Origin of the sequence: Bacillus sp. NMCC46 (assembly GCF_002998465.1) — a bacterium.
GTDB lineage: Bacteria > Bacillota > Bacilli > Bacillales > Bacillaceae > Bacillus.
Genome location: NZ_PVQZ01000001.1, coordinates 1 through 922,746, shown reverse-complemented (window position 1 = coordinate 922,746; position 922,746 = coordinate 1). Strand labels below are relative to the sequence as shown.

Annotated in this window: 919 protein-coding genes, 1 tRNA gene, 1 other RNA gene, 13 pseudogenes, 11 riboswitches and 3 other annotated features (1 of these 948 only partly in view); of the genes and pseudogenes, 636 read left to right on the top strand and 298 right to left on the bottom strand. The window is 41.5% G+C overall.

The genetic code is table 11. From position 1 onward, the window contains the following. The 4 genes from hemY to C6Y01_RS04690 all read left to right on the top strand — a co-directional run. On the top strand, window positions 1-441 hold the final stretch of the coding sequence (hemY, locus tag C6Y01_RS04705; protein WP_095284976.1) for a protoporphyrinogen oxidase. It extends 972 nt beyond the left edge of the window; the window shows 441 of its 1,413 coding nt (coding positions 973-1,413); its start codon lies beyond the left edge, outside the window; it ends in the stop codon at window positions 439-441. Between the two features lie 174 nt (window positions 442-615). Beyond that, window positions 616-1,194 carry a TetR/AcrR family transcriptional regulator gene (locus C6Y01_RS04700; protein WP_034620016.1) on the top strand — a complete coding sequence of 193 codons (579 nt, stop codon included), beginning with the start codon at window positions 616-618 and terminating at the stop codon, window positions 1,192-1,194. A 65-nt stretch (window positions 1,195-1,259) separates the two neighbouring features. Then, window positions 1,260-3,569, top strand: coding sequence for a YhgE/Pip domain-containing protein (locus C6Y01_RS04695; protein ID WP_106037881.1), 2,310 nt, complete (start codon window positions 1,260-1,262; stop codon window positions 3,567-3,569). Window positions 3,570-3,712: 143 nt separating this feature from the next. Beyond that, window positions 3,713-4,762 carry a M42 family metallopeptidase gene (locus C6Y01_RS04690; protein ID WP_034663552.1) on the top strand — a complete coding sequence of 350 codons (1,050 nt, stop codon included), beginning with the start codon at window positions 3,713-3,715 and terminating at the stop codon, window positions 4,760-4,762. 33 nt (window positions 4,763-4,795) lie between these two features. On the opposite strand, the gene gltT is transcribed toward C6Y01_RS04690, so the two are convergent. Then, a complete protein-coding gene (gene gltT, locus C6Y01_RS04685; protein ID WP_034663550.1) occupies window positions 4,796-6,085 on the bottom strand; it encodes a glutamate/proton symporter GltT in 1,290 nt (429 codons plus the stop codon). Between the two features lie 339 nt (window positions 6,086-6,424). After that, window positions 6,425-6,562, bottom strand: coding sequence for a protein YhfH (yhfH, locus tag C6Y01_RS04680; protein ID WP_008359029.1), 138 nt, complete (start codon window positions 6,560-6,562; stop codon window positions 6,425-6,427). A gap of 156 nt (window positions 6,563-6,718) precedes the next feature. Between yhfH and C6Y01_RS04675 the strand changes: the two genes are divergently transcribed. From C6Y01_RS04675 to C6Y01_RS04665, 3 genes are all read left to right on the top strand, one after another. Then, window positions 6,719-7,462 (top strand): MBL fold metallo-hydrolase, encoded by a 744-nt coding sequence (locus C6Y01_RS04675; protein ID WP_189318686.1) that lies wholly within the window; start codon window positions 6,719-6,721, stop codon window positions 7,460-7,462. Window positions 7,463-7,464: 2 nt separating this feature from the next. After that, entirely contained in the window at window positions 7,465-8,454 is a 990-nt protein-coding gene (gene lplA, locus C6Y01_RS04670) for a lipoate--protein ligase (protein WP_095284979.1), read from the top strand. Window positions 8,455-8,625: 171 nt separating this feature from the next. Beyond that, window positions 8,626-10,179 (top strand): fatty acid--CoA ligase family protein, encoded by a 1,554-nt coding sequence (locus C6Y01_RS04665; protein WP_095284980.1) that lies wholly within the window; start codon window positions 8,626-8,628, stop codon window positions 10,177-10,179. A gap of 118 nt (window positions 10,180-10,297) precedes the next feature. Here the strand turns inward: C6Y01_RS04665 and C6Y01_RS04660 are convergent, their stop codons facing one another. Beyond that, window positions 10,298-10,705: a YhfM domain-containing protein gene (locus C6Y01_RS04660; RefSeq protein WP_095284981.1), complete on the bottom strand. Its 408-nt coding sequence runs from the start codon at window positions 10,703-10,705 to the stop codon at window positions 10,298-10,300. A gap of 177 nt (window positions 10,706-10,882) precedes the next feature. On the opposite strand from C6Y01_RS04660, the gene C6Y01_RS04655 reads away from it, so the two are divergent. Beyond that, entirely contained in the window at window positions 10,883-12,166 is a 1,284-nt protein-coding gene (locus C6Y01_RS04655) for a M48 family metallopeptidase (protein ID WP_034663538.1), read from the top strand. 45 nt (window positions 12,167-12,211) lie between these two features. Here the strand turns inward: C6Y01_RS04655 and C6Y01_RS04650 are convergent, their stop codons facing one another. The 5 genes and pseudogenes from C6Y01_RS04650 to C6Y01_RS04635 form a co-directional block, all read right to left on the bottom strand. Next, complete coding sequence (locus C6Y01_RS04650; protein WP_034663897.1) at window positions 12,212-13,357, bottom strand: serine alkaline protease SapB; 1,146 nt, start codon at window positions 13,355-13,357, stop codon at window positions 12,212-12,214. 385 nt (window positions 13,358-13,742) lie between these two features. Further along, window positions 13,743-14,327 carry a histidine phosphatase family protein gene (locus C6Y01_RS04645; protein ID WP_106037879.1) on the bottom strand — a complete coding sequence of 195 codons (585 nt, stop codon included), beginning with the start codon at window positions 14,325-14,327 and terminating at the stop codon, window positions 13,743-13,745. 61 nt (window positions 14,328-14,388) lie between these two features. Beyond that, complete coding sequence (locus C6Y01_RS19360) at window positions 14,389-14,904, bottom strand: methyl-accepting chemotaxis protein (protein ID WP_407707228.1); 516 nt, start codon at window positions 14,902-14,904, stop codon at window positions 14,389-14,391. Window positions 14,905-15,144: 240 nt separating this feature from the next. Next, a pseudogene (locus C6Y01_RS19355) lies at window positions 15,145-15,684 on the bottom strand (protoglobin family protein); the annotation flags it as partial. Window positions 15,685-15,775: 91 nt separating this feature from the next. Next, on the bottom strand, window positions 15,776-17,308 hold the full coding sequence (locus C6Y01_RS04635; protein WP_095284984.1) for an FAD-dependent oxidoreductase: 1,533 nt from the start codon (window positions 17,306-17,308) through the stop codon (window positions 15,776-15,778). Window positions 17,309-17,453: 145 nt separating this feature from the next. Here C6Y01_RS04635 and C6Y01_RS04630 point away from each other — a divergent pair, with 145 nt between their 5' ends. After that, window positions 17,454-18,314 (top strand): SDR family oxidoreductase, encoded by an 861-nt coding sequence (locus C6Y01_RS04630; protein ID WP_095284985.1) that lies wholly within the window; start codon window positions 17,454-17,456, stop codon window positions 18,312-18,314. A gap of 56 nt (window positions 18,315-18,370) precedes the next feature. Here the strand turns inward: C6Y01_RS04630 and C6Y01_RS04625 are convergent, their stop codons facing one another. Beyond that, window positions 18,371-18,607: an IDEAL domain-containing protein gene (locus C6Y01_RS04625; RefSeq protein ID WP_008348804.1), complete on the bottom strand. Its 237-nt coding sequence runs from the start codon at window positions 18,605-18,607 to the stop codon at window positions 18,371-18,373. A gap of 289 nt (window positions 18,608-18,896) precedes the next feature. Between C6Y01_RS04625 and C6Y01_RS04620 the strand changes: the two genes are divergently transcribed. The 3 genes from C6Y01_RS04620 to C6Y01_RS04610 all read left to right on the top strand — a co-directional run bounded on the left by C6Y01_RS04620 (window position 18,897) and on the right by C6Y01_RS04610 (window position 21,587). Next, complete coding sequence (locus tag C6Y01_RS04620; RefSeq protein ID WP_095284986.1) at window positions 18,897-19,475, top strand: competence protein ComK; 579 nt, start codon at window positions 18,897-18,899, stop codon at window positions 19,473-19,475. A gap of 168 nt (window positions 19,476-19,643) precedes the next feature. Next, complete coding sequence (locus C6Y01_RS04615) at window positions 19,644-20,750, top strand: D-TA family PLP-dependent enzyme (protein ID WP_106037878.1); 1,107 nt, start codon at window positions 19,644-19,646, stop codon at window positions 20,748-20,750. Window positions 20,751-21,104: 354 nt separating this feature from the next. Then, window positions 21,105-21,587 carry a hypothetical protein gene (locus C6Y01_RS04610; protein ID WP_060595940.1) on the top strand — a complete coding sequence of 161 codons (483 nt, stop codon included), beginning with the start codon at window positions 21,105-21,107 and terminating at the stop codon, window positions 21,585-21,587. A 32-nt stretch (window positions 21,588-21,619) separates the two neighbouring features. On the opposite strand, the gene pdxR is transcribed toward C6Y01_RS04610, so the two are convergent. Then, window positions 21,620-23,059, bottom strand: a complete 1,440-nt coding sequence (gene pdxR / locus C6Y01_RS04605; protein WP_034663517.1) for a MocR-like pyridoxine biosynthesis transcription factor PdxR — start codon at window positions 23,057-23,059, stop codon at window positions 21,620-21,622. Window positions 23,060-23,239: 180 nt separating this feature from the next. Here pdxR and C6Y01_RS04600 point away from each other — a divergent pair, with 180 nt between their 5' ends. The 7 genes from C6Y01_RS04600 (at window position 23,240) to C6Y01_RS04570 (ending at window position 29,588) form a co-directional block, all read left to right on the top strand. Continuing rightward, complete coding sequence (locus tag C6Y01_RS04600; protein ID WP_317615136.1) at window positions 23,240-24,376, top strand: MFS transporter; 1,137 nt, start codon at window positions 23,240-23,242, stop codon at window positions 24,374-24,376. A 64-nt stretch (window positions 24,377-24,440) separates the two neighbouring features. Further along, the gene (locus tag C6Y01_RS04595; RefSeq protein WP_060595943.1) at window positions 24,441-24,716 is read left to right on the top strand and encodes a barstar family protein; all 276 of its coding nucleotides are present in this window, start codon (window positions 24,441-24,443) and stop codon (window positions 24,714-24,716) included. 165 nt (window positions 24,717-24,881) lie between these two features. Continuing rightward, window positions 24,882-25,832 (top strand): ABC transporter permease, encoded by a 951-nt coding sequence (locus tag C6Y01_RS04590; protein ID WP_066031073.1) that lies wholly within the window; start codon window positions 24,882-24,884, stop codon window positions 25,830-25,832. Further along, window positions 25,825-26,775 (top strand): iron chelate uptake ABC transporter family permease subunit, encoded by a 951-nt coding sequence (locus C6Y01_RS04585; protein WP_034663507.1) that lies wholly within the window; start codon window positions 25,825-25,827, stop codon window positions 26,773-26,775. Before C6Y01_RS04590 ends, C6Y01_RS04585 begins: the two co-directional genes overlap by 8 nt. Continuing rightward, window positions 26,766-27,524: an iron ABC transporter ATP-binding protein gene (locus C6Y01_RS04580; protein ID WP_106037877.1), complete on the top strand. Its 759-nt coding sequence runs from the start codon at window positions 26,766-26,768 to the stop codon at window positions 27,522-27,524. Before C6Y01_RS04585 ends, C6Y01_RS04580 begins: the two co-directional genes overlap by 10 nt. A 22-nt stretch (window positions 27,525-27,546) precedes the next feature. Further along, complete coding sequence (locus C6Y01_RS04575) at window positions 27,547-28,491, top strand: siderophore ABC transporter substrate-binding protein (protein ID WP_034663500.1); 945 nt, start codon at window positions 27,547-27,549, stop codon at window positions 28,489-28,491. 140 nt (window positions 28,492-28,631) lie between these two features. Beyond that, window positions 28,632-29,588 (top strand): LCP family protein, encoded by a 957-nt coding sequence (locus C6Y01_RS04570; protein ID WP_034663498.1) that lies wholly within the window; start codon window positions 28,632-28,634, stop codon window positions 29,586-29,588. A gap of 68 nt (window positions 29,589-29,656) precedes the next feature. Here the strand turns inward: C6Y01_RS04570 and C6Y01_RS04565 are convergent, their stop codons facing one another. After that, on the bottom strand, window positions 29,657-30,019 hold the full coding sequence (locus C6Y01_RS04565) for a YhjD family protein (RefSeq protein WP_034663496.1): 363 nt from the start codon (window positions 30,017-30,019) through the stop codon (window positions 29,657-29,659). A 158-nt stretch (window positions 30,020-30,177) separates the two neighbouring features. Between C6Y01_RS04565 and C6Y01_RS04560 the strand changes: the two genes are divergently transcribed. Together C6Y01_RS04560 and lepB (C6Y01_RS04555) are read left to right on the top strand one after the other, a co-directional pair. Next, window positions 30,178-30,795: a TVP38/TMEM64 family protein gene (locus C6Y01_RS04560; protein ID WP_034663493.1), complete on the top strand. Its 618-nt coding sequence runs from the start codon at window positions 30,178-30,180 to the stop codon at window positions 30,793-30,795. Then, window positions 30,795-31,307: a signal peptidase I gene (lepB, locus tag C6Y01_RS04555; RefSeq protein WP_034663490.1), complete on the top strand. Its 513-nt coding sequence runs from the start codon at window positions 30,795-30,797 to the stop codon at window positions 31,305-31,307. Before C6Y01_RS04560 ends, lepB (C6Y01_RS04555) begins: the two co-directional genes overlap by 1 nt. A 34-nt stretch (window positions 31,308-31,341) precedes the next feature. Here the strand turns inward: lepB (C6Y01_RS04555) and C6Y01_RS04550 are convergent, their stop codons facing one another. Beyond that, window positions 31,342-32,487: an AbrB family transcriptional regulator gene (locus tag C6Y01_RS04550; protein ID WP_106037876.1), complete on the bottom strand. Its 1,146-nt coding sequence runs from the start codon at window positions 32,485-32,487 to the stop codon at window positions 31,342-31,344. Between the two features lie 266 nt (window positions 32,488-32,753). Here C6Y01_RS04550 and C6Y01_RS04545 point away from each other — a divergent pair, with 266 nt between their 5' ends. Genes C6Y01_RS04545 through C6Y01_RS04535 form a run of 3 tightly spaced genes read left to right on the top strand, consistent with a single transcriptional unit; the run spans window position 32,754 to window position 34,475 of the window. Continuing rightward, window positions 32,754-33,176 carry a BlaI/MecI/CopY family transcriptional regulator gene (locus C6Y01_RS04545; protein WP_024425495.1) on the top strand — a complete coding sequence of 141 codons (423 nt, stop codon included), beginning with the start codon at window positions 32,754-32,756 and terminating at the stop codon, window positions 33,174-33,176. After that, window positions 33,169-34,008, top strand: a complete 840-nt coding sequence (locus C6Y01_RS04540) for a M56 family metallopeptidase (RefSeq protein WP_034663481.1) — start codon at window positions 33,169-33,171, stop codon at window positions 34,006-34,008. The genes C6Y01_RS04545 and C6Y01_RS04540 overlap by 8 nt, the downstream gene beginning before the upstream one ends. Window positions 34,009-34,064: 56 nt before the next feature. Then, window positions 34,065-34,475, top strand: coding sequence for a DoxX family protein (locus C6Y01_RS04535; RefSeq protein ID WP_034663477.1), 411 nt, complete (start codon window positions 34,065-34,067; stop codon window positions 34,473-34,475). Between the two features lie 196 nt (window positions 34,476-34,671). On the opposite strand, the gene C6Y01_RS04530 is transcribed toward C6Y01_RS04535, so the two are convergent. After that, the gene (locus C6Y01_RS04530; protein ID WP_034663474.1) at window positions 34,672-35,118 is read right to left on the bottom strand and encodes a ferritin-like domain-containing protein; all 447 of its coding nucleotides are present in this window, start codon (window positions 35,116-35,118) and stop codon (window positions 34,672-34,674) included. A gap of 167 nt (window positions 35,119-35,285) precedes the next feature. Here C6Y01_RS04530 and addB point away from each other — a divergent pair, with 167 nt between their 5' ends. The 5 genes and pseudogenes from addB to C6Y01_RS04505 all read left to right on the top strand — a co-directional run bounded on the left by addB (window position 35,286) and on the right by C6Y01_RS04505 (window position 47,389). Then, entirely contained in the window at window positions 35,286-38,795 is a 3,510-nt protein-coding gene (addB, locus tag C6Y01_RS04525; RefSeq protein WP_106037875.1) for a helicase-exonuclease AddAB subunit AddB, read from the top strand. Continuing rightward, window positions 38,773-42,477 (top strand): helicase-exonuclease AddAB subunit AddA, encoded by a 3,705-nt coding sequence (gene addA / locus C6Y01_RS04520; protein WP_106037874.1) that lies wholly within the window; start codon window positions 38,773-38,775, stop codon window positions 42,475-42,477. The genes addB and addA overlap by 23 nt, the downstream gene beginning before the upstream one ends. A 26-nt stretch (window positions 42,478-42,503) precedes the next feature. Next, a complete protein-coding gene (gene sbcD / locus C6Y01_RS04515; RefSeq protein WP_034663467.1) occupies window positions 42,504-43,679 on the top strand; it encodes an exonuclease subunit SbcD in 1,176 nt (391 codons plus the stop codon). Continuing rightward, window positions 43,676-47,071 carry an AAA family ATPase gene (locus tag C6Y01_RS04510; protein ID WP_034663465.1) on the top strand — a complete coding sequence of 1,132 codons (3,396 nt, stop codon included), beginning with the start codon at window positions 43,676-43,678 and terminating at the stop codon, window positions 47,069-47,071. Before sbcD ends, C6Y01_RS04510 begins: the two co-directional genes overlap by 4 nt. 19 nt (window positions 47,072-47,090) lie before the next feature. After that, window positions 47,091-47,389 (top strand): annotated as a pseudogene (locus tag C6Y01_RS04505) (HNH endonuclease). A gap of 46 nt (window positions 47,390-47,435) precedes the next feature. On the opposite strand, the gene C6Y01_RS04500 reads toward C6Y01_RS04505, so the two are convergent. From C6Y01_RS04500 to C6Y01_RS04465, 8 genes are all read right to left on the bottom strand, one after another. Further along, on the bottom strand, window positions 47,436-47,654 hold the full coding sequence (locus C6Y01_RS04500) for a spore germination protein (protein ID WP_003211468.1): 219 nt from the start codon (window positions 47,652-47,654) through the stop codon (window positions 47,436-47,438). 22 nt (window positions 47,655-47,676) lie between these two features. After that, the gene (locus tag C6Y01_RS04495; protein WP_034663462.1) at window positions 47,677-48,108 is read right to left on the bottom strand and encodes a spore germination protein GerPE; all 432 of its coding nucleotides are present in this window, start codon (window positions 48,106-48,108) and stop codon (window positions 47,677-47,679) included. Continuing rightward, window positions 48,108-48,284: a germination protein GerPD gene (locus tag C6Y01_RS04490; RefSeq protein ID WP_003210893.1), complete on the bottom strand. Its 177-nt coding sequence runs from the start codon at window positions 48,282-48,284 to the stop codon at window positions 48,108-48,110. The genes C6Y01_RS04495 and C6Y01_RS04490 overlap by 1 nt, the downstream gene beginning before the upstream one ends. Continuing rightward, the gene (locus C6Y01_RS04485; protein WP_095284995.1) at window positions 48,281-48,895 is read right to left on the bottom strand and encodes a spore germination protein GerPC; all 615 of its coding nucleotides are present in this window, start codon (window positions 48,893-48,895) and stop codon (window positions 48,281-48,283) included. The genes C6Y01_RS04490 and C6Y01_RS04485 overlap by 4 nt, the downstream gene beginning before the upstream one ends. A 31-nt stretch (window positions 48,896-48,926) precedes the next feature. Further along, entirely contained in the window at window positions 48,927-49,160 is a 234-nt protein-coding gene (locus tag C6Y01_RS04480; RefSeq protein WP_034663458.1) for a spore germination protein GerPB, read from the bottom strand. 14 nt (window positions 49,161-49,174) lie between these two features. Next, window positions 49,175-49,396: a spore germination protein gene (locus C6Y01_RS04475; RefSeq protein WP_003211745.1), complete on the bottom strand. Its 222-nt coding sequence runs from the start codon at window positions 49,394-49,396 to the stop codon at window positions 49,175-49,177. A 127-nt stretch (window positions 49,397-49,523) separates the two neighbouring features. Further along, window positions 49,524-49,685, bottom strand: coding sequence for an aspartyl-phosphate phosphatase Spo0E family protein (locus C6Y01_RS04470; protein WP_012009503.1), 162 nt, complete (start codon window positions 49,683-49,685; stop codon window positions 49,524-49,526). A gap of 122 nt (window positions 49,686-49,807) precedes the next feature. Beyond that, window positions 49,808-50,902, bottom strand: a complete 1,095-nt coding sequence (locus tag C6Y01_RS04465) for a CotH kinase family protein (protein WP_106037873.1) — start codon at window positions 50,900-50,902, stop codon at window positions 49,808-49,810. Between the two features lie 205 nt (window positions 50,903-51,107). Here C6Y01_RS04465 and C6Y01_RS19475 point away from each other — a divergent pair. The 5 genes and pseudogenes from C6Y01_RS19475 to C6Y01_RS04450 form a co-directional block, all read left to right on the top strand. After that, window positions 51,108-51,158, top strand: a pseudogene (locus C6Y01_RS19475) (hypothetical protein); the annotation flags it as partial. A 28-nt stretch (window positions 51,159-51,186) separates the two neighbouring features. Then, the gene (locus tag C6Y01_RS19470; protein ID WP_189288324.1) at window positions 51,187-51,348 is read left to right on the top strand and encodes a hypothetical protein; all 162 of its coding nucleotides are present in this window, start codon (window positions 51,187-51,189) and stop codon (window positions 51,346-51,348) included. 66 nt (window positions 51,349-51,414) lie between these two features. Beyond that, on the top strand, window positions 51,415-51,753 hold the full coding sequence (locus tag C6Y01_RS19465) for a hypothetical protein (RefSeq protein ID WP_189293896.1): 339 nt from the start codon (window positions 51,415-51,417) through the stop codon (window positions 51,751-51,753). Window positions 51,754-51,794: 41 nt separating this feature from the next. Continuing rightward, complete coding sequence (locus C6Y01_RS04455) at window positions 51,795-52,700, top strand: fumarylacetoacetate hydrolase family protein (protein ID WP_095284997.1); 906 nt, start codon at window positions 51,795-51,797, stop codon at window positions 52,698-52,700. A gap of 92 nt (window positions 52,701-52,792) precedes the next feature. Then, window positions 52,793-53,161, top strand: coding sequence for a YisL family protein (locus tag C6Y01_RS04450; protein WP_034663442.1), 369 nt, complete (start codon window positions 52,793-52,795; stop codon window positions 53,159-53,161). A 38-nt stretch (window positions 53,162-53,199) separates the two neighbouring features. Here C6Y01_RS04450 and C6Y01_RS04445 read toward each other — a convergent pair whose 3' ends face one another. After that, window positions 53,200-53,727: a DUF2777 family protein gene (locus C6Y01_RS04445; RefSeq protein ID WP_095284998.1), complete on the bottom strand. Its 528-nt coding sequence runs from the start codon at window positions 53,725-53,727 to the stop codon at window positions 53,200-53,202. A 156-nt stretch (window positions 53,728-53,883) separates the two neighbouring features. Between C6Y01_RS04445 and asnB the strand changes: the two genes are divergently transcribed. The 4 genes from asnB (at window position 53,884) to C6Y01_RS04425 (ending at window position 59,694) form a co-directional block, all read left to right on the top strand. Next, the gene (asnB, locus tag C6Y01_RS04440) at window positions 53,884-55,725 is read left to right on the top strand and encodes an asparagine synthase (glutamine-hydrolyzing) (RefSeq protein WP_106037872.1); all 1,842 of its coding nucleotides are present in this window, start codon (window positions 53,884-53,886) and stop codon (window positions 55,723-55,725) included. Between the two features lie 147 nt (window positions 55,726-55,872). After that, the gene (locus tag C6Y01_RS04435; protein ID WP_106037871.1) at window positions 55,873-57,390 is read left to right on the top strand and encodes a phytoene desaturase family protein; all 1,518 of its coding nucleotides are present in this window, start codon (window positions 55,873-55,875) and stop codon (window positions 57,388-57,390) included. Further along, complete coding sequence (locus tag C6Y01_RS04430; protein WP_034663425.1) at window positions 57,387-58,862, top strand: phytoene desaturase family protein; 1,476 nt, start codon at window positions 57,387-57,389, stop codon at window positions 58,860-58,862. The genes C6Y01_RS04435 and C6Y01_RS04430 overlap by 4 nt, the downstream gene beginning before the upstream one ends. Beyond that, the gene (locus tag C6Y01_RS04425; protein WP_034663422.1) at window positions 58,855-59,694 is read left to right on the top strand and encodes a phytoene/squalene synthase family protein; all 840 of its coding nucleotides are present in this window, start codon (window positions 58,855-58,857) and stop codon (window positions 59,692-59,694) included. Before C6Y01_RS04430 ends, C6Y01_RS04425 begins: the two co-directional genes overlap by 8 nt. A 25-nt stretch (window positions 59,695-59,719) precedes the next feature. Here the strand turns inward: C6Y01_RS04425 and C6Y01_RS04420 are convergent, their stop codons facing one another. Next, complete coding sequence (locus C6Y01_RS04420) at window positions 59,720-61,096, bottom strand: MATE family efflux transporter (RefSeq protein ID WP_034663418.1); 1,377 nt, start codon at window positions 61,094-61,096, stop codon at window positions 59,720-59,722. A 113-nt stretch (window positions 61,097-61,209) separates the two neighbouring features. On the opposite strand from C6Y01_RS04420, the gene C6Y01_RS04415 reads away from it, so the two are divergent. The 3 genes and pseudogenes from C6Y01_RS04415 to C6Y01_RS04405 all read left to right on the top strand — a co-directional run bounded on the left by C6Y01_RS04415 (window position 61,210) and on the right by C6Y01_RS04405 (window position 63,021). Then, the gene (locus tag C6Y01_RS04415; RefSeq protein ID WP_034663414.1) at window positions 61,210-62,076 is read left to right on the top strand and encodes an AraC family transcriptional regulator; all 867 of its coding nucleotides are present in this window, start codon (window positions 61,210-61,212) and stop codon (window positions 62,074-62,076) included. A gap of 14 nt (window positions 62,077-62,090) precedes the next feature. Continuing rightward, window positions 62,091-62,648 (top strand): annotated as a pseudogene (locus C6Y01_RS04410) (GNAT family N-acetyltransferase). 112 nt (window positions 62,649-62,760) lie between these two features. Continuing rightward, window positions 62,761-63,021: a hypothetical protein gene (locus tag C6Y01_RS04405; protein ID WP_080869523.1), complete on the top strand. Its 261-nt coding sequence runs from the start codon at window positions 62,761-62,763 to the stop codon at window positions 63,019-63,021. Here C6Y01_RS04405 and C6Y01_RS04400 read toward each other — a convergent pair. Then, complete coding sequence (locus tag C6Y01_RS04400; RefSeq protein ID WP_034663405.1) at window positions 63,016-63,552, bottom strand: serine O-acetyltransferase; 537 nt, start codon at window positions 63,550-63,552, stop codon at window positions 63,016-63,018. The genes C6Y01_RS04405 and C6Y01_RS04400 overlap by 6 nt on opposite strands. A 386-nt stretch (window positions 63,553-63,938) precedes the next feature. Here C6Y01_RS04400 and C6Y01_RS04395 point away from each other — a divergent pair, with 386 nt between their 5' ends. From C6Y01_RS04395 to C6Y01_RS04370, 6 genes are read left to right on the top strand one after another with little or no spacing between them, the layout of a single operon-like run. Beyond that, on the top strand, window positions 63,939-65,285 hold the full coding sequence (locus tag C6Y01_RS04395) for an aspartate aminotransferase family protein (protein ID WP_034663402.1): 1,347 nt from the start codon (window positions 63,939-63,941) through the stop codon (window positions 65,283-65,285). Further along, window positions 65,272-66,768, top strand: a complete 1,497-nt coding sequence (locus C6Y01_RS04390) for a pyridoxal phosphate-dependent decarboxylase family protein (RefSeq protein WP_106037870.1) — start codon at window positions 65,272-65,274, stop codon at window positions 66,766-66,768. Before C6Y01_RS04395 ends, C6Y01_RS04390 begins: the two co-directional genes overlap by 14 nt. Next, window positions 66,765-68,546 (top strand): IucA/IucC family protein, encoded by a 1,782-nt coding sequence (locus C6Y01_RS04385; protein WP_095285001.1) that lies wholly within the window; start codon window positions 66,765-66,767, stop codon window positions 68,544-68,546. The genes C6Y01_RS04390 and C6Y01_RS04385 overlap by 4 nt, the downstream gene beginning before the upstream one ends. Then, window positions 68,543-69,097 (top strand): GNAT family N-acetyltransferase, encoded by a 555-nt coding sequence (locus C6Y01_RS04380; RefSeq protein ID WP_034663394.1) that lies wholly within the window; start codon window positions 68,543-68,545, stop codon window positions 69,095-69,097. The genes C6Y01_RS04385 and C6Y01_RS04380 overlap by 4 nt, the downstream gene beginning before the upstream one ends. After that, window positions 69,072-70,421 carry a lysine N(6)-hydroxylase/L-ornithine N(5)-oxygenase family protein gene (locus C6Y01_RS04375; protein ID WP_106037869.1) on the top strand — a complete coding sequence of 450 codons (1,350 nt, stop codon included), beginning with the start codon at window positions 69,072-69,074 and terminating at the stop codon, window positions 70,419-70,421. The genes C6Y01_RS04380 and C6Y01_RS04375 overlap by 26 nt, the downstream gene beginning before the upstream one ends. A gap of 13 nt (window positions 70,422-70,434) precedes the next feature. Beyond that, window positions 70,435-72,249 carry an IucA/IucC family protein gene (locus C6Y01_RS04370; protein ID WP_106031488.1) on the top strand — a complete coding sequence of 605 codons (1,815 nt, stop codon included), beginning with the start codon at window positions 70,435-70,437 and terminating at the stop codon, window positions 72,247-72,249. Between the two features lie 43 nt (window positions 72,250-72,292). Here the strand turns inward: C6Y01_RS04370 and C6Y01_RS04365 are convergent, their stop codons facing one another. The 4 genes from C6Y01_RS04365 to C6Y01_RS04350 form a co-directional block, all read right to left on the bottom strand. Next, entirely contained in the window at window positions 72,293-73,147 is an 855-nt protein-coding gene (locus C6Y01_RS04365; RefSeq protein WP_106037868.1) for a GNAT family N-acetyltransferase, read from the bottom strand. A gap of 114 nt (window positions 73,148-73,261) precedes the next feature. After that, window positions 73,262-76,690 (bottom strand): methionine synthase, encoded by a 3,429-nt coding sequence (gene metH / locus C6Y01_RS04360; protein WP_106036685.1) that lies wholly within the window; start codon window positions 76,688-76,690, stop codon window positions 73,262-73,264. Further along, window positions 76,674-78,515 (bottom strand): bifunctional homocysteine S-methyltransferase/methylenetetrahydrofolate reductase, encoded by a 1,842-nt coding sequence (locus C6Y01_RS04355; RefSeq protein WP_034663380.1) that lies wholly within the window; start codon window positions 78,513-78,515, stop codon window positions 76,674-76,676. Before C6Y01_RS04355 ends, metH begins: the two co-directional genes overlap by 17 nt. A gap of 78 nt (window positions 78,516-78,593) precedes the next feature. Continuing rightward, a riboswitch (SAM riboswitch) is annotated at window positions 78,594-78,712 on the bottom strand. 81 nt (window positions 78,713-78,793) lie between these two features. Next, a complete protein-coding gene (locus C6Y01_RS04350; protein WP_034663377.1) occupies window positions 78,794-79,285 on the bottom strand; it encodes a YajQ family cyclic di-GMP-binding protein in 492 nt (163 codons plus the stop codon). Window positions 79,286-79,522: 237 nt separating this feature from the next. Between C6Y01_RS04350 and C6Y01_RS04345 the strand changes: the two genes are divergently transcribed. The 3 genes from C6Y01_RS04345 to C6Y01_RS04335 all read left to right on the top strand — a co-directional run bounded on the left by C6Y01_RS04345 (window position 79,523) and on the right by C6Y01_RS04335 (window position 83,228). After that, on the top strand, window positions 79,523-80,371 hold the full coding sequence (locus C6Y01_RS04345; RefSeq protein ID WP_034663374.1) for a CvfB family protein: 849 nt from the start codon (window positions 79,523-79,525) through the stop codon (window positions 80,369-80,371). A 233-nt stretch (window positions 80,372-80,604) separates the two neighbouring features. After that, window positions 80,605-81,582 (top strand): BMP family lipoprotein, encoded by a 978-nt coding sequence (locus C6Y01_RS04340; protein WP_034663371.1) that lies wholly within the window; start codon window positions 80,605-80,607, stop codon window positions 81,580-81,582. After that, window positions 81,579-83,228, top strand: coding sequence for a methyl-accepting chemotaxis protein (locus tag C6Y01_RS04335; RefSeq protein ID WP_095285006.1), 1,650 nt, complete (start codon window positions 81,579-81,581; stop codon window positions 83,226-83,228). Before C6Y01_RS04340 ends, C6Y01_RS04335 begins: the two co-directional genes overlap by 4 nt. A 48-nt stretch (window positions 83,229-83,276) precedes the next feature. On the opposite strand, the gene C6Y01_RS04330 is transcribed toward C6Y01_RS04335, so the two are convergent. After that, window positions 83,277-84,134, bottom strand: a complete 858-nt coding sequence (locus C6Y01_RS04330; RefSeq protein WP_106031492.1) for a DegV family protein — start codon at window positions 84,132-84,134, stop codon at window positions 83,277-83,279. A gap of 140 nt (window positions 84,135-84,274) precedes the next feature. Between C6Y01_RS04330 and C6Y01_RS04325 the strand changes: the two genes are divergently transcribed. Beyond that, window positions 84,275-85,117 carry a YitT family protein gene (locus tag C6Y01_RS04325; RefSeq protein WP_034663360.1) on the top strand — a complete coding sequence of 281 codons (843 nt, stop codon included), beginning with the start codon at window positions 84,275-84,277 and terminating at the stop codon, window positions 85,115-85,117. Window positions 85,118-85,131: 14 nt separating this feature from the next. Continuing rightward, window positions 85,132-85,587 carry a BsuPI-related putative proteinase inhibitor gene (locus tag C6Y01_RS04320; RefSeq protein WP_066031047.1) on the top strand — a complete coding sequence of 152 codons (456 nt, stop codon included), beginning with the start codon at window positions 85,132-85,134 and terminating at the stop codon, window positions 85,585-85,587. A 60-nt stretch (window positions 85,588-85,647) separates the two neighbouring features. On the opposite strand, the gene C6Y01_RS04315 is transcribed toward C6Y01_RS04320, so the two are convergent. From C6Y01_RS04315 to C6Y01_RS04305, 3 genes are all read right to left on the bottom strand, one after another. After that, the gene (locus C6Y01_RS04315; protein ID WP_024425070.1) at window positions 85,648-85,839 is read right to left on the bottom strand and encodes a DUF3813 domain-containing protein; all 192 of its coding nucleotides are present in this window, start codon (window positions 85,837-85,839) and stop codon (window positions 85,648-85,650) included. Continuing rightward, complete coding sequence (locus tag C6Y01_RS04310; RefSeq protein ID WP_034663354.1) at window positions 85,836-85,988, bottom strand: hypothetical protein; 153 nt, start codon at window positions 85,986-85,988, stop codon at window positions 85,836-85,838. The genes C6Y01_RS04315 and C6Y01_RS04310 overlap by 4 nt, the downstream gene beginning before the upstream one ends. An 88-nt stretch (window positions 85,989-86,076) precedes the next feature. Beyond that, window positions 86,077-86,889, bottom strand: a complete 813-nt coding sequence (locus C6Y01_RS04305) for a Cof-type HAD-IIB family hydrolase (RefSeq protein WP_012009535.1) — start codon at window positions 86,887-86,889, stop codon at window positions 86,077-86,079. A gap of 136 nt (window positions 86,890-87,025) precedes the next feature. Between C6Y01_RS04305 and C6Y01_RS04300 the strand changes: the two genes are divergently transcribed. The 13 genes from C6Y01_RS04300 to C6Y01_RS04240 all read left to right on the top strand — a co-directional run bounded on the left by C6Y01_RS04300 (window position 87,026) and on the right by C6Y01_RS04240 (window position 101,498). Beyond that, a complete protein-coding gene (locus C6Y01_RS04300; RefSeq protein ID WP_060595985.1) occupies window positions 87,026-87,811 on the top strand; it encodes an alpha/beta fold hydrolase in 786 nt (261 codons plus the stop codon). A gap of 45 nt (window positions 87,812-87,856) precedes the next feature. Further along, a complete protein-coding gene (locus C6Y01_RS04295) occupies window positions 87,857-88,165 on the top strand; it encodes a metal-sulfur cluster assembly factor (protein ID WP_024425066.1) in 309 nt (102 codons plus the stop codon). Between the two features lie 120 nt (window positions 88,166-88,285). Beyond that, window positions 88,286-89,731 (top strand): FAD-binding oxidoreductase, encoded by a 1,446-nt coding sequence (locus tag C6Y01_RS04290; RefSeq protein WP_106037867.1) that lies wholly within the window; start codon window positions 88,286-88,288, stop codon window positions 89,729-89,731. Further along, the gene (locus C6Y01_RS04285; protein ID WP_034663338.1) at window positions 89,728-90,276 is read left to right on the top strand and encodes an MFS transporter; all 549 of its coding nucleotides are present in this window, start codon (window positions 89,728-89,730) and stop codon (window positions 90,274-90,276) included. The genes C6Y01_RS04290 and C6Y01_RS04285 overlap by 4 nt, the downstream gene beginning before the upstream one ends. A gap of 137 nt (window positions 90,277-90,413) precedes the next feature. Then, window positions 90,414-91,451, top strand: coding sequence for an N-acetyl-gamma-glutamyl-phosphate reductase (gene argC / locus C6Y01_RS04280; RefSeq protein ID WP_189318683.1), 1,038 nt, complete (start codon window positions 90,414-90,416; stop codon window positions 91,449-91,451). Window positions 91,452-91,471: 20 nt separating this feature from the next. Next, window positions 91,472-92,692: a bifunctional ornithine acetyltransferase/N-acetylglutamate synthase gene (gene argJ / locus C6Y01_RS04275; protein ID WP_106037865.1), complete on the top strand. Its 1,221-nt coding sequence runs from the start codon at window positions 91,472-91,474 to the stop codon at window positions 92,690-92,692. A gap of 14 nt (window positions 92,693-92,706) precedes the next feature. Then, window positions 92,707-93,483 (top strand): acetylglutamate kinase, encoded by a 777-nt coding sequence (gene argB / locus C6Y01_RS04270; protein ID WP_034663330.1) that lies wholly within the window; start codon window positions 92,707-92,709, stop codon window positions 93,481-93,483. Further along, on the top strand, window positions 93,480-94,631 hold the full coding sequence (gene argD / locus C6Y01_RS04265) for an acetylornithine transaminase (protein ID WP_034663326.1): 1,152 nt from the start codon (window positions 93,480-93,482) through the stop codon (window positions 94,629-94,631). The genes argB and argD overlap by 4 nt, the downstream gene beginning before the upstream one ends. Before the next feature lie 69 nt (window positions 94,632-94,700). Next, window positions 94,701-95,762: a carbamoyl phosphate synthase small subunit gene (locus C6Y01_RS04260; protein WP_106037864.1), complete on the top strand. Its 1,062-nt coding sequence runs from the start codon at window positions 94,701-94,703 to the stop codon at window positions 95,760-95,762. Further along, complete coding sequence (gene carB / locus C6Y01_RS04255) at window positions 95,755-98,835, top strand: carbamoyl-phosphate synthase (glutamine-hydrolyzing) large subunit (protein WP_106037863.1); 3,081 nt, start codon at window positions 95,755-95,757, stop codon at window positions 98,833-98,835. Before C6Y01_RS04260 ends, carB (C6Y01_RS04255) begins: the two co-directional genes overlap by 8 nt. Further along, complete coding sequence (gene argF, locus C6Y01_RS04250; RefSeq protein WP_106037862.1) at window positions 98,832-99,782, top strand: ornithine carbamoyltransferase; 951 nt, start codon at window positions 98,832-98,834, stop codon at window positions 99,780-99,782. The genes carB (C6Y01_RS04255) and argF overlap by 4 nt, the downstream gene beginning before the upstream one ends. 102 nt (window positions 99,783-99,884) lie before the next feature. Next, entirely contained in the window at window positions 99,885-100,064 is a 180-nt protein-coding gene (locus tag C6Y01_RS04245) for a YjzC family protein (protein ID WP_034663316.1), read from the top strand. A gap of 168 nt (window positions 100,065-100,232) precedes the next feature. Further along, entirely contained in the window at window positions 100,233-101,498 is a 1,266-nt protein-coding gene (locus C6Y01_RS04240) for an MFS transporter (protein WP_034663308.1), read from the top strand. 118 nt (window positions 101,499-101,616) lie between these two features. On the opposite strand, the gene C6Y01_RS04235 is transcribed toward C6Y01_RS04240, so the two are convergent. Continuing rightward, window positions 101,617-101,811 carry a YjzD family protein gene (locus C6Y01_RS04235; protein ID WP_003211779.1) on the bottom strand — a complete coding sequence of 65 codons (195 nt, stop codon included), beginning with the start codon at window positions 101,809-101,811 and terminating at the stop codon, window positions 101,617-101,619. A 211-nt stretch (window positions 101,812-102,022) separates the two neighbouring features. Here C6Y01_RS04235 and C6Y01_RS04230 point away from each other — a divergent pair, with 211 nt between their 5' ends. From C6Y01_RS04230 to C6Y01_RS04215, 4 genes are all read left to right on the top strand, one after another. After that, the gene (locus C6Y01_RS04230) at window positions 102,023-102,763 is read left to right on the top strand and encodes a hypothetical protein (RefSeq protein ID WP_034663305.1); all 741 of its coding nucleotides are present in this window, start codon (window positions 102,023-102,025) and stop codon (window positions 102,761-102,763) included. A gap of 75 nt (window positions 102,764-102,838) precedes the next feature. After that, a complete protein-coding gene (locus C6Y01_RS04225; protein ID WP_034663302.1) occupies window positions 102,839-103,414 on the top strand; it encodes a hypothetical protein in 576 nt (191 codons plus the stop codon). A 90-nt stretch (window positions 103,415-103,504) separates the two neighbouring features. Beyond that, on the top strand, window positions 103,505-104,467 hold the full coding sequence (locus tag C6Y01_RS04220; RefSeq protein ID WP_106037861.1) for a BMP family ABC transporter substrate-binding protein: 963 nt from the start codon (window positions 103,505-103,507) through the stop codon (window positions 104,465-104,467). 10 nt (window positions 104,468-104,477) lie between these two features. Further along, on the top strand, window positions 104,478-104,675 hold the full coding sequence (locus C6Y01_RS04215) for a ComZ family protein (RefSeq protein WP_003211983.1): 198 nt from the start codon (window positions 104,478-104,480) through the stop codon (window positions 104,673-104,675). Between the two features lie 9 nt (window positions 104,676-104,684). On the opposite strand, the gene C6Y01_RS04210 is transcribed toward C6Y01_RS04215, so the two are convergent. Next, window positions 104,685-104,918 carry a hypothetical protein gene (locus C6Y01_RS04210; RefSeq protein ID WP_034663296.1) on the bottom strand — a complete coding sequence of 78 codons (234 nt, stop codon included), beginning with the start codon at window positions 104,916-104,918 and terminating at the stop codon, window positions 104,685-104,687. A 169-nt stretch (window positions 104,919-105,087) separates the two neighbouring features. Here C6Y01_RS04210 and C6Y01_RS04205 point away from each other — a divergent pair, with 169 nt between their 5' ends. From C6Y01_RS04205 to C6Y01_RS04165, 9 genes are all read left to right on the top strand, one after another. After that, a complete protein-coding gene (locus C6Y01_RS04205; protein ID WP_012009552.1) occupies window positions 105,088-106,026 on the top strand; it encodes a beta-ketoacyl-ACP synthase III in 939 nt (312 codons plus the stop codon). A gap of 21 nt (window positions 106,027-106,047) precedes the next feature. Beyond that, window positions 106,048-107,289: a beta-ketoacyl-ACP synthase II gene (fabF, locus tag C6Y01_RS04200; RefSeq protein ID WP_034663293.1), complete on the top strand. Its 1,242-nt coding sequence runs from the start codon at window positions 106,048-106,050 to the stop codon at window positions 107,287-107,289. 77 nt (window positions 107,290-107,366) lie between these two features. Beyond that, a complete protein-coding gene (locus tag C6Y01_RS04195) occupies window positions 107,367-108,161 on the top strand; it encodes a DUF2268 domain-containing putative Zn-dependent protease (RefSeq protein WP_034663290.1) in 795 nt (264 codons plus the stop codon). A gap of 168 nt (window positions 108,162-108,329) precedes the next feature. Then, a complete protein-coding gene (locus tag C6Y01_RS04190) occupies window positions 108,330-109,310 on the top strand; it encodes an ABC transporter ATP-binding protein (protein WP_045210037.1) in 981 nt (326 codons plus the stop codon). Further along, complete coding sequence (locus tag C6Y01_RS04185; protein ID WP_034663288.1) at window positions 109,307-110,329, top strand: ABC transporter ATP-binding protein; 1,023 nt, start codon at window positions 109,307-109,309, stop codon at window positions 110,327-110,329. The genes C6Y01_RS04190 and C6Y01_RS04185 overlap by 4 nt, the downstream gene beginning before the upstream one ends. Before the next feature lie 83 nt (window positions 110,330-110,412). Beyond that, window positions 110,413-112,047, top strand: a complete 1,635-nt coding sequence (locus C6Y01_RS04180) for a peptide-binding protein (protein ID WP_106031501.1) — start codon at window positions 110,413-110,415, stop codon at window positions 112,045-112,047. 228 nt (window positions 112,048-112,275) lie between these two features. Next, window positions 112,276-113,226, top strand: coding sequence for an ABC transporter permease (locus tag C6Y01_RS04175; RefSeq protein WP_060595999.1), 951 nt, complete (start codon window positions 112,276-112,278; stop codon window positions 113,224-113,226). 33 nt (window positions 113,227-113,259) lie between these two features. Then, window positions 113,260-114,159: an oligopeptide ABC transporter permease gene (opp4C, locus tag C6Y01_RS04170; protein WP_081311422.1), complete on the top strand. Its 900-nt coding sequence runs from the start codon at window positions 113,260-113,262 to the stop codon at window positions 114,157-114,159. A gap of 179 nt (window positions 114,160-114,338) precedes the next feature. Then, the gene (locus C6Y01_RS04165) at window positions 114,339-115,091 is read left to right on the top strand and encodes a YjbA family protein (RefSeq protein WP_034663278.1); all 753 of its coding nucleotides are present in this window, start codon (window positions 114,339-114,341) and stop codon (window positions 115,089-115,091) included. Window positions 115,092-115,126: 35 nt separating this feature from the next. Here C6Y01_RS04165 and trpS read toward each other — a convergent pair whose 3' ends face one another. Beyond that, on the bottom strand, window positions 115,127-116,122 hold the full coding sequence (gene trpS, locus C6Y01_RS04160; protein WP_106037860.1) for a tryptophan--tRNA ligase: 996 nt from the start codon (window positions 116,120-116,122) through the stop codon (window positions 115,127-115,129). Window positions 116,123-116,175: 53 nt separating this feature from the next. Beyond that, window positions 116,176-116,394 (bottom strand) — a binding site (T-box leader). A 481-nt stretch (window positions 116,395-116,875) separates the two neighbouring features. Between trpS and C6Y01_RS04155 the strand changes: the two genes are divergently transcribed. From C6Y01_RS04155 to spxA, 7 genes are all read left to right on the top strand, one after another. Then, window positions 116,876-118,513 (top strand): peptide ABC transporter substrate-binding protein, encoded by a 1,638-nt coding sequence (locus tag C6Y01_RS04155; RefSeq protein WP_034666712.1) that lies wholly within the window; start codon window positions 116,876-116,878, stop codon window positions 118,511-118,513. A 116-nt stretch (window positions 118,514-118,629) separates the two neighbouring features. After that, window positions 118,630-119,574: an ABC transporter permease gene (locus tag C6Y01_RS04150; RefSeq protein ID WP_034663268.1), complete on the top strand. Its 945-nt coding sequence runs from the start codon at window positions 118,630-118,632 to the stop codon at window positions 119,572-119,574. Between the two features lie 3 nt (window positions 119,575-119,577). Beyond that, window positions 119,578-120,495 carry an ABC transporter permease gene (locus C6Y01_RS04145; RefSeq protein ID WP_034663265.1) on the top strand — a complete coding sequence of 306 codons (918 nt, stop codon included), beginning with the start codon at window positions 119,578-119,580 and terminating at the stop codon, window positions 120,493-120,495. A gap of 12 nt (window positions 120,496-120,507) precedes the next feature. Continuing rightward, window positions 120,508-121,587 (top strand): ABC transporter ATP-binding protein, encoded by a 1,080-nt coding sequence (locus C6Y01_RS04140; RefSeq protein ID WP_034663262.1) that lies wholly within the window; start codon window positions 120,508-120,510, stop codon window positions 121,585-121,587. Window position 121,588: 1 nt separating this feature from the next. Further along, window positions 121,589-122,509, top strand: coding sequence for an ABC transporter ATP-binding protein (locus C6Y01_RS04135; protein ID WP_034663259.1), 921 nt, complete (start codon window positions 121,589-121,591; stop codon window positions 122,507-122,509). 434 nt (window positions 122,510-122,943) lie between these two features. Then, complete coding sequence (locus C6Y01_RS04125; RefSeq protein WP_034663254.1) at window positions 122,944-123,522, top strand: GNAT family N-acetyltransferase; 579 nt, start codon at window positions 122,944-122,946, stop codon at window positions 123,520-123,522. 193 nt (window positions 123,523-123,715) lie between these two features. Next, entirely contained in the window at window positions 123,716-124,111 is a 396-nt protein-coding gene (gene spxA / locus C6Y01_RS04120) for a transcriptional regulator SpxA (RefSeq protein ID WP_003211421.1), read from the top strand. A gap of 39 nt (window positions 124,112-124,150) precedes the next feature. Here spxA and C6Y01_RS04115 read toward each other — a convergent pair whose 3' ends face one another. Continuing rightward, on the bottom strand, window positions 124,151-124,816 hold the full coding sequence (locus tag C6Y01_RS04115) for a TerC family protein (RefSeq protein WP_106037858.1): 666 nt from the start codon (window positions 124,814-124,816) through the stop codon (window positions 124,151-124,153). A gap of 175 nt (window positions 124,817-124,991) precedes the next feature. Here C6Y01_RS04115 and C6Y01_RS19345 point away from each other — a divergent pair. The 5 genes and pseudogenes from C6Y01_RS19345 to pepF form a co-directional block, all read left to right on the top strand. Then, window positions 124,992-125,112: pseudogene (locus tag C6Y01_RS19345) on the top strand (hypothetical protein); the annotation flags it as partial. Further along, window positions 125,079-125,744: an adaptor protein MecA gene (mecA, locus tag C6Y01_RS04110; protein WP_012009573.1), complete on the top strand. Its 666-nt coding sequence runs from the start codon at window positions 125,079-125,081 to the stop codon at window positions 125,742-125,744. The pseudogene C6Y01_RS19345 and the gene mecA, both read left to right, overlap by 34 nt. Before the next feature lie 85 nt (window positions 125,745-125,829). Beyond that, window positions 125,830-127,350, top strand: coding sequence for a cardiolipin synthase (cls, locus tag C6Y01_RS04105; RefSeq protein ID WP_106037857.1), 1,521 nt, complete (start codon window positions 125,830-125,832; stop codon window positions 127,348-127,350). A gap of 161 nt (window positions 127,351-127,511) precedes the next feature. Next, window positions 127,512-128,672 (top strand): competence protein CoiA, encoded by a 1,161-nt coding sequence (locus C6Y01_RS04100; protein ID WP_106037856.1) that lies wholly within the window; start codon window positions 127,512-127,514, stop codon window positions 128,670-128,672. Window positions 128,673-128,886: 214 nt separating this feature from the next. Next, complete coding sequence (gene pepF / locus C6Y01_RS04095; protein ID WP_302621039.1) at window positions 128,887-130,713, top strand: oligoendopeptidase F; 1,827 nt, start codon at window positions 128,887-128,889, stop codon at window positions 130,711-130,713. A 103-nt stretch (window positions 130,714-130,816) separates the two neighbouring features. Here the strand turns inward: pepF and C6Y01_RS19020 are convergent, their stop codons facing one another. From C6Y01_RS19020 to C6Y01_RS04075, 5 genes are all read right to left on the bottom strand, one after another. Beyond that, window positions 130,817-130,990: a hypothetical protein gene (locus tag C6Y01_RS19020; protein ID WP_034663238.1), complete on the bottom strand. Its 174-nt coding sequence runs from the start codon at window positions 130,988-130,990 to the stop codon at window positions 130,817-130,819. Window positions 130,991-131,286: 296 nt separating this feature from the next. Continuing rightward, the gene (locus tag C6Y01_RS04090; protein ID WP_034663234.1) at window positions 131,287-132,198 is read right to left on the bottom strand and encodes a ClpXP adapter SpxH family protein; all 912 of its coding nucleotides are present in this window, start codon (window positions 132,196-132,198) and stop codon (window positions 131,287-131,289) included. Beyond that, on the bottom strand, window positions 132,195-132,593 hold the full coding sequence (locus C6Y01_RS04085; protein ID WP_008355333.1) for a globin domain-containing protein: 399 nt from the start codon (window positions 132,591-132,593) through the stop codon (window positions 132,195-132,197). Before C6Y01_RS04085 ends, C6Y01_RS04090 begins: the two co-directional genes overlap by 4 nt. Before the next feature lie 276 nt (window positions 132,594-132,869). Then, window positions 132,870-133,637: a lytic transglycosylase domain-containing protein gene (locus tag C6Y01_RS04080; protein WP_034663232.1), complete on the bottom strand. Its 768-nt coding sequence runs from the start codon at window positions 133,635-133,637 to the stop codon at window positions 132,870-132,872. 21 nt (window positions 133,638-133,658) lie between these two features. After that, on the bottom strand, window positions 133,659-134,237 hold the full coding sequence (locus C6Y01_RS04075; RefSeq protein ID WP_034663230.1) for a CYTH domain-containing protein: 579 nt from the start codon (window positions 134,235-134,237) through the stop codon (window positions 133,659-133,661). Window positions 134,238-134,473: 236 nt separating this feature from the next. Here C6Y01_RS04075 and C6Y01_RS04070 point away from each other — a divergent pair. From C6Y01_RS04070 to C6Y01_RS04055, 4 genes and pseudogenes are all read left to right on the top strand, one after another. Beyond that, window positions 134,474-134,838, top strand: a pseudogene (locus tag C6Y01_RS04070) (UPF0738 family protein). A 33-nt stretch (window positions 134,839-134,871) separates the two neighbouring features. Further along, complete coding sequence (gene yjbM / locus C6Y01_RS04065; protein WP_034663227.1) at window positions 134,872-135,501, top strand: GTP diphosphokinase; 630 nt, start codon at window positions 134,872-134,874, stop codon at window positions 135,499-135,501. Window positions 135,502-135,566: 65 nt separating this feature from the next. Continuing rightward, window positions 135,567-136,367 carry an NAD kinase gene (locus tag C6Y01_RS04060; RefSeq protein WP_034663225.1) on the top strand — a complete coding sequence of 267 codons (801 nt, stop codon included), beginning with the start codon at window positions 135,567-135,569 and terminating at the stop codon, window positions 136,365-136,367. Window positions 136,368-136,411: 44 nt separating this feature from the next. Then, entirely contained in the window at window positions 136,412-137,278 is an 867-nt protein-coding gene (locus C6Y01_RS04055) for an RluA family pseudouridine synthase (protein WP_034663222.1), read from the top strand. A 42-nt stretch (window positions 137,279-137,320) separates the two neighbouring features. Here C6Y01_RS04055 and prpE read toward each other — a convergent pair whose 3' ends face one another. After that, window positions 137,321-138,064 carry a bis(5'-nucleosyl)-tetraphosphatase PrpE gene (prpE, locus tag C6Y01_RS04050; RefSeq protein WP_034663218.1) on the bottom strand — a complete coding sequence of 248 codons (744 nt, stop codon included), beginning with the start codon at window positions 138,062-138,064 and terminating at the stop codon, window positions 137,321-137,323. Window positions 138,065-138,226: 162 nt separating this feature from the next. Here prpE and C6Y01_RS04045 point away from each other — a divergent pair, with 162 nt between their 5' ends. The 10 genes from C6Y01_RS04045 (at window position 138,227) to C6Y01_RS04000 (ending at window position 147,246) form a co-directional block, all read left to right on the top strand. After that, on the top strand, window positions 138,227-140,068 hold the full coding sequence (locus C6Y01_RS04045; protein WP_106037855.1) for a monovalent cation:proton antiporter family protein: 1,842 nt from the start codon (window positions 138,227-138,229) through the stop codon (window positions 140,066-140,068). Between the two features lie 59 nt (window positions 140,069-140,127). Continuing rightward, window positions 140,128-140,237: riboswitch (TPP riboswitch) on the top strand. Between the two features lie 78 nt (window positions 140,238-140,315). After that, complete coding sequence (gene tenA / locus C6Y01_RS04040; protein ID WP_034663213.1) at window positions 140,316-141,026, top strand: thiaminase II; 711 nt, start codon at window positions 140,316-140,318, stop codon at window positions 141,024-141,026. Then, complete coding sequence (gene tenI, locus C6Y01_RS04035; protein ID WP_034663211.1) at window positions 141,001-141,618, top strand: thiazole tautomerase TenI; 618 nt, start codon at window positions 141,001-141,003, stop codon at window positions 141,616-141,618. The genes tenA and tenI overlap by 26 nt, the downstream gene beginning before the upstream one ends. Next, the gene (thiO, locus tag C6Y01_RS04030; RefSeq protein ID WP_106037854.1) at window positions 141,602-142,714 is read left to right on the top strand and encodes a glycine oxidase ThiO; all 1,113 of its coding nucleotides are present in this window, start codon (window positions 141,602-141,604) and stop codon (window positions 142,712-142,714) included. Before tenI ends, thiO begins: the two co-directional genes overlap by 17 nt. After that, the gene (gene thiS / locus C6Y01_RS04025) at window positions 142,711-142,914 is read left to right on the top strand and encodes a sulfur carrier protein ThiS (protein ID WP_034663206.1); all 204 of its coding nucleotides are present in this window, start codon (window positions 142,711-142,713) and stop codon (window positions 142,912-142,914) included. Before thiO ends, thiS begins: the two co-directional genes overlap by 4 nt. A 4-nt stretch (window positions 142,915-142,918) precedes the next feature. Then, entirely contained in the window at window positions 142,919-143,686 is a 768-nt protein-coding gene (locus C6Y01_RS04020; protein WP_034663204.1) for a thiazole synthase, read from the top strand. After that, window positions 143,683-144,696 (top strand): thiazole biosynthesis adenylyltransferase ThiF, encoded by a 1,014-nt coding sequence (locus C6Y01_RS04015; RefSeq protein WP_106037853.1) that lies wholly within the window; start codon window positions 143,683-143,685, stop codon window positions 144,694-144,696. Before C6Y01_RS04020 ends, C6Y01_RS04015 begins: the two co-directional genes overlap by 4 nt. Before the next feature lie 16 nt (window positions 144,697-144,712). Next, a complete protein-coding gene (gene thiD / locus C6Y01_RS04010; protein ID WP_034663200.1) occupies window positions 144,713-145,519 on the top strand; it encodes a bifunctional hydroxymethylpyrimidine kinase/phosphomethylpyrimidine kinase in 807 nt (268 codons plus the stop codon). A gap of 150 nt (window positions 145,520-145,669) precedes the next feature. Beyond that, window positions 145,670-146,446, top strand: a complete 777-nt coding sequence (gene fabI, locus C6Y01_RS04005; protein WP_034663198.1) for an enoyl-ACP reductase FabI — start codon at window positions 145,670-145,672, stop codon at window positions 146,444-146,446. Window positions 146,447-146,559: 113 nt separating this feature from the next. After that, window positions 146,560-147,246, top strand: coding sequence for a CotO family spore coat protein (locus C6Y01_RS04000; RefSeq protein ID WP_034663195.1), 687 nt, complete (start codon window positions 146,560-146,562; stop codon window positions 147,244-147,246). Between the two features lie 35 nt (window positions 147,247-147,281). Here the strand turns inward: C6Y01_RS04000 and C6Y01_RS03995 are convergent, their stop codons facing one another. The 5 genes from C6Y01_RS03995 to C6Y01_RS03975 all read right to left on the bottom strand — a co-directional run bounded on the left by C6Y01_RS03995 (window position 147,282) and on the right by C6Y01_RS03975 (window position 149,921). Further along, the gene (locus C6Y01_RS03995; RefSeq protein WP_034663193.1) at window positions 147,282-147,725 is read right to left on the bottom strand and encodes a CotY/CotZ family spore coat protein; all 444 of its coding nucleotides are present in this window, start codon (window positions 147,723-147,725) and stop codon (window positions 147,282-147,284) included. A gap of 206 nt (window positions 147,726-147,931) precedes the next feature. Beyond that, complete coding sequence (locus C6Y01_RS03990) at window positions 147,932-148,423, bottom strand: CotY/CotZ family spore coat protein (RefSeq protein ID WP_034663191.1); 492 nt, start codon at window positions 148,421-148,423, stop codon at window positions 147,932-147,934. A gap of 146 nt (window positions 148,424-148,569) precedes the next feature. Further along, window positions 148,570-149,067: a spore coat protein gene (locus tag C6Y01_RS03985; RefSeq protein WP_034663188.1), complete on the bottom strand. Its 498-nt coding sequence runs from the start codon at window positions 149,065-149,067 to the stop codon at window positions 148,570-148,572. Window positions 149,068-149,155: 88 nt separating this feature from the next. Further along, entirely contained in the window at window positions 149,156-149,491 is a 336-nt protein-coding gene (locus tag C6Y01_RS03980; protein ID WP_034663892.1) for a hypothetical protein, read from the bottom strand. 43 nt (window positions 149,492-149,534) lie between these two features. After that, the gene (locus tag C6Y01_RS03975) at window positions 149,535-149,921 is read right to left on the bottom strand and encodes a spore coat protein (RefSeq protein WP_034663185.1); all 387 of its coding nucleotides are present in this window, start codon (window positions 149,919-149,921) and stop codon (window positions 149,535-149,537) included. A 177-nt stretch (window positions 149,922-150,098) separates the two neighbouring features. Between C6Y01_RS03975 and C6Y01_RS03970 the strand changes: the two genes are divergently transcribed. The 5 genes from C6Y01_RS03970 (at window position 150,099) to spoVIF (ending at window position 151,575) form a co-directional block, all read left to right on the top strand. Further along, window positions 150,099-150,449, top strand: a complete 351-nt coding sequence (locus C6Y01_RS03970) for a DUF1360 domain-containing protein (RefSeq protein WP_034663889.1) — start codon at window positions 150,099-150,101, stop codon at window positions 150,447-150,449. A 71-nt stretch (window positions 150,450-150,520) separates the two neighbouring features. Continuing rightward, the gene (locus tag C6Y01_RS19250; protein ID WP_258182060.1) at window positions 150,521-150,649 is read left to right on the top strand and encodes a hypothetical protein; all 129 of its coding nucleotides are present in this window, start codon (window positions 150,521-150,523) and stop codon (window positions 150,647-150,649) included. An 86-nt stretch (window positions 150,650-150,735) separates the two neighbouring features. Continuing rightward, entirely contained in the window at window positions 150,736-150,957 is a 222-nt protein-coding gene (locus tag C6Y01_RS03965; protein ID WP_106037852.1) for a hypothetical protein, read from the top strand. 84 nt (window positions 150,958-151,041) lie between these two features. Continuing rightward, window positions 151,042-151,179 carry a YjcZ family sporulation protein gene (locus C6Y01_RS03960; RefSeq protein WP_003212017.1) on the top strand — a complete coding sequence of 46 codons (138 nt, stop codon included), beginning with the start codon at window positions 151,042-151,044 and terminating at the stop codon, window positions 151,177-151,179. Window positions 151,180-151,317: 138 nt separating this feature from the next. Beyond that, the gene (gene spoVIF, locus C6Y01_RS03955) at window positions 151,318-151,575 is read left to right on the top strand and encodes a sporulation-specific transcription regulator SpoVIF (protein ID WP_003212292.1); all 258 of its coding nucleotides are present in this window, start codon (window positions 151,318-151,320) and stop codon (window positions 151,573-151,575) included. 16 nt (window positions 151,576-151,591) lie between these two features. On the opposite strand, the gene C6Y01_RS03950 is transcribed toward spoVIF, so the two are convergent. Continuing rightward, window positions 151,592-153,904, bottom strand: coding sequence for a UvrD-helicase domain-containing protein (locus tag C6Y01_RS03950; protein WP_106037851.1), 2,313 nt, complete (start codon window positions 153,902-153,904; stop codon window positions 151,592-151,594). Window positions 153,905-154,030: 126 nt separating this feature from the next. Here C6Y01_RS03950 and C6Y01_RS03945 point away from each other — a divergent pair, with 126 nt between their 5' ends. Further along, window positions 154,031-154,288 carry a hypothetical protein gene (locus tag C6Y01_RS03945; RefSeq protein ID WP_034663177.1) on the top strand — a complete coding sequence of 86 codons (258 nt, stop codon included), beginning with the start codon at window positions 154,031-154,033 and terminating at the stop codon, window positions 154,286-154,288. A 79-nt stretch (window positions 154,289-154,367) separates the two neighbouring features. Here the strand turns inward: C6Y01_RS03945 and C6Y01_RS03940 are convergent, their stop codons facing one another. From C6Y01_RS03940 to C6Y01_RS03930, 3 genes are read right to left on the bottom strand one after another with little or no spacing between them, the layout of a single operon-like run. Beyond that, window positions 154,368-154,802 carry a GNAT family N-acetyltransferase gene (locus C6Y01_RS03940; protein ID WP_058014269.1) on the bottom strand — a complete coding sequence of 145 codons (435 nt, stop codon included), beginning with the start codon at window positions 154,800-154,802 and terminating at the stop codon, window positions 154,368-154,370. Window positions 154,803-154,808: 6 nt separating this feature from the next. Beyond that, on the bottom strand, window positions 154,809-155,324 hold the full coding sequence (locus tag C6Y01_RS03935; protein ID WP_034663172.1) for a YjcG family protein: 516 nt from the start codon (window positions 155,322-155,324) through the stop codon (window positions 154,809-154,811). 52 nt (window positions 155,325-155,376) lie between these two features. Continuing rightward, window positions 155,377-156,117, bottom strand: coding sequence for an alpha/beta hydrolase (locus tag C6Y01_RS03930; RefSeq protein ID WP_106037850.1), 741 nt, complete (start codon window positions 156,115-156,117; stop codon window positions 155,377-155,379). Between the two features lie 221 nt (window positions 156,118-156,338). Next, window positions 156,339-156,460, top strand: a riboswitch (SAM riboswitch). 79 nt (window positions 156,461-156,539) lie between these two features. Between C6Y01_RS03930 and C6Y01_RS03925 the strand changes: the two genes are divergently transcribed. The 5 genes and pseudogenes from C6Y01_RS03925 (at window position 156,540) to C6Y01_RS18880 (ending at window position 159,713) form a co-directional block, all read left to right on the top strand. Next, complete coding sequence (locus C6Y01_RS03925; RefSeq protein ID WP_106037849.1) at window positions 156,540-157,658, top strand: methionine biosynthesis PLP-dependent protein; 1,119 nt, start codon at window positions 156,540-156,542, stop codon at window positions 157,656-157,658. Next, a complete protein-coding gene (gene metC / locus C6Y01_RS03920) occupies window positions 157,655-158,833 on the top strand; it encodes a cystathionine beta-lyase (RefSeq protein WP_106037848.1) in 1,179 nt (392 codons plus the stop codon). Before C6Y01_RS03925 ends, metC begins: the two co-directional genes overlap by 4 nt. Before the next feature lie 129 nt (window positions 158,834-158,962). Further along, window positions 158,963-159,035, top strand: a tRNA-Val gene (locus tag C6Y01_RS03915). Window positions 159,036-159,182: 147 nt separating this feature from the next. After that, window positions 159,183-159,430: pseudogene (locus tag C6Y01_RS03910) on the top strand (peptidoglycan-binding domain-containing protein); the annotation flags it as partial. 106 nt (window positions 159,431-159,536) lie between these two features. Beyond that, the gene (locus tag C6Y01_RS18880) at window positions 159,537-159,713 is read left to right on the top strand and encodes a hypothetical protein (RefSeq protein ID WP_187704447.1); all 177 of its coding nucleotides are present in this window, start codon (window positions 159,537-159,539) and stop codon (window positions 159,711-159,713) included. Window positions 159,714-159,851: 138 nt separating this feature from the next. On the opposite strand, the gene C6Y01_RS03905 is transcribed toward C6Y01_RS18880, so the two are convergent. Further along, the gene (locus C6Y01_RS03905) at window positions 159,852-160,127 is read right to left on the bottom strand and encodes a hypothetical protein (protein WP_106037847.1); all 276 of its coding nucleotides are present in this window, start codon (window positions 160,125-160,127) and stop codon (window positions 159,852-159,854) included. Between the two features lie 288 nt (window positions 160,128-160,415). Here C6Y01_RS03905 and C6Y01_RS03900 point away from each other — a divergent pair, with 288 nt between their 5' ends. The 6 genes from C6Y01_RS03900 (at window position 160,416) to C6Y01_RS03870 (ending at window position 166,149) form a co-directional block, all read left to right on the top strand. Further along, window positions 160,416-161,246 (top strand): sialate O-acetylesterase, encoded by an 831-nt coding sequence (locus C6Y01_RS03900; protein WP_106037846.1) that lies wholly within the window; start codon window positions 160,416-160,418, stop codon window positions 161,244-161,246. A 154-nt stretch (window positions 161,247-161,400) separates the two neighbouring features. Then, a complete protein-coding gene (catA, locus tag C6Y01_RS03895; RefSeq protein ID WP_106037845.1) occupies window positions 161,401-162,063 on the top strand; it encodes a type A chloramphenicol O-acetyltransferase in 663 nt (220 codons plus the stop codon). 518 nt (window positions 162,064-162,581) lie between these two features. Continuing rightward, window positions 162,582-163,073 (top strand): hypothetical protein, encoded by a 492-nt coding sequence (locus C6Y01_RS03890; protein WP_044142121.1) that lies wholly within the window; start codon window positions 162,582-162,584, stop codon window positions 163,071-163,073. A gap of 56 nt (window positions 163,074-163,129) precedes the next feature. Next, window positions 163,130-164,011 carry a hypothetical protein gene (locus C6Y01_RS03885; RefSeq protein WP_223249863.1) on the top strand — a complete coding sequence of 294 codons (882 nt, stop codon included), beginning with the start codon at window positions 163,130-163,132 and terminating at the stop codon, window positions 164,009-164,011. 394 nt (window positions 164,012-164,405) lie between these two features. Beyond that, window positions 164,406-165,524, top strand: a complete 1,119-nt coding sequence (locus C6Y01_RS03880) for a response regulator aspartate phosphatase (RefSeq protein ID WP_106037843.1) — start codon at window positions 164,406-164,408, stop codon at window positions 165,522-165,524. A 361-nt stretch (window positions 165,525-165,885) separates the two neighbouring features. Beyond that, window positions 165,886-166,149, top strand: coding sequence for a hypothetical protein (locus C6Y01_RS03870; RefSeq protein WP_223249862.1), 264 nt, complete (start codon window positions 165,886-165,888; stop codon window positions 166,147-166,149). 42 nt (window positions 166,150-166,191) lie between these two features. On the opposite strand, the gene C6Y01_RS03865 is transcribed toward C6Y01_RS03870, so the two are convergent. Next, window positions 166,192-166,440, bottom strand: coding sequence for a DUF2651 family protein (locus tag C6Y01_RS03865; RefSeq protein WP_106037842.1), 249 nt, complete (start codon window positions 166,438-166,440; stop codon window positions 166,192-166,194). A gap of 542 nt (window positions 166,441-166,982) precedes the next feature. Here C6Y01_RS03865 and C6Y01_RS03860 point away from each other — a divergent pair. Continuing rightward, window positions 166,983-167,879, top strand: a complete 897-nt coding sequence (locus C6Y01_RS03860) for a macrolide 2'-phosphotransferase (RefSeq protein WP_106037841.1) — start codon at window positions 166,983-166,985, stop codon at window positions 167,877-167,879. A 43-nt stretch (window positions 167,880-167,922) separates the two neighbouring features. On the opposite strand, the gene C6Y01_RS03855 is transcribed toward C6Y01_RS03860, so the two are convergent. The 4 genes and pseudogenes from C6Y01_RS03855 to C6Y01_RS03840 all read right to left on the bottom strand — a co-directional run bounded on the left by C6Y01_RS03855 (window position 167,923) and on the right by C6Y01_RS03840 (window position 171,086). Then, entirely contained in the window at window positions 167,923-168,798 is an 876-nt protein-coding gene (locus tag C6Y01_RS03855) for a LysR family transcriptional regulator (RefSeq protein ID WP_034663143.1), read from the bottom strand. A 23-nt stretch (window positions 168,799-168,821) separates the two neighbouring features. Beyond that, window positions 168,822-169,520: a cysteate racemase gene (cuyB, locus tag C6Y01_RS03850; RefSeq protein ID WP_034663141.1), complete on the bottom strand. Its 699-nt coding sequence runs from the start codon at window positions 169,518-169,520 to the stop codon at window positions 168,822-168,824. A gap of 160 nt (window positions 169,521-169,680) precedes the next feature. Then, window positions 169,681-170,179 (bottom strand): annotated as a pseudogene (locus C6Y01_RS03845) (GNAT family N-acetyltransferase). A 16-nt stretch (window positions 170,180-170,195) separates the two neighbouring features. Next, the gene (locus C6Y01_RS03840; RefSeq protein ID WP_106037840.1) at window positions 170,196-171,086 is read right to left on the bottom strand and encodes a LysR family transcriptional regulator; all 891 of its coding nucleotides are present in this window, start codon (window positions 171,084-171,086) and stop codon (window positions 170,196-170,198) included. A gap of 127 nt (window positions 171,087-171,213) precedes the next feature. Between C6Y01_RS03840 and C6Y01_RS03835 the strand changes: the two genes are divergently transcribed. The 9 genes from C6Y01_RS03835 to hag (C6Y01_RS03785) all read left to right on the top strand — a co-directional run bounded on the left by C6Y01_RS03835 (window position 171,214) and on the right by hag (C6Y01_RS03785) (window position 181,903). Then, window positions 171,214-172,371, top strand: coding sequence for an MFS transporter (locus C6Y01_RS03835; RefSeq protein ID WP_095285031.1), 1,158 nt, complete (start codon window positions 171,214-171,216; stop codon window positions 172,369-172,371). A 427-nt stretch (window positions 172,372-172,798) separates the two neighbouring features. Next, a complete protein-coding gene (locus C6Y01_RS03830; protein WP_106037916.1) occupies window positions 172,799-173,320 on the top strand; it encodes a ClbS/DfsB family four-helix bundle protein in 522 nt (173 codons plus the stop codon). Between the two features lie 247 nt (window positions 173,321-173,567). After that, window positions 173,568-174,701, top strand: coding sequence for a Rap family tetratricopeptide repeat protein (locus C6Y01_RS03825; RefSeq protein WP_034663131.1), 1,134 nt, complete (start codon window positions 173,568-173,570; stop codon window positions 174,699-174,701). 686 nt (window positions 174,702-175,387) lie between these two features. Next, window positions 175,388-175,846 carry an AraC family transcriptional regulator gene (locus C6Y01_RS03810; RefSeq protein WP_106037839.1) on the top strand — a complete coding sequence of 153 codons (459 nt, stop codon included), beginning with the start codon at window positions 175,388-175,390 and terminating at the stop codon, window positions 175,844-175,846. A gap of 133 nt (window positions 175,847-175,979) precedes the next feature. Beyond that, window positions 175,980-176,612, top strand: a complete 633-nt coding sequence (locus C6Y01_RS03805; protein ID WP_106037838.1) for a hypothetical protein — start codon at window positions 175,980-175,982, stop codon at window positions 176,610-176,612. Window positions 176,613-176,779: 167 nt separating this feature from the next. Beyond that, window positions 176,780-177,961 (top strand): alanine racemase, encoded by a 1,182-nt coding sequence (gene alr, locus C6Y01_RS03800; RefSeq protein ID WP_106037837.1) that lies wholly within the window; start codon window positions 176,780-176,782, stop codon window positions 177,959-177,961. Between the two features lie 98 nt (window positions 177,962-178,059). After that, window positions 178,060-179,649, top strand: a complete 1,590-nt coding sequence (locus C6Y01_RS03795) for a Kelch repeat-containing protein (protein WP_106037836.1) — start codon at window positions 178,060-178,062, stop codon at window positions 179,647-179,649. Window positions 179,650-179,880: 231 nt separating this feature from the next. Continuing rightward, window positions 179,881-180,792, top strand: coding sequence for a flagellin Hag (gene hag / locus C6Y01_RS03790; protein ID WP_066031010.1), 912 nt, complete (start codon window positions 179,881-179,883; stop codon window positions 180,790-180,792). 289 nt (window positions 180,793-181,081) lie between these two features. Beyond that, the gene (gene hag, locus C6Y01_RS03785) at window positions 181,082-181,903 is read left to right on the top strand and encodes a flagellin Hag (protein ID WP_044141245.1); all 822 of its coding nucleotides are present in this window, start codon (window positions 181,082-181,084) and stop codon (window positions 181,901-181,903) included. Here the strand turns inward: hag (C6Y01_RS03785) and C6Y01_RS03780 are convergent. Beyond that, window positions 181,895-182,497, bottom strand: a complete 603-nt coding sequence (locus C6Y01_RS03780; protein WP_223249861.1) for a hypothetical protein — start codon at window positions 182,495-182,497, stop codon at window positions 181,895-181,897. The genes hag (C6Y01_RS03785) and C6Y01_RS03780 overlap by 9 nt on opposite strands. Window positions 182,498-182,546: 49 nt before the next feature. Here C6Y01_RS03780 and C6Y01_RS03775 point away from each other — a divergent pair, with 49 nt between their 5' ends. Beyond that, complete coding sequence (locus C6Y01_RS03775) at window positions 182,547-182,780, top strand: hypothetical protein (RefSeq protein ID WP_223249860.1); 234 nt, start codon at window positions 182,547-182,549, stop codon at window positions 182,778-182,780. Between the two features lie 36 nt (window positions 182,781-182,816). Here C6Y01_RS03775 and C6Y01_RS03770 read toward each other — a convergent pair whose 3' ends face one another. After that, complete coding sequence (locus tag C6Y01_RS03770) at window positions 182,817-183,188, bottom strand: DUF5412 domain-containing protein (RefSeq protein ID WP_034663103.1); 372 nt, start codon at window positions 183,186-183,188, stop codon at window positions 182,817-182,819. Between the two features lie 247 nt (window positions 183,189-183,435). Here C6Y01_RS03770 and C6Y01_RS03765 point away from each other — a divergent pair, with 247 nt between their 5' ends. Beyond that, window positions 183,436-184,059, top strand: coding sequence for a poly-gamma-glutamate hydrolase family protein (locus C6Y01_RS03765; RefSeq protein WP_034663100.1), 624 nt, complete (start codon window positions 183,436-183,438; stop codon window positions 184,057-184,059). A gap of 26 nt (window positions 184,060-184,085) precedes the next feature. Here the strand turns inward: C6Y01_RS03765 and C6Y01_RS03760 are convergent, their stop codons facing one another. Continuing rightward, window positions 184,086-184,634 carry an ImmA/IrrE family metallo-endopeptidase gene (locus tag C6Y01_RS03760; protein ID WP_034663097.1) on the bottom strand — a complete coding sequence of 183 codons (549 nt, stop codon included), beginning with the start codon at window positions 184,632-184,634 and terminating at the stop codon, window positions 184,086-184,088. Between the two features lie 310 nt (window positions 184,635-184,944). Here C6Y01_RS03760 and C6Y01_RS03755 point away from each other — a divergent pair, with 310 nt between their 5' ends. Continuing rightward, window positions 184,945-185,844: an N-acetylmuramoyl-L-alanine amidase gene (locus tag C6Y01_RS03755; protein WP_106037835.1), complete on the top strand. Its 900-nt coding sequence runs from the start codon at window positions 184,945-184,947 to the stop codon at window positions 185,842-185,844. Window positions 185,845-186,064: 220 nt separating this feature from the next. On the opposite strand, the gene C6Y01_RS03750 is transcribed toward C6Y01_RS03755, so the two are convergent. The 5 genes from C6Y01_RS03750 to C6Y01_RS03730 form a co-directional block, all read right to left on the bottom strand. Beyond that, a complete protein-coding gene (locus C6Y01_RS03750; RefSeq protein WP_034663884.1) occupies window positions 186,065-186,235 on the bottom strand; it encodes a type II toxin-antitoxin system SpoIISB family antitoxin in 171 nt (56 codons plus the stop codon). Next, complete coding sequence (locus tag C6Y01_RS03745) at window positions 186,210-186,980, bottom strand: type II toxin-antitoxin system SpoIISA family toxin (protein ID WP_034663092.1); 771 nt, start codon at window positions 186,978-186,980, stop codon at window positions 186,210-186,212. The genes C6Y01_RS03750 and C6Y01_RS03745 overlap by 26 nt, the downstream gene beginning before the upstream one ends. 146 nt (window positions 186,981-187,126) lie before the next feature. Further along, on the bottom strand, window positions 187,127-188,125 hold the full coding sequence (locus tag C6Y01_RS03740; RefSeq protein ID WP_034663089.1) for an inorganic phosphate transporter: 999 nt from the start codon (window positions 188,123-188,125) through the stop codon (window positions 187,127-187,129). A 15-nt stretch (window positions 188,126-188,140) separates the two neighbouring features. Continuing rightward, window positions 188,141-188,758 carry a DUF47 domain-containing protein gene (locus C6Y01_RS03735; protein ID WP_003212390.1) on the bottom strand — a complete coding sequence of 206 codons (618 nt, stop codon included), beginning with the start codon at window positions 188,756-188,758 and terminating at the stop codon, window positions 188,141-188,143. 206 nt (window positions 188,759-188,964) lie between these two features. Then, the gene (locus tag C6Y01_RS03730) at window positions 188,965-189,423 is read right to left on the bottom strand and encodes an ASCH domain-containing protein (RefSeq protein WP_060596067.1); all 459 of its coding nucleotides are present in this window, start codon (window positions 189,421-189,423) and stop codon (window positions 188,965-188,967) included. Between the two features lie 227 nt (window positions 189,424-189,650). Here C6Y01_RS03730 and ggt point away from each other — a divergent pair, with 227 nt between their 5' ends. From ggt to C6Y01_RS03660, 14 genes are all read left to right on the top strand, one after another. Then, window positions 189,651-191,402: a gamma-glutamyltransferase gene (gene ggt / locus C6Y01_RS03725; RefSeq protein WP_106037834.1), complete on the top strand. Its 1,752-nt coding sequence runs from the start codon at window positions 189,651-189,653 to the stop codon at window positions 191,400-191,402. A gap of 496 nt (window positions 191,403-191,898) precedes the next feature. After that, a complete protein-coding gene (locus C6Y01_RS03720) occupies window positions 191,899-192,366 on the top strand; it encodes a PTS sugar transporter subunit IIA (RefSeq protein ID WP_095285042.1) in 468 nt (155 codons plus the stop codon). Window positions 192,367-192,419: 53 nt separating this feature from the next. Continuing rightward, complete coding sequence (locus tag C6Y01_RS03715) at window positions 192,420-193,793, top strand: PTS galactitol transporter subunit IIC (RefSeq protein ID WP_095285043.1); 1,374 nt, start codon at window positions 192,420-192,422, stop codon at window positions 193,791-193,793. A 19-nt stretch (window positions 193,794-193,812) separates the two neighbouring features. Next, on the top strand, window positions 193,813-194,091 hold the full coding sequence (locus C6Y01_RS03710; protein ID WP_003212259.1) for a PTS sugar transporter subunit IIB: 279 nt from the start codon (window positions 193,813-193,815) through the stop codon (window positions 194,089-194,091). 61 nt (window positions 194,092-194,152) lie between these two features. Further along, on the top strand, window positions 194,153-194,599 hold the full coding sequence (locus C6Y01_RS03705; RefSeq protein WP_106037833.1) for a hypothetical protein: 447 nt from the start codon (window positions 194,153-194,155) through the stop codon (window positions 194,597-194,599). Next, window positions 194,596-195,627 (top strand): alcohol dehydrogenase catalytic domain-containing protein, encoded by a 1,032-nt coding sequence (locus C6Y01_RS03700; protein ID WP_095285044.1) that lies wholly within the window; start codon window positions 194,596-194,598, stop codon window positions 195,625-195,627. Before C6Y01_RS03705 ends, C6Y01_RS03700 begins: the two co-directional genes overlap by 4 nt. Before the next feature lie 182 nt (window positions 195,628-195,809). Continuing rightward, window positions 195,810-196,793: a pyruvate dehydrogenase (acetyl-transferring) E1 component subunit alpha gene (gene pdhA / locus C6Y01_RS03695; protein ID WP_034663073.1), complete on the top strand. Its 984-nt coding sequence runs from the start codon at window positions 195,810-195,812 to the stop codon at window positions 196,791-196,793. A gap of 31 nt (window positions 196,794-196,824) precedes the next feature. Continuing rightward, window positions 196,825-197,805: an alpha-ketoacid dehydrogenase subunit beta gene (locus tag C6Y01_RS03690; RefSeq protein ID WP_034620051.1), complete on the top strand. Its 981-nt coding sequence runs from the start codon at window positions 196,825-196,827 to the stop codon at window positions 197,803-197,805. A gap of 17 nt (window positions 197,806-197,822) precedes the next feature. Further along, window positions 197,823-199,145 (top strand): dihydrolipoamide acetyltransferase family protein, encoded by a 1,323-nt coding sequence (locus C6Y01_RS03685; protein ID WP_106037832.1) that lies wholly within the window; start codon window positions 197,823-197,825, stop codon window positions 199,143-199,145. 12 nt (window positions 199,146-199,157) lie between these two features. Further along, a complete protein-coding gene (gene lpdA / locus C6Y01_RS03680; RefSeq protein ID WP_034663068.1) occupies window positions 199,158-200,540 on the top strand; it encodes a dihydrolipoyl dehydrogenase in 1,383 nt (460 codons plus the stop codon). 25 nt (window positions 200,541-200,565) lie between these two features. Beyond that, entirely contained in the window at window positions 200,566-201,267 is a 702-nt protein-coding gene (locus tag C6Y01_RS03675; RefSeq protein WP_223249859.1) for an SDR family NAD(P)-dependent oxidoreductase, read from the top strand. Continuing rightward, window positions 201,245-202,030: an SDR family NAD(P)-dependent oxidoreductase gene (locus tag C6Y01_RS03670; protein WP_034663062.1), complete on the top strand. Its 786-nt coding sequence runs from the start codon at window positions 201,245-201,247 to the stop codon at window positions 202,028-202,030. Before C6Y01_RS03675 ends, C6Y01_RS03670 begins: the two co-directional genes overlap by 23 nt. A 93-nt stretch (window positions 202,031-202,123) precedes the next feature. Next, complete coding sequence (locus C6Y01_RS03665) at window positions 202,124-203,080, top strand: sugar-binding transcriptional regulator (RefSeq protein WP_034663059.1); 957 nt, start codon at window positions 202,124-202,126, stop codon at window positions 203,078-203,080. A gap of 63 nt (window positions 203,081-203,143) precedes the next feature. Further along, entirely contained in the window at window positions 203,144-203,473 is a 330-nt protein-coding gene (locus tag C6Y01_RS03660; protein WP_008358910.1) for a hypothetical protein, read from the top strand. Between the two features lie 11 nt (window positions 203,474-203,484). On the opposite strand, the gene C6Y01_RS03655 is transcribed toward C6Y01_RS03660, so the two are convergent. Further along, on the bottom strand, window positions 203,485-204,810 hold the full coding sequence (locus C6Y01_RS03655) for an APC family permease (protein ID WP_106037830.1): 1,326 nt from the start codon (window positions 204,808-204,810) through the stop codon (window positions 203,485-203,487). 329 nt (window positions 204,811-205,139) lie between these two features. Between C6Y01_RS03655 and C6Y01_RS03650 the strand changes: the two genes are divergently transcribed. After that, window positions 205,140-206,096, top strand: a complete 957-nt coding sequence (locus C6Y01_RS03650) for a ring-cleaving dioxygenase (protein ID WP_066031000.1) — start codon at window positions 205,140-205,142, stop codon at window positions 206,094-206,096. A gap of 229 nt (window positions 206,097-206,325) precedes the next feature. Here the strand turns inward: C6Y01_RS03650 and C6Y01_RS03640 are convergent, their stop codons facing one another. Further along, complete coding sequence (locus C6Y01_RS03640) at window positions 206,326-207,642, bottom strand: S1C family serine protease (protein WP_095285051.1); 1,317 nt, start codon at window positions 207,640-207,642, stop codon at window positions 206,326-206,328. A gap of 167 nt (window positions 207,643-207,809) precedes the next feature. Here C6Y01_RS03640 and proG point away from each other — a divergent pair, with 167 nt between their 5' ends. From proG to C6Y01_RS03590, 10 genes are all read left to right on the top strand, one after another. Then, window positions 207,810-208,634 carry a pyrroline-5-carboxylate reductase ProG gene (proG, locus tag C6Y01_RS03635; protein WP_106037828.1) on the top strand — a complete coding sequence of 275 codons (825 nt, stop codon included), beginning with the start codon at window positions 207,810-207,812 and terminating at the stop codon, window positions 208,632-208,634. 189 nt (window positions 208,635-208,823) lie between these two features. Next, window positions 208,824-209,648, top strand: coding sequence for a M55 family metallopeptidase (locus C6Y01_RS03630; RefSeq protein ID WP_034663049.1), 825 nt, complete (start codon window positions 208,824-208,826; stop codon window positions 209,646-209,648). Between the two features lie 18 nt (window positions 209,649-209,666). Beyond that, window positions 209,667-210,602 carry an ABC transporter permease gene (locus C6Y01_RS03625; RefSeq protein WP_034663045.1) on the top strand — a complete coding sequence of 312 codons (936 nt, stop codon included), beginning with the start codon at window positions 209,667-209,669 and terminating at the stop codon, window positions 210,600-210,602. Continuing rightward, window positions 210,599-211,561 carry an ABC transporter permease gene (locus tag C6Y01_RS03620; protein WP_106037827.1) on the top strand — a complete coding sequence of 321 codons (963 nt, stop codon included), beginning with the start codon at window positions 210,599-210,601 and terminating at the stop codon, window positions 211,559-211,561. Before C6Y01_RS03625 ends, C6Y01_RS03620 begins: the two co-directional genes overlap by 4 nt. A gap of 7 nt (window positions 211,562-211,568) precedes the next feature. Continuing rightward, on the top strand, window positions 211,569-212,579 hold the full coding sequence (locus C6Y01_RS03615; protein ID WP_106037826.1) for an ABC transporter ATP-binding protein: 1,011 nt from the start codon (window positions 211,569-211,571) through the stop codon (window positions 212,577-212,579). After that, window positions 212,579-214,201, top strand: a complete 1,623-nt coding sequence (locus C6Y01_RS03610; RefSeq protein ID WP_106037825.1) for a peptide ABC transporter substrate-binding protein — start codon at window positions 212,579-212,581, stop codon at window positions 214,199-214,201. The genes C6Y01_RS03615 and C6Y01_RS03610 overlap by 1 nt, the downstream gene beginning before the upstream one ends. Window positions 214,202-214,312: 111 nt before the next feature. Next, window positions 214,313-215,254 carry a S66 peptidase family protein gene (locus C6Y01_RS03605; protein ID WP_034663036.1) on the top strand — a complete coding sequence of 314 codons (942 nt, stop codon included), beginning with the start codon at window positions 214,313-214,315 and terminating at the stop codon, window positions 215,252-215,254. Next, a complete protein-coding gene (locus tag C6Y01_RS03600) occupies window positions 215,251-216,330 on the top strand; it encodes a dipeptide epimerase (protein ID WP_106037824.1) in 1,080 nt (359 codons plus the stop codon). The genes C6Y01_RS03605 and C6Y01_RS03600 overlap by 4 nt, the downstream gene beginning before the upstream one ends. Further along, window positions 216,330-217,247: a C40 family peptidase gene (locus tag C6Y01_RS03595; protein WP_095285055.1), complete on the top strand. Its 918-nt coding sequence runs from the start codon at window positions 216,330-216,332 to the stop codon at window positions 217,245-217,247. The genes C6Y01_RS03600 and C6Y01_RS03595 overlap by 1 nt, the downstream gene beginning before the upstream one ends. After that, window positions 217,237-218,205 (top strand): ABC transporter ATP-binding protein, encoded by a 969-nt coding sequence (locus C6Y01_RS03590; protein ID WP_106037823.1) that lies wholly within the window; start codon window positions 217,237-217,239, stop codon window positions 218,203-218,205. The genes C6Y01_RS03595 and C6Y01_RS03590 overlap by 11 nt, the downstream gene beginning before the upstream one ends. A 39-nt stretch (window positions 218,206-218,244) precedes the next feature. Here the strand turns inward: C6Y01_RS03590 and C6Y01_RS03585 are convergent, their stop codons facing one another. Then, entirely contained in the window at window positions 218,245-219,126 is an 882-nt protein-coding gene (locus C6Y01_RS03585; RefSeq protein ID WP_095285056.1) for a dimethylarginine dimethylaminohydrolase family protein, read from the bottom strand. Between the two features lie 179 nt (window positions 219,127-219,305). Between C6Y01_RS03585 and C6Y01_RS03580 the strand changes: the two genes are divergently transcribed. The 5 genes from C6Y01_RS03580 (at window position 219,306) to C6Y01_RS03560 (ending at window position 222,198) form a co-directional block, all read left to right on the top strand. Further along, window positions 219,306-219,827, top strand: coding sequence for an acyl-CoA thioesterase (locus tag C6Y01_RS03580; RefSeq protein WP_060596084.1), 522 nt, complete (start codon window positions 219,306-219,308; stop codon window positions 219,825-219,827). A 114-nt stretch (window positions 219,828-219,941) separates the two neighbouring features. Further along, window positions 219,942-220,268, top strand: coding sequence for a PadR family transcriptional regulator (locus C6Y01_RS03575; protein WP_034663027.1), 327 nt, complete (start codon window positions 219,942-219,944; stop codon window positions 220,266-220,268). Between the two features lie 4 nt (window positions 220,269-220,272). Continuing rightward, window positions 220,273-221,025: an HAAS domain-containing protein gene (locus tag C6Y01_RS03570; protein WP_106037822.1), complete on the top strand. Its 753-nt coding sequence runs from the start codon at window positions 220,273-220,275 to the stop codon at window positions 221,023-221,025. 120 nt (window positions 221,026-221,145) lie between these two features. Beyond that, on the top strand, window positions 221,146-221,634 hold the full coding sequence (locus C6Y01_RS03565; RefSeq protein ID WP_034663025.1) for a small multi-drug export protein: 489 nt from the start codon (window positions 221,146-221,148) through the stop codon (window positions 221,632-221,634). An 18-nt stretch (window positions 221,635-221,652) separates the two neighbouring features. After that, the gene (locus tag C6Y01_RS03560; RefSeq protein WP_095285058.1) at window positions 221,653-222,198 is read left to right on the top strand and encodes a GNAT family N-acetyltransferase; all 546 of its coding nucleotides are present in this window, start codon (window positions 221,653-221,655) and stop codon (window positions 222,196-222,198) included. Window positions 222,199-222,216: 18 nt separating this feature from the next. Here the strand turns inward: C6Y01_RS03560 and C6Y01_RS03555 are convergent, their stop codons facing one another. Beyond that, window positions 222,217-223,260: a bifunctional transcriptional activator/DNA repair enzyme AdaA gene (locus tag C6Y01_RS03555; RefSeq protein WP_106037821.1), complete on the bottom strand. Its 1,044-nt coding sequence runs from the start codon at window positions 223,258-223,260 to the stop codon at window positions 222,217-222,219. A gap of 279 nt (window positions 223,261-223,539) precedes the next feature. After that, window positions 223,540-223,647, top strand: a riboswitch (guanidine-I (ykkC/yxkD leader). A 66-nt stretch (window positions 223,648-223,713) separates the two neighbouring features. Here C6Y01_RS03555 and C6Y01_RS03550 point away from each other — a divergent pair. Together C6Y01_RS03550 and C6Y01_RS03545 are read left to right on the top strand one after the other, a co-directional pair. Beyond that, entirely contained in the window at window positions 223,714-224,043 is a 330-nt protein-coding gene (locus C6Y01_RS03550; protein ID WP_034663015.1) for a DMT family transporter, read from the top strand. Beyond that, entirely contained in the window at window positions 224,040-224,354 is a 315-nt protein-coding gene (locus C6Y01_RS03545; RefSeq protein WP_034663013.1) for a DMT family transporter, read from the top strand. The genes C6Y01_RS03550 and C6Y01_RS03545 overlap by 4 nt, the downstream gene beginning before the upstream one ends. A 32-nt stretch (window positions 224,355-224,386) precedes the next feature. Here the strand turns inward: C6Y01_RS03545 and C6Y01_RS03540 are convergent, their stop codons facing one another. Further along, on the bottom strand, window positions 224,387-224,572 hold the full coding sequence (locus C6Y01_RS03540; RefSeq protein ID WP_034663011.1) for a hypothetical protein: 186 nt from the start codon (window positions 224,570-224,572) through the stop codon (window positions 224,387-224,389). 162 nt (window positions 224,573-224,734) lie between these two features. On the opposite strand from C6Y01_RS03540, the gene purU reads away from it, so the two are divergent. From purU to C6Y01_RS03510, 6 genes are all read left to right on the top strand, one after another. After that, a complete protein-coding gene (gene purU / locus C6Y01_RS03535; RefSeq protein ID WP_034663009.1) occupies window positions 224,735-225,637 on the top strand; it encodes a formyltetrahydrofolate deformylase in 903 nt (300 codons plus the stop codon). 43 nt (window positions 225,638-225,680) lie between these two features. Next, window positions 225,681-225,899 (top strand) — a binding site (T-box leader). Window positions 225,900-225,954: 55 nt separating this feature from the next. Further along, a complete protein-coding gene (proB, locus tag C6Y01_RS03530) occupies window positions 225,955-227,052 on the top strand; it encodes a glutamate 5-kinase (protein WP_034663006.1) in 1,098 nt (365 codons plus the stop codon). A gap of 12 nt (window positions 227,053-227,064) precedes the next feature. Beyond that, entirely contained in the window at window positions 227,065-228,312 is a 1,248-nt protein-coding gene (locus C6Y01_RS03525; protein WP_034663003.1) for a glutamate-5-semialdehyde dehydrogenase, read from the top strand. 129 nt (window positions 228,313-228,441) lie between these two features. Continuing rightward, on the top strand, window positions 228,442-229,578 hold the full coding sequence (locus tag C6Y01_RS03520) for a Rap family tetratricopeptide repeat protein (protein WP_106037820.1): 1,137 nt from the start codon (window positions 228,442-228,444) through the stop codon (window positions 229,576-229,578). Beyond that, on the top strand, window positions 229,568-229,702 hold the full coding sequence (locus tag C6Y01_RS03515; protein ID WP_034662996.1) for a hypothetical protein: 135 nt from the start codon (window positions 229,568-229,570) through the stop codon (window positions 229,700-229,702). Before C6Y01_RS03520 ends, C6Y01_RS03515 begins: the two co-directional genes overlap by 11 nt. 197 nt (window positions 229,703-229,899) lie before the next feature. After that, on the top strand, window positions 229,900-230,328 hold the full coding sequence (locus C6Y01_RS03510) for an organic hydroperoxide resistance protein (RefSeq protein WP_034662992.1): 429 nt from the start codon (window positions 229,900-229,902) through the stop codon (window positions 230,326-230,328). Between the two features lie 32 nt (window positions 230,329-230,360). On the opposite strand, the gene C6Y01_RS03505 is transcribed toward C6Y01_RS03510, so the two are convergent. Further along, a complete protein-coding gene (locus C6Y01_RS03505) occupies window positions 230,361-230,807 on the bottom strand; it encodes a MarR family winged helix-turn-helix transcriptional regulator (RefSeq protein WP_034662988.1) in 447 nt (148 codons plus the stop codon). A gap of 162 nt (window positions 230,808-230,969) precedes the next feature. Between C6Y01_RS03505 and ohrB the strand changes: the two genes are divergently transcribed. Further along, entirely contained in the window at window positions 230,970-231,386 is a 417-nt protein-coding gene (gene ohrB, locus C6Y01_RS03500; RefSeq protein ID WP_034662985.1) for an organic hydroperoxide resistance protein OhrB, read from the top strand. Between the two features lie 59 nt (window positions 231,387-231,445). Here ohrB and guaD read toward each other — a convergent pair whose 3' ends face one another. From guaD to C6Y01_RS03485, 3 genes are all read right to left on the bottom strand, one after another. Continuing rightward, window positions 231,446-231,916: a guanine deaminase gene (gene guaD / locus C6Y01_RS03495; RefSeq protein WP_034662982.1), complete on the bottom strand. Its 471-nt coding sequence runs from the start codon at window positions 231,914-231,916 to the stop codon at window positions 231,446-231,448. A 138-nt stretch (window positions 231,917-232,054) separates the two neighbouring features. Continuing rightward, a complete protein-coding gene (metE, locus tag C6Y01_RS03490; RefSeq protein ID WP_106037819.1) occupies window positions 232,055-234,343 on the bottom strand; it encodes a 5-methyltetrahydropteroyltriglutamate--homocysteine S-methyltransferase in 2,289 nt (762 codons plus the stop codon). Between the two features lie 153 nt (window positions 234,344-234,496). Further along, a riboswitch (cobalamin riboswitch) is annotated at window positions 234,497-234,688 on the bottom strand. A 112-nt stretch (window positions 234,689-234,800) separates the two neighbouring features. Next, entirely contained in the window at window positions 234,801-235,760 is a 960-nt protein-coding gene (locus tag C6Y01_RS03485; RefSeq protein WP_003210884.1) for a S8 family peptidase, read from the bottom strand. A gap of 434 nt (window positions 235,761-236,194) precedes the next feature. On the opposite strand from C6Y01_RS03485, the gene C6Y01_RS03480 reads away from it, so the two are divergent. The 4 genes from C6Y01_RS03480 to C6Y01_RS03465 all read left to right on the top strand — a co-directional run bounded on the left by C6Y01_RS03480 (window position 236,195) and on the right by C6Y01_RS03465 (window position 239,603). Further along, window positions 236,195-236,881, top strand: a complete 687-nt coding sequence (locus C6Y01_RS03480) for a response regulator transcription factor (RefSeq protein ID WP_034662974.1) — start codon at window positions 236,195-236,197, stop codon at window positions 236,879-236,881. A gap of 3 nt (window positions 236,882-236,884) precedes the next feature. Beyond that, window positions 236,885-238,234 (top strand): HAMP domain-containing sensor histidine kinase, encoded by a 1,350-nt coding sequence (locus C6Y01_RS03475; RefSeq protein ID WP_034662971.1) that lies wholly within the window; start codon window positions 236,885-236,887, stop codon window positions 238,232-238,234. Between the two features lie 67 nt (window positions 238,235-238,301). Continuing rightward, a complete protein-coding gene (locus tag C6Y01_RS03470) occupies window positions 238,302-238,991 on the top strand; it encodes a PepSY domain-containing protein (protein WP_034662968.1) in 690 nt (229 codons plus the stop codon). Between the two features lie 93 nt (window positions 238,992-239,084). Next, window positions 239,085-239,603 (top strand): PepSY domain-containing protein, encoded by a 519-nt coding sequence (locus C6Y01_RS03465; protein ID WP_034662966.1) that lies wholly within the window; start codon window positions 239,085-239,087, stop codon window positions 239,601-239,603. Window positions 239,604-239,769: 166 nt separating this feature from the next. On the opposite strand, the gene C6Y01_RS03460 is transcribed toward C6Y01_RS03465, so the two are convergent. Further along, a complete protein-coding gene (locus tag C6Y01_RS03460; protein WP_223249858.1) occupies window positions 239,770-241,062 on the bottom strand; it encodes an aminotransferase class V-fold PLP-dependent enzyme in 1,293 nt (430 codons plus the stop codon). A gap of 261 nt (window positions 241,063-241,323) precedes the next feature. Here C6Y01_RS03460 and C6Y01_RS18875 point away from each other — a divergent pair, with 261 nt between their 5' ends. The 3 genes from C6Y01_RS18875 to C6Y01_RS03445 all read left to right on the top strand — a co-directional run bounded on the left by C6Y01_RS18875 (window position 241,324) and on the right by C6Y01_RS03445 (window position 243,827). Further along, on the top strand, window positions 241,324-241,464 hold the full coding sequence (locus C6Y01_RS18875) for a hypothetical protein (protein ID WP_003212346.1): 141 nt from the start codon (window positions 241,324-241,326) through the stop codon (window positions 241,462-241,464). A gap of 132 nt (window positions 241,465-241,596) precedes the next feature. After that, window positions 241,597-241,760: riboswitch (M-box (ykoK) riboswitch) on the top strand. A 208-nt stretch (window positions 241,761-241,968) separates the two neighbouring features. Continuing rightward, on the top strand, window positions 241,969-243,327 hold the full coding sequence (gene mgtE, locus C6Y01_RS03450; RefSeq protein WP_034662959.1) for a magnesium transporter: 1,359 nt from the start codon (window positions 241,969-241,971) through the stop codon (window positions 243,325-243,327). 101 nt (window positions 243,328-243,428) lie between these two features. Beyond that, entirely contained in the window at window positions 243,429-243,827 is a 399-nt protein-coding gene (locus C6Y01_RS03445) for a hypothetical protein (RefSeq protein ID WP_034662956.1), read from the top strand. A 110-nt stretch (window positions 243,828-243,937) separates the two neighbouring features. Here C6Y01_RS03445 and C6Y01_RS03440 read toward each other — a convergent pair whose 3' ends face one another. Beyond that, a complete protein-coding gene (locus C6Y01_RS03440) occupies window positions 243,938-244,801 on the bottom strand; it encodes a LysR family transcriptional regulator (RefSeq protein WP_034662953.1) in 864 nt (287 codons plus the stop codon). A gap of 187 nt (window positions 244,802-244,988) precedes the next feature. Here C6Y01_RS03440 and C6Y01_RS03435 point away from each other — a divergent pair, with 187 nt between their 5' ends. Then, window positions 244,989-245,360 carry a cupin domain-containing protein gene (locus C6Y01_RS03435; RefSeq protein WP_080869519.1) on the top strand — a complete coding sequence of 124 codons (372 nt, stop codon included), beginning with the start codon at window positions 244,989-244,991 and terminating at the stop codon, window positions 245,358-245,360. Window positions 245,361-245,478: 118 nt separating this feature from the next. Here C6Y01_RS03435 and C6Y01_RS03430 read toward each other — a convergent pair whose 3' ends face one another. After that, a complete protein-coding gene (locus C6Y01_RS03430) occupies window positions 245,479-245,808 on the bottom strand; it encodes a MerR family transcriptional regulator (protein ID WP_012009715.1) in 330 nt (109 codons plus the stop codon). 191 nt (window positions 245,809-245,999) lie between these two features. On the opposite strand from C6Y01_RS03430, the gene C6Y01_RS18870 reads away from it, so the two are divergent. The 3 genes from C6Y01_RS18870 to C6Y01_RS03420 all read left to right on the top strand — a co-directional run bounded on the left by C6Y01_RS18870 (window position 246,000) and on the right by C6Y01_RS03420 (window position 247,182). Further along, window positions 246,000-246,155, top strand: a complete 156-nt coding sequence (locus C6Y01_RS18870; RefSeq protein WP_162839372.1) for a hypothetical protein — start codon at window positions 246,000-246,002, stop codon at window positions 246,153-246,155. A 38-nt stretch (window positions 246,156-246,193) separates the two neighbouring features. Further along, entirely contained in the window at window positions 246,194-246,358 is a 165-nt protein-coding gene (locus C6Y01_RS03425) for a hypothetical protein (protein ID WP_034662950.1), read from the top strand. 359 nt (window positions 246,359-246,717) lie between these two features. Beyond that, window positions 246,718-247,182, top strand: coding sequence for a MarR family winged helix-turn-helix transcriptional regulator (locus C6Y01_RS03420; RefSeq protein WP_088004396.1), 465 nt, complete (start codon window positions 246,718-246,720; stop codon window positions 247,180-247,182). Between the two features lie 230 nt (window positions 247,183-247,412). On the opposite strand, the gene C6Y01_RS03410 is transcribed toward C6Y01_RS03420, so the two are convergent. Beyond that, a complete protein-coding gene (locus C6Y01_RS03410; protein WP_106037817.1) occupies window positions 247,413-249,836 on the bottom strand; it encodes a bifunctional diguanylate cyclase/phosphodiesterase in 2,424 nt (807 codons plus the stop codon). A gap of 246 nt (window positions 249,837-250,082) precedes the next feature. On the opposite strand from C6Y01_RS03410, the gene C6Y01_RS03405 reads away from it, so the two are divergent. The 4 genes from C6Y01_RS03405 (at window position 250,083) to C6Y01_RS03390 (ending at window position 253,919) form a co-directional block, all read left to right on the top strand. Beyond that, window positions 250,083-250,697 carry a DedA family protein gene (locus C6Y01_RS03405; protein WP_034662945.1) on the top strand — a complete coding sequence of 205 codons (615 nt, stop codon included), beginning with the start codon at window positions 250,083-250,085 and terminating at the stop codon, window positions 250,695-250,697. Between the two features lie 78 nt (window positions 250,698-250,775). Then, window positions 250,776-250,947: riboswitch (yybP-ykoY riboswitch) on the top strand. A 31-nt stretch (window positions 250,948-250,978) separates the two neighbouring features. Beyond that, window positions 250,979-251,770 (top strand): TerC family protein, encoded by a 792-nt coding sequence (locus C6Y01_RS03400; protein WP_106037816.1) that lies wholly within the window; start codon window positions 250,979-250,981, stop codon window positions 251,768-251,770. Window positions 251,771-251,985: 215 nt separating this feature from the next. Next, window positions 251,986-252,741 (top strand): RNA polymerase sigma factor SigI, encoded by a 756-nt coding sequence (gene sigI, locus C6Y01_RS03395; protein ID WP_034662939.1) that lies wholly within the window; start codon window positions 251,986-251,988, stop codon window positions 252,739-252,741. Beyond that, a complete protein-coding gene (locus C6Y01_RS03390) occupies window positions 252,738-253,919 on the top strand; it encodes an anti-sigma factor domain-containing protein (protein WP_106037815.1) in 1,182 nt (393 codons plus the stop codon). The genes sigI and C6Y01_RS03390 overlap by 4 nt, the downstream gene beginning before the upstream one ends. A gap of 39 nt (window positions 253,920-253,958) precedes the next feature. Here C6Y01_RS03390 and C6Y01_RS03385 read toward each other — a convergent pair whose 3' ends face one another. Both C6Y01_RS03385 and C6Y01_RS03380 read right to left on the bottom strand, forming a co-directional pair. Beyond that, a complete protein-coding gene (locus C6Y01_RS03385; RefSeq protein WP_003211343.1) occupies window positions 253,959-254,153 on the bottom strand; it encodes an alpha/beta-type small acid-soluble spore protein in 195 nt (64 codons plus the stop codon). A 105-nt stretch (window positions 254,154-254,258) separates the two neighbouring features. Next, window positions 254,259-254,987, bottom strand: coding sequence for a DUF1836 domain-containing protein (locus tag C6Y01_RS03380; protein WP_106037814.1), 729 nt, complete (start codon window positions 254,985-254,987; stop codon window positions 254,259-254,261). A 280-nt stretch (window positions 254,988-255,267) separates the two neighbouring features. On the opposite strand from C6Y01_RS03380, the gene htpX reads away from it, so the two are divergent. The 5 genes from htpX to C6Y01_RS03360 all read left to right on the top strand — a co-directional run bounded on the left by htpX (window position 255,268) and on the right by C6Y01_RS03360 (window position 258,622). Further along, window positions 255,268-256,167 (top strand): protease HtpX, encoded by a 900-nt coding sequence (htpX, locus tag C6Y01_RS03375; protein WP_034662931.1) that lies wholly within the window; start codon window positions 255,268-255,270, stop codon window positions 256,165-256,167. A gap of 143 nt (window positions 256,168-256,310) precedes the next feature. Continuing rightward, window positions 256,311-257,660, top strand: coding sequence for a TrkH family potassium uptake protein (locus tag C6Y01_RS03370; protein ID WP_080869518.1), 1,350 nt, complete (start codon window positions 256,311-256,313; stop codon window positions 257,658-257,660). 97 nt (window positions 257,661-257,757) lie between these two features. Further along, the gene (locus C6Y01_RS03365) at window positions 257,758-258,276 is read left to right on the top strand and encodes a DUF421 domain-containing protein (protein WP_034662926.1); all 519 of its coding nucleotides are present in this window, start codon (window positions 257,758-257,760) and stop codon (window positions 258,274-258,276) included. 6 nt (window positions 258,277-258,282) lie between these two features. After that, on the top strand, window positions 258,283-258,447 hold the full coding sequence (locus C6Y01_RS18865; RefSeq protein ID WP_088004399.1) for a hypothetical protein: 165 nt from the start codon (window positions 258,283-258,285) through the stop codon (window positions 258,445-258,447). Then, a complete protein-coding gene (locus C6Y01_RS03360; protein WP_034662925.1) occupies window positions 258,440-258,622 on the top strand; it encodes a hypothetical protein in 183 nt (60 codons plus the stop codon). Before C6Y01_RS18865 ends, C6Y01_RS03360 begins: the two co-directional genes overlap by 8 nt. Window positions 258,623-258,649: 27 nt before the next feature. Here C6Y01_RS03360 and C6Y01_RS03355 read toward each other — a convergent pair whose 3' ends face one another. Continuing rightward, entirely contained in the window at window positions 258,650-259,669 is a 1,020-nt protein-coding gene (locus tag C6Y01_RS03355; protein ID WP_034662922.1) for an acyltransferase family protein, read from the bottom strand. Window positions 259,670-259,961: 292 nt separating this feature from the next. On the opposite strand from C6Y01_RS03355, the gene C6Y01_RS03350 reads away from it, so the two are divergent. The 3 genes from C6Y01_RS03350 (at window position 259,962) to C6Y01_RS19245 (ending at window position 262,876) form a co-directional block, all read left to right on the top strand. After that, a complete protein-coding gene (locus C6Y01_RS03350; RefSeq protein WP_034662920.1) occupies window positions 259,962-262,157 on the top strand; it encodes a PAS domain-containing sensor histidine kinase in 2,196 nt (731 codons plus the stop codon). Window position 262,158: 1 nt separating this feature from the next. Beyond that, window positions 262,159-262,650 carry a methylated-DNA--[protein]-cysteine S-methyltransferase gene (locus C6Y01_RS03345; RefSeq protein ID WP_066030983.1) on the top strand — a complete coding sequence of 164 codons (492 nt, stop codon included), beginning with the start codon at window positions 262,159-262,161 and terminating at the stop codon, window positions 262,648-262,650. A gap of 91 nt (window positions 262,651-262,741) precedes the next feature. Next, the gene (locus tag C6Y01_RS19245) at window positions 262,742-262,876 is read left to right on the top strand and encodes a hypothetical protein (protein ID WP_262417168.1); all 135 of its coding nucleotides are present in this window, start codon (window positions 262,742-262,744) and stop codon (window positions 262,874-262,876) included. A gap of 25 nt (window positions 262,877-262,901) precedes the next feature. On the opposite strand, the gene mtnA is transcribed toward C6Y01_RS19245, so the two are convergent. Continuing rightward, window positions 262,902-263,963, bottom strand: a complete 1,062-nt coding sequence (mtnA, locus tag C6Y01_RS03340) for an S-methyl-5-thioribose-1-phosphate isomerase (RefSeq protein ID WP_034662913.1) — start codon at window positions 263,961-263,963, stop codon at window positions 262,902-262,904. Between the two features lie 6 nt (window positions 263,964-263,969). Then, window positions 263,970-265,163, bottom strand: a complete 1,194-nt coding sequence (gene mtnK / locus C6Y01_RS03335) for an S-methyl-5-thioribose kinase (protein WP_034662911.1) — start codon at window positions 265,161-265,163, stop codon at window positions 263,970-263,972. Between the two features lie 79 nt (window positions 265,164-265,242). Beyond that, window positions 265,243-265,401: riboswitch (SAM riboswitch) on the bottom strand. Between the two features lie 163 nt (window positions 265,402-265,564). On the opposite strand from mtnK, the gene C6Y01_RS03330 reads away from it, so the two are divergent. The 6 genes from C6Y01_RS03330 (at window position 265,565) to C6Y01_RS03305 (ending at window position 270,612) form a co-directional block, all read left to right on the top strand. Then, window positions 265,565-266,755 (top strand): pyridoxal phosphate-dependent aminotransferase, encoded by a 1,191-nt coding sequence (locus C6Y01_RS03330; RefSeq protein WP_034662908.1) that lies wholly within the window; start codon window positions 265,565-265,567, stop codon window positions 266,753-266,755. Window positions 266,756-266,799: 44 nt separating this feature from the next. Further along, window positions 266,800-266,901: riboswitch (SAM riboswitch) on the top strand. Between the two features lie 101 nt (window positions 266,902-267,002). After that, on the top strand, window positions 267,003-268,223 hold the full coding sequence (mtnW, locus tag C6Y01_RS03325; RefSeq protein ID WP_106037813.1) for a 2,3-diketo-5-methylthiopentyl-1-phosphate enolase: 1,221 nt from the start codon (window positions 267,003-267,005) through the stop codon (window positions 268,221-268,223). After that, window positions 268,224-268,919 (top strand): 2-hydroxy-3-keto-5-methylthiopentenyl-1-phosphate phosphatase, encoded by a 696-nt coding sequence (locus tag C6Y01_RS03320; protein ID WP_034662901.1) that lies wholly within the window; start codon window positions 268,224-268,226, stop codon window positions 268,917-268,919. Continuing rightward, on the top strand, window positions 268,883-269,521 hold the full coding sequence (locus tag C6Y01_RS03315) for a methylthioribulose 1-phosphate dehydratase (RefSeq protein WP_095285068.1): 639 nt from the start codon (window positions 268,883-268,885) through the stop codon (window positions 269,519-269,521). The genes C6Y01_RS03320 and C6Y01_RS03315 overlap by 37 nt, the downstream gene beginning before the upstream one ends. 16 nt (window positions 269,522-269,537) lie before the next feature. Further along, window positions 269,538-270,068 carry a 1,2-dihydroxy-3-keto-5-methylthiopentene dioxygenase gene (locus C6Y01_RS03310; RefSeq protein ID WP_106037812.1) on the top strand — a complete coding sequence of 177 codons (531 nt, stop codon included), beginning with the start codon at window positions 269,538-269,540 and terminating at the stop codon, window positions 270,066-270,068. Between the two features lie 301 nt (window positions 270,069-270,369). Further along, a complete protein-coding gene (locus tag C6Y01_RS03305; RefSeq protein WP_034662891.1) occupies window positions 270,370-270,612 on the top strand; it encodes an aspartyl-phosphate phosphatase Spo0E family protein in 243 nt (80 codons plus the stop codon). 46 nt (window positions 270,613-270,658) lie between these two features. Here the strand turns inward: C6Y01_RS03305 and kinD are convergent, their stop codons facing one another. Continuing rightward, complete coding sequence (kinD, locus tag C6Y01_RS03300; RefSeq protein WP_034662888.1) at window positions 270,659-272,164, bottom strand: sporulation kinase KinD; 1,506 nt, start codon at window positions 272,162-272,164, stop codon at window positions 270,659-270,661. A 205-nt stretch (window positions 272,165-272,369) separates the two neighbouring features. Between kinD and mhqR the strand changes: the two genes are divergently transcribed. After that, window positions 272,370-272,825: a MarR family transcriptional regulator MhqR gene (gene mhqR, locus C6Y01_RS03295; protein WP_034662884.1), complete on the top strand. Its 456-nt coding sequence runs from the start codon at window positions 272,370-272,372 to the stop codon at window positions 272,823-272,825. A gap of 29 nt (window positions 272,826-272,854) precedes the next feature. Here mhqR and motB read toward each other — a convergent pair whose 3' ends face one another. The 3 genes from motB to C6Y01_RS03280 all read right to left on the bottom strand — a co-directional run bounded on the left by motB (window position 272,855) and on the right by C6Y01_RS03280 (window position 276,884). Beyond that, window positions 272,855-273,619, bottom strand: coding sequence for a flagellar motor protein MotB (motB, locus tag C6Y01_RS03290; protein ID WP_060596120.1), 765 nt, complete (start codon window positions 273,617-273,619; stop codon window positions 272,855-272,857). Continuing rightward, window positions 273,612-274,406: a flagellar motor stator protein MotA gene (motA, locus tag C6Y01_RS03285; protein WP_034662877.1), complete on the bottom strand. Its 795-nt coding sequence runs from the start codon at window positions 274,404-274,406 to the stop codon at window positions 273,612-273,614. The genes motB and motA overlap by 8 nt, the downstream gene beginning before the upstream one ends. Window positions 274,407-274,781: 375 nt before the next feature. Beyond that, entirely contained in the window at window positions 274,782-276,884 is a 2,103-nt protein-coding gene (locus C6Y01_RS03280; RefSeq protein WP_095285069.1) for an ATP-dependent Clp protease ATP-binding subunit, read from the bottom strand. Window positions 276,885-277,127: 243 nt separating this feature from the next. Here C6Y01_RS03280 and C6Y01_RS03275 point away from each other — a divergent pair, with 243 nt between their 5' ends. The 6 genes from C6Y01_RS03275 to C6Y01_RS03245 all read left to right on the top strand — a co-directional run bounded on the left by C6Y01_RS03275 (window position 277,128) and on the right by C6Y01_RS03245 (window position 281,271). Beyond that, window positions 277,128-278,171: a YkvI family membrane protein gene (locus C6Y01_RS03275; protein ID WP_095285070.1), complete on the top strand. Its 1,044-nt coding sequence runs from the start codon at window positions 277,128-277,130 to the stop codon at window positions 278,169-278,171. Window positions 278,172-278,242: 71 nt separating this feature from the next. Beyond that, window positions 278,243-278,287: riboswitch (PreQ1 riboswitch) on the top strand. Window positions 278,288-278,446: 159 nt separating this feature from the next. Next, on the top strand, window positions 278,447-279,103 hold the full coding sequence (gene queC, locus C6Y01_RS03270; RefSeq protein ID WP_024424683.1) for a 7-cyano-7-deazaguanine synthase QueC: 657 nt from the start codon (window positions 278,447-278,449) through the stop codon (window positions 279,101-279,103). Next, entirely contained in the window at window positions 279,104-279,544 is a 441-nt protein-coding gene (queD, locus tag C6Y01_RS03265) for a 6-carboxytetrahydropterin synthase QueD (protein ID WP_095285072.1), read from the top strand. Beyond that, window positions 279,537-280,268 carry a 7-carboxy-7-deazaguanine synthase QueE gene (gene queE, locus C6Y01_RS03260; RefSeq protein ID WP_095285074.1) on the top strand — a complete coding sequence of 244 codons (732 nt, stop codon included), beginning with the start codon at window positions 279,537-279,539 and terminating at the stop codon, window positions 280,266-280,268. Before queD ends, queE begins: the two co-directional genes overlap by 8 nt. 15 nt (window positions 280,269-280,283) lie before the next feature. Next, the gene (queF, locus tag C6Y01_RS03255; RefSeq protein WP_003211403.1) at window positions 280,284-280,781 is read left to right on the top strand and encodes a preQ(1) synthase; all 498 of its coding nucleotides are present in this window, start codon (window positions 280,284-280,286) and stop codon (window positions 280,779-280,781) included. Between the two features lie 271 nt (window positions 280,782-281,052). Continuing rightward, a complete protein-coding gene (locus tag C6Y01_RS03245) occupies window positions 281,053-281,271 on the top strand; it encodes a hypothetical protein (protein ID WP_034662856.1) in 219 nt (72 codons plus the stop codon). A gap of 123 nt (window positions 281,272-281,394) precedes the next feature. On the opposite strand, the gene C6Y01_RS03240 is transcribed toward C6Y01_RS03245, so the two are convergent. Further along, the gene (locus C6Y01_RS03240; protein WP_003211747.1) at window positions 281,395-281,583 is read right to left on the bottom strand and encodes a YkvS family protein; all 189 of its coding nucleotides are present in this window, start codon (window positions 281,581-281,583) and stop codon (window positions 281,395-281,397) included. A 168-nt stretch (window positions 281,584-281,751) separates the two neighbouring features. Here C6Y01_RS03240 and C6Y01_RS03235 point away from each other — a divergent pair, with 168 nt between their 5' ends. The 6 genes from C6Y01_RS03235 to C6Y01_RS03210 all read left to right on the top strand — a co-directional run bounded on the left by C6Y01_RS03235 (window position 281,752) and on the right by C6Y01_RS03210 (window position 288,492). Continuing rightward, entirely contained in the window at window positions 281,752-281,946 is a 195-nt protein-coding gene (locus C6Y01_RS03235) for a hypothetical protein (RefSeq protein WP_034662854.1), read from the top strand. Window positions 281,947-282,253: 307 nt separating this feature from the next. Further along, the gene (locus C6Y01_RS03230) at window positions 282,254-282,907 is read left to right on the top strand and encodes a cell wall hydrolase (RefSeq protein ID WP_095285075.1); all 654 of its coding nucleotides are present in this window, start codon (window positions 282,254-282,256) and stop codon (window positions 282,905-282,907) included. Between the two features lie 313 nt (window positions 282,908-283,220). Further along, window positions 283,221-284,537: a polysaccharide biosynthesis protein gene (locus C6Y01_RS03225; RefSeq protein ID WP_106037811.1), complete on the top strand. Its 1,317-nt coding sequence runs from the start codon at window positions 283,221-283,223 to the stop codon at window positions 284,535-284,537. Between the two features lie 54 nt (window positions 284,538-284,591). After that, the gene (stoA, locus tag C6Y01_RS03220; RefSeq protein ID WP_044139797.1) at window positions 284,592-285,080 is read left to right on the top strand and encodes an endospore biogenesis thiol-disulfide oxidoreductase StoA; all 489 of its coding nucleotides are present in this window, start codon (window positions 284,592-284,594) and stop codon (window positions 285,078-285,080) included. Between the two features lie 293 nt (window positions 285,081-285,373). Next, window positions 285,374-287,293 (top strand): heavy metal translocating P-type ATPase, encoded by a 1,920-nt coding sequence (locus C6Y01_RS03215; protein WP_106037810.1) that lies wholly within the window; start codon window positions 285,374-285,376, stop codon window positions 287,291-287,293. Window positions 287,294-287,397: 104 nt separating this feature from the next. Further along, window positions 287,398-288,492 (top strand): M24 family metallopeptidase, encoded by a 1,095-nt coding sequence (locus C6Y01_RS03210; RefSeq protein WP_034662840.1) that lies wholly within the window; start codon window positions 287,398-287,400, stop codon window positions 288,490-288,492. Window positions 288,493-288,545: 53 nt separating this feature from the next. Here the strand turns inward: C6Y01_RS03210 and C6Y01_RS18860 are convergent, their stop codons facing one another. Further along, entirely contained in the window at window positions 288,546-288,689 is a 144-nt protein-coding gene (locus C6Y01_RS18860; RefSeq protein WP_162839370.1) for a hypothetical protein, read from the bottom strand. 93 nt (window positions 288,690-288,782) lie between these two features. On the opposite strand from C6Y01_RS18860, the gene C6Y01_RS03205 reads away from it, so the two are divergent. The 10 genes from C6Y01_RS03205 to C6Y01_RS03160 all read left to right on the top strand — a co-directional run bounded on the left by C6Y01_RS03205 (window position 288,783) and on the right by C6Y01_RS03160 (window position 300,337). Continuing rightward, on the top strand, window positions 288,783-289,772 hold the full coding sequence (locus C6Y01_RS03205) for a LacI family DNA-binding transcriptional regulator (RefSeq protein ID WP_106037809.1): 990 nt from the start codon (window positions 288,783-288,785) through the stop codon (window positions 289,770-289,772). Window positions 289,773-289,827: 55 nt separating this feature from the next. Continuing rightward, on the top strand, window positions 289,828-290,682 hold the full coding sequence (gene glcT / locus C6Y01_RS03200; protein ID WP_034662832.1) for a glucose PTS transporter transcription antiterminator GlcT: 855 nt from the start codon (window positions 289,828-289,830) through the stop codon (window positions 290,680-290,682). Between the two features lie 202 nt (window positions 290,683-290,884). Continuing rightward, window positions 290,885-292,984 carry a glucose-specific PTS transporter subunit IIBC gene (gene ptsG / locus C6Y01_RS03195; protein ID WP_034662827.1) on the top strand — a complete coding sequence of 700 codons (2,100 nt, stop codon included), beginning with the start codon at window positions 290,885-290,887 and terminating at the stop codon, window positions 292,982-292,984. 93 nt (window positions 292,985-293,077) lie between these two features. Next, complete coding sequence (locus C6Y01_RS03190; RefSeq protein ID WP_003211078.1) at window positions 293,078-293,344, top strand: phosphocarrier protein HPr; 267 nt, start codon at window positions 293,078-293,080, stop codon at window positions 293,342-293,344. Next, window positions 293,344-295,062, top strand: a complete 1,719-nt coding sequence (gene ptsP, locus C6Y01_RS03185) for a phosphoenolpyruvate--protein phosphotransferase (protein WP_034662824.1) — start codon at window positions 293,344-293,346, stop codon at window positions 295,060-295,062. Before C6Y01_RS03190 ends, ptsP begins: the two co-directional genes overlap by 1 nt. A 112-nt stretch (window positions 295,063-295,174) precedes the next feature. After that, a complete protein-coding gene (locus tag C6Y01_RS03180; protein WP_003211490.1) occupies window positions 295,175-295,402 on the top strand; it encodes a transcriptional regulator SplA domain-containing protein in 228 nt (75 codons plus the stop codon). An 82-nt stretch (window positions 295,403-295,484) separates the two neighbouring features. Continuing rightward, window positions 295,485-296,513, top strand: a complete 1,029-nt coding sequence (gene splB / locus C6Y01_RS03175; protein ID WP_034662821.1) for a spore photoproduct lyase — start codon at window positions 295,485-295,487, stop codon at window positions 296,511-296,513. A 115-nt stretch (window positions 296,514-296,628) separates the two neighbouring features. Further along, on the top strand, window positions 296,629-298,590 hold the full coding sequence (locus tag C6Y01_RS03170; RefSeq protein ID WP_034662818.1) for a methyl-accepting chemotaxis protein: 1,962 nt from the start codon (window positions 296,629-296,631) through the stop codon (window positions 298,588-298,590). Between the two features lie 75 nt (window positions 298,591-298,665). After that, on the top strand, window positions 298,666-299,451 hold the full coding sequence (locus C6Y01_RS03165) for an SDR family oxidoreductase (RefSeq protein WP_034662815.1): 786 nt from the start codon (window positions 298,666-298,668) through the stop codon (window positions 299,449-299,451). Window positions 299,452-299,464: 13 nt separating this feature from the next. Then, complete coding sequence (locus C6Y01_RS03160) at window positions 299,465-300,337, top strand: NAD(P)-dependent oxidoreductase (protein ID WP_034662811.1); 873 nt, start codon at window positions 299,465-299,467, stop codon at window positions 300,335-300,337. Between the two features lie 238 nt (window positions 300,338-300,575). Here C6Y01_RS03160 and C6Y01_RS03155 read toward each other — a convergent pair whose 3' ends face one another. Next, window positions 300,576-301,376 carry a CAP domain-containing protein gene (locus tag C6Y01_RS03155; RefSeq protein ID WP_106037808.1) on the bottom strand — a complete coding sequence of 267 codons (801 nt, stop codon included), beginning with the start codon at window positions 301,374-301,376 and terminating at the stop codon, window positions 300,576-300,578. A gap of 336 nt (window positions 301,377-301,712) precedes the next feature. Here C6Y01_RS03155 and C6Y01_RS03150 point away from each other — a divergent pair, with 336 nt between their 5' ends. Continuing rightward, window positions 301,713-303,839: a peptidoglycan D,D-transpeptidase FtsI family protein gene (locus tag C6Y01_RS03150; RefSeq protein ID WP_095285084.1), complete on the top strand. Its 2,127-nt coding sequence runs from the start codon at window positions 301,713-301,715 to the stop codon at window positions 303,837-303,839. A 155-nt stretch (window positions 303,840-303,994) separates the two neighbouring features. After that, on the top strand, window positions 303,995-305,824 hold the full coding sequence (locus C6Y01_RS03145) for a PAS domain-containing sensor histidine kinase (RefSeq protein ID WP_034662800.1): 1,830 nt from the start codon (window positions 303,995-303,997) through the stop codon (window positions 305,822-305,824). Window positions 305,825-305,849: 25 nt separating this feature from the next. On the opposite strand, the gene C6Y01_RS03140 is transcribed toward C6Y01_RS03145, so the two are convergent. Next, window positions 305,850-307,019, bottom strand: a complete 1,170-nt coding sequence (locus tag C6Y01_RS03140) for an aminotransferase A (protein WP_106037807.1) — start codon at window positions 307,017-307,019, stop codon at window positions 305,850-305,852. 292 nt (window positions 307,020-307,311) lie between these two features. Between C6Y01_RS03140 and C6Y01_RS03135 the strand changes: the two genes are divergently transcribed. Beyond that, the gene (locus C6Y01_RS03135; protein WP_034662794.1) at window positions 307,312-308,196 is read left to right on the top strand and encodes a cation diffusion facilitator family transporter; all 885 of its coding nucleotides are present in this window, start codon (window positions 307,312-307,314) and stop codon (window positions 308,194-308,196) included. A 61-nt stretch (window positions 308,197-308,257) separates the two neighbouring features. On the opposite strand, the gene C6Y01_RS18855 is transcribed toward C6Y01_RS03135, so the two are convergent. Next, window positions 308,258-308,410 (bottom strand): hypothetical protein, encoded by a 153-nt coding sequence (locus C6Y01_RS18855; RefSeq protein WP_162839369.1) that lies wholly within the window; start codon window positions 308,408-308,410, stop codon window positions 308,258-308,260. Between the two features lie 301 nt (window positions 308,411-308,711). Between C6Y01_RS18855 and C6Y01_RS03130 the strand changes: the two genes are divergently transcribed. The 3 genes from C6Y01_RS03130 to C6Y01_RS03120 all read left to right on the top strand — a co-directional run bounded on the left by C6Y01_RS03130 (window position 308,712) and on the right by C6Y01_RS03120 (window position 311,669). After that, the gene (locus C6Y01_RS03130) at window positions 308,712-309,251 is read left to right on the top strand and encodes an RDD family protein (RefSeq protein ID WP_034662790.1); all 540 of its coding nucleotides are present in this window, start codon (window positions 308,712-308,714) and stop codon (window positions 309,249-309,251) included. A gap of 125 nt (window positions 309,252-309,376) precedes the next feature. After that, entirely contained in the window at window positions 309,377-310,687 is a 1,311-nt protein-coding gene (locus tag C6Y01_RS03125) for an MFS transporter (protein WP_189318682.1), read from the top strand. A 73-nt stretch (window positions 310,688-310,760) separates the two neighbouring features. Beyond that, window positions 310,761-311,669, top strand: coding sequence for a chemotaxis protein (locus tag C6Y01_RS03120; protein ID WP_034662787.1), 909 nt, complete (start codon window positions 310,761-310,763; stop codon window positions 311,667-311,669). Window positions 311,670-311,702: 33 nt separating this feature from the next. Here C6Y01_RS03120 and C6Y01_RS03115 read toward each other — a convergent pair whose 3' ends face one another. The 5 genes from C6Y01_RS03115 to C6Y01_RS03090 all read right to left on the bottom strand — a co-directional run bounded on the left by C6Y01_RS03115 (window position 311,703) and on the right by C6Y01_RS03090 (window position 316,279). Beyond that, window positions 311,703-312,164 (bottom strand): YkyB family protein, encoded by a 462-nt coding sequence (locus C6Y01_RS03115; protein WP_012009774.1) that lies wholly within the window; start codon window positions 312,162-312,164, stop codon window positions 311,703-311,705. Window positions 312,165-312,880: 716 nt separating this feature from the next. Then, window positions 312,881-313,096: a hypothetical protein gene (locus C6Y01_RS03105; RefSeq protein WP_003211341.1), complete on the bottom strand. Its 216-nt coding sequence runs from the start codon at window positions 313,094-313,096 to the stop codon at window positions 312,881-312,883. Window positions 313,097-313,416: 320 nt separating this feature from the next. Then, window positions 313,417-314,694: an MFS transporter gene (locus C6Y01_RS03100; RefSeq protein ID WP_034662784.1), complete on the bottom strand. Its 1,278-nt coding sequence runs from the start codon at window positions 314,692-314,694 to the stop codon at window positions 313,417-313,419. Between the two features lie 73 nt (window positions 314,695-314,767). Continuing rightward, window positions 314,768-315,265, bottom strand: coding sequence for a L,D-transpeptidase family protein (locus C6Y01_RS03095; RefSeq protein WP_034662779.1), 498 nt, complete (start codon window positions 315,263-315,265; stop codon window positions 314,768-314,770). Window positions 315,266-315,421: 156 nt separating this feature from the next. Further along, window positions 315,422-316,279, bottom strand: coding sequence for a metallophosphoesterase (locus C6Y01_RS03090; RefSeq protein ID WP_106037805.1), 858 nt, complete (start codon window positions 316,277-316,279; stop codon window positions 315,422-315,424). A 137-nt stretch (window positions 316,280-316,416) separates the two neighbouring features. Here C6Y01_RS03090 and fadH point away from each other — a divergent pair, with 137 nt between their 5' ends. From fadH to C6Y01_RS03015, 15 genes are all read left to right on the top strand, one after another. Then, window positions 316,417-317,181, top strand: a complete 765-nt coding sequence (gene fadH / locus C6Y01_RS03085; RefSeq protein WP_034662771.1) for a 2,4-dienoyl-CoA reductase — start codon at window positions 316,417-316,419, stop codon at window positions 317,179-317,181. Window positions 317,182-317,245: 64 nt separating this feature from the next. Next, window positions 317,246-318,466, top strand: coding sequence for an EAL domain-containing protein (locus C6Y01_RS03080; RefSeq protein ID WP_095285090.1), 1,221 nt, complete (start codon window positions 317,246-317,248; stop codon window positions 318,464-318,466). A 259-nt stretch (window positions 318,467-318,725) separates the two neighbouring features. Then, a complete protein-coding gene (locus tag C6Y01_RS03075; protein WP_003210823.1) occupies window positions 318,726-319,622 on the top strand; it encodes a manganese catalase family protein in 897 nt (298 codons plus the stop codon). 184 nt (window positions 319,623-319,806) lie between these two features. Continuing rightward, window positions 319,807-320,049, top strand: coding sequence for a YkuJ family protein (locus tag C6Y01_RS03070; RefSeq protein WP_003212254.1), 243 nt, complete (start codon window positions 319,807-319,809; stop codon window positions 320,047-320,049). 145 nt (window positions 320,050-320,194) lie between these two features. Continuing rightward, window positions 320,195-320,710, top strand: a complete 516-nt coding sequence (locus C6Y01_RS03065) for a ribonuclease H-like YkuK family protein (RefSeq protein WP_034662766.1) — start codon at window positions 320,195-320,197, stop codon at window positions 320,708-320,710. A gap of 149 nt (window positions 320,711-320,859) precedes the next feature. Further along, window positions 320,860-321,051 (top strand): antirepressor AbbA, encoded by a 192-nt coding sequence (gene abbA, locus C6Y01_RS03060; RefSeq protein WP_003210802.1) that lies wholly within the window; start codon window positions 320,860-320,862, stop codon window positions 321,049-321,051. A 146-nt stretch (window positions 321,052-321,197) separates the two neighbouring features. Continuing rightward, complete coding sequence (cbpB, locus tag C6Y01_RS03055; RefSeq protein ID WP_034663872.1) at window positions 321,198-321,641, top strand: cyclic-di-AMP-binding protein CbpB; 444 nt, start codon at window positions 321,198-321,200, stop codon at window positions 321,639-321,641. 96 nt (window positions 321,642-321,737) lie between these two features. Then, on the top strand, window positions 321,738-322,619 hold the full coding sequence (gene ccpC, locus C6Y01_RS03050; protein ID WP_003211236.1) for a transcriptional regulator CcpC: 882 nt from the start codon (window positions 321,738-321,740) through the stop codon (window positions 322,617-322,619). A gap of 118 nt (window positions 322,620-322,737) precedes the next feature. Further along, window positions 322,738-323,160 carry a DUF4275 family protein gene (locus tag C6Y01_RS03045; protein ID WP_106037804.1) on the top strand — a complete coding sequence of 141 codons (423 nt, stop codon included), beginning with the start codon at window positions 322,738-322,740 and terminating at the stop codon, window positions 323,158-323,160. A 186-nt stretch (window positions 323,161-323,346) separates the two neighbouring features. Next, a complete protein-coding gene (locus C6Y01_RS03040) occupies window positions 323,347-323,823 on the top strand; it encodes a flavodoxin (protein ID WP_095285088.1) in 477 nt (158 codons plus the stop codon). After that, window positions 323,813-324,706, top strand: a complete 894-nt coding sequence (locus C6Y01_RS03035; protein ID WP_034662759.1) for a WD40/YVTN/BNR-like repeat-containing protein — start codon at window positions 323,813-323,815, stop codon at window positions 324,704-324,706. Before C6Y01_RS03040 ends, C6Y01_RS03035 begins: the two co-directional genes overlap by 11 nt. A 16-nt stretch (window positions 324,707-324,722) precedes the next feature. Beyond that, entirely contained in the window at window positions 324,723-325,181 is a 459-nt protein-coding gene (locus tag C6Y01_RS03030; protein ID WP_095285089.1) for a flavodoxin, read from the top strand. 109 nt (window positions 325,182-325,290) lie between these two features. Beyond that, window positions 325,291-326,001: a 2,3,4,5-tetrahydropyridine-2,6-dicarboxylate N-acetyltransferase gene (dapD, locus tag C6Y01_RS03025; RefSeq protein WP_106037803.1), complete on the top strand. Its 711-nt coding sequence runs from the start codon at window positions 325,291-325,293 to the stop codon at window positions 325,999-326,001. A gap of 84 nt (window positions 326,002-326,085) precedes the next feature. Then, window positions 326,086-327,216 (top strand): N-acetyldiaminopimelate deacetylase, encoded by a 1,131-nt coding sequence (locus C6Y01_RS03020; RefSeq protein WP_106037802.1) that lies wholly within the window; start codon window positions 326,086-326,088, stop codon window positions 327,214-327,216. A gap of 50 nt (window positions 327,217-327,266) precedes the next feature. Then, on the top strand, window positions 327,267-327,509 hold the full coding sequence (locus C6Y01_RS03015; protein WP_003211408.1) for a YkuS family protein: 243 nt from the start codon (window positions 327,267-327,269) through the stop codon (window positions 327,507-327,509). A 26-nt stretch (window positions 327,510-327,535) separates the two neighbouring features. On the opposite strand, the gene C6Y01_RS03010 is transcribed toward C6Y01_RS03015, so the two are convergent. Then, window positions 327,536-328,345 carry a mechanosensitive ion channel family protein gene (locus C6Y01_RS03010; RefSeq protein WP_034662747.1) on the bottom strand — a complete coding sequence of 270 codons (810 nt, stop codon included), beginning with the start codon at window positions 328,343-328,345 and terminating at the stop codon, window positions 327,536-327,538. 272 nt (window positions 328,346-328,617) lie between these two features. Between C6Y01_RS03010 and ahpA the strand changes: the two genes are divergently transcribed. From ahpA to C6Y01_RS02995, 3 genes are all read left to right on the top strand, one after another. Next, window positions 328,618-329,160 carry a biofilm-specific peroxidase AhpA gene (ahpA, locus tag C6Y01_RS03005; protein ID WP_034662744.1) on the top strand — a complete coding sequence of 181 codons (543 nt, stop codon included), beginning with the start codon at window positions 328,618-328,620 and terminating at the stop codon, window positions 329,158-329,160. A gap of 82 nt (window positions 329,161-329,242) precedes the next feature. Then, a complete protein-coding gene (locus C6Y01_RS03000) occupies window positions 329,243-329,701 on the top strand; it encodes a TlpA family protein disulfide reductase (protein ID WP_106037801.1) in 459 nt (152 codons plus the stop codon). Window positions 329,702-330,182: 481 nt separating this feature from the next. Then, the gene (locus C6Y01_RS02995) at window positions 330,183-330,764 is read left to right on the top strand and encodes a Rok-like winged helix domain-containing protein (protein ID WP_034662739.1); all 582 of its coding nucleotides are present in this window, start codon (window positions 330,183-330,185) and stop codon (window positions 330,762-330,764) included. Between the two features lie 48 nt (window positions 330,765-330,812). On the opposite strand, the gene C6Y01_RS02990 is transcribed toward C6Y01_RS02995, so the two are convergent. Continuing rightward, window positions 330,813-331,730 carry a coiled-coil domain-containing protein gene (locus C6Y01_RS02990; protein WP_106037800.1) on the bottom strand — a complete coding sequence of 306 codons (918 nt, stop codon included), beginning with the start codon at window positions 331,728-331,730 and terminating at the stop codon, window positions 330,813-330,815. Between the two features lie 84 nt (window positions 331,731-331,814). Between C6Y01_RS02990 and C6Y01_RS02985 the strand changes: the two genes are divergently transcribed. From C6Y01_RS02985 to moaD, 6 genes are read left to right on the top strand one after another with little or no spacing between them, the layout of a single operon-like run. Next, window positions 331,815-332,396: a molybdenum cofactor guanylyltransferase gene (locus C6Y01_RS02985; RefSeq protein ID WP_034662733.1), complete on the top strand. Its 582-nt coding sequence runs from the start codon at window positions 331,815-331,817 to the stop codon at window positions 332,394-332,396. A gap of 29 nt (window positions 332,397-332,425) precedes the next feature. Continuing rightward, entirely contained in the window at window positions 332,426-333,442 is a 1,017-nt protein-coding gene (locus tag C6Y01_RS02980; RefSeq protein WP_034662731.1) for a thiazole biosynthesis adenylyltransferase ThiF, read from the top strand. A 9-nt stretch (window positions 333,443-333,451) separates the two neighbouring features. After that, window positions 333,452-334,729: a molybdopterin molybdotransferase MoeA gene (locus tag C6Y01_RS02975; protein ID WP_223249857.1), complete on the top strand. Its 1,278-nt coding sequence runs from the start codon at window positions 333,452-333,454 to the stop codon at window positions 334,727-334,729. Further along, a complete protein-coding gene (gene mobB, locus C6Y01_RS02970) occupies window positions 334,711-335,235 on the top strand; it encodes a molybdopterin-guanine dinucleotide biosynthesis protein B (RefSeq protein WP_034662725.1) in 525 nt (174 codons plus the stop codon). Before C6Y01_RS02975 ends, mobB begins: the two co-directional genes overlap by 19 nt. Continuing rightward, window positions 335,232-335,723 (top strand): molybdenum cofactor biosynthesis protein MoaE, encoded by a 492-nt coding sequence (locus C6Y01_RS02965; protein WP_034662723.1) that lies wholly within the window; start codon window positions 335,232-335,234, stop codon window positions 335,721-335,723. The genes mobB and C6Y01_RS02965 overlap by 4 nt, the downstream gene beginning before the upstream one ends. Continuing rightward, complete coding sequence (moaD, locus tag C6Y01_RS02960; protein WP_060596152.1) at window positions 335,716-335,949, top strand: molybdopterin converting factor subunit 1; 234 nt, start codon at window positions 335,716-335,718, stop codon at window positions 335,947-335,949. The genes C6Y01_RS02965 and moaD overlap by 8 nt, the downstream gene beginning before the upstream one ends. A 46-nt stretch (window positions 335,950-335,995) precedes the next feature. On the opposite strand, the gene C6Y01_RS02955 is transcribed toward moaD, so the two are convergent. Continuing rightward, a complete protein-coding gene (locus C6Y01_RS02955) occupies window positions 335,996-336,373 on the bottom strand; it encodes a Rok-like winged helix domain-containing protein (RefSeq protein ID WP_034662717.1) in 378 nt (125 codons plus the stop codon). A gap of 624 nt (window positions 336,374-336,997) precedes the next feature. Here C6Y01_RS02955 and C6Y01_RS02950 point away from each other — a divergent pair. The 8 genes from C6Y01_RS02950 to lepB (C6Y01_RS02915) all read left to right on the top strand — a co-directional run bounded on the left by C6Y01_RS02950 (window position 336,998) and on the right by lepB (C6Y01_RS02915) (window position 345,188). After that, window positions 336,998-337,516, top strand: a complete 519-nt coding sequence (locus C6Y01_RS02950; protein WP_223249856.1) for a YIP1 family protein — start codon at window positions 336,998-337,000, stop codon at window positions 337,514-337,516. A 9-nt stretch (window positions 337,517-337,525) separates the two neighbouring features. Next, the gene (locus C6Y01_RS02945; protein WP_034662712.1) at window positions 337,526-338,632 is read left to right on the top strand and encodes an efflux RND transporter periplasmic adaptor subunit; all 1,107 of its coding nucleotides are present in this window, start codon (window positions 337,526-337,528) and stop codon (window positions 338,630-338,632) included. Continuing rightward, complete coding sequence (locus tag C6Y01_RS02940) at window positions 338,629-339,330, top strand: ABC transporter ATP-binding protein (RefSeq protein ID WP_060596154.1); 702 nt, start codon at window positions 338,629-338,631, stop codon at window positions 339,328-339,330. The genes C6Y01_RS02945 and C6Y01_RS02940 overlap by 4 nt, the downstream gene beginning before the upstream one ends. After that, a complete protein-coding gene (locus tag C6Y01_RS02935) occupies window positions 339,317-340,510 on the top strand; it encodes an ABC transporter permease (protein WP_034662707.1) in 1,194 nt (397 codons plus the stop codon). The genes C6Y01_RS02940 and C6Y01_RS02935 overlap by 14 nt, the downstream gene beginning before the upstream one ends. Before the next feature lie 321 nt (window positions 340,511-340,831). Next, the gene (locus C6Y01_RS02930) at window positions 340,832-341,587 is read left to right on the top strand and encodes a DeoR/GlpR family DNA-binding transcription regulator (RefSeq protein ID WP_106037799.1); all 756 of its coding nucleotides are present in this window, start codon (window positions 340,832-340,834) and stop codon (window positions 341,585-341,587) included. Next, window positions 341,584-342,495, top strand: a complete 912-nt coding sequence (gene pfkB / locus C6Y01_RS02925) for a 1-phosphofructokinase (RefSeq protein ID WP_034662701.1) — start codon at window positions 341,584-341,586, stop codon at window positions 342,493-342,495. The genes C6Y01_RS02930 and pfkB (C6Y01_RS02925) overlap by 4 nt, the downstream gene beginning before the upstream one ends. Before the next feature lie 13 nt (window positions 342,496-342,508). Further along, window positions 342,509-344,404, top strand: a complete 1,896-nt coding sequence (locus C6Y01_RS02920) for a PTS fructose transporter subunit IIABC (protein ID WP_106037798.1) — start codon at window positions 342,509-342,511, stop codon at window positions 344,402-344,404. A 211-nt stretch (window positions 344,405-344,615) separates the two neighbouring features. Continuing rightward, window positions 344,616-345,188 carry a signal peptidase I gene (lepB, locus tag C6Y01_RS02915; protein WP_034663870.1) on the top strand — a complete coding sequence of 191 codons (573 nt, stop codon included), beginning with the start codon at window positions 344,616-344,618 and terminating at the stop codon, window positions 345,186-345,188. Window positions 345,189-345,253: 65 nt separating this feature from the next. Here the strand turns inward: lepB (C6Y01_RS02915) and C6Y01_RS02910 are convergent, their stop codons facing one another. Further along, entirely contained in the window at window positions 345,254-345,529 is a 276-nt protein-coding gene (locus C6Y01_RS02910) for a hypothetical protein (protein ID WP_060596158.1), read from the bottom strand. Between the two features lie 143 nt (window positions 345,530-345,672). On the opposite strand from C6Y01_RS02910, the gene C6Y01_RS02905 reads away from it, so the two are divergent. Continuing rightward, complete coding sequence (locus C6Y01_RS02905; protein WP_034662692.1) at window positions 345,673-347,292, top strand: ABC-F family ATP-binding cassette domain-containing protein; 1,620 nt, start codon at window positions 345,673-345,675, stop codon at window positions 347,290-347,292. A 231-nt stretch (window positions 347,293-347,523) separates the two neighbouring features. Here the strand turns inward: C6Y01_RS02905 and C6Y01_RS02895 are convergent, their stop codons facing one another. The 3 genes from C6Y01_RS02895 to mreBH form a co-directional block, all read right to left on the bottom strand. Then, complete coding sequence (locus tag C6Y01_RS02895) at window positions 347,524-348,756, bottom strand: aminopeptidase (protein ID WP_034662690.1); 1,233 nt, start codon at window positions 348,754-348,756, stop codon at window positions 347,524-347,526. Between the two features lie 107 nt (window positions 348,757-348,863). Then, the gene (locus tag C6Y01_RS18850; protein WP_003210922.1) at window positions 348,864-348,995 is read right to left on the bottom strand and encodes a protein YkpC; all 132 of its coding nucleotides are present in this window, start codon (window positions 348,993-348,995) and stop codon (window positions 348,864-348,866) included. A gap of 74 nt (window positions 348,996-349,069) precedes the next feature. Continuing rightward, window positions 349,070-350,077 carry a rod-share determining protein MreBH gene (mreBH, locus tag C6Y01_RS02890; protein ID WP_060596160.1) on the bottom strand — a complete coding sequence of 336 codons (1,008 nt, stop codon included), beginning with the start codon at window positions 350,075-350,077 and terminating at the stop codon, window positions 349,070-349,072. Window positions 350,078-350,353: 276 nt separating this feature from the next. On the opposite strand from mreBH, the gene abhA reads away from it, so the two are divergent. The 5 genes from abhA to ade all read left to right on the top strand — a co-directional run bounded on the left by abhA (window position 350,354) and on the right by ade (window position 355,627). Continuing rightward, a complete protein-coding gene (gene abhA, locus C6Y01_RS02885; protein WP_034662686.1) occupies window positions 350,354-350,632 on the top strand; it encodes a transcriptional regulator AbhA in 279 nt (92 codons plus the stop codon). A 144-nt stretch (window positions 350,633-350,776) separates the two neighbouring features. Continuing rightward, complete coding sequence (locus tag C6Y01_RS02880; RefSeq protein ID WP_034662683.1) at window positions 350,777-352,087, top strand: ATP-binding protein; 1,311 nt, start codon at window positions 350,777-350,779, stop codon at window positions 352,085-352,087. 4 nt (window positions 352,088-352,091) lie between these two features. After that, a complete protein-coding gene (locus C6Y01_RS02875; protein ID WP_034663868.1) occupies window positions 352,092-352,928 on the top strand; it encodes a gamma-glutamylcyclotransferase family protein in 837 nt (278 codons plus the stop codon). Window positions 352,929-352,965: 37 nt separating this feature from the next. After that, complete coding sequence (locus C6Y01_RS02870) at window positions 352,966-353,634, top strand: potassium channel family protein (protein ID WP_034662681.1); 669 nt, start codon at window positions 352,966-352,968, stop codon at window positions 353,632-353,634. 262 nt (window positions 353,635-353,896) lie between these two features. Further along, window positions 353,897-355,627 carry an adenine deaminase gene (ade, locus tag C6Y01_RS02865; protein ID WP_034662678.1) on the top strand — a complete coding sequence of 577 codons (1,731 nt, stop codon included), beginning with the start codon at window positions 353,897-353,899 and terminating at the stop codon, window positions 355,625-355,627. Between the two features lie 101 nt (window positions 355,628-355,728). On the opposite strand, the gene rnjA is transcribed toward ade, so the two are convergent. Further along, window positions 355,729-357,396, bottom strand: a complete 1,668-nt coding sequence (gene rnjA, locus C6Y01_RS02860) for a ribonuclease J1 (protein WP_012009818.1) — start codon at window positions 357,394-357,396, stop codon at window positions 355,729-355,731. 5 nt (window positions 357,397-357,401) lie between these two features. Next, a complete protein-coding gene (locus C6Y01_RS02855; protein WP_003211882.1) occupies window positions 357,402-357,611 on the bottom strand; it encodes a DNA-dependent RNA polymerase subunit epsilon in 210 nt (69 codons plus the stop codon). Window positions 357,612-358,006: 395 nt separating this feature from the next. Between C6Y01_RS02855 and C6Y01_RS02850 the strand changes: the two genes are divergently transcribed. After that, window positions 358,007-358,786, top strand: a complete 780-nt coding sequence (locus tag C6Y01_RS02850; protein ID WP_034662673.1) for a Cof-type HAD-IIB family hydrolase — start codon at window positions 358,007-358,009, stop codon at window positions 358,784-358,786. 39 nt (window positions 358,787-358,825) lie between these two features. Here the strand turns inward: C6Y01_RS02850 and def (C6Y01_RS02845) are convergent, their stop codons facing one another. Both def (C6Y01_RS02845) and C6Y01_RS02840 read right to left on the bottom strand, forming a co-directional pair. Continuing rightward, entirely contained in the window at window positions 358,826-359,383 is a 558-nt protein-coding gene (def, locus tag C6Y01_RS02845; protein WP_034662672.1) for a peptide deformylase, read from the bottom strand. A 112-nt stretch (window positions 359,384-359,495) separates the two neighbouring features. Then, entirely contained in the window at window positions 359,496-359,684 is a 189-nt protein-coding gene (locus tag C6Y01_RS02840; protein ID WP_034663866.1) for a YjcZ family sporulation protein, read from the bottom strand. Window positions 359,685-359,916: 232 nt separating this feature from the next. Here C6Y01_RS02840 and C6Y01_RS02835 point away from each other — a divergent pair, with 232 nt between their 5' ends. The 5 genes from C6Y01_RS02835 to lpdA (C6Y01_RS02815) all read left to right on the top strand — a co-directional run bounded on the left by C6Y01_RS02835 (window position 359,917) and on the right by lpdA (C6Y01_RS02815) (window position 365,957). Further along, window positions 359,917-360,585, top strand: coding sequence for a YkyA family protein (locus C6Y01_RS02835; protein ID WP_066030955.1), 669 nt, complete (start codon window positions 359,917-359,919; stop codon window positions 360,583-360,585). Window positions 360,586-360,995: 410 nt separating this feature from the next. Beyond that, complete coding sequence (gene pdhA / locus C6Y01_RS02830; protein WP_034662669.1) at window positions 360,996-362,111, top strand: pyruvate dehydrogenase (acetyl-transferring) E1 component subunit alpha; 1,116 nt, start codon at window positions 360,996-360,998, stop codon at window positions 362,109-362,111. 3 nt (window positions 362,112-362,114) lie between these two features. Next, window positions 362,115-363,092 carry a pyruvate dehydrogenase complex E1 component subunit beta gene (gene pdhB, locus C6Y01_RS02825; RefSeq protein ID WP_012009824.1) on the top strand — a complete coding sequence of 326 codons (978 nt, stop codon included), beginning with the start codon at window positions 362,115-362,117 and terminating at the stop codon, window positions 363,090-363,092. A 107-nt stretch (window positions 363,093-363,199) separates the two neighbouring features. Further along, window positions 363,200-364,540 (top strand): dihydrolipoamide acetyltransferase family protein, encoded by a 1,341-nt coding sequence (locus tag C6Y01_RS02820; RefSeq protein WP_034662667.1) that lies wholly within the window; start codon window positions 363,200-363,202, stop codon window positions 364,538-364,540. A gap of 4 nt (window positions 364,541-364,544) precedes the next feature. Then, window positions 364,545-365,957 (top strand): dihydrolipoyl dehydrogenase, encoded by a 1,413-nt coding sequence (gene lpdA, locus C6Y01_RS02815; protein ID WP_003211097.1) that lies wholly within the window; start codon window positions 364,545-364,547, stop codon window positions 365,955-365,957. Between the two features lie 118 nt (window positions 365,958-366,075). Here the strand turns inward: lpdA (C6Y01_RS02815) and C6Y01_RS02810 are convergent, their stop codons facing one another. Further along, window positions 366,076-366,456: a hypothetical protein gene (locus C6Y01_RS02810; protein ID WP_223249880.1), complete on the bottom strand. Its 381-nt coding sequence runs from the start codon at window positions 366,454-366,456 to the stop codon at window positions 366,076-366,078. A gap of 316 nt (window positions 366,457-366,772) precedes the next feature. On the opposite strand from C6Y01_RS02810, the gene C6Y01_RS02800 reads away from it, so the two are divergent. After that, complete coding sequence (locus C6Y01_RS02800; protein ID WP_003212464.1) at window positions 366,773-366,892, top strand: GapA-binding peptide SR1P; 120 nt, start codon at window positions 366,773-366,775, stop codon at window positions 366,890-366,892. A gap of 43 nt (window positions 366,893-366,935) precedes the next feature. Here the strand turns inward: C6Y01_RS02800 and C6Y01_RS02795 are convergent, their stop codons facing one another. After that, entirely contained in the window at window positions 366,936-368,408 is a 1,473-nt protein-coding gene (locus C6Y01_RS02795) for an aminotransferase class I/II-fold pyridoxal phosphate-dependent enzyme (RefSeq protein WP_106036756.1), read from the bottom strand. 190 nt (window positions 368,409-368,598) lie between these two features. On the opposite strand from C6Y01_RS02795, the gene C6Y01_RS02790 reads away from it, so the two are divergent. Beyond that, window positions 368,599-368,868 (top strand): UPF0223 family protein, encoded by a 270-nt coding sequence (locus C6Y01_RS02790; protein WP_034662658.1) that lies wholly within the window; start codon window positions 368,599-368,601, stop codon window positions 368,866-368,868. 31 nt (window positions 368,869-368,899) lie between these two features. Here the strand turns inward: C6Y01_RS02790 and C6Y01_RS02785 are convergent, their stop codons facing one another. Further along, the gene (locus tag C6Y01_RS02785; protein WP_095285103.1) at window positions 368,900-369,535 is read right to left on the bottom strand and encodes a DUF1054 domain-containing protein; all 636 of its coding nucleotides are present in this window, start codon (window positions 369,533-369,535) and stop codon (window positions 368,900-368,902) included. A gap of 288 nt (window positions 369,536-369,823) precedes the next feature. Here C6Y01_RS02785 and C6Y01_RS02780 point away from each other — a divergent pair, with 288 nt between their 5' ends. Then, on the top strand, window positions 369,824-370,012 hold the full coding sequence (locus C6Y01_RS02780; protein ID WP_003211901.1) for a hypothetical protein: 189 nt from the start codon (window positions 369,824-369,826) through the stop codon (window positions 370,010-370,012). Window positions 370,013-370,145: 133 nt separating this feature from the next. Then, window positions 370,146-370,952: an inositol monophosphatase family protein gene (locus C6Y01_RS02775; protein WP_034662652.1), complete on the top strand. Its 807-nt coding sequence runs from the start codon at window positions 370,146-370,148 to the stop codon at window positions 370,950-370,952. A 156-nt stretch (window positions 370,953-371,108) separates the two neighbouring features. Here C6Y01_RS02775 and C6Y01_RS02770 read toward each other — a convergent pair whose 3' ends face one another. Both C6Y01_RS02770 and C6Y01_RS02765 read right to left on the bottom strand, forming a co-directional pair. Beyond that, complete coding sequence (locus tag C6Y01_RS02770) at window positions 371,109-371,744, bottom strand: hypothetical protein (protein ID WP_066030952.1); 636 nt, start codon at window positions 371,742-371,744, stop codon at window positions 371,109-371,111. Between the two features lie 275 nt (window positions 371,745-372,019). After that, entirely contained in the window at window positions 372,020-372,199 is a 180-nt protein-coding gene (locus C6Y01_RS02765; protein WP_034662648.1) for a DUF5325 family protein, read from the bottom strand. A gap of 113 nt (window positions 372,200-372,312) precedes the next feature. On the opposite strand from C6Y01_RS02765, the gene typA reads away from it, so the two are divergent. Further along, window positions 372,313-374,151 carry a translational GTPase TypA gene (gene typA / locus C6Y01_RS02760; RefSeq protein WP_034662645.1) on the top strand — a complete coding sequence of 613 codons (1,839 nt, stop codon included), beginning with the start codon at window positions 372,313-372,315 and terminating at the stop codon, window positions 374,149-374,151. A gap of 96 nt (window positions 374,152-374,247) precedes the next feature. Then, on the top strand, window positions 374,248-374,529 hold the full coding sequence (locus C6Y01_RS02755; protein WP_045210084.1) for a YlaH-like family protein: 282 nt from the start codon (window positions 374,248-374,250) through the stop codon (window positions 374,527-374,529). 29 nt (window positions 374,530-374,558) lie between these two features. On the opposite strand, the gene C6Y01_RS02750 is transcribed toward C6Y01_RS02755, so the two are convergent. Both C6Y01_RS02750 and C6Y01_RS02745 read right to left on the bottom strand, forming a co-directional pair. After that, the gene (locus C6Y01_RS02750; protein ID WP_106037796.1) at window positions 374,559-374,789 is read right to left on the bottom strand and encodes a YlaI family protein; all 231 of its coding nucleotides are present in this window, start codon (window positions 374,787-374,789) and stop codon (window positions 374,559-374,561) included. A 101-nt stretch (window positions 374,790-374,890) separates the two neighbouring features. Next, window positions 374,891-375,508, bottom strand: a complete 618-nt coding sequence (locus tag C6Y01_RS02745) for a YhcN/YlaJ family sporulation lipoprotein (protein WP_034662638.1) — start codon at window positions 375,506-375,508, stop codon at window positions 374,891-374,893. A gap of 140 nt (window positions 375,509-375,648) precedes the next feature. On the opposite strand from C6Y01_RS02745, the gene C6Y01_RS02740 reads away from it, so the two are divergent. Beyond that, window positions 375,649-376,971 (top strand): PhoH family protein, encoded by a 1,323-nt coding sequence (locus C6Y01_RS02740; protein ID WP_034662635.1) that lies wholly within the window; start codon window positions 375,649-375,651, stop codon window positions 376,969-376,971. Between the two features lie 15 nt (window positions 376,972-376,986). Here C6Y01_RS02740 and C6Y01_RS02735 read toward each other — a convergent pair whose 3' ends face one another. After that, entirely contained in the window at window positions 376,987-377,469 is a 483-nt protein-coding gene (locus tag C6Y01_RS02735) for a hypothetical protein (RefSeq protein ID WP_034662633.1), read from the bottom strand. A 120-nt stretch (window positions 377,470-377,589) separates the two neighbouring features. Between C6Y01_RS02735 and glsA the strand changes: the two genes are divergently transcribed. From glsA to C6Y01_RS02710, 5 genes are all read left to right on the top strand, one after another. Further along, window positions 377,590-378,519: a glutaminase A gene (glsA, locus tag C6Y01_RS02730; RefSeq protein WP_034662630.1), complete on the top strand. Its 930-nt coding sequence runs from the start codon at window positions 377,590-377,592 to the stop codon at window positions 378,517-378,519. Window positions 378,520-378,641: 122 nt separating this feature from the next. Next, complete coding sequence (locus C6Y01_RS02725) at window positions 378,642-378,923, top strand: Fpa/YlaN family protein (RefSeq protein ID WP_003212509.1); 282 nt, start codon at window positions 378,642-378,644, stop codon at window positions 378,921-378,923. Between the two features lie 210 nt (window positions 378,924-379,133). After that, window positions 379,134-380,345, top strand: a complete 1,212-nt coding sequence (gene ftsW / locus C6Y01_RS02720; RefSeq protein ID WP_034662626.1) for a putative lipid II flippase FtsW — start codon at window positions 379,134-379,136, stop codon at window positions 380,343-380,345. Window positions 380,346-380,425: 80 nt separating this feature from the next. Then, window positions 380,426-383,872: a pyruvate carboxylase gene (pyc, locus tag C6Y01_RS02715; protein ID WP_106037795.1), complete on the top strand. Its 3,447-nt coding sequence runs from the start codon at window positions 380,426-380,428 to the stop codon at window positions 383,870-383,872. Window positions 383,873-383,971: 99 nt separating this feature from the next. Next, window positions 383,972-385,405 carry a cryptochrome/photolyase family protein gene (locus tag C6Y01_RS02710; RefSeq protein ID WP_106037794.1) on the top strand — a complete coding sequence of 478 codons (1,434 nt, stop codon included), beginning with the start codon at window positions 383,972-383,974 and terminating at the stop codon, window positions 385,403-385,405. A gap of 40 nt (window positions 385,406-385,445) precedes the next feature. Here C6Y01_RS02710 and C6Y01_RS02705 read toward each other — a convergent pair whose 3' ends face one another. Then, window positions 385,446-386,369: a COX15/CtaA family protein gene (locus tag C6Y01_RS02705; protein WP_095285109.1), complete on the bottom strand. Its 924-nt coding sequence runs from the start codon at window positions 386,367-386,369 to the stop codon at window positions 385,446-385,448. Between the two features lie 394 nt (window positions 386,370-386,763). Here C6Y01_RS02705 and cyoE point away from each other — a divergent pair, with 394 nt between their 5' ends. The 6 genes from cyoE (at window position 386,764) to ctaG (ending at window position 392,930) form a co-directional block, all read left to right on the top strand. Continuing rightward, entirely contained in the window at window positions 386,764-387,681 is a 918-nt protein-coding gene (gene cyoE / locus C6Y01_RS02700) for a heme o synthase (protein ID WP_003211774.1), read from the top strand. Window positions 387,682-387,960: 279 nt separating this feature from the next. Further along, entirely contained in the window at window positions 387,961-389,028 is a 1,068-nt protein-coding gene (coxB, locus tag C6Y01_RS02695; RefSeq protein ID WP_034662616.1) for a cytochrome c oxidase subunit II, read from the top strand. A 169-nt stretch (window positions 389,029-389,197) separates the two neighbouring features. Beyond that, window positions 389,198-391,069, top strand: coding sequence for a cytochrome c oxidase subunit I (gene ctaD / locus C6Y01_RS02690; protein ID WP_106037793.1), 1,872 nt, complete (start codon window positions 389,198-389,200; stop codon window positions 391,067-391,069). Next, a complete protein-coding gene (gene ctaE, locus C6Y01_RS02685) occupies window positions 391,069-391,689 on the top strand; it encodes a cytochrome c oxidase subunit III (protein ID WP_034662610.1) in 621 nt (206 codons plus the stop codon). Before ctaD ends, ctaE begins: the two co-directional genes overlap by 1 nt. A gap of 2 nt (window positions 391,690-391,691) precedes the next feature. Beyond that, window positions 391,692-392,021 (top strand): cytochrome c oxidase subunit IVB, encoded by a 330-nt coding sequence (ctaF, locus tag C6Y01_RS02680; RefSeq protein WP_003211520.1) that lies wholly within the window; start codon window positions 391,692-391,694, stop codon window positions 392,019-392,021. 30 nt (window positions 392,022-392,051) lie between these two features. After that, complete coding sequence (gene ctaG / locus C6Y01_RS02675) at window positions 392,052-392,930, top strand: cytochrome c oxidase assembly factor CtaG (protein WP_060596178.1); 879 nt, start codon at window positions 392,052-392,054, stop codon at window positions 392,928-392,930. A gap of 234 nt (window positions 392,931-393,164) precedes the next feature. On the opposite strand, the gene C6Y01_RS02670 is transcribed toward ctaG, so the two are convergent. Continuing rightward, window positions 393,165-393,530 carry a YugN family protein gene (locus C6Y01_RS02670; protein WP_060596179.1) on the bottom strand — a complete coding sequence of 122 codons (366 nt, stop codon included), beginning with the start codon at window positions 393,528-393,530 and terminating at the stop codon, window positions 393,165-393,167. Between the two features lie 161 nt (window positions 393,531-393,691). Here C6Y01_RS02670 and C6Y01_RS02665 point away from each other — a divergent pair, with 161 nt between their 5' ends. From C6Y01_RS02665 to coaD, 9 genes are all read left to right on the top strand, one after another. After that, the gene (locus C6Y01_RS02665; protein WP_034663862.1) at window positions 393,692-394,114 is read left to right on the top strand and encodes a CBS domain-containing protein; all 423 of its coding nucleotides are present in this window, start codon (window positions 393,692-393,694) and stop codon (window positions 394,112-394,114) included. A 122-nt stretch (window positions 394,115-394,236) separates the two neighbouring features. Continuing rightward, complete coding sequence (locus tag C6Y01_RS02660; RefSeq protein ID WP_034662603.1) at window positions 394,237-395,280, top strand: CAP domain-containing protein; 1,044 nt, start codon at window positions 394,237-394,239, stop codon at window positions 395,278-395,280. A 108-nt stretch (window positions 395,281-395,388) separates the two neighbouring features. Next, on the top strand, window positions 395,389-395,802 hold the full coding sequence (locus C6Y01_RS02655; RefSeq protein WP_034662600.1) for a YlbD family protein: 414 nt from the start codon (window positions 395,389-395,391) through the stop codon (window positions 395,800-395,802). 19 nt (window positions 395,803-395,821) lie between these two features. Continuing rightward, the gene (locus C6Y01_RS02650) at window positions 395,822-396,070 is read left to right on the top strand and encodes a YlbE-like family protein (RefSeq protein ID WP_034318044.1); all 249 of its coding nucleotides are present in this window, start codon (window positions 395,822-395,824) and stop codon (window positions 396,068-396,070) included. A gap of 72 nt (window positions 396,071-396,142) precedes the next feature. After that, a complete protein-coding gene (locus C6Y01_RS02645) occupies window positions 396,143-396,550 on the top strand; it encodes a hypothetical protein (RefSeq protein WP_060596181.1) in 408 nt (135 codons plus the stop codon). 57 nt (window positions 396,551-396,607) lie between these two features. After that, the gene (gene ricF / locus C6Y01_RS02640; protein ID WP_007499807.1) at window positions 396,608-397,057 is read left to right on the top strand and encodes a regulatory iron-sulfur-containing complex subunit RicF; all 450 of its coding nucleotides are present in this window, start codon (window positions 396,608-396,610) and stop codon (window positions 397,055-397,057) included. 66 nt (window positions 397,058-397,123) lie between these two features. Next, window positions 397,124-397,396, top strand: a complete 273-nt coding sequence (locus C6Y01_RS02635) for a YlbG family protein (RefSeq protein WP_003212137.1) — start codon at window positions 397,124-397,126, stop codon at window positions 397,394-397,396. Window positions 397,397-397,676: 280 nt separating this feature from the next. After that, a complete protein-coding gene (gene rsmD, locus C6Y01_RS02630) occupies window positions 397,677-398,264 on the top strand; it encodes a 16S rRNA (guanine(966)-N(2))-methyltransferase RsmD (protein WP_262417225.1) in 588 nt (195 codons plus the stop codon). 3 nt (window positions 398,265-398,267) lie between these two features. Continuing rightward, a complete protein-coding gene (gene coaD, locus C6Y01_RS02625; protein WP_034662590.1) occupies window positions 398,268-398,750 on the top strand; it encodes a pantetheine-phosphate adenylyltransferase in 483 nt (160 codons plus the stop codon). 13 nt (window positions 398,751-398,763) lie between these two features. Here coaD and ylbJ read toward each other — a convergent pair whose 3' ends face one another. Continuing rightward, the gene (gene ylbJ, locus C6Y01_RS02620; protein WP_034662586.1) at window positions 398,764-399,972 is read right to left on the bottom strand and encodes a sporulation integral membrane protein YlbJ; all 1,209 of its coding nucleotides are present in this window, start codon (window positions 399,970-399,972) and stop codon (window positions 398,764-398,766) included. Between the two features lie 158 nt (window positions 399,973-400,130). On the opposite strand from ylbJ, the gene C6Y01_RS02615 reads away from it, so the two are divergent. Further along, entirely contained in the window at window positions 400,131-400,910 is a 780-nt protein-coding gene (locus tag C6Y01_RS02615) for a patatin-like phospholipase family protein (protein WP_106037792.1), read from the top strand. A 4-nt stretch (window positions 400,911-400,914) separates the two neighbouring features. Beyond that, window positions 400,915-401,943 carry a SepM family pheromone-processing serine protease gene (locus C6Y01_RS02610; RefSeq protein WP_034662581.1) on the top strand — a complete coding sequence of 343 codons (1,029 nt, stop codon included), beginning with the start codon at window positions 400,915-400,917 and terminating at the stop codon, window positions 401,941-401,943. A 38-nt stretch (window positions 401,944-401,981) separates the two neighbouring features. Here the strand turns inward: C6Y01_RS02610 and C6Y01_RS02605 are convergent, their stop codons facing one another. Continuing rightward, the gene (locus tag C6Y01_RS02605; RefSeq protein ID WP_189318681.1) at window positions 401,982-403,226 is read right to left on the bottom strand and encodes a nucleotidyltransferase; all 1,245 of its coding nucleotides are present in this window, start codon (window positions 403,224-403,226) and stop codon (window positions 401,982-401,984) included. A gap of 206 nt (window positions 403,227-403,432) precedes the next feature. On the opposite strand from C6Y01_RS02605, the gene C6Y01_RS02600 reads away from it, so the two are divergent. From C6Y01_RS02600 to gerR, 3 genes are all read left to right on the top strand, one after another. Further along, the gene (locus tag C6Y01_RS02600; protein ID WP_034662575.1) at window positions 403,433-403,951 is read left to right on the top strand and encodes a YceD family protein; all 519 of its coding nucleotides are present in this window, start codon (window positions 403,433-403,435) and stop codon (window positions 403,949-403,951) included. A 21-nt stretch (window positions 403,952-403,972) separates the two neighbouring features. After that, entirely contained in the window at window positions 403,973-404,146 is a 174-nt protein-coding gene (rpmF, locus tag C6Y01_RS02595) for a 50S ribosomal protein L32 (protein WP_008354700.1), read from the top strand. Window positions 404,147-404,284: 138 nt separating this feature from the next. Continuing rightward, window positions 404,285-404,824 (top strand): sporulation-specific transcriptional regulator GerR, encoded by a 540-nt coding sequence (gene gerR, locus C6Y01_RS02590; protein ID WP_034662572.1) that lies wholly within the window; start codon window positions 404,285-404,287, stop codon window positions 404,822-404,824. 46 nt (window positions 404,825-404,870) lie between these two features. On the opposite strand, the gene C6Y01_RS02585 is transcribed toward gerR, so the two are convergent. Continuing rightward, the gene (locus tag C6Y01_RS02585) at window positions 404,871-405,350 is read right to left on the bottom strand and encodes an N-acetyltransferase (protein ID WP_003211702.1); all 480 of its coding nucleotides are present in this window, start codon (window positions 405,348-405,350) and stop codon (window positions 404,871-404,873) included. Window positions 405,351-405,560: 210 nt separating this feature from the next. Between C6Y01_RS02585 and C6Y01_RS02580 the strand changes: the two genes are divergently transcribed. The 59 genes from C6Y01_RS02580 (at window position 405,561) to C6Y01_RS02280 (ending at window position 467,524) form a co-directional block, all read left to right on the top strand. Further along, the gene (locus C6Y01_RS02580; protein WP_034662569.1) at window positions 405,561-406,460 is read left to right on the top strand and encodes a 2-dehydropantoate 2-reductase; all 900 of its coding nucleotides are present in this window, start codon (window positions 405,561-405,563) and stop codon (window positions 406,458-406,460) included. Between the two features lie 65 nt (window positions 406,461-406,525). Continuing rightward, window positions 406,526-408,145: a bacillithiol biosynthesis cysteine-adding enzyme BshC gene (bshC, locus tag C6Y01_RS02575; protein WP_106037790.1), complete on the top strand. Its 1,620-nt coding sequence runs from the start codon at window positions 406,526-406,528 to the stop codon at window positions 408,143-408,145. A 128-nt stretch (window positions 408,146-408,273) separates the two neighbouring features. Beyond that, entirely contained in the window at window positions 408,274-408,705 is a 432-nt protein-coding gene (gene mraZ / locus C6Y01_RS02570; RefSeq protein WP_003211163.1) for a division/cell wall cluster transcriptional repressor MraZ, read from the top strand. Window positions 408,706-408,771: 66 nt separating this feature from the next. Continuing rightward, window positions 408,772-409,704, top strand: coding sequence for a 16S rRNA (cytosine(1402)-N(4))-methyltransferase RsmH (gene rsmH / locus C6Y01_RS02565; protein ID WP_034662564.1), 933 nt, complete (start codon window positions 408,772-408,774; stop codon window positions 409,702-409,704). A gap of 37 nt (window positions 409,705-409,741) precedes the next feature. After that, entirely contained in the window at window positions 409,742-410,089 is a 348-nt protein-coding gene (ftsL, locus tag C6Y01_RS02560) for a cell division protein FtsL (protein ID WP_012009864.1), read from the top strand. Window positions 410,090-410,096: 7 nt separating this feature from the next. Then, a complete protein-coding gene (locus tag C6Y01_RS02555) occupies window positions 410,097-412,247 on the top strand; it encodes a penicillin-binding protein (RefSeq protein WP_223249879.1) in 2,151 nt (716 codons plus the stop codon). A 125-nt stretch (window positions 412,248-412,372) separates the two neighbouring features. After that, entirely contained in the window at window positions 412,373-414,292 is a 1,920-nt protein-coding gene (locus C6Y01_RS02545) for a stage V sporulation protein D (RefSeq protein WP_106036772.1), read from the top strand. 212 nt (window positions 414,293-414,504) lie between these two features. Then, entirely contained in the window at window positions 414,505-415,980 is a 1,476-nt protein-coding gene (locus C6Y01_RS02540; RefSeq protein WP_034663857.1) for a UDP-N-acetylmuramoyl-L-alanyl-D-glutamate--2,6-diaminopimelate ligase, read from the top strand. Between the two features lie 135 nt (window positions 415,981-416,115). Next, a complete protein-coding gene (gene mraY / locus C6Y01_RS02535) occupies window positions 416,116-417,090 on the top strand; it encodes a phospho-N-acetylmuramoyl-pentapeptide-transferase (protein ID WP_106037788.1) in 975 nt (324 codons plus the stop codon). A gap of 9 nt (window positions 417,091-417,099) precedes the next feature. Continuing rightward, window positions 417,100-418,446, top strand: coding sequence for a UDP-N-acetylmuramoyl-L-alanine--D-glutamate ligase (murD, locus tag C6Y01_RS02530; protein ID WP_411266051.1), 1,347 nt, complete (start codon window positions 417,100-417,102; stop codon window positions 418,444-418,446). Between the two features lie 59 nt (window positions 418,447-418,505). Next, on the top strand, window positions 418,506-419,606 hold the full coding sequence (gene spoVE, locus C6Y01_RS02525) for a stage V sporulation protein E (protein ID WP_003212197.1): 1,101 nt from the start codon (window positions 418,506-418,508) through the stop codon (window positions 419,604-419,606). A gap of 197 nt (window positions 419,607-419,803) precedes the next feature. Then, a complete protein-coding gene (gene murG / locus C6Y01_RS02520; RefSeq protein ID WP_106037786.1) occupies window positions 419,804-420,898 on the top strand; it encodes an undecaprenyldiphospho-muramoylpentapeptide beta-N-acetylglucosaminyltransferase in 1,095 nt (364 codons plus the stop codon). A 31-nt stretch (window positions 420,899-420,929) separates the two neighbouring features. After that, complete coding sequence (murB, locus tag C6Y01_RS02515) at window positions 420,930-421,841, top strand: UDP-N-acetylmuramate dehydrogenase (protein WP_034662552.1); 912 nt, start codon at window positions 420,930-420,932, stop codon at window positions 421,839-421,841. Between the two features lie 127 nt (window positions 421,842-421,968). After that, window positions 421,969-422,748, top strand: coding sequence for a cell division protein FtsQ/DivIB (locus C6Y01_RS02510; protein WP_060596191.1), 780 nt, complete (start codon window positions 421,969-421,971; stop codon window positions 422,746-422,748). Continuing rightward, window positions 422,745-423,434, top strand: a complete 690-nt coding sequence (locus tag C6Y01_RS02505) for a DUF881 domain-containing protein (RefSeq protein WP_060596192.1) — start codon at window positions 422,745-422,747, stop codon at window positions 423,432-423,434. Before C6Y01_RS02510 ends, C6Y01_RS02505 begins: the two co-directional genes overlap by 4 nt. 20 nt (window positions 423,435-423,454) lie before the next feature. After that, complete coding sequence (locus tag C6Y01_RS02500) at window positions 423,455-424,180, top strand: DUF881 domain-containing protein (protein ID WP_066030945.1); 726 nt, start codon at window positions 423,455-423,457, stop codon at window positions 424,178-424,180. Further along, on the top strand, window positions 424,180-424,548 hold the full coding sequence (locus C6Y01_RS02495; protein WP_003210988.1) for a small basic family protein: 369 nt from the start codon (window positions 424,180-424,182) through the stop codon (window positions 424,546-424,548). Before C6Y01_RS02500 ends, C6Y01_RS02495 begins: the two co-directional genes overlap by 1 nt. Window positions 424,549-424,707: 159 nt before the next feature. Further along, window positions 424,708-426,030: a cell division protein FtsA gene (gene ftsA / locus C6Y01_RS02490; protein WP_034662541.1), complete on the top strand. Its 1,323-nt coding sequence runs from the start codon at window positions 424,708-424,710 to the stop codon at window positions 426,028-426,030. Window positions 426,031-426,063: 33 nt separating this feature from the next. Further along, the gene (ftsZ, locus tag C6Y01_RS02485) at window positions 426,064-427,209 is read left to right on the top strand and encodes a cell division protein FtsZ (RefSeq protein WP_024424252.1); all 1,146 of its coding nucleotides are present in this window, start codon (window positions 426,064-426,066) and stop codon (window positions 427,207-427,209) included. A 292-nt stretch (window positions 427,210-427,501) separates the two neighbouring features. Then, window positions 427,502-431,044: a S8 family peptidase gene (locus C6Y01_RS02480; RefSeq protein ID WP_106037785.1), complete on the top strand. Its 3,543-nt coding sequence runs from the start codon at window positions 427,502-427,504 to the stop codon at window positions 431,042-431,044. Between the two features lie 250 nt (window positions 431,045-431,294). Beyond that, on the top strand, window positions 431,295-432,224 hold the full coding sequence (gene spoIIGA / locus C6Y01_RS02475) for a sigma-E processing peptidase SpoIIGA (RefSeq protein ID WP_034662538.1): 930 nt from the start codon (window positions 431,295-431,297) through the stop codon (window positions 432,222-432,224). 59 nt (window positions 432,225-432,283) lie between these two features. Further along, complete coding sequence (gene sigE, locus C6Y01_RS02470) at window positions 432,284-433,003, top strand: RNA polymerase sporulation sigma factor SigE (protein WP_007499746.1); 720 nt, start codon at window positions 432,284-432,286, stop codon at window positions 433,001-433,003. A 142-nt stretch (window positions 433,004-433,145) separates the two neighbouring features. Then, complete coding sequence (sigG, locus tag C6Y01_RS02465; protein ID WP_003211879.1) at window positions 433,146-433,925, top strand: RNA polymerase sporulation sigma factor SigG; 780 nt, start codon at window positions 433,146-433,148, stop codon at window positions 433,923-433,925. A gap of 151 nt (window positions 433,926-434,076) precedes the next feature. Beyond that, window positions 434,077-435,015, top strand: a complete 939-nt coding sequence (locus C6Y01_RS02460) for a sugar-binding transcriptional regulator (protein ID WP_034662535.1) — start codon at window positions 434,077-434,079, stop codon at window positions 435,013-435,015. Window positions 435,016-435,460: 445 nt separating this feature from the next. Next, on the top strand, window positions 435,461-436,705 hold the full coding sequence (locus C6Y01_RS02455; RefSeq protein ID WP_034662533.1) for an NAD(P)H-dependent oxidoreductase: 1,245 nt from the start codon (window positions 435,461-435,463) through the stop codon (window positions 436,703-436,705). A 12-nt stretch (window positions 436,706-436,717) separates the two neighbouring features. Further along, a complete protein-coding gene (locus C6Y01_RS02450; protein WP_034662530.1) occupies window positions 436,718-437,149 on the top strand; it encodes a transcriptional regulator GutM in 432 nt (143 codons plus the stop codon). Window positions 437,150-437,167: 18 nt separating this feature from the next. Next, window positions 437,168-437,698, top strand: coding sequence for a PTS glucitol/sorbitol transporter subunit IIC (srlA, locus tag C6Y01_RS02445; protein WP_003210918.1), 531 nt, complete (start codon window positions 437,168-437,170; stop codon window positions 437,696-437,698). Between the two features lie 13 nt (window positions 437,699-437,711). Then, window positions 437,712-438,722, top strand: coding sequence for a PTS glucitol/sorbitol transporter subunit IIB (gene srlE, locus C6Y01_RS02440; protein WP_034662527.1), 1,011 nt, complete (start codon window positions 437,712-437,714; stop codon window positions 438,720-438,722). A 26-nt stretch (window positions 438,723-438,748) separates the two neighbouring features. Then, window positions 438,749-439,105 (top strand): PTS glucitol/sorbitol transporter subunit IIA, encoded by a 357-nt coding sequence (locus C6Y01_RS02435; RefSeq protein WP_106037784.1) that lies wholly within the window; start codon window positions 438,749-438,751, stop codon window positions 439,103-439,105. 127 nt (window positions 439,106-439,232) lie between these two features. Beyond that, window positions 439,233-440,012 carry an ABC transporter ATP-binding protein gene (locus C6Y01_RS02430; RefSeq protein ID WP_106036777.1) on the top strand — a complete coding sequence of 260 codons (780 nt, stop codon included), beginning with the start codon at window positions 439,233-439,235 and terminating at the stop codon, window positions 440,010-440,012. A 79-nt stretch (window positions 440,013-440,091) separates the two neighbouring features. After that, window positions 440,092-440,328, top strand: a complete 237-nt coding sequence (locus C6Y01_RS02425; protein ID WP_008344958.1) for a YlmC/YmxH family sporulation protein — start codon at window positions 440,092-440,094, stop codon at window positions 440,326-440,328. Between the two features lie 237 nt (window positions 440,329-440,565). After that, complete coding sequence (gene pgeF / locus C6Y01_RS02420) at window positions 440,566-441,405, top strand: peptidoglycan editing factor PgeF (protein WP_095285188.1); 840 nt, start codon at window positions 440,566-440,568, stop codon at window positions 441,403-441,405. Between the two features lie 6 nt (window positions 441,406-441,411). Next, on the top strand, window positions 441,412-442,101 hold the full coding sequence (locus C6Y01_RS02415) for a YggS family pyridoxal phosphate-dependent enzyme (protein WP_223249877.1): 690 nt from the start codon (window positions 441,412-441,414) through the stop codon (window positions 442,099-442,101). A 1-nt stretch (window position 442,102) separates the two neighbouring features. Then, window positions 442,103-442,561, top strand: a complete 459-nt coding sequence (locus tag C6Y01_RS02410) for a cell division protein SepF (RefSeq protein WP_034662521.1) — start codon at window positions 442,103-442,105, stop codon at window positions 442,559-442,561. 6 nt (window positions 442,562-442,567) lie between these two features. Beyond that, a complete protein-coding gene (locus C6Y01_RS02405) occupies window positions 442,568-442,849 on the top strand; it encodes a YggT family protein (RefSeq protein WP_095285147.1) in 282 nt (93 codons plus the stop codon). A gap of 53 nt (window positions 442,850-442,902) precedes the next feature. Next, entirely contained in the window at window positions 442,903-443,679 is a 777-nt protein-coding gene (locus tag C6Y01_RS02400; RefSeq protein WP_034662515.1) for a YlmH family RNA-binding protein, read from the top strand. A 26-nt stretch (window positions 443,680-443,705) separates the two neighbouring features. Beyond that, window positions 443,706-444,200 carry a DivIVA domain-containing protein gene (locus tag C6Y01_RS02395; RefSeq protein ID WP_003211323.1) on the top strand — a complete coding sequence of 165 codons (495 nt, stop codon included), beginning with the start codon at window positions 443,706-443,708 and terminating at the stop codon, window positions 444,198-444,200. A gap of 59 nt (window positions 444,201-444,259) precedes the next feature. Then, window positions 444,260-444,497 (top strand) — a binding site (T-box leader). Between the two features lie 59 nt (window positions 444,498-444,556). Next, window positions 444,557-447,322: an isoleucine--tRNA ligase gene (gene ileS / locus C6Y01_RS02390; RefSeq protein ID WP_106037783.1), complete on the top strand. Its 2,766-nt coding sequence runs from the start codon at window positions 444,557-444,559 to the stop codon at window positions 447,320-447,322. A 160-nt stretch (window positions 447,323-447,482) separates the two neighbouring features. Continuing rightward, window positions 447,483-447,857, top strand: coding sequence for a TraR/DksA family transcriptional regulator (locus C6Y01_RS02385; RefSeq protein WP_034662509.1), 375 nt, complete (start codon window positions 447,483-447,485; stop codon window positions 447,855-447,857). A gap of 94 nt (window positions 447,858-447,951) precedes the next feature. Next, window positions 447,952-448,419 carry a signal peptidase II gene (lspA, locus tag C6Y01_RS02380; protein ID WP_012009890.1) on the top strand — a complete coding sequence of 156 codons (468 nt, stop codon included), beginning with the start codon at window positions 447,952-447,954 and terminating at the stop codon, window positions 448,417-448,419. After that, on the top strand, window positions 448,416-449,330 hold the full coding sequence (locus C6Y01_RS02375) for an RluA family pseudouridine synthase (protein ID WP_034662506.1): 915 nt from the start codon (window positions 448,416-448,418) through the stop codon (window positions 449,328-449,330). Before lspA ends, C6Y01_RS02375 begins: the two co-directional genes overlap by 4 nt. Window positions 449,331-449,500: 170 nt before the next feature. Further along, window positions 449,501-450,043 (top strand): bifunctional pyr operon transcriptional regulator/uracil phosphoribosyltransferase PyrR, encoded by a 543-nt coding sequence (gene pyrR / locus C6Y01_RS02370; RefSeq protein ID WP_024424234.1) that lies wholly within the window; start codon window positions 449,501-449,503, stop codon window positions 450,041-450,043. 155 nt (window positions 450,044-450,198) lie between these two features. Continuing rightward, complete coding sequence (locus C6Y01_RS02365) at window positions 450,199-451,527, top strand: solute carrier family 23 protein (RefSeq protein ID WP_106037782.1); 1,329 nt, start codon at window positions 450,199-450,201, stop codon at window positions 451,525-451,527. Window positions 451,528-451,657: 130 nt separating this feature from the next. After that, a complete protein-coding gene (locus C6Y01_RS02360; protein ID WP_034662498.1) occupies window positions 451,658-452,581 on the top strand; it encodes an aspartate carbamoyltransferase catalytic subunit in 924 nt (307 codons plus the stop codon). Then, entirely contained in the window at window positions 452,565-453,851 is a 1,287-nt protein-coding gene (locus tag C6Y01_RS02355) for a dihydroorotase (RefSeq protein WP_003211286.1), read from the top strand. The genes C6Y01_RS02360 and C6Y01_RS02355 overlap by 17 nt, the downstream gene beginning before the upstream one ends. Beyond that, window positions 453,848-454,942 (top strand): carbamoyl phosphate synthase small subunit, encoded by a 1,095-nt coding sequence (locus C6Y01_RS02350; RefSeq protein WP_106037781.1) that lies wholly within the window; start codon window positions 453,848-453,850, stop codon window positions 454,940-454,942. The genes C6Y01_RS02355 and C6Y01_RS02350 overlap by 4 nt, the downstream gene beginning before the upstream one ends. Continuing rightward, window positions 454,927-458,142 (top strand): carbamoyl-phosphate synthase (glutamine-hydrolyzing) large subunit, encoded by a 3,216-nt coding sequence (carB, locus tag C6Y01_RS02345; RefSeq protein ID WP_106037780.1) that lies wholly within the window; start codon window positions 454,927-454,929, stop codon window positions 458,140-458,142. Before C6Y01_RS02350 ends, carB (C6Y01_RS02345) begins: the two co-directional genes overlap by 16 nt. Next, window positions 458,139-458,915 carry a dihydroorotate dehydrogenase electron transfer subunit gene (locus C6Y01_RS02340; RefSeq protein WP_106037779.1) on the top strand — a complete coding sequence of 259 codons (777 nt, stop codon included), beginning with the start codon at window positions 458,139-458,141 and terminating at the stop codon, window positions 458,913-458,915. The genes carB (C6Y01_RS02345) and C6Y01_RS02340 overlap by 4 nt, the downstream gene beginning before the upstream one ends. Then, complete coding sequence (locus C6Y01_RS02335) at window positions 458,909-459,841, top strand: dihydroorotate dehydrogenase (protein ID WP_106037778.1); 933 nt, start codon at window positions 458,909-458,911, stop codon at window positions 459,839-459,841. The genes C6Y01_RS02340 and C6Y01_RS02335 overlap by 7 nt, the downstream gene beginning before the upstream one ends. Continuing rightward, window positions 459,813-460,517 carry an orotidine-5'-phosphate decarboxylase gene (gene pyrF, locus C6Y01_RS02330; RefSeq protein WP_106037777.1) on the top strand — a complete coding sequence of 235 codons (705 nt, stop codon included), beginning with the start codon at window positions 459,813-459,815 and terminating at the stop codon, window positions 460,515-460,517. Before C6Y01_RS02335 ends, pyrF begins: the two co-directional genes overlap by 29 nt. Window positions 460,518-460,524: 7 nt before the next feature. Continuing rightward, window positions 460,525-461,163, top strand: a complete 639-nt coding sequence (gene pyrE / locus C6Y01_RS02325; protein ID WP_034662482.1) for an orotate phosphoribosyltransferase — start codon at window positions 460,525-460,527, stop codon at window positions 461,161-461,163. 295 nt (window positions 461,164-461,458) lie between these two features. Then, window positions 461,459-461,561: riboswitch (SAM riboswitch) on the top strand. A 151-nt stretch (window positions 461,562-461,712) separates the two neighbouring features. Beyond that, entirely contained in the window at window positions 461,713-461,778 is a 66-nt protein-coding gene (locus C6Y01_RS19340) for a DUF2292 domain-containing protein (protein WP_080869532.1), read from the top strand. 36 nt (window positions 461,779-461,814) lie between these two features. Then, on the top strand, window positions 461,815-462,516 hold the full coding sequence (locus tag C6Y01_RS02310) for a phosphoadenylyl-sulfate reductase (RefSeq protein WP_003211029.1): 702 nt from the start codon (window positions 461,815-461,817) through the stop codon (window positions 462,514-462,516). Between the two features lie 13 nt (window positions 462,517-462,529). Continuing rightward, entirely contained in the window at window positions 462,530-463,594 is a 1,065-nt protein-coding gene (gene cysP, locus C6Y01_RS02305; protein ID WP_065097246.1) for a sulfate permease, read from the top strand. Between the two features lie 57 nt (window positions 463,595-463,651). Continuing rightward, entirely contained in the window at window positions 463,652-464,788 is a 1,137-nt protein-coding gene (sat, locus tag C6Y01_RS02300) for a sulfate adenylyltransferase (protein WP_034662474.1), read from the top strand. Between the two features lie 14 nt (window positions 464,789-464,802). Continuing rightward, window positions 464,803-465,396 (top strand): adenylyl-sulfate kinase, encoded by a 594-nt coding sequence (gene cysC / locus C6Y01_RS02295; RefSeq protein WP_034662471.1) that lies wholly within the window; start codon window positions 464,803-464,805, stop codon window positions 465,394-465,396. 29 nt (window positions 465,397-465,425) lie between these two features. Then, entirely contained in the window at window positions 465,426-466,181 is a 756-nt protein-coding gene (gene cobA / locus C6Y01_RS02290; protein ID WP_034662468.1) for a uroporphyrinogen-III C-methyltransferase, read from the top strand. A gap of 73 nt (window positions 466,182-466,254) precedes the next feature. After that, window positions 466,255-467,040: a sirohydrochlorin chelatase gene (locus C6Y01_RS02285; RefSeq protein WP_106037775.1), complete on the top strand. Its 786-nt coding sequence runs from the start codon at window positions 466,255-466,257 to the stop codon at window positions 467,038-467,040. After that, window positions 467,021-467,524 carry a precorrin-2 dehydrogenase/sirohydrochlorin ferrochelatase family protein gene (locus C6Y01_RS02280; protein WP_106037774.1) on the top strand — a complete coding sequence of 168 codons (504 nt, stop codon included), beginning with the start codon at window positions 467,021-467,023 and terminating at the stop codon, window positions 467,522-467,524. Before C6Y01_RS02285 ends, C6Y01_RS02280 begins: the two co-directional genes overlap by 20 nt. Before the next feature lie 30 nt (window positions 467,525-467,554). Here the strand turns inward: C6Y01_RS02280 and C6Y01_RS02275 are convergent, their stop codons facing one another. Then, complete coding sequence (locus C6Y01_RS02275; RefSeq protein WP_034662460.1) at window positions 467,555-469,264, bottom strand: Rqc2 family fibronectin-binding protein; 1,710 nt, start codon at window positions 469,262-469,264, stop codon at window positions 467,555-467,557. Window positions 469,265-469,428: 164 nt separating this feature from the next. On the opposite strand from C6Y01_RS02275, the gene C6Y01_RS02270 reads away from it, so the two are divergent. The 17 genes from C6Y01_RS02270 (at window position 469,429) to spoVM (ending at window position 486,996) form a co-directional block, all read left to right on the top strand. After that, window positions 469,429-472,104, top strand: coding sequence for a calcium-translocating P-type ATPase, SERCA-type (locus C6Y01_RS02270; protein ID WP_034662458.1), 2,676 nt, complete (start codon window positions 469,429-469,431; stop codon window positions 472,102-472,104). An 83-nt stretch (window positions 472,105-472,187) separates the two neighbouring features. Then, on the top strand, window positions 472,188-473,063 hold the full coding sequence (locus C6Y01_RS02265; protein WP_106037773.1) for a YicC/YloC family endoribonuclease: 876 nt from the start codon (window positions 472,188-472,190) through the stop codon (window positions 473,061-473,063). A gap of 76 nt (window positions 473,064-473,139) precedes the next feature. Further along, window positions 473,140-473,409, top strand: coding sequence for an extracellular matrix/biofilm regulator RemA (gene remA, locus C6Y01_RS02260; protein ID WP_008344898.1), 270 nt, complete (start codon window positions 473,140-473,142; stop codon window positions 473,407-473,409). A gap of 9 nt (window positions 473,410-473,418) precedes the next feature. Further along, complete coding sequence (gmk, locus tag C6Y01_RS02255; RefSeq protein ID WP_003212381.1) at window positions 473,419-474,033, top strand: guanylate kinase; 615 nt, start codon at window positions 473,419-473,421, stop codon at window positions 474,031-474,033. A gap of 3 nt (window positions 474,034-474,036) precedes the next feature. Further along, entirely contained in the window at window positions 474,037-474,240 is a 204-nt protein-coding gene (rpoZ, locus tag C6Y01_RS02250) for a DNA-directed RNA polymerase subunit omega (RefSeq protein WP_003211647.1), read from the top strand. Between the two features lie 117 nt (window positions 474,241-474,357). Continuing rightward, entirely contained in the window at window positions 474,358-475,575 is a 1,218-nt protein-coding gene (gene coaBC / locus C6Y01_RS02245; protein ID WP_034662453.1) for a bifunctional phosphopantothenoylcysteine decarboxylase/phosphopantothenate--cysteine ligase CoaBC, read from the top strand. Then, entirely contained in the window at window positions 475,572-477,980 is a 2,409-nt protein-coding gene (gene priA / locus C6Y01_RS02240) for a primosomal protein N' (protein WP_034662451.1), read from the top strand. Before coaBC ends, priA begins: the two co-directional genes overlap by 4 nt. 15 nt (window positions 477,981-477,995) lie before the next feature. Continuing rightward, complete coding sequence (def, locus tag C6Y01_RS02235) at window positions 477,996-478,478, top strand: peptide deformylase (protein ID WP_034662448.1); 483 nt, start codon at window positions 477,996-477,998, stop codon at window positions 478,476-478,478. Between the two features lie 5 nt (window positions 478,479-478,483). Beyond that, window positions 478,484-479,437 carry a methionyl-tRNA formyltransferase gene (gene fmt / locus C6Y01_RS02230; RefSeq protein WP_106037772.1) on the top strand — a complete coding sequence of 318 codons (954 nt, stop codon included), beginning with the start codon at window positions 478,484-478,486 and terminating at the stop codon, window positions 479,435-479,437. Further along, entirely contained in the window at window positions 479,424-480,767 is a 1,344-nt protein-coding gene (gene rsmB / locus C6Y01_RS02225; RefSeq protein WP_106037771.1) for a 16S rRNA (cytosine(967)-C(5))-methyltransferase RsmB, read from the top strand. Before fmt ends, rsmB begins: the two co-directional genes overlap by 14 nt. Window positions 480,768-480,770: 3 nt before the next feature. Further along, entirely contained in the window at window positions 480,771-481,853 is a 1,083-nt protein-coding gene (rlmN, locus tag C6Y01_RS02220; protein ID WP_034662441.1) for a dual-specificity RNA methyltransferase RlmN, read from the top strand. 3 nt (window positions 481,854-481,856) lie between these two features. After that, window positions 481,857-482,627 (top strand): Stp1/IreP family PP2C-type Ser/Thr phosphatase, encoded by a 771-nt coding sequence (locus tag C6Y01_RS02215; protein WP_106037770.1) that lies wholly within the window; start codon window positions 481,857-481,859, stop codon window positions 482,625-482,627. Further along, window positions 482,621-484,576: a Stk1 family PASTA domain-containing Ser/Thr kinase gene (gene pknB, locus C6Y01_RS02210; protein ID WP_106037769.1), complete on the top strand. Its 1,956-nt coding sequence runs from the start codon at window positions 482,621-482,623 to the stop codon at window positions 484,574-484,576. Before C6Y01_RS02215 ends, pknB begins: the two co-directional genes overlap by 7 nt. A gap of 12 nt (window positions 484,577-484,588) precedes the next feature. Continuing rightward, window positions 484,589-485,485: a ribosome small subunit-dependent GTPase A gene (gene rsgA / locus C6Y01_RS02205; protein WP_034662434.1), complete on the top strand. Its 897-nt coding sequence runs from the start codon at window positions 484,589-484,591 to the stop codon at window positions 485,483-485,485. Between the two features lie 3 nt (window positions 485,486-485,488). Further along, window positions 485,489-486,139 (top strand): ribulose-phosphate 3-epimerase, encoded by a 651-nt coding sequence (gene rpe / locus C6Y01_RS02200; RefSeq protein WP_034662431.1) that lies wholly within the window; start codon window positions 485,489-485,491, stop codon window positions 486,137-486,139. A 60-nt stretch (window positions 486,140-486,199) separates the two neighbouring features. Beyond that, window positions 486,200-486,844, top strand: coding sequence for a thiamine diphosphokinase (locus C6Y01_RS02195; protein ID WP_106037768.1), 645 nt, complete (start codon window positions 486,200-486,202; stop codon window positions 486,842-486,844). 71 nt (window positions 486,845-486,915) lie between these two features. Further along, window positions 486,916-486,996, top strand: coding sequence for a stage V sporulation protein SpoVM (spoVM, locus tag C6Y01_RS02190; RefSeq protein WP_008354550.1), 81 nt, complete (start codon window positions 486,916-486,918; stop codon window positions 486,994-486,996). Between the two features lie 69 nt (window positions 486,997-487,065). Here the strand turns inward: spoVM and rpmB are convergent, their stop codons facing one another. Beyond that, complete coding sequence (gene rpmB, locus C6Y01_RS02185; protein ID WP_003212514.1) at window positions 487,066-487,254, bottom strand: 50S ribosomal protein L28; 189 nt, start codon at window positions 487,252-487,254, stop codon at window positions 487,066-487,068. Between the two features lie 271 nt (window positions 487,255-487,525). Between rpmB and C6Y01_RS02180 the strand changes: the two genes are divergently transcribed. The 129 genes from C6Y01_RS02180 to mutL all read left to right on the top strand — a co-directional run bounded on the left by C6Y01_RS02180 (window position 487,526) and on the right by mutL (window position 627,913). After that, entirely contained in the window at window positions 487,526-487,888 is a 363-nt protein-coding gene (locus C6Y01_RS02180; protein ID WP_003211680.1) for an Asp23/Gls24 family envelope stress response protein, read from the top strand. Between the two features lie 15 nt (window positions 487,889-487,903). Beyond that, window positions 487,904-489,577, top strand: a complete 1,674-nt coding sequence (locus tag C6Y01_RS02175) for a DAK2 domain-containing protein (protein ID WP_034662426.1) — start codon at window positions 487,904-487,906, stop codon at window positions 489,575-489,577. A gap of 148 nt (window positions 489,578-489,725) precedes the next feature. Continuing rightward, window positions 489,726-490,388, top strand: a complete 663-nt coding sequence (gene sdaAB, locus C6Y01_RS02170) for an L-serine ammonia-lyase, iron-sulfur-dependent subunit beta (RefSeq protein ID WP_034662425.1) — start codon at window positions 489,726-489,728, stop codon at window positions 490,386-490,388. Window positions 490,389-490,408: 20 nt separating this feature from the next. Beyond that, entirely contained in the window at window positions 490,409-491,311 is a 903-nt protein-coding gene (gene sdaAA / locus C6Y01_RS02165) for an L-serine ammonia-lyase, iron-sulfur-dependent, subunit alpha (RefSeq protein WP_034663849.1), read from the top strand. Further along, on the top strand, window positions 491,289-493,337 hold the full coding sequence (gene recG, locus C6Y01_RS02160; RefSeq protein WP_106037767.1) for an ATP-dependent DNA helicase RecG: 2,049 nt from the start codon (window positions 491,289-491,291) through the stop codon (window positions 493,335-493,337). The genes sdaAA and recG overlap by 23 nt, the downstream gene beginning before the upstream one ends. A gap of 112 nt (window positions 493,338-493,449) precedes the next feature. After that, window positions 493,450-494,016, top strand: coding sequence for a transcription factor FapR (fapR, locus tag C6Y01_RS02155; RefSeq protein ID WP_024424199.1), 567 nt, complete (start codon window positions 493,450-493,452; stop codon window positions 494,014-494,016). A gap of 15 nt (window positions 494,017-494,031) precedes the next feature. After that, the gene (plsX, locus tag C6Y01_RS02150; protein ID WP_034662420.1) at window positions 494,032-495,030 is read left to right on the top strand and encodes a phosphate acyltransferase PlsX; all 999 of its coding nucleotides are present in this window, start codon (window positions 494,032-494,034) and stop codon (window positions 495,028-495,030) included. A gap of 15 nt (window positions 495,031-495,045) precedes the next feature. Then, the gene (fabD, locus tag C6Y01_RS02145; protein WP_034662418.1) at window positions 495,046-495,990 is read left to right on the top strand and encodes an ACP S-malonyltransferase; all 945 of its coding nucleotides are present in this window, start codon (window positions 495,046-495,048) and stop codon (window positions 495,988-495,990) included. Further along, window positions 495,990-496,733 (top strand): 3-oxoacyl-[acyl-carrier-protein] reductase, encoded by a 744-nt coding sequence (gene fabG, locus C6Y01_RS02140; protein ID WP_060596235.1) that lies wholly within the window; start codon window positions 495,990-495,992, stop codon window positions 496,731-496,733. Before fabD ends, fabG begins: the two co-directional genes overlap by 1 nt. Before the next feature lie 81 nt (window positions 496,734-496,814). After that, complete coding sequence (gene acpP, locus C6Y01_RS02135) at window positions 496,815-497,048, top strand: acyl carrier protein (protein ID WP_003212028.1); 234 nt, start codon at window positions 496,815-496,817, stop codon at window positions 497,046-497,048. A 184-nt stretch (window positions 497,049-497,232) separates the two neighbouring features. Next, window positions 497,233-497,976, top strand: coding sequence for a ribonuclease III (rnc, locus tag C6Y01_RS02130; RefSeq protein WP_034662415.1), 744 nt, complete (start codon window positions 497,233-497,235; stop codon window positions 497,974-497,976). A 105-nt stretch (window positions 497,977-498,081) separates the two neighbouring features. After that, window positions 498,082-501,642: a chromosome segregation protein SMC gene (gene smc, locus C6Y01_RS02125; RefSeq protein WP_034662414.1), complete on the top strand. Its 3,561-nt coding sequence runs from the start codon at window positions 498,082-498,084 to the stop codon at window positions 501,640-501,642. Window positions 501,643-501,664: 22 nt separating this feature from the next. Next, complete coding sequence (ftsY, locus tag C6Y01_RS02120) at window positions 501,665-502,651, top strand: signal recognition particle-docking protein FtsY (RefSeq protein ID WP_034662411.1); 987 nt, start codon at window positions 501,665-501,667, stop codon at window positions 502,649-502,651. A 142-nt stretch (window positions 502,652-502,793) separates the two neighbouring features. Next, window positions 502,794-503,126, top strand: coding sequence for a putative DNA-binding protein (locus C6Y01_RS02115; protein ID WP_012009935.1), 333 nt, complete (start codon window positions 502,794-502,796; stop codon window positions 503,124-503,126). A 13-nt stretch (window positions 503,127-503,139) separates the two neighbouring features. Beyond that, a complete protein-coding gene (gene ffh, locus C6Y01_RS02110; protein ID WP_034662408.1) occupies window positions 503,140-504,480 on the top strand; it encodes a signal recognition particle protein in 1,341 nt (446 codons plus the stop codon). Window positions 504,481-504,585: 105 nt separating this feature from the next. Continuing rightward, the gene (rpsP, locus tag C6Y01_RS02105) at window positions 504,586-504,858 is read left to right on the top strand and encodes a 30S ribosomal protein S16 (protein WP_003212139.1); all 273 of its coding nucleotides are present in this window, start codon (window positions 504,586-504,588) and stop codon (window positions 504,856-504,858) included. Further along, complete coding sequence (locus tag C6Y01_RS02100; RefSeq protein WP_012009937.1) at window positions 504,858-505,103, top strand: KH domain-containing protein; 246 nt, start codon at window positions 504,858-504,860, stop codon at window positions 505,101-505,103. Before rpsP ends, C6Y01_RS02100 begins: the two co-directional genes overlap by 1 nt. A gap of 103 nt (window positions 505,104-505,206) precedes the next feature. Then, window positions 505,207-505,593, top strand: a complete 387-nt coding sequence (locus C6Y01_RS02095) for a YlqD family protein (RefSeq protein ID WP_024424191.1) — start codon at window positions 505,207-505,209, stop codon at window positions 505,591-505,593. 8 nt (window positions 505,594-505,601) lie between these two features. After that, complete coding sequence (gene rimM / locus C6Y01_RS02090; protein ID WP_034662405.1) at window positions 505,602-506,126, top strand: ribosome maturation factor RimM; 525 nt, start codon at window positions 505,602-505,604, stop codon at window positions 506,124-506,126. Beyond that, window positions 506,123-506,857, top strand: coding sequence for a tRNA (guanosine(37)-N1)-methyltransferase TrmD (trmD, locus tag C6Y01_RS02085; protein ID WP_034662403.1), 735 nt, complete (start codon window positions 506,123-506,125; stop codon window positions 506,855-506,857). The genes rimM and trmD overlap by 4 nt, the downstream gene beginning before the upstream one ends. A gap of 137 nt (window positions 506,858-506,994) precedes the next feature. Beyond that, complete coding sequence (gene rplS, locus C6Y01_RS02080; RefSeq protein ID WP_008354510.1) at window positions 506,995-507,342, top strand: 50S ribosomal protein L19; 348 nt, start codon at window positions 506,995-506,997, stop codon at window positions 507,340-507,342. 88 nt (window positions 507,343-507,430) lie between these two features. Further along, window positions 507,431-508,279, top strand: coding sequence for a ribosome biogenesis GTPase YlqF (gene ylqF, locus C6Y01_RS02075; RefSeq protein WP_034662400.1), 849 nt, complete (start codon window positions 507,431-507,433; stop codon window positions 508,277-508,279). Between the two features lie 76 nt (window positions 508,280-508,355). Further along, on the top strand, window positions 508,356-509,120 hold the full coding sequence (locus C6Y01_RS02070; protein WP_095285164.1) for a ribonuclease HII: 765 nt from the start codon (window positions 508,356-508,358) through the stop codon (window positions 509,118-509,120). A gap of 26 nt (window positions 509,121-509,146) precedes the next feature. After that, window positions 509,147-510,883 carry a glycosyltransferase gene (locus tag C6Y01_RS02065; protein ID WP_095285165.1) on the top strand — a complete coding sequence of 579 codons (1,737 nt, stop codon included), beginning with the start codon at window positions 509,147-509,149 and terminating at the stop codon, window positions 510,881-510,883. Continuing rightward, window positions 510,880-511,155, top strand: a complete 276-nt coding sequence (locus C6Y01_RS02060) for a FlhB-like flagellar biosynthesis protein (protein WP_003211418.1) — start codon at window positions 510,880-510,882, stop codon at window positions 511,153-511,155. Before C6Y01_RS02065 ends, C6Y01_RS02060 begins: the two co-directional genes overlap by 4 nt. A 176-nt stretch (window positions 511,156-511,331) precedes the next feature. After that, window positions 511,332-512,492 (top strand): ADP-forming succinate--CoA ligase subunit beta, encoded by a 1,161-nt coding sequence (sucC, locus tag C6Y01_RS02055; protein ID WP_012009945.1) that lies wholly within the window; start codon window positions 511,332-511,334, stop codon window positions 512,490-512,492. A 22-nt stretch (window positions 512,493-512,514) separates the two neighbouring features. Beyond that, entirely contained in the window at window positions 512,515-513,417 is a 903-nt protein-coding gene (gene sucD, locus C6Y01_RS02050; protein ID WP_003212080.1) for a succinate--CoA ligase subunit alpha, read from the top strand. A gap of 63 nt (window positions 513,418-513,480) precedes the next feature. After that, entirely contained in the window at window positions 513,481-514,383 is a 903-nt protein-coding gene (gene dprA / locus C6Y01_RS02045; RefSeq protein ID WP_034662389.1) for a DNA-processing protein DprA, read from the top strand. 193 nt (window positions 514,384-514,576) lie between these two features. Further along, window positions 514,577-516,652: a type I DNA topoisomerase gene (gene topA, locus C6Y01_RS02040; RefSeq protein WP_034662386.1), complete on the top strand. Its 2,076-nt coding sequence runs from the start codon at window positions 514,577-514,579 to the stop codon at window positions 516,650-516,652. Between the two features lie 70 nt (window positions 516,653-516,722). Further along, entirely contained in the window at window positions 516,723-518,027 is a 1,305-nt protein-coding gene (gene trmFO / locus C6Y01_RS02035) for an FADH(2)-oxidizing methylenetetrahydrofolate--tRNA-(uracil(54)-C(5))-methyltransferase TrmFO (protein WP_034662383.1), read from the top strand. A 62-nt stretch (window positions 518,028-518,089) separates the two neighbouring features. Continuing rightward, complete coding sequence (gene xerC, locus C6Y01_RS02030; RefSeq protein WP_106037766.1) at window positions 518,090-519,007, top strand: tyrosine recombinase XerC; 918 nt, start codon at window positions 518,090-518,092, stop codon at window positions 519,005-519,007. 14 nt (window positions 519,008-519,021) lie between these two features. Continuing rightward, window positions 519,022-519,567 carry an ATP-dependent protease subunit HslV gene (hslV, locus tag C6Y01_RS02025; RefSeq protein WP_003211247.1) on the top strand — a complete coding sequence of 182 codons (546 nt, stop codon included), beginning with the start codon at window positions 519,022-519,024 and terminating at the stop codon, window positions 519,565-519,567. Between the two features lie 16 nt (window positions 519,568-519,583). Further along, window positions 519,584-520,984, top strand: a complete 1,401-nt coding sequence (hslU, locus tag C6Y01_RS02020; RefSeq protein ID WP_060596254.1) for an ATP-dependent protease ATPase subunit HslU — start codon at window positions 519,584-519,586, stop codon at window positions 520,982-520,984. Between the two features lie 34 nt (window positions 520,985-521,018). Continuing rightward, window positions 521,019-521,798: a GTP-sensing pleiotropic transcriptional regulator CodY gene (gene codY, locus C6Y01_RS02015; RefSeq protein WP_034662375.1), complete on the top strand. Its 780-nt coding sequence runs from the start codon at window positions 521,019-521,021 to the stop codon at window positions 521,796-521,798. A 287-nt stretch (window positions 521,799-522,085) separates the two neighbouring features. Continuing rightward, window positions 522,086-522,475, top strand: a complete 390-nt coding sequence (gene flgB / locus C6Y01_RS02010; RefSeq protein ID WP_012009952.1) for a flagellar basal body rod protein FlgB — start codon at window positions 522,086-522,088, stop codon at window positions 522,473-522,475. After that, window positions 522,475-522,927 (top strand): flagellar basal body rod protein FlgC, encoded by a 453-nt coding sequence (gene flgC, locus C6Y01_RS02005; protein ID WP_012009953.1) that lies wholly within the window; start codon window positions 522,475-522,477, stop codon window positions 522,925-522,927. The genes flgB and flgC overlap by 1 nt, the downstream gene beginning before the upstream one ends. Window positions 522,928-522,938: 11 nt before the next feature. Beyond that, window positions 522,939-523,256: a flagellar hook-basal body complex protein FliE gene (gene fliE, locus C6Y01_RS02000; protein ID WP_007499609.1), complete on the top strand. Its 318-nt coding sequence runs from the start codon at window positions 522,939-522,941 to the stop codon at window positions 523,254-523,256. Window positions 523,257-523,305: 49 nt separating this feature from the next. Then, window positions 523,306-524,898: a flagellar basal-body MS-ring/collar protein FliF gene (gene fliF / locus C6Y01_RS01995; protein ID WP_034662370.1), complete on the top strand. Its 1,593-nt coding sequence runs from the start codon at window positions 523,306-523,308 to the stop codon at window positions 524,896-524,898. Between the two features lie 11 nt (window positions 524,899-524,909). Continuing rightward, window positions 524,910-525,926, top strand: a complete 1,017-nt coding sequence (gene fliG / locus C6Y01_RS01990) for a flagellar motor switch protein FliG (RefSeq protein ID WP_008344808.1) — start codon at window positions 524,910-524,912, stop codon at window positions 525,924-525,926. After that, window positions 525,919-526,683: a flagellar assembly protein FliH gene (gene fliH, locus C6Y01_RS01985; RefSeq protein ID WP_034662367.1), complete on the top strand. Its 765-nt coding sequence runs from the start codon at window positions 525,919-525,921 to the stop codon at window positions 526,681-526,683. Before fliG ends, fliH begins: the two co-directional genes overlap by 8 nt. Beyond that, on the top strand, window positions 526,680-527,996 hold the full coding sequence (gene fliI, locus C6Y01_RS01980; protein ID WP_034662365.1) for a flagellar protein export ATPase FliI: 1,317 nt from the start codon (window positions 526,680-526,682) through the stop codon (window positions 527,994-527,996). Before fliH ends, fliI begins: the two co-directional genes overlap by 4 nt. A gap of 8 nt (window positions 527,997-528,004) precedes the next feature. Further along, window positions 528,005-528,448 carry a flagellar export protein FliJ gene (fliJ, locus tag C6Y01_RS01975; RefSeq protein WP_034620036.1) on the top strand — a complete coding sequence of 148 codons (444 nt, stop codon included), beginning with the start codon at window positions 528,005-528,007 and terminating at the stop codon, window positions 528,446-528,448. A gap of 12 nt (window positions 528,449-528,460) precedes the next feature. Further along, the gene (locus C6Y01_RS01970; protein ID WP_034662362.1) at window positions 528,461-529,162 is read left to right on the top strand and encodes a MotE family protein; all 702 of its coding nucleotides are present in this window, start codon (window positions 528,461-528,463) and stop codon (window positions 529,160-529,162) included. Further along, window positions 529,163-530,485 carry a flagellar hook-length control protein FliK gene (locus tag C6Y01_RS01965; protein ID WP_034662360.1) on the top strand — a complete coding sequence of 441 codons (1,323 nt, stop codon included), beginning with the start codon at window positions 529,163-529,165 and terminating at the stop codon, window positions 530,483-530,485. After that, window positions 530,485-530,931, top strand: a complete 447-nt coding sequence (gene flgD / locus C6Y01_RS01960) for a flagellar hook assembly protein FlgD (protein WP_034662358.1) — start codon at window positions 530,485-530,487, stop codon at window positions 530,929-530,931. Before C6Y01_RS01965 ends, flgD begins: the two co-directional genes overlap by 1 nt. A 17-nt stretch (window positions 530,932-530,948) precedes the next feature. After that, window positions 530,949-531,740 carry a flagellar basal body rod protein FlgG gene (gene flgG, locus C6Y01_RS01955; protein WP_034662356.1) on the top strand — a complete coding sequence of 264 codons (792 nt, stop codon included), beginning with the start codon at window positions 530,949-530,951 and terminating at the stop codon, window positions 531,738-531,740. Between the two features lie 37 nt (window positions 531,741-531,777). After that, entirely contained in the window at window positions 531,778-531,993 is a 216-nt protein-coding gene (swrD, locus tag C6Y01_RS01950) for a swarming motility protein SwrD (protein ID WP_034662354.1), read from the top strand. Further along, complete coding sequence (gene fliL / locus C6Y01_RS01945; protein WP_034662353.1) at window positions 531,990-532,418, top strand: flagellar basal body-associated protein FliL; 429 nt, start codon at window positions 531,990-531,992, stop codon at window positions 532,416-532,418. Before swrD ends, fliL begins: the two co-directional genes overlap by 4 nt. Before the next feature lie 32 nt (window positions 532,419-532,450). Further along, on the top strand, window positions 532,451-533,449 hold the full coding sequence (gene fliM, locus C6Y01_RS01940) for a flagellar motor switch protein FliM (protein WP_003212239.1): 999 nt from the start codon (window positions 532,451-532,453) through the stop codon (window positions 533,447-533,449). Then, window positions 533,439-534,563 carry a flagellar motor switch phosphatase FliY gene (gene fliY / locus C6Y01_RS01935; protein ID WP_034662352.1) on the top strand — a complete coding sequence of 375 codons (1,125 nt, stop codon included), beginning with the start codon at window positions 533,439-533,441 and terminating at the stop codon, window positions 534,561-534,563. Before fliM ends, fliY begins: the two co-directional genes overlap by 11 nt. Window positions 534,564-534,590: 27 nt before the next feature. Then, a complete protein-coding gene (cheY, locus tag C6Y01_RS01930) occupies window positions 534,591-534,953 on the top strand; it encodes a chemotaxis protein CheY (protein WP_007499584.1) in 363 nt (120 codons plus the stop codon). 18 nt (window positions 534,954-534,971) lie between these two features. Beyond that, entirely contained in the window at window positions 534,972-535,631 is a 660-nt protein-coding gene (gene fliZ, locus C6Y01_RS01925) for a flagella biosynthesis regulatory protein FliZ (RefSeq protein WP_034662351.1), read from the top strand. Further along, entirely contained in the window at window positions 535,624-536,289 is a 666-nt protein-coding gene (gene fliP, locus C6Y01_RS01920; RefSeq protein WP_007499580.1) for a flagellar type III secretion system pore protein FliP, read from the top strand. The genes fliZ and fliP overlap by 8 nt, the downstream gene beginning before the upstream one ends. A gap of 16 nt (window positions 536,290-536,305) precedes the next feature. Beyond that, window positions 536,306-536,575, top strand: coding sequence for a flagellar biosynthesis protein FliQ (gene fliQ, locus C6Y01_RS01915; protein ID WP_003211206.1), 270 nt, complete (start codon window positions 536,306-536,308; stop codon window positions 536,573-536,575). A 6-nt stretch (window positions 536,576-536,581) separates the two neighbouring features. Next, window positions 536,582-537,361 carry a flagellar biosynthetic protein FliR gene (gene fliR / locus C6Y01_RS01910; protein ID WP_034662349.1) on the top strand — a complete coding sequence of 260 codons (780 nt, stop codon included), beginning with the start codon at window positions 536,582-536,584 and terminating at the stop codon, window positions 537,359-537,361. Beyond that, window positions 537,358-538,446, top strand: a complete 1,089-nt coding sequence (gene flhB, locus C6Y01_RS01905) for a flagellar biosynthesis protein FlhB (protein WP_095285171.1) — start codon at window positions 537,358-537,360, stop codon at window positions 538,444-538,446. Before fliR ends, flhB begins: the two co-directional genes overlap by 4 nt. Window positions 538,447-538,475: 29 nt before the next feature. Continuing rightward, the gene (flhA, locus tag C6Y01_RS01900; protein ID WP_034662346.1) at window positions 538,476-540,509 is read left to right on the top strand and encodes a flagellar biosynthesis protein FlhA; all 2,034 of its coding nucleotides are present in this window, start codon (window positions 538,476-538,478) and stop codon (window positions 540,507-540,509) included. Continuing rightward, the gene (gene flhF / locus C6Y01_RS01895) at window positions 540,509-541,624 is read left to right on the top strand and encodes a flagellar biosynthesis GTPase FlhF (RefSeq protein WP_106037765.1); all 1,116 of its coding nucleotides are present in this window, start codon (window positions 540,509-540,511) and stop codon (window positions 541,622-541,624) included. The genes flhA and flhF overlap by 1 nt, the downstream gene beginning before the upstream one ends. Beyond that, entirely contained in the window at window positions 541,621-542,526 is a 906-nt protein-coding gene (locus tag C6Y01_RS01890; protein WP_095285173.1) for a MinD/ParA family protein, read from the top strand. The genes flhF and C6Y01_RS01890 overlap by 4 nt, the downstream gene beginning before the upstream one ends. Continuing rightward, window positions 542,523-543,596 (top strand): protein-glutamate methylesterase/protein-glutamine glutaminase, encoded by a 1,074-nt coding sequence (locus tag C6Y01_RS01885; RefSeq protein WP_106037764.1) that lies wholly within the window; start codon window positions 542,523-542,525, stop codon window positions 543,594-543,596. The genes C6Y01_RS01890 and C6Y01_RS01885 overlap by 4 nt, the downstream gene beginning before the upstream one ends. Window positions 543,597-543,601: 5 nt before the next feature. Then, the gene (locus C6Y01_RS01880; protein ID WP_034662334.1) at window positions 543,602-545,632 is read left to right on the top strand and encodes a chemotaxis protein CheA; all 2,031 of its coding nucleotides are present in this window, start codon (window positions 543,602-543,604) and stop codon (window positions 545,630-545,632) included. Window positions 545,633-545,656: 24 nt separating this feature from the next. Continuing rightward, window positions 545,657-546,118, top strand: a complete 462-nt coding sequence (locus C6Y01_RS01875; RefSeq protein WP_034662331.1) for a chemotaxis protein CheW — start codon at window positions 545,657-545,659, stop codon at window positions 546,116-546,118. Window positions 546,119-546,130: 12 nt separating this feature from the next. Beyond that, on the top strand, window positions 546,131-546,757 hold the full coding sequence (locus tag C6Y01_RS01870) for a chemotaxis protein CheC (protein WP_034662328.1): 627 nt from the start codon (window positions 546,131-546,133) through the stop codon (window positions 546,755-546,757). Continuing rightward, the gene (locus C6Y01_RS01865; RefSeq protein WP_034662325.1) at window positions 546,757-547,257 is read left to right on the top strand and encodes a chemotaxis protein CheD; all 501 of its coding nucleotides are present in this window, start codon (window positions 546,757-546,759) and stop codon (window positions 547,255-547,257) included. Before C6Y01_RS01870 ends, C6Y01_RS01865 begins: the two co-directional genes overlap by 1 nt. 24 nt (window positions 547,258-547,281) lie before the next feature. Beyond that, on the top strand, window positions 547,282-548,049 hold the full coding sequence (locus C6Y01_RS01860) for a FliA/WhiG family RNA polymerase sigma factor (protein ID WP_012009976.1): 768 nt from the start codon (window positions 547,282-547,284) through the stop codon (window positions 548,047-548,049). 21 nt (window positions 548,050-548,070) lie between these two features. Beyond that, on the top strand, window positions 548,071-548,610 hold the full coding sequence (locus C6Y01_RS01855) for a Swarming motility protein SwrB (RefSeq protein WP_095285175.1): 540 nt from the start codon (window positions 548,071-548,073) through the stop codon (window positions 548,608-548,610). A gap of 155 nt (window positions 548,611-548,765) precedes the next feature. Beyond that, complete coding sequence (gene rpsB, locus C6Y01_RS01850) at window positions 548,766-549,500, top strand: 30S ribosomal protein S2 (protein WP_003212093.1); 735 nt, start codon at window positions 548,766-548,768, stop codon at window positions 549,498-549,500. Between the two features lie 91 nt (window positions 549,501-549,591). Continuing rightward, entirely contained in the window at window positions 549,592-550,473 is an 882-nt protein-coding gene (tsf, locus tag C6Y01_RS01845; RefSeq protein WP_106037763.1) for a translation elongation factor Ts, read from the top strand. Window positions 550,474-550,607: 134 nt separating this feature from the next. Beyond that, on the top strand, window positions 550,608-551,330 hold the full coding sequence (gene pyrH / locus C6Y01_RS01840) for a UMP kinase (protein WP_008344767.1): 723 nt from the start codon (window positions 550,608-550,610) through the stop codon (window positions 551,328-551,330). A 1-nt stretch (window position 551,331) separates the two neighbouring features. Further along, the gene (frr, locus tag C6Y01_RS01835; RefSeq protein WP_003212469.1) at window positions 551,332-551,889 is read left to right on the top strand and encodes a ribosome recycling factor; all 558 of its coding nucleotides are present in this window, start codon (window positions 551,332-551,334) and stop codon (window positions 551,887-551,889) included. A 129-nt stretch (window positions 551,890-552,018) separates the two neighbouring features. Beyond that, window positions 552,019-552,801 (top strand): undecaprenyl pyrophosphate synthase, encoded by a 783-nt coding sequence (gene uppS, locus C6Y01_RS01830; protein WP_034662319.1) that lies wholly within the window; start codon window positions 552,019-552,021, stop codon window positions 552,799-552,801. Window positions 552,802-552,813: 12 nt separating this feature from the next. After that, on the top strand, window positions 552,814-553,608 hold the full coding sequence (locus C6Y01_RS01825; protein ID WP_034662316.1) for a phosphatidate cytidylyltransferase: 795 nt from the start codon (window positions 552,814-552,816) through the stop codon (window positions 553,606-553,608). A gap of 39 nt (window positions 553,609-553,647) precedes the next feature. Continuing rightward, window positions 553,648-554,799: a 1-deoxy-D-xylulose-5-phosphate reductoisomerase gene (gene dxr, locus C6Y01_RS01820; protein ID WP_095285176.1), complete on the top strand. Its 1,152-nt coding sequence runs from the start codon at window positions 553,648-553,650 to the stop codon at window positions 554,797-554,799. A 6-nt stretch (window positions 554,800-554,805) separates the two neighbouring features. Continuing rightward, entirely contained in the window at window positions 554,806-556,071 is a 1,266-nt protein-coding gene (rseP, locus tag C6Y01_RS01815; RefSeq protein WP_095285177.1) for an RIP metalloprotease RseP, read from the top strand. An 80-nt stretch (window positions 556,072-556,151) separates the two neighbouring features. Beyond that, window positions 556,152-557,849: a proline--tRNA ligase gene (locus C6Y01_RS01810; RefSeq protein WP_106037762.1), complete on the top strand. Its 1,698-nt coding sequence runs from the start codon at window positions 556,152-556,154 to the stop codon at window positions 557,847-557,849. Window positions 557,850-557,983: 134 nt separating this feature from the next. Continuing rightward, window positions 557,984-562,237: a PolC-type DNA polymerase III gene (locus tag C6Y01_RS01805; protein ID WP_262982083.1), complete on the top strand. Its 4,254-nt coding sequence runs from the start codon at window positions 557,984-557,986 to the stop codon at window positions 562,235-562,237. A gap of 421 nt (window positions 562,238-562,658) precedes the next feature. Continuing rightward, the gene (locus C6Y01_RS01800; protein ID WP_034662300.1) at window positions 562,659-564,509 is read left to right on the top strand and encodes a glycoside hydrolase family 9 protein; all 1,851 of its coding nucleotides are present in this window, start codon (window positions 562,659-562,661) and stop codon (window positions 564,507-564,509) included. A gap of 30 nt (window positions 564,510-564,539) precedes the next feature. After that, window positions 564,540-566,645, top strand: a complete 2,106-nt coding sequence (locus C6Y01_RS01795) for a glycoside hydrolase family 48 protein (RefSeq protein WP_034662298.1) — start codon at window positions 564,540-564,542, stop codon at window positions 566,643-566,645. Window positions 566,646-566,729: 84 nt separating this feature from the next. Continuing rightward, entirely contained in the window at window positions 566,730-567,959 is a 1,230-nt protein-coding gene (locus C6Y01_RS01790; protein ID WP_034662295.1) for an endo-1,4-beta-xylanase, read from the top strand. Between the two features lie 18 nt (window positions 567,960-567,977). Then, a complete protein-coding gene (locus C6Y01_RS01785) occupies window positions 567,978-569,108 on the top strand; it encodes a glycoside hydrolase 5 family protein (RefSeq protein ID WP_034662293.1) in 1,131 nt (376 codons plus the stop codon). A gap of 241 nt (window positions 569,109-569,349) precedes the next feature. Next, a complete protein-coding gene (rimP, locus tag C6Y01_RS01780) occupies window positions 569,350-569,823 on the top strand; it encodes a ribosome maturation factor RimP (protein ID WP_003211398.1) in 474 nt (157 codons plus the stop codon). Window positions 569,824-569,855: 32 nt separating this feature from the next. After that, the gene (gene nusA, locus C6Y01_RS01775) at window positions 569,856-570,971 is read left to right on the top strand and encodes a transcription termination factor NusA (protein WP_007499530.1); all 1,116 of its coding nucleotides are present in this window, start codon (window positions 569,856-569,858) and stop codon (window positions 570,969-570,971) included. 15 nt (window positions 570,972-570,986) lie between these two features. Beyond that, window positions 570,987-571,277 (top strand): RNase P modulator RnpM, encoded by a 291-nt coding sequence (gene rnpM / locus C6Y01_RS01770; RefSeq protein ID WP_034662290.1) that lies wholly within the window; start codon window positions 570,987-570,989, stop codon window positions 571,275-571,277. Next, window positions 571,264-571,566 carry a YlxQ family RNA-binding protein gene (locus C6Y01_RS01765; protein ID WP_034662287.1) on the top strand — a complete coding sequence of 101 codons (303 nt, stop codon included), beginning with the start codon at window positions 571,264-571,266 and terminating at the stop codon, window positions 571,564-571,566. The genes rnpM and C6Y01_RS01765 overlap by 14 nt, the downstream gene beginning before the upstream one ends. 19 nt (window positions 571,567-571,585) lie before the next feature. Beyond that, complete coding sequence (gene infB / locus C6Y01_RS01760; RefSeq protein ID WP_066030896.1) at window positions 571,586-573,706, top strand: translation initiation factor IF-2; 2,121 nt, start codon at window positions 571,586-571,588, stop codon at window positions 573,704-573,706. Beyond that, window positions 573,703-573,981, top strand: a complete 279-nt coding sequence (locus tag C6Y01_RS01755; protein WP_012009994.1) for a DUF503 domain-containing protein — start codon at window positions 573,703-573,705, stop codon at window positions 573,979-573,981. Before infB ends, C6Y01_RS01755 begins: the two co-directional genes overlap by 4 nt. A gap of 17 nt (window positions 573,982-573,998) precedes the next feature. Continuing rightward, window positions 573,999-574,349, top strand: coding sequence for a 30S ribosome-binding factor RbfA (gene rbfA, locus C6Y01_RS01750; protein WP_007499525.1), 351 nt, complete (start codon window positions 573,999-574,001; stop codon window positions 574,347-574,349). A gap of 68 nt (window positions 574,350-574,417) precedes the next feature. Beyond that, on the top strand, window positions 574,418-575,347 hold the full coding sequence (gene truB, locus C6Y01_RS01745) for a tRNA pseudouridine(55) synthase TruB (RefSeq protein WP_066030895.1): 930 nt from the start codon (window positions 574,418-574,420) through the stop codon (window positions 575,345-575,347). A gap of 18 nt (window positions 575,348-575,365) precedes the next feature. After that, window positions 575,366-576,331, top strand: a complete 966-nt coding sequence (gene ribF / locus C6Y01_RS01740; protein ID WP_034662277.1) for a bifunctional riboflavin kinase/FAD synthetase — start codon at window positions 575,366-575,368, stop codon at window positions 576,329-576,331. Window positions 576,332-576,471: 140 nt separating this feature from the next. Continuing rightward, entirely contained in the window at window positions 576,472-576,741 is a 270-nt protein-coding gene (gene rpsO / locus C6Y01_RS01735; protein ID WP_008354438.1) for a 30S ribosomal protein S15, read from the top strand. Between the two features lie 181 nt (window positions 576,742-576,922). Next, window positions 576,923-579,040 (top strand): polyribonucleotide nucleotidyltransferase, encoded by a 2,118-nt coding sequence (gene pnp / locus C6Y01_RS01730; RefSeq protein WP_106037760.1) that lies wholly within the window; start codon window positions 576,923-576,925, stop codon window positions 579,038-579,040. A gap of 114 nt (window positions 579,041-579,154) precedes the next feature. Then, window positions 579,155-580,108: a polysaccharide deacetylase family protein gene (locus C6Y01_RS01725; protein WP_034662270.1), complete on the top strand. Its 954-nt coding sequence runs from the start codon at window positions 579,155-579,157 to the stop codon at window positions 580,106-580,108. A 33-nt stretch (window positions 580,109-580,141) separates the two neighbouring features. Further along, a complete protein-coding gene (locus C6Y01_RS01720) occupies window positions 580,142-581,371 on the top strand; it encodes a M16 family metallopeptidase (RefSeq protein WP_034662267.1) in 1,230 nt (409 codons plus the stop codon). A 73-nt stretch (window positions 581,372-581,444) separates the two neighbouring features. Further along, window positions 581,445-582,368, top strand: a complete 924-nt coding sequence (locus tag C6Y01_RS01715; RefSeq protein ID WP_106037759.1) for an aminoglycoside phosphotransferase family protein — start codon at window positions 581,445-581,447, stop codon at window positions 582,366-582,368. Between the two features lie 70 nt (window positions 582,369-582,438). Continuing rightward, on the top strand, window positions 582,439-582,711 hold the full coding sequence (locus C6Y01_RS01710) for a YlmC/YmxH family sporulation protein (RefSeq protein ID WP_012010001.1): 273 nt from the start codon (window positions 582,439-582,441) through the stop codon (window positions 582,709-582,711). Between the two features lie 123 nt (window positions 582,712-582,834). After that, window positions 582,835-583,737, top strand: a complete 903-nt coding sequence (dpaA, locus tag C6Y01_RS01705) for a dipicolinic acid synthetase subunit A (protein WP_034662261.1) — start codon at window positions 582,835-582,837, stop codon at window positions 583,735-583,737. Further along, entirely contained in the window at window positions 583,734-584,327 is a 594-nt protein-coding gene (dpaB, locus tag C6Y01_RS01700; RefSeq protein WP_034662258.1) for a dipicolinate synthase subunit B, read from the top strand. Before dpaA ends, dpaB begins: the two co-directional genes overlap by 4 nt. A gap of 139 nt (window positions 584,328-584,466) precedes the next feature. Further along, window positions 584,467-585,486, top strand: coding sequence for an aspartate-semialdehyde dehydrogenase (gene asd / locus C6Y01_RS01695; protein WP_106037758.1), 1,020 nt, complete (start codon window positions 584,467-584,469; stop codon window positions 585,484-585,486). A gap of 92 nt (window positions 585,487-585,578) precedes the next feature. Continuing rightward, a complete protein-coding gene (gene dapG, locus C6Y01_RS01690) occupies window positions 585,579-586,793 on the top strand; it encodes an aspartate kinase (RefSeq protein WP_106037757.1) in 1,215 nt (404 codons plus the stop codon). A 30-nt stretch (window positions 586,794-586,823) separates the two neighbouring features. Further along, window positions 586,824-587,690, top strand: a complete 867-nt coding sequence (dapA, locus tag C6Y01_RS01685) for a 4-hydroxy-tetrahydrodipicolinate synthase (protein WP_106037756.1) — start codon at window positions 586,824-586,826, stop codon at window positions 587,688-587,690. 171 nt (window positions 587,691-587,861) lie between these two features. Beyond that, window positions 587,862-589,529, top strand: a complete 1,668-nt coding sequence (gene rnjB / locus C6Y01_RS01680) for a ribonuclease J2 (protein ID WP_066030894.1) — start codon at window positions 587,862-587,864, stop codon at window positions 589,527-589,529. A 119-nt stretch (window positions 589,530-589,648) separates the two neighbouring features. Then, a complete protein-coding gene (locus tag C6Y01_RS01675; RefSeq protein ID WP_034662249.1) occupies window positions 589,649-590,377 on the top strand; it encodes a ClpP family protease in 729 nt (242 codons plus the stop codon). Then, on the top strand, window positions 590,374-590,610 hold the full coding sequence (locus C6Y01_RS01670) for a YlzJ-like family protein (protein ID WP_060596305.1): 237 nt from the start codon (window positions 590,374-590,376) through the stop codon (window positions 590,608-590,610). The genes C6Y01_RS01675 and C6Y01_RS01670 overlap by 4 nt, the downstream gene beginning before the upstream one ends. 111 nt (window positions 590,611-590,721) lie before the next feature. After that, window positions 590,722-593,094, top strand: a complete 2,373-nt coding sequence (locus tag C6Y01_RS01665; RefSeq protein ID WP_106037755.1) for an FtsK/SpoIIIE family DNA translocase — start codon at window positions 590,722-590,724, stop codon at window positions 593,092-593,094. 165 nt (window positions 593,095-593,259) lie between these two features. Next, entirely contained in the window at window positions 593,260-593,985 is a 726-nt protein-coding gene (locus C6Y01_RS01660; protein WP_034662237.1) for a GntR family transcriptional regulator, read from the top strand. Window positions 593,986-594,087: 102 nt separating this feature from the next. Continuing rightward, the gene (gene bcbE / locus C6Y01_RS01655; RefSeq protein WP_223249876.1) at window positions 594,088-595,317 is read left to right on the top strand and encodes a bacillibactin exporter BcbE; all 1,230 of its coding nucleotides are present in this window, start codon (window positions 594,088-594,090) and stop codon (window positions 595,315-595,317) included. 317 nt (window positions 595,318-595,634) lie between these two features. Further along, entirely contained in the window at window positions 595,635-598,751 is a 3,117-nt protein-coding gene (locus C6Y01_RS01650; RefSeq protein ID WP_095285184.1) for an MMPL family transporter, read from the top strand. A 144-nt stretch (window positions 598,752-598,895) separates the two neighbouring features. Continuing rightward, on the top strand, window positions 598,896-600,176 hold the full coding sequence (yfmF, locus tag C6Y01_RS01645) for an EF-P 5-aminopentanol modification-associated protein YfmF (protein WP_106037754.1): 1,281 nt from the start codon (window positions 598,896-598,898) through the stop codon (window positions 600,174-600,176). Continuing rightward, window positions 600,173-601,465: an EF-P 5-aminopentanol modification-associated protein YfmH gene (gene yfmH / locus C6Y01_RS01640; protein WP_095285186.1), complete on the top strand. Its 1,293-nt coding sequence runs from the start codon at window positions 600,173-600,175 to the stop codon at window positions 601,463-601,465. The genes yfmF and yfmH overlap by 4 nt, the downstream gene beginning before the upstream one ends. Window positions 601,466-601,617: 152 nt before the next feature. Continuing rightward, window positions 601,618-602,094, top strand: coding sequence for a MarR family winged helix-turn-helix transcriptional regulator (locus tag C6Y01_RS01635; protein WP_012010014.1), 477 nt, complete (start codon window positions 601,618-601,620; stop codon window positions 602,092-602,094). After that, the gene (locus C6Y01_RS01630; RefSeq protein ID WP_106037753.1) at window positions 602,072-605,191 is read left to right on the top strand and encodes an MMPL family transporter; all 3,120 of its coding nucleotides are present in this window, start codon (window positions 602,072-602,074) and stop codon (window positions 605,189-605,191) included. The genes C6Y01_RS01635 and C6Y01_RS01630 overlap by 23 nt, the downstream gene beginning before the upstream one ends. A 31-nt stretch (window positions 605,192-605,222) precedes the next feature. Further along, a complete protein-coding gene (ymfI, locus tag C6Y01_RS01625; RefSeq protein WP_034662220.1) occupies window positions 605,223-605,951 on the top strand; it encodes an elongation factor P 5-aminopentanone reductase in 729 nt (242 codons plus the stop codon). A gap of 73 nt (window positions 605,952-606,024) precedes the next feature. Continuing rightward, complete coding sequence (locus C6Y01_RS01620; protein ID WP_003211590.1) at window positions 606,025-606,282, top strand: DUF3243 domain-containing protein; 258 nt, start codon at window positions 606,025-606,027, stop codon at window positions 606,280-606,282. Window positions 606,283-606,413: 131 nt separating this feature from the next. Continuing rightward, a complete protein-coding gene (locus tag C6Y01_RS01615; RefSeq protein ID WP_003211480.1) occupies window positions 606,414-607,205 on the top strand; it encodes a DUF3388 domain-containing protein in 792 nt (263 codons plus the stop codon). A gap of 23 nt (window positions 607,206-607,228) precedes the next feature. Further along, window positions 607,229-608,140 carry a helix-turn-helix domain-containing protein gene (locus C6Y01_RS01610; protein ID WP_034662218.1) on the top strand — a complete coding sequence of 304 codons (912 nt, stop codon included), beginning with the start codon at window positions 607,229-607,231 and terminating at the stop codon, window positions 608,138-608,140. Window positions 608,141-608,215: 75 nt separating this feature from the next. After that, on the top strand, window positions 608,216-608,797 hold the full coding sequence (pgsA, locus tag C6Y01_RS01605) for a CDP-diacylglycerol--glycerol-3-phosphate 3-phosphatidyltransferase (protein WP_034662216.1): 582 nt from the start codon (window positions 608,216-608,218) through the stop codon (window positions 608,795-608,797). A 16-nt stretch (window positions 608,798-608,813) separates the two neighbouring features. Then, window positions 608,814-610,064 carry a competence/damage-inducible protein A gene (locus C6Y01_RS01600; protein WP_034662214.1) on the top strand — a complete coding sequence of 417 codons (1,251 nt, stop codon included), beginning with the start codon at window positions 608,814-608,816 and terminating at the stop codon, window positions 610,062-610,064. Window positions 610,065-610,240: 176 nt separating this feature from the next. Further along, entirely contained in the window at window positions 610,241-611,281 is a 1,041-nt protein-coding gene (gene recA / locus C6Y01_RS01595; protein WP_034662211.1) for a recombinase RecA, read from the top strand. A 500-nt stretch (window positions 611,282-611,781) separates the two neighbouring features. Beyond that, window positions 611,782-613,344 carry a ribonuclease Y gene (rny, locus tag C6Y01_RS01590; RefSeq protein WP_003211958.1) on the top strand — a complete coding sequence of 521 codons (1,563 nt, stop codon included), beginning with the start codon at window positions 611,782-611,784 and terminating at the stop codon, window positions 613,342-613,344. Window positions 613,345-613,432: 88 nt separating this feature from the next. Beyond that, a complete protein-coding gene (locus C6Y01_RS01585) occupies window positions 613,433-614,227 on the top strand; it encodes a TIGR00282 family metallophosphoesterase (RefSeq protein ID WP_034662209.1) in 795 nt (264 codons plus the stop codon). Between the two features lie 201 nt (window positions 614,228-614,428). Then, window positions 614,429-614,689, top strand: a complete 261-nt coding sequence (gene spoVS, locus C6Y01_RS01575) for a stage V sporulation protein SpoVS (RefSeq protein WP_003211281.1) — start codon at window positions 614,429-614,431, stop codon at window positions 614,687-614,689. Window positions 614,690-614,891: 202 nt separating this feature from the next. Then, window positions 614,892-617,936 (top strand): efflux RND transporter permease subunit, encoded by a 3,045-nt coding sequence (locus C6Y01_RS01570; RefSeq protein WP_106037752.1) that lies wholly within the window; start codon window positions 614,892-614,894, stop codon window positions 617,934-617,936. Window positions 617,937-618,110: 174 nt separating this feature from the next. Continuing rightward, on the top strand, window positions 618,111-619,175 hold the full coding sequence (tdh, locus tag C6Y01_RS01565) for an L-threonine 3-dehydrogenase (protein ID WP_095285190.1): 1,065 nt from the start codon (window positions 618,111-618,113) through the stop codon (window positions 619,173-619,175). Further along, window positions 619,172-620,353, top strand: coding sequence for a glycine C-acetyltransferase (locus tag C6Y01_RS01560; protein WP_106037751.1), 1,182 nt, complete (start codon window positions 619,172-619,174; stop codon window positions 620,351-620,353). Before tdh ends, C6Y01_RS01560 begins: the two co-directional genes overlap by 4 nt. 158 nt (window positions 620,354-620,511) lie before the next feature. Then, window positions 620,512-622,038, top strand: coding sequence for a tRNA (N6-isopentenyl adenosine(37)-C2)-methylthiotransferase MiaB (gene miaB, locus C6Y01_RS01555; RefSeq protein ID WP_060596336.1), 1,527 nt, complete (start codon window positions 620,512-620,514; stop codon window positions 622,036-622,038). Between the two features lies 1 nt (window position 622,039). Further along, on the top strand, window positions 622,040-622,474 hold the full coding sequence (gene ricA, locus C6Y01_RS01550) for a regulatory iron-sulfur-containing complex subunit RicA (RefSeq protein WP_003211238.1): 435 nt from the start codon (window positions 622,040-622,042) through the stop codon (window positions 622,472-622,474). Between the two features lie 269 nt (window positions 622,475-622,743). Further along, window positions 622,744-623,289: an outer spore coat protein CotE gene (gene cotE, locus C6Y01_RS01545; protein ID WP_003212450.1), complete on the top strand. Its 546-nt coding sequence runs from the start codon at window positions 622,744-622,746 to the stop codon at window positions 623,287-623,289. Between the two features lie 125 nt (window positions 623,290-623,414). Beyond that, window positions 623,415-625,991: a DNA mismatch repair protein MutS gene (mutS, locus tag C6Y01_RS01540; RefSeq protein ID WP_106037750.1), complete on the top strand. Its 2,577-nt coding sequence runs from the start codon at window positions 623,415-623,417 to the stop codon at window positions 625,989-625,991. A gap of 20 nt (window positions 625,992-626,011) precedes the next feature. Further along, window positions 626,012-627,913, top strand: a complete 1,902-nt coding sequence (gene mutL / locus C6Y01_RS01535; protein WP_034662188.1) for a DNA mismatch repair endonuclease MutL — start codon at window positions 626,012-626,014, stop codon at window positions 627,911-627,913. 89 nt (window positions 627,914-628,002) lie between these two features. On the opposite strand, the gene bslA is transcribed toward mutL, so the two are convergent. Both bslA and C6Y01_RS01525 read right to left on the bottom strand, forming a co-directional pair. After that, window positions 628,003-628,539, bottom strand: a complete 537-nt coding sequence (bslA, locus tag C6Y01_RS01530) for a biofilm surface layer hydrophobin BslA (protein WP_034662185.1) — start codon at window positions 628,537-628,539, stop codon at window positions 628,003-628,005. Between the two features lie 125 nt (window positions 628,540-628,664). After that, entirely contained in the window at window positions 628,665-629,063 is a 399-nt protein-coding gene (locus C6Y01_RS01525) for a hypothetical protein (RefSeq protein WP_034662180.1), read from the bottom strand. A 574-nt stretch (window positions 629,064-629,637) separates the two neighbouring features. Between C6Y01_RS01525 and C6Y01_RS01515 the strand changes: the two genes are divergently transcribed. The 3 genes from C6Y01_RS01515 to C6Y01_RS01505 all read left to right on the top strand — a co-directional run bounded on the left by C6Y01_RS01515 (window position 629,638) and on the right by C6Y01_RS01505 (window position 632,488). Beyond that, the gene (locus C6Y01_RS01515; RefSeq protein WP_034662177.1) at window positions 629,638-630,111 is read left to right on the top strand and encodes a CarD family transcriptional regulator; all 474 of its coding nucleotides are present in this window, start codon (window positions 629,638-629,640) and stop codon (window positions 630,109-630,111) included. 313 nt (window positions 630,112-630,424) lie between these two features. Then, window positions 630,425-631,174 (top strand): poly-gamma-glutamate hydrolase family protein, encoded by a 750-nt coding sequence (locus tag C6Y01_RS01510; protein ID WP_034662173.1) that lies wholly within the window; start codon window positions 630,425-630,427, stop codon window positions 631,172-631,174. Window positions 631,175-631,339: 165 nt separating this feature from the next. Next, the gene (locus C6Y01_RS01505; protein ID WP_106037749.1) at window positions 631,340-632,488 is read left to right on the top strand and encodes a Rap family tetratricopeptide repeat protein; all 1,149 of its coding nucleotides are present in this window, start codon (window positions 631,340-631,342) and stop codon (window positions 632,486-632,488) included. A 90-nt stretch (window positions 632,489-632,578) separates the two neighbouring features. Here the strand turns inward: C6Y01_RS01505 and aprX are convergent, their stop codons facing one another. After that, on the bottom strand, window positions 632,579-633,904 hold the full coding sequence (gene aprX / locus C6Y01_RS01500; protein WP_034662171.1) for a serine protease AprX: 1,326 nt from the start codon (window positions 633,902-633,904) through the stop codon (window positions 632,579-632,581). Window positions 633,905-634,488: 584 nt separating this feature from the next. Here aprX and C6Y01_RS01495 point away from each other — a divergent pair. Further along, a complete protein-coding gene (locus tag C6Y01_RS01495) occupies window positions 634,489-635,223 on the top strand; it encodes a poly-gamma-glutamate hydrolase family protein (RefSeq protein ID WP_034662166.1) in 735 nt (244 codons plus the stop codon). Between the two features lie 77 nt (window positions 635,224-635,300). Further along, window positions 635,301-635,750, top strand: a complete 450-nt coding sequence (locus C6Y01_RS01490) for an OsmC family protein (protein WP_034662163.1) — start codon at window positions 635,301-635,303, stop codon at window positions 635,748-635,750. 47 nt (window positions 635,751-635,797) lie between these two features. Here C6Y01_RS01490 and erbB read toward each other — a convergent pair whose 3' ends face one another. The 4 genes from erbB to C6Y01_RS01470 all read right to left on the bottom strand — a co-directional run bounded on the left by erbB (window position 635,798) and on the right by C6Y01_RS01470 (window position 637,397). Further along, window positions 635,798-636,166 (bottom strand): SMR family multidrug efflux transporter EbrB, encoded by a 369-nt coding sequence (gene erbB, locus C6Y01_RS01485; protein WP_034662159.1) that lies wholly within the window; start codon window positions 636,164-636,166, stop codon window positions 635,798-635,800. Window positions 636,167-636,181: 15 nt separating this feature from the next. Next, window positions 636,182-636,499, bottom strand: coding sequence for an SMR family multidrug efflux transporter EbrA (gene erbA, locus C6Y01_RS01480; protein WP_106037748.1), 318 nt, complete (start codon window positions 636,497-636,499; stop codon window positions 636,182-636,184). After that, window positions 636,499-637,044, bottom strand: a complete 546-nt coding sequence (locus C6Y01_RS01475; protein ID WP_095285193.1) for a TetR/AcrR family transcriptional regulator — start codon at window positions 637,042-637,044, stop codon at window positions 636,499-636,501. The genes erbA and C6Y01_RS01475 overlap by 1 nt, the downstream gene beginning before the upstream one ends. A 101-nt stretch (window positions 637,045-637,145) precedes the next feature. After that, window positions 637,146-637,397, bottom strand: a complete 252-nt coding sequence (locus C6Y01_RS01470; RefSeq protein WP_012010040.1) for a hypothetical protein — start codon at window positions 637,395-637,397, stop codon at window positions 637,146-637,148. 104 nt (window positions 637,398-637,501) lie between these two features. On the opposite strand from C6Y01_RS01470, the gene C6Y01_RS01465 reads away from it, so the two are divergent. The 9 genes from C6Y01_RS01465 to C6Y01_RS01425 all read left to right on the top strand — a co-directional run bounded on the left by C6Y01_RS01465 (window position 637,502) and on the right by C6Y01_RS01425 (window position 644,381). After that, window positions 637,502-637,903: a YmaF family protein gene (locus C6Y01_RS01465; RefSeq protein ID WP_095285194.1), complete on the top strand. Its 402-nt coding sequence runs from the start codon at window positions 637,502-637,504 to the stop codon at window positions 637,901-637,903. A 69-nt stretch (window positions 637,904-637,972) separates the two neighbouring features. Continuing rightward, entirely contained in the window at window positions 637,973-638,929 is a 957-nt protein-coding gene (miaA, locus tag C6Y01_RS01460) for a tRNA (adenosine(37)-N6)-dimethylallyltransferase MiaA (RefSeq protein ID WP_034662145.1), read from the top strand. 25 nt (window positions 638,930-638,954) lie between these two features. Continuing rightward, a complete protein-coding gene (gene hfq / locus C6Y01_RS01455) occupies window positions 638,955-639,176 on the top strand; it encodes an RNA chaperone Hfq (RefSeq protein ID WP_003211269.1) in 222 nt (73 codons plus the stop codon). 160 nt (window positions 639,177-639,336) lie between these two features. After that, a complete protein-coding gene (locus C6Y01_RS01450; protein ID WP_034662143.1) occupies window positions 639,337-639,669 on the top strand; it encodes a YmzC family protein in 333 nt (110 codons plus the stop codon). A 79-nt stretch (window positions 639,670-639,748) separates the two neighbouring features. Beyond that, window positions 639,749-639,961, top strand: a complete 213-nt coding sequence (locus C6Y01_RS01445) for a hypothetical protein (RefSeq protein ID WP_003212415.1) — start codon at window positions 639,749-639,751, stop codon at window positions 639,959-639,961. A 265-nt stretch (window positions 639,962-640,226) separates the two neighbouring features. Further along, window positions 640,227-640,619 (top strand): class Ib ribonucleoside-diphosphate reductase assembly flavoprotein NrdI, encoded by a 393-nt coding sequence (nrdI, locus tag C6Y01_RS01440; protein ID WP_008360380.1) that lies wholly within the window; start codon window positions 640,227-640,229, stop codon window positions 640,617-640,619. Further along, complete coding sequence (gene nrdE, locus C6Y01_RS01435) at window positions 640,579-642,681, top strand: class 1b ribonucleoside-diphosphate reductase subunit alpha (RefSeq protein WP_034662140.1); 2,103 nt, start codon at window positions 640,579-640,581, stop codon at window positions 642,679-642,681. Before nrdI ends, nrdE begins: the two co-directional genes overlap by 41 nt. Before the next feature lie 17 nt (window positions 642,682-642,698). Next, window positions 642,699-643,679 carry a class 1b ribonucleoside-diphosphate reductase subunit beta gene (gene nrdF, locus C6Y01_RS01430; RefSeq protein ID WP_034662137.1) on the top strand — a complete coding sequence of 327 codons (981 nt, stop codon included), beginning with the start codon at window positions 642,699-642,701 and terminating at the stop codon, window positions 643,677-643,679. Window positions 643,680-643,763: 84 nt separating this feature from the next. Continuing rightward, window positions 643,764-644,381 (top strand): hypothetical protein, encoded by a 618-nt coding sequence (locus C6Y01_RS01425; protein WP_106037747.1) that lies wholly within the window; start codon window positions 643,764-643,766, stop codon window positions 644,379-644,381. Between the two features lie 66 nt (window positions 644,382-644,447). Here the strand turns inward: C6Y01_RS01425 and C6Y01_RS01420 are convergent, their stop codons facing one another. Then, a complete protein-coding gene (locus C6Y01_RS01420) occupies window positions 644,448-645,206 on the bottom strand; it encodes an N-acetylmuramoyl-L-alanine amidase (protein WP_034662131.1) in 759 nt (252 codons plus the stop codon). 320 nt (window positions 645,207-645,526) lie between these two features. Here C6Y01_RS01420 and spoVK point away from each other — a divergent pair, with 320 nt between their 5' ends. The 9 genes from spoVK (at window position 645,527) to C6Y01_RS01375 (ending at window position 655,288) form a co-directional block, all read left to right on the top strand. After that, entirely contained in the window at window positions 645,527-646,486 is a 960-nt protein-coding gene (spoVK, locus tag C6Y01_RS01415; protein WP_034662129.1) for a stage V sporulation protein K, read from the top strand. Between the two features lie 121 nt (window positions 646,487-646,607). After that, on the top strand, window positions 646,608-647,870 hold the full coding sequence (hflX, locus tag C6Y01_RS01410) for a GTPase HflX (RefSeq protein ID WP_050944939.1): 1,263 nt from the start codon (window positions 646,608-646,610) through the stop codon (window positions 647,868-647,870). Window positions 647,871-647,888: 18 nt separating this feature from the next. Beyond that, complete coding sequence (locus tag C6Y01_RS01405) at window positions 647,889-649,169, top strand: methionine gamma-lyase family protein (RefSeq protein ID WP_095285197.1); 1,281 nt, start codon at window positions 647,889-647,891, stop codon at window positions 649,167-649,169. 91 nt (window positions 649,170-649,260) lie between these two features. Continuing rightward, window positions 649,261-649,671 (top strand): MerR family transcriptional regulator, encoded by a 411-nt coding sequence (locus tag C6Y01_RS01400; protein ID WP_034662120.1) that lies wholly within the window; start codon window positions 649,261-649,263, stop codon window positions 649,669-649,671. 59 nt (window positions 649,672-649,730) lie between these two features. After that, entirely contained in the window at window positions 649,731-651,065 is a 1,335-nt protein-coding gene (gene glnA, locus C6Y01_RS01395) for a type I glutamate--ammonia ligase (protein ID WP_060596374.1), read from the top strand. 453 nt (window positions 651,066-651,518) lie between these two features. Continuing rightward, complete coding sequence (locus C6Y01_RS01385; protein WP_034660747.1) at window positions 651,519-652,610, top strand: Rap family tetratricopeptide repeat protein; 1,092 nt, start codon at window positions 651,519-651,521, stop codon at window positions 652,608-652,610. Window positions 652,611-652,612: 2 nt separating this feature from the next. Further along, window positions 652,613-652,747 (top strand): hypothetical protein, encoded by a 135-nt coding sequence (locus C6Y01_RS19240; protein ID WP_262417204.1) that lies wholly within the window; start codon window positions 652,613-652,615, stop codon window positions 652,745-652,747. Between the two features lie 133 nt (window positions 652,748-652,880). After that, the gene (locus tag C6Y01_RS01380; RefSeq protein WP_106037746.1) at window positions 652,881-654,806 is read left to right on the top strand and encodes a T7SS effector LXG polymorphic toxin; all 1,926 of its coding nucleotides are present in this window, start codon (window positions 652,881-652,883) and stop codon (window positions 654,804-654,806) included. A gap of 5 nt (window positions 654,807-654,811) precedes the next feature. After that, window positions 654,812-655,288: an immunity protein YezG family protein gene (locus C6Y01_RS01375; protein ID WP_106030926.1), complete on the top strand. Its 477-nt coding sequence runs from the start codon at window positions 654,812-654,814 to the stop codon at window positions 655,286-655,288. A 75-nt stretch (window positions 655,289-655,363) separates the two neighbouring features. Here C6Y01_RS01375 and C6Y01_RS01370 read toward each other — a convergent pair whose 3' ends face one another. After that, window positions 655,364-655,747, bottom strand: a complete 384-nt coding sequence (locus C6Y01_RS01370; protein ID WP_262982081.1) for a macro domain-containing protein — start codon at window positions 655,745-655,747, stop codon at window positions 655,364-655,366. 279 nt (window positions 655,748-656,026) lie between these two features. On the opposite strand from C6Y01_RS01370, the gene C6Y01_RS01365 reads away from it, so the two are divergent. Both C6Y01_RS01365 and C6Y01_RS01360 read left to right on the top strand, forming a co-directional pair. Continuing rightward, window positions 656,027-656,569, top strand: coding sequence for a GNAT family N-acetyltransferase (locus C6Y01_RS01365; RefSeq protein WP_034660750.1), 543 nt, complete (start codon window positions 656,027-656,029; stop codon window positions 656,567-656,569). Window positions 656,570-656,710: 141 nt separating this feature from the next. Then, a complete protein-coding gene (locus C6Y01_RS01360; RefSeq protein WP_106037745.1) occupies window positions 656,711-657,292 on the top strand; it encodes an undecaprenyl-diphosphatase in 582 nt (193 codons plus the stop codon). A gap of 52 nt (window positions 657,293-657,344) precedes the next feature. On the opposite strand, the gene C6Y01_RS01355 is transcribed toward C6Y01_RS01360, so the two are convergent. Together C6Y01_RS01355 and C6Y01_RS01345 are read right to left on the bottom strand one after the other, a co-directional pair. Then, complete coding sequence (locus C6Y01_RS01355; RefSeq protein ID WP_034660752.1) at window positions 657,345-657,716, bottom strand: iron chaperone; 372 nt, start codon at window positions 657,714-657,716, stop codon at window positions 657,345-657,347. A gap of 496 nt (window positions 657,717-658,212) precedes the next feature. Further along, entirely contained in the window at window positions 658,213-658,458 is a 246-nt protein-coding gene (locus C6Y01_RS01345) for a hypothetical protein (protein ID WP_034660753.1), read from the bottom strand. Window positions 658,459-658,898: 440 nt separating this feature from the next. Here C6Y01_RS01345 and C6Y01_RS01340 point away from each other — a divergent pair, with 440 nt between their 5' ends. The 5 genes from C6Y01_RS01340 to C6Y01_RS01320 all read left to right on the top strand — a co-directional run bounded on the left by C6Y01_RS01340 (window position 658,899) and on the right by C6Y01_RS01320 (window position 662,977). Next, the gene (locus C6Y01_RS01340; protein WP_034660754.1) at window positions 658,899-659,552 is read left to right on the top strand and encodes a CotZ-related putative spore coat protein; all 654 of its coding nucleotides are present in this window, start codon (window positions 658,899-658,901) and stop codon (window positions 659,550-659,552) included. Window positions 659,553-659,626: 74 nt separating this feature from the next. Beyond that, complete coding sequence (locus tag C6Y01_RS01335) at window positions 659,627-659,971, top strand: DUF3992 domain-containing protein (protein ID WP_034660755.1); 345 nt, start codon at window positions 659,627-659,629, stop codon at window positions 659,969-659,971. A gap of 44 nt (window positions 659,972-660,015) precedes the next feature. Further along, the gene (locus C6Y01_RS01330; RefSeq protein WP_106037744.1) at window positions 660,016-660,909 is read left to right on the top strand and encodes a BclA C-terminal domain-containing protein; all 894 of its coding nucleotides are present in this window, start codon (window positions 660,016-660,018) and stop codon (window positions 660,907-660,909) included. Window positions 660,910-661,166: 257 nt separating this feature from the next. Further along, window positions 661,167-662,279: a response regulator aspartate phosphatase gene (locus C6Y01_RS01325; RefSeq protein ID WP_060596408.1), complete on the top strand. Its 1,113-nt coding sequence runs from the start codon at window positions 661,167-661,169 to the stop codon at window positions 662,277-662,279. Between the two features lie 461 nt (window positions 662,280-662,740). After that, window positions 662,741-662,977: a hypothetical protein gene (locus tag C6Y01_RS01320; protein ID WP_095285201.1), complete on the top strand. Its 237-nt coding sequence runs from the start codon at window positions 662,741-662,743 to the stop codon at window positions 662,975-662,977. A 27-nt stretch (window positions 662,978-663,004) separates the two neighbouring features. Here C6Y01_RS01320 and C6Y01_RS01315 read toward each other — a convergent pair whose 3' ends face one another. Together C6Y01_RS01315 and C6Y01_RS01310 are read right to left on the bottom strand one after the other, a co-directional pair. Then, a complete protein-coding gene (locus C6Y01_RS01315; protein WP_095285202.1) occupies window positions 663,005-663,700 on the bottom strand; it encodes a YoaK family protein in 696 nt (231 codons plus the stop codon). A gap of 34 nt (window positions 663,701-663,734) precedes the next feature. Next, window positions 663,735-665,600 (bottom strand): DNA ligase D, encoded by a 1,866-nt coding sequence (locus C6Y01_RS01310; RefSeq protein WP_106037915.1) that lies wholly within the window; start codon window positions 665,598-665,600, stop codon window positions 663,735-663,737. Window positions 665,601-665,714: 114 nt separating this feature from the next. Here C6Y01_RS01310 and ku point away from each other — a divergent pair, with 114 nt between their 5' ends. Then, a complete protein-coding gene (gene ku, locus C6Y01_RS01305) occupies window positions 665,715-666,563 on the top strand; it encodes a non-homologous end joining protein Ku (protein ID WP_106037743.1) in 849 nt (282 codons plus the stop codon). 178 nt (window positions 666,564-666,741) lie between these two features. Here the strand turns inward: ku and C6Y01_RS01295 are convergent, their stop codons facing one another. Continuing rightward, complete coding sequence (locus C6Y01_RS01295; protein ID WP_106037742.1) at window positions 666,742-667,185, bottom strand: DUF2188 domain-containing protein; 444 nt, start codon at window positions 667,183-667,185, stop codon at window positions 666,742-666,744. Between the two features lie 160 nt (window positions 667,186-667,345). Between C6Y01_RS01295 and C6Y01_RS01290 the strand changes: the two genes are divergently transcribed. The 12 genes from C6Y01_RS01290 (at window position 667,346) to C6Y01_RS01230 (ending at window position 679,753) form a co-directional block, all read left to right on the top strand. Beyond that, on the top strand, window positions 667,346-667,819 hold the full coding sequence (locus C6Y01_RS01290; RefSeq protein WP_106037251.1) for a VOC family protein: 474 nt from the start codon (window positions 667,346-667,348) through the stop codon (window positions 667,817-667,819). A gap of 48 nt (window positions 667,820-667,867) precedes the next feature. After that, a complete protein-coding gene (locus C6Y01_RS01285) occupies window positions 667,868-668,281 on the top strand; it encodes an Rrf2 family transcriptional regulator (RefSeq protein ID WP_095285206.1) in 414 nt (137 codons plus the stop codon). 131 nt (window positions 668,282-668,412) lie between these two features. Then, window positions 668,413-669,264, top strand: coding sequence for an SDR family oxidoreductase (locus tag C6Y01_RS01280; protein WP_095285207.1), 852 nt, complete (start codon window positions 668,413-668,415; stop codon window positions 669,262-669,264). 370 nt (window positions 669,265-669,634) lie between these two features. Next, window positions 669,635-670,033 (top strand): uberolysin/carnocyclin family circular bacteriocin, encoded by a 399-nt coding sequence (locus tag C6Y01_RS01275; protein WP_106037741.1) that lies wholly within the window; start codon window positions 669,635-669,637, stop codon window positions 670,031-670,033. A 71-nt stretch (window positions 670,034-670,104) separates the two neighbouring features. Beyond that, the gene (locus tag C6Y01_RS01270) at window positions 670,105-670,761 is read left to right on the top strand and encodes a YIP1 family protein (protein WP_189318680.1); all 657 of its coding nucleotides are present in this window, start codon (window positions 670,105-670,107) and stop codon (window positions 670,759-670,761) included. 39 nt (window positions 670,762-670,800) lie between these two features. Then, on the top strand, window positions 670,801-672,399 hold the full coding sequence (locus C6Y01_RS01265; protein WP_106037739.1) for a M48 family metallopeptidase: 1,599 nt from the start codon (window positions 670,801-670,803) through the stop codon (window positions 672,397-672,399). Between the two features lie 92 nt (window positions 672,400-672,491). Continuing rightward, window positions 672,492-673,013, top strand: a complete 522-nt coding sequence (locus C6Y01_RS01260) for a stage II sporulation protein M (protein ID WP_189318679.1) — start codon at window positions 672,492-672,494, stop codon at window positions 673,011-673,013. 1,737 nt (window positions 673,014-674,750) lie between these two features. After that, entirely contained in the window at window positions 674,751-675,491 is a 741-nt protein-coding gene (locus C6Y01_RS01250; RefSeq protein ID WP_106037736.1) for an ABC transporter ATP-binding protein, read from the top strand. Between the two features lie 328 nt (window positions 675,492-675,819). Then, window positions 675,820-676,536, top strand: coding sequence for a (Fe-S)-binding protein (locus C6Y01_RS01245; protein ID WP_106037914.1), 717 nt, complete (start codon window positions 675,820-675,822; stop codon window positions 676,534-676,536). 21 nt (window positions 676,537-676,557) lie between these two features. Next, on the top strand, window positions 676,558-677,979 hold the full coding sequence (locus C6Y01_RS01240; protein WP_034660758.1) for a LutB/LldF family L-lactate oxidation iron-sulfur protein: 1,422 nt from the start codon (window positions 676,558-676,560) through the stop codon (window positions 677,977-677,979). Then, window positions 677,979-678,701, top strand: coding sequence for a LutC/YkgG family protein (locus C6Y01_RS01235; protein WP_106037735.1), 723 nt, complete (start codon window positions 677,979-677,981; stop codon window positions 678,699-678,701). Before C6Y01_RS01240 ends, C6Y01_RS01235 begins: the two co-directional genes overlap by 1 nt. Window positions 678,702-678,844: 143 nt before the next feature. Beyond that, a complete protein-coding gene (locus C6Y01_RS01230) occupies window positions 678,845-679,753 on the top strand; it encodes a DMT family transporter (RefSeq protein WP_106030936.1) in 909 nt (302 codons plus the stop codon). 12 nt (window positions 679,754-679,765) lie between these two features. Here C6Y01_RS01230 and C6Y01_RS01225 read toward each other — a convergent pair whose 3' ends face one another. Continuing rightward, window positions 679,766-679,957, bottom strand: coding sequence for a hypothetical protein (locus C6Y01_RS01225; RefSeq protein ID WP_060596417.1), 192 nt, complete (start codon window positions 679,955-679,957; stop codon window positions 679,766-679,768). Between the two features lie 110 nt (window positions 679,958-680,067). Here C6Y01_RS01225 and C6Y01_RS01220 point away from each other — a divergent pair, with 110 nt between their 5' ends. The 6 genes from C6Y01_RS01220 to C6Y01_RS01190 all read left to right on the top strand — a co-directional run bounded on the left by C6Y01_RS01220 (window position 680,068) and on the right by C6Y01_RS01190 (window position 689,196). Beyond that, entirely contained in the window at window positions 680,068-682,284 is a 2,217-nt protein-coding gene (locus C6Y01_RS01220; RefSeq protein WP_106037734.1) for an RNA ligase, read from the top strand. 456 nt (window positions 682,285-682,740) lie between these two features. Continuing rightward, the gene (locus C6Y01_RS01210; RefSeq protein ID WP_249114887.1) at window positions 682,741-683,286 is read left to right on the top strand and encodes a TetR/AcrR family transcriptional regulator; all 546 of its coding nucleotides are present in this window, start codon (window positions 682,741-682,743) and stop codon (window positions 683,284-683,286) included. 21 nt (window positions 683,287-683,307) lie between these two features. Next, a complete protein-coding gene (locus C6Y01_RS01205; protein ID WP_106037733.1) occupies window positions 683,308-686,451 on the top strand; it encodes a bifunctional cytochrome P450/NADPH--P450 reductase in 3,144 nt (1,047 codons plus the stop codon). A gap of 192 nt (window positions 686,452-686,643) precedes the next feature. Beyond that, window positions 686,644-687,552, top strand: a complete 909-nt coding sequence (locus tag C6Y01_RS01200; protein ID WP_095285213.1) for a trypsin-like serine peptidase — start codon at window positions 686,644-686,646, stop codon at window positions 687,550-687,552. Window positions 687,553-687,819: 267 nt separating this feature from the next. After that, the gene (locus C6Y01_RS01195; RefSeq protein ID WP_045210079.1) at window positions 687,820-688,200 is read left to right on the top strand and encodes a NucA/NucB deoxyribonuclease domain-containing protein; all 381 of its coding nucleotides are present in this window, start codon (window positions 687,820-687,822) and stop codon (window positions 688,198-688,200) included. 147 nt (window positions 688,201-688,347) lie between these two features. Beyond that, a complete protein-coding gene (locus tag C6Y01_RS01190) occupies window positions 688,348-689,196 on the top strand; it encodes an STAS domain-containing protein (protein ID WP_095285214.1) in 849 nt (282 codons plus the stop codon). Between the two features lie 33 nt (window positions 689,197-689,229). Here the strand turns inward: C6Y01_RS01190 and C6Y01_RS01185 are convergent, their stop codons facing one another. Then, window positions 689,230-689,772 carry an IseA DL-endopeptidase inhibitor family protein gene (locus C6Y01_RS01185; RefSeq protein ID WP_034660768.1) on the bottom strand — a complete coding sequence of 181 codons (543 nt, stop codon included), beginning with the start codon at window positions 689,770-689,772 and terminating at the stop codon, window positions 689,230-689,232. A 296-nt stretch (window positions 689,773-690,068) separates the two neighbouring features. Between C6Y01_RS01185 and C6Y01_RS01180 the strand changes: the two genes are divergently transcribed. Further along, window positions 690,069-690,506, top strand: coding sequence for a hypothetical protein (locus tag C6Y01_RS01180; RefSeq protein ID WP_034660769.1), 438 nt, complete (start codon window positions 690,069-690,071; stop codon window positions 690,504-690,506). A gap of 47 nt (window positions 690,507-690,553) precedes the next feature. Here the strand turns inward: C6Y01_RS01180 and lexA are convergent, their stop codons facing one another. Further along, window positions 690,554-691,174 carry a transcriptional repressor LexA gene (gene lexA, locus C6Y01_RS01175; protein WP_003212311.1) on the bottom strand — a complete coding sequence of 207 codons (621 nt, stop codon included), beginning with the start codon at window positions 691,172-691,174 and terminating at the stop codon, window positions 690,554-690,556. Between the two features lie 159 nt (window positions 691,175-691,333). On the opposite strand from lexA, the gene yneA reads away from it, so the two are divergent. The 6 genes from yneA to C6Y01_RS01145 all read left to right on the top strand — a co-directional run bounded on the left by yneA (window position 691,334) and on the right by C6Y01_RS01145 (window position 695,748). Continuing rightward, on the top strand, window positions 691,334-691,645 hold the full coding sequence (yneA, locus tag C6Y01_RS01170; RefSeq protein ID WP_034660770.1) for a cell division suppressor protein YneA: 312 nt from the start codon (window positions 691,334-691,336) through the stop codon (window positions 691,643-691,645). A gap of 17 nt (window positions 691,646-691,662) precedes the next feature. Beyond that, complete coding sequence (locus tag C6Y01_RS01165; protein ID WP_003211322.1) at window positions 691,663-692,310, top strand: YneB family resolvase-like protein; 648 nt, start codon at window positions 691,663-691,665, stop codon at window positions 692,308-692,310. A 69-nt stretch (window positions 692,311-692,379) separates the two neighbouring features. Continuing rightward, window positions 692,380-692,610 carry a DUF896 domain-containing protein gene (locus tag C6Y01_RS01160; protein WP_034660771.1) on the top strand — a complete coding sequence of 77 codons (231 nt, stop codon included), beginning with the start codon at window positions 692,380-692,382 and terminating at the stop codon, window positions 692,608-692,610. 187 nt (window positions 692,611-692,797) lie between these two features. Beyond that, window positions 692,798-694,801 carry a transketolase gene (tkt, locus tag C6Y01_RS01155; RefSeq protein WP_106037732.1) on the top strand — a complete coding sequence of 668 codons (2,004 nt, stop codon included), beginning with the start codon at window positions 692,798-692,800 and terminating at the stop codon, window positions 694,799-694,801. A 197-nt stretch (window positions 694,802-694,998) separates the two neighbouring features. Next, on the top strand, window positions 694,999-695,445 hold the full coding sequence (gene sirA, locus C6Y01_RS01150; RefSeq protein WP_012010100.1) for a sporulation inhibitor of replication protein SirA: 447 nt from the start codon (window positions 694,999-695,001) through the stop codon (window positions 695,443-695,445). A gap of 84 nt (window positions 695,446-695,529) precedes the next feature. Continuing rightward, entirely contained in the window at window positions 695,530-695,748 is a 219-nt protein-coding gene (locus C6Y01_RS01145; RefSeq protein ID WP_003212379.1) for a YneF family protein, read from the top strand. Between the two features lie 261 nt (window positions 695,749-696,009). Here C6Y01_RS01145 and C6Y01_RS01140 read toward each other — a convergent pair whose 3' ends face one another. Further along, complete coding sequence (locus tag C6Y01_RS01140; RefSeq protein WP_369810454.1) at window positions 696,010-696,183, bottom strand: aspartyl-phosphate phosphatase Spo0E family protein; 174 nt, start codon at window positions 696,181-696,183, stop codon at window positions 696,010-696,012. Between the two features lie 208 nt (window positions 696,184-696,391). Here C6Y01_RS01140 and C6Y01_RS01135 point away from each other — a divergent pair, with 208 nt between their 5' ends. Then, window positions 696,392-697,099: a cytochrome c biogenesis CcdA family protein gene (locus C6Y01_RS01135; RefSeq protein WP_034660773.1), complete on the top strand. Its 708-nt coding sequence runs from the start codon at window positions 696,392-696,394 to the stop codon at window positions 697,097-697,099. 94 nt (window positions 697,100-697,193) lie between these two features. Beyond that, window positions 697,194-697,676, top strand: coding sequence for a CcdC family protein (locus tag C6Y01_RS01130; RefSeq protein WP_034660774.1), 483 nt, complete (start codon window positions 697,194-697,196; stop codon window positions 697,674-697,676). A 21-nt stretch (window positions 697,677-697,697) separates the two neighbouring features. On the opposite strand, the gene C6Y01_RS01125 is transcribed toward C6Y01_RS01130, so the two are convergent. The 4 genes from C6Y01_RS01125 to sspO all read right to left on the bottom strand — a co-directional run bounded on the left by C6Y01_RS01125 (window position 697,698) and on the right by sspO (window position 699,199). Further along, entirely contained in the window at window positions 697,698-698,126 is a 429-nt protein-coding gene (locus tag C6Y01_RS01125) for a DUF2621 domain-containing protein (protein WP_095285215.1), read from the bottom strand. Window positions 698,127-698,385: 259 nt separating this feature from the next. Then, complete coding sequence (locus C6Y01_RS01120; RefSeq protein WP_034660776.1) at window positions 698,386-698,787, bottom strand: Hsp20/alpha crystallin family protein; 402 nt, start codon at window positions 698,785-698,787, stop codon at window positions 698,386-698,388. A 102-nt stretch (window positions 698,788-698,889) separates the two neighbouring features. Further along, window positions 698,890-699,036: a small acid-soluble spore protein P gene (locus tag C6Y01_RS01115; RefSeq protein WP_003211331.1), complete on the bottom strand. Its 147-nt coding sequence runs from the start codon at window positions 699,034-699,036 to the stop codon at window positions 698,890-698,892. Between the two features lie 16 nt (window positions 699,037-699,052). Beyond that, window positions 699,053-699,199, bottom strand: a complete 147-nt coding sequence (gene sspO / locus C6Y01_RS01110) for a small acid-soluble spore protein SspO (RefSeq protein ID WP_034660777.1) — start codon at window positions 699,197-699,199, stop codon at window positions 699,053-699,055. Window positions 699,200-699,419: 220 nt separating this feature from the next. Between sspO and acnA the strand changes: the two genes are divergently transcribed. The 7 genes from acnA (at window position 699,420) to C6Y01_RS01075 (ending at window position 704,214) form a co-directional block, all read left to right on the top strand. After that, a complete protein-coding gene (gene acnA, locus C6Y01_RS01105) occupies window positions 699,420-702,149 on the top strand; it encodes an aconitate hydratase AcnA (RefSeq protein ID WP_034660778.1) in 2,730 nt (909 codons plus the stop codon). Window positions 702,150-702,221: 72 nt separating this feature from the next. Next, window positions 702,222-702,725 (top strand): TlpA family protein disulfide reductase, encoded by a 504-nt coding sequence (locus C6Y01_RS01100; RefSeq protein WP_106030942.1) that lies wholly within the window; start codon window positions 702,222-702,224, stop codon window positions 702,723-702,725. Window positions 702,726-702,796: 71 nt separating this feature from the next. After that, entirely contained in the window at window positions 702,797-702,922 is a 126-nt protein-coding gene (locus C6Y01_RS01095; RefSeq protein ID WP_003211002.1) for an FbpB family small basic protein, read from the top strand. A gap of 51 nt (window positions 702,923-702,973) precedes the next feature. Next, window positions 702,974-703,117: an acid-soluble spore protein N gene (locus tag C6Y01_RS01090; RefSeq protein ID WP_008357830.1), complete on the top strand. Its 144-nt coding sequence runs from the start codon at window positions 702,974-702,976 to the stop codon at window positions 703,115-703,117. A 13-nt stretch (window positions 703,118-703,130) separates the two neighbouring features. Then, entirely contained in the window at window positions 703,131-703,373 is a 243-nt protein-coding gene (gene tlp / locus C6Y01_RS01085) for a small acid-soluble spore protein Tlp (RefSeq protein WP_095285217.1), read from the top strand. A gap of 103 nt (window positions 703,374-703,476) precedes the next feature. After that, on the top strand, window positions 703,477-703,899 hold the full coding sequence (locus tag C6Y01_RS01080; protein WP_034660781.1) for an acyl-CoA thioesterase: 423 nt from the start codon (window positions 703,477-703,479) through the stop codon (window positions 703,897-703,899). Between the two features lie 3 nt (window positions 703,900-703,902). Next, a complete protein-coding gene (locus tag C6Y01_RS01075) occupies window positions 703,903-704,214 on the top strand; it encodes a hypothetical protein (RefSeq protein WP_034660782.1) in 312 nt (103 codons plus the stop codon). Between the two features lie 39 nt (window positions 704,215-704,253). On the opposite strand, the gene C6Y01_RS01070 is transcribed toward C6Y01_RS01075, so the two are convergent. Further along, complete coding sequence (locus C6Y01_RS01070; protein ID WP_034660783.1) at window positions 704,254-704,541, bottom strand: HesB/YadR/YfhF family protein; 288 nt, start codon at window positions 704,539-704,541, stop codon at window positions 704,254-704,256. 99 nt (window positions 704,542-704,640) lie between these two features. Then, window positions 704,641-705,222 (bottom strand): glycerol-3-phosphate 1-O-acyltransferase PlsY, encoded by a 582-nt coding sequence (gene plsY, locus C6Y01_RS01065; protein ID WP_034660784.1) that lies wholly within the window; start codon window positions 705,220-705,222, stop codon window positions 704,641-704,643. Between the two features lie 155 nt (window positions 705,223-705,377). Between plsY and C6Y01_RS01060 the strand changes: the two genes are divergently transcribed. The 3 genes from C6Y01_RS01060 (at window position 705,378) to parC (ending at window position 710,615) form a co-directional block, all read left to right on the top strand. Continuing rightward, window positions 705,378-705,791, top strand: a complete 414-nt coding sequence (locus C6Y01_RS01060; RefSeq protein WP_034660785.1) for a CoA-binding protein — start codon at window positions 705,378-705,380, stop codon at window positions 705,789-705,791. A 415-nt stretch (window positions 705,792-706,206) separates the two neighbouring features. After that, complete coding sequence (gene parE / locus C6Y01_RS01050; RefSeq protein ID WP_106037731.1) at window positions 706,207-708,174, top strand: DNA topoisomerase IV subunit B; 1,968 nt, start codon at window positions 706,207-706,209, stop codon at window positions 708,172-708,174. Between the two features lie 2 nt (window positions 708,175-708,176). Beyond that, the gene (gene parC, locus C6Y01_RS01045) at window positions 708,177-710,615 is read left to right on the top strand and encodes a DNA topoisomerase IV subunit A (protein ID WP_034660788.1); all 2,439 of its coding nucleotides are present in this window, start codon (window positions 708,177-708,179) and stop codon (window positions 710,613-710,615) included. A gap of 53 nt (window positions 710,616-710,668) precedes the next feature. On the opposite strand, the gene C6Y01_RS19235 is transcribed toward parC, so the two are convergent. The 3 genes from C6Y01_RS19235 to C6Y01_RS01035 form a co-directional block, all read right to left on the bottom strand. After that, window positions 710,669-710,794 (bottom strand): hypothetical protein, encoded by a 126-nt coding sequence (locus C6Y01_RS19235; protein WP_008343787.1) that lies wholly within the window; start codon window positions 710,792-710,794, stop codon window positions 710,669-710,671. A 43-nt stretch (window positions 710,795-710,837) separates the two neighbouring features. Further along, entirely contained in the window at window positions 710,838-711,173 is a 336-nt protein-coding gene (locus tag C6Y01_RS01040) for a hypothetical protein (protein ID WP_106037730.1), read from the bottom strand. Between the two features lie 194 nt (window positions 711,174-711,367). Then, window positions 711,368-712,540, bottom strand: a complete 1,173-nt coding sequence (locus tag C6Y01_RS01035) for an MFS transporter (RefSeq protein ID WP_106037729.1) — start codon at window positions 712,538-712,540, stop codon at window positions 711,368-711,370. Window positions 712,541-712,717: 177 nt separating this feature from the next. On the opposite strand from C6Y01_RS01035, the gene C6Y01_RS01030 reads away from it, so the two are divergent. Together C6Y01_RS01030 and C6Y01_RS01025 are read left to right on the top strand one after the other, a co-directional pair. Further along, window positions 712,718-713,794, top strand: a complete 1,077-nt coding sequence (locus C6Y01_RS01030; protein ID WP_034660791.1) for an isocitrate/isopropylmalate dehydrogenase family protein — start codon at window positions 712,718-712,720, stop codon at window positions 713,792-713,794. A gap of 16 nt (window positions 713,795-713,810) precedes the next feature. Continuing rightward, window positions 713,811-714,125, top strand: coding sequence for a maltose acetyltransferase domain-containing protein (locus C6Y01_RS01025; RefSeq protein ID WP_106037728.1), 315 nt, complete (start codon window positions 713,811-713,813; stop codon window positions 714,123-714,125). Window positions 714,126-714,437: 312 nt separating this feature from the next. Here C6Y01_RS01025 and C6Y01_RS01020 read toward each other — a convergent pair whose 3' ends face one another. The 10 genes from C6Y01_RS01020 to C6Y01_RS00970 all read right to left on the bottom strand — a co-directional run bounded on the left by C6Y01_RS01020 (window position 714,438) and on the right by C6Y01_RS00970 (window position 722,571). Continuing rightward, entirely contained in the window at window positions 714,438-715,019 is a 582-nt protein-coding gene (locus C6Y01_RS01020; RefSeq protein ID WP_106037727.1) for a GNAT family N-acetyltransferase, read from the bottom strand. A 110-nt stretch (window positions 715,020-715,129) separates the two neighbouring features. Beyond that, the gene (locus C6Y01_RS01015; protein ID WP_106037726.1) at window positions 715,130-715,438 is read right to left on the bottom strand and encodes a ParB N-terminal domain-containing protein; all 309 of its coding nucleotides are present in this window, start codon (window positions 715,436-715,438) and stop codon (window positions 715,130-715,132) included. A 215-nt stretch (window positions 715,439-715,653) separates the two neighbouring features. Then, window positions 715,654-716,073 carry an arsenate reductase (thioredoxin) gene (gene arsC / locus C6Y01_RS01005; protein WP_034660792.1) on the bottom strand — a complete coding sequence of 140 codons (420 nt, stop codon included), beginning with the start codon at window positions 716,071-716,073 and terminating at the stop codon, window positions 715,654-715,656. A gap of 14 nt (window positions 716,074-716,087) precedes the next feature. Beyond that, the gene (locus C6Y01_RS01000; RefSeq protein WP_411266049.1) at window positions 716,088-717,392 is read right to left on the bottom strand and encodes an arsenic transporter; all 1,305 of its coding nucleotides are present in this window, start codon (window positions 717,390-717,392) and stop codon (window positions 716,088-716,090) included. Between the two features lie 6 nt (window positions 717,393-717,398). Beyond that, on the bottom strand, window positions 717,399-717,746 hold the full coding sequence (locus C6Y01_RS00995) for an ArsR/SmtB family transcription factor (protein WP_034660794.1): 348 nt from the start codon (window positions 717,744-717,746) through the stop codon (window positions 717,399-717,401). Between the two features lie 557 nt (window positions 717,747-718,303). Continuing rightward, window positions 718,304-719,407: a threonine synthase gene (locus C6Y01_RS00990; RefSeq protein WP_106037725.1), complete on the bottom strand. Its 1,104-nt coding sequence runs from the start codon at window positions 719,405-719,407 to the stop codon at window positions 718,304-718,306. 72 nt (window positions 719,408-719,479) lie between these two features. Further along, on the bottom strand, window positions 719,480-719,854 hold the full coding sequence (locus C6Y01_RS00985; RefSeq protein WP_041109273.1) for a RidA family protein: 375 nt from the start codon (window positions 719,852-719,854) through the stop codon (window positions 719,480-719,482). A gap of 11 nt (window positions 719,855-719,865) precedes the next feature. Beyond that, on the bottom strand, window positions 719,866-720,516 hold the full coding sequence (locus C6Y01_RS00980) for a helix-turn-helix transcriptional regulator (RefSeq protein WP_095285221.1): 651 nt from the start codon (window positions 720,514-720,516) through the stop codon (window positions 719,866-719,868). 162 nt (window positions 720,517-720,678) lie between these two features. Beyond that, window positions 720,679-721,359: a TetR/AcrR family transcriptional regulator gene (locus C6Y01_RS00975; protein WP_189318678.1), complete on the bottom strand. Its 681-nt coding sequence runs from the start codon at window positions 721,357-721,359 to the stop codon at window positions 720,679-720,681. A gap of 42 nt (window positions 721,360-721,401) precedes the next feature. Beyond that, on the bottom strand, window positions 721,402-722,571 hold the full coding sequence (locus C6Y01_RS00970) for an FAD-dependent oxidoreductase (RefSeq protein ID WP_106037724.1): 1,170 nt from the start codon (window positions 722,569-722,571) through the stop codon (window positions 721,402-721,404). A gap of 267 nt (window positions 722,572-722,838) precedes the next feature. On the opposite strand from C6Y01_RS00970, the gene C6Y01_RS00965 reads away from it, so the two are divergent. Further along, a complete protein-coding gene (locus C6Y01_RS00965; RefSeq protein WP_106037723.1) occupies window positions 722,839-723,039 on the top strand; it encodes a hypothetical protein in 201 nt (66 codons plus the stop codon). Window positions 723,040-723,284: 245 nt separating this feature from the next. Here the strand turns inward: C6Y01_RS00965 and C6Y01_RS00960 are convergent. The 16 genes and pseudogenes from C6Y01_RS00960 to C6Y01_RS19335 all read right to left on the bottom strand — a co-directional run. Then, a pseudogene (locus C6Y01_RS00960) lies at window positions 723,285-723,377 on the bottom strand (arsenate reductase); the annotation flags it as partial. Window positions 723,378-723,774: 397 nt separating this feature from the next. Then, window positions 723,775-724,920, bottom strand: coding sequence for an alpha/beta hydrolase (locus C6Y01_RS00955; RefSeq protein WP_106037722.1), 1,146 nt, complete (start codon window positions 724,918-724,920; stop codon window positions 723,775-723,777). 1,219 nt (window positions 724,921-726,139) lie between these two features. Next, window positions 726,140-727,006 (bottom strand): sugar phosphate isomerase/epimerase family protein, encoded by an 867-nt coding sequence (locus C6Y01_RS00945; RefSeq protein WP_034660804.1) that lies wholly within the window; start codon window positions 727,004-727,006, stop codon window positions 726,140-726,142. A 31-nt stretch (window positions 727,007-727,037) separates the two neighbouring features. Further along, window positions 727,038-728,072 (bottom strand): bifunctional inositol 2-dehydrogenase/D-chiro-inositol 1-dehydrogenase, encoded by a 1,035-nt coding sequence (gene iolG, locus C6Y01_RS00940; RefSeq protein ID WP_034660805.1) that lies wholly within the window; start codon window positions 728,070-728,072, stop codon window positions 727,038-727,040. A 55-nt stretch (window positions 728,073-728,127) separates the two neighbouring features. Continuing rightward, window positions 728,128-729,303 carry an MFS transporter gene (locus C6Y01_RS00935; protein WP_106037721.1) on the bottom strand — a complete coding sequence of 392 codons (1,176 nt, stop codon included), beginning with the start codon at window positions 729,301-729,303 and terminating at the stop codon, window positions 728,128-728,130. Between the two features lie 49 nt (window positions 729,304-729,352). Then, complete coding sequence (locus C6Y01_RS00930; protein ID WP_034660807.1) at window positions 729,353-730,813, bottom strand: CoA-acylating methylmalonate-semialdehyde dehydrogenase; 1,461 nt, start codon at window positions 730,811-730,813, stop codon at window positions 729,353-729,355. Window positions 730,814-730,829: 16 nt separating this feature from the next. Further along, window positions 730,830-731,834, bottom strand: a complete 1,005-nt coding sequence (iolC, locus tag C6Y01_RS00925; RefSeq protein WP_034660808.1) for a 5-dehydro-2-deoxygluconokinase — start codon at window positions 731,832-731,834, stop codon at window positions 730,830-730,832. Window positions 731,835-731,836: 2 nt separating this feature from the next. Then, a complete protein-coding gene (gene iolB, locus C6Y01_RS00920; RefSeq protein WP_106037720.1) occupies window positions 731,837-732,664 on the bottom strand; it encodes a 5-deoxy-glucuronate isomerase in 828 nt (275 codons plus the stop codon). Window positions 732,665-732,695: 31 nt separating this feature from the next. Next, window positions 732,696-734,621: a 3D-(3,5/4)-trihydroxycyclohexane-1,2-dione acylhydrolase (decyclizing) gene (gene iolD / locus C6Y01_RS00915; RefSeq protein ID WP_034660810.1), complete on the bottom strand. Its 1,926-nt coding sequence runs from the start codon at window positions 734,619-734,621 to the stop codon at window positions 732,696-732,698. A 104-nt stretch (window positions 734,622-734,725) separates the two neighbouring features. Then, window positions 734,726-735,490 carry a DeoR/GlpR family DNA-binding transcription regulator gene (locus C6Y01_RS00910; protein ID WP_034660811.1) on the bottom strand — a complete coding sequence of 255 codons (765 nt, stop codon included), beginning with the start codon at window positions 735,488-735,490 and terminating at the stop codon, window positions 734,726-734,728. A gap of 59 nt (window positions 735,491-735,549) precedes the next feature. Next, a complete protein-coding gene (gene fba / locus C6Y01_RS00905; protein ID WP_106037912.1) occupies window positions 735,550-736,407 on the bottom strand; it encodes a class II fructose-1,6-bisphosphate aldolase in 858 nt (285 codons plus the stop codon). Window positions 736,408-736,444: 37 nt separating this feature from the next. Then, complete coding sequence (locus C6Y01_RS00900) at window positions 736,445-737,278, bottom strand: sugar phosphate isomerase/epimerase family protein (protein WP_034660813.1); 834 nt, start codon at window positions 737,276-737,278, stop codon at window positions 736,445-736,447. 16 nt (window positions 737,279-737,294) lie between these two features. Next, complete coding sequence (locus C6Y01_RS00895; protein WP_034660814.1) at window positions 737,295-738,716, bottom strand: sugar porter family MFS transporter; 1,422 nt, start codon at window positions 738,714-738,716, stop codon at window positions 737,295-737,297. Between the two features lie 22 nt (window positions 738,717-738,738). Next, window positions 738,739-739,635, bottom strand: coding sequence for a myo-inosose-2 dehydratase (gene iolE / locus C6Y01_RS00890; protein WP_034660815.1), 897 nt, complete (start codon window positions 739,633-739,635; stop codon window positions 738,739-738,741). A gap of 681 nt (window positions 739,636-740,316) precedes the next feature. Beyond that, window positions 740,317-740,646, bottom strand: a pseudogene (locus tag C6Y01_RS18845) (alpha/beta hydrolase); the annotation flags it as partial. Further along, a complete protein-coding gene (locus tag C6Y01_RS19335) occupies window positions 740,636-740,815 on the bottom strand; it encodes a MerR family DNA-binding transcriptional regulator (protein ID WP_411266050.1) in 180 nt (59 codons plus the stop codon). The gene C6Y01_RS19335 and the pseudogene C6Y01_RS18845, both read right to left, overlap by 11 nt. A 292-nt stretch (window positions 740,816-741,107) precedes the next feature. Here C6Y01_RS19335 and C6Y01_RS00875 point away from each other — a divergent pair, with 292 nt between their 5' ends. Further along, window positions 741,108-741,416 (top strand): magnetosome magnetite crystal formation protein family, encoded by a 309-nt coding sequence (locus C6Y01_RS00875; RefSeq protein ID WP_034660817.1) that lies wholly within the window; start codon window positions 741,108-741,110, stop codon window positions 741,414-741,416. Between the two features lie 54 nt (window positions 741,417-741,470). On the opposite strand, the gene C6Y01_RS00870 is transcribed toward C6Y01_RS00875, so the two are convergent. The 16 genes from C6Y01_RS00870 to C6Y01_RS00795 all read right to left on the bottom strand — a co-directional run bounded on the left by C6Y01_RS00870 (window position 741,471) and on the right by C6Y01_RS00795 (window position 761,075). After that, a complete protein-coding gene (locus C6Y01_RS00870; RefSeq protein WP_106037719.1) occupies window positions 741,471-742,874 on the bottom strand; it encodes a sensor histidine kinase in 1,404 nt (467 codons plus the stop codon). Window positions 742,875-742,876: 2 nt separating this feature from the next. Further along, complete coding sequence (locus tag C6Y01_RS00865; RefSeq protein ID WP_034660819.1) at window positions 742,877-743,584, bottom strand: response regulator transcription factor; 708 nt, start codon at window positions 743,582-743,584, stop codon at window positions 742,877-742,879. 131 nt (window positions 743,585-743,715) lie between these two features. Next, window positions 743,716-744,984, bottom strand: coding sequence for a glucuronoarabinoxylan endo-1,4-beta-xylanase XynC (xynC, locus tag C6Y01_RS00860; RefSeq protein WP_095285226.1), 1,269 nt, complete (start codon window positions 744,982-744,984; stop codon window positions 743,716-743,718). Between the two features lie 53 nt (window positions 744,985-745,037). Next, window positions 745,038-746,573, bottom strand: coding sequence for a glycoside hydrolase family 43 protein (locus C6Y01_RS00855; RefSeq protein ID WP_106037718.1), 1,536 nt, complete (start codon window positions 746,571-746,573; stop codon window positions 745,038-745,040). Window positions 746,574-746,797: 224 nt separating this feature from the next. Continuing rightward, window positions 746,798-748,258, bottom strand: coding sequence for a CoA-acylating methylmalonate-semialdehyde dehydrogenase (locus tag C6Y01_RS00850; protein WP_106037717.1), 1,461 nt, complete (start codon window positions 748,256-748,258; stop codon window positions 746,798-746,800). 347 nt (window positions 748,259-748,605) lie between these two features. After that, a complete protein-coding gene (gene melA, locus C6Y01_RS00845) occupies window positions 748,606-749,937 on the bottom strand; it encodes an alpha-glucosidase/alpha-galactosidase (RefSeq protein WP_106037716.1) in 1,332 nt (443 codons plus the stop codon). A 31-nt stretch (window positions 749,938-749,968) separates the two neighbouring features. Further along, window positions 749,969-750,799, bottom strand: coding sequence for a carbohydrate ABC transporter permease (locus C6Y01_RS00840; RefSeq protein ID WP_034660824.1), 831 nt, complete (start codon window positions 750,797-750,799; stop codon window positions 749,969-749,971). Further along, window positions 750,799-751,731, bottom strand: coding sequence for a carbohydrate ABC transporter permease (locus C6Y01_RS00835; RefSeq protein WP_095285230.1), 933 nt, complete (start codon window positions 751,729-751,731; stop codon window positions 750,799-750,801). Before C6Y01_RS00835 ends, C6Y01_RS00840 begins: the two co-directional genes overlap by 1 nt. 30 nt (window positions 751,732-751,761) lie before the next feature. Then, window positions 751,762-753,018: an ABC transporter substrate-binding protein gene (locus C6Y01_RS00830; RefSeq protein WP_106037715.1), complete on the bottom strand. Its 1,257-nt coding sequence runs from the start codon at window positions 753,016-753,018 to the stop codon at window positions 751,762-751,764. 216 nt (window positions 753,019-753,234) lie between these two features. Continuing rightward, window positions 753,235-754,275: a LacI family DNA-binding transcriptional regulator gene (locus C6Y01_RS00825; protein ID WP_106037714.1), complete on the bottom strand. Its 1,041-nt coding sequence runs from the start codon at window positions 754,273-754,275 to the stop codon at window positions 753,235-753,237. 182 nt (window positions 754,276-754,457) lie between these two features. Continuing rightward, the gene (gene alsE / locus C6Y01_RS00820; protein ID WP_106037713.1) at window positions 754,458-755,150 is read right to left on the bottom strand and encodes a D-allulose 6-phosphate 3-epimerase; all 693 of its coding nucleotides are present in this window, start codon (window positions 755,148-755,150) and stop codon (window positions 754,458-754,460) included. Between the two features lie 17 nt (window positions 755,151-755,167). Beyond that, a complete protein-coding gene (gene ulaA / locus C6Y01_RS00815) occupies window positions 755,168-756,430 on the bottom strand; it encodes a PTS ascorbate transporter subunit IIC (RefSeq protein ID WP_034660830.1) in 1,263 nt (420 codons plus the stop codon). 25 nt (window positions 756,431-756,455) lie between these two features. Then, window positions 756,456-756,722, bottom strand: coding sequence for a PTS sugar transporter subunit IIB (locus tag C6Y01_RS00810; RefSeq protein ID WP_034660831.1), 267 nt, complete (start codon window positions 756,720-756,722; stop codon window positions 756,456-756,458). Between the two features lie 15 nt (window positions 756,723-756,737). Then, complete coding sequence (locus C6Y01_RS00805; RefSeq protein ID WP_223249875.1) at window positions 756,738-758,810, bottom strand: BglG family transcription antiterminator; 2,073 nt, start codon at window positions 758,808-758,810, stop codon at window positions 756,738-756,740. A gap of 429 nt (window positions 758,811-759,239) precedes the next feature. Beyond that, entirely contained in the window at window positions 759,240-760,301 is a 1,062-nt protein-coding gene (locus tag C6Y01_RS00800; RefSeq protein WP_223249853.1) for a dimethylarginine dimethylaminohydrolase family protein, read from the bottom strand. Window positions 760,302-760,604: 303 nt separating this feature from the next. Continuing rightward, a complete protein-coding gene (locus C6Y01_RS00795; RefSeq protein WP_034660833.1) occupies window positions 760,605-761,075 on the bottom strand; it encodes a MarR family winged helix-turn-helix transcriptional regulator in 471 nt (156 codons plus the stop codon). Window positions 761,076-761,194: 119 nt separating this feature from the next. On the opposite strand from C6Y01_RS00795, the pseudogene C6Y01_RS00790 reads away from it, so the two are divergent. Next, a pseudogene (locus C6Y01_RS00790) lies at window positions 761,195-762,713 on the top strand (MDR family MFS transporter); the annotation flags it as partial. A gap of 43 nt (window positions 762,714-762,756) precedes the next feature. Here the strand turns inward: C6Y01_RS00790 and C6Y01_RS00785 are convergent. The 5 genes from C6Y01_RS00785 to C6Y01_RS00765 all read right to left on the bottom strand — a co-directional run bounded on the left by C6Y01_RS00785 (window position 762,757) and on the right by C6Y01_RS00765 (window position 767,353). Then, window positions 762,757-763,626 carry a class II fructose-bisphosphate aldolase gene (locus C6Y01_RS00785; RefSeq protein ID WP_095285235.1) on the bottom strand — a complete coding sequence of 290 codons (870 nt, stop codon included), beginning with the start codon at window positions 763,624-763,626 and terminating at the stop codon, window positions 762,757-762,759. A 2-nt stretch (window positions 763,627-763,628) separates the two neighbouring features. Next, window positions 763,629-764,087, bottom strand: a complete 459-nt coding sequence (locus tag C6Y01_RS00780) for a PTS sugar transporter subunit IIA (protein ID WP_106037711.1) — start codon at window positions 764,085-764,087, stop codon at window positions 763,629-763,631. 15 nt (window positions 764,088-764,102) lie between these two features. Continuing rightward, window positions 764,103-765,518, bottom strand: a complete 1,416-nt coding sequence (locus C6Y01_RS00775; protein WP_034660837.1) for a PTS fructose transporter subunit IIC — start codon at window positions 765,516-765,518, stop codon at window positions 764,103-764,105. A 13-nt stretch (window positions 765,519-765,531) separates the two neighbouring features. Further along, window positions 765,532-766,446, bottom strand: a complete 915-nt coding sequence (gene pfkB / locus C6Y01_RS00770; protein ID WP_034660838.1) for a 1-phosphofructokinase — start codon at window positions 766,444-766,446, stop codon at window positions 765,532-765,534. A gap of 130 nt (window positions 766,447-766,576) precedes the next feature. After that, a complete protein-coding gene (locus C6Y01_RS00765; protein ID WP_034660839.1) occupies window positions 766,577-767,353 on the bottom strand; it encodes a MurR/RpiR family transcriptional regulator in 777 nt (258 codons plus the stop codon). A gap of 161 nt (window positions 767,354-767,514) precedes the next feature. Here C6Y01_RS00765 and C6Y01_RS00760 point away from each other — a divergent pair, with 161 nt between their 5' ends. After that, window positions 767,515-768,921 carry a phospholipase D-like domain-containing protein gene (locus tag C6Y01_RS00760; RefSeq protein WP_034660840.1) on the top strand — a complete coding sequence of 469 codons (1,407 nt, stop codon included), beginning with the start codon at window positions 767,515-767,517 and terminating at the stop codon, window positions 768,919-768,921. Window positions 768,922-768,931: 10 nt separating this feature from the next. Here the strand turns inward: C6Y01_RS00760 and C6Y01_RS00755 are convergent, their stop codons facing one another. The 3 genes from C6Y01_RS00755 to C6Y01_RS00745 are packed head-to-tail and all read right to left on the bottom strand — an operon-like array spanning window position 768,932 to window position 770,558. Next, a complete protein-coding gene (locus C6Y01_RS00755; protein ID WP_034660841.1) occupies window positions 768,932-769,417 on the bottom strand; it encodes a DMT family transporter in 486 nt (161 codons plus the stop codon). 12 nt (window positions 769,418-769,429) lie between these two features. Continuing rightward, window positions 769,430-770,119 carry a Crp/Fnr family transcriptional regulator gene (locus C6Y01_RS00750; protein WP_106037710.1) on the bottom strand — a complete coding sequence of 230 codons (690 nt, stop codon included), beginning with the start codon at window positions 770,117-770,119 and terminating at the stop codon, window positions 769,430-769,432. A 13-nt stretch (window positions 770,120-770,132) separates the two neighbouring features. Further along, window positions 770,133-770,558, bottom strand: coding sequence for a DMT family transporter (locus C6Y01_RS00745; protein ID WP_034661956.1), 426 nt, complete (start codon window positions 770,556-770,558; stop codon window positions 770,133-770,135). 211 nt (window positions 770,559-770,769) lie between these two features. Here C6Y01_RS00745 and C6Y01_RS00740 point away from each other — a divergent pair, with 211 nt between their 5' ends. Further along, window positions 770,770-772,197, top strand: a complete 1,428-nt coding sequence (locus tag C6Y01_RS00740; protein WP_034660843.1) for an aldehyde dehydrogenase family protein — start codon at window positions 770,770-770,772, stop codon at window positions 772,195-772,197. A 74-nt stretch (window positions 772,198-772,271) separates the two neighbouring features. On the opposite strand, the gene C6Y01_RS00735 is transcribed toward C6Y01_RS00740, so the two are convergent. Continuing rightward, window positions 772,272-772,670 (bottom strand): DUF3221 domain-containing protein, encoded by a 399-nt coding sequence (locus C6Y01_RS00735; protein WP_223249874.1) that lies wholly within the window; start codon window positions 772,668-772,670, stop codon window positions 772,272-772,274. A 274-nt stretch (window positions 772,671-772,944) separates the two neighbouring features. Here C6Y01_RS00735 and C6Y01_RS00730 point away from each other — a divergent pair, with 274 nt between their 5' ends. Together C6Y01_RS00730 and cysI are read left to right on the top strand one after the other, a co-directional pair. Beyond that, window positions 772,945-774,765 carry an assimilatory sulfite reductase (NADPH) flavoprotein subunit gene (locus C6Y01_RS00730; RefSeq protein WP_106037708.1) on the top strand — a complete coding sequence of 607 codons (1,821 nt, stop codon included), beginning with the start codon at window positions 772,945-772,947 and terminating at the stop codon, window positions 774,763-774,765. 37 nt (window positions 774,766-774,802) lie between these two features. Beyond that, on the top strand, window positions 774,803-776,521 hold the full coding sequence (cysI, locus tag C6Y01_RS00725) for an assimilatory sulfite reductase (NADPH) hemoprotein subunit (RefSeq protein ID WP_106037707.1): 1,719 nt from the start codon (window positions 774,803-774,805) through the stop codon (window positions 776,519-776,521). A gap of 30 nt (window positions 776,522-776,551) precedes the next feature. Here the strand turns inward: cysI and C6Y01_RS00720 are convergent, their stop codons facing one another. From C6Y01_RS00720 to C6Y01_RS00675, 10 genes are all read right to left on the bottom strand, one after another. Then, window positions 776,552-778,486, bottom strand: coding sequence for an AMP-binding protein (locus C6Y01_RS00720; protein WP_095285242.1), 1,935 nt, complete (start codon window positions 778,484-778,486; stop codon window positions 776,552-776,554). A gap of 13 nt (window positions 778,487-778,499) precedes the next feature. Next, entirely contained in the window at window positions 778,500-780,023 is a 1,524-nt protein-coding gene (locus C6Y01_RS00715) for an acyl-CoA carboxylase subunit beta (RefSeq protein WP_106037706.1), read from the bottom strand. Window positions 780,024-780,041: 18 nt separating this feature from the next. Continuing rightward, window positions 780,042-780,824 (bottom strand): enoyl-CoA hydratase, encoded by a 783-nt coding sequence (locus C6Y01_RS00710; protein ID WP_106037705.1) that lies wholly within the window; start codon window positions 780,822-780,824, stop codon window positions 780,042-780,044. Window positions 780,825-780,838: 14 nt separating this feature from the next. Then, window positions 780,839-781,747 (bottom strand): hydroxymethylglutaryl-CoA lyase, encoded by a 909-nt coding sequence (locus C6Y01_RS00705; protein ID WP_034660849.1) that lies wholly within the window; start codon window positions 781,745-781,747, stop codon window positions 780,839-780,841. Window positions 781,748-781,758: 11 nt separating this feature from the next. Beyond that, entirely contained in the window at window positions 781,759-781,974 is a 216-nt protein-coding gene (locus C6Y01_RS00700; RefSeq protein WP_034660850.1) for an acetyl-CoA carboxylase biotin carboxyl carrier protein subunit, read from the bottom strand. Then, a complete protein-coding gene (locus C6Y01_RS00695; RefSeq protein WP_106037704.1) occupies window positions 781,971-783,320 on the bottom strand; it encodes an acetyl-CoA carboxylase biotin carboxylase subunit in 1,350 nt (449 codons plus the stop codon). Before C6Y01_RS00695 ends, C6Y01_RS00700 begins: the two co-directional genes overlap by 4 nt. An 8-nt stretch (window positions 783,321-783,328) precedes the next feature. Continuing rightward, window positions 783,329-784,966, bottom strand: a complete 1,638-nt coding sequence (locus C6Y01_RS00690; protein WP_106037703.1) for an AMP-binding protein — start codon at window positions 784,964-784,966, stop codon at window positions 783,329-783,331. A 42-nt stretch (window positions 784,967-785,008) separates the two neighbouring features. After that, window positions 785,009-786,151: an acyl-CoA dehydrogenase family protein gene (locus tag C6Y01_RS00685; RefSeq protein WP_106037702.1), complete on the bottom strand. Its 1,143-nt coding sequence runs from the start codon at window positions 786,149-786,151 to the stop codon at window positions 785,009-785,011. A gap of 142 nt (window positions 786,152-786,293) precedes the next feature. Next, the gene (locus tag C6Y01_RS00680) at window positions 786,294-787,832 is read right to left on the bottom strand and encodes a glycoside hydrolase family 10-like protein (RefSeq protein ID WP_106037701.1); all 1,539 of its coding nucleotides are present in this window, start codon (window positions 787,830-787,832) and stop codon (window positions 786,294-786,296) included. A gap of 24 nt (window positions 787,833-787,856) precedes the next feature. Further along, entirely contained in the window at window positions 787,857-788,663 is an 807-nt protein-coding gene (locus C6Y01_RS00675; protein WP_095285249.1) for a tyrosine-protein phosphatase, read from the bottom strand. Between the two features lie 122 nt (window positions 788,664-788,785). Here C6Y01_RS00675 and C6Y01_RS00670 point away from each other — a divergent pair, with 122 nt between their 5' ends. Beyond that, window positions 788,786-789,556, top strand: coding sequence for a DeoR/GlpR family DNA-binding transcription regulator (locus C6Y01_RS00670; protein WP_095285250.1), 771 nt, complete (start codon window positions 788,786-788,788; stop codon window positions 789,554-789,556). Window positions 789,557-789,580: 24 nt separating this feature from the next. On the opposite strand, the gene C6Y01_RS00665 is transcribed toward C6Y01_RS00670, so the two are convergent. Further along, window positions 789,581-790,159 (bottom strand): branched-chain amino acid aminotransferase, encoded by a 579-nt coding sequence (locus C6Y01_RS00665; RefSeq protein ID WP_106037700.1) that lies wholly within the window; start codon window positions 790,157-790,159, stop codon window positions 789,581-789,583. Between the two features lie 125 nt (window positions 790,160-790,284). On the opposite strand from C6Y01_RS00665, the gene C6Y01_RS00660 reads away from it, so the two are divergent. The 6 genes from C6Y01_RS00660 (at window position 790,285) to C6Y01_RS00635 (ending at window position 798,016) form a co-directional block, all read left to right on the top strand. Continuing rightward, window positions 790,285-791,418 (top strand): CdaR family transcriptional regulator, encoded by a 1,134-nt coding sequence (locus C6Y01_RS00660; protein ID WP_034660858.1) that lies wholly within the window; start codon window positions 790,285-790,287, stop codon window positions 791,416-791,418. 77 nt (window positions 791,419-791,495) lie between these two features. Then, on the top strand, window positions 791,496-792,905 hold the full coding sequence (glcD, locus tag C6Y01_RS00655) for a glycolate oxidase subunit GlcD (RefSeq protein ID WP_034660859.1): 1,410 nt from the start codon (window positions 791,496-791,498) through the stop codon (window positions 792,903-792,905). Then, window positions 792,902-794,245 (top strand): (Fe-S)-binding protein, encoded by a 1,344-nt coding sequence (locus tag C6Y01_RS00650; RefSeq protein WP_034660860.1) that lies wholly within the window; start codon window positions 792,902-792,904, stop codon window positions 794,243-794,245. Before glcD ends, C6Y01_RS00650 begins: the two co-directional genes overlap by 4 nt. Window positions 794,246-794,318: 73 nt before the next feature. Further along, on the top strand, window positions 794,319-795,806 hold the full coding sequence (locus tag C6Y01_RS00645) for a spore germination protein (RefSeq protein WP_106037911.1): 1,488 nt from the start codon (window positions 794,319-794,321) through the stop codon (window positions 795,804-795,806). A gap of 12 nt (window positions 795,807-795,818) precedes the next feature. After that, on the top strand, window positions 795,819-796,919 hold the full coding sequence (locus C6Y01_RS00640) for a GerAB/ArcD/ProY family transporter (RefSeq protein WP_106037699.1): 1,101 nt from the start codon (window positions 795,819-795,821) through the stop codon (window positions 796,917-796,919). After that, window positions 796,916-798,016: a Ger(x)C family spore germination protein gene (locus C6Y01_RS00635; RefSeq protein WP_045209976.1), complete on the top strand. Its 1,101-nt coding sequence runs from the start codon at window positions 796,916-796,918 to the stop codon at window positions 798,014-798,016. Before C6Y01_RS00640 ends, C6Y01_RS00635 begins: the two co-directional genes overlap by 4 nt. Before the next feature lie 250 nt (window positions 798,017-798,266). Here the strand turns inward: C6Y01_RS00635 and C6Y01_RS00625 are convergent, their stop codons facing one another. Both C6Y01_RS00625 and C6Y01_RS00620 read right to left on the bottom strand, forming a co-directional pair. Continuing rightward, window positions 798,267-798,683 carry a hypothetical protein gene (locus C6Y01_RS00625; protein ID WP_106037697.1) on the bottom strand — a complete coding sequence of 139 codons (417 nt, stop codon included), beginning with the start codon at window positions 798,681-798,683 and terminating at the stop codon, window positions 798,267-798,269. Window positions 798,684-798,687: 4 nt separating this feature from the next. Continuing rightward, window positions 798,688-798,918: an excisionase family DNA-binding protein gene (locus tag C6Y01_RS00620; RefSeq protein ID WP_034660863.1), complete on the bottom strand. Its 231-nt coding sequence runs from the start codon at window positions 798,916-798,918 to the stop codon at window positions 798,688-798,690. Window positions 798,919-799,275: 357 nt separating this feature from the next. On the opposite strand from C6Y01_RS00620, the gene uptA reads away from it, so the two are divergent. Then, entirely contained in the window at window positions 799,276-799,878 is a 603-nt protein-coding gene (uptA, locus tag C6Y01_RS00610; protein ID WP_095285257.1) for an undecaprenyl phosphate transporter UptA, read from the top strand. A gap of 40 nt (window positions 799,879-799,918) precedes the next feature. Here uptA and C6Y01_RS00605 read toward each other — a convergent pair whose 3' ends face one another. Next, on the bottom strand, window positions 799,919-800,740 hold the full coding sequence (locus tag C6Y01_RS00605) for a uroporphyrinogen-III synthase (RefSeq protein WP_034660866.1): 822 nt from the start codon (window positions 800,738-800,740) through the stop codon (window positions 799,919-799,921). Between the two features lie 143 nt (window positions 800,741-800,883). On the opposite strand from C6Y01_RS00605, the gene C6Y01_RS00600 reads away from it, so the two are divergent. After that, window positions 800,884-801,504, top strand: a complete 621-nt coding sequence (locus tag C6Y01_RS00600; RefSeq protein ID WP_060596503.1) for an acetate uptake transporter — start codon at window positions 800,884-800,886, stop codon at window positions 801,502-801,504. Between the two features lie 38 nt (window positions 801,505-801,542). Here C6Y01_RS00600 and C6Y01_RS00595 read toward each other — a convergent pair whose 3' ends face one another. Beyond that, complete coding sequence (locus C6Y01_RS00595; RefSeq protein ID WP_106037696.1) at window positions 801,543-802,562, bottom strand: LLM class flavin-dependent oxidoreductase; 1,020 nt, start codon at window positions 802,560-802,562, stop codon at window positions 801,543-801,545. Between the two features lie 705 nt (window positions 802,563-803,267). Between C6Y01_RS00595 and C6Y01_RS19005 the strand changes: the two genes are divergently transcribed. After that, window positions 803,268-803,408, top strand: coding sequence for a hypothetical protein (locus tag C6Y01_RS19005; RefSeq protein ID WP_223249851.1), 141 nt, complete (start codon window positions 803,268-803,270; stop codon window positions 803,406-803,408). Between the two features lie 101 nt (window positions 803,409-803,509). Here C6Y01_RS19005 and C6Y01_RS00585 read toward each other — a convergent pair. The 5 genes and pseudogenes from C6Y01_RS00585 to C6Y01_RS00565 form a co-directional block, all read right to left on the bottom strand. Continuing rightward, a pseudogene (locus C6Y01_RS00585) lies at window positions 803,510-804,215 on the bottom strand (MFS transporter); the annotation flags it as partial. 45 nt (window positions 804,216-804,260) lie between these two features. Further along, on the bottom strand, window positions 804,261-805,001 hold the full coding sequence (gene nfsA, locus C6Y01_RS00580; protein ID WP_106037695.1) for an oxygen-insensitive NADPH nitroreductase: 741 nt from the start codon (window positions 804,999-805,001) through the stop codon (window positions 804,261-804,263). A 16-nt stretch (window positions 805,002-805,017) separates the two neighbouring features. After that, on the bottom strand, window positions 805,018-806,358 hold the full coding sequence (locus tag C6Y01_RS00575) for an NtaA/DmoA family FMN-dependent monooxygenase (RefSeq protein WP_106037694.1): 1,341 nt from the start codon (window positions 806,356-806,358) through the stop codon (window positions 805,018-805,020). Window positions 806,359-806,619: 261 nt separating this feature from the next. After that, a complete protein-coding gene (locus C6Y01_RS00570) occupies window positions 806,620-807,045 on the bottom strand; it encodes a MarR family winged helix-turn-helix transcriptional regulator (protein ID WP_034660872.1) in 426 nt (141 codons plus the stop codon). 415 nt (window positions 807,046-807,460) lie between these two features. Next, window positions 807,461-807,820 carry a winged helix-turn-helix transcriptional regulator gene (locus C6Y01_RS00565; RefSeq protein ID WP_170938387.1) on the bottom strand — a complete coding sequence of 120 codons (360 nt, stop codon included), beginning with the start codon at window positions 807,818-807,820 and terminating at the stop codon, window positions 807,461-807,463. A 221-nt stretch (window positions 807,821-808,041) separates the two neighbouring features. Between C6Y01_RS00565 and C6Y01_RS00560 the strand changes: the two genes are divergently transcribed. From C6Y01_RS00560 to C6Y01_RS19000, 3 genes and pseudogenes are all read left to right on the top strand, one after another. Further along, window positions 808,042-808,788 (top strand): NADPH-dependent F420 reductase, encoded by a 747-nt coding sequence (locus C6Y01_RS00560; RefSeq protein WP_034660874.1) that lies wholly within the window; start codon window positions 808,042-808,044, stop codon window positions 808,786-808,788. Between the two features lie 454 nt (window positions 808,789-809,242). Then, window positions 809,243-809,689: pseudogene (locus C6Y01_RS00555) on the top strand (Tn3 family transposase); the annotation flags it as partial. A 198-nt stretch (window positions 809,690-809,887) separates the two neighbouring features. After that, complete coding sequence (locus C6Y01_RS19000; protein ID WP_223249871.1) at window positions 809,888-810,193, top strand: BclA C-terminal domain-containing protein; 306 nt, start codon at window positions 809,888-809,890, stop codon at window positions 810,191-810,193. Between the two features lie 20 nt (window positions 810,194-810,213). Here the strand turns inward: C6Y01_RS19000 and C6Y01_RS00545 are convergent, their stop codons facing one another. The 9 genes from C6Y01_RS00545 to nirB (C6Y01_RS00505) form a co-directional block, all read right to left on the bottom strand. Continuing rightward, a complete protein-coding gene (locus tag C6Y01_RS00545; protein ID WP_034660875.1) occupies window positions 810,214-810,774 on the bottom strand; it encodes a CatB-related O-acetyltransferase in 561 nt (186 codons plus the stop codon). A 64-nt stretch (window positions 810,775-810,838) separates the two neighbouring features. Next, entirely contained in the window at window positions 810,839-812,206 is a 1,368-nt protein-coding gene (locus C6Y01_RS00540; protein ID WP_034660876.1) for an MATE family efflux transporter, read from the bottom strand. 19 nt (window positions 812,207-812,225) lie between these two features. Next, window positions 812,226-813,710 (bottom strand): D-alanyl-D-alanine carboxypeptidase/D-alanyl-D-alanine endopeptidase, encoded by a 1,485-nt coding sequence (gene dacB, locus C6Y01_RS00535; RefSeq protein WP_106037693.1) that lies wholly within the window; start codon window positions 813,708-813,710, stop codon window positions 812,226-812,228. A 127-nt stretch (window positions 813,711-813,837) separates the two neighbouring features. Beyond that, window positions 813,838-814,818, bottom strand: a complete 981-nt coding sequence (locus tag C6Y01_RS00530) for a pectinesterase family protein (protein WP_106037692.1) — start codon at window positions 814,816-814,818, stop codon at window positions 813,838-813,840. An 82-nt stretch (window positions 814,819-814,900) separates the two neighbouring features. Then, window positions 814,901-815,644, bottom strand: a complete 744-nt coding sequence (locus C6Y01_RS00525) for a DUF421 domain-containing protein (protein WP_187704574.1) — start codon at window positions 815,642-815,644, stop codon at window positions 814,901-814,903. 27 nt (window positions 815,645-815,671) lie between these two features. Continuing rightward, entirely contained in the window at window positions 815,672-815,995 is a 324-nt protein-coding gene (gene nirD / locus C6Y01_RS00520) for a nitrite reductase small subunit NirD (protein ID WP_034660879.1), read from the bottom strand. Between the two features lie 23 nt (window positions 815,996-816,018). Further along, window positions 816,019-818,433: a nitrite reductase large subunit NirB gene (nirB, locus tag C6Y01_RS00515; RefSeq protein ID WP_223249870.1), complete on the bottom strand. Its 2,415-nt coding sequence runs from the start codon at window positions 818,431-818,433 to the stop codon at window positions 816,019-816,021. An 87-nt stretch (window positions 818,434-818,520) separates the two neighbouring features. Then, window positions 818,521-820,659: an assimilatory nitrate reductase catalytic subunit NasC gene (nasC, locus tag C6Y01_RS00510; RefSeq protein WP_095285262.1), complete on the bottom strand. Its 2,139-nt coding sequence runs from the start codon at window positions 820,657-820,659 to the stop codon at window positions 818,521-818,523. After that, window positions 820,656-822,914 carry a nitrite reductase large subunit NirB gene (gene nirB, locus C6Y01_RS00505; RefSeq protein ID WP_106037690.1) on the bottom strand — a complete coding sequence of 753 codons (2,259 nt, stop codon included), beginning with the start codon at window positions 822,912-822,914 and terminating at the stop codon, window positions 820,656-820,658. The genes nasC and nirB (C6Y01_RS00505) overlap by 4 nt, the downstream gene beginning before the upstream one ends. Window positions 822,915-823,083: 169 nt before the next feature. Here nirB (C6Y01_RS00505) and C6Y01_RS00500 point away from each other — a divergent pair, with 169 nt between their 5' ends. Continuing rightward, complete coding sequence (locus tag C6Y01_RS00500; protein WP_034660883.1) at window positions 823,084-824,286, top strand: nitrate/nitrite transporter; 1,203 nt, start codon at window positions 823,084-823,086, stop codon at window positions 824,284-824,286. Window positions 824,287-824,348: 62 nt separating this feature from the next. Here C6Y01_RS00500 and gltD read toward each other — a convergent pair whose 3' ends face one another. Then, entirely contained in the window at window positions 824,349-825,833 is a 1,485-nt protein-coding gene (gene gltD / locus C6Y01_RS00495) for a glutamate synthase small subunit (RefSeq protein ID WP_034660884.1), read from the bottom strand. A gap of 16 nt (window positions 825,834-825,849) precedes the next feature. Then, window positions 825,850-830,421 carry a glutamate synthase large subunit gene (gene gltB / locus C6Y01_RS00490; protein ID WP_106037689.1) on the bottom strand — a complete coding sequence of 1,524 codons (4,572 nt, stop codon included), beginning with the start codon at window positions 830,419-830,421 and terminating at the stop codon, window positions 825,850-825,852. A gap of 153 nt (window positions 830,422-830,574) precedes the next feature. On the opposite strand from gltB, the gene gltC reads away from it, so the two are divergent. The 3 genes from gltC to C6Y01_RS00475 all read left to right on the top strand — a co-directional run bounded on the left by gltC (window position 830,575) and on the right by C6Y01_RS00475 (window position 835,131). Next, entirely contained in the window at window positions 830,575-831,477 is a 903-nt protein-coding gene (gene gltC, locus C6Y01_RS00485; protein ID WP_034660886.1) for a glutamate biosynthesis transcriptional regulator GltC, read from the top strand. 94 nt (window positions 831,478-831,571) lie between these two features. Continuing rightward, window positions 831,572-833,305 carry an ABC transporter ATP-binding protein gene (locus tag C6Y01_RS00480; protein WP_034660887.1) on the top strand — a complete coding sequence of 578 codons (1,734 nt, stop codon included), beginning with the start codon at window positions 831,572-831,574 and terminating at the stop codon, window positions 833,303-833,305. Next, window positions 833,302-835,131 (top strand): ABC transporter ATP-binding protein, encoded by a 1,830-nt coding sequence (locus C6Y01_RS00475; protein ID WP_034660888.1) that lies wholly within the window; start codon window positions 833,302-833,304, stop codon window positions 835,129-835,131. The genes C6Y01_RS00480 and C6Y01_RS00475 overlap by 4 nt, the downstream gene beginning before the upstream one ends. A 49-nt stretch (window positions 835,132-835,180) precedes the next feature. Here the strand turns inward: C6Y01_RS00475 and C6Y01_RS00470 are convergent, their stop codons facing one another. After that, complete coding sequence (locus tag C6Y01_RS00470) at window positions 835,181-836,002, bottom strand: MerR family transcriptional regulator (protein WP_095285268.1); 822 nt, start codon at window positions 836,000-836,002, stop codon at window positions 835,181-835,183. Window positions 836,003-836,092: 90 nt separating this feature from the next. Between C6Y01_RS00470 and C6Y01_RS00465 the strand changes: the two genes are divergently transcribed. Further along, complete coding sequence (locus tag C6Y01_RS00465) at window positions 836,093-836,662, top strand: GNAT family N-acetyltransferase (RefSeq protein WP_106037688.1); 570 nt, start codon at window positions 836,093-836,095, stop codon at window positions 836,660-836,662. A 63-nt stretch (window positions 836,663-836,725) separates the two neighbouring features. Here C6Y01_RS00465 and C6Y01_RS00460 read toward each other — a convergent pair whose 3' ends face one another. The 3 genes from C6Y01_RS00460 to proC are packed head-to-tail and all read right to left on the bottom strand — an operon-like array spanning window position 836,726 to window position 839,956. Continuing rightward, complete coding sequence (locus C6Y01_RS00460) at window positions 836,726-837,994, bottom strand: glutamate-5-semialdehyde dehydrogenase (RefSeq protein WP_095285270.1); 1,269 nt, start codon at window positions 837,992-837,994, stop codon at window positions 836,726-836,728. Window positions 837,995-838,012: 18 nt separating this feature from the next. Continuing rightward, window positions 838,013-839,131, bottom strand: coding sequence for a glutamate 5-kinase (gene proB, locus C6Y01_RS00455; protein WP_095285271.1), 1,119 nt, complete (start codon window positions 839,129-839,131; stop codon window positions 838,013-838,015). Between the two features lie 27 nt (window positions 839,132-839,158). Next, on the bottom strand, window positions 839,159-839,956 hold the full coding sequence (proC, locus tag C6Y01_RS00450) for a pyrroline-5-carboxylate reductase (protein ID WP_370876239.1): 798 nt from the start codon (window positions 839,954-839,956) through the stop codon (window positions 839,159-839,161). Window positions 839,957-840,426: 470 nt separating this feature from the next. Here proC and C6Y01_RS00445 point away from each other — a divergent pair, with 470 nt between their 5' ends. Then, window positions 840,427-841,623 (top strand): cytochrome P450, encoded by a 1,197-nt coding sequence (locus C6Y01_RS00445; protein WP_034660894.1) that lies wholly within the window; start codon window positions 840,427-840,429, stop codon window positions 841,621-841,623. A gap of 128 nt (window positions 841,624-841,751) precedes the next feature. Then, window positions 841,752-843,794, top strand: a complete 2,043-nt coding sequence (locus C6Y01_RS00440; protein WP_106037910.1) for a molybdopterin oxidoreductase family protein — start codon at window positions 841,752-841,754, stop codon at window positions 843,792-843,794. A gap of 244 nt (window positions 843,795-844,038) precedes the next feature. Here the strand turns inward: C6Y01_RS00440 and C6Y01_RS00435 are convergent, their stop codons facing one another. The 3 genes from C6Y01_RS00435 to xylA all read right to left on the bottom strand — a co-directional run bounded on the left by C6Y01_RS00435 (window position 844,039) and on the right by xylA (window position 847,683). Continuing rightward, complete coding sequence (locus tag C6Y01_RS00435; RefSeq protein WP_034660895.1) at window positions 844,039-844,722, bottom strand: glycoside hydrolase family 11 protein; 684 nt, start codon at window positions 844,720-844,722, stop codon at window positions 844,039-844,041. 88 nt (window positions 844,723-844,810) lie between these two features. Further along, complete coding sequence (gene xylB, locus C6Y01_RS00430) at window positions 844,811-846,310, bottom strand: xylulokinase (RefSeq protein ID WP_034660896.1); 1,500 nt, start codon at window positions 846,308-846,310, stop codon at window positions 844,811-844,813. Window positions 846,311-846,345: 35 nt separating this feature from the next. Further along, window positions 846,346-847,683 (bottom strand): xylose isomerase, encoded by a 1,338-nt coding sequence (gene xylA, locus C6Y01_RS00425; RefSeq protein WP_034660897.1) that lies wholly within the window; start codon window positions 847,681-847,683, stop codon window positions 846,346-846,348. A gap of 213 nt (window positions 847,684-847,896) precedes the next feature. On the opposite strand from xylA, the gene xylR reads away from it, so the two are divergent. Beyond that, window positions 847,897-849,057 (top strand): transcriptional repressor XylR, encoded by a 1,161-nt coding sequence (gene xylR, locus C6Y01_RS00420; RefSeq protein ID WP_034660898.1) that lies wholly within the window; start codon window positions 847,897-847,899, stop codon window positions 849,055-849,057. Between the two features lie 44 nt (window positions 849,058-849,101). On the opposite strand, the gene C6Y01_RS00415 is transcribed toward xylR, so the two are convergent. The 3 genes from C6Y01_RS00415 to csaA all read right to left on the bottom strand — a co-directional run bounded on the left by C6Y01_RS00415 (window position 849,102) and on the right by csaA (window position 852,969). Next, a complete protein-coding gene (locus tag C6Y01_RS00415) occupies window positions 849,102-850,709 on the bottom strand; it encodes a glycoside hydrolase family 43 protein (RefSeq protein WP_106037686.1) in 1,608 nt (535 codons plus the stop codon). 22 nt (window positions 850,710-850,731) lie between these two features. Continuing rightward, window positions 850,732-852,123: an MFS transporter gene (locus C6Y01_RS00410; RefSeq protein ID WP_106037685.1), complete on the bottom strand. Its 1,392-nt coding sequence runs from the start codon at window positions 852,121-852,123 to the stop codon at window positions 850,732-850,734. A 513-nt stretch (window positions 852,124-852,636) separates the two neighbouring features. Continuing rightward, entirely contained in the window at window positions 852,637-852,969 is a 333-nt protein-coding gene (gene csaA, locus C6Y01_RS00405) for a chaperone CsaA (protein WP_106037684.1), read from the bottom strand. 231 nt (window positions 852,970-853,200) lie between these two features. Between csaA and C6Y01_RS00400 the strand changes: the two genes are divergently transcribed. Beyond that, window positions 853,201-853,680, top strand: coding sequence for a site-2 protease family protein (locus C6Y01_RS00400; RefSeq protein ID WP_034660901.1), 480 nt, complete (start codon window positions 853,201-853,203; stop codon window positions 853,678-853,680). Here C6Y01_RS00400 and C6Y01_RS00395 read toward each other — a convergent pair. The 7 genes from C6Y01_RS00395 to C6Y01_RS00365 form a co-directional block, all read right to left on the bottom strand. Continuing rightward, window positions 853,670-855,301, bottom strand: coding sequence for a YndJ family protein (locus C6Y01_RS00395; protein WP_106037683.1), 1,632 nt, complete (start codon window positions 855,299-855,301; stop codon window positions 853,670-853,672). The genes C6Y01_RS00400 and C6Y01_RS00395 overlap by 11 nt on opposite strands. Next, entirely contained in the window at window positions 855,294-855,899 is a 606-nt protein-coding gene (locus C6Y01_RS00390; RefSeq protein WP_034660903.1) for a DUF4166 domain-containing protein, read from the bottom strand. The genes C6Y01_RS00395 and C6Y01_RS00390 overlap by 8 nt, the downstream gene beginning before the upstream one ends. Then, complete coding sequence (locus C6Y01_RS00385) at window positions 855,862-856,743, bottom strand: hypothetical protein (RefSeq protein ID WP_106037682.1); 882 nt, start codon at window positions 856,741-856,743, stop codon at window positions 855,862-855,864. The genes C6Y01_RS00390 and C6Y01_RS00385 overlap by 38 nt, the downstream gene beginning before the upstream one ends. 147 nt (window positions 856,744-856,890) lie before the next feature. Continuing rightward, window positions 856,891-857,463, bottom strand: coding sequence for a TetR/AcrR family transcriptional regulator (locus C6Y01_RS00380; RefSeq protein WP_106037681.1), 573 nt, complete (start codon window positions 857,461-857,463; stop codon window positions 856,891-856,893). Window positions 857,464-857,466: 3 nt separating this feature from the next. Beyond that, window positions 857,467-858,186, bottom strand: coding sequence for an MBL fold metallo-hydrolase (locus C6Y01_RS00375; protein WP_106037680.1), 720 nt, complete (start codon window positions 858,184-858,186; stop codon window positions 857,467-857,469). A 37-nt stretch (window positions 858,187-858,223) separates the two neighbouring features. Continuing rightward, window positions 858,224-858,697 (bottom strand): GyrI-like domain-containing protein, encoded by a 474-nt coding sequence (locus C6Y01_RS00370; protein ID WP_095285282.1) that lies wholly within the window; start codon window positions 858,695-858,697, stop codon window positions 858,224-858,226. Window positions 858,698-858,751: 54 nt separating this feature from the next. Beyond that, window positions 858,752-859,684 (bottom strand): helix-turn-helix transcriptional regulator, encoded by a 933-nt coding sequence (locus tag C6Y01_RS00365; RefSeq protein WP_106037679.1) that lies wholly within the window; start codon window positions 859,682-859,684, stop codon window positions 858,752-858,754. Between the two features lie 118 nt (window positions 859,685-859,802). Here C6Y01_RS00365 and C6Y01_RS00360 point away from each other — a divergent pair, with 118 nt between their 5' ends. Further along, a complete protein-coding gene (locus C6Y01_RS00360; protein ID WP_034660909.1) occupies window positions 859,803-860,327 on the top strand; it encodes a CcdC protein domain-containing protein in 525 nt (174 codons plus the stop codon). Between the two features lie 32 nt (window positions 860,328-860,359). Here C6Y01_RS00360 and czrA read toward each other — a convergent pair whose 3' ends face one another. Then, window positions 860,360-860,689: a Zn(II)-responsive metalloregulatory transcriptional repressor CzrA gene (gene czrA / locus C6Y01_RS00355; RefSeq protein ID WP_007500691.1), complete on the bottom strand. Its 330-nt coding sequence runs from the start codon at window positions 860,687-860,689 to the stop codon at window positions 860,360-860,362. 186 nt (window positions 860,690-860,875) lie between these two features. On the opposite strand from czrA, the gene C6Y01_RS00350 reads away from it, so the two are divergent. Both C6Y01_RS00350 and C6Y01_RS00345 read left to right on the top strand, forming a co-directional pair. Continuing rightward, on the top strand, window positions 860,876-862,201 hold the full coding sequence (locus tag C6Y01_RS00350; protein ID WP_034660910.1) for an APC family permease: 1,326 nt from the start codon (window positions 860,876-860,878) through the stop codon (window positions 862,199-862,201). 97 nt (window positions 862,202-862,298) lie between these two features. Then, on the top strand, window positions 862,299-862,961 hold the full coding sequence (locus C6Y01_RS00345) for a lysozyme family protein (protein WP_034660911.1): 663 nt from the start codon (window positions 862,299-862,301) through the stop codon (window positions 862,959-862,961). A 33-nt stretch (window positions 862,962-862,994) separates the two neighbouring features. Here the strand turns inward: C6Y01_RS00345 and prpB are convergent, their stop codons facing one another. The 4 genes from prpB to C6Y01_RS00325 form a co-directional block, all read right to left on the bottom strand. After that, window positions 862,995-863,912, bottom strand: coding sequence for a methylisocitrate lyase (prpB, locus tag C6Y01_RS00340; protein ID WP_106037678.1), 918 nt, complete (start codon window positions 863,910-863,912; stop codon window positions 862,995-862,997). Window positions 863,913-863,924: 12 nt separating this feature from the next. Continuing rightward, on the bottom strand, window positions 863,925-865,361 hold the full coding sequence (locus C6Y01_RS00335; RefSeq protein WP_106037677.1) for a bifunctional 2-methylcitrate dehydratase/aconitate hydratase: 1,437 nt from the start codon (window positions 865,359-865,361) through the stop codon (window positions 863,925-863,927). Between the two features lie 2 nt (window positions 865,362-865,363). After that, window positions 865,364-866,506, bottom strand: coding sequence for a citrate synthase (mmgD, locus tag C6Y01_RS00330; protein WP_095285285.1), 1,143 nt, complete (start codon window positions 866,504-866,506; stop codon window positions 865,364-865,366). A gap of 168 nt (window positions 866,507-866,674) precedes the next feature. Then, entirely contained in the window at window positions 866,675-867,214 is a 540-nt protein-coding gene (locus C6Y01_RS00325; RefSeq protein ID WP_003215636.1) for a DUF420 domain-containing protein, read from the bottom strand. A 198-nt stretch (window positions 867,215-867,412) separates the two neighbouring features. On the opposite strand from C6Y01_RS00325, the gene C6Y01_RS00320 reads away from it, so the two are divergent. Further along, on the top strand, window positions 867,413-867,925 hold the full coding sequence (locus tag C6Y01_RS00320; RefSeq protein ID WP_034661967.1) for a GNAT family protein: 513 nt from the start codon (window positions 867,413-867,415) through the stop codon (window positions 867,923-867,925). 152 nt (window positions 867,926-868,077) lie between these two features. Here the strand turns inward: C6Y01_RS00320 and C6Y01_RS00315 are convergent, their stop codons facing one another. The 8 genes from C6Y01_RS00315 to C6Y01_RS00280 form a co-directional block, all read right to left on the bottom strand. Further along, the gene (locus tag C6Y01_RS00315) at window positions 868,078-868,869 is read right to left on the bottom strand and encodes a LysM peptidoglycan-binding and 3D domain-containing protein (RefSeq protein ID WP_034660916.1); all 792 of its coding nucleotides are present in this window, start codon (window positions 868,867-868,869) and stop codon (window positions 868,078-868,080) included. Window positions 868,870-869,125: 256 nt separating this feature from the next. Then, window positions 869,126-870,907, bottom strand: coding sequence for a DNA helicase RecQ (gene recQ, locus C6Y01_RS00310; RefSeq protein ID WP_106037676.1), 1,782 nt, complete (start codon window positions 870,905-870,907; stop codon window positions 869,126-869,128). A gap of 133 nt (window positions 870,908-871,040) precedes the next feature. Beyond that, window positions 871,041-871,226: non-coding RNA, 6S RNA (ssrS, locus tag C6Y01_RS00305), on the bottom strand. A gap of 132 nt (window positions 871,227-871,358) precedes the next feature. Further along, complete coding sequence (locus C6Y01_RS00300) at window positions 871,359-871,859, bottom strand: TraR/DksA family transcriptional regulator (RefSeq protein ID WP_034660918.1); 501 nt, start codon at window positions 871,857-871,859, stop codon at window positions 871,359-871,361. A gap of 91 nt (window positions 871,860-871,950) precedes the next feature. Continuing rightward, window positions 871,951-872,598 (bottom strand): SDR family oxidoreductase, encoded by a 648-nt coding sequence (locus C6Y01_RS00295; protein ID WP_034660919.1) that lies wholly within the window; start codon window positions 872,596-872,598, stop codon window positions 871,951-871,953. 172 nt (window positions 872,599-872,770) lie between these two features. After that, the gene (locus C6Y01_RS00290) at window positions 872,771-873,109 is read right to left on the bottom strand and encodes a PH domain-containing protein (protein ID WP_106037675.1); all 339 of its coding nucleotides are present in this window, start codon (window positions 873,107-873,109) and stop codon (window positions 872,771-872,773) included. A 448-nt stretch (window positions 873,110-873,557) separates the two neighbouring features. Then, entirely contained in the window at window positions 873,558-873,695 is a 138-nt protein-coding gene (locus C6Y01_RS00285) for a DUF4025 domain-containing protein (protein WP_223249850.1), read from the bottom strand. A 49-nt stretch (window positions 873,696-873,744) separates the two neighbouring features. Further along, entirely contained in the window at window positions 873,745-873,957 is a 213-nt protein-coding gene (locus C6Y01_RS00280) for a DUF6501 family protein (RefSeq protein WP_012010250.1), read from the bottom strand. A 213-nt stretch (window positions 873,958-874,170) separates the two neighbouring features. Here C6Y01_RS00280 and C6Y01_RS00275 point away from each other — a divergent pair, with 213 nt between their 5' ends. The 4 genes from C6Y01_RS00275 to C6Y01_RS00260 all read left to right on the top strand — a co-directional run bounded on the left by C6Y01_RS00275 (window position 874,171) and on the right by C6Y01_RS00260 (window position 879,564). Then, complete coding sequence (locus C6Y01_RS00275; protein ID WP_095285289.1) at window positions 874,171-875,655, top strand: aldehyde dehydrogenase family protein; 1,485 nt, start codon at window positions 874,171-874,173, stop codon at window positions 875,653-875,655. 102 nt (window positions 875,656-875,757) lie between these two features. Continuing rightward, window positions 875,758-877,632 carry a terpene cyclase/mutase family protein gene (locus C6Y01_RS00270; protein ID WP_106037674.1) on the top strand — a complete coding sequence of 625 codons (1,875 nt, stop codon included), beginning with the start codon at window positions 875,758-875,760 and terminating at the stop codon, window positions 877,630-877,632. Beyond that, window positions 877,625-878,446 carry a superoxide dismutase gene (locus C6Y01_RS00265; protein ID WP_034660922.1) on the top strand — a complete coding sequence of 274 codons (822 nt, stop codon included), beginning with the start codon at window positions 877,625-877,627 and terminating at the stop codon, window positions 878,444-878,446. Before C6Y01_RS00270 ends, C6Y01_RS00265 begins: the two co-directional genes overlap by 8 nt. A 158-nt stretch (window positions 878,447-878,604) precedes the next feature. Continuing rightward, a complete protein-coding gene (locus C6Y01_RS00260) occupies window positions 878,605-879,564 on the top strand; it encodes a bile acid:sodium symporter family protein (RefSeq protein WP_034660923.1) in 960 nt (319 codons plus the stop codon). Window positions 879,565-879,590: 26 nt separating this feature from the next. On the opposite strand, the gene odhB is transcribed toward C6Y01_RS00260, so the two are convergent. From odhB to cdaS, 7 genes are all read right to left on the bottom strand, one after another. After that, window positions 879,591-880,847: a 2-oxoglutarate dehydrogenase complex dihydrolipoyllysine-residue succinyltransferase gene (gene odhB / locus C6Y01_RS00255; RefSeq protein ID WP_034660924.1), complete on the bottom strand. Its 1,257-nt coding sequence runs from the start codon at window positions 880,845-880,847 to the stop codon at window positions 879,591-879,593. Window positions 880,848-880,861: 14 nt separating this feature from the next. Beyond that, window positions 880,862-883,696: a 2-oxoglutarate dehydrogenase E1 component gene (gene sucA / locus C6Y01_RS00250; protein WP_034660925.1), complete on the bottom strand. Its 2,835-nt coding sequence runs from the start codon at window positions 883,694-883,696 to the stop codon at window positions 880,862-880,864. 224 nt (window positions 883,697-883,920) lie between these two features. Further along, on the bottom strand, window positions 883,921-885,837 hold the full coding sequence (locus C6Y01_RS00245; RefSeq protein WP_034660927.1) for a vWA domain-containing protein: 1,917 nt from the start codon (window positions 885,835-885,837) through the stop codon (window positions 883,921-883,923). An 11-nt stretch (window positions 885,838-885,848) separates the two neighbouring features. Continuing rightward, on the bottom strand, window positions 885,849-886,727 hold the full coding sequence (locus C6Y01_RS00240; RefSeq protein WP_003215912.1) for an ATP-binding protein: 879 nt from the start codon (window positions 886,725-886,727) through the stop codon (window positions 885,849-885,851). An 89-nt stretch (window positions 886,728-886,816) separates the two neighbouring features. Continuing rightward, on the bottom strand, window positions 886,817-887,395 hold the full coding sequence (locus C6Y01_RS00235; protein ID WP_034660928.1) for a superoxide dismutase family protein: 579 nt from the start codon (window positions 887,393-887,395) through the stop codon (window positions 886,817-886,819). A 76-nt stretch (window positions 887,396-887,471) separates the two neighbouring features. Continuing rightward, window positions 887,472-888,779, bottom strand: a complete 1,308-nt coding sequence (locus C6Y01_RS00230) for a C40 family peptidase (protein ID WP_034660929.1) — start codon at window positions 888,777-888,779, stop codon at window positions 887,472-887,474. Between the two features lie 404 nt (window positions 888,780-889,183). Continuing rightward, on the bottom strand, window positions 889,184-889,810 hold the full coding sequence (gene cdaS / locus C6Y01_RS00225) for a sporulation-specific diadenylate cyclase CdaS (protein WP_106037673.1): 627 nt from the start codon (window positions 889,808-889,810) through the stop codon (window positions 889,184-889,186). 78 nt (window positions 889,811-889,888) lie between these two features. On the opposite strand from cdaS, the gene C6Y01_RS19225 reads away from it, so the two are divergent. Then, on the top strand, window positions 889,889-890,014 hold the full coding sequence (locus C6Y01_RS19225; protein WP_262416988.1) for a hypothetical protein: 126 nt from the start codon (window positions 889,889-889,891) through the stop codon (window positions 890,012-890,014). A 58-nt stretch (window positions 890,015-890,072) separates the two neighbouring features. Beyond that, window positions 890,073-891,434 carry an MATE family efflux transporter gene (locus C6Y01_RS00220; RefSeq protein ID WP_106037672.1) on the top strand — a complete coding sequence of 454 codons (1,362 nt, stop codon included), beginning with the start codon at window positions 890,073-890,075 and terminating at the stop codon, window positions 891,432-891,434. 47 nt (window positions 891,435-891,481) lie between these two features. On the opposite strand, the gene bshB2 is transcribed toward C6Y01_RS00220, so the two are convergent. From bshB2 to rarD, 4 genes are all read right to left on the bottom strand, one after another. Beyond that, window positions 891,482-892,147, bottom strand: a complete 666-nt coding sequence (bshB2, locus tag C6Y01_RS00215) for a bacillithiol biosynthesis deacetylase BshB2 (protein ID WP_034660932.1) — start codon at window positions 892,145-892,147, stop codon at window positions 891,482-891,484. An 18-nt stretch (window positions 892,148-892,165) separates the two neighbouring features. After that, window positions 892,166-892,516: a YojF family protein gene (locus C6Y01_RS00210; RefSeq protein ID WP_034660934.1), complete on the bottom strand. Its 351-nt coding sequence runs from the start codon at window positions 892,514-892,516 to the stop codon at window positions 892,166-892,168. After that, window positions 892,513-892,794 carry a hypothetical protein gene (locus C6Y01_RS00205; protein ID WP_034660935.1) on the bottom strand — a complete coding sequence of 94 codons (282 nt, stop codon included), beginning with the start codon at window positions 892,792-892,794 and terminating at the stop codon, window positions 892,513-892,515. Before C6Y01_RS00205 ends, C6Y01_RS00210 begins: the two co-directional genes overlap by 4 nt. A 78-nt stretch (window positions 892,795-892,872) precedes the next feature. Then, a complete protein-coding gene (gene rarD / locus C6Y01_RS00200) occupies window positions 892,873-893,778 on the bottom strand; it encodes an EamA family transporter RarD (RefSeq protein ID WP_106037671.1) in 906 nt (301 codons plus the stop codon). Between the two features lie 95 nt (window positions 893,779-893,873). On the opposite strand from rarD, the gene C6Y01_RS00195 reads away from it, so the two are divergent. Continuing rightward, complete coding sequence (locus tag C6Y01_RS00195; RefSeq protein ID WP_034660938.1) at window positions 893,874-894,347, top strand: Hsp20/alpha crystallin family protein; 474 nt, start codon at window positions 893,874-893,876, stop codon at window positions 894,345-894,347. A 40-nt stretch (window positions 894,348-894,387) separates the two neighbouring features. On the opposite strand, the gene C6Y01_RS00190 is transcribed toward C6Y01_RS00195, so the two are convergent. After that, window positions 894,388-894,603, bottom strand: coding sequence for a hypothetical protein (locus C6Y01_RS00190; protein WP_034660939.1), 216 nt, complete (start codon window positions 894,601-894,603; stop codon window positions 894,388-894,390). A 75-nt stretch (window positions 894,604-894,678) separates the two neighbouring features. Next, window positions 894,679-895,011: a winged helix-turn-helix transcriptional regulator gene (locus C6Y01_RS00185; protein ID WP_034660940.1), complete on the bottom strand. Its 333-nt coding sequence runs from the start codon at window positions 895,009-895,011 to the stop codon at window positions 894,679-894,681. A gap of 139 nt (window positions 895,012-895,150) precedes the next feature. Between C6Y01_RS00185 and C6Y01_RS00180 the strand changes: the two genes are divergently transcribed. The 3 genes from C6Y01_RS00180 (at window position 895,151) to C6Y01_RS00170 (ending at window position 897,701) form a co-directional block, all read left to right on the top strand. Beyond that, window positions 895,151-895,768, top strand: a complete 618-nt coding sequence (locus tag C6Y01_RS00180; RefSeq protein WP_034660941.1) for a nitroreductase family protein — start codon at window positions 895,151-895,153, stop codon at window positions 895,766-895,768. A 236-nt stretch (window positions 895,769-896,004) separates the two neighbouring features. Then, entirely contained in the window at window positions 896,005-896,208 is a 204-nt protein-coding gene (locus C6Y01_RS00175; RefSeq protein ID WP_034660942.1) for a DUF3311 domain-containing protein, read from the top strand. Beyond that, the gene (locus tag C6Y01_RS00170; protein WP_106037670.1) at window positions 896,208-897,701 is read left to right on the top strand and encodes a sodium:solute symporter family protein; all 1,494 of its coding nucleotides are present in this window, start codon (window positions 896,208-896,210) and stop codon (window positions 897,699-897,701) included. Before C6Y01_RS00175 ends, C6Y01_RS00170 begins: the two co-directional genes overlap by 1 nt. A 41-nt stretch (window positions 897,702-897,742) precedes the next feature. Here the strand turns inward: C6Y01_RS00170 and C6Y01_RS00165 are convergent, their stop codons facing one another. After that, on the bottom strand, window positions 897,743-899,128 hold the full coding sequence (locus tag C6Y01_RS00165) for a S41 family peptidase (RefSeq protein WP_034660946.1): 1,386 nt from the start codon (window positions 899,126-899,128) through the stop codon (window positions 897,743-897,745). Between the two features lie 151 nt (window positions 899,129-899,279). Between C6Y01_RS00165 and C6Y01_RS00160 the strand changes: the two genes are divergently transcribed. Together C6Y01_RS00160 and C6Y01_RS00155 are read left to right on the top strand one after the other, a co-directional pair. Next, window positions 899,280-899,978 (top strand): class I SAM-dependent methyltransferase, encoded by a 699-nt coding sequence (locus C6Y01_RS00160; protein WP_060596696.1) that lies wholly within the window; start codon window positions 899,280-899,282, stop codon window positions 899,976-899,978. Window positions 899,979-900,070: 92 nt separating this feature from the next. Continuing rightward, window positions 900,071-900,322: a hypothetical protein gene (locus tag C6Y01_RS00155; RefSeq protein WP_003216113.1), complete on the top strand. Its 252-nt coding sequence runs from the start codon at window positions 900,071-900,073 to the stop codon at window positions 900,320-900,322. Window positions 900,323-900,372: 50 nt separating this feature from the next. Here the strand turns inward: C6Y01_RS00155 and C6Y01_RS00150 are convergent, their stop codons facing one another. From C6Y01_RS00150 to C6Y01_RS00130, 5 genes are all read right to left on the bottom strand, one after another. Beyond that, entirely contained in the window at window positions 900,373-901,203 is an 831-nt protein-coding gene (locus tag C6Y01_RS00150; protein WP_060596558.1) for a M15 family metallopeptidase, read from the bottom strand. A gap of 68 nt (window positions 901,204-901,271) precedes the next feature. After that, window positions 901,272-901,967, bottom strand: coding sequence for a purine-nucleoside phosphorylase (gene deoD, locus C6Y01_RS00145; protein ID WP_012010274.1), 696 nt, complete (start codon window positions 901,965-901,967; stop codon window positions 901,272-901,274). A gap of 112 nt (window positions 901,968-902,079) precedes the next feature. Further along, on the bottom strand, window positions 902,080-902,397 hold the full coding sequence (locus C6Y01_RS00140) for a YodL domain-containing protein (RefSeq protein ID WP_095285295.1): 318 nt from the start codon (window positions 902,395-902,397) through the stop codon (window positions 902,080-902,082). 54 nt (window positions 902,398-902,451) lie between these two features. After that, window positions 902,452-903,060, bottom strand: a complete 609-nt coding sequence (locus tag C6Y01_RS00135; RefSeq protein WP_095285296.1) for a phosphatase PAP2 family protein — start codon at window positions 903,058-903,060, stop codon at window positions 902,452-902,454. A 50-nt stretch (window positions 903,061-903,110) separates the two neighbouring features. Beyond that, entirely contained in the window at window positions 903,111-903,281 is a 171-nt protein-coding gene (locus tag C6Y01_RS00130; RefSeq protein ID WP_066030762.1) for a YozD family protein, read from the bottom strand. Window positions 903,282-903,400: 119 nt separating this feature from the next. Here C6Y01_RS00130 and C6Y01_RS19220 point away from each other — a divergent pair, with 119 nt between their 5' ends. Next, window positions 903,401-903,535, top strand: coding sequence for a hypothetical protein (locus C6Y01_RS19220; RefSeq protein ID WP_258182067.1), 135 nt, complete (start codon window positions 903,401-903,403; stop codon window positions 903,533-903,535). Here the strand turns inward: C6Y01_RS19220 and C6Y01_RS00125 are convergent. The 7 genes from C6Y01_RS00125 to cgeC all read right to left on the bottom strand — a co-directional run bounded on the left by C6Y01_RS00125 (window position 903,532) and on the right by cgeC (window position 909,631). Continuing rightward, window positions 903,532-904,212, bottom strand: coding sequence for a hypothetical protein (locus C6Y01_RS00125; RefSeq protein ID WP_012010279.1), 681 nt, complete (start codon window positions 904,210-904,212; stop codon window positions 903,532-903,534). The genes C6Y01_RS19220 and C6Y01_RS00125 overlap by 4 nt on opposite strands. A gap of 144 nt (window positions 904,213-904,356) precedes the next feature. Then, entirely contained in the window at window positions 904,357-904,581 is a 225-nt protein-coding gene (locus C6Y01_RS00120) for a YozE family protein (RefSeq protein ID WP_034660951.1), read from the bottom strand. Between the two features lie 79 nt (window positions 904,582-904,660). Beyond that, window positions 904,661-904,948, bottom strand: coding sequence for a YokU family protein (locus tag C6Y01_RS00115; RefSeq protein ID WP_034660952.1), 288 nt, complete (start codon window positions 904,946-904,948; stop codon window positions 904,661-904,663). Then, the gene (gene kamA, locus C6Y01_RS00110) at window positions 904,945-906,345 is read right to left on the bottom strand and encodes a lysine 2,3-aminomutase (RefSeq protein WP_034660953.1); all 1,401 of its coding nucleotides are present in this window, start codon (window positions 906,343-906,345) and stop codon (window positions 904,945-904,947) included. The genes C6Y01_RS00115 and kamA overlap by 4 nt, the downstream gene beginning before the upstream one ends. 117 nt (window positions 906,346-906,462) lie before the next feature. Further along, the gene (locus C6Y01_RS00105) at window positions 906,463-907,839 is read right to left on the bottom strand and encodes a sigma-54 interaction domain-containing protein (RefSeq protein WP_034660954.1); all 1,377 of its coding nucleotides are present in this window, start codon (window positions 907,837-907,839) and stop codon (window positions 906,463-906,465) included. Between the two features lie 158 nt (window positions 907,840-907,997). Beyond that, a complete protein-coding gene (locus tag C6Y01_RS00100) occupies window positions 907,998-909,293 on the bottom strand; it encodes a glycosyltransferase family 2 protein (RefSeq protein WP_034660956.1) in 1,296 nt (431 codons plus the stop codon). 17 nt (window positions 909,294-909,310) lie between these two features. Beyond that, on the bottom strand, window positions 909,311-909,631 hold the full coding sequence (gene cgeC, locus C6Y01_RS00095) for a spore maturation protein CgeC (RefSeq protein WP_034660957.1): 321 nt from the start codon (window positions 909,629-909,631) through the stop codon (window positions 909,311-909,313). A gap of 207 nt (window positions 909,632-909,838) precedes the next feature. Between cgeC and C6Y01_RS00090 the strand changes: the two genes are divergently transcribed. Next, on the top strand, window positions 909,839-910,240 hold the full coding sequence (locus tag C6Y01_RS00090; protein ID WP_034660958.1) for a hypothetical protein: 402 nt from the start codon (window positions 909,839-909,841) through the stop codon (window positions 910,238-910,240). A gap of 15 nt (window positions 910,241-910,255) precedes the next feature. Then, window positions 910,256-911,218, top strand: coding sequence for a CgeB family protein (locus C6Y01_RS00085; protein ID WP_095285298.1), 963 nt, complete (start codon window positions 910,256-910,258; stop codon window positions 911,216-911,218). Window positions 911,219-911,246: 28 nt separating this feature from the next. On the opposite strand, the gene C6Y01_RS00080 is transcribed toward C6Y01_RS00085, so the two are convergent. Further along, window positions 911,247-911,969: an acylneuraminate cytidylyltransferase family protein gene (locus tag C6Y01_RS00080; protein ID WP_106037669.1), complete on the bottom strand. Its 723-nt coding sequence runs from the start codon at window positions 911,967-911,969 to the stop codon at window positions 911,247-911,249. A 243-nt stretch (window positions 911,970-912,212) separates the two neighbouring features. Between C6Y01_RS00080 and C6Y01_RS00075 the strand changes: the two genes are divergently transcribed. Next, window positions 912,213-913,241 carry an SDR family NAD(P)-dependent oxidoreductase gene (locus C6Y01_RS00075; protein WP_034660963.1) on the top strand — a complete coding sequence of 343 codons (1,029 nt, stop codon included), beginning with the start codon at window positions 912,213-912,215 and terminating at the stop codon, window positions 913,239-913,241. A 51-nt stretch (window positions 913,242-913,292) separates the two neighbouring features. Here the strand turns inward: C6Y01_RS00075 and msrB are convergent, their stop codons facing one another. Next, window positions 913,293-913,724, bottom strand: coding sequence for a peptide-methionine (R)-S-oxide reductase MsrB (gene msrB, locus C6Y01_RS00070; protein WP_095285300.1), 432 nt, complete (start codon window positions 913,722-913,724; stop codon window positions 913,293-913,295). Next, window positions 913,721-914,257 carry a peptide-methionine (S)-S-oxide reductase MsrA gene (msrA, locus tag C6Y01_RS00065; RefSeq protein WP_034660967.1) on the bottom strand — a complete coding sequence of 179 codons (537 nt, stop codon included), beginning with the start codon at window positions 914,255-914,257 and terminating at the stop codon, window positions 913,721-913,723. Before msrA ends, msrB begins: the two co-directional genes overlap by 4 nt. Window positions 914,258-914,394: 137 nt before the next feature. On the opposite strand from msrA, the gene C6Y01_RS00060 reads away from it, so the two are divergent. The 3 genes from C6Y01_RS00060 (at window position 914,395) to C6Y01_RS00050 (ending at window position 915,927) form a co-directional block, all read left to right on the top strand. Continuing rightward, a complete protein-coding gene (locus tag C6Y01_RS00060) occupies window positions 914,395-914,826 on the top strand; it encodes a MarR family transcriptional regulator (RefSeq protein ID WP_034660968.1) in 432 nt (143 codons plus the stop codon). 54 nt (window positions 914,827-914,880) lie between these two features. Continuing rightward, entirely contained in the window at window positions 914,881-915,141 is a 261-nt protein-coding gene (locus tag C6Y01_RS00055; protein ID WP_034660970.1) for a hypothetical protein, read from the top strand. 69 nt (window positions 915,142-915,210) lie between these two features. After that, window positions 915,211-915,927 carry a DUF4397 domain-containing protein gene (locus tag C6Y01_RS00050; RefSeq protein ID WP_223249848.1) on the top strand — a complete coding sequence of 239 codons (717 nt, stop codon included), beginning with the start codon at window positions 915,211-915,213 and terminating at the stop codon, window positions 915,925-915,927. A gap of 31 nt (window positions 915,928-915,958) precedes the next feature. On the opposite strand, the gene ypmT is transcribed toward C6Y01_RS00050, so the two are convergent. From ypmT to ilvA, 7 genes are all read right to left on the bottom strand, one after another. Next, entirely contained in the window at window positions 915,959-916,156 is a 198-nt protein-coding gene (gene ypmT, locus C6Y01_RS00045; protein ID WP_034660972.1) for a protein YpmT, read from the bottom strand. A gap of 22 nt (window positions 916,157-916,178) precedes the next feature. Continuing rightward, complete coding sequence (locus C6Y01_RS00040) at window positions 916,179-916,745, bottom strand: YpmS family protein (RefSeq protein ID WP_034660973.1); 567 nt, start codon at window positions 916,743-916,745, stop codon at window positions 916,179-916,181. Between the two features lie 9 nt (window positions 916,746-916,754). After that, window positions 916,755-917,516 (bottom strand): SGNH/GDSL hydrolase family protein, encoded by a 762-nt coding sequence (locus C6Y01_RS00035; protein ID WP_034660974.1) that lies wholly within the window; start codon window positions 917,514-917,516, stop codon window positions 916,755-916,757. A 69-nt stretch (window positions 917,517-917,585) separates the two neighbouring features. Further along, entirely contained in the window at window positions 917,586-918,176 is a 591-nt protein-coding gene (locus C6Y01_RS00030; protein ID WP_034661968.1) for an SCO family protein, read from the bottom strand. 23 nt (window positions 918,177-918,199) lie between these two features. Next, window positions 918,200-919,042: a DegV family protein gene (locus C6Y01_RS00025; RefSeq protein ID WP_034660975.1), complete on the bottom strand. Its 843-nt coding sequence runs from the start codon at window positions 919,040-919,042 to the stop codon at window positions 918,200-918,202. A gap of 187 nt (window positions 919,043-919,229) precedes the next feature. Next, window positions 919,230-919,481 carry a YpmP family protein gene (locus C6Y01_RS00020; protein WP_034660976.1) on the bottom strand — a complete coding sequence of 84 codons (252 nt, stop codon included), beginning with the start codon at window positions 919,479-919,481 and terminating at the stop codon, window positions 919,230-919,232. A gap of 36 nt (window positions 919,482-919,517) precedes the next feature. After that, window positions 919,518-920,786, bottom strand: a complete 1,269-nt coding sequence (ilvA, locus tag C6Y01_RS00015; RefSeq protein ID WP_034661970.1) for a threonine ammonia-lyase IlvA — start codon at window positions 920,784-920,786, stop codon at window positions 919,518-919,520. Between the two features lie 181 nt (window positions 920,787-920,967). Here ilvA and C6Y01_RS00010 point away from each other — a divergent pair, with 181 nt between their 5' ends. After that, on the top strand, window positions 920,968-921,936 hold the full coding sequence (locus C6Y01_RS00010) for a sigma 54-interacting transcriptional regulator (protein ID WP_106037667.1): 969 nt from the start codon (window positions 920,968-920,970) through the stop codon (window positions 921,934-921,936). Between the two features lie 14 nt (window positions 921,937-921,950). After that, window positions 921,951-922,589, top strand: coding sequence for a PAQR family membrane homeostasis protein TrhA (gene trhA, locus C6Y01_RS00005; RefSeq protein WP_034660979.1), 639 nt, complete (start codon window positions 921,951-921,953; stop codon window positions 922,587-922,589). The last annotated feature ends 157 nt before the right edge of the window (window positions 922,590-922,746 follow it).

Sequence of the window (922,746 nt, the reverse complement as noted above, 5' to 3'; positions counted from 1 at the left end):
AATGAATATGACGGCACTGGTTTTGTCATCTCAAGAAACAGTGATTTCTCTATTACGGCCTGTACATGGACAAACAAAAAATGGCCGCATACAGCTCCGAAAGGAAAAACGCTATTGCGTGCGTACGTCGGAAAAGCTGGCGACGAATCGATTGTCGAGCAGTCAGACAGTCAAATCGTCAGCATCGTGCTTGAAGATTTAAAGAGAATCATGGATATTAAAGCAGATCCAGAATTGACGACAGTGACTCGCTGGAAGACCAGTATGCCGCAATATCACGTCGGTCATCAAAAAGCTATTTCGAACATGCGAGAAACGTTTAAGCAATCATATCCTGGTGTTTATATCACAGGTGCTGCTTTTGAAGGTGTTGGAATCCCTGATTGTATTGATCAAGGAAAAGCCGCCATCTCAGAAGCTGTATCGTATCTATTTTCATAAAAAACAACTCCCTTTTCTGTCATGGAAAGGGAGTTTTTCATGTTCGAATCATTCGAAAAGAGTTGGGAATCATAAATGTGAACAAAGTTGTTGCATCCGGGGAAAAGGATATGGTATATTACTTTCTGTACTTAATGACCAAAACGTTCAAATAGTCATTTCGGGAGTGAGATCATGAGTGTTGATAGGAGACAAATGATTTTAGATGGTGCGACGAAGGCATTTACTCAATTCGGGTATAAAGCGACCACAATGGACCTCGTGGCGAAGCTTGCCAACGTCGGGAAAGGTACCATTTATACATTTTTCAAAAACAAAGAAGAGTTGTTCGATGAAATTTTCACATCCCTTTTACTAGAGATGAGGAAAATTGCGGATGAGGCGATTGATGAGAAGAATAGTTTCTCTGAAAACCTTCACTTAGCACTCTTTGCAATTTTAGAATTTCGAAAAAACCACCAGCTCACAATTAAGATTTTTCAGGAAAATGCGGAGCTTGGCACGTCAGCGGTCAAGGAAATGATCGAAAAGATGGAGCAGATGATCATTCGCTATATCAAAATGAAAGTACAAGAAGCGATGGATAAAGGCGACATTAAGCCTTGTGATCCTGAATTGACTGCATTTGTGATGGTGAAACTATATATTGCACTGATTTTTGATTGGGAAAAGCGATACGAGCCTTTAACAAAAGAAGAGGTAGCCGAATCGCTGGAGCTTTATGTCTTAAAAGGACTATCTGCAACAACATAATTTTTTTTTGAGTTCATATGACCAAATTTTATATTTAGTCATTCATCTATGGGAGGAAAACAGCAATGAATTTAATTCGGAATCAATGGAAAGACATTGTAACGAGCAAAAAACTACTGATCCCGATTTTAGCTGTCTTATTTATTCCGCTGATTTACAGTGGTGTATTTTTAAAAGCATATTGGGATCCATATGGTACAGTTGATCAACTGCCTGTAGCGGTTGTCAACTTGGATGAAGGCAGTCATTATGACGGGAAAACCCTTCATGTCGGCGATGATTTAGTGAAGGAATTAAAGAAAAACGATAATTTCAAATGGAATTTTGTCGATAGTGAAGAAAAGGCCGTAAAGGGATTAAATAACGAGGATTATTATCTCGTTGTGGAAATACCAAAAGACTTCTCGAAAAATGCAAGTACAGTGTTAGATAAACATCCGAAAAAATCGAATCTGAAATATTATACGAATCCAGGCGCAAACTATGCGGCGTCACAAATTGCGAATAATGCCATTATCAAATTAAAAGATTCGGTTTCAAAGGAAGTCACAAAAAATTACGCCGAGGTCATCTTTGATAACTTCAAAACGATTGCAAAAGGATTAGATCAAGCAAGCGATGGCGCGAAGAAAATTGATGACGGAACAAAAAGCGCAAAAGATGGCAGTACAAAGTTAAAAGACAACTTAGCCAAATTGGCTGAAGGTACGTTAACCTATAGCGAAGGTGTTCATCAGTTCGCAGGGAAAATGGGTGAACTGAACACAGGCATACACTCTCTAGACAGTGGGCTCGGTCAGCTCTTAACAGGCTATCAAACCATTGATCAGAAATTTGGAGATCTTGGTACAGGAATTGATACATTAACCGAAGGATTAAACACAAGCCGTGAAGGACATCAGCAGCTCGCTTCTAAAATGCCGCAATTCACAGCGGGCATTGAGCAGCTAAACAATAAAGCACAATCCTTTTCAGAAAAAATTGCAGCAGTAGAAAAAGTCTTATCGTCACCAGAATTAGCGAATCTTGAAAAGATGGCGCCTAAACTCGATCAGGTGAAAAAAGACGCAAAAACGTTCAGTACAAAACTTGCTTCATTAAAAGAAGCACTATCAAATCGAGATGCTAAAGTAAAAAGCATTATCCAAAACAGCTCTATGACAGATGAAGAGAAAAAGGCGGCAATGGATCAGCTGAACAGTCTGCCTAAAATCGAACTGCCTGATCTGTCTGGACTCGAACAAAGCTTAGCGGCCTTGCAGGAACTGCCTGATGCAAGTGAGGTTCAATCAGCAGTTGCATCTGCAAAAGCGCAGCTGCAGCAAGTCAAACAGCTGCCAAAGAAAACAGAACAGCTGTACACGTCTACCGTCGCGATACAAAACGCGATCGACCAAATGACATCAGGTACGAATAAATTGTATCAAGGTGCACTGAAGCTTCAAACAGGTCAAGACCAATTACAAGATGGTCTGCAAACAGCAAATGGAAAGCTTGATACGGCGAAAAGCGGAGCGGATAAGCTTGCAAGTGGATCAAGTCAGCTTAGCGCAGCGTTAAATAAGCTAGAAAGTGGTTCAACAAATATCCAAAGCAATACATCTAAGCTTGCCGAAGGCTCAAAATCGCTTGATAAAGGATTGGGAGATTTAAAGAGCGGTACAGGTAAACTGTCCAATAAATTGAAAAGCGCTGCTGATGAAACAGGTGAAATTGATGCAAATCAAGACAATTACAATATGATTGCAAGCCCTGTTAAAACAGAAAACGATACAGCGAAAAAGATTGATAATTATGGAACAGGGCTCACGCCTTATATTTTATCCATGGGACTCTTTGTTGGGGCTCTAATGCTCACCGTTGTATTCCCAATGAAAGACCCTGCTGGACGCCCTAGAAATGCGTTTGAATGGTTTGTCAGCAAATATAGCGTGCTTTTGCTTGTCGGTATCCTGCAAGCAGTCATTGCAAGTACTATGCTCATCTTTGGGCTTGGTCTTGAGGTGGAAAGTCTCTGGCGCTTCTATCTCTTTGCGATCGTCGTCAGTCTGACATTCTTAGCGATTATTCAGCTGCTAGCCACAACAATGGGGAACCCAGGACGCTTCATTGCCGTCATTATCTTAGTTCTTCAGCTCGCAGCAAGTGCTGGTACATTCCCGCTTGAGCTTGTGCCGAAATTCTTCCAAGTCATTCATAGTCTGCTTCCAATGACATATACAATCAATGGATTTAGAACGATCATTGCAAGCGGTGATGACAGCTATTTATGGCACCAAGCAGCGATTCTTGGAACAGTTGCGATCATCATGATGGCGGCAACAACCGTATACTTTGCTTGGAACGTAAGAAAAATGAAACAAGACGAAGCTTAATCAATGAATCCTTTCTCTTGATAGAGGAAGGATTTTTGATTTGAAATTAGACATCTTGAACCCGAAGCGATATATTTTAAGAAGAGATGCTATAAAAGGCATACATGGAAGGAATTGCTTTCAGACAAAGGAGGAAATGCCGAATGACAACTGAAGTAAACGAAACCGTTCAGCTGATTCAAAAGCTCGTATCGATCCCAAGTCCGTCAGGGAATACAGAAAAGGTGATTGGCTTTGTTGAACGCTTTTTACAGGATGTAAATATTGAGACAAAACGAAATCGAAAGGGCGGCTTAATTGCCACTATTAAAGGAACCGATGATAAGGAACACCGCATGCTGACAGCACATGTCGATACGCTTGGTGCGATGGTAAAGGAGATTAAATCAAATGGACGGCTTCGTCTTGCACTCATTGGAGGCTTTCAGTATAACTCAATCGAAGGTGAATACTGTGAAATTGAAACCGCTTCAGGCCATACATACACAGGAACCATTCTCATGCATCAAACGTCAGTTCATGTCTATGCGGATGCGGGAAAAGCAAAACGAAACCAAGAGAATATGGAGATCCGACTCGATGAAAAGGTGCAAAATGCAGACGATGTCAAAGCACTTGGCATTCAAGTAGGGGACTTTATCTCATTTGATCCTAGAGTGGAAGTGACGTCTTCAGGTTTTATTAAATCAAGACACCTTGATGACAAGGCAAGTGTGGCGCTCTTGCTGCGACTCATCCACCGCATTCAAAAGGAAAACATCACATTGCCGCATACGACGCACTTCTTAATTTCCAATAATGAAGAGATTGGCTACGGTGGAAATTCCAATATTCCAGAAGAAACGGTGGAATACCTCGCTGTCGATATGGGAGCTATCGGCGATGGTCAATCAACAGATGAATACAGTGTGTCTATTTGTGTGAAGGACTCAAGCGGTCCTTATCATTATGGATTACGCAAGCATTTAGCCGCATTAGCAGAGGAGAACAATATTGATTACCGTCTAGATATTTACCCTTATTACGGCTCTGATGCATCAGCAGCCATTAGAGCAGGGTATGATATCATTCATGGACTGATTGGTCCTGGCATAGATTCCTCGCATGCATTTGAACGAACACATGAAGATTCTCTCGTCCATACAGCGAATCTCCTTTATCACTATGTTCAATCAGAATTAATCACGGCATAAAAAAAGAACCCCGATAGATGGGGTTCTTTTTCGTTAGCTTGAAAGCTGTGTCGGTTCAGGTACTTCTTGTCCAGTCATCACGCGATGTCCTTTTTCAGGGTCATATTGTCCTTCCCATTTAGACATCACAACAGCTGCAAGTGCATTTCCTGTTAAGTTAACAACTGTTCGCGCCATATCCATGATACGATCCACACCTGCAATAAATGCAAGACCTTCAGCAGGTACACCGATCGTTCCTAATGTTGCGAGTAATACAACAAAGGAAGTGCCAGGAACGGCAGCCATTCCTTTAGATGTCACCATCAGTACAAGAACAAGTGTGAGCTGCTGGACGATCGTGAGGTCAATGCCATATACCTGTGCAAGGAAAAGCGCAGCAATAGCTTGATACAGTACGGAGCCGTCTAGGTTAAACGTATAACCGATTGGGATAACGAAAGAAACAATTCCCTTCGGACATCCAATGCGCTCCATTTTATCCATGACTCTTGGTAAAACTGTTTCAGAGCTGGATGTACTAAAGGCAAGAAGCATTTCGTCTTTCATGTAAGCAAGAAATCTGAAAATATTGACGCCAATCATCTTTCCAATAATTCCGAATACAACGATAAGGAAGAGAGCGAGCGCAAAATAAACAAGACCTACAAGCTTACCTAATGAAATAAGAGATTCAAGACCAAATTTTGATACAGTCACACCAATGAGTGCGAAGACACCAAATGGTGCAGCTTTCATCACAACATTGACGACATGGAACATGGCGTGTGATACACCTTCGAAGAAGGCGAGCACTGGTTTGCCGCGTTCACCAATGGCTGAAACGCCAAGAGCAAATAACACAGTGAAGAAAATAATTGCAAGCAAATCACCTTCCGCCAATGATTGGAAGAAGTTCGTTGGAACGATATGAAGGAACGTATCAGCAACTGATTTGCTGCTTTGCTCTTTTTCCGTTTCAACATACTGGCTAATATCTTGTTTTTCCGTATTTCCAAAGTCAACGCCTGCACCAGGTTGAACAAAGTTTGCAAGCGCAAGACCAAGAATAATCGCAAATGTTGTGATAATTTCAAAATAAAGAATAGTCCTAAAACCAAGTTTCCCTACTTTTTTACCATCACCGGCACCTGCAACACCTAAAATTAAGCTAGATACGACAATTGGTATAACAATCATCTTAATGAGTCTTAAGAAGAAGTCTCCAATTGGTTTTAAATAAGTCTCAACGCCTGGGTTACCGAAAAAGATTGCCCCAACAACGACACCGAGAATAAGACCGATTAGGATTTGTGTAGCTAATCCAAATTTTAATTTTTTCATAGATTTCCTCCCTAACATATTCATTAAAGGAATATTCCCATCATATTAAGTTTTAATATATGAATTAAAGTATAACTAAAATTAAAGAGGCTCGTCCACGATTAAATTATATTAAGAAAATACAAAATTGTTTGAAAAAATGAACATTTAGAACCTCCTTTATTGATTCAAGTCAATAAAAAGTGTCTTCAGAACTAAAACTCATCATATAAAAATACTAAAAAACCCTTTTATGACAAGGGTTTTACCTTTTTACCTATTTTTCAGAAAAAATAAAAAGCACTTTTGACTCCAACTGACGATGGAGGAAAAAAGTGCTTTTTATTTCAATTTTTTACCTTATTTAAGATAACTTACTTGTGAGCATTCCTCACATTCATTACCGTAACACTCGTGTTGTTCCATTAAATCATTTCCACATTTTGTGCATTTCTTTGAGGGCAAATTTCTAAAAAACTCAGTGATTTTTCCTAGCATTTGTCATCCTCCAATACGTTTTGTTGCTATTATTGTATTATAACAGATTGATAATTGTCAATCTGTTTTGTAACAATAGGCAAGAAGAATGCTTTTTTCATGAAAAATGGGTATATTGTAAGAAGGGGATTTTTAGAAAAGGAGGGGAAAATGACGATGAAATTAACTGTCATTGGATGCTACGGAGGGTTTCCGGCCGCTGGTGAAGCGACGTCAGGGTACCTTTTTGAATCAGATGGCTTTCGTCTGCTTGTAGACTGCGGGAGCGGTGTTCTTTCCAAACTGCAGCAATACATTGATATAGAAGAACTAGATGCTGTTTTCCTTTCTCATTATCACCACGATCATATTGCGGATATCGGACCTCTCCAATATGCGAAGCTAGTGGGATATCATTTAGGAAAAAGCAGCGGTCCGCTTCCGATCTATGGACATACGGGTGATCAAAAAGCATTTGGGCGACTTGCGGATGATGTACATACTAAGGCAGAGGCTTATCAGCCAGAAGAGGGTATTCAAATTGGTCCATTTCAAATTGATTTTTTGAGAACGGTTCATCCGGCAGAATGCTATGCTATGAGAATTCAGGCAGGGGATGCTGTGGTGGTGTATACAGCAGACTCAAGTTATCAGGACGCATTTATCCCATTTAGCAAGGATGCAGATCTACTGATTGCTGAAAGCAATTTTTATGCTGGACAGGACGGATCGAGTGCAGGACATATGAACAGTACAGAGGCGGGCAAGCTTGCAAAGGAAGCAAATGTTGGGGAACTCATCATCACCCATCTGCCCCATTTTGGCCGTCATAAAGACCTAGTCAATGAAGCACAGGCGTTATATACTGGCAATATACAGCTTGCCCATTCAGGGCTTAGATGGAACAAGGAAGGAAGATAGAGATGCTGTTTATCGATAACGAACAACATTATGATCCAATGATTAATTTGGCAATAGAAGAGTATTGCTTAAAATATTTAGATCCTGATGAAACGTATTTGCTGTTTTACATCAATCAGCCGTCGATTATTATTGGAAAGAACCAAAATACAATAGAAGAAATCAATACGAAGTATGTAGAAGACAACGGCATCAAAGTTGTCCGCCGCCTGTCTGGTGGTGGCGCAGTTTATCATGACAAAGGAAACTTAAACTTCAGCTTTATCACAAAAGACGATGGGGACAGCTTCCATAACTTCAAAAAGTTCACCGAGCCAGTCATCAAAGCGCTTGAAAAGCTTGGTGTCAAAGCGGAATTAAGCGGGAGAAATGACATCATGGCAGATGGGCGAAAAATTTCTGGAAATGCCCAGTTCGCTACAAGAGGACGTATTTTCAGCCATGGCACGCTGCTATTTGATTCAGAAATCGAACATGTCGTTTCGGCTTTAAATGTGAAAAAAGAAAAGATTGAATCAAAAGGCATTAAATCCATTAGAAGCAGGGTTGCCAATATTAGTGAATTGATGGATCAAAAGATGACAACAGAAGAATTTAGAAAAATTCTTCTAAGTTACATTTTCGATACGAATGGGGATGTCCCTCAATATCAGTTGACTGAGAAGGATTGGGAAAAGATTCACGAGATTTCTCGGGATCGATATCAAAAATGGGAATGGAACTACGGCCGTTCACCGAAATTTAATTTACAGCATTCTAAAAGATTCCCAGCCGGCTCCATTGATCTTCGATTAGAAGTGAAAAAAGGCATCATCCAAGACTGCAAAATCTTTGGTGATTTCTTTGGTGTAGGGGATATTGCTGATATTGAAAAAAGACTCATTGGGGAGCAATATGATCGCAAAACGATCAGCGGCGTATTAGAAGATATGGATATGCGCCACTACTTCGGCAACGTATCAAAAGAGGATTTTCTTGATTTGATTTATTAAAAGGGACAAGCACGGCTAGAGATAGCGGTGCTTTTTTGATTGAAAGAAATGAAAGCGATTCACATTTGATCTTGTGGATTTTTTCGATTGTCTATTATAATAGAAAGGAGGAATGTTTGGCCATAAAATGAATGGCTATTCATTCATTGATGACATGTAAGGGGTGGGAGAATGGATTTGATCAAAAATCTAGAGCAGACGGCGATGACGAAAGGAGAAAATATCGCATTGATCTTTGAAGGAAATAAGTGGACCTATCGAGAGCTGATGACAAGTATCGAGCGATTTGCAGATGGAATAGTCAACGAAGGGTTTCAAGCTGGGGATCATATCGCGCTTATTTTAGGAAATTCACCGCATTTTGTCATTTCTTTTTTTGGTGCCTTAAAGGCAGGACTTGTCGTAGTACCAGTCAATCCAACATACACACCTAGTGAAATTGGCTATATGCTGATTACAGGTGATGTAAAAGGGATTGTTGCCCCTGAACAGCTACTGCCAGTGTACGAGCAGGTGTACGAACAGCTTCCGTCTATTGAACGAGTGATTATTTGTGCAGAAAATGAATCTGCATGCAGATCAAGTTTTAAGGAAGTATCTGATCGTCTTGTCTTCTTTGGAAAGCTTGTGTCTGGTCATGCGAAAGAGAACGTGCATCCTTCTATTCATCAGGACGATACGGCAGTTATTCTATTTACATCTGGCACGACAGGAAAACCAAAGGGTGCGATGCTGACTCATTTCAACCTTTATTCAAATGCCAGAGACGTCGCTGAGTACCTATCCATTGATGAAAAGGACAAGGTCATTGCCGCTTTGCCGATGTTCCACGTATTTTGTTTAACGGTTTGTATGAATGCACCATTGATTCATGGCGCGACCATTTATGTCATGCCGCATTTCAGCCCATCGGAGCTTTTGCGTATGATGGAAAAAGAGAAGCCAACGTTATTTGTTGGTGTTCCGACTATGTATAACTATTTGTACCGCCAGGAAGGGCACGAGGAAGCGATGTCCTCAGTGAGGATTTGTATATCTGGCGGTGCCTCAATGCCTGTTGCCTTACTTCACGGTTTTGAGAAAAAATTTGGTGTCACGGTGCTGGAGGGCTACGGATTATCAGAGGCTTCCCCAGTAACTGCATTCAATCCTCTTGATGGAAAAAGAAAACCCGGTTCAGTTGGGACCGACATTATGAATGTGAAGAATAAGATCGTGAATGAACTGGGAGAAGAAGTCGGTCCAAATGAAGTCGGAGAGCTGACAGCAAAAGGACCAAACATTATGAAAGGCTACTATCAAATGCCAGAAGATACTGAAGCTGCACTAAGAGGCGGCTGGCTGTATACCGGTGATTTAGCGAGAAGAGATGAAGAAGGATACATTTATATTGTCGACCGGAAAAAGGATATGATTCTCGTTGGCGGGTATAATGTTTATCCAAGAGAAGTAGAAGAAGTGCTTTATCAACATGAAGCTGTAGCAGAAGCCGTCGTCATCGGTGTGCCAGATCCGAACACCGGAGAAGCTGTCGTCTGTTACATTTCCCCTAAGAAACATGCTCACATCGATCAAGAAGACATCATCACACATTGTTCACGCTTTTTAGCGAAATATAAGCAGCCCCAAACGATCCATTTCATAGATGATATTCCAAAGAACACAACAGGTAAAATTTTAAGAAGAGCACTAAAGGAAAAGTATCAAGCAGAGGAAAGTAAATAAAAAAAGGGAGTCTCTTATGAGGAGGCTCCCTCAGCATGTAGACAAACCCTCGCATTCAGGTCTGAAAAGGTTTTCTATCGCGCTGAAAAGAAGACAAAGGGCTAAAATAAAGATCATTTTAGCCCTTTTGAATCGCTTCTTTTAACTGTTTCTGAAAAGAATTAGACTGTTTTTGATTCAGTTCATAATACGTGCCATCTACTAAAAAAACGACCTGTGAACGGCTCGTCCAGAGCTGAAAGGTGGTGCCGTTTGTTCGGCCGTACATCACCTTGGCGATATAATCTGGTTCCTTTAAATTTTTCTTAAGATGATTGCTTGTTTGTTTGCCTTTGTTTAATTCTTCTATTAAATCTTCTGCTGTGTCCTTATCATCTATTTCATAAGATATGGACTCGTTTACAGGTGAAAGCAGCAATTTTTCTGCTCGATTCTCATCAAAGATTTCGCTCGTCCGGCTGAACACATAAAAGAAGGTAATGAGTAAAAGTCCAAAGATCACAACTCCTGCAAGGATTTTCTTCATTTTAATCCTCCAACTCTCTGTTTTATATGTAGCATCTCCGATTTTCGAGTAGCATAATCATTTTTTTCGCGAAAGCTTTTTCAGATGGGGCATGCTATGATGGAGCCACATGAGACAGGTTCTAAACAAAAAAATGGTTGATTAGAATAGAGAGAGGGATGGAAAGGAGGCTGACCAGTGCGAGTACGTAAATGGGTAGCTCTTGCAACGGTAGCTTACATATTGTACGGTCTTTTTATTTATTCTTATTTGTTTCTATTTGGGGATTCATCGGTTCCTGAAAGTGTAAAAGGAACAAGTGCAGATCCGCATACCTTTATGACAAGCCATGAACTTGTCATCAGCGAGAATTTCTCGAACATACGTAATCTGCTGTATTTCATGACAATTCCATTAGATTGGTATGTTTTTTTTCTTCTGCTCATTTCAGGGTTTTCACGAAAAATAGCAGACTGGAGCCTGGCAGCAGCTCGTTTCACATTTTTAAGCAAACTTGTATATGTGTTTGTGTTGTCGCTTTTGACAATGCTGATTTCATTGCCCATTAAGTGGATTGGCTATCAGCTGTCTTTGCACTACGGAGTATCTGCTCAAAGTACGGCAAGCTGGTTTAAAGATCAAATACTGGATTTCTGGATTCAATATCCACTTCTTGCCCTATGTGCTATTGTATTCTTTTGGCTCATTCAAAAAAGAAGAAAGCGTTGGTGGCTGTATGCTTGGTGTTTGACAGTCCCCTTCACGCTATTTCTCTTCTTTATACAGCCGGTCGTCATTGATCCGTTATATAACAATTTTTATCCACTAAAGGATCAAGCTCTTGAGAACAAGATCTTAACGCTTGCAGACAAAGCACATATCCCGGCAGATCATGTATATGAGGTCAATATGTCTGAGAAAACGAATACAATGAATGCTTATGTCACAGGGATTGGTGAAAATAAGCGTATTGTGTTATGGGATACGACACTGCAAAAGCTGAAAGATCGCGAAATTTTATTTATTATGGCACATGAAATGGGACATTACGTCATGAAGCATGTCTATATAGGATTAGCAGGATATCTAGTGCTGTCACTTGCCGGATTTTTTGCGATCGACCGTCTCTATTTTTATTTTTATCAAAAGGGAGCAGTTCCATTTCGGCTGAGGGTGTCAAACGACATCGCTGCTCTTCCGCTTCTTCTCATTATCGTATCGATGCTGTCATTTGCAGCTTCACCTTTTACAAATGCAGTTTCAAGACATCAAGAACGAGCAGCTGACGAATATGCGGTAAACCTGACAAAAGACGGAGAGGCAGGGGTGACGTCTTTTCAAAAGCTTGCAAAATCAGGGCTGTCTCAGGTGAATCCACCGCTTTTAGTGAAGGTCTTCCGCTATGGACACCCAACCATGATGGAGAGAATCATGGAGATGGAAAATGCAGCGGAAAAAGAGGAAACGTCGAGGAAGCAATAAACAAATAAAATCCGGCTGGATCAGCCGGATTTTTTTCGCGCTTGTTTAGTTAGAAGCCGCTTGAGCGTTGATTAACCCTTTGCCGTAATAGAAGGAGTTACCAAGCGGTGTTGCCGTGTTTTCTAAGCGCTGGCGAACCTGTGAATTTGATAGGTTCGGATTTTTAGAAAGAATAAGCGCTGCTGCTCCTGCTACATGAGGAGACGCCATAGAAGTTCCAGTATAAGATGTGTATCCACTGCTTGGTACTGTACTTAAAATAGAAGTACCAGGTGCAGAAACATCTAATTCAGGACCTGCGCTGGAAGACGAGTTTCTGACATTGCTGCTGTTTACATTGGCAACGGCAATTGTAGAATCATATTTTGCTGGATAGCCAACTGTACTTGTAGAGCCAGTGGAACCTGAATTACCTGCGGCCGCCACAACAACGACTCCGCGGTTATTTGCTGTATCAACGGCATTTTTAAGCGCTGTTGAACCGTTTGGTCCACCTAAGCTCATATTGATGACATCCATGTTATTGGCTACAGCCCATTCAATACCGCTAATGATCCAGCTGTATTGTCCGTCGCCATTGCGGTCTAATACTTTAACAGCATATAGGGAAGCACTTGGAGCGACCCCAAGAACACCAATTGTGTTATCAAGGGCAGCAATGGTTCCGGCTACGTGAGTTCCATGTGATTGAAAGTCTTGGGTGGCATTTGGCTCTGAAGGGACGAAGCTGGCACCGCCTGCAACATTTAAGTCAGGATGTGCAGCGTGGATTCCAGTATCAAGGACAGCTACTTTGACATTAGCACCTTTATAACCTTGAGCGTGTACAGCTGGAGCTTTGATTTGAGGGATTCCATAAGGGACGGTTTGTGCATATGCTTCTGCTTTGTGGTCTTCTTCTACGTAAGCAATGCTAGGGTCATGTTCAAGTTTTTTTGCGGCTTGTTCGGACATCTTTACTTGTGCGGCATTAATAAGACGATATTGCTTTTCTAGTTTTCCGCCATTTTGAGTGACGGCTTGTTTCTTAGAGCTGTTTGTGGTGGCAGAGGCTTTAAAGCCAACAATATAGCTCTTTTCACTAGCTGACTTTGAGACCGTCTCGGCATTTGCCATGGAGCCTCCAAACCCTGCTGAAAACAGAAGAGGGACAGCCAATAAAACACTTGTCATCACATTTTTCTTTTTCACGCACAATCCACATCCCTTTTTTCTTATTTCAGAATAATCATTCGTAGTCTATAAGAATGATTCGTTTGATTATTCTGTATATTCAGTTTAAGGGAAGTAGGCAAATAAGAGTAGACCCGAATTTTTGTGAAAGTCCTAGCGGAAATTGGGGAATTAAGTCACTTGGAAACGTTGGGAAAATATGTTTGTTCTGCTGTTTCAGCGGTTATCTATTAAAAAGGAAGTGTGCTTTTTTTCTTATGATCCATTTTCGGACAAATATTCGATACCCGAAAAGCCTTAAAATAGGTAGAAACGTCTAGCATCTATTTCGAATTTCGATATAAAAAAATATTATTTTTTTGTTTTTGTCATTTAAAAAGAACCTGTTACAATAACAGGTTCTTTAAGAAGGGGAGGATTGAGTTAAATGGCTGACCACGTTGTAATCAAGGACCTTCCATTCACCATCTTTCCATTCCACATAATTTAAGCAAGCATTGACAAGTCTCGAGTTCTCTAGACCCAGATGTTCATCCGCTAAGGTGGTAAGTAAAGCATGGATAGCAGCGCCGTGTGCCACGATCAGGACTTGTTGATTTGGATAGGCTGCTCTGACTTTCTCAATGCCTTCTACCATTCGATCTTGAATCGCCTCAAGCGGCTCCATGTTTGGATACTGTTTATCTGGAAACAGCTTTTGGCGCTCCTCAAACGACATGCCTTCAGCGTCACCATAATCACGTTCAATGAAATCATCCATGATGACAAGAGGCGCATCTACATGTTTTAAAATCAAGTGAGCCGTTTCTTTTGCCCTTGTGAGTGGACTGGAAATGACAACATCCCAATGGGCATTCTTTAAGTAAAGTCCCGTTTGTTCAGCCTGCCATTTACCAGTGTCGTTTAAAGGGATATCTGTTCGCCCTTGAATTCGTTTCGCTGCATTCCAATCTGTTTCCCCGTGTCTGACTAGGCAAATTGTTGTCAAGCAAATCCCGCCTTTTCTATCTTTTCTTCTATTATACTAAAGCAGAAGAAAAAAGACTGGATCAGCGATTTGTGAGACTTGTTAAGGATTCGACTGAGCTGGCAACTTGGGACACCGTTTGTTTGACTTCCTTCAATTCGTTAAGGAAGGTTTGAAGGTCGATTTCAATTTTTCCATTTTGGTTTTTACTTAAGTTCATGCTGCTGACGATATCATCGAAGAGCGAATTGATTTGAGTCATTTTTTCTTTACTGTCTGTCACGAGTAAATTCACGTCCCCAATGTGCTGAGACACAATGGAGATTTGTGAATTGGTATTGTTGACGAGTTCAGACACGGTTGAAACCGTTTTCTTTGTGTCCTCTGACAATTTACGAACCTCGTTTGCGACGACAGCAAAGCCTTTACCATGTTCACCAGCTCGTGCAGATTCGATTGAGGCATTTAAAGATAACAAATTCGTCTGCTCTGCAATGCCTGTGACAATCCCAAAGATTTGTTCAATCTGTTTGGCGATTTCTTCTAAACGCTTAATTTCTGTTTCAATCTTTGTCATGCTGCCATCAATTTGGTTCATTTGTGTTTGTTGAATTTCTAATTCTTTTTTACCGCCGATCGATTTTTCCTCGACCTGTGCTGAAATTTGCGTTCCAGCTTGCGACATGTCCGCCATCTCATCAGATTTTGATACAAGCTTGTCCACTGCATTTGTTGTGTTTGAGAAGAGAGAAGCAAGCGAATTTGATGTTTCTGTGATTTTTGTATGAAGCTCCTGCTGCTGCTGTTCTGCTTCATCACGAATTTTAGAATATTCATTTTGGAATGTATCCAGGACAAGCTGCTGCTCTAAATTTAAGATTTTCGTCGTCGCTTTGACTGCTGTCTGATATTCTTTGAAATCTTGGATATGCTGAGCAAATAAATCCATAATCGATAGCAGAAGATCCTGGAATGCTGCCATATACCATTTAGGCTGGAGGCCAATCCGTAAATGAACTTGCGCAATTTTAATTCGTTTTGCCACATAGGCTTCATCAACCACACCTGCAAACATTTCACTAATATGAATGCGGAGTGTTTTTTTCAAACGTTCGACAGAACTATTATCTTGAATGATATGCATCAAGGAAGATTCGACTTCTAAATTTTTATAAAATTTATCAACGATATGTGCAATATCCTCCTGAACAATTGGATTGAGCTGTTTTAGAATAAAGAGGTCATGCTGCGTCAGGTCTATCATTTTGATTTGTTTCGCGATATCCGTATTGTTTAAAAAGTTGATTCGTTTTATTCCATCATCCTGCTGTGTGAAAAAAGCAGTGTTTTTTCTTTTCGTCTCTTTTTTAAATAACAATGTTTTGGTCCCCCCATAATCATCACAAATTATCAGACTTTATATTATTTATCGGATAATATTGGATTTTTTAAAGGGAATCAGTAAAATTTTACTGTTCTTTATAAGACCTTTTTAGTGGTTTCTTTGCTGGGCCTTCTACTACCTCTCCAGTAATGGAAAAACGTGAGCCGTGACACGGGCAATCCCAAGTGCGGTCGCTATTATTCCAAGCGACTTCACAGCCTAGGTGAGTACACGTTGTATCCACAAGAAAGATATTCCCGTCCTCTGATTTAAAGGCGCCGCATTTTTTATGTTCGTAAGATACAATGCCGCCTTCGCCTGGCTTTAAATCATCAATTGTTTGATCGGTTCGTTTTAATTTACCACTGATCAGCTTGGCAGCGACATTGCTGTTTTCTTTAATAAAATCTTTGACGAAAGAGTCAGAAACAGGTCTTGATGGCGTAAAAATCGATTCGTATGGATTCGATTTTCCCTCAATTAAATCACTGATAAGAGTGGCTGCGACATGGCTTGTCGTCATGCCCCATTTTCTAAAACCGGTCGCAACGAAGATATTTTGGTGGTGTTTGGTCAGGCGGCCAATGTAAGGGATTTGATCCATTGTGACCATATCGTGTGTCGACCAGCGATACAGCACCTCTTCAATTCCAAGGGTGGCGTCTCCAAACCTTTCTAATCCTTCATAGTGAGCAGATTCATCCCCGCCTTGTCCAGTTTTATGGCCTTCTCCTCCGATGAGAACCACTTCCTCACCATGCCATTCTGCGGTTCTTAAAGAATGAGCAGGCTGGTCGATTCCTAAATACATCCCGTCTGGGAGCGGCTTCGTTGTTTTGGCTGCTACCACATAAGATTGCTCTGGGTGAATTCGCGTGAAATAAAGTCCTTTCCCATCATAAAAAGGAAAGTGCGAACAGGAAATGATATAGCGTCCTGTCAGGTGATGGCCGTCTTTTGTGACGACAGCAGGGCGGTTTCCTTCTTTCACGTCAACAGCGGTAGTCTGTTCAAAAATACGTACACCTCGCTCTAGGAGCTGGTCGATTAGTGCATTTAGATAATGAAGGGGATGAAACTGTGCCTGCTGCGTCATTGCTAGGGCAGCTTTGATGTCAGCATCAAAAGGAAGCGCTGTTTTCCATTCTCGGTCAATTCCAAGCTGTTTGTAGGCATCTAATTCCTTCTTTAACTTTTTTACACCGCTTTCTTCCTTTGTATAAAGGTAAGCATCTTTTATCTCTAGCTGACAATCGATGTCGTACTCTTTGACACGAGTTTGAATCAGCTCTTTTGCTTTCTCGTTTGCTTCTACATACAATCGAGCTTTGGGCATGCCAATTTGCTGAATCAGCTCATGGTAGTACATATCGTGCTGTGAGGTAATCTTAGCTGTCGTATGTCCGGTCGTACCTTGCAGCAGTTGATCGGCATCAATGAGGATGACATCCAGCCCGCGCTCTGTCATTTCAAACGCAGTAGCGATACCGGTAATACCGCCGCCAACAATGATGACATCTGCTGTGAGATCCTCATGTACAGCAGGAAAAGAATGCTTCTGACTTTCTGCTATCCATAACGATTTTGCCTGTTCCGATCCTTTATGTTCTTGTTTCATGTTGTCGCCTCCAGTTAGTGACTTGTTGTGTATAATTTTTCCACAATAATGAAAATCATACATTTGAAAGGAAACAAGTTCGACATACATAAAAAAATAACCAACACATAAAAATAAACAAGATAAAAGGAAGGAGTGGACAGACGTGTCAACAAAGCAGCCGAAGAAAACATTGCCGCCTCAGCATCAAAATGAACGTCCAGGTCTGGAATATAAAATGAACCCTAGACCTGTTTTTGATCGAGAGGTGCCGGATAAAAAGTTAGCAGGGAAAACAGCCATTGTGACAGGTGGAGACAGCGGGATCGGAAGAGCAGTCTCGGTCTTATTTGCGAAGGAAGGAGCCAATGTCGCCATTGTTTACTTGAGTGAACACCGCGATGCAGAGGAAACGAAGGACTATATTGAAAAGGCGGGAGGCCGCGCCATTTTAATTGCAGGTGATTTAGGAGATGAGGCGTTTTCAAACGAGGTCGTCAAAAAAACGAAGGATGCTTTCGGTTCCATCGATATTTTGGTGAACAACGCCGGGGAACAGCATCCGCAAAAAAGCATTGAACAGATTACCTCGCATCAGCTTCTTCGAACATTTCAAACGAATATTTTTGCCATGTTTTATTTAACAAAAGCGGTTCTTCCTCATTTAAAGAAAGGAAGCAGTATCATTAATACCACATCTGTTACAGCCTATAAAGGGCATGAAACCTTGATCGACTATTCATCTACAAAAGGGGCAGTCGTGACATTTACGAGATCATTATCTTTATCGCTCATTAAACAGGGGATTAGAGTGAATGGGGTAGCCCCAGGGCCTATTTGGACACCGCTCATTCCATCGACCTTTACGGAAAATGAAGTCTCAGAATTTGGCGGAGATGTTCCAATGGAACGTCCTGGTGAGCCAGTAGAGCTTGCGCCGAGCTATTTATTTTTAGCGAGCGAAGACTCCTCTTATATGAATGGACAAATCCTGCATGTAAATGGCGGAACCATTTTAAATGGATAAACAAAAAACTTGCGGTAAAGAGACGAGTTGCTGTCTCTTTGCCGCAAGTAAAATCATCATGATTGATGTAAGCAGTGTTCTGCATATTGAGCTGACAGGTCGTTGAATCGCTTTTCATCACGCTGATCCAGTGCCTTATCAATCTCTTCTCTAAGGAAGGTTAAGCGCTGTTTATAAAGCGCCTCATCTAAAACCATTTGAATATAGATGTCTAAAATAGTGACGCCGTTTTCTTCGGTTTTTTGGGTGTTGCGGGACTTCATGAGCTCAGCATACGTTTTTTTCTCTTTCATAAAGAATCCCCCCGATGCCTTTTTTATAGTATATGGATTGGCGGAGAAAAAATCAACAAGAATTTATAATTTTTAGACAATTTATTTTTGAGCGAAATCGACATCTCTTGTCCGATCGACAGGATGTGATATATCATTAAAAAAGGCTTTTCGATAGATCGAATGGACTAAAAAATACGATAAAAAGATGATTTTTAATAAATTTTGAAAAAATCCTGTCGTTTCTTATATGTTGGTGATAGATTAATAGTATCTAAAATAACCAAAAATTAACACAGGAGGAAATGAAGTGTCAGGAATTAGTGAAACACCTTTAGATTCATACGTCATTAATCAAACAACAATGGCGGTCCTTCCGGTTGAAGAAGGAAAAAGAGTATATTCAAAAGTCATAGAAAGAGAGACAAGCTTTTACGTTGAATTAAAGCCCCTGCAAATTATTGAACGGAGCTGCAGATTCTTCGGCTCAAGCTATGCGGGCAGAAAAGCGGGAACATATGAAGTAATAGGAATTTCTCACAAGCCTCCAATTGTGATTGACTCATCCAATCATCTGTATTTCTTCCCAACCTATTCATCCAACCGTCCTCAGTGCGGCTGGATCTCCCACAAATACATTCATACCTTCCAGGAATCATCCCTCGGAGACACGGTGGTCATCTTTACAAATGAGCAAACCGTCAAACTCGATGTCTCATATAAATCATTTGAGAGTCAGGTGCACAGAACAGCGTATCTCCGAACGAAATTTCAAGATCGCCTTGATGGAGGTCTTCCTAAAAAACAAGAATTTATGCTGTATCCAAAGGAACAACAGCTCAACCTTGTATACGATTTTATATTAAGGGAGCTTCGGAACAGATATTAACTAAAACCAGCGGCAGGACAGCCGCTGGACTCCTTATGAAGCGAGGGTTTAGCATATCGTCTTTCTTTCTCGAAGAAAAAAACATTGATAATTATATAAAAAATTATATAATTTAACTATAACGTATAAAATTTTATATAACGAGCAGCAGTGAAAGGGGATATGATGATGACTTATGATGAACTAGATACACCGGCGCTATTAATTGATAAACGGGTAATGATGGAGAATCTAGCTGCTATGCAGCAATATGCGGATCGTCAGCAAGTCAAACTGCGTCCTCATACGAAAACACATAAAACACCTAGTCTTGCGAAGGTGCAGGAGGAGATGGGCGCATCTGGCTTAACTGTAGCGAAAGTAGGAGAAGCGGAAGTAATGGCGGCGCATGGGCTGACAGATATCTTTATCGCCAATCAAATTGTAGGCGAGACAAAGCTCAAGCGAATTCGAAAGCTGGCAGAGTCGATACAAATTTCATTTGGAATAGATTGTGTAGAGCATGTGCATCAAATTGAACATGTCTTTCGTGGAGCAGAGAAAAAAGCGGAGGTTCTAATTGAGATAGAAGTTGGAGAAGAAAGATCTGGTGTCATTGAAGAGAGTGATTTCCGTCAAATCTTGCAGGCGATTCAAACATGTGACTTCGTTCATTTAAAGGGGATTTTTTCTCATGATGGACATACATATAAGGCGGAAAGTAAAGCGCATTGTCAGACATTATACGAAGACGCTGTGAATCGCACGCTTCAGTTTACACAGATTGCGAAAGAAGCAGGCATGCTGCTAGAGGTGGTGAGCATTGGATCAACACCGCCGTTCTTATTTCAATTTGATATTCCAAAGGGAGTCACCGAAATCAGACCAGGCACTTACATCTTCATGGATGCCTCTCAATCCAATGTGATCGGCACTTTTTCACATTGTGCGGCAGCTGTGCTGACGACGGTGATCAGTAAGCCAACAAAGGCTCGTGTCATTACAGATGTTGGAGCCAAAGGGCTCACGGCTCAAACCCGTACAAAAGGGCTGACGAAAACAAAAGGACTAGGCAAAGTAAAAGACTATGATGATGTATTTGTTTCAAGTGTATTTGATGAGCATGCCATCATCTATCACGAAGGCTTCCGTCAGACTGTCCAGATCGGTGAGAAGGTGCAAATCATTCCAAATCATATTTGTCCCGCTGTCAATCTCCATGAAAAAGCATATCTCATTCAGGATGGTGAAGTAGTCGAAGAGCTTGAGATTGCTTGTAAAGGTAAACTTCAATAAATCAACAGGATGTATAATTTAAGACTTGGAAAATACAAGGCGACTTCGTTTGGCATCATCATGATGACACGAACGAAGTATTTCTTTTCATTAGAAAATATCCACCATGAACTTATTGAAACCAAATCCATATATCCAGTCGTCTATTAAGTGTATCGGTAGACTGTCAACCAAATGACAGGAAAATGTGGATCCTTAGACGTATTTTCATCCATTTACTCATAAATCGCAGAAGTGACACGAGCCGTCTGTTACAATAAAAGAAATCATTTCTTGCAAAGTGTTCGTATGTGGTAAAGGATACTCCTATTTTGACCGATATGAACGAATGGGAATAAGAAATGGAGGCTCTGTATGAAAAAACAATCGCAATTGATGCTGCTATTCACATTGACAGTGACATTACTAGCAGCCTGTCAGCAAGCAGGTCAATCGCCTTCAAAACAAGACACAAAAGAAGCTGCGTATGAACAATGGGTTCAGCGTTATATGGATGAGTTAAATGAAGCTTATGAAAACATGACCGACCAATTTATTTCAGATGGACATGGAAAGATCCAAGTAAATAAAAAATTGAAAAAAGCGACGAAAGCCTTTGATCGTGTGATTCAAAAGGGGCTTGCTCATCAAGAAGTTCCAGCCGCTTATCAAAAGGCGGATCAACAATTAAAGACAGGTCTTCATTCATTTGAAAAAGGAATCGGTCAGGTGGAGCAGCTATTAAAGCACCCAGGTCAAGAAAAGCTGTTTATTTCCGCTACCCATCATCTGCAAGATGGATTGCAGCAGACAGCTGCATTTATTGAAGAAGTAGGCCGCATTCAGCAATCAACGTAAAAAAGCTTGGAAGGCGGACTTCCAGGCTTTTTTTACATATAAAGTATTTGCTTTAAGCGGCGGACACCCTCTTGAATCATGTTTTCGTCCGTACAGGCGAAGCCTAGCAGTAATCCCTTTCGATTGCTCTCAAAACAATAAGGACTTAATGGATAAATGCCAACGCCCGCTGCTTTGGCTGCTTCAATACTGCCTTTTTCGTCAAAGTCTGGCGCTCCTTCTAAAAAGACATGAAGACCCGTATCGGTTCCATAGATATGAAAGTGCTTGTCAAAGTGTTGTGTCAAAAGGGCATCCATCATGGCAGCCTGTCTTTTTTTATACAGCTGTCTCATTCGCCTGACATATCGCGTGAATTCTCCTTCTCTGAAAAAAGAAGCGAGCGTGATCTGTTCCATAATGGGCAGCTGTCTTTGAATGAGTGATTGCAGGGAAGCGATTTCTTTTATGACCGCTTTGGAGCCGATAATGGCAGCAAGGCGGATGCCGGGTGTCAGCACCTTGGAGAAGCTTAAGATGTAAATCACATGGTCGGGTGCTTCTGAAAATAATGAAGGAAGCGGTCCGCCATGATAACGATAATCTCCATCAAAATCATCCTCTAGTATATAAGACTGATGGCTGACAGCAAATTTCAGCAGCTGCTGCCTTCTGTTGACACTCATACATACACCGGTTGGACGCTGATGGGAGGGCGTCACCGCAATCAGCTTTGTTTGCCGTGGCACTGTATTCACCATGATTCCTTCTTCATCGACGGGTGCGGGATAAATGTTCATTTCACGATACATAAATGAAAGCCTTGCCCCAGGAAAGCCTGGATCTTCAACAGCTACTGTATCGCCTTTTTTAAGCAATACCTGTGAAATCAAATCAATGGCTTGCTGCGTGCCACCTGTTAACACCATTTGATTTTCTTCTACATCGATTCCGCGTTCTACAGATAAGTATTGGCGTATTTCTGAACGTACTTCCCATAATCCGTGCGGGGAGGAATAGCCCCAATCTTTCATATCTAATCGCTGTAATGCTTTCGTGAGCGACCGTTTCCATATATTTTGAAAATGTTCATCGATGGCTGGCTCCTGATGTCGAAAATCAATATCGAGTTTCTCATGAAATTGATTGGCCGACAGCCAGTGGTCCATTTGTTTCTCCGCCTCTTGAAAGTGTGGTCTTACAGGAAGAGGGAAAGGCGGCTCACTTTGATGGGGAGTGGAGGCTGCATAGTGGTCACTCGAAATGACCTTTGTACCGCCTCTTCTAGATGTGCTGACATATCCTCTTGCCAGCAGTTCATCATAGGCAAGCTGTATAGTTGATCTTGATACATTGAGCTCCTGTGCTAATACCCGTGTTGGTGTTAACTGATCGTCAGGATTCAGTTTTTGTGAATGAATTTGTTGAATGATTCCAGTCACGATTTGCTGCCAGAGCGGGGTTGTACTTGAGCGGTCTAAATAAATATACATCGGACACCTTCTCTCATTGTCACATATAACTTGATGATGACACGGAATTATGGAGTGGTCAATAGCATCATTTTTGGATATAGGAAGTAACCCAAAAGGTGTGTACACTGTTCTCATATGCTTATGACATAGAGGAGAGAGTCAAATGATCCCTGCTTCTAAAGAAGAAACAGCACACCTATCCATCATTCCATTTATATTCGTTTTATTTGGTCTTTTTATGATTACGACCGCAGTGAATCTGCAAGTGCCCCTTTATACGTTGTATGCCGAGAACAAGCAGGGTACGGAAAGGCGGCTACAGCACTTGTATTTGCTGCATATGTCTTCGGACTGATTCCAGTCTTGCTTTTTCTTGGCGGCATATCTGATCGGGCTGGACGCAAACCGGTTTTATTGGTCGCGCTAAGCTTTTCGTTATGTGCTACCCTATTGATGATCGTGCACCCTACCATACAAATGCTCTTTGCAGCCCGGCTGCTGCAAGGGGTGGGGCTTGGTCTGAGTGTTGGCACATGCACCGCTTATTTGATTGCTTTATATCCAGAAAAATCAAGCTGGATTCCAACTTTTATTGCGTTATGCAGTTCGGTTGGCTTTGGGGGCGGTGCTCTTTTTACGGCACTGCTTTCTTTTCAGCGTATGTCGCTTGCGCCTCTTAGCTATTGGATTGTGCTGGGCCTTTTAATCCTAACCATCGTGGGTGTCTTCTTTTTCGTTCCGCCTGTACAAGGAGATTCAGGTAAACCGATGATGAACATGCCAACATTTCCAAAAGGAACAATGCCGGCGAATGCAGCGATTGCCATCGCGTGGTCGGTGTGCGGCCTCGTCATTTCGGTTTTGCCAGCACAGCTTAAATTGAATGGATATGAATTATGGGTAGGGCCGGCACTCTTTTTGATTAATATGGCAGGTGTCCTGATGCAGCCTTTTGTTCGCAAGATGAATAGCACAGTAGCGCTCTTTGCCGGGTTTATCTGTCTTCCATGCGGATACGGCCTTTTGCTATTTGGAGCAAATAGCGGGTCCATCCTTCTTGTGCTTGCCGGAACGATGCTTGCGGGTACTGCCTGCTATGGATTTACTTATTTAGGTGGTCTTCAGCTTATTGTCGAACGGGGGAAAAAGGAGTCAGCTAGAGCCGTTGCAGGGTTTTACTTGTTTGCCTATTTAGGTCTGGGTATTCCGAGTGTTTTTATCGGTCTTTTTGCTGATCTGTACGGGACCCAGATGGTGTTAACCGTCTTTTTCTTGGTCGTTTTGGCTGCTTGTCTCATCCTTTTGATCTCAAGTGTCAGACAGAAACAAAAGTGAGGAGTCCCGCTTTCTCTTTTTCCTTCTGTTCGTTTAAAATAAAGGCATGAGAGGGGAAGATGACATGAAAAAAGTGCAGCTGGACGGCGCATCGTGCAGGTCGCAAGAAGAGCTTCATGACCAACTAAAAACAGTTTTACACCTTCCTGACTATTACGGGAAAAATCTTGATGCCCTATGGGACTGTTTGACAGGAGAAGTAAATCTTCCAATAGAGCTGACATGGGTAAATTTTGAAACGAGCAAAGACGCTCTTGGCGAGTATGCAGAAAGCGTAAGGCAGTTATTTCAAGAAGCAGAAGAGGAATTGAAAGGACAATTTCAAGTGAGCATTCAATAATGGTGAAAAAGCAGCCGCTGCCGCAGGCTGTTTTTTCATGAGTTTCCGTCTTTCTCAATCTGCTATTGAATATTTTACTAGATGTGATAATATATGAACTGTCGCTTAATTGATAATGATAATCATTTTTAGCGGAAAGAGCTTGATAGAAAGAGAGAAACCAGTATGAAGTTGTATCAATTAAGTTTATTATTTGTATGTTTGGCATGTGTATCACTGTTTGTCGGTGTACAGGATCTGTCCATTTTACAGATGTTTCATTTAACAGATGAACAATTACATACGTTAGTTTCAAGTCGCATCCCGCGTCTCATGAGTATTGTGCTTGCTGGCATGAGCCTTAGTTTATGCGGCTTTATTATGCAAAGCATGACGAGGAATAAATTTGTTTCACCAACCACTGCAGGAACGATGGATTGGGCGAAGCTTGGTATTTTAGCAGCAATGCTTGTTTTTACACATGCGAGCCCGCTCATGAAAATGGGAATCGCGTTTCTATTTACTTTAGCTGGGAATCTTCTTTTCTTAAAAATCCTGCGGCATATTAAGGTGAACGATACGATCTATGTACCGTTAGTCGGCTTAATGTTTGGCGGGATTGTCAGTTCAATATCTACGTTTATAGCCTATAAATATGATCTGATCCAAAACGTATCTGCATGGCTTCAAGGGGATTTTTCTCTTATTGTTCAGGGGCGTTATGAACTGCTCTATGTGAGTGTTCCACTATTGATCATCGCGTATTTATATGCTGACCGCTTTACAGTGGCGGGTATGGGTGAGAGCTTTGCCATCAACTTAGGTTTAACGTATAAACGTGTGATGGCGGTTGGTTTGGTGATCGTTTCGATGATTACATCTGTCACCATATTAACTGTCGGAATGTTGCCATTCCTAGGCTTAATCATTCCGAATATTGTATCGATCTACCGCGGCGATCACTTGAAAAAGAGCCTTCCGCATACAGCCTTACTAGGAGCCATTTTTGTTCTGATTTGTGATGTGCTCGGAAGGGTGATCATTTATCCATATGAAATTTCAGTTGGGCTCATGGTAGGCATCGTCGGAAGTGCGATCTTCCTGTACATGTTATTAAGGAGGAAACGCTATGCATAAGAAACGTACATTATGCCTGATTGCAGCCATTGCAGCCGTGCTGATCGTGATTTTCATTACCTTTCAAATGGGGTACTGGCCGTACACAGTGCCAAGTCGTTTAAAGAAAGTGCTGGCGATGACATTGACGGGAGGCGCGATTGCCTTTTCATCTGTTGTCTTCCAAACCTTGACCAACAATCGAATCTTAACGCCGAGCATACTGGGTTTAGACGCACTGTACTTGTTTTTGCAAACAGCGATTATTTATCTGTTTGGCTCGGCCAATTTTATGATCGTCAATAAAAACCTGAATTTTTTCCTTTGCGTTGGGCTGATGATTCTATTTTCTGTGCTGTTATATACGGTGATGTTCAAACGCAAAAATAAACACATTTTCTTGCTTCTGCTTGTTGGTATTGTCTTTGGGACATTGTTCAAAAGCCTTTCTTCTTTTATGGAAATGCTGATTGATCCAAATGAATACCAGGTCGTACAAGATAAATCCTTTGCAAGCTTTAATCACATGAACACAGATATCTTACTCATTGCTTCTGTTTTATTTGCGGCGCTGTGCCTTTACATTTGGACATTCCGCTCCAAATTAGATGTCATGTCACTTGGGAAGGAGCATGCGGTGAATCTGGGAATTGACTATGACAGCATCACAAAAAAGATGCTGATCGTGATAGCCGTTCTTGTGTCCATCGCAACAGCACTTGTCGGACCGATTACGTTCCTTGGCTTACTCGTCGTGAACGTGGCAAGAGAGCTATTTCGTACATACCGGCATACGTACTTGCTGCTAGGCTCTTTTTTCATCAGTGTGATTGCCCTTGTAGGCGGGGAGTTTCTTGTCGAAAAGGTATTTACTTTTCAAACGCCGCTGAGTGTCCTGATTGATTTAGTAGGCGGATTGTATTTTATTTACTTACTTTTAAAGGAGAGTCGTTCATGGTCGTGATGAAGGGAGTCAGTAAGACATATAATGGAAAAACAGTGCTTCACAAAACAACTGTCAGTGTGAAAAAAGGACAGCTGACCTCTCTCATTGGTCCAAATGGTGCGGGTAAGAGCACGCTTTTGTCCATCATGAGCCGCTTGATTCAGCCAGACACAGGTGCAGCTTATTTACAGGACAAACCATATAGCGCGTATCCTCCGCAGGAGCTAGCGAAAAAGATGAGCATTTTAAAGCAGGCCAATCACATGAGTGTGCGCCTGACCGTACGGGAGCTTGTCAGCTTTGGCCGTTTTCCTTACTCACAGGGCCATCTGACAAAAGAAGATGAGAAGATGATCGATGTGTCCCTCCAATACATGAGGCTTGCCGATATCCAGCATCAATATGTAGATGAACTGAGCGGCGGACAAAGGCAAAGAGCCTTTATTGCGATGGTGCTGGCTCAGGATACGGATTATATTTTCTTAGATGAGCCTTTAAACAACTTGGATATGAATCATTCTGTTGAGATGATGAAGCTATTTCAGCAGCTCGTCAAAGATCTTGGGAAAACAATTGTTGTGGTTCTCCATGATATTAACTTTGCATCTGTGTATTCCGATCATATCGTCGCTTTAAAAGATGGACAGGTGATCAAAGAAGGTGGAGTAGAAGAAGTGATTCAAACAGATGCACTTGAACAAATTTATGACATGCGCATACCGATTGAAGTCATTCACGGTGAGCGTATTTGCTTATATTTTTCTTAAAAAAATGAAGAGGTGATCAAGTATGAAAAAATGGATTTGGATGATGACTGTATTAACAGCGATTGTTGTACTCGCTGCCTGCGGGAACCAAGGAAAAACAGAAGGAACAAAAGAGGAAACCGTCACGGTAAAAGACATGCTGAATAAAGATGGCGTGAAGATCAAGAAAAACCCGAAAAAAGTCGTCGTGTTTGATATGGGAAGTCTTGATACGCTGGACAAACTAGGTGTGGATGTGACAGCTTTACCAAAACAAGTCGTGCCTAAATATTTATCCAAATATGAAGGTGACAAATATGAGAATGTCGGCGGTTTAAAAGAGCCGAACTTCGAAAAAATTGCAGAGATTAAGCCCGATTTGATTATTATTCAGTCTCGTCAATCAGATGCATTCGATGAATTTTCTGAAATTGCTCCTACGATTTTGATGGATGTAGACACTGCCAACTATATGGAATCATTTAAAAAGAATGCCACGACGTTAGGGGAAATTTTTGATAAGGAAGATGAAGTCAAAAAAGAATTAGCAGCCATTGATCAAAAAGTAGATGCATTAAAGAAACAGGCAAAAGAGTTGAAACAGAATGGTTTAATGATCATGGCCAACGACAGTAAAATGACAGCCTTTGGTGCTAAGTCAAGATACGGACTCATCCATGATGTGTTTGGTATCACGCCGGCAGATCAAAAGCTTGAGCCATCTGACAAACACGGACAAAGCATTTCATATGAGTACATGGTCAAAACGAATCCGGATTACTTATTTGTCATTGATCGAGGCGCAGCGATCGGAGAAGAAACTTCTGCGAAACAGCTTGTTGAAAATGATTATGTGAAATCAGTCAAAGCGGTCAAAAACAACCATGTGGTGTATTTGAACTCTGACATGTGGTATTTATCTGGCGGCGGCCTTGAATCATTGACTGCCATGATTGATGAAGTAAAACAAGGAATTGACCAAAAATAATGGAAGAAAAGCTGCTCATACTGAGCGGCTTTTTTTATTGTGGATTCATAAAAATATGTTGCGTGCAGGAAACTTTCATCAAAATATGTTATAGTGGAACCTACATTGATAGACTAAGATAGAGTGAGGGTTCGGAAAGGATGAAGGAAAAAACAAGATCAAAAAGAAGGCTGAGACCTTGGGTGAAAGCCGTGCTGTTTATCATGGCTTTTGTCATGGTGATGGCAGTGTCCGTGACAGGATATGCTTACTATAAAATTTCAAAAGCGTCGGATAAGGCACAAGTGTCATTAGAAAGAGGAGACACCTCGCAAAAGCGTGTGAAAGCTTTTGATCCAGGAAAAGACAGCTTCTCGGTGCTGCTGCTTGGAATTGACAGCCGTCCAGGTGAAACGGTAGACGAAGCAAGAAGTGATGCGGTCTTACTGGCGGCGGTGAACCGAACAGAGAAAACCATCAAGCTCCTCAGTATTCCTCGTGATTCTTATGTTGATATACCGGGAAGAGGATATGATAAAATCGCCCACGCCCATGCGTTTGGGAGTGCAGATTTGTCAGTCAAAACGGTCGAAAACCTGCTGAACATTCCTGTAGATTATGTGATTTCAGGGAACTTTAAGGCGTTTCAAGACATTGTGGATGAGTTAAACGGAATTGACGTCACGATTGAAGATGAAGGTATCGCAAAACAAATGGAAAAGGATTCAAAGGGAAAAGTTCATGTGCAGACAGGCGCCCATACATTAAATGGTGAAGAAGCATTAGCCTTTGTGAGAACGAGAAAGGCAGACAGTGACCTCATGCGCGGAAAGCGCCAAATGGAAGCACTTCAAGCCATCTTTGAAAAATCTAAATCCATTTCTTCGATCCCGTCATATGATAACATCATTGATACACTTAGTGATAACGTCTCAACCAATCTGACTATGAAGCAGTTTATCGGTCTTTTCCCGTTATTGAGCTCATTGAAATCAGTGGATACCATTCAGCTAAAGGGCCATGATTATCAGCCTGGGAATGTGTATTACTTTGAGTTAGATGGCGCTGGATTAGACGAAGTGAGAACAGAGCTGAGAGAACAGCTTGAATTATCATAAACAAGAAGGAGCCTGCCGCTGTGGCAGGCTTTTTGCTTTGAATGGGTAAGCGCGACAATGAAGCAAATTCAGTTCGCTTGATGAAGAAAATACTGAGTCAGCAGTTCCTCTACCCGGTGGCGTATACGTGGATTAAAGTATTTATGCTTTTCTTCATAGCCATTCATGATAAATAGGTACGTTGTAAATCCTTCATCGTGTTCAATTTGCTGTACCTTCATTTTTTCTTTACGTAAATGCTGCTTCAGTTCATAAAGTGCTTTCTGTGCTTCCTTTAAGGCAGAGGTTACAAGCTGAATGTATGGTTCATTTAGTTTAAATGTTTGATGTTGTTTTAAGTGAGTCAAATCACGATTGAGGATGGAGATGACCATTGGAAGAAAGATGGCCTGTTCCATCATCTGAAGCTGTATTCTTGATAGTCTCGTCATGTCCAAGCCTGCTTTCTTTATATATATAGAACACTTGTTCTTATTTATTATATCGAATGAGTCAACCAATCTCAAGGGGGCAGGGGGGATTCATTTGTATATTTTTATGTTTTCCATGTAAAATGAAAAGTAGACAAACCTTGAAGGAGTCAAAGAAGTTGACATCATTTCTTTCCCTATTTACTCATGAAAATATCACATCATTTTTTGAAAGCTACAAGGCCTTTGGACCAATTGTGGCCATATTGCTACCCTTAATAGAAGCATTTCTTCCGTTTTTACCACTCGTTGCGTTTGCTGTAGCGAATGCAAATGCATTTGGCCTTTGGGAAGGCTTTTTATTGACCTGGATTGGCGCAAGTGCAGGGTCTATTCTTGTCTTTTTGCTGATCAGAAAATTTGGACAGATGAGAATGCTCAACTTTATCAGTAGGCATCCTTCCATTAAAAAATTGATGCTTTGGGTGGAGAAGCGGGGGTTTGGTCCGTTATTTATTTTACTTTGCTTTCCTTTCACGCCCTCTGCTGCCGTCAATGTTGTAGCGGGTTTATCAAGAATTAGCTTTTGGCAATTCTCATTAGCTGCTTTATCTGGCAAGTGTGTCATGCTCTTTATCATTAGTTTTATTGGCTATGATCTTTCTGCTTTAGTTAAGAATCCGTTAAGAAGTGTTTTTGCGGTTCTAGTTATCGCGTTATTATGGTATGTTGGAAAGAGAGTAGAAAATAGGTTGAACATTCGAATGAGCAAGCGTGAGGACAAAGGAGGCTCTTAATGAAAAAGAAGCCATTGCTATGGTTGATGATTATTACAGGCATCGTCTTATTGTTCCAAGTAAAGAATTTCATGTTTGTCACGTACAAAGTAGAAGGGGTTAGTATGGACCCAACTTTTACAGATGGAACAGAATTATTAATCAATAAGTTCTCGCCAAAACTCACGAAAATTAGCCGGTTTGATTATGTGTTATTTCACGGACCTAAAAATCAAATCTTGATCAAACGGGTCATTGGACTCCCAGGAGAAACGATCAAGTATGAAGATGATCAGTTATTTGTCGATGGTGAAAAAAAGAAGGAACCTTATTTAAAAGAGCAGAAAAAACATAAAATGGGGAACGTCCTGACAGGAGATTTTCAGCTGAAAGCCATCACAGGAGACGATAAAATCAAAAACAATCATTACTTTGTGGTTGGAGATAACCGAATACATAGCTTTGACAGCCGGCATTTTGGCACCATTTCAAAGGATCAAGTCGTCGGTGTCAAAAGGAATACCAGCGAATAAAAAAGGCGCTCTGCATATGCAAAGCGTCTCTTTTTTATTTTGCGGCTTTATAATCAGGCTGCCTTTTTGCCCAGACATGATGTAAGAACCGGAAAAACGGTGGCAGCATTGCAATGACGAGAATAATTCTGACGACTTGTACAGCCAGAACAAAGGTAGAATCCTCGTGAAGTGTGACCGCTGTTGTTGCCATCTCTGCAATACCGCCAGGCGAAAAGGCAAGAATGGCTGTAATGACAGAAATGCCTGTGATCTCAGCAATGGCAATAGAGCTGAGGACAGTCGCAGCAATTAGCCCGGCTGAGCTGACAACAGCCACAATGAGAGTGTTTTTTAGTCCAACAAACATCTGTTTATTCATTTTTGATCCGATGGTTGCACCTAGAAATATTTGAGACGCAATGTTCGCTTGTGCCGGCCAATAAGGAATCAAATCATAACCTATGAGTGCGCCCGTACCAACTTGAAGAGCTGCGACGCCTAGCATGCTGCCGATCAGCCAAGGGGCAGGGAAATGAAGACGAACTGCCAGGCGTGACATGAGCCAGGCACCTAAAATAAGCGCAGCGGTCCAAGAGATGTTTGACAGGGTGAAAACGCCCGAAGAAAAGGCGCTCCCTTGCGTAGCTACAGCCGCATCCGCTTCGTTTTTTGTATTTAAATAAAACACTGTAAAAGGGATAGTGAGTACAACCATTAATACACGTATCGTTTGCACGAGACTCACAACAGCTGTATTTGCTCCCACCTCTTGGGCAATCCCAGGCATAGCGGATAAACCGCCGGGGGCAGTTCCGACAAAGCTTGTCAGCATATCTGTTTTGCTCAGCTTCCATAAGGCAAAGCCTGAGAGCATCGCCAGTAGAATAGAAAAGACGAGCATGAAACTCACAGGGAGCCAATTTTCAGCGAAAATGTGAAGGACCTTCATATTCATTTTCTGTCCGAGTTCGATTCCGAGAATGAATTGACCAAGGAGCAGCCATCTGCTGTGAATACGTAAGGTGCTGGTTCCTTTACGCTGAAACAGGGTGGGGCGGCGCATGGCAATAAAAGCTGCTGTGATTAATGTACCAACCATCCAGCCAATAGACATTCCTGTTAAAGACAAAAGAAATCCACCTAAACCGCTTATCGCAATCAGAATGAGATCGGTTCGAAGGCTGTTTCCTTGTTTCATCACATGTAAACCTTCTTCCTATATGTTTGTTCAGTAAGTGAAATGTTGTTATCTTCACTATAATACAAAAGTCTCTATAAATAAAATACGATTTTTTTTACCATTTTCATAAGATTATCTTATCAATAAATGGTTAGCAAATTCTTATAAAGAAAGAAATAATTTTTACCAAAAGCAAAGTCAATATACAACGATTTTCCCCTATTTATCTTATCAGTTGACTATCATTTTCAATTACACTACAATGCTTAGTGTGGGGTGATAACATGAAAATTCCTTCTTTTAAATATAATGAAAAGGGATTGAATCGTTTTTTTGGTCCTTTAGAGGGAAGAATTATGGAGATCCTTTATCAAGGTGAGGATATGCCGATTAAAGAGGTGCAGCAGAAGCTGTCAGATGAAAAGCCGATTAATTTCAACACGGTGATGACTGTGCTGAACCGCTTAACCGAAAAAGGAATTGTGGAGAAGAAAACAAAAGGGCGCTCATCTATTTATAATCCCATTTTAACAAAAGAAGAATTTCTAAATGAGCAAACAAAATGGATTACGCAAGGATTGATGGACGATTTTGGTCCATTGGCAGTGAATCATATGGTGGATGCGATTGAAAGTGCTGATCCTGAATTACTCAAAGTTCTAGAAGCAAGGCTAGCATCTAAAAAAGAGGAGCAGCAAAATGAATAAAATGAAGTCGAGTCTGCTGTTTTTAGGCGGTATATTGATTGGTTTAGCCATTTTTTATCAGATGGGGTATTACGTGCTTTCAAGCTTTTTTGGCTGGAACCAAGCATATAACCTGATCCATGTATGCCAGTCCGTGCTCGAATTTTATGGATTCACTCCTTTAAAGTATTTTCTAGATGCCTTAGTCCTCTACACATTGGGATTTGCAATTTTCTATATGGCAAAGCAAATTAGAAAGTACATTCAATTCAAACGACATATGATGTTGGCAGTCGAACAACAGTCAACCGAATCTCTGTCAGAGAAATATCAAAACGATATCATTGTGTTTCGCTGTCAAGAACCGCTTGCCTTTGCAATGGGGATGCTTCACCCAAAGGTTTATTTATCAACAGCTCTCATGGACATGCTGGATAAAGAGGAGATTGACGCTGTTGTTCATCATGAATTGCATCACAAATACAGCTATGATCCCTTAAAAGCTTTCATGTTCTCAATGCTCACAAAAGTCATTTGGTACATTCCAGTGTTAAAGCATATGAGACAAAGCTACTCTGTTTTTCGCGAAGTGATTGCAGATGACTATGCCATTCAGCAGACAGGTACAGAGCTTGGAGTAGGGCAGGCCCTTTTGAAACTGATTAAAAAGAAAACCCAGTTTCAAAAACAAACAAAGTTTGCGGTGTCCTTTGGAGATCGGGCATTGAATTTAAGAATACAAAAAATCTTAAATCCAACTTACAATATTCCTTTTAATGTACCAATTATTCCAATTGTCACATCAGCCATTCTGATGGTGGTCTTAATGATTATGCTCAACTTAAATTACTAATTTTTTTACTTATTAACATTACATTATGTAGTGTAAAAACAGGAGGAATTCACTATATGAAAACGAATCAAGAAATAGGAACACTTTTTGTACGCGTTATTTTAGGTATTATTTTCTTTTTACATGGACTTCAGGCATATCAAGGAGGACTGGGAGGAACAGCAGCATTCTTTGGGCAAATCGGTTTACCCGAATTTATGGCCTATATTGTCAAGACAATTGAGCTAGTCGGGGGTATCGCTTTGATTTTAGGTCTAGGAACACGTATTTTCGCAGCATTATTTGTACCAATTATGGCTGTAGCGATTATTACTGTTGGTTTTTCTAAAGGATTTGTTGGCGGTTATGAATTTGAACTTTCGCTGCTCGTCATGGCGCTTTATTTAACACTTAGCGGCAGTAAGCTGCTGTCAATTGATGGGGTTCTCAAGCATCAGCAGCAAAGCAATGAAGCAAAATTTCATTAAAAGATCATGAAAAAACTCCTTCTGCATTTGTGGCAGAGGAGTTTTTTTAATGGTCAAATTCTCATTTTCTCGTTTGAAAATGAGGAAGGGATGTGAGATTTTGCTACATTTAGCGCTAACTTTGACATATTGAAGGAACGAAAAATCGATTTCATTTTTTGACGGAACTTACGATCTCCTATTAAAATAGGACTATCTAAGACACATGGTGCGTTAAAAGGTATAAAAACCATACAGCATGCTGCTGTTCATCTTGAGCGATACGTTTCATTAGCTCTTTTGTTCCTTGGTCACGGACATAGTCTGATACGCTTAAGTAAAAATCGACCGTTTTTTGTTCATCTTTAAAGGCAAACATAAGTCCTTCTCTGAATTGTTCTGGACAAGGTTCTGTTACGCTTGGTTTGTGGTTTCTACCTGTTAAAGAATAATATAGCTTTGAAAATAGTTGATAGTGTCTGACTTCATCCTGACGTATTTCTTGAATGACCTTTTTCGCCTCAGGGTTTTTTGCTTTTTGGGCAAGTTTTTCGTAGCATTGGATCGCAGAATATTCACCATTGATCGCCTTCTCAAGGTCTGAAATGATCCTTGTGTTTTGGCGCATGTCATATGGCGAGTAGTCATAGTAATCGTAATACATGATATTGCCAGCCTCCTTTTTGTTCATGATGGTTTATGATATGAAAAGAGTGAGGAAAGGTGCCTATGTTATTTCAATCAGATAGGAGAACGGGAACGTGATAGGAAAATAGCTATTTCCCTTTATTTTCGCTAGAATATGAGTACATAAGAAAGGTGTTGTGGAACGTGGAGATTCAGTTTTTAGCAGGCAGATCGGGGAGTGGAAAAACGACTGCAATCTTAGAGGAAATCAAAGAACAGCTTCGGCTTGATCCGTTGGGTCCGCCAATCATTTTTTTAGTCCCGGATCAAATGACTTTTTTAATGGAATATGAGCTTGCAAAAACGTCTGAAGCTGGCGGAATGATCAGGGCCAAAGTATTTAGTTTCACACGTCTTGCTTGGTCTATTTTACAGCAGACTGGCGGAGCGAACCGGCAATTTGTGACAAGCACAGGAATTCAAATGCTTTTAAGAAAAGTGATTGAAGAGCAGAAAGAAAAGTTTAAAGTATTCAAAAAAGCGAGTGATAAGCCGGGATTTGTGGAGCAAATTGAAAAGACGATGGCTGAATTCAAAAGGTATTGTATGTTGCCGGAGGATATTGAAAAAATTTCAATGTCGAGCATGTATTCAGAGTATACAGAAGAAAGACGGGCAGCCGAAAAATTGCATGATCTGCATGTTCTTTATCAGCAGATGGAGCAGCATTTACAAGATGAATATGTGCACTCAGAAGACTATTTGACACTTCTCACGCAGCAAATTCCTTCATCTGAAGAAATAAAAGGAGCACACATTTATATAGATGGTTTTTATCAATTTACACCGCAGCAGCTTCTTGTCATTGAACAGCTCCTGCTGCATGCAGCAAAAATAACTGCTGCTTTCACAGTGGATCGCTCCTATCATGATAGGCAGCCAAATGAACTTGATTTATTTCGTATGACAGGGAAAACGTATTTCCAGCTCTATCAGCTTGCTAGAGAGTGCGGAGCTGACATTTCTGAAAACGTTTTGGAAAGAAATAAACGGCACATTTATACACCAGATCTTGCTTATTTAGAACACCAATATGAGCAGAGACCAGTGCAGCCATATCAGGAAAACACCCCTCATCTCACAGTGTCTAAAAGTGCAAATAAACGAGCTGAAATTGAGGGAGTAGCCAGAGATATACTTGATTTAGTGAGAGAAAAAGGACTTAGATTGAGAGATATCTCGATTGTTGCACGACATGTAGACGACTATAAAGATACATTAAAAGAGGTTTTTCGAGATTACGATATTCCTTTTTTTATTGATGGAAATGAATCGATGCAGTATCATCCGCTCATTGAATTGATTCGTTCGAGCTTGGATGTCATAAAGGGAAACTGGCGGTATGAAGCGGTATTTCGCTGCGTGAAAACAGAGTTCTTATTTCCGCTTGAACTCGCTAAGAACAAAGCGAGAGAGCAGGCAGATCAGCTCGAAAACTATTGTATTGCTTATGGTGTAAAAGGAGAACGCTGGACAAACGGTTCCCGGTTTCATTACAGGCGCTTCCAATCATTAGATGAGGATTTTGGACAAACAGATCAAGAAATTGAAATGGAACAAATGCTAAATGACGTCAAAGAATGGATCGTGCCCCCGCTTTACCAGTTGCAGATTAGGCTCAAAAAAGCGCAAAAGGTAAGAGACATGGTAGAGGCTGTCTATGTCTTTTTAGAAGAGATACAAGTACCAGATAAGCTTGAAAAAGCGAGGCTTGAGGCTGAAGAAGCAGGTAGATTAGCTGAAGCAATGCAGCACGGACAAGTATGGGATGCGGTTATTCAATTAATGGATGAATTTGTTGAAATGCTAGGTGAAGAAGAGCTCTCATTTCCTTTATTCCAACAAATGATGGATACAGGATTAGCTTCTCTAAAATTCGCTTTGATTCCGCCTTCACTCGACCAAGTATTTATTGGAAGTATGGATTTATCGAGAATGTATCAAGTGAAATGTACGTTTATCGTTGGTGTAAATGATGGCGTTATTCCCGCACGCCCCTCTGATGAGAGTGTATTGTCTGAGGATGACCGTGAATGGTTAAAACGAGCAGGAGCAGAGCTGGCAGAGACAGGAAAGGAACGGCTGCTAGATGAGCAATTTTTAATTTACCAAGCGTTATCGAGTCCATCACGTCATTTGTATCTATCCTATTCGGCTGCTGATGCAGAAGGACGTTCTCTTTTGCCTTCGACACTCATCAAGTATTGTCAAGAGCTTATGCCAAATCATCAGCAGGCTCTTTATGTGTTAGATCCAGAACAACTGGATGACGAGGAGCAATTAAAATTTGTAGCGAATGAGCATGTTTCGTTATCGTATACCGTCTCACAGCTGCAGCAATGGCTCAATCAATATCCCATTAGTGGTGTATGGTGGAGTGTCTATAACTACTTAATGACATCTCCTAATCGGGATGTATCAAAAAACATCATGTCAAGTTTGTTTTTTACAAATCGAGCGAAGCCATTAAAGCCTAATGTCACAAAAGAGCTTTATGGTGATCATATTCAGGGCAGTGTTTCAAGAATGGAGAAATTCAATGCGTGTGCATTTTCTCACTTTGCTTCCCATGGGTTAAAACTAAAGGATCGACAATTTTACAAATTGGAAGCACCTGATATCGGCCAGTTGTTTCACTCGGCTTTAAAACATATTTCAGATACGCTTGTTGAACAAAAAAAGGATTGGAAAAACCTAACGAAGGAAGATTGTGTCACTTATTCAAAACATGCGATTGAACAGCTTGCTCCGCGTCTTCAAAAGGAAATTCTATTAAGCTCTAATCGGCATGCTTATATTAAAGAAAAGCTCCAGAAAATCTTGATTCGAGTCTCTTCTATATTAAGTGAACATGCCAAAGTGAGTGGATTTTCTCCAGTAGGGCTAGAGTTAGGTTTTGGGGGGCAAGGGCCATTGCCGCCGTTTACTTTTCAATTAAAGAATGGCTGCACGATGGAGCTTGTCGGAAGAATTGACCGGGTAGATAAAGCAGAAGGTTCAAAAGGGCTGCTCTTGAGAATAGTCGACTACAAATCCAGTGAGAAAGGTCTTGACTTAGCAGAAGTATACTATGGGCTGGCCTTGCAAATGCTCACTTACTTAGACCTGACCATTACGTATTCGAAAGAGTGGCTCGGGGTTGAAGCGACGCCTGCTGGCATTTTATATTTCCATATCCATGATCCGCTCATTCAAGCACCTATTCCGCTTGCAGAGGATGACATTGAGCAGGAAATATTCAAGAAATTTAAAATGAAGGGTTTATTGCTTGAAGATATAGAAGCAGTAAAGCTCATGGATCAAACGCTTGATTCAGGTAGATCACAAGTCATTCAAGCCGGCTTGAAAAAGGATGGGTCTTTCCGTTCTGATTCTGCAGTTTTAAGTGAAGATCATTTCCATATACTCACACAACACGTTCGGCGCACATTTGAAGAAGCAGGCGAAAGAATTACAAATGGAGAGGTCGCAATTAATCCATATAAATTGAAGGATCAAACACCTTGCCGCTTTTGTTCATTCAAGTCTATTTGCCAATTCGATGAATCAATAGAGGATAATGATTTTAGGGTGCTCACCTCTGAGAAAGATGATGTTGTGATAGACCGGATCAAAAAAGAAGGGGATCAGTATGCAAATACCAAAACCGAATAACAGTACGTGGACGGATGACCAATGGGAAGCCATCGTTTCAGAAGGACAAGATATCTTGGTTGCGGCGGCGGCAGGGTCAGGAAAAACAGCTGTTTTGGTTGAACGGCTGATTCGAAAAATGACCCGGCCTGAACATCCAGTTGATGTGGACCGTCTGCTCGTTGTGACTTTCACAAATGCATCTGCGGCAGAGATGAAGCATCGGATTACAGAAGCACTTGAAAAAGAATTAGCCAAAAACCCTGGGTCCCTTCATATGAGAAGGCAGCTGTCCCTCATGAATCGTGCTAATATTTCTACCTTGCACTCCTTTTGCTTGCAGGTTTTGCGCACCTTTTACTATGAAATTGATCTTGACCCAGGCTTTCGTTTGGCAGATCAAACAGAAGGAGAATTATTAGGAGATGAAGTGTTAGATGAACTGTTCGAGGATGAATATAAGGCTGGAAAGCCATCATTCTTTGAACTGGTTGATCGTTACACTTCTGACCGCCATGACTTAGATTTGCAATGGCTTGTGAAGAGAATTTATGAGTTTTCTAGGTCTCATCCTTTACCTGAGCAATGGATGAGGGCATTCCTTTCACTTTATGATGTAGATGCACAAACAAAAGTAGAAGAATTACCGTTTTATCCATATATCAAAGAAGATCTTTCTCTCGTTCTCCGGAGCTGCCAGGAGCTGCTTGAACGAGCTCTTTCGCTATCAAAAGAGCCGGGCGGCCCAGCACCGAGAGCAGAGAATTTTATAGATGATTTAGAGCAAGTCAATGAATTAATCCATCATCAAGATGATTTTGAGGAGCTTTACGAACTTTTGCCGAACGTCAATTTTAAAAGGCTCAAAACGTGCAAAGGGGATGAATATGACCCTGTTTTGTTAGAAAAGGCCACAGATGCACGTAATCAAGCAAAAAAACAACTAGAAAAGCTAAAAGATGAATACTTTATGCGCAGTCCTTCCCAGCATTTAAAAAGCTTAGCTGAAATGAAGCCAGTTGTGGAGACGCTTGTAGAGCTTGTGATCAAATTTGGTGAGCGTTTCGAAAGAGCGAAGCAGGAAAAGTCAATCGTCGACTTTTCGGATTTAGAGCACTATTGCTTACGCATTTTAGCGGAGCAGGATGCAGAAGGACATTTGATCGAAACAGAAGCTGCTAAGTACTATCAACAGCAGTTTGAAGAAGTGCTCGTTGATGAATACCAGGATACAAACCTCGTACAAGAAACGATTTTAAAGCTTGTGTCTAAAGGGGAACATTCTGCAGAGGGCAATCTGTTTATGGTTGGTGATGTAAAGCAGTCCATTTATCGTTTTAGACTGGCTGAGCCCATGCTCTTTTTAAACAAATATAAACACTTTCAACCAGACGGCAAAGAAACAGGGAAGAGAATTGATTTAAATAAAAACTTCCGAAGCCGTTCAGATGTTTTAGATAGTACGAACTTTTTGTTCAAGCAGCTGATGGGGCAAACAGTTGGAGAAATTGAATATGATGAACAAGCTGAATTAAAGCTTGGAGCGAGTTATCCAGAAAGCAAAGATACAACGACAGAAATGCTCCTTGTCCACTTAGATCAGCAGGAAGCGGAAAGCGACGAAGAGCGAGAAGAACTTGAGACCGTCCAATTTGAAGCGAGAATCATTGCTAAAAAAATAAGAGAATTGGTGGAGCAGCCATTTCAAGTGTACGATGCAAAACAGCAAATGACCCGTAACTTGCAGTATCGTGACATTGTCATTTTGCTTCGGTCTATGCCGTGGGCTCCGCAAATGATGGAAGAATTAAAGAAGCAGGGAATCCCTGTATATGCGAATCTTTCCTCTGGTTATTTTGAAGCAACAGAGGTGTCTGTCATTCTTTCTTTGTTAAAAGTCATCGATAATCCGTATCAGGATATTCCGCTTGCAGCTGTTTTAAGATCACCTATTGTTCATTTAGATGAAAATGAAATGGCACTTATTCGAACGAGTGATAAAAAAGGCACTTATTATGATGCTGTAAAGGCATTCATGAGTGTGACGCATTCAGATCACCCTACATGCAAAAAATTAGAGCGATTTTTCCAATTGCTGCATAAGTGGCGTGATTTCTCCATCAATCATTCGGTGGCAGAATTAATTTGGGAAGTCTACCGAGATACGCAGTATCTTGATTATGTTGGCGGGATGCCTGGAGGTAAGCAGCGGCAGGCGAATCTTCGTGCCCTTTATGATCGAGCCAAGCAATATGAAAAAGCTGCCTTTAGAGGGCTATTTCGATTCCTTCGTTTTATTGAAAGAATGCAGGAGCGTGGAGATGATCTTGGTGCGGCAAAAACGTTCAGTGAAACAGAGGACGTTGTGCGCATGATGACGATCCACAGCAGTAAAGGATTAGAATTTCCAGTCGTCTTTACTGCAGGACTCGGCAGGAACTTTAATATGATGGACTTAAACCAGTCCTACTTACTTGATAAAGAGCTAGGCTTTGGAAGCAAGTATATCCATCCTGAGCTGAGAATTAGTTATGCGACATTACCGCTTGTGGCGATGAAAAAAAAGATGAGAAAAGAGTTATTATCTGAAGAGCTGAGGGTCCTATATGTGGCGCTCACAAGGGCTAAGGAAAAATTATTTCTGGTCGGCTCTGTCAAAAATCAGGTGAAAGCATTAAGCAAATGGCAAAATGCCGCGACTGGAGAAGAGTGGCTGCTCCCTGATTTTGAACGTTATCAATCGAAAACATACTTAGATTTTATTGGTCCTGCTCTCATCCGTCATCAAGCGATGTCATCTATTTTAGAAGAAACAGGCGATGTCGTTCTTTCGCATCCGTCCACATTCACCATCTCATTTACTCAAGCTTCTGATCTTCTAAAGGAAGATATGTCACTTGAAAAGAAGCAGCAAGACGAGGTAGTACAAGCATTGATGGATGGTCTGCCTGTTGAAGGATATGGTGATGCTGATGAGAAGGTGGCAGAGAGACTTTCATGGAAATATCCATATCTAGCGGCCTCGCAAGTCGGCACAAAGCAGTCTGTTTCCGAGATAAAAAGGATGAAAGAAATACAGGATGAGTACAGTGTTCCTTCTTCTATTCGAAAAGCTCGTGCAACATTGTATGACCGGCCGGCTTTCATGAAGAAAAAAACACTCACTGCCGCAGAACAAGGCACCGCAATGCATACAGTCATGCAGCATATCACGCTTCCTTCTGAGGAGCCCTATGATGAATCACGTATAAGGCACCTGCTCGAATCCTTACAGCAGCGAGACTTGCTAACAGATGAGCAAGTCCGGTCAATTGATCAAGAAGGAATTGCTGCTTTCTTCTCTACTTCAATTGGTCAAAAACTGCTGAAAGCGGACTGGGTAAAACGAGAAGTATCATTTAGTATGGTGTTACCTGTTAAAGAGGTATACAGTCATATTGATACTGAGGGAGAGCCTGTTCTGATTCAAGGAATGATTGACTGTTTATTTGAAACAGATGGAAAGCTATATTTACTAGATTATAAAACGGATAGAGTGCAAGGCAGATATACAGGTGGACTTGACGCTGCTGAATCTATCTTGAAAAAGCGCTATGAAACCCAAATAGCGTTATATGCAAAAGCAGTAGAGCGTTTGACAAACAGAACATTAGAGGAGAAAATTCTCTATTTCTTCGATGGGAATTTAGAAATCTCTTTATAAATGTATCGGAATGAGAGGTGAAACACATGAGGATTCTGCATACAGCGGATTGGCATTTAGGGAAAACCCTTGAAGGTCGAAGCCGGCTTGATGAGCAAGCACAGTTTTTAGATGAACTGTATCAAATCGTGAAAGACGAACACATTGATGTCATTGTGATGGCCGGTGATGCCTTTGATACAGTGAATCCGCCTGCTAGAGCAGAGCAGCTTTTTTATGAAAGTCTATCTGCCTTATCTGATAAAGGAAAACGGCAGGTAGTGGTCATCTCAGGCAATCACGATAATCCGGATCGCTTATCAGCCGCATCTCCTTTAACAAATGATCAGGGTATTCATTTAATTGGATATCCGACAAATGACATCATCCGTGTCGATGTTCCTTCTTCGAGTGAACGTTTATCCATTGCAGCACTCGCTTATCCGTCTGAGGCGAGACTAAATGAGGTGCTGGCTGAAACATTTGAAGAGAAAGTGCTTCGTGATCATTACAATTTAAAAATTCAACAAGCGTTTCAACATTTAAGTACTCAATTCCAGCTGGATACAGTTAATATTGCAACAAGCCACATTTATGTGGCAGGAGGAAGTCAAACAGATTCAGAAAGACCGATTGAAGTAGGCGGCGCATATACCGTTGCGGCTGAAAGCCTGCCAGAAGCAGCTTGCTATGTTGCACTTGGTCATTTGCACCGCCCGCAAACGATCAAACGTGCCAAAACGATTGCCCGGTATTCTGGATCACCTCTTGCTTATAGCTTTTCTGAATCAGGCTATGCCAAATCAGTCACAATTGTAGAGGCAAAACCTAATGAAAAGGCAAGCTGGAAAGAAGTGTTTTTATCAAGCGGAAAACCACTTGTGAAATGGAAGGCGACTGAGGGACTGAGTCAAGTGCACGAGTGGCTGGATGAAAAACGTGATCTTCAGGCGTGGATTGATTTAGAGGTTCATTTAACAGACCAGCTCTCTATTGAAGAGATTCATCAGCTCCGTAAGCAGCATAGTGGGTTTGTTCACATTCGACCAAAGTTCAAAGAACTACAGCAAATAGAAGAGCAAAAGCAAGTGGAAAAGCTCTCGATCGAAGAGCGGTTCGTGAAATTTTATGAGCGCCAGACAGGTGGCGGTTTACCCGATGAAAAAACAGTCAAACTGTTTTTAGAGCTAGCCAATGAAATGCAAGAGGAGGAAGCGACTTGAAGCCGATTACGCTGACCATTAAAGGACTTCATAGCTTCAGAGAAGAACAAACAATTGACTTTAGCTCATTATGTGATGCAGGTGTGTTTGGCATATTTGGACCGACAGGAAGTGGAAAGTCGTCCATATTAGACGCCATGACCCTGGCACTCTATGGCAAAGTGGAACGTGCGTTAAATAATACACATGGTATTTTGAACCAAGCGGAAGAAAAGCTGTCGGTTTCCTTTACATTTGCTTTGCAAAAGGAACATCATATTTCTTATAAAGTTGAACGTGCTTTCAAACGAGCGGATGAAATGAAAGTCAGAACGACATTATGCCGCCTGATTGAAATCGGTGATACGCAGACCGTTCTCGCAGATAAAGCGAGTGAGGTCAATCGTAAAGTAGAAGAATTACTCGGATTAACCATTGATGATTTTACACGAGCGGTTGTCTTACCTCAAGGGAAATTTGCAGAATTTCTCTCCCTAAAAGGGGCAGACAGACGTCAAATGCTTCAGCGGTTGTTTAACTTGGAAAAGTATGGGGACCAGCTCGTCAAGCGTTTGCGTGCAAAAGCTCAGAATCAATATGGGCAAAAAAATGAACTGCTGGCTGAACTGAATGGTTTAGGGGAAGCTGGCCCAGAGGCGCTGGCAAAAGCAAAGGAAGCAGCAGAGCAGGCAAAAGCCATTTTTCATGAGAAAAAACAAGCGCGGGACGAAGCGTTCACTGCTTTTACAAAGGCGCAAGCGATCTGGCAGTATCAAAAGGAACAAGAAGCTTATGAGACTGAACAAAACAAACTGAATCTACTGGCACCATCAATGGAAGAGAAAAAGGCCAAGCTCAATATCGCAGAGCAGGCAGAGGCGCTAAAGCCCTATGCGGATGCATTAACAAAGGCTGAAAAACAGCTTTCTCAAGCATCAAAGGAGAAGCAGGAAGCAGAAAAGCAGCTGCTGCATCAACGAACGATCTATGATCAAATGACGCAGGAGTATGAGCAAGCCCGGCAAAAGAAAATAGAGACTGAGCCAGAACTTCTCCAAAAGAAAGAGCAGCTGATTCATCTAAAGGAAATTGAACGAAAAAAAGAGACAGCTCTTCAGGAAAAGACAGGAATAGAACAGCAAAAAAATGAAAAAACGCAGCAATTCATACAAAAGAAAAAAGAAGCGGACAATCTTCAATCTCTATTAGAGCGTGCACTGACGAAACAAACACAGCTGAAGCATGAGCTGGAGCAGTTACAAGTCTCAGTAAAAGAACGGAAAAGTGTACAGGATGCTTTACGTTTAAGTGAAAATGTTGAAAGAATAAACCGCAGCATTCAAAAAGAAAAGCAAAAGATGGAGGAGGTCAAAAAGCGAGCCACACAGACTTCAGAAGCATATGAAAAGCTTCAAAAACAGCAAAACGACCATCATGAAAAAATAGACCAATCGTTTCAAGCAATTGAACACCTCTATTTTTATGTATGTGAATTCGAACGAGCTCTAACAGAATGGAGTAAAAAAGAACAACATCAGAAGCTCGAAAAATTAAAACAGCGTGATGTTGTAAGGGCGGCTGAATTAAGAAAAGAATTAGCGGCAGAGCTAGTAGATGGTGAACCATGTCCGGTTTGTGGATCAATTCATCATGATCCAAAGGCTTTGGAATACAATGACCATGAAGAAACCGTGGCACAAGTCGATGAAGTCATTCAACGGATGGACAAAGAGCTCAAGCAGGCAGAGGAGTATGCGAGAGACATGTATGCCGCAAAGCAGCTCCTCGAAACGAATGCCAATCAATTAGTGAAACAATTTGCTTTCTTATCTCAGAAAGCCCCGGGAGCGGAAGTAGCTGCAGCAGTAGAAACCGTACAAAATCCGCAGTCTTTGCAGGATCTGATGCAAGAATGGAAAGGCATAAAGCAGGATATTCAAGAAGTTGAACGTAAACGAGCTCGTTTAATGGATGAAACGCATAATCAAGCAGCAGAGATGAGCAAGATGAAAGAGCAAATGACTTTTGAACAGCAGCGCATCGAAGAATTAGAGGTGCTGATCAAAGAGCTTCAATCTGAGCTTTCAGTGCAAACGACTCAATTTGAACAGGCCTTCCCTCATTTTACATTGAATCAAGTACAAGAGCTGCAAAAGCAAATCGATGAAAAGGACCAACAAGCGGAAGGCTATAAAGAACGTATTGAGAAAAGCATTTCGTTTTTGGAAGAAAAACAGCTAGCAAAAGAGCAGCTGCAGACAGCGATATACAATGTCGAGAAAGAACTTGATAAACTAGCGCATCAGCTAGAAAGTCAGCATCAGCTTATCCATCAATATGAAACAGATTTAGGCCGATATCCATTAAAAGCTGCCTCTATTTCTGATGAACTTATTGAGGTTGAACATTCTCTTGCTCTTCTTAATGAAAAAGAACAGCAATCGTACAAGCAATTGCAGCACGCGCAGCAGTTGTTTAGTGAGGCGCAAAGCCATTTTTCAAGCAGTGAGCGTCAGCTTCAAGAGGCGAACCGGCGAAAACAAGAAGCAGAAGCAGCATGGGAAAAAGAAACAGAATTCTCTCCTTTTCATATGCCGCAGGAAATTGAGTCTGCTTCAATGGAACAGGCAGTACGTCAATCGGTCAAACAGGAAATTGAGGAATTTGAGGATAAAAGAAAGGAATGTGCCGCAAACTTAAAGCGAATTTCTGAATTACTGAAAGAAGAGTCACTGGATGAAAAGCAGTGGACTGACATTCAGCACAGAAAAGATGCAGCTGAAAAAGCATTGGAAGAAGCGACAGCAATGAGTGGGTCCGCACATGAACACCTGCGTGTGGTTGAAGAAAATCATCAGCGCTTTGCAAGTATTCACGAACGCTTGGAAGCACTGCAGCAAGAAATTGATCGCCTCGATAAACTGCAAACCGTTTTTAAAGGGAATACGTTTGTTGAATTTTTAGCAGAAGAACAGCTGGAAAGTGTCAGTCGTGATGCATCCGCCCGCTTGGGTATGTTGACGAGACAAAGATATGCGATTGAGGTCGACTCAGAAGGCGGCTTTGTTATGCGTGATGATGCAAATGGTGGTGTCAGGCGTCCTGTGTCCAGCTTGTCCGGCGGGGAAACCTTCCTGACATCGCTGGCGCTTGCCCTTGCTCTTTCTGCACAAATTCAGCTGAGAGGTGAATTCCCGCTGCAATTCTTTTTCCTTGATGAAGGATTCGGTACGCTCGATCAAGACTTGCTTGATACGGTCATTACCGCATTAGAGAAACTGCAGTCTCACAATTTAGCAGTTGGTGTGATTAGCCACGTGGAAGAATTGAAAATGAGACTGCCGAAAAAACTGATTGTCCATCCAGCAGATCCAAGCGGGAAAGGGACAACGGTCTCAATGGAATTAATGTAAATGTTGAGGTGATGACAGGGTGGCAAAGCAAACCATTGGATTATGTGAGCTGTGCGGAAGACAAAATGTCCTGCTCACAGAACACCACTTAACACCAAGAGAAGAAGGTGGGGCTTTTTTACCGACTGCCTTCCTGTGTATCCCCTGCCATAAACAAGTGCATGCACTCTTTACAAACCAGGAGCTTGCCGCACGCTTGAACACACTTGATGCACTAAGGCAGGATGAAAAGCTTGCTTCGTACATCAAATGGATTCGAAACAGCCGGCAAGCAAGCTGGTTAAAACAAAAAAATCGAGACAACGCAGAAAAAAATAAGCATAAAAAGCGCTCCTCTAAATGAAATGACTGTAGAGGAGCTGCTTTATGCATTGCCTACCATATTCTGATCATTTAAGTCAGGATCCACATAGTTGGTGGCGCTAATGCCATTATTTAATATCAAGAAATCTCCGGTATTTCCCGCTCCAGAGCCTAAAGCAGATTTTGACGAACTTTTAGGCGACAGGTAGAATGAGTCACCGACGTTTACGACGCCTCCAGAAATAGAGTTAATGTAAATGGGTCCGACAATTGCTGGCATAATCGACATCCTTTATTCGAAGTCATATCACCATCATATGCGCAGGTAGGTCCATTTGTGAGTTTGGCGGACTTTCGTCGTTGCTAAATAACTCTCGAATATGCTTCACTCTTGCAACGCCATTCACTCCACACGTAGAGCCAATTTGATAAATAGAAGAGGACGAAACCCCTTCGACAATGACGGAAGACACTTTAATCACAGGCTTTTCATGGTAAAAAGCTGTTCTGACGAATCGTTCCGGCAGCATCAATGGAATAGGCTCATAATACACTTCAAATTCTTTCGCATCTAAGTTTTCTGCTTCATTGCCATAAAACAAACTAATGGTTCTTTGAACAGCTAACACCTTGACCTTCGGGCATAGCTCCTGTGTATCACCGATTTGAACAACACTTGAAATCCCGACAGAATTCACCTTCGTGAACTTCACTTGAGATGTGCGCTTTATCATTATCGAGGTGCCAGAGGAACAAACGGGCCAATGATAAGAGATTCTGGCGGTGTATCAAAAATGGAAGATAATTGTACATGATCTGTGTCCCCGATGATAAATAGGGAAGAGGACGAAACCCCAACTACTTTAATGCTTCCGGTCTCGATGTTGCGGTTGACGACTGTGAAATTCATCCGTTTTCCTCTCCTTTCGTTTCATTTGGAATATGGGCTAAGAAGTGCTCAATCGCCCGTTTGACATCATGCTTTACATATTCAGCAATTTGCTCTGAACGCTGCAGCGGGGTCATATCTTCCCGGTGCGGGAGCTGTCCTGCATAGTATTTGATTCTGCTGTCAATTTGCTTGCGAATGTCCTCAATGATGTGGTGTTTGTTGCTCTCATCAAGAGACCCTTCATATCGCTGCTCTAGCTCTTCAAGAAGTTCTGGCGCTTCTTCGTTTAAGAATGCGTCGACAAGCTGGCGTGTTTGATTGAAAAATTGATCAGCCATTTCTTGCTGCATCATTCCAATGCCCGGGGTTGTTGTTTGGCCCACTTCAAAGTTTTGAACACTGTTTGGATCAGATGGATTGAGGCCGATGTTCAGTGTGCCTTCAAGCCGCTCGATTTTCAGTTGATCAAATTGATAATCAATCCGTTCAATCGTCGTTGTCGGTTTATCTTTGATCATTTGCATTTCCTGCTGAAGTTCGTTAAGCCTTTTTTCAAGCATCATAATTTTTTGTGTTTGCTTTTGAATGATGCCATGCACCTGTGAAGCGTTGCTTTGATAATCATACATTGACATACACCTCCGGGGATTGCAGATGAACTTAAGTTGTTGGTGACTGGAGCGGTACAAAAGGTGTTGTGCTTGCGCCTTGGGATTCTTCAATTCCTTGTGTGCCTGCTGCGGCAGGTGCTGCTTCTACGTAGCTGCCCGTGTTATACAGATTAGAAAGAGCTTTAATTGAACCAGCGCTCCCAATTTGCAGCACAGAGGAGTTACTTACAGACTCTACACGCAAATAATTAATTTGTATCGCTTGATTAATATAGAAGTTCAACTGATTTTCACTCCTTACAAGTTACCAACAAGCGGTTGATCAATGACATCACTGTCGTACGTATTTGTCACACTTTTATAGTTGCTAATGCGCAATTGATCACCAGTGTTAAAACTGCCTGCGCCAGCAAACGTTTTAACCTGACTATTTGGAGAAATGGTGATGCAGTCTCCAACATGAACGACTCCGCTCGTTCCGACGGCATTTACTTTAAAGGCTCCAACAATAGCCGGCATAGCGGTGCACATCCTTTATAAAAATAAGGCACTTTGTTTTTGGGCGTTTCACCATAGCTTATGATGGGTCTTTTAATGTGTGATTGTCTTTTTGAAAGCTTTTGATGAGAGGAATTAGGTGTATGGTTTACCCTTTTTTAGAGCATTCATTCGAGGTGTATTTGATGCCTTTATTTAAGAGTGTATCAAGCTCTTGACTGCACCTGATGGTTTCTTCGGCATTCATCCCGAATTTTTTTGCTGTCTCAATTAAATGTAATCTTTTTTGTTCAATTTCATAATTGATCATAACGGACGCCAACTCTCACATTTTTTATATAATAGAAGGATATGGTTAGTATACCCTATTTTTCTATAAAAAAAGCTGTTTCGTCAATATGAGTAATAAAGTGACAAAATTCGAAAGCGTCCTTACTTGCCATCTATCTCTTTTCTTATTTCAGCCTGTAAATAACGTCGTCTTTTGTTGATATACTGCCGGATGACCTCTCGTTCTGATTGTAGGATGTCTTTTCGATCTCTCGTATAAGGATCATCTCCAATTCGGTTCTCGATAGAGGCATGCCATTTCTCGATGATTGGACAAAGCCGGTCTTCTAAAAAATGTGTATCGAGTACATGCTGAAAAAGCGTGTAATAGGATCTCTTAAAAGAAGGGATATCTAGTAACCTAGCAGTTAAAGTATTAAAGCCGTTTACTGGAATATAATCAAATGCCATTTCTTCTCCATGAATGTCACGGCCCCATGTCGCATCATAATCCCAAGGAAGTACTTGAAATTTTCCTTGTTCATTCACATAAAGAGCGTAGTTATGGACAAAGCCGTCAAAGTTTTGTGTGCACACGACACCAATGAGCCAGCGGAAATACTGTGTTACATCTAGGTATTGCTCAATTTTTTCTGCAAATATGTCATCTTTCGCTGTGTTGAGAAAGTAAATAAATTCACTCAGCTGCTGATCGTGTTGAGAAGTCCCCATTTTTTTCTCGTACCCGAGGAGGAGGTGTTTTTTTGGCTTTTTATCAAACGAACTCAAAAGGGAGAAGTTGGCATCGTCATCGACTGCATAATAAATGCCGCCTCCTGAAAGCTGCCTTTTCTGAAAAAAGTGCTCATCAACAGATTCTATTTTTAAATAAATGCCTTCTTTTCTTCCGTTTATAGTGAGAAACACATGAGACGCAGCCGGGCTTAGCACCCCTATCTGCTCGAAGAAATAAAAGGACAGTCTGTTTCGGATAAACGAGGGGTCATTGTATTCTGCATTTAAATGAAAGATAGATTCGCCTTGTCTTTGCTTTGGCTTTCGATATTCAATTTGATAGGACTTTTTTTTCAGCTTTCTAATGTGAGACCCGCGGTATGAAGCATAAATGTGTGATTTGGTCTGGCCGGTTTTCAAAATGGCCTCAACAGGTTCATCGTTCCATATGTCTTTTCTTAATTCAATCAAGTCCTTTGGATGAATCCAAATATCTATTTGCTTTAAAGGTTCTGTGGTCATGCGTTCATCAGCCTCCTATGCTCTTCTTTACGATATGAAAGTGAAGGAATGTCCTGTACCCGCTTGTTAGGTATTCATGGAGTTTTAAAAGAAAGGGGCATCCGCCAAGAACACTTGTCTACCAAGTCTCGTAACATAAAGCAGAGAAGATAAACAGCTTGATCTGTTTGTTTTGTCAAAGTATAGACTGGGAGGGGAATCGTTCGTGAGCACATTTGATCATTCACATATTGAACATGCAGTGGATTCACTTCGAAGTGAAGGACGTGATCATCACTTAGATCGTGAACCAGAATCGAGACGCTCGCACAAGTCAGCTCGTTCTCGCCATTCAAATCGCCGTCATTGGTTCTTTGGTGGAGGCGGATGCCGTAAATCACATCGCAGTAAAAAAAGCTGTAAGAGCTATCGTTCGAAAAAAAGTCGCTGTTCAAAGAAAAGCGTGAAAAGTGAGAAACCATGCAAGAGCAAAAAGTCGTGTAAAAGCAAGAAATCTTGCAGAAGCAAAAAGAGTGAGCCGAAAAAATCATGCCGCAGCAAACACAGATCCCATCATAAGAAAAGCTGCCGCAAGTCACATCGCAGCCATCGTTCTAAAAGATCTCATCACCACAGAAGCTGCCATCGATCTAAACGTTCTCATCACCATAGACGCAGCCGCTCTTGCAAAAGATGTGGAAAGAAAAAGCATCATTCCCACAGCAGAGGAAATGTTGATCGCAAATGGGACCAAGGGAACATGTGGGAGTATCGCCGCTACCGCTAAACATCAGATCATCTTTTTTGAAACCCTTTTTAAAAGAGAGTATGATAAAAAAGGGTTTTTTTTATTTCATAGAGAAATAAAATGAGACATCATCACTTAGCGAAATGAAGATTGTGAGGGGAAGACATGAAGTTTTTTACAGGTGAGATACATAGCAGAATGTTTATTGGGGTAGTCATTGATGATGAATGGGTCATGGACGTCAAAAAGGCAGAAGCCAAATTATTTGAGCTTGAGACACTGCCAAACTCTTTAGCTGAATGTATTCATATGGGGGACAAGTTTGTTGAGCATGTCAAACAGCTCCTTGACTGGGCTGAGAAAAAAGAAGAAGACCGCGGTTCTTATGTATATCCGCTTTCGGAAGTGAAACTCCATGCGCCGATTCCAAAGCCAGCTAAAAACATCATGTGTGTTGGAAAGAATTATCAAGATCATGTCATGGAGATGGGAAGTGCAGCGGATCTTCCTAAAGATGTGATGATCTTTACAAAGGCACCTACTTCAGTCGTTGGACATGAAGCGGATATTCTCCTTCATGAAGATGTGACCAGTGAGCTGGACTATGAAGGGGAGCTTGCGATCGTGATGGGCAAATCAGGGAAGAATATTGCACCTGAAGAGGTCCGCGATTATCTATTCGGTTACACCATTTTAAATGACGTAACGGCAAGAGATTTGCAGAAAAAACACAAACAATTTTTCATAGGTAAAAGCTTAGATACAACCTGCCCGATAGGACCTTATATTGTGCATAAGTCAGTGGTCGAGGATCATGGTGCGCTCCATGTGGAAACAAAGGTAAACGGAGAGGTTCGCCAGTCTGCCAGTACAGAATTAATGATTTTCTCCATCGAGAATATTGTTTCTACTCTTTCAAAAGGGATGACACTAGAAGCTGGTGACATCATTGCAACGGGAACACCTTCTGGGGTTGGCAAAGGCTTTGAACCGCCTAAGTTCTTAGCTTCAGGGGATCGAATTGACATCACGATTGAGCCGATTGGAACGCTATCGAATCGCGTCAAATAAAGAGTGCGATGACACAGGATTGTCGCTTTGTGTTCGACTTATTTCGTGGTACGATGAGAAGGTAATTGTTCTGATAAAGGGGGAAATAACAGATGGGAACGCATTTACATATTACAGCATGGGTGCTAGGGATTATTTTATTCTTCGTTGCCTTTGCTCTAGCAGGTAAAAACGACAAAGGTGCTAAAATTGTGCACATGATTGTCAGACTATTGTACTTGATCATTATCGCAACAGGCGTAGAGCTGTATGTTCGCACAGGAATGAAAATTCCAGGTTTCGGTGGCGAGTATATCGGTAAAATGATTCTCGGTATCCTTGTGATCGGCTTCATGGAAATGGTTCTTGTACGCAAGAAAAAAGGAAAATCGGTGACTGGTGTATTGATTGGTTTTATCGTGTTCGCGATTGTGACCATTCTTCTCGGTTTACGTCTGCCGATCGGTTTCCATATCTTTTAACATAAAAAGGGCATTGCTTATACGAAGCAGTGTCCTTTTTATATGCCATCAAATTGCGAAACCGACCGGTAACCGTCAGAAGTGGTCCATTCAAAACGAATTTGACCTGCGACGGAGTCATGGTGACATTGAAGGGCAAGTGATTGTGAATCTGTCGAAAACTGAAAGAAAGAAACTCGTTGAAAAGAATGAAAGGAGGAGAAAACACAATCGTAGACGGAAAAACCAAGCTGCTCTACCTGTGCAATGATTTCATAAAAAACGTTTTCAGGAACGAACATCAGTAGGTCAAGCCATCCTTTCGCAAGTGATGCCGTATATTGAATCACTTCACCGCCTTGTACTTCTACTAGCTGCCCACTTTCATGAAGTATCATGGACCCGAGCAGTTCCCCTTTGGTCCACCTGCCATTTTCCTTCAAACAGATCATCGTGCTTTGAAGACTTTCTGGCAGCATGATGTCTCCTTCTTCATCTTCAATCAGACAATACCCGTTTTCAATCAGTAAATACCCGCTGCACCATCTTCGACTGCAGCGTTCAAGCTGCTTCATTCGTTTTTCCATTTGCAAAAGCTCCTTTCCTCTTTCTTTTCTTACCAAATCATGCTTGTCCTATACGCCCGAGAAAAAAAGGACAAATCAACTATCAAGGAGACGATGCATAAACTAAGAAAGGCTGAATGAGAACACTTGAGGAAAAACGGATGGGAGCTGATGATGATGTGTGGAATAACAGGCTGGGCAGACTTTAAAAAGCAGCTCATCCAACAGGATCATGTAATCAATCAAATGACAGATACATTATCTAAAAGAGGGCCAGACGATACAAATACGTGGAAAAGTGAGCACGTTCTATTTGGGCATAAAAGGTTAGCGGTTGTAGATGTAGAAGGCGGAAAACAGCCGATGACATATACACATCAAAACCATGCTTATACCGTTGTATACAATGGAGAGCTCTATAACACAGAAGATATAAGAAAAGAATTGTTAAAAAGGGGCCATCGCTTTCTTGGACATTCTGATACAGAGGTTCTTCTTCACGCCTACACAGAATGGAAGGAAGAGTGTGTGACCCATTTTAATGGTATTTTTGCATTTGTGATCTGGGATAGTGAGCGTGAATTATTATTTGCAGGGAGAGACCGGCTCGGCGTCAAGCCATTTTTCTATACAGAACGTCATCATTCCTTTTTATTTGGTTCGGAAATCAAAGCGCTACTTGCTCACCCTGATATTAAAGCAAAAGTCGATCATGAAGGATTATCGGAGATCTTTGGTTTAGGACCGTCTAGAACACCAGGGCAAGGAGTGTTTAAAGGGGTAAAAGAGCTGAGACCTGCTCATGCTTTGACTTTTTCAAAAGACGGACTGCGTGTGTGGAGATACTGGAATGTCAAAAGCAAGGCGCATACGGACTCACTTGATGACACCGCCCAGCACGTCAAGCATCTCTTTACAGATGCCGTCACAAGACAGCTCGTTTCTGATGTGCCTGTTTGTACATTTTTATCGGGTGGCGTCGATTCGAGTGCCATTACCGCCATTGCCGCTAAGCACTTTGAGAAAATAGGGAAAGCACCGCTTCATACGTATTCGGTTGACTACGAAGGAAATGATCAATTCTTTGAAGCAAGTCAATTCCAGCCGAATGCTGACGGTCCATGGATTGACCGCATGACCAAGGCGTTTCAAACGAATCATCACAGCTGCGTCATTGGACAAAAGGAGCTGGCTGCTTATTTGAAGGAAGCGGTTGAGGTCCGAGACTTACCGGGTATGGCAGATATTGATTCTTCTTTGCTTTGGTTCTGCCGAGAAATTAAAAAGGACTTTGTTGTCGGTTTGTCAGGTGAATGTGCGGATGAAATTTTTGGAGGTTATCCTTGGTTCCATGCGGCAAATGAAACGAATGGTTTTCCTTGGATGAGATCGACGGAAGCCAGAACGCAGCTCTTACAAGATTCGTGGCAAAAGAAGCTGTCACTAAGAGAATATGCACAAAGCAAATATGAAGAAACCGTGGCTGAAACGCCTCTTTTAGATGGAGAAACTGGAGTGGATAAAGCCCGAAGAGAACTTTTTTACTTAAATATGGTCTGGTTTATGACAACGCTGCTAGATCGAAAAGACCGAATGAGTATGGGGGCGAGTCTTGAGGTACGTGTGCCATTTGCAGACCATCGCCTTGTCGAATATGTGTGGAATATTCCTTGGGAAATGAAAATGCATGGAAATCGTGAAAAAGGGGTTTTACGAAAAGCGTTAGAGGGAATTTTACCGAATGAAGTGCTTTATCGCAAGAAGAGTCCTTATCCGAAAACACATCATCCAGCCTATACCCAGGCTGTGAAAGAGATGTTAACAGATTGCCTTGCGCAAAAAGATTCTGTCCTTCACGAATTTCTAGATGCACATCAATTAAACCAGCTGATTGAAACGGAAGGAGCCTCCTTTCAAGTGCCTTGGTATGGCCAGCTCATGAAGGGCCCGCAGTTAATCGCTCATCTGGCGCAGATTCATCATTGGTTTGAAACGTATCGAATTGATATAGAAGCGTAATAAAGGGTCGGCTTTCTTACATTTGTTGAAGGGAAGCCGGCTTTTTTAATACATAACATGAGACGAATAGAGCACATCAAAAGTTGATCTAATCTTTCTAATTTATATAATTAACTTAAAGTGAATTAATTTGGAGGAAAAAGGATAATGAAAATCATTGTGATCGGAGCAGGACCAGGGGGACTTGCGGCAGCTATGATGCTTCAAAGCAAAGGACATGATGTTCAGGTATACGAAAAACAGCCCTTTGTTGGCGGACGTAACTCTAAGTTTCAACTCGGTGATTTCACGTTTGATACGGGTCCTACCTTTCTCAGCATGATTCATATTGCAGAGGAGCTGTTCACCTTTGCTGGTAAAAATCTTTATGACTATATTGATGTGATCGAATTAAAAGAAATGTATAGATTGATTTTTCAAGACGATCAGCTAGATATGATTCGAGATCGTGATGAAATGTATAGACGGTTAGAAGCCTTTGCACCTGGTGAGGGCGAAGGGTATTTACGATTTATGAACGATACAAAGCGCAAAATGGATCAGCTTACACCTATTTTACAAAGTAAAATGGATCGTTTTCATCACTATTTGCGTCCAAAGGTGCTCAAAGCACTTCCGCAGCTTTCATTGAATAAGAGTTTATATGATGTGCTGTCAGATTATTTCTCAAATGAATCAGTGAAATATGCGTTTACATTTCAATCAAAGTATTTAGGCATGTCACCGTGGGAGTGCCCTGGTGCTTTCTCCATTCTATCGTTTATGGAACATGACACAGGTGTTTTCCATCCGAAGGGCGGGGTCAATCAGCTGTCAGAAACGATGGCAAAAGCAGCGGCTGAAGCTGGAGCGACGATTCATCTGTCAGCTGGCGTCGAAAAATTGCTGACGGAAGGCAGGAAAGTAAAAGGCATTCGCTTAGAATCTGGGGAAGAATTACAGGCAGATGAGGTTGTCGTAAATGGAGACTTTGCACATGTGATGACAAAGCTTGTAGAACCAGGACTTTTAAAGAAATATAGCGAGAAAAAATTAAAAAAGAAAAAATTCTCATGCTCCACCTTTATGCTTTATTTAGGATTAGATATCATGTATGAGGAGCCGCATCATACCATCGTATTTTCCGATGATTATGCTCAATTTGTCAAAGGCATAACGAAAACGTATGAGCTGCCAGATGATCCTTCTATTTATATTCAAAATGCAAGTGTCACAGATGACTCGCTTGCGCCAAAAGGAAAGTCAGCTCTTTATGTGCTGGCACCTGTTGCCAACAATCAAAGCGGTATTGACTGGGAAGCGCATCAAGATGAATTTAGAGAACTTGTGCTGGACACACTTGAGCGAAAAACCGGTTTTAAGAATGTGAGACAGCATATAGAAGTCGAACGGATGATCACACCGAAGCAATGGGAGGAAGACCTTTACGTATACGAAGGAGCTACATTTAACCTTGGCCACCAGCTGACGCAGATGATGGTCCTAAGGCCGCACAATGAATTTGATGAATTGGACCATTGCTGGCTCGTAGGAGGAGGGACGCACCCAGGAAGCGGGCTGCCGACCATTTTAGAATCAGCACGTATCACGACAAATGCGATTCTTTCAAAAGAGAAACATACGCACAAAACATTGCCGCACCAAGAAAAGGGGAGCGCCTCATGAAAAAACATATATTGATTGCAGGTGGCGGGATTGGCGGGATAATCTCAGCACTTTATTTAAAAAAGGCTGGACATGATGTCACGCTTGTCGAAAAAAATGAGCGACTTGGCGGAAGACTTGCTTTTGTACGTGAGAAAGGATATAAAGTAGATGAAGGTCCGACCATTGTCCTACTTCCTGATATGTTAAAAGGTATTTTACATGAGGTTGGAATGGACGAAGCGTCTCTTGATCTTTTGCAGCTTGATCCGCTGTATACGATTCAATATCAAGATGGAACCTCCTACACGAAGTACTCTGATGCATTTCGTCAGCTAGAGGAAATCAGACGTGTATTTCCAAAAGAAGATCAAGGATTTCTAAGGTTTATGGAAGAAATGACAGACCGTTTTCAAGAAGGGCAGCAAGCCTTTCTAGAGAAATCATTTCATGAAAAACGTACATTTTTTACAAAAGCAAACATGAAGATTTTAATGAAATTAAAGGCGTATCGAACGGTTCAAAGTGCTCTGAAAAAGTATTTCTCAGACGAACGCCTGCGAGATGCATACGCACTGCAAACCCTCTATGTCGGAGGGAACCCGTATGAAGCATCTGCTATTTATTCGCTCGTTTCATATAGTGAGCACGCACATGGAATCTACTATTTAAAAGGCGGCTATGCGAGCTTAGTAGATATACTGGAGAGGCAGCTCATAAAAATGGGTGTGCATATAAGAAAAAATGAAGAAGTCACAGAGCTAGAGTTTGAGGGAAAGCGCGTGGTTACAGCAAAAGTCAGTGACGACCGTATAGCAGCTGATGCATTTGTGATCAACGGAGATTATCCAGCTGCGTTAAAACAGCTTGGTTTAGACGAACAAGATCGGCGTAAATACGTGCCGTCTTCTGGCTGTGTGATGGTGTATCTAGGGTTAAACAAGATGTACCATGATGCGCCTGTTCACCAATTTTTTATGGGCGAACACTTTGATCAGCATATGAAAGAGGTTTTTCAAACGAAGACAATCCCTCAAGATCCGTCGTTTTATACATTTAATCCATCGATCATTGATCCATCTCTTGCCCCGGCAGGCTGTAGTGTTTTATATATGCTGATTCCCGTTCCCTCAGGAGATCATATCAACTGGGAAGAGGAAACAGATTTTGTAGAGAAAATGGTCGATCGTCTTGAGAAAAGAGGCTTTCCAAGATTGCGAGAGTCGATTGTCTGGGAAAAAATCAGAACACCAAATGATTCCTTGCGAGAAGGATTGTTTGAAGGCGGCAGCTTTGGACTTGCGCCTAACTTGTTTCAATCAGGTGTGTTCCGCCCGCAAGTGAAGGTTGCTGAGACGGGCAATCTTTATGCGGTAGGTGCTTCCATCCATCCTGGCGGCGGGGTGCCGATCGTCATGCAAAGTGCAAAGCTGATGGCTTCTGTGCTGTTAAAAGATTTGAATGACAGGAAGGAAGTGAAACTAAGTGGTTGATGTACAAACAGCATTGAAATTGTGTGAGGAGACCATTCAAACCCATTCCAAAACGTTTTACCGTGCCTTTTCCATGCTGCCTAAAAAGAAAAGACAGGCCGTCTGGGCTGTGTATTCCTTTTGCCGGAGAGCAGATGATATTGTAGATGAGTCCCCCTCACCAAAAGAGGAGCTTGCCTCCTTTCGAGAGACGTTTGATCGATTTTTACATGGTGAGGTAGATCGGAATGATCCAATGTGGGTAGCGCTAGAACATACATTTCAAGAGTTTCGTATGGATGAAGCCCCGTTCCGTGACTTGCTCCAAGGTCAGGAGATGGATTTAGAGCAGCACCGGTATGAAACGTTAGATGAACTGCTCATCTATTCCTACCATGTGGCTAGTACCGTTGGACTCATGCTGCTTCCCATTATTGCACCGCGTAAAAAAGAGCAGCTGAAAGAAGCAGCGATTTCATTAGGGATTGGCATGCAGCTGACCAATATCCTTCGTGACATCGGCGAGGATAAGGCTGAAAGAGACCGCATTTATTTGCCAAAGCAAGTCATGGATCAATTCGGATATACAGAGCAAGAATTGCAAGAAGGCATTGTCAATCAAGCATTTCAGCACGTATGGGAGTACATTGCCTTTGAGGCAGAGGCATACTACGAGGAGTTTTTTGACCATCTTCATGAATTCCCGCTTTATTCACGTATATCGGTGAAAGCAGCTGCTCACTTTTATAAAGCCATTTTAGATAAAACAAGAGAAAATGAATACCGCGTGTTTACACAGCGATTATTTATTTCAAATCAGGAAAAAGCACTTATTTTAGAAGATATTACGTAAAAAAGGACTGCACCCGCAGTCCTTTTTATGTGGAAGAAAAGCGATACTCTGTCCATACCCTTGAACGCCACCGCCTATACATAAAGATGCCTCTTACCCATTCATCCACGATAAAAGAAATCCAAACCCCAATGAGACCCATCTCAAGCTGAATGCCTAACAAGTAGGCGATCGGAAGCCCGATGCCCCACATTGAAATCATCGCCATATACACTGGAAACTTCGCGTCACCAGCAGCCCGCAAGGAATTAATAATGACCATATTAAAAGAACGGCCAGGTTCCAAAATAATTGTCAATAGGAGGAGTGTGGCGGCAATTTGGATAATCTCGCTGTTGCTAGTAAAGAAAGCAAGCAAATGCGTCGATGATAAAGATAAAGCAGTGGAAGAAAGAAGGGAGATGCCAATGGCCCAGTATAAGCTTTTCATGCATCTGTGATAGGCAGCATCGAATTCTTTCGCCCCAATATGGCGCCCGATTAAAATTTGTGTCCCTTGGCTAATGGCTGCACCAAACAGCATAATGAACATCATTAAATTTTGAGTATAGACCTTTGCTGCTAATGCCTGCGTCCCCATAAACGTAATAAACAGTGTAATGATCATTTGAGAGCCGTTATAAGAAAGCTGCTCTCCAGCAGAAGGAATCCCGATTTTCAGAAGCTTTTTTAAATGTGTCCGCTGGATGTGAAACATCTTCTTCAGTGAAAAGCGTAATCCAATTCGGCGGCGTACAATGAGGATCATTGCCATTAATCCGATCAACCGAGCAAGTGAGGTAGAAAAAGCGACCCCCATCACACCTAATACGGGGAAGCCAAACGGACCGAAAATGACCAGATAGTTACCGGCAACGTTTAGCAAGTTCATTCCGATGGTGACATACATCGTATCTCTTGTATATCCGTAGCTTTTTAAAATAGCACTATACGTCATAATGAGCGCTTGAATAAAAGAAAGCAGTCCGACAATTTGTAAAAATACCGCCGCATCCGGCATGAGCTCACTTGATAGGCCCATCAGATGTAAAATGGGAACAGCTAATACAAACATGAGAAGACTAATGACAAAGCTAATCAAGAAGTTGGTTCCTAGTGAGACATAGGCGACTTGAGTCGCTTCCTGTCTGCGGCTTGCTCCTAAAAGCTGCGCAATCACAATCGTCGTTCCAGTTGTAATGAAACTGAACATGACAATCAATAAATTCAGGAGCTGGTTGCTTACACCAACTGCGGCAACACTATTATCGGAATATTGGCTGAGCATGAGGGTATCCGCGCTTCCCATGAGCATATATAAAGAGATTTCAATAAAAATAGGCCAAGTTAATGTAAATAATGAAGGATGGGTTTTCTTCCCCCTAGCTTGAATCTTTTGAATTGGCAGTGATTGAGGTTTCATCAATCAACCTCCTTTCGTATAAATCCGATTTATAGTGTACCTTGCATCGACTATAATAAGAAGAGATGAAACCGAAACTTATTGGAGAAATCCGACTTCATAAGGGGATGAATATGAATCGATTTATTACATTTACTGTACCGCCGTTCCCGGTTTATATTGCTTCAGGCAAAGGTGTATTTCATCAAGGAGAAAGACATATCTCTAGAACCTTCACTGTGTTTGATCTTCTTTATGTCACAAAGGGGGAACTATGGATCACAGAAGACAGAGAGGCTCATCACGTAAAAGAAGGAGAATATATCATTCTCTCACCTGGCTTGTCTCATGGGGGACACCTGCCATGCGAAGAAGAAACTCACTATGAGTGGCTGCATTTTTCAATTGATCCATTTGAGTTGACGAATCGGCTGAGAGAACACTGGTTTGATATGAAACAAAATCAAGCCACCTTTGAAAATCCGGCAACATATGAATTTAGCCTGCCTCGTATAGGAAAAGTGAAAGGAAGAAATGTGTTCGAAAAACATCTTTCAGCAATGCGGGCACTAAATGATGACGCGTCTGAACTGCCGCTGAAAAAACAGCTTCAGTTTGAGGAAATGCTCATTCATTTACAAAAAGAAGCATTTCATATTCCAAGTGCAAAGGAGAATGTCGCCTCAGAAGTGGTTCATTATCTTGAGCGTCACTTTATGAAGAAACTGCAAATGGAGGAGCTTGCAGAGAAGCTGCATTATCATCCTGATTACATGACAAGGTGCATGCAGACTGTATATGGACTGACGCCAAACCAATACATCAATCGTCTCAAGGTCGAAAAAGCCAAAAGCATGCTTGCCTCAACGAATGATAAAATCGCAGCTATTGCTGATCACGTAGGCATTGACGACCCTACTTATTTTTCTAAACTGTTTCGGCAAAACGAAGGCATGACGCCTATCGAGTACCGTCATCTAGCAAAAAGAACGACAAAGTAAAGGAACGTGAACAGATGAAAAGGGAAAAGGAAGAGCATGTGAGCATATAAGCATTAAACGAAGCCGATTTAGAGATGGTATGGCATTTAAAATTCAAAGCACCAGATCAGTCCTATCGAAAGTGGAATGCCCCATATTTTTATGAACACGAAATCCCGCTTGCTGCATTTAAAAAACGATACTTACAGGATACATCCATTCCGCCAAAGCTATATGGCATTGAAATAGACGGCGAAATCAAAGGCACCGTGTCATATTATTGGGAGAATGAACGTACACGGTGGCTTGAATGCGGCATTCTCATTTATGACTCGCGCTTTTGGAGCGGTGGCGTTGGGACAAAGGCGTTAAGTCTATGGACTGATGAGTTATTTGCCTATATTGATATCCCTCGAATTGGTCTTACCACATGGTCGGGAAATGCACGGATGATGCGGTGCGCAGAGAAATGCGGATTTGTCCTTGAGGGGAGACTGAGAAAGGTTCGTTACTATCAAGGAGAATATTATGATTCGATGCGCTATGGGATGCTGAGAGAGGAATGGAAAAGCCTCCCGCGACAAGCTACTTAACAATGATGAATCATTTTAGGACAAAAGGATCGAATGTTTGAATAAACTGAAGAAGAAGGGGGGCTAAAAAGCATAATAGAGAACATGTAATTACATAAGGAGGAGTTTGAACGTGAGAATTACGGGGTTATTCGTTTCACTTGCTGTTGCCATTTATTTATGGTTTGATGCGCCAAAGCATGATAAAGACAAATGGCTGTGGGCCATTTTAGGTGTCCTATTTAGTACCATCGTTCTCGGTATTTATTTGATCAAGACAGAGAGGAAGGGACTTGGCTGGACAATTCTCATTTTAACGACCTTGTTTTATCTCATGCTGCTCATCTCTGTTTTGATCGGTATCATTCTTTTTTATCAGGTGAGTCCTTCATGAAGAAGGGCTTTTTTCTTTTACCTTTTGCGCAGGCACACCTGCAATAACAATCTTCTCCTCGTGAAAAGAACGGTTTACAACAGCATTTGCTCCGATTGAAATATGATTTGCAATATAGATGTCCCCAAACAGCTTAGCACCAGGGCCAATCCATACATGATCCCCAATGGTTGGCACATCCTTTTCATGATGGTTCTGACCAATATTCACCCCTTGATGAATATCACAAAATGCCCCAATTTTTGCATGCTTGTTCACAATTAAGAGACCCGTATGATTGATTCTAAGGCCAGGGCCGAAGACACCAATCGGAATATCAAAGCCAAGCTGCATGCCTTTCTTTTTATGTAAATAGCGATAAAACCATTTGCGAAGTGTAGCGCCGCTATTAGAATAGTATTCATATTTTCGTAAAATCCTTTGATATTTCCATATATCATCCCCAAACCACTTAGGTCTTTTGCGCTTAATGGCTAATGCTTTCTTATCCTGTGCCAAGTAGTGGTGAAGATCGTGCTTCGTTAAAATCATCAGATCCCTCTCCATTCTCTTTTGTTTCAGAGAAATTATACCATTATAACCATTTATATCAATATAGAAAGGCGTTTATTTCTTTCTTTTTCTACATCACTTTCATCCAGTTTCCTGTATAAAATAAGAGCTTCGTCATGAGTAGAACAAAAGAACCAGGAAGAATGATTTGTAATTTTTTTCTACATCATTCCGTCTCATCCATTTGATCTCCTTATGGCAGTAGAGGTTTGTAAAAATTACACGAAAATACTCGCTAAAAAGAGAATATAGCATTCATATGCTTTTCGAATCATCTTTTTGAATACAATTGACTTTCATATCTCACATCCTCTAGGCTAGTAAATGAAAATGATAATCTTTATCAATTGGAGGAGTGTTTTATTATGTCCATCAAAACCGTTTCTAAAAATCAGCAATTTTTAGAGCAGCAAAGTCAAAGAGAATCTAATGCAAGGTCTTACCCGAGACGGTTCCCATTAGCCATGCAAAAAGCCGAGGGTATGATCGTGACAGATGCGGATGGCAGAGAGTTTTATGACTGCCTGGCAGGCGCAGGAACACTTGCACTTGGTCACAATCATCCAGTTGTTATAGAAGCTATTGAACGTATGCTTCATGAAAAAAGACCGTTGCATACGCTGGACATAACCTCAGAAATTAAAGAAGAATTTGTGAATGAAATTTTTTCTCACTTGCCAGAAGAGTTTGCAAAAAGAGCCAAAATTCAATTTTGTGGGCCAACTGGTGGTGACGCCATAGAAGCAGCTATTAAATTAGTCAAGACAGCGACAGGTAATCGTTCCATTCTTTCATTCCACGGTGCGTATCACGGTGCGACACATGGCACGATGTCATTAAGCGGGAATTTATCTCCAAAGGAAAGAGTGCAAGGGTTAATACCTGATGTTCATTTTATGCCTTACCCATATGAATATCGCTGCCCATTTGGAATTGGAGGGAAGGATTCGCACCGCATTTCAAGTTCGTATATTGAGCGCGTATTAAATGATCCTGAAAGTGGTATTCTTCCGCCAGCAGGTATGATCTTTGAAGCAGTGCAGGGCGAGGGAGGCTCCATTCCAGCATCTATTGAATGGATGAAGGAAATGAGAAGAATCACAAAAGAAAAAGGGATTCCGCTCATTATTGATGAGGTTCAATCAGGCATCGGCCGAACAGGTAAGATGTTTGCCTTTGAACATGCAGGAATTGTACCTGACGTCATTGTGCTGTCAAAAGCCATTGGTGGAAGTCTGCCGCTTTCAGTTGTGATTTATGATAAAGATTTAGATCAATGGAATCCAGGTGCACACATCGGGACATTTAGAGGGAATCAAATGGCGATGGCTGCAGGAACCGCTACGCTTAAATTTATAAAAGAAACCAACCTGCTTGATCATGTAGAACAATTAGGAAATCGTATGCAGGCTCACTTAAAAGACATCCAAAAACAAGTACCTGCTCTCGGTGATGTTCGAGGAAGAGGTTTAATGATTGGCGTTGAAGTAGTCAATCCAAATGAGAAACAGGATGTGGACGGAAGCTATCCAGCGAATCCAGAGCTGGCCAGTCTTATTCAAAAGAATTGCTTCGATAAAGGCTTAATTGTGGAGACAGGAGGCCGTTTCGGAAGTGTGATTCGTTTCCTGCCGCCACTCATTATGACAGAAGAACAGCTTGAAAAAGTCATCGCTATTTTTAAAGAGGCCGTGTACGATGCAATCAACTAAAGCTTCTGTAGATTCATTATTTATGAATCAAAGCCAGCTTGGAAGAGAGTCCTTCCAAGCGGCTCTTCATACATCTATCGACAGCTTACTGGAGCAGTGGCAAAAAGACACAGGACCATACAGCGGAATATTGCCTGGGAAATTAGCGGCTAGTGTCGAATCGTTATTCCGATTTCAACCGTCTGGAGAATCAATTGAATCTGTCTTTCAAGATATAAAAGAACATCTTTTGCCGCATTTGATTGATGTATCGCATCCTAAATGCTTGGCACATCTGCATTGTCCTCCGCTCATTCCTGCACTTGCCGCAGAGGTGATGGTGAGTTCCTTTAACCAATCAATGGATTCCTTTGATCAAAGCGGTATTGCTTCTTTGGTTGAGGAGGAAATCCTCAAGTGGCTATGTGCAAAGTTTTCTTATGGCGGCTTAGCAGATGGGACATTTACAAGCGGTGGAACCCAATCTAACTATATGGGGCTGCTTCTGGCGAGAGATGCCTTTTGTGAAAATACATGGCAGTGGAATGTTCAGCAGAAAGGCTTACCAAGTGAAGCTCACCGCATGAGAATTCTTTGCTCTAAAAATGCTCATTTCACGGTGAAAAAATCTGCATCCCAGCTCGGTTTAGGGGAGCAGGCTGTTGTACTGGTCGAGACGGATGAGCATCACCGAATGGACCTCAATGATTTGAAGAAGAAGATGGTTGAATTAAAGGATCAGAACTTGCTTCCTTTTGCGGTAGTAGCGACTTGCGGGACAACTGATTTTGGAAGTATTGACCCGGTTCGAGATGTGTATGACATTGTCAAACCAGACGGTCTGTGGATTCACGCAGATGCTGCCTACGGCGGAGTACTTGTATTAAGCAAAACCTACCGAAGTAAATTAGCCGGTATGGAGCTTGCTGATTCAATCACGATCGACTTTCATAAGCAATTTTATCAGCCGATTTCCTGCGGGGCATTTTTGCTGAAGGATAAAAGACATTTTGGTTTGATCGATTATCATGCAGATTATCTTAATCCAAAGGAAGATGAATTAGATGGTATTCTACATCTCGTCAATAAATCTATCCAAACGACGCGCCGGTTTGATGCTCTGAAGTTACTTCTCTCTCTTCGTCTAATTGGAGAAGAAGGATTTGGTGACATCATTGACCATACCATTCATTTTGCGAAGGATGTGGCCGCGCTTATTGAGAGAAATGATCACCTTGAAGTAATCAATCCTGAGCCAGAAATCAATGCGATTGTGTTCCGATTTAAGGATGAGCACCGAACAGATGACATCAATAAAATCATTCATCGGACATTGTTCAAAACGGGAACTGCTGTCATTGCGAAAACAGTGGTTGATGGCCGAACATGCTTAAAATTCACTTTGTTAAATCCGAGAACGACAATCACACATATTGAGGAAATCCTTTCTGACATCGTTGATATCGGGATCGCTCATATTCAATCCGGGAGGGTACTACGTTGAGTCAATATAAACAAATGGCTGAAAATGCAACTATGCAAAGCTTTTTAAACTGTTTTTTACGTGAAACAGGAATCGATCGATCTGCAAAAAAAGAGACGAGAGCAGATGGCTCGCTTGTATTCATCGCAAAACTAGCAAAGCAAGATCTAGAGCTTGTGATTCCGATCCGATATGTTTCATCTGTTGGCCGCCATCTCTTTGATTTTCCGATTCGCTTCCGTCCGCAAGGCAGTGAACAAGAGGGCGCAATCGCCGATTACACGACACTGGTTGCTCTATGTTCAAAGGAGCTTCTCATTGAATATGGCCGCACAGATGCAGAGGATGAATTCATGCTTCGCATCATTTTAAGCTGCCGAAATATTGAACGATTCTTAAAGGAGCGAGAAAGTGATCGAGCAGCTCTTTCTGAAGCCGATTTTGAGTATATCGAGGCTGAGCAGTCACTTCTTCTTGGACATTTAACGCACCCCACTCCAAAAAGCAGACAAGGGATGACGGAGGAGGAAGAAGCGGTCTATTCTCCTGAGCTGAAAGGGGCTTTCCAGCTTCATTACTTTAAAGCGCACCATTCGATTGTGCTTCAGGATTCGTCTATTGCACAGTCTGCGGCAAGCCTCATGTTAGAAGAGCTCTTGCGCCAGGTACCAGAAGAAACAGAGAGACTGAATACGTTAACAGAAAACGGAGAATATGTGCTCATTCCGATTCACCCGCTGCAAGTCAAAGTGGTCATGGAGAAAGCGTTCGTCCAGCGTTATATAGAGGAAGGGAAACTGACTTATTTAGGACCGCTGGGGTCTGAATACACAGCGACCTCATCCTTTAGAACTGTCTATCAAAAAGATTCTGCTTACATGCTCAAATTCTCTGTTCCTGTGAAAATTACAAACTCCTTACGTGTCAATAAACAAAAGGAACTGGATCGCGGAGTTGAGATGTCTCGCATTTTAAAAACAGAATTAGGCATTTCTTTATACGATAAATTCTCTGGATTCCGGGTCATTGAAGATCCTGCCTATTTATCCATTCAAGGAGAAGAGGCGGAATCTGGCTTTGAAGTAGTCATTCGTCAAAATCCATTTTTGCATCGTGAAAAAGGGGCAAGCTTAATTGCTGGATTATGTCAGGATCATGCGTATGGTGGAAAATCGCGATTAGCAGGGATCATTCATAACCTTGCAGACGCAGAAGGCCGATCAACAGATGCTGTGAGCCAAGATTGGTTTAAGCAATATTTAACCATTTCGTTAGAACCGATGCTCTGGCTGTTTGAAACATATGGTCTTGCACTGGAAGCCCATCAGCAAAATGCTGTTGTGCAAATGAAGGCTGGTTACCCGGACACCTTCTATTATCGTGACAACCAAGGCTACTATTATAGTGAATCGAAAAAGGATAAACTCGCAAACCTTGTCCAAAACTTGAGCGTGAGAAGTGAAACCATTTGTGCAGATGATGTAGCCGTTGAGAGACTGCGTTATTATTTCTTCTTTAATCATTTATTTGGTCTCATTAACGGCTTTGGCACAGAAGGACTGGCAAAGGAAGAAGACTTGCTGGCACTCGTGAGAGACACATTGCTCGCTCATGAGGAAACATACGGGGCATCTGAACTGACAAACAGCCTTCTCCGCTCAAAGGAACTGCCTTCAAAAGCGAATTTGCTGACACGGTTTGAAGATATGGATGAGCTGACTGGATCTCTGGAAACACAGTCTCGTTACACAGCTGTCTTGAATCCGCTCTTTTTACATAAGGAGGCGCTGATTGGATGAGGCATCGTATTAGGTTTATTCGCGCTGAATATGAAAGGGATGTCCGGCTTGTCCACAAGTGGATGCAAGAAGAGTATGTTCACCCATTTTGGCATTTGAATATTCCGTTTCCTGCTTTTGAAAAGCATTTTTATCAGGCGATTCATGATCCGCATCAAACCCTTTATTTAGGAACAATTGATGGGACGCCAATGAGTTATTTTGAGGCATACAACGTCAAAGGTGACATTATTGAATCCTACTATCAGCCTTCTCCGCATGATCAAGGAATCCATCTATTAATAGGGGAGCCGGATTATGTGGGAAAAGGATTTGCGGCCCCGCTGCTTCAGGCAATGACAGCCTTTCAATTTGAGCAGAACAAACGAACAGAAAAAATCGTCGCTGAGCCGGATATTCGCAATGAAAAAATGATCCATGTATTTGAAAAATGCGGATTTGAACGTGTAAAACCAGTCAATTTACCCGATAAAACAGGTCTTTTGATGTTTTGTGATCGAGAACGATTCGAAAGGAAGTATAACCATGACGCGGTTCAACAAGCAAAATAATGTAGTGGATGTAATTGGAATCGGCATTGGTCCGTTTAACCTGGGACTTGCCGCATTATCTGAAGAGGTAAATAATATCGACGCTTTGTTTTTTGAAAGAAGTGAAGCCTTTCATTGGCACCCAGGTATGCTCATTGAAGGGACGACACTGCAAGTCCCCTTTTTAGCGGACCTTGTCAGCATGGCAGATGTGAAAAGCAAATATAGCTTTCTTAACTATTTGCAGGAGCAAAACCGTTTGTATTCATTTTACTTTCTAGAGGATTTTCATATCCCGCGCAAGGAATATAGTCATTATTGCCGCTGGGTCGCAGATCAGTTAGACTCTTGCCGATTTGGCATGAACGTCGAATCTGTCTCATTGATTGAGAAAGCAGGAGAAAAGCGATATGAAGTGCATGTCCGTCATGTGAATGATCAAACCGTAGAGGTATTTGAAAGTAAGCATCTCGTCTTAGGAATTGGTACACAGCCGGCGATACCAGCATCGCTCCAGCCAGCTTTAGGAGAGAAAGTTTTTCACTCTGCTGACTATTTAAAACGAAAGAAAGAAGGCTGTTTTAAAGGGAAATCTGTGACAGTTATCGGCTCTGGCCAAAGTGCGGCAGAAGTGTTTTATGATATTTTATCAGATGATGAGGCAAAGGATATTCACTGGTTCACACGCTCTAAAGGATTTTTCCCAATGGAATATTCAAACCTTGGTCTTGAATATTTCTCTCCAGATTATATTGATTTCTTTTATGAGCTTCCGCAAACAAAAAAGGATGCTTTGTTAAAGCAGCAAGACTTGCTGTATAAAGGCATCAGCTCTGCAATGATCCGTGATATTTACCATTTGCTTTATGAACGTTCTGCCTGCGGAGAGCAGTTGAACACAGTGCTTCAAGCGATGACAGAGGTCAACTTGATTGAGGAAACAGCGGACGGCTTGTCCCTTTCATGCATGCAATGGGTCAAAGAGGACACCTTTACCCATGAGACCGATATTGTTGTGCTGGCGACTGGCTATCAATCGGTACTGCCGCCGTTTATCAACCCAATTTCTCATCACATTCAATGGGACGATCAAGGACGGTTCCAGGTCGAACGTGAATATCGCTTGAAAACTAATACAATGGGTGAAAATGATATTTTTGTGCAAAATGCTGAGCTTCATACACATGGGGTCGGCGCTCCGGATTTAGGGCTTGGCGCTTACCGAAACAGTGTGATTATCAATGAACTTGCTCGTCAAACCGTGTATCCACTTTATCAAAAGCACGTCTTCCAGACATTTGGTACACACAAGAACGTCAACACATTTGAAGAAATCAAAGGTTAAGGAGGATGAAGCGATGAGTGTACAAGATGAATTGAAAAAAGCGGTGAATCCTGCTGCTTGGAAAAAGGCAAACCAGCGAATGGTGGCAAAAATGCTGTCTGAATACATGTATGAGGACATGCTTCATCCCGTGCAGCTAGATCGTAAGGATGGCATCGCTCAGTATGAATTAATCATTCACGAACATAAGAAATATCGCTATCTCGCAAAACCTCGTTTGTTTGATAGTTTTGATACAATCGCTGAATCAATCGAGTGCTGTCAAGACGGAAAATGGTCAAAGGATGTCAGTGCGATTGTGTTTTTACTAGACATTCAGCCGCTCATTCCAATGTCTTCTGATACAACAGGCCATCTTATCAAAGAGCTTCATCATACCCTGTTAGCAGATGTACATTTGCTGTCGAAAAAAGCACTTCGTGCGGATGAACTGACAGATACAGATTACGCGTGGATTGAAGGAGAAATGACAGGCCATCCTTGGATTGTGTATAACAAAGGACGCATTGGGTTCAGTTACGATGACTACCTAGCCTATGCACCTGAAAGGCAAGAAAGTGTGCAGCTGTCTTGGATTGCTGTTCACCGGGACCTTGCGACATTCCATGCGGTCGATCATGAAAATTATGAGCAGGTGATCGCCAAAGAATTAGATGAAGTCACGATCCGTCAATTTCACCGCGTGTTAAAGGATGAAGGATTGAATGCAGCTGATTATTATTTGATGCCTGTTCATAAGTGGCAGTGGACGCATATGATTATTCAGCATTTCCCGGAAGATTTGGCCTTGCGCCGGATTGTGTATGTAGGAGAGGGACTGGATCAATATATCCCGCAGCAGTCCATCAGAACCTTTACAAACATCTCAAATAAAGGCAAGCATCATATTAAACTGCCAATGAGTATTTTAAATACACTCGTGTACCGGGGACTTCCGTCAGAACGGACAGTCATTGCCCCTCGTATTACAGCGCATATTAAAGGGATTGCGGATCAAGACTCATTTTTATCGGATGTCTGCCGCGTGATTTTACCTGGTGAGAATGCAAGTATCAATGTCGATCATCCTTACTACAGCAAACTGCCTGGTGCGCCGTATCAATATCTTGAGATGCTCGGTGTGATTTTTAGAGAAAGCATTTACACGTATTTAGATGAAGGAGAGAGCCCTGTTACACTTGCAGCACTCACTTATGAGGATCATGAAGGTGAGCCATATGTGAAACAGCTGATTGAAAAATCTGGTCTCTCAGCAAAGGAATGGATGGCGAAATTTTTCCATGTTGTGATGCCGCCGCTGCTGCACTTCATGTATCAATATGGCACCGTCTTTTCACCACACGGGCAAAATACGATTCTTGTGTTAAAAGATCATCAGCCGCATCGTTTGGCGATCAAAGATTTCGTTGATGATGTGAATATTAGTGATCAGCCGCTGCCTGAATTGGCTTCACTAGGAGAAGATTTAAAAGAAGTGCTGCGGAGTGAGCCGCCGGAAGGGTTAGTGCAGTTTATCTTTACAGGACTGTTTATTTGTAACCTGCGTTACGTTTCAAACGTGTTAGACAATCATCAGCTGTTAGATGAAACGACACTTTGGCGCTTGCTTGCAGAAGAAATTCAGCATTATCAAAAGCAATTCCCGCAGCTGAAGGACCGTTTTGAACTATTTGATCTATTCCAGCCGAAGCTGACAAAGCTGTGCTTAAATCGTAATCGAATGATTGATTATGGGTACGGAGATGGAGATGACCGCCCGCATGCGTCAGAGCATGGGAAGGTCAAAAATGCACTCGCTCATGTTCTTTCGTCCGCCTGTGAGAAGTAATAGAAAAGCTGTAGACATCAACTGTCTACAGCTTTTTATTTTTTTACGAAAATGCTTGAGAGGCAAGGAAATAAAGAAGTGCGGGATCATTCTGCTTTTCTTTTCCGCGAATCATCATAAAATGCGCTTTGTTTGTTTTCGTAAAACCTGCTTCAACAAGTGATTCATGGAGGCGCTCAGCTGTTTCCTTCTGCATATCTAAACGAATCGCACCAGAATAAGACGAGATGAGCGAACGGATCATAGAGAGAGCTGTAAGTTCATCATTTGCTGTAAGCGGTCCAATCATTAAATTGGCAGGCGTTTCAACGCCAAATGCAAAGCCAGTTGTTTCGTGATGTTCATTCTTTGCAATGATACGCCGTGCTGCCCGGTTCATCCGGTTTTTTAAAAAGCTTGATCGATTTGTACCTGCGCCTTTTTCATCAAGTGCTTCAATGGACGGAAGGTGCGTTTCATCGGCAGGAGACAGGTGAATGTCATCTGACACACGAAGCGCCTCTGGGTTCGGTTTTTGCGCTTTGTAAGTATGAATGTAACCAGCCGTGTGAAACCCGATTTTTTCGTAAACAGGCCGCCCTTGGACAGTAGCGGTTAAAACGACAGGAATGCTTTGGCTTTGATCTAGCAGGGTGTCAATCATTTTCCGTGCAAGACCTAATCCGCGATGTGTCTCAGATACAATGACTGCCCCAATTGACGCCGCTTGATCATATTGGAAAAGTCCTGCACATGAGATGACTTGTCCGTCCGTTGTTGAAAAACCTGTGAAATATCCATTTGTTAAAAGAGATGTGAGTTCTTCCGCATTGTAATCAGGCCAGTGTACCTCTTGAGACAATGCGATGAGATCTGGTATGTCATCAATTGTTAATGCTCGTTGAACAACGTTTGTCATGACACGCAACTCCTTCTTAGCTGAATTCATTTATATGTATCGTACCATAAGAAGCATAGTGTAAAAATTGGTGTTTTCAATCAAAAAAGAACCTCCAATTCCGGAGGTCCTGCATTAATGAACATTAAAATATCGAGCTTCAGGATGAGAAACGACGATCGCTGAAACAGATGCTTCAGGTTCCATCATGAACCCTTCTGTCAGATGGATGCCAATTTTTTCAGGCTGAAGCAGCTTGAACAGCTTTTCTTGGTCTTCAAGATTTGGACAAGCGGGATAACCAAAGGAATAGCGCTGCCCTTGATATTTTGCCTGAAATCGTTTTTCCATTGTGAAATCGACTGGGTCAGGGAAGCCCCATTTGTCACGAATCACTTGGTGGGTTCTTTCGGCTAATCCTTCTGCAAGCTCAAGCGCCAGAGCTTGGACCGCATGCATTTTTAAATAATCTCCTTCTTGCTTAAATTGCTGCGCAACTTCACGTATACGCGCACCAGCTGTGACGGCAAATAAGGCAATATAATCCTTCTCGTTTTCGCCGCTTTTCCGCACATAATCAGAAATAGAGCGGTACGGAAGCTTCTCCTGTCTTGGGAATTGGAACGTTTCAAGGATGCGGTCAGGCGCTGCGGGATCATAAATACGCAGATCATTTCCGTTTGAACTGGCAGGGAAAAATTGATAAACAAATGCAGGCGCAAACCAGTTTTTCTCTCTGCCTTCGTTTAGAAGGTCTGTGACAAGCTGCTTTAATTCCAATGCTTTTTGATGCTGGTTAGCTAACAATGTTTTGACCTTTCCTTTTAATCCAAGGTGGTGACCAATGAGCATTTGTTCATTCACATAAGGCATAATGTGATGCAAATCGATGTCCCGCACATAATGACGTGCCGTATTCTCTGGTGTGAAAATAGGTGCCTGCGGGAGCGCCGCACGTTTTTCTAGTAATTCAATGACAGCTTGTGGCTGCTTTGCTTCTTTCTCTTTAAAAGGAGCCGCTGGCTCTTCTCCGGACATTGTTTGAAACTGAAGAGGATTCGCTTTTAATTCATTGGCTAAAGATAAGCCGTCCATCGCATCTTTTGCATAAAGAACCGGTCCGTCATAATGAGGCGAAATCTTCATTTTCGTAAATTTCCGAGAAAGTGCAGCGCCGCCGACCAAAATGGGAACGGAAATATTCGCTTTTTGTAAATCCTGAGCGGTGAGTACCATTTGCTGAGCTGATTTCACAAGCAATCCTGATAATCCAATCATATCTGGTTTTTCCTTTTGCACAGCTTCGATCAATGTTTGAGGTGTCACCTTGATGCCGAGATCGACCACTTGAAAGCCATTATTGCTCAAAATGATGTCGACAAGGTTTTTCCCGATATCATGGACATCTCCTTTTACAGTTGCAAGTAGAATCTTACCTTTCCCGCTTGCATGCTGCTTTTCCATATATTGCTCGAGATACGATACAGATGCCTTCATGACCTCTGCCGATTGAAGCACTTCCGCCACAATCAGCTCGTTTTGATTAAAAAGACGTCCAACCTCAGCCATTCCCTGCATTAACGGACCATTGATGATATGAAGTGGTGATTCAAATTGCTCTAGAGCAAGGGATAAATCATCGATAAGTCCTTCTTTTGTTCCTTCGACGACGTAGAGTGCCAGCCTTTCATCAAGTGATAAAGAGACCTTTGGTTTTTTCTCCGTTTTCTTTTTGCCTCGGTAAAATTGGGTGAATTCAGCAAGGGTTTGATCATTTGTTTCATAGAGCAGCGTTTCAGCCAGCTTGATTTCTTCCTTTGGAATAGAAGCGAAACGTTCAAGCTTTTCCGTATTCACGATGGCGTAGTCAAGTCCTGCTTGGACGCAGTGATACAAGTAGACGGCATTCAAGATTTCTCTGCCAAGAGGCGGGAGTCCGAAAGACACGTTGCTGATGCCTAAAATCGTCAGGCACTCAGGCAGATTTTCCTTGATCATTTTGATGCCTTTGATCGTTTCTTCGGCAGCGCCAATATACTGCTCATCTCCAGTGCCTACTGGAAAGACAAGTGGATCAAAAATGATGTCACTTGCGGGAATTCCATATTTCTTCGTTAATAGATCATGAGAGCGTACGGCAATCTCGAGCTTTCGTTCTGCTGTTACGGCCATCCCTGTTTCATCGATCGTGCCGACAACAAGTGCGCCGCCGTACAGCTTTACAAGTGGAAGAATTTCTTCAAAGCGTTCTTCGCCATCCTCGAGGTTAATGGAATTGATAATGGCTTTCCCTTGGGAATACGTGAGCGCCTTTTCAATCACGTGTTTATCTGTTGAATCAATGACAAAAGGGGCTTTGACTTTTTTCATGGCCTCTTGTAAAAAGCCTTCCATGTCAGCTGCCTCGTCACGGTCTGGATCAGCGAGACACACATCAATCACGTGAGCGCCGTTTTTTACCTGTGCGCGAGCAATTTCTGACGCTTCTTCAAATTTTTGTTCCGCAATGAGTCGTTTGAACTTGCGTGAACCAATAACATTGGTCCGTTCTCCTACAAAAAGAGGACGCATTGATTCCTCATACATAAGGGGCTCAATTCCTGATACGGTATGCTGAGACGATTCATGCGCGATGTGACGCGGCTGAATCGTGCGTACTTCATCTGACAAAGCTTGAATATGTGCAGGTGTTGTTCCGCAGCAGCCGCCAACAATATTTAACCAGCCCTCCTTCGCAAAAGCGGCGATTTTTTTAGCAAGAGAAACAGGGGATTCGTGATATTGACCTTCTTCATCTGGAAGACCAGCATTTGGATAGCAGCTAACCGCTGACTTGGCGATGGAGGAGAGCGTGCGGATATGGTCTGTCATAAATTCAGGACCAGTTGCACAGTTAAGGCCGACACTAATTGGTTTCATATGCTCAAGAGAGATATAAAAGGCTTCAATGTCTTGACCAGCTAGGGTAGTGCCCATTGGTTCAATTGTACCTGATACCATGAGTGGTAATTGAATGCCTGCCTGCTGAAAGGCTTCCTGAATGCCTTTGAATCCAGCTTTTACATTCAGCATGTCTTGGCTTGTTTCTAAAAGAAGGGCATCACATTTGCCATCAATCAGGGCGCGGGCCTGCTCTTTGTAGTTGGCGACGAGTTCATCGAAGGTTGTGCCGCCTGTCACAGATAATGTTTTTGTTGTGGGTCCCATTGCGCCTACAACAAATCGAGGCTGCTCCGGCGTGGAGTAACGGTCAGCTTCGTCCTTTGCCAGCTGGGCAGCCCGTACATTGAGTTCATAGGCAAGGTGGCCAAGCCCGTATTCATCAAGGACGAGCTTTGTAGCCCCGAATGTATTTGTTTCAATGAGATCGGCACTTGCTTCAAGGTATTCCCTATGAATCGCGCGGATGATGTGAGGGGCTGTTACATTCAAATACTCGTTACAGCCCTCATACTCTTCTCCGCCAAAGTCTTCTGCTGTGAGATTGGCATTTTGAATCATGGTCCCCATTGCACCATCAAGGACGAGGATGCGTTTCTTTAGCTGTTCAGTGATAGTTGACATGGATGTTTGACTCCTTTTCTTTCTGATGAATGTAGGTGGTCAGTTCTGCTGTTAAATCTGATCGAAGGAAAGGGGTAATTAAATAAATGCCATTAAACAATTCACAGGCTGTATCTAATAAAGAGCGGGCAATCGCTAAGCCTTCTGCTCGCTGCTTTTCCTTATCCTCGCCAGCCTTGGCCATAATGTCACGAATGGAATCAGATAATTTGATGCCTGGAATTTCATGATGAATAAACTCTGCATTTCGGCTGCTTGTTAACGGCATAATGCCAATATAAATCGGTTTATCCAAATGACGGCTCTCCTCATGAATTTTCACAAGCTGTTCCTCAGAATAAACAGGCTGTGAAACAAAATAATCAGCGCCGTATTCGATTTTTTTCTCAAGACGTTTGACCGCTTTATCAATGTGACGAACATTCGGGTTAAACGCGCCAGCTACTGAAAAATTGGTCTTTTTACCAAGCGGCTTCCCTGAGAAAGAAAGACCTTCGTTAAACTGCTTGATCAGCCGGATCAAATCAAAGGAGGTTAAATCGTAAACCGACGTTGCACCTGGGAAATCTCCAATCTTAGATGGATCGCCTGTAATGGCTAAAATATCAGTTAAACCAAGCGTGTCGAGACCCATCAAATGGGATTGAAGCCCAATCAAATTACGATCACGGCACGTAATATGGACAAGTGAACGCATATCAAGCTGCTGTTTCAATAATGCGCCGCAAGCCACATTGCTAATGCGCGGGGTCGCAAGAGAATTATCAGCTAATGTCAAGGCATCAATGCCTGCATTCTTTAATTCATTTGCAGCGACGAGAAATTTTTCGAAGTTCAGCTTCTTCGGCGGATCAAGTTCTACAATAATCGTCCGTTTTTCCGCAGCGAGCTCATCAAGACCTGGTTCAGTCCGCTGATCTTGAATCGAAATGATTTCTTCTTTTAATACTTTCACTTCTTTTTCAGTGATCGGCGCTAAATCCTTGACCGCTTCAGCCATTGCGTGAATATGCTGAGGTGTTGTTCCGCAGCAGCCGCCGATAATACGTGCGCCTTGATTTCTAAACTCAAGTGCACTTTTTCGAAAATAATCGTTATCTGTATCATAGACGAGTCTGCCTTCTTCAAGAGAGGGAAGACTGCTGTTAGGATAGACTGACAAATGGGAATTTTCTAAAATCGGTACGCCTTCGAGTGCCTGAATCATATGATAAGGGCCCAGTCTGCAGTTGATGCCGACGACATCTGCGCCAAGAGAGGACAATTCAGATAAACCATCCTTGAGCGGGGTTCCATCCTGCAAAACACCTTGTTCATGCATGGAGACGTTCATGACAATCGGGAGAGGCGTTTCTTTGCGTGCAATTTGGAGAACGGCCTTCGCTTCTTCCATGTCATAGTACGTTTCTAGCAATAATCCGTCAGGCTGTTCATTTAATAGAATGTACAGCTGCTCTCTAAAGCTTCGTTTAATTTCTTCAATAGAGTAGGCATTTTTGTTAAATGTTCGAATGCCGCCGATCGTTCCGAGTACATAAGCGGAGCCTGCGGCTGCTTTTGCGATTTGTACGGCCTTTGTATTGATGCGCTTTGTTTCTTCCTCTAAGCCGTAGCGGGATAGTTTAATATAATTCGCACCGTACGTATTTGTTTGGATGATGTCAGCACCAGCCTGCACATATGCCTCATGCACGCGCTTTACTTCCTCTTCTTTCGATAAATTTAATTCTTCAAAGCAGCGGTCAATGCCGTAAGAGTATAAAAGTGTTCCCATTGCACCGTCAGCAATCAGTACGCGGTTTTGTAAGTCTTGTAATAGGCCCATTGGTTTCCTCCTTATTTCTATGTAACAAAAAAAGCCTTCTGATAAGAAGAAGACTTTTTGGCTGTATCGTAATTCTTCTCCTTATCTTCCAAGCAGTTGCTTGCTGGATTTAGCACCTTGGTTATAGAAAATATATTTCTACTACACCGGTTGCTGAGGCTTCACAGGGCCAGTCCCTCTGCCTCTCTTGATAAGAAAGTGATATGAACATGTCAATGAATTGAACTTCCATCAACTGTATCGAAAAAATCGAAAATAATCAATGGAAAATTTGAAATTTATCGAAAATTTATAAATTGAACATCAATTGGCAAATCTGCCTTGCGCATAAGAGAAATAACCTCTTGTAAATCATCTTTATTTTTCCCTGTTACACGCACTTGGTCATCTTGAAACTGTGACTTCACTTTGATGCCGGATTGCTTAATGAGTGCATTGATCTTTTTGGCGTTGTCTTGATCAATCCCGCTGATCAGCTTCGCGCGCTGGCGTACTGTTCCGCCAAGGGCATGCTCGGTTTTTCCGTAGTCGATGTTTTTAGTTGGAACATCTCGTTTGATCAGCTTTGTCACAAGCACATCTTTTAGCTGCTCCAGCTTGAAGTCATCATCAGAGATGAGAACGAGCTCTTCTTTTTCAAGAGAAATATCACTTTTACTTCCTTTAAAATCATAACGGTTTTTAATTTCTTTCAGCGCTGCTTGAACAGCGTTTTGCACCTCTGGCAGTTCAACCTTCGATACAATGTCAAATGAGCTTTCTTTTGCCATAACACATGACCTCCATGTATAGATATTGCGTCTATTTTATCATGCAAATAGGAGAAGAAGAAACTTTATCGAAGAGACGAGACAAAGAGTTCAGCCGGCAGCAGTATAAATCGTATCCGGTTTGTCCACTTTAGCTAACAGAACTAGAGATGTTCATGCGGGGAGAAGTATAGTAGAATAAAGTGAATCAAAAGATGAACGAACGCTCTTTTATGGGCAGATAGGAAGGAAGAGAACATGAGACCAGGTGAGCAACTGACCTTGCAAATAGAGAACGAGATGGAATACGGCTACTTTTTGACAGATGGTGAAGATTCGGTCCTCTTGCACCGCAGTGAGATGACAGAGGATATTGGTGACCGAGATGAAGTAGAGGTCTACTTATATGTAGATCATGAAGAAAGACTGGCTGCCACGATGAAAATACCTACAATCAATGCGCATACATATGGCTGGGTAGAAGTCGTAGACGTGGTAGAAGACATGGGCGCATTTGTCGATGTCGGGCTGTCAAAGGATGCACTTGTTGCAACAGAACACCTCCCGCCTTTTGAGGAAGCATGGCCAAAAAAAGGAGACAAACTCTACTGTATGCTGAAAGTCACAAGCTACGGCAGAATGTTCGCAAAGCCAGCCACTGAAGATGTGATCAGTGAATTGTTTACTGAGGCACCTGAAACCTTAATGAACAAAGAAATCACTGGAACCATTTATCGCTTAATTGCGACAGGCTCCTTTATGCTGACAGATACAGGCGTGCGAGGGTTTATCCACCGCACGGAACGAAAGGAAGAACCAAGATTAGGATCGACCGTGACAGGACGCGTCATTGCCGTGAAAGAGGATGGAACCGTGAACGTTTCTCTGCTCCCTAGAAAACAGGAAGCGTTATCTGTCGATGCAGAAGAAATCTTAACCTATATGAGAACGAGAAATGGTGCTATGCCTTATGGGGACAAAAGTGATCCAGAAGACATCCGTGAACGATTCCAAATGAGCAAGGCAGCCTTTAAACGAGCATTAGGCCATTTGATGAAAAATGACTTAGTTTACCAAAAAGAGGGCTGGACATACGAGAAAAAATGAGCAGCGTGAAATCCAAACCCTGACTTCAAGGGTTTTCATATCACACTGAAATGAAGACAAAGGGATAAAATCATCATGATTTTATCCCTTTTTTTATATTTGTTATAAATAATGGGTTTTTTCAGTGAAAAAAGTCATGAAAAAAGCTGAAAAACCTTCACTTAATCATTGAAACAACGCCTCTCAAATCCGATAAGAAAGGAGTAAGGATGATAAAAGGAGTGTGTGTGTGGATGAAAGTGAAAATTTCATTGCTTCTGGTGGCAGCCCTGCTTATGGTGCTCGCCGCATGCAGCAATCAGCAAGGTAAACCACCGGCATCAAATGCGAAGCATATTGGCGTTATGCTCACAGATGATGGTCTTGGTGATCAATCATTTAATGATTCATCATTTAAAGGATTAGAAAAAGCACGTGATGACCTTGGGATTGAATTTGATTATAGAGAAATTGCAGAAACCGATACATATGAAAAAGGACTGACCGAGCTTGTAAAAGATGGCAATGACCTCGTCATCGGAGTAGGCTTCAGTATGCAAGAAGATTTAGAAAAAGTCGCAAAGAAATATCCGAAGAAGCAGTTCCTTCTCATCGATGCCGTATCTGAGCTGAAAAATGTGACCTCCGTGACGTTTAAAGAAGAGCAAGGCAGCTATTTAGCGGGCGCACTTGCTGCCATGACAACGAAAAGTGATGTCATTGGATTTGTTGGCGGTGTCGATGCGGATTTGATCCATCGTTTTGAAAAAGGGTTCCAAAAAGGCGCCAAATCAGTAAATCCGAACATCAAGATCTTATCCACCTATGCTAATACGTTTAGTGATGCGGGCAAAGGCAGTAAAATAGCCAAAGGCATGATCAAAAAGAAAGCAGACGTTTTATATGCCGCAGCTGGCTATACAGGTGTCGGTTTATTAAAAGAAGCGCAAGCGCAGGGCAAATATGCCATTGGTGTAGATAGTGATCAGTACTACACCGCTGAAAAAGCGGTAATTTCGTCCATGGTAAAAAAAGTCGATGAAGTGGTCTATCAATTCAGCGAACAGCTCGTCAAGAACAATCAAATCAAAAATGGGCATGTTATCTACGACTTAAGCAATGACGGAATCGATATGGCAAGAATTCGGGTGATGAAGAATGCTGAGACATTGACCAAAAAAGTAAATGAACTGAAGCAGAAACTTCTAAAAGAAGAGGGGGACGCATCATGAGCTTGCGCATCAAAATTTTACTCAACTCACTCGTCTCACTTCTTTTAGCAGTTGGCGTAATCGCCTTTATCATTGTCAGTATGACAAAGATCCAATCATCAAATGAAACAGAAGTTCAAACCTTATTAAACGTTCAAAAAACAAAAGCAAGCTTTGAAAGCGTCGAACAAGCCATGACCAATTATTCAATGACACTTTCTGATGAACAGCTAGAGGTTGTTCAAACCGATATTTCTACAGCAAAAAAACAGCTGCAAACGTTAAACAAACATGCAGGAAATATCAACAAAGATGCATTAACAAGGTTAAATGCAAAATATGACACGTGGACCAAGGAAGCAAATAATGCCATTGGTGAAAAAAACGCATCGGATGCAAGACGGGTCGCTGCAAGAATTGATGGTGTTTTAAACGACGTCCATACAATGAATAAAAGAGCAGAAGAAGCGTATAAACAAAATCAAGAGAATACATCTGATAATGTGCAATGGATCATCACCAGTGCACTCGTTGCAGCCCTCACGCTGATTGTCATTGCTGTCTTTTTAAATATTGGGTTAACAAGATCCATCGTGACCCCTATCAAATCACTATCCTACCGAGCGAAGCAGATCGCAGAAGGCAACCTTGCTGTCGAGCGGATGCACATTCAGCGCAAGGATGAAATCGGCGGCTTGAATGAATCCTTTAATCAAATGACAGATCAGCTGATTAGTCTGATTAAAGAAATCAGCAATGTCTCAAGTCAAGTAGAGACATTCTCGATCCAGTTAGATGATGAAAACAAAAAGCTGATGGAATCTGCAAATCAAGTATCTGTCTCGACAGACGAAATGGCAAATGGGTCACAAGCCATTTCAGAGGATCTCCAGCATGGCGTCAGTTTGATTGAAAAGATGGATCAGCATGGACGTAAAAATTCCGAACGTTCACAAACAGTCATCCAAAGTACTGAGGATGCCATAGAAGCAGTGGAAAGTGGAAAGCACACGTTAACAGAAACAAAAACGGCGATTGAAAAAAATACACATGCCACAAGGCAAATCGAGCAGTCAGCAGGAGAATTCACGCAATACGCCAGCGGCATCTCGGCCATGGCCAAAACTGTTTCTGACATTGCGGATCAGACAAACTTACTTTCGCTAAATGCGGCGATTGAAGCGGCAAGAGCAGGTGAAGCTGGAAAAGGCTTTGCTGTTGTTGCAGATGAAATTCGTAAGCTTGCCGATGAATCATCTAACGCTACAAGACAAATCTTTGATATGGTCAGTCATATTGAAAGAGGCATTCAATCCATTAGTCAAACTGTCAAAGAAGGAGTCAAGCTTTCACTTCAACAGCAGGATGCGATGGACAAAACCTCACACTCCTTTGAAGATATAGAAACAAAAGCGCAGCACATTAAACAAGAAATGGCTGTCTTAAATGACCAAATTGTTCAATCAACAGAGCTTGGCGGACAAGTGCTGAACTCGATTGAAAATATTAGTGCGGTTGTAGAAGAAACAGCAGCTGGCAGCGAAGAAATTTCTGCCTCTGCCAATGAACAGCTGCAATCATTCCATCAAATGAACAAACAGGTAGAAGAACTGATGAGTATGACGGCAAGGTTAAATGAAACCGTCCATCGGTTTAAACTTTCATAAGTCATAAGAAAAGCACCCTTCCCGTGATGTGTCAGGGAAGGGTGCTTTTTATGATGGTTTGCCTGTAAAGAAGATTGCAAGCGTGCCTGGGCCTGAATGGGACCCAACAGCCGCGCCGACAATCTGAATATCAATTTCTTTTGGATGAAATTCGGCTTCAATCAATTGTCTCATGTCTTCTGCAAGTGCAGGATCATCACCATGACTAATGCCCACAGTTTGATTTGGCCAATCCGTTCCACGTTCTTTCATCAGTTCAATAATGCGTTTCAACAGCTTTTTACGTCCGCGGATTTTCTCAAGTGGTATGAGCTTTCCATCCTCGACGTGTAAAATGGGCTTAATGCTTAATAAACCGCCAACAAATGCGGACGCTTTACTGATTCTTCCGCCTCTTGCTAAATACGATAAATCGTCTACAGTAAAAATATGTTGTAAAGATTCGCAAAAATGCTTTACAGACGTTTCAATTTCTTGTATTGTATTTCCGTCAATGGCAAGTGATTGAGCGTGTTTGACTGCAAGCCCATAGCCAAGTGAAGCACATTTAGAATCAATGATTCGCAAATCAAAATCAGGGTATTCTTCCTTCACTTCGTTTGCCATCATCACAGCTGTTTGGTATGTACCGGAAAGCTCTGATGAAAAGGCAACATAGATTGCAGATGTATGGGTTTGTGCGAGAGAAACAAAGGCTTCTTTGATTCGGTTTGGGGAAGCTTGTGACGTCTTTGGGCTGGCACCTTGTCTCATCGCATCAAATACTTGTTTTGGTTCAATGGTGATCAAATCTTCAAATTCCTGCTCGCCAAGTAACACACGCAGCGGAATGAGCGTCATGTTATGTTCATCATAATAAGAAAGAGGCAGATCAGCAGCACTGTCTGCTATGATATGAACAGTCATCAAAATCCCTTCTTTCTAAAAATATCAGCCATATTTTACATCTTTTTAGCCTAACTATATCACAGAAATCATCTTTTCGTGTTCAAATTCTAAATTTTAGGGAAAACCATAGAGAGAATGGTAAGTGGAGGAATGACAATATGTTCATTGGAGAAGCAAAAAAACTCATTGTCGTCGTCATTGGTGCACTGCTCAATGCGATTGGACTGAACTTATTCTTAATCCCAGCTGATGTATACGCGAGCGGGTTTACAGGGGTGGCCCAGCTGTTATCCAGCTTAATGGATCAATATGCGCCATTTTATATATCAACAGGGATCCTATTATTTATTTTAAATATTCCAGTCGGCATTTTAGGCTGGATGAAAGTTGGCCGTTCCTTTACGTTATACAGCATCATCAGTGTTGCACTGACGACCATTTTCCTCGGCATCTTACCGGAAACGAGTGTTTCACAGGATATATTACTAAATGCTGTGTTTGGCGGCGTCATATCTGCACTCGGGATTGGGATCACCCTCAAATACGGGGCATCAACAGGCGGGCTCGACATCCTTGCCATGATCTTAGCGAAGTGGAAGGATAAACCAGTCGGCACATATTTCTTCATTTTAAATGGAATCATCATCTTTACAGCAGGATTATTACAAGGTTGGGAGAAAGCATTATATACCCTTGTCACATTATATGTGACCACAAGGGTCATTGATGCCATCCATACAAGACATGAGAAGCTGACCGCGATGATTGTGACGAAGAAAGCTGATGAAATCAAAGAAGCCATTTATGGAAAAATGGTTAGGGGCATTACGACTGTACCTGCAAAAGGAGCTTTTACCAACGAGCAAAAAGAAATGATGGTGATCGTCATTACAAGGTATGAGCTGTATGAACTTGAACAAATTATTAAAGAAGTCGATCCAAAAGCCTTTACAAATATTGTGCAAACAACCAATATTCTTGGATTTTTCAGACGAGATTAAAAGGTGGGTAGTAAATGAAAAAAGGGTTGGTGCTTCTTCTCGTTTTATTGATTTTAGCCGCTTGTGGACAACAAAAAAAGGATGAACCAGACAAGGAGGTATCCGGTCAAATGGGAGAAAAAACAGTTGTACTCACAGTAGACCCCGTCCAGAAAGGTTCTTCGGTTCAATTTAACATGTCGCTGAAAAATGAATCAGATCGAGATATTGAATTTACTTTTAACACAAGCCAGAAATTCGAGCTCAGTGTGTATGACGAAAACGGAAATGAACAATACCGCTATTCGAAAGACCGTATGTTCACACAGGCCATCCAATCATTTGTGCTGAAGAAAGGCGAAGCCTATGATTTTCAAGATACGTGGTCAAACGGTGTCAAGCCGGGAACGTATGAAGCGGTCGTCACATTTAAAGGAAAAGCAGAAGGGCTGAAGCAAATCACGGAAAAGAAAACGTTCCAAGTAAAATAAGTGCTTCCTGCTTCATGAGAATCAGAAAAAGCTGTCCAATGGTGGACAGCTTTTTTTATGTTAGAGATCATCGAGCAAGTCTTGGAAGGTATGCAGCTGGTTTCTTTCTGCATCTGTCGAATTGGCAAATGCAGAAGATACGGCATTTTTGGCTCGTTTGACCGCCTGTTGACGCTCTAACCCAGATGAAAATGAAGAAGTAAGGGCTTCTTCAGTAAATGATTTGGCTTGATCAAAAAGTTCGTTTCTCACAATGAACCTCCAGAAGCATCAGTCTTCATATTTCCCCTGTCCGCCGCCGCTTCTTCAAGTGTCGAACGATAAGGAAAACGTGCGTCATGCAGACTGACTGAATCTTTACCTTGTTGTATAAAGCGTTTCGATTTGCTTCTTTTACCCATTCGGAATCCGCCCCTTTACACAAGCTGACAGGACAACCTGTCTAACGGTAGTATGCCCGCTTCCTTCGGTTATGTATGAATGGAAAAATTAAAGCGAGAAGTAATTCGTTAGAAACTTTGCAATCCCATCTTGTTCGTTCGTATCAGTGACTTCATTTGAAACACGTTTCACCGCATCGATTCCATTGCCCATTGCCACGCCGCATCCAGCAAATTCAAGCATTTCTAAATCATTGTCTTCATCTCCGAATGCCACAATCCGCTCCTGTGGAACGCCGTAATAATCACTGATCTTTTGCAGTCCAACGGCCTTGTTCATGCCTGTTTTAATGATTTCAATCACGTGCCACGGTGCAGCCCATCGCCGGTGATCAATCACTTCTGCATGAACATCTGATAAATAGCTTCGAATGGCTCCAACGTCCTCTTCTTTTGCATGGATTAACACGCTCGTCACATTTTCTCCAAGGTTGTCCCGAAGGTCTCCCACGGTGACTTTATTTGCATTCATATTAAATATATCAATGAGCTTCTCATCATGGTAATGGAAATACAAATCGTCTAACACTTCAGCTAGCACATTGTGCACTTTGTACTCCTCACTAATGTCTACAAGCTGTTTAACGACTTGGAGATCAAGTGACGTATGAAATCTGCCCCATTTTTCATCAAGAGGATGATGGACAAACGCGCCATTAAAATTCACAATGGGTGAATCAAGCTGTAATTGCTGATAATAAGGAGAGCTGGAACGAAATGGCCGGCCGGTTGAAATACAGACATGATGCCCGCTGTCTTTCACTTTTTGAATGACGTCAAGCGTGTGTGTAGAGATGGTTTTATCATCTTTTAATAACGTGCCATCCAGGTCAAGTGCGATTAGGTAAGGTTTAGTCTCCATAAAATCTCCTTTGATCTGTAAGTGATAGGAGGCAGTTCGTGCGGCGCCTCTACCTATAGTGTATCTTTATCACATCTTTGTTGTCTACATGTTAAAATAAACAAAGACGGGAATGATAAAGGAGGATTCATAGGCTGTGATCACCATTGATGAGCAAACTGAACACGATATTCCATTTTTACATATCGTAAAAGCTGAAAATAAAGACAAACCGCTTCCGCTTGTATTTTTCATACACGGATTTACAAGTGCACGTGAGCACAATTTACACTTCGCCTTTCATTTGGCGGAAAAAGGCATGAGAGTGATTTTGCCTGACTGTGCTTATCATGGTGTAAGATCAGAAAACCTCAGCTTAGAGGAACTGGCATCAAAGTTCTGGGAAATTGTCCTGAACGAAATACGTGAAATCGATATACTCAAAACATACTTTCAAGAAAAACAATTGATTGAAGCCGATCTGATAGGTGTTGCGGGTACTTCCATGGGCGGCATCACCACCTTTGGTGCACTGGCCAAGCATGATTGGATTAAAGCGGCAGTCAGCTTGATGGGCAGTCCGAAATATACGACATTTCTACAAGCACAAATCATGGACATGCGGCACAAAGGGTTGATGAAAGAGATTACAGACGAAGAGGTTCATCAGCAGTTAGACGCCCTGCGCCCTTATGATTTAACGCTGCAAACAGATCGATTAAACAAAAGACCGCTGTTATTCTGGCATGCAGAAAACGATCCTGTTGTCCCTTACCGGCATGCAAAGGCTCTTTATGACGAGTTAGCCGCAACCCAATATAAAGAAGACCCGCACCTGATTCGTTTTATCACAGACGGACAAGCTGGCCATAAGGTCTCAAGACAAGCAATGTTTGAAACGATTGACTGGTTTGTGACACATCTGAAAAGCACAAACGTTTAGTCAAAGGAAAAAGTACGTTATACTAATGGAAAAGGAGTGGATATCATGGATGAAGCATTGAAAGAAAATATTTTAGGCGCCCTAGAACAGGTGATTGACCCTGAGCTAAATGTCGACATCGTCAACCTTGGACTTGTCTATGATGTCGATCTTGATGAGAATGGAAAAGCGGATATCACGATGACCTTAACATCAATGGGTTGTCCTCTTGCACCAATTATCGTGGATGAAGTCAAAAAAGCATTAAGTGATCTTCCAGAAGTGAAAGAAACAGAAGTTCACATCGTATGGAATCCGCCTTGGACACGAGACAAAATGTCAAGATACGCAAAAATTGCGCTCGGTATTCAATAAGCACATGAAAAATGCCTGGTATGAGTTGAACTCATGCCAGGTTTTTTTTATGAAAAAATAAGGTGGAGGAAGAGAACGTATTGATATAATGGGTGTAATATAACAGATCGGAGCCTCATAATGAAACGAAAATGGTTATGGATTGTTCTTTTAGTGGGATACGCTGCTGCATTTTTTGCATCAATCACCATTCGTGAGGAGCAAGCACACAAAAGCCAAGATCTTGAAGCCTTTACAGATGTCAGTCATCTTATGCCTGTCAAAATAAAAAAAGTCGTTCAAGGAAAAGAAATAGACACTTTAAAAGAAGTATTAAAAGAAGCGAAAGCAAAAAACCTGCCGATATCCATTGCAGGGAAACAGCATAGCATGGGTGGCCACACGTATTATGAAAATGGCATCGTGCTTGATATGACCAAATTCCGTCAGATTTTAGCATTTGATGAAAAAAAGAAAACGATTCGGGTCCAAAGCGGCGTTACATGGGATGATATACAAACATATGTGAACCCATATGGTCTTGCCGTGAAGGTCATGCAATCACAGAATATCTTCACGATTGGCGGTTCTCTCAGTGCAAACGCACATGGACGTGACATTCGCTACGGATCACTCATTAACACGGTTCGTTCCTTTAGGCTGCTAAAGGCAGATGGGGAGATCGTTACAGTGAAGCCAGGCGATGATTTGTTTACAGCCGTGATTGGCGGATATGGTTTGTTCGGCGTGATTTTAGATGTTGAGCTTTCGCTAACGAGAGATGAATTATACAAAATGGAGACAACCTCTCTTGATTATCGTGAATACACCGATTATTTTCAAAAGCATGTCAAACACAATAAAGAAGTACGCATGCATCTCGCAAGAATCTCAACAGCGAAAACAAACTTTTTGAAGGAGATGTATGTAACGAACTATTCCCTCTCAACTCATCAAGAGCTCGAACCATACCGAGAGCTAAAGGAAGATCAGCTCGTCATGCCATTGAAATTTATGCTCGGCCTTTCAAGAAGATTTGATATGGGAAAAGATCTGCTCTGGAATTTGCAAAAAAAGTATTTCCAAAGTCAAAATGATCAGCTGATCACAAGAAACAATGTGATGCGTTCAGATTCTGCTTTTTTAGAATATGAAAATGAGTCAGACACAGATGTGCTTCAGGAATATTTCGTCCCAGTTGACCGCTTTCGTGCGTATATCGATGAAATGAGAGACTTTTTACAACAGGAAGAATTGAATTTAATGAACATCACGATACGCTACGTACAAAAAAATGAAAAAGCGGATCTCTCATATGCGAAAGAAGATATGTTTGCCCTTGTTCTTTTAGTGAATTATGGTTTTGAGAAAGAAGAGAAGGCAGAAGCAGAGCGGATCATCCGGCAAATGACAGATATCACGCTGCGGCACCATGGAAGCTATTACTTACCGTACATGCCTTATCAAACGAAGGCACAAATGAAGCGGGCGTATCCTAAAACCGATATATTCTTCCAAAAGAAAAAGAAAGCAGATCCAGATGGCAGGTTTATCAATTACTTTTATGAAAGGTACAATACACAATGAATGCAAAAGCAATGAAATGGTTCGTCTACTCACAAAGCCTGCTGTTTTTCGCCAGCAGTTTGATTTTCCCTTTTTACATTCTTTTTATTAAAAATGTTGGTTCAAGCTATTCACAGTTTGGTCTTGCCTATGGCTTGTTTGGTTTAAGCGGAGCGTTTATTCATTTACTCTTAGGGAAACTACCCGAAACTACTGACAGGCGTCTCTTTTTAATCATTCATTCGTTCGGTATGGCGTTTCTTTTACTGCTATTTCCGCATATAACAGAAGTGGAGCAAGTGTATATGATTCAGCTTGCACTTGGTGCGTTAGGCGGCTTTCAAAAACACGGGGAGAAACTGCTCGTCACGGAACTGACAACAGGTAATAAAAGAATGAAGGAGGTTGGCCACTATCATTTTTGGACAGCTCTTTTTTCATCCATCGCGATTATGCTTGGCGGCCTGTTTGCTGATTTCTTTACCGTTCATTTCATTTTTTATGCAAGCTCCATATTATATTTATGCAGTGCGCTCATGGTCATCTATATCAAAAACGAAAGATAAATCCGCATGTCTCATGAAGATATGCGGATTTTTTGTTGAAAAAAAATGAAAACAAATATTAAATATACAATTGAATTAATTTTTATACATGTTATAATGTTAAATAATTTCACAAAGATCAAGAGGGTGTATTGACGTTGAAAATAGGTATTATAGGTGCTACAGGGTACGGTGGTGCGGAATTGGTTCGTATCTTCAAGCATCATCCACATGTGGAGGAATGTATATTGTATTCATCAAGTGGTGATGGGCAATTATACAGTCAATCTTATCCGCATCTGACAACTATTACTGATCAAACATTAAAAGCCATTGATCCAGCTTCCATTGTGCGAGAAACAGATGCTGTGTTTTTAGCGACACCAGCAGGCGTATCAAGTGAACTTTCGCCGAAGCTCATGAATCAAGGAGTGCCCATTATTGATTTATCAGGTGATTTGCGCATTCAAGATGGCGCAACCTATGAAGCTTGGTATAAACGAAGAGCAGCTGATCAAGCATCTGTTCAACAAGCTGTGTACGGATTATCTGAATTAAATCGTGAAACAATTGAGCGGGCTGAAGTTATTGCAAACCCAGGGTGCTTTCCTACCGCAGTTCTTCTCGGTTTAGCACCGCTGATGAAACAGAATCTAATCGATGAATCTATGATCATAATAGATGCAAAAACAGGCGTGTCCGGTGCAGGACGATCTGCCTCACTTGGAACACATTTTTCAGAGCTAAACGACAATTTCAAAATTTATAAGGTAAATGAACATCAACATACACCTGAAATAGAGCAAATATTAAGAGAATGGAATCCGCAAACGGCGAACATCACATTTTCAACGCATCTTGTCCCGATGACAAGGGGGATTATGGCGACGATGTATACACAGCTGAAATCAGATATCACAAAAGAGGAATTGATGAAGCATATGAAAGGCTTTTATGAAGATTCCTATTTTGTCAGAGTGAGAGATCACGGGGTGTATCCGCAAACAAGGGAAGTATACGGCAGTAATTTCTGTGACATTGGCTTTCATTTAGATGAACGTACAGGCAGACTCACGATTGTGTCTGTGATCGACAATCTCATGAAAGGCGCAGCCGGCCAAGCGGTTCAAAACTTCAACATCATCAAAGGCTTAGATGAAGAGGCGGGCCTCACAATGACACCTCTCTATCCATAAGAACAGGGGAGACAACAAACATGATCGAATTGAATGAAAAAAGCATTGTAAAAATAGACGGTGACGTATCATCACCAAAAGGCTTTGAAGCAAAGGGGATTCATATTGGATTACGCTATTCAAAAAAAGACCTTGGACTGATTGTCAGTGAGGTGCCGGCAGCGAGTGCAGCGGTATATACACAAAGTCACTTTCAAGCTGCACCTCTACAAGTCACTCAGAAAAGCTTAAAAAAGACAGGGCAATTAAAAGGTGTCATTGTCAATAGTGCCATCGCCAATGCATGTACCGGTGAGCAAGGTTTGAAGGACGCATACGAAATGCAGGCAGCCTGCGCAGATATGTTAGGGATAGAACCTGATTACATTGCTGTTTCTTCTACTGGTGTCATTGGAGAGTGTCTCGATATGGATAAAGTCAAAAAAGGCATCTCGCAGCTGAAAGAAGCAAAAGCAGGAAATGGTCATTTTGAAGAGGCAATCTTAACGACAGATACAGTCATTAAAAATACAACATACACCCTGACGATAAACGGCAAAGAGATTCTAATTGCAGGTGCAGCAAAGGGCTCTGGCATGATTCATCCGAACATGGCAACGATGCTTGGCTTCGTGACAACGGATGCAAATGTTGAACAGGAAGCCCTGCAAAACGCACTTCGTGACATTACCGATGTGACCTTTAATCAAATTACCGTCGATGGGGAAACATCGACAAACGATATGGTACTCGTAATGGCAAATGGCATGGCAGAAAATGAAGCACTCAATGAAATGCATCCAGAATGGCCATTGTTCAAAGAAGGATTAAAGCTAGCTTGTGAGGATCTTGCCAAAGAGATTGCAAGAGACGGAGAAGGTGCAACGAAATTAATTGAAGCGCAAGTTGCTGGCGCTAAAAATAATTTAGAAGCCGGCATCATAGCGAAGAAAATCGTCGGTTCAAGTCTTGTGAAAACAGCCGTCTACGGCACCGACGCCAACTGGGGGCGAATCGTCGGAGCCATTGGTCATAGTGCAGCTTCCGTCACACCACAAGAGGTAGAAGTTTATTTAGGCGGACAATGTCTGTTTAAACATAATGAACCGCAGCCATTCTCAGAAGAGGAAGCAAAAGCGTATCTAGAGCAGGATGAGATCACGATTTTGATTCAAATGAATGAGGGAAATGGTAAAGCAGCAGCATGGGGCTGTGACCTTACCTATGATTATGTGAAAATTAACGCGAGCTATCGCACATAATGAAGGAGATAGACATGGATAAAACGATCGTATTTAAGTGTGGAGGCAGTGTCATTCGAGAACTTTCAGATACCTTTTATGAAAATGTCCGCTCACTTCAAGCTGCTGGATTTAAGCTGGCTATCGTCCATGGTGGAGGTCCTGAAATCACTAGCATGCTGCAAAAATTAGAAGTGAAAACAGAATTTGTTGACGGGCAGCGTAAAACAACGAAGCCTGTATTAGAAGTAGCTGAAATGGTCCTCTCGGGAACGGTGAATAAATACTTTGTGTCAGAGCTCGCAAAGCATGATATTTCATCTGTCGGCGTATCTGGAAAAGATGGGCAGATGCTTGTCGCCGATTTCCTCGATCAAGACGTGTACGGATACGTTGGCGAAATCAAAGAAGTCCATCCAGAGATGGCAGAAGCATTAATGGAAAAACAATTTATTCCTGTTATTGCACCGCTGTCTATGACAGAAGAATGCCAAACGTTAAACGTAAATGCTGATTTAGCAGCATCAGCTGTCGCAGGAGCGATGAAAGCTGATAAGCTCATGTTTGTTACAGATGTGGAAGGCATTTTAAAAAATGGTGAATTATTAGATGTCGTCACCGAACAAGAAGCTCTTTCACTCATTGATGAAGGCATTATTTCCGGGGGAATGATTCCAAAAGTGCAATCCGCTTTAAGTGCTTTATCAGGAGATGTGGATGAAGTCATGATCGTGAATGGCAAAGGCAGTATCTTTACAGGGGAAACCTTTAAAGGAACAAGAATTGTGAAACAAAAGGAGGCGGTCCTGTGAGTCATCTCTTTCAAACGTATGGACGGTGGAATGTTGAAATTAAAGAGGCAGCAGGTTCTTGGGCAGTCGATACAAATGGAAAAAAATACTTAGACTTTATACAAGGCATTGCGGTTACAAATCTAGGCCACAATCACCCAAAGGTCAATCAAGCCATCAAGAAGCAGCTTGATCACGTCTGGCATGTATCGAATCTATTTGAAAATGGACTGCAGGAAAAAGCAGCAGAAAAGCTTGCGGCAAACAGTTCAGGAGACCTCGTGTTTTTCTGCAATAGCGGAGCTGAGGCAAATGAAGGCGCGATCAAATTAGCACGTAAAGCAACAGGGAAAACAAATATCGTGACATTTTTGCACTCTTTTCATGGGCGCACGTATGCTGGTATGGCTGCTACAGGTCAAGATAAAATCAAAACTGGCTTTGGCCCTATGCTGGAAGGCTTTCATTATGTACCGTTTAATGACCCAGACGCTATTGCGGCGTGTGAAGTCGATGATGTGGCAGCGGTAATGCTCGAGGTTGTGCAAGGAGAAGGTGGAGTAAATCCAGCAACAGCAGAATTTCTAGAAGCCGTTCAAGCGTTTTGCAAAAAGCATGAAGCACTGCTGATCGTAGACGAAATTCAAACGGGTATTGGACGTACAGGAACAGCGTTTGCATACGAACAAACGGGACTTGATCCTGATATTATCTCTTCTGCTAAAGGCTTAGGAAACGGCTTCCCAGTCGGTGCGGTCATCGGGAAAAAGGCTTTAGGAGATGCATTCTCACCAGGTTCACACGGAACAACCTTTGGTGGCAACATGCTTGCCATGGCCGCAGTGAATGCAACACTAGATGTCATTTTCAAAGAAGAGTTTCTTTCAGAAGTCAAAGAAAAAGGTGCTTATCTGTTAGAAAAGCTGCAAGATCTGAAACAACTGAATATCGTAAAAGAAGTACGCGGAAAAGGATTGATGGCAGGGATTGAATGTCATCAGCCAGTCGGTGATTATATCACAGCTCTTAGAGAACAAGGGTTGCTGGTACTTCCAGCTGGTCCAAATGTGATTCGGTTATTACCTCCGCTGAATGTAGAAAAAGCAGAAATAGATCATGCAATAGAAGCGATTACTCAGGTTTTAGCAAATGAAGCAGTGACGGTTTAAATTTTTTTACACCAAAACGCATAAAAATGCATTTATATTACTAATTATTCAATTTGGGGTGACACAAGCATGAAAGGTTATTTAAATTTAGAAGATGGAGCCTCTTTTGAAGGAAATCTGACAGGAGAAGCTGGCATGACAGGTGAAGTGGTTTTCTTTACAGGGATGACAGGTTACCAAGAGGTGCTCACAGATCCTTCCTATAAGGGACAAATCATTGTTTTCACATATCCACTCATCGGAAATTACGGCATTAATCATGAAGACTTTGAGAGCAAAAAACCACAAGTGAAAGCTGTTGTTGTGTATGAAGCAGCTGATCATTTCTCTCATCATCTTGCAGCGGTTAGCTTAAAAGATTATTTACAGAAGTGGAACATTCCGCTTCTGACGCATACAGATACACGTGCAGTCGTGCAAAACATCCGGGCAAATGGGACGATGAACGCTGTGATCAGTGTAGACGAAAACGAAACACCCCCGGCCATGAAACAAGACAATGTGGTCGCACAAGTGACAGAGGACGAGATCTACACACAAGGCAGCGGCGAGGAACATGTAGCGCTCATTGATTTTGGCTTTAAAAAATCAATTGCAGATTCGCTTGAAGCGCGCGGCTGTAAAGTAACCGTCATTCCGTACAAACAGCTGGAAAAGGTGTTTGAGATCAAGCCAGATGCGATTCTGCTGTCAAATGGACCTGGTGATCCCAAAACAATGAAGCCATATTTAAAAACCATTCATGACATCATGATGACCTTCCCGACACTTGGAATCTGCTTAGGTCATCAATTAATCGCTCTCGCACTTGGCGGGGATACGTATAAGCTTCCATTTGGCCACCGCGGGGCGAATCACCCTGTACAAGATACAGAATCCAAACGTGTTTTCATGACAAGTCAGAACCACAGCTATGTGGTGAATGAAAAAAGCATGAATGACAAAGAAGTGGACGTGAAATTCCTTCATGTCAATGATGGATCTGTAGAAGGTTTCATTCATAAAGAGAAGCTAATTATGTCAGTTCAATTTCATCCAGAAGCACACCCAGGTCCTGCTGAAAGTGAATGGGTATTCGATGATTTTATTGAGAAAGTGAAACAAGCAAGGAGAGAAGTTGCACATGCCTAAAGATCAAAGCATACAAACCATTCTAGTCATCGGGTCTGGTCCAATCATCATTGGTCAGGCAGCAGAATTTGATTACTCAGGAACACAAGGATGTATGGCCTTAAAAGAAGAGGGCTACAAAGTCATTTTAGTGAATAACAACCCAGCAACCATTATGACAGACGAATCATTTGCTGATGAAATCTATTTTGAACCGCTTTCAGTTGATTCAGTGACAAGAATCATCGAAAAGGAAAAACCAGATGGTCTTTTAGCCAACCTTGGCGGACAGACCGCTTTAAACCTTGCTGTCGAGCTAGAAAAAGCCGGTGTGCTGAAGAAGCATGGGGTAACCCTGCTCGGAACGTCAGTTGAAACAATTGAAAACGGTGAAGATCGAGAGAAATTCCGTGCTCTCATGAAGCAGTTGAACGAACCTGTGCCAGATAGTGAAATTGTGGATAATGCGAAAGATGCCCTTCAATTTGCAAAAGAAGTAGGCTTCCCAGTCATCCTAAGACCAGCATACACACTTGGCGGAAAGGGCGGCGGAATTGCCTTAACAGAAGAAGCGTTTAAACCGCTCATTGAAGGAGCCCTTTTAGCGAGCCCGATTCATCAGTGTTTAGTTGAAAAAAGCATCGCTGGCTTTAAAGAAGTCGAATATGAGGTCATGAGAGACCGTCAAAATACGTGTATTACGGTTTGTAATATGGAAAATATCGATCCAGTTGGTGTGCATACAGGAGACTCGATTGTCGTTGCACCTTCCCAAACATTAACAGACCAGGATTATCAAATGCTTCGTTCAGCGAGCCTGAAAATCATTTCAGCACTGGATGTAGTCGGCGGATGCAACATCCAATTCGCCCTTGATCCACTCAGTAAAGAATACTTTGTCATTGAGGTGAATCCACGGGTCAGCCGTTCATCTGCTCTTGCCTCAAAAGCAACAGGCTATCCAATTGCTAAAATGGCGGCAAAGCTTGCGGTAGGCTATACACTAGACGAACTCAAAAACCCGCTCACAGGCACAACTTATGCTAGTTTCGAGCCGGCACTCGATTATGTCGTCGTGAAATTCCCACGCTGGCCGTTTGATAAATTTAAACAGGCAGATCGTCAATTAGGAACAAAAATGAAGGCGACTGGCGAAGTCATGGCGATTGACCGTAATTTAGAGTCAGCCATTCAAAAAGCCGTCGCCTCCCTTGAAATCAAAACAAAGGGCTTCCACCTGCCAGAATTGAAAGACCAATCGACTGAACAACTATTTGAACTGATCAAAACACCAGACGATCGACGTTTCTTCGCTGTCATGGAGCTTCTTTCAAGACAAGAAACGGTCGAAACGATTCATCAAGCGACGAAAATTGATCTATTCTTCTTACATGTGTTCAAGAATATGATCATTCTCGAACAGGAATTGAAGAACCATGAGGGAACGCTCTCAAAAGACACCTTGAAAAAGGTAAAGGAAAAGGGCTTCCTTGATGAAACGATTGCTCTTCTTACAGGCCACAGTGAAGAGGCCATTAGACAGCTTCGTCAAGAATATGACATTACGGCTTCATTTAAAATTGTCGACACATGTGCGGCAGAATTTGATGCAAAAACGAACTACTTCTATTCCACATACTTTGGCAAAAGTGATGGAGAGCATCAGGAGAAAACAAAGCAGCGTGCACTCATCATTGGCTCTGGTCCGATTCGAATTGGGCAGGGAGTCGAGTTTGACTATAGTGCAGTTCATGGCGTTCTTACCCTGCAAAAGCTTGGCTTTGAAACCATCATGATGAACAACAATCCAGAGACGGTCAGTACGGATTATGAGATCGCAGATCGTTTATATTTTGAACCCATTACATTAGAGCACATCTTAAACGTTGTCGAAGCAGAAAAAATTGATTTCGTCATCGTCCAATTTGGCGGACAGACTGCCATCAATGTAGCAGAAGGCTTAGAAAAAGCCGGCGTCACGTTGTTAGGTACATCCTTTGACACGCTAGATGCGCTCGAAGATCGTGATTTGTTCTATCAGCTTCTTGATGAACTGAATCTTCCTCATGCAGAAGGAAATACGGCTGACTCAAAAGAAGAAGCACTCGCACATGCCAGAATCATTGGTTACCCTGTGTTAATTCGCCCATCGTATGTCATTGGCGGAATGGGGATGATCGTTGTCCAGTCAGAAGCACATTTGACATCATTGCTTAATCAGCCAGATCATTTGCCGTACCCGATCTTAATTGATGAGTATGTCACTGGAAAAGAAGTTGAAGTGGATCTGATTTCTGACGGAAAAACGACCTTCATTCCAACGATCGTGGAGCATATAGAGAAAGCAGGCGTCCACTCAGGTGACAGCTTTGCCATTTTACCAAGTGTCTCCATCAGCGAAGACATCAAACAGCAGGTGCATACTGCGTCCGAACAAATAGCGAAGAAATTAGCGTTTAAGGGCATTATGAATATCCAATTTGTGATCAAAGGGGATCAGGCGCTTGTACTAGAGGTAAATCCGCGGGCAAGCCGGACGGTTCCAGTCGTCAGCAAAGTAATGGGCATTGACATGATTCCGCTTGCGACTCAATTATTAGCGGGTGCGACGCTTGAAGAACTGAACCCTGCAACGAAAAACAAAGGGGGAACAGCGATCAAATTCCCAGTCTTCTCATCACATGCCATTCAAGATATTGACTTAAAGCTGACACCTGAAATGAAAGCGACAGGAGAAGGAATGTGTGTAGGCAAGAACGCCGAAAGCGCCTTGAAAAAAGTGTTTGCGTCAATCTGGCATCAGAAAGGCAGCCTCTTTATAAAAGGCAGTGAACAATTGGTAGATAAAGCGAAACATGCAGGCTTTGACGTCTGGACAGACAGCTTTGAAACTTGGCTGCAAAACGAAGATAAGTCGCTTCATATCCATTTAGGGGAAGATGAAGAGGCAAAAGAGCAGCGTGTAAAAGCACTCACACATGGCGTCCAAGTTCTAACCGAATATGAAACAGCTCAAGCATTCCTGCAAGGGAAAAATGGAGATGTATCACCAGTATCGCTCAAAGAATTATATAAAAAGGAAGTGACGGCATGAGTCAAGTCGACGTGCAACCGGCATTATACGGAAAAGACTTTTTATCGTTAAAAGATTTCTCAATCAATGACATTACTTATTTAATTGAAAAAGCGGAAGAAATGAAACAAAATCCCTATCAGGATTTATTCAAAGGGAAAACGTTAGCGATGATCTTTGAAAAATCGTCAACTAGAACCCGTGTATCGTTTGAAGCGGGAATGACGCAGCTAGGAGGACATGCGCTCTTCCTCAGCTCAAATGATTTGCAAATTGGCAGAGGAGAAACGATCAGTGATACTGCACAAGTGCTGTCTGGCTATGTGGATGGCATTATGATTCGGACCTTTGAACATGAGAAGGTCGAGGAGCTAGCACAATACGCGTCTATTCCTGTCATCAATGGACTGACTGACTACTCCCATCCATGTCAGGCACTTGCTGATTTATTGACAATCAAAGAAGTAAAAGGAACATTAAAAGGAATCAAAGTAGCCTATATTGGTGACGGAAATAACGTGGCTCACTCCTTGATGGTTGGCTGTGCGCAGCTAGGCTGTGACATTGCTGTTGCATCACCAGAAGGCTATGAACCGCTCCAAGAAGTAACAGACACGGCACGTGAGTTTGCAAAACAATCAGGCGCAGAAGTCATCGTTACGACAGACCCTGTCGCTGCTGTCCAAGATGCAGATGTCATTTATTCCGATGTGTTTACAAGCATGGGGCAGGAAGCAGAAACAGAGAAACGCCTTGCTGAATTTAAAGAATATCAAGTCAATGACGAACTAATGAGTTATGCAGCAAAGGATTATATTTTCCTTCATTGTCTCCCGGCACACCGCGGAGAAGAAGTGACAGCGGACATTATTGACGGACCGCACTCAAAAGTTTTTCAGCAGGCAGAAAACCGTTTGCATGTACAAAAAGCGTTAATCAAAGAGCTCATGTATCAACAAACCAATTAAATGAAAAGTGTCCCTGACTCGTAGGAGCAGGGACTTTTTGCATAAAGGATTGGAGAGGCAAGTGACGGGACATAATAACATCATCGAGAAAGGAGGATGGGAATGGGTCAGAAGCATCAATTTAAATCAGGGAATAAAGCACCGAATAATGGTGTGTATATCGAGATCGGTGAAACCGGCAGTATGGTGAAAGATCCTTTAAAGATTAAGCTTCAAGCAGGCGACGTCTTTCCGGATAACTCGAACCATAATCGTGTTTGGACCTATCAAAGAAAGCCATAAGCAATTGACTAAGAGTCAGAAGGAATAAGTCTTTAGAGGCATGTGTCATGCCTCTTTTTTCTTTATAATAAAAATCAATTAAGTTCCAATTTTCAAAAAATAGTATGAAAAATAGAGAATTCAAGGTAAAATATGTAATTGGAATATATTGTTGAAAGGATTTGTGTGATGGAAAAGACGAATCTCAGTGAAAGTGTTTGGAATAAACGCTTCACCTCATTATTCATATCAAGACTGATTAAAAACACAGGAGAAAGTTTTGCTTTTACATCCGTCCTTTGGCTATTGATTTTGAGAGGGGATGGAGCACTCGGTACAGGACTTCTCCTAGCAGTAACCGTTCTTCCTTCATCTTTGTTAGCCCCAATACTAGGACCTCTTATGAAAAAGCACCATTTGTCTAAATGGATGTTCGCTTCAGACGTCGTTCGAGCAACAATTGTACTCATTATTCCGCTTCTGCATTTTTCGCATCTATTGCCTTTATGGTTATTGATCTCATTAATGGTTATTCAATCGGCAACAGGTGCAGCATATAATCCAGCCTCTGTGGCCATTTTACCGCAGATTGTTCCGAAGCATCTGATTCAAAAAGCAAATGCCATCCTGCAATCTTCTTTTGAGATTGTCGCACTTGCAGCAGTCATGGTGGCTGGTCTCTTGGTCAAATTAATCGGACCTGCAGATACCCTGCTCATCACCACTGCCTTATTCATCATATCCGGCCTGTTTATTATCGGCGTCAAACTAAAGAAAACCGATGAAGAAAAAGCAGCAGGCATTAAACAAGCAAAGAATACATATTTGTATAACTTAAAAAGAGGTTTTCTCGTCGTCAAAAATCATCACATTTTATTTGCACTGACGCTGTATTGTATTTTAATGAATGTCGCCGCAGCACCGTGGCAGGCACTATCTGCTGTATACGTAGCAGAAGCACTGCAAAGCGATTCCATGGTGTATTCCATTTTAAGAGGTGTTGCCGCAGTCGGCGCGTTTATGATGGGCTTTGCTCTAGCGAAAGTGAAAATTAAGAGATTTGGTTTGTTCTTTATTGTCGCTGGTATGATTGAAGGAGCTGCGTTCTTTATCACAGGGATGAGTACATGGCTGCCGGTCGTTCTACTTGCATCCTTTATATTCGGTGCCGCCGTTAGTGCGATCAATGTACCGGAAATGGTCATTATTCAAACGTCTGTCGACCAAGACGATCAGCCGCAAGTATACGCCGTGATCAATGCTTCATCAAATGTTTTTCTCCCGCTTGCAGCTGTCGTATCAGGTGTTCTGGCAGAAAGGTTTGGAGCAGGACCTGTCATTGCTGGCGGTGGGGTCCTTGAAATTTTATCTGGTATCGCGATCTTCCTGTTTACAGGGCTTGCGAAAAGCCATTTGACAGCAGACAAACAGAAGTCCGAAACCGTCGAGGTGTAATCGATAAAAAAACCCCCTGTGGCTGCAGGGGGTTTTAGCGTACCGCTTTTCAATCAAAAAGAAAAAGAGCTAAAATCAACATCATTTTAGCTCTTCCTCAGCAATCAAGTCTTACGTATTAAGAGTGTTTTGTTGAACTTTCCGTTTCTTTCATTGGACTTACTTCAGCAAAGATGAATAAAATAACCGTAAACACCACTGCAAGAATAGAAGTCAAAGTAAAGTCATAAGCAGCGCCATTCATCGAGGCAACGATGTAGCCAGCCATATGTGTCAGCAGAAAAGTCCAAATGAGGGTGATAATATAATGCATAATCCCACCGTCCTTTATGTAACAATCTATTGATTATCATACCATAGATACGAGTGGGGGGAAAAGACTGTTTTAGCCTTTATGTGACCATTTTGAGACCTTCTGCTATAAAAATAAAAAGAATTCTTCTCTCTTTAGGGGATTTCCTTATTCCTACAAGAGTTGTTGTTCATATCATAGAAAGCAGAATCACTGAAAGGAGGCTGGCCATATGGGTGTAAGCGAACGGTTTTTCCAGCTTGGTTCCCAGTGGAACGTCATTCACCTTCCTCAAAAACCAAATGGCTTTGGCATTCTTATCCTCGGTGACCGAAATCACTTTGTGCAGGAAAATACATCATTCTGGCTTCAGCACTATGGAAGAAACCAGCTTTTAACTGCCTTAAAGGATGAAGGATATACATTGTTTAATAGTCATCTTCATGGGAATCACTGGGGATGCGAAGATGCTGTTTTTAGTGCAAAGCAGCTCGTTCATCACACATTAAAACAAGAAATATTAAACCGGGAAATTCATGTGCTGGCAGAGGGGATGGGCGCACTCGTTGCCATGAGCCTTGCTGAAGAGATGCCAGAAGTGCTAAGGTCCATTGCGCTCGTGAATCCATGTCTGCATCTCTATGCACAACGAGAAAGAGAAAAGGAACACAAATTCTTTTATAAACAGATGATCAAAGAATTAGCGAAGAGCTACGGCTGCTCTGAAAAGGAAGCGGAAACGTACCCGCTCCCTGCTTGCCCTGTTCATTCTGCTCATGTACCGATTCACATATGGCAAAGACTAAACGGCGCACCGTATGCATATGAACTGCATGCAAAGCCTTTTATAGATCAGCATATGAAGAATCCAGAGCATTGTCAGATCGATCTCACCTTGCATATGTTTGATCATCCGAGAAGAATCTTTCAATCCATTCACAAGTTTTATAAATCGCATGAAAGAGAATTGTGATGAATAGGATGATAACAGCCCTTCATGGAAAGGGCTCTTCTTTTTATTCGATAAGCTAAAAAAGGGGACATGAACATGGAAACAGGACTGATCATAGGGGCAGATGAATTTTTTGGTCTAGCGCTGTGTGAATATATGATGAAAGAGGGCATTCAAGTGGATATCACATGTCCTCATGATCATACAGAAGAGCAAAAGATGTTATTAGAAGAGCGAATGATGTGGCTCGGCAGAAATGATCTCTTCCGTGTCATTGACCTTCAGGATGGAAAAGACACGTATGACCTCATCTTTATTCAATCAGAGGAATCAGATAAACGACACAAAGACATGAAAGCGAAACATGGCATGTACCGGGTTCTTTACGAAAAACCCGAAGACGAATCGTCCAATCAGAATGTGCCGGCTGTTATTCTCCCTCGCATGTTCGGACCATGGGCACTTAATAAAGAAAGAACTAAGCGTGATGAAGCATTTTTTGTAGAAGATGTGGTAAGGGATTTGTTCAAGTGGGCATCGGGCACTGAACAAAGACAGGAAATGATATATGAATTGAAGGTAGAAAGACAAACGGATGACAAACAAGCAGAAGAAATGATGGTAGAATGGAAAAGACAAAACTCAACATTTTTCGACAAAAAGCAAGAATGATCTTCCATCTTATCTTTTTTCATTATAAAATAAACCTATATTTAACATACAGGTTCATGCCTGCATGTGGCAAAGGGAGTTGAACATGGCATGAAGTATCAGCGGCTTGTCATGATCTTTTCGTTCCTTCTCCTATTATCTGCCTGCTCACAGGCACCTTTAAAAGGACAGATTGAGAAGGTGGGTTTACTCGTCCCCGATACAATTAATGATCAAGTTTGGGGAACGAAAGGTTATAAAGGCTTATTAAATATTCAATCAACACTTGGTGTAGATGTTTATTATAAGGAAGGAATGGTCGACAAAGAGAAAATCGTTGATGCCATTGAAGAATTTCACAAAAAAGGAGTCAATTTGATTATTGGCCATGGCAATGAATACAGCGAAATTTTCAACTTAATTAGTGAAGATTATCCGAAAACACAATTTATCACGGTAAATGGAAACAAGCCTCAGGCGGATAATGTCGCGAATGTGACGTTTAAAGGTGAAGCGATGGGCTTTTTCGGAGGCATGACAGCAGCACATATGTCAAAATCAAAAAAGATTGGTATTCTTGCTACATATGATTGGCAAAGCGAAGTAGATGGCTTTATCAAAGGTGCAAAATATCAAGATGAACATGTACAAGTGCTTGCCGAGTTTGTCGAAAACTGGGATGATGCTGACAAAGCCGTGGAGCTCTATCAAAAATTGAAAAAGCAGGGCGTAGATGTTGTATATCCAGCAGGCGATGGTTATAATATCCCTGTCATTGAACAAATCAAAGCCGATAATTTATCAGCGATCGGATATGTCACTGATCAATCCAACCTCGGCAGTCATACCGTCTTAACAAGCACAGTCCAGCATGTGGATAAAGCGTACACTATTATTGCGAAGAAATTTAATGAAGGCAAGCTAAACGAACAAGGTGACTACTCCTTTGATTTTAAAGAAGGAGTGATCGAAATGGGGAAATTTAGTTCCACCATTGACCGTGCTTTTGTGAAAGATATTGAAAGTGATATTGCGACTTACAAAAAAACTGGCAAACTGCCAAATGAAAAGTGAGGATACGACGATGCAGCACGAAAAATCGATGGAGTTTTTACAAATTGCCATGAAGTATTTTCCGCAGGCAAAAGAAGAATTAGATAAAGCGGGTATTCAGCTTGAGCCCGAAGCTCTTCAGCCGCTTTTATCATTGTTTACATCTGTCATGCAAGAGGCATATGAGCTGGGGAAAGCAGATGCAGAATCAGAAAAAGCCACAGAATAGTGGCTTTTTTTATGATAATTTTTTCTTGAAGGCACTAATCATAGGGCCAACATCTTTAAACACAGGCTTCAGTTCATCGATGGAGTTCATAATGTTCCCAATTTGATTCATGACATGCATGTAATCAATTGAGTCTTCACTTGGAGATGTCTCCTCACGTTCCTCCTTTGCTTCTGTCTTGCTTTTCTCCTTTTCAAGCGGCTGGCCAAACATCATAGCCGAAAAAATATCTTTTTGCGCCATATCACATGCTCCTTTCTACTATCGGTATATCAATAATCTATGAAAAAAGTGAGAGGAAAGGTTAGACGTTTGTATTGCCAAGGAGAAAAAAATAAGGTAAAATTAGTACCAGATACTAATATAAGATCACAATATTACATGCTCGTATGAGTAAAAGGAGTCTTATTCAATGAATGCTGGAATTATTGGCCTTGGCCGCTATATACCTGAAAAAGTGTTAACAAATCTTGATTTAGAAAAAATGGTTGAAACTTCTGACGAATGGATTCGTACTAGAACAGGTATAGAAGAAAGAAGAATTGCTTCTGATGATGTCAATACATCTCATATGGCGCTTGCTGCTGCAAAAAAAGCATTAGCTGACGCAGATGTGGCTGCAGAAGATATCGATATGATTCTTGTGGCGACAGTCACGCCAGATCAAGCATTTCCGACAGTCGCTTGTATGATTCAAGAGCAGCTCGGTGCACATAAAGCATGTGCAATGGATATTAGCGCTGCGTGTGCTGGCTTTATGTATGGGCTTGTTACTGGAAAACAATTTATTGAATCAGGTACGTTCAAGCACGTGCTCGTCGTTGGCGTTGAAAAGCTTTCTCGCATTACCGACTGGGATGACCGCAATACAGCTGTTCTGTTTGGAGATGGAGCAGGCGCTGCTGTGTTAGGAGAAGTCAGCGAAGGTAAAGGAATTCTCTCATTTGAGCTTGGAGCCGATGGAAGAGGCGGGAAGCACTTGTACTTAGATGAAAAAGATCATACAATCATGAATGGACGAGAAGTATTTAAATTTGCTGTAAGACAAATGGGCGAGTCAAGCGTAAACGTCATCGAAAAAGCTGGACTATCAAAAGAAGACGTTGACTTCTTGATTCCGCATCAAGCAAATATTCGCATTATGGAAGCAGCCCGCGAACGCCTAGAGCTGCCAGTTGAAAAAATGTCGAAGACAGTCCATAAATATGGAAACACATCAGCAGCATCTATTCCAATTTCACTATGTGAAGAAATCGAAGCCGGAAAAATTCATGACGGCGATGTGATTGTAATGGTTGGTTTTGGTGGCGGATTAACGTGGGGCGCAATCGCTATGCGATGGGGCCGATAAAAGAGTGAGGTGCACAAATTAATGGATAAAAAACGAGTAGTTGTTACAGGATTAGGTGCTTTGACACCTCTTGGCAACGATGTAGAGTCAACATGGAAAAATGCTGTAGCAGGTGTATCAGGAGTTGGACCAATCACACGTGTCGATTCAAGTGAATATACCGCAAAAGTAGCAGCAGAACTAAAAGATTTTAACATTGAAGATTACATGGAGAAAAAAGAAGCGCGAAAAATGGCACGCTTCACGCAATATGCAGTCGTTGCTGCTCAAAAGGCGCTAGAAGATTCACGTCTTGAAATCACAGATGAAATCGCACCGCGTGTTGGTGTATGGGTTGGGTCTGGTATTGGCGGACTTGAAACATTTGAAGAGCAGTTTGAAGTGTATTCAAATAAAGGGGCAAGACGCGTAAGCCCATTCTTCGTTCCAATGATGATTCCAGATATGGCAACAGGCCAAATTTCAATTGCACTTGGCGCAAAAGGGGTTAACTCTTGTACAGTGACAGCATGTGCAACAGGGACAAACTCAATTGGTGATGCATTTAAAGTCATTCAGCGCGGAGATGCAGATGCGATGATCACAGGCGGAACAGAAGCGCCGTTAACAAAAATGTCGTTTGCAGGTTTCTGTGCGAACAAAGCCCTTTCGACAAATCCTGATCCAGAGACAGCAAGCCGTCCATTTGACAAAAACCGTGACGGATTTGTTATGGGTGAGGGTGCAGGGATTATTGTTCTTGAAGAACTCGAGCATGCGTTAAAACGCGGGGCGACGATTTATGCAGAAATTGTTGGATATGGTTCAACTGGAGATGCGTATCATATTACAGCACCGGCTCCAAACGGAGAAGGCGGCGTCCGCGCAATGAAAGAAGCGATTCGAGATGCTGGTTTGTCTGTGGAAGAAATTGATTATATCAATGCCCACGGAACAAGCACACCTTACAATGATAAATTTGAAACAATGGCCATTAAAGAAGTGTTCGGAGAGCATGCGAATCAGCTTGCAATCAGTTCGACAAAATCAATGACAGGTCACTTACTTGGCGCAGCAGGCGGAGTAGAAGCTATTTTCTCTGTTCTTGCGATTAAAGACAGCGTCATTCCTCCAACCATTAACCTTGAAACACCGGATGAAGAATGTGATCTTGATTATGTGGCAAATGAAGCACGTTCAAAAGAAGTACAAGTGGCTCTAAGTAACTCACTTGGCTTTGGCGGACATAATGCGACAATTATCTTTAAAAAATACGAAGCGTAATATTTCCTAAGAAGGCGGCGATCTATAAACAGATCGCCGCTTTTTTGCATATGATGAAAATGGAGGTGTTTTGCGGTATGGGTCTAGTCAATACACAATATCTCATTCATCAATCATCATCATTTCAGGAGCTGGCATCGCGCTTTATTCCTTATTTTAAAGGGGCAGAGGAAAAAGAATGGTCCTCTATTCTCTCCCACCTGCAGCATCACGGAATGATTCGGTCTTTTAGATCATGCAAAGACATGATCGACAAGCTCAAAGAAAAAGGATACTTCCAGCTCGTCATGAAAGAATACCAAACGCTGCAAAAGCAGTGGAAAGGCCCTGACATTCCTGTCTTTATTTTGCCAGTTAATGAGAGCAGCAAAGAAATTAGAGAACAATTTTATTATCAATCCGGCATGGCATTTGACGACAAGGTCTTTCTCTTTTTGTCGCCAAATACTCCGAAAGAACGTATCGGTACATTGCTGACTCATGAATATCACCATGTATGCAGGTTGCATTTTCTCACGAAAGAAGAAAAAGATTTTACATTCCTTGATACAATCATGATGGAGGGGCTCGCTGAATATGCTGTGTATCATAGATACGGAGAAAGCTATACAGCCAAATGGACCACTCTCTATGACGAAACGCAGCTTCAGCACTTGTATAAGAAATGGGTATCCAGTCATCTTGATCAAAAAGTGCAGGACGACGAAAGACTGATACAGAACCTCCTTTATGGAAAAGGGAACTACCCCAAAATGCTTGGTTACGCCACCGGGTTTTATATCGTGAAAAAGTATTTCAGTGAGCACCGAATCAGCGAGGAGTCTATGATTGCAGAGCCGTCCGAAACTTTTTTAAAGGCGGTAGACTCATAAAGTGAATGATTAACATAAAAAGAGACATATTACAAATTTACTAAATTCTTCTTGATTTCGTCATAAAAATGTAATAATATACAAATATAAATTTTGATAATTCTTTTTATTCAAAAAAGACAGAATTTTTTATTCGTTTCTATTGTCTATGGAGAAAGGGGCGAATGAATGACCAAGCTGCTTGAAGTGCAAAACTTAAAAACATATTTTTTTCGAAAAAAAGAACCGATACCTGCTGTTGATGGCGTTGATTTCAGCATCAACAGAGGAGAAACTGTCGCATTAGTCGGTGAGTCTGGATCTGGTAAAAGCATTACGTCCTTATCCATTATGGGGTTGATAAACGGCACTGGTGGAAAAATTATGGACGGTTCCATCAAGCTTGATGGAAAGGACCTAGTTACATATGGAGAAAAGGAATTATGCAGCATTCGTGGTAATGACGTATCTATGATCTTTCAGGAACCCATGACCTCACTTAATCCCGTCCTAACCATCGGGGAACAAATAACAGAAATCCTCATCTATCACAAAAAACTTTCAAAAAAAGAAGCGACGAAAAAAGCGATTGATCTGCTGAAGATTGTTGGTTTTTCCAGACCGGAACAAATCATCAAAGATTACCCGCACCGTTTATCAGGCGGCATGCGGCAAAGAGTGATGATTGCCATTGCGCTAAGCTGCGATCCGAAGCTTCTCATTGCAGATGAACCGACAACTGCCCTAGATGTAACGATTCAAGCCCAGGTGCTCACATTGATGAAAGATTTATGCACGACATTTGGTACATCTATTCTTCTCATTACTCATGATCTAGGTGTCGTGTCTGAAGTGGCAGATCGAGTCATTGTCATGTACTGCGGACAGGTTGTTGAAAATGGGACCGTCGAAGAATTATTTGATCAGCCGCTTCATCCTTACACAGAAGGGCTGCTTGAATCGATTCCTGTCATTGACGGAGACATACAGCCGTTAACGGCGATCAAAGGGAATGTCCCTGCGCCAGATCAGCTTCCGGCTGGCTGCCGCTTTGCTCCTAGATGCCCGCAAGTGAAGGAGCGCTGCCTAGGAGAGCTGCCTAAGCTGAGGACATTTGAGAATGGCAGAAGCGTCAGATGCTTCTTATATGAGGAGGCAGACCATACATGACCCTTGCTCAAAATCAACCACAGCCAACAGATCTAACAGAGAAAGAAACCATCCTTGAACTGAAACAGATCCGAAAACATTTTCCGATTAAAGCGGGCGTCTTTCAGAAGAAAGTCGGTGCAGTTAAAGCTGTTGACGGCATAGACTTGAAGATTTATAAAGGTGAAACGTTAGGCATTGTTGGGGAGTCAGGGTGCGGTAAATCTACACTAGGCCGGACAATGATTCGCTTATATCAGCCAACTGACGGTCAAATCTTTTTTAAAGGGCAAGATATCTCCCGCGTATCAGAATCAAAGCTAAGACAATCAACACGAAAAAACATCCAAATGGTTTTTCAAGATCCCTTTGCATCACTCAACCCTAGAAAAACACTTCGAAGCATCATCAAAGAACCCTACAAAACACATCACTTATATTCCTTAAAAGAAAGAAATGAAAAAGTAGAACAGCTTTTATCAAAGGTGGGCCTTCATCCAAGCTTTGCAAATCGCTACCCTCACGAATTTTCTGGCGGGCAGAGGCAGCGAATCGGCATCGCTCGTGCGCTTGCCATGAATCCCGAAATGATCATCGCAGATGAGCCGGTATCAGCACTTGATGTATCCATTCAGGCGCAGGTGATTAATCTGATGGAGGAGCTTCAGGAGGAATTTGACCTGACATATCTATTTATCTCTCACGATTTAAGTGTGGTCAGGCACATTAGTGATAGAGTCGGCGTGATGTATCTGGGCAAAATGATGGAGCTTGCCGATAAGCACAGCCTGTATGATGAACCGCTCCATCCATATACACAGGCACTGCTTTCTTCTGTTCCTGTTACCCGTAAAAAGGGTCAGATCAAAAGAGAACGTATCATGCTTCAAGGCGATTTGCCAAGTCCTGCGAATCCGCCAAAAGGCTGCGTATTTCACACAAGATGCCCGCATGCAAAGGGAATCTGTAAAGAAAAAATACCAGCATTTCAGGAATTAAAAACAAACCACTTCGTTGCCTGCCACCTCTACGACGCTTAATCAGCTTGGAAGATCTCATCTTTGAGAGGGGGGATGAAGCGGCATCTGTCGTCATTTCTAAAAAAGGATAGGGGGAATTGTATATGGAAGGTAGAAATAGAAAACCCATTTTGGTCAGTTTACTGCTGATCTTTACACTCATGCTTGCGGCTTGCTCTAGTGGAAATAAAACATCTGGAGACAGTGAAAAGAAATCAACTGGAAAACCTGTACAAGGCGGAGACCTTGTCATCGGTTCAATTGCAGAGCCTACGTTATTTAACTCGCTGTATTCAACAGACGTGGCAAGCTCTGATATTGAGGAAAGAATCTACAGCTTCTTACTTCAAACTGACGGAAAGCTGAACCCTCAGCTATCGCTGGCAGAGGATATTAAAGAATCTGATGACGGCAAGCAGTTTGATGTGACCATTAAAAAAGGCGTAAAGTTTCATGATGGTGAAGAACTGACGGCTGATGATGTTGTGTTTACATACAGCATTCCGATCAATAAGGACTACAATGGAGAGCGCGGATCAGGCTTTGAAGTATTAGATTCCGTTAAAAAGACAGGGGATTACTCAATCGAATTCAAGCTCAATAAAAAAGATCCCTATTTCTATAATGTCACACTAGGAAGCTATGGCATTTTGCCTAAGCATATTTTAGGTGATGTGCCTGTAAAGGATCTCGGTGAAAATGAATTTAACCGAAAAAATCCAATTGGTTCAGGTCCATTTAAATTTGCCGAGTGGAAAGAAGGAGACTACGTTAAACTAGAAGCCTTTGACGATTATTGGGATGGACGTCCATACCTTGATACCGTCACGATTAAAACCATTCCTGATCAGAATGCAGCGATTGCCCAGCTGTCAGCAGGCGATATTGATTTCTTTGCTGTACCGGGAGCAGAGCTGCAAACAGCTGAAAAAGTCAGCAACATTAAAATTGAATCTGATCTAGGGCTCAATTATTCATACATTGGCTGGAACCAAAAAAATGATCTCTTTAAAAGTAAAAAGATCCGCCAAGCGCTGACACATGCCATTGATCGCCAAACGATTGTCGATCAAGTGTTAGATGGAGACGGCAAAGTAGCCAACATTCCAGAAAGTCCGCTGTCATGGAACTATCCGAAGAATGATCGTGTTCCAGTATTTGAGTTTGATCAAGAAAAAGCGAAAAAGATGCTGAAAGAAGAGGGCTGGGAGGATACAGATGGAGATGGCTATCTTGATAAGAACGGCAAAAAATTCTCCTTTGTCTTAAAGACCAACCAAGGAAACAAAGTCCGTGAAGACATCGCTGTCGTTGTCCAGCAGCAGCTCAAAGAAATTGGTGTTGAAGCGAAGCCGCAAATTGTGGAATTCAGTGCACTCATTGAGCAGACGACACCGCCTAAATGGGATTACGATGCGCTGCTGCTCGGCTGGAGCCTTGCCACATTCCCTGATCAATTCAGCATCTTCCACTCAAGCCAGTCAGAAAAAGGCTTGAATAACATCTGGTATAAAAATGAAGAGGTCGATAAGCTGTTAGTGGATGCTAAGAACTTAAGCGATCGAAAAGAATATTCAAAGGCATATGAAAAAATTTATGAACTGATCGCAGAAGATCAGCCATATACGTTCCTTTATTATGCCAACTCACATCGCGCGATGCCATCTAATCTCCAAGGCTACTCTTACCACCCGAAAGATGAGTATTACAAAATCGAGAAATGGTGGATTGAACAGTAGGCTGCTATTGAAGAAGGGGAGGGTTCTCCCCTTTCAGTGTGAAGACAAACCTTTCTATTCGGTGTCAGTCCGGCGCGCTGGTGCTCACGGTGATTTCATTCACCAAGCACCAGTTAGATTTAAAGGGTTCTCATATCACGCTGCAAAGAAGACAGAGGGCTAAAATAAAGACTATTTTAGCCCTTTTTCATCACAGTATGGCGATCCGATGAAAAAGGAGTTGTGCATATGGTTACATATATCATTAGAAGGACACTGCTTTCCATTCCCATCTTATTTGGGATTACCATTTTGTCCTTCGCCATTATGAAAGCAGCACCAGGCGATCCGATGTCACTCATGATGGACCCGACCATTAGTGCTGCAGACCGGGAAGCCTTTATTGATAAGTACGGCTTGAACGATCCTGAATATGTGCAATATATGAAATGGCTTGGCAATATGCTTCAAGGTGACTTTGGCACCTCCATTGTTAAAAAGGGAACGCCCGTGGCTGATTTGATTTTTGCCCGGCTGCCAAATACCCTCATCCTCATGATCTTTTCTACATTAGTCGCACTGATTATCGCCATCCCATTTGGTGTTCTTTCAGCAAAACGTCCATATACAAAGCTTGACTATGGCATTACGGTTACATCTTTTATCGGACTGGCTATTCCGAACTTTTGGTTTGGACTCATTCTGATTATGGTTTTATCTGTGAATCTAGGATGGTTCCCGACAGGCGGTGTTTCTACCTTAAATGCCGATTTTAATGTGTTTGACCGGCTCCATCACATCATTTTACCAGCCTTTGTTTTAGCAACTGCTGATATGGCAGGGCTCACCCGGTACACAAGGTCGAGTATGCTTGATGTCATGAGGCAGGATTATATTCGCACCGCAAGAGCGAAAGGCTTTCGAGAAAACAAAGTCATTTTCAAGCACGGGTTAAGAAACGGTCTTATGCCTGTCATTACGATTTTCGGATTGATGGTTCCATCCTTTATTGGCGGCGCAGTCGTGGTGGAACAAATTTTCACTTGGCCAGGGCTTGGAAAGCTGTTCATCGATTCTGCCTTTTCGAGAGATTATCCGGTCATTATGGCGATGACTGTTATTTCCGCAGTGCTCGTGGTGGTTGGAAATTTAATAGCGGATATTCTATATGCGATCGTTGATCCGCGTATTGAATATTAGAAGGGAGCTGAAGCACAATTGGCACAGCCTAATATGGGAACACCTCCTGTTGATCTCAAATTAAAAGAGGGTCTTCCGCCAAAGCCAGAGACGATGCTGCGTTTATTTTGTGAGAAATTTTTCAAAAATAAACTGGCGGTTGCCGGCTCCGTGATCTTATTGGTCATTATCTTTTCAGCCATTTTCGCTCCAGTGATTGCCCCTTATGCACCAGAGCAGCAAGATTTATTGAAGCGGCTCCAGCCGCCAAGTGCTGAGCATTTGATGGGAACTGACAAGTTTGGCCGAGATATTTTCTCAAGGGTGCTTTATGGAGCGAGGGTCTCTCTGCTAGTTGGCTTCGTCTCAGTGGTCGGGGCGATCACCATTGGCACCGTCGTTGGAGCGGTAGCAGGGTATTTCAAAGGATTTGTTGATTCTATCTTAATGAGATTTGTTGATGTGGTATTGTCGATTCCTGACATTTTTCTATTGATCACGCTTGTCACCATTTTCAAACCGGGCATTGATAAATTGATATTAATCTTTGCTTTGACCGGCTGGACCACAACCGCGAGACTGATCCGCAGTGAATTCTTATCACTACGAACAAGAGAATTCGTACTTGCGGCAAGAACCATTGGAACGAAAAACCATGTCATCATCTTTTCGCATATTTTACCGAACTGTATCGGTCCTATTATCGTGTCAGCTACACTTAAAGTAGGTTCCGTCATTTTAGCCGAATCAACGCTGAGCTATCTAGGGTTTGGTATACAGCCGCCAACAGCAAGCTGGGGCAACATGCTGCAAGATGCACAAAACTTCTCGATTATGGTGCAAGCGTGGTGGTATCCGCTCTTCCCAGGTTTACTGATATTGCTGACCGTTTTATGCTTTAATTTCTTAGGAGATGGGCTGAGAGATGCGCTTGATCCTAAAAAGCTAAAGTAATGCCTCATTTTTTATGACAAGATGAAAGGGACTCTGCGACACGCACTTTGTTTTCTTTATAAAAATAAAAAAATGCACGCCATCATTCGCTCCGCTTGAAGTTTTGATAAAGTTGGAATAATTTCTCTATCCCTTGCCCATACTGTGGACAACAGTTTTTAAAAAGTGAGGGATTGGTTATGTTATTTCTTCATGACGTATGGGTGAATTGGTTTGAAGGGGAAGAAAATGGCTACAATGTGTGTCATTTTCATGAGTGGCGCAAGGAGGACAGCGTTGAGCTGTTAGATCAAGTGCCTTTACTCAAGGTGCAGAGTCCTTTGTTTGATTACATAGAGAATGATCTTTCAGAGCTGCCGAAGACGCTGCTAGAATCTGTATTTGAGAAATCATATATTCGAAAAAATCATGAACGGCGTAAATTAGAGTATTGCTTTGTGGTCACGGACGGCATTCGAATCATTGCTGTGGATACGATTGGGTATTCCATTCCTGTGAGGAAAAGCCGCTTAATCCCAAGGCAGGAGCAATTGGTGTATGAGATGGTGAAAGATGTAAAGGCTGAGGAATATGAATTCTCTCAGGGCAGCCTTGAGTCGGCGAAGGAGTATCATATTTTGTCTTTGCCGCCGCAGCACATCAGTGGATTAACGAGAAAAGAAAGACAGCTGAAGCAGCTAATGTTTATGGCGCTCGATCAATTAAAAGGTCTTCAAAACAGGGCGGAGATTGCGTATTGGTATACGGAATGGAACCCGCACATGTACAACCAAATCAAACGAATGTCATTCGAAGAGATTTGGAACATGCTTTACAATGAAACCATTGATGGATGGTCAGAGAATCATTTAGCTTTCTGTGAAAAAATGATTAAAGGACAGCCGTTTTTTGAAAAGCTTTGGGAAATGGAAAACGAATCAAAGGTGAATTAGAAAAAGCTTGCAGCGTGATGTGCTGCAAGCTTTTTTTATTTGCGTTTTCTGCCAAGACCCATCGCATTCTCCATTTTTTTCAGCATTTTGTTTGCTGCGCGGTTTGCTTTTTCAGCACCTTCGTCAAGAATGCGGTCAAGCTCGTCTGACTCAATGAGTTCATAGTACCGATCTTGTATTGGTTTTAAAGCATCAACGACTACGTTCGCAAGATCTCCTTTAAACTCACCATACCCTTTGCCTTCGTACTTTTGTTCCAGCTCTGAAATCGATACGTTACTTAATACAGAATAAATCGTCAGCAAGTTGGCAATACCAGGCTTGTTCTCTTTGTCGTATTTGACGATGCCTTCTGAATCCGTCACAGCACTTTTGATTTTCTTTTCTAGCTGCTTTGGTTCATCTAATAAGGTAATGAAGGATTTTTGGTTCGGATCGGATTTGCTCATCTTTTTCGTTGGATCTGTTAAAGACATAATCCGAGCGCCTTCTTTTGGAATTTTCACTTCAGGTACAGTGAAGATGTCATTGTATTTTCGATTAAAACGTTCAGCAAGCGTTCTAGTCAATTCAAGATGCTGCTTTTGATCTTCTCCAACAGGGACTAAATCAGTACCGTATAATAAAATATCGCCAGCCATTAATGGGGGATACGTTAATAGGCCTGAAACAACCGCTTCCTTACCAGCGGATTTGTCCTTAAATTGGGTCATTCTTTCTAATTCCCCAATATAAGCAACACATTGCAGCATCCATCCTGCCTGGGCGTGAGCAGGTACCTCTGATTGGATAAACAATGTTGCCTTCTCTGGATCAAGTCCAACTGCTAAATAAAGAGCTGCTAAGCTTCTAATATTTTGGCGAAGAGCTAGCCGGTCCTGACTCACCGTAATCGCATGTTGATCGACTACACAAAAATAGCCATGATAATCATGCTGCAAATCGACAAATTGCTTCATTGCTCCAATATAGTTCCCTAAAGTCACAGAACCGCTCGGCTGAATGCCTGAAAAAATTGTCTTCTTTGTCATACTAAAACCTCTTTTCTTCAATATAAAAAGGCCCACCCGTCACTTTTCAACAGAAAAGGGACGAATGAACCGTGGTACCACCCTTGTTATTTCACATAGAAATCACTCAAGACGTTGATATCGGAGACTGCTCCGTCTAAGCCTACTAACTTTCAAAAGTGTTCGGTTAGCTGCTCCAAAGCCCATTCCATACATGCCATTATCTGCTCGCACCAGCCGCAGACTCTCTGTAAATGGTGAATATATGTACTCTTCTTTTTCATCGCAACAGTATGTCTATCTATTATAAAGGATGACCATAAAAAAGTCACGAAGCCCTCATGTGACCTTCTCATCATGCCGTTTGACACTTAAAATTTTAGATAAAAAACCAACTATCTGTCAGAATTTTTTAAAAAATGAGGATTAATTATATGTATAAAACATTATTCCTGCTGAATTTGTTAAATTATTTTAATCAATTTACGCTTTAATTTGTTGAAGTGATTGAGACTTTAGTTTATAAAAATCCCTCTTTATCCCCATTTACGTTTTTTAAAAATATATGAAATTGATATTGCAATAAATTATTCTATTCATTATAATTAATTTGTTCACACGTTTGTGCTAGGCTCTATACATAGTGAAAATTCAGAAAAAACAAAAGAAATAGAAAGTAAGCTATTTAGGGACTTTTTTACGCTATTTCTTAAATCTGAATCTCATCTTCTATCGAGACCTTTGAACTAAAACATATTATAAGGGGGAATACAGTTGAAAAAGCGTTGGTCTGTTGTTACTTTAATGCTTATTTTCACACTTGTATTAAGCGCTTGTGGTTTCAGCGGAAACAAATCAGGCGACAGCACGAGCAGTTCTGGAGAGGCTAAAACAACATTAAATGTGAATATCTCCACTGAGCCTTTTTCTCTACATCCGGGATTGGCAAATGATTCAACTTCAGGAAGTGTCATCCGTCAGACTTTTGAGGGATTAACAAGAATTAACGCTGAAGGAAAGCCAGAAAATGCAATGGCTTCTGATATCAAAACAAGTGCTGATGGTAAAACATACACATTCACACTTCGTGATGCAAAATGGTCTAATGGTGACCCTGTCACAGCTAAAGATTTCGAATATGCTTGGAAATGGGCATTAGATCCTAAAAATGAATCTCAATATGCTTACCAGCTTTACTATATTAAAGGTGCTGAAGCAGCAAACAAAGGGAAAGCGAAAGTTGCTGATGTTGGCATTAAAGCTAAAGACGACAAAACGCTTGTAGTTGAGCTAGAGAACCCAACACCGTTCTTTACTGAACTAACTGCATTCTATACGTATATGCCAGTCAACAAAAAAGTGGCTGAAAAGAATAAAAACTGGTTCACAAATGCTGGTGAAAACTACGTATCTAACGGACCATTCGTTCTTTCTAAATGGAAACATGGCGGTTCTATCACGCTTGAAAAGAACAATGAATACTGGGATAAAGATACTGTGAAATTGAAAAAGATTAACATGTCTATGATCAAAGATACAAACACTGAGCTTAGCATGTTCAAAAAAGGCGAGCTTGACTGGGCTGGTTCACCAACTGGAAGCCTTCCAACTGAGTCTTTAAAAACATTGAAAAAAGAAGGCGGTCTTAAAATCCAAACGATCGCTGGTATCTATAACTACAAATTCAACACAGAAGTAAAACCTTTAAACAATGCAAACATCCGTAAGGCCCTTGCATACTCAATCAACCGTCAAGCGATCGTTGACAAAATTACGCAAGGTGAGCAAGTGCCAGCTATGGCAATCGTTCCTCCAACAATGGAAGGATTCACTGATAACAAAACGGGCTACTTCAAAGATCACGATGTAGCAACTGCTAAAGAATTTCTTGAAAAAGGTGTGAAAGAATTAGGTTATAAGTCAGTTTCTGATCTTCCAGCATTGAAACTTTCTTACAACACAGATGAAGGCCACCAAAAGATTGCACAAGCAATTCAAGAAATGTGGAAGAAAGACTTAGGCGTGAAAGTTGAACTTGATAACTCTGAGTGGAACGTATACATCGACAAGATCCACAGCGGAGATTACCAAATCGGACGTATGGGCTGGTTAGGTGACTTCAACGATCCAGTGAACTTCCTTGAGCTTTACAAAGATAAAGACGGTGGAAACAACGACACTGGTTGGGAAAGCAAAGAATACAAACAATTGTTGAATGATTCTGCTAAAGAAACAGATAAAACGAAACGTGAAGAAATGCTGAAAAAAGCAGAAGAAATCATCATCAACGATATGCCTATAGCACCAATTTACTTCTACACTCAGCTTTGGGTACAAGATCCAAAACTAAAAGGTGTGGTTGTATCTGGACTAGGTGATGTTCAATACAAATGGGCACATTTCGAAAAGTAAGAATTATAGTGTAAGAGATCTACGGCAAGGATCTTAAGGTATATGGAGGATGTCTCTCCATATACCTTTCTTGCTGATTAGAGAAAATGTTGTAAAATCATGGAGGTGCAATTCCGTTGCTTAAATATATCGGTAAGCGATTAATATATATTTTAATCACACTGTTTGTTATTGTAACTGCAACTTTCTTTCTCATGCAGGCAGCACCGGGTGGTCCATTCTCTGGTGAGAAGAAACTTCCTGCTGAAATTGAAGCAAACCTAAACGAGCACTACGGGTTGGACAAGCCCTTATTTGTTCAATATGTAAACTACTTAGGTTCAGTTGCAAAATTAGATTTTGGTCCCTCATTTAAATATAAAGGACAAACTGTAAATGACTTAATCAGTTCTGGATTCCCCGTTTCCTTTACCCTCGGAATTGAGGCAATTCTCCTCGCATTAGCATTTGGTGTATTGTTTGGGGTCCTTGCAGCGCTCTATCATAACAAGTGGCAGGACTATACGATTGCCATTTTAACGATCTTTGGAATTTCAGTTCCAAGTTTCATTTTAGCTGCGCTGCTACAATATGTATTTGCATCTGAGGCAAGCGTTATAGCGATTTTCCCAGTTGCAGGATGGGAGTCTTGGGCCAGCACCGTACTACCTTCTATTGCACTTTCCTTCATGCCTATGGCATTTATCGCTAGACTTGCACGGTCAAGTATGCTTGAAGTTCTAAACAGTGATTACATTAGAACGGCTAGAGCGAAAGGATTAACGAAATCAGCTGTGACGATTAAACACGCAATTCGAAACGCATTGTTACCTGTCATTACATATATGGGACCAATGGCTGCTTCAGTGTTAACAGGTAGTTTTGTCGTGGAGAAGATTTTCGGTATTCCTGGATTAGGCTCTCACTTTGTCACAAGTATTACAAACCGTGATTACACCGTCATCATGGGTGTCACAGTCTTCTACAGTATTATTCTATTAATCAGTATTCTAGTCGTTGACGTCCTCTACGGTATTATCGATCCTAGAATTAAACTGACGAAGGCGAAGAAAGGGGTCTAACACATGGAAGAGATGAGAAAAGATTTATTTGTTCCTGCGACAGCTGACGCAGCAGAATCTGAAAAAATTTCTAAACCTAGTCTATCTTTATGGAAGGATGCTATGCTTCGCTTCCGTGCAAATAAACTTGCAATGGTTGGTCTTTCAATCATTTTTATTATTGTGATGCTGGCCATCTTTGTTCCGATTTTTTCTAAATATGATTACTCGACGACCGATTTACTGAATGCAGACCAGCCACCTTCAAAAGAGCACTGGTTCGGTACAGATGATTTAGGACGTGACATGTTTGTCCGTACATGGGTCGGGGCAAGAATTTCGATCTTCATCGGTCTTGCTGCAGCGGTCCTTGACGTGATCATCGGTATTATCTGGGGAAGTATTGCTGCGTTCAAAGGCGGCCGTACAGATGAAGTCATGATGCGTATCGCAGACGTTTTATGGGCAATTCCAACACTATTAATGGTTATCTTAATGATGGTTGTTCTGCCAAAAGGATTATTAACAATTATCCTCGCCATGACAGTCGTAGGCTGGATAAACATGGCACGTATCGTTCGGGGACAGGTTCTACAATTAAAGAGTCAAGAGTACGTTCTTGCTGCACAAACATTAGGTGCGAAAACATCTAGACTTTTATTTAAACACTTAATTCCAAACTCAATGGGACCAATTCTTGTCACAATGACACTCACCATTCCTTCAGCTATTTTCACGGAGGCATTCTTAAGCTATCTAGGACTTGGTGTACCGGCTCCATTAGCGAGCTGGGGAACAATGGCGTCTGACGGAATTCCGGCCATGACGTACTATCCTTGGAGATTATGGTTCCCAGCCGCATTTATCTGTATAACAATGTTTGGTTTTAACGTGGTTGGAGACGGACTAAGAGACGCTTTAGATCCGAAGTTGCGTAAATAAGGAGTGATTAGGATGGAACGTGAACGTATTCTAGAGGTGAAAGACCTTGCAATCTCATTTAAAACATATGGTGGAGAGGTTCAAGCCATTCGTGGTGTGAACTTCCACTTAAATAAAGGCGAGACACTTGCTATTGTAGGTGAATCTGGCTCTGGTAAAAGTGTGACATCACAGGCCATCATGAGATTAATACCGATGCCGCCGGGTTATTTCAAGCGCGGACAGATCCTGTTTGATGGGCAAGATATCGTCAAGAAAACAGAAAAACAAATGCAAACCATTCGAGGAAAAGACATCTCAATGATCTTCCAGGATCCGATGACTTCTTTGAATCCAACGATGAAAGTCGGGAAGCAAATTACAGAAGTACTGTTCAAGCACGAACAAATTTCAAAAGAAGCGGCTGAAAAAAGAGCCATTGAATTACTGGAGCTTGTTGGAATTGCAATGCCTGAAAAAAGAATCAAGCAATACCCGCACGAATTTAGTGGCGGGATGAGACAAAGGGTTGTCATCGCGATGGCGCTCGCAGCAGATCCAAAGCTATTGATTGCCGATGAGCCGACGACAGCACTAGATGTAACGATTCAGGCGCAAATTTTAGAATTAATGAAAGAAATTCAGCAAAAGGTGGAAACATCTATTATCTTTATTACGCATGATCTAGGTGTTGTCGCCAACGTCGCTGATCGTGTAGCCGTTATGTATGCAGGACAGATTGTGGAGACAGGGACTGTTGATGAAATTTTCTACAATCCAAAACATCCATATACGTGGGGGCTTTTAGCATCAATGCCGAGCCTTGACACAGATGGCGGAGATGAAGGAAAGCTGACTGCAATCCCAGGAACACCGCCAGATCTGACAAACCCGCCGAAAGGAGATGCATTTGCACTCCGAAGCGATTATGCAATGAAAATTGACTTTGAACAAGAACCGCCAATGTTCAAAGTATCAGATACGCATTATGTGAAATCATGGCTACTTCATCCAAATGCACCTAAAGTTGAACCGCCTGCTTCTGTAAAGGCGAGAATGCGTGAACTAGAAGGTAGCTACGAAAAACCTGTATTAGTAAAAGAGGGTGAATAGCATGGCAGAAAAACTGTTAGAAATCAAAAATTTGAAGCAGCATTTCCATACAGCAAGAGGGACTGTGAAAGCAGTTGACGGAGTTTCATTTGATATTTATAAAGGTGAAACACTTGGCCTTGTAGGGGAGTCTGGTTGTGGTAAATCCACTACGGGCCGCTCCATCATTAGACTTTATGATGCGACAGATGGTGAGGTTCTTTATAAAGGGGAAAGTGTACACGGGAAGAAATCAAGACAAAAAATGCTTGAGTTCAACCGTCAAATGCAGATGATCTTCCAAGATCCATATGCCTCACTCAACCCTAGAATGACAGTGCTTGATATCATTGCAGAAGGCATCGACATTCATGGCCTTGCAAAAACAAAGCAAGCACGTAAAGAGCGTGTATACCAATTGCTTGAAACCGTTGGATTGAACAAAGAGCATGCAAACAGATACCCGCATGAATTCTCAGGTGGTCAAAGGCAGCGTATCGGAATTGCCCGTGCATTAGCAGTTGAACCAGATTTCATCATTGCCGATGAACCAATCTCTGCATTAGATGTGTCGATCCAAGCACAGGTTGTCAACTTAATGAAAGAACTTCAAGAAGAAAAAGGCTTAACGTACTTATTCATTGCCCATGACCTGTCTATGGTAAAATACATCAGCGATCGTATTGGTGTGATGTATTTCGGAAAATTGGTAGAGCTGGCACCAGCGAATGAATTATACGAAAATCCGCTTCATCCATATACAAAATCATTACTATCTGCGATTCCGCTCCCAGATCCAGATTATGAGCGTAACCGCAAACGAATCAAGTATGATCCATCTGTTCACAAAGGAACGAACACCGAGTTCCGTGAAGTGAAGCCAGGTCACTTTGTGAGCTGCACAGAGGAAGAATTCAAAGAGCTTCAAGCTAAACAATCATAAGAAAAAAGAAGCGCTGCTATGTCAGTGCTTCTTTTTTTATTTTACAAAAAATAAGATGATGGTAATTTCTAGATAACAACAAGCGGTTTCTAGGAGGAAATCAGATGTCGATATGGAAGACATTTCGCTGCTCATTGGCATCGTGTCTTTTTCCGTGGAATATATGCTAAACCGAAAGATAAGCAATCAGAAGCAAGAATCACGGCGCATGAAGTATCTTTATTTCATTATGTTTCAAACTGGGATGACACTCATCCTCTTTGTTTGTTTTCAATTACTCATGGACCGTACGATATAAAACTTTTTTCTGTTGTTTGAAAAAAAGTGAAACTAGTGAAGTCTTTACTGCGTCTTACTAGTACAGGCGTTTAAATAGCAGAAAATCGGGAATATCTAAGGAAGTGGTTCTTAACGATATCATAAGGAGCGGATCCATGAATTGGTATGAAAAGCTCAGTGAATACTTCCCGATAGAAGAAATGAAGTCAAAAGAGCATATGGAAGCTTTATTAAAGGAAAGAAGTGATATTTATCATAAGGAGGAAGGACCTCATCATGTGATGATGTACGCCGAATTTGATTCTTTCATCTTTATTGATTATTTATTTGTTTCCAGAGATGCAAGAGGTGAAGGCCTCGGATCAAAGCTCATTCATAAGCTGAAGGAAAAAAAGAAACCGATCTTGCTTGAGGTCGAGCCTGTAGATGAAGATGATGCAGATACTGCAAAACGCCTAAAGTTTTACCAAAGAGAGCACTTCAAGCACGCAGAATCAATCGGTTATAAACGCAGGTCACTTGCAACAAATGAAGTGAACCGCATGGAAATCCTTTATTGGTCGCCTCTTACAGATAATGAGGAAGAAATGATGGAGGCTATGAGGAAGACCTATGAACGAATCCATACGTATAAAGATGAAGAATGGTATGGGCAGTCGTATGAGGATGTTGATGATGTATTGAAGGTCATTGAAAATAGAAAACAAAAAAATATTTTCGATCATCTCGACTAAATGAGAATGTTCAGACATCAAACGGCACCACAAAATGAATGAAATTGTCTAGTTTTTGTCACAAAAATTGCAAGAAAATCTGTTCACACTTACTTTTTTATAGTATAATCACTATAAAGATTACTTATTTAGAACAATTTTAATTTAAGAATACAGATCAATATTCATTCTACAAATTGAGGAGTGAAGATTTATGGTAACATTATACACATCACCAAGCTGTACATCATGTAGAAAAGCAAGAGCGTGGTTAGAAGAGCACAATATCCCGTATCAAGAGAGAAACATCTTTTCTGAGCCTCTTTCAATCGATGAAATCAAAGAAATTCTTCGAATGACTGAAGACGGTACAGATGAAATTATCTCAACACGTTCAAAAGTATTTCAAAAGCTAAATGTGAATGTTGAGACAATGCCGCTTCAACAATTGTATAAACTGATCAATGAGCATCCAGGTCTTTTAAGACGTCCAATCATCTTGGATGAAAAAAGACTACAAGTTGGCTACAATGAAGATGAAATTAGACGTTTCCTTCCAAGAACGGTTCGTACATTCCAACTAAGAGAAGCTCAGCGACTTGCTAACTAATAGAAAATTGAAAAGCTGCCGATCATTTGGCAGCTTTTTTTATTTGTTTTCAGCTGTTTGTTCGTAAAATAGGCTGGCTAAAATGACCATTACGACCGTTAAAAACGGAAGCATAAATTCGAGAGTCGCATGCTGAGCCATAAATTCATTCAATTTCACATCACGAACAATCATTTCACCGCCAGTAAAAGCCAAAAGAGCACTTCCTCCGTATAAAAGAAACGGGAATTTGGTTAAAGCGGCATGAATCAGTTTACTTCCCCAAATAATAATCGGTACTGAAATCATAAGGCCGAAAGCGGTCAGCAGCATGCTGCCTTTTGCCGCACCTGCAACTGCAATCACATTATCAAGTGACATAAAGAGATCTGCAATCACAATGGTCTGAACCGCACGCCAAAGGGAGCCGCTGCTTTTAATGCGAATCGATTCTTTCTTTTGTTCAATTAACAAATTGTATCCTATATAAAGGAGAAAAAGCCCGCCGATAAATTGCAAATAAGGGATGGTCAATAAATAAACTGCGGCACCCGTCATCATAATTCTCATCAGCACTGCCAAAAGTGTGCCGATCCATATGGCTTTATTGCGTTTGTCATTTGACAAGCTGCGGCTAGCCATCGCAATGATCAACGCGTTATCCCCGCCTAAAATCAGATCTATGCCAATAATCATTAGTAAGGATACGATCCACTCTGTTTCCATCCATTTCACCTCATGTCTAATAGAGCTCGTACAACCAATATATGAAGACAATTCAAATATATGTTTCTGCAAGTTTTCTCTGCAAAAAATGCGTTTTTATTTCTTTTATTCATGTTTTATCATAAAATAGACAGTACGAAGTAATACCTCAATTCTTTAAACGGTTAACATGTAGACGGAACGGGTAAAGTGTAGTAAAGTACTATTAATTGGGAGCTTGTATGTCCCTTCAACATCTTATATAGAAGGGAAGGTTGGCAAAATGGAAATTGAAAGAATTAATGAACATACAGTGAAATTTTATATTTCCTACGGTGATATTGAAGATCGCGGATTTGACCGTGAAGAGATTTGGTATAATCGTGAACGCAGTGAAGAGCTGTTTTGGGAAGTAATGGACGAAGTGCACGAAGAAGAAGAATTTGCAGTAGAGGGACCGCTTTGGATTCAAGTGCAGGCACTTGACAAAGGTCTTGAAATTGTCGTGACGAAAGCCCAACTTTCTAAAGATGGACAAAAGCTCGAATTGCCGATTCCAGAAGATAAAAAAGATCAAACAGATGAAGAAAGTCTAGACGCACTGCTTGATGATTTTCAAAAAGAAGAGCAGGATCAAGAAGACCATAATGAGAAAGACAAAAAACTTCAACTTCAATTTGTGTTGAAAATGGATGACTTTGAAGATTTGATTGCACTTTCTCAATTAAATATGCAGGATTTTACCACAAGTTTATATTCGTTTGAAAACCGTTATTATCTATATGTTGACTTCCACGAGGATTTGTCAGATGAGCAAGTGGAGAATAAGCTCAGCATTTTGCTTGAATATGCTCATGAATCAGTGGTCAGCATTTACAGACTGAAAGAATACGGTCAGCTGATTATCGAAGGAAACGCCCTTGAAACGATTCAACAGCACTTCTCGTAACCAACAAAAGTCGATTTCTATAGAGGAATCGGCTTTTTTATCTGAATGAATAGGTAAATAAAGAGATCGGCAAGGAGAAAATGAAATGAGAAATTTAGTCAAAGTTCTATTTTTTCTTATCATTACGATAGGTGCTTATTTAGTCATTCAAATAATTGCCGGTGATTTAGCGGTAAGTGTATTAAGCTCTGTCAGTGTTCTATTCACTTTATCGATTATCTTCATCGGGTTTGTCATATTCTTGGAGAACCGGAATCCATCTCAAACGATTACGTGGCTTGTCCTGCTTGGCAGCTTTCCGTTATTCGGCTTTTTGTTCTACATTTTCTTTGGACGCAATATCAAAAAGCGCCGGCTGTTTGAAAAGAAAGCCATCCTGGACGAACAGTTAATCCAGGAAGATGAACATATTCATAGAGAAGCGATTGAGAAAATGACGCATATGGGTGATCATCAGCAGCTCTTATTTAAGCTGGCCCACAGACTTGGACATACCCCTATTACGTATCGCACGTCCTCTAAAGTCCTGACCAATGGAGAAGAAACATTCTCTCATATTTTTGAAGAAATCAAAAAAGCGACACATCACATTCATCTAGAATATTATATTCTCCGCCACGATGACCTTGGGCAAGAATTAAAGGATATTCTAATTGATAAAGCGAAAAATGGCGTGATTGTCCGCTTTTTATATGACGATGTAGGAAGCTTAAAGCTCTCTCGTCAATATATTGCTGACCTCGAAAAGGCTGGCGTTCAGATCGTTCCGTTTTTACCAGTCAGGCTCCCCCTGTTAAATAATAAAATCAATTTCCGAAATCACCGAAAAATTGTCGTGATTGATGGAGAAGCCGGATTTGTCGGCGGGCTGAACATTGGAGACGAATATATGGGCAGAAGCAGACAATATGGATTTTGGCGTGACACGCATTTGATGATTAAGGGGGAAGCTGTTCGTGACCTGCAGCAGATTTTCATGCAGGATTGGTACTATATGACGAATGAGAGATGCGCAGGTGTGGACTACTTCAAAGATTTCAGCCACCTTGAGAGCACAACAGAAGGCGTACAAATGATTGCTGGCGGTCCCGATAAACAGTGGGAGGTCATTAAAAATCTCTTTTTCTCCATGATTATCTCTGCCAAAAAGTCTATTTGGATCGCTTCACCGTATTTTGTGCCGGATGATGATATTTTGTCTGCATTGAAAATTGCTGCATTAAGCGGAGTAGACGTACGGATTATTGCTCCGAAGAATCCAGATAAACGGATCGTCTTCCATGCGTCCCGTTCATACTTCCCAGAGCTTTTAGAAGCAGGAGCAAAGGTGTATGAGTATGATCAAGGCTTTATGCATAGTAAATTTATCATTGTGGACAGCGAGCTGGCTTCGATAGGAACGGCCAACATGGATATGAGAAGCTTTCATTTGAATTTTGAAGTGAATGCCTTCCTATATAAAACGAAAAGCACAGAGAAGCTCGTGAACGACTTCTTAGGTGATTTAGAGCAGTCGCATGAAATTGTCCCAGAAGAATTTGCAAAGAGACCGTTAAGGGTAAGACTGTTTGAATCCACAGCAAGATTATTATCACCATTACTATAAAGATTGTATTTTCCCCCTTTTTATCAGGGGGTTTTTTCATTTTCCTCAGGAAAACATCAGTAAAATCATGTTTTGATACGATAAAAGTTCATTTTGCCTATTCGCTTCATAATAGACGAACAAGCTATAATACGGTCATCAAAGAGTAAGGGGCGAGCTGAATGAATACAGCGATCATGGATAATGGAAAGCTTATTCGAATTACACATCATTTATCGAAAAACCGGCTGGAGCATGTAAGAACGACATGCAAATTTTATTGTCCTGATTGCAGGGAGGAGGTGCAATTAAAGCTTGGTGAACAACGTGTCTATCATTTTGCACATAAACAGCTGACAGCATGTCCACTAGCCTCAGGCGAAACGGCTTATCATCAGGCGGGGAAAGAAGCCATCATGAATTGGCTTCAGCAGCTGGGACATAAACCGGTGCTTGAAAAGTATGTGTCAAAAGTTCATCAGCGTCCTGACGTGGCCGTCTCTATTGGAGGAACAAGCTATGCAATTGAATATCAATGTTCAAATATTTCCCGGCAAGAGCTGCGTAAAAGAACGGCAGGACTCCGTGAAGCGGCGCTCATCCCTATATGGGTAATAGGGGCAAATCGTTTAAAGCGAATATCTGCCCAGCTCTTTTCCTTCTCCTCCATTCATTGGGGAATGTTAAGGGAATCACAGAAAGGGAGTCTGATTTTTTACTGTCCGCTCCAGAATAGATTCATCCATCTTGCTCAACTTCTCGTATTTCAACCAACGAAAATATGTGCCGCCATGACTGTCAGACCGCCAACAGCATACCGCGAACTTTCGGCGCTCCTATCTCAGCCCTCAAGCAAGCGTCCAGTCTACAAGCAATGGCTTAGATGTATACAGCAATTTAGGCAGCGGCCTCCCCGCATTTTATCAAATGAAAGCAAACGGTTGAGAGACATTTTCTATGAGCATCATCAAATGACTTTCCCTTTTCTGCCAACTGAATTATTTATCCCGCTGAAAGAAACGTATATTTTTACAAGTCCTGTTTATGTCTGGCAGGGGTGTCTGTATGATTGGATGATGAGGAAAAAAGGAAGCAGTCCAGTAACGGTTCAACTGCTGATGAAAGAAATCAAGCGGTGTGTCCAGATGAAAGAAGTAAAGCTCCGATACAGTGATGTTTCTATAGAAGAAATACAAGAGGTCATCACTGCATATGTTAAGGCGCTTGTCAGACAAGGGTTTTTACACATGACGAAAGAGGGTAATTATGAAGTAGCGTCGAATCAAATGCCGATACGAACAGTAGATGAAGCGTTCAAACGAGATGCTTTCTTATTTCATTAGCATGTTTCATGCCCACTTTGATCATGATAAGAAAAAGGTGGTGCTGCGATTGAATAGAAAGAAACGCTTTTTTCTCATTTTTTTAGTCTGTTTGGTATTTATTTCTGCATATGATTTGACAAATATAGTTCAAAACAAAGAAGATAAATACAACACCAATTTCTTTCACTTTCCGAAAGGTTGGTTCAACACAACTTATGCAAGGGGGATTCATATGACTTCACAAAGCAAAAATAACCATTTACCAGACAGAAGCGAAGTAAAAGAAGAAAACAAATGGCGTCTTGAAGATATTTTCGAAAGCGTTGATGCATGGAACAAGGAATTCGAAGCTGTCAAAAAAGAAATTCCTAAGCTAGCCCAATTTAAAGGCAAGCTGGCCCATTCTGCTGATGTGCTGTATGAAGCCCTAACCTTTCAGGATCAGCTTTCTGAAAAGCTTGGTAAGCTTTATACATATGCGCACATGAAATACGATGAGGATACAACTAACTCATCATTTCAAGCGCTGAATGATAAAGCATCGAATTTATTTACACAGCTCTCTAGTACTTCTGCTTATATTGTTCCAGAGATTTTATCGATTCAAGAAGATAAGTTGCAGCAGTTTATTCTGGAAAAAGAAGAATTAAAACTGTATTCCCATGCTCTCGAAGAAATTAATAAAGAGCGTCCACATATTTTAAGTGAGGAGCAAGAAGCTTTATTAGCTGAGGCCTCTGAACCACTCTCAACTTCATCTACTACTTTTAGTATGTTTAACAATGCTGATATTTCGTTCCCTTCTGTAAAGGATGAAAATGGGGAAGAAAAGAAGATTACCCACGGCAACTTTATCACATTTTTAAACAGTGATGACCGTGAAGTGAGAAAGAATGCCTTTAAAGCTGTGTATAAAACGTATGATCAGTATAAAAACACGCTTGCTTCGACACTGAGCGGTTCGATTAAAAAGGATAATTTTTATGCAAAAGTACGAAATTATAACTCAGCAAGAGAAGCGGCACTATCTCGGAACAGTATTCCAGAAGAAGTATATGACAATCTGATTGATACAGTTCATCAATATTTACCGTTATTACACCGTTATATTGAATTGCGTAAAAAGGTATTAAAGCTTGATGAAGTGCACAATTATGACTTATATACACCACTTGTAAAAGATGCTGGTATGAAGCTAACCTACGATGAAGCAAAGGATTATATGCTAAAAGGGTTAGCGCCATTAGGAGAAGAATATGTGTCCGTGTTAAAAGAGGGACTGAGCAATCGCTGGGTAGACGTTTATGAGAATAAAGGGAAACGCAGCGGTGCGTATTCATCTGGAAGCTATGGCACAAATCCATATATCCTCATGAACTGGCAAAATAATATTGATAATTTATTTACTCTGGCTCATGAATTTGGGCACTCTGTCCACAGCTACTATACAAGAAAGCACCAGCCATATCCGTATGGAAACTATAGCATCTTTGTAGCTGAAGTGGCTTCTACGACAAATGAAGCGTTACTAGGCGAATACCTGCTGAATCACCTAGATGATAAAAAGCAGCGTTTGTATGTGTTAAATCACTTGTTAGAAGGATTTAGAGGAACGGTATTCAGACAGACGATGTTTGCTGAGTTTGAGCATCTTATTCATGTGAAAGCGCAAGAAGGAGAGGCTTTAACGCCGGAATTTATGACGAACCTTTATTACGACCTGAATAAGAAGTATTTTGGAGACGGCATGGTTGTGGATAAAGAAATCGGATTAGAATGGACGAGAATTCCTCACTTCTATTACAACTATTATGTATATCAATATGCAACAGGCTATAGTGCTGCTCAGGCATTAAGCAAGCAAATATTAGAAGAAGGAAATCCTGCGGTGGAGCGCTACACAGACTTCCTTAAAGCAGGAAGCTCTGATTATCCAATCAATGTGTTGAAAAAAGCAGGTGTTGATATGGCTTCCAAAGAACCAATCAAAGCAGCATGTCAATTGTTCGAAGAAAAGCTGAAAGAAATGGAAGAGCTCATCTCTAAAACGGGTGAGTGATGAAAAGACTTCTGTCAGACGCGTGAGTGCAAACTCATCTTTTGACAGGAGTTTTTTTCTCATAAAAAAAGACCTCTTCGCATGTAGAGGCCGTTCCTTATCATCACCCTTTAAATCCCTTAAAGGTCTTCCGGTGGTTCATTCGATAAAGTGTAAAAAGGATAGAAGCAAATAAGAGTGGGGATGTTAGATAAAGAGGAAGCATTTTCATTAAGCCTAATATATTTAAAAAGAAACATAAGCCAATGGAAACAAGTCCAATGGTTGTGCTGCGCATGCAGATCCCTCCATTTTTTCGTTACTTTCACTATATGAAAGTGACAACCCTCTTATGTTTTGTGACAAAAATATGAACATATAGTATATCTGTTGTCATAAGTCGACAAAATTTGATATACTACAGATGTGAAATTAATCACATACAAACATTACCCCTTTGTTTGACCGTGAAAAATTTCTCCCATCCCCTTTGTTGTCGTTAAGACATAGTGAAACCGCGCTTATCCCGGCGCGGTTTCTTCGTGCTTAAAAATAGAATGTATGTTCCTTTTTAGGGTAAAGAAAAAACATGGGTCAGCACCCATGTTCATTCTCACAGCGGTAGAGATCAAGATCTGAATGATGATCATCTACTTTATAGCGCCAAAACATTTCTTGATGTACTTGTACACGTTCTACCTTTTTAGCGAAAGCCAGCTTTTTCATTTCTCGTTCAACTTCTTCAAGTGTCAGGTCATAAACGACAGCAATCTCTTTTGCAGATGCAAATTGAAAGTAAGCAATAAACCATTCAATTGGAGGCCGTTCTGAAGGTGTTGGTTTTTCACCAATCATTTCAAAAAGGATTTCCTCGTATACATCATAAGAGTACGCACCTGAAATTTTTAATCCTTCATCCCCGTTTACTGTATTAAAAAAGGCAAAGGTCGGAAGCTCAGATACGTCCATTTCAGCTGCAATTTTCATATCACATTGTAGTGCTTTAACAGCACTTTGAGAATGAATATCGCGCTGGAATTCCTCGATGTCCAGTCCAGCACTTTTTGCATTTTCTAGCAGCACATGTTCACTTGTCACATCTTGCTGATGGCAAAAAAGTGATTCTTGAATGAGACGCAGAAACTTCATTCCGCATTTTCTGCCTTGAAGCTCAGCCGCTTTTAATGCAAGCGAGGCGAGGTAGGGAGAAGTCACAATTTGTTCGGACAGCATTTGTTCTTTTTTGGTCTGAGTTTTGGTAGCAAATTTCCCCCATGCTTCGGTCAGTAAATGCTTTTTTCGTTTTCGATTCAATGCATTAATACTAGAACTTGTCACCGTTCGTAAAGTGAAAAAACGGCCGTACTTCATTTTCAATTTTTTAATGGATGGCTCTAATAACCAGCAGTCTGGACTTAGAGGGTCAATGAATACATAGATTTCAATCGGCTTTTGAGGATGTCCGTGACAGTGTGAGAAATATTGATCGTGCGTATTGCAGCTCAAGATCGTCCATCCTTTTCAGGTGTTTGATTGACCATATGACGAGCCGTTAGAGAAAGCCGCTCAAATAAAAAGTCACGAATATCGCCGGTTAATCCTACTTGATCCATCGCATCCTCCATGCATTCAAGCCATGCGTCAGCCCGCTCCTCAGTAATCGGAAAAGGGAGATGTCTCGCCCGCAGCATAGGGTGGCCATGCTCCTCTGTATAAAGCGGGGGTCCGCCTAAATATTGAGTTAAAAACTGTTTTTGTTTTCTTGCTGTTTCTTTTAAGTCATCCGGGAAAATAGGATGAAGCAAAGGATGACACTTTACATTTTCATAAAAAGTATCAACAAGTTGCGATAGAAGTTCCTCTCCAACCGCTTCGTAAGGTGCGTTAAACGATTGTACCATGTTGACTACTCCTTTTACTCGTAGTTAATAGGATGAAGCGCCCTATTGTGAATTCATTTATTTCAAAAGTGATATTCAGTTTGTTCTATTTTATTGTTTCTATTCTTGTATACTTATTTTAACAACCTCAACTCAATTCCACAAACAAACCGCTTTGGTCTATTGGAAATAAGGGGAGAGGCGGGTTCCGTGATCAATTGACCATATCATAACACATTCAGTCAAAAAAGGGTGAAAAGCGACATACAAAAAACCGAAGAGGTTATTCTCTTCGGTTTAAGCGAAATATTGCGCTGTGATTTTCTTTACATAATTTTGTGTTTCTTTAAATGGTGGTATGCCACCGTATTTATCAACATTTCCTGAGCCTGCATTATATGCAGCCAAGGCGAGTGAGACATTTCCATTATATTTCTGAAGCATTTGTTTTATATACTTCGTGCCGCCTTCGATGTTTTGGGCCGCATCAAAGGCATTATTCACACCAAGTGACTTAGCAGTAGATGGCATGAGCTGCATGAGGCCAAGCGCGCCTGCATGACTGACCGCATTCGTACGATAGCCGGATTCTTGCTTGATGACCGCATGAATCAGCTTCTCTGGAACGCCATGCTTTTGAGCCATTTGTGACACGATTTGATTAATTTCTTTTGATGAAGAGCCGTTTGAAACAGCCTTTTGAAGCGGCGGCGTGTAGCTGTTGTTTAAGACATTCCCAATGCCGTTCGCTGTATTCAATTGAGCGTCATTCGCATATGAAGATGGAGATTGAAGCTGCTCACTGCCAGCGATAGCAGACAAGTATGGGTTTGTACGCGCGTATTGCGTGTTCGGAGCCGTTGATGGGTCCGTTCCCATAAACGCAGAAATAGAAAGCGGCAGGCGTGATAATTCTGATCCGCCTAAAAAATCTTGCAGCAGCGACTGAAATGAAGCTTGTGCATTCGATTCTTGGCCGGCCGGTATTTGTGTTTGTCCAGGGTCTGATTGTAACGTTTTAAGCGCTTGAAGCTGCATAAAGGATTGAAGTTGATTGACGTTCATCATGTTCCTCCTTCAAGGAATTCATCTATTCTGTGTTTTCATTTTCTCTTCATAAAAACGTACGACTTTGTTTTTCGTGTTTCGTACAGGGATTTGGAATTTTTGGAGCAATGCGGAGAATGCGGCTTGTCCGATTTCCAGGTCGCTCACTTCAAATTCAAGTTCATAGTCCTCTACTGTTAAATATCGGCTGTGATCCAAAACAATTAAGCCTTCTTTGATCATTTTTTCAGCTCTTGATGTTTCAAGTGAACCAAAATACACAATTTGATCCTTTTGAATGTTCAGATGGTCTAATCTGTCAGCTACTTCACCTTCTGGCAGCTGAAAATCATCAAGGCTTGAAGGAGGAGCGATCGTTTGGTGGGTTTCGAGCAAGCCTATTTCGTGTGGTTCCTTTAACGTGAGAACCCACTGACCGTCTTTTTCTCTCATTCTTAGTGCAGCGAATTGAGATTTTATATCAAATTGAGGTGTATCAAAGTAATAGTTGGTTTGTGTGTGAAAATCCGAATCCTTCAATTGAAAATGTTGTTTCAGCTGTTCAAATTCTTCTTTCATTAACAATTGCTTTAGCTCTATTTCAATTTCCTGTGCCATTTTGACATCAACCTTTCATTTAGAGGAAATATGATTATTGTACATGAAGTGTGTTCATCATGTAAAAGGCTGTTTTTATCTCTTATTTCTCTTTCCACATGTGCCAAAATAAATGGAGAATCATGTGAAAGGATCATTTATAAGAAGAAAATAGGATTTTCTCAAAAAGTTCGGTTTATCAATATTGAACTTGATATGATAAAATAAAGCTGTACTTTGTTGTAAAGGAGATCATGATGCAAAACCGAATTGAAATCACAGAAGCAACTTTAAAAGAAGACAGGCTAATTTTGACGACCATGTCAGAAGAGCAAATCCAAAAAGCAAAAGCATCAGGACAAATGCTTGTTGATTCTGATCACTTTGCGTTCGTTTACATACTTGAAAACGAGGAGTCCTTTTCGTATCTTATCTTAGGGGAACATACATGGGCTCCATTAAAAGAAGCAATGAATCTTGACATCCCTGTCTATTTGGCAGCGGGAGAACATTCGTTAGAACTCATTCAGCTTCATCAAGAATTACATTATTTAATCGACAATATTAAAGACAAACCAATTACGGAGATATGGAAGAGAAAGTGAAGAGCACATTCCTCTGAAATAATTAGGTATATGGAATTGGGGGAAGTTTCATGGACAAAAAACAATGGGATCAATTCCTCGCACCGTATAAACAAGCAGTCGAAGAATTAAAAGTGAAACTAAAAGGCATTCGAAAGCTGTATGAATTCGAGGATGACCATTCACCAGTAGAATTTGTCACAGGCCGAGTGAAACCTGTTGCCAGCATATTAGAAAAGGCAAAGCGTAAAAACATCCCGATGCATGAAATCGAAACGATGCAGGATATTGCTGGGCTTCGCATTATGTGCCAGTTTGTAGAAGACATACAAGTCGTGAAAAAAATGCTCCAGTCACGAAAAGACTTTGTGGTTGTTGATAAACGCGACTATATTGCAGAACATAAAGAAAGCGGATACCGTTCGTACCACCTTGTTGTGTTATATCCGCTGCAAACGATCAGCGGAGAGAAGCAGCTCCTCGTCGAAATCCAAATTCGTACACTTGCGATGAACTTTTGGGCGACCATTGAGCATTCTCTGAATTATAAATATAGCGGGAATATCCCGGAGAAAGTCAAGCTGCGCCTTCAAAGAGCTTCTGAGGCAGCATCTCTTCTTGATGATGAGATGTCTGAAATTAGAGGGGAAATTCAAGAAGCACAAGTGGCATTTTCCCGGAAAAAGAAAAACGACAGCTGAGCCTGAGCTTGATCAAATATGATGCTGCCCTCTCATAGCAGCAAGGTGGAAAAGGAGAAGAATTCATGAAATTTGCAGTTTCTTCGAAAGGGAATTCTGTATCTGACACACTCAAAAATAAAATTCAGACCTACTTATTGGATTTTGGGATGGAACTCAATGAAGAGGAACCGGATCTTGTCATTACGGTTGGTGGAGACGGCACCCTTCTTTATGCGTTTCACCGCTATAGCAACCGTCTGAATGAAACAGCTTTTGTCGGTGTTCATACAGGTCATCTTGGTTTTTATGCTGACTGGGTGCCAAGTGAAATTGAAAAACTCGTCTTAGCTATTGCGAAAACGCCTTATCACATTGTGGAATATCCGATCTTAGAAGTCATTGTCAGATACAACGACGGCGGCAGAGAAGAGAAATATTTAGCGATGAATGAATGTACGATTAAAAGTATGGAAGGGACGCTTGTGGCAGATGTTGAAATTAGGGGTCAGCTGTTTGAAACATTCAGAGGTGACGGTCTTTGTCTGTCTACACCGTCTGGCAGTACAGCCTATAATAAAGCACTTGGAGGCGCCATTATTCATCCTTCCATTAGAGCCATTCAGCTGGCAGAAATGGCTTCAATCAACAACAGAGTGTTTCGAACGGTCGGTTCACCGCTTATTTTGCCAGACCACCATACTTGTGTCATTAAACCGATGAATGATGTCGATTTTCAAGTAACCATTGATCATTTGACGCTGCTTCATAAGGACGTCAAATCCATTCAATGCCGGGTAGCCGATGAGAATGTCCGTTTTGCCCGATTTAGACCATTTCCGTTTTGGAAAAGGGTGCAAGATTCCTTTATCGGAAAAGGAGAATAAGAAAGAGGTCGTTCTCGCTGGAATACTTTACGCTAAACAAAACCATGACAGCCAAAGAAGAAGGGCTGCTTTTAAAGAATTATTTAATAGATCTTGGCATTTCAAAAAGAATGCTGGCGGATATTAAATTTGATGGCGGTGATCTCCTCATTAATGGAGAGCATGTGACTGTGAGATACAAGCTGCATAACGGAGACAGGCTCACCATTTTATTCCCAGAGGAAAAAGTGAGTGAAGGGCTGAAGCCTGCTCCGATTCCGCTTGATATTTTATTTGAGGATGAGCATGTCCTTGTGCTGAATAAAAAGCCATATATCCCGTCCATTCCTTCTCGGGAGCACCCAGAGCACAGTATTGCGAATGGATTGCTGCACCATTATACAGAGCATTCTGTTCGGCTGACGGTTCATTTGGTGAACCGCCTTGATCGTGATACATCGGGCGTCATGCTCGTGGCCAAGCATCGCTTTGCCCACAGCCTTTTATCAAAGGCGCAAAAAAGTGGAGCGGTCAAACGAACATACAGAGCGTTTACACATGGCATGATCTCGGAAAAGTATGGAACCATTCGTGCAAAAATTGCCCGAAAAGGAGATAGTATCATCGAGCGAATGGTCGATGATACTGGACAGGAAGCAGTGACGCATTTTACAGTGCGAGCGGTGGACGCTGAGTTGAACATGTCAGATGTGGCTCTATCACTTGAAACTGGGAGAACACATCAAATTCGTGTTCATATGAAGTATCTTGGTCACCCCCTCATCGGAGATACGCTATATGGCGGAACGAGTGAGCGGATGAACCGACAGGCACTGCATAGTGAGACTCTTGTCTTTCCTCATCCGATGACTGGGGAGGAAATGACATTCTCGGCTCCGCTTCCTGAAGACATGAAATCATTGCTGCTTTAAATAGAGAAACCCGGCTACCTGCAAGCGCAGGACCGGGTTTTTTTATGATGTGAAATGCTGAAACCTTGAATCGTCATAAGGCATAGAGGAAGGAACAGAGACCGTTTCAAGCTCAGGATATGTGAGGGCAGACAGCCGGTGGCCAAATACGCAGCCTGTATCAATATTGACGGTTCTGCCAACGAATCGGGGTTCTTTCACTGGTGTATGTCCGTATACAATCCACGGTTTTCCGCGATATTCCTTTGCCCAATCCTTCCGCACAGGTCGTCCATCTGGCCATGTTTCTCCTGTGACCGCGCCAAATAATAGATAGGATCGCATCTGTTTGTTCGGCTTTCTTCCAATGTCCTTTTCCTTCATCGCTGCGTGAGCAATAATCAGTTCATCAGGAATGAGTACATCGTAAAGCGGAGCCTTCTCAAATAGCTGCTTAAATTCATGTGACAATTTGGTTTGTTCATGAAGGGGCAGCTTTTTTATTTCGTTCACTGTGGTTTCGATGCCATGAAGTAATTTCACGGGATTTCCTTTCAAATAGCGATAAAGCTTAAAGCAATGGTTGCCAGGTACGTAGCGGATCGCGCCATGTGCGTAGGCATGAATGACAAATCGCATCACATCTACTGACTGAGGGCCTCGATCTGTTAAATCACCGACAAGGGCTAGCGTTCTCTTATCAGGATGGACGGGTAATCCATGTTTGAGTTCGTATCCTAGTTTGTGTATGAGGGTAAGCAGCTCTTCGTAGCAGCCGTGGATATCTCCAATGATATCAAATTTCATAAGATTTCCTCCTGATCTTTCTCATCCATTCATCGGGGTTAAAGAAGTTTGAATTTTAGAACATATAACGAATGGCTTTCTTTTCATTTAGGCAATTGTTAGAATCAATGCTTTAACGTAAAACTTAAAAGATTAAACATCAATGTTAGGAGGCTTTAGCCAATGGAGCATACATCTGTTTCATCACTCGTTGTCGTTATTATTGTCGCCTTTTTCACCCCACTTTTATTGCACCGATTTAAGCTGACCATTCCGGTCGTTGTTGCTGAAATCATCATGGGGCTCATCATTGGAAAAAGCGGTCTTCAACTGGTAGTTGAACATGATGCATGGTTAGACACGTTATCCATGCTCGGTTTTATTTTTCTGATGTTTTTAAGTGGACTTGAAATAGATTTTTCTTCTTTTGAGTCAAAGAAGAAAGTACGAGAATTGCCAAATGGTCTAAAAGAACCAAATACGTTTAAGGCAGCCACGATTATTTTTGTTGGCGTATTTAGTATTTCTTTTATCCTGTCCTATGCGTTTGTACTTGCAGGGTTTATCCAAAATGCCTTTTTAATGACGCTCATTATATCGACCATCTCATTAGGGGTCGTGGTTCCCACCTTAAAAGAGGAAAAGTTAATGCAGACGAATATCGGTCAAATCATCTTGCTTGTCGCCGTCATTGCTGATTTGGTGACGATGATTTTACTTGCTGTGTTTTCCTCCATTTATGGCGATGGTACAGGGAATATGTGGCTTCTGCTCTTATTATTTGCTGCGGGCATTCTGCTTTATTTATTTGGCCGCGTATTTAAGACAAAGTCGATTTTTCAGTCCATGTCAAAAGGGACCGTGCAAATTGGGACAAGGGCGATCTTTACTCTCATTATAGTCTTAGTTGCCTTATCTGAATCACTCGGTGCTGAAAATATTCTTGGGGCGTTTTTAGCGGGCGTACTTGTGTCCCTTCTTTCGCCGAATAAAGAGCTTGTCCAGCAGCTGGATTCATTTGGCTACGGATTTTTGATCCCCATCTTCTTTGTGATGGTCGGAGTGGATTTAAATATATGGGCACTGTTCAAGGACCCAACCATTATGATCATGATCCCGCTGCTGTTTATTGCATTACTGGTTAGTAAGCTCATCCCGATTCTTTATTTGAAAAAATGGTATGACATGAAAAAAGTGATCGGTTCTGGCTTTTTATTAACATCGACGTTATCACTCGTCATTGCAGCTGCGACGATCGGGGAGCGGCTCGGAGTCATTGACCATAAAATGTCTGGAGCGCTGATTCTAGTCGCGGTACTGACGAGTATTTTAACGCCTGTTTGGTTTAAAGCGCTGTTTAAAAAAGAACAAGCTGCGAGCCATAAAAAACGTGTGACCTTTATTGGTGCAAATCAGCTGACCTTACCTGTCACACTTGATTTACATCAGGATGAATATGATATTCGGATTTTGCATGTCTTTCAAGAAAATAAAGAAGCGCTGCTTGCTGACTCCATCTTTGAAGTCGAATCGATTGAAAAGTACGACGATGAGACGCTGCGAAAGGTAGGCGTTGGCCAGGAGGATGTCCTCGTCGTCGCAACAGGCAGTGAGACGAAAAATAAGGAAATTGCTTTATTTGCAAAGGAAGAAGGAGCGAAACAAGTCATTGCTAGTGTCAACAAAGCTGAGACAGAGCTGACATTGAAGGAAGCAGGCATTGATACGTTTTCTAATTTCCTATCATCTAAAACGGTGCTAAGAGCCTTGATTGAAGCACCTGATGCGATTCGATTATTAACAAATGAGGATACTTCCTTGTATCAAATTCAAATGAACAATCATCGTTATCACAATGTCATGCTGAGGGAATTTCCGTTTACCGGTGATTTGGTCTTTGTCCGTATTTTCAGAGGGGTAGACAGCTTAGTACCACATGGAGATACCACGCTTAGAAGCGGCGACCGTGTGCTTGTGTCAGGCTCTCGTGAGTATGTGGCAGGACTAAGAGCCCAATTAGAGTAAGAATGAACCCTTGACCAATGAACAATTCCTGATTAAGATAGAAGTACAACATCATATATTTGATCCACTAGGGGAGTCCTTTAAAAGGGCTGAGATAAAAGTGTCGACTTTTAGACCCTCATTACCTGAACAGGTTCATACCTGCGTAGGGAAGTGGTGCGGTTTTTGACTATGCTTTTTACAAATTCCAAGCCACTTTCCACGAGGAAAGTGGCTTTTTTATATGGAAAAACAGGAGGAGAGAAACATGACGTTTTCAACTGAATGTAAAGAAGCAGCAGCAACATGGTGGAATGGAAGCTTCACACACCCATTTGTCAAAGGGATTGGAGATGGCACGCTTTCACTCGATCGTTTCACGTATTATGTGATGCAGGATTCATATTATTTAACTCATTTTGCAAAGGTGCAAGCATATGGCGCAGCGATTAGTGAGGACTTACATACGACGGGCAGAATGGCGTATCATGCGCAGGGTACGTATGAAGCAGAGCTGTCGCTGCATAGAAAGTTCACAGAGCTTTTGCAGATTTCAGATGAAGCCATCGAGAACTTTAAGCCTTCTCCGACTGCTTATGCGTATACCTCTCATATGTACCGATCTGTGAAAAGCGGACGATTTGAAGAGATTTTAGCCGCATTATTGCCGTGCTACTGGCTATATTATGAGGTGGGTGAAAAGCTGAAACAAACCACACCTGACCATCCGATTTATCAGGAATGGATTTTGACATATGGAGGGGATTGGTTTAAGGAGCTCGTCTTTGAACAGGTCAACCGCTTTGATGAACTAGCTGAGAAAGCACCAGAACATGTACGGGCTAATATGAAAGAAAATTTTGTGATTTCAAGCTATTACGAGTACCATTTCTGGGAAATGGCGTATCAAAAAGAAACATGGCAAACAGCATGCTTAGATGGGGTTGGTGCAAATGGAACTCCACGCAGTGACAAATGATTCGCTTCCTGTGGATGAACTGATCAAACAAATAAAAGCCATCGCACCTGAAGTGGATTTTATTCATATCCGGGAACGGTCTAAAACAGCAAGTGAGCTTGTTGATCTCGTGAAAAGACTCTTTTTAGAAGGTGTACCGAAAGAGAAGCTCATCATCAACGACAGAGTAGACGTTGCACTGCTCACCAATATTCACCGGGTACATCTCCCAGGCCATAGCTTTTCGCCAAAAGAGCTGCGGCAAAAATTCCCTCACCTTCATGCGGGTGTCTCTGTTCATTCGATAGAAGAAGCGAAAGCAGCGGAGAAAAATGGAGCAGAGTATGTCATGTTTGGGCACGTATATGACACTACTTGTAAACCAGGACTTCAGGCAAGAGGCGTACAGCTTGTGAAAGAACTGACATCTGCACTGTCTATTCCAGTGGTGGCGATCGGTGGATTGACACCTGACCGCATTCCAGAATTGAAACACGCGAATGTGAAAGGGATTGCTGTCATGTCTGGGATTTTTACTCATCATCAGCCGCGCATGATGGCACAAGCATTTTCTAAACAGGTAAAGGAGCATCCTTATGAAGAAGCATTATGACGTTGCAATCATTGGTGGTGGAATCATAGGAATGTCCATTGCCTATCACCTTGCAAAAGCAGGAAAGCATGTCGTCTTACTTGAGGCGAATGAGGTAGGGAAGCAAACGACAAGTGCGGCTGCTGGGATGCTCGGTGCACATGCTGAAGGAGAGGGTCATGAGGATATTTTTTTTCAAGCAGGCAGAGCAAGCCAGGCATTGTACGAGAAGTTAAAAGTCGATCTACAGCATGAATCTGGCATTGATATTCGGACATCAGCGGGCGGTATCATGAAGGTAGCCTTTACAGAAGAAGAGAAACAAGCACTTTGCCGGATGCAGTATTTGTCTACATTTGATTGGCTTGACGCAAGCAGCGTAAAAAAATGCATGCCTCAAATGGCAGATAACATCTTAGGGGCAGGTTTGATTAAAGAGGATGTTCATGTCGAACCTTATGCGGTATGCCGGGCATTTTGGCAGGCGGCGGTAAGGTTCGGGGCAGATGTGAAAGAATGTACACCCGTGATCGAAGTGAAGCGGGAGAAAGAAGCGTTAGCAATTAGAACAACGAAGGGAACATTCACATGTGATGATCTGACTGTAGCGAGTGGTGTATGGTCTGGCCGTTTTTTTGAAGAGCTTGGATTATCTCATTCTCTTTATCCAGTAAAAGGGGAGTGTGTGTCTGTATGGAATAATGGTCCAGCACTCGCGCACACCATTTACCATGATCATTGTTATATCGTTCAACGAGATAGCGGCAAACTGGTCGTTGGCGCAACGATGAAGCCAAACGAATGGCAGGCTGTTCCAACGCTTGGCGGCATCGAAGCTGTGATTCAAAAGGCGTCTCAGCTTATGCCTTCGATCAAGGAGATGCCGATTGATCAGTGCTGGGCTGGTCTTCGTCCGGCTACAACTGACCGGCATCCCTACATTGGAAGACATCCAGAAGATCAGCGTATTCTTTTTGCTGCAGGGCATTACAGAAATGGCATTTTACTTGCCCCGATTACTGGAGAGATCATTCGCGACCTGATATTAGGTGAACCGGTCAAAAAGGAATGGCTTCACGCGTTTCGTATTGGCCGAAAGGAGGCACTGTTTGTATGAAAATTCAATTGAATGGCAGAATCGTTGATTTCGATCAAGAGAATGGAACGATCTATGATCTGCTATCAGCCTATCAGCTTGAAAATCGAGTAGTGATCGTGGAAAAGAACCAAGAAATTATTGACAAAGAAGCGTTTCAACAAGTGAAAATTCAATCTAATGACACGATTGAAATCGTTCACTTTGTAGGAGGAGGATGACAACATGCTGCACATTGGCGGAAAAACATTCACATCAAGATTATTACTTGGTACAGGGAAGTATCCATCATTTGAAGTTCAAAAAGAAGCCGTGAACGTATCAGAAGCAGAAATTTTAACCTTTGCTGTGAGAAGAATGAACATTTTTGAAGCATCTCAGCCTAATTTTTTGGAGCAGCTTGATTTATCAAAATATACGCTGCTTCCGAATACAGCTGGTGCAAGTACTGCGGAAGAGGCAGTTCGTATTGCTCGTTTAGCGAAGGCTTCTGGACTGTGTGACATGATCAAGGTAGAAGTCATTGGCTGCTCAAGGTCTCTTCTGCCAGATCCAGTCGAAACGTTAAAAGCAGCGGAAATGCTACTCGAAGAAGGGTTTATCGTGCTGCCCTATACATCTGATGATGTGGTGCTGGCGAGAAAATTAGAAGAGCTCGGTGTCCATGCTATCATGCCAGGGGCTTCTCCGATTGGTTCAGGTCAAGGCTTACTAAACCCTCTGAATCTCTCATTTATTATCGAGCAGGCGAAGGTACCGGTGATTATTGATGCTGGTGTAGGCTCTCCAAAGGATGCAGCTTATGCGATGGAGCTAGGGGCTGACGCTGTATTACTGAACACAGCTGTGTCTGGTGCAAAGGACCCTGTGAAAATGGCAAAAGCCATGAAACTGGCGATTGAATCAGGAAGACTAGGCTTCGAGGCAGGACGGATTCCTTTGAAAAACTATGGGACAGCAAGCAGTCCGCAGGAAGGAATGCCGGCATTTTGAGCACACGTTATTCGCGCCAAGAGCTATTTCAGCCAATCGGCACAGAGGGGCAAAAGCGGTTAAAAGACTCAAAGGCTGTCATTATTGGCGCAGGGGCACTTGGAACAGCCAGTGCTGAAATGCTCGTTCGTGCTGGCGTTGGATCTGTCACCATTTTGGATCGAGATTATATTGAATGGAGCAACCTTCAGCGACAGCAGCTTTACACGGAGCAAGATGTGCATGATCGGCTGCCAAAGGCTGTGGCGGCTGAAAAAAGACTCAAGCAGGTGAACAGTGACGTGCATGTCAAAGGAATTGTCATCGATGTGACCGCTCAACATATTGATGAACTTGTCAGCGGGGCTTCGATTATCGTGGATGCAGCGGATAATTTTGAGGTGAGGATGATTGCAAATGATGCTGCTGTCAAACATCAAATTCCGTTCCTTTACGGAGCCTGTGTAGCCAGCTATGGTATTCAATTCACTGTGATTCCTGGTGAGACGCCATGTTTACACTGCCTGCTTGAACATTTACCCGCACAAGGCATGACCTGTGATACAGCCGGTATCATTAGTCCAGTGGTGCAGCAGGTGGCGGCATATCAAGTGGCAGATGCCCTTAAATATTTAACAGGCCATCAAGTGACGCCAATTTTAAGATCCTTTGATTTATGGACCAATGAACGATCTGACATCCGATCAGCCATTTCCTTAAAGAAGAAGCAATGTCCAAGCTGTGGGCTGAAGACATATCCTTTTCTCTCCTATGACAAGAGAGCGAAGGCAGATGTACTATGCGGCCGCAATACGGTACAAATCCGCAGTGCTGCTGAAATCCCGCCGCCATTACACGAAGTGGCTATTCGCTTAAAGAAAGCAGGAATGGATGTGCTTGAAAATCCGTATTTACTTTCTTGTCAAAAGGATGAATATAAGCTTGTTTTATTTAAAGATGGCAGAGCACTTGTACATGGTACAAATGATATGGCCAAAGCAAGAACCATTTATCATCAATGGATTGGCTAATGAGAGGTGTGATGAAATGACGATCAAAAAAGCATTCACCATCGCGGGTTCTGATTCTGGCGGCGGAGCTGGCATTCAGGCAGATTTGAAAACCTTTCAGGAGCTCGGTGTATATGGAATGTCTGCGATTACAGCGATTACAGCGCAAAACACACTTGGCGTTCACGGGATATATCCACTTTCAATCGAGGCGTTAGAGCGCCAAATAGATGCAGTGGCAGAAGATTTACGGCCAGATGCCGTCAAAACAGGAATGCTGTGGAGTGCCGAAATGATCAATACGGTTGCTGAAAAAACGGTTCAATATGAGATGAAGCTGATTGTCGATCCAGTCATGATCGCAAAGGGAGGGGCTTCTTTATTAAATGAAGATGCGGTCTCTGCGTTGAAAACACACTTGCTGCCTGTCAGCTATGCCGTAACGCCGAATCTTCCTGAGGCAGAAGTGCTGACAGGCATGCGCATTCAGACAAAAGAGGATCGCTATCTAGCAGCGGAACGTCTATATGAGCTTGGTACGAAACATGTCGTGATCAAAGGGGGACACGGCCCCTCTGGCGGTATGATAACAGATCTGTTGTATGATGGAAAAGGCTTTATAGAAGTCACAAACGAACATATTGATACCCCACATACACATGGCACAGGCTGCACGTTTGCAGCGGCATTAACAGCTGAAATTGCGAAAGGATACTCCATGAGAGAGGCTTTTGAAACAGCAGAAACCTTTGTCCATGAAGCCATCAAATTCCCTTTGAATATTGGCGCTGGACATGGACCTACCAATCATTTTGCTTATCAGCAAAACAGGCTCAAACGATAAGAGAATCGAACCGTCTTCACTTGCGAGGACGGTTTTTTGATGAAAAAGAAACTTTCTTTCAGCGGAAATTGTCATTCTCTCATGATCTGTGATAATATTATGATCAGGTACTAATACTATGTCTTGAAAAAATAGGAGGCTTTATTACATATGAACTTTTCTTTAGAAGGCCGTAATATCGTGGTGATGGGTGTTGCCAATAAACGAAGCATCGCTTGGGGAATTGCCCGCTCACTTCACGAAGCTGGAGCTCGTTTGATTTTTACTTATGTTGGAGATCGTCTTGCTGAATCTGTAAAAGAACTTGCAAGCACACTTGAGCGCAATGATTCAATCATTCTTCCATGTGACGTGACAAGTGACGAAGAGATTGAAAAATGTTTCGCTACAATTAAAGAAAAAGTACAAGTCATTCATGGCGTTGCGCATGCGATTGCATTTGCAAACAAGGAAGAGCTTGTCGGTGAATACTTAAACACGAACCGTGAAGGTTTCCTTTTGGCGCACAACATTAGTGCATACTCATTAACAGCTGTAGCAAAAGCAGCACGTCCATTGATGACAGAAGGTGGAAGCATCGTCACGCTTACATACCTAGGCGGAGAGCGTGTGGTATCTAACTACAACGTAATGGGTGTAGCGAAAGCAGCACTTGAAGCAAGTGTGAAATACTTAGCAGCTGATTTAGGCGCAGAAGGTATCCGTGTGAACAGTATTTCTGCTGGCCCAATTCGTACGCTGTCTGCAAAAGGCATCAGCGGCTTTAATACAATCCTGAAGGATATTGAAGAACGTGCACCGCTTCGCCGTACAACGACTCCTGAAGAAGTTGGCGATACAGCTCTATTCTTATTCAGTGATCTATCACGCGGCATGACAGGTGAGAATCTGCATGTTGATTCTGGCTTCCATATCATTGCCCGCTAAACGAATTATTGACTTGCAGCATACCAATGATGGTATGCTGATTTTTTATTTTTCTTCTGATTTGAGACATCCGCTCATATATATAAGGAATGAATCATTCGGGAGGGATTAGTATGTCAAATAAAGGTGATGAGAACCAGAAGCCGCTTATGTATATTGTTCAGCCGAGCTATGATGAATCAATGCCGGCCATGCAAAATATCGTGAGAAAACGAAAGAAATCAGAAAAACCGCAAGAAAGTCATCAGAGTGCAAAAGACGTGATCGAAGAAAGCACGCACGAGGAACCCGTGGCTCAAGAAATAGAGAAGAAAAAAGAAGTCGGGCCGCCTGAACTTCAGCAAGAACAAGACATGATGCAAGAAGCAGAACTTGCACAAGAACAAGACTTCACACAAGAAGCAGAGCTTACACAAGAACAAGACATCACGCAAGAAGCAGAGCTTACACAAGAACAAGACATCACACAAGAACCAGAACTTATACAAGAACGAAAACCCCAGCGAGAAGAGGAAAAGCCGCCAGAAGGTGTATTTCATGAAACAAAAGAAGAACGTAGAAGAAAACGAGTGAAAAAGCCTTTAAGTCAGATGAGTATTGACGAAAAAGTCGATTTTCTCACAAGCCTGCCTCATAATATGCCAAGAGCCCTTTGCCTGATTGAAGCTGATGGTAAAACATATAGAGGGATTATCATGGATCGAAAAGAAGATCTAGTGGTCATTCGAACAGCGGGCGGGGGAAATCCAGTTGAATTAGCAATAGATGAAATTTCCTCGATTCATCCGCTTGGCTTTTAACGAATAAAAAAAGTCCCATAGAGGGACTTTTTTTGTTAGCAGTTACGGTTGATGAGTCGTGGATTTAAGCACTCGATTGCGCAGAAGCAGTCAAGATCTACTTCAATGCAATACTTCGATTTTTCTAATCGGAACACATCACATAAGGAATCTTTATCTGTAAAATCTAAAATATGACGGTCTTTGTCAAATGCAATAAGCAAGCTGAGTGTTGCGCAGTGATCACAGATGTGTTCGACTCTGAAAAATGCAGTGCTGAAGCAAGGACCTGCATCTACTTCTCCGACGTTTCCGAATGCGACGAATGGTTTTGATTTGGATGTAAAGAGAACAAACGGGACAGTGTCACCTAATGAATGGGATGTAGAAAGGAGATTGCTGTAACAGCTGGTCGGGCAATCTTCTTCGACGGCACTTTGTAAGTCGTTAATATTTTCAACAGCCTCTGCTACACAGCTCCATGAATGTTTGCGGCTCATATTCAACCCTCCTATACTAGGAAATTTGTTTGAGTGTTTGAGCACTGTCATCATCTACAAGCTTTTTTGTTTTGCCAGTTGATACTTCTACTTTCAATCAATGCGGAAGCGGCAGCTCTTATGCTGACTGCTCCGCATGATTGGCTGTCATTCGTAAGGAAGGGGATGCTTTGACTAATGACAAGTTAGGTCAACGGACGATTGGTTTAGCCGTGGTGATGATGCTTTTTATCTTTCGATGGCATGACTCTGTCGACAAGCTCTGGGTTTAAACATTGGATCGCGCAGAAGCAGTTTAGATCAACCTCAATACAAAAGTCCGTTTTTTCTAGACCAAAGAAGTCAGGGTCACAAGGGTGACACACGCTTAGCGTATGTCCGTGTACATCAACAGGTCTTAATACAGATAACGTAGCACAGCAGTCGTGTAATTTTTCAACCCGGAAGAAAATGGATTCGAAGCATTGGCAATCGTCAACAAATCCTCCAATGTTTCCGAAAGTAGAAAACAATCCGCCCTTTTTATCAAAAATTAAAAACGGAATTGTATCTTTTCCAGAAACTGTCGGGCTTAATAAATTACTGTAGCAGCTCGTAGGACACTTATCTTCTACAGCTTCCTGCTCTGCTAAAATCTTATCAACCGCATCGCATACACAGTTTTCATCATGTCGGCCATGGTGTTTTCCGCAGCTCATGGATTTCAGCTCCTTTAACAAGGTATTTGACTTTAGTCCTTAACAACATATGTATGCGCCCTCTAGTTGGTGTGGGTAAATGACTATTTATATTTGTTGTATTTTTATAAAAGGAAAAGCAGAGCTTTTCGCTCTGCTTTTGGACATTAGAGGATACCAATTGCAACGATTGTCGCAACAAGTGTTTGAGTAAGTGTTTGAATCGCGATCGAGATATCCGCATCGATTGTCGATACTGTAACGTTTCTAGAGTTTTCGATGACAAGTTTCTGGCGGTTTGTTTGTTTGTGAGTAGCGGCTTGTAAAAGATCTTGTGTGACGCGGTCAGCCAGATCACCGTCTGCGATTGAGATATTTGTAATGGTGATGATCGCTGTTTGAACAGCTACTTGGATAGATGCTGCAACCTGTGCATCAACAGAAGAGACGTTAATGTCACAAGAGTCTCTGACGATAATGACTTCCTCAGATGTCTGCTTTGTAAAACTCAATTGATCAAAGTCTTGCAAGACATCTTCATCATCATAATAGTGGCCATCACAAACTGCTTTTCTTTCATAGTTGTAATCGCCGTGGTGTCCGTGGTGTCCGTGGTGTGTACAGTTACGATCTAGAGCGACCCAAGAATATGGTTTAGAATCCATTTCTATTCCTCCTTCCGTTTACTTTATTAAATGCTGGAATGCGTGGTTTTGTCTCGGGCATTTACCCTAGGAGGCAACCCATTTTTATTTAATCGTTATTACGCTGCGCATCACGGCGCTGCTGAATACGATCTCGAAGTGAATTTCGTTTTGGACGTACTTTTGGTTCAGGCTGTACTTCTTCCGCATGTTTTGCTGCCTCAGCCTGCCTTTTTTTCTCCTGCTGCTGTTCTACGAAATCATTTGCTTTCTTTTGTAAGTCCTCGACTAATTTCAAAATCATTCTTCTTTGATCATCTGAGATATTTGCTTTCTGATCATCTGTGATATTGTTTTTGTTTAACACATCACTTACAAGAAGACTCGTTAATGGATCAACATCAGTATTGATTTGAAACTCCTTTTTTTCGTTCTCTTCAGCCACGATGATTTCACCTCTTTCATACGTCATGTTAGAAAAGAAAGGGTCAAAGAATGCCGGCTTCAACTAAGAGTACATTCAATGTTTGAGTGAGAATTTGGACGGAGTTCATAATGGATGCATCTGATAATGTAATCGTAATGTTATAGCAGTTGATGATTTGAATCACAGTTTTCTTTTGGACTGTCACTTGTTGTGTGGATAAAAGCTGATCTGTGATGTCTGCAGCCAATTCATCGTCTGGTACAAGAAGTTGAATTAAAAGAGTAATGATTGTCGTTACGGTCGCTTGAAGGGAGAGTGCAGCTGTTACATCTGTTTTATGAATTGTGACATTTTCGGAATCTTTGATCTCAATGAAATCATCATAATTGCTGATTAATTCGTTTAACAGTTGTGTGTATAATAAATCAGCACTTTCTTCAATAGACAATACTTTCACTCCTTTCTTATCTATACATTATTTAATGCAGCAGAGGCTCAAGGTGGAATCGGAAAGCGTGAAAAAGTACAACCCAATTTTATTTCCGCTCGATTCATCATGGCGGTCTTTCTTTTTGCATATATAAAGAAAGGACGCAAAAAAGAAGAAAGAAGGAGGTGGAGGCTCCTGAGCGGTGCTTTGTCATTTGTCGTGTTTGCCCTCGCATCCTTTAGACTGACGAGGCTGATTGTGTTTGATACCATTACTGCTCCTTTCCGCCGTTTATTTCATGAAGAACAGGAAGAGGTCAATGAACAAGGTGAAGTGGAGACATATATCATCATTAAAGGTAAAGGGCTGCGGTCTTGGGTAGGAGAGCTGTTAAGCTGTTATTGGTGTACTGGCATGTGGTGCACTGCTGCTTTACTTCTGATATACATACTATTTCCTGTCTTTAGCATGTGGCTTAATTTACTATTAGCAATTGCCGCAGCAGCAGGCATTATTGAAGCGATCGTCTCAAAGCTGGTGAAATAAACAGGCATACTGATCAGACACGCTTTCAAAAAATGCATATACTATCATGGAATAGGAAAGGAAGGGTTGCGATGAAACCAACTGAAACACCGTCACATATGCTTCAAGGTTATCCAGCGCAGTCAAATCAACAATCTGTTTATACGAAGAAAATCAAAAAAGCAGATTGCGGCTGTGGAAAGAAAAAGAAACCTCAATAGAACAAAAAACAAAAGCCGGATTTATCCGGTTTTTTTGTTGCCCTTTTTTTGAGTGATGCATATGTAAGAGAGAAGGGGTGACCAGAATGGATGCATTCGAACAATTAATCGGCTCCTTGTTCACTAAACCTCATGATGGAAAAGAACAAGCGCACGAAAAGAGTGAAATGGATCTAGCGGATAAAGCGAATGATCTTGAGCAGCACTTAAAGGTATTTGGCGAGAAGATGGATGCTTTTGCGAAAGAAACAGAAGCATTCATGATGCGTCATGGAGAGGCAGATTACGTCTTTAAACAGCAGAAATAAAAATTCCGCACTTTTTTATGTGATCGTCCAAACCATTTGTAGTATTTTTCATATTTTGTAAGGGAGAAGAGGAGGTGCTTATATATGAGTTGTTACGGTTACGGTGGCGGTTCTTGCGGCGGCTACGGCGGAGGTTATGGCGGCGGATATGGATCAACATTTGTTCTTGTCGTCGTGCTTTTCATCCTTCTAATCATCGTTGGTGCTTCTTTCTTTAACTAAACAGTAAGAAGGTGAGGGAAGCAATGGGGGAGCCTTTTGCTTTCCTTTCTCTTTGGGCAAACAAGGCTTTAGGATAGGCACATATCTCGCCTATTTTCATATAGTAAGGTGATTACTCCACAAAGAGGAGGCAAATGAATGGATAATAAATTCTTTAAAAGCGTTGAAAATAAAACGGGTGTGAATATGAATGATGTTTTTAAGCTTGCAGGTTCTTTGCAAAATGCCAACTTTAAAGATGAAGCAACGGTTCGAGGCGTCATTAAAAAAGTAGCGCAGCTTGCGAATAAGCGTGTACCTAAAGAAATGGAAGACAAAATCGTTCAATCGATTACAAGTGGAAAAGAAAAGCTTGATTTCAATACAATCGCTAAAATGATGAACAACAAAAAATAAACAACAGGCTCTCCGCTTAAAGGGGGGCCTGTTGTTTTTCTGTGAATAATTCTCGGTTTTTCTTTAGTAGGGGATACAAAAAGCGCGAGCGATGAGCGGTTTTTCCTCGTCTAAATGATGGAACAGATAGATAAAGAGATTGTTCAGCTCTTGTCATGGCCACGTATAATAAACGGCGTTCTTCTTCTAGGGCTTCTTCATCACCGTTTCTTAGTTCATCGAGTGAGAAATCATGAGGCAGTGCTCCGTCGACCACGCAAGTGATGTACACCGTTTGGAATTCAAGTCCCTTTGCGCGGTGAATCGTCATGAGCTGAACACCTGGTTCATCTGTTTTTTCCTTTTCGGCAGATTTCATATGTTCGGCATGTGCGAGAAAGGCTTCAATCGTTTCAAAGCGTTTGGCGGCGGTTTTTACATCTCGTACATCATCCGCCCCTTTTTCAAGCACATTCGTATCGTTCACTCGTTTTTTTAAGTAATCACCAAGTCCCATCTTTTGTTCAATAAACGCCACAGCGTCAGACGGCTTTAACGTTCGTAACGTGCGGAACAGAGGAACAATGGATTGCAGCTTTTTCCGTTGAAACGGCTGAATATCTGTTAGTTTTCCGAGTGCGTCTACCATTGAACAATCTTCCGTGATGGTCAGTGCCTTCATCGTGTTCAAGGTCTGCTGCTTTAAAAAGAAAACCGGAAGCAGCTGTTTCATAGCAGCCACATCATCGGCATCCTGACTTAAAGAGAGAAAGGCGAGAAGAACCCGAACAATTCGTCTGCTGTAGAAGGCTTTGACACCAGCCTCCGTCTCATACGGAATCGCGGATTGATGCAGACGCTCATAAATCGCGCGGCCTCCTGTATTGGTGCGAAAGAGCACGCAGATATCATTCGGCTTTGTGCCGTTTTTAATTTTCTCCTGAATATCTGCCACGATCATGGTCGCTTCCTCTTCCTCGTCATATGGATAAAAGAGCGTAGGCGGGATTGTCTCCGCACGGACGGCTTTTAACGTTTTTTCATAACGATGCTGATTTTTCTTAATAATGGCATCCGCACTTGCGACAATCGTATGATGCGACCGGTAATTCGCATGTAAATGGACGATTTGAGCCGAAGGATAGTCACGTTTGAATTCAAGAATGAAAGCAGGATTGCTGCCCCTAAAGGCATAAATGGCTTGATCATCATCACCTACACAAAATAGCTGCTCAGATTCTCCAGCTAAAAGCTGAATCAATTGATATTGAACTGGATTAATATCCTGAAATTCATCCACTAAAATATACTTGAACCGTTCTTGATATCGTTTCAGCAGTTCAGGCTGTTCTGTCAGCATGTGCAAGCAGGCAATCGCCATGTCATCAAAGTCAAATTGCTGATTGTCTCGTTTTTGTTGTTCATAAGATTGATAAATCGTCCACATATGCTTTTCCTTTTCATCTTTCAAATCAGGAAGCTCGCCTGGTAAAAAAGCATTTTTCCAAAAGCCGATCGATTGCAGTACTTGATCGGTAGGGTAGTCTTTCTCATCAAGTCCTTCATTCATGATGGCTTTTCGAATGTACTGTTCCTTCTGCCAGTCAAACTTGATCAGGTGCTGGCCGTTCCATTTGCTTGCGTCATCGTGAAGCAGCATTTTATAAAAAAGACTGTGGAAGGTGCCTGTCACCACTTGGCTTGCTTGTGATGGGTGCAGCTGGTATTGCTTGCGCAGTCTTTCTTTCATTTCACTGCTGGCTTTTGTGGTGAAAGTCACGAGTAGGATATGGTGAGCAGGAATATGATGATGTGACATGAGATATGCCGCTCTTGCTGTCAGGACTCTTGTTTTCCCGCTGCCAGCGCCAGCCAGCACAAGCATCGGACCGTCTTTATGTGTGACAGCTTGAAGCTGCGGTGTGCTAAAGGTAATATGCGGAAAGAGATCGATGGTATGTGCTTGTTCATTCTCTTCTAAATGTAACGCATCGCTAAATTGAATCGACCTTGGTTCCTGCCAGTCATATGATTCATTCGTTTGCGAGATGATTTGTTTACCTGTTGGAAAACGGAAGCCCCCAAGTTCTTTATAGGAAGCACTTTCCTCTTGCTCTGCATTTTTTTTCTGATCTTCTTGTTCTTCTGCTTGTTCACACATCTCTTGCTGAGTCATATGTTTATGAATAAAGGCAGGTTTTTCATGTATATTTAATCTGAAAAAGACTGGTTGTCCGCAATATGGGCAGGATAAGTGCCCTTTTTTTCCCTCGTCATGGAGGAATTGATAATGTTCTCTCGAATACGTATGTAATGAGATCGTTCGATCATGTCGTCGTGCGCATTTCAAAGCTAGTCCTCCAATAGTTAATCAATCTTAAAAAGAAACACATCTAATCATATCAAATGAGACGTGTTTCAAACAGTCATAATTAGGGAATAGTAGAGTAGAAGAGAAGCAAAGGAGGCGTTCTTGATGGGATATATAGCCCCGATTCAGCCGGATCTGTATTTTCAATATATCAATCGTCCTGCTCCTCAGGATAAAGAAGACTACGCGAAAGTAACAAAGGTTACTCGCACCTTTCATGACAAGGTATACAGAGAGCTGGAGAAAAAAGAGGACTTAGTGACAGAAGCAGAAACGAAAGTACAGCAAAAAAAGCGGGAACGCTTTGTACGAGATATGTTTATGGAAGAAGGCAAAGGCGTTCATATTAATGCGTATATATAAATGATTACGCTTTCTTCCCTTGACGAACGATGATAAAGAAAAGCGAGGGCATCATGGATGCTCTCGCTTTTTCTTTTGGTCAAACAGATAGTGTTTTTGTCATTTTGACATGTGTGATCCCTGCTTCTTCAAACGGTTCAGAAACGGCTTTGTAGCCTTTCTTTTCGTAGAAAGGAAGAGCTTGGACTTGTGCGTGCATAACCGCTTCCTTCGCTCCATTAGCAATGGCTTCTGTTTCCAGCGCTTCTAATAGTTTGTGGCCAAGGCCGAAAGCGCGCGCCTCTTTTAACACACAAATTCGTTCCAGCTTTGCCTTTGGCCCTTCAATGATCCGCAGTCTAGCGGCTGCCTGAGGCTTCATTTCATCATTATAAATGACAAAATGAATGGCCTCGTCCTCTAGTTCATCTATTTCAATCTCTAACGGGACTTCTTGTTCTTTTACGAACACTTCTTTTCGAACGTAGTATGCATCTTCTCGTTGTGTTTGTGCTGTTGCGATGACTGTTTTCAAATGTCCTTAACCCTCTTCTCCTAAAATAAATGTTTCATAGACGGTCCAAGATCCGTTCTCTAACTGATATAAAAGGTGGAAGCGATCCACGGTTTCTTCATGGTCAATCTTTCTCAGCTTTAATGTACCAAGTACGTCTGAATGCTCATCATCTGATAGTTTTTGAGCTACTGTCACATGCGGAACAAAAGCATATTCAGGTGTGCCAGCAAGTGGATCTGCGTACAATCTTTCATTGAGCGCCATGATTTCCTCGTTCGGTTCTACTTTCATATAAATGACGTTGTTTACAGGAGCGAATGAACTGAATTTTTTAATACGTAACGTAATAGGAGAAGCATTTTTTGCATACTCTCTTAACGTTGAGACGACCTCAGCCGCTTCTAGATCCGTTAATTCAAAAGGTGTTCTTAATGTTAAATGAGGCGGTATGAGTGCATAGTTCGGATCATAACGCTTCCGGTAAGAGTTCGCAATATCTTGCAATTTTTTTGATGGAAATATAACAACTCCGTATTTCATCGTGTTCCCTCCTGATTAAGAAAGTATTTATTATTGTTTATTATAACAAAATTCAGTTGATTAACGAATATGGGAGCATTCTTTTTAACGAAGGCGCAATGAGCGGCTGCCAAAACGTCCATTTATGATCCCCTTCGAATGTCTCAAATAAATAATCCGCACCTGACTGTTCAAGAAGGGCTTTTAAATCTTCGTTCGGCTGAATAAAATCAAGCACTTGGCCATCTGTCGTTTTCACAGCCGTTTCTTCCAGCCCAATTTGATGGATAATGGCATAAGGAGAAAGGGCTGTCGACTGTTTAACGGCTTCTAGGACTGAATCATCAACGTAAGGAGACTGCAAAATCAGCCCGCCAAATAAAGAAGGATAATCAATCGCTGTCATAAGGGAAATCGTAGCACCTAGCGAATCACCAATAAACGTGCGTCCTGGGCCAATTTGATAGGTTGGATAGTGCGTATCAATATAAGGGACAAGTTCATTTGCTAAAAAGCGTTTATACGCTTCAAACTTTGTGCCATCTGGATGATACGTATTCCGTCTTTCCGAGACATTTTCATAAGGGACACCAATGATAATCGAGCGTTCCATTTCTTTGTTTTGCATCAATTCTTCCGCCTGTCTGCCTATTTTGCCTAAGCGGAAATAATCATGACCATCTTGGGCAATGATGACATGATATGTATAAAGGGGGGAGTAATTGACTGGCAAATAGATCAAAAGGGTCATATCCGCCCCAAGTTCTTTTGAATGTAAGGTTTCTTCTTGAATAATGCCTGTTTTCTTCACCATAATCCATTCCTCCAGCTAACCAATTTCATCACAAAGTCAAACGTTTCCATTCATTGTAACATGAAAAACAGCGTTGTTCCTATATGCTAACATGCAATCCATTCAGTTGACATCGAATCTGTTATAAAATACAGAAAATTTTAATTAATTGGTCCGATTCCTCTTGAAAAATGAGATTTAATGCGTTACAGTATTAAGAATTAGAACAGACAGACAACACATTCTTATCGTGAGAGGTGGAGGGACTGGCCCTTTGAAACCTCAGCAACCGGTATGCATCACTTCATGTGATGTACCAAGGTGCTAAATCCAGCAAGCAGCTTTTTTGCTTGGAAGATAAGAGGAAGCGATTAAAACCCCTTCTTCTTATGAAGAAGGGGTTTTCTGTTTTGAAATCAGATTTTTACTTAGGATGGTGTCAAATGACAGAACATGTGGAAACGACATTAGCTCAAATTGGAAACCGCAGCGAAGAGGCGACTGGCACGGTCAGTCCCCCCGTTTATCTTTCAACAGCATACAGACATAGAGGCATAGGGGAATCAACCGGATTTGATTACATTCGAACGAAAAACCCAACAAGGCAGCTTGTAGAGGATGCGATTGCTTCACTCGAAGAAGGGACGGCCGGCTTTGCCTTCAGTTCGGGAATGGCTGCGATCCAAACGATCATGGCATTATTTGAAAGCGGAGATGAACTCATCGTCTCATCAGACCTATATGGCGGTACATACCGTTTGTTTGAAAACGAATGGAAAAAGTACGGCTTACGTTTTCTTTACAATGATTTTTCAGATGAAGACTGTTTACGTTCTAAAATCACGCCAAACACAAAAGCGGTCTTTATTGAAACGCCGACAAATCCACTTATGCAGGAAGCAGATATTCAAAAAATAGCAAAGATTGCAAAAGAATATGGCGCTTTGGTCATTGTCGATAACACCTTTTACACACCCGTTTTGCAAAAGCCGATTACACTTGGAGCGGACATTGTCATCCATAGCGCAACCAAATATTTAGGCGGACACAATGACGTCCTTGCCGGTCTTGTGGTGACAAAAGGGGAGCAGCTGTCTGAAGACATGTTCCAGCATCAAAACGCAATTGGAGCCGTTTTATCTCCGTTTGACTCATGGCTTTTAATGAGAGGAATGAAAACACTGGCTCTTAGAATGCGCCAGCACGAGGCAAATGCGAAGGAGCTGGCAGAGTTTTTAAAGAAACAGCCAGAAATTCAAGATGTCCTTTACCCAGGCAAGGGAGGAATGCTGTCATTCCGTGTAGCCAAGGAGGACTGGGTCAATCCATTTTTGAAGCAGCTGAAAACGATCTGTTTTGCTGAAAGTCTTGGCGGAATCGAAAGCTTTATTACGTATCCTGCAACGCAAACGCATATGGATATCCCAGAGGAGATTCGCATTGCAAATGGCGTTTGTAACAAACTGCTCCGTTTCTCCGTTGGAATTGAGCACGTGGATGACCTGAAAGCAGACCTGAAACAGGCACTATCACAAGTGAAAGAGGAGGTACACGCCAAATGACCACACACGATTGGACACTCGAAACCCAACTCGTTCATAATGCGTTTAAAACAGATCGTTCAACAGGTGCAGTCAGTGTGCCAATTCAGCATGCATCCACCTTTCATCAAAGCAGCTTCGATGATTTTGGCCAATATGACTACTCAAGATCGGGGACTCCTACACGTCAAGCGTTAGAGGATACGATTGCGGCGCTAGAAGGAGGAACAAGAGGGCTTGCTTTTGCATCAGGCATGGCAGCCATTTCAACTGCTTTTCTACTATTATCAAAGGGAGATCATGTCCTTGTCACAAGAGATGTGTACGGTGGTACATTTCGAATGATCACCCAAGTTCTTTCGCGATTTGGCATCGAGCATACCTTTGTGGACATGACCGATTTGAATGAAGTCAAAAGAGGCATTCAATCGAATACAAAGGTCATTTACATGGAAACACCGTCAAACCCTACGCTAGGAATTACGGATATTGAGGGCGTCGTCCAGCTTGCGAAAGAACATGACTGTCTGACTTTTTTAGATAATACATTTTTAACACCCGCTCTTCAGCGTCCGCTTGACCTTGGCGTTGACGTAGTCCTGCACAGCGCAACGAAATTTTTGAGCGGTCACAGTGATGTACTGTCAGGCTTAGCTGTCGTGAAAGACGAGAAGCTGGGAGAAGAACTCTATTCGCTGCAAAACTCCTTCGGTGCGGTGCTTGGCGTGCAGGATTGCTGGCTCGTGTTAAGAGGGTTAAAAACCCTTCAGGTCAGATTAGAAAAAGCAAGCCAAACGGCCTTCGAACTGGCCTCATTTCTCAAAGAGCATCCTGCGGTGAAAAAAGTGTACTATCCAGGCTTAGATGACCATCCAGGGGCGGACATTCAGCGAAAGCAGGCAAGCGGAGCAGGAGCTGTTCTTTCATTTGAATTAGAAAACCAAGCAGCTGTCAAAGAATTGGTGGATGCTGTCACATTACCTGTATTCGCCGTCAGCCTTGGCGCCGTCGAATCCATTCTGTCATACCCAGCCAAAATGTCACATGCTGCTATGCCAAAAGAAGAAAGAGAAAAAAGAGGGATTACGGACGGCCTGCTTCGATTAAGTGTAGGGGTCGAAAACGGAGAAGACCTCAAACGCGACTTCAAACAAGCACTAGATCAACTTAAGCCTGTTCTTGTAAACCAATCATAAAAGAGAGAAAAAAGCCGGTCCGGTTACCGGCTTTTTGACCTTTTTTGAACAAAACCATTGACGACTGATCATGATGGTTATATAATAGAGAATGTCAGTAACAGAAAGCCCAGAACTGATACATAACCCGATTCCGTAGCTCAGCTGGGAGAGCGCTACCTTGACAGGGTAGAGGTCGCTGGTTCGAGCCCAGTCGGAATCATCGTTGAAACCCTTGCACAGCAAGGGTTTTTTGTTTTTTTGACAACGAATATTTGTTCTGTTTCTCTTGATTGGGGACGAATTGGGGACGAACTTTATCCACCAGATTTTGTTTCTGAGTATTTTTAGGATTAAAACGATTAAAGTGTTCAACTTACCATCTGGCATCGTTAAAGTGACCGAATTGACAAGGGGCGCTAGAGTAAAAGCCCTACAGGGAGCACTGGCTGCTGTATTTTTTTATCCTGAAAAGGAAGTCAAAAACAATGGGAAAGATGGCTACTTTGGAACAAAACAGAAAATGCGGTCAAACGATTCCAGCTCATGCATGGGCTTAGCGCTGAAGGTATCTATGGTCCGAAGACAAAAGCAGCTCTTCAAAAAGCATCGAAATAAGTAAATCCTGTCCTTTATTGGATATGGGTTTTTTGTGTTTTAATTGGGAAAAGTTGGTTATAAGGGTAGGTAAAACGTGATATGATTGTAAAAAGGAGGTAATATGATGACATTTAAAAGAGCGTTCAATATAGGTTATTTTGTTTTGCTTTTATTTTTTATTGTCGTATATTTCTTGCTTCCAGTCGATCAAATATTTACTGCAATCATCATCCTAACCGTACTATTTGGAGTATATCAATTTGTGATTTTCAAAAAACTAAAAGAACAAAAACAGCAATAAAAGACGCCCTAGTGCATTAGACTGGGGCGATTTTTTTCAACCAGTTCCACACATATACACTTTTCCTGGAGAACTTATTTCGTCCAGTTTTTTATTTTTACGTTTACTGTCTGAGAACATTTTCAAATGGCTCTTTCTTCATAAGTAACAAATGTCAGTGTCTGCACGTGTTCCCCAACGTACGGAGAAGTAACCTGTTTTCATTTTCAATTGGATCATTACTTGAGCAGCAGCAATCCAGCCAACATAAGGAATACGGTTTAAAATTGCTGCTGCAATTACTCCTACAGCTGCCTTTCCCTCTACTGTAACACGGTAATGATCATATTTGGACCACGCCCATTTTCCCTTTTGTTTTTGTGTTGTGAAATTATTATTCGCTAACTGTTCAAGAGAATTACTAACTTTATTCATATGATTTTCTAATACAATGCTATTTGCAATCTTATTTACTTGTTCTTCAATTGCGGCTATTTCGTAAGATTTTAGTTAGTTACTAGAAACAGAAATATTACCTGTCTCTTTGTTAGAGGTATAGGTGGTTGTTCCAAGTTCAGTTTTAAAAATTGTAGATTAATAGCTTTATGCACTTTTCGAATAAATTAAAAGAAGCCCTAATCTAGAAATAACAGAGGAAAGATAAACTGATAACGTTCAGGAGAATACACATTTGATAAAATATTTAGTGGAGGAGAGAAAGATATGAAGTCACTTTTACTAATTGGACAATCAAATATGGCGGGGCGCGGCTTCAAGCATGAAGTGCCTCCGATTTATAATGAAAGAATCATGATGTTGCGAAATGGTAGATGGCAAATGATGACTGAACCCATTCATTTTGATAGGCCGGTAGCTGGTGTAGGACTGGCGGCTTCCTTTGCGGAGGCTTGGTGCAAGGATCATGAAGGAGAGAAGATTGGTCTTATTCCATGTGCAGAAGGTGGCAGTTCCATTGATGAGTGGTCGCTAGACGGAGCATTATTTCATCATGCAATAAATGAAGCTAAATTTGCAAAGGAAAATAGCGAATTGGTCGGGATATTATGGCATCAAGGAGAAAGTGACAGCCAAGATGGGAAATACAAAGCATACTATGAAAAAATACTAAGATTATTTCATGAACTAAGAACTGAATTATCTGTACCTAACATTCCGCTTTTAATAGGAGGTTTGGGCGATTACTTGGGAAAAGTGGCATTTGGTGCAGGGTATGTGGAATATCAACGTATTAATGAGGAACTACAAAAATATGCACATCATAATGAAAATTGTTATTATGTTACTGCGAAAGGTCTTATATCTAACCCAGACGGAATTCACATCAATGCGATGTCCCAGAGAATATTTGGTATAAGATACTATGAAGCTTTTCGAAAAAAAGAACATATACATGAGCCATTACCAAATGAAAATGAGTTAGTCAATGAATGTCATAATAGAATGAATACCTCAGCGGAGAAAAAATACATAGCACTAGAAAAGTTCACGTTGGGCAAGATTACTTACGAAGAGTTGCTGGAGGCTTTATCGTAGGTTAAGCTTATGGTAGCCTTTGAATGAAACCGTTATAACTCATAGTTGTGATAGACAGAAACATTACATATCTCTTGAAAGGATGATTGTGGTGGTGAAATCAGATAAAGTCTCCTCCTGAATACATGAAATCACATTCAGGAGGAGATAAAAAATGTTTAAACAAATAGACGAAAATTACCCGCGAAAAGAGCACTTTCATCATTATATGACGTTAACCCGATGCTCATATAGCCTGGTGATCGATTTAGACATTACGACTTTGTATTCCATATTGAAAGAAAAAAAGCTAAAAGTATATCCTGTGCAAATTTATTTGTTAGCAAGAGCTGTGCAAAAAATACGAGAGTTTCGAATGGATCAAGTGAACGATGAACTTGGCTACTGGGAACTTCTCCATCCTAGTTATACGATTTTAAATAAAGAAACGAAGACATTTTCAAGTATTTGGACGCCTTATGACGAAAACTTTGCTCAGTTTTATAAAAGCTGTGCAGCGGACATTGAAACATTTAGCGAAAGCAGCAAACTATTTCCAAAACCTTATATGCCAAAAAACATGTTCAATATTTCAAGTCTGCCGTGGATTGATTTCACTTCTTTTCATCTTAATATATCTACAGATGAAACTTATTTACTGCCAATATTTACGTTAGGTCAATTTAAGATGAAAGAAGAAAAAATCATCCTGCCAGTCGCCATTCAAGTACATCATGCTGTTTGTGATGGCTATCATGTAGGTCAATATGTGGAATATTTGAGATGGCTTATAAAACATTGTGAAGAGTGGTTAAATGATTCATTGCAGATTACCTGAAGACAAAAGGTGTTCTCATGGAAATCTAGAAGATGAAGGCAGACTGAAATGAGTCTGCCTTTTTGTTTTGTGATGAATGTACAAGTACTTGTGCTAAAGGTTATTGGTGTGCAAAATAGCAATCAAGTTATGTTTCTCGGAAGTTCTTTATTGCGGTTTTTTTGCGGTGCTTTATAAATCCCTTTATGTGATAATAAATGTAATATAAGGTAATTTAATGGAAGTGAGTAGGAGGTGTGGGGAATTCTAGTTTAAACTGTCTTAAAGAGTATGCCTGTAAACTTGATTGTTACGATTCTGAGTGTTTGTTATATATGTTTTTTATCAAATATTATAGGTGATGAACTACGGAATTAAGAATAATCTTTCCTTTTAGTAAGAAGGGTGGGTAGACTCTAAATAAAGAATAACAGTTATTTGTTAAATATACAAAACTTAATACTCACTGAAACTTCATACCGTTATATTGCACTATCAGTATATATTTTACTGAAAATTGACTAAAGGTGGTTTAAATTATGAAAAAAAGCAATACATTATTACTTTCTTCAATACTTTTAGCTGGAACGATATTCCCAGCAACTGTTTCAGCAACAAATGTTGATAAAAATGAAAATGAATGGATAACGATTGCAGAGGATTCTGCAAGGGATTCTGTATCGCATTCAATTAACAAAAAATCGGCTAAATCTGACTATGTTACTAATTGGAAACTAAGAAAAACTGGTGGAGCGATTGGTGAGATATTTCAATGTAAATACAGCATGTTAACTACAGCGAAGTCAAAGGGGAAAATTGATTATATTGAAGCAAAATCTCGACTATATGGAGGAGATGGAGGACTTTCTAAAAGCAAAACTGATTCTGCAAAGAAATCTAATTATGCTGGAGCAAATGCTGCCGGTGGTGTAAGTGGGGGTTGGGGATGTAAAGGTAAAGCGATAGGAAACTCATTATATAAAGATAGTGGTTATAAAACTGTTAGTCGCCAAAAGACTTTTAAAATATAATATTAGTGATGAGACATAGAACAATTTTATTCATAACAATTTTCATAGTGTTACTAGTGACACTTATTTTATTTCTCAGACAAGAAAAAGTCTCTAGTGATAAAGAGTATAATGATGAAATGATGGATGTTACTGGTCCAGGAACAGATACCGTTTCATATGGTATGTATGAACCTGAGGGGAAATTGCTTGATACACTAGATATCGGTTTCATTAAAAATAACCAAATTAACAAAGTTCTTTCCTTCTCACATTACATAGATGCAGATAGAAAGTACACGTTACTCTTACTAGCAAATTTTAAACAAATAGAATTCTCTGCAGATAATCATAAGCCATCTAAATCATACACATTTGAGATGACTAAAGATCAGGTGATCGCATTACCAATTAAAGCTAAATTACCGAAAGATGTTGGAGAAATCGCGTTTATTATCGTTCCTGAGGCAAAGTATCATTTAAAAGACAATGATATAGAAATAGCCACTGGCTTACAAGAAAACTATATTATGCGCTACATTACAAAAAAAGCTTCATCTAATAAGTTTGGAAGTGAACTTCACCCCACATATAAAACGGATGAATTAACTGGAGAAGAAATTTTCATGGCTTCAGGAAAAATGTCAAATAAGGTTCTATATACTTCCAAAAGTCAAATGCCTGTCTATCTCCAATTGTATAATAACGGTAAAGAAAAAATGAATTATGCTTTAGTGGCTTTCTCGGAAAACAATCAACAAAAATTTAATGGGAAACATGTGATGTATGTATCTGTAGAGAATGAAAAAACAAATGTTTATAAAATAAAATTGCCAAAAGTTAAAAAGGAAAATAATTTTCAAATAATTGCTTTTCCTGCACCTTTTGATAATAGTACTAAATTTGAGGAAGTTAATTTTAGAGGCTATTCTTCAATTAGAACGTTAATTCAACCATAGGGGGCAATTTTATGTGGATTATCATTATTTTGTTAATCATATTGATAGGATTTACAGGAAACATTGTGTCGATTTTAAGGAATATAAAACAATCTAATGAAAAAATTATAAAATTATTAGAAGAAAATCAGCCACCAAAATAGTTCATCAGTTCATAGTAACAAGCATAGAGCTAAAGTTTTATTACAGCTCAAAGAGAATAACAAATTAAGTATCAGCTAAAGAAAAGGTTATCTGACAACCTATGTATAGTTACACTACTATTCGTGTATTTTTTACATTGCTCCTTTGAAGGAGCTCTTTTTTATTTTTTAGTTGGTTTTCGGTGATTTGTAAATTATTGTATGTGATAATAAATGTAATATAAGGGGGTTTAGTGGAAGGGGAATAAGGGATGGAGAAAGTTCTTTCTTCACATGTAGGTGTGAAAATAAATGAATGGTATAAAATGATTCGGCAATTCAGTGTACCTGATGCAGAGATTTTGAAAGCTGAAGTAGAAAAAGAAATTGAACGGATGGAAGAGGATCAAGATTTACTCATTTATTATCAATTGATGTGCTTTCGACATCAGCTTATGCTTGATTATATCAAACCTTCAGAAAAAAGATCACCTTCTGTTTCTGATTTGGTTGATAAAATTGAGCATTCTAATCATCAACTTTCCGGTATGTTGCAATATTACAATGCCTTTTTTAGAGGAATGCATGAATTTAGTAAGAAAGAATATGTACAGGCCATTCAATATTACAAGATCGCTGAGAGGCAGCTCGCACTGGTTGTAGATGATATTGAGCAAGCGGAGTTTCACTTCAAGGTGGCTGAAGCCTACTATATTATGAAACAAACCCATGTTTCCATGCATCACATTATTAAGGCACTTGAAATTTACGATCAGTATGAGTTATACAAGATTAGAAAAGTTCAATGTTTATTTGTAATAGCAGGAAATTATGATGATTTTAAGCAGTATGAAAAATCATTAATACACCTGAATAAAGCCTGTTCCATCGCTGAAAAAATAGCGGATAAAAGGTTGATTGCCAAGGTGCTTTTAAATATAGGAAACAATTATGAAAAAAAACAAGATTATGCAAAGGCTATCCAATATTATCAAGAGTCCCTTGAAATATTAGAAAATGGTATGGACGATGTAAAATCGGTCATATATGTTAACCTTTGTTGGGCGCTATATAAGACAGGAGAAACTGATGAAGCATCCAAATTAGTGGATAAAGCTTTGAAACTGATCTCTCATAAAGAGAACCCGCACGAAATTCTATTAATACGTTCTATAAGAACTACATATGAAAGTAATGATGAGGATAAGATTCAAGCTATGCTTCAGACATTTGAAGAAAAGCAATTGTTTGTTTTCGTAGAAGAATTCACTAAAAATCTTGCAGTTATTCATGAAAAAAGAGGAAAGTTTGAGAAAGCAACAGAATATTACAGGATGGCATTTCAAGCCCAACAAAATATTCAAAAAGGAGAGTGTCTTTATGAGTATTAAAAAAATAATTATTATAAGCTCTATAATCTTTCTTGGTGCAGGTGTGTATGAAGCATCTAGTACGATAAAACCAGCATCAAATCGAAATACAACAATGGAGGATTCGAATAGAAATACAACTTTCATTCCACACAAAATCGATCGAAACACAGCCTCTCAAAACGTATAGATGAAAAGAAAACAGACCTTAAGGAGGTCTGTTTTCTTTTTGGGAAACATGTTAAAACAGCAAGGCTTATCATAAAACCTTCACAGATATCCTCTACCTTTATTAACCAAAGCTTCGGATGTATATGTCAGTAAAGAAGAGCTTGAACACATATTTGAGAGGCAAGACCTTCGTCAGCAGAATCTCTTCAAAATGGCACATTATCCGATGGAAGAAACGGAAGAGATCGAATGGTTTTTCGATCGTATGAAACAATACATCCAACAAATAAAAGATCAACATGTCTTGTATGAAACAGCCACAACGATTCACTCCACCCTTCTGTTAAACCCAGATATGCCAAGAAATGACCGTATCAATCAAGAGCTGCAAGAAATGGCTGAGTTTTTAGAAAAGAGTGGTGATCCTAATAACGCTTTTTTGGGAGAAGACATTCATCCAGTGGAAAAGCGATAGTGAAAGAAGAAAAGCCCCTGTAAAGGGCTTTTTAAATGTAGTTTAAGACCTCTTTTTATTTAAAGTTTTCATGATGAATAATGCGATATATGAAGCAATAATTGAGCCTAAAGTGTAGACAACTACCCAGCCTAAGAAAGAAATGTTAAAAAGTGTAAATGCCAGGATGAGTAAAATGATAAAGCTCACAACTGGCATGAAATAAATCTTTTGTACAATCAATGTGACGATAAAAGAAGCGATGATCATACTGACTGGAAGCAAGCCGAATGCGAATTCTAAATGAGTCATACCAATTCTCCCTTTAAATGACTTAGCTACATTTGAGTTTAATAAATTATTAGACAAAAGAATTAATAACCATATCATAACATGAATAAATACAATTATATCATTTTATGTAATTTAATAGGATGAGTGATGATTTTAAATCCTGCTTTTTGTAATCTTATTGAAAGTCATATTAAAATAAAGTATAGTAACTTTATATTACAAAGAGGAGGATGGTTAAAGATGATGCATGCAGGAAGATTACGCCAGCAAACTTTGAACAATCAGTAATTTCATATGTTCAAAGGCTCTGTTTTCATCAAGCGAGTAAACGGGGGAGTCTGCACATTTTTAATGATCTTCAGCGGAAAAGTATGCAATTTCACTAGAAGACAGGCAGATAATCGTTCTGTCTTTTTTTGTATGTTTTTTTATGATACAAAGAAAGACATAAGTCTAGCTTTGTTTACTCTGACCACATAAAGTAGCCTGTTTGTGGTTTTTTGTGATGATATTCTTGATGTCTATTGATCATGACTAAATGAGCAATTGGAGGAATGAATATGAATAGACTGGAATTAAAGCAGTTAGCCAATCATCACGGATTAGAAATTTTAGAGAATACCTTCAAAATAAATGAACAAGGTGTTGATTTCCGTGTCGCACATGTCGAAGATTTACATGGTGATCAATGGATATTAAGAATGCCTCGCAGACCTGAATCAATGAAACATGCCTTACAAGAAAAAAAGACATTAGATCACATTAGTAAGCAGGTTCACTTTCAGGTCCCTAAGTGGTCTATTTTTACAGAAAGTCTGATTGCTTATAAACAATTAGAGGGTGTACCGGCGGCTAGTATTGATGTGGAACAGCAATCTTATGTGTGGAGTTTTGATCAAACGAATGTACCGCAAGCTTATTATGAATCATTAGGAAGCGTTTTAGCGAATGTACATTCCTTAGATCAACAGCCTTTTAAAACGATCGGAGTGGAGATGCTCAGTGCTCATGAATTAAGAGCATCAATGAAACAGCGAATGGAACGTGTCAAATCGCAATACACCATTAACAGCGGTTTATGGGAGCGCTGGCAAGCATGGCTAGCTAAAGATTCTTTATGGCCGCCTTTCGTGGGGGTGAAGCATGGAGATTTACATCCTGGCCACATTCTGATTGATGAAAATCAATGTGTTACGGGTGTTATTGATTGGTCTGAAGTGGGGGTTGGTGATGTATCTGCAGACTTTTTGTCGCATCAACTTCTCTTTGGGAAAGAAGGATTAACAAAACTTATCCATGCGTATGAAAAAGCAGGCGGGAGAACTTGGTCAAGAATGGATGAACATATAAAAGAGCTTCTGACTACAAGTGCGATCACTGTGGCCGAGTACGCACAGAGATCAGGATTGAAAGATATGCATGAAACTGCAGCAGACATGTTGGCAAACGAAAGATAATCAATCAGAACGTATCCAAAAAAAGCCCTGAAAAGGGCTTTTTTTAATCTAATTCATGAAAAAACTGTTTGAGCTGATCAATGAAAACTGATTTGGATTTTCCCTTTTTATAAATGAACTCGATATTGATGTTGAAATTGATGGATGGATCGATTGAAATTTGTTTTAATGTTCCTTGTTCTACCTCATTTCTTACGCAATGATGAGGTAGAAACGATAGCCCCATTCCTTGCAGCACTAAATTTTTTGCGGTTTCCATATGATCAACCTCAATGGAAATGTTCGGTGTGATGTTGTTCTTTTGAAATAATCGGTGGAGCATCAGCCAATCAAATGACCCATAGTCAAAGAAAATAAAAGGCTGTTCTTCTAGTTCTTTCATATTGATGTTGTCAAGGCTGGCAAGCGGGTGATGAGTTGGGACGAACAGCCCGATAGGATCACTGAAAATAGGGATCGATTCAATTTGAGGATGTGTTTCAGTCCTGACAATCCCAAAGTCCACTTGATTGTTGATGACTTTTTGAACAACATCCTTTGAATGTCCTGTTACAATTTTCACTTTCAGGTTTTCGTATTTTTCTTTCAGGGCAGGCAATATGTTAGGCAATAGATTATTGGAAATAGAGGATGCGCATCCAATCGTCAATTCATAAGGGATCATCGTTTGCTTGAGACTATGCTTTGCTTCTTGATAAGAATGGAGGATCTTTTTGGCATGCGGGTAAAACTGTTCACCTTTTTCCGTCAGAGACAGCTTATTTCTCTGCCTATCAAATAATTTCAGGTCTAATTCTTTTTCTAACGATTGAATACGTGCCGAAACAGAAGGCTGGGTTAAATACAGTGCTTCCGCAGCTTTATTGATACTGCCTAGCTGGCATACATAAATAAACGCTTCTATATTCTCAATATTCATTTTATCCCCTTATGTTGCGTTCTTTAAATGTTTAGCTTTTCAAGCTCATACACTAATTTTACAGCTTCTTTCGCCAAAATGACAGTAGGGTCAATCATTTTCACATCTTTAGTTGACCTTAGGACTAAGGGGATTTCTGTACAGCCGGCTATGATGGCTTCTGCCCCTTGATTGATTAAAATTTCTGCAGCTAACGCCAATTCACTTTCGCCTTTACTTAATTTTCCTGCTTTCACCGCATATATCCCATTCATAACGTTTTTCTGAAGATTTTCACTAGGAGTCATGACGTCAATATTGTGATGAGCACAAGCCTTTTGATAGAGCTGGGTTTTTAATGTTCCATCAGTACATAGTAAGCCCACAGATGTATAGTGATGTTTGTTCAGGTAATTTGCGGTTTCTAATGGCATATTCATGATAGGGATATGAGTGGAATGTCGTACGTTTTCTAAAAAGAAGTGAGCGGTATTGCATGCAATGAGAATAAAGTCCGCTCCTGCACGTTCTAATCTCTTAGCTGATGCAATCATATCATCTGTAGGATCTTCGCCTTTCCCAAATATGGCATTGGTTCTATCAGGGATTTGAGGATAATTATCAGCAATCACATGGAGATGATCCTGATCTTTTATCGCTGGAGTATGTGAAATGATTTTTTTCATCAGATCTATCGTTGCTAAAGGACCCATCCCGCCCATAATTCCGATCGTTATAGACATATACGCCACCACATTTCTTTTTTTTCTATTATAAAAAAAGAAAGCATGGTGATCGTTATAGAAAAGTTCTATATGTATATAGAAGGTTTATCAAAAGCGTCTTTTAATGGCGCTTAGCGGCCCACTCCGATTGAAGAATCGCATATTGATATTCATCAATTCAATGTCCTTTTGACATATAATTTTGAAGTAAATGTCCTTCGCGTCTCATCTTTAAACGTTCCAGCACTTGAATAGATTTTTCATTGCGCACATCAGTAAAGGCAATGATTTTATACTTGTCCAGTGTAGTGAAATATATTCGATCATTGAACTCAAGGCTTCGTGAATATAGCCCTTTCCAATTTCAGGTGCGAGTGTAAATCCGATTTCAACAACGATTCTAGGCTCACTGTCAAGTGTATGAATTGCGCAATTTCCTATCAGTTGATTGGATTCAGGTAAGGCAATAGCGTATTGAAACCATGTCCCCGGTTGATTAGGTTTTTTTGATGTTGAACAAATGATTCAGCTTCTTCGTACGTATAGTTTTCCCAAGATTGATATGTTGCAATAGAGGGATTTGCTCGGTACTGATAAAATGCTTCAATATCTTGCAGATCAAATTGACGAATAACTACCCGGTTTGTCCTTGTGAATATGCTGTTTGCATTCTTCATGTTTTACCCTCATTTTTTAGTTTGTTTTTGATTTGAAAAAGTCTATCAGCCATTCAGATAGCTGCTGCTGTGCTTTACTGACAAATCGATCTGCATAATAAGTTAATTCTAAGTGACGAACAGGTGCCGGATCAGCAATAGGAATCGAAACAATATTGGGCCACGTCGAATGATGTTGCAGTAACCCTCGCGGCTGAATGGTTGCACCGATGCCGGCTTCAACCAGCTGCAATAATGAAGATGCGGACCCAACCTCCATGACAGTGTCTAGTTCAACACCTTGTTCTCTACATACGTCATCTACTAAATCCCTTCCTAGATATCCCTTCGGATACATGACCAAAGCATGCTGCGTCAGCTCTTCCAATGTCACTTCACTCTTTTGGGCTAGATCACTTTCTGAATGAACAAATAATTCGTAGGGCTCACTTCCAAGCGGAATTTGAACGAGACGCTTATCCGCTTGCCCTCGCAGCCCGATGCCGAGATCCACTTTATGAGACAGTACTTCTTCACGAACGAAGATCGTTGAATATGCTTTCAGATTGGTTTCGGGATAAAGTGTTTTAAATTCTACAAATAGCGGAACAAGCTGAAAGTCAAGATCGGAGGGGAGAACTGCAAGTCGAACGTTTCCCCGTTTTTCAGATAACAGTTCTTTCATCGCATTTTTCGCATCTCTTTCAGCTTGAAGCATTTTCATACCATATTGATAAAGCAGAGAACCCGCTTCAGTTGCAACGACTTTTTTACCGATTCGATCAAAGAGCGGCATCCCAACTTCAGCTTCAAGCAGCCGGATCTGCTGGCTTAATGTAGGCTGTGATATCCCTAATTGCTCAGCAGCTTTTGTGAAATGTAAATGGTCGAATACAGCCATGAAATATGTAATATGACGAGTATCCATTTGTCATCCTTTCATAAATAATAGTTTTTTACTATCATCATAATACGAATTATTGTATTGATCAATGAATGCGGCAGATTTATACTCAAAGTAACTTCAACAAGATGAGAGAGGAAGAAGAGCATTGATGAAAAAAATATTTTATTTAGCCGCTTTATTTTTAGCTGCATTAAACTTGCGCCCAATCATTACGTCCGTGGCTTCTATGATGAGCATGATCCAAACAGACCTTGGAGTCAGTGCGCTGACAGCAAGTCTTCTAACCACTTTACCGGTCTTGTGCATGGGGGTGTTTGCACCTGTAGCAACTAAACTAAGCCGCCGTTTTGGTTTAGAGAGAACGCTTTTTTTCTCGATTCTTCTCATCACAATCGCTACTGGACTACGTGGGACGAGTCAAACGGTTGCCGTCCTTCTCATCACTGCATTTGCAGGAGGCGTTGGGATTAGCTTTGCAGGACCTTTATTGTCTAGTTTTATCAAAAAGTATTTTCCGAAAAGCCCGGGGATTGTGAGTGTCTATTCTATTTCGATGACGATTGGGGCAGCACTTGCTTCTGGCTTCACCATTCCGATATATCTTCGCAGTGAGCATAACCTTCCGCTCGCCTTGTCTTGCTGGGCGGTTTTAGGGATGATCGCATTAATCTTATGGCTAGGGCTGGCTCGGAAAAAACAACAGGCTGATCATACGGCCTTGCCGCTAAGGCTGCCGCTGCGAAACAAAAAAGCCATTCAATTCACCTTGTTCTTTGGCTTTATGTCCAGCATGTTCTATTCGTTAACAGCATGGATTTCACCCATCGCCCTTAGTTTTGGAAATAGTCCACAGTATGCCGCCATGCTGCTGACGATATTTACACTGATTCAGATTCCGGTGGCACTACTCGTTCCAGGAGTCGTCACTCGCTTAGGAAAACCGAAATTATTTCTGATTTTATGCAGCGTGTCAGAGCTGATCGGCCTTATTTTCCTTCTACTTCCAATGCCTATTTTGCCAGCCGTCATTTTTCTAGGGATTGGGGCAGGTGGATTATTTCCCTTAGCACTTATGCTGCCCATTATTGAGACGCGTACACCGGAGGAGGCTGGTACATGGTCCGCTATGTCGCAGATGGGCGGATACATCATGGGCGGGTTTGGTCCGTTTTTCATTGGCTTGGTTTTCGATCTAAGCGGACATTTTCAAGCTTCCATTGTTGCAATGCTCGTCATTGTCTCATTGATGATTGGCGTTCAGTTATCAATGAAATTAGGTAGAAAAGAGGAAGAAGTGTCGAGTTAAATCATGCAGCTTCACATTTCAATCAAAACGGGGAGGTTTTATTGCTTAAGAAGGGGAGCCTGGGGAGAGATACTGGGTGCTTGTTTATGATGGAACGTAAGGAATGTCTTCATTTTTCGCAGCCGCTTTTATAGCTTTTCTTTATTGAGTTTGCGCAATAATGGAATATTTCACAAAATAATAGAGTCACCTAAAGGAGGCAAGTATTGTCTCTCTTTTGTTGTTTTAGGAGTAAACACCAGTGATACTTTCATTTAACCAGAAATGCTATTGCTTTTTTGCTCGATTAAGAGTTTGATTATAATAGAGACTGTAAAACAGAAGACGATAGAATAATTCAGTATCGTGAGCTCCAGTGAATTTTTTTGTACTTTTGCAAGATATGTTCCGAGAAAAATTTGCACAAAAAGAACTAGAGGTGAATAATATGACAACCTATGAGTCGAAAGACATTTTAAAGCAAGCAATCATGAAGACGTACAATCAATACGATGAAGAATTCAATATGATTCGAGAAGAAATGAAAGATGATCGAATAGAGGATGTAAGCCGAACTCCTGCAGAAAATTTGGCCTATCAAGTTGGTTGGACAACCCTGCTGCTTCAATGGGAGCAAGACGAAACTGAAGGAAAGGTTGTCCATACGCCAGCAGAAGGTTATAAATGGAATCAGCTTGGCATATTATATTCTCTTTTTAATGAGAAGTATGCCTGCCAATCACTAGTCTCATTAAGAGCTCAGCTCAAACAGAATGTTTTAACTATTTGTGATATGTTGGATCGTATGAGTGAAGAGGAATTGTTTGAACCTCATCAACGAAAATGGGCGGATGATGCGACAGCAAAGGCTGTTTGGCCAGTTTATAAATTTATTCATGTGAATACCGTTGCCCCTTTTAAAAATTTCCGTACTCAAATTCGTAAATGGAAACGATTAAAACAAGTATGACGTGAAGGATATACTAGATGTACATATTTCGTTAGAACTAAACCTGATTGTATCATCTTATTTCAGAGAGAACAGGGGGGCGCTGATTCGAGCCCAGTTATTCCTCCTTATCAAAATTACGATCACTCACATGGCTTCTTTACAGGAGCTTTTTTTCTTATTTTTGCGGTTTCTTTTCGGTGTCGGACGATTCACAAAATGATAATATATGTCATTATAGGGAAAATAGAGGAAGGGGTAAGGACTGATGGAGAAAGTGCTTTCTTCTCACGTCGGCTTGAAAATCAATGAATGGTATTATCATATTCAAAGATTTAACGTACCGGACGCCGAGGCATATAAAGAAGAAATCAAATCAATGCTTGATCATATGGAAGAGAATCAGGATTTATTATTGTATTTCTCACTTATGGAGTTCAGACATAAATTAATGCTTGATTACTTGAATCCTTTAGAAAATGGGAAAGAGCGGGCGAACTTTAGGGAACTCGCAATGAAGATCAAAAGGGATCAAGAGAAATTAACAGGATTGCTCGAGTATTACTTCAATTTTTTCTACGGCATGTACGAATTTGAAAACTACGAATACCTCAATGCGATTACCTTCTATAAGCGGGCAGAAAAAAAGCTGTCTCTTGTCAGCGACGATATTGAACGTGCCGAGTTCAATTACAAGATGGCAGAAATCTATTACCACATGAAACAAACCCACATGTCGATGCACCATATCGCACAGGCAATAGAATGTTATCGAGAAAAAGATACATACACAGTAAGAGAAATCCAATGTTCTTTTGTCATTGGGTTAAACTATATAGATATGGGCTGCCCCGAAAAAGCAATACCTCATTTTCAACACGCACTAGAAAAAGCCGCCGACAACTCAACAAAACGATTAAAAGGATCAGCACTTTATAATTTAGGGTTGAGTTATTTTCATAACAAAGAATTAGCACAAGCGATTATTCACTTTAATGACTCGATTAGAGCATTTAGAGAGCAGGGATACGAGCATTTAAATAGAATCTTAGATCCGCTCATTATGTTGTCAAAAGCCTACTTCAAAATGAAAGAACAGGATTTAGGTACATACGCTTTAAATAACGGAATAGAACTATCTGAAAAGCTGAAAGATCATGTTCTATTATTGATATTCAAGTTTTTAAGATCCCTATACATTGACAACAATTTTGAGCAGTTGGAAAAAATAATGGAATTGTTAGAAATAAAGTCAATGTATCCTGACCTGGAAGATTTAGCAAAAGATGCTGCAAAATATTATAATGAGATGGGAGATAAAGACAATGCGATGCATTTCTATGAAAAGATTCTTTATTTCCAAACTCAAGTGAAGCGGGGGGACTGTCAGTATGAAATTTAAAACGTTATCAGTAGTATTCGTGATGATTAGTGTCATAAGTGTTGTTAGTTATTTTACGTCAGAAGTGACAGCAAGTCATGATGAAGCTAGGAGAGGTCATACTGCAAGTATTGGTTATACTGCTTAAGTAAAAAGCCCTTTAAGGGCTTTTTACTATAAAACGGAATATATGCTATGAATAAAGAATATTTTTTCCATAGAAAACATACTGAGGAGGAAGTAAAATGACAATGTTAAAATCAACATTATTTCGAAGGATTTTCATTATATTTTTTGCTTTAACCTTTATGATTAGTCTGTTCAATATGGCTGTGTTTCCAGGGACGCCAGCGTCTTATTATGTTGGCCTGATTTGTAAGATGTTGTTTATCAGTTTGTTAAATGGTCTATTTTTCGGAACAATTATCTATTTGATTGTCACCCTTCTCTTTGCTAAATCTTCAAAGGAAAATCAATAAACAAGTGAGCGGCTAAAGACCGTTCTTTTTTATTTTTAAAAATTGGACATGCTATTTTAAGAGAAAATGAGATGACTTAATTTATGATCTAAATCGCAATTCCTGTAAATGTTTTTCCATCATACATTCAATTATTTTTAATAACTTACTGCATTATATTTTAAAGGATGTTACCGTTGTATGTAAGGAATGATTGGCCAATCTTCCAATAAGAGTTGGAGGGAAATCATGAATTGCAAAATTGAAATATTAAGCAATATGAAGATGGTGTATATGAGAAATATAGGACCATATGGAAGCAAAAAGAATATAGAGATGATGAAGCATTTTAAAAAATGGATCAACCAACATCAATTAAATGATGAATTAAAGAAACATGGCATATACGGTGTTCCTCAAGATGATCCTGCAAGGACTTTACCTGGAAAATGCAGATATGACCTCATGATCATGACAAATAGAGATTTCTCAAATAATCAAATGGTTCAGACTGGTTATTTTGAAGGAGGAAAGTATGCTGTTTTTACAGTGACGCATACAACTGAAAAAGTGAATTTGTTTTGGTGTCAATTACCTGACTATATTCAGAACAATCAATTGAACATGCGTCAAGCCCCTATTATAGAGCGATATAGAGAAGAGGAAGGCGAAGATAAGGTGTGTGAATTCTTACTGCCTATCTTTTAGACAATTTATCGAACGTCAATGAAAACAGACCTTTATGGTCTGTTTTTATGGTTAAATCATCTAGGACTCGTTGCTTCAAATGCTATACTAAGGCTAAACTATAAATGAAGGGTCATGATAGGAGGAGCATTGTGTGATATTCATCATAGGCATTGTCATTGCTTTTATGATTGCTATTTTAGGTTTTACTGTTTTCGTAGAAGTAGGAAATGGACTGGGGACGGCTCTCAGCATCATCGGAGGACTGGTCATTTTATTCATAGCCGGTAGATTACAAAGACGAAAAGAACAGAATGATCCCAACATATTATTAGATAAGATGATGATGTTTTTTCACGAAGATGGATTTCAGGCATCTGCATATATCTTTTCAGAGCAGGTTGATAAGGGATTTGCGATTGATGATGAGCTAGAGAAAATGCGCTTTATTGAACATCAACCTGGCGGGTCATCTAGAAAATATAGATTTGCAGTCACTGAGCTTTCCTTGAAAGATTTGAAACAAGTTGAGATATTAGAAGATGGTGTGCCGATTGATTATTCAGCTGAGAGTGATGATAAAGAAGAGGTCTCGACGCTTGAATTAAGATTAACTATGAATGATCAAGAATCATCAACGATCACGATCAACTTCTTGCAATTTGATGGACCTGTTCGTAAAAGCAACGCTCAATACTTAACTGAACGGGAAAATTTGCAGGAGATTTATCATGATATTGATGCAATGATGAAATCTGCGGATGAAATTGAATATCATCGCTCATAGAGAAGAAATCACAGTTTGATGTGGTTTCTTTTTTTTATGTGTACCCAAGAAAAGCTGGTCCGGTCATTGTAGTTGAATGTTTTTCTCAAAAATGAATAAAGATAGACTAGACGCGAAAGCGAACATGAAGATAGAAAGAACTCTCATGTGATGAGGAGGAAAAATAAATGAAAAAGCTTTGCAGGGAAGTTTGGATCGAAGTCAACCTTGACGCGATTAAAAGAAATATCCAAGCCATTCAAGCGCATATTCCGAGGAAAAGTAAGATCATGGCTGTCGTGAAGGCGAATGCTTATGGACACGGTTCAGTGGAGGTAGCGCGGCAGGCACTGGAAAGCGGTGCGACGGAGCTCGCAGTTGCTAGTTTGGAGGAAGGCATTGTATTGCGAAGAGCAAAAATTGAAGCGCCGATTTTGGTTCTTGGATTTACCCCGCTAGATTGTGTGAAAAGGGCTGCGGCCTGGAGAATTGACCTCTCCGGCCTTCGAGAAGACTGGATTGTTGAAGCAAATGAGATCTTAGCGGAAGAAGATAGTCAGCGCCGGCTTGGGATTCATGTCAATGTCGACACAGGGATGGGGCGATTAGGTGTACGAACGAAGGAAGAGCTGTTAGGAGTGGTGGAAGCACTTGAAAAGAGTGGAAATCTTAGATGGGACGGGATTTTTACGCATTTCTCCACTGCAGATGAGCCTGACCCTGATTTCACGCTGCTGCAGCACAGCATTTTTATTGATTTTCTTCGGTTTTTGAAAAAACAAGGAATTAAGCTGCCGACCGTACATATGAACAATACAGCGGCTGCCATCGCGTTCCCTGAATTTAGCGCCGATATGATTCGGCTGGGCATCGGGCTATATGGGCTGTATCCCTCGCAATACATTGAAAGCTTAGACGCTGTTCAGCTAGAGCCCGCTCTCAGTTTAAAAGCAAGGATTGCGTTCGTGAAGGAAATGGTGACAGAGCCAAGGACCGTCAGCTATGGTGCAACTTATGTAGCAAAACCTGATGAAATCATTGCCACCATACCGATCGGTTACGCAGATGGGTACTCACGTGCTTTATCAAATCGGGGATTTATGCTTTTCCGCGGCAAACGAATGCCGATTGCTGGCCGAGTCACAATGGATATGACGATGATCAGTTTAGGAGAAATGAAAGCAAAGCAAGGCGAGGAAGTCGTCATATATGGTCGTCAAAAAGACGGAGAAATTTCTGTTGATGAAATTGCTGAAATGCTCAATACAATCAACTACGAAGTCATCGCCACCTTAAGCCGCCGCGTCCCAAGGTTTTATCGTCGAGGCGGAAAGATTATTAAAATATCGACGCCGGTGATGTATGTGTGAGGGGAAATAGAGGGAAATGCTTATTATGATAAAAATTAAATTTTATTACAAATATGTCGATAAAAGGAGGGAAATTCAAGATATGGGGGAAAGAAACGATGAAAAAAGGATTATTGTTAGTGCTTTTGACCATTTTTATGATGGTTACAATTCATCCGTTAAAAGCTCATGCAGCAGAGACAAATGGCTGGACGAAGCGAGCGGACTTACCAGAAGAGAGACTTCATTCTAGTTCCGCAGTAGTAGATGGAAAGATTTTTGTTTTTGGGGGAAGTAGTGAAAAATCACATAGTAATAAAAATACCTACATGTATGATCCTCACAAAAATGAGTGGATCTCAAAAGCTGATATGCCAAGAGAAAGAACAGATAGCGCGGCAGTGGCGATAGGTAAAAAAGTATATGTCATTGGAGGAGCATATCAAGATAGCACAAAAACGATTGATATTTATGATACAGAATCCGATACATGGTCGGAAAAACCAATCCTAATACCAACTTTTGCTGTGACAAATGGAGATATTATTGCGACTGGAGAAAACGGAAAAATTTATATTCTTGCAACGAGTAAAAGTCCTCATCAAGAACATAATTTTTACAGTTATGATACAAAAACGGATAAATGGCAACAATTAAAAATGTTTCCTCAGAGTTTTACTGGGATGTCTATGTCAGAAGTCATTAACAATAAAATTTATGCTACAGGCGGATATAGAGGAACCCAAAATACCCAAATATATGAATATAACATTGAAACAAATCAGTGGGTACGAACAAAATCAAAGTTGGAGTTTTATCAAGTAGGAGCAGCGTTTACAACATATCAGGGAAAATTATTTATGGTAGGCGGTCAGCATAGCGTTGACAGATCCAGCCCAATATTACCATATACACAGTATTATGATGTGAATTCTAATTCTGTAAAAAAAAGTATAAATGAATTGCCTGAAGCTAGAGTTGGATCAAGTGCTGTAACACTTGATGGGATGATATATATCATAGGTGGAAGGAATTTCAAAGAATATTATAATTTTAAATACGTTAAAAGCAACTTCAAATCAGTAATCTCTATCTCATTAAAAGACTTGCAAATTGCTGAAGGTGAAACAAAGCCAGACGATGGTTCAGCAGAAGAACCGAAAGATCAGGACGGAACAAAGCCTGATGACGGAACAACAGAAGAACCGAAAGATCAGGACGGAACAAAGCCTGATGACGGAACAACAGAAGAACCGAAAGATCAGGACGGAACAAAGCCTGATGACGGAACAACAGAAGAACCGAAAGATCAGGACGGGACAAAGCCAGGTGATGGTACAACAGAAGAACCAAAAGATCAAGATGGAACAAAACCAGATGATGGAACAAGCGAAGAACCGAAAGATCAAGACGGAACAAAACCAGATGATGGAACAAGCGAAGAACCGAAAGATCAAGACGGAACAAAACCTGGTGAAGAAGCAACAAAAGGTATACTTTCAATTACCATGATAAACGGACTGCAAAAGGATTATTTGCTATCAACGAAAGAAATCAACGATTTTCTTAACTGGTATAAAGAAAGAAGCTTTGGAATTGGTATGAACTTCTATGAAATCAATGATGAACACAATAAAGGTCCTTTCGCAAGTAAGAAGGATTATGTGGTGTATCCAAATATCTTAATGTTTGATATCAAGCAATACTGATATCATAAAACGATAGAGCTGCTGATTATAGATCAGCAGCTTTTGTTTTTATAGGATTGTTAAAATTAGGATTAACGTCATGAGAAAAATGCGATATTTTTTTAAAAATCTGCTAAACATCCTATAACAACATCCGATAATAGAATTGTCAGGGTTGATAAGCCCTAGAATAAAGGACTTTTTTCAGACAAGGACGTCTGTCAGGTCCCACATACATGGAGGTAATAGGAAATGAGAATTAACCACAATATCGCAGCACTTAACACATTGAACCGTTTGTCTGCAAACAACGGTGCGAGCCAAAAGAACATGGAGAAGCTTTCTTCTGGTCTTAAAATTAACCGTGCAGGAGATGACGCAGCTGGTCTTGCAATCTCTGAGAAAATGCGTGGACAAATCCGCGGATTAGAAATGGCTTCTAAAAACGCACAAGACGGTATCTCTCTTATTCAAACAGCTGAAGGTGCATTGACTGAAACTCACTCAATCCTTCAACGTGTTCGTGAACTAGTGGTTCAAGCTGGAAACACTGGTACACAGCAAGATGAAGACTTAACTGCAATTAAAGATGAAATGGATGCTTTAATTGAAGAGATTGATGGTGTGTCTGATCGTACAGAGTTCAACGGTAAAAAACTGTTAAATGGTGACTATAAAGCTTCAACTCCACCAGCAGCAGCTGATCCATCTTTAGTTTTCCAGATTGGCGCAAATGGTACGCAACAAATCAAAGTTAACATTCAAGATATGGGTGCGGATGCATTAGGCGTTGATGATGGTGCTGGTGGCATCACTGCAAACCAATCGATTAAAGATTTGGATGTAACAGCTTTTGCAACTAATGCAGCAGACGCAGCAGATGTTGGATTTGATACTCAACTTAAGATTGTTGATTCAGCTATCAATCAAGTTTCATCTCAACGTGCTAAACTTGGTGCGGTCCAAAACCGTCTAGAGCACACAATTAACAACCTTGGTGCATCTTCTGAAAACTTAACAGCTGCTGAGTCTCGTATCCGTGACGTTGACATGGCGAAAGAAATGAGTGAGTTCACAAAGAACAACATTCTTTCTCAAGCTTCACAAGCAATGCTTGCACAAGCGAACCAACAGCCACAAAACGTACTTCAATTACTACGTTAATGAAGAGCCCCTTTTATGGGGCTTTTTTTATGCTGTTTTTTTCTTCGCATTTTCTCCAGTCTTATGATCCTTAAATCCCTCTGATAAATTATGAAAAATAACCTTTAAATTTGGCATACTCTAGCGAAACGATCATAACCAATGAGACTTTTACCTTATTTATTCCTTTTTTATTAAACAAATTCCATACAGGTTCGATAAATGGATTGTAAGGCTTACAAAAAAATTCTAATTTAGAACTTTTGGGCAAGGATGTTCAATTGGTTCAAACACATGGAGGTAATAGGAAATGAGAATTAACCACAATATCGCAGCACTTAACACACTGAACCGTTTGTCTGCAAACAATGGAGCAGGGCAAAAGAACATGGAGAAGCTGTCTTCTGGTCTTCGCATCAACCGTGCAGGAGATGACGCAGCAGGTCTAGCAATCTCTGAAAAAATGCGTGGACAAATCCGCGGATTAGAAATGGCATCTAAAAACGCACAAGATGGTATTTCTCTTATTCAAACAGCTGAAGGTGCATTAACTGAAACACATGCGATCCTTCAACGTATGCGTGAATTAACAGTTCAAGCGGGTAACGTTGGGACTCAACAAACAGAAGATTTAACAGCGATTCAAGAAGAGCTCACTGCTTTGGTAGATGAAATTGATGGGATTTCTCAGCGTACAGCATTCAACGGAAAGAATCTGTTGGATGGTAGCGTTGAAGATGGATTCCAATTTCAAATTGGCGCAAACATTGAACAAAATATCAACGTACAGATCGGCAAAATGGACGCTGAAACCTTGACTGTCAAAGATATTAAAGTGAATGAAGATGGTTTTGACTTTGACGTCGAAGTAGCAAAAATTGATGAAGCAATCGGCGCAGTATCTAAACAACGTTCAGCACTTGGTGCAGTACAAAACCGTCTAGAGCACACAATCAACAACCTTGGTGCTTCTGCTGAAAACTTAACAGCCGCTGAGTCTCGTATTCGTGACGTGGACATGGCGAAAGAAATGAGTGAGTTCACAAAGAACAACATTCTTTCTCAAGCGTCTCAAGCGATGCTAGCACAAGCAAACCAACAGCCGCAAAACGTACTTCAATTATTACGTTAATGAAAAAGCCCCATGAAGGGGCTTTTTTTGTTTCAATCTAATGAAAGCAGGTGCTGCAGGAACCGCTTCATGGAAAAAAGCTCGATTGCCTTCATCATCCTCTTTATCCCACTGACTCCACCATTCAGCAGTTTCTCCAGAGGCGTTGGATTGAATCATGTCATGCAGCTGTTCTAAGTTGAGGATGTCTCTCGGTTCTGTTAAGAAAGAATGCATCCGGTGATACGCTTCAAGACGTTCAGGCTGTTTTGTGACAATGGCGTATTGCACGTAGCGATTTAAAAATCCTTGTACGAACGTCAAGTGGGGAATGGCTGTTTCTCCTTTTAACTCGACGCCGTTCCACGCCAGATCAGCAATCGCGCAAAGCCACCAGCCAAGTTCATTCGCGTGCTGCATTTTTTGTAATGTGTCCTTTTCAAAAGATAGCTGCTTCTTTTTTTGTGCTTGTTTGAGCATACGCTCAAGAATTTGTGCTTCGAGCGCGGCCTTTGTCATTCCTTGCCCATGAATAGGATCTGACGTACACAAGGCAGCGCCCATCACCAATAATTCACTTGGCCAATCGTGCATTTGTTCATAGTGATGTTTCACGCAAGAAGGGACTCTAAATCCTTTTGGTTTTGTATAGGGCGTTAAATGGGTGATGGCTTTCTGCTCAAGTGAGGAAATGACCTTACAAACGCAGCAAACACTTGAAAGCTCATTACAAGGAATTTCCTCCAATATACATACATTACTTGAAAGTATGGACCACATGAAAGGTTCTTCATCGGAACAGGCTTTACTTGTAACAGAGTTTAGCGGAATTGTGGAACGATTGACGATCGTAAGTAAAGAAATGAAAGAATTCATGCAGCATGTGATGTCAACGTAAAAAACGAATCCAAGAGGGATTCGTTTTTTTGATGCGCTATTTTCTCTTGTTCTGATCAAAGCGATAATCATACGTGTCGCCCTTCACCACATTTAAAAACTCATGTCCAATTTGAACAAGCTGTCCGTTTTTCCATTTGATGAGAGGGTCTTTGTCAGGGTATTTCCAGTAAATCGTCTTCTTACGGTGGGTCAGTTTGTTTTCAATTTCTGCTCTAACTGCGTTTTCCTTTAGCTTTCCTCCGCTATGCTGATAGGTGTTGATGATGTACATTCCGTCAGGTGATGACATCGAGCGGATGAATGTTCCGTGAGACACGCCTTGAAGAGAGAAGCATTTCCAATAAATAATGCCAGCGAAGCTAAGGAGTAAGATGATAAGGATGAGGGTGGTTTTCTTTTTTAACATGAAAAATTCCTCCAGATGTAGATCACAATATTTCTAATTTATGAGAGAGAATACAAAAAGATTCATATAGTCCAAAAGTTCTATTCATTTCAATTATCGGTCATTTTTTCTCAAAATTCAACAGAAAGCCGTAAATGTAAGGAAAATTTAAGGAAGAATTCAAGTGGTGTATTTGATTCGAAACCTCTTTACAAAAGAATAAGGGATCAGTAGACTTATGCTCATATAGAGAAATGGGGCAGATGACATGAGACAAATCATCGATACGTATCAAAGTTATGAAGAGCTTTCCGCTCATGAAAGAATAGGAATTGATTATCGAATTCTTCACGAGCGGAAAGGTGACCAGCTTCTGGTTTTGTCGCCTCATGCCGGAGGAATTGAATCCGGCGTGAGTGAGCTCATTCATGAAATATCTAGTGATTATTCTATGTATTTATTTGAAGGCCTTAAAGTAAAAGGCAATCATGTTCTTCATATTACAAGTACACGTTTTGATGAGCCGGTTTGCCTTTCACAGGTGCATACCCATCATTATACGTTTGCACTCCATGGTTACGGAGAAACAGAGGTGCTTCAAACGTTAGTGGGAGGTACGGATAGAGAAAGAGCGGCAGAAACTGTGAAACGTTTAACGCTAAATGGCTTTCACGCATTGCTGCTATCTGAATCTGATCGTTTTTCTGGAACACATCCTGATAATATTAATAACCAATGTCTGACGGGAAAAAGTGTACAACTTGAAATTAGTCAGGCGCAAAGAAGAGCATTTTTTCAAGACTTTAGGCGTCGCTATCGGCGTGATACACAAACTGAACAATTTTATCGATACACAAATGTACTCAAACAAGTATTAGCTCTTTATGAATAAACTTTTATCGTTTTATGTCCGAGTATTTACGTTTGATAAACGGCTTCTTTTTCTGCGACCCTTTCTGCTTTCATTAAATAAGACGTAAACTCCTGTTGAAAGCGAATGCCTGCTTTTCGCTGTTCGAATAAGGCAAGCCGCTTTTCAGCAAAAGCTCTGGTGACGTGAAACGTTTGAGCAATATGCAAAATGGCTTGCTGCCGAAGGGTTGGAAGCTTCATTTGCAGCAGCATAAAGGTTGGAACACAAAAGTGATACATGAATTGTTTTGCCTGAAACTCCTGCAGTTCTCGAAAAAGTTTGTTCATTTTGAAATGATTGCCTGTATGCTTTAGCACATGACAAAGCTCGTGGGCAAAATCCTGCCATTGTTCTTCAGGTGATAGGGATCTGTTTAATATAATACTGTAAAGACCTTGATGTTGGATCATCATGCTGCCAGTCTCCTCGTAGTGGACCCATACATGAAATTCAGAAGCGATCCTTTGCATCTCTCTATAAGCAGGACCGCTTATTTGTAATTGAGCATATAACCGCTTAATATCTTCTTCTAAATGGGTTAAAAAACCAGTCATTTAAAAAACCTCCATACAAACGTATGTTCTATTTTTGGCGTAAAAGAAAAGTCCATATAGGACTAAATATCTAATTGAGCTATTACTTACTTTTTATATCGGTTTATTTTTAACAATTTTAACATAAATTCAAGGAAAAATGGAAGTAATTCCTGTTTTTTTCTGTATTTTTGCACTTTCCACTACTAAAAAGAGTGATTGAATTCAAATTTTACCATAGTCTTCTCATGAAAACAAACAAGTATTGTCTTACGAACGCCACCGATTGATGAGAAAGATCAATTCAATCTAGCAAAAGGGAGTGCAGAACATGGTACAAATTTATCAAGATTTTATTCCAGTTGGAAACGGAAACCGCCCAGGATATGCGATGACACCGGAGTATGTGACGGTGCATAACACAGCAAACACGTCAAAGGGAGCGGATGCGAAAAGTCATGCGGCCTATGTAAAACGCCCAGCGACAGAGGTGAGCTGGCATTTTACAGTGGATGATCATGAAATCTTTCAGCATCTGCCGTTAAATGAAAATGGCTGGCATGCAGGGGATGGACATGGGAATGGTAACCGGAAGTCGATCGGAATTGAAATTTGTGAGAATGAAGATGGAAATTTTCAGCAAGCGGTCAAACATGCACAATGGCTTATTCAAAAGCTATTAAAAGAACATCACATGCCGCTAGCAAACGTGGTCACACATCAGTACTGGTCTGGAAAAGCATGTCCACGCCAGCTTCTTTCTACATGGGATGAATTTAAAAAAGGGATTGAAACGGCAGAAGATCCGGAGCCGGTCATCACGTATGTCGTTAAAAGCGGAGATACGTTAACGAGTATTGCGAAAGCTCATGGGGTCACAGTTCAAGATTTACAGAAGTGGAATGACATTAGTGATCCGAATAAGATTCAAATTGGACAGGTTCTCAAAATTTATCGTAACGATGCAAAGAGCATGTATGAGCTGCCAGATGGGGTTTTAAAGGTGACGTCTCCATTGACAAAGGGAGAGCACGTACGCCTCGTTCAACAAGCGCTTGCTGCTGTTTATTTTTATCCTGATAAAGCAGCTGCAAATAAAGGGATCGACGGAGTTTTCGGAGAAAAAACGGCGAACGCCGTAGCGCGTTTTCAGCTGATGAATGGTCTGACAAGTGATGGGGTATACGGCCCTAAAACGAAGGAGAAGCTTCTGGAGCTGTTAAATAAGTGAGTGTTTCTGTTTGTATGATTGGATGACTGTTTCACTTTGTTCATTTAATCGACGAATATAAGGCGACGACTTATATTCAGCAAACTGAACATATCTCAATTGTTTGATTTTCTTTTTCATTTATTGGCACCTCAATCGTTGCAGCGTATAGATTATTGTATGCAAATTTATGTAAAAATGGAAGCAGGACGCGGATTTTGTTCCGCGTCCTTTAGTGTAATCAAGCCCTTTTATTTTTATACTCATCCAAGAGCTGTTCATTCTTTTTGAAAATACGCTCTGTATGGGGGCTTACTTTGTAATCCGCCATACTGATATGGTGCTTTTTCTTTAAAATCTTAAAAGGGTTTTTCTTGCGATTGTTGTTATTCCCTTGAAGTGCGTGGTCCATCTTCATCACCTTCCTCTTCGTCAGGCAAGATTAGGTCATAAATTGTTGTAAGTGACGTCATTAATAAATAGTCGAACTCAGTGACAATCTCATCAGAGGTGAGCTTAATGACAAAGTGATCATCTGCTACAGAAAACGGGATGAGCACCAATTTGCCGAAATCATCGTAATAGACTTCCTGCCTGTCAAGCTTCGCCTGAATAAGAGCTCGCTGGTCAAGAGTCCGCAGCAGGTCATCTTTTTGTTCCTGCGTATCGTATGGACAAAGAACCGCTTGAATATTCATCTTGTCGGCAAAAGAATAAATGAGCCGTTCAATTCCCTCTATATATGCCTCTACACTTCCATAATATACATGGATCGGTTCGTTTTTCAATAGGTATTGGTACGTTTTTAGTTTGTTGAGGTAAGAATGAAGTAGATCGTTATTTTGTTCTAGGAGTTGGTGGGTGTCGGTTTCCAGTTCGTGATTTCCGAGTTTTTTAATATAGGAGCTGAGAAAGATGAATGCATCGGTTAATGCAAAAAAAACAGCAATAATCAAGTAGTGCATCCAATCGGTGAAGATTGAAGAAGGGTCATTTGTCCAGTACACAACAGCACCAGCTACATAAATCCAATACCACGTTTTTCGAATGGCAAACATCTTTTCTTTTACTTTTTGTTCAAAACGCCATACGGCAAATACATATACAGCAAGGGCACCTAGCAATAACCACACGGTCAATTGAAAAAATAGTAGCATGTTCTTCTCTCCCATAGACAGATGGATACTTATTTATTTCTATGGATATGATTGGAAACCCTGCTTCATGAAAAAATGGCTTGTAGGAACAAGGTGTTGAAGTGTGCGGGCAAATAAAAAAAGACCTGTCAGACAGGTCTTTGATATTAGATAATCGCATTTAACACAAAGTATATAAGAGCCCCTAGAGTTCCTGAAATCGGTAATGTGATCACCCAAGTGACAAGCATGCGTTTTGCCGTACCCCAGTTTACTCCTTTTACTCTGTGTGCAGAACCTACACCTAGAATAGAAGATGAGATCACGTGAGTGGTACTAACAGGTAAGTGAATAAATGTCGCACCGAAGATAATCGCTGCACCCGTTAAATCGGCAGATACTCCGTTTACTGGACGAATTTTCATAATTTTACCGCCGACTGTTTTAATAATCTTCCAGCCGCCAATAGAAGTACCTAGTCCCATTGCAAGCGCACAAGAGAATTGTACCCAGAATGGAATGTCGTCTGTTGTATGCAAATTACCTGCAATTAAAGCCATCGTAATAATTCCCATCGCTTTTTGCGCATCGTTTGTTCCGTGGGTATACGATTGCAGTGCAGCAGTTAAAATTTGAACACGTCGGAATTGTTTATTTGTTTTTGCGAGATTGTTGTTTCTGAATACAAATTTGATAATGGTATACACGATATATCCCAATACGAAAGCTAGGATAGGTGAAAGCAATAGTGCTTGAATGATTTTAATGAATCCCGAATAGTTTAAAGCGCCAAAACCAGCAGAGGCAATAACAGCACCTGCAATTGATCCGATCAGTGCATGTGAAGAACTACTCGGAATCCCGTAATACCAAGTAAGCAAGTTCCAAGTAATGGCCGCAATTAAAGCAGCCAAAATGACAACAGAACCGTTTTGAAGTGTAAAAGGATCTGCGATGTCTTTTGTGATGGACTTTGCCACACCTGTAAATGTCATTGCTCCTAAGAAGTTCATGAACGCTGCCATAATAATAGCATGTCTAGGCTTTAACGCCTTTGTTGAAACCGAAGTGGCAATGGCATTTGCTGTATCGTGAAATCCGTTGATGAAATCAAAAGCAAGTGCACAAATGACAATAAATATGGTAAGGATGAGTAATGTGTCCATGTTTAACTAACCCCGTTACGCATTCTTCATAATGATTGTTTCTAGATTGTTGGCAACACTTTGACAGGAATCAGCGATTTCTTCAAGTGTTTCGTAAATTTCTTTGTATTGAATGACCTTGATTGGATCAGTTTCTTTTCCAAACAAGTTCTTTAGTGATTTACGATAAAGATTGTCACAATTATGCTCGATCTCTTTGATTTTGATTGCGTGTGGTTGAATATCTTTTAAGCGATTTTCAGCCAGTAAATCAATTGTAATTAAAATTTCCTTTGCACATTCTCTGATGTAGTGGCTGAATTTGTCGATATGTTCGTCAGAGCTTGTCATTGAATAAATTTCCATTGTCGCTGAAAAATGCTCAATTCCATCTAAAACATCGTCGAGGCTATTCGTCAATTGAAGAATGTCTTCACGTTCAATCGGTGTAATAAAGGCTTTGTTCAGCTCTTTAATCATAGTATGAACATGATTATCACCTTTTGTCTCATATTCCTTCAATGTGTCAGAAAATTCTTTCAGAGTGGTTTGATTTGTTACTTTATAGCTAACAAAATACTCAGCAGTTTCATCTAAATTTTTAGCAATTTCCGTTAACAAGACGGAAAACTTGTCTTTTTTCCTTTTTAACATGTAAAAACCCTCCATTGTATAAATGAGACAATGCACACATCAAATAATTATATATTCTTTTGTCGAAAAAAAACAGGTGTAGTCGAAAATTTCTTCACTTTTTCTATTTGATCTTATTCTGACCTAAAGATGTGTTCTCAACACACCTTTTTCAGAAAGGAGAAAAGAAATGAAAAAAGCGGTCCATTTTTGGCGCCGCTTAAAGCTTAAGAAGCTGAATAAACAAGTTTAAATCGCTCGCAAACAAGGAGCATGTCTTCTTTAAATTCTAATCCGTACGGTTTGAGTGCTTCTGTAAAAAATTCTTGATGGGCTCTGTACCAATAGTTATATGAAAGATCGCCTTCACCTTCTGCTTGTGCAAATGATTCTGGAACCTCATTCATTGGCATGACATCTACATGCGTGATCTCTATGATGGCTTTTGGTTCGTCATGGCTGTCCAAAATGACCGCATATTGTCCTGCCTTTGGAAGCGGCTCCTGTTCCTTTTCGTAAAAAAGGTGTCCAGAACAAGTCGCTGTTTTTTTCCCTCGCAGAACAAGGTCAAGCAAATGATCTGGGTCTGCTCCAAATGCCCAAGCGGAAACAGACGCGTCAATTGGTGCACTTTCTGATTTTTCTTCCCAATATGTTTCCCAAAATAAGGTGCTTTTCTGATTCATCATTCTTCCCCCTTTGTGATGTGTTTATTATACCGTGAAATCAAATACATGGAAGTATAGTGTCTTTATCCCTACTGAGTAAGTATGTCATATGTTTTGAAAATCCGCTTTATATTTGATGAATATAGGATGATAGAATGAAAATTTTAGAAATTTTAGAATAATCTATTGTATTCTGGTCAAGAAGTCGGTATGGTCAAAGTAAGAATATGGAAGGGGTGTTGTGTATGAAACGCATTTCTTTAACTATTTTGTCCATATGTCTGCTGGTTTTCTCGTTTTTTCTGCCTGTCAGTCAGGTCACTGCAACCGAAACTCATGGGAATAAAGTAGCTGTTGGGAAAGATGGCATGGTGGCTACTGCCCATCCGCTCGCATCAGAAGTGGGGGCAGATGTTTTAAAGAAAGGTGGAAACGCTGTTGACGCTGCTGTTGCCATCCAGTACGCACTGAATGTGACAGAGCCAATGATGTCTGGAATTGGCGGCGGAGGATTTATGATGGTTTATGATGGGAAGACTAAAGAAACATCCATCATCAATAGTCGAGAAAGAGCACCACAAGGCGCAACACCAGACATGTTTTTAACAGATGAGGGGAAAGTCATCCCGTTCGCTGAGCGATCCACACACGGTAATGCTGTTGGTGTTCCAGGGACTGTAAAAGGTCTTGAGGCGGCATTAGATAAGTGGGGGACCCGCTCGATGAAGGAATTGATTAAGCCTTCCATTCAGCTTGCAGAGGATGGATTTGAAATCGATTCTGTCCTGGCAAAAGCCATTGATGATCATCAAGGAAAATTGAAAAAAACGGCCGCAGCGCCAATCTTTCTTCCAGATGATCAGCCGCTCAAAGAAGGGGACCTCCTAGTTCAGCCAGGTCTTGCAAAAACATTTAAGCTCATTGCGAAAAAAGGAAGCAAAGCATTTTATGAAGGAAAAGTAGCAAAGGCACTTGCAAATACAGTCCAAGATTTTGGCGGAACGATGACAACTGATGACATTGATCGTTATGAGGTCAAGACTGACAAGCCTATCTGGGGAGACTATAAAGGATATCAGCTTGCAAGTATGCCTCCACCAAGCTCAGGCGGGGTGTTTATGCTGCAAATGCTCAAAATACTTGATCACTTTAACCTATCTCAATATGACCCCAAATCATTCGAAAAATATCAGCTGCTTGCTGAAACGATGCATCTCTCCTATGCTGACCGTGCTGCATATGCCGGCGACCCCGAATTCGTAGATGTTCCACTAAAAGGACTATTAGACGATGATTACATTTCAGAAAGAGCCTCTCTTATTGAATTAGATCAAATGAATCGTAACCCGAAAGAAGGAGATCCATGGGCGTATGAGGATGAAAAAACCCCATCCCCTATTGTCCCGCAGCCAGAAGATAAAACCATTGGTGAGACCACACATTTTACTGTTGCCGATCAGTGGGGAAATGTTGTGTCATTCACAACAACCATTGAACAGTTATTTGGTACAGGGATTCTCGTCCCGGAATATGGATTTTTCTTAAACAATGAACTAACAGATTTTGATGCAAGACCTGGCGGAGCAAATGAAGTTCAGCCGAATAAACGTCCATTATCCAGTATGACACCGACCATCATATTTAAAGATAACGAGCCTGTCATGACAGTAGGTTCACCGGGAGGAACGACCATCATTGCTTCTGTTTCACAAACCATATTGAATTTGCTTGAATATGACATGGAGCTTCAGGATGCAGTTGAAGAACCAAGGATTTATACAAACAGCCCAACTTCTTATCGTTATGAAGTAGGTGTCCCTCTCGATGTGAGAACAAAGCTTAATGATATGGGGCATCGTTTTGGCAGCTCGCCTATTGATATAGGAAATGTTCAAGCTCTACTCATTGATCGAAAAGCAGGAACCTTTACTGGAGTGGCTGACTCCTCGAGAAACGGGACTGCTGTTGGCGTCAATTTAAAACTCTCTGCCGATTAAGAACATTTCCCGGGAAAAGAAGCGCCTCTTGAGGATGGCGTTTCTTTTTTGTCTAAATATAAGGAAAACAGAGTAGAAAACTGAGAATAGTTTGAATCATACATAGTTGATCAGACAACCGAAGGCTCTTGGCCATTTGAAGTACAGGACTGTGATGTATTTCAATGGCTAAGGGCTTTTTTTGCGTATGAATGACAAGGTTGTTGCTGACATCAAAGAGCAAGTACATGAGCTTTTAGAGAGAGGAAGTCACATTTAATAAGAAGTAGAGCAGATTTGAAGAAAGATGAAGCAAAGACATCATCTTTTTTTATAAGATTTTTCTTAGGAACATTGACTTATAATTTCGAATATTATAATATCTTTACAAAGGTAACAACATTGAACATTTTTTAGGATGTGTAATTGTAAGCGCTTTATATAAGGTTTTATTCCAAAATGTTCTTTCTTTTTGTTACATGTGTTCATATTTATGCCAAATGAAAGGGGTGGTTGTTTGAACAACTTGTTTGAGTTAGATGAACAGCTGATCAAGCTGCAGTACGATGCATCTTCGAGAGAGGAGGTGACCACATATTTAGCAGAACGATTAGAAGCGGGAGGATACATTAAATCGAGCTTTTTACCTGCCGTGCTTGAAAGAGAAAAAACATATCCTACAGGCCTTCCACTGGCGACCTTTGGGGTAGCGATTCCACATACAGATCCTGAGCATGTGAACAAACCTGCGATTAGTGTAGCCACTTTAAAGGAACCTGTTATGTTTCACAAGATGGGGAGCCCTGATGAAACTGTGCTAGCCAAAATTGTGTTCGTCCTAGCAATCTCTGAACCTAGTAAGCAGCTCGTGATGTTAGAGAAGCTCATGACACTTTTTAGAAAAGAAGAAGTGATGACGAGGCTGTCTCACATGACATCGTATGAAGAAGCGGTTGACGTGCTTGAGCAAGAATTAAACCAATAGCCTTTCACAAAAAAATGTAAGCGTTTTATCTGAAAAATCCAGGAGGTGGATGTATGATCAAGCAAGCTGTCGATTTTATATTAGACCTTGGGCCAACTATTATGCTCCCGATTATTATGACGATTTTCGGTATGATTTTAAGGCAAGGCTTTAAGAAATCCTTCCGAGCCGGTATTACGATCGGCATTGGCTTTGTCGGTGTCAATCTTGTCATTAATTTGCTTGTGAGCGGCCTTGGGCCAGCAGCAAAAGCCATGGTTAATTCCCTTGGGCTAAAGCTCGATATTTTGGATGTTGGATGGCCGATTGGAGCTGCTATATCCTTTGGTACACCCGTTGCCCCTTTGATGATTCCTCTTGTGCTTTTGTTAAATGTCATCTTATTGTCCGTTAACTTTACGAAAACGCTGAATGTGGATATTTGGAACTTCTGGCATTTGATTTTCGCAGCCTCTGTGACTTACTACGCTTATCATAATATGTTCTTGGCCCTTGCTGTTGGTTTAATCGTCTCTGCTATCACGCTTAAATTAGCCGATTGGACGGCACCGACAATCGAACACCATTTTGGATTAAAAGGCGTATCGATGGCTCATGCTGAAACGGTCAACTTCGCGCCGCTTATGTATGCGTCCAACCGTATCATTGACAAGATCCCTGGCTTAAACAAAATTCATGCTGATCCAGAAACATTGAAGAAACGTTTTGGCATTTTTGGCGAACCGCTTGTGATGGGTCTCATACTTGGTATCATTATTGGTCTTCTAGGCGGCTATGATGCGAAAGGCGTCATGACGCTTGGTATTCAAATGGCAGCAGTTCTTGTACTAATGCCAAGAATGGTTGCGTTATTAATGGAAGGTCTTATTCCAATCTCTGAGGGCGCTCGTTCTTATATTCAAAAGCGTTTCCCTGGGAAAAATGTCTATATTGGTTTAGATACAGCGATTGTGATTGGTCATCCGGCGAATATGGCGGTAGCCCTTCTCATGGTGCCGATTACGATTTTACTTGCTGTCGTTCTGCCTTACAATGGTATGCTCCCGTTTGCAGACTTATCGGTTCTTCCATTTACAGTTGTTTGGGCAGTAGCAGCCGCTCGTGGAAATATTATTCGCGGTCTTATTAACAGCATTTTTACATTGATGATTGTCTTCTTTATCGCAACGAATCTCGCACCGCTTGCGACAACAATGGGGAAAGCAGTCGGCTTTGATTTCCCAGAAGGGGCCAACATGATTTCAGGTATTGACCTTGGTTCCCACGTCATTCCTTGGATCATGGTGAGACTTCTTGATCCGAGCAACCCGTACTTTATTGCAGCCATCATCTGTGCTCTGGCTTATGCGCTTCTATGGTACTGGGTGCGAAATGATATTAAAAAGCAGTATGCGAAAGAAATGGGCTTAGATCAGAAAGAACAATAAACGAGCTGGAGGGATTCTTATGGCAAAGAAAATATTGGTTTCATGCGGAACGGCGGTTGCAACTTCAACGGTTGTTGCAAAAAAGGTTGAAGAGACGTTAAAGGAAAAAGGATATGATGTTGTGGTGGAACAGTGTAAGGCATCTGAAGTCCCGCAAAAAGCGGAGGGCGCCGATTTAATCGTGACGACCACGCCAGTGAGTGATACGAAAGGAACGCCTGTGATTCAAACATTATCCTTTTTAACCGGATTTGGCATTGAAGATGATATTGAAAAAATCATCGATCATATTAAGTAAACACTCATTCCATTGAGGAGCTTTCGCGGCTCCTTCCATTTACCTGAAAGGAGGACGTCTCATGCAGCATCATGCTTATAGCCGAACGTCTGCAGTGTTGTCTATTTTTCTTCCAGCCGTGCTCATCTGTCTGTTTTTCCTCTGGTCTCTTTATACGTTAATGTCAGCAGGACCTGAGCCGTTAGCTGTGTTAGGCGTTTATACGCTGCCTATCCTCATGCTTTCTAGTTTTACTGGACTGAACCAGCCGACAAACGTCATCATTAGTGAAGATAAGCTGAAAATCGGCGCTTTTGGCAGATGGCACACATATGCGGTCTCTGATATTAAAGGAAAGCTTTTTATCAAGCCATATCCTCATATCGGGAAAGTCTATGTCAGGGTGGGCCCATCGCGCATATTCGGAGGACGTTACTGGATATCCAGTGAGATGAGTGAGTACAAGCAGCTTGTGCAAACGTTGCAGGATTTTGCGAAGGGTGATGAAAAGGAGGATGCAGCTACATGAAATCAGCTGTCTTTTATTCTTCAGAGAACATTCGGTATGAGGAGCGGAACCGGCCTGCGATTGGTGATGATGAAGTGCTATTAAGAATGCGTGCCTGCGGCTTATGTGGAACGGATATTTACAAGGCAACACATGAGACGGTACCCTCTGGAACGGTGCTAGGGCACGAAATAGCTGGTGATATTGTTGAAACCGGAAAGCATGTGACAAATATCCGAACGGGAGACAGGGTTTATGTTGCGCACCATGTGCCTTGCTTTACCTGTGACTTTTGTCAAAAGGGATTTTATACAATGTGTCCGCAGTTTGCAGCCACTAATGTAGAGCCAGGCGGGTTTTCAGAGTATATCCGCGTACCTGCATTGCATGTCAAGCACACAATGGGCAAGCTCCCGAAGGACGTCTCATATGAGCAAGGGGCAATGGTGGAGCCAGTCGCCTGCTGCCTCCACGGGTTTGAACGAGCACCTGTTCATCCAGGAGATTCTGTGCTGATCCTTGGAGCAGGGCAAATTGGCTGTATCCAACTACAGCTCGCCAAACATTACTTGGCTGGGAAAGTGATGATAACGGATGTGAATGAGAACCGGCTGCTGCAAGCGAGAAATTTAGGTGCAGATGTTGCTTTTCATCCAGCCTCTGAGCCGGTGGAAGACCGGGTCATGAGAGAAACAAATGGAAAGGGAGCAGACCTCGTCATGATATCTGTTGGGAGCAGTGCGCTTTTAAAAGAAGCGTTTCAAGCGGTAGCGAGAGGTGGAACGATTTTAGTGTTTGCTCATTTTCCAAAGGGAGACGTCTCCATTCCGGCTGATCGGTTTTTCCATGATGAAGTGAAAGTCGTAGGAGCCTATTCCTCGCATCCTTATCACTATCGTGAAGCCCTTGAACTTCTAAGGGCAAAAGTAGTCAACACAGAAAAGATGGTGACGCACCGTTATCCGTTAAGTCAGCTCCTTCAGGCGATAGAATGCGCAAGGCACCCTGAAGGTGAGAGTGTCAAAATCATGATGTATCCAGATGAATGAGAACGTAAGAGATTGGAAGAGAAAGAGAAGTTCTTTAGAAAAGGGCTTTGCCTTTCTCTTTTTTTCTGATAAAAGATGAAAACGCTTAAAAATGAAAGAGAAATGCTTGACTTCAATGATACTTAAACGTATGATAATTACAAATGTAACACATAAGAACAAATGTAAAGGGGAGAGAATAAATGCAAAAACAAATCACTTTGCCTGGACAGATTAGTCATGAGAGATTAGCAGATTTATATAAACAAATGTGGTTGGTGAGATATTTTGATGAAAAGGTCGATCAATTCTTTGCCAAAGGACTTATCCATGGAACCACTCACTTATGTGTCGGACAGGAAGCGTCAGCTGTTGGATCGATTGCCGTATTAAAGAATGAAGATAAGATCGTCAGCACACACCGTGGACATGGTCACTGTATTGCAAAAGGTGCAGAGGTCAATAAAATGATGGCAGAACTATTCGGACGTGAGACTGGCTATTGCAAAGGAAAAGGCGGCTCGATGCATATCGCTGATTTAGAAAAAGGGAACCTTGGCGCAAATGGAATCGTTGGCGGCGGTATCCCGCTGGCAACAGGTGCAGCGCTCACATCTAAAATGAAACAGGAAGGCTTTGTCGTTCTTTGTTTCTTCGGAGATGGAGCGACAAATGAAGGCAGCTTTCACGAAGCGCTAAATCTTGCATCCATTTGGGATCTGCCTGTTGTATTCATTTGTGAAAACAACCAGTACGGTATGTCTGGCCCTGTAAAAGAAATGATCAACATTGAAGACATTTCAACAAGAGCAGAAAGCTACGGAATACCAGGGAAATCGATTGATGGAAATGACATGGTCGAGATTATGAACACAGTAGATGAAGCAGTCAGCCGCGCAAGAGCTGGAGAAGGTCCATCACTTATTGAAATGAAAACGTATCGCTGGAAGGGCCACTCTAAGAGTGATGCGAAAAAATACCGTACACGTGAAGAAGAAACAGAGTGGAGACAAAAAGATGGAATCAAACGCTTTAAGTCTCTCTTGATTGAACTGAATGTTTTGACAGAAGAGCAGGCAGCGGTTTTACAGGAAGAAGCGAAACAGGAAATTGAAGCGTCTGTTGAATTCGCCAAAAACAGTAAAGAACCGTCAATCGATACACTATTAGAGGATGTATACGCCTAATTAGGAGGGGAATCACGTGACAAAAACAACAGTGAGAGAGATTTCATATTTAGAAGCCGTTCGAGAGGCTATGAGTCAGGAAATGAGAGAGAACCAAGATGTATTCATTTTAGGTGAGGATATCGGCGTATACGGCGGCGCTTTTGGGGTTACGCGCGGCATGATTGAAGAATTCGGTCCAGAGCGTGTACGTAATACACCGATCTCAGAGGCAGCCATCGCAGGAGGCGCAGTCGGAGCGGCTTTGACCGGTATGCGTCCGATTTTAGAACTTCAATTCTCTGACTTTATTACAATCGCGATGGATCAGCTTGTAAACCAAGCAGCCAAAACACGATACATGTTTGGCGGAAAAGGAAAAGTGCCGCTCGTTGTGAGAACACCAGCAGGATCAGGGACGGGTGCCGCAGCGCAGCATTCACAAAGCTTAGAAGCGTGGATGGCTCATATTCCGGGATTAAAGGTGGTTCAGCCTTCAACAGCTTATGATGCCAAAGGACTTTTAAAAGCAGCAATGGATGATGACAACCCTGTCATTTTCTACGAGCATAAGCTTTTATATAAAACAATCGGCGAAGTGCCTGAAGAGCCTTATTCGATTCCTTTAGGGAAAGCTGATGTGAAAAGAAGCGGGAAGGACGTCACGATTGTAGCAACAGCGATTATGGTACACAAAGCGTTAGAAGCGGCGAAGGAACTAGAAGCAGAGGGAATCGATGTTGAAATCATTGATCCAAGAACACTCGTCCCATTAGATGAAGAAACCATAATCGAATCTGTGAAGAAAACAGGTAAATGTATCGTGGTTCATGAGGCGGTCAAACGAGGCGGCTACGGTGGAGAGATTGCAAGTATGATAGCGGAAAGTGAAGCGTTTGACTACTTAGATGCGCCGATTAAACGACTTGGCGGTCTTGCAGTCCCAATACCATACAACCCGACACTGGAAAAAGCGGTCATTCCACAAGTACCAGATATTATTGAAGCAGCAAAAGAGCTTGTGCGCTCTTAAATAAAGGGGAGAAGATCATGCCAAAAGAGATATTTATGCCGAAGTTAAGCAGTACGATGGAGATCGGAACCTTGCTTCAATGGTTTAAAGAAGAAGGAGATTCGGTTGAAATCGGTGAGCCTCTTTTTGAAATTATGACAGACAAGATCAACATCGAGGTGGAAGCCTATGATGACGGCATTTTTCTAAAGAAATACTACGAAGCTGATGATCAAATTCCAGTCAATGCTGTCATTGGATATATCGGAGAGGCAAATGAACAGGTACCAAGCGAGCCGCCAGCACAGGCAGATGAAGATTCCTCAGAAAGCGGCGAATCGTCTTCACCAGACACGGCTTCATCCAGTTCTACTGAAGCCCCAAAAACATCTGATGAAAAAGTACGTGCCACGCCCGCAGCGAGAAAAACGGCAAAGGATCATCATGTGGCGATTCATGAGGTATCTGGCACAGGGCCAAAAGGCAGAGTCCAAAAGCGGGATGTCGAGGCGGTCGTTCATTCTAGCGAGAAAGATCAGCGCGTCTCACCGCTTGCAGAAAAAATCGCTGCCCGTGAAGGAATTGATTTAGCAGCAGTTTCTGGATCTGGCGCTCATGGCAAAATCATGAAGAGTGATGTAAAAGCAGCAGCACAAACAGCAGAGGCTTCGCCTGTGAAAACACAAAAACTAGCTGGCATGAGAAAAGTGATTGCTGATCGCATGTCACAAAGTGCCTTTACAGCACCGCACGTCACATTAACAAGTGAAATTGATATGACGAAAGCAAAAGAAGTGCGTCAGCAGCTACTGCCAGCGATTGAAAAAGAGACAGGCTACCGATTGTCGTTTACAGAAATCATCATTCTTGCGGTCAGCCATGTACTCACGCGCCACCCGCAGATCAATATGACATTTGAACAAAATGAGCTCCATTTCCATGAGGATGTACACATTGGTCTTGCTGTTGCAGTGAAAGACGGCTTGATGGTACCAGTCATTTCTCATGCGAATCAAAAAGGATTAAAACAACTGACAAAAGAAGCGAAAGAAATTGGCCGAAACGCACGCGATCAAAAACTGCTTCCTGACCAGTTGAAAGGGTCCACTTTTACGATTAGTAACTTAGGCATGTATGCCATTGATACCTTTACCCCGATCATTAATCAGCCGGAAGCGGCGATTTTAGGTGTAGGACGGATTCAAGATAAACCTGTTGCAGTGGATGGAGAAATTCAGGTGCGGCCAATGATGGGGGTCAGTTTATCGTTTGATCACCGAGTCGTAGATGGCGCACCAGCGGCTGCCTTTTTAACAGACCTTAAGAAAGTGCTTGAACAACCATTTGAATTGCTAATGTAGGAGATGAATCGGATGACGAAAACGTATGATCTGACAGTCATTGGCGGAGGGCCTGGCGGGTATACTGCCGCCCTTCAAGCAGCTGAGCGCGGACAGAAGGTTGCTTTGATTGAAGAGGATTTTTTAGGCGGTACTTGTTTAAATCGAGGCTGTATCCCTTCAAAGACCCTGCTGAAACATGCAGAAGTGATTGAATCCATTGAAAAGGCGAAAAGCTGGGGAATCGAAACAGGTGACATGATCCTTTCCTTCGATAAAATGAGAAAGCGCAAAGATGACGTCATTGAAAAGCTCAGAGGCGGAATCGCCTTTTTATTAAAGCAAGGAAAGATTGATGTGTATAACGGCAGAGGCACAGCTGTGACAAAGCATCGGATTGAGATTGAAAAACAAGATGGATCAGAATGGATTGAAACGAAAGAACTGATCATTGCCACCGGATCTACACCGGCCATTCCGCCAATACCGGGGCTTAGAGACATTCAATTTGATACAAGTGATACGATCTTTGACATCTCAGATATCCCAGCTTCTGTCGTCATTATTGGCGGAGGTGTCATTGGGCTTGAGCTGGCTTGTATTTTCCAGAGTCTTCAATCAAAAGTCACCATTATTGAAGCAGCACCGTCCATTATTCCGCAAGAGGATGAAGAAGCATCTAAGCTGCTAGAAAGAGAATTGAAGAAAAAGGGCATCCATATCGCGAAGAAAACCACTGTGACAGAGTTGACGGAAAGCGAAGGAGTCAAAGCGGTTCATGCAACAGATGATAAAGGGGAGACACACATCTTTACGGCGGAAAGACTGCTTGTCTGCGTTGGAAGAAGACCGAATGTATCAGCTGTTAGCCAGCTTGATCTTCAACTGGATGGTCTGTTTATCAAGGTGAATGATCAGATGCAGACAAGTGCTGAGGGTGTATATGCAGTTGGGGATGTCGCTGGCGGCTATCAGCTGGCTCATGCGGCGATGGCAGAGGCTGCTGTTGCGGTCAGCAATATTTGCGGCGTGCCTGAAAAAATGAATGCTGATATTATGCCTAGATGTATTTATACATTACCAGAGGTAGCAAGTGTCGGTCTTACAGAGAAAGAGGCAAAAGCCAAAGGGCTCAGCGTACAAACAGAACGATTTGATTTAGCGGCAAGCGGTAAAGCGTTAGCGGCAGGTGTTCAATCAGGCTTTATTAAATTGGTGTACGATACAGCATATGGTGAAGTGATCGGTGCAACGATGGTTGGTCCGCACGTCACAGAGATGATTTCAGAAGCTTCCTCCTTTATGTATTTAGAAGGAACAGCAGAAGAGATGGCGAAAATGATTCATCCGCATCCGACCATCTCAGAAGGTTTTTATGAAGCAGCTCTTGATATCGTGAGTAAGCTGAGAAAATAAATGCCAAACAAGGGATAGGGAGGAGATGCATGTGCACGTCCAGCTTCATCAGAAAGCGGCACTTGTGACAGGTAGCACAGATGGATTTGGAGAAGCCATCTGCCTGGCTTTAGCCCGGGCAGGTGCACATGTTTTTTTACACACATTTTATGATGAATCAAAGGCTAGATCCATTTATGAAGACATTCAAAAAATGGGCGGTCAGGCGAGTATCATCATGAACCCGCTAGAAACGCCGCGTGATGCCGTGCGTATGCTGAGGCAAGTGATCGATACAAGCGGGAAACTAGATATTTTGGTCAATCAAGCAGCGCAAGGAGCAGAAGCGGAGCTTGATGCCGCTCATCCTGATAAATGGGTGGACGAAGTGGAATCAGCTGTGAATACTGTCTTTCTTTCCAGTCAAGCCGCCGTATGGCACATGGTGGACCAGAAGCAAGGCTGTATTATTAATATATCATCATCAGGCAGTATCACAGGTGATGGCGGGATCTCACATGCTACATCGAATTCTATGCTGAATGCCATGACAAAAGGGCTGGCGCGAGAATTTAAAGACAAAGGTATCCGTGTGCTCGCCCTATTGCCGCCTCCTCTCCATTTGGTTCCTGACACAGAGCAAATCAAGGAGACTGTGGCCCATATGACGGTCTTTTTAAGTACATCATATGGCGCTTTTACAGATGGTGCAGCGATTATGCTTGATGGGGGTGAGAGTGCTGGCTAATGATCAAAAACCAGTTCTCATCGTTGGTGGTGCCCAAGGGATTGGAAAGGAAATTGCCGAGCATTTTTTAAAAGAAGGGCACAGAGTCGCTGTGTCCGATATAGATGAACAGGGACTTTCGCTTTTAAAAAAACAGCATTCTCAGCTGCTGACATTTCAAGCTGACGTTTCATCGTGGGAAAGTGTTCAGCAGATGATCTCAGCAGCTGAAAGGGAGCTCGGCGGCATTGCTCATCTTGTGTATTCAGCAGGGATGACAAAATCACTTCCTTTTTTAGAAGTTGATTTTTCACTTTGGAAAAAGACACTTTCTGTGAACTTGTATGGTCTTTACTATTGCATCAAAGCGTCGGCACCTTATATATGTGAGCGGCAAGAAGGAAGCATTGTCATGATTGGATCAGGATCTGCTATAACTGGCTCAGGCGGCGGTATTCAGTATTACGCCTCAAAAGCAGGTGCTTTTGGCCTGATGCGTTCGCTTGTAAAGGAATTAGGGGCACACCAAGTGCGTATCAATGTGATTGCACCCCGTGTGATTGAATCTCAAATGCTTGATACGCTCTATCCTACTGAGGAGGAGAAAAAGCAGCTGCAATCGCTCATTCCTGTCGGGAGATTAGGAAGACCAGACGATATCGCAGGACTCACTTTATTTCTTACAAGTGACGAGGGAAGCTATTTGCACGGACAAATTATCCTGCTAGACGGCGGGAGAACGTATCAGCCAAAATATACGGAGGGAAAAAGAGCGGAGAGGTAATCGCTCTTTTTGTCATTTTCGTAACAATTGTTCCAATTAGAAACGAATGTTTGGTATACTGGGAATCATAGTATATTAAAAGGATGATGTCACATGCTGAATTGGGAAGAAAGACGACAGCTCGTCAAAGTTGCTCATCTTTATTATACAGACGGGTGGACGCAGCAGGAAATCGCAAAAAAGCTCAATGTCTCAAGACCAGTCATTTCAAAGCTCTTACAAAAAGCAAAAGATGTGGGAATCGTTGAGGTGTACATTAAAGACGAAAGTATTCATACGGTGGAGCTGGAAAAGCAGCTAGAAACAACATTTCAATTAACAGATGCTGTCGTTGTCCCAAGTGTCGGGACAATGTCTGAGATGGTGAAACGGGCAGTCGGTCAAGCAGGCGCCTATTATCTATCTAAAAACATGAAAGATGCGGAGAAAATCGGCATTTCATGGGGAACCACACTGGCTGAGCTTGTAAAGGAATACCCGTTTGAGCGAAGAAACGATGTGAAGGTCATTCCATTAGAGGGCGGAATGGGCAGGCAGGCAGTCGACATTCATGCCAATCAGCTGGCATATGAGCTGGCAAAGAAAATGAATGGCACGTGTTCCTATTTATATGCCCCGGCGATTTTAGAAACAGAAGAATTAAAAGAACGGCTTATGGCAATGCAGGATATAGAAGCTGTGCTTGAAGAAGGTAGAAATGTAGATATTGCCCTCATCGGTATTGGCAACCCGCATAAAGGTTCAACGTTAAAAACAGTTGGTTACTTAAAAGAAGAGGATTTATCTGGTTTAAGGCAATCAGGGGCTGTTGGTGATATTGGCTTTCGTTTCTTTGACGGTCAAGGCAAACCTGTCCAAGATGAACTGAACCAAAAGGTCATTGGTTTATCACTGGAGCAGTTAAAGAGTGTCAAAACGGTCATCGCTGTTGTAGAAGGAACCCATAAAGCTGAAAGTATTTTAGGGGCTTTAAATGGCGGCTTCATTCAAGTGCTGGTGACAGACGAACTAACGGCGGCAGCCATTTTAAAGGAAGCTTCCGTCCAATAAACGGCTGCTAGCAATCGAATTGTATAAAAAGAGCAACATCAAACGAGAAAGGAGCTGTGTATCTTGAAGAAAACCGAAATGGAAGCAAACCTACATTGTACTCGGTGCCAAGAAGAGACCCTCCACAGCATCGTTTATGTGAATGATCAGATGAAAAGCGTTGAGTGTACAGAGTGTCATCAGAAGATCAGTGTGCAAGTCGACATCATGAAGGAATTTTACAAAGAAGTATACGAAAAAATTGCGACAAAGCCGAAGCGGATGACGCAGGAATATAAGGCGAATTTGAATGGATTTATCTCAAGACTCCCAATCCGCGTGCTTAGTAAGCCATACCGGCTCATGAGATATTTAAACGAATCATACAAAGTGATCAAGCAATATAAAAAATAGCAGAGCGCTGTTTAGCGCTCTGCTTTTTTTTGTGCTTTTTTCATATAATAATAAATAGGCAGTCCAGCAATCCCGATCAGCATGGAGATTAGACAGCTTTTCCAGTCGGTGATCATGGTGCTGATTAAGACGAATAAAGAACCGATAATCGCAACGATCGGTGTGAGCGGGTAAAGTGGTACGCTATAAGCACGCTCCATTCCGCTATTTTGTTTTCTCAGCTTAAAGACTGCGAAAAAGGCCATGACATAAAAGATGTAGATCATGAAGATCGAAACCTCTGACAGTTTTTCTGGATTACTGACGATCATAAACACAATGGCGATCAAAATTTGCACAAATACAGCAATCCAAGGTGTTTTGAAGGTAGGGTGAATACGCGAAATCGCGTTTGCGAAAGGAATTTGCTTTCGTTCAGCCATCGCGAAAATCACACGTGGGAATGAAAGAACCTTTCCGTTCAAACAGCCAAAGATACTAATGATGATTCCGATACTAATGATCTTACCGCCGATTGGTCCAAAGAGCATTGTCGCAGCAGTACTTGTCGCATTTTCACCTAGCTGGACGATTTGATCTGCTGGTAACACGTGCAAAAGAGCGACATTAATAAAGAGATAACAAGCCGTGACGATTAAAATCCCGCCTGCCATTGCACGAGGAAGCAGCTTCTCTGGGTTTTTCATTTCACCGCCAAGTGCTGCAAGCAATATCCAGCCATCATAGGCAAACAACGTAGCCAAAATCGCTGCACCGAAGTTCATTTGAGCGATGCTCTCGTTGACAGCCATAAAGATATTTTCGTTTCCTTTCCATAAGCCAAACACAATAATAGCGGCAATCGGGACAAGCTTTCCGATGGTGGTCAGCCCTTGTACAAAACCGCCGTATTTCGTTCCCATAATATTGATCAAACATAAAAATAAAACAGTGATAATGCCAATTGTTGTCGACCATAAAGAAGAAAAAGAAAATAAATTGGCTAATAATGAACCAAAATAAAGACCGAGCGCTCCAATGATGGCAGGTCCGTAAATGATAATCTGCACCCAGCCGCATAAGTAGCCCCAAAATTCACCATACACTTCTTCAAGATAGGCATACAATCCGCCAGTCCGAGGGATTTGTGTACCAATTTCAGCAACAGTCAGTCCGCCTGCAAGGGTTAAAATTCCACCTAGCAGCCAAGCAAATAAGGCGATGTCTGAGCTTCCTGAATAGGAAAGGACGTTGCCTGGCTTCATAAAGACGCCGGACCCGATAATGGTCCCGATGACAAGAGATAGGGCAAAAAATAAGCCGATGTCCTGTTTTAACGCTGGTTGTTCTTTGTTCATTACACACGACCTCCTGCATCACTTTCGTACGTTACTGTGACATGTATTTTGTTCATTGTAATACGATTTTAGGAAAACAAGAATTAAAAAAATTTTCTGATTTTCGTATTTGTATTTAAAAGTGTTCGTTTATTGGAGATATCAGGGTGAATGTTGCGTTAAAAACGAACAATAAAAGAATATTTACGATTTAATGTTAATTTAATCGCCAGAAACCGAACGTCCAGTAAACGTGCAGCCAAATGGTTGACTTTTCTTGAAAAATGACCTATTTTATTCATAAGGATATTATCTTGATTTCGAGATATTTTGAAATAGGAGTGAACGTAATGAAAATCAATGGGATTCACCACGTATCTGCATTAACAGCCAATGCTCAAAAAAATGTTGATTTCTACCGCCAGATTCTTGGCTTAAAACTTGTAAAGAAAACTGTCAATCAGGATGACCCATCTATGTATCATTTGTTTTATGGAGATGAGGTTGCTTCACCGGGTACGGAGCTCACCTTCTTTGAAATTCCAATGCTTGCCCGTCGTTTGAAAGGAACAAACGCCATCACAAGCACAGGCCTTCTCGTTTCTTCTGAGGAAGCACTTTCATTTTGGGAAAAGCGGTTTGATGAGACAGGTGTGCAGCAAGAAACGGCTTCCTTGAGAGGCGGAAGACCTGCCTTGCGTTTTCAAGATCCAGAAGGGCAGCAGCTATTTTTAACAGTAGAACCGAACGCACAAGAAGCGGGCTCACCGCCAGTGCATGACGATATTCCGGCAGAGTTTGCAATTAGAGGTTTGGGTCCAGTTGAATTAACCGTTGCAGAAGCGGACAAAACGATCCGTGTTTTAACAGACATCCTTGGCTTCACTGAAAGAGCGCGTGAACAATCAAATGACGGTGAGATCGTGACCATTTTTGAGTCAGGAAATGGCGGTGCTGGAACAGAAATTCATGTGATCGAAAAAGCTGAAGGACCTTCTGAGCGTTCCGGCAGAGGAAGTGTGCATCACGTAGCTTTTCGCGTGGAAGATGCAGAGGAGCTGGAAAAATGGTATGACAAAATATCAAAAGCAGGCTTCACGAACTCTGGTGTTGTGGAACGTTTCTACTTTAAAGCCCTTTACTTTAGAGAACCGAATGGTATTTTATTTGAAATTTCAACAGACGGCCCTGGGTTTACAGTCGATGAAGGGGTAGATGAGCTTGGTGATCAATTAGCCCTTCCGCCATTTCTAGAGCACAAACGAGCAGAAATAGAACAAAGATTAACGCCAATTCAGTCATCATAAAAAAAGCAGCTCATTCATGAGCTGCTCAGCGTGTAGACAAACCCTCGCATTCTTTGTCAGGGCTGTGCTCCGGTACTCACGAATGTTCAATTCGCTCCGTTCCGGTGCTCGCCTTTCCTAGACTGCAAAGGTTTTCTATCACGCTGAAAAGAAGACAAAGGGCTAAAATCAAGATGATTTTAGCCCTTTGTCAACAATCTGGGCAGCTCATGATGAGCTGCTTTTTGCTTTAGGAACTTACCTGCTTAGATTCAGATTGTATTAATGTAACCTTCTTTGTTTCTTCTTTTCCGTTTCGAATGAGTGTGATGCTCACGGTGTCTCCTACTTTTGTATTCGTGTATAGCTCATGACGTAATTCACTTCCGGTTTTGATTTGTTTCCCATCGATGGCGGTAATGACATCCTCTGACTTAAATCCAGCTTTAGCGGCAGGTGAGCCTGCGGCGATTTCTTTGACGTACACACCTTTATCGAGCTGACTATTTTTGAGCCCGAGTGTTTCTTTCTGATACACGTCCGGGACTTGTTCGAGATCCAGCATGCTGATGCCGATATATGGACGCTCAATCTTTCCTTTTGCGAGAAGCTGATCGGCGATTGGTTTGACATCATTGATTGGAAGCGCGAATCCAATGCCTTCAACACCTGTTTCAGAAATTTTCATACTCGTGATCCCCACAACCTTTCCATTTGTCGTAAGAAGCGGGCCGCCGCTGTTTCCTGGGTTAATAGCTGCATCTGTTTGAATGACATTAATGCTGCTTTCGCCTGCTGATGTGTTCATAGAGACTGTTCGGTCGACACCGCTGACAATTCCTTGTGTCACGGTTCTTGATAGATCTTCACCAAACGGGTTTCCAATTGCGATGACGGTTTCCCCAGCACGCAGCGAGGAGGAATCGCCTAATGCTGCGACCTTCGTTACATGATTGCTGCTAATTTCTACAACTGCTAGGTCAGTCAGCGGGTCAGCTCCGACTAATTTACCTTCAACGGTTTTGCCATCGTGCAAGGAGACCGTTAGTTTATTTGCCCCTTCAATGACGTGGTTGTTTGTTAAGACATAGGCTTTACTTCCGGATTGTTTGAAAATCACTCCTGAGCCTGTACCTGTTTTTTCCTCTTGACTGCTTTTATTTTGCTGTGACTCATCAAAAGGTGTATTGAAATCGCCAAAGCTCATGTCTGTTTGACTTTGCGCTTGATAGTTTGTAATGCCGACAATGGCTGGCGATACATCTTCGACCATGCTTGAGATGCTGCTTGATGAATGTGATGTTTGGACGGCGGTTGTTTTTGACGATTTGGCACTTGTATCATTTGTCGATACAGCTTCTGTTTTTGCTGCTGAATTGTTTGCTGTGTTGTCTGATGCGTGCTGGGCATATGGCGTAAGGATGTAGACACCTAATGCTAGCGTACCACCCACAATGCCGCTGACGAATGGCTTAAACCAGCCACTGGGCTTCTTCTTTTGTTTTTGTGGCTGTTCAATTGTTTGAAGTTCATGAGAAGGGTGTTTTTCATTTTTGTGATGTGTCATTCGAATCACTCTCTTTCTTCAATTTTTCATGTATGGTTCGATGGGGTTTACCTTATGTGGTGGATACTGACTATATCGTAAGAAAAAAGTGTGGGATAAAAATGAAAACAATGTGGGAAATTGTTAAAATAAGTAGTGAATCTAAGCAAAATAGAGGAGATTAAACTGTGGAGACAATTGGAATGATTGGATATGGAAGCATGGCTGATATGATGGTGCAAAAATGGCTGGAAAAAGAGGTACTCAATGCCCATCAAATCATGATCCATACAAGAAGTGAAACGGACCGCCTGCATCAGCTCAAAGACAAGCATCAAGAAATAAATATCTGCTCATTAGACGAACTTTCTGCCTCATGTGATGTACTTTTTGTCTGCGTGCCGCCGCTTGCTGTACTTGATGTGCTCGATCAACTGCCTTCAGCAGCCAAATCGGTACATATTGTGTCAGTAGCCGCGGCTGTGACATTAGACAAGTTATCAAAGCATACGACTCAACCAGTTTCCAGATACATCCCAACGCTCACGTCAGCTGTTGGAACGGGCGTATCCCTCGTTGCGCATGGTGAAACCGCAGGTCAGGAAGAAAAGGCGCGTTTGCACCGTCTCCTTTCAGCTTTTAGCATCGTCCGTGAAGTAGAGGAAGACCGGTTTGATGCGGCGAGTAACTTGACGAGCTCCTCTCCTGGTTTTATCGCTGCTCTTTTTGAAGAAATGGCGAGAGCGGCTGTGAGAAATAGTGAGCTTTCCTTAGAGGAAGCGTATGAATTTTTAACGTATGCCCTCTTAGGCACAGGTCAAGTCCTTGTAGAACGCGGCCTCACCTTTGCTGAAACCGTCGATAGAGTGGCGACAAAAGGGGGCATTACAGGTGAAGGTGCTGAGGTCATTCAAAAGCAGGCACCTCAGATGTTTGATGATCTATTTACACAAACCATGAAGAAATATGAACAGCTGAAATCACAGATTAACGAAGCTGACAAACACCACTAAAGACATAGTTAGTGGTGTTTTATTTGTTAAAAAAACCCTTTGTCATACAGTCTTTTGACCTGTATTATCTGAGTCTAATTTCCTTATTTTCAGACATTGTATTGAAAAATCAATCAAGTAATCATATAATTTTTTAGAAAATTTAGAAAAATATACACAAATTTTAAGTTTAATTAAAGGGGGATGGGGATGAAGCTCTATGTATCTGTCGATATGGAGGGGATTACTGGTCTAGCTGATCATACATTTGTCGATGCCCGTCAGCACAATTATGAACGGGGCAGAAAGATCATGACGGGTGAAGTGAATGCCTGTGTAGAGGCACTTCTTCAGCATGGCGCAACCGATATTTTGGTCAATGACAGTCATTCTAAAATGAATAATCTGTTGATCGAAGAGCTGCATGAAGAGGCTGCTCTTATATCTGGTGACGTCAAGCCTTATTCCATGGTGCAAGGATTAGATCAAACCTATGACGCTGCTGTTTTTTTAGGCTATCATGCGAGGGCATCTATGAAAGGCGTGATGTCTCACAGTATGATTTTTGGTGTCAGACATTTTTACATAAATGATCACCCAATTGGTGAAATGGGCTTTAATGCGTATGTTGCAGGCTACTATGGTGTGCCGGTGATTCTTGTTTGCGGAGATGATCAAGCAGCACTTGAAGCGGAAAAGCTGATGCCTGGTGTGAAAACAGTAGCAGTGAAAGAGACCATATCAAGGTCTGCTGTGAAATGTTTCACGCCTGCCAAAGTCAATCAACAAATCTCGCAGCAAGTGGAAGCCGCAATGAAACAGATTCATCACATCAAGCCGCTGACGCCTCCTGATCAGCCGCTGCTGAAGATTGAGTTTGCCAATTATGGACAAGCTGAATGGGCGAATTTAATGCCGGGTACTGCCTTCATAGAAGGAACAACAACGGTGACGTATCAAGCAGAGAATATATTAGAAGCCTACCAAGCGATGCTTGTCATGACAGAGCTTGCCGCACGTACAACATTTTGTTAAGCGAGGGGGAGACGGCAGATGACCAGCTTTTTGCTCAAGCGTTTTATTGCGATGATTGCCACGATTTTAACGATTACGACTTTAACGTTTATTTTAATGAAGGTCATCCCAGGATCGCCCTTCAATGAAGAACGAAATACAAACGAAACCGTCCAGCGAAACCTCGAAAGCTACTATCACTTAGATGAACCACTGTATGTTCAATATGTCATCTATTTAAAATCCATCGTTACCTTTGATTTTGGTCCTTCCATTAAAAAGCCTTCAGAAAGTGTCAATGATCTATTGGCAAGAGGCTTCCCAGTCTCATTAGAACTTGGTCTTATCTCAATATTGATTGCTGTCATCTCCGGCATCCTGCTCGGGGTCATGGCTGCCCTCCGGCATAATGGCTTGATTGATTATATCGCCATGACCATTGCTGTTTTCGGTATATCCATTCCAAACTTTATCTTTGCTACCTTATTAATTCAGCAGCTTGCTGTGAATTTGAAACTCTTTCCTACAGCGATGTGGACAAGTCCGATGCATATGGTGCTGCCAACCATCGCTCTTGCTGTCGGTCCAATGGCTATTATTGCCCGTTTAACAAGATCGAGCATGATTGAAGTGCTGTCTCAGGACTATATTCGCACCGCCAAGGCAAAAGGACTTTCTCCCTTTAAAATTGTATTTAAACATGCGCTTCGGAATGCGCTTTTGCCTGTTGTGACCATTCTTGGGACACTTGTCGCAAGCATTTTAACTGGAAGTTTTGTCATTGAAAAAATATTTGCGATTCCTGGAATGGGAAAATACTTTGTCGAGAGTATTAACAACCGTGATTATCCTGTCATCATGGGGACCACTGTTTTTTACAGCATTATTTTAATCACACTTCTTTTCATTGTCGATGTGGCGTATCGCCTGCTTGATCCAAGGATTCAGCTGCATCAGAAAGGAGGAAAGGCATGAGTATACACCTACAGCAGGATCAACCGAATCCGCATCATGAAGTGCCAGACGAATGGTTTTCTCCGAGAGAGCAAAAGAAAACGGAGGCCCATGGCATTAAAAGACCCTCTCTTTCGTATTGGGCAGACACGTGGAGACGGCTGAAGCAAAATAAGCTTGCGATGTTTAGCCTATCGGTACTGATTTTTCTTTTTATCATGGCGCTATTAGGCCCATTGCTTGCGCCTAATAGTGTGACAGAGCAACGTCTCTCGATGCAAAATCTGCCTCCATCAGCTGCTCACTGGTTCGGAACGGATGAGCTTGGACGAGATGTGTTTACGCGTACATGGTACGGGGCGCGTATTTCGTTATTCGTAGGCGTCATGGCAGCCCTTATTGATTTTGCCATCGGCGTGATTTATGGAGGGATTGCCGGTTATAAGGGCGGGAGATATGACCATGTCATGATGCGAATTGTCGAGGTGCTCTACGGTCTTCCTTATTTACTCGTTGTCATTTTATTAATGGTCCTGATGGGGCCAGGGCTTGTCACCATTATTGTAGCGCTCACTGTCACCGGATGGATTGGAATGGCAAGAATCGTAAGAGGTCAAGTTCTTCAGCTGAAAAGCCAGGAATATGTCCTTGCCTCAAAAACCTTTGGTGCAAAGAGCCTGCGTATCATTCGCCGCAACCTGCTGCCGAATACGATGGGGCCGATTATCGTTCAGATGACCTTGACTGTGCCGACCGCGATATTTGCTGAAGCGTTCTTAAGCTTTCTTGGTTTAGGCATCCAAGCACCGTTTGCAAGCTGGGGCGTGATGGCCAATGATGCGCTGCCGACAGTGCTGTCAGATAACGGACATTGGTGGCGTTTATTTTTCCCTGCGTTTTTTATTTCACTCACGATGTTTTGCTTTAACAATTTAGGTGATGGCTTGCAAGATGCGCTTGATCCAAAGATGAAGAGGTGATGGCGCTTTGAAAAAAATTCTACAAATCATCGATCTGCACGTCAGCTTTCGGACATATGGCGGTTCAGTTCGAGCGGTACGCGGAGTGAATGTGGATGTATATGAAAAAGAAACCCTTGCCATTGTGGGAGAATCAGGCTGCGGGAAAAGTGTGACTTCACAAAGCATTATGAGACTGCTGCCGGCATACAGCGCTCATGTCGATCAGGGAGAAATCTGGTTCGAAGACCGCAATTTGCTGTCATTATCTGAAAAAGAAATGCGCGCCATACGAGGTGTCGATATCTCGATGATTTTCCAAGATCCAATGACCGCACTGAACCCAACCTTGACAATAGGCGACCAGCTCATGGAGGCGGCAAAGGAGCATCAAAAGCTGACGAAAAAAGAAGTGAAAGAAGCCGCCATTCGGATGCTTGATTTGGTCGGCATTCCGCAGCCGAAGGAAAGGTTAAAGCAATACCCTCACCAGTTCAGCGGGGGAATGAGGCAGCGGCTCATGATTGCCATGGCACTGATTTGCGAGCCCAAAGTGCTGATTGCAGATGAACCGACGACCGCGCTGGATGTGACCATACAGGCACAAATATTAGAGCTGTTTAAAGAGATTCAGAGAAAAACAGGTGTCACCATTATTTTAATCACACATGATTTAGGGGTCGTCGCCCAAGTCGCAGACCGAGTGGCGGTCATGTACGGGGGGAAAATGGTGGAGGTCGGAACGAGGCGAGATATTTTTTACAGTCCGCAGCATCCTTATACAAAAGGACTTCTACAATCCGTTCCAAGACTTGATATGAAAGATGAACTCATTCCAATTGAAGGAAGCCCGCCTGATCTATTTGCTCCACCAAAGGGCTGTCCTTATACAGATCGCTGCCCGGCCGCCATGAAGGTGTGTGATCATATCATGCCGCATGAAACGCAGCGGTCACCTACCCATACAGTGCATTGCTGGCTCCAAGATGAGCGAGCGAATCAAACGGTTTTATCTTCAACACAAAGGGGGAGTTTTTGATGAGAAAAAAAGGGTGGATCATCAGTGTATGTTTGTTCACGATCATGCTGCTCGCAGGATGTACAGCCAATGAGCAAGCAGGGAAAGGATCATCAAGCAATAAAGGTGAAAAGAAAGTGTTAACCTTAAATAACGAAAATGAACCGACGTCGTTTGATCCGCCGATTGGTTTTAATAATGTATCGTGGCAAGGACTCAATAACTTAATGGAGGGGTTAACAAGACTGAATGAAAAGCACGAACCATCTCCTGCAATGGCGGAAAAATGGGAGATATCAGAGGATGGAAAAACGTACACGTTTCATTTAAGAGATGGCATCAAGTGGTCAAATGGTGATCCAGTGAAAGCGAGTGACTTTGAATATGCGTGGAAGCGGCTGCTTGATCCGAAAACAGGCTCTTCTGCATCGTTCTTAGCGTACATGATTGAAGGCGGAGAGGCATTTAACAGTGGAAAAGGCAAGAAAGAAGGCGTGAAAGTCAGCGCTGTAAATGACAAAACGCTTAAGGTCACACTGGCTTATCCGCAGAAATCGTTCTTAAATATGACCGCAAACCCTGCCTTTTTCCCAGTCAATGAACAGGTAGCTAAGAAGGACCCAAATTGGGCAAAAGACGCCAAAACCTTTGTCGGAAATGGACCGTTCAAGCTGACAGAGTGGAAGCATGATGAGAGCTTCACAATGGAAAAAAGTGAGACGTATTGGGACAAAAAAACAGTCAAGCTGGATCAAGTGAAGTGGCTGATGATCAGTGATCGAAACACAGACTATCAAATGTATCAATCAGGAGATTTAGATACTGCCTTTGTTCCAGCAGAGCAAAGTGAAAATCTGCTGAAAAATAAAGATGTACAAATTGAAGACCAGGCTGGATTGTTCTTTTATCGTCTGAATGTGAACATAGAACCATTTCAAAATAAGAACATTCGCAAAGCTTTTCAAATGGCGATCAACCCGCAAGATATTGTGGATTATGTGACGAAAAATGAAGAGAAGCCAGCACGCGCTTTCGTCTCGCCAGGCATCCTAGATTCAAAGGGTGAGGATTTCAGAGAAGCTGGCGGGGATCTTGTGAAGAATGATAAGAGTGAAGCTGCGAAGCTATTAGAAAAAGGGCTGAAAGAAGAGAACTATTCGAAACTGCCAGCCGTCACATTAACATATAGTACAAAGCCTGAGAACAAGAAAAAAGCGGAAGCCATCCAGCAGCAGCTGAAAGAAGCGTTAGGTGTAGATGTGAAGCTTGCAAACATGGAAGCCAATGTATTTGCAGAAGATCAAAAGGCGCTGAAATTCCAATTCTCACAAAGTTCATTTTTAGCAGACTATGCAGATCCGATCAACTTCCTAGAGAGCTTCCAAACAGGGAATGCCATGAACCGGACAGGATGGTCTAATGATACCTATGATCAGCTGATCAAAAAAGCGAGCCAGGAAGCAGACGAACAAAAGAGAAACAGCTTCCTTCATGATGCAGAGGCACTTCTCATTGAAGAAGCACCGATCATTCCGATTCATTTTTATAACCAAGTCCATTTACAAAAAGAAGGCGTGAAGGGAATTGTCCGCCACCCCGTTGGGTATATCGATTTGAAATGGGCACAGGTAGATGGAGAGTGATATTAGGATCAAAAGACGCTTTTAGATAAAAGCGTCTGTTCCTTTATTCGTTCATGTTATGAAGAAGAAGCCCATAGATTGAAAGAAACAAAGAGAAAGAGGGGATATGGCATGAGCCAGCTGCCAGTGGCACTTCAAACAGGGGATACGGTGGGGATTATTGCACCAGCAAGCCCGCCTGATGAGCTGAAATTAGCAAAAGGGATTGCCTTTTTAGAAAGCCTCGGGCTAAAGGTGAAAAAAGGAAAGTATATCGACTGCCGGTATGGGTATTTAGCAGGCTATGATCATGAAAGAGTGGAGGATCTTCATCGCATGTTTCAAGATCCAGAAGTGAAGGCGGTTATTTGTGCTTGCGGAGGATACGGGACTGGAAGACTTGCGGAAGTCATTGACTATGACCTGATTCGCCGGAATCCAAAAATCTTTTGGGGCTATAGTGATATTACGTTTTTACATACAGCCATCCAGCAGCAGACTGGTCTTGTGACGTTTCATGGGCCAATGCTTTCCTCTGATGTGGGACTTGAGGAGGTTCATCCTTATACGAAAGATACCTTTTTACAGCTGTTTGCACCGAAAGTCTTTACGTATGCGCACCACTTGTCACCCCTTCATACTTTCTATCCGGGCACCGCTTCAGGTGAGATTGTAGGAGGAAATCTTGCCCTCATCGTGACAACACTTGGTACACCTTTTGAAATCGATACGAAGGGAAAGCTTTTGTTCATTGAAGATATTGACGAAGAGCCCTATAAAATTGATCGAATGATGCAGCACCTCACATCTGCTGGGAAATTGGATGATGCGGCTGGATTCATCATTGGAGATTTTCATCAATGTGAGCCAAAAAAGAAAGATCAGTCCCTTACATTGAATCAAGTATGGGGCACCTATATTGTGCCGCAAAAGAAACCTGCACTTGGGGGCTTCCGGATCGGTCATTCTTCGCCGAACTTTGCTATTCCAATGGGCACGCAGGCTGCATTAGATGCGACAGGAAAAAAACTGCACATTTCTCCAGGCGTTGCAGCGAAAGAGGCGATCAAATGAAAATCGTCGATGTTCGTACATGCAGAATGAGTGTACCGCTAAAAAAGCCTTTCAAAACCGCTTTACGAACGGTGTATGACGCAGCATCTCTGATCGTTATCATCACATATGATCAAGGTGACGTCAGCTACGGAGAAGCAGTCCCGACAACGGTGATTACAGGTGAAACGCTGGAAAGCATCGACTATGCCATATGCGAAGTGATCAGACCGATTTTGCTTGGAGCTTCCTTGTCAGAATATGAACAAATTTTTTCTCATATGAACCGAGTGCTCGCTTGCAACACAAGCGCAAAGGCAGCGGTTGACATGGCCATTTATGATGGCTTAGCGAAGCAGGCAGGACTTCCGCTTTATCAATACCTTGGCGGATATCGCAGTCAGCTTGAAACCGATTATACGGTCAGTGTAAACCGTCCGCTTGAGATGGCGGAAGATGCGAAGCAATACGCAGCTGAAGGCTTTCAGACGTTAAAGATCAAGGTAGGAAAAGATGACATAGATACGGATATTCAGCGTATCAAGCGAATTCGAGAAAAGGTCGGGCCGGATATTCAGATCAGGCTCGATGCGAACCAAGGATGGACGTGGAAGGAAGCGGTCATAGCCATTCGGAAAATGGAGGCGCTGAATATCGAACTAGTAGAGCAGCCGGTTCCGAAAGAAGATATCGAAGGCCTGCGCCGTGTGACAGAAGCAACAGATACATTGATTATGGCAGACGAAAGCATTTTCAGTTTTCATGATGCGATCAAGGTGCTTGAAACGAGAAGCTGTGATCTGATCAATTTAAAATTAATGAAATCAGGCGGCATAAAAGAAGCCCTAAAAATCAATGCTCTAGCAGAAGCATACGGCGTAAAGTGCATGGTTGGCAGTATGATTGAGTCAAAACTTGGAATTACAGCAGCCGCTCATCTCGCCGCCAGCCAGCCGAATATCACCCGCTATGATTTTGATGCCCCGCTGATGCTAAAAGAGGACATGGTAGACGGAGGAATCGTGTACAAAGGAAAAGATATCTTTTTCCCACCGCATCATGGGTTAGGCATTCAAGGGGTGAAAGGAGTCTCATGATGGTATTTGAATCAAAGGTTCCAGTTGCGAACGTATGGACAGCGCCGCAGTCACCGAGAGAAATCGATCAAAAGGTACTTCAGGGTTCCTTTAAGATCCAAGAGTGGATTGACCAGCAGACATATGAAGAAAAACTGGCTTTATGTGAAGAAAATCTGATCCAATCGCAAGTACTGCTCGGCGAACGAGTCATTGGATTAGAAGAGACAGACGGCTGGATGAAAGTCGTCATTCCGCAGCAGGCCAGCCGGAAACATCCGCAAGGCTATCCTGGCTATATACCTACGAACCATCTAAAGCAAGTGACAGAAGGAAGTGCGCCAGCTATATCTCATATCGTTTGTCAGAAAAAAGCCATGCTCTATCGAAATGGGCAAGCGGACATGAAAATTAGTTTTTTAACAGAGCTCGCAGCTGTAGAAGAAACGAGTGATTGCTTTCGCGTTGTCACACCAGCAGGGACGAGAGAAATCAATAAAGTAGATGTGCAGTCAGTTTCATCCATTTCTTCTATGACCGGCAAAGATGTTGTAGAGAAGGGAAAACAATTTATTGGTCTTTCGTATTTATGGGGCGGCATGAGCAGCTTTGGCTATGACTGTTCAGGCTTTGCTTACAGCATGTATAAAGCGTGCGGATATCTTTTGCCGAGGGACGCAAGTGACCAAGCAGTGCAAGGAACACCGGTCGCATCAAGCCATTTAGAACAAGGCGACTTATTGTTTTTTGCCAATGACAACGGAAAGGGAGCTGTCCGCCATGTTGGGATCTACGCAGGTGACGGTATGATGCTTCATTCGCCTAAAACCGGCAGGGAAATTGAGCTGCTTTCCCTTTCTGGCACTTCATATGAAAAGGAATGGGCAGGTGCAAGACGATATTTGCCAAGCGAGAGGAGGAATGGTCATGGCAGTTGAACCACTTTTACAAGTAAACAATCTCAAAAAACATTTTCATCTATCGAAAGGAAGAACGTTAAAAGCGCTAGACGGTGTCTCTTTTCAGCTGAAACAAGGCGAAACGTTTGGTCTCGTTGGCGAGTCTGGCTGCGGAAAATCCACACTTGGAAAAGTGCTCATGCGTCTTTATGAACCGACAGATGGGGAAGCCTTATATGAAGGGAAAAGCCTTCATCACCTTTCTAAAAAAGAATCATTTGATTTTAATCGGCAAATTCAAATGGTGTTTCAAGATCCGTATTCCTCCTTAAATCCGCGGCTGTCTGTAAAAGATATTATGCTGGAGCCAATGGAGATTCACAACCTTTACGGGAGTCAAAAGAAAAGAGTTGCCCGGGTGAAAGAACTACTTGAAGCAGTAGGACTTAGCTATGATTTTGCCACTCGCTATCCCCACGAATTCAGCGGAGGACAGAGGCAGAGAATCGGTATTGCGAGAGCACTCGCCTTAGCGCCGAAATTTATTGTGGCAGATGAGCCAATTTCTGCACTAGATGTCTCCGTTCAAGCGCAGGTTGTGAATTTGCTGAAGAAACTACAAAAGGAGGAAGGGCTGACATTTCTCTTTATTGCGCATGACTTGTCGATGGTCAAATACATCAGCGACCGAATCGGTGTCATGTATTTAGGTCATCTCGTCGAATTGACCAGCAGTGATGCATTATATCAAACACCGCTGCACCCATATACACAAGCCTTGCTGTCAGCGATCCCCATTCCAGATCCTGACGTGGAGGACAAGCGCAAAAGATTCATTTTAAAAGGAGAAATTCCAAGTCCAGTGAACCCGCCAAGCGGCTGTGTATTTCGAACAAGGTGTCCTGCAGCGATGGATGTGTGTGCTGAAAAAAAGCCAACATTACAAGCAGTAGAAGAAGGACATGATGTCGCCTGTCATTTATACGATCGAACATAAAAATAGACAGAAAAAAAGCCAGCAAGTAGACAAGCTGTTCTACACGCTGGCTTTTTTAGTGGATGAACGCCGAATCGGCAATGTGCAGCATCTAAAAGAGCCGCCAGATTTAATGATTTCTGAAAAATCCACTTCAATGACAGTGTACCCGTGAGCGGTTAATGCAGCATTTGTTTGTTGATTGATAGGCAAACTGATCACTTTTTTCTGCCCAATGGATAAAACGTTTGGTCCGAGTGTGAATTGCTCTTGTTCGCTTATTTCAATCAGATCATAATGCATTTTGAGCAGGTGAAGATCCTCTTTTTTGAACGCTTCAGGATAAATTAATATCTCATCATGAGACAGAATATTCATCACACAATCGAGATGCAAAATGTGAGGAGGAAGATGAATGGGAATGATGTCATGATCAGGCAGTTCTTTTTTGAGCTGATGGATAGCGGATGGGTTTGTTCTTTTGCTCGTTCCGACAAATACGCGTGTTTGATCCACAAGCACATCGCCGCCTTCAATCGTTCCATTTGTCAGGGTAACAGTTTTCAATCCATTTCCCTGTGCCCACTCTTTTAACAATTGTTCTTCCCCTTGCCGGACCGGGGCGGCCATGCTTGAAACAAATAGTGTATGTCCAATCGTAAACCCAATATCCCGAGTAAAGACTTGCTCAGGAAAGCGGTCATTTGCCGGAAGCATGATGGGGCGTACTTGATGGTTCTTTAGGGTTTGGATCAATTGCTTATGCTGAGCAACGGCTTTCATTTGAGAAATATTTTCTCTCGCAAAATGTTTCTGGGTTTCGTTGATGATCTGTTTGATTTCCATATAGATGGGACTGCATAAAAGGACTTCTTGTAAATCGTCATATTCACTCATGCATTGCGGCATTTTGTGTATTTGTTCTGCTCTCATAGAATCCATCAAATGGCCTCCTTGTTTGTTCATAGTTCTATTATTCCTCGTTCTAGTCATGGTTGAAACATTTCCGAAAGAAAATCTCTCACAAGAGACTAAAGCAAAAAGTTTAGACAAACCTAAAAGAATAGTGTTTAATAAAAGTCGTTCCGCATTCACGAAAACAGCAAGAAGGAGCTATGATGATGAGTGAAGAAAATTTCAAATACTGCAAGGAATCGAAAGTTGTTAAAACCAGCAGGGTATTCCCTCTCGATACGAATAACCACCAAACCTTATTTGGCGGGAAATTAATGAGTTATATAGATGACATTGCTTCCATCTCGGCAGCAAGACACAGCCGCAGTGAAACGGTCACGGCGTCGATGGATTCTGTTGACTTTTTAGAGCCGATTGGACAAAAAGAGTCAGTATGCTTGGAATCCTATGTGACGTGGGTCGGCACGTCTTCCATGGAAGTGTTTGTCAAAGTCATGAAAGAAAACTTGATGTCTGGAGAGCGCAGACTTGCAGCGACTTCATTTCTGACTTTTGTCTCGCTAGATGAAAACGGAAAGCCAAAACGAGTTCCACAAGTCGTACCGGAAACAGAGGAAGAAATCATGCTGCATCAAACAGCGAAGCAGCGGGCAGAGGAAAGAAAAAGCCGCCGAAAGCATAGCAAGGCACTGGCTGACGCACTTGGAACAGATAAACCATGGGCGTAAAAATCACCCTTTCAGCGGTGATTTTTTTCTAGGATAGTATCTTGCATGACAAGATAGTGTGTGGTAAGATGATGCTATCTTGTGATGCAAGGTACTGGAATCGGAGGAACAAAGATGACAACATCCACACAAATGCTAAAAGGAATTTTAGAAGGCTGCCTGCTGTCGATTATTTCTGAGGGTGAGATTTATGGGTATGAAATGACAAAGAAGCTCGCGCATTACGGGTTTGATCAAATTAGTGAAGGAAGTATCTATCCGATCCTGCTGCGTATGCAAAAGGAACAGCTCGTGACCACTGTCACAAAAGCATCAGCGAGCGGACCGAAAAGGAAATACTATACGCTCACACAAGCTGGAGAACAAGCGCTCACAGAGTTTATTACCCGCTGGAGTGAGCTTTCAAAAAATGTAAACCGCTTATTACAAAAAGGGAAGTGAGATTATGGTATCAAAAGAAACAAGACACGTTCTACTAGAGCTGAAACTCTATCTCATCTCAAAGGGGAAAAATGAGGACGAAATTGATGAGCTGATGGATGAACTGACGACACATGCGGTTGAGGCTGAAAAAGATGGTAAAACAGGGGAGGCTTTGTTTGGCGGAGATCCGCGGGGCTATGCTGATGAACTCGCAAAAGAGCTGTCAGGACACCATAAAGACTGGGTTCCCTTCATCAGTGCCTTCTTAATCGGGTCTCTCTTCTACATGATTTTATCAGATGCGATCAGTCAAAGTTTATCGTATTCTTGGTATGCTTTGATTGGCTATCCGCTCGTTTTAGTGGCCAATGTCATTATGATCATTCTGATGTTTAGAGCGTCTGCCTTTCAGACAAGCCGCCGGGCATTTCTTTACTTTTGGATCTTAGGGATCTTTCAGCTGACCGCGATGGTCACAATCAAACTATTGGATCAAAAACTCGGCACACCATTACTTGTCCTGACCTCAGGTCAAAGATGGGGCGTCATCCTGCTCATGCTGCTATGTATCATTGTCTTTAATGCAATCTTAAAGGCGAATGTCGTTTCATTGATTCCGATCATCTTTTTCGGACCGCAGCTCCTATTTGAATGGATTGGCTGGACATCACCAAGCGTGCTTCTCTTGCAAAGTCTACTATCGGTTGTGATCTTAATAGGGCTTATGCTCATTGTCTTACGCCGGACGAATAAGAAAAATGAAAATACGTTGTAAAAAACAGAGCACATCTATAATCCTATAAGATGTGCTTTTCTTTTTCTAAAAAAATGTAGAAATGGTATCGTGTTTTTCATTACAATGGGAAGAGGACAAAAATGAAAAGGGGTTCTGTGCTTGGATATTTTATGGGGATATGTACTTGTGTTTGTATTGGCTGCTTTGCCTTTTTTTGAAGTGGTAGGTGTCGTTCCGTTGGCCATTTTAAGTGGCATGCATCCTGTACCGACTGCGGTCATTGGATTCATCGGCAATTTTTTTACCGTTTTACTTCTCATTGTTTTCGTAGACCGCTTCAAAGCATGGCGGTTGAAGAGAAAAGAGGACAAAAGTGATGAAAAAGGAGAGAAAAAGCAGCTGCGGGCCAGAAGAATTTGGGAACGATATGGTCTCCCGGGATTAGCACTCGTCGGTCCTTTTATCATCGGCAGTCATCTAGCGGCATTTATGTGCATGAGCTTCGGGACGAAAAGAAAGCAAGTCGCAGTGTGGATGACAGTCAGTTTAATGATGTGGACAGCGCTGGCAGCTAGTTTAACCGGTGCGGGAATCCATTACTTTGCCCCAGATTCAAATGGATTGTTCGGAGATATTTTTAGTCAGTAAGTGAGGGGAGGATCATAAATGAAACTTCAAACACGGACAGTGCTTGAAACAGAGCGCCTTAGACTGAGAACGATGAATGAACATGATGCGCCATTTTTATATGATATGTTGTTCCAAGATGAAGAAGTGATGAAGTATTATCCTTCTTTGAAGGATGAGCAGCAGACGAAAGAGTGGATTGCATGGAATCAAAAGAATGACCGCATGTATCATACTTCCCTCTGGATCATTGAAGACAAAAAAACGAATGAACCACTTGGACAAAGCGGGATTGTTCTGCAAAACATTGAAGGACAAACAGAACTTGAAATCGGCTATATGCTAAAGAAAGCAGCATGGGGGAATGGCTATGCTGCTGAAGCCGCAAAAGGCTGTCTCACCTATGGCTTTGAAGAAATGAAGGTCAGACGAATGGTCAGCTTAATACGCCCAGAGAATGAATCGTCTGTAAAGGTCGCTTTAAAAATGGGTATGAAAAAAGAAAAAACCATTTCAAAATGGGATCAGATCATCGATGTATACAGCATCACCCGTAACGAAGAAAACGGCTCGCTTACCGAATAAGCAGAGCCGTTTTTTCTTTTATATACGCTGTTCTAGCTGAAGCAAATATTTCTTCCGTTCAACTCCGCCGCCGTAGCCCCCGAGTTCACCACTTGTTTGAATGACGCGGTGGCATGGAATGATAATCGCTAATTGGTTGGCACCATTTGCATTACCAACCGCCCGGACCAAATGAGGATCGCCCAGCATCATAGCAAGCTCGCGGTAAGAACTTGTTTCGCCTGATGGAATACGCGTGAGCAGGTCCCACACCTTCATTTGAAAAGGGGTGCCATGTAAGGAAAGTGGTACCGAGAACTGCGTGAGTTTTTTCTCAAAATATAAGGTCAATTCCTTTGCTAATTGCTGATGGACGTTTGTTTCCCCGACTAAAATACGGGCTTGATGCTTTTTTCTCATGTTCTCAATTTCCTTTTCGAGTCCCCGCCTGTCCACAAATTCCAGTAAATACACATGCGTCGCATCTGTCACGCTGATCATCCGCCCGATCGGTGTAGAAATAAAATTAGCGTGGAGAATCTTGGTTTGCGTCTTTTTAGGGGGATTTCCCATAATTTTCGTAAATGCATCATTGAAGGCACTCGAAGATTCATAGCCCAAGGCGACCTGCTGATCAATCACTTTTTTTCCATTCAGAATTTCTTTAAAGGCAAGTCCCATTCGGCGTGATCTCGCATATTGAACAAAGGTCATACCATAGATTTCTTTGAATTTCCGCCGTGCCGTTGCAGAGTGAATCCCTAATTGATGAAAGTCTTCTTCTTTCCAGCGTTTTTCAGGATGTGTTTCAACTGCAGAAACGAGTGTTTTGACTTCTTCCGGAATGCTGTTAGGGTATGTTAATGGTGTGCAGCGCTTGCACGGACGATATCCTGCTAGCAGTGCTTCCTCTGCTGTAAAGAAAAACTCACAGTTCTCATATTTTGGTTTTCTAGCGGTACATGTGGCATGGCAGAAGATACCAGTGGTCTTAATGCCGGCAAAGAATGTGCCGTCATATTGCGGGTTCTTGTCAACCAGTGCTTGATAAAATTCATGTTTCTGTTCGTCGGTTATCATCATACGATCCACCTCTTGGTTTCCTATAAAATGTGATTCAGCGTACTTTGTGCTGGTAAACAAAGCGTCATCTTGGATCGTTCATCACATCAATCTTATTTCATTATATCAGCGATGTGATCATTTCTCTGTCTATCATTTAGTATACGCCGGTCTCATATCATTTCTTTCGAAAAATGAACAAGTATATTTGAAGAGGGAGAGCAAACTGGTAGACCGGCATATCGGGGTGTGATAAGATTTTTAATACAGAATCTGCTCTAAGTCAGGTCTGTATATCATGAATTGGTTTTCTAGGGTTCCGTGCGCTGGTGCAGTCTGGTCCGAGAGAAAACACATAGGGTCTTAGAAGAGGCCATATGGACACGGAGGGATAAAAGCCCGGGAGATTTGATCAAACGATCGATTTCCAGGCTTTTTTTGTTGGTTGGAATCGTTCAGAAAGGAGAAGATCAGATGAAATGGGGAAATGTCTTTATTGCGGCCATATTTGAAGTCGGCTGGGTGATGGGGCTGAAATATGCTCACTCGCTCATAGAATGGGGCGCAACCATCGTTTGTATTATCGTGAGCTTTTATTTACTCATGAAAGCAACAAGTGTACTGCCAGTTGGCACACTTTATGCCGTTTTTACCGGGCTTGGGACAGCAGGTACCGTCCTCATAGGCATGGTGCTTGGTGAGCCGGTTCAGCTTGTCAAACTGCTTTTGATTGTCATGCTTTTGTGCGGTGTATTAGGGCTGAAGCTGACAACAGGTGAAAAGAAGGGAGAGGCTGAATCATGAGCTGGCTTTTACTCATTGGAGCAGGCATCTTAGAAATGCTTTGTGTGACCATGATGAATCAATTCCAAAAAGACCGGCATGTCAAATGGATTTTATTCATTGCAGCTGGCTTTTCGATGTCCTTTCTGATGCTGTCTCTTGCGATGAATACGATTCCGATGGGAACGGCGTACGCCATTTGGACTGGAATCGGAGCTGCTGGAGGCGCCATGGTCGGTATGCTGTTTTACGGAGAGTCGAAAGACGCAAAACGTATTTTCTTCATCGCCTTGATTTTATCTGCGGCAGTAGGATTGAAAATCATTGAATAAGAAAAGGCTGGCAGATAGATGCCAGCCTTTTGTTACATTGAATGATGATTGGAATCGTTTTCATTTTTGCGGTAAAGCTGGCTCACAAGCAGAAAACACACACCAAATGTGAGAAAAGGAATGAGTCTTTCACCGGCTATAAAAAGGGAAATACCTGTGATCAGACAAACGATGCCGAGCCAAAAGCTCACTTTACCAAACAAAGTCATACTTTTCATCTCCATCACTCCTTTTATGATAAAAGGTCTATTCACATTATATCACGCCAGGTGCAGAATTGAATGAATATTCAATAAAAAATAGGACTCTACATTGCTTTTTCTCTTTCCAGTCCAGTATAATATTTCATTAGAATGAAAACGTAAATGAGGTCATGATACATGAGAACTTTGATAACAGAGAAACTTGAATTACACAGACAAAAGCATGAGCAAAAGGGAAGGTTGCTTGTCAGCTGTCCGGATCAGCCTGGAATTGTATCAGCTGTTTCTTCCTTTTTATTTGAGCACGGAGCGAATATCATTGAATCCAGCCAATACACAACAGATCATGAAAGCGGCCGGTTCTTTTTAAGAATTGAATTTGATTGGAAAGACATCTCGGCAAATATGGATCAGCTGAAACATCAGTTTGAGCCAATTGCAGCATCATTTCAAATGACGTGGAGCATGTCGCGTGCAAGTGAGCTTAAAAAGCTGGCGATCTTTGTGTCAAAAGAGCTTCATTGTTTACATGAGCTGCTATGGGAATGGCAAAGCGGAAATGTCATGGCTGAAATTGCGGTCGTGATCAGCAATCATGAAACGGCAAAAGATACAGTAGAATCGCTTGGAATCCCGTTCCATTTTGTGAAGGCGAACAAAGACATTCGCAAAGAAGCGGAAAAACAGCAGCTCGCATTATTAGAAGAGTATGATATTGATGCCATTGTGCTTGCTAGATACATGCAAATTTTAACGCCTGAATTTATTGAACAGCACCCGAACAAAATCATTAATATTCATCATTCTTTTCTGCCAGCGTTTATTGGTGCAAATCCATATAAGCGGGCATATGAGCGGGGAGTCAAATTAATTGGCGCGACTTCTCATTATGTGACCAATGATTTAGACGAAGGACCGATCATTGAACAGGATATTGAGCGTGTAGATCACCGGGATGATGCAGAAGCATTAAAAAATATTGGCCGAACAATTGAGCGGAGTGTGCTTGCACGTGCCGTCAAATGGCATCTAGAAGATCGAATAATTGTGCATGAGAATAAAACGATTGTATTTAATTGACGGCTTGACTTTTCCTGAGCAATTGGTGATAATATAAAAAAATTAACGAGCGTTGAAAAGGAATAGTAAGCAGGAACTGATGCGTAAAGAGAGCAAATGATATGCTGAAACATTTGCCGCAGACAGCTGCTGAACCTGCCCTTTGAGCCTTAGAGGAAAAATCTAAGCGCGTGCCTGGCGTTACAGGAGTTGAGTGGAATAAGCTAGATGTATGCTTATTCAATGAAGGTGGTACCACGGAAAATCCCTTTTCGTCCTTTACATAAGGAGAAAAAGGGATTTTTTTGTGCCTAAAGGTATAGCGGAGGGAATCAATAATGAAAAAGCAAAGGATCGTCATCAAAATTGGCAGCAGTTCATTAACAGAGCAAAAAGGAGCCATTGATGAACAAAAAATGCAGGATCATGTGAAAGCGATAGCAAAGCTGAAAGAGGCTGGGCATGAAATCATTTTAATTTCGTCAGGAGCCGTTGCAGCAGGGTTTGGCAGCTTAGGGTATCCATCAAGACCTGTGACTTTAAAGGGGAAACAGGCAGCAGCAGCGGTTGGACAGGGCTTGTTAATGCAGAAATATACAGAGCTATTTTCACAGTTTCACATGACACCTGCACAAATGCTTTTAACCCGTAATGACTTTTCAGATCGAACAAGATATCGAAATGCTTACGCTACGATGATGGAGCTGCTGGAAAGAAAAATTTTACCGATCATTAATGAAAATGATTCTGTTTCCATTGAGGAGCTTACCTTTGGGGATAATGACATGCTGTCAGCTCTTGTCAGTGGATTAATCCATGCAGACCAATTGATCATCTTAACGGACATCAACGGAATATATGATGCAAATCCAAATGAGCATCCTGAGGCGAAGCGTTTTGATGTACTGACACACATTTCAGAAGAATTGTTTTCATATGCGAAGAGCACAGGCTCAAAAGTGGGAACAGGCGGGATGAAATCAAAGCTGTCTGCTGCACAAACGGCACTTTCACTAGGCGTTAAAGTCTTCATTGGCACAGGTACTGGAGAAGACAAGCTGCTTCACATTCTAGCGGGTCAAGGAGACGGAACGTATATCGGAGAACAGGACTTATCAGCCGTCAACAACCGCCGTCAATGGATTCAATTCCACTCACCCGTCTCTGGGAAAATCATGATAGATGCAGGAGCGGAAGCGGCGATTTTGCATAACGGCAGAAGCCTTCTTCCGGCTGGAGTCATTGATGTCGCTGGTGACTTTTCTAAAGGAGAGGTCGTTGAAGTGGTCGGTCCGAACGGATTAGTGGGTAAGGGACAAACCTTGTACGCATCCGATGAGCTTCTCGGCATTAAAGGGATGCGAAGTGATGAGCTTTCAAATGAGAAGCCTGAGGTTATACACAGAGATCACTGGGTACAGCATGTACAAAACTGAGGAGGGAATACGATGAATGAAGTTCTTGAAAAAGCAAAAAAAGCAAGTACAGCCAAAGATCAGCTGCTGCTAAAAACGACGGAGCAAAAAAATGCAGCTTTACATGCCATCGCAACTGCACTTAAAGCATCTTCCGCTTATTTATTGGGGGAGAATAAAAAGGATGTTCAGGCTGCTGAGGACAAGCAGTTCACGCCTTCTGTCATTGACCGGATTACACTCACAGAAGAGAGAATTGACGCCATTGCAGACGCTACTCTTCAGCTGATTCACCTAAAAGACCCAATTGGTGAAACATTAGAAACCATTCAAAAAGAAAACGGTCTGTTCATCGAAAAGGTGCGTGTGCCTCTTGGAACGGTTGGAATGATTTATGAAGCAAGACCAAACGTGACAGTAGATGCTGCCACCCTTTGCCTCAAAACTGGGAATGCTGTTATTCTTCGCGGGAGCTCCTCTGCCATTCATAGTAATAAAGCGATTGTCAAGGTGATCCATGAAGCGCTTCAGACAACGGATATTCCAGTAGACAGTGTGCAATTGATTGAAGATACAGGCCGTGAAACGGCGAAAACGCTGTTCACTTTAAATGAATATCTGGATGTCCTTATTCCGCGCGGCGGGAAAAATTTAATTGATCTTGTGGTGAGAGAGTCTACCGTGCCAGTGCTTGAGACAGGTGCAGGGAACTGTCATATCTACATTGATGAAACAGCGAAAAACGAAATGGCTGAGCAGATTGTGCTGAATGCTAAAACCCAAAGGCCATCTGTTTGCAATGCGATCGAGAGCATTGTCATTCATGAAACATGGGCAAAAACATATGGCGCTTCGTTATTTGAAGCCCTTCATGCAAATGGGGTAGAGATACGGGGCGATGAAGCCGTATGTGCCCTTGCGCCTAGTGCTTCATTAGCGACAAAAGAGGACTATGAAACAGAGTTTTTAGCGCCGATTGTCAGTATTAAAATCGTAGAGAGCATAGAAGAAGCGATTCAGCATATTCAAACGTATAGCTCCAAGCACTCTGAAGCGATCATTACGGAAAATGATCAGCATGCTTCACTTTTCTTAACAGCTGTCGATGCTGCCGCTGTCTATCACAACGCTTCTACTCGGTTCACAGATGGCTTTGAATTTGGCTACGGAGCAGAAATAGGGATTAGCACACAAAAACTGCATGCAAGAGGGCCGATGGGTCTGCCGGCTTTAACCTCTGAAAAATTTGTCATTCGTGGTCAAGGACAAATAAGAGAATAACGAATTCAAAAGAGAGTCTTGTGACAGCAGGCTCTCTTTTTCCTTTCATTTCATTTTTGTATTTCTTCGGTCAAGTATGATAAAATATGGTAATGTTTTATATTTTGAGAAGATTGGAGAAGGCAACGTATGGCGAAAATCATTCCCTCTTCGGATATTGGAGTGAAAATCAACAAGTGGTATGAATTAATCCGCAGATTTGATTCAGAACAAGCAGAACAATTAAAGCAGGAAATTCGCACCTCTCTTGATTCAATGGAAGAAGATCAGAATTTGCTTCTCTATTTTTCTTTAATGGAATTCAGGCATGAGGTCATGCTCGATTACTTAAAGCCATTAAAGGAAGGAAAGCTTCGCGCCAACTTTTCCGAGCTTTCGAAAGAAATAGATGAGCATCAAACACATGTCACAGGCATGCTTGAATACTACTATCATTTTTTCAGAGGCATGTATGAATTTGGCCGTAGGCAGTATATTGCTGCCATCTCGTCTTATCAAAAGGCAGAGCACAAGCTTTCTTTTGTGTCAGATGATATTGAACGTGCGGAATTTCATTTTAAAATGTCAGAAATATATTATCACATGAAACAAACACATATTTCGATGCACCATGCCAAACTGGCGCTGGATGTCTATATTCAGCATGAGCTATATGCGCTTCGCACGATCCAATGCGAATTTATTGTGGCCGGTAACTATGATGATATGAGAAGGCATGAAAAGGCATTACCACATCTCGAGAGAGCGCTTGCGAGATCAAGAGACTTTCAGAATGTGCGTTTTATTGCTTCCTCTTTGTTTAATATGGGCAACAGTTATTACCATATGGGAGATCTTGACCGCGCATTCGAACTAATGAAAGAATCCATCTCGTTATTTGACCAAAATCAATCCGATCACCTTCGTCGATCTATAGACCCTCTTTATACCGCCGCTCAGATATTATACAAACAAGGTAAACACGAAGAAGCCTTACACTACAGAGAAGAATGTATGAAGCGAGCAGAAGCACTTCAGGATGACATCCATATTCAGAAGACGATATTTTTAGAAGCATTGTACTTAAAGCAAGATGCGGAGCATATTAAACGAATTTTTCATTTTTTAGAGTCCGCCTATGCATATCCAGATATAGAGGAACTGGCATTAGACACCGCAAAGTATTATAATGAAATGGAGGATTATGAAAAATCTTCCATGTTCTACGGAGAAGCGGAACATGCTCGAATCTATATTCAGAGAGGGGATTGTTTATATGAATTTTAAAAAATGGGCAGTCGTCTGTACAAGCATCACCATCCTGGCGTTATGGCTGGCAGCAGCAAATGCCGACCCGGATAACAGAAACCACACGCTAGAACAACCAAATGCGCAGCATGACATCATCTAAAAGCTCTTGTCAACAATCTGAAAAGCCCTTATTAAAGGGCTTTTTTTACTGTCTAAAAATGAATCTGCGTGACATGCTCATAAAATAGAGGTGAGAAGGAAATCTTAAAAAAGAGTGTTTATTCATTGACTCTTGAATTTAAATTGTGTACAATTCAATTGTAGAAAATATTATTAGAGAGAAAGAGGGTTATATTCATGTCAGACGTTTTATTTACTGCAACGGTATCAGCTGTCGGAGGAAGAGAAGGAAAGGTTGTTTCAACCGATGGTGTGCTTGAGCATGATGTAGCAATGCCTGGAACACCAAGAGCGAAAAAACTTGAAAAAGCAACAAATCCAGAGCAATTATTCGCAGCAGGCTACTCTGCATGTTTTGATTCAGCCCTTCAAATGGTCGCGAGACAAGAGCGTATCCGTTTTGAAAGTGAAGTAACAGCACATGTGAGCTTAGTGAAAGATAGTTCAGATGACGGTTTCAAACTAGGCGTTAAGCTAGAAGTAAAAGGAACTGGAATCGAGCAATCAGCATTAGATGAGCTTGTTCATAAAGCACATGGCGTATGCCCATATTCAAAAGCAACTCAAGGAAATATCGAAGTAGAACTAGTAGCTGTCGCACAATAATTGACATCATAAAAGGCTGAGGGAATGTTCCCTCAGCCTTTTGGTTGTGTTAATTTTTGCAAAAGCTCATGTAAAGAGGCGCGCAGTGTTTTTAACTCTTCTTCCGATCTGCCTGTCCCAGACAGCATATGAAATGGAATCGCAGTAGCCTTCTCTTTTAGCTGTTCGCCATATTCCGTTAAACGAATTTGCACAGAACGTTCATCCTCTTTCGAGCGCTCGCGGATGATGAGTCCGTTTTGCTCCATCCGTTTCAGCATAGGTGTGAGTGTACCGGAGTCTAAATATAAAAGCTCTCCCATCGTTTTCACATTTAATGTCCCATGCTCCCACAATAAAAGCAGTGCCAAATATTGCGGATACGTAATGTCTAACTCTTCTAATAACGGTTTATATTGCTTCGTCATCTCTCTTGAACTTGCATATAACAAGAAACAAAGCTGATTTTCCAGCTTCATATGCTCGAATTCATTTGTCATTGTCAGTCACCAACTATTTTTTGTCATACTTATTATTGTATAAGATTTTCTTCCTTTTTAAAATAAATACAGCCCAAAAATGAAAAATTCTTTAATGTGCGATAAATGTTTGAGAAATGGATAGAACGTGAAAAGAATAAATAGATAAAGGAGGAGATGAAGATGAAACCATTATTCACAGCAAAAGTAAAGGCGCAGCATGGAAGAGCAGGACATGTTCGTTCAGAAGATGGTGTACTCGATCATAACATTGTCATGCCTAATGCAAAGAAAGACGGAGAGACTGGTACGAATCCAGAGCAATTATTTGCAGCCGGCTATGCAGCTTGTTTCGGAGGGGCACTTGAACAAGTAGCGAAGAAGCAAGGGATAGACATTGAATCAGAAGTAGAGGGACATGTCAGTCTTTTAAAAGATGAAAGTGATGGCGGCTTTAAGCTTGGTGTCAAGCTGATTGTGTCTGCAAAAGGCCTTGACCATGACAAAGCGAGAGAGCTTGTCGAGGCTGCGCATGAATTCTGTCCATATTCAAAAGCAACAAGAGGGAACATCGAAGTAGAGCTTGAAGTGGCTGAATAAAAAAGGTTTTCTATCACGCTGAAAATCAGAAACACCTGCTTACCAGCTGGTGTCTTTTTTTAATATTCTTTCTTTTGTTCGTATGTTTCCCAAGCTTCAAACGGTGCAAGGGTTTTTTGAAGTGTCAGCTGGTAAAATGGAATATTTCTTGATTCGTAATCCTTGTTGATTTCTTCATAAATAAACGAGTCATCAAAACCAGAAGTCGCTGCATCCTGATGTCCAGCAGCAAAATACACCGCTTTTGGTCTAGCCCAGTAAATAGCGCCAAGGCACATCGGGCAAGGCTCACAGCTTGTATATAAAATACAATCTTCTAATTGGTATGTATGTAGCGTCTGGCACGCCTTTCGAATGGCTGTGACTTCTGCATGTGCGGTTGGATCATTTGTTGTTGTCACATTGTTGCTTCCCTCGGCAATAATCTGTCCATCCTTGACAATGACTGCTCCAAAAGGGCCGCCAGTACCACTATTGACTCCTTCTACTGCAAGATCAATTGCGCGTTGTAAAAAATCTTCGTGATTCATTGTCTTCCTCCCTTTGTTCGACTGACTTCTCTAGTATAAACGAATCATGCTAGAAAAGGAAACATCCTAGTAGATGGTCAAACAGGACAATCTGCGCATAAAAACCCCCGCCATGTTCGGCAGGGGAGAGGGAATCAATTATGCATGCTGCGCCAGCTTTTTACGAGCGACTTCAGCAGCCGTCACCATGTTTTTCAAAGCAGCAATGGTTTCAGGCTCTTGTCTCGTTTTTAGACCACAGTCAGGATTCACCCAGAAGCGATCTGTCGGACATACGTTCAGCGCATCATCAATGATTTGACTCATTTCTTCGACAGATGGAACGCGCGGGCTATGAATGTCATATACACCAAGTCCAAGTCCTTTCAAATACGGATGCTTTTCTAAGTAATCGAGGAATCCGCCATGACTGCGTGAATGTTCAATCGTAATTACGTCGGCATCAAGGTCTTCGATCGTATCGACAATATCCTCGAAGTTACTGTAGCACATATGTGTATGAATTTGCGTTTCATTTTGAACAGATGATGTTGATAGTCGGAACGACTCTGCTGCCCAGTTTAAATATTCTGCCCAATCACTTTCTTTGAGTGGAAGACCTTCTCTTAGCGCAGGTTCATCCACTTGAATAACTTGAATCCCTGCTTCTTCTAACGCTTCTACCTCTTTACGTAATGCGAAAGCGATTTGGAAGGCAATGTCTTTCCGGGAAATATCTGTTCTTGGGAAAGACCAGTTTAAAATGGTGACAGGTCCTGTCAGCATTCCTTTGACCTTTTTCTCCGTTAAGCTTTGTGCGTAAACCGTCTCTTTCACGGTCATTGGCGCTGTAAACTCGACATCTCCATAAATGATTGGCGGCTTCACGCAGCGTGATCCGTAGGATTGTACCCAAGCAAATTTCGTAAAGGCAAATCCGGCTAGCTTCTCACCGAAGTATTCAACCATGTCTGTACGTTCGAATTCTCCATGTACGAGAACGTCCAGACCGATTTCCTCCTGAATATCAATCCATCTTTTTGTTTCTTTCATAATAAATTCATCATATTCTGCATCTGTCCATTCATTTTTACGCCATTTTTGACGAGCACTGCGCACTTCAGCAGACTGCGGGAAGCTGCCAATAGTTGTTGTTGGCAAGAGCGGCAGTTCAAGAGATTCGTTTTGGATACGAAGGCGCTCTTCAAAGGCAGCTGGACGCTTAAAGTCTTTCGATGAAAGATTGTTGCGTTCTGCTGTGAAATCCGCATTGGTTCCTTTTGCAAATTCTTTTAAAGTAAGAAGTGCTTGCTTGGCTTCATTGATGGCGGCTTCAATCGCTGCGGCTCCTTTTGTTAAGCCTTCTTTTAATGTTGTTAATTCATCCAGCTTTTCAGTGGCATAAGACAGTCCGTTTAATAGTTTTTCTTCAAGCTGTTCGCTTGGGTGTTTTGCAACTGGTACATGCAGCAAACTGCTTGATGGCTGCAGCCATACTTCCTTCGGCTGAGCGTCAGCAATGACCTCAGAAATGAATGACAATCTTTCTCCAAGATCTGATCTCCAAATATTTCTTCCATCAATGACGCCTGCTGCTAAAATTTTATCTTTCGGGAAGCCATGCTTTTTCACTTGATCAAGATTGCGTCCTTGATCATGGACAAAATCAAGACCGATGGCTTCAACAGGATATGTGACAAGCTCTTCATAGGCATCTACTGAATCAAAGTATGTTTGAAGAAGAATGTTTAAGGCAGGTACGGCTTCTTTAATCGTTTGATAGATTTCTTTTACGGCTTTCACGTCTTCATATGAAGCGGTGACAAGTGCTGGTTCATCAATTTGAACCCATTTGACGCCAGCTTCTTCAAGTTCTTTTAAAACCTGAGTATAAAGCGGCACGAGACGCTGCTGAATCTCTTTTACTTCATTTGGTTCATAGCCTTTAGAAAGTGAGACAAATGTATAAAGACCAAGTACAACAGGTTTTGTTTCAACACCAAACGCCGTTTTCACCTTTTCGTAAGCTTCAAGCGGTTTGTTATGTGTGAGTTTGAATTCGGTGCTTTTTTCGTATTCTGGAACGATGTAGTGATAGTTTGTATTAAACCATTTTGTCATTTCACTTGAGACAGCATCTTTTGTTCCTCTTGCCATCGCAAAGTATGTATCTAGTGGGTCTTTCAAGCTGCGGAAGCGCTCTGGAATCCAATTGAACATGACAGCAGTATCGAGCACGTGATCGTAGAAGGTAAAATCTCCAGAAGGAACAACATCAATTTGTTGATCAATTTGCTTTTTAATGGCTGTTAAAAATTGTTCATCCAGTGTGCTTAAGAGGGTTTCGCGGTCTGTTTGACCCTTCCAATAAGACTCAAGTGCTTTTTTCCATTCTCTGTTTAAACCAATTCGCGGAAAACCTAGATTACTTGTTTTAACAATTGTCAATTCCAATTCCTCCTCTAAATATAAAAAGACATTTACACTCATGGCGAAGATTGATGAGGGCAAATGTCTGGTTTAAAAAGACAAAATGTGTGTGCGAAATAAGGCGTGAGCATAACTGACGCTTTTTCCGACATCTCCTATCAACCGTAGGGGGTTTGATGTGATAGAGCGGCTGGTATCCTGGCTGGTGAATCTGCAAGCTTTTCATCCTTCCCATCCTTATGACAGTGGATTCATGAGAAAAGCTCTCCTCACTCACAGTGGCGGGACCGCGCCGGATTTTCACCGGTCTTCCCAATTAAAATTCGACGTATGATCGAATTACCGACTCTCAAACTATGAATTTATTGTGTTCGATTATATAACGTCCACTTCATTTCGTCAAAGTAAATTTTGAATAATTTTAATTAAAAAAATCCTGAGAAAATTCAATCTATTCTCAGGACCTCTATTCAAGCTATAGAGATAAAAGATCTGCTTCCAATGTTTTTTCTAAAAGGACATCAGGCGCAGTTAAATATAAAAATCCATTTCCTACGAGGGCTTTCGACTGCTTCAGTGGAAGGGTTCTTCTGACAAGCTGAGCATAGACCTCAGGCTCTGTCAGCTTGCGCTGGAACGCTTCTTCCTCGGCATTTTTAATAATGGCTAGTGCACCGCTTACGTGAGGGGCTGCCATTGAGGTGCCTGTGAGTCTGCCGTATTTATGGTTTGGGAGAGTGGATAAAATATCTTCTCCTGGAGCGACGAGGTCGATTTCTTTATTGGCATTAGAAAATTCTGAGGATTCTCTTGCAAGGGAAACAGAGCCGACGGCAATGACTTCATTGTATGCTGCTGGGTAGGAGAACTCTTCCGTACGCTCGTCCCCGTCCCCTTCATTTCCTGCTGCGCACACAACAAGTACACCGCTTTTCACCGCGTTTTGAATGGCTTCCTGCAAGGCGGGCTCATTGCTTGGACCACCGAGAGACATGGAGATAATATCCACCTTCTGCTCAGCGGCATAGTTGATGCCATTAATGATCCATTCGTATTTCCCGCTGCCATTTTCACCGCCAAGAACTTTCACGATCAGCAGCTTAGCTTCAGGGGCAACCCCTAAAATTCCACCATTTTGATCTGTTGCAGCAATCGTTCCTGCTACATGGGTGCCATGCCCGTTGTAGTCTTTCACATTTTCAGCATCTCCGTTGTCATCATCGGTAAAGTTCTTGCCTCCGATAATCTGATCTTTTAAGTCGGGATGCTCCGTGTCGCAACCTGTATCAAGGACAGCAATGGTTATGCCTTTTCCTTTGAAGCCACTTGACCAAAGTTCGGGTGCTTTAATCTCCTGAATACTTTCCGGCGTCTCTTTCGCTTCCATCACATTGGCTTTTACTTCATACGGAATTAAGCGAATTTCACCTTTCATAAGAAAGCCCTCCTTATTTTGTTTTCAAAGTAGATTCAGGCTGCGTAATGTTATTGTATAAAAGAAACTTTTGATCGGAAAGGGTCAATTGTAATAATTTTTCAAATAATCAATCTATTATCAAAAGCGCAGTTCTCCTCACTTCTTGACGAAAGAACTCAGCTTTTGAGGAAAACTCTTGATATCATATGAAAAAGGAGGATATGCTGCATAGTGAGCTTGCACCTGTCCAGATGAAAATGGGTGAAAAGGACTAAAAGAGGCAAACTAAAAAACAAGGAAATCAAGCATTAAATGCGATATAAAAAGTTTTTGTTCAAAAATAAATGTTTCTTTCATAAAAAATAGACGTGAAGATTGTGACTGTTCCAAATGCGAAAGGCAACATATAATAATGGAAAGACAAGCTTGCCTTTCAGATAGGAGAGATAGAGATGAACAAAGGGAAGATACTCGTAGTCGAAGATGAAAAGAAAATTGCAAGGGTGCTGTCACTAGAGCTTGAATATGAAGGATATGAGGTGACAGTCAAAGAGACAGGAATGGATGGACTCCAGGCTCTTGAAGAGGAAAGCTTCGATTTGGTGCTGCTTGACGTCATGCTTCCAGAATTAAGCGGTCTTGAAGTGCTGAGAAGGGTTCGAAAGACAAATACAGCGACACCTATTATTTTGATAACAGCAAGAGGGAGTGTGCCTGATAAAGTAAGCGGCCTCGATCTTGGGGCGAATGATTATATTACAAAGCCCTTTGACATAGAAGAATTATTAGCGCGAATTCGTGCGCAGCTAAGGTTGAATATAAAGGCGCAAGAAGAAAAGGAAACAGAGCTTAGCATAGCAGATTTGACCGTCAACGAGAAAACAAGAGACATACAAAGGGCCGGGCAAATGCTTGAGCTCACACCGAGAGAATATGACCTGCTTGTCCACTTGCTGAAGCATCAGCAGCAAGTGCTCACAAGAGATCAGCTTTTAACAGCCGTTTGGGGCTTTGATTACTTCGGTGACACAAACGTAGTGGATGTCTATATTCGTTATTTAAGGAAAAAAGTCGATTACCCATTCGAAAAACAGCTGATTCACACAGTGAGAGGTGTGGGTTATGTGATGAAAGGATAAAGAATGAGATTAAAAAATAAAATCCAGCTTTATACATCGTTGTCCTTGTTTTTAATGGTGCTTCTGTTTCATACAGCCATTTATTTTATTTTTTCGATAACCTTGACGCAAAAAGATATGTCCCGGCTGTCTGAGGTCGCTGAAAATATTGCCATTGCTTTAAAAAAATCAGAAGAAGAGGGTCTTCCATCCTCGGAGCTGCTGAAAGCGTACTTGCCCCAAAATGGCATGATCCGTGTCGTGACAGAAACGGGTGAATCAAAGCTGACTGTCACAAAGGAGTCAACGTTTAGTTCACTGCCTTTTACATATGAATCTGGGCAGACAGCAGAAATCAAAGAATACAACAAGCATATGACTGCGTTCGCTGCAATTCCGGTCATTTGGACAAATGGAGAGATTGTGTCGCTTCAAGTATATGAAGAAATCGAAAATACGGAAGAAAATTTGGCGTTATTAAGAATGATTTTAATCGCTGCTGGCGTTTTAATTATAGTGCTTTCCTATTTTGCTGGCCACATTTTAACAAAACAAATCGTACGCCCTATTAGTAGAATGACGAGCACCATGAAGGCAAGTATGAAGGAGAAGGCGTTTAAGCGAATCAAACTAGCAGGCGATTCAAAGGATGAATTGTATCAAATGGGACAAACCTTTAATGAAATGTCAGAAATCCTCGAGAAGCATTATGAGAAAGAGCAGCAATTCTTGCATGATGCCTCTCATGAATTGAAGACACCGATTACCGTCATTATGAGCTACAGCAATTTACTAAAACGCTGGGGACAGACACGTCCAGAAGTGATAGAAGAATCCTCTCAAGCGATTCATGATGAAGCGAAAAAAATGAAAAGGCTGACAGATCAATTATTAACACTTGCGAAAAATGGTCAGCCGCTTTACTTGGACATGAAGCCAGTTGATCTTGGTCATTTATGCAAGCAGGTATGTCATACACTTGAAGTCGCAACCAATCGAACCATTCAATCTCTTGTGCAAACAGATCAGCCGCTCGTCGCTGAGGGGGATGAAGAGAAAATCAAACAGCTTTTGACCATCTTGATTGATAATGCAGTTAAATATAGTACAGAGCCAGTTGATGTGACATGCGGATGGGCGGGAGAGAAACCGTTTATTTCAGTCGTTGACCATGGGATTGGCATAAAAGAAAAGGATTTGCCGAAAATCTTTGACCGCTTTTTTCGTGTGGATGAAGCAAGAAACAGTGAGACGGGCGGAACCGGACTTGGTCTTTCAATTGCGAAGCAAATTGCGGAAGAGCACGGGGCCGACCTGAAGGTGGACAGTCATATCGGCGAAGGGACAACCATGACCATTCTTTTTCAGAAATAAAATAGGTCTTTTCTCATCAATTTCTCATTTCCTCCTTATAAAATAGGAAATAGGAAGGAGGCGCTGCATGTCTAGAAAAACGAAAATGGTGCTTGCGCTCGCAGGATGTCTCGTCGTTCTTGCTGCCTTTGCAATGCTCATGATTCAAACCATTGATCAAAAAATATTAAGTGAAGCAGAAATCAAAAAAATCATCGCAAAAGACTACAATGGAAACATTACAAATATTGATTTAATCAATCATAAACAGGACTATACATTGACGCTGGAAAATGCAAATGGCATCTATCAAATCATTGCATCTTCTGCAAGCGGTCAAATGAAAGAAATCAGACAGATCAAAAGCTATCAAAAGCCAAATGAAAAAAATGCTGAGCTCCAGGCAGAGGAAGCGGCTGTTAAAAAAGTAAGCGGTACTGTCATCCAAAAGAAAGAAAAGTCAGATCGTTTTATCTTTACGATCCAATCAAAAAAAGAATTATATCAAGTCGATGTCGACAAGCAAACGTTTAAGGTGCTTGTAGCAGAAAAGAAAAGCCCAACCTCTAAAGAAAAGAAAATGACAAAAATCACGGTCGAAGAAGCCATCCGAATTGCGGTAAAAGAAGTCGGAGGGACAGTGGATGATGCAGATCTTGAAACATTTAGCGGTATGCTTGTCTTTGAGGTGGAGCTGGATTTGCCTGACGGGCGAGAGGCAGAGGTGCTTGTGAACGCATATACAGGAGACATTGAAGGTATTACGTACGAAAACTAATCCTTTTCTCATGATTTTCTCATGTTTCTTTCCTTCCTTTATCATCTTCTTTCTTTAAGATAAAGGAGAAATCAAATAGAGGAGGACATGAACATGATGAAAAAAGTACTAGTAGCTACAGCATTAACAGGAACTCTTGTCGCAGGTGGTTTCACACTTCAAGCGCAAAATACAAATCAAACAGCACACGCCGAGCAGGTGGTGCAAAAGAAATCATCGTTTGTCTCAAAGAAACAAGCTGAAAAAGCAGCCCTAAAAGTGGTGAAAGGGTATGTGGACGATGTCGATCTTGAGCGTAAAAAAGGAAAATGGGTGTATGAGGTCGAGATTAAAAAAGGCGGCTTTGAATATAAAGTATATGTCGATGCCAAAACAGGAAAAGCGCTGAATGATCCAGTCAAAGAAAAGAAACAGAATGTGAAAATCACTAAAAAGCAGGCTGAAAAAATTGCCCTTGCAAAAGTAAAAGGAACAGTCACAGATTCTGATTTAGATAAAGAAAATGGTGTGTACTTGTATGAAGTCGAAATCACCACACCAAACGGCGAGGAAGTTGATTTTGAGATTTCCGCTAAAACAGGCAAAATCCTGAAGCAAGAATGGGATGATTAAGCCGCCAGCAATCCTAAGATAAATTTGTATGCGGTCTGAACCATTTATCCATCATGGATAGCTGGTTCAGACCGCTATTTTTGCTTAAATGATTGTATACAAGTACAAATGAATATCATCTTTTAAACTGAATAGGGTACTTCCATGTATCTGTACACCAAGCATGTTAATGCTTTTTATGTTGATTGCTTATCATTTCAGTTGTTCTTAAAAATGTCTCAATATCTTGAATATTATGACAATGGAGAGGTGATATTCTAATAGCCCCTTTAATTCCAAAGGAATCCAGCATCCTTTTAGAATAAATGCTTGTATTCAACCTTTCATATACGATCACACCGTGCTGTTCATATTCTCTTACTGCATCTTCATGGTTTGTTCCTTCTAACGATATGGCCACGATGAAATCTCTTTTTGATAAATCACGGTAATCAAGATGCACGGTCACTCCTTCGATCTCTCTTAGCCCTTTTACGTTGGGTGTCCCGTCTAGCATTATTTTTAATAAAGCCCTTTCTTGTTTTCCGATAGCTTCCATACCTGCTGCGAATAACTGTCGTCTGGCATTCACTGTTGTAAAATGACTTCCAAGCCAGCACACATAATCAACAATTGCGCTAATAGCCGCATAATGCGCAGGTGCTGGAGTTCCTAGACCCCATTCAGTTTCTTTCTTTCCTTTTAACTTATGATGAGGGAGAAGAGCAGCTCTTTCCGATAAATAAGCAACCCCGCAGCCTCTAACACCAAAAAATTTATATGGGGCAAAATTTATCACATCAACAGGGTTTTTTTCAATATCAATTAAACCATGAGGTGCATGTTGAACGGCATCAACCATGATAAATAAGTTTGGCTTCTTTTTTCTTGCCTCTTGTACAATTTGTTCAATGTCTAAAATAGCACCAGAGATATTCGAAGCATAGATGACGCTTAGTAGAACAGTATCTTGATCGATTAATGCCAAGATGTCTTCTACGTTCACTCCACCTGTTAAAGGATTAGACTTGGCCACTCTCAGCTCCTTGTTTAATTTATTTGCATAAAAACTAGCTGCGTCATAAGCTGCTGGATGTTCTAAGGATGTTGTGACAATATTTGTTCCTTTAATATGTTCTGCAATGATACCCGTAGTCTCAAAGATAGCTTGTGACGCTGTCAGATATGTAGCGAAGCTTCCTTGTTTCACGTTAAAAATGGTTTGAAGATCAACAATCCCCTTTTTCTGGATATCAATCAAGTGTTTTGCTGTTTTATGATTTCTTTCAGAACAATCTGGGATGCCATCAATGATTGAAAATATATGATTTGCCTGTTTTAAACGAAGAGAACCACCTGCATTATCAAAAAAAAGTCGTTCCTTTTTTAGGATAGGGTCCTCATCAATATATAAAAATTGTTCTCTTACTTCTTTTAATAAATCATTTGAAATGTGCATGTTCAGGTTAGTTTGGTTCATCATCTTATCCCCCAATATTCAATTCTTATACTTAGTATTATACATTGTGTTATCAATCAATGGTTGTACCCTAATCAGAGAGATCCTTTTTTTCTGTAAACAACATTTCATTTTTAGCTAAAGCGACAGTTGTCAGCGCATTGTCAATGTGACATTCGCCGCACCTTTATGAGTTCAGCTGTTTTATACTAATCACTCCTTACACTTTCATGTGTAAGGTTTTTTCATTGGGACAAACTACGGGAAAGGAGGCGAGAGAATATGAAGAAAAAAGAAGAAGAGCAGACAATGGACCATGCGGAATATGTTCCGCATCCTGATGGAGAAGGATATGCTTTGTTTTTGCATGATTCCTTTCATCTCCTCTCCCAAGAGGATATGAATCAGCCAGAAGAGGAATAAAAGACATGAAAGGGCGATGGTTTACTTTGTCTATCGCTCTTTTTTTCAAAAGTAAGCGAATACATGAGGAAACTTGGCATCTTGCTTATTGACATCACTGCGCTTTTTCTGTAATCTCAGTGTGTCAACAATATGAGACTTCGTTAGGTGAGGCTCCTGTATGGAGATACGCTGCTGCCCAAAAATGTCCAAAGACGCCAATGGGTCAACAGAAATCATCGACATAAGGTGATTTTTAATGCAGCTGGATTTTTCCTATGCCATACAGTGCTAAAGCTCTACGATTGAAGGAGCAAGTGTTTATTTTGTTATGCTTACAAAGCGCCTTCATTCGGTTGAAGGTGCTTTTTTATGGGAAAAGGAGGTGTGGGGATGGATCATCCCGATTCGAGACACATAGAGAATATGTCAAAAGATCAGATTGAGACATCAGATAGAGGAGATCCTGACCCCCGCACATTCTAAGGGATTCGGGTATCTCCTGACTTTGGGGAGGTAACAGCGATGATACAAAATATTACGTATGATGAACTCATTTTACGCATCATTATTTTACTAAGAGATGGAAAACGCAAAGAATTTAAAAACATCATGGAAGAACTTCAGCCATATGATATGGCCTACTTATTTAAAGAGCTTCCAGAAAAACACCGAGGCCGCTTCCTTAGCTTTTTACCAGTCGATGACGTGACAGAAATGATGGGTGAGCTGGAGCGGGAATACCAAGAAATCGTTCTTGAAAAAGTAGGGAAAGACAAAGCTACGTTCGTCACAAACAAAATGGATAACGATGATCTAGCCAACTTATTTGATGAGATGGAGGATGAGCTAAAGGATCAGCTTTTATCTAACATGGAAGCAGAGGAATCAAAGGCCGTCCAGCTTCTTATGAATTACCCTGCTGAGACAGCGGGACGGATCATGACCAACCGGTACGTTTGGATTCCTCAGCATTATACGGTGCAGGATGCCGTTGTGAAGCTGAAAAGCTTTGCTGAAATTGCAGAATCAATCAACTATTTATATGTGATTAATGATCAAAAACAGCTTGTAGGCGTTCTCTCATACCGTGACCTTATTTTAGGTGAACCGGATGAAAAGGTGCAGGATCTCATGTTTACAAGAGTCATTGCTGTTGGAGCCTTTCAAGATCAGGAGGAAATCGCAAAGCTGATTGAACGGTATGATTTTCTTGCCATTCCTGTTGTGGAAGAGAACAATGTCCTAGTCGGAATCGTTACAGTCGATGATATCATTGATGTTGTCATTCAAGAGGCAGGCGAAGACTATGAGAAGTTTGCTGCCTCTGGTAAAGATATTACGTTCGACACGCCGGCATTTGTGGCGGCATACCGCCGTCTTCCATGGCTCATTTTGCTCTTGTTCATTGGGCTGATTTCAGGCAGTATTTTAAATTATTTTGAAGATACCCTTCAGCAAGTCGTTGCTTTAGCGTTCTTCATGCCGATGATTGCCGGGATGACAGGGAATACAGGCACACAGTCTCTTGCCGTCGTGATTAGAGGGCTTTCAAAAGAAGAATTAACGAAAAAAACCATTATGCGTCTTATTTTTAGAGAGCTGAGAACAAGTATTTACATTGGGATCGTCTGTTCCATTATTATTACAGTCGTCGCAATGGTGTGGCAGGGCAATATGATTTTAGGTTTTGTTGTCGGCTCCTCACTGCTTGCAACACTGATTATTGGGACAATGGCAGGTACGGTCGTGCCGATTATTTTACACAGATTAAACGTGGACCCAGCCATTGCATCTGGCCCGCTGATCACAACATTGAATGATATTCTATCCTTACTGATCTATTTTGGAATTGCAACAGCATTCCTTCATACACTGATGTAGCAAGAAGACTGTAAAACGTTACGTTTTACAGTCTTTTTTGAATAAAGATTGCATATAGCGCTTCCATCCTTTACATTTTAAGGAGAAGGTGGGAGAGAAAAATGAAGAAGTTTTTATTCATTTTAATGTGCATTGTTTTGCTAGGTGCATGTTCAAGGGAAGACGAGGGGAAAGACAGAAGACTTGTGGCAGCAGAGCATATGATTGAAGCGATTACCGAAGGAAATAAACGAAAAATAGAAAACATCTATGTTGAAGGCGCTGTCCCAAGCCCAAATGACATTCTAAAGCTGAAAAAGGAATGGGGCATAGAGACGCTTTCTTATGAAGATTTTCAATTAGAAGAAGCCAGCATTCATGTCTTTCATGCGAATTACGAAGATGAAAAAACAGGGAAGAAAAAGGCACTTGCCCTGCGGGTAATAGAAGATCCTGAAAAAGGCGGTGTACGGATTGACTTTGTAGGGGTCGTTGAAGGAACTGATGCTTCCTCTCAATGAAAAATTTTATTAAAAGACAAGGTATAAGCTAAAATGATTTTATTTAAAAGGATAGAAGAGCTGAAAGAACTTCGCTCTATCTATCCTCTTTTTTACCACAAATGACCTGATCACATATGAGTTATGCCCATTAACTCCATAAATCGTGAGAGGGCACTGGTCATGTACGAATCGCGGCGCCTTATAAACACAGTGGGCACGATTCTATGTGGTTCCGGTAATGGATGACAGGTAAATCTGCCTTGCATCCGAGCTTCAACCATAGATTTTGGTAATACGGTGACTCCTAGCCCGTTTTCAACGCATTTAAGCACGCCCTCTAAAGTGCCATATTCCATTACCTTCATCGGAGCAAAGCCATTGCTCTCTAACCATCGCTGCCAACGCCCCAAATAGATGCAATGCGCGAATGACGAAAGCAATGGTTCATGTAAAATTGATTCTACCTGGAATTCCTCCCGGGAGTAGCTTGTAATCAGAACAAGTGATTCTTCCAATACAGGGTACTCAATAATGTCCGGATGAAGAATTGGCCCATCAACCAATGCACCGTCTACCTTGTAGTTAAGAATAGCACTAACCTGATCTACAGTAGGTGCCATATACATGCTCAATTCTACTTGTGGAAATGTCTTATGATATTCTGTAAAAATGATTGGCAATCTTGTAGAAGCGGTTGACTCTATAGATCCGATGTGTAAAGTTCCCCGCGGAGTAGAGGAAAGCTTTACTGCCTCTATCGCTTCTTCAAAATCGTAGAGTAATTTGTTTACATATGGCAACAGTTCACGTCCTGCAGGCGTTAAGGATATCTTCTTGTGATATCGATAGAGAAGAGGAACACCTAATTCTTGTTCAAGACGTTGGATTCGTGCAGTGACATTCGACTGCACATAATTTAATTTCTCAGCAGCTTTTGTAATGCTTTGTTCAATAGCTACTGCTTTAAATATTTCCAAAGATTTAATATCCAAAATAACGCTCCTTTTGCATCGCAAATTGTGATGAACTATACACTATTTTTTGATTTTACGTGATCCAATAGAATAAGTAAACTTAATGATATAAGAGATTTATCATGAGGAGGAGAATTGAGAGATAGGAAATTTTAGCTAGGAAAAGATAAAACAGGCGTTTCCAATTAAATGAGGAGGGAATTTATTGATTTCAAAGATTAATATCCAAGAGAAATTTTTGCAAATAAATGATTATTGGAATCCTAGAATAAGTGGAGAGTTGAACGACTCATACATTAAAATGGTAAAAATTAAGGGTGAATTCATTTGGCATCACCATGATGACGAGGATGAAATGTTCTTTGTATGTAAAGGGAATCTAGTCATCCGTTTTAGGGATAGAGAAATAGCTCTTAATGAAGGGGAGTTTCTTGTGATTCCTAAAGGAATTGAACATCAGCCAATTGCTGAAGAAGAAGTTCATTTGCTATTAATTGAACCAAAAACGACTCTAAACACGGGGAATGTGGTCAATGAACGAACTGTTTCGATTCCTGAACGAATGGATGAACACTAGATCGTGCACTTAACAGGTGCTTTAGTTGAAAAAGAGGCAGCAATCGCTGTCTCTTTTTACTACGTTATCATACATTCACTTGTCTTTAATTTTAAAGAGTAAGCGAATCTTTATTTGTTTATCGATTTTTGTACCGGAAGTGTGCGTTAATCTGGCCTTCCAGCATTTTTTTCTTATATTGTCCGCTTTTTAATGCCTGTTCTTTTTTCTTCATGTCTTTCAAAATCTCGGCTGTTTGCACACCGTCTTCTCGTTTGTTGGCGATGTCCATTAAACGTTCTACATCAGAAAAAGAATATTTACGCGTGCCTCTTGTTGAGCGCTGGGGGTAGATGAGTCTGCGTTCCTCATAATATCGGATTTGCCTGACGGATAGCCCTGTTAATTCACTGACAATCCCGATTGAAATGACTTTTTTATCTTTATAAGATACATCTTCCTGCGTCATATACTCACCCCTGCAAGTCTTTTCTTCATATTATACAGAACGAGAAGGAAAAAAACCTATCATTTGTCAGAAAATATAACACAAAAACGAAAAAATGAAAAAACAATGGAAGGAAAGATAACAACAAATGTGAAATGAGTGTTGCGCGTGCATATAATGATGATGAGTTGAACTAGGAGGAGGAGCAAATGATGGAGCAAACACAGATCATCTGTATGGCAAAAGAAATCATCGCATTAGATATGAAGAGGGATGAATTACTGGAGCGATTCATGCAGGCGGCAGGTCAGAATGCACATGCTCTTCTAAGAGCCGTACAAAATGATTTGTATAAAAGCTCTTCATAAGCACCTGGTCCAGATCACTTGATAGGAGGGGATAATCGGTGCGGCGTATCTTAACAGAAGCTTTAGCAAAGGAAAGACATTATTATACGAAGCAGCTCTGTTCATTAGGAGTTTACAGCCCTGATGCGGCCAAGAACATGACAATTAGTGACTTAAAAAAAGAGTATCACTTCTTTTTCAACAAAACAGAGCGTAATTTGTGAAAATCCCTTGAAATGTGCGTATGTCACATAAAGGGTTCTTTTTTTGCGTGCTTAATATTATAGCAATATTGAATTTTGTAGAAATTTGACGAATACAATGTAAGGAAACGCAGTTCCTTTACAGATTATGTTAAACTATGTCGCATCTTGATGGTTTGCTAAAAAAGCTTTTTTTCGAGATGATTGTGAAAAATAAGAAGGATTTTAAAAGTTTATATCGAAATCTTATATATAACACGAATGGAGTCACTTATGTGGTTGAAAGGGTTTTCAAAAACGTACTTCTATTTTTTACGAAAGGCTCCAACTGCACCGCAAGAAAGCCTTGAAGTTAAAAAAATATTATAAGAGGTAGATATGTGATGAGACTATCGTTTAATGAAGAAGAAGTAGAACGTTCAATGACACTTTACAAGGTATTTGCAAGAGCATTTAAAAGCGTTTCAGAACACAGTATTAGAGACAGCAAAGAGCATGGATTTAATCCAACTGAATTTGCCGTTCTTGAATTGCTGTACACAAGAGGTGCTCAAAAACTTCAGCAAATCGGCTCAAGACTCCTGCTTGTCAGCGGGAATGTGACGTACGTAATTGACAAATTAGAACGAAATGGTTTCATTGAAAGAGAGCAGGACCCAAAGGATAAACGGTCGGTTTATGCCCATTTAACAGATAAAGGGCGCAGTTATCTTGATAAGATTTACCCGATTCATTCTCTCCGGATTGCGCGAGCGTTCTCTGGCCTCTCGCGTGAAGAACAAGAACAATTGATTAGTCTATTGAAAAAAGCAGGCATTCACAGTCAACATTTATTATTTAGATAGAACGAAAAGGTGCCATGATTGGCACCTCTCAGATTGTTGACAAAGGGCTAAAATGATCTTTATTTTAGCCCTTTGTCTTCTTTTCAGCGTGACCTGAAAACCTTTGAAGTCTAGGAAGGACGAGCACCGAAGCAGAGCGAATTTGACATTCGTGAGCATCGGAGCGCAGAACTGACAACGAATGCGAGGGTTTGTCTACACGCTGAAAGGTGCCATGATTGGCACCTTTTTTATGTGTCCAGCTGATGCGCCGGATAGGCAATGAATTTTTCGATATCGGTTGCTGGAAGGGGCTTTGCATAATAAAAACCTTGCAGGTCGTCACATCCTTGCGCAGATAAAAGCTGCGCCTGCGCAAAGGTTTCAACACCTTCTGCTATGACTTCGAGAGATAATTGATGTCCCATCGCGATAATGGCACCTGTAATCTGTTCAGACTTCGAATCATTTAAAATATCTTCAATGAAGGATTTGTCGATTTTCAGTCGATGAATGGGCAAATCCTTTAAATAGCTTAAGGAGCTATGACCTGTACCAAAGTCATCAATACTAATGCGAACGCCCAGATGTTTCAGCGACGTCAGCACCTGTTTTGATTGCTTGATATTGTCCATTGTCATACTTTCTGTCACTTCAAGCTCGAGCAGTGACGATGTCAGGTTGTATTTTTTCAGTGTCAGCTTAATCAAATCAATTAAGTCTTCAGAATTGAATTGTTTCGCAGATAAATTGACAGCCACAGGAATTTTCAGCCCGTTGTCATACCACGTTTTAGCCTGCCTGCATGCGGTATCAATGACCCATCTGCCAATATCAATGATCAGCCCTGATTCCTCTGCCAGCTCAATAAAAGCCTCAGGTGATTTTAAGGAACCATCTGGTGCCTTCATTCTTAGAAGAGCTTCTACGCCAGTCATCTTTCTTGTTTTCGCACTGACTTGCGGCTGGTAATGAAGCACAAACTGTTCTCTCTGAATGGCATCCCGCAACTCAAGCTCTCGATTTAACCTGTCTTCACTTGATCTTTCCATTGATTCGGTAAAGAACTCATACCGGCTTTGCTTATGTTTTTTGGATAAATACATCGCCATATCGGCTTTCCTCATCAATTCCATCCCATCTTTGCCATTTTGAGGTGAGATGGCGATCCCAATGCTGATAGATGTAATGAGCTGATGATTCTGGATGAAAAAAGGACGTTCAAATTGACGAATGATATTTTGAGAAAGCTGCTCAATTTTGTGTGTGTCATGTCCCATGTGAGGGAAGATCATTAAAAATTCATCCCCGCCTAGTCTTGCAATAAAGCCATTGTCCGGTAAACATTGTGTCAGTCTGTTTGCAGCTGCTTTAAGTAGTAAGTCTCCTATGTTATGACCAAGTGCATCATTAATAATTTTAAAACGATTCAAGTCAAGAAACAGAACAGCCGTCGATGTTCCTGTCTCTTCTTGAGCGGAGAGAACATCATTTAAATGGTTGATGGCGTGGCGCCGATTAGGAAGCTCAGTTAACGCATCATAATGTGCCATGACATGAATTTCTTTTTCTGCAATCCGCTGCTGCGTTAAATCTTTTAAGACAAGATAAATACTGTCAAGAGTATTGTTGACATGAACAGGTATGTAAGTGACATGATAATAATAAAAACGATCTGCTGCTTTCAGTTCTGCTTCACGTGTGATGGCTTTTTTTGACCGGGAAATAAATTCTTCCCACATCTCAGTCGACATCACGTATTGACTGACATCATCACCAATCCAAGAATTGCACATTTTTAAGATTTGTTTACCTGAGTCGTTCGCAGAAAGCACCTTTCGATCGACAGATAACACGATAATGCCATCGATATTATGTTTAATGAGCGATTGAAACCGCTGTTCATTTTCCTTTAACTGATCTGACTGCTTCATGATTCGGTGATCTATATAGGCACCAAAGATCATCAGTGTTTGGACAATCAGTGTCATCAAGCCGATGAAAATCGACAGACTGAATGGCGACATTTCAAGAGAGCCGCCTGCAGCGGACTGTCCATCTGAATGAACAAACATAGTAGAAGCAGCCATACCAGTATAATGCATGCCAGAAATAGCCCCACCCATCACGAGTGCACCAGCTATTTTTAACAGATGATCCTCCTTTTTTTTCTCGGATCGATGGAGCCGAAAAAAGAGATGCAGTGAAAAGAAAGATGCCAGCGCAGCAATGAAAAACGAAAGAAAAAAGAGGACTGGATCATAGCTGATTGAGACATTGGCCATTGATTCCATTCCAAGATAATGCATGCTGCAAATAGCTGAGCCCATGGTGATTGAACTAATGAGCAGCCGTCTTATGGAAAGCTGCTCTTGAATGCATATCGAGAATGCGATCAAAGAACCGACAAAAGACGCCAAAATCGATAAAATCAGTAAGGGAGTTTCATGTGTGATGCCGGTTTGCATGTGAAATGCCATCATGCCAATAAAATGCATCGACCATATGCCCATCCCCATGATCATTGCACCAATGACCAGCCATACCTTTTTCTTTGCACCGCTTGACTGTATCACTCGGCTGGCTAACTGAAGAGCTGAGTAGGAGGCCACAGCGGCGACAGCGACTGACAGAAAGACAAGCCATCCGTTGTAGCTTCCTGTTAATTGGGTCATGTGAGAAAACCTCCAGTATCTTAAAACAGACATATACTTAATATATCGGATCGCATGGCTTCTGTGTTCACTTTTCCTTCACTTAAATACCACAATCAACGTTTTTTTCACGTGTCTTTTATAGTAAAATCAAATTTAATGTAAAAAAACGACGAAAAGTGAATCGTTTCTTCGGTTTTATTCGTTTAATATATGGTGTGATTCTAAAAGAGATAGAATCATTCAAACGATTATGTGTGAAAGGGATTGATAAACATCGAAGATTTTATTATTTCTTTAGCTGATGCTTTTAAGAACTTGTCGTACTTTGGCATCTTCCTCGCATTATGCATTGAATTTGTTCCTGCTGAAGTGGTTCTGCCTCTTGCGGGTTACTGGGTCTCAGAAGGGGACATGGCCTTCATCGGTGTTGTGGCTGCCGGCTCCATTGGCGGCGTGGCTGGCCCTTTGACCTTGTACTGGTTAGGACGTTATGGCGGCAGACCCTTTTTAAATAAATATGGGAAGTACTTTTTTGTCAAACCTGAGTCGCTTGATAAATCGGATGCTTTCTTTGAAAAGCATGGTGGTTTCGTCGCCTTTAGCGGCCGGTTTATTCCAGGGGTCAGAACGCTTATTTCCATCCCGTGCGGTATTGCCAAGATGAATGTGTGGGTCTTTTGCTTGTATACGTTTTTGGCGATTACGCCCATTACATTTGTGTATGTGTATCTTGGGTTTGTGCTCGGGGAGAACTGGAAAGAGGTTGGCGCTATGTTAGATCCATATCTTTTACCGATTGGGATCGGGGTTGTGTTGTTGTTCGTTGTTTATATATGGCTGAAACGTAGAAAAAGAAAAACAGAAACACCCACTGCCTAATCACTGAATCGAAGTGAAAGTCACCTGTTGACAATCCAGTGTCTATTGATTATGATATAAGTAATCTAAATATTCTTAAATCCCACCAAAGGGGAGTAGCGTCCGGTTTTTACCGGAAACAAAGTCGTCATTACATGGACTTAAGTTCCATCGGCTTTGTTGGCATGATTCTACATATCACATGTCTAGCAAGACCTTTGCCATTACAGGCAAAGGTCTTTTTTGTATTCATAAGCCTTTGTCTGTTGTGGGACAATAGATAAAAACAAGGAGGAATGATGATGGATGCAGCAACTATTTTAGAGTACGGGTGGGTTCTTCTCGTACTGATTGGATTAGAAGGGATTTTAGCAGCTGATAACGCGCTGGTCATGGCTGTGATGGTTAAACACCTTCCTGAAAAGCAAAGAAAAAAGGCATTGTTTTACGGACTTGCGGGTGCGTTTGTCATGCGATTTGGTTCCCTGTTTCTTATTTCGTTTTTAGTGGATGTGTGGCAAGTTCAAGCCATTGGCGCAATTTATCTTCTTTATATTTCCATTCACCATATTTTAAAATCGCACGTATTTAAGAAAAAGGAATCAGACACAAACATGAAGCAAAGCGGCTTCTGGGCAACAGTCGTAAAAGTCGAGCTTGCCGACATCGCTTTTGCTGTAGATTCCATCTTAGCGGCCGTCGCATTAGCCGTGACATTGCCGAAAACGAGTCTTCCGCAAATCGGCGGACTCGATGGCGGTCAATTTATTGTCATTCTTTTAGGTGGTATCATCGGTCTTATCATCATGCGATTTGCAGCTACTGTCTTTGTGAAACTGCTCAAAACAAGACCGAGCCTAGAAACAGCAGCCTTTGTCATTGTCGGATGGGTTGGTGTGAAGCTCACGCTTTATACATTGTCACATCCAGCCATTGGTATCGTGTCCTCTCATTTTATTCATTCAGCATTATGGAAAGTGATTTTCTGGACAGTGCTTCTCGCAATTGCAGCATTTGGCTGGTTTTTATCAAGCCCATCAAGAAAAGGCGGGCAAGAAAACAAGGAAAAACAAGAGGGACGCCTAGAAGAGTAGGTTTTTTGAAAGAAATATCATTTCATTTTCATAACACGTATATTACAAATAAGGGGGAGATACCCCCTTATTTCTTTGCTTTTAGACGAAACATTGTAAAGTAGAAGATGATATACATGTCATAATTGAGTAACAGGAAATGAATTCCTCATTTCTTCCTTTGCGCTTCCCTCATAAATTAGCTATCATAAATGAGTAATATAGGGAGAACTGAGGTGAAACCATTGCTTAGCCTTTTGTTTAAAAAAGGAAAGAAAAAGCAAACATTAGAGCAGTCGGCTATCAGTATTCAACAAGGTGATATCGAGCTGCAAAATGCATTAATAGAGCAATACAAACCATTTGTCGCTAAGACGGTTTCATCCGTTTGTAAACGATATATAGATGAAAAAGATGATGAATTCAGCATAGGCTTAATTGCCTTTAATGAAGCGATAGAAAAATACTCCGCCGAAAAAGGAAATTCACTCCTTGCTTTCGCGGAATTAATTATTAAAAGAAAAGTGATCGACTATATTCGAAAAGAAGCGAGAAATGCGCCAACGGTTCAAATGGACCTGCAAGAAAGTGAAAATGGCGAGTACTCTCAAAGCATGATTGAAGCAGAGCTGTCTACAAATGAATATAGACGTTTAATTGAACAAGAACATAGAAGAGAAGAAATAGAACATTTTAAAGAACGATTAAAAGTATACGGTCTCACGTTTCAAGAGCTGCTTGAACATTCACCAAAGCATGCAGATGCCAGGCAAAATGCTATTAAAGTAGCCCACACACTCGTTGAACACGATGAGCTCAGAACCATTTTATTTCAAAAAAAACAATTACCAGTCAAACAGCTTGAAAAGCTAGTGGAAGTCAGCCGCAAAACGATTGAGAGAAATAGAAAATACATCATTGCGATGGCGATCATTATGACGGGTGATTATGTGTATTTGAAAGATTACCTTAAAGGGGTGCTTAATTCATGAGAAGAGGCATTATAGTAGAGAAAAACAAAAAATATGTCACGCTGCTGACCCCTGATGGACAATTTCTGCGGACAAAATATGAACAGCAAGACTATGAAATCGGTCAAGAAGTGACATTTCCGAATGAATCACGTCTCGAAAGAAAAAGAGCCGGTTTTTTTGACCTGCTTCGTTTACGTCCGTTAAATGCAGGAATCCTATCAATCGCAGCGATTATTGTCGTGATTTTTACTATGATGCCATCTTTCTCAAGTCAAAAAGCATATGCATATATGACAATTGACATTAACCCAAGCTTTGAACTGAAGCTTGATCACGATTATCAAGTGATCGGTGTCACACCACTGAATAAAGATGCGAAACAAGTACTGGCCAGTATGAATGATTTGGAAAAAAACGACATGACCAAAGTCGTGCAGGAAATCATAGATGACTGTGACAAAAAAGGTTACGTGAACCACTCTAAGAGCATTTATATTTCAACGGTTTATGAAAACAAGCAGGACCATACATATAAAACCAACGTCAAAAGTAAAATTAACACCATCTCTGGTGAATATCAAAAGCGCGATTACAAGCTAGAAACTGTAGAAAGTGACCTGGAAACAAGAGAAAAAGCTCAAAAGGCAGGCATTTCAACAGGCACATATATCAGAAATCAAGAAATGCAAGACAAAGAACAAGAAGACATTCAAAAGGATGAAGACGCAGCAGAGAGTGATGCTGTCAAAGAAGAAGAGCCTAACAAAGATGATGAAGATCAAACAGACAAAGACAAACAAGAAGACGTCAAGACAGACGATAGCGAAGAGATGAAGCCAGATCAAGAGGCTCCTGAAGCTGAAGACAAAGAGCAGAAGGATCAAGAGAGGGAAGAGCAAGGATCTATTCAAAAGCCTCACCAAACAAAACCTGATGAGGAAAGCAAAGACAATCAAATAAAGGAAGAAAAGGATCGTTCTATCGATAAAGAACAAAAAAAAAATCACTCAACGGAACCTGATGACAAAAGAAATCCAAACGGCACATCACGTGGTGGCGCTGAAAAGCACACAAAAAAAAACGACAGGGATCAGAAACGGCCGTCCGCTGAACGAAAAAGAGAACATATGAAGCAAGGAAAAGGTGTACCGTCCCCTTATCGTGAGAACCGGGATGAGCACACATATGAACAATAAAAAAACGCCAGAATAGCTCCGGCGTATTTCACCATGTTTTTATTTAGATTGATTGCCCATTTGTGATTGAGCCTGTTGAACGAGTCTTTTTGTAATTTCACCGCCAACAGAACCGTTTGCACGTGCGACTGTATCTGAACCGAGAGTCACGCCAAATTCTTGAGCGATCTCGTATTTAAATTGATCTAATGCTTGTTCTACTCCAGGAACAAGAAGTTGATTTCGGTTTGCCATGTCCATATTCCTCCTTTCACCTCATGTTTGTTGCGCCTTCTTATTTTGAAGAAAACAGCGTACAATTATGCTGGCAATTGCTGCACAAAAAACCGAGGTGATGATTCACCTCGGTTCTTCTGTATCCTGATGCTGCAGTGTATGAAACATCATTTCTTGTGCCGTACTTTGCAAGTGTGAAGTAAAGACAGAAAAAACGGTTGAACTGATAATGCCTTTGATCAAATGCCATTGGTGCTGTGTCAATTCAGAAAATTCTTCACGGAGCTTATCTGTCTGTTCCTCTGTGATTTCCCGTAAGTTTGTTTCTTTTAACGGAAAAAGAGTATGATGATAAATAAAATCAAGGACATGCGCATATGCTTCATAAAAGCGCAGTGGACTAATAATATCATCAGTTCGATCCGTAATTGTGTTAAATAAGGCAGATAAGATGGTACGGATGGCATCAAAGTCAAAAACTGATTTTAAATCTCTAACAATTAATAAAATAACGACCTGATCAATTGAGTACTTCTTTCCAAGCTCAGGGTGGCCAATCATATCTTTAATATCACGTTTGATCCAGTTTTGAATCGCTGTCGATTTAAGAGAAGTCAGTTCGCATAGGTTTCCTAATTCTACAATTTCATTTGTGGAGAGTCCATGCTCTGATTTGTGTTTCCGCCGTTCAAGCCTCTCAAAAAAAGAAGGGATTTTTAGCTCGTCATGTTCGTGATGTTTGTCTTTTTTTACAGATAAATTTAATAGCTGAAGCGGAGTCAGATCTCCCTCTCCTTTTAGAGAATAGAGAAGACTTATCATGTCAATTCTCGTTAATTTAAAAGCACCCATTATTCCACCTCGTTTGTACGTCAAAAACGTCATAATTGATCTAATTCAACATCATAATCTCTTTTTGATGAAAATGCAAAATAAACTAAAATCCAGAAAGCGGCGTCACAATTTGTTCACTTTTCAGCTGTAGCAAATGTCGTAAATATTGAAGTGACGGGGCTTAAGCCGTTATGATAAACATAGGAAATGAGTCCTTTTTCCTTGCAATTTGAGACGTTTATTTTTATAATTTTATTAATAAGTTCAAATGAACTTAATATGACAGCGGAGGTTATGTATGGGTAAAAGAATATTTCTGTTTATATTAACGAACATTCTTGTTATCACTACGATTGGTATTGTACTATCGGTTATTAGTGCAGCAACTGGTGTTGGTTCTTATATAGGAGCAGATGGTGGAATTAATTTTGTGGCATTGCTAGTATTCAGTGCAGTTGTTGGTTTTGTTGGCTCGTTCATGTCACTTGCAATGTCTCGCTGGATGGCAAAAATGATGATGGGTGTGCGTGTGTTAAACCCTGAAAAGGATTCATTAACATATGATGAGCAGCAGCTTGTTGACCGCGTGCACAGATTATCAAGAGCAGCAGGCCTTTCTAAAATGCCTGAGGTTGGTATTTATCAATCATCTGAAGTAAATGCTTTTGCGACAGGTCCTTCTAAGAGAAGATCACTTGTTGCGGTTTCCACTGGATTGCTTCATGAAATGGATGATGCAGCAGTTGAAGGTGTAATCGCTCACGAAGTTGCTCACGTTGCGAACGGTGATATGGTGACAATGACGCTGCTTCAAGGGATCGTCAACACGTTCGTTGTCTTCCTTTCAAGAATTGCGGCATGGATCGCAAGCCGCTTTGTTCCGCGTGAAGAGCTTGTGCCGATTGTTCATTTTATCGCAGTGATTGTTTTCCAAATCATTTTCTCTATCTTAGGAAGCCTTGTCGTGTTTGCATATTCTAGACACCGTGAATTCCATGCAGACCGCGGCGGAGCTGACCTTGCCGGTAAAGATAAAATGATTCATGCGCTTCGCTCACTTGAGGCGTATACGTCAAGAATCAAAGATGATGATCAAACAGCAGTTGCTACGCTTAAAATCAGTGGTAAACGAAAAGCTTCTCTTTTCTCAACACACCCTGATTTAAACGAAAGAATCAGAAGACTAGAAGCAAAATAAGAGAGACGAAAAGACATTCTGTTACAGGATGTCTTTTCTTTTTTGATGAAAAAGTAAATAAAGCATAAAATACCTTTAAAATCATGTCTCTTTTCATTAAAATGATAAGTATTGAAAATTGAAAGTTAAAAGAAGGAATGACAATGAACCCAATTAAAAAGCTAATTGACCGGCTATCGGCTTTCCAGCTGATTGCCCTTTATTATTTTCTTGCTGTGACCGTCTCATTTATTCTTCTAAGTTTGCCAGTCGCTCATCAAGATGGGGTGGTGAAGTGGACATTTATCGATGCATTATTTACGGCAGTGAGTGCGGTAAGTGTCACAGGACTCACCGTTGTTGATACCTCCCAAACATTTAGTGTGGCAGGTATGTGGATCCTTGCGTTTGTCCTGCAAATCGGAGGTATCGGCATTATGACGCTCGGTACCTTTGTGTGGATTGTCATGCGAAAAAGGATCGGGATTAAAGAAAGAAAGCTCATCATGGCAGATCAAAACCAGAGCAATTTATCAGGAATTGTGAAATTAATGAAGCAGGTCTTATATTTAATTTTGCTCATTGAGTTTGTAGGCGGTCTGATTTTAAGCATGTATTTTCTCAAATATTACGATGTGCAGGCAGCATTCTTACATGGCTTCTTCTCAAGTATTAGTGCGACCACCAATGGGGGCTTTGATATTACAGGGAACTCGCTCATCCCTTACAAAGATGATTATTTTGTCCAATTTATTACGATGCTGCTGATCATCTTTGGAGCCATTGGCTTTCCTGTCCTCGTAGAAGTAAAGGATTACTTATTTAATCAAGACCGAAAGCACGCATCGTTCTCATTGTTTACAAAAATCACAACGATTACGTTTGGCAGCTTAGTCATTGTTGGCGCTATTGGGATTTATGCCCTTGAAGCCCGGTTTACGTTTTTAGGGAAGAGCTGGCACGAAGTTTTGTTTTATTCATTGTTCCAATCGACCGCCACAAGAAGTGGTGGACTTTCCACATTAGATATTACTCAATTGACAGAACCGACGCTGTTATTTTTATGTCTGCTCATGTTTATCGGGGCATCTCCAAGCTCGGTTGGGGGCGGAATTCGGACAACCACCTTTGCCCTTAATTTACTCGCACTGTTTCATTTTGCTCGGGGAAATAAGTCCATTAAAATCTTCAAAAGAGAGCTGCATCAAGCGGATATAAACAAATCTCTAATGGTGACGATGATGGCCTTTATATTGGTGTTTGGCGCTACATTCTTATTAACCTTATCCGAGCAAAATACGCTTCTTCAAAATTTATTTGAAGTCTGTTCTGCATTCGGAACAACAGGGCTATCACTAGGGATTACTTCTGAGCTCTCTGTTTTCGGTAAGTGTATCATTATGATGGTCATGTTTATTGGACGGATCGGCATTCCAAGCTTCTTGTACTTAATTGGCCGAAGAGAAAGCGAAGCGAATTATCATTATCCGAAAGAGCGTGTCATCATCGGCTAAACAGCATTCCGAGCGAATGCTGTTTTTTTATTTCCATTATCTAACTGGCTAAATCACGCGAGATGTTCGCAATCTATAGGTAAGAGGTGAACGAGACGTGCTGGATGTAATATGGAAAGCAATTGTCATGCTGCTAGTTGGTACCTTGCTGCTGAGAATAGCAGGGCCTAAATCCATTAGTCAATTAACTGTTCAACAAACAGTGATCATGATTTCAATCGGATCGATTATTATCCAACCCTTTATTGAGCACAATTTACTTGAAACGATTTATGCCGCTGCTACATTTATCATTGCACTCGTCATCATGGAAAAATTGTCTATCCAATCTGATTTCTTTGAAAAATTGGTTTCAGGGAAATCTGTGGTCATTTTGCAGGATGGAGAAATGCTTGATCACAAGCTGAAGAAAACGAGGCTCACTAGGGATGAATTCAAAATGCGCTTAAAGCAGCAAGGCATCACAGACATCAGCTGTCTCAAAAAAGCCACCCTAGAAGCCAATGGACAAATTGGCTATGAGTTAAAGCCAGAAGAAAAGCCCGTGACGGTCAAACAAATGAAGGAACTCCTAGACCAATTAAGAGAAGAACTAAATATGTTAAAAAAGGACTGATTTCAGATGAAAAGAAAAGCAGCGAAAAATGAAGCACTGACAAATAATATGACACCGACAGAAAGCATGGCACATGATCAAGGACAAACCCAATTTGATGAACAATCAAGAGATCGTCAGGCAAACCGAAATTCTCACAAAGGGAAACAAGGAGGAGGATCTCATGACTAAAAAGCATGTGAAGAGCAAGGACATGAAAGATCATAAGAGGCCAATGGACCCAGATATCTTAGAAGAGGAATTTGGCAGTGAGCTTGGAGATATCAACAGCAGCAAATGGATTGATACTCTTGTAAAACCTAAGAAAGATGCTGAATGTCACAATGGACACATGGATGAAAAATAGAAAAAACGATCCTTGCGGGATCGTTTTTTATTTGATATAACTGCCTTGTCTGCCGGTGATTGTACGCAAAAGATTGTTCATTTTGAGCTCAATCACTGGCTGTGCAACGTTTTTAACAAAGGTGCTAGACAGGGTAAAGGTTAACAGAATGGTCAGCAGCAATAACATCAGTACACTTGCTGTATTCAGGGCCCAGTCGTCAAACCAAGTCGTTCTAAGCAGCTTGATCACAAAGCCATGTAGTAAATACACATATAACGTTCTTGTGCCCCATTTTGTAAAGAAGAAACGGCGTGTTGGCACTAATGCAAAGAAGCTGAATGTAGCGCCAAATGCAAGCATGTACCATGCCATTCGTTTCATTGCCGCAATCAATCCCTCATCTCCAAGAGAAGCATATGACTGTGATCCAAATAAGAAGGAATAATCAAATTCATAGAAATAGCAAAATAAGAATACAGCCATTAATACAAGAAGTGCTGCCAGCTTTCCTTTGCTTGTACGGATGAATTCAAAATGCTGCTTTTTTAAATAGAAGCCAGCTAAAAACATCGGCAAAAAGACAAACGTACGCGATAAGCTGAGCGTATTGCTGATGCTGTCCACGTAACCGACAAGTAACGCAATCGACAAACTGACGATCATCGCCCAGTGAAACGGAAGTTTAGAAAAAGGAATGAGCAGCAAATTCCAAAAAAATAAACTAATTAAAAACCATAAAGACCATTGCGGATCAATTGGATTTAAATTGGCCATGCTTTGATCCTGCAAGAGATAATAGTAAACTGAATAGATCACCTGAAAAATTAAATATGGGATGATCAGCTTAACGGCGACTTTTTTCATAAAACCTGGCTTTCTAAAGCCTTTTGCAAAGAAGCCGGAAACCAAGATAAAGGCGGGCATATGAAAAGTATAAATAAACTTGTATAAATAGAGCATCCAATCATTATCATGAATGAATGATCGTAACAAATGACCAAAAACAACTAGAAAAATCAGAAGAAATTTCGCATTATCAAAATAACTATCTCGTGAAGATGCCATAACATCACCTTTCCTGCTTGATTTCAAACATAAATGTTCTATGTGCACTATTCCCGTATTTGCCCCATTTTAAAATACATTTTGGCTCATTTCGCTATTTGATGTGAAATTGTAGAACGGTTGTAAAAGAAGCGTAAGAAAAGAGAATCGCAGTTCGATCCTGTCATCCAAATGAAATAAAAGAGACAGTCTTCGTGTAAAAAGTTATTTTTTTTATGAGTCGAATGAAGGAACAATGAAAATATTGTAGAAATATTGTAGAGGAATGAGGCTGGAAAAGGAGTGTAAGAGAATGACTGAAACGCTCGATGGCGCAGAAGATATCAGAAAATTAGAAAAAGAGAACGAATATTTGCGAACAGAGTTGATGCAGCAAAAGAGGCTGTTAAATAAGACGTTAGATGCCATTTTCATATTTGATCAGCACCTCAATATTATCCAAGCCAACGAAGCGACATGCAGGCTTGTACAGACATCGAAAGAAGACCTCCTCAATAAATCCGTTCTAGATTTCCTATACGGCATCCCGAAAGACAAAATTGAATGCTCCCTTGATTTATTTTTTCGAAAAGGAAAGTTAAGAAGAGAAATCTCCATTCAGCTTGAAAACGGGGAAACAAAATACATTGAATTTGTTGCAGAGAATGACGTCGTGAATCAGCAATATATCGTGGTCATGCGAGATATTTCCTCAAAGAAAATACTAGAACGAGAACGCTCCATGAATGAGCAGCTGTTCAAAGATTTGTTTGACCGAGCCATTGACGGGATGGTCATTTTTGATCAGGATGGCTGCATGATCGACGCCAATCACTCTTTTTGTCAGAGCTTTGAGCTACAAAAGACCGATTTAACCGATCGTTATTTAAATGAATTTGTCGAAGATGAAAATCTTCCAGCCTTGCAGCACCTTTTAACGTCACTTAAAGAAACAGGGAAAGCCAAGGGAGAGCTTCCCGTTACCCTTCAATCTGGCCAGCAAAAATTATTCGAGCTCACGATTACATCAAATGTCATGAGCGGTTTTTATATGTCCATCATGCGGGATATTACAGAAAAAAGGTTAATGGAAGAAAAGCTGTTAAAAAGTGAGGAACGCTTTAGAGAAATTTTCGAAAATGCAATGGATGCGATCATCATATGGGCAGATGATGGAGAGATTGTGAGAGCAAATGAATCAGCCTGTCGAATTTTTGAATTGCCTATGCACTCACTGATTGGCAAGAAACTCACAGACTTTCTCGTGAAATCTGATCAGAGATATAGGCCGACTAGAAGACGTTATATTCGGAATCATGAAATAAGGGAAGAGCTGTTGTTCAGAATGGCAAATGGTCAGTTTAAAGAGCTCGAGTTTACATCAAAGCATGCGGTATTAGAAGGACAGCACTTAACCATTTTACGTAATGTGAGTGATCGAAAAAGAATGGAAGAGGAGCTGCGCGAAAGTGAGCTCAAATTCCGTAAAGTATTTAATGGATCAATGGACGGCATTGTTCTTTTTGATAACCAGTACCGCATTATCGAAGTCAATCCATCCGCAAGCGAGCTGCTCGGATTGAAAGACGATCATTTAACGGAAATGAACCTTTTCCATATCCTTGCGCCTTATCAAATTGAACATTTGGCACAGCCTGCTCAGGCGATGTCGTTAGATGAAATGGACAATGAAGTTCCGTTTGTGCTGAACCATCCAGATCAGCGTATATTGGAATTCTCTTTTAAACGCAACATTATTCATAATATGAATTTGGCGATCTTTAGAGATGTGACAGAGCGGAAGGAATTAGAAGAGCGGGTGAGAAAATCAGATACCCTTCATGTGGTCGGAGAGCTTGCCGCTGGAATTGCTCATGAAATTAGAAACCCGATGACAGCATTAAAAGGCTTCATACAGCTGTTAAAAGGAAATATTGAAGGGGAGTATTCGCTCTATTTCAATGTCATCACTTCAGAGCTGAAAAGAATTGAATCCATCATCACCGAATTTTTGATTTTAGCGAAACCGCAAGCCATCGTATATGAAGAAAAAAATGTTGTGCAAATTATGAAAGACACGATGGATCTTTTGCACGCACAGGCGAACCTCGGCAACGTTCAAATGCATCTCAATGTGTTGGATGAGATTCCGCTCATTTATTGTGAACAAAACCAATTAAAACAGGTCTTTATTAACATTTTGAAAAATGCAATTGAAGTCATGCCGAGAAAAGGAAATGTCTATGTGAGCATTCAGCGGAAGGGCGAAGAGCATATTGTCATTTCACTGCGGGATGAAGGCTGCGGAATGGCAGAGGACAAGCTCAAGCGTCTAGGGGAACCATTTTATACGACAAAAGAAAGAGGAACTGGACTTGGCTTAATGGTTAGTTATAAAATTATTGAAGAGCATCAAGGAACGATTGAGGTAGAAAGTGAGGAAGGGGTAGGAACCGTCTTCCATCTCACGCTTCCACTGAGGCAGAAGAAACAAGAAGGAGAGCACTAACGTGTATTATACCGTCTATCACGCACCAATTGGGGCATTATACATACTAGAAAAAGACGATGCCATCATCGAGGTGATGTTTGATGATGAGCCATTTTTAGTAAAAAAGCAGAAAGCCGATCTAAAAGAAGAAGAAACGCCTGTATTACAAGAAGCGAAAAAGCAGCTAGATGAATATTTCAAGGGAGAGCGCCAAGTATTCGATCTCCCGCTCAAGCAAAAGGGATCTCCGTTTCAAGAGCAGGTGTGGGAAGCACTTTCGACTATTCCATATGGTGAATCAAAAAGCTATGCAGACATTGCAGAAGCGATTGGCAACCCAAAAGCTGTAAGAGCGATTGGACAAGCGAACAGACGCAATGCATTACCTATTTTTATTCCCTGTCACAGAGTGATTGGAAAAGACCGCTCTCTGACGGGCTATGCAGGAACAAAAACAGACATGAAAGCGGTTCTGCTAGAATTAGAAGGTATCCCATTTGTTCAAAAATAAATCGATTGACCTGTTCCAAATGTTTGTCAAGCGACATATCCTTTTATTAAGCTAAAAAAGTTGGTTGAGGGAAAAAGGAGGGCGCTAGGGAATGTTTTGGGGCAAAAAGAATAAAATGTATGCCGTCACATCACTATGTGTCAAAATGAACGTTTTGACAGAAGAACAGAAAAAAGAAATCTTAGCAAAAACGAATGAAATAAAAAAGCGCGGTGCTCTTAAATAATAAGTACACGGCGCTTTTTTTATGATTAGAGTGAGGTGCTTTCAGCGAACAGAGCATCAATCTCTTCTGTATAGTTCGACGTGATAATCCCTTTCTCTGTAATAATACCTGAAATGAGATGGTGAGGAGTGACATCAAAGGCGGGATTGAATACCTGAACATCAGGCGGTGCAATTTGGACGCCGTTTAATTCCTTTACTTCCAGCGGATCACGCTCTTCAATTGGAATATCTGCCCCGTCTTGGGTTGATACATCAAAGGTGGAAAGCGGTGCAGCTATAAAAAACGGAATTTGAAAATGCTTAGCTAAAATGGCGAGACTTAACGTTCCAATCTTATTCGCCGTATCTCCATTACGGGCAATACGATCAGCTCCAACAATGACAGCGGAAATTTGCTTTTCTTTCATCGTATGGGCTGCCATGTTATCTGTAATGAGCGTCACATCTACGCCGCCTTGCATGAGTTCCCATGTTGTCAGCCTAGCCCCTTGAAGAACAGGGCGTGTTTCACAGGCATAAATGTGAAGATCGAGATTTTTCTTTTTGGCTAAATAAAATGGAGCAAGGGCTGTTCCGTACCGGCTCGTGGCGATGGAGCCTGCATTGCAAATGGTCATAATACGATCACCCGATTTAAAGAGCTGGAGTGCATTTTGACCGATTTGTCTGCATGTTTCTTCATCTTCAATTTGAATTTGAATGGCTTCATGGACAAGGTCTGTTTTGGCTGCATTGACCGAAGCTGCACGCTCAATGCGCTGCAATAATCGCTCTAAAGCCCAGGCTAAATTCACAGCGGTTGGACGAGCACTGTTTAAATATTCTTTTATCTGAATGACTTCTTGTTTAAAAACATCAATTTCTTCTGTCTCAATGTCTTGGGCACTGAGCGCCAGTCCAAAAGCTGCTGTAATGCCAATGGCAGGTGCTCCCCGCACTTTTAACGTGACAATGGCATCATACACGTCTTCTTTTGTATATAAATGCTCAAACTCAGTTTCGGCCGGTAATTTTTGCTGATTCAAAATGTTAATATGGTTTTCTTCCCATTCCACAGAACGGGGGACTTCAAATTCTTTAGACAAAACCCGTCACTCCTTTACAGATTGATGGAATAATGCGACGAGGTCAGACGCTGCTTCCACTGCATGATATTGTTTGATCATTGTTTTTCCGAGCGTTAGTGCTGCTTTTTTCTGCTGAATCCGTCTAGATGGTGATGGAATCGCATCGAGATCAGCGGCATGAGCAAGGCCGATTGTTCGGCGGACAAGCTCACAGCCCGCAAAGCCTGCCGCTTCTTTTAAAATACGGTCAAAGGTTGTTTCTAAAAAACTGTCAGATACACTAAACGCTTCAATGCTGTCTTCTTTCCAAGCTTTTGCGAACACTTCTTTGAATGTCGCCCATACATTGATGACATGGTCAAAGAGGTACTGCTGATCGTGTTCATTCTCACGAGACAAAGCATTGAGGAACAGGTTAGCGATAAAGTGGCCAATATCGAATCCAAAGGGACCATAAAAGGCGAATTCTGGATCAATGATTTTTGTTTCCGTCTCACTTGCAAAAATACTGCCTGTATGAAGATCTCCATGAACGAGTGTTTCAGCAGATGTCAGGAAAATACGCTTCAGTTCGGCTGCTTTGGCCTGCACTTCAAGATCTGCCCAAAGCGCTTCGGCAGCTTCTCTTAATTCTTCTTCGAAATCATTTGTGCCGCTATCAAAGAAAGGATCTGTGAAGACGAGCTTTTCGGTAATGTCACAAAGGTCCGGATTCGTAAATTGCTTCACAAATTGTTTTTTGATTTTAGGATTTGTGGCAAAGTCAGAAGTGTAAAAAAGTGTTTTTCCTAAAAATTCTCCGACATGATCGGATAAATGCGGATATTGTTTTCCGGCAATTAGCCCTTTTCTGACGATTTCCAGGTGTGATAGATCCTCCATTGCCGTCACAGCAAGAGCTGTATCTGAATAATAGACTGCAGGTACAAGGTGCGGCGTATATTCTGACTGCTTGATCAGGGCAGCACTTTCAATTCTCGCGCGGTCTAATGTAAGCGGCCAGCTCTCTCCGACCACCTTGGCATAGGGCAGGGCCTGCTTGATGATCAATCCTTTTTCTTGTTTGTGATCAAAAATATGAAAGACGTAATTTAAATTCCCGTCACCGATTTCCGTACATGTCAAATGACTGCTTTCTTGGATCAAGCCAAGTCTAATTGCGAGTGCAACTGCCGAGCTTTCTGTTAATTCTTCATATGATGCCGTAAGTGTAACCAATTGCTATCCCTCCAAATCATATAAAAAAGCCTCTTTCTCCTGAGAGAAAGAGGCTTGATGGCGTGTATGCTCAAAGCCTCTCTTATCTCTCAGCACATACGTCTGATGGAATTAGCACCGTGCCCTATAAGACAATTGTCTTGGCGCTTACTTGCTGCGCCCCACTTCACAGTGGTATTAACGGTCGGTTGCTGTTGGGGTCAAAAGGCCAAATCCCTCGCCCAACTCTCGATAAGAGAAATCAATATGTAATTGTTTCGTGTCTGTTTGCATTTCTTAATTCAAGATATTATCAGAGCTGCGCTTCACATGTCAATCTTTTTTCAAAATTGCTTTACAATTCATAAAACAATCCATTACAGTGTTTGTATTGTTACGTAACTTGAATAGAAGGTGAAGAAATGGAATTCCAGCAATCAGATGTATTGAAACAATTACCGAAACAATTTTTTGCGTCTCTTGTCCAAAAGGTGCAGAAAAAGGTGCAGGAAGGGGCAGATATCATTAATTTAGGGCAGGGAAATCCTGATCAGCCAACCCCTTCGCATATTGTAAAAGCCATGCAGGAAGCGGTATTAAAACCTGAAAATCATCAATACTCGTCATTCCGCGGAACAGCGAAATTAAAAAAGGCTGCCGCCGCCTTTTATGAAAGAGAATATGGTGTCACGCTTGATCCGATGAAGGAGATTGCGATTTTATTTGGCGGGAAAGCGGGACTTGTTGAGCTGCCGCAATGCCTGCTGAATCCTGGAGATACACTCCTTGTCCCAGACCCTGGTTACCCTGATTATTGGTCAGGTGCCGTGCTTGCTGGAGCTCAGATGGTGACGATGCCGCTTCTTGAACAAAATGATTTTTTACCTGACTATGATCGATTGCCTGAGAATGATAAGAAAAAAGCAAAGTTGATGTATTTAAATTATCCCAACAATCCGACAGGTGCCACGGCAAGTCGTGCGTTTTTTGAAGAAACCGTTACATTTGCGAGAGATCACAAACTCTGTGTTGTCCATGATTTTGCGTATGGCGGCATTGGGTTTGATGGGAAAAAGCCGATCAGCTTTTTGCAAACAGATGGAGCGAAAGAGACGGGTATTGAAATTTATACATTGTCTAAAACGTATAATATGGCCGGCTGGAGAGTGGGTTTTGCAGCAGGAAATCCGTCTGTTATTGAAGCGATTGAGCTTTATCAGGATCACCTGTTTGTTTCACTGTTTAAAGCAACTCAAGATGCAGCAGCGGAAGCCCTATTAAGCGACCAAACGTGCGTACAGGTGCAAAATGATCGATATGAGAAAAGGCGAAATGTGTGGATCGCTGCCTGCAAGGAGATTGGCTGGGAGGTCACAGCACCAAAGGGGTCATTTTTTGCTTGGCTAAAGGTGCCAGAAGGATATACATCTGAATCTTTTTCTGACGTATTATTAGAGAAAGCACATGTTGTTGTGGCTCCGGGGAATGGGTTTGGTACTCACGGTGAAGGGTACGTGAGAGTTGGGCTTTTAACAAGTGATGAGCGGTTACAAGAAGCCGCTCGGCGTATCGCTGCCTTGAATCTGTTTGAAAATAAGCCATTGACAACATAAAAAAATGGTGCGATAATTCAGACAATATTTAAGAAAATTGAATATTCTTATCAAGAGTAGGCAGAGGGACTAGCCCAATGAAGCCCGGCAACCGACTTCCATGAAGCACGGTGCTAATTCTTGCAGCAAGCGCTGAGAGATAAGATTCGGATGAATGACACGAAATAACCTCTTTAAGGCGCTGACAAAGCACTTGAAGAGGTTTTTTATTGACCATATGCATGACGCAATCGAAAGGGGATTCCTAGTGAGTGAATTACTGGCAACATACGTATTAACACATCGAGAGGATGAACAAGTGAACCGAAAAGCGGAGCAGATCGCACTTGGTTTAACAGTGGGATCATGGACAGATTTGCCGCAGCTCAAAAAGGAGCAGCTTCAAAAACATAAAGGACGGGTAGAAAAAGTATCAGAAAAGGTTGCTTCAGCCGAAAATGGCCTATATCAATCTGAGGTGACCATTGCTTATCCTGAGGCTAACTTTTCAGCTGATATACCGGCCGTTTTGACGACGATCTTTGGAAAGCTTTCACTTGATGGAAAAGTGAAGCTAGTCGATATACAATTCTCGGATAGATTTAAAAGAAGCCTGCCAGGACCGGTATTTGGAATTGATGGCATACGCAAAAAAGCAGGCGTGTTTGATCGTCCGTTGTTGATGAGTATTTTTAAAGGTGTCATTGGCCGTGATATGGCGGATTTAAAAGAGCAGCTCCATTTACAAGCATTAGGCGGCGTTGACTTTATCAAAGACGATGAAATATTATTTGAGAGCCCGCTAGCCCCTTTTGAAGAACGAATCAAAGAAGGAAAAAAGATATTAAAAGAAACATATGAAGAGACAGGGCACCGAACGTTATATGCCGTTAATTTAACAGGCAGAACCTTTGAACTGAAGGATCGAGCAAGAAAGGCAGCTGAACTCGGAGCGGATGCACTCTTATTCAATGTCTTTGCCTACGGACTAGATGTCATGCAAAGCTTAGCTGAGGATCCAGATATTCCATTGCCTATCATGGCCCATCCCGCAGTAAGCGGCGCTTTGACATCATCGCCTGAATATGGATTCTCGCATTCTCTTCTTTTAGGTAAATTAAATCGATATGCTGGCGCTGATTTGAGTCTTTTTCCCTCACCTTATGGGTCGGTCGCACTTCCGAAAAAAGATGCTTTTGGAATCTATGAAGCTTGTGTAAAAGAGGATTTGGTGCAAAAAACGTTCCCAGTCCCGTCAGCAGGCATTCACCCTGGAATGGTTCCAGTATTGATTAAAGATTTTGGACTCGATCATGTGATTAATGCTGGTGGAGGAATTCACGGACATCCGCGTGGAGCCATCGGTGGAGGGAAAGCATTTCGATCGATCATTGATGCGGTGATACATGGAGAGTCGATCCAAGAGAAGGCAGCTTCTTGCCAAGACTTAAAAGCAGCACTTGATCTATGGGGAAGGGTAGCGGAATAAATGAAAAAACCAATTGTATGTTGTGATTTTGATGGAACAATTACGAAAAATGATAATATCATTCGCATCATGAAACACTTTGCACCAAGTGAATGGACGAAGCTGAAGGATGATGTTCTCTCAAAGGAGATCACCATTCAAGAAGGCGTCGGGCAGATGTTTCAATTACTGACGAGTGATCAAAAAGAAGCCATTCAGTCGTTTATTTTAGAAGATACAGAGATTCGAGAAGGATTCACGCAATTTGTTGATTATGTGAAAAAGGCTGATATCCCTTTCTATGTGCTAAGCGGCGGGATGGACTTTTTTGTCTATCCCATACTCGAGGGCATTGTGGGCAGAGACAATATTTATTGCAATCATGCCTCATTTGGGGAAGATCATATTCAGATTGAATGGCCGCATGCCTGCGATTCGCAATGTCAAAATGGCTGTGGATGCTGCAAGCCGTCAATCATTCGAGAGCTGACCCATAAGAATGACTTCATCATCATGATCGGAGATTCAGTCACCGATGTGGAGGCGGCAAAGCATGCGGATCTCACATTTGCGCGCGACTACTTGCTGAATGAATGTAAGGAGCTTGGGCTTATATATCAAGAGTATGAAACATTTATTGATCTTAAAGCGCAATTTGATCAAATAAAGGAAGTGAAGGAATGGCAGACGCAAAGAGCAAGCGCTGGCAGGAGCTAGCAGACGTCAAACGTGAACTGGCACAAAGAGACTGGTTTTACGGAACAAGCGGCAATTTATCGATCAAGGTGTCGGATGATCCAATCACGTTTTTGGTGACGGCAAGCGGTAAAGATAAACGAAAAGAAACGGATGAAGATTTTGTTTTAGTGAACGCAGCAGGCAAGCCTGATGATCCGAACGAACAGCTTAGACCATCAGCCGAAACACTGCTTCACACATACGTGTATGAGCGGACGGAAGCAGGTTGCTGCCTCCATGTCCATACAATCGATAATAATGTGATGTCTGAGCTGTATGGGGGTAAGGGCGAGGTTCGTTTGAAAGGAAACGAAATCATCAAGGCGCTTGGTTACTGGGAAGAGGATGCAGAAGTGTCGATACCGATTATTGAAAATCCAGCCCACATTCCGCATCTTGCAGCACAATTTGCAAAGCATCTCACTGAAGAGTCAGAATCAGGTGCGGTGCTCATTCGAAATCACGGCATCACTGTCTGGGGAAAAACAGCCTTTGAAGCAAAACGAGTATTAGAGGCGTATGAATTTTTATTTAGCTACCACTTAAAATTAATGCTTTATCAAAAGCAGCTTGTCAGATAAAAAGGAGGAAAAGCACATGGCGACGATTTTGATTCATAACGAAGAGAACACATTACTTGAAAGCGAGCAAGAGGTAGCAGCATATTTAGAAAAGCAAGGGGTCATTTATGAACATTGGGATATTGCAAAGCTGCCAAACCGGTTATCAGAAAAGTATGATTTAACAGATGAGGAAAAGGAAGAGATTTTGACTGTTTTTCAAAAGGAAATCCAGCGTATATCTGAAAAACGAGGGTACAAAGCGCAGGATGTGATTTCATTATCTGACGCCACACCAAATCTAGATGAGCTGCTCCAAAATTTTAAGCGTGAGCATCATCATACAGATGACGAAGTACGTTTTATTGTAAGCGGGCATGGAATCTTTGCCATTCAGAGTAAGAATGGCGTCTTTTTTGACGTGAGACTGAATCCAGGCGATTTAATTTCTGTCCCGCCACATATTCGTCACTACTTTACACTTCAAGAGGATCGCAAAGTGGTCGCAGTTCGCATATTTGTCACAACTGAGGGCTGGGTGCCAATTTACGAGGAAGAAACGGTTTAATAACAGGAGCTGATCATTCCGCATGAGGCGGATGATCAGCTTTTTTTTAGGAAAATAGGCATAAAATGAGAAAGAAAATAGTTGATTTTGATCTTCCGCATAGGATAAAATTCTGTTTAATCCATGTGTCAGTCCTGTCCAAATTTGAAGTTTACCCCCAAATTAGATTGGGTAAGAGGTCTTTAGGCTGTAAAAAATTAAATAAAATAAGCATATTTAATTTAATTTACAAATAAAGTATAATTTTGGTGTCGGATCATTTTGAGCATAGACAGTCGAATTCATTGCGGGAGCTGAGATCATGAATATTTATGTAAGGAAAGAACAATTGCTGATGTCCATTGATGAGAAGAGAAAACAGATGGTAGAAGCTGCTCAAGCGGAAGGCTACACTGGTGAGACGACAATTAAATATAGTCAAGAACTAGACAACCTGATGAATGAGTATCAGTATCTCCTTTTTCATGAGAAACAATCTGCCCCCTCCTTTCATGATCTTGTATCTCAAATGAGTCTTCTATCTGTGAACCGCCCTTCTTATTGACATGAAAAACCGGTCTTGCCTAAGCAAAACCGGCTGAATGTTTCAGCTATGCTGAGTGAGCAGAAGGAAGCATGATCATGACGGTTGTTCCTTTATTCACTTCGCTCTCGATATCAATTGTCCCGCCATACATCGAAATGATTCGTTTACACACGACAAGCCCAAGACCTGTCCCTTTTTCCTTCGACGTAATAAAAGGAAGGAAGATATGCTTTAACATTTCTTCTGGTATGCCTTCACCCGTATCTTTCACTTTAATGATGACATGTTCTTTTTCAGCCTCAATCAAAATCTTCAAATGACCGCCATTTGGCATCGCTTCTAACGAGTTCTTCGCTACATTTAATACGACTTGTTTAATGTGATCCTTTGTGCAATATACCCCAACATCCTGAATCGTATTAATTTGCAAATCAACCTCAACATTATAAAGGTTCGCCTCAGAGAAAACGATCGGCATGATCTCACTTACAATTTCTTTTACAGAGTTATTCTGCCATTTTTCTGCCGTTGGTTTCCCTAATACAAGAAACTCACTGACGATTTGGTTGATTCGTTTAATTTCTTCTTCAATGACAGAAAAATAGAGCTGATCTTCTTCTGAATGATACTTCTTTTGCAAAAGCTGTATAAATCCGCTGATCCCTGTTAATGGGTTGCGAATTTCGTGTGCCGTACTTGCTGCGAGGGTTCCGATTAATTCAAGCTTTTGCGCTTCATTTTGGTGACGCTCCTGCTGGGTTTGACGCCTTAAAATGATATATTGAACAAGTGTGAATAAAATATTTAATAAAATAAAAGCACTGGATAAAGGGATCAACATAACAGACAGCACTTCACCTGTAGACGCGCGCTGCGGAAAGACCTCCAGCTTCCAGCTGTTTTCATCTAAATATGTAGACACGGTGCTGCCATTTTCTGATGCTGGCTGCGGACCACTTGTAAACACCACATGTCCATTTTGATTCAGCATCTTAAAATGAAGATCAGGGTTCAATACATTCATAATATTTCTTAAATAATCAATTTGAATGGCGGCAATTAGCACATTGGTGACTTCTTCATTTTCATCCAGAACAGGCACGCAAATGGAGAGAATCCGCTGTTTTGTAATTCGGCTCACATAGTTATCTGTGATCACCGTCTGCTTGGTCACTTGAATGCGCTTAAAGTAATCTCTAAATGATAGGTTGATTTTTTCCTTTAACGGTGTGGTGCTTACTGATACATTTCCTTTTTTGTCTAGGAGATACAGACCTGAAAAACGAGGTTCTTGTTTATAGATTTTCTCTAGGATGTTTTCTACTTTTTTCGTCTCGAGAGGCTGGTCAAATCCCATGGCAAGTGAAGTTAATCTCGCTTCTGTTTCACTAATTAAATAATTCATTTGGTTTTTGTGAATATTTAACATAAGTGTAGCAGTTTGTTTGTTTTTTAAGTCGATTTTTTCCGTTTCTTTTTCGTAGATAAAATAACTAATGATTAGGGTTGGAATCATGACCAAAATAAGGTACAGCCTGATCTTTTTCCAAAACCCTTTCAGTATACTCATCATTCATCGCTCCAACGTATTACCTAATAGACTTATTATAGCATTGAACCTATCTTTATTACGATGACTTGTGTGATTTTTAAAAAATTAGGTGATTCGTTCTGGTCTCATTTTCATGCTAAAGATGGATCAAGATGTTGACATTTTACTTATTGTTTATTAATGTCACATTAGTGGGTTGCATTTCATAAAGGATGATAAAAAAATGGAAAATCATAATGTTGAGAAATCTTTGAAATTATTTATTGTATTATCACGTGCCTATCGCTCGATTAATCATCACATGAACAAACATATTGTGAAGCACGGGCTGAATCCGACTGAATTTGCAGTATTAGAATTACTGTATCATAAAGGGGATCAGCCGCTTCAGCAAATCGGTGATAAGATTTTACTTGCAAGCGGCAGCATCACGTATGTGGTCGATAAATTGGAGAAGAAAGAACTCCTCAGTCGTAGGGCCTGTGCAGAAGACCGCAGGGTGACATTTGCGCATATTACCAAGCAGGGACGAGCTTTGCTTGATGATATCTTCCCGGATCATGCGAAAGAAATTCATGAGATGATCAGTGTCCTGAGCGAAGAAGAGAAGGATGCCTGCATTGATATGCTCAAACATGTGGGACTGCGTGCAAAGCATTTATATGATCATACAGAATAAATAGAAAAGGAAGCCGAGGGCTCCCTTTTTTATTTCGCTTTTTTCTCAATCGGTAAAATGAGTACTTCTACGCGTCGGTTTTTACTTCTGCCTTCTGCTGTATCGTTTGAAGCAACCGGCTTGAATTCACCGAAACCTTTTGTACTAAAGTTCTCTTGGTCTAGATTGCTGTTCTCAAGTAGAATACTCAAGAAGTTTACAGCACGAATGGCACTTAAATACCAGTTGGATTCAAATTCTGAATTTCTGATCGGTACATTATCAGTATGTCCGCTAATGACGATGTCACGAGCGGGGTTAATGACAAGTAGTTTTGAGATTTCCTTTGCTAACGGGACATCTTGAGGGCGAATAACCGCCCGGCCAGAATCAAAGAAGATACTGTCTTCTATCGTAATGAGCAAACCTTCGTCCGTGAGCTTTGTTTCGAGCTTAGCTCCAAGTTTCTTATTGGCAATGAAGGAATCCACTTGCTTTTTGACCTTTGTGAGAACGGCATGGTCTCGAGCTTTCGCTTTGGCTTCTTCATCTTCTTCGGCTGCTTTCTTGGTCTGGTTGCTATTTTCAGTTTCTTCAGTGCTTTGCATGCTGGTTTGATCCATGACACCAGTACCGCCCGTAAAGACGACATTAAAAGACTTTGCCATCTGTTCATATTTTGCCGCATCAATCGAACTAGATGCAAAAAGCACAATGAAGAGAGCGAGTAGAAGCGTCAGAAGATCGGCATAAGGGATCAGCCAAGATTCATCTACATGGTCATCGTGATCATGTTTTTTACGTTTCCTAGCCATTTTGTTTTTCTCCTTCTTCAATGACAAGATTTGCACGTTCTTTCGCTGGTAAGTACATGAGAAGTTTTTGTTCAATCACTTTTGGAGATTGACCTTCAAGAACAGAAAGGATCCCTTCGATCATAATCAGACGAAGCTTTACTTCTTCCTTTGATTTACGCTTCAGCTTGTTGGCAAATGGATGCCATAACACATACCCGGTAAAAATCCCAAGCAGTGTGGCAACGAAGGCTGCACTGATTGCATGTCCAAGTGCTTCAATATCTCCCATGTTTGCAAGTGCGGCAATAAGTCCGACAACGGCGCCAAGTACACCAAGCGTCGGAGCGTATGTACCGGCTTGTGTAAAGATTAATGCGCCTGACTGATGTCTTTCAGACATGGCGTCAACTTCTTCTGTTAAGACGTCGCGAATAAATTCTGCACTTTGACCGTCAACCGCCATACTTAAGCCGTTCTTAAGGAAATCGTCATCTACTTCCTCAATGCTAGCTTCTAATGCCAAAAGACCTTCACGACGCGCAATTTGTGCCCAGTTTGAAAAAAGAGGGATCATTTCTTGAATCGTTGGAAGCTGGTTGTCTTTGAAAATTTTGCCGAACAATTTTGGCGTTTTCTTAATTTCACTAGATGGGAATGCGATGACAACAGCTGCAATCGTCCCAACCACAATGATCAATATAGCCGCTGGGTTGATAAGAGCGGTTAGACTTACACCTTTCAAAACCATACCGACACTCAGAGCAATAAATGCTAAAATAATACCTATTAACGATGTTTTGTCCATTATCTCACCAAATCCTTTAACTATCTTTTTCTATAGTTAATATCGGTGTCTTCTAGAAGGGTTTTAGTCAGAATATAAAATTAAGGCAGTTTCTGTGAAGAAATTTTGACGAAAGCGCTTTCTATTACCTTAAAAAAGAAACTCCCTCTGATATAAAGGGAGTTTCTTTTTAATTTCTTTGAGCAGTTTCATTTAAAAGCAGCTCTTTTAATTTTTCTTCATACATAATTTTGACAAGATCATAGCTCCAATTCATCATGTGATCCACCTCTTTTTCTTTTATCGTAAAGGAAAAGAGGCGGAGGGGGCGTCGGCGTGCGGATGGAACTTAGACACCGCAACATGATGGAGCTGTAGATCCTTCTTAGGATGTACTTATCCTTTTTTTACTACAATTTCGTCATCTTCAACATCTACAGTAAATCCTGAAAGCTTTTCTTCTTCAAGCAATATTTCCGTCATTTGATCTTCAACATGCTCTTGAATGGTTCTTCTCAGTGGACGAGCACCAAATGCAGGATGATATCCAAGTTCTGCAATTTTTTCTTTCGCTTCTTTTGTCACATGGACTGTTAAATGTTGCTCTTTTAATTGCTCTGACAGCTCATTGAGCAGAAGATCCACAATCTTCACTAAATCATCTCTATCTAATGAGTCAAACTGAATGATGCTGTCAAAACGGTTCAAGAATTCTGGCTTGAAATAGGCGCTGAGTGAATCAATGAGTGATTGTTCCTCAATCGCTTCTTCCTGATCAGACTGGAAGCCGACTTTGACCGTTTTATCTGTGCTGCCTGCGTTACTTGTCATGATGATGACCGTATCTTTAAAGCTGACGGTTCTGCCTTGGCTGTCTGTTAACCGGCCATCTTCCATGATTTGAAGGAACATATGCTGCACATCAGGATGTGCTTTTTCGATTTCATCCAGCAAAATGATGCTGTATGGTTTTCTGCGCACTTTTTCCGTCAGCTGACCCGCTTCATCATGTCCAACATAACCAGGAGGAGAACCAATGAGCTTGGATACTGAGTGTTTCTCCATGTACTCACTCATATCTAAACGGATGATCGCATCTCTTGAACCGAATAATTCTTCAGCTAGCGTTTTTGACAATTCGGTTTTCCCGACACCTGTTGGTCCAACGAATAGGAAGGAGCCTGTTGGTCTATGTTTCGATTTTAAGCCGGCTCTGCTTCTTTTCACAGCTTTCGCCACTTTTTCAACCGCATGTTCCTGACCAATCACCCGTGCTTTTAAGCGGACGTCAATTTCTTTCATTTTGGTTTGTTCGTCTGCTTGCAGTTTGCCGACAGGGATGCCTGTTTTTTGTTCCACAATGGCTTGAATGGCTTCTGCTGTGACGACATGTTCTTTGTCATTTGTTTTGTTCTGAAGTCTTGCTTCAATGGCTTCTTCTTCATCTCGAAGCTTCGCTGCTTTTTCGTATTGTTCTTCTTTTAAAGCAGCTTGTTTTTCAGCAGCGATTTCTGTCAGACGATTCGTTAGTTCATCTTCACTTGCTGCATCAATGGAGAGGTTCGCTTTTGAACCTGCTTCATCCATTAAATCAATGGCTTTATCCGGCAAATGACGGTCTTGAATATACCGGGAAGATAATTGAACACACGCTTGAATAGCTTCGTCTGAATAAGTGACGCCATGATAACTTTCGTACTTATCTTGAATGCCTTTTAAAATCTCGATCGCTTCATCTTGTGTTGGTTCATCTACAATGACGGGCTGGAAGCGTCGTTCAAGGGCGGCATCTTTTTCAATTTGACGATATTCTTTTAATGTCGTCGCACCTACTAGCTGAAGCTCGCCTCGTGCAAGGGCTGGTTTTAAGATGTTTCCAGCATCCATTGACCCTTCGGCAGATCCTGCGCCTACAAGAAGATGGATTTCATCTACAAATAAGATAATATTTTTACGGCTTTGCAGCTCTTTAATTAACTGCTTCATTCTTTCCTCAAATTGACCACGTATCCCTGTATTCGCTACAAGGGAGGAGACATCTAATAAATAGATTTGTTTGTTCTTTAATTTATTTGGTACATCGCCACTTGCAATTTTCAGTGCGAGTCCTTCAGCGATCGCTGTTTTCCCAACACCTGGTTCACCAATCAGAACAGGGTTATTTTTATTTCTTCTATTTAAAATTTCAATGACTCTTGCGACTTCTTCATCACGGCCGATGACTGGATCAATTAAACCAGCATTTGCGCCATCTGTTAAATTCCGGCCAAGTTCATCGAGTAAGCCTTTTTGCTTTGGCTGCTCTCCGCTTTGTGCATGTCCTGCTTGCTCAGAGAAGAATGAGCTTCCCCCGAACAATTGAGGTCCCATTTTCATTTTTGATTGCTCCATCAAAGAGGTGTAGCAGTCTTCACATAAAACCATTTGGCTCCGGGACGAATTCACTTGCATATTCAGGCGAATAGTTGCTTCATTTACTTGACAATGTTGACAACGCATTTGCCATAACCTCCTTAAAATAAAGTTTGACTTTATTTGACCAATGAATGTTAAAGAAAATGGTCTGTTGTTTGACCATCTTTGACTATAGTATACTCTGACCTATTTTGACTTTCAACTGTTTTGCTCAAAGGCAGTTGAAAATCCTTTTTTGCATTTAATCATGGTTTGTCCTTCTTTTCAAGGAACTTGTCTCATAGGATAAAAAAAGACAATCGAAAGTGATGGGTGCGGAGGGGTCACATGAAACGTTCAAATGAATCCGCTTTTCAGCTTGCCTTTTTATATGTAGGAACAGTGGTTGGAGCTGGGTTTGCGACAGGAAAAGAAATCGTAGAATTTTTTGTTCGTTTTGGCTGGATTGGACTATTCGGAATCTTGATTAGCGGCGCTATTTTTACTGGACTTGGTGCAAAAATGATGCTCATTTCTAAACGAATTCAAGCAGAGTCTTATCAAGATATGAACCGGTTTCTATTTGGCGCAGCTGCAAGCAGGTATATTAATGTCGTCATGTTTTTTATTTTACTAGGCGTCACTTCAGTGATGATTTCTGGCGCAGGGGCTATTTTTGAAGAGCAGCTTGGCATATCAAAGGAATATGGAATCTTTTTGACGATCATTCTGAGCGTCATTGTGCTTTTGAAAGGTTCAAAAGGATTATTTGGTGTCAATGTTCTCGTCGTCCCAATGCTTATTTTCTTTTCATTGATCGTATTTCTTGATTCATTCGTTTTTAGCAGTAGTGAAAGTTATGTTCTTGCGCTTCAATTGGGTGAGGGAGAGTGGATTTTATCAGCTATCTCATATGGAGCTTTTAATTTAGCACTTTCTCAAGCAGTGTTAGTGCCCGTCGCAAATGAAATGACCTCTGAAGCGGTGATTAAAAAGGGAGCTGTGCTTGGGGGCGTCATGCTGACCCTTATTTTACTGGCATGCTTTTTATCTCTTTCTTCATTAAATATGCTGGAGGCGTTTGATATTCCAATGGCTCAGGTAGTGTATCAAGTAGCAAACTCCATTCACCTCATTTATTTATTTGTGATCTTCGGCGAAGTCTTTACATCCGTCATAGGCAATTTATATGGACTCGAGAGACAAGTGAGGGCGTATATTCGGATGAACAGTGTCTTGACAATATCCCTTATTCTCTTATGCTGCTATGTGATTAGTAAAATCGGTTACGGTACATTGATATCAACGGTTTATCCTATTTTTGGCTATGTGAGCATCTTTTTTATCCTCTTTCTTTGTCTAAAAAAAGTGCCTGCATCTCTTGATAAGTAAAGAAGGGATAGCCTGCATGAAAAATATGTGGTACACTATCCTCTGTGAAAATTGAACAAAAATCCGTGTAAACGGGAGAGGTTCTAGCAAAACCCTCTATAAAAAACTAAGGACTTGCCGTATCCTTGGATGTGGCATTTTTTATTTTTTATGGCTGGGACACCTCATACACATGTAAAGGTGTCTTTTCTTTTGAGAAAAATAGGGGTTTTCAAGAGCCTTTCAGATGCAGCTTTGTACGATTGTATAGATCTGCAAAAGGAGGAGAACAGAAAATGAAAAATGAAAAAGCAGTCGTTGTCTTTAGCGGGGGACAAGACAGTACGACATGTTTATTATGGGCACTTCAACAATTCGAAGAGGTAGAAACTGTGACCTTTCATTATAATCAGCGTCATCAAGAAGAAATTGATGTCGCGAAAAGAATTGCTGACAAGTTAGGTGTGAAGAATCATCTATTAGATATGTCTCTTTTGAATCAGCTTGCACCAAATGCTTTAACAAGAGATGACATTGACATTGAGGAAAAAGAAGGAGAGCTGCCTTCCACATTTGTACCAGGACGAAACTTAGTGTTCTTATCCTTCGCTTCTATTCTTGCGTATCAAATCGGAGCAAGACATATTATCACAGGTGTATGTGAAACAGACTTTAGCGGCTATCCAGATTGCCGTGACGAGTTTGTAAAGTCTTGTAATGTCACAGTGAATTTGGCGATGGAAAAACCATTTGTGATCCATACACCACTCATGTGGCTCAATAAAGCAGAAACATGGAAGCTTGCGGATGAGCTGAATGCGCTGGATTTTGTAAAAAATGAAACGCTCACTTGCTATAATGGCATCATTTCTGATGGCTGCGGGGAATGTCCTGCGTGTAAGCTTCGGAAAAATGGCTATGACACTTATATGGAAATGAAGGAGGCAAAATAAATGCTTTCTCAAATCTATCCACAAACGAATCATCCATTTTCATTTGAATTGAACAAAGATATGCATGTATCGGCTGCCCATTTCATCCCAAGAGAAGATGCAGGTGCTTGCAGCCGCGTACATGGTCATACGTACACCATCAATATAACCATTGCGGGAGACGAGCTAGATGAATCGGGTTTCCTTGTCAATTTCAGTACATTGAAGAAGCTCATTCATGGTCAGTACGATCACACGCTGCTCAATGATCATGAGGAATTCTCATCAACCGATCCATACGCGATGCCTACTACAGAGGTTGTGGCAAAGACAGTCCATGACAAAGTGGCAGCGTATTTATCGACTTTAGCGAACAAACCGGTATGTGTTCAGGTCTTTGTGAGGGAGACTCCAACAAGCTACTGCATTTACCGGCCGAAACGAGTTGAAAACAATGGCTAAAGCGATTCCTGTATTAGAAATCTTTGGTCCGACCATTCAAGGAGAAGGGATGGTCATTGGACAAAAAACCATGTTTGTCAGAACAGCTGGCTGTGACTACTCTTGCAGCTGGTGTGATTCCGCCTTTACATGGGATGGCTCAGCGAAGCATGACATTCAGTGGCTTCACGCAGAAGACATTGTCAAAGAATTAAAAAGAATAGGCGGACAGGCTTTTTCTCATGTCACCATTTCAGGAGGAAACCCTGCCCTTTTAAAACAAATGGAATCACTCATTGATTTGCTGCACGAAGAAGGAATTGATACAGCGCTTGAAACACAAGGGACGATGTATCAGGACTGGTTTTTGAAAATCGATGATTTAACCATTTCTCCGAAGCCGCCAAGCTCAAAAATGAAAACAGATTTTACGAAACTAACACGAATCATAGATGAGCTGAAAAGCGGAAACAGATTGCAGCATGCAAGCCTGAAGGTCGTGATCTTTGACGATCATGATCTAGCCTATGCAAAGGATGTTCATGCGAAATATCCAGAGCTTCCTTTTTATCTGCAGGTAGGAAATGATGATACGACGACAGGTGATGATGCGTACTTATTGACGCATTTATTAAAGAGATATGAAGCGCTTGTCGATCAAGTAGCGCAAGATCCAGACTTAAATCGCGTAAGAGTGCTGCCGCAGCTGCACACATTATTGTGGGGAAATAAACGAGGCGTATAGAAAGGAAGAGACGACATGACGACAAGAAAACCAGAAGAATTAGAAGGTGTCACTTTACTAGGAAATCAAGGGACCAATTATTTGTTTGATTATGCACCACAAGTGCTTGAAACGTTTCCGAATAAACATACAAATAGAGATTATTTTGTGAAATTCAACTGCCCAGAATTTACGTCACTTTGTCCGCAAACAGGTCAGCCTGATTTTGCGACAGTTTATATCAGCTATATCCCAAATGAAATCATGGTCGAAAGTAAATCACTAAAATTATATTTGTTCAGCTTCCGTAACCATGGTGACTTTCATGAGGATTGTATGAACATTATTATGAACGATCTCATTGAATTGATGGACCCAAGATACATTGAAGTGTGGGGCAAATTTACACCAAGAGGCGGTATTTCAATTGACCCGTATACGAACTACGGAAAACCTGGTACCAAATATGAAGAAATGGCATCATATCGTATGATGAACCATGATATGTATCCAGAAACGATTGATAATCGCTAATCAATAGGAAAAGACATGCCTGATGACATGTCTTTTTTTACGGGGTTAAAATGAATCAATCAGGCTGAACTTATAAAAAAAGAGAAGAGTCATGTCGCTCTTCTCATACAAATGGGAATAGAACTTGCTAGGACGGCTGGGGGCTACCAGCTCGTAAACATATTATATATGACAGAACGTATGTTTGTAAAGGTAAATCGTGTTTTTTTGCTTATCCTATTTGCTTTGAGATAAAATAGGGGGCAATGAACGGAAAACGGAGGCGTTTGAGTTGGCAAACAAAGAAGAAAAGACAGAGAAGCTGCTGATGGAGCTAAGAGAAGAGCTTCAAATGCTCGAACATCAAAACAAAGAACGATATAAATGGAGTGCCTCCACATTGCTTGGAGTGATTGCGCTTTTGATTGATAAAGGCGTTATCACCCCCGAGGAAGTTGACATGTACAAGACGAAAGCGGAAATGCAAACCTTTCATACGCAAAAAGACTGACACCGCTTCATATAGTGTCAGTCTTTTTCATATGTGATTGTCAAAGAGAGCTAAACTGTCAAACGAGAGCAGCTTTGCTTCGTATTTACGTATGTAACGATAGTCTGAATTGAGGATTGCAAATTAATGTACGGAGTCTTTGATGATTTTATAGTTTTTATGATTAACGACTGTTAGTGAATCCAGTTCTAAATCTCTATAGTTGTCCATAATGGTGACATCCACAATGACAGAGTTTTCATTCACTTTTTCAACTACACCTGTTAAACCATTTCTAAATTCGATCACATTTCCAATTTTTGCAATCTTCAACCGATCCCTCTCCTTTAAAAACAGATTTCATTCCCTATTAAAAAGTATTTTGCAATATTTTCATACCAATGTAAAGGATAAAGACGTTTTTGTTTCGTTTTCGTTGTATGCTTTCCTAACGAATGATATATTTAATATTTGATGATGGCTGTAAAGGAGCGGTTTTTTTTGACTGAAGAACAAATCCTCACAATCCTTGAATCGTTACGAAATGGGACAGAAAAGCAAGTGACCATCCAAAAAGATGATTTTTTAACGTTTCGTTCGTTCTTGGTGAATCAAGATGATTTTAAGCATTTTCGCGGGATTGCGAAACATGGTGGAGATGTTATTTTTGAATATCTTACAGAAGCAAGAAGCTAAAGCTTTTTCTCATGAATGAGAGAAAGCTTTTTTATTTTAGTTCTTTTGTCACACTTCATACCAGCTTGATACATCTGAAAAGAAAATGTAATAACCCATAATCAGGAGCATAAGGATGATTATAGGCGGAAACAGGACCTTTTCAAGCGCTAACAATGCCAGTTGATATGAAATTGAACTAATAAATTCCATTTAATGACGGAATTTGGACAGGCATGCAAATCTTTGTGCGTGAAAATAGAAGGAGCTCTTGTTAGAGTGGACAAGTATCTTACCGCCTATTTTGATTAAAGGAGGAATGAGGCGAATGATGAAAATTCATACAGCTCTTTTTGTCATCCTTATGCTGGTCGCAGCCATGAAGATGGACAACCTACAAGAGCAGCAAGGCACATTAAGTCACGAACTTTCACAAGCACCTGTTAAGCATGAGCTTTCATATATAGATCAAGATGATCACGATCAAGTCATCCCAGCATTTTCAGAGGAGAAGCGACAGCCGAAAGTCAAAATGCTAAGTACGTCTACAGAAGAAAAGTCTTCAAAAACGAAGCAAAAGAAAAGAGTAAAATCAGAAACGACGAATGAGGAAAGCGCCAAACGCTATTCTAATGAAGAAATGGAGCTACTCTCACGATTGGTACACGCTGAAGCGAAAGGTGAATCTTACGCAGGTAAAAAAGCTGTGGCAAGCGTCGTCTTAAACAGGGTGGAGCATCGCTCGTTTCCTGACAGTGTCAAAGGTGTTATTTATCAGCGAAATGCTTTCCAGCCAGTATCGAATGGAAGTATTCATGATAAAGCAGATCAAGATTCTGTTAAAGCTGTGAAACAGGTAGTGAAAGAACATGACAGAACAACAAAGGCCATCTATTTTTATAATCCCAAAACGGCAACAGATAACTGGATTCGTTCCCGCAAAATTGTAGAACGTATCGGTCGTCACGTATTTGCCGTATAAAGAAAAGAAGCGATCAATCAGATCGCTCCAGCGTGTAGACAAACCCTCGCATTCGTTGTCAGGTCTGCGCTCCGGTGCTCACGAATGTCAAATTCGCTCCGCGCCAGTGCTCGTCCTTCCTAGACTTCACAGGTTTTCTATCACGCTGAAAGGAAGACAAAGGGCTAAAATAAAGATCATTTTTAGCCCTTTGTCAATATTCTAAAGCGATCAATCAGATCGCTCTTTTTTTTGTCTTCAATTATCAAAATATTTTCAGGACTTGTCTCATAGAATGTGAAAAGAATTTGCTTTTAGACAAAGGGGAGGCTACATGAATCGATTTGTAAAAGGGGTCATTCTGCTATCTGTCGCAGCTTTCATTGCGGAGTGTATCGAGTTTTTAGTCAATATGATTTTAGCGAGAGAGCTTGGAGAACATGGAATGGGTCTATATATGAGTATCCTTCCAATCATTATGCTTGTCCTTGTGATTGCCAGCTTAGAGCTGCCAGTCTCCATTTCTAAATTCATTGCAGAATCGCATGAGCGGCTCCATAAAAGTATGCTCCGCCATGCGTTTAAAATGACGCTTGTGGTCACATGTACAACAACGGGGATCGCTGCGATTGTCCTGCCGTTCATTCCAGTCTTTCAGTCGTATCATCCGCTCATGAAAGGGCTTGTGCTGTCTCTTATTCCAATTATTGCGTTTACCTCGATCGCACGCGGCTATTTTATGGGAAAGCAGCAAATGGGCAGGATCGCTCTTGCCAATATGCTGAAGAAAACGATCCAGCTCATCTGCTTGTTTTTGTTCTTCCATTGGTATTCGTTTGATATTGAAACAGCGGTACTCATTGCCATCGGTGTCATTGTCGCGAGTGATCTCGTCGTCTTTATTTATTTATACTCCCAATACGTCATGGCGAAAAATGCTGTCAATGTGAGGTCTGTTGAATTAAGAGGAATTGACGTGAGAAAGCGCCTATTAGCTGTCTCCATTCCGACAACGGGCATGCGGATTTTTCATGCGATCGCAAATGCCATAGAACCATTTTTAATCAAAGGAGCCCTTATTGCAGCAGGCATCTCTGGCACACTTGCTATTGATCATTACGGCATGCTGGCTGGTGTCGCGATGTCGATCGGTTTTTTCCCTGCGTTTATCGCTCATTCCATCATGATTGTGATGATTCCCAATGTATCTGAAGCCTATGCTTTACGTCAGTATGACCTTGTGAAAAAACGTGTCAGGCAGGCGATTCTCATTACATTTGGGTACGGGGTGCCGGCAGTGATGGTGATGTATTATTTTGCTTATCCGCTCACGCAGCTCTTTTTTGATTCACCGCAAGCTGCTGTCTACTTACAGCTGCTTTGGCCGTACTTTTTATGCCACCTATTTGTGATGCCATTTCAAGCGTGCTTAATCGGTATGGGGCTCATTAAAGATGTGTTCCTACATAATATATGGGTGCATGTCGTCTCGTTTTCAATGGTGTATTTTCTCGGATCAATTGAAAGCTTGAATATGATGGGGGTCATATTAGGGATGAATACGGGCATGCTTCTGTTGACTGCACTGCATTATGCGACGATTTGTAAGGAGCTCGGCGTTTCCATGTTTCTTAGAGTGAAAAAAGCATGAATGTCCTCTTCGTCGAGCGGGCAAGCTATAAGAAAACTGGGAAGGAAGATCCTGATGAATCGTAAATATCTACCCGCCAGTCTTCTTATAATGACCTTGCTTCTATTACTCATAGGCAGCGAGGCTGAAGCGAAAGAGCCCGTTATGGCGCCAAAGATAGAGGCTCCTGCATTAACTGGTGAAACGCAGATGATTCCGGCGAAAGGAAAAAAGACCATTTTGCATTTTTGGACAACATGGTGCCCGTCCTGCAAAATGGAGCTGCCCGTATTTGACCAGATCGTGAAAGAAAATCAGAGTGATGTTGATATCTTAACGGTGAATTTACTAGGGGCAGAACAAAGTAAACATGCGGTTGCCCAATTTGTGAAAGACAGAAAGTTTACATTCCCGGTCATACTAGATGAGCGAGGGGAAATGATGAAGAAATACCAAATCATCACCATTCCAACCAGCTTTTTGATAAATGAAAAGGGGGAAATTGTGAAAAATCATGTAGGTCCACTGACGAAAAAACAAATCAAGGAGTGGACGGATTTTTAGAACGAAACATTATTTCAAGAACCAAGGATCATTCCTTTGGTTCTTTTTTGTGTTCAATTGCTTTTTATCTGAATAAACTGTGCTCAGAAGAGATGAAATGGTCTACATCAATAATGATAATTATTATCAAAAAGAAATTATAATAATTATTAATTGAAAATCAGTCAGAACCTGTTATAATGAATAACAGACCTATAAAAAGCTTGAAATAGCAGAAAATATAGATGAAAAAAGGAAACGGGCAACAATTGATGATGTGAAAATCATTATCAATTAGAGAGGAGAAAACAATCATGAATGAGAATACAGCACTTTATCAAACAACAAATCAAAAGGAATCGAAATGGTCCCTTCATCAATGGGCACAGCACGGAGAATTAATAGCAGCAGGTATCTCGGGGATTCTCATTTTGGTTGGATGGATGTTAAAGGATGAGAGCATGTGGAGTATTCCTTTATTTATCCTTGCGTTTATTATTGGAGGTTTTGCAAAGGCGAAGGAAGGAATTGAAGAAACCATTTCGTCTAAAAGCTTGAATGTTGAACTTTTAATGATTTTCGCAGCTATAGGCTCAGCAATCATTGGATATTGGGCAGAGGGCGCGATCTTAATTTTTATTTTCTCACTTAGTGGTGCGCTTGAAACGTATACGTCAAATAAAAGCAAGAAGGATTTAACAGCTTTAATGAGCATCGCACCAGATGAAGCGACTTTCATTGAAGAAGATGGCACGACCATTCAAGTCGCTGCTTCATCATTAACACCAGGTGACCGTATCATGATCAAAGCTGGGGAACGTATTGCAGCAGATGGTGTGATTCTAAGCGGCAGAACAAGTGTGGATGAATCTGCGCTTACGGGAGAGTCTGTGCCCCAGGAAAAAGGGCAAGGCGAAGATGTGTTTGCGGGAACAGTGAACTTAAATGGTTCCTTAACAGTAGAAGTGACAAAACATAATGAAGAAACGCTTTTCCATAAAATTATTAAACTTGTCGAATCGGCTCAAGAAAGTGTGTCACCAAGCCAGGCATTTATTGAAAAATTCGAAGGTGCGTATGTAAAAGGTGTACTGATCACCGTCGCGATTTTAATGGTTCTGCCTCATTTTGTACTAGGCTGGAGCATGAGTGAAACCTTCTACCGGGCCATGGTATTTATGGTTGTTGCATCACCTTGTGCGCTTGTTGCATCCATTATGCCAGCTGCTTTGTCACTGATTTCAAACGGCGCAAGAAACGGAATGCTTGTCAAAGGAAGCGTCTTTTTAGAAAAGCTAGGCACAAGCAGCATGATAGCTTTTGATAAAACGGGGACGATTACAAGCGGAAAGCCGGCTGTAGATCAAGTTGTGATAGCTAAAGGACAAGAGGAAGCTGCTTTTTATCAGGCGCTTTATCAAATTGAAAGTCAATCAAACCACCCGTTAGCGAAAGCGATCTCTGATATGGCAAAAGAGCACCACATAGAAAGATCAGCTCATGTCACCATTGAAGAAACCTCTGGTTTTGGTGTAAAGGCACAATTGAATGGAGAAACGTGGCGGATTGGGAAGAAAGACTTTGCCGGCAAGGCTTCAATGGACCGCGAGATCGAAGAGAAGGAAGATTATCTTTCTGAAAAAGGATACACAGTGGTGTATGTTCAAAAGGATCAAGAAGTCGTTGGTTGCCTTGGTCTTAAGGATCAAATTAGACCTGAAGCTAAAAAAATGATTCAAGAGCTGAATGATTTAGGCATCCAAACCGTTATGCTGACAGGAGATCAGCAAAAAACGGCTGAAGCCATTGCGCAGGAAGCCGGCATCCAAACGGTTGTCGCTGAGTGCCTTCCAGATGAAAAGGTACATGAGGTCAATCAACTTAAAAAACAAGGTAATTCCATCATCATGGTAGGAGACGGAATAAATGATGCACCGGCACTCGCCACAGCAGATGTAGGGGTTGCGATGGGCGGAGGCACAGACGTGGCCTTAGAAACAGCAGATCTGATCTTAATGAAGAACAATTTAAATAACTTAACAAAGATGATCCGTCTTTCAAGAAAGATGAATCGAATCATTAAGCAAAATATTATTTTCTCATTAACGGTGATTTGTTTGTTAATTTGTGCGAATTTCTTACAAGTGCTTGATTTGCCTTTTGGCGTCATCGGGCATGAAGGAAGTACGATTTTGGTCATTTTAAATGGACTGCGTCTTCTTCGGGCATCTTAAGCGAATCATCATAGCGCACTTGGCTTCTGCCAGTGCGCTTTTGTGCGAAATATAGCAAAAACTGATACAATAGATCAGTAGAAAAACGTGTGAGGAGGATCACGATGAACCGAATGAAGAGCTTGTCTTCTTGGCTAAAGGAAAAAGACATTCAAGGTGCATTTATACATACAAAGGAAAATGTGTTTTATCTATCTGGATACTTCACAGAGCCGCATGAAAGAGTAATGGGGCTGTTTGTGTTTCAAGAGGCAGATCCATTTTTTGTTTTGCCTAAAATGGAAGTCGAGCAGGCGAAAAATGCTGGATGGTCAGGCGATATCATTGGTTATGAAGACCATGAGAATCCATTTGATTTCATTCAGTCAGCAGTAGAAAAACGCGGTGTAAGAGCAACTCAACTTGCAATTGAAAAAGAGTCGATTCCGCTTCAAAGAGCAGAGCAGCTTCAAGCTGCCACTGGGGCAGAAACTTTTGTCCGGGCAGAAGAAGAGCTCAATCAGCTAAGACTGATTAAAGATGAATCTGAAATTGCTACACTGAAAAAAGCCGCTCAATTGGCAGATGAAGGTGTAAAAATTGGGGTGGACGCCTTAAAAGAAGGAATCACCGAAACAGAAGTGCTCGCTGTCATTGAATATGAGCTAAAGAAAAAAGGCATTCAAGGCATGTCCTTTTCGACGATGGTTCTCTTTGGCGAAAAATCAGGAGAGCCTCACGGAAATCCAGGGCAGACAGCCTTAAAAAAAGGCGATTTTGTGTTATTTGACCTTGGTGTCATTGTTGATGGCTATTGCTCAGACATTACAAGAACTTTCATCTATCAGGAAGCTTCTGACAAGCAAAAGGACATCTATCAAACCGTCCTGAACGCAGAAATGGCGGCACTTGAAATGAGTAAGCCAGGCGTGAGAATTGGAGACCTGGACTTAAAAGCACGCGGGCTGATCACAGAAGCTGGATATGGGGACTATTTCCCTCACCGCCTTGGGCATGGTCTAGGGGTGTCTGTTCATGAGTTTCCTTCTATGAGCCAGGCAAATGATGATCTTCTCCAAGAAGGCATGGTGTATACGATCGAACCGGGGATCTACGTCCCAGGAGTCGGCGGCGTCAGAATTGAAGATGATGTACTGATCACAGCAGATGGTCCAGTCACTTTAACCAATTATCCGAAAGAGCTGACGATCATCAAGTAATAAAAAAATCACGATGAACGTCCATGTCTTGGAAGTGTCATCGTGATTTTTTGTCACTCTTTTCGATCCTTATCAACAAAAAAATCATCAATTGATTCAAACGGTTTGATTTTATGTTCTTTTCCTAAAGGATGTAGTGCAAAACGAGCAGAAAACAAAACAGTCATACATAATATAATCCATATGATGATACCCATCTTGAATTCCCCTTTCCATCCAGTGATTTGTTCAGCTCACATACATCTTAAAGTATGAAACGCTTACCATATCAAGAGAAAGTAGGAGAAAAAATGCCAAACATAAGGGAGATTGCGAAAAGAGCGGGCGTATCTGTGACAACTGTATCACGTGTGTTGAATGATCATCCTTATGTCAAAGAAGATAAACGAGAACGAGTGCTACATGCGATGAAAGAGCTCAAATATACGAGAAACATTCAGGCTGTACATTTAGCAAAGGGCTATTCAAATATGCTTGGCATCGTTCTTCCAACGATTGATCATTCTTATTTCAGCAGACTTGTCACAGGGATTGCCGAGAAAGCACAGGCGTGCGGTATGCATTTTGCTTTGTTTCAAACAGGGTATGATCCTTTAAAAGAAAAAGAAGCATTGATGAGTTTAAAAGAGCGCCGCGTGGATGGGTTAATCTTTTGCTCAAATGCGTTAAGTGATCGAGACATTTTAAGGTGGCAGGAATCCGGGCCTATTATTTTTTGCCATCCGGCGCCTTTTGAAGACTGCTCAACGGTGTCGATCGCACATGATCAAGCATTTAAAGAAGGGCTGCATCATTTAGCAGCATGCGGGCATCAGCGAATCGCGATTGTACTAGCCAGAATAGAAGGCGCAAACAGCCAGTCACGACTTCAAGCTTATCAAGATATGATGAAATCGCTCGGGCAGGAGATTGATGAAGAATGGATCATCGAAGGGAAGCTCACACTTTTTGATGGAAAACAATTATTCACAGAGTGGCAGGAGATGAAGAATCGCCCCACAGCATTATTCATCACAAATGACGACGTATCAGCAGGCTTTTTATTAGAGGCGCAGCGTCATGATATAAAAGCAGGAGAATCTCCAGCCATACTCGGCTTTCAAAATGATCAATTGAGTGAGGCTTTGGGGATTTCCAGCATTGATATTCCGCTTAAACGTATGGGTCAGGAAGCGTTTGACTTGTTCGACCGGGCCGTAAAGGGAGAGGCACCAGAAAAAAGAATGCTGCCATTTCGCCTGATCGAGCGTTCAACTACCGTTTTCAAAAACAATCGTTGACGCACGTTTCATCTGTTTTGTACGATAAGAGGGATTGAATAAGAAGGAGGTGGGGATGTTCATGGAATCCTTCACCGTTGATAAAGCGTTAAATAATAATGTCATCATCGCAAGACACCCTTCTTGGGGCGAAGTGGTTCTAATTGGGAAAGGAATCGGCTTCGGGAAAAAATCGGGTGATGTTCTCGATCAAGACACATTTGAAAAAATGTTTGTCCTTAAAAATACAAAAGAACAAACAGAATATAAACAGCTGCTTCACCACATTGATGAGAACATGATCGAGCTTGCCAATGACGTCATTTATCATATACGAGAAAAAATGGGGCACCGTTTGAATGAGCATATTCATATTGCCCTGACTGACCATATTGCCTTTAGTTTTAAGCGGGTGCAGCAAGGATATGATATCACCAATCCCTTTATGCTTGAGACTAAATCGCTGTATCCGAAAGAATACGAGGTCGCAAAGGAAGTCGTTGAGCTGATTAACGAGCGTTCAGATGTCGAAACAAAGCTGCCAGAAGGAGAGATTGGTTTTATTGCGCTCCATATTCACTCGGCTTTGACGAATCGGCCCTTATCTGAGGTGAACCGTCATTCGCAGCTTATTACGCAGATGGTCCAAGTCATAGAAGATTCATTTCATATGAAAGTAGACCGTGAAAGTATTCATTATTTACGCTTATTGCGCCATATTACATTTTCGATTGAGCGCATTAAACGGGAAGAATCATTAGAGGAGCCAGAAAAATTGCTTCATCTATTGAAAAATGAATATCCTTTATGCTACAATACTGCTTGGAAAATGATCAAAATATTACAACATGCATTGAAAAAGCCTGTACAGGATGCGGAGGCTGTCTACCTGACACTTCATCTGTACAGATTGACAAATAAAATTTCATAGTTTCCTTGAAACGTGTAACTGATTCGATCAGGCATGAGTGACTTAAGGTAAATACAGGATAAGATCCTGTTATTTGCGCAACCTTATATCACCATGCCTTTTTTTGTGTTTGAAGGTGAAATGTAAACGGTTAATTATGAAATGTACGTCAGGGAGCGTCCCACATGTATGTTGTAAGCGAAAACAAAAGGAGGTTCAACCAGTGTTTAAATCACTTTTTGGTGTGTTGCAAAAAATTGGACGAGCACTTATGCTTCCAGTTGCGATCCTTCCTGCTGCTGGTATTTTACTAGCACTTGGGAATGCGATGCAAAATCCGCAGCTGATTGATGTAGCTCAATTTTTAAGCAATGATACAATTCAGCTTGTTGCAAGTGTCATGGAAAATGCGGGGAACATTGTCTTCTCGAATCTTCCGCTCTTATTTGCTGTAGGGGTTGCCATCGGTCTTGCTAATGGAGACGGTGTGGCAGGGATTGCCGCAATTATCGGTTATCTTGTCATGAACGTGACAATGAGTGCCGTATTAATGGCCAATGGATCGATTCCATCCGATTCCATCAAATTGGCTAAGTTCTTTAAGGAAAGCCATCCAGCGTATATTAATATGCTCGGCATTCCGACCTTGTCTACCGGCGTCTTCGGCGGGATTATTGTCGGGGTATTAGCAGCTTATATGTATAATAAATTTTACAAAATTGAGCTCCCGCAATATCTCGGCTTCTTTGCTGGTAAACGTTTTGTTCCAATCGTTACATCTATTTCAGCACTTATTTTAGGGCTTTTGATGCTAGTCATTTGGCCGCCAATTCAAGGTGCACTGAACTCGTTTTCAACAGGACTGCTCGCAGCGAATGAGCCGCTTGCTGCCTTTGTATTCGGTGTGATTGAACGCTCATTAATTCCGTTTGGTCTGCACCACATTTTCTACTCGCCATTCTGGTATGAGTTCTTTAGTTATAAGAGCTTATCAGGTGAGCTTGTCCGTGGTGATCAGCGTATCTTCATGGCACAGATCAAAGATGGTGTTCAGCTGACAGCTGGTACATTCATGACAGGGAAATATCCGTTCATGATGTTTGGTCTGCCAGCAGCAGCACTTGCGATTTACCATGAAGCAAAACCAAAGAATAAAAAGCTTGTCGCTGGAATTATGGGATCAGCAGCCCTGACTTCTTTCCTAACAGGGATTACTGAACCGCTTGAATTCTCATTCTTGTTTGTTGCACCAGTGTTATTTGCAATCCACTGTGTATTTGCTGGATTATCCTTTATGATTATGGATATTCTAAACGTGAAAATCGGTATGACCTTCTCAGGGGGATTAATCGACTTCTTCTTATTCGGTATCTTGCCAAACAGAACCGCTTGGTGGCTTGTGATTCCAGTTGGTCTCGTACTTGCTGCTATTTATTACTTCGGATTTAGATTCGCCATTCGCAAATTTAATCTGAAAACGCCAGGCCGCGAGGATGAAGCAGCTGACGGTGCAGATAGTGCTAAGTCTGAAAAGGGTAATGACTTACCTTATGAAATTCTTGAAGCAATGGGTGACCAAGAAAACATTAAACACCTTGATGCTTGTATTACGCGTTTACGTGTCACTGTCAATGATCAGAAGAAAGTGGACAAGGACCGCTTGAAAAAGCTTGGTGCTTCAGGAGTTCTCGAAGTAGGAAACAACATCCAGGCCATCTTTGGACCACGCTCTGATAATTTAAAAACACAAATGCAGGACATCATTGCAGGCCGCACGCCTCGTCCAGCGAAAGACCCTTCTGCAAAAGAAGAAGTCAGCCAGCAGGTCGAAGAAGTCATTGCAAAACCGCTTCAAAACGAGCAAGGTGAAGAAATCTTTGCTTCACCAATTACAGGGGAGCTTCATCCGATTACAGATGTACCAGATCAAGTATTCTCAGGGAAAATGATGGGTGACGGTTTCGCCATCTTGCCAACAGATGGAACGGTGGTTTCACCGGTGAAAGGGAAGATCTTAAATGTATTCCCAACGAAACACGCAATTGGCCTGCAATCTGACGGTGGACTTGAAATTTTAATCCACTTCGGTATTGATACGGTCAGCCTTAAAGGAGAAGGATTTGAAGCATTTGTACAAGAGGGAGATCAAGTAGAAATCGGTCAAAAACTCTTAGAGGTTGATATTGATAAAATTAAGTCTGAAGTACCATCTTTGATGACACCAATTGTATTTACCAACTTAGGTGAAGGACAATTTATTGACCTTCAAGAATCCGGTGAAATCAAAGCTGGTCAAGAAAACATCATGAAAATTTCAAAATAATTTTCATAACTGCCGTTCTTGTTAGATGACAAGCTCGGCAGTATGATATAATATTGTGGATGTATTAATTGTATAAAAAGGAGATTGATAAAAATGGCTCAACAAACATTCAAAGTAACTGCAGATTCTGGAATTCACGCACGTCCTGCAACAGTTCTTGTACAAACTGCTAGTAAATATGATGCTGATATCAACTTAGAATATAATGGTAAAACAGTGAACCTGAAATCTATTATGGGTGTAATGTCTCTAGGAATTGCGAAAGGTGCTACAATCACAATCTCTGCTTCTGGTTCTGATGAAAATGATGCACTTGCTGCGCTTAAAGACACAATGAAAAGTGAAGGCCTAGGCGAGTAATGCAACAACTGAAAGGAATCGGTGCTTCAGCAGGCGTTGCGATTGCAAAAGCATACCGTCTGGAAGAACCAGATTTAACAGTTCACCAAAAAGACATCAACGATCCAGAGACAGAAGTGAAGCGTTTTGAAGAAGCAATTCATGTTTCTAAACAAGAACTTGAAGCAATTAAAGAACATGCGCTAAAAGAGCTTGGCCAAGACAAAGCAGATATCTTTTCTGCACACCTTCTTGTGTTAAGTGATCCAGAGCTGCTAAACCCAGTAAAGGATAAAATCAACTCTGATAAAGTAAATGCTGAATTTGCTTTAAAAGAAACAGCGACAATGTTTGTCACCATGTTCGAAGCAATGGACAATGAATACATGAAGGAACGTGCAGCGGATATTCGCGACGTAACAAAACGTGTAACTGGACATTTGCTAGGCGTTGACATTCCAAATCCAAGCATGATTTCTGAAGAAGTCATCATCATCGCTGAAGATTTAACACCTTCTGATACTGCTCAGCTGAACAGACAATTCGTCAAAGGTTTTGCGACAGATATCGGCGGCCGTACTTCTCACTCAGCGATCATGGCAAGATCTATGGAGATTCCAGCAGTTGTTGGAACAAAAGAAGCAACAAAAACGGTGAAAAACAATGATCTGATCATTGTCGATGGTATTAGCGGAGACGTCATCATTCAGCCTTCTGAAGATGAAGTGAAAGCGTATCAAAAAAAGCATGAAGACTACTTAGCTAAAAAAGCGGAATGGGCGAAACTGGTGGACCAGCCAACGGTCACAAAAGACGGCGTTCACGTAGAGCTAGCTGCAAATATCGGAACACCTGAAGATGTAAAAGGTGTACTTGAAAATGGCGGCGAAGCAGTCGGATTGTACCGTACAGAATTTTTATACATGGGCAGAGATCAGCTTCCAACAGAAGAAGAACAGTTCAATGCTTATAAAACAGTGTTAGAGAAGATGGAAGGTAAAGCGGTTGTTGTCCGCACACTTGATATTGGTGGCGATAAAGAACTCCCTTACTTGCAGCTTCCAAAAGAAATGAACCCGTTCCTTGGCTTTAGAGCGATCCGCCTTTGCCTCGAAGAACAGGAGATTTTCAGAACACAACTACGCGCCTTACTTCGTGCAAGTACATATGGAAACTTGAAAATCATGTTCCCTATGATCGCGACATTATCAGAATTTAGAGAAGCAAAAGCCATTTTACTTGAAGAAAAAGAAGCATTGGTTGCCGCTGGTACAGACGTATCCGATTCCATTGAAATCGGTATAATGGTAGAAATTCCATCAACCGCTGTCATCGCAGACCAATTCGCAAAAGAAGTTGATTTCTTCAGTATTGGAACAAATGATTTGATTCAATATACAATGGCTGCTGATCGAATGAACGAACGAGTGTCTTATCTTTACCAGCCTTACAATCCAGCGATTTTACGTTTGATTACGCTTGTTATTGAAGCAGCGCATAAAGAAGGTAAATGGGTTGGCATGTGCGGTGAGATGGCAGGAGATGAAATCGCAATCCCACTTCTACTTGGATTAGGATTAGATGAATTCTCAATGAGTGCAACATCTATTCTTCCAGCAAGAACACAGCTAAGCAAGCTTTCTAAGGAAGAAGCTGCATCATTTAAAGAGCATATTTTATCACTTAGCACAACAGAAGAAGTGGTTGATTTCGTGAAGAAAACGTTTCAACATCACTAAGTGAATTCAAACCAGACAGTAACCCTGTCTGGTTTTTTTGTCGAATTTTATCATATTGGGTCATATCCGGCAGAGAGAAGGGCATCCTATAAGAAAAATGGAGGTGACCAGATTGCCTTTCTCAGACTATAAACCGGGTGATCAAGTATATGTGATTTATCGAAATCCACATGCTGCAAACGTAGCACAAATCAAAGAAGCAGAAATTGTTTCACATCCATATAACGAAGAGGAGCTTGCCCTATTTTTACTTGAAACGTATCATCCTTTAGCTCCAGATGATGCGGTCTTTCCGACATATGAAGAAGCAGAAGCTCTTTATCAAGATTTGTTTGAATAAGGGAGATTTTAGAAAGGATAAAAGCCATCCTGCGCGGTTAAAGTAACCGTATGAAAACCTATAAGGTAAGGATGTGCTAAATATGATCAAACCTTTTGTGCCCCAGCTTGTTTACATTGAACCAAGGGCGTTAGAGTACCCGTTAGGACGAGAGCTGAAGGAAAAGTTCGAGGGTATGGGTATTGAAATAAGAGAAACGACTTCACATAACCAAGTAAGAAATATTCCGGGTAAAAATGACTTGCAAAAGTATCGTAATGCGAAATCAACGCTTGTCGTTGGTGTGAGGAAAACGTTGAAGTTTGATACGTCTAAACCATCTGCAGAGTATGCGATCCCATTTGCGACAGGATGTATGGGGCATTGCCATTATTGCTATCTGCAAACGACAATGGGAAGTAAGCCGTACATTCGAACATATGTGAATGTTGAAGAAATATTAGATCAGGCGGAGCAGTACATGAACGAGCGTGCGCCTGAAATCACGAGATTTGAAGCTTCTTGTACTTCAGATATTGTAGGAATTGACCATTTGACACATACACTAAAGGCAGCGATTGAATACTTCGGCCAGACTGATCTTGGTAAGCTTCGCTTTGTCACCAAATTTCATCATGTCGATCATTTACTTGATGCAAAGCATAATGGCCGAACAAGATTCCGCTTTAGTATCAATGCGGATTATGTCATTAAATATTTCGAACCCGGAACATCACCGTTAGATCAGCGGATTGAAGCAGCTGTCAAGGTCGCAAAAGCAGGCTATCCTCTTGGCTTTATTATTGCCCCAATTTACATTCACGAAGGCTGGCAGGAAGGATATAAAGTTCTTTTTGAAAAGCTCGATGCAGCCCTAACTGAAGATGTCAGGCACGATATCACCTTTGAAATGATTCAGCATCGTTTTACAAAACCAGCGAAGCGTGTGATCCAAAAAAACTATCCGAAATCAAAATTAGAATTGGATGAAGAAAAAAGAAGATACAAATGGGGTAGATATGGAATTGGGAAATATATCTACCAAAAAGATGAGGAACAAGAACTAAGACAGACGTTAGAATCATATATCGATCAGTACTTTCCGTCTGCAAAAATTGAATATTTTACTTAAAGCAAGCCTTTATGGCTTGTTTTTTCTATTTAAATTTTCTTACAACTATTGAATGCGGTACCAATTTTGCCGATATACAAAATAAGATGCGAAAGTAGGATGTAGGGGTGATGAGATGTTTAAGAAACTTCAAGTGAGAATAGCTGTTTTCATCTCAGTTATTTTAATTTTAACCGTCGTGGCCGTTCAAGTGGGTTCCAACATAGTATTAACACCACTCATTGAACGGGATGCAAAAACCACCACAGCGGCAACAGCAGAAAGCATGAGAGATATTATTGCACAAAAGCTTGATAATTACGGGGGTACAATTAACAAACTGGCAACAAGTACACTGACTGAAGATTTTGCACAAAAGCAAACAAAACAAACATTAGCCTTTGAAAACGATGAACTAAAAGTCTTGCAGGAGCAGGATGAACTCATCTCACTTGCCTATATAGGAACAAGTGACGGTAAAATGTTTGCCTTCCCAGAGTCTGATTTTGGTGAAGGATATGATCCAACTAAGCGAGATTGGTTTATCAATTCGGCTGAAAAGCCTGATGAAGTCATCTGGACAGATCCGTATATTGATAAAGCAACGAATGAAATGGTTGTCTCAGCCACCAAGGCAATTGTGCGAAATGGAAAGGTTGTTGGAGTCGCAGGACTTGATTTGAAGCTGTCTTCCATTCAATCGTATATAAAGGAACAAAAGATTCCTTATATGGGAAACGCTTTTTTAGTTGATGGCAAAGGAACGATTTTGGCACATCCAACTGAGCAAGGAAAAAACATATCAAAAGTCGCTTCTGTAAAAAAAGCGATCGACAATTCCGGTCTTGATGATAACAAAGAACTGACGGTCATATCTAAAATCAAAGAGGCCGATTGGACAATAGGTGTCAGCTTTGAGAAAAAGAAACTGCTTTGGATCACAGAACAAATGAATCAGACAAGCATCATGATTTCAGTCATTGCTATTGTTCTTGCGATCATTCTCAGTTTCTTATTAGCAAGAAGCATCACAACGCCAATCAAGCGTCTGATCGAGCATGTGCGTAAGGTGTCTGAAGGTGATTTAACCAGCTCACTTGAAACGAAATCTCAAGATGAGATTGGTTTCCTCACGAAGAGCTTTAATCAAATGACCGAGGGGATCAGAGAGTTAATTGAAAAAGTAAAAGGGGCTTCAGACCAAGTAGTGACATCAACGGATGAAGTCACGCAAATTTCAAATGAAACCTTACTGTCGAGCGAACAGATTGCAACGGCCATTCAAGAGGTGGCAACAGGTGCGTCTAAGCAGGCTTCAGAAGCAGAAACGATTAATGAGAAATCAGAGCATTTATATGAAAAAGTACGTCATATGGGTGAGCTTGCCACGCAAATGCAAGCCAACTCAAAATCATCTGAAGATGCAGGCTATAGAGGGCTCGATGCACTAGGTATGCTCGTTCAAAAATCAACACAAGCGAACGAGGAATCGAAGAAAGTGGAGCAAATGCTGCTTGACCTTGAACATAAAACGAAAAATATTGAAAACGTTGTGACCGCCATCTCTGAAATCTCTGATCAAACGAATTTACTTGCACTGAATGCAAGCATTGAAGCAGCGAGAGCCGGAGAAAGCGGACGAGGATTTGCTGTTGTTGCAGAAGAAGTCAGAAAGCTTGCTGAACAATCTGCGCAATCAACCAAACACATTAGTGAAACCGTCAAACTCATTCAAGATGAATCGAAAAAGGCGGCTGAAGCGATGACGGCAGCAAGTAAGATGAATGAGGAACAAGGTGAAGCCATTAATGCAACAGGCGAGGCACTGAGCAGCATCACAATGGAAATGCAGGCACTTGTCGGCTCAATTGACAGCATTCATACACAGATCAATGAAATGACAGACGAACAGCAGAAAATGAATGATTCCATTCAAAGCATTGCTGCGATCTCAGAAGAATCTGCGGCTTCAGCTGAGGAAGTGCATGCGTCTACAGATGAACAAGTCCAAGCTTTAGAAAGAACGAAAACTTCGACTGAAATGCTGAACGAATCAAGCCAGGCATTACGTCAGGCGGTTGATCGGTTTAAGCTGTAATCAAGCGGAAAGGAACCTTGCGACGTGAGCAAGGTTCTTTTTGTATGATAAAATAAGAGTAGAGGAGGTGTTGACATGGATGTCAATCTATCTGGAAAAAAAGCCTTGGTCGCTGCAAGCAGTCAAGGTATTGGAAAAGCCATTGCCTTTGCTCTAGCAAAAGAGGGAGCAGATGTGATGCTTTCAGGAAGGCATGAGCACACGCTGAAAGAAACAGTCAAAGAATTATCTCCGCTTGTAAAAGGAAAGCTGACTTATCAAGTATGTGATGTGTCTGACGCGCAGCAAATCAAGGCGCTAGTTCAAGCGGCAGCTGGTGATGAGAAGTGTCTAGACATTCTTGTGAACAATACAGGCGGGCCTAAAACAGGGACGCTTGAAACCTTAATAGATGAAGACTGGATGGAATCATTTCAGCTTCATTTACTCAGTTATATTCGATTATTAAAAGAGGCATTGCCTTATTTGAAAAAACACGGCGCACGCGTGTTAAACATTGCGTCTATGTCAGTGAAAGAACCGATCCCAGGCTTGATGCTGTCAAATACTTTTAGACCGGCTATTGCCGGCTGGACAAAAACAGCCGCTCAGGAGCTTGCAAAGGATGGCATTTTAATCAATACGTTAGCCCCAGGGAAAATTGAAACAGACCGCGTCAAACAGCTGGACAAGCACCGCGCACAGGCAGAGCACCAAACAGTTGAAGAAATCAAAGCACAGGCTGAACGTGCGATTCCGCTTGGCCGTTACGGACAGCCAGAGGAATTTGCAGCATATGCAGCTTTTCTTTTATCTGAAGCCAATACATATATGACAGGTCAAACACTCATCATTGATGGTGGACTGACAAAGTCTCTTTAAGGAGGAACAAGTGATGACACAAATCAAAACAGTTGGTTTTATTGGAATCGGTGTAATGGGACGCAGTATGGCAGGACATTTAATGGATGCCGGATATGAAGTTCTCGTTTATACAAGAACAAAAGCGAAAGCAGATGCACTCATTCAAAAAGGCGCATCATGGAAGCCGGAAGTGAAGGAGATTGCAGAACATGCAGATGCTGTCATCACAATGGTAGGATATCCATCAGATGTAGAAGAAATCTATTTAGGTGAAGAAGGGCTTGTGGCACATGCTGCGCCTGGTACCTATCTGATTGATATGACTACATCGAAGCCTCAGCTGGCAAAAGAAATTGAAATGAAAGCAAAAGAAAAAGGGTTGTTTGCATTAGATGCACCAGTTTCTGGCGGAGACGTAGGGGCAAAAAATGGAACGCTTGCGATTATGATTGGCGGAGAAAAATCAGCCTATGAAGCGTGCCTGCCCTTATTTGAGCAAATGGGCGAAAACATTCAATATCAAGGACCTGCAGGAAGCGGTCAGCATACCAAAATGTGTAACCAAATTGCGATCGCAGCAGGTATGGTAGGCGTTGCAGAGGCCATGGCCTATGCCGAAAAATCAGGACTTGATCCAGAGCATGTGCTCAAAAGCATTACAACGGGCGCGGCAGGAAGCTGGTCCTTGTCAAACCTTGCACCAAGAATGCTGAAAGGTGATTTCGAGCCAGGGTTCTACGTGAAGCATTTTATCAAGGATATGGGCATTGCACTTGAGGAAGCAGAACTGATGGGAGAAGAAATGCCAGGACTCGCGCTTGCAAAGTCACTTTATGAAAAGCTGAGCGAACAGGGCGAAGAAAACAGCGGCACACAGAGTATATATAAATTATGGGTAAAATAAAAAGACCTGTCCCACTTAGAGACAGGTCAGCGTGTAGACAAACCCTCGCATTCGGTGTCAGTCCTGCGTGCCGGTGCTCACGAATGTCAAATTCGCTCCGCTCCGGTACTCGTCCTTCCTAGGGCTGCAAAGGTTTTCTATCACGCTGAAAAGAAGACAAAAGGCTAAAATGAAGATCATTTTAGCCCTTTGTCAACAATCTGGTCTGTCCCACTTAGGGACAGGTTTTTTAGATATCTTATTTTCCGATGAATTGCTGCGTCCAGTAGTTGCCAGATTTCACATAACCAACACCGATATGTGTATAGTTTTTGTTTAAGATATTTGCTCTGTGGCCTTCACTGTTCATCCATGCAGTTACAACTTCTTGAGGAGATCTTTGACCTTGGGCAATGTTTTCACCTGCTGTTTTGTAAGTGATACCGAATTGCTTCATTTGATCAAATGGAGATCCGTAAGTTGGGCTTGTATGAGAGAAATAGTTTTTATCTTTCATATCTTGAGATTTTGCGCGAGCAGATTTGCTTAGTTTTGAATCAACAGAAAGTGCTTTTAACCCTTGTTTTGCACGCTCTTTATTTGTAAGCTCAACGACTTCTTTTTCAAATGCATTCAAGCTGCTATCTGCTTTTGCTGCCGTTGTGTCTTTTTGGTCAGCTTTTGTGTTGTTATTGTTGTTTGTGTTTTGTTTAGCTGGCGTACTTGGTTTAGAAGCAGTTGGTTTTTTCACTGATTCTTGTTTTTGTTCATTTTTTGCTTTGTTTACTTCTTTCACCACTTTTGTGCCAGTAACAGGTTGACCGCTTTTGATCAGCTTGTTTAAAAGAGCTTCGATCTCTTTTTGATTCGACTTGCTTAGCCTGTTTACATCTGAAGAGATATGTAATTTTGCAGCTAATGTATGAAGATCAATGGTTTGATGCTGTACATGTATCACTTGTTTCAGGTTAAGCTCCTTCGCATCAGCTGAATGTCCTCCAGTGAACGTGATGAGTGCAGCAGCCGTTAGCGCTGAAAAAAAGAATGATTTCTTCTTCATATTGTAACTCCTCCTAAAATCTTTGTTTTGTTTTCTCACAGAAAATCATAACATGGACTTTTTGTTATAAACGTACCAGCATCCTCCATTGACAATGCCTGTTTGTCATTTTTGTTAAAGTCATAAAAAAAGCCGCCTCATATCAAAGGATAGGGAATTCTTCCATTTAAAGAAAACGACATAAACATACCAATATTTTAAAGTGTTAGTATATTTTTTTGCATAATAGGGATTGACAGCTTTTTTTCACTTGTTTCGCTGTAACAACTATTACAAAAGTGTTACAATAATGAGTGGTAATTGTAAAAGATTGAAAGGATGAGAGGAGCTACATAAGTGGGAGAGAAACAGCATCAAGGTAGTGCCGAGCAGAAAAAAATCAAGCGCCGGAACGCCTGGAGGATTAATCTCTTTTTCTTCGCTGTCTTTAGTTTATTTGCTGGACTTGTGATCAAGCTTGGTGTGCTGCAGATCGTCAATGGTGAGGATTATAAAAAGCAAGCAAACCGAACAGAGGTCAAAACAGCATCATACCCGTCCCCAAGAGGAAAAATGTATGACGCGAGAGGAAGAGTCGTCGTTGATAACGAAAGTGTACCTGCCATCGTTTATACATCAGAAAGCGGTGTGAAAGCGAAGGATAAGATTAAGGTAGCAAGAAAACTTGCGACTTATATAAAAATGGATACTGATTTTTTGAGAGAGCGTGACATTCGAGATTTTTGGCTGGCGAGCCATCCGAAAGAAGCGGATAAGCTCATTTCAAAAGCAGAGAAAAAGGATCTTAAAGCAAAGGATGTCTATCCGCTTCAAGTAGAGCGTGTGCCTAAGAAAGAAGTCAAGGCGATCGAAAAGGATGCAGAGGAAAAAGCAGTTGCAGCGATCTATCGTAGATTTACAGGCGGATATGCCTTTGAGCCTCAAATCGTGAAAGCAATGGACCCAAATGAAGAGAAAAAAGGGGACGAAAAAGTTGCTTTACTCGATGAAACAAAAGAGTCAAAGCAGACATCATCCGTGAGTTTGACATATGAAGAGATTTCACTTGTGTCAGAGCATCTGGATGAACTGCATGGTGTAAATGTCATCAATGATTGGACAAGAAAATATCCGTATGAAAAGACCCTTTATAATGTACTTGGCGGTGTGACCACACCAGAGCAAGGCATTATAAAAGAGCGTGAAGATTACTATATGGCAAGAGGCTACTCGCGAAATGACCGGGTAGGGAAGAGCTATTTAGAGTATCAATACGAAGATTTTCTGAATCCAGAGAAAGCGACTGTTCAATATACACAGGTTGGCGGGAAGCTGCTCGATGAAATCAAGCGGACAGAGGGACGAAGAGGACTTGATCTTGCACTGACATTTGATATGGAGCTGCAAAAGGAAGTCGACAAGATCGTCGAATCAGAGCTTAGATCCGCTAGTGCGAGAAACTATATGATGGACCGCGCATTTGTCGTGATGATGGACCCTAACACTGGGGATGTTCTCGCAATGTCTGGCAAGAAAATGGATGGCAGAGACGTCACAGATTATGCCATCGGAACATTTACGACCCAGTACGAAATGGGCTCTGTTGTCAAAGGAGCCACAGTACTTGGCGGTTATCAGGACGGGATGTCACACAACCAATCCTATATGGATACACCGCTTTATTTTGCAGGAAGTAATGGAAAGCCGAAACAGTCTTACAAAGTTCTTGGATGGGTCAATGACCTTCAGGCTCTCCAAAAAAGTTCCAACGTCTACATGTTCCAAGTAGCGATGAGAATGGCGGGCATCACCTATCAAAAGGATGGTCCGTTACCGGCAAGACCTGAGCACCTGCAAAAAATGAGAAACTATTATGCGCAATTCGGTCTTGGCGTAAAAACAGGGATCGACCTGCCGCAGGAATCAAGCGGGATGCAGACACATCCTAAGACGGTCGGCGGACTTTTGCTCGATGAAGCAATTGGCCAGTATGACACGTATACACCGCTTCAAGTTGCCCAGTACATGTCGACGATCGCCAATGGAGGAAATCGCGTTCAGCCAAGAGTGGTGAAAAGCGTTCACCTTCCAACGAAGAAGGATGAAGTAGGCCCAGTCGTGAAAAAATATGAGCCGAAGGTGCTGAACACGATTAACAACTCGAAAGCAGATATTGACCGCGTCAAAATGGGGCTGAAAATGGTCACATCGACCGGCGGTACTGCCGCTGGCCGCTTTGGTCAGCATGATGTCGCTGGAAAAACAGGGACGGCCCAAACCTTTTACTATGGTGCCAACCGCAGCTGGTGGGGAAATCCCACATACAATTTAACCTTTGGGGGATATTATCCGTCGTCCAATCCGAAGGTGGCTTTTAGTGTCGTGACACCTTATGTCTCAGATAAAGATTCCGTCATTAAAACCATCCCAAGTAAAATTATTGATAAGTACGTTGAATTACAAAAGAAATATGAAAAGCAGTAAACAGCAGAGAGCACAGCAAGAGAATGTGCTCTTTTTTGTTGAAAATATGGACGTTTCCCTCGATGACGGAAGGAAAATACGGGTTTTCTAGCGAATCTTTTTTATACATCAATCTAAGGACAACCCTAAAAAATGAAAAGGAGGGTCGGACGACGATGGAACAAAAAATGAAAGATTCGAATCAGCTTTATTCGAATATCGATTTACATGCCGTTCTTTCTTCTAATGGCCGCTTTCTCTACATTTCTTCTAACTGTAAGCAGCTTTTGCTCTATGAACAAAAGGATTTACTAGGGTGTTTTTTGAAAGACTATGTTCATACCGAAGATCAATTTCTCGTCGAGAGTTATTTCTACAATCAGCACATGCTAGAGATTTGCCACTTTAGGCTGCTTAGAAGTGATCTAACAGCTGTATGGATTGAAGCAAGTATTGATTTTGTTGCTTGTGATGAGTTAGACAGCGAATTAAGTAGAGAAATGATCCTAAAAATGAGGGTGCTGGACGCTGAACCGCAAAAAGCAGCATTTCAAACAACATCAGAAGTGTCAGAACAGTCGTTAGGCAGTCTGCCGGCTTTCCAACATGTCAGTGAAGCTGAACAATTGATTGCCATGCTGCCAAATCCGTTGTGTATTACGATATTAGGGGAAATTGTTTATGCGAATGATGCGATGCTTCAATTAATGGGGGTATGTACAAGAGATGACATGATCGGCAAATCTGCATTTGACTTTATTGCTGAGGAGTACCATGACATTGTGAGAAGCCGAATTACGAGGCTGCAGCAAGGTCTTCCAGTCGGAATGATTGAACAGATTTGGAAGCGGAAAGATGGAAGCAGCATTCATATCGAAGTGAAGTCATCACCTACGATCTATCAAAATCAGCAGGCAGAGCTTTTGCTGTTAGTAGACATCTCATCCCGTAAGAAATTCCAAACCGTTCTTCAAAAAAGCCGGGAGCGGTATCAGCTGCTCATCCAAAACTCCATTGATACGATTGCGGTCATTCATGATCATAAATGGGTGTTTATGAATGAATCAGGCATTAAATTATTTGAAGCCGAGCATTACGATAAATTAATAGGAAAGGATATTTTCCACCAGATCCATTCCTGTGACCAGCAAAAAGTGAAAAAGAGCTTGTCGCGTATTATTGAAAGAGCATCAGATTCCGAGATTGTCACGATGAGCTGTCATACATTTAAACACAAGCTGATTTATACTGAAATGGTGTGTATCCCAACCACATTCTTTGGGGAAACAGCCGTTCAAATTATTTTAAGAGATATATCGGAACGTAAGCAGACAGAAGAGCTCATGCTCCGATCTGAAAAATTATCGATCGCAGGTCAATTGGCAGCTGGCATTGCACATGAAATCAGGAACCCATTGACCGCTATCAAAGGCTTTTTGCAGCTCATTAAACCGAAAACAAAAGATCGCGATCAATATTTCGAGATTGTTTTCTCTGAGCTGAGCCGGATAGAGATTATATTAAGCGAGTTGCTCATGCTGGCAAAACCGCAGCAAACGGCATCGATGCAGACACTTGATTTGAAAAAAATCATCAGCGAAGTCACGGCTCTATTAGAAACACAAGCGAACTTAAATGGTATTTTAATGAACACAAGTGAGATAGAAGAGGATCTCCTGATGAACGGGGATCAAAATCAGCTCAAGCAGGTGTTTATCAATTTAATCAAAAATGCCGTCGAATCCATGCCGGACGGAGGTAAGGTTGACATTACGGCCAAAGCAGAAAGAGATGGGATTCTCGTTACCATTCGTGATGAAGGGGTCGGCATTCCTGAATCGGTCATGAAGCGAATAGGAGAGCCCTTTTTAACGACAAAGGAAAAAGGCACTGGACTTGGCCTCATGGTGACATTTAATATTTTAGAAAATCACAACGGGACGATCCGTGTGGATAGTCATCCCGAAAAGGGCACCGTATTTCACATCATGTTTCCTGCAAAATAAAAACAACGGCAAGAGAGCCGTTGTTTCAGTCTGTGAAATGAATGGAACGTTTTTCAAGGACGAATTGTTCTAGGCGGTCAAGTCCTTCTTTCAGTGTTTCAAGTGAATAAGCATAGGACAGACGCACATACCCTTCGCCGAGTGGAGAGAAAGCAGACCCTGGTACAACCGCAAGTCTTGTACTTTCTAACAGCTCCATACAAAAATCAAAGGAACTCATCCCAAACGATTCAATGGATGGAAAAATATAAAAAGCGCCAGAAGGCTTAATGACCGGAAGCCCCATAGAAATGAGCCGATCATATACATAATCGAGTCTTTTCTTATATTGCTCTCTCATGATGAGTGCATCATCCACACCATTTGTCACAGCTTCAAGTGCCGCCTTTTGTGAGACAGCCGAGGCACAAGACACGTTATATTGATGTACTTTTAATACATGTTTAGCAATTGGAGCTGAAGCAAATAAAAAGCCAATTCTCCAACCGGTCATGCTATGAGATTTAGACAGTCCGTTAATCACAATGGTCTGTTCCTTTAAGAAAGAGGCAATTGAATGATGCGGCCGGTCAAATGTCAGCTCGCTATAGATTTCGTCTGATAAAATAAAGATGTCTTTTCCTTCAAGGAGCTGGGCAATCTCTTTCAATTCTTCTTCCGAAAGCGTGACACCAGTTGGATTCGAAGGATAAGGAAGTACAACACACTTTGTCTTTTCCGTTAATGCATCCTCAATCAGTTTGGCATTTAATTTAAAGCCAGCATTCGTTGTGTCGATATGTACGGGCTTCCCGCCGCACATTCGAATGATCGGTTCATAGCCAGGGTAGACAGGTCCAGGTAAAATGACCTCGTCACCCTCTGACAAAATGGTTCGAAACGCAGCATCAATCGCTTGACTTGCACCTGTCGTCACAATGATTTCTGACTCTGCATCATAATCAAGATTGACTTTCTTCTTGATGTAGTGCTGGATCGCTTGTCTTAGCTCTAGGAAACCAGCATTATGAGTGTACGAGGTGAAATTCTCGTCAATGGCTGCTTTGGCAGCTGTTTTGACATGATGCGGCGTATAAAAATCGGGCTGGCCTATCGTCAAAGAAACGACATCCTCATATGACGATACGAGATTTGAAAATGTTCGAATGCCTGAAATTTCAATATCCTTTACTCTTGGATTCAGCAAATGCTCCATTTCTCATCACCTTAAAAATTTATGTTTTTATCCTATTTTACCATTCACTGCATAAATGTCACCCGCGAAAGGCACTGGATATCATTATCTGTAGTCTATTCTCCTATTCATCACAGCATGAGTGATATATTGAAGAAAGAGCAACATTTATTATAGCGTAACCTCACTAGAAAATACAGGCTGCGGTGAACAGGATTAGAAAACGTCACAACTGTGTAAACTGAAAGAACGTGAGAATCAGGTCATGGGAATTGCTTTCATAGACATACGATCTCCTAAAGGAGGACGATAGATGGAACAATCAGCGAAGACATCGAAAATCGCGTTTCTATCCGTGATGAGTAACACATTTGTTGTCATCTTAAAAATCATTGTGGGGCTGTTGACTGGATCTGTTGCGGTTTTATCAGAAGCCATTCATTCTTTTCTCGATTTAATGGCATCTTTTATTGCATTTATTTCTGTTCGTATTTCAAGAAAGCCAGCAGATTCTAAACATCCTTATGGACATGGAAAAGTCGAAAATATTTCAGGAACGATTGAGACCTTGCTGATTTTCGTTGCTGGCATTTGGATCATATACGAATGTGTTCACAAATTAATGCACCCAGAGCCAGTCAAGCTGCCTGTGCTTGGCATTGTGGTGATGCTGATAGGCGCGCTCATCAATTTTATCGTATCGAAGGTTGTGAACAAAGAGGCGGAGCGAGTGCATTCTGTTGCCATGAAATCGAATGCATTGCACCTGTTAACAGATGTGTATACGTCACTAGGGGTCGCATTCAGTTTATTGCTTGTAGCATTAACCGATTGGTATTTCTTAGATCCGATCATTGGAATGATACTCGCTCTCTTTATTATGCGTGAAGCATTTAAACTCATGAAAGAAGCCTTCCCGCCGCTTGTAGACGCCCGGCTAACACCCGAGGAAGAACAATCGATAGAAGCAATCATTCAAGGATTCAGTCAAGAGTTCATCGAATATCATGACTTTCGAACAAGACGATCCGGAGCAGAGGAATATATTGATTTCCATTTAATTGTAGATGGCAAGACAACCATTGAAGATGTTCATCAATTATGTGATCGAATTGAAGAGAAGATTCAGCAAGAATTTCCGCATGCACAAATCTTTATTCATGTAGAGCCTGAAAGTGAAAGAACATCACAAACGTAAAAAAGGCGATCAACCAACTTAGGTTGTATCGCCTTTTTTACGCTTCATCTATGAAATGAAATCAATATCCATAAGCAGTATCGTAATCTTCATACCAAGAGATATAAGCTGCGTCATCATTTGACAAATCATGCTTCATGTCCAAAAAATCAGCTTCGCAAATATCTTCAATTACAGTCATTTCGTTGTTCTTTAATAGTACGACAGTTCCCATCATGAACACCTTTCTTTAAAAAATCCTTGACTATTGTACCATGTGAAGAGCGGTTGTCAACAGCAGAATGGAAACAAGACGAAAATATCACAAAATGTTAAAAAATCAGGAGGTAAAAGAACTAGAAGTGCCATGATTTTCACAAATTTTCAGTATTTATTCACATAAAACATTAAGAACAAACTGATCTAAAATATATGTAAAAGTGTACAGCTCCATTGATCTTACTATATTCATAAGATATAATAACGAATGATTATAAGAAATTTATAGAAAACATACATAATAAAGGAGAAATAGGATGGAAACAAACATAACAGAACCACACATTCAAGAAAAGAAGCATCCTGAGCTAGCAGGCGTGGGCTACCGCTTTCTTGCCCACCTTTTGGACGGCGTCATTATCAGTGTTCCTTATGCCTTCATCATGTTTATTTTGTTCACACTCTTTTTTGTCTCAAGCCCAGAGGCAGCATTTATGCTAGAGGATGACAGCTATTACTATTCCACAACCGTCATGACGGATGAAGAATGGGCTGTCATTATGGGACTTATCTTTTTCTACGTAGCATCGATCTTAATCGGTATCGTGTTGACATGGCTTTATTACGCTATTATGGAAGCATCAAAACTGCAAGGAACTCTTGGTAAGATGGCTCTTGGGATCAAAGTGACAAAAGTAACGGGCGAAAAAATAACATTCGGACGAGCAACTGGCCGCTTTTTTGCAAAAGTCTTTTTGTCTCCAATCTTATGTATTGGGTACATCATTGCCTTTTTCACAGAGAAAAAACAAGCGCTTCACGATTTAATTGCAAGTACGATTGTTGTGAAGAAATAAAGAAAAAAAGCACCTCTGCTCAATAGTAAGGGGTGCTTTTTGTATAGATTGCTTGTATGGAAGAGGGAAGCATGACATAAAATAGAATGCTAGTGAAAAATCAGGCAGGGAAGGGAGACAAACGATTGAGAACAGGAAAAAAGACCATGCAGAAAAAAGGGGCAGGCTTCGGGTTGTTTTTGACAGCACCCGTTTTGGCCTGGGCATTGTATGACTTTGCAAATACGATATTTTCATCCAATATGATCACCATTTTCTTCCCGTTCTACTTGCAGGAAACGATTGGAGACAGTGCGAGAATGGATCAGATCGCCAGTACGTTTATTTCTTATGCAAACGCACTAGCCAGCATTTTTCTCGTCATTTTTACACCATTATACGGGGTTCTGATCGATCGTACAGGAAAAAAGAAGCGCTACATCACAGTGTTTACTTTAATATGTATATCTTGTACGTTTTTGATGGGGATCTTTGCTGGAATTGATTTCTCAAGCGAATGGTTTGGGCTGCCTGTCTCCTTATTAGTAGTGGTCACCTTGTTTGTGATCGCAAAATTTTTCTATCACTCGAGCCTAGTGTTTTATGACACCATTCTGCCCGATCTTGGGACAAAGGATGAAATACCGCTTATTTCTGGGTTTGGCATTGCCGTTGGTTATTTAGGGACACTTGTCGGTCTCTCAGTTTATTTACTTGTTGGCAATGACCAATTTCATGAAGCATTTATTCCGACAGCGCTTTTATTCTTTCTCTTTTTCCTGCCCTTTCTCTTTTTTGTAAAAGACCCTCATCCGCTGCCGCAGCAAGAGAAAAAGGCGTCATTTTTGAGCGGGTATAAAGAAATTATTCGCACGTTTAAAGAGATGAAGCAATACAAGCCGGCTTTTATCTTTATGATTGCTTTCTTTTTTATGAATGATGCCTTACAGACAGCGATTGCGATGATGGCTGTTTATGCCAAAATCATCATTGGCTTTACCGCTGGGCAATTTATTCTGCTTTATCTGGTGTCGACCATTTCAAGTATCATTGGCTCCTTTCTATTTGGATATATCACAAAGGCGATTGGGGCAAAGCGCTCGATTACAGTCGTGTATGTGATTTTGATCGTGGCCCTGATTTTGGCTGTGACAGCCACAACGGAATGGGTTTTCTGGGTGGCCGGCAGTTTATTCGGAATTTCACTCGGCGCAAGCTGGGGGGCATCACGAATATTGATAATTGAGCTGACACCTAAGGAAAAGAGAGGACAGTTCTTTGGTCTCTTTGCATTCTCAGGGAAGGTGTCTTCCATTATTGGACCCATCATTTATGGCTCAGTCACTCTGCTGTTTGCAGAGCACGGAAATCTCGCAAGCCGTCTTGCACTTGGGTCTTTACTCATTCTTGCAGCGATAGGACTTGTGATTCATCAATTCGTACGAGAGAAAGCGTAAAGAAACGTCAACTTTTTACCTATGCTGCCGATATAAAAAGTACAATCTTATATTGAAGAATAGAGGGATTTCCGTGGCTTTAAACAAACAAGAAATTTTACTTGACTCTGGTACCAATGAATTGGAAATTGTGAAGTTTGAAATTGGTTCAAATCAATTCGGCATTAACGTCATGAAAGTAAGAGAAATCATTCAGCCGGTTGAGGTGACGGTTGTACCGCACTCTCATCAAGATGTAGAAGGGATGATTAGTTTACGAGGCGAGATTTTACCAGTCATCAATCTATTTTCCTTTTTTAATGTCGAGTCAGATCAGTCAGAACAAGAGAAATATATTGTGACTGAATTCAACCAACGGAAATTTGTGTTCCATACAGGAACGGTATCACAAATTCACCGCGTCAGCTGGGAAGAAATTGAAAAGCCAACTGCACTCAATCAAGGGATGGACCGTCATTTAACGGGCATCATTAAGCTTGATGAAAAAATGATTTTCCTTCCAGATTATGAGAAAATCATTTATGATATTGAATCCGCTTCTGGAGTAGAAACGTATCATATGTTTGACGGTGAGAAAGACGAGAGAAGAACAGGGAAGAAGCTTTATGTCGTTGAAGACTCTCCGCTTCTCATGCGTTTATTAACAAATGAATTAACCGAAGCAGGCTATAAAAACATTGTGACCTTTGAAGATGGCAAACAGGCATATGACCACGTCATGGACCTTGTCAGCAAAGGAATCAGTGTGACAGAAGAAATTGATATGATTATTACGGATATTGAAATGCCAAAAATGGATGGTCACCGATTAACGAAACTGTTGAAGGAAAATCCTTTAACGAGTTCCATTCCGATTCTCATCTTCTCTTCGTTAATCACTGAAGATTTGCGGCATAAAGGGGAAACAATCGGTGCAGATGATCAAATTAGTAAACCAGAAATTCATCAGCTGATTGAAAAAGTCGATCACTTTATTATCTAAACAAAAAACCACTCGGCATGAGTGGTTTTTTGTTTAAAAATAACTTTCCCCGAGTCGTTTGAAGACGGGCTTTGTGTAATGTGATTTTTGTTTTGTGGCGGTAGGTTTTTCTTTTAAACCGACATACGTTTGAAGTAGTTGCTTTGCTCGGTTTAATGACATATTCGCTTTCGGATTGCGATATGATTGATTTAAATTTCCTAAGTGTGGCAAAAATTCGAAGTCTTCTTTGGTTGGTGGCAGGTGAAAATAATAATCTCCAATTTCAATCAGCACGTCGGACTGTTGTTGACTATATTTGGGATTGTTAGAGAAATGTAGGCCCACTTTTCTTCCTTTACCTTCTTGCAATAGTTTTTGCAGCGCACGTTTTTTCAAAAGATAAAGAAACTTGGGATTTGGTGCGGTTTTAGCATGGCGGTTAACGGTATAAATGGCTTTTGCGATGTTTTCTGCTGTAGGTTCTATGTCTTTAGTATGAGCATAATCGTCCATTTTTTCTCTCCTTTGTCTTTCGTCTTCCTGTGCTTAGTATAAATTATACGTTTTTATTAGTAAATTGCAAATAGAGTTATTGTAAAAGCGATAGGATTCCTAGCTCTCTTATCTACAATAGCCATTCAGGAGGGTTCTAAAACGTGGTTGAATATAAAAATGGCAGAATGATCAGCAAAGACACAGCATCTATTCACTATGATTTTTCTTCTATCTGTTTCAGGTGGAAAGAATGCGGCGCATTTCATTTTCTATATGCTAAAGGTGTTGTATATTCATTCTTTTAAGCATAGTTGAAGCTGCATTGGTAAGCAATTTCTGTATTGAAGTCCGTTTTTTGAAGCAGGATGAGGCTTTGTTGAACTTTCACATAATGAGGAGGTAACTTCTATAAACTTCTTTAATTGAAGGATCTGCAGCATACAGAGCGGTAGCTGACTTGCACGAGCGATATCTTGAAGAAGCACTTTTTCGATAATGTTGGCAAATCCATTGCTGACGGTGTCATTGGTGGGCAAAGGAGAAGAGACGTTCATTGCAAGAAGGGCAGAAGAATTGACTGAATGAAATATATATGAAGTGAACTATTAGTTCATGATAACTACCTATTTTAAATAAATGGGTAGTTTCTCAATTTGGATTCATTTTTACATATTGCGTCTGAAACTTTACCATATGCCTGACAACATGTCGAACATATGGTTTAACAACATGGTCTATTTCTTATGACTTGAATAAGCGCAATAGAAGCAACCATTAAAATCAGTTTCATTCGTCATTTGTTTAGCTTCATCAATGGCGCTCTCGCCACTCATGTGCAGACCAATCAATTTACGGCTTGCAGCATCACCTAAAAATGCACAATCTTCTGTATGTACAACATACTGTCCTTGATCATCTTTTGTATGAATAAAATAATAACTTTTTAGCATACCCCTCACCTCCAACCTGACTATCCTACTATAAAACTTCCAAAGATGTAAAGAAATTTTATAAAAATTTTTGCAATTTTATACACGTTCCTGTTTTTTGAAAAAAAGAAATAAAGGCTAAATAATGCAAGGGATTGATAGAATGGATGTAAGAGGTAAAAGTTAAAAAAGAAGAATGGATCGATTGAAGGGCATGTTGACTCCTCTATTGGTTGATGTTGCTTCAAATAGCTTCAATCAACAGAGTAAATAACGTCGTAGGGCGTTTCAGCTATGAAAAAAAGGACTTCCTTTTAAAGAAAGCCCTTTTTCCTGTTCAATTATTGCGCTCCCTGGCCTTTTAGTTCTCGCTGCACGTCTAAGTCGGCAGCTTCTCTGCTGAACTTCGGCAGTGTAATGAAGTAAAAAAGGAAAACGAGTAAAATAATAACGCCCATTCCGTAATAAATATAAGAAACGTTTGTAATGAGTTTTGGAAATAGTACCGCAATCAGACCTAATGTCATGGATTGAGCAAACATGGTAAGCGGATCAACCCATCCTGACACACGTCCCATCAGGCGAGGATGGACGATTCTCGGCAGCCAGCCGCCAATGACAATGTTGACCGGTCCAATACATGTACCAATGACAAATGATGTGACATAAAACAACCATAGTGTATGGGTGGAACCAAGTACAAAAATCAGAATGCCTGCAACCAGAATTGGAAGCGACATGAGATATTGCATCTTTACTTTTTTAGCGAGAACAGAGCCCATTAAGCTGCCAACAAGCAGGCCTGCACCGATCGCGATTGTAAAGAAGGATGTATGCAGTTCAAAATGGTCCGGTGAAAGGCCATATTTCATTGTAAACATCGGAAGTACAGCAAATGCGCCATTGACTAGACCAAAAACAAAAAAGCCAAAAATTAAAGAAGCCAATAATTTATTTTTTATAATGTAAAGAATGCCTTCTTTAAAATCTTTTAGAGACGTTTTAATGGTCATGCCTCTCCAGCCTGCTTGTCCATTTGGCTGACGTGCTTCAATTGGAATGTTACATGAACGAATCAGGATGCCTGAAACAATAAAACTGATCAAATCAATGGTAATGGCACCGTGAAGTCCAATTGTCTTATACATAATAGCACCGATTCCAACACCAAATACCATGAATAAACTAAACAGCATTTGATTTAAGCCAGCGGCTTTGGCATATTGATCTTTATTTAAAATCGCCTGAACGAGAGAGGCTTCAGCAGGATAGAAGAACTTCGTAATGGCACTTCGTATAAACAAGATCAAGAAAATAAGTGGAAGTGAATTGAAATAAATCACAATGAATAAAACAATCGTCAGCCCAGCTCGTATCCAATCGCAATTCTCTGCGACTTTTTTACGATCAAAACGATCTGCTACTACACCAACCATAAAAAAGACAAAGATCGTTGGAAGTGAATACATGAGCTCTGCTAATGTGGCATAGGCGGGCTGATGACTAAAATGATCGAGCAAATAAAAGGCAAACGCCATATTGCCTACTGTTGTCCCCATTTGCGAAGCAAGTGCTGCAAAAAAGAGACGAACAAAATTTCTGTTTTTAAAAATATCCATAAATACGCTCCTTAACCTGAAGATCCCACTTTATATCATATAAAATTTTAAGCATTCATACAATTAATTTCTCCTACTGGCTAATGGTCACAGGTGTTCCATTTGGAACGATTGAAGCAAGTTCGATGACATTCTGATTATACATACGAATGCATCCCCTAGACACAGCTTTACCAATTGAAGACGGGTTATTCGTACCGTGGATGCCGTAATGAACTTTCGAGAGGCTCAGCCAATAGGCGCCAAAGGGACCTCCTGGGTTTGGCTGTCTGTTGACAATATAATAAGAACCTGTCGGTGTCATATTTAAAATTCTTCCTGTTGCAATCGGATACGACCGAATAAGCTGTGATCCAGAAAACAATACGAGACGTTTGCTTGAAATCGAAACAGAGATGCGGTAAGGGATCGAACTAGGATCGGGCAGACCAGGAATGATGATGACCTCATTTTGTACCGGCTCTTGACCTTGAAGTGACGGATTTGCAGCCTTTAAGGCATCTGTTGTTGTTCGGAAATCAAGCGCTATAGAAGCAAGGGTTTCTCCATTTTTCACCGTATATCGCAGCACCAAAGTACACTCCTTTTGCTCAAATAAAAGAAGCCATGATGCCCATCACTTGATCTATATATTGACGGAATCAGGCTAAGGAAGGTTTCTCCTAACATTTGTCATGAGAAAGATCTTTGATTATACATATGCAAATAGGAGCGGTTTGGCTTCTGTCTAAATGCGAGAGGAGAGGGTGAAAAAGGTTAATTCAGGTTTGGCTAAAAATCGAAGCGGCAGTCTTGTTGTCCCAAGTCCGCGGTTGACATAGATTCGGTGCTGATAACTTCCGTATAAACCTTCCACATATGTATGGCCGTAAGGTGCTGAGAGAATGGGGCCATAGAAAGGAAGCTGCACCTGTCCGCCATGGGTATGTCCAGAAAGCTGCAAGTTAATGGGAGTTGTATTTAACTCCAATGCTGCATCAGGCTCATGTACGAGCAGTAACGTAAATAAATCAGAGGATACTTCCCGCTTAATCAGGTCATAATCGGGCACACTCATCATCAGGTCATCCAATGTAGCAATCTGAATATGCGCCCCTTCTTTTTCTAATTGAAACACATCATTTTTACATATTGTAAAACCGCAAGCTTTCATCGTTTGCTCATAAAGATCAATGCCAAATGGTCCGTAGTCATGATTTCCGCATATCGCGAGCTTACCAAACGGGGCATGGAGCTTGGTCAAATATGCTTTCGCTTTTTCATGCTCTTCAATCGATGCTTGAAAATCAACGAGGTCACCTGTGAACACAATGAGGTCTGGAGACTCAGCGTTGATTTGCTGGACGACGGATTCTAATTCTTTCGCAGGAAATGTATCACTTAAATGAACATCACTAAATTGAGCGATTTTAAACTGGTCAAATGAAGCTGGAAGCTGAGCATCCTGAATGGTCAGTGACACGGTATCGATCATGCGTGGTTCGATGTATCTGGCATATCCGTATCCACATGTTGTAGCTAAAAAACCGAGAATGCTCGCGCCAGCTGCTCCTTTTAAAAACTGTCTCCGAGAAAGTTGCTTCATATAAGACTCCTTTATAAATAAAATTAAGTATAGCATCATATTTGATGAATCTCCCATATGGTGCATCTAGGGTCAATCATGATATGATAGAAAATAATGAATGAATAGTCATTCAAAACCACAGAGGGGGAGAACAAATGACGAAACAAACAGTGATTGTCACAGGGGGATCAAGCGGAATGGGGAAGGCGATGGCTGCCCATTTGGCACACGGAGGCTGGAATGTCGTGATTACTGGAAGAACGGAAGAAACGTTAGAAAAGGCGGCAAATGAAATAAAGCAGAATGGCGGCTCGATCGCTTACTTCCAAATGGATGTGCGAAACCCAGAGGATGCAGATCAAATGGTCAAGTTTGCGGTAGATACATTTGGTGATGTGGACGCTCTGATTAACAATGCTGCAGGAAACTTTTTGGTTCCAGCAGAAAAACTGTCTCCTAACGGCTGGAAGGCTGTCATTGATATTGTATTAAATGGAACATTTTTTTGCAGTCATGCAGTGGGCAATTACTGGATTCGTCAAAAGAAAAGGGGAAGTATGATCAATATGGTGGCTACCTATGCATGGGGTGCTGGTGTAGGTGTGGCGCATTCAGCGGCAGCAAAGGCAGGTGTTTTATCTCTGACTCGAACGCTTGCAGTGGAGTGGGGAAAGCAATATCGAATTCGCGTCAATGCCATCGCACCAGGACCAATCGAGAGAACAGGCGGTGCGGATAAACTGTGGGAATCGGAAGAGGCAGCGCAAAGAACATTAGATAGTGTTCCTCTTGGCAGACTGGGTACACCAGAGGAAATTGCAGAGCTTGCGAGCTTTTTATTATCTGAGCAAGCTTCATATATAAATGGAGATTGTATCACAATGGATGGGGGTCAATGGCTTAACCAATCCCCATTTTGAATGACGATGTAAGACCTGCTTTTGATGTGTTATAATCACACAAAGAGAGAAGCAGGTGATGAAAATGGTCGATCCATTGGATATTTTAACGAATATTGAAGATGTTTTCCCGCACTATCAAGCCATATTCAGTGCGGAAGAGCAAAAAGTGATAGGCTATGAAATTTTAGGAAGAATGAAGCTTGAGTCTGAAACAGTTAGCCTAGGCTCCTTCTTTACGGATTCATCTATTCCTGACGAATATAAAGTGGAAGTAGATCATAAAGTACTGACGCAAGCACTCGATCTTTTCACAACAGCAGATGATGATTTGCTCATTTTTATTAATCATGATGCCAATATCCTGATGCTTGATCATGGTGAAAGCTTTTTAGAACTTTTGAAGGAATATGAAGCAAGGGGCATTCAGCTTAATCGGTTTGTTATCGAATTTACAGAGCATACGTTTAGCGGCGATATTGAACAGCTTTACCATACGTTAACGTATTTTCGTACATATGGTATTAAAATCGCCATATCGAATATCGGAAAAGAAAGCAGCAATCTTGACCGGATTGCCTTGCTCTCACCCGATCTATTAAAAATAGATTTACACGCATTAAGGGCATCGGCTCCTTCTCCTTCCTATGAATATGTCTTGTACAGTATTTCATTGCTTGCGAGAAAAATAGGGGCGGCTTTAATTTATGAAGACATTGAAGCAAATTTCCAGCTGCAGTATGCTTGGAGAAATGGCGGCAGATATTTTCAAGGGTTCTATCTTCACGAGCCTGCGGCGGAATTAATCGACCGCAATAAACGAAAAGATCAGCTTAGAGAAGAATTCCAGCAATTTATTGCCCATGAGAAAAAGAAACTTCAAACTGTCTACGAACATTCTGAAACATTTTATAAGCGAATTCATCAAGCGGTCACGACCTTAAAAAAATCATGCAGCACAAATGATGAACTTATACAAAAGCTGGCATTAGAATTAACGGATTGCAGCTTTCGGATTTATATGTGTAATGAAGAAGGCTTTCAAATCACTGGAAATGTGTTTAAAAAAGAAAAAGAATGGCTGTTTCAGCCTGAATATATCGAGAAAAACTGGAGCTGGCGCCCTTATTTCCTAGCGAATATTCTCCAAATGAGAATGAGCGGGAAAGGATTTTTCAGTGATATTTACAGCGATTTAGAAACCGGTGAGAGGATACGTACGTTTTCTTATCCGTTAGAGGGAGACATGTATTTGTTTATAGACCTTCCGTATGCCTATTTATATGAGCAAGATGGATTAATTTAAAAGCAGCCGTTTAGGCTGTTTTTTTTAATAGAAAAAAGAAATAAAAAATGGTTGACAATGAAACTGATAATCATTATCATTTAGTTATAGAGAGAAGCTACTCTCTGTTCCCCAACCCCTCTATCAGATCAAGATCCAAAAAACTTGGCGCTACCCCCGCCAAGTTTTTTTGTGCTTTTCATCTTCCCCTCATGCATAGGACATCCCAATCCCTCCATACATCTTAAGTGATGATAGTTAGACGGTAGGAGGGAACGTCATGATCAAACGCGACAAGCGGCTGCTGATTGATTTGCCAAGACCAGATCACCCAGATGCAAATGGTGCTGCTGCTGTGCAAGAATTACTCGGCGGAAAATTCGGTGAAATGTCCACATTAAATAATTACATGTTTCAATCCTTTAACTTTAGAGGAAAACGAAAGCTCAAACCGTTTTATGACCTCGTATCCAGTATTACGGCTGAAGAATTCGGTCATGTAGAACTTGTGACCACAGCTGTGAATCTTATGATTACAGGGACCACTCATGGCGGAGATCCAGATACGACACCGATGAAAGCGGCTGTCGATAAACGAAATACACAGCATTTTATTCAAACGGCTCAAACAGGCTATCCGTTTGATTCCATGGCAAAACCTTGGACCGGAGAGAATGTGTTCTCAAGCGGCAACCTGATTCTTGACCTCCTTCATAACTTCTTCCTTGAATGCGGAGCTCGTACGCACAAAATGCGCGTATATGAAATGACAGATCATCCTACAGCAAGAGAGATGATCGGTTATTTACTTGTGCGAGGCGGTGTGCATGTTGTGGCATATGCAAAGGCGCTTGAGGTAGCCACAGGAGTAGATGTAGGAAAGATGCTGCCGATCCCAAACCTCGACAACAAATACTTTGATTCAGCGAGGAAATTTGAAGACCAAAATGTTCATACAAAACTGTACACATTTAGTGATACGGATTACAAGGACATTAATAAGATTTGGAAAGGCAGCCATCCGATTGATGGAAAGCCGCTCACAGTGATTGAGGGTACGCCTCAAGGAGCACCTGTGCCAGATTATAGAGAATTACCGGAAGAGTTTGCCCCAGGCATTTCCAAAGAGGATTTTGACGAAATTGCCAAACGGCTGATGAGATCTGCGGGTTTATAAAAAACATGGTGCATGAGATCAGAAAAAAGACTCAAACTAAAAAAACAGATTCTTTTTCTTTTTTTGAATTCAAGAGGAAAAATATCATCTGAGAACACTTTATGGTATGATGCTTTGTAGGACTTGTGTATAATCAATACGGGTTCATCTTGAGTTGTTTTTTTGAAAGGAGTCTTTTTTTAGAATGTCACAATTAATGGGTATCATTACAAGGCTGCAAAGTCTTCAAGAGACAGCAGAAGCTGCAAACGAACCGGCACAGCGTTATTTCGAAGTGAACGGTGAGAAAATCTGTAGTGTTAAGTATTTCGAAAAGAATCAAACGTTTGAATTGACTGTTTTTCAACAAGGGGATAAGCCAAATACTTTCCCATTTGACAACATTGATATGATTTCGATTGAGATTTTTGAGCTTCTACAATCCTAAGCTGAATCGTATGAAATGTTTTTTCTAAGGATTCCTTCGTTTATTTGCGGCAATATACATGTGTCATTATTGGCGGTGTACAAATGGAAGATGATCAATCAGCGCATATTTCGGATAAGAGACCATTAAAAAGGAGTTCCTTTCTGTGAGTGATTCTTTTTACTACAATCTTTCTGAAGATTATTTAGCGTTTTCTGATGTCGTCATGAGAATGAAAGACTTTATTCGAAAAGACCCTAGATCCGCCTATGTGTTATCAATTGGTACGGACTCTCAGGTCAATCAAAATGTCACAAGATTTATGACTGCAATTCATCTCCACCGGATTGGCAAAGGGGCTTGGGGCTGCCTCACACAACAAGTGATCAGCAGGCCTGTGCAAAGTCTTAGAGAAAAAATTTCATTAGAGACAGCGTTTAGCCAAAAGGTATGTGCAGACATCCTTGAGGGACCTTTAACAGAACTGATGGATTTGCTTCTTCCGTTTGCTGAGGAAGGGGCAGACCTCCGTTTTGAAGCCCATCTAGATATTGGCAAAAAAGGAAGTACGAAAGAGCTGATCCAGGAAATGACCGGAATGATCACAGCTATGGGAATTGAAGCTAAAATAAAACCCGACTCATACGCAGCATTTTGCTATGCCAATCGATACACAAAATAAATTCCGTCATTTTTCTCCAAACCTTGTCGAAACGTGCGGTTGACGATTCGATTCTAGTTCCTTATTCTAGCTGTATAGAGAGGAAGCAGACATTCAAAAGCCTGCTAATCAATATAAAAGCATATATGAAACAGGGGGCCTGATGTTGGATGAGCGTCATCGAAAATCGTTTTAATGAAGAAGAGAAAAAGCTATTATTAAACGTATTGCTGAATCAGGAATATGCTGTCGAATTACTAAGCAGTGAGATCAATGATATAGAATGTGGAACAAAAAATGTCGATGACAATACGTATAAGCAATTGATCACATTGTATGACAGAGTAAGGTTTGAGAATTAATATTGATTTAACATTCTATTAGATACTCGGGAGCTGAGTATCTTTTTTATGCAGAAAAAATCTTTCGACAAATTTCGTTTTAGTTTATGCTTAATGATAAAGGGGAATGTATGATTGATGATCGAGAGAAAAGGGGTCGAAGAAACATGATAGAGATAGAACCAACTCAATTGCTTGAGTCAACAATAGCCGAGCATATGATTGATGCAGATAAAGTGGCACATGTTCAAATTGGAAATAACCTTGAGCATGCCTTATTGGTCCTAACAAAAACAGGATATACAGCCATCCCGGTTTTAGATCCTTCATATCATCTGCATGGGTTAATTGGAACGAATATGATCATGGATAAGATCTTTGGTTTAGAACGAATTGAATTCGAAAAACTGGACCAACTGAAGGTAGAAGAGGTCATGCTGACTGATATTCCAAGACTTAAAACAACGGACCCTGTGCTAAAAGGCGTTCACGCTGTGACGAATAATGGATTTGTTTGTGTAGAAAATGAGGAGCAAGTCTTTGAAGGAATATTTACACGACGTGTTGTATTAAAGCGCTTAAATGAAGTGATTCATGCCGCGAAAAAATGAGCTGAAGCCCAGCTTATTTTTTTTGCCTTCATAAGCTATAATTTATATAATGACCATATGAAATAAGAAAATCTTATAGAGAGAAAGGGGACGCCCATGCAGCTTCAGGAGTTACATATGCTTGTTGTGCTTAGTGAAGAATTGAATATGAGAAAGGCTTCGGAGCGGCTCTTTGTCTCTCAGCCTGCTTTATCTCAAAGATTGCAGACGATCGAAAAGGAGTGGGGAACCAAAATCTTTTTTCGTTCACAGAAAGGGCTCACCGTGACTTCGGCAGGTGAACAGATCATTCAATTTGCAAAAGAGGTGACGGTTGAGCAAGATCGAGTGAGAGAACGAATCGATGAACTTGAAGGGGAAATTCACGGTACACTAAAGCTTGCGGTTGCATCCATTATTGGACAGCACTGGCTGCCGAAAGTGTTAAAGCGGTATGTCGAAAAATACCCAAATGCGAAGGTATCACTTGTGACCGGCTGGAGTAGTGAAATGCTCAAAAGCTTATACGAGGACCACGTGCACATTGGAATTATTCGCGGAAACCCTGATTGGAAGGGAACAAAGGAATATTTGATGACAGATCATTTATATTTAGTCGATTCTGTCATCAAAGACGTGGACGAGTTAATCGAGACAGAACGCCCGTTTATTCAATTTAAAAGCGACAGCACGTATTATCAGGAAATCCAGCACTGGTGGCACCAAAAATTTAAAGTGTCTCCAAAGCAGACGATTCTAGTGGACCAGATTGAGACATGTAAACAAATGGCCTACCACGGCATCGGCTACGCCATTTTGCCTTCAGTCACCTTATATGACCACGAAAAAAGTGTTCATAAAACACCGCTTGTTGACGTGAATGGAGAGCAAATCGGACGTGACACATGGCTGCTAGGCTATGAAGCTTCTTTTCAATTAAAACAGGTGCAAGCATTTGTCGGTGTGGTCAAAGAAATGCTTGAAAGTGATGCGGTGTAAGTACCTTCTTGGAAGAGGAAGGTGCTTTTTTAGGTAAATAATCAGTTTGATTAAATTTACTTATTGCACGCATATCCAATAGATAGATGGAGCGAATTATAGAGGAGACTTCGATCTTATGAAAAACAATCAATTAATCAAAATGAACAAACCTGAATGGGGAGATCATTTGCGCGTGAGGTGGCGTGAACGTTTTGCTAGTCATCTTTCAATTAAAGAACAAAACGAGATATCAATAGATGATTTTTTATGGCATTTATGCAGTTTTGGAATGGTTACATGCCTTGAAAAGGCTGAAGCGATAGACGCATTTTTTCACCAATCAAAGGATAAGTGTACTGTTTTTTATCAATTTGTTGACGAGGCGTATCTTTTCGAAAATGCCAGCTCTCTTTTAATCAATGATTTACCATATGAGTCTAATAATATGGATTATAACGATATGTATGTGATGGATTGGAATGAAAAATGGACATTTGTGATGACGCACGAAACGGATTATGGTCCATATTTTATTCGAATAGATGAATTGAACGAATGAGGAACCGATGATCTCTTCGATATGAAAAACCCGCCTTCCAATTGGAATGAGCGGGTTTTTCATTGGGTTATAGTAATGATTGGTCAAAGCTTTTTCATAAAATCATTTGACAATGAAAATCATTATCATTTAAAGTGTACATATAATAATTGAAAATGATTATCATTTAGGTGAGGTGACCGATAGATGAAAGCACTAATTGCATTTGCGAGTATGTCTGGTAATACAGAAGATATGGCAGCAATCATAAAGCAAACACTTGAAGGAAAAGGGATAGACACAGAGATGATGGAATTTGATGATACAAGCGCAGAGGACCTTTCTTCATACGATTATGTGTTCATCGGTTCTTATACATGGGGTGATGGTGATTTACCTTATGAAGCTGAGGACTTTTATGAAGAGGTCTCTACGCTTGAACTAAGTGACATCAAAGCAGCTGTGTTCGGATCTGGAGATTACAGCTACCCGAAGTTTTGTGAGGCTGTCCATACATTTCATAACATGCTCAAATCAACCGGGGCATCCGTATTTCCTGAGACATTGAAAATGGAGCTTGCGCCAGATACAGATGAGGATGTCGCGTGCTGTCAGGAATTTGCCACGAGCTTCTTAACTTGGGCCACTTTGTCTGAGAAACGAGTTGAAAATCATGTTTCATAAAGGAGCGACAGCTGTTGCTGCTTCTAAAAATGGTGGATACTTTGTCGCTGTAAAACGTGAAGGTATTTTTCACTACAGTGTGGAGAGCGGGTGGCAGCAGCTCTTTAAGCTCAAGCATAAAATTCATGCCATCAGCTATATCGGACCTTATTTATTCGGTGTTGGTGAAAATGGCACAGTGATTAGATCAGGAGATGAAGGCAATACATGGGCGCTATCATCATTTCCAACAAATGCAGTCGTTTGGTCTATTACAGGACGCAAAGACGGGTTTGTGTGTGCACATGGAAAACATAGTATTTATGTGTCAAATGATTTCGGGATTTCCTGGGAAATTATGAAGCCATTTGCTCATGTGAACCACCCGCCTGTTATTCGTTCTTTATGTGCTGCAGGTGATCACCTTTATATTGGAACACAGATTCATGAGGTTCACGGAGGAATATGGATGTATGACTTGGAGAGTGAGCAGGTTTTCCTCCTAAACAGAGAGGAGCACCGGATGACAGCTTCTATGCTGCTCTGTCAGGAACATCTTCTTGTTTGCGCATTAGGATCAAAAAAAGGAAAAAAGGGATCTGTTCAAATTTTAGATTTACATACAAATATGCTGCATGATATTCAATCACAGGCCTTTGCTAGAGAGGAATCATTTTTGGATGTGTCAGAGGATAATGGCATTGTATATGTGACCACCTCACAAGACGAACACGGATTTTCTAAAGTGTATCAGCTTGATATTGAGCAAAAAGAGCTCAAATGGTTTGATACGATCAAAGGACACGGTTTTCGTGTAGCCAATCAAAATGAAAACTTTTTCTGTGCTGGTTTATATGAAAGCAAGTTTGTGAGGCCATATGAGGAGCCGGCATTGATTCATTGATAAGGAGGAAGAAAAAGTGACAGAAAAGGTTTTATTGGTGTATGCCACGATGTCTGGGAATACAGAAGCGATGGCAGATTTAATTGAAAAAGGAATAACAGAAGCGGGAGCTAGCGTGGACCGGCATGAAGCGATGGATATTGATGCAGAGCTTCTCGATGATTACACGCACATTATGTTAGGTGCGTACACATGGGGAGATGGTGACCTTCCTGATGATTTTATTGATTTATATGAAGAAATGGAAGAGCTTGATTTAACGGGAAAAGCATTTGCTGTATTCGGTTCTGGGGATACATCTTATGAGCATTTTTGCGGAGCTGTTGACCTAATCGAAGAAAAAGTGAAGGAACTTGGCGGTGACATTGTCTTGCCATCAGTCAAGATTGAGCTGAATCCAGAAGGAGAAGAAGAAGAGAAATTGATTTCTTTTGGCAAACAATTTGTTCATCTTCACCAGCAGGAAGCGGGGTAATCGGTCCCGCTTGTTTTATTTTCCATTGAAGAGTCAACTCTTTCACTTGTCATTAAAACTCTCCTTTGGTACAGTAATGAAGTATAAATTAAGAGGAGGACATACATACATGAAACAAATGGACGCTAATGAAATTATTTCATTTATTCAAAATAGTACAAAATCAACACCTGTGAAAGTCTACATCAAAGGTGATTTAGAAGGTATTAAATTTGGTGAACATGCAAAAACGTTCATCACAGGAAACACTGGAGTTGTTTTCGGTGAGTGGAGCGAAATCCAAGAAGCGCTGGAAACGAACAAAGACAAAATTGAAGATGTTGTCGTGGAAAATGACCGCCGCAACTCTGCAATCCCGATGTTAGATTTAAAGAACATTAAAGCACGTATTGAGCCAGGTGCTATCATTCGTGACCAAGTAGAAATCGGTGATAATGCAGTCATCATGATGGGAGCTTCTATTAATATCGGTTCTGTGATCGGTGAAGGTACGATGATTGACATGAACGTGGTGCTTGGCGGCCGTGCAACAGTAGGTAAGAACTGTCATATCGGTGCTGGGTCTGTTCTTGCAGGTGTCATTGAGCCGCCGTCTGCTAAACCAGTTGTTGTAGAAGATGATGTTGTCATCGGTGCGAACGCTGTAGTTCTAGAAGGTGTGACAATTGGTAAAGGTGCAGTCGTAGCAGCTGGTGCGATCGTTGTGAACGATGTGGAGCCTTACACAGTTGTAGCAGGTACACCTGCAAAGAAAATCAAAGACATTGATGAAAAAACAATAGGTAAAACGGAAATCAAACAAGAACTGCGTCAGCTTTAATTCACATAATTCGCAGTTGAAGACATAGACGTGGATGATATATATCCACGTCTTATTCGTATAGAGGAAAGGAAGCGAGTTCACTTGTTAAATCGTGAGCAATTAATATCCATTCGAAGAGATTTACACCAAATCCCTGAGCTTGGTTTTAAGGAATTCAAAACACAAGCGTATCTCATCAAGCATCTTGGTGCTTATTCAAAAGATCGAGTTGAGATGGAAACGTGGCGCACTGGACTTTTTGTCAAAGTAAAGGGAACAAATCCTGAGCGCGTTTTTGCTTATCGTGCAGATATGGACGGCCTCTCTATTACTGAGGAGACAGGGTATCCATTTCAATCAGTACATGAAGGGAACATGCACGCATGTGGACATGACCTTCATATGACCATCGCACTTGGAATCATTGATCATTTCGTTCATGAGCCAATCAAAGAAGATCTATTATTTATTTTCCAGCCGGCAGAAGAAGGTCCAGGCGGAGCTGAACCGATGCTTACAAGCGATGTGCTGAAAAAGTGGACGCCAGACTTTATTACAGCGCTGCATATTGCACCTGAATATCCTGTCGGAACGATAGCCACAAAAACAGGGCTGTTATTTGCTAATACGAGTGAGCTTGTGATTGATCTTGAAGGAAAAGGCGGACACGCTGCTTACCCTCATTTAGCGAATGATATGGTTGTGGCTGCGAGTGCACTTGTAGGTCAGCTGCAATCGGTTATTTCTCGTAATGTCGATCCTCTTGATAGTGCGGTCATTACGATTGGCACGATTACCGGCGGAACGGCTCAAAATATCATTGCCCAGCATGCAAAGCTTGACGGCACTATTCGTACACTTTCACCAGAGTCTATGGATAAGGTGAGAAAGCGAATTGAAGCACTAGCAAAAGGGATTGAAATTGGCTACGAATGCAAGGCAACCGTGCGATACCCTTCATCTTATTACGAAGTGGACAATTCAAAGGATCTGACAGAGGAATTTATGTCATATGTTGCCGGAGAAGGGCTTGCGAATGTGGTTGAATGCAGAGAAGCCATGACAGGAGAAGACTTTGGCTACATGTTGAAAAAATACCCTGGATTCATGTTTTGGTTAGGGGTCGATTCAGAATATGGCCTGCATCATGCAAAACTCATGCCTGATGAAAAAGCGATAGAAACAGCTGTAAACGTTATGACAGCTTATTTCAAAAAGCAAGCAGGTGAATGAATAATCAAGCTGCCTCCTGTACACCTTATGAACAGGAGGTGTTCTTGATTATGACAAGAATTGGTGTAGAACCATCTTTATCCGATGTAGAAGAACTACTGAAGCAAAAAGGGTATGACGTCGTACGTATTCAAAATGAACAGCAAATGGATCAGTGTGACTGCTATGTGGTCACAGGGCTAGATTCAAATGTTCTTGGCATTTCAGACACAACGACAAAAGCATCTGTGATTACTGCGTCAGGTATGACGGCTGATGAAATTTGTCAAGAAGTAGAACAGCGTGTTCAATAAAACAAACAAGAAAAAGAACCGGTAGATTATAACCCCGGTTCTTTTTGCTCTTTTTCTATATCGAGTACTTCTTTCATTTTTTTGCGCAAGATTCGTTCTACCCGCCATTGCTCCATTGTTTCGGTTTTAGCTATGATGCGCAGTACGAGGGAAGAGGAGCCGAACGCCTCCACGCCGACAACTTGAGGTCCTTCGATAATTTGAGGGATTTCTTCCCGTACCTCATCACACGCAGCTTGAAGGGCTGTGATCATTTGATCCACATTCTCTTCTGGAGATAACTCGATATCAACGAGTGCCTGCATCGTCCCTCTTGAATGGTTGCTCACGTTCAATATACTTCGATTTGGGATAAAATGAAGGGTGCCGTCAAAGCTTCGAAGCTGAGTGGTTCTAAGTCCAATTTGTTCTACGATCCCATCAAAGCCAGCAACTGTTATATATTCTCCCACATCGAATTGTTTCTCTAATAATATAAAGAATCCTGTCACAATATCACTCACTAGTCCTTGAGCGCCAAAACCGATCGCAAGCCCCACAACGCCTGCGCCAGCTAGCAAAGCGGTCGGGTTATAATGAAATAAGTCGAGGATCATGACCACTAGAATAAAAATCAATATGTAGGCGAAAATATTTAACGTGAGACTTTGCAGCGTCTGAGCTCTTGATAAAGAGACGTCATGTTTTTCAGAGAATGTGGAATAGGCACGCCTAATCATCTTGTTTCCGATGGCTCTGATGATAAAATAAATCGCAAAAATAACGATTAGTTTTAGCAAAATCATACTGCTATTGAGGATAATGGAAACCCAATCTACTTGTTCAAATGCTTTCATGTTCTTCAAAACCTTTCTATGTATGCTCTAATAGAGAAGCTAATCATTTGTTCCCTTATGCAAGACATGTTAAACTTTTGTTAAGTGGAGCAAGAGATTGTGACAAATCGTTAATTAAATTTATTATTAATTAATATTGACTAAAAACCGCTTAAGTATTATAATTGTAATTGTGAAGTTATTAACTAAATGAGAATTTCAACTTTTGATTCTCATTTTATATACAGCTTAGAAGTCTGTATAAAGATATTATTTTTTGGAGGGATTTACATATGGCAGAGCGTTTTGTAGGAAAACAAGCTCCACGTTTTGAAATGGAAGCAGTACTTGCTAACAAGGAATTTGGTAAAGTGAGTTTAGAGGAAAACATGAAGAATGACAAATGGACAGTTCTTTTCTTCTATCCAATGGATTTCACATTTGTTTGCCCAACTGAAATTACAGCAATGAGCGATCGTTATGATGAGTTCGAAGATTTAGATGCAGAAATCATTGGTGTATCTACTGATACAATCCATACGCATCTAGCTTGGATCAACACAGACCGTAAAGAAAATGGTCTAGGTGAATTGAAATATCCGCTAGCTGCTGACACAAATCACACAGTATCTAGAGAATACGGCGTTTTAATTGAAGAAGAAGGTATTGCACTTCGCGGTCTATTCATTATCAACCCAGAAGGCGAACTTCAATATCAAACAGTATTCCACAACAATATCGGTCGTGATGTAGATGAGACATTACGTGTTCTTCAAGCATTACAAACTGGTGGACTTTGCCCAGCTAACTGGAAGCCTGGTCAAAAAACACTTTAATTGATAGCTGAAGAAACAGGAGGGTCTAACTGATGTTAGACCTTTTTGTTTCGACACATACAATGGATGGAGGCGCTTCAAAATGAAATTACGTCAACCAATGCCAGAACTAACTGGTGCAAAAGAATGGTTAAATGGAGAAGTAACAAAAGAAGGTCTAATTGGTGACAAACCAACATTGATTCATTTCTGGTCAGTCAGCTGTCATCTTTGTAAAGAGGCCATGCCTCAAGTCAATCAATTCCGTGATGAATACAAGGATCAACTAAACGTTGTAGCCGTTCATATGCCGCGTTCAGAGGATGACCTAGATCTAGATAAAATCAAAGAGGTTGCGAAAGAGCATGAAATCACGCAGCCAATTTTTGTGGACAGTGATCATCACTTAACAGAAGCCTTTGAAAATGAATATGTACCAGCATATTATGTATTTGATAAAACAGGTGCTCTGCGCCACTTCCAAGCTGGCGGAAGCGGAATGAAAATGCTTGAGAAACGTGTCAATCGAGTGCTTTCTGAGTCTGAAAAGGCTGCAGAATAGGCTTTCCCCCATAAATGGGGGTTTTTTCATGGACAAAAATAGGCGACCTATTGCACGGAATGGACTTTTTATGTACGTGTCCTTCCTAAGAAAAGAGAAATTGAGGGAGTTTATTAAAAAATATTCCTGAAATAAAAAGGTATTAAGACCTATTTACATTTTTGTTTTGAAATGAAAATGTAAAGATTTTAACTTTTTACTATTCAGAACGTTTTTTCACAAAAGAAATTTCAGTTTGGTAAATAACGATGTAAATCAAGTAGTATAAGTGTTTATTCAAATTTTTTACAATATTTTAAAGTTTGTCAAAAGCCTTTAGTGGCAATGAAATGGATGCCGATTGTTCCTCTTTGGCAAAATTTTAGTTGAAAATACCTATCTGATAGCAAACTGTAAAATGATAAAAAAATAGTTGATAAAATTAGTTTTCTAATCTAATATTTACTATAGAATATTTTTTATATGATGAGGGGGAAATCCATTGTTTAATGAGAGGGAAGCGTTACGATTACGATTGGAACAACTAAACGAAGCAGAAGTAAAGGTCATCCGTGAATATCAAATTGAGCGAGATGCGATTTATGCAAAATTAAGAGAATTAGACCGTCAAGGAACAGGTCTAGTGTCAGATACAAAAAAAGAAGTGCGTACAGAAAGAAAGACGGATTCGCTGCCTGTATTAGCTGAACTGGCTGCACAAGAAATGAGAAGCTACCAGCCGCCGGCACAATCACAATCAAATCCTGCATCATCTTTAGGAACAGGACAGCTAAACGGTGTACCTGTAGGTATTCCTGAAGGATCTACAAGACGCAGAAGAGGCACAGCCCGCCCTGGTTCAAAGGCAGCTAAGCTTCGTGAAGCTGCGATTAAAACGTTAAAGCGTCATAATGCGGCGATTAAAAGCTCTGAGCTTCAAAAAGAGATTGAAAAAGAGAGCGGTCTTGAAATTCCAAATATGACAACGTTTATGCAAAGCTTAATTAAAATGTATCCTGAAGTGAAAAAGCCATATCGCGGACAGTATATTTTAGAAGGCGACATTCAAACAGAAGACGAATAAATAAAAGAAACTGCTGACGTAAAAGCCAGCAGTTTTTTATTGCGAGAATTACTTTTTTTGATCAACTGTATAGACAATTTTTCGTTCCTTTGACAGGTGATCACGCTGTTTTTTGAAGCCGTCGATCTTCACTGTCATGACCTCTCCATTTCCCTGCACCGCATCGACTTGTGCCTGGAGTATTTGAACTTGTTCGTTCAGCTTTTTCAAGATGGGTTCGATTTCTTCCGTTGTTTGCAGGACGCTGTCTCGAGAGAATGGCTGTGAATTTGTTTGAGCTGACTGGTCAATATCAGCAAAATGAGATGCGATCCATTCCTCGCTTTCTGCTAACTGCTTTTGATAGCTTGTGAGCGTTTCATAAAAAATCGCTTCCTTTGCTTTTTCAATTTGCAGTAATTTCTCTTGTGTTTCATAAAAACGCTCCTGCAGGTGTCTAACGCCTTCCTGTAATAGATGAAGCTCTGCATTTTTATCACTTAATGTTTGCTGCAGTTTCTCAATCACAGCGGATAAAGTATTTCCTTTTTTCTCCTCTTTTGCAAGCCGTTTATCTTGATCCTGCATCCGTTCATTTAATTGTTGAGAGATTTCTTTATATTTGATGACTTTTAAATGCAGCCGATGTTTTTCTTCCGTTTCTTTCCTTCTATGAAAGGTTTCCTTTTGGAGCATTTCATGAAGAAAGACTATTTTATGTAATAATTCAGATTTGCTTGAGGAGAGATCCTGTATTTTTGAGGCTGCATCGTCTTGATCAATGGTCATTTCATCCAATTGTTGTTTTAATTGCGTGTAATCCTTTTTCATCTCATAATATTCTTGAGTTAACTTCTTATTTTTAGAATACGTATATGAGGACTGTAAATCAGAGATCATTTGTTGATATTTGGCTGTTTCAGCTTTTAAGTATAAATTCTCTTGAGATAGGTCATGGAATAGGGGAGAAGCATGGCGCCTGTTCATGGATAGACCCTCCTTATTCATGTTACCAATAAAGTATGCGAAATGAGTGCGATTAGAACAACCATATCCAAGGAGGGTGAGAGAATGGATGTAGTGAATGTCATTTTAGCTGGAGGAGCTTCCAGACGTTTTGGAGTGCCAAAGGCAAGCCATATGTATCAAGGAAAACCACTATATGAGTATGTGAAAAAGCAGCTTTTGAAAGGACAGATGGTCATCATCAGCCATCCATCACTTCTGCCCTTTTTTAAAGAAAGAGGTGAACGAAGTGTGTGGTTAGATGATGAACAGGTGCGCGGATGCGGGCCGCTTGCCGGCATGTATACGGCGATGCAAAAGCAAGAAGCAGCATGGTATTTGGTGACGGCATGTGACATGCCCTTCATACGGAGGGAGACCGCCGAAGCATTATCGTCCTATTGCAGCGAGCACGTAGATGCTATCATCCCGCTTGTTCAGGGCAGATTACAGCCTTTATTTGCGCTTTATCACCGCCGCTGTCTGCCGTCCATTGATGCGTGTTTAAAAGAGAATCAATTAGCCATCAAAGAGTTACTTCAAAGGCTTAAGGTGCGCATCGTCCCAGAGGAGGAACTGAACGTAACACCAAATGAATTTCGAAATATCAATAAAAGAAGCGATTTACCTGAAAACGGTATGATATGATACATAAAAATGGTGAGGAGAGAACAGCATTGAATGACCGATATTCAAGACAAATCTTGTTCCCTCCGGTTGGGGAAAAGGGTCAGCGTGCGCTTGCTGACAGTCATGTTCTGATCGTTGGAGCCGGTGCACTTGGAACTGCCTCCGCTGAAGGGCTTGTCCGGTCTGGGATCGGCACGTTGACGATTGTTGATCGTGATTATGTAGAGTTTTCAAATTTACAGCGGCAGCAGCTGTACACAGAACATGATGCAAAGGCACATGTGCCAAAAGCAGCTGCGGCAAAAAAACGTCTCCAAGAGATCAATCATGAAGTGATCATACACGCCCTGATTGAAGATGCAGGGGTGGAGCTGTTAAGACCGTTATTTCAGAGCGCAGATATTGTCATTGATGCGACGGATAATTTTGAGACGAGAATGGTGATGAATGATTTATCGCAGGAAACGAAGACGCCGTGGATATATGGCGCTTGTGTGAGCAGCCAGGGGATGTATATGACCATTTTGCCGGATAAAACGCCGTGTTTATCGTGTGTCTTTACAGAACTGCCTGTTGGCGGCTTGACGTGTGATACAGCGGGGATTATTTCTCCAGCAGTTCAAATGGTTTCTGCTTATCAGCAAACAGAGGCGCTAAAATATTTAACAGGACATGAAGATCAAATCGAACGGAAATTTGTCACATTTGATCTTTGGCAGGCGACATCGTTTAAAATGGATTTGTCTCGTACTAAGCAGAAGAACTGCCCATCCTGCGGTGAAGAAAGAACCTATCCTTATTTACATGAGCAGCGTAAAAAAACGACGATTCTTTGCGGACGGGATACAGTTCAAGTTGTATCTAAAGATTTAGCAAATCTATCATTTCAGCATGTGAAAGAGAGGCTGTCATCTATTTGTGAGGTGGAAGTGAATGACTTCTTAATCCATGTCCGCTATGAATCTTATCGTATTGTCTTTTTCAAAGGTGGACGTGCATTAATCCATGGGACGAATGATGAAAAAGCAGCCAATTCATTACTAGCAAGACTGCTAGGGATATAGGAGTGAAGTGTGATGGAAAGACGTCAGCCAATTCCAGTAGAAGAAGCCATTCAGAAAGTCCATCAATATGAAAAGCATGGAGAAGCAGAATGGGTGCCTTTAAAAAATAGCCTTGAAAGGTTCATTGCAGAAGATATTTTAGCAGATCATGATGTTCCTGCATTTGATCGTTCCCCGTATGATGGTTTTGCACTTCGGGCAGAAGATACAAAAGAAGCGTCAAGCGAGCATCCGGTTGAATTTGAGGTCATTGACCATATTGGTGCAGGAATGGTCTCAGCAAAAACCATCGGTCCCTTTCAAGCCATCCGTATCATGACAGGAGCAAAAATCCCGGATGGAGCAAATGTCGTCATCATGCTTGAGCTGACTAAGACCTTCGAAAAAGACGGCAAATCATACATGTCACTTAAAAGAACGCTGAAAAAAGGGGACAATATTTCTCGTCAAGGAGAAGAAGTACTTGAAGGAAATGTGATGGTCAAAAAAGGAACCAAAGTAACTCCGGGCGTTACGGCCCTATTGGCGACATTTGGATATGGTGTAGTGCCAGTTGTCAAAAAGCCAGTGATCGGCATCATCTCAACAGGTACAGAGCTTCTTCAAGTGAGTGATGCGATGGTGGACGGTAAGATTAGAAACAGTAATCTTAGTATGGTTTATGCCCAGATACTTGAGGCCGGGGGAGAGCCGCTTGATTTAGGCGGTGTGTCTGATGATTTTGACAAAAGCTATCATGCAGTCAAAGCAGCCTTAAGCAAGGTAGATTTCTTAATCACAACAGGCGGTGTGTCAGTAGGTGATTTTGACTTTCTCCCTGCGATTTATGAAAAGCTGGGAGCTGAGGTGCTGTTTAATAAAGTGGCCATGAGACCCGGAAGTGTGACGACGGTTGCTGCAATGCCAAATGGTCAACTGCTGTTTGGGCTGTCAGGAAATCCCGCTGCCTGTTTTGTTGGCTTTGAATTATTTGTGAAACCGATGATCTATAAATGGTCTTTGAAGAAGCAGCCGTTTCCTGCTTTTGCTGAGGCGAAGCTGACACACGATTTTCCAAAAGCCAATCCGTTCACTCGATTTGTCAGAGCGGCACTACAATTCACGGGCAGTCAGCTCAGTGTGACCCCAACAGGTCTTGATAAATCAAGTGCCGTGACCTCTATTGCAGATGCTAACTGTTTCATCGTGCTGCCCGGAGGAACAAGAGGTTTTAAGGCCGGTGATCAGGTCCATGTTCTGCTGTTTCAGCACGAAGGAGAGGGTTCCCCATGCTGGATGACACATTAAGCATATTACAGGTGGTCGGTTATCAAAACAGCGGCAAGACTATGTTGATTGAAAAGCTCTGTCAGCTGGCTGTACTTGACGGGCTGAAGCTAGGCTGCTTTAAACACCATGGACATGGCGGTAAACCAGATCGTCTTTTGAAAGAAAAAGACACCGATCGATATGTTCAAGCAGGTGCATTTGCCGCTGGCGTGGAAGGAGAGGGTGAATTTCACTTTTCAATGCAGCACATCACGTTAGAGCAGTTGCTCAACATGTGTCAGCATCTTCCATTAGACGCTGTCTTGATAGAAGGGTATAAACAGGCACCATACCGCAAAATCGTTTGTGTAAAGAATGAAGAGGAGCTCATTGATCTTTCAACTCTTTCCAATATACAAGCAGCTATTTATTTTTCTCAAGAGTTTCAATTAATCGAAAATTACTCGTTTCCAGTGTTTTCAGCCTTTGAAAAGGGCGCAGTCACATTTGGTTTTAACTTATTGAAGGGAGGCGTCTCTGCTTGAGTGAATTTTTTAAAATAACAAAAACGCCGATTGATGTAAACGAATTGATTCAGCATGTGACAAGGCGAAAGGCAGGGGCCATTACGACGTTTATCGGGACGGTCAGAGAGTGGACAAACGGCAAAAAAACATTGCGTTTAACTTATGAAGCATACATACCAATGGCTGAAAGCATGCTAAGTCAAATTGGACAAGAAATCAAGAAACGGTGGCCTGAAACTGAAGCAGCCATTGTGCACCGGATCGGGACACTTGATATAACGGATATTGCTGTTGTGATAGCCGTTTCATCTCCTCATAGGAAGGCTGCATACGAAGCGAACGAATATGCCATTGAGCGAATTAAGGAAATCGTTCCAATTTGGAAAAAAGAATATTGGGAAGACGGGGAAGCCTGGATAGGTGATCAGCTTGAAACGGTTTCATATCCAGAGGGGAAACCTAGCGATCTTCAACTTGCAAAGAAAGAAGGTGATCAGTTTGATTAGTGTATTATTGTTCGCCGGCCTTGCTGAGAAGGCCGGTAAACAACAAATCATCATTCAAAAAGATCAAACAACGGTTGATGAGATTAAATTAGAATTACAGGAGGTATATGGTGTTGATGCTGCACAAAACGTGATGGTTGCAGTCAACGAACTATATACGAGGGAAAACGCTGAAGTGCGTAGCGGGGACACTGTTGCATTCATTCCTCCTGTAAGCGGTGGATAATAGATATTAGAGGATTTGGTTATGGCCAGCGGCTGTAACCAATTTTTTATGTGTGAAAAGATTGTAGAGGTATTTGGGTGTGATCTTCGTAAATAAAACATCCCCTTCGTGCTTTAGAAATGTGAGGGTCGAGCTGCTGGATCAGATCATACAATTCGCTAATTCGTCTCACATTGAAATCTGTCTGGGCGTGAAGCTGTTCTTTTAATTCTTTTGTACTCACAATGCTTCCCTTTTTCTCTTTAATAATATCTACACATCTAGCAGCGTAGTATATTTTGTCATTAGAGGGTCTGCTTTCTTTCATATCAAGTAATTTGAGCTCATGATAAATCAGTTCTCTTTCCTTTCGAAAGTATTGCCATGCTTCTTGTTCCTTTTCATAAAGTAAAATCAATTGTGTTTTCAATTTTTCTCTTAACATTCACTTGACTCCATTTCCACTATCATTTAACCTACCTCTATTTTACATTATATGAAAAAATAACTTTTGATCAAGTAAAAACCTTATATTTTTCATTTTTTAATATGAAAGTATTGATACTAAAGGCTCATTTGTTCTATAAAAGAAACCAATCATAGTCCTATAAAGCCGAGATTTGTCGAAATTACTAGGATTATTTTAACAAAAAATTGTTGTGTCTAACTAAGACCATCCGAATTCAAAGGAAAAGGATATTTATTCCGAAAGACATGTGGTTTTTTGATAAAATGTTTTTAGGTCAGTAAAACCTCTATTTTTTGATATGAATATGGTCTGGTCATGGTGTCATTTGGAGGATGTCATTCGTGATAATAGAATAATAGATAAATTTTTTCCTCAATGAAAATAAGAAAATCAAATCATCCATCACTTATTGGCAATCTTTTGATAAAATAGAAAGAACAAGAGAGAACATGTGCGTTTGCATACTTGCATGACATAGAGAGGAGACATTTGATGAAAGAAAATATGCAAAAGCCCACGATCATTGGAGTGAGCACAAGACCTTCAGAGCACCTGAAAAGAGTATGGGAAAACCCGGTGGTTTGGTGACCTTTATCCTGTGTGCTTCTTTTAACAGTGATTGTGACTTATTTGTCAGAGCTAGTGAATGAAGGAATGTGGGCAGATTTAAGCTTGCCGGTATCGGTCGTTTATGTGGTGACGCTAATTGGTCTAATTCTCGGGCTTGTGATTAATGCTGCTATATATAAGTTCATCGTATTTTTAGCAAAGGGTGATGCATCGTTTCAGCAGCTGTTTTCAGCGGTCCTGTTTATTACACCAGTTACGATCATTGGTACGATTATTTCTCATCTGTCCGTCATCCTGTTCCATGTGCCAAAAAACATCACAATAACCTCATTAAATGCACTCATTCAAACTTCTGGTCCATGGCACGGTGTGTTTGCTAATATTGATCTCTTTGTGATCTGGAATCTTGTTTTAACAGGCTTTTTATTGATCAAAGTCGGTCATATATCTCCAAGAATATCTTGGATCATGATAGGAGTCTTTTATGTCATTTCTTTCATTCTTCAATATGTAGGAACCGCAATCAACATATCAGTAAGCTGGGGGTAGAATGTCTTTATGAGAAAGAAAATCATCATCGGATCCATTTTTATTATTGTCATCGGTCTATTTATTGGCTTTAACATTGCGAAAAATCAATCAAAGCCTGCTTCGACAGCAGCTATTAAAACAGTAAAACCCACACAAAAAGAAATCACCACTACGGTAATGACGCCAGGGACACTTTCATTCTCTGAAGAGCAGTTCATTTATGCAGAAGAGGAAAAAGGACACTTGAAGGGGATTTCTGTGAAAGAAGGAGAAAAGGTAAAGGCTGGAACGCCGCTTCTTACATATGAAAATAGGGAGCTGGAGCTTGAAGAGCAGCAGCAAGCTCTTGCGGCTGAATCAAGTACGCTAAAACGCGAACAATTACAAAATAGACTGAGCGAATTAGATGAAAAACAAGCAGGCGACTCAGTCGCCCATCCTAAAAACGAGCGAGACCAGCTCGAATTAGAGCTGAAAGCGGCTGAATTAGAACAAAAACAAGCAGAGATCAGCCAAGAAAAAGTAAAAGCACAAATAGAAGATTTAACCGTACATAGTAAAATTGACGGTACAGTGATTTCCATTGAGCAAGAAGAAGGGGCAGGAAAGCCGGAAGAAAGACAGCCGATCATTCATATTGGCAATGAGAAAAAAATGATTGTGCGAGGATTGATTTCTGAGTATGACGCCATAAAAGTGAAAAAGAAACAAAAAGTAAAGGTTACATCTGATGTCATTCGCGGAAAGAGCTGGCAAGGGGTCGTGAAAAAAGTGGGGGCTGTACCTGCTCAGGCAGCATCCGAAACAACTGCGGGTGATCAAACGGTACAATATCCTGTTGAAATCGAAATAAAGGGAAAAAAACCTGAAGCGAAACCTGGTTTTAAAATGATCATGGAAATTGAAACAGATAAGCGTCAAGCCCAAACGATTCCTGAATCAGCTGTAAAAAAAGAGGATGATGGACAATACGTTTATGTTGTCAAAAAGAATGTACTTAAAAAAGTAAAAGTGGTGCTAGGGGAAACGTCAGGTAATGACCTTGAAGTGACAAAAGGTGTCAAGGCAGAGGATCAAATCATTGCTCATCCATCAGATGACATGTATGACGGAATGGAAGTGAATGCTGAATGATTCAGCTTTCAAACGTGATAAAAAGTTATGAGGTCGCCCAAGAAACATTTGATGTATTAAGTGAGATCGATCTTGTCATTGAAAAAGGCGAGTATATGTCCATTATGGGCCCGTCCGGCTCTGGAAAATCGACGTTAATGAATATCATTGGCTGTTTAGACCGACCAACCACAGGACAATATCATTTTCAAGGAAGAGAGCTGTCAGCTGCAAAGGATCAAGAGCTTGCAGTGATTCGAAATCAATTCATTGGATTTGTCTTTCAGCAATTTCACCTGCTGCCGAGGTTAAATGCGAGGCGTAATGTTGAGCTTCCGATGATTTACGCTGGTATCAGTCAAAAGGAAAGAAAAGAACGCGCAGAAATGGCACTTGAAAAGGTTGGTTTGGCAGACCGAATGAAGCATATGCCAAGTGAGTTGTCTGGAGGGCAAAAGCAAAGGGTGGCTATTGCTCGTGCAATTGTCAATAAGCCGCAGCTTATCTTAGCAGATGAACCAACAGGCGCTCTTGACTCAAAAACAAGCTTCTCAATCATGGAACAGTTTACTAAGCTGAATGAGGAAGGGACAACGATTGTGCTTGTCACCCATGAAGAAGAAATGGCTGCGTATACAAATCGGACGGTCGTTGTAAGAGATGGACGGCTCGTTGAAGATAGATTGACACAAGGGGACGCTATGAATGAAACTCTTTGAAAATATCAAAATAGCGATGAATTCTGTTTTAGCTCATAAATTACGTTCTATTTTAACGATGCTTGGGATTATTATTGGTGTTGGATCGGTCATTGCGGTCGTTGCTATCGGTCAAGGCGGCGAGCAAATGTTAAAAGGGTCGATTTCAGGTCCAAACAATACCATTGATATGACATATACGCCTTCTGACGAAGAGTTAAATGCAAATCCAAACGCTTTATTCGACGCCACATTTACTGAGGAAGACATAAAAAGCATTAAGACAATCAACGGGGTGAATCAGGTCGCCTCTTCGACTGCACAAGGAATGCAGCTGAGATTTCAAGATACGACAGTGGATGCGACAGTTAACGGTATAAATGAAGGGTATACGAATGTCCATTCATTACAAATAGCAGAAGGACAGAATTTAAGAGATGTTGACTTTAGAAGCGGCAGAAGAGCCGCTCTCATCTCTGAAGGCTTACAAAAAGAATTATTTAATGGACAGAAGGCATTGGGCGAAATGATTTGGATGAACGGACAGCCTGTTGAAGTCATCGGTGTTTTAGCAAAACAGAAAGGGATGTTTTCATTTGATATGAACGAAATATTTGTCCCGTTTGCTATGCTCACCTCCACATTTGGGATCAATGAATATGATAAGTTGTCAATTCAAGTCGCACATGCTGATCAAATGAAGGAAGTAGGAAAGAATGCGGCTGCATTATTAAATGAAAATCATCATACAGAAGATGCTTATGAAATGATCAATATGGAAGAAATCGCAGAAGGCATTGGTCAAATCACATCTGTTATGACAACAATCATTGGCTCAATAGCTGGGATTTCTTTGCTTGTCGGCGGTATCGGTGTGATGAATATCATGCTTGTTTCTGTGACAGAGAGGACAAGGGAAATCGGTATCCGAAAGGCGATTGGAGCAACAAGGGCTCAAATACTCGTTCAATTTTTAATTGAATCTGTCGTCTTAACATTGATCGGCGGGTTGATGGGGATCGCACTTGGCTTAGGTGGCGCCGCGCTAGTATCACTAGTTGCCGGCTGGCCGTCCTTAGTATCTTGGCAAGTCATCTGTGGCGGTGTGCTGTTTAGTATGCTTATTGGGATTGTTTTTGGGTTAATTCCTGCGAATAAAGCAGCAAGACTAGATCCTATTGATTCTCTTAGATATGAATAATTTGGAGAAGAACAAAAGCATACAAACAGTGTGAATTCGCCTGTAATCCACCATCAAAAGCTTTTATGCACATCGCATAAAAGCTTTTTTTAGTTCCATTGAATGAAATGAAAAATGATAGAAATGCTAAGATCATGACTTTCATCTTAATGTCACATATTTTTCAGTTTACAAATGGTACATATAAAGGTAAGATGACCATGGTGAAAGATTTTGATAGTTATTGAATGTATTTGATTGTTTTGTATTGATAATGTTGAAAAAAGCGATTACAATAAAGGTGCGCGCAAAATGAATACGTTTTCAAAAGGGGGTGTTTTCATGTTGACACCGGAAAGACATCAACTCATTATCGACTGTTTAGAAGAAAATGATGTCATCAAAATACAGGACTTAACGATTATGACAGATGCGTCTGAATCTACAATTAGAAGAGATTTATCAGCCCTTGAAGAAAAAGGATTTCTTAAAAGAGTCCATGGGGGAGCAGCCAAGATATCAAGTATCCGTCTTGAACCAGATGTATTTGAGAAATCTGCCAAAAACCTTCAAGAAAAGTCATTGGTTGCAGAGGCAGCTGCTTCACTTTTAAAACAAGGCGATTGTATTTATTTAGATGCTGGTACGACCACACAGCAAATGATTGAATATATCGATCCCGATCAAGATATTGTTGTGGTGACAAACGGTGTTATGCACATTGAAGCACTCATGAGAAAAGGCATTTCTTTTTACCTGATAGGCGGATCAGTGAAACATCGAACAGGAGCCATGGTGGGAGCCGCAGCTTTGACAGCGATGGAAAATTACCGTTTTGACAAAAGCTTTGTTGGGACGAACGGCATTCATCCCGAGGTGGGGTTTACAACACCTGATCCAGAGGAAGCGCTCATGAAAAAAAGAGCCATGAAGCAGGCGAAAAAAACCTATATCTTATCAGATGCCTCTAAGTTTGGCGAAATATCGTTTTCAGCCTTTGCTAGTTTACAGGAAGCCACCATTATCACAAACGACGCAAAAGAGGATTCATTCGATAATTACCATGAAAAAACGGTTATAAAGGTAGTGAAAACATGATTTATACAGTTACTTTAAACCCATCAGTTGATTACATCGTACACGTGGAGGATTTCGCAGTCGGCAGTTTGAATCGTTCAACCTATGACAAAAAATATCCAGGTGGAAAAGGGATCAATGTCTCAAGGCTTTTAAAACGTCACGGTGTTGAATCAAAAGCGCTTGGATTTATAGGCGGATTTACAGGAAAATATATTCAAGACTTTTTACAAAACGAACAATTACAAACAGCCTTTCACGAGGTGTCAGAAGATACACGAATTAATGTGAAACTAAAAACAGGTGAAGAAACCGAAATCAACGGACTCGGCCCATCTATTACTGAAGCGCAATTTGAGTCGTTTCTGTCTCAATTTTCTTCATTGACTGAAGGAGATGTCGTTGTCTTAGCTGGCAGCATTCCTTCTTCATTGCCTCATAACACGTATGAACGTATTGCTGAGGTGTGCGAAAAGCAAGGTGTCAGAGTTGTCCTTGATATTTCCGGGGAAGCACTAAAAAAAGCAGCAGGCTTGAAACCGTTCTTAATGAAGCCAAACCATCATGAGCTAGGTGAAATGTTTGAGACAAGCATCTCATCTGCGGAAGAAGCCATTCCTTATGGGAAGAAGCTGTTAGAACAAGGTGCTGAACATGTCATCGTATCAATGGCTGGAGATGGAGCTCTCTTATTCAGTAAGGAAGGGGTTTATCAGTCCAATGTTCCAAAGGGTACGCTTGTTAATTCAGTTGGTGCAGGGGATTCAGTCGTTGCAGGATTTTTAGCCGGCGTTTCGAAAGGCCTTTCGATTGAAGAATCATTTAAGCTTGGCGTCACATCAGGCAGCGCTACAGCATTTTCTGAGGAGCTTGGAACTAAAGAGCTTGTCGACACACTATTACCACAAGTAAAAGTCACACGCATTTAAAGGAGGAGTCATCATGAAAATTACAGAACTACTCACAAAGCAGACAATTAAGCTTCAATTAGACAGCCAGCAGAAAGAAGCAGTCATTGAAGAACTAGTCACTGTTTTAGATACAGCAGGCAAGCTAAATGATAAAGAGGGCTACAAAGAAGCAGTGATCAACCGTGAAAAACAGAGCTCTACTGGTATTGGCGAAGGAATTGCTATCCCTCACGCTAAAACAGCAAGTGTAAAAGAGCCTGCCATTGCATTTGGCCGCTCGACAGCTGGTGTAGATTATGAATCACTGGACGCGCAGCCGAGTCATCTTGTCTTTATGATTGCAGCAACTGAAGGCGCAAACAACACGCACTTAGAAGCACTTTCTCGTTTATCAACACTTCTCATGCGTGAAGAAATCCGAAAGCAGCTTCTTGAAGCGGCTACTGAAGATGAAATCATCGATATCATCAATACGCATGACAAGGACGATGATGAAGAAGAAGAGGAAGTTCAAGAAGAGCCGGCTGTATCAGGTAAACCAGCTAAGATTTTAGCAGTAACAGCTTGCCCAACAGGTATTGCGCATACATTTATGGCAGCAGATGCTTTGAAAGAAAAAGCAAAAGAAATGGGCTTTGACATTAAAGTCGAAACAAACGGCTCTGGCGGTATTAAACACGCCCTTACGGCAAAAGAAATCGAAGAAGCACCAGCCATCATTGTGGCAGCGGACAAGCAAGTTGAAATGGAACGCTTTAAAGGCAAACATGTCATTGAAGTACCTGTGACAGCTGGAATCCGCCGTCCTCAGGAATTAATTGAAAAAGCAGTCAATCAAGATGCGCCGATTTATAAAGGCTCAGGCGGCAGTTCTTCAAAAGACGAAAATGAGTCATCTGGCAAAGGTAGAAGTGGTTTCTACAAGCACTTAATGAGTGGTGTAAGCAACATGCTTCCATTTGTTGTCGGGGGCGGTATCCTTGTTGCAATTTCATTTTTCTGGGGAATTAACTCAGCAGATCCTAAGGACCCTTCATTTAATTCATTTGCAGCTGTATTAAAAGGAATTGGCGGAGATAATGCGCTTGCCTTAATCGTTGCTGTTTTAGCCGGATTTATAGCAATGAGTATTGCAGATCGTCCAGGTTTTGCGCCAGGTATGGTCGGTGGATTTATGGCGTCGGCAGCAGGTGCAGGATTCTTAGGCGGACTAATTGCCGGTTTCCTTGCAGGTTATGTCGTTGTGCTACTTAAAAAAGTATTCACATTCGTACCGCAGTCACTCGACGGAATTAAACCGGTTCTGCTGTATCCATTGTTCGGTATTTTCTTCACAGGTATCATCATGCATTACATTGTTAACACACCGGTAAAAATGGTGATGGATGGATTAACTCACTGGCTTGAAACTTTAGGTACTGGAAACCTTGTCTTAATGGGCATTATTTTGGCAGGTATGATGGCGATTGATATGGGGGGCCCAATTAACAAAGCGGCTTACACATTCGGTCTTGCGATGATTGCTGCTGGAAACTATGCACCGCATGCTGCCATTATGGCAGGCGGAATGGTACCACCATTAGGTATTGCACTTGCTACAACAATCTTTAGAAATAAATTCTCAAAACGTGACCGAGAAGCAGGGATTACATGCTACTTCATGGGAGCTGCCTTCATCACTGAAGGGGCGATCCCGTTTGCAGCGGCTGACCCTCTGCGCGTAATTCCTTCAGCTGTCATTGGAGCAGCCGTGGCTGGCGGATTAACGGAATTCTTTAGAGTCACGCTTCCTGCGCCACACGGCGGACTATTCGTTTTCTGGGTAACAAATCATCCGGTTCTTTATATCATCAGCATTTTAATCGGTGCCGTTGTAACAGCGATTTTACTGGGTATTTTGAAAAAACCAGTCAAACTAGAAGCGTAATTCAGAAGAGAAGCATCGTGAAGAGCGGTGCTTCTTTTTGTTTAATCATGAACAAATTAGGAAAAAATATCTAATTGAATGGTTGTCTTGTGAATTTTTAAATGACATGTGATAAAGTAAAGTTATTCAATTCACGTTTCAAGTCTTTTAGCAGAAAGTCTTAGGAGGAAGCAGTATTTTGAACGAAGAAAACAAACAAAACGAAAATGATATTCAATCTGATGCAAAGCAAGACAAAACAGAGAAGAAAAGTTCACTGTTTGAATGGATCAAAGCCATTTTAATTGCACTTGCGCTCGTCCTGCTCATCCGTACGTTTATATTTGAGCCGTATGTGGTGGAAGGAGAGTCAATGGAACCGACTCTTCATGATGGGGAAAAGCTGTTTGTCAACAAAACCATTAACTATCTAGGTGGTGTCAAACGAGGTGACATCGTGATTATTAATGGAAAAGATGGCCAGAAGATTCATTATGTAAAACGATTGATCGGCCTTCCGGGAGACACGATTGAAATGAAGGATGATACGCTTTACATTAATGGTAAAAAAGTTGATGAGCCTTATTTAAAAGAGAACAAGGCACATGCGAAAGAGTATGAAGTGCATTTAACAGGGGATTTTGGTCCAGTGAAAGTACCGAAAAACGATTACTTTGTGATGGGGGACAACAGACTCAATTCTATGGACAGCAGAAATGGACTTGGACTCATTGAAAAGGATCGGGTTGTCGGGACATCAGAATTTGTTTTCTTCCCATTTGGCGACATTCGGCAAACAAAATAAAAGCACCCTTCTCAGGTGTGTGAGAAAAGTGCTTGAATGGACGACCCTTTAAAAGAAGGGTCGTTTTAATTTGGCGTGAGCACCGTAACAATGATCACAATCGCCAACACAGAAGCGAAGACAGACCCAGTAATGGCTAAAACGGACCGAAACAATCCGACCTTTTGATTTTCTTTCCCTCGCTTTTGTAAAAAGCGTTTCGAAAAGATGTGTACCAGTGTGTAAATAAGCACAAGCCCAATATAAAGGCCAAAATCCCTCGCATTAAAGCCTGTTGCAGATAAATAAATACCCATAAAGAAAATCAATAAACAGTATTCCATAAGTGTAAGTAATCTCAAATCGCACGAACTCCTTCAATAAATCATTCCCATTTATTATACCATAATGGACAAATTGCCTTCGTTCTTAGCTAGAGACGTTTCTATCAAACGTTATTCATGTTATACTTCATAATGATGAATGAGTGATGGAGGATTAATAAATGATTGCAGTAAATAATGTTAGTTTGCGTTTTGCTGATCGTAAACTATTTGAAGAAGTAAATATTAAATTCACTCCTGGTAACTGCTACGGTCTAATTGGTGCCAATGGAGCTGGTAAATCAACGTTTCTAAAGATTCTTTCAGGTGAAATTGAAGCTCAGACGGGCGATGTTCATATGAGCCCTGGTGAGCGTTTAGCGATTTTAAAACAGAACCATTTTGAATACGAAGAATTTGAAGTATTAAAAGTCGTTATGATGGGTCACAAACGTCTATATGATGTGATGCAGGAGAAAGATGCGATCTATATGAAACCTGATTTCTCAGATGAAGACGGGATTCGTGCAGCAGAGCTTGAAGGTGAGTTCGCTGAGTTAAACGGCTGGGAAGCAGAAAGTGAAGCAGCGATCTTATTAAAAGGTCTTGGCATTCCAGAGAGCCTTCAATCGAAGAAAATGTCTGAGCTTGGTGGTTCAGAAAAGGTAAAAGTACTACTAGCCCAAGCTTTATTTGGTAAGCCTGACGTTCTTCTTCTTGATGAGCCAACGAACCACTTGGACTTACAAGCAATCCAGTGGCTGGAAGAGTTCCTCATTAATTTTGAAAATACCGTGATTGTCGTTTCGCATGACCGTCACTTCTTAAACAAAGTATGTACACATATTGCGGACCTAGACTTCGGAAAAATTCAAGTATATGTCGGTAACTATGATTTCTGGTATGAGTCCAGCCAGCTAGCGCTGAAGCTCAGCCAAGATGCGAATAAGAAAAAAGAAGAACAAATTAAGCAGCTTCAAGAGTTCGTTGCCCGGTTCAGTGCGAACGCTTCTAAATCGAAGCAAGCGACCTCAAGAAAGAAATTGCTTGATAAAATCTCTTTAGACGACATTAAGCCATCTTCACGTAAATATCCGTACGTTCATTTTGCGCCAGAGCGCGAAATCGGAAATGATGTCCTTCAAGTAGAAGGTCTATCGAAAACAATTGATGGTGTGAAAGTACTTGATAACGTCAGCTTTATCATGAATCGCGAGGATAAAATTGCGTTCTTAAGCCGTAATGAGCTTGCTGTATCCACTTTATTTAAAATTCTTGCTGGTGAGATGGAGCCAGACAGCGGGACGTTTAAATGGGGCGTTACAACATCTCAAGCCTTTTTCCCGAAAGACAATAGTGAATACTTTGAAGGAAACGATGTCGATCTAGTGGATTGGCTTCGTCAATATTCTCCTAATGATCAAAGCGAAAGCTTCTTACGCGGGTTCTTAGGACGTATGCTTTTCTCTGGGGAAGAAGTAAAGAAAAAAGCAAGCGTCTTATCAGGAGGAGAGAAGGTTCGTTGTATGTTATCGAAAATGATGCTGTCAGGAGCGAATGTTCTGCTGCTGGATGAGCCGACGAACCACTTGGATCTAGAATCCATTACAGCGCTGAATAACGGTTTAATGAGCTTTAAAGGAGCTATGCTCTTCTCATCTCATGACCATCAGTTTGTTGAAACAGTGGCAAACCGTATCATCGAAGTGACGCCAAATGGCATCGTCGATAAACAAACAACATATGATGAGTTCTTATCAGATCAAGACATTCAAAAGAGACTCGATGAGCTTTATGCGTAAATAAGAAAAGACATTCAAAAGTGGATGTCTCAGCGTGTAGACAAACCCTCGCATTCGGTGTCAGTCCTGCGTGCCGGTGCTCACGAATGTCAAATTCGCTCCGCTCCTCGTCCTTCCTAGACTGCAAAGGTTTTCTATCACGCTGAAAAGAAGACAAAGGGCTAAAATGAAGATCATTTTAGCCCTTTGTCAACAATCTGAGACATCCATAAGTGGATGTCTTTTTTTCGATTAAATCGCCCAGTTTCCATTACGGAAGATCGGTTCGCGTTTCCCGTCTTTTGTAATTCCGTCAATATTCATTTCCTTTGAACCAATCATGAAATCGACGTGTGTAATACTGTTGTTCACACCAGCTGCATCCAATTCTTCACGATTCATCTCTTTTCCGCCTTCGATATTGAACGCATACCCGCTGCCGATGGCAAGGTGATTCGATGCATTTTCATCATAAAGGGTATTGTAATAGAGAATATTCGAGTTTGAGATTGGTGAATCGTCTGGTACGAGAGCAACCTCACCTAGATAATGGGAGCCTTCATCTGTTTCAACGAGCGAAGTTAAAATGTCTTCGCCTTCCTTCGCTTTCACATTGACAATTCGTCCATTTTCAAATGTTAATGTAAATTCATCAATGATATTTCCTGCATAGCTGAGCGGTTTTGTGCTTGAGACAGTCCCATTTACACCGTCTTTTTTAGGTACGGTAAAGACTTCTTCTGTCGGCATGTTGGCCATGAAAGAGACGCCGCGCTCACTCACGCTGCCGGCACCTACCCAAATGTGCTGCTCTGGGAGCTCAATCGTTAAATCTGTGCCAGGAGCATCATAATGAAGCTTGTGGAAGTGGCGCTCATTTAGTATTTTGACCTTTTCATTTAGTGACTCATCGTGCTTTTTCCAAGCCTCAACGGGATCTGCTTGATCAGCGCGTGCGACTTTAAAGATTTGATCCCATAATAAAGCGACAGCTTCTTCATCTGTATGGTCAGGGAAAATCTTTTTTGCCCATTCTTTTGATGCAGCGCCTACGACCGTCCAAGCAACTTTGTCTGATTGAACGTATTGGCGATATGTATGAAGGGCTGATCCAGCGGCCTTTTGCTGTGCAGCGATTTTTTTCGAATCAATGCCTCGCAGAAGGTCAGGGCTTTCTGACAAGATCGTGATAAAAGCGCCGCCGCGTTTTGCGATGGTTTCCATCATCTGTGCTTCCCATTCTGGGAATTGGTCAAACACATCCTGCGGTGCATGTTCATATTTTAAACGGGCAAGAACACCATCACTCCAGCGGATATGTACGTTTTTCGCCCCGCGCTCATACGCATGTTTCGCGACAAGACGAACAAGGTCTGCAGATTCAGTAGATGCAGATACGACGACTTCTTGTCCTTTTTGAACATTCACACCGACTTCAACGATGGTCTTAGCATATTGATCTAGTTGTTTTTCAAATGAACTCATAAAAAACCCTCCTTTAGTCATGTTCATCATATCAGATATAAGACCGAAAAGGAAAATGGGGAGCATGCTTAAAGCCAAAATAAAAAAGCCGCTTTCATGCGGCTTTTTTAGCGGTTCAGTTGTTTCACAGGCTGTGCATTAGAAGGGGGCATATGTGAAAACGACAGGCTCATTCCTCCTAAAATAATACCCGTTAAAATGACTGTGACAACGACTCGTTTACCTAAATCAAGCAACATATTCTTCCTCCTTCACGTTTATCCATTTCTCACGATATGATCGAAATGATAAAAAAAGAAGTAGAACAAGAAGATTATTTTAATGTTTTTTGCAATTTATGAATGACTTCTAGTGAACGACCTGTTCCGATTGCGACAGATTCAAGTGGATTTGCTGCAATATGAACTGGAACGACAATCTCCTGTGAGAGCCATTCTTGAATCCCATTTAACAAAGCGCCGCCGCCAGTTAAGATCACGCCGCGGTCTACAATGTCACCACTAAGCTCTGGAGGGCTGTCCTCTAATGTGGCACGAATCGCCTCTAAAATATGAAGAAGTGATTCTCGCATGGCACCTTGAATTTCATGAGATTCAAGTGTGATCGTTTTTGGAAGACCTGTCACTAGATCACGTCCACGTACTTCTAATGATTCCGGCTCATGCTCAATGAGACCATAACCAATTTCCATTTTAACCTGCTCGGCTGTCCGCTCGCCGATTAATAGATTATATTTCTTTCGGACAAACGTAATGATATCTTCATCCAGCTGATCTCCGCCAATTCGAATGGAATGACAAGAGACAACGCCGCCAAACGAAATGATGGCAACTTCCGTTGTTCCTCCGCCAATATCGACCACGACGTTTGCAACAGGCTCATCTACCGGGAGATCAGCGCCGATTGCGGCTGCAACAGGTTCTTCTATTAAATGCACGTGCTTTGCTCCGCAGTTTTTCACAGCATCACTGATGGCACGGCGTTCAACAGCTGTTGAACCAGAAGGTGTACATACTACGACCGTTGGTTTTCTGAAGGTAAACCCGATATTTTTCCCTGCTTTTTTCATGATTTGTTTAAGTAAATCTGTTGTCATATCATAATCAGCGATGACACCGTCTTTCATCGGACGGATCGCCACAATTTTACCAGGTGTTTTCCCAATCATTTCTTTTGCTTCTGCTCCGACTGCAAGTACAGTTTTTGTTTCTGTATCGACTGCCACGACGGACGGTTCATTTAAAATAATTCCCTTATTTTTACTATAAACCAATATGTTAGCTGTTCCTAAATCAATTCCAATTTCGGCATTTTGAAACATGTTTTCACCCAATCTCTATTTTTGCTGTTTTAAACAATTTTACATTTAAAAGTTCAGAGGGTTGATGTCATTTGTGGGGGTTTGTGATGACCTTGAAATGAACTTGTAAAATTCAAGTATCATTTTGACAATCACAATAAATTTTCCCTTTGTTTTTTCTTTTATGAAAAAAATTTTTATAGAGGAGAAACCTTTTGAGAATCTCTTACGTCTACGTTATATCAATTGGTGCAAAACAGATTGATCTTGAGCTAATGAAAGAAAGAGGGAACGAAATTGAAATCTATCGGAGTCGTAAGAAAAGTAGACGAACTAGGGCGTATTGTGATGCCAATCGAATTAAGAAGAGCACTTGATATTGCTATTAAAGACAGTATGGAATTTTTTATAGATGGGGAGAAAATCGTCTTGAAAAAATACCAGCCAGAGGGCGTTTGCCTCATGACTGGTGAGATTACATCGGAGAACCATGATTATGGAAATGGTCAAATTACATTAAGCGCTGAAGGCGCAGAACTACTGTTAAAAGAGCTGCAAGAAGCTCTTCAGCAGTAATTAAAATAGCCTGCTCTCTTCCTTTGTGCTGAGAACAGGCTATTTTTTTCTGAAAAAGTTCCTTAAAAATGCCCCATCACCCTCAAAAAATAAGTGGAAAATGGTACAATTGACAAAGAATCTCAGGGCGGCAGGTGGAATCATTTGAACAAAACATATCAAGTGCGGATCGTGTTGTCTGTTCTTGCATTTATTTTAATCTTAAGCTGGGATTTCTTTTATTATCTAGGCGGCTATCAAATTAATTGGCCGCTCGATCTAGCCTTTACAGTCTTGGTTTTAACAGGGATCTGGGTTGTCTCAGGCTATGTAGACCGCTTAAATCTACTTGTGTCAGACTTAAATAAGAGAGAAAAAGAAGCACACGAACTGACAGAGCGGCTGAATCGAATCACAGATAACTTGCAAGAAATCGTCTTTGAAACAAACGAGAAAGGTGAAATTATTTTCTTAAATCAAGCATGGACACAAATGACAGGCTATGACATAGATGAATGTCTAGGCACAATGTACAATCAGTACTTTGATCAAGAGGAGCGCGTGGTCCAGCATTTGTTATCTGTGATCAAGGAACATAAGGATGCGGGGCGGGTAGAACTGCAGCTTCTCCATAAAGAGGGAAAGAAGGTATGGGGAGACGTTCATTACAAGCTCTATTTTGATGAGCATCACCAGTTTACCGGAGGGATTGGGACGGTTGCTGATATTACGAAACAAAAGCAGGCAAAGCTTGAGCTTGAAAGATCCAATCAGCAATTGCAAATGCAGGCGCAAAAGCTGGCTGTTGCTGGACAAATAGCTGCTGGGATCGCCCATGAAGTCAGAAATCCACTGACATCAGTAAATGGCTTTTTGCAGCTGATGAAGACACAATATCCTGAAAGAACCGATTATTTTGACATTATCTTTTCCGAAATTAAACGGATTGATTTTGTTTTAAGTGAGCTGCTTGTATTGGCTAAGCCTCAAGCGGTCCATTTTCAAGAAGTCCAGCTTCATGAGCTCCTAGAACAGGTGATTACCTTATTAAAAACAAATGCAGTTCTTTCAAATATTGATCTCAAACAGCCATTTAAAAAGCAGGATGCCGGTGCTATCCTAGCAGACGCTAATCAAATGAAGCAGCTGTTCATTAATTTAATTAAAAATGCCATTGAGGCAATGCCTGAAGGTGGCAGCATATACATATCTACAGAAAAAGTATTGAATGAATGGAAGATTACCATTCAAGATGAAGGAAAAGGGATGTCTGAAGAGGATATTCAAAAAATATATGATCCTTTCTTTTCCACGAAAAAAGAAGGGACAGGGCTTGGTTTGACCATCTGTGCGACGATTTTAAAAGATCATCACGGAAGAATGGACGTATCCAGTGAGCTTGGAAAAGGCGCAGCTTTTCAAATCTATTTGCCTGTGTGTCAAAAAAGCAGGCAGCAGCAAGTTGAGAGGACGTGATGTCATGACGATGAAAGCTTTATTTGTATATGGGACGCTATTGCTGCATGAAGAGCACCACGAAGCGTATATGAAGGAAAGCAGGCTATTAGCTAAATCAGCTTGGATGAGTGGAAGGATCTATGATACAGGTCAAGGATACCCAGCGTGCGTTCCCGCAGAAAAAGGCACTGTATACGGGGAATTGTACGAGGTGGCCGCTGATGCGTTGAATAAGATAGATGTACTAGAGGAAGGGTATGACAAGCAGGAAATCAATGTCATGACGGATCAAGGTCAGGTAGAGGCCATGACATACACTTTGCCAGAGCAGAAGACATCAGCTCTGAAAGAAATAAAGAGAGGGTGCTGGAAAGCTTATAGACTGTGGCAGCAGAAGCCGTCATCCTTCTATTATTTTGCCTATGGCTCCTGTATGGATGATGCAAGATTTAAGCTGGCAGAAGTCGATCATCACTTCAAACAAATCATCGGCGGAGGAGTACTAAACGGTTTTACCACGAGATTTACATTGGTGAGGCCAGATGGATCAAGAGCTGATATGGTAGAAGACGGCGGCGAAACAGAGGGTGTTTTATATGAAGTTCCTTTTGATGCCATTCGTTATTTGTATAAACGAGAAGGAGTATATGAAGGTACATATCGTCCAGCTTTTGTCGATGTCAAAATAGGTGATCAAATTTATGAGAACTGTTTAACCTTTCTTGTGCTTCAAAAGAGCGAAGAAATCGCTCCGCCAGCTCATTATCGCAGTGAAATTGAAAAAGGAGCAGACCTTTACTTAAGTGAAGCGTTCCGTAAAAAAATTCGTTCGCATATGGATTCATTAATCAAACCGTAGTAAAATGCATGTTAAGTGAGATAAAAGGAGTCTGAACATGAAAAAGGAATATGCAGTCATTGGTCTTGGACGCTTTGGCGGAAGTATTTGCAAGGCGCTGAGCGAAGAAGGACTTGAAGTCATGGCCATGGATATGAATGAAGATCGAGTGAACGAATACGCGAAAATTGCCTCACACGCGGTCATTGGCGATTCGACCGACGAATCCGTTTTAAAAAATCTTGGTATTCGTAATTTTGATCATGTCATCGTTGCAATTGGCGAAAACATTCAGGCAAGTATTTTAACAACGATTATGCTGAAAGAGCTTGGCGTCAAAATGGTCACCGTGAAAGCGCAAAATGACTACCATGAAAAGGTGCTCAACAAAATTGGAGCGGATCGCATCGTTCATCCAGAGCGAGATATGGGCAGACGGATTGCACATAAAATTATTTCAAATAACGTGCTCGATTACCTCGAGCTGTCAGATGAGTACAGCCTGATTGAGATTGTTGCAAACAACAGGCTTGCGGGGCATTCTCTTTTAGATCTTGATATTCGGGCAAGATACGGCATCAACATTGTGGCGATTAAGCGCGGAAAAGAAGTCATCGTTTCCCCTCTGGCAGATGAAATGATTCAAAAAGAAGATATCCTCATTGTCATAGGGGCAGTAGCCGATATAGGACGCTTTGAAAAACGAGAAATGCAGAACGATTATTAAACACTCCGATGACGGGGTGTTTTTTTATATGAATGTGTACATGACAGGTGGACATTGAGACGGAAATAGACACTGAAAAGGGTTGCTTTGTTCATGTATAACCTCAAAAATGAGTCATCATATTTTTCGTGCAATTATCACTATTCAGAAATAAAAAACAGTGTTTTGAGATGGTTGATTTTCTCTAAATGTCATTGACTGGGCAAACAGATTCGTTTACGATAAGAAACATTATATTGTTTACTTGGAGGAGGCAGTGTCGTTGGATAAGGAGCTTTTCAGACATCAAATTGAGGTAGCAGCAAAGAGAAAAAAAGCAGCCCTCGTGATTAAACATGCGAAAGTCATGGATGTGTTTAACCAGGAATGGATAGACGCTGATGTCGCTGTTGAAAATGGACAAATCGTCGGGATAGGGGAGTACGAGGGAGAACAGGAGCTGGATGCAGCAGGTCAAATGCTTGTACCTGGTTTTATTGATGGCCACGTTCATATCGAGTCCTCTATGGTCACCCCTGCTGAATTCTCCAAAGCTGTCGTTCCGCACGGTGTGACAACTGTCGTAACAGACCCGCATGAAATCGCCAATGTGTCAGGTATAACAGGCATCCGTTTTATGCTGGAAGAAGCGAGAAAAGCTGCCTTACATATTTATTTCATGCTGCCATCCTGTGTACCAGCAGTCAGTTTTGAACGATCAGGTGCTATATTAAAAGCGAAAGATTTAAAGCCCCTTTATCAAGAGAAGGAAGTGCTTGGTCTTGCTGAGGTGATGGACTATGTCGGTGTGGAGCAGGCAGAAGAAGATATGCTTCAAAAGCTGCTTGATGCTCAAAACGAGAATAAATTAATTGATGGCCATCTAGCAGGCTTAACAGACCGATTAATAAACGTCTACCGGACGGCCAATGTCCAAACAGACCATGAGGTGACAACAGCAGAGGAAGCCCTTGAACGTGTGAAAAGGGGCATGTATGTCATGCTGAGAGAGGGATCTGTTGCCAAAAACGTGAAAAACGTTTTACCTGCTGTGAATGAGAAGAATGCGAGACGTTTTTTCTTTTGTACAGATGATAAACATTTAGATGATTTAATGGCGCAGGGAAGTATTGATGAGCAAGTACGGATGTCCATAAAAGCAGGCTTAGATCCATTTTTAGCCTATCAAATGGGAAGCTTAAATGCCGCAGAGTGTTTTGGTCTTAAAACAAAGGGAGCCATTGCACCAGGCTATGATGCTGATTTTATGCTCGTCTCAGACCTTCATCATGTAGACATCTCAAGCGTATTTATTGCGGGAGAATTGGTTGCGCAGCATGGAGAGTACAAACCGAGTGTCGAAAAGATCGCACCGAGCCCAGCATTATTACAATCTGTTCATGCAGTAGACGTTCAAGAGCAAGATATTGCACTGCCTATCACAGACGATCAAAAAATGAATGTCATCCGTATTATTCCGAATCAGCTTGAAACAAAGTTAGAACAAGTCACTCCTTCAGAAACGAACGGACAATTTACAAGTGATACAGAGAGAGATGTATTAAAAATGGTGCTTGTCGAACGTCATCAAGGTTTATCTGAAATGGGGGTAGGGATTGTCAGCGGCTTCGGCATCAAACAGGGCGCGATTGCAACAACGGTTGCACATGATTCACATAACTTAATTGCAGTTGGCACAAATGATGCCGATATTATTAAAGCGATTGAGGCGTTAAAAGAAGCAGGCGGCGGTTTGACCGTTGTCAAAGAAGGCCAGTCTCTTCATACGCTGCCATTACCGATCTCCGGTTTATTGTCAGATCAGCCGGCACATCTCGTCAATGAAAGCCTCCATGAACTCCATGAAGCACTAAAAGAAACTGGTTTTTCCTTAGACTTTAATCCGTTTTTGACGCTGTCCTTCTTGGCACTTCCAGTCATTCCTGATGTGAAAATGACGACAAAGGGCTTGTTTGATGTCAGAAGCTTTCAGCACCTCCCAATTCAATCATAAAAGAATGAGAAACTGCATGTATACCTTGTATATGTGCGGTTTTTTTCAATGCTTGATGAAAAAAAGAGACACAGCCAGTCGGCTCGTGTCTCTTTTTGTTATTACACTTCCATAATAATCGGTAAGATCATTGGGCGGCGTCTTGTTTTTTCATAAAGGAAAGGTGCAAGTGTGTCCGTAATTTCGTTCTTAATTTCCGACCACTGAGTTGTCTTACGTTCCATTACTTTTTCAAGATGCTTTGAAATCAAATCTTGTGCGTCGTTGATGAGGTCTCCAGATTCTCTCATGTAGACAAAGCCTCTTGAGATGAGATCAGGACCAGCAGAGATTTTGAATTCTTTCATGTCCATGCTGACGACCACAATGACAAGACCTTCTTCTGAAAGAATGCGGCGGTCTCTTAAGACGATATTCCCGATATCGCCAATTCCGCTTCCGTCGATATACACGTTACCTGATGGAATTTTGCCAGCGACACTTGCTTCGTCACCTTTTAGTGCAAGAACTTCACCGTTATCCATGATAAAGCAGTTTTCCTCAGGAATTCCGCAATCATTCGCAAGCTTAATATGCGTTTTTTGCATGCGGTATTCACCGTGAATCGGCATAAAGAATTTTGGTTTAATTAAACGGAGCATCAGCTTTTGTTCCTCTTGTCCGCCGTGACCAGATGTATGAATATTATTGAGTGAGCCATGAATGACCTCAGCGCCAGCACGATAAAGCTGGTTAATGGTGCGGCTTACGCTAATATTGTTACCCGGAATCGGTGAAGATGAGAAGACAACAGTGTCTCCAGGATTAATCGAAATCTGGCGGTGAGTGCCGTTTGCAATACGTGAAAGAGCAGCCATCGGTTCACCTTGGCTCCCAGTACAAAGAATGGTCACTTTGTTTGCTGGTAGACGGTTGATTTCATTATGTTCAATAAACGTGTTTTTCGGACATTTAATGTAGCCAAGATCTTGTCCAATATCAATGGCAGACTCCATACTGCGTCCAAACACAGCAACTTTTCGGCCGTTGGCAACAGCGGACTCAATGACTTGCTGAAGTCTGTGAATGTTTGAAGCAAACGTAGCAAAGATGATACGTCCGTCGACTTTTCTAAAGATGTCATCAATGCTTTCGCCTACGCGTCTTTCAGACATCGTAAATTCTGGAATTTCACTGTTTGTACTATCGGATAAAAGACATAGAACGCCTTCTTTCCCGATTTCAGCCATTTTTGTTAAGTTGGCAGGCTCGCCAACAGGCGTAAAGTCAAACTTGAAATCACCTGTATGTACGATGTTACCAGGAGGTGTCTTCACGACAATTCCATAAGAATCTGGAATACTGTGTGTTGTTCTAAAGAAAGACACAGCTGTTTTTCTAAATTTAATGGTATCTTCTTCTTCAAAAATGTGAAGTTTTGTTTGTCTCAAGAGACCGTGCTCTTCCAATTTATTACGAAGTAGGCCGATTGCGAGTTTGCCGCCGTAAACTGGAATATTCACTTGCTTGAGAAGGTAAGGGATACCGCCGATGTGGTCTTCATGTCCGTGAGTGATGAAAAGACCTTTGATTTTATCTTCGTTTTTAACTAAGTACGTATAGTCAGGGATGACGTAGTCAATTCCAAGAAGCTCATCTTCAGGGAACTTAATACCAGCATCAATTAAAATGATTTCATCTTGAAATTGAACGCCATACGTGTTTTTACCGATCTCGCCTAAACCGCCGAGCGCAAAAACTGCCGCCTGATCGTTTTTAACAAATTTCATTCCTCTCATAGCTCCAATACTTTAAAATTTTCACTTTCTCGTTCATAGTCTAAAAAAGCACCGTCTACAGGCTGAATGAATTCAATGTTGTAGCTATGTTTTTTCAACTTATCGCGTACGTCTCTTTCAGAAACCGCTTCAACGTATAGTGAATCTGTGTGTTCTCTTACAGGTACCTCAGTAGTACTTGCCTGAAAAAATACCTTATATATCATCCAAATCTCTCCTTAAATACCGTATGTTACACTCGCTAATTCTATTATATTAAAAAAACGCGCATAAGAAAAGTCTCTGAGAAAAAAGGACCTTCGGCAAATGTGCGGAAGATCCTTTTAAGCGATCGATTTTTTACGAAGCATGTCCTTCCATTGTCTTCTAATTTTCTTGCGCAGACGACGAAGCATCACAGGTCGCCTCCTTTCGGTTTGAAGTCAGATTAGACCATGTATTCCGTTCTCTCTTTATACTTGTATTATATGACGATTCCATTGAATGTTACATGGTTATATGTGGGAAATAGGCGTTTTCATAGGAAGTGGTTTCGAAAGAGGAAATCTTTCTGTATGATGAAAGGGAGTGGGTATACATAACAAGAGACAGGAGACGGGATATGAATAAAAAAGTCATCTTCTTTGATATCGACGGTACTTTATATGATCATGATAAAAAAATACCTGAATCAACGAAGCGAGCGGTTCGCTTATTAAAAGAAAAAGGCCATCATCTCTTTATTGCATCTGGGCGGTCGCCTTTTTTGATTCAGCCTATTTTAGAGGAATTAGGGCTTGACTCCTTTATTGCTTATAACGGTCAGTATGTCATGTATGAGGGAGAGGTCATTTACGGCAATCCGCTGAAACTGGAGCTGATGGAGCAAATTTATGAAACGGCGGATCGTCATGATCATCCGCTTGTTTTCATGGGGGAAAAAACGATGAAGGCTTCTGTGCCAAATCATCCGTTTATCCATGAGGGGATTGGGACTTTAAAAACAGAGCATCCTGAGCATGATTTGTCTTACTTTAAAGAAAACGAGATTTTTCAAATGCTGTTATTCTGTAAGGCTGAAGAGGAAGTCCAATACGAGGCGTTCCGCGAAGAAATTGATCTTGTCAGATGGCACGAGCTGTCAACAGATGTCCTGCCAAAAGGCGGGTCGAAGGCTGAAGGCATTAAACGAGTCATCGAAAGGCTGCCTTATGATCAAAAGGATACCGTTGCCTTTGGAGACGGTCTGAACGATCGAGAGATGATTTCATTTGCTGGAACTGGCGTTGCTATGGGTAATGCTGTGAATGAATTAAAAGATTTGGCTGATTTTGTGACAAAGCCAGTAGATGAAGACGGCATATTCCATGCAGTGACTCATCTAGGCCTCATTGAAGAGTAAAAAAAGAAGACCCTTAGGCTAATGGGTCTTCTTTTTATTTTATGATCTGCCGATCGCAACAGAGTTGTCTGGCTCAGCGAAGGGCTGATCCTTTTGAATATGATCATAAAACATAATGCCGTTTAAATGGTCGATTTCATGCTGAAAAACAATGGCCGGGAAACCTTTTAGGCGAATATCAATGTCTTCTCCTTCAAGCGTTGTGGCCTTCACCCTGATCTTTTGATATCGAGGGACAAACCCAGGAATGGCTTCATCAACAGATAAGCAGCCTTCACCAGTTGCTAAATAAGCTCTTTTGACCGAGTGGCTGACAATGCGCGGGTTGAAAAGGGCATAGCTGTATTCCTCTCCATCTTCGTCCTCACAGTGAACAGCGATCATCCGTTTACTGATATTAATTTGCGGAGCTGCTAGTCCAACGCCGGGTCTGAGTCCATACTTTTCAGCCATGTCAGCATCCTGACTATTTTTGACGAATTCAATCATGTCAGCTAATTGCTGTTTTTCCTCTTCTGTCGGCGGGAGCTCGACCGCTTCAGCTGTTTGTCTTAAGACGGGATGTCCGTCCCGTACGATATCTTCCATGGTAATCACAAATCTTCACTCCTATTTCCTTTGTATGTAAAGTATATAAAATGATACACAACATATGCAATGAAATAAAGAAGACCGGTCCTATGAGACCGGTCAGAGGCTTAAACAGCCATTAGCAGCAGCCGCCACCGCCGCCTAAGAATGCTGCGCCAACGATGATTAATAGGATGAAAAGGACAACGATTAAAGCAAATGTCCGTCCTCCGCCGTATCCGTAGCCACCGCCATAACTTGGGTAACAACAGCCACCGCCATATCCACCACCGTATCCATACCCGTGACCGCCGTATCCACCATACATACTTCCATGACTATAATTAGACATACTTTTGACCTCCTTTGGAAATACACTCGGCCTCATAAGTGAAGGCGAAGCGTGTAATATAAACTATGTATGAATGCACTATTTGTATAGTCATACGCCTATCACTTGAAAAAAATCTTCTCCGGCTCATCAGGATGACCTCTTTCCTTGTCACAAGCGCCTATAAAAATTATAGTGGTATGTGGAGATGTAAAGGGGGAACCTTGTGATGAGACAGATGAGAAGAAGCATGAAAGCATGTGCTGCTTTAGCGGGGATATGTACCCTTTTGCTGGCGGGATGCGGAGGTCAAAGTCCATTTCATGACATGCAAGATGCGATGACGAAAATGAGCGAAAAAGAGGCATCCTTTGAAAAAGAGCAAGGTACACTGCAAAGCTATGAGAAAAAAGAGCAGCAGCTCTATACAAAAATGATTCAAACCACAAAAGATCATACAAAAACAGTGTCAAGCCTTTCTGATCAGGCGTTAGCATCTGCAGCGAAACGAAAAGAACATTTAAAAACAGAAAAAGACAGCATGGATGAATCGAAAAAAGAATTGAAAACGGTAAAGGAATCTGCCGGACGTATAAAAGATACGGATTTAAAAGAAAAAGCAGATGAAACGGTCAAATCGCTTGAGAAAAGATATGCGTCGTATGACCAGCTTTACAAGGAATATCAAAAGGCGCTGAAACAAGATCAGCATTTGTATCAATCTTTAAAGAAGAAGGACTTAGGATATGAAGAGTTGAAATCCAAGCTGAAGACGGTGAACCGTTCTTATAGCAAAGTCAGAAAAGAAGGTAAGAAGTTCAATCAATATACAAAGCAATTGAATGAGCATAAACAGGCTTTGTCTAAAGCGGCAGATCAAGAATCCCAAAAGAGCTGAAAAAACAGCTCTTTTTTTATTTTTCGACAAAAACAAACATTTTCTATTGTAGTACAGCAGTATACTCTATACTAGTACAGTTCGAGGTGTTTGTTAAACAGATTGATACAGCTCACTATAAAAAGTAAAGCGAATACATTTATTTAAATAAAGCCGTTAAATCAATTGACGGACTATTTTTCTTGTTGTAAACTAGTCCTTGTTAACAGAAGTTGTATTAGTTTTTTGTGAACTATCGTTAATACAGTTAGAAGAACTCAAAAACGAGCGATCATCTAATGTTTCGACAACGATCCTAGTGGCTATTAAATACAGGAGTCATATGTGTATTTTGGGTTATCCTATATCTGTATGTATAAATGGATTCACGACAAATTGACTGTTAAAAGAAAGGAAGAGGTGACTTTAGAATGGCTGCAAAAACAAAAAAAGCAATTGTTGATAGCAAAAAGCAATTTGATGCCATCAAAAAGCAGTTTGAAACGTTTCAAATTTTAAACGAAAAAGGCGAAGTCGTAAACGAAGCGGCAATGCCGGATCTCTCAGATGATCAATTAAAAGAATTAATGCGCCGTATGGTGTTTACACGTGTATTAGATCAACGTTCAATTTCATTGAACCGTCAAGGACGTCTTGGCTTCTATGCGCCTACAGCTGGACAAGAGGCTTCTCAGCTTGCAACTCACTTTGCACTTGAGAAAGAAGATTTCATTCTTCCGGGATATCGTGATGTACCACAATTAATCTGGCATGGCCTTCCATTAACAAAAGCGTTCTTGTTCTCTCGTGGACACTTTGTTGGTAACCAAATGCCTGAAGATGTGAATGCACTTTCTCCACAAATCATTATCGGTGCACAAATCATTCAAGCTGCTGGTGTAGCTCTTGGTTTGAAAAAGCGCGGTAAAAATGCTGTTGCAATCACTTACACTGGTGATGGCGGAGCTTCACAAGGTGATTTCTACGAAGGTATCAACTTTGCAGGGGCTTACAAAGCGCCAGCGATTTTTGTTGTCCAAAACAACAGATATGCGATCTCTACACCTGTTGAGAAGCAATCTGCTGCACAAACAATTGCACAAAAAGCAGCTGCAGCTGGTATCGTAGGCGTACAAGTTGACGGTATGGATGCATTAGCTGTATATGCAGCAACTGCTGAAGCTCGTGAGCGTGCTGTAAATGGCGAAGGTCCAACATTAATCGAAACTCTTACATTCCGTTACGGTCCACATACAATGGCTGGTGACGATCCAACAAGATATCGTACAAAAGAAGATGAAAATGAGTGGGAGCAAAAAGATCCATTGGTACGCTACCGCAGATTCTTGGAAAACAAAGGCCTATGGTCTGAAGAAGAAGAGAATAAAGTCATCGAAGATGCAAAAGAACAAATCAAACAAGCGATCAAAGAAGCTGACGAACAGCCTAAGCAAAAAGTCACTGACTTGATTGATAACATGTACGATGTGAAACCATTCAACTTAGTTGAACAGCTTGAAATTTACAAACAGAAGGAGTCGAAGTAAGCCATGGCGCAAATGACAATGATTCAAGCGATCACTGATGCGTTACGCACAGAACTGAAAAATGACGAAAACGTTCTCGTTTTCGGAGAAGACGTTGGTAAAAACGGCGGCGTATTCCGTGCGACTGAAGGATTGCAAAAAGAGTTTGGTGAGGATCGTGTATTCGATACTCCACTTGCTGAATCTGGTATTGGCGGTCTTGCAATTGGCCTTGGACTACAAGAATTCCGCCCAGTAATGGAAATTCAATTCTTCGGATTCGTTTACGAAGTATTAGATTCTGTTTCTGGACAAATGGCTCGTATGCGTTACCGTTCTGGCGGACGCTGGCATTCTCCAGTGACAATCCGTTCTCCATTCGGTGGAGGGGTTCATACTCCTGAGCTTCATGCTGACAGCTTAGAAGGTCTTATCGCACAACAGCCTGGTATCAAGGTTGTCATTCCTTCAACACCTTACGATGCAAAAGGACTATTAATTTCTGCAATCCGCGACAACGATCCGGTTGTGTTCCTTGAGCATATGAAACTTTATCGCTCTTTCCGTCAGGAAGTTCCTGAAGAAGAGTACACAATTGAAATCGGTAAAGCTGACGTGAAACGTGAAGGTTCTGACCTTTCAATCATCACTTATGGTGCAATGGTTCACGAATCACTTAAAGCTGCTGAAGAACTTGAAAAAGAAGGCGTTTCTGCTGAAGTGATCGACCTTCGTACAGTAAGCCCGCTTGATATTGAAACAATCATCGCTTCTGTTGAAAAAACAGGTCGTGCGATCGTTGTTCAAGAAGCACAAAAACAAGCTGGTATTGCTGCAAACGTAGTAGCTGAAATCAATGACAGAGCAATCCTTAGCCTAGAAGCACCAGTACTTCGTGTAGCTGCACCTGATACTGTATTTGCTTTCTCTCAAGCTGAGAGCGTATGGCTTCCAAACCATAAAGACGTGCTTGAAACAGCTAAGAAAGTTCTTGAATTTTAATTAAATGACAGAGGGGAAAAGAATTTATTTCTCTTCCCCTTTATCAATTACATGACCGTGTAAATATACACAACAAGGATTCAACAAAATCTAGGAGGCGAAAAACAGTGGCATTTGAATTTAAACTTCCGGACATCGGAGAAGGTATCCACGAAGGTGAGATCGTTAAGTGGTTTGTAAAACCAAACGACGAAATCAATGAAGATGACGTTTTAGCAGAGGTACAAAACGATAAAGCAGTTGTAGAAATTCCTTCACCTGTTAAAGGAAAAGTATTAGAATTAAAAGTTGAAGAGGGAACAGTTGCAACAGTAGGACAAACAATCATTACGTTTGATGCACCTGGTTACGAAAATCTTCAATTTAAAGGCAGCGAAGAAGAAGGCGAAGCAAAAACTGAAGCTCAAGTACAAGGTACTGCTGAAGCTGGTAACGAGCCAGAGAAGAAAGAAGTGGCACAAGAAGAAGCGGCAGCAGCAACTGGTGCAGGCGCACAAGAGCAAGTAGATGCTGATCCAAACAAACGCGTCATCGCTATGCCATCTGTACGTAAATATGCTCGCGAAAAAGGCGTTGAAATTTACAAAGTTGCAGGTTCTGGTAAAAACGGACGTGTGTTAAAAGAAGATATCGACAGCTTCGTTAATGGTGGTTCTGCAGCTCAAGCAGCAGCACCTCAAGCAGCTGAAAGTGCGAAAGAAGAAGCAGCTCCTAAAGCGGCAGCAGCTCCAGTTCTTGAAGGAGAATTCCCAGAAACTCGCGAGAAAATGAGCGGCATCCGCAAAGCGATCGCGAAAGCAATGGTGAACTCTAAGCATACAGCTCCTCACGTAACATTAATGGATGAAGTTGATGTAACGAACCTTGTTGCACATCGTAAACAATTCAAACAAGTTGCAGCTGATCAAGGAATCAAGTTAACTTACTTGCCTTACGTTGTAAAAGCTCTAACTTCTGCTTTGAAAAAGTACCCAGTACTTAACACTTCTATCGATGATAAAACAGATGAAGTTGTTCAAAAGCATTACTACAACATCGGAATTGCAGCTGACACTGAAAAAGGCCTGCTCGTTCCAGTTGTGAAAAATGCAGATCGCAAAGCGATTTTCGAAGTGTCTAACGAAATCAATGAGCTTGCAACAAAAGCACGTGATGGTAAATTGGCTCCAGCTGAAATGAAAGGTGCATCTTGCACAATCACAAACATCGGTTCTGCTGGTGGACAATGGTTTACTCCAGTCATCAACCACCCAGAAGTAGCGATCCTTGGTATTGGCCGTATCGCTGAAAAAGCGGTTGTTCGTGATGGCGAAATCGTTGCAGCTCCAGTCTTAGCTCTTTCCCTTAGCTTTGACCACCGTATGATCGACGGAGCTACTGCGCAAAATGCCCTTAACCACATCAAGCGTTTATTGAATGATCCACAATTAATTTTAATGGAGGCGTAATGTCATGGTAGTAGGAGATTTCCCAATCGAAACAGATACTCTTGTCATCGGTGCAGGTCCTGGTGGATATGTAGCTGCTATTCGTGCTGCACAGCTTGGACAAAAAGTAACAATCGTTGAAAAAGGAACACTTGGCGGTGTATGTCTAAACGTTGGCTGTATTCCTTCAAAAGCATTAATCAATGCTGGCCATCGTTTTGAAAATGCTAAGCATTCTGAAGACATGGGTATCAAAGCTGAAAACGTAACAGTTGATTTCACAAAAGTTCAAGAGTGGAAAGCTTCTGTTGTAAACAAATTAACAGGTGGAGTTCAAGGTCTTCTTAAAGGAAATAAAGTAGACATCGTTAAAGGTGAAGCTTATTTCGTAGACAGCAACTCTGTACGTGTAATGGATGAAAATTCAGCACAGACTTACACTTTCAAAAATGCAATTCTTGCAACTGGATCTCGTCCAATTGAATTGCCTACTTTTAAATACACAGACCGCGTGATCAACTCAACTGGTGCTTTAGCGCTTAAAGAAGTACCTAAGAAGTTAGTTGTGATCGGTGGTGGATATATCGGTACTGAGCTTGGTACTGCTTATGCAAACTTTGGAACAGAAGTTGTCATCCTTGAAGGTGGAGACGAAATCCTTCCAGGTTTCGAAAAGCAAATGAGCTCATTGGTTAAACGTAACCTGAAGAAAAAAGGAAACGTTGAAATCCATACAAACGCTCTTGCAAAAGGCGTTGAAGAAAAATCTGATGGTGTCACTGTTACTTTCGAAGTAAAAGGTGAAGAAAAAACAGTTGATGCTGATTACGTACTTGTGACTGTTGGTCGTCGTCCAAACACAGATGAGCTTGGTCTTGAGCAAGTTGGTGTTGAATTGACTGACCGCGGAGTTGTCAAAACAGACAAACAATGCCGTACAAGCGTATCTAACATCTATGCAATTGGTGACATCGTTGATGGACCACCACTTGCACACAAAGCTTCTTACGAAGGTAAAATTGCAGCTGAAGCAATCGCTGGAGAGCCAGCTGAAATTGATTACCTTGGTATTCCTGCTGTTGTATTCTCTGAGCCAGAACTTGCAACTGTTGGATACACTGAAGCAGAAGCAAAAGAAGAAGGAATCGACATCGTTGCAGCGAAATTCCCATTCGCAGCAAACGGACGTGCACTTTCTCTTGATGCAACTGATGGCTTCATGAAGATGATCACTCGTAAAGAGGATGGTCTTGTGATCGGTGCACAAATCGCAGGTGTTGGCGCTTCTGATATGATTTCAGAGCTTAGCCTTGCAATCGAAGCTGGAGTGACTGCTGAAGATATCGCAATGACAATTCACGCTCACCCAACTTTAGGTGAAATTACAATGGAAACGGCTGAAGTAGCAATTGGAAGCCCAATTCATATCGTAAAATAATGAACCTATTAAAACCCTCTTCTTGATGGAGAGGGTTTTTTTGAGCGCTCCCATATGAAAAACCCCTCATGAGATGAGGGGCTTTTTCATATGGATATATAAGTGCAAGGTTAGGCCATTAATTTGTATTCACGCGGTCTAAAGCGTGGCATAAGGGCGATAAAATTTCCTCTTTGCTGCTGACATTTCCTTCAACCTTCACAATGACTTTTTCATTATTTACAAGTAAAATAGCCGGCAATTCGTCTACTTCATTTTTCCAGCCTTTACGATCTTCTTTCACAATCATCTTTGACATTTCCTTCGGATATTCATTCTTTAAATCGAGGACTGCATCATAATAAGGACTTTCTTTATCAAGATTTTCTGCATCTGTAAAAAAGAGAATTCTTGGTTTCTGAATATGACTGACTTGGTCGGTCTGATTCGGTATGATATACGCAAATGAGCATGAACTAAGTACAAAGAGCATGGGGAATATAATGAGAAGTGACCTCATAAAATTCAATCTATTCACCTCAAAATCCTTTGGGGTTGTCCCAACATTTTTAGGAGCTGGTTACCTGTTAGTCACTCTAGTGTATCATGTCCTTTTTGACAATTTTCGATTGTTACTCAATTGTTACAGAATTGATATGAAGCAAAATACAATTGAAACGTTCCCTCAATATGATGAGAAAAAAGCACATAATCATAAAAAATATTTAAATGTGTCATACAATTAACCGTTGACAACTTAAATGTGACATCATATTATAGAGATATGAAATAGATTAAACGCTTTCAAATTATGAATGAAGAAAAGGGGAATGTACGTGGGTACAATTATTTGTCAAGATTGCAATGAAACCATTGATCAATTTGAAAATGAAAAAGTGACAACGCTATACGGAACGTGTGGTCACTGTCATTGCTGTGATGAAGCCTCTGAATAAATAAAAAAGCATGCAGCTCCATTTGGGGCTGCATGTTTCTTTTTTATAAAATTGGTTTTTGTTCTTTAATCACGCGGATCATTTCAAGCGTTGAATCTTCTGGTCCTTGGACAGGGAGACCAATTTCAATGTTTTTAAAGATATATGAGATATTTTCTTCTGTGATAATTTCTCCTGGTATAAAAATAGGAATGCCTGGCGGGTACACCATAACAAACTCTGCGATGATGCGGCCCGCTGCTTCTTTAAACGGAACCACTTCTGTTGTGGCGTAAAAGGCGTCACGCGGCGTCATGGCAAGCGATGGAATCTCAGGCAGCAGGACTTCTGTGACCGCTTGTGTGCCGCTCTCACTTGTAGAGGTTGCGGCAATTTCCTTCATAGCCGTTATAAGCGTATCGATTGTTTCATCAGAATCACCAGGGGTCACAATACATAAAATGTTGTAAAGGTCAGAGAGCTCCACTTCAATCCGGTAGCTTTCTCTCAGCCATTTTTCGACATCATGGCCATTTAGCCCAAGGTCTTTAATTGAGATAATTAATTTCGTTGGGTCATAATCGTACGTAGAAGCTGAACCGAGTATTTCCTTGCCAATACACGTAATGCCATCAATTTGGTTCAAACGGTTTCTCGCTGATTCAGCCAAACGGATGGCTTCATCTGCAAGTGCCTTTCCTTCAGTGGCTAATCGCTTTCGAGCGACATCAAGTGACGCCAAGAGCAAATAAGAAGTAGACGTTGTCGTCAGCATGCTCAAAATCGATTGTACGCGATCTTTTGAGACAAGCCCTTCCTTCATATTTAAAATAGAGCTCTGGGTAAGGGAACCGCCGAGTTTATGGACACTTGTTGCTGCCATGTCGGCACCTGCCTGCATCGCAGATAGTGGAAGCTCATCGTGAAAATGAATATGCACGCCGTGTGCTTCATCGACAAGGACAGGCACATGAAATGAATGGGCAATGTCTACAATCGATTTTAAGTCTGCTGAAACCCCAAAATATGTCGGATTAATCACAAGCAGACCTTTTGCATCTGGGTGCTCCGTGAGCGCCTTTTTCGCTGATTCTGGTGTAATGCCGTGAGAGATGCCAAGCTCTTTGTCTATTTCTGGGTGAATAAAAACAGGAACTGCGCCAGAAAATACAATGGCGGACATAATCGATTTATGGACGTTGCGCGGAATGATGATTTTATCTCCAGGTCCGCATACGGTCATCACCATTGTCATGATGGCGCCGCTTGTTCCTTGAATGGAGAAGAATGTATGGTCAGCACCGAATGCTTCAGCAGCGAGCTCCTGTGCTTCTTTTATCATCCCTCGAGGTGAATGTAAATCATCGAGAGGTTCTATATTAATGAGATCAATGCTTAATGCATTGTCGCCAATGAATGCTCTAAATTCAGGGTCCATTCCGGCTCCTTTTTTATGGCCTGGAATGTGAAATTGGACTGGATTGGTTGCTGCATGCTTTTTTAGTCCAGTGTATAAGGGTGTATCATGTTGTGACAATTGCTTTCCCACCTTCATCGAAATACCTGCTATTATTGTGCCAATAATGGCAGATTTCATTGCATAAAACAAAAGAATTATATTATGAACTGATCGGAATGTAAAGCATAAAATCAATCGGTTTCTGATCGAACAGATGCTATAATAAAAGTTCAAATAAGAAATGAGTGTTAAAGTGAGGGACAAGTAAATGGAATATCAATATCCAATGGATGTCGACTGGACGACAGAGGAAAAGATTGCCGTTATTTCGTTTTTTCAAGCTGTTGAAAAAGCCTATGAAAAAGGAATTGCGAAGCAGGAGTTATTAGATACTTATAAACGATTTAAAGAGGTTGTGCCATCAAAAGCAGAGGAAAAGACGCATTGTGCAGCGTTTGAAAAGGAAAGCGGGTATTCTCCTTATCGTACAGTGAAATCTGCAAGAGAGGCAGAAGAGACAGCCATTATACGTATGTAAGAAAAAACGAGCCTGCATGGGCTCGTTTTTTTTATACAGATTCTTTTTGTGTAAAGCGGTATAGATAAGTCAACGTGCGGAAGGCATCTTCGATTTTTGATAAGAATTCTTCATTATTCATTTGAACGACTTCTTCTCTAGGCAGCTGAATGCCGCAAAGGAGCTCAGCTTTTTTCACCGTTTGGACACGTTCAAACAGCGTTTTCAGCTGTTCTGCATCAAGCTCGCTGTGACGCATGACATCTGGTTTCATATGATCTTTAGACCAAACAAAATCTTGTGGTATTTTCTTCTGAATGGTATCTAGTTCTTTTTCGAACAGCTGACCATACTCGCCTTTCACAGGAGATTCATAAATGAGCGCAAACCATACAAAGACATGTGTTTTCCAAAGCCCAATTTGAAAATGAGGGAGTTTTTTATACCCACGCTTGCTGTTTGCAAAAGCAACCCACGTATCATTTGGCGGATTGACTGACCTTCTAGCGTGCTTTGCGACATGTACAAACATTTCGTCTCCTGTAATAGAAGAAAGAAGTGGTGCAAAGTGTTCACCAAGTGCCTCAAGCTTTGGACGGACTCTTTCTTTTAATACGGTCATTCGTTCATCTAAACCGTCAACTGTAAATGTCTCAAAATCTTCATCTCTAAAACGCATTTCACTCATATTATGCCTCCTGTATTCTTTCGCTGATCATATTTTATCATAGCTTGGGTTAAGCTCAAAAAAAGATGCACCAACAGATCAAAGATTGTAGAGGAAATAGGGCAGCGTTTAAAAACAACGATTTTGTGGTACATAACAAATAGGTAAAGACACAATTTTTAGAATGTCGTTGCGGTTATGCGATCGCTTCATACGATATAAGCAAGAACCAATTCTCTTATCGATTGAATTTTTTATCAATGAAAACTGACAAGGATTGAATCATTCTCTGGAAGGGGCGTTGACCAAATGAAGCAAATCGTGAAGCAGGGGTATAGACAGGAGAAGAAGAATCGCATCGCTGTGTGGAGATTAGAGGTGGATTATGAGCTTTCTACGCTTCATGAAGCCATCGAGCAAAAAGATGACATCCAAATCGAACGCAGCAAACGAAAGCTTGAGCGCCTAAGAAAAGAATGGGAGCAGCTTAAAGGGTAAAACAAGGTGAGGTAAAAACGAACCAATTCATCGGTTCGTTTTTGTATGAAGCTGCTTTTTTCTTGCTTTTACGTACATAATATCAGTATGCTAAAACAAATAGGTATTACATAGAAAAGAGGTTTACAGTCTGATGACAAACTGGGTGGAAATTGACCGTCTTGCAAAGCTTTGGGTAAAAGAAGCAGGAAGCCGTATTAAAGCCTCCATGCAGGAAGGTCTATCAATTGAAACAAAATCAAATCCAAATGATCTTGTCACTAATATCGATAAAGAAACAGAACGTTTTTTCATTGAAAAGATACAATCGACATTTTCAGATCATCACATTTTAGGAGAAGAGGGACAAGGGGAAGAGGTGACCTCACTTGATGGGATCGTGTGGATCATTGATCCGATCGATGGCACAATGAACTTTGTCCATCAAAAACGCAACTTTGCCATTTCAATCGGGATATTTGAAAATGGCATAGGGAAAATCGGTCTTATTTATGACGTCATTCATGACGAGCTTTACCATGCGGTCAAAGGAGAAGGGGCCTATATGAATGATACCCTGCTTCCGCCATTAAAAGATGTAGCGATTGATAAAGCCATTGTCGGCATTAACCCGACCTGGGCGATCGAAAGCCCTTATTTTGATGCTAAACCGTTTGCCCGTCTCGTGCGTGATGTGAGAGGGACGAGAACGATTGGATCAGCTGCCCTTGAGCTCGCTTATATCGCAAGCGGCAGAAGTGACGCATACGTCACGTTAAGGCTTGCGCCATGGGATTATGCAGCAGGCTGTGTGCTTCTAGATGAAGTAGGGGCAGTCTACTCAAATATACACGGAGAACGCCTAACGTTTCTAGAGAAAAACAGCATCGTCGCCGGAAATCGATCCGTTTGTGAAAAGATCTTGCACGATTACATAAAACGCAGTGAAAATAAAAAATAAACCAAATCACTTCATGAGAATGAAGTGATTTTTTGTGTTTGATGAAACTTTTTGGTAACAAATGACTAGTTGTCGATATGAAAAAGTCAAGTGATCATTCTTTATTGGCTGAAATAAAAAACCCCTATCTGGGCGAACCAGATGGGGGTTTTGTGCTTAGCTTAATTTTTCTTTTGCCATTTGAACTGCATCATAGAACGTTTTTAATTGCTCTTGAGGAATTTTCTTAAGCATTTGGTTGAAAACAAGTAATTCAGTAGAGCTGAATCCAAGACCTTTTGCAATTTTTGAATCAATTACAACGTTTCCTTTTTTGTCTAGAACAAGTGCATCACCAGCAAGATCAGCAAGTCTGATCACTGATTTGAAAAGCTTTTCGAATTTAGCTGCTTCTTCTTTCGTAAGACCAAGTTCAACAGCTTTTGCTGAATCAAAGATCAATTTCCCTTTTTCGTTTTTAGTGATGCTTTCACTGAAAACGATTGTAAGAACAGCTGCGCGATCTAAGAATTTCTCAGCAGTCGCCGCTTCTTCTTCAGTTAGTCCGAGCTCAACAGCTTTTTTCACATCAAATGTGTAGCTGTTGTCTTCTTCAACAAATGAATTGATGAGAATGTTGATGACGCGCTCGTTTTTCTCCAATAATTCTTTAATGATTTGCTGCTGCTCGAAAGGAATCCCTTTGAAAGTTGCAGCACTTGCTTGCCCAGGAGCTACTGTTGTGAAGGTAAGGATAATAGCTAAAGCGAAAAATACAACAGAGCTGAGCGATTTGCTCAAAAACTTCTTCATGCTTCTTTTCTCTCCCTTTTCTGTTAAATTTTGTTGCAAGAACAGCATACCATGAGAAACTTTGTGGAAGAATAGGAAAATTGTAACTTTATGTTTGGTTTTGGAGAACTATAAACGTTATTGTCGAAAAATGAAGAGGTTCAGATTGCTTACTTTTGCCAATTCTATATGATATGTTTTGTCTCTACACTCGAGCTTTCATAGGTGGTTGGTCTTATTTTTACTCAAAATAAAAAGCCTTCTACATGTAGAATGTAAAAGGCTTTTGAGGAATTTTATGATTGCACGTTTAATTTTCTTTTTAATGTAAATCCTGTACCCATGAAAATCATGGCGAACATAATACTTAGACAAATACCCAGCACGTTTTTTTCTGCAAGAGATACCCCAATAAACGCCATACTGACAACTGCAAGTAATGCACATAATAATAGAAGCCATTTGATTTGTTTCATTTGTCTCCATCCCTTTTTTTAGAGTTAATATAAGTTTACAGAAAAACGATCGGCATTTAAAGGGGATTGTGATATAATATGAAAGTTATCTAATTATTTTAGGAGATGAAAATGTGAAACTTCGAAAAGATCTTCGCAACATCGCAATTATTGCCCACGTTGACCATGGTAAAACGACGCTTGTTGACCAATTGCTCCATCAAGCTGGTACTTTCCGTGCGAATGAAAATATCGCTGAGAGAGCCATGGATTCAAATGATTTAGAGCGAGAGCGCGGTATTACGATTTTAGCTAAAAATACTGCGATCCATTATAAAGATACACGCATTAATATTTTAGATACACCAGGACACGCCGATTTCGGTGGTGAAGTTGAGCGTATCATGAAAATGGTAGATGGTGTACTTCTCGTTGTGGATGCTTATGAAGGCTGTATGCCTCAAACACGCTTTGTGCTGAAAAAAGCACTTGAGCAAAACTTAACACCAATCGTTGTTGTCAACAAAATTGACCGCGACTTTGCTCGTCCGGCTGAAGTAGTCGATGAAGTAATTGACTTGTTCATTGAATTGGATGCAACAGAAGAACAGCTTGAATTCCCAGTTGTCTATGCATCAGCAATCAATGGTACAGCAAGTAACGATGCGAGCAAGCAAGATGAAAACATGGAATCTTTGTTTGAAGCCATTGTGAACCATATCCCTTGCCCAGTTGATAACCATGAAGAGCCGCTTCAATTCCAAGTGGCACTACTTGATTACAATGATTATGTTGGAAGAATCGGGATCGGCCGTGTATTCAGAGGAACAATGCAAGTAGGACAGCAAGTGGCCTTAATGAAAGTTGACGGCAGTGTGAAACAATTCCGTGTGACAAAGATTTTTGGTTTCCAAGGGTTAAAACGAGTGGAAATCAACGAAGCGAAAGCAGGAGATCTTGTTGCTGTATCGGGAATGGAAGACATCAACGTAGGTGAAACGGTTTGTCCGGTAGAACACCAAGAGGCCCTGCCAATCCTTCGTATTGATGAGCCGACACTTCAAATGACGTTTGTTGTAAACAACAGCCCATTTGCAGGCCGTGAAGGAAAATACGTGACATCACGTAAAATTGAAGAGCGCTTAGAGCAGCAGCTTCAAACAGACGTCAGTCTTCGTGTGGATCCAACTGATTCACCTGATGCTTGGGTTGTATCTGGACGCGGAGAGCTTCACTTATCCATTCTTATTGAGAATATGAGACGTGAAGGATTTGAATTACAAGTATCGAAGCCAGAAGTTATTGTAAAAGAAGTTGATGGTGTTCGATGTGAGCCTGTTGAACGCGTTCAAATTGATGTACCAGAAGAGCACACTGGCTCTATCATGGAATCAATGGGCGCAAGAAAAGGTGAAATGATTGACATGATCAATAATGGTAACGGTCAAGTTCGCCTGATCTTTACAGTGCCATCACGTGGTTTAATCGGATATACAACTGAATTTCTTTCATTAACTCGTGGTTTTGGTATTTTAAACCATACGTTTGACAGCTATCAGCCAATGCAGTCTGGCCAAGTTGGCGGACGCCGTCAAGGTGTACTTGTTTCAATGGAAACAGGTAAAGCGACTGCTTACGGAATCCAAGGCGTTGAAGAGCGCGGTGTGATCTTCGTTGAGCCGGGTACTGAAGTATACCAAGGAATGATTGTTGGTGAGCATAACCGTGAGAACGATCTTGTTGTCAACGTGAGCCGTATGAAACAACAAACAAACGTACGTTCAGCGACGAAAGATCAAACGGTGAGCATGAAGAAACCACGTATTATGTCACTTGAGGAATCTCTTGAGTACTTGAATGAAGACGAATACTGTGAGGTTACACCTGAATCGATTCGTTTAAGAAAGAAAATTTTAGATAAAAACGAACGTGAGAAAGCAGCGAAGAAGAAAAAGCTAGCAGGATTATCGTAATTCCATGAAGAATTAAAAAGATAGAACCCTGAAAGATAAGGGGAGGGAATCTTTTTGAATGATCAGGAAGTAAGTGAAAATCTATCCTTTTTCGCGATGCTGTTTCGTGTCGATGAAAATCCGCAAACAGGGATGTGGCTCCTATATGGTACCATCCTTGTTTTAGCGATTATTGTTTTTAAGCTCGGCTTTGCTAGACGTTTACCGATTTTAAAAGCACTCGTGATTTACTTGTTTTTGATTTTTGGCTGCACGTTTCTCACATTTCTAGGAATCTTTCTGCCAGTAGCGGAAGGCCTAGTCGTGGCAGCTGCCATTTTGATTATTTATAAAATACGGCTGCATCGTGCAAAAAAAGAAGGAAGAGTGAATACGTAAAAAAGACCTGAACATGTGTCAGGTCTTTTTTATGTCTTTTGTTCTTTTTTTCCTTTTTTCTTCTTTTTCTCTTTCGTCGCAGGATCTTGATAAAGAGAGAATCTGCCAGTTTTGATGCGTACTTCTGTCTTTACTTTAATGCGTTCCTGACAGTCATCGCACATATATGTATGAATCGGTCGATTTCTTAACCGCTTAGCAACGAGTGTATCATCATCAATGGTTTCAAGCTTCTCACATAATGAGCACTTCACTCTCATCATTTTCACCTCACTTATTGCATTTATTATAGCATGTTTTCTAAGCACTTGAAATCAGCGTAGAAAAAGGCTTATATCACAGGAGATATAAGCCGTTCTCTTTATTTCTTCTGATTCATATGATGGTTTGATTGATCATTTTGATGTTTGTCTAACTGCTTTTGATCGTTTTGTTTGAGCTGATCATTTGGCTCATTCGTCGGGTCTTTTTCGTGACGATCGATTTCATTTCTCGGCATCTCTGGCATCACGCGGCCGACAATGGCAGCTAGTTCATCCATAATACCACTTACAGGACGGCCTGCTTGTATTTCTTTGCCCATTTCTTTTAACCGGCTGACTGTATCCGGATCAGCGACTACAACAGCATTCGCACCTTCTGGGTCATTTTTCAGCGCTTTTGCAACTGAATATTTAATGGTTTCTACTTTGCTTCTATCTAAATCATCTTTTACATCAATACCAACAACAGCATAGCGGCCGATGACGATCGCCGTTGCATCATTGACATCTGCTACGTTCTCTGTCACTTTGACAAGATGCTGCGCAACATCTGTGGATGAACGGGCTTGATTGGTCTTTTTCTTTGTTGAGTCTGACACCCGTACTACGTGCTGGCGTCCATCTTGCTTGTCCAGTGCTTCTGGCTTTTCCTGCTGCTGGCAAGCGCCCAACAGAATGATGGCTTGAATCATGAATAATGTCATAAATAGTCGCATCTATATTCCCTCCTTCACAAACTGCATGATTTATTTTATTGTTGAATTAACCTTCTAACTTTATTCATGAAAACATATATTTTAACAATCGTTTTGGGAAAGACAAGGATGAATGAAACCCCGATCAGGAGGCGAAGGACCTGAGTAAAATTTATGTATTAGACACAAATGTGTTATTACAGGATCCGAATTCAATCTTTTCATTTGAAGACAACGAGGTCGTCATACCAGCCGTTGTGTTAGAAGAAGTAGACTCGAAAAAGAGATATATGGACGAGGTTGGGCAAAATGCCCGGCGTGTCTCACGCTTAATCGACGGTTTAAGATCGAAAGGGAAACTGCATGAAAAAATTACACTAGAATCAAAAGGGACGCTGCGCATTGAACTGAATCACCGCTCCTTCCATGAGCTTCAAGAAATTTTTATTGAAAAAACGAACGATAATCGGATTTTGGCAGTCGCGAAAAATTTGAGCTTAGAGGAAGAAACAAAACCTCATGGCCGGCCTGTCATTTTGGTCAGCAAGGATGTCTTAGTGCGGGTAAAGGCGGATGCCATAGGGCTTCAAGCAGAAGACTTCTTAAGTGACCGTGTTCTGCAAAATGAAGACATCGATAATGGCTATCATGAGCTCTACATTCCGACTGAGCAATTGAATACATTTTATAAGCAAAATCAATTACCAATAAAAGAGGTCACAAGTGCACCATTCAACCCTCATCAATTTGTCATCATGAAGGGAAATGAAGGCGGTTCTGCTTTAGGAATGCTTGATCTAAAGGCAGAGCATGTGAAACGTCTCGTTTATGATCAAGAGTATATTTGGGGAATCCGTCCAAAAAATGTCCAGCAGACGATGGCACTCGAGCTGCTTTTGCGCCGTGACATTCCGCTCGTGACGCTGATCGGAAAAGCGGGGACTGGTAAAACATTGCTTGCACTTGCTGCCGGATTAATGCAGACAGAGGACCTCGGTATGTTTAAAAAATTGATCGTGGCGCGCTCAATCGTACCTGTTGGGAAAGACTTAGGCTACTTGCCAGGAGAAAAGGAAGAAAAGCTCAGACCATGGATGCAGCCGATCTATGACAACCTAGAGTTTTTATTTAATACAAAAAAGCCTGGAGAGCTTGATGCGATTTTGGCGGGAATTGGATCTATTCAAGTCGAAGCATTAACGTATATCCGGGGAAGAAGTATACCTGATCAATTTATTATCATTGATGAGGCGCAGAATTTAACAAAGCACGAGGTGAAAACATTATTAACGCGAGTCGGAGAAGGAAGTAAAATTGTGCTGATGGGAGATCCAGAGCAGATTGATCATCCTTATTTAGACAGCTTAAATAATGGGCTAACGTATGTGATCGAGCGGTTCAAAGGACAGCAAATCTCTGGACATGTCAAGCTTGTCAAAGGAGAAAGGTCTGGACTTGCACAGCTTGCCGCTGATTTGCTATAGTCCAGACCCTCTGACTTATGTAATCATCAGCTCTTTGACACCTTTTATCGGCTGAGTGAGGTTGGACTGATCCGCGAAATAGACGTGGATTGGTCCTTCTTCTGTGATTGGCTTACCATTTTGGCTGAAATGAGCAATACTCTCCATTGCCTGAGAAAGCGGCACAGCAATTGTACCTGTTTCTGTGACAAATTCGCACGTATCCGCATGTTCAAGCGGCTCAGCATTTTTTAGCATATCGCCAAGCTTCATCCCGAAGCTGCCTGTGACAAGTCTTTCCTTTTCGTACTTCTTCTCTGTTTTTAACGTGGGTGGAAGTGTTTGACCTTCTCTTATGACCCGCTCTTGGTCAAGCTCCTGATCTAGCTGATTCTCTTCACTTTCTGCACTTTTTTCAAAGAATGAATCCATTAAAAATTTACGGTCATCAAAAATCCATACACTTGGATCAATGGTGATCTTGTACTGTACGTTCCCCTTGATTTGAATGATGCTCATGTTCAAGACAACCCCTTTCCAACATAAATTATAGAAGTTTTCCCCCGCTTTGTCACTTTCATAAACATGCGTCTCCTTGTACACACTAATCTTACATGAAAGATAGGGAGGATATTAGGCATGGCATGTCGCGACAATGAAGAGCTTCAGCGATTTGTAGAAGAAGCAAAAAAAGTGGCCAAAGATGGTCAAGTAGCATCCTATATTCCCGCACTCGGCAAAGCGGATCAGACGGATTTATCTGTGGCTGTGTATCATGTGAGTAATACGTGCCACTCGGCAGGAGATGTAGATAAACGTTTTACTCTTCAAAGCATTTCAAAAGTATTAGCACTTGCGCTCGTGCTCTCAGAAGAAGGACCAAAAAAAGTATTTCAATTTGTTGGACAAGAACCAACAGGTGACCCGTTTAATTCGATGATCAAACTGGAAACAGCGAGCCCGAATAAACCGCTGAATCCAATGATTAATGCAGGGGCGCTCGCAGTCACGAGTTTAATCAGAGGAGCGACTCCGCAAGATCAGCTGAGCCGTTTGCTTGGCTTCATTAGAGAGCTGGCAAATGACAAAAGCATTACATACTGCAAAGAAACAGCTGCCTCCGAATTTGAGACATCCATGATTAACCGGGCGATGTGCTATTATATGAAGCAATATCATATTATTAGAGGGAACGTAGAAGAAGTCATGGACGTCTATACGAAACAATGTGCCATCATGATGAACAGCTTGGATTTGGCGAAAATTGCTTGTGTTTTTTCATTAGACGGCAGACATCCAGAGACGGGTAAGCAGATTCTTTCGAAAGATGTCGCTAGAATTTGTAAAACCTTTATGGTGACGTGCGGCATGTACAATGCGAGCGGAGAATTTGCCATTAACATCGGAATTCCTGCTAAAAGCGGTGTCTCAGGCGGGATTATGGGGGCGGCACCATATGATTTCGGGATCGGTATCTTCGGTCCAGCTCTGGATGAAAAAGGGAATAGTATTGCTGGGATTAAGCTGCTTGAGCTGATGAGTGAAAAATATGAGATGAGTATCTTTTAATGAAGGAAGGCTTCTTTTTATTTTTACAAAGCGAACTGTACAAATCTGCTTGCAATTTTGGGCGTTTCGCTTTATGATAAATAGAAGAATTAGGTACTCGCCTGGGGAACGGAGGGATACTTTTGGCGTCAGAAATTTTAGTCGATCATCGGCAAAAAGCACTGGCTTTATTAAAATTGGATGCAGATAAAATTTTAAAATTGATCCAAGTGCAAATGGACAACTTAACGATGCCGCAATGTCCTCTTTATGAAGAGGTTTTAGATACTCAAATGTTCGGATTATCGAGAGAAATTGATTTTGCTGTCCGGCTTGGATTAGTTGATCAACATGAAGGTAAGAAACTACTCGATAAACTTGAGAGAGAGCTTTCCGCACTTCATGATGCGTTCACAAAAAAATAATGATTGAAAACTCAAACTTCCACAACATAAGTTTGAGTTTTTTTGTCCTCTATTTTCTTTTCATTGATTGATGTCAAACGGACTTGATTCTTTCATGAATGACGAACAATATAAAAGAGGTAAAACGAGATCAAACGGAGAAAATGTAGTAGAATAAAAACAGCTAAGAGGATATCAAGCAGTAGAAACAGACGTTAGGAAGAGGATTATATGTTAAAGAGAATGCTAAAATCGTATGACTACTCATTATTGTTCGCCATTATCTTAATTAGCGCATTCGGTTTGGTCATGGTGTATAGCTCAAGTATGATTACATCTGTGATCAGATACGATGCCGCACCAGATAATTTTTTTAAGAAACAGCTTTTATTTATGATCGTTGGAGCGGTCATCTTGTTCTTTACAGCACTAGTTCCATATCAGCTGTTTTCAAATAAGAAATTTCAGATCGGTATGCTGCTGCTATCAGTGTTTTCACTCATCTATGTGTACTTTGGCGGTCATATTGCAGGGAACGCAAGAAGCTGGATTAAAATAGGCCCATTTAGTCTTCAGCCAGCGGAATTTGTGAAGATTGTCGTCATTATCTATCTTGCTGCTGTGTATGCAAAAAAGCAGCATTATATTGATCATATTTTACGAGGAGTCACACCTCCCATCGTGATTGTCTCGATCTTATGCGGATTTATCATTTTGCAGCCAGACTATGGGACAGCCTTTATCATTGGCATGATTGCCCTTGCGATGATTTTATGCTCAGGCTTTAGCGGGAAAACACTTGCGAAGCTGCTGGCGCTATTTAGTGCCGTGATGGTCGTCGTGACCCCATTTATTATTCTTTTTTGGGATAAAATTTTCACGCAAAATCGTCTCGGGCGTTTTGAGAGTTTCCAAGATCCATTTAAAGATGCAGGGGCGACTGGACATCAATTGATTAATTCCTATTATGCCATTGGATCAGGCGGCTTTTTTGGACTGGGTCTCGGAGAAAGCGTTCAAAAGTACGGATATCTTCCAGAGCCGCATACAGATTTTATCATGGCGATCATTTCAGAAGAGCTTGGCTTTTTCGGTGTATTTTTTGTTCTCGCTCTCCTTGGCTTCATCGTCGTGAAAGGTTTTTATATTGCAAGAAAGTGTGAAGATCCATTTGGAAGTTTGCTTGCAATAGGAATTTCCTCCATGATTGCGATCCAAACATGCATTAATTTAGGCGGTGTTTCAGGTCTGATTCCGATTACAGGGGTCACACTTCCATTTATCAGCTACGGGGGATCGTCCATCATTTTACTTAGCGGCTGTATGGGAATATTGCTGAATATCAGCATGTTTACTGAATATAAAGAGCGTTACAAAAAGAAAAAATCAATGAGCAAGCCATCAGTTCAAAAAAATGGATTGCAGAAAACTTTGAATCTTTAGAAAACAAAAGTGTACAGTTTTCATTTCTTCCTTTATTATAGAGTACATATAAAATTTTAAGGGATATGGAGGAGTGAGAAATGTCACAGAGAACAATTCAAAAGGTTCTAGTTGCAAACAGAGGGGAAATTGCTATCAGAGTCTTCAGGGCCTGTACGGAGCTCAATTTACGTACAGTGGCCATTTATTCCAAAGAAGACTCGGGCTCTTATCATCGCTATAAAGCAGATGAAGCATATCTAGTTGGAGAAGGGAAAAAACCGATTGATGCCTACCTTGATATCGAGGGGATCATCGAAATTGCAAAACGAAATGACGTGGATGCGATCCATCCAGGTTACGGATTTTTATCTGAAAATATTCATTTTGCAAGACGATGCGAAGAGGAAGGCATTCAATTTATCGGTCCAACTTCTCAGCATTTAGATATGTTTGGAGATAAAGTAAAGGCAAGAGATGAAGCGAAAAAAGCTGGAATTCCAGTCATTCCAGGAAGTGACGGACCAGTTGATTCGGTCAAAGAAGTCGAAAAATTCGGTGAAGAATACGGTTACCCGTTTATTATTAAAGCTTCACTAGGCGGCGGCGGCCGAGGTATGCGGATTGTCAGAACGAAAGAGGAGCTGAAGGAAGCCTATGACCGTGCGAAGTCAGAGGCAAAAGCTGCTTTTGGAAATGACGAAGTATACGTTGAAAAACTGATTGAAAATCCGAAACATATTGAGGTGCAGGTGATTGGTGACAATCACGGCAATATCATTCATTTATATGAGCGTGACTGCTCTGTTCAAAGGCGGCATCAAAAGGTCATTGAAGTGGCGCCAAGTGTGTCTCTTACAGATCAACTGCGTGAAGATATTTGCGAAGCGGCTGTTCAGCTGGCCCAGAATGTATCGTATATTAATGCAGGGACTGTAGAATTCCTTGTCGCAAATGGAGAGTTTTACTTTATTGAAGTCAATCCAAGGGTACAGGTAGAACACACGATCACTGAAATGATCACAGGTGTCGATATCGTCCAAACCCAAATTCTTGTCGCAAAGGGTCATGACCTTCACAGCAAGGAAGTCGGTATACCAAAGCAAGAAGATATTTTTACACATGGCTTTGCCATTCAATCAAGGGTCACAACAGAAGATCCTTTAAATGATTTTATGCCAGACACAGGAAAAATTATGGCCTACCGTTCAGGTGGGGGATTTGGTGTACGACTTGATACAGGGAACAGCTTTCAAGGTGCAGTCATTACACCTTATTACGATTCACTATTGGTCAAGCTGTCCACATGGGCGCTCACATTTGACCAAGCGGCTGCTAAAATGGTCCGAAATTTACAGGAATTCAGGATTCGCGGGATTAAAACAAACATTCCGTTTCTTGAAAACGTGGCAAAGCATGAGAAGTTTCTAAAAGGGGAATACGATACGTCGTTTATCGATTCAACGCCAGAGCTATTTAATTTCCCTAAGCAAAAAGACCGTGGAACGAAGATGCTGACTTATATTGGTAACGTGACCATTAATGGATTCCCTGGTATAGCGGAGAAAAAGAAGCCTCATTTTGACAAGCCAATTGTACCGAAGCTTCCTCTACATCAAGAGATTCCGTCTGGGACAAAACAATTGTTAGACACACATGGACCTGAGGGCCTTGCCAATTGGGTGAAAGAACAAAATAGCGTCCTTTTAACAGATACAACCTTTAGGGATGCGCATCAGTCTCTGCTTGCGACACGCTTCAGAACACATGATTTAAAGAAAGTTGCCCAGCCAACAGCAGGTTTATGGCCAGAGCTGTTTAGTATGGAAATGTGGGGCGGCGCTACATTTGATGTTGCGTACCGTTTCTTAAAAGAAGATCCTTGGGAACGATTAAAAGAGCTACGCCAAGAAGTGCCAAACACGTTGTTCCAAATGCTTTTAAGATCATCAAACGCTGTCGGATATACAAACTATGCGGATAATGTGATTAAAGCATTTGTAAAGGAGTCGGCCGAAGCAGGCATTGACGTCTTCCGTATTTTCGATAGCTTAAACTGGGTCAAAGGCATGACGCTTGCCATTGATTCTGTTCGTGAATCAGGCAAAGTGGCAGAGGCAGCCATTTGTTATACGGGGGACATTCTTGATCCATCTCGTCCGAAATATGATCTTGAGTATTATGTATCTCTTGCGAAAGAGCTTGAATCTGCCGGTGCACATATTTTAGGTATTAAAGATATGGCGGGATTATTAAAGCCGCAGGCAGCTTATGAGTTAGTCTCTGCTTTAAAAGATGAGCTCACGATCCCTATCCATCTTCATACGCATGATACGAGTGGAAATGGACTGTTCACCTATGCAAGAGCGATTGATGCAGGCGTTGATATTGTGGATGTGGCCGTCAGCTCTATGGCAGGACTCACATCGCAGCCAAGTGCAAGCTCACTGTACTATGCTTTAGATGGACATGAAAGAAAGCCAGACATGAACGTCCAATCTGTCGAACACCTTTCTCAATACTGGGATTCTGTCAGAAAATACTATCGTGAATTCGAAAGCGGCATGAACTCACCTCATACAGAAATTTATGAGCATGAAATGCCTGGCGGTCAGTATAGTAACTTGCAGCAGCAGGCGAAAGGTGTTGGCCTTGGCGACCGCTGGAACGAAGTAAAAGAAATGTACAGACGTGTGAATGACATGTTTGGTGATATTGTGAAGGTCACACCTTCCTCTAAAGTAGTTGGAGACATGGCACTTTATATGGTGCAAAATGATTTAACAGAGGAAGATGTCTATGAAAAAGGAGCAACATTAGACTTCCCGGATTCTGTTGTGGAATTATTTAAAGGCTATTTAGGCCAGCCGCATGGCGGATTCCCTGAAAAATTACAAAAGCTGATTTTAAAAGGAGAAGAACCGCTCACTGTCAGACCTGGTGAGAAGCTGAAGCCAGTGGACTTTGAAGCTATTCAGCAGCAGTTCAAAGAATCTCATGACCTGACGCTGACAGAGCAAGACGCGATTGCGTATGCCTTATATCCAAAAGTCTTTTCTGAATTTGTCCAAACAGCAGAAAGCTATGGGGACATCTCTGTTCTTGACACTCCAACGTTCTTCTATGGGATGAGGCTTGGTGAAGAGATTGAGGTAGAAATCGAAAAAGGAAAAACCCTGATTGTCAAACTCGTGTCGATTGGAGAACCGAATCCAGATGCCACAAGAGTTCTTTACTTTGAGTTAAATGGCCAGCCGCGTGAAGTGGTGATTAAGGATGAAAGCATCAAATCCTCCGTTCAAGAAAAAATGAAGGCGGACCGTTCAAATCCAAATCACATTGCCGCATCAATGCCAGGCACTGTCATCAAAGTGCTCGTGGAAAAAGGACAGAAAATCTCGCAAGGTGAGCATTTGATGATCAATGAAGCCATGAAAATGGAAACGACTGTACAAGCGCCATTCACTGCGGTCGTAGATGAAATACATGTGACAAATGGAGAACCGATTCAAACCGGTGATCTGCTGATTGTGTTAAAGCCTGAATAATAAGTGAGACACATCCATCGTGATGTGTCTTTTTTTGAGCGCATTAAAATGTGCAGCAGCCTGCGAGAGTGATTACACTATAGAGTGAGGTGAAGAAAGTTGGAAATTGTCGTGATTTGGTTTCGCCGAGATATGCGATTGGATGATCATATCGCCTTATCAAAAGCGATCACATATGCAAAAAAACACGAGTACAAATTATTGGCTCTTTATCATCTAGATCCATTTTTTACTGAAATGGAACTGGATATAAACAACGAACATTTCTTTCAAAACTTGGCGCATTTCGTCAAGGAAGCGAGAGAATCTCAAATTTATGTTCACCTTCTCCATGATGATGTCCTGCGCGCCTTTCAGCAGGTCATGGATGTGTATGACATCAAAGCCGTCTTTTTTAATGAAGATGAAGTGGGTATCGGCCAAAGGCGTGACCAGCAAGTAACCGATTTTTTAGAAAAGAAGGCCATTCATGTGTCAACGTGGCAAGATACACATCTTCACGGGGCACGAGATATTTTAAAAGCAGATGGCTCACATTATCAAGTGTTTACCCCATACTATCAATCATGGCGGAAGCAAGAGAAGCAGCCTGTGATAAAAGTTGACAAATCATTTTTCAGCAGCGAGCATACGATTTGTGATGAGTCACTTTCGCAAAAAGGAAATGACAAACTGTGTGACATGATAAAGGGCTGCTCAAGGAAGTTTGATCAAATCGGCTCTGACAAAGCGATGAACACGCTGCATCACTTTATCCAAAAAAGATTAACGCGTTACCATGAGAAACGAGATATTCCGTCTCTTTTTGGAACGAGCAAGCTGTCGCGTTTCTTAAAAACAGGCACTATTTCGATCCGAACGATTTTTCATGCGATGTATGAAGAAGCACTATTTGAAGACGAGGGTAGAGAGACCTTTATCAAAGAGCTGGCATGGCGCGATTTTTACCATATGATTTATGCACATTATCCAGAGATGAAAGAAAAAGAAATCAATTCGGCGTTTCAAGGAATGAAATGGAATGAAGATGAGGCGCTGTTTGAAGCTTGGTGTAAAGGGGAAACAGGCTTTCCGCTCGTTGATGCAGGGATGAGACAGTTAAATGAGGTGGGCTGGATGCATAACCGCTTGCGAATGGTCACAGCCTCATTTTTAACAAAGGATTATTTGATTGATTGGAGAAAGGGCGAAGCGTATTTTGCAAAAAAACTTGTGGATTATGATGAGGCGTCAAATATCGGAGGATTTCAGTGGGCTGCCTCTGTCGGGACAGATGCCGTGCCGTACTTCCGTATTTTTAACCCAACGACCCAGTCGAAGCGATTTGATCCGAGCGGGGAATATATTAGAAGATATGTACCAGAGCTAGAGCATGTCGATGAAAAGTGGATACATGAACCAATTAAAATGCCATTAGATGAACAACTGAAATCGGAATGTGTGCTAGGTGATACATACCCGCTGCCGACAGTTGATCATCAAGAAAGACGCAAAAAAGCCATTTCGCTATTTGAAGAAGCAAAACAACAATAAAACAAATCCCCCATTCCGCATGAAAGGGGGATACAAATTCTTATTTGAATGGTTCTTTGCTTTCATATTTAAACCGGGCAATGAGTAAGCAGAAGTAACAAAGTATCCCAAACAAACCGGAAATAAAGAATGAATGAGCCAGCGCGTAACCAAGTGCAAGCTGAGAATAAACAGACATCACACCTGAAATGGCTTGAAGTGTAATCAGAATGGCTGAAATGATCCATCCATAATACAGCTGCTTCTGTTCTTTATAATGTTTCATGGCATGGAACATCGCAACAAATATCCAGACGAATAAAAGAAGTGCTGCTGCTCGGTGAGACATTTGCACCCACTGATTAAAGTACGCTGGAAGTGCACCGTCTTTTGAACAAAACGGGAAGACAGAACAAGCAAGGCTTGACTTTGTATGCCTCACATAAGCACCCGTATACACCACGATATACGTATAGGTGATCAAACCATAAATATGGAACTGCATTTTTTTGCCGATATGAAGCGGCTTCACAAGCTTTGTTTCAGATCTGGTTGCTTCAAATACAAGAAGCGCAAGCAGTAACACTGAAGCAAAAGAAATGAGTGAAATACCGAAGTGCAGTGCCATCACAAGGGCGTTAGAACCAAACACGACGGCTAGAGCTCCTAAAAGCGCTTGAAGCAGTAAGAATATAATCGACATGATGACCAAAAATTTGGTTTCACGGAATACTGGACTAATCTTTTTCCAGCATAAGACCGCCAGTGCCAGAACAAGAATGGTGGAAACCCCTGTTGACATGCGGTGACTCCATTCGATGATGGAAGCAGTGTTCATTTCAGGGAAGAAACGTCCGTGGCAAAGGGGCCACTGCCGGCCGCAGCCAAGACCCGAGCCGGTTTTCGTCACAAGCGCACCGCCAATCAAAACGATCAGCATCACAAACGTTGTGATCACGCTCAATAACCTTAAAGCAAATTTCATCAAATTATTTCACCTTCTCTAAAAAACTTCTGATCTAAATGAAAAACCTCATATGCTCTCAAGTTTAAGCCAAATGCGTGTTCTGTTGCAATTCATAATGACCAAAGTTCACAAAAAAATGATATGTTAGTTCACAAAGTTTACAGATTTAGAGTGCTTGATCTTTCTTTGACAGTCTGATAGAAATAGAGGAGAGAATATTTCATTTTGCACCGCCTTCTGAAACACACATAAATCCTTATAAATTCACGAAAAGTTCACAAATAACTTCAAGATTGTCGTTTATTATTTAATAGGATGTTTTTTTACAGCTGTTTATCTTGTATGATAGAGTTGTAACGAATTTACGTTTCATTTGTTCGTTTGAAGGTTTGGGCAAGGGAGGTTATACACATTGGCAAATTCCAAAACAGCCGCGGAAGCAGCTATTCATGGACAAATAGAAGAAACAACAGCTTGGAAAGATTTTCTTGCTCTGATTAAAATGGGCATCGTCAATTCCAACTTCATTACAACATTTACTGGAATGTGGCTTGCTTTTTATTTTACAGGTATGAGTTTCCTTGGGAATCTTGATATTGTGCTGTTAACAATGATTGGTTCTTCTCTTATTATTGCCGGTTCATGCGCCATTAATAATGCGTTTGACCGTGATATTGATATATTAATGGAAAGAACAAAAACAAGACCGACGGTTACAGGTAAGATTCAGCCGGGGCAAGCGTATGCATTTGGTATTTTGCTTGTTGTACTTGGACTCATCATGCTTCTGATGACAACCATAACATCAGCAGTGATTGGTTTTATCGGAGTCTTTACTTATGCAGTTCTTTACACCATGTGGTCTAAACGTCATTACACCATCAATACCGTTATTGGAAGTGTATCTGGTGCGGTGCCGCCATTAATCGGCTGGACAGCTGTCACAGGTACAATTGACACAACGGCTTGGGTTTTGTTTATGATTATGTTCATTTGGCAAATCCCTCACTTCCTGTCACTTGCGATTAAGAAAACGGAAGATTACCGTAAGGCAGGTATTCCAATGCTGCCAGTCGTTTATGGCTTTGAAGTCACGAAACGCCAAATCATCATTTGGACAGCATGTCTTCTTCCACTTCCATTTTTCTTAGGTGGATTAGGATGGCCGATTGTCGCACTTGGCACATTGCTGAATATTGGATGGCTCGTCATTGGCCTTATGGGCTTTAAAATGAAAGACGTCATGAAGTGGTCAACGCTCATGTTCGTTTATTCATTAAACTACTTAACCATCTTTTTCGTCGCGATGATTATCATTACACTATTCTAGAGTAAAATACACTTTGATCACATCAAAACAATGGCTATATCTTATAACACAACATTTTCTAACAACTATGAAAGCCGCCTGATATTCAGTTCTATTTAGGCGGCTTTCTGTTTATACATAGATGGTATTTTGAGTAAAAACATCATTTTTTTATGAAAAGAGGAAATGTAAGTGCTTTTATAAGAGGCGGGGGTTATGAATGGGTGAAAAGTGATTTTATAAATAAGAGGTAATAAGCGAAAGGCAAAGGAGATCAAGCAAAAGGGGTTGGGACAAATTATGATAAGAAAATGGCGTGTTTATTCACTGTTTCTCTTACTGACGCTCGTTTTGGCGGGCTGTGGTGAACCATACTTATCAACACTCAAACCAGTTGGGGAAGTAGCAGATAAACAGTTTTTCCTAACGGTACTGAGTACACTCATTATGGTTCTTGTCGTCATTGTTGTATCGATCATTTTCTTTTACGTCATCATTAAATTCAAACGTTCTAAAGTGGGAGAAGATACGATTCCAAAGCAGGTGGAAGGGAACCGTAACCTAGAAATTACGTGGACAGCGATTCCGATTCTTCTCCTCATTATTCTCGTTGTGCCTGTTGTGGCATACACGCTTGAGCTTGGGGATACAAGCGCTATGGATAAGAAAAAACGAGATCCTGAAAAGACACTTGTTGTCAATGTAAGAGCCAGTTTATATTGGTGGGAATTCGAATACCCTGATTATGGGATTGTCACAAGTCAGGAATTGATTGTACCGACAGATCAAAAGGTGTACTTTAAGCTGAAAGCATCCGATGTGAAACACTCTTTCTGGGTTCCATCGGCTGGCGGTAAAATTGATACAAACACAGAAAATGAAAACAAGTTTTATTTAACCTTTGATTCAAAACGAACGAAAGATGCAGGAGAATATTTCTACGGGAAATGTGCAGAGCTTTGCGGTCCCTCGCATGCTTTAATGGACTTTAAAGTTAAAACGCTTTCTCAAGATGAGTTTTTAGGATGGACGAAAAAAATGGCTGATTACAAGAAGCCTACATCCACAAAAGATCTCGCTCTTGAAGGTGAAAAATTATTTAAAGAGAAAAACTGCTTGAGCTGTCATGCAGTAGAGCCTGGTGACGAACGGCCGGAAGCGGCAAGGACGGCACCAAACCTTGCGACCTTCGGAGACCGAACGAAAGTAGCTGGAATCAAAGATATGAACAAAGAAAATGTGAAAGCATGGCTGAAAGATCCAGAGAGCTTTAAACCAGGGAATAAAATGACAGGGACGTACCCTAAATTAAATGACTCAGAAGCAGATGCACTTTATGAGTATTTAAAAGGACTTAAAATCGAGTAATTTCTAATGCGAATGTGCAAGAGGGTATGTGATCGATGTGAAGTTTTTGTTAAGAGCTCCCGAATATGTCTCTACAACCGAGAGTAGCCATCTGTCAGACACAGTCTGTGTAAAGTTAAGATAGACATCTATATGAAAAGGGGCAAATGGGAGATAAGAGGGGGATTTCATGGTGAGTACAATAGCTAAAAAGCGGGGGTTTGGCGCTGTCTTATGGGATTACTTGACGACGGTTGACCACAAAAAAATTGCCGTACTATATTTAGTGGCAGGGGGATTTTTCTTTTTAATTGGCGGCCTGGAAGCGATGATTATCCGTATTCAGCTAGCCATCCCTGAAAATGATTTTGTAAGTGCAGGGTTTTACAATGAAGTCATGACGATGCATGGAACAACGATGATTTTCCTTGCAGCAATGCCGCTTTTATTTGCATTAATGAATGCGGTTGTACCCATTCAAATTGGTGCACGTGACGTAGCGTTTCCGTTTGTGAATTCACTTGGTTTTTGGCTGTTCTTTTTCGGAGGAATTTTCTTAAACCTTGGATGGTTTATGGGTGGATCACCTGATGCAGGCTGGACTGCATACGCCTCGCTCACGCTTAATTCAGAAGGGCACGGCATGGATTTCTATATTTTAGGTTTGCAGATAGCGGGTATTGGTACGCTGATTGCCGGGATCAACTTTCTTGCAACGATTATTAATATGAGAACGCCTGGTATGACGTATATGAGAATGCCGCTCTTTACATGGACGACATTTGTCGCCTCAGCACTGATTTTATTCGCATTCCCGCCACTTACAGCAGGGCTTGCGATGCTGATGCTTGATAGAATGTTTGATACGAGCTTTTTCAATCCAGAGCTCGGCGGAAATACAATCATCTGGGAGCATTTGTTCTGGATTTTCGGACACCCAGAAGTATATATCTTAATCCTGCCAGCATTCGGAATATTCTCTGAAATCATTCCAGTGTTTGCAAGAAAAAGGTTGTTTGGCTATTCGTCCATGGTGTTCGCTACTGTATTGATTGGTTTCCTTGGATTCATGGTATGGGCGCATCACATGTTCACAACAGGACTTGGTCCGATTGCCAATGCGATCTTTGCTGTAGCCACAATGGCGATTGCGGTACCTACAGGAATTAAAGTATTCAACTGGCTGCTCACCATATGGGGCGGTAATGTGAAGTTTACAACGCCGATGCTGTATTCCGTTGCCTTTATACCGTCGTTTTTACTTGGCGGGGTAACCGGAGTCATGCTTGCAGCAGCTGCAGCAGATTATCAGTTCCATGATACGTACTTTGTCGTGGCGCATTTCCACTACGTCATTATTGGCGGGGTCGTATTCGGTATTTTAGCTGGTGTGCATTACTGGTGGCCGAAGATGTTTGGAAAAATACTGAATGAGAAGCTTGGGAAAATTGGCTTTGTGCTGTTTTTCATCGGTTTCCATTTAACCTTCTTTATCCAGCATTTTCTCGGGCTTTGGGGCATGCCGCGCCGAGTCTTTACATTCCTGTCAGGTCAGGGGCTAGACCTTGGGAACTTGATCAGTACGATTGGGGCACTGTTTATGTTTGTAGCTGTTGTCATCATGCTGATTAACATCATCTGGACTACAGCAAAAGGAGAGCGTGTATCGAGCGATCCTTGGGGAGACGGAAGAACGCTTGAATGGGCAGTGTCTTCACCTCCGCCAGAATACAACTTTAAACAGCTTCCGCTTGTCAGAGGACTAGATCCTTTATGGATTGAAAAAATGGATGGTAAAACAGGAATGACAGCATCTGAACCGCTTGATGATATTCACATGCCGAATAATTCCATCTTACCTGTCATTATCTCATTCGGTCTATTTGTTTCAGCGTTTGGCTTCATGTATCGTCAAGAGCACAGCTGGGGACTTCCAGTGATTTTCATTGGTCTTGGCATTACATTTGCTACCATGCTGGTTCGCTCTCTTAAAGATGATCATGGGTACCATATTCACAAAGAAGATTTGACCGATGACGATGATAAAGGGGTGAAAGCATAATGGAACCACAAAAAATGACAGCAGAAACCTTTCCGGCTTCTCCTGAGAAAGCCACGTTAGAAGGAAAGAATAAGTTCGTCGGGTTCTGGTTGTTTCTTGGGGGAGAAACCGTTCTGTTTGCATCGCTCTTTGCCACGTATTTGGCGCTGAAAAACTCTAATGCAGGCGGAGCAAAAACAACTGATATGTTTGATCTCACACTTGTCTTTATTGCCACGATGCTTCTGCTGACGAGCAGTTTAACGAGTGTGTATGCAATGTATCATATGAAAAACTTTGCCTTTAAAAAGATGCAGCTTTGGCTTGGCGTGACTGTGCTATTAGGTGCTTCATTTCTAGGGGTTGAAATTTATGAGTTCTATCATTATGTGCATGCGTATGAATTTACAATTACCAGCTCAGCTCTTGGTTCTTCCTTCTATACACTTGTCGGAACTCACGGGGCTCACGTCGCCTTCGGACTTTGCTGGATTACCGCTCTTATGATTCGAAATATGAGACGCGGACTCGATTTATACAATGCGCCGAAATATTATGTGGCAAGTCTGTATTGGCACTTCATTGATGTTGTGTGGGTCTTCATCTTTACCGTTGTATATTTAATGGGAATGGTGGGATAAGAATGGGAAATAAAAACACAAATCAGTCTAAAGTCGATCTTGTATACCGTAAAAAGAAAAATGCCGAAGAAATGAAGCATCAGCTCATTTCTTTCGGCTTGATGATTGGATTAACCTTTGTTGCCTTTTTAACAATCGCTTCTGAAGACGTTGGGAACTGGTTCGCAGTACCATTTATTTTATTGCTTGCAGTTATTCAGGTGGCTTTTCAGCTTTATTATTTTATGCACATGAACCAAAAAGGGCATGAAACACCCGCATTGTTTCTTTACTCAGGTGTGTTTGTCGCGTTTATTACCGTATTAGCCTTTTTGACCATTATTTGGTGGTAAGCCCGCTTTGCCCTTGAAGGAGGCGCAGCAATGGAGAACTTAGAAATATTCGGATTTCGGGCATTATGGAGCCCTTACTATTTGACTAGTATTGTCATAGCAGCTGCTCTTTATCTGCTTCTTGTGACAAAGGGAAAGCACCGTGCGACGGTGAAAGAGAAAACGTTGTTTCTGACGGGGCTTGTCCTGTTATACGCCGTGAAAGGAAGCCCAATTGATTTAATGGGGCATATTATGTTTAGTGCACATATGGCGCAAATGGCGGTGCTCTATTTAGTCATTCCGCCTCTCCTTATTACAGGATTACCTGCGGCCATTTGGGAGCGGATCATACAAACACCAGGCATTCAGCAAATTTTTCGTTTGTTTTCCAAGCCTTTAATTGCATTGCTTGGATTTAACGGCTTGTTTTCGATGTATCACATTCCGCTTGTGTTTGATTTTGTGAAAACAGATCCGTTTTATCATGCGTTGATGACGGTGGTCATTTTTATCGCTGCCTTTTTCATGTGGTGGCCGCTCGTTCATAAAGTCCAAAGTCAGCCGCAGATTACAGGCATTTTAAAGCTTGGTTATATCATGGCAGACGGAATATTGATGACTCCTGCGTGTGCTCTCATCATGTTTAGTGAGGCACCGATCTATGCAACCTATTCTGATGCTGGCGCTTGGATACAGGCACTGCACTTATGCGTGCCAAGTGATATGCTGGCAGGCCTTGCGCTCACAGGTCCTGAAATGTTCCATACCTTGCCGCTGCTAGAGGACCAGCAGCTAGGCGCGATTTTGATGAAAATTATTCAGGAGATTGTGTACGGCTCGATCCTTGCTGTTGTGTTCTTTGACTGGGCAAGAAAAGAAAGAGCGAAAGATGCCGTACCAGATGCGCTGATTCCGAAATATGAATGAAAAAAGCACAGCCGTATGGCTGTGCTCAGATTGTTGACAAAGGGCTAAAATGATCTTGATTTAGCCCTTTGTCTTCTTTTCATTTTCAGCGTGATAGAAAACCTTTGAAGTCTAGGAAGGACGAGCACTGGCGCGGAGCGAATTTGACATTCGTGAGCACCAGCGCACAGGACTGACAAAGAATGCAAGGGTTTGTCTACACGCTGAAGCACAGCCATATGGCTGTGCTTTCGTTTATGCTTCAGCAGTCATTGCTTCTAGTTTATCTTTCAGCTGTTCAAGCGTTTTCTTGCTTGATTGGATGAGAGATTTAGGGAAATCTTCGCCTTCGCCGTATTCAACACCGTGCGGATAATAATGTTTTCCAAGTAAAGGTGTTAGAAGCTGTATGTGTGCTCTTTTGGAACCAACATCTCCTTCGGTGGCGTAGCCGGAAATCCGTAAATAAAAGGTTCCCTCTACCATGTTATACTTTCTGTCGTACGTCACACGCTCATAATCCCATTGATCGGCTCGTACAAATCCTTCACTTTCCATGATGAAATCTAATTTATTTAAGTCAGCTGCTACCTTTTCAATCCCCGTACCTTCAAACTTCACCCAAAATCCCTCCTTATAAAAATTCCCTTTACTGACAATCATAGTATGAAAGCGTTAAACTTTCAACTGTGAAAGGTATGTTCTTTTATAACCTGGTTACAGTAATAAAGAAAATAACAGATGGAGGAATCGATGTGAAAACGAAAAAAATCAAAGATATTATGACAAAAAAAGTAGTGACATGCCAGCAAGACGACAATACGTATGAAGCGGCAGTCAAAATGAGAGACGCGGACATTGGGGCCATTCCGGTGGTTGACGGAGATCAGCTCGTTGGCATAGTGACAGACCGTGACCTTGTACTCAGAGGCATTGCAGAAAAAAAGCCAAACTCACAGGAAGTGGGCTCGCTGATGACGAAGGAAGTACTGACAGCTGAAGAAGATGCAACGCTTGAAGAAATTGTCCGGCTGATGTCAGAGCACCAGCTCCGCCGCATTCCTGTTGTGAAAAATGGCGCATTAACAGGGATTGTCGCTCTTGGAGATTTATCAGTCGAAGATTTATCAAATGATCGCGCGGGAGATGCACTGACAGAAATCTCTCAACAGGATCAAGATCACGGGCAAGGATTTCTTCATTAAGAGGGGCATATTTTAAATTCGTGTTAAATAGGCTGTATTGTCGTTGATAAATGAAGCGAGTTTTGTTTAAATGACAGTAGAAGGTACTTTTTGTACCTTGCCAATTTAACGGAGGTGTTTATTTGAAAACTGTGCTCAAAACACTCCTCATCCTCCTGATTATATCTGGAACGTACGTTCTGTTTATTCAATATGGATCTTCACCAGAAAAAGAAAACAGCAATGAACCGAAGGTGTCTAATGAAGAAACATCTAGCGATAAGCCGATCAACATCCCGAAAAAGGGGCTCATGTCCTTTATGGGGAAATCTTCAAACGAAGTGCTTAAACAGCTGGGAGAACCAGATCGCATTGATCCTTCCGCATATGATTATGACTGGTGGATATACAACCAATCGAAGAAGCACTATATTCAAGTAGGGGTAAAGGATAGTAAAGTGGTGACCCTGTTTGCAACAGGAGACGGGCTCAATGTCGAACCGTTTAAAATCGGTCAAGCCACAAGTGAAGTATTTAAAAAAACACAAATTGCACCTTACATTCATGTAGAGGATGAACAAAATTCATACCGCTTTGAATTCTCAGAGGATGATATGAATACAAGACCCACTGTGAAAGTGGGAGATGATGTGTATGTTCAGCTTTACATGGATAAGTTTGAAAGCACTCTTTCAAGTATCAGGGCGTTTAACGCAGATACATTTGTGAAACAAAAGCCATATGAGGTCGTCTATCGTGGTCAATTGATAGAACCTGAGGCAATATCAGGTGAAAAATGGAAAGAGATCGAAGCTTCCAGTCAAAAACAAATTTTTGATATGACCAATATTATCCGTCATAAGTACAAACTGCCGACCTTAAGGTGGGATGATGAAACCTCTGAAGTGGCATTCATGCATAGTGAGGACATGAAAGGGAATCATTATTTCTCCCATGAATCTAAAAAATACGGTACGCTGAAAGACCGGTTAGAAAGAGGAGAGGTGGCATTTCAGCTCGCAGGTGAAAACATTGCCTATAATTATGTAGATGGACCTGCAGCGGTAGAAGGCTGGCTCAATAGTGAAGGTCACAGGAAGGCGTTATTAAATAAAGATTACACACACCTTGGCGTAGGTGTGAAAGAAAAATACTACACTCAAAACTTCATCAAGAAAACATCTTAAACGAAAGCAGCTGCACAATCGCAGCTGTTTTTTTGATTGAAAAAGAGGCTCACCAAAATAGCTGCTGGTGTATATAGTATAGTAGGCATTTGTATGGGGGGTGAGGATTTGACAAACAAACAAAAACAAACATCCATTGATGAATTTAAACAATTCGTCAGACGCCATCCGAAGTTAATTCAAGAAGTGCAAACGCAAGAAAAAAGCTGGCAAAGTGTATACGAAAATTGGATCATGTTTGGTGAAGAAGACGAGATGTGGTCTCCTTACCGGCAAACGCAATCTGAAGGCGGTAAAGAAGAAAAAGCCTCTAAGCCAAGTGAATTGGGAAAAGCAGATTTTATGTCTAAAATGGTTTCTGCTGTGAAAAAAATGGACGCTGATCAAATGAATGAACAAATCAACAAAATGAGCCAGTCTATTTCCTCTTTACAAAGCTTACTCGGACAATTTTCATCAAATGGCTCAAAGAAAGGTTCATCTGGAGGCAGTCAGCACCCATTCTCCTTCAGGAAAGATTAATTGAAAGGGGATGCTTTTGGTGCGGAAAGAAGTACAGGAGTTTGTCATGGCCGAAGAGGATCGAATCAAATTCATCAGACAGCGTCCTCTCTGGTACAGACAGCTGACTCGACATCCTGAAAAGCTATCGTCCTTTGAATTAGATAAAATGAATTTTTACGAAAAAACCATTCCTCATCGTGTGAGTCAGTTGAGCAACAGTGTCCAAATGGCTGAAATGATGATTCAAATGTTCCAAGCAATGCGCAATCAAAATGGAGCCGGGTGAGGCTTTTTTGAGTTGATTAAGATGTCTATTTCCTGAGCATCCTATAAAAGTAGATGAAAGGAGAATCAGAAGATGAAATGGATGCTGTCAATATGCGCATTGCTTTTTCTTGTCACCGGGTGTCAAAGTCAACATGGAGAGAAGCAAGTCATGAAGCAAGATCCAGCTGTACCAGTGATGCAGCAAGCCGAAAGCGAAATGAAGCAGCAAGGCTTTTTAAAATACAAAGTGCAGGGGTCTTCTGTCTATATAGAAAGTACACTACAAGATTTTCATCTTGAACCTTCGCGTCTAAAAAAGAATGAGAAGACGGGATATTTTACAGTGTATGTAGACGGAAAACGTGCAGGCAATGAGTATACTGCTGCATTTGTGGTCAAGCATCTTTCAAAAGGAAAGCATAAAATGACCGTTGTGCTCAATTCCCGTCATCCAGAATATAAGCAGAAAAGAGAAACATGGGATGTATTTGTCACGTAAAAGCATTTTCTGATCCATAGGTTTCGTGGTAAACTATGAATTGGAGGTGCAACATTTATGTATGCGACAATCGAATCTGTGGAGCTCCAAGAGGAAGCGAATCAATTGGCTGCCATGATTCTTCAGTCGGAGGAGGCTGAACATTACCGCAACTGCTTTAAGCGTCTCCAGCAAGACGAAGAAGCCCAACAAATTATTGCCCATTTTACAAAAGTAAAAGAGCAATATGAGGATGTGCAGCGGTTCGGCAAATACCATCCGGACTATAGAACGATCTCAAAGGAAATGCGTGAGGTCAAAAGAAAGTTAGATCTTCACGATACAGTGGTTGATTTCAAAAAAGCAGAAACAGCGATTCAATCCATCTTAGATGAGATTAGTATTGAAATCGGTCAAGCTGTATCAGCATATATCAAAGTTCCAACAGGGAACCCATATTTTGATGGTCTATCATCATGCGGCGGTGGCTGTGGATCAGGTGGCAGCTGTGGCTGTAAAGTATCTTGACGAGACTTGAATGTCTCGTCTTTTACATAATGACTGAAAAGAATTGAAAAAGCGGCAGGTGAAAAGATGGAAACCAAACGTCAAGGGATGGTCGTTTGGCTGCATTCGTTAAAGCAGTCAAAGGCGCTAAGAAAATTTGGAAATGTTCACTATATTTCAAGGAAAATGAAGTATGCAGTGATCTATTGTGATATGAATGATCTCGAGCGTCATATGGCTAAGCTCAGCTCATTGCCATTTGTGAAGCGTGTTGAGCCTTCATATAAACCTTTTATTAAATTAGAGTACGAATCCAAATTGGACAAAGCAAAAGAGTATGATTATAAAGTGGGCTTTTAAAGACACAAAAAAATCCCCGCGGCATCACCCGCGGGGTCCTTCTATTCTTAATGATTCATTAAGGAGAAGGCAAAGGGAGAGGAGAAACCGGAGGAAGAACTTATGGGGAAACGTAAGTCTTCTCCGCGGTTGGCAACAGCACCACATCAGATGCTGTTATAAATAGTATGACCCCGCTTTCCTTGATCTATACATAGAAAATGAATGAAAATCCTTGCATTGTCCCCTGCGGAGTGTTGTGGTAAGATAATGTTGAATTTTTTGTCATAAACAATAACCAATAGAAGCAAGCAGAAAAAGTGGTGGGAAAATGAGAGTCATCTCTGGAACGAGAAAAGGCCGCACACTTAAAGCGGTACCAGGTCAATCAACAAGACCGACGACAGATAAAGTAAAAGAATCGATATTTAATATGATCGGCCCGTATTTTGATGGCGGATGGGCCCTTGATTTATTTGCGGGAAGCGGTGGTTTAGGAATTGAAGCGCTTTCCAGAGGATTCGATCATTGCATTTTCGTTGATCGAGATATGAAGGCAATTCAGACGATTAAAGGAAACCTCAATCAATTGTCGCTGCTCGATCAAAGTGAAGTGTTTCGAAACGAGGCAAAGCGTGCACTCACAGCCGTTGTGAAACGAGAGGAATCCTTTCAAGCGATCTTTCTTGATCCGCCTTATAAAGATCAACAGCTGAAAGCACTTCTTGAAATGATTGACGAGCATGCCTTATTAACAGATGACGGCGTGATCGTGTGTGAGCATGATAAGGACGTCACACTGCCAGAGGAAGCTGGACAGCTTTACATATCAAGACAGGAACTGTACGGGTTGACTGGTATTACGATCTATAGAAAGCGGGGAAATTAAAGTATGGGAAACATAGCCGTTTGTCCGGGCAGCTTTGATCCAGTCACATTGGGCCATTTGGATATCATCAAAAGAGGTGCAAAGATCTTTGATGAAGTGTATGTATGTGTACTAAATAACTCATCCAAACAACCGTTATTTACCGTTGAAGAACGGTGTGAGCTCATTCGCCAGGCGACGAAGGATCTGCCAAATATCAAAGTTGAATCTTTTCACGGTCTGCTTATTGATTATGCGAAACAAAAAGAAGCCAAAGTCATTTTACGCGGATTAAGAGCTGTGACGGACTTTGAATATGAAATGCAAGGCACATCAATGAATAAAGTGTTAAACGATGAAATTGAAACGTTTTTCATGATGACCAACAATCAATATTCCTTCTTAAGTTCCAGCATTGTCAAAGAAGTAGCGAAATATCATGGATCAGTCAAAGATCTTGTCCCAAAAGAGGTAGAAGCAGCGCTGAAAGAAAAATTTAAAGGATGAGTGCACCGTGCACTCATCCTTTTTTAAATTTCTGATAGTATAGCGCGATATACAAGATCAAGCTGCATAGCGTGATCAATGGGCCAGCTGTCACAAGCTGATTCCAAAGCACACTGCTGTACACGACGACCTGCTGGCTTGCTTCAAAGGCACCTGCTGGGAGAGCCATGTCAGATCGAGAGACATAAAGAGGCTTGAACAATAAAAAGGCAAAAACAGCTGCATAAATTCCGTGAAGCAAACGAGCGAAGAAAAACGGTTTAAAGCGTATATCTGTTGCCGCCAGAATGCCGGCGACCTGAGCTTGAACAGAAAACCCGCTGAATCCTAATATAAAGCTGACGACAATCGTTTTAGCAAGAAGGGTGACTTCCTGTGACCCTGTCAGCTGACTTCCTAATGTGATTTCAAATAAACCGGCAATCATCGCAAGATCTAATTCTGGCGGAAGATGCATCGTTTGCAGCATATATCCGATCCCTATGGATAAGAGGTCCGTCACATGAACAACTGACAGCATTTTACTAAATACAGAAAATAAGATAATAAAGCCGCCAATCATAAAGAGAGTTTGGACTGATGACATCACCGCATCACTTAAAATTTGGCCGAGCGGTCTTTTCTCTGCGAGTCTTGCTGTATGAAGAGCGCTGAATGCCTCTTGAAACGGTGGGAATAAAAATCGCTTACGGCTTCTCAGATGTGCATCATGCCGTGCTTTATATCCCCGCATCGTCACACCAACAGCGAGATTCCCTAAATAATGTGCGCATGCCAAAACAATCCCTAAAGCCGGGTGATGAAAAAAACCAACAGCCACCGCACCGAAAATAAACAATGGATTCGATGAATTTGTAAAAGAAACGAGGCGCTCTGCTTCGATTTGTGTCAGTTGTCCTTCCTGCCTGAGTCTTGTGGTTAATTTCGCACCAGAAGGGAAGCCTGATGCCATTCCCATTGCTAGGACAAATCCGCCTACACCAGGCACTCGAAAGATGGGGCGCATAAATGGCTCTAATAATACCCCGACAAATCTGACAATCCCGAAACTAATTAATAGCTCGGACAAAATAAAAAAAGGAAGCAATGATGGAAATACAACCTCCCACCACATTGCAAGTCCATTTTTAGACGCTTGCAAAGAGGCTTGTGGATGTGTAATCACAGTGGCTGTTAAAAAGATAAAAAAAGCAGCGATGAACAGAGTGTTCCATTTTTTCATGGAGATTTCGCCCCTTGCTGTTATGATCTATTGGCGAGCTCGTGATCAAAAAAGAAAGACACTAGCCGAGCCTGTCTTCTATTACTATACGAGCAGAAGGGGCATGTTTAGACCAATAGATTCGTATATATGCATAGAAAAGAGGAGGGTGGATTTTCATGAGGCGACCAGTCATTGGACTTGCGTTAGGCTCCGGGGGTGCGAGGGGAATGGCACATATCGGAGTTTTATCTAGTCTTGAGAAACAAGGAATTCAGGTAGATATGATCGCTGGCAGCAGTATTGGCGCACTTGTTGGGAGCTTTTATGCGGCAGGACAAGACGTAGAAAAAATGAAAAAACTTGCACTTGTCTTCAGAAGAAAGTATTATGCTGACTATACACTGCCAAAAATCGGTCTTTTAAAAGGGAATCGAATGTTGCAGCTGATTCACACGTTTACATATGGGAAGAAATTTGAAGAATTAAGAATGCCCCTTGCGGTGGTTGCCTGTGACCTCGAGACAGGGGAGAAGGTCGTGTTTAAAAAAGGGTCTGTTTCACAAGCAGTCAGAGCAAGCATCAGCATTCCGGGCGTGTTTGTTCCTCATGAAATGGGCGGCAGACAGCTAGTCGATGGAGCGGTTGTTGACCGCATTCCTGTGTCTGTTTTAAAAGAAATGGGCGCAGACCTCATTATCGCCTCTGATGTATCAAGGGTGAAAAAAACAGAAAAGGCGACGAGATTATCGGATGTGATTATGCAAAGTTTGGACATCCTTCAAAATGAATTGGTCCGTCATCAAACCATTCACGCTGATGTCATGATCCGGCCGAGGCTTGAAACATTTAGCTCGAGTGCATTTACACAGGTGCAGGAGATGATTGAAGCAGGTGAGCTCGCCGCAGATCAACTAACAGGTAAAATGAAAGATGTCATTGATAAATGGGAGTGTTAATCGAATGAAAAAATTGAATATTCGCTGGCTCAGCTTTTTTGTCGTTATCCTTGTATTATTTGGCTTAACCTTTGTCAAACTGCCATATTACGTGACAAAGCCGGGTGATGCAACCGAGATTGCTCCCCACATTCAAGTAGACGGCGGATATGGCGAGAAGGGCAGCTTCTCACTTATGACGATAAAAGTAGGTCCAGCCAATCCGTATACGTATTTGCTTGCGAAAATGAATAAATATGACGAGATCGTCCCGGAAGAAAATATTAAAGCGGACGGGGAGTCGGATGAAGATTATATGAAAAGACAGCTTCAGCTGATGAAAAGCTCTCAAGAAAATGCCATGATTGCAGCGTATACAAAAGCAGGCAAAAAAGTAGATTATACGTTTAACGGGGTATATGCAAGCTACGTGATGAAAGGAATGCCTGCTTACGGCAAAATTGAAGTGGGCGACCGAATCAAAAGCGTTGATGGCAAGACCTATGATTCTGCTGATAAAATGGTTTCGTATATCAGCAGCAAAAAAGCAGGTACATCTGTCCGTTTTGTCCTTGAACGAAATGGCAAAGACATCACGGAGAAAGTGACGTTAAAACCATTTAAAGAAGAGCCGAATCGAGTTGGAATCGGTGTATCATTATTTACAGATCGAAATGTGAAAGTCTCGCCTTCCATTAAGGTGGATATTGAAAATATCGGCGGCCCATCAGCAGGTCTCATGATGTCACTTGAAATTTATAACCAGCTGACAAAAGAAGACGAAACACATGGCTATGCGATTGCGGGAACGGGGACGATTGACGCCGATGGAACGGTCGGTCCAATTGGCGGAATCGATCAAAAGGTCGTGGCGGCAGATAAAGCCGGAAAAGATATATTCTTTGCACCAAACGATAAAGGTGATTCAAATTCAGACTACCGAAATGCTGTCAAAACAGCGAAAGATATTAAAAGTGATATGAAAATTGTGCCTGTAGATACGATGCAAGATGCCCTGAACTATTTAAACAAATTAAAAGAGAAAGCATCTTAATCAAAGAAGAGCAGCCTTCATCAAGGCTGCTCTTCTTGTTAAGACTGGAAGAGACCAGTCTCTTCATCATATCGGATCGGTGCGGTTTTAAACTCCGCTTCCGTTAAGTCCGTTTGCATTGGCTCACTAACGGGCAGACTGAAGACGCGGGACGCGCGAATATCAAGATCAAGTGCGGGATGTGAAAAGGCAGACAGCTTGCTTATGAGCGGCACGTCCAATTCTTTTTTCACAAGAGATAAGTATTGCTGCCCTTTCTTTGACATACCAAGTAAACGAATGTAAGGCGCTTCTCTCTCTTTCAGTAGCTCATGCATGGCACTCTTTTTCACCCTCATTAAGAGATGTGTATTCATCCGCTGCAGCCTTGTCCACGTATATCGTTTTGTTTTCACAAGAGATAGATATTCCTCATAGGAGGACGCATGTGAAATCGCCTTTTGCATGCGGTGTTCGATGCCTTCTTCGATTTCATAGATGCCTTCTAGTTCTGCTGTATCCATTGTGTGAAAGACTTGTTTTAAGAAGCTAAAGTAGGCTTCTTGCGTATGTAAAAGACCATAAGAAGAATGATAGTCATGTAATTGCTTGAGCGTAGCTTCTGGGAGATATGGGGCGACTGTTTCAAATGTGCCGTGATCTTTTAAGGCTTTTCGTATACTTGTTGCGCTTGCGATTTTCTGATTTTTAGGAAGTTCTTCATCATGATAACCAGATGAAATCCTTTGAGAGGTAAAGGGCTGCATGTGAGGGGATCTCTCCAAGATGGCTTTGACATAATGGAAACCTAAAATGTTATTTGGCTTGGACAGATCCAGTAAGTGCTTAGGATCAATCACCTCTTGAAACGCAGCTGCTGCAGCTGCTGGATAACTAAGGCCTTCTTTCACCTTTTCTTTTGTGAAAAGGTCAATTTCTCCTTTTTTCTCATGCCAAGCATGAGCCGTTCGCTCAAATGCTTTAATGTCACCATCCTCGCTGCCGAAAAAAAGGGAGCGGCATTTTAAAGCATCTAGAATCGCCACAGCACCGTTTGCAAAGGTTTCTGCCTTTTGCACTGCGTATATGTATGGAAGCTCACACACAATGTCTACACCGTTTTGCAGCGCCATTTTTGTCCGCGCCCATTTTGAGACGATGGCAGGCTCACCGCGCTGGAGGAAGGAACCGCTCATGACGGCAATGGCAACATCTGAGGAGGTATGTGTTTTCGCCTGACGAACATGATAGGCATGTCCATAATGAAATGGATTATACTCGACAACGACTCCTGTTGCTTTCAATAGATGTTCCGCCTTTCTTGCTATGGTTAAATGGTCTATGCTACAGTAGCATAAGGGAAAAATGAAGCCCATTTTTTTCAGTGTAGGCATTCCGCGAACTGATGTCAAACAACCCTCTGACATCACAAAGGACTGTAAAGAAAAAATATTGACAAATAACATGATGAAAGCTATAATCATGTTTGTTGCTCTTAGAGGTGATACAATTGAAATGGACAGTTTATCAGTTACATCAAAAAGCTAAAAACAGCTTCGATTTTCATGAGACGGTTGACTTAAATGAACTTACTAGCCTTCATTCAGATATACGTCGCATTTCACCGGTAGAGGTGAAAGGGACTGGAGTGATCGAATCAAAGCAAGTCGCATTTGATTTAACCATCACAGGTGAAATGACATTGCCTTGTTCAAGAACGCTTGTTGATGTAAATTATCCATTTGCGATTTCAACGAAAGAACTATTTGTACTTCATAAGACAGACGATATAGAAGATGAAGACGTTTCTATTGTAGAAGACGACATCATCGACTTAACGCCTATAGTCAAGGAAGAAATTCTTCTTGAAGTGCCGATGCAAATCTTTTGCGACCAAACGGATGTAAAAGGTGCTGCACCACAAGAAGGGAATGACTGGGCGGTCATTTCGGAAGATGCACATCAAAACCGAATTGATCCGCGTCTGGAAGGCTTGAAGAAGCTCTTAGAAGAAAATAATGAATCTTAACTCTTTAAGGAGGTGGGAATAATGGCTGTACCTTTTAGAAGAACTTCTAAAATGAAAAAAAGATTGCGTCGTACGCATTTCAAACTACAAGTACCTGGTATGGTAGCTTGCCCAGAATGCGGTGAAATGAAAATTTCTCATCGTGTCTGCAAATCTTGCGGAACATACAAAGGCAAAGACGTAAAAAGCAACTAATGCTTGATAAAAAAACGTGAGGGAATCTTCCCTTGCGTTTTTTTATTTGTCTATTTTTTAGGTTTCTCTCCTGCAAATAGTCTATCTACTCTAGTAGGCGCATATGATGTGGTATTCAGATTCAGGGGGGATGATCAATTGACGATTACAAGGCAGGACGCATGGACACAAGATGAAGATTTACTTTTAGCAGAAGTCGTCTTAAGGCACATTCGAGATGGAGGAACGCAGCTTTCCGCATTTGAGGAAGTCGGGAAAGCATTGTCAAGAACAGCTGCAGCATGTGGTTTCAGGTGGAACTCATACGTTAGAAAACAATATCAGGCAGGCATAGAGCTGGCGAAAAAACAGCGGAAAGAACTGCGTAAAAAAATCGGTATTCATTCCTCTGGTTTACCACAGCATGCGTTAACCATAGAAGAGAAGACATCTTCAATTCAGGCTGAATTGACCCTTCGAGAAGTGATTCAGTTTTTAGAGCAGCTTGAAAAAGAACCTGATGGACCTGCTCATTTACGCGAGAAACTGGCAGATGCACAGCATCAATTGAAGTCACTTACAGAAGAAAATGAACACTTGAAGCGGCAATTAAAAATGACAGAAGAAGATTACCGGGCACTCATTGGTATTGTTGAAAGAGTCAAACAGAATATCAGCTTAAAAGAATATGCTAAATAAAGAGACGCCCCTCACAGAGAAAGGAGGGGCGTTTTGTGATCAGTCTTTAAGCGGATTCACCTGTATTTTTTTGAATATGAGCGGGCTCCCAGATGAGTGGATTTTCACCCTTATCGCGCTCCATATCATATTTTACTGCTTCAAAGCCCATTTTATCCCAAAAACCGGCTGATTTGACGCGCGGATTGGTCCGAATTGGCAACCCGAACGATTTGGCGAATTCAACAAGTGCTTCGCCGTACCCTTTGCGCTGATACCCAGGAAGCACTTCCAGCTTCCACAGCTCTAAATAATCATGGTTGTGGTTAAAATACGTTGTCGTTGAGCCGTCCACTTGATAAAGGCTCATACGTGCCACTAGCTTATCTCCAAAATAAATCCCGTAAAATGGAGAGTTGCTGTCATTTTCAATCATATTGCTTTCAAGGTCTTCAAGCATGGATAGCTCTTGTATGCCGTATTCCTTAAATTGTTTAAATTCCTCTAAAGTTTTGTAATTAATTAGAAGTCGTTTTACTTGTGCCATATGATCTTCCCCCTTACACACATAATGTCGACAGTGATGTCATTGAAGGCGTTTTCATCCCACCCGCCTCGAAAAGTTTTTACACTTATTATTATAGTTTTTAAATTAAAAAAATTCAATCATAGCGCGCCATCTGCTTTTTGCATCACGACATGAACCTGTTACAATAATTGATATAATGAAGTAAACAGAAAAAGGGAAGTGCGGCAGTTGAACATTGGAATCATTGGCGGCGGTGCGATTGGTCTGCTTTGTGCTAGTTATTTATCACAGCATCATGACATCACGGTCATTACAAGAAGAAAAGAGCAGGCAGAAGAGATTCGAGCATCAGGCATTCAGCGAACAGTAAAAGGAGAAACATGTCAGGCGGCTGTTCATGCACAGACAGGAATAACAGGAGTATTTGATTTGCTCATCGTGACGGTGAAATATCATCATTTGCAAGATGTGCTCGATGAACTAACGACATTACCTCGTCAGCGTATCTTATTTTTACAGAACGGAATGGCTCACTTATTAGATTTGGAGAATTGGAAAACGGCACATTCATTATATATAGGTGTGGTAGAGCACGGGGCTATGAAGATGTCAGATCATGCAGTGGACCATACAGGTATCGGTGTTATCAAGTGGGGGGCATTTCAGCATGAGGAAGCAGCTGATATAAAAAATGCATTGAATGAGACATCATCTCATTTTCAAATGATCTATACGGATGAATGGAAAAAGGTGCTGGAAGAAAAACTGCTTGTCAATGTCTGTATTAACCCGCTGACAGCTTTGCTGCATGTGAGAAACGGGGAATTGATCGCAAACCCCTCATATGAATACATGATGAAATGTGCATTTGAAGAAGCGGTATCCATCTTGGGCTTGTCTGAAAAAGAGCGGCTCTGGCCTTATGTCATCTCTATTTGTGAGAAAACGGCTGCTAATCAGTCGTCTATGCTTCAAGATATAGTGAAAGGCCGCCAAACCGAAAGAAAAGCCATCGTTGGCTATCTTTTAAAAAAGGCTCAAGCTCAAGAGATTCTGGCGCCACATCTCACTTTCTTTTATCGAAGCTTGGAAGTATTGGAAAAAAAGCAAACAAAATCTTTTGAGTGAGATCATTTACATGCTATACTTTTTTCGGGAAACTAACTATTTATTGAAGAAAGGAAGTTCTAAACATGCAATTGACTGAACTTTCCATCCGAAGTCAGAATTTATTCATACGTGATTATATAGAAGAAAAAAAAGAGATGACGACTTTTTTTGATTATGATATACATTCTGAGCACACATGGAAAAAGAGATACGACGATCTCATGGAAATGAGCTTCCCGCGCGAGGCTTTAGCGGATTATATGAGCGCATACCATGCAAAGTTTGAATCGGAAGCGATGCGTCAGAACATTGAAAAGATCCGTGATGAACGGAGTGTCATGGTGGTTGGAGGACAGCAGGCTGGTCTATTAACAGGACCGCTTTATACCATACATAAAATCATATCCATCATTCAGTTTGCAAAAGAAAAAGAAACAGAGCTTGGGGTCCCTGTGATTCCGGTCTTTTGGGTAGCCGGTGAGGATCATGACGTAGATGAAATTAATTTTGTATACACGTCTGGCGAAAAAGGACCAGTGAAACAAAAGCTGCCATTACATAACGTCAAAAAAGCGGCTGCGAAAAGAATCCCGCTTGATCAAGAAAAAACCGAGAAATGGCTCCGTGATGTGTTTTCAACATATGAAGAATCTGCGTATACCAATGACTTGCTTGATCAGCTTCTTCGATGTTTACGCAAATCACAAACCTTTACTGATTTCTTTGAATGGATTGTAAGTGACCTCTTTGAAGAAGATGGGCTGCTTTTATTTAATTCAGGCGACTTAGGTGTCAAACCGCTTGAGCGTGCGTTATTCAAGCACATTGTCGAGACAAATGATGCAGTCACTGCTCGCTTAAAAGACACGCAGGCCGCCATGAAACGAGCAGGATATCAGCCGATCATTGAAGCTGGTGACAGTCAGGCAAACCTATTTTACGAATATGATGAGGAACGTTTCCTAATTGAGAAAGAGAACGGCCGGTTTTCTATATCAGAAGTGGGGCTTACATGGACAAAGGAAGAGCTTCTGCAGGAAGTTGAGGAGCACCCAGAACGGTTTAGCAACAATGTGGTGACGCGTCCCTTGATGCAGGAAACCCTTCTACCAACACTTGCTTTTATGGCAGGACACGGTGAGGTTAACTATTGGGGAGAACTGAAAGGAATCTTTGAGCATTTTAAATTGAAGATGGCGCCTGTTCTTCCGAGACTGCATGTGACCATTCTTGAAAGGCACATCAACAAGAAACTGCCGGTTAGAGAACTGTCGGTAGAAGAAGTGCTGACAAGCGGAGTGAATGAAAAGAAAGAAGCGCACTTTGAACAAAGTCTTCCAGACAGCTTTGTTCAAGCAGTTCAACAGGCCAAACGTGAATTAGAGAATGCTCATGGCGTGATGAGACAAGAAGCACTGGAGATTGAACCAAACTTCGAGCAGCTGCTAGATAAAAATGCCAAATTTATCGAAGACCAGCTTCAATTTGTTTATCAAAAGGTGGCGCAGCGTGTGGAAGAGAAGGAAGGATATATCCTTCGGGACTTTGAACGGATTGAAAATAGTTTAAAACCACTGGACGCCCCGCAAGAAAGAATTTGGAATATCATGTATTTTTTAAACAAATATGGACCAGAATTCTTCAAAACGTTCAAAAATCTGCCATTTTCATTTCAAAACAAGCAACAAATTGTCAAACTTTGAAATAAAGTTTTAATGAACCCTGACTAGTTCAGGGTTTTTTTTTATGTAGAAACAGTGTAGAATAAGTTTTGTGGAGAGAAGTGGTGGATAGTGGAGAGTAAGGGTGAGAAAGTGGGGCTCTGATTATCATGTTCATGGGTGAATACCAGCATACGATTGATACAAAAGGGCGCATGATCATCCCTGCTAAATTTAGAGACGGTCTCGGAGAACAGTTTGTGCTGACGAGAGGGCTTGATCAATGTTTATTTGGCTACCCTATGAGTGAGTGGAAACTAATCGAAGAGAAACTCAAAGCACTACCGCTAACGAAAAAAGATGCACGTGCGTTTACCCGGTTCTTCTTCTCTGGCGCAGTCGAATGCGATCTGGACAAGCAGGGGCGTATAAACATCGCATCAAACCTACTCCAATATGCAAAACTCGAAAAAGAATGTGTGGTCATCGGCGTTTCAAATCGAATTGAGTTGTGGAGTAAGTCGATCTGGGAACAATATACAGAAGAGCAAGAAGATTCTTTTGCTGAAATTGCTGAAAACATGATTGGATTTGATATATAATAATCCCTTGTGCAGCAAGCTTTCTACACATTCATTTCTATTTGAAAAAGGTGGGACCATAACATCATGTTTCAACATGAGACAGTATTATTAAAAGAAACAGTTGACGGTTTAAACGTAAAAGAAGACGGTACATATGTGGACTGCACGCTGGGCGGAGCAGGTCATAGCTCATATTTACTATCTCAATTATCAGAAAAAGGAACATTGATTGGATTTGACCAAGACGATGCTGCACTGGATCATGCACGAGAGAAGCTCGCGGATGCTAAAGCGAACATTCTTTTCATAAAAAGTAACTTCCGATATTTAAAAGAACGTCTGAATGAACAAGGTATTACAAGCGTAGACGGTGTGATTTTTGACCTTGGGGTTTCATCTCCTCAGCTCGACACACCAGAGAGAGGCTTTAGTTATCACCATGATGCACCTCTTGACATGCGAATGGATCAATCAGCCGCATTGTCGGCAAAAAAAGTGGTGAATGAATGGCCATTTGAAGATCTAGTTCGGATTTTCTACAAATATGGGGAAGAAAAATTCAGCAAGCAAATCGCACGCAAAATTGAAGAAGCAAGAAAAAAAGCGCCAATTGAAACAACGGGTGAGCTTGTCGACATTATCAAAGAAGGAATTCCGGCACCTGCAAGACGAACTGGCGGACATCCAGCGAAAAGAGTGTTTCAAGCGATCCGAATTGCCGTAAATGATGAATTGAAAGTATTTGAAGAAGCACTAGAACAAGCAATAGAGTTACTCAATCCGAAGGGGAGAATTTCTGTCATTACATTCCATTCACTTGAAGACCGGATTTGTAAAAGTACATTTAGAGAAATGTCTTCTCTTCCAGAACTTCCGCACGGACTACCAGTGATTCCAGAAGGACTTGAACCAAAGCTGAAGCTGATCACGAGAAAACCGATCGTTGCATCAGAACAAGAGCTGGAACATAACAACCGTGCCCGTTCAGCGAAGCTCCGAATTGCAGAAAAAAAGTAAAACGACACCATAGATGATGATAAAAAGGAGGTTTCTTATGAGTAATTTGGCTTATCAAAGAGAAGTGAAGCAACATCAAACAGAGCAGCAAGGCCAATCGGTTGTCATTAAAAGAAGAGGTTCTATCACACTTGGTGAAAAAATCTTACTTGTCATGTTTGTCATGGCTCTTATGTGCAGCTCCATTCTCATCATTTCTAAAGCCTTTGCTGTCTATCACGCCAATATTGAAGTGCAGAAATTAGAACAGCAAGTATCTTTAGAATCGAAGAAGATCACTGAGCTTCAAAAGGAAAAAGACTTGCTGAGTGAACCAGAAAGAATCATCGAAGCCGCGAAAAAAGCAGGCTTGAGCATATCGAAAGATGTTAAGAAGGTCGATTAACATGGCGATGCCTAAAAAGAATAAAATGATGAACAGAGGCGCGGCAATTGCAAGTATTTGCTTCGCCCTGTTTTTCTTTATCATCCTAGCACGTTTTATCTATATTCAGATTACAGGAACGGTTGATGGACAAGTGTTAGCCGCCAAGGCTAATGAACAATATCAATCGAAGAAAACACTTGAAGCCAAAAGAGGGTCTATTTTAGACCGGAATGGAAATGTGATTGCTGAGGATACATCTGTGTATAAGCTCATTGCGGTCATGAGCAAGAAAATGACAGTGGACCCTAAGCACCCAATGCATGTCGTCGATAAAGAAAAGACGGCAAAAGAGCTCTCAAAAGTTATCGATATGAGTGAAAGCGAAATTTTAAAGCGTCTCAATACAAAAGATGCATTCCAAGTTGAGTTTGGTAAAGCGGGGAAAGATATTAGTTTTTCAACGAAGGAAAAAATTGAAAAGCTAAAGCTTCCAGGGGTCGCATTTGAAAAAGACACGAAGCGATATTATCCAAACGGCATGTTTGCTTCTAACCTGATCGGTTATGCCAGATTAGATGAGGCGACAAAGGACATGTCAGGTGCAATGGGACTTGAGAAGGCACTGAACAAATATTTAAAAGAAAAAGACGGCTATGTGACATATAACAGTGACAGAAGCGGATGGGCCTTGCCGAATAGTAAAGAAGACATTGTCGCCCCGAAAGACGGGAAAAATGTCACGCTGACCATCGATCAAAAAATTCAAGCGTTTCTTGAAGAAAGTATGACGCAGGTTGCCAAAAAGTATAAGCCGAAGAAAATCATTGCCACAGTCGTTGATCCGAAAACTGGAAAGGTTCTCGCGATGGGGCAGCGGCCAAGCTTTAATTTAAATGAACTAAACATTACGAATTATAACAATGATGTCATTTCATATGCGTTTGAACCAGGTTCGACGATGAAGATCTTTACCCTCGCTGCGGCGATCCAAGAAGGGGTCTATCAAGGCAGTGACAAATATCAATCTGGTACTTATAAAGTAGGCGGCGGCCTTGTGAGAGACCACAACAACGGAAATGGCTGGGGGAAAATTGACTTTCATCAAGGGGTTCTCCGCTCATCAAACGTGGCCTTTGCAAAGCTGGCGAAAGAAAAACTAGGCTTCACACGATACGAACAATATTTGCAGAAGTTCCATTTCTATGACAAAACGGGGATTGACTTGCCGAACGAAGCGTCTAGCAAAATCAATTATAGATACGAATATGACAAAGCATCGACGGCTTATGGTCAAGCGTCAGCCATCACACCGATTCAACAAATCGAAGCAGCCACAGCGATAGCAAACGGCGGAACAATGATGAAGCCATATGTCATTGACCATATTACAGACCCGAATACAAACAAAACGATTTTGCAGCACGAACCAACAGCAGCAGGAAAACCGATTTCATCTGATACAGCGAAGCAAGTTCGCGACATTTTAGGTGAGGTTGTTTCCTCAAAAATTGGAACAGGTCAGCCTTACCAAATCAAAGGATTCGACGTTGCTGGAAAAACAGGAACGGGGCAAATTGGGGGTGCCGGCGGTTACCTCCAAGGAAGAAACGATTACGTCTTTTCATTTATGGGAATGGCGCCAAAAGATGATCCGAAGCTGCTTGTTTATGTAGCTGTACAGCAGCCGCAGCTGTCTGAAACAGAAACAGGGTCTGCCCCGGTTTCTCAAATCTTTAACCCTGTGATGAAAAATAGTCTGCTATATTTAAATATTGCACCAACAAAAACAGACGATAAAAAATCAGGCGAACAAAAAGTGAAACAAGAAACGATGCCTTCATTCCTTGATTTAGAAGTGAAGCAGGCAGAAACAGAAGCCAAAAATAAACACTTAGCGCCTGTTGTCATCGGCGACGGCCTGTCTATTAAACGCCAGTGGCCGAGTGCGGGCTCTGAATTCTCTGAAAGCCAGAAAGTCTTCTTGAAAACAGCAGGGAAAACCATTAAGATGCCTGACATGACAGGCTGGTCCAGAAGGGAAGTCCTTCAATATGCTTCGATTTCCGGTGTGCATATAGAAACAAATGGACAAGGATATGCTGTAAAACAAAGTGTCAAAAGTGGAGCGGAGATTTCAGACAAAGTCGTCACTGTGACATTTAAAAGCCCAAATTAACTTTAAACCTAGCAAACCGCTTGCTAGGTTTTTTCTTTTGCTCCAGCTGAATATCACGTAGCGTTCTACAAAAGGACGGGCCTGCATATGATGAAAACAAGCCATATGTAAGGAGTGAACCGGGCGTGCGAGTGTCAAGTGTAACAGTGAGAAAACGATTGCTTTTCGTGCTGCTGTTTGGGGTGATCATTTTTTTCATCATAGATACTAGATTAGGATATGTGCAGTTTATTATGGGCGAGAAGCTGACAAGCTTAGCAAAAGATTCATGGAGCCGAAACCTTCCATTCGAACCGGAAAGGGGAGATATTTTGGACCGGAATGGGGTAGAGCTTGCGACGAACAAAAGTGCCCCATCTATATTGGTCGTCCCTCGGCAAATTAAAGATCCCGCAGAAACAAGCAAGAAATTGGCAGCAGTACTGAATATGTCTGAAGAGAAAGCGTACAAGCATGTCACGAAGAAAACATCAATTGAACGAATTTCTCCTGAGGGCAGAAAGGTATCTCATGAAAAAGCAAAAGAAGTAAGAGAGCTTGATTTAGAAGGTGTGTATGTAGCAGAAGACAGCATCAGACATTATCCGTTTGGCAGCTTTCTTTCACATGTACTGGGCTTTGCTGGAATCGATAATCAAGGTTTACTTGGACTGGAAGCCTACTATGACGATGACTTAAAAGGCGAAAAAGGCTCTGTAAAGTTTTATTCCGATGCAAAAGGGCAGAAAATGCCAGATGAAGCAGACGATTATACACCACCTAAAGATGGTCTTGATATGAAATTAACAGTCGATTCAAAAGTACAAACCATTATAGAACGGGAATTAGACAATGCGCAGGCAAAGTATAATCCAGATGGTATGATTGCGATTGCGATGAATCCGAAAAATGGTGAAGTGCTGGGAATGTCAAGCAGACCAGATTTTGATCCAGCTGACTATCAATCAGTTGACCCAAAAGTGTTTAACCGAAATCTTCCGGTGTGGAGCACATATGAGCCGGGTTCGACGTTTAAAATTATTACACTTGCAGCAGCATTAGAAGAAAAGAAAGTAAATTTAAAGCGCGATTCATTTTTTGACAGCGGATCTGTGACAGTTGATGGTGCAAGACTCAGGTGCTGGAAAAAAGGCGGGCACGGATCACAGTCATTCTTGGAAGTGGTTCAAAATTCCTGTAACCCCGGCTTTGTAGAGCTAGGAGACCGTCTTGGGAAAGATAAATTATTTTCCTATATTAAAAATTTCGGATTTGGCCAAAAAACAGGAATCGACCTTCAAGGGGAAGGGCGGGGGATTTTGTTCCCGCTTGATCGTGTAGGTCCTGTAGAGCAGGCGACCACGGCCTTTGGGCAAGGTGTATCTGTTACGCCGATTCAGCAAGTAGCTGCAGTAGCAGCTGCGGTAAATGGCGGGACACTTTACACGCCTTATATTGCAAAAGAATGGATAGATCCAATCACAAAAGAGGTCGTGAAAAAGCAATCACCGATTGCCAAAAAGAAAGTGATTTCAGCAGAGACATCTAAAGAAATCAGGTTTGCACTTGAAAGTGTAGTCGCCCAAGGAACTGGCCGAAATGCATTTGTTGAAGGGTATCGGGTCGGCGGAAAAACAGGAACAGCACAGAAGGTAAAGGACGGAAAGTATATGGAGAATAACCACATTGTGTCGTTTATCGGATTTGCGCCTGCAGATGACCCAAGTATTGTAGTCTATGTGGCTGTGGATAACCCAAAAGGCACCATTCAATTTGGTGGTACCGTGGCCGCACCAATTGTTGGTCATATTATGCGGGACAGCCTGCCTGAGATGGGTGTGAAAAAAAGAAAAGGCCAAATTGAAAAGAAGTATCAGTGGCTGGACACAAAAACCATTGAAGTACCGAATCTTGTAGGGGGATCTGTTTCAGATCTTGAATCCCTCTTGATCAACCTAAAGATCGATGCCTCAGGAACTGGCAGTAAAGTAGTGAAGCAATCACCTGCTGCTGGGACAAAGGTCAAAGAAGGCTCCACGATCAGATTATACTTAAACGATGAATAATAAAGAATGAACAGAGGGTAGCCGCACTCATTCGGCTGCCTCTTTTTGTTGAAAGAGAAGGACCGTTTGAAAAAAAGAGTCCAAAGTGTGTTTTTTCCAACAGAAACTTAAGGAATACGCTGGATGTATCCTTTTTTTTACGATAAAATATAGACTGTGTGTTTTTTTCACAAGACATGCACGTGAACGAATTTGAGAGGTTTGATATGAAAATGAAATTACAAGAACTGCTTACATACTTTAAAAGTGAAAACAACGAATTGATAAACGAAAATCCTGATATCACTTCCATTGAAATGGATTCAAGAGAGGTGAAAAAGGGAAGCCTTTTTGTCTGTATAAAAGGTTATACAGTAGATGGACACGATTATGCTGAAAAAGCGGTGAAAAGCGGGGCTGCAGCAATTGTAGCGGAACACCCTCTTAACATAACAGATGTACCAGTCATTATTGTGAAACACTCTCAAAGAGCACTTGCAAGAATAGCTGATGCGTTTTACGAACAGCCCACTCATAAGCTGAATCTCATCGGGATCACAGGCACAAACGGAAAAACCTCAACAACACACATGATCGAACAAATGATGAGAAAAGCCGAAAAGAAAACAGGCTTAATCGGTACGATGTATATGAAGGTGAATGATGACATTCTCAACGTGAAAAACACCACACCTGAAAGTGTCACACTTCAGAAAACGTTTAAACAGATGCTTGATCAAGATGTAGATACAGCCATTATGGAAGTATCATCACATGCACTCCATCTTGGCAGGGTGCATGGATGTGATTATGATATTGCTGTTTTCACAAACCTTACGCAGGATCATCTTGACTACCACAACACAATGGAAGAATATAAACATGCGAAAAGCTTGCTATTTTCTCAGCTCGGAAGCGCCTTTCATCATAATAAACCCAAGCATGCGATTTTAAATGCAGATGATGAGGCTTCGAGTTATTTTGAAAAAGTCACAGCTGCTGAAGTCATGACGTATGCCTTAGAGCAAAAAGCAGATGTCATGGCAAAGAATATTCAAATTATGCCAAAGGGAACTCAATTTGATTTGGTCACTCCAATCGGCACCAAGAATGTGACGGTTGCCCTCGTCGGAAAGTTCAATGTGTATAATATCCTGGCAGCTGTATCAGTCGGGATCGTATCTGGCTTAACGTTTGAGTCGATCGTTAGTGCGATTGAAGAGCTGGAGGGAGTCAAAGGCAGATTTGAACTTGTAAACTGCGATCAAGATTTCCCTGTCATCGTCGATTACGCGCATACACCTGACAGTTTAGAAAATGTCCTCACAACGTGTAGAGAATTAACAGAGGGCAAAATTTTCTGTGTGATTGGCTGCGGTGGCGACCGTGATAAAACAAAGCGCCCTCAAATGGCCCAAATCGCTGTGAAATATGCAGATGAACCTGTATTTACATCAGACAACCCAAGAAGCGAAGATCCTTCAGCCATTTTAAAAGATATGGAAAATGGGGTGCCAGACGCATATTATCATAGCTTTGTGAATCGGAAACAAGCCATCTTCTTTGCCATTGCCAATGCGAAAAAAGGCGATACAGTCTTAATAGCGGGTAAAGGCCATGAGACATATCAAATCATTGGCGATCAAGTCTATGACTTTGATGATGCAAAGGTTGCTGTTGACGCTATTTTAGATCTAAACAAATCTTAAAATGATGAAAAGAGTGTAATGAAATGAAGCATTTTGTACAAAAACAACATACGAAGAACGCGAATGAATACCATAATAATGAATGCAATTTTCTGATGGAAAACGGCTTTGGAAATTCGGAAGGAGTAAAGAACGATGCTTGAACAGGTGATATTGTTTACAATCATAATGGGATTTTTAATCAGTGTTCTTTTATCCCCGATTTTTATACCGTTTTTAAGAAGACTTAAATTTGGTCAAAGTATTAGAGAAGAAGGCCCGCAGTCTCACCAAAAGAAATCTGGTACTCCGACAATGGGCGGAATTATGATTATCTTTTCTATCACCATTACTACGATTGTGATGATCAACAAATTCTCTGAGATTAGTCCAGAAATGTTTTTACTGTTATTTGTCACACTTGGTTACGGCCTATTAGGATTTTTAGATGATTATATTAAAGTAGCGATGAAACGAAATCTTGGATTAACATCGAAACAGAAATTAATCGGTCAAATTGTGATCGCAGTGATCTTTTATGCAGTTTTCCATTATTATCAGTTTGCAACGACGATTCGCATTCCAGGAACAGACGTCAGCTTTGATTTAGGATGGGCTTACTTTATCCTTGTCGTTTTCATGCTTGTCGGAGGTTCTAATGCCGTGAACTTAACGGATGGACTGGATGGTCTCTTATCTGGAACCGCTGCTATTGCTTTCGGAGCTTTTGCCATACTGGCTTGGAATCAATCCCAGTATGATGTAGCGATCTTTTCAGTAGCTGTTGCAGGAGCCGTCCTTGGTTTCCTTGTGTTTAACGCACATCCTGCAAAAGTATTTATGGGTGATACAGGTTCTCTAGCATTAGGCGGAGCCATTGTAGCAAATGCGATTTTAACGAAGCTTGAAATTTTACTTGTCATTATTGGTGGAGTATTTGTTGTTGAGACGCTATCCGTTATTCTTCAAGTGATCTCCTTTAAAACAACTGGCAAAAGAATCTTTAAGATGAGTCCGCTTCACCACCACTATGAGTTAGTTGGCTGGTCAGAGTGGAGAGTAGTTGTCACCTTCTGGACAGCTGGTTTATTACTTGCTGTTTTAGGAATTTACATCGAGGTGTGGTTATAATTGAATAAGATGCAAATGTTAAAAAACGAACATGTACTAGTATTAGGTCTTGCAAAAAGCGGATATGCGGCAGCTTCAATTCTTCATGAACATGGAGTAAATGTGACGGTAAATGATCAAAAACCGTTTGAAGAAAACGAACCTGCTCAGCTACTTTCTGAAAAGGGGATTGATGTCGTTTGTGGCAGTCATCCTCTTCGTATATTCGAAGATAAAGAAATTACGATTTTAATTAAAAATCCAGGAATTCCATATGAAAATGTGATGGTTCAAGAAGCGCTTCGCCGCCAAATTCCAGTTTGGACGGAAATAGAATTAGCGTATCATTTAACCTCATCCTCTTTTATTGGGATTACTGGATCGAATGGAAAAACCACTACCACGACTTTGATTTATGAAATGCTGAAAAAAGACAGCCAAAAAACATTAGTGGCGGGTAATATTGGAACAGTTGCCAGCGAAGTCGCTGCAAATGCAGCTGGCGATGAGTGGATCGTAACGGAACTCTCTTCTTTTCAATTAATGGGAACAGTTGAGTTTAGACCTAAAATCAGTTTAATATTAAATATTTTTGATGCACATTTAGACTATCACCACACTCGTGATGAGTATGAAAAAGCAAAGCAGAAAGTATTCGCACATCAACATGAAGATGATATCGCTGTAATTAACCTAGATGATCCATCGGTCGTAAAACTGGCAGAAGGTTCAAAAGCAAAAAAAGTGTTTTTCTCAGTGAAAGAGCCAGTAGAACATGGTGCGTTTATTCAACATGGTGCAATTTACTACATGAATGAACATATCATTGATGTAAAGGATGTTGTCCTTCCTGGTGAGCATAACCAAGAAAACATTCTGGCAGCTATTTGTGTTGTGAAAAATGCAGGCTGCTCAAATGAAGCAATCGTTCACGTTCTCACGACATTTAGTGGAGTGAAGCATCGTCTGCAATTTGTAGATACAATTCAGAGTCGGAAATTTTATAACGATAGTAAAGCAACCAATATTTTGGCAACAAGTAAAGCATTGTCAGCCTTCGAACAACCGACCATTTTATTAGCAGGTGGACTTGATCGCGGCAATGAATTTGATGAGTTGAAACCTTTTATGAAACATGTAAAAGGAATTATCACATTTGGTGAGACTGCACCTAAGTTTTTGAAGCTTGGTGAAGAGCTTGGAATACATCATGTAAAACATGTCGATAATGTTGAACAAGCAGTACCTGCGGCGTTTAACATATCTGAAGAAGAAGATGTGATTTTATTATCTCCGGCCTGTGCAAGCTGGGATCAACATAAAACATTTGAAGAACGTGGAGACATGTTTGTAAACGCCGTGCATATGCTTAAATAAGGGCTTGTCTCTCATATGACTGACAGCCCAAATGAAATTATGCTTGGGGTGTCGGTCTCTTGACGAATAAGAAAACTTCTCCGGATTTTTTGCTTGTTGTCATTACGTTACTTTTATTGACGATTGGTTTAATTATGGTGTACAGCGCTAGTGCTGTGTGGGCATCGTATAAATTTGATGATTCGTTTTATTTTGCAAAAAGACAGCTTTTGTTTGCCGGAATCGGAGTTATCGCAATGTTTTTCATTATGCGAGTCGATTATTGGACGTGGCGGACTTGGTCAAAGATATTGATTGCTGTTTGTTTTCTCCTTTTGCTGCTTGTACTCATTCCTGGTATCGGTATGGAGAGAAATGGATCAAGAAGCTGGATCGGTGTCGGTGCGTTTAGTATTCAGCCCTCTGAATTTATGAAGCTTGCGATGATTGCGTTTCTTGCAAAATTCTTATCTGAAAAACAAAAAAATATCACATCCTTTCGCAAAGGTTTTGCCCCAGCTTTAGGCATTGTATTTTCTGCATTTGCCATCATTATGCTTCAGCCGGATCTGGGAACAGGAACGGTGATGGTTGGAACCTGTATTATTATGATATTTGTTTCAGGTGCGAGAATTGCTCACTTTATATTTCTCGGTCTTATAGGACTCAGCGGGTTTGCTGCACTTGTCTTATCAGCACCCTACCGAATAAAACGAATTACATCGTACTTAAATCCTTGGGAAGATCCGCTAGGCAGTGGGTTTCAAATTATTCAATCCTTATACGCTGTTGGTCCAGGTGGTCTGTTCGGAATGGGACTTGGTCAAAGTAGACAAAAATTCTTCTATTTACCTGAGCCCCAAACGGACTTCATCTTTGCGATATTGTCTGAAGAGCTTGGCTTTATAGGGGGATCACTCATTTTACTCCTCTTTAGTGTTCTATTATGGAGAGGCATACGAATAGCACTTGGAGCCCCAGATTTATATGGAAGTTTCCTGGCAGTTGGTATTATTTCAATGGTTGCCATTCAAGTAATGATTAACATCGCAGTTGTCACTGGACTTATTCCTGTGACAGGTATCACGCTCCCATTCCTTAGTTATGGCGGCTCATCACTGACATTAATGCTGATGGCGATTGGCGTACTTTTGAATGTAAGCAGGTACGCAAGATATTAACGTGCTGAAGCTCATGAAACCATGTTGACGTTTATTTTGCAAAAGTACAAAAAAATGATTTGAAGAGTGAAAATGACAGTTTTTGTTTCGAAAACGTGTTTTTTGACTCTTCTTTACAGGTTTTAACGGAGCCCTGTTGTTTAAAACAGGGTTTATACTTTGTTCAGAGCAGAAAAAAATTGAGGGGAAATGGTATAATGCGTATAGTAATCAGTGGAGGCGGAACAGGCGGACATATTTATCCGGCCTTAGCCTTTATTAAAGAAGTGAAAAGACTGCATCCTGATGTGGAATTTTTATATATCGGTACTGAAAATGGACTTGAAAAGAAAATTGTAGAAAGAGAAAATATCCCTTTCAAGGCGATAGAAATTTCAGGTTTTAAACGAAAGCTTTCCTTTGATAACGTCAAAACGGTGATGAGATTTTTGAAAGGCGTTCAAAAAAGCAAATCTTACTTAAAAGAATTCAAACCTGATGCGGTCATTGGAACAGGCGGTTATGTGTGTGGGCCTGTGGTTTATGCGGCTTCTAAGCTGAAGATCCCGACTATTATACACGAACAAAACAGCCTGCCTGGTATTACAAATAAGTTCCTAGCGAGATATGTTAATAAAGTAGCCATCTGCTTTGACGAAGCAAAGGCACATTTTCCTTCTGAAAAGGTTGTATTTACGGGAAACCCTAGAGCCTCTGAAGTCGTCTCTATAAAAGAGGGGAAATCTCTTAAAGAATTTGGGCTCGATGAACAGAAAAAAACGGTTCTTATTTTCGGCGGGAGCCGAGGTGCTGCTCCTATCAATAGAGCAGTGATCGAAATGCAAGATGATTTAAAGGCTAAAAACTACCAGCTTTTATATATCACAGGTGAGGTTCATTATGAAAAAGTGTTGAATGAGCTAAAGGAAAAAGGTGCAGCACCTAATATGATCACAAAACCTTTCTTGCATCAAATGCCGGAGTACCTGAAATCGATCGATGTGATTGTTGCAAGAGCGGGAGCTACAACAATTGCTGAAGTAACGGCTCTTGGAATCCCAACCATTTTTATTCCGAGCCCATACGTGACGGCAAATCATCAGGAAATCAATGCAAGATCACTTGAAAAACATGATGCTGCGATTGTTTTAAGAGAATCAGAGCTTTCAGGGGATCGTCTGCTGCATGCAATTGATGAAATTGCCGGTAATGAAGAAAAACTCAACCAAATGAGCCGTTTAACGAAAGAACTCGGAGTACCAGATGCGGCTGCACGTTTATATAATGTGTTAAAAAAAATTACGACTACATGATGGAATGATATTAGGTAAGGCGGAGGGTAATATGGAGAACTTGAAGAATGAATTATTAGAAGCGCAAGTTGGTAAAGTACTTGAAAATGAGCCGCTTGCTAATCATACAACAATGAAAATAGGCGGACCAGCAGATCTTTTGATCATCCCAAAAGATATCGATGCAGTTAAAACGATCATGGATCAGGTGAAAAAACACCATACGAATTGGACGGTCATTGGAAGAGGATCGAATTTACTTGTACTTGATAAGGGAATTCGTGGAGTTGTTCTCAAGCTAGGTGCTGGACTGGATCACCTAACTGTAAATGATGAAGAAATTACAGTTGGCGGCGGCTATTCTGTCGTAAGGCTCGCGACATCTCTTAGTAAGCAGGGTCTTTCAGGGTTGGAATTCGCAGCTGGTATTCCAGGGTCTATTGGAGGCGCTGTTTATATGAACGCAGGTGCACATGGATCTGATATCAGTAAGATTCTTGTGAAAGCTAGAATCTTATTTGAGGATGGAAGCATCGAGTGGCTCACAAATGAACAGATGAATTTCAGCTATCGAACATCAGTCCTTCAAAAGGAACGACCTGGCATTGTTCTCGAAGCCGTGTTTAAGCTCAAACAGGATGATCGCGAAAAAATCACAAAGAAAATGCAGCAAAATAAAGATTATCGTAAAGAAACCCAGCCTTATAACCGGCCATGTGCTGGCAGTATTTTTCGAAATCCGCTGCCTGAATATGCAGGACAGCTTGTAGAAAAAGCGAATTTAAAAGGATACCAAATCGGCGGAGCTAGAATTTCTGATATGCACGGCAACTTTATTGTCAACGCTGGTGGAGCTACTGCTCAAGACGTGCTGGACTTAATTCAGTACATCCAAAAGAAAATTAAAGAAGACTACAACGTAGATATGCATACAGAGGTAGAAATTATCGGTGAAGAAAATTAACAGCTAGTTTTTATGAATGATGGCATCACAGGAAAACAAACGGCATGAAAGAATGCCGTTTGTTTTCTCATCAAAATGATGACCCAAAGGTGTGGACAAGCAGCTTTGAATGAGGTGAAGAGTATATATGCGGCCTGATCATGAAAATGAAAAGATCGTCAATATAGAAGAGCGAATTCCTAAAATTAAAGAACAAAGGAAGCAAAAAGCGAATCGGAGACTGATCTCTTTTATACTACTGTTTTTTATCATGGTTTTAATTATTATTTATTTGCAGACACCTATCAGCAAAATTTCTTCTTTAACCATCACAGGTAACGAGCATGTCTCTACAAAACAGCTTGTTAAACTTTCACAAATTAAAGAAGGCGAAACAGAGTTTTGGAATTTAAATAAAGATATAACAGCAGATCATATTAAACAAAATAAACTGATTAAAAGCGTTAGGATCAAAAAGCATTTCCCAAATAAGGTCAGTATTGCTGTCAAAGAATATGCAAATATTGCGTATCTTCAAAAGGGAAATCTATATTATGAGCTTCTTGAAAATGGGACCGCTTTACCAGAAGAAGTTACACCGAGTCATGCAGGACCTATTTTTGTCGATTGGGACAATAAGGAGAAGCTGAAGCAAACCGTTAGATCTTTAAATCAGCTGCCAGCCTCTATTCAGGAACTCATCTCAGAAGTATATTATGTGCCGACAAATTCAAACCAGTGGCTAGTTAAATTTTATATGAATGACGGAAACACTGTGATTGCATCAATTAAAACATTCGGTGATAAAATGAAAACCTATCCAGCCATTGTAAAAGAACTTTCGTCTTCTGAAAAAGGCACAATCCATATGGAAGTCGCTACGTATTTTGAAGCGTTTAAATCTAAGAAAAAGGAAGATGAGCGTTGAGAGGCAAAACAGTTATATTCTCAATTGTCATGCTTGTTCTTGGTTTTCTGATTTCTTTTTCATACCAATATACAAAGCAGCATCAGGCAGATGTCATTCGAACAGAGCAATGGAAAAAAGAATACTCTCTGAAAAGTCAGCTCACAAAGCAAGAAAAGGCGAATCAGAAACTCGAAAAAGAATTATATAGTCTTCAATCAAAGGTTCAAGCGACAGAGTCCAATTTGAAAAATGAAAAAGAGCAGTATTTTAATGTACTGGAAGATGTTGAGAAATACAGAATGTTTACAGGAGAGATTGGTGTAAAAGGAAAAGGGGTCAAAGTATCTCTTGAAGATGCATCTTATATCCCGAGTGGACAAAATGTCAATAATTACATTGTGCATGAGAGCCACATTTTTCATGTGATAAACGAACTATTTATATCAGGGGCTTCTGCTGTATCTATTAATGGGCAAAGAATCACACACCAATCATACATACATTGTAATGGTCCAGTTGTCACAGTTGATGGTGTTCAGCATCCAGCACCATTTGTCATTTCTGGTATTGGAGATCCGGCTGTGTTAATACCTGCTTTAAATATTGCAGGAGGAGTGGTCGATCAGCTGACAAGTGATCACATTTCAATGACGATTGAGAAAACGGATATTCGTATGAACCCTCTTTTAAGAAACAAAGATTAAAAGTGAAAAGGTGAGTGGTGTTGAGGAAAAAGAAGCCTTTACTTAGTTTAACAGCTTTAATGATCATATTTGGCATCATGGTCTCCATCCAGTTTAATTCTTTACAAAAGCCCAAAGTTCGTGATACTCGTGATGTTTGGGAACTGAGAGAGGATTTATCTGCATCTAAAAGTAAGGAATTGGATTTGCTCAAAGAAATTGATAAATACGACGAGATGCTAAAAAAATATGGTCATCAAGGAGATCAATCAAAAGAAGCACAATTAACAAAAACGTTAAAAGATTTAAAAGAAAAGGCTGGTTTTACAGAAGTGGAAGGGGAGGGGATTGAAATTGAAATTTCTCAGCTTTTTTCAAAGGATCTTACCGGAGAAGAAGTGAAAAATATCCCGCCTGATCTTCTGAAAAAGTTAATTAATGAAGCCAATATGTTTGGGGCAAAACATATTTCCATCAATGATCGCCGTGTAATTAATACAAGTGTGATTCGAGATATTAATGGCACGACAAAAATAGATGGTTACAGCTTAGATAGTGATGAAGTCAACATTAAAATGATTAGTGAGCAGGCCGACAAATTATACAGCCGTTTAAATGTATCAGATATTGGTGATTTGTTTGCTCAGGAAAACTTCAGCTTGAGTATGAGCCAGCCGAAGAAAAAAATCCATTTAAAAGCATATGACGGTGCAATTCAAGTAAACGAATTGAAGCCTCTTGAAGATGTAAAGGAGGGAAAATCTTAATGTGGCTTCCTGTACTTGGCTTAATCATAGGAGTTGCGATCGGTTTCTTAACAAATTTTACGATACCGAATGAGTATTCTAACTATCTTTCCCTCGCTGTACTTGCTGCGCTTGATACATTGATTGGTGGAATCCGAGCACATCTGCAAGGGGCATACGATGAACTAGTGTTTGTATCAGGCTTCTTCTTTAATATTATACTCGCAATAAGTTTAGCTTTTCTGGGCGTCCATCTTGGTGTAGACTTGTACTTAGTCGGAATGTTTGCATTCGGCGTTAGATTGTTTCAAAATATAGCAGTTATCAGAAGAATTCTACTAACAAAATGGACAATTTCAAGAGAAAAAAAGAAAAAAAGTGAGTCATAAAAAAGGATATACATATGATGTAACGAATATTTTCAGTAATCCTAATAAAAAATGTTGATTTTTTAAGTTTTGTTACACACTTGTAAAAACACATTCATTGTATTGTTGTTCAGCAAATAATAGAATAGAAAGTATTGATATGTGAGGAGGTGCCATAGAATGAACAACAATGAAATTTACGTCAGCCTTGACATCGGTACATCCAATATAAAAGTCATCGTCGGAGAAATGGCGGATGATTCGCTTAACATTATAGGTGTTGGAAATGTCCCTTCAGAGGGGTTAAAAAAAGGATCGATTGTTGATATAGATGAGACAGTTCATTCTATTAGACAAGCATTTGAACAGGCTGAGAGAATGGTAGGATTTCCTTTACAAAAGGCGATTGTCGGAATTAACGGAAACCACATTCATATTCAGAATACGAGCGGCGTGGTCGCAGTATCTAGTGAAAACAAAGAAATACATGCTGAAGATGTGAGACGTGTCTTAGATGCAGCACAAGTAGTATCTATTCCTCAAGAACATCTCGTCGTAGACGTGATTCCGAGACAATTTATCGTCGACGGAAGAGATGAGATCACAGATCCGAAAAAAATGCTTGGTGTTCGGCTAGAGGTGGAAGGATCGTTAATTACAGGTTCTAAAACGATTCTACATAACTGGCTCCGATGTGTAGAAAGAGCTGGAATTGAAATTATGGATATTTGCTTGCAGCCAATCGCATCGGGCTCAGCAGCATTATCGAAAGATGAAAAAAATCTCGGGGTAGCTCTTGTCGATATTGGCGGCGGATCTACAACGATTTCCGTATTTGAAAACGGGCATCTCTATTCTACTCACAGTATCCCTTTGGGCGGAGAGAACATTACAAAAGATTTGTCTATAGGACTTAGAACTTCCACTGAAGAAGCTGAACGAATCAAAAAACAATTTGGGCATGCGTTTTATGATGAGGCATCGACTGAGGAGACATTTGAAGTTTCTGTGATCGGTACCGATCAAAAACAAACGTATACACAACTTGATGCGGCTAACATTATTGAAGCGCGGCTGGAGGAAATCCTGCTCTTTGTGGCAGAGGAATTGAGAAATATGGGTGTCCATGATTTGCCTGGTGGATTCGTTCTAACAGGTGGACAGGCAGCCATACCAGGTATCCTTTCTCTTGCACAAACGGTCTTGCAAAACAATGTCAGGATTGCAAGTCCGAATTATATCGGGGTGAGAGAGCCTCAATATATGACAGGAGTGGGTCTGATCCACTTTGCTTATCGCAATGCAAAGATTCAGGGCAGACAGGTTGGATTCCAAATGCCAGATGAGGCGTTTCATGAAGTAGGCGCATCCATGGAGCCGGTTTCTTCTGCACCACAAGTGAAAGAAGCGCAGCCAAGACCGAAAGTAAAACAAAAAGCACAACAAGAGACAAATAAAAAACCGGGCAAAATGAAAAAACTATTTAATATGTTCTGGGAATAGAATTAGATTTTCGACGGATTAGGAGGATTCAGCATGTTGGAGTTTGAAACAAATATAGACGGCCTAGCATCAATTAAAGTAATCGGAGTAGGTGGCGGCGGGAATAACGCTGTCAACCGAATGATCGAAAATGACGTACAAGGTGTCGATTTTATTGCAGTCAATACAGATGCACAGGCGTTAAATCTATCAAAAGCAGAAACTAAAATGCAAATCGGTGCTAAGCTGACAAGAGGGCTTGGAGCAGGTGCGAATCCTGAGGTCGGTAAGAAGGCTGCTGAGGAAAGCAAAGAGCAGATTGAAGAAGTACTAAAAGGCGCAGACATGGTCTTCGTTACAGCTGGTATGGGCGGTGGAACTGGTACGGGTGCTGCACCTGTCATTGCAAAAATCGCTAAAGATTCTGGTGCATTGACAGTTGGAGTCGTGACTCGTCCTTTCACATTTGAAGGAAGAAAGCGTCAGCTTCAAGCAGTTGAAGGAATTGCTTCTATGAAAGAAGCAGTTGACACATTAATCGTGATTCCAAACGATCGCTTGCTTGAAATTGTTGATAAAAACACGCCAATGCTGGAAGCATTCCGCGCGGCAGATAACGTGCTTAGACAAGGTGTTCAAGGGATTTCCGATTTAATTGCAACACCAGGTCTGATTAACCTTGACTTTGCTGACGTGAAAACAATCATGTCCAATAAAGGTTCGGCTCTTATGGGTATTGGTGTTGCAACAGGTGAAAACCGTGCTGCTGAAGCAGCGAAGAAAGCCATTTCTTCACCACTTCTAGAAACAGCGATCGATGGTGCTCAAGGCGTCATCATGAACATTACGGGTGGCACGAACCTAAGTCTTTATGAAGTGCAAGAAGCAGCGGATATTGTGGCTTCTGCATCTGATGAAGATGTAAACATGATTTTCGGGTCTGTCATCAATGATAACTTGAAGGATGAAATTGTGGTGACTGTGATCGCAACTGGATTTATTGAGCAAGAGCCAGAAGTGACAAAACCACAAAGAAATCCACTAGGACAAGGATTAAAGCAAAATCAATCCATTCCTCAAAAACGTGAAGTAAAACGTGAGGAACATCAGCAGCCATCATCTCAGCCGAGACAAAATACACAATCAAGTGATGACACGCTGGACATTCCAACGTTCTTACGCAACCGCAATAAACGCTAATCGAGTATAGCTTAACCCCTTCCATTGGAAGGGGTTTTTTCATGTCTCAACGTATAAGGGGACTCTAATCAAAAAGTCTTAAATGTGTGAGAGCCACTTCATCTTTCATATGTAATTTGACTTAAGGTGCTTAAGAAAAAAGAATCATTTTTAACCCCTCTTACAAAAAACGACAAGATGATGAACTTTATTTGACTACATTAAAAAGAACACCATGAATCTTGTCATGAACAAAAGAAGGAAAGGAGTGAGACATATACTCTGGTTGGCCATTTGAGGAGGAGGGATTTGATTGAAATTGAAGTTTCGCAAGACCGCCGGCTATCGTTTGATGAGTCTTATGGTGATTGGTACTTTAACGATGACAAGCTTTGGGATGGTTCAAGCAAAATCGACTTCTACCTCATATCAGGAGGAAGCTGTTTCCTCTAAGACAACAAAAGCAAAGATCTCATCAAGATTAATGAAGCAGTTTCAGCAGGATGACAAGGTGACCTTTTTAATCAAAATGAAGGAGCAAACAAATACGCAAAAAGTGGCGAAGGAAGCTGTGTCCAGAGCCAAAAAACAGAAATTAACAGCGGCTAAAACGCAGTACACAAAAAGATCAGCTGTCGTATCAGAATTAAGAGCAACGTCTGAGGAGACGCAGCAAGCGCTGCTTACGTATTTACAAAAGGAACAAAAGAAAAAGCAAGTGAAGGAGATTCATTCGTACTATATTGTGAATGGTCTAGCGGTGACGGGAACGAAAGAAGTCATGGAAAAGGTGGCTTCCTTCCCAGAAGTAGATCAAGTGCTGCCGAATGAAACCCGTCAAATTCATCGCCCCGTTGATTTGAAGACGTCTAAGCAGAAAAAACAAATGAAAGCAGTAGATGGAGTCGAGTGGAACATTTCTCAGGTTCATGCTCCAGAAGCGTGGGCTTTAGGCTATGACGGTACTGGTACTGTTGTGGCAAGTATTGATACAGGAGTGGAATGGGATCATCCTGCTTTAAAGGAAAAATACCGCGGATTTGATCCAGCACACCCGAATGATCCATCTCATGAATTCAATTGGTACGATGCTACAACAGGATCTGAAGCGCCATACGACGATTTAGAGCATGGTACACATGTGACGGGAACGATGGTTGGCTCTGAGCCAGATGGAAAGAATCAAATCGGAGTCGCACCAGGCGCAAAATGGGTTGCGGTGAAAGCTTTCTCAGAAGATGGTGGTACAGATGCTGACCTGCTTGACGCAGGAGAGTGGATTTTAGCACCAAAAGATGAGGACGGAAACCCCCATCCAGAAAAGGCACCAGATGTCGTCAATAATTCTTGGGGCGGTGGGCCTGGTCTTGATGATTGGTATAAAGATGTGGTCAATGCTTGGAGAGCGGCGGACATCTTCCCAGAGTTTTCAGCTGGCAATACCGATTTATTTAACCCTGGTGGTGAGGGGTCAATTGCAAATCCTGCGAACTATCAGGAGGCCTTTGCAACGGGTGCAACGGATCAAGATAACAAATTGGCGTCTTTCTCGCTGCAAGGTCCGTCTCCATATGGCGTCATGAAACCAGATATTGCGGCCCCAGGGGTAAACATTCGTTCATCCATTCCAGGGAAAGGGTATGAGGATGGCTGGAATGGGACGTCGATGGCTGGTCCGCATGTTTCAGCTGTTGTAGCTCTTCTTCGCCAAGTACAGTCAGATCTTTCTGTTGAAGAGATTGAACAAATTCTGATTGATACAGCGAAGCCGTTGACTGATCAGCAATTCCCGGAATCCCCTAACAATGGCTATGGGGCAGGTTTAGTTGATGCAAAAGAGGCGATTACAGCATTAACAGATGGCATTGGCACGATTGAAGGACAGGTGACAAACGAAGATGTTAATTTAGATGATATGAAAATAACAGATCAAGCCCTGCCTCAAAAAGAAAAGGCTGCACATCCACATAAGAAATCTATGGATTCGAAAAGTGCGAAGCCTGCAAAAGCAAAAGAAAAACATGTGCAATTGGAAAAGGAAAAAAATCTTGATGCTCCGTCTATCAAAGCTCTTCCTATGAAAGCGGAAATTAGTGTTCTTGAAAGCGGAAAATCAACTTACACAGATGAAGCGACAGGGAGATATCAGCTTACTCACAGTGCAGGGGAATTCACAGTGAAAGCGGAAGCTTACGGGTTTGAATCACGCAAACAAACAGTCAATATTTCTTCAAATGAAACGGCTGAGGCAAATTTCGCCTTACAGCCACTTAAGAAACGAACGATATCCGGTACAATTGTCAATGAAGAAACGGGTGAAAAAGTAAAGGATGCCACGGTTTATCTTGTAGAGGATGCGAAAATTAAGCCGGTGAAAACAGATGAAGCTGGCGAATTTTCTCTAGAGGCATTGAGCGGTGTCTATACCGTCAAAGTATTTGCGAAAGGGTTTAAAGGTTATTCTTTTACAGCAGATGTGACAGAAAAGCCGGTTAAAAAAGCCATTCAGCTGGAGCCATTCATCGGCTTTGCTGGTGAAATTGGCTACGATGACGGAACAGCTGAAAATGCGCGAGCCTTCTATGATCCTGGCAATGGCTGGGCTGTGAAGTTTTCATTAGAAAAGGGGAAGAAACAAGCGCAACTCACAGGGGGGCTTTTCCGTTTCTGGTCATCAGAGTGGCCAGCTCCTGGCGGGAATGAATTTGCGGTTGAGGTGTATGATGCTTCTGGGAAGAATGGAGCTCCAGGGGAGAAAATTGCAGGACCTCTAAAAGCGAATGCGCTGCGTAATGGTGAATGGACAAAAGTAGATTTAGAAGATCAAGCCATTACGGTGGATGGAGATTTCTATCTTGTCTATATTCAAACGAAAAAGAATACGGAGTCTCCAGGACTTGCAACGGACGAAGATGGTCCAAATGCTGAAAGAAGCTGGCAGCTGACAAGCGGTGCTTTTTCTCCTTCTCCAAAAGAAGAAGGGAATTATATGATTCGGGCGCTTGTTGACTATGAAGCAGATGTGCCAGAGATTATATCTCCGAAGGCCGGAACCATTTCGAACAAAGGTGAACTGGAGATTGAAGGCAAAGCCTCCCCTGGGCTTGATGTAGCGATTTATCAAAACGATGAAGAGATTGCCAAAGTGAAAGCAGATCAGTCAGGCGCTTTCAAAGAAAAGGTCACAGTTTCAAGTGGAGAGCATGTATTCACAGCTGCGACTGTTACGGATAAAGGCGCAACGAAACGATCCAAACCAGTAAAGGTGATCATTGATCAAACAGCTCCAGCGCTCACCATAGATACACCTAAAAAAGGGGGAAAGTCTAATAAAGAATCACTCACTGTAGAAGGAAAGGTCACAGATGATCATCTTGATCAAGTCACTGTAAATGGAAAAAAGGCAACCGTAAAAGATGGAAAATATTCCGCAAGAATACTGCTTGAGAACGGGAAAAATACAATAAAAGTAACAGCGAAAGATGCAGCAGGAAACAAAACGACTAAAAAAGTCAATATCGATGTCCAATACGAGGCACCTGAAATTTCTAAGCTGACTCCAGCAGAGAATGTCCATCTATCATCAGGAGAGTCTGTTAAAATTTCATTTAACAGCAGGGAAAAGCTAGACGCAACGTTTGTTATTCACATGCCGCTGACAAACGCGAGATCAAAGCTTCAAAATACAACAGAGCTGCCGCTTCGCGAAGTATCTAGCGGAACATATGAAGGCTACTGGACAGCTACTTCTACCGCCAAAGCAAAAGGTGCGGTCATTGAAGTAATTGTGCGAGATGATTATGGAAATGTCACAAGACAAAAGGCTTCAGGCACATTAAACATCAATGAAAAGTAACTTAAACAAAAGACACGATTTCCAGGAGCGTGTCTTTTTTTCTTTCGAGCAATTGTTTGAAAGCTTGTCCAGAAGAACACTCTCTTGCTTCGCGCTCTCATTCCTCGACAAAAACAATAATAATCCACCAAAAGTTCTCTATCATCCCCAACAAGAATTGACAGACTTCCATCTCTTGACTGTTTTATACTGGTACAAACAAGTGCAAGTACTGCTTTTGATTCTTTGTTTCAGATGAAAGGAGCAGAAGGTGGTCATTTATTTAGATGTGATCTGGCTGTTAAACTTTTGTTTTGATCTATTGCTTCTCTTACTCACTGCATTTATTCTCAAACGACAAGTAAAAAAAAGGCGATATATGTTAGGAGCTCTCATTGGATCGAGCATTGTTCTCTTGCTCTTTACACCATTTGCAATGGTTGTGTCACACCCTTTAGGCAAACTATTTTTTTCTGTCTTCATCGTTCTTGCAACCTTTGGTTTTCAAAGATTTCGTTCCTTTTTTCAAAATCTGTTTGCTTTTTACTTTGTAACATTTTTGATGGGAGGAGGCATGATCGGGGTTCATTCATTTTTGCAAACCAACACAGTGATCCAAGATGGCCTGCTCATTTCACAAAATGATGGCTTTGGTGATCCGATTAGCTGGCTTTTTGTTTTAACCGGCTTTCCTGCGATATGGCTGTTTTCAAAGAAAAGATTAGGAGAGGTTGGTGCGAAAAAAAGACAGTATGATGAACAAGTGCTTGTAGAGATACACATTCACGGGGAGACCATCCGCTTAAATGGACTCGTCGATTCTGGCAATCAGCTGTATGATCCTATGACAAAAACACCTGTCATGATCGTTCAGGCCGATCAGCTAACGGCCATTTGCGGAGAGCCATTTATAGAGCTCATGAAACAGTCTCATCCTGTTGAAGTGATGCAAAAGATCGATGATCAATTTCCCCTTCTTGATCGATTAAGACTTGTTCCATATCGAGCAGTCGGTCATGATCACGGTTTTCTACTATGCCTAAAACCAGATACTGTCGTCATTTATTCAAAGACGCATATGATTCAGCCGGCCAAGTGTTTTGTAGGGTTGAGTCTGAGCGGTTTATCAGCAGATCAGGAATTTCAATCCATCATTCATCCAGATATGTTAGACGGGAAAATCATCCAGGGGGTGTCGTAGTTTTTTGGTGATGTCTTTTATCTTACGAGGTCAACTTGACATTTAGAAGGGAGAAGAAGATGAAAAAATTAAAATTTAAACTCACTTACTACTGGTATAAACTCCTCATGAAGCTAGGTCTAAAGAGTGATGAAATTTATTATATTGGTGGAAGTGAAGCGCTGCCGCCTCCATTATCAAAGGATGAAGAGCAGGAACTGCTTGTCAAATTACCAAAAGGTGATCAAACCGCAAGGGCGATTCTGATCGAAAGAAATTTGCGTTTAGTCGTTTACATCGCAAGGAAATTTGAAAACACAGGTATTAATATCGAGGATTTAATTAGTATCGGAACCATTGGCCTGATCAAAGCAGTCAATACATTTAACCCTGAAAAAAAGATCAAGCTGGCAACATATGCTTCGAGATGTATTGAAAATGAGATTCTGATGTACTTGAGGCGAAATAATAAAATCCGTTCAGAAGTCTCGTTTGATGAACCGCTCAACATTGATTGGGACGGAAATGAACTGCTTTTATCAGACGTACTTGGAACAGATGATGATATTATCACGCGGGATATTGAAGCAAATGTAGATAAAAAACTGCTGAAAAAAGCGCTGGAGCAATTAAATGACCGCGAAAAGCAGATCATGGAACTGAGATTTGGCTTGGTCGGCGGTGAGGAAAAAACCCAAAAAGATGTCGCTGACATGCTTGGGATTTCCCAGTCGTATATTTCGAGGCTTGAAAAAAGAATCATTAAACGATTACAAAAAGAATTTAATAAAATGGTCTAAAAAAATTTTTTGAAAGCTCGATCCCTGTACTGCCAAAGGGATAACCATTTTTTCACATGATTCTCGTCATCGCTCGTGCATATTTTTCCATCCCAAGGAGATACTGAACTTTGTACAACAGCTCCTGTAGGGAGGGAAAAAAGTGTCCAGAAATAAAGTGGAAATCTGCGGAGTCGACACCTCCAAACTGCCTGTTCTGAAAAACGACGAGATGAGAAAATTGTTCAGACAGCTGCAAGATGAGGGTGACGATACAGCAAGAGAAAAGCTAGTCAATGGCAATTTACGGTTGGTTTTAAGTGTGATTCAGCGTTTTAACAACAGAGGCGAGTATGTCGATGATCTCTTCCAAGTAGGCTGTATCGGATTAATGAAATCAATTGATAATTTTGATTTAAGCCACAATGTCAGATTTTCAACTTATGCGGTTCCTATGATCATAGGAGAAATCCGTCGATACTTGCGTGATAACAACCCGATTCGGGTGTCTCGTTCACTAAGAGATATTGCCTATAAGGCACTTCAGGTCCGTGAGAGGCTGATTAGTGAGACAAGCAAGGAGCCAACAGCAGAAGACATTGCCAAAGTGCTGGAAGTGCCTCATGAGGAAATTGTCTTTGCCCTAGATGCGATTCAAGATCCTGTATCTTTGTTTGAACCGATCTATAATGACGGAGGAGATCCGATTTATGTGATGGATCAAATTAGTGATGAACGGAACAAAGACACACAATGGGTGGAAGAATTGGCCTTAAAAGAGGGCATGCGCAGATTGAACGACAGGGAAAAAATGATTCTTCGTAAACGCTTCTTCCAGGGCAAAACGCAAATGGAAGTCGCTGAAGAAATCGGGATTTCTCAAGCACAAGTCTCAAGGCTTGAAAAAGCAGCCATCAAACAAATGAATAAAAACATCTTTTAAAGCCGCCGCTTGATGTGCGGCTTTTTTCATTCTTGTTAGAGAACACGCCTCTAGTATTGACTCGGTTATTTTTTTCATTTAATCTGTTTTTAACAAATGTTATTTTAGATATCATTTGTTAGGGAACACTTAAGCGGAAAGAAGGGTTATTATGACATTCCATGATGAAAGAAGGCTGCTCATTAAGGTTGCGCATATGTATTATGAAGAAGGCGCCACCCAATCTAACATTGCAGAAGCTGTTGGGGTTAGCCGTTCGCTCATATCGAAATATTTGGCAAAAGCACGTGAAGCAGGAATCGTGGAAATCATTATTCATGATGAAGTCAATCAACAGTATGGATCGTTAGAAAGAAAAATAGAACGCAAATATGGGCTGCGAGAAGTCGTCTGTGTGGAAACGCTTAGCAAAGACACAACCAAAAGCCGAATCGGTGCCGCGGCAGCAAGCTTTTTATTAAAAGTGATGAAAGATGGACAAGTCATCGGGTTTTCCTCAGGGACAACGCTGCATGAAATGGCGAAAGCGCTTACCTCTGTTCAGCACTATCCATCCGTGACATTTGTTCCGCTTGTCGGAGGTGTGGGAAATGAAGATGTCGATATCCACGCTAACTATATTATTGCGAGATGCACAGAGGCACTCAAATCTAAATGTGAGTTTTTACATGTACCCGTCATGCTTGATACGAAAGAAGCGAAAGATGTACTGATCCGGCAGCCGTCGATCAAAAAAGTGATTGAACTAGGAGAATCATCAAATATCGCAGTTGTCGGAATTGGCGGTGTTCCGCAGCATTCAACGATGGTGAAATCTTATATGACAAGCGGCGAGGAGGACATCCTTCAAGCGAAGGATGTAGCAGGTGACATTTGCTATAACTTTATTGATCATCAAGGGGAAGTATATCCCCACCCATGGAACGACCGGGTGATGGGCATAAGCCCGCAAAAGCTGAAAGAAATTCCGCTTGTCATAGGTGTCGCTGGTGGCGAAGAGAAAATTGAAGCGATCCGGGCGGCATTAGCAGGTGGATTAATTCATGTATTAATTACCGATGAACGAACAGGAGATGCCTTATTAAAGTAACTACCTAATATCATTAGGTAGTCAGCGTGTAGACAAACCCTCGCATTCGGTGTCAGTCCTGCGTGCCGGTGCTCACGAATATCAAATTCGCTCCGCTCCGGTACTCGTCCTTCCTAGACTGCAAAGGTTTTCTATCACGCTGAAAAGAAGACAAAAGGCTAAAATGAAGATCATTTTAGCCCTTTGTCAAGAATCTGTAACTACCTAATATCATTAGGTAGCTTTTTTTTGAGTCTAAAGACTCAAAAAGATTGAAAATTTTATCGATTTTAGCTTGACACAAAGTTGACACATCATATAAACTAAGTTCATAACAAATGATAAATAAAATAACAAATGTTACAAGAAACAGATTTTTGTTAATTTTTATAACATTTGTTAAAAGTTTCAGATTATATTTCTAGCAATCTATTGAGAAGCAAGAAAACCTGAAAGGATGATTTAGATGTCAATCTATCAACAGTTGTTAGCTCGAGAACGCAGTGGAGACCCGATCAAAGTAGGGATTATTGGAGCAGGCCAAATGGGCTTTGGACTCATTTCACAAATTTCTAAAATTCCAGGCATGATTGTCGCTGGTGTTTGTGATATTCACCTTAGTGCAGCAGAGAAGGCAGCAAATTTCTACAAGCAGCATGCGAAGCCGCATCAAATGGTTGTCACAAATGATTACAGAGAAGTGATTCAATCAGATTTCGTGGAAGTTGTAGTAGATGCAACAGGTGTCCCAGAGGTCGGAGCAAACATTTCTTTGGAAGCGCTTAATTCGAAAAAACATCTCGTTCTTTTAAATGTAGAAGTTGATATTACTATCGGTTTGGTCATGCATAAGTTATTCACAAATGCAGGGCTTGTTTACTCAGGATCAGCTGGAGACGAACCAGCAGCAACACTAGAATTATATGAATTTGCGAAAACAATGGGTCTTGAGGTGCTCGTTGCCGGGAAAGGAAAGAACAACCCATTCTTCCCAGAAGCAAATCCAGATACGTGTAAAGCAGAAGCAGATAGTAAACATATGAGTGCACATATGCTGGCTGCATTCCAGGACGGCACAAAAACAATGGCCGAAATGAACTTATTAAGTAATGCGACAGGGCTTCTGCCTGATAAAGTCGGTATGCACGGAGTCGAAGCAAATTTAGAGAATGTAGCAGATAAATTGAATCAAAAACAGCAAGGCGGCGTGCTGGATAACTTCGGAGTCGTTGAATATGTAAATGGACTTGCACCAGGCGTATTTGTCATCGTCAAGAGTGATCTTGAGCCAGTGGATGAAGAACTGCGCTATTTAAAAGTTGGAAAAGGTCCGCACTACACACTTTACCGTCCTTTCCACTTAGCCAGTCTTGAAACACCTGTCACCATCGCAAAAGCGGTCTTACAGCATGATTCATCCATCCACCCAATTGGTGTACCAGTGTCAGAAACAGTAGCTGTTGCGAAAAGAGAGATTAAAGCAGGGGAATCACTTGACGGAATTGGCGGGTACTCCGTAAGAGGTGTACTTGAAACACATCAAGACATGAAAACGAACGGCCACATTCCAATTGGCTTAATCAGCGGAAAAGTCGTAGCGAAAAAAGACATCAAATTAGGACAATTCCTGACTCATGATGATGTAGAACTTGATTCAAACACAACGGTCTGGAAGCTGCGTTCATTACAAGATCATTTATTTCAATCATAAGGACGTGAAGCTATGGAAAAATTAGCAATCGTACTTTGTATCATTCTCATTGTGCAGTATGGGTTATCTTTTATTCAAATCAAGTACTACCGCAAGAGCATGGATTCACTTATTGATGACTACAAAGGGAAGCAAGGCTATCACTTGTTTTCGGGAATGGAACGGCGCAAAGTTGGCCCTGGAGCCATAGCGCTCATCATTGTGGATGAATCTTATATCATTCAAAAATGCCATGTGCTTGGCGGTGTGTCGATCTTATCTAAATTTAAAGAAGTTCCTTCATATGAAGGAAAGCATGTTGGTGCAGTGCTAGACGAGCACCATATGATGAAGCAGACATTGAAAAAACGCAAAAAGGGGCCAGCTGTCATGCACGCACTTTCCATGGCGGCTGAACAAGCACTTGTCTCGATTTCGAAAAAAAATATAACAAATGTGAACTAGAGAAAGGGGAGATGAAACATGGAATGGATTCAATGGTTTGGAGAGCACTTTATCGGAATGTTTGAAGCCGGTGGAAAGCAATTCATGGGTCTTGTTACAGGCATCGTTCCAACGCTTGTTGTGTTACTTACTTTCACTTATGCTGTCATGAAGTTTATTGGAGAAGAGCGAGTGAATAGAGCGATCCAGTTTGCAGCGAAATATACGATTTTGCGCTATACGTTAATGCCGATCTTATCTGTTCTTATTTTGACAAACCCAATGGCTTATACGTTTGGCCGCTTCTTACCTGAAAAACAAAAACCAGCATTCTATGATTCAGCTGTTTCATTTGTTCATCCGGTGACATCACTGTTCCCGTATGCCAACGCAGGAGAACTGTTTGTCTACTTAGGGATTGCGAACGGGATTAAAGAAGCAGGATATTCAATGTCAGAGCTTGCTGTTCGTTACTTCTTAGTCGGGATCGTCGTCATTTTACTTCGCGGCATCATTACTGAATGGATTACAAAATACTTAGCAGGAAAAATGAAAGCGAATTCACAATAGGGGAGGGTTAGACATGACAAACCACAAAGTATTTGTTGCAAAAGGTGCTGGCGGATGGGGAAAAGGCTTGGAGCTTGAACCGACTGGTAAAAGAAGAAAGGTTGTTTCCATTACAGGGGGAGGCATTCACCCAGTTGCTCGTAAAATTGCAGAAATGACAGGGACAGAAGCATGTGACGGCTTTAAAAACTCGATACCAGAAGATGAAATGATGTGTGTTGTCATTGACTGCGGTGGAACTGCGCGAATCGGACTTTATCCAATGAAGCGCATTCCAACTGTAGACGTTTTGGCATCCTCTCCTTCTGGACCGCTTGCAAAACATATTACAGAGGATATCTTCGTATCAGGCGTAACAGAAAAGGATATTTCCTTTGCGGAAGCATCTGATGGTGAGGCGAAAGTAGAAGGTCAGGAAAACAGTGAGCCGATTGACAAGGAGAATTTCAAAGAAACCTATTCAAAACTGAAAGAGGAAAATATCGAGCGTCAGGAAAAAGGTAATTTCCTCATGAGATTCTCAAGAGGAATTGGGAAAGTCACCGGTACGTTCTATCAGGCTGGCCGTGATTCCGTTGATATGCTTTTGAAAAACATTATTCCATTCATGGCATTTGTCAGTATGTTAATTGGAATTATCAATTATACAAAAATCGGTGACTTGATTGCTCATTTTCTATCACCACTGGCAGGATCTATATGGGGGCTCTTACTGCTCGTCGTGGTCTGTACATTGCCGTTCCTATCGCCTGTCTTAGGACCTGGAGCAGTCATTGCACAAGTCATCGGTGTTCTCATTGGTAGTCAAATTGCACTAGGGAATATCCCGCCTCAATTTGCACTCCCTGCACTATTTGCCATCAACGGTCAAGTAGGGTGTGATTTCATTCCAGTTGGTCTGTCACTTGGTGAAGCGAAGCCGGAAACGGTACAATATGGGGTACCAGCTGTTTTGTATAGCCGTCTCATTACAGGGGTTCTATCTGTTGTGATCGCATACGTTGCCAGCTTCGGTATGTATTAAACGTATTAAAGGAGGAATCGAGATACATGGTAACACAATCTGTCGTAAAAGAAATTGGGATCTTAGTCCCGCAATTTAAAGAAGATAAGCTGATTGTTTTATTTGGACCCGCAGCGCCGCAGGAATTAAGAGATATGTCCGTCATTCATGAGTTCGAACATTTAGAAGAAGAGCCGCTGAAGCTGGGCGGTACCATTCAAGTGGGCGATCAAACGTACACGATCACAGCCCTCGGCAATAAAGCAAATGACAACTTTAAAGAGCTCGGCCATATTTCGATCTACTTCCAAGAGCCGTTTGATGATGTATTACCGGGAGCTGTCTTTGCATCTCCGCACAAGTTTCCTGATATAAAAGAAGGCGTACGAATTGAAATTTCGTAACGATAAAGAAAAGCTGTTCCGTAAAAGGAGCAGCTTTTCTTATGTGAGGTTTACCAGAAAGAGCAATTGCGATATGCTGTAAACATTCATTATTTGTTTATTCAGAATTTTTACTCAGGGGGAAATGATGGTGTCACTTGAATTGAAGGATGTTTCTTTAAAACGAAATGGGAAATGGCTGCTGCAATCTGTTGACTGGCAGGTGAACAAAGAGGAGCACTGGGTGCTTTACGGTTTAAATGGTGCGGGAAAAACCGCTTTATTAAATATGCTCTGCTCATATTACTTCCCCACGTCAGGTGAGATGACCGTGCTGGGACATGTCTTTGGCAAGGAGGCGCTTGGCGAAAAGCTCAGGAAGAAAATTGGCCTCATTTCTGCGGGACTTGAAAAGAAACTGCACAGAGACGACAATGCATTTGAAATAGTTCTCAGCGGAGCATTTGCTTCGATCGGGCTTTATGAAACCCCGACAGATGAGATAAGAGAGAAAGCCATTGATCTATTAAAAGCATTTGGTTCATTCAAATATGCGAACCGGACATATGAAACACTCTCACAAGGAGAAAAGCAAAAAGTCCTGATTGCGAGGGCTTTAATGAATGATCCCAAGCTCTTGATTTTAGATGAGCCTGTGACGGGTCTTGATTTTTTAGCAAGAGAACAGGTGCTGGAGACCATCTCATTCATTGCTTCAAAGCCTGATGCGCCTACTTTACTTTATACGACCCATCATGCAGAAGAGATTTTGCCTGTTTTTCAGCACACCTTATTATTAAAAGATGGGACTGTTTTTGATCAAGGAGAAACAAAAGAGATGATGACAAGCGATTTGCTTTCTTCCTTCTTTGAATGTCCGGTAGATGTGATGTGGAGAAATGGCCGTCCTCACTTAAGTAAATTGTAGATGAAAGAAACTATTGGTCTGTATCCCTGCTTTTCCATCATACATATTATAGTAGAAAACGAAAGGCGGGGAAGGACAGATGATCAGTATTTCTGAATTCCAAATCAAGGATGTCGTCGATGTGTCGAGCGGAAAAAAACTAGGCACCATTGGGGACATTGATATTAATGTCACGAGCGGTAAAATACAAGCGATCATTATCGGCGGCACAGGTAAAATGATGGGATTTTTCGGAAAAGAAGAGGAAATGATTGTGCCGTGGCGAAATATAGTAAAAATTGGCGAAGATGTGATACTTGTCCGATTGTCTTCTTAAAATTCGTATAACTCCTCAATGAATTATTCAATGATCCTTAAAATAAGCTCTCCATTCTTAGCAAACAATGTCTTTTTCGGGTAAAAAGATTACGTTTTCATATCAATTTGAAAAAAAACCTGTAGAAAGGGCACATTTGAGTGTAATATTTAATGAATCCCACTAACTGTCTACGCATGTCTTGTGGTAAAATAGGAGCGAAATAAAGAGAGATGAATGAAAGGTGGGAGGGCAGCTTTGACACACAAATATGACCCCTTTCAGCAGAAATCACCTTATGCAATGACCATTCATGATTGGACGAACATGACATGTTCTGGTAAAGAGGTATTGGCCGGATTTACGACAAAAAATGGCGGCTTCAGCCTTTCTCCATATCAATCATTGAACACTGGACTCCATGTAGGAGATGATGCTTCTAGTGTCCAAATGAATCGTCAAGTCATAGCAGATGCTACTGCTGTGCCGCTCTCTGATTGGGTGTTTGCAGACCAAACACACGATGACCGCATCAAGAAAGTCACCAAGGAGCAAAGAGGAAGAGGAAGTCTTCATTATCATGAGGCACTGCCTGGAACAGACGGCTTATATACGTCTGAACCGAACATGATGCTCGCTCTTTGTTTCGCCGATTGTGTTCCGCTTTATTTTCTAGCTCCGCAAAATGGACTCATCGGAACAGCCCATGCCGGATGGAAAGGAACCGTCAAGCAAATTGGTGCAAAGATGGTAGATCTATGGGTCAACCAAGAAGGTGCCAAGACCGATCAAATACAAGTCGTCATTGGACCATCCATTGGCAGCTGCTGCTACATAGTCGATGACGTGGTCATGGATCAAGTGAAACAGCTTCCCTTTTCAACAGAGGATGTGTATTCCGAGATTTCACAGGGACAATATAAATTAGACTTGAAAACATTAAACAAAAACGTATTGCTTCATGCAGGGGTGAAAGAAGAAAACATACATGTCAGTTCGATGTGCACAAGCTGCAGTGATCAGCTTTTCTTCTCACACCGCCGTGATCAAGGGAAAACAGGACGTATGATGTCTTTTGTCGGGTTTAAGGAGGCATAAGTGCAATTGAATGTACGAGAGAATCTCAGACAAATAAATGAACAAATAAACGAAGCATGTAAAAGAGCCGGCCGGAACCCAGCGGATGTATCGGTCGTCGCTGTCACAAAGTATGTCTCGATTGAGCGAGCACAAGAAGCCAAGGAAGCAGGAATTTTGCACTTTGGAGAAAATCGTGACCAAGGGTTACTTGAAAAACAAGCGGCCATAACCGATGAAAGCATTAGCTGGCACTTCATCGGCAGTTTACAAACACGAAAAGTAAAATCTGTCATTCAAACAATTGACTACTTACATTCGCTCGACAGGATGTCTCTTGCGAATGAAATTGAAAAAAGAGCGGATCACACGGTTCGCTGTTTTGTACAGGTAAACACATCGCTGGAGGAGTCAAAACACGGCTTACAAAGTGAAGACGTGATTCCATTTGTGAAGCAGCTCGCTGATTTCAAAAAGATTGAAATTGCTGGACTGATGACGATGGCTCCATTTACAGATGATCACACTGTGATACGAAACTGCTTTAAAACATTAAAAAATCTTCAAGAAGAAGTAAAACATCTTAACCAAGTAAATGCACCTTGTCAGCATTTATCGATGGGCATGTCAAATGATTTTGAAATCGCAATTGAAGAAGGTGCGACATTCGTTCGGATTGGCTCTTCACTTGTTGGAAATGAAACAGGAGGTGCGTGACATGAGCATAAAAAATAAGTTTAAAAGCTTTTTCACTCTCGACGATGAAGAGTATGAGTACGAATATATTGATGAAGAAAGAGAACCAGTCCAAGAAGAAAAAGGAACGAAGGACAAAGCGGCATTTCAAGAGCGTCCGCAGACTGGAAAACAAAATGTCGTCAGCTTGCAAAGCTTGCAGAAATCCTCTAAAGTGGTGTTAAGTGAGCCGCGTGTTTATGCAGAAGCGCAAGAGATTGCAGACCATATTAAAAACAGACGTGCAGTCGTCGTGAATTTGCAGCGCATTCAGCACGATCAAGCAAAGCGAATCATTGACTTCTTAAGCGGAACTGTTTATGCAATCGGTGGAGACATCCAGCGCATTGGCTCGAATATATTCCTCTGCACACCTGATAATGTGGATGTATCTGGCACAATATCAGAACTTTTGACAGAGGAAGAACCTCAGAGGTGGTAAATCATAGTGATTTTATATTACATTTTCCAGCTTTTACAGACTGTATTAACGATTTACTCATTCGCGATTATTATTTACATCTTTATGTCATGGGTGCCATCTGCAAGAGAAACATCGATTGGGCGTTTTCTGACAAATATTTGCGAACCGTATTTAGAACCATTTCGTAAAATTATTCCGCCAATTGGCATGATTGACATCTCGCCAATTGTGGCATTGCTTGTGATTCGTTTTGCATCATCATATGGACTAACTGGTCTTTACAATATGATTGTACGCTTCATGTAGACAGGCTGCCGGGCTTGGCGCTGCCAGGCTCTTTTACATAAGAGGGGAACAAAATGAGCGATATTTATCAACATTTTAGAAAAGACGAACAGCCATTTGTCGACCAAGTGTTAGGCTGGAAAAAAATCGCACTCGACCAGTATCGAATGAAATTAACAGACTTTCTTGATCCGCGTGAGCAGTTTATTACCGAGTCCGTCATCCAGCATGCTGATGAGCTTGGGATCATGTTTTTTGGCGGGTATGAAGGAGCGGAGCGCAAAAGAGCTCTCATTTATCCTGAATATTTAGAACCGGCTACTCAGGATGTTGAGCTGTCTTATTTTCAGGTGAATTATGCGAAAAAGTTTATTTCCTTAGAACACCCGAAGCTTCTCGGCTCACTGATTGGGACAGGCTTGAAGCGTCAAAAATTCGGAGATCTGTTATTTTCAGAGGAAGATGTGCAGTTTATTTGTACAAGTGATGTCGCTGATTTTGTGCGGGCGCAGCTGACGCATGTTGGCAGAGCTTCCGTTTCATTAGAGGAAATCACGCAGGCAGATTTAAAACCGGTTATGAGCAAGACTGACATCAAAGAAGATACTATTTCTTCACTGCGGCTTGATGCGGTATGTGCTGCAATCAGCCGTCAGTCTCGGCAAAAGGCACAGCTTTTGGTCAAAAATGGGCTTGTCAAAGTTAATTGGAAAGTCACTGAGGACCCTTCCTTTACAATCGGCGAAGGCGATCAGCTCTCTGTACGGGGATTTGGCCGATTTAGCTTGAAAACGATTGATGGGAAGACCAAAAAAGATAAATTTAAAGTAACATTTGAGCTTCTGACATAACGAACTTGAATCTGGAGGTGGCGAGGTTGCCATTAACACCTAATGATATTCATAATAAAACGTTCACAAAAAGCTTTCGCGGCTATGATGAAGATGAAGTAAACGAGTTTTTAAGCCAAGTACGTAAAGATTACGAAATCGTGCTTCGCAAAAAGAATGAACTTGAAGAAAAAGTAAACGAGCTTGACGAAAGACTAGGTCATTTTGCGACAATTGAAGAGACATTAAACAAATCAATTCTTGTGGCGCAGGAAGCAGCAGAAGACGTCAAACGTCATTCTGATAAAGAAGCGAAATTGATTATTCGTGAAGCAGAGAAAAATGCAGATCGTATTATCAACGAAGCGCTATCAAAATCAAGAAAGATTGCGATGGAAATCGAAGAACTGAAGAAGCAGTCGAAGGTCTTTAGAACTCGCTTCCAAATGCTCATCGAAGCTCAGCTTGATCTTCTAAAAAATGACGATTGGGATCATTTACTGGAATATGAAGTTGACGCTGTCTTTGACGAAAAAGAATAAGCGCATCATCTTGACATGACGTGCAGATGTTGCATATAATACCATCATAAATTAACAAGAGATAAACGTTTGAAAGGGACACTCGCAGTTGTCATATGCGTAATAAAGCGAATCAGGGATGGTGGAAGCCTGACATTACGAGACGCTGCAATGAGATCACCCCTTTAGTTCCTTTTCTGAAATGAATGAGTAAGAAAAGGCGTCTGATCACGTTACGATTTTAGAGTGGATAAGCGGCTGTTTCATAGCGCTTGTCTAAAAGGGTGGTACCGCGAGACAAGCCTTCTCGTCCCTTATGGGATGAGAGGGCTTTTTTTATTGTTTTTTAATAAGTATTTGCATATGGAGGAATGGGTATGAACTACAAAGACACCTTATTAATGCCGAAAACAGAATTCCCAATGAGAGGGAACTTGCCGAACAAAGAGCCTGAAATCCAAGAGGAGTGGGCAGAAAAAGACATCTATCAAATGGTTTTAGAGCGGACAAAAGGACGCCCGACCTTTATTTTGCATGATGGACCTCCATATGCGAATGGTGACATTCATATGGGGCACGCACTCAATAAAATCCTAAAAGATTTTATTGTCCGTTTTAAATCAATGAATGGGTTCCACGCACCGTACGTACCGGGCTGGGATACACACGGCTTACCAATTGAAACGGCTCTTACTAAAAATAAAAAAGTCAAACGTAAAGAAATGTCGACAGCTGAATTCCGCAAACTATGTGAAGAGTATGCTTGGAAGCAAATCGAAGGTCAGCGCAATCAGTTTAAGCGATTAGGCGTAAGAGCAGACTGGGACAATCCATATGTAACCTTAAAGCCTGAGTACGAAGCGCAGCAAATTCTTGTCTTTGGTGAAATGGCGAAGAGAGGCTATATTTACAAAGGACTAAAGCCTGTTAACTGGTCTCCTTCAAGTGAGTCAGCACTTGCTGAAGCGGAAATTGAATATAAAGACAAACGTTCACCATCCATTTACGTTTCATTTAAAGTGAAAGATGGCAAAGGCGTACTTGAAAACGGCGAACAATTCATCATCTGGACAACAACCCCTTGGACACTTCCTGCAAACCTTGGGATTTGTGTTCATCCAAACCTAGAGTACAGCGTTCTTCAAGTGGGTGCTGAGCGATATGTTGTCGCATCTGAGCTAGTTGAACAAGTGGCAAAAACACTTGGCTTTGAAGAGTATGAAGTCGTGAAAACATTAAAAGGAAAAGAATTAGATACCATCGTTGCAGAGCATCCGATCTACGGCAGAGATTCTCTTGTCATGCTTGGCGACCACGTGACAACGGATGCAGGAACAGGCTGTGTTCACACAGCTCCAGGTCACGGGGAAGATGACTTTATTGTCAGTATGAAATACGGTCTTGATGTGCTATGTCCAGTAGACGAAAAAGGTGTGATGACAGAAGAAGCGCCTGGTTTTGAAGGATTATTCTACGAGGATGCCAATAAAGCGATCACAGAACAGCTTGAAGCAAAAGGCGCACTGAAAAAGCTCGACTTTATCACGCACTCTTACCCGCATGACTGGAGAACGAAAAAACCAACCATTTATCGTGCGACAGCTCAGTGGTTTGCATCGATTAAGGATTTCAGAGAAGCGCTATTAGACAATATTAAAGAAACGAAATGGGTTCCAGCATGGGGCGAAACACGCCTATTCAACATGGTGCGAGACAGAGGCGACTGGTGCATTTCAAGACAGCGTGTATGGGGCGTTCCAATTCCGGTCTTTTATGCGGAAAATGGCGAGCCGATCATCACAGATGAAACGATTCAGCATGTCTCTCAATTATTTAGAGAACATGGCTCTAATATTTGGTTTGAAAAAGAAGCGAAAGAACTATTGCCAGAAGGCTTTACACATCCAGGAAGCCCGAACGGTGAATTCACAAAAGAGCAGGACATCATGGATGTATGGTTTGATTCAGGTTCTTCTCACCAGGCCGTTTTAGAAGAAAGAGATGACCTTGTTCGTCCGGCAGACCTTTACCTTGAAGGCTCTGACCAATATCGTGGATGGTTCAACTCATCTTTATCTACTTCTGTAGCTATCACAGGAAAAGCACCTTATAAAGGAGTGGTTAGCCATGGAATGACTTTGGATAAAGAAGGACGTAAAATGAGTAAATCCTTAGGAAATACCATTGAACCTGACAAAGTAGCTAAACAACTAGGTGCTGAAATTCTTAGACTTTGGGTATCTTCTGTTAACTATCAAGCCGATCACCCAGTGTCTGATGATATCTTAAAACAAGTAGCAGAGGTCTATCGTAAAATCCGTAACACGTTCCGCTTCCTGCACGGTAACCTATTTGACTTTGACCCAGCAGTCCATGCAGTACCTGTAGAAGAGCTTCGCGAAGTGGATCAATATATTTTGATCAAATTAAACAAACTGATTGATAAAGTGAAAAAGGCTTATGATGATTACGAATTTGCGGTCGTATATCATGCAATTCACAATTTCTGTACGATTGAGCTAAGCTCATTCTATCTCGACTTTGCAAAGGATGTCGTGTACATTGAGCATGCAGATCATCCAGACCGCCGCAGCATGCAGACAGTCTTCTACGAAACATTAATGGCGTTAGTGAAGCTGACTGCACCAATTCTTCCGCATACAGCAGATGAATTATGGAGCCACTTAAGCTTTGTTGAAGAGCCAAGTGTTCAGTTAACAGATATGCCAGAAGGTGTGGCTGTTTCTCAAGCAGAAGCGACAGAAGCGAAGTTCGACCGCTTCATGGAAGTGCGTGACGATGTGCTAAAAGCGCTCGAAATTGCGCGTAACGAGAAAGTCATCGGACGTTCTCTTGAAGCAAGTGTGACACTTTACGCGACAGATGAAGTGAAAGACCTTCTTGCATCCATTAAAGAAGATGTGAAGCAGCTCTTTATCATCTCTGAACTAACGGTAGAAGATAAGCAGAATGCAGATGCATCAGCACCTGAATACACATCAGGACGTATTGTGGTTCAAAAAGCAGAAGGAGAATTGTGCGAACGTTCTCGCGTTATTTCAAAAGATGTTGGTGCAAATCCGAAATATCCAACATTGTCACTTAAAAATGCTGAAATCGTGGAAAAATATTACCAGAATTAACAGTGTGATATGACCAACTAGCGCCCCGCCATAAGCGGGGCGTTTTCTATTCTGAGAAAATGACAGCGTTTAGAACGAAAGGAAAAATCTTATGGCTTTAAAGTGGACAGCCGGGGCAACAATATGATTATCACGACAGGGCAGGAGTTGAAATAGCGACATGAATGGCGATCTAGAGACGATTTACACGGAACTCCTTCAAATGAAAGAAGAGCTGCAATCTAAACTGTTTGAATACGCATCATTTCGTTCACCCGCTGAGCATGTCTCAATGAACGAGGTCCAAACGACCACGCTTCTTTATCACATCAAAGAAGAGCTGCAAGATGTGTCTCTCGCTATTGCAAAAATTGAGCAGGGAACCTATGGTATATGTGAGGCGACAGGTGATGCCATTCCGCTTGAACAAATGAGTATTCTTCCTACCGCCCGCACGGCTGACGACTTTCTATATCATAAGCAATACGAGAAAAAAGCATTCACTCCTTATCCTCATGAATCAGATGATTCTCATTTTGAAGCCTTCCACATGTAGGGAGGTTTTTGTCTGTCAACTAAAGTTTCTTTACTCCTTCCTGTTTTCTTGATAAAATGCTTAAAGACCAAAGTATGAAGATGGAGGAACGTGTGTGTTCTATTACATAATCGCATTCGTGATGATTTGTTTAGATCAATTAACAAAATGGCTCATTGTCAAAAATATGATGCTCGGAGATTCTTATCCAGTGATTGATGGCTTCTTTTATATCACGTCTCACCGAAATTCAGGAGCCGCATGGGGAATTCTCCAAGGACAAATGTGGTTTTTCTATGTGATCACACTCGTTGTTATTGCGGGAATTGTTTATTATTTGCAAAAGCATGGGCAAAAGGACAAGCTGCTTGGAGTAGCACTGGCCTTAATGCTTGGCGGAGCAATTGGAAACTTTATCGACCGTGTTTTCCGTCAGGAAGTGGTAGATTTTGCTCATTTCGTCTTTGGGAATTATCACTACCCAATCTTTAATATTGCAGATTCTTCTCTATGTGTAGGGGTTATTCTGCTCTTCATTCAAATGCTGTTAGATGGAAAGAAAACGAAGGAGTCAACTACATGAATCAAGTAAATATTGCCGTTTCAGAAGAACAAACGAGTGAACGGCTTGATAAATTTCTAAGCACGACAGAACCAGAATGGTCAAGAACCCAAGTCCAGCAGTGGGTAAAGGATGGGCTGATCGAAGTAAACGGGAAACAAGTGAAAGCCAATTACAAAGTACAAGCTGGAGATCAGATTAAAGTCGAGATTCCAGACCCAGAAGTACTAGATGTAGAAGCAGAACCAATGGATCTTGATATTTATTATGAGGATGCAGATGTGCTAGTGGTGAATAAACCACGAGGAATGGTTGTTCATCCAGCGCCAGGTCACGTCTCTGGAACACTTGTAAATGGCCTGATGGCACATTGCACGGACTTATCAGGCATTAATGGTGTGATGCGTCCTGGAATTGTCCACCGAATTGATAAAGACACGTCTGGACTGTTAATGGTCGCGAAAAACGATATGGCGCATGAATCACTCGTCAATCAGCTCGTGGCTAAGACCGTCACAAGAAAATATACGGCCGTTGTCCATGGCATTATCCAGCATGATACAGGCACAATTGATGCCCCAATTGGCAGAGACAAAAAAGACCGCCAAAGCATGACGGTTACAAAAGAAAGTGCAAAACAAGCAGTCACTCACTTTGATGTGATTGAACGCTTTCAGGACTTCACGGTTGTGGAGTGCCGTCTTGAAACAGGAAGAACACACCAAATTCGTGTTCATATGAAATATATCGGCTATCCGCTTGCAGGAGATCCGAAATATGGACCGAGAAAGACAGTCGATTTTAATGGACAGCTGCTTCATGCAGGTGTTCTAGGATTTGATCATCCTAGAACAGGAGAATATATCGAGTTCACAGCACCGATTCCTGCTGATATGCAAGCTTTTATCGATTCATTAAGAAATAACGATTGACAGGCAGTTCTTTTTTTGAAATAATAAACGAAGGAATGAAGATTCTTTAAAACAGTCCAGAGAGGCTGAGAAGGATAACGGATCAATTTGTGCACGTGTATGCACAAATGAACGCCCCTCTCTGCCCTTTGCAGAAGGGGCTTTTTATTTGTCAAAAAGAGGTGTAAAAGATGGAACAAAAAGCAGTCATTCTTGATGAACAAGCGATCAGACGAGCGCTTACCCGAATTGCACATGAAATGATTGAGCGCAATAAAGGGATGAAAGATGTCATCCTTGCGGGGATCAAGACAAGAGGCATTCATCTTGCAAAGCGCCTTGCAGAGCGCATCGAGCAAATTGAAGGAAATCCAGTCACAGTGGGTGAACTTGATATTACGCTATACCGTGATGACCTGACAAAAAAGACAGACAACCAAGACCCGCTTGTAAAGGGTGCAGACATCCCAGCTGACATTAATGACAAAACACTGATCGTCGTTGACGATGTCCTGTTTACAGGCAGAACCGTCAGAGCGGCCATGGATGCCCTTGTGGATGTAGGAAGACCATCTTCCATTCAGCTTGCTGTTCTCGTTGACCGGGGACACCGGGAGCTTCCGATTCGAGCGGATTATATCGGGAAGAACATTCCGACATCAAAAGCAGAGACCGTCATGGTTCAGCTGAATGAAGTAGATCAAAACGACCTTGTCGCTATATATGAAAAATAACCTTTTTAAATGCATTCCAGAGAGTTTGCAAAGAGGGCAATAACAGAGACACCGAGCACACGGCTTAAGTGACGTGTACGGTTTTTCTAGGCCTCTTTGCGCATACTCGCAAAGAGGCTTTTTTAATGAAAAAGGACACATCTAGGAGGAAAATCATGAGTCAGCAAAAAGCTAATTTAGGCATTCGAGATATCCCAAAACCGTTCACATGGCTTTCACTTAGCCTTCAGCATTTGTTTGCCATGTTTGGCGCGACCATTCTTGTACCAAAAATCATTGATATGAGTCCGGCCGTCGCGCTCATCTCAAGTGGTGTTGGAACCATTGTTTACTTAATCATCACAAGAGGACAAATTCCGGCGTATCTTGGATCGTCCTTTGCCTTTATCGCCCCCATACTGAATGTCAAAGCAACAGGCGGCCCTGGAGCCGCAATGGTTGGTGCCTTCATGGCGGGTGTCGCTTATGCACTCATTGCACTATTTATTAAATGGCTCGGCACAGGCTGGCTGATGAAACTTCTGCCGCCGGTCGTCGTAGGGCCAGTCATTATGGTCATCGGACTCGGACTCGCTGGAACAGCTGTCAACATGGCGATGTATGTTGATCCGAATGCAACCGAGCTTGTTTACAGCCTTAAGCACCTAATGGTCGCCGGCTTCACACTGGCTGTCACGATTATCAGCATGATCTTCCTAAGAGGATTCCTAAGCTTGATCCCAGTATTAATCGGAATTATCAGCGGCTATCTCTTTGCTTTAACACAAGGCATTGTGAACTTCCAGCCGGTCATTGACGCGAAATGGTTTGCTGTACCAGACTTCGTCTTACCATTTGCCGACTACACACCTGCTGTGACTTTAAGCATTCTCACAGTGATGGTGCCGGTTGCCTTTGTGACAATGTCTGAGCACATCGGCCACCAAGTGGTGTTAAGTAAAGTTGTAGGGCAAGATTTTATTAAAAAACCTGGTCTTCACCGCTCCATTTTAGGAGACAGTGCAGCGACGATCTTCGCTTCACTCATTGGCGGACCGCCAACAACAACGTATGGAGAGAACATCGGGGTCCTTGCCATCACAAGAGTGTTCAGTATCTTCGTCATCGGCGGAGCAGCAGTCTTTGCGATCTGCTTCGGCTTTGTCGGAAAAATTTCAGCATTAATCAGTACAGTGCCGTCCGCGGTCATGGGAGGCGTTTCGTTCCTGCTCTTTGGGATCATTGCCTCAAGCGGTCTGAGAATCCTGATTGATCATAAAGTGAATTTTGAAGAAAAGCGTAATCTCATTATCGCATCAGTCATCTTAGTCATCGGAATTGGCGGGGCATTCATTGAGGTGAAACAAATCAACCTCACTCTATCTGGAATGGCACTTGCTGCCATCACGGGTGTCCTGTTAAACCTGATCCTGCCACAGCAAAAAGCGGAGGATGACGAGTCAAATGAATCGAATACAGAAAACCTTTTAAAAGAAGTCCAGTGAGGCTGACAAGGGTTCTAAAATGAGCAGAATGCACGAAAGTGCCGCTGCTTCTTTTGGAGAACCCTAAGCTGCCGAGGCTTAGGGTTTTTTTGAACCTGAAAGTGATGAAAAACTAGAGGGGGAAGAAAAAATGAATGATCTATCGACAATGAGCAGCTTGTCTAAAGAAGAGATTTTACAGCTGATTGAAGAAGCAGCGGCTCTCAAAAAGGGGAAGCAAGAACTTGGCTTAGCGGGAGAATTTGTAGCAAACCTCTTCTTTGAACCAAGCACAAGAACACGATTTAGCTTCGAAGTTGCCGAAAAGAAACTGGGGATGAATGTACTGAGCTTAGATGCAGCAAGCACCTCCGTTCAAAAGGGCGAAACACTTTACGATACGGTAAAAACGCTCGAATCCATCGGCGTGAAAGCATGTGTGATTAGAGACAGCACCGATGAATATTACAATGAGCTGATCGGGAAGGTTGGGATTCCCATCATCAATGCTGGAGATGGCTGCGGGCAGCACCCGACCCAATCACTGCTTGACCTAATGACCATCTATGAAGAGTTTGGCGGCTTTGAGGGCTTAACGATTTCGATTCATGGAGACATCAAACACAGCAGGGTGGCAAGGTCAAATGCTGAGGTTCTCTCAAGGCTGGGAGCAACAGTCCTTTTTTCAGGGCCTGCTTCCTTCCAAGATGAGCAAAACCCTCACGGAACGTATGTCCAGGTAGATGAAGCCATCACACAATCTGATGTGGTGATGCTGCTCAGAATTCAGCATGAACGACATGCTGAAAAAATGGGCAGTGAAGATTACTTATCGACTTATGGATTAACAGTAGACAGGGCAAACAACATGAAAGAACGAGCCATTATTATGCATCCAGCACCAGTAAACAGAGGTGTGGAGATAGATGATTCTTTAGTGGAATCAAAGCAGTCACGAATTTTCAAGCAAATGGAAAATGGCGTTTATGTCCGAATGGCCGTATTAAAAAGAGCTTTTCAAAATAGCAGACTACATCAAAAAGGGAGAGATTCTGTCTATGTCGTATCTCATTAAAAACGGTTTTATCTTAACAAGCACAGGTGAAAAAGTGCAGCAGGATATTAGGGTAGAAGGAGAAGTGATTCAAGCGATTGGTCACTTAGAAAGAGAAGATGGAGAAGAGGTCATTGATGCTAAAGGGCTATTTGTTTCACCAGGCTTAATTGATCTGCATGTACATTTAAGAGAGCCAGGTGGAGAGAAAAAGGAAACGATTGAAACAGGCTCTAAAGCAGCAGCAAGAGGCGGCTATACAACGATTGCAGCGATGCCGAATACACGCCCAGTTCCGGATACAAAAGAGCAAATGGAATGGCTCATGAATCGGATCGAAGAGACCTCTTCTGTCAGAGTACTGCCATACGCCTCCATCACAACTAGGCAAATTGGGGAAGAGATGACAGACTTTGCAGCACTAAAAGAAGCAGGCGCCTTCGCTTTCACAGATGACGGGGTTGGCATCCAAACAGCAGGCATGATGTACGAAGCGATGAAAAAGGCAGCAAGTCTTGATCAAGCGATTGTGGCACACTGTGAAGATAACTCGCTCATTTACGGAGGATGCGTTCATGAAGGAGAATTTTCAAAAGCAAATGAATTAAACGGTATACCGTCCATTTGTGAATCGGTGCATATTGCAAGAGATGTTCTTTTAGCAGAAGCAGCGAACTGCCATTATCATGTATGTCATATCAGTACGAAAGAATCTGTGCGAGTCGTTCGCGATGCAAAAAAAGCAGGCATCCGTGTGACAGCTGAGGTGTCACCGCATCACCTGCTGTTATGTGATGCGGACATCCCTGGTCTTGATACAAACTATAAAATGAACCCGCCGCTCAGAGGAAAAGAGGATCGCGAGGCACTGATCGAGGGACTTTTAGATGGAACGATTGATTTCATCGCAACAGACCATGCGCCGCATACTGAAGAAGAAAAGAACGAAACGATGCAGCGTGCACCTTTTGGAATTGTCGGGCTTGAAACAGCGTTCCCGCTTCTGTATACACGATTTGTCAAAACAGGCGAATGGACATTAAAAGAACTCGTTGATTATATGACAATCAAGCCAGCAGAAGCCTTCTCTCTTCCATATGGAAAGCTGGAAGAAGGACAAACAGCTGATATCACACTCATTGATTTAAACAAAGAAATGGCAATCGATAAAAAAAGCTTCTTATCAAAAGGGCAAAATACACCGTTTGACAAATTGACTGTATCAGGATGGCCGGTCATGACACTTGCATCTGGGAAAGTCGTGTATGAAGAGGGGAGACTAGTAAAATGAAGAGACGCTTAGTGCTAGAAAACGGAACAGTATTCGAAGGAACAGGCTTTGGCAGCTTAGAATCGTCAGTCGGAGAAGTCGTCTTTAATACAGGGATGACGGGCTATCAAGAAATTTTGTCTGATCCATCATACTGCGGACAAATTGTCACACTCACTTATCCGCTCATCGGCAACTATGGCATTAACCGTGATGATTTTGAATCGATCACACCGTTTGTAAAAGGGCTGATTGTGAAGGAGCTTTGTGAAAAGCCCTCAAACTGGCGCTCTTCATATTCACTAGATGAATACTTAAAAATGAAAAACATTCCAGGTCTTAGCGGAATCGATACACGGAAGCTGACGAGAATGATTCGAAGTGCAGGGACTTTAAGAGGGGCGTTTGCAGGACCGGAAGAACAAGTGGAAGACGTAGTCCGCCGCCTTCAAACAATGCAGCTGCCGACTGATCAAGTGAGTCAAGTATCTGTGAAAAATGCGTATCCAAGCCCGGGAAGAGGAAAAAGAATTGTCCTTGTCGATTTCGGCATGAAGCATGGCATTTTGCGCGAGCTCAATAAACGTGACTGTGATGTCATCGTGGTGCCGTACAATATCACGGCAGATGAAGTGCTGCAGTTAAAGCCTGATGGAATCATGCTTTCAAACGGCCCTGGGGATCCTGTTGATGTACCGGAAGCAGTCGAGATGATTCAGCAATTGATTGGAAAGGTTCCGCTCTTTGGCATTTGTCTTGGACATCAATTATTCGCTCTTGCGTGCGGCGCAAGTACTGAAAAAATGAAATTCGGTCACAGAGGCTCGAATCACCCAGTCAAAGAACTAGCCACCGGCAAGGTGACACTGACATCTCAAAATCACGGCTACACAGTTAGTGCAATTAACGAGGACGTGCTCGAAGTCACACATATCGCCCTAAACGACAATACGATTGAAGGGTTAAAACATAAAGAAGCACAAGCATTCACTGTCCAGTATCACCCAGAAGCGTCACCAGGTCCAGAAGATGCGAACTACTTATTCGACCAGTTCATGGACATGATTCATACAACTGAGAAAGAAGGGGAAGAAGTATGCCAAAACGCGTAGACATCAAAAAGATTTTAGTCATCGGTTCAGGTCCAATCATCATCGGACAGGCAGCGGAGTTTGACTATGCAGGCACACAGGCTTGCTTAGCACTGAAAGAAGAGGGCTATGAAGTCGTTCTTGTGAATTCCAATCCAGCGACCATCATGACAGATACAGAAATGGCCGATAAGGTATACATCGAACCACTGACACCAGAATTCTTAACACGAATCATTCGAAAAGAACGTCCTGATGCGATCTTGCCAACACTTGGCGGACAAACTGGACTTAACCTTGCTGTTGAATTATCAGACCTTGGCGTATTAGCTGAATGCGGTGTTGAAGTATTAGGAACAAAGCTGTCAGCTATTCAAAAAGCAGAGGACAGAGATTTATTCCGTAATCTGATGAATGAACTAAATGAGCCTGTACCAGAAAGTGAAATCATCCATAACCTTGAAGAAGCGATGGTGTTTACGAATCAAATCGGTTTCCCTGTCATTGTGAGACCAGCTTATACATTAGGCGGAACAGGCGGCGGAATTTGTACAAACGAGCAAGAGCTGAAGGAAATCGTCGAAAACGGACTGAAGTTAAGCCCAGTCACACAATGCTTACTTGAAAAAAGCATTGCAGGTTTTAAAGAAATTGAATATGAAGTCATGCGTGATAGCGGTGATCATGCGATCGTTGTTTGTAACATGGAAAACTTTGATCCTGTCGGTATCCACACAGGTGACAGTATCGTTGTGGCGCCAAGCCAAACATTAAGTGACCGTGAATATCAGCTGCTTCGCAATGTGTCGCTCAAGCTGATCCGGGCACTTGGCATTGAAGGCGGCTGTAACGTACAGCTGGCGATTGACCCAGACAGCTTTCAATACTATATCATCGAAGTAAACCCGCGCGTCAGTCGTTCTTCTGCACTTGCGTCGAAAGCAACTGGTTATCCAATTGCCAAACTTGCAGCGAAAATTGCAGTCGGCTTAACGCTTGATGAAATGATGAACCCAGTCACAGGTAAAACCTATGCCGCCTTCGAACCGGCACTCGACTATATAGTGTCTAAAATCCCGCGCTGGCCGTTTGATAAATTCGAATCTGCCAACAGACGTCTTGGCACGCAAATGAAAGCAACGGGTGAAGTAATGGCGATCGGTCGTACGTTAGAAGAGTCTCTTCTAAAAGCTGTCCGTTCACTTGAAGCTGATGTGCATCACATTGAATTAAAAGATGAAGCAGATATCACAAACGAAGTGCTTGAAAAGCGGATTATCAAGGCGGGAGATGAACGATTATTCTATATCGCCGAGGCCCTTAGAAGAGGCTATACGGTTGAACAAATACATGAATTCTCAAAAATTGATTACTTCTTCCTTCATAAACTGGAAGGCATCATCGCTTTTGAAAAGACATTAAAAGAAAACAAAGGCAATACAGACGTATTAAAAGAAGCGAAAGAAAAAGGCTTCTCAGACATCTATATTAGCCGCGAGTGGAATATGAATGAAGCGGACGTCTACACGCTAAGACAAGAAGCAGGCATCGTACCTGTTTACAAAATGGTAGATACTTGTGCGGCTGAATTTGAATCCGAGACGCCATATTTCTACAGCACGTATGAAGATGAAAATGAATCAGAACGTACAGACAAGAAAAGTGTCATCGTATTAGGCTCAGGTCCTATCAGAATCGGTCAAGGAGTAGAATTTGATTATGCGACCGTTCATTCTGTGTGGGCAATTAAACAAGCAGGCTATGAAGCAATCATTATTAACAACAACCCTGAAACGGTCTCAACAGACTTTAGTATTTCAGACAAGCTCTACTTTGAACCACTTACTGTAGAAGATGTAATGCACATTATCGATCTTGAGCAGCCTGAAGGAGTCGTTGTCCAGTTCGGCGGACAAACAGCAATCAACCTAGCAGATGAATTATCAAATAGAGGGGTGAAGATTCTCGGCACTTCTCTTGAAGACCTAGACCGAGCCGAAAACAGGGACAAGTTTGAACAAACATTAGAAGCACTCGGCGTGCCGCAGCCTAAAGGGAAAACAGCTACGTCTGTGCCTGAAGCTGTAGCGATTGCCAATCAGATCTGCTACCCAGTCCTTGTCCGTCCTTCCTATGTATTAGGCGGTCGCGCAATGGAAATTGTTTATCAAGATGCTGAGCTTCTTCACTACATGGAGAATGCAGTGAAAGTCAATCCGCAGCACCCAGTGCTAATTGACAAGTATTTGACAGGAAAAGAAATCGAAGTAGACGCCGTGTCTGATGGCGAAACTGTCGTGATCCCAGGCATTATGGAACATATTGAAAGAGCTGGGGTTCACTCTGGTGACTCGATTGCGGTTTACCCGCCGCAAACATTGTCTGAAGAGATCAAAGAGAAGATCGCAGAATACACGATCAAGCTCGCAAAAGGACTCAACATTATTGGGCTGCTAAACATTCAATTTGTTCTCTCAAAAGGTGAAGTGTTCGTACTTGAAGTGAACCCGCGTTCAAGCCGGACAGTTCCTTTCTTAAGTAAAATCACGGGCATCCCGATGGCAAACCTTGCGACAAAAGTCATCTTAGGAGAAAAACTGAAAAACTATGGCTACGAAGAAGGACTTCACACAGAGCAAGAAGGGGTGTACGTCAAAGTTCCAGTCTTCTCTTTTGCAAAACTAAGAAGAGTGGATATTACACTCGGGCCTGAAATGAAATCTACAGGTGAGGTCATGGGGAAAGATGTCACAATTGAAAAAGCCCTCTACAAAGGATTAATTGCATCAGGCATTCAAATTCCTAAAGACGGGACAGTTCTTCTAACAGTTGCTGATAAGGATAAAGAAGAAGGACTTGAGATTGCAAGAAGATTCCACTCGATCGGCTATCATATTTTAGCAACAGAAGGAACGGCGAATTACTTAAAACAAGCCTCCATCCCATCAAGTGTTGTCGGCAAAATAGGAGAAGAAGGCAAAAACCTTCTCGATGTCATTCGAAACGGGGAAGCCCAATTTGTCATCAACACTCTAACAAAAGGAAAACAGCCGGCAAGAGACGGCTTTAGAATCAGACGTGAAGCTGTTGAAAATGGCGTAGCTTGCTTAACGTCGCTAGATACAGCAGAAGCCATTTTAAGAGTGCTGGAAAGCATGACATTTAGAGCGGATGAAATGCCAGAAGTGAAAACGAATGCTGAGGTGACAGTAACGATATGAAAAAAGCATACTTGACGGTCGTCTCAAACCGAGAGATCGCTGATCATATTTACGAAATGATATTAAAAGGTGACCTTGTGGACTCCTTTCAAACGGCTGGACAATTTCTTCATATCAAGGTCAGCGAGTCTATGACACCGCTGCTGAGAAGACCGATCAGTATTGCCAATATTCATGCCGAGAAACAAGAAGCAACTATCATCTACCGCGCAGAGGGAGAGGGCACAAAGCTTCTTTCCCAAAAGCGGGAGGGGGAATCCATCGATGTATTAGGACCGCTTGGCAACGGGTATGATCCTTCAGTAGTTCAGCCAGGTCAGACAGCCTTACTAGTCGGCGGTGGAATTGGAGTACCGCCGCTATATGAGCTGTCCAAGCGTTTAACGAAAAAAGGTGTCATCGTCAAGCATGTCCTTGGCTTTCAATCGAAAAAGGATGTATTTTACGAGGAGAAATTCCAAGCACTCGGAGATACGTTTATCGCGACAGTTGATGGGACATATGGTTCAAAGGGCTTCGTGACAGGTGTCATTGAAGAGAATGATTTGAGCTTTGATGTCATGCTTTCCTGCGGACCGACACCTATGTTAAAAGCACTAAAAGACTCTTATCCCGATAAGCCTGTCTACATTTCAATGGAAGAACGAATGGGCTGCGGGATTGGTGCTTGCTTTGCATGTGTGTGTCATACCGACCAGCACGAAAAATCTTACGTCAAAGTCTGTCTGGATGGACCTGTATTTAAAGCAGAGGAGGTGGCATTGTCATGCTAAACGTTGAGTTACCCGGCTTATCTTTAAAGAATCCGATTATCCCTGCATCAGGCTGCTTTGGATTCGGAAGGGAATTTGCTTCATTATATGACTTATCCTTGCTTGGCGGTATCATGATCAAGGCCACAACCCTTGAACCGAGATTTGGCAATCCGACACCAAGGGTAGCGGAGACAGGTGCCGGTATGCTCAATGCCATCGGTCTTCAAAATCCAGGCCTAAAAGTCGTTCTGGAAAATGAATTGCCTTGGCTTGAGCAGTTTGATACGCCGATCATTGCAAACGTCGCTGGCTCACAGGTCGATGATTATGTCGAAGTAGCCAAGCAAATCAGCCAAGCAAAAAATGTCCATGCCCTTGAACTGAATATTTCATGTCCGAATGTCAAAACAGGCGGAATTGCCTTTGGTACAGATCCTCATATGGCAGCAGCATTGACAAAAGCGGTGAAGGAAGTCTCTTCGGTACCTGTCTATGTCAAGCTGTCTCCTAACGTAGCCAATATTGTGGAGATTGCTCAAGCGATTGAATCTGCTGGAGCGGATGGACTCACGATGATTAACACGTTAATCGGTATGCGTTTAGATTTAAAAACGGGGAAACCGATTCTTGCCAATAAAACAGGCGGATTATCAGGCCCTGCTGTCAAACCTGTCGCTGTGCGCATGGTACATGAAGTCAGTCAAGCAGTGTCTATCCCGATTATCGGAATGGGCGGGGTGCAAAATGCTGAAGACGTACTTGAATTTTTACTAGCAGGAGCGAGTGCAGTAGCTGTTGGCACAGCCAATTTTGTGAACCCATTTATTTGTCCAGAAATCATTGAAGAACTGCCAAGAGTGTTAGCAGCATATGGCTATTCATCTGTAGAGGAATGTATCGGAAGGAGCTGGAAACATGAAGCACTTGCCCATCATCGCACTTGATTTTCCGGTAGCGCAGGAAGCGCTCGCCTTTTTAAAACCCTTTGAAGGGACACGATTATTTGTGAAGGTCGGCATGGAGCTGTTTTACCAAGAAGGACCTGCTATCCTTGACGCGCTCAAAGAAAAAAATTGCCGCATTTTCCTCGATCTCAAATTACATGACATTCCAACAACGGTGCAAAAAGCAATGAACCGGCTTGCCGCACTTGGTGTTGATTTGGTCAATGTGCATGCTGCTGGCGGGAAACATATGATGCAAGCTGCGGTAGAAGGGCTTGAAAGCGGGACGCCTGCTGGACAAAAACGTCCAGGCATTATTGCAGTGACTCAGCTGACGAGTACGTCAGAAGACATGATGAGGAGCGAATTACTCATAGACCGTCCGCTGCAAGAGACTGTCATCCGGTACGGTCAATTGGCATATGAAAGTGGACTAGACGGTGTTGTTTGCTCTGTTCATGAATCCAAAGCCCTTCATGAGCACATCTCACCTGCCTTTCTCACTGTAACGCCGGGGATTCGCTTACAAAATGATCAAACCGATGACCAAAAGCGTGTGGCGACTCCTGCTTATGCAAAAGAGCAAGGTGTTTCACAAATTGTTGTCGGAAGGTCAATCACGAAAGCTGAAAAACCATTGGAAGCCTATCATCAAATTTTAAAAGAGTGGGAGTGACTGCCAGATGAAAACAAAAATCGCTAAACACCTATTACAAATCAAAGCGGTCTCATTAAAACCAGACGAACCGTTTACATGGGCAAGCGGTATCAAATCACCGATCTATTGTGACAACCGTCTTACCTTGTCCTACCCAGAAGTAAGACACGACATTGCTGAAGGTCTTAAAGAGTTGATTCTCACCCATTTTGAGGGAGCGGAGGTTGTTGCTGGTACTGCAACAGCAGGCATCCCGCATGCGGCATTAGCGGCAGACCGTCTGAACGTGCCGATGTGTTATGTGAGAAGTAAGCCAAAAGCACATGGAAAAGGGAATCAAATTGAAGGAGCCGTATCAAAAGGTCAAAAGGTGGTCGTCGTAGAAGACTTGATTTCAACAGGAGGCAGTGTGCTTGAAGTGGTCGCTGCTCTTCAAGAAGCGGGCTGTGACGTACTAGGAGTTGCCGCGATCTTCACATACGGACTGCCAAAAGCTGCGGCAGCATTTCAAGAGAAAAACATTCCATATGTCACCCTAACAGACTATGACACACTGACAGACGTGGCACTTGAGCTGAAAGCGATCGAGCCTTCTGCTATGAATAAACTAAAACGCTGGAGACAAGATCCTTCCTCTGAATCTTGGATGAAAGAAACCGTCTAAAAAGCTGCGCGTACCCGCACAGCTTTCGGCGTGTAGACAAACCCTCGCATTCTTTGTCAGAACTGCGTGCCGGTGCTCACGAATGTTCAATTCGCTCCGCTCCGGTACTCGTCCTTCCTAGACTGCAAAGGTTTTCTATCACGCTGAATACAATATGAAGCTGCGCGTACCCGCACAGCTTTTTTATTTGGTTAAAAATAGTAAAATAGACTCAAATTCAAATAAAAACTAATCCTATCAATAAAGTCGGGTTGACTTTTGTTTGAATTGTGTTAATATTTAAGACAAATTAAAACACTTATCCAGAGAGGTGGAGGGACTGGCCCGATGAAGCCCGGCAACCTGCGATTTGCAAGGTGCTACTTCCTGCAAAATGATTCTATTTTGAAAGATAAGGAAATGAGCTTCCTCATCTTTCTTTCGGACTGAAAGGAAGTTTTTTTATTTTAACGGTGAGGAGGAAGACGAGATGGAAGTGAAGCGAAATCAGTATGAAGACTTATTGAAGCATATGCAGAAACTGATTGGGGATATGAATTCGGTTCAGTTATGTTGATTGTTCAGGACGGTCAAGTGATTCAAGTGGAAGAAAACAGAAAAATTCGGTTGACGTAGTGCGGAGAGTAGTGATACTCCGGAAGGGGAGAAACAATGTTAACTTATGAAAATTGGCAAGAGCCGTCCATTACATTTCAAGAGGATGATTTGTATAAAGGGGCCTTATCTGTGCTGAAATGGGCATACGGTCATTATGGTGATCAGCTCGTTTATGCATGCAGCTTTGGTATTGAAGGCATCGTCCTCATTGATCTTATTGCGAAAGTAAAAAAGGATGCAAGAATTGTCTTTTTAGATACAGGTCTGCATTTTAAGGAAACGTACGACACTATTGATGCGGTAAAGGAAAGATACCCTGGTTTAGATATTGTGCTGAAAACCCCTGAGCTGACGGTTGAGGAGCAAAACGAGCAGCATGGTGATCAGCTATGGAAAACGGACCCTCAAAGCTGCTGCCATATGCGTAAGGTCATTCCTTTGCAAGAAGCGCTATCTGGCTATCCGGCATGGCTATCTGGCTTAAGGAGAGAGCAGTCACCTAAGCGAGCAGGGACGAACTTTTTAAATAAGGATGAAAAATTCAAATCAGTGAAAGTATGTCCGCTTATCCACTGGACGTGGAAGGACATATGGAGATATGCATCTAGAGAGGAACTTACTTATAATCCGCTGCATGATCAGGGATATCCAAGTATCGGGTGTGCCCCGTGTACACAGCCAGCATTTACTGCCGAAGATCTGCGGTCTGGCAGATGGTCAGGCACAGCTAAGACTGAGTGCGGATTACATGAGTAAGGGAGCATAGTGTATGGAAATTGCCGCAATTTTATTTAGTTTATTTTTCGCTCTAAACATTGGCGCGAGTGGTGCAGCAGCTTCGATGGGAATCGCGTACGGATCAGGTGCGATTCGAAAGCCGATCTATGCACTCAGTGTATGCGCAGTTGGGATTTTAGCAGGTTCAGTTATTGGCGGTGGTGAGGTTGTCAAAACGATTAGCTCTGGGATTATGCCTGAATCCGTCATTACACTTGAAATTGTTTGTATTATTATTGGTTCTGCTGCATTATCTCTCTTTATAGCGAATCTGATGGCCATTCCTTTGTCAACGAGTGAGGTGACAGTAGGAGCTGTAGTTGGTGTCGCGGTCGCATATAAAGTATTGTATGTGAAATCCATTTTAGTCATTGTGGCATTTTGGGTCATCATTCCGCTTGTCGCCTTTCTTTTTACCTTTGTTGTAGTCAAAATCATCAGAATGTTCCCTAAACGTAAGTTGTCTAAAAAAGGAACAATTATTTTATCCATTGTTTTAATCCTTAGTGGATTTTTAGAAGCATTTTCAGCAGGCATGAACAATGTGGCAAATGCAGTCGGTCCACTTGTTGCCGCGGGCGTTTTGTCAGTTGGGCAAGGAACGCTTTACGGCGGAATCTTTGTCGCCATTGGAGCCCTCTTGCTTGGTAGAAGAGTGCTTGAAACAAACGGAAAGAAAATCACCCGCTATCAAACAGGTGAAGGGATTTTGCTTTCGAGTACCGGTGCTGGACTTGTCATCGTCAGCTCTATTTTTGGGCTGCCAGTTCCACTTACCCAAATCACCTCCTCGTCTATCATTGGGCTTGGAATGGCAAAAGGCGGACCAAATATTTTTCATAAACATGTGGTGAAAAAAATGCTGAAAGTGTGGGTAGTGTCACCCTTTTTATCACTTAGCCTATCGTATTTGCTGGTGAGCCTTTTCTTAAAAGGAGACTATTATTCTATCTTTATTATGATGAGTGTACTGCTTGCCTCACTTGGTGCGCTGAGTCTGATGAAGGCAGTCAAAAATGAAAGCAGCTCGATTCATGAACAGGGCGGCGGGATTTAACGACAAATCCGACTATTTACATCTAATAAATATGAACATTGAGAGGAAGATGAACAAATGAGTTTAACACCACATGGTGGCGTATTAATTAATCGAGTAAATGAAGAGTATGATCTCAGCACGGCTGCAAAGGAAATTGAACTAGATGCTATCTCATTTGCAGACCTTGAACTCATAGCAATTGGCGGGTATAGTCCAATTGAAGGGTTTTTAACAAAAGCTGATTATGAAGCCGTTGTGAGCAGTATGCGGTTAGCAAGTGGTGTCGTTTGGTCTCTTCCTATTACACTGCCAGTGACAAAGGAAAAGGCAGCGGAAATCCATCAAGGCGATATTGTGCGTCTATCGTATAATGGAACTGTATATGGGGTGATTGAAGTAGAGGATCAATACACACCAGATAAGGAAAAAGAAGCGGTGAATGTATATAAAACTGATGACCGCAATCATCCAGGCGTGAAAAAATTATTTGAACGCGGTGACATATACATTGGTGGTAAAATTACACTGACGAAACGCAGTGAAAAACCATTCCCTCAATTTACGTATGAGCCAGAAGAAACAAGACGGCATTTCAAAGAAAACGGCTGGAAAACCATTGTTGGTTTCCAAACGAGAAACCCTGTTCACCGTGCCCATGAATATATTCAAAAGACAGCACTTGAAACAGTAGATGGTTTGTTTTTAAATCCACTTGTCGGTGAAACAAAATCAGACGATATTCCGGCAGACGTGAGAATGAAAAGCTATCAAGTGTTATTGAACGGTTATTATCCAAAGGATCGCGTCTTTTTAGGTGTTTTTCCTGCGGCAATGCGTTATGCTGGACCAAAGGAAGCAATCTTTCACGCGCTTGTTCGTAAAAATTACGGCTGCACTCATTTTATTGTGGGAAGAGATCATGCGGGTGTTGGTGATTATTACGGCACATACGAGGCGCAGGAGTTATTTGAACAATTTACAAGTGAAGAAATTGGCATTACCCCGTTAAAATTTGAACATAGCTTCTACTGTAATACATGTGAAGCAATGGCAACACCAAAAACATGTCCTCACGATAAAAGCGAGCATGTCATTCTTTCAGGTACAAAGGTTCGAACGATGCTGAGAAACGGAGAATTACCGCCAAGCACGTTCAGCCGAAAAGAAGTTATTGAAACATTAATCGAAGGATTAAAAACGACGGTATCTTAATGGGAGGGTATGACATGAGCAATGAACATATCGTGTGGCATGATTCATCTATTACAAAAAAAGAATATCAACAGAAAAACAATCATACGAGCGGCATTATTTGGCTCACGGGTCTAAGTGGGTCAGGTAAATCAACAATCGCAAATGCAGCGGCTAGAGAGCTGTTTGAACAAGGCTATCAAGTCACCGTTCTTGATGGCGATAATGTAAGGCATGGACTGAATAAAGATTTAGGGTTTTCAGATGATGACAGAAAAGAGAACATCCGCCGCATCGGAGAAGTGGCAAAGTTATTTGTTGAACAAGGAACGATTGTCATCACGGCTTTTATTTCTCCATTTCAAGAAGACCGCCGCATTGTCAGACAGTTAGTTGAAGCGGGAGAATTTCACGAAGTGTTTGTGAAATGTGATCTGAACGTATGCGAAGAGCGTGATCCAAAGGGCTTATATAAAAAAGCTAGAAATGGCGAAATTCCATTTTTCACCGGAATTGATTCGCCGTATGAAGAACCAGCAGCACCTGAGCTCGTTCTAGATACAGGTGAATTATCTCGTGAAGAGTCCAAACAGCGTCTTGTTGATTATGTAAAGGGAAGAGCGAAATAATCGCCTGATGGCAGGGGGAGAAAAGCACGATGGGGAAAGTATACATTGTGGGGGCTGGACCTGGAGATCCAGACTTAATTACATTAAAAGCCCATAAGGCAATACAGCAGGCAGATGTCATTTTATATGATCGCCTTGTCAATCAAGAAATACTCGCCCACGCCAAACCCGAGGCGGAATTAATCTATTGCGGCAAGCTGCCGAATCATCATACGATGAGACAGGAAGCCATCAATGAAGCCCTTGTGGCCCATGCAAAGGAAGGGAACGTTGTCGTTCGGCTGAAAGGCGGCGACCCCTTTGTATTCGGCCGAGGCGGTGAAGAAATCGAATGCTTAGCTGAGCACGGAATTCCGTATGAAGTCGTCCCTGGAATTACCTCTGGTATTGCAGCGGCCGCTTATGCAGGCATTCCCGTGACGCATCGTGAATTCAGCTCAAATGTCGCTTTTGTCACGGGTCACTATCAAAAGGATGAGCATTTTGAAGAAAAGTGGGAAGCGCTGGCTACAGGGATTGATACCCTTGTGATTTACATGGGCGTCAAAAACGTGAAAAGAGTGCAGCAGCTTCTTTTAAAAAATGGACGCGATCCTGAAACGCCAGCAGCGTTTATACACTGGGGAACTACGACGAGGCAAAAGACGACTTGCTGCACTGTGGCGACACTGTCTGAAACAGTTGAAAAAGAAGGCATCGAGCATCCAAGTTTAATTGTAGTTGGAGATGTCGTTCATTTTCACCAAAAACTGAGCTGGTTTGAACCCGCCTTAATCGAGAAATGAGAATGATAAAGAAAAGACACGTACATCGATCGTGTCTTTTCGTCTGATCAAAACAAGTAGAGGGAGGAGCCACATGAAACAAGCTGTACTTTATGTCGGGCATGGAAGCAGAGTAAAAGAAGCACAAGATAAAGCCATTTCTTTTATGAAAAGCTGTATGCCGTTAGTAGAAGCAGATATACAAGAAATTTGTTTTTTAGAACTGACAGCCCCTTCTATAGAAGAAGGATTTGAAGCCTGTGTGAAAAAAGGAGCTATACACATTGCGATCGTCCCGCTCCTCCTTTTAACTGCCATGCATGCCAAATCAGATATTCCAGTCGAGATTGAGAAAGTACAAAAGCGATATCCGCAAGTGAAGGTCACATACGGAAAACCAATCGGGGTCAATCAAGAAGTGACAAAAGCGGTTGCTGCAAGAATTGAAGAGGCAGGATATCAAGGCGGGAAAGCACAGATTCTTTTAATTGGCCGCGGAAGCTCTGACCCCGATGTGAAGCGGGATGTGTTTGGCATTGCGGACGATGTCCGGCGCCTGCTCCCTTTCGCAGAGGTCTTGCCATGTTTTATTACGGCATGTGAGCCAAATTACCGAGATGTTCTTGCGCAATTAACAGCAGATGATGATGCGCCTGTTTATCTCGTTCCTTACTTGTTGTTTACGGGTATTTTAATGAAAGAGATTGAAAATGAAGCGGCTCAGGCGAGAAAGAGGCTGAAAGATGTCCGGGTATGCCGGTATATTGGCTTTCATCCGCATGTAAAAGCGGCTTATATTGAACGCGTGCAAGAAACCATTTTAAACAAAGACGATGCGTTTCATTTCCAAGGAGAAAGCCATGCTTCCAGTCCATCTTGATTTAACCGATCAACAAGTGCTCATCGCCGGCGGTGGACGAATAGCCGCAAGAAGGGCAGAGGCGCTATGCATAGAGCCTTGCCATATAACCGTCGTGAGTCCTGATATTTCTAAAGAGATGGCACGTCTCATTGATACATACAACCTGAATTGGAAGGAAAAGAAAGTGGACGTGGAAGATTTAGAGGGTGCATTTTTCATTGTAGCTGCTACAAACGATCCAGCGGTAAATGAATGGATTGCACAAACAGCCCGGCCTCACCAGCTTGTGAATTGTGTGAGCCAATCAGAGCTTGGCAATGTGATCGTGCCAAAGGTGGTCAAAGCAGGGAAAGTGACGATTTCAGTCTCTACAAGCGGTGCGAGCCCAGCTCGGACAAAACAACTGGCTGCGGAAATTGAGGCGTTGCTTGAACAAGAGGATGTAGATGCACTTGACGATCTCTATATCGAAAGAAAAAAACAACAAAGAAAAAGCCGATAAAATCTCTTTAATGGATTTTATCGGCTTTTATTATTTTCGCAGCTTTAGGACCACATCTTCGTCAGGCGTGACAAATAATGTTTGCTGCTGATCATACGTCACAAATCCTGGCTTTGCTCCATTTGGTTTTTTCACATGCCGGATTTTCGTATAATCGACAGGAACGGAGCTCGACTCTTTTGCTTTCGAGAAGTAGGCAGCGATTTGAGCCGCTTCAAGCAGCGTCTCTTCATCAGGCGCTTGATGACGGATGACGACATGTGATCCAGGAATATCCTTCGTATGCAGCCAAATGTCGTCACGGGCAGCAGCCTTTGTGGTTAAATACTCGTTTTGTTTGTTGTTTTTTCCGACTAAAATCGGAATACCTTGAGACGATTCATACGTTTCAAGCTGAATGGCCGCCTGTTTTTTCTTTTTGGCGTTGCGCTTTTGTTTGGCGCGTAAATATTTTCCTTCAACAAGTTCTTCTCTCATTTCCTCTAAATCCTTCGGTGAGGCAGAGGATAGCTGCTGAATCAACTCTTCAAAATAAGCAATCTCTTCATGCGTCCGCTCAATTTGTTCATTGACCGCTTCTACTGCATTTTTTGCCTTTTGATATTTTGTGAAATATGCCTGTGCATTTTCAGAAGGGGTTTTGTTTGTTTTAAGCGGGATCGTAATCTCTCCGCCATCTTCATCGTAATAATTGATGACAGTCGCTTCTTTATCCCCTTTTTTGATGGCATATAAATTGGCTGTTAACAATTCGCCATAGAGCTGATATTTATGTGCATGTTGAGATTCTTCAAGAGTTCTTTTCAGTTTTTTGAGCTTGTTTTCATTTTTCTTTTTTTCATTTACGACAAACCGTTCAAGGTCAGACGCCTGCTGTTTAACTCTGTCTCTCTCAGCTTTTCCGAAATAAAAGCGGTCAAGCAGCTGGCTGAGAGAGTCGAATGTCTTCATCTCGCCATGGACATGCTGAAGTTCTAATAAATAGAAATATTCTTTCCCGTCTTTTCTTGTGAGCTGCGGGGTAAAGGAGTGCATGCGAATAAGCTGGAACATGTCGAGCAGTGTATTTGGAATCGTTTCCTTATTGGCAAGACCGGCCCTGTGTACAGCTTCCTTTGCAAACAGCGGAGAAACCCCAGAGAATGTATCGACAATTTGATTTGCGATCTTTCCTTCTTGAAAGCGTAAATGCTTTAAAATATCATCCTTCGTCACTTCAAACGGATTCAATTTTTGCTGTGCAGGCGGCAGAAGGTATTCGTGACCAGGAAGTACCGTTCGATAGCTGTTCACAGATGGAGAAAGATGCTTTAGGCCATCGATGATCTGCTGCGTGTCATCTTCGACAAGAATCAAATTACTATGCCTTCCCATGATTTCAATGTAGAGCTTTCGAGTCTGTTCGTCGCCAATTTCATTGCGGCTTCGTACATGAAGTACGATTACCCGGTCAAATCCAATCTGTTCAAAACGTTCAATGAATCCGCCCTCAAGATGCTTTCTGAGGAGCATACAAAACATTGGAGGTTCGCTTGGATTGTCATATTGATGCTCTGTGAGCTGAATTCTAGCGTAGCTCGGATGAGCGGATAAAAGGAGCTTATGATTTTTTCCGTTTGCCCGGATATGAAAAATCAGCTCGTGCTTATATGGCTGATGAATTTTTGAAATTCTTCCGCCAGTTAATGTCTCTTGCAATTCATTTGTCATACCATATGTAAAAATGCCGTCAAATGACATGTTGGATACACCCTCTTCTTTCACACAAATCTACTGAAAGAACCTTCCGTTTCTCGTTCTTTAGGCAGTCTTATTATTATAGCATGATTTAGGACGAGTCTGAATAAACTGGCTTATAGAACACTGCATATGAGAGAGAACAAAAGAGGAGTGGACGAGGTCAAATGAATTGGCATGAACTGAACCAAACCGATTTATTAAAAACAATGAATACATCGATAGGTGACGGACTGTCAGAAAAAGATGTGCAAAAACGGCTTGAAAAACACGGGCCAAATGAATTGCAGGAAGGGAAAAAGGCGTCGGCTCTGATCATTTTTTTAGCGCAATTTAAAGATTTTATGGTGTTAATTTTGCTTGCGGCAACGATCATTTCTGCTTTTTTAGGCGAATACATTGATGCTGTAGCAATTGTAGCGATTGTTCTGATTAATGGAGTGCTCGGCTTTTATCAAGAACGCCGCGCGGAAAAATCTCTTCAAGCGCTAAAGGAATTATCAACCCCGCATGTGTATGCAAGGAGAAATAATGAATGGGTCAAGATCCCGTCTAAACATCTCGTGCCAGGGGATATTGTGAAATTTTCGAGTGGAGACCGGATTGGGGCAGACATTAGATTACTAGAAACCAAAAGTTTAGAAATTGAAGAGTCCGCTCTCACTGGCGAGTCCATCCCTGCGGTCAAACACGCAAGTCCGCTTTCACGAGACCATGTCTCGCTTGGAGATTTGACGAACATGGCCTTTATGGGGACGCTTGTTACTAGAGGAAGCGGCGTGGGCGTTGTGATTGGTACAGGAATGAATACAGCGATGGGACAAATTGCCGGCATGCTGGATGCAGCAGGGAATATGGAAACACCGCTGCAAAGACGTCTCGAACAGCTGGGGAAAATCCTGATTGTTGCTGCTTTATTTTTAACGGTGCTCGTTGTGGTTCTTGGCGTTGTGCAAGGACATGATTTGTATCATATGTTCCTGGCGGGAGTATCTCTTGCAGTTGCTGCCATTCCTGAAGGACTGCCGGCGATTGTTACCGTCGCACTTTCCTTAGGAGTGCAGCGGATGATCAAACAAAAATCGATTGTCAGAAAGCTTCCGGCGGTGGAAACACTTGGCTGCGCGTCGATCATTTGCTCAGATAAAACAGGAACAATGACGCAAAATAAAATGACTGTGACACATGTATGGGCAGAGGGCAAAACGTGGAATATTTCTGGTACGGGCTATGAGCCATCTGGTGATTTCACCTTAAACGGAGAACTTGTCCATGTAGACAAACATCCAAGTCTGCAAAAGGTGTTATTATACGGGGCGCTTTGTAATACATCGACCATCATTGAAAAAGATGGGGAGATGAGGCTTGATGGAGATCCGACAGAGGGGGCACTTCTCACCGCAGCACGTAAAGCAGGGTTTACAGAGCAATTCATCGAAGCCGGATTTCACGTTGTAGAGGAGTTTCCTTTTGATTCAGAAAGAAAGATGATGTCAGTCGTCGTCGAAACGAATCAAAAAGAGCGGTATGTCATTGCAAAAGGTGCGCCGGATGTCCTGATGAACCGTTCAAGTCATATCATGCACGGCGGCCGCACAGCTTCTTTTTCAACCACTCACAGGCAAGAAACAGAGGCTGCGATTCAAGGCTTAGCAAGACAAGCGCTGAGAACGATTGCCATTGCGTATAAAAAAGTCGGTCTGACAGAAAAAATCAACTCTGTCCAGCAGGCTGAAACCGATTTGACATTTATCGGGTTAGAGGGCATGATCGATCCACCTCGTCCTGAAGTCAGACGAGCGATTAAAGAGTGCAGGGATGCTGGCATAAAAACAGTCATGATTACAGGGGATCACGTGGAAACAGCCAAAGCGATTGCCAAAGACTTGAGCCTTTTACCAAAGCAAGGAAAGGTGCTCGACGGAAAAGCGCTGGATCAGATGAGTGACAAAGAGCTTGAGCAAACGGCTGAAAATGTATACGTCTTTGCACGGGTATCACCTGAGCATAAGCTGAGAATTGTGAAGGCCTATCAAAAAAATGGACATATTGTGGCGATGACAGGTGACGGGGTCAATGATGCGCCTGCGATTAAGCAAGCAGATATCGGCATCTCCATGGGCATCACTGGAACAGACGTAGCCAAAGAAGCATCTTCTCTTATTTTACTTGATGACAACTTTGCGACCATTAAATCCGCCATTAAAGAAGGCCGGAATATTTATGAAAACATTCGGAAGTTTGTCCGGTATTTGCTGGCATCCAATGTTGGAGAAATTTTGGTTATGCTGTTCGCGATGCTCCTAGCGCTTCCGCTTCCTCTCGTTCCTATTCAAATTTTATGGGTCAACCTTGTCACAGATGGTCTTCCAGCGATGGCACTTGGCATGGATAAGCCAGAAGGCGATGTCATGAAGCGAAAGCCGAGGAACATGAAAGAGGGCATTTTTGCTAGAGGGCTCGGCTGGAAGGTTGTATCTAGAGGATTCCTCATCGGGCTTGCGACCCTTTTAGCATTTATGTTTGTGTATCACCGCGATCCAAACAACCTGCAATATGCACAGACTGTTGCATTTAGTACGCTTGTTTTGGCGCAGCTCATTCATGTATTTGACTGCCGCAGTGAACGGTCCATCTTTGAACGCAATCCATTCGGGAATCTTTACTTGATCGGTGCGGTTTTGTCATCACTTTTACTTATGTTTGTGGTCATTTATTATCCGCCGCTTCAGCCGATTTTCAAAACGGTGGCCATTGCACCAATTGATTGGCTGCTGATCATCGGTATGTCTGCACTGCCAACTTTTTTACTGGCAGGATCACTTTTGACAAGAAAAAAATAATTCGTTATGGTATAATTTTGAGGTAATAGTGTCTGCTATTACCTTTTTCATTTTATTAATATGAAAGAATTGGGTGTTTTGACATGATACGCAGTATGACGGGATTCGGCCAAGCGAGTAAAACGGATGGAGAACTGACAGTGTCAGTTGAGCTAAAATCGGTCAATCACCGTTTTAAAGAGGTTCATGCCCGTTTGCCGAGGCCGCTTTTATATTTCGAAGACACATTAAAAAAAATCATTCTTCGTTACGTGCAGCGCGGTAGAATTGAGCTGTTTGTCACGATTGAAGGCGGTAAACTAGCAAGCCGGTCCTTGCAGATCGACTGGCCGCTGCTTGATGAATACATGAAAGCCGCAAAAGACCTCGAGAAGCGCTATCACATTTCAGGCATTCAGCATGTACATGACTTACTGGGGCTGGAGCATGCCGTTCAAGTAGAAGAGTCGGCCAGCCGAAATGAGCAGTTAGAGCAATTGCTGATGGATGCTTGTGAAACGGCTGTCAAGGAGCTTTGCTTCATGAGAGAGCAGGAGGGGACATCACTTCAAAAAGACTGTGAGCTGAGGCTTTCTGAATTAGAGGCCTATACAGAAGAAATCAAAGTCTTTGCACCAGAAGTTGTGACTCAGTATAAAGACAGGCTCAATCAGCGATTGCAAGAATGGATCGGAGAGGCGCTTGACGAAAGCAGATTGACAACAGAGGCTGCCATCTTTGCTGACCGCTGTGACATTACAGAAGAGATTACGAGATTGAAAAGTCACTTTCAACAGTTCCAGCAAATCTTGATGCAAGGCGGTGCTGCCGGCAGAAAACTTGATTTTCTTGTACAGGAGCTCAACCGTGAAGTGAACACCATTGGCTCAAAAGCGAACCATCATCATTTAACAAAGCTGGTGGTTGAAATGAAAAGTGCTATTGAAAAAATAAAAGAACAAGTGCAAAATATAGAATAGTCATTGTGTATGCTGTTTACAGTACGTCTCTTTCGGCGAGACTAGAGACGTTTATATTACAGGGGGACGTTAGAAGATGACCATAAAGTTGATCAATATCGGATTTGGAAACATCATTTCAGCGAATCGGATGATTTCGATCGTCAGTCCAGAATCAGCACCGATTAAACGAATGATACAAGACGCAAGAGATCGAGGCATGCTCATAGATGCTACATACGGAAGAAGAACCCGTGCTGTTGTCATTATGGACAGTGACCATGTCATCTTATCTGCCGTTCAGCCTGAGACTGTCGCGCAAAGACTTTCTGTAAAAGAAGAAATCATAGATGAAGGGCAGGGGTAATACGCCATTATGAAAGAAAGAGGACTTTTAATCGTTCTCTCTGGACCTTCGGGAGTTGGAAAAGGAACGGTCAGACAAGCCATTTTCTCCCAGGAAGATACGAAATTTGAATACTCTATTTCTGTGACGACACGTAAACCGCGTGAAGGTGAAAGAAATGGTGTCGATTATTTCTTTAAATCCAGGGAAGAATTTGAACATATGATTGAAAACAAAAAGCTGTTAGAATGGGCAGAGTATGTCGGGAATTACTACGGCACGCCTGTTGACTATGTAGAACAGACATTAAGCGAAGGAAAAGATGTTTTCCTTGAAATCGAAGTGCAAGGTGCACTTCAAGTAAGAGAAGCATTCCCAGAAGGTCTTTTTATTTTCCTTGCACCGCCTAGTCTTTCAGAACTTCAAAACCGCATCATTACACGTGGTACAGAGTCTGAGGAACTCATTCGCAATCGAATGGCTGCTGCAAAAGAAGAGATTGAAATGATGGATGCTTACGACTATGTCGTGGAAAACGATGATGTCGAGCTTGCTTGTGAAAGAATCAAAGCGATCGTCCTTGCAGAACACCTGCGCAGAGACAGAGTCGCACCAAGATATAAAAAAATGCTGGGGGTAGAATAAACTATGTTAGATCCTTCAATTGACTCATTGATGAACAAACTTGATTCAAAATATACACTTGTGACAGTGTCTGCACGCCGTGCACGTGAAATGCAGATCCACCAAGATCAGCAAATCGAAAATACAAAGTCTTACAAATTCGTAGGCAAAGCACTGGAAGAAATCGATGCCGGTCTTTTGACATTTGAAAAAGAGGATCAAGAATAACACATCGCTTCTGCTATGCAGATACGATACGTTCAAAAAAGTCAAAACTATGATTGGTTTTGACTTTTTTGAATTGTAGACGAATTTGTGAAAAAGGCCTTTAAGGGGGACAAACAAATGTTACAGTCAAAAAATATTTTGCTCGGCGTCAGCGGAGGAATCGCCGTATATAAAGCAGCTGCTCTTACTAGTAAACTCGTACAGGCGGGCGCAAATGTAAGAGTGATTATGACGGAATCTGCCCGTGAATTTGTGTCTCCGCTTACCTTCCAAGCTCTGTCTCGACATGAGGTGTATGTGGATACATTTAAAGAAAACAATCCAAAAGTCATTGCGCATATTGACGTAGCTGACTGGGCCGATCTCATTCTTGTTGCCCCTGCAACAGCACATACGATTGGTAAAATGGCGGCAGGGCTTGCAGATGATATGCTCACGACGACCTTACTTGCTTCAACCGCTCCTGTATGGATCGCACCAGCAATGAATGTGCATATGTATGATCACCCGGCTGTAAAGCGGAACATTCGCACATTATATGAGGACGGCTACCGGTTTATTGAGCCGAGTGAAGGTTATTTAGCCTGCGGCTACATTGGAAAAGGGCGGTTAGAGGAGCCTGAAAAAATTGTTGAGCACATCCGTGCATTTTTTGAAAAGCCAAAAAGCTTACCGCTTTCAGGTAAAAAAGTCGTGGTGACAGCAGGTCCTACACGAGAAGTCATCGATCCTGTGCGTTTCTTTACAAATCGATCGTCAGGAAAAATGGGCTATGCGATTGCAGAGGCTGCGCAGCAAATGGGGGCTGATGTCACGCTCATTTCAGGACCTGTTTCTTTAACGGCACCTGACCATGTACATGTGGTGCACGTTGAATCGGCAGAGGACATGTATCAAGCCGTATTAGATGTGTACGAGGAAGCGGACCTTGTCATTAAATCAGCAGCTGTCGCCGACTATACCCCTGTGACATCATATCCTCATAAAATGAAAAAACAGGACGGCGCCTTAGAGATTGAATTCACCCGGACAAAAGATATTTTAAAAGAGCTGGGGAAAAGAAAAGAGCATCAAGTGCTTGTCGGTTTTGCAGCTGAAACGCAGGATGTAGAATATTACGCGAAAAAGAAAATCGAATCCAAGCATTTAGATATGATTGTGGCCAACAACGTCACAAAAGAAGGTGCAGGCTTTGGCACAGACACAAATGTAGCAGCCGTCATCAAAGCAGATGGTACAACAAAAGAGCTGCCGATGATGAGCAAAAAGGACCTCGCTTTTGAAATCTTAAAGGAGGCAAAACAGCTGTTGCCAAAAGAGCGTGATCGAGCATGATTGCTGAAGTCATCGTGGATGTCACAACGAAAGCCATTGACCGGCCATTCGATTACCGTGTACCAGATCGATTCAAAGATCTCGTCAAAGCGGGAATGAGGGTGGTCGTTCCCTTTGGCCCAAGGAAGATTCAAGGGTTTGTGACAAAAGTCAAAGACGAAACAGACATAAAGACAGGAAACATCAAGGACATTGTCGATTTATTTGATTTATCACCTGTTCTGACAGATGAGCTATTGGAGCTTTCCCACTGGCTGACGGAAAAAACATTGTCCTATCACATTACGGCACTTCAATCGATGCTGCCTGCAGCCATGAAGGCGAAGTATGAAAAAGAAATTCAGGTGCTGTCAGATGAAGAACTTCCGCAGTCATTGAAAGAGCTTTTCGGTCAGCGAGATAGCATTCTTTACGCTGACATCCCGGCCGAACAACTAAAACAGATTCAAAAGCATGTCCAAAAAGGTCATCTAGAGGTAAGGTATCATGTCTCGCAAAAATCTGGAAAGAAAAAGGTACGCATGCTCCATCTAGCTGTATCGAAAGATAAGCTTGAAGAAAAACAACAGCAGCTTAAGAAAAATGCGGTGAAACAAAAGGCACTGCTCTCCTTTTTGCTTCAAGCGAGTGAGACGGCCTTTTTAGCGAAAGACTTGCAGCAGCAAACAGGCGCGAGTTCTCAAACGCTTAAAACCTTTATTCAAGAAGGGCTGCTAACAGAAAGCTATGAAGAGGTCTACCGGGATCCTTATCGTGACCGGGCGTTTACACCATCTGCTTCACTTGATCTCATGCCAGAACAAGCAGAAGCGGCAAAACATATTCATCAAGCAGTCAGTGATGACCGGCATGAAACCTTTCTGCTGCACGGGGTGACAGGAAGCGGTAAAACGGAAATATACTTGCAGACGATTGATCATGCCCTTCAAAAAGGAAAAGAAGCGATCGTCCTCGTTCCTGAAATCTCGTTAACCCCTCAAATGGTTCAGCGGTTTAAAGAACGATTCGGCTCAAATGTGGCTGTACTTCACAGCGGCTTATCGACAGGGGAAAAATATGATGAATGGCGGAAAATCCACCGCAAGGAAGTCAAGCTTGTCGTGGGCGCGAGATCTGCTGTTTTCGCTCCATTTGAAAATCTAGGCATGATTATCATAGATGAAGAGCATGAATCTTCTTATAAACAAGAAGAAATGCCTCGTTATCATGCCAAGGATGTCGCCATTGAACGAGCCAGAAGGCATCGATGCCCAGTCGTATTAGGCAGTGCAACCCCTTCACTTGAAACCTATGCGCGTGCGAAAAAAGGCGTGTTTACATTGCTGGCGCTCAAAAACCGGGTCAACCAGCAGCAGCTGCCGCACGTTTCGTTAATTGATATGAGAGAAGAATTGAGAAATGGCAACAGGTCCATGTTTTCAGAAGAATTAATGCTCAGATTAAAGGAAGTGCTTGAAAGAAAAGAACAAGCCGTCTTATTTCTGAATAAAAGGGGCTATTCATCCTTTGTGATGTGCCGTGATTGCGGATATGTGGAGCAATGTCCTCATTGCGAAATTTCTCTCACCTATCACCGCTATCAAAAACGGCTGAAATGCCATTATTGCGGGCACGAAGCACCGGTGCCTGCTGAATGTCCAGAATGCCATAGTGAGCATATTCGCTATTTTGGGACGGGTACGCAGCGTGTAGAAGAAGAGCTTACAAAAGTACTGCCTGAGGCAAGAGTGATCCGAATGGATGTGGATACAACGTCTCGTAAAGGTGCTCACGAAAAGCTCCTCACGTCTTTTGGCAATAAAGAAGCGGACATTTTGCTCGGGACGCAGATGATAGCAAAAGGGCTAGATTTCCCAGATGTCACACTTGTTGGTGTTCTCAGTGCGGATACGTCTCTTCATATTCCTGATTTTCGTTCAAGTGAAAAAACATTTCAGCTTCTCACGCAGGTCAGCGGCAGGGCAGGACGTCATGAAAAAGCGGGTTCTGTGATCATTCAATCGTATACGCCTTCTCACTATAGTATTGAATTAACGAAGCAGCATGACTATGAAGCCTTTTATGAACAGGAGATGCTGCATCGCCGCCACCAGTCCTATCCGCCGTATTACTATTTGGCAATGGTGACGGTATCACACGAGGAAGTGACGAAGGCAGCGCATGTCACTGATCAAATTGTCCAGTTCCTAAAAATGAACTGTGCACCGAATACAAGAATCCTTGGTCCGGCTGCATCACCAATCGCTAAGATCAAAGATAGATATCGATATCAATGCGTGATAAAATACAAAAGGGAAAATGAACTGGCAAGTTTACTACGGAAAATACAAGATCATTATCAAAAGGAAATGGAACAAAAACAATTGATGATTTCAATAGATATGAATCCATATATGATGATGTAAAACGGAGGGCTTTAAGTGGCAGTAAAACCAATAGTCATACATCCGGCAGAAGTACTTGAACAAAAGGCAGAGCCTGTTGATACGTTCGATAAAAAGCTCAAAAAACTGCTTGATGATATGTATGATACAATGCTTGAGCTAGATGGAGTCGGACTAGCAGCACCACAAATCGGCATTTCACAAAGAATGGCTGTTGTCGATATCGGAGAAGAACCTGGCAGAATTGATTTAGTGAATCCCGAGGTTCTTGAAGTGAAAGGGAGTCAAACAGATATTGAAGGCTGCCTGAGCTTTCCATCTTTATACGGCACAGTAGAAAGACCAAGCTATGTGAAGGTAAAAGCCTTTGATAAGAAAGGCAAACCATTTACAATAGAAGCAGAAGGATTTTTAGCAAGAGCCTTATTGCACGAAATTGATCATTTAGACGGCATATTATTCACGTCGAAAATCATTCAAACCTATACAGAAAAAGAACTTGCGGAAATGGAAGGGTGAAGAAAATGGCACGTATTGTATTTATGGGAACCCCTGATTTCTCAGTACCTGTGCTGCAGACACTCATAACAGAAGGATACGAAGTTGTCGGGGTCGTCACGCAGCCAGATCGCCCGAAAGGCAGAAAACGAGTACTCACACCGCCTCCTGTGAAAGTAGAAGCCTTAAAGCACGGCATTCCTGTACTGCAGCCTGAAAAGGTGCGTCTTGATGAAGAAATTGATAAAGTGCTTTCATTCAAGCCCGATTTAATTGTAACGGCGGCATTTGGACAAATTCTACCAAAACGATTACTGGATGAACCTCAGTTTGGCTGTATCAATGTTCATGCCTCACTGCTGCCAGAACTAAGAGGCGGCGCGCCGATCCATTATGCGATCCTTCAAGGTAAAAAGAAAACAGGCGTCACCATCATGTACATGGTGGAACGACTCGATGCAGGGGACATGATCAGTAAAGTAGAAGTAGAAATCGACGAATTAGACAATGTCGGTACATTACATGACAAATTAAGTGTAGCAGGCGCCGCATTGCTGAAAGATACTGTGCCAAATGTTCTGAGCGGATCAATTTCTCCAATTCCGCAAAATGAAGAAGCGGCAACGTACGCACCTAATATAAAGCGAGAGCAAGAAAGGTTAGACTGGACAAAGACCGGAGAAGAGCTTTACAACCAAGTTCGCGGCTTAAATCCATGGCCAGTTGCCTATACTGAATGGAACGGGGCTCATCTAAAAGTATGGGAAGCGAAAAAAGTTCCACTTCAAGTGCAAGAAGAACCTGGGAAAGTGATTGAGCTTCAAAAAGAAGGTCCGGTCATTGGAACTGGGAATAAGCAAGGCCTTTTATTAACAGGTGTGCAGCCAGCTGGTAAGAAAAAAATGAGCGGCGAAGACTTCTTAAGAGGCGCAAATATCGAAATTGGACAGAAATTAGGGTTAATGAATGAAGAAAAGTAATGTGAGAGAAGTAGCGCTGGACGCTTTAATCAAACTCGAACAAAACCAAGCTTACAGTAATTTGCTTTTGCAGTCAGTCATGAAAGACAAAGACTTGGCAGATCAGGACAAACCGCTCTTAACAGAGCTTGTGTACGGTACACTGCAAAATAAGCTGGCATTAGATTATATGCTGGCACCATTTGTGAAAAAACCGCAAAAGGTGGCTCCATGGGTCATGCAGCTTTTGCGGATGTCTCTTTATCAAATGGTCTACCTTGAAAAGATTCCAGACCGTGCAGCCATCCATGAAGCAGTTGAGCTAACGAAAAAGAGAGGGCACAAGGGCATTTCTTCACTTGTGAACGGCGTTCTTCGTTCCGTGCAAAGAGAAGGTGTTCCGGCTTTTGATGACATCAAAGATCCGGTCAAGCGGCTTTCAATTGAGACAAGCCACCCATTATGGCTCGTGCAGGAATGGGTTCAGTCGTACGGATTTGAAGCGGCAGAAAGCATGTGCCGCATTCATTTAGTACCGCCAAAGCAAACCCTCCGTGTCAATCGAATGAAAACCGGCCGCGCGGCACTGCAGCAAGAACTGCTGGATGCCGGAATCGAAACGGAGCTCGGCGACTTATCTGAAGATGCACTCAAGCTGATGAAAGGGTCCATCGTTTCAACCCCTTCTTTTCAAGAAGGCTATGTGACCATTCAAGATGAAAGCTCAATGCTTGTCGCAAGAGCACTAGACCCTCAGCCGGGAGAAACAGTGCTTGACGCCTGTGCGGCTCCAGGCGGAAAATCAACACATATCGCAGAGCGTATGAACGACGAAGGACAAATTGTTTCACTTGATTTACATGAACACAAAGTGAAACTCATCAAACAAGCAGCAAAACGCCTGAACCTTTCTCAGATTGAGGCAAAAGCGCTTGATGCGAGGAAAGCGAAAGACTATTACAGCGAAGCTTCATTTGACCGTATTCTGATTGATGCGCCGTGTTCTGGTTTTGGCGTCATCAGACGAAAACCGGATATGAAATATACTAAGTCTCCAGAAGACTCAGCAAGGCTTGCTGCTATTCAGCAGGCAATCTTAAAAGAAGCAGCTCCGCTTTTAAAGCCTGGCGGAACCCTTGTATATAGTACATGTACAATGGACCCAACAGAAAATCAACAAGTGATTCATGCGTTTTTACAAGAACACCAAGACTTCGAACCCGATCTATCTCTTAATGAACGGCTGCCTGAGCAGGTTGCTCCGTTTGTTCAAAACGGAAGTGTACAAATTCTTCCTCATTATTTCGGAACAGATGGTTTCTTTATTTGCAGCATTAGAAAGAAGGGATAAAAAATGACAGAACAAAAAGTAAGAAAAGAACTGAAAACAGATATGCCGTCGATTTATTCATTTGAGCTTCACGAAATGAAAGAATGGTTAAAAGAACAAGACGAAAAGCCTTTCCGCGCAGCTCAAATTTTTGAGTGGCTTTATGAGAAACGTGTGACATCCTTTGATGAAATGTCTAACCTCTCCAAAGATTTAAGAGAAAAATTAAAAGATCAATTTACAATCACAACTTTAAAAACCGTGATCAAACAAACGTCTCAGGACGGAACGATCAAGTTTTTATTTGAACTGCATGATGGCTATACAATTGAAACAGTGCTTATGCGTCACGAATATGGAAACTCTGTCTGTGTCACGACTCAGGTTGGCTGTAGAATTGGCTGTACATTCTGTGCATCTACACTTGGCGGTTTAAAACGAAACCTTGAAGCGGGAGAAATCGTTGCACAAGTATTAAAAGTACAGCAGGCACTTGACGAAACAGATGAGAGAGTCAGCTCTGTTGTCATCATGGGAATTGGCGAACCGTTTGATAACTTTGAAGAAATGCTTGCCTTCCTTAAAATCATCAACCATGACAACGGCTTAAATATTGGTGCACGTCATATTACGGTTTCGACAAGCGGAATCATTCCAAAGATCTATCAATTCGCTGATGAGCAAATGCAAATCAACTTTGCTGTATCCCTGCACGCACCGAACACAGAGATCAGAAGCCGCCTGATGCCGATCAATAAGGCATATAAGCTGCCAAAATTAATGGAAGCCATCGAATACTACATTCAAAAGACGGGTAGACGTGTCAGCTTTGAATACGGCCTGTTTGGCGGAGTAAATGATCAAGTTCACCATGCGGAAGAACTTGCAGACCTATTAAAAGGAATCAAGTGCCACGTAAACCTCATTCCGGTGAACTATGTACCAGAGAGAGATTATGTGAGAACACCTAGAGAACAAATCTTCCTATTTGAAAAAACGCTGAAAGAACGCGGCGTAAACGTAACGATTAGACGAGAGCAAGGCCATGACATTGATGCTGCTTGCGGTCAGCTAAGAGCGAAGGAGCGTCAGGAAGAGACGAGGTGACGAATGTTGATAAGGGCAGCCTTTCTTACCGATACAGGAAAAGTCCGTCAGCATAATGAAGATGATGCAGGTATTTTTGAAGCAAAAGAAGACTCACTTCTCGCTGTTGTAGCAGACGGCATGGGAGGTCATCTTGCTGGTGATGTCGCCAGCAAGATGGCAGTCTCTTCTTTGAAAGAATACTGGGAAAAAACATCTTCAATTCCAGAAAAGCCAGCCGATCAAGAAAGCTGGTTAATCTCAAAAATCAGTGACATTAATGACCAAGTATATGAACATGCAAAAAACAATGAAGAGTGCCAAGGAATGGGGACGACCATTGTGTGTGCGCTCGTTCATTTGCAAACGGTCACAATTGCGCATATTGGAGACAGCCGCTGCTACCTGCTAAGAGAAGGAGCGCTGACCCAATTAACGGATGATCATTCACTTGTGAATGAACTTGTGAAAACAGGTGAAATTTCAAAAGCGGATGCAGAATATCATCCAAGAAAAAATGTGCTCACGAAAGCATTAGGAACAGATAAACGTGTTCAAATTGATGCACGCACCTTTGAAGTGGACCCAGGAGATCAAATCCTGCTTTGCTCAGATGGTCTATCGAATAAAATAGAAGAAGAGAATTTGATTCATATTTTAACGCAAACGAACGCACCAGAGGAAAAAGTAACAGAGTTAATTCAAACAGCGAATGACAACGGCGGTGAAGATAACATTACAGCAGTACTGTTAGAAATCTCCTCCCAGCCAGAGGAGGGTGACAGCAAGTGTTGATCGGAAAAAGGATCAGCGGCCGTTATCAGATTCTTCGCGTCATAGGCGGAGGCGGAATGGCAAACGTCTATTTGGCGGAGGATATGATTTTAGATCGCGAAGTAGCGATTAAAATTTTGCGGTTTGACTTTGCGAGCGATGATGATTTTATTAGACGATTCCGGCGGGAAGCGCAATCAGCTGCAAGCTTAGATCATTCGAATATTGTCAGCATCTACGATGTCGGGGAAGAAGATGACATTTATTATATTGTCATGGAATATGTCGAGGGAATGACGCTGAAGGAATACATACACGCCAATGGCCCGCTTCATCCGAAAGAAGCCGTTCGCATCATGGAGCAAGTCGTTGCGGCGATGGAAGAAGCCCATGCGAAACAGCTCGTCCACCGTGACATTAAGCCTCACAATATATTAATAGACAATATGGGGAATATCAAAGTCACTGATTTTGGGATTGCCATGGCACTCAGCTCAGCGACCATTACCCATACAAATTCTGTCCTAGGCTCCGTGCACTATTTGTCTCCAGAACAAGCACGCGGAGGTCTTGCAACGAAAAAGTCAGACATCTATTCGCTTGGGATTGTGCTTTATGAACTCATCTCAGGACGCATGCCATTTGAAGGGGAATCGGCTGTCAGTGTCGCACTGAAGCATTTGCAATCAGAGCCTCCATCTGTGAGGAGATGGAATCCTTCTGTTCCACAAAGCGTGGAAAACATCATTTTAAAGGCGATGGCCAAAGATCCATTTTATCGATATGAAGATGCATCTGAAATGCAAAAAGACTTAAAAACCGCTTTCGATCCAGCCAGATTAAAAGAAAAACGCTTTGTCATTGAAGAAGACCATGAAGCAACGAAAGCGATCCCAATCATTCAAGATCATCTAATCGATCAAGACAATGAAAAAACAGCTGTCCACCCGGCTCAAAAACCGAAGAAAAAAGAGAAACAAAAGCCGAAAAAGAAACGAAAAAAATGGCCATGGATTGTGGCATCCATCTTATTTATATTGACTGCTGCGACAATTTTAGCCATCACTGTGTTTCCAGGGCTGCTTTTTCCAAAAGATGTGGAAGTCACAGATGTATCTGGCATGACGGTTGAAAAAGCAGAAGATGCCTTGAAGAAAGCTGGGTTTTCCGTCGCTTCGGAGTCAATAGAGATCGCTGATGAGAAAATTGAAAAAGGTCTCGTCGTCAAAACAGATCCGAAAATCGGCACAAAGGTCAAAGAAGGAACAGAGATTCAGCTTTACGAAAGTACTGGCAAGGAAAAGACCGAATTACCTGATGTTACAGGCGAAAAGGTCGATAAAGCAAAAGAAATATTAGAGAAAAAAGGGTTTAAACAGGTCGTTGTGGAGGAAGTGAATGATAATGACACCGAATCTGGGATTGTCATGGAACAGAATCCATCAGCGAATACAGAGCTTGTAGCAGCAGATGAGGAAGTCACGTTGACTGTCAGCATAGGTCCTGCCGATATTACATTACGTGATTTAACGACGTATAGTAAGCAGGCGGCATCGAATTATTTAGAGGATAACGGATTAAAGCTTGATGAAAAAGAAGCGCATTCTGACGATGTGCCAAAAGGCGAGGTCATGAAGCAGGAACCAGGAGCAGGAACTGCTGTTAAACCAGGTGATACGGTTAAGATTACATTCTCTCTTGGACCGAAGGAAAAACCAGCCAAAACGGTGACTGAAAAGATTGCGATCCCTTATGAACCAGAAACGGAAGGGCAGGAGATGAATGTCCAAATTTCCATTGATGATGCGGAGCATAGCATCTCTGATTCATATGAAAGCTTTACAATCACTGCGCCGACTGAGCGGACCATTAAGTTTAAGATTGAACCAGGTCAAAAAGGATATTATCAAGTGACGGTTGATGATAAAGTCGTAAGCTCTAAAACGATCGAATACCCTGATGATGAATAAAGGAGGGACTTTATGCCTGAGGGCAAAATTATAAAAGCATTAAGCGGATTCTACTATGTGCTGGATGAATCGCAAGAGAGTGGAAAAGTGGTTCAGTGCAGAGCGAGAGGCATCTTTCGAAAAAACAAAATTACACCTCTTGTTGGCGATTACGTCGTGTATCAAGCAGACAACGATAAAGAAGGCTACTTATTAGAAGTAAAAGAACGGACAAACGAACTTGTTCGTCCGCCTATTAGTAATGTTGATCAAGCGGTACTTGTTTTCTCAGCAGCAGAACCAACTTTTAGTACATCACTTTTAGACAGATTTTTAGTGCTTGTTGAAGCCAATCATATTGAGCCGATTATCTGCATCACTAAAATGGACTTATTGAAAACAGACGAAGAGCGTGAAACGATCATGGCATATGCAGACGACTATCGGCAAATTGGCTATGAGGTTCATTTAACCTCTACGATTGAAGGAGATGGCATTGAGAAGCTGACTCCGCACTTTCACAATAAAATTACGGTATTTGCCGGTCAGTCTGGTGTAGGCAAGTCCTCTCTTTTAAATGCGATGAGTCCTGAATTGGCGCTGAAAACAGATGATATCTCATCCCATCTCGGACGAGGAAAGCATACGACAAGACATGTCGAACTCATTCGAACAGCAGACGGGCTCATTGCAGATACTCCGGGCTTTAGCTCGCTTGAATTTACTGGCATCGAAGCAGAAGATCTAGGTCTATACTTTTTAGATATTAGAGACCGAAGTGCAGATTGTAAATTTCGAGGCTGCCTGCACGTGAAAGAGCCTGGGTGTGCGATAAAAGATGCGGTCGAGCATGATCAAATCAAAGAGTATCGTTATCAGCATTATTTAGAGTTTTTAACTGAAATCAAAGACAGAAAGCCGAGGTACTAAATCATGGTTTATATTGCCCCTTCCATTTTATCAGCAGATTTTGCCAATTTGGAGAAAGATATCCGTGATGTGGAACAAGGCGGTGCGGATTACATTCATATCGATGTCATGGACGGTCATTTTGTACCGAATATGACATTTGGGCCAAATGTCGTCGAAGCGATTAGACCGCATACGCGTCTTCCGCTTGATGTTCACTTAATGATTGAGCAGCCAGACCGGTATATTCCTGCATTCGCAAAAGCAGGCGCTGACATTATTTCTGTTCATGTGGAAGCTTGTCCGCACTTACACCGAACAATACAGCACATTAAAGAACAAGGTGTAAAAGCAGGGGTCGTCTTGAATCCTCACACACCTGTTTCTCACATTGAGCATGTATTAGAGGATGTGGACCTTGTGTTATTCATGACGGTGAATCCTGGTTTTGGGGGACAGGCATTTATTCCATCTGTCCTCACGAAGGTAAAAGAAGTAAAAGCACTGAGTGAACAAAAGGGCTTAACCGATTTACTGATAGAAATAGACGGCGGTGTCAATGTAGAGACTGCAAAGAGCTGCAGGGAAGCAGGCGCTAATTTACTTGTAGCGGGCTCTGCGGTATACGGTAAAGACAACCGCGCAGCAGCTATCCAGGCAATTCGAGAAGCGTAAAGAAAGGAACCAAAGTCATTGTGATCTTTGGTTCTTTTTATATAGAGAGGAGCGTATATCATGCACATACATATCGTAGCCGGCGGTCCTTTTGAATACATTCCGCCACTTGAACATGAAGCATCACAGAAGGATATTCTCTGGATTGGCGTAGACCGTGGAACCCTCTTCTTACTAGAGCAAGGCATCATCCCTGCCAAAGCCTTTGGTGATTTTGACAGTGTGACAGAAGAAGAGCTTCGGGAGCTGAAAGAAAAATTGCCTGCCCTGAATGTATTTCAAGCTGAAAAGGATGAAACCGATTTAGAGCTTGCACTGAACTGGGCACTGAGTCAGCATCCAGCACATATTTACATCTACGGTATTACGGGAGGAAGGGCTGATCATTTTCTAGGAAATATCCATCTTCTTTACAAAGGGATTCAGCACAAGCAGAATATCACCCTTGTAGACAAACAAAATATCATTCAATTGTTTGAACCTGGTACATACGAAATAAAAGAAGATCAGGATAAAAAATATGTGTCGTTTCTACCCTTTGGAACACCGGTTGAAAAGCTGACATTAAAAGGTTTCAAATATCCTCTGAAAAATTGTCATATTGAGCCTGGTTCCACACTATGTATTAGTAACGAACTCATCCACTCAAATGGTACTTTTTCTTTTCATGAAGGCATATTAATAATGGTAAGAAGCAAAGATTGACCAACCTATCAATGTGGATGGCTGATTAAGCTCAATTGTGCTGCAAGCGGTACTTTTAGGAGGGGGACAAAATGAAATTTTATACAATCAAACTGCCTAGATTTCTTGGCGGCATTGTCCGTGCGATGCTTGGTTCATTTAAGAAAGATTAATGAGTAATCTCCTTTATTTCCACATAAAAACGCCTGCTACAATTAATTGTAGCAGGCGTTTACTCTTGCTTATACACGCTCAACTTTACCAGATTTCAAAGCTCGAGCTGATACATATACTCTTTTAGGCTTACCGTCCACTAGAATACGAACTTTTTGAAGGTTCGCGCCCCATGTACGTTTTGTAGAGTTCATTGCGTGAGAACGGTTGTTCCCAGCTTTTGTTTTTCTGCCTGTAATAACGCATTTACGTGCCATTTGTTTCCCTCCTAACTGCGAAAACATCATCATATTCTTCATATACGTACTTAGAGATGCCTCAAGATACTTTAATAATTTACCACAGCTTCAAGGGGTTTGCAAGGATTGTTTACTCCTCTTTCAAGAAAAATACCTTGACATCTTGATAAAAAATCAAGGCTATAGTATAAGTAGGATTGGGTCGGATTGAATGATTTCTTTTAAAAAGAAGGGTCTTATAGTAAAATAGTGATAACTCAGGGCAATTTCTCAAAAAGGGGGAACCAATGTGTCCATTGAACTTAGAACGAAATACGGACAAATTGATATATCAAATGAAGTCATTGCAATGGTGGCAGGAGGCGCTGCGATCGATTGCTATGGTATTGTTGGGATGGCGTCCAAAAATCAAATCAAGGACGGCTTGACGGATATTCTCCGCAAAGAGAACTTCAGCCGGGGTGTTCTTGTGCGTCAAAAAGAAGACCGCATTCATATTGATATGTACATCATCGTCAGCTACGGTACAAAAATATCAGAAGTCGCACATAATGTTCAAACGAAAGTCAAATATACGATTTCTCACACAGTTGGACTTTCTGTTGATTCGGTCAACATTTATGTACAAGGAGTAAGAGTTACGAACCCGTAGTAAGGAGGAAATATATTGTCTATTAGAAATCTTGATGGCCGCTCATTTGCAAAAATGATTCTTGCAGGTGCTCACCATCTTTCTCAAAACGCACAAATTGTTGATGCGTTAAATGTTTTTCCAGTGCCAGACGGAGACACGGGGACAAATATGAATTTGTCGATGACTTCAGGGGCAAAAGCAGTTGAAGAAACAAATACCGATCATATTGGGAAGGTCGGCGTGGCCCTGTCAAAAGGGCTATTGATGGGCGCAAGAGGAAACTCAGGCGTGATCCTTTCACAGCTCTTTAGAGGTTTCAGTAAACATATCGAACAAAAAGAAACGATTGATGCAAAAGAATTTGCCCTTGCCTTACAGGCGGGTGTTGATACAGCATATAAAGCCGTGATGAAACCGATTGAAGGGACCATCTTAACGGTTGCAAAGGATGCAGCAAAGAAAGCGGTTGCTGTTTCAGCGGCAGAAAATGACATTGACCGCGTTCTTGAGTTAACGATTGAGGAAGCGAGAGCATCACTTGATCGAACGCCGGATCTGCTTCCTGTTTTAAAAGAAGTGGGCGTTGTCGATAGTGGGGGTAAAGGACTTCTATGCGTATATGAAGGTTTCCTTGCTTCATTAAGAGGAGAGGACCTCCATCTGAAAGCGGCCTCTTTGCCAACGTTAAAAGAACTTGTCAGTGCAGAGCATCATAAAAGTGCACAAAGCCATATGAACACTGAAGATATCGAATTTGGTTATTGTACTGAATTTATGGTGAAATTTGAAGAAGACAAACAGTCCTTTGATGAGAATGCCTTCAGAGAAGACTTAAGCGAATTCGGAGATTCACTTCTTGTGGTGTCTGATGAAACGCTGGCGAAAGTTCATATTCATGCAGAGCAGCCTGGAGATGTCTTATCCTATGCACAGCGCTACGGCAGCCTGATCAATATGAAAATTGAAAATATGAGAGAGCAGCATAGCTCGATTGTGAACGAAGAAAGAGAACACGCGCCCGCTGCACCAAAGGCACCTGCTGCTGAAAAACAGCGCTTTGGAGTCGTCAGTGTCGCAATGGGAGAAGGAATTGCTGACTTGTTTAAAAGTATCGGAGCTTCCGTCGTCATTGAAGGCGGACAGACGATGAACCCGAGCACAGAAGACATTGTCACAGCAATTGAAAGCGTACATGCCGAAACCGTCTTTATCTTACCTAATAATTCTAATATTGTCATGGCAGCGAAACAGGCGGCAACTGTCTCAAGTCGTGAGGTCGTTGTCATTCCGACGAAGACCGTTCCCCAAGGAATGTCGGCACTTCTTTCTCTAAATGAAGCAGCTTCAAATGAAGACAACGAAGCAGCAATGCTAGAAGCGATTGACCACGTGAAAAGCGGCCAAATTACCTTTGCAGTGAGAGATACCCAAATTGATGGAATCGACATTGCCAAAGGCGATTATATGGGTCTCTTTAACGGGAAAATTACCTTAACCGCGAAAAATCAATTAGATGCAGCAAAAGAGCTTTTGACCAAAATGGTGACAGAAGATGATGAGATTGTCACGATCATTAAAGGGGAAGATGCATCATCTGAAGAGATGGATGCGTTAGAAGCCTTTATTGAAGAAACATTTGAAGATGTAGAAGTTGAAGTCCACGATGGAAAACAGCCGCTTTATTCATATATTTTGGCTGTTGAATAACGAAAGAAGGGCAAATAAAGCCCTTCTTCTTCTTTTGCAATTTTTACTAGTGATTCAACGGTGAAATGAGTTGCGGGAAACGAATGAATCCATTAGTCTAAAGAAAGAACCAAACCAATATGTTAGTGGTTATGAGAGGGGAAGACCTATGAAATTTAGAAGTGTGTTTGATATTATTGGACCCGTCATGATTGGTCCATCAAGTTCGCACACAGCGGGTGCGGCTCGTATAGGGAGAGTGGCTCGCAGCTTATTTGGAAGAGAACCGAAACAAATTGTCGTTTCATTTTATGGCTCTTTTAAAGATACGTATAAAGGACACGGTACAGATGTCGCCATTATCGGCGGTGTTCTTGATTTTGATACATTTGATGAACGCATCAAAACAGCGATTGATATTGCAAAAAGCAAAGAGATCGACATTGAATTTAAAGAAGAAGATGCGGTGCCAGCGCATCCGAATACAGCAAAAGTAGAGATATCAGATGCAAATGGAAAGCTTGAATTAATCGGGATTTCCATCGGCGGTGGTAAAATTGAAATCACTGAACTGAATGGCTTTGAGCTCAGGCTTTCAGGAAATCATCCTGCCATTCTTGTGGTTCATAACGATCGCTACGGCACGATTGCAGCAGTGGCCAATGTGTTAGCGAAATTCGCCATCAACATCGGTCATATGGAAGTGGCACGTAAAGATGTCGGGCAAGAGGCTCTGATGACCATCGAAGTGGATCAAAATATTGACCCAGCTGTCCTATCAGAGCTTGAAACGCTGCCCAACATTATTCAAGTCACACAAATTGCAGAGTAACAACAAGGAGGTTATGAATGATGTTTAAAAACGTCAAAGAACTCGTGCAGCTAACAGAAGAACGGAATACCTCCATTTCAGAAATAATGATCGCGCAAGAAATGGAAGTGACAGGGAAGTCACGTGAAGATATTTTCTCCCAGATGTACCGCAACCTAGAAGTGATGGAACAGGCCGTAGAAAACGGGCTGAAAGGTGTGAAATCATTATCAGGTTTAACAGGCGGAGATGCGGTCAAACTTCAAGCATATATCGCATCAGGCAAAACGCTGTCTGGACATACAATATTAGATGCTGTCAGTAAGGCAGTGGCAACGAATGAAGTCAATGCCGCAATGGGGACGATTTGTGCAACGCCTACAGCAGGCTCAGCAGGTGTTGTGCCGGGTACGTTATTTGCAGTAAAAGAAACATTAAAGCCAACTAAGGAACAAATGGTCAGATTCCTATTCACCTCTGGCGCATTTGGCTTTGTTGTGGCCAATAATGCGAGCATCTCTGGTGCAGCAGGCGGCTGTCAGGCAGAGGTAGGTTCAGCATCAGGTATGGCGGCAGCAGCCATTGTCGAAATGGCAGGCGGTACACCTCAGCAATCTGCTGAAGCGATGGCGATTACACTGAAAAATATGCTTGGACTTGTTTGTGACCCAGTAGCTGGACTTGTCGAGGTACCGTGCGTAAAACGAAACGCAATGGGTGCATCAAATGCGATGATCGCAGCAGATATGGCACTTGCCGGCATCACAAGCCGTATTCCATGTGATGAAGTCATTGATGCGATGTATAAAATCGGTCAAACCATGCCAACGGCACTTCGTGAAACAGCACAAGGCGGACTTGCTGCAACACCGACAGCAAGAGAGCTTGAAAAGAAGATTTTCGGAGGTGTGACCTCATCTCGTGATACAGAAACTGCAAGATAACGTCTCTGTCCTCAAAGGGATTGGAGAAGAAACCGAAAAAACACTCAATGAACTTGGAATCTATACAGTAGCCGATTTGCTTGGCTACTTTCCTTATCGATATGACGACTATGAGCTTCGTAATTTAGAAGAAGTTAAGCATGATGAACGTGTCACAGTTGAAGGGAAAGTGCACAGTGAGCCCGTCCTCACCTATTATGGAAAAAAACGAAGCAGGCTGACATTCAGGCTGCTTGTCGGGCGTTTTCTCATCACAGCGATTTGCTTCAATCGCCCTTATTTAAAACGAAGCCTTGTTTTAGGTGATACAGTATCCGTCACTGGGAAATGGGATAAAAACCGTCAATCCATCATGGTGCAGGAATTTAAAAAAGGGACGCACGAGCAAGATGGCAGTATAGAGCCTGTTTATTCAGTAAAAGAAAATGTAACCGTGAAGATGATGAGACGCTTTGTGAAACAGGCCCTGTCACTTTATGTAGACAAAGCCGAAGATCCACTGCCAAAGCAGCTTGCCTTTGCCTATAAACTCATGTCCTATCAGGAAGCGTTAAAAACCATTCACCTGCCAGAAACAAGAGACTCGCTCAAGCAAGCAAGACGCCGCTTTGTGTACGAAGAATTTCTCATCTTTCAATTGAAGATGCAGGCAATCAGAAAGAAAGAGCGAGAAAAAACATCAGGCATCCAGCATCCGTTTTCCAAAGAGGCTGTTTTTGAGTTTGTTCACAGCCTGCCATTTCCGCTGACGAAGGCACAATCAAGAGTGCTTGATGAAATTATGTCTGATATGGCATCCCCGTACCGGATGAACCGTCTGCTCCAAGGAGATGTTGGCTCAGGGAAAACAGCTGTTGCAGCCATTGCGCTTTATGCCGCTCATTTATCCGGCTATCAAGGTGCATTGATGGTCCCAACAGAGATTTTGGCAGAACAGCATGCAGATTCACTTTACCAGCTGTTTGAAAAATGGGGACTGAATATCGCCCTTCTGACAAGCTCTGTGAAAGGAAAGCGCCGCAGAGAATTGCTGGAACGTCTAAAAGAGGGCGAGATTGATATATTAGTCGGTACGCATGCGCTCATTCAAGACGAAGTCGAATTTCAGCAGCTCGGTCTTGTTATCACAGATGAGCAGCACCGGTTTGGCGTAGAACAGCGAAAAAAACTAAGAAGTAAAGGACAGGATCCAGATGTCTTGTTTATGACTGCCACACCTATTCCGCGAACACTTGCGATCACTGTTTTTGGAGAAATGGACGTATCCGTCATTGATGAATTACCAGCCGGCAGAAAACAGATCGAAACGTATTGGGTCAAGCATGACATGCTTGAGAGGATTCTTGCATTTGTGGATAAAGAGCTGAGAAAAGGAAGACAGGCGTATATTATTTGTCCGCTCATAGAAGAATCAGACAAGCTGGATGTGCAAAATGCGATCGATGTCCACAGTATGCTGACAGAGGCTTACCGCGGTAAGTGGTCGATCGGCTTAATGCACGGGAAACTGGCGAGTGATGAAAAAGATCAGGTGATGAGAGACTTTACAGCAAATGAAGTTCAAATTCTCGTTTCAACCACAGTCGTTGAAGTCGGGGTCAACGTACCGAATGCGACTATCATGGTCATTTATGATGCAGACCGCTTCGGACTGTCTCAGCTTCATCAGCTCAGAGGCCGGGTTGGACGCGGAGAGCATCAATCATTTTGTGTTTTAATGGCGGATCCAAAATCAGAAACGGGGAAAGAGCGGATGCGGATCATGTCCGAAACAACCGACGGTTTTGAGCTGTCAGAAAAGGACTTAGAACTAAGAGGACCCGGCGATTTCTTCGGTAAAAAACAAAGCGGAATGCCTGAATTTAAAGTAGCAGATATGGTTCATGACTACAGAGCGCTGGAAACCGCTAGAAAAGATGCGGCAGAACTTGTGCAATCAGACGCATTTTGGACAGATCCCGAATACAAAGAACTTCGGCAAACGCTGGTAGACAGCGGGGTGCTGGGCGGAGATAAATTAAGCTGATCAAGCGCTGGAGGAATTTTCTTGTCTTTTTGAAACAAGGATTGATTTATCATCTATGAGATTATATACTACTATTAGTACCTAGTCATAAATGTACGGATGGTGTCTGCATATGAAACTAAATAAAAAAGAACGTCAAAAGCTTCTCCAGCAAACGATCAGCTCGACTCCGTTCATTACTGATGAAGAATTGGCAAGTAAATTCGGTGTAAGCATTCAAACGGTTCGTCTTGATCGTTTGGAACTGTCGATTCCTGAATTACGCGAAAGAATTAAGCATGTGGCCGAAAAGACATTAGAGGATGAAGTGAAGTCACTTCCGCTGGATGAAGTGATTGGAGAAATGATTGATGTAGAGCTTGATGACCAAGCCATTTCCATTTTAGAAGTGAGAAAAGAGCATGTATTTAGCCGAAATCAAATTGCCAGGGGACATCATCTCTTCGCCCAGGCAAATTCGCTGGCAGTAGCCGTCATTGACGATGAACTGGCGCTGACAGCAAAAGCGAATATTAGATTTACAAGGCAGGTTAAACAAGGCGAACGAGTCGTCTCGAAAGCTAAAGTAGCCTCACATGATAAAGAAAAAGGCAGAACTGTAGTTGAAGTAAACAGCTATGTCGGTGAGGAAGTTGTCTTCTCAGGTGACTTCGTCATGTATCGCTCAAAACAAAAGTAAAAGGTGGCACGTAATATGAGAATTGCAGTCGATGCAATGGGGGGAGACCATGCCCCTAAAGCCATTATTGACGGTGTGCAAAAAAGCTTAACGGCATTTTCAGATATCGAGATTACACTTGTCGGCGATGAAAACAAAATCAAACCATACATAACAAATAACGAGCGCATCACGATTTTAGATGCAAAAGAAGTCATTGAACCGACAGATGAACCAGTGCGTGCAGTTAGACGTAAAAAGGATTCATCTATGGTGAAAATGGCGCAGGAAGTATCCGAGGGACGTGCAGATGCCTGCATCTCAGCAGGAAATACTGGCGCACTCATGACAGCAGGACTGTTTATTGTAGGAAGAATTGATGGCATAGACAGACCGGCACTTGCTCCAACACTGCCAACACTTGATGGCAGCGGGTTTTTATTACTGGATGTCGGCGCAAACGTTGATGCGAAACCAGAACACCTAATGCAATATGCCATGATGGGATCAATCTACGCAGAGCGTGTCTTTCCAAAGAGCAATCCGCGCGTTGGATTGTTAAATGTAGGAACAGAAGATAAAAAAGGCAACGATCTCACGAAAAAAACCTTTGAATTATTAAAAGCATCAGACTTGAATTTCGTAGGGAATGTGGAGTCTCGTGATTTACTAGAAGGTGTTGCTGATGTTGTTGTCACAGATGGTTTCACAGGAAATATCGCCCTGAAAACGATTGAAGGCACAGCCCTTTCTGTATTTAAAATGCTGAAAGAAACATTAACATCCAGCTTCACAGCAAAAATAGCAGCTGGCATGATGAAGCCGAAATTGATGCAGATGAAGTCTAAAATGGATTACTCCGAATATGGCGGTGCCGCTTTATTTGGTTTAAAGGCACCTGTCATTAAAGCACACGGCTCCTCTGATGAAAACGCCATTTTTCATGCAATTCGTCAGGCACGTGATATCGTAGAAAAAGACGTTTCAGCCATCATTCATCAAGAAGTCCAAAAAGAAACCACGAACGAGTCTTAATGGAGGTAAAGCAGCATGACTAAAATTGCATTTTTATTCCCTGGCCAAGGCTCTCAAAAAATTGGCATGGGAAAAGATTTATTTGACCAAGAAGCAGTATCTAAAGCTGTATTTGAAGAAGCAGACAAGACCCTCGGTTTTGACTTATCTTCGATGATTTTTGAAGGAGATGCAGAAGAATTGACGCTCACTTATAATGCGCAGCCAGCTCTTTTAACGACAAGTATCGCCATCTTAAAGAAATTTGAAGAGAGCGGAATCAAAGCAGATTACGCAGCAGGACATAGCCTTGGTGAATATACGGCCCTCGTTGCAGCAGGCGCACTTTCGTTTCAAGATGCTGTCTATGCAGTAAGAAAGCGCGGCGAATTAATGAACGAAGCTGTTCCAGCAGGAGAAGGCGCCATGGCAGCGATTCTTGGCTTAGATCAAGCGGCGCTTCTAGAATTGACAAAAGAAGTGACAGAGAGCGGTCACCTTGTAGAACTCGCTAACCTAAACTGTCCTGGTCAAATCGTCATCTCTGGTACAGCAAAAGGTGTAGAACTAGCTTCAGAGAAAGCGAAAGAAAAAGGCGCAAAACGTGCGATTGCCCTTGAAGTGAGCGGACCTTTCCATTCTGCCTTAATGAAACCAGCCGCTGAAAAATTCACAGATGTTCTGTCAAAGCTAAACATTTCGGATGCCAAAACACCAGTGATCTCAAATGTAACAGCAGACATCGTCACATCTCGTGATGCTATTGAGACAAAGCTCATTGAACAATTGTATTCTCCTGTTCGATTTGAAGAAAGTGTGGAACGCCTCATTGATTTAGGCGTGACAACGTTTATTGAAATTGGTCCGGGCAAAGTACTTTCAGGCCTTGTGAAAAAGGTCAATCGCCGCCTGACAACCATTTCTGTTTCAGATCAGGAAACAATTGAAGCAGCTATTCAAACATTGAAGGAGGATTCTTGATGCTTACAAATAAAACAGCCGTTGTAACAGGTGCATCACGCGGGATTGGCCGTTCCATCGCGATCGATTTAGCGAAGAATGGTGCAAATGTTGTCGTCAACTATTCTGGAAACGAAGCAAAAGCAAATGAAGTCGTAGACGAAATCAAAGCACTTGGCCAGCAGGCATTTGCCGTTAAAGCTGATGTTTCAAATGCTGAAGAAGTACAAGCGCTCATGAAACAAGCGATTGACACATTTGGTTCAATTGACATTCTTGTCAATAATGCAGGGATCACAAAGGACAACCTGCTCATGAGAATGAAAGAAAATGAATGGGATGACGTCATTAACATAAACTTAAAAGGGGTCTTTAACTGTACAAAAGCCGTGACACGTCAAATGATGAAACAGCGCAGCGGAAGAATCATCAACTTGGCTTCAGTAGTTGGCGTATGTGGAAACCCTGGACAAGCAAACTACGTTGCAGCAAAAGCTGGTGTCATCGGATTAACGAAAACAACAGCAAAAGAGCTGGCAACTCGTCATATTACAGTCAATGCAGTAGCACCAGGCTTTATTTCGACAGATATGACAGACAAGCTTGATGAGAATGTGCAGTCTGAAATGCTCAAACAAATCCCGCTTGCACGCTTTGGTGCACCTGAAGATATTAGCAACGTCGTTGTCTTTTTAGCTTCAGAAGGAGCAGGTTATATTACAGGCCAAACCATCCAAGTAGATGGCGGAATGGTTATGTCCTAAGAAATATCAAAATTTCATTAGGTTTTCTCTAGTTTTTTAAAAACGAATCAACTATAATACTTTGAGGGGAGGTGAAAGGCAATGGCAGACGTATTAGAGCGTGTATCAAAAATTATTGTAGACCGCCTTGGCGTTGATGAGGCTGACGTGAAAATGGAAGCTTCATTTAAAGAAGATTTAGGCGCTGATTCCCTTGATGTAGTTGAGCTAGTTATGGAACTTGAAGATGAGTTCGATATGGAAATTTCTGACGAAGATGCTGAAAAAATTGCAACAGTCGGTGACGCTGTGAACTACATAAATAGCCAGCAATAAGCGTAACAAAGTCCCGTCTATTTTCATGACGGGACTTTGAAAATTTATGTTAGTTTCAACACATTCAGCTGATCAATTGTCAGCCTTTTTCAGATGCTAAGGAGCAATGTTTCCTTGCATGTAGAAAGAGAGACTCCATATAATCAGTATCCTTAAAGGCGATTAAGCCTACCTGGAGGTTGCTATGCCAAAACACTATAAAGACAAACAGAAACAGAGCAAAAAACTAGAGCAATTTAGGGAATTCCAGCAGCGCATTTCTGTACACTTTCAAAATGAAAAGCTTCTATATCAAGCCTTTACGCATTCCTCTTATGTGAATGAACACCGGAAAAAGCCATACGAGGATAATGAAAGACTTGAATTTCTAGGAGATGCTGTTTTAGAATTGACGATCTCTCAATTCTTATTTGCGAAATATCCCGCGATGAGCGAGGGAGATTTAACGAAACTAAGAGCGGCAATCGTATGTGAACCGTCACTTGTGTCTCTGGCACATGAGCTGTCCTTCGGTGACCTTGTTCTTTTAGGAAAAGGCGAAGAAATGACAGGCGGGAGAAAACGACCAGCACTCTTAGCGGACGTATTCGAGGCGTTTATCGGCGCACTTTATTTAGATCAGGGGCTGGAGCCAGTGGAACGATTCCTAGAAGCCTATGTCTATCCGAAAATTAACGATGGAGCGTTCTCGCATGTCATGGACTTTAAAAGCCAGCTGCAAGAATTCGTTCAGCGCGATGGAAAAGGTGTACTGGAATACCACATCCTGCATGAAAAAGGACCAGCACATAACCGGGAATTTGAAGCAAATGTATCCCTGCGCGGAGAAGTGCTCGGAATTGGAAATGGCCGCTCTAAAAAAGAAGCAGAACAGCATGCTGCACAGGAAGCACTTGCTAAATTGCAGAAACATCATATGAACCAATAAAATCCCCCTCGTCATTCAGGGGGATTTCACTCTGTTTTCCATCATCTTTTTTCACTTCATATGGTAAGATGATAGTACTTTAAATACATAAGGAGGATCACTCTCATGTTCCTCAAACGTTTAGACGTGATAGGATTCAAATCTTTTGCACAGCGAGTGACCGTGGACTTTGTCAAAGGGGTCACAGCTGTTGTTGGACCAAACGGAAGCGGCAAAAGTAATATTACCGATGCCATCCGCTGGGTACTTGGAGAACAATCAGCGAAAAGCCTCCGCGGAGGAAAAATGGAAGACATCATTTTTGCAGGAAGCGACTCAAGAAAAAGAGTCAATCTAGCAGAGGTGACTTTAACATTAGATAACGAAGATCACTTTTTACCGATCGATTTTCACGAAGTCAGTGTGACAAGAAGAGTCTATCGTTCAGGAGAAAGTGAATTTCTCATAAACAATCAATCTGTCCGCTTGAAGGATATTATTGACCTTTTCATGGATTCAGGTCTTGGAAAGGAAGCTTTTTCAATCATCAGCCAAGGAAAGGTAGAGGAAATTCTATCAAGCAAGGCAGAAGAGAGGAGAAGCATCTTTGAAGAAGCGGCTGGTGTTTTGAAATATAAAACAAGAAAGAAAAAAGCCGAGAATAAACTGTTTGAAACGCAGGACAACTTAAACCGAGTAGAAGATATTCTGCATGAACTAGAAGATCAAGTAGAACCATTAAGAATGCAGGCATCTATTGCAAAGGACTATTTGCAAAAAAAAGAAGAGCTTGAAAATGTCGAAATTGCCTTAACTGTCCATGACATCGAAGCACTTCATGAAAAATGGACAACACTTGGTGAAGCTGTCGAGCGCTTCAAACAAGATGAAATGAAGCAGTCCACAGATATTCAAGCAAAAGAAGCCAAAATTGAAGAGTCAAGAGACCGCATTCAAGCGCTTGACGAATCAATTAATGACCTGCAAGAAGTTCTTCTTTTCACAAGTGAGGAATTAGAAAAGCTTGAAGGAAAAAAAGAAGTATTAAAAGAACGGAAAAAAAATGCAGCTGCAAACCAAGGACAGCTAGAAGAAACGCTCATTCGCTTAACTGAAAAGCAGACGCAGTTAACCGAAAAGATTCAGCAGCAGAAAATCACGCGGGACAGCCTTCAAAAAGAAGTGCAGCAGCTAAAAGATGAAGTGAAAACAAAGCAGCATCAACTGTCGCTTCATAGTGAAGATGTGGAAGGTCAAATTGAACAGCTAAAAAGCGATTATTTTGATCTGCTTAATGAACAGGCTACCATCCGCAATGAACGTAAATTACTAGAAGAACAGCAGCGCCAAGCGGCCATGCAGCTGGAGCGGCTCACGCAAAACAACCAAAAACACATCGAAGAACGTGTGTCTGTCAAAGAAAAGAAAATAGAAGCTGAGCAGCAGCTTTCCGCACTTGAAGAAGACATACTGGGTCAGGTCAAGCGCTTTAGGGAAGCGGAACAAAAGCTTGAGCAAATGAAACGTCAATACGAGAAAAAAGAAACGGCTCTTTACCAAGCCTATCAATATGTGCAGCAGGCAAGATCGAAAAAAGAGATGCTAGAATCCATGCAGGAAGACTTTTCAGGCTTTTTCCAAGGAGTGAAAGAGGTCTTAAAGGCAAAAGAGCGTTTAGGCGGTATTCACGGTGCCATTGCAGAGCTGATTCAAACAGATCAGCAGCATGAGACAGCGATTGAAATCGCGCTAGGCGCAGCAACGCAGCACGTAGTCACAGAAAATGAAGCAGCTGCGAGACAAGCAATTGCATACTTAAAGCAGCACTCCTTTGGACGTGCGACCTTCCTGCCAATGAATGTGATCAAAGAACGAACCATTCAGCATAGGGACGTCCAAACAGCTGAGCAGCATGCTGCATTTATCGGTGTAGCAAGTCACCTTGTTTCCTTTGATGAAAAGTATCAAAAAGTCATACAGAACTTGCTTGGAACGGTACTTATCGTTAGAGACTTAAAAGGCGCCAATGAACTGGCAAAAATGCTTGGTCATCGTTATCGCATCGTGACCCTTGATGGAGATGTCGTGAACCCCGGCGGTTCAATGACCGGTGGCGGTGTAAAGAAAAAGAACAACTCTCTTCTTTCAAGAAACCGGGAGATCGAAACATTAACAAAGCAGCTCGTTGAAATGGAAGAAAAAACAACGATCCTTGAAAAAGAAACAAAAGAAACGAAGCAATTGATTGCAGTAAACGAAAGCCAATTAAACGAACTGCGTCAACGCGGAGAAACGCTTCGAGAAAAGCAGCAAGAGCTCAAAGGGAAGCTATACGAACTGCAAGTAGCCGAAAAAAATATTAATGCTCACCTTGAACTCTATGATCAAGAAAAAGAAGAATTGCAGCAGCGTTCTACTGAACTTACAGATAAGGACAAAACGCAGGCAGCCCTTGAAGTTTCAATAGGGGAGAAACTGACCACGCTTGATCAAGAGATCAATACATTAACAAAGCGTAAGCAGACTCAAAGCTCAACGAAAGAAACCATTTCTGCCGAATTAACAGAGCTGAAAATCTTGCTTGCCAAAAAAGAGCAGTCCTTAGCGAATGAACAAGAAAAGCTTTCGAGCTTAATGGCCGAATTAGAAGAGGCTGAACAAACGCTGATGGAAACAAAAGAAGACCTGTCACTCTTAACAAGTGAAATGACGTCTAGCTCAAGCGGAGCAGAACAGCTGGAAGAAGCGGCGAAAGAGAAACTGGAAAACAAAAACAAAACAACCGCACTTATTTCAGAGCGTCGTAAACAGCGCCTGGCTCTTTCTGAAACGTTAGAATTTGCTGAACGTGAATTGAAAGAACAAAAGCGTCTTTACAAGCAGCTCACCACAAGCTTAAAAGATGAAGAGATTAAGCTTGGCCGTATGGAAGTTGAGCTCGACAACCTCATCGCTTATTTGAACGAAGAGTATGCCCTTTCGTTTGAAGGGGCAAAAGAGATGTATCATCTGACGTTATCACCAGATGAAGCAAGAAAACGAGTGAAGCTGATCAAATTAGCCATTGAAGAGCTAGGAACAGTGAACTTAGGCAGCATTGATGAGTATGAACGAGTAAATGAACGATATCTCTTTTTAACAGAACAGCGAAACGATCTGACAGAAGCGAAAAATACATTATTCCAAGTCATCGAAGAAATGGATCAAGAGATGACAAAGCGCTTCTCTGAAACATTCTCGCAAATCCGCGGGCATTTCGAATCGGTTTTCCAAGCATTATTTGGCGGCGGAAGAGCAGATCTTAAGCTGACAGATCCAAACGATTTACTAAACTCTGGCGTTGATATTGTCGCGCAGCCGCCAGGGAAAAAACTGCAAAACTTAAGCCTGCTTTCAGGCGGAGAGAGAGCATTAACCGCGATTGCTTTACTATTCTCTATTTTAAAAGTCAGACCTGTTCCATTCTGCGTGTTAGATGAGGTCGAAGCGGCGCTTGATGAAGCAAATGTTTTCCGCTTTGCGCAATATTTAAAGAAATACAGCCAGGAAACACAGTTCATTGTCATTACGCACCGTAAAGGAACAATGGAAGAAGCAGATGTGCTCTATGGCGTTACGATGCAGGAGTCAGGTGTTTCTAAGCTTGTATCCGTCAAACTAGAAGAAACGAAAGAGCTTGTCCAGTAATTAAAGGAGGTTTTTGAACCAAATGAGCTTTTTTAAGAAATTAAAAGAAAAATTTACGCAGCAAACCGATTCAGTATCAGAAAAGTTTAAAGATGGACTTGAAAAAACGAGAAACTCCTTTCAAGGAAGAGTAAATGAACTGATTTCTCGCTACCGTAAAGTCGATGAAGACTTTTTTGAAGAATTAGAAGAAGTTCTGATCGGAGCAGATGTCGGTTTCACAACGGTGATGGAACTGATTGATGAGCTGAAAAAAGAAGTGAAATTAAGAAACATTCAAGACCCAAGTGAAGTACAATCGGTCATCTCTGAAAAACTGGTTGAAATCTACAATAGCGGAGAGGAACAAATCTCTGCGCTGAACATCGAAGACGGCCGATTAAATATCATTTTATTTGTAGGTGTCAATGGCGTTGGGAAAACAACGACTATCGGCAAGCTTGCGAATAAGCTGAAAAATGAAGGGAAATCCGTCATTTTAGCAGCAGGTGATACGTTCCGTGCCGGTGCAATTGAGCAGCTTGAAGTATGGGGAGAGCGTTCAGGTGTCCCTGTTGTCAAACAGACGGCTGGCTCTGACCCAGCAGCGGTGATCTATGATGCCGTTCAATCAGCAAAAGCGAAAAATGCGGATGTACTCATCTGTGATACAGCAGGACGACTGCAAAACAAAGTCAACTTGATGAAAGAGCTAGAGAAGGTCAAGAGAGTCATTGAACGCGAGGTTCCAGATGCACCTCATGAAGTACTGCTCGCTCTTGATGCAACAACCGGTCAAAATGCGATGGCACAAGCGAAGGAATTTTCTAAAGCGACGAATGTGACAGGAATTGCTTTAACAAAGCTTGACGGTACTGCAAAAGGCGGAATTGTCCTTGCAATTCGCAATGAGCTGAACATCCCCGTGAAGCTTGTCGGTTTAGGTGAAAAGGTAGACGATCTGCAAGAGTTCGATGCAGAATCGTATGTGTATGGATTATTCTCAGACGTCATTGATCAAGAGGACTAACAAAAATGCCGGCAAAAACTGCTGGCATTTTTATTTATACACCGCTTCATGAAGTGACAAGATAAAAACTTGACACACAGTAGAGAACCGTGTAAACTTAGTTGATGTAAAGGGAATGAACTTAACAAAGGGGAGAGAGCCCATGACGCTTGAAAAAACAACGAGAATGAACTACTTGTTTGACTTCTATCAATCGTTGTTAACCGCAAAGCAAAAGAGCTACATGTCGCTTTACTACCTAGACGATTTTTCCCTCGGAGAAATTGCGGATGAATATGAAGTATCAAGACAGGCTGTTTATGATAATATTAAACGGACTGAAGCGATGCTTGAACAATATGAAGAAAAGCTGCTCTTGTTTAAGAAATTTAAAGAGCGTAAAGAACTTCTCAAAAAAATGAGAGAGCTTGTAGCAGATTCCGCTCAGACGGAAGAAGCAGAAGCTTTAATTGAATCGCTTGAGAAATTAGATTAGGAGGCGGCACAGTATGGCATTTGAAGGATTAGCCGACCGACTGCAGCAGACGATTTCAAAAATCCGCGGCAAAGGAAAAGTGTCAGAGCAAGATGTAAAAGAAATGATGCGCGAGGTACGCCTTGCCCTTCTTGAAGCTGACGTCAATTTTAAAGTAGTCAAAGACTTTGTGAAAAAAGTAAGCGAGCGGGCAGTTGGACAAGAGGTGATGAAAAGCCTTACCCCTGGACAACAGGTCATTAAAGTTGTAAAAGAAGAACTCACTGAATTAATGGGTGGGGAAGAGAGTAAAATCGCTGTAGCGAAAAAATCTCCGACAGTCATTATGATGGTTGGTCTTCAAGGGGCAGGTAAAACAACCACAACTGGGAAGCTTGCCAATTTACTTCGCAAAAAACATAATCGCAAGCCGATGATGGTGGCTGCAGATATTTACAGACCAGCAGCGATCCAGCAGCTTCAAACGCTGGGGAAACAGCTTGATATGCCTGTGTTTTCATTAGGTGATCAAGTCAGTCCTGTCGACATTGCCAAACAGGCAATCGAAAAAGCGAAAGAAGAACACCACGATTATGTCATTTTAGATACAGCAGGACGCCTTCATATCGATGAAGAATTGATGGATGAACTTCAGAAAGTAAAAGAAGTAGCCAATCCAGAAGAAATTTTCCTTGTTGTTGACTCTATGACAGGTCAAGATGCTGTCAATGTAGCAAAAAGCTTTAATGAACAGCTTGGTTTGACAGGTGTCGTTCTAACGAAACTAGACGGGGATACACGAGGCGGGGCAGCACTTTCCATTCGAGCTGTCACCAATACGCCGATTAAATTCGCCGCACTAGGAGAAAAGCTGGATGCGATTGAACCATTCCACCCGGAGCGGATGGCATCAAGAATTCTTGGCATGGGAGATGTGCTTACACTTATTGAAAAAGCACAGGCAAACGTTGACCAAGATAAAGCGAAAGAGCTTGAACAAAAAATGCGGACCATGAGCTTTACGCTCGATGATTTCCTCGAGCAGCTTGGGCAAGTTCGTAATATGGGTCCACTTGATGAATTGATCCAAATGATGCCGGGAGCCGGTAAAATGAAAGGGCTCAAAAACGTCCAAGTAGACGAAAAGCAGCTCAATCACATCGAAGCGATCATTAAATCAATGACGACCGAGGAAAAAGAACAGCCAGAGGTCATCAATGCAAGCCGAAGAAAACGGATTGCAAAAGGAAGCGGAACATCTGTACAGGAAGTCAATCGCCTTTTAAAGCAATTTGACGAAATGAAAAAGATGATGAAGCAAATGACCAACATGTCCAAAGGGAAGAAAAAAGGCTTTAAATTACCATTTATGTAATTGGTTATACATGATAAAACCGTTGTTAAGAAAAAACACTTTACAAACCCTTTTATCATTGTTAATATACTATCTTGTTGAAATATTTTCGGAGGTGCTAGTAAAATGGCAGTAAAAATTCGTTTAAAACGTATGGGATCAAAAAGATCTCCTTTCTATCGTATTGTTGTAGCAGATTCTCGTTCACCACGTGACGGTCGTTTCATCGAAACAGTTGGAACATACAATCCAGTGTTATCACCAGCTGAGGTGAAAATCAACGAAGAATTAGCGCTTAAATGGCTTCAAAATGGTGCGAAACCATCTGATACAGTTCGCAACCTTTTCTCAAGCCAAGGAATTCTTGAAAAATTTCATAATGCGAAAAACAGCAAATAATGAATGAGCTGTCCTTGGAAGAATTGATTGTGTCCATCGTCGAGCCACTTGTTGATTTCCCTGAAGATATTCACGTATCTTCATTAGAAAAAGATGAGCAAGTGATTTACACACTGTCTGTCAATGCTGAAGATACCGGAAAAGTGATCGGAAAGCAGGGACGTACAGCAAAAGCGATACGAACAGTCATGTTTGCAGCAAGTGCAGAGTCTTCTAAGAAAGTTCAACTTGAGATTGCTGACTAAAAAGGGAGAGGGCTTAGGACCTCCCCTTTTTTTACACGTTTAAATCTATTTTTCGTTATACTGTAGAGGACAAATGCCTTCGGATAGGGGGACAAAAAGGAAGATGCAGATCATTCAACATGTCACCGTCATGCAAGTATTAACTGAAAGCAGTAAGGACAAACTGTTAACGACTTTTTTGGAGAAAAAAGAAAGACTAGAACGTGAATGCAATCAACTATATTTTCAACTGAAAAAACATGAAAAAGAACCACATCAGCAAGAAGCCATCCCTCAATTTCAAAAAGCCATCGATAAACGCCAGGAGAAGATCCGGCAAATTGATTTTCAAGTAGAGCAGCTGCATATTTTGCCGCTTGGAAGTGAAATGAAAGAGACAGAAGTGGATGCGCTGGTTGAAGTGAAAATAGGTGATAAATGGGATGACAAGATGCAAGATAATGTCATCGTCGTGAAAGACGGCACCATTGTGGAAATACGTCAGGGGTGATTGAGAACATGGAACGAGAATGGTTGAATGTTGGAAAGATTGTCAATACACACGGAGTCCGCGGAGAAGTACGCGTCGTGTCAAAGACAGATTTCCCAGAAGAGCGTTACAAAAAAGGAAGCCTCCTCTATATTTTTAAGCAAGGTCAAGGGGAGCCGCTGAAAGTCACTGTCGCATCACATAGGCAGCATAAACAGTTTGATTTGCTCACATTTGAAGAAATTAGCTCCTTAAATGAAGCAGAGCAGTTGAAAGAATCGATTTTAAAAGTAGAAAAAGAACATCTCGGTTCTTTGGGCGAAGGAGAATTTTATTTCCATCAAATCATTGGCTGTGAAGTATACGATGAAGAAGATCAGCTTGTCGGCCAAATCAAAGAGATTTTAACACCAGGGGCAAATGATGTCTGGGTGGTTGGAAGAAAAGGCAAAAAAGATGCCCTGATTCCTTATATCCCATCTGTTGTCAAAAAGATCGATATCTCATCCAAAACCGTACACATTGAAGTGATGGAAGGACTCATTGACGAATGAAAATCGACTTTTTAACGCTTTTTCCTGAAATGTTCGAAGGTGTGCTTCACTCATCGATCTTAAAAAAGGCACAGGAGAAAGAAGCTGTCTCATTCAATGTTGTCAATTTTAGAGAGTACTCGGATCATAAGCATAAAACAGTGGATGACTATCCGTATGGCGGCGGTGCTGGTATGGTACTGAAAGCACAGCCCGTATTCGATGCGGTAGAAGATTTGACGAAGAAAGCAAGCAAGAAGCCCCGAGTCATTCTTGTCTGTCCTCAAGGGGAAAGATATACACAAAAGAAGGCAGAGGAACTTGCAAAAGAAGAACACCTTATGTTCATTTGCGGCCATTATGAAGGCTACGATGAGCGCATCAGGGAGCATCTTGTCACAGATGAAATCTCAATTGGGGATTTCGTTCTCACAGGCGGAGAACTGCCAGCGATGATGATTGCAGACAGTGTGGTCAGGCTTTTGCCTCATGTGCTTGGAAAAGAAGCGTCTCACATTGAAGATTCATTTAGTACAGGTCTGCTAGAGCACCCGCACTATACAAGACCTGCCGATTATAAAGGACTAAAAGTGCCGGATGTGCTCCTCTCTGGAAATCATGCAAAAATTGAAGAGTGGCGGCGCAAAGAATCCTTGAAGAGAACCTATACAAGACGGCCAGATTTGATCGATTCATGCAAAACGTTAACAGATGAAGAAAAAAGATGGCTTTGGCAGCTTCATAATGACTAGATTGTATTGCACACTGCATAGAGGTATGGTATGATACTACTTGTGACTTGGACGGCTTGCCGATTCAAGTTTGAAAACGATGTTCCGCTGCAATGAAGAAAGAGGACATGAGCATCTGTTGGAAGGAGTTGAAAACGATGCAACATTTGATTGAAGAAATCACAAAAGAACAATTACGCACTGATCTTCCTGCGTTCCGTCCTGGTGACACTTTACGTGTACACGTTAAAGTTGTCGAGGGTACTCGTGAGCGTATCCAGATCTTTGAAGGTGTTGTAATTAAGCGTCGTGGTGGTGGAATCAGCGAAACTTTCACAGTTCGTAAGATTTCTTACGGTGTAGGCGTTGAGCGTACATTCCCTGTACACACACCAAAAATCGCTAAGATCGAAGTTGTACGTCACGGTAAGGTACGTCGTGCGAAACTTTACTACCTACGTGAACTTCGCGGTAAAGCGGCTCGTATCAAAGAAATCAGACGATAATGATATCAAAGGAAAGAGCTTGTTACCTGTAACAGGCTCTTTTTTTGTACAATGTATAGAGATAATCGATAGAAGAGAAGGTGCACATATGACGATTCAATGGTTTCCAGGCCATATGGCAAAAGCAAGACGTGAAGTCACAGAAAAATTAAAGCTCATCGACATCGTATTTGAATTAACCGATGCTAGAATTCCGATGTCCTCTAGAAACCCAATGATCGAAGAAATCCTTCAGAACAAACCCAAAATCATGCTATTAAACAAAGCAGATAAAGCCGATCCTCGTATGACAAAGGAGTGGCAGGCGCACTTTGAGCAGCAAGGCGTTCGGTCACTTGCCATTAACTCTGTCGATGGACAAGGGTTAAATCAGATCATCACAACTTCAAAAGAAATCTTAAAAGAAAAATTCGACCGCATGAAAGCAAAAGGTGTCAAACCGCGTGCAATCCGGGCGCTGATTATCGGGATTCCCAACGTCGGGAAATCGACCTTAATCAATCGTTTAGCGAAAAAGAACATTGCCAAAACAGGAGACCGGCCTGGTATTACCACCTCACAGCAATGGGTGAAGGTAGGGAAAGAACTTGAACTGCTTGATACACCTGGAATCCTCTGGCCTAAGTTTGAAGATGAGCAAGTAGGACTCAGGCTAGCGGTGACTGGAGCGATCAAAGATTCTATCATCAACTTACAGGATGTCGCTGTGTATGGACTTCGCTTTCTAGAAGAGAACTATCCAGAGCGATTAAAAAAACGCTATGACCTGGCGGAGATCCCTGAAGATACGGTTGAGCTGTTTGATGCAATAGGTACAAAGCGCGGCTGTCTCATGAGCGGTGGATTTATTAATTACGACAAAACCACCGAAATCATTATTCGGGATATTCGAACAGAAAAATTTGGTCCCCTCACTTTTGAGAAGCCTGAAAGCTAAAAGACACGCAGCTCATGCGGGTCTTTATTTTTTGCGGAAAACTGCCGATATAAAGAAGGAGGCTGACGAAAAGCTGATGTACACGGTGAAACAAATAAAAGAACTGATAGAAAAGCATTCGCAAGACGAGTCATACATTCGTGAGCTTGTAAAAGATGATACGAGAAAAAGTGTCCAAAAACTGATAGAGAAGTGGCACAAAGAGAGAGAAAAGCAGCAGCAACTTCGTGCAGCATGGAATGAAATGCTGCAATTTGAAAACAAAGCTAAGGCGCAGGGATACACATGTATTGCTGGAATAGATGAAGCAGGAAGAGGACCACTGGCAGGCCCTGTAGTCGCAGCAGCTGTTATATTAAAGGAAGACACAGTCCTGCTCGGTTTAAACGACTCAAAGCAATTATCTGAGAAAAAAAGATTGGCGTATTATGACCTGATCCAAAAAGAAGCACTTGATATCGGAATCGGCATTGTTGATGCGGCTACGATTGATGAAATCAATATTTACGAGGCATCAAGACTGGCGATGGTGAGAGCTGTGGAGCAGTTAACTCATACACCTGATTATCTACTCATAGATGCCATGACGCTCCCGCTTCCTATTCACCAAGAGAATATCATCAAAGGAGATGCAAAAAGTGCGTCCATCGCAGCAGGTGCATGTATTGCAAAAGTGACAAGGGATCAGATGATGGAAGAATACGGGCGTAAGTACCCTGAGTATCAATTTGAAAAACATAAAGGGTACGGAACAAAAGAGCATCTGGCTGCCATTCAAACACATGGAGCTGTCCCAATCCATCGATTATCGTTTGCGCCAGTGAAATCCGTTATATCATAAATTTTTGACCAAGGAGGCTGCCTGTGATGACAAGAGTTGAGGACATACATACAGCACTGAATAGCCGGTTAAGTGCGGCAGAATCTGTTCCATTAAACACCGAAGGAAAGGAAAATGTGCATCGGCTGATCCTCGGTAAAGTACTGAAAATGCTTGGAGATGATACAGCCCTTGTTCAAATAGGCTCAACAAAAATAAAAGCACAGCTAGCGGCTCAGCTCAAAGCAGACGCATTTTATTGGTTCCAATTTGAACAAGAGGGTGGAGACAGCCTCAATAAACTAAGGCCAGTACAGCAATTTGATCAAGACCCTAAGACATTAAAGGATGCAGCTGCCAAACTATTAGAAGGTCTCTCACTTAAAAACGGACTTGAAAACATCCTAACAGCCACAGCTTTTTTAAAAGAAAAATCCGTTATCAACGAAGCAGAGTTAAAAACGGCAGTGAAGTGGATCGAACAGCTTCAAGGAGCTGATGTGAAAAAAGGTCTTCAGGCACTCCTATTTGCTTTAAAGAAAGACTTGCCGATCCAGGAAGGAGTGCTTCAATCAATTTTAGCCGTGAAATCATCCTCTGCTCTTCATCAGGATATGACAGCGTTGCTAGAACGATTAACACAGCTCCCGAAGCACTCAGACGCCACACAGGCCCTTACACAAGCCATTCGATCAGTCATAGATGCTGAGACGACCGTCCATGCAGAAAAGCTCTTATCGGTCCTTCTAGCAGCGAGAGAAGGGGCGGCGAAGCAAGGAGGCAGTCTATCTGTAACGCCTCAGCCCAATCTGTCTCAGCCAAAAGAAAATAGCCAAGCTCCAATCGCTCAAGAGCGTCAGACGACCCAAGTTCTTCAATCTAACGTGCAGCAGTCAACAAGTCCAAAAGAGCTGCAAATCCCGCTTCAGCAAATTGAGCGGATAATGGCAAGTTTGACGAAGCAAGGTGCAGATGGGCAGCAAGAGCCTAGCTTAAAACAGCTCACGTCATTGCTGCAAGGGCTTCAGCAGGCAGGATCTCAGCCTGACGCAAAAGCATCCGTGCTTCAAAAAGAATTTCCGTTCCTGTCAAAAACAGAGGCAAAAGCATTGGCTCAGGTGGTGCAGCAGACGGAACCGGCATTAAGCAATAAAACCGATGTGCTCGATTTACTCATGACGATGAAAAAGGCAATAGGTGTACGAGATGAAATCGGTATGCTGAAACTACTCGAAAAAGGCAGCCAGGATGTAAAAAGTCAGGAGCTTCACCAATTAAAGCTCGTCTTAAATGATGTGAGGCAGGCTGATTTACCAGAGCCCGTAAAAAAAGAAGTCGATCAATTGTTTCATAGATTGAACGGGCAGTTATTTGTGCAGCAGGAGAACCAAACCATCAGCCAAATGATGGTCTCTTATCCGCTCTTTTCAAAACATAGTGTTCAAGATTTAACCTTTATTCTAAAAGGACATAAGAAAAAAGATGGCTCTATTGATATTTCTCAGTGCCGTCTCATGTTTTACTTAAACATGGAAAACCTCGAAGAGACATTAATCGACTGTACGATTCAGCAAAAGGTCATGGCAATTACAGTTGAAACCGGTCATGAACTTCAAGGAACCATTAATCCGATGATTCCAGCTGTTCGGGAGAATTTAAATGCCTTAGGATACAGTTTAACGGGAATTACAGCAAAGAAGAGACAAGAGCCAGTAGATCCGTCTCACTTTCTAGATGAACACTTTCATAAAATCAGCGAGAAAGGGCTGGACTTACGAGTATGAAGGATTCAAAACCGCTTAGAAGGGCGGTCGCTCTACATTATGATGAAGAAAAACAAAAGGCGCCAAAAGTCGTCGCAACAGGGAGCGGCTATGTGGCAGACCATATCATTGAAGAAGCAAAAAAGTCGGGAGTTCCTATCCAAGAAGACCGTAATTTAGTCGAACTCATGCGCCACTTAACGCTGGATGAGGAGATCCCTGAAGCGTTATACGATACTGTAGCAGAAATATTTTCGTTTATCTATAGATTAGATCAAAAAATGAAAAAATAAGGAAAAATAAGTGATTTGGCTGAAAAATTTATATTTTTAATAAAATAAAAGTTTGAATGTTTAGAAGGATTTTACGATTTTACATAGAACCCTAGACATTCTCTTTTTTATTCTTTAAAATGAAAGCGCAGTCTATTTTATAATTTTTGTTTCTACATATGTTGGGAGGATGGGAAATGAATATCCATGAGTACCAAGGAAAAGAAATCCTAAGAAAATATGGGGTTTCAGTTCCAAATGGTAAAGTAGCATTTACACCTGATGAAGCAGTGAAAGCATCAGAAGAGCTAGAAAGCTCTGTATATGTCGTAAAAGCACAGATTCATGCAGGCGGCCGTGGTAAAGCAGGCGGGGTAAAAATTGCAAAAACAAAAGATGAAGTGAAAGGGTTTGCAGAGGAATTGCTCGGTAAAACACTTGTCACACATCAAACTGGGCCTGAAGGGCGCGAAATAAAACGCTTACTTATTGAAGAAGGCTGCGATATTCAAAAGGAGTACTACGTTGGACTTGTTTTGGACAGAGCGACATCAAGAATTGTATTGATGGCTTCTGAAGAAGGCGGTACTGAAATTGAAGAAGTAGCAGAAAAAACGCCAGAGAAAATCGTCAAAGTGGTCATCGACCCAGCGATTGGCTTGCAAGGCTATCAGGCAAGAGAAGTAGCGTTTAAAATTAATATTCCAACAAAATTAGTTGGCCAAGCTGTTAAGTTTATGACAAGTCTTTACAATGCGTTTATTGAAAAAGATTGTTCAATTGCTGAGATTAATCCACTTGTTGTAACAGGCGATGGAAAAGTCATGGCACTTGATGCGAAATTAAACTTTGATAGCAATGCTTTATATAGACAAAAAGATATATTAGAATACCGTGACCTTGATGAAGAGGATCCAAAAGAAATTGAAGCATCTAAATATGATCTAAGCTACATTTCTCTAGATGGAAATATTGGCTGTATGGTCAATGGTGCAGGTCTTGCGATGTCTACAATGGATATCATCAAGCATTACGGCGGGGACCCTGCAAACTTCCTGGATGTTGGGGGCGGTGCAACAGCTGAAAAAGTAACGGAAGCATTTAAAATCATCTTATCTGATCAAAATGTAAAAGGGATTTTCGTGAACATTTTTGGCGGTATCATGAAATGTGATGTCATTGCAGAAGGTGTCGTTGAAGCGACGAAACAAGTCGGCTTAACATTACCACTCGTTGTACGTCTTGAAGGAACAAACGTTGAATTAGGGAAGAAAATCCTGAGTGATTCAGGCTTAAATATCACTTCTGCTGAGTCTATGGCTGACGGGGCAGAAAAGATTGTATCTTTAGTCAAGTAGAGCAGAAAGGCAGGGAACCTAAATGAGTGTATTTATTAATAAAAATACGAGAGTAATTGTTCAGGGGATTACCGGTTCAACCGCATTGTTCCATACAAAACAAATGATTGAGTACGGAACAAATATTGTTGGCGGTGTCACACCTGGAAAAGGTGGAACTGAAGTAGAAGGAGTTCCTGTATTTAATACTGTATCTGAAGCTGTTCAAACAACTGGAGCAAATGCTTCTGTTATCTATGTACCAGCACCATTTGCAGCAGATGCCATTTTAGAGGCTGTTGATGCAGAAGTCGATCTAGTCATTTGTATCACAGAACATATTCCAGTGCTTGACATGGTCAAAGTGAAACGGTATATGGAAGGGAAAAAGACAAGACTTGTTGGCCCTAACTGTCCAGGTGTCATTACACCTGAAGAATGTAAGATTGGGATCATGCCTGGCTACATTCATAAAAAAGGTCATGTGGGTGTTGTTTCTCGTTCTGGAACGCTTACATATGAAGCGGTACATCAGCTTTCAGAAGCTGGCGTTGGTCAATCGACAGCTGTAGGAATCGGCGGAGACCCTGTCAATGGGACGAACTTTATTGATGTATTAAAAGCATTCAATGAAGACCCTGATACACATGCTGTAATTATGATCGGTGAAATCGGCGGTACGGCTGAAGAAGAAGCAGCTGAATGGGTAAAAGCAAATATGACAAAGCCAGTCGTTGGCTTTATTGGCGGTAAAACGGCGCCTCCAGGAAAACGCATGGGACATGCTGGTGCCATTATTTCTGGTGGTAAAGGAACAGCTGATGAAAAAGTAAAAACAATGCGTGAATGTGGAATTGAAGTGGCAGAGACACCATCTGTCATGGGAGAAACATTGATTAAAGTGTTAAAAGAGAAGAATCTCTTCGAAGCTTGTAAAACGCATTAATGACACAAGAAGACTTGTTCTTTGACAAGTCTTCTTCTTTCTATCTTAAACTGGAGGAATGGTATGTACAACGTGTCCGAAAGAATGATTTTTCACCGCTTAAAAGGCCTCATCTCACCCTCTTTGTTAACAAAATGGTGGAAAGTCGATCCTGAGCTATATATAAATGAAGAAACACAACATTTCAAACAGGATCGATCATTACAAACGATCGACTTTACCCGCTTAAAACAAGCCGAAGAAAATGAATTCCCCATTTTTCAACACATCGTTCAAGCCTATTTAAAGCAAAACATTCACATGATACCCATCACATCACCCTTATATCCCAGCACACTAAAACATATTTATGATCCTCCCCCTGTGTTATTCCTAAAAGGAAACATATCATATTTAAATGAAGAAAAAAGTTTAGGTGTAGTAGGCACACGAGTTCCATCGTCTTATGGAGAAGCATGTGTGAAGAAAATTGTTGGTGAGCTTGTAAAGGAAGATTGGACGATTGTCAGTGGCTTAGCAAAAGGAATCGATGGACTTGCACATAAAGAATGCATTCGGAATAAAGGGAAAACCATCGGTATTATAGCAGGCGGATTTCAGCACTTATACCCAAAGGAACATGTGCAAATGGCTCAATACATGGGAGAGCATCATTTGCTTTTATCCGAGCATCCGCCTTATGTGAAACCAGAAAAGTGGCATTTTCCAATGAGGAATCGTTTAATTAGTGCGCTGACAAGTGGAACCATCGTGATTCAGTGCAAAGAAAAGAGCGGTTCGCTCATTACCGCGTATCAAGCACTTGAGCAAGGCAAAGAGGTATTTGCGGTCGCAGGATCTATCTTTGATCCTAATTCCACAGGACCAGCCAGACTTATACAGCAGGGAGCAAAGCTTGTTCATTCAACGAAGGATATTTTAGAGGAATTCTCCTTCCGCAGCGTTCAATATACTGAACTCTCATAAAAATATCGTTTGACAAAAGACATAGGAATATTTAATAATAGTGAGGATTTAAGTTTACACTTTGTTTTTCGTGTTTATAATGATGTTCATCATAAAGAATTTTTAATGATTGCCTGTTAGATAAGTGCAATTAACATAAATATGAATTGTGAAATGTATAAAGAGAGAACACCTCTTAAGGGGGATTTTGAGTATGGCTGATTATTTAGTCATCGTTGAGTCGCCAGCCAAGGCGAAAACGATTGAGCGTTATTTAGGTAAAAAGTATAAAGTAAAGGCTTCAATGGGGCACATAAGGGATTTACCGAAAAGTCAGCTTGGTGTTGACACTGAGCATGACTTCGAACCGAGATATATTACGATTCGCGGGAAAGGCCCCGTTTTAAAAGAATTAAAAACAGCTGCGAAAAAAGCAAAGAAAGTCTATCTCGCAGCTGACCCCGATAGAGAGGGAGAAGCGATTGCTTGGCATTTAGCGCATAGCCTTGACCTTGACCTCTCTTCTGACTGCCGCGTTGTCTTTAATGAGATTACAAAAGATGCCATTAAAGATTCCTTTAAGCATCCACGTATGATCAACATGGATTTAGTTGATGCACAGCAGGCAAGACGGATCTTAGATCGTCTCGTCGGGTATAAAATCAGTCCGATTTTATGGAAGAAAGTGAAAAAAGGCTTAAGTGCCGGTCGTGTTCAATCAGTTGCACTCCGCCTGATTATTGATCGTGAGAATGAAATTAATGAATTTAAACCAGAAGAATACTGGACAATTGACGGTACATTCCTAAAAGGAAAAGAAAGCTTCGAAGCGAGCTTCTTTGGCGTCAATGGCAAAAAGCATCCACTGAAAACAAATGAAGATGTAAAAGAAATCCTTTCGAAACTAAAAGGGAGCAAATTCTCTGTAGAGAAAGTGACGAAAAAAGAGCGTAAACGCAACCCAGCTGTTCCGTTTACAACCTCTACTTTACAGCAGGAGGCTGCAAGAAAATTAAACTTCCGTGCGAAAAAGACGATGATGATTGCACAGCAATTATATGAAGGAATCGATCTTGGTAAAGAAGGTACAGTCGGACTCATTACATATATGAGAACGGACTCAACACGTATTTCCAATACGGCGATTGAAGAAGTATCTGCTTTCATTGATCAGACGTACGGTAAGAATTTCTTAAATACAACAAAACGAACCGCTAAAAAGAACGAAAATGCACAAGATGCTCACGAAGCCATCAGGCCGACTTCTACGCTAAGAAAACCAGCAGATGTCAAACATGTCTTAAGCCGAGATCAGCTGCGTCTGTATAAATTGATTTGGGAACGATTCGTGGCAAGCCAAATGGCGCCGGCTGTTCTTGATACAATGAGTGTAGACCTTGACAATAACGGGCTTACATTCCGTGCTAACGGGAGCAAAGTGAAATTCCCTGGTTTCATGAAGGTATATGTAGAAGGGAAGGACGACCAGTTAGAAGAAAAGGACAAAATGCTGCCTGATCTTAAAGAAGGTGATACGGTTCTTTCAAAAGATATCGAACCTGAACAGCACTTCACGCAGCCGCCTCCGCGCTACACTGAGGCAAGACTTGTCAAAACACTTGAAGAACTGGGTATAGGCCGTCCGTCTACTTATGCACCAACATTAGATACGATTCAAAAGCGCGGCTATGTCGCACTTGATAATAAACGGTTTATCCCAACAGAGCTTGGGGAAATTGTTCTTAACTTAATCATTGAATTCTTCCCTGAAATCATTAACGTGGAATTCACAGCGAAAATGGAAAAAGAACTTGATAGCGTTGAAGAAGGTACGATCGAATGGGTTCGCATTATCGACAGCTTCTATCAAGACTTTGCAAAACGGGTAGAAAAAGCAGAAGCAGAGATGCAAGAAGTTGAGATTGAGCCTGAATACGCCGGAGTCGACTGTGAAGAGTGCGGACATCCGATGGTGTACAAAATGGGTCGATACGGTAAGTTCATGGCTTGCTCTAACTTTCCTGACTGCCGTAACACAAAACCAATTGTCAAAGATATTGGTGTGAAATGCCCGACTTGTCATGAAGGAAACATTGTTGAACGAAAATCTAAGAAGCGCCGCATTTTTTATGGCTGTGATCGTTTTCCAGAGTGTGAATTCGTCTCTTGGGACAAACCAATTGAAAGAAAGTGTCCAAAATGCGAAAATATGCTTGTAGAGAAAAAGCTGAAAAAAGGCATTCAAGTTCAATGTGTGAACTGTGATTATAAAGAGGAACAACAAAAATAGCGGTGAACAGCCTTGTTCACCTGCTTTTTTATGTCATCAAACAGAACTTACGAAATAGGAGAGTTGTACAATGAGTCAATTTGTAAATGTGATTGGAGCAGGTTTAGCCGGAAGTGAAGCGGCATGGCAAATTGCCAAACGAGGAATTAAAGTCAACTTGTATGAAATGAGACCTGTCAAACAAACGCCAGCTCACCATACAGATAAATTTGCAGAGCTTGTATGCAGTAATTCACTGCGTGCCAACGCTTTGACGAATGCGGTCGGTGTATTAAAGGAAGAAATGCGTCATTTAGATTCAGCGATTATCGCAGCAGCAGACGAAAGCTCAGTCCCTGCTGGCGGAGCGCTTGCGGTAGATCGTCATGAATTTGCAGCAAACGTTACCGATCGCGTGAAAAATCATCCGAATGTGACGGTTTTTCAAGAAGAAGTGCAAAGCATTCCTGAAGGTCCGACAATTATTGCAACGGGCCCGCTTACATCTGAAGCACTTTCAAAAGAATTAAAATCGTTAACGGGTGAAGAGTATCTGTACTTCTACGATGCAGCGGCACCTATTCTAGAGAAAGATAGCATTGATATGGATAAGGTGTACTTGAAATCACGCTATGACAAAGGAGAAGCCGCTTATTTAAACTGTCCAATGACAGAAGAGGAATTCGATCGTTTTTATGAGGCGCTCATTTCTGCTGAAACTGTGCCATTAAAAGAGTTCGAAAAAGAAATCTTCTTTGAAGGCTGTATGCCAATTGAAGTCATGGCGAAAAGAGGAAAGAAAACGATGCTGTTTGGTCCGATGAAGCCAGTAGGACTTGAAGATCCGAAAACAGGAAAAAGACCTTACGCTGTTGTTCAATTAAGACAAGATGATGCAGCAGGTACTTTATATAACATCGTCGGCTTCCAGACACATCTGAAGTGGGGCGACCAAAAGGAAGTATTCCGCTTGATTCCAGGTCTTGAAGAAGCAGAAATCGTTCGATACGGCGTAATGCACCGCAATACATTTATTAACTCACCAAGTCTTTTAAAACCAACGTATCAGTTTAAAAATAGAGAGGATCTATTCTTTGCCGGACAAATGACAGGCGTTGAAGGCTATGTCGAGTCCGCAGCTTCCGGACTAGTGGCTGGAATTAACGCCGCTCGTTTTGTCAAAGGAGAAGAGCTTGTGACACTTCCGGAGGAAACGGCGATCGGCAGCATGGCTTATTACATCACATCGACAAACAAGAAAAGCTTCCAGCCGATGAATGCGAACTTTGGCTTGCTGAAAGATCTTGGTGTTCGGATTAAAAACAAACAAGAGCGTTATGCAGAGTACGCTAAGCGCGCAATCGAAACTATTCAAACTATTTCGAAATCTCTGTAGTAAAACATTGCACGGAAAGCAAGATATGTGATACCATTTAAAAGCCTTAAAGAGGTGTAAAAATGACGAATAAACAGCGTCTTGTCCACTTATTCATTGAATATCTGCAAATTGAAAAAAACTATTCTGCTTTAACAATCTCAGGATATACAGAAGCGATTGAAGAGTTTGTCAGATTTATGAACATTCAAGGAATAGACGGTTTTGAAGAGGTATCCTATCAAGATACGAGAATTTATTTAACAGAAGCTTATGAAAAAGGCCTGACAAGAAGAACGATTAGTAAGAAAGTCTCTGCGCTTCGCAGCTTTTATAAATTTCTATTAAGAGAACAGCTTGTGAAAGAAAATCCTTTTTTACTCGTTAGCTTACCAAAGCAGGATAAACGAATTCCTTCATTTTTGTATGAAGAGGAACTTAAAGAGCTTTTTACAGTTTCTGATGTCAGCACACCGCTTGGGCAAAGAAACCAAGCGATTTTAGAACTTCTTTATGCAACAGGTATGAGGGTCAGTGAGTTATGTTCATTAAAAGAATCTGATCTTGATTTATCGTTGGATACAGTGCTTGTTCATGGGAAAGGCAGCAAGCAGCGGTATGTTCCTTTCGGTTCATATGCTCATGAAGCGCTCATCACTTATTTAGAGGATGGAAGGCAGAAGCTGGAAGCTAAGGGGAATGATCGTGCTGATGCATATGTGTTTTTGAATCAGCGCGGGGCGCCTCTTACAGACAGAGGCGTTCGATTCATTCTCACTGAATTAATGAAAAAGGCGTCAGGCACACTACATATCCATCCTCACATGTTAAGGCACACCTTTGCCACACACCTCTTAAATGAGGGGGCAGATTTGAGAAGTGTTCAAGAACTTCTCGGTCATTCGAATTTATCATCAACTCAGGTGTACACGCATGTATCAAAAGATTCTTTAAGGAAAACATACATGTCTCATCACCCAAGGGCTTTTAAACGATCCTAAAAGGAGGTTTTTTCATGTCATCATTTCATGCAACAACCATCTTTGCCGTTCAACATAAAGGAAAAAGTGCGATGGCTGGAGACGGTCAAGTCACTTTCGGGCAGGCTGTCGTGATGAAACACACGGCAAAAAAAGTGCGCCGTCTTTTCGGAGGCAAGGTGCTTGCAGGTTTTGCAGGTTCAGTAGCAGATGCATTTACACTCTTTGAAAAGTTTGAAACGAAGCTTGAAGAATATGGTGGTAACTTAAAGCGGGCAGCCGTAGAACTAGCGAAAGAATGGCGAAGTGACAAGATGCTCAGACAGCTTGAGGCCATGCTGATCGTTATGAACAAAGACAGCATCCTGCTTGTCTCTGGGACAGGAGAGGTCATCGAACCAGATGACGGTATTTTGGCCATCGGCTCAGGCGGCAATTATGCGCTTAGCGCCGGGAGAGCACTCAAAACACATGCAGGTGATCACCTCACAGCGAGAGATATTGCAAAGGCTGCTCTTGAAACCGCCGGAGAAATCTGTGTCTACACGAACGATCAAATCACTTTAGAAGAGCTTGAATAGAAAGGACATGAGACGTATGGAGAAAAAGCCGTTCACCCCAAGAGAGATAGTTGAAAAGCTTGATCAATATATTATTGGTCAGCTTGATGCGAAAAAAGCAGTGGCGGTGGCTTTAAGAAACCGTTACAGAAGAAGCCTTTTACATGATAAGCTAAAGGATGAAGTCGTTCCGAAAAATATTTTAATGATCGGCCCAACAGGTGTGGGGAAAACAGAGATTGCCCGCAGAATTGCAAAAATTTCTGGTGCGCCTTTTATTAAAGTGGAAGCGACGAAGTTTACTGAAGTTGGTTATGTCGGCCGTGATGTAGAATCGATGGTCAGAGATCTAGTTGAGACAGCGATCAGAATTGTCAAAGAAGAAAAGATGAAAGACGTTCAAGAAGAAGCAGAAAAACAAGCAAATAAACGTCTTGTTCATTTACTTGTTCCTGGCAAGAAAAAAAGCCAGTCTGTGAAAAATCCTTTTGAGATGCTGTTTGGCGGTTCTGATGAAGATGACCGTGATCGAGATCAATCAAGTGAAGAAGTTGAACTTGAATCGACAAGAAAGCGAATCACTCATCAGCTGGCTATGGGAGAACTTGAAGATCATTACGTCACGATCGAAGTTGAAGAGCAGCAGCCATCCATGTTTGATATGCTTCAGGGCTCGGGTATGGAGCAAATGGGCATGAACATGCAGGATGCGCTCGGCAATCTCATGCCTAAAAAGAAAAAACGCAGAAAGCTGACCGTCAGAGAAGCAAGAAAGGCGTTAACTGCTGAGGAAGCTTCAAAACTGATTGACATGGATGAAGTCAGTCAGGAAGCCGTTTATAAAGCAGAACAGCAAGGGATTATTTTTATCGACGAAATCGACAAAATCGCCAAAAGCGGTGGTGCATCATCTGCAGATGTTTCTCGTGAAGGTGTTCAACGTGATATTTTACCGATTGTAGAAGGTTCAACTGTGATGACGAAATATGGGGCAGTGAAAACAGACCATGTGCTTTTTGTAGCAGCAGGTGCATTTCATATGGCGAAACCATCAGATTTGATTCCAGAGCTTCAAGGGCGCTTCCCAATCCGTGTAGAATTAGATAAATTAAGTATCGAAGACTTTGTGAAAATCTTAACGGAACCAGATAACGCATTATTAAAGCAATATAAAGCTTTACTTGAAACAGAAGGTATATCTCTTGAATTTTCTGACGATGCTATTCATAAGATTGCCGAAGTGGCTTATCATGTCAATCAGGAGACAGATAACATCGGTGCAAGAAGGCTTCATACCATACTTGAAAAGCTGCTTGAAGAGCTTTCATTTGAGGCGCCTGATATTACACTGGAGACAGTGACCATTACCCCTCAGTATGTAGAAGAGAAGCTAGGAAAGATTGCAAATAACAAAGACTTAAGTCAATTTATACTTTAACAAATGAATAAAGTAATCTAGGAGGATCATTAATATGGCTTTACTACAAAAAACAAGGATTATTAACTCAATGCTGCAAGATTCAGCAGGGAAACCAGTTAATTTTAAAGAAATGGCGGAAACACTGAGAGATGTCATTGATTCAAACATTTTTGTGTTGAGTAGAAGAGGGAAGCTTCTAGGCTACTCGATCAACCAGCAGATTGAAAATCCGCGTATGAAGAAAATGCTTGAAGACCGTCAGTTCCCTGAAGAATATACAAAGAGTCTATTCAACATCCCTGAAACATCTTCAAACCTTGACATTAACAGTGAGTATACAGCTTTCCCAATTGAGAACCGTGATTTATTCGAATCAGGTTTGACAACCATTGTTCCAATTATCGGAGGAGGAGATCGTTTAGGAACGTTAATCCTGTCTCGTTTGCAAGATACATTCACTGATGATGATTTAATACTTGCTGAGTACGGAGCAACAGTTGTTGGAATGGAGATCCTTCGTGAAAAAGGAGAAGAAATCGAAGAAGAAGCAAGAAGTAAAGCGGTTGTTCAAATGGCGATTAGTTCTCTTTCATATAGTGAGCTTGAAGCCATTGAGCACATCTTTGAAGAACTTGATGGCAACGAAGGGCTCCTTGTGGCAAGTAAAATTGCTGACCGTGTAGGAATCACTCGTTCAGTGATCGTGAACGCCTTACGTAAGTTAGAAAGTGCAGGTGTCATCGAATCTCGTTCTCTTGGAATGAAGGGAACGTATATCAAAGTGTTAAACAACAAATTTTTAATTGAACTTGAAAATTTAAAATCTCATTAATCAAAACCCCTTTTCGGCCAAAATTACAAGCTGAAAAGGGGTTTTTTGTATAAAAAAAGAGGATTTGTCCGAAAAATGACACTCTTTTTTCCAAGAAAACCCTTACAATTCTTAGTTCTTTGAATCTAGGTCTTTATGCCTATTCGTAAAATAGATATATATTACGAGTTTTTTTTACATATACATCATAGACTTTAATCCTATTATTTCTTACAATGAACATATGGTTTTACAAATCTCGACATGATTAAATGGAATGAAATACATATGATTGGAGGTATATGGTTTTGGATATATTTTCTGGAACGATAAGCAACCTTGAGAATGCCTTGGGCAGAGCGAATGTTAAGCAAAAAGTCATAAGCAATAATATCGCGAATATAGACACACCGAACTACAAGTCGAAAAACGTCGCTTTTCATGATATGCTAAACGATGCGTCGATCAAGTTAGATGCTAAAAAAACATACCAAGGTCACATTGATTTTTCTAAAACAGGGTCTAATTATTCAGTTGTTTCGAGCAACCGTACTTCATATCAAGAAAACGGAAATAATGTCGATATTGATCAAGAGATGAGTGAACTCGCTAAAAACCAAATTCAGTATAATGCGTTGGTTGAAAGAATGAGTGGAAAATTCAATTCTCTTAAAACAGTTTTGACAGGAGGTAAGTGATGTCAATTTTTTCAGGAGTTAACGCTTCGGCCTCAGCATTAACAGCTCAGAGGCTCAGAATGGACGTTGTATCCTCTAACCTTGCAAATATGGATACAACAAGAGCGAAACAGGTTGATGGCAACTGGGAGCCTTATAGACGTAAGCTCGTCACATTACAGCCGTCAGGTGAATCGTTTTCATCTATATTGAACTCAAGCATGAATTCGAGCGGCAAATTAGGAAACGGCGTGAAAGCAACGAAGATTACAGAAGACGAAACTCCATTCAACCTTCAATATGATCCTACAAATCCCGATGCCAATGAAAATGGATATGTTCAAACACCTAATGTTGATCCATTAAAGGAAATGGTTGACCTCATCAGCAGCTCAAGGTCATATGAAGCAAACGTGACCGCACTAAATGCGAATAAAAGCATGTTGATGAAAGCTTTAGAAATAGGAAAGTAAGGTGAAAAGAATTGGTTAACGCAATATCTCCTTTCCAGCTTCAAACCGCTCAGCAAGCAAGTGAATTGACGAATGCATCGTCCGTTCAGGCGGCTGCACCTAAAAGTCAAACGAATTTCTCTGATGTGCTGAAGAATTCCATTGAGGCATTAAATCAATCACAGCTGAAATCAGACCAGTATACAAATGCTCTTGCACAAGGAAAAGATGTCAATCTCGATGAAGTCATGATTGCCTCGCAAAAAGCGAGTGTGACACTCACAGCTGCAACGGAGTTTCGAAATAAAGCAGTCGAAGCGTACCAAGAGATTATGAGAATGCAGATGTAGGAGGTGCTGACGGACAAAAAAAGACTGAATGGAATGACCGGGGGTTAAGATGAATCGTACTTTAATGCAATTAAGAACAAAAACAGTTGAGTTTTGGCGAAATCGATCAAAATTACAAAAAATACTCATGATTGGCGGCGTTGCTGCCCTAGCAATCATTATTACGGTTGTTAGCATCTTTGCTTCTTCTGAAAAAATGGTTCCATTGTTTAAAGATTTGTCTGAGGCAGAAGCTGGACAAATCAAACAGGAACTGGATGGCAAAAACGTTAAATCGGAACTTGCGAATAATGGAACAACGATTCTCGTTCCAGAAAAGCAGGCTGACACTTTAAAAGTAACACTCGCATCTGAGGGTCTCCCTAAGACAGGGAATATTGATTATTCCTTCTTTGCGAACAATTCCGGCTTCGGTTTAACAGATAATGAATTTGATGTTCTGAAAGTAGACGCAACTCAGACAGAACTATCCAATCTGATCAACACGATTGATGGGATTAAAGATTCAAAAGTTATGATTAACCTGCCAAAAGATTCCGTTTTTGTTGGAGAAGAGCAAAGTAATGCATCAGCATCCATTGTGCTGCAAGTTGAGCCTGGCTACACGCTCGCGCCGCAGCAAGTAAAAGGCCTTTATCATCTTATTTCAAAAAGTGTGCCGAATTTAAAGACAGAAAACATTGTCATTATGGACCAAGATTCCAACTACTACGACTTAAACAGCAGTTCCGATTCCTATGCAAGTGGAATGGATGCACAGCAGCAGAAAAAAGAAGAGATTGAAAAGAACCTTCAAAGAAAAATTCAACAGCTGCTCGGAACAATGATGGGTCAAGAAAAAGTGGCTGTATCGGTCACAACAGACATTGATTTTACTGAAGAGAAAAGAAAAGAAGATCTTGTAGAACCAGTTGATAAAGAAAACATGCAAGGCATTGCTGTCAGTGCTGAAAAGATTGCTGAAACTTATTCAGGAAATGGTGCAGCAGCTGGAGGCACCGCTGGAACAGGCGACGATGATGTCACAAATTATCAAGGTGCCGATGGAGCGAACGGTAGCGGAGATTACGAAAAGAGCGAAGATCGTATCAACTATGAAGTCAACCGCATTCATAAAGATATCAAAGAGAGCCCTTATAAAATTAGAGATGTTGGCATTCAAGCATTGGTCGAACCACCAACGGCAAACGATGTGAACTCTTTAACACCTGAAAGGCAAGATGATATCAAAAAGATTCTTTCAACGATCATTAGCACTTCAATTGATAAAGAATACACAAATGGTCAAGCGCTCACTCAAGCGGACTTAGATAACAAAATTGTTTTATCTGTATCAAAATTAGACGGTAAACAGCAAACTGCAGCAGAAAACCCATCAAACAATATTCCAATCTGGGTTTATATTGTAGGCGGTGTGCTACTACTTGCAATTATCGCTCTCATTATTCTTCTTGTGCGTAAACGCAGAAAAGAAGAGGAAGAAGAGTTTGAGTTTGATGAACGTACACCAATCCATGTTCCTGATATCGACACTGAACCAGAAACAGAAGAAATGGTGAGAAAAAATCAGCTTGAAAAAATGGCAAAAGAAAAACCAGAAGACTTTGCTAAATTGCTACGCAGCTGGCTGTCCGAGGATTAGGAGGAATACACATGTCGAGAAAAGATCCAAATCGACTAACAGGCAGACAAAAAGCAGCAATCCTAATGATTTCCTTAGGGCTAGACGTGTCAGCATCTGTATACAAACATCTGTCTGAAGACGAAATAGAAAAATTAACATTAGAAATTTCCAATGTACGAAGTGTAGATACTGCTAAGAAAGATGAAATCATCGAAGAGTTTCACAGCATCGCCATCGCGCAGGACTACATATCACAAGGCGGTCTTATGTACGCAAGACAAGTGCTTGAAAAAGCGCTTGGTGAGGACAAAGCGGACAGCATCTTAAACCGATTAACATCCTCGCTTCAAGTGAAACCGTTTGATTTTGCTCGAAAGGCTGACCCAGAACAAATCTTAAACTTTATCCAGCATGAGCATCCACAAACCATCGCGCTCATCCTTTCCTACTTAGATCCAGTCCAAGCTGGGCAGATTTTATCTGAATTAGGTGAGGAAGTACAAACAGAGGTTGCGAGACGTATTGCTTTAATGGACCGCACATCTCCAGAGATCATCAATGAAGTGGAACGCATTCTTGAACAAAAGCTTTCTTCAACCTTTACGCAGGACTATACGCAAACGGGCGGGGTCGAAGCGGTTGTAGAAGTACTAAATGGTGTAGACCGTGCGACCGAGAAGACCATTTTAGACACACTTGAAATTCAAGATCCTGAGCTTGCTGATGAAATTAAGAAACGTATGTTTGTCTTTGAAGATATTGTCACTCTTGACAGTAGAGCGATTCAGCGTGTGATCAGAGATGTTGAAAATGATGACTTATTGCTCGCGCTCAAAGTGGCAAGCGAAGAGGTCAAAGAAATTGTCTTCCGCAACATGTCACAGCGAATGGTCGAAACGTTCAAAGAAGAAATGGAGTTTATGGGACCTGTCCGGCTTAGAGATGTCGAGGAAGCACAAACTCGTATTGTCAGCATCGTAAGACGACTCGAGGAAGCTGGAGAAATCGTCATAGCTCGAGGCGGAGGAGACGATATCATTGTCTAGGATTATCAAACATGAAACATCTGTTATTCCTGAGCAAGGCCGGCAAACGATTCCTTTGCAGCAAGTGGAGTTTAAAAAAGAACATCACGAAGAAGAGCTTGTCAATGAAACAGAAGCATCGCAGCTTGTACTAAGTGATGCTGAAGATCAAGCAAGCCGTATAGTAGAACAAGCAAATAGTGAGCTTGAAAAAACAATGGCTGAAATCAATCAGCGCCGCGCTGCTTTTGAAGAAGAAAGAATGCAGCTCATTGAAGAAGCGAAACAAGCAGGTTACCAAGATGGCTTCCAAAAGGGTGAAACAGATGCGAATATGCAGTACCAATCGATTCTTGATCAAGCGAATGACATTGTCAGTCTTGCCAAGCAGGATTACGAAGAAAAAATTGAAAGCTCCGCAGAAAAAATTGTGGAACTGGCTTTCGAACTCGCCAAACGCGTTTGGTACTCGGCTGAGGACACGAAAGATCAATTTTTGGCTCTCGTGAAGCAGGTCATTTCAGAAGTGAAAGAATATGACGATATTTCCATCTATGTTGACCCTGAACATTACGATCATGTGATGGAGTATAAAGACGAATTAATCAGAATCCTTCAAAAGGATACACACCTTGCCATTTACTCGGATGAAAAAGCGCCAAAAGGGACTTGTTACGTAGAAACAAGCTTTGGAAAAGTGGAAGCGAGTGTTGATACCCAAATGAATCAGTTGAAAGAAAAGTTACTAGAAGTCATTGATTCAGGTGATCACAAATGAACATTGATGTGTTAAAAGAAACAATTGAAACCGCCGATCCTTATAAACGATTTGGCAAAGTCAATCGAGTTGTTGGGCTGATGATTGAATCTAAGGGGCCGGAGAGTTCTATCGGAGACGTGTGTCTCATTCATAAAAAAGGGCGTAGGCACGATCCGATAAAAGCAGAGGTCGTAGGGTTTAGAGATGAAAACATTCTGCTCATGCCTTATGTAGAAGCATCCAATATTTCACCAGGAAGTCTAGTTGAAGCGACAGGTGAGTCGCTGAAGGTCAAAGTTGGGACTGGATTAATCGGCGAAGTCGTTGATGCCTTCGGTGATCCGCTGGACGGCAGTATGCTTCCAAAGGGACTTGCGCCTGTTTCGACAGAACAGTCTCCCCCAAATCCGATGGACAGGCCGCCGATTCGAGAAAAGATGGGCGTTGGTGTCAGAGTGATCGATAGTCTGCTCACAGTTGGCACTGGTCAAAGGATCGGGATTTTTGCTGGAAGTGGTGTTGGAAAAAGTACCTTAATGGGAATGATTGCAAAGCAGACAGAAGCAGATCTGAATGTCATTGCCCTTGTAGGAGAGCGTGGCCGTGAAGTTCGTGAGTTTATTGAAAAGGATTTAGGTGCCGAAGGACTGAAGCGATCGATTGTTGTTGTCGCAACTTCTGACCAGCCTGCACTGACGAGAATGAAAGCTGCTTATACAGCAACAGCTATTGCGGAATATTTTAGAGACAGAGGGAAAAATGTCATGTTCATGATGGACTCTGTTACACGGGTCGCTATGGCACAAAGGGAAATCGGTCTTGCAACTGGCGAACCGCCAACGACAAAAGGATATACACCTTCGGTGTTCGCTATACTGCCTAAATTACTTGAACGAACTGGAACGAATCAGCTTGGTTCCATCACAGCGTTTTACACAGTGCTTGTTGATGGTGACGATATGAATGAGCCAATCGCTGATACAGTCAGGGGGATCTTAGATGGCCACATTGTACTTGATCGTGCTTTAGCCAACAAAGGACAATTTCCTGCTGTCAATATTCTGAAAAGTATCAGCCGCGTTATGAGCAATATCGCAAGTCATGATCACAAGGAGGCGGCCAACCGGTTCCGCCAGCTTTTATCCACTTATCAAAACGCTGAAGACCTCATTAACATTGGAGCTTATAAAAAAGGCTCCTCGAAAGACATTGATGAGGCCATGCAGGCTTATCCTCATCTGATTTCATTTTTGAAGCAGGATGTAGAAGAGGCTGTATCTATTGAAGACAGTGTGAATTTATTGCTCCGTTTGATGAATAGAGAGGATTGACAAAAACAGTGAGATATCAATACAAATTTCAAAAGCTCTTAGAACTGAAAGAAAGTGAAAAAGACAAGTCACTCGCAGCGTACCAACAATCCGTTTCAGCATTTGAGCAAGTCGCTGAAAAACTCTATGAAAATATGAGTAAAAAAGAATTAATGGAAAAAAGCAAAGAAGAAAAGCTGAGAAGTGGTATGAGTGTTCAAGAAATGCGTCATTACCAGCAATTTGTGACCAATTTAGATAACACCATTCAGCACTATCAGCAGCTTGTGATCATGAAACGCCATCAAATGAATGAAAAACAATCTGATTTAACTGAAAAAAACATTGAGTTTAAAAAGTTTGAAAAAATGAAAGAAAAGCAGTATGAAAAGTTTTCCCTTGAACATAAGGCCATTGAAATGAAAGAAATGGATGATATCTCTATCAGCCAATTCATGTTTCAAGGACATTAGGAGTCGAGATGAATGCCTAAGAAGGAAAAAACGAAGGAATCAAGCGGCGGTAAATTTCAATGGATCTTGTTTATTGTCATTATCCCATTGATTGTGCTTGTGATTGTGACTGGCACAATCCTTTATATTGCGGGTTTTGATCTAAAGAAACCGCTCCAAAACATTCCGGTGATCAGCAGTTTGGTTGGTTCAGATGACACCTCAAAAACGTCATCTTCACATAATGATCAAAGCGATGCAGAATTAAAAGAACTGAAAAAAACCATTAAAGAGCAAAAAAATGAACTTGAAATTGCGCAAAAAGATTTAAAAACAAGTGATGAAGAGATTAAAAGACTGAATCAAAAAATCAGTTCGCTTGAAAAAACATCTAAAAATGATGCGAATAATACGTCAGCGAGTGATAGTTCAACAAACAACAGCTCATCAAGCGATACATCAGGTAATAATGCGTCAGGGACAACTTCTGATGGGGCAGGATCCTCTAACCAGAAACCTAAAGGGAAGATTGTCAGTATCTATGAAAGCATGGACGCAGGGAAATCCGCCAAAATTTTATCAGAATTAAGTGATAAAGAGGCATTGAAGATCCTTGAAGAGCTGAACAAAAATAAACTAACAGATATATTAGCAAAACTAACACCTCAGAAGGCAGCTACATTTACGAAAGAGCTTGCTAAAAAAGAAGAAAGTGAAAATGGGGGTGGACAATAAGTGAAGCTATTGGATATTGGAGCCTTACAGCAATCGTCTCAAGGTCTTTCGGGGCCAAAGGGAGGCGGCGTGGCATCTGCACGCGGGTTGTTTAAACAATTACTTAGCGGGGCAGGTGCACAAAGCGGTCTTGTTAATGCTGAGACAGCGGGTGCCTCTCTTTCCATCAATGATGCGATGCAAATCATTGAAAAATGGATGCAATCACCTGAAGAAGGGATCGACGGAGACCTTCTTGAAGCGCTTCAAACACTTCAAAGTCAAACGCTTGATTCGTCTGATCTCAAGTCACTAGAAGAGTTATTTCAAAATATGGAATCATCCATTTACGATGATCAAGCTGATAAGCCAGCTTCTGAACATAGTGAGCAGCTCATACAAGTCCACTTTTTCTTATATCAACTGCTCAATCAACAGCCGCTCAGCTTTGATGCAAAGCTAGTGCAGGATATTGAAGCAAAAGGTCAAGACTTCATTCACTTTCTTTCGAAAAACGGGGTAGATGAGAAACTGATTCAGCAAGTAAAAGAGCAGTTTTTCTCGCAGGGTTCAGCACCAAAGCTGAATTCGATGTCTCAAAGTGAGCTGAAACACTTTAATCAGTTAATCGACCATATGATGGCAAACGCAAAAGGATCAGACAAAGAGTTGAAAATTGCTTTAGGAGAGTTAAAAGAATTGGTCTCTCCAAGACAAGAATCTACTCTTGCTTCTCCGGCAAAAGGTGCTTCCTCCCTTGAATGGCTCATCAAAAAGGAAGTTGTCAAAGGACAAAGCACTGCTGCACCTGCTTCTGAAAAAAACATCACTCATACGCTGTTGCCAGGTCATAAGCAGTTTTTTCAACTGCAATCAGCAGCTCCTGTTCAGCAGACACAAACAAGTGATGAAAAGCCAGGAACGGTTGATCAGCAAATACTAAATACGTGGAAGCAAATGAAATTCACGCCATTTGGAAACTCAAGCGGACGCTTCACAGTTCGATTAAATCCAGAAAATCTCGGATTTATCACGATTCAGCTGACGAAGCAAAATGGTATGTATGCGAGTAAGATTACTGCTTCGACACAAGCAGCAAAAGAGCTGTTAGAGCATCACCTGCCGCAGCTCAAGCAGGCGCTTCCGAATATGTCGGTTCAAGTAGACCGTTTTCATATACCGCTTCAATCAAATGAGCAGCCGCTATTTGGACAATTTAACGAAGAAAACAAGCAGCAGCAGTCAAAAGGGCAGAATTTCCAGAAGCCTGATGAACAGGAAGAAGAATTCCAAGATGTACTGGATGCTCTTGTTGGGTCAGATGAAGAAGAGGAGGAAATCTAATGGCAACAGTTGATGCTACGAATAGAACAGTCGCACAAGCAGACACTTCTTCAAACGCAGCAAAGAAAACAGATACGCTTGGCAAAGACCAATTCTTGAAAATATTGCTTACACAGCTTCAAAACCAAGATCCGACAAACCCACTAGATGACCGTGAGTTTGTCACACAGCTTGCAACATTTTCATCTTTAGAACAGCAAACCAATATGAACGATTCTATCACCAAGCTGAATCAGCTTATGTCTACATTTGTTGCACACCAAGATCCGTTTACGACGTATGTAGGCTGGATTGGTAAAGAAGTATCGGGCAAACTGGATGATAAAGAGATATCAGGCACTGTGAAGTCTGTTAAAAACATAAACAATGAATACTTCTTGTATTTAGAAGATGGAACGAAAATCAGCCCTTGGGATGTTACAGCAGTTGGAGAAAAAACGAAGTAATTCGAGGAGGAAAATAAATGTTACGCTCACTTTACTCAGGAATTAGCGGAATGAAAAACTTCCAATCAAAATTAGATGTTGTAGCCAACAACGTAGCCAACGTCAATACACACGGATACAAAAAAAGCCGTATCACTTTTAAAGATATGGTCAGCCAAACCATTGGAAGTTCTGGTGGACCAACGAACAACTCTGGTTCAATCAACTCAAAACAAATTGGTTTAGGATCATCTTTATCTTCTATTGATAAAATCATGTCAGCGGGATCTTCTCAAAATACAAATGAACCTTACGACTTCTATATCAATGGAGATGGGTTTTTCCGGATTGAAAGTCAAGGAGAAATTCTTTATACAAGAACAGGGAATTTCGACACTGATTCAGAGGGAAGCTTAGTCACCCCTGATGGAAATTATCTGCTTGGAATGAATGGACAAAAGATAACGATTCCAGACGGCGTTTCGAGTGTGAGTGTTGGTCCAGATGGAACGGTTTCGGTTGTTGAAAACAATGTATCAAGAACCGTTGGTCAAGTATCACTCGTATCTTTCCGTAACGCAGGAGGGTTAGACAAAGTTGGTGACAACCTTTACCGCCAGACCTTAAGCTCAGGTGCTCCAAGTAACCCTATCGTACCTGGTGAACAAGGAACGGGCGTCATCCAAACAGGTAAACTTGAAATGTCAAATGTTGATTTAACAGACGAGTTTACTGAAATGATTATCGCACAGCGTGGTTTCCAATCGAATGCAAAGACGATCACAACATCTGATGAAATCCTGCAAGAGCTTGTGAATCTGAAACGATAGGAGGTAGGGGGAGCGGTTTATCGCTTCTCTGCTTAATATGATTGAAGTGACAAGATTAAATGGCAAAGGATTTATGCTGAACGCTCTCCATATCGAGCAAATCGAAAGCTTTCCAGACACGACCATTACATTAGCCAATGGAAAGAAATTCGTTGTGAAAGAAGATAAAGAGCAGCTTCAAGAGAAAATCATTTCTTTCTACAGAAAAATCCAAGTCATTTCATTGAATCAAGGAATAGAGGAGTTTGAATGAAGAAGAAATTAGTCGTAGTAATGCTAATCATGATTATTGCCATCGTCGGAATTGGAGCAGGCATCTTTTTTCTGCTGAATGGGTCAGACGAAGCAAAAGCAGAAAAAGAGCCAACAGCAGATGAAGTCGTAAAAGCTTCTGTTGAAATTCCTGAGATTATTACTAATTTAAAGTCTGAAGGAAATGCTGTCAAACTTGTATTGAATATTGAAACGGACTCTGAAAAAGCAAAAGAAGAGCTCGAGAAAAGAAGTTTTCAAGTGAAAGACGCCGTAATCGACATTTTATCAGACACGAATGCAGATGAACTTGATGGCAAAAAAGGCAGAGAACATTTTAAAACACTAGTCAAAAACAAAGTGAATAACTATTTGCAAGATGGCAAGGTGAAAGAAGTATATATAACCTCCTTTAATCTGCAATAGAGGCGATTAATTGACACGATGGAGGTGAAGAAATGTCAGGAGAAGTGCTTTCCCAGAATGAGATCGATGCATTATTATCCGCCATATCTACAGGCGAAATGGATGCAGAAGAGCTGAAAAAAGAAGAAACGACGAAAAAAGTGAAGGTGTATGATTTTAAACGTGCACTGCGCTTTTCGAAAGACCAGATTCGAAGTTTAACAAGGATTCATGATAACTTCGCTAGACTGCTCACCACGCACTTTTCAGCTCAGCTAAGATCATATATTCAAATTACTGTCAGCTCGGTTGACCAAGTACCATACGAAGAATTTATTCGTTCGATTCCTAATATGACATTATTAAACTTATTTTACGTCAGCCCGCTTGAAGGAAGAATCATGCTTGAAGTGAACCCAACAATCGGCTATGCCATGATGGACAGGCTGATGGGCGGGATTGGCATTAGTCATAATAAGACAGAATCACTTACAGAAATCGAAACAAAGATTATCTCAAACATGTTTGAGGGAGCTTTGGAAAATTACAGAGAAGCGTGGCAGTCCATAACCGACATCGAGCCTGAAATGGCAGATTTCGAGGTAAATCCCCAGTTTGTTCAAATGGTGTCACCAAACGAAACAGTTGTCGTCATTTCTCTTAATACACAAATTGGTGAGGTCAGCGGGGTTATTAACCTATGTATTCCTCATGTTGTATTGGAGCCTATTATTCCGAAGCTGTCTGTACACTACTGGATGCAGTCTGAACGAAATGAACCAAAACAACAAGAAACAAAGGCCATTGAAAAACGGATTATGACGGCAAAAATACCGGTAGTCGCAGAGCTAGGGGAATCGGAAATGACGGTGGAAGAGTTTTTGAATTTGGAAATTGGTGATTGTATTGCCTTGGACAAACCAGTAAATGCGCCTCTTACTGTTATGGTCGGAAATAAACCGAAATTCTTGGGACAGGCCGGCCGCGTGAATCGGAAACAGGCGATTCAAATTCTAGATCACGACATAAGAGGTGAAGAAGATGGAGAATAACGGAAGTAAATTATCACAAGACGAAATCGATGCGCTCCTTAAAGGAGGCAGCAATGACGATATAGAGCCTGATACAATCCTTTCTGCAATGGAGCAAGATGCCATTGGGGAAATCGGAAACATTTCATTCGGTAGCTCTGCAACAGCACTTTCAACCCTATTAAATCAAAAAGTGGAGATTACTACTCCAACTGTTACAGTGATTCAAAAAAGTATGCTGAATGAGGAATTTCCTCATCCGTATGTCGCTATTGAAGTGAATTATACAGAAGGCTTCAGCGCAAGTAACTTGCTTGTCGTCCAGCAAACAGATGCAGCAGTCATTGCGGACTTAATGATGGGCGGAGACGGGACAAATGCTGACCCTTCTTTAAGCGAGATTCACTTAAGTGCAGTGCAAGAAGCAATGAACCAAATGATGGGTTCTGCTGCGACATCCATGTCGACGGTCTTTAATAAAAAGATTGATATTTCTCCGCCGCGCGTCGAATTACTTGATGTGAAAGAAGGAGAAGGGACAGACCGCATTCCAGCTGAAGAAATGCTTGTCAAAGTATCCTTCAGATTAAAAATAGGTGAACTCATCGATTCAAATATTATGCAGCTTTATCCTATTACATTTGCGAAGGATTTAATCGCAGAATTAACAGACCCTGCGCAAGAGGAAGAGCCGGTTCAAGACACTCAAGTGAGCACACCTGAACCTCAGCCGGCAGCTCCGCAAACGCAGTCTGCACCAGCGCAGCAAGCAGCTCCGGCGAAAAGACAGGCGAAGCCAAAGCCGGCAGCACCTGTAAATGTAGCGCCTGTTGAATTTGAAGCGTTCAGTGAGCCTCAGCATACAACAAGCCAGCTTGGAAATCTTGATATGCTGATGGATATTCCGCTTTCCATTACGGTGGAACTTGGAAGAACTCAGCGCAGTGTAAAAGAAGTCCTTGAGCTTTCAGCTGGAAGTATCATTGAACTGGACAAACTTGCTGGGGAGCCAGTAGACATTCTGGTGAACAAACGAATCGTCGCCAAAGGGGAAGTCGTTGTCATTGATGAGAACTTTGGTGTTCGTGTGACTGATATATTAAGTCAGTCAGAAAGACTTTCTAATTTAAAATAAACAAACATATAGGGAGAGAATAAGTAAATGGCTACTAAGGTATTAATCGTAGATGATGCAGCATTCATGAGAATGATGATAAAGGATATTCTTGTAAAAAACGGATTTGATGTCGTAGGAGAAGCAGAAAACGGCGCTCAAGCAGTTGAAAAATACAAAGAAACTTCTCCAGACCTTGTCACAATGGATATCACAATGCCAGAAATGGACGGGATCACAGCGCTAAAAGAAATTAAACAAATCGACGCTTCTGCAAAAATCATCATGTGTTCTGCAATGGGGCAGCAGTCAATGGTTATTGACGCGATCCAAGCAGGTGCAAAAGACTTTATCGTGAAGCCGTTCCAGGCAGACCGTGTACTTGAAGCAATTAATAAAACGTTAGGCTAAAAAAGGGTGTAAGACTTGTTGAAAAAACGTTTGATATGTATAGCAATGATCAGTTTTTTGCTTTTCTTGACGATGCAGCCTGCCTCACTGTTTGCTGAAACGAAAGATCCTGAAAATGGCACAGTGAATGACTGGCTCAAAGAAGAGAAAGGCAGCAAAAAGGATACAGAAAAGACAACCACTGACAATCAAACGAATCCGGCAGAAGAAGTTCCCTCTTCTTCTGTCTCCATTATGGATTTTGTCAAAATGATTGGTGCTTTACTTTTTGTCATCCTGCTCATATATGGTTTGGTGAGATTTGTTGGTAAGCAAAACCGCTTACTTAAACCATTTCGCTATGTTGAAAATATTGGCGGAACGACGGTTGGCCAAAACCGTTCAGTCCAGCTTATCAAAGTGGGCAGACGAGTATTAGTTGTTGGAGTAGCGGACTCAATCCAGCTGCTAAAAGAAATTGATGATGAACAAGAATGTGAAGCGATCGTGAAACAATATGAAGAAGCGATGGAAAGCAAAACAGATTTACCAAAAATCGTTCAAAAATTCACATCGCAGGTAAAGAAACAAAATCAGCCAACCACTTCTTCTTTTTCAGCCAATTTGAAGGCGCAGCTAGCCGAATTGAAAAAGACCCAAGCAGAAGTCAGAAAGAAAGGCCCGAAACAAAATGAATGAGTTTATCGATTTATTTAATTCCAGCGGTGCAGGGAACATTAGCACGTCTGTCCGTCTTCTTTTACTTTTAACCGTATTTTCGGTTGCACCAGGCATTCTCATTTTAATGACATGTTTTACACGAATAGTGATTGTACTTTCATTCGTTAGAACGTCACTTGCAACCAACTCAATGCCGCCAAACCAAGTGCTTGTAGGGCTTGCTTTGTTTCTCACATTTTTTATCATGGCACCCACGTTCTCAGAGATTAATAAAGAGGCACTGACGCCGCTTTTAAATGATGACATTACGCTAAATCAGGCATATGAAAAAGCCGAAGTGCCAATTAAAGAGTTTATGAGTAAACATACGAGACAGAAGGATTTGGCTTTATTTCTTAGTTACGCAAAAATGGATACACCTGAATCGATAAAAGATATTCCGTTAACGGCGATGGTACCCGCTTTTGCTATTTCAGAATTAAAGACGGCATTTCAAATTGGTTTCATGATCTTTATTCCATTTTTAATTATTGACATGGTGGTCGCAAGTGTCCTGATGTCAATGGGGATGATGATGCTTCCTCCGGTTATGATATCGCTCCCTTTCAAAATATTGTTATTTGTTTTAGTCGATGGATGGTATTTGATTGTTAAATCTTTGCTGCAAAGCTTTTAGAGTAGGTGCTTAAAACATGAGTTCAGAATTTGTCATTACGATGGCTGAAAGATCAGTGTATGTGGTATTGCTTGTCAGTGGGCCGCTTCTAGCGCTCGCTCTTATTGTGGGACTGATTGTCAGTGTGTTTCAGGCGACAACCCAAATTCAAGAACAGACGCTTGCGTTCATTCCTAAAATTGTTGCAGTTCTTATTGGGCTTGTTGTGTTTGGTCCATGGATGCTGTCAACCATTGTGTCCTTTACGACAGAGCTGTTCTCGAATTTAGATCGATTTGCAGGTTAACCAGCGATGTCAATCATAGAATTATTCCCTGCTTTTCTGTTAGTTTTTATTCGGATCACCGCTTTTTTTGTGACAGTACCGCTTTTAGCGCATAGAACAATCCCAGCTGTACACAGAGTTGGCTTCTCACTGTTTTTAGCCGTGATTAGTTTTAGCACGATTAAGGAACCGCCAGCACTCGACGTAGACGGTCTTTATATGATGCTTGCGGTGAAAGAAGCAATGGTCGGACTTCTGCTTGGACTGATTGCATATATCATGGTGTCCGCTGTTCAAATTGCCGGCTCATTCATTGATTTTCAAATGGGTTTTGCGATCGCCAATGTGATTGACCCGCAAACAGGGGCGCAAACGCCGCTGATGGGGCAGTTTTTTTATACGGTCACATTGCTATTGATGCTGGCAACCAATGCACACCACCTGCTGCTTGATGGAATCTATTACAGCTTTCAATATATTGCAGTTGATCAGTACGCACTGAATTTCGGCAGTGAATCCTTTGCTTACTTTATTGCAAAGAGTTTCAACCAAATGTTCATCATTGCCTTTCAAATCTCGGCACCGGTTGTCGCCAGCTTGTTTTTGGTCGATTTGGCACTGGGCATTGTGGCACGAACAGTTCCGCAGATGAACGTATTTGTGGTCGGACTTCCTATTAAAATGGGTGTGAGTTTTATTATGATCATCATCTGTATGGGCGTCATCTTCGGTGTTGTCCAAAATACATTTGATACGATTGTACTCACCATGAGGAATTTCTTAGCATTGGTCGGTGGTTCGTCATGATGACAAGGCTTAGACTAGACTTGCAATTTTTCGCAGGTGAAAAAACAGAAAAAGCAACGCCGAAAAAGAGACAAGATTCACGTAAAAAAGGTCAGGTTGCCAAAAGTACCGACGTCAATACAGCCATCTCATTTCTATTAATCTTTTTATCATTCTTTTTTATTGGGCCTTTTATGAAAGAGCGTATTATTGCGCTCATTGAACGTTTTTATTCAACAACCATGCTAATGAAGGTTAGCACATCTAATATTCATCAACTATTCGTGGAATTGCTTCAGGAAACAGGGCTCCTTCTCATGCCAATCCTTGGTGTTGGTATGCTGGCAGGCGTCATCAGTAACTATTTACAAGTTGGCTTTCTCTTTTCAACAGAAGTCATCAAACCGAAATTAGAAAAGCTAGATCCTATCAAAGGTTTTAAACGGATATACAGTATTCGAGCCCTCGTAGAGCTATTAAAATCCATTTTGAAAATTGGTTTTGTTGGTTTTGCGACATTTATTGCACTTTGGATGCACTTTGATGAAATTCTGCGGCTTCCTTTATTAACAGCAGAGGAAACCCTTCATTTCGTCGCAAATATGACCTTGATTATGGGTCTATATGCAGCAGGCGCTCTAATGGTCTTAGCAGGGCTTGATTATATGTATCAGAAATTTGATTATGAAAAAAACTTGCGGATGTCCAAACAAGACATTAAAGATGAGTATAAAAAATCTGAGGGTGACCCGCTCATAAAATCAAAGATTAAACAGCGCCAGCGGGAAATGGCCATGAGACGGATGATGCAGGAAGTCCCAAAAGCGGACGTCATCATTACAAACCCAACCCACTATGCAATTGCTTTAAAATATGACGAAGAAAAGATGGACGCGCCCTTTGTTGTGGCAAAGGGAACAGATATTTTGGCTTTGAAAATTAGAACGATTGCGAAAGAGCACGATATCATGACCGTAGAAAACCGGCCGCTCGCTCGTGCACTATATGATCAGGTCGACATCGACCAAGCGGTGCCAGAGGAATACTTTAAGGCGATCGCAGAAATTTTAGCTTACGTATATAAAACGAAACAAAAGATTTTATGAATTTTTGGTTTTAAAAGGAGAGAACAGGCATGGCAGCAAGAGATTTATCTGTTTTATTCAGTGTTATTTTAATTGTGGCGATGCTGGTCATACCATTTCCGCCAATGCTATTAAGTATTTTAATCATTATTAATATATCTCTTGCGCTTATCGTGCTTCTCACCACAATGAACATGCAAGAACCACTGCAATTTTCAATATTTCCATCATTGCTTTTGCTCTTAACGCTGTTCCGCTTAGGGCTTAACATCTCTACAACACGATCTATCCTATCAACTGGAGACGCTGGAAAGGTTGTAGAAACGTTTGGTTCATTTGTTGTTGGAGGAAATATACTCGTTGGTCTGGTGGTCTTCCTTATTCTGATCATCATTCAATTTGTTGTCATTACCAAAGGGGCTGAGCGTGTTTCAGAGGTTGCGGCAAGATTTACCCTCGATGCGATGCCAGGGAAACAAATGAGTATTGATGCAGATTTAAATGCAGGGATGCTGACAGAAAGTGAAGCGAGAAATCGCCGTGAAAAAGTAGCGAGAGAAGCAGACTTTTATGGTGCGATGGATGGGGCAAGTAAGTTCGTCAAAGGAGATGCCATCGCAGGTATTATCATCGTCATTATTAATATTATTTTTGGGATTATTATTGGGATGCTTCAGCAAGGAATGTCGATTCAAGAATCAGCTTCCCACTTTACATTATTAACGGTAGGAGACGGGATTGTTTCACAAATTCCTGCACTTCTCATTTCAACAGCGACAGGGATTGTCGTCACAAGGGCTGCTTCTAATGGGAACCTTGGGTCAGATATCACTGAACAGCTGTTTGCATTCCCAGCTATGCTTTACGTCACAGCAGGTACGATCTTCCTTCTTGGGTTGTTTACTCCAATCGGCGTACTTTTGACAGGACCGATCGCAGGTTTACTTGCCCTCGGTGCATACTTGATGTCAAAAAACAAACAGGATCAAGAAGAAATAGAAGAGGTACTAGAGGAACAGGCAGAGGTAGAAGAGATGAAAAGTCCAGAAAGTGTCATTCACCTTCTCCAAATGGATGCCATTGAATTTGAGTTTGGCTATGGCTTGATTCCGCTAGCCGATGCAAATCAAGGCGGTGACCTGTTAGACCGAATTGTGATGATCCGAAGGCAGCTTGCCCTTGAACTAGGTCTTGTGATTCCAGTTGTCCGAATTCGAGACAACATTGCACTTAACCCAAATGAATATCGACTCAAAATAAAAGGGAACGAAGTGGCAAAAGGCGAGCTGCTGCTTGATCACTACTTAGCGATGTCTCCTACGCCTGATGATGATCCGATTGAAGGAATTGAAACAATCGAGCCATCCTTTGGTCTTCCGGCTAAATGGATCTCAGAAGCAGAAAAAGATCAGGCTGAGATGCTCGGCTATACGGTTGTAGATCCTGCATCTGTTGTGTCTACTCACATCACAGAGAAGATTAGACAAAACACACACGAACTGCTCGGACGTCAAGAAACGAAGCAATTAATCGATCATCTGAAAGAAAGTTATCCTGTGTTAGTGGATGAGGTGACCCCAAATCCACTAGCTGTTGGTGATATTCAAAAAGTGTTGGCAAAACTGTTGAAAGAAAAGGTTTCTATTCGAAATCTTGTCACCATTTTTGAGACGCTTGCAGACTACGGAAAATTAACGACGGATACAGATTTGTTAACAGAGTATGTCAGACAGGCGCTGGCAAGACAGATTACCGCACAATATGCAAGAGAAAATGAATCGCTCAAAGTCGTGACATGCTCAGGCCGAGTGGAAAAGGTGATTGCTGACAGCGTACAGCAGACAGAGCATGGCAACTACTTATCATTAGATCCAGAATCCTCTGAAAGTGTGATTCAATCAGTGGCGAGAGAAATTGAACAGCTTTCGCTTCGTCAGGAAACGCCGGTTCTATTGTGCTCACCTCCTATAAGAATGTACGTCAAGCAGCTGTTAGAAAGATATTTCCCGGATTTACCGGTACTATCTTATAACGAACTAGAAGCAAATGTGGAAGTACAGAGCATCGGAGTGGTGGATATCTAATGAAAATGAAAAAAATCACAGCGAATTCAATGCAGGAGGCAACAATTCAAATTAGGCAGCAGCTTGGGAAAGATGCCGTCATTTTAAATTCCAAAACCGTTGTGAAACGAAAGCTATTCGGTTTAAAGAAACAGCAAATGGTTGAAGTAATAGCTGTGCTGGATCAAGATTTTGAAGAAAGAGCGGGTAAAGGTGGACATCCTGCGCCTCCTCTTCCAGTATTTCCGAAAAAGGAGCAGGTTCAACACCGGCCTGAAGAGCCATCCTTTGCTCCTGAGGCAGTGAAACCAGTACCTTCTCATGCTCAGCCTTTAGAATATGCGAGGAATGAGCGGCATGCTGGTATTCTGCCTGATCCTCTCATGGCAATCGATCAAAAGCTTAAGGATCAAGGTCTTGATGATGCCATTCGGGACGAATGTCTAAAAGGTCTTTTAACGAAAGGTGTTGTCAAGGAAGATCAAATTCAAAAAGAACTTGAACAACTGCTGACAGATATGCTGCCGGCTCACACTTCTGATGAGCCGATGATTCGTTCTAAATACATTGTGCTGTTTGGTTCGACTGGGGCTGGTAAAACAACAACGATTGCAAAGCTCGCTGCCAAAACGGCTATTCAGAAGCAAAAGAAAATCGCTTTTATTACAACAGATACGTACCGAATAGCAGCGATCGAACAACTGAAAACATATGCGGAACTGCTCAATGCACCGCTTGAGGTTTGTTATTCGAGGGAGGATTTTGTGAAAGCTCAAGAGACCTTTAAAGAGTATGATCATATTTTCGTAGACACAGCGGGTCGTAACTTTAAAGAAGAAGCGTATATCAAAGAGCTGACAGACATCATTCCATTTGATGAAAGCATTCAAAGTTTCCTAGTGATGAGTGCGACCTCTAAGTATCAGGACATGAAAGCCATGGTTAAACGCTTTGAACACGTTTCAATCGATCAATTCATTTTTACAAAAGTAGATGAAACAGACACGATGGGAACAATCTTTCAAATCATTGCAGACTCTCAAATCGGACTTGGCTTTTTAACAAATGGTCAAAATGTACCTGAGGATATTCTTGAGGGCTCTCCTCTTGAATTAACAAGGATGGTCTTACAATGATGAAGCCTGACCAAGCGGAAGGTTTAAGAAAGCTCGTTCAGCAGAATCAAACGATCACACCGGCTCCTCTTGGTATAAGCGGACAGGCAAAAACCATTGCTGTCATGAGCGGTAAAGGCGGAGTAGGAAAATCAAATTTGACGCTGAATATGGCACTGTCTATCGCAAATGCAGACAAGCGAGTGTTAGTCATCGACCTTGATTTTGGTATGGGAAATATTGATATTTTACTAGGAAAAACATCGACTAGCTCTATATTAGATGTTCTTGTCAGGAAGAAATCCTTCCAAGCAGCTATGACACAAGGAACGAACAACCTTTATTACATTTCTGGCGGAAGCGGACTTGAACAGCTGTTTTCTTTAGATAAAGATCAATGGTCGTTCTTTCTAGAGGAAATGGAAAGAATGATGCACGACTTTGATTGTATCTTCTTTGATATGGGTGCCGGCTTGTCAAAAGATCAACTGCCTTTTGTTTTATCAGCAGGAGAAGTTGTGGTTGTGACAACGCCAGAACCAACATCGATCATGGATGCTTACAGCGCAATTAAACACTTAGCTATTCATCAGTTTGAACAATCTGTGCAAATCATTGTCAACCGGTGTAAAACCCCGTCAGAAGGGTCTGAAACCTACCGGAAATTAGCAGGAGTGGTCACATCATTTCTACACAGAAAGCTAGTATTTGCTGGTGCTGTGCCAGATGATCCTGCGGTTCCTAAAGCAGTGGCTGAACAAATTCCATTTTATATCAAGCAGCCTCACTCAAGGCTGAGTAAAACGATCAAGATGCTGGCAGAAACACTTTATCAACAGCAGATAAGAGAGGCACAGAGAGAGCAGCATACGTTTATAGATAAGTTGTCCTCTTTTTTTAAAAGGAGGAAGGTGGACTCATGATTAGAGTGCTTGTAGTAGATGACTCGGCCTTTATGCGAAAGCTCATTAGTGATTTCCTAAGTGCCGAGCAAGAAATAGAAGTCGTGGGAACGGCGCGAAATGGGATAGATGCCTTAAAACGGATCAAGGAACTGAATCCAGATGTTGTCACACTAGATGTGGAAATGCCTGTTTTAAATGGAACAGAAGCATTAAAACAAATTCTGGCTGAACATGACCTTGCCGTGATTATGGTGTCAAGCCAGACAAAGCAAGGGAAAGATTTAACCATCCATTGCTTAGAACTTGGTGCGTTTGACTTTGTGACAAAGCCTTCAGGAAGTATTTCGCTCGATTTGCACAAAGTAAGAGGCCAAATTGTAGAGCGAGTGCTTGCGGCAGGGATGTCAAGGAAACGCACAGAAGTGCAGATTTCTCCTAAGCCGGTGATGAAGACGCCAAGTCCAGTGGCTTTTCCTCGCCCGCAAGCAGTAAAAAGCAGCTCACTCCGAAAGATTATTTCAATCGGAACATCGACGGGAGGGCCAAGAGCACTTCAACGAGTCGTCACGAAGCTGCCAAAGGACATAGAAGCACCCATTTTGATTGTGCAGCATATGCCGGCAGGATTTACGGCATCACTTGCTACTAGGTTAGACCATTTATCTCAAATTTCGATTAAAGAAGCACAAGATGGAGATATCGCTAAAAATGGAGTGGCTTACATAGCTCCTGGTGGAATGCATATGTCACTTCATGAACAAGGGGCATCCTTAGTCATCAGGCTGTCTCCAGAGGACACGGAAAGCCGGCACAAACCTTCTGTTAACTATTTATTTGAATCCATCAGCAATATAAAGGGTTACGAGAAAATTGCTGTCATTATGACAGGCATGGGTAGTGATGGCACAGAAGGTGTCAAAAAAATGGTCGCAAGCGGTCATACGAAAGTCATTGCAGAAAAAGAAGAATCATGTGTTGTTTTCGGAATGCCTAAATCAGTCATTAAAGCAGGCCTTGCACATGAAACAAGGCATGTGGATGACATCGCACATGCAATTATAAGCTCCATGAAAAAAGAGAGGGCGTGAACACGTTGGATGTAAACCAATACTTAGATATCTTTTTAGATGAAAGCAGAGAACACTTACAAACTTGTAATGAAAAACTTCTTGATTTAGAAAAGAACCCAACCGACTTGCAGCTAGTGAATGATATATTCAGAGCGGCTCACACATTGAAAGGCATGAGTGCAACGATGGGCTACGCTGATATGGCTCAGCTAACACATCATTTAGAAAACATGTTTGATGCCATTCGAAATGAACAAATGATTGTCACACCTGAGTCAATGGACACGATGTTTGAAGCACTTGATCACCTTGAAGCAATGGTTCAATCAATTGCAGAAGGCGGAGATGGGAAACGCGATGTCACAGAGGTTAGTAAAAAGCTAGATGTGACAGGAAGCCATGCTGAGGCAGCTCCTAGTGTTGAGACAGCGGATGTATCAGCTGCGGCTGCTAACGACTTAGACTATAACGAATTTGAACGAACAGTGCTTGATGAAGCGAGGGAACAAGGCTTTAAATGTTATGAACTCAATGTGACATTAAGTGACGCATGCTTATTAAAAGCCGTTCGTGTCTATATGATCTTTGAAAGACTGAACGAAGCAGGCGAGGTCGTCAAAACAGTTCCAAATGCAGAACTTTTAGAATCAGAAGATTTCGAATCTGAATTCAGTATTTCTTATTTATCTAAACAACCGATGGATGAAGTGAAAAAAATCGTGATGGCGATCTCAGAAGTTGAACATGTTGAGATCTCAGAAGTCTCTGCATTTGAAGAAGCGGCTCCAGCTGAAAAACAAGAGGCAAAACCTGAACAGGAAAAAGAAGAAGTATCTGTGCCTGCTGCGAAAGCACCAGCAAGCGATGCGCCAAAAGCAAATGGCAATAACGGTGCAGCTGCCGGCGGAACAAAAACGATTCGTGTCAACATTGACCGTCTCGATTCTCTAATGAATCTATTTGAAGAACTGGTGATTGACAGAGGCCGTTTAGAGCAGATTGCAAAAGAATTAGAAAATAACGAACTCACAGACACCGTTGAAAGAATGACGCGTATTTCTGGAGACCTGCAATCGATCATCCTGAACATGAGAATGGTACCTGTGGAAACAGTGTTTAACAGATTCCCGCGTATGATTCGTCAATTGACAAAAGAGCTGAATAAGAAAATTGAACTGATCATTGAAGGTGCTGAGACAGAGCTTGATCGAACAGTCATCGACGAAATTGGAGATCCGCTCTTACACTTACTTAGAAACAGTCTAGATCACGGAATTGAATCGCCAGAAGAACGTGTGAAAAAAGGCAAGCCAGAAAAAGGCACCGTTCTATTAAAGGCGTATCATAGCGGAAACCACGTCTTCATTGAAGTAGAAGATGATGGCGGCGGAATTAACCGTAAGAAAGTGCTTGAAAAAGCATTAGAGCGCGGGGTTATTACTGAAAGAGAAGCGGAAACGCTTGAAGATCATCAAATTGATTCATTGATCTTTGCAGCAGGTTTCTCTACAGCTGATACGATTTCTGACATCTCAGGCCGCGGTGTAGGCCTTGACGTTGTGAAAAACAAGCTGGAATCACTAGGTGGATCTGTGAGCATCAACTCAACAGAAGGACAGGGCTCACTATTCTCGATCCAGCTTCCGCTTACATTATCGATTATTTCCGTTCTTCTTGTGAAATTGGAAGAGGAAACATTTGCGATTCCGATTTCTTCTATTATTGAAACGGCTGTCATTAAGAAAAGCGACATCCTTCAAACGCATGATCGTGAAGTGATTGATTTCCGCGGATTTATCGTACCGGTCGTGTACTTGAAGAAACAATTCCACGTACCAAATGCGAATGAATTAGAGGAAGAACTGCACATCATCGTTGTTCGTAAAGGAGATAAGCTGACAGCATTTGTGGTCGATTCATTTATTGGTCAGCAAGAGGTTGTATTGAAATCACTAGGAGATTACCTGCCAAACGTGTTTGCGATCTCAGGCGCAACAATCCTAGGCGACGGTCAAGTTGCACTCATCGTTGACTGTAATGCACTGATCAAGTAAAAAACAATAGAGGAGCGGTCTGAAATGAGTACAGATATCAAAACTGGCGAAAAGATGATTGTGTTTATCGTAAACAAAAAAGAATACGCCATTTCAGTATCAGAAGTAAAGTCCATTGAAAAATGGCAGCAGCCGACAAGAGTCCCTGGCGTTGCCCCTTATATATGCGGTGTTATTAATCTGCGCGGTGTCGTGACACCTGTCATCGACCTTAGAGTCAGACTTGGATCAACTGACAACGACATTACAGATGAAACAAGAATGATTATTGTACAAGTTGGTGACATTGAAGTCGGCTGGATTGTTGATGAAGCGAATGATGTCATTACAGTCCATCAAGAAGAAGTAGAATCTTCTCCTGAATCAGCTGAAAAAGAAGGACAATCATGGGTGACAGGTATCATTAAGCATGATCAGCGTCTATTTAATATCATTCATCCTGGTGCCGTCCTCGACAAGAGCGTTCAAGATGCACCTGTTCATTAAGGAGGATGTGAAATGAGCATTTTCAATGAAATAAAAGATGAACAGCTGGATGTATTAAGAGAGGTTGGGAATATTGGAGCAGGCCACGCCGCGTCTGCTCTTGCCAGCCTATTGGATCGCAAAATAGATATGGCTGTTCCGTTTGTCAAGGTTCTCTCGTTTGAAGAATTAATGGATTTCTTTGGCGGTGCAGACCTCCCAGTTGCAAGTATTTTCCTGCGGATGGAAGGAGATTTATCCGGCTCTATCTTTTTCATTATGCCATTTGAGCAAGCAGAGCAATTTGTAAGAGAGCTTGTACAGGATCCGGCATTTGATATTGATACCATTCACGAGCATGTGATGGGAACGTCAGCACTACACGAGCTGGGAAATATTTTAGCAGGCTCTTATTTATCAGCCCTTGCCGATTTAACAAAATTGCAGCTTCACCCAAGTGTTCCAGATGTTACGCTCGATATGTTCGGGGCTGTCATTAGTGAAGGGTTAATGCAATTCAGCCCTCTAGGGGATCAGGCAATTGTGATTGATACATCGATTTTTGATGATCAAAATAAGCAAGAGCTGAAAGGAAATATGTTTCTATTACCAGACTTTGAATCGTTTGAAAAACTATTCAAAGCATTAGGTAACCTGTAATGAACGTTCAGATTCCGGCAGTTGTAAAGGTTGGTATAGCGGATGTTCAGCTTGTGAAAACACCGGACCGCATTCGGACATCCGGACTTGGTTCTTGTGTAGGACTTGTTCTGTTTGATCAAGAAAAAAAACTGGCAGGTCTTGTCCATGTCATGCTTCCAGACTCATCCCTTGCAAAAGGGGCAGTGGAGAACTTGGCTAAATATGCAGATACAGGTGTCAAGCATACAATTGATCTGCTTCTTAAAGAAGGAGCACGCAAACATGCGCTAAAGGCAAAACTTGCTGGCGGCGCAGAAATGTTTAAGTTTAAGTCAACCAATGATCTAATGAGAATTGGACCTAGAAACGTATCAGCTGTTAAAGAACATCTGTCTCTTTATCGCATCCCGATCATTAGTGAGGATACGGGCGGGAACAATGGCCGTACGATTGAATTTGATCCGCTTACGACAGAGCTTGAGATCCGCACTGTGAAGCAAGGCACTATGAAGATATAACTAAGGAAGTATAGGGGGAGAAAGATGCAATCCTTAAATTACGAAGATCAGGCGCTATGGGCTAGATGGAAAGAGTGGAAGGACCCAGCTGCTGGAGATGATCTTATGCGCCGCTATATGCCGCTCGTCACATATCATGTTGGAAGAATTTCCATCGGACTCCCAAAGTCAGTGCATAAAGAAGACTTGATCAGTCTAGGGATGCTCGGTTTATATGATGCCCTTGAAAAATTCGACCCCGGAAGAGATCTGAAGTTTGATACATATGCATCCTTCAGAATCCGCGGGGCCATCATCGACGGTCTTCGTAAAGAGGACTGGCTGCCTCGTACATCAAGAGAAAAAACAAAAAAAGTAGAAGCGGCTATTGAAAAGCTTGAACAGCGCTATTTACGAAATGTGACGCCGACAGAAGTGGCAGAGGAACTTGGCATGAGTGAACAGGATGTTGTCACAACAATGAATGAAGGATTCTTTGCGAATCTGCTTTCAATCGACGAGAAGCTGCATGATCAAGAAGACGGTGAAAACGTCCAAGTCATGATTCGCGATGAGAAAACAGTGACACCTGAAGAGAAGATGCTGAAAGATGAATTAATAGAACAGCTTGCTGAAAAAATGACCGAGCTATCGGAAAAAGAAAAGCTCGTGATCAGTCTTTTCTATAAAGAGGAACTGACGTTAACAGAAATCGGTCACGTGCTCAATTTATCGACCTCGCGCATTTCGCAAATTCATTCAAAGGCATTGTTCAAGCTTAAGCATCTGCTTGATAAAGCCATTCAATCTTAAAGAGTTAGTGAGTGAAAAAATATGTTATGGCTGATTAGCTTCATGCTTCATGCTGCACTTATTTATTTTGTGATCATTTTATATACGAGAATGAATTCGCTAAAGGCAACTGAACAAAAGCAGCGAGAACTTCTAGAAGAAACGGAAAATACCCTGGCTGCATTTTTGATGGAAGTCAAAGAAGAGAATGACAAACTATCAAAAGTGGCAGCCGCTTCCCCTGATTTTTCTGCTGAAGAGCTGAAATCGGATTTTCAGACACCAAAGCAGCCACAACCACCAATTGAATCCCAGCAATCGGTAGAAAGTGAAGATCCAGTACCAGAGCACTTGGCGGCTCTCCTTAGTGAAGTTGAAGTGCAGGAAGAGAAGGTAAACGAACCCGTTCCACATCTTGAATCAGAAGCTTCTGTGCCTTCTGAAGGTGAAATAGAAGAAACATTTGAGGACCAAGTGAAGACCTTATATGACAAAGGGCATTCGCTAGAAGAAATAGCGAAAGAACTGAAAACGGGCAAGACAGAAATCGAGCTTTTATTAAAATTTAGCGGAAAGCTGTAAAGGATTCTTGATTGTCAGTCCATCATGTGTTATATTATTTCTTGGTGTTAAATACACACGCTTAATGATTCGTATGAAGGTGCTGCCGTGGCGCAGTTTTATGTGAACATGACTTGAGCGGAGGAAAAAAAACCATTATATTAGGAGGCAACAAAATGTCAGTTATTTCTATGAAACAATTGCTAGAAGCTGGTGTTCACTTCGGTCACCAAACGCGCCGTTGGAACCCAAAAATGAAGCGTTACATCTTTACAGAGCGTAACGGTATCTACATCATCGATCTTCAAAAAACGGTGAAAAAAGTAGAAGAAGCTTACAACTTCACGAAAAACCTTGCTGCTGACGGAGGAAAAATCCTTTTCGTTGGTACGAAAAAGCAAGCACAAGATTCAGTGAAAGAAGAAGCAATCCGTTCTGGTATGTTCTATGTGAACCAACGCTGGCTTGGTGGAACTTTAACAAACTTTGAAACAATCCAAAAACGTATCAAACGTTTAAAAGATATTGAAAAAATGCAAGAAAACGGTACATTCGATGTTCTTCCTAAGAAAGAAGTCGTTCAACTGAAAAAAGAATTAGAGCGTCTTGAAAAATTCCTAGGCGGAATCAAAGACATGAAAGGTCTTCCGGATGCACTTTTCATTATCGACCCTCGTAAAGAGCGTATTGCAGTTGCAGAAGCTCGTAAATTGAATATCCCAATCATCGGTATCGTTGACACAAACTGTGATCCAGACGAAATTGATGTTGTGATCCCTGCAAACGATGATGCAATCCGTGCTGTAAAACTTCTAACTGCTAAAATGGCAGATGCGATTCTTGAGTCTAAACAAGGCGAAGAAGAAGCTGTTGTAGAAGAAACGACAGAAACTGAAACAACAACTGCGTAACCTATTCAAAAGGTGATAAGAGGGAAATGCCTTTTATCACCTTTTTTTCACCTAGTAATCCGTGTTTTAACATAGAAGGAGGAAATGTAAAATGGCTATTACTGCTCAATTAGTTAAAGAACTGCGTCAAAAAACTGGTGCAGGTATGATGGACTGTAAAAAAGCGTTAACAGAAACTGATGGTGACATCGACAAAGCAATCGATCTTCTAAGAGAAAAAGGAATTGCAAAAGCTGCGAAAAAAGCAGACCGTATTGCTGCAGAAGGATTAACTCTTATCAAAACTGACGGCAACACAGGCGTGATCCTAGAAGTGAACTCTGAGACTGATTTCGTTGCGAAAAACGAAGGATTCCAATCACTTCTTAACGAACTTGCTGATCATTTGCTTGCTGCTAAACCTGCAACAATTGAAGAAGCTCATGCTTCTAAAATGGAAAACGGTTCAACTGTTGAAGAGCATATCACATCTGCAATTGCAAAAATCGGAGAGAAAATCACTCTACGTCGTTTCTCTGTTATCACGAAAGAAGATAACGCAGCATTCGGTTCTTACTTACACATGGGCGGACGCATCGGTGTGTTAGCTGTTCTTAACGGAACAACTGACGAAGAGCTTGCAAGAGACATTGCAATGCACGTTGCTGCTGTAAACCCTAAATACATTTCTCGTGACCAAGTGTCAGAAGAAGAAGCAAACCGTGAGCGCGAAGTATTAACACAGCAAGCGCTTCAAGAAGGAAAGCCTGAAAATATCGTAGCTAAAATGGTAGAAGGCCGTCTAAACAAATTCTTTGAAGAAATTTGCTTACTTGACCAAGCATTCGTTAAAAACCCAGATGAAAAAGTGAAACAAGTAGTAGCTGCGAAAAACGCAAGCATTCAGTCTTATGTTCGCTATGAAGTGGGCGAAGGTATTGAAAAGCGTCAAGACAACTTTGCTGAAGAAGTTATGAGCCAAGTGAAAAAATAATGTTTGAAAAGCTCTCTGGGGCTTTTTTAGGGAGCACAAGCACTGTGTTCCCTATTTTTTAGAGGATATTGATTTACAAAAGACAGTTTCTTACGCATAATAAGAGACGGTATAGTTTACACTTGGAGGTTATCATGAGCAAACCGAAATATAATCGCATTGTACTGAAGCTAAGTGGCGAAGCACTAGCAGGTGATGCTGGAAATGGAATTAACCCAACTGTCATTCAATCAATTGCAAAGCAAGTAAAAGAAATTGCAGAGCTTGATGTTGAAGTTGCAGTTGTTGTAGGCGGAGGAAACCTTTGGCGCGGTAAGACAGGCAGTGACTTAGGAATGGACCGTGCAACAGCAGACTACATGGGCATGCTGGCAACAGTGATGAATTCACTCGCGCTGCAGGACAGCCTAGAAACGCTTGGCATTCAGTCTAGGGTACAAACCTCTATCGAAATGAGACAGGTTGCAGAGCCATACATAAGAAGAAAAGCGATCCGTCATCTTGAGAAGAAACGTGTCGTGATTTTTGCTGCAGGTACTGGTAACCCTTATTTCTCTACAGATACAACGGCAGCACTTCGTGCAGCAGAAATTGAAGCAGATGTCATTTTAATGGCGAAAAATAATGTAGACGGTGTCTACAGTGCTGATCCTCGTACAGATGCGGATGCAGTAAAATATGATAAGCTTTCATATCTTGACGTGTTAAAAGAAGGGCTTGCTGTAATGGATTCTACTGCGTCCTCATTATGTATGGACAATGACATTCCATTAATCGTATTCTCCATTATGGAAGAAGGAAATATTAAACGTGCCGTCAATGGCGAATCAATTGGAACGATTGTGAGGGGGAAATAACGTGTCAAAAGAAGTATTGAACCAAACGAAAGAAAAAATGGAAAAAGCCGTTCAAGCATACGGACGTGAACTAGCAACTGTTCGTGCGGGCAGAGCAAATGCTTCATTGCTTGATAAAGTGACGGTTGATTATTACGGTGCACAAACACCACTCAACCAAATCGCGTCAATCACAGTGCCAGAAGCACGTATGCTGATTATCACACCTTATGATAAAACAGCCATCGGTGATATCGAAAAATCGATCCAAAAGTCTGATCTTGGCATCACGCCAACAAGTGACGGAAATGTGATCCGCATTGCGATTCCTGCACTAACAGAAGAAAGGCGTAAAGAGCTTGTGAAAGTGGTAAGAAAATATTCAGAAGAAGCAAAAGTAGCTGTTCGTAATGTTCGTCGTGATGCAAACGATGAGTTGAAAAAGCTTGAGAAAAATGGTGAGATCACTGAAGATGAATTAAGATCATCGACAGAGGATGTTCAAAAATTGACAGATGAATATGTCGCTAAAATTGATGACGTGACGAAAGATAAAGAAAAAGAAATCATGGAAGTTTAAGAAAAAACTATGTACAATAGATAATAGTGAAAAGACCCTCTTCATGTTTACAGGGGGTTTTTTTGTTAATACTGTTGGTGACTATATTATTAGCGGGAACGCAACCTTTTTGGGTGATGGAGGAATCTCATGCTCAATATACTCAAAAATTGGAAGAATCAGCAAACTGCTGCTTCCAACTTAGAAAGCCTGACAAAAGAAGACATATTAAATGGAGAAATTCCTGAACATATCGCCATTATCATGGATGGGAACGGAAGATGGGCGAAAAAACGTGCTCTTCCACGGGTAGCAGGACATCATGAAGGAATGAAAGTCGTCAAGCGCATGACAAAGCTTGCAAATGAGCTGAATGTCAAAGTGCTGACTTTGTATGCTTTCTCTACGGAAAATTGGAAACGTCCAAAACTAGAAGTAGACTTTTTAATGAAGCTTCCTGAAGAATTTTTGAACATCTACCTGCCTGAACTCATCGAGGAAAATGTCCGTGTGCGCTTAACAGGTGATCCAGACGGCCTCCCGCAGCATACGAAAAGAGCGGTAGAGAACGCAGTAAAGAGTACGGCGAATAACGACGGACTCGTTTTGAATTTTGCGCTCAACTATGGAGGGCGCACAGAAATCGTCTCCGCATGCAGACAAATTTCTGAAAAAGTCAAAGAAGGTAAGCTTCAAGCAGAAGACATCACAGAAGAGATGTTTTCAGCTTATTTAATGACAGAATCTCTTCAAGATCCGGATTTGCTTATTCGCACAAGTGGAGAAATTAGATTAAGTAACTTTATGCTTTGGCAAATTGCATACAGCGAGTTTGTCTTTACGGATGTGCTTTGGCCTGACTTTTCTGATGAGCATCTTATAGGCGCTATCGGAGAATACCAGCGCCGCGGCCGGAGGTTCGGTGGAATTTAGAGGGTGGTGCAGATGAAACAAAGAATTTTGACGGGTGTTTTGGCAGCTGCAGGCTTTTTACTTGCGGTTATATATGGACAGATGCCATTTACCCTGCTGATTTACTTAATGGGAAGTGTCGCTCTCTTTGAGCTTCTAAGAATGAAAAAGATATCGATTTTCAGCTTTCCTGGTATTGTCAGCTTAATATTGCTTTGGCTTTTAATGGGCGGAGAGAACAGCTTCTTCCCGAACGTAGACGCATCAAAAATGCAAATTGCTTTATTTGCAGTCTTAATCCTTTTAACTTATACAGTGTTGAGCAAAAACTCTTTCACATTCGATGAGGTTGCTTTTGTTGTATTAGCGACATTATATATTGGCGTCAGTTTCTATTATTTCATCCAGATTAGAGGCTTATATGGCATGAGTGCGATCTTCTTCGCAGCAGTGATTATTTGGTCCACTGACTCAGGTGCTTACTTTATTGGGAAATCTATGGGGAAACGAAAGCTCTGGCCAGAGATCAGTCCAAACAAAACAGTAGAAGGATTTATCGGCGGAATCGTCACAGCGGTCGTGTTGTCATTTGTGTTTCAGGCGGTTACAGGATTTTTGCCATCATATCTGCTTGTTATGTTTATTACTCTTTTGCTCAGTATCTTTGGACAGCTTGGCGACCTTGTGGAATCTGCTTTAAAGCGTCATTATCACGTAAAGGATTCAGGGACAATTCTCCCTGGACATGGCGGGATTTTGGACAGGTTTGACAGCTTTTTGTTCGTTCTGCCGTTTTTATATTTACTGCTCGCAACGTTTGCCAGCTAACCTCATAGAAACTTATTGAACGAGAGAAGGAGTGGCAATTTGAAATATATTTCGCTATTAGGCGCAACAGGATCAATCGGAGAACAAACATTAGATGTGATTAGGCAGCACCCAGACAAATTTAAGCTGAAAGCCATGACATTTGGCCGAAATGTAGATAAGGCCGTTCCAATCATAGAACAGTTTCAGCCTGAATTTGTCGGATGTTTAAGTGAAGAGACTTATCAGACGCTAAAAGGTCATTCATTTGAATACGATGTCAAGATGGCTGCTGGTGATGAAGCCAACATCGAGGCAGCGACCTATGATGCAGTGGACGTTGTGGTCAATGCACTTGTAGGAAGTGTTGGGCTTGTTCCAACATTAAAGGCCATTGAACAAAAAAAGACGATTGCACTCGCAAATAAGGAAACACTTGTCACAGCTGGTCATATAGTAAAAGAGTACGCGAAAACATATGATGTACCTTTACTTCCTGTCGATAGTGAACATTCCGCTATTTTTCAATGCCTGCAAGGTGAACAAGCTAAAAACATTGAACGCTTAATCGTGACAGCTTCAGGTGGTAGTTTCCGAGATAAAAAACGAACTGAACTTGAAGGTGTTACGGTTGAAGAAGCGCTGAACCACCCAAACTGGTCAATGGGAGCGAAAATTACCATTGATTCAGCGACGATGATGAATAAAGGGCTCGAGGTGATTGAGGCACATTGGTTGTTTGATATACCTTATGAACAAATTGATGTGCTGTTACATAAAGAGAGCATTATCCATTCGATGGTGGAATTTCACGACAAAAGCGTCATGGCTCAGTTAGGGACACCTGACATGAGAGTGCCGATTCAATATGCACTCACATACCCTGACAGGGCGCCATTACCAGAAGCGAAATCATTGAACCTTTGGGAGATTGGACAATTGAATTTCCAAAAAGCGGATTTTGGCAGGTATCGCTGCTTACATTTTGCTTATGAATCAGGTAAAATAGGAGGGACAATGCCTGCTGTGCTCAATGCAGCAAATGAAATGGCAGTTGATGCATTTCTGAAAGGCAAAGTAACGTTCCTGCAAATTGAAGAATTGATTGAAAAGGCACTAAATAGACATCATGTGATTTCAACGCCTAGTTTGCAAGATATCCATGAAGTGGACAAAGATACACGAGACTTTGTTCAATCAATCCTCACATAAGGTGGTATGTTCGTGAATACAGTGATTGCGTTTATTATTATTTTTGGAACGCTCGTTTTTTTCCACGAGCTTGGCCATTTAATTATGGCGCAGCGAGCGGGGATTTTATGCCGCGAGTTCGCAATTGGTTTTGGGCCGAAGATTTTCTCCTTTAAACGAAAGGAAACCGTTTATACCATTAGACTTCTCCCTATTGGCGGATTTGTTAAAATGGCAGGAGAGGACCCTGAAGTCATTGAAATTAAACCAGGTCATACAGTGGGGCTCTTATTCAATGAGCAAAATGAAGTAGAAAAAATCATTTTAAATGACAAAGAAAAATATCCTGATGCACTTGTCATCGAAGTTGAGCAGATTGATTTAGATCATGCCATGAGAATCTCAGGATATGAAGCTGGAAATGAAGATATTTTGACTGGCTACAATGTCAGTCAAACAAGCTTTTATATTGCAGATGGTGAAGAAATTCAAATCGCACCATACAATCGTCAATTTGGATCAAAAACGGTATGGCAGCGTATTAAAGCGATCGCAGCTGGACCGATTATGAACTTTATCCTGGCGTATGTGATTTTGGTTGCTTTAGGCTTTATTCAAGGGGTAACCGTTGATGATCCTGTACTCGGCAAGCTGACGAAAGACGGCCGAGCGGCAGAAGCTGGACTCATGCAGGGTGACCACATCGTGTCCATTAACGGGGATAAAATGAATTCTTGGACAGACGTCGTTCAAACCGTTCAAAAGAACCCTGAGAAAAAAATGAATGTCGTCATTGACCGAGACGGCAAAGAAAGCACTGTGCAGGTTGTACCAGAAGCTGTGAAAGCAGACGGAAAAAGCATTGGCCGTTTCGGATCTTATCCGCCAACGGAAAATGGATTTCTGAAGGTTATTTCATCCTCAGGAACGACTGTGATTTCAACAGCAGGTCTGATTTTAACGAACTTGCAAAAAATTGTCACAGGACAATTTTCACTAGATATGTTAGCGGGTCCTGTTGGGATCTATGACATGACAGGAGAAGTAGCCAAGCAAGGTGTGTTAACATTAATGCAGTTTGCGGCGTTCCTTAGTATCAACTTAGGCATCGTGAATTTATTACCGATTCCTGCACTAGACGGAGGACGTTTACTATTCTTGTTTGTTGAAGCCATTCGTGGTAAACCAATTAATCGTGAGAAAGAAGCACTTGTTGTCTTTATCGGTGTTGCATTCCTCATGCTGTTAATGCTAGTGGTTACGTGGAATGACATCCAGCGATTATTTTTATAAAAACCAATGTCTCTTGTTTCTCATTACGGGAAACAAGAGTTTTTGTGAGAAGTCCTATTTCATAAATGAGGTGTAACGACATGAGACAATCCCTGACTTTCATTCCAACTCTTCGAGAGGTGCCGGCAGATGCTGAGGCAAAAAGTCATCAGCTCTTAGTAAGAGCTGGGTTCATTAGACAAAATACAAGCGGAATCTATCATTATCTGCCGCTTGCTCATAAAGTCATCCAGCATATTCAATCCATTGTTCGCAAGGAAATGGAAAAGGCAGGAGCAGCTGAGCTGTTAATGCCAGTGCTGCAGCAGGCAGAAATGTGGCAAGAGTCAGGAAGATGGTATACATACGGTCCAGAATTGATGCGTATGAAAGATCGTCATGGCCGCGAGTTCGCACTTGGCCCAACGCACGAAGAGGTGATCACATCACTCGTACGCAGCGAAGTAAAATCGTATAAGAAGCTTCCTTTAACTCTTTATCAAATTCAATCAAAATTCCGCGATGAACAGAGGCCGCGTTTTGGGCTGCTGCGCGGACGTGAATTTATTATGAAGGATGCGTACTCATTCCATTCTTCACCAGAAAGCCTTGATGACACATACAACAAGATGTTTACAGCTTACTCCAATGTATTCTCAAAAGTAGGTCTTAATTTTAGACCAGTCATTGCAGATTCTGGTGCAATGGGAGGAAAAGATACACATGAGTTTATGGCACTGTCAGAAGTAGGAGAAGATACAATTGCATACTCTGATACATCTTCCTATGCTGCGAACATTGAAATGGCTGAAGCTGTTTATCACGGAGAAGAAGCAAATCCTGCGGACTTCAAAGAACTTGAAAAAGTCCACACACCGCAAGTAAAAACGATTCAAGACATCGCTGGATTTTTAGAAGTTGATCCTTCTCTTTGTATCAAGTCTGTTTTGTTTAAAGCAGATGATGCGTATGTTCTAATCCTGACTAGAGGCGACCATGAAGTAAATGATGTGAAAGTGAAAAACTTGGTAGGAGCACAGCTTGTAGAGCTTGCTACTCGCGAAGAAGTACTAGAAGTCATTGGAACAGAGCCTGGATTTGTTGGTCCTGTGAAGCTGGAAGCAGAAGTCGATATTTATGCAGACCTTGCGGTTAAAGGCATGACAAATGCTGTCGCAGGTGCAAACGAAGCGGATTATCACTATGTCAATGTCAATCCTGCGCGTGATGTATCAGTGAAAGAATTCACAGATCTTCGTTTGATTCAAGAAGGAGACGTTTCTCCAGATGGAGAAGGCACAATCCAGTTTGCTAAGGGGATTGAAGTAGGACAAGTCTTTAAACTAGGCACTCGTTATTCTGAGTCAATGGATGCGACGTACCTGGATGAGAATGGTCGAGCGCAGCCAATGATTATGGGCTGCTATGGTATCGGTATCTCCAGAACACTTTCAGCGATTGTTGAACAGCATCACGATGAGAAAGGAATCATTTGGCCGGAAGCTGTTGCGCCATATGATCTTCATCTCCTTGCATTAAATATGAAAAACGATGCTCAAAAAGAGCTCGCTGAAACGTTATACGAACGATTAGAAAATGAAGGCTTTGACGTACTTTTCGATGACCGCCAGGAGCGTGCCGGAGTGAAATTTGCAGACAGTGATTTAATTGGGCTGCCAATTCGCATTAGCTGCGGAAAACGTTCAGAAGAAGGCATTGTTGAAGTGAAGTTTAGAAAATCAGGTGAATCACATGAAGTATCTGTTGATGAGCTGATTTCATTTATACGCCAAGCATAAAAACGAACAAAAAAATGAAGGTACCTCCTGTAGAAAAGAGGTACCTTTCTGATTGACAAAAGGAGGGTCCTGTCTTGGATGAACAATTACCGATCACACGGCGGCAATTTCATATATTACTCAATCAGATTCAAATGACAGATGATGACCTCAGTCGTTACTTTGAAGAAGGAGAAATCGTCAAATTGACGGTGCATAAGGCGACGAAAACGTGGCATTTCCTTTTTAAATTTAAGGCGCTTCTGCCTTACAAGGTATATGCCATGTTTCTCAGCAGGCTGACAAATGCATTTTCTCATATTGCACAAGTCACTTGTACGATTGAAGTCAATGATCCGAGCATCTCTGAAGAGCTCGTTCAATCGTATTGGTCACATTGTGTGGAAGAGCTTCAAGGAATTTCTCCTCCAATTATCAGCCTGCTTCAGCAGCAAAAACCATCGCTGTCTGGACATAAAATCATCATCAAAACGAAAAACGAAACAGAGGCTTTGGCCATCAAGAAGAAGTACAGCCCAATGCTCCAGGCTGCTTTTAAACAAGTGGGCTTTCCAGAGCTGCAATTCGATACAGAAATTTTTGTATCAGATCAAGAGATTCAGAAGTTCAGAGAACAAAAGCTTGCTGAAGATCAAGAAAGAGCGATGCAAGCCCTCACTGAGATGGAGAAGAAGGAAAGTGAGGAGCAGGATGAAGCTCCGTCTGGTCCTCTCATGATTGGCTATCAAATTAAAGACAATGAAGAAATTCGTACGCTTGATAGTATTATGGATGAGGAACGAAGAATCACCGTTCAAGGCTACGTATTCGATGCAGAAACGCGTGAGCTGAAAAGCGGCAGAACGCTTTGTATCTTTAAGATTACAGATTATACAAACAGTATTTTAATCAAAATGTTTGCAAGAGAAAAAGAAGATGCCCAGCTGATGAAATCATTGAAAAAAGGCATGTGGGTCAAAGCAAGAGGAAGCATTCAAAACGATACGTTTGTCAGAGACCTTGTCATGATTGCCAATGACGTCAATGAAATGAAACCTCAGCTGAAAGAGGATACGGCACCTGAGGGTGAAAAACGTGTCGAGCTTCATTTGCATTCCCCAATGAGCCAAATGGATGCTGTCACTGGCATTGGCAGACTGGTGGAACAAGCAAAAAAATGGGGACATGAAGCGATTGCCCTGACGGATCATGCGGTTGTACAATCCTTCCCAGATGCGTATGCAGCAAGTAAAAAACATGACATCAAAATGATGTACGGTGTGGAAATCAACTTGGTCGACGACGGAGTACCCATTGCCTATAATCCGGAGCACCGTTTGTTAGATGACGCGACGTATGTCGTATTTGACGTAGAGACAACTGGACTTTCAGCCGTTTATGACACGATCATTGAGCTGGCAGCAGTGAAAATAAAAGGCGGGGAAATCATTGACCGCTTTGAGGCATTTGCAAATCCTCATCACCCATTATCAGCGACAACGATCGAATTAACGGGTATTACGGATGATATGGTCAGAGATGCTCCAGATGTCGTCGATGTCGTGCGCGATTTCAAAGAATGGATTGGACAAGATATCCTTGTTGCGCACAATGCAAGTTTTGATATGGGCTTTTTAAATGCAGCGTACAAACGCCTGTTAAAAACAGATAAAGCGTCAAACCCTGTGATTGACACACTTGAACTCGGCCGATTCCTTTACCCTGAATTTAAAAATCACCGGCTGAACACACTTTGTAAAAAGTTCGATATAGAACTGACGCAGCATCACCGGGCCATTTACGATGCAGAGGCGACAGGCTACCTCATGCTGAAGATGCTAAAAGATGCGGCTGAAAAAGAAATTGCCTATCACGATCAATTGAATGAAAACATGGGTCAGTCTAATGCCTACCAGCGCTCACGTCCTTACCATGCCATTCTGATCGCACAAAATGAGACCGGTCTGAAAAATTTATTCAAACTTGTTTCTCTTTCTCATATTCATTATTTCTACCGGGTGCCGCGCATTCCGCGCTCACAGCTTGAGAAATATCGAGAAGGTTTAATTATCGGGTCTGCCTGTGATAAGGGTGAGGTCTTTGAAGGGATGATGCAAAAATCACCTGATGAGGTGGAAGACATTGCAGCATTTTACGACTATTTAGAAGTTCATCCGCCAGAAGTGTATCAGCATCTGCTGCAGCTGGAGCTTGTTCGAGATGAACGTGCGTTAAAAGAAATCATCACAAACATTGTGAAGCTTGGCGAAAAGCTCAATAAACCAGTCGTGGCAACTGGAAATGTGCATTATCTGCATCCAGAAGACAAAATTTATCGTAAAATCTTAATTTCATCACAGGGTGGAGCAAATCCGCTTAACCGTCACGAACTGCCAAAAGTTCATTTTAGAACGACAGATGAAATGCTTGAAGCATTCTCCTTCCTAGGAGACGAAAAAGCGAAAGAGATCGTCGTGGCGAATACGAAAAAAGTATCTGAGATGGTCGAAAGCATTAAACCAATCAAAGATGACCTATACACACCAAAAATTGAAGGTGCAGATGAAGAAATACGGGAAATGAGCTATCAAATGGCGCGCAGCATCTACGGAGATGATTTGCCGAAAATTGTAGAAAACCGTATTGAGAAAGAATTAAAAAGTATTATCGGCCATGGATTCGCCGTTATTTACTTAATCTCTCATAAGCTTGTAAAGAAATCACTTGATGATGGATATCTTGTTGGTTCAAGGGGATCTGTCGGCTCATCTCTTGTTGCAACATTAACAGAGATTACCGAAGTGAACCCACTTGCCCCGCATTATGTATGTCCAAGCTGTAAGCATTCGGAGTTCTTTAATGACGGATCTGTTGGTTCAGGCTTTGACCTTCCTGACAAAGACTGCCCAGAATGTGGTACGCCGTACAAAAAAGATGGACATGATATTCCGTTTGAAACGTTCTTAGGTTTTAAAGGAGACAAAGTCCCTGATATCGACTTGAACTTCTCAGGTGAATATCAGCCGATTGCACATAACTATACGAAAGAGCTGTTCGGTGAAGAGTATGTATACCGAGCAGGTACGATTGGTACTGTTGCAGAAAAAACAGCATATGGTTACGTGAAAGGCTACGCTGGAGATCATAATCTTCATATGAGGGGCGCAGAAATCGACCGGCTTGTCCAAGGCTGTACAGGGGTAAAACGGACAACGGGCCAGCACCCAGGCGGTATTATCGTAGTGCCGGATTATATGGACATTTATGATTTCTCACCAATTCAATATCCAGCAGATGCGACAGGTTCTGATTGGAAAACGACGCATTTTGATTTCCATTCAATCCATGACAACTTGCTCAAGCTGGATATACTAGGGCACGATGATCCAACGGTTATTCGTATGCTTCAGGATTTAAGCGGAATTGATCCAAAAACGATTCCAACAGACGATCCTGAAGTAATGAAAATTTTCCAAGGAACAGAGCCTCTTGGTGTAACAGAGGAGCAAATTGGCTGTAAAACAGGTACACTCGGTATTCCGGAGTTTGGGACAAGGTTTGTTCGGCAAATGCTTGAGGATACAAAACCAACGACCTTCTCAGAGCTCGTTCAGATCTCTGGACTATCACACGGGACGGATGTATGGCTCGGGAACGCGCAAGAGCTCATTCACAATAAAACGTGTGAACTAAGTGAAGTGATTGGGTGCCGTGATGATATTATGGTCTATCTCATCTATCAGGGCTTAGAGCCGTCACTTGCCTTTAAAATCATGGAGTCTGTTCGTAAAGGAAAGGGGCTTCCCCCTGAATGGGAAGAAGAAATGAAGAATAATAATGTACCGAACTGGTATATTGATTCTTGTAAAAAGATCAAATACATGTTCCCTAAGGCCCACGCAGCTGCTTACGTATTAATGGCTGTACGGATTGCCTACTTCAAGGTGCATCATGCACTTTTATACTATGCGGCTTACTTTACCGTTCGTGCAGATGACTTTGATATCGAAACAATGACAAAAGGATCGAATGCGATTCGAGCAGTCATGGACGATATTAACTCAAAAGGTCTAGATGCATCACCGAAAGAAAAGAACCTATTAACTGTACTAGAGCTTGCGCTTGAAATGTGTGAAAGAGGCTACCATTTCAAAAAAGTGGACCTCTACCGATCAAGTGCAACAGAGTTTATCATTGATGGAGATGGATTAATTCCGCCATTCAACTCGATTCCTGGACTCGGAACAAACGTTGCGTTAAATATTGTTCGCGCACGACAAGACGGGGAATTCCTTTCAAAAGAAGATTTACAAAAACGCGGAAAAGTGTCGAAAACGATCCTAGAATATTTAGATCGTCAAGGCTGCTTAGAAGCACTTCCCGATCAAAACCAGCTTTCTTTGTTTTAATGCGATTCATGAAGAGCGTCCTTAAAGGGGCGTTCTTTTTTTTCATATACAATAATTTTATTATGTTAACTAATAAAGATTTTCCACCAAATGGAATCATTTTCTTATTCATTCATATACCTTGATTTAACGTGATGTTTTAAGAGAAGAGATTGTATGTCATTCTTTCTACCCAAATAGAGCAAAAAAGAGAATTTCGCCGTCTGAAATGTTCTCATGCGACATATGATCATTCTGGGTACAGTCACAAAAAGAATCAAGAGAAAAAACCTTCGATGAGCGTAAAGCTGATTGCTGTTTACTATGCTTATTTTTGAAACGTATTTGATTCTTTTCAAAACTGTTCAAATCACGTTCTGAATAAAAGGAGGTGGCTTGTCTATTCATGTTTGACTAAAAAGAAGGAGTGAGTCATACGGAAATGGCATCTTATAATTATGTAGAGGTTCTTCAAAAATCCTTGTTGTTTTATGAAGCGCAGCGGTCTGGAAAGCTTCCCGAAAGCAGCCGTCTCAACTGGCGGGGAGATTCTGGACTAGAGGACGGGAAGGATGTAGGGCATGATTTAACTGGCGGCTGGTATGACGCAGGTGATCATGTGAAATTTGGGCTTCCGATGGCCTACTCAGCAGCTGTGCTTGCATGGACAGTATATGAATACCGAGAAGCCTATGAAGAGGCAGAACTGCTTGATGACATCCTCGATCAAATCAGGTGGGCAACGGATTATTTTTTGAAAGCACATACAGGTCCGAACGAGTTTTGGGCGCAGGTAGGTGATGGGAACGCTGATCATGCTTGGTGGGGACCGGCAGAAGTGATGCCGATGAGCCGGCCAGCTTTTAAAATTGATGAAAATTGTCCAGGAACAGAAGTAGCCGCACAAACTGCTGCAGCTTTAGCAGCGGGTTCTATCATTTTTAAAGAGACAGATGCCCCTTATGCAGCAAAGCTTCTGACCCACGCGAAACAGCTTTATGCATTTGCTGACAGGTATCGCGGCGAGTATACAGATTGTGTCACAAACGCTCAGCCGTTTTACAACTCCTGGAGCGGCTATATTGATGAACTCATTTGGGGCGGAATCTGGCTGTACTTGGCAACAAATGAAGAGACCTATTTAAATCAAGCACTAAAAGCAGTAGAAGAATGGCCAAAGGATTGGGATTATACGTTTACCATGTCATGGGACAATACTTTCTTCGCTTCACAAATCTTACTCGCAAGAATCACGAAGGAGAATAGATTTATAGAATCGACAGAGCGTAACCTCGATTACTGGACCACAGGTCTTGTTCAAAATGGAAAAGTCGAAAGAATCACTTATACGCCTGGCGGTTTGGCATGGCTAGATCAATGGGGATCGCTTCGTTATACAGCAAATGCAGCATTTTTAGCCTTTGTCTATGCTGATTGGGTTTCAGATGAAGAAAAAAAGAATCGATATCAAACGTTTGCGATCAAGCAAACTCACTATATGCTAGGTGATAATCCGCTAAATAGAAGCTATGTCGTTGGGTTTGGCCAGAACCCGCCGAAGCATCCACACCATCGAACTGCACATGGCTCATGGTCTAACCAGCTGACAAATCCTCCGTATCATCGGCACACTCTTTATGGAGCGCTTGTTGGTGGGCCTAATGCACAGGATCAATATGACGATGACATCTCTGATTATGTATCAAACGAGGTGGCGACGGACTATAATGCCGCCTTTACTGGAAATATAGCCAAAATGGTGCAGCTGTTTGGAAAGGGGCAATCTAAGCTTCCAAATTTCCCGCCTAAAGAACAGGCTCAGGATGAGTTTTTTGTAGAGGCAGCTCTGATGAATAACGATACAACATCAACTCAGGTGAAGGCGGTTCTATACAATCGGTCCGGCTGGCCGGCAAGAAGCAGTCAAACGCTGTCCTTTAGATATTATGTCAATCTAAGTGAGGTCTTTGCAAAGGGATTCACTGAAAAAGATATTCAAGTGACAGCAGCCTACAATGAAGGCGCTTCCTTATCTCCGCTGAAGGTATATGACGCATCAGCCCACGTATATTATGCAGAAATTGATTTTACGGGCGTAGCTATTTTTCCTGGAGGAGAATCAGAGCATAAGAAGGAAATACAATTTCGATTATCTGCACCAAATGGGGCAAATATATGGGATGCCTCAAATGATTATTCCTTTCAAGGCTTAACTCCCAATATGCAAAAAACAGCGAGGATTCCTGTTTTTGATGATGGTGCTTTGGTATTTGGTGCACTTCCAGACAAATAAAAATCAAGATTTATTGAAAGGGTGAAGAACTTGTCAAACAAAGAACGGTTTTTAACGCTTTATCATCAAATTAAAAGTGATGCGAATGGATATTTTTCACCAGAAGGAATTCCGTATCATTCAATCGAGACGCTCATTTGCGAAGCGCCTGATTACGGGCATATGACAACGTCAGAAGCGTATAGCTATTGGCTGTGGCTTGAGGTGTTGTACGGACATTACACAGGAGATTGGAGCAAATTAGAGGCAGCCTGGGACAATATGGAGAAGTACATCATTCCAGTAAATGAAGATGGAAATGATGAGCAGCCGCATATGAGCGCCTACAACCCTTCTAGCCCAGCCACATACGCAGCAGAAAAACCATACCCGGATCAATACCCTAGCCAGTTAAGCGGTGCTCGTCCTGCGGGTCAAGATCCGATTGATGGTGAATTGAAATCAACCTATGGAACGAATGAAACGTATTTAATGCACTGGCTGCTTGATGTCGATAACTGGTATAAATATGGAAACTTGCTCAACCCATCACATACAGCTGCATATGTGAACACATTCCAGCGTGGTCCACAGGAATCCGTATGGGAGGCCATCCCTCATCCTTCACAAGATGATAAATCTTTTGGAAAGCCGAATGAAGGCTTTATGAGCTTGTTCACAAAAGAAAATCAAGCACCAGCTGCTCAGTGGCGCTATACCAATGCGACGGATGCTGATGCGCGTGCAATACAAGTGATGTATTGGGCGAAGGAACTCGGCTATAATGAGTCAGCCTATCTTGATAAAGCGAAAAAAATGGGGGATTTTCTTCGTTACGGTATGTACGATAAATATTTTCAAACGATTGGAAGCGGCAAACAGGGGAATCCGTACCCTGGAAACGGAAAGGGTGCCTGTCATTACTTAATGGCGTGGTATACCTCTTGGGGCGGAGGACTTGGCGACCATGCCAACTGGTCATGGCGTATTGGAGCTAGCCATTGTCACCAAGGGTATCAAAACCCTGTCGCCGCTTATGCTTTATCCTCAGACAAAGGAGGCTTAAAGCCATCTTCCGCTACTGGTGCAAGCGATTGGGAAAAAACATTAAAAAGGCAGCTTGAATTTTATGTATGGCTTCAATCTAAAGAGGGAGCGATTGCAGGAGGTGCAACCAATAGCTGGAATGGAGACTATAGTGCTTATCCGGCGGGAAGAAGTACTTTTTACGATATGGCATATGAGGATGCACCTGTTTATCTTGACCCGCCTTCTAATAACTGGTTTGGGATGCAGGCATGGCCGATGGAGCGCGTAGCAGAGCTTTATTACATTTTTGTGAAAGACGGAGACAAAACATCTGAAAATGTCCAAATGGCCAAATCTTGCATCACAAAATGGGTCGACTATGCATTAGATTACATTTTTATCGGCAGCCGTCCTGTGTCGGATGAAGAGGGTTATTTCTTAGATGACCAAGGACAAAGAATTCTAGGAGGAACAAATGCTGCTGTTGCTACAACGAGTGCACCTGGCGAGTTTTGGCTTCCTGGAAATATTGCTTGGAGCGGACAGCCTGACACTTGGAATGGGTTCCAGTCTGCAACAGGAAATCCAAACTTAACAGCTGTAACAAAAGATCCAACTCAGGATACGGGCGTACTAGGGAGTCTAGTCAAGGCTTTAACTTTCTTTGCTGCTGCCACTAAGCTAGAAACAGGAGATTATACAGCGCTTGGTGTCAGAGCGAAAGATGCTGCCGCACAGCTCCTTGAGGTTGCGTGGAATTACAATGATGGCGTGGGCATTGTAACAGAAGAAGAAAGAGAGGACTATGACCGCTTCTTTAAAAAAGAAGTGTATTTCCCAAATGGTTGGAACGGGACATTTGGTCAAGGGAATCAGATTCCTGGAGCCAGCACTATTCCTTCTGATCCGCAGCGAGGAGGTAATGGGGTCTATACGAGTTTTGCTGATCTTCGTCCGAACATTAAACAAGATCCAGCATGGTCTTCACTCGAGAGTAAATATCAGTCTTCATTTAATGAAGCAACAGGCAAATGGGAGAATGGGGCACCGGTTTTCACCTATCACCGTTTCTGGTCTCAAGTGGATATGGCCACTGCCTACGCTGAATATCATCGTCTCATCAACTAGCAGGTCAAATTTAAGCTGCCGGTTTCTTTGAGCCGGCAGTTTGATTAGGAAATATAAATCCAGTGAAGATAAGGGTGTTTTTACATGGTCAAAGAAAGAAGTTTTCTTCATCAATCATTAAACAAGGGCGAAAATGGGCAGATAAATCTGATGTGGAAAAAAGAGGCGAATGATCGAATTTCAGAGCATAGACAAAGAGATCTTGAAATAAATGTCACAAATCACGAAAAAAAGCCAATAGCAGGTATAGAGGTTGAGATTAAGCAAAATAGGCATGAATTCGCATTTGGTTCAGCGATGAATGACCAAGTGTTGTTTAATCAACAATATGCCGATTTTTTTGTGAAGTATTTTAATTGGGCTGTTTTTGAAAATGAGGCAAAATGGTATGCGAATGAGCCTGAAAGAGGGAAAATCACTTACGAAAAAGCAGATGCGATGCTGAATTTTGCAGATAAACATCAACTTCCAGTGAGAGGGCACGCTTTATTTTGGGAGGTAGAGGATGCGAATCCAAGCTGGCTGAGGTCACTACCGAATCACGAAGTGTATGAATCGATGAAAAACCGGCTTGAGCATGCGGGTAATCATTTTAAAGGGAGATTCCGTCATTGGGATGTAAACAATGAAATGATGCATGGTTCATTTTTTAAAGATCGCTTCGGGAAAAATATTTGGAAGTGGATGTATGAAGAAACGAAAAAAATTGACCCTCAAGCACTATTGTTTGTGAATGATTATAATGTGATCTCATATGGTGAGCACCACGCTTATAAAGCGCATATCAATGAACTGCGTCAGTTAGGCGCACCTATTGAGGCGATTGGTGTTCAAGGACATTTTGAAGAACGGGTCGATCCAGTCGTTGTAAAAGAGAGGCTCGATGTGCTTGCTGAGCTTGGTCTTCCTATATGGGTTACAGAGTACGATTCTGTTCACCCTGACGCTAATAGAAGAGCGGATAACCTAGAGGCTTTATATCGCGTCGCATTTAGTCATCCAGCCGTAAAAGGAGTGCTAATGTGGGGATTTTGGGCAGGTGCCCATTGGAGAGGTGAGCATGCGGCCATCGTGAATTATGATTGGTCTTTAAATGAAGCAGGCCGACGTTACGAAAAGCTTCTAAATGAGTGGACGACACAAAGAGTTGAAAAAACAGATGCTAATGGCAATGTGACATGTCGAGCATTTCACGGGACATATGAGATTCGAATCGGTAAAGAAAGTAAACTGTTAAAACAACAGACAATTGAACTTGATTCAAATGAACAAACACCGCTTCGGCTAGATGTGATCGTACCTGAAGAAGGCTAGATTGTGAGGGGAATTTAAATGAAGAAATGGACTCAAAGAGTGTCTTGCTTCATACTTGTGGCCGCTATATGGGCCGGCTGGTTTTCACTTACGATTAAGGCCGCCTCTTATGTACAGACGTCTGGTACACAATTTACGCTGAACAATCAACCATTTTACTTCGCTGGCACAAATAATTACTATTTCCATTACAAATCTAAAAAGATGGTAGATGCTGTGTTCGATGATATGAAAGCAATGAATTTAAAGGTCATACGTATTTGGGGATTTCACGATGGGGCCCCTCAAGAAAACTCAGTCTTACAATCTAGTCCAGGGGTCTATGAAGAATCGGGTTTTCAAAAACTAGATTATGCGATTTATAAAGCGGGACAGGAAGGAATAAAACTTGTCATCCCACTAGTGAACAATTGGGATGATTTTGGCGGGATGAATCAATACGTAAAGTGGTTCGAGGCAGGATCGCATGATGCCTTTTATACAGATCCTCGTATACAAAAAGCTTACAAAAATTATGTGCGCTATGTATTAGAAAGAACCAATACGTACACAGGTGTTCAATATAAGGACGATCCAGCTATTATGACTTGGGAATTAGCCAATGAGCCGCGTGTGCAGTCAGATCCAACGGGAAATATACTAGTCAAATGGGCAGATGAAATGAGTACGTGGATCAAATCGCTGGATCGTCACCATCTAGTTGCAGTAGGAGATGAAGGGTTCTTTCGCATACCAGAACATGAAGACTGGTTTTATGGAGGCGGAGAAGGCGTCGATTGGGACCGTTTGACGGCTCTCTCTAATATCGATTATGGAACCTATCATCTGTACCCAGATCACTGGAACAAGTCAGCTGCTTGGGGAGTGAAATGGATCGAAGACCATATCACCCGCGGGAAGTCAATCGGAAAACCAGTTGTGTTAGAAGAGTTTGGCGTTCAAAATCAATCAGCGCGTCCTGACGTATATCAAAGCTGGCTGTCAGCGGTTGAGCGGCTCGGAGGAGCTGGCAGTCAATTTTGGATTTTAACAAGTATTCAGGACGATGATTCGCTCTATCCGGATTATGACGGTTTCCGCATCATAAAGGGGAGCAGAGAGGCAGCACTTATCAGTGAACATGCGAAAAGAATGAACGAAAAGAACTGATGACGAATGCCTGCTGAATAAGGAACTTCATTTGCATAAAAAAATTGGATATGGTATAGTTTTTATGGAAATGCTAACGATTACCGAGACAAGAGTGGGGAAACCCGCTCTTTTGTATTGAACAGGCAATTTTTGTCTCGACATTATTCATCCGTTTTCTGCTCCCCCTGCTCACATAAAGCAGGGTTTTTATGCAGAATGATTGATAAGAGCGTTTATCGAAAGCACAAGGAGGAAGAGAATGAGCAAAAAAGTAGTGGATGTCGTAAGCGAAATGGTGCAGCCAATTTTAGATGGCTTACAGCTTGAACTCGTTGATGTTGAATTTGTCAAAGAGGGTCAAAACTGGTTCCTTCGCGTGTTTATTGACTCTGATAAAGGTGTCGATATCGAAGAATGTGCCAAAGTGAGCGAAGCCTTGAGCGAAAAGCTTGATGAGGCAGATCCGATTAGCCAAAACTACTTTCTTGAAGTGTCCTCTCCTGGAGCGGAGCGCCCATTAAAGAAAAAAGCTGATTTTGAAAAAGCACTTGGAAAAAATGTTTTCATGAAAACATATGAACCAATTGATGGTGAAAAAGCATTTGAAGGTGAGCTTACAAGCTTTGATGGTGAGATTGCAACAGTGACAGTGAAGATCAAGACAAGAAAGAAAGAGATCAATATTCCATACGAAAAAATAGCTAACGCAAGATTAGCAGTTTCGTTCAATTAACCTTTTCATTGATATAAGGGGGAACCATAAAAATGAGTAGTGAGTTGTTAGATGCCCTGACTGTTCTTGAGAAAGAGAAGGGTATTAGTAAAGAAATTATTATTGAAGCGATAGAAGCTGCACTCATTTCTGCATATAAGCGTAACTTTAATCAAGCACAAAATGTTCGTGTTGATTTAAACCGCGAAACGGGAACGATTCGCGTATTTGCAAGAAAAGATGTTGTAGATGAAGTGTATGATTCTCGCCTTGAAATCTCTGTAGATGATGCAGCCAATATCAACCCGAATTACATGGTAGGTGACGTCGTTGAAATTGAAGTCACGCCAAAAGACTTCGGACGCATTGCAGCTCAGACTGCGAAACAAGTGGTGACGCAGCGAGTGAGAGAAGCAGAGCGAGGTGTGATCTACACTGAGTTTATCGATCGCGAGGAAGACATTATGACGGGAATCGTTCAGCGAATTGACAGTAAATTCATTTACGTGTCACTTGGCAAAATCGAAGCCCTTCTTCCGGTCAACGAACAAATGCCAAATGAGGACTACAAACCACATGACCGCATTAAGGTGTTTATTACAAAAGTCGAAAAAACAACAAAAGGACCACAAATTTATGTGTCTAGAACACATCCAGGTCTTTTAAAGCGTTTATTTGAAATTGAAGTGCCAGAAATTTATGATGGTACTGTAGAGCTTAAATCGGTTGCTAGAGAAGCTGGGGACCGTTCTAAAATATCTGTTCGTACAGATGATCCTGATGTTGACCCAGTTGGTTCTTGTGTTGGACCAAAAGGTCAGCGTGTACAAGCAATTGTCAACGAGCTAAAAGGCGAAAAAATTGACATTGTCCATTGGTCTAATGACCCGGTTGAATTTGTTGCCAATGCATTAAGTCCATCAAAAGTACTTGATGTCATTGTAAATGAAGAAGATAAGGCGACAACAGTTATTGTCCCTGATTATCAGCTGTCGTTAGCCATTGGTAAAAGAGGTCAAAATGCTCGTCTTGCAGCAAAGCTGACTAGCTGGAAAATTGACATTAAAAGCGAAACAGATGCAAGGGAACTCGGTATTTTCCCAAGAACTGAAGACTCTGAATCTCTTTTCTTAGAGGCTGAACCAGTAGCTGAGGAATCTGACGAATAAGAGGTGATGTAAAAGGTGAATAGCCGAAAAAAAATCCCGCTTAGAAAATGTGTCGTGACGGGAGAAATGAAACCAAAGAAAGAACTGATCCGTGTTGTTCGTTCTAAAGAAGGTGAAGTGTCTGTTGACGCAACCGGAAAAATGAACGGACGCGGAGCTTACCTTTCTCTCGATAAAGAAACCATTCTTGCGGCAAAGAACAAACGCAGTTTACAGCAGCAATTTCAGACACAGATTGACGAACACATATTTGAAGAATTACTAGAACTAGCTGAAAAGGTGAAAAAACCAAATGACTCAATCTGAATGGTATCCTTTGCTTGGTCTAGCAAATCGAGCTCGTAAAGTCGTGTCAGGAGAAGATCTTGTGATCAAAGAAATTAGACATGCGCGTGCTAAGCTGGTTCTTCTTGCAGCAGATGCCTCATCGAACACAGAGAAAAAGGTATCTGATAAATGCAAATTTTATAATGTTCCGGTTAGAAAAGTTGAAGACCGTTCCGTTCTCGGACGTTCTATTGGGAAAGAAGCTCGCGTAGTTGTCGCTGTCACTGACCAAGGCTTCGCTAAGAAGCTGATAAGCTTGCTCGATTAATTTATTTGGGGGTGAACGAATGGCTAAAGTGAGAGTATATGAATACGCAAAAGCCATAGATGTTTCAAGTAAAGATATTATAGCAGCGCTTAAGGATATGAACGTGGAAGTGAACAACCACATGGCGACGCTTGAAGACGACACTGTGAAAAAGCTAGACGCTATCTATAAAAAAGCCAAAGCAAAAGAGACAGCTAACGAGAAACCCGCAGAACAAAAAAAACAATCATCTAACAAAAACAATGATAGAAAGAAGAATGACGTGCAGAATAATCAATTTAATAAAAACAAAAAAAACAACAACCAAAACAAAAACAAAAATAAACGCGGTGGGAATAACAAACCGCAGCATCAGCAAGCTAGACCTGTGAAGCCTAAGAAAGAGCTTCCTGAAAAAATTGAATTTACAAATTCAATGACAGTCGGCCAGCTGGCTGAAGAGCTTGGAAAAGAAACAGCTGAAATTATCAAAAAGCTGATGATGCTTGGTGTTATGGCAACCATTAACCAAGAGCTGGATAAAGATACAGTTGAATTAATCGCTTCTGAATATGGCGTTCCAGTAGAGGAAGTCATTATTTTAGAAGAAACTGAACTTGAAAAGTATGAAGTTGAAGATAAAGAAGAAGATATGCAAGTACGCCCTCCAGTTGTGACGATCATGGGACACGTTGACCACGGGAAAACAACGCTTCTTGACAGCATTCGTAAGACGAAAGTCGTCGAAGGCGAAGCTGGTGGAATCACGCAGCATATCGGTGCTTACCAAATTGAAGAAAACGGCAAGAAAATCACGTTCCTTGATACACCTGGACACGCAGCATTTACAACGATGCGTGCACGTGGTGCTGAGGTAACAGATACGACAATTCTGGTCGTGGCAGCAGATGATGGCGTGATGCCGCAAACGATTGAAGCCATTAACCATGCGAAAGCGGCAGAAGTGCCAATCATTGTCGCTGTCAACAAAATTGACAAACCAACAGCGAACCCTGACCGTGTGATGCAGGAATTAACGGAGCATGGTTTAGTACCAGAAGCTTGGGGCGGCGAAACGATCTTCGTTCCTCTATCTGCAAAAACAGGTGAAGGCATTGACGAATTGATCGAAATGATCCTTCTTGTCAGCGAAGTAGGAGAACTGAAAGCCAACCCAAATCGTGCGGCAAAAGGGACTGTCATCGAGGCTGAACTTGATAAAGGAAGAGGATCTGTTGCAACCCTTCTTGTTCAAACTGGTACACTTCATGTAGGTGACCCAATCGTTGTCGGAAATACATTTGGCCGCGTTCGTGCAATGGTTAATGACATCGGACGCCGCGTGAAAACAGCAGGACCATCTACACCTGTTGAAATCACTGGTTTAAATGATGTACCGAATGCAGGGGATCAGTTCCTCGTATTCAAAGACGAAAAAACAGCTCGTCAAGTGGGTGAGGCGCGTGCTTCGAAACAGCTTGATGAACAGCGTTCAGACAAAGCAAAATTATCTCTAGATGACCTATTTGAGCAAATCAAACAAGGTGAAGTGAAAGATATCAACTTGATCGTGAAAGCAGACGTACAAGGTTCTGCTGAAGCACTGACGGCCGCTCTTCAAAAAATTGAAGTAGAAGGCGTAAAAGTGAAAATCATCCATACGGGTGTTGGAGCGATTACAGAATCTGATATTATTTTAGCAAGTGCTTCTAATGCGATCGTGATCGGATTTAACGTACGTCCTGATGGAAATGCGAAGAGCACAGCTGAAACAGAAAACGTAGATATCCGCTTACACCGCATTATTTATAAAGTCATCGATGAAATTGAAGCTGCGATGAAAGGGATGCTTGACCCTGAATATGAAGAAAAAGTCATCGGTCAAGTTGAAGTTCGTCAAACGTTCAAAGTTTCTAAAATCGGTACAATTGCTGGTGGCTATGTCACTGAAGGAACCATTACAAGAGATAGTGGTATCCGCTTAATCCGTGACGGCGTCGTTATATTTGAAGGCGAAGTCGACGTATTAAAACGATTCAAAGATGACGTGAAAGAAGTTTCACAAGGCTATGAATGTGGTATTACCATTAAGAAGTACAATGATATCCGTGAAGGTGATGTCATGGAATCATTCGTTATGCAAGAAATCGAAAGAAAATGATCGGTTATACCGAATGTGAGTGCATCATCTATGATGCCTCCTCACTGAAGGAAAAACGTGCGGTTCTTCAACGTATATTGACAAGAACGCGCCATAAATTCAATGTAACCATGGCTGAAATGGATTACCAGGACACATGGCAGCGTACATCAATTGGAATCGCCGTGATTTCCTCCTCTCGGGTTCAAGTGGAAAAGGAATTGCAGCGTGTTTTAAGCTTTATTGATTCTTTTCCTGAAATTGAACGAACGATCACGAAAACTGAGTGGTTTTAATTAGAGGTGATAAGATCATGAGTATGAGAGCAACCCGCGTGGGTGAGCAGATGAAAAAAGAATTAGGTGACATCCTAGGCAGAAAGCTAAAAGATCCAAGAATTGGCTTTTTGACTGTAACCGATGTTGAAGTATCCGGTGATTTGCAAATTGCGAAAGTTTACATTTCTGTTCTCGGTGACGAGAAAAAAAGAGAGGAAACCTTAAAAGGCCTTGCAAAGGCTAAAGGGTATATCCGCTCTGAAATTGGCAATCGAATTAGACTTCGCAAAACACCAGAACTGCACTTTGAATTCGATGAATCCGTAGATTATGGAAATCGAATTGAAAGCCTGATTGCTGAACTAAACACAAAAGATCATGAATAAGACGTTGAAATAAGGATAGGCGATGATCGTCTGTCCTTTTTCATCGTTTATGAAAGGAGAGAACGCAGATGATAAATGGTGTTCTTTTATTACATAAAGAAAGAGGAATGACCTCTCACGACTGTGTGTTCAAAGTGAGAAAGATCTTGCATACAAAAAAAGTCGGACATACAGGCACTCTCGACCCGGAGGTATCAGGTGTTCTGCCCATTTGTATCGGAAGAGCAACGAAGATTGTCGAATACTTAACAGATAAATCGAAAACGTATGATGCAGAAATCACGATTGGCTTTTCTACAACAACAGAAGACCAAACAGGTGAGATCGTAGAAGAAGAAAAGGTGCAAAAACCCATCTCAGAAGAAGAAATTGATGCTGTGCTGAAACAGTTTCAAGGAACCATTGAACAAATTCCTCCCATGTTTTCTGCTGTGAAAATTGGCGGAAAAAAACTCTATGAATATGCAAGAGAAGGCATTGAAATTGAGCGGCCGAGCCGTGAAATTACGATTCACCGTATCGAGCGGACAACACCTGCTTTATTTGAGAATGGGAAGGTATCATTTAGATTCACCGTTTTATGCTCAAAAGGAACGTATGTCAGAACCTTAGCGGTTGATATTGGAAAGAAACTAGGGTTTCCAGCCCATATGTCACATCTCATTCGCACAGGGTCAGGTGATTTTACACTAGATGAATGCATCACCCTTGATGAGCTCCGAAATATAAGCGAGGAAGGAGCAGTAGATGAGCACCTTGTCCCGATCGAGCGCGCGCTCAATCATTTGCCGAAATGGGAGATAAATGATACATTAGCAAGTAAAGTGGAAAACGGTGCAGTCCTGCCAATGCCTGATGAATTCGCTCATTTCGCAGAGGAAGATCGTGTCGCTGTCTTTGCTCCTTCAGGTCGCTGTATGGCGATATATATGAAGCACCCGACCAAACAGAATCTGATGAAGCCGGCGAAGATCTTATCTCAGGACAAGCAATCTTAAAGAAAAGGTGACCATCTCGTGAAGACTATACATATTTCACACCCACATACATTGAATCAAAAGGATCAAGACCCTTCTGTTATGGCTTTAGGGTATTTTGACGGTGTTCACCTCGGACATCAAAAAGTTATTGACGCAGCGAAAAGCATTGCGAGAAAAGAAGGATTGGCTTTAGCAGTCATGACCTTTCATCCGCATCCATCACATGTTTTGCAAAAAGCACGTGAACCAAAGGACTTAATTACACCGCTTGAGGATAAGATTGATTTCATCGAACAGCTGGGCGCTGACTATTTATACATTGTGCAATTCAGCGAAAGCTTTGCAGCGCTGTCTCCTCAAGAGTTTGTGGATCAATATTTGGATGAGCTGAATGTGAAGCACGCAGTAGCCGGTTTTGATTTTACGTTTGGCCGTTTTGGTGCAGGCACAATGGAAACATTCGATGAGTACGGAAAAGGGCGTATCACGGCCACCATCGTTCCTAAGTTGTCCAATCAAGACCGTAAAGTCAGCTCTACACTCATACGTTCCGCATTGAAAAATGGGGATGTTGAATATGTGAGTGAGCTTTTAGGAAAACCTTATCAGCTGCGCGGTATTGTCATTCATGGAGATAAGCGAGGACGGACGATCGGCTTTCCGACTGCAAATGTCGGTTTATCTGCTGAATACATTATTCCGCCAACAGGGGTTTATGCAGTAAGAGCAGAAGTCAAAGGCAAAGTGTATGACGGTGTTTGTAACGTTGGCTATAAACCAACCTTTTATGAAAAGCGCCCTGATCAGCCTGCCATTGAAGTAAACCTCTTTGATTTTAACGAAGAAATATATGGTGAACCGATTAAATTACAGTGGTTCAAACGCATTCGCAGTGAACAAAAATTTAACGGAATCCAGGAGTTAACGGCTCAAATCAGTCAAGATAAAGAAGAAGCGATTCAGTTTTTTCAAGATCAGCTAAGGCAAACAAAAAATTCATAGAAAAACAGCTCTACCATTTGCAAATTCAGCATATTTTTAGTATGATTATTCCTGTAGCTTTAAAACCACTTACTTGGCAGGCCGACTTCACCGACGGTTGCGAGGTAGATGGGGCTAACATGATTTGGAGGTGAAACAGGATGGCTATTACTCAAGAGCGTAAAACTCAATTAATTAATGAGTTCAAAACACACGAATCTGATACTGGATCTCCAGAAGTTCAGATCGCTGTCCTAACAGAATCAATTAACAACTTGAACGAGCATTTACGTACTCATAAGAAAGATCACCACTCACGTCGCGGTCTTTTGAAAATGGTAGGTAGACGTCGTAATCTTCTTACGTATCTACGTAATAAAGACGTAACTCGTTACCGTGAGTTAATTAACAAACTAGGCTTACGTCGATAATCGTAAAAAGCGGGAGGATTCCCGCTTTTTTATCGTATAATCACTAATATTTTATGGTTAAAATGTTGAAAGAATGGCAAAAACCCTTCTACATACACCTTTCACATTGATATGTGAAAATCATTTTGTTCATAATAAGAATTAACTAAAATTTCAAGATAAGAGAGGAGTTTTTCTCAGAATGGGACAAGAGAAACATGTCTTCACCATAGACTGGGCTGGACGTCAACTGACAGTTGAAACTGGCCAGCTTGCAAAGCAAGCAAACGGAGCGGTCCTCGTACGCTACGGAGATACAGCTGTGCTTAGCTCAGCAACAGCTTCTAAAGAACCAAAACCACTTGATTTCTTCCCGCTCACTGTGAACTACGAAGAAAGATTATACGCAGTAGGTAAAATTCCTGGTGGCTTCATTAAAAGAGAAGGCCGTCCAAGTGAAAAAGCGATCCTTGCGAGCCGCTTAATTGATAGACCAATCCGTCCATTATTTGCAGATGGATTTAGAAACGAAGTACAAGTTATTAGTATCGTCATGAGTGTGGATCAAGATTGTTCATCTGAAATGGCTGCAATGTTTGGCTCATCTTTAGCATTATGTGTGTCTGACATTCCATTTGAGGGACCAATCGCCGGCGTTACAGTAGGACGAGTTGATGGAAAGTTTATCATCAATCCAAATGTAGAACAGCTTGAACAAAGTGACATCAACCTTGTAGTCGCTGGAACAAAAGATGCGATCAACATGGTCGAAGCTGGTGCTGATGAAGTACCAGAAGAAACAATGCTTGAAGCTATCATGTATGGTCACCAAGAGATCAAACGTTTAATCGAATTCCAAGAGGAAATTGTCAAAGCAGTCGGTAAAGCAAAGATCGATATTCCTTTATATGAAGTAGATCAAACGTTAGCAGACGAAGTAAAAGCACTTGCTGAAACAGATCTGCTGAAAGCGATTCAAGTACATGAGAAGCATGCACGTGAGGATGCAATCAGTGCTGTGAAAAAAGCTGTGGTTGAGAAATTTGAAGAAGAAGATCGCGACGAAGCGACGATTAAACAAGCGAAGGATGTATTAAACAAGCTTGTCAAAAACGAAGTTCGCCGTCTGATCACTGAAGAGAAAGTACGTCCAGATGGACGCGGTGTAGATCAAATCCGTCCACTTTCTTCAGAAGTAGGACTTCTGCCAAGAACGCACGGTTCAGGTCTATTTACAAGAGGACAAACACAGGCGCTCAGTATTTGTACATTAGGTGCACTTGGCGATGTGCAAATTCTTGACGGCCTAGGCGTTGAAGAATCGAAACGCTTCATGCACCATTACAACTTCCCTCAATTCAGTGTTGGTGAGACAGGTCCAATGCGTGGCCCAGGCCGCCGCGAAATCGGGCATGGTGCGCTAGGTGAACGTGCATTAGAACCAGTGATCCCATCTGAAAAAGATTTCCCTTATACGGTTCGCCTTGTGTCTGAGGTACTAGAATCAAACGGATCTACTTCACAAGCAAGTATTTGCGCAAGCACACTTGCGATGATGGATGCGGGTGTTCCAATTAAAGCACCAGTTGCAGGGATTGCAATGGGACTTGTGAAATCTGGTGAATACTACACAGTGCTGACAGACATTCAAGGAATGGAAGATGCACTTGGCGATATGGACTTTAAAGTTGCAGGTACATCAAAAGGTGTAACAGCGCTTCAAATGGATATCAAAATCGATGGTCTATCAAAAGACATCTTGGAAGAAGCTCTCCAACAAGCGAAAAAAGGAAGAATGGAAATCTTAGAAAGCATGCTGTCAACGATTCCTGCTTCTAGAGGAGAATTGTCTCGTTATGCACCAAAAATCTTAACGATGAAGATCAATCCTGATAAAATTCGTGATGTCATTGGACCAAGCGGTAAACAAATCAATAAAATCATTGAAGATACCGGTGTGAAAATCGATATTGAACAAGATGGTACAATCTTTATCTCTTCTACAGAAGAAGACATGAACCAAAAAGCGAAGAAAGTCATTGAAGATCTTGTGAGAGAAGTTGAAGTGGGGCAACTTTACTTAGGTAAAGTAAAACGCATTGAAAAATTCGGTGCTTTCCTTGAAATCTTCAGCGGCAAAGATGGACTTGTTCATATTTCTGAGCTTGCGCTTGACCGTGTAGGCAAAGTAGAAGATGTCGTGAAGATCGGCGATGAATTACTTGTCAAAGTCACTGAAATCGATAAACAAGGCCGTGTGAACCTTTCTCGCAAAGCTGTTTTACGTGAAGAAAAGGAAAAAGAAGAAAAACAGTCTTAATGAAATGTGTTAGAAGCCAGGTATCCGTACCAGGCTTCTTTCTTTTCTTGCGTTAACAATAGTTCTAGCTTGTTTCTCCCCATCATAATTTGTGGTAAAGGGGAGGGACAGCCATTGAAAAAAACGTTACCATTCATTGTGTTTGTATTTTTACTGCTCGTGTCATATCAAACGATGAAGCAGCCGGCTGCTGTTACATATATTGAATCAATGAAAGAGCATGCTGAGGTTGCATCTGTTTCAAAAGATATTTTATATCAAGAGATTGAATCGAAGTCTTCTGACTATGAAGTGAAGGCGCAAAATGCTAAGATTGATAAAGTGTGGAAAAAGATGCCTGGTCTAAATGGACAGACAGTCAATATCGATGCCTCTTATGAAAAAATGAAAAAACAAGGGTCATTTGATGAAAAGCTGCTTGTTTTCAATGAAACAAAACCTTCTATTCATTTACACGAACTTGGTGCTGAGCCCATTTACAAGGGACATCCAGATAAAAAAATGAATGCTTTCCTCATCAACGTGGCTTGGGGTGATGAGCATTTAATCAAGATGTTAAAGACACTGGAAAAGCATCGGGTCAAGGCGACCTTTTTCTTAGAGGGCAAATGGGTGAAAAAAAGCACGGATCTTGCTAAAAAAATCGTGGCAGATGGTCATGAAATTGGAAACCATTCATACAATCACCCGGATATGCGCACACTGACAAGAGAACGAGCATTAGAGCAGATTACCAAAACGAATCGTCAAATTGAAGAATCCCTTGGAAAAAAACCGAAGTGGTTCGCCCCTCCTAGCGGCAGCTTTAAAGAAGAAACAGTGAAACTCGCTGCTGAAGAAGGAATGGAAACCATTATGTGGACGGTAGACACCATTGACTGGCAAAAACCGTCACCAGACATATTACAAAAGCGGGTGCTTGGGAAAATCCACAATGGGGCGATGATATTAATGCATCCAACAGATTCGACGGCGAAAAGTCTTGACGTACTTATCACTCAAATCAAGGAAAGAGGATATGAATTAGGAACGGTTTCAGACCTCCTAAGTGAAAAAAGACATCCGTGATCCGATCTGTTTGTTGAATAGGAGGAGCAAAACTTGGTCAAAACGTATACATGCCAAAACGGAGTAAGAATTGTACTTGAAAACAATCCCACTGTAAGATCTGTCGCAATTGGCGTCTGGATTGGAACTGGTTCTAGACATGAGACACCAGAAATTAATGGAATCTCACACTTTCTGGAGCATATGTTCTTTAAAGGGACAAAGACGAGATCTGCACGTGATATCGCAGAATCCTTTGACCGCATTGGTGGTCAAGTGAATGCCTTTACGTCAAAAGAATACACTTGCTACTATGCAAAGGTGCTTGATTCACATGCTGGCTACGCCCTCGATGTATTAAGCGACATGTTCTTCCACTCCGCTTTTGATGAAGAAGAGCTGAAAAAAGAAAAAAATGTAGTCTATGAAGAAATCAAAATGTATGAGGATACACCTGATGATATCGTTCATGATCTGTTGAGCAAAGCGATTTATGGTGATCATTCTTTAGGGTTCCCGATTTTAGGAACAGAAGAAACACTTTCTACTTTTAACGGTGACTCTCTTAGAGCTTATATGGATGAATTCTACACGCCGGACCGCGTCGTCATCTCTGTTGCAGGGAATGTGGATGACACCTTTATTCGCGAGGTTGAAAAATTGTTCGGTTCATATGAAACGAAAGGGAAAAAACAGCCTTTAGAAGCGCCGCAATTTCACTATGACAAGCTCACACGCAAAAAGGAAACAGAGCAAGCGCATCTATGCATGGGCTTTAATGGCCTCCCAGCTGGAGATAAAGGCATCTATGACTTAATCGTCTTAAACAATGTTCTTGGCGGAAGCATGAGCAGCCGCTTGTTCCAGGATGTAAGAGAAGACAAAGGACTCGCTTATTCCGTTTTCAGCTATCACAGTTCATTTGCAGATAACGGCATGCTGACGATTTATGGCGGGACTGGAGCGAAGCAGTTAAACCTGCTCTCTGAAACCATCTTACAAACATTAGACGTCTTAAAACGTGAGGGAATCACGCAAAAAGAGCTTGAAAACTCTAAGGAGCAAATGAAAGGGAACCTCATGCTCAGCCTTGAAAGCACAAACAGCAAGATGAGCCGAAACGGTAAAAATGAACTGCTCCTTGGCAAACATCGTACACTCGATGAAATTATTGACGAAATCAACCACGTCACATTAGACGGCGTGAATAACTTATCAAAACGAATCTTTACAGAAGATTATGCGCTCTCGCTTATTAGTCCGACGGGTGATCAGCCATCATAATGTAAACAACACGGCAGGCTTCTAAGAGGTCTGCCGTTTTATTGTATATAAAGAAGAAAGGAGCACTGCTTTCATGGAACATGAAAAACTGAAACGCCTCTCTCCGCTTCTGACACAAGCCATCTCCTTTCAGCCGATGACATCTGGCTTTTCAGGAAACCGTACTTATCTCGTCACAACATCCTCTAGTGAAAAGCTAGTGCTCAAGCTATCAAACCTCAAAACGTATTCCAGCTTTAAAAGAAAAGCGTCAGTTCAGCGAAAGTTAAAAGATCGAGGGCTTCTATGTTCTGAAGTGATGGAGATTGGAATGAGTGCTGAATTTAACTGTACCTATCGTATTTTCTCCTTGATTGAAGGAGAGAATGCTAGAGCATCCATCCATCTGCTCACAAATGAAGAGCAGTATGAAATCGGAAGGCGGGCAGGCAGAGAGCTGAGTTTCATGCATACATGTCACGCACCTTCTCATGTCGCGCCATGGGATGAGAGAGTCATGGCGAAACATGAACGGTATGTACATACCTATCAATCAAGTGGAGTAACTTTTGCTCAAGATCAATTCGTATTAGATTTTATCAAATCACATGTTGATGCGGTAAAGGCGAGACCGAACCAGTTCCAGCATGATGATTTTCATTTAGGGAATATCATCATTCAAGGAGGTGAGTATGCCGGCGTGATTGATTTTGATCAATCTGACTGGGGTGACCCGGTTCATGACTTTTATAAATTGTCCTTATTTAGTCGAGAAAGCAGTGTTCCGTTTTCAGCAGGGCAACTGGATCACTATGTAAGTACGCAGGCTACAGACGATTTTTGGCTTCTTTTTTCCATCTATACAGCAATGAGCTGCTTTTCTTCTATTGTATGGACGCTTTCTTATGACCCTGAACATGTAAAAGATATGGTGAACCGAGTGGAGAGAATGCTGGCAGACCATGATCGCTTTCATCTACTGAAACCAGCTTGGTATTCAAATTGGCATCATTCATAACTTGAAAAAGCGGGACGGTCTATTTCTTCTTGTGGCTGCATATATGATACGGAAGGGAAGTGATGCGATTTTGAGGCTAAGTGAGCTGTCAGGAAAAGAGATCGTCGATATCAAAAGAGCGGAGCGGCTTGGCGTGCTTGGACAAACCGACCTTGAAATCAATGAACAGGACGGTCAAATAACAGCACTCATCATACCTTCGGTGAAGTGGTTTGGCTTTCGAAAGCAAGGAAATGACATCCGCGTCCCGTGGAATCACATTCAAAAAATAGGATCAGATATGATCATTCTCGATGTGCCTGAAGCACTTCAGCCACCCGGAGAAAAAGAGCATCCATCATAAATGGGTGCTCTTTTTCTTTTCTCTCTCCGATTTGTTCACAGGCTGAATCCTCTCCTCATATGCTAGAAGGGAGATTCAGAAAATATTACAGACTTTTTTAAATAAAGAAGGTGAACGGTCAGTATGTTGAGCGGTTTAACGGTTGCGGTGATCGGGGGAGATGCAAGGCAGCTTGAAATTATTCGCAAGCTGTCACAGCAGCATGCCAAAGTGTTTTTGGTTGGATTTGATCAGCTGGATCACGGATTTATCGGTGCTGAAAAGCTGAAAATGTCAGAACTTCCATTCGAACAGGTAGACAGTATGATCCTGCCAGTATCAGGGGCAACGGATGAAGGTGTTGTTGCGACAGTTTTCTCAAATGAGCAGGTTTTGCTGGAAGCAACATATTTAGAAAGAACCCCTGCCCATTGTACCTTGTACTCAGGTATTTCTAATACGTACTTAGACAATCTGGCAAAGCAGGTGAACCGAAAACTTGTGAAGCTGTTTGAGCGAGATGATATTGCCATATATAACTCTATTCCAACAGTTGAAGGGATTATCATGATGGCCATTCAGCAAACGGATTATACGATTCATGGATCACGTGTTGCTGTTCTCGGGCTCGGAAGAACAGGACTCACCATTGCCCGCACATTTCGGGCACTCGGTGCGGACGTAAAAGTAGGGGCAGCAGATACAGCTCATTTAGCGCGGGCCTTTGAAATGGGAATTGATCCATTTTCAATGGATCGGTTAAAAGAAGAAGTAACGGATGTAGATATCATCATCAATACCATTCCAAGCCTTGTATTAGATTCATCTGTCATCGTCAGCATGACACCAAAGACACTCATTTTGGATATCGCCTCCCGCCCAGGAGGAACAGACTTTGACTTTGCACAAAAACACGGAGTGAAGGCGCTTCTTGCACCAGGACTCCCGGGTATTGTTGCACCAAAGACAGCAGGGCAAATCATTGCAAAAGTGCTTTCTGGGCTCTTATGTGAACTTGCAGAGGAAAAAAGGGGGATGGAATCATGACAACATTAAAAGGGAAAAGAATCGGCTTTGGCTTAACTGGTTCCCACTGTACGTACGAAGCTGTTTATCCGCAAATCGAAGCACTTGTAAAAGAAGGAGCAGAAGTGCGTCCAGTGGTGTCATATACGGTCCAGAGTACGAATACAAGATTCGGAGATGGGGCTGACTGGATTGAGCGGATTGAGAAGCTGACTGGTTTTAAGGCGATTGACTCAATCGTGAAAGCAGAGCCGCTCGGACCTAAGCTGCCACTTGATTGTATGGTCATTGCTCCATTAACAGGGAACTCAATGGCGAAATTCGCAAATGCCCTGACAGACAGCCCTGTTTTAATGGCTGCAAAAGCAACCATTCGAAATCATCGTCCTGTCGTTTTAGGAATTTCAACAAATGATGCGCTAGGCTTAAATGGTACAAATCTGATGAGGCTGATGTCGACAAAGAATATTTTCTTTATTCCATTTGGCCAAGATGATCCATTTAAAAAACCGACCTCCATGGTCGCAAACATGGATTTGCTTTCTCAAACAGTAGAAGAGGCGCTCCAGCATAGACAAATTCAGCCGATTTTAATTGGAGCAAACGAATAATAGATTCACTAGAAAATCATGAAAGATTCAAAAAAGATGCTTCAAGCCTTGCTTTTCTATGGTAAAATAAAATGTAAAAAGTCATAGGATGGCCATCCGAAAGAAAAGAATCATGGATGGGTCGGAAGGAGTTTTACTGATGGGAAGAGGATTGCATGTAGCTGTAGTTGGAGCGACTGGAGCTGTCGGTCAACAAATGTTAAAAACACTAGCTGACAGAGATTTTGAAATGGATACACTGACTCTACTATCCTCAAAACGTTCTGCTGGAACAAAAGTGACATTCAGAGGTCAAGAGTATACCGTTCAGGAAGCAACACCTGAAAGCTTTGAAGGAGTGAACATTGCATTATTCAGTGCTGGAGGAAATGTTTCCAAGGCGCTAGCTCCTGAAGCAGTCAAACGAGGTGCGGTTGTTGTAGACAACACAAGTGCTTTTCGTATGGACGAAAACATCCCTCTTGTCGTACCAGAGGTAAACGAAAAAGACTTGCATGACCATCAAGGAATCATTGCAAACCCTAACTGTTCAACGATTCAAATGGTAGCGGCATTAGAACCGCTTCGTCAGGCGTATGGCATGAAAAAAGTCATCGTGTCCACTTACCAAGCCGTATCAGGTGCAGGACATGAAGCCATTGACGAACTATACAGCCAATCACAAGCCATTTTAAATAAAGAAGATGTAAAGCCGGAAGTCATGCCTTATCAAATTGCATTTAATGCGATTCCGCAAATTGATAAATTCCAAGACAATGGCTATACATTTGAAGAAATGAAAATGATCAACGAAACGAAAAAAATCATGCATATGCCAGAGCTAGAAGTAGCGGCAACATGTGTGAGACTTCCAATTGAAACAGGACATTCAGAATCTGTCTACGTCGAACTAGAATCAAATGACGCAACAGTTGACGACATTAAGTCAATTCTTAAAGATGCACCAGGCATTACACTGCAAGATGATCCGTCTCAGCAAATTTATCCAATGCCTGCAGATGCTGTTGGAAAAAACGACGTATTTGTCGGCCGCATTCGGAAAGATTTGGACCGTCCAAACGGGTTCCATATGTGGATTGTATCTGATAACCTGCTAAAAGGCGCTGCATGGAACTCAGTTCAAATTGCAGAAAGCTTAAAAGCATTAAAATTAGTTTAACATTCAATGGATGATGAGGACGAACAGAAGAGAGTTAGGCATCTTTCGCCTGCTCTCTTCTGTTACGTCAGAATGAACTTGGAGTGAAAACAGTGAAAATAATTGTCCAAAAATTTGGCGGTACATCTGTCAAAGATGATCAAGGTAGAAAAAGGGCACTTGCACATATCTTATCGGCAAAAGAGAAAGGCTATAAGTCGGTTGTCGTCGTTTCCGCAATGGGACGAAAAGGCGACCCTTATGCGACAGATACGCTGCTTGGTCTGCTTTACGGCAGCGCGCAGCATATGACAAATCGAGAAAAAGACTTGCTCGTTTCCTGCGGAGAGAATATTTCAGCTGTTGTGTTTTCAAGTATGCTGAATGAAAACGGGCTAAAGGCTGTAGCAATGACAGGCGCACAGGCGGGCTTTGTGACAGATAAGGAGCATACGAGTGCGAAAATTATTGATATGAAGTGTGAACGTCTCGAGGCGGCACTGTCTGAACATGATGTTGTCGTTGTTGCTGGGTTCCAAGGAGCTGCGAAAAATGGGGACGTGACCACAATCGGACGAGGCGGCAGTGATACGTCCGCAGCTGCTTTAGGTGCTGCATTACAGGCAGACTTCATTGATATTTTTACAGATGTAGAAGGCGTCATGACAGCAGATCCCCGCATTGTTGAAAATGCAAAGCCGCTCAGAGTCGTGACATATACGGAAATTTGCAACCTTGCATATCAAGGGGCGAAAGTCATTCACCCGAGAGCTGTCGAAATTGCGATGCAAGCAAAAGTACCAATGAGGGTCCGTTCAACATACTCTGATGATGAGGGCACACTCGTCACGTCACACTACTCAGATAAAATGAGCCATGATGTGTACGACCGCCTCATTACGGGTATTGCACATGTCAATGATGTGACGCAAATCAAGGTCCCGGCAAAAGAAGGGCAGTACAGCGTCCAAACAGAGGTCTTCAAGGCTATGGCTAACGCACAAATCAGTGTCGACTTCTTCAACATTACACCGAGTGAGATTGTGTATACAGTGACAGGTGCAATGACTGAAAAGGCAACGTTAATTCTAAAAGATCTTGGCTATACGCCAATTGTGACAACAAATTGTGCAAAAGTATCAGCTGTTGGCGCAGGCATCATGGGTGTACCAGGTGTCACATCTAAAATTGTATCGGCTCTATCCGAGCAAAACATTCCGATTTTACAATCGGCTGACAGCCATACGACCATTTGGGTGCTAGTGAACGAAGAAAACATGAGAGCGGCTGTCAATGCCCTGCACGAAGTGTTTGAACTTTCAAGATAAATGTGATTGAATCATGATGAGGTGAAAAAAATGAATTTCGGAAATATCGCAACAGCTATGATTACACCTTTTGATAAAAAGGGCAACATTGATTTCCAAAAGCTATCAATTCTCATTGATTACTTATTAAAAAACGGCAGTGACTCTTTAGTCGTTGCAGGGACAACAGGCGAATCGCCAACTTTATCGACTGAAGAAAAAGTCGCTCTTTTTCAGCAATCGGTGAAATTAGCAAATGGTCGTTGTAAAATCATTGCAGGAACAGGCAGTAATAATACAAATGCGTCTATCAAACTAACGAAAAAAGCAGAAGAAGCGGGCGTTGATGCAGTGATGCTTGTCGTACCTTACTACAACAAGCCATCACAGGAAGGCATGTATGCACACTTTAAAGCCATTGCCGAGTCTACATCTCTTCCTGTCATGCTTTACAATGTACCAGGGAGAACGGTTGCGTCATTAGCCCCAGAAACAACCATTAAACTTGCGCAAATACCTAACATTGTCGCGATCAAAGAAGCAAGCGGTGATCTTGATGCCATGACAAAAATCATTGCAGAGACACCAGAAGATTTCGATGTATATTCAGGTGACGACAGCTTAACACTTCCAGCTGTATCTGTTGGTGCAAAAGGAGTTGTCTCTGTGGCGTCTCATATCGTAGGACTTGATATGCAGCAAATGCTGAAAAGCTATGCTTCAGGTCAAACGGCCAATGCCGCATTGATCCATCAAAAGCTGCTCCCAATCATGAAACAGCTTTTCACAGCGCCAAATCCAACGCCTGTCAAAACAGCTCTTCAGCTGAAAGGACTAGATGTCGGATCGGTTCGTCTTCCGCTTTTACCTTTGTCAGAAGAAGAGAGACTGGATTTAAGCAGCGTCTTAAACAGATGATCAAAACAAAAAATTTCGTAAGCGGTCATTCTCAGATGTCCCTGAGTATGACCGTTTTTTATACATAAACACTTTCTTAAAATGTGACTTCATCTTGTTTTCTAAAATTAGATTCAGTTATAATAGCATTAAGCGATGATGGACGGGCTTGAGACTAGGAGGATAAGAATTTTGAAAAAGAAAAATACAGAGAACGTAAGAATTATTGCACTGGGAGGCGTTGGAGAAATCGGGAAAAACTTATATGTCATTGAAATTGATTCCGACATATATGTGGTAGATGCAGGCTTGATGCATCCAGAAAACGAAATGCTAGGCATTGACGTCGTTATTCCTGATATCTCTTATTTAACAGAACGTGCTGATCGGGTGAAAGCAATTTTTCTTACCCACGGACATGATGAAGCAATCGGAGGCGTATTCCATTGCTTAAGCAAATTGTCTGTACCAGTTTACGGAACGAAGCTGACCCTTGCGTTACTTCGAGAAAAATTAAAGCAGTATGGCTTCAATCAAAAAGCTGACTTGCGTGAGGTACATGCAAAATCAGTCATTACGTTTGAAACAACAAAGGTATCATTCTTTAGAACGAATCACAGCATCCCTGATTCAGTTGGGATCAGCTTCAAAACCTCTCTTGGTTCAATCGTATGCACAGGTGATTTTAAATTTGATCAAACCCCAGCGCTTAACCAAGCCTGTGACATCGGAGAGATTGCGAAAATTGGAAACAATGGCGTTTTAGCACTTCTTTCAGACAGTGCGAATGCTGAAAAACCAGGTTATACACCTTCTGAGGCGCTCGTCCAAGACGAAATCTCAAATGCGATGTACAATGCTGAAAATCGAGTAATTGTCGCTGTATCTTCATCTAACATTAACCGCGTGCAGCAGATCATTAATGCAGCGAATCAAAATGGCCGTAAGCTTGCCGTAGCAGGGAAGAATATGATGACGACTCTTCAGCTGGCGATCAAACTTGGTTATGTCACAGCAGACGAAGAATTATTTGTACCAGTTCAAGAAGTGAAGAAAATGGCGAAAAACGATGTGGTCATCCTGACAGCTGGAAGCCACGGAGAGCCTCTTGCTGCTTTAACAAAAATGGCAAAACAAAATCACAAACAGCTTCATATTGAAAAAGATGACACTGTGGTGATTGCATCTACACCTCTTCCAGGACAAGAACTCACATATTCAAAAACAGTGGATTTCCTCACAAGAAGCGGCGCACAAGTCATTTTTGCGCAAAAACGTGTGCATGTCTCTGGACATGGCTGCCAAGAAGAGTTAAAGCTGATGCTGAACTTACTAAAGCCAAAGTATTTGATTCCCGTGAATGGCGAATATCGTATGCAAAAAGCACATTCTCGTATTGCTGAAGAAGTGGGAATGAAACGAAGTGACATTTTCTTGATTGATAAAGGGGATGTTGTGGAGTTTAGAGGACAGAACGTAAAAATCGGTGAAAAAGTTCACCAAGGCAATATTTTGATCGATGGTCTTGGCGTTGGTGATATCGGGAACATTGTGCTGCGCGATAGACGCCTATTGTCTCAAGATGGTATCTTAATTGTCGTTATTACGCTTGATAAACAAAAGAAACAATTAATTTCTGGACCTGAAATCATCACAAGAGGATTTGTGTATGTCAGAGAATCCGAAGAGCTGATTGTAAAAGCGACAGAAATGGTCAAAGGAATTGTCAAAGAGCAAACGGAAAACTCAATTGTTGAATGGTCAACATTGAAACAATCCATGCGCGATGTACTCAATCAATTCCTATATGAAAAAACAAAACGTAAGCCGATGATCATTCCAATTATTATGGAAGTGTGATGAGAAAGCCCAAGGAGCATAAGCTCTTTGGGCTTTTTTGATGTGGCACTAGGAATGCGGATTGAATACGGCCTTCTTGTTCATAATAGAAGGAGAGTTTGAGGAAAGGATGGAGACAAATGGACGAAAAGAATGAACAGCAGCCTGAGCGAAAGCCAGAAGAAAAAGACAGCATTATGAGCAAAATACAGCAGCTTGGTGAAACAGCCATACCACAGCTGCCGCAAGATACAAACATACATTGCCTCACCATTATTGGACAAATTGAAGGCCACATGCAGCTTCCGCCACAAAATAAAACAACCAAATACGAACATGTCATTCCGCAAATCGTCGCAGTTGAACAAAACCCAAAAATTGAAGGTCTTTTGATCATCTTAAATACAGTAGGCGGCGATGTTGAAGCGGGACTAGCGATTGCAGAAATGCTTGCATCTTTATCGAAACCGACTGTATCGATTGTACTTGGCGGCGGCCACTCTATTGGTGTCCCGATTGCTGTATCGTGTGACTATTCCTATATTGCAGAAACAGCCACGATGACCATTCATCCTGTGCGTTTAACTGGTCTAGTGATTGGTGTCCCGCAAACCTTTGAATACTTAGATAAAATGCAGGAAAGAGTCATTAACTTTGTGACAAGCCACTCCAATATTACAGAAGAGAAGTTTAAAGAGCTCATGTTCTCAAAAGGCAATTTGACAAGAGACATTGGAACAAATGTTGTTGGTCATGAGGCAGCAGAATACGGACTCATGAATGAAGTAGGCGGCGTAGGACAAGCGATTAAAAAGTTGAACGAACTGATTGGAGACAGGGCATCTCAAAACGAGGGGCTGATCCAATGATTTTATATACACCTATGCCATATGAAGCCATTTACGCGGAGGAACAAGGAGACCGCAAACTTCAGCAGGTAAACATCCAAGGCGTGCCAGTTATGGTTGAAATGAAAGAGGATGAAGCAGAAATTGTTCAAGTCATGAGCACCAATCCAATGGACTTTCTGAATCAAGAGCTTGCACCAGGCAAGCGATTGAAGTTACAATTAGGCACCAATCAAACCGACTCATATGAATGATTCTATGCTATAATAAAGGGAAAACTTACAACAAGATGCAGCCAAAACCAGGCTGCTTTCTTTCTGATCTTTTCGGTAGGTTATATTTTCTTTCGTAGTAAGGTGATGAGTATGGCTAAAAAGAGAAAACGGAAAACGAGAAAAAAACAAAATAAACAGCTAAAACTGAAATATGAATTAAATGGGTTAGTCTGTATTGCCATAGCGATCATTGCCATTTTACAGCTAGGCGTCGTTGGACAAACCTTCGTACATTTATTCCGATTCTTTGCAGGTGAATGGTTCATTCTCTGCCTTACCGGATTATTTCTTTTTGGCGTGACCATCTTCTGGAAAAAACAAATCCCAGATATTTTGACAAGGAGAAAAGCAGGGCTATACTGCATCATTGCGAGTATCTTGCTTTTGTCTCATGTGAAGCTCTTTCAGCACCTTTCATCTGCGGGCGCAATAGGCTCTCAAAGTGTGATAAGAAATACATTTGAGCTTTTCTTAATGGATATGAAAGGTGAGACTGGGTCACCTGATTTAGGAGGCGGCATGATCGGTGCCGTATTATTTGCTGCTTCATATTTCTTATTTGCGCAAGCAGGATCTCAAATTATGGCAATCGTTCTGATGCTGATTGGAATTGTGCTGATTACAAATCGATCTCTTCAAGAAATGGTGAAAAAAGTGTCGCTCCCTGTCTCACAATTTATGGTGAAGCAGTGGAAAGCGTTTGTTGAAGATATGAAAGGAATCAGGCAGGCGAAAAAGAGCGCGCCCTCTCAGAAAACAGGTGAAAAGAAAAAACGGTCTCGTATTCAGGAAGAGGACGATGATGATCAGATCTTGATCGAAGAGGAAACGCCGGTTTCAGACAATAGCCAGCCAATCATCTCAAGCTTTGCTGATAGAGATGACATTCTCACCCCGCTCGTTCAAAAAGAGCAGACGGCAAAAGAGACAGAGCCTCTTCAAGAGTCTGTGCAAAGTGCACCAGTTCCATCAGATACAGCCGATGAACCAAAAGAGGCGCCGCCGATGACATTTACTGAACTTGAAAACAAAGATTACGAATTGCCGTCACTTGATATTTTGGCAGAGCCCCAGCATTCAGGGCAGCAAACAGACAAGAAAAATATATACGAAAATGCAAGAAAGCTTGAAAAAACGTTCCAAAGCTTTGGTGTTAAAGCAAAAGTTACACAGGTTCACTTAGGACCGGCCGTTACAAAATATGAAGTCTATCCAGATGTCGGCGTGAAGGTAAGTAAGATCGTCAATCTAAGTGATGACTTAGCCCTTGCTCTTGCAGCAAAAGACATTCGGATTGAGGCGCCGATTCCTGGTAAATCAGCCATCGGTATTGAGGTTCCTAATGCAGAAATCGCGATGGTTTCTTTAAAAGAGGTATTAGAATCAAAGCAAAATGACCGTCCAAACGCCAAGCTGCTGATTGGACTGGGCCGAAATATTTCTGGTGAAGCTGTGCTGGCTGAAATGAACAAAATGCCGCATTTACTTGTAGCAGGCTCGACTGGAAGCGGAAAAAGTGTGTGCATCAATGGTATTATCACAAGTATTCTCATGAGAGCGAAACCTCATGAAGTGAAAATGATGATGATTGATCCGAAAATGGTTGAACTAAATGTGTATAATGGCATTCCGCATCTGCTCGCTCCGGTTGTAACGGACCCTAAGAAAGCCTCACAGGCACTTAAAAAAGTAGTCAGCGAAATGGAGCGCCGCTATGAATTATTTTCTCATACGGGGACAAGAAATATTGAAGGATACAATGATTACATTAAACGAATGAATCAATCAGAAGAGGCCAAACAGCCAGAACTTCCTTATATTGTCGTCATTGTAGACGAGCTTGCAGATTTAATGATGGTCGCTTCCTCTGATGTAGAAGATTCCATTACAAGACTTTCGCAAATGGCTCGTGCTGCCGGGATTCATTTAATTATTGCTACACAAAGACCTTCTGTCGATGTCATTACAGGTGTCATTAAAGCCAACATCCCATCCCGCATCGCCTTTAGCGTGTCCTCGCAAACAGATTCAAGGACGATCCTTGATATGGGTGGCGCAGAAAAACTGCTGGGCAGAGGGGATATGCTGTTTCTACCGGTAGGTGCAAACAAACCGGTTCGTGTGCAAGGCGCCTTTTTATCAGATGAAGAAGTGGAGCATGTCGTTGATCATGTGATCACCCAGCAAAAAGCACAATATCAAGAAGAAATGATTCCAACTGAAGAAACGCAGGATCAGCTTACAGCTGTGGATGACGATTTATATGATGAAGCAGTGGAACTCATCATCGGCATGCAGACGGCTTCTGTCTCTATGCTTCAAAGAAGATTCCGCATCGGCTATACCCGAGCGGCCCGCCTGATTGACGCAATGGAAGAGCGGGGCGTTGTCGGCCCTTATGAAGGAAGTAAACCGAGAGAAGTCCTGCTCTCAAAAGAACAATATGACGAGCTCTCTTCATAAATCGAAGAGAGTTTTCCTAAAAAAGAAGTAAACGATAGTATGATTATGTTAACTGGAAGTCAGACTATTTATTTATTTGCAAAAACATGATATAGTTGTGTTCAACTTATCTCGGAATAGAGATTTCTCATCTTATCATTTGCATTGATTAGACGGAGGGAAAACATGTCGACCAAAACAGACAATCGCCATTTATATTTGAAAGTGATTGACCGTATTAAAGAAGATATACAAACAGGCGTATATGCAGAAAAAGAAAAGCTGCCTTCTGAGTTTGAGCTCTCAAAGCTTTTAGGCGTGAGCAGAGCGACACTGCGTGAAGCCCTTCGTGTATTAGAAGAAGAGAAGTATTTAATTAGAAGGCATGGTGTGGGAACGTTCGTCAACACAAGACCACTCTTTTCAACAGGCATAGAACAGCTGGCAAGTGTCACGAAAATGATCGAGCAGGTCAATATGACGCCTGGTACCATCTTTTTATCCTCGCAAGAAGGGGAGCCAACAGAGAATGATGTGATTCGTTTTCAGTGTGATGAATCTGATGAGATTTTTTCAATGGAACGCGTTCGAACGGCAGATGGACAGCCAGTGGTATATTGTTTAGATAAAATTCCGGTCAAGCATCTTCCCGCTTCTTTTACACATGAAGAAGAGTCTCTTTTTGAGCTGTTTGGAAGAGAACCACACAGCGGGATTAAATATGCAGTTGCTGACATCGAACCAATCGGCTACCACGATCAGGTTTCACCGATACTCGAATGTGACCCTGAAACAGCATTATTATTACTGAAACAAATGCACTATGATCAGGATGATCAGCCGGTCTTATACTCGCTTAATTATTTTCGAGCGGATAAATTCAGCTTTCATGTGATACGTAAACGATTTTAACAAGCAGTCGCTTCCATAAGCGGTTGCTTTTTGTTTGCCCATACATAATACCCGTAAAACTTGCCACACTAATACGTAACAGTATATAGAATTGGGTGAATGATGTTGGGCGAGAAAACAGTCAGTAAAAAGAATATTATTGCATTATCATCAGTGCCTCTAATCATGACACTTGGGAACTCGATGTTAATACCTGTATTGCCAGAGATAGAAAAGACACTCTCCATCACTTCCTTTCAAGTCTCCCTCATTATTACGGTATACTCTGTTGTAGCGATCTTATGTATTCCAATCGCCGGCTATTTATCGGACCGAATCGGGCGTAAAAAGGTACTCCTGCCGTGTCTGTTAATCGCAGGTCTTGGTGGGGCTGTGGCAGCAGTTGCCTCAACGATCATGAAAGAACCCTACATGTGGATTCTATTTGGAAGGGTCCTTCAAGGTGTTGGCTCAGCCGGGGCAGCACCTGTCGTGATGCCGTTTATAGGAGATTTGTTTCATGATGATGAAGAAGTAAGTGCGGGACTTGGCGCCATCGAAACCTCTAACACAGCTGGAAAGGTATTAAGCCCGATTATTGGGGCGCTTCTAGCTTCATGGTTTTGGTTTGTGCCGTTTTGGTTTATTCCGTTCTTTTCAATCATCAGCTTTCTCATGGTACTGTTCATGGTAGAGTCCGCGAAAAAAGAGGAGGACCCGCCTACATTCAAAGAATTTTTAAAATCAACAAAGACCATTTTTAAACATGAGGGACGCTGGCTTTATGCCATTTTTGCAATTGGCGGTTTTATTATGTTTCTTCTTTTTGGTGTGCTTTTTTACTTATCTGATAACCTTGAGGCAGCTTATCAAATTAAGGGTGTCAAAAAAGGGCTCCTGCTTAGTATCCCGCTCCTTTTTCTATCCATCAGTTCATACATTGCTGGGAAAACGATTGGAAAAGAAAAAGGGAAAATGAGAATCTTTATAATCGTAGGCATGGCCTTGTTATCACTTTCCTATATGTTTTTATGGTGGAATCACAGCTTTTACGTATTGTTTATCTGTTTAAGCATTGGCGGTGTTGGCATCGGTATTGTACTGCCTGCACTTGATGCCCTGATCACAGAAGGAATCGAAAAAGAGCAGTGCGGAACCATTACGTCATTTTACAGCAGTATGCGTTTTATCGGTGTCGCTTTAGGACCTCCGATTTACGCCTATCTCATGGATAAAGGGGACTCCATCGTTTTTATTCTCTCGACCATTTGCAGTCTTATTTCACTATTTTTGGTCCTCTTCTTCATCCAGCCAGATGAAAAGGATGAAAGTGAACAATTAAAAACGGTTTAATCTAGAAAAAAGACGGTATTTTGCCATCTTTTTTCTTTTTTATAAATTGACATGTAAAATTTTGATAGTTAAACTAATGTATAGTAATATCTTTTAAATTATCCCAAATAGGAGGTGTTCAAAAACATTCATTTTCTGTCTTTCTTCAGGCAGAAATTGAGCTCGCGTGCTGATGATGAATATGTGTTTCTTCAACACGAAAAGACAATTGAATAGGTCATCCTGCCATTAGCACGTTGAAGGAGACGCAGTCAGCACTTCAGACACGCTCAAATACAGCAAATTGATTGATGAACTAGAAGGAGCTTGAAGCAGCTATGTTGCAAATAATTAAAGCAAGATGGATTGTATTAGTGGTGTGGATGATAACAGCTGTGATTCTGTTTATTACTGCGCCTAATTTAGAGGAATTAACAAGAGAAAAAGGGCAATTAAAGGTTCCGGAGGGGACACCAACAGCTGAGGCACTTCACTTATTGGATAAGCTATCAGATCATAACGGGAAAAAAGATACGGGTGTCATTGTATTCTCCGAACAACATCTGTTCCCTGAGAAAGAGCAGGAATTAAAAAAGGCTTTATCTGCACTCATGACTCATGCCCCAGACCTCCACATTGACGGAATTACTTCGTATTTTCATGTAGATCCGGACATTCAAAAACAACTTTTATCAAAGGATAAAAGTACACTTCTTGTTCCATTCAAATTCGACCACTACGAAACAAAAGCTGTGAAGATTAAAGAACAAATTGAGGAAGTTTTAAAGCCCTATCATGTCTCATATGAAATGACGGGTCAAAAATTTGTGGATTCAGATGTCATTAAAAGCTCTCAACAAGGTCTGAAGAAAACTGAACTTATTACGATGATCTTTATTTTCTTTATTTTAATCATTGTTTTCAGATCGATTTTGGCACCTGTTGTTCCGCTCATTACGATCGGCATTTCTTATGCCGTCAGCCGGTGTATTGTGGCTTTTCTAGTAGAATATATGCAATTTCCTCTATCTAATTTTACTCAGATTTTTATGGTAGCTATTATGTTCGGTATAGGAACAGATTATTGTATTTTGCTGTTAAGCCGTTTTAAAGAAGAGATCGGTCAAGGTCGTGATGTCAAAGAGTCGATTATCATCACATATAAATGTGCAGGGAAAACGGTCTTTTTCAGTGGCTTAGCCGTATTAGTCGGCTTCTCAAGCATTGGGTTTGCCAAATTTCAATTGTATCAATCAGCCGTTAGTGTTGCTGTTGGAGTTGGCATACTGCTGATTGCCCTAGTCACCATCGTTCCCTTTTTTATGTCTGTTTTCGGACAATCCCTTTTTTGGCCATCTAAAAGAGAGAACATTCGCCACCCGCAAAGTAAAATGTGGGAATGGGCTGGGCGTTTTTCATTTAAAAGGCCGCTGATCAGTTTAGGTTTAGTTGCACTAATTACTGTGCCTCCTATTTTGATGTACGACGGAACTCTTTCTTATAACAGCTTAAATGAGATTGGGACAAAGTATGAATCAGTGTCTGCATTTAATACGATATCAGAGCAATTTGGCTTTGGGGAAGCGCTGCCCCTGAATGTACTTGTTGAAAGTGACAATAAGTTAGATAACCAAGAAAAGATTGTCATGATTGAAAAACTGACCCGTAAATTAAATGACATTGACGAAGTAAAAACAGTCCGCAGTGTCACTAGGCCTGTTGGAGACGGGCTAAGTCAGCTTTACGTCACCTCTCAAGCAAAAGAGCTGGGAGGAGAACTTGGCAAAGGCCACGAAGGAATCGGGAAAATTTCAGATGGCCTGACCGAAACAAATCTTGCCCTTCTTAAACAAAAACCAAAAATTCAAGAATCCGCTAAAGGCATTGACCAGCTGATTGATGGAACAAAAGCGATCAAAAGCGGAATTGGAGAAGTAAGGGAGTCCTTGATCTCTTTAGAAGATGGGGTAAGGCGCAGTAAAGATGGCGTCGGGACCATCCGAAGTAAAATCAAAGAAGCAAAAAAGGAATTAGAGCAAGAATATCGCAGCAGTGAAGTGATGATTCAAGAGCTTAAGCGAATGGTGAGTACGCTGGAACGTCATGCGAAATCGAATCAGCAGCTGATGACCACCATTAAAAAAGTAAAAAAATCCTATGAAAATGTATCGTTTGAAGCACTTGAAAAACGGCTTCCAGAAGTAAAAGATATGGATGAATATAAAGAAATCAAGAAAGTATTCAAAGACACAAAAGGAATGCTTGATCAAGCAGGGGACCAAATGAGTGTGTATGAAGAGGAAGCCTCTCACTTTAAACAAAAGATCAAAAAAGCAGATCAAGTAATTCAAACCTTATCAAGCAAGCAAAAAGACGTAAAACGCCAAGTGCAAGCACTCATGGACGGGCTCGATCAAATTTATGACGGTCTTGAACAAACAAATGAAGGACAAAAACAATTGATCAAAGAAATGCCTAAAATTGAAGATGGAGCAGATCAGCTGACAGACGGCCAAAAAGCCATCAAAAAAGGATTTAACCAGCTTTCATCAAAACTCACATTGTTAACAGATGGTTTAGATGAAAGTATTGAAGGGCTCGAGCAGGTCAAAAGCGGCTTCACAGAGGCGGACGGCTACTTAAAGCAGCTTCAGCAAGCGCCAGATGAAGAAATAACGGGCTGGTTTATTCCAGAAGACGTGCTGAAACGTCATGAATTTAAACAAATCTTTCATACGTATATGTCTCCAGATCGTAAATTAACAACCTTTGAAGTCATATTAAATGTGAATCCATACAGCAATGAAGCGATGAAAGGCGTTGCGAAAATTGAGGACACCCTTGATCAATATTTACCTGTCAGCGGGTTAAAGAATGTAAATTACGGTGTGTCTGGTATCTCAAGTTTAAATGTAGATTTAAAAGAAACATCTGACGGTGACTTTATTCGAACGGTCATTTTCATGTTAATTGGCATCTTTATCATTTTAATTATATTATTACGGTCAATCGTCATGCCGATATACTTAACACTTTCACTTATTTTAACGTATTTTACATCCATCGGTTTAACTGAATGGATCTTTAAAACCTTTTTTGGCTACGACGGTGTCAGCTGGGCTGTCCCATTTTTCAGCTTTGTCATTCTTGTCACCCTTGGCATTGATTATTCGATCTTTCTGATGGATCGCTTTAATGAATGGAAGGGAGAGCATGTGCAAGCATCAATGATATCAGCGATGAGAAATATGGGTTCCGTCATTATTTCAGCAGTCGCGATATTAGCGGGGACCTTCGCCGCCATGCTGCCGTCTGGTGTATTATCACTTATTGAGATTGCAACGGTCATACTCATTGGACTTTTATTATATGCTTTTGTTGTATTGCCGCTCTTTATCCCGGTCATGGTTCGTATTTTCGGTAAATGGAATTGGTGGCCTTTTAGAATGAAATAACACCGGCGTCTCTGCTTATAGCAGAGGCGTTTTTATTTCCTATCCTTTCCTCTGATTGATATAATGTCTATTAAATGGCTGTTTCACGTATATATCAGCTATGTTCTAATACATAATAAATAGGATGAACAAAGGAGGTTTCTCATGACGTACTTACAAGAGAAGACACTAGACACACCTGGTCTTCATACTCATATTGTCAAAACAGAAAAATTTAAAACGGTCACAATTCTTTTTAAAATGCTTGCGCCTCTATCGAAAGATGATGTCACCATGCGTTCACTTTTCCCGCATGTGCTGTTAAGAGGAACAGAGAAAATGCCGAAAACGGGAGAATTGCGTGCTTATTTTGATGAGCTTTATGGTGCAACTGTTTCGGCAGACATGGCGAAAAAAGGGGAAAATCACATCATTACCTTCCGCCTGGAAATGGCGAATGAAAAATATTTAAAGGATCAAACCCCTTTACTAGAAAAAGGGATTGCCTTACTATCTGACCTACTATTCCATCCGTATGTTGAAGATGGGGTGTTTAGTCAATTATATGTAGATCAAGAAAAACGCACATTAAAACAGCGAATTCAAGCAGTGTATGATGATAAAATGCGTTACTCGAACTTAAGACTTGTGCAGGAAATGTGCAAAGGTGAACCGTATGCACTGCACGTCAATGGAGAAATGGAAGACATTGAAACGATCACAGCTCACTCGCTTTTTGAAGCTTATGAGCATGCGCTTCAATCAAATCAGCTTGATCTTTATGTTGTGGGAGATGTTGACGAACAAGACATCAGCCGAATGGTCTCTCAATACTTCAAAACAAGTGATAGAGAACCGGTCAAACAACACGCTGACTCAACAAGAACGCAAAAAGAAGCAAAAGAAGTCATTGATGAAGAGGACGTGAAGCAAGGCAAGCTGAATATCGGCTTTCGCACGCATACGACGATTGCAGATGAAGATTATCCGGCGCTGCATTTGTTTAATGGCATATTTGGCGGCTTCTCGCATTCGAAGCTATTCATCAATGTTCGAGAAAAAGCAAGTCTTGCGTACTACGCTGTGTCTAGACTTGAGAGCTTTAAAGGCTTGATGATGGTCATGTCAGGAATTGAAGTCGGCAACTACCAGCAGGCAGTAGACATCATTAAAGAACAATTTGAAGCAATGCAAAAAGGTGATTTTTCAGATGAAGCGATTGACCAAACAAAGGCTGTCGTCAAAAATCAGCTGCTTGAAACGATTGATACATCTTATGGGACAGCAGAATATTTGTATCAGCATGCCGTTGTGCCAACAGGGGAAACCCTTGATTCCTTTTTAGAAGCATTAGACCGAGTGACAAAAGAGGACATCATCAAAGTGGGTCAGAAAATCGAATGGGATACGACCTATTTTCTTAAAGGAACGGAGGGTACTTCATGACAGTGAAAACAATTCAATTCGACCAGCTGCAAGAAACGGTCTATCACGAAAAAATGGAGAGCGGACTTGACGTCTATGTGCTGCCAAAGCAAGGGTTTAACAAAACCTATGCGACCTTTACAACCAAATATGGCTCTGTCGATAACGAATTTGTGCCGCTTGGCAAAGAAGACATGATTCGAGTGCCTGACGGAATTGCCCATTTCTTAGAGCATAAACTGTTTGAAAAAGAAGATGGAGACGTATTTCATACATTTAGTAAGCAAGGAGCATCCGCAAACGCTTTTACAACGTTTACGAGAACAGCTTACTTATTCTCAAGCACCTCAAATGTCGAACAAAACCTTGAGACACTCATTGATTTTGTTCAAGAGCCTTATTTTACTGAAAAAACGGTCGAAAAAGAAAAAGGCATCATTGGCCAAGAGATTAACATGTATGATGACAATCCGGACTGGCGTTTATTCTTCGGTCTGATTGAAAATCTATATCAAGAGCATCCCGTGAGAATTGATATTGCTGGAACAGTAGAAAGTATTGCTCCGATTACAAAAGATCATTTGTATGAATGCTATGAAACGTTCTATCACCCGAGCAATATGCTTCTATTTGTTGTCGGTCCCGTTGATCCAAAGCAAATATTAGATCAAGTCAGAGCGAATCAGGCGAAAAAGCCATTTACAGACCAGCCAGAGATCAAACGAAAAGACATCAATGAGCCTGAAGGTGTGTACCGAAAAGAATACGAACTTCCTATGAACGTACAAGGCTCGAAATGTATGTTCGGGTTGAAAACAAAGAATCCTCATAAAAAAGGAAATCAGCTGCTAAAACATGAGCTCGGGATGAATCTCATTTTAGAGACGCTGTTTGGTAAAAGCTCCTTACAATATGAACAAATGTATGAAAAAGGCTTAATTGATGAGACCTTCAGCTACGATTATACGGAAGAAGGCGGCTTTGGCTTCACGTCCGTTGGCGGAGATACAAATGATCCTGATCAACTGGCAAAAGAATTAAAAGAAACCCTTCTTCAAGCAAAGAACCTGATGTCAGAAGAAAAAATTGAGCTAGCGCGCAAGAAGAAAATCGGCAGCTTTTTAAAAGCCATGAACTCTCCCGAATACATTGCGAACCAATTCACTCGATATGCATTTTTAGACATGAGCTTATTTGATGTCGTGACCATGCTGGAACAAATCCAATTAGCCGACATTCAGCAAATTTTAGAGGAAGAAATTGATGAAGAACGGATGTCCGTTTTCAAAGTCGTCCCGAAAACAAAATAAATAAAAAAAGACAAACTCAGATCAAATGAGTTTGTCTTTTTTATGTCTAATTGATAAAAGCATGTTATTAGTGAGGATTTTCATTGACAATCAATTTGTTCGTTAGTTAAACTCTTTAATAGTTAAACACTTAAACTAAAAAGGAGCAGCGTATGGAACAAAATAAAATTGCACAGCTCATTCAGAGATATGCAGACGTCTATCTCATGATGGAAAAAAAGGTATCGAGTATGATCACGGAAAAGCTTGATAAAGAGCTGACGCTTGATCAGTATTACTCGCTTCGATACATCAATTTACATCCTGGATGTACATCAACTGACCTTGCAAATGTATGTAATGTGAACAAAAGTGCTGTAACCTCCATGACAAATCGTCTTTTTACGAAAAACTATATTGTCCGTGAGCACGATCAAGCCGATCGAAGAAATGTTCACCTATACGTCACGCCAGAGGGCAAAGATGTGGTCAGCCGAATGGAAAAGCAGCTTCAGGATCTAGTTCGATCTTATTTTGAAAAGCTGGAAGAAAAAGAAATGGAATCATTTATTCAAACATATGAAAAGATCTATCAAGTGATCATCGAAGAGGAGGCACAAAGTACTAATGAGAGCAATCATAAAGGGTAGATGGCTGATCACGATTCTATGGATCGTATTAGCGGCAGTGTTACTCATCACCGCTCCTAATATGGCGCAATTAACAAAAGAAAAAGGGCAAATTTCTGTACCAGACGGCTATCCGTCCTCATATGCGGATCAGTTATTAAAGAAAATGTCTGAAAACGGCGATACAGAAAAATCAATCGTCATTGTCTTTCAAGAAAAGAACATCGTAAAAGAAAGAGAAACATCTTTAAAAAAGGCAATGGAGATTATAGAAAAAGATCAAGATCTTCATGTAGAGGACATCACTTCTTATTTTGAAGCCAATAAAGATATCAAAAAACAAATGCTCTCTAAAGATGAAACAACGCTTCTTGTTCCAGTTACATATGACTCAAACAAAATCAAAGCTTCTGATTTTAAAGAAAAAGTCAATGAAAAGCTGAAGAGCTTAAATCTGACATTTGAAATGACAGGACAGCCATTAATTGATGATGATGTGATCACAAGCTCGCAAGAAGGTCTGAAGAAAACAGAGTTCATTACGATTGGGTTTATTCTCATCGTCCTTGTCCTTGTCTTTAGATCAGCTGTGGCGCCTTTCGTTCCGTTAGTCGCAGTAGCTCTGTCTTACTTGGTGAGTCAATCCATCGTGGCTTATTTAGTCAAATATCTCGACTTCCCGCTCTCGACCTTTACCCAAATCTTCATGGTCGCGATCATGTTTGGAATAGGAACGGACTACTGCATTCTGCTTCTCAGCCGCTTTAAAGAAGAGATCGCACACGGTAAAGATAAAATTGAGGCGATTCTGATTACGTATAAAACAGCAGGAAAGACCGTTTTATTCAGCGGAATTGCTGTGCTGATCGGTTTTACCTGTATAGGCCTGGCGCAATTCCAGCTCTATAAATCAGCTGTTGCAGTAGCAGTTGGTGTCGCTGTGCTGATTGTGGCGCTTCTCACGATTGTTCCGTTCTTTATGGCGGTTTTAGGAAAAGTGTTATTTTGGCCGATTAAAGGTGATATTGCTCATCCGCAGTCAAAAATGTGGGAAACAGCAGGACGCTTTTCCTTTAAGAAACCACTTTTTAGTTTATTAATCGTAGGAATCATTACGCTTCCGCCCATTCTCATGTATAAAGGAACGCTTTCGTATAACAGCTTAGATGAAATCGGTAATAAATACGAATCAGTCAATGCATTCAATACCATTTCTGACAAATTTGGGCCAGGAGAAGCACTGCCGGCAACGATTGTCGTGAAATCAGCTGATTTGTTAGACAACAATAAAGGGCTGATTGCCGTTGAAAAGCTCAGCCGTGCAATTGAACAAACAGATGGCGTAAGTAAAGTGAGAAGTGCGACACGTCCTGTCGGTAAAGGGCTGAGTGATCTGTACGTGAAATCACAAGCCAAAGAGCTGAATACCGGACTTGATAAAAGCAATGAAGGCTTGAAAAAAATCCAAGATGCACTGACGACAATGAGTAAATCTATTGAAGATCAAACGCCGCAGATCAAATCATCTGGAAAAGGCATTAACCAGCTGATTTCTGGCACTGAATCAGTACAAACAGGCATTCAAAATGTCGAGAAAATGTTAAGAAAACTGCAAAGCGGAATCGATCAAAACAAAAACGGTGTAGCAGAGATTAAAGAAAAAATTAAAAGTGCGAAAAAGGAATTAACGGCCCAAGTCGCACAAGTGAATCAGCAAGTGTCGCTGTATAAAAGCATTTCCAAAGAATTAAAGGCAGCATTAGCGCAAGTTGATACGTCATCCTCTGCCGCAGCGGATGTAAAAGCATTAATCACACAAGCAAATAAACAATTTAGTACACTCGAAAAACAAATTCCGCAGGTAAAAGAAAATCAATCGTATCAAGCCATCAAAGCTTCATATAATGAACTTTCTACGACCTTGCAAGAAGGGGCGAAACAGGCAGACAGCTATGCCAAACAAGCAAAAGAAGCCAAAAAACAGCTTGAAGCAGCGGATGCCTTTATCGCAAAAGCTTCAGAGCAGCAGAAAGTCTTGACGAGTCAAATCGATGAGCTCATTGCTGGCTTAGACGCAATTGAAACTGGACTTGATCAAACGTCTAAAGGTCAAGGACAGTTAGCTGATAATATGCCGAAGCTTGCAAATGGAGCTGGCAAAGTGATTGATGGTCAAAAACATATGAAAGAAAAGATTGGCGGCTTTGGTGATGACCTGACCAAGCTGACAGATGGGCTGAACAAGAGCGCAAGTGGCCTGGAGAAAATTTCAAGCGGGTTAATGGGTGCAGGTGACTACTTAGACGAACTGAAAAATGCACCAGATCAAGACATGGCCGGCTGGTTTATCCCAAAAGACGTGCTGAAAAATAAAGCATTCAAGCAAGTATTTGATTCATACATGTCGGATGACCGCAAGATGACAAAAATTGATGTCATTTTAGAAAAAAATCCATATGGCAATGAAGCCTTGTCGACGATCAAACAAGTAGAAGCTTCTGTCGAGCGGGCACTTCCTGAAACGAACCTAAAAGATGCATCATTCGGCGTTTCAGGTGTATCAAGTATGAACGCTGATTTAAAACAGCTGTCAGACCAAGATTTCAATAAGACGGTTCTTTACATGATGATCGGTATTTTCCTCATCCTGGTGATCCTGTTCCGTTCGCTTGTTATGCCGCTGTACTTGGTAGGTTCACTTATTTTGACTTACTTTACAGCTATCGGGATGACAGAATTTATTTTCACCCATTTCTTCGGATACCCGGGCATTAACTGGGCTGTTCCATTCTTTGGATTTGTCATATTAATGGCACTCGGAGTCGATTATTCGATTTTCTTAATGGAGCGGTTCAATGAATACAAAACAAAAGACATTCAGTTTGCTATGACCGAATCAATGAAGAATATGGGCTCTGTCATTATGTCTGCTGCTGTTATTTTGGCAGGAACCTTTGCAGCAATGCTTCCTTCAGGAGTGCTGTCTCTCCTGCAGATTGCAACACTTGTTCTAACAGGACTTTTGCTGTACGCACTCGTTGTGCTACCATTGTTCGTACCTGTGATGGTGAAATTGTTCGGATCAGCTAACTGGTTCCCATTTAAACGAAAAGAATAGATATTTCAAATAGAAAGTAGGAATCCATGTGATGAGTCGTTGGGCGCTGATAACAGGTGCCAGTGGCGGGATTGGGCAGGCTGCAGCCAAAAAGCTTGCCCAAAAAGGCTGCCACGTGATGCTCCATTATCACAAAAATGAACAGGCAGCCGTGCAGCTTGCCGCTCAGCTGGAAGAAACATGTCATATTCAGACGCACGTCGTTCAAGCGGATTTAGCTAAAATGGGCGGAGCAGATGAGCTCGTCAGCCGTCTGCCTGTATCCCCAGATATTCTTGTATTAAATAGCGGTAAAAGTCATGTAGGATTAGTGACAGATACAGAAAAAGATGTATTAGCCAGTATGGTGCAGCTGCATGTCACAAGTCCATATGAGCTCACCCAACACCTATTGCCAGCCATGATTCAAAAAAAAGCAGGTCATATTGTTGTAGTAAGCTCGATATGGGGAGAAACAGGTGCATCGTGTGAAGTGCTGTACAGCATGGTGAAGGGGGCGCAAAATGCGTTTATTAAAGGTCTGGCAAAAGAGCTTGCCCCAAGTGGAATTAGAGCAAATGCTGTTTCGCCAGGTGCTGTCCGTACAGACATGATGAAAAGCTTCACACAAGAAGATATTGCAATGCTTGAGGAAGAAATCCCGCTTGGCCGGCTTGCATCACCTGAGGAGATTGCAAATGTCATTTGGTTTCTCGCCTCAAAGCAGTCAAGTTATATGACAGGTCAAATTTTATCCGTTAATGGCGGCTGGTACTGTTAAAAAACGTGTATAATTCGTCTCTCCATGACAAAAGCTATGGCTGTAATTCATCTTTTCGAATGGAGGAATCGACATGTCAGTACTTGAGAACTGGGACCATTGGAAAAACTTTTTAGGTGACCGTTTAAATCATGCGCAGGATAAAGGTTTAAAAGATGATACCATCAATAACCTTGCGTATGAAATTGGCGGATATTTAGCTAACGAAGTTGAAGCAAAGAACGAGCAAGAAAGAGTACTTGCTGACCTTTGGAGCGTTGCATCAGAAGATGAGCAGCGCGCTATTGCCAATATGATGGTCAAGCTGGTTGAAAATAATAGCTCGCACTAAACAAAAAGAGGGGTCGTTTGTGCCTCTCTTTTTATTTTAACCGTTTAGCAACATTGTGCTTTCTAAAAATGTGAAAATGCTTTATGATAAAGGAAGGTAAAAATTTGCCACAATGAAGGGGGTAATATCATTTGGCAAAGCTCGAATGGTATTTTGAATATGAGATACAGGTAAACCGTCCCGGACTATTAGGAGACATTTCTTCTCTAATGGGGATGCTTTCAATTAATATTGTGACAATTAATGGTGTTGATGTATCAAGACGCGGAATGCTTTTGCGCTGTGACCACACAGATCAAATTAAGCGCCTTGAATCAATTTTAAATACAATGGAAACGATAAAAGTAACGAAATTAAGACAGCCAAAACTTCGTGACCGCTTAGCGGTTCGTCACGGCAGATATATTCAGCGTGATGCGGATGACAAAAAGACGTTCCGTTTTGAAAGGGACGAGCTTGGTCTTCTTGTAGATTTTATGGCTGAACTATTTAAAAAAGAAGGACATAAATTGATTGGGATTCGCGGGATGCCGCGTGTCGGAAAAACAGAATCAATTGTGGCTTCAAGTGTATGTGCCAGTAAGAGATGGCTTTTTGTATCGTCCACTCTTTTGAAACAGACGATCCGAAGTCAGCTGATTGCGGATGAATACAGCCCAGATAACGTCTTTATTATTGATGGGATTGTGTCGACGCGAAGAGGTTCTGAGAAGCACTTGCAGCTTTTAAGAGAAATTATGAGACTGCCGGCAACGAAGGTGGTTGAGCATCCAGACATCTTTATTCAAAATTCAGAATATACAATGGATGATTTCGACTATATCATTGAATTGCGTAATAGTGCAGATGAAGAGATTACATATGAGCACGCTGAAGAACCACAAGTGTTTGATCATTCTGGTTTTTCTGGCTTCGATTTTTAATATGGTAATGGTAGGTGTTTGTTTTGACTGAATTGGGAAAACGGCTCATTGAGGCCAGAGAGGAAAAAGGGATGTCGCTGGAGGATCTTCAGACGGTGACCAAAATCCAAAAGCGCTACTTGCTAGCAATCGAACAAGGAAACTATGATATTATTCCAGGTAAATTTTACGTCAGAGCGTTTATTAAACAATATGCCGAAGCCGTTGGACTAAATCCTGAACAATTGTTCGAAGAATTTCGTAAAGATGTACCGAGCACGTATAACGATGAAGTATCTGATAAATTAGCAAATATTAAGCCGCAAAGAGAGCTGCCAAAGCCTGCCTCGAAGGTGCTTGAGCTGCTGCCGACCATCTTGATTATTGGAGGCGTCCTTGTGGTCATCGCGATCATTTATGTAATTGTGCAGGCGGTCAATCATGATAGCGGGCAGAAGAACAATCAGACGGCTCCTCAGCAGTCAGAATCTAAATATGAAGTATCTGAGGATTCATCTCTTGCAAAGGATCAAAAGAAAAAAGAAAAAGCTTCGTCAGATGATCAAGAAAAATCACTTAAAAAAGATGACTCATCAAAGGATTCATCCAAAGACGATGAAACGGTCTCTTTGAAGGCAACGAATACGGAAGGCTCAACGACAACGTATGAAGTGTCAGGTGCAGATGAGATGGAGTTAACCATTTCTGCAACAAAAGCTTCATGGCTGCGCGTCAGAGACGAATCTGGAAAAGTGCTGAAGATGGGTGAACTAAAAGATGGCGAATCGTTTAAAACAGACTTGTCTGAGCTCTCTCAGGTCGATATCCGTCTAGGCAATGCGACTGGAATTGATATCAAGGTGAATGACGAAACGCTTAAGTACGAATTAGACCCTAAAAACACCATGACACAAAACATTGTGATTGTGAATAAAGGAAAGGAAAAGTCATCTTAAGCAAGTAGATGACTTTTCTTTTGTTCCTACTATTATATATACATAAAAAAATGGCTTATTGGAGGATTGAATTTCATGTTTAACTTACCGAATAAAATAACTCTTTCTAGGATCGCCTTGATCCCTGTTTTTATGATCATTATGCTTGCACCTTTAGATTGGGGTGTTGCGCGTTTTGGTAACGTCAGCATCGAAGTGACGCATCTTGTTGGAGCAATTCTGTTTATTGTCGCTTCGACAACTGACTGGATTGATGGGTACTATGCGCGTAAACTGAACTTAGTGACAAACTTTGGTAAATTTTTAGATCCGCTTGCAGATAAATTGCTTGTTTCAGCTGCTTTAATTATACTTGTTCAATACAACCTCACACCGGCATGGATGGCGATTGTGATCATTAGCCGTGAATTTGCTGTAACCGGTCTAAGGCTTGTATTAGCCGGAGGCGGTGAAGTGGTAGCAGCTAATATGCTTGGAAAAGTGAAAACATGGGCGCAAATCATTGCGATTTCAGCACTTCTATTGCATAACCTGCCATTTGAACTTGTATCATTCCCGTTTGGTGACCTTGCGATGTGGGTAGCAGTGTTCTTCACTGTTGTGTCAGGCTGGGATTACTTTGCAAAAAACTGGGAAGCTTTAAAGAATTCTAACTAAAAAGGACGTGTACGCTTTGAAGTCAGAGAGAAAAGCAGAAATTATTGCAGTCGGGTCCGAACTTTTGCTAGGGCAAATTACGAATACGAATGCACAATTTATCAGCAAACAGCTAGCTGAAATTGGTGTGAATGTTTATTACCACACAGCAGTTGGTGACAATCCAGAGCGTTTAAAAAGGGCCATTCAAGTGGCGCAGGAAAGATCGAATTTTATTATCTTCTCAGGTGGTCTTGGACCAACCAAAGATGATTTAACAAAAGAAACCATTGCGAGTACGCTCGGAAAAGAGCTCGTGCTAAATGAAGAAGCATTTGAATCCATTCAAGACTACTTTCGAAAGACTGGACGAGACATGTCGCCGAATAACCGTAAGCAGGCACTCGTTCTAGAAGGATCTGATGTGCTCGTAAACCGGTTTGGGATGGCCCCAGGTATGTTTATTCAAGAAGACGATACATTTTATATGTTGCTTCCTGGACCGCCAAGTGAACTGCATCCGATGTTTGAGAACGAGGCGAAGCCGCTGATTTCTGAGAAACTGGGTTTAAAGGAAAAAATCGTGTCTGTTGTTCTCCGCTTCTTCGGAATCGGTGAATCACAGCTTGAAACAGACCTAGAAGATTTAATTGATGCTCAAACCAACCCGACGATTGCACCTCTCGCATCTGACGGTGAAGTGACACTTAGGCTCACGGCTAAGCATGAGGATGAAAAAGAAACGGAGCGTCTGTTAAAAGAAACAGAAGCGAAAATTTTAGCGCGGGTAGGTGAGTACTTCTACGGGTATGATGATACATCACTTGTCCGTGAAGCTTCCAAGGCCTTGCACGAACACGGGAAAACAGTGGCAGCGGCTGAGAGCCTGACTGGCGGAATGTTTTCTGAATGGCTGACAGATCTTGAAGGTGCATCGTCGATTTTTAGCGGCAGTGTCGTTTGTTATACAAATCAAGTCAAACAGCAGGTGCTTGGCTGCCGGGAGGAAACGTTGTCTTCTCATGGTGCTGTCAGCAAAGAGTGTGCTCTAGAGCTTGCTGAAGGTGCTAGAAAGCTCGCGGGAAGTGATATTGGCATTAGTTTTACGGGTGTAGCAGGCCCTGATACCCACGAGGGACAGCCTGTCGGAAAAGTGTTCATTGGGCTATCTACGAAAGACCATACAGACGTGTTTGAATGGATGTTTACAGGAAGCCGGTCGGGCATTCGAAAGCGCGCTGTGAAATACGGTCTGCATCACTTGCTCAATTTATTAAAAGAGAGTTAATTTTGTTTTTTGTTAGGTTTACTCCTTTATAAAAGAGTGTTTTTTCTAATAGAAATCACTCTTTTCTTAAAAATCTGCCAAGAAAAAATCGAATATGTGTTCGTTTTTTTCTTGGCAAATGACGTAAAACAAGGTATAGTATAGATAGTGGAATTGATAAAGGAGGAAACAATAGAATGAGTGATCGTCAAGCAGCCTTAGATATGGCTCTTAAACAAATAGAAAAACAGTTTGGTAAAGGCTCTATTATGAAACTAGGAGAGCAAACAGATACACGCATTTCAACAGTACCGAGTGGTTCGTTAGCACTTGATACTGCACTTGGAATAGGTGGATATCCTCGCGGCCGTATTATTGAAGTATATGGTCCAGAGAGTTCTGGTAAAACGACAGTAGCACTTCATGCCATTGCTGAGGTTCAGCAGCAGGGAGGACAAGCTGCATTTATCGATGCAGAGCATGCGCTCGATCCAGTTTACGCTCAAAAACTAGGTGTCAATATTGATGAGCTGTTACTTTCTCAGCCTGATACAGGAGAACAAGCACTTGAAATTGCAGAAGCTCTTGTCCGTAGTGGTGCAGTTGATATTGTTGTCATTGACTCAGTAGCTGCTCTTGTACCAAAAGCAGAGATTGAAGGGGACATGGGTGATTCACATGTTGGTTTACAAGCACGTTTGATGTCCCAAGCACTTCGTAAACTATCAGGTGCCATTAATAAATCGAAAACCATTGCCATCTTTATTAACCAAATTCGTGAAAAAGTTGGGGTCATGTTCGGTAACCCTGAAACAACGCCAGGTGGACGTGCGCTTAAGTTCTATTCGTCTGTTCGTTTAGAAGTGCGCCGTGCTGAACAGCTGAAGCAGGGCAATGACATTATGGGGAATAAAACGAGAATTAAAGTGGTGAAAAACAAAGTAGCACCGCCATTCCGTATTGCAGAAGTAGACATTATGTACGGTGAAGGAATCTCAAAAGAGGGAGAAATCATCGACCTTGGAAGCGAACTAGATATCGTACAAAAGAGCGGTGCTTGGTATTCTTATCAAGAGGAACGTCTTGGGCAAGGCCGCGAAAATGCGAAACAGTTCCTTAAAGAAAACAAAGATATTCTTCTCATGATTCAAGAACAAATTAGAGAGCACTACGGTTTGGACACAAACGGAGTGAAAGCAGCTGAAGAAGAAGAAGGACAAGAGGAATTGGAAATTTAAAGACTAAAAGACGCTGAAAAGCGTCTTAGATGGTTGACAAAGGGCTAAAATGATCTTTATTTTAGCCCTTTGTCTTCTTTTCAGCGTGATAGAAAACCTTTGAAGTCTAGGAAGGGCGAGTACCGGAGCGGAGCGAATTAAACATTCGTGAGCACCGGAGCGCAGACCTGACACCGAATGCGAGGGTTTGTCTACACGCTAAAGACGCTGAAAAGCGTCTTTTTTTTACATTTACATGACAGCTAGCAGGTCAAAAGTTCTGTCTTTGCTTGAAATAACGACTTACGCCTCAGTCTGACTAGCTTGACAAGTATTTCCGACACAATTACAATGGGAATGTATCACTTGTTTTTCTTAACATGATTGATAACTAATTTAAACTTGACAAGGGCAGTGAGGATCTCATTCCCTGTGAAGGCCCTGTATGTTGAGACACAAAACAATGTACATGCCGACACTTTATTTGTAAAACCAAGTTCATAGCAAGAGGAGGTGAAAATATGTCGCCTACGATGTTTACGATCATCTCCATTTTGCTGAGCCTAATCTGTTTAGTTGTTGGCTACTTTGTTCGTAAAACCATTGCAGAAGCAAAAATATCCGGCGCAAGAAACATGGCCGAACAAATTGTTGAGGATGCAAAGCGTGATGCGGAAGCATTGAAGAAAGAAGCGCTCTTGGAAGCGAAAGATGAAATTCATTCCTTTCGTGTAGAGGCGGAGCAAGAAGTTCGTGAAAGACGTAATGAGCTTCAAAGACAAGAAAACCGTTTACTTCAAAAAGAGGAAAATCTTGATCGCAAAGACGAATCTTTAGATAAACGGGAGTCCCTGTTGGAGAAGAGAGATCATTCTCTGAATGAACGACAACAACATATTGAAGAGATGGAAAGCAAAGTGGATGATATGATTCGTTTGCAGAAAGCCGAGTTAGAACGCATTTCTAGTTTAACTCGAGATGAAGCGAAACAAATCATTCTGGATCAAGTTGAAAATGAGCTTTCCCACGACATTGCAGTCATGACGAAAGAATCTGAAAACCGAGCGAAAGAAGAGGCTGATAAAAAGGCGAAAAACATTCTTTCACTTGCGTTACAGCGTTGTGCAGCTGATCATGTAGCTGAAACGACGGTATCTGTAGTCAATCTTCCAAATGATGAGATGAAAGGTCGTATTATCGGACGTGAAGGACGAAATATCCGTACGTTAGAAACGTTAACAGGTATTGACTTGATCATAGATGATACACCTGAAGCTGTTATCCTATCGGGCTTTGATCCGATTAGACGTGAAACAGCGAGGATAGCTCTGGACAAGCTAGTCCAGGATGGCCGCATTCATCCTGCACGAATTGAAGAAATGGTGGAAAAATCACGCCGTGAAGTCGATGATTATATCCGTGAGATGGGTGAGCAAACGACATTCGAAGTCGGAGTTCACGGTCTGCATCCGGATCTCATCAAAATTCTCGGTCGCTTAAAATTCCGTACAAGTTATGGACAAAATGTCCTGAAGCATTCAATTGAGGTTGCACATCTTGCAGGTCTCATGGCTTCAGAGCTTGGAGAAGATGCAAAGCTTGCAAAACGAGCAGGTCTTCTGCATGACATTGGAAAAGCCATTGATCATGAAGTAGAAGGAAGCCACGTAGAAATTGGCGTTGAGCTTGCGACGAAATATAAAGAGCATCCTGTTGTCATCAACAGTATTGCCTCTCACCACGGTGACCAAGAACCGACATCTATTATCGCTGTTCTTGTTGCGGCAGCAGATGCATTATCTGCAGCACGCCCTGGTGCAAGAAGTGAGACGCTTGAAAATTACATTCGGAGACTTGAGAAATTAGAAGATATCTCTGAATCTTATGAAGGTGTTGAAAAATCGTTTGCGATACAGGCTGGACGTGAAGTACGTATTATGGTGAAGCCAGATTCAATTAATGATCTTGAAGCTCACCGTCTAGCAAGGGATATTCGTAAGCGGATTGAGGACGAGCTCGATTACCCTGGTCACATTAAAGTGACGGTCATTCGAGAAACTCGCGCAGTAGAGTATGCAAAATAGAGCGGTGCGCTTAGCGCCGCTTTATTTTTTTGTGTAAATATGCAACACTGATAAGAAGTCAATTTATAAGAGAAAGGGTTCAAAGCGCATGAAAATATTATTTGTTGGAGATATCGTCGGTTCACCTGGACGAGACACACTGAAAGAATACTTGCCAAAGTTGAAGAAGAAATATCAGCCCCACTTTACCATTGTCAACGGAGAAAATGCTGCTCATGGGAAAGGGATAACTGAAAAAATCTATCATGAGCTGCTGCAAGCAGGAGCTGACGTGCTTACAATGGGCAACCATACATGGGATAAAAGAGATATTTTTGATTTCATCGATGACGCAGCCAACATGGTTCGTCCGGCGAACTTCCCAGAAGGCACACCTGGTAAAGGTCTTACGTTTATAAAAAAACAAGGAAAAGAACTGGCCGTCATCAATTTACAAGGACGCACTTTTTTACCGCCAATTGACTGCCCGTTTCAAAAAGTAGACGAGTTAATTGCGGAAGCATCCAAACGTACACCGTTCATTTTTATTGATTTTCATGGTGAAGCCACAAGTGAAAAGCAAGCGATGGGCTGGTATACAGACGGCCGTGCATCATGTGTCGTTGGAACGCATACACATGTTCAAACAGCAGATAACCGCGTTTTGCCAAAAGGAACTGCGTATATTTCAGATGTGGGAATGACAGGACCTTATGATGGCATTTTAGGTGTTGATCGGGAGACGATTATTAAACGATTCAAAACGAGTCTTCCAGTCCGTTTTGAGATTGCAGAAGGACGCACAACATTAAGTGCAGTAATCGTAGAAATTGACGAACAGTCGAAAAAAGCTGTCAAAATTGATCGAATTTTGATAAATGATGACCATATTTTCTTTGAATAAATGTTCACATATTTATTTCAGAAAAATATTAATCAGAAAGAAGGAATATGCGCCCTCTATCGTGAATATAGTAAAAATGGTAGGTAGCCTGCTATTTTTGAAAAACATTTTGGGGATGGATTTTCAAAAAATAGCATCATCTAACAAAGATTGTTCTAATGAACACTCACTTATCCATTGTAAATTTAAGGGGGAGCAGAAATGGAAATTTTAAAAGTTTCAGCAAAGTCAAATCCGAATTCAGTAGCAGGAGCATTAGCAGGCGTTTTACGTGAACGCGGTGCAGCGGAAATACAAGCAATCGGCGCTGGAGCGCTGAATCAGGCGGTCAAGGCTGTAGCCATAGCAAGGGGATTTGTTGCACCAAGCGGAGTGGATTTGATATGCATTCCAGCCTTTACTGACATTCTTATCGATGGAGAAGAAAGAACAGCAATCAAATTGATTGTTGAACCACGATAATTCTAATTTTATTATTTTCAACCTGCTTACATCATGTAAGCAGGTTGTTTTTGTTTACCACTATACATTTCTTATATAACATATTCAGTTCATGAAATAGATAAAAATGACATATTAGAGCTTGCATTTTTTCACCATGATGATAAATTAAGGTTAAGTTAAAAATACTTCATCAAAAATAAATATTTAAGTAGGTGAAATAATGATTGAAGCTTTTTTGAAAAGAGGAAAGCTTGTTTTTATTTTATTTTTTATTGTTCTCATTGCTGGCGGCTATTTATTCGCGCAGCTCCCTAAACGAGAACTGCCAGAATTCCAAGCGAATATCGTCACGATTTCCACCGTGTTTCCTGGTGCGGATGCAAAACAGGTGGAAAGTAATGTAACCAATAAGCTCGAATCAGCCATATCTGATATCAATGGTGTAGAGAAAACGAGCTCTGTTTCTGCCATTGGTTTTTCAAATATTGTGCTTGAAATTGGTGATCAAGCCGACTTTCAAGAGGTGGCAAATCAAATTAAGAATGAAACCACAAGTGCTGCGTCGTCCTTTCCTGACGGAGTGATGGAGCCGGATGTAAAGGATGAGTTCGGCAACGTGCCGGTTGGTTCTTATATGGTTGTGGCGAGTCAATCAACAGACTTGGCAAAAAGTCAGGAATCGCTGCGTGCGTTGAAGGAAAAGGTTGAGGACATCAAAGGGGTAGACAGTGTCGTCATCAAAGGATTCAATGACAAACAAGCGGTATTAAACTTAGATTCAAGTAAATTGGAGGATGAAGGGTTAAATGTAACGGATGTCACAAATGCCATCAATCAGGAATTTGACACATCTCCACTAGGCGACATTCGGGCAGGTGGCGAGAAGGTTAAGCTGTCCATTGATGCCTATGACCGTTTGGATCAAGTGAAAAAGATTGAGCTTTTCTCCAAAACGAACCGTGAGCCGGTCACAATCAGTCAGCTTGGCAGCTTAAAAGAAGTAGAAAAAGAGAAAAGTGACATTGTGTCGTATAACGGAAAGCCCGCCTATTCATTTACAGTCAATATCAAACCAGGGCTTGATATTCCTAAAATGTATGACAAAGTCAGTGATGTTATTGAGAAAGAGAAGCAGCTTCCAAATGGTGTGGAGTGGGTAGACTACTATTCACAAAAAAGTGATGTGGATGCCATTTTTAATGATTTGATAAAAGAAGCCATTGTTGCGGTCATCGCTGTCATTATCGTCACCACACTTGGTCTTACCATTGGCGGTGCGTTCATCGTTTCACTTGCCATCCCATTATCGATCACAATCGGAACGATTCCGCTGCCATTTTTACAAGTGGACCTCAATCAGATTTCGATTATCGGCTTTATCATTGCCCTAGGAATACTTGTCGATGATGCCATTGTCGTCAACGATAATATTTTAAGGCAGATGAAAAAATACGAAAGTCCGCTTAAAGGAACGATTGCAGGTGTGAAAGAAGTTGCAGGGTCTATTTTGACTTCAACACTTGCGGTTGTGTTTGCTTTCTTGCCACTTGTTTTCTTATCAGGTGCAAACGGTTCATTTATACGAGCATTACCGTCTGTCCTAGTCACGACTGTACTTGCGTCTATGGTGATTTCTCTGACACTAGTGCCAGTCTATCAATATACCGTGAACCGAAAAAGAAAGAACAAGAAAATTCAAAAAGAGCCAGGATTCCTAGGCAAACCGTTAAAAAAATTAGCTGATTTTTATGCAGACCGTGTGCTGACGAATATTGTGAAGCGTCCGCTGCTTATTGGCCTAAGTGGTTTGCTCGTTGCAACGCTTGCCTTTTTACTGATTTTCGTCACACCATTTGAATTTTTCCCTGCAGCGAATAAAAAAGAAGTGGTTGTCACTGTCACTCTTCCAAGTGAAACAACATTAGACAAAACAAATGAAACATTAGAGAAAATAGAACAAGAGATGAAACAGCAGAAAGGCATTGAAGAGACGGCGATCTTTGCAGGCGGTGGTGTACCGAACCTGTTTAATGAAAGTATCTCAAATTCAAGTGATCATACTGGTCAAGTTGTCGTGAGAGTAGACAATGATCAGATGACGAGTAAACAATTGATAGATCGTATGACAGAGCCATTGCGTAAGAAATTCAAAGATGCTGATATTTTTATGAAAACCATTGTTCAAGGGCCGCCAACCGGTGCGCCTGTGACAGTAACCATTGCGGGTGACTCTTTTGCAAAGCTCATTAATATCAAAGAAACGCTCACAAGTAAAATGAAAGAAAAAGGAGCGAGCTTGATCACTGACGATGTCAATCAGCCGGTAAAAACCATTTCCTTTGAGTTAAACCGTGACCGAATGGCAGAGGATGGGCTCAGCGCTCAGTTTGTCAGCAAACAGCTCGGTCTAGTGACAGAAGGCATGCCATTAGGCAGCTTTAAACAAGGATCAAATGATATCGACCTAGTGGTCAAACAGGATATGGCTACACACCAAAATGGATTAAAGCTAAAAGAAATAAAAGTGCCTGTCAATTCAAATGAAGGTGGTATGCCTTCACTCGAGCCGCTTAGCCGATATGTAAAAGAAAAAGAAACAGAGCAGTACGAAAGCATTCCACATGAAAATGGAATTCCGACCATTACGCTGAAGGCGTACCCTGGCACGTCAGAGTCGTTTAAAGATGACATGAAAGAAGTCGTCAATCAAGTAGGAAAAACGGATGCAGCGAAGGAGCTAACCATTTCTCAAGGTGGAGAAAATGAAGATCAAACCCAGTTCTTTATTGAAATTAGTCTCTTATTTGGGGTTGTCTTGCTGCTCATTTATGTGACCATCGCTTTTCAGTTCAATTCATTGATGCTTCCATTGTTAGTTCTAGGTACGGTTTACTTAGCGATATCTGGAGCTGTAATAGGACTGTTTGTCACACAAACACCGTTCAGCTTCATGGCAACAATGGGAATTGTCTCATTAGCTGGTATCGTGGTCCGAAATGCGGTTGTCTTGTTCGAATTTATTGAGCAGCGGCGTAAGCAAGGATTCGATCAACAGACAGCTGTCATTGAAGCGGGAAGAGCTAGGATTAGGCCAATTTTACTAACAGCATTTACAGCACTGGTTGCCCTTATGCCTGTAGCATTAAGTAATGATCCGCTCTTTAAGCCGCTGGCAATCTGCATAGTTTCGGGTGTCTTTTTCTCAACGATTCTCACACTCTTCATTGTGCCAGCCTTATATATTGCCGTTTCAAAAAGACGGTGACGCAAAAAGCAAATCTCCTTCTCTACGGGGATTTGCTTTTTTTTTAGAAAAATATCCAAAAAAATATGTGGAGTGTTCATTTGTCTTTTTACAGTAGACAGTAGTATTTACGACTAAAATAAGACGTGTTAAAATCTCATTGGGAGAAGTTTTTTAACAAAGGGGTTGTACGTCATGTGTGGAACGATGAAAGCAATTGTTAAAAAAGAAAGCGCTTACGGAGCGGTACTGATGGAAATGCCGATTCCAGAAATCAATGATCATGAAGTATTGATTCAGGTGAAAGCCACTTCGATATGCGGAACAGACGTGCATATTTATAACTGGGATGACTGGGCAAAGGGAAGAGTTAAAGCGCCCTACATTTTTGGACATGAATTTACAGGGGAAGTTGTCAAAGTAGGGAAGCAAGTCTCACGTGCAAAAGTAGGGGATTTTGTATCGGCAGAGACACATGTTGTATGTAATCAGTGCTATATGTGTTTAACCGGGCAGCAGCATTTGTGCAGTGAAACGAAAATTTTAGGGGTAGACATTGACGGCTGCTTTGCTGAATATGTCAAAGTACCTGAACAAAATGTGTGGCACAATCCAGCTCAAATGCCAGTAGAGCTTGCATCTATCCAAGAGCCGCTTGGAAATGCTGTTCATACAGTGCTGCACACACCCGTTTCAGGTAAGTCAGTGGCGATTTTTGGCTGCGGACCAATCGGTTTAATGGCGATCGCCGTCGCGAAAGCTTCCGGTGCTGTTCAAGTGTTTGCCGTCGATCAAAACGAATACAGGCTGGATCTTGCCCGAAAAATGGGGGCAGGCCATATCGTGGATATTGGAAAAGATGATCCTGTTGAGGTGATTAAGCAGTTCACACGGATGGAAGGAGCAGATGTGATATGCGAGATGTCAGGACATCCAGTTGCCATTAATCAAGCACTCGAAGCTTGTGCAAATGGAGGGAAAGTCAATATACTAAGCTTGCCAGAACGGCCAGTGACAATTGATATTACGAATCAAATTGTTTTTAGGGGATTAACCGTCCAAGGAATCACGGGGAGAAAAATGTTTGAGACGTGGCGTCAAGTATCTGAGCTGTTAAGAACGAATACCATCGATGTCCAGCCAGTTGTCACCCATACGCTGCCATTTGAACAGTTCGAAAAGGGATTTGAACTCATGAGAAATGGTACGTGCGGAAAGGTCGTACTGATGATGACATCAAATCAAAGGGGGAAGAAATGATGAAAGAATTCACGTATTTACAAGGTGAACTGGAAACAATGAAGCAGCAAGGCACCCACCAAACATTGAAAGAGATCGACTCAAAACAATCATCCACTGTGACATTAAATGAACAATCTGTCATACAGCTCTCCTCAAATAACTACTTAGGCCTCACCTCACATCCAAGGCTGATGAAAGCGGCAAAAGAGGCAATTGATGAATTTGGTGCTGGCACAGGGTCTGTACGAACCATCGCCGGCACAATGACGATGCACGAACGTCTTGAAAAAAAGCTCGCTGCATTTAAAAAGACAGAGGCAGCCCTTGTGTTCCAATCAGGCTTTACGACCAACCAAGGGGTCTTATCAAGTATCCTGACAAAAGATGATATTGTTATTTCAGATGAACTGAATCATGCCTCAATCATTGACGGCATCCGATTAACAAAAGCAGATAAAAAGGTATACGGTCATTCCAATATGGAAGAGCTTGAGAAAATTTTAAAGAAATCTATGAATTACCGCGTGCGTCTCATCGTCACAGATGGTGTGTTCTCGATGGATGGAGATATTGCGCCACTTCCTGAGATTGTGAGGCTCGCGGAAGCATATGATGCATTTGTGATGGTAGACGATGCGCATGCCTCAGGCGTGCTTGGTGAAAATGGCCGCGGGACAGTCAACCATTTTAAACTCGACGGCAGAGTGCACATTCAGGTTGGGACACTTAGTAAGGCTGTCGGAGTGCTCGGCGGCTATGTAGCGGGATCAGCCGTTTTAATCGACTACTTAAAGCATAAAGCAAGGCCGTTTTTATTCAGCACCTCACATCCGCCAGCAGTGACTAGAGCGTGTGAAGAAGCGATTGAAGTGCTGTTAGATGAACCGGAGCGAATTGGCACGCTCTGGGAGAACGCCGCCTATTTTAAAGAAAAAGTCGTCAGTCTTGGATTTCAGGTTGCACCCACAGAAACACCGATTATTCCAATCATGATTGGAGACGAAGCCCTTACTTTCCGCTTTTCAAAGGCTTTAATAGAGCGAGGCGTGTTTGCTCAAGGCATCGCCTTCCCAACTGTGGCAAAAGGAAAAGCGAGAATTAGAGCCATCATCACAGCAGAGCACACAAAAGAAGAACTAGACCGTGCACTGACGGTGATCGAAGAAGAAGCAAAAAAACTGAACATACTTGATTGAGAGAGCGCAGGCTCTCTTTTTTTAATAAAGAGATTGGCTGTGACCTTCTTGCTGAATAGGCATTTTTTATAGAAAAACTGTATATGAATTTATTTTCAATTCATCACAAAATAGTCTATACTGTAGGGTGGAGCTTGGTTTGAAAGGAGTACAAATTCATGAATGAAGAGCAGAGAAAAGCGAGCGGACAAGTAAGTTCATCGGACAAAAAATCCGAGAAGGACTACAGCCAGTATTTTGAAGCTGTGTACATTCCGCCTTCCTTAAAAGAAGCAAAAAAACGGGGTAAAGAAGAAGTCGAATACAATCAATTTCAAATTGACGAGCGGTTTCAAGGGTTAGGGAACGGCCGCAAGTTTTATATTCGCACATATGGCTGTCAAATGAATGAGCATGACACAGAAGTGATGGCTGGTATCTTTATGGCGCTTGGTTATGAGCCAACAAACTCAACGGAAGATGCAAATGTCATCTTATTAAACACTTGTGCGATTCGTGAAAATGCGGAAAACAAAGTGTTCGGAGAGCTTGGTCATTTAAAAGCATTAAAGCGTGAAAAGCCAGATTTAATTTTAGGTGTCTGCGGATGTATGTCGCAAGAGGAATCTGTCGTCAACCGTATTTTGAAGAAACATCCATTTGTTGATTTGATTTTCGGTACACACAACATTCACCGCCTGCCAGAGTTGTTATCTGAATGCTATCTTTCAAAAGAAATGGTCATCGAGGTTTGGTCAAAAGAAGGCGATGTAATTGAAAACCTTCCGAGAGCCCGCCAAGGAAAAATTAAGGGCTGGGTGAATATTATGTACGGCTGTGATAAATTCTGTACATACTGTATCGTCCCTTACACGCGCGGTAAGGAAAGAAGCCGCCGCCCGGATGAAATTATTCAAGAGGTCAGACGTTTAGCGGCAGAAGGATATAAGGAAATTACCCTTCTTGGTCAAAACGTGAATGCGTATGGAAAAGATTTTGAAGACATGGAATATGGTCTTGGACACCTGATGGATGAGCTGCGTAAAATCGATATTCCGCGTATCCGTTTTACAACAAGCCACCCGCGTGACTTTGACGATCACTTAATTGAAGTGCTTGCTAAGGGTGGGAACCTTCTCGATCATATTCATTTGCCAGTTCAATCAGGCAGTTCTTCTGTCTTGAAACTTATGGCGAGAAAATATGACCGTGAGCGTTATCTTGATCTTGTGCGCAAAATCAAAGAAGCCATGCCAAATGCTTCATTAACAACGGACATTATTGTTGGGTTCCCAAATGAGACAGATGAGCAGTTTGAGGAAACACTTTCCCTCTATCGTGAGGTTGAGTTTGATGCCGCTTATACGTTCATTTACTCTCCAAGAGAAGGAACACCAGCAGCGAAAATGCAAGACAACGTGCCAATGCATGTGAAAAAAGAACGTCTGCAGCGCCTGAATGCCCTCGTGAATGAAATTTCCGCGAAAAAAATGAAGGAATATGAAGGGCAGACTGTCGAAGTATTAGTAGAGGGTGAAAGTAAAAACAACCCTGAAATCCTAGCCGGATATACAAGTAAAAGCAAGCTTGTGAATTTTAAAGCACCAAAAGAAGCGATTGGCAACATCGTCAAAGTGAAAATCACACAAGCCAAAACTTGGTCTCTTGACGGAGAAATGGTTGGAGAAGCTATCGAGGTGAATTAAAATGACGCTTTATTCAAAAAAAGAGATTGTCGAGCGTGCAAGAGAGCTCGCTAAAATGATTTCTGAAACAGAAGAAGTTGATTTCTTCAAGAAAGCAGAAGCGCAAATCAATGAAAATACAAAAATTTCAACGATTATTAATCAAATTAAGGCGCTTCAAAAACAAGCTGTGAATTTAAAGCATTACGGCAAACATGAAGCCTTAAAGCAAGTGGAAGAAAAAATCGATGCCCTGCAAGAAGAACTGGATGAAATCCCGGTGATTCAAGAATTCAAAGAATCACAAGTGGAAGTCAATTCCCTGCTTCAGCTCGTAGCGCATACGATTTCTAATCAAGTAACAGATGAAATCATTCTTTCAACCGGCGGTGACCTCTTATTAGGAGAAACCGGTTCAAAAGTGAAAAACTCATCACCAAGTTGCTCCATTAAATGAGAAAACCCCGCAGATGCGGGGTTTTTTGCTTTGCTACCATCATTTTTTGAAAGAACAGAAGAAATTCACCCTTTCCGTTCTACCTCTTGCTTCGTCACCCCAAAATCTCTCACTCTCCAACTTTTCCAATTTTCAAGGCAAGTTTATGGGCGACCATGCATACACTGAAACAGAAATGAATTTAATTGAACATGAAGTTCAAAATCGTGACACACTAGACGAATGCCCAGCATAAGATAAAACGATCAAGAACAAGGAGGCATGCCGGAATGTCTGAATACAGAGAGATTATTACAAAAGCGGTGGTTGCAAAAGGGAGGAAATTCACCCAAAGCACACACACCATTTCTCCATCGCAAAAACCAACCAGCATCCTAGGTGGTTGGATCATTAATCATAAGTATGATGCTGAAAAGGTCGGTAAAACTGTTGAGATTGAAGGAACCTTTGATATTAACGTATGGTATTCTTACGCTGATAACACAAAAACAGAAGTCGTCACAGAACGGGTGAAATATGTAGACATCATCAAACTGAGATATAAAGATAAAAATTTCCTTGATGATGAGCATGAAGTGATTGCAAAAGTGCTGCAGCAGCCCAATTGCCTAGAAGTGACCATTTCACCAAACGGCAATAAAATTATCGTTCAGGCAGAGCGTGAATTCATTGCTGAAGTGGTAGGAGAAACAAAAATTGTTGTAGAGGTCAATTCAAGCTGGAAAGAAAAAGATGATCACGAGTGGGAAGAAGAGGTGGATGAGGAGTTAGAGGATATTCATCCAGAATTCCTAGCGGGTGATCCAGAAGAATAATTCATGACTAGGGCGCATATCCCCCTAGTTTTTTTGTGCCCTTATCTAGGAGAAAAAAGGTGATTTTTTATGCTATAATGGAAGATGGTATGAATTCGAATGTAGTATAGTGAGGGATTAGAAATATGGCAAGTTATACGCCCATGATACAGCAATATTTAAAGATCAAGGCAGAGTATCAAGATGCCTTTTTATTTTTTCGCTTAGGCGATTTTTATGAGATGTTTTTTGATGACGCAAAAGAAGCGGCACAAGAATTGGAAATTACGTTAACAAGCAGAGATGGCGGGACAATACCAATGTGCGGTGTTCCTTATCATTCTGCTTCTGCATACATAGAACAATTGATTTCAAAAGGCTACAAAGTCGCGATTTGTGAGCAGGTGGAAGATCCTAAAACGGCAAAAGGTGTAGTCAAAAGAGAAGTCGTTCAACTCATTACACCAGGTACGGTGATGGATGGTAAAGGATTAAGTGAAAATGAAAACAACTTCATTGCCTCTGTGACAAAGTTTGAAAATGGATATGGACTTGCACTTTCCGATTTATCTACCGGTGAAAACATGGCGGCGTTCATTGATCGATTAGATGAAGTCGTGTCTGAAATTTATTCTGTCGGTGCAAAAGAAATTGTGGTGTCAAAGCAGCTGGATGAAGAAACAGTCAAGACCTTAAAGGAACGGTGCCAAGCGACCATTTCATACGAAGATAGTGATGATTTGATCGATGAAGCTGAGCGACTCGTGTCCCGCCTGAGCGAGCAACTAAGATCGGCCTTTTTGACATTATATGCCTATTTAAGAAGAACGCAAAAAAGAAGTCTCGATCACCTTCAGCAAGTTCAAGTGTTTGAGCTCGAACAAACAATGAAAATTGATCTTTACTCAAAACGAAATCTTGAATTAACAGAGACGATCCGCTCAAAAAGCAAGAAAGGCTCTTTATTATGGCTGCTAGATGAAACAAAAACAGCGATGGGCGGAAGGCTGCTCAAACAATGGATCGACCGGCCGTTAATTCGCCTTTCGCAAATTAAAGAGCGTCAGGAAATGGTGCAAATTTTGATGGATCATCTCTTTGAACGAGAGGATCTGCGAGAACGGTTAAAGCAAGTATATGATCTCGAACGTTTAGCTGGCCGTGTCGCATTTGGCAACGTGAATGCCCGTGATCTCATTCAGTTAAAAGAATCCTTAAAACAAGTGCCAGCCATTAAAGAGCTTGTGCATTCATTGCCAGAGGAAATGGCGAAATCAAGAGCGAATGATATTGACCCTTGTGATGACTTACTTGATTTATTAGAAGATGCGCTATATGAGAATCCGCCGATGACGTTAAAAGAAGGCAATTTGATTAAAGACGGCTACAATGCAAAATTAGATGAATACCGTGATGCCAGCCGAAATGGGAAGGACTGGATTGCACGGCTTGAACAGCAAGAAAGAGAATACACAGGCATTCGCTCCTTAAAAGTCGGGTTTAATAAAGTGTTCGGTTATTATATCGAAGTGACACGCGCGAATACGCATCTTCTGGAGGAAGGGCGTTATGAAAGAAAACAAACGCTTGCCAATGCAGAGAGGTATATTACACCTGAATTGAAAGAAAAAGAAGCGCTGATTCTTGAGGCAGAATCAAATATAAGCGAACTGGAATATGAACTATTCGCAGCTCTCAGGGAACAAGTGAAAGTCTATATTCCGAGATTACAGCTGCTCGCAAAACAAATGAGTGAGCTGGATGCCCTCCAATGTTTTGCGACTGTCAGTGAAAAGCGCCGTTATATCCGTCCGGAATTCTCAGAGGATGAGGTGGATGTCATAGATGGCCGTCACCCAGTCGTTGAAAAAGTGATGGATCATCAGGAGTATGTGCCAAATGACTGCCATATGGGAAAAGGCCGGCAAACCTTACTCATTACTGGACCGAATATGTCAGGGAAAAGTACGTATATGAGACAAATGGCGCTTATCTCAATTCTTGCGCAAATTGGCTGCTTTGTGCCGGCATCAAAGGCGACCCTTCCGATCTTTGATCAAATCTTTACACGCATTGGTGCGGCAGATGATTTGATTTCTGGTCAGAGTACTTTTATGGTAGAGATGCTTGAAGCAAAAAATGCGATGGTGCATGCAACGAAAAACAGCTTGATCTTATTTGATGAAATTGGACGCGGGACAAGCACTTATGATGGAATGGCTCTTGCGCAGGCAATCATTGAATTTGTTCACGATCATATTGGTGCCAAAACGCTATTTTCTACACATTACCATGAGCTCACAGTCCTGGAGTCTCAATTAAGCGAGCTGAAAAATGTCCATGTACGTGCTGAAGAGCATGAAGGCACGGTCGTTTTCTTACATCAAATCAAAGAGGGGGCAGCTGATAAAAGCTATGGTATTCATGTAGCTCAGCTTGCTGAATTGCCTGATGCCATCATCGATAGGGCCCAGACCATTTTGACGGAGCTTGAGAGCGGTTCACATGAAGTGACCCCGCACGTATCTGCAGCCCCAAAAACAGAAAAGACCGAGGAAAAACAGCAGCTTTCTTTCTTTGAAGTAGAAGAAAAACCGCAAACTAAACCAGTTCTAAAACAGAAAGATCAAGCGGTGATCGAGGAATTAAAGTCATTCAACCTAATGGACATGACCCCGCTCGAAGCGATGACAAAGCTATATGAATTGCAAAAGAAATTATAATATAAGGTGAGGTGAGCAAAATGGCAAAGATTATTCAGTTATCCGATGACCTATCCAATAAAATTGCTGCTGGTGAAGTAGTTGAGCGTCCGGCTTCTGTCGTAAAGGAGCTTATGGAAAATGCAATCGATGCAAGCAGTACAGTCATTGAAATCGATGTAGAAGAAGCAGGTCTTTCCTCTATTAGAATGATTGATAATGGTGTTGGAATCGATGCTGAAGATTGTAAGCTCGCCTTTCAGCGCCATGCAACGAGTAAAATCAAAGATGAAAATGATCTGTTCCGTGTCAGAACGCTCGGCTTCAGGGGAGAGGCGCTGCCAAGTATCGCATCTGTCTCTCATCTAGAAATGAAAACAAGTACTGGTGAAGGAGCTGGAACGCACCTGGTACTGCAAGGCGGAAAGATCATTTCAGAGAAAAAAACTTCTGGCCGCCGCGGTACCGAGATTGTCGTTACCAACTTATTTTACAATACGCCGGCCCGCCTAAAATACATGAAAACCGTTCATACGGAGCTTGGCAATATATCGGATGTCGTCAATCGAATTGCGCTGGCTCACCCAGAAGTATCGATTCGCTTGCGACATCAAGGGAAAGTCCTGCTTCAGACGAATGGAAACGGGGATGTGCGGCATGTGCTTGCGGCCATTTACGGGACAGCTGTTGCGAAAAAAATGGTGCCGCTTCACGTGCAATCACTTGATTTTGAAGTGAAAGGATATATCTCCTTGCCAGAAGTGACAAGGGCATCACGGAATTATATGTCTTCTGTTGTAAACGGCAGATATGTTAAGCATTTTCCGCTCGTGAAAGCGGTCCATGAAGGGTATCACACCCTGCTGCCGATTGGCCGCCATCCGATTACATTTATTGAGATGAAGATGGACCCCATTTTAGTGGATGTGAACGTTCACCCTTCGAAGCTTGAAGTGAGACTAAGTAAAGAGCAGGAACTTCATGAGCTAATCAAACAAGGAATTAAGGAAGTATTTCAAAAGCAGCAACTCATTCCAAGTGCTTCGGTACCAAAGAAAGCACCAATGCCAGCTATCAAAAATGAGCAGCAATCCTTAACCTTTGATGCGAAAAAAATAAACACAAGCGTGTCGGAAACGCCGCTATCCTATCAGCCGGAGCCTCTCGAATCGGTTGTATACGAGACAAGTCAGACGGGTACATATGGGACGCCTGAGCAGGAAAAGACTGAGGCGTCATCACCTGTATTTTATGAAGATGCTCCATCTGAGCGTGTTCAGTTAGAGGAATCCGCCGCTTCACTAGAATATGAAGAGTCGGTACTGAGAGAAGATGTTGCAGAAACCATTTCAGAAAACGAACGTGTTCCAGTCATGTATCCCATCGGGCAAATGCACGGCACATATATTTTGGCTCAAAATGAACGAGGGCTTTATATTATCGATCAGCATGCGGCCCAGGAGCGAATCAAGTATGAGTATTATCGTGAGAAGGTAGGAGAGATCAAGCAGGAAGTGCAAGAAATGCTCGTCCCATTAACATTCCACTACTCGAAAAACGATATGCTGATTATTGAAGAGCATAAAGAGATACTAACGAAAGTGGGCGTCTTCTTAGAGCCTTTCGGTTCAGGAAGCTACATTGTTCGGTCGCATCCGCAGTGGTTTCCAAAAGGGGAAGAGGCTGAACTGATCGAAGAGATTATAGAGCAAGTGCTAGATGAGAAGCGTGTTGATATCAAAAAATTGAGAGAAGAAGCGGCGATCATGATGAGCTGTAAAGGTTCTATCAAAGCAAATCGCCATTTGCGTCATGATGAAATCAAAGCCTTATTAGATGAACTCCGGCAGACAAAGGACCCCTTCACTTGTCCGCACGGCCGGCCGATCATCATTCATCACTCGACATATGAAATGGAAAAAATGTTTAAACGGGTCATGTGATCAAATGAAAAAAAGACAAAGGGCTAAAATAAAAATCATTTTAGCCCTTTGTCACAATCTGAAGCGCTCTTATAAGAGCGCTTTTTTATTTAGCATCCACAAGGATTTGGCGGTGTGACCACAACTGGTCGTGTTTGAATATCAAGGGTGTCCTCTGCATAAAATTTAGAACCAATGCTAAGCGCACGGTTTTCTGCGCGGAACGTGTATGTACCTGCAGCAGGAAGTACTTTATGAGAAAGTTGTAATTTATATTGTGAGATTCCTAATAAATCGATTCTAGCTGGAATGCGGACAGTTTTTCCACTGTTCAAAATGTAGCTGTCTTTTAATGCTTTTCCATTGAAGATGTCTTTTGTTGTCGCTTGAAAGCCTGCAGGCAATGTGAACTCAATGGCACCGATACTTAAAACAGAATTTGGGCGGTATGTCAGCTCAATGTCAGAAAAAGACCATTCCTGCTTACTTGTACCTGTAATTTTTGCATAAAGTTCAGCTGGTCTTGCATTCGTTGATGCTTTGCCTTCCTCCGTTTTGACTCCTTCTGCGGATGCGGCAATCGGTACCGATAGTGCCATGACCAGTGTAAGCATTCCCATCATGATCATTGTCCATGTTTTTTTCATTTCTTCCTTCCCCCTTGTTGAATATAGGTAAATAATAGATGATTACACCCATTATTTACCTACAAGGTTACCATATTCCTATATGGTATTAAATGGTATATTATACCCTTATTTTGTCACTTTGTTTAGTAATAACGGGGGAAAAACGCATTTGGTTGGTTCATTCCATAACCATGGCCTGTCATTTGCTGATTTGGCATCATCATATGCATATCTTGATATCCGTATGGATGATATGGCATCATTCCGTATCCACCATAGTGGCCAAGATGATGGTGATCTTTCATTGGAACATGTGAAAAGGCATCATGCTGATTTGGAAACGGCGAATAGGTTGAATGATGATGCGGATAGTGTCCGCTGTACATATCTTTTTTACCGGTATGATCATGCTTTGGCATATTCATAGGATCCTGCATGTTTGGCGCGACCACATGCTCATGATTGGCTGTATACACATTCTCAAATGTATGATAGGGATTTTCTTGGTGATGATGATTCATTGGGCTATTCATATTGTTCATTTGATATCTCATCCTTTATGTCAGGTTGCCATATCCTATGAGCATGATCCGTTTCATGAGCCTATCCATATGAAAAAAACCGGCTTTTCAGCCGGGAAAACGAAAAGCAGGTGAAAGCGTCAATTGCTAATATGAGAAGCCATGTCTTCTTCTACGACGCTTCTTACAGCTGCTGCAGACACTTTTAGGACAGTAATAGGGATCGTAGCTTCTAGAAGTATCCCAGAAATCGCTCTCAAACCATTTATCTTTTTTATGATGAAACTTTTTTTCTTTACATGGATCCTCATGGCAATGATCGTCATGCTTTTTATAACAGTTTGAGTGGGAATGTTTGCACTTGCACTTGCATTTGCACATTGTCATCCCTCCTAAATGTGACTCAATGCTAGTATATGCAAGAATAAGACAAGGGGACTGGATGATGGCGCTTTTTTTGTAAAAAAAGGCTTTTTCTGAAAAACTCAAATAAAAAGAATTGACTAGTGCTAAAATAACATGATAGAATATAAATTTTTATCCACCGATGAAATGTGTTATAATCATAATGTGAATACTTTCGGAGGTGGCGGATTTGTTTCAAATAGGTGATAAAATTGTTTACCCTATGCATGGTGCCGGTGTGATTGAAGGAATGGAAGAAAAAGAGATTTTAGGTAAGACGGAGGAATATTTTCTGATTCAAATGCCGAATATGCAGATGATGATCCCAAGAGGCAGAATCAATCAACTAGGTATACGTCCGGTAGCAGATCAAGCAACGCTGAAAGTTGTGATGAACAATTTTGCAGAAGAAACAAACGACGACACGCTTACTTGGAAGCAAAGATATGATGAAAATCTGAAAAAGCTAAAAACAGGTGCGATCGAAGATGGTGCAGACGTTGTCAAAGATCTGATGAGACGCAATCAGAAGAAAGCATTAAATTCAAGTGAAAAGAAGATGCTTGAAGATGCACGAGGCATGTTAGTGAGTGAGATTTCTCTTGCACAAGGACTGTCGCAAGATGAAGTCCTTTCAGCTTTAGAGAATGAACTAAGAGTTTAATGATGGATATACAGTAATTGGCTGTAAACAGAAGGGCATACCTTTTGTTTACGGCTTTTTTTGTTTGAAATCAGAAGAATATGTCCATTTTTGTAGGTGATTTTAACTAAAGCTAAAATAAGGTCATACGATGCAGTTTTTATTCAAGCAATGAATGATTCAAAGAAGTCAGAAATACCTAGGGCAGCATAAAAAAACAGGTAAGTTCTCCTGATTCGTTCAAATGAGCCGGACAACCTTTGAATTCTGTTAGCCATTGATAGTAAAATAATGCGATAAGATGACACCTAAGAGAATGAAAAGGAGCGGTGAAATGAAAAGGCTACTGATATGCGGATTCATCTTTCTGATCCTGTGTGCTCTTTTAATGGTGAAATGCAGCCATTCTGTTCAAGAAAAAAAAGAGCAAAAGCAATATCAAGAAGAGGTAGAAAAGTATCAAAAAGAGCGAAAAAAAGGGGATCAATATGAAAGCTTTAAACAGCTTATCCGACATGAAAGAGAAGGCTATGAAATAGAATTTCACGAAAAGGGTGGAAGTGATTTACTCGTCTTTTCTCCTCATGGAGGGGAAATTGAACCAGGAACAAGTGAAATTGTAGAAGCATTTCAAGAAAAGTACTCTACGTATTTGTTTGAAGGAACAAAACAAGACAATAATCGTGATTTGCATATTACAAGCACCAAGTTTGATGAACCGATATTGGTTCAAATGATTAAAACGTATCCCTTCTCCATTTCCATCCACGGCTATAAAAGTGATAAAAGACACACGCTAGTTGGTGGGACAAACGAAAAAATGCAAAGAGCAGTTGTACGAGAATTAAAGGATCGAGGATTTTCTGCAGAAATGGTGCAAGAAGGCGAACGGCTTTCAGGAACAGATCCCAAAAATATTAATAATCGAAATGCGAGTGGTGAAAGTGTTCAGCTAGAAATTAGTACGGCGCAGAGAGAAGCCTTTTTTGACAATTTTGATACGAGAAAAGGAAAGAAAAAAGCATTCAGACGTTATATCAGTGCTTTAAAAGAAGTATTAAGAGAATTTGACCCATCTTCGTAGAAAAACCGTTTTGATGGGCAAAATTACTCCATTTAAACTTGGTAAAAAAGATAGAAATATGCGAAATGAACATAAATTATGTAATAACTTACAATTTGCCTTAAAAACATAAATTATGTAAAATAATAGTTATCAGTTTGATATGATAGAATGGGGCTGAAGTGGATGGCACACAAAATACCATCTTCCGAAGTAGGTGTAAAGATCAATCAATGGTACACGCATATTTGCAAATTTGAAGTCGAACAAGCAAACGATATGAAGCGCCTTGTTGAAGAAGAAATTCATGAGATGGAAGAGGATCAAGATTTACTTCTATATTATTCTCTAATGGATTTTCGCCATCAAATGATGCTTCAGCATTTAACGCCAGTCCATGCAGGGAGTGAAACGCTTCAAGCCGTGTCTTTTTCGAAAGAAATGGAAGATGGAGAAGATGAGATGACAGGCTTGCTCGGCTATTACTTTCATTTTTTCCATGGAATGTATGCGTTTATCCAGCGCCGGTATATCGAGGCTATTTCCTATTACAAGCATGCGGAACATCAACTGATCTTAGTGACAGATGAGATTGAAAAAGCGGAATTTTACTATAAAATCGCTGAAGTATACTATCATATGAAACAAACTTATTTCTCCATGCATTATGCTAAAAAGGCGAGAGACATTTATAAGAAACATCAGCTTTATGGAAAAAGAAGCATTCAATGTGATTTTGTCATGGCAGGTAATTGGATTGATGTGAGTCAGCACCAAAAAGCGCTTCCTTATTTAGAAAAAGCGTTAAAGGTCTGTGAAGTGATGGAACGGCAAGAATGCACATCTTATTTTAAAGCGATGGCTCTTAATAACTTAGGTGCTTGTCATTATAGTATGGGAACGTATCATACAGCGACTGTCTTTTTTGAACAAGCCATTTCCCTTTATCAAAAAGATCAAGCATCCACGATGATCAAATCATTATTTTCACTTGCCCTTACTTGTTTTAAACTCGGAGATATCCAGCGGGCGGGCGAGGCTATACGTAAAGGAATGAAAGAGGCTTGTTTATTGGAAGATGAAATTTATCAGTTGAAATTCCAATTTTTGCAGGCGCTTTATATAGAAAAAGACAGCTGTGAGCAATTAAGGTCGGCCCTTTTTGGTCTGCGAAGCAAAAAAATGTTTGCTGATTTAGAGGAATTAGCACTTGATGCGGCTAATTATTATAAGGAACGCGACATGTACAAGGAATCTTCCACTTTTTTTGAGATTGTGATCGAAGCGCGTACGCACATTCAAAAAGGAGATGAGATGTATGAGAACGAAGCATAACATGTCAGCTGCTCAAGTAGATGAAAGACTTCACACGTAATAACAGACAAACAACACCCTTTACGAATCAACGTAAAGGGCTTTTTTAATTTATTCTTTGATGGCCTTTTCTGCGTCAATGGCACCTGCTCCGTAAATCATCGGGTCATCTCCAGACCACTTGCTTGTATTTTCTTTTAACAGGGTTTTGACATCATCGGGCGTTAAATCTGGTGAATGCTCTAAAAGAAGAGCGCAAATACCAGCACAAATCGGTGTTGCCATAGATGTGCCAGATAACGTCGTGTAATCGTCATCGACTCTGCTTGATTTATCGAGTTTATCTAGAAAGGACCTTGGTGATCTGAGAGAGACGATGTTTACTCCTGGTGCGAGAATATCAGGCTTTGTTTCACCATAAACAGTAGGGCCTCTGCTCGAAAATGGTGCCACGATATCATCGTTTGATTCTGGTGTATTCCGGTCATCAAAAGCGCCAACCGTAATAACTTTTTGACTGACGGCAGGGCTCGCAATCGTTTGGCTGTTAGGACCAGAGTTTCCGGCAGCGACGCATACAACAATGCCTTGATCCCAAGCAGCATTGACAGCGCGCACCATCGGATCGTCTTGTTCGTCATCATAACGCTGGGCATCTCCGCCTAGTGACATACTCATAATATGAATCGGATCATCAGGATGATCTTCATTGAACTGGATGCACCATTCAACCCCTTCTATAATAGTAGAAAGTGATCCAGCCCCTTGTTTATTTAACACTTTCACGCCAATTAAATTAGCTTTTGGAGCAGGTCCTTTGTACAAGCCATCTGAGGCAGCTCCGTCTCCAGCTACATCTCCAGCGCAGTGAGTGCCATGCCCGTTATCATCATAAGGCTTTGTTTTTTGCTTGACTAAATCCACAAAATCGCGAATTCTTCCTTCTAGATCTTCATGCGGATAAATCCCTGTGTCAATGACAGCGACCGTAATACCTTCCCCTGTTAAGGTTGTACCGTTTCGGATGACTTCATCAGTATGACTTGCTTGTGTGGCCACATCCAGAAGTGCATGAACTTTCCGGTCTAAATAAATTTTACGAATATGCTCACCATTCGCTAACAGCTCCTCTAAAGCAGCCGGTGTTAGGTCAGCAGCGCAGCAGTCGATATGTGAAAAGTGCCGTTTAATTTTTGTTTTTCTATTTTTTTTCATGAACTGTTTTGCGCTTTGAATACCTGCTTCGACCGCACCTTCCTTAAATTCAATGATCACACGAAGCTTCTTTCTCTTCTTTAATCTTCCTTCCAAGAAACGATGAAGAAAGCATGGCGTCCATTTAAAAGGTTTATAAAGGTGAAGGACGGTTTCTCTTAAAGGCTGATCCAGTTTACTAGCTTGTGTTCTGACCATTTGCACCATAGAAAATCCAAACATGTAATGCCCTCCATTCTAGCTATCCATTCTTGTACACTATTACGTTATGAGAATGAGAGCTGCTTGGTTCGGATTCATGCCCCTCCTTTTCTTCATATTGGCGGCTGACTGATTTCTCTTTAAAAAGAAAAGCGCTTACATTTTGTAAAATAATAGAAAAAGGTGAAAAACATGTAGAATCTGCCGATGATAGGTGGGAGAGTTCTTCAAAGAGAACCGGTGAAACAATCGATTTTGCAGAAAAAAGGGAGGGATAAACAGGGTCAATGCTCATACAAATGTGACTTGTCACAGAGGAAAAAAATCAAATCCATATAAATACAAGCCGAATTAAAGAAAACAGACTGGATAGAACTAGGCCATTTTAAACATAACTTCATTTGTCTGTCATACTATTCTAACTCTGTTTTCAAAGAGGAGAGGCGTTTCTGTGTATATAAATGCAATTATCTTATTTTTGAGGAATCTCATGATCTAGAGTGTTATGATCAAATTTGAAGAGAAAAAGTGGAAAAAATGAAAAGAAATGATGATTCAATATAAATCATAGAAACGGCTTAGAAATCTGTTAAAGGAGAACGGGAATGAAGAAGTTTTTTGCTTTGCTTCTCCTGCTTGCGATCGGATGGGGCGTTTATTATACAATGCAAGCACAGGAACATGATGAGCCAGTGTCATCAGGTGGGGAAGACGAAAGCGGTTCAAATGATATTTATCGCAATTTTAAAGAACTGGAAGAAAACGAATCAACAAGCAGCTATCAGATTACAGCCAACCCAGTGCCTGGAAGCCGTCTTCTAGTGATGTCACCCCATGGCGGGAGGATTGAAGGCGGCGTGAGCGAGATCGTCCATTTTTTCGATAATGATTTCTCTACGTATTTGTTTGAAGGCTTAAGAGAGAATGCGTCAGAACTTCATATTACAAGCACAAACTTTGATGAGCCAGTCGGCGTCGCGCAGGCAAAAGCACACGATTATATCTTAGCAGTTCATGGATACAAAGGTGAGGAAGGAATTGACCATACTCTCGTTGGCGGAACAGATTACGACCGTGCAGAAAAAATTGTGAACTCATTAGAGCGGAACGGATTTTCTGCTGAACTGGCTGTCGCACACGCAACCCTGAGCGGAACAAGCAATCATAATATTAATAATCTTACAAAAACAGGGCAAAGTGTACAGCTAGAGATTAGTAGAAGTCAGCGTGAAGCTTTATTTGACAGTTTTGACTTTCGGCGGCGATCGAGTACAAAAAACGAGACGTTCTACCGGTATGTCAGGGCGATTCGGACAGTGCTGGATGAGGAATATACATAAAGATGGTGCACATGTTAAGACAAGCAGCGTGAATTCTTGTTACACTATAAAAAGTGATAATAAAAGGAGAGACGAATATGGCGCGTCATCATTTTCATCTTCAGGCGAGCTGGCCTGGTCTGCGTAACGATGTGGGTACAATCTCATGTGAACAGTTAAAAACGAAGATTTCAATTCCAAAAGAAATGGACGGTCCCGGCATTGGAACAAATCCAGATGAGATGCTCTTAGGTGCAGCGGCTACGTGTTATATTATTACACTTGCCGCTATGATGGAGCGGAGCCAATTAGAGAAAGAGGATCTAACGATGAGTTCTGAGGCTGTCGTAGATGTGACCAATGGTGTGTTTACATATGAAAAAATCATTCACCGGCCTGTCATCATCCTCAAACAATCCGCTTCCCCGCAAGATATTGAGCTGGCCCGCAAGCTCGCGCATAAAGCCGAAAGCTCATGTATGATCTCAAGAGCTGTTCAAGGAAATGTGGCCATTTCCTTAGAAGAAACCATTCAAGTTGGCGGGTAAAAACAAAAAAGTCATTTTCTCTTATTAAATGGAGAAAATGACTTTTTTTATGACGTCCATTCGGTTTGATCGATTTGTTCTTTGTTTTCTTCCTTTTGTTTTTTGGACAGGTTCAAGACAATCACGCCGCATATCACAAGTGCAAGGCCGATGAAGCCTTTTATGTGAATGGTTTCGTTAAACAGCACGAGTCCGATAAGAGCAGTGAGTGCTGTTCCAACGCCAGACCATGTCGCATAAGCAGACGAAAGGTCAATGGTTTTAAGTGCCAAACTGAGGAAGGTAAAGGCGCAGCCAAATCCGATCAGGACCCCAATACTCGGCAGCAGTTGCGAAAAACCTTGTGAAAGCTTCAGCATCGTACTGCCAAAAACCTCCGTCAAAATGGCTCCTGTTAAATAGAGCATTCCTTTCATGATCTCTCACATCCTTTATGACATATTTAAAAGTACGACTCCTGAGACAAGCATCGCCATCCCAATGACTGCTTTTTGGTTCAAGGTTTCTTTGAAAAAAAGCACGCCAAAAATAGCCGTGAGGATTGTACCAACCCCAGACCATGTTGCATAAGAAATGCTAAGCGGAATGATATTCAGAGTCAATGACAGCATATAAAAGGCAAGTGTATACCCAGCAACAACGACAGCGCTCGGCTTAAAGCGAGTAAAGCCGTTGGAGAATTTTAACATCACGGCGCCAATCGCTTCTGAAAAAATCGCCACAGCTAGAAAAAGATATCCGAGGATCATTATGATCCCTCCTCTAATAGGTGTAAAATCCGATGAAGTAAAAGGGTTTTTTCCTCTCGGTTCAGCGGTTCAAGCTGAAACATTTCTGAAAACCATATTCCATCACAAGCAAGACGAATCAGCTGGCTCAATGTTGGGTCATTGATTTCATCAGCTGCTTTCGCTTTGAACTCTGCATAAAAATCACGCCAAGGGTTCAATAACACTTCATCAAATGACATAGTAGCAAGCATACTTGTACATAGCTGAGTCGTATTTTGATGATCAAGATCATGTAATGTGGCCGATATATATGCACGGACATAAGGCGCTTTTTCATGCTTGTAAGTTTCTTGATACGTTTCGAGCTGCTGACGAAAGCAAAGAATCGCATGCTCATTCATTTTTTGGATGAGCTCTTCCTTGCTTGCGAAATGATAAAGCAGGCCGGCTTTGGTCATATGTGCATGCTCTGCCACTTGCTGAAGGGTAAGCTGGCTTAATCCTTCTTCTAAGATCGTGCGGGCAGCTGCATCAAAGATTTGCTCTTTTTTGGTTTTAGACATAAAAAAAACACCTACTTTACTGAACGGTCGGTAAAGTAAATGTTAACCCATCAAAAACGAGTGTGTCAATCGATTCATTTGATTTCGCTAAATCGTCATATTTAATAATAAGGGTATGGTCCATATGGCGGGTACGGAGGCGGATAAGGGTACCCATAGCCATAGCCTGGCGCAAGCAGAGACCCAGCAAGCAGACCTCCAGCAAAACCACCTAAAAATGGAGGTCCGAAGAATCCGGGTCTACCATAACCGAATCCAGGTCTCCCAAACCCAAAACCCGGGCGTCCAAAGCCAAAACCAAAAGGTCTTCTCATGTCTTCTTGCATAAATGGCGGTGCATCAAAATAATTCATAAAAAAAGGCTCCTCTCACATAAAATCACTGTAACTGACATCAGTGTATTCGATTGGCCTATATGTGTTTGGGTGAACGCCTATTATAAGGAGGAATGTAAAAAATGGGCCTGTATCCATCTGATTGGGCAAAATGCCCGCCGCATGCTCATGCCTATAAAGCACGAACGGATGTAACAGAAGAGCATTATCATTTAATAGAAGGCATTTCTCAGCCTGTCAATGGAAGTAATACCGATCAGCATACTCATTTCTATCGCGGGATCACCTCTTTTGAGAGAGGGCATTTCCACAGATACTACGGCGTCACAGGGCCGGCAATTCCAAGATTGGATGGTACGCACTATCACGAGATTGAGGAAGTCACGTTTTCTGCCTATAACGATTCTGTCCCCATTCCGTACGGAGGAGTTGTCTATAGTCCGGACGAGGAGCGGCCGACGCATACGCACCGATTAAAAGGGAAGACATATGAAGTGGTCGGAAATGAACCACTCGGCTGGTGATAGGCCGTATATAGGAGAGAAAGAGAAGTTATGCTATACTGTAGGCAGTTTGTAAAAGAGAGTGATGTTATGAAAAAAACGAAACAACCAGTGATTGTATTAGTAGGACCGACGGCTGTCGGGAAAACAAAACTGAGCATTCATATAGCAAAAGCATTTAATGGAGAAATTATCAGTGGTGATTCTATGCAGATTTATAAAGGAATGGACATTGGAACAGCTAAAATCACCCCTGAAGAAATGGATGGTGTCCCGCATCACTTAATTGATATTAAAGAGCCGGACGAATCCTTTTCTACAGCTGAATTTCAGCAGCTGGTCCGTGTGAAAATCAAAGAGATTGCCGCTAGAGGGAAAACACCAATGATCGTCGGCGGAACAGGTTTGTATATCCAATCTGTTTTATATGATTACACATTTACCGATGAGAAAAGTGATCCTGCTTTTAGAGAAGAAATGGCGCTGTTTGAACAGCAGCATGGCCCCCTTCAGCTGCACGAAAAGCTAAAGGCATTAGACCCTGATGCTGCAAAAGCCATTCATCCGAATAATGTCCGCCGCGTGATCCGGGCGCTGGAAGTGATCCATACAACAGGTCAGAAAATGTCGGAGATGCAAAGTGGTCATCAAGAAGTTCCTCTTTATGATACAGCCTTCATTGGGCTGAAAATGGATCGAGAGCTTTTGTACGAGCGCATTCACCAAAGAATTGATATGATGATAGATGAAGGTTTAATTGAGGAAGTGAGCGCACTTTATCAATCTGGCTTGAAGGATTGTCAATCGGTTCAAGCGATTGGTTATAAAGAGCTGTATGCGTATTTTCAAGGTGACTGCTCACTTGATGAAGCTATCCAGCAATTAAAGCAAAATTCCCGCAGATATGCGAAGCGTCAGTTCACGTGGTTCCGTAATAAAATGGATGTCACTTGGTTCGACATGACACCGCCTTGCCACTTTTCAGACAAAAAAGAGGAAATTTTCGCATATATAGCAGGAAAGCTTGGACTTAAAGCGAAACTGTAGTTATCAGAATCAAGGAGGACGAAACATGAAACCGATTAATATTCAGGACCAATTTTTGAATCAAATTCGTAAAGACAATACCTTTGTCACAGTATTCTTACTGAATGGCTTTCAGCTTCGCGGTCAAGTGAAAGGATTTGACAATTTCACGGTGCTGCTTGAAACAGAAGGGAAGCAGCAGCTTATTTATAAACACGCCATTTCTACATTTGCACCTCAAAAGAATGTGAATCTAGAATTAGAATAGGATAGTTCCACCTAATAGCCCCATGCATCTGCGAATAAACCGGCCGGAACCCGCTACGTTTTTTGTCAGTGCAGAGGGGCTATTTTGCATGCCATGAAACTTTTCTGCCTATTCTGCGTATAATCCCTTATTGGATATGGAGAAAGGTGAGGGAAGCGATATGGAAAACGCAGAGCTTGAATTAAGAAGGATTAGGGTGATCCTTCTACTAATTGGGATTGTTGTCTTATTTGGATCGTGCGCCATTTCAAACATTGAATCCAGGCAGGAAAGCTGGCATAACTATTCTAATCAAGATGATCATGGACATATAGAAGGTCTTTTACAATCAGCTGTTGCTCTAAAAAATAATCACTTTGCTGTTGTGAAAGATGATGAAGTACATGTGTACCGGTTTGACGAAAAAGAGGGAGAACTGACTCTTATTAAAACAAAATACATAGATGAGTGGGACGAAGATTATGATGATGATGACGATTCTGTAGAAGAGTAAGCACGTGAATTTACAAATGAATGTGAAGTCGCTACACTATAATCATGCATCAGACATCTAGACAGAAAAGGATGAGTTCATGACACACAAAATTAAAATTAATCATTGGGAACAAACTTGTGAAGACGACTCCTGTTTCGAATATGGAACAAGCGTTTCTGTAAATGGGAAAGAATTAGTCAGAGAAGCTTCAATCGTCTCTGCGCTTGAAGCGGTGCTAAAAGAATTAGGTGTTGAAGTGGAAATTACAGAAGTGTCAGAAGATTTACAGTGCGATGCCTACAAAAAATAAAACAAAAAGTCTAGTCTACTAAGCGATTTTTTTTCGTGTTATGATAGATTTCGGTTTCAGTTGAATAGGGAGTAGAGCAGTCTATTTTTAGATCCTGTTCTGCTCTATTTATTTGAACGTACGAGTTCGGCTATGAATGTTCGGCCGGGTTGGTTGATTTTTTTCGTTTTGAACATCTATATGTTGTGTTTTGAAAAAACATAGTATACTATATATAGTGAATAACGAAATGATCAACAATACTAAAAACTAGGTCGTGATGGAATTGATTCAAATCGTATTTGATTCAAAAACAGGAAATGTTCAACGCTTTTTGGACAAGACCCCTTTTACAGACAAACGAAAATTGACTGGAGAAGAGTTTTTGGATACGCCGTTTATTCTCGTCACCTTTACGACAGGATTTGGACAAGTCCCTAGTACCACTCAATCCTTTTTAGAGAAAAATGCCCACCTTTTACTAGGTGTTGCGGTGAGTGGAAACAAAGTGTGGGGAGATAATTTTGCCAAAAGCGCCGATACGATTTCTAAACAATATCAAGTTCCTATTTTGCACACCTTTGAACTAAGCGGAACAAAAAGGGATGTTGAATTGTTTACACAGGAGGTAGAAAGAATTGTCACAAAATCAGGTTCCAAAGTGGATACAATTAAATAACGAGATTATGATTCAAAAAGAAGGAAAGTTTCAGTTTGATAAGGACAAAGAAGCTGTACATAGTTATTTCGTAGATTATATTAATCAAAACACGGTCTTCTTTCACAACTTAGAAGAGAAGATTGATTACTTAATAGAAAACGACTACTATGAGGAAGAATTTTTAAGACAATACAGCATGGCAGATATTAAAGAAGTATTCGAAGCTGCATATGCGAAGAAATTTAGATTCCCATCATTCATGAGTGCGTTTAAGTTTTACAACGACTATGCACTGAAAACAAATGATAAAAAGAAAATCCTTGAACGCTATGAAGACCGCATTTCAGTTGTAGCGCTTTTCTTTGCGGGCGGAGATAAAGAAAAAGCCCTTGAGTTTGTAGAACTGATGATCAATCAGGAGTACCAGCCAAGTACACCAACATTCTTAAACGCTGGACGTAAAAGACGCGGTGAGCTTGTGAGCTGTTTCTTGCTTGAAGTGAATGACTCATTAAACGATATTTCAAGAGCGATTGATATTTCAATGCAGCTTTCAAAACTAGGCGGCGGCGTCAGTTTGAACCTGTCAAAACTTCGTGCAAAAGGCGAAGCAATCAAAGATGTTGAAAACGCGACAAAAGGTGTCGTCGGCGTGATGAAGCTTCTTGATAATGCATTCAGATATGCAGATCAAATGGGACAAAGACAAGGATCAGGCAGTGCCTACCTCAATATTTTCCACAGAGATATCAATGATTTCTTAGATACAAAAAAAATCTCTGCTGATGAAGATGTTCGTGTGAAAACATTGTCCATCGGTGTTGTCATCCCGGACAAATTTATCGAGCTGGCAAGAGAAGATAAAACAGCTTACACCTTCTATCCACACACAGTCTATAAAGAATATGGACAGCATCTTGATGAGATGGACATGGAAGAAATGTATGATGAGCTTGTAGAAAACCCGAAAGTCAAAAAAGAAAAAGTCAATCCGAGAAAGCTTCTTGAAAAATTGGCTGTTCTTCGCTCAGAATCAGGCTATCCATATATCATGTTCCAAGATAATGTGAATAGAGAGCATGCATTAAACCATATTTCACGAGTGAAATTCTCAAACCTATGCTCAGAAGTGCTTCAGGCTTCAGAGGTCTCTTCTTACACGGACTATGATCAAGAAGATGAAATCGGTCTTGATATTTCTTGTAATCTTGGTTCATTAAATATCATGAATGTCATGAAAAACAAATCGATCGAAAAAACGGTCAAACTTGCAACAGACTCACTAACACTTGTGTCTGAAACAACAGACATTCGCAATGCACCGGCTGTTCGAAAAGCGAACAAAGCGATGAAATCAATCGGACTTGGCGCGATGAACCTTCACGGGTATTTGGCTCAAAACCAAATTGCCTATGAAAGTGAAGAAGCAAGAGATTTCGCGAATACTTTCTTTATGATGGTGAACTATTATTCAATTAAACGCTCAAGTGAGCTTGCAAAAGAAAAAGGAGAAACATTCCATCGTTATGAAGGCTCTGGCTATGCAACGGGTGAGTACTTCAATAAATACGTGGAGAATGATTTCACACCAAAAACAGAAAAAGCAGCAGCACTATTTGAAGGCATGCACATTCCAACAAAAGAAGACTGGGCAGCACTCAAAGACTTTGTAGCGGAAAATGGCATGTACCATAGCTACCGCTTATGTATTGCACCAACAGGTTCCATTTCTTATGTGCAATCGGCCACAGCCTCTGTTATGCCAATTATGGAACGTATCGAAGAAAGAACATACGGCAACAGCAAAACCTATTACCCAATGCCAGGTCTTTCAGCGCAGAACTGGTTCTTCTATAAAGAAGCGTACGATATGGACATGTTTAAAGTGGTCGATATGATCGCAACGATTCAGCAGCACGTCGATCAAGGAATCAGCTTTACACTATTCCTGAAAGATACGATGACAACGCGTGACTTAAACCGTATCGATCTGTATGCACACCATAAAGGCATTAAGACACTTTATTATGCAAGAACGAAGGATACAGGGCAGGAAGGCTGTCTTTCTTGTGTTGTTTGATTAAAGGAGAGTTTAACGTGACAAAAATTTATGATGCAGCCAACTGGTCAAAACACGAAGACGATTTTACACAAATGTTTTACAACCAAAATGTGAAGCAGTTCTGGCTTCCTGAAGAGATTTCCTTAAACGGGGATCTCTTAACATGGAAATATTTAGGTGAAAAAGAGCGAGATACGTACATGAAGGTACTTGCTGGCCTGACTTTACTTGATACAGAACAAGGAAATACAGGGATGCCGATTGTGGCTGAACATGTAGACGGCCATCAGCGTAAAGCTGTATTAAACTTTATGGCGATGATGGAAAATGCGGTACATGCAAAATCATACTCAAATATCTTCATGACCCTCGCACCAACTGAAACGATCAGTGAAGTGTTTGAATGGGTCAAGAAAAATAAATTCTTGCAAAAGAAAGCAGATATGATTGTCAGTTTATACCGTTCGATTCAAAAGGACGATCCGATTTCCCTCTTTAAAGCAATGGTTGCTTCTGTTTATTTAGAAAGCTTCCTATTTTACAGTGGTTTTTACTACCCGCTTTATTTCTATGGACAAGGAAAGCTCATGCAAAGTGGTGAAATCATCAACTTGATTTTGCGTGATGAAGCGATTCACGGTGTGTACGTTGGATTATTAGCGCAAGAAATTTACAACAAACAAACACCTGAAGTGCAAAAAGAGCTGTATGATTTCTCTATTGACCTCTTGAACGAGCTTTATGAAAATGAACTTCATTACACGGAAGATATATATGACCAAGTCAATTTATCACATGATGTGAAAAAGTTCATTCGTTACAATGCCAATAAAGCGTTAATGAACCTTGGATTTGCCCCTTACTTTGAAGAAGAAGAGATCAACCCAATTGTATTGAACGGACTCAATACAAAAACAAAGTCGCATGACTTCTTCTCAATGAAAGGGAACGGCTACAAAAAAGCAACTGTAGAGCCGTTAAAAGATGACGACTTCTTCTTTGGAGATGAATCATAAGTAAGGCGTAAAAGTCAAAACGCATCACTCGTTTTGGCTTTTTGCCATTTCATACAATGCGTTACATACTGGAGGTTACCGAGCATGGGAAAAATGGATGAAATCATACTAGTTGCACCGCGCACACGCGTGTTCCAAAACGAAACGATTGCGTTTAATGGTGTGAATAGTGAAGAGAAAACAATCAACACCATTATGAAAGAAATCGAAGAGCACTTCGAGCAGATGCGCAGAGGCGATGCGGAAGAAAATCCTGACTTCAAGCAGCCGATTCCTTATGTCGTGATTAAGCGTGAGGACGAAGTGTATGTATATGAAAGGCTTCAAGGCGGGGGAGAGACTCGATTGCATCATAAGTTGTCTCTTGGCTTTGGTGGTCACATGAATTTCATCGAAGGGAAAAACTTTGTTGAAATTCTAAAAGAAAATACGGATCGTGAGCTGGACGAGGAACTTTCTATTCAAGAAGAAGACAAGCTTGAGATGAAAACCCTTGGTTTAATTAATGATGATGACAACAGTGTCGGCCGTGTGCACATTGGCCTGTTATCAGCACTTGAATTAGCGCCGGGTGCTCATGTAGAAGTGAAAGAAACAGATCAAATCTCAGGAAAATGGATGAAAGCATCCGATTTGAAAAAGCCCGAATACTTCGATCGACTTGAAACATGGTCTCAATTTGTCGTGAACATTTTAGCATAAAAGAATCAATCATAAACCGGCTCAGCAGCAGACTTGAGCCGGTTTATTTCGTTATAACAGCTTCAGTTATTGGAAAACGAATGCGTCGTGACCGGCCTGCTTTAGTCTTGCGACGAGGTCATCCGCATTTTGTTTTGTGCGGAAAGCCCCAGCTTGCACTCGGAACATACCTCCCTCTAATACAACGAAGGCGTCAAAGCCTTTGGATTTAAGTGTGGCTGCTAATTCATCCGCATTGGCTTTCACCTTGAAAGCCCCAGCCTGTACTTTATAAAGATTACCTGCTTTTTTTTTCAGCTGAAAGGCTTTCTCTAATCCAGTGGCATGAGCGCGAGCGATGCCTTGAAGGAAGGTCGCATTGCGGAGCTTATTTGCATCAGCTGTCGTATCGATGAAACCATTCTCTGTTAAAATAGCGGGCATAGAAGTTTCTCGAAGAACGTGGAAGTTCGCTGTTTTCTTGCCGCGGTTGGCAAAATCCACCGAGCGAACAATTTCATCATGAAGGGCATTGCGATACGTGGTGGTCGGTGCTGAAACGCCAGGATACACAAAGCTTTCAAAACCTGTGCCCCCGCCTGCATTAATATGAATAGACACGAAATAGTCAGCTCCCCAGCTGTTTGCCGCATTTGTACGCTGGGCCAAAGTGACGGACTGGTCAATTGAACGACTTAAGCGGACAGAAACGTCATCATAATCACTAATCAACATATCTCTCAGTAAAATCGCGATTTGCAGTGTTATATTTTTCTCCAAAAGTCCATTTGCAGCAGCTCCAGAATCTGTTCCTCCGTGGCCAGGATCAATAAAAATTTTCACCATCTATTCATCACCTCGTCTTTATTTTATGAGAAAATAGAAGAATTGCCTGTACAATATGCGGAAATCATTGAGACTCTTTTCTGCACAATTTGTGATGAGAAAGCTACATTTTTCTAAGAAAAAACAAATTGTTGGTTTGTCCGCCTAAATTGGATGAATACAATGGAAATAGCACATCATTTCCTGGGAAACCGCAGAAATCCCTACAATATTCGGTATCTCGGGTCATTTTGACAGCAAACTTGGGCTTAAGCGGGCGATTGTCACGATTACAGCTCCACCCGAATAGAATAAAGAGAGAAGAGCGAGAGGTGAATACGTTGGAGCGAGCTGTCACATATAAAAACAACGGCCAAATCAATATTATACTTAACGGACAAAAGCAAGTATTGGTTGATGCAGATTCAGAGGCAGAATACTTAGAAGCCTTGCAGAAAAATGAGGCAAAGCACAGCATCTTACGGGAAATAGAGCGTGAAATGAACAGCCTTGTCGGTATGGATGAAATGAAACGAAACATAAAAGAGATTTATGCTTGGATCTTTGTCAATCAAAAAAGGCAGGAACAAGGGTTAAAGGTAGGCAAACAAGCGCTTCATATGATGTTCAAAGGGAATCCAGGCACAGGGAAAACAACGGTTGCAAGACTTGTCGGGAAGCTTTTCTTTGAAATGAATGTCCTCTCAAAGGGGCACTTAATTGAAGCGGAACGCGGAGATCTTGTCGGAGAGTACATTGGTCATACTGCGCAAAAAACAAGGGAGTTAATTAAAAAATCACTAGGCGGCATTTTGTTCATCGACGAAGCCTATTCTCTTGCCCGCGGAGGCGAAAAGGATTTTGGGAAAGAAGCGATTGATACCCTAGTAAAACATATGGAGGACAAACAGCACGAATTCATTCTCATTCTTGCTGGCTACTCTAAGGAAATGGATCATTTTCTATCATTAAACCCTGGGCTGCAATCCAGATTTCCAATCAATATCAGCTTTCCTGATTATACCGTCGATCAGCTCATGGACATTGCCAAACGAATGATGGCTGACAGAGAATATATATTTACCCAAGAAGCTGAATGGAAGCTGCGAGATTACTTAATGCACATTAAAAGCACCACGAGTCCTGCAAAATTCAGCAACGGCCGCTTTGTGCGAAACACGATTGAAAAGGCCATTCGAACCCAAGCGATGAGACTCCTGCTTGTGGATCATTATGATAAAAAAGATTTGCTCACGATTAAAAGTCACGATCTGCAAATGAAAGAGGATACGCCTACTTAAAATGGCGTATCCTTTTTATAAAGAGATACTAAAATAAACCAGCCGAATAGTGGTATACGTGTGATGTGTTTGGTATGATGGTACTACTGAAAACTTAAGTACAGAAAGGAAACAACTGACGTTGAATGAACATGAAATGACAGAAAAAGCGATCCTTGTCGGCTGTCAATTGCCGCATGTCACGGATGAACGCTTTCAATACTCAATGGAAGAATTAGCTTCCTTAACCAAAACGGCTGGCGGTGAAGCTGTCAGCGTAATGACGCAGAAGAGAAATAGACAAGACAGCGCAACATATATCGGTAAAGGGAAAGTAGAAGAGCTTGAAGTGCTTTGCGAGGAATTCGAATGTGATGTCATTATTTTTAACGATGAACTGTCTCCAAGTCAGCTGAAAGCTTTGGCAACTGCCTTAGATGTGAAAATTATCGATCGTACACAATTGATTTTAGACATCTTTGCAAAAAGAGCTCGGACAAGAGAGGGGAAGCTGCAAATAGAGCTTGCCCAGCTTCAGTATGCCTTGCCAAGACTAAGCGGACAAGGGATCAGCCTCTCAAGACAAGGCGGCGGAATTGGCGCAAGAGGTCCAGGTGAAACAAAACTTGAAACAGATAGACGCCATATTCGAAACCGTATTCACGAAATTAATGGGCAATTATCTACAGTCAAAGAACACCGTACAAGATACCGGGAACGCCGGAAGAAAAATGGGGTGTTCCAAATTGCCATTGTCGGATATACGAATGCCGGAAAATCTACTTTGTTTAACCAATTAACAGATGCAGATAGTCATGAAGAGGATCTGCTGTTTGCGACACTTGATCCAATGACACGTAAGATGACATTAGCATCTGGCTACAGTGTGCTGATTTCAGATACCGTTGGTTTTATCCAAGACCTTCCAACAACACTCATTGCGGCATTTCGTTCCACTCTTGAAGAAGTGAAGGAAGCTGATTATTTGCTTCACGTCATTGATTCTTCTAATGAGGATTACGAAGGTCACGAACGGACGGTTCATGAGCTTTTAGAGGAATTAGAAGCAGATCGTATTCCAATGCTGACGGTTTATAACAAAGAAGATCAAATTAGACCGGATTTCATCCCATCTTCAAAGCATCGTCATCTGTTAATCAGTGCGAGACGCGAAGAAGATGTGAAACGATTAAAAGCGGATATTATGGCAGAACTGAAACAAAACTTTTTAAAGCCATATCATGTGAAGATTCCAGCGTATGAAGGAAAGCTCATCTCCGCATTAAAATCAGAAACGCTTGTAGAATCACTAGAATTTCAAAAAGAAGCAGAACTTTATGACATCACTGGGTTTAGTGGTGAGGAGCAGACCATATTAGGTCAAATCAAGAAGTATATGTTGTAAGAAAGGAATTAAATCAAGATGTTTCATACATTAAAACACGGCAGTATTTTAGAAAAAGTAGCAGCAGAAACAGAACAAGACATTTTACACGTGCATCAGCAAATTGATCAAAAGAGCGAACAAAATGAGTGGCGGGTGCTTGAAAGCTACCGAAAGCATAGAGTCAGTGACTCTCACTTTAATCCGACAACTGGTTACGGCTACGATGATATGGGAAGAGATACATTAGAAAAAATTTATGCGGATGTCTTCGGGGGAGAAAGCGGCCTCGTGCGTCCGCAGATCATTTCCGGTACACATGCGATTTCCATTGCGTTATTTGGTGTGCTGAGACCTGGCGATGAATTGATCTATATGACAGGAAAACCATACGATACGCTAGAAGAAATTGTAGGGATCCGCGGCAAAGAAGGGACAGGCTCATTAAAAGATTTCCAGATTGATTACAAGGCCATTGATTTAAGACAAGATGGATCCGTCGATTATGACAAAGTAAAAGAGTCAATCTCCTCTAAAACAAAAATGATCGGCATTCAGCGTTCGAAAGGCTATGCGTCAAGACCCTCCTTTACAATAGAAGAAATCGAGCAAATGATCTCATTTGTAAAAGAGATCAATGAAGAAATCATTGTGTTTGTGGACAACTGTTATGGTGAATTTACTGAATTACAAGAGCCATGTCATGTGGGAGCGGATCTTATGGCAGGTTCCCTTATTAAAAATCCAGGCGGCGGCCTTGCCAAAACAGGCGGCTACATCGTTGGAAAAGAAAAATGGGTAGAAGCTTGCTCTTATCGAATGACATCTCCGGGCATCGGCAGTGAAGCGGGTGCATCGCTGTATGCGCTCCAGGAAATGTATCAAGGATTTTTCTTAGCACCGCATGTTGTGGCTCAAAGCTTAAAGGGCGCAGTGTTCACGGCTCGTTTTCTTGAGAAGCTCGGATTCCAAACGAACCCAGCGTGGAATGCGAAAAGAACGGATTTGATTCAATCAGTCGAATTTGGCGATCCTAACAAAATGATTGCGTTCTGCCAGGCGATTCAATATGCATCTCCGATCAACAGTCACGTCACACCGCATGCGAGCTATATGCCGGGCTACGAGGATGATGTCATCATGGCAGCGGGCACCTTCGTCCAAGGAGCTAGTATCGAATTGTCAGCCGATGGACCGATCAGACCGCCTTATACAGCCTACGTTCAAGGCGGACTCACGTATGCCCATGTGAAAAATGCGATTTGCAGTGCTGTGGATGCCTTATTAGAACAAGGTTTTATCGACATACCTGCTCAATAAAAAAATCCATGTTAATATTCCTAACATAGTGTTGACACATAATATAACATGACATATAATAAATTTAAGCAAAGAGGAGGAGACAGTTGAGATGAGTGATAACATTCGCCGCTCAATGCCTTTATTCCCAATTGGGATTGTCATGCAGCTAACAGAATTATCTGCAAGGCAAATTCGCTATTATGAGGAAAATGGATTAGTATTTCCAGCAAGAAGTGATGGGAATCGCCGATTATTTTCTTTCCATGATGTTGATAAATTACTAGAAATTAAAAACCTCATCGAACAAGGTGTAAACATGGCAGGAATCAAAAAACTTTTTGCCAAAGCTGAGGCAGAAAATCCAGCGTCTGACACAAAGACCGAGGAGAAAACCACAGCCAAGCACAACTTGACAGATGATGAACTCAGGAAGCTACTGAAGAAGGAACTCATTCAGGCTGGACGTTTCCAACAAGGAACGACCTTTAGGCAGGGGGATATGTCAAGGTTCTTCCGTTAACGAATTAGCAAAAGCATTGCTATACAATTTTACCTTTTGTAGGGGAGGAGTTTTACGAAATGGCAAAATACACAAGAGAAGATATCGTAAAATTAGTAAATGAGGAAAACGTAAAGTACATTCGTCTGCAATTTACAGACATTCTCGGAACGATTAAAAATGTTGAAATTCCTGTGAGCCAGTTAGAAAAAGCTCTCGATAACAAATGTATGTTTGACGGTTCATCTATTGAAGGCTTCGTACGTATTGAAGAATCAGATATGTATCTATACCCAGATCTCAACACATTTGTTATTTTCCCTTGGACAGCAGAAAAAGGTAAAGTTGCACGCTTTATTTGTGACATTTACAAGCCGGACGGGACGCCATTTGATGGAGACCCACGTAATAACTTAAAGCGTGTCTTAAAGGAAATGGAAGAACTAGGATTTAGTGATTTCAACCTTGGGCCTGAGCCAGAATTCTTCTTATTTAAATTAGATGAAAAAGGCGAACCAACGCTTGAACTAAACGATAAAGGCGGATACTTTGACCTTGCACCAACAGATCTAGGCGAAAACTGCCGCCGTGATATCGTGCTTGAGCTTGAAGAAATGGGCTTTGAAATTGAAGCATCTCACCACGAAGTAGCACCTGGACAGCATGAAATTGATTTCAAATATGCTGGCGCTATCCGTTCTTGTGATGACATTCAAACGTTCAAACTCGTTGTCAAAACGATTGCGAGAAAGCACGGTCTTCATGCGACATTCATGCCAAAACCATTGTTCGGTGTAAACGGTTCTGGTATGCACTGTAACCTATCATTATTCAAAAATGGCAAAAACGCATTCTTTGATGAAAAAGCAGATTTACAATTAAGCGAGACTGCTAGACACTTTATCGCAGGTATCGTCAAGCACGCAACAAGCTTTACAGCGGTCACAAACCCAACGGTTAACTCTTACAAGCGTCTTGTACCTGGTTATGAAGCACCTTGCTACGTTGCATGGAGTGCACAAAACCGCAGTCCATTGATCCGTATCCCTGCATCACGCGGCATCAGCACACGTGTAGAAGTGCGCAGCGTTGACCCATCTGCAAACCCATACCTTGCACTAAGCGTATTACTTGCAGCAGGTCTAGACGGAATCAAAAACAAATTGGACGCACCAGCACCAATCGACAGAAACATTTATGTCATGGACAAAGAAGAGCGCCTTGAAAACGGCATCTCTGACCTGCCTGCAACACTTGCAGAAGCACTTGAGTTACTGAAATCAAACGAAGTCATGATCAACGCACTAGGCGATCACCTATTCGAACACTTCATCGAATCAAAAGAAATCGAATGGGATATGTTCCGCACCCAAGTGCACCCATGGGAACGCGATCAGTATATGTCTCAGTATTAATAAAGAAAACCCCTTGGAACCAATGGTTTCAGGGGTTTTTATTTTGGTCAAATTATATTCAGAAAAGAAGAAAACGATGTGTAAACCTATGTTTAAAAAGAGAATTAGTGTTCCTAAAGAAACTGTTTTAAAGTTATTTCTACGCCACCAACTTCAATATCACTTCTAAGCAATTCTTTATGTTTTGAAGCAGCAACTTGCGCTTCTTTTTGTACTAAATTCACCTTTAGAAAGCTCTGTTACTTCTTGTGTTACAGGATCCATATGTTTAATTCTGTACTGCCATGTCGTTCCTCTTTTAATGCACTCTACATAAAACATACCTTTTATAGATAAGTATTTTTGCATTTTGCGGGATACCGAAAACTTTTAAAATGAACACTTCGACTTTACATATGTTGTAAATGCCATGTTAAAATTATACAAAGTAAATGATAGCAAGGGGGTAATGGGATGTCAGGTTTGATCTCCTCTGTAGATGTAGCAAACACACTCAACAAATGGTATTTACATATTAAAAAGAGGGAAGTTTCACAAGCAGTAGAGTTGAGGGATGAGATTCAAGAAATGTTAGGCGAAATGGAAGAAAATCAAGATGTTTTACTCTATTTCAATATTCTTGATTACAGATTTAAGGTACTTATGGAAGATTTAGTGAGGCAACCAACAATAACAGAAAGTGAAAGAGTCAAAACAGATGACATGCTAAGGTTTTACTTTTATCTTTTCAAAGGTATGTATGAGAGTGCAAAGAATAACTATTCAGAAGCTCTAGTCCTATTCAGAGTAGCTGAGAGACAATTGGACAAGGTACATGATGAAATTGAAAAGGCTGAGTTCCATTATAAAATTGGCACACTCTACTATTTCAACAAGGTCACGCTCCTTTCTCACCATCATCTACAAACAGCCAAGGATATCTACAAAGGTCATGAAGGCTACAGCATACAGACCATAAACTGTAATATGTTGTTGGCACTGAATTTGATTGATGATGGTAGACTAGACAAAGCTGAAAGAATGCTTTTGGAGTGTGTCGATAGACTGATTGAGAAGAATGATAAGAGATTGTTAGCGTTGGCTTATTATGATTTAGGATTTCTCAAAATTCAGGATGACCACCATATAGAAGCAATTGAATATTTCAACAAAGCAATTTCCGCAGATGATCTAAAACAGTCAGCTCCTGTTTCTTACTTACAATGTGCGTATGAATTTGCAAGATCAAGCTATAAATCAAATCAGTTGGATCAGGCAATAAGTTGGGTTGCTGAGGGGAAAACCTTTTCTAAAGAACAGCAGAACACAAACTTTATTTTGAAATTCAATATCCTTGAGAAATGTTATACAACACCACGGGAAAGCTATGAGGACATCAAGAAAGGGCTATATCTTTTGGAAGAAAGAAAAGCATATGTTGATTTAGAGGCATTAGCTCCTGATGTTGCCTCCATATATAAAAAGTTAAATCTTTATGAAGAAAGTAACTACTTCTTGGAATTGGCTTTAAAATCTTGTACGCTTATAGGAAAGGAGGTCATATGATCATGAAAAAAATAATGGTGATTATTACTACTGCTTTGCTGATAGGTACAATACTTGGAATGCCTATTTTACAACATACCCAGGCAGATGCTAAAAGTGATATAGTGTTACTTTCCTCAAGAGGTGCAGGATCATAAATGGATGGTTTGAATCAACCTCTACAGACCAGCTCCGGGGTTGAATGGTTAAAAATAGATAAATTGGATTAAAGTATAAGACTCCTTATGGTATTCTAGTAAAAGAATATTCCATAAAAGGAGTCTTTTTTATATGAAAATATTAGATGCTCCATCTTTACTATCAGCTGTCGAACAGAGGTCAAAGGCGTATCATGAGCTTCAAGAAGAAATGAAACTTGTGAAAAAAGCATTAAAAAGTGTATCGGGATTAGGTGACGAGTTTACTGGAAAAGGTGCAGATAATATCAAAGCTTTTTATAATGATCTTGCACTATACACGGACACTTATCTTGATTTTATCGATATGCAAAAGGCTTTTTTAGATGGAGTGAAAGGAAAGCTTGATGATGAATCATTAGGCGGTAGTACATTTATTGACGAGCACTTCTTAGACGCTCAATTGAAGCAAGGCATTCAGAACAATAAAGATATGGTGAAGGAACAAAAAGAAGCCCTTACGGCTATTTTTGACGATATTAGTGATTTGATTGAATTGCAGACATTTTCCAGCAAAGAGGTAGACGAGCACTTAGATGATGCGAACAAAAAAAGAAAAGATGCAATTGAGGCTGTACATACATTAGATCATGCCCTAAAAACAGAATACGCAAAATCAGAAGCGATTGAGAAACATCTTGCAACTTTTTATACAAAAATGATGGCTGCTACAGGAAAAGGTAAGAACGCTCAGCCCATGTATTATGATGCAAAAGCATTTCACGAGACAGATGTGTACAAGAATCATGATAAAATCGATGCTCAAGTGAAAGCATATTTAAAATTAAAAAAAGAAGAAAAAGAGAAACGAAGAATCAAAGAATTGAAAGAAAAGCTCAATGATCCATCAAACATGTCAGTGGATCAATACTTTGAGATTGTAGACGAAATTGGATATGAAAATCTTTCTTACGATCAAAAAATGTATTACAGCCAGCTGCTTCAAATTAAAGCGCAGGAAGAAGCATCAGAGGTATTCGTTGATAGTGTAAAAGGTGCTGCAGTGGGTCTATATGATGTGGCCAAAGATACAGTAGTTGGCATCTACGATCTTGTAACAGACCCTGGAGGTGCCGTTGAATCGGTCGTAACGGCTGTTTCTCATCCAATTGAAACATCGAAAGCAATTGGAAAATCAATTTCAGACTCATTCCAAAAAGAAGTCATAGATGGTGATGCGTATTCTCGGTCACACTGGTTTGCCTATGCGACTGGTTCTTTAGCAGAAATCGTCTTTGGCTCTAAAGGGGCAGGAGCCATTACAAAAACAGGGACAACAACGGCCAAAACTACAGTGAAGAAAGGGCTTGAACAAGGAGCAAAATCATTAGACAGAGTCTCCATTCCTAGCCTATTGCCATATTCACCAAAGTTTCAAATGGCTGGCGGACCCAAGCTGCCGTACAATGTATTTGACGGAGAAAATCTTAAAAATAAACTCCTCTCCATGGCAAAGCGTCTAGACAACAATTCAGGATACGGAATCTCTAAGACAGGCAGACGATTACCAGCACCAAAATCACCGCCAACCGTTGTCAGTTACGGAGATCACTATGTGAGATGGAAACGTAAAAAAGTATTAAAACCCAATGTCGTTTATACAACTAAACAAGGCTACACCTACACAACAGATCACTACGGACGGATTGTCAAAGTCGAAGCAAGTGATTTAAAATATGGAGAGGTCAAAAGAAACCAATATGCTCAGTCCAATTCAGGAAAGCCTGATCGATTACTAGATGATGATGGAGGTCATTTGATTGCCTCTATTTTTAAAGGGTCTGGGGATATTGATAATCTCATACCTATGAATTCACAGATCAATCGAAGTGGTGGGAAATGGTATCAGATAGAACAAGAGTGGTTAGCAGCCTTGAGGAAAGACCCACCTAAACATGTAGAGGTTAGTATTCGGCCTATCTATAAAGATGATTCATTAAGACCTGAAAGTTTTGTAGTGAGATATAAAATTGGAAAACGTTCCGTTCGTGAAACTATTAAAAATCAACCTGGAGGTTAATACTAGTGGAATCAATAGAACAATATTATAAAAAAATTGCAGAAGCAATTAATGAAATTATACCATGTGATTGGGATAAAGTTTGGATGTACGCTGAAATTCTAGATGATTCAGCTGGAATTACTTTTTATTTTACTGAACCTAATAATGAAGAATGTGTTTATGGACATGATATTCCAGAAAGATATAGAGTAAGTGACTCTACTTATGACCATTTATTAGTTGAACTCAGTGAAGTCTTTGAAGATTTGAAAAAGGAGTATATAAAAAATGGTTTAGGAGCTTGGACAACAGCTACCCTTCAGCTGGAGAAGTCAGGGAAGTTTTCAATTGAGTACGGCTATGAAGATATTCTCAATATAGGGCTTTATGGCATTCAGAGAATAGAGGTTTGGGAATATGAAACATTCGGCATTCTCCCTGAAGATGAGGAAGATAAAGAAACTGTGTTAAATTATATAAAAAATAAAAATAACAGCTAACACACATTACCCTCCAATTTAAGGAGGGTTTTTGTATGACTGTATTTTATATATTTCATAAAAACCTCATTCCCTTTATCGAAACCAATAAACCGTCACTTCACAATCACCCAATACCTCTTCAATCATGTCTTCAACAATCGTCCAATCCCCGCCCGCCAATCCGCAGCCGATCCCGTAAGGAATGGCGATGGAAGTTTGGTTTTTCTTTTCATTTGAATGGGTTACTGTGTCTTTTAGGCTTTGTAAGCAGCTGCGTAAGGCATCGTAGTCCGTTTGCATTCTTTTTCTACCGTATCCAGTTTGAGCAAATAAGTTGGCAATTGTTTTTCCGTCATTAGTTGTAATGAGTTGAACGGAGCTTAACAAGTCATCTCCTTGTTCTGTACATAATTGTTTATACTTTTTGTATACATTGGGGTATTTGCTTTTGATTTGTTTGGCTAATCCAGCGCCCATGACCCCTTTACAGTTCACCTGATGACAGAGATGTCTTCACTTGCCTCTAAAATGTTACCATCCACTGTTTTGATCACATCAAGTAACCCCTTTTTAATAAAATGCAAACTTATGTTCTATTTTATCAGTTTTGATCAAATTATTTAATAGCAAAAATGCTTTTTATGAGTTTCGTTTATTTGAAGACACTTCACAACAACTTGATTGTCAAAGCAGGTGCATGTCATCTAAAATATGGAGAGACTAGAAAACACGAAATGATGCAAAGAGGAGTCATTTATGAATCAATTAGAAACGAATCGTTTAATTCTTAGACCGTTTTGCGAAGAAGATGCGGCAGGGATGCTGGAGTACTTGTCTAATCCAAGAGTAAATTGTTTTCTTAGTGATCGAATTTTTTCATTAGAAGAAGCTGTGGCTAAAGTGCAAAAGAGAAAAGAAGATCATTCATATGTAGCGGTTTGTTTAAAAGAAAGTCAACTAATTATCGGTGAGTTGTTTCATTTAAAAGAGGAGCCTGATACGTATTCAATCGGCTGGAATTTCAATGCAGCATATGAAGGAAAGGGGTATGCACGTGAGAGTGCTGAAGCATTCTTGACCTATTTATTTGTAGAAAAGGGAGCAAGGCGGCTTTATGCCTATGTAGAAGATGATAATGTCCGTTCACAGGCATTATGTGAGCGATTAGGCATGCGGAAAGAAGGCCTTTTTCTTGAGTTTATTTCATTTACTACTTATGAGGACGGCACCCCTAAATATGAAAACACGTATCAATATGCTTTGCTAAAAAAGGAATGGGAGCAGCATCACTCTCTATAGAGCACTCAGTGAATGATGTGCAGGTGACAGCAAAGTGACAAACATGTCATATGATTCCATGGTTTGTTCGTTCGATCGATGGAGCGGTCATCTCATTTCAATTATCCTTGTCATAAATCGAGGAAAAAGGGATGAAATGAGATGCAGGGATTTAATGAAAATTTATTTAGGTGGGTGAATCAGCTCAGTATCGATCATGGTTACTTGAATCCGTTATTCATTGGACTAGCTGAATATACAGTGCTGTTAGCAGCGCTCATGTGTCTGTTCATATGGTTTCAAAATCGGAGCAGAACCAATAGGCGGGTGGTCGTATCTGCCGGATTTACTTTCATATTGGCAGAGTTAATTGGCAAAATTGCAGGAATTTTTTATTCCAACCAGCAGCCCTTTGCCGAAATGAGTCATGTCAATCTTTTGATTCAAAAGGAAGTAAATAACTCTTTTCCGAGTGATCATACCATCTTTATTTTTTCTGTTTGTCTGATCTTTTGGCTTTTTCACAAACGCCATGTTTATTGGCTGATCATTGCGTGCGCCGTTGGTTTTTCAAGGATTTGGGTAGGTGTCCATTATCCATTTGATGTCTTAGCAGGTGCTGTCATGGCGTGTTTAACAGCGGTCGCTGTTGTATATTTGCCGATATGCCAAAGGAGCGTTAATACCATTTTGTCATGTTATGAGTGGCTTGAGCAGAAAGTTGTAAGGAAGAGAACAAAATAACATGTTGCAGCAAAATACCCCGGTCTGTTAATGGCTCAGATCGGGGTGCTTTTTATTTTCGCCAAAACGTTGAACAATCCGCTTTGTCTTCGATATTAAATTCGATGATTTTTTTTAGGAGAGGATAATCAACTGGCAAGCTTTCCTTCATGCGAAACATCTTTTTTCCATGATCGTAACCCGCTTGTACAATGTCAGCTGAAAAGTGATCGATTCCTTTACCTTCTGGTGCGACAGAAATGTGATGTTTTGCTACGCTAAACCCAATAATAAATGTGCCGTGGTCTGTGAACATGGGCTGATTCCAAGCAATTCTTGGCTCTAATTGAGGGAATGTGTCTAAAATCCATTGTAAAATGTCTTGTGTGCGCTGCTTCAGCTTTGGATTACCGATATTGCTTACATATTCTTCAAACACATGCATGATGTTTTATCCTCCAATTCCATCGACCTCATACGTCTCAGACGGGATTCGAACCCGGTAAGCATAGATTAGGGGCAACACCGCTTCCCTACGGAATTTCACCTGTCTCAGTGTGCTTTTTGATGCTTCTGAAACCCTTACCTTGCGGCTCGCCAGCTATAATTCGTTTTACAGTGCTCTAGCCTTCTAGAGCTGCTGAGGCGCGGAAGTTATTGATCTTATTATATATAGTAAAATGCTAATAGGGTTATTGTAAAGAAAAACCTATGTATAAAGAGATTAGGGAGATTAAACCAAAATATGCTCCAAAATTAACTATTACAAGGTATATAATGAAATCGGTATGAGTGAAAGATTGTATACACGTTTAAAAGCAAAGACTTTCCTAGACCTGGATTATGCTCTCAATGAGGTTTAATTTAAAGCACCCATTTAGAGGAGTTTGACTTTGAAGTAAAAAACGACCCCAAAATTGGAAGTCGTTTTGTAAATATTTTTATTTTGAAACAAAGCATTTTCCGTTAGATAATACTTCGCATTTTACAAGGAAATAACTGTTACTACTTGTCCAAACTTGAGTGTAACTTACCCCATTTTGTTTAATTAATACGTAATCCCACTGATCAGGATAAGCATCTCTGACCCACTCTAACGGAGCAGCACTTGCAGTATTCATAGAAAATAACATTGTTGCAGAAAAGGCGATAGATAATACAGCTTTTTTTAATGTTGATTTTTTCAAACAAAACAACTCCTTAATTTGAATTAACCTATTATTTGTAAATAGGTTAATTCAATAGTATCAAAGAGAAAAAGCATTTTGTGTCGAATTTTGTAAAAATACCTTAAATTTACCTATTTATATAAGGTGATAATTTTCACAATGTATGAATAAACCTTTTAACACTTTTAAAGCTTTATTGATTTGTTTTTTTATTTGCGTATAACTGGCGTCGTTTTTGGCGGAGCATGACGTAATATCGTATTATGCGATAGATGAATTGAACAGCTTTTAAAAGTGACTTTTCGTTCGGTAAATTTTGCGATTAGTTCCATGGGTTCTCTTTCTGCCGCTGATCTTTACGCGAATCGCACAAAATAGTCAAAGGCACATATGATAAAAGACCATATGGATTTGTATACAGCATTGAATTGGGCTGATAGAAAGTGACAAACCTGTTGATGAGTAAACTGAAAGAGATAATTAATCAAACAAAAAATGAAGGCTTTACTCACAAACGTTCAATGAGTTCTCCTTTTTTGCTCATCATGGAAAATGGGGAACCTTTCTACTCCTGGGTGTTCGTTGAAAGAAGTGTGTTTAATACTTGCTATTTTTCTTTAATTTCCATCAATGAAGAACAGAATTGTGTGGTATTAGAGCTCCTTGTTCCATGCTGCATGAGGTCGACTTGCTGTCAGAAAGTCTTGTATCGATCCAGTTCAAAGATCCTTGTTGATCTTTCTTTTTTATGCGGAATGATTGAAGCAGAGCTGCCAGTATATGATGCGCTCATTTTAAAGAACATAGAACCTCACCACCTCCTTCTTGATTTTTCAACATCCCCCAGTTCGGTTGAAATCTGGCGTAATGGAACAAGATTACTAAATACAGCAACAGTGGTTTTGCATCATCATGATGATCAAGAAGTGCCAGTTTCTATTACCATTCAAACAAAAAAAGCATGTCATGACATATGTGTCCAAAAAGGAGAAAGTCGATCGATTACTGTAAAAGATATGATGTTGATTTTAAAGAAACAAGCCACTGAAAACGTGCAAGCGCGCTTAGACATTCAATTAAACATGGTACAAAGGAAAAAAATAAGGCTTTGAGTCTGGGATAATCGCACAATCTTCATAGAACACTAGATCATAGTCTATCAAGAATAGGTTGAAGGAGGGTTAAAATGGCTATTTTAGGCGGGTGTAGTAATGAGCAAACAGGCTTTGTGAATGATGCGGTATGCTTCACAGTCGATTTAGCAGCAGCAGCGGATCCAGTTGTCGTCTGGACGGATGGAACACCATTTGTCATAAACGGGACCATTATGGTGGAAAACAACGGAATCGTGGCTGTAGCACCAACTGTGACATTAGAGGTCAACGGTGCGGCTGTTCCAGATTTCACTGTACCTCCAGGAGAGAGTCGATCCATTACGCTCAGTGATCTTAACTCCATTGGGATTGTAGCTACTGGCGGGACCTCGACTGGAAGTATTGTCGTTTCTTTTTCTCTCAATTATCAGTATTAGTGTGTATGTCTTAAAGATTCCACAGTTTGAAAGAAGTGAGAGGCATGTGCGCCCAACTTAATATGTGTGGAGGAATAACAGGTCCAACGGGAGCAACCGGCCCGACCGGAGTAACCGGAGCAACAGGTCCAACAGGATCAACCGGCCCAACAGGTCCAACAGGATCAATGGGATCAACCGGCCCGACCGGAGCAACAGGTCCAACGGGAGCAACCGGAGTAACCGGAGTAACGGGTTCAACAGGAGCAACCGGCCGGACCGGAGTAACGGGTTCAACAGGAGTAACAGGTCCAACAGGAGTAACAGGTCCAACGGGAATAACCGGAATAACGGGTCCAACCGGAGTATCCGGAACAACCGGATTAACCGGCCCGACCGGAGTAACGGGTCCAACAGGAGTAACCGGCTCGACCGGAGTAACGGGAACAACCGGATCAACGGGCCCAACAGGAGTAACAGGTCCAACGGGAGCAACAGGATCAACCGGCCCAACCGGATCAACAGGAGTAACAGGTCCAACCGGCACAATTGTGACCGCTAACTCAATGTACGCGTCCAATACGGCGGGAAGTACAGTGCTTGTTGTCATAGGCGGGACAGCGGTTTCCTTGCCTAATAATCAGAGCTTAGATGGTTTTACGGCAAGTGGTGGAAATACGATTTTTACAGTGCCTGTCTCAGGCCGCTATTTCATCACATATCAAGTGAACACAAGTGTAGCGCTGCTTGCCGGAACAAGGATCATTAACAGCGGATCTGCCATTCCTGGTTCTATATTAACACCCGCTTTATCGGCATCTACCTACAACGTATCACTCATTACAACACTTGCAGCAGGTAACCAGATTTCTCTCCAAATTTTCGGTTTAGTCGCAGCAATAGTGTTACTTGGGGGAGGATCGGTTGGAGCGGCACTTACTATTATACGATTGGAATAAGGACAAAAAGCCCCCAAAAAAGGGCTTTTTCATTTCATTACGAGATGATTGGTTACTTTAAAACCGAAAAAAGGCGGAATTTTTACACAAACATCATTGACTAGAAGAAAGAAACGCATTTTCAATGGAAACGGTTATTGAAGATTCGAGAGATTCATATTAAAATGATCTCAAATGGACTTAATTAGCAATTGCTAATAGAAGTTCCATATTTAGTGAAATCATGTGATGCAGCTGAAGGTGATTGGGGGTGTAGAATGAGCAAGATTCCTGTTGCGGAATTGGCATCATTATTAAATGACTGGAACATGGAAATCAAAAAAGATCATGCAGATGAGGCAGAACGGTTATTTGCTAAAGCGAAACAAGCGGTAGAGGAAATTGACGATGCGGACATCCTTATGTACTATTCTCTTCTTGAGAAGAGGCATCACATTCTCATGTACAATTTAAGAGGGCAAAAGGGCAGTGTTTCAACGAGAAGTATAGAAGGTCATCACGGGAAAAAAGAGGATGACTTGTCTAACCGACTTGCCTACTATTTTGATTTTTATGAGGGTGTGTATGAGCAGCATCAAGGAAATTACGAGGTTGCATTGCAAATGTATCAAAGTGCTGAAAAGCTCTTAGATAAAATTCCAAGTGAGATCGAACGTGCTGATTTCGATTTTAAGGTGGCCTGGCTTTACTACCGGCTTAGTCATATCATGCTCTCATTAAGCTATATCCGCAGAGCACTTCACGTCTATAAACGGCACAAGCATTATGAAAGAAGAACAGCCCTTTCATACTCTCTCATTGCGGCGAATCAAACAGAGATCGGCCGGTATGAAGAGGCGCTTGAAAATTATCGCCTGGCGGAAGAGGTTTTGACAAGCGAGCAGGATGACTTTATGCTGGCTCAGCTCCATCACAATGTAGCCATTTTATATTCATTTTGGAACAAACCGAAAGAATCAATACGTCATCTTGAAAAAGCACTGTCCCATCAAGAATATTATGAGTCGGATTTCTTTTTCCATTCTACGTATCTGATCAGCCGGGAACTCTGTGTGATTGGTGAAAAGCAGCGTGCAAGCCAATATATAGAGGCTGCGTATGCCAGAATAAAAGATGCTTCTCATGAAGTGTTTCAGCTGAAAATAGGCATCGTCCATGACCTTTACTTAACGAATGCACCACAAAGATTTCAGCAAATTGATGAGAAATTAAGAAAGTTAGAAGAGAAGAATGAATATCATGAAGTAAAAGAGCTTTCACATTTTGCTGCTAAGTATTGTGAAAAGCAAGCACTTTATGAGCAGTCTGTTTTTTACTTGAACAAAAGTTTAGAAGCGGATTTACATATGAAAAGAATGGGGTTGATTTAAGATGAAAACAGGTTTAAAAGTATTATTCGTTGTAGGTTTAGCGATCGCTGCGTCAGTTCTGACTCAAAACGTTGCGGGTTCTTTCGAAGTAGCAGAAAAAATCATTGGTGGTTAATCCACCATTTATCTCTCGCCCTTGTTGATCATCGTCAGCAAGGGTTTTTTGTATGTTGTTAATAGGCTCTTCTTATTAAACGCTACAAGAACGTTTAATAAGAAGAATTCGCAACAAAGGGGGTGTGCAAATTTGTTACCTGCCCCATTATTCTAAATAAACATAGGGCAGCGCAACAAGTTAAAAAGGTCACCTTTCTTTGCTTAATTTAATTTTTTGCAGGACTTTTCATTCACATTTTATCAAATTGGTCTATTGTACATAGAAGTAAAAGAAAAAGTCGGAACACCGCTCCATTTGTCATGCATATGATGTGATGAGTTGTTAGACGAAAGCAGGTGATTGTATGTATCCACGAGTTTATGGAGGTTTTCATGGAGGCGGTTTTAGCGGTGGGGGAGCACATATCGGATCGGTTGGTTCTCATATCGGCTTTGGCGGGTATTATGTGAGCTCTGGTGTGTTTTCTGGTTTAGGCGGTTTCCCTGGATACGGGGGATTCGGGACATTTTCTGGATATCCGTATGGCTCCACGTTCATTATGGGGCGTCCTCCTGGTTTTTATGTGAGAAGTTATGAGTGAACGTTGAAATAGCCATCTAACGATTGGCTATTTCAATTGGTGAAAGTGCTTCAATGCAGCAGTGATCACAATCACCCCAAGGATAGAGATAGGCAGCCAAATGATGATAAACGGGTCGTACGCATCTGTGTATGCCGCTAAAGCGGCACCTAGGCAGTAAAAGACAATAGAGCCTATTCGCATGAAACTGACATGCTGTATAGGAGCTTTTCTTTTTTCCCGGTGTGAAATGCGCTGAGCCAAATCTTCAAATAGGTTAGCGAGTGTACTCGTTAGAACCGTTGTGGAAATGCCAGCCACATTTAATTTGCGGGCGGCCGCTGTCTGCAGGCCCATGGCCATACTTAAAAGGATAATGAGCATAAAATAAGCACCTTGTGTATAAGGGAAAATGGTCATGAGAGCAAATAGAAGTAGTATCATGACTTCTATGATAAAGATACGTGTAACGGCTTTTGGCCAAAACGTTTTCTCATGCTTTCCGCCTATCACAACAGCAAGTAAAACCCCTAGAACGAATCCACTCAGTGCAGTGATGGAATGAAGGGCTGTTAGCTGCAAGGAGCTTCCTGCTGCAATGCCAAGCAGCACAATATTACCTGTCATATTGGCTGTAAACACATGCCCTAGGCTCAAATAGCCAATCACATCTACAATACCTGCGGAAAGGCACAAGAAGATTAGTGCTGTATTTCGAAATGAATGTGCGGTCAAAATGGTCATCCCTTTCTTACTCTCTAATGAATAAGTGTAACGCTTAATGACCGCGTATGTCCATCTTATGTGCCGGTATAATGTCTTCAAGCCGATGTAAGACTTGTCTGAAAGTGTCATCATTTACAAGATGCCTCATACGGCGGAATGGATCTCCTTTTTCCTTTAGACGCTCTATAACAGCTGGCATGGTAAACAAAGAAGGATGAAGGCCATCGTGATGGAGTTCGCCCCATTCAAGCGGTGTCGCTACAAGTCCAAGCTCATTTCCTCTTGGTGAATAGGGCGCGATGATTGTTTTTCCAGCATCGTGCTGAATATAGTCTAAATACAAGCGATTGCCGCGTTTTTTCTTAAGACGTTCTAAAGTAAATAGCTCAGGAGCTTGTTCACATAAAAATTGGCATATAAACGCGGTGAATGATCTCGTTTCTTCGTATGTGAAGGCATTTTTCTTTAATGGAATATACACTTGCAGTCCTTTACCGCCGCTTGTTTTAATAAAGGCTGTAAGAAAGAGCCCGTCTAAAAGCGCTTTGATTCGCTTGGCAGCTTCTATGGCTAGATGAAACTCGTTAACAGATGGCGGGTCTAAATCAAAGACGATTTCGACCGGCCGGTCCGTATCCCTTGTTTCAAAAGGAATATGAAATTCCATCGCAAGCTGGTTACCGAGCCAAAGAAGCGTCTGAGGGTCATTACAGACCGTGTAAGCAATATCATCAACTTGATCGGTCAACACAAAATCTGGTGCATAATCAGGTGTCGACTTTTGATAAAAGAATTCATCCCCAGCGCCATGGGGGAACCGAATTAAAGTAAGTCGTCTTTCACGTAAAAAGGGCAAGAGATAGGGAGCCGCTTGTCTCAAATAAAGTAAGTAATCTGCCTTGTTCAGATGAAGAGCCGGCACAATCGGTTTTTCAGGATGAGTGACGTCAATCACGGCAGGGAGCGGATACAGCTGTTTGAGCATTTGCTGAAACGTACACGCTGCTGGGTCAGTATCTAGTAAAAAGGAAGAAAAACGCGGCTCTCTTAAGGCGGATCCATCAAAGGATATACAAGCAATGCTGGCGACGATAGAAGGAGGGATTTCATATCCTGATGCTCCTTTTAGCTGGCCTTTTGTTTGAAAGAGTGTACGCAGCGTTTGTTCTTCTTCTTTAGAAAACCCATGCTTGAATTGGACAACCTCGGTGAGATGATGATCTTGATAAATACAGCCTTGGAAATAGCCATTTTCTTTATCAAAACGAGTCACAATGACAGAGACATAGCGCCAGTTTTTGACTTTCAGCCATTCTTTTGACCGGGTATTGTCGTGCCATTTACTCGTCTTTTTTTTCGCAACGAGTCCTTCTGCTAAATACGTCGTCATCAGCTTTTTCATATATTCATGATTTGTGTCTGTATGAATAAGTTGAAGAAGGGAAGGGTGCTCCAGCTGAACAGATGGCGGAAGTTTTGCTTCTTGGAAAACTTGCTGTAACTGTTTTTTCCTATCCATCAACGGTAAATCAACAAGGGATCTCCCTGTACATCTTAATAGATCAAATGCAATCAAATGACATGGAAACCGCTCAGCCTGCAGCTTAATAGCCTCTTTGTTTTTCAGCCTGCCTCTTTGCTGAACCCTCGCAAAATCGCTTTGCTGTTCATCCAGTAAAAAGACCAATTCCCCATCAAACGTAAGTGGTAAAAAAGGAGCAAACTGGTCCCTTAATTGTTCGCACTGTTCAATAACCTCAGGAAACTGTTCGTTTAATCGTTTTCCGGATCTACTTTCTAAATGAATCTCGTTTTCCTCCCACATCAGGATGGTCCGAAAGCCATCATATTTTAATTCATACACCCAGTCTGAACCGGTAGGAATATCATGTGCCGCCGTTAATCGCATAGGTTTCATTGTCATGTCACTTCCTCATATGATGTGTTCTTAGAGTGGGATGAAATTTTCATTCGCATACATAAGTCTAACGAAAACATTACATAGTAAGGAGAAAAGAACGGAGGCGACGCGATGCATACAGTTTGGAAAGGCGGCATTAGCTTTGGACTAGTCAATATTCCAGTTAAGCTGTTTACTGCTACAGAGAACAAAGATATTAAGTTAAGACAGCTGCATAAAGAGTGTCACACGCCCATTAACTATAAAAAGGTTTGTGCCAACTGCGGGGAAGAGGTGGCACCAGAACAAATCGTCAAAGCGTACGAGTATGCGAAAAATAAATTCATTGAATTAGACGATGAAGAGCTTGAAAAACTGCGAAAAGAAAATGAAGAAAAAGCGGTTGAAATCATTGATTTTGTGAAAATAGAAGAGATTGATCCAATCTATTATGAAAGAAGTTACTTTTTATCACCAGATACGGGCGGTGCGAAGGCTTATTCATTATTAAGAAAAGCTTTAGAGGAATCGGGAAAAATTGGTGTGGCGAAGATTATGATCCGCTCAAAGGAGCAATTAGCAATCGTTAGGTGCTATGAACATATTTTGCTGATGGAAACCATTCATTTCCCTGATGAAATTAGACAAGTATCTGATGTACCGAATATCCCCCAAGAGGAGAACATTGTGAAAAAGGAGTTAGATACAGCGCTCCTTTTAATCGAGCAGCTGACCACGACATTCGATCCAGCGGCATATCAAGATGAATACAGAGAACAGCTGATGAACTTAATTGGCGATAAAATATCTGGAGAACATACGGTTCAGCCAGAAACGACAGGCAAAAAAGATCCTGCATCCAATGTGACTGATTTAATGGCGGCTCTACAGGCTTCAATCGATCGATCAAAACCAGCCAAAGCGAAAAAAGCAGCACCTAAAAAAAGAAAAGCACCAGCGAAAAAAGAAAAGAATGCATAAGAAAAGACCGCTTACGGGCGGTCTTCACTTTCTTCTTTTCAGCGTGATAGAAAACCTTTGAAGTCTAGGAAGGACGAGCACCGGAGCGGAGCGAATTTGACATTCGTGAGCACCGAAGCGCAGACCTGACAACGAATGCGAGGGTTTGCCTACACGCTGAGACCGCTTACGGGCGGTCTTATTGCGGCTTTAACACGTCCTGAATTGTTCCATCTTTTCTGTGGATAACAACAGAAGTCCCTTTATTAGAAGCAATCTCCTTTGCCCGGTCAATTGCTTCTTGTTTCGTTTCTTTGACCTCACTTGCTCGTTTCGCTTTCTCTGTCTGAACCGCCCAGCCTTCTTCGTGCTTGACGACATGCTGCGCATGATCCATGAGCTCTGGTCGTGCAGAGCTGCTGCCCTTAGAAGGTTTGACAGAACCATGAGATGAGAAATTCTCTATCTCTTTCTCCGTTGCGTTTTTCTTCCACTCTTTCGCTTGACTGATCGCAATTGGGATGGCTCTATTTTCGTCATAGCCTTCCTGTATCATTTTGTTGGCAATCTCAAGCGCTTTTTTTCGAATGACGTTGTCTAATGATTTAAATGAAGCTGGATAATCGTTCATCGTCCAAGGCATATAAACCGCTCCTTTCTTTTATTTGAACACCTTCCCCCATCTGCAATGGATCAAACATATCATTCTTCTCAAACCAATGAATGGGATAAAATACATCGTTTTGCTGAGGCGGAATCTCATCAAATCCAGGAGAATAGAAGGGAGAAAAGGAGTGGTTTTGATGATGATAAAAGGTTTGTATGAAGCCCATTTACCTGTGAGTGATTTGAAGGCATCTATTGCGTTTTATGAAAAATTGGAATTGACACTTGCTCACGAAAATGAACGAGTTGCTTTTTTATGGATTGAAAAAGGAAAGAGCTGGCTTGGCTTGTGGAAAGTAGATATAAATGCCTTTCCATACCATCCCTCGACTCGGCACGTTGCCTTTCAAATTACAACGTCCAGTATCGAACAGATCAAGGCTTGGCTTGTTGAAAAAGGCATCAGTATTCACCCAATGTTTGGTTTTTCAGAAGAGGAACAGCCTTTAGTTCTGGATAATCCGCCGCAATTTCATGCAGCGATCTATTTTCTTGACCCAGATGAGAATTTGCTTGAATGCATTGCCCCGCTTGAACTTGATACAGCAGAAGACTACGATATCATGACATATGAGGACTGGGATAGAAAGAAAAATCCGTTTATTGATTGACAAAATCACTCATTGTAACTATATTGATTACAACGGTGGTGAAAGGTTGTGAAACAAATTAGCAGCAGGTATCCGATTGCTGTTCATATTTTGTCATTTATTGCAGGTGTTCCAAAAGAGTGTACAGGGGATTTTATTGCGGAAAGTGTGAATTCAAATCCAGCCATTGTTCGAAAAATGATGGCAATGCTCAAACGGGCGGGACTTATTGAGATACGCCGCGGAGTAGGCGGTGCTTACTTAAAAAGGCCGGCAGAGGAAATCACGCTGTTAGATGTGTACCGTGCTGTCGATGTAAGCGAGGATGAAGATTTATTTAACTTCCATCAGCCAGTCATCGCATGTCCGATTGGTCAAGCAATGGATACAAGACTGAGGAGTGAACTAAAAGAAGCTCAGGCAGCGCTTGAAAATCACCTCAAACAAGTGACCATCCAGCAATTGTTGACAGAGTCAGAATAAAAGAAGCTCAGGCTGAACTTGAGCTTTTTTTACACCAGTTGTTGTAATCGAGATGGTTATAACGAATAAACGGATACGTAAAGCTGTACCAAAACATCACCGTCGAATCACAAAATGAGGAGGTCAAACAAATGAAGTTATTAGTAACAGGCGCAACAGGACAACTTGGATCGCTCGTCGTCCAGCATTTGCTTACAAAGGTACCGGCTGAACAAATTGCGGTCAGTGTTCGAAACCCGCAAAAAGCAGCACATTTGAAGGAATCTGGGGTGGATGTACGCCACGGAGACTTTACTCAGCCAGACACCCTTAAGGCAGCCTTTCAAGGCATTGACCGTCTTTTGATGATTTCAACTGCAGAAGGAGACCGCGTGCAGCAGCATACGGCTGCCATCCAAGCGGCGAAAGCAGCTGGTGTATCCTTTATTGCTTATACAAGCGTTGTGAGTGCAAGAGAGAGTCAGCTTGTCCTTGCACATGACCATGCAAAAACAGAAGAAGCGATTGTGGCCTCTGGCATTCCTCATGTGTTTTTAAGAAACAATTGGTATGTAGAAAACGAAAAAGATACGATTCTAGCAGCCGTTAGCGGCGCACCATTTTTAAGTCCAATTGGTGATGGCAAGGTTGGCTGGGCAACAAGAAATGACTACGCAGAAGCGGCCGCAAATGCGTTAACACTTCCTGTACATGACCAGGAGATATATGAGCTGTCAGGACCTCTTCGGACGCATACTGAACTTGCACACATTGTCAGTGAGGTAAGCGGAAAAGAGATCAAAGTCGAGCAAATTGATGTCGACACATTTGGAGAATTTTTAGCTTCAAATGGTGTACCAAAAGAAGCTGTGCCATTTGTCAAAGCCATTCAAAGCGGCATTCGCGATGGTGCCTTAGCTGTTGAAAGCCGTGATTTCGAAACATTATTAGGCCGGCCCTTAACACCTATCGAAGAAAGAATTCGTGAATTGATTTCAAAATAAATCTTCTCAAGCGCCCTTAAAAGGGCGTTTTTTATGCAGATTATGCTTTATGCATCATTAAATTCCTCTTCAACTATAGTCCTGTCAATGTAACGTTTTTTTATATAAACAGATCGACTGAATGGTTAATTTCCCCCTTATTTTTTCTACTCCTACATCATCGAGGAGAACATGAAACCCAAATGATAATTTGTTTCATTTTTTATGAATGTATCAAACCTCAAACAACTAATGTAACCTTATACCCGTAGTAGTTAACAATTTTTCAATCAACAAAAATAGTAAAATAGTATCTTTTTTTCATATGATAATGTTGAACTCTAATTTTATTTATTGTAATATTAGATAATAATAGGAGGAGGTGGTAATTGTGGGAAAAATTAATAGTAAACATTCTAAAATCCTAGCCGCTTTTGGGATGGTCTTTTTATCTATTTTAGTGATGTTTGGAACTATTGGATCACCAGTGAAGTATAATCAAAACGAATTAAGTAATTCTAATATCCAGACTTTAGAGAAATCATCATTAGAAGTGAACCTTGCCAAAATCATTAATAAATATAGTAAAAAGACCACTTGGAACCAGGCTCAAAAAAAGGCGTCCAAAATTGTCAACATGGTGATGACGGGGTCTGACGTTGCTTCGGCAATATCTATAGTGCTAGGTGCCTTTTCATTTGGAACCGTAACGGCTATCGCTTGGGCAGCAAGGATGTCATTAAAGTGGTATATCAAACGAAAAGGTAAAAAAGCAGCTGTTACATGGTAAAGTAAAGAAGAGTAGTTATGATTCTCATAACTACTTCTTCATTACTAATTACGTATAAGGGGAGCCGTGTGGTGAAAAGAATTGTAGAGGGCGTCAAATCATTCGTATCTGTATTATTTGAACCAGTATCTTTATTTAATAAATTAATTGAAAAACCTAAGAATTTTTATCCGTTCATTTTAATTATGCTAATCGGAATATTTTTAGTGCTATCCACCTCACAATTTATAATACAAGAAATTTCTCATCTTTTTGAATTAGAAGAAAAGGTGTCTAATTCAGCTATCATTATTGGTATTTTCAGTTTTATTATAAGTGGAGGATTACTTATAGAGTGGCTGATTCAAGCAATTGTCATCTATTTTATGGTATCACTGTTTTCTACTGAAACCCGGGAGTTCAGAGCGGTATCCAGTATTATCGGTTATAGCTGGGTTCCTATAGCCATTAAGGTGATTTCTTTCTCGTTATTAGTTATGTTTTCTGGGGAATTGTACGAGATTAAAGGATTTTCTGGTATTTTAAAAGATACCGATAATTCTCTTTTAAACAGTTTTTTAAAAAATATAGATTTTTTTGTCATTTGGCAGTACATAATCCTGTATTTAGGTGTTAAAATTTTGATAAGAGATTCTAGTAAGTGGATGTCCATAATGATTATCACTTTCACCTTCTTACTAAACACAATTTTAAAAATAATTCCAGAGTTTTTTACATCATTTATGTAATTGTTTTAACCCTATAATCAGACAGTAGGATGTGATGAAATGTTACGAAAAGCCTCACTTTCTTATTTTATTGCAAGCATTATTACAATAATAGTCATTTTGATTGAAGTTGGTATCCGTTCAGCAGTTGTTTCTCCATTTGTTCTACTTGATTCGAACAAAGATAACAATCCAAAAGTATTAATCTCCCATTCTCTTTATCAGGGTAATTTTTTATTAACCTATCAAGATGGTCACTCCAAAGATCGTTCAGAAGCAGCCTTTCAATTGGGCGGAAAGCAAATAAATTTCACGGAGATTCCCTCTAGGAATGGAATTAGCACAATTGAAACTGACAAATTAATGAAAGATAAGGCAACGGTTTTTCTAAGAAGAGGTTTTGTACTTATTCATGATGATAAAATTAAGATGGAACAGGTATCGCAAAATCCTTTTTTCTCTAAATACAATCTAACGAATCTAACAGAAACGACTAAGGTCAAAACAGGTTTTAAGCATAATACCACATATATTATATTAATTACCTTAATGGGAATTCTTTTTCCAGCTATGTTATTTTTATTTTTTAATCTTCATGAATCTATGAAAAACCTATTCACATTATTTATTCCCTTTGTTCTAGCCATTTTTCTTCCCTTGGGATTAAATTATTATTTCTTAATGGGATATGTGCTATCAATAACAGGCTCTTATGTCTTAAGTATTATTCTCTCTATACTTGTACCTAGTTTCCTGTCAGTCTTATTGACTGCTTATTCATTTGAGTATACTACAAAAGATACGCCTGAAGATTTAGAAGAAAATGAAGGCGCGTCAGGAAATTCGTTCTTAATGAATGTTAGGGAGCAAGTCGTTTTGATTGGTGCTGCCACATTATCCTTGTTATATTTCGGATCTTATTTATTACTTCCTTTGTCATTTCAAGCGAAGATCATGGATAACCTTTTTCTATTTTGTGGCTGGTACTTCGCTCTAATCATATTATTTATTATTGGTTACTCAATCATTCAAAAAATAATAAACAAATATGAAGTTTTAAATACGGAAGCATTCATGTATATTCGCAAGGATATTGAGTATAAGACAAACCAAAAGGTAAATATTTGGGTGAAAAAAGACTCTCAACAGGATGTGAATGCCTGGATATATTCTTTTAAACTTCCATTTAAAAGAAGAGTCGATTTGTATGTGACAGAAGGGTTGTTAAATAAGTTTGATAAAGATGAAATTCGTGCTATCTTATATCATGAAATGGGACATGCGAAGTTAAAACACGCACATTATACCATGTACCTAACTTTGATCGTAACATTACTTATGGGCATCAGTATGTATTATGCCAGACAGGTTATGCTTGCCAACGGATGGTGGCAATATGTTCTTATTTTCCCAATAGGAATAATTCTCATGATCTTCATTACGGAATGGCTGCCAAAGAAAATCAGCCGGTTATTTGAGATTCAGGCTGATAACTTTGCTGTTTCCCATCTTGAGAATAAAACACTGTATCTCAATACTTTGATTAAATTAAGCAGTCTTATTAAAGAAGAAGATGGAGATTATGGAAGAAAGTCTGAATGGCGTGAAAGTCACCCCTCTTTTGAAAAACGAATTGAGAACATAAAGAAAACCAATTAAGTCAACAAGGTGATTATGTGAAGACTAAACTATACCATTCCAAATATAATTGGATAAATCTATTTATAAAGAGAAATTCCCGGGTGTTGAAGTTGGCTTTATTAGTTGTTTTTATCAGCTTTTTTGGTACTATATTATTCTTATCAATTAACAATGATATGAACGTGACTACCATTCCCCTTAGTTATTTGGAGGAAGGCGTTAGTGATAGTGAGAATGATGGGTTTGCTGTTTGTTTCTCAATTTTTTCGCATAATTTCATTATCTTGCTGCCAGCGTTAATTGGTGTTTTTTCACTCGGTTTTTTATCAATAATATATGTTTCCTTACAAGGATATTTACTTGGCGTATCCATCTATAGCATCTCTCAAACAATGTCAATTTCAACTGTGATTACATTCACGATATTTCATGGAATTTTTGAGATGATTGCTATAGCTTTAGTTACTGCATTTGCTATAAAGCCGGGTGAAATAACGATTGAATCCATTCGTGGAAATCGGAAATTTATACAGAAGCAGGACTTAATAGATATGGTTGTTCTACTTGCTATGTATATTATTTTTTTATTCACAGCGTCAGTGATTGAAGGATTAATACTCCTAAATATATGAAGTTAGTTTTAAATATCATTTTGATGTTTAGAGGTAGATGGATATGAGAGAAATTTATTTGATAAACAAATATAAATTTAGAAGCATCTTAAACAGATTTTTGTATATTCTTAAAAATGGAATAACGCATAGTGTTTATCTCCTATTCCTTGTAGGAAGTGTCATCATCACTGTTACTGTTATTAACTTTTTTACTTCTTTCACAGTTGAATTTATGCTTGACAATTTAGAACCATTAACTAGCAAAGAGCAAAGTGAATGGGCCTATAGACTATTTTTATTAATAATATTGTTCATTCTGACTAGCAATGTTTATTCTAATGTGTACCGTATGCTAGAACTTAAAGACTTTAAGTTACTATCTTCTATTGTCCCATCTGTTAATAAAATAATACTCAGTAAGTTAATTGGGCGTGAATTATTTAAAAGTTTACTACTGTTCGTAATATTCGTGCTCTTTTTCATTCATATAGCTACAAAGCTTAACCTAAGTTTAGCAACTGGGATGTTTTTATTTCTTTTTATAACTCCCATCATAGTAATTGTAGCAACGTTAAAAATCTACATAGTGATGAAAATAATTTCGGCTAAAGTAAGTAAAAGAATTGGATTGAATTATAGCCTGTTTCTTTTATTCACAAAAATAATAATAACTATACTCTTTTTTTCTATTCTTTTTCCTTTTATTGAATATATACCTAGTAGATTGGTGAGGGAAAATTACTTATTAATTTACAACCATTCTATTATCCAGTCTTTACTAGGGTTCTTTAACCCATATCATTTTATAAGCAATAAATGGATAATTATCTCTATTTTCCTTTTTATAGGGATTTGTATTTGCTGGTTAATGGGTAAATCTTTAAAACATTTAGATGTCTATACATATATTGCTTTTTTTCAGCGGAATAATTCTAATGTCACTGGAACAGAGATAAGAGACAGCTTATTCAATTTGTATTTGTCGAGATTGTCCATGGTTCTAAAATATCTTAAGTTTATTCCATTTTTAACAAGGAAAATTGTTGAAAAAGATTATAAACATTTTCAAAGAATCAAGCTGTATAGATTTAACCAAACTTTTTTATTAATCATCTTTCAATACATATTGATATTTATACCTTATTATCTTTTAGCCTCCAAAAAAATTTCTTTTATAGAGGGGAATCATTTATCGATCTTTGCTATTCTCCATCTTTCAGGAGCCGTCATGGTAATCCATAGACTCTTTAATCGTTTTTCGCCTGACTTTGAAGGGAAAAGTTTCATTTACCTTTTACTTACTCCTGTAAGAGTAGAAGAAATTTGCTTAGCGAAGGTGCTTAGTTTGCTAGGAGTTGCACTGCCTTTTTCAATTATTGTTAGTTTAGCAACGTGTTTAGTATTTGACGTCAATTTCTTATTTATTCTTCCTTTAAATGTATTAACTATGGTTGTTACAATACTAATTGCTCTAGTCTCCAGTATTACCTTCCCGAATTACGAAAGAGAAACCTATCTGGATTTGCCTAGCACAAGGTCCAGTATCATGAGTAAATTTTTGTCGAGTGTATTTATTATCATTGGAAGTTTGATCATCATACTCTCCAAAAATTCTTTGCTAACCGTAATATTATTTTCGTCCATGGCATTTTTGATTAGCTCGATCCTCTTTCATTTATGCTGCAAAAAATTAACTAATTCTGAATTTAAAAACTTCGCATCTTTAAGTGAATTTAGTGAGTAAGGAATGATTATATGTTAAATGTAGTGAATATTTCCAAGTCATATGGCAGTATACCTGCGATAAAAGAAATAAGCTTCCACATACATTCCGGTGAAATTTTAGGCTTATTGGGTTCAAACGGTGCGGGTAAAACGACCACTTTATCTATATTATCTGGTTTAATGAAGCCTGACAGCGGATTTGTAAGTTTATATGAAGTTGAGGATCCCAATGAATATAAGTCACGGATTGGCTGTGTATTCGATGATTTAAGTCCCTATGATTATTTAACAGGGAGAGAATACGTAACCTTCATGGGTGAATTAAGAGGAGTTCCTTCCAATCAAATTGATTTATTTATATCCGAACTGTCCCAATTACTCTTTCTTGAAAGAAAAATTGATATCTTAATCAAAACCTATTCAAAAGGTATGCGTCAAAAAATTATATTAATGGGTGCCTTAGTTCATAATCCGGTGCTCTTGATTATGGATGAACCTTTTACAGGATTAGATCCAGAAAGCATTAAATCCATTAAAGATTATTTAAAAGCTTTTACTCATAAAGGAAATTCCATCATCTTTAGTACACATATACTTGAAGTAGCAGAAAAATTATGTGACAGACTAGTAATAATTGAAAAAGGATATTGTATTGCCACAGGTAGCTTGGAGAAAATAAAAATGCAAGACAGTCAGATAATTGGAAATACTCATAGTTTAGAAGAAGTTTTTCATTTGTTGACACATTCTAATAGAAATTTTAAAGAGTGATTGATTTGAAAAATCACATGAAATGTTGATTACAACACTGGAATCACAGTAAGTATTTGTAGATACATTCTTCATAATGAGAACAAAAGTTTTTCAAGTGTTTTCTTTTTAACTTAACATCTAAATTAATTCCAAAAAATAAATGTCAAAACGTCCTATCTTAGGGCGTTTTTTTCATTCAGCCACACATGCCATATGTCCAAATTTAGACAAATCACTTCGTTGAAATTTCAGAAATTTGGGATTAAAATGAAAATAGGGTCTGTTATTTCGTCATCAGATGACCAAATTAATGAATCAAATTGCAGCAAAGAAGGGAAGTTCGCCGATGAAAGTCCATTTATTCGTTACCTGTTTAATTGACACCATGCAGCCAAGTGTAGGAAAGGCGACAGTGAAAGTACTAGAAAGGCTCGGTGTAGAGGTGGAATTTCCAGAGGCACAAGTGTGCTGCGGACAGCCAGCCTTTAACAGCGGCTATACAAAAGAAACCATCAAAGCAGCAAAAAACATGATCAAAGCCTTTGAATCAGCTGAATATGTCGTGACGCCGTCAGGTTCTTGTAAGGCGATGTTTTTAGAATATCCTCATCTTTTAAAAGAAGACCCAGTGTGGTCAGCAAAAGCTGAGGCACTTGCTGAGAAAACATATGAATTAACCGAGTTTATTGTTGATATATTACACGTCACAGATGTAGGGGCGAGTCTGAAAGGAAACGCAACCTATCACACATCCTGTCATATGACGAGACTGCTGCGAATTAAGGAAGCACCTTTCACGCTGTTGTCAAATGTCAAAGATTTGACGATGACGCCATTGCCGCGCGCAGAAAATTGCTGTGGATTTGGAGGAACCTTTTCAGTAAAAATGACACCTATTTCTGAGCAAATGGTCGATGAGAAAGTCCAAAGCATAGAGGAGACAGGCGCTGAATACATTATTGGTGCTGACTGCGGCTGTCTGCTGAATATTGGCGGGAGGCTGAATCGTCTTGATAAGCCCATTCAAGTGATGCATATCGCAGAAGTATTAAATAGCCGCTGACTTTAAGAGGGGGAACGGCACATGAGTATGAAAATTGGAGAGAAGGGCTTTAAAGAACGAATCGGGGAAGGGTTAGAAGATACTGTCATGAGAGGTGCTGTTTCCTCAGCGCAGGAACGCCTGTATGAAAGGCGGCTATCTGCGAGCGAAGAGCTTGGCAACTGGGAAAAGTGGCGAGAACTTGGCGAGGAAATCCGGCAGCATACGCTGACGCATCTTGATGACTACTTATACCAATTAAGTGAAAGCGTTAGTGCACGTGGAGGACATGTCTTTTTTGCAAAAACAAAGGAAGAGGCATCGGCGTATATACAAAATGTGGCACAGAAAAAAGCGGCCAAAAAGATCGTTAAATCAAAATCAATGGTCACAGAAGAAATTGAAATGAATCAAGCGCTTGAAGAGATCGGCTGTGAGGTGGTGGAAAGCGATCTTGGCGAGTATATTCTGCAAGTAGATGATCATGAACCTCCTTCACATATTGTGGCACCTGCTCTTCATATGACGAAAGAACAAATACGGGAAGTATTTCATGAGAAGCTAGGGTATGAGATGTCAGAGACACCTGAAGACATGACGAGTTTTGTGAGAGCCATATTACGTGAAAAATTCCTCGAAGCTGACATTGGTGTCACTGGCTGTAATTTTGCTGTCGCCAATACAGGTTCCATCTGCCTTGTGACAAATGAAGGGAATGCGGATCTTGTCACGGCTATCCCGAAGACACATATCGCCGTTATGGGCATGGAACGGATTGTTCCAACGATGGAGGAACTGGATGTCCTTGTTGGTCTTTTGTGCAGAAGTGCAGTTGGTCAGAAATTAACAAGTTATATTTCTGTCGTCGGGCCAAAAGGAGAAGAAGAAGTGGATGGACCAGAAGAATTTCACTTGGTCATTGTGGACAATGGGCGGTCCAATATATTAGGTACTGCCTTTCAGCCTGTTCTCCAATGTATCCGGTGCGCAGCCTGTATTAATGTGTGCCCAGTTTACCGGCATGTGGGCGGACATTCATACGGATCGATTTATCCGGGGCCAATTGGCGCTGTTCTTTCGCCGCTTCTTGGCGGCTATGATGACTACCAAGAGCTCCCCTTTGCATCAAGCCTTTGCGCAGCCTGCACAGATGCTTGTCCAGTAAAGATCCCGCTTCACGAGTTATTAATAAAACATCGACAAGTCATCGTTGAAAAAGAGGGGAGAGCGTCTAAAACTGAAATGATGGCGATGAAAATGTTCGGAATGGGCGCATCGACTCCCGGAATGTATCAATTCGGAACAAAAGCAGCCCCTGTATTGATGAATCGTATGGCTTCAAACGGACAGATTTCAAAAGGAATAGGTCCTTTAAAGAATTGGACAGATATTCGTGACCTGCCAGCTCCAAGTAAAGAAAGATTCAGGGATTGGTTTAAAAAGAGACAGAAGGAGGAGCAGTGATGAAGGGAACCATTTCTCACCGAGAGTCGTTTTTAGCTCATATCCGTAAGCAATTAGGTAAAGATTCCTCCCCGTCTGCATCTATTCAGCGTCCAGCTTGGAAGCATCAAGTCCAGTGGGAAACAAACGGACTTTTGTCTAAAGAAGAACTAGTCGAGCAACTGAAGAAGCAATGTCAACGAATTCACACAAGAGTGGTCGAAACAACACCACAGGAAGCGCCCTCTGTATTAAGATTATTGATGACAGAGTATGGAGAGGGTTCTGTGATGACATCGGGCGATCATCGTTTTGAACAATATGGATTTCATCCGATGTTTGACAGCTTGCAGCACGAAGGATTCGCAGTCACCAGCTGGAATGCTGAGGCATCAAGGGAAGAAAATATCAGGATGGCAGAACAAGCGACATATTCGGTTGTATTCAGTGATTACACCCTAGCAGAATCAGGTACAGTCGTCCTTTCATCCCATCAAGGCCAAGGCAGAGCGCTGCATTTTTTACCGATGATGTATATCGTGTGTATCGAAAAAAGCACAGTGGTTCCGCGGATGATTCAGGCTGTTTCGGCTCTTAATCGCTCGGTAGAAGAGGGGGAGCAGGCGAAAGGTGCTATTCATTTCATATCAGGTCCAAGTAACTCTGCGGATATTGAGATGAATTTAGTGGTAGGTGTTCATGGTCCAGTTCGGGCCGTTTATCTGTTAATAGATGATGAATGAGGGCTTTCGTGCTGAAAGCTTTTTTCATGCAAAAAAGCTCACACAAGTTTTAAAATCATCTTGCCTCTAGCGGATTGGACATAGTAAGATGACGACATACAAGATGAACTTCTCATCTACTGCTGATGTAAAGGAAGCTGCTTATGGAAATGAAGTCAACTGCTCAAAAGAAATCAATTGCACTACCGCTTGTGATTTCAATTATTGCCATTTCGTTTTCTGCTATCATTGTGAAATGGTCAAATGCACCTGCTGCTATTTTAAGCATGTATCGAATGATCTTTGCCGCGGCTTTTATGCTGCCGTTTATCCTGCCACGTAAAAAAGAATTTCTTTCAATAAAGCGCAGAGACTGGTTTTTCTTATGTATGTCAGGCTTCTTTTTAGGACTCCACTTTGTGTTGTGGTTTGGCTCACTGAAGCTGACGACTGTGGCAAGCTCTACTATTATTATCGCCCTTCAGCCGATGGTCTCCTTATTAGGCGGCTTTCTCATTTTCCGTGAACGAACCACGCTGCCCGTACTCTTGACGATGTGTGCAGCGATTGCTGGTGCACTCATGATTGGATGGGGAGACATAGGTCATAGCCAGGAAGCCATCCTAGGAGACATTTTATCCTTTTTAAGTGTGATCGCGGTTGTTTGTTATTTATTAATAGGTCAACAGGCTGTAAGGAAAATATCTCATTGGATTTATAGTTTTTGTGTGTTTGGTTTTGCTGGTCTTTTTTTAATTCTATTCAACCTAATGCAGCAAACTCCTTTTACAGGCTATCCGGGTAAAGAGTGGGGGATTTTTTTATTGCTTGCCATCATTCCCACCATGTCTCATGTCATTAATAATTGGCTTTTAACCTATGTCAATGCAACAACGATTTCAATGAGTATACTTGGCGAACCTGTTGGGGCCACGATTCTTGCTGTGTGGCTGCTTGGAGAGAAGATTACACTGCTTCAAATGTGTGGCGGTCTTCTTGTCCTTTTAGGCGTCTTTTTCTTTTTGATGCAGCAGCGTCAAGGAATTGTGATGAAACCAAAAAAATCCGGTTAAATCCCGGATTTTTTACTCTTTTAAATCATTTTTTTCAATCACTTTGTTCAATCTTTCCTCAACCTTCTTCAATTCCATTCGTCTTCTTCTGATCATTCGAAAAGAGGTGACAATCATAGTCACGATAACAGCAATGAATAGAAGAGAGAACACTTGAAATAAAAAATCTCCAAGATTGAATGCCATATTCTCTCCATTAGACATACGTAAAACCTCCCTTTCTATCTATATATTACCATAATCAATAAAAGATTGAGATTTATCCATAATTTATCTATAATAGGTAAAATATCACTCATTAAAGGAGAACCAATATGAGAACTTTAGTCCTTTTACGAGGTCTCCCAGGCGTAGGTAAATCAACTTGGATCAAAGCTCAAGGCTTAGAGCCCTACACTTTATCAGCGGATCAGATCCGTCTTTTGACCCAGCCGCCGCAGTTATCTGTCAATGGGAAACCAGAAATTTCAAGCAAGCATGACCACAAAGTCTGGTCTTTGTTATTTGAATTGCTTACAGCACGTATGGAACACGGAGACTTTACTGTGATTGATGCGACACATATTTCAAGCAAATCGATATCTCAATATAAATCGTTAGCCACATCGTATCGTTACAGGGTGTATGTCGTCGATTTCACGCAGGTGCCGCTTGAAACAGCTCTCCTGCAAAATCGCTCACGGGAACCTCACAAAGTTGTGCGGGAGTCTGTTTTATATCAAATGAACGAGCGGTTAAAAACAGAAAAGGTCCCATCATGGGTGACTGTTTTGCAGCCTGAGGAGTATCCGCAAGTGATAACCTATCAGCCTCGATCCTTCGATCAATATGAGGCCATTCATGTCTTTGGAGATATTCACGGCTGTCATACCGCTCTGACCACCTATTTACAAGGAGACATTAAAGAAAACGAACTTTATATCTTTGCAGGTGATTTGCTTGATAGAGGAATAGAAAACAAGGAAGTATTAGAATGGATGCTCGCACATAGAGAATGCCGGAATGTCATCGTGATTGAGGGCAATCATGATCAGCATTTATACCGGTTTGCACATGGTGAGAAAGTAAGAAGCAATATGTTTAACCGGCATACTGCACCTGAAATCGAAGCAGCAGACTTTGATTTAAAAGAAGTACGGAAGTTTGTCAGAACATTTCATCAGCTTACTTATTTTACGTACCATAGCAAGACATTTCTTGTTACCCACGGGGGGCTTGCTCATTTGCCAGAAGAGCTTCTGCATGTCTCAACCCAGCAGCTCATTCACGGTGTAGGTGAATATTCAGATGACATTGACCACTTGTTTGTTCAAAACACCGCTGGATTAGATGTCATTCAAATTCACGGGCATCGTAATTTATACAGGCTGCCAATTCAAGCAGCGGAAAGATCTTATAATCTAGAAGGCCAGGTTGAATTCGGGGGGCAGCTGAGGGTCTTGAAAATCACAGCTGACGGGATTGAGGCTCATGAAATTGACAACCCAGTCTATAGAGCTTCTGAGAAAAAAACATCGGCTGCTCTTCAACCAGATATCTCACTGGATGACTTTTTAGCTCACTTAGATCAGCATGAATATGTACAGGAATTAAAGCTTCCGCACCATATTTCATCTTTTAATTTTACGAAAAAAGCTTTTAGTGAACGGCAGTGGGATGATGTGAATGTGAAGGCAAGAGGTTTGTTTGTCAATATGGTGTCAAAGCAGATTGTTTCAAGAAGCTACAACAAATTTTTTAATATTGACGAGCGTCCAGAGACAAAAATGCATCATCTAGTGAACCATCTTCAATTCCCTGTTACCGTCTATGATAAAGCAAATGGATATTTAGGAACGGTTGGGTATAACGAAATGGAAAATGAATTGGTGTTTACGTCCAAATCGTATACATCACATGTGAAGCAAAATCCGCATGCTTCCTGGGTCGAAGAGCTATTTTATGCAACCTTTGACGATGTGCAGGTCGACTACATCAAATCATACGTACGTGACAACAATGTATCTCTTGTGTTTGAAGTCATTTTACCAGAGAAAGACCCACATATTATCACATATGATCAAGATCAACTCATTTTGCTTGATATTGTGAAGCGTCAGCTAAGCTATGAAAAAGCACCATTCACTGAAGTGAAAAGGTTAAGCGAACAGCTTGGAATGTCCTGCAAGCAGGAAGTGGCTGTGTTCCATAATTGGACGTCTTTTTATAAATGGTATCAGGCAGTATCTCATGACGACTCTATTAAAGAAGAGGGATATGTCATTGAGGATGACAGAGGCTTTATGACCAAGCTCAAGCTTCCTTATTATCAATTCTGGAAGCAGATGCGTGCTATTAAGCAGCGTGTCGCCGAGAAACGTTCCACACAAAAATATATGCAGGCATTGCAAACAGCGGAGCAAGCTAGATTTTATACGTGGCTTCTTGAGCAAGATGCCAATGATGTCAGGAATAGCTCAATTATTGAGCTGCGAACACAATTTGAGCAAAGCGATGCTGCCCAATTGAATAATGATGAAATAAATGCATAGTCTAAACATGAGTCTTTTCTAAGGAAAAGGCTTTTTTTGATGCAGTTGAAAGGTAGACCCATATATGCCTGATCATATTGAAGTGATTCTTCGAACGATGTTTGCTTTTGCGATTTTATTTGGTGGAGCACGTCTTCTTGGAAAGCAAACATATTGATACATATGACGGCCATATTCAGTCTCCGATTGATCAAGAATGAACGTGTAGTGCAGAGGTCACCCGCATGACACATATCTGCCAAGATTTCTAAGTCCTTTGGATGCTGTCTGACTAGGCATCATTTCTCAATTATTATTATTTTCAGAAAATGTGATGACGGAGAAAAATAAGTGTGTTTAAGTATATATAGAAGAAATTAAAATATTAATATAATATACCGCATGCGGAATGAACATTCATTCCTGAAATGAGGAGGGGATGAAGTGCCAGCAGTGACTGATAAACAAGAACAGATTATGAAGGCTTCACTAGATTTATTTATTGAACGGGGCTTTGATGGGACCACGATGCCGATGATATCAAAAAGAGCAAACGTCGGAGCAGGAACCATTTACCGTTATTTCGACAGTAAAGAGGCACTCGTCAACATTTTGTACCAGCGCAGCCTTTCTGCATTTATCGAAAAAATGAACACAAACAGTCCAGATCCAAAGGCAAGTATTCGGGCGTACTTTAAGCATGTATTTTATTGCTTGGTTTTATTTACAAAGGAGAATCCAAGCGGGCTATATTTCTTAGAAATTGATAAACGATCCCATTACTTAGACGAGACGAGCAAAGAGAAAATGCAGCTTTTGTTACATGAGCTATTCCTTATCTTTGAAGAAGGGAAAAAGGATGGGATTCATCCAAATCTCTCAGGTAGAACCATTTTATCGATTGTATTTGGTGCCTTTGTACAGCTGCATAAACAAATTCTTGCAGAAGAAATAGAGCCAACGATTGAATTTCTAGAGGACATTGAGCAATGTTTATGGCGCGCCATTAGCGTTGCTTCTTAATGATATAAAGGGAGTGGGCACATGCAACAAACATCAATCATTCCAAAACCAAAAACATACGGACCTTTTAAAAATATTCCCCATATCAAAAAGGGGGAGCTTTCTCAAACCTTTTGGCGTCTTGCAGATGAATTAGGACCGATCTTTCAGTTTGAATTTTCAAAAGCAACAAGTATTTTTGTTTCCAGCCATGAACTTGTCCAAGAAATATGTGATGAGAGCCGTTTTGATAAATACATTGGGAGCAGTCTCAATAAAGTAAGAGCATTTGCAGGAGATGGGTTATTTACGAGCTGGACAGAAGAACCGAACTGGAGAAAGGCTCACCACATCTTGATGCCGGCGTTTAGCCAGCAGGCCATGAAGGGCTATCATGAGATGATGCTCGATATTGCCACACAGCTTGTACAAAAATGGCAAAGAACAGGCCGTGATGAAGAAATTGAAGTAGCAGAGGATATGACAAAGCTTACTTTAGATACGATCGGACTTTGCGGTTTTGATTTTCGATTTAACAGCTTTTATAAAGAAAATCAGCATCCATTCATCGAAAGTATGCTGAATGGTTTAAACGAAGCGATGGATCAGGCGAGCCGGTTGCCGGTTGCAGATAAGCTAATGATCAAAAGAAGAAAAAAATTTGACCAAAATGTCGATTTTATGAAGCAATTAGTAGATGACATTATTCAAGAACGAAAAAAACAAGATAAAACGGGCGATGATTTACTGTCCCTCATGCTGCATGCAAAGGATCCTGAAACAGGAGAGCGCCTGTCAGATGAAAATATCCGCTATCAAATCATTACCTTCTTAATAGCTGGGCACGAAACAACAAGCGGGCTGCTATCCTTTGCGATTTATTTCTTATTAAAGAATCCAGAAAAATTAAAGAAAGCCGTCCAAGAAGCAGATGATGTGCTGCAAGGCGGACTGCCAACATTTAAGCAGGTACAAAAACTAAATTACACTCGTATGGTTTTAAATGAATCACTTCGCCTCTGGCCAACAGCGCCTACGTTCTCTCTTTATGCGAAAGAGGACACCGTCATCGGAGGGAAATACTCGATTGAAAAGAATCAAAGTGTCTCCGTGCTGCTCCCTAAGTTACATCGTGATCAAGCGGTATGGGGAGAGGATGCGGAAGAATTTAAACCAGAGCGGTTTCTACACCCTGAAAAGATCCCGCAGCATGCCTACAAGCCTTTTGGGAATGGACAGCGTGCATGTATTGGTATGCAATTCGCCCTTCATGAAGCCACTATGGTGCTAGCGATGGTCCTGCACAATCTGGAATTGATTGATCACACATCATATGAACTTGATTTAAAAGAATCTCTGACGATTAAGCCAAACGATTTTAAAATCAAAGTGCGGCCAAGGAAGCAGCAACTCTTTATGGCACCACCGAAAGAAGAGACGAAAAAAAGCACAAAATCTGATGAGTCAAAAGTGGCCAGTCACGGTACACCACTGCTTGTTCTATATGGATCAAATCTTGGCACGGCGCAGCAAATCGCAAACGAATTTGCTGAAGACGGGAAAGCAAAAGGGTTTGACGTGACCACTGCTCCGCTTGATGACTATACACGCCAATTACCAGATAAAGGTGCAGTCTTAATCGTGACTGCTTCATACAATGGACATCCGCCTGACCATGCGAAAAAATTTGTGGATTGGGTCACGCAGGATGAAGAGCAGGATTTATCAAACGTGACATTTGCTGTTTTTGGATGCGGAGATCGAAATTGGGCGAGTACGTACCAGCGTATTCCTCGTCTCATTGATGAAGCACTTGAAAGTAAAGGTGCAAAGCGTGTAGCTGATTTAGGAGAAGGCGATGCAGGCGGAGATATGGATGAGGATAAAGAAACATTCCAGAAAACGGTCTTCAAGCAGCTTGCAAAAGAATTTAAGTTCACCTTCCAAGAGAAAGGTAAGGAAAAGCCAAAACTATCAGTTGTTTATACAAATGAGCTAGTAGAACGTCCTGTGGCGAAAACGTATGGTGCTTTTTCAGCTGTTGTACTGAAAAATGAGGAATTACAATCTGAAAAAAGTGAGCGGCAAACAAGACATATTGAACTGCAATTGCCTGAAGGGAAACAATACAAAGAAGGGGATCATATCGGAATTGTTCCGAAAAATAGTGATGCACTCGTGCAGCGGGTGATCAATCGCTTCAATCTTGATCCTAAGCAGCACATCAAGCTTTCTTCTCAGAAAGAAGCAAGTCATTTACCTTTAGATCAGCCGATTCAAATGAGAGAATTACTTGCGTCACATGTTGAGCTTCAAGAGCCTGCAACACGTACGCAGCTAAGAGAGCTCGCAGCATATACAGTTTGTCCGCCTCACCGCGTGGAGCTTGAGCAAATTGCTGGTGAAGCATATCAAGAAGCCGTTTTAAAGAAACGAGTAACCATGCTGGACTTATTAGATCAATATGAAGCGTGTGAGCTGCCGTTTGTGCACTTTTTAGCACTTTTACCAGGTTTGAAGCCGCGCTATTACTCAATTTCTAGCTCACCAAAAGTCGAAGAAAAAAGAGTCAGTATCACAGTGGCGGTTGTGAAAGGTAAAGCGTGGAGCGGCCGCGGAGAATATGCCGGAGTCGCATCAAACTATTTATGCGGTCTGCAGGCAGGAGAAGAAGTCGCCTGCTTCCTCCACGAAGCGCAGGCAGGATTCCAGCTGCCACCTTCATCTGAAGTACCGATGATCATGATCGGACCGGGTACAGGAATCGCTCCATTTAGAGGGTTTGTTCAGGCAAGAGAAGTGTGGCAGAAGGAAGGAAAACCACTAGGCGAAGCTCACCTGTATTTTGGCTGTCGTCACCCTCTTGAAGATGATCTGTATTTTGAGGAAATGCAGCTTGCAGCGCAAAAAGGAGTTGTTCACATCCACCGGGCTTATTCTCGTCACAAAGAGCAAAAAGTATATGTCCAGCATTTGTTGAAAGAAGACGGCGGCATGCTGATCAAGTTACTTGACCAAGGTGGGTATCTTTACGTGTGCGGGGACGGAAAAGTTATGGCACCAGACGTAGAGGCTACGCTTATCGACCTCTATCAAAACGAGAAACATTGCTCGAAGGAAACAGCTGAAAATTGGCTGACAACCCTTGCAAATGACAATAGATATGTAAAAGATGTGTGGAGCTGAAAAATTAGGAAGACCGCCAATTAGGCGGTTTTTTCTATTTCATAGAGAGAGATCAATAGAATGAAGGTTGGAAAGATACAAAACACCTAATTTAAAAATGAAATATTTTGTAAAAAATAAGAATATTCTCTCATTTACTCCAATATGAAACAATCGTATGATTTTTGATATAGGACATAAAGGAGGAATATGATGAAAAAGGTGAAAATGTTACTCCCTTCTCTGCTCGTTTTTGGTGCTTTAAGTGTGCCTAGTTTTGCCCATGCCACATCGGATTCAGTACTAACGTCTGATTATGACATGGTGACTTCTGATGGAAAGGTGATCTCTTCAAGTGATTTCCACAATGATACGAAATCCCCCTCATCCTTTGACAAAGTGGATGATCTTTCTTCTACTGTTGGCGAAAAAGTAAAACCACTATCAAAATATTTAAAAGACTTTCAAACAAAAGTCGTCATTGGAGACGATGGAAGAACAAAAGTAGCAAACACAAGAGTGGCACCATATAATTCAATTGCTTATATTACATTTGGCGGCTCAAGCTGCACGGGGACACTCATTGCCCCTAACAAAATTTTGACAAACGGGCACTGCGTGTACAATACAGCATCGAGAAGTTATAGTGCAAAAGGATCGGTGTATCCAGGCATGAACGATAGTACAGCGGTGAATGGCTCAGCAAACATGACGGAGTTCTATGTACCAAGCGGATATATCAATACTGGCGCGAGCCAATATGATTTTGCCGTGATCAAAACAGATACGAACATTGGCAATACGGTCGGTTACCGCTCTATCCGTCAGGTGACAAACTTAACTGGGACAACGATTAAAATTTCTGGATATCCAGGTGATAAAATGAGATCGACTGGCAAGGTGTCGCAGTGGGAGATGTCAGGTTCTGTGACAAGAGAAGATACAAATCTCGCATACTATACGATTGATACATTTAGCGGAAATTCAGGCTCAGCGATGCTAGATCAAAATCAGCAAATCGTTGGGGTTCATAACGCAGGGTATTCAAACGGAACGATTAATGGCGGTCCAAAAGCGACAGCTGCCTTTGTTGAATTTATCAACTATGCAAAAGCGCAATAAAAGCTAGAGCACAAAGCTTGTTTCCTTCATAGGGGACAAGCTTTTTTATATGGATAGAATCACTGGTTTCTATCTGTCTAACCTGAGAGATTCATTGAGTTCTCAGCCTCATCATTTTTTTCACATGTCATTCGTGAACCGCTCATACATTAAAATAACACATTTCCTTTAAGTCAAGATTCTGCTTGAGAAAAATGAGGAGGTCTCACACTTTTGAAAATGAGAAGAGGCTGGATCACTGGTGTCGCCTTATGCTTTGTGATATGGATGGGCACGTTGTTAGGTGGATTTGGGGAGAAACATGCGGCAAAAGGTGCGGATCGATATGATCATGTCATTCAATTTCCAAAGGAACGGTACCCTGAAACAGGCAGCCATATTCAAGAAGCCATTCGAAAAGGGCATTCAGATGTGTGTACGATCGACCGAAATGGAGCAGATGCCCGCAGGCAAGAATCATTAAAAGGAATTCCGACTAAACCTGGCTTTGACCGGGATGAGTGGCCGATGGCGGTTTGTCTTGAGGGAGGAAAAGGTGCGAGTGTTCAATATGTCAGCCCATCTGATAATAGGGGAGCAGGCTCATGGGTTGGACACCAGATCAGCGGTTATCCTGATGGGAAAAGAATTTTATTTATTGTGAAATAAAACTGGATGAGAGGCACCTGTGAGTAGGTGCCTTTTTTGTTGATGATCAGAGCGTATTGGAGCTAGCAGGGACAAAAGATTCAGTGGTACAATGGATCTATAAGGTACAAAGACTGTCAAGAAGAAAATGTGAAGGGACATATGCTTATGGATAAGAACCGTGCATTATACGATTTTTTCATGCAACATGCAGAGAAACTGACTGAAACTTGGTATGAATCAATTGAGGATGATGATCCAGAATCAATCTATCGTTCAACAGATTCCAGCATCATAGCAGAGCTGAAACGGCAAAATCAAGATTATTACCAGCATTTTATACGTGCTCTTATTGAAGACAAGACATATTTACATACTGAGTTTAAAAAGTGGTCTGAAGACTTAGCCAGTGACCCGAAGCATTTAAATACACCATTAGATTATGTTGTGAGAGAATACATGTCCAATCAAAGAGTAGTCCTTCATTACTTAAAAGAATTTATTAAACAGCGTCAAGATGAAATTGATATTGACCGCATCTTTTATTGGTATGATTTAATTTCAGAGGCGTTTAATATTTCAATTCATGTGTTTATCCAGCAATATGTGAAAAATACAACGAGGAAGCTCGTGGCACAAAGAGACATGATTTACGAGCTGAGCTCACCTGTCATTGTTTTAAAAAATCATATTGCGTTATTGCCGTTAGTAGGTGACATTGATACAGCGAGAGCAAAGATGATTTTAGAAAATACGCTGAAACAGTGCTCGCAAAAAGGCGTACAGCATTTATGTATTGATTTATCGGGCGTTGTCATTATTGATACAATGGTGGCTCATCAAATCTTTGATCTTGTCACATCACTTCGGTTAATTGGAGTAGAGACGACCATTTCAGGCATCAGACCAGAAATTGCCCAAACAGCCGTGCAGCTTGGGCTTCCTTTTAATGAATTTCGCACGGCATCATCACTTGCTCACGCGCTGGACCGCATGACTGAATTTTCTCCAATATAAAAACCAGGCCGATTGAATGGCCTGGTTTTTGATTTAGATGACAGCGTCAATTTTTGTGACTTTCCAATCTTTTTGTACTTTTTCGTACGTAACAGTTCGTTTTACTTTGCGTCCATCAAGTGTTGGGACGGTGAATTCATATGTGCGGACCGTTTGTTTTTTAGAGACAAGTTTAGGTGTGGCTTTATCCCAATTAAGCATGTTGTCTCCGTCACCGACTGGAACAGCCATTTTGCCTTTATGAACAATGAACTGGTAGTCTTTTAAACCTTGATTGATGGCATCTTTTGTGAAAACTTGAGATAGGTAGCTGTTTAGTTTTTTCTTTGTATCAAATGTTTTAGAAAGATAGTTGTATGTCATGTCTTTATAGCTAAATGATTTTAATTTGTAATCGGAATGTTCATTAATTTTGTAGCCTGACATCGCACTCCAAAAGTGTTCTCGTGCGTCAAGGGCAATATGTAACGCTTCTTTATTTGTCAAAGCGGCTGGTTTTTTAGAAGCGGCCAATGTTGTAGATTGTAATGAGATCATAAGCATAATAGCAGTTAATAAAACGAATAATTTTTTCAAGGCGATTGCCTCCTTTTCTCAATGAAAACTTCTTATGTTACAAATGTTACAATAATTACAGTGATATTACAAGTATTAATTCTAAATGTTTTTTATTTCTTTTCTTTCTATATATATATAACGTTTGAGGGAGACAAAAAGTTTTCATTTTTTTATTTTTTCTTTATATCTACTATTTAACCGTTCTAAAGAAGAACAAAACGTTTTTTGGAAAAATTTTTGTTTGGACGTTCAACACGCTTTTTCATTTATGACATATACTATCGTGATGAATGTCTAAGAAAGTGGTGTTGAATATGTATTATCCGTATGAAGGTATGTGGAATGGGTACTCATATGACAGGCAGATGCAAGGATGGCCATCACTCCCTATTCCTCAAGTTGGAGGATTTCCAGGGTTTCCAATCGGAGGAGGAGGCACTGGACCCGGATCAAGCGGATCAGCTCCGCCAGCTCCGCCGCAGCATATCATTTCGCAGTATCAGCAAGCATTATCACAGCCTCAAAGCATGCAGTCACTTATTTCAGGGCAAACAGGTGGAGGTCAGCAATCTGTTCAATTTGCAGCGGGATGTAATAGAAGATGGACGATTGTGTTCATGAGAAACGGTCAAGTGTTTTTAATGTATGTCCTATCCTCACAGCCTTTCGGGAGGACAACTGGCTTTATTTGGCCAAACTTTACATTTGGTTCCTTCCCAAGCTCGCGTATTCTAGCATATTCTTGTTCATAAAAGAAAAAGCCGGTTCTCATCAGCAGCTGATGAAATACCGGCTTTTTTTAGTGAATATTTCTAAATACGCCAATCACTTTACCTAGTATACTTACATTCTGTAAAATAATCGGTTCCATAGATGGGTTCTCTGGCTGTAATCTAAAGTGTGTATCTTCTTTATAGAAACGTTTCACTGTCGCTTCATCTTCCTCTGTCATGGCGACGACAATATCTCCATTGTTAGCGGTGCTTTGCTGACGCACAATGACATAGTCCTTGTCCAAAATTCCTGCATCAATCATACTTTCTCCCATAATTTCAAGCATAAATACTTGTTCATCTGGTGCTGCAAAAGTCTCTGGAAGAGGGAAGTATTCTTCTACATTCTCAACAGCCGTAATAGGCAGGCCTGCTGTTACTTTTCCGATGACTGGTACGTTCATTACAGCACTCTTAGGAATATTCATTTCCTCTTCATCTAGTACTTCGATCGCTCTAGGTTTTGTCGGGTCTCTTCTAATTAAGCCCTTTGTTTCTAGTCTAGCTAAATGTCCATGAACCGTTGAACTGGATGCTAGACCGACAGCTTCTCCAATTTCACGAACGGATGGGGGATAGCCCTTACTTTTTACTTCTTCTTTGATGAATGTCAGGATATCGAGTTGTCTTTTTGATAGCTTCGTCATCTTTTGCACCTCAAAACGTCAATTTTAAAGAAATTATAGCATGTTTTTCCTAACAGTACAAACATAGGTTCGAAAAAAACGTTTGACAGAAACGTTTGTTCGTATTTATAATGAGTGACAGAAAGAGCGAACACATATTCTGTTAGGAGAGATGACATTATGAGGTTAAAAGAATCTATTATTTTTATTGGGGTATTCTCATTCATCGTTGGCATATTTCTCTCACTTATTGCAGTCACAAGCCATAATGATCCAAATCAGTATGTTAAAATAGAGGTTCAATCAGGTGATACTCTTTGGGGGTTAGCTGATCAAGTAAACGACAGCAAATCAATCGACAAAAATGCGTTTATTGACTGGGTCACAGAACACAATGATCTTGCTTCAACGGAAATCCAGCCTGGTGACATTCTTGTCATACCAGTCAAAAAAGAGCATCCAGTCGTATATCAACTTGCAACAGTACAATAGAAAGGTCGATTGAAGTCATGAATGCAATCATCTATGCGAGAGTAAGCACTGTCAAAGAAGAGCAGGAAACCTCGCTGAAGAGACAAGAAGAAGAACTGCTGGCTTTAGCTGCTATGCACAAGATGAATGTGGTGAAAGTCATCAAAGAAAAAGCAAGCGGATATGATCTAGATCGTGATGGTGTGTTTGATATGCTAGCTACACTAAAAGAAGAGTCAATTGATGCCGTTCTTATCCAGGATGAAACGCGTCTCGGAAGAGGACAAGCAAAAATTGCGCTTCTTCATTGTCTTTTTAAAGAGAACGTAAAGGTGTACAGTACGTTTCATAGAGGCGAGCTTGAGCTTTCAGAAGCAGATGAAATGGTTATTGAGATCGTAGGAGTAGTTGAAGAGTATCAACGAAAAATTCATAACCTGAAAATCAAGCGGGGAATGAGAAGAGCTGTTGAGCGCGGGTATCAGCCCGAACTGAATTTAAAACAGCAGGATCATGCGCCTGGCCGTGAGCGTATTGAAGTGCCGATTTCAGAAATTGTTCGATTAAGAAAAAACAACATGACATTCGCAGAAATTGCAGCAACTCTTCAGGCACTAGGTTTTGACATTTCAAAAGCAACGGTCCATAGAAGGTATCAAGAATATGAAAAAGGTCTGACCACCTAAAGCTTGATTTGTTGTCAAAATGATTGATATTTAGTAGTATGTAGAGAAAATGTTTTAAAGGAGTTTGTCATGATTTCTAAAAAGCAGCTTGCAAGAATCAATGAGCTTTCAAAAAAGTCGAAAGAGACCGGTTTATCAGACGCTGAAAAAACAGAACAAAAGCTATTGAGAGAAGAGTATTTAAAAGCTTTTCGTTCTTCTATGAAAAATACACTTAAAACCGTGAAAATCGTTGATCCTGAAGGAAACGATGTCACACCAGAAAAATTAAAAAGAGAAAGAGATCAAAATCTTCACTAAGTCTGTGATTTCTTAAATTTTGAAAAGATGGGAAGTATATTCTCATCTTTTTTCATATTTGCATAACTTTTTAGGTGATCGATAAACTAAATGTGACAAAATCACTCTTTTTCAGCGTGAAATAGTTGTGAAAAAAGGACAGTAGATTTATGATAATGGTGTACACAAGATACGGAAGGGGATTTATATGGAAACGATTGAATTGAAATCTATTGCAACAATACGTACTCTCTCCATAGACGCAATTGAAAAAGCGAATTCCGGTCACCCTGGAATGCCAATGGGTGCTGCACCAATGGCATACGCTTTATGGACGAATCACTTAAACGTAAGTCCGCAAAACCCTAATTGGTTTAACAGAGACCGTTTTGTTTTATCTGCGGGGCATGGTTCTATGCTTCTATATAGCATGCTTCATTTAAGCGGATACAACCTGAGCATCGATGATCTAAAACAATTCCGCCAATGGGGTAGCAAAACACCTGGACACCCTGAATTTGGACATACAGAGGGCGTAGATGCTACAACAGGTCCTTTAGGGCAGGGGATTGCCATGGCAGTTGGTATGGCACTTGCAGAAAGACATCTTGCGGAAACGTATAACAAAGACAACTTTAATGTTGTAGATCACTATACATACAGCATTTGCGGAGATGGGGACTTAATGGAGGGAATTTCCTCTGAAGCTGCTTCACTTGCTGGTCATTTAGGCTTAGGCCGTTTAATTGTTCTTTATGATTCAAATGATATTTCATTAGATGGCGACCTAGATCGTTCATTCTCTGAAAATGTGAAGAATCGTTTTGAAGCGATGAACTGGGAAGTTCTCTATGTGAAAGACGGCAACAACATTGAAGAAGTGACGGCTGCTATCGAAAAGGCGAAACAAAGTACAGACAGACCTACATTGATTGAAGTGAAAACAACGATTGGTTTCGGATCGCCTAACCGTGCAGGAACGTCTGGTGTGCATGGTGCACCGCTTGGCAGCGATGAAGCCAAGCTGACGAAGGAAGCTTACTCTTGGACGTTTGAAGAAGATTTCCATGTACCTTCTGAAGTGTACGATCATTTCAAAGAAGCTGTAAAAGACGCTGGTCAGAAAAAAGAAGCAGCTTGGAATGAACTATTTGAACAATATGAAAAAGAATACCCTGAGCTTGCAGCTCAACTGAAGCTTGCGATTGAAGGAAAGCTTCCTGAGAATTGGGAACAAGAGATTCCTGTTTATGAAGCAGGTTCAAGTCTTGCCTCCCGCGCTTCTTCAGGCGAAGTATTAAATGGCATTGCGAAGCAAGTACCTTTCTTTATTGGTGGGTCTGCTGACCTTGCAGGTTCAAACAAAACAACGATTAAAAATACAGACGACTTTGGTAAAAATAATTATGCCGGCAAGAATATTTGGTTCGGTGTCAGAGAATTTGCAATGGGTGCCGCGTTAAACGGTATGGCACTTCACGGCGGCCTTCGTGTATTCGGCGGAACGTTCTTTGTTTTCTCAGATTACTTAAGACCAGCTATTCGTCTTGCTGCCTTAATGGGACTTCCAGTCACATATGTTTTTACTCATGACAGTATCGCTGTTGGTGAAGATGGTCCGACACATGAGCCGGTTGAACAGCTTGCTTCATTACGTGCGATGCCTAATCTTTCTGTTATTCGCCCAGCGGATGGAAACGAAACAGCTGCAGCGTGGAAACTTGCTGTATCTTCAACGGATAAACCGACAGCACTAGTTCTGACTCGTCAAAACCTTCCAACGATTGACCAAGCACCAGAGAAGGCGTATGAGGGAGTAGAAAAAGGTGGATACGTCGTCGTTGAAGCTGCTGATGCACAGCCCGAAGCACTTCTACTCGCTTCTGGATCTGAAGTCGGTTTAGCGATTGAAGCGCAAAAAGCACTTGAAAAAGAAGGGATCCGCGCGTCTGTTGTCAGTCTTCCTGCATGGGATCGTTTCGATCAGCAGTCAGATGAATACAAAGAATCAGTCCTTCCTACAGCAGTGCGGGCACGTATTGCGATTGAAATGGGGGCTTCACTTGGCTGGGAGCGTTACACTGGTCTTGATGGTGACGTGATTGCCATTGATAAATTTGGCGCTTCTGCACCAGGTGAAACCATTATTGAGAAATATGGATTTACGGTCAGCAATGTGGTCAGCCGTGTGAAAGCGAAGCTGAACAAATAATCAGTCTCCAAGCATCATGCTTTTTTTCATCTGTTTGCAGAGCATTTTCATCCGCTCTGCAAACTTTTTTCTTTTTTCTTGTTTTTTTGACAAAACTAGTTTCTTCTTGCTTCATATATAGACAATTCTTTCTTTCACATTTTTGTATAATACAAGCAATATACGAGATTGACGAAATGTGAAAGGAAGGGATAGACATGGAACGCCATTATTATATTTATTGGATTGAGGATGAATTTGCACATCATTATTTTGGCAGAGAATCGATTTTGTTTCATTTGTTTGAGTCGTTACACTGGACGAACCGCACGGAAGATGAATTGGTGATGCTTGTGAAACAAGTGGATTACGTGACGAAACGAATCCCTGCTTTTCATATGCACCAGCGATTAATGAACAACTTAACGAACATTCACTATACACAAATTGGCTCGATATACAGCGCTTCCTTACCTGATGGAAAAGGAACGGCTGCATTTATTATAAAAGACCGTTATATCCAAATGTCTGCCACCGGCAGTTACGAGGCAGAAGCGGTGTTTTTTGAAGTGCTGAGAAAAATTAGTCCTTGCTTTCTTGCGATGGACTTTGGTTCAAAGAAGCATGGGTGGCTCAATCCGGTAAAAGTGAGGAATTTTGTTTAAAAAAATAAAATTGAACGTGAAATGTTGTATAATAGCCTTTTGTTTAGTACACTTTATACGAGACAACATGAAGGAGGAAGAATTATGGATTTATGGGTTGTCATCCTTGTAGGCGTTGTTGCACTGCTTGCAGGAGTTGCACTCGGATTCTTTATTGCTCGTAAGTATATGATGAGCTACTTGAAAAAGAATCCACCAATTAATGAACAAATGCTTCGAATGATGATGATGCAAATGGGCATGAAACCGTCCCAGAAGAAAATCAATCAAATGATGAAAGCCATGAACAACCAAGCGAAATAATACGTACGATATTATGATCATAGATGGAACATGGTTATAAAGAATGGACAAGCGTTGTCCTATCTTTATTGAATTCACCTTCATCAGACGCTTTAAAACCACTGTACTTGCATGAATGAAGCAGGGAAGGTGGTTTTTATTTTTGCGTCAGCCTCCTGTTAAAAACAAAAAACCCCTGTAATCAGAGGTTTTTGTTTCGTTTATGGTCACATATCAACTGTTCTAAAAATCGTGCAGCATGATAGATATCATGAGATATGATTAGTTGGCTGAGTTTGAGTGTAAGTGTCGTTGATATTGTAAGAGAAGATGATCTAGCTGCTGGCTATGTTCGATGGTCACTGTTGATGTCATCCCATTATGCAAGACAACTTTCATCAGCTCTTCTCTTTTTTCTTCGATTTGAGTTAATAATGATGTTTTTACCAAAGTCATGTTCCTTTCATGCAAATCTTGATAAAAAGAATCGATTTTATTATATCCATTTTAAGGTTTATTTTCAAATTTAAAGGATTCGTTATCTTGATGTCAAATTAAATTATATAAGGTTTTAAGAGAATAGACCATCTTTATTGAGAGGATGTAAAAAAAATGAAATGATTTTGTCATCTCTTATTGTATATTGTAAGAAGGGGGTGTTCTTTTGACAGATTTGAATTACTTTTTAGCTTTTGGAGCAGGGTTTCTTTCTTTTATCTCACCATGCTGTCTGCCGCTTTATCCAGCCTTTTTATCGTATATTACGGGCGTTAGTATAGATGAAGTGAAATCTGAGAAGGTGATGCTGAGAAGAAGAAGTCTGCTTCATACCTTATTCTTTTTAGTTGGATTCTCTATTATATTTATTGCGATTGGCTTTGGGACATCGTATGTTGGGAAGTTTTTTTATGATTACCATCAAGCAATTCGCCAGGTTGGAGCCATTCTCATTATTTTCTTTGGTTTTATGATTCTTGGTGTCTTCCAGCCTTCTTTCCTTATGGGGGAAAAGAGAATGCAGTTCAAAAATCGTCCTGCTGGTTTTTTTGGGTCAATTCTCATCGGAATGGGCTTTGCCGCTGGATGGACACCTTGTACAGGACCTATTTTATCTGCTGTTATCACACTTGCTGGTAACAATCCGGAGTCGGCTGTCACATATATGATTGCGTATGTATTCGGATTTGCCGTTCCGTTTTTTGTTCTATCCTTTTTCATCACGAAAATGACGTGGATCAGAAAGCGCCAGCAGCTTATCATGAGAATTGGCGGGATCATTATGATTGTGGTAGGGATATTGCTGTTCTTTGATCTTCTGACATGGATTATCATCATGTTCTCCTCATTGTTCGGCGGATTTACAGGCTTTTGAAATCGTTTTCTACAGTCGCGGCGAATGGTTTTTTTTCGTCAATTGGAGTATATTATACATAGGCTGACCTTAAAGAATAAAGGAATGATTTGATATGATGGTCTTGATCTCTTCTATAATTGCGATATGTATGGCGGTAGCCGTCATGTTTATTCGCATTAAGTCATCTGCAAAACCTGCAACCGCAAAAAAAATTATATTACCTCCTATTTTCATGAGCACTGGGGCACTAATGTTTTTTGTTCCTATGTTTCGAGTAACTGGGGCTGAATTTCTAGAGGCGATCACAGTGGGGATGTTTTTCTCCATCTTTTTAATCAAAACATCGAAGTTTGAAATTAGAGGGAATGACATTTATTTAAAGCGATCAAAAGCATTTGTGTTTATTCTCATTGGACTTCTTGTTCTTCGTATCGGGATGAAGACCATCCTGAGTTCTTCTATTGATTATGGTTCTCTAAGCGGGATGTTTTGGATTCTTGCCTTTGGCATGATCGTACCTTGGCGCGTTGCTATGTATTTGTCGTTTAGAAAGCTGTCTAAGCAATTAGATCCGCAGCAGGTTCAAATGAATTAAACCTCCTTTTGATAAAGGAGGTTATTTTAATAACGATTCATATGGCGTGTGATCGATGTTTTTTTCTTGAAGGCGCTTCAGTAAAAACTTATGATCCCGCTTTGGGGTAGCGATAATATAGCCGCGAATGATTAAATCTAAATTAATGCTGGCAGCTTGTTCTTTTAAAGCCAGCTCGCCAATCTTTCCCGCAATTTTTTCTTTGGCTACATCTCTAAACAGCTCTGGAACAGGTAATACGAGTTCATTTAAAAGCTTTTTGTCTTCTTCCCGCCATAGGTGGAGGCTCTTTTGAATATATTCATCCTGCCAATCAAGCTCTGATTTCCCATCTTCCTTCGGCAATCGTTTTAAAAATTTGCGAAACATAAAAAAGCCACCGATTGCGAGTAATCCGATCATCACCGTACCCCAAAATAAAATGAACCACAAAAACCAGCCGCTTAACATGTTCTCACTCCTTATACCCCTCGTCTCTTATCTTATTTTACATGAAGAGATGATAGAAGAAAATAACAAAAATGTATGTCTCTCATCTCTATGAACGCCTTTTTTCATTAATAACTGCCCATTTACTAGAAAGACCCAAACCATCTAGTAGAAAGAGAATACCTTATCATATAGCGACTCTACTATTTGGCCATGGTGGTTCGCAAAAGGTATTGACTTGACACGAACGGAAGAGAGCCCACCAAATGAAGGTGGGCTCTTAATGTTTGAAGTGCGGGATTTGAAAGGAAAATGCCCCGCTTGGATGGTCAGAACTTTTTTTAATTCTTATCGAAATGATTCGGTTTTCGTATTCTGTTTCAATATCTTTGTCGTTCAAATAAAAAGGGAGCATGACACTTTTTTCAATTGGCTGTTCGCCTTCATCATTTGGCTTTTGTACCGTGTAAGCGAGAGTCAGCTCATGTCCAGCGAAGGTCAGCTTTACATCAGTGATCGATAGGGTGGATACATCAATCTCAATAATATAATCACGGCTTGTTTCATAAAGGTCAATTGGGAGGTGTTCATCATACCAGGCAAATGGATCATCCATTAAAACATTGAGCCAATCATCTATTTCTAGAAAATCAGAGGAATTCGATTGCTTTTCATTCTCCATAAACACTCCTCCATCACATCTCATAATAAATGATATGTTGAGAACTGAAATGTGTGAAAGACCTAAAACATCCCGCTTTGCCACGGGATGAGAGGAGAATATTTACATATCGTGATGAGAATTGTGCTTTTGTCTTGTATGGTTGCGGTTTTTCACTTTTTTACTGCCTGATAATGGCTCAGGCTGTCCGCCTTGATGCTCCTTAGGTGAGTTTTGACGGATGTCTTTTCCTGTGTTTTTATTCGTCATGGTGATTGCTCCTTTCTTATTGGTTTTTTTTACGTTTTTTATTGTTTTGTCTTTGTTCTTCTGTTAAAACGAGTTGGTCATCTTCAATATAACCTGCACCATTCCCTTGGCTTTTGGCTGCGTTCATGCCGTCAATCACATGATTTGCTTTGCGTTTTGTCATGTTCTATCACCTCAATTGTAGTATGATCCCGCCCTGCTTGGTTTATGAAGAGTAATCATTTCCTAATGATAAGCTAAACTTATTGAATTTAATAAAAGCATTGTTATTTACTTATGTATGAATTTGTTTTAAGATGAAATTGTGAGAAAATTGTGGTGAAATACGACGATTTTTCTGAGAATTGAAATTGATCTTGATCATCAAAAGGGGGATTTTGGACATGTCGAAACAGCAGCAAGTCGCTAAACAAGACGCTTTTCAATCTAGAAAAACGTTTTCGACAAATGGGAAAACGTATCACTATTATTCGTTAGAAGCACTAGAGAAACAAGGAATCGGAAATGTTTCTAAGCTGCCTTATTCCATTAAGGTACTTTTAGAATCAGTGCTTCGCCAAGTAGACGGTAGAGTGATCAAGAAGGAACACGTTGAAAACTTGGCAAAATGGGGAACTGCCGAGGTCAAAGAAATTGATGTTCCATTTAAACCTTCTCGTGTTATTTTACAAGACTTCACAGGTGTACCAGCCGTCGTTGACCTTGCTTCTTTAAGAAAAGCAATGGCAGATGTAGGCGGGGATCCGGATAAAATCAACCCTGAAATTCCAGTTGACCTTGTCATTGACCACTCAGTACAAGTTGATAAAGCTGGAACTGAAGATGCTTTAAACATTAACATGGATTTAGAATTCGAACGTAACGCAGAGCGTTATAACTTCCTTAGCTGGGCAAAGAAAGCGTTTAATAACTATCAAGCTGTTCCGCCTGCAACAGGGATTGTTCACCAAGTAAACTTAGAGTACCTTGCAAGTGTTGTTCATGCGATTGAAGAAGATGGTGAGATCATCACTTACCCAGATACATTGGTTGGTACTGACTCTCATACAACCATGATCAACGGTATCGGCGTACTTGGATGGGGCGTTGGCGGTATTGAAGCAGAAGCTGGTATGCTCGGTCAGCCTTCATACTTCCCAGTACCAGAAGTCATTGGTGCTAAATTAGTTGGAGAGCTTCCAAACGGAACGACTGCAACTGACCTTGCATTAAAAGTGACACAAGTTCTGCGTGAAAAAGGCGTAGTGAACAAATTCGTTGAATTTTTCGGACCTGGAGTTGCACAACTGCCGTTAGCGGATCGTGCAACGATTGCGAATATGGCGCCTGAATACGGTGCTACTTGCGGATTCTTCCCAGTAGATGAGGAAGCTCTTGCTTACCTTCGCCTTACTGGACGTGATGAAGAGCAAATTAATATCGTTGAAGAATATTCTCGCGCAAATGGCTTATTCTATACGCCAGATGCAGAAGAGCCAATTTTTACGGATGTTGTGGAAATTGACCTTTCTCAAATTGAATCAAACTTATCTGGTCCAAAGCGTCCACAAGATTTGATTCCACTTTCTGAAATGAAAGAGACGTTCCATCAGCACATTGAAAGCCCAGCTGGTAACCAAGGTTTTGGCTTAGAAAAATCGGAGCTGGATAAACAAATTGAATTTGATCTTGCAAATGGTGAAAAAGCTGTGATGAAGACAGGTGCGATTGCGATTGCAGCGATTACGAGCTGTACGAATACATCGAATCCATACGTCTTAATCGGAGCAGGTCTTGTTGCGAAGAAAGCAAGTGAGCTTGGTATGAAGGTGCCAAACTACGTGAAAACGTCACTAGCACCAGGTTCTAAGGTTGTGACAGGATACCTCGTGAACTCAGGACTTCTTCCATACTTAAGAGACCTCGGATTTAACATCGTTGGGTATGGCTGTACAACATGTATCGGAAACTCAGGACCGCTTGCGCAAGAAATCGAGGATGCTGTCTCTGAAAATGATCTGCTGATCACTTCTGTTTTATCAGGTAACCGTAACTTTGAAGGGCGTATCCACCCGCTTGTGAAAGGAAACTACCTTGCATCTCCACCATTAGTTGTGGCGTATGCACTTGCTGGTACGGTGAATATTGATTTAACAAAAGACCCTATCGGTGTGGATAAAAATGGTGAGAACGTTTATTTCGATGATATTTGGCCATCAATGGACGAAATCAACAGCGTCGTCAAAAGCACTGTCACACCTGAGTTATTCCGTTCAGAGTATGAAACTGTTTTTGACAACAATGACCGCTGGAATGAAATTAAAACGACGGATGATGCATTGTACAAATGGGATGAAAATTCCACATACATTGATAACCCGCCATTCTTTGAAAACCTATCAGTTGAACCTGGTAAGGTTGAACCGCTTAAAGGCTTGCGCGTCGTTGCCAAGTTCGGTGACTCTGTGACAACTGACCATATTTCTCCTGCTGGAGCGATTGGTAAAGACACACCTGCGGGTAAATACTTGCAAGAAAGAGGCGTATCGCCTAGAGACTTTAACTCATACGGATCTCGCCGTGGTAACCACCATGTCATGATGAGAGGTACTTTTGCAAACATCCGTATTAAGAACCAAATCGCACCAGGAACAGAAGGCGGATATACAACTTATTGGCCAACTGGTGAAGTGACATCCATTTATGATGCATGCATGCGATATAAAGAAGATGGTACGGGTCTTGCAATCTTAGCAGGTAAAGACTACGGAATGGGTTCTTCACGTGACTGGGCTGCAAAAGGAACAAACCTTCTTGGAATTAAATTTGTTCTAGCTGAAAGCTTTGAGCGTATCCATAGAAGTAACCTTGTCTTCATGGGCGTACTTCCTTTACAGTTTAAAGACGGAGAAAGTGCAGAAACTCATGGTCTAACAGGAACAGAAACATTTGAAGTTCATGTTGATGAAACAGTTCGTCCACGTGATCTTGTCACTGTGAAAGCAATTGATACAGATGGCAATGAGAAAATATTTGAAGTGGTTGTTCGCTTTGACAGTGAAGTCGAAATTGACTACTATCGTCATGGCGGTATCCTTCAAATGGTACTTCGTGAAAAATTGGCAAGCAACTAATACTCATACAGCAAAGAAGAGAAGGCGCCTAGACAGCTTTCTCTTCTTTTTTAAAATAGTGGAGGATCAATCATGTGGAAAAAAGGAATGGCAAGCGCTGTTTTACTTGTGTTGATTGGTTTACTTGTGTGGAATTTACTTGAACCAAAAGAGCCCGCAATCGGTCTTGAAAAAGGGGATCAAGCCCCTGATTTTGAACTTAAAACCCTAGATGGTCAAACGGCCTCGTTATCTGATTACCAAGGGAAAAAGGTGCTCGTCAATTTTTGGGCGACATGGTGTAAGCCATGCAGGACAGAAATGCCGGATCTAGACGCAATTAGAAGCGAATATGATCAGGTCGAAGTACTTGCGGTGAATTTGACGACCACTGAAAAAAGTGTAGATCATGTTGCAGCATTTGCAGATGAATTAAAGCTGAGCTTTCCTATTTTATTGGATCAAAAAGGCATTCAAGCACGATATCAGGTGCTTTCATACCCCACGACATACATATTAGATGAAAAAGGACGCATCGTGTCTGTAAAGCATCAAATGCTGACAAAAAAAGAAATTGAGCAAGAGCTGGGTCTATAATGATTCAGCTTTTTTGCTTATTTTCTAAATGTTTTGGCGAAAATGAAATACAAACACTGGAGGTGAGTACAATGAGAAGAAGAAAACGACGTACATTTGAAGAGCTTGTACTTGAAAATAAAAAAGAATTATTAAGCAATGAGGAATTTTTAAACCAGCTTGAAGAAAAGTTGGAAGAGCGTTTTAGACAGAAATAAGTTATGAATTATCCTTTTTCGTTCATCCTAAAGAAGAGGGAGGGATGAATGATGGGTAGAGAGCATGATAAACAAGCGCAGTTTACACCAGACCATTTAGGGACAAAACCTGTAGCATACAAACGTAATAAAGGAAAAAAGATGCATAATAAATCAAATGAACAGCCTGATGTCATACAGACGAAGGGCGAATAAGGAGGGTATCATGATGAATGGAAAGTCATATCAATCCAATCCAGATGATCGTTCTGATAATGTTGAAAAGCTGCAAGATATGATCGAAAACACCCTTGACAATATCGATGAATCTGAAGCAGCGATGGCCCTTTCGACAGATGAAGAAAAACAGATGATCAAGCAAAAAAATGAAAATCGAAAAATGAGTATTGATGCCATGCGTTCTGAGATCAAGGACGAAGAAGCAGCAAGAAAAAATGGCTATACCGAATAAACCAGGGATTCCTGGTTTATTTTATTGCCTCCTTTTAGAAGAACCATTTCGATTGTGGTAAAATGGCAGAGACCTTAGGTTTTGATAGGAGAGCGATGAAAACGTGTATGTATCTAAAAAAGAAATAGAAGTCCGTTATGCAGAAACAGACCAAATGGGCATCGTGTATCATGCCAATTATTTAATCTGGATGGAAGTCGGCAGAACAGCACTGATTAAAGAATTAGGATTTTCCTATGCGCAGCTAGAAGCAGACGGCGCTCTTGCACCCGTTATAGATTTACAGGTGCAATATAAAAAACCATTGCTGTACGGTGAAACAGCGACAGTTCATACATGGATTGAAGAATACAATGGACTCAAAACGGTGTATGGCTACGAAATTCAAAAGCCTGATGGGCAAACAGCGATTACAGGGACAACCTCACATATTTGTGTAGACAAAGAAACCTTTAGACCTATTCAATTTAGAAAAGCTTTTCCTGCCTGGCACAAAGTATACGAACAGTCGAAGAAGCAGGTTTAATTCATGGCGTTTGGTATTAAAAGAAGCGATCTAAATGCGTGGAAATCAGCTGTCCAGCAAGGAGAACTGGCCTTTTTAACCCATTATTGGCTTGATGACCGTTTCCCGCATGCCAATACCGTCACTAAAGCAGCCTGTCAGGATATGAAGCAGTTAATTGAGTGGGGAGAAAAACATGGACTCAAAAAAGAATGGATTCATGACCGCGCAGGGTTTCCACACTTTGACTTGATTGGTGAACCACAAAAAAGAATCCTGCAAAAGGAGCGGTCTTTAGGAAACATTCATGAGTATGGGCTATATATTGAAGGATAAAACAAAAAAGATACCCGAGGGATGAGGTATCTTTTTTGTTTATTCATAATGAAACTCTGGTTCTTTCACGGACTCGTTATAATCAATATGCAGATCATGGTTGTCAAAATACCAAATATCACTTTCTTCAACAAAGAAAGTAATACCTTCTATTTCAGCGGTTGCGCCAGCATTTTGAGGTTCATCTTTTGCGACGCCGAGAGAAAAGCCTTTTTGTACATGACTGCACCCGCCATATCTCACAAAAAAGCGAACTTGATCACCTTTTTCTAAATCTAATTCATCCTTGTACCAATTGAGTGCATCTTCTTTTATTGTTAATTTCAATGTGATCGCCCCTTTTTGAAGTCATGCTGTTTTTTAAAATGCAGGATGCAAAAAACAGCTTTTCTTTCCTTTTACCACAGAATGAAACTTATGAAACGGCTAGAGCCATTTGATTTTCGGTTCAGTTTTGTTGAGGATTCGTTTGAGGTTGGCGATGTGTCTGTAGATCACAAAACCAGCAAGAACGGCAACAACAATGATTAAGAATACGTCTTTGGTGAATATGCTGTAAATGAATGTATAGATGCCGGTCAGCATAGATGATAGTGAAACATATTTACTAATGTATAAAAATAAGAAAAAAGCAGCGATCATCGTAATAAATAAGAATGGGGTATAAAATAATAACACGCCGCCAGATGTAGCGACTGCTTTTCCCCCTTTAAATTTTGCAAAGACAGGAAAGCTGTGACCGATAACAGCAGCAACTCCTGCTAATAAGGGATGAATGTCCAGTTGCATGAAAAACGGTAAAGCAGAAGCAAGGGTCCCCTTTAAAATATCAGCTGAAATCACGATAGACCCTGCTTTTATGCCAAGTGTACGAAATGCATTCGTTGCACCTAGGTTTCCGCTGCCATGTTCACGGATATCGATACCCTTTGCAGCTTTCCCGACAATGAGACCGGATGGAATACTGCCGAGAAGATAAGCCAAAATAAACATCAAAGCAATTAACATCTGCATAACTCCTTTATATTCTCCCTCTTGTCTTACATTTTAACATGATCTTATGAAAAACATGGGGATCTTTTTTTGAAAAAAATCAAAAGCAGATGGATTCAGCTTTGTTTTTAAGCAGAAGTTCGCTAAAATAGAGGAAAAGGGGTGTTTGGATGAATCATCCTACGAAACAAGAAATTGGCCGTATATTAAAGAGCAGTAAACGAATTGCTGTTGTTGGATTATCAGATCAGCCGCACCGTACGTCTTATATGGTGTCTAAAGCGATGCAAGATGCCGGATATGAGATCATTCCGGTGAACCCAACGATTGATGAAGCACTTGGTGTGAAAGCAGTCGCTTCTTTAAAGGACATCAAAGATCCTGTTGATATCGTCAATGTCTTTAGACGTTCAGAGTTTTTGCCCGAGGTGGCAGAAGAATTTCTTGAAATGGACGCACCTGTTTTTTGGGCGCAGCAAGGCATCTATCACGAGGAAGCGAAAAGGCTGATTGAGGAAAATGGCAAGGTCGCCATCATGGATTTATGTATCAAGGTGGCTCATGCAATGACAAAAACTCATTAAATCGTCAAAAATCCTTGGTTTTCAAGGATTTTTGCTTTTTTGTTGCAGAAATATATTTGCGATTCTAGAAGAAAGCGATAAAATAAGGCGACAGGGACATAGCGGTGACCTTGCATATCAAGAAAAAGAGCGATAAGATAAAGGTAGAACGTTTGTTCTGTTTTATGAAAACCATCATATGATTGCATTTGGCTTATCAAACAGTCTTGTTTATAATGGACTTCTAGTTCTGATTGCAGAATGTAGAACATTCTCATAGCCGTGCAAAAGAGCATGTTTTGTTAATTCACACATGCATGGTGATGATGCAGCTTATTAAAGTGGACAGTAATGAGCAGCATGATCATCATTAAAATCTAGAGAGATCATTTGATGGTTTGCCGGTTATGTTTGTTAGTGAAAGGGGATTAAGCATTTGGTTAAAAAGCAGCAAGTAGATTATAACGATGATTCTATTCAGGTGCTAGAGGGACTTGAAGCGGTCCGTAAACGTCCAGGGATGTATATTGGGTCTACGGATTCACGCGGTCTTCATCACCTTGTCTATGAGATTGTAGACAACTCTGTCGATGAAGTGCTCGCTGGCCATGGAGATCATATCGTTGTCAAAATACATAAAGATAACAGCATTTCCGTCCAAGATAAAGGACGCGGGATGCCTACTGGTATGCATAAGCTTGGAAAACCGACACCTGAGATCATTTTAACGGTCCTTCACGCAGGCGGAAAATTTGGTCAAGGCGGATATAAAACAAGTGGTGGGCTTCACGGAGTTGGGGCATCTGTAGTAAACGCGCTGTCAGAATGGCTCACTGTCACAATTGAACGCGACGGCTTTATTTATCATCAGCGCTTTGAAAACGGCGGAAAGCCTGCCACATCACTTGAAAAAGTCGGAAAAACGAAAAAAACAGGAACACTGATTCATTTTAAACCTGATCCAACTATGTTCAGTGTCACGACCTATAACTTCGATACTTTATCAGAACGTTTAAGAGAATCTGCCTTTTTATTAAAAGGATTAAAAATAGAGCTGATTGATGAACGACATGATGTACAAGAAACCTTTTATTATGAGACGGGCATTGAAGCCTTCGTTGCTTATTTAAATGAAGAAAAAGATGTTCTGAGTGAAGTGGTCTCATTTGAAGGAGAGCATCAATCCATCGAAGTAGATTTTGCTTTTCAATTCAATGACGGCTACTCGGAGAATATTCTTTCTTTCGTCAATAACGTCAGAACAAAAGATGGCGGTACGCATGAGTCTGGTGCCAAAACGGCGATGACGAGAGCCTTTAATGAATATGCGCGCAAAGTAGCCCTTCTAAAAGAAAAAGACAAAAATTTAGAAGGCACTGATATTCGCGAAGGACTGTCAGCAATTATTTCTGTCAGAATTCCTGAAGAACTGCTTCAATTTGAAGGCCAGACAAAAGGAAAGCTTGGGACAAGTGAGGCTCGCTCGGCTGTTGATGCTGTTATTTCTGAAAAGCTGGCTTATTTCCTTGAAGAAAACCGGGAAACAGCCACTCTTCTTGTGAAAAAAGCGATTAAAGCGCAGCAGGCAAGAGAAGCTGCTAGAAGAGCACGTGAAGAAGCAAGGAGCGGCAAGAAACGGAAAAAGTCCGAAGCAACACTGAGCGGAAAATTAACACCTGCTCAATCTAGAAACCCAGCAAGAAACGAATTGTACCTAGTAGAGGGCGACTCGGCGGGCGGATCAGCAAAGCAAGGGCGTGACCGTAAATTCCAAGCGGTGCTGCCGCTTCGTGGAAAGGTCATCAACACAGAAAAAGCGAAGCTTGCTGATATTTTCAAAAATGAAGAAATCAACACCATTATTCATGCGATCGGTGGAGGCGTCGGTGTCGATTTTAATGTAGAAGACATCAATTATGACAAAATCGTGATCATGACAGATGCTGATACAGATGGAGCGCATATTCAAGTGCTTCTACTGACGTTCTTCTACCGCTATATGAAGCCGCTGATTGAGCATGGCAAAGTGTTTATTGCACTACCGCCTTTATATAAAGTCAGCAAGGGCTCAGGGAAAAAAGAAATCATTGAGTACGCATGGTCTGATGAAGAAATGGATGACGTACTGAAGAAAGTTGGAAAAGGGTACACGATTCAGCGCTATAAAGGTTTAGGTGAAATGAACGCCGACCAGCTATGGGAAACGACAATGAATCCAGAATCGAGAACACTTGTCAGGGTCAAAATCGACGATGCTGCACGTGTGGAACGCCGCGTCACGACATTGATGGGTGACAAAGTAGAACCACGACGTAAATGGATTGAAAAGAATGTCGCCTTTGGACTTGATGAGGAAAGCAACATTCTTGAAAATGAAAACTTGTCGCTAGCTGAGGAGGTTTAAACATGGCACAACAAGAACGATTTCATGATTTACCATTAGAAGAAGTGATCGGAGACCGGTTTGGTCGCTATAGTAAATATATTATCCAAGACCGTGCGCTTCCAGATGCGCGAGATGGACTAAAGCCTGTACAACGAAGAATCTTATATGCGATGTACGCAGAAGGAAACACGCAAGATAAAAACTTCCGTAAAGCCGCGAAAACAGTCGGTAACGTGATTGGTAACTATCATCCGCACGGTGACTCATCTGTTTATGAAGCGATGGTGAGAATGAGTCAGAATTGGAAAGTGCGAAATGTGCTCATTGAGATGCATGGGAATAACGGGAGTATCGATGGAGATCCGCCTGCTGCCATGCGTTATACGGAAGCAAGGCTTTCTGCCATTGCTTCAGAGCTATTAAAGGACTTAGACAAGGAAACGGTCGAATTTGTCGCAAACTTTGATGATACAAGCAAGGAGCCAGTTGTTTTACCAGCGATGTTTCCAAACCTTCTCGTGAATGGATCAACAGGGATTTCAGCAGGTTATGCCACCGATATCCCGCCGCATCATCTGGGAGAAGTGATTGATGGTGTCATTAAACGAATCGAACAGCCGCATTGTACGGTTGAGGATTTAATGACAGTCATCAAAGGTCCAGATTTCCCAACAGGCGGTATCATTCAAGGGGTCGACGGCATTAAGAAGGCTTATGAAACAGGAAAAGGAAAGATTATGATTCGCGGAAAAGCGGAAATTGAAACCATCCGCGGCGGACGCCAGCAAATCGTGATCACAGAAATTCCTTATGAAGTGAATAAAGCCAATCTTGTCAAAAAGATGGACGAGTTCCGAATTGAAAGAAAAGTTGAAGGAATTTCAGAGGTTCGAGATGAGACTGACCGAACTGGGCTTCGAATCGTGGTAGAGCTGAAAAAAGAAGCAGATGCAAATGGTGTCTTGAATTTCTTATATAAAAACTCAGATCTGCAAATTCCATATAACTTTAATATGGTGGCGATTCATAATCGTAGACCAACCTTAATGACGCTGACAACTATACTTGATGCATATATTGCCCATCAAAAAGAAGTGGTGACGAACCGCTCAGCATATGAGCTTCGAAAAGCAAAGGAACGCCACCATATTGTAGACGGATTAATTAAGGCGCTTTCCATCTTAGATGAAGTCATTGCCACAATCCGCTCCTCTAATGATAAGCGAGATGCGAAAAACAACTTGATGGAGAAATATGACTTTACAGAAGCACAATCAGAAGCGATTGTTTCCCTCCAGTTATATCGTTTAACGAATACGGATATTACGCAATTAAGAGACGAAGCTAGTGAGCTTGATGTGCGTATAACAGAACTTGAAGACATTTTAGGTAACGAGAAAAAGCTGCTAAAGGTCATTACAAACAGTTTGAAAAAGCTCAAAAAGACATATGCTGATGAGAGACGATCTGTCATTGAGGAAAAAATCGAAGAAATTAAGATTAACCTTGAAGTGATGATCGCCTCAGAGGATGTTTACGTCACGGTGACGAAGGATGGGTACATCAAACGGACAAGCCAGCGCTCCTATGCTGCATCTAACGGTAAGGACTTTGGCATGAAGGATACAGACCGCCTGATTCATCAGTTTGAAATGAATACAACGGATGTCCTCCTATTGTTCACGAATAAAGGGAGCTATATTTATTGTCCAGTTCATCAGCTGCCAGACATACGCTGGAAAGACATGGGGCAGCATATTACAAATATCATTTCAATTGATCGTGATGAATCAATTCAAAAAGCCATTCCAATTAAAGAATTTGATGAAACGTCGTATCTCCTGTTCTTTACAAAAGGCGGAATGGTGAAGAAAACAGAGCTTCTTCAATATAAAGCGCAGCGCTATTCGAAACCGCTTGTCGCCTTGAACCTAAAAGGAGACGATGAACTCGTGGATGTCCATGTGACAACAGGACAGCAGGAATTGTTTATTGCGACGAAAAATGGCTATGGATTGTGGTTTGATGAAGAAGAAGTAAGTGTTGTTGGTCCGAGAGCGGCTGGTGTCAAAGGAATCAACTTGAAGGATGGGGACGAAGTAGTCTCTGGTCAGATCATTGATCCGAAAAACGATGTCCTCGTGCTGACGACTCAAAGAGGGGCTGTGAAGCGAATGAACCTCTCTGAATTTGATAAAACATCTAGAGCCAAACGCGGAGTTCTGATGCTAAGAGAATTAAAGAAAAACCCACACCGTATTGTGGCTGTTATTGCTGCATCACTTCACGATACACTTGAGATTGATACGGATAAGGGTACAACGATTCCGCTTGATATCTCTACTTTAAGAGCGAATGACCGCTATAGCAATGGATCATTTATTGTAGATGAGGAAGAGCAGGGAGAAGTAACACATGTCCTTGTCACACCTCAACCTGCGCCAGATGACAATAAATAAGCAAACGAAAACCCCCTGCGATAAACAGGGGGTTTCTTTTATATACGGGTCATTTAGCTCTCGTGGTTGCCAAACATGCTTGTAATGGCGTGCACTACTTCAATTCCTTGGTAGACGAAAAGAGAAAGTGAAGTGACAGAGAATAGACCTAGAATAAATACTCTTAAGAAAAATAACATCGTGTAAAACCTCCCAATTTTTGTTTTGATTTAGATGGTTGGGTTAAACACGAGATAGTCGGAAATAAGAAGATTGATAGAATACTGCAAGTAAATGCTTCTTTTTCCGGTCAAATTGATCAGTATGAGTGATGCGTGCAAATCCAGCTGTCATACTGCCAATCATCAGCAGTACTGTAAATGCGGCAAATACTGCGCTCACATGTTTTTGTTTCTTTTCATCGCCCATTGTCTGAGCGATTTTCATTTCATGTGATTCTTGATCGGCAACCACCTTTGCATGATGGTATACCTGAACGGAATGAGGCAATGAGAACAAATGAAAACTTGCGAGTGCTATGAATAAGACAGCTAATTTTAGCAGCATATTTTTTTTCATTTTTCTCACCCCTTCCTGTTTATTTTCATGATCTTACCACGTTTTCTGTTATTTGAAAAGTCTTATTTTTTTACTTTCCCTCTTTAAAAAAGCGATAAACATCAGGACATTTATAGGACTGTTTCACTTCATGAAAGGTTTCAATTTTATTTTTTAAATTTAAAAAAAGTGCCATGATCGAGGATCAGACACTTTTAGTGAACTTGTAATGAACGCGGTTTTGCTACAGCTTTTGTAAAGATTCCTGCAATACATATGGCGAATAAAACAAAAATAAAGGCATGAAGCAGTCCTACTTGATTGGCAAGCAGCCCTAATATAGGCGGCCCAGAAAGAGAGGCTGTATAACCTGATAAGGTCACAATGCTGACGCGTTTCACGGCGTACCGGCTATCATCACCAGCTGCAGAAATGGTTAGCGGGAAGCCTAAAGAAGCGCCAAATCCCCATAAAAAGATCGATATCATACATACAACAAGTGAAATCTTTAAAATGACCAGAAATAGTCCGGCGGCGGCTGATAAAATCGCAATTCTTAGCAATAACACCCTGCCGAAACGATCGATCAAACGTCCGCTGATTAGTCTGCCGCTAATCATCCCGCATAAAAATAAAGCATAGATGACTGTACTCATGGAATGTGAAACCTGGTAGCCATCCACCATCGCAAGTGGAATCCAATCATTGGCAGACCCTTCGACAAACGCAAGACATAAGGCGATCATCGCAAGAGAGACCGTTCGTTTGTTCAGCCATGGCGTTTGAGTATCATCTATTGTATCTGACTGCTTCTCATGCTGATCCTTTCCTGTACCGTGCGGAATAAACCGTGTGCAAATCAAGATGCTGAGAAAGAAAAGAAGGGCAATGACTAGTAGGTGATTCAGCACAGAGACCCCTAGATGAATAAAAAGAATGCCAGCTCCTGCTCCAATTAAAGTGCCAATGCTAAAGGAAGCGTGCAATATAGGCAAAATGGTTTTCTTGATACTGTATTCAATTTCTGTCCCTTCTAGGTTCATCGCCACATTGCACATACCTGAGCCTGCTCCAAAAAGAAATAGACCGGCAGTGACAACAAAGATAGAAGAGAGTGTTGAACCAATGGCAAGAGTGGTGAATCCAAGGAACATCAAAAAAGCACTAATCACAATCGCCACGCGGCCGCCTTTTTTTCGAACAAATACATTTGAAAGAATAAGCCCGACAATTGAACCAACGGATAAGCCAAGTAAAATAAGTCCCATCGTTCCTGTATTGGCTTGTAATAAATCTCTAACTTCCGGTGTCCGTGAAAACCATGTAGAGATGGAAATACCAGACATCGTGAAAATAACTATAATCGCTTTATACCACTTTAATTCCATCTAATCCCTCACATTTAAAGATATATCTGTAACTGAACAAATCTACTCGATTATAAATGAGATGGGCTGATTCGTAAATAACTTGAGGCAGGAACATGACCAATTCTAGTCAAAATAAATCTTGCCTTCCCAATTCTTCTGACGAGAAGGTAAAATAAACATAAAGGGGGAGGAAGTATGAAGTCATATCGTATCGGTGTGTTGAAAGGGGACGGGATTGGGCCAGAAATTGTACAAGCAAATCTGCGCATCTTAAAGGCAGCGCTATCACAGTTTCAGGAGTCATTTGTGGAATATGTCGAATGTCCAATTGGCTTTGAAGCCATCCATTCTCACCAAGATCCTGTGCCAGCATCTACTATAGAAGAATTAAAAAAGTGCCATGGGTGGATTTTAGGGCCTCATGATTCTGCCTCATATCCAGAGATATTGACAGAGAGGAGAAATCCAAGCGGAGAGCTCCGTCATACGTTTGATTTATTTGCAAACATTCGTCCATCTCAATCATTACCTGGGGTACAGGGCCTTGTGCAAAACGTCGATCTCGTGATTTTTCGAGAGAACACAGAAGGCTTTTATCCAGATCGGAACATGTATCATGGGGTAGGAGAGTGGATGATTACGCCAGAGGTCGCTATATCCACAGGTGTGTTTACCAAAAAAGCGATTACACGTATTGCTCATGCAGCTTTTCAAAGTGCAATGGAGCGCAGGCGAAAGGTGACCATTGTTCACAAGGCAAACGTAATCAAATTAGGATCTGGTTTATTTCTGCGAACATGCCAAGAGGTGGCAAAAGCATATCCGCACGTGACAGTAGAAGATCTACATATCGATGCAATGGCAGCTCACTTAATAAGACGTGCCGGTGATTTTGATGTCATTGTGACAGAGAATATGTTTGGGGATATTTTATCGGATTTAACAGGGGAACTAGTCGGAAGTTTAGGGATCGCCCCTTCATTAAATTGTAACGAAAACCAAGCGATGGCACAGGCAGCACATGGATCAGCACCGGATATTGCTGGGCAAAATATCGCCAATCCCATGGGGTTAATTCTTTCTACAGTCATGCTTTTTGACTGGTTATATGTGAAATATCATGATGACAGGCTGAAAAAGACGGCTGTTCTTATAAGACGCACTCTGGATGAGATGATGAAAATGAACATAAAAACGAAGGATTTAGGTGGAAGCGAAACCACGACACAATTCACAGATGCATTCATTCAAATGATGAATCAGGATAAATAGAAGTGAAAAGGAAAAAATGATCCAAGGAGAACATTATGTATCTAGTGACCAAACCCTGATTGCAGATCGAGAAAGAGCGAGAAAATTGAACTTTGCATACCAGCAAACCAATCAGCCAGAAAAAAGAACATCCATTTTAAAGGAATTATTAGGCGCTTGCGGAAATGATGTCGTTTTTGAAGAAAGATTGCAGTGCGATTACGGATACAATATCGAGGTCGGAAAACATTTTGCGGGAATCCTGCGAAAATCATTAAATATCTTGATGAATCAAAATCTGGCGAATAAACATAGGATTTTGATTTTTTTCTTTTTTGTCTCAATAAGATAAGTATACTTAGATTTGAGACAAGGAAAATGTATTCATTGTTTAACTTCCTAGAATATATATTATGTAAACTAATAAAAAGAAATGAATAAGATTTCGTCTTCATAGCTTCATATGTACTAGAAGGTAAATGTGGATCCATTGTTGTACAGTCCCTCTTATCCATCTCCAACTGCCTCTTTCGTTAGGGTCATAATTGTTTAAGTAAAGTTAGTTGCTCCGTTTGTTCAATAAGAAAAGGAGGTGCCGCAGCTACCTCCTTTGTTAAGTCAAAGCACCCTTTAGTTTTATAAGCAACACTTCGAAAATACGAGATTATTGTAGCATACTCTCCAATTTGTCCTTCACTAGCACCCATTCTTGGTCGATTACACTGTAATACACAGAGTCTCTTAAATAACCGTCAGGCATCACCATATGATTTCGAAGCACCCCTTCTTTTACCAAACCCAACCGTTCAATTGCCTGCTGAGACCGCACATTTCTGCTATCTGTTTTCAACTGAACACGAATTGTCCCAAGTGTTTCAAAGCAGTGTTTCAAAAGAAGATACTTACATTCTGTATTTATTCTAGTTCGCCAAACAGTTGGAGACAGCCATGTCCAACCAATTTCCAAGTTACGATTTGGTATGGATATATTAAGAAAACGAGTGCTTCCCACAATTTTCCCCGAATTCTTATCCAAGATAACAAAAGGAAATTCGCTTCCTTGCTCTCTCGCTTGAAGTGCTCCATTCACAAGGGACTTCATATCTTCAATCGATTGAACCCTCATTGGCATGTGTGCCCATATATCTGGATTGTTTCCCGCATCAAATAATTCCTGTACGTGATAATCTTCCATAGGTTGTATCTTTACTCTATCTCCTATTAATACTACAGGCGTTATCTCCATAATTCTTCTTCTCTCCTTTTCTTCTTTGGTATGGTTATATATATCAACTAAGTAATTTTTCTTTTGACAACTCAGATAGTTTGTTCTGCTTTGTTAAATAGACGAGAGTATTATAAATGTGTTTGTAAAGTAACGCATTTAGAAGTTGTTCTCATGCCTACAATTGTTCCTAAATCATGAAATGGACTGTCTGGTTGGATAATAAGTTGTGCTGCCACCCAACTCAAATCTTCTGATTCCCTTTTTAGATATTGGCTTAAAGAAGACCCTATACCTTTAGCTTTAGTGTTGATAGTATCAAATAAACTGATCGCTTCTTCATCTTCCAAATAATGAAAAGCTAAAAATGGCATATTAATGAATGCATTTGTTTCTTCTAAATATAACTTAATTCCACCTAATCGATGCTGACCTTCCATTTGTTAAAGAGACATTTGAAAATGGTGACAAGTAATATCTAATCCAACTTTAAGGTAGAATCTATGTGCATCATGCCTATGAACACCAGAATCTAAATGAAATTGTTCACACTCATTTTCCTTTGCTTGACTTATTAGCCAATCCCATAGAATTTTTGCATACTCGATCATCGCAATCCACTGAATTGATGTCTCCTTTCACAATATAAAAGATATTATTCTCCAGTCTCAGCAAATTGTTTCAATCGATCTCCAATTTCATCTCTTACCCTTTGGAAAAATGACCACTTCTCTTCTTCTGTTCCTTCTGCTTTTGCTGGATCATCAAAGCCCCAATGGACACGTTCGACATGAGGTGGAGTCATCGGGCATTTATCAGCTGCATCACCGCATAGTGTGACGACTAAGTCAGCATTTTGCAATATGTTCTGATCAATCAGATCAGACGTTTGATTAGATATATCAATCCCTATTTCTTTCATTGCTTTTACAGCATTCGGGTTTAATCCATGAGCTTCAATACCAGCGCTATAGACCTTCCACTCATCTCCAAGATGTTTTTTAGCCCAACCTTCAGCCATTTGACTGCGGCAAGAATTACCGGTACATAAAAAGTAAATTGTTTTCTTTGACATGTTGATCGTCTCCTTTAATGTATAATCAATAGCCAGAAATACAAAGCTAAAAGTGTGATGAATAGTGTTGGTACAGTTAAAATGACTCCTATTTTGAAATATGTCCCCCAGGAAATCTTCACACCTTTTTGAGAAAGGACGTGGAGCCACAGTAGTGTTGCTAAGGAGCCGATGGGCGTAATTTTTGGTCCTAAATCTGAACCAATGACATTTGCGTAAATTAACGCTTCTCTCATCATTCCTTGTGTATCGGTACCGGATATGGCTAATGCATCGATCATGACCGTCGGCATATTATTCATGACAGATGAAAGAATTGCTGCGATAAATCCCATACCAAGAGTCCCTGCCAATAAACCTTGATCTGCTACAGCTTGGATCACGCTTGAAAGAGCATCAGTGAGCCCTGCATTTCGCATGCCATAGACAACAACGTACATACCTATGGAAAAGAAAACGATCGCCCATGGTGCTTCTTTTAGAACGCTTTTTGTTTGAACAGCAGGGCTTTTTTGTGCAATGACCAAGAATAAAATGGCAATCACACCAGCTATGACCGATACAGGTATAGATAAAAACTCGCTTGCAAAATAACCAATCAATAAAAAAGCTAATATATACCAAGATAATCTAAACATCTTTGGATCTTTTATTGCTTCACTAGGGTGCTTTAACTCAGTCAGATCATAGCGTTTAGGTATACTCTTTCTAAAGAAAAGGTACAGTACAGTGATACTCGCTAGCAATGAAAAAAGGTTTGGAACGACCATTCTGGATGCATATTCAATAAACGTAATGTTGAAATAGTCGGCTGTTACAATGTTCACCAAATTACTTACGACAAGGGGAAGCGAAGTTGTATCTGCAATAAACCCACTCGCGATAATAAAAGGGAATACAATTTTTTCATTGAAGTGTAATGCTCTGACCATGGCTAAAACAATGGGTGTCAAAATAAGTGCTGCACCATCGTTTGCAAATAAAGCAGCGACGATTGCACCAAGGATGGTCACATACACAAACATACGCAGCCCACTGCCTTTTGCAGCCTTTGCCATATGCAATGCTGCCCATTCAAAAAAGCCGATTCGATCAAGTATGAGTGAAATGACGATAATGGCAACAAAAGCTAAAGTCGCATTCCAAACGATGCCTGTCACGGTGATCACATCGTCAACATTCACAACACCTACGATTAATGCTAAAACGGCCCCTCCACATGCGGACCACCCTATGGATAAATTTTTTGGCTGCCAAATAACCAATACCAAAGTTAACAAAAATATGAGTAATGATAAAACGGCAAAACTCAAACCCATCCCTCCTTACGAACAAGAAATGTTTGTTGCTTTATGTTGTATACTTTTTAAAAGGTCATCTTCTTTATCAATTTGATTTAAGATGATACGAATCGTCTCAAATTCTGGAGACAGTGTATTGATTGAATAATAACGCCACTGCCCTTTTCTGTTCTCATGAACAAATCCAGCTTTTTTTAATTTTCGTAAATGCTGACTAATCGCTGGTTGACTCATTTCGAACATATCTACCAGTTCACAAACACAATATTCCTTCTCCAAAAACAATTTCATCATAATGAGTCTTGTTTGATCACTGAGTATTTTTAAACAATTCGACATATGTAACAAACCAATTGAAACATCTGAAGTCACAATGATTCCCTCCCTCTTTTAAATATTGGTGACGGTCCCTGTTATCAAATCCTCCAATATTATATAACTGAATACTTATATAATCAATTGATTATATGATTTGAACAAAAATTTATTCGCGTTAAAATTATTGATTAATGTTTTTTTCTTTTATTTTTTATTCATCAAAAAAATTGATTATTGTAGAATCCTTATTTGACTATTGTTTATAAAGCATAAAATGGATCTACATTTCTTTCAATGGTCTGTCATATGACAATTCCTATTCTTATATAAATCCCAATGGCTCATTTTGTTGATGCGCTAGCTCCATTCCTCCTACCAAATAGAGAGCGTTCTTTTTATCTATATCATCATCAGGCCAAGTGCGGATTAGTTGACGCAATCTAACTGCAACGGTCTTACACACATCTGGTATTAAGTAACTATCAGAATCCTAAAGATCCAGCAATGGAATGATGTCATCTTGATAGTTTTCAAATGGAAGTCGGTGTAAGACCAATCTGCTTCGCAATGGCGGATTTCCATATTTTCAAAGAGAGACAATTCTAATAGGGTTATTTTGATTTAATCCCTGCACCACAAAGAGGTATGACAATGGTTTCTTCTGATTCCTTTTGATATTTCATGTAGCCAGCAAAATTAACTGCAGATGTCACTTCCACATAAAATCCTTTCTCACTTAGTTTAGAGCGTGCATTTAGAATCTCATCTTCTTTAATATCAATAAACGTACCATTGGTATCTTGTACAGCTTCTAAAATTTGTTTGGAGCGAGCTGGGGCTGCAATTGCTATCCCTTCTGCTAAGGTCCCTTTATTCGTAACAGGCGATGCTAATCCTTTCGCATTTTGATAAGCTTTCACAAGTGGTGCACAGTTTTTCGCTTGTATGGCAACGATTTTCGGTATTTTATGAATGAGACCATTTTCAAATAACTCTTTAAAGCCATAATATGCACCTAGGAGGAGAGTACCGTTTCCAACCGGAATGATTAAAGTATCAGGTGCTCCTTTTAGTTGCTCATAGATTTCGTAGGCATATGTTTTTGTTCCTTCAAAAAAATAAGGATTATACACATGGCTTGCATAAAAAACGTTTTCATTGTCTACTGCCTTTTGTGCCGCAGCTGCAATGTCCTCTCGTGTACCGCGAATTTCTTTAATCGTTGCTCCATGTGCTTTTATTTGAGCGACCTTTTTAGGCGAAGTTTCATCGCTTAGATAGATGTCACAGGCAATACCACAACGTGCTGCATAAGCTGCAATCGCCGTTCCTGCATTCCCGCTACTATCAGCAATCACTTTTGATACCCCGAGTTCCTTAGCTTTTGTCATCAAAACAGCGGCTCCTCGGTCTTTAAAGGATAAGGTCGGCATCATATAATCAACTTTTACATAAGTGTTTGGCTCATTAGGATCTAGAACGATTAAAGGTGATTGACCCTCCCCCATTGTGACAGTTTCCCAAGTCTTAGAACCTTTTGAAAATGGCATGGTTTCAACATAACGCCATAATGAGTTTGGATAGTGATCCCAAGCTGCAACATCTATTTTCGGAGTATCTTTCACCAGATTTAATACTCCACCACAATCACATTTCCATAGAGTTGGTGTCATCTCATACTTTTTCCCGCAATGGTTACAAATCAATTGATTCATCAATCATCTACCCCTTCGAATATTTTTTTATATGAAATATAATTTTTTATATAGAGTAGGCAAAAAAATATCTTAAATATATGCAATGGCATCAATTTCAATTTTGAAACCAAAATGTAATTCATTCGTTGGTACAATAGTACGTGCTGGTTTATGTTCACCGAAAAAATTAGTATAAACAGCATCTACTTTGTCCCATAAATGAATATTCGAAATGTATAATGTCATACGCAAGATCTTCTCTTTTTTACTTCCAGCAGCCTCTACAATCATCTCTACATTCTTAAGCGCTTGTAATGTCTCTTCTTCAATGTGGCCGAACTCTTTTTCTCTCGTTTCGGGATTGATGGCAAATTGTCCTGAAACATAGACCGTGTTTTGATGAATGGTTGCGAATGCATAGTGTCCGTTTGATTTTAGATTTCCTACCTCGAGTATGCTTTTCATTTTGACACTCCTTACCTCGATTTATTTTTGATTTCATCCAAATAGCTATAGACGGTTACTTTGGAAATGCCTAACATAGATGCGACCTTCTCAACAGATCCTTTCATTAAAAAGATGCCCTTTTCATCCATAAATTTAATTAGTTCAATTTTTTCATGGCGTTTCATGACTGGGTGAACGCTGTTTTGAATGATTTGTTGAATCAATTGATCTACTATTTCTTCCACATTTTCAAGATCATCATTTGATGTTGTTTCTTTCTCTTGAGCTTCCACTTGTGTAGAAAGAAAAGTATCCATAAATTGCTGCATTTGATTCAGTGCTTCAACATCAAAATTGATACAGAAAGCACCAATCACTTTTTGCTTTGAATCACGTATTAATGAAGTCGAAGAACGAATCGTACGCTTATCTTCTGTTACAAATGTATAACCAGCCAGATAATCTTCTTTAAAATCTTCTGATTGTAATACAGTCTTTACTAGATGATCAAATGATTGGCCGATTTCTCTTCCTGTCACATGGTTATTTACTGTAAACATGACAGATGCTTGAGGGTTCGTTAAATCATGAATAACCACTTCGCAATTTGGTCCAAACATTTTGCCAGTAGATTTTGCTAAAGGAATATAACTCGCTAATAAATTCTTCATATGTTCCATGCCTAAGCACCTCATTTTTTTATTCCATTAAATTATATAATTTTTTATATATAAAAACAATATATAGATTTATTTATATATCATGATGATCACAAGATCACAAATGTGAAAATAACCATATAAAAAAAGCAGCCATTGACTGCTTTTTGCTTGTGCTCCTTTCTAATTGCTTTCTTTCTGGATTCCATACAAAATGACGTCAATTCCCCATCGGAACCGTTCCATTGATACGGTATCACCTGCAAACATTTCTTCTTTCAGGCTATGGATGAAAGGGAACCGCGTTTTGTCTGCATCATGAAATGTTTTTTTAATGTCTAAAATCTGCGTAGATCCATGTTTCTTCCAAGAGACCTTTTCGTAAGCTACGGAAGATACGTATAACAGTAACAGGTCTACTCCCCATGCAGCGGATGTAGATTTGATCCCGCCTTCATGCAATGCAGCGAGAATATGTTCGGTCAACTGAAGAAAGTTCGTTCCTTGTGGAATGGTGGAAAGAGAAATTTCAGCAAGACCAGGTTTTTCTAATAGCAGCAGGAAATAAGTATGCAATATTTCACATAACTTTTCTTTCCATGTGCCATCCACTGAATCTGGATAAACCATTTGGCCGAGACCATAATCCAATACGTAAGCACTTAGTTCTTGAAAATTGTTCACGTAGACATACAAGGATGCAGGTCCCGTATCCAATGCTTTAGCCACCTTACGCATACTCATGCCCTCTATCCCTTGCTCCTTAAGAAGCGCATAGGCAGTTTTAACAATAAGCTCACGGCTTAAGGGCTCTTTAGCCGGCCGAGACCGGCGACTTATAATATGACGATTTGAATTGTTCATACTCTCTTTATAACATGTCAAAGTAAAATAGTAAATTGAGCATCAATCACCGTTTACTTGAAAAGAATTCATCATATCTGCAAGCTTGACCGCAGCGTCTTTTGAAAAACACAGTTTTAAACTATTCTCCGATTCCTGAGCCTTTTCCGATGAATATTCATACATCATTTCTTCGTACTCTTCAATAGCCTTTTCAATATCATTAGGATTTCGGACAATAGCAAGTGCAAGCTCCATTGCATCAAACATCGCCATGTTTACACCCTCACCTGCGAATGGTGTCATGACATGGGCTGCATCACCGATAAGCGTTACTCCTTTATGACGGTTCCATTTAAAACCGACAGGAAGCGTATAAATACGTCTTGGAATGATGACATCTTCTGCATAACGAATATAATTTTTCAGCTGATCATCCCAATCACTAAATAACTCTAATAATGGTTCTTTCGCTTCATTCGCTTGATTAAATGGAATGCCACAAGTCTCGATCCAGCTGCGTCCTACCATAAGGCTTGCATACACTTTTATTCGTCCATCTCCGTTTAACTGACCAATAATTCCTTTGTGATCTGCTAAAGCAAACATCTTACCACGTTTATTAAATTCAGCTAAATCAGGGTGGTTCACCTCTACGCTTAGGACATTCAGTTCCAGCATTGTGAGCCCGGAGTATTCAATATCAATATCTGTTAACAGCGGACGTACACGAGAAAATGCACCATCTGCCCCAATCAAAAGGTCAACCGTCTCGACAACCCCGTTTTCAAAATGAAGTTCTGTCATGCCGTTTTCTACTGAAACACATCTATCTAGTTTATATCCGTATTTGATGTTTTCAGCATCAATTTGATCTAACAGCATTTCACACAAAACACCACGATCAATTTCTGGCCGAGTGCCTTTTTCATGTGATTCAGTTTCTTCGTCTAGATAAATTCTTCCTGCTTTATCAAATAACCGGAAATCTTCTCCTTCATAGCGAGCGTTCTTTTGAAATTTCTCATAAACTCCTGCTTCCTTTAAGGCTTTTTGACCTGTTTCTTCGTGAATATCCAGTGAGCCTCCTCTTTCAAGACTCTTGTCATGCATCTCCCGTTCATAGATGGTTGTTTGTATACCGTAATTTTGCAGAATTAAGGCGAGTGTTAGCCCTCCTGGTCCTCCTCCAATGATAGCGATTTGCTTTTGTTTTTTAGATAATGCCTGCATCGTATGCATCTCCTCTTCTTTATGGAAGTAGTGTAAAACCACATCTCATTTATACTATAACGAACATAGTTCGTAAAGAACAGTGTTCGTTTAAAATGGTTTATTTCATGAATGTGTGCTTTAATTGTAATGAACCCAATCATCCGACACCCATAGGATATAAATTGGACACTTCGATTTAGGGATTTTAAAGGATTTCAAATCATAACTTGATTCTTAGATCAGTCGGTTCCTAATGTTTCAATGCTGAGTCTGCGAGGTGTTTCTATGAATAAATTATTGGCAATGTTGATATTAGGATTGAGCTTTAGTGGTGCTGCTCTCATTCTTTCTGTCCCTTTGTTATTCAAATCCAAACCAGACCAATTTGAGCTGATGTTTGCTGCTGGATCAGCAGGCGCATTCGCAGTATTTGCTGTCTCATGCCTAGTTTTTCGAAAACAATTCAATCGCTCATTAGAACAATGAAAAATCGTTTTTTGCGGCGTTTATTCACTAGATATCTTTTTGAGTTGGATCAAATGTTTTTATCTTGTCTGCTATCATCTTCCTGTTTCATTCAAGATGGCTGTAAATGTGCTATTACTAAATATCAAGTTTTTTAAAGTCTAGCTGCCTGAACGTCTTCAATTGATCGAAACAAAAATAAGCCATTGATTCAATATGGCTTATCATGTAAAACTATATTTTTCAGTCACAGCAAACTGCTGTAATCAGCCCCCAATTTCATCTCTCACCCTTTGGGAAAATGCCCATTTCTCTTCTTCTGTTCCTTCTGCTTTTGCTGGATCATCAAAGCGCCAATGCACTCATTTGACCTATGGGATTAACACCGGAGTTAACGTTTTTAGGTAAGGTGATTCTTTCGATTCTGATGTTTATTGGCAGAGTAGGTTCTCTGACCATTGTATTTATCTTTATGAAACGAACCAAAAGCCCAATACGTTATCCGGAGGGAGAAGTATTTGTAGGCTAATATGAGCAATCATTGAAATGGTTCCCTTTTAATTTAATCATCAAGATGATGGATTGATCCACTTTACATTTTTTTCTCTTCATTCACTACAAGCTGTTTGGAATATAGATCTTTTAGTACGGTCTCTTCTTTTCCAAACAATCAGCATTCGGTATTTAACGGAAAAGCTGAGATATTCAACTTTAAGCTGGCGCTTGAAAAGGCTTTGATCAGCAGCTTCTCCGTTATTACTTGTTGCTCGTTTTCTTGATTAAGTCCACGCCATCATATGTCAGGCTTTCCACACGTGCAGCCTTTTGCAGGATGTAATGATCAAAAAAGGTCTTCGTATAGTCCGTCACAAGATTTCGCATCTCTACCGCCTCCCTTGTGCCTCTCAGTTGCTCATCTACGCCGGTAAACACGATGTCACAGTAATCTAAATGTGCAGCACGATCAACGGAGAAATAATAGGTTACCATGCTGTTGTTAGCGCCAATGATCGCATTCATATGATAGTTCGGTTCAGAAAACAGTAGCAAAAAGGGTTTATTGAGGTCGCTGTCGAGAAGGCCGAATGCCCCGCTATCCAAGCCAATCCCGCAGGCAAACCGGTCGTCATCCCTGCAAACAACCGCTGCCGTAGGTCCTCCATAAGAGTGTCCGACGATGCCCATGCCGACGTCAAGCATCAGTCTGTCATGAAAGATAGAATCCAATTCTTCAGAGTTTAGTTTGTGAAGATGATCGGCTACGTACCTTACATCTTCTGCCTGTCGTTCACTATATAATGTTAACTGATTAATGATTGGCAGAGCCAGGACGTTACGGCACATCTCAATGGCCGTTTCATCATCAGGCCGCATCTTCATCTTGCCAGCCAGCTCCATCATCTCCGGATCTTCAGAAAACGCCATAATGACATCCGAAAAATCCTTTGATACATTCAACAGCTTCCCATCTTTCCGTTTATACATTGTGCTATTCTGATGGCCGATACTGACGACAACATAACCCAGGCTTGCCAGGTCTGTACAGATGGCTGTCCCCCATTCCGGTGAACCGCCCCCGCCGCAAACATAAAATAACACTGGATAGCGCTTTTTCTTCCCAGAAAGAGCAAGGTCGTCGTAACAATGAGTCTTGATATCGATAGAGAAAAAATTCTTCTCTTTCAGATACTCAGTGACAAGTGGCTGCTCATGAAGCATTTCGTAGACTTCAGGAAACATGTACGTTGATGGAGTCTTCCCTTCGCTGCTATCGGACGGATAATACACAAACGCGGTCAATTCTCTTTTTGAGTCATCTGATGCTGTGTACTCAAAATCCATCTGGGTACGAGCGGCGGTATAGCTGCCGATTGGTTCTGGGAATGTGTCATACCTTTTCATCCTTTTGTTCCCCCTTAATTGAAGTAGATACATTGCGCTAAAAGCGCTTTTCAAAACTATGACACTATTAAATCCTATCTTCAGTGAATCATATCTACTCCTTGGCTTCTTGAGATCGCTAACAATTAAAAATGATTTCTATCTTCTTTGCCTAAATTCCTCTTTATTCGACAATTTTTATTCAGCAAACTAAGAGTTCAACTAGATGGAAGGGGCCCTTTTGCTTGTCTTGGTAAACTATTCATTTACATGTCTCCACCTCTTCTTTTTTTGTATTAACGAGAAAGACGGATTCATATGGAAAATATGGACGGAGAATGCTCAAAAAAATGAGGCTGATGGTGAAATCATTATCTATACAATAGGTTCAAGACCTGTTTATTCCCTCGTCTCAACGTTGCTTCATCAGGCATTCACCCGTTTGAATGATGAGGAGAAAGCGATGTCAACTCTCCGTCTAGTTCAACCTGTTTCTTGTCATTCCCACCTTCTTTCCAGTAGACCAACTCTCCTACTAAGCCATTACCTGTGTAACCAACGTTTATATCATGCAGAACATAACCATTAGAGTAATTAATAAAGAACGCACCCTCGTCATCTGTAGATTTTGAAAGTGACTTTGTATGTAGAGGGTTTACTCCTCAGTTTTCTTATCTAGAGATACGTGAAAGTTAGACCTATTAGATGGAAAGTAGATGTTATTATTGCTCTGAGTAGATGACGTGAATCCCACACAGTCTTTCATTGATACGTTAGACAATTTCTTCCCTGTGTTATCATAGTTGAGTATTTCGCAACCCCTGTCCATTACCTCTGAAAAAGTTACAGCAAATTTACTATCTTTTAAGCTGCTTAACTCTCTTTTTGGAGAGTCTACCACTGCATCCTGTCTCTTTGAACATGCTGAGCAGATTAATACTATGGTGCAAATTGATACAAGTAATTTATAGTAATTCATTTAATCATTTCCTTTTTCAATTATAAACAAGCAAAGCAATCGGGAAGCCCGGCTGCTTAACCTCTCACTTTTTATGATAAAAGACTTTTGTGTTATTCGATTTGACAAATCCATTGGAACTTTTCTCAAGGTCGAATGGCGCCATCGCGTACCGTGGTGTTAAAGACACATTTTGCATCGAGCACAAGCACTTAAAATATGCAATCGACACATATAAAAAACCAGCGTTCCCTTATTTGAGAATAAACGCTGGTTTTTTTATTATTTGATGTTTAATCCTTCTTTAATGGACTTTAACGTGATTTCATTCGACCATTCTGGACGATCAGAATATGCAAAGACTGCATTTGTAACGATTCCATCGAATTTCATTTCGCGTAATTTCCGGTAAAGTGCTTCAAAATTAATTTCTCCTTCACCAGGATTCAAGTGCTGGTGAACGGTTACATTGGCATCTGGTGGATTCACGATATAACGTAGCCCGTAAGCTGCTTTATGATTTAGTGTATCTGCGATTAATACATGTGCAAGCAGATCTCCTGCCTCATCAAGGTGCTTCTCTACATCACCAATCCCATCGTCATAGAAGAACGCATGGGGAACAGAATACACAAGTTTGATCCATTCTTTATCTAGTGCACGAATCATCCGAATTGCTTCAATGTTCAACTCAATAAAATCATGTGGATGCGACTGGATGTTTAATTTAATCCCTTCTTTTTCAAAGATCGGAATCAGCTCATCCATTGATCTTACAAAAGCTGCTTCACTTTCTAATGGGCGTGTTTTGTCACCGCTAAATTCACTATTCATAAGATCAACACCAAGTTCTGACGTGATCTCAATACATCTTTTCCAATTTCTCACGGCCGCTTGGCGCTCTAGCTCATTTGGCGAAGCCCATTGTTGAACAGGAAGAACAGAAGAAATTTTTACACCTGCATCACGACAGTACCTCTTTAAGTCTCTGATTAACTGTTTATCAACTTTTGGATATTCATAAAACCAAATGAAATCTTTACGCGGGGACAGCTCTACATATTCATAGCCGAGTCTTACAACGTTATCAATTGTATCTTTTAAATTTGTATTTTCACGGTAGTGTGATGGATCGTACGCTAAAATCATACACAAACTCCCTTTCTTTTCAGCTAAATATTTATTTTTGAACAGTTGTTACTGCTTGATTATAGAATGCTGGGCGCTCATCAAGGTGAATCGGAGTGACTTCTCCAGATACTTTCGCCTCTAAACATGCATCAGATGTGACGGCCGCTACATAACCATCCCATGCTGTTGGTCCATTTACTTCACCTTTTAATGTAGAATCAATCCAATCTTGTAGTTCAGCATCGTACGCATTTTTAAAACGAACTTGCCAATCTACTAAAATATCTTTTGAATGTTTTGCATTAGTACGCAAAACAACCGTAGCAGGCTCAGGAAGATTGGCAATTCCTTTTTCTCCAACGACTTGACACTGAATATCATATCCATACTCACAATTTACAAAAATTTCTCCACTAATGAGTGCCCCACGTTTTGTTTTCATCAAGACAATGATTGGATCTTGAAGTTGATCAGCCGCTTGGCTTGTTTTCTTAGGTGCAATTGTTTGTACTGACACATAATCATCGTTTAATAACCAGCGGTGAATATCAATTTCGTGGATAAATGTATCGACAATTGACATATCACTGGTATAAGTATCTGGTACTGTTGGGTTTCTATGTGCAGAATGAACGATTAATGGTTCACCAACAGTTCCTTGATCAAGAGTTGCTTTTAATGCTAGATAGCTTGGGTCATAACGGCGCATGTATCCAACCTGCACGAATAACTTGCCTGCTTCGATCTCAGCATTCACAATGCGCTTACACCCTTCTGCTGTTGTCGCAAGCGGTTTTTCGCAAAAAACAGGTTTTCCTGCTTGTATCGCAGCTAATACAAACTCTTCATGTGTTGGTCCCCAAGAAGTGACGATAATCGCATCAACGTCATCAGCTTGAATGAGTTGATGGCCGTCGTTATAGACTTTTGCATCTAAATGTAATGCGTTTACAATCGCTTTGGCTTGCGCTTGATTCACATCTGTTACTGCCACAATTTTTCCTTTTGACAATGTGTTTGTGATTCTTTTCATATGTTCTTGACCAATTGCACCAGTACCAATAACACCAATTCTTAATTCCATTTGAGAACCTCCCTGAATGAAAGCGCTTTATGTATAGCGCTTGCTCGTGTGTGTATCATGATTTTTGTATAAATGGATATTTCTTTTCAAAAGTCCTTGTCATAATAAGGCCGACTGCACATACCCCTAAGATGGCCTCGAAATAAAATCCAAATTCGATGCCAAATAGATTATTGACCATTCCTGCAATAAACGGACCACCAAAAATACCAAGTGCATATAATGCTTGATACGCACCCATGACAGTCGCTCTAAAACTTTGTGACACCGATTCAATGGCCATTCCTAGAAGTATTGGAAAAATAAAACCTAATGCAAGTCCACCTACTCCTTGGTTGATATAAAAGATGATCTTTTGTTGAATAAAAGGAATCATAAAGATCGAAAATGAGGCAGCCGTAAATGAACCGATTAAGATGTTTCTTTTATTCGCCTCCTTAAGCAGTCTCGCAAGTAATAAAGGTGCTAAGGTGTGCGGAATCATAAAAGAACAGACAACATAAAACAGCTCACTTTGTTTCATGCCGATGGTGAGCGCATACGTTGATGTAAATCCAAACATCGTCGTAAAAATCATACTGTGCGCTAAAATAGACAATAGTGAAATCTTTAGTAACGCTGGTTCTTTCACAACTTGAATGAGTTGCTTCATTTTCAATTGGGTCTTGTTTTCTGTTTTTTGTTCGAGAGTAAAGAGTGATAAAACAAGTCCAATCAAGCCGATGAAGGATCCAATCCAAAACGGCGCTTTCCATCCAAAGATATCGACGATATAACCACTAAAGCTCATACCTAACAACTGCGCGAGCACAACGATAAATGAAATGTAATTCATTGCCCTATGTGATTCATTTTCTTTGAAATAATTCGCATACATTATCGTGAAGGCAACCCATGTTGCTGCGGCTAAGCCAGCAAGACACCTGGCAATAAGTCCCCACATTAAGGCGTCCGTTAAGGCAAATAAAAGACTGCTACAAGTGACTGTCATCATGCCAAAAACAATAAACGGTTTTCTCATGTTTAAGAAGTCAGAAAAGATCCCCACAGGCAGCCTGCAAAAAAGCTGCATCAGCCCGTAACTACTTAACACGATGCCTATAAAGGCATACTGTCCACCAAGTGTTTTTAAATAAGGTGATAAAACGGGGACATAGAGAAACTGTGTAAACCAAAAGAAAAATGAAATGATAGAAAATAGGACTTTGTCTTTCGTGTTGACCACATCCATTTAATTAGCAAGCTGTGATTAGAAGAATCACAGCTGCCTGTTCGCTCGTTTACATATATCGAGCTGTAACCATTTTCTTTCTAGTATAGAATTCTACTCCGTCTGTCCCGTTGGCGTGAAGATCACCGTAGAATGAATCTTTCCAACCAGAGAATGGGAAGAATGCCATTGGAGCTGGGACACCGACGTTCACACCTAGCATACCTGCTTCAATGTTTTCACGAAATTCACGGACACTTGATGCACTGTCAGTGTAAAGGCAAGCACCGTTTGCAAATCTTGAACGGTTGGCAATGTCAATCGCTTCGCCAAGCGATGTCACACGTACAATAGAAAGAACAGGTGCGAAGATTTCGTCTTGCCAAATTTTCATTTCTTCTGTAACGTGATCAAAAATCGTTGGTCCAACGAAGTAGCCTTCGCCTTCTGTCTCACTGTCTTTTCTTCCATCACGAATGAGGCTTGCGCCTTCGTTTACTCCTGATTGAATGTATTGTAGCGTTCGCTCTTTATGACCTTCACGGATGACAGGTCCAAGGAACACATTTTTCTCAATGCCATTACCAATGACAATTTCATTTGATTCAGTTACTAATTTTTCAATGAATTCATCCGCAATCTCTTCTTCTACTGCTACAACAGCAGCTGCCATACATCTCTCACCTGCTGATCCGAATGCAGCACCGATGATTTGTTTTGTTGCCCCATCTAAATCAGCATCTTTTAAGACGATAGAATGGTTTTTCGCTCCAGCTAACGCTTGAACGCGTTTGCCGTGTTCTGTTCCCTTTTTGTAGACATACTCTGCCACCGGCTGAGAGCCAACGAATGAAATTGCTTTGACGTTTTTGTGCTCAAGCAATCCATTTACCACATCATGTGCTCCGTTCACAATGTTAAGAACGCCTTTTGGAAGGCCAGCTTCTTCAAATAGCTCAGCTAATCTTGCTGCTAGAATTGGTGTTCTTTCAGATGGTTTTAAGATAAATGTGTTTCCACAAGCAATGGCGAGTGGGAACATCCAGCAAGGAACCATCATAGGGAAGTTAAACGGTGTAATCCCGCCAATGACGCCGATGGGGTAGCGATACATACCAGACTCAAGTCCTGTTGCGATGTCAGGTAGTTGTTTCCCCATCATGAGGGTTGGTGCACCAGCAGCGAATTCTACACACTCGATGCCGCGCTGTACTTCTCCTCTAGCTTCTGTCAAGCTCTTTCCGTTTTCGAGCGTAACGAGTTCAGCTAATTCTTCCCATTTTTCCACAAGTAATTGCTGGTATTTGAAAAGAATACGCGCACGTCTTGGAACAGCTGTTTTTGACCAAGTATTGAATGCTTCTTTTGCAGCTTGGACAGCACGATCTATGTCTTCTTTTGTTGATAAAGGTACTTCTGCAATCACTTCATCAGTTGCAGGATTGAAAACCGTCTCTGTTTGCGTTGTTGAAGCTTCGACCCATTCGCCACCAATATAGTTTTTCACTGTTTTTATAGACGTTTTTGCCATGTTTTTCTCTCCTCTACTATTTAGAAACTACTTCTTCTGCTGCTGCCATAAATTCTTTGATTTCGTCTACAGATGGCATCGCATCAGATGAACTGTGTTTTGAAATAACAATTGATGCGGAAGCACTTCCAAAGCGCATCGCTTCTTGAATTGTCCTCCCATTCATCAGTGCATAAATGAGGGCAGAGGCATATGAATCGCCAGCACCAAATGTTTTCAGTACTTTCGTTTTAAAAATGCCCTCTCGATAGGAAAGACCATCTTTTGTATAGGCGATTGATCCTTCTCCACCATGTTTAATGATGACAATTTTTGCATGATGTGAAAACCATTTATTTGCTGTGAATTCATCGTCTGATGGGCCGTCAACTGTCAATTTTTCCATCATGTCAAACTCTTCCCTTGTCCCGATGATCAAATCCGATTTTTCAGCAGCAAGGTTATAATAAATCGATGTTTCCTCTTCGGACTGCCAAGTATATGGACGGTAATCGACATCAAAAATGACGGTCACTTGATGCTTTCTTGCGTATTCTAGTGCAACGAAGACTGCTTCCCTTGAAGGACTTTTTGCTAGCGCTGTTCCTGAGATAAGAATGGCTTTCGCTTGTTTCATGTAGTCTTCAGACACTTCGCTGATTTCAAGTTTAAGATCAGCGACATTGTCTCGATACATTAAAATGCTGCATTCTTCAGGGCTTTTAATTTCGGTGAATGCAAGGCCTGTCACCGCACCTGTTCGGTCGATGACAATTCCTTCTGTATCAATGTTGTTACTTTGCAAATAGTGTGTGGCAAAACGCCCCATTTGGTCATCGGCCACTTTCCCAATAAAACCTGTCTTCATGCCAAGTCTTGCAAGACCGATAGAAATATTCGCAGGAGAACCGCCGACATATTTTGTGAATGTCATTGTCTCTTCCATTGGTCGATTGATTTCATTTGCATTTAAATCAATACATAATCTACCAATCGCAATGACGTCTAGTTTTCTATCTTGTTCAAAAGTTAAATAGGACATTGTCACTTCTCCTTGCTCGCAGCTAATTTGTGTTCCATAATCCACTCATGTTCTTTGCTGTTATGGAACTTCCATGTCCGAACTGGACCTGCCATCACATTCAAATAGTAAATGTCATAACCTGGAGGCGCTGATACTGGGTGATACCCTTTTGGTACTAAAACAGCATTGCTGTCTTTCACCGCCATCGTTTCATCTAACGAAAGGTCGTCTGTATACACTCGTTGAAGCGCAAAACCGTGATCTGGATTTACCTTATGATAATACGTTTCCTCTAAATAGGATTCATGTGGTAAATTGTCTTGATCATGTTTATGCGGGGGATAACTAGACCAGTTTCCTTCTGGTGTAAATACCTCGACAACAAGCAAATGATCAGCAGGCTCTTGCTCTGGTAAAATGTTATGAACTTGTCTAGCGATGTTGTCTGCGCCTCTATGTTCCACCCCTACATGTTCAGGAGCAATTAGTCGCGCTGTGTATGTGCCTTTTCCTGGGGCAGAGCAGATCGCGATTTCAACATCTGTTGTTGCTTCAATATGAAATATATCGTCATTTGGTACATAGACTGAGTATGGTGGGATTTTTTTGAAGATATTCATACGCTCTCCGATGTTCTCCCATTTTTCAGTAGTTGTGGTAAGATGGAGTTTACCTGAAAGGATGACAAGACAAACCTCTCGATCTCCTGTTTTGCGGTGGAGCGTTTCACCTTTTGAGAGTGTATATACATCAAATCCAATGTACTCCCAACCTGCTGATTCAGGCGTGATGCTCAGTACCTTCCCCTCTTTATCACGTTGTTGTGCTGGAACAATTAAATCAGTCATGATGATCACACCTTTCGTCTTTTTATCCTTTTTAATATCTTCTTGCTTTATTTAGTTGTTTTTCTTTTGCTTCAAATGCCTTTTGTACAGATTCTTGCTCTGATACAGCTGCAATTCCAACATGCCACCAAGAACCACCGTAACCGTCTGTCATCGTTTTTGGTAACACTTTAATATCAATCAATGTACTGACCGTTTGACGTTTTGCATCTTCAATCGCTGCTTTTAGCTCCTCAAGTGTATACACTTCATACGTTTTTGCACCGTAAGCTGCTGCTGATTGAGCAAAATTGATTTTCATGATCTCGCCATCAAGCTGACCTGTCTTTTTATTTCTCATACGGAATTCTGTTGCAAAGCTGGAGATTCCGTTATCCATTTGAAGGTTGTTGATACAGCCAAATCCTGAGTTATCAAAAAGCATAATGTTGATTTTATAACCTTCTTGAATACTAGTGACAAGCTCACTGTGTAGCATTAAGTAGCTCCCGTCTCCAGTCATCGCATATACTTCTTGGTCAGGTGCAGCCATTTTTGCACCGAATGCAGATGCCACTTCGTATCCCATACAAGAATAGCCATACTCTAAGTGGTACGTATTTCTCTCTTTTGCGACCCACATACGTTGCAAGTCACCTGGTAAACTCCCTGCTGCGCAAGTGATGATGCTATCTTTTGGAATCCATTCGTTAATGCAACCAAGAACAGTTGTTTGCGGGAGCGTTGTGTTTAATTCTTTTTTGTATTCTTCCATTTCTTCTTTGAAATGCCCTTTGATCTCTGGCTCAAAGTCAGCGCCTGAGTATTCGATGTTGCGGAGTCTTTCAAGTTCTTGCTCCCACTTCGCTTTTGCTTCTTTAATCTCGTTCGTATAACTAGATTGATAGCCGTCTAGCGCTTTTCTTAATGCACGAAGTCCTAGTTTCGCATCAGCGATGATTTTTGTCGCTTCTAGTTTAGAAGCATGGAAGTCTGATAGATTGATTGTCAGTACATCTCTCTCTGCGTAAAAACGTTTGGATGATGTCGTAAAGTCAGTGAAACGAGTGCCTACACCGATAATCAGATCAGCATCATGTGAGATTTCGTTTGCCGAACTGTTTCCTGTCACACCAAGTCCGCCAACGTTCAATGGGTGCGTGCTTTCAATTCCGCTCTTGCCGGCTTGTGTTTCACTAAATGGAATATTGAACGTTTCTGCAAATTGTTTGAATTCGTCAGCAGCCTCTGAATAGCGAACGCCTCCGCCAAGAATTAAGAGTGGTTTTTTCTTCGTTTTGATCAGCTCAGCCGCTTCTTCGATGCTTCTGGTAGAAGGCGCCTGCCGATCTAAGTAATGCGTACGTTCTTTAAAGAATGACATAGGATAATCCCATGCCTCGCCTTGTACATCTTGAGGTAAAGAGATGGTGACAGCACCTGTATCCATTTGATTTGTTAATACGCGCATGGCGCTAACCATTGCACTCATCAGCTGTTCTGGACGTGTAATGCGATCCCAATATTTGCTGACGGCTCTAAACGTATCATTTGTAGATAAGCTCAGATCATGAGTTTGCTCCATTTGTTGTAACACTGGATCTGGCTGACGGGTAGCAAAGACGTCACTTGGCAAGAGAAGAAGTGGAATTTGGTTCGCTGTTGCTGTTGCTGCCGCTGTAACCATATTGGCTGAGCCTGGGCCAACTGATGAAGAACAAGCGATAATTTGTTTTCGGTGTTTTTGCTTTGCAAAAGCCATTGCAGCATGAGCCATTCCCTGTTCATTTCTTCCTTGATAGACTTCGAGTCTTCCTGGGTTTTCTTGAAGAGCTTGACCAATTCCAACAACGTTTCCATGACCAAAAATGGTGAAGATTCCTTTAATAAATGGTTCTCTCTTTCCGTCGAACTCAATATATTGGGCATTTAAGAACTTGACCAATGCCTGACTCATTGTCAATCTAATTGTTTCCATCGAACTCCCTACCTTATCGTATAAATTTATTTCTGCTCTCAAGAGGGTTTCTCTTACTCAAACAGCTTCGCTTGTTTCAAGCGTGTCAATCATAATGTCAATTCTTATCCTTTGTCTGTCGCTACAATCAATTTAATATTGTTTTCTTCAATAAAGTTGACATACTGTGTATCTAATGGATCATCAGTGATTAAATAGTCTATCTCATCCAAACCGCAGTAGGTAACCATTGCATATTTGTCGAACTTCGTATGATCGACAAGTAAAAAAACATCTCTTCCTTTTTTTACAACTAGCTCCTTCATACTTGTTTCGACAGGTGATGAGTTGGTGACACCATTAGAGATGGAGACACCTGTAGATGCCATGAATACTTTATCAAAGTTATATAGATTAAACTCCTCAGCTATAGAATAGTTGGAAAAGGATTTCGTCTTTCGTTCTAATTGTCCCCCTGTCGAAATCACTTGTAGCTGTTTATAAGGCATTGCTTGAACGATGAAATCCACGTTATTTGTCACTACTGTTACCTGTTTGTTGTGAATGAAATGTATGAGCTCTAGTGTTGTTGTACCAGAATCAATAAAGATCACATCTCCATCCTTCACCAAGCTTGCTGCCTCTCTTGCAATCAGACGTTTTTGCGCTTGATTTCTAATTTGTCTGTCTTGAAAGGCTTCAAGCTTCGCGTGATTTGCAGCAACTCCTCCGTAGACCTTTTGAATATGTCCTTCGTTCACTAATTTTTGGACATCACGCCGAATGGTATTTTTGGAAACGTCAAATGTCTCGACAAGGTCGTCTAAAGATACAGATTGATTTTTCAAGATATATTCTTTGATTTGTTGAATTCTTTTCATTTTTAACATCGTGATCTTCCTTTTCATCATGGCTTATGGAGGGCGGCTTCATGTGATCGGATGGGTTTTTACTTGATGCGTTGGCTAGATCCGAATTCCCTCATTTTCATTTTGACCACATTTTTAATAGCCTCTTTACCTGGTGTTAGGATTGTTTGTGGATCGTACATGTCAGCATCGTCTTTTAATTTAGAGCGTATAGCTTGATTCCAAGCTAGTAGACATTCTGTATTGACATTAATTTTTGCATGCCCTAATGAAATCGCTCGCTGAATTTGTTCGACCGGAATCCCAGAACCACCGTGGAGTACTAATGGGATATCTGTGCGTTCAGAAATTTCTTTCATTTCTTCAAATCCAAGCTTTGGTTCACCTTGGTATGGGCCATGTACTGAACCAAGTGCTGCCGCAAGTGCGTCTACATTTGCTTCTTGCACAAGGCGATGACAGTCAACTGGATCAGCGTATACAATGTTGCCGATCATCCCGTCTTCCATACCACCGACTGAGCCGACTTCTGCCTCTACTGATACATCTCTTTTCACAGCATAGCTGACAACTTCGTTTGTCATACTGATGTTTTCTTTTAAAGGAAAGGAGGAACCATCAATCATGACAGAGCTGAAACCTGCTTCAATGGCTGATTGGCACCTAGCTACACTCATCCCGTGATCTAGATGCAAAGCAACTGGAACTGTAATCGATAAATCCTTAATCAATCCTTCTACCATTCCAACAATTGTATGAAAGCCACCTAGGTAATCAACAAGTCGATCAGAAGCTGCAACAATGACAGGAGAGTTCTCTTCTTCTGCAGCATGTAGAATTGCTTTCGCCCATTGCAACCCATTGATATTAAACTGTCCAATAGCATATTTTGCTTGTTTTGCTTCTTTTAACATCTCTTTCATTGAAACTAATTTCACATCAGTTACAGTCATTTTGAACACTCCTTAATGGCAATTAGACCCCCATTTTTGCAAGTACGTCGATTGTCGTTTGTTTGGCTTTTTTAATGACTACTTCTGCATCAAGGTTGTAATAATCTGGTCTGAATAGCTCAACAGATACCACACCGTCATATCCTTTTTCTTTTAAGATGCTGAAAATCCCTTGAAGATCGATGGCGCCTTCACCTGGCCATACGCGATCTTCATCTGTTAAAAAGCCGATTGGGAAGTCCTCTGTATCATCGATATGGACGATAAAGATTTTTGAAATATCAACCTTTTGTAAATCCTCTAAACGTGAGCCCATTGCATGGAAATGAAAACAGTCTAGAACGAGCCCTACGTTGTCACAATTAACCTCTTCAATGATTTTGTATGCTTGAGACAATGTGTTGACAGTACATTCAGGGTGACCTACGAATTCTAAAGCGATTTTTACTTCATAAGGAGCAGCAAGCGTAGAAAGTTCTTTTAACACGCTTACACAACTTGTATGAATGTCTGATTTGAGAAATTTTTCTTTTGTTACAAGTGGAACGGCAACGATGTAAGGTGCACCAATTGCTTTGGCAGTTTCAAGCATGTCTTTAAATGTTTGAATTGTCATTTCGTATTCTTCTTTTGATTGATTATTGAAGAAGACGAGAGCATTTAAAGCAAGTGGTTTAATTGTGGTTGATTGAAAATAGTTGTTTAGATCCTCAAGTGAAGCAGCCTCAAGGTATTCTGGTAATTTATCCATTGTTCGAATTTCAATAAAATCATAACCGTATTTTTCGCAAAGGTCTAAATCTTTTGATAAATTAGAATTTTTGAGAGTTGTCGCTTGGTTAAATGCAAGTTTCATTTATATACCTCTTTCATTAAGAAATTGTTTTATTATTTGAAGTAACATCAACGCTTGAATGACCGTGATTTCGGAAATTCTCTTCAAGTTCTTCTAATGTAAACCCTTTCGTTTCTGGCAAAAATTTAGCAACAAACAACATTGACAAGATACCGAATCCAACGAAGATAAAGAATGTCACAGACAACCCAAGTTGAGATAATAGAATAGGGAACGTTAGACCGACTAAGAAATTAACAATCCAAAGGCAGAAAACTGTGACGCCCATGCCAAGCCCTCTAAGTCGGAGTGGGAAGATCTCAGATAACATGAGCCAAGTCACTGGAGAAATCGCACCTTGTTGGAACGCAAGGAAGGTAATGGTTAATGACAACACAATGTATGGAAGTAATTCTGACCCAGCAAATAGATTTGAAAAGATCCCGATAAAAAGTAATGTAGATGTTGTACCAATTAAACCTGTAATGAGCATCGGACGGCGTCCAATTTTACCTAGCAAGACAATTCCGACAATTGTCGCGATAACCGAAACAATACCATTTCCAATATTACCAATCAACGCTGCTTTTGTATCAAACCCAGCATCTCTTAAAATCTCAGTTCCATAGTACATAATAGAGTTGACACCGGTTATTTGTTGAACAATCGCAATCCCTACTCCGATAAGCACAAGTTTTCTCACCCAAGGAATAGAGAAATCTTTAAAGGTTGCTTTATCAAGGTTTTTTTCTTTTTCGTGAGCTTTTTCAATTTCACTAAGTTCTCTATTGGCTTCTACCTTTGAACGAATCTTTTGTAGCACTTGAAGGGCTTCATCTCTTTTCCCTCTAGTGACAAGCCATCTTGGGCTTTCAGGGACTCTCATCATACCAAAGAATAAAATGATAGCTGGAAGAGCAGCAATCGGTAGCATAATTCGCCATACAAATGGGTTCTCTCCTAATAAGTTGCCAATGATAGCATTGAAAACGAACGCAAGTAATTGTCCTGTTACGATCATCAATTCATTTTGTGTAACGATTCTTCCGCGCTGATTCGCAGGTGACATTTCTGCTAAGAAAGTTGGCACTGCAACAGATGCTCCCCCAACTGCTAGGCCAAGAAGGAATCGGAAAATAATCATGATTTCTGCATTCGGTGAAACCGTACAACCGATCGTGGAAAAAAAGAACATCGCTGCAAGAGAAAAAATCGTTCTACGCCTGCCATAACGGTCTGATAACCGACCGCATATCACTGCCCCAACTGCTGCACCAAAAAGTAATGCACTTGTCACTAATCCTTGTGTAAGCGATGTTAAATTTAGCTGCCCTGGTTGTGACATATATGGTAATGCACCATTTAAGACGCCAGTATCATATCCGAAAAGAAGTCCGCCAAAAGTCGAAATTAAAATAATCGCCCTAAGATTTTGGTGTTGGTTGACTTGTTTATTCATGCTCGTTTTCTCCTGTTCTATTTTAAGTATGAATCACTAATTTCTCATCAATGTACTTACGAGCCAACAGCGCATATTCAAGCGGATGTGCAATTGAAGGATCTTGTTCAGCTTCAACCACAATCCATCCTTTATAACCATTTTCTAGTAGAACGCGGTATACTTCTTCAAAATCAATGCATCCGTCACCTGGAACTGTGAAAATACCTTTTAGAAAGGATTTGAGAAACGGTTGATCTTCTTGCTTGCAAAGATCCATTATTTCTTTTCTAACATCCTTAAAGTGAACATGATGTATGCGGTCAATATGTGTATGCAATAGGGTCATATAATCGCCATCTGATACGAAAATGTGACCAGTATCATATAGAAGATGAACATATTTTTCGTCAGTTCCTTCTAATAAACGAGTAATATCTGATAATGTTTGAACCACTGTGCCAAGGTGATGATGGTACACAAGTTTAAGATTGTAAGCGTTAGCAATTTTACCTAACTCATTTATTCCTGTGCACAATAACTCCCATTGTTTATCCGAAAAAGTGGGTTGATCTTTGTAAATACTCACTTCTTTTTTTTGAATAGAGTACGTTTGTTCAGATATAACCGCTACACTTGCATTTACTTCTTGTAAATATCGGCAATGGTCAGTAAATTTTTTTTTTGTAGTCTCTAGTCCATCTTGTATGATATAGCTACTAAACCACTTGCCTGCAATTTTTAGATTACGTAATTGAAGCTCTTTATTTAAAATGTTGGGTTCGGGGAAAAAACCACCTACTTCAGTTCCTTGAAAACCAGCGACACAAATATCGCTTAATAAGTGAGACAATGTATTATTAGCTCCTATCGTTGGAATGTCATCATTTCTCCAGCCAATCGGAGCAATTCCCCATAAAATACAGTTCGTGTTGGTCACGCGTTTGTCAGCCTCCTCTATGACTAAATACTTGGAAATTAAAGTTAACCATAAGTTTATCAAAAATTAATCATATTTTTGGTTAACTTATGGTTAACTTTGAAATAATCATAATATTAAAAGCGCTTTCAGTCAATTGTTTTTCAGAATTTTTTCATTGTTTTAACGATTATTAATGAAAAAAAGCCTGATGCAACTGCACCAGACTAGACACCTATTACAAGGCTATACATTGGATTTAATTTTAATGATAGCTTCTCCATATTGTTGCATGGCACTATTGAGTTCTTTCAGCATAGCTTGAACATTTCTTTTCAAAGTTCATGACCCCTTTATGCTTCATTCTCCTTTCATTATGAAGATGATGATTTCGTTTGGCAAAGTCAATGTATGCGCCAACATTCTCCATGAAAACGCAAACAACGATTGAAAACTTATGCATGTCTCATTTTCCTGCAATTTTTACAGGTTTCCTTTACTTGTGAATATTCATTGAAAAAGATCACTGATCTGTTCTTAGCCTTGTCAACTTGGCGAATATAAAAAACTTAAAATTGCCAGTGTGTGACGGTATTCTATCGGAGTACACTGATTTAATTTTTTCGGGATTCGGGAAAGGTGTTTCCATCAAATATTGAATTGAGTATGTTTCATTTATTTCGTGACTTAAAAGGACAATACCTAGCTATTAATGATCTGAATGATTTTTTGTTTGGCATCTTTTGCTTCTGGGATTAGCATGACAACAAACACATGAAGCATTTCCGGATAAACGTAGGTGTTGATCTCAATTCCTTGCTCTGTTAGTTTTTCATCAAATTTTATCGCATCTGGATATAAAGCTTCGTGTGTGCCAATAAAATGAGTGATTTTCCCCAGTCCTTTAAAATCACCGTAGATTGGGCTGATCAATGAGTCAGTTGGGTGTTTATCAGCAGCCCATATGCTTGTAATGACTTCCATTCCTTCACGAGCCAGCATCGGATTTTTTTCAGCATATTCAGGGAGTAACTAACGATTTAGCCCCTTTTATGAATTCAATTTTTAATAGGTCATCTTCTGTATATAATCGATAACCATTAGAATGGCGTATTGGGACAGGTAAAATGTCGTTTTCTTCATAGTACCGAATGGCAGCAGCACTTATTCCTGTTCTTTTTGCAAGTTCACCTTTTGTCATCAGCTCCATTCCTATGTTCGTATTTTTCATGAATAGGTTAGTCACCTGTTGATATTTCCATTATAAAGGTTGAAGTATACTTCAAGGTCAAGAATAAGGTCAAAAATATAGATATGTGATTTTCAATTTAGCCTTTTGAAACGGAAATGTCACTATTTATTCTTTTTTAAGGTTGCTGTAAGGTTCGGATTAATACAAGTTAAGATTGAGGTTGTACAATGGGTTTGTAAGGAAGTGAGGGCTGAGTCGAATGATTCTCCCCCTTCTAAATCAATCATAGAGGTGAAAAGGTTTGAGAGAAAATAAAATTTTGTCTTCATTATGTTACTTCAGTATCTTTTTTGCGCCATTTTTGTTTCCGATTATCGTCTATTTCTTAGGGAAGGACGAAGTGAAATATCATGCGAAAAAATCGCTATGGACACATTTTATTCCTTATTTGATTTTTGGCATTGGCATCCTTGGTTCAGGTTTACTTGGCATGAACGATATCAGACATGCTGGTCCGTTCTTAATTGCAACGTATGCTGTGACATTCCTTGTGGCGATCTACTTCTTTATTTGGAACATTGTCAAAGGCATTAAAGTGTTTTCAGAATAATAGATGGGAAAAACGGTTCTGTGATTGATCAGAACCGTTTTTTTGTATGTCCATTCATGCGGGTAATTGGATATCAATCGTTGTTCCTTCCCCTATTATACTGCGTATCGTAATATCCCCGCCGTGCTTTTGGATAATATCCTTTGCAATGGCCATTCCGAGACCAGAGCCTGCATGTGTCCCTCCTGTATTCGTCCCTCTATAGTAGCGGTCAAACACTTTTTCTAGCTCTGCCTCTTCGATTCCTTTGCCGTTATCTTTAATCGTGATGTGGGTATTTTCTTTTTGTTCCAGCTGTACAATGATTTTCACATCAGAATCATTGTGAACAAGGGCATTTAAAATGAGATTGGTGACCGCTCTTCGTATGAGGATCGTATCAATATTTAGCATGAGCTTGTCTACATTCGTTTGCAGCTCAATCGTCTGTTCTGCATATCTCGAATCGTTTAGGAGATCAATTAACGTTTCCCGCAGCAACGGCACAATGTTCACTAGCTCTTTATGCAGCATCACGTCGTTATTTTTCAGCCTTGTTGTTAAATTTAGATCCTCCATGACATCTTTGATGTACAGTGATTTATTCTCTATGATGCTGGCATAAAGTCTGATGTCTTGATCTGAAAGAGGATAATTTGGATCTTTGATGATTTCTGCATAGCCTTGAATAGAGGATAATGGTGTTTTAATATCATGAGAAATATGACTGATCCACTCTTCCCGCATTTGCTCTAATTTGTCTTTTTCTTTTTGGCTTGAAGCAAGCTGCTCTGATAAGTGATTGACATTATAGAAGACATCTTTATATATTCCCTTAGTTGGCAGCTTTGTCGTATAATCTCCGTTTGCGACCCGCTGGATTCCATGAATGGCACGGCCGAGCGGTTTGATGAGCTGCCGGCTGAATAAGTATCCAATGAATAAGGCAATGATGGCATCGATCGATAATAAAATCATCGTTCCGATATTGAATCTTGATATTAAGTCCTTCGTGTCGAACGAGAATAAATATTTTCCGATGGCAGGGTTCTTAAATCCGATAAAGTAGCTGTATTCCCTGCCCTTTCCTTTTTTTCCGCCGGCATAAATGGTCGATAGCAATTGCTTATCTTTATATTTATGTATGTTCACGATTTCTATAGGTGTATATTTGCTCTTTATTCCTTTAGGTGCGTGTGCATGATAGACGTCTTGTCCATTTTCGTCTAATATTTGAATCCACGCATTTTGTTGTTTTAAGGCTTGCTGTCCTTCTTTGTTCACAGTGATGCCTTGATCGGAAAAGGTTATGTATTGTTCAAATGTTCTTGTGAAGGTTTCGGGCGTATTTTCTTCGTTTTGCTGGCTGCTTGCTTGTAGTACAAGCCAGATCATGAATCCAAATAAGTTGATAAAGACCGTGATAATGGTCACGATAATGACAGAGACCATATATCTGCCTGTTAATCGCCATTTCATCCTTACGCATCCTTTACAACAAATTTATAGCCCAGCCCTTTGACCGTCACGAGAAACTCTGGTGTAGATGGGGAATTCTCTATTTTCTCCCGAAGTCTTCGTATATGAACCATCACCGTATTGTCAGAACCGAAGAAATCTTCTCCCCAAACGGTTTGATAAAGCGTTTCTTTACTGATCACTCGATTCGGGTGCTGCAAGAAATAGGTCATCAGCATAAGTTCTTTCGGTGTGAGCTCAATTACCGCTCCGTTTTTCGTCAGTTCGGCTTGCTGCTCGTTTAACTCAAATGGCCCTTTTTTGATCACGGGATCAGCTTGAGAAGGCTGTAAGTATGATGACCGTCTCAGCTGGGCTTTTACCCGGTAGGCGACTTCCTTTGGGCTGAAAGGTTTTGTAATGTAATCATCGCCGCCAATGGCAAGTCCTACAATTTTGTCTGATTCCTCTCCCTTTGCTGATAAAAAGATAATCGGAACATGCGAGACGTCTCTGATTTGTTTGCAAATATCGTAGCCTTCACCGTCTGGCAGCATAATATCCAGTATGACGAGATCGGGATGTTCTTGATGGAATTGCGTGAGCCCATCACGGGCAGTTGAAGCTGTTATCACCCGGTCAATGCCTTCTCTTGTTAATACTGTATGGATTAATTCCAAAATTTCTTTTTCGTCATCTATAATCAATACTTTGCTTTGAAGCTTTGGCATTATGATCACTCTCCTGAAGTCATTGTTATTATTATACCCAAAGTGTAGACATCGTGAAAAATCAACTTTCTATTTGCACAGAAAAAAGCCAATTTTCTTTTTTAATGAGAAAATTGGCTTTTGGTGTTTTTTTAGCGTTTGACCACAAATGTTGTCACACTTTGAGCCGGGAGATGAGCCCAAAATTGATTACCTGATATATTTAAGTCAGTTCCAGGCTGAAGGTTGCTGTTACTACTCGTAATCCATCTTGACGCTTGTGAAGCGGTTCCATTTTGCATGACAAAGTGTTGATTGACGCCTGTATTGTTTTTATTAATCGCTACAATGACGACCTTATTGTCCCCTTTATAGGCTGAGACGAAAACATTCGGTTCAGGGCTTTTCGTTGCATCAATTCTGACGTACCCTGGACGCACAAACTTGGAGAAATGCGCCATGTTGTAGCCACGTTTGCTAATCATTCCATCTTCCTTCATAGGACCGTATGATCTGCGGATGTACCACCAAACATACGCCTGAAAATCACCTTCCACCATCGAATGGTGAATATGCTCTGACACCCCTAATGCCTCAGGCCAGCGGTCCGCTGAATTGTTATCACTATTCGGGTAATATACCTCTGTCATCCACAGCTCTTTCCCCGCTCCTTTTTGTTTAAAAAGAGGATACGGAAGCTGGCTGATCTGGGTTCCATACAGATGGGCACCGAGAATGTCCATATTTCTAAGCGCCTGCGGATCGTTTAAGATAGGATCTGATATATTTTTAAGGTATTGAAAAGATTCTGGTGCAATCACGCGTGCATTAATGGAGCCGGCATTTTCTCTCATGAATCGCAGGATTTCCTGAGGCGTCCACCATGTCCATTCGTGTGCATAATCAGGCTCGTTTTGTACAGAAATGGCATAGAGGTTGACACCATTATTTTTCATGTATGTCACAAAATCATTCAGATGCTGAGCATATGCGGCGTATTGATTGTATCTCAACCGCTTTGCAGACGCACCATTACGGTTGAAAGTCTCCACCATATGGCTTGGAGGATTCCAAGGCGAAGCGATCACTAAAGCGCCATGATCTATTGCTCTTTTGGCGGTAGCAACTTCTCTGTGCCAATTATTTCTGTTCTCGTCTACATTAATTCGTAGAATGGAGAATCCTAATTGATTCTGCCCATTGCCAAAGGCGGTTTCCCTTTGAGGGGCGGTTAAATCACCAATCCAAGCCGGGTGGTTCATTCCGCCAAAGCCGCGAATCACTTGTCTTTCCGCATTGACATTAATATTCGCATCACTTGCTGCTGAAACCTCAGTTACCCCAGGCCCTATGAACATGACAGACAGCATAGTGCAGCAGACCAATAAAGTACAAATTGGTTTTTTGATTATGGACATCAAATTTTCCCACTCTCCCATCAACCAGTGATCGATGCCGCAGCATCTGATTTTGTTTACCTTTGAGTAAACTGCCAGGAATCAAATTGGAATAGGTTGGCACCATTTCCTTTGAAGACAAAAAATACGTTGTGCACTCCTGCTGCTCCGTTCACTGCCGTTTCTATTTCTCGCCAGTTTCCGCCTGTGGAAGGGACATTGAGTGTTCCGGCAATTCTGCCGTCTGGACTGCCAAGACGTACTTCTATTTGTCCGCCTGAAGCGGATGCTACATTGGTTTTAAAGGTTCTGGCACCGCTCGATCCGAAATCGACATTACTGATAGCCACCCAATCACCGTTTTGAATGTTTGTGACATGCTGGTTATTGACTGGTCCACCTGGTGCTGAGGAGGCCTCTGTTAAAATGCGTCCATTCCAAGCGAATGTTTCAGCTTCTACCCGTTGATAAGGATTCAGGTTGGAAAGCTGTTTGACTCCTTCAAAATTGGCTGCGACCTCTCGAAGGGAGCCGTCAGCATTATGCACAAGCTTATTAATGTGTGGAGATCTGTAGCCTTTCCCTGCTCCATATAAGGCAGAGCTCACCGTTTGCGTGTGATACACGACATACCACTCGTTTTTAAAATGGAACACAGCATGATGGTTGTTACCGCCGCCGCCGAAAAATGCACCCGGATTTTTCAGGAAGTGTCCTTTATACGTAAAGGGGCCCATTGGACTTGAGCTCGTCATATAACCGATCTCACCAGGTGGTTTATCTGCTGGGTGGGAGCCGCCAAAATTGATGCAATAAGAATAGTAATAGGTACCGTTATACTTATGCATACCCGAATCTTCAAACATAAAAGGAGCATCAATGGTTGATGCGCTGCCAACCACACTAGTCATGTCAGGTCCTAGTTTCAGAACTCTTGCTGTTTTAGGATTGGCCCATTGTCCCTGCGTTGGATTTGAACCGCCTGGAACGCCTCCTCCGGCATATAAATAACCGGTCCCGTCATCATCTACAAATACGGCTGGATCAAACAGCCATACAACACCGGACATCCCTGGGGTATTTGGCGTGACGAGCGCTTTTCCGATAGGATCTTTCCAAGGACCAATCGGGCTGTCTGCTGTCAAGACGCCAATCCCTCCGCCGCTGTTAGCAAAATAAAGGAAAAATTTATCCTTCCCATTGATCTTTTTCACCGCAGCGGATGGAGCCCAGGAAGCGCCTGCCCATTTGGCAATCCCTCTCCCGCCATTGGCCCCATTTGCGCCAGCTACTGGAATCGCTCCGTGATCTGTCCAGTTCACCATATCCGCCGAAGAGATGACAAAGACCCTATTCAAATTCGCAAAAGAATTATCCTTAATCGTTCCATTGCTGTGATATTCATAGTCATCACTCGACATATAAATGTACACTCTTCCGTTATAGGTGAGCGCAAACGGATCCGCCCCCAGGTGATGGTCTATGAGTGGATTTGCATTTCCTACTCGTTTTGCAATGGGGGTACTTGCTGCACTCGCATCATATACCGGTATACAGCTCAGCACCAAAGCAAGAATCAAAAAACCTACACCGCACTTCATCCTCTTCCTCATCGTGTCATTTTCCTCCTGTTTTCATCTTCCTAATATTGGGGTTTACGCCCAATTTCAAATTATGTTGATATGAGCTGATGAAGAATGAATACAAAGGATGATTTCTAGGGAAAATCACTGCTAAAACCATCATGAAAACCCTTACTTTTTGACTAGGAGACAATAAAAAAATACAGTCCTCCACTTTGGAACTGCATTTTTTCTTCTTATTCAATGAATGTAGATTACATATAACGAGCGGTCACCATTTTCTTTCTTGTGTAAAACTCTACTCCGTCTGTTCCGTTCGCATGTAAGTCCCCGTAGAAAGAATCCTTCCAGCCGGAAAACGGGAAAAATGCCATTGGTGCGGGCACACCGATATTGACGCCGAGCATACCTGCTTCGATGTTTTCGCGAAATTCTCTGATGCTTGATGCGCTGTCCGTGTAAAGGCAGGCACCGTTCGCAAATTTTGATTGATTGGACAGGTCGATCGCTTCTGTTAGTGAAGAGACACGGACAATTGATAAGACTGGGGCGAAAATCTCGTCCTGCCAAATTTTCATTTGATTTGTCACATGGTCAAAAATCGTCGGTCCAACGAAATACCCTTTTCCCTTTGTTTCAAGGTCATTCCTACCATCACGAATGAGGCTTGCTCCTTCTTCAATCCCTGACTGGATATATTGAAGCGTTCGTTCTTTATGTTCCTTTCGAATGACTGGACCAAGAAAGACATCTTCATTTATTCCATTTCCAATGACGAGCTCGTTCGATTCATCAACTAATTTTTGAATGAACTCATCTGCCACTTCTTCTTCCACCGCGACAACGGCCGCGGCCATGCAGCGCTCTCCCGCTGATCCAAAGGCAGCACCAATGATTTGTTTCGTTGCCGCATCTAAATCTGCATCTTTGAGGACAATGGAGTGATTCTTTGCACCTGCAAGTGCTTGGACACGTTTGCCATGCTCTGTGCCTTTTTTATAGATGTATTCTGCGACTGGCTGAGAGCCGACAAATGAAATGGCTTTGACAATTTGGTGTTCAAGCAGACCATTGACAACATCGTGAGCCCCATTGACAATGTTGAGAACACCTTTTGGAAGACCTGCTTCTTCAAATAGTTCGGCTAAACGTGCGGCAAGAATCGGCGTGCGCTCTGAAGGTTTTAAAACAAACGTATTTCCGCAGGCAATGGCAAGCGGAAACATCCAGCAAGGGACCATCATCGGAAAGTTAAATGGTGTAATCCCCCCGATGACGCCTATTGGATAGCGGTACATGCCAGATTCGAGTCCAGATGCGATATCTGGTAATTGTTTTCCCATCATTAAGGTTGGTGCACCAGCGGCAAATTCGACACATTCAATCCCTCGCTGCACTTCTCCTTTTGCTTCTGTTATGCTTTTTCCGTTTTCAAGCGTTACGAGTTCAGCCAGTTCATCCCATTTTTCAACGAGTAACTGCTGATATTTAAATAAAATGCGTGCACGGCGGGGAACGGGTGTTTTCGACCAAGTGGTAAATGCTTCTTGTGCTGCCTGTACCGCACGTTCGACATCTTTTTTTGTTGAAAGCGGCACTTCTGCGATGATCTCTCCAGTAGCTGGGTTATATACTGCCTCTGTTTGACTTGTTTCTGCCTCAATCCATTGTCCGCCAATATAATTTTTCAACATTTGTACATCTGTTTTGGTCATGTTCCCTCTCTCCTTTTTATGAAAGAATGTCATGCTTATAGGATGTGTATGGTTGTCATTGTCCCATCTAATGGGCGCCCATCTGTATACACTCTTTGTCAAATGTAATTGTCGTTTTGGTTTACGTTGTGATAAAAGCTTGCTCTAACGTGTGAAAGGTTGACGCCCTATCCCTTTGTTTGTGAGAAATGATTCCGGAATGCGATTTATTCATGGTGTATTTTTGGTCAACTATTGGGTAACTGTAGAAAAATCATAATATTAAAAACGCTTTCAGTCAATCCTCTTTTTGCAACATAAGAAAAACCTGATGCGCGTTGCATCAGGTAGAGGCTGGTTCTTTTCTTTTATTTAGTTGATGCAGCATATTGATTCGGTTCTGCAAAATGCGGGAGCATCTCACCATGTGCTTCAATGAGTTCATCGCATAATTTGATGATGTCATCAATGGATAGTTCAGCGCTTGTGTGTGGATCAAGTAATGCCGCTTGATAAATGTGCTCTTTTTTGCCGCTAATTGCTGCTTCGATTGTCATGAGCTGTGAGCTGATATTGGTCCGGTTGAGTCCAGCCAATTGTTCAGGGATCTCTCCGACATAGCAAGGCATGATGCCGCTGCGATCTGCAACACATGGTACTTCGACACACGCTTTTTCAGGCAGATTGTGAATGAGTCCTCCTGTGTTCAGCACATTCCCGCCAAATTTAAAGGGAACGTTCGTTTCGATCGCTTCAATGATACGAGAACCATATTCTTTTGAGCGAGTATGTGTGATCTGTGTATTGCCCACAAGGTCATGCTTCATTGTATTCCAGTTGTTGATTTGTTCCTCGCAGCGTCTCGGGTATTCATCGAGCGGAATGTTAAATTGACCGATCAGTTCTGGATAGCGTGATTTGATAAAATAAGGATGGTATTCGGCATTGTGCTCTGAGGATTCTGTGACATAGTAGCCGAATTTATCCATCAGCTCAAAACGTACCATATCATGATGCCGCGCTTGCTGCTTTTCTTTCGCTCTTCTTTTGATGTCTGGGTACAAATCTTTTCCGTCCCGTTTCACCTCTAATAACCATGCCATATGGTTGATGCCGGCAATTTTTTCTTCAATGCCTTCATGATCCATTTCAAGTGATTCAAATAGATCCTTTGTACACACCTGCACACTATGACAAAGACCCACCGTTTGAATCGGTGTATAGCGCAGCATCGCACCTGTCAGTGTGGCCATTGGATTTGTGTAATTTAATAATAAAGCATTTGGACAAACCTCTTCCATCTCCTTTGCAAAATCAAACATCACAGGAATTGTTCGAAGGAAGCGGAAGATGCCGCCGATGCCAACCGTATCCGCAATCGTTTGTCTTAATCCGTATTTTTTCGGAATCTCAAAATCAATCACAGTGCTTGGCCGATAGCCTCCAACCTGGATGGCATTGATGACATATTTCGCATCCTTTAAGGCTTCTTTTCGGTTGTGATAGGGCTTAATGGTCACATTTGCACCGTAGTTCTCTTTTAAATGCCGAAGCATCGTGTCTGATTCATTCAGCCGGTTGTGGTCGATATCATATAATGCGAATTCAAAGCCGCTAAGTGCAGGGACCAACAAACAATCTCCTAATATATTTTTAGCAAACACGGTACTCCCTGCACCGATAAATGTAATTTTAGACATTGACGACTCTCCTTTTTACATCCATATTGAACTACCCTTTGACAGAGCCTTGTGAAAGCCCTGCGATAAAATATTTTTGCAACAGTAAAAACATCGTAACCATTGGCAGCATCGCAATGAGCGCAGCGGCACCAACGAGCTGGAGCTGATGCTGATTTTGACCAAAAAAATGGGATAAGGCGACTGTGAGTGTATGCATTTCTTTATCTTGCAAAAAGAAGATGGCAAATTGATAGTCGTTCCAAATATACACACAGGCAATGATTAAAACAGAAGCGGTAATGGGCTTCAGAAGAGGAAAAACGACAGTGAAAAAAACTCTGAGTGTCCCCGCTCCATCAATACGGGCTGCTTCTTCAAGCTCCTTTGGAATGGTCGACCGGATAAAGCCTGCGTATAAGAAAATGGTTAGCGGCAAAAAAGCAGCGACATTATTTAAAATAGCGATTTGATAGGTGTTCATCATCCCGATTTGAACGACCATTTTATAGAGCGGGACAAGGGCTGTGAGCGGTGGAATGACCATAATGGTGATGAATAAAACATAAACTGCTTTATTTAGCTTTGTGTTTCTTCTTGCGAGCGGATAGGCTGCAAGAGATCCAAGTATGATGAGTAATACAGCGGAGGTAAACGTAATCATCACTGTATTCAAAAAGGACTGGCCAAGCTGAGCCTCTGTCCATGCCGTGCGAAAGTTTTCAAGATGGAGCGCTTTCGGAAACAGCCATTTTGAACTGAAATCTCCTATCCCCTTTAATGATGTCGTCACCAAGATATAAAATGGAATGAGGTGAAGCAATGTCACCAAAAGTGCGAGGAAGGTGTACCATCTCTTTTTGTGTTTAAAGGCGTTATCCATCACACCTCGGTCTCCTTTCGTTTGAAATAAATCAGTGCTGCGACACTAATGACAAGGATGATGACCGCCATGAAGACTCCTTGCGTTGCTGCATAGCCTGCATCCTGACGTTTGAAATACAGATCATACATAAAGGTCGACATCGATTGCGAGGAATCTCCAGGTCCGCCGCCTGTTAGTGCCACAATGACATCAAAAAGTTTCAGCCCGCCAATGACATTAAGCACAACATTAATAGTGATAGACGGCATAAGCAGCGGCAATGTGATCCGTCTGAATTGCTGGAGGCTTGATGCGCCGTCTAATTGTGCCGCCTCATAATAATCCTTAGGAATACTTTGAAGGCCTGCTAAATAAATGATCATCGCAATTCCGACGAATTGATAGGTGTTGACAAGCACAATGATCCATGTGTTTAATTGCGGATTGCCAAGCGCATTCATTTGGTCAAATCCAAAAAACGTCACCACATCGTTTAAGGCACCGCCTTGGTAAGCAAACACAAAATACCAAATATAGCCCATCGCAATCGGACTAATCATGACAGGTAAATAGATGACTGTTCTTGTGATCGCTCTCATCTTTAAGCTTTGATTTAATAAAAGAGCATATCCAAGTCCAATGATATTTTGTAAGATTGTACTCCCAATTCCGTAGAGAAGCGTGTTTTTGACAACAAGCCATGTCGTTGGGTCTTGAAGCAGACGTTTATATTGATCAAGCCCAATCCATTCATAAGTTTGTGAGAACCCGTTCCAATTCGTAAAAGATAGCTGAATGCCGTTCAAAAAAGGATAAATGATAAAGGTACTGACGACGAGTACAGCTGGCATGTACATCCACCAAAGTGATGAATTCCGGCTTTTTTGCATCTTTTGTTTTGGTAAAGAGGTAAATGCGGCTGGCTGCTTTGCTTTTGTGATGTCATTCATTGGCTTCACTCCTGTTTCAGCATGGGCCTGCTATTGTTTTTTCAGACGCTTATATTCCTCTTCCATCTTCTTCGATAATTGTTCTGGTGTGATGGAGCCTGCTAATAATTCTTGACCCGTCGTTGCCATGACAGCCCACATTCCGCTTGGTAAGTATTTTCGATCGAAGTAAGGTTCAATCTTCACCTGTTCGTATTGATCGTAAAACGTAGAGTAATAGTTTTTCGCTTTTACATGCGTTAAGGCTGCTTCAGAGGATGTGCCTTCTGCGATTTTTTCCGCATTTTCAGGCTTTGCGAGAAAATCGATGAATTGTTTTGCTTCTTTTAGATGCTTGGAGTCCTTCCAGGCAGCGACAGTAAATCGTTCTCCCCCAATCCAGCTTTGCTCATCTCCTTCATGAATGGCAGGAACAGGTATCGTGCCTACTTTGATCGATTGATTGAGTTCTGACGCTTCAGGTCCTAAAGAACCTCCGACAAAGGTGAAGGCTATTTTGTTTTGTGCCATCAGTTCAGGTGCTTGAGATAGTTTCGCTGTCAGGACATCTTTGTTTAAAAGATCTTGATCCTTCAGCTCCTTCATGAACTGTGCAAGCGGTGTATAGTGAGACCAATCAAAAGATCCGTTTTCAAGTTCTTTTCCGTATTGATGTGTTTGATCGGTGATTAATAAAGGTGTGGCTAGTTCATCAAAGACTTGGGCGATATTTGAGTTATCTCCTCCTGGTATCCAGAGCGGCACAACCTCTCCTTTGCTCTTTTCTTTAACTGTAAGCAAAGCAGATTTTAATTCATCAAGTGTTTTAGGGACTTCAATGTCATAGTCCTTTAATAGATTGGCATTAAAGCTAAGCCCGTCTTTTGCTTGATTCAGCGGATACGCGTATACTTTGCCATCTTGGTCCTTTAAAATCTGATCGAGTGAAGGATCAAGCTGTTTGACCCAATCCATCTCTTTTAAATCAGCCACATACTCGCTATAGCGCAGTTTGGCCCAGCCATGTGTGTCAAACAGATCCGGCATATCGTTTGCCCCCATTTTGACGCGAATCATATCTTCATAGCTGTTGCCTGGGAAGTTGGCATCGATTCCAATATGTGGATGCTCTTTTTCAAACTCACGAATCACTTCTTCAAATGCTTTTCTTTCCCCGCTGTTGCTCATCGTCGAAAAGAGAGTCAGGGTGACCTTTCCGTTTGCTTCGGACGTACCGTTATTGCCGCAAGCAGACAAAAGAATGGTCAAGACAAAGGCCGCAGTCAGCAGCATGAATTTTTTATTCATGGTTTCCTCCTTTTGATCACTGAAAATTCAGACGATAATCGGTAGAATTCATGCAGTTGCGGAAACAAAAGAAGTCCATTATACTGGAATTCTATTCTTTTCAAAGAGATAAGAGAGCATAACGGCAGGCTGCCTTGTTCTTAGCATGATCTGGCCATCATGCTGAGCAGCTGCTTTCTGCTTTTTTGTCTCTTTTTTGTTTGCTGAGATCTTGGTTCACCCCCTTTCATGGATGAGACATGTGCTGCCCCGTTCGATGAGTTTTGTTGGCACGACGACTTTTAGAGGGAGCTTTCTTCCGTTTATTCGCTCAAGCAAAAGCTTCAAGCCGACTTCCCCCATTTCTTCTGTATATACTTTTACGCTTGTAAGCGGCGGACTTGAAAATGAAGCAGCTTCAATGTCATTAAACCCAACAATGGATACATCGAAAGGAACACGCAGACCGGCTTCGTTGAGCGCACGTATTGCACCGATCGCCATTGAATCACTTCCGATAAAAAAGGCTTGTGGAAGGTTTCCTTTTTTAATGGCTTGCTGCATAAGCGTATAGCCTTCTTGCATGGAGTATTCCCCAATGTGGATGTCATCCAGATGAAGACATCCTGCCTCCTGCATTCTTCTCATAAACGTCGTTTGTCTTTCGTCCTCAATCACAGCGTTTCCTTCGAAATAATGCTCCCGCTCCTTTCCGCCAATATAGCCTAGATGTGTATAGCCAAGCGATTGCAGATGGCGAATTGCTCGATCTGCCGCTCTTACAAAATCAACATGTACACAATCATACAAATCTTCATCCGCATAATGATTAATAAAAACAATGTGTTCCATTCGGTTTGTCATTTTTTCAACTGTATCGGGGCTGATTCGTCCAATGACAATCAAACCGTCAATATCCTTTAGCATCGCCCCTTTGTCCATGCTTCTCAGGCGAAAGGTATGGAGGGTGGACAGTCCTTGTTTGGCATATTCTTTTTCAATTCCTTTTCGAATCGATGAAAAAAAGGGATCATTTAATTCTTCGTCAATGGATTGAGCGACAACGATACCGATGACTGGGGATTCAGATGGAGGTTTTTCTTCTGCTTGATCGGCTTTTCTTGCTCTCACTGGGGTATAGTTTAGCTTCTTTGCAATGTCGAGGATGTTTTGTCTTGTTGCGTGTGAAACGGCAAGTGTTTGATCGCCATTTAACACACGGGATACAGTGGATACGGACACTTTTGCATCATGGGCAATATCTTTGAGTGTGGTCATAGGCAAACTCCTCTTAGATTTTGACTAAATATTTACTAAAGATATTTGAAGGATAACATATAAGTAAAGCGCTTTCAATTGTGGATTTGTAATTTTTTATTTTATATTTGGGTATGTTTTGGTGAGATTGTGGTGTTTTAGTAAAATTGCGTAAAAAAGAGGATGGATTACATCCTCTTTTACTAACGTGATTCAATTGAGGCTGTTTCTTTTGCAAACAATTGCTTCATTGTCTCCCAAGCTTTATCGAGTTGGTTGTGAAGTCCAAATAAACCTGAGTTGCCGATGATATAGATCTCATTTCCAGCCTCAGCAAGCAGCCGGAACGTGCTCTCATTACAAGAGCCGTCTACTTCAATTGAAAACGTGTATCCTCCCTTCTCTTTTACATTTTTCACTTGTTTAATTTTCTGAAGCATTTCTTTAATAAAAGGCTGTCCTGCAAAGCCTGGATCGATCGTCATGATCGTCACTCGGTCTATTAAATGTATAAAGGAATCTAACGCCGCAATTGGTGTGGCGGGATTTAAGACAAAGCCGACCTTGCAGTCTCTTTGATGGATATGCCGAATGATTCTAAAAACGTCTCTTTGCACGACCTCTGGGTGTAAGCAGATCATGCTTGCGCCTGCATCAATGCAGGCATCGATTAAAAATTCTTGGGGGTATTCCGCCATAAGGTGAACATCAATTGGTCTATCTGTTAGTTTTCGAAGCTGTTCAATGAAAAAGGGTGATAGGGTGATATTTTTCACATAATGACCATCCATGACGTCGACATGATATCGATCTGCTCTCGTGTTGAGAATATGAATTTGTTCGCGGAAGTGCGTTAAATCCATGCACATTAGTGAAGGTGAAAAAATGGCTTTCATTCTCAGGCTCCTCTTTTTTAAAGTTGAAATAAAAGCTTGATCAATCCAATTAAGATTCCGATGATACCAAAGTCTGTATCTCCAAAAGTTGTCCCTTCAAAGCCAAGGGTCCCTAACACAGGTAATAAACAAGCAGGTAAAAAGGAAAGAAGTAATCCATTCACAAAGGCCCCAGCGACAGCACCTCTCACGCCTCCTGTTGCATTGCCATACACTCCTGCTGTAGCGCCGCAAAAAAAGTGCGGGACAAGACCAGGGACAATGACAGTTAAACCAAACAAAGGTAAAAGAAAAATGGATACGATGCCTCCTGCAAAGCTGCATAAAAAACCGATAATGACTGCATTTGGAGCAAATGGAAAAACGGTTGGCGCGTCAAGTGCCGGCTTTGCCCCTTTCACAAAACGATCGGCAATCCCTTTAAAAGCAGGCACGATTTCACCGATTGCCATCCTCACCCCGGCTAAAATAATGTATACACCAGCGGCAAAGGTAATAGCCTGAATGAGAATGAAGACAGCGAAGTTCGTGCCCCCGCTAATTTGTTCTATAAAGGGAATCCCTGCAAACGGTGCAATCGCAAAGAACAGCAAAGCCATCGTGATCGAAATGGCAACAGATGTATCTCTTAGAAATCCGAGTGATTTAGGCACTTGAATGGTTTCCGTTGATTTCTCTGGACGACCGATCCATTTGCCGATCATTCCCGCTGTAAAATAACCGAAGGTACTGAAGTGTCCGAGCGCGAGATCATCGCTTCCGGTGACTTTCCTTGTGAATGGCTGAAGGATAGCGGGTGCAATGACCATAGCTGTTCCTAATATAATCGAACCGGTGGTGACAAGAAATCCTCCTTGCATTCCGGCTGTCGAGAGAACGACTGCGAGCATTGCAGCCATATACAAGGTATGGTGCCCTGTTAAAAAGACATATTTAAAGGGCGTGAATTTTGCCAATAACAAATTGACCAGCATGCCAAAAATCATAATGAGAGCCGTCTGTGTCCCGAATTCCTTTTGGGCAATGGCCGCCATGGCATCTGTATTTGGGACAACTCCTTGAATGTGAAAGGCTGCTTCAAACATTTTTCGAAAAACTCCAAGTGAATCAGACACGACCGTGGCGCCCGCTCCTAATATTAAAAAACCCATGGTTGTTTTCAAGGTGCCTGACACGGTATCTGCGGCTGATTTTTTCTGCAAAAGTAAACCGGCCAGTGCAAACAAACCGATGAGAATTGCCGGTGTGCCCAATATATCGTTCATGATCAGTTCTATCATGATGTGAATCCCCCTTTTTTGTGGCTTATATGTGTTTACGAAGGACGTCTTTAATGGCTTCCTGGTCTAACAAGTTATTTAATCCAGCGACCTTTCTTGTGCCGTCATCCAGCTGGTCGATAATGTCTGTTGCTCCGATATAGAGATCTGCCTGTTCATTTTTACTTGTGCTGAGATCGGTATGATCCACTTCAGCTACAAGCCCTAACTCTTCTAATGCTTTTTTGACATTCATTTCTACGATAAAGCTGCTTCCTAATCCGTTTCCGCACACAACAAGAATTTTTTTCATTCTCTTTTTCCTCCTTTATAGTTGTGAAAATTGATCAATTAGTTCTTGCACCGATGCTAATTCCCTTGCTTCAACCAATTGTTTCATCCGTTTTTCATCACTTAACAGCATGGTCAGCTGTTTGAGTGCTTTCAAGTGGGTCATACTGTCAATGGCTGCTAGGACAATGATGAGACGAACCTGTTTTTTTTCATCCTTAGAGAAAAAAATGGGCCGTTCGAATGACATGAGTGACATGCTTAATTTGTTCACGCCGTCCTCTGGTCTGGCATGCGGAATGGCTACTTGTGGTGCAATCACAATATAAGGTCCATTTTGATCAACGGACTGAATCATGGCCTCCACATAACCTTTCTGAATGGCATTTTGATCGAGTAAAGGCTGCGCTGCTTTTGTGATGGCCTCTTGCCATGTTTCTGCTGTTTGCTGGAGATGAATGGTTTTTTCTGTTAATAAATCGTTTAACACTGGTTTCCACCCTTTCTGATGGGATACATATGCGGGATGAAGTAGCTCTTTAAGATCACGAAGCAGTGCTTTTTCATTTTGTACGATGGTATGCTGCTGAATGATGTTGAATAAAGCGTTCACATTTTTCTCATCAAGCCTGATTTCTGCACCTTCTCCATATTGAAGCAAGGTTTTTTTCTCATAGGCAGTGAGGATGGGATGAACGAGGTGAACGGGTTTTCCTTTAAACGAAATAGGTGTTGTTGACACAACAAAGTCGACATCAATGGATGACATTTCTTCATATGAACGCTTTGATAATAGATCGCGTACTTCGATATAACCGATTAATTCGATAAGCTGTGTTTTCAGCATGTGACTTGTGCCAATTCCTTCGCCGCAGACAATGTATACAGAACGCCGCACAATTGGTGAAATCCCTTCTCTTCTCATCCAACCACCAAAATGCATCGCCACATATGCAATTTCATGGTCGCTGATCTTTGAGCAAGTCGCCTTTTCTAAATGGCATACGACCTTTTGAGTGATGTCAAACACCTCTGGCTGTGCTTTTTTAATAGATTCTGTTAATTCATTGTTGATATCAATGTGATAGATGAGTCTGTAATAGGCCGGGATGAGATGCATGGTCAAGTTTTGCTCCAAGGCTTCGTACTCTTGAAAGGAAATACAAGCATACCGCTGAAAGTCAAAAATCATTTGTCTGGCAATGGTGCGAATGAGATGCTCTTCTGGTTTTTTACTTGATGGAAGCTTTTGTTTCTTGGCGCTGAGCCATAGAGTGCTAAGAAAATAGATTTCATCATCATAAACTTGAAGAACTGTTTCCCTTTGAATTTGTGCCATGAAACGAATAGCCGCCAAGCATTCATCTGTTTCCTGCAATGTACGCTTTTCTTCGTTTGAAAGGTGTACAGCACGTCCTAGCTTCATCCGCTTGAAGTAGAAAAAGAGATCCAAAGACAGCTGATCCAGCATGTCATCTGCAAACTCGAGCTTAAGCTCTTGTTCTGACTTCTCGAGGAGATGCTTTAACCGCTTATATGAAATGGGCCCCTTTAACCAAAAAGATGGAAACGCTTTTTCGTTTTTTATCATTGTGCGAATGGAATGAATATAAGGTTTCAGCGCCAATCGAATCGCTCTTTCTTCTCCTGAAATCAAATAGCCGCAGGCTGTCTGATAGTGAAGCGTGAGCTGCTGCTTTGAAAGTGCTTCTTTTAGCTGTTTCATATCTTCAAGCAATGTATTCCGGCTCACTTTGATCATCTTCATAAAATCATCAATTCTTAGGCGTTTCTCACTGCATGCAATGGATAAGAGCAGGATGGCTCTTCTTTCCTTTACGCATGGTTCATAATCATGGCCAACGAGAATGGTGTTCGCTTTTTGAATAATGACTTCTTTTTCATGTGGGTGTAAGTAGTAGCCAAGTTGATCTTTTCGCTGAATACCACTCAGCTGCTGAGTTTCCAGCCAGCTATTCATGCGTTTGATTTCAGAGTAGACGGTTCGAGTAGAGACATTCAGTCGATTCTGTAAATCTTCAATTGATAAATAAGATGTCGTGTGAATCAGCATTGATAGTAAAGTCGTGCCCCTTTTGGTTAAATACAGTTGGAATTCCTCCCTTCTTTCCTTTGGTTATAAGTTTAATCAACTCACATGCATCAAAGAAGCCCAAATGTCTTCAGCAAATGCAGTGCAGCTTTTGGGTGCTATTTTGCTATAAGAAAAAGCACACCCGCATGAGTGTGCTTTAGACTTGTATACAAAGAATCATTTGTCTTCTTTTACGTGATAGAAATTTTTTTGAATGCCTTTTTTTGATTTTTTACAATTCTTTTGGCATTCTTGATTCACACATATGTACTGGGCTTCATTGCCGATAAAGAAAGCGGACACCAATCAAGGCACTTAAGTGCCTAATGATCAGCGTCTGCAGGTTCTTCTTTCTGGACAAAATAATCGTTTTTTGCTAGTCTCTATTATACGATGATCCACATAGAAAAAAGATGCTCTTAATCAGGATGCTTTTCTGTTTTTTTATTTACGAAGTAATGGCTGAGTCGTGCATCGGAAAGCGCCACCATAGCTTCTTGTTATTTTAAAATCAACATATTCCACCTTGATATTTCTTTTTTCTAATTCTTTTCCAATTGTATTTTGATATGCTATATCCGTTACATATACTTTTTCATTAATCGGTAACCCATTAATAGCTAAATTTTGCGCTTCTTTGTAGCTTACTTTTATTTTATCCCAATCTCTTAATTCATCTGGAACTCCGTTTGGTAGTGAGTCTTCATTCACAATCATCAGACCGTCTCGCACAAAACTAATGGCACAATCAAGATGAAGAGTATTTTTCTCGAGTTTCACTTCAACTACTTTATAACCATCTGGTGTTAAATAATTACGGAGCCAATCGATTCCTTCTTTATTAGATGCTTGACCAGAGTTCCCAACAAAAATTGTTTTCCCGTACACAAGAATATCTCCACCCTCTAGAAATGGACCAGTCTTAGAATTTATGCCTTTTGAAACATCCGGCTGTGGAACAGCAACATATGGATTTTTGTTCGCTCTTACCTCTTTTAAAAGGATATGTCTTGCTGGGAAAACTTCTAGTCTGCGGTAGCTTGAAAAGAACGATCCTTCGATTATGTGATTTCCTATTGTAAAGAATGGATCTCTAACAAAGAAATTCGTAGCCCCTGCTCCACCAGTTATACCATTTTCAGCTAAACCTAATTTCTTTTCATTCTCTGTTAAAAGGCGTGGCATTTGGGTGTCTACATCGTATTTCTGAAGTACTTTTTTAAACTCTTCACGTTCTTTTTCCATTTTGATTTGAATATCTTTCATATCTTCCATCATGTTTGAGCCGCTATCTCCCTCGGGAAAATAAACTTCAGACTGAGACAAAACGACACGTTTTAATGGAGCAAATTCACTTTCTACATACACATTTCCTTTATTTTTTTCGTTTTCAGCTGAGACTTTTTCTGCTTTCACACTATCTGAGCTTTTTGACTGCGAGCAGCCTGTTACAATAACGGTCAATACCGCAGCAAAGCCAACTAAATTAATAAATTTTCTTTTCATTCCAATTAACCCTCCATTTTATTTATTTTGTGGTTAATAAAAATAGTAACTATTAAATCTTAAATATTTATTAACTTTTAGGCTTTTTTTATTTTTAAAGTGGAAAGATTACATGTTGCTTGCTTTTTCAGATTATAACAATCCTTTTTCATCTCTAAACCTTTGAATCTATTAAAAATAGTAAAAAGGGCTAGTTCAGCGAATTCATCTTCTGTATATCAGATCCAAAGGAATCTAAAATTCTTCATCCGATGCAGGTTAATTTTTTCATTAGAAAAAGCACACCTCCAACAGTGCGCTTTCTTACGATTTAGACTTAAACAATCGCAGCTCTTGCTCCATAATATCTGCTGCTTCGTTAATAAATTGAATGATTAAGTCTAATTCTTCTCGCTTGTATTCGTTTGTAAGCTGTTTTGTTGATGCCGATAAAGATTGAAAGAGTTCTTTTACTTGTGATTTCCCTGCCGTTAATGGAACGATAATGACTCTTCGCTTGTCTTTTGGGTCCTTTTCTCTTTTGACGTAGCCAGCTTTTTCAAGGCGGTCAATGAGAGCTGTGACCGCACCTGAGCTAAGACCTGTTTTTTCACTTAATTCCCCTGCTGTGAGGGGGCCGAGTTCGTTTAATAAATCGGCTGATTTGAGATCTGTTGGGAAAAGGCCGAGCGATTGCGCGGCCGCTTGATGGAATAAAACCGTTCGTGTCGCGAGGCGCCTCAGTGTATGTATGATCAGGTCTGCTCTGTCTTCTGCGTCGTTCTTTATTGACAACTTGTTCTCCTCCCTTTAAAATCAATTTATCTTGATCATCAAGATAAATGTTCTCTTCCTTTATATTTAAGTTGATCATAGCAAAAATAAGGAGAGAACGTAAGCAGGAGGTAAATGAAATGAATCATGTGGATAAAGGCAAGGCATCCACTCGCTTTGTTGTCATCGGTTTGCTGTTAGGGATTTTTATGGCAGCGATGGACAATACCATTGTTGCAACAGCGATGGGAAGCATCGTAGCAGATTTGGGCAGTTTTGATAAATTTGCTTGGGTGACGGCTTCTTATATGGTGGCAGTAATGGCCGGAATGCCGATTTACGGAAAGCTTTCTGATATGTATGGTCGAAAGCGTTTTTTTCTGTTTGGACTTATTTTCTTTTTAATTGGATCAGCGCTGTGCGGTATTGCACAAACGATGGATCAGCTCATTATTTACCGGGCCATTCAAGGGCTTGGAGGCGGTGCCCTTCTTCCGATCGCGTTTACGATCATCTTTGATATCTTCCCGCCTGAAAAGCGCGGAAAAATGTCCGGTATGTTTGGTGCAGTATTTGGTTTATCGAGTGTACTAGGACCACTGTTAGGAGCTATTATCACAGATTCGATCGGCTGGCATTGGGTTTTCTATATTAACGTGCCAATCGGTATTGTTAGTGTGTTCTTGATCGCCAGATACTATCATGAATCGCTAGAACATCGCAAGCAAAAAATTGACTGGTCAGGTGCTATTACACTTGTCGTGGCAGTTGTGAGCTTAATGTTCGCACTTGAGCTTGGCGGTAAATCTTATGCGTGGGATTCGGTGCAAATCCTCACACTTTTTGCCGTGTTTCTTGTGTTTGGTACCATCTTCTTTATTGTTGAGCGTAAAGCGGAGGAACCGATTATTTCTTTTTGGATGTTTAAAAATCGTTTATTTGCGACATCTCAAATATTGGCGTTTTTATATGGGGGGACATTTATTATTCTTGCCGTCTTTATTCCTATTTTCGTGCAAGCGGTGTATGGTGAATCTGCGACAAGTGCAGGGTTTATTTTAACACCGATGATGATAGGATCTGTGATTGGCAGTATGATTGGCGGAACGATGCAGACGAAAGTTCCTTTCAGACGTCTTATGACGATCTCTGTTATTTCATTTTTTGCTGGGATGCTGCTTCTTGCCAATATGTCACCAGATACAGCTAGACTTTGGCTCACAATCTTTATGATGATATCAGGCTTTGGTGTCGGCTTCAGCTTCTCCCTTCTGCCGTCAGCTTCAATGAATGATCTTGCCCCTCGTTACCGAGGCAGTGCAAACTCAACCAATTCATTTATGAGATCACTTGGGATGACACTTGGTGTCACGATTTTTGGGACGATTCAAACCAATGTCCTATCGAATCGCTTAGCAGAAGCCTTTAGCGGAATGAAAGGAGCCCCTTCTCAAATAGGCAATCCACAAGCCATATTCCAAGAAGGTGCCCGTTCACAAATTCCGCCTGATATTTTAAATAAAGTCATCGATGCGATGTCACAAAGCATTACGTACGTATTTTTGATTGCGTTATTCCCTATTGCCCTTGCAGCGATTACGGTCCTATTTATGGGAAATGCACGAGTACGCACATCAAATGAAATGAAAGAAAGCGAATAATGTGAAAAAGCAGAGCGTTAGCGGCTCTGCTTTTTTTCGTTTCACTGATATAGAGGATGGGCTTTGCCCTCACTGCCAACGATACGTATTTTCGATGTGACCATGTCTTTTGCTGCTTGCTTTGCTTTTTGTAAATACATACGTGGATCTAAGCTTTCAGGTTCGTTTGAGAAATGATCACGGATGGCTTCAGAGTACGCATTTTTCAATTCAGTAGAGACATTAACCTTTGCCATACCAAGTGCCACACATCGTCTGACGTCTTCATCCGGAACAGCGGAACCACCGTGCAGCACAAGGGGAACATCGACCAGCGCTGCAATTTGTTCAATACGGTCAAAGTCAATATCCGGTACTCCTTTATAAATGCCGTGAGCGGTGCCGATCGCAGGCGCTAAAGTAGGTACCCCAGTTTCTTCTACAAATTGACGGCATTCTGATGGAATGGCTTTTTCAGCATCCTTTTCATCGACGACGATATCATCCTCTACGCCGCCTACCTTGCCTAATTCTGCTTCGACATTCACCCCTACTTTTAATGCGAGGTCTACGACTTCTTTTGTGCGGCGTACATTTTCTTCATATGAATGCATGGATGCATCAATCATGACGGATGTATATCCTGCTCGAATACAGGTGAGAATCACATCAAAGTCCGTGCAGTGATCGAGGTGCAGACCGATTGGGATTTGATATTGATCAGCCGCCGCTTTGACTGTATCTGCAATCGCTTTTGCTCCAAGTGATTGAACCGTTCCAACCGTTGTTTGCAAAATGACAGGTGATTTTAATTCTGCGGCCGTTTCGAGCACCCAATAAATACTGTCAAAGGAATGTACATTGAATGCAATGATTCCGTATTTTTCTTTTTTCGCAGCCTCAAGCATCGGTGTTGTTGAAAGTAAAGGCATAATCAAACATCCTCTCTCGTTAAAATATCTGTTTCTAAAACAGTAAGCATGTCTTCATTTGTTCTTGTTTCCAGCAGCTTTTGTCGTTTCACTTCATCCATTAATCCTCGTGAAAGAGCAGAAAGAGCCTTTAGATGAGTGGTGCCCGCTTCATTTTTGGGGATCAGTAAGGATAAGAAGAAAAAGCATGGCTTCCCATCAAAAGCGTCCCATTCAATGCCTGTTTCAGTGCGGACGATCACAAGTGCTGGTTTTGTGATGGCTTCTGTTTGTGTATGTGGAATGGCAAATCCATCTTGAAATCCAGTCGTGCTCAGTGCTTCCCTTTCAGCTAAGCCTTTTTTGACATCCTCTGCTGATGTACAAATACCTGCTTTGTAGGCAATGTCAGCAATGGCTGCGAAAACGCCAGCCTGTGAAGAAGCTGTTTCATGAAGATTCATATAGATATGTTCCATTATTTCTCTTCCTCCCTATTAAACTGCGGGTTTGTCTATTTTTTTACGGTAAAGTCCGTATAGAATGGCACCTACAAGTGATCCGATCAGTATGGATAGTACCCACTGAAATGCACCTGTGACGACTGGAAGGACAAGGAATCCACCATGCGGAGCTGGAACCTGTACGCCAAATAGATACGTCAATATAGCAGAGATGGCTGAGCCAAACATGATAATTGGCAGGACAACGATCGGGTTTTTTGCCGCAAATGGGATGGCCCCTTCTGTAATATGTGTCGCCCCTAGAATATAGTTGATTGCCCCTGCATTTCGTTCCTGCGGTGTGAAATGTTTTCTGAAAATCGTTGTGGCAATCGCAATGATAAGCGGCGGTGTGATACATGCTGCGGACACACCTGCCATGAAGTAAAGGTTGCCTTGTGCAAGTAAAGCCGTTCCTGTGACATAGGCTGCTTTGTTAAAAGGACCTCCCATATCAAATCCACACATCGCTCCAACAATTAAACCTAAGAGCAGCGGGTTCGTGGATTGAACAGCTGAGAGAAAATCCATTAATGAATTATTTAGGCCTGTGATCGGAACTAATAGTGGTGTCATCACAGCTCCAATCAAGAAAATACCGATAACAGGATAGATGAAGATTGATTTTAAACCGTCAAGTGATGCAGGTAATTTTTGAAGCAGGAATTGAAGGAATACGATGATATATCCTGCTGCAAAACCTGCGATAATACCACCTAAGAATCCAGCGCCTCCGTCGTTTGCAAGCAGGCCGCCGATAAACCCGACAACCATCCCTGGGCGTCTGGCGATTGAATCAGCGATAAATGCTGCTAAAATAGGCACCATTAAGCTAAAGCCGAGTCCGCCAATGCTTTTCAAATAGGCAGCAAACGGATGATACGTTTCATGCTGAGGATCAGCAGAGTAGATACCGAATAGAAATGAAATGGCAATTAAGACCCCGCCTCCAACAACAAATGGAAGCATGTGTGATACACCGTTCATTAAATGTTTGTAGATCGTGTGTATCCATTTATTCGTCGTCTTTTGTTGAGAGGATGAAGGAGCAGATGTTTTCTCCGTTCCAGAAGCCCTTCCTTTCACTTGATGAACGGGTGCATCTCCATTGATAATGCCTTGGATCAGTTCTTCTGGCGTGCGGATGCCTTTCGCTACAGGCACTTCAATAAGTGGTTTGCCGTGAAAACGATCTGTATTCACATCTTTGTCAGCTGCGACAATGATCCCATCGGCCTCCAGAATGTCTTGATCGGTTAAAGCGTTTTCAATTCCTACTTGACCATGTGTTTCGACTTTGATGTCGACCCCTAATTGCTCAGCAGCTATTTTTAATGCCTCAGCTGCCATAAACGTGTGTGCAATGCCTGTTGGACAGCCAGTTGCAGCGACAATTTTTTTACGGCTCATATCTGATTCCCCCTTATATCTTGTGAATGTGTACTTGCTCAATTAATGAATGAATGTCATGTAAATCACTTAAGCCTTTAGAAAATGCAGTAGATGCGCCCGTTGCAATGCCGTAACGTAAGCATTCTTCAGGTGAATGACCTTCAAGCTGTTTACTAAGAAAGGCTGCGAGCATTGCATCTCCAGAACAAGCTGTGTTTACCACAGTGCCTGTCGGTGCGTTTCCTTTTAAGATGACGTCTTTCGTAATGAACAAAGCCCCTTCTCCTCCGCGGGAAATAAGCACTTGCTCTGCACCCATCTCAATGAGTTTTTCTCCTGATTGAATGAGTTCTTTTTCTGACATAGGATGTATTTTGCCGAAAAAAGCAGCGATTTCTTCTTCATTCGGTTTTAATAAATACGGCTTGTATTGAAGCGTCTCAAGAACTGCTGCGGAGCTTGTGTCTAAAATAAACTTGACGTTGTGCTGATGACAAATAGCTGCTACTTCTGAAAAAATGCTGGCGGGTACGCCCTTTGGCAGGCTGCCTGACATGATAAGGATGTCCCCCTGCGGGATGGCCGCTATTTTTTCACGAAAGGCGTGAAGCGCTTTTGCTTCAATCGCAGGTCCTTGGTTCACGAGCTTGTATTCTTCTGTCGTATTAATAAAAACATTAATGCGTGTAATTCCTTCAACCGAGATAAAATCGGTTTGAATGGAAAGGTCCTTTAAGGATTGTTCAATATAAGAGCCTGAAAACCCAGCAATAAATCCTAATGCAGTGCTGGTGAATCCATATTTCTTTAGCATAATGGAGACATTGACTCCTTTGCCATTCGGCTGATAATCTTCATCTTCCGTGCGGTTGACTGCATTCGCTCTCATTTCTTTTAATGCAATATATAGGTCAATAGCAGGATTTAAGGTGCAGGTATAAATCAATTGGTTTCACCTTCTTTCTTTTCTCTAAAGAAAGTATCTCATACGATGGAGTGAAAATGTTTTCAGATTGTGTAAAGGTTTTCATGATAAAAAGCCTTCCAGATCAAAGTCTCGAAGGCTTCTTTAGCGGTTATTTCATTCGGATCACATAGGCATCTAGTAAAATGCGGGCAATGACATGAAGAGACAGGCGCGATCTGACTTCATAATCTGGGAAGAAAGATTGTTCGCCTTTATATCCGACTAGAGTCATATCTGATATTTTGCTTAATGTAGAATCTATTCTTGTCGTGACGGTAATGGTCGTGACTTGCTTCATGCTGAGATTTTGACACGCTTCAACGAGCTCTGCTGTTTCGCCATTTAATGAAACAAAGATCGCAAGTTCGTTTTTACTGATGTCTCTCGATTTCAGCCGAATGATATTCGGATCGTCATGTACTTCGCATGTTTTTCCGATGAGCTGTAATTTGATGGTCATTTCTTTGGCAATCATCTCTGAGAAGCCTCTGCCGAAAATATAAATTTTGTCCGCATTATGTATTTTTTGAACGGCATCTTCAATTTGCCCAATACTTTGCAGCTGAATCGTCTTTAAAACCTCTTCTTCATTTTTCCGAATCGCTAGTTTGATGTCTTCATCGATGTTTTTTAGCTGATCACTTGCATCGGTCATTTTCTTTTCTTGTTTCAATCGATATTTAAAGGAAGTATAGCCGTTGTAACCAATTTTTTTCATCAATCTGACAATTGTGGCTGTCGACACATTCGCTCTTTCACTTAATGTGACGATGGATAAGGTGGAGATTTCCTCTAGATGCTGGTGAATATAATGGAGTAAATAACGTTCTGTTTCACTTAACGTTTGATACACATCGCTTGGAATGTTAAATAGTGGTTCATTCAATTCGATTCCCCCTTACTCATTTCATACTATAATTAAATGCCCAATAAAAACAAGATGATTCTTTTATCATATATTTTGATGTGGCAGCCAAAATGAGTGAAATTTGATTTTTGACATACACTAAGGAAAAGTTGTGTCTGTGTGAAAGGAGCTGATACCCTATGCTTCATCTCTTGTTTTTTCTCATCCTTCTCTATGTCGTCTATGTATTTTTGACCGCATTTGTGTTGTTTTATTTACCGATACGAAAAACATGCAAAGAACATTGTATTTATAAAGCCTCTTCTATCTCAGGAGACGATCAGGGGACAAATCAAGTGATGCTTCTTGACGATGGGTTTGAATCTGGTCAGGTTAGAATCCAAATGATTCGTGAGGCAAAGAAGGTGATCCGTCTCAGTTACTATTCCATTCAAAAGGGAAAAACAGCCGAATGGGTACTAGGTGCTTTAATTGAAGCAGCTGATCGAGGTGTGAAAGTCCAGGTGTTGTTAGATGGCATCTGCCACAGTTTGCGCGGGCCGCTGAAGCATTTGCGCTATGCGGTGGCAAATCATCCGAACATGTCGATTCGTTTTTATGAGCCCTTTCGTTTGTTCAAGCCTTGGACGTGGCATAATCGGCTTCACGATAAGCTGCTACTAGCAGATGGCCGAGTGGCTGTGATGGGCGGAAGAAATATCGGTGATAAATACTTTGCAGATCAGCCGCCGAAAGACTTTGCTTTTGACCGCGATGTGCTGCTCTATAACGCCAAAAAGGGAAAAGTATTAGATGAAATGGAGCAATATTTCGTTTATCTATGGAATCATGATTTTACGAAAAGAACAAAAGAGGTGTTCTCCAAGCCAAAAGCGAAAAAAGGGTTAAAGCTAAGAAAACAGCTGCTCAGATCCTATCAAGAAGCAGTGCGCACAAAAGAACCTTTTGTGATGTCCTCCTTTGATTGGGCAGCAGATGCCACTTCAGTGAAACAGATTGCCTTTTTCACAAATCCTGTAGAACGCTTCAATAAGCGGCCGCTTGTGCTGAAAAAACTGAACGATCTTGCGCACCGGGCAAAGCGTTCTGTGCTTATACAAACGCCTTATGTCATCCCAACACGCCCAATGAAAGCCGGACTCACCCCCTTAGGTAGTGAGATTCAAACGACAATGGTCACGAATTCTCTTACAGCGACACCAAATCCGTTAGCCTTTGCTGGATATTTAAGCACGAAAAAGGAACTGATGAAAACAGGCGTTCATTTGTATGAATATGAAGGCCCCTATTCCATTCATGGGAAATCAATGGTGATTGATGATTACTTGAGTATTATTGGGACATATAACTTAGATGCGAGGTCTAGTTTTTTAAACACAGAGTCGATTTTGGTGATTGACAGTGCCCCGTTTGCGTTATCACTTACACAGGCAATCGAACAAAAAATCGCCTACAGTAATCTCGTTGCTAAAGACCGAACAGCCTATCATGCGAGCGCATATGGGCAGAAAAAAAAGCCTTTGATGAAAAGGCTCCTTTTAAATGGATTATCCGCGATAACGGTATTATGGCGGCGATTGATTTAAAAAAGGGCGGCTACTCTTGTGGCAGCCCTTTTTCTTGCGATTGATCTTTTTCGGCTGACTCCAATTTGGTCAATTTAAACACTAAGATCCCAGCAACAATCACAATGACACCTAATAGTTTTGTAAAAGAAAATGCCACTTTTTCTAACCCAAGCCAGCCAAGCGAATCAAACAAAAGAGCGCAGCCCAGCTGTGACGTGAGGACAATCGAGATGCCATAAGTCGGTCCAAGACGTTTGATACTCTGAACTAGACAAATGACCACTCCTACCCCAATGGCTCCGCTGATCCAGTACCAAGCTTCCATATGTCTTAATTGAAACATGCCAGTTCCCTCTAGTAAGAGACCCATCAGGAGTGAAGCAATAAAGCCCATTCCAAGAACGAGGGTGGTAGTTGACCAAGAGCCTGTATGCTCATTGACCTTACTGTTAAAAATGGTTTGTAAGCTGACGAGTGCGCCAGCAGTGATAGCTAATAGTATTCCTATGATCATATATAAATCCCTTCATTTCTTCTTTTCATAAATATTGTGCTCTGCTATTTCTAGAAGCCCTTTCCGGTCACAAATCGTAATCTCTCCTCTACGCCTCTCTATCAGCCCTTTTTCACAGAATTGCTGAATGACCCGGTTAATATGACGATAGCTTGTACCGATTAAGCTTGCCGCATCAGTGAGACGAAGGGCGCTCGCGCTGTCATCATTTGTTACAACAGACAATAAGTAGCTTGCAAGCCTGACCTCCACAGGATATAAAAGGTGGAAACTCAGATCGTTTGATTTTGTATAAAATTTGCTTGTGATGCCTTTTAGCAGAAAGGTTAACACGCGTGGGTCATCCTTCGCATGGCGCATGAGCGCTTGATGAGAAACCCTTAGCATATGTACTTCTGTGACAGCTTCGACTGTATTGACCATGTCGGTTTGCTGAACGTATTCAATATCTCCAATCGCTTCAAGGGGATGTTTAAAGCTAAGAATAAAGGTTTTCCCTTCCTTTGTGGTCGTGAAAATCTTTAATTTTCCTTTCACTAACAAGTACAGGTACTCCCTCTTATCCCCTTTTGAACAAACGAGCTCACCCTGCTCATAGCGCCACAAGCTCACGTGTGATATGAGCTTTTGATGAAAGACGTTTTCTAATTGATGTGCCTTCATATATGAGGCAAAAAGAGATTCATCATAAAGCTCCTCCATCTGACGCCCTCCTTTATAGCTTTAAAATGATCACGCCTGCGACCATCAGTAAAATTCCTGCATAATGAGGCCATTTCATTTTTTTCTTCTGTACACCAAACCATCCTTTTGCATCGATTGCAAAGGTAAAAGCAAGCTGTGCAATAAGTAACGCTGCGATGGTGAGTGTGACACCGATCATTTGAATCGCGGTGACTTCATTAAAAATAATAATGGCTGCAAATGCGCCGCCTATTAAATAAAGTGGCTGCACCTTTCGATATTCCCTGAAGTGTCCGTCTCGTACGATGAGTAAAATGACAAGTGAGATGATAAAACCGGTTAGCTGCGTGATAGTTGCTGCCTGCCATGTGCCGATATCCTGGCTGATTCTTGCGTTGGCTACGCCTTGCAGTGTAATGCAAGCGCCTCCTAATAAAGCGAAAATAACACCTTTCATTCGTTCAAATGCTCCTTCTTTTTTCAGTCTAGTTCCATTAAATGATACATGCTCACCTATTGAAAAGGACATATGTCCCACTTTGCGTATTATATCAGAAACTTTTTCTTTTGCAGTTTCTTCGTTTTAGATTTTTCACAGTGGGTACAGTTTTATATCAGCTGAAAACAGAATATTAAATGAATCACATATAAAAAGGAGACATGTCAGAATGAGAAATCAAGAGAAACATTTTATTAACGGAGAATGGGTTGCATCAACAGGAAACGAAACGACAGAGGTCATCAACCCTGCGACAGAAGAAGTCATTGGCACCATTAGCTTAGGAACAAAAGAAGATTTAGATAAGGCAGTGAAAGCAGCTCGTGCCGCCTTCCCTTCTTTCTCGAAAACATCTCGAAATGAACGCGTGAAGATGCTGGAAAACATTGTGCGTGGCTACGAAAAACGCAAGGATGAACTTGTAGAAGTGATGACACAAGAGCTCGGTGCACCGCTGAAAGTATCAGAAGAAGTTCATTACACAATGGGCTATGAACATTTTTCTAAAGCAGCGGAAGCACTTAAATCTTATACATTGACCGAGGACCGCGGCGGACATACCATTATAAAAGAAGCGATTGGCGTCAGCGGATTGATTACACCGTGGAACTTCCCAACGAATCAAACATCTCTTAAAATTGCGGGTGCCATTGCGGCAGGCTCACCAGTTGTCTTAAAGCCAGCGGAAATTACACCTTTTGCTGCGATGATTCTTGCAGAAATCATTGATGAAGCAGGCGTACCGAAAGGAGTCTTCAACTTAGTAAACGGAACTGGTGACGTTATTGGTGACGGTATTAGCTCACATCCTGATATTGACTTTGTTTCATTTACTGGATCAGGTGCCGTCGGCTCTAAAATTATGGAAAACGCGGCGGACAATGTGAAGAAAGTGGCTCTTGAGCTTGGCGGGAAATCCCCTCTTATCGTCTTAGATGATGCAGATGTGGATGAGGCAGCAGAAACCGCCATTCATCATATTGCGATGAATACAGGTCAAGTGTGTTCTGCAGCTACGCGTGTGCTTATTCCAGAATCAATGAAAGACAAGTTTGAAAAAGCGCTGCTGAATGCCCTGCCGAAGTTTACAGTTGGTGATCCGAGAGAAGATCACGCTACAGGCCCGCTTGTTTCTAAAAAGCAGTGGGATACTGTGCAATCTTATATTGAAAAAGGAATCGATGAAGGTGCTACTCTGCTTGCAGGGGGAACTGGAAAGCCGGACGGAATCGATAAAGGATATTTCGCCAAGCATACCATTTTCACCAATGTAAAAAATGATATGACCATTGCGCAAGAAGAAATATTCGGACCGGTCATGAGTGTGATTACGTATCAGGACCTAGATCATGCCCTTGACATCGCCAATGATACGGTTTATGGCCTTGCCGGGTATGTTGTTGGAAAAGATGAAAAAACTTTAAAATATGTAGCTGAACATATCCGTGCTGGCCAAATCACCATTAACAATGCCGAAACAGATTACTTTGCCCCATTTGGCGGCTTTAAGCAATCTGGTATCGGAAGAGAATGGGGAGACTTCGGCATTGAGGAATATTTAGAAGTGAAAGCTGTGATGGGACTTCCAACGGCATAAATTGAGAAGGGAGAAAAACTCTAGGGTTTTTCTCCTTTTTTATTTGTGAATTTTAAGAAGTGCTCACTGCCCTCCTACTTATCCATAATGATTTTATATTTTTCGACCGTTGCTTTAGGAGGAAACGATTCTTGTAACTCATCAAACCAGATCTCAACCGTTTGACCCTGTACCAGCTCTTTAGTATCAACTTTCGATAAATCCATAATGATGAGATCATGTTTATACTTATCAATAAGAAGGTGAGTATTCAATGAATAATCGCTTTTTAGAGGAGTTTTATTGTTTATAAGAAGTAAACCAGTCTCCTCTTTACTCAGCAGTATGCCTTTTTTTGAAAAAGGTGCTGTTGTTTTATTCTTATTGTATGAATCCTTTATATTGTCCTTTGGAGAATTGCACGCTACTAATAAAATGAGAAAAATCAAGATGACAAGCCGAAAACATTTTATGTTTTTAAACTTTAGCTGCATCAACTTTCATACACCCCTTTTCAATTCTTCACGATAGCTTCTTCATGCTAGCATTCTCAGAACAAAACGCCTATTTTTCTTAAGGTGCTTTATAAGTTAAGCTGATTTACCTTCAAGTTCATTCACCTTGTAAAGGTATTAGAAATCTTAATCATGACAATCAATATTATATATTTTACTTAATGGCAAACTTTCGGTAAAGTTCAAATTGAACCTATATATATAATTCCTATCGAATTAATCTATGTTTATATTCCTTGTGAGGTGGATATCGTTGCAACTTCATGTATTGAACAGTCCGTTTAGTCAGCAGCAGGCAGAGCTACTCAATCAGCTGCTTCCGACTTTAACAGATCAACAAAAAATTTGGCTTACCGGTTATTTATCAGCACAGGCAGCTCTAGCCGGATCAGAAACGGCCGCTCTGGCCCCTACTCCTTCTGCCGCAGCCCCTGCGCAGCCTGTCAGTAAAGATGTGACCGTACTTTATGGCTCGCAAACAGGCAATTCTGAAGGATTAGCGAAAAGGGCAGCGCAGCATCTCGAGGAGAAAGGTTTTCAAGTGACGCTCTCTTCTATGTCAGATTTTAAACCAAATAATCTGAAAAAAATACACAATTTACTGATGATCGTCAGCACACATGGCGAGGGAGATCCGCCTGATAATGCCCTTTCTTTCCATGAATATGTCCATGGTAGACGTGCGCCAAAGCTCGATCATTTAAGCTTTTCTGTTCTTTCGCTTGGCGACAGCTCTTACGAATTCTTCTGTCAGACTGGAAAAGAATTTGATGAGCGCTTCAAAGAACTTGGTGGAACGCGTCTTATAGGCCGAGTGGATTGTGACCTTGATTATGATGAGCCGTTTTCTGAATGGCTTCAAGGGGTGACATCGGCACTTAGCGAAGGTGAAGCCGCAGCATTCCCGCAAGAATCAGCAGGAGCAACCAACCAAACAGCAGCTTCTGAATACTCAAGAACGAATCCTTTTTATGCGGAAGTTCTTGAAAATATCAACCTAAATGGCCGCGGATCTAACAAAGAAACCCGCCATTTGGAGCTCTCTCTTGAAGGATCAGGACTTGTTTATGAGCCGGGTGACAGTCTTGGTATTTATCCAACAAATGATCCTGCGCTTGTTGATGAACTGCTCACGACATGCGGATGGAATGCAGAGGAAGCCGTAACCGTGCATAAAAATGGCGACACTCTTCTTTTGAAAGAAGCACTCACCTCGCACTTTGAGATTACAGTATTAACAAAACCCCTTCTTCAAAAGATGGCGGACTTTACAAAAAGTGAAGCCCTCCATGCCCTTTTAGAAGAAGGGAATGAAGAAAAGTTAAAAGCGTATATAGCAGGAAGAGATCTAGTAGATGCTGCGCGCGATTTTGGTCCTTTTGAAGGAACAGCCGCAGATTTCACCGCTATTTTAAGAAAAATCCCTGCACGCCTTTATTCGATTGCAAGCAGCCTGAAAGCCAATGAAGAAGAAGTTCATTTGACAATAGGTGCTGTGAGATATGATGCACACGGGAGAGAACGCCAAGGTGTCTGCTCCATCTTATGTGCGGAGCGCTTAGAGCCAGGTGATACACTGCCTGTTTATATCCAGCACAACCAAAACTTTAAGCTTCCTGAAAACCCTGATGCACCGATCATTATGGTGGGACCAGGCACAGGTATCGCTCCTTTCCGTTCGTTTATGCAGGAACGAGAAGAAATCGGTGCTAACGGAAAATCATGGTTATTCTTCGGTGATCAGCACTTTGTGACGGATTTCTTATATCAAACTGAATGGCAAAAGTGGTTAAAAGATGGTGTCTTAACGAAAATGGATGTGGCTTTTTCAAGAGATTCAGAGGAAAAGGTATATGTCCAGCACCAAATGAAGAAACAAAGTAAAGAATTATTCGAATGGCTGGAGCAAGGTGCCTATGTATATGTCTGCGGAGATGAAAAACATATGGCGCATGATGTTCATGGTACCCTTCTATCGATCATCCAAGAAGAAGGTGCGATGAGTAAGGAGAAAGCAGAAAGCTATTTAGCCAATTTGCAGCAGCAAAAACGCTATCAGCGCGACGTATATTGATTGATTTGATGCTTGAAAGAAAGGAGCTTTTACTTACATGGTGAAGACAGCATTAACAGCGCCGGATGGACCTCCGAGCGACGTAGAGGAAATCAAAGAAAAAAGTGATTATTTACGGGGTACGTTAAAAGAAGTGATGCTTGATCCGATTTCAGCGGGCATTCCTGATGATGACAACCGCCTGATGAAGCATCACGGCAGCTATTTACAGGATGATCGAGACCTCAGAAATGAACGGCAAAAACAAAAGCTTGAGCCAGCCTATCAATTTATGCTGCGCGTACGCCTGCCTGGCGGAATCGCCACATCCAAGCAGTGGCTAGTGATGGATGAGCTTGCTCACAAATACGGAAACGGTACGTTAAAGCTGACTACTCGTGAAACCTTTCAGCTTCACGGTATTTTAAAATGGAATATGAAAAAGACCATTCAAGACATCCATTCGACTATGCTTGATACAATTGCTGCTTGCGGCGACGTGAACCGGAATGTGATGTGTACATCAAACCCCTATCAATCAGAAGTGCACCATGATGTATACGAGCTGGCCAAAAAATTAAGTGATGACCTGCTTCCGCAAACGAGAGCGTATCATGAAATTTGGCTTGATGAGGAAAAGGTTGCGGCAACGCCTGATACAGAGGTTGAGCCGATGTATGGTCCGCTTTATTTGCCAAGAAAATTCAAAATTGGTGTGGCGGTCCCTCCTGCTAACGATATTGATGTCTTTTCGCAGGATTTAGGCTTCATTGCGATCATCGAAAATGAGCAATTGATCGGCTTTAATGTCGCAATTGGCGGTGGAATGGGCATGACGCATGGTGATACAGCGACCTATCCTCAGCTTGCAAAAGTGATTGGCTTTTGTACACCGGAACAAGTTGTAGAGATTGCGAAACAAGTGATTACCATTCAGCGTGACTATGGAAACCGTTCGGTGCGAAAAAACGCCCGCTTTAAATATACAGTGGACCGCCTTGGTCTTGAGAATGTAAAAGAAGAGCTGGAACGCCGCCTAGGATTTGCCCTTTTAGACGCAAGAGATTATCGCTTTGATCATAACGGAGACCGCTATGGCTGGGTAAAAGGCATCAATGGCAGATGGCATTATACGATGTTTGTAGAAGGCGGACGCATCACAGATTATGATGATTATCCGCTGATGACGGGCATTCGTGAAATAGCAAAGATTCATACAGGTGACTTCCGCTTAACAGCGAATCAAAATTTGATCATTGGAAATGTCACTTCTCATAAAAAGAAACAAATCGAGCAGCTCATTCAGGAGTTCGGTTTATCAGATGGCCAGCAGCACTCTGCACTGCGCCGCAGTTCAATGGCCTGTGTTTCTCTTCCAACATGCGGCTTAGCGATGGCAGAAGCAGAACGCTACCTTCCACGCTTGATTGACAAAATTGAAGAGATTGTCGAAGAAAACGGCTTAAGTGATAAAGAAATCACGATTCGAATGACTGGATGTCCAAATGGATGTGCCCGCCATGCGCTAGGTGAAATTGGCTTTATCGGCAAATCACCTGGCAAATACAACATGTATCTTGGCGCTGCGTTTGATGGCAGCAGATTAAGTAAGCTGTACCGTGAAAATGTTGGTGAGGAAGACATTTTAAACGAGCTTGGCTCTCTGCTCCCTCGCTATGCAAAAGAACGAGAAGACCAAGAACATTTCGGTGATTTTGTCGTTCGGGCAGGGATTGTCAAAGAAACAACAGATGGCACGAATTTTCATGTGCAATAGAAAAAGACAGGACACTCTCCTGTCTTTTTTTTATGGATTCTGTTTCCGTTTCAAGTATTCGCAAATGCTTTTGTACACATGAGGGTTTTCTAAAGAAGAAAGATCTAGTGAAGGCTGCTGTTCATAGGCTCCTTTTAATAAACGCCGGACGATTTTTCCGTTTCTTGTTTTCGGTAAAGTTGAAATGAGATGAATTTCCTTTGGCATGAGAGCTTTTCCCGCGTGTGAACCAACATGTGTTTTGAGCTCTCGAATCAGTTTTGCTTCGTCACAAGATTGTGAGCTAGTCACGATGAAGCACACGAGTGCCTCCCCTTTCACCTCATCCTTTACCCCAATTACAGCTGCCTCGTGTACGGCTGGATGTCCGACAAGAATGGATTCAATTTCTGCTGGACCGACACGTTTTCCTGCTGAATTAATGACATCATCCGATCTGCCCGTGATATGGAATGTGCCATCCGCTGATTGCATCACCCAATCCCCATGTGTCCACACCCCATCAAATCGTCTGAAATACGTGTCTTCATATCGCCCCGGATCTTTCCAAAAACCACATGTCATGCCGACCCATGGCTTTTTCAAAACAAGTTCTCCTACTTCATTTATGACGCTCTGACCAGCTTCATTATACACATCTGCCGCCATTCCTAAGATCGCCGCATTAAAAAGAACTGGTTTGATTGGGCGAAGCAGCGTACTTCCTACAATTCCACCAGAGACCTCTGTTCCCCCTGAATAATTTAGGATCGGAATATGCTTTTGACCGATTTTGTCAAAAAGCCATTGCCATGGTGCTTCATTCCACGGTTCACCTGTAGAAATGATGGCTTTGACATGCGGCAGCTGAATACCTGAAAGGTTTTGCTGCATCGCAGACCGAACAAAAGTAGGTGAAAGTCCAAAATGGGTGACTTTTTGCTCGTGGATGAATGACCAGAGGTGCTGTTCATCAGGATAATCGGGTGCACCGTCATATAAAACGATTGCAGCTCCATTGATCAAGCCGCCAAAGACGAGAAATGGCCCCATCATCCAGCCCATGTCTGTGAGCCAAAACAAACGGTCTCCTTTTGCAACGTCCATACAAAGACCGGCGTCAAAAGCAGCTTTTACAGGGAAGCCTGCGTGTGTATGGACAGCTCCTTTTGGCGTACCAGTTGTTCCAGAAGTGTATAAGATCATGAGAGGCTCTTCATTTGTGAGATAGGTCGTTTCACTTATCGGATCTTCTTTTAACAAATCGTTTAGCCTGATATCTCCTTCATATTCAGTATGAGAGGGAGTGTGTACAATGACGGTTTTGACAGTGTCTGTTTTGTGAATCGCATCTGCCGCACATTCCCGCATATTGATCGTCTTCCCGCGTCGCGTCATGTCGGAGCCTGTGACGACAATGGTTGCACCTGCCGCACGAATACGCACGGCAAGAGGCTCGCTTCCATATCCGGAGAAGACGGGGCTAAAGATGACACCAATTTTTGCAAAGGCTAGCATGACAGCGACCGTTTCAGGAAGCATCGGCATATAAATGACCGCCACATCTCCTTTTTGAAGCCCATTCTTCAAAAAACCAGCAGCGAGGCGATTAACCTTTTCCTGAAGTTTGAGATACGTCCATCTCCTCTCAGCCCCAACTTCATTTCTCCAAATCACGGCTGGCTGATGCTGTGTCTCTTCGTTCTCTGCCCATTTGTCCACGGCCGTTTCGGTCACGTTTAGTTGACCGCCTTTATACCACTTCGGCCACATGAATGAATCTTGCCCTAATGCGGCTTCATATGGCACCTTCCACTTGATGCCGACCGCCTTTTCAGCTTCTCTCCAAAACCAATCGGTCCGCTCAATACTAGCTTCGTAGAATGCTTCATAAGTAGAGAAACCAAGTGAGTGCATCCATTTGTAAAGACGTGTATGTTTGACCTTCTGCTCTTCCGGTACCCATGCTGGTTTCAGGTTCATCATAAGGATGCCCCCTTTAGACCGGATAGACCGGATGTTTTCGTCTTGTAAATGTCATCTCTTTTGAGGAATAGGCTTGTAATCGATGACAAAGCTCAGCTCGCAGGTGGTCAAACGGGATGACGCCATCGACAATCATTTCAGAGGCAAGCTCATATATATTCATATCTTCCTGATATTCCTTACGTTTCTCTTGTATAAATGCAGCTCTCTCTTCGGCAGGCAGCTCGGCAATTTTATTCGCATAGACAGCATTCACAGCCGCTTCTGGCCCCATGACAGCAATTTGCGCCGATGGAAGAGCAAGACAGCAGTCTGGTTCAAACGCTGGCCCTGCCATTGCATATAACCCTGCACCGTATGCTTTACGCACAATGACCGATATTTTCGGAACAGTGGCCTCTGACATAGCGGAGATCATTTTCGCCCCGTGTCTAATAATGCCGGCTTGTTCCACTTTTGTTCCAATCATAAATCCCGGTATATCCGCAAGAAAAAGGAGCGGGATATGAAAGGCGTCACATAGCTGAATAAACTTGGCGGCTTTGTCAGCTGAGTCATGGAATAACACCCCGCCTTTCACCCTAGGCTGGTTGGCAATAAGACCAACAGGCTGACCATTCATGCGGCCAAAGCCTGTAATCAGCTCCGCGGCAAACAGTTTTTTGATTTCAAAAAATGACCCTTCATCAATGAGTAAATCAATGAGCTGATACATATCAAAAGGGGTATTCTGCCCCTTAGGGATAAGGTCTTGGATGGTCATCTCAGATGGCTGAGGTGCTTTGGCGGCTGCCCGTTTTGGTTTCTCTGTATAGTTGGCAGGCATGTAGGTTAAATAGTCGCGGGCGATTTGAATGGCTTCTTCCTCTGTTTTGGCTAAAATATCACCACATCCTGATATGCTGCAATGCATGTTTGCCCCGCCCATTTCTTCTAGTGATACTTTTTCTCCAATCACCATTTCGGCCATTCTCGGAGAGCCTAAATACATCGAGGCATTCCCTTCGACCATAACGACGATGTCACAAAAAGCAGGAATGTAAGCACCTCCTGCCGCAGAAGGACCAAATAGTAAACAAATTTGCGGGATACGTCCAGACAGCTTCACCTGGTTATAAAAAATGCGCCCCGCGCCCCTTCTGCCTGGAAACATGGCAATTTGATCGGTGATTCTTGCACCCGCAGAATCGACTAAATACAGCATCGGGCAGTTGAGCTTTTCCGCTGTTTCTTGGATTCTAATGATTTTTTCTACCGTTTTGACGCCCCATGATCCAGCTTTGACGGTAGAGTCATTCGCCATGACGCAAACCGTTTGCCCATTCATCCGCCCCGTCCCTGTGACAACCCCATCTGCTGGTAAATGTTGATCTTTACACTCGGCAAACATGGCATCCTCAATGAAAGAATCCTCATCTAATAACAACTGGAGCCGGTCACGGACGAACAATTTTCCTTTTTCTTTGTTTTTTTGATGGTATCGTTCGGCTCCTCCTTTTACAATCCGCTGTTTTTTCACTTCATATTCTTCGATCATGCCCATTCCCCTTTCTTGCTAGTTGCCTCTGTAATGAGGCGTTCGTTTTTCTTGGAAAGCTTGAAGTCCCTCCATTCGATCTTCTGTATCAATGAGCCGTACATAGGCTTCGTATTCCTTCATCAGACCTGTACGTAAATCATGATCAAGGCTCATTTGAATCGCTTGTTTCGCTTCTTTTAAAGCAATTGGACCGTTTTTGGCGATTTGTTTTGCGAGAGAAATGGCGTCATCCATAAGAGAATCTGCTAAAGAGAGGTGCTCAATCAACCCGATTTGAATGGCTTCTTCAGCTTGTAATGAACCACCTGTGAAAATCAGTTCTTTTGCTTTACCGAGTCCAATCAGGCGCGGAAGCCGCTGGGTTCCTCCGGCTCCTGGTATGATGGCTAGTCCAGTTTCTGGCAGGCCGAATCTTGCTCCGGCTCGTGCGATGCGGAGATCACAAGCCAGTGCGAGCTCAAGGCCTCCGCCGAGTGCGTGTCCATTCATCACGGCAATGACAGGCACAGGAAGGGAGTCAATTTCTGTAAAGGTTTGCTGAATCGACAGAACCGCCGCTTTTGCTTCTTCTTCTGTCATCAATCGTCGCTCTTTTAAATCAGCTCCTGCGCAAAAGACGTTAGAACCAGCTCCTGTAATGAGCAGACAGCGGATGCTTTCATCGTGTTTGATTTCTTGAATGATTTGATTGATCTCCTCAAGCATCGCAGCGGATAGGGAATTCGCTTGTTTCGGCCTGTTTAAGGTCATGATCCCAATCCGTTCATCTTGTATCATAAAATTAACCAATGTTGTCATGTCACATTCATCCTTTATGAAGTAGTATGAGAGTGAAAAGCACGTAAACAATGACTAGGCAGGGTTCGATCTACTTTTGTTTCGATCCATTCTGCCGCTTTTATCAATGCAGGAAAATCGATATTGGTTTCGGTTCCTAGTTTTTGAAGCATATGCACTACATCTTCTGTCGCGACATTTCCGCTAGAGCCAGGTGCATATGGGCAGCCGCCAAGCCCGCCGCTAGAGGAGTCAAATGTTGTGATTCCCGCTTTTAATGCCGTATAAATATTGGCAAGACCCATCCCCTTCGTATCGTGAAAATGTAGAGCGATTTTATCAGCAGGAAAACGTTCAAGTAAAATGTCTAATCGCCTTTCTACTTGAAGCGGATGGGCTTCTCCAATGGTGTCGCCGAGTGATATTTCATCAATGCCATAAGAGAGCAGAATATCCGTTAACCGCAGAACTTGATCCATTGGCACTTGATGTTCATAAGGGCAGCCAAACACGGTAGAAATATATGCGCGTGTGATCTTTCCTGCTGCTTTTAAATCAGCTGTCATTTGTTTGATGACAGGAAGTGTTTCGTGGATGGATTGATTCATATTTTTTTTGTTATGTGTTTCACTCGAAGAGATAAACATAGCGCCTGCGTCAAGATTTGCTTCAAAAAAGTGAGCCAAGCCTTTTTCATTAGGAATGAGTGCTGCATAGGTGATGTTGTCATTTTTGTGTAAGGATTGAGCTAACTCTTTGGCGTCTTTTAAGGCTGGAACCCATTTAGGATGAACAAATGAGGTGACTTCAATATAAGGAAGCCGGGCTGCTGTGAGCAGTTCAATCCACCTTTGCTTCTCGCTTGTGTCCAGCCAAGTGGATTCATTTTGCAGTCCGTCCCGCGGGCCGACCTCTCTGATAAGTACACGCTTTGGTAATGCCATCTCGCTCCCTCCTATTCTGTCAGCTCTAGAAGGACCTCTCCTTCATCGACAAATTCCCCCTCTGCCTTATACACTTTGCTGATGACACCAGCCTCTTCTGCAACAATTGGAATCTCCATTTTCATTGATTCCAAGATAGCGACCTCCTGCCCTTTTTGCACTTCATCGCCTTGTTTCACAAGAAGCTTCCATAAGTTTCCGGCCATTTGTATCGTGACCATTTTCATGAACGGTTCCCCTCCCTTTTTTTCATGAGAAAATCGGTTGTGATGCTGCCATGTAAGAAAGCAGAAGATCCAGCCATTTCCCTTAAAAGCGGTAAGTTGGTTTTGATCCCTTCTATTTCATATGCTTGTAACGCCTTTTTTAATCGTTCTATTGCAAGTTTTCGTGTATCACCGTAAACAATCATCTTCGCAATCATTGGATCGTAATATGGGGTAATGACGCTCCCGCTTGTCACACTTGATTCATGGCGTATATAGGGAGCTTCTGGCATAAATAGCCGAGTGATTGTTCCTGGTGACGGATAAAAGGTAACGGGGTCCTCCGCATAGATTCTGACCTCGATGGCATGCCCAATTTGATGAATATCCTCCTGAATGAAGGAAAGCGGCTCTGATGCAGCGATTTTCAGCTGCTCCTCGACAAGATCAATACCTGTAATTTCTTCTGTGACAGGGTGCTCTACTTGTAATCTCGTGTTCATCTCTAGAAAATAAAACTGTTGGTTTTGATCGACTAAACATTCAATCGTCCCTGCGTTTTCATAGCCAATGGCTTTGGCTGCTTTGACGGCCATTTGTCCCATCTGTTGTCTCACTGATTCATCGAGACAGGTGGCAGGTGCTTCTTCGATGATTTTCTGGTGTCTTCTTTGGAGTGAACAGTCGCGCTCAAATAAGTGAACCCCATGGCCGAAGGAATCAAAAAGGACTTGAATTTCAATGTGCCGCGCGTCTTCAATGACCTTTTCCATATAAAGCGTCCCGTCGTTGAAAAAACTTTGCGCTCTTTTTTGATTTCCTTCAAAAGCTTTATGCAGCTCCTCGTCATTTCGCACAAGCTGCATGCCAATTCCCCCGCCTCCGCTTGATGCCTTGAGCATGATCGGATAACCGAGTGACTGGGCTTTACTGACTCCTTCTTCTGCGTCATGGAGCGGGGCTGAAACGCCTGGTACAATGGGAATCCCCGCATGGTCCATCGTTTTTCTCGCTTCAATTTTATTCCCCATTCGCTGAATGACCTGTGCGGATGGTCCAATAAAAATAATTCCTTCGCTGCGGCAGCGTTCAGCAAAGGCCGCATTTTCTGATAAGAGGCCATATCCAGGATGGATGGCATCTGTATTTGTCTGCTTGGCAACCTCGATGATCACTTCCATGTTTAAATAGCTTTCAGATACTTTCGCTCCTCCAATCAGATAGGCGCTGTCTGCTTCTTGCACATGAAGCGCATGCTCATCTGCCTCTGAATAAACAACCACGGTGTTGATCCCGAGCCTTTTACAAGTCCGAATAATTCTACGAGCAATTTCGCCTCGATTTGCGATCAGTACTTTTTTGAACATCGCTGCCCTCACTCCTTTATTAGATCAAGCGCCTGTTTTTTCAGACGAAATTTTTGAATCTTCCCTGATGCGGTCATCGGATACTCATCTGTGATGAAAAAATATTTTGGAATTTTGTAGCGAGCCATTTGTGACTGACAATAGCTGGTTAATGACTCAATCGTCACCGTGTGACCTTGTTTGAGCCGAATGAATGCGGCGGCTTCCTCTCCGTAGGTCTCGTCAGGAATACCAACAACCTGTGCATCAAGAATGGCTGGATGCGTGTAAAGAACGTCTTCAATCTCTTTTGGATAAACATTTTCCCCGCCTCTAATGATCATATCTTTCAGCCGTCCTGTGATTTTCACATAGCCATCCTCATCCATCTCCGCTAAATCCCCTGTATGAAGCCACCCGTCCTCATCAATGACTTCATTTGTGGCTTCTTCATTTTTATAGTAGCCTTTCATCACATGATAGCCTCTTGTACACAGCTCGCCTTGTTCTCCTCTTGGTACTTCATCCGGCGTACCTGGTGCAGTGATTTTCACCTCGATGTGAGGAAGTGCCCGACCGACTGTTTGAACCCGCCTTTCAAATGAATCATCCGTTCTAGTTTGGGTAATGACAGGTGAGCTTTCGGTTTGACCGTAGGCAATCGTGAGCTCCTTCAGTCCCATTTGTTCAATGACTGCTTTCATCACATGGGATGGGCAAAGAGATCCTGCCATAATGCCTGTTCGTAATGTGGACAGATCGTATTGGTGGAAATTCGGATAATCAAGCTCTGCAATGAACATTGTCGGGACGCCATGAAGAACAGTGCACTTCTCTTGTTCCACTGTTTGAAGGACTCGCTCTGGGTGGAAAGATTCAATTGGAATGATCGTGCCTCCTTTTGCGAGACAAGCAAGTACGCCAAGAACAGATCCAAAGCAATGAAAGAACGGCACGGGGATACACATGCGGTCTTCATGGGTGAGCTTCATGCAATCTGCGATCTGACTGGCATTGCAGACAATGTTTGTATGGCTGAGCATGACACCTTTTGGGTAGCCGGTTGTGCCAGAGGTATATTGCATATTAATAACGTCATCAGGCGCCAGCTCATCCATTCGTTTCTCCCATGCATCATCCTCCATTCTTTTAGCAGCAGCTTGAATACTGTCCCAGCTGCGCATGCCCTTTGGCGTGTGCTCGCCAATATATACGACACTTTTTAAATATGGAAATGATGATGAACTGATCTCGTCTTGATGAGCTGTTTGAAGCTCTGGAATGAGGTTTTCAAGCATCCTGACATATGATGTCTCTTTAAACCCGTCAACGATAAACAGCATGCTGCTATCAGAGTGCTTTAGTAAGTAAGCGAGTTCTTGTGATTGAAAGTTCGTATTCACGGTGACAAGAACGGCTCCAATGGAGGCGCAGGCGAATTGCAGCATGAGCCATTCAGGTACATTGGGCGCCATGATGGCGATATGATCCCCTTTTTCAACCCCTAATGCCATAAGACCTTTCCCTGTTTCCTTGACCTCTCTAAAAAACGCTTCGTATGAATAACGTAATGAACGTTCTGGATACACAATGGCTTCATGTGCTGGGTGCTGCTCCTTTTTCTCTTTTAATAGGGAGCCGATCGTTTGTGGATGAATCGACATCATGATTTTCCTCCTCCATCAATGGTAAGCGTTTTCATAACAGGATTAAGCTAACAATTGTCTTGCGATGACTAAACGCTGAATTTCAGAGGTGCCTTCTCCGATTTCCATGAGCTTGGCATCTCTCACAAGCCGTTCTACCCCGCACTCTTTCATGTAGCCTGTTCCTCCGTGAATTTGGACAGCATCAAGACTTGCTTGTGTCGCCATTTCCGAAGCGAAAAGCTTGGCATAGGCAGCTTCTTTTGTAAATGGCTTTCCATGATCTTTCAGCCAGGCGGCTTTCCACACCATTTGACGAGCAAGTTCTATTTGCATCGCCATATCTGCCAGTTTAAATTGAATGGCTTGAAAGGACGAGAGGGTCTGCCCAAATTGCTTTCTTTCCTTTGCATAGGAGAGAGAAGCATCTAGTGCAGCTTGCGCGATACCAACAGATAAGGCAGCAATTGATATGCGTCCTCCGTCTAATGTATATAAAAATTGCTTGAAGCCTTTGGCTGGGTCTCCTAATATATGATGTGCTGGTACACGTACGCTGTCTAAAATGATTTCAGCCGTATCTGAACCGCGCACCCCCATTTTGTCGTATGGATTTGTAATGGACAGCCCTTTTTGACCTTTTTCTACAATGAAGGCGGAGATGATCGGGCGGCCGTGCTCATCACGATCCGTGACAGCGGTGACGATAATGGTTCTGGCAAAATTGGCATTTGTGATCCAGCACTTCTCCCCGCTAATCACATACTCTTGTCCGTCTTTGACCGCTTTTGTTTTCGTCCCTTTTGCATCTGACCCTGCATTTGGCTCTGTTAATCCGAAGGAACCGAGTGCTGTTCCAGATGCCAGCGGGACAAGGTGATCCATCTTTTGCTCCTCTGTACCGAAGTAATAAAGCGGGCTTGCGCCTAAGGAAACGGCTGCGGCATAGCTAAGGCCTGTACTGGCACACTGTTTTCCGATTTCTTCTACAGCGAGCGCATATGAGATTGTATCTCCTCCTGAGCCTCCGTATTTCTCTGGAAAAGGGATGCCCATCAAGCCGAGCTCTCCCATTTTTTGAAAAGTTTGGACCGGGAATACAGCCTGTTCATCAATGGTTTGAGCGAGTGGAGCAATTTCTTCCTTGGCGAATTCTTTGACCATCTGCCGGATCATTTGTTGTTCTTTCGTTAATTCAAAATCCATCATGTTTCCCCCTTTGGCTCTTTTCTATCATATTTATTAATCAAGTGGCTGCTTCATGCCAAGCTTGGCTGAATTCAGAATATTAAAACAAAAATAATAGAAAAAAGCATGAACGGAGAAAATCCTCATTCATGCTTTTTCGTTATCTCACTTTTATTGTAGAAGGCTTGCTTTCGTGATGAAGTCGATTGAGAGCCGTTACTTTGTAAGTATCACTCTTATTCTGATGAACTGAAAGATTTTTGACAGATGTCAGCGTGCCGGCTTTTTTTCTAACGGTTTGCAGCAATTCATATGTTCCTTTCGTCGTCAAGCGATAGACCGCGTAATAGGATGCGGTAGATTGTGGATCATTTTTGATCTGTAAAGCCGCACCCTCTGCTGTCTTTTTAATAGATTGAATGATTGGTTTTTTTGGCGCTTTCTGATGAAGCCAAGGCATTTCTGGAATGAGAGCCGGTTTACGGTAAGCATCTTCTATCAATCGATTTTTGACATTCAAAGGGTTGCGATTGATATCCTTTAGGCTAAAGTGCATGCTTCCCTGCACGAGAGGCGACTGTCTGTTCAGTTTGATCTGCCGAAAGTATTCTTCTGGATCAGACCAAGCAGGATCACTGTTTTGATTAATTTTATACGTCGCCTGACCGATGTACAGGTGAACAGGCTCTCCCTTCACTTCATTTGACCACCATTTTGTTAGCACATCGTATGCGGCTGCCTGAAAGCCGATGCTCCAGTAAATTTGCGGGGTGACATAATCGATATCGTGCTGCTGAATCCACTCTCTTGTATCAGCATACAAATCATCATAGTTGGTCATCCCTGCTGTGGTGTTTGAACCAGTCGGATCATCCTTTATGTTGCGCCAGACTCCAAATGGGCTAATACCAAACTTCACATACGGCTTTACTTTCTTCACGGTGTCGTTGATTTGCTTGACCAATTGGTTCACATTATCTCTTCGCCAATCTTCTATATGCGTGAATGCCTTTTTTCCATATGTTTCATACGTTTCTTGATCTGGAAACGGCACACCGGCTATTTTATTCGGGTAAAAATAATCATCCATATGCACTGCATCAATATCGTAGTTTTTCACGACTTCTTCTATGCCGCCGACAATGAACTCCTGAGCTTTAGGAATGCCTGGGTTGTAATAAAGCTGATTCCCGTACGCAATGGTCCAATCTGGATGTTTTTTTGCAGGGTGATCGGCTGATAAACGGCTGAGGTCGGTATGATTCATTGTGATTCGATACGGGTTAAACCAAGCGTGAAATTCGAGCCCGCGTTTATGAGCTTCTTCGATCATGAATTCAAGCGGGTCATACCCGGGATCTTTCCCTTGTGTCCCGGTCAAATATTCGGACCACGGGCCGTATGCCGAAGGATAAAAGGCATCTGCTGTCGGTTTAATTTGCATGATCACGGCATTCATATTCATCGCTTTGATCTCATCTAACAAATGAATAAACTCTTGTTTCTGCTCTTTGACAGGCAGTCCTTTCTTTGAAGGCCAATCTAAGTTATAAACCGATGCGATCCATACCGCGCGCATCTCTCTTGTGCTTTCAAGCTTCCCTTTTGGCATTGGACGAGCTAGACTGCTAGAAGGAATCAATAAGAATACAAACATCAAAATTAGTGTTAGACACGTCATACTGATTTTTTTCAGCATTTTTTGCATCACCTCATATTCAGTTTATTCCGCTTTTTGAGATCGAATGCCAGCAGATGGTGTCAGCAGGATGTTTTTCATTTCCTTGAGCTGAGCTTCAGGTATTTCGCAAGCCTCGATTAAATATCGCTCTGTACTTCCGTATGTCGCCATCATCTCGTTTAGCACATCTTCCAGATAATCTTGCTGCACACCGAGAAGCGGTTGAATTTGCTCTTTTGACACCCGGTATAAACTCATCATGCGGACAAATCGCTGCTGCCTTCTGACAAGCATTTTCACACCTTCATTGGAACGCATATATTCACTTAAAACGGCCGGCATCGGTACACCTGCTGCTAATTGAATAAGGGCAGATAAAAAGCCTGTCCGGTCCTTACCGCTCGTGCAGTGAAGCATCAGCGGGTAATTGCTCTTATCTGAAAGCAGTGAGAACAGCTGCTGAATCTCTTCTTTACGCTCTGTGAGCATACTTTGATATAAATCTTTCATAATCGGTGTAAATGAGAGAGATTTCCCTTCAGTTGTCAGCATACGAAACATGGTCCACTTACTTGGCATCTTACTGTCTGGCTGCATCGGGATATGAACGATTTTGTTGTGTTCCTTGATTTTTGGCGGATGTGATTTGCGTTCTGAGCTTGTTCGGAGATCACAAATGGTTTGAATCCTAAGCTTTGAGAACGTCAACATATCTTGTTTTGTGAGACGCGATAGATCTGCGGATCGATAAATCATTCCCTGCCTGATCACCATCTCACCTGTTGTTTGAAGTCCCCCTACTTCTCTAAAATTCGCAAGCTTTGAAAATGGGTTGTTTGATTGATTCATAGAAGTGAAAATCCTTTCCGTTACGTTCTTTTCTCTATCATACGCTTTTATTGAGATGGGGAAAAGAGAAGCCATTTGGTATAATGGAAAAAGGAGATTCGGATGGATTGGAGATATGAAGCATGATAAAAACAAAACGGATTCAGCAAATCAAAGAGTATGTGTTTGACCGGGAATCTGCCTCACTTGATGAGCTTGTGGCGCATTTTGGCGTCTCAAAAAACACGATACGCCGAGATGTACAAGCATTGGTCGAGTCCGGCGTACTAAAGAAAGTGTACGGCGGAGTCGCTGTGAACCATTCAACATTAGTAGTATATCAAGAGCGAAAGACCCGCCAGCTCAGTAAAAAGCAATTGATCGGACAAACGGCTGCTGCTTTTGTGGAAAATGGGGATATGATTTTTGTTGATTCTGGTACGACAACACTTGAAATGCTTCCCTATTTGACTGAGAAACAGGTGACCGTTGTGACCAATAATGTAGATTTTATTACACAGGCGATGCCTTATGAAAATCTCACTATCTTTTCCACCGGCGGGATGCTTGAGAGAAAAACGAATTCTTTCGTTGGCTATCAAAGTGTAGAGCGTTTGAAAGCTTACAATGTCAATAAAGCCTTTATCGCATCAACTGGTTTATCCATTGATCACGGAGTCACGAATTCGTCCCCGCTTGAAACGGATATTAAAAAGACAGTTGTTGAAAAAAGTGCCAAAACGTTTTTATTAGTTGATGATAGTAAGTTCGATCACTACGCTTTGACCACGTTTTGTGATTTACACGATCTTGATGTCGTCGTGACGAATAAACAGCCAAATGAAGATTATCTTCAATATGGAAAAGATCATGATGTACGGTTTGCCACGCCTTCATCAAATGAGAAGACGTAAATAAATGGATCACAAAAAAACGGCTCAGGAATTTGAGCCGTTTTTTGATTCATTCATTTCAAGCTGCATGATCATGCGGAATAAAAAACGGTACACGGCTGAGATGACTTCAATAAAAGGCATATCTTCATGGATGTCCTCAAGTTCAAGAAGCTGTAAATTCACATCGAATAAGCCGTCTTGCCCATTAAATTGAAGCTGCGCACCATTTAATGAAGCCAGCATGTCTTTTAAAATACCTGTGTCTTTTTTAGGACGTTTTAAACCTAATAACACGGTATACGTTTGAAACACTTCGTCCCATTCAATGGCTAATCCATCGACTCTCACCACATCAAACCACTTTGATTCGATATAAATGAATTCTTTTTGATGTTGTTTTACATATGTAAGCGGTGTGTTTAGAAATGAGGCGCCTTCTGTTTGAATCATGTCCTCGGATTCTTTGTCTACACGCTCTATATATACATCGCTAAAGCGTGCCTCTTCCTTTATTCTTGCACCTTCTAAAGGCCAATTGTGGCGCGCCGCTTCGTCATATTCAAAGTCTGTCAGCGCTTGTCCTTCTTTCAATAGATCTTGTAAGCGATTTTGCAATGACATGGCTATGTCTCCTTTCTTCTCATTCATGTGCGTTTATTATTTTAGCATAACTCATGAAAAGAAAGATATGACTCAGCATATGATGGTATGATAGTGTCAAAAGAAACATCTCGGAGGGGTACGTTTTGCTCACAATGACACTGGCAGAAAAAATCGTAGACGAGGTCAAAAAAGTGCTGACTGAGGAAATCATCATCGCACAAACAAACGGCACCATCATTGCGGCAACAGATCCAGCGCGCATTGGTCAATTTCATGAAGGGGCGTATTTGACATCCTTTGAAGGACAAAAACGAATCCTCACAAAGAATGATGAGCAGCAAATGAAAGGGGTCAAAGCCGGCATCAATCTGCCTATTTATTTTAAGCAAGAGGTCATTGGTGTGATTGGGATGACAGGAAATCCCGTCCATGTCTCTCCATTTGGCGAAATATTACGAAAAATGACCGAACTGCTTATTCAAGAGCATGAATTTTTTCTAGAAACGGAAACCGATGAACGGCAGCTTGAAGCGTTTGTGTTCGACTGGCTTCATCTGCCAGAGACAGCAATCAATCTCACTGAAAAAGCAGCGCGGCTTCAGCTTGATGTCAAAAAACAGCGTGTCGTCGTCCTCATTGATTGTCACGATGAAGCGTTTATGAAGCAGGATCAATACAAAAAAGTAAAGGAAATGCTGCATCTCACAAGTCAGGAAATGATCGTCCGCTGGGGACATGCCCGCTTTTTGCTCATGCTGCAAACCACAGCAGATGAACGTGATACCTTGCAGCAGCGTCTTTTTCACATCCATGCTTCCCTCACCTCACGTTCCACATCAAAGGTTTTGATAGGTGCGGGAAAACCTGCAGCTGGACATATGATGAAGCAATCCTTTCATCAAGCCTTTCGTGCCTTAAAATTGGCACATGTGGATACACCGATTGTGTTTGATGAGGATTTAACACTTGAACTTTTTATAGAAGAAGTGAGTCAGGAAACAAAAGAAGTGTTCCTTGATCGAACGATCGCCCCACTTCTCCCCTACCCTGAACTAGTGAAAACATTGCGTGTACTCATGACATCAGATTACTCATTGAAGTATACCGCGGAAGCGATGCACGTACATATCAATACACTGCATTACAGACTAAAACGTATCCAAGATTTAACGGCACTTGATCCAAAACGCATGCAAGATGCGATGCTCTTTTATTTAGCCTTGATGCTATTAGATCATCATCCAAATAAACGAGGCGAACAGCCCAATATTTTGTAGAATCGTCCATAGGCATGAGGCGATTCTTTTTTTATACTGAAAGAAACGGTATGTCTAATCAGTAGGAGTGAATGCGCATGTTAAATTCTGAATTTTTAAGTCAATTAAAAAAGATTGTCGGTGCGCCCTATGTACAAGACAGTAAAGCCGATCGGCTTGCCTACTCTTATGATGCAACGCCTAATTTTCAGCATCTACCGGATATCATCGTGAGCCCGCACGCGGCTGAGGAAATCCAGCAAATCGTCCGGCTCTGCGCCTCATATAAGGTGCCGATCGTGCCAAGAGGATCAGGAACGAACCTTTGTGCAGGAACCTGTCCTACACAAGGCGGACTTGTGATGTTGTTTACAAGAATGAACCAATTAATCGAAATAGACGAAGAAAACCTCACCGCAACGGTCCAGCCTGGTTTGATCACACAGGAACTCATTCGCCAAGTAGAGGCAAGAGGTCTCTTCTACCCACCAGATCCAAGCTCAATGAAAATCTCCACGTTAGGCGGCAATATTAATGAAAATTCAGGTGGTCTCCGGGGGTTAAAATATGGCGTGACGAGAGATTATGTACTTGGACTTGAAGTGGTGCTGCCAAACGGTGACATCATCAAAACGGGCGGCAAGCTCGCTAAGGACGTGGCCGGGTATGATATGACCCGTTTATTTGTTGGATCAGAAGGAACGCTCGGAATTGTCACAGAAGCCACGCTGAAGCTTTTGCCGCTTCCAGAAACCAAACAAACGATGCTTTGCTTATATGAAAGCCTAGAGGAAGCAGCCGCATCAGTTTCGGCGATTATTGCAGAGCGTATTATCCCCGCCACATTAGAATTTATGGATCAGCCGACACTGAAAGTCGTCGAAGACTTTGCCAAAATCGGCCTGCCGACTGACGTTCAAGCGGTGCTATTAATCGAACAGGACGGCAACCCTGAGGCCGTTTCCCGTGATATAAAGAACATCGCAAAGGTCTGTCAGCAGCACGGTGCAAAAGGAGTAAATATCGCACATTCTGAAGAAGAGGCAAGTGCCCTTTTAACAGCGAGACGAGCCGCTTTATCTGCCCTCGCCCGTTTAAGCCCCACAACGATTTTAGAAGATGCTACAGTCCCCCGGTCTGAAATTGCTAACATGGTGCGGGCGATCGAAGACATTGCGAGAGAGTACGAAGTAAAAATCTGTACATTTGGTCATGCTGGTGACGGGAATTTACATCCTACTTGTGCAACCGATGCAAGAAATGAAGAAGAAATGAAGCGGGTCGAAGAAGCCTTTCAGGCCATTTTTGAAAAAGCAGTCTCCCTTGGCGGCACCATTACGGGTGAACATGGCGTGGGTCTGATGAAAGCCCCCTATTTAGAGCTAAAGGTCAAAAAAGAAGGAATCGCAGCAATGAAAGCAATCAAACAAGCGCTAGATCCAGCAAATATTATGAATCCTGATAAGGTGTTTGGAAAAGCAGCAAGAAAGCGGGTGGTGGTCTCATGAATTCCTCTAAACAATCAGAGATTCAGCAAAACTTTCAGCAGCAAATGGATGAAAAGGAGCTGCTCAACTGCATGCGCTGCGGCTTCTGCCTCCCTTCCTGCCCTACTTATATTGAATCCGGTCAACAAGAAACGCACTCTCCCCGCGGCCGGATTGCTTTAATGAAGGCGGTGAGAGACGGTGTGATTGAGCCGGATGAAGATGTCGAACATTCACTGAACCTTTGCCTTGGCTGCCGTGCATGTGAACCGGTCTGCCCCTCCGGCGTCAAATATGGACGTTTACTTGAGGATGCAAGAGACATCATTCAGCAGCACAAAAAACAATCTCTTCCTGTCAAATTTGTAAGAAGTGCTGTGTTTAAAGGTCTCTTTCCTTCACAAAGCCGAATGCGTCATGCGGCTGGACTTCTTCGGTTTTATCAAACCTCTGGTCTGCAAACGGCCGCCCGCAAGTCTGGCATGCTGAAGGTGCTTCCGCCGCATTTACAGCTGATGGAGCAGGCCCTTCCAAAGGTGCCGCGTCAACAAAAAAGCCGTGCGTTAGAATACAAAGCCACTGGCACAGCAAGAAAGCGTGTGGCCTTTTTTACTGGCTGTTTAATGGACACCGTTTTTTCCAGCACAAACGAAGCGACCATCCAGCTTTTGCAGCTGGCCGGCTGTGACGTTGTCATCCCTCCTGTTCAGACGTGCTGCGGTGCACTTCATGGCCATAGCGGAGAAAAGGAGCAAGCGAAACAGTTAGCAAGGCGGAATATTAAAGCATTTGAGGAGATAGAGGCAGATGCCATTGTCATGAATGCGGGCGGATGTGGTGCCTTTTTAAGTGATTACGATCATTTGCTTCAGGATGATCTGGCTTTTCAAAAACGAGGTGAAGCCTTCTCAAAGAAAATCACGGATATATCAGACATTCTCGTGGAGCTTAAGTTTCACCAGCGTACATCGCTTGCCTTGCCAGAGCAGATCATCACCTATCAAGACTCTTGTCACTTACGAAATGGAATGGGTATAGAGCAAGCGCCAAGGGTGCTGATGAAGTCGATTCACGGGGTATCATTTAAAGAAATGAAGGATGCCGACCGCTGCTGCGGATCTGCCGGAATTTATAATATTTTGCAGCCAAAGATGTCGATGCAAATTTTAGATCATAAAATGAGAGAAGCTAGTCAAACAGCGGCGGCTGCCATTGTCACGTCCAATCCAGGCTGTCAATTGCAAATGGCAGCGGGTATCAAACGTTCAGGACAATCGCCCAGCATGCGTGCCGTCCATCTCGCAGATTTTTTATTAGAAGCCGTTCAATATGGAAAAGAAGCGTCCAGCTCATCAAGCTGAACGCTTTTTTTCATGCATATCTTCAGACAATTGGTTGGATAATAGAGGCAAATCGCGGAAGGAGATGATTCAAGTGCTGAAGAAAAACAAACAACATCAAAAGGACCCAAATTCAGTATTTGAGGCATTGTCACGTTCCTCTGATTTTACAAACGAATTGTCACGAAGTGAAGGTTTTCTTTATCGAATCTCTTTTTTTCGTTCTTTAATTAATGGTCATCTACTCCATGAACAAATTTTGCCCTGCATGAAAGAGTTGCACCTCACCCCCACTCTTGAGGAGCTGAAAGAACGAATCCCCATTGAACAGTCTGTCATCACGACCGATCTTCAAAAAGTGGAAGAAGCCCTTCACCTAGGTAACTTGGCCATTCGGCTCGAAACGGACTGGGGCAAAGCGCTTCTGATACCGATTGAAGAAAAGAAAGGCAGACAAGTAGGGCCGCCTGATATTGAATTTGGCATTATCAGTGCACAGGAAGCATTTGTGGAGGTTTTGGATACCAATTTAAATTTGGTCAGACGGCGGCTGCCGACACCGAACCTGAAAGTGGCGGAAAAGACGGTTGGCACGCTATCTCAAACAAAAGTAGCGGTGTTATATATCGAAGAAATCGCCAACCCGCAAAACATCGAAACTGTTCTGCAGCGAATTGAGGACATTGATTATGATCAGATTTTAGATGCGAATTACCTCTCTCAAATGCTTAATGATGTATCCAATACCATCTTTCCGTTGTTTTTGAATACAGAAAGACCTGACCGTGTGTCTTCAGGTTTATCGGAAGGGAAAATTGCCATATTAGTGGATGGATCGCCTCATGTCTTGCTTGCTCCGACTATTTTACTTGAGTATTTTTCCACTATGGAAGACTACAATATGTCGTGGATTGCGGCTTCTTGCTTTAGACTGTTACGCATATTTGCTGTGATATTCTCCATTTTTGCGACGCCTTTATATGTAGCCGTTTTAACCTTTCATTATGAGCTGATCCCAAAGGATTTATTAGAAACCATTGTGTCCTCGCGCTATCTTGTTCCATTTCCTCCAATCATTGAGGCCCTATTTTTAGAGATTTCGATTGAATTACTAAGAGAAGCAGGATCGAGGCTTCCAGCTAAAGTCGGACAGACACTCGGGATTGTTGGAGGGATTGTCATTGGACAGGCTGCTGTGGCAGCAGGCTTAACAAGTAATATTTTGCTCATTATTGTTGCCCTTTCTGCTCTTGCCTCATTTGTCACCCCTATTTACAAAATGGGCAATGCCATTCGCCTGCTGAGATTTCCATTTCTACTTGCAGCACAGATTTGGGGCGCATTAGGTATTGCTGTGATGGGATCTTTCCTTCTCACCCATTTAATGAAATTAACGTCTATTGGGTGTCCTTATCTAGAGCCTATTTTTCCGCTGCGTCTGACTGATTTAAAGGGCAGTTTGATTCGTCCTCAGCTCCGTTTTTTGAATAAAAGACCGGAAAATTTACGTCCGCAAAATGAAACGATTCACCGGCAAAAACCGAAGCAAGGCCGTAAGGGGAAAAATGATTTTTATGAATAAGGAAGTGAAAGCATGAGTTCTTCTTCTGTGATAGAGAAATTTCAAGTTTCCCCTTTTTTTGTGTTTTTTCTCATTAATGCCAATCAAGTTGGTGTCGGTATTTTAAACTTTCAAACAAACCTTGTTCGTTCTATGAATAATGATGGATGGATCGCCATTCTTATTTCTGGCATCAGCGTCAATGTGATGATCTTTCTCATGTACTTGATGTTTAAAAAGGCCCCTTCGGATGAATTTGGTGATATCACACAATACGTATTTGGCAAATGGGTTGGGCAATTATTCAACATTCTCTATATCTTATATTTTGCTTCTTTGTCATTGACGGTTCTCATCCATTATATGGACGTGATTCATGTATGGCTGTTTAAAGAGATTCCTGGTCTATTGTTTGCGTCTGTACTGCTGCTGCTTGTGTATTACATTCATACCGGCGGCTTTAGAACCATTGCTGGATGGTCATTTTTTAGCATTGTACTGACGTATTGGATGACGTTTATTTGCTTTTATGCCATGAAATATAGTCACATTCGCTTCATGTTTCCGATGTTTGATCATACATTTTCGCAGCTGTTGATGGGAGTGAAAGATGCCTCCTTATCCATGTTTGGTTTTGGCACGCTGCTTGTCTATTATCCCTTTATTAAACAAGCTCAGACGTCTCAAAAATTTGCTCATATGGGGGCATTATTTACGACATGCTTAAATTTACTCGTATTTCTCGTCTCCATTGCGTATTACTCAAGTGCTCAGCTCAAATTAACAAAATGGCCGACGTTAACGTTAACAAGCATTGTGAAGCTTCCGTTTATCCAGCGCTTTGACTTTATTGAAGTGTCTCTTTGGCTGTTTTTGATTATTCCAAATATCGCGATTCCATTATGGGCTGCGAGCCGAATGGCGAAACAAGTATTTCATACGAGTCAGCGCGTCACTTTAATCTGTCTCAGCATCCTCATTTTGGTCATGTTTTCGTTTTTTGCCGGGGCAACCTCTTTTGAAGCCTTTAATCAATGGGTGGAGTATAGCGGATACATTCTTATATATGGATTGATTGTCTGTATGGTCATTGGGCTGATGCTGAAAAAAAGGTGGGTGAAAAAACGAGCATGAAACGTTATATACTCATGGGTCTCATGTTGTTTAGTCTTTTGTTAACTAGCTGTGCACAGCCTCGCCTTTTAGATGAATTAAATATCTCTCAGGCGGCAGGATTTGATTTAGTAGAAGATGGCGAAATGAAGGGCTTCTTCGTCTTTCCTGTCTTTAAAAGTGAAGAGCAAGGAAGTTATCAAATATTAAGTGCGAGGTCAAACACCATTAGTAATATTCAGTTTCTCGTGTCAGAAAAATCGCCTTTTCCAGTCGTCATGGGCCAGGTGCTCGTTATTTTAGTCAGTGAAAAGTTAGCAAAAGAAGTCGGCATGATCGATTTAATGAATTACATTTATCGTGATCCTATCATTGGTTCACGCCAAGTGTTTGCGATTGTAGGCGGAGAAGTGGAAGACTTATTATATACAAAAATGAATCAAACGAACTTAAATATAGGTGTATATCTCTCTGATCTCTTGGCCCAAAATATGCGAAATGGCAATGAACCTGTCACCAATCAGCATATTTTTATGAATCAGATGCTGGCAAAAGGGGTAGATGCTTACCTCCCTTACATCAAAAAAACAAGCAATGCCATCAAGGTCTCGGGCGTCGCTCTGTTTGATCAAGAAAAAATGGTGGGTCATATCCCTGGAGAAGAAACGTTCGCATTTAAAGCCATGATTGAAAATCATAAAAACGGCATCTACGAGTTTCAATTGGATGATCAAGCAAAGACCCATGTCGTCATTGAAAATATCAAATCACATGTGTCTTACCAGATCAAACCAACGAAAAACCTAACAAAAAAGCCTCATATCACGATTGATATTAAGCTGAAAGGTGAATTAAAAGAATTTATGAAGTCCAAAAAAATTGATAAACCTTCTATATTGGACCATGTTGAAAGAAAAGTTGAAAAACGTGTCGCTCAGCAAGGACAAGACCTTGTTCAATCTTTTAAAAAGCAAAACATAGATCCGCTTGGGCTGGGTTTGAGGTATAGATCAAAAGACAAAGCAATGACACCAGAAAAATGGCAGGAGATCTATCCTGATGCGGATGTACAAATTAAATGCCATATGAAAATTGTTCAAACCGGTGTCAGTCAATAAATGAGTGAAAAATTATTCGAAAATGTCTTCTTTGTTATTCATTATTTTAGACACTTTCATTTTGGCTCGTGGAACGCGATCTTTTTGAAGATAGTCATTTAAAGTGTTCTCTACTACATTTTTATCTGTTCTAAGGATTTTAGGTGAACATTGTTCCACAAGAACTGGTCTATTCCCTTTAGCGCAGTTTGCCATTGTATCCAGTGCAATTAAGCTGAAATGTCTTCCTTTGTCGAGCCATGTTTTCATTCTATCCCAGGCTGGACAGCTTACGGCTGCCAGCCTTCCCCAATGATCGTGAAAATGAGTGCAGGCTGATTAGGCTGATAAAAGCAGCTGTAGGCAATTCTTTTTCACTGATCGATTTCAATTTCTCTATCATTCGTGATTTCACTTCGACATGCTGAGTTTCATCAAACAGACTTTGAACAGAGTCTAAGATCTTTTTCTCATCGTGCTGTTTCAGCGCATCGATGACATCACCCTCAAGAAACCACCTAGTGATTGAAAAGTCTAATAAAGACGCCAAATCTTGCCGAACGTCTTGTAATTTGGGTGCTTTATCTTCTTTGGTGACGATGACATCATCCTCTGATTGGAAAGCCTGTCCGTCCTCTCCATAAAAGTCATCGTGCAGTAAAAATTGTTTCATTTGAAAAGATGACAATACTCTAATCTTCGTCCTTTACATCTGGATCTTCAGGAATCGGTTCATTTAAAATCTCTTGGACGAGCTCTTTGTATTGTTCAAGCTGCTTCATATGCGTTTGAAACTGTCCTTGATAAATCAGATAGGATTCGCCGTCAAATACATAGCGGATCTTTTTTTGCTGGATTAATTTCTCAATATACGCTTCAGCTACTTCTAAGTATTCAGCTGTTTCTGCGATTGTTAAATACATGTTTGTGCACCACCCGTTCGTTTCATCTAACAAATTATATCATGATCTGTTGAAAAAAACGGATGCAGCCTGTTCATATTTTCTTTACTGATTTGACCACTGACTTCATGATAGTTCTTCACATAACAAGTGTTCAGCAAGTAGATCGTCTAGGTACAAGCAAATATGGTATGATAAAGTTTGCTAGACGAGAGTTTATCGTCACAGACTTGGTGGAAAAGCCAGGCATTCATGAGGCGTCTTTCGGTTTAGCCGTGAGAGGTAAGCGGAAAGCATACTCATGAGAAAAGCAAAACAAGCATAGGCTTTTATAAGGATGCTTGAAGAAAATTCGTATTTAAAGGCAGAGTGAAATGAATGGGAACCTTGTTCAATGAAATTTTAACCTGGCTGACAAGCCTTGGTTATGTAGGTGTAGCACTAGGTCTGATGATTGAAATCATTCCGAGCGAAATTGTTCTTGCTTATGGCGGATATATGGTGTCAACAGGAACAATCGGTTTTGTTGGAGCTGTTATCGCTGGCGTCATCGGAGGTACGCTCGCACAGTGTTTTATATACTGGATCGGCCTTTATGGCGGAAGACCTTTTTTAACAAAGTACGGAAAATACTTATTCATCCATGAACACCATATCGCAACTGCAGAGCGCTGGTTTGACCGATATGGAACCGGTGTGGTGTTTACAGCGCGCTTTATTCCTGTTGTCCGCCACGCCATCTCCATTCCAGCAGGTATTGCCAAAATGCCTTTTTTGAAATTTGTCCTCTTGACAGGATTAGCTGCCATCCCTTGGTCGATCTTATTTATCTATCTCGGTATGCAGCTTGGGACAAAGTGGGATCACATTCAAAGTGTTGCTCACGCTTATACAACCCCTATTATGGCCATTGCGATCGTCCTGATCGTTCTCTATTTTGTCCTCAAAAAAATTCGTACGAACCGAAAACGGACAATCTAATGAAAAACGCCTTCCACTGATCGGGTGAAAGGCGTTTTTTCTATGAATGTGATGATTGTTTTTTCATATATTGGGATAATTCCATAATCATTGCACCCATTCTCTCAAGTGACGGAGCTAGAATTCTGTCTATTCCCTCTTCTTTTAAAGCTTCAGCTGTGACTTTTCCGACGGCCACTGCCAGTACGTGCTGCTCGAATAGCTCTTGGAGTTCTTGTTTTCTGCCCCATTTTGCCGCTAATGTGAAAAAGGCGTGAACCTGAACAGCGGTTGTAAAACAGACGGCATGGACTTTTTCATCTTTCATTTCTTGAAGCAATGTTTCTGCGGCCTCTGGTTCAGGAGGTGTGTGCTGATAAGGTAAAAGCGGCAAAACATCAGCCCCTTTGTCATGTAAAAACTGGATGAGAGCCGGAGCGTTTTCCCCGTGAAGCTGCACCATGACGCGTTTGCCATGAAACTCCTTGTCTTCAAGCTTTGAGATCAGATTACGCACCGTTCCATCTTCATCAGATACGTCTGGCTGAATTCCGCGTTTTTTGAGTGCCGCAAAGGTTTTATACCCTCTTGAAGCAATATGCGCATTTGATAGAATGTGCATAAATGCTTCCCCCAGATGAAGCTCTTCTGCACTCTCAATCAATGTTTCTGTCCCGATGCCTGTTGTGAAAATCACCCAATCCGCACCTTGCTTCACAAAGGTTTCAATGTCTGGCTTTAACTCCTCTTTGGCTAAAAATACGGTTCCTTGAAGAGAACGAATAACGGCTTGTCCCCCTTGCTTTTCGACAAGTGTACACATTTCTTCTGTTTTTCTCGTTCCACAAATGGCAATCGTTTTTCCAGCTAAGCCTTTACTCAATTTTATCCCTCTTTTTCTATCACATTTGATATGTATTAAATATAGATTTATTTGGAAGACGATGCAAGTGTCTACTAAAAAAGAGCTTGACGTTTCGGTCTAATTCGAGTATCTTTTGTAAGTGCAAATTGTAGGAGGTCATTATGGAAAAACAGAATGTTCAAGCTATTCGATTATCAATTGCAGACCCAACACCACTTGGTTTGTTTGGTTTAGCAATGGTGACGCTCGTTGCGTCCTCACAAAAACTAGGAATTACAGATGGCACTTCCCTTATTTTACCTTGGGCTATCTTCCTTGGAGGCATCGCGCAGCTAATCGCGTCCATACAAGATTCAAAGCATCATAATATTTTTGGAGCCACTGCCTTTGGCGCATTCGGTCTTTTTTGGATGGGCGTTGGAACGACTTGGCTCATTCAAGCCGGCGTTTTTGGGAAAACGCTTGCGGGAGCAGCAGATCCAAAACAACTAGGTTTTGCGTTTATCGGTTATTTGATTTTCAGCTTGTTTATGACGATTGGTGCAATGGAAACACATAAAGTGTTATTTTTGATTTTCGTCTTTATTGATTTCTTATTCCTTGGTCTTTCCCTTAGCTCGTTTGGTGTGATGTACGATGTGACTCATACCATTGCCGGTATCGCAGAATTGATCATTTCCCTGCTTTCGTTTTATGGTTCAGCAGCTGTTGTGCTCAATACTCATTTTGGCCGAACTGTGCTGCCAATTGGACAACCATTTCGTATTTTTACAAAAGCATAAATAAAAAAGAACTGCTTTGTGCAGTTCTTTTTTCATGTTTATTTTTCTTGTGCCTCTTGGAAGATCTCTCCGATGATTTCATACGAGCGCATTCTTTCTTGATGGTCAAACATATCCGAATTAATCATCACTTCGTCTGCTTGAGTGGCTTCAATAAAGGCTTCCAATTCTTTTTTCACCTTTTCTTTATCCCCGATCATTGTCGAACTTAATTGTTCATCCACCATCGCTTTTTCATACGGACTCCAAAGGCCGTCCATACTGTCGACAGGCGCTTTGAGTTTTCCTGGAGTATTTCGAATGAGACTCAAAAACCGCTGATAATGAGAGGTCGCCAAATATTCAGCTCGCTCTGTTTGATCTGCAGCAAAAACTGTCACACCCACCATGGCATAAGGCTCTTTTAACACATCAGAAGGTCTAAATGACTGTCTATACAACTCTAAAGCAGGAATTGTATTTTTAGGTGAGAAATGTGCCGCAAAGGCAAATGGCAATCCAAGCTCTCCTGCAAGTCTTGCGCTAAAACCACTTGAACCAAGCAGCCAAATCGGAATGTCTAGACCCTCTCCCGGTACTGCTCTTACATGTTTTTTAACCTGACCTGTTGGTTTGAAATATTGCCGAAGTTCTTCAAGCTGCTCCGGGAAATCTTCTCCGTTATGAAGGTTACGTCTGAGAGCTCTTGCCGTTAACTGATCCGTTCCCGGTGCTCTGCCAAGACCTAAATCAATTCTCCCCGGATATAATGTCTCAAGTGTCCCAAATTGTTCAGCAATGACAAGTGAAGAGTGGTTTGGCAGCATAATCCCGCCAGATCCTACTCGAATTTTTTCGGTTCCCCCAGCAATATATCCAATTAAAACGGACGTTGCAGAGCTCGCAACACCTTCCATATTATGGTGTTCTGCCAGCCAGTATCTTTGATAACCCAACTTCTCCGCCTTTTTTGCTAAATCCATACTATGTTCAAAAGACTCCTTAATGGTGCCTCCTTCTGTCACAGAGGATAAATTTAAAACGGAATAAGCTGTGCGCTGTAAAACTGATTGACTCATAAATGATGTCCCCATTTCTGTCAAAAATCATACTAGTTATATACTTTCAACACCATAACATAAAATCATGAAACATTTAAATGATTTGATTCGATGGTTTTCGAAATGATGAGTTTCTAGGTTTTACTTCCAATTTGAAAATTTGCACATAGAATGAAATATCAATTTTAGGAGATGGGCAATTTGTACAATCAATTCGATCACAAATGTCCATTTTGCGGTAAATATCATGAGTAGCCTCATTACAAAAGATCACGTCATGACCGTCCTCAAAGAAGAGACTGTCCATTTATCAATCAAGAACATTCAAAACAAAACAGGTCTCGAGGGAATCCCCCTGTGAAAAAGGAGAAAAACAATCAAAAACAATTCAAAGGGTTGGACGAAGAGGTCCAGCAGGTCCCGCTGGGCCAACCGGACCTGCTGGCGGATTAACCGGCGCCCTCCCTTTTAACCCCTCACAATCACAAGATTACGAGGCGGGTCAAGTTGTCACGTTTAATGGCAGTATTTATATAGCCAATGTAGATGCTCCATCAGGAATACCTGGGCTCTCCCCCGACTATACACTTTTGGAATATTCTAGGGTATGGTCCGACTGGCCCTACAGGGATAGAATTAAGTGGTGCTGAAGCATTTGATCCTGCAATAGCATCAACATACTCAGTGGGTCAAGTGGTCACTTATGAAGGTGGTACGTATATTGTGGACTCTGCTCCACCTTTAGGTACGCCAGATACGTCACCGGATTATACGCTTTTGGCAGCACCTGGTGCTACAGGTTCAACAGGTAGCACAGGTTCTGCTGGTCCTACTGGCGAAACGGGAATCACCGGATCGGGGTAGTACCAGCGAAGCTGACACCACCCGCAATAAGGAAATATCAAGGTAATAATAAGTTGTTTAAGTTAAATACCTCCAACACACATACCCCCGTCCTGTTTTATGAATAATACCAACGCGACGAGCCCAATGACGATTGATGTGATCACAACCATGCTACTCCAACCTCAAATCCTTCGCCGGCCTTACTGAAGCCAAAGACAACTCCTCCGAATCCAACAGATAGTAGATCAATCCGAGGCTTAGTGACATCGGTAATGTTTTTCAAATACTTAAGCCCTATCAATAACCCTATGACCAAAAGTGGCAGGGATATCCAAAAGATGTAAAATATTCTATTAATAGACCGCCTATAGTCGGTCCAGACGTTGGTGCGACCATGATAACCAGAGAGACCAATCCCATCGCCGCCCCCCCCCCCGCTTTTCCAGTGGATATATAACAAGAACGGTATTAAATATGAGTGGAAGCAACAATCCCATGCCAACCGCCTGTAAAACTCGGGCGAACATCAACATTTCAAAATTGAATGCCAGTGCCGCAATCAATGTACCTACGATTAAACTCATGACCGAACCTATGAACAGCTTCCTTGTGGAAAACGTCTGCAACAGCAACCCACTCACTGGCATTAAAATACCAAGAGGGCATAAAACCGGTTGTTAACCACTGTGCGGTTGCAGGCGAAATTTGGAACACTTCTATTAAATTAGTCAATGCTATATTTAGAGAGGTTTCGTTAAACATGCCAACAGCACCGCAGATAAGTAACGCTGTCAAGATGGCCCGCGTATTGTATTGATTCTTCATTTTATATATCCTCATAAATCTATTTTTAATTAATATCCTATCAGATTATTTTTTAGCAAATCCTTGTTTGTTTAAATACTCAAGCATAAAAGGGAGTCTACTTCTTTCAAGATGATCCTCGATGTGATCTTTCCATCCCTTTACTTTCTTAACTGTGAAAGGCGCTTTAACCGGACGATTTTGGTAATATTCACGCATCTGTTGGTCATAAGTTGTTAATTTTTCTTCATCTAGTGGTTGATACTGATTATCAAACATGACCATCGATTGAGGCAAACGTGGTTTTAGTCCAGGCTTCTCTCCAGCAGGATGTCCTATGCATAGCCCCACTAACGGAATCACATACTTTGGTAAATTTAATACCTCGGTTAATTCTGAGATATTAGCTCTTACTCCACCGATATAAACACCACCGAGTCCCATTGATTCCGCCGCAGTTAAAGCATTTTGAGCCATTAACCCAGCATCGAATGTACCTATTAATAGGTATTCAATATAGTCAAGGTCAACCTTGGGTGCAATTTCATGATTCCTGTTAAAATCTGCACAAAAAATCCAAAATTCTGCTGCTTCTTCAATATAAGGTTGATTTACAGAGAGCTGCATCACTTTTTTTCGTAATTCTGGATCTGTAATTCTAATGATAGAAACCACTTGTAGTAGACTGAATGATGAAGTTTGATTAGCTGCCTTAAAGATTGCATCTCGATGTCCCTCTGTCAGTGGTTGATTAGTGAAAGAACGAATGGATGTATGATTATGAAGCAATTCAAGGGTATTATTCATTTGAACCTCTCCTCTATTAATTATTGTTCTCTTTCAGCCTTCCGTATTGGTAAGGAACTCCCATATTCTCACACAGTGTTTTCCCTTCATATTCCCTGTGGAATAAACCTCGGTCCTGCAAAATTGGGACAACCAGTTCCACAAAATCAGCAACTCCATCATAGGCTATATCCGGAACAACCGAGAAGCCGTCACATGCACCAGCCAAAAACCATTCTTCCAAGAAGTCAGCAACTTGTACGGGGGTACCTGCAACTACTGGATGATAGTTAATAACCCCATGAGCAAGAACATCACGAATGGAGATCCCTCTTTTCAGCAGCTCTAAAGCTCTGTGGGACCGTGGATCCATTGGATTGGCATATGCCTTTTTCAACAAGTCAGCTGATAAAGGTTGATCAATATCAACCGAATTCTCCGATAGTCGTAAACCAACCATTGAACCAAGGTAACTTACCCTTCCTGGAATCTCCTCAGGATTAAAACTCATAAGCTGTCTTCGTCGTTCTAGACCTTCTTCTTCAGTTGAGCCTAGGGAAAACATAAAACCTGTATACATCTTGATGTCATCGGGATTTCTGCCAAAACGGGCAGCACTTTGTCGAAGCGCTTGTCTGTGTTCACGAGCAGATTCTATATCATAAGGATTTGCATAAACACCAGAAGCGTATCTTCCCGCCAATTCCAATCCTTCAACCCCTCCACCTGCTTGAAAAATAACTGGCTGACCTTGCTCAGAGGGTGGGATGGGCAAAGGACCACGAGATGCATAATATTCCCCTTGAAGATTAATAGGCCGAATTTTGTCCATGTCGGCAAATTTTCCTCCTTCTACATCTAACGTCCAAGCGTCTGATTCCCAACTCCCCCACAATGCTTGAACAATTTGGATGGATTCATGAGCCATGTCATATCGTTCTTGGCGACTGGCAATCTGAGCACCAAAATTTGCTGCCGCTACTGGATTTGATGTGGTGACAGCATTCCATCCTACACGTCCATGACTTATAACATCCAGTGCTTTGAACTGACGTGCTATGTTATATGGATAATTGAATGTCGTTGATAGGGTAGCAACAAGCCCAATATGTTTCGTTTCTCTAGCTACAGCCATTAGTGCTAACATAGGATCCATAGGGAACATAGGAGTCTGAGGACCTAAGTCATTGTATAATCCAGGAGTATCAGCGATAAAAATCATTTGAAATTTCCCTTTTTCAGCTAATTTAGCTCGCTCCACATAACCATCCGTATTTGTGTAGGCTGCTGGGTCTGTACCAGGCATTCTCCAAGCGTTGAATTCAGCTCCATATCCAGAGACCATTTGTAGTGCCAGTTGCATTTCTTTTCTTTTCATGTATCTTCACTCCTTTATTTTTAAAAGGCTCCAAGTAAACAAAAAAGCCGCTGTAAACTCTTTCTAATTAGATTCAATAAATTTGTAAAACACAAAATTAGCTTACTAACTAATTTGAAACATTTTAGCAAGTATGGATATCAATGTTTCAACTAGACGCATCCTCTTCAGTGGTTTCCTATAAACTTTTTCTTTTTCTTAGTAACTAAACGATATAGACTGATTTTATTTAGCATGCTAAATATCAACATAGAGAAAACTTTAGAATAAGTTTCTCTCCATTCTCTTCATAAGTTCCCTTAAGATTAAGCGTTCTTCCGGTAAAATTGAACCGAGTAATTTTTCTTGTTGCTGCTTCCATTTGAAATCAACAGGTTTCTCTAATTCTTTCCCTCTGTCAGTTAGGTAAATTCGCATAACCCTTGCATCTTGTTCATCACGTTTACGGTATATGAACCCATTTTGCTCCAACGATTTAACCATATTTGTTACCGTAGGCGGCTCACATTTTAAATGTTCACATAGTTGCATTTGTGTTATTCCATCACCTAACCACAAACGAGCGAGTAGTCTATCCTGGCCTACATGAAGATTAAGTTCTCTTAGATTTTCGCTATAATCTCGACGCATTTTGGATGAAATTTTATCTAATGACTCACGAATTTCGCATCCAACTATATCGTTCATAGGTATACCCCCACTACTACGATGTATTTAGTAAGCTAACTATATCATAGTTAAAAATTAGTTGTCCATCTAACTTAAGAGAACTACTCTCATTTTATCAGGCTGAATTTATCTAGAACGGACGACAAAGGGATATGGATCAATGCATCATTATCTGTTAAACACTGAAATGTCCGGATTCTGTATATTACACCGTTTTGCCTATCAACTTGTTGTATGGAGTAATTTTGTTACAGACACTAGAATAAAACAAATTCTCAATTTTTAAAAGAGGGCAATAAAAGTTGCCATAGTACATTTTTTTGTACTTAATAGCTTGGTATTACAAAAAAGCTGCCGCAATGACAGCCTAGGCCTTAAATCATTTAGTTTTGAATTAGGGGTAACTTGTAACCAATAAATGTGAAGGCCTTGGTTAGTCTGCCTGCTCCCCAAACTTCTTCCCGAACTCTTCCATCAAATCAATAATAGGGATCAATTCTTCCCCTTTTGAGGTTAGTGAATACTCAACACGAGGAGGAACCTCTGGAAAAACTTTGCGATTAATTAAACCATCCGTTTCCAGTTCTCGAAGTTGCTTTGTAAGAGAACCTTGTGAAATATCCCATAAAAAGGCTTTAATTTCACTATAGCGACGCTCTTTGGTCTTTAAATACCATAGAATTACATATTTCCAACGTCCGGAGAGGATATTTTGGGTATAAGCAATGCCATAAAATTCTCTTTGTTCCTTTATACACTCTTTATCAAATCCATCCTTACATATCCTAGACACCTTCTTCACCCGCTTTCTACTGTTAAGTACAAAAAACTGTACTACGTCAATTTTTATTGCCTACTTTAAAAAGATGAGAAATGATTTTATTCTAGTATATGTAACAGAAATACTCAATACTTTTTATTATCTAATATATGTTTACAATTTGATAAACATATGATTGTGTAACTTTAAGCTGAATAATTCTTTTATATACAAATACTTTAGGAGGAACAATTATGAGATATGGAATTATAGGTGCTGGACCAATTGGGTCAATTATTTCGAAAAAATTGGTTAAGATTGGACATGATGTCAAAATTGCAGATGCGCGAGGAATTGAACATTTAGAAGGAAAAGAACTTGCTGGAACAGCTGTGCGGGTAGAGGATGCCATTAAAAATATTGATGTTCTAATACTATCGCTCCCTATAAATGTACTTCCAAACATTCGGAACACTATCGATCAAGTTGGTGAGGCAGTCATCATTGTAGATACTTCAAATTATTATCCTTTTAGAAACGGTAAAATTGAAGAAATAGAGAACGGGATGGTTGAAAGTGTTTGGGTTTCAAATCAATTAGGCAGACCTATCATAAAAGCTTTCAACAACTTATTAGCCTACACTTTAGAACATGAAGGAAAATCCGAGGATTCTAGTGGACGAATCGCGATGGCAGTTGCTGGTAATGATCCTACACAAAAATACGAAATCATGGAAGTAGTAAACAAGTTAGGCTTTGACGCAGTAGACAGTGGTTCTTTAAGTGACTCTTGGAGACAGCAGCCAGGAACTCCTGCTTACTGCACAGAGTTAACAAAAGATGATCTTACGAAAGCGTTGAAAAAGGCAAATAAAGAAAAAGCACCCTTACTACGGGACAAGGTGATGGAACGGTTTGCAGAGCTCTTTGCAGAAAAAAAGGAAGGCGAATTTTCACATAAGGATATTGTGAATATAAACAGAGAAATATACAATTTATAAAAACAAAAGGTGCACTCAGTTAAGGTGTACCTTTTTGTATATCCATATATACCTATTTTGCTAAAAAAATCATAACTACTATTGGAAATTCTGAAAGATTCAAGAGTCCGTTAAGTTAGATCTTAATTCTTTCAAAACAGAATTTATTTATAATTATGTTTTAAATCCCTCTTCTACTAACCTGCCCTACACGTTTAAGAACATTCTTTCAAAAGGTTATCCAAAATGAAGACAGTGTTGCACAGTAATGGTCTAATCCGTATTACTTACTTACTTACTTTCTTGTTCAACTTTACTGCCTTTGGTTTAAGTAAAGATCGTCACAATCATAACGAGTCAAACTGGAAATTCATTCAAACAATCCTCGACAATATGGCCTGATTGCGGAAAAGAGTAACTGGAGCTTTTAACTTTACTACTTTTTATAAAGTAGTGTTTGTTATGCAATTGCTGTAACAAAAAAGACCCTACTTATCAGGCCCTTTCTGAGTTGGGAAAAGTCATTAAAACCATTTTCTTGTGTGATTATATAGGCTCGGAAGACATTCGGAGAGAAATTAATGAAGGCCTCAATGTTGTAGAGAATTGGAATTCCGCCAACAGCTTTATTTTTTACGGAAAGGGTGGAGAAATTTCAACAAATAGATTGGAAGACCAGGAGGTTGCCGTTCTTTCCCTACATTTATTGCAAAATTGCCTCGTGTATATTAATACACTCATGATTCAATTTGTATTATCGGAAAAGCAGTGGCAAGATATGATGACACCTGAAGACTTAAGAGCGTTAAGTCCACTTATCTATAGCCATGTAAATCCTTATGGTATCTTTAAATTGGATATGATGGAGAGAATTCCAATCGAAGAAATACAATCAGAAAAAGAAAATACTTTGCATATTTAACTTTATTCCTTATTGCGGGTAGTGACAGCTTCGCTGGTACTACCCCGGATCAACGGGACCTACTGGAGTTACAGGAATCACTGGTGCAACTGGAACAGGTGGTTTTACGGATACAGCACTTTATGCTGCTAATAGTTCTGGCCCTACCATTGTTACTGTAGCCGGAGGAACGAATATTCCTTTGCAAACTTTCAAAACATTACTGGTTTTACAGCAAACGGCACAAGTACTGTTTTTACCGTTCTGCAAACTGGTAAATATTATATTACGTATCAAGTCAACACCACTGCAGCTCTTTTAATTAATACATGTTTGCTTTTAAATGTAGCAACTACTGTGCCTGGTTCTGTTCAATCACCTGTTATCTCTACTTCGTTTATCAATAATACTGTAATCGTTAATTTAACAGCTGGAAGCATCATTTCACTGCAGTTTTTTGGGGCAGTTGTCACAGCTGTTTTAGTTGGCGGGGGTGCTGCCTTGACCATCATACGGCTTAGCTAAACTAAAAAAGAAAGGCTTTTTCAGCCTTTCTTTTTTATGTCTTCTATTACATTTATACAATGTTCAATATCATGAGACTGCAAAAGGTGAAAAATAGATTGGATGATTGCAAACTCTAAATTCCACCATTCTAATAACTGCAGTTTTTCGATCATTTCGGATGAAAACCGATATTTCATGAGCTGCTGCGGATTTCCTGCAGCAATTGCATATGGCGGCACATCTTTTGTGATGACACTATTTGCTCCGATCACTGCTCCGTTCCCTATCCATACTCCTGACATAATCGTCGCGCCATATCCAATCCATACGTCGTGTCCTATCTGCACATCTCCTTTTGATTTGGGATGTCCTTTGATGTGGGCAGCTTCTTTGAAAATTTGATTAAACGGATACGTTGTGACCCAATCTGTCCGGTGTTCACCGCCAAGGAAAATTTTCACTTCGTTTGCGATGGAACAAAACTTCCCAATGTTTAGTGTCGCACCTTCCCCCCATGTCAGCACTTGGAAATCTGGTCCGGCATAAGAAAAATCACCGATATTGTGCGAGCTCAGTTCACTTCTTTGATTCAAAAACATAGAAGATCAGACCTCCTGAAAAGTGATAGATCTTCGTATGTATATGCTGCTTCACACTTTCACATTATGACTGAACAAGCGCTACAATTTGTTTTTTCTTCCATACGAGCTGATAGTAGCCGTATTGAAGGAGTAAGTTCACAAAGAAAGCCGCAGGATAGCCAATCCATATGCCCTTGATGCCAAGGGATGTGTAGTGCGATAGCACATAAGCGACTGGTACTTCTACAAGCCAAATGGAGCAAATACTAAAGATTGTTGGCCATAAAACTGTTCCACTTGCTCTCATCGTGGCTGCAACAATTTGGGCCGTTCCAAAAATAAGATAGCTCCATAATGTAATGACGACCAAGCTATAGGCAATGTCAATCGTCTTAGAATCTGTTAAAAAGATAGATAAAATCTGTGGTGCAAAGAGATAAACGATGATAATAATGAATCCGCCTATGGCAAAATTGAGCCCTAACCCGATTTTTATCACATCTTTCAAGCGGTTGATATTCCCTGCACCGATGAATTGTGCTGCAAAGATAGAGACTGCAATGCCAAGACTCACTGCCGGCATCTGTACATAGCTCACGACTTGATTGACAACACCATAGGCAGCTGTGGCCTGTGATCCATAATCGTTGACAAAAGAAATAACAGCAATTTCTGATAAAGAAATAAGGATCATATTAATGCTCGATGGAATGCTGAGCTTTAATAATGTTTTTAGTAGATCCCCTTTCATCAATAAATGCTTTCTCACTGATGCATCAATGCGAAGCGGGTGCTTTGTCTTATATAAGTAGATATGTAGAATAATAAACGTCACAATGGTTGAAATCACAGAAGCATATGCAGCGCCGTATAAACCAAATGCCGGCAGTCCCAGCCAGCCAAATAATAAAATGGGCAGCATTAAAATATTCGTTGCCGTACTAATCATTAAGAAATAAAAAGGCGTTTTTGAATCCCCAGTTCCTCGCAGGAAGGTCGTGTAAACAAAATAAAGAAATAAGATCGGCATTGAGATGAATAGAATTCTGGCATATGCCGCACTTTCCTCCACAATATTTGCAGGTGTTCCCATGAGATTTAGGATGTCTGTTGCAAATAAACCTCCAATGATCGCTAAAGAAAGTCCGATTAAAAAGGTGAATGAAAGCGTTGTGCCAATAATTTCTTTTAATCTTTTTTCATTTTTCGCTCCATACGCTTGTCCAATAAGGATGGAACTTCCCGATCCAATTCCAATGGAAAAAGAAACGAGTAAAAAGAAAAGCGGAAAGAATGCAGAAATAGCAGCTACTGCATCCTCTCCAATCCATCTACCGACAAGAACGATGGATACAAGCTGTCCGATTGATTGCAAAATATTGCTAAGCAAAAGCGGGACGAGAAAAATGGACATGGTTTTTACTAAAGATTGATTGTTATCTAACGTCATGATGGTACTCCTTCTCTATCTAAAGATTCTCAGCTAAAATGCTGACAATATGGTCTTCTATCTCTTTCCCTTTTTCGTCATCAACAAGATGATTTAATAAAATGGAAAAGGCGACCGTCTTTCCGCTCTTCGTGTCAATATATCCAGAAAGTGTGCTAACCGTTGTTAATGAACCTGTTTTTGCACGTACTTTTTCTAGTGTAGCTGGTTCTTTCAATCTGTTCCTTAACGTCCCTCCGACCATTCGTTCACTTGCCCCTGCTAACGGAAGCGCATGTTCATAGGTCTTAAACCATTTTTCCTTTTGAATGTTTGTCAAAAATAACGTGAACTGGTTGGCAGAAACAAGGTTAATAGGTGATATGCCCGACCCATCTCGCAGCACTGCATGCGAAGGATCGATGCCAAACGCGGGAAGCCGTTCATACATGACATCCAGTCCATCCTCAAAGCTCCCTTTGCTTTTCACTTGTTTTCCAAGTTCCTTTAGCAAAATTTCTGCATGGGTATTGTTGCTGAGTTTCATCATGGGAACAAGCAGATCTGATAAAGGCATCGATGAATGGGTGGCAATTTTCTTAGCTTTTTTAGGAACTTGTTTTGTTTTAAGCGGTCCTTTTACTTGAATCCCATCCGCCTTTAACGCTCGTTTCATTAAATCTAACGCATAAGTGGTTGGCTCCCATAACGCTACCCATTGTCTAGATGAACTCGCTTTAACCGGAATGGTTCCAGTCAACGTAATCTTGTTTGTGCCGTGAGAGCGCTTAAAAGAAATCTTCTTTTCTCCGCCTTCTGGCACGGTTTTTACTTGATTCATGATTTGAGGGACAGAAGTCTTCGGGATGATGTCATAGGTCGCTTTTTGCCCTGCTTTCTTTCCTGGTTTTACTTCGAGAATCACGGTTCCTGCATCATAATCTTGATTCGGTGAAGCTGTGAGAGCAGAGATTTGTGCACCGTAATATTGATCCTCATCACTCCAAGGCAAATCAATAGAATATCGCGTATCATCATACCAAGTGTCATCTGCCGCAAGCTGTCCGCGAATGGTATGTATTCCGGCCTTTTTCACTTGTTTGGCAAGTGCTGCAAAATCCTCTTCTAATAAAGTCGGATCCCCGGTACCGCGTAGATACAGGTTGCCATGTAACGTTTTCTTTTGAATAGAACCATCCATCCAGATATCTGTCAGGAATGTGTGTGTTTCTCCTAGTATATCAAGGGCGATGGCTGATGTGAGCAGTTTCATATTAGAAGCAGGAGTAAGACGAATATCGGCTTGATGTTCATAAAGAAGAGAGGAGTCAGAAGTATTGCGGACGCTGATGCCGGAGATCGCGCCCTCTAAATCAGGTGCTGTTCGTATGAATTCATCTAAAGCTGTCATCCACGGCAGTGAGTCGTTACGAGCTGTAAGTTGATCATCTTTTGCTGAAAAAGGGAGAAATAAAATCGACAGGATACATATTTGTAAAAACAAGAGCTGTGAAAAACGCTTCACGCAATCCCTCCTTTTTTATCGCAGCCAATTTTAGAAGAATATGTTCATTATACACAAAAGAACGTTTGTTCTCAAAGGTTTTTTAAACAGAAAAGTCAGCTTTCTTTGACGAAAACTGACAAGCCCTTTACCTTTTTTCTGGATTCCAGCCATCGGCTCCGCCAAGAACAGCTTGCACCGTGATTTGACTTGCTTCGTTTTTCGTTAAAATATTGGACCATTTTACGCGATTTGCTACATTGCTTCCGGTCCCAGTCGATCCATATTCTTTATATCTTGCTGTTCTTTCGTTATCACGGTTATCCCAGTTATGCCATCCCTCTGCCTTAATATGTTCATCCATTTTTGTATAGAGGAATGTCACAGCGGAATGAGGCCTCCACGGACGTCCTAAATAAACCGATTGAGCAGCTGCCGTCCCCTTTTTCAACGTAGAATCGATGAATACATAACCATACCTTTGTGCTTCTGTTGTGGATGCTGCAGTAATATACCCATTTCCAAGACTTTTTATTTCAGCTCTTTTAAACACAGCTGTGGCTGATCCAAAAATAAAATCGACCGTGCCCTCGATATAGCAGTTTTCATAATATTGCCGGCCTGAGCCTGTTGCATAAAGTGTATCTTGATACCCTAAGACTCTTATTTGTTTGAACGCAGCCCGGTCGCCAGACACATACAGCGCAACCGCCTGACCAGCATGTCTGCCAGCTGTATTTTGAAAGGTGATATTTTCTGCGTAAAAGTCGTTCGAACGAATCATAGTGCTGGAGCTATTTGTTGTGCTGCCAGTACTTGCATTTGTATCATCATACGTCAGAATCGTCTTGTGCTGGTTTTCGCCGATAAAGGACACGTGTGGTTTATTTTGAGGAAGCAGGATCTTTTCTTTATATACACCATTTTTAATATAGATCGTTACGCGCTGTTGATTGTTCGCTGGAATCGCATCAATGGCAGACTGAACGGTTCGAAACGAGCCATTTCCCTTTTGATCGACCACAAGGACGCGGTTTGTTTGATTCTGATGTTCGGCTGCTTGAAGTGAAGCTGAGTTAAATAGTAATAAAGACAAGACGACCACAAGCCATACCTTTCCATACTTCATCGCACATCTCCTCCTCTTTGTGAACATTTTCAATCAAACATTCTTTTTGATCCTATTCATGACACACAAAAAAAACACCCACTTAATTTTGTTGTGGATGTTTTTTAGACTTTTCATATTTCATCGCATAAATCCCTTCATTTTCAATCCATTCACAAAATAGAACATCTCGATGAGAAGAAATGTGCTGCTTTTTTAATTGCTCACTCAGCCATGTTTCGTCAAAGCCAGCTTCTTGTAGGTCATCTTTTAAAATTTCGCCATCAATAATAAATGTTCTAGGCAATTTGACTTCTTTTCCCTTCACGTTCACATCTTCTGCTGTGGCAGTTGCGTATTTCATTTTCGGAAGAACACTGACAGAGCCGTCTGTTTCCAAAATGGCATATTCTATTTCATGCAAGGCAAAATGACCTTTCGCGCGAATCAGTGTCTGCAGCTGATTGAGATCAAGCATATTTTTCTTCAAACGATTGTAGTGAATGTTCCCTTTATCAATGACAAGCGTAGGTCTTCCTTCTAAAAAGGCTCGAATACCTTTAAAGCGTTGTGAAAACCATTCAACTGTATAGATGAGAACGCCCCATACCGCAACAGCAAACAAAATGTGCTGAATCTTGACTTCTGGGTCAAAAATGGCGTTTCCGACCATTTCGCCTAAAATCAGTGCAGAAATAAAATCAAACGGCGTGATTTGTGCAAACTGTGTTTTCCCTAATAATTTTGTAATAAAAAATAAGGCGAAAAACCCGATAAATAGTTCAATCAAAATACTAAAAAACGGCACAGAAATTCCTTCCTTTCTTGCTGCATTTACATACAGCATATACATGAAAGGAAGGATCTAAACTATTTATGAGGGCAATAAAATAAAGACATCGTCCCCCTCGACCAATGTTTCATACGTTTTAACGCATCCGTGATCTGGTGCTTGAACGTTCCCTGACGAAAGATCAATCTTCCAATCATGCATTGGACAGAAGACATGGTCTCCACTTACCATTCCTTCAGCCAGAACACCGCCTTTATGAGGGCAGCGGTTTTCAATGGCTTTGAACTGCTTATTAGAGGTTTGAAAAACAGCTAATTCAAGAGTACCGGCTGCGACTGTTTTTCCTAGCTGCAGCGGAAAATCTGATAGGGTGCCAATGTGAACTTTTACAACTGAAACTGTCATATGATCTCATCCCTTCAATTGATTTATACAGAAGCCGTCGCTTTTTGAAATAATTGTTTCGTGTCTTTTTGACTCTCGCGCAGCTCCTGCCAAGGCTCCTCATACGTTGACAGTGCGATGTCCATTCTTTGGATTAAGGCTTCTCGTTTCTCATCATCTAGGAGTACTGATTGAATATGATCTAATCCAAGTCGTTCAACCCAAGCAGAGGTTCTTTCTAGATAATTTGCCGTTTCTCTGTAATATTGAAGGTACGCAGCTGCCACTTGCTCTACTTCTTCTGCTGTACTGACCTTCATCAATAAATCTCCAGCCCGCAAGTGTGTGCCGCCATTTCCGCCGGCGTACAATTCAAACCCTCCATCAATTCCCACAATTCCAAGGTCTTTAATGCCAGATTCTGCACAGTTTCTAGGGCAAGCAGAGACAGCCATTTTGACTTTATGCGGTGTCGCAAGACCTTCGAATTTCTTTTCAAGTGCAATGCCAAGAGCCATCGAGTCCTGTGTGCCGAACCGGCAAAATTGTTCTCCAACACAAGTTTTGACCGTTCTTAAAGATTTTCCGTATGCATAACCAGATGGCATATCCAGGTCTGCCCATACTTTAGGTAAATCTTCTTTTTTGACACCTAGAAGGTCGATACGCTGGCCGCCAGTCATTTTCACAAGCGGTATTTCATATTTGTCGACGACATCAGCTATTTTTCTCAGGTCATTTGCATTTGTCACGCCGCCGTACATCCGCGGAACAACCGAATATGTGCCATCTTTTTGAATATTGGCATGCATGCGTTCATTCACAAATCGTGAGCTCTTTTCATCTTTGTACTCAAGAGGTTGAAGCATGCCTAAATAATAATTCAGGGCAGGTCGGCATTTTGAACAGCCTTCCTCTGTCTCCCAGTCAAGTACGTTCATCACTTCTTTGACATGCTGCAGGCCCTTCTCTTTGATTTCATGAATGACTTCATCTCGTGAAAGAGTGGTGCAGGCGCAGATGGTTTCTTTTTGGGCTGTTCGGTTCGCATCATCGCCCAACGTGTGCCAAAGAATCTCTTCGACAACGGGCTTGCAGCCTCCACATGATCGTGAGGCACTTGTACATTGCTTCACTTCCTGAATCGTTGTTAAGCCTTCTTTTTGAATGGCTTCCACAATCTGACCCTTTGAGACACCATTACAGCCGCAAACGATATGGTCATTTGCCATGCTTTCAATCGTGCTTTCTTGCGCCGGATCATTCGAGGTTAAGACAGATACCTTCTCCATATCCGACATATCTACCCCTTCTCTAATATACGAGAATAGACGAGGTCCATCGCTTGTTTCTCCAAACATGACGGCACCTACTAATCGGTTTTGCTGGAAGACTAGTTTTTGATAGATGCCTTTTTGTTCGTCAAAGATTTTGATCGCTTTTTTCTCATCGTTTTCTATAAAGTCACCAGCTGAAAACACGTCAACCCCCGATACTTTCAGTTGCGTTGACAGAACAGAGCCTTCATATGGCACAGGATTCATGTCACATACATGCCCAGCAAGCACATTCGCTTGATCGTATAAAGGAGCGACAAGCCCGTACGTTTGTCCTCTGTGTTCTAAACATTCTCCGACGGCATAAATGCCTGGGACACTCGTTTCCATGAAATCATTGACAATAATACCTCGGTTCACTTCAAGGCCGCTTATCTCTGCAAGCATTTTACTTGGTTTAATTCCTACAGCCATGACGACTAGGTCTGTCTCAAGTGTCGTGCCATCTGAAAATGATAACCCTTCAACTCTTGTATCTCCTAAAATCTCATTTGTCTGTTTTCCTAACAGGAAGTTCATGCCCTGTTCTTCTAATGCTTTTTGTAGAAGCTGACCTGCAATAGGGTCTAGCTGGCGTTCCATTAAATGAGAGCTGAGGTGAATGACATTCACTTCCATGCCTAAGTTGAGTAGGCCGCGTGCTGCTTCCAGTCCAAGAAGGCCGCCTCCAATGACTGCTGCTTTTTTGTACCTGCTAGAGGCATTGACCATTTCCTCTGTGTCTTGCAATGTACGAAAGGCCGTCACGCCTTTTTTATCACTCCCTGGAATCGGCAGGATAAACGGAAGTGACCCTGTTGCTAAAATCAATCGGTCATAATGCACGGTCCGTCCTTGATCACTGGTGACTGTTTGGTTATCTGTATCGATCTTCACAATGGTCTCATTTGTAAACAACTGAATATCATGCTCCTGATACCAATTCCAATCGTTTAGTGTAATATCTTCAACCTTCGTATCTCCTTGAAGCACCTTCGATAAAAGAATCCGGTTATAGTTAGGATGCGGTTCACTTCCAAATACCGTCATGTCGAATCGTTCGCTGTCTGCTTTTAAAATGTTTTCGAGGCTTCGAATGCCAGCCATACCGTTCCCCACTAATACGAGTTTTTCTTTCACGATAAAACACCCCTCATGTGATCATTTTTTAGAAAGTACCATCATCTAAACATAGATGGAAAATACATGTTATGATTTCTCACATATTTTTTAATTCACATAGGCTGACAGCTGTACAGGACAATATTTAAAGCCTGGCATTTTACTGTGCGGATCTAGTTGTTCACTAATTAATTGATTAATGGATTGATGTTTACTCCAGTGAAATGGAACAAACACGGTATCTTTTCGAATGGTGTCTGATATGCGGCATCTCATGATGACACTTCCTCTTTTTGACTGGATGGTCACAAGCTCCCCGTGCTGAAGTCCATACGTTTTTGCTGTGTCAGGATGAAGCTCTGCATAAGATTCAAACTGCCGGGCAACAAGAGAGGTACTTTTTCTTGTTTGAACGCCCGTTTGGTAGTGAGCCATCACTCTGCCCGTCGTTAAATAAAGAGGATATTCTTGACTGACTGGTTCCTTTGCCACATTTTTTCCGTGTGTGACGACGGCAAACTTTGCTAAACTGTCAGAATGTGAGAATGCATGTTCAAATAATCTTTCGGTTCCTGGGTCTTCTAGATGCGTACAAGGCCATAATATGCCTTGCTCCTTCCTCAGTCTTTCATAGGTCATGCCTGAGTAATCCGCTTTTGCGCCTTTCGTTGCGGCTCTTAATTCTTCAAAAATCTCTTCTGCGGATGAAAAGGAGAAATAGCCGCTTTTGCCTAATACAGCTGCTATATCACAAATGATTTGCCAATCGTGTTTTCTTTGATGCTTAAGTGGATAGGTTGCTTCTCTAAGCGTAACGCGCCCCTCTACATTTGTCACCGTACCTTCATCCTCTAAATATGACGAAGTAGGTAAAATTACATCTGCCAGCGCAGCTGTCTCAGACATAAATAAATCAACAGCTACAAAAAAGGACAATTTCTTGATGGCTTGTTGAATAAAGCGCGCGTGCGGGCCTGACTGAACGGGGTTTGAGCACATTAAAAAGAGCGCTTTTATTTCTCCTTCCTGCATTTTTTCAAACATCTCAAAAGCAGACACGCCTTTTCCAGGGAGTTCTTTTTCATCAATGTTCCATATGTCAGCTATTTCTTTTCTGTGAGCAGAATTTGTGATATCTCGATACCCTGGAAGCTGATCTGCTTTTTGTCCATGCTCTCTTGCCCCCTGGCCATTTCCTTGCCCGGTTATTGCGCCATAGCCGCACCCAACGCGGCCGATCTTCCCAGTAACAAGCAGAATATTCAGGAAATTTCGCACAGATGCTGTCCCGTCTATTTGCTGCTCAATGCCTCTTGCTGTGAAAATCATGCCTGTCTTTTCTTGTGCGAATTTCCTTGCTATTTTCTGCAGAACTTCAATCGTCACACCGGTTTGCTCAGCAATGTTTGAGAGGGACATGCGCGAGACGTGCTCCTTTAATTCTTGGAACCCTGACGTTCGAAGACGAATAAATGATTCATCTATTAAATGTTCATGAAGCATAATGTGCAAGATGCCGTTTGCCAGTGCAGCATCTGATCCTGGTTTCAGGCTGACATGTACATCGGCTAATTGGGCTGTCTGTGTTTTGCGCGGATCGATGACGATGAGAAATGCACCGTTTTTTTTCGCCTCTTCGACGTACGGCATGAAGGTTGGCTGACATTCTGCTATATTCGTTCCAACCAATATCAATACCCGTGTATGCTTGATGTCACTGAGAGGAAACGTAAGACCCCGGTCAAGTCCGAATGTTTGATTCGCCGCAGTTGCTGCTGACGACATACAAAGTCTCCCGTTGTAATCGATGTATTTCGTTTTCAGCGCCACTCTCGCAAACTTTCCCAGTAAGTACGCCTCCTCATTTGTAATAGATGCGCTTCCGTACACACTGATGGCATCATGCCCGTGTGCCATCTGAAGGGATTCCATGTTTGTTTTGATTTCATTAAGTGCCTCCTGCCATGACGCTTTTACAAATTGCCCGTTTCTTTTGATGAGCGGGTGATTCAAACGTTCTTTGTGCAGTGCGTGCTGGTGTGCATGCTGCCCTTTCATACAAAGTCTCCCGTGCGTAGTTGGATTGTGTACGCCAATCGTTTGATATCTGGTTCGTCCTTCCACATGCTGCTCTACTAGCTGCATTTTGCACTGCATACTGCAAAATGGACATTGGGATTGATACACTCGCTTTCGTTCTTCCTGCTCTGATATTTGCTGGGCATATCGTAAAAAAGACTGACTCATACCTTCACATCCTTTTGTCTGCTTTGGTCAAATTGTTCACAGAGCTCTTTTCTTCTTTCCTCATCAAGCAATTTTTCTCGAATAGAAATAAGTCCATATCGGAGAAGCCAATCGCCGATGGATTCTTGAAAGTATGCACTTTTTCTATAATCTTCAAGCAGCGCTTTTAAAAAAGGGATCAGCTCACTTGATTGAGGCAAAGTGTAAAAAAGCTGGCCGGCCTTCGGCTGACATACGTCACCTCCTATATAAATGTTCCATTCCCCCAGCTGTCTCTTCATGCAAATGTCATATATTGGAGCTAGTTTACACGTGCAGGAAGAGCCGGCGACATGAATAGAGGTGACGGCTGGTAAAAGTGTGTCTTCTACTTGTCTTTCAAACTCCATTACTAGTGCTGTGACAGCTGGATCGTGACTACAATCACATGTAAGGACATGAGATAGTCTTCTTTTCTCTTTCGCCATGATGGGCCAATGTTTTTTGACGATCTGTGCCGCCTGTTTTGACACGCCGATGAGCCGTATTCGCTTATGCTCTGTCAGCTCTGCCTGATCAATCAGTTTTTGTTCTAACAAAGACGTCATGATTTTCAGGAAATCCAGTTCAAGACTCCCTCCGTATAGCTGAGGCAGCATGTCTTCTTGATCAGCATCGCTGATTTTTTCAATCGGTGATTGAAATTGCTCGAGATAGTATGGAATGGCAGACCTGCAGTTGCTGCAGCCGTTCTCTGTTTTCCAATGAAAATGTCTTCTGATTTCCTCCACATTCAGCAGCAGTTGCTTTTTGATAAACGAAAAAATGGTCTGCTTATCAGCTTCTGTACATGAACAAAAAGAGGCCGGCTCATCTATTTGTTCATGTGATGATAACTGACAGCAGGCACGGACGAGCTCTTGACAGCCGCCGCAGCCGGTTGCTGCTCCTGTTTGTTTTTGAACCTCTTCTAAGCTTGTCAGCTGATGGACGGATATGGTGTTCAAAATCGTCCCTTTTGTAACGCTTTGACATTGGCAGACGAGATCGTCCATTTTTAATGAATCTAGAGGAGATGGCTGCTCCTCATGAAGAGCTTTCATGACGACACTTTTATCACGCCCCACTTTCACATCTTGCAAAAGCTGATCGGCTTTCTCCAGTTCTCCAACTAATAAAAAACCTGTTAGCGCCTCGCGTTCAAAGACGAATTTTTTATACACTTCTTGCTCTTCATCTAAATATGTCACCACTGACGTATACGGAGAATGGTGTTCAATACATCCCGCAGAATAGATAGGCATGTCAGGTACTTTTAATTTTGTTGAGTAAATAGGTTGAGGTACAGATGTAATTTGCTCGCCTAATAGATGATTGGCAAGTGCATTTGCTTGTTCATAAATGGGCTGAACAAGGCCATGCACCATTCCTTTATGCTCTGCACATTCCCCAATGGCATAAATATCTTGGACATTTGTTTGCATCATATCATTGACGACAATGGCTTTTCGCGTATGAATGCCGTGATTCTTTGCAAGCTGTATGTTTGGACGGATACCTGTTGTGAAGACAACAAGATCAGCATCCACGATGTCGCCATTTTTCAATAGAACGCCTTCTACCCTCTCGTCCCCTAAGCATGCAATGGTATGGGCATTTGTTTTCACCTGAATGCCCTTGCGCGTTAATTGCTGCTGTAATAGACTAGCAGCCGTTTCATCTAATTGGCGCTGCATGAGCCACTCGGCATGATGAATAATGGTTGTCTCAAGTCCCGCAATCTGCAGGCCAGCCGCCACCTCTACACCAAGCACACCGCCTCCGACCACTGCTGCTCGTTGATAACGCATCGCATCCGCACAAATGGCCTCATAATCATCAATTGTACGAAACGCATAAATCCCTTTTTTGGATACGCCCTGAATAGGAAGAAAATACGGCAATGATCCTGTTGCGATGACGAGCTTGTCATAGGAAATTTCCCGGCGCGCATCTGTCATGATACACTTCTTGTTTGTATCGATATGGACGACTGTTTCTCCTTTGTACATGATGATGTCATGCGGGGTGTACCATTCTTTTTCCTTGAGTTCAATTTGAGATAATGAGTCGCTTTTTTGTAAAATCGATGAAAGTTTTATTCGATTGTAGGCAGGGTGCTTCTCTTTTCCAATGACTGTTATGGCATAGTGTTCTGGCTGTTTTTGAACCATCTGTTCGATACATTTCATACTCGCCATGCCGTTTCCGATAAACACGAGTTTGCGTTTTGCCATATGAAATCAACCTCTCTAAGCTTCTTGCCCAACACATTGTATGGATAGATTATGGCACATGCCTGTAAAAAAGTGTGTAATCATGTCAATTTTTCTAACATGATACTTTTATTACTTGGGATAACTCGCTATCTTTAAGTCAGAAAATTCAAAATAGAGGAGGCATTTTATGAAACTCTCAGAGTTAAAATCAAGTGGTCACCCTAAGACATTGCTAAGTTCCTTTTTATATTTCGATGTGAGCTTTATGATCTGGGTCTTATTAGGGGCACTGGGTGCTTTTATTGCGCAAGACTTTGCTTTATCGACCGCAGAGAAAGGCATGATTGTTGCCATTCCGATTTTATCTGGTTCTTTTTTTCGGATTGTACTTGGCTTATTCACTGATCGTATAGGACCTAAGAAGACAGCGGTAATTGGCATGCTTTTCACCACCATCCCGCTCATCTGGGGGTTCATCGCTGGTACAACCCTTTCCGAGCTCGTGCTGATTGGTATTTTGTTAGGAGTAGCAGGAGCAAGCTTTGCTGTTGCTTTGCCAATGGCAAGCCGCTGGTATCCTCCTCATTTACAAGGCGTGGCCATGGGGATTGCAGGTGCCGGTAACAGCGGAACACTGATCTCCACACTATTTGGTCCACGTCTTGCCGAGATTTATGGATGGCATGCAGTCATGGGGCTCGCCCTGATTCCGTTAAGTCTTGTCTTTTTGTTTTTTATTTTCACAGCAAAAGATGCACCAAATCAGCCCGCTCCAAAGCCGCTACGGTCGTATTTTTCAGTATTTCAGGTGAAATCGACATGGTTTTTCTGCCTGCTTTATGCGATTACATTCGGAGGATTTGTCGGGCTTTCCAGTTTTCTCAGTATTTTCTTTGTGGATCAATATGGTATCTCGAAAATTCATGCAGGTGATTTTGTGACTCTTTGTGTGGCGGCGGGCAGCTTCTTTCGCCCCATTGGTGGTCTCATTGCGGATAAAATAGGTGGAATGAAAGTACTGCTTGGATTATTCGCAGTCATCGGCATCTGCTTAGGAGGGGTGAGCAGTCTTCCAGCTTTACCTTTGGTCATTACCCTTTTATTTACCGGGATGATGTGTCTCGGGATGGGGAATGGCGCAGTTTTTCAGCTGGTGCCTCAAGTATTTCATAAAGAAATTGGGATCGTGACCGGAATTGTTGGTGCTGCTGGGGGCATTGGCGGCTTCTTTTTACCTAATATTCTGGGCAGTTTAAAAGAAGTGACGGGCTCATATATGTTTGGCTTTTTGACCATTTCTCTTTTTGTTCTAGTTGTCTTTATTTGTTTAGTCATATCGCAGCTTAAACGCAAAAAAGTCATCATCAACCACACCATTTCTGAATCATAAAAAGCCATGACCACTCTTTGGCCATGGCTTTTCTTTATATGTGTAAACACCCTTTGTATGACCTATTTTGGCAGAACCGAACTCCCCATTAAATAACGGTCTACCTCGTGCGCCACTTGTCTGCCTTCATTAATCGCCCAGACAATCAAGCTTTGCCCGCGTCTTGCATCTCCCGCTGCAAATACGCCTTCTACATTTGTTGTATACTCCCCATACTTTGCGTCAATGCGATTGTTTTTGCTGTCCACGCCAAAGTGTTTCACGAGTGGCTGTTCAGTTCCCTCAAAACCAATTGCAATAAAGACTAGCTGAGCAGGCCATACCTTTTCTGTCCCTGGAATCTCATGAAATTCAAACTTCCCCTGTTCGTTTTTCACCTTTTCCATTTGAATGGTATGAAGCTCTTTTAATTTCCCATTTTTGTCTGCCACAATTTTTGTGGTTTGAATGGAATATTGACGCGGATCTTCTCCGAATTTTGCTTGTGCTTCTTCATAAGCATAATCCAGTGAGAAGACGTAAGGCTGTTCAGGCCACATGTTATCCCCTACACGTGTATCCGGAAGTTTTGGGTGCTTCCCGAACTGAACAACACTTTTTGCTTTTTGGCGAAGTGCAGTTGCGACGCAATCCGCACCTGTATCTCCCCCGCCAATGACAATGACGTCTTTTCCTTTTGCATCAATGAAGTTTTTGTCTTTAAATCCTGAATCAAGCATGCTTTTTGTTGCGAGGGTTAAATAATCCATCGCAAGGTGAATCCCTTTAGCTTCCCGGCCTTCAATCAACAGGTCACGCTGCTTCTGTGCACCTGTACAAAGGATGACCGCATCAAACTGTTCTTTCAGTTCGTCGGCAGTGACATCCACGCCGATTTCTGTGTTCGTTACAAAATCAATGCCTTCTTGTCTCAACAGTTTGACTCTTCGCTCCACCACTTCTTTGTCCAGCTTCATGTTTGGAATGCCGTATGTCAGCAGCCCGCCAAGGCGGTCAGACCGTTCGAACACTGTTACGGCGTGGCCTGCTTGGTTTAATTGATCCGCACTTGCAAGTCCTGCTGGCCCTGAGCCGACAATGGCAATCTTCTTGCCTGTACGGCTTGAAGGAATTCTTGGTGTGATCCATCCATTTTCAAAGCCTTTATCAATGATCGTCCGTTCGATATTTTTAATCGAAACGGCTGGATCATTGATGGCAACTGTACATGACCCTTCGCAAGGTGCTGGACATACTCTCCCAGTAAATTCTGGGAAATTATTTGTTTTTTGCAGTCTTTCGAGAGCTTCTTTCCATCTCCCGCGGTACACAAGGTCATTCCATTCTGGAATTAAATTGTAGATCGGGCAGCCTGAGACGCCGCCCCTGATCTCCATCCCAATTTGACAAAACGGTGTGCCGCAATCCATACATCTAGCGCCCTGCTTCTTCAATACGTCATCTGTATAAGGAGCGGAATATTCTTTCCAGTCATTTTGACGAGTGAGAGGGTCACGTTCATTTGGCTTTTCTCTTTTATAATCCATAAAACCTGTTGCTTTGCCCATTGTCCTCTCCCCTTTCTTAATGAGCGAGGGCTGCTTTTTGCCCGTTTGCCGTTTCTTGATTTTTCGGTTTAGTGTTTGCTTCAAAGGCGAACATGACAGCTTCTTCATGACTGAGGCCCGCTTGTTTTTGTTCTTCAATGCTTTGAAGCATCATTTTGTAATTTCTCGGAATAACCTTGATGAATTGATCCTTTTCTTGCGCCCAGTTTTCGAGAAGTGCTGACGCTTTTGAGCTGTTTGTATAATGAAGGTGCTCTTTAATCAGCTGTTTCACTTCTTGTTCTTCTTCATGATCTGTGAGCTTTTCAAACATGATCATTTCCATGTTGCACATTCTTTTGAACTGTTTCGCATCGGATGTATGGACGTAAGCTACGCCGCCAGACATGCCTGCGCCGAAGTTTTTTCCGACGTCTCCTAAAATGACGACACGTCCGCCAGTCATGTATTCACAGCCGTGATCACCGATTCCTTCAACGACCACATGCACACCTGAATTACGAACGGCAAAGCGCTCACCTGCACGACCGTTAATAAAGGCTTTTCCGCTTGTCGCTCCGTAGAATGCGACGTTTCCGACAATGACGTTTTCATGTCCATTTTGTACAAAGTGATCAGAGGTTTTGACCGCAATTTTGCCTCCAGAGAGTCCTTTGCCGATATAGTCATTTGAATCACCTGTTAAATAGAGAGACATGCCCTTTGGCACAAATGCGCCGAAGCTTTGTCCTGCGGAACCAGTGAACCTTAGTGTGATCGTATCCTCTGGCAAGCCTTCTTCCCCGTAGCGCTTAGACACTTCACTTCCAGTAATGGTTCCGGCCACACGATTGATATTGCGAATATTCAATGATAGATCAACCGGTGTTTGATGATTCAGCGCTTCCTGTACATAAGGGAGGATTTCATTCATATCCAGTGATTCATCAATTTTATGATTTTGCGGTGTTCTGAATGTACGAGCTCCTTCTGGCTGATAAAGCAGTGTTTCAAGGTCTAGCTGCCCTGCTTTCCAGTGTGCTTTTGCTCGTTCACTGACTCCTAGAACATCCGTGCGTCCAATTAATTCATCCATTGATGTAAAGCCAAGTTCCGCTAAGATTTCTCTTACTTCCTCTGCAATAAACATCATGAAATTCACAATGTGATCAGGGTTCCCCATGAATTTTTTGCGAAGCTCTGGATTCTGTGTAGCGACGCCGACTGGGCAAGTATCTAAATGACATGCTCTCATCATCACACAGCCCAATACGACAAGTGGAGCTGTCGCAAAGCCGTATTCTTCTGCTCCTAAAATCGCAGCCATGACAACATCGCGTCCAGTCATTAACTTGCCGTCCGTTTCAAGAACGACTCTCTCGCGAAGACCATTTAACACAAGGGTTTGATGTGCTTCTGCCAAACCGAGCTCCCAAGGAAGTCCTGTGTGTTTAATACTCGTTTTCGGCGAAGCTCCTGTGCCGCCATCGTATCCACTGATTACAATGACATCCGCCGTCCCTTTTGCTACACCTGCTGCAATCGTCCCAACGCCGGCTTTAGACACAAGCTTGACGCTGATGCGGGCATCACGGTTCGCGTTTTTCAAATCATGGATCAGCTGCGCCAAATCCTCGATGGAATAAATATCATGATGCGGCGGTGGTGAAATCAATCCGACGCCTGGTGTAGAGCCACGTACATCGGCAACCCAAGGGTATACTTTATTTCCTGGCAGCTGTCCGCCTTCTCCAGGTTTTGCTCCCTGCGCCATTTTAATTTGGAGTTCATCTGCATTGACCAAATAATGACTCTTTACGCCAAAGCGGCCGGAAGCAATTTGTTTAATCGCACTTCTGCGATCATCGCCGCGTTCATCAACTGTAAAGCGTGCAGGATCTTCTCCGCCTTCTCCGCTGTTACTTTTACCGCCAATTCGGTTCATGGCAATCGCAAGCGCTTCGTGCGCTTCTTTACTTAAAGATCCAAATGACATGGCACCTGTCTTGAATCGGCGCACGATGGATTCAGCAGATTCAACTTCTTCCAGACGAACTGGTTTTTGTTTTGGCTGGAAAGAAAATAAATTTCTAAGGAAGCCGATTCTTTCTTCGTCCGCTGCCTTTGTATATTGCTTAAATAGATCGTAATCTTCATTGCGGCATGCCCACTGAAGCGTATGGATCGTTTTTGGATTAAAGGCATGGTGCTCTCCATTTTTTCTCCACTGGAAATCACTGCCTGATTCGAGTGTTTGGTCAGTCGCTGCCTGATACCCTGTTTCATGACGGAGTTTTGCCTCATGTGCAATGGTCTCAAGATCGATCCCGCCAAGCTGAGAAGCTGTTCCCGTGAAATACGCCTGAATGACGTCTTCACTAATGCCGACGGCTTCAAAGATTTGCGCTCCTCTATAGCTTTGCACAGTGGAAATTCCCACTTTAGACATGACTTTGACGACACCTTCGGTCACGCTTTTACCAAACTTTGTGACCGCTTCATCAAAGCTGAAAGAGATCGCTTCTTCTGCAATCAACTGTTTGTACGTTTCATACACAAGATAAGGATGGACCGCATCTGCTCCGTAGCCAATCAGTGCAGCAAAATGATGGACCTCTCTGACTTCTCCAGATTCAACGATCAGACTAACCTTTGTCCGTAAGCCTTGGCGTACAAGATGCTGATGCAGTGCACTGAGCGCTAGAAGCGGTGGAATCGGCACTTTTTGGTCTGTCATTTCACGATCTGAAAGGATTAATAAAGATACGCCTTCGCGGATCGCTTTTTCCGCCTCTTCAAACATCGCATCCAATCCGCGCTTTAAATCATCGGTGAATAGAGTATGAATCGTTTTGCTTTTAAAGGCATTATGAACAATCGTTTTCAAGCCGTTAAATTGTCCACTCGTTAAGACCGGTGTATAAAGTTTAATTCTTCGGCATGAATATTCATTCGGATGTAGAATATCTCCTTCAGCACCTAACCAAGTCATGGTTGATGTCACAAGCTGCTCACGAATGGCATCAATCGGCGGGTTCGTCACCTGTGCAAACAACTGCTTGAAATAATGAAACAGAGACTGCGCACGATCTGATAACACAGCAAGCGGTGTGTCGCTTCCCATTGAACCGATTGGGTCCTTACCTTCTTCTAGTAAAGGAATTAAATATTTTTGAATGTCTTCGTACGTATAATGGAACGCACGCTGACGAGTCAATAAATCATCCATTATACTAGAATTTTCTGAATTTTCTTCCGAGCGATTGACATGAACCATTTCTTCATCAAGCCATTTTTGATAAGGAAGTTCATTCGCAATCGTGGATTTCACTTCTTCGTCAGAAATAATTCGTCCTTCTTCTAAATCGATTAACAGCATTTTGCCCGGCTCAAGACGGTCTTTGTATTTGACATCCTCTTCATTTGTGTCGATCACGCCGACCTCAGAAGAGAAAATGATATGATCATCATTTGTGACGTAATATCTTGCCGGTCTTAATCCGTTTCGGTCTAAGATGGCACCGATTTGTTTACCATCTGTAAAGGAAATGGCTGTTGGTCCATCCCACGGCTCCATGAGAGAACTATGGTATTCATAAAATGCCCGTTTCTCTTTTGACATGTGCGTGTTTTCAGTCCAAGGCTCTGGAATCAGCATCATGGCTGTATGAGCAGGTGTACGGCCTGCAAGCACAAAGAATTCAAAGGCATTGTCTAGAATGGATGAATCACTTCCGTCTGCATTCAGCACTGGCAAAATCTTGTCTAAATCGTCTCCGAAAGCTTCAGATACGAATTGTTGTTCTCTTGCTCTCATCCAATTGATGTTTCCTCTTAATGTGTTGATTTCACCGTTGTGAATCAAGTAACGGTTTGGATGGGCTCTTTCCCATGTAGGAAATGTATTTGTACTAAATCTTGAATGAACAAGTGAAAATGCAGAAACAAATGTTTCATCCTGAAGATCAAGATAAAAAGCATCGACTTGATCTGATGTTAAAAGCCCCTTGTATACAATGGTTTGACTCGACAAGCTGACAAAGTAAAATTGCTTTTCCTCTGCTGTTCCCCAGTTCTCAGCCTGCTTACGAATGACATATAATTTTCTTTCAAATGACAAACGATCTGTGATGTTGTCGTTTGCCCCAATAAAGACTTGCCTCACAACCGGACAGCTCTTCGCTGCGACAGTACCAATTTTCCCGGCATCGACAGGGACTGTTCTCCAGCCAATTAATGTTTGACCTTCTTGTTTAATGAATCCGTTGATTTTTTGCTCGATGGCTTGACGCGTTTTCTCGTCATCCTCTTTTGAAAAGAAGACCATTCCTACCCCGTAACGGCCCTTTTCAGGAAGTGCAAAGTCTTTGCAGCTTTTTCTAAAGAAAGCGTCTGGCAGCTGTACCATTAAGCCGGCACCATCACCTGTATACGGATCACTGCCTTGCCCGCCGCGGTGATCAAGCTGGCAAAGCATTTGTAATCCCTTTTTGACGATGCTGTGTGTCGCTTCCCCTTTTAAATGAGCGTACAGTCCGATTCCACATGCATCATGTTCAAATTCAGGACGGTAGAGACCTTGTGGTTGTGGTAGTTGATTATAAGTCATCGTTTCTCTCCCCCGTTTAAAAGATCCGTTTTTTCACAGTCATAAAATCTCACAAACTCTGTAACTTATTTTAAGTTTTCAAATTAATATAAACAATATATAATTTAGATGAAAACAATCTCTTTTTGAGATAGATGGGTGTGAAGTGTAAAAATGGAGCTTCGTCAGTTGCGTTATTTTGTAGAAGTCGCAGACCGTGAGCACGTGTCAGAAGCGGCTGAAAACTTACATGTCGCCCAATCTGCTATCAGCCGGCAGATTGCGAATTTAGAAGAAGAACTTGGAGTGGCCTTATTCGAACGAGAAGGCCGAAATATCAAATTAACGAAAATCGGCAGACAATTTTTAGATCATGTCAGAACGGCACTAAAAGCCATTGATTATGCGAAAGAGCAAATTGATGAATACTTAGATCCGCACAAAGGAACGGTGAATATCGGCTTTCCTACAAGTCTAGCAAGCCAAGTGCTTCCTTCAGTCATTTCCGCCTTTAAGCAGGAATATCCAGAGGTCGATTTTTTACTTCGTCAAGGATCATATAAATTTCTCATTGAAGCTGTAAAAAATCGGGATATTGATCTCGCCTTTTTAGGACCCGTACCGACAAACGATCCTCAAATAGAAGGAAATATTTTGTTTTCAGAAAGCATTTATGCCCTTTTGCCGGTTAGCCACCCCTTTAGCGGACAAAAGAGTATTCATTTAAGTGATTTAAGAAAGGATCATTTCGTGTTATTTCCTGAAGGGTATGTGCTGAGACAAATTGCAGTTGATGCTTGCAAGCAGGCAGGCTATAAGCCAACCATTTCATCTGAAGGAGAGGATTTAGACGCCATTAAAGGTCTTGTATCAGCGGGTATGGGCGTTACCTTATTACCCGAAAGCGCCTTTTATGAAACCACACCGCGATTTACAGCGAAAATTCCGATCGATTTTCCGCAAGTGAGAAGAACTGTTGGAATTATTGCGTCTAAGTCACGAGAAATGTCTCCTTCTGCCCATGATTTTTATGTGTTTGTGAAGGATTTCTTTTCTAAAATTGAACAATATAAATAATTTATTAAAACAGGACATTTCATTTGTGGAAATAATCCCTCTTTGTATATGATGGGTTACAGAACAACACACTATATGGAAGAAAGGTATTCGTATGAAATCAATTTTATCGTTTTTAAAGCCGTATCGGCTGTCCGTTGTGTCCATTGTTATCCTCACCTTTTTAAGCAGCATGCTCCAGCTGTATTTACCGACGCTTACGGCAGATATCGTCGATGTCGGAATCGTCCAAGGAGATATTGCTTACATATGGAAGGTTGGCGGCTGGATGGTGGCCTGTTCTTTACTTGCCATCTTGCTCACGATCTGGAAGTCTTACTTGTCATCAAAGACTGCACTTGGCTTCGGGCGTGATATGAGAAGACAGCTGTTTGTGCATGTCGAACAATTTTCACTAGAAGAATTTCAAAGGATCGGGACGTCTTCCTTTATTACAAGATCAACAAATGATGTGAAACAAGTCCAAGATGTCACGATCATGATTTTACAAATGATGACGAGAGCACCGCTCATGCTTGTGGGCGGAATTATTTTGGCTGTATCCCGAGATGCTGTCCTGTCTCTCATTTTTTTAGCAGCTCTTCCCCTTCTTGGCGGATTTATCTATTTGGTATCGAGAAAAGCCATTCCATTATTCGGCCAGCTTCAGAAGAAAACAGACCGGCTGAATTTAATTATGCGAGAATCTCTTTCAGGCATCCGGGTCATTCGTGCTTTTAACCGTGTAGATGATGAAAAGGAGCGTTTTCAAGAAGCCAACACATCCTACAAGGATACTGGCCTTAGAGTCAACCGATTAATGGCTTACTTGTTTCCATTTATGCTGATCATCATGAACTTCACGAATATCGGCATTGTCTGGCTAGGTGCAAACCGAATTGATGCCGGAGAGATGGAAGTTGGGAATCTCATTGCTTTCATTCAATATGCGATGATGATTTTAATGGCACTTATTATGCTGTCGATGAGCTTTATTATGGTTCCAAGAGCACAAGCATCAGCTAAACGCATGAACGAAGTGTTAAACATGGAACCGAAGATTAAAGACAATGAAGGAACTGTTATTGACCTGCGCGCGCCAGCCCAATCCATTCGTTTTGAAGATGTGTCATTTTATTACTCAAATGCTGAGAAACCGGCAGTTCAAGACATTACGTTTGAAGCCAAAACTGGCGAAACGACAGCTATTATCGGAAGTACAGGTTCTGGGAAAACCACTCTTCTCCAGCTGATGACACGCTTTTATGAAGCAACAGATGGCCGGATTACACTAGATGGTGTAGACATTAGAGAGCTGCCTCAGGAGAAACTAAGAAGCCAGATGGGCTATGTCTCTCAAAAAGCGGTTTTATTTAGCGGCACCATTGCCGATAATGTGCGTTTTGGCAGGCAGGATGCAAGCGATGAGGACGTCTGGCAAGCGCTGCGAACGGCGCAGGCAGAAGAATTTGTTTTGCAAAAAGATGGCGGAATCAATGCGGAAATTGACCAGGGTGGATCGAATCTATCTGGCGGTCAAAAGCAGCGTCTTTCTATTGCAAGAGCGCTAGTGAGAAAGCCGTCATTCTATCTGTTTGACGATAGTTTCTCAGCACTTGATTACAAAACAGATGCGAAGCTTCGGGCATCATTAGAAGCTGAAAAAGCGCATGCAGCCCTCATCATTGTGGCGCAAAGAATCAGCACAGTGAAGCATAGTGATAAAATCATCGTACTAGATGATGGGAAAATCGCAGGTATCGGAACACATGAACAATTACTGAAGGACAATCTTGTCTATCAAGAGATTGTTGCATCCCAGGAAGGTCAGGAGGTGGAGCGAGGATGAGTAAGAAAATGTCTTCCGGCATGGGCCATAAAGGCGGCCACCCTAGAGGACCTGTCACAAAACCGAAGGAATTTAAGAAAACACTGCTTCGTTTGATTGGTTATTTAAAACCGAGGAAAATTCAATTGATCATTGTCTTCATTGCAGCGGTCGGTTCAACCGTCTTTAACGTCATTAGTCCAAAGCTGCTAGGGGATGCCACCTCTTCCCTGTTTGACAGCTTTACTCAAGGAACAGCTGTTCAATTTGATGTCATTTCACGTATTTTATTACTGCTTGTCGCGCTATATGTCATTGCCTCTCTCTTTTCATTCGTTCAGCAATATGTGATGGCGGGTGTCTCCCAACAGACCATTGCTGAATTACGGCAAGAAGCAAATGACAAGCTCACACGTCTCCCCCTTCGGTATTTTGATAAAACAACCCATGGGGACACGCTGAGCCGTGTGATGAATGATATCGATAATATTAATACATCGCTTCAGCAGGCACTCACCCAAGTGATTACATCTGTCATTACGGTCATTGGGATTGTCGTCATGATGCTATTGATTAGTCCGCTATTGACCTTGCTTGTTTGTTTAACGCTGCCGCTCAGCCTGTTTGCGATTCGCGGCATTACGTCATTTTCTCAAAAGCATTTTAAAGCGCAGCAAAAAGAGCTCGGGATGATCAACGGACATATTAATGAAATGTTCTCAGGGCATCAAACGGTTCGTGCGTATGGCTACGAAAAGAAAGCGATTGATACGTTTGATCAATTAAACGAACAGCTGTATGAATCATCAAGGAAAGCGCAGTTCATTTCTGGTTTAATGATGCCATTGATGACGTTTATCGGGAACCTTGGCTATGTGGCAGTCAGTGTAGCCGGCGGTATTCTTGTCATTAATGGGAATATTCGTGTCGGAGATGTGCAGGCGTTTATCCAATACACGCAGCAAATGTCTCAACCGCTCGTGCAGGCATCAAGCGTCGCCAACTTGGTTCAATCAGCGATTGCTTCTGCTGAAAGGGTATTTGAAATCCTCGATGAGGAAGAAGAAAGTGCCGAGGAAGATGCAGCAATTGATCTTGAATCACTTTCAGGCGATGTGAGCTTTGAACAAGTTCAATTTGGGTATGAAAAAGACCATCCGATTATTAAAGATTTGACTTTAGATGTAAAAGAAGGACAAACGGTTGCTATTGTCGGGCCAACAGGCGCTGGAAAAACAACCATCATCAATCTTTTAATGCGTTTCTATGAATTAGATCAAGGCTCTATCCGCATCGGCGGCGTCAAAACAACTGACCTCAGCCGTCAGCAAGTACGCGACTTATTTGCGATGGTTCTTCAGGATACGTGGCTTTTTGAAGGAACGATTCACGACAATATTGCCTATGGCAGGCAGAACGTCTCAAAAGAGGATGTCATCAAAGCCGCCAAACATGCTTATGCTGATGACTTCATCCGCACACTACCAGACGGATATGACACACTCTTAACAGAAGATGCCGGCAATCTGTCCCAAGGTCAGCGCCAGCTGTTAACCATCGCCCGTGCGATTTTATCTGATCCAAAGATCTTGATATTAGATGAAGCGACGAGCAGTGTGGATACACGGACAGAGATGCACATTCAAAAAGCGATGAATGAATTGATGAAAGGCAGAACGAGCTTCGTCATTGCACACAGGCTGTCGACGATCAAGGATGCAGACCTTATTCTAGTCATGAAAGATGGCACCATCATTGAAAAAGGAACGCACAGTGAACTCTTGAAACAAAAAGGCTTTTATGCAGACTTATATATGAGCCAATTTTCGGAGAATCAAGTGGGTTAAATATAAAGAGAGGATAGACACGCGCCCATGCGGTCTATCCTCTTTTTTGTTAATCAGCTCGCTTTTTCACTTTTACACTGAGTTTCGTTATATACTCTGCTTCATCTTTAGACATGAGTGAATGAAGCAAATACTCCTCAAATACATCTCCATCCAGCATCATTTCCTCTTTCTCGATTTCATCTAACAAGCGCGAATAAGCAGACTCAATCTCCTCATATGATCCTTGATCATACATCACAGCATAGAGGCCCGCAGGTTTTTTAACTGCTCCTGGCGCTTCCATTCGGCAAAACAGCTGATCTGACTGATGATAGTGACGCTGAAGAAACTGCTCCTTTTTTAAGACAGCACCATTTGCCGCAGCACCTTTTATACCAATTCCCTTTAGAAATTTTCCAACAATACGTGATATTTCTTCTACGGATGTATTCATGTCAATTGGGTTCGATGCACTTAATACAACAGGTTCTTCTGGCATCTCTTGAAACAGAACCTCTCCTATTTTTATAGATGATAGTTCTTGCGTCGTCTCCATCACCCGCATAAGAAAAGACTGGATATCTTGAAGTTTTTCAATCTCTTGTTTGACCTTTTCTATTTGTTCGGCTGCTAGGCTTTGAAGCCTTTCGCGGGAAGGCTCTGTAAAATATTGTTTTAACTCTTTTATCGGAAATTGAACAGCTCGAAGGGATTGAATCGCTATAAAATGATCAAATTGCTCGAGTGTATAGTAACGGTACCCATTTTCATGGACACCAGCTGGCTTAAATAAATCAATTTTATCGTAATAAAACAGGGTATCTTTTTTTACATCAAATAGCTTGGCAAATTCTCCAGTGAAAAACGTTTTTTGCACATCATTGATCATGATTAAGGCTCCTCTCTTGACTATGGAGTTACTCCACCCTTTATCATGATAACATGCAGAACCACCACTACGCTGGGAAAGGATAAAAACATGAACAACATAACTCAACATGAAGTGACATTAGAAATTGCAAATAAAGAGGATTTCCCTTTTATGAAAAAAGAGCTGCAGAAAGCTTTTACAGCTGGCGTGATCGATGCATTTGGCGATGCGCATGATGGACCGATTCCTCCAGATGAAGTGATTGATGAATCTTTTCAATCAAATGAACACATTGTTTATCATATTAAGCTAAATGGTGAAAAGGCAGGCGGAGTTGTCATTAAAATCAACAAAGAGACCCATCACAACTCAGTTGACCTATTATACATCTCTTCATCCTCACACGGAAAAGGCATTGGTCAGGCAGCATGGAAAGCCATCGAGGCGCAATATCCAGAAACGATGGTATGGGAGGTTGTGACCCCGTATTTTGAAAAACGCAACATTCATTTTTATGTCAATAAGTGCGGCTTTCAAATTGTTGAATTTTATCACATGAAACATCCAGATCCGAACGAACCTCATGCAGATGATCAAGAAAATGAGCTTTCAGCACCTGAGGAATTTGAATTCTTTAAATTTGAGAAAGTTATGAAGAAAACTTGCTCTAGCAAATAAATATATGCATCATACACTAAAAAACACTACCCCATAAAAAAGGTAGTGTTTTTTGAATCTCTTCTAGCCTCTAATCTGGCCATCGCCAGATAGAAGCAGCTTCGTTGTCGTGAGTGCAGGAAGTCCCATTGGACCTCTTGCATGCAGTTTTTGAGTGGAGATGCCAATTTCAGCCCCGTATCCAAGTGCGCCGCCGTCTGTAAAGCGGGTAGATGCGTTATGATAAACCGCCGCCGCATCGACTGCGTTTAAAAACGTGAGTGCCTGCTTTTCATCTTCTGTCACGATGGCTTCTGAATGTTTTGTACCGTACTGATCAATATGGTGTATGGCTTCCTCGATTGAATCGACTACCTTTACTGCAAGATCAAGACTTAAATACTCATCTGCCCAGTCCACTTCCTCAGCAGGAATGGCGTTTGAAAAATGAGACAGTGCTGCCTCGTCACCATGTACAGTGACATGGTGCTCCAGCAGAGCTTCATTCAATGATGCAGCATTCTCTTTCAGCCAATCACGATGGATGATCAGCGTCTCAAGTGCATTACATACAGCCGGACGATTCGTTTTTGCATTGATGACAATCTCAATGGCTTTTTTTACATTGGCTGTTTGATCAATAAAGACATGGCAGTTTCCTGTCCCTGTTTCAAGGACTGGAATGGTGGATTGTTCAACCACTGTTTTGATTAAAGAAGCTCCCCCTCGCGGAATTAAGACATCGATCCAATCTTTCAGATGGAACATCGCTTGAACCGATGAACGGTCTGTTTGTTCAATCAATTGCACCGCATCACGCGGGATCTTTGTTTGATCCAATGCTTCATGAATGACACGGACAATGGCTTTGTTGGAAGAAATAGCGGAGGAACCGCCTTTTAAAATCACTGCGTTACCTGCCTTGAGGGCAAGCCCTGCTGCATCGACAGTGACGTTCGGTCTCGCTTCATAGATCATCCCGATCACGCCGAGCGGTACTCTTCGGCTTTTCACGTGCAAGCCGTTTTCAAGAGTCCATTCATCCAATATTTCTCCAACAGGATCTGTTAATCTCGTCACAAGCCGCAAACTTTCAGCAAACTCATGAATTCTTTCTTCATTTAACATTAAACGATCCAAGAGTGCCTCTGAGAAGCCCTTTTCCTTCCCGGCATCTACATCCTTTTGGTTCTCCTGTAAAATGAAGGTGCTTTTTTGTTCTAACGCTTCTGCTAGTTTAAGCAGCGCCTCGTTTTTATCCTCTGTATGAAGTAAACCTAGTTTTTTTGAAACGTGCTTTGCTTTTTTTGCTTTTTCTTTGACCGATGTGACAACTTCAGCTGTCAGTGTCATGAAATTCCTCCCTTTTGGTTAGCAAACTGGTATCGATAAATCTAAATGACAAACAAACGCTTCAAGATCGACGACATGAACCACTTCATCCTGTAACGAGTCACTGCTCAGTGCAAGTTCATCAGATGGATAATTCACAATACCAAGCCCTATTTCTCTTCCATCTTGATCTAAAATACGGACGACATCGCCTTTTTTAAACGAACCCTTTACATTGACAATGCCATCGGAATCAAGGCATTTCTCGCGGTGCATGAGGTGCTCCTGTGATTTTTTTTGAACAACGATCTCGCCTTTTGGTCCAGAATGAAAGGCAATCCACTGCTTCTTGTAATTCAGCGGAGCTAAATTTTCATCAGCCGTAAAATAAGTGCCGTCCTCTGTCCCATTGATCGCTTTATCTAAAATGTGAGGCGTATCCGCTTTTCCTAAAAAGCCATTGATGCCAGCGGCCATGGAAATTTTAAACGCATCGAGCTTTGATTTCATTCCGCCTGTACCCACACTGCTGCCTGCATCTCCAGCCGCTGCTTCGATGTCTTCTGTGATGTCTGTGACTTCAAGAATTCTCTTCGCATTTGGGTTTGTATGCGGGTTATCTTCATACAAGCCATCAATATCAGATAAAATGGCAAGGAAATCCGCATCAATCAATCCAGCTACTTTTGCAGACAATGTATCGTTATCTCCGAACTTCAGCCGATTGATCGTCACTGTGTCATTTTCATTAATAATTGGGATGATGCCTCGGTCTAATAACACATTCATCGTGTTGCGCACATTTTGATAGCGTGTTTCATCGGAAAAATCACTTCTTGTGATTAAAAGCTGTGAGGCAATATAACCGTGTGATAAAAATAAAGTAGAATATGATTCCATTAAAAGGCCTTGCCCAATTGAGGCAGATGCCTGTTTTTCCGGCAGTGTTTTGGGTCTATCGATAAATCCTAGTTTTCGGTAACCAGCTGCAACCGCACCAGATGAAACCAAAATGACTTCGTGTCCTGCATCTTTGAGTTTCACAATTTGATTGACGAGGTTTTCTAGTTTTTTTAAACTAATCTCCCCTTGAAAGCTAGTAAGAGAGCTGCTTCCGATTTTCACAACAATTCGTTTTCTCTCTTTATCTGCGTACACCTTATCACTCCTGTACCTGAGCTCTATTTATATAGATACTTTTTGTTTTTGCTGATTGCTGATCTCTTTTGATCGATTAGCAGCATGTTTGACGGCCTGCTTGATCGCTTCTCCACCGCCAAAATCATCTAATGCATTCAATCCAGCAGCCGTTGTTCCATTTGGTGACGTAATTTTCTCTCTTAGAGTAGAAGGGTCTTCTTCTGTTTCTTGCAGCATTTTCGCTGCACCGAGAAGTGTCTGCGTACCGATTTGGCGAGACAATTCCTTAGATAAACCTGCTTCTTCTCCCGCTTCTTCGATTCTCTCCATTAAGAAATAAAAATAGGCTGGGCCGCTTCCGGCAATTCCAGTGAAAATATCCATTTGCTCTTCCTGAATGGTATAGACTTCGCCCATTTCAGATAAAAGAGCCTGACTCATGCTGATATGGTCGTCTTTCACATAACGTCCAGCACATAAAGCGGTCGCTGAAGCCCCGATCGTACTTGACGTATTGGGCATCACCCTCATAACAGGCTGCCCTTCATGCAGCATATCTTCAATATATGATTGCTTAACGCCTGCAAGGACAGACATGATCAGCTGGTCTCTCTGAATATGAGGTTTTAACGATTCAAGTGCTGTTTCAGCATCCTTTGGCTTCATGGCCAGGATCAACATATCCATTTCTTCAAAAGGAAAAGAATCCATTGTGGCTGTTTGTATTCCGTATCGTTTCGTTAGTTCATTCAATCGATGTTGATTTTGTCTGTTTGTTGCGTAAATTTGGCCTAGCGGCATCTGTCCTGATCGCACAATCCCTGCAATCATTCCTTCCGCCATAGAACCTGCTCCAATGAAAGCAACTTTCTTTTGATCAATGATATGGATCCTCTCCCTTGTTCGCTTTTTGTTCGTGTTTTTCACACGTTAGTTATCGTAACATGATGAGAAATCGTGTCAAGAAAGAGCTAGTGCTTTTCAAAAGTCCCGATTGTATAGCGAACCGCTTGCTATATGTATGCTGACTGCGCTTTTACGAAACAACAAATTAGACCAAAAGAACTATTCGTATTTGCATCATAGTACCCTTTCTTTCGACTGAATTCCCCATTTTATTTTTGATTCGGTGACTTCAATTCTATTTTTTAGAAAGCGCTATCATTTTTAATGACTTTCTATTTTCCTATACGATGAATGTGCTTGAATCTTCCGATTAGACTATTGACATATTTTAGAAAACATGTCCGTTGAAATGACATTTTACTGGTGATACGGTGAAAGAGAAACCAAGTGAAAAAGGAGCGTTCATAATGAAAGTGAAAGAAAACTATGTCAATGTCATTCCAATGAAAGAAATCCGTTCTACCGATGACCTTCTTTTCCCATTCCCTATTTACAATGAGCTACGTGCGCAGAGTGATATGAGATATGATGAAACAAGAAAGTGCTGGGATCTCTTTCGATATGCGGATATCCAGTCTGTTCTCAAGCAGCCGAAAGTGTTCTCATCACAGCGAGGAAGAAGCACCTCGAAAACGAGTATTTTAACAATGGACCCTCCAAAACATACAAAGATGAGAGCACTCGTGAATAAAGCATTCACGCCAAAAGCGATCAAGCAATTAGAAGGTAAGATTAAAGACCTGACACATGACCTGCTGCAACAAGTCAAGGATCAACGTACGTTTGATATCGTGCAAGATCTAGCAGCTCCCCTGCCTGTGATGATTATTGCTGAGCTTCTCGGTGCAGAGGTAAAAGATAGAGAACTGATTAAGAAACATTCTGATGCCCTAGTGGCAGGTGCTAAGGATGAATCAAAAGAAGCCATTCAGGCAGTTGTCGATATGCAGAAACGCGCAGAGGAAGAGCTGTCCTCTTATTTTGCTCACTTAATCCAAAAACGAAAAGACTCCCCTGCTGATGACCTGATCTCACTTCTCATTCAAGCGGAAATCGATGGTGAGCGTTTAACCGAGAATGAACTGCTTGGCTTTTGTATTCTATTACTTGTTGCTGGTAATGAGACAACGACCAATTTAATTACAAATGCAGTACGACTGCTTACAGAGCAGCCGCATATCGCCGAAGCAGTACGGCAGGACCTCTCTCTTATTCCTCAATTGACCGAGGAAACGTTACGCTATTACCCGCCTGTTCAAGCCATTGGGCGAATCGCGGCCGAGGATGTGGAGATTGCAGGCTCAAAAATTGAAAAAGGTGACTATCTCATTAGCTGGGTCGCTTCTGCAAATCGCGATGAACAGAAATTTGACGATCCAGATACGTTCCGACTTGACCGGAAATCAAATCCGCATATGAGCTTTGGCTTTGGCATTCATTTTTGTCTCGGTGCACCGCTAGCCCGCCTTGAGAGCAACATTGCCCTTGAGGTTTTACTCCAGACGTTTCAAGACATCACCTGTGCGGCAGATCAGCTAAAACCCATTCAAAGCACATTTGTTTTTGGGGTAAAAGAATTTCCTGTACAGGTCACCCGTTTTTAAAAGTCCCTTTTGAGGGGCTTTTTCATTTTCTTCAATTCATCATCTCTTTCTTACCTTCCATCTCCGAACATGCTAAAATAAAGTCCATACAAAGTGATAACGGAATGCAGAAAGGGAGCCAAAAATTCATGACCGATTATACAGCAATGAAAGACGGAATATTCAAATCAGTTTGTTCGTTAGATTGCCCGGATCAGTGCGGTCTTTTGATACATAAAGAAAATGGAAAGATCGTAAAAGTGCAGGGAGATCCAGACCACCCAGTTACCCAAGGCAACATATGCAACAAGGTGCGGAATGTCACAGCCCGTTTATATGATGAAAAACGGCTGACCACTCCTTTGAAACGTGTTGGACGCAAAGGCGATGGTCAATTTGCACCGATTACGTGGGAAGAAGCCATTGAAACCATTCGTCAAAAATGGACAAAGCTGGTTGAAGAAAAAGGTCCAGAAAGTATTCTGCCTTACAGCTTTTATGGGAACATGGGCAATCTGAATGCAGAAGGCATGGACCGCCGCTTTTTCTATCGTCTTGGTTCAAGTCAGTTAGACCGGACCATCTGTCAGTCAGCAGGAACGACTGGCTATAAATATACAATGGGTGCAAGCATCGGGACAGACCCAGAAGACACCATTCATACGAAACTATTTATCTTTTGGGGCATCAATGCTGTGTCGACCAATATGCACCAAATCACCCTCGCACAAAAAGCGCGAAAGCAAGGAGCAAAGATTGTCGTGATTGATGTTCACAAGAACCAAACCGGACGGATGGCAGATTGGTTTATTCCGCTTCGACCTGGTACTGACAGCGCACTTGCCCTTGGCATCATGCATGTCCTTTTTAAAGAAGGACTGACAGATGAAGCCTTTTTAGAGGAATATACAACCGGTCATAAAGAGCTGCGCGAGCATGTGAAGCAGTATGATCCAGACACCGTTGAGGGTATCACTGGGGTTTCTAAAGAGGACATCCTTACACTTGCGAGAATGTACGCAGAGACATCGCCATCTCTCATTCGCATTGGCAATGGTTTGCAGCACCATGATAATGGCGGGATGAGTATTCGAACCATTTCCTGCCTCCCTGCTCTGACTGGTCAATGGCTCTACAAGGGCGGCGGTGCGATGAAATCAAACTCTTCTTTTCTCAGTTATAATGAAACCGCTCTTCAGCGGCCGGATCTGTTAAAGGAACGCACGCCAAGATCATTTAATATGAATCAGCTAGGCAGTGTGCTGACGAATGCAGCGCCTTCCATTGATTCACTCTTTGTCTACTCGTGCAACCCAGCCGTTGTGACACCTGAAGCAAATAAAGTAAGAGAAGGTTTGCTGAGAGAGGACTTATTTACAGTGGTTCATGACCTATTTCTGACAGAGACAGCTGCGTATGCAGACATTGTCCTGCCGGCAACATCCGCTTTTGAAAATGAGGATTTCTATACATCATACTGGCACCATTATATTCAAATTCAAGAGCCGGTGATTGAACGCTATGGAGAAAGTAAATCCAATACGGAAGTGTTCCGCCTGTTAGCCCATGCGATGGGCTTTGAAGATGAAGCCTTCCGCGAGACAGATGCGGAGCTCATGGAACAAGCCCTTCACCATCCGGAAAATCCGCATTATGAGGACATTTCGTACGAAGCATTAAAAGAAAAGAAATGGATCAAAGCAAAACGAGGACCTTTCCAAGACTTAAAGCTCTCTACTCCAAGCGGGAAAATTGAGCTTTATTCTGAACAAATGAAAAAAGACGGCTATCCAGCACTACCAACCTATATGCCCCTTTATCAGGAAAGTGAATATCCGCTTACCTTTATACCAGGTCCGAATCATAATTTTCTTAACTCAACCTTCTCACTTCATGAAAAGCATCAAAAGCTTGAGAAATTTCCTAAGCTTCATATGAATGAACAAGATGCAAAGGCAAGACAGATTGAAGATGGTGACATGGTGCGTGTGCTGAATGATCGAGGAGAATGTGAGCTGGTCGTATCAGTCGGTCAAAATGTATTATCTGGTGTTGTGGTCAGTCAAGGATTATGGGCAAATCAAAAAGGCAAAAAACATTTAGTCAATGGATTAACACCAGATCGCTTGGCAGATATGGGCGGCGGCGCGACGTTCTTTTCTGGCAGAGTGGAAGTTGAAAAATTATCATAGACAGAAGAAAAGCCAGCAAAAACTGCTGGCTTTAGATTGTTGACAAAGTGCTAAAATGATTTTTATTTTAGCACTTTGTCTTCTTTTCAGCGTGATAGAAAACCTTTGAAGTCTAGGAAGGGCGAGCACTGGCGCGGAGCGAATTTAACATTCGTGAGCACCAGCGCGCAGACCTGACAACGAATGCGAGGGTTTGTCTACACGCTGAAGCCAGCAAAAACTGCTGGCTTTTTTTCATTTGGTTTTATCGAATAATCAGCTGGTTGGTCATCACATTTGCACTTCCATTGCTTCGGTAGCCTTCTACAGTTAATGCTGTTTCATACATTTTCCCCATTGGCATACCTAGGCTTTCCCATTTTCTGAAATGCTCACTGACGGATACAGTTCCGCTCGTACGTTTTGTTTGACGTACACTCCAATATTGCTTAAAGGTAGCGTCCCCAATAATAGAAGGCTGGTTGACACGTAGCGTTTCATAAATGTCATATGTGCCTCCATCGGCATAAAATGATCCTTTATACGTTCCTGTTGGGCGATAGGTGCCCCATGACTCAACAATGTAGTATTCAGCTAATGGAGATTGTGTCCAGCCATAGACACATAAGTAGGAATTCCCGCCCGGGTTAAAGGCTGCGTTGTAATTGATGGAGATGTTGCCAAGTTGATGATGAGTTTTAGTGGAATCAAACTTCTTCCCTTTTCGAAACAAAGCATTTCCAATATTGTTCCATTGTGCGCTAAATGCTCCGCCATTATTGAGTGTCATTGAGGTATTTCCGTAATCCTTCCATAATTCAAAATCGTATCCGCTGTGTGTGCCTATTCTATTATCATAAATCGTTTCCGCATGAGCTGGTACAGCAGTCAGTGTCAGCACAAATCCAATACACATCACAAACAACAGCCTCAATCTTTTCAAATTCATTTTTCATCCCTCTCCTTTTTTCATCATATTATTCTGCCTTCTCTAAGATGAAACGAGCCCATCACCTCCTTTCATGTAACCTTTCTTGCTAGACAGAACGGTATTGTTCTAACCCGGCATGGATGTCTCTTGTTTGTGTATAGATCTTTTGATACAGATGAAATAGATCAGCATATATACTTGCATGCTGCTGCTCTGGCTCATAGACAGCAGCTTGATGAATAAACTGATCTGCACATGCCTCAAGCGACGGATACCATCCGCAGCCAACGGCGGCCAGCATAGCTGCACCTAAAGCAGGCCCTTGTTCATTGTCTAACTGGATGACCTCAGCCTGAAAAATGTCTGCTTGCATTTGAAGCCATGTCCGGCTTCTCGCGCCGCCCCCAATGGAGACAATAGAATCTATGTGTTTCCCTGCTTGCCGGAATAAGGCGATGGATTCATTTAACGAGAAGGTAATCCCTTCTAGCACAGCCCTTACGATATGTGTCCTTTCATGTCTGCTGTCTAATCCAATCAAGCTTCCACGAACGGTAGAATCCGCATGAGGTGTTCTCTCCCCGACTAAATATGGCGTAAAGAGCAATCCATTCGCTCCTGGCGCGACATCAACCGCACCCTCTAAAAGCGATTGGAACGATTCCTCTGGAGCCAGTAAGTGTTTTACCCAGTTAAGGCTATATCCTGCTGAAAGGGTGACACCCATTGTGTAAAAAGCGTCTTTTTTTGCATGATGAAACAAATGCAAGTTTCCTTGAAGCGCTCTTTCATGATCCTCTTCGTAAGAGAGAATGACGCCAGATGTGCCAATGCTGCATAACGTGCGGCCAGAGGATAAAATGCCAGCTCCAATTGCTCCGCAAGCATTGTCTGCCCCGCCAGCAAAGACTTTTGCACCCTCTTCGATCCCCGCCTCACGTGCAATGTGCGGCAATAGTGTACCGACCTCTTCCTCTGATGAGACAAGCGGCGGACAAATATGAGGAGGAATATCAAATGCCTGACAAATCTCTTCACTCCACTTTTGCTCTCCAATATCTAACAGCAATGTGCCAGCCGCATCAGAATAATCGATATGAACAGACCCTGTTAAACGAAATCTGACATAATCTTTCGGGAGTAAAAACATGTCGATTTGTTGATCAATTTCTGGTTCATGTTCCTTTACCCATAATAATTTTGGCAGTGTAAATCCTTCTAGCGCCTGATTTTTCGTGATCTTTTGCAGCCGTTCCCCCAGCTTTTTTGTGATGCGTGTACATTGCGCTGTCGTTCGTGTATCATTCCATAAAATCGCAGGGCGGAGTACCTTGCGGGATTCATTTAAAAGAACCAGACCATGCATCTGTCCAGAAAAGCTGATGCCTTCTACTTTCTTTGAATGAACAGGCTGTCTTGCCATCAGTTCTTTCATCGCAGCCACTGTTTGCTCAACCCAATCCTCTGGGTTCTGCTCACAATATCCAGGTCTATCTTGAATGAGGCGGTAAGACTTAGAGGCCTCGCAGCACACCTTTCCATTCTCATCTACTAATATTGCTTTGACTCCGCTCGTTCCAAGATCAATTCCCATCACATACTTCATGTCTTCACTCCTTCAAAACAGGTCCGCTCCTTCAATCAATCTTCTAACAAATATTGATTTAACCGGGCTTTCAACTGTTCCTCTCTTCCCGATTCGTTTCTGATCAAAGGGTGTTTGAGCGCATACTCTTCTAATGTATGAAAGTTTGCCTTTCCTTCTGAAATGTCACGGCCAATCCCTTCAGAAAAACTGCGATACCTGTGCTTTATCACATCTTCAAACACACGATCTTCTATGAGTCTATGAGCGACCCGCAGTCCTTTTGCGAATGCATCCATACCCGCAATATGGGCATACAAAATATCTTCAAGCTCAAAAGAAGCTCTTCTAACTTTTGCATCAAAATTGAGACCACCAGTTCCTAGTCCGCCATTTTGCAGAATTTCATACATGGCAAGAGTTGTGGCATATAAATCTGTTGGAAATTCATCAGTGTCCCAGCCGAGCAGCGTATTCCCTTGGTTCGCATCCACAGAACCGAGCAATCCATGTATTCTTGCTACTCGTAATTCATGCTCAAACGTATGACCGGCAAGCGTCGCGTGATTGGCCTCGATATTCAATTTAAAATGTGAATCTAATCCGTATTGCTTTAAAAAGGCGATAGATGTCGCTGCATCTGCATCGTATTGATGAGTGGTTGGCTCCTTTGGCTTAGGCTCAATTAAAAATTGGCCAGTGTACCCAATTTCCTTTGCATAATCAACAGCCATATGCAAGAACGACGCCATGTGGTCAAGCTCTCTTTTCATATCTGTATTCAGCAGAGTATCGTATCCTTCTCGTCCTCCCCAGAAAACGTAGTTTTCAGCGCCGAGTTCTTTAGCTGTTTCGATGCCTTTTTTCACCTGTGCGGCCGCATAGGCAAAGACATCTGCATGACAAGATGTCGCTGCGCCGTGTACAAATCTAGGATGTTTGAACATATTGGCCGTGTTCCAGAGCAGCTTTACTCCGCTATCCCGCATGTATTCTTTCATTCTATCTAAAATGATGTCTAATTGTTGATTGGTCTCTTGAAGCGTATCTCCCTCCGGTGCAATGTCACGGTCATGGAAGGAAAAATACGGAACATCCAATAGATCAAAAAGTTGAAAGGCCACTTCCAATCTAGCTTTCGCTAAATCCATTCCGCTATAGGAGTCCCAGGCTCTCTGCATCGTGCCAGTTCCAAACATGTCTGTTCCATCTGCAGTCAATGTATGCCAATAAGCGACTGAGAAGCGCAGGTGATCTTTCATTGTTTTTCCGCCAATCATTTCGTTTGGATCATAGTGTTTAAAAGCGAGTGGATTTTTTGATTGTTTTCCTTCATATTGTATTTTTCCGATTCCTTCTAAGTTGTGTAACGTTTTCATATTTGAGTTGACCATTTTTTATTCCTCCTATGAATATACTTAGTAAGTTGATTCAACAAACTAATGTTCAATTGATGATCAATTCACTTTGAATTTTCCATATTTTTTAGTTTTTTAGAAATATTTTCGTTATAATAAAGTTAAAATCATCCTTCTTACAGAATACAGGCGAACAAAAACAGCTTTTTTTCAACTTAATCTAAAGACGAAACAAATGGAGTGAATAACGTGGATATTGCTGATCAGAACTTTGTGAAAAAAATAAATCAAAAGCTATTATTAAAAGAAATTCTCCAGCATGCGCCAATTTCCAGAGCAAAATTATCTGAACGCACTGGATTAAATAAATCGACTGTTTCCTCTCAAGTAAGTACATTAATGAAAGAGCATCTCGTCTATGAGATCGGTCAAGGTGAGTCTAGCGGCGGGAGAAGACCGGTTTTACTGATGTTTAATAAACGTGCTGGCTGCTCCATCGGGATTGATGTCGGCGTTGATTATGTCAACGGCATTTTAACCGACCTCGAAGGGTCCATTCTTCATGAAGAGCAGATCAAGCTCCCATCAAGCTCTCCTGATGTGACCATACGCATTTTAATTGAATTAATACAGCAGTTGATGGCACAAATCCCCTCTTCCCCATACGGGCTCATAGGTATTGGCCTATGTATACCTGGGTTAGTGGATACCGATGAACAAATCGTGTTTACGCCTCATTCCAAATGGAAAAATGTTGACCTGAAAACAACGCTCCAAGACGCTTTCCAAGTACCCGTCTTCATTGAAAATGAAGCAAACGCGGGTGCATATGGTGAAAAAATCTTTGGCGCTGCTAAACACTATGATCATTTGATCTATGCCAGCATCGGCACTGGCATTGGAATCGGGATCATTATCAATCATCATTTATACAGAGGCGCATACGGCTTTTCTGGTGAAATGGGACATATGACCATCGACTTTAATGGACCAACATGCAGCTGCGGAAACCGTGGATGCTGGGAGCTGTATGCATCTGAGAAAGCCTTGTTTCAGTCCCTTCAAACAAATGATCAGCCCATCTCCCATCAAGACTTGGAACAGCTGGCGACGTTAAATGATATGAAAACGCTCAATGCCCTGCGCAACTTTGGTTTTTACCTTGGCGTCGGTCTCACAAACGTCCTGCATACCTTTAACCCGCAAGCGATTATTTTACGAAACAAGGTGATTGAAGCACAGCCAACGGTTTTACGTGTGATTCAAGAGGAGGTATCCTCAAGGATGGATACGCAATTCAGTTCACATGTAGAGCTGCTTCCTTCGTCATTAGGACACAACGCACCGGTATTAGGGATGACATCTTTAGTCATTGAAGCTTTCCTGCAAGATGCCACCCTCTCACCATGACAGGTTCATAGATAAAAAAGACAGCTCTTAGCGTGTTGTCTTTTTTATTTATCTGTTTCCTCATAACGGAAATAGTTGAAATCAGCAGGAAGACGCTCGCCGCTTGTATCCTGGCACTCCATGCCGACAAATGCCCCTGTAAAAAATCCCCCTCCTCGAATGAAGTCATCGGATAAATGGCTTGATTCAAATGACACATCAATTTCCTTCCATTCTCTTTGATCAAAAGAATAAGAATAGGTATATGTCTCTTTCTGAACGGTCACTTTTAAATACACATACGTGACCTCCTCTGGAATGACGATTTTTTGTGTCAACGGCTGAGAAAAGGAAAGGTTTTGACAGACAGATAGTTCAAGAATGCGGCCAAGTTCCTCGTCATATGTCACCTGAAGCGCTGTCCAATTTTCCGTATTATAATAATTCACAAGACCAGCAGCTTGCTGAAAATTCTCTGGAAAGAACGAAACAGCTGTCTCTGCTTCAAAATAAAAGCTTTGCCAGCGCCTTGCAACGAAAGCTTGAGTAAACTTAGATGTTAGTGATTCCTGTCCGTATAACCTTAAATGCTGAGGTTCTTCCGTTAATGAACCGATCTGATCAGTAAAAGGGATTCTTAATGTTTGGAAGTGTCTATTTAACGTTGATTCTTTAAATTCATCGACTGTATGGTGTGTAGGAGCAAAAACCTTTTCGTTTATCGCTGGCGCTTCAACCTCCAGCGCCCCCTCTTTTCCGCCCACAACATACGGCCAGCCATCCTTCCATTCGAGCTTTTGAATCGCTGTTTCTCTTCCTAAAGGACACCACCCTCTCTGTTGAAAAATAGATTCCTTGCTTGATTGAATGGGGCGGCCAGTGAGATGAGCCAAATACCATTCATTTGTATGCGTTTGAACGATGGAAGCATGCCCGCATTTTTGAAGCGGATGTTCAGGTGCGTGAAAAGCACTTAAAATGGGGTTATCAGGATGAACCTCATAAGGCCCTTCAATCTGCGAGGAACGGGCAATTGTTGCCGCATGCTCGTACCGGGTACCTCCTTCTGCTGTTAATAAATAATAGTAATCACCAATGTGATAAAGATGCGGCGCTTCTGTCAATTTTATCGGCGTGCCTTTAAAAATGACCTTCCGCTGACCAATGAGTTTCTTTTCCGACACGCTATATTCTTGCAGGGCAATACCCGCAAAGGAATGGTGTTTTTCCCTATGATCCCACAGCATATTTAAGACGTATTTCTTGCCGCTTTGGTCATGAAATAAAGAAGGATCAAAGCCAGAGCTATTGAGACGGACCGGCTCACTCCAATCACCATCCACTTCACTTGCCGTGACCAAATAATTATGACCATCTTTAAATGGACCATCCACTACTTTGATATCTGAATAAATGAGCCAAAACTGACCATCTGCATAGCTTAGGCACGGTGCCCATACTCCGCCAGAATCAGGATTCCCCTTCATGTCCAGCTGCGACGTTTTTTGCAAAGGACGCGCAGCAAGCCGCCAATGGACTAAATCCCTCGAATGATAAATTTGCACCCCTGGAAACCATTCAAATGTAGAGACCGCCATGTAATAATCTTCTCCTACACGGCAAATACTTGGGTCCGGGTTAAACCCTTTGAGCACTGGATTGGTAATTTTCATTCAACTTCCTCCTCTTCACGACCTACATTTTAAAATCATCCATATGATCGATATATACTTGATCCCTATTCTCAAGCTCCCTTACAACTTTTTTGTGTTTTTCTTCATCTAGGTTGTAAAAATTAATATCAATCATCGCTAAAATCAGTAAGCATACAGGAATCACCGTTACCGTGATTAAAATGCCAAGTAATGCTTCAGGTGTCTGTATTTGGTTCGCGACATAGCCAAATCGATCGAGTACAAGCCCCGGAACAATCCCGCCTAATGCCATCCCAAATTTAAAGAAGAACCCAATGACTGCGTAGATGAGCCCGCCCATCCTTTTCCCTGTTTTATATTCGCCATATTCAACAGTCTCTGGAATAAGTGCCCACATGTAAGCACCGGCTGTAATACTCCCCGCAGCAGCGACGAGCCTAAAAACAAGTATTAAAGTGATTTGACTCGACGGTATCACAAGTAATGCAAGAAGACCTACGATATTCAGCAATAAAGAATAATTCAGCAGCTTTTTCTTTCCTAACAGCTTGTGCAGCTTAGGAATAAACGGCAGCACCATTAAAGCTGGCAGACTGCCAATGAGTCCGTACCATTTCACTAAATCTTCTCTGCCAAGGTTATACGTCACATAATAGATCCCAACAGAGTTGCTGATCGAGTTCACACCAAAAATAATAATAAAGAAAATGCTTAATACAACAAGCGGACGATTCACTCGCAACTGGACAAAGATATCACTGAATTTAATCTTTTCCTCTGGCTTTTGAAGTGTGACACGTTCATTCGTGCTTTTAAAACAGAAAATCAGTAATGCACCGCCAAGAACGCCGAGAAAAGCCATCGTCATCTGCCAGCCGAGTGCTGTATTTCCTGTCGTATCACTTAAAAAGGTCGCAAGAAAAGGAACAAAAAAAGCCACAACTAGACCGCCTAGATTGGCAAAAACCATACGAACGGACGTAATACTGACAACCTCTTGGTTATTTCTTGTCATTGCGGAAGTTAAAGCACCATAAGGAACGTTGATGAATGTGTATGTAAGCGATAAACCAACATACGTGATGTAGGCATAAATGAGTTTACCCATTTCGGAAAAATCAGGTGTTGTAAAGCAAAGGATGGCAAGTACGACGAAAGGAAACGCACCGAATAACAAGTAAGGTCTGAACCTGCCAAAACGGCTGTTCGTCCGGTCCACCAATGCACCAATAAATGGATCTGCAAGCGCATCGATGGCGCGAACAACCAAAAACATCGTCCCTGCTGCTGCCGCTGATAAACCGTACACATCTGTATAAAAAAATAATAGATACGTAGAGACAGTTGCATAAATCAAATTACATGCGAAATCCCCTGAAGCATATCCCACTTTTTCAGACATACGAATCTTCTTTAAATTCTCACTAACCATGAGCTTTCTCCCTTCTTCACTTAGCCTCTTCTAACGAACAGATGATGGAGGGCAGCAGCAATCAATGCGGGAAATATAAAGCGCTTTCAATTTGTTGTAAAAATGTAGCTGAACATCTCATCCTTTCAGCTTAGCCCATTTAAGCAGCAAATCAGTTGAATGACGGAATCATCTCCTTCAATATAGGAATCAATGCTTGAAATTCATCTTAGTTTATTGACCAAACAAACTAAGATGAATTCATTTTATAAAATCTGATCTGACTTTTCAATATTTTTTGAAAAAATAATCCAAATAATCGATTTCTTGTCATTCATCTTGTAAAATGACATGAAAATCTGAAAGAATTCATTTAATGGTTGCATTCAAGCTCATCCCATGCTATATTAATCAAGCGATGAGCTGAATTGTGTAAGTCGGGTAACATGTCTCTTTGAGACACACACGAATGTGGCGTGTGGTTATTCCGCCTCAATACGCAAAAGACATCTTCTGAAGAAGATGTCTTTTTTCTTACCCTATTTTTGTTCCATTCTCAACCGGTTCATCTGTGGCTAGCAAAACCACGTCTTCTTTTGATTGCATGCCTCCTAAGACAAGCACTTCTGATTTGAACCCTGCAATTCTTCTTGGCGGGAAATTAACGACTGCTACAATTTGTTTGCCGGTAAGATTCTCCGCTGTATAACGCTTTGTCAGCTGAGCACTAGATTGTTTTACACCAATTTCTTCACCAAAATCAATCTTGAGTTTCAACGCAGGCACTCTTGCCTCTGCAAAAAATTCTGCTTCTATGATCGTCCCAACACGAATATCTAACGCCAAAAACTGTTCAATATCTGCCATATGACTCTCTCCCCTTCACGAAAGGTAACGTAATCTATTGATTATCCATTGTAGCACATTCATTTCGTCAAAAAGGAGGTTCAAAAAGCCTATTCAGCGCTAAAATCACCCTTTTAGTTTACATAATAAATTTATAGTCGTGTATTAAATGTTTGCATCCTGAAAATGAATTCAGTAAAATGGCAAATAATCCTACTGCTTCCTCCCGAATATATTGGGGAGGGTTCACACTTGTTTACATTATCGGATATGTGGACGTTTTGCTGGTCGTTTTTCGTCATTCTTCCTATCGTTGCCATCCTGCATCAGCTTGGCCATATTGTGGTCGCGTGGATGTTTGGGGCAAAGGTTTCCTTTGCTCTTGGCAGAGGCAAAAAAGTGTTGAAAGTAGGCGTCGTTGAAATTAGACGAATCTATTTTCTAGATGCATTTTGCCACTATGAAGAAATGAGGAAAAATAACCGATTTTCGCACATTCTTGTCTACTTAGGCGGTTCATTATGCAACCTGCTCAGTGTTCTCATACTGAATACAATGATCGCCAATGATTTCCTGCCAGAGCACCAATTTTTCTATCAATTTGCTTACTTCTCAGTCTACTATGTATTTTTTGCACTGCTGCCAGTCCAGTATGCAGATCATCATCCGAGTGATGGGCAAGCGATTGTGAACATCATTCGGCACGGTGAACCATGTGACATCATTGACTAACATGATGACTTTCGCTGTCAATATGATAATGAATCGTTAAAAAAGGAATACCGAACAGCTTCATTTGGTGTACCGCTGTGAGACTTTGATCTGTCTCCGGCTTCATATGAAAGCTTTCTTCCATTGGCAGTTTCATGGTGATAAAAGGCGTATGTAAATACAATCCTTCGTCACCGGTACTGCCTTTTGGACGTGTGCTTTTTAATAGAAAGTATTCCTTTTCATTAAAAGGCTTTAAAATGGCAGTCAGCTGAGAATACGGAAGCGGCAGCGCAATATTCATATAACCCGCAGCTGCATCGTGATGAAGAGCATAAAGTGCAAAAAAGACTTGCTCCCCTTTTGCGTTATGACGAATCCACGCACGCACATTCTCTCTTTCTTCCTTAGGGTGTTGAAATCTACAAAGGCTTCCCGGCATTTCATAAGGAATACGAGATGACCCCAAATAAAGCTGACCTATTTTCTTAAACACTGGCTGAAGTAAAAAAACAAAAGGCCTCACCCACCAATGGAAACTGACGGCTGCTTTTAACGTAAAAGCCATAGGGTTCTCATAAAATCTGCGAATCACAGGTGAAACCCGATCAGCTGAAAATGTCGTTCCATTTAATTCATCAAGTGAATCGACTAAACCGAGCTTCCCTCGATCGTGCACTCTTTCCTCTTGAAAAGAGATCAAATGAAAGCGACCATGCACTTTCGAAATCGGAAAATCCTTCTGCTCCAATTGATCCTTCGGTCCTTCGATCAACCAGCCAATTAAACCTGGCAAAATCACAAAAAAAGCATTGATACTGCCATGAAACCAAATCATCTGATCAATGCTGATGTAGGTCACGCGCATAAGCATACCCGCTGAATAAAGAAGAGATAACACGATCGTCCCCATTAAAACAAAGCTAGAAAACACAACAAGACCTTTTGCGAAAGTTGACCGAAATTTTGTTTTCACACAAAGGATTCCATATATGTAGAGGGCAACCACATAAAGAATGACGCTGAACGTATCAAATAGACGGGAGAAGCTAATCCCAACAGCAATCATCACAGGCGACAGCAAAATCACCCAGCCCGCCGCTTTGTATAAAGCTGTCTCCTTTGTTCGCTGTCTCCCTAATAATCCATAAAAAAGCGGGATAAAAAAAGCCGAGTAATGAAAATGAATAGCGGTCAAAAGAACAATGATCGGCGAAAATGTCATCACCTGTATATCTGTTGTGTACAGCCAAAACCAAAGCCCGCCTAAAGCGATATACATCCATGCGCCATCGATCATCAGCTCATGAAGCGGAAAGATTCCTCTTTTCAGCAAACAAGAAAAGCCAAATAACGCCAACAGGAATGTATATAAAAGCCAGCCCGATGCAAACCAGGCGGAATGATAGATAAAAGCAGCGGTTGCACAAAGAGCCGCTAGTGGAAAGGCTTTCATTAAAAAGCCGATCAGCATCCCTGGCTTTTGATTCTTCCCTTCTTTCTCAAAAAAGTGTAAGGCAGCGGGAAGAAAAAATAGAATCGCCATGAGAACAAAAAATTCTGCTATCGGACCAGTCATCAAACGCGTGGCAATAAAATAAGACATGAAGATCAGACTGGAGGTCAAATGCCACTTATTCATCAGGAGACACCCTTTCTGTAAAACGGCCTTTATATGTAAAAAGAGTACCAAACAGGCGATTTTTCACGTGGACATCAATGGTATATTCACCTGCATCCTCATCGTAGCCTTCCGTTACATCTGACACACCATAAAGCCATGAAGGCAGCGGCCATTCCCTGCCGAACATCAAAAACTTCTGCCGGCCGGATTGAATGTGCAGGAAACCATGCTTTGTTACTGTAAAATGAAGCTCTGACACAAGAAGTCTAGGCTTTCCAAAGTAGTCTAGTACTGTATGACTCTTCTGATCAATGATCATATCTGCATCAAAGTGCCGCTCCTGCTTTGGAAAATAAAACGTTCGATACCAGTGCATCCCTTCCTCCCCCTTATTTGTCACAAAGGGCTCATTGACAATTTGGAAAGGAATATCTTTTCCTCTCTCAGGGAAAAAACAACGAAACAATGGACCAATTCTGAAGATCAATCGAATGAGTCTTGACCCGCCGCCTATCTCCTCCATGGTGCCTTCAGCAGAAAACGCGCGGTTGTATCTCTCTTTTAGTTTTGGATGCAGTTTATCGTAATCCTTTACTTGATGACGATGAACGACCATGTCTACCTCCCCTTTTTCGTTTGATGGAAAATACATCTATACAATCTCTTAAATTGATCATACCTGCAATCGACAAGATGAAAAATGCACTCATCACAAGCGGCTCATGAAGCGTCGTTTGCGGGGATAGGATCCCTATACAAAGCATGATCAGAAAAAAAATGCTTTGTAGAATGAAAAGATATTTTTTTGACAGCTTAGGAATCAGCCATGATACACCTAAAAGCGCATAAAACAATCGAAATCCCATGCTATGATCAAAAGCAGAATGTGAAAAAGGGATGACCGCTTGGCATAGCCAGACGATGGCAAACAGCAAACAAATCCCGTAATGAGCAAGTGTTCTCTCTAGTAATAACCGAGGATGCGTTCCCTTTTCAAGCCACGTCTTTAAAGCGCCAAAACTAAAGGCCGTCATAAATCCTATCATCGGGCGAAAAAGAATCCGGTCTGCCCATGTCCAACCTTTTCCTTCTTTCGTTTCGTAATCAAATTGAGTTTGAAATACAATGTGATCGCTTGTTTTCATATACTTCCAGTAGCCGCTGCCTTCTTTGATAAAAGACAATGGGTGCGACGATTTGAAATTGAGTGAGGATGCCCGCTCATTCCGTTCATCCATCATTCTTGTTCGATACGCTCCTGTCCCTGTGACACTTAAACCAAACCCAAGATGCTTTTCATACAAAAAGGATTGGGGCTGTTCATTTTGGGGTTCATTTAATGAAATGGTTGAAAAACGCAAATCCCACTGTTCATGAAGCTTTGGATTTTGCGTATATTCCCAGACTTTCTCTATAGGTGCATGAATGGTTGTTTCCACATAAACAGGCTTTCTTTTCATCTGCCTCTACTCCTCTATGTGAATTATTTCACATAATAAGCATACCATGTTTCACAAAACTGTCAAATCTTTATTCGTTTTCTGTTAAAAAATTCTTCAAGACGGCCGCCCTTTTAAGATATCTATTCACTGCAAAAAAAAGACCTGTCAATGAGACAGATCTTCTTTTTGCAACACACCTGAGATATAAAGCCTGACCGCATAGCTCACACTGTCTTCAAGCTGTTCTTTTCGTTGAAATCCCTTTTTATTTGAAATATCACCGAAGCCGTGCAATAAGCTTCTTAGTCCTCTTACCACATGTGTCATCTCTTCTTCTTTTACACCAAAGCGGGACATGATGGATTGGACAAATTCAGCAAGGCGCTCTGCCTCGCTTCTTACTTTTTGCTCATCCATATGTGAAAAGGCAGCTTCATAGAGACCTGGATGTTCCCGGACAAATTCAACATACTGCCTGGCGAAGGCTAAAACAGCTTCTTCTTTATCCAGCCCCTCTGTTACGTGTATGCCTTCTTCACAAAGCATGGACAGCCCTTTTACTGCGAGTGCCGCCTGAATCTCATGAAGACCGGATACGTGATTATAAAGGGAAGGCGGTCTGATGTTCAGCCTTTTAGACAATGTAGCAATGGTCAATGCAGAAAACCCCTCTTCATCAACAAATGCAGCTGCTGTATCCATAATTTTTTCTTGCGTGATACCCATTCTTGGAGACACGGTTTACTGCTCCCCTTTCTTCAGCTGCTGCTGCCTTTTACGAACGGCAGCTTGCAGCTTTTCATGAGGTTTTATGATGAGATCGCCATGTCCTGCAGCAAGACAGGATAAGCGAAGTGCCAGTAATTTTTCGGCGCTATTGAGTGCGGTTTCTGCATCCCATGTAGCAAAGGCCGGGAACGGAAAGGTCCAGCGAAATTCACCCGTTACTGATAAGCCGCCTTTTGTTACAAAGGCATCCCCAGCAATCACAACTCCTGACCTTCCATCGTATAAGGAAATGCTGCCAGGTGTGTGCCCTGGTGTCGCAATGACTTTCAGCGGCCCAATCTCATCTCCTTCTTCGACAAGCACATCCGGTTTTGTGTGAATATTTCTCGAAAAACTGCCTTTGATTTTTTGCTGGGGTTCGCCAGGAAGCAAGGATAAGTCACCCTCAAATAGGCGGGCATCGCGTTTTGATAAATAGACGACTGCCTCTGGAAAAACTTTTTTCACTTCATCTAATGCGCCTATATGATCCATATGACTATGGGTGAGAATAATTTTGTGTATGGGTTTGTTCTTTTGACGGGCAAATTCGATGATCGGCTTTGCTGCCATTTTTAAAGCAGCATCAATTAAGATGAGCCCATTCTCTTCCTCAAATACATAACAATTTACCGGAAATAATCGCGGCATCAATGTGAGCTGGTGCAGACGGTCAAAAGTTGTCAATCTCATCAAGTGTCCCCCCAAAACTAATGTTGTTAGTTTTATATTAACTAATACTATTAGTTTTAGCAACTATTTTTTCATCGACCGCAATATAAATATCGATTTGCGCTTCTTTTGGATCAATAGACCTTTCATCGTACCATTCAAAATCCCCTGTATATGTGCGAAAATAACGCTGATCCCAATTCCAAATCTGCTGCCATGTTTCAAGCACAACTTCTTCAATCGGCCCCTTTCTCGTTCGAAATCTTGCGTACGTGGACGAGGGAATCTCTTTTACATGTTCTAAGTGCTGATCCACAAAGTGTCCCGCTGTGAATAAATAAGAGCCATGCTCATCTTTTTCATAATCTGAATACAGCCCTATGACGGGCGCTTGTCCCCCGTGAGGCTGCTGCGCAAAAAATTGCTGCCAAAGAGGTGCAATCTTCCGCTCTTTTGTCAGCTCCATTTCGTTTGTTGTTCGAACAGACAACCCTTTCATCCATTGTTTCTCTAATGTCACGATATCGTACATACATTCTCATCTCCTTTTTTTCTATCATATAAAAAGAAACCTGACAACATTGTGTCAAGTTTCCATTCGTTTGAGAAATTGTTTCAACTGGAGATCAAACGCTTCTTTGACATGCTTCGGGGAAAGAATGTCGACATCTGGACCTAAAAGGAATAGGAAACTATTTAACCAATCATCTTGAGGTACAGTGATGGTGGCAAGATAGCTTCCGTCTGAACATACGTTCAATTCGTTCTCATCCACCCATTCCTTCACTTTGCCCACTGATGCTTCCGTTAACCTGAGCGTGACAGAGCTGACCGATGGTTGTTCTTGCCAAGAGTCATTCCAAGGCTTCTCTTCGTTTTTGATTCTTTTCGGTTGGAAATATCCTGAAATGGTGACAAGACCCGTCATTCTGGTCAGCTTGAACAGACGAAAAGCTTTTTTCACACAACAAAACGCATACAAATACCAATGCCTTCCTTTTAAAACAAGCGTATAAGGCTCCACTTTGCGTGGAAGTGTTTCGCCTTTCGCATTGCGATAGGTGAACTGAATATATTGGTGCGCTGAGGCAGCTGTATGGATGAGCTGGAGCTTCTGCTCAGCCTGGCTGTCTTTTCCCCAGGAGCTTAAATCAATGAAGACATGATGCTGTTTTTCGCTCTCACCCGTATGCGTGGGAATGAGCGATTTGATTTTTTTCAGTACATGCTCACTTTCTTTAAAGGAGTACGCACTCGTCATGCTTTCGAGGGCTGTTAAAATGACCTCGATGTCATCATCGGTAAATAATTTTTTCTCTAAACGATAGTCCTCAACAAGTGAAATGCCTCCACCTGCTCCTTGGGTTGTCACAATAGGGATTCCCGCTTGATTGATGGTATCAATATCACGATAAATGGTCCTCACGCTCACTTCGTGGAGTTCAGCAAGATCTTTCGCCTGTACTTGCTTCTTGCTAATGAGCAGCATCACAATAGATAAAATGCGGTCGATTTTCATGACTTTTCCTCTTTTTCATAAATGTAGGTTTTGTTTTGATAAAAAAAGAAAGAATGGTAAAGATAAGTAACAGCCAGCATTCGTTTACATCCCTGCACGTGCAGGAGGAGGTTGCATCATGACACATAACGTGTGGCAGTTGTTCATGATTGGGAGCATTATGTTGATCTGCATCATGATTCGAATGAATCGAATGAGACGCTATCAGCTTGTACGCCCCATCAGTCTTTTGATGAGAATGTATATCTTTGGTCTCTCTGCCCTTATTCTCCTATCAGAAGGATGGCAAAATCACAGTATCTTCATCTATGCCGCTATTGGCATGCTTTTTGGAAGCAGCCTGGCTATTCATGCCTATCAGACGATTCGAATGAAAGAAGAAAATGGCCGGCTGTATATGAAAACGAGTAAATGGATTGAAAGCTTCATTTTATGTTTGTTTTTATCCAGGCTTAGTTTTAAGCTGGTTGAGCTGACAAACCATTCGATGACCAAGATCAGTGTCGTTGAACTATATCAGCATATCGTGAGCGATGATGCGATGACCATGCTCAGCTTTTTTCTTTTAGCTGCTTACTATGTTGTTTTTTCTTATCACATGATGAAAGCAAGTAAACGATCGTCACATGTGCATCATGCATAAAAACCTTCCTATAGGCGTAGGAAGGTTTTTTATCAATCGTGCTGTGCATGGTGAATCATCTGTTCAAGCACTTCCATCACATGCTGATCTTCAGGGCTGTAAAAAATCGAGGTCCCTGCTCGTCTAGATTTCACGAGACGAAGGTTTTTTAAAAAGCGCAGCTGATGAGAAACGGTTGATTGCATGAGATTCAGTGTTTCTGCTATATCATTTACCGAGTGTTCACCTTGAGACAGCAGGTGCAGAATTCGAATACGAGTCGGATCAGATAAAGCTTTAAAGGTTTGGGAGACAAGAAATAGACTTTCTTCATCCAGCTCCATCCGTTCCTGTTCTTGATTTGTATTCAGTTCTTCCTTCATTTTGCTTCACCTTTCTTGTCCGTCAAATCACGACTTATTCTCTGTATCATCATATACCAAAACGTCCGGCATGCAAAGCGGGCACACTTTAGAAAAAAGATTTACTCAAATAGCATTGACACTTGGTAGCATTCTTTTTAAAATGAGCATTATTTATTCATTTTTTTAGAGGAGCTGATAGGCAAATTGACTGAAGAGCCAAGACTAAAACGCAGCCTGACTGTCTTTCCACTTGTTGTGATCGGGCTTGCTTATATGGATCCACTTGTCGTATTTGATTCATACGGCATTGTTGCTCAGCTGACGAAAGGACACGTCGCTGCAGCTTATATATTTACGTTACTTGCATTACTATTGACAGCGCTTAGCTATGGGAATATGGTGAAGGCTTTTCCAAAAGCAGGATCTGCTTATACATATGCGCAAAAAAGTATTCATCCTCATGTCGGCTTCCTTGTGGGCTGGACACTTTTACTGGATTATTTATTTTTGCCTATGGTGAATTTTGCGATCGGAAGTGCTTATTTAACCGCAGCCTTTCCTGATGTACCTCATTACATTTGGATCATCATACTTGCTATCGCCATAACGACTGTCAATGTAATCGGTATTCGGCTTACAGCCAACATCACGGCACTATTTGTGACCTTCCAGGTCATTGTCGCCGTCACTTTTGTTGGGTTTGTTATTTATGGGCTCACACAAAACGCTGGAAGTGGAGAATTATTGTCCGCCCGGCCTTTTTATTCAGCGAGCTTAGAACCAGCGCTTATTTTTTCAGGAGCGACTATTTTATGTTTTTCGTTTCTAGGATTTGATGCAATTTCGACCATGTCTGAGGAAACCATTAAGCCAAAAAAGACGATCCCACTTGCCATCTTCTTAACCGTCGCCATTGGAGGCGTACTGTTTACCTTGACGTCTTATTTTTTGCAGCAGGTATTTCCAAATTTTCAACAGTTCAAGCATCCCGATGCTGCCTCACTTGAAATTGCGGAATTTGTGGGGGGCGCATTTCTCCACTCGTTCTTTTTAGCTGGCACAATGGTCGCTGTCATCTCTTCTTCCTTATCGTCACATGCAAGTGCAGCAAGGCTGTTATATGCAATGGGTAGAGATGAGTCGTTACCGAAGCGTTTCTTCGGATATATTCATCCGAGATTAAAAACCCCTGTTTTTAATATTTTATTAATTGGTGCTTTCTCCTTAACCGCAGTCGTTGGCGAACTTGAAGTCATTTATTCCTTTATCAGCTTCGGCGCGTTGATTGGATTCACTTTTGTGAACTTGTCTGTTTTTGCGTACTATTTCGTCAGACAAAAACAAAGAGGTGTACTCAATACATTGAGATACGCATTGATCCCTCTGTGCGGGACGGCCTTTTGTATTTGGCTGTTAACGAGCATCAGTACAAATGCATTAATCATTGGTATGCTTTGGCTGATTATCGGTTTTGTTTATTTCTGCTACAGATTGAAAACAAGACCCGAATTTACATTTGGGTATGATTGATTATAAGGTTTTCACTTGGTATCCTGTGCAGGATATGGCATAATAAAAAGGCTGTACTTCCCTTTTAAAAGCGGGGCAAAACAGGGGTGAACTGACCTTGAAAAAGAAAAAAACAGGATGTTTTGCCATTTCAGGCTGCTTCACGATTTTTCTGTTTGTTTTCGTATTAGCAGCCATTGTCATGTCCTTTAATCAAAAGGAATTAAAAAAGCTGCCGATTGATACGGAATCAATTGTTTTGTCGAGATTGGATGATTACAAGCCGCTTGTAGAAACAGAGCTAAGAGATCAAGATTTAGATCAATATACCGCGTTAATCCTCGGTATGATGTATCAAGAATCAAAAGGCAGAGGCGGAGATCCAATGCAGTCCTCTGAATCTCTTGGTTTGAAACGAAATGAAATCAATGACCCTCAGAAAAGCATTAGACAAGGAGTCCATCATTTTTCTACTATGTACAAGCATGGGAAGAAAAAAGGCGTTGATTTGGAAACCATTATTCAAAGCTATAATATGGGAATCGGCTATATTGATTTTGTTGCAAAAAACGGGGGAAAACATTCCGAGAAATTGGCAAAGCAATACTCCAAAAAGCAAGTGAAACAAAACCCCGAAGTCTATACGTGCGGAGGCAACAAAGATAACTTCCGCTATCCGTATTGCTACGGTGATTTCACTTATGCTGAAAAAGTAAAAGAAAAAACGAAAACAGTTGAAGAAAAGATGAAATTGGCTTCATCATCCACACCATCATCGTAAAAAAGCACTTCCGTTTAGGAAGTGCTTTTCATTTTATCGCTGTTCTTTCCCGATTTCCGGCAGGATCGTTTTCGCTAAATGCTGATCCATTTCCTCATATTCCTCATATTGAATCGTTTCATACAGCTCTTTTCTCGTTTGCATGTCCTTCAGCATTCCTTGCTGCGTCCCCTTCTCCATGATTTCTGTAAATAAACGCTCATACGCTTTTGCAGCGACTCTAAGTGATGACACAGGGTATATGACCATCTGAAATCCAAACATCGAAAATTCGTCTGCATGATAATAAGGTGTCTTACCAAACTCCGTCATATTTGCAAGAAGAGGTCCTTTTATGCTGCTTGACGCATGCGTGAAGTCTTCAGCTGTAATGAGCGCCTCAGGAAAAATAGCATCAGCTCCTGCTTCGAGATAAAGATTGCCTCTGCGGATGACATCCTCCATCCCGTTTACAGACTTTGCATCGGTTCTTGCAATCACCAAAAGCGTTGGTGCCGCTTGTTTGATGGCTTTGATTTTCGCGATCATCTCTTCTACTGGAACGAGCGACTTTCCGTTTAAATGTCCGCATTTTTTCGGCATTTGCTGATCTTCAATTTGAACAGCTGCCACCTTGCTCTCTACCATTTCTTTGGCCGCCCTTGCAGCATTCAATACGCCGCCATAGCCAGTATCCATATCGACCAAAAGCGGCAGCTGAGAAGCTCGAATGATTTCCTTCGCTTTTTCAGCCATTTCCGTTGAATGGATCATGCCGAGATCAGGCAGTCCTTTGCTGGCACAAAAAGCGGCGCCAGATAAATAGAGCCCTTGGAAGCCCATTTTTTTTGCATAAAGCGCAGACATTCCATCGTGAACGCCTGGGATTTGAAATAAAGCTGATTTGTGCATTTGTTCTTTAAAGGCTGCGGCTAAATCTGCTTGACTTGATTCATCATTCACGATCCACACACTAGTTCCCCCTTATATGACGAATAGGTCCATAAATGATGGTACGGTTGTTGTTTTTAATTGATTTGGATTTTGACAGAGTGACACAATTTGATCCACTTGTTTTTGTGGAAATCTCGTCTTCAAATGATAGAGCCATTTCTTTTCAAGCAGCGGAATGCCTTCCTGCCTTCTTCTGCGATGACCAAGCGGGTATTCAATTTCAATTCGATCTGTCATCGTCCCGTCTTTAAAGAAGATCTGCACACAGTTTGCTATTGATCTCTTTTTCGGATCTAAATAATCTGCTGTATAACGTTTATCTTCTTTGACGACCATTTGATCCCGGAGACGATCAATGGCCGGATTTTGCGCCATTTCTTCTTCATAATGGTCAGCTGTCAGCTCACCATAGATCAATCCAATCGCGGTAATATACTGCAAGCAATGATCGCGGTCTGCTGGGTTATACAGTGGCCCCTTCTTATCAATAATCCGAATCGCTGATTCATGTGTTGTAATCTCTACCCGGTCAATGTCATCTAATCGATCTTTTACAGCATCATGCAGCATCATAGCGGCCTCTGCAGCCGTCTGGGCATGAAACTCAGCAGGATAAGCAATTTTGAAAAGCACATTTTCTATGACGTATGATCCTAGCGGCTGAGCGAGTGTGAGAGATTTTCCTTGCATAAGAACATCTTCAAAGCCCCACTTCTCAGCACTAAGCGGTGTTTGATAGCCCATTTCCCCTTTTAGTGTCATCATTGCCAGTCTTACCCCGCGGCTTGTTGCATCACCCGCTGCCCACGATTTCCTTGATCCTGTGTTTGGGGCGTGGCGATACGTCCTAAGCGGAGAATTATCAACAAACGCTTGCGATAAAACATGCTGCACGTCTTCCTTTGTTCCGCCAAGCAATGCACACACAACAGCACTTGTTGCCACTTTGACAAATAACACATGATCCAAGCCATTTCGGTTCAGACAATTTTCTAAAGCGAGCACACCTTGAATTTCATGTGCCTTGACGATCGCATGCAGTACGTCATTCATCGAAAGCGGCTCTTCACCGTTTGCAAGCCGCGTTCTGCTGATGTAATCACTTACAGCTAATATTCCGCCTAAGTTATCTGACGGATGTCCCCACTCCTCTGCAAGCCACGTGTCATTATAATCTAACCAGCGAATCATACAGCCTATATCAAAAGCCGCTTGAACAGGATCTAGCACAAACGAAGTGCCTGGAACTCTTGCTCCGTTAGGCACAACGGTACCAGGTACGATGGGGCCAAGATGCTTCGTACATTCCGGAAAATTGAGCGCCAGCATTCCGCAGCCGAGTGTGTCTATCAGTACATACCGCGCTGTTTCAATGGCTTCTTTGCTCGTAATCTCCCCGTCTACTGCATAGGCTGCGATTTCTTCCAATAGCTGATCCGTTTGATTGGCGACTGCTGTTTTATTCATGTTCATTCCCCCGTTTTTCTATCATCATCTGAGACTTTTAATCCTCTTGGCCCTAAATACCGGACTCTCGGTCTAAAAATGCGATTATGCAAATGCTGTTCAATGACATGGGCAGCTAATCCACTAGCTCTTGCAGCAAAGAAAATCGGTGTATAAAGTGAAATTGGAATCCCGAGCACGTAATAAATAGGTGCAGCGTAATAATCAAGGTTCGGATAGAGGTTTTTCTTCTCTTTCATGTATGCCTCTCCTGCTACACACATGTCATAAAGCGTTGTATCTCCCTTTGATTCCGTAAGCGTTTTCAATGATCGTTTTAAAAGAGCGGCTCTTGGGTCCATTTTTCTCATGTATACCCTATGGCCAAAGCCCATCATTTTTTCTTTTGCGGCTAATTTTCGTTCAATCAGCGCAAGGAATCCTTCCGTTGTTTTTCCTTCGAGAAGCATGTGCATGACAGCTTCATTCGCTCCCCCGTGCAAGTCACCTTTTAATGAAGAAATCGCTCCAGTAAAAGCACCATACATGTCAGAATGTGTGGATGCGATGACTCTAGCGGCAAACGTTGAATTAGGCAGTTCATGTTCACTATATAATGTGAGTGTTTGGTCAAAAGCGGTGATTTCGTCTTGTGTTGGAGTACGTCCTGTGAGCATGGCTAAAAAGGTTTCAGTGTAGGATTTGGTCTGATCTGGAGAAATAGCGGCGTCTTTTGTGAGAATATGATAGCTTCCAGCAACAATGGCCGGCAGCTGGCCGAGTAATCGAACAGCACGCCTTTGCTGGCACGCTTCTGATCGATCATGTAATGCATCATCGTACCCACTAAGAGCAGATATGCACGTTCTCATGGCATCCATAGGATGAGTGGTTTTTGGCAGCTTTGTTAAAATGGTTTGAATGGTTGGATGTAAGTTAGTTTGTGAGGAAATGTCTTGCTGAAATTGGTGATATTCCATGGTATCTGGTAATCTTCCATAAATAAGCAGATAGGCTGTTTCTAAATAGGTCTTTTTTTGTGCCAACTCGATGAGGTCATACCCGCGAATTACAATTTCTTCTTGCTGCACATCTAAGTATGAGATAGACGTTTCGCTTGCCACAATGTCTTCAAGCCCCGGTTTATAATGCAGTTGTTCAGTCATCATATAACCCCCGTTTCGTTCAATTGTTGTTCTCCAAACGAGCAAACGGCCAGAAATGATGTGAGTCTATAGATGGGAAGATACCGTGCAAGTCGGATACCCAATTCCCATTTTATCCAAAGCACTGCCTCTTGTAAATAAAAGAACGTATGTCCAGTTGGGCATACGTTAGCTGTAGTATGGAGAAATCATCATATACACAATGACGCCAGTGAGACTGACATAAAGCCATAGCGGCATTGTCCAGCGGGCAATTTTACGGTGACGCTCGACTTGCATCTGTGCACCTCTAAAAAGAGTAATCAGGGCAAGCGGTACAATTACAGCTGATAAGACGATATGTGTGATTAAAATAAAGAAGTAAATTGGACGGATGATCCCTTCTCCTCCGAAATGGGTATCAGCTGCCATTGAATGATATGTCACATACGAAATTAAAAAGACAAGTGTCGTTGAAAATGCAGCAAAGATAAATCGTCTATGCGCTTTAATGTTCTTTTGTTTAATCATGATGAGTGCTGAAAGTAAAAAGATAAACGTAAAGCTGTTCATCACGGCATTAAGTAACGGCAAAAATGTAATATCCAGATGACTAAATTTATCTGATTTTGGCATTAAAAATAATAAAGCGATTAATCCGTTTATGGCAATTGTTAAAATGATCACAATACCAGTGAAATTTTTCGGTTTTTGATTCTGTTCGTTCATGTTTGAAAACCTCTCTTTATTAGTTCCGACTAAGAGTATGTTATTTAACTTTCTCTATAAAGTCAATGAATTCGCTGTCTTCGTCGAATTTTAGACAAACTTAAGGGTTGCAGGCGTTCTAACGGCTTGAAAGATCCATCCACTTCCTTTAGAATTGGAATTTATGTGATTTTTATCATTTCTGATATGAAAGGAGTAATGGACTTGTCAATTTTACAGGAAACAGCCAAAGATGTGAAGACGTTAGAGCAAGAATTACAGCAATTGCAGTTCCAAATGTATCGAATGCAAGAAAATATGAAAGATATTTCGAAAAAAGCAAAAATCATTGGCATCGATCAAGCGAAAGAAGATGAGTGGATGATCGTCTCTGCCATTGAAAGTGCAGATACATGTAAAATTATGTTGAGCGATTGTGAAAAAGCTTATCGCGGACAATCTGATTTTTCCTTAATTGCGGAATATCCTGAAGAAGGAAAGATTCATATTGCCGATATTAAAGGCCCGCCAGATAATGGGTACGGCTCCATCTGTATGAAGCATTTAAAAGAAATCGCAAGAGAGCAGAACATACCAGTGATTACTGGCGACCTCGTCAAAAGGGACTGGAATCACGTGGACCGCTTGATTCATTTTTATGAAAAACATCAATTTGATGTCCAAATCAATTGGAAAGAACAAAGCGGAGAAATTTATTGGGTGGACAGCTAACGACAAAAACCAGCGTGTATCATAAGATATGCGCTGCTTTTTGTCGAAAATGCAAACTTTTCAGAAAAATATGTGTATTTTTGACCAAAAAAAGGGTATAATAAAAGCATCAGGCCGCCACCTGATGCTTTCTTCCAAAAAACAATTGTTTACTAGTTAAGTACTTTTACTTTGACTGATTTTACGCCCCAATTTTGCGCTTGGGATTTGCTTGGTACATGTACATCAATTTTGTTACCTTTAATTGCGCCGCCAGTATCTGCTGCGATGGCTTCACCGTAGCCTTCAACATAAACCTTACTTCCTAGTGGAATGACATTAGGATCTACTGCAATGACTTTTGCGTTTGGGTTTTTGTTTAAGTTTACCCCTGTTGCAGTGATACCTGAGATGCCACCATCATTTGCTGTATAAGCCGTAGCCGTAACAGTCATTTCTTTTTGTACACTTTGACTAGCAGAAGATGATTCTGCTTTAGCTGTTTCCTTTTTAGGAGCAGCTTTTTTCGTTGTTTGCTCTTTTTGGACAGGTTCCTGTTTTTGAACAGGTTCTGAGCTTACCGGAGCCGAGCTTTGACCAGCAACACTTAGTGTTGAACCAACCATAATTATATCTGAGTTTAAGTTATTCCAAGACTTAATATCGCTAATTGACACATTGAATTTTTGAGCGATTTTCCAGAGGCTGTCCCCCTTCTGGACTTTATACTGCTCCTGAGTTTTCTCTTTTGAAGAGATTGTCAATTTATCACCTACATAGATCATATCAGTAGATAAATTGTTCCAACCCTTTAGGTCTTTTAGAGACACATCATTTTTTTGAGAGATTCCCCAAAGTGTATCACCTTTCTTCACAGTGATTTCCTTTGCAGAAGCTTGCTGCGCTCCAAATGCTGTTGTTGAGATTGCTGCAACAGCAACCAAGGACATAATAGTCTTCTTCATAAAGTAAATCCTCCCTTGTTAGCTTTTTATGGCGGCTAACGAGTGCTATCGTAACATATGTAAATGTCATTTCAATAACAAAACGATATGTTTTAGATTACAGTTCCTTTACATGAAACATCTCTCTCCATTGGTAAATCAGCCCACAAAACGGCTTGATTCCCCGCCATATCAAGGTTTTAAAAGGATCGAAAACGACCTGATGAAAACGTGTCCAAGTGCAGCGAAAAAAATTTATTTTTCTTCTTTAAACACTTTATTTTTTCTCTTTTTCTATAAATAAACGAATTTCTTCTAAAAAAACATCTCCGTATTTCTCTCTTTTTTGAGCGCCAATCCCCTTAATTTGGAGTAATTCTTCATCTGTTTGAGGCTCTACAGCTGACATTTCCTTCAATGTTTGATCAGAAAAAACAACAAACGGCGGGACACCTTGCTCTCTGGCTAGCTTCATTCTCAGCGATCTCAATCGCTCAAATAATGCATCATTTTCTTGAATGGCCTCTGCTTTGATCGCCTGCTTTTTATACACTGTCTCTTGTCCAACTAACACTTTCTTCCCTTTATGGGTCACCTTAAGTGTTGGGTAAGCACCTTCAGACATGTGCAAATACTCTTCTGTAATTAAAAATTCAATGAAGTCACTGATTTGCTGAGCCGAATGTTGTTTCATTAAAGCATATGTAGGGAGACGGTCGAAACCTAGCTCAAGCACTTTTTTGTTTTTAGAGCCTGCCAGTACTTGGGCTATCATCATTTTACCGAATCGCTCATTCATCCTCACTGTACAAGATAACACCATCTGTGCTTCTCTTGTGACCTCTTCACGCTCTCTCTCATCAAGGCAGTTGCTGCATTTACCGCAAGGCGAACTAGCTGTTTGATCAAAATAGTCCATCACAAATTGCTGCAGACATTGCTCGGTATGACAGTAGTCCACCATTTGCCTTAATTTAAGCAGTTCATGCTGATAGCGCACCTCATCTTCTGTTGACTGCTCAATGAGAAAGCGCTGCACTCTTACGCCTTGTGGTGAAAACAGTAAAATGCACTCACTTTCAAGCCCGTCTCTGCCGGCACGCCCAGCTTCTTGATAGTAGCTTTCAATATCCCTTGGAATTTGATGATGGATCACAAAACGTACATTCGACTTATTGATTCCCATGCCAAATGCTGATGTAGCGACCATAACCTGGATGTCATCATTTAAAAACAGGTTTTGCTGCTCTTCTCTCGTATGGTCATCCAATCCGCCATGATAAACGCCAGCTTTGATCTTTTGTTTTTTTAGTCGATTATAAATGTTATCCGCTTCTTTACGAGTTGCTGTATAAATAATGCCAGACTCAAGACTGTTTTTCTTCATATATTGTGTGATAAAACGGTCACTATTTTCCCCTTTGATCACTTGAAAGGACAAATTTTCTCTAGCAAACCCAGTAAAGATGGTTTCTTCTCCGTTCATGCCAAGCTGTTCACATATATCTTGGTGAACCTTTTTCGTCGCTGTAGCTGTTAATGCGACAATCACCGGCCTTTTTGACAGCTTGTTCAAGCATTCTTGAATGAAGCGATAACTTGGCCTAAAATCATGCCCCCACTCAGATATACAGTGCGCTTCATCAATCGCGATTAAAGGGATCGTTAACCGATCCAGCAGCTGAAAAAAACGTTCATTTTGTAAGCGTTCAGGTGTGATATAAAGCAGCTCATATTCCCCATTTTCGCATTTTTTCAGCCTTTCATTCATTTCAGCTGCGGAAAGTGTGCTGTTTAAAAAGGAAGAACGTATTCCCATCTCATTTAACGCATCGACCTGATCCTTCATTAAAGAAATAAGCGGAGATACAACGATCGTTGTACCTTCCATCATGAGGGCAGGGATCTGATAGCAAACTGACTTCCCACCGCCTGTCGGCATAATGCAGACAGTATCCTTTTGTTTATTTACAATCGCTTCAATGGCTTGTTTCTGTCCTTTTCTAAAGACATCAAAGCCATAGTATTGTTTCAGGAGTGCTTCTGCTTGTTCTAACATCCAATTCCCTCTCCGTCATTAGTTTTGTCCATTTTAACATATATTCTTGCCTCTACAGGCGATCTGTCCAATTTCGCATTTTCACAAAATAAAAAGCCATTTTCCGAAATGGAAAATGGCTTGAATCATCCTAGGAAAAGCTGCGGATGCCGTAATCTAAGTAAGAAAGTTTTAAACCACCACTCCTCAAAGTGGGTGTTTGCAGAAACGTTCCTGTCTTCCTCTCTAAGGAGGCATGACATTCCGGCTTCAATATAAAACTCCCTATTACAGCTTAAAGGTTAAAACTTAATTAACATTACGCGCATCGCAGCCTTTAAACTATATTACACGAAAGTTTATTAAATTTCAAGAGATCTTTTTTCTAAGAAATACTTATATATACAAGATATTTGTCCTTGCACACATAAGAAAACATTATTCTGAAAAAATGTAACTTCAACTTATTATCCTATTTTTCTTCGTCTATGTCAACATCCTGCTCTTCCTCTAATCGTTCATACGTATCTGAATGCATCTGATCCATTGTTTCCCTATTTGTTAAATCACGCATTTGATCAGAGAAATTACGGTCAAACTCGTTTGGGTCTTGAGTCGTTTCTTCGTTTTTCTTCGCATCGATTGAATAACGTGTATAGGGGACTGCTTTTAAACGTTCATATGGAATGTCTTTCCCTGTTTTCTCACATATCCCATATGTTCCGTCTTCCATTCGTTTCAGTGCTGCATCAATTTCGTCTTCAAGCTCGCCATCAACTTGATCCAGCGTTTGTTCTGTCATGCGGTCTAAATAGATGCTCCCATGATCAGCGATATGGTTCCCAACACCATTTGAAATCTCGCTGGATTCACTTAGCATAGATTCTTCTTTCTTTTTTGATCCTTTTACATCTCCCTTTAATTGATTCAATCTTTCGTATAAATCAGCTTTTTGTTCTTTCGTTAAGCCCACGGTCAATCACTCCTTTCTCATTACCTTCCCGCTGCAAGGGAATTGAAAACATCAAAAAAGCCGCCGCCTTTTTGGCAGCAGCTTTCTTCTCTTACATGGTGCGAAGTGCTTCTTCTACTGGTTTATCCCCTTTAATCAAGTCAAAGGATTTATTTTTCACATTGGATTCCGTTAAGCTTTCCACAAGTACAGCGGCTACGTCCTCTCTTGAAATCTCAATGTTTTGATCATCTGGAATATGCTCCGCAGCTTCAATCTTTCCTGTCTTTTCCTCATGCAGCAAGGCACCTGGGCGGACGATGGTATAGGAAAGCCCAGACTGTTTTAAGTGTTCATCTGCTTTTCTTTTCGCCTCATAATAAATTTCCATACTTCCTTGCCCTTTTCCCTGGTTTGGATCATCGGCATTATAGGAACTCAGCATAACAAAATGCTGAATGTTTTCTTTTTTCGCTGTGTCGACAAGGCGTTTTGCACCTTCTTGATCCACTGCAATCGTCTTATCTGCACCTGTTTTTGAGCCTGAACCAGCTGCAAAGATGACAGCATCTGCTTGTTTCACAGCATCTGTCACATCCTTTTCAAGATCACCGATGACAGGCGCTGCACCAAGTTCCTTTAGCGCATCCGCTTGTTTTTCATCTCGAATGAGAGCAAGCGGCTCATGTCCTTTTTCTTTTAAATAACGAATGACGAGCCTGCCTGTATGTCCATTTGCTCCAGCAACTAATACTTTCATTGTTCATTCTCCTTTCTGTATCTGTTTCATCTTTATCCTTTTTTGCTATCATTCAAACACCTAAACAAAAAAAGCCCTTCCCAGAAAATATGGGTAAGGGCTCAGGCAATGTGCGATCTATTAAAATAAGTAGAATGAGAAAAGTGCATGATCTATGTAATCGCAAGGTTGATCAGCAAAGATGTTTTGTCAAAATGGCTTGCACATCACTCAAATCCGTCTCTTTCGAAAAATCGAGTTCAAATACTTTTGAGCTTGTGACAAGCAGCATACCTGTGTCCTGATCAAACACGCCAGCTTCTTGAATGGCAAAACTTTCAATTGATCGATACGGCAAGGAGACCCTGACTTTCTTCTTAGAAAATACGCGGTTATCGCCAAAGATCAGTCGTTTATTGGTGAAACAAATTTGGTCGTTACGCAGTCTGTAAACAGCCTCAATTCTTTCCCCTTCAATTAGTAAGGATTCGAATTTCTTATCATTTTGTTTACTGACAGAAAAAATACCCACGTAAACCCCCTCTTCCTCCATCAAATTCCTTTATGAAAAAACGGACGCACGCTCTTGTGGGTACGTTTTATTCTCACTTATAGAATACGCTATAAATGGTCGTTATTCCATTACGAATAGATTAAATTTCATTTAACTTTTTCTTTTTGATTCGATGCTCTTTCCTCTACTTATTTAGACAGTTAAAGCAGGAAAAAAGTTTCAGTTCTTTTTGAGAAAAATTGCTGAATGTTACCAATAAAAAAACAGTGATTTTTTCAAATCACTGTCAGCGTGTAGACAAACCCTCGCATTCTTTGTCAGTCCTGCGCGCCGGTGCTCACGAATGTCAAATTCGCTCCGCTCCGGTACTCGTCCTTCCTAGACCGCAAAGGTTTTCATGTCACGCTGAAAAAGAAGACAAAGTGCTAAAATAAAGATCATTTTAGCACTTTGTCAACAATCTGGGCTATTCGTCTTTTGGTGTATCAATGGTTCCCTCGGCATATACATCGGAAATCTGCTCAAGCGTAATCGCCATATCAGCATCTTCGTGATCATGCCAAGCATTTTGATTATTCTGCTCGTCTGTTTGCTTCTTTTTCATCATCATCACCCTTTACTGTTTTTCTTAGTATGAGTGATGATCACTAAAATCATTCAGCAGAAATGTCTTCGAAATACTCTTTATAATACCCGCCTACTTTACCTGTATTATCAACGACAAACAGGAATTCTTCTGTCTCATTTTTCACTTCATATGTGCTTCCAACCGTTAGTGCTCGATCGACCATATATTTTTTCGCATTCGTATGTATACATTTTACTTGCTTTAACGTTTGAGCCGTTTGCCAGTTTTGATGGATCATAATTTAAAAACTCCTTTTTTCATCTATACATTTATTGTAGCCAATTTTTCGTGAAATGCAATGAGTGTTATGGATTGCTTTCAAACATGTCGTGTAATATGATAAATGTATACGTTTACATATGTGTGCGTATACTGGTTCATTTGCTTCAGGTCCGCTTTTCCACCTAGAACTCGCAGAACAATCCATATCTTTAAGGAGGTTTGTTTATTTATGAGCTCTACAACACTTCAAATTAGTTCAAAACTCGAATCTTTTCTCCAAGGGACGAAAAAACTCTACATTAACGGTCAGTTTGTCACAAGTCACGATAACAAAACCTTTTCGACTCCTAACCCGGCCACAGGTGAAACCCTTATTGATGTATATGAAGCAGGTGCAAAAGACATTGATGAGGCAGTAAAAGCTGCAAAAAAAGCTTTTCATGGTCCTTGGCGCTCCATATCTGCCGCTGAACGCGCCCGCTTCATGTTCAAGCTTGCCGATCTAATGGAAGAAAACCAAGAAGAACTCGCACAGCTTGAAACATTAGATAACGGAAAACCAATTAATGAAACAACAAATGCAGATATCCCTCTCGCCATTGAGCATATGCGCTATTATGCGGGCTGGACGACCAAAATAAGCGGACAAACCATTCCTGTCAGTCAAGGGTACTTTAATTATACCCGTCATGAGCCTGTTGGCGTTGTAGGACAAATCATTCCTTGGAACTTCCCGCTGCTCATGGCCATGTGGAAAATGGGTGCTGCACTTGCAACTGGCTGCACCATCGTTTTAAAACCAGCAGAACAAACACCCCTCTCTGCTCTTTATTTAGCTGAATTAGTGGATAAAGCCGGCTTCCCAGAAGGTGTGATTAACATCGTTCCTGGATTTGGTGAAACTGCTGGGAACGCATTAACCGATCACCCTGATGTAAACAAGCTTGCCTTCACGGGGTCAACAAGTGTTGGGAAACTCATTATGGAGAAAGCAGCCAAATCCATTAAGAGGGTCACATTAGAACTTGGCGGAAAATCACCTAATATTATTTTGCCAGATGCCGATTTAAAGAAAGCCATTCCAGGTGCTCTAAATGGTGTCATGTTTAACCAAGGCCAGGTGTGCTCTGCAGGTTCTAGGGTCTTTGTTCACCGGAGCCAATATGATGAGGTTGTCGATCAAATGGCCAAATATGCGACATCACTCAAGCAAGGCGCCGGTCTTCATCAAGATACGCAAATCGGACCTCTTGTAAGTAAAGAACAGCACGAGCGCGTGTTAGGCTATATTGAAAAAGGTAAATCTGAAGGTGCAACAGCCGTTGTCGGTGGCGATTGCCCTTATGAGGCTGGCTATTTTGTCTCCCCTACTGTTTTTAAAGATGTAGAAGATGACATGACCATCGCAAAAGAAGAAATCTTCGGCCCTGTCTTATCTGCCATTCCATACGATTCCATTGATGAAGTGGTCGAAAGAGCCAACCAGTCTGATTATGGATTAGCCGCAGGACTTTGGACAGAAAACTTAAAGCATGCCCATGATATTGCTGCACGTCTTGAAGCAGGCACGATTTGGGTCAACTGCTATAATGTCTTTGATGCTGCATCCCCATTTGGAGGATACAAGCAATCAGGTCTTGGCAGAGAAATGGGAACATACGCCCTTAACAACTATACAGAAGTCAAAAGTGTGTGGATTAATCTCCAAGACTAATGACGCCTATAAAGCCGGTGACCATGTCATCGGCTTTTTTGTGATTGCATGTGACAGGCAGGCTCCTGAATATAGTAATAAAGGAAAGGAGCAAGGCCGAATATGCAAGATTTCAAAACGAAAGTAAACGAATTTATTGATGAATTGCACATGCAAATGCAGCGCAGACAACGAGAAGATGGCGCTTTTGTCTTCTGCTTTGAAGGCCCAATGATGACAAATGCTTTTTTGATTATGCTGTTAAAGGCTGTTGGCGATTCGGATCAGGCGTTGGTTCATCAATTGGCAGAAGCGATTCGCGAAAAGCAAAATGAGGATGGTTCTTTTTCTTTGTATCATGATCAATCGGGACATGTAACAGCGACTGTGCAAGGCTATTGTGGAATGCTTGTTTCAGGCAGGTTTCAACAAGATGAGCCTCATATGGAAAAAGCAGCACACTTTATTCGATCAAAAGGCGGATTAAAAGACGTTCATTTTATGACAAAGTGGATGCTTGCCGTCAATGGCATGCACCCTTGGCCATACTTCTATGCGCCACTTTCATTTTTACTCATCCCTACATACTTTCCGCTGCACTTCTATCATCTTAGTGCATATGCAAGAATTCATTTTGTCCCAATGATGATTGCACTCAACAAACGATATACCTCTCATGAAAAGTTTCCAAGCTTAGCACATCTTGATGCGAACATGTCTAAAAGTCCTTTTGACTGGTTTATGGCAAGAGAAGAACGTTCCACTCACCACTTTCTAGCGTACATGCGGTCGTATACAGCACTCGACAGCCGCCTCGACTTTTTCGGGTATGAGGCAGCGAAGCGGTATATGTTTGACCGACTTGAAAAAGATGGCACGCTGTACAGCTATTTAAGTGCCAGTATTTTTATGGTCTATGCACTCATGAGTCTGGGATACTCTCCTGGGCATCATCTCATTTTAAAAGCAGTTAAAGGGATGAAAAAGATAGTCACTGACTGTGGGGGCAGGAAATATGCTGAGAATTCTACATCCACAGTTTGGGATACAGCGCTTGTCAGTTATGCTTCTCAGCGAGCAGGCAGAACACAAGAAGATCCAGTTATCGAAAAGTCTTTTACGTACTTATTGAACCGGCAGCAAATGAAGAAAGCAGATTGGGCGATTCATAACCGGCATGCGGCTCCGGGAGGCTTTGGTTTTTCAGATTTGAACACAAATAACCCTGATTGTGATGATACGCAAATTGTGTTAAAAGCCATTCCTCACATCTACGCACCCGTTCAGTGGAAACGAGGGTTTGATTGGCTTCTTTCCATGCAAAACCGTGATGGCGGCTTTTCTGCTTTTGAAAAAAATCAAGATCACTTCTTGCTTCGTCATCTTCCGCTCGAATCTGCTGAGGATGCGGCCATTGACCCATCTACTCCTGATATTACAGGTCGTGTGCTTCATCTCATCGGTCTTGAAGAGAACAACATGTCACCACTCATGCAAAGGCAAAAAGATCATTGCGTAAAATGGCTTCTTGATCATCAAGAGAACAACGGATCATGGTTTGGCAGATGGGGTGTTTGCTATATTTATGGAACCTGGGCTGCATTAACAGGACTAAAGGCTGCTGGCATCCCCTCATCGCATCCTGCTGTTCAAAAAGCGTGTCGATTTTTAAAAACAATTCAATTGGAAGATGGCAGCTTCGGAGAATCGTGTAAAAGTGCAGAGGTAAAAAGATATGTCCCGCTCCCATTTGGAACAGTGGTTCAAACGGCTTGGGCTGCTGAGGCACTTTTACAATATGAGAAGCCGGATCACACAATAATTTTAAAAGCCATCTCATTTTTGATTCATCATCAGCACTCGAGTGAAGCCTTGCACTATCCAGTAGGCATTGGTCTTCCAAAGCAATTTTACATCACCTATCATAGCTATCCATTTGTCTTTCCAATGATGGCTTGTTCCACATTTTTAGAAGAAATGAGGCGTAAAAATGAATAAGGAAGAATATCGCATGCAGCTTAAAGATTGGCTTAGCTCCATTCAAGGTGCAGTTCAAGATGACAACATCCGTCAGAAAACAGAACATTTATCGTTCATCATGAATGATGAATATTCCAGTGAAGAAGAGTGGTACGAATTGGCTGAAAGTATTGCAGAGGATATGAAATTACTAGAAGCAATGCGGGATGTGGCAGCTGGCGACCATAAATTACCTCCGCTCCCTTACCGGTATGATGCACTAGAACCGTTTATTTCAAAAGAGATTATGTATTTGCATCACCAGAAACATCATCAATCATATGTTGATGGTCTGAATCAAGCTGAGCTTGCCTTAAAAAGAGCGAGAAGAACCAATGATTTTAAAATGATCAAGCATTGGGAACGGGAGCTTGCCTTCAATGGTGCGGGACACTATTTACATTGCATTTTTTGGTTTTCTATGAGTCCTTCAGGAAAACGAAAGCCCACTGGACAAATGCTGCGTCTCATTGAACAATCATTTGAAAGCTATGATGCATTCAAATCCCAATTTTCAGCTGCAGCCAAACAAGTAGAAGGTGTTGGCTGGGCCATTCTTGTATGGGCACCAAGATCTCAACGATTAGAGATTTTACAAGCCGAACGCCATCAATTTCTATCACAATGGGATGTGATCCCTCTTCTAGCTCTTGACGTATGGGAACATGCCTACTATCTGCAATATCTGAATGAAAAAGCACAATATGTAGACCGTTGGTGGAATGTCGTTGACTGGCGTGAGCCAGAAGCACGACTAAAGCAAGCTCAGCAAGTGAAATGGACCCCTTTTTAAGACGATACTCCATATAGGCAAATGCTTATATGGGGGTTTTTAATTCAATTTAGTTTACATAATTTTATTATGATCGCCTTTATAAAGAATGGGTTGTTTTTTCAGAAAATTCGTTTAAAATAAAAAAGATATGTAAGGAAAGAGAGTTGAAACAATAAATGAAGATTCTTTTAACTATTAGTCACTTTGCAGGAAGGACCTTTGCGATTTGGGTCATTGTCTTTGCACTTCTTGGATTTGCCTTTCCTGCCGAATTCTCTAAGATTGGACCGTATATTCCTTTTTTACTCGGTATTATTATGTTTGGAATGGGGCTTACCTTGTCCGCTGAAGATTTTAAAGAACTGTTTCGAAAACCTCTTTATGTTCTGATCGGGGTGCTGACGCAGTACACACTCATGCCGCTTCTTGCCTTTTTGTTAGCTTACGGACTGCGGCTTCCGTCTGAAATCGCAGTAGGAGTTGTTATCGTAGGCTGCTGCCCAGGCGGTACAGCATCGAACGTCATGACCTTTTTGGCGAAAGGAAATACAGCTTTATCTGTAGCTGTAACCACCATATCAACATTGCTTGCGCCGTTTTTAACCCCTGTTTTCATTTTAATTTTTGCAAGATCTTGGTTACCTGTATCACCAGAGGCTCTGTTTTTATCCATTGTACAAGTTGTCTTAATCCCTATTATTTTAGGTATTCTTGTGAAATTGTTTTTTAAAAAACAAGTATTATATGCGGTTCAAGCACTGCCGCTTGTATCTGTTGCTGGAATTGTGGTGATCATTGCTGCGGTTGTCAGTGCAAATAAAGAGCAGATTCTTCAATCTGGACTGCTGATATTGGCCGTTGTTATATTACATAATGGACTTGGTCTTTTATTTGGTTACCTGATCGCAAAGTGGTGCAAAATGGATATCCCTTCTCGTAGAGCGATCTCGATCGAAGTTGGCATGCAAAACTCTGGACTCGGTGCAGCTCTAGCAACAGCGCACTTCTCGCCACTTGCAGCCGTTCCAAGTGCCATTTTTAGTGTGTGGCATAATTTATCTGGTTCCTGGCTTGCAACATATTGGTCAAAAAAAGGAAATCCTGAAAATGAAAAAGAAAAAAAGCTAGCACCTTAACGGGTGCTAGCTTTTCAAATTGAAGATTATCCTTCAAGCAATAGCTGCTCCGGATCTTCAAGCAAGTTTTTAATCGTGACAAGGAATCCAACTGCTTCTTTACCATCGACAATTCGGTGGTCGTAAGAAAGAGCTAAATACATCATCGGACGGTTTTCAAAACGTTCTTCATCAATTGCCACAGGACGAAGCTGAATTTTATGCATACCTAAAATTCCAACTTGAGGGCTGTTTAAAATTGGTGTTGAAAGCAGTGAACCGAATGTTCCACCGTTAGTGATCGTGAATGATCCACCTTGTAGCTCATTCAGAGACAATTTGTTATCTCTTGCTTTTTTCGCAAGATGACCAATTTCCTTTTCAATCCCTGCAAACGACAATCTGTCTGCATCACGGACAACCGGTACGACAAGTCCTTCGTTAGCAGCAACGGCGATGCCGATGTCATAGAATTTCTTCAAGACGAGCTCATCACCTTGAATTTCTGCGTTAAGCAGCGGATATTTCTTCAGTGCTGCTACAACTGCTTTTGTGAAGAAGGACATGAAGCCAAGCTTTACATCATTTTGTTCAAGGAAGGCATCTTTACGGCGCTTTCTTAAGTCCATCACGGCCGTCATATCCACTTCATTAAATGTCGTCAGCATCGCAGCCGTTTGCTGAACCTCAACTAAACGTTTTGCAATCGTTTGTCTGCGGCGTGACATTCTCTCACGTTCAACTGGCTTTCCTGGTTGCTCATTTTGCACCGCAGCATTTGCTTTTGGCGCGGCTTTCGGTGCACTTGCAGGTGCTTCATTCTTTTGATAAGAAGCGACATCCTGCTTTCGTACCCTGCCCAGCGGATCTACGGTTGGAATCTCAGATAAGTCTAGTCCCTTCTCTCTCGCCAGTTTTCTAGCTGCAGGAGAAGCGATGGTTCTGCCATTACCAGATTTCGGCTCTTCTTTCACTGCTTCTTCTTTTTGGGCAGCTGCCGGTTCTTCTTTCGAAGCTGGTGCAGACTCTTGCTCAGGTGCTGGAGCTGCGGACTCGCTTCCGCCAGCTTCACCTGCTGCAATTGTTCCAATGACTTCTCCAACTTGTACAGTGTCACCAGAATCTTTCAGCACTTCTTTCAGTACACCAGATTCTTCGGCTGTCAGTTCGACATTGACTTTATCTGTTTCAAGTTCTAACAGGTACTCTCCCTGCTCCACATAATCGCCCGGCTGCTTTAGCCATTGAGCAATCGTTCCTTCCGAGATCGATTCCGCTAATTCAGGTACTTTAATTTCCGCCATTTTTCATTTCCCCCTTAGTTTTTGCGAGTCAAGCTATCAGATACAATTCGTTCTTGTTCTTTTTTATGCACAGTTGGGTCACCCTCAGCCGTACTTGAACGTCTTCTTCGGCCGATGTAACGTACTTTTACTTTTTCAGGCGCAATCTCACGTAAATATGGCTCAATGTATCCCCAAGCCCCCATATTTTGTGGCTCTTCTTGCACCCATACGATTTCTTCTAAGTTTGTTAGTTTCGATAAAATCGCTTTAATATCTTTGGCTGGGAATGGATATAGTTGTTCCACTCTCGCAATGTGAAGCCAATTTTTCGTCTCTTCCATTTGAGTAAAACGATCACTAATATCGATTGATACCTTTCCGCTAGATAGCACGAGGCGCGATACTTTTTCGTGTTCATGCACAAGGCCTGGCTGTTCAAGAACTGGACGGAACTGTCCATCCGTTAATTCCTGGACTTCAGACAATGTGTTCGGATTACGAAGCAGACTCTTCGGTGTCATGATGACAAGCGGACGAATCTCTTCACGAAGCAGCATTTTCGCCTGTCTTCTAAGGATATGGAAGTATTGCGCTGCACTTGTCAGGTTCGCCACTGTCCAGTTATTCTCAGCAGCTGATTGCAGGAAACGCTCTGTTCTACCACTTGAATGTTCAGGTCCTTGTCCCTCATATCCATGCGGCAAGAGCATCACTAGACCTGATTTTTGTCCCCATTTTGCGCGGCCAGCTGAAATAAATTGATCGAAATACACTTGAGCCGCATTTGCGAAGTCTCCAAATTGAGCCTCCCAAATGACTAACGTTTCAGGAGAATAGACATTATAACCATATTCAAATCCGATCACTGAGCCCTCTGACAGTGGACTATTATGAACAGTAAATGATGCGTTTGCATCACTCAGCTCATGAAGAGCAATAAATTCATCTCCAGTTTGACTGTCGTGAAGAACAAGGTTTCTTTGAGCAAAAGTACCGCGCTCTGAATCCTGTCCGGTCATTCGAATTGGCGTACCGTCTTTTAATATAGATGCAAATGCAAGTGCTTCCCCAAGCGACCATTCTACTTTACGGTCATCTGTAAACACTTTTGCACGTTTTTCAAGGATCCGCTTGAGCTTACCAAATACTTGGAAATCCTCAGGCCAGCTGATCAATTCTTCATTCAGCTTTCGTAATACATCAAATTCTACTGATGTATCCACTGCTGGGAAGCCATTTGATACTGGTTCTGGCAGTTCAATTTCTTGAATCGTATGCTCTTTCTTTGAAGGCACCTTTTGATAGGCTTCTTCTATTTTCGTCGCTACAGCCTGCTCGATTTCTTCACGCTGCTCTTTCGTTAGAAGACCTTCTGTAACAAGTTTATCTGCAAAGATATTCTTGACCGTTTTGTGCTTTCTGACTGCATCGTACAGCATCGGCTGAGTCGTAGAAGGCTCATCCATTTCGTTATGACCGAATCTGCGATAACCGATCAAGTCAATTAAGAAATCCTTCTTAAAGCGTTTGCGGTATTCTACAGCTAGCTGAACAGCCGCTAAACATGCTTCTGGATCATCTGCATTGACGTGAACAATTGGAATCTCAAACCCTTTTGCAAGGTCACTTGCATATTTTGTTGAGCGAGATTCATTGCTTTCTGTTGTAAATCCGATCATATTGTTTGCAATGATATGGATTGTTCCGCCCACCTGATAGCCTACAAGTTGACTTAAATTTAATGTTTCTGCCACAATTCCTTCTCCAGGAAATGCCGCATCACCATGAATTAAGATGGCTAATGCCTTTTCAACGTCTAGAGCTGGATAACCTTTTTGAGTACGTGTTTCCTGAGCGGCACGTGTGCTTCCTTCAATGATTGGATCAATGAATTCCAAGTGACTTGGGTTATTGGCAAGCGTGACTCTCGCACTCTTTGTATCTTCGTCTTTAATTTGGCGATCTGCTCCAAGATGGTACTTTACATCACCTGTCCACCCGTAGCTGATGCCGATAGAGCCTTCTGATGGAACAAGCTCTTTATTTGGCGCATGCTGGAATTCTGAGAAAATAATCTCGTATGGTTTTCCTAACACATGTGCTAATACATTTAAACGGCCTCTGTGTGCCATTCCAATGTTAATATTTGAAGTCCCTTGTGTAACAGACTCTGAAATAATTTCATCAAGTACTGGGACAAGTGCGTCTAATCCTTCTATTGAGAAGCGCTTTTGCCCAACAAATGTTTTATGAAGAAACTGTTCGAACTGCTCAACTTCTGTTAATCTCTTGAAAACAGAAACTAGTTTATCCGCTGGTTTTTTCTTAAATAGTTCACCAGACTCAATCGATTTTGAGAGCCAGTTTCGTTCTTCGAAATCATGCACGTGATCAAACTCAAATGAAATGGTACGCTTATACGTATTTCTCAAATGGTTAATGGCTTCTATGCCGTTTGAAATGTGTTTTGGTGCGTCAGGACTAATAATAGATATTGGAATATTCTTGACGTCTTCTTCTGTTAAACCGTACTCCTTTAAAGGAAACAGCTCTTGTAATTCCTTTTCTTTGCGAAGAGGATTGACGGAAGCATTTAAATGGCCATACGTTCTGATGTCTTCTGCCAGTTTAACGACTGATGCTATCTTTTGGATTTGTTCAGAAGTAACTACGCTATTTTCTTTTTTCCCAATTTCCTCCTTCATTTCACTCGGTGGTGCACCAAGTTCATCAAATATGCCTCTTAGATCTTCATCAACACTAGTAGGATCCTGGACATACTGATCGTAGAGCTCGAGCACATAGCCGAGGTTCGGACCATGAAATTCTTCCCAACTCAACGGTTGTTTCACATCATTTTGAAACATTTTGAACACTACCCCCAACTTTGATCATCAAGTGATTGAACACTATCTCGATATAACTTCCAGAACACAATGACCAAATTTATGTAATAAAACGCTTCCAATAATATTCTACCACTGTTTCGGATTACTTTCTACATTCTTTGTTCAATTAAAGATAAAAAATTCACAGAAAAACAAAAAATTTAAATCATTCCGAAAAATATTTTGAAGAAAGGGGCAAAACCTTATGCCCCAATGCTTTTATGCAGTAATTTCTTCAGTAATGGATATAAGACATCCGGCAATGTATCGACATCTGGTACAAAAATGCTGAACTTGCCATACATATCTTGAATGGTTTTTATCTGTGCTTCTTCTATCGGCGAATTGGATAAAAACACATTGATCACCTCAATACCCTTTTTCCTCGCCTCAAGAACTGCTTCATGTGTATCGACGATCCCATTTTGTTCGTAGCTGAAGGCAGCTGGCTCTCCGTCTGAAAAGACAATGAGAAACTTTTGCTCTTCTCTTCGTTTTAAAATCATTTTTGTCATTTGACGAATCGCATAGCCATCCCGGTTATCCTCTTCTGGTTCAAGGGACATAATGGAAGGACCTGCATCAAATAAAGAATCTTTGAACGACACGACCGTGTTGAAATAGTTCGGCTGACTTGTTTCGGTTGCGTCGTTTGTATCTTCCCAAAATCCTACAATTTGATGTGGGACTTGAACGGATTTTAACGCTTCATGAAATAGAACAATTCCTTTTTTCGTCTCGTCCATCTTGTCAAACATGCTGGCAGAACAGTCTACTAATAAAGTGAAAACAGCATCAATCTCCGAAGAAGGTGCCTGTTTTTTATAGAAAAGACGCGGGTTAGAATCTGTAAAATACCGAATCAGCTTTTTACTGAGGCGTCCTGCATGAAGGTCCGTTTTTGGCCATGATTTTTTGTGTTCGAGCGTTTTTTGAATCATCTGTTTTAAGCGTTTCTGATAAGGCTCAATCTCCTTAGCGTGCTGCTTGTATACATCGATTTGTTCTGGCGCGGGAGGATCAGGTGAAATCATGACTGGAAACGCATATTTGTTCTCTTTTCCATTCTCATGAGCATCCGCCCCGCTTTCTTCCCCTTCAGCCTCTTCCAGCGCCTCAAGCTTTGAATAATCTTTTCGGTATGTTTGCTTGGCAGAGCCTTGGACAGTGCCGAGTGCTTGATCTCCGTCATCGCCTTCTCTTGCTGCATCCTTCCCGAGATCACTTTTACCGCCGTGCTCTAAATCAAATTGAAGGAAGCTTTTTGACGGCGCTTCTGTTTCTCGATGCCACACTTCCATATACTCCTGGTGGATATCTTCATCGCCCTCTTTTTCGCGGTCGACTTTGATGTCCTCACTTAATTTAGGTTTTCTTTTCAAGTCATGAAACAGCGGTTCTTTTGCCGCTTTTTCATAGTCCAATTCCGGGAAGAAAAAGTACGTATTCAGCATATCCTTATCAAGAAGCTCATCAAAGCCTTCCATTAATTCTTTGACAATGACTGCGATATCTCCGGTTGAACCCGCTTCATATACACGCTCAAGACTTGATTCAACAAACGGAATCATTGGGTTGATCCGCTCGTGAAGAGGCGGAATCTCTTCCAGCGGCGAATCAGCTGTCAGCTTCACATACATTGCACAATAGAGTGCATCCGTTAGAATGCTTCGCTCTTGGTTAATTGTTAATTGAGTCTTAAAGTGTCGCCGGTACAGCTCTCTTCTTCGTTTAAATACCTTTTTTGTTCCTGGGCGATCGCGTTTAATCCGCTCTTCAATCCGGATATCTTCAAACAGCATAAACAATTGTTTACATAGATCAGGAATGGAAATTGTATGGGCATAGCGAATAATTTCCTGAAAGACAGTCAGATCACTATAAACAGTTCCTACTGCACGGAGGAACACATCACTTTTTAGCCCGGCTGTCATGTCTTCTTGTTTACGATCATCCCAAAAATGGCTGATGAAAATTTTCTTTTCAAAAGGCTCATAGTAAGAATGCACTCCGTATTCAAGCTCGACATCATCACTTTTTGCTAACGTTTTAGCTAAATCCGTTAATTCCATAAATAAAAATGAATCGATTCTGCTGTCATTAAATTTGATGAATTTCAAAAGTCAGAACCTCACTCGAATAATGTTTGGGCAATATTTCTTACCGCTGCTTTTTCCCGGTCATCTTCTAGCTTTTCAACAATCCCTCGTTCAACTGCACGAAGCGGCGGGATGTATTGCGCAAGATCACATGTGTCTAGGAGTGCGCGGATGGATGCCGCTTCTTCACTTACCTGCCCGTTGTGCGCCTGTGTAATGAGGTCTGATGAGAGCTGCACGAATTGATCGATTAACCGTTCATCCTTTAATACAGATTGAGATTGCAGTACATCCTTTAGGATACCGCCGCCGATATATGGAACGTCAATCACAACAAAACGGTTTTTTAACGCTTCATTTAGAGGCACTGTGCCGACATAGCCTTCATTGATTGCCGCAATCACGCCAAAGCCTTCATCTGCTCGAACGACCTCGCCTGTAAATGGGTTTGTCATCATTTTTCTGTAGTCGAGTACACCGTTTAAAATAGGCAGTGTTTCCGGCTTCGCCATGTTGATTTCATCAATATATAAAAGATGGCCTTTTTTCATCGCTTTCGTTACGGGTCCTTCAATAAATTCAATAGAAGCAACTTGACCATCATTGTGAATGGTTTTATAGCCAATCAAGCTTTCTGCATCAAGATCAACCGAGCAGTTCACACTATGCATCGGCTGCTGAAAGAAAGCAGATAAAGTTTCTGCTAGTTTTGTTTTACCTGAGCCGGTCGGCCCTTTTAAAAGAACATTTTTGCCGAGTGCTAGTGCAATCATCGCATCTTGTATGATAGACGTATCCTGTGATTCATAGCCGCCTGTTCCAATAAGCGGACGGAATTCTTCTTCTAGTCCTTTTGCTTTTGCTTCAATCATTGCTTGAATTTCTTCTGGGAGTGATTGTTCGTTAAACATATATGATTAATTCCTCTCTTCGATCATTTTCCTCACCAAGTATACTAAAAAAACCTTTATGCACTCAATACATAAAGGCTAGACATCTGTTATTTTACCATTTCTTTTGTAATCGCTCCGCAAGCGATGCGTTTCCCTGAGTTTCCAGAAGGGTTGCTTAAGTAATCATCTGCTTCTGCATGAATGATAAAGCTCCGTCCATTTTGATCGATTAATTGGTTTGGACCTCCCTTTAACGTCACATCTGGTACATTCACGACAACATCAATTTGTCCATCTGCCCCAACTTCTAAATTAGGCATATCTCCAGCGTGGTGGCCTTTTGGGTTATCAAATCCATGCTCCCGGTGTGTTGGATTAAAGTGAGCCCCTGCCGTTTCAAAATCTGGCGCTTCACATATTCCTGTTTCGTGAATATGGAAGCCATGAGGACCAGGCGGCAGATCTTTCGCTTTCACATGTAAATCCAGCCCATTTTCCGAGGAATCTCTTACTTCGATGCTGCCTATTTTTTGCCCGTTTTCATTGATGAGTGTCGTGGTAACTGGTGCTTGTTTAGGTGCTGCAACCTCGCTGATTTCTTCTGTCGTTTCTTTTTTCGGCGGTGCATGACATGCTGTTGCGACAAAGACCAGACACATCATGATCACCCACACTGACTTTTTCATATGACTGCCCCCTTTTGATATCAGTATGGACAATCTGAACAATAGGCAAACAAAAAAAGCCGAAAATCGGCTTTTTTTAGAAGAAACGTTTTGCACCTAAATAGGCTTTTTTCCAATATGGGTTGCTTAAGTTCGATATCCCAACTCCGCTGTCACTTGCATGAAGGAAATCTCCTCCGCCAAGGTATAGTCCCATATGAGATGGACCCGCTTTGTATGTTGTGAAATAAACAAAATCGCCAACCTGTGGTGTGCTCACAGGTTTCATCATACTCCAGTAGCCTGCTGTGCTTAATCTGGATACAGAGGAAACTTTATTAATGAGGTAATAAACAAAGCCGCTACAGTCAAAACCAGATGGTGTATTGCCGCCCCATCTGTAAGGAATGCCTGTCAGCTTTTTCCCTTCTTGGATCATCGTCGTGATTTTTGCATTCATCGGCACATCATTTTTGTTATTATTGACCGGAGTTGTCGAACCGTTAGACGTAGAACCATTCGACCCAGTTGAGCCTGAAGCTGCACCATTAATTTTTAGAACTTGTCCAATTCTAAGCACATCGCTTTTTAAGCTGTTTGCTGTGCGGATGGATTGAACCTGCACTTTAAATTGATTCGCAATTTTCCATAAGGAATCGCCTGATTTTACAGTATAAGATGTCGCTTTCCCGCTTGAAGGCGGGTTGCTTGGTTTAGCAGGTGCTTTCGGCTGACTTGGTTTTGATGCAGCCGTCCCTTTTACTTTCAATACTTGATTCGGATAAATCATATCAGATTTTATCCCATTCAATGTTTTGATTTCACCAATCGACATATTGAGCGAATTCGCAATTTTCCAGAGAGAATCCCCTAATTTAACCTTGTATGTACTTGATGAGGATGAACTATTTGAGTTCGTTGTCTTATTGTTTGAGCTGGAATTTGAAGAGGAGTTTGATGACTGGCCCCCGCTTGTCTTCGTACTTCCAGATACCTTTAGCTTTTGTCCAGGACGAATTAAGTCACTGTTTAAGCTGTTTAGACTTTTTAAGCTTGCGACTGACATTTTATGATTTTTTGCAATGAGCCATAAAGAATCTCCAAGCTTTACAGTGTAGCTTGATGTCGTTGAAGCATTTGATTTCGTTGCTTTTGATCCAGTTGACGAGCTGGATTTTTTGTTTTTTGCGCCAGGAATTTTCAAGCTTTGTCCTGCAAAAATCATGGTCGTTTTTAGTTGATTAAGAGATTGAAGTTCCGAAATACTTGTATTGTACTGTTCGGCAATCTTCCAAAGTGAGTCACCGCTTTTCACTTTGATCGTCTGTGCTTCTGCCGGTGCAGCAAACACAGCTGAGCCAGCGATCGCTGAAACTGTGAGGCCGGTTACTACTTTTTTCTTCATAGATGAATCTCCGCCTTTCATATTTCATTCAATAAGACTTATGTACTAGTTTTGAGTTTAGCATTTAATGGTTCTGCTTCTCTTGCACTATTTTATCTTTATTTCTATTATATTACTCGACATGTAGACGTTGGGCAATAACAAATAGGCTAAAGCAGCCAACTCAAAATGCTAAAACAAAGCCATATCGTTTCTATCGGCAGTTTGCTGTATTTATAAACATTTTTTAAGGAATTTTTAAGTTGACGTTTAGAAATTTGTCAAAACAAGCACGGTGCTAGTTTCATAGTTCTATTCTACATGACAAATTTTTCTGTATCAAATGACTTTTTACTCAATTGGCTGTTTTTTCTCCTCAAATGAAAAAAAGCATCCTTCCGAATGAAGAATGCAGCGATTCATTTTTATTTCCTTATTTCAGGTTCTTTTACAGTGAGCGGATAAAGGACTCCTTCTTTCGCAAACGACATTTTCCCCGTTTCTTCTGATACGACGAGAACAAGTGCATCGGTCATACCGGAGAGTCCGATCGCAGCCCTGTGTCTTGTCCCGAGAGAAGGACTAACTTTTTTTGAAGTAAGCGGGAGCACATTTGCAGCAGATACGAGTGTATTCTCTTTGACTAAAAGAGCACCATCATGAAGTGGATTTCCTGGGTAGAAAATGCTTTCTATTAATGAAGCACTAATTTTCGCATGAAGATTTGTCCCTTTTTGAATAAAATTCTCAACCTCATCACGCCTTTGAATCACAATAAGTGCCCCGTGTTTTTGTTTTGATAAGTTCTCAATGGCTAACGAAAATTGAGCAAATCCAGGTGTGAATTCTTCCATATACGATTGCAAATAAAACGAGGAAGCCTCTGCGTGCATTTCATTAAACTCATCATGTAATGACTCGAGATCACAAAGTAGACATTGCTCGATCTCATCAAGGGAATCAATAATGTCACTTGCATCCTTCATGATTTTCATCAAGTGTGTTCTCATGTCCACTTTAAATAGCGCTTCTTCATTCGTACGATTGATCATTTGACCTTTTCCCTCCTCCTTTTTGTTGTCATAAAATAACAAATTATGCGCATTCTATTGATATGGAGGTGACTTAATATGACCATTCAGAAAGTGATTCAATATGCTTGCAGCATTTTAGGTGTTGTCAGTCTTTCCTTTATTTATGCCCAAATGTTTAAAAAAACGAAGCCATCTAAGAAAAATAATCCGACGGGGAATTGATTTTTTTACATAGCATGATATAATCCTCTCGTTATTTCTGTTCAGAGAGGAACTTATGATGAGAGAAACAAATAGCATTCGAGCTAAGGTGACACTATTTTTAACCATTTTGATTCCGATTTTAATCACTCAAGCGGGTCTTTCGCTGATTACGTTTTTAGACACCGTAATGTCTGGAAAAGTGAGTGCAGAAGACCTTGCGGGTGTTGCGATCGGTTCTAGTATTTGGACACCCGTTTATACAGGACTTGCTGGTATATTAATGGCCGTTACGCCGATTGTCGCTCAGCTGATGGGCGCTGGGCATAAAAAAGATGTTCCCAAGGCTGTCTTTCAGTCGATTTATTTATCCTTTCTTTTAAGTATCGGTGTGATTGCGATTGGTACAATCAGCATCCCTTACGTATTAGGTGGACTTGGACTTGAGCAATCCGTAGAGGATATTGCGCGGCATTTTCTCAGTTTTCTTGCTTTTGGTATCATCCCGCTGTTTGGTTATTCGGTACTCAGGTCATTTATTGATGCATTAGGGAAAACACGTGTGACGATGTTCATCACGTTAACAGCACTTCCTATTAACTTTGCTTTAAACTATGTATTTATTTTTGGGAATTTTGGCTTTCCAAAGCTTGGCGGTGCGGGAGCTGGCCTTGCATCTGCGATGACGTATTGGGCCATTTTCATCATGAGTATTTGTATTGTCATGAAAGCAGAACCATTTGCCTCATTTCGTTTGTTTCAAAAACTGCCTCGAATCAATATCTCCCGTATGGGGCAAATACTGAAAATCGGTCTTCCTATTGGGTTTGCGATCTTTTTTGAAACGAGTATCTTTGCAGCTGTCACGCTGTTAATGGGTCACTTTGATACTGTGACGATTGCAAGTCACCAGGCTGCGATGAACTTTGCTTCTATCTTATATATTTTACCGCTCAGTATCTCAATGGCTTTAACAATTGTCGTTGGGTTTGAATCCGGTGCCAAGCGGTATAAAGACGCGCAAAACTACAGCTATATCGGAATTGGAACGGCGGTATTATTCTCATTGTGTACGGCGGCACTCATTTTGTTATTTAGACCAGAGATTGCTGGTTTATACACAGCTGAATCGGCTGTTTTACAGTTGACACAGCACTTTTTGATTTATGCGATCTTTTTCCAGCTGTCAGATGCAATTGCTGCACCCATTCAAGGGGCTCTGCGCGGCTATAAAGATGTGAACTATACTCTCATTGCCGCATTTGTTTCTTACTGGGTGATCGGTCTTCCTTCCGGCTATTTGATTGGCACCTATACCTCATTTGGGGCATTTGGCTATTGGATTGGTCTCATTGCAGGACTTGCCGCTGGTGCCGTCGTCCTCTTTATCCGCCTCAGATTGATTGAAAAACGCTTGCTTCAGCAAGCGCTCAATCACTAAATACGACACAAAAAAAAGCAGCTGATCGATGTCAGCTGCTTTTTTATTTAGTCATTCCATTGGTACGTCCAGAAAATTTCTTCATCGAACCATTTTTGGACGACAGGTTCTTTGTTTTTCAGCTTCTGTTCAAGCTCTCTCAGCATGCCTTCTGTTTGCGTTCTATGCGCTCTCAGTGCATTTAATTTGATATCTGCAACATCTGTAATGTCGATCATAATATCTGCATTTCCCAGCACTTCTTCTCTATTTCTTGTAATGGCCATGCAGTATGTGACAGGACGGTCTTCTTTTTTCTTACGGTAAAGAGCGCGAATAACCGCTTCTCCTGTCGCATCATGATCAGGGTGTACACCGTGTCCTGGATAAAACGTGACAATCAGTGTAGGTTTGACTTCATCAATGATGTTTTCCATCACATCAGCTAAATACTCGTCGTCTTCAAATTCCAATGTTTTATCACGAAGTCCAAGCATACGTAAGTCTGTGATATCCATTTCTTTGCAGGCATTGATTAATTCCTGTTTTCTTAATTCAGGAAGTGTTTCGCGATTGGCATATGTTGGGCTGCCCATATTTCTGCCCATTTCCCCAAGTGTCCCGCATGCATACGTGACTGGGATTCCGCGTTTTCTGCTTTGTGCAATGAGACCTGCAACCCCAAAGGATTCATCATCTGGGTGAGGCAACATCACTAGTACATGTTCGTTCATGACTCGTCACCCTTTCTTCTACACCTGAAATGGTGTTTCACTAATTTGTAATGAGATCGCTAGTTTTCCGTCTGGCAAGTGCCCTGCTAACAGCAGGCGGCCATGGTCATCAAACACATAATCCGTTAATCCTTCTGCGTAAATCCAGCCATCTTCTGTTTTCATTCCAACACGGTACGGACCTTGTCCTTTTATTTTCGCCTGTGAATAGACGACTTTCGCATTTCGGATATAAGCCACGACCGTCATATTTTGTTCATTTACATGAGCTGAATAAGAACCAGTTGTCGTTTCAAGATGAACGAAAACTGGACGATTTAAAAACGATTCAAGATGTGTTGTGACATCTTCCGTTTGAATTGGTTTCATGAGTGGTTCCTTCCTTCATTTTGAATTAATTCTCGCAGCTTTTTTGTATGTAAGCTGATCAGCTGCAGCTGATGATCATGCTCAAGCTCACTTTCTAATATTCTCTCTACAGCGAGCACATATTTTTGATGGAATGATTTTCTCGCCCGCGGATGAGTGCGCGCATCGCTTAAATCATCACATATCGCCTCGAGTAAAGAAGACATATCATCGACATCAAGCTGACGATTTTTCCATAAAGATTGATAAGCGGCTGCAAGCTCATTGGCAGATGACATGTAATCACCTCTACAGTTTTGGTAACAACTTATTATGACATGATCCGCATTCAAAAAAAAGCAAACTGCTTGTTCCACTTAATGAGAATTCGCTGTTTTTTTCATGCGTAATTGAGAGGTAGTAAATAATAAAATCGCCACCCAGATACAAAGAAACGTCACGATTTTAGCTGAAGATAAATGCTCGTGATACACAAATAACCCCAAAAACAGCGTAATCGTCGGTGCAATGTATTGTAAAATGCCCACTTGATAAAGAGGAATTCTTTTTGCGCCTTCAGAGAATAAAAGAAGTGGCACCGCTGTAAAAACCCCTGCAAAGAATAAGAGACCAAGCGATCCGAAGCTGTTAGGATTCATTGTCACCACAGGTTCTTTTAAGAAGAACAATAAGTACACAAGGGCCGCCGGGGCTAAAAGCAGCGTTTCAATTGTCAATCCAATTGCACTCGTGAAGCTCATTCTTTTTTTAATCAATCCATAAAAACCGAAGCTAAAGGCAAGTAATATCGCAACGACAGGAAATGAACCGTACTGAATCGTGGAAAGAATCACCCCAGTGGCGGCAATTAGTATCGCAATGGTTTGTAATTTATTGAGCCGCTCTTTCAAGAAAATGATGCCTAGTAAAACAGAGACAAGCGGATTAATATAATACCCTAAACTAGCTTCTAGCATGAGATGGTGATTGACTGCCCAAATGTACACATACCAGTTACCCGAAATTAAAATAGCAGATAAAAGTAGTGAAAAAAGTGCTTTACCATCCAGCATGAGCCCCTTCACTGTCTGCATCGCAGGCCGGACTTGTTTTAAATACAGTAGAATACCGCACATAAAAACAAATGACCATAAAATTCTGTGCGCTAAAATTTCGCCTGACGAAATATGCTCCATCAGTTTCCAATATAAAGGGAATAGTCCCCATAATGTAAAAGATGCTGCCGTATAGAGAACACCTTTTGATTGTTGCTGATCGTTCAATCTAACCATTCCTTTCTAAACCTATCGTATATTATAGCACGCACTCAGGTGAATGGGCATATACTAATTCAGGGCATTTAGAAAGGATGATTTGCATGTTTGACTGGAACCGATTATTCCCTTTTCAAAAGCAATTTTCAAAAGAAGCCTTAAAGAATTCAGACCCTAAAGACGTTGAGCAGTATGTCAATCAAGTGATGGAAAGTGTATTCGGCTCCAATTATCCTGCTCAGTTCCCTTTTCAGGATCCACTCTCTCAACATCAAAAAACGAGAGAAACAGACGTCAAAAAAGAAAAAGAACCCGAAGTGGAAGTGTTCGAAACCACTGATCACGTGTTCGTTAAAATTGAGCTTGCTCGGCCGAACACAGAAAAAGTAAAAATCAAACATACAGCCAACCTGCTGTTTATTGATCATTTTCCTGAGGAAGGCACGCAGAAGAAAGTTGTCCTTCCTGCTGCTGTAAAAAGAAAAGGAACGAAGGCTTCGTATCAGGATGGTATTTTGGAGATTATGTTTTTAAAGCATGATGATCCGGGGATCTCTGAAATCGATATTCCATTATAAAAAGCCTGCTTTCATATAGAAGCAGGCTTACTCTTTTTTCTTAATAGTATGGTGGATATCCGCCGCCATAAGGTGGTGGAGCAGGCGGTGGTGGCGGGTAATATGGACGGGGATAATTAAAAATCGCACTTCCTAAAAATCCGCCAAGCAGTCCGCCGACTAAAGGAGCGCCAAAACCAAAAAACAAAGGGACTCTGGATTCATATGGCGGTATGCCAGGGGCGCCGCCTCGGAAATACGGAGTATGAGGGTACATGCATTTCTCCTCCTTTGTCATGTGCCTAACATCAGCATATTCATCAGGAGTCAAAACGTTTGGGCAAACCTGAAACTAGGCTTGCTCCTTTTTTTCATGAGATTCTGTATACTCCCCTGCCCACCTAGATACCTCATGAAACACATTATTTAGCGCATTTCCTTTTTCAGTTAAACAATAAATGACTTTAACAGGCGTCTCAGGCAGAACAGTTCGCTCTATAATCCTTTCTTGCTCAAGTTCTTTTAAACGCTCTGCGAGCATTTTTTGACTGATAGATGGGATAATGTCCGTCATGTCTTTAAAGCGCTTTGGACCATCAAGCAATACATGAATAATGAGACCATTCCACCTTTTGCCTAGCAGTAAAAAAGCTTGCTGAATGTGTGGACATAATTGAAATTCCATAAATTTCAGCCTTTCTTTTCATGATTGTTTGACAAACTAACGGTATACAATTTAAAATAGCTCTAGTTACAATAAGTAAGTTTCTCACTTTTTTAGTTATTGTACCATACTATTTGCAAAAACGGGAGGAAATATCCATATGGCGACTGATCAAAAAACAATTGACATTTTAAAACAAAGAGCTTCAGTAAAAGAGTATGATACAACTCATGAAATGACAAAAGAAGAGTTAACAGAGCTTCTTGATATCACAACTAAAGCACCATCTGCGTGGAACCTTCAGCATTGGCATTTCACTGTTTTCCATAGTGCTGAATCTAAAGCGAAGTTACTTCCAATCGCTTACAACCAAAAGCAAATCTCACAAGCATCAGCTGTTATTGCTGTACTAGGTGATCTTGAAGCCAATCAAAATGGTGAAAAAATCTACAGTGAGCTGGCAGAACAAGGCTTCATTACTGAAGACATCAAAGAAACATTGATGACTCAAATCAATGGCGCATACCAAAGCGAGCAGTATGCACGTGAAGCTGCGTATTCAAATGCTTCATTAGCTGCTATGCAATTAATGATTGCTGCAAAAGCAATGGGCTATGATACATGCGCAATGGGTGGTTTCAGTAAAGACGCCTTCATCAAAGAATTCAATGTAAGCGGCCGTTATGAGCCAGTCATGTTGATTTCAGTTGGTAAAGCAGCGAAAGAAGCTCATAAAAGCAATCGTTTCGACATCGAACAAGTATCTGATTTCCTTTAAAATTGGCAAGGCCTCAGCTTTCATGCTGAGGCTTTTTTTATTTGGTTTAAATATTATTCCTACATACTTTCTTTTCACTTTACCCCTTTTCACCTTCACCCTTTCTCCTTTTTAAGAATGAAAGCGTTATATTAGTATGATATTCGCCAAAATGATTGTTTTTTCTGAAAATGGTCTTGTGATCTAATCTGACAACTGCTATTATTATGAAATTACAAAAAATTCAGGAGGGAATCATGAATAAAAAATTGATACTGGCACTACTTATAGCGATTCCATTCATCGGACAGCTCGCACTGCTGCCCTTTGCAAATCGTATTCATCCATTTGTGATAGGGCTTCCTTTTTTCCACTTCTGGCTCTTACTATGGATTGTTCTCACACCAATCTGCACATTCATCATTTACCGGATGCAACATTCAAATGGAGGAACTGACTAATGCAAGGAAATTTAACAGCTTTATTGATTACTGCAAGTATTATTTTCATCGTCGTGGTCATCGGATTTGCCGCTGGCCGGGATAAATCATCGAGACAGTCAGTAGAGGAATGGTCTGTCGGCGGGAGAAAATTTGGCGGTCTGCTCGTCTGGTTCCTCGTAGGCGCAGATTTATATACCGCTTATACCTTTTTAGGGCTCACTAGTACAGCCTATACAGCTGGAAGTGTCGCTTTTTTCGCTATCCCCTATTCAGTTCTAGCGTATTTTATTGCTTATTTCTTCTTACCAAAGCTATGGACGGTTGCGAAAAATCACAACCTCACAACGCTCGCTGATTATGCACGTGAGCGGTTTGACAGCAAGCTGTTATCCAGTTTGATTGCGATTATTGGAGTACTTATGCTGATTCCTTATATTTGTCTTCAGCTGAGCGGGATTCAAGATACGTTAACTGTCGCTGGTACTAGTTATATTAATGTGAATGCAGTTGTTATTATTTCATTTATTTTAGTCGCACTTTATACATTTTTCAGTGGTATTAAAGGTCCTACATATACAGCCATTATTAAGGATATTCTCGTTTGGGTCATCATGCTGTTTATGGTGGTTTCACTGCCAATCATTCATTTTAACGGCTGGACCCCGATGGTGAATACGTTAGCTAAGGAAGCGCCACAGCTTCTGACGATCCCTGACGGCGGTCCTAAAGGCATTTTATGGTTCATTACCGCTTCAGGCGTTTCTGCCCTTGCTTTGTTTATGTGGGCGCATGCGGCAACAGGGGTTTTTACAGCCAAAAGTGCAGATGCCATCCGTAAAAACAGTATGTTTTTGCCTCTTTATAACATCGTATTGATTTTGGTCATCTTCCTTGGATTTATTGCCTTTTTAGTCTTACCTGAAGATACAAATCCAAGATTTGCTCTTCTTCATTTAATTCAAACGTCATATGGTGGTGTGATGCAGGGCCTCGCTTATTCAACAATTGCACTGGCTTCCCTCATTCCATGCTCGATCATGGCCATTGGCGCATCGAATTTATTTGCCAATAATTTATACCGTGACTTAATTCATCCGAATGTATCACCAAAAAGATTGACCATCATTACACGTTCAATGGTGTTTATCGTCATCGGACTGGCCCTTTTATTCGGGATGCTCTTCCCAACAGCACTTGTAACGCTTCAGCTCATTGGCGTTTCAGGAATGGTTCAAATTTTCCCAGCCATTGCGATCAGCTTGTTCTGGAAAAAACAATCGAGAGAAGCAACGATTGCGGGGTTAGTTGTTGGCATCATCGTCACCTTTACAGCCAATATCTCACAAGTCACGTTCGGTCTTTATGAAGGTTTTCTCGGTTTACTAGCAAACGTTGTGGTCATCTTGATCTTGAATCCATTCTTCCAAAAGCATGTCACAGACAATTCTGTCATAAATGATCTTTTTGAAAAAGATAACGAAAAAACAGAAGCGACTGTAAACAACGCGTAAACATAAAAAGAGCAGTCCCCCTTATGAGGACTGCTCTTTCTTTATTTCATTTCTTTTTTCAAAACTTCAATGGCTTTTTTCATTTGTGTATCATTGTTCTTTAACTTATCTTGGATCTTTGTCATCAGTACTGTCGTTGTATCTCCTGTCAGAATACCGTCTGTTTTCAGATCGTTGTCTGTTTGGAAGCGTTTGACGATAGACTGGAAAGCTTGATCGTACTCACCATTTGCTTTTGCTTTGTAGCCAAGCGCTTGGAACATTTTTTGAGCCGCTTTGACTTCATCTCCATTGTCATTCAGCTGATACGATTTTTTCGGACTTAAGTATGGCAGCTTTGCATAACTTGGGAGCGATGCTTTGACCTGTGGTTCAATTCCTTTTTTGTGAATCCAAGAACCATCCGGAGTCAGCCACTTGGCAATGGTTAACTTGACGCTAGAACCATCATTATAGCTTTGTGCATTTTGAACAGTCCCTTTACCAAATGTCTTTTCACCAATAATTTTGATACCTGAAGATTGGTGCAGAGCCGCCGCCATGATTTCAGCAGCGCTGGCTGAGCCGCCATTTACAAGAACAACTGCCGGCTGATGAACTTTACGTTCTTTTTCAGCCTTGTACTCTTCTTTCTTCCCTTTTTCTTCAACTTGCATGATGACTTTCCCTTTATCGATAAAGTCATTACTCATTTCAATCGCTTCTGTCATAATGCCGCCTGGATTATCTCTCAGGTCGATGACAAAGCCTTTTGCCCCTTTTTTCTCGAGGTCATCAATGGCTTTATCTAGCTCTTTCGATGTTGTTTCAGCAAAGGACGTAATTTGGATTTCTCCTATTTTGTCTTTTGTGAGTTTTGCATACACCGTTTCAAGCGGAATGGTGTCTCTTGTGATCGTCACATCAACATTGCCCACTCCTTGGCGGTTAAGGTGCAGCTTGACATCCGTTCCTTTTTTCCCTCTAATAAGAGAAACTGCTTTATTGACCGACATGCCTTTTGTGCTTTTCCCATCCACCTTTAAAATACGATCATGAGGTTTCAAACCAGCTTTTTCAGCAGGAGAGCCTTTAATCGGCGCGACAATTAAAATTTGCCCATCCTTCTCTTCTACTTGTGCACCAATTCCTTCAAATGATGATGAAATGGTGTTGTTAAATCCTTCGGCTTCCTCCTGATCCATATATGTAGAGTATGGATCATCAAGTGATGCAATCATTCCTTGAATCGCACCATCTACTAGTTTTTGATCATCCGTTTTTTCGTAATACTCATCTTTTACCTTCGTATACGCCGCCATGAGTTTACTAAACTTCTCGTCTCCTGAGACACTGACAGCCCCTTGTTTTGTGATCACAAATGTAATCGCAGAGGACAGGGCCGCTGTCACCAGAATGGCGATCACGAACTTAAATTGTTTTTTCAAAAAAACACCACCTTTATCTCCTTTCATTATTATCAAGGACGATGCTTCATCCGTCAACCAAAGGATCGAAGTTCTCTTTGAAAAGATAAGCCATTTGACCTTGCATTGCATAATCTTTAAAGAGGAACTTGATAAGGAAAGAAGGGATTTTATGAGTGATTATGTAGAAATGCTTGCCTATTTTGGCGTATCCAGTGCCCATCCTGGCGGAATTGAGTTAACAAAAACGATGCTTGAGCATATAAAATTGACGCCGGATGCACGTATACTGGATGCGGGATGCGGGACAGGACAAACGGCGGCATATTTAGGAAATATCGGTTATCAGGTAGAGGCGATTGATACACACCCTTTGATGATTGAAAAGGCCAACCTGCGATTTGAGCGAGAAGAACTGCCGATCCGCGCATTGCAAGCATCGATTGAACAGCTGCCATTTCCAGATGAAGCGTTCACTCTTCTCATCAGTGAATCTGTTTTAAGCTTCACAAACCTTCCTGCTGCACTTGCTGAGATCAAACGAGTGCTTGCCCCTGGAAGTCAAATGATCGCAAATGAAGCTGTGTTAAAAGCACCACTTACACCAGAGGAGCTCGCCACCGTACGAGATTTTTACGGGTTCCACTCACTCTTTTCACTTGAAGAATGGAAGGAGCAGCTAAAAGCAGCAGGATTCCATGACTTTCGCATTCTCTCATTTGATGAACACATGGTACAGGAGGAGCCGACAGAAATGGAATTATCTGAACACATCCCCCCTTCTCTTTACGAAACGCTGCAAACACACTACGATCTGATTCAAGCGCACCGGAAGCAGCTAAGCCACATTCTATTTGAATGTACCGTATAAAATGAGCGAATCTCCTATATGTTTTGTCCAAACTCTATGAGGTCTCTCGCATAGGATAAGAGTGAACAGAGTTTGTCATAAGGAGGAAAAATATGGAGCGCTATCAAAAGCTTTGTCAGCAGCACATGGGAAAAGTCGCTAGAATCACAGATCGTAATGGCAGAGTACATGTCGGACGCATTGAGCGGGTGACAAACCGTAAAGTGTATATTCGTCCAGTCGGCGGTTCTCGCGGCGGCTTTGGCTTTGGTTATTACGGAGGGTATTACGGCTGGGGTGCCGCTTATGGCATCGGGCTTGGTTTCATTACAGGTTTCGCATTAGCAGGATTGTTCTTTTTTTAAAAGAAGAATAAAGAAGGCCCCCCGAATAGCTGGGAGGCCTTTTTATTTGATTAGATTTTCTTCACTTTGTTCATGTACTCTTCAAATGTTAAATCGTGATCATGCATCGCTTTTGCTGCTTCTTTTCCAACATAGCGCAGATGCCACGGCTCATATTCATATTTTGTAATATCTTCTTTTCCTTTTGGATAACGAATGATAAAACCATATTTATAGGCGTTTTTAGCCACCCATTTGCCATCAGGTGTTTCACCAAACTTTTCAGAGATGTCAAAGCCGGCACTTTTTGAGGAAATGTCCATGGCAAGACCTGTTTGATGTTCACTTTCGCCTGGTAAAGCTACTGCTTCCTGCGCTTTGTCTTTGCCTTTTAATTTGACTTCACTATCAAAAATGACTTTTTGACGGTCATAGGAGCGATAGCCAGATACTGCAGCCAGCTCGAAGTTTTTCTTTTTCGCATCTTTGAATAACTTCTCAAGTGCTTCCGCTGCTTCTTTACGAATATATCGTTTTTCAATATCCTCTGAAAAAGAGAATTCTACTTTTGGTACAACGAGATCAGAAGGTTTATAGGTTCCTGGTAATGCGTATTCTTTGTTGACAAGAGCTAGCACGTTTGCAGGATTTTGAATGGTTTTCAGCCCACTTACCACCTTGATGTCATTGAAATATTCACTCTTTAATGTCAGCTCTTGATCCGATGAATCTGCTGTATTGTTTGAGTTTTGCTGGGTAGATGAATTTGCTGCGCTCTTTTGTTCGTTTGTTTTGTTCGATTCAGATGTACCGCTTTTTTGATCCAGCAACTGGCAGCCCGATAGTGCGGCTGTCAAACCAAGAATCGATGCGATTGAGAGTATTTTATAGCTTTTCTTCATGACATACCTTCCTTTTGCTCTTCTAAAAAAATAAAGATGCGCTACATCGTAGCACACCCTTTATACTATTATAAAACAGAGTCTAGTGCAATTAAGATCATTTCGTCAAATGTCGTTTGACGCTCTTCAGCCGTTGTTTCTTCTCCTGTGAGAACATGATCACTCACTGTCAGAATGGATAACGCTTTTCGATCAAATTTTGCTGCAAGCGAATAAAGAGCTGTTGTCTCCATTTCAATCGCTAGGATACCGTATTGAGCCATGAGTTCAAGTGGTTTTTCATTGTAAAATTGGTCTGCTGTAAATACATTACCGACACGTACAGCGACATTTTTTGCTTCTGCTGTATCGTAGGCTTTCTTAAGCAGTCCAAAATCAGCGCAAGGTGCGTAATCAATCGGTCCAAACGCCACACGATTCATTTGTGAGTCTGTTGAAGATGTTTGAGCTAAAATGACATCACGCACGTTGACATCCCTTTTGATAGCCCCGCAAGATCCGACGCGGATTAAGTTTTGAACATCATAGCTTTGAATGAGTTCATTCACATAAATCGAAATAGAAGGTACGCCCATTCCGGTACCTTGTACAGAAACGCGCTTTCCTTTGTAGGTTCCAGTATAACCATACATTCCGCGCACTTCGTTATAGCATTCGACATCTTCTAAATATGTATCTGCAATATATTTCGCACGAAGCGGGTCGCCTGGCAGCAATACCGTTTCTGCAATTTGTCCTTTTTCTGCTCCAATATGTACACTCATTTTTTAGCCTCCACTTACGTTTACTATGTGATTTATCCTATTTAGTATAAACGATTGAGCCTAAAAAAGAAAATACCAGCTGAAGCTCAAGCTGGCATCGTCAATCATCTATTTAACTCATCGTCATCAGTCGTTCACTGCGTTTCCATCCTGCCGGAAAAAGCTGATAATAGCACTTTCCCTTCTTCTTATCATCAATCACAACAATATCACCTGTTGTCATAAACCGTGCATTGTAATCATTAGGGACTGTATCATGTACATTAAATGTCGAGAATGCTTTTTCCAGAACATCCAGGTGTGTTCTGCCGCCAATCTTTGTCCGGTACACAGGCTGATGCCCGCTTGCAGCGCCATATTCAGGTGTCTGATAAATGGTTAAGTGAAATGCTGAAGGTTTCTTTTGAAAAAATCTCAACGTCAATTGCATTCAAATCCCTCCCCTTTTATATAAAATTGGCTGGTGTCTGTCAATTTCCTTCTTCTATTTTTGTCGAATGACAGACAATTTTTCGTCAATCTTTTTACAAATGAGAAATAAAGCAAGTCCTATCGCAAAACCGCCTGCAACATCTGTCAAATAATGAACACCGATATACATTCGGCTGATCCCAATCAAAAGAACACAGAACCCCGTGATCAAGTAGACGATTTTTTGTCTTTCTTTCAGCCATGGAATCATTTCAACTAATAGATAAGCTATAAAAGGATAGATTGTGGCTGCATTCATCGAATGTCCGCTCGGAAAGCTGTAATACGTTTCATTGACAAGATGATCAAAGGCCGGTCGCTCTCTAGCAAACAGCCCCTTTAGTTCATGATTGATGGTTTTTTCTGTGAGATATAATAGAAAAAGCATCATGATAGAGTAATAGCGCTTATACATGAATAGTACGACACTAAAAATGAGCATGATTGGGACGAGCAGCGCACTAATGCCAAAGTCCGTCAAAGTCAGCATGACATTATTTAAAAAAGGGAGTCTGATGCTCTCAAACCATAAGATGATCTGGTTGTCCAATTCTTGACCCGCACCAGATACCATGAGCGCAGCAAGGGCGCCAAATAAAATCAAAAGAAATAGGATATACACGCGAAAGATTCTCCTCCCTCTCTCTTCAGAATCTCTTCAAAGTATAGTGCCTACCACGCCTCTTCTTCAACTATCATTGCTTTTTTCAGCATATATTCAAACGTAATGTCAGCCAGCTCAAACGTTTCCAGCTCAGCAGGTATGTACCCTCTTTTGACCAGCTCCATGTAGAAGAATTCCGCAATTTCCTCTGTATCAATCACCAAATCTGCTTCTTTCATTACATTCCGCCTCCTTTTTTATGATGTATGAACGACGCCTGTTTTTTATTACAGTTTGTCATAATGGCTCATTCCATACATATAAATGCAGTAAACAAAAAGAAAAGGGGTTTGAGGCAATGAAATGGTTAAGCATATTAGATGGAGAAACGTTTGATCAGGTGATGGGCCGTATCTTGAGGGGATGGTTTTATGTGATTGTTTTTTTCTGTGTGCCTTATTTTTTATTCGTGTTAGGACAAGTCTTTCTTTAACCAAAATGTTCGTGTAAACTTTCCAATATAAAATCCATCATATCCTTGTATTCTGGATCTTCGAAAAATTCGTAGAGAATTTTATAGTCATTATATATATCAAGAAGCTCATCCACTATAGATACAGCGAGGAATTCTAGTGATGCTTCGCTTTCTTGTTTCTCTTCTAGTTGTAATAGAGCCGTTTGAACCATATCTTCTTCCATTTCTTTTGAGGTTTCACCGACGTAATGCACAAAAAGAAGCTGATGAACGAACTGGTCCATCTCATACTTCCTCAGGACAAGCGTTAAGTCTTCCTCTTCTGTTTCCAGCCACTCTCCGTCCTTTAGCCTCGTGAGTTCGTAAATGACATCTTCCCAGCCGTCATCAAGGTATCGCCATATTTCAGTCCGATGGCCAATAATTTTAAATAGCTCTTTTCCGTAATCTTTTACATATACAACATCGCCAATGAGGAACTCATATTCAATGTCCAGCTTTTCTGTATCCACAATCACCCCGTCGTACTCATCGTAAAGCTGAAGTGATGTTTCAAAATAAAGCACCTCATTATGATTGACCTCATACAAATAGTGCTGGTCAATTTGATGGACTTTTGTAATCGTTCCGACTGTGCCGTACATGACAACGACGACAATATCCCCTACTTGATATTTTGGTGCTTTCGCCTTCATTCTGTCTCCCCCTTGCCCGACTTTTGGTCTTAACGTATCGTATGCCGGCGCAAGGAATTCTGCATGGGCAACCACACCATGCAAAACGCCATTTTATTTCTCATAAAAAAACCGCTTCTCCCATCTGGAACAAGCGGTTGTTTGTTATTTTTTTTTGACTTCTACTTCATATTGCTCAAACGCTTCGTCAAATGTTGTCATTGAGCTCAAATAATCGCCATTTAATTCTAAATAGGCACACAGCTCATGATAATCAATGGACGCTTTCGGGAAGCTGTGATCCTCATAAGCAGCATTTGCAAAATGGCTGATTTCATCTTTCGGTTTTGGATGTCTGTACTTCATTAAATAATGGTAAAACGACTTCACCTGTTTTTCCCTCCGCGACACTCTATTTTGTTGTTATATTATACAGCAATTTGATGACTTGTATAGGCGGAGGTACAACTTATGATGAAAAGTCAAAGTAATTTCGCTTTAATAACCGCTCCATGCTCATTAATTCTTCGTATGAAATTTTTTCTGGAAGTTTTGTCTGATCCACTAAAATTAATTGATCTTCTATCTCTTTGACCGTCTCATCCTTTTGATATAACATGCCGCAGTGCGTGCAGGAAATGGACGGTGTTTCGATGATTTCAATTGATTGTGTGCCAGTGATCAGTTCCCAATAGACTGTTGTCTGCTCTGCGTTTGCTTTGTTTTCCTCACACCAATCACATGTCAGCAAGGTCATTTCTCCTCCTTTACAGTTTGATCTTTTTTGAGCTGTGCTTGATATTTTTTCTCTTTTAATTCATCTCGTTTTTCACGTTTGTTTTTGAGTGTGTCATGCTCAGGATTTGTCTCATATGCTTCTCTTCGTTTCATCCGGCTTAAATTCTCAGGCGTAAACGATTTCGCTTCATCCTGAAATAGTGCGGTAACACCAATTGCCGGTTCTTGTTTCTCTTCATAAATTTCATTAAAATACGCATCTGCCTGCCCTGCGACGTAATGCTCTGGTTCAGGGTAAGAGGTGATCACACCTTCAAAGTTACGAAGGACGACTTTGTCAGGGCTTTGCGATAATAAATAATTTGGCTGTAAGGCGATCTTTCCTCCGCCTCCTGGTGCATCTACAACAAAGCTTGGCACGGCATACCCGCTCGTATGCCCTCTTAAGCCTTCAATGATTTCAAGACCTTTTGATACTGGTGTTCTAAAGTGGCCAATCCCCTCAGATAAATCACATTGATAGATATAATAAGGTCTGACCCGTATCTTCACGAGATCGTGCATCAGCTTCTTCATAATCGGCACACTGTCGTTAATACCTGCAAGGATGACAGCCTGATTACCAACAGGGACGCCGGCATTCACAAGACGTTCGCACGCTTCTTTGGCTTCTTTCGTAATTTCAATGCTTGTATTGAAATGGGTATTCAGCCAAACCGGATGATATTTTTTCAAAATCTCGCACAGCTCATCTGTAATGCGCTGCGGAAAGACGACCGGCGCGCGGGTTCCTATCCGAATGATCTCAACGTGCGGAATGTCTCGTAAGTTTTTCAAAATGTATTCAAGCACTTGATCATTGATTAAGAGCCCATCTCCGCCGGAAATTAACACATCCCGCACCTCAGGTGTTTCTCTAATATATCCAATGGCAGCATCTAACTGCTTTTTTGGCACGCCCATACCGATCTGGCCGGAAAAACGTCTTCTCGTACAATAGCGGCAGTACATGGAGCACTGATTTGTTACAAGAAAGAGCACACGATCTGGGTACCGATGCGTTAACCCCGGGACAGGTGAGTCCTCATCTTCATGCAGCGGGTCTTCCAAGTCATATTTTGTTTTATGCAGCTCCTCAGCGATTGGCACAGATTGCATACGTACTGGGCATCTTGGATCGTCTGGATTCATCAGTGAGGCATAGTAGGGTGTAATGTTGAGTGGAATGGTTTTGGTGGAAATCTTCACCCCTTCTCTTTCCTCTTCTGTTAAGTTCACGATTTTCTCTAAATCTTCAAGCGTTTTCACGGTATGCGTCAGCTGCCAAATCCAGTCGTTCCACTTTTCCTCAGGTACATCCTTCCAAAGCTCAATGTCCTTCCAATGACGCGCCGGTTCATACAGTTTCTGATTCATATCCATTCCCCCTATCAGCATTCACCTTATACTATGCAAGTTATGTGCCAACATGGGAAAATGCCCCTATTCTTTACAAAAGGAGCTTTACCCGTGATATTCAATGGATGTTGGTGCCTATTTTTCGGCATCTGCATATTTCTTCAGTTTATACTGCAGCGTTTGTCGAGGGATTTTTAAGGCTGCGGCGGTTTTTTTAATATTGCCATGATGCTGATTTAAAGCTTCTTGAATCAATGTTTGTTCAAATGAAGAAACCTGACTTTTTAAGGAGGCGTCGGGTGTTTCTTCCTCGATCTTCTGCGTACGTAAATGAGCAGGAAGGTATGAAGGAGTGATGTCTTCCGCTTCCTTTGGCATCATCAATACGGCATGCTCAATGGTATGTTTTAATTCTCTGACGTTTCCCGGCCAGTGGTGAGCCATAAACAATTGTTCCGTTTCTTCAGAAAGGCGTTTGACGTTTTTTGAAAACTGCTGATGATAGGTTTGAATGAAATGGCGGGAAAGCAGCGGGATGTCTTGCTTTCTCTCACGAAGCGGCGGGATATGAAAAGATGACACATGCAGTCTATAAAATAAGTCTTCTCTTAAAATTTGCTTTTTCACCGCTTCAAATGGGTCCATATTGAGTGCAGTAATGAGTCTTACATCCACTTGAATCGCTTTTGCATCCCCAATACGGCGCACAACACCATCCTCTAACACACGTAATAATTTCGTCTGCAGCGTGAGCGGCATCGCTTGCAGTTCATCAAGAAAAAGCGTGCCTCCATCAGCCAATTCAAAGAGCCCCTTGCGATCAATTGCGCCCGTATAGCTCCCTTTGACAGATCCGAATAATAGGCTCTCAAGTAGCGATTCTGGAAGTGCTGCACAGTTTTGCGGAATGAACACTTGGTTTTTCCGGTCAGATTCATGAACAATGGCTTGAACGAGCACTTCTTTCCCTGTCCCTGTTTCCCCGTAGACAACAACTGATGACGGATAAGCAGCTGCTTTTTTTGCCTTTTCAAGCATTTCTTTTAAGAACGGATCATTTGTTAAAAATGAAGCAAAATCATGCATTTGTTCTGCCCCAGCCACATCGTGTATCCGTTTTTTTTGATCTAAACGATTTGAAAGGGCTGACAGCTTCGATACATCTTTTGCGACTTCGACCGCGCCTATTAACTTGCTTTCTTCAATAATGGGCAATGTCGTGTTGACGGTTTCAATTCTTTCTCCGTTTTTATTCAAATAGGTTTGCAGCGAATGATAAATGGGCTTCCCAGTTCTCAAAACATGCATAAGCGTACTTGTTTTTTCTGTTAAAGAGGGATACACCTCAAGGATGTACTTGCCAATCACCTCTTCTTTTTGTAAACAGTCAAACTTAGCGGCATTATGATTGTAAAAGATCGTCATGCCTTGATCATCTACAACATGAATGGCTTCATCAATGGCTTCTAAAATTAATTCAAACCAATCCGCTCTTTCGACAACTTTCCCCATTCTTTCCCCCTCACTTTCAGTGCCAAAAAACCGGCGTCTATTGCCGGATTTTCAGCGGCTTGATCATCTTCATCACACCTTCTCCTGTCCTTTCATGTTTCGCTTTTTCCTTGCAACTTCCTGCTTTTTTTGTCTATAGCGTCAAAAAAGCACCCCTCTTATGAGGAGTGCTTTCGCCCTGATGTTTGATAAAGAGACATATCGAATTCTTGCAGCGATTCCATATACAGCGGCACTATCGGCTTTCCTTCTTGAAATAACGTAAATTGGGAAGGGTATAAATTAATTGGCTGATGATAAAAAGCAAATCGCTTCACGACATCAGGATCAATACGGTAAAAGGTATGGTGCATCAGTAAATAGACATCTTGTTTCCATTTAAACAGCCGCCTGTTTGGCGGACTAAATACTGGAGAAACTTGAATCATGCCGCCATCTTCAAACATCTGAAGCCGTTCATTTGAAATCGTATAGATCTCCTTAGGGTGAAACTGAAAATATTGCACGTCACGTTTTGCAGCAAATCGCCTTTTTTTCTGTTCTTCAATATAATAGAACGTTTTTCCATGATCTGCCGTGACAACTGTATAATTTGGTACTGCCAGCATGTCTTTCATCTCATATTTCATCGCACATAACGATGGCACCCGAATCGCGCGCCTGTTTTTTTCGTTCACCCAGCACCTTTCAATTTCATGAAGATTGCCGCCTGCGATTTGGTAGTAATCCCCTTCCTTTTCAATCACCGTTCCGTCAATGAGATCATACGGCATACTCGAAAACAGATGATGAAAGGAATGAGGGGTTTTATACGTTGTATCAAGTACATCTCTTAATGGAAAAAACGCGGCAAATTGATTCAGCCTCATCCAAAAAACAGAATCTGCATGATGCCAGTGTTTCGGCCCATCATCCCAATATTGCCCGTATTTTTCATGAATTAGCGGAAGCAAACGCCTTCTGTGCATGACCGAACAATGATCCACTTGAAAGGACGCATGCTCCAAGATTTGGTCTGCTTCACGGACAAAGCTCATGGTCTCAACTAAATGCTTATCAACATGCACGACCCGCTGCGAGGAATACACGATATCGATATGAGGCTTCGACTGAAAAATATCCACCATTTTCTGCAAACGATCTTGATGATACACAGTATCATCTGTTAAATAACAAATGAGCTGACCTGTTATACGGGTTAGCGCTTCATTAATAAGCGTCGCATACCGAACGGTTAACAGCCGTTTTGCAGGATGAACCGTGCGTGAATACAGATGAATGCGTTCATCGTCTAAATAGGGCTGGATCTTTTGGAGGGTGCCTTGTTCTGAGCCATCATCCATAATCAGAAGCTCCCAATTTGAATACGTTTGTTCCACCATACTCTTTAGCACACGATCAATGAAATCAGGTTTATTGTAGCTTGTTAAAATTACCGATACTTTCATGATCATTATCCTTTTTAATTAGATTAAAAAGCCCCCCAGCTGACAATGTTCACGTAAGGAACATTCACTCTTAGCTGATTTGTCACGTTTTTAAAGACCGCTACTGTATCAAAGAGCTGCACAACAACTACGTTTTGAAGGACCTCTCCATTGACTAAATGAACACGTGGCAGCGGAATGCCAAGCTCAAGCCATGGACGAAGTAATTCTTTGATGTCTGACACACTCTCTTCCTCACTTTCTTCTAAAAGACGAAGAAGAAGTAAAATCAAGATGACTTCAAGTACTCCTTCTGCTTCTAGTAATTCTTCGTTCCAACCATTTAATAATTGTTCAAATTCCATTCATAATCCCTCTCTCTTCACATTTAATCTTTACTAGAGTATGAGAATCACTTCATTTAGCCTCAGCATTTGAAAACATTTTTAAAAATGTGTGAAGTAATTAAATGAAAAAAAGAACAAGGAATCAGCGTTCTGCTTATACCAAAAAAAGTGAACGGCATATACATAGGGGTGAGTTTGAATTGATGAAGAAAGGATGGGGAAAAAATGAGCGACAAGCGTGCCGAATTAAAAAAAGAACTATTGAAAGTGTTTTTCAAACCACTTACTCGTGCATTAACAGTTAATCTTGAAGAAGGAGGAGTTCAAATGGAAGAAAAATTGAACGATTTATTAAGTGAAGTGGCAGCTGAGGCATCACCTTCAGATTCTGCTACAACACTCGATGTATCTCAGCCAGCAAGATGGATTTTTGCAAGACTTGCACCAGGAACCGTCATCAGCATTGTCACTGACTCAGGAGACTTAATCGGGCCAGTTCAATTCGTAGCATTCAATGCTTTAACGGGTGTTGTATTTGTTACACAAGAAAGCTCAGTCACACCAACAGGCTCTGCAACGACTTTATTAGATGTAGATAAAGTTGAAAGTGTTACGTTCACATCTTAATGTGAGAGGGTCATGATGAAGCTTCTTTATATCAGCTCTGGCTACGGCGGAATCTATCACATGTTTGATCAATGGGTAGAAGAGAGCTTCATTGATTCCCCCTTTTCATGTGTAAAAATTGATCGAGAATCTCTACCCGCTCACATGCACAAAATCCGGACATTTTCTCCGGATTTTGTTTTGATGATGATCGGTGATCATGTTCCGAGCGAAGTGCTTCATCAATTCAAACAAGAAAAGATCCCGATCGTTTTGTGGATGACAGAAGATCCCTTTTATACAGATGTGTCAGCTGCTTGCACACGTGATGCGCGGCTCATATTAACGATTGATGAAGGAGCTTTGCCATTTTACAAACAATTGGGCATAGGTCACACCCACTACTTTCCCATTCCGGCAAATACACGTGTTTTTCAAAAAAACGAATCGCCTGAAGAGATGTGCAACTATGACATTGCACTCGCCGGCTACCCTTATCCCAACCGCATCATCGCCATTGATACACTCTTACAACAGAACAAATGGCGGATTCTCGTTGCAGGTAAGGAATGGCATCGTCATTTAAATAAGTCACGAAGACATTATCGAAATCTCACACTAGTGACCAATTGGCTGAGCCCTCAGCAAATGGCGGACATCTATCAGCAATCAGCGATTGTTCTTAACCCGCACAGGCCGGCTCAGTTTGCCTATAATAAAAACAAAGCCATGATTCAAAATGTAAGCCTGAACAACAGAGCGTTTGATATCGCTGCAGCTGGAAGCTTTCAATTGACGGATCTACAACCGCCGCAAGCTTTTTCAAGCTTCGTTTTTTATAAAGATGAGGACGATTTGCTGGAACAGGTTGAATATTATGGATCAAATGCCGAGAAAAGAAAAGCGATCGCACGAAACAATTACGAACAAGTCGTTTCCTGGAATACATTTGAGACATTTCCACACAGGCTTTATGAGATCGTAAAAAGCGCCCTATGACCGGGCGCTTTTCTCGTTGAAATTCATCTTATGCATAACCCTCCGCATCTCGGCGAGCCAATAAGACTTTCTCCGCTTTCTCAAGGTCTTCCTCCTGTTTCACCACGAGTGATTTTTGGCGATCCATGATATACGCTCCAACAGATCCTTCTAAAAAGGAATGAATGCATTCTTTTGCATATGGAACATAAAAAGCATACACTGCTCCATTTAAACGGCCATACGTATATGGCTGCTCATGCTTTGGTATGAAAAAGTAATGATTGTCCTTATATAAAGTTGCTTCATTATTCTCATGCAGTGTCCATGTTTCATTTGGGTTTTCTAGCGCCTCTGTAAAAGATGCCATGCAGTCATAATTCCCTTCTACTAGAAGCTGCAAGCACTTCTCAATATCTTCCGGCTCTCTTAAAGGAGACGATGGATGCAAATATAGAACAATATCAAAGGTCTTCCCCTCACGTTCTAAATAAGCAAGCGCATGCTTCACAGCTATGAGTGACGGTGTTTGTTCCGTTACATGCGTGTCTGGCAGTTCAATCACATGGGCTCCGTAGTGAGATGAAATGATTTGAGTATTGACATCCTCTGTAGAAACGATGACTTCATCTAACTCAATCATTTGCAGTAACGGCTGAATGGTCCAATAGATGAGCGGCCGCTCCGCCAATACGCGAATGTGTTCATCGTGCTGATCGCGCCTACTTCTAAAAGCTGGTATCAAGGCTAAAATACGATTTCCCCTATACATGTATTCCCTTCTCCCCTCGCGCAAAGCTCTCTTCATTTTTATCCGAGCTGATCGCAGTACTGAAGTGTTCAGGTCTCTCGTTTTTCTACTTGTTCTCTTATCTCTCCATATTCTATTAAGACGTCAAGCAGATGGTTATAATTTGTTCACCTAATTTATATAGAAAGTGGTTCTTTTCCTCAAACGGATACCGCTCTTTCACATATGATGCAAAGTAGAGAAATGAGAGTTGGGGGATTAGATATGTCCAAAAAGATAGAAACGAGTTTGAAGGCTTTTTTTCGTGACAAAACGATATTAGTCACAGGCGGTACGGGTTCGATCGGCCGTCAAATTGTGAAAAAATTAACATCATGCTCTCCAAAGAAGATTATCGTCTTCAGCAAAGATGACAGCAAACAATACATGATGAAAAATGAGTATGCAGATCATCCAGAAGTTGCATTCGCTTTAGGAGATGTACGAGATGCAAGCCGCGTGAGACAGCTCGTCAAAGGCGTTGATATCATCTTTCATGCAGCCGCCTTAAAACAAGTACCCACTTGTGAAGACAATCCGTTTGAAGCCGTGCAAACGAATATTATCGGAGGGCAGCACGTCATTGAAGCCGCAATCGAACATGAAGTCAGTCATGTTGTCAACATATCAACTGACAAAGCGGTTTCTCCGACAAATGCCATGGGTGCAACAAAATTAATTTCAGAAAAACTATTTTTCCAAGCAAACGAAAGTATTCCGAATCAAAAAACGATGTTTTGCTCTGTGCGTTTTGGCAATGTGCTTGGATCAAGAGGTTCAGTCATTCCCATCATGCTCCAGCAGCTGTTAAATGAAAAACCTTTGACCGTAACTGACCCTAATATGACACGTTTTTTTATGTCCATCGAAGAGGCTGTCTCCCTCACACTTCAAGCAGCAATCATGATGAAAGGCGGCGAAACGTTCATTCTCAAGATGGAGTCATTACAGCTTGCTGATCTCTTAAAAGCGTTTCATGAATATGCCACTCAAATCAATGTCGCACCCCCGGATATTCTCGTTGTTGGGAAAAGACCTGGAGAAAAGCTTCACGAAGAGCTCACATTTCAGCACGAAGCAGATGCACTATTTGAGCATGAACAATTTTATGCCATTTTACCAAGACCACAACTGCACGCTGACTTTCAAAAAGTCGACTTAACCAATTACACATCAAATGAAGCGCCTCTCATTACAAAAGAAAAGCTATTCCACATCATTGAACAATTACATCACACGCATCATAAAAAATAAAAAATCGTCACACGGAAGCAGATGCCTTCCATGTGACGATTTTTAAATAGATCAATCAAATAGATGTATCAAATCCCCATAGCCTTCTTTTTCAAGATCATCTTTTGGGATAAACTTCAAAGCGGCTGAGTTAATACAATACCGAAGACCATTTGGTCCTGGACCATCAGGAAAGACATGACCTAGATGAGAATCAGCTGTTTTGCTGCGCACCTCTGTCCGCACCATCCCATGGCTCGTATCCACCTTCTCCGCTACTTCCTCATCTTCAAGCGGCTTTGTGAAACTCGGCCAGCCGCAATGGGCATCAAACTTATCTAAAGATGAAAAAAGCGGCTTGCCTGAAATGATATCCACATAAATGCCTTCTTCTTTGTGATCCCAGAATTCATTTTGAAATGGCGGCTCAGTGCCATTATTTTGCGTGACTTCGAACTGCATTCGGTTTAATTCTTTCAGACGCTTTTCTTTTTCGTTTGTCATGATTTATCACTCCAATGGGACTCAATAAAACCCGCTCTGCCCGAACCGACATGATATCGTTCGTAGTGCATTTTGTTCTTTTTATAATAATGCTGATGATATTCCTCTGCGGGATAAAAAGGACCAGCATCTAAAATTTCTGTCACAATTGGCTTTTGGAAAGTGCCGCTTTCGTTCAGCTTCTCTTTCGATGCTTCTGCAAGCTTTCTCTGCTCGTCATGATGAACATAAATACCTGTGCGGTAGGACTCTCCTCTATCACCAAATTGCCCTCCATCATCTGTTGGGTCTATTTGCTGCCAATACAGTTCTAATAGCTTTTCATACGGGAAAACGTCTGGATCAAACGTGATTTGAACCGCTTCTCTATGTCCCGTTGTATTTGTACATACTTCCTCATAGGTCGGATTCACTGTATGTCCGCCAGTATACCCTGATTCAACTTTGATAATGCCCGGCTGTTCATCAAAAGGTTTAACCATACACCAGAAGCAGCCTCCTGCAAATGTGGCTAATTCTTGTTTTTCAGACATATTAGTGCCCCCTTCATTTAAAAAATGGTATCATCATATTATAACATGATGAAAAATAATGAAAATGATACGACTTGTATACCTAAAATAAAAGAAAGCATTCTGTCGTATCTTAAAATATAATGGGGGTTTAATGATTGGAACAAAGAAAACAAATGATGTATGAAATGGATTCTTTACTGAGAACCGTATTTAAGCAGATCCGTTATGAGATTAACAGCCTGCTCGAAAACGAATTATCTCGGAATGAATTTCTCATTTTAAATCTGCTTCGTGAGCAAGGTGCAAAAAAAGTAACGGAATTTGCGTCCATTCTAGGGGTGTCAGCAAGCCATATCACAGCTGTGACCGACACACTCGTAGAAAAGGGCTGGATTACCCGTATCCGTTCTAAAGAGGATCGCCGCATCATCAAAATCCACTTAACCGATAAGGGTAAGGAAATTACTGAGCATTTTGAGAAAAAGAAAACAGAATACTTTATGGAGCGATTTGAGTCATTCGACGACGAAGAACTGAAAACAATGATCAAATTATTTAAAAAGCTGGATAAAAGTCAAAAGGATTAAGCATAGATTTTAGCGCTCTGGACATGCTACGGATAAAAAGAGGTGGAATGAACCATGACAAGCCCTTATCTTTGTCCAAACTGTAAAACAAACAGAACTCGCTTTAATCTGATTGAGCAGCTTTCAGAACCTGTGAAGCTGGATCCTGCGACCGGAGCAGTTGTCGAAAGATACGAAGGAGAGCAGCTTTCTCCTTTTCACGTGAGCTATCAAGGTCCTCAAATAAAAGTCCAGTGCGGCGTTTGTGGTTTAATTGAGGATGAAAAAACGTTCATTAAGCTAGCCGAATATCATCAATATTCTTCTCCTTCTTAACTTGCGGGCCTGACGGAAAACGTCAGGCTTTTTTCTATGCTTCTTTTGCCTATACAGATCGCCTTTTTCATGCATACGCTACAAAAAACACCATCGCATAAGAAAGTAGGGATTGATGACATGCAGCAGCTCTCTTATCATGACTTTCCATACCGTCCACTCGCTGCGGGCTTCGAGCACCCTCAAAGCAGCCTTTCATCCAAAGCCTTTATTCGGCTCTTTCACGCTGCACCAGATCTTAGTGAGCTCGCTGTATATGTGAATCGGAATGAGGTCTTGAAAAAAATGCCTTACAGTCATTTGACAGCTTATATGGAGTGGGATGAGGGAATTTATGAGATAGAAGTGTTCAAGCTGGCTACAAAAGAAAGAGTTCTTCATTCTTGCATGATGATTAAACGTAGCGAGATTTACACCCTATGTATCACAGGTGCTCATGCAGGTTTTGCGCTGCTGACAGAGCGGCAAGACCCTGTGATTCAACACGAGGACCTGTCAGCCCTTACATTTGTCCATCTGTCTCCAGACCTTCCTTCCATTGATATATATGAACGTGATCAAGGGGTGTTATCAAAGGAGCTTCATTATGTAAACGGCACTCACATTCATCATTTCTCCCCGAATAAATATCATTTTGAATTGAAAGCTGCTGGCACTCAAAGTATACTGCTTGATATCCCCAAAGTTCATCTGCAAGCAAATCGCGCATACCTTATTCTGCTTCATGGCTTTGCTAACGGAGAGCCAGAGCTTATGGTGAAGGTGGTCTTGTCTCAGCAAATATAAAAAAGAGCCTTTCCTCAATGGAAAAGGCTCTTTACGAGACATCTTCAGCTTTTTCTTGCTTTTGAAAATCAAAAGCAAGAATCATGATACCTAGAAATAATGCACAATAGGCAATATTTAAGTAAAACTGATCGATATTTTCTGCTCTTAAATCAGTGGCAGCTGTAATGCCAAAGTACGCAGCAAATAAAAGCGACAGTAAACTAAAATATTGATAGACTCGCTTCATGATTTCACTCCTGACTCACTTTCTATTGCTTTGGATGATAATATGAGAACTCAATTTCATCGTTCTCTAGATCAATTTTGTTTGCTTTCACATACATATCATTCGTCAGTGGCATTTCTGAAAGGCGTACTTCAACCGTTTTTTGATCCGGTTTCACATGAACGAATTCTGGCAGTTCATAGAACTGGCCCATGTAGCTTAAAACAAAACTAATCGGAATGCTCAATTGTCCAATTGAAAGGCCATCCACTTTCAACAGCACATCACCATTATCTTCGACAGTTGGCGTAAAAGAGACGTTTGCATCAATAGTCGAAGAGAAAGCTTTAATTGCGCCTGTTACTTTCACATCTTGATCGATCGCCACATGAAAATCTGGCATATCACTTGATCCTTGATTTTTCAAGTAATCATTGATAAAGCTGGTGAGCGATTCCTTTGAGCTAGATATATTAAAAGAATACTCGCTTTTTAATTCCTTAGTTGAAGCGGATTGACCGCCTGGCAGCATCATCAAAATACCGCAGGCAAGAACAATCAATAGATTGATTGCAAGTAAAATAAAAAATAAGCTTTTCCACTTTTTCATACGTTCACCCTATTCCTTCGGCAGTCCTTCTTTTTTCACTTTGGAGAATAAACGATTTGCCATAAGAGAGTACCCCTTTTGGTTTGGGTGGAAATCATCATCTGCCAGTAATTTTTCATCAGAATCTTCCTCAAATAAATCTGCTACATTGATCATATCAGCGTTGCCGTCTTTTTTCAGTTCCTTTTTGGCAGCGGCATTCCAATCTTTGACGACTTCATCAATATCTCGCAGCTCAGACAAACTGAACTTAAAGGGATTGTACATGCTGACATACATGATCTTCGCATGATCATTGTGCTGTCTCAATTGAGCAAGAATGGTTTTAAAGCGCTCCTCAAAAGGACCCTGCTCTTTTTGAAAAGGAGCAAACGTCAAATTGAGCACATTTTGATGGACAACATGCATTAAGTCATTGCCGCCGATCGTAAAGAAAATATAGTCAGCGTCTTTCAGTCCGTCTTGCACCTTTTTTTCTTTTAATCTTTTTAATAAATCTACCGTTCTACTGCCTTTAATGGCATAATTTTTTAATGTGACAGATTGCACGCCGTCCACCGCTTCTAACTTGTCACGGGTCATGCCTGCATATCCTTTTTTATGTTGATCTCCGATTCCTTCTGTTAAGGAATCTCCAACCGCTGCGATCGTAATATGTTCTTTTACGTCTTGTGTGTCTTCTAGTTTATCCTTTATGCCAGCCTCTTGCGCGGAACATGCAGAAAGAACAAAAGCTAGAGACATCACAATCAAAATCAAACGAGCCTTCAAACGATGATGTCCCTCCTTTTTCTGATTAAAAAAGTGTATCATGTTTTCGCTCATTTGAACATCCTTATGCTAGCTTCGATTCAGCGTTTTGATGTCCTTGATAATTTCATCATAAGGTGTATTTTGTACGCCATCATAATTTTTCATCACTTTCCCTTCTTGATCAACTAGGAAAAACAATGACTGATGAATCACTTGGTCTTCATCTTCAGGTTTCTTCACAATGGTTTTAAAGCTCTTCATTGCGAATTTTTCGATTGCGGACTGTGAATAGCCAGTGAGAAAATCCCAATTTTTAAAGGACAATGGATATGCTTTTGCAAATTCTTTTAGCTTGTTCGGTGAGTCTACCTCCGGGTCCACGCTAAAGGAAATGATATGCGCATCCAATTTTTCTTCTTTTAACCGTTTTTGCAGCTCTGTCATATGAGCAGTCATCGGCGGACAGATCGTTTCACAGCTTGTGAAAATAAAATCTGCAACCCATACTTTCCCCTTCAAATCATCCAATGACACCTTTTGACCATCCTGATTTTCATACTCAAACGGCTGTATTTGATAATTTAACGCATCTTTGATTTGTCCATTTGAACATGAGACTAAAAGAAGCACGCTTATGATAATAAGCGCACCAAGTGAGGCTCCCCTTTTTTTAAGCATGGTACGTCCATCCCCTTTTTCAATCAATCGGTATAAAAAGTAAAGCCTATTGCGCCTTTTCCAGTGTGACACGAAATAATCGGTGTTGTGTAGGCGATGTCAACAAGTGCTTCAGGTGTGTGATCAAGCAGCGCTGATTTGAGCTTTTCAGCGAGTTCTAATGCATCTGCATGCGCTATCCCAATGGCTTGAACTGTTTTTCCTTTCACGGCCTGTACATACTGTTTGGTCAAATAGCGGACAAGAGCAGAATAGCTTCTCACATTCGCTTCCGGCGTGTATACCCCATCCGTTAAGCTGGCAATTGGTTTGATGTGAAGAAGTGAGCCGATCAGCGCCTTTCCTCTTCCAATTCTTCCACCTTTCACGAGATTTTCTAATGTATCGATTGTGACAAATAGCTTTGTTTTAAGACGGATTTTATCCATTTCTTTGATGATGTCTTCACGGCTTGCACCATTTTTTGCAAGCTCTGCTGCTTTGCTGACTTGAAACCCTAATCCATAGGAAATAAAATTTGAATCAATCACCGTGATGTTTCCGTCTACCATTTTCGAAGCGCTTTCAGCAGTTTGAACAGTACCACTCATCCCACCCGTTAAATGGATACTAATGACTTCGCTTCCATCTGCTGTGAGCTTTTCATATAATTCGACGAATTGACCGATCGCAGGTTGAGACGTTTTCGGCAATTCCTCAGCGGCCTCCATTTTTTCAATAAATTCATCTGGCTGTATATTCACTCGGTCAATATAATCAACCCCAGAAATGGAGATATTGAGCGGAATCACGTGAATGGAAAGATCATTGATTTTTTCTTGCGGAAGGTCCACAGTTGAATCTGTTACAATTTTAATTTGTTTCACTATCGTCTCATCCTTGCTGTCTTAGTCTTTACTTATGATATTACCTTATTTCGTGCATACTTGAAAACAACTGTCATGACGTTTTTAAAATTGTCACATTTTCTTCTTTTTATGAAAAAAATCTTTGCCAAGCTGAGCAGCTGTCATTTCAAAACGGCCGCTCACTCCACTTGACAAAGATTTCTATTTACGCATTGTGTTTCAGTGTAGGCTCCTGATAGATCTGCTCATATGTGCTCCACTTGACGTTACGTTTCACATCCTCTCTGAAAGAGTATACAGCTCTCTTTCCTTTAGATACATAGACTTTTTTCAAGAAAGCTTCAAGTCTAAAGGTGAGCATGAAACCATACGTCTCATCTCCCTTTAGTACAGGGACTTCTGTTACCTTGATCTGAGCTCCATCCATCCGTCTAAAACATATTGTTTTGAGCAGCACAAACGATCAATCCTCTTTTCCAATGTTCTGTTAGGCCTAAATAAATAGGTGGAATAAATCTTGATCTTTATTCACTTCAACATAATGGAAGCCTTTTTTATTCATCCGTTCAATCAGTGCCGCATAGTCATCTCTTTCATTCAATTCGATGCCAACAAGCGCGGGGCCTTTGCTTCGGTTATTCTTTTTCGTATATTCAAAGCGTGAGATATCATCATTTGGCCCTAATACTTCATCTAAAAATTCCCGAAGCGCTCCTGCTCTTTGCGGAAAATTGACAATGAAATAATGTTGAAGCCCTTCATAGATCATCGACCGTTCTTTGATTTCCTGCATTCTGCCAATGTCATTATTTCCTCCACTGACAATACAGACAACATTTTTCCCTTTAATCTCCTCGCGATGGGCATCCAGCGCTGCGATCGGCAGTGCGCCTGCCGGCTCTGCTACAATCGCACATTGATTATACAGCTCTAAAATGGTTGTACATACTTTTCCTTCAGGTACAAGACTGATTTTATCGACAACGGACTGAAGCGATGTAAACGTCTTTTCGCCAATCCGCTGAACCGCTGCTCCGTCTACAAACTTATCAATTGAATCAAGTGTCACAACCTTGCCCTTTTCATGGGAAGCATGGAGTGAAGCTGCGCCAAGCGGTTCGACTGCAATGATTTCGGTTTCTGGGGCGATATTTTTGATATATGTACCAACTCCAGATAACAGACCTCCACCTCCAACACTTGCAAATAAAAAGTGAGGCTCCACTTCGATATCATTTAATATTTCTACAGCAGTCGTTCCTTGTCCTGCCATCACATCCAAATCATCAAACGGATGGATAAACTCGCGCTTCTCTTCATCTCCGCATTTTACTGCTTCATGATATGAATCATCAAACGTATCTCCGGTTAAGATAATTTCAACATATTCTTTTCCGAAAAGCTCCACTTGAGATACTTTTTGCCTTGGTGTCGTGGCAGGCATAAAGATTTTCCCGTGGATCCCTAAATATTTACAAGAATAGGCAACACCCTGTGCGTGATTTCCTGCACTTGCACAGACAATGCCGTTTTCTAGTTTATCTTTTGGAAGCTGGCTCATTTTATTAAAAGCGCCTCTTAATTTAAAGGAACGAACTACTTGAAGATCCTCTCTTTTTAAGTAGACATTACATTCATATCGTTCAGAAAGTCGCTCATTTTTTTGAAGAGGTGTATGAATCACTACATCCTTCAAATTTTGATGGGCCTTTAAAATGTCTTTCACTTGAATTAGCGTGTTTTCTTTGAGCAACGGTTTCATGTACAAGATCCTTTCTCTTTAACCTTATTTAATTTGTCATTATAACATGAATATTCAAAAAATAAACCAATAGATCATGGATCAAGCATAAATTTCATAAACTTTTTCGTTTTTCTGTACATTTGGTTTTATTGGGTGTTACAATTGAACCAATTAGAACCACAAAGAAAGGAATCACCCGATGACCACACATTCGTTTACGTCTATATATGGAGAGCATCAATATATCAAGCGTGCCATTCATCTGGCAAAGCAATTCACAAAACACGAGCAGCCGGTCTTGATAACAGGAGAAATTGGCACAGGCAAAACACTATTTGCCCAGGAAATTGCAAATGCAGCTGCTCCAAACGCTTCACTGACACATCTATATTGCCCCGTCTTAGATGAAGATACCTTACAGAAAGCCTTCACGGAAAAGACCCGTCAAATTCTTTATTTAGACGAAATCGCCGCATTAAGCATTCCTATGCAGCATCAGGTCATTCGTTTTCTAGAAACATCTTTTGCAACAAAAATCATTGCCACTTCGTCTTTATCAATAGAGGCATTGAGGGTGTCATCTACCTTTTTACCTGAGCTGTTTTATCGTTTAAATGTTTTTCATTTGCCCCTGCCGTCATTAGCAGATCGAAAAACAGACATTCCTGTGTTAACAACTGCTTTCTTTCAGGAGCTGAGCATGACGCCTGATATTGATCCAAGTGTTTGGGAAACCTTGCAGGAGTATCCGTTTGAAGGAAACGTACAGGAACTCAAAAATATCGTTCATTATGCTGCAGTCATTCTCGAGGGGCAAACGGTATTTTTACACCACCTGCCGCCTTTTGTGTTAACACCTCTTTCGCCGGACGTAAAAGGAAAAAAGGAAGAACACCAGCTTACACTAATGGAAAAACAAGAGTTTGTTTTCCTGCTGGAAGCCATTAAGTCTCTCAATGAGAAAGGTGAAGCAGCCAGCAGACGCATCTTGTCTGAATTAAGCAAACAAGGCGACATTCCGCTTACTCCTCAGCAGGTGAGAAGCCGATTAGATGACCTTGAGAAAAAAGCATACGTGACAAAAGGAAAAGGCAGGGCCGGCACGAAGATTACACTTGAAGGTCTTTCATTCCTGAAGTCACTTGATGGTTATATACCGGTTCAATAAAAGGAGGACATCCATTGTTTACTGTAAAAGAAGAAATTGCAAACGCCATTACACATGGCATTGGCGTTATTTTATCCATACCAGCCATTGTTTTTCTCGTGTTATTCGCTGTTCAATACGGCACTGTCACAGAGATCATCAGCTTTTCGATATTTGGCGCATCCATGCTGCTGCTCTATTTAAGCTCGACCTTGCTTCATAGCATTCGGCACAAAAAAACAAAAGATGTATTTGAAATCCTCGACCACTCGGCTATTTATGTATTGATTGCTGGTACATATACGCCCTTTTTACTAGGACCATTAAAAGGCGCACTAGGCTATACGCTTCTTGCGATTGTATGGGCTCTTGCTGCTGGCGGGATTGTCTTTAAAATCTTTTTCGTTAAACGGTTTATCATTGTGTCCACGCTCGTTTATTTATTAATGGGCTGGATGATTATCATTGCCATCAAACCACTTTACATTGGGTTAACGGGCGCAGGATTTGGCCTCTTACTGTTAGGCGGTCTATTGTATTCAGTCGGAACCATCTTTTATATTTGGCGGAAAATCCCCTATCATCATGCCATTTGGCACAGCTTTGTACTCGGCGGCAGTGCATCGATGTTCTTCTGCATTCTCTTCTATTGTGTGAACATTCCTGCTGCATGAAAAAAACCAGCATCCACTTTCGGATGCTGGTCAGGCTGTCGAGAAAATCTCGACAGCTTTATTTTTTCCTTAAACTTTCCATCTCCTCATTTTATAATAGAGAAAAACCCACTTAAGGAAGGTGTTTTTCTCATGTTCCACACTAGAAATTCTTCTC

What these genes read in the sequence shown, in the direction of transcription:
- C6Y01_RS01635 (WP_012010014.1), top strand. Translation starts at nt 601,618, where the DNA reads ATGGAACAAAATAAAATTGCACAGCTCATTCAGAGATATGCAGACGTC.
- C6Y01_RS01030 (WP_034660791.1), top strand. Translation starts at nt 712,718, where the DNA reads ATGAAGTCATATCGTATCGGTGTGTTGAAAGGGGACGGGATTGGGCCA.
- C6Y01_RS00570 (WP_034660872.1), bottom strand. Translation starts at nt 807,045, where the DNA reads ATGAACGATATAGTTGGATGCGAAATTCGTGAGTCATTAGATAAAATT.
- gltD (WP_034660884.1), bottom strand. Translation starts at nt 825,833, where the DNA reads ATGGGCAAAGCAACAGGTTTTATGGATTATAAAAGAGAAAAGCCAAAT.
- C6Y01_RS00285 (WP_223249850.1), bottom strand. Translation starts at nt 873,695, where the DNA reads ATGAAAAAGAAGCAAACAGACGAGCAGAATAATCAAAATGCTTGGCAT.
- C6Y01_RS03170 (WP_034662818.1), top strand. Translation starts at nt 296,629, where the DNA reads ATGTTTAAGAAACTTCAAGTGAGAATAGCTGTTTTCATCTCAGTTATT.
- C6Y01_RS04490 (WP_003210893.1), bottom strand. Translation starts at nt 48,284, where the DNA reads ATGAATTTCACAGTCGTCAACCGCAACATCGAGACCGGAAGCATTAAA.
- C6Y01_RS00140 (WP_095285295.1), bottom strand. Translation starts at nt 902,397, where the DNA reads ATGCAATTGACGTTGAGATTTTTTCAAAAGAAACCTTCAGCATTTCAC.
- srlE (WP_034662527.1), top strand. Translation starts at nt 437,712, where the DNA reads ATGACAAACCACAAAGTATTTGTTGCAAAAGGTGCTGGCGGATGGGGA.
- C6Y01_RS01335 (WP_034660755.1), top strand. Translation starts at nt 659,627, where the DNA reads ATGGCTATTTTAGGCGGGTGTAGTAATGAGCAAACAGGCTTTGTGAAT.
- C6Y01_RS00930 (WP_034660807.1), bottom strand. Translation starts at nt 730,813, where the DNA reads ATGGCAAAAACGTCTATAAAAACAGTGAAAAACTATATTGGTGGCGAA.
- C6Y01_RS02275 (WP_034662460.1), bottom strand. Translation starts at nt 469,264, where the DNA reads ATGTCATTTGACGGCATTTTTACATATGGTATGACAAATGAATTGCAA.
- C6Y01_RS01125 (WP_095285215.1), bottom strand. Translation starts at nt 698,126, where the DNA reads ATGTTAAGCGGCTGGTTTTTGTGGTTCATTTTATTTTGGGGTACGGTG.
- C6Y01_RS03390 (WP_106037815.1), top strand. Translation starts at nt 252,738, where the DNA reads ATGAGAAGAGGCATTATAGTAGAGAAAAACAAAAAATATGTCACGCTG.
- mecA (WP_012009573.1), top strand. Translation starts at nt 125,079, where the DNA reads ATGGAAATTGAAAGAATTAATGAACATACAGTGAAATTTTATATTTCC.
- C6Y01_RS03710 (WP_003212259.1), top strand. Translation starts at nt 193,813, where the DNA reads ATGGCAAAGAAAATATTGGTTTCATGCGGAACGGCGGTTGCAACTTCA.
- C6Y01_RS03380 (WP_106037814.1), bottom strand. Translation starts at nt 254,987, where the DNA reads ATGGGTGCTTTTAAATTAACGAGAATTGACATGATAAGTCTTCTCTAT.
- C6Y01_RS03675 (WP_223249859.1), top strand. Translation starts at nt 200,566, where the DNA reads ATGCATGTGCACGTCCAGCTTCATCAGAAAGCGGCACTTGTGACAGGT.
- C6Y01_RS00635 (WP_045209976.1), top strand. Translation starts at nt 796,916, where the DNA reads ATGAAACGTTATATACTCATGGGTCTCATGTTGTTTAGTCTTTTGTTA.
- miaA (WP_034662145.1), top strand. Translation starts at nt 637,973, where the DNA reads ATGAAAAAAACGAAACAACCAGTGATTGTATTAGTAGGACCGACGGCT.
- mraZ (WP_003211163.1), top strand. Translation starts at nt 408,274, where the DNA reads ATGTTCATGGGTGAATACCAGCATACGATTGATACAAAAGGGCGCATG.
- C6Y01_RS04020 (WP_034663204.1), top strand. Translation starts at nt 142,919, where the DNA reads ATGCTGCACATTGGCGGAAAAACATTCACATCAAGATTATTACTTGGT.
- C6Y01_RS04175 (WP_060595999.1), top strand. Translation starts at nt 112,276, where the DNA reads ATGGTTACATATATCATTAGAAGGACACTGCTTTCCATTCCCATCTTA.
- C6Y01_RS02100 (WP_012009937.1), top strand. Translation starts at nt 504,858, where the DNA reads ATGAATGAGCTGTCCTTGGAAGAATTGATTGTGTCCATCGTCGAGCCA.
- C6Y01_RS03310 (WP_106037812.1), top strand. Translation starts at nt 269,538, where the DNA reads ATGGCGACGATTTTGATTCATAACGAAGAGAACACATTACTTGAAAGC.
- C6Y01_RS03400 (WP_106037816.1), top strand. Translation starts at nt 250,979, where the DNA reads ATGGATGCAGCAACTATTTTAGAGTACGGGTGGGTTCTTCTCGTACTG.
- C6Y01_RS01570 (WP_106037752.1), top strand. Translation starts at nt 614,892, where the DNA reads ATGATTGAAGCTTTTTTGAAAAGAGGAAAGCTTGTTTTTATTTTATTT.
- C6Y01_RS01165 (WP_003211322.1), top strand. Translation starts at nt 691,663, where the DNA reads ATGAATGCAATCATCTATGCGAGAGTAAGCACTGTCAAAGAAGAGCAG.
- C6Y01_RS01810 (WP_106037762.1), top strand. Translation starts at nt 556,152, where the DNA reads ATGAGACAATCCCTGACTTTCATTCCAACTCTTCGAGAGGTGCCGGCA.
- C6Y01_RS00175 (WP_034660942.1), top strand. Translation starts at nt 896,005, where the DNA reads ATGAATAAAAAATTGATACTGGCACTACTTATAGCGATTCCATTCATC.
- C6Y01_RS03930 (WP_106037850.1), bottom strand. Translation starts at nt 156,117, where the DNA reads ATGGTGAAGAAAACAGGCATTATTCAAGAAGAAACCTTACATTCAAAA.
- sspO (WP_034660777.1), bottom strand. Translation starts at nt 699,199, where the DNA reads ATGACAAAACGCAAAGCAAATCATGTGATTGACGGCATGAACGCAGCC.
- C6Y01_RS01060 (WP_034660785.1), top strand. Translation starts at nt 705,378, where the DNA reads ATGAATCATCCTACGAAACAAGAAATTGGCCGTATATTAAAGAGCAGT.
- C6Y01_RS03625 (WP_034663045.1), top strand. Translation starts at nt 209,667, where the DNA reads ATGACCAGCTTTTTGCTCAAGCGTTTTATTGCGATGATTGCCACGATT.
- carB (WP_106037863.1), top strand. Translation starts at nt 95,755, where the DNA reads ATGCCTAAAGATCAAAGCATACAAACCATTCTAGTCATCGGGTCTGGT.
- truB (WP_066030895.1), top strand. Translation starts at nt 574,418, where the DNA reads ATGATAAATGGTGTTCTTTTATTACATAAAGAAAGAGGAATGACCTCT.
- C6Y01_RS03700 (WP_095285044.1), top strand. Translation starts at nt 194,596, where the DNA reads ATGAAATCAGCTGTCTTTTATTCTTCAGAGAACATTCGGTATGAGGAG.
- flgC (WP_012009953.1), top strand. Translation starts at nt 522,475, where the DNA reads ATGTCAATTTTTTCAGGAGTTAACGCTTCGGCCTCAGCATTAACAGCT.
- flhA (WP_034662346.1), top strand. Translation starts at nt 538,476, where the DNA reads ATGGCAGCAAGAGATTTATCTGTTTTATTCAGTGTTATTTTAATTGTG.
- C6Y01_RS03520 (WP_106037820.1), top strand. Translation starts at nt 228,442, where the DNA reads ATGGCGAAAATCATTCCCTCTTCGGATATTGGAGTGAAAATCAACAAG.
- fabG (WP_060596235.1), top strand. Translation starts at nt 495,990, where the DNA reads ATGCTTACAAATAAAACAGCCGTTGTAACAGGTGCATCACGCGGGATT.
- C6Y01_RS02990 (WP_106037800.1), bottom strand. Translation starts at nt 331,730, where the DNA reads ATGAACAGGCGCCATGCTTCTCCCCTATTCCATGACCTATCTCAAGAG.
- C6Y01_RS01970 (WP_034662362.1), top strand. Translation starts at nt 528,461, where the DNA reads ATGCCTAAGAAGGAAAAAACGAAGGAATCAAGCGGCGGTAAATTTCAA.
- ctaG (WP_060596178.1), top strand. Translation starts at nt 392,052, where the DNA reads ATGGAGAACTTAGAAATATTCGGATTTCGGGCATTATGGAGCCCTTAC.
- ulaA (WP_034660830.1), bottom strand. Translation starts at nt 756,430, where the DNA reads ATGATAGAACTGATCATGAACGATATATTGGGCACACCGGCAATTCTC.
- arsC (WP_034660792.1), bottom strand. Translation starts at nt 716,073, where the DNA reads ATGTCAAAGAAAACAATTTACTTTTTATGTACCGGTAATTCTTGCCGC.
- queF (WP_003211403.1), top strand. Translation starts at nt 280,284, where the DNA reads ATGACGACAAGAAAACCAGAAGAATTAGAAGGTGTCACTTTACTAGGA.
- C6Y01_RS01525 (WP_034662180.1), bottom strand. Translation starts at nt 629,063, where the DNA reads ATGAACAATATGAATAGCCCAATGAATCATCATCACCAAGAAAATCCC.
- C6Y01_RS00240 (WP_003215912.1), bottom strand. Translation starts at nt 886,727, where the DNA reads ATGTTTAACGAACAATCACTCCCAGAAGAAATTCAAGCAATGATTGAA.
- C6Y01_RS00435 (WP_034660895.1), bottom strand. Translation starts at nt 844,722, where the DNA reads ATGAATTTGAAAAGATTGAGGCTGTTGTTTGTGATGTGTATTGGATTT.
- srlA (WP_003210918.1), top strand. Translation starts at nt 437,168, where the DNA reads ATGGAATGGATTCAATGGTTTGGAGAGCACTTTATCGGAATGTTTGAA.
- C6Y01_RS01890 (WP_095285173.1), top strand. Translation starts at nt 541,621, where the DNA reads ATGATGAAGCCTGACCAAGCGGAAGGTTTAAGAAAGCTCGTTCAGCAG.
- C6Y01_RS00460 (WP_095285270.1), bottom strand. Translation starts at nt 837,994, where the DNA reads ATGACACTGACAGCTGAAGTTGTCACATCGGTCAAAGAAAAAGCAAAA.
- C6Y01_RS03745 (WP_034663092.1), bottom strand. Translation starts at nt 186,980, where the DNA reads ATGCTACTATTTTTTCAATTGACCGTGTGGTTATTGCTAGGTGCCCTT.
- C6Y01_RS04215 (WP_003211983.1), top strand. Translation starts at nt 104,478, where the DNA reads ATGCAGCACGAAAAATCGATGGAGTTTTTACAAATTGCCATGAAGTAT.
- C6Y01_RS02270 (WP_034662458.1), top strand. Translation starts at nt 469,429, where the DNA reads ATGAATTGGCATGAACTGAACCAAACCGATTTATTAAAAACAATGAAT.
- ylbJ (WP_034662586.1), bottom strand. Translation starts at nt 399,972, where the DNA reads ATGAAAAAATGGAACACTCTGTTCATCGCTGCTTTTTTTATCTTTTTA.
- C6Y01_RS02555 (WP_223249879.1), top strand. Translation starts at nt 410,097, where the DNA reads ATGCCTAAAAAGAATAAAATGATGAACAGAGGCGCGGCAATTGCAAGT.
- iolC (WP_034660808.1), bottom strand. Translation starts at nt 731,834, where the DNA reads ATGTCCTATTTAACTTTTGAACAAGATAGAAAACTAGACGTCATTGCG.
- infB (WP_066030896.1), top strand. Translation starts at nt 571,586, where the DNA reads ATGGCTAAAGTGAGAGTATATGAATACGCAAAAGCCATAGATGTTTCA.
- C6Y01_RS00410 (WP_106037685.1), bottom strand. Translation starts at nt 852,123, where the DNA reads ATGGTTAGTGAGAATTTAAAGAAGATTCGTATGTCTGAAAAAGTGGGA.
- C6Y01_RS00690 (WP_106037703.1), bottom strand. Translation starts at nt 784,966, where the DNA reads ATGATGTCGATTCATCCACAAACGATCGGCTCCCTATTAAAAGAGAAA.
- C6Y01_RS01450 (WP_034662143.1), top strand. Translation starts at nt 639,337, where the DNA reads ATGGAAAACGCAGAGCTTGAATTAAGAAGGATTAGGGTGATCCTTCTA.
- C6Y01_RS19220 (WP_258182067.1), top strand. Translation starts at nt 903,401, where the DNA reads ATGAAATGGTTAAGCATATTAGATGGAGAAACGTTTGATCAGGTGATG.
- C6Y01_RS03010 (WP_034662747.1), bottom strand. Translation starts at nt 328,345, where the DNA reads ATGAAAGCATTTGAACAAGTAGATTGGGTTTCCATTATCCTCAATAGC.
- C6Y01_RS01355 (WP_034660752.1), bottom strand. Translation starts at nt 657,716, where the DNA reads ATGCATGTGTTTGAAGAATATGTAAGCAATATCGGTAATCCAAAGCTG.
- C6Y01_RS01505 (WP_106037749.1), top strand. Translation starts at nt 631,340, where the DNA reads ATGGCACACAAAATACCATCTTCCGAAGTAGGTGTAAAGATCAATCAA.
- C6Y01_RS00935 (WP_106037721.1), bottom strand. Translation starts at nt 729,303, where the DNA reads ATGGATGTGGTCAACACGAAAGACAAAGTCCTATTTTCTATCATTTCA.
- pyc (WP_106037795.1), top strand. Translation starts at nt 380,426, where the DNA reads ATGTCACAGAGAACAATTCAAAAGGTTCTAGTTGCAAACAGAGGGGAA.
- C6Y01_RS18880 (WP_187704447.1), top strand. Translation starts at nt 159,537, where the DNA reads ATGACATTTAAAAGAGCGTTCAATATAGGTTATTTTGTTTTGCTTTTA.
- C6Y01_RS00865 (WP_034660819.1), bottom strand. Translation starts at nt 743,584, where the DNA reads ATGCCAAAGCTTCAAAGCAAAGTATTGATTATAGATGACGAAAAAGAA.
- spoVS (WP_003211281.1), top strand. Translation starts at nt 614,429, where the DNA reads ATGGAAATTTTAAAAGTTTCAGCAAAGTCAAATCCGAATTCAGTAGCA.
- C6Y01_RS04625 (WP_008348804.1), bottom strand. Translation starts at nt 18,607, where the DNA reads ATGAAAGAGAAAAAAACGTATGCTGAGCTCATGAAGTCCCGCAACACC.
- sbcD (WP_034663467.1), top strand. Translation starts at nt 42,504, where the DNA reads ATGAGGATTCTGCATACAGCGGATTGGCATTTAGGGAAAACCCTTGAA.
- C6Y01_RS03430 (WP_012009715.1), bottom strand. Translation starts at nt 245,808, where the DNA reads ATGACGCAGGAAGATGTATCTTATAAAGATAAAAAAGTCATTTCAATC.
- C6Y01_RS03080 (WP_095285090.1), top strand. Translation starts at nt 317,246, where the DNA reads ATGGTCGATCCATTGGATATTTTAACGAATATTGAAGATGTTTTCCCG.
- C6Y01_RS02765 (WP_034662648.1), bottom strand. Translation starts at nt 372,199, where the DNA reads ATGAAACAAATCAAATGGCTTCTATTATTATGTGCATTACTTGCAGTT.
- hslV (WP_003211247.1), top strand. Translation starts at nt 519,022, where the DNA reads ATGTCATCATTTCATGCAACAACCATCTTTGCCGTTCAACATAAAGGA.
- C6Y01_RS04345 (WP_034663374.1), top strand. Translation starts at nt 79,523, where the DNA reads ATGAGACCAGGTGAGCAACTGACCTTGCAAATAGAGAACGAGATGGAA.
- ricA (WP_003211238.1), top strand. Translation starts at nt 622,040, where the DNA reads ATGACGCTTTATTCAAAAAAAGAGATTGTCGAGCGTGCAAGAGAGCTC.
- cdaS (WP_106037673.1), bottom strand. Translation starts at nt 889,810, where the DNA reads ATGATCAATCGTACGAATGAAGAAGCGCTATTTAAAGTGGACATGAGA.
- C6Y01_RS04530 (WP_034663474.1), bottom strand. Translation starts at nt 35,118, where the DNA reads ATGTATTACGATTACTATGACTACTCGCCATATGACATGCGCCAAAAC.
- C6Y01_RS03935 (WP_034663172.1), bottom strand. Translation starts at nt 155,324, where the DNA reads ATGAAATACGGAGTTGTTATATTTCCATCAAAAAAATTGCAAGATATT.
- C6Y01_RS03965 (WP_106037852.1), top strand. Translation starts at nt 150,736, where the DNA reads ATGGATGCATTCGAACAATTAATCGGCTCCTTGTTCACTAAACCTCAT.
- C6Y01_RS02810 (WP_223249880.1), bottom strand. Translation starts at nt 366,456, where the DNA reads ATGAGGTCACTTCTCATTATATTCCCCATGCTCTTTGTACTTAGTTCA.
- C6Y01_RS00705 (WP_034660849.1), bottom strand. Translation starts at nt 781,747, where the DNA reads ATGGCATTACCAAAGCGTGTACTTATCAGAGAGGTCGGCCCGCGGGAC.
- uptA (WP_095285257.1), top strand. Translation starts at nt 799,276, where the DNA reads ATGGGAACCTTGTTCAATGAAATTTTAACCTGGCTGACAAGCCTTGGT.
- C6Y01_RS00320 (WP_034661967.1), top strand. Translation starts at nt 867,413, where the DNA reads ATGGACTTGTCAATTTTACAGGAAACAGCCAAAGATGTGAAGACGTTA.
- C6Y01_RS00220 (WP_106037672.1), top strand. Translation starts at nt 890,073, where the DNA reads ATGAGAGAAACAAATAGCATTCGAGCTAAGGTGACACTATTTTTAACC.
- C6Y01_RS03475 (WP_034662971.1), top strand. Translation starts at nt 236,885, where the DNA reads ATGAGATTAAAAAATAAAATCCAGCTTTATACATCGTTGTCCTTGTTT.
- swrD (WP_034662354.1), top strand. Translation starts at nt 531,778, where the DNA reads ATGATTGAAGTGACAAGATTAAATGGCAAAGGATTTATGCTGAACGCT.
- C6Y01_RS02350 (WP_106037781.1), top strand. Translation starts at nt 453,848, where the DNA reads ATGAAGAGACGCTTAGTGCTAGAAAACGGAACAGTATTCGAAGGAACA.
- C6Y01_RS02645 (WP_060596181.1), top strand. Translation starts at nt 396,143, where the DNA reads ATGAAATGGATGCTGTCAATATGCGCATTGCTTTTTCTTGTCACCGGG.
- C6Y01_RS03035 (WP_034662759.1), top strand. Translation starts at nt 323,813, where the DNA reads ATGTTTCATAAAGGAGCGACAGCTGTTGCTGCTTCTAAAAATGGTGGA.
- C6Y01_RS00965 (WP_106037723.1), top strand. Translation starts at nt 722,839, where the DNA reads ATGAATAAATTATTGGCAATGTTGATATTAGGATTGAGCTTTAGTGGT.
- C6Y01_RS04550 (WP_106037876.1), bottom strand. Translation starts at nt 32,487, where the DNA reads ATGAAACAAGGAAACAGCCTTCGAACCGATCTCATTCTGATTGCGATA.
- rsgA (WP_034662434.1), top strand. Translation starts at nt 484,589, where the DNA reads ATGCCTGAGGGCAAAATTATAAAAGCATTAAGCGGATTCTACTATGTG.
- mhqR (WP_034662884.1), top strand. Translation starts at nt 272,370, where the DNA reads ATGGAAAATCATAATGTTGAGAAATCTTTGAAATTATTTATTGTATTA.
- C6Y01_RS03115 (WP_012009774.1), bottom strand. Translation starts at nt 312,164, where the DNA reads ATGGACGATTATGCTCATACTAAAGACATAGAACCTACAGCAGAAAAC.
- C6Y01_RS00575 (WP_106037694.1), bottom strand. Translation starts at nt 806,358, where the DNA reads ATGAAAAGAAAAGAAATGCAACTGGCACTACAAATGGTCTCTGGATAT.
- sdaAB (WP_034662425.1), top strand. Translation starts at nt 489,726, where the DNA reads ATGAAATTTAGAAGTGTGTTTGATATTATTGGACCCGTCATGATTGGT.
- C6Y01_RS03750 (WP_034663884.1), bottom strand. Translation starts at nt 186,235, where the DNA reads ATGGACCACGCACTTCAAGGGAATAACAACAATCGCAAGAAAAACCCT.
- rbfA (WP_007499525.1), top strand. Translation starts at nt 573,999, where the DNA reads ATGAGTATGAGAGCAACCCGCGTGGGTGAGCAGATGAAAAAAGAATTA.
- lpdA (WP_003211097.1), top strand. Translation starts at nt 364,545, where the DNA reads ATGGTAGTAGGAGATTTCCCAATCGAAACAGATACTCTTGTCATCGGT.
- nirD (WP_034660879.1), bottom strand. Translation starts at nt 815,995, where the DNA reads ATGACAGTTTCAGTTGTAAAAGTTCACATTGGCACCCTATCAGATTTT.
- pyrF (WP_106037777.1), top strand. Translation starts at nt 459,813, where the DNA reads ATGAAGCACTTGCCCATCATCGCACTTGATTTTCCGGTAGCGCAGGAA.
- C6Y01_RS03905 (WP_106037847.1), bottom strand. Translation starts at nt 160,127, where the DNA reads ATGAATAAAGTTAGTAATTCTCTTGAACAGTTAGCGAATAATAATTTC.
- dapD (WP_106037803.1), top strand. Translation starts at nt 325,291, where the DNA reads ATGAAACAAATGGACGCTAATGAAATTATTTCATTTATTCAAAATAGT.
- C6Y01_RS00040 (WP_034660973.1), bottom strand. Translation starts at nt 916,745, where the DNA reads ATGAAAAAGTGGAAAAGCTTATTTTTTATTTTACTTGCAATCAATCTA.
- C6Y01_RS01560 (WP_106037751.1), top strand. Translation starts at nt 619,172, where the DNA reads ATGATGAAAGAATTCACGTATTTACAAGGTGAACTGGAAACAATGAAG.
- motB (WP_060596120.1), bottom strand. Translation starts at nt 273,619, where the DNA reads ATGGCTAGGAAACGTAAAAAACATGATCACGATGACCATGTAGATGAA.
- C6Y01_RS01885 (WP_106037764.1), top strand. Translation starts at nt 542,523, where the DNA reads ATGATTAGAGTGCTTGTAGTAGATGACTCGGCCTTTATGCGAAAGCTC.
- C6Y01_RS00170 (WP_106037670.1), top strand. Translation starts at nt 896,208, where the DNA reads ATGCAAGGAAATTTAACAGCTTTATTGATTACTGCAAGTATTATTTTC.
- C6Y01_RS04135 (WP_034663259.1), top strand. Translation starts at nt 121,589, where the DNA reads ATGGCAGAAAAACTGTTAGAAATCAAAAATTTGAAGCAGCATTTCCAT.
- trmD (WP_034662403.1), top strand. Translation starts at nt 506,123, where the DNA reads ATGAAAATCGACTTTTTAACGCTTTTTCCTGAAATGTTCGAAGGTGTG.
- cls (WP_106037857.1), top strand. Translation starts at nt 125,830, where the DNA reads ATGAGAAATTTAGTCAAAGTTCTATTTTTTCTTATCATTACGATAGGT.
- C6Y01_RS00600 (WP_060596503.1), top strand. Translation starts at nt 800,884, where the DNA reads ATGGAAAAACAGAATGTTCAAGCTATTCGATTATCAATTGCAGACCCA.
- C6Y01_RS04340 (WP_034663371.1), top strand. Translation starts at nt 80,605, where the DNA reads ATGAAAGTGAAAATTTCATTGCTTCTGGTGGCAGCCCTGCTTATGGTG.
- C6Y01_RS01495 (WP_034662166.1), top strand. Translation starts at nt 634,489, where the DNA reads ATGAAGAAGTTTTTTGCTTTGCTTCTCCTGCTTGCGATCGGATGGGGC.
- C6Y01_RS02425 (WP_008344958.1), top strand. Translation starts at nt 440,092, where the DNA reads ATGATCAGTATTTCTGAATTCCAAATCAAGGATGTCGTCGATGTGTCG.
- pgsA (WP_034662216.1), top strand. Translation starts at nt 608,216, where the DNA reads ATGTTTAACTTACCGAATAAAATAACTCTTTCTAGGATCGCCTTGATC.
- alr (WP_106037837.1), top strand. Translation starts at nt 176,780, where the DNA reads ATGAAAAAGCTTTGCAGGGAAGTTTGGATCGAAGTCAACCTTGACGCG.
- bcbE (WP_223249876.1), top strand. Translation starts at nt 594,088, where the DNA reads ATGTTGGGCGAGAAAACAGTCAGTAAAAAGAATATTATTGCATTATCA.
- rpsO (WP_008354438.1), top strand. Translation starts at nt 576,472, where the DNA reads ATGGCTATTACTCAAGAGCGTAAAACTCAATTAATTAATGAGTTCAAA.
- C6Y01_RS02435 (WP_106037784.1), top strand. Translation starts at nt 438,749, where the DNA reads ATGGTAACACAATCTGTCGTAAAAGAAATTGGGATCTTAGTCCCGCAA.
- C6Y01_RS04320 (WP_066031047.1), top strand. Translation starts at nt 85,132, where the DNA reads ATGAAAAAAGGGTTGGTGCTTCTTCTCGTTTTATTGATTTTAGCCGCT.
- C6Y01_RS03480 (WP_034662974.1), top strand. Translation starts at nt 236,195, where the DNA reads ATGAACAAAGGGAAGATACTCGTAGTCGAAGATGAAAAGAAAATTGCA.
- miaB (WP_060596336.1), top strand. Translation starts at nt 620,512, where the DNA reads ATGAATGAAGAGCAGAGAAAAGCGAGCGGACAAGTAAGTTCATCGGAC.
- kinD (WP_034662888.1), bottom strand. Translation starts at nt 272,164, where the DNA reads ATGAGTATACTGAAAGGGTTTTGGAAAAAGATCAGGCTGTACCTTATT.
- C6Y01_RS03215 (WP_106037810.1), top strand. Translation starts at nt 285,374, where the DNA reads ATGAATGAGAATACAGCACTTTATCAAACAACAAATCAAAAGGAATCG.
- C6Y01_RS03960 (WP_003212017.1), top strand. Translation starts at nt 151,042, where the DNA reads ATGAGTTGTTACGGTTACGGTGGCGGTTCTTGCGGCGGCTACGGCGGA.
- C6Y01_RS01015 (WP_106037726.1), bottom strand. Translation starts at nt 715,438, where the DNA reads ATGGAAGGTCAGCATCGATTAGGTGGAATTAAGTTATATTTAGAAGAA.
- C6Y01_RS18850 (WP_003210922.1), bottom strand. Translation starts at nt 348,995, where the DNA reads ATGTTGCTTGATTTAGGTAAACGAGTCGTTGTCACAGTCATTTTAACG.
- C6Y01_RS02460 (WP_034662535.1), top strand. Translation starts at nt 434,077, where the DNA reads ATGACATTCCATGATGAAAGAAGGCTGCTCATTAAGGTTGCGCATATG.
- msrA (WP_034660967.1), bottom strand. Translation starts at nt 914,257, where the DNA reads ATGTCTGAAAAACAAGAATTAGCCACATTTGCAGGAGGCTGCTTCTGG.
- C6Y01_RS02455 (WP_034662533.1), top strand. Translation starts at nt 435,461, where the DNA reads ATGTCAATCTATCAACAGTTGTTAGCTCGAGAACGCAGTGGAGACCCG.
- C6Y01_RS03730 (WP_060596067.1), bottom strand. Translation starts at nt 189,423, where the DNA reads ATGAATCAGAAAAGCACCTTATTTTGGGAAACATATTGGGAAGAAAAA.
- yfmF (WP_106037754.1), top strand. Translation starts at nt 598,896, where the DNA reads ATGACGTACTTACAAGAGAAGACACTAGACACACCTGGTCTTCATACT.
- coxB (WP_034662616.1), top strand. Translation starts at nt 387,961, where the DNA reads ATGATAAGAAAATGGCGTGTTTATTCACTGTTTCTCTTACTGACGCTC.
- C6Y01_RS00760 (WP_034660840.1), top strand. Translation starts at nt 767,515, where the DNA reads ATGCTTCATCTCTTGTTTTTTCTCATCCTTCTCTATGTCGTCTATGTA.
- gltC (WP_034660886.1), top strand. Translation starts at nt 830,575, where the DNA reads ATGGAGCTTCGTCAGTTGCGTTATTTTGTAGAAGTCGCAGACCGTGAG.
- C6Y01_RS02585 (WP_003211702.1), bottom strand. Translation starts at nt 405,350, where the DNA reads ATGGCACAAGTAAAACGACTTCTAATTAATTACAAAACTTTAGAGGAA.
- C6Y01_RS03465 (WP_034662966.1), top strand. Translation starts at nt 239,085, where the DNA reads ATGATGAAAAAAGTACTAGTAGCTACAGCATTAACAGGAACTCTTGTC.
- cuyB (WP_034663141.1), bottom strand. Translation starts at nt 169,520, where the DNA reads ATGTCTATAACGATCGGAATTATGGGCGGGATGGGTCCTTTAGCAACG.
- C6Y01_RS01475 (WP_095285193.1), bottom strand. Translation starts at nt 637,044, where the DNA reads ATGTCTAAAACCAAAAAAGAGCAAATCTTTGATGCAGCTGCCCGCACG.
- tdh (WP_095285190.1), top strand. Translation starts at nt 618,111, where the DNA reads ATGTGTGGAACGATGAAAGCAATTGTTAAAAAAGAAAGCGCTTACGGA.
- C6Y01_RS03135 (WP_034662794.1), top strand. Translation starts at nt 307,312, where the DNA reads ATGGAACAATCAGCGAAGACATCGAAAATCGCGTTTCTATCCGTGATG.
- glsA (WP_034662630.1), top strand. Translation starts at nt 377,590, where the DNA reads ATGGCATGTCGCGACAATGAAGAGCTTCAGCGATTTGTAGAAGAAGCA.
- C6Y01_RS01585 (WP_034662209.1), top strand. Translation starts at nt 613,433, where the DNA reads ATGAAAATATTATTTGTTGGAGATATCGTCGGTTCACCTGGACGAGAC.
- fabI (WP_034663198.1), top strand. Translation starts at nt 145,670, where the DNA reads ATGAACTTTTCTTTAGAAGGCCGTAATATCGTGGTGATGGGTGTTGCC.
- C6Y01_RS01365 (WP_034660750.1), top strand. Translation starts at nt 656,027, where the DNA reads ATGAATCAATTAGAAACGAATCGTTTAATTCTTAGACCGTTTTGCGAA.
- C6Y01_RS04400 (WP_034663405.1), bottom strand. Translation starts at nt 63,552, where the DNA reads ATGATTTTAACGAAGCACGATCTTCACCACTACTTGGCACAGGATAAG.
- C6Y01_RS00275 (WP_095285289.1), top strand. Translation starts at nt 874,171, where the DNA reads ATGAGCTCTACAACACTTCAAATTAGTTCAAAACTCGAATCTTTTCTC.
- C6Y01_RS03230 (WP_095285075.1), top strand. Translation starts at nt 282,254, where the DNA reads ATGATGAAAATTCATACAGCTCTTTTTGTCATCCTTATGCTGGTCGCA.
- nfsA (WP_106037695.1), bottom strand. Translation starts at nt 805,001, where the DNA reads ATGAATAATACCCTTGAATTGCTTCATAATCATACATCCATTCGTTCT.
- C6Y01_RS00415 (WP_106037686.1), bottom strand. Translation starts at nt 850,709, where the DNA reads ATGAAAATTACCAATCCAGTGCTCAAAGGGTTTAACCCGGACCCAAGT.
- C6Y01_RS02875 (WP_034663868.1), top strand. Translation starts at nt 352,092, where the DNA reads ATGACGATGAAAGCTTTATTTGTATATGGGACGCTATTGCTGCATGAA.
- C6Y01_RS02750 (WP_106037796.1), bottom strand. Translation starts at nt 374,789, where the DNA reads ATGAGAGTGAAGTGCTCATTATGTGAGAAGCTTGAAACCATTGATGAT.
- mgtE (WP_034662959.1), top strand. Translation starts at nt 241,969, where the DNA reads ATGATACAAAATATTACGTATGATGAACTCATTTTACGCATCATTATT.
- C6Y01_RS01020 (WP_106037727.1), bottom strand. Translation starts at nt 715,019, where the DNA reads ATGGAGATAACGCCTGTAGTATTAATAGGAGATAGAGTAAAGATACAA.
- C6Y01_RS04545 (WP_024425495.1), top strand. Translation starts at nt 32,754, where the DNA reads ATGAAAATTCCTTCTTTTAAATATAATGAAAAGGGATTGAATCGTTTT.
- pfkB (WP_034662701.1), top strand. Translation starts at nt 341,584, where the DNA reads ATGATTTATACAGTTACTTTAAACCCATCAGTTGATTACATCGTACAC.
- C6Y01_RS00715 (WP_106037706.1), bottom strand. Translation starts at nt 780,023, where the DNA reads ATGATCGAAGAATATGAAGTGAAAAAACAGCGGATTGTAAAAGGAGGA.
- C6Y01_RS00160 (WP_060596696.1), top strand. Translation starts at nt 899,280, where the DNA reads ATGAGTGATTATGTAGAAATGCTTGCCTATTTTGGCGTATCCAGTGCC.
- C6Y01_RS04455 (WP_095284997.1), top strand. Translation starts at nt 51,795, where the DNA reads ATGAAGTTTTTTACAGGTGAGATACATAGCAGAATGTTTATTGGGGTA.
- C6Y01_RS03715 (WP_095285043.1), top strand. Translation starts at nt 192,420, where the DNA reads ATGATCAAGCAAGCTGTCGATTTTATATTAGACCTTGGGCCAACTATT.
- C6Y01_RS00390 (WP_034660903.1), bottom strand. Translation starts at nt 855,899, where the DNA reads ATGGTCGTTCATCGTCATCAAGTAAAGGATTACGATAAACTGCATCCA.
- C6Y01_RS01630 (WP_106037753.1), top strand. Translation starts at nt 602,072, where the DNA reads ATGAGAGCAATCATAAAGGGTAGATGGCTGATCACGATTCTATGGATC.
- xylB (WP_034660896.1), bottom strand. Translation starts at nt 846,310, where the DNA reads ATGAAGTATGTGATGGGAATTGATCTTGGAACGAGCGGAGTCAAAGCA.
- C6Y01_RS01210 (WP_249114887.1), top strand. Translation starts at nt 682,741, where the DNA reads ATGAAGGCTTCACTAGATTTATTTATTGAACGGGGCTTTGATGGGACC.
- C6Y01_RS00595 (WP_106037696.1), bottom strand. Translation starts at nt 802,562, where the DNA reads ATGAGTCAATCAGTTTTACAGCGCACAGCTTATTCCGTTTTAAATTTA.
- ccpC (WP_003211236.1), top strand. Translation starts at nt 321,738, where the DNA reads ATGCAGCTTCAGGAGTTACATATGCTTGTTGTGCTTAGTGAAGAATTG.
- metH (WP_106036685.1), bottom strand. Translation starts at nt 76,690, where the DNA reads ATGTCAACTATCACTGAACAGCTAAAGAAACGCATCCTCGTCCTTGAT.
- C6Y01_RS04235 (WP_003211779.1), bottom strand. Translation starts at nt 101,811, where the DNA reads ATGCATTATATTATCACCCTCATTTGGACTTTTCTGCTGACACATATG.
- lpdA (WP_034663068.1), top strand. Translation starts at nt 199,158, where the DNA reads ATGACGAAAACGTATGATCTGACAGTCATTGGCGGAGGGCCTGGCGGG.
- C6Y01_RS02115 (WP_012009935.1), top strand. Translation starts at nt 502,794, where the DNA reads ATGACGCTTGAAAAAACAACGAGAATGAACTACTTGTTTGACTTCTAT.
- C6Y01_RS03835 (WP_095285031.1), top strand. Translation starts at nt 171,214, where the DNA reads ATGAAAAAAATATTTTATTTAGCCGCTTTATTTTTAGCTGCATTAAAC.
- C6Y01_RS03880 (WP_106037843.1), top strand. Translation starts at nt 164,406, where the DNA reads ATGGAGAAAGTTCTTTCTTCACATGTAGGTGTGAAAATAAATGAATGG.
- C6Y01_RS02365 (WP_106037782.1), top strand. Translation starts at nt 450,199, where the DNA reads ATGAGTCAGCAAAAAGCTAATTTAGGCATTCGAGATATCCCAAAACCG.
- C6Y01_RS01180 (WP_034660769.1), top strand. Translation starts at nt 690,069, where the DNA reads ATGTATTATCCGTATGAAGGTATGTGGAATGGGTACTCATATGACAGG.
- C6Y01_RS04415 (WP_034663414.1), top strand. Translation starts at nt 61,210, where the DNA reads ATGAATCGATTTATTACATTTACTGTACCGCCGTTCCCGGTTTATATT.
- ohrB (WP_034662985.1), top strand. Translation starts at nt 230,970, where the DNA reads ATGAAACCATTATTCACAGCAAAAGTAAAGGCGCAGCATGGAAGAGCA.
- C6Y01_RS04390 (WP_106037870.1), top strand. Translation starts at nt 65,272, where the DNA reads ATGCAATCAACTAAAGCTTCTGTAGATTCATTATTTATGAATCAAAGC.
- pdhA (WP_034663073.1), top strand. Translation starts at nt 195,810, where the DNA reads ATGCAAAAACAAATCACTTTGCCTGGACAGATTAGTCATGAGAGATTA.
- C6Y01_RS01120 (WP_034660776.1), bottom strand. Translation starts at nt 698,787, where the DNA reads ATGGAGAATGAAAAGCAATCGAATTCCTCTGATTTTCTAGAAATAGAT.
- C6Y01_RS01650 (WP_095285184.1), top strand. Translation starts at nt 595,635, where the DNA reads ATGTTGCAAATAATTAAAGCAAGATGGATTGTATTAGTGGTGTGGATG.
- C6Y01_RS01330 (WP_106037744.1), top strand. Translation starts at nt 660,016, where the DNA reads ATGTGCGCCCAACTTAATATGTGTGGAGGAATAACAGGTCCAACGGGA.
- C6Y01_RS02410 (WP_034662521.1), top strand. Translation starts at nt 442,103, where the DNA reads ATGAGCATAAAAAATAAGTTTAAAAGCTTTTTCACTCTCGACGATGAA.
- C6Y01_RS03385 (WP_003211343.1), bottom strand. Translation starts at nt 254,153, where the DNA reads ATGGCAAACCGAAATCAACTTCTTGTTCCTGGAGTAGAACAAGCATTA.
- C6Y01_RS04570 (WP_034663498.1), top strand. Translation starts at nt 28,632, where the DNA reads ATGAAGGAAAAAACAAGATCAAAAAGAAGGCTGAGACCTTGGGTGAAA.
- C6Y01_RS01325 (WP_060596408.1), top strand. Translation starts at nt 661,167, where the DNA reads ATGAGCAAGATTCCTGTTGCGGAATTGGCATCATTATTAAATGACTGG.
- cgeC (WP_034660957.1), bottom strand. Translation starts at nt 909,631, where the DNA reads ATGGAATTTGAACAATTATTAAATGGTTGGAACGAAGAATTACTAGAA.
- queE (WP_095285074.1), top strand. Translation starts at nt 279,537, where the DNA reads ATGGCTAAAGCGATTCCTGTATTAGAAATCTTTGGTCCGACCATTCAA.
- fadH (WP_034662771.1), top strand. Translation starts at nt 316,417, where the DNA reads ATGACGAAACAAACAGTGATTGTCACAGGGGGATCAAGCGGAATGGGG.
- thiO (WP_106037854.1), top strand. Translation starts at nt 141,602, where the DNA reads ATGAAGAAGCATTATGACGTTGCAATCATTGGTGGTGGAATCATAGGA.
- ftsL (WP_012009864.1), top strand. Translation starts at nt 409,742, where the DNA reads ATGAGTAATTTGGCTTATCAAAGAGAAGTGAAGCAACATCAAACAGAG.
- C6Y01_RS03280 (WP_095285069.1), bottom strand. Translation starts at nt 276,884, where the DNA reads ATGCGTTGTCAACATTGTCAAGTAAATGAAGCAACTATTCGCCTGAAT.
- C6Y01_RS01660 (WP_034662237.1), top strand. Translation starts at nt 593,260, where the DNA reads ATGTCGACCAAAACAGACAATCGCCATTTATATTTGAAAGTGATTGAC.
- C6Y01_RS04495 (WP_034663462.1), bottom strand. Translation starts at nt 48,108, where the DNA reads ATGATAAAGCGCACATCTCAAGTGAAGTTCACGAAGGTGAATTCTGTC.
- lexA (WP_003212311.1), bottom strand. Translation starts at nt 691,174, where the DNA reads ATGACGAAGCTATCAAAAAGACAACTCGATATCCTGACATTCATCAAA.
- C6Y01_RS04610 (WP_060595940.1), top strand. Translation starts at nt 21,105, where the DNA reads ATGAAAAAACAATCGCAATTGATGCTGCTATTCACATTGACAGTGACA.
- fliI (WP_034662365.1), top strand. Translation starts at nt 526,680, where the DNA reads ATGAACATTGATGTGTTAAAAGAAACAATTGAAACCGCCGATCCTTAT.
- spoVM (WP_008354550.1), top strand. Translation starts at nt 486,916, where the DNA reads ATGAAATTTTATACAATCAAACTGCCTAGATTTCTTGGCGGCATTGTC.
- C6Y01_RS03810 (WP_106037839.1), top strand. Translation starts at nt 175,388, where the DNA reads ATGAATTGCAAAATTGAAATATTAAGCAATATGAAGATGGTGTATATG.
- C6Y01_RS02400 (WP_034662515.1), top strand. Translation starts at nt 442,903, where the DNA reads ATGAGCGATATTTATCAACATTTTAGAAAAGACGAACAGCCATTTGTC.
- C6Y01_RS19235 (WP_008343787.1), bottom strand. Translation starts at nt 710,794, where the DNA reads ATGTTATTTTTCTTAAGAGTATTTATTCTAGGTCTATTCTCTGTCACT.
- C6Y01_RS00670 (WP_095285250.1), top strand. Translation starts at nt 788,786, where the DNA reads ATGATAAAAACAAAACGGATTCAGCAAATCAAAGAGTATGTGTTTGAC.
- C6Y01_RS04225 (WP_034663302.1), top strand. Translation starts at nt 102,839, where the DNA reads ATGGAAACAGGACTGATCATAGGGGCAGATGAATTTTTTGGTCTAGCG.
- C6Y01_RS01870 (WP_034662328.1), top strand. Translation starts at nt 546,131, where the DNA reads ATGAGCATTTTCAATGAAATAAAAGATGAACAGCTGGATGTATTAAGA.
- kamA (WP_034660953.1), bottom strand. Translation starts at nt 906,345, where the DNA reads ATGAATCAGAAACTGTATGAACCGGCGCGTCATTGGAAGGACATTGAG.
- C6Y01_RS04475 (WP_003211745.1), bottom strand. Translation starts at nt 49,396, where the DNA reads ATGCCGGCTATTGTTGGAGCCTTTAAAGTAAATGCCGTCGGAACGAGC.
- iolD (WP_034660810.1), bottom strand. Translation starts at nt 734,621, where the DNA reads ATGGAAACAATTAGATTGACAATGAGTCAGGCATTGGTCAAGTTCTTA.
- C6Y01_RS04000 (WP_034663195.1), top strand. Translation starts at nt 146,560, where the DNA reads ATGTCAAATAAAGGTGATGAGAACCAGAAGCCGCTTATGTATATTGTT.
- C6Y01_RS18855 (WP_162839369.1), bottom strand. Translation starts at nt 308,410, where the DNA reads ATGGGAACTGTCGTACTATTAAAGAACAACGAAATGACTGTAATTGAA.
- C6Y01_RS00395 (WP_106037683.1), bottom strand. Translation starts at nt 855,301, where the DNA reads ATGAATAAGTGGCATTTGACCTCCAGTCTGATCTTCATGTCTTATTTT.
- C6Y01_RS19240 (WP_262417204.1), top strand. Translation starts at nt 652,613, where the DNA reads ATGAAAAAAATAATGGTGATTATTACTACTGCTTTGCTGATAGGTACA.
- C6Y01_RS00785 (WP_095285235.1), bottom strand. Translation starts at nt 763,626, where the DNA reads ATGCCTTTACTTTCAACAACACCGATGCTTGAGGCTGCGAAAAAAGAA.
- C6Y01_RS01755 (WP_012009994.1), top strand. Translation starts at nt 573,703, where the DNA reads ATGATCGGTTATACCGAATGTGAGTGCATCATCTATGATGCCTCCTCA.
- C6Y01_RS03760 (WP_034663097.1), bottom strand. Translation starts at nt 184,634, where the DNA reads ATGACTGGTTTTTTAACCCATTTAGAAGAAGATATTAAGCGGTTATAT.
- C6Y01_RS00475 (WP_034660888.1), top strand. Translation starts at nt 833,302, where the DNA reads ATGAGTAAGAAAATGTCTTCCGGCATGGGCCATAAAGGCGGCCACCCT.
- C6Y01_RS04290 (WP_106037867.1), top strand. Translation starts at nt 88,286, where the DNA reads ATGAAACGAAAATGGTTATGGATTGTTCTTTTAGTGGGATACGCTGCT.
- argF (WP_106037862.1), top strand. Translation starts at nt 98,832, where the DNA reads ATGAGTCAAGTCGACGTGCAACCGGCATTATACGGAAAAGACTTTTTA.
- C6Y01_RS03000 (WP_106037801.1), top strand. Translation starts at nt 329,243, where the DNA reads ATGAAATTACGTCAACCAATGCCAGAACTAACTGGTGCAAAAGAATGG.
- pdxR (WP_034663517.1), bottom strand. Translation starts at nt 23,059, where the DNA reads ATGTATATTTATTTAGACCGCTCAAGTACAACCCCGCTCTGGCAGCAA.
- C6Y01_RS01465 (WP_095285194.1), top strand. Translation starts at nt 637,502, where the DNA reads ATGGGCCTGTATCCATCTGATTGGGCAAAATGCCCGCCGCATGCTCAT.
- cbpB (WP_034663872.1), top strand. Translation starts at nt 321,198, where the DNA reads ATGATAGAGATAGAACCAACTCAATTGCTTGAGTCAACAATAGCCGAG.
- thiS (WP_034663206.1), top strand. Translation starts at nt 142,711, where the DNA reads ATGAAAATTCAATTGAATGGCAGAATCGTTGATTTCGATCAAGAGAAT.
- C6Y01_RS00325 (WP_003215636.1), bottom strand. Translation starts at nt 867,214, where the DNA reads ATGAACGAACAGAATCAAAAACCGAAAAATTTCACTGGTATTGTGATC.
- queC (WP_024424683.1), top strand. Translation starts at nt 278,447, where the DNA reads ATGAAAAATGAAAAAGCAGTCGTTGTCTTTAGCGGGGGACAAGACAGT.
- C6Y01_RS03140 (WP_106037807.1), bottom strand. Translation starts at nt 307,019, where the DNA reads ATGGAGCATTTGCTGAATCCAAGAGTAAAGGATATTGAAATTTCAGGC.
- glnA (WP_060596374.1), top strand. Translation starts at nt 649,731, where the DNA reads ATGGCAAAATACACAAGAGAAGATATCGTAAAATTAGTAAATGAGGAA.
- yjbM (WP_034663227.1), top strand. Translation starts at nt 134,872, where the DNA reads ATGGACAAAAAACAATGGGATCAATTCCTCGCACCGTATAAACAAGCA.
- C6Y01_RS04080 (WP_034663232.1), bottom strand. Translation starts at nt 133,637, where the DNA reads ATGAACGTCAATCAACTTCAATCCTTTATGCAGCTTCAAGCGCTTAAA.
- C6Y01_RS03075 (WP_003210823.1), top strand. Translation starts at nt 318,726, where the DNA reads ATGATCAAACGCGACAAGCGGCTGCTGATTGATTTGCCAAGACCAGAT.
- C6Y01_RS02375 (WP_034662506.1), top strand. Translation starts at nt 448,416, where the DNA reads ATGAATCAAGTAAATATTGCCGTTTCAGAAGAACAAACGAGTGAACGG.
- C6Y01_RS04470 (WP_012009503.1), bottom strand. Translation starts at nt 49,685, where the DNA reads ATGATCAATTATGAAATTGAACAAAAAAGATTACATTTAATTGAGACA.
- C6Y01_RS01405 (WP_095285197.1), top strand. Translation starts at nt 647,889, where the DNA reads ATGTTTCATACATTAAAACACGGCAGTATTTTAGAAAAAGTAGCAGCA.
- mreBH (WP_060596160.1), bottom strand. Translation starts at nt 350,077, where the DNA reads ATGTTTCAAAATGCCGAAATTGGAATTGATTTAGGAACAGCTAACATA.
- ahpA (WP_034662744.1), top strand. Translation starts at nt 328,618, where the DNA reads ATGGCAGAGCGTTTTGTAGGAAAACAAGCTCCACGTTTTGAAATGGAA.
- pepF (WP_302621039.1), top strand. Translation starts at nt 128,887, where the DNA reads ATGACTTCACAAAGCAAAAATAACCATTTACCAGACAGAAGCGAAGTA.
- C6Y01_RS00155 (WP_003216113.1), top strand. Translation starts at nt 900,071, where the DNA reads ATGGAGCGCTATCAAAAGCTTTGTCAGCAGCACATGGGAAAAGTCGCT.
- C6Y01_RS03630 (WP_034663049.1), top strand. Translation starts at nt 208,824, where the DNA reads ATGAAGCTCTATGTATCTGTCGATATGGAGGGGATTACTGGTCTAGCT.
- ymfI (WP_034662220.1), top strand. Translation starts at nt 605,223, where the DNA reads ATGAGTCGTTGGGCGCTGATAACAGGTGCCAGTGGCGGGATTGGGCAG.
- C6Y01_RS04085 (WP_008355333.1), bottom strand. Translation starts at nt 132,593, where the DNA reads ATGGTACAATCGTTTAACGCACCTTACGAAGCGGTTGGAGAGGAACTT.
- C6Y01_RS03735 (WP_003212390.1), bottom strand. Translation starts at nt 188,758, where the DNA reads ATGTTAAAAAGGAAAAAAGACAAGTTTTCCGTCTTGTTAACGGAAATT.
- iolG (WP_034660805.1), bottom strand. Translation starts at nt 728,072, where the DNA reads ATGGAATTAAGAATTGGTGTTATTGGTACTGGTGCAATTGGTCAAGAA.
- plsY (WP_034660784.1), bottom strand. Translation starts at nt 705,222, where the DNA reads ATGTTAATTGCTTTGATGTTTATTTTGGCTTATCTTCTCGGCAGTATT.
- C6Y01_RS04595 (WP_060595943.1), top strand. Translation starts at nt 24,441, where the DNA reads ATGAAAAAAGTGCAGCTGGACGGCGCATCGTGCAGGTCGCAAGAAGAG.
- topA (WP_034662386.1), top strand. Translation starts at nt 514,577, where the DNA reads ATGGCTGATTATTTAGTCATCGTTGAGTCGCCAGCCAAGGCGAAAACG.
- flhB (WP_095285171.1), top strand. Translation starts at nt 537,358, where the DNA reads ATGATGACAAGGCTTAGACTAGACTTGCAATTTTTCGCAGGTGAAAAA.
- C6Y01_RS03045 (WP_106037804.1), top strand. Translation starts at nt 322,738, where the DNA reads ATGAAAAACAATCAATTAATCAAAATGAACAAACCTGAATGGGGAGAT.
- pdhB (WP_012009824.1), top strand. Translation starts at nt 362,115, where the DNA reads ATGGCGCAAATGACAATGATTCAAGCGATCACTGATGCGTTACGCACA.
- ftsW (WP_034662626.1), top strand. Translation starts at nt 379,134, where the DNA reads ATGTTAAAGAGAATGCTAAAATCGTATGACTACTCATTATTGTTCGCC.
- acnA (WP_034660778.1), top strand. Translation starts at nt 699,420, where the DNA reads ATGTCGAAACAGCAGCAAGTCGCTAAACAAGACGCTTTTCAATCTAGA.
- nirB (WP_106037690.1), bottom strand. Translation starts at nt 822,914, where the DNA reads ATGGCAAAACGCAAACTCGTGTTTATCGGAAACGGCATGGCGAGTATG.
- C6Y01_RS03550 (WP_034663015.1), top strand. Translation starts at nt 223,714, where the DNA reads ATGAAATGGGGAAATGTCTTTATTGCGGCCATATTTGAAGTCGGCTGG.
- C6Y01_RS02705 (WP_095285109.1), bottom strand. Translation starts at nt 386,369, where the DNA reads ATGAAATTTGCTTTAAGGTTATTGAGCGTGATCACAACGTTTGTGATG.
- C6Y01_RS01380 (WP_106037746.1), top strand. Translation starts at nt 652,881, where the DNA reads ATGAAAATATTAGATGCTCCATCTTTACTATCAGCTGTCGAACAGAGG.
- C6Y01_RS01090 (WP_008357830.1), top strand. Translation starts at nt 702,974, where the DNA reads ATGGGTAGAGAGCATGATAAACAAGCGCAGTTTACACCAGACCATTTA.
- C6Y01_RS02735 (WP_034662633.1), bottom strand. Translation starts at nt 377,469, where the DNA reads ATGAGCATCATTCAAATCAAGGGGAACGTACAGTACAAGATCACCATT.
- C6Y01_RS01490 (WP_034662163.1), top strand. Translation starts at nt 635,301, where the DNA reads ATGGCGCGTCATCATTTTCATCTTCAGGCGAGCTGGCCTGGTCTGCGT.
- C6Y01_RS03755 (WP_106037835.1), top strand. Translation starts at nt 184,945, where the DNA reads ATGGTACAAATTTATCAAGATTTTATTCCAGTTGGAAACGGAAACCGC.
- hag (WP_044141245.1), top strand. Translation starts at nt 181,082, where the DNA reads ATGAGAATTAACCACAATATCGCAGCACTTAACACACTGAACCGTTTG.
- C6Y01_RS04285 (WP_034663338.1), top strand. Translation starts at nt 89,728, where the DNA reads ATGAATGCAAAAGCAATGAAATGGTTCGTCTACTCACAAAGCCTGCTG.
- C6Y01_RS01130 (WP_034660774.1), top strand. Translation starts at nt 697,194, where the DNA reads ATGATGGTCTTGATCTCTTCTATAATTGCGATATGTATGGCGGTAGCC.
- C6Y01_RS01370 (WP_262982081.1), bottom strand. Translation starts at nt 655,747, where the DNA reads ATGGGCGCTGGATTAGCCAAACAAATCAAAAGCAAATACCCCAATGTA.
- C6Y01_RS01670 (WP_060596305.1), top strand. Translation starts at nt 590,374, where the DNA reads ATGATTTTATATACACCTATGCCATATGAAGCCATTTACGCGGAGGAA.
- C6Y01_RS04115 (WP_106037858.1), bottom strand. Translation starts at nt 124,816, where the DNA reads ATGGAAACAGAGTGGATCGTATCCTTACTAATGATTATTGGCATAGAT.
- C6Y01_RS01400 (WP_034662120.1), top strand. Translation starts at nt 649,261, where the DNA reads ATGAGTGATAACATTCGCCGCTCAATGCCTTTATTCCCAATTGGGATT.
- C6Y01_RS01075 (WP_034660782.1), top strand. Translation starts at nt 703,903, where the DNA reads ATGGCGTTTGGTATTAAAAGAAGCGATCTAAATGCGTGGAAATCAGCT.
- sirA (WP_012010100.1), top strand. Translation starts at nt 694,999, where the DNA reads ATGGAACGCCATTATTATATTTATTGGATTGAGGATGAATTTGCACAT.
- C6Y01_RS02780 (WP_003211901.1), top strand. Translation starts at nt 369,824, where the DNA reads ATGAAGCAAATCGTGAAGCAGGGGTATAGACAGGAGAAGAAGAATCGC.
- priA (WP_034662451.1), top strand. Translation starts at nt 475,572, where the DNA reads ATGATTGCTGAAGTCATCGTGGATGTCACAACGAAAGCCATTGACCGG.
- C6Y01_RS04195 (WP_034663290.1), top strand. Translation starts at nt 107,367, where the DNA reads ATGGGTCTAGTCAATACACAATATCTCATTCATCAATCATCATCATTT.
- C6Y01_RS02065 (WP_095285165.1), top strand. Translation starts at nt 509,147, where the DNA reads ATGACAAGAGTTGAGGACATACATACAGCACTGAATAGCCGGTTAAGT.
- C6Y01_RS03840 (WP_106037840.1), bottom strand. Translation starts at nt 171,086, where the DNA reads ATGGATACTCGTCATATTACATATTTCATGGCTGTATTCGACCATTTA.
- czrA (WP_007500691.1), bottom strand. Translation starts at nt 860,689, where the DNA reads ATGAAGGAAGAACTGAATACAAATCAAGAACAGGAACGGATGGAGCTG.
- C6Y01_RS04185 (WP_034663288.1), top strand. Translation starts at nt 109,307, where the DNA reads ATGACCCTTGCTCAAAATCAACCACAGCCAACAGATCTAACAGAGAAA.
- tenA (WP_034663213.1), top strand. Translation starts at nt 140,316, where the DNA reads ATGACGTTTTCAACTGAATGTAAAGAAGCAGCAGCAACATGGTGGAAT.
- yhfH (WP_008359029.1), bottom strand. Translation starts at nt 6,562, where the DNA reads ATGCTAGGAAAAATCACTGAGTTTTTTAGAAATTTGCCCTCAAAGAAA.
- proB (WP_034663006.1), top strand. Translation starts at nt 225,955, where the DNA reads ATGAAAAAGCAAAGGATCGTCATCAAAATTGGCAGCAGTTCATTAACA.
- C6Y01_RS03890 (WP_044142121.1), top strand. Translation starts at nt 162,582, where the DNA reads ATGAAAAAAAGCAATACATTATTACTTTCTTCAATACTTTTAGCTGGA.
- C6Y01_RS00540 (WP_034660876.1), bottom strand. Translation starts at nt 812,206, where the DNA reads ATGACGTTAGATAACAATCAATCTTTAGTAAAAACCATGTCCATTTTT.
- C6Y01_RS00900 (WP_034660813.1), bottom strand. Translation starts at nt 737,278, where the DNA reads ATGAAACTTGCATTTAACCAAGCGACAACTCTCAAAAATTCTAATTTA.
- yneA (WP_034660770.1), top strand. Translation starts at nt 691,334, where the DNA reads ATGAGGTTAAAAGAATCTATTATTTTTATTGGGGTATTCTCATTCATC.
- C6Y01_RS04310 (WP_034663354.1), bottom strand. Translation starts at nt 85,988, where the DNA reads ATGGGTAAAAGAAGCAAATCGAAACGCTTTATACAACAAGGTAAAGAT.
- C6Y01_RS04375 (WP_106037869.1), top strand. Translation starts at nt 69,072, where the DNA reads ATGACGCGGTTCAACAAGCAAAATAATGTAGTGGATGTAATTGGAATC.
- erbB (WP_034662159.1), bottom strand. Translation starts at nt 636,166, where the DNA reads ATGAAAGGAATGCTCTATTTAACAGGAGCCATTTTGACGGAGGTTTTT.
- queD (WP_095285072.1), top strand. Translation starts at nt 279,104, where the DNA reads ATGCTTTCTCAAATCTATCCACAAACGAATCATCCATTTTCATTTGAA.
- dprA (WP_034662389.1), top strand. Translation starts at nt 513,481, where the DNA reads ATGTACAACGTGTCCGAAAGAATGATTTTTCACCGCTTAAAAGGCCTC.
- hslU (WP_060596254.1), top strand. Translation starts at nt 519,584, where the DNA reads ATGGAGAAAAAGCCGTTCACCCCAAGAGAGATAGTTGAAAAGCTTGAT.
- ilvA (WP_034661970.1), bottom strand. Translation starts at nt 920,786, where the DNA reads ATGAAACCGTTGCTCAAAGAAAACACGCTAATTCAAGTGAAAGACATT.
- C6Y01_RS03990 (WP_034663191.1), bottom strand. Translation starts at nt 148,423, where the DNA reads ATGAGCTGCGGAAAACACCATGGCCGACATGATGAAAACTGTGTATGC.
- cysI (WP_106037707.1), top strand. Translation starts at nt 774,803, where the DNA reads ATGGTGAAGACAGCATTAACAGCGCCGGATGGACCTCCGAGCGACGTA.
- rpoZ (WP_003211647.1), top strand. Translation starts at nt 474,037, where the DNA reads ATGTTAGATCCTTCAATTGACTCATTGATGAACAAACTTGATTCAAAA.
- C6Y01_RS18865 (WP_088004399.1), top strand. Translation starts at nt 258,283, where the DNA reads ATGAAAAGAAAAGCAGCGAAAAATGAAGCACTGACAAATAATATGACA.
- C6Y01_RS02835 (WP_066030955.1), top strand. Translation starts at nt 359,917, where the DNA reads ATGAGACAGATGAGAAGAAGCATGAAAGCATGTGCTGCTTTAGCGGGG.
- C6Y01_RS04355 (WP_034663380.1), bottom strand. Translation starts at nt 78,515, where the DNA reads ATGGGCCTATTACAAGACTTACAAAACCGCGTACTGATTGCTGACGGT.
- flgG (WP_034662356.1), top strand. Translation starts at nt 530,949, where the DNA reads ATGTTACGCTCACTTTACTCAGGAATTAGCGGAATGAAAAACTTCCAA.
- C6Y01_RS00895 (WP_034660814.1), bottom strand. Translation starts at nt 738,716, where the DNA reads ATGAATAAACAAGTCAACCAACACCAAAATCTTAGGGCGATTATTTTA.
- C6Y01_RS00260 (WP_034660923.1), top strand. Translation starts at nt 878,605, where the DNA reads ATGAAGATTCTTTTAACTATTAGTCACTTTGCAGGAAGGACCTTTGCG.
- codY (WP_034662375.1), top strand. Translation starts at nt 521,019, where the DNA reads ATGGCTTTACTACAAAAAACAAGGATTATTAACTCAATGCTGCAAGAT.
- C6Y01_RS00180 (WP_034660941.1), top strand. Translation starts at nt 895,151, where the DNA reads ATGGCGACTGATCAAAAAACAATTGACATTTTAAAACAAAGAGCTTCA.
- C6Y01_RS03100 (WP_034662784.1), bottom strand. Translation starts at nt 314,694, where the DNA reads ATGGATATTTTTAAAAACAGAAATTTTGTTCGTCTCTTTTTTGCAGCA.
- C6Y01_RS19225 (WP_262416988.1), top strand. Translation starts at nt 889,889, where the DNA reads ATGACCATTCAGAAAGTGATTCAATATGCTTGCAGCATTTTAGGTGTT.
- C6Y01_RS19020 (WP_034663238.1), bottom strand. Translation starts at nt 130,990, where the DNA reads ATGCGCAGCACAACCATTGGACTTGTTTCCATTGGCTTATGTTTCTTT.
- C6Y01_RS04330 (WP_106031492.1), bottom strand. Translation starts at nt 84,134, where the DNA reads ATGACTGTTCATATCATAGCAGACAGTGCTGCTGATCTGCCTCTTTCT.
- pnp (WP_106037760.1), top strand. Translation starts at nt 576,923, where the DNA reads ATGGGACAAGAGAAACATGTCTTCACCATAGACTGGGCTGGACGTCAA.
- C6Y01_RS04210 (WP_034663296.1), bottom strand. Translation starts at nt 104,918, where the DNA reads ATGGCGCAAAAAGATATTTTTTCGGCTATGATGTTTGGCCAGCCGCTT.
- C6Y01_RS02215 (WP_106037770.1), top strand. Translation starts at nt 481,857, where the DNA reads ATGTTGATAAGGGCAGCCTTTCTTACCGATACAGGAAAAGTCCGTCAG.
- smc (WP_034662414.1), top strand. Translation starts at nt 498,082, where the DNA reads ATGTTCCTCAAACGTTTAGACGTGATAGGATTCAAATCTTTTGCACAG.
- C6Y01_RS02070 (WP_095285164.1), top strand. Translation starts at nt 508,356, where the DNA reads ATGTACACGGTGAAACAAATAAAAGAACTGATAGAAAAGCATTCGCAA.
- xylA (WP_034660897.1), bottom strand. Translation starts at nt 847,683, where the DNA reads ATGGTCAACTCAAATATGAAAACGTTACACAACTTAGAAGGAATCGGA.
- C6Y01_RS01095 (WP_003211002.1), top strand. Translation starts at nt 702,797, where the DNA reads ATGAGAAGAAGAAAACGACGTACATTTGAAGAGCTTGTACTTGAAAAT.
- sucA (WP_034660925.1), bottom strand. Translation starts at nt 883,696, where the DNA reads ATGTTTCAAAATGATGTGAAACAACCGTTGAGTTGGGAAGAATTTCAT.
- mobB (WP_034662725.1), top strand. Translation starts at nt 334,711, where the DNA reads ATGCTGGATGACACATTAAGCATATTACAGGTGGTCGGTTATCAAAAC.
- C6Y01_RS04325 (WP_034663360.1), top strand. Translation starts at nt 84,275, where the DNA reads ATGTTCATTGGAGAAGCAAAAAAACTCATTGTCGTCGTCATTGGTGCA.
- ricF (WP_007499807.1), top strand. Translation starts at nt 396,608, where the DNA reads ATGTATGCGACAATCGAATCTGTGGAGCTCCAAGAGGAAGCGAATCAA.
- C6Y01_RS02195 (WP_106037768.1), top strand. Translation starts at nt 486,200, where the DNA reads ATGCACATACATATCGTAGCCGGCGGTCCTTTTGAATACATTCCGCCA.
- C6Y01_RS03825 (WP_034663131.1), top strand. Translation starts at nt 173,568, where the DNA reads ATGGAGAAAGTGCTTTCTTCTCACGTCGGCTTGAAAATCAATGAATGG.
- C6Y01_RS01100 (WP_106030942.1), top strand. Translation starts at nt 702,222, where the DNA reads ATGTGGAAAAAAGGAATGGCAAGCGCTGTTTTACTTGTGTTGATTGGT.
- argJ (WP_106037865.1), top strand. Translation starts at nt 91,472, where the DNA reads ATGATCGAATTGAATGAAAAAAGCATTGTAAAAATAGACGGTGACGTA.
- C6Y01_RS03575 (WP_034663027.1), top strand. Translation starts at nt 219,942, where the DNA reads ATGACAACATCCACACAAATGCTAAAAGGAATTTTAGAAGGCTGCCTG.
- C6Y01_RS03275 (WP_095285070.1), top strand. Translation starts at nt 277,128, where the DNA reads ATGAAACGTTCAAATGAATCCGCTTTTCAGCTTGCCTTTTTATATGTA.
- gltT (WP_034663550.1), bottom strand. Translation starts at nt 6,085, where the DNA reads ATGAAAAAATTAAAATTTGGATTAGCTACACAAATCCTAATCGGTCTT.
- rpsP (WP_003212139.1), top strand. Translation starts at nt 504,586, where the DNA reads ATGGCAGTAAAAATTCGTTTAAAACGTATGGGATCAAAAAGATCTCCT.
- ffh (WP_034662408.1), top strand. Translation starts at nt 503,140, where the DNA reads ATGGCATTTGAAGGATTAGCCGACCGACTGCAGCAGACGATTTCAAAA.
- C6Y01_RS01220 (WP_106037734.1), top strand. Translation starts at nt 680,068, where the DNA reads ATGAGAACTTTAGTCCTTTTACGAGGTCTCCCAGGCGTAGGTAAATCA.
- C6Y01_RS04145 (WP_034663265.1), top strand. Translation starts at nt 119,578, where the DNA reads ATGGAAGAGATGAGAAAAGATTTATTTGTTCCTGCGACAGCTGACGCA.
- C6Y01_RS00755 (WP_034660841.1), bottom strand. Translation starts at nt 769,417, where the DNA reads ATGATCATAGGAATACTATTAGCTATCACTGCTGGCGCACTCGTCAGC.
- C6Y01_RS00710 (WP_106037705.1), bottom strand. Translation starts at nt 780,824, where the DNA reads ATGACAACATTGGTTAATTTTATGATACAAGATGAACGGATTGGGATC.
- C6Y01_RS03685 (WP_106037832.1), top strand. Translation starts at nt 197,823, where the DNA reads ATGCCAAAAGAGATATTTATGCCGAAGTTAAGCAGTACGATGGAGATC.
- murB (WP_034662552.1), top strand. Translation starts at nt 420,930, where the DNA reads ATGGAGAACTTGAAGAATGAATTATTAGAAGCGCAAGTTGGTAAAGTA.
- trpS (WP_106037860.1), bottom strand. Translation starts at nt 116,122, where the DNA reads ATGACAAAGAAGACAATTTTTTCAGGCATTCAGCCGAGCGGTTCTGTG.
- C6Y01_RS00500 (WP_034660883.1), top strand. Translation starts at nt 823,084, where the DNA reads ATGAAACTCTCAGAGTTAAAATCAAGTGGTCACCCTAAGACATTGCTA.
- C6Y01_RS03590 (WP_106037823.1), top strand. Translation starts at nt 217,237, where the DNA reads ATGGCAGTTGAACCACTTTTACAAGTAAACAATCTCAAAAAACATTTT.
- C6Y01_RS00280 (WP_012010250.1), bottom strand. Translation starts at nt 873,957, where the DNA reads ATGATCCATCAAAACTGGCAAACGGCTCAAACGTTAAAGCAAGTAAAA.
- C6Y01_RS01195 (WP_045210079.1), top strand. Translation starts at nt 687,820, where the DNA reads ATGGGCACGTTGTTAGGTGGATTTGGGGAGAAACATGCGGCAAAAGGT.
- C6Y01_RS00370 (WP_095285282.1), bottom strand. Translation starts at nt 858,697, where the DNA reads ATGTACGATATCGTGACATTAGAGAAACAATGGATGAAAGGGTTGTCT.
- C6Y01_RS00105 (WP_034660954.1), bottom strand. Translation starts at nt 907,839, where the DNA reads ATGGGGAAAGTTGTCGAAAGAGCGGATTGGTTTGAATTAATTTTAGAA.
- C6Y01_RS02905 (WP_034662692.1), top strand. Translation starts at nt 345,673, where the DNA reads ATGATTGCAGTAAATAATGTTAGTTTGCGTTTTGCTGATCGTAAACTA.
- sucD (WP_003212080.1), top strand. Translation starts at nt 512,515, where the DNA reads ATGAGTGTATTTATTAATAAAAATACGAGAGTAATTGTTCAGGGGATT.
- C6Y01_RS03830 (WP_106037916.1), top strand. Translation starts at nt 172,799, where the DNA reads ATGACAACCTATGAGTCGAAAGACATTTTAAAGCAAGCAATCATGAAG.
- C6Y01_RS00365 (WP_106037679.1), bottom strand. Translation starts at nt 859,684, where the DNA reads ATGAAAATCGACCGCATTTTATCTATTGTGATGCTGCTCATTAGCAAG.
- C6Y01_RS03210 (WP_034662840.1), top strand. Translation starts at nt 287,398, where the DNA reads ATGAACCGAATGAAGAGCTTGTCTTCTTGGCTAAAGGAAAAAGACATT.
- C6Y01_RS01205 (WP_106037733.1), top strand. Translation starts at nt 683,308, where the DNA reads ATGCAACAAACATCAATCATTCCAAAACCAAAAACATACGGACCTTTT.
- ctaE (WP_034662610.1), top strand. Translation starts at nt 391,069, where the DNA reads ATGGAACCACAAAAAATGACAGCAGAAACCTTTCCGGCTTCTCCTGAG.
- alsE (WP_106037713.1), bottom strand. Translation starts at nt 755,150, where the DNA reads ATGAAAGCCATTTTTTCACCTTCACTAATGTGCATGGATTTAACGCAC.
- C6Y01_RS00685 (WP_106037702.1), bottom strand. Translation starts at nt 786,151, where the DNA reads ATGGATTTTGAATTAACGAAAGAACAACAAATGATCCGGCAGATGGTC.
- C6Y01_RS03540 (WP_034663011.1), bottom strand. Translation starts at nt 224,572, where the DNA reads ATGAAAAGTATGACTTTGTTTGGTAAAGTGAGCTTTTGGCTCGGCATC.
- C6Y01_RS02955 (WP_034662717.1), bottom strand. Translation starts at nt 336,373, where the DNA reads ATGTTAAGAGAAAAATTGAAAACACAATTGATTTTACTTTATGAAAAG.
- C6Y01_RS04675 (WP_189318686.1), top strand. Translation starts at nt 6,719, where the DNA reads ATGAAATTAACTGTCATTGGATGCTACGGAGGGTTTCCGGCCGCTGGT.
- C6Y01_RS04240 (WP_034663308.1), top strand. Translation starts at nt 100,233, where the DNA reads ATGGAAAAGACGAATCTCAGTGAAAGTGTTTGGAATAAACGCTTCACC.
- remA (WP_008344898.1), top strand. Translation starts at nt 473,140, where the DNA reads ATGACCATAAAGTTGATCAATATCGGATTTGGAAACATCATTTCAGCG.
- sdaAA (WP_034663849.1), top strand. Translation starts at nt 490,409, where the DNA reads ATGTTTAAAAACGTCAAAGAACTCGTGCAGCTAACAGAAGAACGGAAT.
- C6Y01_RS00850 (WP_106037717.1), bottom strand. Translation starts at nt 748,258, where the DNA reads ATGACCAAAACAGATGTACAAATGTTGAAAAATTATATTGGCGGACAA.
- C6Y01_RS02610 (WP_034662581.1), top strand. Translation starts at nt 400,915, where the DNA reads ATGAAAAAATTGAATATTCGCTGGCTCAGCTTTTTTGTCGTTATCCTT.
- C6Y01_RS03485 (WP_003210884.1), bottom strand. Translation starts at nt 235,760, where the DNA reads ATGAAAGGTGAAATTCGCTTAATTCCGTATGAAGTAAAAGCCAATGTG.
- C6Y01_RS00835 (WP_095285230.1), bottom strand. Translation starts at nt 751,731, where the DNA reads ATGAATGACATCACAAAAGCAAAGCAGCCAGCCGCATTTACCTCTTTA.
- C6Y01_RS01385 (WP_034660747.1), top strand. Translation starts at nt 651,519, where the DNA reads ATGTCAGGTTTGATCTCCTCTGTAGATGTAGCAAACACACTCAACAAA.
- C6Y01_RS04430 (WP_034663425.1), top strand. Translation starts at nt 57,387, where the DNA reads ATGAAAAAACATATATTGATTGCAGGTGGCGGGATTGGCGGGATAATC.
- C6Y01_RS03145 (WP_034662800.1), top strand. Translation starts at nt 303,995, where the DNA reads ATGGAACAAAAAATGAAAGATTCGAATCAGCTTTATTCGAATATCGAT.
- asd (WP_106037758.1), top strand. Translation starts at nt 584,467, where the DNA reads ATGGGAAGAGGATTGCATGTAGCTGTAGTTGGAGCGACTGGAGCTGTC.
- fabF (WP_034663293.1), top strand. Translation starts at nt 106,048, where the DNA reads ATGGATAAAAAACGAGTAGTTGTTACAGGATTAGGTGCTTTGACACCT.
- C6Y01_RS01035 (WP_106037729.1), bottom strand. Translation starts at nt 712,540, where the DNA reads ATGGAATTAAAGTGGTATAAAGCGATTATAGTTATTTTCACGATGTCT.
- C6Y01_RS03360 (WP_034662925.1), top strand. Translation starts at nt 258,440, where the DNA reads ATGACTAAAAAGCATGTGAAGAGCAAGGACATGAAAGATCATAAGAGG.
- lepB (WP_034663490.1), top strand. Translation starts at nt 30,795, where the DNA reads ATGAAAAAGAAGCCATTGCTATGGTTGATGATTATTACAGGCATCGTC.
- recA (WP_034662211.1), top strand. Translation starts at nt 610,241, where the DNA reads ATGAGTGATCGTCAAGCAGCCTTAGATATGGCTCTTAAACAAATAGAA.
- pyrE (WP_034662482.1), top strand. Translation starts at nt 460,525, where the DNA reads ATGAAAACAAAAATCGCTAAACACCTATTACAAATCAAAGCGGTCTCA.
- rplS (WP_008354510.1), top strand. Translation starts at nt 506,995, where the DNA reads ATGCAACATTTGATTGAAGAAATCACAAAAGAACAATTACGCACTGAT.
- C6Y01_RS02355 (WP_003211286.1), top strand. Translation starts at nt 452,565, where the DNA reads ATGTCGTATCTCATTAAAAACGGTTTTATCTTAACAAGCACAGGTGAA.
- C6Y01_RS00750 (WP_106037710.1), bottom strand. Translation starts at nt 770,119, where the DNA reads ATGGAGGAGCTTTATGATGAATCTCTTTTTGCCTCATATATGAAGGCA.
- splB (WP_034662821.1), top strand. Translation starts at nt 295,485, where the DNA reads ATGATCAAACCTTTTGTGCCCCAGCTTGTTTACATTGAACCAAGGGCG.
- purU (WP_034663009.1), top strand. Translation starts at nt 224,735, where the DNA reads ATGAGAACTTTGATAACAGAGAAACTTGAATTACACAGACAAAAGCAT.
- C6Y01_RS02870 (WP_034662681.1), top strand. Translation starts at nt 352,966, where the DNA reads ATGAAAAAGGAATATGCAGTCATTGGTCTTGGACGCTTTGGCGGAAGT.
- C6Y01_RS01145 (WP_003212379.1), top strand. Translation starts at nt 695,530, where the DNA reads ATGGATTTATGGGTTGTCATCCTTGTAGGCGTTGTTGCACTGCTTGCA.
- C6Y01_RS01225 (WP_060596417.1), bottom strand. Translation starts at nt 679,957, where the DNA reads ATGTCTAATGGAGAGAATATGGCATTCAATCTTGGAGATTTTTTATTT.
- C6Y01_RS03620 (WP_106037827.1), top strand. Translation starts at nt 210,599, where the DNA reads ATGAGTATACACCTACAGCAGGATCAACCGAATCCGCATCATGAAGTG.
- C6Y01_RS03320 (WP_034662901.1), top strand. Translation starts at nt 268,224, where the DNA reads ATGAAAAAACCAATTGTATGTTGTGATTTTGATGGAACAATTACGAAA.
- C6Y01_RS00910 (WP_034660811.1), bottom strand. Translation starts at nt 735,490, where the DNA reads ATGTTAAAAATGAAAAGAATTCAACAAATCAAAGAATATATCTTGAAA.
- C6Y01_RS01160 (WP_034660771.1), top strand. Translation starts at nt 692,380, where the DNA reads ATGATTTCTAAAAAGCAGCTTGCAAGAATCAATGAGCTTTCAAAAAAG.
- C6Y01_RS03315 (WP_095285068.1), top strand. Translation starts at nt 268,883, where the DNA reads ATGGCAGACGCAAAGAGCAAGCGCTGGCAGGAGCTAGCAGACGTCAAA.
- C6Y01_RS03870 (WP_223249862.1), top strand. Translation starts at nt 165,886, where the DNA reads ATGGCACATTATCCGATGGAAGAAACGGAAGAGATCGAATGGTTTTTC.
- asnB (WP_106037872.1), top strand. Translation starts at nt 53,884, where the DNA reads ATGTGTGGAATAACAGGCTGGGCAGACTTTAAAAAGCAGCTCATCCAA.
- spxA (WP_003211421.1), top strand. Translation starts at nt 123,716, where the DNA reads ATGGTAACATTATACACATCACCAAGCTGTACATCATGTAGAAAAGCA.
- C6Y01_RS04125 (WP_034663254.1), top strand. Translation starts at nt 122,944, where the DNA reads ATGAATTGGTATGAAAAGCTCAGTGAATACTTCCCGATAGAAGAAATG.
- C6Y01_RS02060 (WP_003211418.1), top strand. Translation starts at nt 510,880, where the DNA reads ATGAAGGATTCAAAACCGCTTAGAAGGGCGGTCGCTCTACATTATGAT.
- C6Y01_RS04435 (WP_106037871.1), top strand. Translation starts at nt 55,873, where the DNA reads ATGAAAATCATTGTGATCGGAGCAGGACCAGGGGGACTTGCGGCAGCT.
- C6Y01_RS03470 (WP_034662968.1), top strand. Translation starts at nt 238,302, where the DNA reads ATGTCTAGAAAAACGAAAATGGTGCTTGCGCTCGCAGGATGTCTCGTC.
- ftsY (WP_034662411.1), top strand. Translation starts at nt 501,665, where the DNA reads ATGAGCTTTTTTAAGAAATTAAAAGAAAAATTTACGCAGCAAACCGAT.
- fliQ (WP_003211206.1), top strand. Translation starts at nt 536,306, where the DNA reads ATGAGTTCAGAATTTGTCATTACGATGGCTGAAAGATCAGTGTATGTG.
- C6Y01_RS01470 (WP_012010040.1), bottom strand. Translation starts at nt 637,397, where the DNA reads ATGAATTATTTTGATGCACCGCCATTTATGCAAGAAGACATGAGAAGA.
- C6Y01_RS00970 (WP_106037724.1), bottom strand. Translation starts at nt 722,571, where the DNA reads ATGCAGGCATTATCTAAAAAACAAAAGCAAATCGCTATCATTGGAGGA.
- C6Y01_RS02775 (WP_034662652.1), top strand. Translation starts at nt 370,146, where the DNA reads ATGACAAACTGGGTGGAAATTGACCGTCTTGCAAAGCTTTGGGTAAAA.
- C6Y01_RS03995 (WP_034663193.1), bottom strand. Translation starts at nt 147,725, where the DNA reads ATGAGCCGCAAACATTCATGGAGCTGTGTAGCAGAGGCTGTTGAAAAT.
- fapR (WP_024424199.1), top strand. Translation starts at nt 493,450, where the DNA reads ATGAAACTAAATAAAAAAGAACGTCAAAAGCTTCTCCAGCAAACGATC.
- C6Y01_RS00830 (WP_106037715.1), bottom strand. Translation starts at nt 753,018, where the DNA reads ATGAATAAAAAATTCATGCTGCTGACTGCGGCCTTTGTCTTGACCATT.
- C6Y01_RS01245 (WP_106037914.1), top strand. Translation starts at nt 675,820, where the DNA reads ATGAAAGTCCATTTATTCGTTACCTGTTTAATTGACACCATGCAGCCA.
- stoA (WP_044139797.1), top strand. Translation starts at nt 284,592, where the DNA reads ATGAATCGTAAATATCTACCCGCCAGTCTTCTTATAATGACCTTGCTT.
- C6Y01_RS01825 (WP_034662316.1), top strand. Translation starts at nt 552,814, where the DNA reads ATGAAACAAAGAATTTTGACGGGTGTTTTGGCAGCTGCAGGCTTTTTA.
- C6Y01_RS04060 (WP_034663225.1), top strand. Translation starts at nt 135,567, where the DNA reads ATGAAATTTGCAGTTTCTTCGAAAGGGAATTCTGTATCTGACACACTC.
- C6Y01_RS01620 (WP_003211590.1), top strand. Translation starts at nt 606,025, where the DNA reads ATGTCAGTACTTGAGAACTGGGACCATTGGAAAAACTTTTTAGGTGAC.
- C6Y01_RS03585 (WP_095285056.1), bottom strand. Translation starts at nt 219,126, where the DNA reads ATGGATTCTATGAGAGCAGAACAAATACACAAAATGCCGCAATGCATG.
- C6Y01_RS04565 (WP_034663496.1), bottom strand. Translation starts at nt 30,019, where the DNA reads ATGACGAGACTATCAAGAATACAGCTTCAGATGATGGAACAGGCCATC.
- glcT (WP_034662832.1), top strand. Translation starts at nt 289,828, where the DNA reads ATGTTCATGGAATCCTTCACCGTTGATAAAGCGTTAAATAATAATGTC.
- C6Y01_RS00650 (WP_034660860.1), top strand. Translation starts at nt 792,902, where the DNA reads ATGAATTCCTCTAAACAATCAGAGATTCAGCAAAACTTTCAGCAGCAA.
- carB (WP_106037780.1), top strand. Translation starts at nt 454,927, where the DNA reads ATGCCAAAACGCGTAGACATCAAAAAGATTTTAGTCATCGGTTCAGGT.
- C6Y01_RS01420 (WP_034662131.1), bottom strand. Translation starts at nt 645,206, where the DNA reads ATGGTGAAAATTTTTATTGATCCTGGCCACGGAGGAACAGATTCTGGA.
- C6Y01_RS03795 (WP_106037836.1), top strand. Translation starts at nt 178,060, where the DNA reads ATGAAAAAAGGATTATTGTTAGTGCTTTTGACCATTTTTATGATGGTT.
- coaD (WP_034662590.1), top strand. Translation starts at nt 398,268, where the DNA reads ATGGGAAACATAGCCGTTTGTCCGGGCAGCTTTGATCCAGTCACATTG.
- C6Y01_RS02920 (WP_106037798.1), top strand. Translation starts at nt 342,509, where the DNA reads ATGAAAATTACAGAACTACTCACAAAGCAGACAATTAAGCTTCAATTA.
- C6Y01_RS03985 (WP_034663188.1), bottom strand. Translation starts at nt 149,067, where the DNA reads ATGGATTCTAAACCATATTCTTGGGTCGCTCTAGATCGTAACTGTACA.
- C6Y01_RS00775 (WP_034660837.1), bottom strand. Translation starts at nt 765,518, where the DNA reads ATGAGCCGTAAAAAAATTGTCGCTGCAACTGGCTGTCCAACAGGCATT.
- dpaA (WP_034662261.1), top strand. Translation starts at nt 582,835, where the DNA reads ATGTTGAGCGGTTTAACGGTTGCGGTGATCGGGGGAGATGCAAGGCAG.
- C6Y01_RS18875 (WP_003212346.1), top strand. Translation starts at nt 241,324, where the DNA reads ATGAAGAAAAAAGAAGAAGAGCAGACAATGGACCATGCGGAATATGTT.
- C6Y01_RS00955 (WP_106037722.1), bottom strand. Translation starts at nt 724,920, where the DNA reads ATGAAAAGGTATGACACATTCCCAGAACCAATCGGCAGCTATACCGCC.
- C6Y01_RS01800 (WP_034662300.1), top strand. Translation starts at nt 562,659, where the DNA reads ATGGCATCTTATAATTATGTAGAGGTTCTTCAAAAATCCTTGTTGTTT.
- C6Y01_RS03900 (WP_106037846.1), top strand. Translation starts at nt 160,416, where the DNA reads ATGAAGTCACTTTTACTAATTGGACAATCAAATATGGCGGGGCGCGGC.
- recQ (WP_106037676.1), bottom strand. Translation starts at nt 870,907, where the DNA reads ATGTTAGAACAAGCAGAAGCACTCCTGAAACAATACTATGGCTTTGAT.
- C6Y01_RS02280 (WP_106037774.1), top strand. Translation starts at nt 467,021, where the DNA reads ATGCTTCCAGTCCATCTTGATTTAACCGATCAACAAGTGCTCATCGCC.
- C6Y01_RS00440 (WP_106037910.1), top strand. Translation starts at nt 841,752, where the DNA reads ATGACCGATTATACAGCAATGAAAGACGGAATATTCAAATCAGTTTGT.
- cysP (WP_065097246.1), top strand. Translation starts at nt 462,530, where the DNA reads ATGGAAATTGCCGCAATTTTATTTAGTTTATTTTTCGCTCTAAACATT.
- bslA (WP_034662185.1), bottom strand. Translation starts at nt 628,539, where the DNA reads ATGAAAAAAACATGGACAATGATCATGATGGGAATGCTTACACTGGTC.
- C6Y01_RS00130 (WP_066030762.1), bottom strand. Translation starts at nt 903,281, where the DNA reads ATGAAAGAAGCAGATTTGGTGATTGATACAGAGGAAATTGCGGAATTC.
- C6Y01_RS03740 (WP_034663089.1), bottom strand. Translation starts at nt 188,125, where the DNA reads ATGGACACATTACTCATCCTTACCATATTTATTGTCATTTGTGCACTT.
- C6Y01_RS03765 (WP_034663100.1), top strand. Translation starts at nt 183,436, where the DNA reads ATGAGACAAATCATCGATACGTATCAAAGTTATGAAGAGCTTTCCGCT.
- thiD (WP_034663200.1), top strand. Translation starts at nt 144,713, where the DNA reads ATGACGATCAAAAAAGCATTCACCATCGCGGGTTCTGATTCTGGCGGC.
- C6Y01_RS00680 (WP_106037701.1), bottom strand. Translation starts at nt 787,832, where the DNA reads ATGCTGAAAAAAATCAGTATGACGTGTCTAACACTAATTTTGATGTTT.
- C6Y01_RS04055 (WP_034663222.1), top strand. Translation starts at nt 136,412, where the DNA reads ATGACAGCCAAAGAAGAAGGGCTGCTTTTAAAGAATTATTTAATAGAT.
- fmt (WP_106037772.1), top strand. Translation starts at nt 478,484, where the DNA reads ATGGCACGTATTGTATTTATGGGAACCCCTGATTTCTCAGTACCTGTG.
- bshB2 (WP_034660932.1), bottom strand. Translation starts at nt 892,147, where the DNA reads ATGAACGAACATGTACTAGTGATGTTGCCTCACCCAGATGATGAATCC.
- C6Y01_RS04535 (WP_034663477.1), top strand. Translation starts at nt 34,065, where the DNA reads ATGAAAACGAATCAAGAAATAGGAACACTTTTTGTACGCGTTATTTTA.
- C6Y01_RS02665 (WP_034663862.1), top strand. Translation starts at nt 393,692, where the DNA reads ATGACAAAAAAAGTAGTGACATGCCAGCAAGACGACAATACGTATGAA.
- bshC (WP_106037790.1), top strand. Translation starts at nt 406,526, where the DNA reads ATGCAATTGACTGAACTTTCCATCCGAAGTCAGAATTTATTCATACGT.
- C6Y01_RS00945 (WP_034660804.1), bottom strand. Translation starts at nt 727,006, where the DNA reads ATGATTTTAGCGTACGATCCATCACACTACCGTGAAAATACAAATTTA.
- C6Y01_RS02450 (WP_034662530.1), top strand. Translation starts at nt 436,718, where the DNA reads ATGGAAAAATTAGCAATCGTACTTTGTATCATTCTCATTGTGCAGTAT.
- mutS (WP_106037750.1), top strand. Translation starts at nt 623,415, where the DNA reads ATGGCAAGTTATACGCCCATGATACAGCAATATTTAAAGATCAAGGCA.
- rimP (WP_003211398.1), top strand. Translation starts at nt 569,350, where the DNA reads ATGAGCAAAAAAGTAGTGGATGTCGTAAGCGAAATGGTGCAGCCAATT.
- rpe (WP_034662431.1), top strand. Translation starts at nt 485,489, where the DNA reads ATGGTTTATATTGCCCCTTCCATTTTATCAGCAGATTTTGCCAATTTG.
- ylqF (WP_034662400.1), top strand. Translation starts at nt 507,431, where the DNA reads ATGACGATTCAATGGTTTCCAGGCCATATGGCAAAAGCAAGACGTGAA.
- C6Y01_RS02840 (WP_034663866.1), bottom strand. Translation starts at nt 359,684, where the DNA reads ATGTATGGTGGATACGGCGGTCACGGGTATGGATACGGTGGTGGATAT.
- cheY (WP_007499584.1), top strand. Translation starts at nt 534,591, where the DNA reads ATGGCTACTAAGGTATTAATCGTAGATGATGCAGCATTCATGAGAATG.
- C6Y01_RS04615 (WP_106037878.1), top strand. Translation starts at nt 19,644, where the DNA reads ATGACTTATGATGAACTAGATACACCGGCGCTATTAATTGATAAACGG.
- C6Y01_RS02985 (WP_034662733.1), top strand. Translation starts at nt 331,815, where the DNA reads ATGGATGTAGTGAATGTCATTTTAGCTGGAGGAGCTTCCAGACGTTTT.
- C6Y01_RS01510 (WP_034662173.1), top strand. Translation starts at nt 630,425, where the DNA reads ATGAAAAGGCTACTGATATGCGGATTCATCTTTCTGATCCTGTGTGCT.
- C6Y01_RS02930 (WP_106037799.1), top strand. Translation starts at nt 340,832, where the DNA reads ATGTTGACACCGGAAAGACATCAACTCATTATCGACTGTTTAGAAGAA.
- C6Y01_RS00545 (WP_034660875.1), bottom strand. Translation starts at nt 810,774, where the DNA reads ATGTTTTTGAATCAAAGAAGTGAACTGAGCTCGCACAATATCGGTGAT.
- C6Y01_RS01295 (WP_106037742.1), bottom strand. Translation starts at nt 667,185, where the DNA reads ATGCCTTGGACGATGAACGATTATCCAGCTTCATTTAAATCATTAGAC.
- C6Y01_RS04580 (WP_106037877.1), top strand. Translation starts at nt 26,766, where the DNA reads ATGGTCGTGATGAAGGGAGTCAGTAAGACATATAATGGAAAAACAGTG.
- dpaB (WP_034662258.1), top strand. Translation starts at nt 583,734, where the DNA reads ATGACAACATTAAAAGGGAAAAGAATCGGCTTTGGCTTAACTGGTTCC.
- C6Y01_RS04665 (WP_095284980.1), top strand. Translation starts at nt 8,626, where the DNA reads ATGGATTTGATCAAAAATCTAGAGCAGACGGCGATGACGAAAGGAGAA.
- C6Y01_RS03945 (WP_034663177.1), top strand. Translation starts at nt 154,031, where the DNA reads ATGGGATATATAGCCCCGATTCAGCCGGATCTGTATTTTCAATATATC.
- C6Y01_RS00525 (WP_187704574.1), bottom strand. Translation starts at nt 815,644, where the DNA reads ATGCTGTATGTAAATGCAGCAAGAAAGGAAGGAATTTCTGTGCCGTTT.
- C6Y01_RS04230 (WP_034663305.1), top strand. Translation starts at nt 102,023, where the DNA reads ATGGGTGTAAGCGAACGGTTTTTCCAGCTTGGTTCCCAGTGGAACGTC.
- metC (WP_106037848.1), top strand. Translation starts at nt 157,655, where the DNA reads ATGACCACACACGATTGGACACTCGAAACCCAACTCGTTCATAATGCG.
- sat (WP_034662474.1), top strand. Translation starts at nt 463,652, where the DNA reads ATGAGTTTAACACCACATGGTGGCGTATTAATTAATCGAGTAAATGAA.
- C6Y01_RS00055 (WP_034660970.1), top strand. Translation starts at nt 914,881, where the DNA reads ATGACAAGCCCTTATCTTTGTCCAAACTGTAAAACAAACAGAACTCGC.
- C6Y01_RS00205 (WP_034660935.1), bottom strand. Translation starts at nt 892,794, where the DNA reads ATGTCATCTGCCAATGAGCTTGCAGCCGCTTATCAATCTTTATGGAAA.
- C6Y01_RS00800 (WP_223249853.1), bottom strand. Translation starts at nt 760,301, where the DNA reads ATGAAAAGAAAATTTATTAATTTAGTTGGCTTTGCTGCGGTATTGACC.
- tsf (WP_106037763.1), top strand. Translation starts at nt 549,592, where the DNA reads ATGGCTATTACTGCTCAATTAGTTAAAGAACTGCGTCAAAAAACTGGT.
- rnjA (WP_012009818.1), bottom strand. Translation starts at nt 357,396, where the DNA reads ATGAAATTTGTTAAAAACGATCAGGCGGCAGTTTTTGCGCTCGGCGGT.
- murG (WP_106037786.1), top strand. Translation starts at nt 419,804, where the DNA reads ATGCGTATAGTAATCAGTGGAGGCGGAACAGGCGGACATATTTATCCG.
- C6Y01_RS01785 (WP_034662293.1), top strand. Translation starts at nt 567,978, where the DNA reads ATGAAGAAATGGACTCAAAGAGTGTCTTGCTTCATACTTGTGGCCGCT.
- ctaF (WP_003211520.1), top strand. Translation starts at nt 391,692, where the DNA reads ATGGGAAATAAAAACACAAATCAGTCTAAAGTCGATCTTGTATACCGT.
- C6Y01_RS01340 (WP_034660754.1), top strand. Translation starts at nt 658,899, where the DNA reads ATGAGTAAACTGAAAGAGATAATTAATCAAACAAAAAATGAAGGCTTT.
- prpE (WP_034663218.1), bottom strand. Translation starts at nt 138,064, where the DNA reads ATGAAATTTGATATCATTGGAGATATCCACGGCTGCTACGAAGAGCTG.
- mmgD (WP_095285285.1), bottom strand. Translation starts at nt 866,506, where the DNA reads ATGACTGAACAACTGCATTATAAACCGGGGCTTGAAGACATTGTGGCA.
- C6Y01_RS00010 (WP_106037667.1), top strand. Translation starts at nt 920,968, where the DNA reads ATGACCACACATTCGTTTACGTCTATATATGGAGAGCATCAATATATC.
- rsmB (WP_106037771.1), top strand. Translation starts at nt 479,424, where the DNA reads ATGAAGAAAAGTAATGTGAGAGAAGTAGCGCTGGACGCTTTAATCAAA.
- C6Y01_RS00530 (WP_106037692.1), bottom strand. Translation starts at nt 814,818, where the DNA reads ATGAAGTATGGAAAGGTATGGCTTGTGGTCGTCTTGTCTTTATTACTA.
- rny (WP_003211958.1), top strand. Translation starts at nt 611,782, where the DNA reads ATGTCGCCTACGATGTTTACGATCATCTCCATTTTGCTGAGCCTAATC.
- proC (WP_370876239.1), bottom strand. Translation starts at nt 839,956, where the DNA reads ATGGCGGAAGGAATGATTGCAGGGATTGTGCGATCAGGACAGATGCCG.
- uppS (WP_034662319.1), top strand. Translation starts at nt 552,019, where the DNA reads ATGCTCAATATACTCAAAAATTGGAAGAATCAGCAAACTGCTGCTTCC.
- parC (WP_034660788.1), top strand. Translation starts at nt 708,177, where the DNA reads ATGGCACAACAAGAACGATTTCATGATTTACCATTAGAAGAAGTGATC.
- rimM (WP_034662405.1), top strand. Translation starts at nt 505,602, where the DNA reads ATGGAACGAGAATGGTTGAATGTTGGAAAGATTGTCAATACACACGGA.
- C6Y01_RS02385 (WP_034662509.1), top strand. Translation starts at nt 447,483, where the DNA reads ATGAATGGCGATCTAGAGACGATTTACACGGAACTCCTTCAAATGAAA.
- C6Y01_RS00975 (WP_189318678.1), bottom strand. Translation starts at nt 721,359, where the DNA reads ATGAACAATTCAAATCGTCATATTATAAGTCGCCGGTCTCGGCCGGCT.
- C6Y01_RS00985 (WP_041109273.1), bottom strand. Translation starts at nt 719,854, where the DNA reads ATGAAAAGCATACTCGAGGTAGGAAATCTAAAATCAAACGGACACTAT.
- C6Y01_RS03570 (WP_106037822.1), top strand. Translation starts at nt 220,273, where the DNA reads ATGGTATCAAAAGAAACAAGACACGTTCTACTAGAGCTGAAACTCTAT.
- cotE (WP_003212450.1), top strand. Translation starts at nt 622,744, where the DNA reads ATGTCTGAATACAGAGAGATTATTACAAAAGCGGTGGTTGCAAAAGGG.
- pdhA (WP_034662669.1), top strand. Translation starts at nt 360,996, where the DNA reads ATGGCTGCAAAAACAAAAAAAGCAATTGTTGATAGCAAAAAGCAATTT.
- C6Y01_RS02940 (WP_060596154.1), top strand. Translation starts at nt 338,629, where the DNA reads ATGATTCAGCTTTCAAACGTGATAAAAAGTTATGAGGTCGCCCAAGAA.
- rseP (WP_095285177.1), top strand. Translation starts at nt 554,806, where the DNA reads ATGTTCGTGAATACAGTGATTGCGTTTATTATTATTTTTGGAACGCTC.
- acpP (WP_003212028.1), top strand. Translation starts at nt 496,815, where the DNA reads ATGGCAGACGTATTAGAGCGTGTATCAAAAATTATTGTAGACCGCCTT.
- C6Y01_RS00990 (WP_106037725.1), bottom strand. Translation starts at nt 719,407, where the DNA reads ATGAATCAATTGATTTGTAACCATTGCGGGAAAAAGTATGAGATGACA.
- C6Y01_RS03865 (WP_106037842.1), bottom strand. Translation starts at nt 166,440, where the DNA reads ATGACTCATTTAGAATTCGCATTCGGCTTGCTTCCAGTCAGTATGATC.
- yfmH (WP_095285186.1), top strand. Translation starts at nt 600,173, where the DNA reads ATGACAGTGAAAACAATTCAATTCGACCAGCTGCAAGAAACGGTCTAT.
- C6Y01_RS02510 (WP_060596191.1), top strand. Translation starts at nt 421,969, where the DNA reads ATGCGGCCTGATCATGAAAATGAAAAGATCGTCAATATAGAAGAGCGA.
- C6Y01_RS04305 (WP_012009535.1), bottom strand. Translation starts at nt 86,889, where the DNA reads ATGGAGACTAAACCTTACCTAATCGCACTTGACCTGGATGGCACGTTA.
- ctaD (WP_106037793.1), top strand. Translation starts at nt 389,198, where the DNA reads ATGGTGAGTACAATAGCTAAAAAGCGGGGGTTTGGCGCTGTCTTATGG.
- C6Y01_RS00465 (WP_106037688.1), top strand. Translation starts at nt 836,093, where the DNA reads ATGAACAACATAACTCAACATGAAGTGACATTAGAAATTGCAAATAAA.
- cysC (WP_034662471.1), top strand. Translation starts at nt 464,803, where the DNA reads ATGAGCAATGAACATATCGTGTGGCATGATTCATCTATTACAAAAAAA.
- C6Y01_RS02540 (WP_034663857.1), top strand. Translation starts at nt 414,505, where the DNA reads ATGAAATTACAAGAACTGCTTACATACTTTAAAAGTGAAAACAACGAA.
- C6Y01_RS04220 (WP_106037861.1), top strand. Translation starts at nt 103,505, where the DNA reads ATGAAGTATCAGCGGCTTGTCATGATCTTTTCGTTCCTTCTCCTATTA.
- C6Y01_RS01190 (WP_095285214.1), top strand. Translation starts at nt 688,348, where the DNA reads ATGGATAAGAACCGTGCATTATACGATTTTTTCATGCAACATGCAGAG.
- C6Y01_RS03305 (WP_034662891.1), top strand. Translation starts at nt 270,370, where the DNA reads ATGAATATTTATGTAAGGAAAGAACAATTGCTGATGTCCATTGATGAG.
- C6Y01_RS18860 (WP_162839370.1), bottom strand. Translation starts at nt 288,689, where the DNA reads ATGGGTATCATCATATGGATTATATTATGTATGACTGTTTTGTTTTCT.
- C6Y01_RS03515 (WP_034662996.1), top strand. Translation starts at nt 229,568, where the DNA reads ATGAATTTTAAAAAATGGGCAGTCGTCTGTACAAGCATCACCATCCTG.
- C6Y01_RS03770 (WP_034663103.1), bottom strand. Translation starts at nt 183,188, where the DNA reads ATGTTAAAAAAGAAAACCACCCTCATCCTTATCATCTTACTCCTTAGC.
- C6Y01_RS03670 (WP_034663062.1), top strand. Translation starts at nt 201,245, where the DNA reads ATGGGGGTGAGAGTGCTGGCTAATGATCAAAAACCAGTTCTCATCGTT.
- opp4C (WP_081311422.1), top strand. Translation starts at nt 113,260, where the DNA reads ATGGGAACACCTCCTGTTGATCTCAAATTAAAAGAGGGTCTTCCGCCA.
- C6Y01_RS18870 (WP_162839372.1), top strand. Translation starts at nt 246,000, where the DNA reads ATGGAGCAAACACAGATCATCTGTATGGCAAAAGAAATCATCGCATTA.
- C6Y01_RS01360 (WP_106037745.1), top strand. Translation starts at nt 656,711, where the DNA reads ATGCAGGGATTTAATGAAAATTTATTTAGGTGGGTGAATCAGCTCAGT.
- C6Y01_RS04205 (WP_012009552.1), top strand. Translation starts at nt 105,088, where the DNA reads ATGAATGCTGGAATTATTGGCCTTGGCCGCTATATACCTGAAAAAGTG.
- fliG (WP_008344808.1), top strand. Translation starts at nt 524,910, where the DNA reads ATGTCGAGAAAAGATCCAAATCGACTAACAGGCAGACAAAAAGCAGCA.
- C6Y01_RS00375 (WP_106037680.1), bottom strand. Translation starts at nt 858,186, where the DNA reads ATGAGATTGACAACTTTTGACCGTCTGCACCAGCTCACATTGATGCCG.
- C6Y01_RS03545 (WP_034663013.1), top strand. Translation starts at nt 224,040, where the DNA reads ATGAGCTGGCTTTTACTCATTGGAGCAGGCATCTTAGAAATGCTTTGT.
- C6Y01_RS02790 (WP_034662658.1), top strand. Translation starts at nt 368,599, where the DNA reads ATGGAATATCAATATCCAATGGATGTCGACTGGACGACAGAGGAAAAG.
- C6Y01_RS04245 (WP_034663316.1), top strand. Translation starts at nt 99,885, where the DNA reads ATGGGTCAGAAGCATCAATTTAAATCAGGGAATAAAGCACCGAATAAT.
- C6Y01_RS00125 (WP_012010279.1), bottom strand. Translation starts at nt 904,212, where the DNA reads ATGAAGGCGAAAGCACCAAAATATCAAGTAGGGGATATTGTCGTCGTT.
- tlp (WP_095285217.1), top strand. Translation starts at nt 703,131, where the DNA reads ATGAATGGAAAGTCATATCAATCCAATCCAGATGATCGTTCTGATAAT.
- C6Y01_RS03600 (WP_106037824.1), top strand. Translation starts at nt 215,251, where the DNA reads ATGAAAATCGTCGATGTTCGTACATGCAGAATGAGTGTACCGCTAAAA.
- C6Y01_RS00265 (WP_034660922.1), top strand. Translation starts at nt 877,625, where the DNA reads ATGAATAAGGAAGAATATCGCATGCAGCTTAAAGATTGGCTTAGCTCC.
- ftsA (WP_034662541.1), top strand. Translation starts at nt 424,708, where the DNA reads ATGAACAACAATGAAATTTACGTCAGCCTTGACATCGGTACATCCAAT.
- C6Y01_RS01875 (WP_034662331.1), top strand. Translation starts at nt 545,657, where the DNA reads ATGAGTACAGATATCAAAACTGGCGAAAAGATGATTGTGTTTATCGTA.
- motA (WP_034662877.1), bottom strand. Translation starts at nt 274,406, where the DNA reads ATGGACAAAACATCGTTAATAGGTATTATTTTAGCATTTATTGCTCTG.
- C6Y01_RS00315 (WP_034660916.1), bottom strand. Translation starts at nt 868,869, where the DNA reads ATGAAGAAGACTATTATGTCCTTGGTTGCTGTTGCAGCAATCTCAACA.
- C6Y01_RS02945 (WP_034662712.1), top strand. Translation starts at nt 337,526, where the DNA reads ATGAGAAAGAAAATCATCATCGGATCCATTTTTATTATTGTCATCGGT.
- C6Y01_RS00115 (WP_034660952.1), bottom strand. Translation starts at nt 904,948, where the DNA reads ATGACCTTGCTGACATGTGATTGGTGTGAGGAAAACAAAGCAAACGCA.
- abbA (WP_003210802.1), top strand. Translation starts at nt 320,860, where the DNA reads ATGAGCGTCATCGAAAATCGTTTTAATGAAGAAGAGAAAAAGCTATTA.
- dapA (WP_106037756.1), top strand. Translation starts at nt 586,824, where the DNA reads ATGAATTTCGGAAATATCGCAACAGCTATGATTACACCTTTTGATAAA.
- C6Y01_RS03165 (WP_034662815.1), top strand. Translation starts at nt 298,666, where the DNA reads ATGGATGTCAATCTATCTGGAAAAAAAGCCTTGGTCGCTGCAAGCAGT.
- C6Y01_RS04690 (WP_034663552.1), top strand. Translation starts at nt 3,713, where the DNA reads ATGACAACTGAAGTAAACGAAACCGTTCAGCTGATTCAAAAGCTCGTA.
- C6Y01_RS03525 (WP_034663003.1), top strand. Translation starts at nt 227,065, where the DNA reads ATGAATGAAGTTCTTGAAAAAGCAAAAAAAGCAAGTACAGCCAAAGAT.
- C6Y01_RS03105 (WP_003211341.1), bottom strand. Translation starts at nt 313,096, where the DNA reads ATGCTAAAAAGTTATTATTTTATTCATACAAAAGATGATCAAGGACAG.
- nusA (WP_007499530.1), top strand. Translation starts at nt 569,856, where the DNA reads ATGAGTAGTGAGTTGTTAGATGCCCTGACTGTTCTTGAGAAAGAGAAG.
- C6Y01_RS00980 (WP_095285221.1), bottom strand. Translation starts at nt 720,516, where the DNA reads ATGGAACATATGAAGAATTTATTAGCGAGTTATATTCCTTTAGCAAAA.
- C6Y01_RS04165 (WP_034663278.1), top strand. Translation starts at nt 114,339, where the DNA reads ATGTTATTTCTTCATGACGTATGGGTGAATTGGTTTGAAGGGGAAGAA.
- C6Y01_RS03860 (WP_106037841.1), top strand. Translation starts at nt 166,983, where the DNA reads ATGAATAGACTGGAATTAAAGCAGTTAGCCAATCATCACGGATTAGAA.
- C6Y01_RS02745 (WP_034662638.1), bottom strand. Translation starts at nt 375,508, where the DNA reads ATGCGACTATTTATGACATTATTCATGATTCAAGCCATCATTCTGTTG.
- C6Y01_RS04420 (WP_034663418.1), bottom strand. Translation starts at nt 61,096, where the DNA reads ATGAAACCTCAATCACTGCCAATTCAAAAGATTCAAGCTAGGGGGAAG.
- C6Y01_RS03705 (WP_106037833.1), top strand. Translation starts at nt 194,153, where the DNA reads ATGCAGCATCATGCTTATAGCCGAACGTCTGCAGTGTTGTCTATTTTT.
- gltB (WP_106037689.1), bottom strand. Translation starts at nt 830,421, where the DNA reads ATGACTTATAATCAACTACCACAACCACAAGGTCTCTACCGTCCTGAA.
- tenI (WP_034663211.1), top strand. Translation starts at nt 141,001, where the DNA reads ATGGAACTCCACGCAGTGACAAATGATTCGCTTCCTGTGGATGAACTG.
- rsmH (WP_034662564.1), top strand. Translation starts at nt 408,772, where the DNA reads ATGTTTCAACATGAGACAGTATTATTAAAAGAAACAGTTGACGGTTTA.
- C6Y01_RS00090 (WP_034660958.1), top strand. Translation starts at nt 909,839, where the DNA reads ATGAGCGACAAGCGTGCCGAATTAAAAAAAGAACTATTGAAAGTGTTT.
- cobA (WP_034662468.1), top strand. Translation starts at nt 465,426, where the DNA reads ATGGGGAAAGTATACATTGTGGGGGCTGGACCTGGAGATCCAGACTTA.
- xerC (WP_106037766.1), top strand. Translation starts at nt 518,090, where the DNA reads ATGACGAATAAACAGCGTCTTGTCCACTTATTCATTGAATATCTGCAA.
- C6Y01_RS00195 (WP_034660938.1), top strand. Translation starts at nt 893,874, where the DNA reads ATGTTTGACTGGAACCGATTATTCCCTTTTCAAAAGCAATTTTCAAAA.
- C6Y01_RS04365 (WP_106037868.1), bottom strand. Translation starts at nt 73,147, where the DNA reads ATGACAAACGTTGTTCAACGAGCATTAACAATTGATGACATACCAGAT.
- gmk (WP_003212381.1), top strand. Translation starts at nt 473,419, where the DNA reads ATGAAAGAAAGAGGACTTTTAATCGTTCTCTCTGGACCTTCGGGAGTT.
- C6Y01_RS02335 (WP_106037778.1), top strand. Translation starts at nt 458,909, where the DNA reads ATGCTAAACGTTGAGTTACCCGGCTTATCTTTAAAGAATCCGATTATC.
- C6Y01_RS00270 (WP_106037674.1), top strand. Translation starts at nt 875,758, where the DNA reads ATGCAAGATTTCAAAACGAAAGTAAACGAATTTATTGATGAATTGCAC.
- C6Y01_RS03555 (WP_106037821.1), bottom strand. Translation starts at nt 223,260, where the DNA reads ATGATGATAACCGACGAACAGAAACATGAATTTTATCAAGCACTGGTT.
- C6Y01_RS04465 (WP_106037873.1), bottom strand. Translation starts at nt 50,902, where the DNA reads ATGACCACAGAACCTTTAAAGCAAATAGATATTTGGATTCATCCAAAG.
- C6Y01_RS03655 (WP_106037830.1), bottom strand. Translation starts at nt 204,810, where the DNA reads ATGAACAAAGAACAACCAGCGTTAAAACAGGACATCGGCTTATTTTTT.
- guaD (WP_034662982.1), bottom strand. Translation starts at nt 231,916, where the DNA reads ATGAATCACGAAGATTTTTTACAACGCGCAATTGATCTTGCAGTAGAA.
- rpmF (WP_008354700.1), top strand. Translation starts at nt 403,973, where the DNA reads ATGGCTGTACCTTTTAGAAGAACTTCTAAAATGAAAAAAAGATTGCGT.
- rlmN (WP_034662441.1), top strand. Translation starts at nt 480,771, where the DNA reads ATGACAGAACAAAAAGTAAGAAAAGAACTGAAAACAGATATGCCGTCG.
- rnc (WP_034662415.1), top strand. Translation starts at nt 497,233, where the DNA reads ATGCCAAAACACTATAAAGACAAACAGAAACAGAGCAAAAAACTAGAG.
- C6Y01_RS04695 (WP_106037881.1), top strand. Translation starts at nt 1,260, where the DNA reads ATGAATTTAATTCGGAATCAATGGAAAGACATTGTAACGAGCAAAAAA.
- C6Y01_RS04660 (WP_095284981.1), bottom strand. Translation starts at nt 10,705, where the DNA reads ATGAAGAAAATCCTTGCAGGAGTTGTGATCTTTGGACTTTTACTCATT.
- C6Y01_RS01140 (WP_369810454.1), bottom strand. Translation starts at nt 696,183, where the DNA reads ATGACTTTGGTAAAAACATCATTATTAACTCAAATCGAAGAAAAAAGA.
- C6Y01_RS04450 (WP_034663442.1), top strand. Translation starts at nt 52,793, where the DNA reads ATGGGAACGCATTTACATATTACAGCATGGGTGCTAGGGATTATTTTA.
- C6Y01_RS04585 (WP_034663507.1), top strand. Translation starts at nt 25,825, where the DNA reads ATGCATAAGAAACGTACATTATGCCTGATTGCAGCCATTGCAGCCGTG.
- C6Y01_RS04700 (WP_034620016.1), top strand. Translation starts at nt 616, where the DNA reads ATGAGTGTTGATAGGAGACAAATGATTTTAGATGGTGCGACGAAGGCA.
- plsX (WP_034662420.1), top strand. Translation starts at nt 494,032, where the DNA reads ATGAGAATTGCAGTCGATGCAATGGGGGGAGACCATGCCCCTAAAGCC.
- C6Y01_RS04500 (WP_003211468.1), bottom strand. Translation starts at nt 47,654, where the DNA reads ATGCCAGCAATTGTCGGACCCATTTACATTAACTCTATTTCTGGAGGC.
- C6Y01_RS01315 (WP_095285202.1), bottom strand. Translation starts at nt 663,700, where the DNA reads ATGACCATTTTGACCGCACATTCATTTCGAAATACAGCACTAATCTTC.
- C6Y01_RS00870 (WP_106037719.1), bottom strand. Translation starts at nt 742,874, where the DNA reads ATGAAATGGCGATTAACAGGCAGATATATGGTCTCTGTCATTATCGTG.
- odhB (WP_034660924.1), bottom strand. Translation starts at nt 880,847, where the DNA reads ATGGCGGAAATTAAAGTACCTGAATTAGCGGAATCGATCTCGGAAGGA.
- C6Y01_RS03160 (WP_034662811.1), top strand. Translation starts at nt 299,465, where the DNA reads ATGACACAAATCAAAACAGTTGGTTTTATTGGAATCGGTGTAATGGGA.
- C6Y01_RS00665 (WP_106037700.1), bottom strand. Translation starts at nt 790,159, where the DNA reads ATGTCATTGCAAAATCGCTTACAAGATCTATTGAAAGAAGGACAAGCG.
- addA (WP_106037874.1), top strand. Translation starts at nt 38,773, where the DNA reads ATGCAAATACCAAAACCGAATAACAGTACGTGGACGGATGACCAATGG.
- melA (WP_106037716.1), bottom strand. Translation starts at nt 749,937, where the DNA reads ATGTCTAAAATTACATTTATCGGTGCAGGGAGTACCGTGTTTGCTAAA.
- csaA (WP_106037684.1), bottom strand. Translation starts at nt 852,969, where the DNA reads ATGGCAGATATTGAACAGTTTTTGGCGTTAGATATTCGTGTTGGGACG.
- coaBC (WP_034662453.1), top strand. Translation starts at nt 474,358, where the DNA reads ATGTTACAGTCAAAAAATATTTTGCTCGGCGTCAGCGGAGGAATCGCC.
- C6Y01_RS00740 (WP_034660843.1), top strand. Translation starts at nt 770,770, where the DNA reads ATGAGAAATCAAGAGAAACATTTTATTAACGGAGAATGGGTTGCATCA.
- C6Y01_RS01000 (WP_411266049.1), bottom strand. Translation starts at nt 717,392, where the DNA reads ATGGGTTTGAGTTTTGCCGTTTTATCATTACTCATATTTTTGTTAACT.
- tkt (WP_106037732.1), top strand. Translation starts at nt 692,798, where the DNA reads ATGGAAACGATTGAATTGAAATCTATTGCAACAATACGTACTCTCTCC.
- C6Y01_RS00150 (WP_060596558.1), bottom strand. Translation starts at nt 901,203, where the DNA reads ATGAAGAAAAGCTATAAAATACTCTCAATCGCATCGATTCTTGGTTTG.
- C6Y01_RS01235 (WP_106037735.1), top strand. Translation starts at nt 677,979, where the DNA reads ATGAAGGGAACCATTTCTCACCGAGAGTCGTTTTTAGCTCATATCCGT.
- C6Y01_RS01310 (WP_106037915.1), bottom strand. Translation starts at nt 665,600, where the DNA reads ATGAAACCTATGCGATTAACGGCGGCACATGATATTCCTACCGGTTCA.
- C6Y01_RS03610 (WP_106037825.1), top strand. Translation starts at nt 212,579, where the DNA reads ATGAGAAAAAAAGGGTGGATCATCAGTGTATGTTTGTTCACGATCATG.
- C6Y01_RS19335 (WP_411266050.1), bottom strand. Translation starts at nt 740,815, where the DNA reads ATGACAAAAGGTGAACTTGCAAAAAGAACAGGAATAAGTGCTGCTGCC.
- C6Y01_RS00085 (WP_095285298.1), top strand. Translation starts at nt 910,256, where the DNA reads ATGAAGCTTCTTTATATCAGCTCTGGCTACGGCGGAATCTATCACATG.
- spoVIF (WP_003212292.1), top strand. Translation starts at nt 151,318, where the DNA reads ATGGATAATAAATTCTTTAAAAGCGTTGAAAATAAAACGGGTGTGAAT.
- C6Y01_RS00470 (WP_095285268.1), bottom strand. Translation starts at nt 836,002, where the DNA reads ATGATCAATGATGTGCAAAAAACGTTTTTCACTGGAGAATTTGCCAAG.
- C6Y01_RS03070 (WP_003212254.1), top strand. Translation starts at nt 319,807, where the DNA reads ATGTCACAATTAATGGGTATCATTACAAGGCTGCAAAGTCTTCAAGAG.
- C6Y01_RS00385 (WP_106037682.1), bottom strand. Translation starts at nt 856,743, where the DNA reads ATGAAAAGAAAGCCTGTTTATGTGGAAACAACCATTCATGCACCTATA.
- C6Y01_RS02310 (WP_003211029.1), top strand. Translation starts at nt 461,815, where the DNA reads ATGTTAACTTATGAAAATTGGCAAGAGCCGTCCATTACATTTCAAGAG.
- erbA (WP_106037748.1), bottom strand. Translation starts at nt 636,499, where the DNA reads ATGATCCTCGGATATCTTTTTCTAGCTGTGGCGATTTTTTCAGAAGCG.
- C6Y01_RS00745 (WP_034661956.1), bottom strand. Translation starts at nt 770,558, where the DNA reads ATGAAAGGTGTTATTTTCGCTTTATTAGGAGGCGCTTGCATTACACTG.
- fliR (WP_034662349.1), top strand. Translation starts at nt 536,582, where the DNA reads ATGTCAATCATAGAATTATTCCCTGCTTTTCTGTTAGTTTTTATTCGG.
- C6Y01_RS01855 (WP_095285175.1), top strand. Translation starts at nt 548,071, where the DNA reads ATGTTATGGCTGATTAGCTTCATGCTTCATGCTGCACTTATTTATTTT.
- C6Y01_RS00050 (WP_223249848.1), top strand. Translation starts at nt 915,211, where the DNA reads ATGCATACGCTACAAAAAACACCATCGCATAAGAAAGTAGGGATTGAT.
- C6Y01_RS04075 (WP_034663230.1), bottom strand. Translation starts at nt 134,237, where the DNA reads ATGGCACAGGAAATTGAAATAGAGCTAAAGCAATTGTTAATGAAAGAA.
- C6Y01_RS00700 (WP_034660850.1), bottom strand. Translation starts at nt 781,974, where the DNA reads ATGAAAATGGTCACGATACAAATGGCCGGAAACTTATGGAAGCTTCTT.
- C6Y01_RS00810 (WP_034660831.1), bottom strand. Translation starts at nt 756,722, where the DNA reads ATGAAAAAAATTCTTGTTGTGTGCGGAAACGGATTAGGAAGCAGCTTT.
- C6Y01_RS04445 (WP_095284998.1), bottom strand. Translation starts at nt 53,727, where the DNA reads ATGGAAAAACGAATGAAGCAGCTTGAACGCTGCAGTCGAAGATGGTGC.
- C6Y01_RS00675 (WP_095285249.1), bottom strand. Translation starts at nt 788,663, where the DNA reads ATGAATCAATCAAACAACCCATTTTCAAAGCTTGCGAATTTTAGAGAA.
- mutL (WP_034662188.1), top strand. Translation starts at nt 626,012, where the DNA reads ATGGCAAAGATTATTCAGTTATCCGATGACCTATCCAATAAAATTGCT.
- C6Y01_RS04180 (WP_106031501.1), top strand. Translation starts at nt 110,413, where the DNA reads ATGGAAGGTAGAAATAGAAAACCCATTTTGGTCAGTTTACTGCTGATC.
- ptsP (WP_034662824.1), top strand. Translation starts at nt 293,344, where the DNA reads ATGCAACAACTGAAAGGAATCGGTGCTTCAGCAGGCGTTGCGATTGCA.
- C6Y01_RS01040 (WP_106037730.1), bottom strand. Translation starts at nt 711,173, where the DNA reads ATGAAAAAAAATATGCTGCTAAAATTAGCTGTCTTATTCATAGCACTC.
- C6Y01_RS00840 (WP_034660824.1), bottom strand. Translation starts at nt 750,799, where the DNA reads ATGGATAACGCCTTTAAACACAAAAAGAGATGGTACACCTTCCTCGCA.
- C6Y01_RS04540 (WP_034663481.1), top strand. Translation starts at nt 33,169, where the DNA reads ATGAATAAAATGAAGTCGAGTCTGCTGTTTTTAGGCGGTATATTGATT.
- C6Y01_RS03445 (WP_034662956.1), top strand. Translation starts at nt 243,429, where the DNA reads ATGAAGAAGTTTTTATTCATTTTAATGTGCATTGTTTTGCTAGGTGCA.
- C6Y01_RS02615 (WP_106037792.1), top strand. Translation starts at nt 400,131, where the DNA reads ATGAGGCGACCAGTCATTGGACTTGCGTTAGGCTCCGGGGGTGCGAGG.
- C6Y01_RS03605 (WP_034663036.1), top strand. Translation starts at nt 214,313, where the DNA reads ATGAGCCAGCTGCCAGTGGCACTTCAAACAGGGGATACGGTGGGGATT.
- C6Y01_RS04190 (WP_045210037.1), top strand. Translation starts at nt 108,330, where the DNA reads ATGACCAAGCTGCTTGAAGTGCAAAACTTAAAAACATATTTTTTTCGA.
- C6Y01_RS03355 (WP_034662922.1), bottom strand. Translation starts at nt 259,669, where the DNA reads ATGGCATCTTCACGAGATAGTTATTTTGATAATGCGAAATTTCTTCTG.
- murD (WP_411266051.1), top strand. Translation starts at nt 417,100, where the DNA reads ATGCAAATGTTAAAAAACGAACATGTACTAGTATTAGGTCTTGCAAAA.
- nasC (WP_095285262.1), bottom strand. Translation starts at nt 820,659, where the DNA reads ATGAGTCAGTCTTTTTTACGATATGCCCAGCAAATATCAGAGCAGGAA.
- C6Y01_RS03665 (WP_034663059.1), top strand. Translation starts at nt 202,124, where the DNA reads ATGCTGAATTGGGAAGAAAGACGACAGCTCGTCAAAGTTGCTCATCTT.
- pyrH (WP_008344767.1), top strand. Translation starts at nt 550,608, where the DNA reads ATGAGCAAACCGAAATATAATCGCATTGTACTGAAGCTAAGTGGCGAA.
- C6Y01_RS01445 (WP_003212415.1), top strand. Translation starts at nt 639,749, where the DNA reads ATGACACACAAAATTAAAATTAATCATTGGGAACAAACTTGTGAAGAC.
- C6Y01_RS02770 (WP_066030952.1), bottom strand. Translation starts at nt 371,744, where the DNA reads ATGAAGAAGTTTTTGAGCAAATCGCTCAGCTCTGTTGTATTTTTCGCT.
- C6Y01_RS19360 (WP_407707228.1), bottom strand. Translation starts at nt 14,904, where the DNA reads ATGAACCAAATTGATGGCAGCATGACAAAGATTGAAACAGAAATTAAG.
- C6Y01_RS03925 (WP_106037849.1), top strand. Translation starts at nt 156,540, where the DNA reads ATGACAGAACATGTGGAAACGACATTAGCTCAAATTGGAAACCGCAGC.
- C6Y01_RS00560 (WP_034660874.1), top strand. Translation starts at nt 808,042, where the DNA reads ATGAGATATGGAATTATAGGTGCTGGACCAATTGGGTCAATTATTTCG.
- C6Y01_RS01115 (WP_003211331.1), bottom strand. Translation starts at nt 699,036, where the DNA reads ATGACGAATAAAAACACAGGAAAAGACATCCGTCAAAACTCACCTAAG.
- C6Y01_RS03190 (WP_003211078.1), top strand. Translation starts at nt 293,078, where the DNA reads ATGGCTCAACAAACATTCAAAGTAACTGCAGATTCTGGAATTCACGCA.
- C6Y01_RS02850 (WP_034662673.1), top strand. Translation starts at nt 358,007, where the DNA reads ATGAATAAAAAAGTCATCTTCTTTGATATCGACGGTACTTTATATGAT.
- C6Y01_RS03370 (WP_080869518.1), top strand. Translation starts at nt 256,311, where the DNA reads ATGAACCCAATTAAAAAGCTAATTGACCGGCTATCGGCTTTCCAGCTG.
- C6Y01_RS19245 (WP_262417168.1), top strand. Translation starts at nt 262,742, where the DNA reads ATGTTTTGGGGCAAAAAGAATAAAATGTATGCCGTCACATCACTATGT.
- C6Y01_RS01665 (WP_106037755.1), top strand. Translation starts at nt 590,722, where the DNA reads ATGGCTAAAAAGAGAAAACGGAAAACGAGAAAAAAACAAAATAAACAG.
- catA (WP_106037845.1), top strand. Translation starts at nt 161,401, where the DNA reads ATGTTTAAACAAATAGACGAAAATTACCCGCGAAAAGAGCACTTTCAT.
- C6Y01_RS02265 (WP_106037773.1), top strand. Translation starts at nt 472,188, where the DNA reads ATGATACGCAGTATGACGGGATTCGGCCAAGCGAGTAAAACGGATGGA.
- C6Y01_RS01715 (WP_106037759.1), top strand. Translation starts at nt 581,445, where the DNA reads ATGGAACATGAAAAACTGAAACGCCTCTCTCCGCTTCTGACACAAGCC.
- deoD (WP_012010274.1), bottom strand. Translation starts at nt 901,967, where the DNA reads ATGAGTGTACATATTGGAGCAGAAAAAGGACAAATTGCAGAAACGGTA.
- argB (WP_034663330.1), top strand. Translation starts at nt 92,707, where the DNA reads ATGGATAAAACGATCGTATTTAAGTGTGGAGGCAGTGTCATTCGAGAA.
- C6Y01_RS00825 (WP_106037714.1), bottom strand. Translation starts at nt 754,275, where the DNA reads ATGACCACACTCAAAGATATTGCCCATGATGCAAAAGTGTCCGTATCC.
- C6Y01_RS02340 (WP_106037779.1), top strand. Translation starts at nt 458,139, where the DNA reads ATGAAAAAAGCATACTTGACGGTCGTCTCAAACCGAGAGATCGCTGAT.
- C6Y01_RS03225 (WP_106037811.1), top strand. Translation starts at nt 283,221, where the DNA reads ATGAATCGATTTGTAAAAGGGGTCATTCTGCTATCTGTCGCAGCTTTC.
- C6Y01_RS03130 (WP_034662790.1), top strand. Translation starts at nt 308,712, where the DNA reads ATGGAAACAAACATAACAGAACCACACATTCAAGAAAAGAAGCATCCT.
- C6Y01_RS04575 (WP_034663500.1), top strand. Translation starts at nt 27,547, where the DNA reads ATGAAAAAATGGATTTGGATGATGACTGTATTAACAGCGATTGTTGTA.
- C6Y01_RS02635 (WP_003212137.1), top strand. Translation starts at nt 397,124, where the DNA reads ATGGAAACCAAACGTCAAGGGATGGTCGTTTGGCTGCATTCGTTAAAG.
- C6Y01_RS04380 (WP_034663394.1), top strand. Translation starts at nt 68,543, where the DNA reads ATGAGGCATCGTATTAGGTTTATTCGCGCTGAATATGAAAGGGATGTC.
- C6Y01_RS03560 (WP_095285058.1), top strand. Translation starts at nt 221,653, where the DNA reads ATGAAACTTCAAACACGGACAGTGCTTGAAACAGAGCGCCTTAGACTG.
- C6Y01_RS02095 (WP_024424191.1), top strand. Translation starts at nt 505,207, where the DNA reads ATGCAGATCATTCAACATGTCACCGTCATGCAAGTATTAACTGAAAGC.
- msrB (WP_095285300.1), bottom strand. Translation starts at nt 913,724, where the DNA reads ATGACAAACGAAAAAGAAAAGCGTCTGAAAGAATTAAACCGAATGCAG.
- C6Y01_RS04100 (WP_106037856.1), top strand. Translation starts at nt 127,512, where the DNA reads ATGAATACAGCGATCATGGATAATGGAAAGCTTATTCGAATTACACAT.
- C6Y01_RS03015 (WP_003211408.1), top strand. Translation starts at nt 327,267, where the DNA reads ATGACAAGAATTGGTGTAGAACCATCTTTATCCGATGTAGAAGAACTA.
- C6Y01_RS03505 (WP_034662988.1), bottom strand. Translation starts at nt 230,807, where the DNA reads ATGACAAATGAATTCGAGCATATGAAGCTGGAAAATCAGCTTTGTTTC.
- C6Y01_RS02895 (WP_034662690.1), bottom strand. Translation starts at nt 348,756, where the DNA reads ATGAGTTCATTTGAAAAACAACTAGATCAATATGCTAAGACCATCGTT.
- C6Y01_RS00695 (WP_106037704.1), bottom strand. Translation starts at nt 783,320, where the DNA reads ATGTTCAAAAAAGTACTGATCGCAAATCGAGGCGAAATTGCTCGTAGA.
- ileS (WP_106037783.1), top strand. Translation starts at nt 444,557, where the DNA reads ATGAACTACAAAGACACCTTATTAATGCCGAAAACAGAATTCCCAATG.
- C6Y01_RS04370 (WP_106031488.1), top strand. Translation starts at nt 70,435, where the DNA reads ATGAGTGTACAAGATGAATTGAAAAAAGCGGTGAATCCTGCTGCTTGG.
- C6Y01_RS04295 (WP_024425066.1), top strand. Translation starts at nt 87,857, where the DNA reads ATGGATGAAGCATTGAAAGAAAATATTTTAGGCGCCCTAGAACAGGTG.
- fliY (WP_034662352.1), top strand. Translation starts at nt 533,439, where the DNA reads ATGGAGAATAACGGAAGTAAATTATCACAAGACGAAATCGATGCGCTC.
- C6Y01_RS01200 (WP_095285213.1), top strand. Translation starts at nt 686,644, where the DNA reads ATGAAAAAGGTGAAAATGTTACTCCCTTCTCTGCTCGTTTTTGGTGCT.
- C6Y01_RS00855 (WP_106037718.1), bottom strand. Translation starts at nt 746,573, where the DNA reads ATGAGGAAGAGGATGAAGTGCGGTGTAGGTTTTTTGATTCTTGCTTTG.
- fliF (WP_034662370.1), top strand. Translation starts at nt 523,306, where the DNA reads ATGAATCGTACTTTAATGCAATTAAGAACAAAAACAGTTGAGTTTTGG.
- C6Y01_RS04395 (WP_034663402.1), top strand. Translation starts at nt 63,939, where the DNA reads ATGTCCATCAAAACCGTTTCTAAAAATCAGCAATTTTTAGAGCAGCAA.
- C6Y01_RS04485 (WP_095284995.1), bottom strand. Translation starts at nt 48,895, where the DNA reads ATGTATGATTATCAAAGCAACGCTTCACAGGTGCATGGCATCATTCAA.
- C6Y01_RS00185 (WP_034660940.1), bottom strand. Translation starts at nt 895,011, where the DNA reads ATGGAATTTCAATTATGTCCACACATTCAGCAAGCTTTTTTACTGCTA.
- C6Y01_RS00230 (WP_034660929.1), bottom strand. Translation starts at nt 888,779, where the DNA reads ATGAAGAAAAAAGTAGTAACCGGCCTCACAGTTTCAGCGATCGCTGGC.
- C6Y01_RS03330 (WP_034662908.1), top strand. Translation starts at nt 265,565, where the DNA reads ATGGAATTCCAGCAATCAGATGTATTGAAACAATTACCGAAACAATTT.
- C6Y01_RS04260 (WP_106037864.1), top strand. Translation starts at nt 94,701, where the DNA reads ATGAAAGGTTATTTAAATTTAGAAGATGGAGCCTCTTTTGAAGGAAAT.
- C6Y01_RS04590 (WP_066031073.1), top strand. Translation starts at nt 24,882, where the DNA reads ATGAAGTTGTATCAATTAAGTTTATTATTTGTATGTTTGGCATGTGTA.
- C6Y01_RS03510 (WP_034662992.1), top strand. Translation starts at nt 229,900, where the DNA reads ATGTCAGACGTTTTATTTACTGCAACGGTATCAGCTGTCGGAGGAAGA.
- C6Y01_RS02935 (WP_034662707.1), top strand. Translation starts at nt 339,317, where the DNA reads ATGAAACTCTTTGAAAATATCAAAATAGCGATGAATTCTGTTTTAGCT.
- C6Y01_RS00030 (WP_034661968.1), bottom strand. Translation starts at nt 918,176, where the DNA reads ATGCTTAAAAAAAGGGGAGCCTCACTTGGTGCGCTTATTATCATAAGC.
- C6Y01_RS00735 (WP_223249874.1), bottom strand. Translation starts at nt 772,670, where the DNA reads ATGCAGCTAAAGTTTAAAAACATAAAATGTTTTCGGCTTGTCATCTTG.
- C6Y01_RS03040 (WP_095285088.1), top strand. Translation starts at nt 323,347, where the DNA reads ATGAAAGCACTAATTGCATTTGCGAGTATGTCTGGTAATACAGAAGAT.
- C6Y01_RS19250 (WP_258182060.1), top strand. Translation starts at nt 150,521, where the DNA reads ATGAAACCAACTGAAACACCGTCACATATGCTTCAAGGTTATCCAGCG.
- C6Y01_RS01265 (WP_106037739.1), top strand. Translation starts at nt 670,801, where the DNA reads ATGTTACGAAAAGCCTCACTTTCTTATTTTATTGCAAGCATTATTACA.
- C6Y01_RS01250 (WP_106037736.1), top strand. Translation starts at nt 674,751, where the DNA reads ATGTTAAATGTAGTGAATATTTCCAAGTCATATGGCAGTATACCTGCG.
- C6Y01_RS04045 (WP_106037855.1), top strand. Translation starts at nt 138,227, where the DNA reads ATGGAGCATACATCTGTTTCATCACTCGTTGTCGTTATTATTGTCGCC.
- C6Y01_RS00360 (WP_034660909.1), top strand. Translation starts at nt 859,803, where the DNA reads ATGACACATAACGTGTGGCAGTTGTTCATGATTGGGAGCATTATGTTG.
- C6Y01_RS03650 (WP_066031000.1), top strand. Translation starts at nt 205,140, where the DNA reads ATGAAAATCAATGGGATTCACCACGTATCTGCATTAACAGCCAATGCT.
- C6Y01_RS01865 (WP_034662325.1), top strand. Translation starts at nt 546,757, where the DNA reads ATGAACGTTCAGATTCCGGCAGTTGTAAAGGTTGGTATAGCGGATGTT.
- C6Y01_RS01280 (WP_095285207.1), top strand. Translation starts at nt 668,413, where the DNA reads ATGAAGTTATTAGTAACAGGCGCAACAGGACAACTTGGATCGCTCGTC.
- C6Y01_RS00720 (WP_095285242.1), bottom strand. Translation starts at nt 778,486, where the DNA reads ATGATGAACCTGAAACCAGCATGGGTACCGGAAGAGCAGAAGGTCAAA.
- C6Y01_RS01425 (WP_106037747.1), top strand. Translation starts at nt 643,764, where the DNA reads ATGGGAAAAATGGATGAAATCATACTAGTTGCACCGCGCACACGCGTG.
- hag (WP_066031010.1), top strand. Translation starts at nt 179,881, where the DNA reads ATGAGAATTAACCACAATATCGCAGCACTTAACACATTGAACCGTTTG.
- C6Y01_RS02855 (WP_003211882.1), bottom strand. Translation starts at nt 357,611, where the DNA reads ATGATATATAAGGTATTTTTTCAGGCAAGTACTACTGAGGTACCTGTA.
- pyrR (WP_024424234.1), top strand. Translation starts at nt 449,501, where the DNA reads ATGGAACAAAAAGCAGTCATTCTTGATGAACAAGCGATCAGACGAGCG.
- C6Y01_RS03855 (WP_034663143.1), bottom strand. Translation starts at nt 168,798, where the DNA reads ATGAATATTGAGAATATAGAAGCGTTTATTTATGTATGCCAGCTAGGC.
- C6Y01_RS02285 (WP_106037775.1), top strand. Translation starts at nt 466,255, where the DNA reads ATGAAACAAGCTGTACTTTATGTCGGGCATGGAAGCAGAGTAAAAGAA.
- C6Y01_RS01230 (WP_106030936.1), top strand. Translation starts at nt 678,845, where the DNA reads ATGGAAATGAAGTCAACTGCTCAAAAGAAATCAATTGCACTACCGCTT.
- iolB (WP_106037720.1), bottom strand. Translation starts at nt 732,664, where the DNA reads ATGACTGATTTAATTGTTCCAGCACAACAACGTGATAAAGAGGGGAAG.
- C6Y01_RS00100 (WP_034660956.1), bottom strand. Translation starts at nt 909,293, where the DNA reads ATGATCATGAAAGTATCGGTAATTTTAACAAGCTACAATAAACCTGAT.
- sigE (WP_007499746.1), top strand. Translation starts at nt 432,284, where the DNA reads ATGAAAAAATTAAAATTTAAACTCACTTACTACTGGTATAAACTCCTC.
- C6Y01_RS02360 (WP_034662498.1), top strand. Translation starts at nt 451,658, where the DNA reads ATGAATGATCTATCGACAATGAGCAGCTTGTCTAAAGAAGAGATTTTA.
- C6Y01_RS04140 (WP_034663262.1), top strand. Translation starts at nt 120,508, where the DNA reads ATGGAACGTGAACGTATTCTAGAGGTGAAAGACCTTGCAATCTCATTT.
- rpmB (WP_003212514.1), bottom strand. Translation starts at nt 487,254, where the DNA reads ATGGCACGTAAATGCGTTATTACAGGCAGAAAAACAAAAGCTGGGAAC.
- C6Y01_RS01805 (WP_262982083.1), top strand. Translation starts at nt 557,984, where the DNA reads ATGACAGATGATGACCTCAGTCGTTACTTTGAAGAAGGAGAAATCGTC.
- C6Y01_RS01025 (WP_106037728.1), top strand. Translation starts at nt 713,811, where the DNA reads ATGATCCAAGGAGAACATTATGTATCTAGTGACCAAACCCTGATTGCA.
- C6Y01_RS04635 (WP_095284984.1), bottom strand. Translation starts at nt 17,308, where the DNA reads ATGAAACAAGAACATAAAGGATCGGAACAGGCAAAATCGTTATGGATA.
- sucC (WP_012009945.1), top strand. Translation starts at nt 511,332, where the DNA reads ATGAATATCCATGAGTACCAAGGAAAAGAAATCCTAAGAAAATATGGG.
- C6Y01_RS01860 (WP_012009976.1), top strand. Translation starts at nt 547,282, where the DNA reads ATGCAATCCTTAAATTACGAAGATCAGGCGCTATGGGCTAGATGGAAA.
- C6Y01_RS00210 (WP_034660934.1), bottom strand. Translation starts at nt 892,516, where the DNA reads ATGAAACCAATTCAAACGGAAGATGTCACAACACATCTTGAATCGTTT.
- glcD (WP_034660859.1), top strand. Translation starts at nt 791,496, where the DNA reads ATGTTAAATTCTGAATTTTTAAGTCAATTAAAAAAGATTGTCGGTGCG.
- C6Y01_RS03205 (WP_106037809.1), top strand. Translation starts at nt 288,783, where the DNA reads ATGCCAAACATAAGGGAGATTGCGAAAAGAGCGGGCGTATCTGTGACA.
- C6Y01_RS00190 (WP_034660939.1), bottom strand. Translation starts at nt 894,603, where the DNA reads ATGTACCCTCATACTCCGTATTTCCGAGGCGGCGCCCCTGGCATACCG.
- hfq (WP_003211269.1), top strand. Translation starts at nt 638,955, where the DNA reads ATGAAACCGATTAATATTCAGGACCAATTTTTGAATCAAATTCGTAAA.
- fliP (WP_007499580.1), top strand. Translation starts at nt 535,624, where the DNA reads ATGAATGAGTTTATCGATTTATTTAATTCCAGCGGTGCAGGGAACATT.
- fabD (WP_034662418.1), top strand. Translation starts at nt 495,046, where the DNA reads ATGACTAAAATTGCATTTTTATTCCCTGGCCAAGGCTCTCAAAAAATT.
- C6Y01_RS03640 (WP_095285051.1), bottom strand. Translation starts at nt 207,642, where the DNA reads ATGACACATCACAAAAATGAAAAACACCCTTCTCATGAACTTCAAACA.
- C6Y01_RS00075 (WP_034660963.1), top strand. Translation starts at nt 912,213, where the DNA reads ATGTCCAAAAAGATAGAAACGAGTTTGAAGGCTTTTTTTCGTGACAAA.
- flgD (WP_034662358.1), top strand. Translation starts at nt 530,485, where the DNA reads ATGGCAACAGTTGATGCTACGAATAGAACAGTCGCACAAGCAGACACT.
- C6Y01_RS00445 (WP_034660894.1), top strand. Translation starts at nt 840,427, where the DNA reads ATGAAAGTGAAAGAAAACTATGTCAATGTCATTCCAATGAAAGAAATC.
- C6Y01_RS00235 (WP_034660928.1), bottom strand. Translation starts at nt 887,395, where the DNA reads ATGAAAAAGTCAGTGTGGGTGATCATGATGTGTCTGGTCTTTGTCGCA.
- C6Y01_RS01765 (WP_034662287.1), top strand. Translation starts at nt 571,264, where the DNA reads ATGACTCAATCTGAATGGTATCCTTTGCTTGGTCTAGCAAATCGAGCT.
- C6Y01_RS01240 (WP_034660758.1), top strand. Translation starts at nt 676,558, where the DNA reads ATGAGTATGAAAATTGGAGAGAAGGGCTTTAAAGAACGAATCGGGGAA.
- C6Y01_RS03410 (WP_106037817.1), bottom strand. Translation starts at nt 249,836, where the DNA reads ATGACCCAATTAACAGGAAGCTACAACGGATGGCTTGTCTTTCTGTCA.
- C6Y01_RS04335 (WP_095285006.1), top strand. Translation starts at nt 81,579, where the DNA reads ATGAGCTTGCGCATCAAAATTTTACTCAACTCACTCGTCTCACTTCTT.
- htpX (WP_034662931.1), top strand. Translation starts at nt 255,268, where the DNA reads ATGGGTAAAAGAATATTTCTGTTTATATTAACGAACATTCTTGTTATC.
- ypmT (WP_034660972.1), bottom strand. Translation starts at nt 916,156, where the DNA reads ATGAAGCGAGTCTATCAATATTTTAGTTTACTGTCGCTTTTATTTGCT.
- C6Y01_RS01675 (WP_034662249.1), top strand. Translation starts at nt 589,649, where the DNA reads ATGGACGAAAAGAATGAACAGCAGCCTGAGCGAAAGCCAGAAGAAAAA.
- C6Y01_RS02495 (WP_003210988.1), top strand. Translation starts at nt 424,180, where the DNA reads ATGTGGCTTCCTGTACTTGGCTTAATCATAGGAGTTGCGATCGGTTTC.
- C6Y01_RS01790 (WP_034662295.1), top strand. Translation starts at nt 566,730, where the DNA reads ATGGTCAAAGAAAGAAGTTTTCTTCATCAATCATTAAACAAGGGCGAA.
- flhF (WP_106037765.1), top strand. Translation starts at nt 540,509, where the DNA reads ATGAAAATGAAAAAAATCACAGCGAATTCAATGCAGGAGGCAACAATT.
- lplA (WP_095284979.1), top strand. Translation starts at nt 7,465, where the DNA reads ATGCTGTTTATCGATAACGAACAACATTATGATCCAATGATTAATTTG.
- C6Y01_RS00335 (WP_106037677.1), bottom strand. Translation starts at nt 865,361, where the DNA reads ATGAATAAAACAGCAGTCGCCAATCAAACGGATCAGCTATTGGAAGAA.
- C6Y01_RS00480 (WP_034660887.1), top strand. Translation starts at nt 831,572, where the DNA reads ATGAAATCAATTTTATCGTTTTTAAAGCCGTATCGGCTGTCCGTTGTG.
- C6Y01_RS03350 (WP_034662920.1), top strand. Translation starts at nt 259,962, where the DNA reads ATGACTGAAACGCTCGATGGCGCAGAAGATATCAGAAAATTAGAAAAA.
- C6Y01_RS01290 (WP_106037251.1), top strand. Translation starts at nt 667,346, where the DNA reads ATGATGATAAAAGGTTTGTATGAAGCCCATTTACCTGTGAGTGATTTG.
- C6Y01_RS02755 (WP_045210084.1), top strand. Translation starts at nt 374,248, where the DNA reads ATGCTGTTTCGTGTCGATGAAAATCCGCAAACAGGGATGTGGCTCCTA.
- C6Y01_RS00295 (WP_034660919.1), bottom strand. Translation starts at nt 872,598, where the DNA reads ATGAAAGTATTAGTTGCTGGAGCAAATGGACATACAGGCAGGCTCGTC.
- fliM (WP_003212239.1), top strand. Translation starts at nt 532,451, where the DNA reads ATGTCAGGAGAAGTGCTTTCCCAGAATGAGATCGATGCATTATTATCC.
- C6Y01_RS03595 (WP_095285055.1), top strand. Translation starts at nt 216,330, where the DNA reads ATGGTATTTGAATCAAAGGTTCCAGTTGCGAACGTATGGACAGCGCCG.
- C6Y01_RS03580 (WP_060596084.1), top strand. Translation starts at nt 219,306, where the DNA reads ATGAGTGAAGAAAATTTCAAATACTGCAAGGAATCGAAAGTTGTTAAA.
- C6Y01_RS00640 (WP_106037699.1), top strand. Translation starts at nt 795,819, where the DNA reads ATGAGTTCTTCTTCTGTGATAGAGAAATTTCAAGTTTCCCCTTTTTTT.
- ftsZ (WP_024424252.1), top strand. Translation starts at nt 426,064, where the DNA reads ATGTTGGAGTTTGAAACAAATATAGACGGCCTAGCATCAATTAAAGTA.
- C6Y01_RS02785 (WP_095285103.1), bottom strand. Translation starts at nt 369,535, where the DNA reads ATGAGTGAAATGCGTTTTAGAGATGAAGATTTTGAGACATTTACAGTT.
- fliL (WP_034662353.1), top strand. Translation starts at nt 531,990, where the DNA reads ATGAAGAAGAAATTAGTCGTAGTAATGCTAATCATGATTATTGCCATC.
- C6Y01_RS04350 (WP_034663377.1), bottom strand. Translation starts at nt 79,285, where the DNA reads ATGGCAAAAGAAAGCTCATTTGACATTGTATCGAAGGTTGAACTGCCA.
- mraY (WP_106037788.1), top strand. Translation starts at nt 416,116, where the DNA reads ATGCTTGAACAGGTGATATTGTTTACAATCATAATGGGATTTTTAATC.
- ggt (WP_106037834.1), top strand. Translation starts at nt 189,651, where the DNA reads ATGAAACGCATTTCTTTAACTATTTTGTCCATATGTCTGCTGGTTTTC.
- ku (WP_106037743.1), top strand. Translation starts at nt 665,715, where the DNA reads ATGCATACAGTTTGGAAAGGCGGCATTAGCTTTGGACTAGTCAATATT.
- trmFO (WP_034662383.1), top strand. Translation starts at nt 516,723, where the DNA reads ATGAGTCAATTTGTAAATGTGATTGGAGCAGGTTTAGCCGGAAGTGAA.
- C6Y01_RS00080 (WP_106037669.1), bottom strand. Translation starts at nt 911,969, where the DNA reads ATGTATAGGGGAAATCGTATTTTAGCCTTGATACCAGCTTTTAGAAGT.
- C6Y01_RS02430 (WP_106036777.1), top strand. Translation starts at nt 439,233, where the DNA reads ATGGTGTCACTTGAATTGAAGGATGTTTCTTTAAAACGAAATGGGAAA.
- aprX (WP_034662171.1), bottom strand. Translation starts at nt 633,904, where the DNA reads ATGTTTGGATTTTCTATGGTGCAAATGGTCAGAACACAAGCTAGTAAA.
- C6Y01_RS03460 (WP_223249858.1), bottom strand. Translation starts at nt 241,062, where the DNA reads ATGAACCAAACTAACCTGAACATGCACATTTCAAATGATTTATTAAAA.
- C6Y01_RS00620 (WP_034660863.1), bottom strand. Translation starts at nt 798,918, where the DNA reads ATGTATTTAACAATCGCAGAAACAGCTGAATACTTAGAAGTAGCTGAA.
- C6Y01_RS03155 (WP_106037808.1), bottom strand. Translation starts at nt 301,376, where the DNA reads ATGAAGAAGAAATCATTCTTTTTTTCAGCGCTAACGGCTGCTGCACTC.
- C6Y01_RS03090 (WP_106037805.1), bottom strand. Translation starts at nt 316,279, where the DNA reads ATGAAGCAACTTTCTCGGAGACAGTTTTTAAAAGGAGCAGCTGGCGCG.
- rpsB (WP_003212093.1), top strand. Translation starts at nt 548,766, where the DNA reads ATGTCAGTTATTTCTATGAAACAATTGCTAGAAGCTGGTGTTCACTTC.
- C6Y01_RS01320 (WP_095285201.1), top strand. Translation starts at nt 662,741, where the DNA reads ATGTATCCACGAGTTTATGGAGGTTTTCATGGAGGCGGTTTTAGCGGT.